Below are 922,746 nucleotides of genomic sequence, written 5' to 3'. Positions count from 1 at the left end.
GCAGGCTGGCGCCGATGGCGTTCGTTCGGTTTCGCATCGACGGAAAGGATTGGCCCGCAAGCCCATTGCCGTCGCTGCGGATGCGGACGACGCTCGGCGTGGCGCACTGGCAGCTGGAGGGCCGCATCGGCGGTCGCCGGGTGCTCATCCGGATCGACCAGCCGGCGGAAAAGTGCGTGAGCCTGGAATACACCGATCCCGACGGCGGCAAGGCGGTGTGCACCAACACCGAGCAAGCCGACGTGCACATCGAAATCGACGACCGGCACTGGTCGGTGCTGGGCACCGGGCACGCCGAAGTGGGCGTGCGCGGCCGCGCGGCACCGGATGTCAACGAAAGGATCCCGACATGAGCTTTCTGCTCGACCCACCGCTGCTGTTCGCCTCCGGCGTGCTCATCGAGCGGCGGCTGCCCGCCGAGCAGCGCGATGTCGCCGAGGCCGCCACCCTGGGCGTGTTCTTCGGCGGATCGTTCGGCCTCTACAACAACGTCCCCGGACTCGGGTTGTTGTGGCGGCCCTTCCGCGCCCGCAACGGCCGCGACTTCATGTGGAACAGCGGGGTTTTCAACGTGAATACCGCCGAGGCGGATTGGCCCCTGCACGCGGCGGCGGGCGCCATCTTCGCCACCTACCCGTTCTTCATCAAGATGGGCCGCCGGCTCGCACGGCTGATATGAGCCTGGTCGCCTCGTTCGGGACCGCGTTGCTGCCCGAGGAGTACGGCGGCCCGGCGCCGGCCGAGCTGGCCGAACGCGTCGAGCGCTACCTGCGACAGCTGCCGACGACATCACGGGTGGCCATGCGCGCCGGGATGCTCGCGCTGGCCGCGGCCAGCTACGCCACCACCGGCCGGTCGCTGTCGCGGCTGGGCCCCGACCGACGCGAGCAGGTGCTGCGGCGGGCCGCCGCGCTCAGCCCCGATTCCGGCGCGGCCATCGAGGCCATGAAGGCGATCGTGTTGCTCGCCAACGGCGCGGAAACCTATGCGCCGGAACTGCTTTCGAATGCCGGGCAGCATGGAACGGCCCGTCCCGACGCGGCGTTGAACATCACCACCTCGGCCGAGAGCCGCTCCGTCGTCACCGCTGACGCGGTGATCGTGGGGTCCGGCGCCGGCGGCGCGATGGTAGCCCGCACCCTGGCGCGCGCCGGACTGGACGTCGTGGTCCTCGAGGAGGGGCGCCGCTGGACGGTCGAGGAATTCCGCACCGCCCATCCGATCGACCGTTATGCCGGGCTGTACCGCGGCGCCGGGGCCACCGTCGCCCTCGGACGCCCGTCGGTGGTGCTGCCCATCGGCCGGGCGGTCGGCGGCACCACGGTGGTGAACTCCGGCACCTGCTACCGCCCGCCGGCGGCCGTGCAGCGGCGCTGGCGCGACGAGTTCGCGCTCGCCCTGGCCGATCCCGACCGGCTCGCCGAGCGCCTCGACGACGTCGAACGCACCCTGCAGGTCGCCCCGGTGCCGCTGGAGATCATGGGCAACAACGGGCGGCTGTTGCTGGACGCCGCCGCCACGCTGGGCTGGGACGCGGCGCCCATTCCGCGCAACGCGCCGGGCTGTGAAGGCTGCTGCCAGTGCGCGATCGGCTGCCCCCGCAACGCCAAGTTCGGCGTGCACCTCAACGCGCTGCCCGAGGCGTGCGCGGCGGGCGCGCGGATCGTCTCCGACGCCCGCGTCGAACGGGTGCTGCACCGGCATGGGCGGGCCCGGGGCGTGCGGGCCCGCCGGCCCGACGGCACGGCGCTGGACGTGCTGGCCGACACCGTCATCGTGGCGGCGGGTGCGACCGAGACGCCAGGCCTGTTGCGCCGCAGTGGGTTTGGCTCGCACCCGCGGCTCGGCCGCAACCTGGCGCTGCACCCGGCGACGATGCTCGCCGGGCGCTTCGAGGACGACGTCGTCGCCTGGCACGGGGTGCTGCAAAGCGCCGCGGTGCACGAGCTCCACGAATCGCACGGCGTGCTCATCGAAGCGACCTCCACCCCGCCCGGGATGGGCTCGATGGTGTTTCCCGGCTACGGCGCTGAGTTGCTCGGCTGGCTGGACACCGCGCCCCGGGTGGCGACGTTCGGTGCCATGGTGGCCGACCGCGGCGCCGGCTCGGTTTCCACGGTGCGCGGTGAGACGCTGGTGCGCTACAACATTGACCGCACGGACGTCGCCAAGCTCGTCACCGCGATCGAGGCGATGGGCCGGCTGTTGTTCGCGGCCGGGGCGACCGAGGTGCTCACCGGCCTGCCCGCCGCGAAGACGGTGACGTCGCTGCCCGCCCTGCAGGATGCGCTGCGGCGCAGCGACCCGCGCAGCTTGCACCTGGCCGCTTTTCACCCGACCGGCACGGCGGCCGCGGGCGCCGACGATCAGCTCTGCCCGGTCGACGAGACCGGGCGGCTGCGCGGCGTGGACGGGGTGTGGATCGCCGACGCCTCGATCCTGCCGAGCTGCCCGGAGGTCAACCCCCAGGTCTCGATCATGGCGCTGGCGCTGGGCGTGGCCGACGAGGTGGTGGAGGCTCGGTGATCGAGTGTGCGTTCAGGGCTTTGAGTGTGAGGCCTTGGCGGGGAACCCGCGAAATATGCGCCCGCAGCGCACGCTCAAGGCCCTGAACGCACACTCATTGCCGAGAATGAGCAACCGGCATCGCGTCCGATGATCGTTGCCATCAGGGTCCGCTGGAACGTGCGCCCCTGCGGGGCGGCATCGGCATCCGGTGGGGAAGGCGGGGCCGATTCGATCGTCGTCCAGGCCGGCGGCACCGACAGCGGACCGAGCGCGCCCGCCTCGCCGACTGCCGCGGACGGCGCGCCACCACCGGACGAAGGGTGAAACGGCCATACCAACCGAGGGGTGGGGTGCGCCTGCATGTTCATCAACCGACCCCCACCGCAAGCTCGCCACCAGTAACGGCTCGAGCCCATTCCGCCAGCCCATCGACATCGAGCTGAGGCTGAATTCCTGCGGTACCCGCCAGTCCTGGCGCAGCCAGCCCGCCTAGCGCGGGAGCCCCCACTGCACCGGACGAGCTGGGGATTGGGGTAGCGGAGGCGATGGTGACGGTGCCGAAGACATTGGTGATGGACGCGCCGGCGGGGCCGGCGATGGCGGTGGCGGTGTTCCCGAAGGTTTGGACGGCGACCTGTTCCGCGCCGGCAACGGGGAGCGTGGCGGAGCCGTTGACGAGGGCGACCAGAACCTCCTGGAACGAGCCGGGGGTCAGGACGATGGGGCTCGCACCGGCGGTGAAGTCGACGCCCTCGGGGATCAGAACACCGTCCGCGGAACAGTCGATGATCGTGTGAATTGTGCTGCCGGGGTTCATGATAACGCTGCCGAAGCTGATGAGGTTAGTGCCCGGGCCCGTGATCGTGATCGAGCCGCTGTTGATGTACATGCCCGTCTCGGTTCCGAGGGAAATGGTGTTGCCCGGCGCGACGGTGGCGGTTTCGCCGGGGGCGACGGGCCCGACGGTGTCGGCGGCGGTGGAGCTGAGGGTATGCGTCGTGGCGTTGGTCGAGGCCACTTGCCGGGTGGCATCGCCGGCGGCCCGCGCCACCGTCTGGGCCTGGGCGGCCTGCCCGGCCGGGTTCGTGGTTTGCGGCGGCTCGTCGAACGGGGTCAGGGTGCTGGCGGTCTCAGACGCAGCGGCATACCCATACATCGCCGTGGCGTCCTGCACCCACATCTGCATGTATTGGGCTTCGGTGGCCGCGATCGCCGGGGTGTTCTGCCCGAAGAAGTTGGTCGCGATCAGCGCCATCAGCTGTGCTCGGTTGGCCGCGATCACCGGCGGGGGCACCGTCATTGCGAACGCCGCCTCATAGGCCGCGGCCGCCGCGTAGGCCTGGGTGGCGGTCTGGGCGGCCTGAGCGGCCGCGGTCGACAGCCAGTCCACATAGGGTGTGGCCGCGGCCGCCATCAGCGCCGACGAGGGGCCGGACCAGGCCTGGCCGGTCAGTCCGGCCAGCTCGGCCGCGTAGCCCCCGGCCGTGGATTCCAGCTCGGCGGCCAGCGCGTCCCAGCCCGCCGCCGCCGCAAGCATCGGCCCCGCCCCGGGGCCCGCGTACATGAGGCCGGAGTTGATCTCCGGTGGAAGCGATGCGAAATCCATGTCACCCGTCCTGTCCGTGCCACTGGGGAGTATTTCAACTGCTATTGAATAACTTTTCAACGACGATAGAATAACCCCAATGCGGGCGAACTTCCACGCGGTTGACGTGAACGTTGCGTCACGGCACGCGGCGGCCGGAGGTCCGTATGTGATGAACGGAGCGTGCCGGTCCCCGACTTCGTCGTTGAGCTCCGTCGCGCCCTCGGCACTGCACCGCTGTGGTTAGCCGGCGTAGCGGCGGTCACGATCCGCGGCGGCCGCGTACTGCTGGTCAAGCGCTCCGATAGCGGGAGAATCCGGCCAGATTGCGCCGCTCGCGAAGTGCGCGAAGGGACCAGGTCAGCGCGCGAGCCAGCAGGCTCGCCTGGCTGCACGTGACCCAGCCGGCGGTGCACGCGGACGGCGATCAGGCCCAGTACCGCGATCAGGTGTTCCGGATGCACTGGCTAGCCGGGGAGCCCTACGCCGCCGACGACGAGGCGTGTTCGACCTCGCCGACCGTCCGCCGATGACCGAGAACATGCGGCGGCGTATCACGCTGAGCGCCAGCGACGATGCCCGGATGGTGCCGACACCCGCCCGGCCGGCCGGCCGGCCGAGTGTGAATCCTGGGCTTCGAGTGCGCGTCGTGGGCGGGAAATCGGCGAAATCCGCGCCGCCGGCGCACACTCGTTGCGGGGCTAGCCTTCGAGCTTGTAGCCCAGCCCCCGCACCGTCACGAGGTGCACCGGGTTGGCCGGGTCGGCTTCGATCTTGGACCGCAGGCGCTTGACGTGGACGTCGAGCGTCTTGGTGTCGCCGACGTAATCGGCGCCCCACACCCGATCGATCAACTGTCCGCGCGTCAGCACCCGACCGCTGTTGCGCATCAGGTATTCGAGCAGATCAAACTCCTTGAGCGGCAAGGTGATTGTGTCGCCATTGACCGAGACGACGTGTCGCTCGACGTCCATCCGCACCGGTCCGGACTCGAGCACACCGTCGCTGATCTCGGAGTCGTCGTCACCGCCACGGCGCAGCACCGCGCGGATCCGGGCGATCAACTCGCGCGCCGAATACGGCTTGGTCACATAGTCGTCGGCGCCGAGCTCCAGCCCGACGACCTTGTCGATCTCGCTGTCGCGCGCGGTCACCATGATCACCGGAACGCTGGAACGGGCACGCAGCTGCTTGCACACGTCGGTCCCCGACATGCCGGGCAGCATCAGATCGAGCAACACGATGTCGGCGCCGCCACGATCGAACTCGGCCAGTGCGGCCTGTCCGTCCGTCACGACGGTGGCCTCGAAGCCCTCCTTGCGCAGAAGGAACGCCAGCGGATCGGCCAGCGACTCCTCGTCCTCCACGATCAGCACACTGGTCATGCGCGCCACTCCTCTCCCCCGCAAGCGGGTGGTACCCCCACATCGCTTCGCTCTGCATCGTCGTAAGCGCGGGTCATCTACTTAGTTCTTCCTCTCGTTGTGACCTGTGGGGCCGCACCTCGCGACCCTGCGGTTGCTCGGGTTGTTCGTCAGTGTCCTTGTAGGCCGGAATCGACAGCGTGAAGGTGGATCCGGTACCCGGCTTGCTCCACACCCCGATGCTGCCGTTGTGGTTGGCCGCGACATGTTTGACGATGGCCAGGCCCAGCCCGCTGCCGCCGGTGGCGCGCGAGCGTGCCTTGTCCCCCCGGAAGAACCGCTCGAAGACGCGCTCCTGGTCCTCCAGCGCGATCCCGATGCCGCGGTCGGTGACGGCGATCTCGATGTTGTCGCCACGGCGGCGACGGCTGATCGAGACCGGCGAACCGGGCGGCGAATAGGCGATCGCGTTGGACACCAGGTTGGCCAGCGCGGTAACCAGAAGCGTTTCGTCGCCCAGCACCCGCAAGCCGCTGGGCGCATCGGTGCGAATCTCGATATGGGCGTTGTCGGCGGCCACCTTGTGGCGCGAAATCGCTTCCGACACCACGGTATCCACGTCGACTTCGGTGACGTTGGGCAGCCTCTCGGCGCCCTGCAGCCGGGACAGCTCGATCAGCTCCGCGACCATGTCCCCCAGCCGGTTGGCTTCGAGGAGCACCCTTTCGGCAAACCGGCGAACGGTCTCGGGGTCGTCCGCGGACGCCAGCAGGGCCTCGGCGAGCAGGGCCATCGCGCCAACCGGGGTCTTGAGCTCGTGGCTGACATTGGCCACGAAGTCGCGCCTGGTCGCCTCCATGCGCGCATAGTCGGACTGGTCGTGGGCGAACACCACGGCGAACCGGCGGTCCTCTTCGCTGAGCAGGCGGGCCTGGCCGTGCACCGATAGGCCGGACCGGCCGGCCGCCCGTTTGGCCGGCCGCAGGTCGAATTCGACGTCGACGCCGCTCAGCGCCTGCTGCGCCGCTTCCCAGGCCTGGTCGTCGAGCTGCCGGTCGCGCACCAGGCCCAGCTCGCTGGCCTGGTCGTTGAGGTAGACGACGTCGCGGTGGGAATCCACCACCGCCACACCCAGCGGCATCAGCGTGACGATGCGTTGCAGCATCTGCGCGACGGTGATCCCGGTCCATTCGGTGCTCACCCGCTGCCGGCGGTGGGCCGCTTTCGGCGACAGCCGGGTCCCGGCTGCTACCCCTACGGCCAGCCCCAGCACGGACAAGACCCCGGCCAGCAACAGCGCCGAGAACACAGTCACATAGCAAATCCTACAAATCTTCCTGAACGCAGCCCTAGCGGAACGAGGCCAAAATCGGACAAGTCACACTTTGCGCTTCAGGTGTTCCACTCCCGTTTACGCGATGTTCGGCGAATAGGCCTTTAAAACTTGCAATGGCCGCTGTGCCGGCTTCAGCCGCGTCCCTGGCTGGCAACCGCCGCGGCGCCCGCCGCGGCCGCCTCCGGGTCGAGGTACGTGCCGCCCGGCACCACCGGACGCAGGTCGGAGTCCAGGTCGTAGCGCAGCGGAACGCCGGTCGGAATGTTCAGCCCGACGACGTCGTCGTCCGACATCTGGTCGAGGTACTTGACCAGGGCGCGCAACGAGTTGCCGTGCGCGACGATCAACACCGTTTTGCCGCTGCGCAGGTCCGGGACGATGACGTCGGTGAAGTACGGCAGGAACCGGTCCACCACGTCGGCCAGGCATTCGGTCAGCGGGCCACCGCCGATGTTGGCGTACCGGGGGTCGGTGTCCTGGCTGAATCGGCTGCCCTTCTCGATCGGCGGCGGCGGCGTGTTGTAGCTGCGCCGCCAGGTCATGAACTGCTCCTCGCCGTAGCGGGCCTTGGTCTCCGACTTGTCCAGGCCCTGCAGCGCCCCGTAGTGCCGTTCGTTGAGCCGCCAGCTGCGCCGTACCGGGATCCACAGCCGGTCGGCGGCGTCCAGCGCCAGATGCGCGGTGGTGATCGCGCGTCGGAGCAGCGATGTGTAGAGGACGTCGGGCAACAGGCTCTGCTCGGCCAGCAGCTCGCCGCTGCGCACCGCCTCGGCCCGGCCCTTTTCGGTCAGCCCGACGTCCACCCAACCGGTGAACAGGTTGAGGGCATTCCAATCGCTCTCGCCGTGGCGGAGCAACACCAGCGTGGCAGTGTCTCCCATGCCGGCTAGCTTATTCGTCGTCTTCGTCGATCAAGTGGGCGAACGCCTCCAGGTTCTTCAGTGACTCGCCGCGCGACACCCGCCACTCCCACTCTTTCTGGATCGACGAGCGAAAACCCAACTCCAGCAACGTATTAAAGTCCGAATCCACCGCTTCGAGCACCTGCCCCAACACCCGGTCGATCTCGTCGGCGTCCACCGACGCCAGCGACATGCGGCCCACCAGGTAGATGTCGCCGACGTTGTCCAGCGTGTAGGCCACGCCGTAGAGGCGGCGGTTCCGCCTGAGCAGGAAGCGGTAGACACCCTCGTGGTTCTCGTCGGGCTTGCGGCAGACGAACGCCTCGACGCGCACCGAATGCTCGCCGACGCTCAGGATGGTATTGGTCTTGAGTTTGCGCTCGCCGGGCAGCTCGACGACCAGACCCGACACACCGCCGCGCGCGCCATCATGTTTCGAGTAGTGAAGACCGCTGGCCTGCAGCGCGTCCTCGATCACGCGCTCGACAGTGGAGGTCACTAGGGCACCATCCTTTCGGCGGATGTCTGATGGGCATTCGTTGAAGGGACTCGGCGGGGGCCGAGGTGACGGCCAGTGGTGGTCGCTCGTTGAGGGCCTGTATGACACCGCCGCCCTCGGTCCTCCCGGGGTCGCAGACCGGCATCAGGAAGACGCGCCGCAGAGCGCCAGTTAGTGACCGTCCGGTGGTCGATCCCCTCGCCGCGTCGTCGCTGCCAAGTTGAGGAGATCCGTTGCCGGAAGACACCACAGGAATTATCTACGTCGGTTTGGACTGGGCCGCTGCCGCACATGCTGTGTGCGTGCTGTCTGCGGTGGGAAAAGTATTGGCACAGTTCATGATTGACCACACTGCGGAAGGCATTGCCATGCTGATCCGTAGACTCGCCAAGTACGGCGATCCCACCCAGATACACATCGGGATCGAGCGACCCAATGGGCGGTTGGTCGACCTGCTGCTCGAGGCCGGCCACCCGGTCATCCCGGTATCGCCGAACGCCATCAAAACCTGGCGCGACGGCGAAGTCATCTCCGGCGCTAAGTCCGACGCCGGCGACGCACTGGTGATCGCCGAGTACCTGCGACTGCGCCACCACCGACTGCATCCCGTAGCGCCCTACAGTGCTCAGACCAAGGCACTTCGCACGGTAGTGCGCACCCGCGATGACATCGTCGCCATGCGGGTATCGGCCACCAACCAACTCAGCGCCTTGCTCGATGACCACTGGCCCGGCGCCAAGGCGATCTTCGCCGATATCGAGTCCCCGATCAGCCTGGCGTTCCTGCGCCAGTACCCCACTGCGGGCAGCACATCGCGCCTCGGTGAGAAACGCCTGGCCGCGTTCCTGGCCAAGCACGGCTACTCCGGCCGTCGGCCAGCCAGCGAGCTGCTGGGCCGGCTGCGCGCGACCCCGCGGGCACCACCGACCCCACCCTGTCGGTCGCCGTCGCCGACGCCGTAGGAGCCCTGGTCACCGTGCTGGAGGCCCTCAACAGCGCCGCCAAAACTCTCGACCGCTCCGTCATCGCCCGCCTCGGGAAGCACCCGGACGCCGAGATCTTCACGTCGCTGCCAAGGTCGGGTCAGATCAACGCCGCCCAGGTGCTCGCCGAGTGGGGCGACTCCCGGGCAGCCTACGACGGACCCGACGCCGTAGCGGCTCTGGCCGGAGCCACTCCAGTGACCAAAGCCTCCGGCAAACAGCACGCCGTGCACTTCCGCTGGGCCTGCAACAAACGCTTCCGCCGGGCACTGACCACCTTCGCCGACAACAGTCGTCACCAAAGTCCTTGGGCCGCCGACATCTACGCCCGAGCCCGCGCTCGCGGACACGACCACCCTCACGCCGTACGTATCCTCGCCCGCGCCTGGATCCGCGTCATCTACCGCTGCTGGCACGACCACCGCCCCTACGACCCCAACCTCCACGGCGGAACACAAAGACTGTTGCCACAAACAGCCTGAGGTTGACTCAGGAAGTGTCATGCGCCCACCCCGCGGCGCTCGGCGGTGTACTCGCTGATCGCGCGGCGATAGCTGGTCAGCAGCGCGTCGGTGGTGTTTTCCCACGAGAACGTGGCCGCATGCTCGGCGGCCGCGCGGCTCATCGCCTCGGCCTGCGGCGCGGGCAGGCGCAGCATCCGGTCCAGGGCATCCGCCCATTGGTCGACGTCGTGGCCGGACACCAGCGTGCCGGTGATCCCGTCGCGCACGGCCACCGGCAGGCCGCCGACCGCGGCGGCCACCACCGGCGTGCCGCACGCCTGCGCCTCGACGGCGACCAGGCCGAACGACTCCGAATAGCTCGGCACGGCCACCAGGCTGGCCGCCTGGAACAACGTGGCCAGGTCCGTGCGGGACTGTGGGGGCAGGAAGGTCACCCGAGGGGTGATGCCCAGGTCCGCGGCCAGGCGCCGCAGCCCGTCCGGGGAGGCCATGCCGCTGCCCGACGGGCCGCCGGCCACCACGATGCGCACACCCGGCAATTTCGCGGCGGCGCGCAGCACAATGTCGGGCGCCTTCAGCGGCTGGATCCGCCCGACGAACGCCACCACGTCTTCGTCGAGCGGCAATCCCAGCGCCGCCCGGGCCGCACGGCGGTCACCCGGGCGGAACACCTCGAGGTCCACCCCGGGGTGGACGACGTCGATGCGCGCGCGGGAGGCGCGGTGGATCGAAATCAGTTGCCTGGCTTCGTCGTCGGTGTTGACGATCAGCCGGTCCGCCTCGTCGACCACCTGCTGTTCGCCGACCGTGCGCAGCGGCGGCTCGGGCGCGTCACCCGCGGCCAGCGCCGCATTTTTGACCGCAGCGAGCGTGTGCGCGGTGTGCACCAGCGGCACCGCCCAGCGGTCGCGGGCCAACCAGCCGACCTGTCCGGACAGCCAGTAATGCGAATGCACGATGTCGTAGTAGCCCGGTTCGTGCGACGCTTCCGCGCGCAGCACGCCGGCGGCGAACGCACACAGCTGGGTGGGCAGGTCGTATTTGTCCAGGCCCTCGAACGGCCCCGCCACCACGTTGCGGACCAGCACGCCGGGCGCCACCCGCGCGACCGGCGGGTCGGCGGACGCGGTGGCCCTGGTGAAGATCTCCACCTCGATACCCCGCCGCGCCAGGTGCAACGCGGTTTGCAGCACGTAGACGTTCATGCCCCCGGCGTCGCCGGTGCCCGGCTGCGCCAGTGGCGAAGTGTGCACCGCCAACACTGCGACGCGGCGCGGTTTCAGCCGGAAGACGTCATCGTGGCGCACTCTGTCATCTTTACAGGACGCCCGAAGCACGAGCCCAACGCCCAGGACACGGTTCGCGCTAAGCGGAGGACTCGTCGGCCGCGACCTCGCGCAGCCGCGGACTGAGCGCCCCGGCCCGCCGCATCGCCCCGAGCGGATCCGCGTACAGCGGGGCCAGCGAGACGGTGCCCGCGCCGGCCTCCTGCACCCGGTTGCCGAAGACAGTGACGCGAATCTCACGCGACGCCAACACCGAGTGTTCGGCGAAAGCGGCCTCGACGTGCTCCATCGCCTCGGGGTATTCCGTGAAGGCCTGGCCACCCACCACCAGCTCGTCGGGGTTGAGCATGTCGCGCAGCAAGGCCACCGCCTGCCCGAGCACCCGGCCCCGCTCGTTCAGCAGTTCTCTGGCCTGCTCGTTGCCGGCGCGGGCCAGCCGGAGCAGGTCGGCGATCCCGGCGGCCGGCGCGCCGGCGCGGCCCGCCGGCGCGAATGGCAGGAGGCGCAGCCGGCGGGCGGCGGCCAGCACCGCCTCGTCGCTGACGGTGGATTCCAGCCGGCCGCTGCCACCGAGCAGCTCCGAGTGGACGGGCAGGGCCGCGATGGTGCCCGGGCCGCTGGCCGGGCAGTGCACCCGTCCGCCGATCACCAGCGCGAAGCCCACGGTCTCGCGGGCGTACACGTACAGGCTGGTGGGTGAGCTGGGCAGGAAACGTCGCATGCCGAGCAACAGTTCGGCCCCGGCCATGGCATCGACGTGCGAGGCCACCGAGACGGGCAGTCCCAGCGCGTCGGCCAGCACCGGGCCGACGGGCGCCTGCCGCCACCCCAGCCGCGGGTGGTCCACGTGGCCGGTGGCGCTGTCAACGGTCCCACCGATCGCCACGCCGACCCACAGCGCGCGGCGCCGGTGCCAACGGCGCAGGTAGCGGGCGGCGCTCTCGGCCAGCGACGCCAGCGCGGGCCCGGCGGGGTGCAGCGGCGTCGGCGTCTCGACGGTGTCGAGCGTGCGACCGAACAAGTCGGTGGCCACGATGCTGGTGGTCCGGGCGCCGATGTGGATGCCCAGCGTCACGAACGGCTCGTGGTTGACCTCGACCGGCACCCGTGGGCGGCCGATGGCCCCGGCGACGGCCAGGTCGGCGCGCTCCCGCAGCAAACCGGCCTCGAGCAGGGCGATGACTTGGCGGTTGACCGTCGCGATGCTCAGCGAGGTGACACCGGCGATGACGTCACGACCGACGGGTCCCCGCAACCGGATGGCGCGGAAGACGGAGGCCGCCGCGGAGTCGGGGATGTGCAGTGCCGGCGGCACGATCTGACGGGGTACCGACCGGCGGCCCTTGTGGCTGGCCCTGTTGGGCGAATGGTGAGACTGGGTGAGTGTGTTCGAGCGCACGATCGTCCTTTTGTCCGAGATTTACCGGCCGGTCTTCGGCCACACCTGAAAATCAGGAGCGGCAAAGTGCGCGGCAACAACACGCACCCGCCGCGCAGGTGCAGGCGGTGGTGATGTTGGACAAGGAGCGGTGGAGCACACCGAAAATTTACCACGTTTACTAAGGTTGCTTCGATGGTTGAATCGGTCAGGAATGAACGGGTCGCGGTGGTCACGGGGGCCAGCTCCGGGATCGGCGAGGCGACGGCCCGGACCCTTGCCGCACAGGGCTTTCACGTGGTCGCGGTGGCTCGCCGGGCGGACCGGATCAACGCCCTGGCCACGGAGATCGGCGGGACGGCCATCGTGGCCGACGTCACGGACGATGCGGCCGTCGCGGCTCTCGCCAGCGAATTGAGCCGGGTCGACGTGCTGGTAAACAACGCCGGCGGCGCCCGCGGCCTGGCACCGGTCGTCGAATCCGACTTCGAGCACTGGCGGTGGATGTGGGAGACGAACGTGATGGGCACGCTGCGGGTCACCCGAGCGCTGCTGCCCAGGCTCATCGATTCCGGCGACGGCCTGATCGTGACGGTGACTTCCGTTGCCGCACTTGAGGTTTACGACGGGGGCGCCGGATACACGGCGGCCAAGCACGCCCAGGGCGCCCTGCACCGCACGCTGCGCGGCGAGTTGCTGGGTAAGCCGGTGCGGCTGACCGAGATCGCGCCGGGCGCGGTCGAGACGGAGTTTTCGCTGGTTCGCTTCGACGGCGATCAGCAACGCGCCGACGCCGTCTACACCGGCATCACTCCGCTGGTTGCCGCCGACGTCGCCGAGGTGATCGGCTTCGTGGCCTCCCGGCCGCCCCACGTCGACCTCGACCTGATCGTCATGAAGCCGCGCGACCAGGCGTCGGCCACCCGGTTCAACCGCCGGGGCTAGTCCCCGGGCCGGCAGAGGTGGTCGTGGTCGTGGGCGTCCCGGACAGGCTCGGCGCGGTCGACGGCGTGACCGGCGCGGTGACGGGAATCTGGGTGGACGGCGGGCGCGCGGTGGGCGGCGGCAGCGCCGACATGGCCACCCAGGTGTCCCAGTCGACGGCCCAGTCCCAGATGTCGCCGTCGGAGTAGGACAGCTGAATGCTGCTGCCCGTCACTTCCACCGGGTCGCCGTAGATCGCCGACTCGAAGTACTGCTCGGCGTCGCCGGTCGACAGGTTGATGCAGCCGTTGGTGACGTTGGTGTTGCCCTGCGCGCCCGCGCTCGCCGGGTTGGCGTGGATGAACTCGCCGTTGTTGGAGATCCGGACGGCCCAACGCTCGTGCACGTGGCTGTAGCCGGCGGCGGGGTTGGACATGTAGAAGTCCGCGTACTTCTCGGTGACCACGTGGATGCCGTTGCGAGTGACGTTGCGCGCCTTGTCGGCCTCGCCGTAGCTGCACGGGAAGTCCATGATGACGCCTTCGTCCCTGACCACCTGGATGCGGTGCGACGTGACCTCGGCCTTCACCACCTGCCGGCGGCCGATCTGGATGTTCAACGAGATGTCCTCGGCGCCGTACGCGCTGTCGCCGAACGGCAGGCCGTACAGCTTCGCGTCGACGTTGACGGTGGTGCCCGCGGGGTAGTACTCGCGGGTGCGGTAGTGCACGCGTGCGCCCTGCGCCTCGTCGGGCAGCCACGCCCAGCTGCCCTCGACGGGCGGATTCGTGGTGACGGTCAGCGCCTTCTCCACGGAAGCCTTGTCGGTGATCGGCGCGTCGAACTGGATGATGATCGGCGCCGCCACCCCGACCGTCTGACCGTCGGCCAACTGGAATGACCCGCTGATCTTCTTGGTGGGCGACACGGTGGTGAACTTGCCCGTGACCGGGACCGCCTTGCCGTCGTGCCCGACGGCCGAGCCGCTCCACGTGTAGGTCGCGTCGTAGCCCAGGGGCTCGGTGGTGCTGTAGACGGTGCGGTCGGAGTTGAACTTGCCCGCCACGGCCTTGCCCGCGGAATTCGTCAGCGCGACGCGCTGGAACCAGCCGTCGCTGATCTCGACGCTGATCGGGGCGATCGGCACCACGTTCTCGGCCGCATCGGCCGGCTGGAACTTCAGTTTCGGCGCCGGCCGCCGCTCCTTCTTCTCGGCCTGCTTGCCCGCGGGGCCACCGCACGCGGCCAACACGCTGGGGGCGAACACACCCAGTCCGAGGCTCGCCAGGGCCACGCGCCGGTTGACCGGCTGCGGGCTGCGCGACATGCTCACGAAAGTCAAAGATACCGGGCAAATTCCGGCGCGCCCGCCGCGACAAATCCGGCGTTCGAACGATTCGGAGCTACAGCCTGCAGCCGAGCAGGACCGGCTCGGGTTGCAATGTGACACCAAACACATCACGGACCCCGTCGCGGATGGCGCGGGCCAGCGCGATCACCTCTTCGGCGGTGGCTCCGCCGCGGTTGGTGAGCGCCAGTGCGTGCTTGGTGGACAGCCGGCACCGCGCCGTCGGGTCGTCGGGGTAACCCTTTGCGAAGCCGGCCCGCTCCACGAGCCAGCCGGCGGCCAGCTTGACGCCGTCCGGCGCCGGGTAGTGCGGGACCGGCCCGGCCACGCTTTCGGCCAGCCGCTCGTACACCTCGGGTGCGACCACGGGATTGGTGAAGAACGAACCCACGCTCCAGGTGTCGTGGTCACCCGCGTCGAGCACCATGCCCTTGCGGCCCCGCAGCGTCAGCACCGCATGGCGGACCGCCCGCGGGTTGGCGCGCTCGCCGCCGCTCAAGCCCAGCGCGGCGGCCAGTTCGCCGTAGCGCAGCGGCGCGCTGGCACCCGAGGCGTCCAGCGCGAACTCGACTTCCAGTACCACCCAAGGGGTTTCGGGGCCGGCCTGCTTGAGCACGCTGGTGCGGTAGCCGAAGCCGAGCTCGCCGCCAGGCACCCAGCGGACCGCCCCGCTGCCGCGGTCCAATATCCGGACCCGGGTGATGGTGTCGGAGACTTCGGCACCGTAGGCCCCGACGTTTTGCACCGGGGTGGCCCCGGCCGAACCGGGAATGCCGGACAGGCATTCCAGCCCACCCAGACCGTGCTCGATGGCGCGGACCACGACGTCGTCCCACACCGCGCCCGCCTCCGCGCGCACCAGGTTGCCGTCGACGCTGATGCCGCTGTTGGCCAGCCGCACCGCCGTGAGGCCGGTCAGGGTGTCGGCGATCACCAGATTGGAGCCGCCGGCGAACACCAACACCGGGGAGCGTTCTCCCCCACGGCTTTCGGCATCCAGCTCCCGCACCACGGCCACCACCTGTTCCGTGCTGGTGCAGGTGATCAGGCGGCGCGCGACCGGCCCCACCCGCAACGTCGTCAGCGGCGCGAGCGGCACCGCTTCGGCGACGTGCGCGCCGGCGAACGTGGAACCGGCGTCGCTGGATTTCATGGCCCGTAACGGTAGCCTCACCTGCTATGCCGCGTTCATTCGACTTGTCCGCCGACTACCACGGCAGCGTTGAAGAGGTGCATCGGGCGTTCACGGACGAGAGCTATTGGCGGGCACGGCTGGCCGGATCCGGTGTGGACTTCGCCACGCTGGAGTCGATGCGGGTCGGTGGCGAAACCGGTAACGACGACACCGTCGAGGTCGTCACCGTGCAGGTGATCCAGAGTCACAAGCTGCCCGGGATGGTCACGCAACTGCACAGCGGCGATCTGCGCATCAGGCGCGAGGAGAGCTGGGGACCGGTCGCCGACGGCGCCGCGCAAGGTTCGGTGGTCGGCTCGATTCTGGACGCCCCGGTGAATCTGACCGGCACCGCAATGCTGTCGCCCATTCACGAGACCGGCGGCGCCCGACTGACATTCCGGGCCACCGTCCAGGTGCGCGTCCCGATCATCGGCGGCAAGCTGGAGAACATCATCGGCACCCGGCTTTCCGAGTTGGTGGCGGCAGAGCAACGGTTCACCACGGAGTGGATCGCCAGAATGGCGTGAGGGCGCCGAGCCTAAGCTGGCGCCCATGCGAATCGCGTTGGCGCAAATCCTCAGCGGCACCGATCCGGCCGCCAACCTAGACCTGGTGCGCGAGAACAGCGCCCGGGCCGCCGACGCGGGCGCGGAGTTGGTGGTGTTTCCGGAGGCCACCATGTGCCGGTTCGGGGTTCCACTGGCGCCGATCGCCGAGCCGGTCGACGGGCCGTGGGCCGCCGGTGTGCGGCGGATCGCGACCGACTGCGGGATCACGGTGATCGCCGGCATGTTCACCCCGTCCGGGGACGGCCGGGTACGGAACACGCTGATCGCGGCCGGTCCGGGCAATCCGAACGAGCCAAACACGCACTACGACAAGATCCACCTCTACGACGCCTTCGGCTTCACCGAGTCGCGCACCGTCGCGCCCGGCCGCGAGCCGGTGGTGATCACGGTCGCGGGTGTCCGGGTGGGGTTGACCGTCTGCTACGACATCCGCTTCCCGGCGCTGTACACCGAGCTGGCCCGCCGGGGCGCCCACCTCATCGCCGTCTGTGCGTCCTGGGGCGCGGGTCCCGGCAAGCTCGACCAGTGGACGCTGCTGGCGCGAGCCCGCGCGCTCGACTCGATGAGCTACGTCGCCGCCGTAGGCCAGGCCGACCCGGGCGAGTCGCTGACCGCGTCGGGCGCGCCCACCGGGGTGGGCGGCAGCCTGGTGGCCTCCCCATTCGGCGAAGTCGTCGCGTCGGCGGGCTCCGCACCGCAGTTGGTGGTCGCCGACATCGACGCCGATCGGGTCGCCGAGGCCCGCAAGAGCATCGCGGTGCTCCGCAACCACTCAGATTTCGCTCAGCTCGATAGGGCAGAATCGGTCGGGTGACGAACCCACAAGGACCACCGAACTCCGACCCGTCGCCGTGGGGCCGTCCCGGCAACGAAGGCCCTTTCGGCCAGCCCCCCACCGAGCGGCCGACCGAGCGGATCAACACCGGTGGCCCGGCAACAGCGCCGCCGCCGCCGGCTGCGGGTCCGCCGCCGGGTCAGACCGAACGGATCGCCACGCCCCCGCCGAACATGCAGCGGCCCGACTACCCGCCGCCGCCTCCGCCCGCCCCGCCCGCGGGGCAAACGGACAAGCTGCCCACCCCCGGCGAGGAGCCGGCCCAGGGGAAGAAGAAGCGGCGTTTCCGTGACCCGCTGTCCGTCGTGCTGGTCTGCATCATCGTCGCGTGCCTGGTGATCGCCGCCCTGGTCGGCGGCGAGCTGTACGTCCGTCACGTCGCCAACAGCAAGGTCGCCGAGGCGGTGGCGTGCGAGGTCAAGGACCAGGCCACCGCGTCGTTCGGGGTGGCGCCGTTGATGCTGTGGCAGCAGCTCACCAAGCACTACACCAACATCTCGGTGTCGACGGCGGGGAACCAGGTCCGCGATGCCAAGGGCATGAAGATCGACATCAACATCCGCGACGTCCAGCTCAACAGAACCCAGGACTCCAAGGGCACCATCGGGTCGCTGGAGGCGAAGGTCACCTGGACGTCCGACGGGATCAAGGAATCGGTCCAAAACGCGATTCCCGTGCTGGGCCCCTTCGTCACCAACACCGTGACCACCCACCCCGCCGACGGCACCATCGAGCTGAAGGGCATGCTGGACAACCTCACCACCAAGCCGGTGGTGTCGGGCACCGGCCTGCAGCTGCAGATCGTCAGCTTCAACGCGCTCGGCTTCACGATGCCCAAGGAGTCGGTGCAGTCGACGCTGGACGACTTCACCTCGAATTTCACCAAGAACTACCCGTTGGGCATCCACGCGGACAGCGTGCAGGTCACCAACGACGGTGTCGTCAGCCACTTCTCGACGCAGAACGCCAGCATCCCCGCCGGCAACAGCAACGACCCCTGCTTCGCCAACCTCTGACGCGGGGGACCTAATCAAGCCCGTCGAGCACCGCCCGGGTGCCGGATAGGCCCAGCCGCGTGGCGCCCGCCTCCAGCATCGCGAGCGCGTCGGCGGCGGTGCGGATGCCGCCGCTGGCCTTGACGCCCAACCGGCCGCCGACGGCCTGGCTCATCACGGTGACCGCACGCACCGAGGCGCCGCCCGCGGGATGGAACCCGGTCGAGGTCTTGACGAAGTCGGCGCCGGCGTCCTCGGCAGCGCGACACACCCGCACGAGCGTGTCCTCGTCCGTCCCCGACAACAGCACCGCCGACTCCACGATCACCTTCAGCACGCGGCCGGCCTCCTCGCGGTCCATGGCGGCGCGTACGGCCGCGATGTCGGCCCGCACCGCGCCGATGTCTCCCGCCAGCGCGGCGCCGATGTCGATGACCATGTCGACCTCGGCGGCACCGGATGCCACGGCCTGTTGGGCCTCGTGCGCCTTGACCGCCGAAACGTGCTTGCCCGACGGGAAACCCGCGACGCTCGCCACCCGAACGCCTCCCCCGGCCCGCACCGCGGCCGGGACCATCGACGGCGACACGCACGCCGCGTAGACGCCTAATTCGGCGGCCTCGGCGATCAGGGCGGCCACGTCCGCCTCGGTGGCCTCGGGCTTGAGCAGGGTGTGGTCGACCATCGCCGCCAGCTGCTCACGGGTGAGTTTGCTCGCCACTAGAACCTTTCTTCGGGAGCGCCGGGATTACACCCGGAGGCGACCATATCGGCATCGTCGACGACCGGGCGCCACGGCTCCAGGTTCCAGCTGGCCTTGCCGGGCTCCACCAACTCGGCCAACTGCCAGTGGCAGATGAACTGCGCGCGCATGCCGGCGGTGTCGGCGGCCGGCGCCAGCGCCAACACCTCGGCCCACGCCTCGTCGGCGAGGGCGGCGTTTCCGGGCTGCCCGGAAGCGGCCAGCCGCCCCGACGGTGTCGGGAAAACGCGCAGGCTGTCCAGGCCGGACCACTGCGCCCATTCGGTGTGGTCGATGAAGGGCGGAGACACCGTAACCGGGTCCGCCGCGCCGGTGCCCAGCGGACCCCAGAGCGCCAGCAGCACCACGGCGGGCGCCGTCAGCAGGGTTTTCATCCCGCCGGCGCTAGCGCGACTTACCTTGGATTTCCAGAAGTTTCGGCCGCACGTCGACCAGGTACACCCCGGCGGCGCACGCTGCGATCGCCATCCCGAGCACCCCGAAAACAAAACTCAGGATGGACGTCAGGGCGACGGCCAGACCGAGGATCACCAACCACACGGGCTTGGTCAGCTTTTCGGCCGCGGTGTAAGCGTCGGGCCGCTGTAGCGCGGCGTGCACGAACGCGTAGACCGCCGTGACCAAGACGGCGATCTGCAAGACCAACATGACGGTACCCACGAGGTGGCTCACGCCTTAAGCGTATGCGGGCGCCGTCCCAAACGTCGACTCGGAGTCGTCCGAAGGACGACTCCGAGTCGGCCGTCGTGACTTACTTCTGGGTGACCTTCTTGGCGGCCGCCTTCTTGGCGGGAGCCTTCTTGGCCGGGGCCTTCTTCGCCGGGGCCTTCTTCGCGACGGCCTTCTGAGCCTTCTTGGCCGTCTCGTCGGACTTCTTGGGCAGCTCGATGCCGACCAGCTTGGCCGCGCGCTCACCGACCGCGCGGGTCTGCGACGCGACGGTGCCCAGCGCCTCCTGGGTCAGCTCGACGGCCTGGTCCACGTAGCCCTCGGCGCGCGCGGAGGCGTCGTCCAGGCCCGTCTGGGTGCGGATCCGCTGCAGGGCGGCCTCGCCCCGCACGACCAGTTCGTTGTAGCGGTTGGTCGCCGCGTCCAGGTAGCCCTCGGCGGCCTTGCGCAGTTCCTCGCTGGTGAACCGCTCGCGCAACTCACCCAGTTGCTCGGGCAGGTCCTCCTGCAACTTGGTCAGGCGAGCCCGGCTCTCCTCCACCCGGGTGCGAGTGTCGACGCGGGTCTCTTCGGCGCGGTCACGCAGGTTGGCGATCAATTCGTTGACCGTCGCCAGGGCCAGGTCTGCCGCACCGAGGGCTGCCAGCAGGGGAGCTCGCAAGTCTTCGATGTTGGTGTTGTCCGCCATGGTTTTTCCTTTCGTTATCGGCGTTCTTGGTGTCTGTTGTGGAAGCGGAGACGAGCGTCCTTTTCCGGCCGGCGGCCGCCACACTTGTTCTTGGGTAACCCGAGCGGCCGGTGATTAATACATCACCACTCACGGGCGCGACATGGAAGAGCGGCGGCCGAAACCGACTGGCTCACTCGTCGTCGTTGGATTCGGTGAAACGCTCCTCGTTGCTTGGTTCGCTGGACTCGTTTTGTTGGGTGAACGATGCGTAGATGTCGAGCAGAATCTGCTTTTGGCGCTCGGTGATCGCGGTGTCGGTGATGACGGCGTCACGCACCTGACTCTTGTCGCTCGGCTCGAGAATCCCGGCCCGCACGTAGAGCACCTCGGCGGACACCCGCAACGCCTTCGCGATCTGGTTAAGCACGTCGGCGGACGGCTTGCGCAGGCCACGCTCGACCTGGCTCAGATAGGGATTGCTAACCCCGGACTTCTCCGCGAGTTGGCGCACCGAGACCTGTGCGAGCTCGCGCTGGCTTCGAATGAAGCTCCCGATGTCCGAGGCCATGTCGGAGGCGGCGTTGGACACCTTGGCGGAGAGCTTCTCCTCGGGTGCCATGGCGTGCTCCTGATGGTCGGTGTTCCATCAGACTACTACAAGTGCTTGCTATTGCAAGCACTTGTTAGCACTGCTAGAAAAACAACTGCGCGACGGCGTAGATCACCAGCCCCGCCAACGAGCCGACCACGGTTCCGTTGATCCGGATGAACTGCAGGTCACGGCCGACGTGCAGCTCGATGCGCCGACTGGCCTCCTCAGCGTCCCAGCGCTCGATGGTGTCGGTGATGATCGCTGTGATCTCCACCCCGTACTGCGAAACCAGGTGCTGGGCGGCCCGCACGATCCAGTTGTCCACCTTGTCGCGTAGCTCGGCGTCGTCGCGCAGCGAGTCGCCGATGCGGACCACCGTGTCGGTGATCCGCGTACGCAGCGTGCTGGACGGGTCGTCCACGCCCTCGAGCACCAGCCGTTTCAGCGTCTTCCAGGCCGTCGCGGCGGCGTTGGCGATCTCGTCGCGCGCCATCAGCTGCTCTTTGATCGCGTCTGCGCGCGCGATGGTTTCTGCGTCGTGTTGCAGGTCGCCCGCGAAGTCGAACAGGAACCGGGTCGCCGACCGGCGCAGTTCGTGATCGGGATTGCGCCGCACCTTGTCGGTGAAATCCATCAGTTCACGGTGGATGCGGTCGCCGACCAGGTGGTCGACGAAGCGCGGCGACCAGGTCGGCGAGTCGCGCTCGACCACCCGCTGGATCACCTCGCCGGCGTTCAGCGACCACTGGAAGGCCCGGTCGGCCAGCAACTGGATCAGGGCCTCCTGCCGGTTCTCGGCCAGCAGGGTGGCCAACACCCGCCCGACCGGCGGCCCCCACTGCGGTTCGGCGATGCGGCGCACGATCATCCGGTCGATCACCTGCTGGACGTCGTCGTCGCGCAGCAGCTCCACCAGCACCCGCAGCACAGTGGCTGTCTCGCCGGCCACCCGTTCGGCGTGCGAAGCCTGCGACAGCCACTTGCCGAGCCGTCCGGGTACTTCGGCGTCCCGCAGCTTGGTCTCCACCACCGGGGGCGACAGGAAGTTCTCCCGCACGAAGGTTCCCAGGCCCTCGCCGAGCTGGTCCTTCTTGCGCTTGATGATCGCGGTGTGCGGGATGGGGATGCCCAGCGGATGCCTGAACAGCGCCGTCACCGCGAACCAGTCGGCCAGCGCGCCCACCATTCCGGCCTCCGCGGCGGCACCGACGTAGCCGACCCAGGCGCCCAGGCCGGTATGGGCCTGCGCCCACCGGCAGGCCAGGAACAGGCCGGTGGCGCCGATCAGGAAGCCCAGCGCCACCGCCTTCATCCGACGCAGCGCCACCCGGCGCTCGGCATCGGCCTGCGGGTCGGCACCGGCGAAAGATTCGGCGAGCGACGTGTGCGGCCGCCCGGGTGCCGTCGAGGCCGGCCCCGCCGGTCGCGGGCCCGGCGCTTGGCCTCGGGGCGAGGCTCTGTGTACCACCTCACCATCATCTATGGTCTCGGGCGATTGGTGTGACGGCACTGTTCACAGAGCCCGCGCCGGGTGTTGGCCAAAGTCCCAAATTGGCCCGCACGCCGTAGTATCGGGGGCGTCTAGTGAATGGGATATCGGCGACAGTGGCAGAGCAAATGTTGGCGGTGACGGCCAAGACGGATGGCCGCAAGCGGCGCTGGCACCAACACAAGGTGGAGCGGCGCAACGAATTGGTGGACGGCACGATCGATGCGATCCGGCGGCACGGCGGCGCCTTGAGCATGGACGACATCGCCGCGGAGATCGGCGTGTCCAAGACGGTGCTGTATCGCTACTTCGTCGACAAGAACGACCTGACCACCGCCGTGATGATGCGGTTCACGCAGACCACCCTGATTCCTAACCTGGCCGCGGCGCTGACGTCCAATCTCGACGGCTTCGACCTGACCCGCGAGGTGATCCGGGTGTACGTCGAAACCGTCGCGAACGAACCCGAGCCGTACCGCTTCGTGATGTCCAACAGCTCCGGCAGCAAGAGCAAGGTGATCGCCGACTCCGAGCGGATCATCGCCCGCATGCTCGCCGTGCTGATGCGCCGCCGCATGCAACAGGCGGGAATGGACACCAGCGGTGCGGAGCCCTGGTCCTACCTGATCGTCGGCGGCGTGCAGCTGGCCACTCACTCGTGGATGTCCTCCCCGCGCATGAGCCGCGACGAGCTGATCGACTACCTGACCATGCTGAGCTGGAACGCGCTCAAGGGCATCGTCGAGGTCGGCGGGTCACTGGAGAAGTTCCGCGAGGAGCCCCATCCGTCGCCGATCGTCCCGCCCCGAGAGCATCGGGCTCAGCCGGCGCTTTAGCCGGCTCACATCGCGGCGCGGCACCCTTGCTTTTGTGAATTGGGCCCGTCTCGTGTGACGCTATGACCCGCTACGGAGCACCACCTGCATCGCCGCAACGACTAGCATGCAGGGATGCATCGGGGGCGAGGCAGATGCACCGTGCCGGCTGGCCGTTCCCGCCTCCGCATAAACGAAAGGCTCTTCTCGACATGTCCGTGCAGCTCACGCCGCATTTTGGAAACGTGCAGGCCCACTACGACTTGTCCGATGATTTCTTCCGGTTGTTCTTAGACCCCACCCAGACCTACAGCTGCGCCTACTTCGAGCGTGACGACATGACGCTGGAGGAGGCGCAGCTGGCCAAGATCGACTTGGCGCTGGGCAAGCTGAAGCTCGAGCCGGGGATGACGCTGCTGGACATCGGTTGCGGTTGGGGCGCCACCATGCGACGGGCCATCGAGAAGTATGACGTCAACGTCGTGGGCCTGACGTTGTCGGAGAACCAGGCCGAGCATGTGCAGAAGACGTTCGACCAGATGGACACCCCACGCACCCGGCGGGTGCTGTTGGAGGGGTGGGAGAAGTTCCACGAACCCGTCGACCGCATCGTTTCCATCGGTGCCTTCGAGCATTTCGGACGCCAGCGCTACGGCCGCTTTTTCAAGATGGCCTACGAAGCGCTGCCGCCCGACGGGGTGATGTTGCTGCACACGATCGTTCGCCCCTCGTTCAAAGAGGCCAGGGCGCGCGGCATGACGCTGACCCACGAGATCGTTCACTTCTCGCAGTTCATCCTGACCGAGATCTTCCCGGGGGGCTGGCTCCCGACGCCTCAGACCGTCGGAGAGTACGCCGTCACGGCCGGCTTCAACCTGACCCGCGTCCACTCGCTGCAGCTGCACTACGCGAGGACCCTGGAGATATGGGCGGCAGCCCTCGAGGCGAATCGCGAGCAGGCCATCGCCATCCAGTCCGAAGAGGTCTACGACCGGTACATGAAGTACCTGACGGGTTGCGCGAAGCTGTTCCGCCAGGGCTACACCGACGTGGACCAGTTCACGCTGGAAAAGTAGCCGGGTACGGACCCGAACGTCGCGGCCTACTTCACGAGGGTGAACTGCCCGACGTTGCTGATGCCCTTACGGAAGAACTCCTCGCAGCCGGTCAAGTAGCGCATGTACTTGTCGTAGACCTCTTCGGACTGCAGCTCGATCGCCTGTTGCCTGTTCCCCTCGAGATTTGCCGCCCAAAGGTTGAGCGTGCGCTCGTAGTGCTCCTGCAGCAATTGGACTTCCTCCACTGAGAACCCAGCGCCTTGCGCAAACTTGAAAATGTCCTCCTGCGCCGGCAACTGTCCGCCCGGGAAAATTTCAGTTCCGATGAACCGTGCGAACCGAATATCGCGCATCGTGATGGAAACGCCGCGCTCATACTGCTGCTTTTGGGTGTACGTCAAAATCGTATGCAACAACATACGGCCGTCATTGGGAAGAATATTGTAGGCCCGTTCGAAGAACGCGGCGTACCGCTCCATCTTGAAAGCTTCGAAGGCGCCGATGGTGACAATCCGATCGACCTTGTCCTCGAACTCTTCCCAGCCCTGCAGCCGCACCTCGACGTTGCGGTTTGTCGGCAGTCCGGCCAGTTTGTTCTTGCTGTACTCAAATTGGTTGTGGCTCAGCGTGATTCCGATGACATTGACGTCAAATTTCTCCACGGCCCGTTTCAGCGCCTCGCCCCAGCCGCAGCCGATGTCCAGCACCGTCATCCCAGGCTCGAGGTTCAGCTTTCCCAGCGCCAGGTCGAACTTCGCGATCTGCGCATCTTCGAGGGTCATATCGTCACGCGCGAAATATGCGCATGTATAGGCCATCGTGGGGTCTAGAAACAAAGCGAAGAAGTCATTCGAGACGTCGTAGATGGATTGCGACTCCTCGTAAAATGGCTCCAAAGCCGTCATGCCCGCTCCATATCTTTCCACCATTGGACGCGAGCATAATAACTGACGCGTACCGATTTGGCGCGGTCAGCCGGCCATCCAGGTGCCGCTAGTTCATTCTTGCGGCATCAGTATGCGTAAAAGCCCTGGCCGGTTTTCTTGCCGAGCCGGCCCGCCTCGACCATCCGCAGCAACAGCGGGGGCGGGCCGTACTGCGGTTCCTTGAATTCCTCGAACATCTTGTCCGCGATCAGCTTCAGGGTGTCCAAGCCCACCAGATCGGACAGCCGCAGCGGGCCCATCGGGTGCGAGAGCCCGGCGACAACCGCTTTGTCGACGTCTTCGATGGTGGCAAAACCGGCCTCCACCATGCGAATTGCCGACAACAGATAGGGAACCAGCAGCGCGTTCACCACGAAGCCGGACCGGTCGGAACAGCGCACCACTTGCTTGCCCAGGACCGCGCTCGCGAATTCTTCGGTGCGCGCGGCGGCGGCTTCGTCGGTGACCAAGGTGCTGACCAGCTCGACCAGCGGGAGCACCGGCACGGGATTGAAGAAGTGCAGACCCAGCACCCGCTGCGGGTTCTTGGTGGCCGCGGCGATCTTCATGATCGGGATGCTGGAGGTGTTGGACGCCAGCACCGCGTCGGGATCCGTGATGGCCCGGTCGAGTTCGGCGAAGATGTCCGCCTTGACGGACTCGTCCTCGATGATCGCCTCGATGACCAGCTGCCGGTCGGCGAGGTCCTTCAGATCGGTGGTGAAGGTGAGCTGGCTGAGCGCGCGGTCGCGCTCCCGCTCGGTCACCTTGCCCGCGCTGACGCCGCGCTCGAGCGACTTCACGATGCGGTCGCGTCCGGCCGTGATCAGAGCCTCGGTGGTCTCGAACACCGTCACGTCGACACCGGCTCGGACCGAGACTTCGGCGATGCCGGATCCCATCTGGCCGGCCCCGACAACCCCTACCCGCTGAATCGCTGCGTCGCTCACTGTCATCTCTTTCGGTGTCGCGTATCGTCCTGCACCGCAATAGGCCCCGCCCAGGTATGACTGGGCGGGGCCTACGCTACTTCATCGCCGAACAAGCGCGGAATCGCGTCAACTGGGCTGCAGAAGCGCGATTCCGTGCCTGCTCAACACCCCTCGGTGACCCAAACCGTCGGTTTCACTTCGTCCTCGCGGGCCTATCGGCCCGCTCCTCCTCAGTGACCCAAACCGTCGGTTTCACTTCGTCCTCGCGGGCCTATCGGCCCGCTCCTCCTCAGTGACCCAAACCGTCGGTTTCACTTCGTCCTCGCGGGCCTATCGGCCCGCTCCTCCTCAGTGAAACTGGCCCTCTTCGGTGGAGCCGGTCAGAGCGGTGGTCGACGAGGTGGGGTCGACCGTGGTGGCGATCCGGTCGAAGTAACCGGCACCGACCTCACGCTGGTGCTTGGTGGCCGTGTAACCGCGTTCCTCGGCGGCGAACTCGCGCTCCTGCAGCTCCACGTACGCGGTCATCTGGTTGCGGGCGTAGCCGTACGCCAGATCGAACATCGAGTAGTTCAGCGCGTGGAAGCCGGCCAGCGTGATGAACTGGAACTTGAATCCCATTGCGGCAAGCTCCTTTTGGAACTTGGCAATGGTGGCGTCATCCAGGTGCTTGCGCCAGTTGAACGACGGCGAGCAGTTGTAGGCCAGCATCTGGTCGGGGAACTCGGACTTGACGCCCTCGGCGAACTTGGCGGCCAGCTCGAGGTCCGGCGTGCCGGTCTCCATCCAGATCAGGTCGGAGTACGGCGCGTAGGCCTTGGCGCGGGCGATGCAGGGCTCGAGGCCGTTGCGCACGCGGTAGAAGCCCTCCTTCGTCCGCTCACCGGTGATGAACGGCTGGTCACGCTCGTCGACGTCCGAGGTGATCAGGGTGGCGGCCTCGGCGTCGGTCCGGGCGATCACAACCGTCGGCACGTCGCAGACGTCGGCCGCCAGGCGAGCCGAGGTCAGCGTCCGGATGTGCTGCTGGGTCGGGATGAGCACCTTGCCACCGAGGTGACCGCACTTCTTCTCCGACGCGAGCTGGTCCTCCCAGTGCGTGCCCGCGACGCCCGCGGCGATCATCGCCTTCTGCAGTTCGTAGACGTTGAGCGCACCGCCGAAGCCGGCCTCGCCGTCCGCGACGATCGGCGCCAGCCAGTTCTGAACCGACCGGTCACCCTCGACCCGGGCGATCTCGTCGGCGCGCAGCAGCGCGTTGTTGATCCGGCGAACCACCTGCGGCACCGAGTTGGCCGGGTACAGGCTCTGGTCGGGGTAGGTGTGGCCGGACAGGTTGGCGTCGCCGGCGACCTGCCAACCCGACAGGTAGATCGCCTTCAGGCCGGCACGCACCTGCTGGACGGCCATGTTGCCGGTCAGGGCGCCGAGCGCGTTGATCCACTCCAGGTCGTGCAGCTGTTCCCACAGCACCTCCGCGCCGCGGCGGGCCAGCGTGTGCTCCTCGACCACGGTGCCCTGCAGGGCGACGACGTCCTCGGCGCTGTAGGTACGGGTGACACCCTTCCAACGCGGGTTGGTGTCCCAGTCCTTCTGGATCTGTTCGGGGCTCTTCGGGGTGCCAACGACAGACATTGGGCATGCTCCTTAACGAATCTTCACTACTGAGTTGGTGAACGCTTCACCGGCGGTAGCTAGCGGCTCAACTTCGCTGGTGTGCTAACTCGAAGATGACATAGCTGTTGACGCTGGTCCAGCCGTTTCATTTGCCAATTTCGGCTACGACTTGACCGGGATTTGCAAATCTTGCGAAGTTGAACGGAAACTGAACCGTTTCAGAAGCTACCCGTCAGTAACCCCATATCCGCAGGTCAGAACGGAAATTGACGGGGGTGACGGTTCGGCTACCGGCTGAAGATCGCGGCGACCGCTTTCGCCTCGTCGCCAACCGCGTATGTGAGCGTTGTAACAGTGCGATCGGCCAGGTTGGGCCCGAATTGGTCGGTCGAACCGGGCGGGTACACGTGCGAAATGATCTCCAGCTTGTCGCCCAGGGCCACCGGCGCCTCGTGCTCGATCGTGATGCGCAGCGGCAGCTGCATCACCTCGAGGTGCGAGGCCAGGTAGTCCTCGATCACGCTCCAATACACCGAGTTGTTCATGTGGTCGAACAAGTCGATGTCGGTGACCCGGACGGGGAACTCGTGGATCTCCGCGGCATCGTCGCGGCTGCCCGGCTTCAAGTAGCCCTTCCAGCGCAGCCGGTCGATGGAGGTCGTCTTGTGCAGGCCCGCGAGGAAGTCGTCGGAGATGCGCGACGGCATCTGGGTTTCCCGGTTGATGTTGATCCAGAAGGCCTCGGACTCGATCAGGCCGCCCTTGCGTCCGTCGACGCGGACGCGCATCTCACACCACCGGTTCGACGTGCCCGAACACCACCTGCGGCACCGCAGCATGTCCTGGAACTCGATCGGGCGGATCAGGTCGAGCATCGTGCGGCGGACGATCCACAGAGGGTGGGTCTCCTCAAAGCCCATCTCGCGCAGCTGATCCTGCCCGACGTCCTGGATGTGCCGGCACGCGGCGTCCAGCCGCAACCGGCCGGTGCGGTCGATGTCGGCCACCCGCAGCGGCCATTCGCGGTCGAACACATCGGGGTGGCCGTCGGGAACCGGCATCAATTCTTTGTCCAGGCTCACGGCGTGCTCCCCGTTTCCTCCTCGTGGGCACCCCAGGCCAGCCCTGGGGCTCGTTGCGAATCATGCCAACGCCGTGGGGCAAAAACCAATCGCGACGCGACCGCACCACTATGCGAACCCTGCCAACTTCGGGTTAGCAACCCGGTACCCTGGGCAAAGTGTCCAAAACCTTCGTCGGTTCCCGCGTCCGCCAGCTGCGCAACGAGCGTGGGTTCTCCCAGGCCGCCCTGGCCCAGATGCTGGAGATCTCCCCGAGCTACCTCAACCAGATAGAGCACGACGTTCGCCCCCTGACGGTGGCGGTGCTGTTGCGGATCACCGAGGTATTCGGCGTGGACGCGACGTTCTTCGCCTCCCAGGACGACACCCGGCTGGTCGCCGAACTGCGCGAGGTGACCCTGGACCGCGACCTGGACATCGATGTCGACCCGGCCGAGGTGGCCGAGATGGTCGGCGCCCACCCGGCACTGGCCCGGGCGGTGGTCAACCTGCACCGGCGCTACCGGATCACCACGGCGCAGCTGGCCGCCGCCACCGAGGAGCGGTTCTCCGACGGCAGCGGCAGCGGCTCGATCACCATGCCGCACGAGGAGGTGCGCGACTACTTCTACCAGCGCCAGAACTACCTGCACGAGCTGGACACCGCCGCCGAAGACCTCACCATCCAGATGCGACTGCACCACGGCGACCTGGCCCGCGAACTGAATCGTCGGCTGACCGAGGTGCACGGCGTGCACATCAACCGGCGGATCGATCTCGGCGATACCGTGCTGCACCGGTTCGACCCCGGCACCAAGACCCTGGAGATCAGCAACCACCTCTCGCCCGGGCAGCAGGTTTTCAAGATGGCCGCCGAACTGGCCTACCTCGAGTACGGCGACCTCATCGATCAGCTGGTGGAGGAGGGCAAGTTCACCAGCGACGAGTCGCACACGCTGGCCCGGCTGGGGCTGGCCAACTACTTCGCCGCGGCCGCGGTGCTGCCCTACCGCCAATTCCACGACGTCGCGGAGAATTTCCGCTACGACGTCGAACGGTTGTCCTCCTTCTACGCGGTGAGCTACGAGACCATCGCGCACCGGCTTTCGACGCTGCAACGCCCGTCGATGCGCGGTGTGCCGTTCTCGTTCGTCCGGGTGGACCGGGCCGGCAACATGTCAAAACGCCAGTCGGCCACCGGTTTTCACTTTTCCTCCAGCGGAGGCACCTGCCCGCTGTGGAACGTCTACGAAACGTTCGCCAACCCGGGCAAGATCCTGGTGCAGATCGCCCAGATGCCCGACGGGCGCAACTACATGTGGGTGGCCCGCACCGTGGAACGCCGCGCCGCCCGGTATGGTCAGCCGGGTAAAACCTTCGCGATCGGGCTGGGCTGCGAGCTTCGCCACGCGCACCGGCTCGTCTACTCGGAAGGACTCGACTTGTCGGGTGATATCGCCACACCGATCGGCGCGGGTTGCCGGGTCTGCGAACGGGACAACTGCCCGCAGCGGGCCTTCCCCGCTTTGGGGCGCGCGCTGGATCTGGACGAGCACCGCAGCACGGTCTCCCCGTACCTGGTGAAGCAACCGTGACCACCGCGCGGGAGGGCCGCATCCCGTCGGGGCGGTTCCGCGAACTCGGGTTGATCAACTGGATTCTCGCTAAGTTGGCAGCCCGCAAGGTCCGGGCGCCCGAGATGCACCTGTTCACCACGCTGGGCCAGAACAAGTTTCTGTTTTTGGTGTGGAGCATCTACAGCGGCCGCGTGCTGCGGGGCCGGTTGCCCGCGATCGACACCGAGTTGGTGATCCTGCGGGTCGCGCACGTGCGCTCTTGCGAATACGAGCTGCAGCACCATCGCCCGATGGCCGCCAAGAAGGGGCTGAACGCCGACCTTCAGGCCGCCATCTTCGCGTGGCCCCAGCGGCTGGACCCGGTCGAGGCGCGCCTGACCGTGCGGCAGCAGGCGCTGCTGACCGCGACGGACGAGTTCGTCAAGGACCGGACCATCTCCGACGCCACCTGGCAGCAACTTGCCCAGCACCTTGAGCGGCGCCAGCTGATCGAATTCTGCATGCTGGCAAGCCAATACGACGGGCTGGCCGCGACGATGTCCGCCCTGGCCATCCCGCTGGACAACCCGCGCTAGACCCTGGTCAGAGGTAGACGCTGGCGAGCACGGCGAGCGTCAGCAGCAGCGGGGGCACCGGCAGGCCGAACCCGAACCCCGACCACGCGTATTTCCTGCGCCGGCGCAACAACGACGCCCACATCGTGGCGCAGACCGCCAACGCGAGCGACAGCAGCAACACCGTCGGCGCCCACTGCCCCACCGCCGCGTTGTCGTCGGCGATCGAAAAGGCCACCAACCACAGGACATAGCCGGCGGCAAGGCCGCCGACGGTCCCCAGAACGACGTCGCTGCGCATCAGGCTTTTAGAAGTTGATCATGTGGCCGACCAGGCCGTGGAAGCACTCCTGCAGCGCCTCGGACATCGTCGGATGCGTGTGCACGTTGCGGGCCAGCTCGGTGGCGGTCAGGTCCCACTTCTGCGCCAGGGTCAGCTCGGGCAGCAGCTCGGAGACGTCGTGGCCGATCAGGTGCCCGCCCAGCAGCTCGAGGTGTCTGGCGTCGGCGATCAGCTTCACGAAGCCGCTGGGGTCACCCAGGCCGTGCGCCTTGCCGTTCGCGCTGAACGGGAACTTGGCCACCACCACGTCGTGGCCTTCGTCGCGGGCCTGCTGCTCGGTCAGCCCGAAGCTGGCCACCTGCGGCTGGCAGAACGTCGCCCGCGGCAACATGCGGTAGTCGCCCAGGGCCAAAGTCTCTGCGCCGGCGATGGTTTCGGCCGCCACCACACCCATGGCCTCGGCGACGTGGGCCAGCATCAGCTTGCCTGTGACATCCCCGATGGCGTAGATGTGGGGGACGCTGGTGACCATGTAGTCGTTGACGCCGATGGCCTTGCGGTCGGTCAGCGCGACACCGGCCTTCTCCAGGCCGTAGCCCTCGACATTGGGCGCAAACCCGATGGCCTGCAACACTTTCGCCGCCTTGAGTTCCTGCGCGTTACCGTCCTTGCTCACGGCGACGGTGACCTCGGAGCCGTTGTCGTCGATGGACTCGACCTTGGTGCCGGTGAGGATCTTGATGCCCAGCTTCTTGAACTGCTTCTCGATCTCCTTGGAGACGTCGGCGTCCTCGTTGGGCAGGGCGCGCGGCAAGAACTCGACGACGGTCACGTCGACGCCGTAATTCTTCAGGACGTAGCCGAACTCCATGCCGATCGCGCCGGCGCCGGCGATGACGATCGACTCGGGCAACTCCCGGGACAGGATCTGTTCTTCGTAGGTGACCACGTTTGCCGACAACGACGTTCCGGGCACCAGCCGGGTGCTGCTGCCGGTGGCGATGATGGCGTTGTCGAACGTGACGGTGTCGGTGCCGCCGTCGTTGAGGTCCACGGACAGCGTGTTGGCGTCGGTAAACCTGCCGTACCCGTGGATCTCGGTGATCTTGTTCTTCTTCATCAGGAAGTGCACGCCGGCCACCCGGCCCTCGGCCACCTTGCGGCTGCGGTCGAAGGCGGTGCCGTAATCGAAGGTCGCCTCGCCCTTCATCCCGAAGGTGGCGGCCTCCTTGGTGAAGATCTGCACCAGCTCGGCGTTGCGCAGCAGCGCCTTGGACGGGATACAGCCGACGTTGAGGCAGACTCCGCCCCAGTACTTCGGCTCGACGACTGCGGTGTTCAGGCCGAGCTGTGCGGCGCGAATGGCTGCGACATATCCGCCGGGACCGGCCCCGAGGACGACGACGTCAAAATGGGTCACGGCCCCTACCCTAGTGGCCGCCCGGTCGACGCGTTACTACGGAATGAGCCCCACGAGGCAGTGGCCCACCCGCGCGCAGTGGTAATAGCCGAGCAGGGGCACCGCGGCGGCCAGCGAGGCGAACGGCCCCGACATCACCGCCAGCGACAGCGCCGAGACCAGCGGCCTGCCCTCGGCCATCGCGAGCAGCACGCCCGCGACGGCGCACGCCACCACGTACACCAGGACCACGAAGAGCGCCGGGGTCGCGTCCGCCGAGTGGTACCACCAATAGAACAGGCCGAGCCCGGCGACGGCCGCCACGGACCACACGCCGAGGGCGACCAGCAGCAGCTTCCACCACTTCAGGTAGAGGTAACGACCGGGAACGGTGACCGGTTGCACGGGCGCCATAGCGGATTCGTCGCCCGCAGCCTCTTCGTCGGCCGCGGGCGCGGGCGTCGCCGGCGCGGCGGCGGGCCGCTCACCCGTGTCCTCATCGGAATCCGAGAAATCCGGCTTCCACGACTGCGTCCCGGTGTCCTCGTCGGAATCCGTGAAATCCGGCACCCACGACTGGGTGCCGGGGCTCGACGGGGTGTCCTCGTCAGCCACCGGAGGCCACCTGGAGGGCAACGAGCACACCAAACCAGCCGGGCGCCACGGCCAAACTGAACGCACCGAGCGTCGTCACCCACCGACGCCCGGAGAACAGGATCGTGACCAGCCCGGCCACACTCGGAATCCCGACCACCAACGCGAGGGCGAAGGCCGGGCGGATGCTGCCATGGGCGGTCCCGGCGAACCCCACCCCCGCCAACAAGCCGACCGCGGCTCCGATCAGCATGGCGCCCGCCAACACTCGCGGTCGCGGCAGGGGTATCACGTTTTCGAGATTACTGCGGTCACCGGGCAGGAGGGCACGTTCGGGACGCCGCGTCAGTCACCACCTGGCCGCGCGCGGCGGGGCGTTCGCCACGCTCGTAATCGGCGCCGGTGATGACCGGCGTGGCCCGCAGCTCGGCCTGCTCGCCGTCGCTGAAGACGCGGCCGCGGGACAGGAACCGCACCCCCTCGGGCGCCTCCAGGCTGAACCCGCCGCCGCGGCCCGGGACCACGTCGATGACGAGCTGGGTGTGCTTCCAGGTTTCGTACTGCGGGCCCGAGATCCACACCGGCACCCCGTCCCCGACGTCGAGCACGCCGAGCAGCACGTCGCGGTCGCCGACCAGGAAGTCCCCGCGCGGGTAGCACATCGGTGACGACCCGTCGCAGCAGCCGCCCGACTGGTGGAACATCACCGGGCCATGCCGATCCTGCAGGCTCGCCAGCAGTTCGGCGGCAGCCGGGGTGATCACGACTCCTGAGGGGGGCCCGTGACCCATCTAGAAGAACCCCTGCGCCTTCTCGGAGTAGGAGACCATCAGGTTCTTGGTCTGCTGGTAGTGGTCGAGCATCATCTTGTGGTTCTCCCGGCCGATGCCGGACTGCTTGTAGCCGCCGAACGCGGCGTGCGCGGGGTACGCGTGGTAGCAGTTGACCCACACCCGGCCGGCCTGGATGTCGCGGCCGGCGCGGTAGGCGGTGTTGCCGTCGCGGCTCCACACCCCCGCGCCCAGGCCGTAGAGGGTGTCGTTGGCGATCGAGATCGCGTCGTCGTAATCGGAGAACGACGTCACCGCCACCACGGGGCCGAAGATCTCCTCCTGAAAGATCCGCATCTTGTTGTTGCCGGCGAAGATCGTCGGCTGCATGTAGTAGCCGCCGGACAGGTCGCCGCCCAACTCGGCGCGCTCCCCGCCGGTGATGATCACCGCGCCCTCGTCCTTGCCGATCTCGATGTAGGACAACACCTTTTCCAGCTGGTCGTTGGAGGCCTGGGAACCCAGCATCGTCTCGGTGTCCAGCGGGTCGCCCTGCCGGACCGCCTTGGTCCGGATGGCGGCCAGCTCGAGGAACTCGTCGTAGATGTCGGACTGGATCAGGCTGCGCGACGGGCAGGTGCACACCTCGCCCTGGTTGAGGGCGAACATGGTGAAGCCCTCGAGCGCCTTGTCGCAGAAGTCGTCGGCTTTGGCCATGACGTCGGAGAAGAAGATGTTGGGGCTCTTGCCGCCAAGCTCCAGGGTGACCGGGATCAGGTTCTGCGAGGCGTATTGCATGATCAGCCGGCCGGTGGTGGTCTCCCCGGTGAAGGCGACCTTGGCGATCCGATTGCTCGACGCCAGCGGCTTGCCCGCCTCGGCGCCGAACCCGTTCACGACGTTGACCACCCCCGCGGGCAGCAGATCGCCGATCAGCGACATCAGGTAGAGCACCGAGACCGGGGTCTGCTCAGCGGGTTTGAGCACCACCGCGTTGCCGGCCGCCAGGGCCGGGGCCAGTTTCCAGGTGGCCATCAGGATCGGGAAATTCCACGGGATGATCTGGCCCACCACGCCGAGCGGTTCATGGAAGTGGTAGGCGACGGTGTCGGAGTCGATCTGGGACAGCGACCCTTCCTGCGCGCGGATCGCCGCGGCGAAGTAGCGGAAATGGTCCACCGCCAGCGTGATGTCGGCGGCCAGCGCCTCGCGGATCGGTTTGCCGTTGTCCCACACCTCGGCCACCGCCAGCGCGGCCTTGTTCTCCTCGATCCGGTCGGCGATCTTGTTCAGGATCACCGCCCGCTCGGCCGGTGCGGTCTTGCCCCACGCGGGGGCCGCCCCGTGGGCGGCGTCCAGCGCCTTGTCGACGTCGGCCTCGTCGGAACGAGCCACCTCGCAGAACGGCTGGCCGGTCACCGGTGTCGGGTTCTCGAAGTAGCGGCCCCGCGCCGGCGGCACCCACCCGCCCCCGATGAAGTTGTCGTAGCGGGACTCATACGACATCAACGCCCCAGCGGACCCTGGACGTGCGAAAACAGTCATCTGCCCGGCTCCTCGCTCGTCGGTGTAATACACCTCACACTACCGCCGCGGGCCACAATGGCTTCCATGACGTCACAAGCCGCCGCTACCCCCGACGACGCCCAAGACCCCTACCTGTGGCTCGAGGACGTCACCGGCGAGGAGGCGCTGGACTGGGTGCGCGCGCGCAACGAGCCGACGCTGGCGATGTTCCGCGATGAGGACTTCGAGCGGATGCGCGCCGAGGCGCTCGAGGTGCTCGACACCGACGCCCGCATCCCGTATGTGGTCCGCCGCGGCGAGTACCTCTACAACTTCTGGCGCGACGCCGCCAATCCCCGCGGGTTGTGGCGGCGCACCACGCTGGAGAGCTACCGCACCGATGCCCCCGAGTGGGACGTGCTGATCGACGTCGACGAGTTGGGCCGGGCCGACGACGAGAAGTGGGTGTGGGCCGGCGCCGGCGTCATCAAACCGGAGTACACCCGCGCCCTGGTCGCGTTGTCCAGGGGCGGCTCGGACGCCTCCGTCGTGCGCGAATTCGACATGACCACAAGAGAATTCGTCGCCGAGGGGTTCCAGCTGCCGGAGGCCAAGTCGCAGCTCACCTGGGTGGACGGCGACACCGTGCTGGTGGGCACGGACTTCGGCGACGGCTCGCTCACCGACTCCGGCTACCCCCGGGTGATCAAGCGGTGGTGCCGGGGCACCCCGCTGACCGACGCGGAAACCGTGTTCGAGGGCGCCCGCACCGACGTCCGCGTGTCCGCGTCGGTGGACCGCACCCCCGGCTTCGAGCGCACCCTGCTGGGGCGGGCCCTCGACTTCTGGAACGAAGAGGTCTATGAGTTGCGCGGCCTGCCGGAAAACCCGGAACTGATCCGGATCGACGCGCCCACCGACGCGAGCCTGTCGATACACCGCGAATGGCTCCTGATCGAGCTGCGCACCGAATGGTTCTACGGCGCCCAGAGCTATCCCGCCGGCGCCCTGCTGGCGGCCGACTACGACGAATTCCTCGCGGGTACGGCGCAATTGAGCGTGGTATTCGAGCCCGACGAGCACACCGCGCTGAACCACTACGCGTGGACACGAGACCGGTTGTTGATGGTCACCCTCGCCGACGTGGCCAGCCGGGTGGAGATCGTCACGCCGGGCAGCTGGCGGCGCGAGCCGGTGCCCGGCATCCCCGACGCCACCCACACCGTCGTCGTCGGCGCCGACGACACCGGCGACGAGTTCTTCCTCGACTCCAGCGGATTCGTCACCCCCTCGCGGCTCATGCGCGGCACCGGCACCGGACCGCTCGATGAGATCAAGTCCGCGCCGGCCTTCTTCGACGCCGAAAACATGACGGTGGCACAGCATTTCGTGCCGTCGCAGGACGGCACGCCGATCCCGTACTTCGTGGTGCGGCCGGCTGGGGCGCAGGGCCCGGGCCCGACCATGCTGTACGGCTACGGCGGCTTCGAATCCGCCAACACCCCGGCCTACAGCGGCGTGCTCGGCCGGCTGTGGCTGGCCCGCGGCGGCACGTACGTGCTGGCCAACATCCGCGGCGGCGGGGAGTACGGGCCCGGGTGGCACACCCAGGCGATGCGCGAGGGCCGGCACAAGGTGGCCGAGGACTTCGCCGCGGTGGCAACCGATTTGGTGAATCGCCGCATAACCACCGTCGACCAGCTCGGCGCGCAAGGCGGCAGCAACGGCGGACTGCTCATGGGCATCATGCTGACCCAGTACCCGGAGAGATTCGGCGCGCTGGTCTGCAGCGTGCCGCTGCTGGACATGAAGCGCTACCACCTGCTGCTGGCGGGCGCCTCGTGGATGGCCGAGTACGGCGACCCGGATAACCCCGAGGACTGGGCATTCATCTCCGAATACTCGCCGTACCAGAACATTTCGGCGACGCGCCACTACCCGCCGGTGCTGATGACCACGTCCACCCGCGACGACCGGGTGCATCCGGGCCATGCCCGCAAGATGACGGCGGCGCTTGAGGCCGCGGGCCATCGGGTCTTCTACTACGAGAACATCGAGGGCGGCCACGCCGGCGCGGCCGACAACGAACAGGTCGCGTTCAAATCGGCGCTGACCTATTCGTTCCTGTGGCGGATGCTTGCGCCCCCGGGATGAGTTCCGCGGTCACCCCCGACCGGACGGCGTCAACGGCATCCCAATCTCGCGGCTCGAGGTTGGCCAGCGCTGCCGGGAAGACGCCGTCCTGCTCGGCCAGAATGTGGTCGCGCAGCACGCGGAGCGCTTCGAGCAGGCGCGCGGGCCAGGTCGGGTCGGTCGGCGTGCCGTGCGCGCACTCGGCAAGGACCGCTTCGATGCGGCGATGCTCCGCCGTGAGCGCGGCCACGTGGTCCGGGAATTGTGCGGCCAGCGCGGGAAACAACCCCCGGTTCCTCGACGCGGGTGTGCGGGGCGAGCACTCGCGTCATGCGGCGCACCGCCGCGGCCAATCCCGCCACATCGCCTGCAGCATGCGCCCGGCGCGCGCACCCGATCAGGTTCACCAGTTCGTCGTGTTCGCGTGTCAATTCGGCGACGGCCGCAACGGCCTGGCAGCCGCAATACTCACACATACGCTTCCTCCCGATGTCCAGGATCCCGCCGGCGTGGGGCCGCTGGCCAGGGCCGGTGGCCCACTGCGGAGAGGACCAACGTCCCCACTGGGCGGCCCATAAGATCGTCAACGTGTCGGCGATACAACGCATCGAACTCACCCTGCTGGCGACCGGGTTGATCTTCATCCTGGTCTCGGCGGCGCAGGCGCGCTACCGCTTCATCCGCCACCGCCGCGCCGGCCGGCGGTTCTACTGGGCGACCGCGATCATCGGCACCGTCTGTTTTGCCCTCGGCACCGGCAAGATCTGGCCCAACGCCGTCTGCGTGGCGGTGATCTTCTCCGGGCTCATCGTCCTGTCGGCCTACCTGACGACGCCGTATCTGAAGATCGGCGACCGCATCTACGCGTCGTCGCCGGAAAACCGTCAGCCCGACCCGTAAGGACGTCATGACTGCATCCGACTTCGAGACGCTCCTGTACACGACGGCCGGCCCGGTCGCCACCATCACGCTGAACCGTCCGGAGCAGCTCAACACCATCGTGCCGCCCATGCCCGAGGAGATCGAGGCGGCGGTCGGACGGGCGGAACGCGACCCGGCCGTCAAGGTGATCGTGCTGCGCGGCGCGGGCCGGGCCTTCTCCGGTGGCTACGACTTCGGCGGCGGCTTCCAACACTGGGGCGAGGCCATGATGACCGACGGCCGATGGGACCCCGGCAAGGACTTCGCGATGGTCACCGCCCGCGAGACGGGGCCGACAAGTAAGTTCATGGCCATCTGGCGGGCGTCCAAGCCGGTCATCGCCCAGGTGCACGGCTGGTGCGTCGGCGGGGCCAGCGACTACGCGCTGTGCGCGGACCTCGTCATCGCCAGCGAAGACGCGGTGATCGGCACCCCGTACAGCAGGATGTGGGGCGCGTACCTGAGCGGAATGTGGCTCTACCGGCTCAGCTTCGCCAAGGCCAAGTGGCATTCACTGACCGGCCGGCCGCTCACCGGGGTGCAGGCGGCCGAGGTCGAGCTGATCAACGAGGCGGTGCCGTTCGAGCGTCTCGAGGCCCGCGTCGCCGAGATCGCCGGCGAGCTGGCCCGCATCCCGCTGTCGCAGCTGCAGGCGCAGAAGCTGATCGTCAACCAGGCCTACGAGAACATGGGGTTGGCGTCCACCCAGACGCTGGGCGGCATCCTCGACGGCCTGATGCGCAACACCCCCGACGCCCTCGACTTCATCAAGACCGCCGAAACCCAGGGCGTGCGGGCGGCGGTCGAGCGGCGCGACGGCCCGTTCGGCGACTACAGCCAGGCCCCGCCAGAGCTGCGGCCCGACCCCACGCACGTCATCGTGCCTGATGGCGGCCAATGCTGAGACCAACTAGGAACCTGTCCGCCCCGGGTCAAAAAGTGTTACCGTAACAACTATGTCTTGGCTGAACACCGGCTTGCGCGCAGGCGCTGCCTTCCTGGCCCTCGGCATCGCCGCCGCCGTCTTCCCGAAGACCGCCGTGGCCGACTCCACGGAGGACTTCCCGATCCCGCGCAGGATGATCAACACCACCTGCGACGCGGAGCAGATCATGGCGGCCACCCGCGACACCAGCCCGGTGTACTACCAGCGCTACATGATCGACTTCAACAACCACCCGAACGTCCAGCAGGCGACCATCGACAAGGTGCACTGGTTCTACTCGCTGTCGCCGGAGGACCGCCGGACCTACTCCGAGAACTTCTACAACAACGACCCGCTGTGGTACGCGTGGCCCAACCACATGAAGCTCTTCTTCAACAACAAGGGCGTCGTCGCCAAGGCCACCGACGTGTGCGCCCAATACCCGCCCGGCGACATGTCGGTGTGGAACTGGGCCTAACGCCTGAAAAAAATCCGCGCGTCCCTGAGGAAGGCCGCGCGGATTTTTTTGTCTGCGCGCGCCGTCAGTAATGCGCCACCGGGTCCGCACCTGGGTCGGCCACCAGAACCAGCGGCCCATCACCGCGGCCACCGAGGCATGCCCAGGCCGATCGTCGGGCCGTCTCACAGCGAAGTGTTTCAACCACGTCCTGAGGCCGATTCGCAGTCTCGACAGCCACGCGCCTCGTGAGATCAGCGCGGCTGTACCAATCCGCCCGGCGGGTGCTCCTCGACGTTCTTGAGGAGCAAATCGCGCACGGCGGGACGCGGTCCGTACGGTCGCAGCATGGTGCTGGCGGGCCGTGGACGCACGTGCTGCGGCCACCAGAACCAGCGCCCGAGCAAGGTGGCCAGCGACGGCGTCATGAACGACCGCACGATCAAGGTGTCGAACAACAAACCCAGCGCGATCGTCGTACCTACCTGGGCCATCACCACCAGCGGGCTGAACATGAACGTGGCCATGGTCGCGGCGAACACCAGACCGGCGGAGGTCACCACCGAGCCCGAACCGGCCATCGCGCGGATCGTCCCCGTTTTGAGCCCGGCGTGGATTTCCTCCTTGAACCGCGAGATCAACAGCAGGTTGTAGTCAGAGCCGACCGCCAGCAGCAGGATGATCGCCATCGCCAGCACCATCCAGTGCAACTTCATGCCCAGGATGTACTGCCATAGGAGCACGGAGAGTCCGAATGAGGCGCCCAGTGACAGCAACACCGTACCGACGATCACGAAGGCCGCCACGACGCTTCGGGTGATCACCAGCATGATGATGAAAATCAGTGTGGCTGCGGCAATTCCGGCGATGATCAGGTCGATGTTAGAGCCGTCGTGCATGTCTTTGTACGTCGCGGCGGTGCCGCCGAGGTAGACCTTGGCGCCCTCCCACGGCGTGCCCTTGATCGCCTCGTGCACGGCCTGCTTTATCGGTTCGATATGGCTGATGCCCTCAGGAGTCGCCGGGTCGCCTTCATGGGAGATGATCAACCGGACGGCGTGCCCATCCGGCGAGATGAACTGTTTGAGACCTCGCTCGAAATCCGGGCTCTTGAACGCCTCCGGCGGAAGGTAGAACGTGTCGTCGTTCTTTGCTTTGTCGAAGGCATCGCCCTGGGCGGTGGCATTGTCGGACACCGCCCTGGCCTGTTCGTTGAGACCCATAGTGGTCGCATAGTTCGACATGACGGTGTCGAGGTTGCGCTGCTGGCTCTCGATCTGCGGCGGTATGAGCGCCACCAATTTCGGCTGGATCTGATCCAGCTTGTCCAGATTCGCGCTGAGGTCCACGATGTTCGCGGCCACCTGGTCGATGCCGTCGAGCGCGTTGAAGACCGACCGTAGCGCCCAGCAGACCGGAATGTCGTAGCAGTGCCTCTCCCAGTAGAAGAAGCTGCGGATCGGCCGGAAGAAGTCGTCGAAGTTGGCGATGTCGTCGCGCAATGCCTCGGTGATCCGCACGGTTTCTTTGGTGAGCCTGGTGGTTTCGTGTGTCGTGTTGCTGAGGTCCTGGGTCACCTGCATCTGCTCATGTAGCGTCGCAATCGTCTTGCGTAGCTCGTCGGCCTGCTTGAGCAGGTTCTTCGCCTGTTCGTCTTGATAGTGCTGGGTCTGGATCCGCCCTGCGGCTTGTGCACTCATCTGAAATCCGAGGGTGCTGTGGTCGAGCGGCGTGCCCAATGGCCGGGTGATCGTCTGCACCCGGCCGATTCCGGGAATGTGGAAGACCGCCTTGGCGACCTTGTCCAGGACGAGGAAGTCGGCCGAGTTACGCAGGTCGTGGTCCGTCTCGATCATCAACAGTTCGGGATTCAAACGGGCCTGATTGAAATGCCGGTCCGCGGCGGCATAACCGACATTGGCCGGGGTGTCCGCCGGCAGGAAGTGCCGGTTGTCGTAGTCCGTCTTGTATCCGGGCAGGGCGAGCAGACCAACCAATGCAACCCCGATGGTCACCGCGAGAACCGGTGCGGGCCAGCGGACGACCGCGGTGCCGATGCGACGCCAGCCCCGGGTCTGCAGCTTGCGCTTCGGATCCATGAGCTTGAAGAACGAAGCCACCGTCAGCATCGCCGGAGCCAGCGTCAAAGCCGCCAACACCGCGACCAGCATGCCGACCGCACAAGGCACCCCCAGCGACTGGAAGTACGGCAGCCGGCAGAAGCTCAGGCAGTACATCGCGCCGGCGATGGTCAATCCCGACCCGAGCACGACATGCGCGGTGCTGTGGAACATGGTGTAGAACGCTTGTTCGCGGGTCTCGCCCAAACCGCGGGCTTCGTGGTAGCGGCCGACCACGAAGATCGCGTAATCCGTCCCGGCGGCGATCGCCATAAGCACCAGCATGTTGTTGGCGAAGGTCGACAGCCCCATGACGCCGTAGTTGCCGAGCGTCGCGACGACACCGCGGGCCGCTGCCAGCTCGATGAACACCATGGCCAGCATGATCAGAACGATGCTCACCGACCGGTACACGAACAGCAGCATCACCACGATCACCAAAAACGTGACGAGCGTGACCTTCGCGACGCCCTTCTCACCCGCGTGGGACTGATCAGCGAACAGCGGACCCGCGCCGGTGACGTATGCCTTGATTCCCGGCGGCGCGGGCACCGAGTCGACGATCTTGCGGAGGGCCACGGCAGACTCGCTCGCCCTCCCGCTGCCCATGTTGCCGTCGAGGTAGACCTGGACGTACGCGGCCTTTTGATCGTGGCTCTGCGAACCCGCCGCCGTCAGCGGATCACTCCAGAAATCCTGGACGTGCTGAACGTGTTCCTTGTCTTGCTCGACGCGCTTGACGATCTCGTCGTAGTAGCGGTGCGCTTCGGCCCCGAGTGGCTTGTCGCCCTCCAGCAAGATCATGGCCGAGTTGTCGGAGTTGAACTCTTTGAACGTCGATCCGACCCGCATCATCGACTGAAAGGATGCCGCGTCGGTCGGACTCATCGACACCGAGTGAGTTTTGGCGACGACCTCCAGCTGAGGCGCCACGGTGTTGGTGACGAATACGATGCCCAACCACACCAGGACGATCGGCAGGGCAAGCCGATGGATCATCCGCGGCAGGAACGGCGGGATCAGCGGCTGATCGACGCGCGGCGGAGCCTCGCCCGGCGCGCTCATGCGGACTTGTCCAGGCAGTAGACGAAGGGGTTCACGGTTTGGTTGGGATCTGAGCGATTCGGAGTCTTGATGACGTCACCGCTCCCGTCGTGCTTGTTCACGACGAACCGGCAGGCGATCCAACTGCCGTCTCCTTGCGCCACCAGGTTTGCCGGGATGCCGGGCTTCGTTGAACTCAATACTTTGCTCCAGGGCAAGGGCACGTTCAGTGCCTGCTGCGGATGGGAGTTTTCGTCGAGGTAGTTGATGGTTGCCGTGCTGCCCGGTGAGCCCCAGACCTCGAGCGTGATCGTCTTGGCGTTGAACTCGTCGAGGACCTCGCCCGAGGTGCCACCACCGAACGAACCGCTGTGAACGCCGAAGACGCCGTGCAATCGGTATACGACGAATCCCGACACCGCGACGACAGCTGCGATCGTGAGCACCAACCAGAAACGCCCCAAAAGCCCCTGTTTCTTGGCGCGGTGCGGAGCGACCATTTTGCCCTCCCTGCCGGCGGAACCCAGCTTATTCAGCGGCTCGGTCCTTGGCTCAGTCATCGTCATGGGCGCTCCAACTACCTTCCCGTCTTCACCGGTTGCAGTTCGCCAAGCCACAGCCCCCCGGCTCCTTTCTGCGTTCATTGCAATCCCGAGATGAGCCCGACGCACGTGGCGGTCAGCAAGCGAGTGAGGGCGGATGCGAAGTCCAGGTTCCACTCGGGGGGAACCACTTCCGGCTCCTCGGCGTAGGCGTCGGTGAGGTGTTCCGGCGGGTTGGCCACCTGCCACAGCGTCGCGGCAAGCGAGTACGCGGCCAGCAGGATGTCCAGCGATCCCGAGCGCCCCAGCTCCGGCAGTGCGGACTCGATCGAGTCGGCGAGCGAGAGTGTGGCGGCGGTGCTGATCCGCTTCACCTCGATGACTCGCTCGGCGTTCACCTCGTGTTCGAGGTGCAGGTGCAGGTTGGCCAGCAGGTCGCAGAACAGCGGGTCCTCGGCCAGCGCGTTGGCCAGCGTCTCGGCGATTTGCGACGGCGACTTGGGGCCGGGCTCGGCCAGCTTCTCCGACACCGTGTTGGACCAGCGCACCCAGCCCTCGGCCGAGAGGTGCAGCAGCACTTCTTTGTGCGAGGTGAAGTAGCGACGGACGGCGGAGTAGTGAATGCCGGCCCGGCTGGCGACGGCGGTCAACGTGACGGAGGCGACGCCGGTCTCGAGCGCCAGTGAACGCGCGGCTTCCACGAGTGCCTCCGCACGTTGGCGCTTCTTCTCCTCGGTGCGGGCGCGTTGGAAGGTTAACTGCGCCACCGGCCGAGCGTAACGCACATTGCGTGATTTGTATAACGCACGGCATGTGATTTGTGCCAGGTCACTCCGAGCCCTGGCCCGCAAGTCTTTTCGTTGGTGATCGGCTAGCCGGCCGACCTCTTCCACAGGCTGCCCAGCAGCGCTGCGAGCACCCCGGCGATCGCCAGCGCGGCGCCGGCGAGCAGCGTCAGGTTGAGCCATTGGTGCAGGCCTTCCTCGGCCCGGCCGACCATCACCTCGGCGATGCGGCGGATGCCGCCGGTGGTGCGGTTGAGCGCGTCGTTGACGTAGCGGCCGGCGATCTCGATGCCCGCCCATCCGCCGGCGCCGACCAGCAGCGCGGAGACACCGAGGCTGGAGAGCGCCTTGCCGCGACGGTGGGCGGCGGCCAGCACCAGCACGGCACACGCACCGCTGAGCACGACCGCGCCGATGCTCACCCACGGCCCCCACGTGGAAAGCGGGCTCAGCCGCCCCGGTCGCAGCGACCCGTTTGCCGAAGGCGCCGATGCCGTCAACGGAACCATCAGCGTCGCAGGCACTTTCACGTTGTGGGCGCTCAGTATCCGCTGTATCGATCCGTCCTCGAGCATCGGGGCCACGTCGATCGCCCACGACCCGCCGGCGCCGCCGGCGGTGAACAACCAGCGGTGCGCCGCCCGGTTCGCCTCGGCGAACATCGGCGGAAACGCGGGCCCCGTTGTGAACGCGACGGCGGCCAAGTGCAACTCGGCGCCCTCGACCGGCCGGCGTCCCCCGTTGTGTTCGGCGATGAGCGCCATCGCGCGGTCGGTCAGTTCGTCGGCCGCGGCGGCCTGCAGCGCGGGGTCGCCCGCGGCCTTCTGGGCCAGCGCGGCGTAGCCGCCCTCGCTGACCACGTTCAGCTGCAGCCACGCCGCCGGGATCGCCACGGCCAGCGCGACGGTCGTCGCCAGCCACAGCACCGCCCGCAAGACGGAGGCCACGATTCGCACGCCGGAAAGCCCTAGGGCGCGATTCCGCGAACGTAGGCGGCCTGCCCCAGGTGCTGGGCGCAGTCGTCGATGATGCTCACCAGCCGCACGCTGGCCGTCACCGGCGGGTCCCAGTTGGTGTCGACCACGCGCTCCAGCTCGTCGGCGGTCACGCCGGCGACGTAGGAGAGGGTGAGCTTGTGCACCGCGTGGTAGTAGCCGGAGAGCAGATCCGCGGGCGCCTTGACCTTCGCGACCTGCTCGGGGCTGTGCCCGTAACCGGTGTCGTTGCGCGGCAGGTCCAGCCCGAAGCGGTCCACCCAGCCGTCGCGCAGCCACACCTGCTCGACACCGGCCACGTCGGCCAGCTGGATGTCCTGCACCCGCGCGCTGTGCCAGACCAACCAGGCAATGCTGTTGGCGTTCGGGGTCACCCGGTAGTCGGCGACCTCGTCGGTCAACCCGTCGACGATCGCGTCGACGTGTTCAATCAACCGAGTGAAGGCGTCGCGAAGCAGTTCCTGGACGGCGGCGTCGGGGCTGGAGGTGTTGGCCATACCAGCGACACTAGAGCCTGGCACCACCCACCGGCACGGTCGTAGATTGTTTGGATGACTTACGACCTGATCATCCGCAACGGCACCATCGTTGACGGGCTGGGTAGTGAGCCGTACGTCGGCGACGTCGCGGTGGGCGACGGCGTCATCCAAGCCGTCGGCCAGGTGAACGGGGAGGGCGCCGAGCGGGAGATCGACGCCGCCGGGCTGCTGATCACCCCGGGCTTCATCGACCTGCACACCCACTACGACGGCCAGTCCATCTGGTCGGACCGGCTGACGCCGTCGTCGGCAAACGGGGTGACCACGGTGGTCATGGGCAACTGCGGGGTGGGCTTCGCCCCGTGCCGCCAGGAAGACCACGACGTGCTCGTCGATGTGATGGCCGGCGTCGAGGACATACCCGGCGTCGTCATGACCGACGGCCTGCCCTGGACGTGGGAGACGTTCCCCGAATACCTGGACGCGTTGGACGCCGGCATGCGTGACATCGACGTCGCCGCGTACCTGCCGCACTCCCCGCTACGGGTCTACGTGATGGGGCAGCGCGGCGCCGACCGCGAGCCGGCCACCGCCGAAGACCTCGCCAAGATGCGGGCGCTGGCCAAGGAGGCGGTCGAGGTCGGAGCGCTGGGCTTCGCGTCGTCCCGGCTGACCATCCACAAGACCGAAAGTGGTTCGCCCATCCCAAGTTACGGCGCCGCCCGCCAGGAGATCGAAGAGATCGCCCGCGGTGTGGTGGACGGCGGCGGCGGCCTGCTGCAGTTCGTGCCGGACATCCCGGCCGGCGGCTACGAGCACGTGCTGCAGACGGTGTTCGACGTGGCCGAGGACGTCGGCCTGCCGCTGACCTTCACGCTGGTCGTCGCCAACTCCGGCGACCCGACGTGGGAGTCCGCCATCACGATGATCGAGAAGGCCAACGCGGCCGGCGGCGACATCACCGCGCAGCTGCTGCCGCGACCGATCGGGCTGATCATCGGGCTCCAGCTGTCCGCCAACCCATTCGTGCTGTACCCGAGCTACCGCGAAATCGCGCACCTGCCGCTGGCCGAGCGGGTCGCCGAGATGCGCAAGCCTCAGGTGCGCGCCCGCATCCTGGCCGACAAGCCCGGCCACGGTCACCCGATCCTTTACGTGGCCCAGATGTGGGACTGGATCTATCCGCTGGACGAGACCCCCGACTACGAGCCGGACCCGTCGACGTCCATCGGGGCCCGCGCCCGGGCCCGCGGGGTGGACCCGATGGAGGAGGCCTATGACCGGCTGCTCGACGACGACGGCCGCGCCATGCTGTTGGTGGCAACCAGCAACCTGCAGGGCAACTCGCTGGACACCGTCGGGCAACTGCTGCACCGCGACGACGTGGTGCTGGGGCTCGGCGACGGCGGCGCCCACTACGGAATGATCTGCGACGCCAGCTATCCGACGTACTTCCTGGCGCACTGGGCACGTGACCGCAAGTCCGGGCGGTTCACCGTGCCGGAGGCCGTCCGCGAACTCACGTCGGTGCCGGCCCGCATCGCCGGGCTGGGCGACCGGGGCCGCATCGCCGTCGGCTACAAGGCCGACCTCAACGTCATCGACCACGCGGCGTTGCGGCTGCATAAACCCGTGATCACCGACGACCTGCCGGCCGGGGGGCGGCGCCTGAACCAGACCGCCGACGGGTACGTCGCGACGATCGTGGCCGGCGAAGTGATCGCCGAGAACGGCGTGCCCACGGACGCTCGTCCAGGCAGATTGGTGCGCGGTCGGCAAACCCGCCCCGTACCCGGGCAATAACGCCACCGGAACCACCAGATCCTGGGTAAGTTAAGCCGGTGACGAGCCCGCATTTTGCGTGGTTGCCGCCCGAAGTCAACTCGGCACGAATCTTCTCGGGTCCCGGAGCCGGGCCGCTGCTTGCTGCCGCGGAAGCCTGGGACGGACTGGCCGAGGACTTGGCATCGTCAGCATCGTCGTTTTCTTCGGTCACATCAAACCTTGCCAGCGGATCGTGGCAGGGGCCGTCGTCGGCGGCCATGATGGCCCTCGCCACGCACTACGTGAGCTGGCTCAGCGCGGCGGCGGCCCAGGCCCAGGCGGTGTCCAGCCAGGCCGCGGCCGTCGCGGCCGCCTTCGAGGGGGCGCTGGCTGCCACGGTGCAGCCGGCGGTGGTCGCGGCCAACCGCGCGCTGGCGCAGGCGTTGGCGGCCACCAACTGGCTGGGCCAGAACACCCCCGCGATCGCCGACATCGAGGCCGCCTACGACCAGATGTGGGCGTCGGACGTGGCGGCGATGTACGGCTACCACGCCGACGCGTCGGCGGCGGTGGAGAAGTTGGCGCCGTGGCAGCACGTCCTGCAGAATCTCGGCTTCCACTTCAGCAGCAGCGGTCAGCTCACTTTCGGCCTCCCGGCGGCGCGGGTTCCGCGCACGCTGTAACGGGCCGGCCCGCGCCTATCCTGGAGCATCATGCGCACGAAGAAGCAGGTGGACGTCGAGCGGCTCGCCGCCGCTCTGCCCGACTACCCGTACGCGTACCTGGTCACCGTCGACGACGACTATCGCGTGCACACCGTGACGGTCGAGCCGCAGCTGCGCGGGGCGACCCTGGACGTCGGGCTCATCGGCGGCCGCACCCGGCAGAACCTGGTCCAGCGCCGCGACGTCACCCTGCTGTGGCCGCCCACCGAGCCCGGCGGCTATTCGCTGATCGTCGACGGCACGGCCGAGGTCACCGACGCGGGGGACGCCGTTCGCCTGGGCGTCGTGCCCACCCGTGCGCTGCTGCATCGCGACGCCGATCCGGACTCCCCGGAGGCGGCGAAGGGCTGCCTGCACGACTGCGTGGTGTTCTCGCTACCGGCCTAGCTCGCCGAGTGTGAGGCCTACGTACGGAAAGTGGCCGAAATTCATACGCAGGCGCCACGCTCGAGGAGCTTCGCCTTGACGCGTTGAACGATCACCTCGGGCCTCGACAGCATCTCGGCGCTCACCCTGATCACCGCCCAGCCGGCCGCCTCCAGCAAGGCGATGCGCTCGATATCCCACGACCGCTGATAGCGGTCCTCCCAGTGCTGGATGCCGTCGTACTCGACGGCCACCTTGTACTCCCGCCACCCCATGTCGACTCGGATGCGAAGATTCGGAAACTCGATCTGCGTCTGCGGTTTTGGCAGACCAGCGCCTACCAGCAGGAGCCGCACTCGCGTCTCCTGCGGCGACTCCGCACCACCGTCGGCCAGCTCAAGCGAAGCCCGTAACCGCCGAATCCCGCGGGCCCCCGGATAGCGACCGGCCAGGGCCTTGACGTCCGCCGGCTTGATGCCCGTCGCGTGAAGCAACGCGTCAAGGATCGGCGTCACCTTGGCGGTCGGGTGCCCGCGGCCGAGGTCGAAAGCCGTTCGGGCCGGCGTGGTCGCACGCATGCCGGCGACCGTGCACACCTCGTCGTCGGCCAGGCGATAGCTGCGGACGACGATCCCCCGCTGCCCGTGTCGATGGGTGCGCACGATCTCCGCGGGTGCGGCCGCGTCGAGCCATTTCGTGCCGAGGACCGCGGCCGCGGACAATCCGGCCAGAGTCGAACCCGTCGACAGCCACGCCGCGCGGGCTTTGACCGCCGCGGTGAGCTCGGTGTCCCCGGTGATGTACACGTCGCGGAACACCGCTCGATATCGCGTCCGCAATTGACTGCGGGTGACGGCGCCACTACTGAGCGCGTGACTGCCACGAAACGGATCCATCGCCTCATGCTGAGCGGCCGATCGCGTTTGCGTGTGCGCCGAGAGTGAGGTCTGTGCACAAAATCCTAGGTGTGGACGTGCATATCCCCCACGCTCGACGCAGAACGAAAAAGCCCGGCCCCCAAGGGGACCGGGCTTCTTCGGTTGACTTTCTAGAAGTCCATACCGCCCATGCCGCCGGTCGGGTCGCCCGCGGGAGCGGCCGCCTTCTCCGGCTTGTCGGCGACGACGGCCTCGGTCGTCAGGAACAGCCCGGCAATGGACGCCGCGTTCTGCAGCGCCGAGCGGGTGACCTTGACCGGGTCGGCAACGCCGGCCTTGAGCAGGTCCTCGTACTCACCGGTGGCGGCGTTCAGGCCGGTGCCGGCGGGCGAGTTGCGGACCTTCTCGGCGACAACGCCGGGCTCCAGCCCGGAGTTGAAGGCGATCTGCTTCAGCGGAGCCTCGAGCGCAACGCGCACGATGTTGGCGCCGGTCGCCTCGTCGCCGGTGAGCTTCAGCTCGTCCAGCGCCGGGGTCGCGTGCAGCAGGGCCACGCCACCACCGGCGACGATGCCCTCCTCGACGGCGGCCTTGGCGTTGCGCACCGCGTCCTCGATGCGGTGCTTGCGCTCCTTGAGCTCCACCTCGGTGGCGGCCCCGGCCTTGATCACCGCAACACCGCCGGCCAGCTTGGCCAGGCGCTCCTGCAGCTTCTCGCGGTCGTAGTCGGAGTCGCTGTTCTCGATCTCCTGGCGGATCTGGGCCACGCGCCCGGCGATGGCGTCGGTGTCACCGGCGCCCTCGACGATGGTGGTCTCGTCCTTGGTGACGACGACCTTGCGGGCCTTGCCGAGCAGGGCGATGTCGGCGCTCTCCAGCGACAGGCCGACCTCTTCGCTGATCACCTGACCACCGGTGAGGATCGCCATGTCCTGCAGCATCGCCTTGCGGCGGTCGCCGAAGCCGGGGGCCTTGACGGCCACCGACTTGAACGTGCCGCGGATCTTGTTGACGACCAGGGTGCTCAACGCCTCGCCCTCGACGTCCTCGGCGATGATCAGCAGCGGCTTGCCGGCCTGGATGACCTTCTCCAGCAGCGGCAGCAGGTCCTTGACCGTCGACACCTTGGAACTGACCAGCAGGATGTAGGGGTCCTCGAGGACCGCTTCCTGACGCTCGGCGTCGGTGACGAAGTAACCCGAGATGTAGCCCTTGTCGAACCGCATGCCCTCGGTGAGCTCGAGCTGCAGGCCGAAGGTGTTGGACTCCTCGACGGTGATGACGCCCTCGTTGCCGACCTTGTCCATCGCCTCGGCGATCAGGTCGCCGATCGACTGGTCGCCCGCGGAGATCGCGGCGGTGGCGGCGATCTGCTCCTTGGTCTCGACCTCCTTGGCGGACTTCAGCAGGGTCTCGGTGACCTTCTCGACCGCCTTCTCGATGCCGCGCTTCAGGCCGAGCGGGTTGGCACCCGCCGCGACGTTGCGCAGGCCCTCGCGGACCAGCGCCTGAGCCAGCACCGTGGCCGTCGTCGTGCCGTCACCGGCGACGTCGTCGGTCTTCTTGGCGACTTCCTTGACCAGCTCGGCGCCGATCTTCTCGTACGGGTCCTCCAGCTCGATCTCCTTGGCGATGGACACACCATCGTTGGTGATCGTGGGGGCACCCCACTTCTTCTCCAGGACGACGTTGCGGCCCTTGGGACCCAACGTCACCTTTACCGCGTCGGCGAGGGCATTGAGCCCGCGCTCGAGGCCGCGACGGGCCTCTTCGTCGTACGCAATTGTCTTGGCCATTGCGAAGTGATTCCTCCGGATCGGGAATGACACCGGGTGACCACGTGTGGCCACCCCATTACTTACGCTGGCCGGGTGCAGTGCCCGCGACGGACGACCCCAGGTGTCTGCTGGTCTCACCGTCCCGACCTAGCACTCACCGGTCGCGAGTGCCAACGTCATTCTTAGCACTCGCCTATGCCGAGTGCAAGAACAGTTCGCCCCTTAACGCTGTACGCGTAAACCATCGATGACGACGTCGGTCGCCCGCTCGGCGAGCGCCGAGTCGTAGGCCTGCATCGCCTGGCAACCGACCAGGATCGCCTTCAGATCCCGCATCTCGATGTCGCGCCGGGCGGTGCCCGCTTCCTGCGCGGCACGCAGCAGCTCGCCGAGCATGGCCTTGAAGGCGTCGTCGGCCTCGGGAGCCGCGCACGCGATGTCGATGCCGATTCCCGACAGGGCGTCGACCAGCCCGCGGTCCGCCGCCCCCCACTGCAGCACCATCGAGCGCAGAAAGGCGAACAGCGCCTCGCCGGCCCCCTCGGTTTCCAGCAGCGTGTGGCCGTCGTCCACGAGCCGCTGCATCCGGTTCTCGATGACCGCGGCGAACAATGCCTCCTTGGTCGGGAAGTGCCGGTAGACGGTGCCGGCGCCGACCCCGGCGCGGCGTGCGACCTCGTCGATGGGCACGGACAGGCCTTCGGTCGCGAAGGTCTGGTAGGCGACGTCCAGCACGCGGGCACGGTTGCGCGCTGCGTCGGCGCGCAACGACCGTGCGGGTTGGGCCACTGTTCACCACCTCGAGGTTGACAAAGCGGGGCGTGCGTTCCGTATAGTTTCAATCAACCGGAGCGCTGGCCCCGTTTAGTCTAAACGTTCGAGGAGATTCTCAATGACGTTGTCAAGCCGCCGCAGTAGTGGTTGCGGGTTGGTAGACGGCGTGGTCGCGCAGCATGGCCCACAGGACGTTGAGTCGGCGACGGGCCAGGGCCAAGACGGCTTGGGTGTGGCGTTTCCCTTCGGCGCGTTTGCGGTCGTAGTAGGTGCGCGAGGCGGGATCGGTGCGGATGCTGACCAGAGCGGACAGGTAGCAGGCGCGCAGCAGGCGCCGGTCGTAGCGGCGGGGGCGTTTGAGGTTGCCGCTGATGCGGCCCGAATCTCGCGGTACTGGGGCCAGACCCGAGACGCCGGCGAGGCGGTCGACGGAGGGGAAGGCGCTCATGTCGCCGCCGGTGGCGGCGAGGAACTCGGCGCCGAGGATGACGCCGAAGCCGGGCATGCTCAGGATGATTTCGGCGTGGCGGTGGCGGCGAAATCGGTCCTCGATCATCGCGTCGGTGTCGCCGATTTCGGTGTCGAGGGCCATCACCTCCTTAGCCAAGCGGGCGACCACGCCCGCGGCAAGCTGTTGTCCGGGCACGATGGTGTGTTGGGCGTTGGCTGCCTCGATGGCGGCGGTTGCGACCGCATCGGCGTTGCGGGCCTTGCGTTTATGCAAAAAGGCTGCCACCCGGGCGGCACCGGCCCGGCGCAGCCCGTCGGGGGTTTGATAGCCGGTGAGCAGGATCAGCGCGGCCTTGCTTTTGCTGTAGTCAAAGCCACGTTCCAGGGCCGGGAAGTATTCCAGCAGCTGGGCGCGCAGCCGATTGATCGCGCGGGTGCGATCGGCCACCAGATCGGCGCGCCGACTGGTCAGGATGCGCAGTTCGACGGCGATGTCGTCGCCGGGGCGCAACGGTTGCAGGTCGCGGCGCATCCGGGCCTGATCGGCAATCACCGCAGCGTCTTTGGCGTCGGTCTTGCCGTCGCCGCGGTAGCCACCCGAGGCGTGGTGAACAGTGCGGCCGGGAATGTAGAGCAGCCGCTGCTGGGCAGCGATCAGCAGCGTGATCAGCAATGCAGCGCCGCCGGCGTTGAGGTCAATCGCCCAAGTGACTTCTCCGCCATCAGCCAGCGCCGCGACCATGTCGATCAACTCCAGCAGCGCGGCCTCGTCATTAGCGACGCGCCGCGACAGCAACGACTTGCCCTCAGCGTCGATGACCACGCCGTAATGGTCCGCTTTCCCGGCGTCCACACCAGCCCACACAGGTTGTGCCACAACCACCTCCGTTCCCGTCTCGGTTTCTATCAACCCAGCAGACGACCACGCCAGCGTGTCCTTACACAGCGATCACATCGCATCTCTCAATTAGCGGTCGAGTCGTCGCGGGACCCCGGGCGGCCAATCTCCTTCGGCCATCGAAGACAGCAAAACCATGAAAGCCATACCCGACGTCCCCGGGCAGTTGAAAGCCTACGGCCGAGCGCAACAACCACCCTCCAAGAAAGGTAAGGAAACCATGGGCAAATGGACCGCAGGCGACATTCCCGACCAGACCGGTCGCGTCGCCGTCGTCACCGGGGCCAACACCGGCCTCGGCTACGAGACCGCCGCCGCGCTGGCCGACCACGGCGCCCGCGTGGTGCTGGCGGTGCGCAACCTGGACAAGGGCAAGGACGCCGCCGCTCGGATCACCGCCAGGGGCCCGCACGCCGATGTGGCGCTGCAAGAGCTCGACCTGACGTCGCTGGAGTCCATCCGCGCCGGCGCCGAACAGCTCAAGTCCGACTACGACCGCATCGACCTGCTGATCAACAACGCGGGCGTGATGTGGACACCGAAGTCGACCACCAAGGACGGCTTCGAGCTGCAGTTCGGCACCAACCACCTCGGCCACTTCGCCCTCACCGGCCTGCTGCTGGACCACATGCTGCCGGTCGCCGGATCCCGGGTCGTGACGGTCAGCAGCACCGGCCACCGCCTCTTCGCCGACATTCACTTCGACGACCTGCAGTGGGAGCGCCGCTACAGCCGGGTGGGCGCCTACGGGCAGTCCAAGCTCGCCAACCTGTTGTTCACCTACGAATTGCAGCGCCGCCTCGCCCCGCGCGGGACGACGATCGCCGTGGCCGCCCACCCGGGTGGCTCGCGGACCGAGCTGGCCCGCAACGTGCCCCCGCTGCTCGCCGCCCTGCCCACCCTGTTGGACCCGCTCTTCCAGGACGCCGCCGGCGGCGCGCTGCCGACGCTGCGCGCCGCCACCGACCCCGGCGTGCTCGGCGGCCAGTACTACGGTCCCGGCGGATTCGCCGAGCTGCGCGGTAACCCGAAGCTGGTGGCGTCCAACGAGAAATCCCACGACGCGGAACGGCAGCGGCGGCTGTGGGAGGTTTCGGTGAAGCTCACCGGGGTGGTGTACCCCCTGAGCTGACCGGCAGGTCGAGCAGCTGCTCGTAGAAGCCGCCGAAGGCGCGGCCCCGATCGGCCAGATGGATCTCCAGGATCCAGTGGCAGGCGCGGCCGGTCGGGTCCGTGCGCCGCATCGGCTTGTCCGACCCGGGCGTGATGTACCACTCGGCGCCGGGCCCGGCGATCTTCTTGTGCGGGAACTCCCCGACCAGGTGACCGGCGATGGAACTGGCGAAGTCGAACCCCTCGGCGTGCGCCACCCCGACGACGAAGTCGAACAGCTCGGCCCCGGTGACGTCGGGACGCTCGTCGAAATACTCGCGCCCGGCCTCCCACACCCGGGGCAGCGCGTCGCGCAGGGCGAGCTTGAAGGGGTCGTCGCTGAGCACGAAGGTGCGGCCGAAGTCCGCCTCCCACTCCGCGAAGATCGGTCCGAAATCGAGGAAGACGATGTCGCCGTCGGCCACCACCCGATCCGGTGGGCGCTCGCTGAACGGTTGCAGCGTGTTCTCGCCCGCCCGCACGATCCGCCGGTGCCAGTGGCGGCTCACCCCGAACATCCGCGCGGCGAGGTGGTTGATCTCGTCGGACAGCTGCCGCTCGGAGACGCCTGGGCGAATCATGGCGCGCCGCTCGACCTCGTCGAACAGCCGCGCCGCCTTCGCCTGGGCGTCCAGCAGCCGTTCCGCCCGAACCTCTTCCTCCGCCCTGGGCCTCGCCACCCTGGCGATGTTATCGCCGCACACTGGAGGCATGTCCCTCGTCGTGCCGCCCTATCCGCCGCCCCGATACACCAAGGACGAGCCGGAGGTCAGCGCCTGGCTCAAGCGGGCCGGCTCACCGCCCGACTACGAAACCGGGGGCGTCAAGTACCACTACCTGGCCAACCAGCGGGCCACCGACGGCGACTACGGGCTGTACCGGGTCGACATACCCGCCGCCGGGGGTGGGCCCGGACCGCACTTCCACCGGGCGATGTCCGAGGCGTTCTTCGTGCTGTCCGGGACGATGAAGCTCTACGACGGCACCCAGTGGGCCGACGGGCACCAGGGCGACTTTCTCTATGTCCCGCCGGGCGGCGTCCACGGCTTCCGCAACGAGGCCGACGAACCGGCCTCGATTTTGATGCTGTTCGCGCCGGGCGCCCCCCGGGAGGCCTACTTCGAGGGCTTCGCGGCGCTGGCCGACATGACCGACGACGAACGCCGGGAGTGGTTCGTCCGCCACGACAACCATTGGGTGCAGTAGGGTTCGGCCGTGAGGTCGAAGCGCGCCGCGGCGTGGTTGCGGATGAAAGTCGAGACGGCGTTCAGCGCCCCGATCAGGACCGCGGAGCGGGTCAAGCGGCCGAGGCGCCCCGGCTTGAGCCGCGGGCTGCCCGGTCGTGCCGCAGCCTCGAGGGGACGCCCCCGGTTAACTACCGGTCGAAACGGTAGTCGGCGTCGGCCAGCTCGCGCGTCCGCTCGAAGAAGGTCCGCCCGCTGTAAGGCAATTGCGTGACCACCTTGCCGCTGGGGTGCCGGAAGTAGTTGTCGCACGCGAGCCATACCTTGCCCGCCATGGCCGCCTGTATCTCGTCGTTGTAGCGGCGCTGCGCGTCGGGCGTGACCTCCACCGTGCGCGCGCCGCGTGCGTCCATCGCGTCGAGGATGTGGCGGACGAACGTCGTCTGCGCCTCGTGGATGTAGATGATCGAGTTGACGCCGTTCGTGTTGGGGCCGTACAGCGTGAAGAAATTCGGGTAGCCGGCCACCAGCGTGCCGAGGTACGCCTCGGCCCCGCCGCTCCAGTCGTCGGCGAGGCGCCGGCCCCCGCTTCCGTACACGTCGATGCTGGCCAAATAGTCGGCGGCCTTGAACCCGGTGCCGTAGATGACGGTGTCGACGCGGTGCTCGACCCCGTCGACGGTGCGCACTCCCCGTTCGGTCAGCTCGGCGATTGCGGCCGTCTCCAGCGAGACGTTGGGCAGCGCGAACGTGGGATACCAGTCACGCGACATCAGCGGCCGCTTGCAGCCGGCGGGGTAGTCCGGCGTCAGCTTGGCCCGCAGCTCGGCGTCGGCGACCTTGCGCGCGAGGTAACTGCGGGCCAGCTCGGTAGCCTCCCGCGTCTGGGCGTCGTCGACGTCGAAGCTGGCCGACTCATAGGCGTCGAAGGCCTCGTCGCGCAGCTTTTGCATCGTGGCCGGGTCGCGTTCGAACTGCTCGTGCTGCTCGGGCGTGAAGGGGAAGTCGAATCGGGGTGCGATCCAGATCGGGGTTCGCTGAAACACGGTCAGCTGCGCGGTTTCTCGCGCGATCGCGGGCACGTACTGGATCGCGCTGGCGCCCGTGCCGATGGACGCCACCCGCTCCCCGGCCGTCGACTTGCTGTGATCCCAACGCGCCGAATGGAATTGGCGGCCCCGGAACCGCCGCGCCCCGGGGATGTCCGGGATGTGCGGCACGTCGAGCATCCCGACGGCACTGACCACCACGTCGAACTCGTGCTCTTGGCCGTCGTCGGCGGTCAGCGTCCAGCGGCGCCGGGTGTCCGACCAGCGCACGGCGGCCACCGCGCTGTTCGCCCGCAGGCGCGGGCCCAAACCGTAACCTTCGGCCACCCGCTCCAGGTAGGCCAGAATCTCGGGCTGGTTGGCGTAGGTCTTGCTCCACCGCGGGTTGGGGGCAAAGGAATACGAGTACAGGTGCGACGGGACGTCACATGCCGCGCCCGGAAAGGTGTTGTGGCGCCAGGTCCCGCCGAATCCGTCGGTACGGTCGAAGATGGTGAATTCGTAGCCGCCCCCGGCGAGCTGGATGCCCATGGCGATGCCGCCGGCGCCCGCGCCGATGATCCCGACGGTCGGCTTCACGCCCATTGGGCGAAGTACGGTCGCTGCGGCCGGCTCTTCTCCACCAGGATGAACACCACCCCCCAGGGGTCGACGAACCACGTGGTGCGGACCCGCGCGACCTCCGCGATACCGCTGACCAGAAATCGCACGCCCTTGCTTTCCAGCTCCGCGCGAGTGGCGTCGATGTCCTCACAGATCAGCCCGACGTGCGACAGCCCCGGGTCCGTGAGCGCGGCCCGGCTGCGCTGATCGGTGCCCCCGACGCCGAGGTATTCGATCACCTCGAGCACCCGGTCGCCGTCGCCTTCGAATCCCACGATGGCGGCCTTCATGCTGGGGTCCGGGACGAGCTCGCCCATGTCGTCGCGAATGGCATTACCGGTCATGACGTACGGCGGCGAGAGCACACGCAGGCCCAACACGTCTCGGTAGAACGCCACGGCCGCATCGCAATCCGGAACGCACACCCCGGTGTGGGCCATTCCGGTAATCACGTTCTCGACTCTACGTCGGACGGGCGGCGCCCCGACAGGATGAGTATGTTTTTCCGGTAATGGCATCCCACGACCCGGACACCCGTAAATGGTCGGCGGCCGACGTGCCGGATCAGAGCGGCCGCATCGCCGTCGTCACCGGCGCCAACACCGGCATCGGGTTTCACACGGCCGCCGTCCTGGCCTACCGCGGCGCCCACGTGGTGCTCGCGGTGCGCGACCTGGAAAAGGGCAACGCCGCGCTGTCGCGCATCGTGGCCGCCGGGGGCCAAGGGGCCCGGAAGGTAGACGTCACCCTGCAGCGGCTGGACCTGAGCTCGCTGGACTCGGTGCGCTCGGCCGCCGCGGCGCTGCGCGCGGCCTACCCGCGCATCGACTTGCTGATCAACAACGCGGGCGTCATGTTCACGCCCAAGCAGGTCACCAAAGACGGCTTCGAATTGCAGTTCGGCACAAACCATCTCGGCCATTTCGCGTTGACCGGGCTCCTGCTGGACCGGCTCCTTGGCGTGCGCGGCTCGCGGGTGGTGACCGTCAGCAGCCTCGGCCACCGGCTGCGCGCCGACATCCACTTCGACGACCTGCAGTGGCAACGCCGCTACGACCGGTTCGCCGCCTACGGCCAGTCCAAGCTGGCCAACCTGCTGTTCACCTACGAGCTGCAGCGCCGGCTGGCCGCCCGGTCGGACGCGAATACCGTCGCGCTGGCCGCGCACCCCGGCGGCTCCAACACCGAGCTGACCCGCAACCTGCCGCGAAGCTTTCAGCCGCTGCGGGCCGTCCTCGGGCCGGTGCTGTTCCAGAGCCCGGCGATGGGGGCGTTGCCGACGCTGCGGGCCGCCACCGATCCGGACGCCCGGGGCGGGCAGTACTACGGCCCGGACGGCTTCCTCGAGCAGCGTGGCCACCCCAAGATCGTCCAGTCCAGCGCGCAATCCCACGACGAGGAGCTGGCGCGGCGGCTCTGGTCGGTGTCCGAAGAACTCACCGGGGTCGGCTTCGGGATCTGACGGGCCGATAATGGCCGGGTGCGGTCGGTACAAGAACATCAGCGAGTCGTGGCCGAACTGATCCGTGCCCGCCCGGCGGGCACCGCGGCGCTGGCCGAGGCGCAGGGGCTGGCGTTGGCCGAAGACGTCGTCGCGCGGCTGGCGCTGCCCGTCTTCGACAACTCCGCGATGGACGGGTACGCGGTGCGCGCGGAGGACACCTCCGGCGCCACACCCGAGCACCCGGTGGTGCTGAAGGTCGCCGAGGACATTCCCGCCGGGCGCACCGACGAGTTGACGCTGCAACCGAACACCGCGCACCGCATCATGACCGGCGCGCCGCTGCCCGCCGGGGCGACGGCCGTCGTGCCGGTCGAAGACACCGACGGCGGCGTGGACGTCGTGTCGATCCGCGCGCGCCGCGAGGCCGGCGCGCACATCCGGCGCGCGGGTGAGGACGTCGCCGCGGGCACCACCGTGCTGCGGCGCGGCCAGGTTGTGACACCGGCCGTGCTCGGGCTGGCCGCGGCGCTGGGCATGGCCGAGCTGCCCGTGATTCCGCGCCAGCGGGTGCTGGTGATCTCGACCGGGTCGGAGCTGGTGCCGCCGGGCGGACCGCTGCGGCCGGGACAGATCTACGAGTCCAACTCGGTGATGCTGGCGGGGGCGGTGCGCGACGCCGGCGCCGACGTGGTCGGGGTGGCGACCGCCGAAGACGACGTCGCACAGTTCAGTTCGCTGATCGACCGGTTCGCCGGCGAGGCGGATTTGATCATCACCAGCGGCGGCGTCAGCGCCGGCGCCTACGAAGTGGTCAAGGACGCCTTCGGCCGCGAAGGCGACCAGGGTGTCGAGTTCGTCAAGGTAGCGATGCAGCCGGGCATGCCGCAGGGCATCGGCCGGGTGGCCGGCGCGACGATCGTCACCCTGCCCGGCAACCCGGTCAGCGCCCTGGTGTCCTTCGAGGTGTTCATCCGGCCCGCGCTGCGCAACGCCATGGGCCTGCCCGACCCGGAGCGCCCGCACCGGACCGCCGTGCTCACCGAGTCGTTGACCTCGCCGCGCGGCAAGCGGCAATTCCGCCGCGCGGTGCTGGACCGCGACGCCGGCACGGTCACCAGTTACGGCCCGCCGGCCTCGCACCACCTGCGGTGGCTGGCGTCGGCGAACGCGCTGCTGGACATCCCCGAGGACGTCGTGGAGGTGTCGGCCGGGACCGAGCTGCAGGTCTGGGACTTGACTTAGGCCGCGGGGTGGCCACCTGCCGTGGGCGTTCCCGCTGGCGGGCCCGGACCAACCAGCCGCGCCTTTCGTAAGATGGCCGCGTGGCACGACGCCCCCGCCCCATCGGCCCCACGGCCGAGGATCCAACGTTCAGCCCGCAGCACGCGTTGGAGTTGGTGCGCTCGACCATTCCGCCGGTACACCCGGCCGGTCGGCCGTTCATCGCCGCCGGCCTGGCGGTGGCGCTGGCCGGCCGCAGGCACCGGTGGATACGACGGGCCGGCCTGCTGGCGGCGGGCGCCTGCGCGGGATTCTTCCGCCACCCACCCCGGGTGCCGCCCACCCGGCCGGGCGCGATCGTCGCCCCCGCCGACGGGGTGGTGTGCGTAATCGATTGCGCCGCACCGCCCGCCGAGCTCGGCATGGGCGACGCGCCGCTGCCGCGGGTCAGCATCTTCCTCTCGCTGCTGGACGCCCACGTGCAGCGCGCACCGGTGAGCGGCGAGGTGATCGCCGTACAGCACCGGCCCGGCCGGTTCGGCTCGGCCGACCTGGCCGCGGCCAGCACCGAGAACGAGCGCACCAGCCTGCGGATCCGGACGCCCACCGGCGCGGACGTGGTGGCGGTGCAGGTCGCCGGGCTGCTCGCGCGGCGCATCATCTGCGACGCGCGCGTCGGGGACAAGCTCTCGATCGGTGACACCTACGGGCTGATCCGGTTCGGCTCCCGGCTGGACACCTACCTGCCGGCCGGCGCCGAACCGCTGGTCGCAGTGGGCCACCGCGCAATCGCCGGCGAAACCGTGCTGGCCGAGCTGCCATGATCAGCAAGCCGCGCGGCAGGCCGTCGGTCAACCTGCAGATCCTGCCGAGCGCGATGACCGTGCTGTCCATCTGCGCCGGCCTGACCTCGATCCGGTTCGCCCTCGAGCACCAGCCCAAGGCCGCGATGGCGTTGATCGCGGCGGCCGCCATTCTGGACGGGCTGGACGGCCGGGTGGCCCGCATCCTGGATGCCCAGTCGCGCATGGGCGAGGAGATCGACTCGCTGGCCGACGCGGTGAACTTCGGGGTGACACCGGCGATCGTGCTCTACGTGACGATGCTGACGAAGTCGCCGGCCGGCTGGGTGGCCATCCTGCTCTACGCCGTGTGCGTGGTGCTGCGGCTGGCGCGGTACAACGCGCTGCAGGACGACGGCAGCCAGCCCACCTATACGCACGAGTTCTTCGTCGGCATGCCGGCGCCTGCGGGCGCGGTGTCGATGATCGGTCTGATCGGCCTCAAACTGCAGTTCGGTGAGGGCTGGTGGACCTCCACGACGTTCCTGTGCATCTGGATCACGGGGACGTCGATCCTGATGATCAGCAAGATCCCGATGCGCAAGATGCACGCCGCGGCGGTGCCCCCCAGCTGGGCCGCACCGCTGCTGGCGCTGCTGGCGATCTGCGCGGCCGCGGCGGTGCTGGCGCCCTACGTCCTGATTTGGGTCATCATCATCGCCTACCTCTGCCACGTCCCGTTCGCGGTCCGCAACCACCGCTGGCTGGCCGCGCATCCCGAGGCGTGGTCCGACGAACCCAGGCAGCGCCGCGCCGCGCGGCGCGCGATCCGCCGGGCGCAGCCGCACCGCCGGTCGATGGCGCGGCTGGGGCTGCGCAAGCCGGGCGGGCGCCTGCCATGAGCCGGCCGGGCAACGATGCGGCCCGTCAGCTCACGCTCACCGCGCGGTTGAACACCTCGGCCGTCGACTCGCGCCGCGGTGTCGTCCGACTCCACCCGAGTGCGGTTGCGGCACTTGGCATTCGGGAGTGGGACGCCGTGGCGCTGACGGGCTCGCGGACCACGGCGGCGGTCGCCGGCCTGGCCGGGCCGGACACCCCGGTCGGCACCGCGCTGCTCGACGACGTGACGCTGTCCAACGCCGGGCTGCGCGAGGACACCGCGGTGATCGTCAGCGCGGTCACCGTCTACGGCGCCCGGTCGGTGACGCTGTCCGGCTCGTCGCTGGCCAGCCAGTCGATTTCGCCGGTCACCCTGCGACAGGCGCTGCTGGGCAAGGTGCTGACCGTCGGCGACGCCGTGTCGCTGCTGCCCCGCGATCTGGGCCCGGGCACCTCAACGTCGGCCGCCACCCGTGCGCTGGCCGCCTCGGTCGGCATCAGCTGGACGTCGGAGCTGCTGACCGTCACCGGCGTCGACCCGCAAGGGCCGGTCAGCGTGCAGCCCAACACGCTGGTCTCCTGGGGGGTGGGTGTCCCGACCGGCGGCGCCCCGCCGTCGACCGAATTGGTCGACGTCGCAAGCCCGGAGACGATCCTCGAGGAGCTCAAGGGCTCGCAGCCGCAAGCCGCCAAACTTACCGAATGGCTCAAGCTGGCGCTCGACGAGCCGCATCTGCTCAAGACCCTGGGCGCCGGCGCCAACCTGGGCGTGCTGGTGTCCGGCCCGGCCGGGGTGGGCAAGGTGACGCTGGTGCGCGCGGTGTGCGACGGCCGCAGGCTGGTCAAGCTGGACGGCCCGGAGGTGGGGGCGCTGGCGGCGGAAGACCGGCTCAAGACCGTGAGCTCGGCGGTGCGGGCCGTCCGCGACGGCGGCGGGGTGCTGCTGATCACCGACGTCGACGCCCTGCTGCCGGCCACCCCCGAGCCGGTGGCCGCCCTGATCCTGGGCGAGCTGCGCACCGCGGTGGCCACGCAGGGGGTCGCGCTGATCGCCACCTCCGCGCGCCCCGACCAGCTCGATGCCCGGCTGCGGGCGCCGGACCTGTGCGACCGGGAGTTGACCCTGCCGCTGCCCGACGCCGGCACCCGCAAGGCGCTGCTGGAGTCGCTGCTGAAATCGGTGCCCGCGGGCACCCTCGACCTCAATGAGATCGCTTTGCGCACACCGGGTTTCGTGGTCGCCGATCTGGCGGCGCTGCTGCGGGAGGCGGCGCTGCGGGCGGCGTCACGTGCAAGCACCGACGGCCGGCCACCAGAGCTGAACCAGGAGGACCTCGTCGGCGCGCTGACCGTCATCCGGCCGCTGTCCCGTTCGGCCAGCGAGGAAGTGACCGTCGGCGACGTCACCCTCAACGACGTCGGCGACATGGCCGAGGCCAGGCAGGCGCTGACCGAGGCCGTGCTGTGGCCGCTGCAGCACCCCGACACCTTCGCCCGGCTGGGCGTCGACCCGCCCCGCGGGGTGCTGCTGTACGGGCCGCCCGGCTGCGGCAAGACCTTCGTCGTGCGCGCGCTGGCCAGCACCGGCCAGCTGTCCGTGCATTCGGTCAAGGGCTCCGAGCTGATGGACAAGTGGGTGGGCAGCTCGGAAAAGGCGGTGCGCGAACTGTTTCGGCGGGCCCGCGACTCGGCCCCCTCGCTGGTATTCCTCGACGAGATCGACGCGCTGGCGCCCCGGCGCGGGCAGAGCTTCGACTCGGGCGTGACCGACCGGGTGGTGGCCGCGCTGCTGACCGAACTCGACGGTGTCAACCCGCTGCGCGACGTCGTCGTGCTGGGCGCCACCAACCGGCCGGACCTGATCGACCCGGCGCTGCTGCGCCCGGGCCGGCTGGAGCGGCGGGTGTTCATCGAACCGCCCGACGCCGCCGCCCGCCGCGAAATCCTGCACACCGCCGGCAAATCCGTGCCGCTGAGCGATGACGTCGACCTCGACGAGGTCGCCGCCGGCCTCGACGGCTACAGCGCCGCCGACTGCGTGGCACTGCTGCGGGAGGCGGCGCTGACCGCGATGCGGCGCTCCATCGACGCCACCGACGTGACGGGCGCGGACATCGCGGCGGCGCGCGAAATCGTGCGCCCCTCACTGGATCCCGTGCAGGTGGAGGCGCTACGCGCGTTCGCCAAAGCTCCGTAGCACGGCCAGCGCCGACGCCGCGACGTCGTCTTCCAGCCAGCGCGGCATCGGGTCGTCGTGGGCGTGGCGGCGGACCACGGCGTAGGGCAGGTCCGCGACCGCTCGCGCGACGGCGTCCACGGAGCGGGGCCTGGCGTTCCCGTACAGTTGCCGGGCCAGCACCGCGATCCGCTGCGTCAGCGGGGCATTCATCGCGGCCAGCGTCTCCCGGAACGCCGCGTCGGGTTCGTCGTCGAGCAGGTCGCCGGGCCGGATCGTCAACAACAGCCGGGCGTCGTCGGGCAGCTCGCGCGCGAAGCTGACGGCGGCCACCGCCATGGCGACGGCGGTGTCCCACGGCGTGTCGCCGTCCGCGGCCAGGGCGCCCGCCTGGAAGCGTTCCAGCGCGCGCAGCCACGCCGCCGTCAGGATCCCGTCCCGGTTGCCGAACCGGTGATAGAGGGTGCCCGGGGGCGCGCCACTGGTTTTGGCGATCGCCGCCACGCTGGCCGCGCGCGGTCCGCCGTCGAGCACCAGCGCCCGGGCTGCGTCGAGGATCACATCGGTTTGGTGCTTCCGCGGAGGGGCCATGATCTAGTACATTCCTTCTATATGGAACGATTACACTATATTGATGAGCATGCCATAACCGTCGACGCGGGGCGCGCGGACACGTGGTCGGCGCTGTTGCGGGTGATGTGCCGGGACCCGGGCGACCCGTCGACCGTGCCGACCGGCTTCGTGCTCGACGAGGCGCGACCGCCGGAGCGGTTCGCGCTGAAGGGCCGCCACCCGTTCGCGGCGTACCGGTGGGTGTTCGAGTTGGAAGCCGAGCCGATGGGCCGCACCCGGGTGCGCGCGGCGACGTGGGCGGCCTTCCCCGGCGTGCACGGCAAGATCTACCGGGCGCTGGTCATCGGCACGGGTGGGCACCGCGTCGTCGTCCGGCGGACACTGAACCGGATAGCGCGTGCGGCCAGGCAGGCCGATTACACGGACGTCTTCGAAGTCCCGCTCCCGCAGGGCGACTCACGCAGCGCCGAGGAGATGTTCCGCGACGCGGTGGGCCGCGAAGCCGACGGGGGCGCCGTGTTGTGGGTCCACCGCCACGTGCTGAGGTTTTCCCTCGGGCCGAATTCGTCGCCGGATCACATCATCGGGTGGACGATCGTGCGGTCGGATCACGACGAACTCGTGCTGGGCGCGCGCGGGCCGCTCATGCGCGGCGAGCTGACGCTGCGGCGCCGCGACGACCGGCGCGCCAGCCTTACCACCCGGGTGCATTACCGCCGCGGATTGACCGCCCGAACGGTGTGGGCCCTCGTCGGCCCGGTGCACCGGGTCGTGGCACCGCGGCTGATGGCGCGCGCCGCGGTGTGGCAGCCTATAGCGGCATGACCGGGACTCAGACCGCGCTGGACGTCGTCGACGGAATCGACCTGTCCGGCAAGGTCTGTGTGATCACGGGCGCGTCCTCCGGGCTGGGGCGCGAGGCGTCGCGGGCGCTGGCCGCCGCGGGCGCGCGCGTCGTCCTGGCCGCCCGCGACCCGGCGGCGCTGGCGGAGGCGGCCCGGTGGATCGCGACGGAAGTGCCGGGCGCGCACACGTCGACGGTCGAGCTCGACCTCACCTCGCTGGCGAGCGTGCGGGCGGCGGCCGGCGCGATCCGCGCCATCGCCCCGGCCATCGACGTGCTGATGAACAACGCCGGAGTCATGTTCACGCCGTTCGGCAGGACGCACGACGGCTTCGAAATACAAATCGGCACCAATCATTTCGGGCACTTCGAACTCACCCGGCTCCTCGTCCCGCAACTGGCCGCCGCCCGCGGCGCGCGGATCGTCCACCTGTCGTCCGGGGGCCACGTCATGGGTGACGTCGACTTCGACGATCCCAACTGGGAACGTCGCGAATACGACAAGTTCGTCGCCTACGGCGCGTCGAAGACGGCGAACATCCTGCACGCCGTCGAAGCCGACCGGCGCCTGCGCGACAACGGAATCCGCGCTTACGCGGTCCACCCCGGCACCGTCGCCACCTCGCTCGCGCGGCACATGTCCCGCGAGGACTTCTCGCGGCTGCGCGAGCTGGCCGCCGGGCCCCTCGACGTGACCACGCCCGATCGCGGCGCGGCCACCCAGGTGTGGGCGGCGGTCAGCCCGGAGCTGGCCGGCCGGGGTGGGCTGTATCTCGAGGACTGCCATATCAGCGACAGGGCGGCGCCCTACGCCCGCGACGCGGCGCGCGCGGCGGCGTGGTGGAAGCTCTCCGAAACGTGCTGCGACAGAACGTGACTTCCAGCGTGCGCTCACGCATTCGCGGCTGAGCGTGGGGCGGTGTTTTCGGCGGATTTCCGCCCTGGACGCACACTCGAGTGCGCCAGCGCACGCTCGATGCTCACGGCTCGGGCAGCGCGGTCCAGTCGCGGGAGAGCCGCGAGGTAAAGGACGGCGGCCGGCGCTCGAGGAACGACGCGACCCCTTCGCGCGCGTCGGCGGTGCCCATCACGCGTTGGTGCAGGCGTGTTTCCAGCTCGGCGACCTGGCGCGGGGTGTAGCAGTTGATCGCGGTGTCCCACAGCAGCCGCTTGCTCAGCGCCGCCGACATCGGCGCCACGTTGACCGCGATGTCTCGGGCCAGCCGGATCGCGTGCTCGAGCACCTGGCCGGCGGGCAGCGACCGGTTCGCGATGCCGAGCGCCACCGCCTCGGCCCCACCGAAGGTCCGCCCGGTGAGCAGTATGTCCGCGGCCACCCCCAACGTGGTCAGCTGCGCCAGCGTCCAGTGCGACATGCAGTCGGGTAGCACGCCCCGGCGGACCTGCACCACACCGTATTTGGCGTCGTCGGCGACGATCCGCAGGTCCGCCTGCAAGGCGATGGTCAGCCCGATGCCGATCGCGTGGCCGTTGACGGCGGCGATCACCGGCTTGCGCAGCTCGAAGGCGGCCGGGCTGATCGGTGACGCCGAGAACTGTTCGCCCGGGGCGTCGAAAGGGCTGGTGTCGCCGGAGAAGTCCGCCCCGGCGCAGAAGGCGCGCCCGGCCCCGGTCAGCACGATGGCCCGGACGTCGTCGTCGCCGTCGCAGTCGGAGTAGGCCCCGCTCAGCAGCGCGCCCATCTCGGCGGTGTAGGCGTTGAGTTGTTCGGGCCGATTGAGCGTGAGCACCGCCACGCCCCCGTCGACCTCGACCGTGACGTCGGGGCTCATCGCAGGGCCGGGGTGCGATGCAGGGCGCCGATCAGGTCGGCGATGTCGGCGGGGCGCGGCGTGTAGCCCGGGAAATAACAGCACACCTCGGCGGCGTGCTCGGAGAACCGGGCGGCGATCTGCCGCGCGCATTCCTCGGGGGTGCCGACGATCCCGATCCGGGCCACCACCTCGTCGCCGATCAGCCGGCGCATGTCAGCGAACCGGCCCTGCTTGGACAGCGCGTTGAGTTCGGGCTGGACGTCGGCCCAGCCCTCGGTCTCGAGCACGGGCAGATAGGCGGGCGTCGAGCCGTAGAACGAAATCAGCGCCGCCACACCGTCGATCGCGGCGGTCAGGTCGGCCTCGTCGCGGCCGACCGCGACCATGGCCTGGGCGATGATCGCGAAGTCGCCGGAGGTTCGCCCGGCGCGCCGCAGCCCGTCGGCGACCGCGGGGACGGTGCGTTCGGCGAAGTGGCGGTCGCTGTTGAACGGCATCACCAGCAGTCCGTCGGCGACCTCGGCGGCGGTGCGCGTCATCACTGGGCCCAGCGCCCCCAGCAGCACCGGGGGCGGCCCGAACGGGTTGGGCCCGGGGTTGAAGTTGGGCGCCATGATCGTGTGGGTGAAGAATTCGCCGCGAAAGTCCAGGCGGCTGCGGCCTTCCCATGCGGCGAAGATCGCCTTGATCGCCGCGATGGTTTCGGCCATCCGGGCTGCGGGCCGTTCCCACTTACTGCCATAACGCTTTTCGATGTGGGCCTTCACCTGCGAACCCAGGCCGAGGCGGAACCGGCCACCGCTGTAGAGCTGCAGGTCGTAGGCGGCGTGCGCCAGATGCAGCGGGCTGCGCGGCGGGGCGATCGCCACGTTGGTCATCAGTTCCAGCCGGGTCGTGCCGGCTGCGAGGATCAGCGGGAAGAACACGTCGTGCTGACCCTCGAAGGTGAACAGACCGTCGGCGCCCGTCGCGGCGATGTCGGCGGCGCTGGCCACCGCGTTCACCGGCGAGCCGTCGACCTGTAGCTGTACCTTCATGTAATCCCCTGTCGGACAGTACTATTCGGAGAGCTGGAACTGGACCACTTCGGTGACCGCCGCCACGGCCTCGCGGAGCGCGGCCAGGCGCTCGGCGGCCGTAGGCGCCGACAGCACCGTGTACCGGTCGGCCGTGCCGATGGGGATGCGAGACGCCAACGCGTACAGACGTTGTCCGGGATCGCCGGCGGTGTCGTCGCCGCCCAGGAGTGCCGCGCGGTCGGGTAGCGCCACGCCACGCGCGTCGGCGATCCGCTCGAACAGGGCCATCGCCCGGTCCTCGACCTCGCGCAGTTGGGCGGCCGTGACCGGGTCCCCCGGCTCGTCCGGCCACGGGGCCACGATCGCCCGCGGGTAGGGATCGTCGGGCAACCACCGCGACACCCGGATCCGTTCCCCGGTCCGGCAGTGCATAAAGTACCGGCCGCCACCGTGATCGGCGCATTCGGTGATCCGAGACAACGTGCCGACATCACAACGCGAGTCACCGCCGCCGACCTCGCGTCCCCGCGAGATCAGCACCACCCCGAACGGATCGCCGGTGTCCAGACAATGCCGGACCAGCGCGCCGTAGCGTGGCTCGAAGATGCGCAGCGGCAGCTCCTGGTCGGGCAGCAGCGCCGACTCCAGCGGAAACATCGGCAGCTCACGGGATTCGACGTCTTCCATCAGATCTCCAGCTCGTCCACCAGCGCGTCCACGACGGCCCGCAGATCGCCGTCGTGCTCCTCGGCCACCCGGCGCTGCCGCTGATAGGAGGCGCCCCGCCGGGGAATGTCGGCCACGGCGGCCAGCTCGTCGAGGCAGTCCAACGATTTGGCGACGGGCTCGAGCCGGTTGAGCACGTCGTCGAGATCCTCGGTGACCAGCCGCTCGTTGCTGTCGGCGTCCTGGATGATGATCGCGTCCAGCCCGTAACGGGCGGCGCGCCACTTGTTCTCCTGGTTGTGCCACGGCGGCATGGTGGGCAGCGTCTCGTCGGCTTCCAGCCTGCGGTCCAGGTCGACCACCAGGCAGTGCGTCAAGGCCACCAGCGCGCCCAGCTCGCGCAGGTTGGACACACCGTCGCAGACCCGCACCTCGAGGGTGCCCAGGTGCGGCGAAGGCCTGATGTCCCAACGGACTTCGTTGACATGGTCGATGATGCCGGTCTTCTTCTGGTCGTAGACGAACCCTTCGAACTCGGCCCAGGTCTGGAACTGGAACGGCAGGCCGGCGGTGGGCAACTGCTGGAACATCATCGCGCGGTTGCTGGCGTACCCGGTGTCCACGCCGGTCCACCACGGCGAGGATGCCGACAGCGCCAACAGGTGCGGGTAGTACTTCAACAACGACGTCATGATCGGCATCACCTTGTGCGCCGAGGAGATCCCGACGTGCACGTGCACGCCCCAGATCAGCATCTGCCGTCCCCACCACTGCGTGCGCTTGATCAGCTCGGCGTACCGGGGCGCGTCGGTGAGCTTCTGGGTGGACCACTGCGCGAACGGGTGTGCGCCGGCGCTGAAAAGCTCCATGCCCCGGTCCCGGACGATCCGGTGCGCGGGGCCCAGGGTTTCCCGCAGGTCCGCCATCGCCTCTCCGGTGGACCTGCAGACGCCGCTGACGACTTCGACCGTGTTGCGCAGCAACTCCTTGTGCACGCGCGGGTTCTCCCCGATCTCGGCGATCACCGCGGTGGCTTCGTTGCTCAGGTCACGGGTCTGCGCGTCGACGAGCGCGAACTCCCACTCCACGCCCAGGGTCGGCCGCGGCGAACGGGCGAAATCGATACGCGCTTGGGCCCTGTTAGCCGGCACCGATCACACCGCACGCGACCCGCTTGCCGGCGTCACCGGTGCTCATCGTCAGCTGGTCGGGACCCGGGGTTCCGTTGCGCTGCGTGTAGCGCTCCGGCGGGATGTTGGCGAAGTTGTCGGCCCCGGCGTGAATGATGATCGCGGTCTTCTCGCCGGTGAGCAGGTCCTCCATGGCGAACGCGTCCGTGGTGGTCACCAGCGTCCCGGACCCGTCCTTGCGCACCTGCAGCGAGGTCAGGTCACCGCTGGCGGGTTCGGCCGCGTGCCCGGGCGTCTGGAAGTGCCCCCCGGCCGACAGGAAGTCGCCCGGCGCGCCGCCGGTCGGCGCCACCGAGTTGGGTTCGCACTTGCCCACCTTGTGGATGTGCACCCCGTGGAAGCCGGGCGACAGCACCCCGTTGGAGGTCGTCTCGATGCTGATGGTGGCGTAGCCGTTGTTGAACTGGAACGTGGCGGTCGCGACCTGGGTACCGTCGGGTGCCTTCAGGTGGGTGACGATGCTCGGCCCCGACGGCGCGGCGACCGGGCCGCCCTCCGGGGTCCCGGTTCCCGAGGGTGCCGGCGATCCGGTCCAGACGGCCGGTGTGGTGCCCGGCGATGTCGAGGCGTGCTGCGGCGGCGAGCACGCGCCCAGCAGCGCGACGGAAGTTGCTGCGGAGAGCGCGGAAACGGTGACGGCGGCAGTGCGGTAACCAGCGAGCTGAGGCATAGCGGAAGCCTAGCCGCTGACGGGTCAACCCGTAACGAGGACGATGACCCCGGGCGGTTCGCCGACCAGCGCCGGGATGCGCGGTTCGACGGGCGCGCCCAGGTTTTTGCCCACCGCGTCGGCGGTCGCGTGCTCGTCGTCGGCGTCGGTGTAATACACGGTGGTGGTCGACACGTCCGGCACGGTCATGTTGTCGACCTTGGTGACGTTGAAACCGGCGGCCGTGAGCTGATCCCTGGTGCGGGAGGCGACGCCCTCTTTGGTCGAGATGTTGTACACCTGCACCTCGGCCCGATTCCCCACGGGTTTAGTGGTCGTCGGGGTGGCCGACGGGCTGGTCGAGGTCGACGTGGACACCGGCGACGCCGAGTCGTCCTCGGAGTTGTGGGACGACCCCAGCGCCTGCCAGCCGAGCAGCAGGAAAATGACCCCCAGGAACAACAGCACCATCACCATCGCCCGCAGGGGCAGCCCCGTGGAGTCGGGGACTCGCTCTTTCATCGAGCCCACTGTAGCGAGTCAGGTCACCTCGAAGCCGAGGCGCCGCGCGGCCCGCGCCTTCTGGCGGCTGGCACGCAGCCGCCGCAACCGCTTCACCAGCATCGGGTCGGCGGCCAGCGCCTCCGGCCGGTCGACGAGCGCGTTGAGCACCTGGTAGTAGCGCGTCGCCGACATCGAGAACAGCTCTTTGATTGCTTCTTCTTTTACGCCCGCGAATTTCCACCACTGACGTTCGAAGGCGAGGATGTCGTGTTCGCGGCGGGTGAGCCCATCTGCGATCTCAGAATCGTCCCCCGATCGATTTGCCCGCGCCATGGCGCTGTCCATATAGCTTCCCCTGGACCCTTCCGGCGAATTCTCGGCTGCTCTAATGACTTGACTTACCTGAGGGCGTGTTTCGGCGAATATTGAACCACGGCCCAAACCCTCAAGCCGTGATCCAGACCCGCGAGTCGGCCGATTGGCTCAGATTGCCCGTAACGGCCGTGCGGTAGCTTAGCCGACCATGGCAGTCGTACCGATCCGGATCGTCGGCGATCCGGTCTTGCACACGCCGACGCAGCCGGTGCCCGTGGGCCCCGACGGTTCGCTGCCGGCGGACCTGGCCGAGTTGATCGCCACCATGTACGAAACCATGGACGCCGCGCACGGAGTGGGCCTGGCCGCCAACCAGATCGGCGTCGGGCTGCGGGTCTTCGTCTACGACTGCGCCGACGACCGGGGCAGCACCCAGCGCCGCCGCGGTGTGGTGGTCAACCCGGTGCTGGAAACCTCCGAGATACCGGAGACCATGCCCGATCCGGACAACGATGACGAGGGTTGCCTCTCGGTCCCCGGCGAGTCGTTTCCCACCGGCCGCGCCACCTGGGCGCGGGTCACCGGCCTGGACGCCGACGGCAAGCCGGTCGACATCGAGGGCACCGGCCTGTTCGCGCGCATGCTGCAGCACGAGACCGGGCACCTGGACGGCTTTCTGTACCTGGACCGGCTGATCGGCCGCCACGCCCGCGCCGCCAAACGCGCCGTCAAGGCGCACGGCTGGGGAGTGCCCGGGCTGTCGTGGCTGCCGGGCGAAGGCCCGGACCCCTTCGGTCACTGATGTTCTCGTGGCCGGACCTGGGCACGCGGGTGACGCTTCGCTACCGGCGCGCGAAAGGCTCGGTCCCGCCGCTGACCGACGCGGTGGGACATCTGCTGGCGGTCGGCCCGGTGGTGCGGGTTCGGACCAAGACGGGCGCGGTCGTCGAGGTGGCGGCCGACGACGTGGTCGCGCTGCGGGTGCTGACCGACGCGCCGGTACGCACCTCGCAGATCCGGGCGCTCGAGCATGCGGCCGCCGCGGCTCAGCCCGGCGCGGAACAACAGTGGCTCGAGGGCTGGCTGCTGCGCGCCGGGGACGGCGTCGATTTCGCTGTGCCACTGGATGTTTCGGCCCATGCGGGCACCGTCGCGGCGATCGCGGACTGGTATGAGCGCCGCGGGCTGACTGGTCAGCTGGCGATTCCGGATCGATTGTTGGCGCCGCCGCCGGGGCTGAGCGCCGAACACACCGAACGCGTGTTGGTGCGCGAGGTCACCGCTTCGGCCCCGGCCGGGCCGGATCCGGACAGCGAGACGCTGGTGCGCGCGGCGGTGACCGACGCGCCCGACGGCACGCGGTGGGTTGGCCTGTCGGTGACGGGGTCCGGCGATGACCGGGCCATCACGGCCGCGTGCGAAGCGCTGCTGGCCCGGGCCGCGGCCCGCGGCGCGACGCGCGCCTACCTGGTGGTACGCGGCACCGGCTCGACGGCGCTCGCGGACGCGCTGGGCTTTCGGGCCCATCATCGCCGCCGCTACTTTCCGGCCCGCTCGCCCGCCTGGGATACGGTCTAGCGATGCCCGCGGTTGACGGCGGCGACTCGCCGCTCTTAAGGCTGGCCACCTGGAACGTGAATTCGATCCGCAGCCGCCTGCCCCGCGTCGTCGACTGGCTGGCCCGCGCCGACGTCGACGTGCTGGCCATGCAGGAGACCAAGTGCTCCGACGGGCAATTCCCCACTCTGCCGTTCTTCGAACTCGGCTACGAGGTGGCGCACGTCGGCTTCAACCAGTGGAACGGCGTGGCGATCGCCTCGCGCGTGGGCCTCGACGACGTTCAGGTCGGCTTCGAGGGCCAGCCCAGCTGGAGCAGCAAGCCGGAGGTGGCCGCGACGGCCGAGGCGCGCGCGCTGGCCGCCACCTGCGGTGACATCCGGGTCTGGAGCCTGTACGTGCCCAACGGGCGCGCGGTGGGCGATCCGCACTACACCTACAAGCTGGAATGGCTTGCCGCGCTGCGTGATACCGCGGCCGGATGGTTGCGCGACGACCCCACCGCGCAGATCGCGCTGGCCGGCGACTGGAACATCGCCCCGACGGACGACGACGTCTGGAGCACCGAGTTCTACGCCGGCGCCACCCACGTCTCCGAGCCGGAGCGCCGCGCGTTCGCCGCCATCGTCGACGCGCAATTCGCCGACGTGGTAAGGCCTTTCGCGCCCGGACCGGGCGTGTACACCTACTGGGACTACACCCAGCTGCGGTTCCCGAAACGGCAAGGCATGCGCATCGACTTCATCCTGGCCTCCCCGGAGTTGGCCGCCCGCGTGACCGACGCCCAGATCGTCCGCGAGGAGCGCAAGGGAAAGGCGGCCAGCGATCACGCACCGGTGCAGATCGATATAAGGCGCGGCTAAATCGCGTTTTTCGCGTTCGCGCCGCGGCATATCCAGGTTAAGCTCGGGCAAATTAAGTGCGGCTGCTCGTTGTCTGCGTGTTTGCGAAGTGGCAGGCTTTGATTTTGTTAGGGCAGAATCGGTGTTGGTTAGCCGTTAACGATGCGTTCAGCGGGCGCTGCTCGCTGGTGACGCGGGTTCGCGGCGAGGGCAAGAAAGCCAGGGAGTCAGCATGAGTGTCATCGGCGGAGCGGTTCGGGGCGTGGGTCAGGCGGTGAGCCGCGTGGCGAACACGACGACCGCGGCCGCCGGCGCTGTGGGTGGCGCGGCGGTCAACGGGGTCATCGGCGGCGTCACCGGAGCCGCGGAGGGCATAAAAAAGGGAATGAGCAGCGGCAGCCACTCGGCGCCGGCCGCCGCGGTGGCCTTCGGCGCGCTGGGCGTCGCGGGACTGGTCGAATGGCCGGTGCTGCTGGCCGTCGGCGGCAGCGCGCTGTTGTTGCAGAGGCTGAGCCGCAAGCAGGAACCGGCGAAGGCGAGCCTCAAGGCGGTGCCCGTCGAACCGGCGCCGCAGAAGGCCGCGCCGCAGAAAGCGGCATCGAAGTCGACGGCCAAGAAAGCGGCCGGGCGCCGGGCCGGCGGCACCGCGTTGCGTAGCACCAACTAGCGGGACCGTTCGTACCCGCTTTGAGCATTGCGACCGCGATACGACGCTCTGCGCCGTTGCGCGCCGTCGCGACCGGCGTCCAGGCGACGACCTCGCTCGTTGAGGCAACCATCACCATCGCCGCGATTCCGCTGCGCGAGGGCGCCCGGGCGATCTCGGGCGAGCTGCCCCAAGGTAATCCGGCAGCATTGAGCCGACGGTGCTGGCGCGGCCGGGAGCGCGCCTGGATCGAGGTGCGCGGCCTGGACATCGCCTCGGACGACGAACTCGGACGCTCGGTGCTCGACGCGGTGCTGGCCCATCCGGGGGTGGCGTCGGCCGTCCTGAACTACCCGCTGTCGCGCGTGGTGATCACCATCGGCGAGGCGGACACGTCGCTGCGCGACCTGTGCCGTATCGTCGATGCCGCCGAGAATTGTTGTGCGCCAGCAAAAGTCGTGAAACTGGCGGCGCCACCGACCAGCCTGCCGGGCGACGGCGTGGTGCTGGCGACCCGCGCCGCCACCGCGGCCGCCGGCGCGGCCGGGCTGGGCATAGCGCTGACCGGCCGCGCGTTGCGCTGGCCGCGCATGCCCATCGGTGTCCTGGCGGCCGTGGTGGCCGTCGATTATCAGCCGTGGCTGCGCCGCCTGCTCGAGGACCGCATCGGCCGGCCCGCGACCGACACCGTGCTGACGCTGGCCGTGACGGCCGCGGAAACCGTCACCCTGTCCCCCGCGTCGTTGTCGGTGGGCCTGCTGATGCAGTCGCTGAAGGCCGCCGAATGCCGCGCGGAGGCGCGCGCCTGGGTCCGGCACGAGCCGCAGCTGGCCGGCCACGCCGACCACCCGCACACCGACCCGTCGGCGGCGTCCAAGCCGCCGCCCGGCCGGCCCGCCGACCACCACGCCGGCCGGTTCGCGCTCGTCCAGGCCATCAGCGCCGGGTTCGTCGGCGCCACCACCCGCAACCTCAACCAGGCGGCCCTGGCGGTGCTGGTGACCACCCCGGTGGCCAACCGCACCACGCCGGAGGCCTTCGCCGCGGCGCTCGGCCAGGGGCTGGCCGACCGGCACGCGGTCCTCTCGTTGCGTCCGGAGGCGCTGCGCCGCCTGGACCGGGTGGACGCGATCGTCATCGACCCGCGGGTGCTGTGCACCAAGAGCTTGCGGGTGTCGCTCATCCGCGGCGCCCTGGACGCCGAGCTGCCCGCCGCGTGGTCGCGCGCACAGCTGATGCTGGAAAACAACCGGCTAGGCCCGGGCTGGCACCCGGTGCCCGGAATATCGCCCAACAAGCCGAACGCGATGGTCGAGGCGCTTTTCTGCTTCACGCATGACCCCTTGGCCCCGGCCGTTGTCGGCGAGGCGCACCGGACGGGCTCGGAATTGGTTTCGGTCGAGGACGATTCGCTGGGCGAACTGCGGCCCGCGTTCGACGACATCAGGCCGTTGGAGCGGGGTTGCATCGACGACGCCCTGGCCCGTGCCGTGGCCGACCTGCAGGAGGCCGGCCGCACGGTCGCCGTGCTGTCATCGCCCGGGGCGCAAGCGATTTGGTCCGCCGATGTGGCGCTGGGCATGATGCCGCAGCCCGGATCGGGCCCGCCTCCCTGGTACGCCGACCTGCTGCTGCCCGACCTGGCGGCCGCCTGGCGGGTGCTGCACGCGCTGCCGGCGGCCCGCGCCGCCGCCCGGCGCGGCGCCGGGATCTCGGCCGGCGCGACGGCGATGGGCTCGCTGCTGATGATTCCCGGCGTCCGCGGCATCGGGCGTGGGCCGGTGACCAGCGGCGCGGCGGCCGGCCTGCTGTCGGGATACCTGTTGGCGCGCGGCATCGTCAAGGCGGACGCACCGCGGCCGGCTCCGGTCCAGGAATGGCACGCGATGGCGGTCGAGCATGTACGCCGGGCGTTGTCGCCGCCCGACTCGGAGGCGGCCGGCGACACGGAACAACTCGCGCTGGCCGCCCTCGGCGCCCCGCAGGCCCAGACGCGCGCGCAGGCGTTCCTGCAGTTCCTGGCCGCCGTCCGCGCCGAGTTGACCGACCCGCTGACCCCCGTGCTCGCACTGGGCTCGGCGGCCAGCGCGGTGCTCGGCTCGCCGGTCGACGCCGTCCTGGTCTTCTCGGTGCTGGCCGGGAACTCCATGCTCGCGGCCAGCCAGCGGCTGCGCGCCGAGAACCGGCTCCATCGCCTACTCGCACAACAGATCCCATTTGCCCGCAAGGTCGTATCCGGCGGCCCCGGGGAGCGGGCGTACATCGACGTCATCGCCGCGCAGCTGCAGCCCGGCGACGTCGTCGAGGTGCGCACCCACGAGGTGGTGCCCGCCGACGCCCGGATCATCGAGGAGGTCGACCTCGAGGTCGACGAGTCGACGCTGACCGGTGAATCGCTGTCGGTGGAAAAGCAGGTGGAGCCGACGCCCGGCGCCGCTCTCGCCGAACGCCGCTGCATGCTGTACGCCGGGACGACGGTGGTGGCGGGCACCGCGGTGGCGGTGGTGACCGCGGTCGGCGCCGACACCCAGGAACGCCGCGCCGCTGAGCTGGTCTCCGGCGACCTCTCGTCGGACATCGGTCTGCAGCACCAACTGAGCCAGCTCACCAACCGGGCCTTCCCGGTCAGCATGACCGGAGGCGCGCTGGTCGGCGCGCTGGGCCTGCTGCGCGGGTCGGTCCTGCGCCAGGCGGTCGCCAGCGGGATCGCCATCGCCGTCGCGGCGGTTCCCGAGGGGATGCCGTTGGTGGCGACGCTGGCGCAAGCGGCGTCTGCGCGGCGGCTGACGAAGTTCGGTGCGCTGGTCCGCGTTCCGCGTTCGGTGGAGGCGCTCGGCCGCATCGAGGTGGTGTGCTTCGACAAGACCGGAACGCTCAGCCAGAATCGGCTGCGGGTGGCCGAGGTCGTTGCGGCGCCCGACTTTTCGCGCGAAGAGGTGCTGCGCTGCGCCGCGCACGCCGCGCCGCCGTCCAACGGCGACCCGCATGTACACGCCACCGATGTCGCCATCGTCGAGGCCGCGGCCGCCGTCCCGTCCCCGAATGGCCGCAGCCCGACCGCACCCGCCGCGCACCTGCCGTTCCGCTCCGGCCGGTCTTTCTCCGCGTCGGTGACGGACAGCGAGCTGGCCGTCAAAGGCGCGCCCGAAGTGGTGTTGGCCGCCTGCGGTGGGGTGAGCCCCGCCGTCGAGGAGACGGTCGCGCACATGGCCGGCCGCGGCCTGCGGGTGATCGCGGTGGCGCGGCGGCAGCTGAGCCCCGCCGAGGCGCGGGCGATCCGGCAGGATCCCGACGACATCGCCGATTTCGCCCGGGACGGGCTGACCCTGACCGGGTTCCTGGGCTTGTCCGACACCCCGCGGGCCGAAGCGGCGGCCCTGCTCGCGGATCTGCACCGGCTTTCGGTGGGCGTCAAGCTGATCACCGGCGACCATCCAATCACCGCCCAGGCCATCGCCGAGGAGCTCGGGCTGAGCGTGGCCGCCGAGCAGGTGATCAGCGGCGCCGAGTGGGATGCCTTGTCGCGCAAGGATCAGGAACGCGTCGTGACCGAGCGGGTGATCTTCGCCCGGATGACACCGGAGAACAAGGTGCAGGTCGTTCAGACCCTCGAGAGCGCGGGCGTGCGCACCGCGATGGTTGGCGACGGGGCCAACGACGCCGCCGCCATCCGCGCCGCCACGGTCGGCATCGGCGTCGTCGCCGGCGGCAGCGATCCGGCACACATGGCGGCCGACGTGGTGCTGGTCGACGCCCGCATCGAGGGCCTGCTGCACGCCATCCAAGAGGGACGCCAACTCTGGCAACGGGTGCAGTCCGCGGTGTCGGTGCTGCTCGGCGGCAACGCCGGCGAGGTGTTGTTCGCCATCGTCGGCAGCGCGATCACCGGAACCTCGCCGCTGAACACGCGGCAACTGCTCTTGGTGAACATGATGACCGACGCGCTGCCGGCCGCGGCCCTGGCGGTGAGCAAGCCCAGCGGCCCCGTCGACCCGGGCATCCGGGGTCCGGATCAGCCGGCGTTGTGGCGTGCCGTCGCCATCCGCGGCGTCACCACGGCCGCCGCGACGACGGCGGCGTGGGCGATGGGAAGCGTCACCGGGCGCCCGCAACGGGCATCCACCGTCGCGCTGGTCGCCCTGGTGGGCACCGAGCTGGGTCAGACGCTGCTGGATTCACACGCCCCGCTGGTGGTGTTCACCGCGGCGGGCTCGCTCGCGGCGATGGGAACGTTGATCAGCATCCCGGTGGTCAGCCAACTGCTGGGATGCACACCGCTGGGTCCAGTCGGCTGGGCGCAGGGGCTGGGATCCGCTGCCGCGGCGACCGTCGCGATAGGCGTTGCGAATCGTGTGCTGACGGGTCCGGACAGATCTGGTGGGGCTCCCCCTGAGGTGGCTGAACGTCGACCACCCCGGCCCGCCAAAGCAGCGCATAGAGTTCTAGTAACGGCGCCTTCAGCACCTGAGCAATCGATGAAACTAGCGGATCGCCCCCGGCGTCGGTCATCGTCGACATAGGTCCGACGGTTGCCGCACCACCCAGCGAGTCGGCAAACCCTTCGTTACTGAAAGGCAAATGATGGCGGAAAAGAAGTCACGCAGGGGGACATCGCAGCGCGAGGCGGTGCAAAAGATCCGCGAAGGCGAAACGTTCCACGTAAATCTTCCGGTGCTGGGCCAGATGGAGATTCCCCGGCCCGAACAGTTGGCCTATTTCGGGGGCCTGGCCGCCCTGGCGGCATTCGAACTCATCGATTGGCCGGTGGCAGTGGTCATCGCGGCCGGGCACATCCTGGCCAGCAACCACCACAACAAGATCCTCGAAGAGCTCGGCGAGGCGATGGAAGAGGCCTAACCGGTCCCGACGGCATGGTCGAACCGCAAAGTGACCCGGGTGCCCCCTGGAGTGCGGAGCGTGTCGACGTGATCGGCCAGCCCACCGATCAGGGTCAGGCCGCGGCCGCGACGCCGGCTGCGCAGGCTGGCCGAGGAATCGCCCGCCCACCGGCCGGTGTCGCTGACCGTGACGGCCACCGCCCGCTGACGCAGGAAGGCCTCCACGGAGACCGTGCGGCGCGGCTCGCCGTCGCTGCCGTGCTCGATCGCGTTGGTCACCGCTTCGCCGGTCGCCAACAGGATGTCCATTTGGCGCTTCGGGGCGACGCCAATGCCGGCCAGCCATTCGCGTAACCGCTCGCGCGCGACGGGAATCTGACCGGGCGAGGCCGTCACCACCGCGGCGAAGCTGCGCGGGGTTTCGTGGCTCGGCCGCAGCGCGAGCACGACGACGTCGTCGCGGTAGCCGGTGGGCGGGGCCATCCGGGACAGCACCTCGGCGCAGACGGACTCCACCGGAAGGTCGGCGCATTCCGCGGCCGCGGCCTTGAGGCGGGCGAGGCCGTCGTCGAGCGTCTCACCGGCGCGCTCGATGAGCCCGTCGGTGTAGAGCAGGATCAGGCTTCCCGGTGGCAGATTCGCCGTCGCCGTGGCGTCGGACGGATAGTGCTCTGCATCGTGTTCCTTGATGGCCACCGGCAGCCGCCGGCCGGACGTCAGGAACACCGCGCGGTGGTCGGGAAACACCAGCAACGGATACGGGTGGCCCGCGCAGCTGTAGCTGACGGTGGCGCAACCGGTATCCGGTTCGGTCTCGACCAGGGCGTAGGCCACCGTCGCGCAGCGCGCGCCGGCGACACTGGCCCCATACCGGTCCAGCGCCCCCAGCACCGCGGCCGGTTCGCCCGCGGTCAGGGCCGAGGCGGCCACTGCGGCGCGCAGCCTGCTCATCACGATCGCGGCGGCCAACCCGTGCCCGACGACGTCGCCCACCGATATCCCGACCCGGCCGGCGCGGTCCAGCGGGGTGACCGAATACCAGTCGCCGCCGACGCGCATGGCCTCGCCCGCGGGCTGGTACACGGCCGCCACGACCGCGGCCGTCGAGCCCCGGTCCAGGTCCAGCAGCTGCTCCTGGAAGTCCACGGCGATGCGGTGTTCGCGCTCCATGACCCGGACCCGGTCCAGCGCCGAGGACGTCAGATCGGCCATGCGGCTGAACACCTCGAGTTCGGCGGCGTCGAACTGGCGAGGCGCGGGCCACAGCAAGGCCAGCACTCCGACGACGCGACCCGAGTGTTCCCGCAACGGATGGGCGACGCAGGCGCGGACGCTGGCGGCGGTGTCCTGCACCGCGTGCTGATAGCGCGGGGGCAGGTCGAACGTGTCCGTGATGATCATGGATTCGCCGGTGCGCACGACGTCGGCCCCCACCACCGGAGAGTCGAGCTTGGTCACGTGGTAGCGGTCGCGCAATTCGCCGGGCAGGTGGCCGACGTATTCGAATCTGATGTGGCGTTCGCCGTCGAGGACGCCGATCGACACGGTGGCGGCGTCGGCCGAGCCGAACGAGGATTCCAGCAAGGCGTCCAGGATCCCGGCGACCGAGTCGGTGGCCTGCAGCGCGGAGTCGAGTTGCACCAGATCCGAGGCCGCGGCGCGAAGCTGGCGATCGCGCTCGCGGGCGACGGCCGCCAGCCGCGACCTCACCCGGTCGACCAGCTCCTGGGATCGGAACGGCTTGGGCAGGTAGTCGTCGGCCCCGCCGGCGTAGCCCTCGTCGACCGCCTCCGCGCCGGCCCGGGCGGACAGCATGAGGACCGGCATGGCCGCCAATTCCGGGTCCGCGCGGATGGCCGACACCAGCCCGAAGCCGTCGACGCCCGGCATCATCACATCGGTCACGATCGCGTCCGGGCGCAGGTTCCGGGTCGCCGCCAGCGCCGACTCGCCGTCCGCGAAGAGGGCCGTCTCCCAATGGGCCGACAGCACCCGGTCGAGATGGTGTCGCATGTCGGCGTTGTCGTCGGCGATCAACACCAAGGGGCGCGGCCGCTCCGATGCGGCCGTCGTTTCATCCTGTTCGGAAAGGGGCGTCAGCCATTGACGCGCCTCCGCCACGTACGGGTTGGTCTCGTCCACCAGGCCGGCGGAAGGCCGTTCGGCCGTCGCGTCGACAGATTGCGGCAGCCGGATGGTCACGGTGGTTCCGCGGTCCAATTCGCTGTCGATCTCGACGGTCCCGCTGTGCAGCTCGACCAGCCCGCGCACCAGCGAAAGGCCGATCCCGGTGCCCTCCACGCTGCGGCCGCGAACGTTGTCGGCCCGGTAGAAGCGGTCGAACAGGCGGTCCAGATCCGCGGCGGCGATCCCCACTCCGGTGTCGCGCACGGCGACGACGCAGTACCCGGGTTCGGCGCGCACCTCGACCGAAATCGAGCCGCGCTGAGTGTATTTGACCGCGTTCGACAGCAGGTTCAGGATGATCGTCTCCCACATGCCCGGGTCGAGATCGGCCAGCACCGGGGAGCAGTCCACGACGAGGTCGAGCCCCGCCCGATGGCAGAGCTCGGTGAAAGACGACGCTATGTGGGCGGTCAGCGCGCCGACATCGGTACACGCCAACTTCGCCTTCGCGCGGCCGGCCTCGATGCGGGAGAAGTCGAGCAGCGAGTCGACCAGGCGCTGCAGGCGCCGTGCGTTGCGGGCCGCGGTGCTCAGCCGCTCGGCCAGCACGCTTTCCGGCGCCGCTTCGCTCAGCGCATCGTCGAGCGGCCCGAGCAGCAGCGTGAGCGGGGTGCGGAACTCGTGGCTGACGTTGGTCAGAAACGCCGTCTTCGCGCGGTCCAACTCGGCCAGCGCGTCGGCCCGGTCCCGTTGCTGTTCGTAGGAAACGGCGGAGGCGAACGCCGCGGACAACTGGTCGGCCAGTAGTTGGCAGAAACCGCGGTACATCGCATCGATGGGTCGCCGCGGGCTGACCCCGATCACCACCGCCCCGGCGTTCGAGGTGTCCACCAGCGGTAGCACCAGGGCCTGCCGGGGGCAGTTCTCGCCGAAAAGTTCTGTGCTGCCGGGGATCACGTCCTCGAGCCGGTCGATGACGTGCGCGGAGCGCGTACGTGGCGTCGTGTCCCATCCGGCGAGCCCGGACAGCGAATCGGGCAGCAGCGGGCGGATGGCGGGCGTCGCCCCGCGCAGCGTGCTGCCGCGCGCCCCTTCTGTGCCGTCCGCCAGGTACATGGCAATGAACGGCAGATCCAGGGGTTGCGCGTCGCACACCGCGACGGCGCCGCTCACCACGTCGTCGATGGTGTGCGCATCCATCACGGCGGCCGCGACCGTGTTGAGCAAGTGCAGCCGGCGCTCACTCAACACGCGCTCGGTCGTCTCGATCACCGCGCAGAAAATCGCGCTGACCGCGCCGTCGCGGCCGATGATGGGGCTGTAGGTGAAAGTGAAGTACCGCTCCTGGGCTTGGCCGCCCGTTATGAGCGGCAACATCAGGTCGTCGGACCAGGTCGCGACGCCGGTGTCCAGCACGCTGGTGAGCATCGGGGAAATCTGCTGCCAGATTTCCCACCACACCTGCCGCGCGGGGCAACCCAGCGCCGCCGGATGTTTGTCCCCCAGCATCTGCGCGTAGGCGTCGTTGTACATCAAGAACAGATCCCCGGGCCCCAGCCAGAGCACGATGGGGAACCGCGACGTCAGAGCGACCGCCACCGCGGCACGCACCTCGGACGACCAGCCCCACGGCGGTCCCAGTGGATGGGCGTCCCAATCGAATTCGGCGAACCGGCGGCCCATCTCCCCGCCCAACCCGACCGCAGCCGCCAAATCGGCCGGCAGCGGCGGATTCATTGCTGTCGCTTGCGTTGCAGAGCGTCGGAAAGCGTCGGATAGATGTCGAGGATGCGATCCAGCTCGGTCACCTGAATCGGGCGAAGGACGTGGTCGTGGGCCGCGACCAGGCGGACCGCCGTACCGGCTTCCTTCCCTTCGTCGTGACACTCGAGCACGGCGTTCAACGCCGCGCTGCCGAAGAAGTCGACCGCTTGCAGGTCGACGACGACCAGCCGGGCCGGATGGGTCTCGGCCAGCTTGAGCGCGGCGGTCAGATGAGCGGCTACCTCATCGACGGTACTGGAATCGACGCTGCCCTCAACGCGCACGACTACAGCGTCCTGGAGAGCTTCGTGTTCCACCGCCAACAACTTCAGTGCCTTTCGCTGCTCGGCCCGCGCCTCGCTGTCTGGGAACACTAACTGTTTGCGGGCTGCCGCGTTCGGGTAACGCCGGTTACCCGGCGGGGTCGGCGGATATCCGTTCGTGCACCGTCAGCAGCAGGTGGTCGAACTGACTCTGCAGGGCCGCCGTCGAGCCCTCCAGGGTTGCCACCTCGGCGAGCAGCTGCCGGGCCAGCGACCGCAGCTTCACGTTGGTCTCTTGCGACCGCCACTGCAGCACGCGGAAGGCCTGCTCGGCGCTGACCCGGTAGACGAACATCAGCACGCCCTTCGCCTGTTCGATCGCCGCCCGGTTCTCGAACAGGTCGGGCAGGGCCTCGTCGAGCACCTCCCGCCGGGTCTCGTCGAAGGTGTCGGTGAGGTCGATGTAATAGCCGGCGGTGCCCACCACGGCGTCCGACTCGTCGTACATGCGGTCGGCCACGACGATCGCGTCGTGCACCTTGCCGGCGGTGTCGAGGAACCGGTGCCGGCTGGAGAACGACTCCGCCGACTGCAGGGCGTAGTCGAGCACCTCCTGGACGTGTTTGCGGTCGTCGGGGTGTTTATGCGACAACAACAGCTTCGTCGTCGGTTCCACGGTGCCCGGTTCGTAGCCGTGCATCCTGGCCACCTCGTCGGACCACTCCCAGCGCTCACCGATGAACCAGAAGCGGAAGGTGCCGATGTTCAAATGCCGGGCGGCCGCGGCGGGTGTCGCCGCGTCCGTCTCCCCTTGCTGCTGCACGTTTGTATCTTTCCATTCACCGGATGCACCCGGCTACCGCTCCGGCAGAAAGGCCGCCCGCATGCCGAGTGGCCTGGGGTGGGGGTAACGTCGCATGCGGACCATCCAAGAACGCGGGAGCGCACGTCGAAATGCGCTGAGAGGACGGCTCGGGGCCGTCGACCGTACGAACCTGACCGGGTAATGCCGGCGTAGGGAGATGAAAATGACCGATGTCCTTTCCAAGGCCGTCGAGGCGTCCGTCACCACCGGACCGATCGCGGGCAGCAGCAAGGTCTACCGGGAGCTGGACGGGGGCGCCCGAGTCCCGTTCCGGCGGGTGCACCTGTCCACCGGGGACCACTTCGACCTCTACGACACCTCCGGCCCGTACACCGATACGGATGCGGTGATCGACCTGACGGCCGGCCTGCCGCCGCGCCCGGGGGTGGTCCGCGACCGCGGCACCCAGCTGCAGCGCGCCCGCGCCGGCGAGATCACCGCCGAGATGGCGTTCATCGCCGCCCGCGAGGGCATGCCCGCCGAGCTGGTGCGCGACGAGGTCGCCCGGGGGCGCGCGGTGATCCCGGCCAACCACAACCACCCCGAGAGCGAGCCGATGATCATCGGCAAGGCGTTCGCGGTCAAGGTCAACGCCAACATCGGCAACTCCGCGGTGACGTCGTCGATCGCCGAAGAGGTCGACAAGATGGTGTGGGCGACCCGCTGGGGCGCCGACACCATCATGGACCTGTCGACCGGCAAGAACATCCACGAAACCCGCGAGTGGATCCTGCGCAATTCGCCCGTTCCGGTCGGCACCGTGCCCATCTATCAGGCGCTGGAAAAGGTCAAGGGCGACCCGACGGAACTGACGTGGGAGATCTACCGCGACACCGTGATCGAGCAGTGCGAGCAGGGCGTGGACTACATGACCGTGCACGCCGGCGTGCTGCTGCGGTACGTGCCGCTGACCGCCAAGCGGGTGACCGGCATCGTCAGCCGCGGCGGGTCGATCATGGCGGCCTGGTGCCTGGCCCATCACCGGGAGTCGTTCCTCTACGAGCATTTCGAGGAACTGGCCGATATCTTCGCGCGCTACGACGTCACCTTCTCGCTCGGTGACGGGCTGCGGCCCGGGTCGATCGCCGACGCCAACGACGCCGCGCAGTTCGCCGAGCTGCGCACCCTGGGCGAGCTGACCAAGATCGCGAAAGCCCATGGCGCACAGGTGATGATCGAGGGCCCGGGACACGTCCCCATGCACAAGATCGTCGAGAACGTGCGGCTGGAAGAGGAGCTGTGCGAACAGGCTCCGTTCTACACGCTGGGCCCGCTGGCCACCGACATCGCGCCGGCCTACGACCACATCACCTCGGCGATCGGCGCGGCCATCATCGCCCAGGCCGGCACCGCGATGCTGTGCTACGTGACCCCCAAGGAACACCTCGGGCTGCCCGACCGCAAGGACGTCAAGGACGGGGTGATCGCCTACAAGATCGCCGCCCACTCGGCCGACCTGGCCAAGGGGCATCCGCGCGCCCAGGAGCGCGACGACGCGTTGAGCACGGCGCGGTTCGAGTTCCGCTGGAACGACCAGTTCGCGTTGTCGTTGGACCCCGACACCGCAAGGGAATTCCACGACGAGACGCTGCCGGCCGAACCGGCCAAGACGGCGCACTTCTGCTCGATGTGCGGGCCCAAGTTCTGCTCCATGCGGATCACCGCCGACGTCCGGGCCTACGCCGCCGAGCACGGGCTGGACAGCGAGGAGGCCATCGAGGCCGCGATGGCGGACAAGTCACGCGAGTTCGCCGAGCACGGCAACCGGGTGTATCTGCCGATCACCCAGTGAACTACCTGCCGGTCCCACCGCCGGGCGCCACGCCGCTGCGGGTGCTGTCCATCGCGGGGTCCGACTCCGGGGGCGGCGCCGGCATCCAGGCCGACCTGCGCACCATGGCCCTGCTCGGTGTGCACGCGTGCGTCGCGGTCTCCGCGGTCACCGTGCAGAACACGTTGGGGGTCAACGGCTTTCACGAGGTGCCCGACGACGTCGTCGCCGCCCAGATCGAGGCGGTGGTCACCGACATCGGGGTCCAGGCCGCGAAGACCGGGATGCTGGCGTCGTCGAGAATCATCACCGCGGTGGCCGCCACCTGGCGCCGGCTCGGGCTGACGGTTCCGCTCGTGGTCGATCCGGTGTGCGCGTCCATGCACGGCGATGCATTACTGGAGGCATCCGCCCTGGATTCCCTTCGCGGCCAGCTGTTTCCGTTGGCCACGCTGGTGACGCCGAACCTCGACGAGGTGCGGCTGCTGGTGGGCATCGACGTCGTGGACGCGGAGTCGCAGCGGGCGGCGGCCAAGGCGCTGCACGCGCTGGGGCCGCGGTGGGCGCTGGTCAAGGGCGGGCACCTGCGGTCATCCGAGCGCAGCTGCGACCTGCTCTACGACGGTGGCTCCTACTACGAATTCGATTCGGAGCGGTTGCCGGGCGGCAATGACCACGGCGGCGGCGACACGCTGGCGACGGCGATCGCCTGCGCGCTGGCGCACGGTTACACCGTGCCCGATGCGGTCGGGTTCGGAAAGCGGTGGGTCACCGAATGCTTGCGCGCCTCCTATCCGCTGGGCCATGGGCACGGCCCCGTCTCACCGCTGTTCCGGCTTGGATCATGAACCTCGACCAGATCGCCGGCATCGCACATGAGCCCGAGGGCGCGGCGCTTGGCGTCGTCGTCCTCACCCACGGCGCCGGCGGCAACCGGGATTCGCCGCTGCTGCAACAGGTTTGCGACGAATGGGCGCGGCGCGGCTGGCTCGCGGTCCGGTACAACCTGCCCTACCGGCGGCGCCGGCCCACCGGGCCACCGTCCGGCTCGGCCGCCGCCGACCGCGCCGGAATCGTCGAGGCGATCACGTTGTGCCGCGGCCTCGCCGACGGCCCGCTGATCGCCGGCGGGCATTCCTACGGCGGCCGGCTGACGTCCATGGTGGTGGCCGCCCGCGAGGCGCCCGTCGACCTGCTGACGCTGTTCTCGTATCCGGTGCATCCGCCGGGCAAGCCGGAGCGGGCCCGCACCGAGCACCTGCCCGACATCAGGGTGCCGACGGTGTTCACGCATGGGACGTCGGACCCCTTCGGCACGCCCGACGAACTGCGCGCCGCCGCCGCGCTGGTCACCGGCATGACGGCCGTCGTCGAGATCGCCGGGGCGCGACACGATCTGCGGTCCAAGACGCTGAACGTGGCGGCGCTGGCGGTCGAGGCCGCCCTGCAACTGCTCGGGCGCGATCAGACAGCTTGACGCGGCCGCTTTTCGGTCATCCCGGGTAGCGGGAGTAGCACGCGTCCATGTTGCCGGCCACGCCGCCGCGGAACGCCGCTATCCGGGTGAAACCGGCCGGCACGCTGGTGCCGTCCGCGTCACTGGCGACAAGGTGGTTGGTCAGCAGCCCGGCCACCGCCTCGTCGAGATCACCGGCGGTCAGCAACAGCTGCTTCTGCGACGACAGCTCGATGGGTTCGGCCATCTTGCGATGCACCACGCCGGTCAGGCACGCCGTGCGCAGCGCGGTCCACGGGCTCTGCATGGCCAGCCCGCGTTCGTGTTGCACGGCGAGCGCGTACCGCGACATCACGGCCGACAGGGCGGTGTCGTCGCCCTGCGGCAGGGTCTGTTCGTTCTCGTCGGCGACCTTGCCCATCACCGCGAGCTTGGGCAGGTCGATCACGATCGTGTTGGTGGCCGGGCAGTACGACGCCGGCGGGCTGGGCTTAGCATCAGGGCATTTGGCGGACTGGTAGGACAATGCCGGCGGATTCTTCGGGGAGAAGATCTTGCCCAGGAGTTCCATCAAGGTCGCCAAGGTGTCTTGGTCGATCGGGACCTCACCGGTCTCCGGGTTTCCGGTGCTGCTGTCGACGCGCAGGGCGTTGGGCAGGTCGCCGCGGCGCTGCTCGATTTCGTTCTTGTCGATCCCCGCGCAGGCCGAGGCGCCGTCGATGAAACCCATTTGGAAGGCGCTGATCCGGTCCAGGGCCGAGCCGTGTTCGTCGTCGTTCTCGGTCTCGCTGTCGATCACGGGGTCCCGGGTGGTGATGATCCCCGCCAGCACGTGGTCGAGCCCGTCCGCGGTGCTCAGCGTGAACCGCGGCGACTTGCCGTCGGCGACCCAGAAGAGGTAGACGCCCGCGAAGCAGTCGGCCTGCTGCTCGTGCACGATCGTGGGGTCTCGCTTGGTCACCAGCTTCGCCATGTTCTGCAAGGCGTGGCCGAATTCGTGTGCCAGCACACCGTTGACGGACATGTCGCCGAAATACCGTTGCGCGACGGGCAGGAACACCCCGCGGTCCCAGGCGATCAGGTTGCAGCGCGACGTGTAGAAGGCGTTGACGAGTTTATACGTGTCATTGTGGCAAACGATGGGGCTGGACGGATCGTCGGAGTTATACGACACCATCTTGCCGACCGGGACGAAACTCCCTTTCAGCGATTGGCCGTACACCGATTTCCAATATTCCTCGATGTCGTTGACCGACAGCAACGACAACTTGTCGATGGCGCCGTTGTCGGTGTTGACCACCGTGCCGGTCGGACCGGGTGCGTTCGATCGGATCCCGCTGGGGCCGTTGGTCGCGGGCAGTCCGCCCACCCGGAACGGATCGTTGAGCATCGACAGCGCCCGCCCGTCGACGAAGGATGTGCAGCCCGCCACCACGATTGCCGCCGCCGCGCAGCTCAGCACCACCCTCAGCAAGGCGGCCGCCCTGCGCGGACGGCCACCGCCGAGTCGACGTCGATTTCGCGCACGGCTGTCCATACCAACCTCATCCCGACCCGCTGCAAAGCAGCACCAAAGGGTCTCATTCTAGAGCCGTTGGCTAACTACGACAGCGGAATGAAATTCGCGGTCGCATGCCGGTCACGGCGACGCGGCCGCGCGGCTTACCCGTTACGGAACGAAAAACGACGCGCGGGTATTCACATAGCAAATAGCGAACTCCGCGGCGCCGTAAAACGGCTAGGGGCGGGGCGTGGGGGGTGTCGGCGTCTGCTGCGGTCCCGTCGGACCACCCGGGCCCATTCCGCCGGGCCCCATCATTCCGCCGGGCCCCATCATCGGGCAGGTACCGACACGCCCGATGATGGGGCCGTAGCCGTGGTGCCAGCCGTGGTGGCCGCTGGACCAGCCCAGGAATACGCCGGTGAAGAAGATCACCGCGGCGACGAACACGACGCCGGCGACGATGACCACCCACGCGACCACCTGACTCAGTGGACTGTGCGCGCCGAATCGAGGCCCGTCCCCGGAGTGGCCGGTCGCGGTGGTCGGTCCGACGCTGGATTCAGGAGTTTCCGTCATCCTTCGAACGATGTCAGACTCATACCCACGGGGGGTAGGGACCATTGGCCCTAGAAGTCCCGTCGGGTGTCTGGTCAGCTTGCCTTGGTTGCGGGGAAGTGTCCCGGAGGTATGCGGCGATGGCTGGATTGACGCGGCGCGCGGCGCTCGCCACGCTCGGCGTGCTGGGCGCCGGCGGCATCCTGGGCCTGGGATATGCGCGTCGCAGTGGCTTGCAGTGGACCGCCGTCCGCCTACGGACGCCGGCGGCTTCATGGGCGCCGATCACCTGGACATGAGCCGCTACATGGAAATGTTCATGCGGCACAGCGAAATCGGCCGAGTTGTCGAGAACATTCCCGGCGGCGTGCGCACCACCACCGAATCGACGTCTCCCGACCAGACCGCCCAACTGCAAGCGCGTGTATCGAGCATGTGCGCGCACCTCGATCAGGGCACCGAAGTCAGCTGCATGAGCCAAAGCCTGCCGACGCTTTTCCGGCATGCCGGCGGCTACCGCCGCCAACTCACGTTCACCCCCAAGGGTGTAATCGCCGAGGAGACCGCCGACGATCCGGCCCTCACCGACGTCATCCGCGCGCACGCGCGAGAGGTCACCGGGTTCGTGCAGGACGGAATGCCCGCCATGATGCAACAGATGATGGGTCCGGGCGGGATGGGCTGCGGACGAATGATGGGGCCGCGCAGGCCTTGACGCCCCGGACGCCTTAGAAGGGTGGGGGTTCGTCGTCTGGTGGTGCGGGGCCGGGTCGGGCGGGCTGGGTCGCTAAGCGGGCTCGGCGGTTGTGGTGGCGTTCGGTGGCGATGCGCTGGGCCCGGTCTTGGGCGCGGGTCCTTGTGCGTCGCGGCATCATCGCGGTCCGCTCGGCACAGCGCTCGACGGCCGTGGCGGCCGGGAGGTCACCGGTGGGCGCGCACAGGCTGGGGAACAGCAGCGCGCTGCCGGGAGTGGTGACATAGGTGTGCCCGCCGGGCAGCCGCCAGATCAGGGTGCCGTCGGGCAACTGCTCATCACGCCAACCCCAGAACGTCTTGAGCAAATGATGTTGGCGGCACAGGCATTTCAGGTTCGACGGATGCGTCGCACCGCCCTGCGAGTAGGGCATCGTGTGGTCGATATCGCAGTCGACCGCTGGGCGGTCACAACCCGGGGCCCGACAGGTCAGATCCCGACACCGCACAAAATCGGCCAGCTTGGCCGACGGGGTGTAGCGCGCTTCGGCCTCGGCTGGGGCGCTCAGCGGCACCAGCGTGGCCGAGCCGGCCAGCTCGGCCACCAGCTCGGCAGTGATCAGCCCGTCGGCGCCCACCTCCGACGCCGGAGCCGACCCTTGGCCCCGGACGCTGGCCTGCTCGGCGATCACGTGGATGACGACCGGCGTTGCCGGCGGCCGCGTTCTGGCCGCACAGTCACTGCGCCCACAGCGGCAACCCATCCGATCCGCAGAGGCGGCCAGCGCCCCCAACGCGTCGGCGCGCAGCTGGTCGCGGCCACGCGGGTCATGCTCACACACCGTGGCCGCCAAGGCGTCCAACCGCTGGTCCAGGGCGTGCGCATCCGGGCTGAACAGGCTGCCGTGGATTTCGGACATGCCGCCCTCGAGATCCTCGATCGAGACCCCGCGCTCGGCCCGGCACTGCTCGCGACGGCGCACCGCGTCGACGTCCGCCTTCGCCACGATCTTGTCGATCTCGCCGGCCAACCGGCCCCGGGTCATCGAGGGCCACCGCGCCGCGCGCACCGCCAGCTCGGCATCCACCGCGGCCAATACCGCGGTGTCGGTGATCAAATCCGTGCGGTACACGATCGTCTGAAACAACCGGTAACTGATGTCGCCGGCGCGAAACACCGCCGCCACCCGCGGCAGCCGCTGACGCATCGCCAACGCATACCGCAGGAAGCTGCCCGCCATCGCCAGACTGACCCGAAACGCCGCGGCCACCTCGGCCGCCACCGCCGCCCAGGTGTCCACCGCCCAATCAAGCTCTTCACCGCGTTGGGCGCGGCGCAACTCGAACAACTCCCCGACCGCATCTAACCGGTCCGCGACCACTTGCGCCTCTAACCGCCAGGACGCACACATCCGATCCACCAGGGCGCTCGAGCGCTCACAGCGCGGAGGCTCCCAATACTCATGCAGCCGCGTATCGAACATACGTTCGAGTATAGAACGGCACGCCGACAAGCCGTCGACCGGCGGTCAAGGCATCCGGGTCCGATGCCGCTTGTCGTGCGGCGGCACGCCGTTGACCCCGCCGATAAACGCCGCATAGCTGCCCACTGCGAAGGCGACGCCAGAACCCATGATGGCCAACGCATCCCGGTTGATGTTGTCGACGGTTTCCCGGGGACCCTGATAGTTGGGGTCGAACGGGGCGCCGGCTTGCCCGCCCCACAGCCGGGCCTGCACGGTGGTTTTCGGTTGCGAGGCCCCGGCCGTCATGCCCCCGACCGGCACGCCCGCAACCATGAAGGGGTGATAGTCCGCCAGGGTGCTCAGCGGCATGTCCGCGGGCCGCTTCCCGGCCAGGTTCAGGTAGCCGGCCAGGGTGCGCTCGATGCCGGCGGACCCGTCGGGGATGTCCGCGTAGGTCACCCCGGGCGCCGGCGGACCGGACTGATCGCCGTCGTCGGTGAAGAAGCCGGCGTTGGGTGAACCCAGCGTGGTGAAGTTCAGGTACATCGCGATGTCGTTGAGTTGATCGCTGTTCATGCCGAACACGTAGTCCATGACGCCGTTCAGCCCGTCCTCGTCGGCGCCCCAGAACGCGAACCGCACCGCGTTGTTCACCGGTGCCAGCGGGCCCAGCTGCAGGGCAGTTTCCAGCACCGCGGCCACCCCGGAGCCGCCGTCGTTGATGCCCGGGCCGCCGCGCGGGCTGTCGAGATGCGCGCCGACCATGATCACGTCGTGCGACGAGCCGGTCTTGGTCTGCGCCAAGACATTTCGCGATGTGATCTTGATGTTGTGAGCGTCCAGCACCAGGCGTATGGGCGTGCTTGCGCCGGCGAGCCCGGTCGCGGTGGAGGGATTGGCGACCGCGACGGGCACGGTCAGCTGCTTGAAGTAGCCGGGACTGAACAACGTGGGCGGGGCGCCGCGGCCGGCCGGCGCACTGAGCACCACCAGCGCGGCCGCACCCTTGGCCACCGCGCTGTTCTGCTTTTCGACCACGGAGCAACGCGCGTCGTCGACGATGGCGATCGAACCCTTGGGCAGCATGGCCGGATAGTCGCCGGCCGCGCATCCCGACGGTTGGGTGGGCCGGACCGGCTGCCCGGTCAGGCCGCCGGGCGGCGTCTGGACCAACAGCGAGGCCTGGTCGACGGAGTAGGTGCGGCCGGCGACCGTCAGGACCGGCCTGCCCGGGGAGACGGTGTACAGCCGGTCGAACTGCGGCGTCAGTACCTCGAAGCCCCTGTTGCGCAGGGCTTTAGCCACGTAGCCGACGCTGGCGTCGTAGCCCGGCGTGCCGTCCGCGCGGTTTCCGTTGTTGGCGTTGGCGATGTTCTGCAGGGCGCGCAGATGGGTGAGCATCCGGTCGGCGGTCACTTTCCCGGCCAGGCCGCGGCCCAGATCGGGTGCGACAGCGGGCGACCCAGGCGGCGCCGACGAGCAGCTCCCCAGCAGCAAAGTCGCCAGCAGCAGTGCCGCGCTTAGCCGACGGCTCATGACTTGGTTAGCACGTGGCGCGTGCGATCCTCCATCGTTGGCACCCCGTTGTGGCCGCCGAGGTCCTGCGAATACAGGCCCACGGCGTAGGCGACGCCGCCGCCGTTGACGGTCAGCGCGGCCCGGTCAACATGATCGAGGGTGTCGGTCTTTTGGTGATAGTTCGGGTCGAACGGCTGGTCGGCCGTCCCGCCCCACAACTTGGCCTGCTCCGAGGACATTTTCACTTCGGCACCGGAGAACAGGCCGCCGGCGGGGACGCCCGCCAGGGTGAATCCGTCATAGTCGGAGCGCCCGTCGAAGGCGGTGTCCTGCGCGGTCTTTCCGGCGGATTTCAGGTAGGCGACCAGCGTGCGCTCGATGCCGGCCGACCCTTCGGGTACAACCGGCTGGCCGCGGGCGTCCGCCGGCAGCGATTGGTCCCCGTCGTAGGTGAAGTACCCGGGGTTCGGCGACGCGAGCATGTCGAAGTTCAGGTATAGCGCAATGCTTTTGAGCCCAGTCAAATCCAGCGACTCGACGTAGTTGCGCGATCCGATCAGGCCGAGTTCCTCCGCACCCCAGAACCCGAACCGCACCGCATTGCGCACCTGCGGCGAATTCCCCAGCCGCACCGCCGTTTCCAGTATCGCGGCCACTCCCGAACCGTTGTCGTTGATCCCGGGCCCTTCGGGCACACTGTCCAGGTGCGCGCCCGCCATGACGACGTTGGTCGTCAACCCCGTCTTGGTCTGCGCGATCACGTTGCGGGCCTTGAAACTCTGCACGCTCGCATTCAGCTTGATGGTGGCCGGCCCAGGCGCGGTGCGCAGTTGCACGCCGACGGACCTGGTCACGCCCACCACCGGGATCTTGACTTCGGTGTCCGGCCCCAAGGTGCCGCCCATGTGTTGCTCGTCGACGTTGTCGGCGACGATCATCGCGATCGCGCCGCGCTGCGCCGCGATGTCCTCCTTCTGGGCGAACGGGCATCCGCCGCGGTCCACCAGAACCACGGCCCCCTGAGCCGGTAGGTTGCCGTAATCCGAGGCCGCGCAGCCGGGGGCCTCGCCGGCGGGCACGACCACCAGCGGCCCGCTCACCCCCTGCGGCGGGGTGCCGAGGCTGAAGTCGAGCGCGTGCGCCTCAACCGGCTTGCCGCCGACGGTCACCTCCGGCTTGTCCCCGTGGAACACCCGCGCCGAGAATTCCGGGGTCTGCACCTCAAATCCGCTGCCGCGCAACGTGTTCACGACGTAGTCGACGCTGGCCTCGTAACCCGGAGTGCCCACCGCGCGGGTGCCGTTGTTCGCGTCGGCAATATCCTGCAGCTTTGCCAGGTGGGCCATCATCCCGTCGGTCGTGACCTTGTCGTGCAACGCGCTGGCGAACGCGGCCGCGTTACCGGCGCCTTGTGGCGAGTGCCGATGGAAGCAGCCGGTCGGGAATGCGGTCAGGGCGATCACGACCAGCACCGCCGGGATCGTCGTGAATTTGTTCACCATCGCGCCTCACGTTAGACCGCGGCACGAGTGGCCGGCATCAGGACACGGCGGTATCAGACGTACAGCGCACTGAACGGGGCAAAGGGGATGTTGCGCACCACAAACCACGCCGCGACCACCGCCAGCGTGGCCGCGGCGGCCCAGCGACCGTGTTGCCAGCTCCGGACCCGTCTTCCCGCCAGCCGCCCGTAGGTCCAGGCAAGGTACGCCCACACCAACAGCACGACAGCCGCCAGGCCCAACGCGTTGAACCTGGCGGCCGCCATCAGATTGCCGTGCATCAGGGAATAGAGCATGCGCAAGCTGCCGCATCCCGGACAGTCGATCCCCAACAGCGCCTTGGTGGGACACACCGGCAGCGGACCGTTGGGAGTGGTCGGATCACCCGCCCAGATGGCGGCGCACATCATCGTCGCGGTCGCGGCCACCAGCAGTGGCGCGCCCAGACTCAGCGGCGCCGACCTCTGGTGGGTCACCATGGTCGCGTACCGGGCTTAGAACATCGCGGCAAGCGCCGCGTTGGTGTTCGTGTTCAGCGCGCCGACCGCCATCAGGATGCCGTAGATGATGCCCACGACGACGCCGATGACCGCGGACCAGATCACCCACTTCTTGGCACTGTCGGCGGACGCCTGCGCTTCGGCGTAGCGGCCCTGCGCCCAGAGCCCGTTGACTTGGCTGGACTTGACGATCGCCACGATTCCGAAGGGGAGGCAACAGAACAGGGTCACCAGAATGGACCACACCAAATAGTTATTCGGCGCCTGCCCGGCGGGCTGCTGCGGCGGATAACCAGGCGGAGGCGGGGGCGGTGCCGGCGGCTGTGTCATGAATTCTCCAGTCCCGAGAAGTTAGCTGGCGTGAAACGGTGCTAACCATACCCGAGCACAGTCGCGGCGGCACTAGCAATTTGAAAATCGCTTTTGGACCCGCTGGCGTGCGGTGCGACGGCCGCACATCCTTCAGCCGCCCGCCTATCTCCACCGCCTCCCGGACGAGTGGCGCCAGGGCGAGCGAAAAACATTGACCGGCAAGGCCCTTCGAAAGTACCGTTGCACCGGGCCGTCGAGAAGGATGACCAGACAGACTGTTGCCAGCGGAATGTGATGCTTTGTCACGACATATCCCTACGATCCCTACATAGCGGAAGCGCGTTTCTCCAGTGGGCGACGCCGCTTCGACAACCGCTAAGGAGTCATAGGATGCCCTGTCTCAGCAACGCGTCGAGGGCGGCCACGGCCGCGGCGCTCGCGGGCTTCGCCGCCTTAGCGGGCACGGTCACCGCTAGCGCGGATCCCGCGAATACCGGTAACCTGTCGGACATCAACACGCTCGCGGCATCGCTGTCGAAGGGCTACGGTCTGAACAATTGCACCGCCCAAAGCATCACCACCGGCGAACTGGCGGCGCTGAACTGCGGGCAGAGCCCCGACCCGAGCGGGCCGGTCCAGGCCAAGTACATCCTATTCAACAACGGCGAAAACATGGTCGGCTCGTTCAAGGCCAGCATCAAGGACGACGTCCTGGGCGCCTGCGGGGACAGCGGCCAGTCGCCCACCACCTGGCACCAGGGCAGCGGCAGCAATGCCGGGCAGGTGGCGTGCGGGACGTATCAGAACGCAGCCGAGATCATCTGGACCAGCGACGCGAAGAACATCTTGAGCTACATCCGCGGTTCCAACACCGACGCCACGGCGCTGTACCAGTGGTGGCGGGCCAACGGCTGACGTTCGACCTTGGGGGGCAAGGGATTTCTGCACCACCCATCCAACAACCGCAGGGAGTCAATGCAATGTCACACCTCACCATCACACTGCGCGCCGTGTCCGCGGCCGCCCTCACGGCCAGTTTCGCCCTCGCGGGTAGCGCCACCGCGTTCGCGGAACCCAACACCGGCAGCGCCGCGGATATGAACACGCTGGCCGCCAACCTGTCGAAGGGCTACGGCCTCAACAACTGCAAGCCGCAGGAGTTGACCGAATCCGGCGAACTGGCCGAGCTCCTGTGCGGGCAGAGCCCCGACCCCAGCGGACCGGGCTCCGGCGTCTACGCCCTCTTCTCCAACGGAACGAATCTGGCCTCCGCCTTCAGCTCCACCATCAAGGACGTCTCCCTGGCGGCGTGCGGGGACGCCGGGCAGTCCCCGGGTACCTGGAAGCAGAACGGTCAGACGGGCGGGCAGATCGCCTGCGGCACCTACAAGAACTACGCGACGTTGACGTGGACCACCGACGCCAAGAACGTGCTGGGGCACCTGACTTCGTCCAACTCCGACGTCAACGCCCTCTACCAGTGGTGGCGCACGAACGGCTGACCCGTCACCACCGCGCGGACACCAGTTCGGCTGCCGCGCGCATCCCGGCGGCGTTGGGGTGCAGCGGCGCCGGCCGGCCCGGCAGCGGCAGACCGGGTCTCGTGGTCCAGGGCTCGCCCGACCACGCGTGGTGTTGGCGGCTGGCCGCGGCGGCGCCCACCACGTCGCAGCCGGTTGCCGTCGCCGCGTCGGCCGTGAGTCGTTCCAGGCTCGCGGCCACGTGGCGACCGAGATCGGCGTCCGCTTCCGAAAGCGGGGCGGCCGGCGTGCCGGCGGGCGGCAGGACCGTCAAGTAGTCGACGAAGAAGACCCGGGCGTGCCGGGCGTGCTCACGCACCGCAAGCCCGACCGCGCACAACGATTCGAAGACCGCGTCAAGGGCCTCGTTCCGCGCGTCGCGGTCCAGCAGTTCGCAGATGCGCGCACCCAGAAGAGGCAGCCGCCGTGCGGGTCGCGGCAACGAGGCGGCCATCAGCAGCGGAATGTAGCCGACGTCGTTGCCACCTATCGTGATGGTGACCAGGCTTTCCGAGCCGTTCAGAGCGGTGATCTGGGGTGGTGTGCCGCGCCGATGATCGGCGAGCACGTGGGCGGTGGTCGCGCCGGAAAAGGTGACGTCTATTAGTTCCAGGCCGCATCGTTGCGCGACCAGGTGCGGATAGTTGCGCGCCGACCGGCCCGAGCCCCAGGGGGCTCCCGCGGCGCGGGGGCGGATGCCAGGACCGGCGGCCATCGAACTGCCCAGCGCCACATACCGTTTCATCGCTGGGGGCTCGACGCTTGGGCCCAGAAGCGCTTGGGAATTCGCCCGGCCCGACGGGCCAGATAGCCGGCCGTGACGGCGGCGGCCATCGCGGCCGCCATTGCCGCGGGATCGCCGGCCCGGGTCACCGCGGTGGCCAAAAGAACGGCGTCGCAACCCAACTCCATCGCCAGCGCGGCGTCGCTGGCGGTGCCTATGCCGGCGTCGAGCACCACCGGAACGCCGGCCCGCGCGACAATCATCTCGATGTTGTGCGGGTTGGTGATGCCCAGGCCGGTGCCGATCGGCGAACCCAGCGGCATGACCGCCGCGCATCCGGCGTCCTCGAGCCGACGCGCCAACACCGGGTCGTCGTTGGTATAGGGCAGCACGACGAACCCGTCATCGACCAATTGCTCTGCCGCCCTGACCAATTCGACCGCATCGGGCAACAGAGTGCGTTCGTCGGCGATCACCTCCAGCTTGACCCAGTTGGTGTTCAGCGCCTCGCGGGCCAGCTGGGCGGTGAGCGCCGCCTCGGCCGCGCTGCGGCACCCCGCGGTATTGGGCAGCGGCGTGATGCCGAGCCGGTTGAGCAGGTCGAGCAGCCCGGTCCCGCCCTCGGCGTCGACCCGCCGCATCGCGACGGTGGTCAGTTCGGTGCCCGAGGCGACCAACGCCTCCTCGAGCGCGGCCAGGCTGGTGGCTCCCCCGGTGCCCATGATGAGCCGCGAGGCGAAGCTGCGGTCGGCGATGGTGAGTTCTGAGTCAGCCACCCTGCACCGCCGTCAGCACCTCGAGCCGCGCTCCATCGAAAAGCTTTGTCGTCCAATTGGATCGGGGCAGCACGGCGTCGTCCACCGCCACCGCGACACCCCGATCCGGGTAGCCCAGCGATTCCAGCAGCGCGGCCACCGTGGTTTGCTCGTCGACCTCGACCATTTTCTCGTTGACGACGACGATCATGACCGTGCTCCGATCGGGGCCAGTTCGGACACGATCTGTTCCGCGGTCCACGGCGCCAGCAGGAACCCGGATCGGCCATGGCCGCCGGCTACCAGGGTTCGCTCGTCCAGGCGTTGCACCAGGGGCAGGTTATCGGGTGTCATCGGGCGCAACCCGGCGGCACACTCGGCCAACTCGTATTCGCCGAGCGCCGGCAACACCGCGCAGGCGTCGTCGAGCAGGTCACGCACTCCCGAGACCACCGGGGCCGTGTCGCGCCCGTGTTCGTACTGGGTGGCGCCGACGACCATCCCGTCCGCGCGCGGCACCAGGTACACCTGCCGCCCGCGCACGCGGGCCCGAATCACACGCTGCGGCACCGGCATACACCCCCGTCGCCAGCGCAGCCGAAGCACCTCGCCCTTGACCGGCCGCACCGGCAGGCCGGGCCACAACGCGGGGGCGTCGATGCCGTTGGCGATCACGACCGCGTCGCCGCCGACCGTGGACAAATCCAGTGCGGGCGGCGCCCATCGCACGCCGAGGCGTTCGCACTCCGCGGACAGGCCGTCCAGCACCGCGCGGTTGTCCACCGCCAGCTCGGTGGGCGCCCGAAAGCCGTGCCGGATGCCTTGTGCCAGTAGCGGTTCCAGGTCGCGGGCGGCCGACTCCCAGACCACCGGGTGCCCCTGTTCGGACAGCCAGTCGGCGACGGTGCGCAGATCCGCGACGTCGGCCCGGTCGACGGCCACCACCAGCGACTCGCGGGCGGTGACCACCTGCGGCGGCAGCCCGTCGGTGAAGCCGCCCTCGCGCCACAGTCGCAGCGACTCGCACCCCAGCCGCAACAACCGTTCCTCGCCGGGCCAGCCTTCGCTGTGCGGGGCCAGCATGCCGCCGGCGACCCACGACGCGCCCTTGTCGGCGGTGCGGTGCACCCGCACCGACCACCCGGCCTGCGCCGCGCGGCGCGCGACCGCCAGGCCGATGACGCCGCCGCCGATGACGGCCAGCGACCCGAGCTCCGATGGCATCCTTGGCCTCCCTTCGCCGGCATGACCCGGATCAGGTGTGACGGTAAGGGCAGGTCCCGCTGAACCTGGCTGTGCCCACTCTCAGCCCCGCAGATGGCTACCCGGGACTCCCGTGTCTAACTGAGTTCTTCGGGCTCCACGCTAGCGCGCTAGCGTCGCGGTGTGCATCAGCGAGTTACCCGGCTGGCGGCCGCGCGGCTATATCTCTGCACCGACGCCCGTCGGGAGCGCGGCGATTTGGCCCAGTTCGCCGACGCCGCCCTGGCCGGCGGGGTCGACATCATCCAGCTGCGCGACAAGGGATCGCGCGGTGAACAGCGGTTCGGGCCGCTCGAGGCGCGCGACGAGCTGGCGGCCTGCGAGATCCTGGCCGACGCGGCCCGCCGCCATGGCGCCCTGTTCGCGGTCAACGACCGGGCGGACATCGCCCGCGCGGCCGGCGCCGACGTGCTGCACCTCGGGCAGGGCGACCTGCCGCTGGACGTGGCCCGACAGTTCGTCGGCCCGGATATGCTGCTGGGCCTGTCCAGCCACGACCGGGACCAGGCCGAGGCTGCCGTCGCGGGCGAGGCCGACTACTTCTGCGTCGGCCCGTGCTGGCCCACCCCCACCAAACCGGGCCGCGAGGCACCGGGCCTGGACTTGGTGCGGGCGGCCGCACAGTTCGGCGGCGGCAAGCCGTGGTTCGCGATCGGTGGCATCGACGAGCAGCGGCTGCCCGAGGTGCTCGCCGCCGGCGCCCGTCGCATCGTGGTGGTGCGCGCGATCACGGCGGCCGCCGACCCCCGCGCCGCGGCGCAACGGCTCAGCTCAGCGCTTGCAGCAGGGAGTTGATGCGGGGATGCAACGGCGCCTGGTCGGCGTCCGCCGGCATGCACCAGACGAAGACGCCGGCCTCGAGCTCGATCGTGCGGGGCAGGTGCCGCCGCCGCTCGTCGGTGTGACCGAGCGGCACCAGCGCCGTCGCGGTGCGCAGCCGTTGCCAGCTCGCCGCGAAGCCGGGATGCAACGGCAGCGCGGCCACCTCGTCCTCGGCGACCCAGCGCATCTCGGCGCTCTCCCGGTTGGGCACCGTGTGCAGCAGCTCGGCCGCGTCGGCGACGACCGTGGTGTAGGTCCAGCGGGCGCTGCCGTGCCCGGCGACCTCCGCGGTGACCACCGTCGACCGCACGGTCAGCAGCTCGCCCGGCAGGCCGGCCTCCTCGTGCGCCTCGCGGACGGCGGTCTCCTCCGGGGTCTCGTGGCTGTCGCGGGCGCCGCCCGGCAGCCCCCAGGTTCCGCCCTGATGGCTCCACACCGCGCGGTGCTGCAGCAGCACCGCGGGGGTGCCGTCCGGCCGCGGGGCCCGCAACAGCAGACCCGCCGCGCCGAAGCGGCCCCAATAATGGGCGCCGCTGTCGGAAACCACCCAGCCGTCACCGTCGCCCTGCACGAGATCAGGATATGCACGCGATCTCCTGGTCAATTGGTCCGCCTCCACCCATCGGGCGCAACATGCTCTTAGAATTCGCTTATAGAGTTTCGTGCAGCTTTCCAGTGGCCACGAAAGATGAGGGCTGATTCGACGTGACGGTTGAGCTGGCGCACCCGTCGACAGAGCCGCAGGGGTCGCGGTCGCCCGCCGAACCAGCCCATCCGCGCTGGTGGTTCATCTCCACCACGCCGGGCCGCATCCTGAGCATCGGGATCGTGCTGGCGGTGCTCGGCGGTATCTGCGCCTTCGCCACCTCGACCACGATCAACCACCGCCAGCAGGTGCTGACCACGGTGCTCAACCACACCGAGCCGCTGTCGTTTGCCGCCGGACGGCTGTACACCACCCTGTCGGTGGCCGACGCGGCGGCGGCCACCGCGTTCATCGCCGAGGCCGAGCCGCCGCCCGTCCGGCAGCGCTACGAGCAGGCCATCACCGACGCGGCGGTCGCCGTGACCCGGGCGTCGAGCGGCCTGACCGACGAACCGCTGGTGCAGCTGCTGGGCCGGATCAACGCCGAACTGGCCGTTTACACCGGGCTGATCGAAATCGCGCGGACCAACAACCGGGCGGGCAACCCGGTCGGGTCGTCGTATCTGTCGGAGGCGTCGGGGCTGATGCAGTCGACGATCCTGCCCGACGCCGCACAGCTGTATCAGGCGACGTCGGAACGCGTCGATGCGGAGACCACCGCGTCCACCCAGATCCCCGCGCCCGTCATCCTGGTGGTCACCGCCACCGCCGTGTTCGGCGCCTTCGCCCACCGGTGGCTGGCCCGGCGCACCCGGCGCCGGATCAATCCGGGCCTGGTCGTGGGCGGCCTGGCTATTCTCGTCATGGTGGTATGGGTCGGGACTGCGCTGACCATCTCCACGACCGCCAGCCGTAGCGCCAAGAACACCGCCGCCGACTCGCTGAGGATCGTGACGAACGTCGCGATCACCGCCCAGCAGGCGCGGGCCGATGAGACGCTATCGCTGATCCGTCGCGGAGACGAGGAGAAGCGCAAGCAGTCGTTCTATCAGCGCATCGATTCCATGCACTCCCAGCTCGACCAGTACATGGCCCGCAGCGACGCCGTCGACAAACCCGACCTGGAGGGCGCCAACCAGCTGCTGCTGCGCTGGCGGCAGGCCAACGACCGGATCAACTCCTACATCTCGGTGGGCAACTACCGCGCGGCCACGCAGGTCGCGCTGGGCAGCAGCGAGGACGACTCCACCCCGGCGTTCGACAAGCTCGAGGACCAATTGGTCAAGGCCATCGACCAGAGCCGCAACCGCCTGCGCAACGACGTCCTGAGCGCGCGCAGCGGGCTGTCCGGCGCCCAGGTCGGCGGCGTGGTGCTCAGCCTCGGCGCCGCCATCGCGGTGGCGCTGGGCCTGTGGCCCCGGCTGAGAGAGTACCGATGACGACGCGGGCGGGCCGGTTGCGGCGGGCGGGCGCCGCGCTCGCGACGGTGGCCGTGCTGGCGGGGTGCTCGCACACGGAATCGCTGACCGTGCCCAACGTGCCGACACTGCCGCCGCCCACCCCGGTCGGCATGGAGCAGTTGCCACCGGAGCCGCCGCTACCCGCGGACGACACCAGCCAGGACTGCGACCTGACGGCGAGCCTGCGGCCCTTCCCCACCAAGGCCCAGGCCGACGCCGCGGTCGCCGACATCCGCGCCCGCGGCCGGCTGATCGTAGGGCTCGACATCGGCAGCAACCTGTTCAGCTTCCGCGACCCGATCACGGGTGAGATCACCGGTTTCGACGTCGACATCGCCGGGGAGATCGCCCGCGACATCTTCGGCGCCCCGTCGCACGTCGAATACCGCATCCTGTCGTCCGACGAGCGCGTCACCGCCCTGCAGCACTCCGAGGTCGACGTGGTGGTCAAGACCATGACCATCACCTGCGAGCGGCGCAAGCAGGTCAACTTCTCGACCGTCTACCTCGACGCCAACCAGCGCATCCTGGCCCCGCGGGATTCGCCCATCGCCAAGGTGAGCGACCTGTCCGGCAAGCGAGTCTGCGTGGCGAAGGGCACCACGTCGCTGCACCGGATCCGCCAGATCGACCCGCCGCCGATCGTCGTGTCGGTGGTCAACTGGGCCGACTGCCTGGTGGCGATGCAGCAGCGCGAGATCGACGCCATCAGCACCGATGACTCGATCCTGGCCGGGCTCGTCGAAGAGGACCCCTACCTGCATATCGTCGGGCCGAACATGGCCACCCAGCCTTATGGCATCGGGGTCAACCTGAACGACACCGGCCTGGTCCGGTTCGTCAACGGCACCCTTGAGCGGATCCGCCGGGACGGCACGTGGAACACGTTGTACCGCAAGTGGTTGACGGTGCTGGGGCCCGCGCCCGCCCCACCCACGCCGAGGTACGTGGACTGATGGCCGAGTCGGACAAGATCGAGCAGCCGGAACCCGGCGCCGAAGACGTGAGTCCGGGCACCCAACCGCCGGACACGCAGGGCGGCGGCCCGACGACGGGGCGAATCCAGGCCACGCAGGCGCTGTTCCGCCCGGACTTCGACGATGACGGCGACGATTTTCCGCACATCTCGCTCGGCACCCTGGACACCGAACCGCAAGACCGGGTGGCGGGGACGCGGGTGCTGCCGCCGGTTAGACAACTCGGCGGTGGCCTGGTCGAGATCCCGCGGGTGCGCGACATCGACCCGCTCGAGGCCCTGATGACCAACCCGGTGGTGCCGGAGGGCAAGCGGTTCTGCTGGAACTGCGGAAAGCCGGTCGGCCGGTCCAGCAAGGAGGGCAAGGGCACGTCGGAGGGCTGGTGTCCCGCCTGCGGCAGCGCGTATTCGTTTCTGCCACAGCTGAATCCGGGTGACATCGTCGCGGGCCAGTACGAGGTGAAGGGCTGCATCGCGCACGGCGGGCTGGGCTGGGTGTACCTGGCGGTCGACCACAACGTCAACGACCGCCCGGTTGTCCTCAAGGGCTTGGTGCACTCCGGTGACGCCGAGGCGCAGGCGATCGCGATGGCCGAACGGCAGTTCCTCGCCGAGGTGGTCCACCCGCAGATCGTGCAGATCTTCAACTTCGTCGAGCACAAGGACCGCAGCGGCAACCCGGTCGGCTACATCGTCATGGAGTACATCGGTGGGCAGCCACTCAAGCACGGCAAGGACAAGAAGCTGCCCGTCGCCGAGGCCATCGCCTACCTGCTGGAGATCCTGCCCGCGCTGACCTATCTGCACTCCATCGGCTTGGTCTACAACGACCTCAAGCCGGAGAACATCATGCTCACCGAGGAGCAGCTCAAGCTGATCGACCTGGGCGCGGTGTCGCGGATCAATTCGTTCGGCTACCTCTACGGCACCCCGGGCTTCCAGGCGCCGGAGATCGTGCGGACCGGGCCGACGGTCGCGACCGACATCTACACCGTGGGGCGCACGCTGGCGGCGCTCACGGTCAATCTGCCCACCCGCAACGGCCGCTACGTCGACGGCCTGCCCGAAGACGACCGCGTGCTGGGGACCTACGACTCGTTTCGCCGGTTGCTGCGCCGCGCCACCGACCCCGACCCGCGGCGCCGGTTTTCCAGCACCGAGGAGCTGTCCGCCCAGCTGATGGGCGTGCTGCGGGAGGTGGTCGCCCAGGACACCGGCGTGCCGCGGCCCGGCCTGTCGACCATCTTCAGCCCCAGCCGCTCGACGTTCGGGGTGGACCTGCTGGTCGCGCACACCGACGTCTACCTGGACGGCCAGGTCCATTCGGAGCGGTTGACGGCCCGCGAGATCGTGACCGCGCTGCAGGTGCCGCTGGTCGATCCGGCCGACGTCGCCGCCCCCGTCCTGCAGGCGACGGTGCTCTCGCAGCCGGTGCAGACCTTGGATTCGCTGCGCGCGGCCCGGCACGGCACGCTGGACGCCGACGGCGTCGAGGTGTCCGAGTCGACCGAATTGCCGTTGATGGAGGTCCGTGCGCTGCTGGACCTGGGCGACGTGGCCAAGGCGACCAGGAAGCTGGACGACCTGGCTGAGCGGGTGGGCTGGCAGTGGCGGTTGGTGTGGTACCGGGCCGTCGCGGAGCTGCTCACCGGCGACTATGACTCCGCCACAACGCATTTCACCGAGGTACTGGACACCTTTCCCGGCGAGCTGGCGCCCAAACTGGCGTTGGCCGCCACCGCCGAGCTGGCCGGTGACGTCGACGAGCAGAAGTATTACCAGACGGTGTGGAGGACCAACGACGGCGTGATCTCGGCGGCTTTCGGGCTGGCCAGATGGCTGTCCGCCGAAGACGACCGCGCCGGCGCGGTGCGCACCCTGGACGAGGTGCCGCCCACCTCAAGGCATTTCACCACCGCGCGGCTGACCAGTGCGGTGACGCTGCTGTCCGGGCGGACGAAGAGCGAGATCACCGAGGAGGACATCCGCGACGCCGCCCGGCGCGTGGAGGCGCTGCCGCCGACCGAACCGCGCGTGCTGCAGATCCGCGCACTGGTGCTGGGCTGCGCGATGGACTGGCTGGAGGACAACAAGGCCAGCACCAACCACATCCTCGGCTTCCCATTCACCGAGCATGGGCTGCGGCTGGGCGTCGAGGCCGCGCTGCGCAACCTGGCGCGGGTCGCGCCCACCCAACGCCATCGCTACGCGCTGGTCGACATGGCGAACAAGGTGCGGCCCACCAGCACGTTCTGAGGTGGGGCTCCCTTCTCCCCCGCTCCCCCCTCTCCCCCGCTTGCGTGTGCGTCCAGGGCGGCGACACGCCGAAAAGCCCCGCCCTGGGCGCACACTCAAAGCCGTGAGCGCACGCTCGGCGCAAGCGGGCGGGCCCTAACCGCCCAGCGCGCTCGCGCAGTCGCGGGCGATGGCCACTTCCTCGTTGGTCGGGATCACCAGCACGGCGATCGGGGATTCGTCGGCGGAGATCTGCCGGGCGCCCTTGCCGCCGCCGAGGTTGCGGCGCTCGTCGAGCACGATGCCCAGCTCCTCCAGGCCGGCCACCGCGTCGCGGCGCACCGCCGCGTCGTTCTCCCCGATGCCGGCGGTGAAGGTGATGACATCGGTGTGTCCCAGCACCGCCAGGTAGGCGCCGATGTACTTGCGCAGCCGGTGGGTGAACACGCTGTAGGCCAATTGCGCTGCGCTGTCGCCGGATTCGATCATGGTGCGCAGCCGCCGGAAGTCGCGCTCGCCGCACAGGCCCAGCACGCCCGACCGCTCGTTGAGCATGGATTCGACCTCGTCGACGCCCATCTTCGCGGTGTGGCAGAGGTAGCTGACGATGCTGGGGTCGATGTCGCCGCTGCGGGTGCCCATCACCAGGCCCTCCAGCGGCGTCAGACCCATCGACGTGTCGAGGGGCCGGGTGCCGGCGATCGCCGAGGCGGAGCAGCCGTTACCCAGATGCAGCACAATCTGTTTCAGGCCGCCCAGCGGCCGGTCCAGGAAGGCGGCGGCCTGCTGGCTCACATACCGGTGCGACGTGCCGTGAAACCCGTAACGGCGGATCCGCCAGCGTTCGGCCAAGCCGCGATCGATGGCATAGGTCGCCGCCGCCGGCGGCATGTCGTGGAAGAACGCCGTGTCGAACACCGCGATGTGCGGAATATCCGGCAGCAGCTTGCGCGCCACCTCGATCCCCATGATCGCGGGAGGATTGTGCAGGGGCGCCAGTTCCGACAATTGGTCGAGCTTGGCGATGACCGCGTCGTCCACCGGGGTGGGCTTGTAGAAAGTGGTGCCGCCGTGCACGACTCGATGGCCCACCGCTATCAGGCCGCACTTCCGTAGGTCGATACCCTGCTCGGACAGCGCGTCGAACGCCTGACGCAGCGCGGCGTCGTGGTCGCGGACCGGGGACGAGGACTCCCCGATGCGTTCGACGTTGCCGGTCGCGCGGGCCACGCCCGAGTCGGGCTCGACCAACTGGTATTTCAGCGAGGACGAGCCGGAGTTGATCACCAGCACGGTCGGGTTCGCGTTAACCACGGATGCCCTGTGCCTGGATCGCGGTGATGGCAATGGTATTCACGATGTCTTCGACCAGCGCCCCGCGCGACAGGTCGTTCACCGGCTTGCGCAGGCCCTGCAGCACCGGTCCGATGGCGATCGCCCCGGCGCTGCGCTGCACGGCCTTGTACGTGTTGTTGCCGGTGTTGAGGTCGGGGAAAACCAGCACCGTGGCGTGGCCGGCCACCGTCGAGTCGTGCAGCTTGGCGGCCGCGACGGACGGTTCGATCGCGGCATCGTATTGGATGGGACCCTCTACCGGTAGCTGCGGCGCCCTGCGCCGGACTAATTCGGTTGCCGTCCTTACCTTTTCGACGTCAGCCCCGGTGCCCGATTCACCGGTCGAGTACGACAGCATCGCCACCCGCGGTTCGATGCCGAACTGCGCCGCGGTGCGCGCGGAGGAGATCGCGATGTCGGCCAGCTGCTCGGGCGTCGGATTCGGGATGATCGCGCAATCACCGTACGCCAGCACCCGGTCGGGCAGGCACATCAGGAAAATGCTGGACACGGTCGAGACGTCGGGCACGGTCTTGATGATCTCGAAGGCCGGCCGAACGGTATGCGCCGTGGTGTGGGCGGCGCCCGACACCATGCCGTCGACCATGCCGTTGTACACCAGCATGGTGCCGAAATATGTGGCATCGCGCATGATCTCGCGGGCATGCTCGATGGTGACGCCCTTGGCCTTGCGCAATTCGGCGTACTGATCGGCGAACTGGAAGCGAAGCTCGCTGGTGAGCGGGTCGATCACATGCGCACCGTCGAGATCGACGCCGAGTTCCCCGGAGCGCTGCCGAATCTGCGCCTCGTCACCCAGCACGGTCAGGTCGGCGACGCGGCGCTGCAGCACCCGGCCGGCCGACTTGAGGATGCGGTCGTCGTCGCCCTCGGGCAGCACGATGTGCTTGCGATCCGAACGCGCCTGCAGGGTCAGCCGGTGGATGAACATCTGGGGCGTGGTCACAGTCGGTATCGGGATGGCAAGCTGCGCAAGCAGATCCGTGATGTCGACGTAGCGGTCCATGAGCTCCAGCGCCGTGTCGATCTTGCGCTGCGAGTTCGCCGTGACCCGGCCGCGGGCGGTGGCGGCCGCACTCGCGGTGTCGTAGGTGCCCAGCTTGGTGGCGAGGATGGGCAGTCGCAGCCGCAGCCCGGCGACCAGCGCCGCGATGGACGGATGCAGCCGGAAGCCACCGTTGAGGACGATGCACGACAGCGACGGAAAGCCTTCGGCCGCATGCGCACTGGCCACGGCCAACACCACGTCCGAACGGTCGCCGGGGGTGATGACGGCCATGCCGTCGCTCAGTCGTTCCAGCACGTGGTCGGCGGTCATCCCGGCCACCAGCACGTCGGTGACCTCGCGTTCCCGCAGCGACGCCTCACCGCTGACCGGCGTTCCGCTGACCGCCTTTTCGAGTTCGGCCACCGTCGGCGCGGACAGCAGGGGCTCTTCGGGCAGCACGTAGCTGCGTTGCTTGAAGGCCTCCAGCGCCTCCGCGACCTCGGCCAGCTGCGCCGGTTCGCAGCGGTTGGCGACCACCGCCGCGGCATGCGCGCGCTGGGAGGCCAGCTCGGCCAGGCAGACCTCGACGACGCGGGCCACCTCCTCGGGGCTGCGGCCCCGGCCGCTGACCGTCAGCAGCACCGGCGCGCCGAGGTTGACGGCGATCCGTGCGTTGACCGAGAGCTCGGCGGGCCGCGCGACGTCGGTGTAGTCGCTGCCCACGATCACCACCGCGTCGCAGTCGTCGGCCATCGCGTGATAGGCGTCGACGATGGTGGCGATCGCCGCATCGGGGTCGGCGTGCAGCTGCTGGTACGTCACGCCGACGCACTGCTCATACGGCACGCCCGCGGTGGTGTGCCCCAGCAGCAGGTCGAGGATGTAGTCGCGGTCTTTGCCGTCGAAAACGCGTGTGATGGGCCGGAATACGCCGACCTTGGCGACGGTCGCGGTCAACCGGTGCAGCAGCCCGAGCGCGAGCGTCGACTTGCCGGTCTCCGGTTCCGGAGCGGCGATGTAGATCGCTGAGGGCTCAGGCAAGTCGCCGCAGCCTGGGGGCCAGGTCCTTTTCGAAGAGCTCCAGGAACCGGCGCTGGTCGTGGCCGGGGGCGTGGAACACCAGGTGGTTGAGCCCCCAGTCGACGTAGTCCTTGACCTTCTCGACGGCCTCGTCGGGGTCGGACGCCACGATCCAGCGCTTGGCGACCTGCTCGATCGGCAGCGCGTCGGCGGCCTTCTCCATCTCGATCGGGTCGTCGATGCTGTGCTTCTGCTCGGCGGTCAGCGACAGCGGCGCCCAGAACCGGGTGTTCTCCAGCGCATGCTCGGGATCCGGATCGTAGGAGATCTTGATCTCGATCATCTTGTCGATGTCGTCGGCGTTGCGGTCGTCAACCGCCGCCCCCTCCCTGACCGCCGGAATCAGCTTGTCCTTGTAGAGCTCCTCGCCCTTGCCCGAGGTGCAGATGAAACCGTCACCGGCCCGCCCGGCGTATTTGGCCACCGCCGGTCCGCCCGCGGCGATGTAGATGGGGACGCCGCCCGGGGGCACGTCGTAGATCGAGGCGCCCTTGAGCCGGTAGTACTCGCCGTCGAAGTCGACGCGGTCGCCGCGCCACAGCTCGCGCATCAGCCGCACCGATTCGCGCAGGCGGGCGAATCGCTCCTTGAACTCCGGCCATTCGCCCTCGTAGCCGGTGGCGATCTCGTTGAGCGCCTCGCCGGTGCCCACGCCGAGGAAGATGCGGTCCGGGTACAGGCAGGCCATGGTGGCGAAGGCCTGCGCGACGACGGCGGGGTTGTACCGGAAGGTCGGGGTGAGCACCGAGGTGCCCAGCACGATCCGCTTGGTGCGTTCGCCGACGGCGGTCATCCACGCCAGCGAGAAGGGGGCATGGCCGCCCTCGTGCCGCCAAGGCTGGAAGTGGTCGCTGACGGTTGCGCTGTCCATGCCGTGCGCTTCGGCGGCGACGGCGAGTTCGACGAGCTCGCGCGGGGCGAATTGTTCGGCGGATGCCTTGTATCCAAGTTTCAGTTCGGCCACCCGTTCTTTCTACTCCTCGTCTCGCTCCTACACTCGCGGGCATGGCGGAGCTGCTTCAGGTCACCGGCACGGTGCACCTCGCCCGGGGCGATGCGGTCAACTGGACACTGGTGACCGACGACAGCGGCGTCATGCTGATCGACGCCGGCTATCCCGGGGACCGCGACGGCGTGCTGGCCTCGTTGTCCCAGCTGGGCTACGGCGTGGGCGACGTGCGCGCCATCCTGTTGACGCACGCGCACATCGACCACCTGGGCACCGCGATCTGGTTCGCCGACGCGCACGGCGTTCCGGTGTACTGCCATGCCGACGAGGTGGGGCACGCGAAACGGGAGTACCTGGAACAGGTGTCGATTGTCGATGTGGCGCTGCGGATTTGGCGTCCCCGGTGGGCCAAGTGGACCACCCACGTGGTCCGCAGCGGCGGCCTGATCCGCGACGGCATCCCCACCGCCCAACCGCTGACCGCCGAGGTGGCCGCAGGCCTGCCCGGCGCACCGAAGCCCGTTTTCAGTCCCGGCCACACCAACGGACACTGCTCGTACCTGGTCGACGGCGTGCTGGTCAGCGGCGACGCGCTGATCACCGGCCATCCCCTGTTGCGGCACCGCGGACCGCAGCTGCTGCCGGCGATTTTCAGCTACAGCCAACAGGATTGCATCCGCACGCTGTCCGCGCTGGCGCTGCTCGACACGGAGGTCCTGTTGCCCGGCCACGGCGACGTGTGGCGCGGCCCGATTCGGGAGGCGACGGCCGCGGCCCTCGCCCTGGCCGGCAGCGGATGACGCAGATGTGAGCTTTCGCGGCGCCGGCGAACGCGCGCCTAGACTCGTTTTCAGGGTCGGGCGCGGAAGGGCACGAATGACCACGGTTGACGATCAGGGCGGCCTGGCCTTTGCCGGGGTGGCGCTGCAGGCGCAGTTGGTGCGCGATCGTCGGATTTCGCCCCGAGCGCTGGTGGCGCTCCACCTGGAGCGGATCGCCCGACTGGACCCGCTGTTGAACGCATTTCGCGTTGTGCTGGCCGACCAGGCGATGACAGCGGCAGCGCAAGTCGAACGCCGACTGGCCGCCGGCGAGGTGCTGCCACTGGCGGGCGTGCCGATCGCGGTCAAGGACGACACCGATGTGGCGGGGGTTTCGTCGATGTGCGGCACCGGGATCGATACGGGCCCGGTCAGCACCGACAGCGCCGCGGTGCGCCGCCTTCGGGCGGCCGGGGCGGTGATCATCGGCAAGACGCACCTGCCCGAGTTCGGTGCCGTCCCTATGTGCGAGTCGCCCACCTGGGGCGTGACGCGCAATCCGTGGGATCCGTCCCGGACGGCGGGAGGTTCCAGCGGTGGTTCGGCGGCCGCGGTGGCAGCCGGCATGGTGCCCGGGGCGCTGGGCACCGATGGGGGCGGGTCGGTTCGCATCCCGGCCGCGTGCTGCGGCCTGGTGGGACTCAAAGGCCAGCGCGGGTGGATCAGCACCAGGCAATCACCCGAGCGGGCGTACCGATTCCACGGTTTGCATCACGTCGGAACGCTGGCCCGCAGCGTCGCCGATGCGGCGCTGCTGCACGACGCGATGGCCGGTGCGGAGCCCAACGACGAGATCAGCTCGCAAACGCAGGCGCCATCGTTAATGGACGCGGTATCGCGCGCACCGCGCCGTCTGCGCATCGCCATGTCGTTCAAGCCGGTGGTTCCCGTGCCGATCAGCGACGAGGTGCGCCGGCCGGTGTTGGAAACCGCCGAGTTGTTGCGCTCGCTCGGTCACGAGGTCGTCGAGCGTGACCCGCTCTATCCCCCGGCCGCGATCCTCTCCGTGTTCGCGCTGATGATGCATGGTCTCGCCGATGAAATCGGGCGGCTGCCTACACCTGAGCTACTGGAACGGCGGATTCGGGCCGAGGGGCGGACCGCCCGGCTGATTCCCGACTGGCTGGCGCACCGCGCGCTGGCCGCCCGGGAGCGGATGAGCGAGCGCGGGCTGCGGCCCATCGCCGATTGCGACTTGCTGATGACGCCGGTGCTGGCCAAGCCACCGGTGCCTGTTGGACACCTCGAGGGGCTGGGGCCAACCCGCGCCATGGTGCGGGTATTGGCGTTCATGCCGTTCACCCCGCCGCAGAACTACACCGGGCAACCGGCCATATCGATTCCAACCGGGGTCTCGCCCGGGGGCCTACCCGAAGCGGTCCATCTGGTGGGTCGGCCTCACGATGCTTCCACACTCATTTCGCTTGCCGCACAACTGGAATCGGTGCGCCCGTGGGCCCACCACCGGCCACCGACCGTGGGCTATTCGGAACCGGCCTAGGGCGACCCGCGATGCATGCCGTGGTAACCGGGGCAAGCGGGCTGCTGGGCGGCAACCTGGCCGCCGAATTGATCGCGCAGGGGCACACCGTGACCGCGACACGGCGCCCGAGCACCGACACCAGTTCGGTGGCCGACCTCCCGATCGCGTGGGTGCACGCCGACCTCGGTTCGGTCGCTGAGCTGCGCGACGTGTTTGCCGGGGCCGACGTGGTGTTCCATTGCGCTGCATGCGTTTCCACTAGGAGGAAGAACACCCCGGCGATCTCGGCCGTCAATGTTGACGCGACGCGAGCTGTCGTCGAGGCCGCGATTGCCGCCGGTACATCGCGGGTCGTGCACACCTCGACCGCAAACACGATCGGACCCACACCCGACAGCACACCCGCCGACGAGCAGACCCCATGGGGGTGGGATAAAGCCGGGCTGGCAGGGGCCTACCCAGTCACCAAACGGCGTGGTGAAATCCTCGTGCAGCGGGCCTGCGACAAGTTGGATGCGGTCATCGTCAACCCCACATACCTGGTCGGCCCGCGCGACGCCAGACCCAGTTCCGGCCGTCTCATCGTCGAGATCGCCAACCGCAGGATTCCTTACTGGACACCGGGATACAACAACTTCGCCGACGTGCGCGAGGTGGCGCGCGGAATGATCGCCGCCTGGCTGCACGGGAAACGCGGCGAACGCTACATCCTGGGCGGCCAAGAGCTGACGTACCGCGACTACATCGAGCGAGCGGCGCGGGTGGTCGGGGTCGACCCGCCTCGTAGGGGCTTGCCGTATCCGGTCGCATGGATCGCGGGTAAGGCCGGCGACCTTCTTGAGTTCGTCACCGACCGGGAAATAGCCGTGAACTCGATGTCCGTCGGATACGCGTTCAGCGACCGCTACCGGTACCGCAGCGACAAGGCGGTGCGAGAACTGGGCTATGTAGTCGCCCCCATTGAGCCTGCAATCCGCAACGCGGTCACGTGGTTTCGCGCTCGAGGCATGATCCGATCTTGAGCCGTCCGCGTTCACGTATCCGTCGCGGGCTCGATGTTTTGATTGAGGGCGAAGCGGTTGTCCGGGTCGAGGCGAGCCTTCAGCGTGGCGAGGCGCCGATAGGTGACGTCGCCGAAGCTGGCCCGGATGCGCGCCTGCCCTTCATCGCCGACGAAGTTGAGGTACGTGCTTGCCGGACCGAGGGGACGCAAAGCTTCGTACGCCTCATCGGTCCATGACTTACATCGTTCGGTGTCAGCGGGGTCGGTCCACGTGGTGATCAGATGGACGATGTAGGGATGGGTGCGGGCCGAAAAGGCGGTCGCCTCCGGCGGAACACGGCTGGGAAAGCCGCCGAGCCGGATCAGGTGCAGATGTGTTTGCGGTGTGGGGCGAGTCGACCCGAGCAGCGCGATACGCCTGATTGCTTCATCGGACAGCTCCGTCAGGAAGAGTGACTTCCAATAGTTCAGCCGGCCATACGGGGACGTGTGGTCGAGGACCTGTTGCCAAGTGCGATAGACGATTTCGCGTTGCAGTGACATCACCGGTTTCGTAGTCAGCCCGCGGACCCGCAGCAGCGCACCGATCGCGGCCTGACCGACTTCTTCGGATCCCGTCGAGCAGCCGAGGATCGCGGCCATGCGGCGTCCCGAACTCTCATCGGTGCCGAAGTCGACGAGGGACGCGAGGTGGTCCTCGGCGTTGTCCATCTGGGCGCGGAAGTGTTCGAGCACGGCCTCGGCGTCGGCGTCGTCGTAGGCTCGCACGCCCCCGATGATGTGATCGACCGGATGCAGGTCGAGCACGAAGTGTGCCACCACCCCGAAGTTGCCGCCGCCACCGCGCAGTCCCCACAAGATTTCCGGGTTCTGCGACTCGCTGACGTACAGCACTTCCCCGTTGGCGAGCACGAGCTCCGCGGCGGTCAAGTTGTCGCAGGTCAACCCGTATGTCCGGGACAACCAGCCGACGCCGCCGCCGAGCGTGAACCCGCCCACGCCCGTCGATGACACCACCCCGCCGGGGCAGGCCAGACCATGACGGGCGGTGACCTCGTCGATGTCGCGCCAGGTCGCGCCTGGCTCGACGACTGCGATTCGGTACTCGGGGTCAACGAGCACGCGGCGCATGAGGGAGAGGTCGATGAGGATGCCGCCATCGGTCGACGAGTGTCCTGCGACGCTGTGTCCGCTGCAGCGCACCGCGATCTCGGCTCCGGCGCCGACGGCGTAGCGGACGGCGGCGACGATGTCCGCGCGGGAGCGGCAGCGCAGCACAACAGCCGGCCGCTTGTCGATCAGGCCGTTGAAGACCAGCCGCGCCAAGTCATAGTCGGCGCCGTCGGGATGGACTACGTCGCCGGTGAATTCGGGAACCGCGTCGATCGTTCGTGTCATCAGAACCGGTAAGTGGTGCAGCCGACGGTGACACCCGAGCCGACCGTCAGTATCAGCGCAATGTCGCCCGGCCGTGCCAGCATATGCCGCCGGGCGTAATCCATCCCGTACGGCAGGGACGAGGTGAACAGGTCGGTGTCCGGTTCGTCATCGGAGCCGAACTCGACGAATCGTGCTCTCGGGATGCCGATCTGGGCGGCCAGTTCGTCCAGCTCTGCCGTCGAAAGCTGCGGCGAGAGCACGACCGCGATGTCGGAGGGGTCTAGTCCCTCCAGCGTCAACAGTTCCTTGGCGGCCGACGGGATGCAGCTCAGGTAAACGGCGGCGAGGTTGGGGTCGCGTTCGATCTGCAGCCGGCACCGCCCATCGCGCTGCTGAGTGTAGGTGGCGAGCGCCCCGCTGTGCTCCGGGTGCTGCTGGAAGATGAATCGGCCGAAGCCTTCCGTACCGTCGCTTCGGCTGAGCAGGATGGCCGAGCCTGTCTGGCTGATGCCGTTCAACGGATAGCCGCTCTCGCGAGAGTTGCTTTCTGCCTCCGAGGCCACCACCATCGCATGTTCGGCCTTTCCCGCCCCGATCATTCCCGCGGCGACGTGGCAGGCGTTGAGGAAGCCGACCGCGCCGTTGAGGACGTCGAAGGCGAGGGTCTTAGGCCCGTCCGGGGACTGTACCTCGCCGTTGATTCCCAGTTCGCCGGCGACGAGCGAGGCAACTGCCGGTTCGCTGAGAAAGTCGTCGCGGTAGATGCCGGCATGGATGATCAGATCGACCGCCGCCCGATCAAGGCTGCTTCCGTCCAGGCACGCCGCCGCCGCTTGCACCGCCAACTGTATCGAGCTCGGAGCGCTCGATTGCCCAACGGGAGCGATCCCTACGCTGTCGATGCGCACCCGGGGCGTCGCCGGTACCTCTTTGCGGTAACCGTCGGTCCGAATGCCGTGGCTGTGCTGGCCGCTGGCGCCTCGGCGCATCCGGTCAGGCAGGTCGTCGAAGGTATACAGGGCGGCGCCGATGGTCTGTCCGGAGCCGGTGATGGAAAAGACCACGTTGTCTCCCGACTTGATCCGGTTGCTGAGGATGTAGTCGTACAGCGCGACGAAGTGTGTCGTGCTGGCGGTGTTCCCCCGCTCCGCCACGTTGTAGATGGTGTTGTCCCGGTTGGCCGCGCCTGGTCCGAACAGTTGGTTGATGGCGACGACCGCATCGTTGAGCGACGCCTCCGACGTCTGGTGCATCAGCAGGTGGTCACAGGTCTCCGGCCGCCACCCGTGCCGCTGCATAACCGCAGCGACGTAGGGCACCGCATGCTTGACCGCGATCGCGGTCTGCGTGACGGAGTCGGTGAACATGATGGCGCCGCCGTGCGGGCCCTCCGTCGCCTTTGCGATGCACAGCTTGCAATAGCGGCTGAAGGTGGCGATATCGATGTCGTGGAAGCCGACGCGGCCATTGGGCCCGCGTTCCAGAATCACCGCCGCGCCGGCGTCACCGAGGGTCAGGCAGGCGAGCCGCGGGTCCATCGGCCCCTCGATTTCCTTTTGCGCGGTCTCGGTGAGGTGGCTGATGTATTCGCCGCTGACCACCAGGGCGTTCCGAACCAGTCCGGTCTGCAGGAATGCGTCCGCCACGGTGATGCCGGTGAACATCCCGGCACAGGCGTTGCTGATGTCGAAGGCCAGCGCGTTGGCAAAGCCGCATTGATCGCGCAGCCGCGAGGCGGTGCTGGGCTCGAGGGTGAACCTGTGCCCGAGGCCGTCGCGGCGGGAGATGTTGCAGGCGATGACCAGGTCGATCTCCTCGCGCCGATAGCTCGACCGGGACAGACAGTCGTCCGCCGCCTTCCTGGCAATGTCGATCGAGAACTCGTCCTCGCCGACCACCCGTCTGTTCTTGATGCCGGTCAGGCGTTCCAGCGGTAGGCGAATCTCGTTGGCGCACTCGGCCATAACCGTCTTCGTCGACACCGTCCGCGCCGGCAAGTACACGCCGATGCTTTCGATCACCGTGTTTCGCTTTTCCTGGGTTGTGGCTTGCACGGGTTTCTCGGGGGCGGGTGCAGTGACGCCCACCTCGGCGGGGCTTTCGCGGTGATTCGTTCCCTCGCCGGCGATCGGACCGTACTCGGCCGCGAGCTCGGCGATCGTGCCGTACACGAACATCGACTCCGGCCGCAACGGCAGGCCGGCCGCGTTCGCCCGCACGGCGACCTCCAGGCTCTGGGTCGAGGCACCACCGAGAGCGAAGAAGTCGTCGTTGACGCCGACCCGCTCCAGACCCATTACGGCACACCAGATTTCGGCCAGGACCTGTTCGGTGCGGGTGCGCGGAGCGACGAATGCCGGCTCCTGCGGCACCGATGCGCTGTCGACTGCCATCAAGGCCTTGCGGTCCACCTTCCCGCTCGACGTGAGCGGCAGCGCGTCCCTCACCTCGAAGACTGCGGGCACCATGGCGGCGGGAAGCAGCTCAATCAGGAAGCGGCGCAGCTCGGCTGTCGTCGGCGCGGCGCCGCCGGCCGGCACCACATACGCGACAAGGATGGGGTTTCCGCGGCTGTCGGTTCTGATCACCACCGCGTTCTCGGCCACCGCGGGATGCTGCGACAGCGCGGCCTCCACCTCGCCCGGCTCAATCCGGAAGCCGTGGATCTTGACCTGGAAGTCGATGCGTCCCAGGTAGTCGATGTTGCCGTCGGGCAGATATCTGGTCAGGTCGCCGGTACGGTAGAGCCGCTGGCCGGGGTCCGCGGGATCACCGCCGAACGGATCGGCGACAAAGATGCTGGCCGTCAGATCGGGCCGGCCGAGGTACCCGCGCCCCAGCCCGACACCGCCGATGAACAGCTCGCCGGGCACACCCACCGGCACCGGTTGGAGGTGCGCGTCCAGAATGTGCGCGCGGATGTTGGCGATCGGTCGCCCGATCGGCACCAGTGTGCCGGATTCGCCGCGCTGGCAATGGAATCCGGTGACGTCGATCGCGGCCTCGGTGGGACCGTAGAGGTTGTAGAGCTCGGCGTCCAGCGTGGCCAGGAAGCGGTCCCGCAAGTCATACGGCAGTGCCTCGCCGCTGCAGAACACCTGGCGCAGCGCGGTGCACGCGGCCGCGCCGGGCTCGGCGAGGAAGCGGCGCATCATCGACGGGACGAAATGCATTGTGGTGACGGCCTGCTCGACGATGGTCCGAACCAGGTATGCGGCGTCCTTGTGGCCCTCGGGTTTTGCGATGACCAGCCGGGCGCCGACGATCAGCGGCCAGAAAAGCTCCCAGACGGACGGATCGAAGCTCACCGGGGTCTTGTGCAGCACCCGGTCGTCGGCGGTCAGCCGGTAGGCGTCTTGCATCCACAGCAGCCGGTTACGGATCCCGGCGTGGGTGTTGAGCGTTCCCTTCGGCTTGCCGGTAGAACCGGACGTGTGAATGACGTACGCGAGGTTTGCCGACCTTGTAGGGGCGACCGTCTCGGCGATGGAAGCGGCGGTGGCGTCGTCGCCCGACGGTGCGGACGGAACGTCCAGGCAGAGCCGGTGGCCGGTGAAGCCGGGCGGCAGGTGGGCCAGCTGGTCCTGGTGGGTGACGCAGACCGGCGCGTCCGGTACGTCGTCCAGCATCGTGGCCATGCGCTGCGCGGGCTGCGCCGAGTCGAGCGGCATGAACGCGCCGCCCGCCTTGAGCACGCCGAGCAGCGCCACCACCAGGTCCTCGGAGCGGTCCAGCAGGACGGGCACGACGATCTCGGGACCTACGCCAAGCTGCTGCAGCCGGCGCGCCAGACCGTTGGCCCGCCGGTCGAGTTCCGCATAGGTCAGCTCGCGGTCATCACACATCACCGCGACGGCGTCCGGGACGCGTGCGACTGTGGCTTCGACCATCTCGTGCAGGCAGGCCGGGCCGTCATAGACGACCTCGGTCTGGTTCCAGGCGGCCCGCTGACGGCGCTCCTCCTCGGTAAGCAACGGCAGCTGCGAGACCCGCCGGCCGGGATCGGCGACGATACCGCCGAGGAGGGTGGCGAAGTGCCCGGCCATCCGCTCGATCGTGGCGGCGTCGAAGAGGTCGGTGTTGTACTGCAGCACACCGGACAACTTCCCGTCGTGTTCGCCTATCTCCATCATCAGATCGAACGGTGCGCCGCCCTGCCCGACGTGGAGGGTTTCCAGCCGCAGCCCCCCGCTTTCCGGGCCCGTCCCGTCGGAGAAGCGACGCGTTTGTTCCCAGGCGAACGAGACCTGGAACAGTGGCGTGCGGCCGGGGTCGCGCACCGGCCGAAGCCGCTCAACGAGTAGCGCGAAGGGATAGTCCTGGTGTGCGAGGGCGCCCTGCACGGTTTCTTTGACGCGGCCGAGCAAGTCCGTGAACGTCGGATCGTCGTGCAGGTCAGCGCGCAGCGCGACCGGATTGGTGAGGTAGCCGACCAGACCCTCCAGCGCGACCCGGTCACGGCACGCGAAAGGTGAGCCGACCACCAGGTCGCCCTGGCCGCTGTAGCGGTGCAGCAACGTCGCGTAGGCCGCCAGCAGTGTCATGTAAGGCGTCGCCCCCACGCTCCGGCCCAGCTGCTTGATCCCGTCCGTCACCGTCTCGTCGACGGTGAAGCGGTGCACGGTGCCCGGGTAGGTCTGGACGGCCGGTCGCGGCCGGTCGGTGGGCAATTGAAGCAGCGGCAGGTCGCCGGCCAACTGCTCACGCCAGTAGGCCCAGAGGTCCTCGCCTTCCGCACCTGCGAGCATCCGGGTCTGCTGGTCGGCGTACTCGACGAAGCTTTCCGCGGGCGGCGCAGGCGGGGCCGCACCGTGCTCGGCGGCGTACAGCAGGCGCAGCTCGTCGAGAATGACGTCGATGGACCAGAAGTCGACGGCGATGTGATGCAGACCCAAAAGGAGTACATGTTCCTCGGGTGTGCGCTCTAGCAGCGTCAGCCGCAATACCGGACCGGTGTACAGGTCGAAAGGACGATCGGTCTCCCGGCGGATCCACTCGTCGAGCTCGGGATCGCCCGGGCCGAGGTGGTGGCGGGCGATCCGCACCGGCCAGTGCGGATGGACGAGCTGGACCGGCTGCCCGTCGCGCTCGCCGTACGTGGTCCGCAGCATCGGATGCCGGTCGACGAGGGCCTGGGCAGCGCGTTCGAGCGCCGGCACGTCGAGCTCACCGCGGATCCGCCCGGCATACGTGACGGTGTAGGCGGTGCTGGCCGGTGCGAGTTTGTGGATGAACCACATGGATCGCTGCCCGTACGACATCGGATACACCGAGGCCGCCTCCTCCGCTTCCTCCATGAGCAGCTGGGACAGCAGCGCGCGTTTCTTCTCGGGAGACAGCCCAGAGATGTCGACGGACTGATCGGTCATCGCTGCCTTCTTTTCCGGCAAGCTGTCGCTCGCCCCCCCTTATCGGCTCCTCTTTCGGCCAGGACCTTCTGGAGCATTTCTTCCACGGCCTTGTCCGAAAGATCAGGCACGCGGGTGAGCAGGTCGATCCCGCGTGACGGCGCACCGGCCGTTTTCTTCGTGGCCGTTTTCTTCGCGGCGGCCTTCTTCGCGGCGGCCTTCCGCGGCGGCCCCCCGTTGGGTTGCGTCGCGGGCATGCCGGCCGCTACCGAAGGCAGGTGGTCGCGAAGCCATTCGGCGAGGCTGGCCACGCTCGGCCCCTCCAGCAGCCGGGTGACCGGCACGACGACGCCGAGGTCGCGTTCGACCTGCATCCGCAGCTCCAACGTGATGAGCGAGTCGACGCCGAGGGTGCCCAGCGGCGCCTGGATGTCCAGGTTCGATGGGGCCAGACCGAGTTTGCCGGCAGCGAGCTCGCACAGGTACGACTCGAGCAGCCGTTGGCGCTCCTCCGGCGTCGCCCCCTGCAGCTCGTCGTAGAGAGCAATTCCCGGCGCGGTCGCGGCCCCGGCTCGCGGCTTGTCGCCCGAGCTCGCAACGCCAAGCTCCGCAAGCAGCGGCGGCTGCACGTCGGGCTGCCAGCGCGCCCAGTCGATGTCCAAGACCACGGCCTGCGTCACCGACCTCGCCAGCAAGGACGCCAGTGCCCGGAGACTGTCAGCCGCCGACATAGCCTCGACGCCGTATTGGGCGAAGTAGCTTTGCAACTCAGACCGGGTGAAGAAGCCGAGCTCAGCCCATGGCCCCCAGTTGACGCTCAACGCCGGCCGGCCTTCGGCACGGCGGTGCCACGCCAACGCATCCAGGAAAGCGTTCGCCGCCGCGTAGTTCGCTGCCCCGGGCGGGCCCAGCAGGGACGCGGCCGACGAAAACAGCACGAAGAAGTCCAGTTCCGCGTCTGAAGTCAGCGCGTGCAGGTTCCAGGCGCCCTGAACCTTGGGCGCCATGACCTTGCGGAGTTTTTGCTCGTCGAGGCATTGCAGGATGGCGTCGTCGGCGATCCCGGCCGCATGCACCACCCCGCGTAGCGGCGGCATCGACTCGCCGATCGACTCGAGGACGGCCGCAACCTGGTCGGCTTTGGCGACGTCGCCCTGCGCGACGATCACCTCGGTGCCGGCCGCTCGCAGCGCGTCCAGCGTCTCCTGCGCCGATGCCGAGGCGTCGCCGCGCCCCACCACGACCAGATGCCGGGCACCGTGCTCAGCCATCCAGTTGGCCACCACGAGTCCGAGCGCGCCTAGCCCACCGGTGATGAGATAGGTGGCTTCTTCCGTGAAAGCCGCGGTCTCGGTGGGTTCCGGCGCGTCGTAGTGGTTCAGCCGCTCGACATAGCGGCGGCTGCCCCGCAGTGCCACGTCACCGTCGCGGGCATCCACCCACACCTCCTGGAACAGCGCCCCGACCTCTTCCGGCCCGCCACCGGCGGACAGGTCGACACAGGTGCAGCGCAGTTCCGGGTGTTCATGCTCGATGGTGCGGGCCATCCCCCACACCGGAGCCTGGGCGATCGACACGGGTTCGGTTCCGGTTTCTGGGGTCCCCGTCACCTGCGCTCCGCCGGTCACCAGCCACAGCCGCGGCGGGGCCGACCAACCCGCCCGCGCCAGCGCTTGCACGAGATGCAGCACGCTCACCGGGCCAAGGGTGGTGGCCGACTCCAGCGACTCCGGCGACGTGTCGGCCGGCGGTGCGGCCAGCAGGTCCCACAGGTGCACGACCCCACGGCACGGTGGCCGCTCGTCGGTGAACGCGTCTTCGAGCAGCCGCCGAAAGTGGTCGGGCTGCGTCGGGTCAAGACGGTAACTGTCCGGTGTGAGACGCTCGAAGTCTTGATGATCCAGGCCCGGCTCGACCAACACGCATGTTTGAGAATGCGATTCGAGGTGGTCCCGCAGGGTGTCCGCGACGACCCCGCCATCGCTCAACACAAGCCAGCTTCCGGCTTCGACCGGCCGGCTCGACCCGTCCCGCCCCGACAGGGATGCGGGCTGCCACCGCAGCTGGTACATCCAGTCGCGCAGACCCGCCTTCTCCGTCGTGTCACCGGGGGCCTGTTGGAGCAGGTCGGCGCTGGTGCCGGACGCCGCGGTAATCGTCGTGCCGCCGTCCATCCAGGAATGGACACGCTGCCACGGATAGGTCGGTGCGGCTACGAAGTGGCTGCCCGAGGGGTACAGCTGCTCCCAGGCAACTGGCTGACCAAGGGTGTAGAGGGTGCCGAGCGACGCCAGCGCGGTCGCTCGTCCCCCGTCGTCACGCCGCATCGACGGCAGCGACGTACAACTCCGCCGCATGTCATCGGCGTCCTCGCGGATAGAGGTCAGCAAGACCGGGTGCGGGCTGATCTCCACAACCGTGTCATGCCCGCCCTCCAGCAGCCCGCGCAGTGCGGGCGAGAAGTGCACCGACGAGCGCAGGTTCTCCGCCCAATAGTCGGCGTCGGACAAGCGGTCGGTCAGCAGGTCACCGGTCACCGTGGAGTAGATGGGTATCGCCGGTGCGGTGGCCCGCAGTCCGGCTAGGCCGGCGCGCAAAGCGGGAACCAATGCGTCCATCTGCGGACTGTGGGCGGCCACATCGACGTCGACCCACCGGCAGAACCGGTCGCGTTGCTGCAACACCTCCATCAGCTCCGCCAAAACCGTTTGATCCCCGGACAACACCGTCGATCGGTGGCTGTTGCTGGCGGCGATCGCTACCTCGCCCTCCCGGCCGGCGATCAGCTCCTGCGCTTCGACCAGGCTCAGCTCCGCCGCCATCATCGTTCCGCGGCCACGCACCGTGCGAAGCATCAGGGCCCGGGTGCAGATCACCCGTGCGGCGTCGTCGAGGCTCAGCGCACCGGCGACGTGCGCCGCCGCAACTTCACCCATGCTGTGCCCCACCACCGCGGTGGGCTCGACCCCCCACGACCGCCACAGTGCGGCCAGCGCCACCTGGACGGCGAAGATCGCCGGTTGGATCAGGCCGATGTCGGTGAGTTCGGTGTCCTCGGCCAGCGCCTCGAGCACCGAGCTTCCCAGACAAGGCTTTAGCGCGCGGTCGCACGCGGCCAGGGCTTCGCGGAACACCGGCTCCTGGGCCTGCAGTCGCTGACCCATGCCCACCCACTGCGAGCCTTGGCCGGGGAAGACGAACACCACGTCGGATCGCTCACCGGGGCGGCACTGTCCCGCGGATATCCCGGGCCGCGACTGTCCGTTCCGGTAGGCGGCCAGGGATTCCGACATCGCTGCGGGGGAGTCGGCGACCACCGCCAACCGATGCTCGAGATGGCCGCGGCGGGCGCCGGCCGTGTAACACAGGTCGGCCAGCCCCACCCCGGATGCCAGCGCCGACTCGTACCTGTCGGCCAGTGCCGCCAGCGCCTCGGGCGAGCGCGCCGAAAGCGGCAGCAACTCCGCTCGATCCGGTGCCGCGCCGGGCGCCGGCACGGCGGACCGCACCTGCGGGGCCTCCGTAAGCACGGCGTGCGCGTTGGTGCCGCCCATGCCGAACGAGCTGACACTGGCGACCGCCCTTCCGCCGTTTTCCGGCCACGGGGTGAGGGTTTGCGCCACCCGCACCGGCAGGCTGTCAAAGGGGATCTCGGGGTTTGGCTCGACGAAGTTGAGGCTGGGCGGAATCGCCTTGTGCTGCAACGCCAGCGCCACCTTGATGAGCCCCGCCACTCCGGCGGCCGCCTCCAAGTGGCCGATGTTCGTCTTGACCGAGCCGATCATGCACGGGCTCCCCGGCGGACGGCCCTCCCCCAGCACCGTGCCCAGCGCATTGGCCTCGATCGCGTCGCCGAGGAACGTTCCGGTGCCGTGCGCTTCAACGTACTGGGCGGTGCCGGGGGAAAGACCGGCACGGCGGTATGCCGCGGCCAGCACGGCTTCCTGCGATTGCCGGCTGGGTGCGATCAGCCCGTTCGTCCGGCCGTCCTGGTTGATCGCGGTGCCGCGGATCACCGCATAGATCGGGTCGTTGTCGGCCAGTGCGCGACTGAGTGGTTTGAGGACGACCATCCCGGCGCCTTCACCCCGCACGTAGCCGTCCGCCCCGGCGTCGAAAGTCTTGGAACGACCGTCTGGCGCCATCAGCCGGGCCTTGGTGAAGTTGATCATGAGCGCCGGGGACAGGATGACGTTGACGCCGCCGGCCAGGGCCAACGAGCACTCCCCGTCGCGGAGGCTGCGGCAGGCCAGGTGCACGGCGACCAACGACGACGAGCAGGCGGTGTCGATCGCCATGCTCGGTCCGTGGAAGTCGTAGAAGTACGAGAGCCGGTTGGCCGCGATGCTCAACGCGTTTCCGGTCCCCGTGTAAGCGTCGACGAGCTCTAGCTGGCCGGCCCGCAGGTTCGCGTAGTCGGTGGTGGAGATGCCGACGAAGACGCCGGTGTCGCTACCGGCAAGCCGCTCCGGCACCTGCCCGGCGTCTTCCAGTGCCTCCCAAGCCACTTCGAGGACCAGCCGCTGCTGGGGATCCATCTGCGCGGACTCCCTCGGCGAGATGCCGAAGAACGCGAAGTCGAACTTGTCGATTCCGGGCACGAAACCGGCCCGTCGGGTGACCGAGGTACCCGGCGCCGACGGATCTGCGTCGTAGAAGGCATCGGCGTCCCAGCGATCCGGCGGTATCTCGCTGATCGCGTCGACGCCGTCCGCCAGCAGCTGCCAGAAGGCCGCCGGCCCGTCGGCGCCCGGAAAACGGCAGCCGATGCCGATGATGGCGATCGGCTCGTCGGCGGCGCACGCGCCGACGCCGACCGCCGCCGGTGCGGGAGTGCGGTCGGTGCCGGCAGTCTCCTCGGCCAGATGACGCGAAAGAAGGTTGATCGTCGGGTATTCGTAGGCGAGCGTGGGCGAAAGTTCGCGTCCGAGCCAGGATTCCAGTGCGGCGATCAGCCGGGTGGCGCGGACGGAGTCCAGGCCGTAGTAGGCGAACGGACGGGACGGGTCGATATCCGTTGCCGGGACGCCGAATTCACCGGACAGTTGGGAGACCAACCAGTCCGCGATCTCCGCGGCGCTGCGCCCGCGGTGTTCCGACGGGGCAGCCTCGGGACGGGCGTCGGCCAGCGGTGCGCGCCATTCAACGATCGTCTCGAGTTCACCGTCGAGGAACTGCTCCCGACAGGCGGACCGCCGAACCTTTCCGCTGGACGTGGTGGGAATCTTCAACGGCTCCACCAAAACAACGGCTCCGGCCTGGATCTCGTGGTGCTCGGTGATCGCGGTCCGGATTGCGCCCACGATCTCGTTGAGTTCGGCTTCGCCGAGCTGTTGGTGGTTCACCTCCTGCACGACGACGAGCTGCTCGGCGAAATCCGGTCCGGGGACCGAGAAGACCGCACCCCGGCCGCGCATCAGTGCGGCGTGGCAGGCCTGCACGGTCAGCTCGATGTCCTCGGGGTAATGATTGTTGCCGCGGATGATGATCAGATCCTTGCGGCGTCCCGTGACGAACAACTCCCCGGAACTCAAGAACCCCAGGTCACCGGTACGGAAGAACGGGCCGTCCCCGGTGTCCGCGAGATGCGCCGCGAATGCCGCTTCGGTCTGTTCGGGCTTTTGCCAGTAGCCCTGTGCAACGCTCGGCCCGGCGACCCAGACCTCGCCCACCTCGTCAGCCCCGCACGGCCGCCGGGTCTCCGGGTCGACGATCACGACCTGCTGGCCACCTTGCGGCCGACCGCAACCGACCAACGCTGCCGCGCTCGGATTTTCCGGCGCGACCTCCGCGACCCGGCGTTCCCGTAGTGCGACGCGATCTACGTGGCGAACCACCGGTACTGGGGCTTCCGACCCGCCGGAAACCAGCAGCGTGGCCTCGGCCAGTCCATACACCGGATAAAACGCCTCCGGCCGAAAACCGGCCGGGGCGAACGCCTCGGCGAAACCCTGCAGGGTCGCGGGACGTACCGGCTCCGCACCGCACATGGCGATAGACCAGTTGGAAAGATCGAGCGCCGCACGCTCTTCGGGGGTGCTGAGTTCGACGCACAGGTCGTAGGAGAAGTTGGGTGCGGCGGTAATCACGGCGTGATGCCGGGACATCGCTTCCAGCCACCGCATTGGGCGCTTGATGAACGCGCCCGGCGGCATGAGGGCGGAGGTACCCCCGACGTAGAGCGTCTCGAGGATGCCGCCGATGAGACCCATGTCGTGGTAGGGCGGCAGCCAGAACACACCATGGGCGTTGGTGTCGAATCCCGACTTCCACGTCCGCCGGATGGTTTCCAGGTTGTGGACCAGGTTACCGTGCGACAGCACAACGCCTTTCGGTGTGGCCGTGGAGCCCGAGGTGTACTGCACCATGGCGACCGTGCCGGCGTCGATGTCCGGTGGAACCCACGGCCGGTCGTCGCCCGCCGTGTCGGTGAGGGCCCAGCGCAACGGACGCCCCTTGACCAGCCCGTCCACCGTGACCTTGATTCTCGCCTGCGTCTCGGTGGTGGACAGAGCGAAGCCCGGTTGCGCGTCGGTGATGATCGCCTCGACGCGCGGGACCAGATGATCGCGTACCGGCGGATGCATCGGTACGGCGACGGCTCCGGCGTAAAGGCACCCGAACAAGGCGGCGACAAAGTCAAGGCCCGGCTGGCACAGGACCAGGACACGCTCGCCGGCTGCGCCCAGTCGCTGTAGGTTCGAGGCGATCTGCTGCGCGTGGGCATCCAGTTGCTGATAGCTCAGCCGGCTGACTTCTTTTTCCTCGCCGTCGCGAGAGAAGGTGAACGCAAGCTTGTCCCGATAGCGTGCGGCTCGCTGCTGCAATTGCCCAACCAGCGTCGGCGCGGTAAGTGGCGCGTAATCTGACATTTTCCAACCTGATTCGACGCCATATTCCGCGCGCTCGGCATTGTTTTTGTCGGCGGCGCTCACCGCGCTCCCCCTATCGGCCTTGGGGCGGCCACTCGATTTACGCCCGCCCGCCATCAGCGTTGCTTCGTCAGGTCGGCGGTTGGTGTCGGTATTTCCTTGCTCTACGCCGCTTTTGGGGCGTTCGATGACGCGGCCCTCGGTGTGGGTCTGGAGCAGGTTGCGGAATGCCTCGACGGTATAGCCGGTTACGATCGCTTCGGTGCGGGCGCGCACCGTTGCCGAGCGGGCCATGCGGAACAACGGCCCGAGCTCGCCGACATGCTCGCCGCGGGTGGCAATCTTGACCAGTTCCTCGGCCCCGTCCGCCGATTCGCGCACGACCTCTAGTTCCCCGTCGGCGACGACATATATCAAGTCCCCCATGCTGCCCTGCTCGAACAGCACCGAACCGCGTGCCAGGCTCACGGTTTGGGGCTCGGAGTCGATGGCGGTGACATCTGGCAGCAGCCTGACCACGTGGTCGGCGAACGGCAAGATCCGTGTGTCGTGAGTGGCGACCACGACGATGCGATCACCGCTGGCCAACTCGCGGAGCAGCCGCAGCACCGCTTGCACCTGGGCTTGGTCCAGGTGCGCCGTGGGTTCGTCGGCCAAGATCAGCGATGGGTCCAAGGCGATCGCGCGGGCCACCGCCACCCGTTCACGCTGACCGCCGCTGAGGTCACCGGGCCGATGTGTCATGCGATCCTGCAGCCCGAAGCGGGTCAGCAGTTCCTCGCCGCGTTCGCGCGCCGCGCGCCGCGACCAGCCGGCCGCCCACAGCGGCACCGCCACGTTCTCCAATGCGGTGAGGCTCGGCACCAGGTTGAAGGATTGAAAGACGAAACCCACGGTTTGGCGCCGGTAAGTGGTCAACCTGCGGCGGTCCAGCGTTGTGACGTCGATGTCACCGACCTGGATGCGTCCGGCGGTGGGACTGAGGATGCCACCGATACACGACAGCAATGTGGTCTTTCCGCACCCGCTGGGGCCCAACACGATCACTAGGGACCCGGCCGGTACCTCCAGATTCAGACCGTCGATGACTCGGAGCGCCTCCCCACCGATCGAGTACTCGACGACGAGATCATTGATGCGCAGATCCCCCATGACTACGAACCCCCGAACGCCAGCACCGGGTCGACCGCTACCGCGTGCCGCAACCCCGCCAAGCTCGCCAACAGCCCGATGACCACCGCGGTCGCCACCAACGACAGGAAGGCAGGGGCGGTCACCACCACGAGCATCGGAAACAGCGGGCCGAGCAGCACCGCCAGCAGGCCGCCAAGCATCGCCGCAACCGACGCGACGAGCACCGCCTGCAGGATGAGCCCGGCGAGCACCGATCCAGTGGCGACACCGAGGGCTTTGAACACCGCGAAGTCGCGGGTCCGCTCCAACGCGGAGAGATAGATCAGCGATCCCACGATCTGTGCCGCCACCGCCCACAGCAGAATCGTCAGATACGACAGGGCCAGGCGAGCCCCGTGCAGCGGGCGCACCATGTCATCCACCGCAGCCCGGCGGTCCACGAGACGGAAGCCATCCGGTATCTGCGTGGGCTTGCCGCGCAGGCCGATAGCGGAAATCACCGGCTGCCCGGAAAACATCAATCGCTGAGCTCCCGCGACGGTCAGAAACGCGTTGGGTTGGCCGGCGAGCGTGGTCGACTTGTCGACCAGCCCCACGATCCGCAGCACCTGCGAGCCCACCTCGACGTCGTCGCCAATGGAACGCCCCAGCGTGTTCGACATGGCAACCTCATCGGGATTCGACGGTGCTCGCCCCGCCGCGATGGGGGGCATCCCCAGCCCATGCTCGGGCAGACCGTAGACGTTCAGGTTTTCCGGCGAGCGCCGATCTTGCAGGATCGTGTTGCCGTAGACGACTGGGATCGCCGATTCGAAGCCCGGGAGCCGGACGACCGCCTGCGTTTCGGCCTCCGGGAATCTCGATGAACCCATGAACGGACCTACTGCACCCGTCTTGATGAGGTAGGTGTCAACCCCGATCGAGTCGACCACACGTTGGGCCTCGACCCGGAACCCGAGCGTCAGCCCGGTGAGGATGAGCGTCATCGCGAATACCATCCCGGTGCCAACGGCCGCGATGATGAAGCGTCGCCGTCGCCACTGTATGTCCCGCAATGCGGTGAGCAGCAAGGGCGTGCGTGCCCGCTCGTGCAAGTCACCGATATACCGCACGGGTCGGTCTCCAATCTAGTCTTTTGGCAAGAATCCCCAGCTCCAGGTCGGGTCGCCTAGAGCCGAAGGGCCTTGATCGGACGTGACCTACGCCCCGCTTTCCCCGTTCTCGCCTTGCTCGACAGGGGGCGGCCCGCAAACAACTGCGTAGAACCGCTGGTGGCGACGAGAAGTTTTGCGCCGTGGGATTCTTCGTCGCCCGGTGGTCACGTCGCGTGATGATCGTGTCGTGCTCTCAGCTGTCCCACAACCGGCGCACCACCTCGACGTACTCGACGGCCTCGTCAAAGGGGGTCCCGGAGACGTCGCGGCGGCCGAACAGGGCCGCCTCGCGCGCGGCGGTGCTCACCCGCGGCTGCCAGCAAGCCCGGCCGTGTGACGGGAAAGTCGAGGCTCGCAATGGATTTGGAGACTATTAACGGGCTCGGCGTGGGTGACCGTGGCCACCGGAATCAGCCCGATGTGCCGCGTCGACCCGACCGGCGGCATCACCGGTCATGCCAGCCATTTCTCGAAGGCGATCGGGACGAACGGCCCCCAGGACGGCAGCGGGTCGGCCGGCACCCGGATGTACCCGGTCGCGTCGTACAGCGCCTCGGCCTCGGGTTGCCGGTTGCCGGTGATCAGGTAGAGCCTTCGGTACCCGCGCGCGGCGGTCTCGGCCTCCAAGGCCGCGAGCAGGACCCGCGCGTAGCCGCGGCGCCGATAGGCGCGGTCGGTCCAGATCCGTTTGAGCTCGGCGGTCTGCGCGTCGTAACGGCAAAACGCGCCGCCGGTGACGGGCACGCCGTCCAGCACACCGATCAGCAGCCCGCCGTCCGGCGCGGCCAACTCGGCCTCCGGCACGGGCAGCCAGGACAGGTGCGTGCTCGGCGTGCCGCCGTAGCGCTGCGCGTACTCGTCGGCCAGTTCGGCCAGCAGCGGCTGCGCCAGCGGGTCGTTGTGGGTGGCCGACACGAACCGGAGCTCTTCGCCGGGGACTGACTGGGACATCAAACCTTTAAACCCGCGTCGCAGTGAGGTATTCCGGGACGAACTCGCTACCGCTGGGGCGGCGCCGCCTGCCTGGCAGCCCCATGGCGGCAAGCAGGTCGGTGACGTTGCGCCGCACCGTCTGCCAGCCGTGGGCCGCCAAATACTCCGGGACGTAATGGTATTGGCCCGCATGGGTCAGGCTGGCCAGGTCGACATCCAGGCCGTGTTGGCGCCAGCCTTCGACAAACGACCGCTCCGCCTCCAGCTGCAACGGGGTCCAGGTCGGCATGTGGTCGGCGGCCAACCGGCTGCCCGCGGCGCTCAGCGCGGTGATCCCGTGCAGCAAGCGGTCCTGAACGCCGGGCGTCAGGTACCCGATCAGCAACTGCTCTGCGACCCACACCGTGGGCACGGTCGCGTCGAACCCGACCCGCCGCAGCGCGGCCGGCCAATCCTGATGCAGGCCCACACCGACCGCCCGCCGGCTCGCGGCGAGTTCGGCACCCAGGCCCCCCAGCACCCCGGCTTTGAAGTCGAGCACCTCGGGCCGGTCGATCTCGTAAACGGTTGTCCCCCGCGGCCACCACAGCCGGTACGGCCGGGCGTCCAGACCCGATACCAGGATCACCACTTGGCGAAGACCCGCCCTTCCGGCATCGGCGACGAACTCGTCGACGAACCGGGTGTACGCCGCGCAGATGTCCAGGAACCGCGGGCCGGCGGTGTCCTCGGCGGCGAACCGATCGTCGTCGAGCACACGGACGAAGTGGTTGACCCCCGCCGCGCGCACCAACGGGTCGGCGAACGGGTCGTTCAGCTGCCCCTTGTTGGTGGCGACGGCCCGCGCGACGGCGCCCAATGCCGCGGTCACCGGCACGCCCACGGTCGCCGCCATGGTCCTACACGCCGGACCGGCGCCGAAGCATCAGCCCGGCGGCCGCTCGCCAGCCGAGCAACAACAACGCGGTGACCGACGCCGCCACCACCACGAAACTGGCCGCCACGCCGGCGGAACTGGCCTTGCGCAACACCATGCCGACGACCACGGTGCACAGCCAGACGACCACCCCGGTCGGCACCACCGCGGTGGGACGCCGCCAGGCGCGGGATGCCAGCCACCCCACGACGGTTCCGGTGAGGAACGGCCACGCCGTCGCGGCGACGCCGGCGATGTTGAGTCCCTCGTCGTGGCTGCGCCGCCCGGCGGCGCAAAACACCAGCACTCCGATGACGTCCAGGCCCAGCCACACCACCCGCCGCATGCCGCGAGACTACCCGGGCGGGCGGGGCTGTCCTTGACCCTGCCGCCGCGGTGAACCTAAGTTCGTCGGCAATGAACGCACATTCAAGGGGCCGCCTCGCGGTGGTGACCGGCGCCGGGTCGGGCATCGGCAGGGCGATAGCGCTGGGCTTCGCCGCGCAAAGCGACCGGGTAATCGCCGCCGACCTGGACGAGGCCGCGGCGGCGGCGACCGCCAAGGAACACCCCCAGCTGATCACCGCCCTGCCGGTGGACGTCGCCGACCCGGCCCGGGTCGGCGCCCTGCGGGACGCGACGCACGCCGAAGCCGGCGTGCCCGACATCGTCGTCAACGCCGCCGGCTGGGATCGCACCGACCAATTCCTCAACGCCACACCGGAATTCGCGGCCAAGGTGGTGGCGATCAACTACCTGGGGCCGGTGCACGTCTGCGCCGCGTTCCTGCCGGGATTGATCGAGACGCACGGCGGCGGGCGCGTGGTCAACGTGGCCAGTGACGCGGGCCGCGTCGGCAGCGCCGGGGAATCCATCTACGCCGGCGCCAAGGGCGGGGTGATCGCGCTGACCAAGTCGCTGGCCCGGGAGATGGCCCGCCACCAGATCACGGTCAACTGCGTGTGCCCCGGCCCGACCGACACGCCGCTGTTCCACGCCCAACCCGAGAAGTTGAAAGAGGCGCTGGTCAAGGCCATCCCGTTCCGCCGCCTGGCCCGGCCCGAGGAGGTCGCCGCGCCCGTGCTGTTCTTCGCCTCGCCGGCCGCGTCGTTCATCACCGGGCAGGTGATCAGCGTCAGCGGCGGCCTGACGATGGCAGGCTGAGACTTATGAGCGCGCAGAAACCTCCCGCCTTCGACCGGTATGACCCCCTGGGCCTGGACGCCTCACTGTCCAGCGACGAGCTCGCGGTCCGCGACACCGTCCGCCAGTTCTGCGCCGAGCATGTCCTTCCCTACGTCGCGGAGTGGTTCGAGATCGGCGACCTGCCGGTGCGCGAACTCGCCAAAGGCTTCGGCCAGCTCGGCCTGCTGGGCATGCACCTGGAGGGCTACGGGTGCGGCGGGGCGTCCGCCGTGCACTACGGCCTGGCCTGCGTGGAGCTGGAGGCCGCCGACTCCGGCCTGCGGTCGATGGTCTCGGTGCAGGGGTCGCTGGCCATGTTCGCGATCTGGAGCTTCGGGTCCGAGGAGCAGAAGCAGGAGTGGCTGCCCGGCATGGCCACCGGCGAACTGCTGGGCTGTTTCGGGCTGACCGAACCCGACGTGGGGTCCGATCCCGCCGCGATGAAGACCCGCGCCCGGCGCGACGGTTCGGATTGGGTGCTGAACGGCCGCAAGCTGTGGATCACCAACGGCTCGGTCGCCCACGTCGCGGTCGTGTGGGCCGCCACCGACGAGGGGATTCGGGGCTTCCTAGTGCCCACCAGGACACCGGGATTCACCGCCAACACCATTCACCACAAGCTGTCGCTGCGGGCCTCGATCACCAGCGAGCTGGTGCTCGACGACGTGCGGCTGCCCGCCGACGCGATGCTGCCCGAGGCCAACGGCCTGCGGGGGCCGCTGTCCTGCCTGTCCGAGGCGCGCTACGGCATCATCTGGGGCTCGATGGGTGCGGCGCGGTCGGCCTGGCAGGCCGCGCTCGACTACGCCACGCAGCGCACCCAGTTCGGGCGCCCGATCGCCGGATTCCAGTTGACCCAGGCGAAACTCGTCGACATGGCGGTCGAGCTGCACAAGGGCCAGCTGCTGTCGCTGCACCTGGGCCGCCTCAAGGACGGCGTCGGGCTGCGTCCCGAGCAGGTCAGCTTCGGCAAGCTGAACAACACCCGGGAGGCCATCAAGATCTGCCGGACCGCTCGAACCATCCTGGGCGGCAACGGGATATCGCTGGAGTACCCCGTCATCCGGCACATGGTCAACCTGGAGTCGGTGCTCACCTACGAGGGCACGCCCGAGATGCACCAGCTTGTCCTCGGGCAGGCGTTCACCGGCAGCGACGCCTTCCGCTGACATGGCCGCGCGGCTGGAGTACACGCCCGAGCATCACCAATTCCGGCAACTGGTGCGCGATTTCGTGCAGCGGGTGGTAGCCCCGGCGCACGAGCGGGCCGAAACGCGGGGCCAGTGGGACCGCTCGCTGTTCATCGAAGCGGGAAAACTTGGGCTGCTGGGCTTTTCGGTCCCCGAACACCTCGGCGGCCCCGGGGTCAACGACTTCCGCTACAACGCGATCGTCATCGACGAACTGCAACGAGCCGGGGCGGCGGCCGAGACCATCGCGTTCACGCTGCAAAACGACGTGGTGCTGCCCTATCTCACCGACCTGACCACTCCCGACCAACAACAACGCTGGCTGCCCGGCGTGGTGACCGGCGAGACGGTGCTCGGCATCGCCATGACCGAACCTGCCACCGGCAGCGACCTGGCCGGAATCCGCACCGCGGCGGTCCGGGACGGCGACCACTACGTCGTCAACGGCGCCAAGACGTTCATCTCCAACGGCCAATGCGGCGACCTGTTCGTCGTCGCGGTGCGAACGTCACCCGACCGGCACAAAGGGCTTTCGCTTCTGGTGGTCGACGCGGACACCCCGGGCTTCTCCCGCGGCCGCAACCTGGAGAAGATCGGCCTGCACGCGCAGGACACCAGCGAGCTCGCCTTTACCGACATGCGGGTCCCGGTAGCCAATCTGCTCGGAGAAGAGGGCAGCGGCTTCTACCAGCTGATGCAGAACCTGCCGCAGGAGCGGCTCGCGCTGGGGGTGGGGGCGGTGGCCGCCGCCGAAGCCATCCTGGCCGAGACGCTGGAGTACGTGCGCGGCCGCACGGCGTTCGGAACGCCGATCGGCAACTTCCAGCACAGCCAATTCGTGCTCGCCGAGGTGGCGACCGAAATCGACGTCGCCCGAACCTATCTCGACGACTGCCTGGCCCAGCACCTCACCGGCGAGCTGACGGCCGCGCGGGCCGCGCGGCTGAAATGGTGGACCACCGACCTGCAGGTGCGGACGGCCGACCGCTGCCTGCAACTGCACGGCGGCTACGGCTACATGCGCGAATATGCCGTGGCGCGCGCGTTCGTCGACGCCCGCATCCAGACCATCTACGGCGGGACCAACGAGATCATGAAGACGATCGTCGCCAAGGACCTGGGCATCTGATGACCGTCGACTACGGCGAGCTGCCCGTCCGGGAGGCCGTCCGCGCGGCCCGGGCCAGCTCCCGGCGCCGCCAGGTGCTCGACGCCGCGGTCAAGGTCATGGGCAGGCACGGCTTCCACCAGATGTCGATGCAGGACCTGGCCGCCGAGGCGAAGGTCAGCGTCGGCCTCATCTACACCTACTTCGGCGGCAAGGAGGACCTGCTGCTCGCCACGATCGTGCGGATACTCGACGTGTTCCGCGATCAGCTGGCGCCGGTGATAAAGGCCGCCGGCGACGACGTGGTGGACCAGTTGGCCGCCGGCATCCGCCGCCACATCCAGATCGTGGACGAGAACCTCGACGGGGTGGTGCTGACCTATCGGGAAAGCCGAACCCTGGCGCCAGCCGATCGGGCGCGGATCAAGGAACTCGAAATCGCCACCGCCGCACCGCTGCGGGCCGTCATCCAAGCCGGCATCGCCCGGGGAGTGTTCCGCGACGTCGACGTCGACCTCACCGTGTTCGACATCATGCTGCTCGCGCACGGTTGGGCGCTCAAGCACTGGCACTTCGGGCCGACGTACAGCATCGACGAGTACATCGCCCTGCAGACCCGCCACGTGCTCGACGCGTTGGTTCGCGACGACCGTCGCGCCGACTACGCGCACGTGCTGGAATGAGAGGCATGAGACTCACCGCGCCCCGCGGCATGCTCGCGGCGCTGGCGCTGGCCGCCGTCGCCGGTATCCCGCCGGCGGACGCGGACCCCACCCCCGCGCTGCCGCCGATGACGTCGAGCGGCGCCGGCCCGATCATCGGCGGCGGCGGCAACGCCGGCATCGCGCAACTGCTGTTCAGCTTCGGTGCCCCCAACGTGCAGGAGGTGGACGGCTCGGACGCGGCGCAATTCATCACGGCCGCCGCCGGGAGCGCCAATTCGCAGCTGGCCGCGCCCTTTTCGCTGATGCGCCGGGCGCTGGCATGCCAGACCAACAACGCGGGATTCGGGGCGCGCGCCTATCGGCGCAGCGACGGGCAATGGGGCGGCGCGATGGTGGTCGCCGCCAAGAGCGCGACGCCCAACGTCGAGGGCCTGGTGAGCTGCGCCAAGACGAACTGGCGCCGGGCCACGGCCGGCACCCAGAGTTCGCTCTGCAACAGCGGTTGGAGCACCCCCAACACCTACGAGAGCCGCCGCGGCGAGACCTACTACATCCTGCTCGCCGGCACCGCCGACGACTTCTGCACCACGCTCAACGGCAAATTCAAATACATCTCCAACGGGTGGCCGTTCTAGCGGCGGGATTAACGCCCAATTGGGGCGAGCAGCTATTGGCCGAGCGTGTTCTGCATCGCCGTCGCCACCGCGTTCACCGCGGGACCGCCGTCGCCCGACTGACACACCTTGGCCTGCAGCAGAACGTTTTCCCGCAACCGGGTTTGGAAGAAGCAGCGACGATCGGTGCCCGGCTGCTGCTTGCTCCACGCGGCGTCGGTGCCCGTGATCGCACCCTTGGTGAACGACCAGACCTGCGTCGTCGCGTTGTCGATATGCATCGTTCCGGTCTGCCCCGAGCACCCGCCGGTACGGTCCAGGATCCGGTGGAAGGCCCCGTTCGCCGCATCATCGGTGGCGAACACACCGACCGCCTGCTTGACGTAGTGGGTCTCATCGGTGGGCGACTCCTGCATGACCGCGCTGTTGAACGCCTCCAGGGCGGGATCGGTGTACACCTCCGGCAGCCCGACATCGGCGTAGTTGTTGCACACCGGGACGTCGATCCAATAATCCTGCACCGGCGCCGTCGACGTGGCCGACCAGCCGATGGTCGCGCCGACGATGTTGCCCACCGACCCCTGGTCGAGAACCGCACGATTCACCACGCCCGGATCCGAAGGCCGCGCCGGGGCCGCCGGCATGGCGCCGAAACCGGCCATTACCACTGTGACAACGGCGCACGCGCGCGCACCCGCGGCTCCCAGCATGCCTTTTAGAGTAATGTGCGGCACCCGGCGCAGTCGTACGGTGGAGGTGCGCCGCAGACACACCGGGCCGGACCAGAGGGGACAAGTATGTCGCGTCATCGCGTCGTCATCATCGGAAGCGGATTCGGCGGTCTCAACGCGGCCAAGGCACTCAAACGAGCCGACGTCGACGTCACCCTGATCTCGAGGACCACGACCCACCTGTTCCAGCCCCTGCTGTATCAGGTGGCCACCGGCATCCTGTCCGAAGGCGACATCGCCCCGACCACTCGGCTGATCCTGCGCCGGCAGAAGAACGTCCGGGTGCTGTGGGGCGAGGTCAGCGAGATCGACCTGACGGCGAAGACCGTGACGTCGCACCTGATGGGCATGCAGACGGTGACGCCCTTCGACAGCCTCATCGTGGCCGCGGGCGCGCAGCAGTCCTATTTCGGCCACGACGAGTACGCCGCCTTCGCGCCCGGCATGAAAAGCATCGACGATGCCCTCGAGCTGCGGGCGCGCATCCTCGGCGCGTTCGAGGCCGCCGAAGTCGCCACCGACCCCGCCGAGCGGCAACGCCGCCTGACGTTCGTGGTGGTCGGCGCCGGCCCGACCGGGGTCGAGCTGGCCGGCGAGATCGTTCAGCTCGCCGAACGCACCCTGGCCGGGGCGTTCCGGACGATCACGCCCAGCGAATGCCGGGTCATCCTGCTCGACGCCGCGCCCGCGGTGCTGCCGCCGATGGGTGAGAACCTGGGCCTCAAGGCGCAACGCCGGCTGCAGAAGATGGACGTCGAGGTGCAGTTGAACGCCATGGTGACGTCGGTGGACTACATGGGCATCACCGTCAAAGACCCCGACGGTAGCGAGCGCCGCATCGAATGCGCGTGCAAGGTGTGGGCCGCGGGCGTGCAGGCCAGCGAGCTGGGCAAGGTGGTCGCCGAGCAATCCGATGGAACCGAGACCGACCGCGCCGGGCGGGTGATCGTCGAACCCGACCTCACCGTCAAGGGGCATCCGTACGTGTTCGTCGTCGGCGACCTGATGTCCGTGCCCGGCGTGCCGGGGATGGCCCAGGGCGCGATCCAGGGGGCGCACTACGTCACCACCCTGATCAAGCGCGCGGTCAAGGGCCACGACGATCCGGCCAACCGCAAGCCGTTCAAGTACTTCGACAAGGGCAGCATGGCGCTGATCTCGCGGTACAGCGCCGTCGCCAAGATCGGCAAGCTGGAGTTCGGCGGCTTCATCGCCTGGCTGGCGTGGCTGCTGCTGCACCTGTACTACCTGATCGGCCACCGCAACCGCATCGCCGCCATGTTCGCCTGGGGGATCTCATTCCTGGGCCGCACCCGCGGCCAGATGGCCATCACCAGCCAGATGATGTACGCCCGGCCGGTGGTGGATTGGGTGGAGCGGCAAGCGCAGGAGGGGACGCTGGCCGCGGCCGAACGCATCGAGGCGGCCGAGAAGCAGGCCGGTTAGCTAAGCGCCCGGTCGATATCGGCGATCAGGTCGTCGGTGCCCTCCAGCCCGACGGAGATGCGAACGACGTTGTCGCCCAGCCCGATCGCGGCGCGGCCCTCCGGGCCCATCGCGCGGTGGGTGGTGGTTGCCGGATGCGTGACAAGGGATTTGGCGTCGCCCAGATTGTTGGAGATGTCGATCAGCCGCAGCTTGTCCAACACCTCGAACGCCCGTTGCTTGGCTTTGTCTTCCGAACAGTCGAGTGCGAAGGTGATCACCGTCCCGCCGCCGGACATCTGGCGCTTGGCCAGATCGTATTGCGGGTGGGAGGGCAGGTACGGGTAGCGAACCCAACTCACCGCCGGATGGGTCTCCAAGAATTCCGCGATCCGATGCGCCGAGGAATTGCTGTGTTCGACCCGGATCGCCAGCGTCTCAAGGCCTTTCAGCAATACCCAGGCGTTGAACGCGCTCAGCGCCGGGCCGGTGTGCCGCATCAGCTTCTGCACCGGACCGTCGATGTACTCCTTGTCGCCCAGAATGGCGCCGCCCAGCACCCGGCCCTGGCCGTCGATGTGCTTGGTGCCCGAGTACACCACCACGTCAACGCCAAGCGGAATGCCCTGCTGCAGCAGCGGCGTGGCAAAGACGTTGTCCAACACCACTTTCGCCCCGGCGGTGTGCGCGAGCTCGACCACCGCGGCGATGTCCACCAGCGACTGCATCGGGTTGGACGGCGTCTCGAAGAACACCGCCGCGGTGGGGACGGACAGCGCCTCCTCCCACTGCGCCAGGTCGTCGCCGTCGACGAAGACGGTCTCGACGCCCCAGCGCGGCAGGATCTCGTTGCAGACCACGAAACACGACCCGAACAGGCTGCGCGATGCGACCAGCCGGTCGCCGGCGGCCAGCAGCGCGCCCAGCGAGGTGAACACCGCCGCCATGCCGCTCGCGGTGCCGAACGCCGCGGGCGCGCCCTCGATCAGGCGCAACCGCTCCTCGAACATCGTCACCGTCGGGTTGCCGTATCGCGAGTACACGAAGTGGTCCAGCTCGCCGGTGAACGACTTCTCCGCGACGGCCGCCGTCTCGTAGACGTAGCCGGACGTCAAAAACATCGCCTCGGCGGTCTCGTCGAAGCCGGACCGCAGGATCCCGCCGCGCACGCCGATGGTGGCCTGGCTGACGCCGTCGGGCAACGCCTTGGGCGTGCGGACAGAATCCCCGGGCGGGGAGGTCATAGCTGCTTCCAGGGCAATCCGATAGCGCGCCAGCCCGATTCACCGCGACGACCGTCGGGGCCCAGCTGGCCCTCGAACCCGTCCAGTACGTTGTAGGCCGGGGTGATGCCGACGCGGGTGGCGACCTCGGCGGCGCCGATGGAGCGGTTGCCCGAGCGACACAAGAAGACCACCGGACGTTCGGCTTCGGTTTCGGGCACCCGCGCCCGCAGTTCGTCGGCGAAGTTGGCGTTGTACCTGCCGTCGGACGTGTTCCATTCGATGAACACCACGTCGCGGCCCAGGCTGGACAGGTCGGGCACCCCGACGAACCGCCATTCGTCGTCGGTGCGCACGTCGACCAGCACGGCATCAGGGTTGTCGCTGAGCAGCTTCCATGCCTGCTGGGGCGTGATGTCTCCGGCGTAGGAGCCTGCTCGCTCTGTGCTCATAACCTCGGATGGTAACGAGGTCACGACACCGGCGGATCACTCACCTGTGCCGGCGCTCGTTGGGTCAGCCGGTTGGCGACCTCGCGGGCGCGGTCGCGCGCCGCCGTTACCTCCGGCGCCGTCGCCAGCGCCTGGAACCCGCGCCCGACGACGCGAACGTCGCTTTCCGGCACCTCCAGCGCCGCGGCCAGCGCGGTGGGGTCGGCGCGCTGAACGCGGTGGGCCGCGCCCGGCGAGATCATCATCGTGTCCACCGACAGGCCCAGGATGGTGCGGGCCTGCAGCTCGAACGCCGACAGCCGCTGGCTGCGCACCGTCGCCCAGGCACTGTCGGCGGGGTGGGGCGTGACGTCGGCGAAGTACACCTCGTCGCCGTTGATCATCAGCTCGACGCCGAAGACGCCCCGCCCGCCGAGTGCCTTGACGATCCGGGCGGCGATCGATTTGGCGGCGTCCAGCGCCGCCGGGCTCAGCTGCTGCGGCTGCCAGGACTCCAGCACGTCGGGGGTGCCCTCGTGGTGGCCGATGGGCGAGCAGAAGTCGATCCGCGGCCCCTGGGGACCGTCGCCGCGGACCACCAGCAGGGTGACGTAGAACTCGACCTCCACGACGGTCTCGGCCAGCACCCGGTGCTGCCCGCCGTGGCCTCCCGTCGCGCGCTGCCAGGCCGCCCCGATGTCGCCGGGCCCCGATGCGACCGACCGCCCCCGCCCCCCGGCCGCCAGCACCGGCTTGACCAGCAGCGGGTAGCCGGCGTGGGCGCCCACCGCCTCGAGCTCGCCGATCGAGCCGACGAACCAGAACGGCGCGGTGGGCAGCCCCAATTCGTCGGCGGCCAGCCGGCGCAGGCCCTCCCGGTCGGCGGTGAGCCGGACGGCTCGCGCGCTGGGCACCAGCTGGGCGCTCTCGAGTCTCTCGAGGGCCTGGGTCGCGACGGCGTCGGTGGTGGTCACCACGAAGTCCGGCCGCAGCCCGCGGATCGCCTTCGTCAGCTCGTCGGCGTCGGCGATCGAGACCACCAGCGACTGCTCGGCCACCCCGTGCGCGGGCGCGTCCGCGCGCTCGTCGACCGCGATCACCCGCGCGCCGAGGCGGCCCAGGGCGATCGCCAGTTCCCGGGCGAGCTCACCGGAACCCAGCAGCGCCACCCGCGGCCGGACATCGGCCACCTCCGCCGGCGGCGGGACGGCGAGCACGCTCGTCTTGTCGTCTGGTCCCTCGGCGCCGTCGGTCACCGCTCAAGGATAGGTCCGCTGCGCGGGCCTCACGGCTGACCGGGAAGCAGCCGCACCATCAGCCCGTTGGCCTCGGCCAGCACCGTGTCGTCACCGTCGACGAGTTCGGCGGCCACGAACGCCTTGCGGCCTTCGGTGCTCGTGACCCGGCCGCGCACCCCCAGCGGCGCATCGATCGGTGTGACCTTGCGGTAGTCCACGTGCAGGAAGGCGGTCCGGCTGATCGGCCGCCCCGCGGCGTGCGAGACCATGCCGAACACGTGGTCGAACACCAGCGGCAGCACGCCCCCGTGCACGGCGTGGTTTCCACCGACGTGAAACCGGGTGAAGTAGCCGGTCATCTCGACGCCGTCCGGCGCGTAGCGCGTCAACGTCCAGGGTGGCAGCAGCAGGCTGCCCATGCCGGGCAGGTCGGGCGTCCGCCCGGCCGGCGCCTCGCCCTCGTCGGCCTGGAACGGGCCCAGCAGGTCGGCCAGCGCCGTGGCGCGGTCGGCGGCGTCGTCCCAGACGTCGTCACCGGGATCGGCGGACACGGCGAGGTCCTGCAACCGGCGCATGGCCGCGACGAAGCGGCCGAACCCCGGGCCCGGGCTGGCGGGGCCGTATTCGGGAAAGCCGCCGTGGTGTTCGTATTCGGGGTCGAGTTCCTTCGGGTCCGGCTCCGTCACGGGCGGGCCGCCAGGACGTCGCGCCGCACGATCGTCTGTTCCCGCCCCGGGCCGACGCCGATGCACGAAACATGCGCCCCGGCAAGCTCTTCCAGCCGCAACACGTAGTCGCGCGCCTTGGCGGGCAGGTCGTCGAATTCGCGCGCACCGGAGATGTCCTCCCACCAGCCCGGCAGTTCCTCGTAGATCGGTTCGGCCCGGGCGAGGTCGCTTTGCGTCATCGGCATGTCGTTGCTGCGCTCGCCGTCGACGCGATAACCGACGCAGATCGGGACCGTCTCCAGGCCGGAGAGCACATCGAGCTTGGTCAGGAAATAGTCGGTGATGCCATTGACCCGCGTGGCGTAGCGGGCGATCACGGCGTCGAACCAGCCACAGCGGCGCCGCCGGCCGGTCGTCACGCCGAACTCGCCGCCCGTCTTCGACAGGTATTCGCCGTTCTCGTCGAACAGCTCGGTGGGGAACGGCCCCGAGCCCACCCGGGTGGTGTAGGCCTTGAGGATCCCGAGCACGGTGGTGATGCGGGTGGGGCCGATGCCGGACCCGACGGCCGCGCCGCCGGCGGTCGGATTCGACGACGTCACATAGGGATACGTGCCGTGGTCGACGTCGAGCAGGGTGCCCTGCGAGCCCTCCAGCAGCACCGTCTCGCCGGTCTCGAGCGCGGCGTTGAGCAGATGCCGGGTGTCGCGGATGCGGTGCCGGAACCCCTCCGCCTGTTCCAGGAGAGCGTCGACGACCTGGTGCGGGTCCAGCGCCTTGCGGTTGTAGATCTTGACCAGGATCTGGTTCTTCAGTTCCAGCGCGGCCTCGACCTTGTGGGTCAGCTGTTCGGGATCGAGCACGTCGGCGACCCGGATCCCCTGGCGGGCGATCTTGTCCTGGTAGCACGGCCCGATCCCGCGGCCGGTGGTGCCGATCTTCTTGTTACCCATGTAGCGCTCGGTGACCTTGTCGATGGCGACGTGGTAGGGCAACAGCAGGTGCGCGTCGGCGGAGATCAAGAGCTTGGTGGTGTCCACGCCGCGGTCTTCGAGGCCTTTCAGCTCGTCGAGCAGCACGCCCGGGTCGACCACCACGCCGTTGCCGATGACGTTGGTGACGCCGGGGGTCAGCACGCCGGAGGGGATGAGGTGCAGCGCGAAGTTCTCGCCGCTGGGCAGGACGACGGTGTGCCCGGCGTTGTTGCCGCCCTGATAGCGCACCACCCACTGCACGCGACCGCCGAGCAGGTCAGTCGCCTTACCTTTGCCCTCGTCGCCCCACTGGGCGCCGATGAGGACGATTGCCGGCATGACTTGCTCCCGCCTGCTTACTGTGGTTCTACTTGCAAAGCGCCGTATCTTGCAGCGCTGCAACGGTTTGCGGCATCACCCGGTGACTCGAGCTGCCGACCCGCACTAGCGCCTCGGTTGACCACTGAAGGACCGCGCGCGTAGCTGGACGCATCTTTGCTTGCCGCGCTCACGTGGCGATCCTAAACGTCGGACAGCGACGGACTTGTGCCAAGGGCCGTTTGATCCCGACTCGTGTCGGCGCCGGCTCATCCCTACGCCGTCGGGGCCGGTTTGGCCGCGCATACACCGCCGGCGGTCGGCGCGTCCAACATCAGGCACAAGGGCTGGCGGTCACGGACGGGCCGCTTGGCCGCCCAACCCTGCCACACTGGTTTCCCGTTCCAACTGACCAGCGTCCAGCCATCGTGCGGATTGCCCTGGATGACGACGATGCCGGCGTTGGGCAGCGGGTCGAAGAGCAGGAGCAGCGGATTGGGGTTCCTGACGCTCATCATCGTCCCGACGCCGATCGTGAACTCGCTGGAGAACGCCACTTCGGTGATCTTGCCGCCCGCCGACCGGACCGGGTTGGCCATGGCGTTGCCGTACATCAGTTGCAGGGAGTCGTTGAAGCGACTCGCGTTGGTCGCCGCGTTGCCGTACATCGTTTGCAGCGCGCCGTCGAAGCGTTTGTGGAATTCGAACCCGTTGACGTCGGTGGAGCCCGGAGCCAGCATCGGCACGATACGCAACCCGAGCAACCACGCCACGGGGCCCAGCAGGTATACCAGCCCCCAAAGGCTGAACTGCGGTAAGCCATTGAAAGCGCCGGCGTCGATCTCGTTGAGCCCGGGCAAAGCCTGAACATTCATCCCCAACATGGCCGCCAACGGCGCCGCGGTCTGCTGCGTCCTGATCAGCTGCGACGCGAAGATCCCAGCGACCGGGCCCTGCGCGGCGAGCGCGTTGGCGATGTTCTGCGCCTGTTGCTGGCCGAGCGTGGTCAGTACCGTTCCGGGCACCGAAGTGTCGATCACGTGCGCCGCGTTGCCTTCCGACTGGCCATGCCGCACCAAGTCGATGACGATCGATTCGTCGGCCGAGGCCGTTGCGGGCGCGACGCACAGCAGGGCAGACGAAAGCGCTACGGCGCCAATACGGCTAAGCTGCTTCGTCAGCAATGGACGCGCGTGGTGAGTCGGCGAATGGCGGTTCTCCGTTCTCTTAGCCACTCGTTGGCTTACCCGGTGGCAGGTGTAAAGTATCCGGTTGTTACCAGGCGGTGGCGCAACAACTTTCGCAGTCCGAAACCATGTTGTGACCGCGTCGTTATGACGAGATCATCCAGCGCCCAAGTGATCTGGTCGTCGACCAGATGAGAGATGTTGGGCGACAAAGGCATTGGTGCTACTGAAGTGGATAACTGGTGAGTCAAGTAGCGGTGTTGCCGTTCGGTGACCGCCGGGTGCCGCGGCCGCTGGCCGGCCTGCCGGTCCACGACCTCGACGCCGCGATCGGGCCGTACGGACGGCTGGTGGTCGTCGGCGCCGACGCCGACCTGGCCGCCGTGCTGACCCGGTTGCTGCGCGCCGGCCTACTCGACATCGAGGTGGCCTACGTGCCGCGCCGGCGCACCCGCGCGACGCGGATCTATCGGCTACCGTCCGGCCGCCGCGCGGCGCGGCGCGCCCGCCGAGGGGCGGCGCGGCGCGTGACGCTGGTCCGCGACGAGACCGGATCGGTGGTCGTCGGGCGGGCGCGCTGGGTGCCGCCGGATGAGCCGCTCCTCCGCGGCGAGGCGGTCGTCGACGACACCACGTTGTTCGACGGCGACGCCCCGGGCGTCGACATCGAGCCGACGCTGGCCGTGCCGGGCCTGCGCGCCCGCGTGCCGACGGGTTGGCGACGCTGGGTCGCCGGGCGCGCGGTCCAGCTGGGCAGCACCGGGGTCACCGTGGTGCGCGACGGGGTGCCCGGGCCGCGCCCGGCGCGCCGTTCGACGTTCTACCGCAACGTCGAAGGCTGGCTGGCGGTCCGATAGTTTCGACCGGTGAGCCTGCCCGCCCGGCGCGAAACGGTGCGCCCCAGCCCCATCTTCCTGGCCCTGGTGGGCTTGACGGCGCTCGGCGGCGTGCTGGCCTGGCTGGCCGGCACGAGCGTGCGACCGCTGGCGTACGTCGGGGTGTTCACCTTCGTCATCGCCGGCTGGCTGGTGTCGCTGTGCCTGCACGAGTTCGGCCACGCGGTGACGGCCTGGCGCTTCGGTGACCACGACGCCGCCGTGCGCGGTTACCTGACGTTGGATCCGCGGCGCTACAGCCATCCCGCGCTGTCGCTCCTGCTGCCGATGGTGGTCATCGCGCTGGGCGGGATCGGCCTGCCGGGCGCCGCCGTCTACGTGCGGACCTGGTTCATGACGCCGACCCGGCGCACCCTGGTCAGCCTGGCGGGCCCGGCGGCGAACCTGGTGTTGGCGGTGCTGCTGCTGGTCCTGACGCGGGCGCTCTACGACCCGGCCCACGCGGTGCTGTGGGCGGGCGTGGCCTTCCTGGGGTTCCTGCAGCTGACCGCGCTCGTGCTGAACGTACTGCCCATTCCGGGCCTGGACGGCTACGACGCCCTGGAACCGCACCTGAGTCCCGAGACGCAGCGCGCGGTGGCGCCCGCCAAGCAGTGGGGCCTTTTCATCCTGCTGTTCCTGCTCCTGCCGGCCGGCCACTGGTTCTTTCAGATGGTGCTCTGGCTGTTCGAATTCTCCGGGGTGCCGGCCTGGCTGGTGTCGGCGGGCAACATCCTGACCCGCTTCTGGAGCCGCTGGTTCTGACCCTTGCCATATATGCGTGAATCCGCATAGATTGCACGCCATGGGCGCCGGCCACAATCACAGTCCCGCCGAGACCGATGGGTCGCGGCTGATCCCCCGCATGATGATCGCCGCCGCGATTCTGGCGGCATTCTTCGTCGTGGAGTTGACCACCTCGCTCCTGATCAACTCGATCGCACTGCTGGCCGACGCGGGCCACATGCTGACCGACGTCGTCGCCGTCTTCATGGGCCTGGCCGCCCTCACCCTGGCGCGCCGGGGTAGCTCGTCACCGTCGCGGACCTACGGCTGGCACCGGGCCGAGGTCTTCACGGCGGTCGCCAACGCGGGGCTGCTGATGGGGGTCGCGCTGTTCATCCTCTGGGAGGCGATCCAGCGGCTGCGGGAAACGCCGTCGATCCCCGGCGTGCCGATGATCGTGGTCGCGCTGGCCGGCCTGCTCGCCAACCTCGTGGTCGCGCTGCTGCTGCGGTCCCACTCGGGGGAGAGCCTGGCCGTCAAGGGCGCCTACATGGAGGTGGCCGCCGACAGCGTCGGCAGCCTGGGCGTGCTGATCGCCGGCATCGTCACCGTCACGACGCACTGGCCGTATGCCGACGTGGTGGTGGCCGTGCTGGTCGCGCTGTGGGTCCTGCCCCGGGCCATCTCGCTGGCCCGCGACGCGCTGCGCATCCTCTCCGAATCGTCGCCGACCCACATCGACGTGGACGAGCTGCGCTCCGCGCTATCCGCGGTCGACGGCGTGACCGAGGTGCACGACCTGCATGTCTGGACGCTGTCACCGGGCAAGGACATGTGCACCGCGCACTTGCGCAGCACCGGCGACTCCGCCCGGGTGCTGCAGGACGCCCGTTCCGTGCTGGCGGAGCGCGGGCTGCAACACGCCACCGTCCAGATCGACGGGCCCGGCGACGCGGGCTGTTCGGAGAACTTCTAGAGCCCCAGCGCCGGCCGCGCCGCGGGATCGCAATCGTCGAGCAGGTCCAGGCAGCGCAGGTACTCGTCGGGTTCGCCGATCGTGTCGGCGGCCCGCGCCAGGGCCGCAACGCAGCGCAGGAATCCGCGGTTGGGCTCGTGCGAATACGGCACCGGGCCGAAGCCCTTCCACCCGTTTCGGCGCAGCTGGTCCAGGCCGCGGTGATAGCCGGTGCGGGCATACGCATACGCCGTGATGGCCTGCTCGTCGGCCAGCGCCTGCTCGGCCAGCGCCGCCCAGGCCACCGACGCCGACGGGTGCGCGGCGGCGACGATGGCGGGCTTCTCGCCGGCGAGCAGTTCCGCCTCGGCGTCGGGATCGCCCGGCAGCATCGTCGGATCGGGTCCCAGAAGGTCTCGCGGCGGCGTCATGGCTCCCATCCTCCCAGCCGCCCCGTTTCGGCGGGCCGCCGGACCTCGACCATCACCCCATCGAGGGGGGCGGGTCGCTAAGCTCCAACTATCCCCACCCGATAGCGGAGGACAGCCGTACTCATGCCCCAGCCACCCGAGCCCGACCGCGGCGGCACGCCGGATCCGCCTGGGCACGAATGGTCCGCGCAATCAGGCGAGGACGCGACCGAGAGCGTCCCGCTGGTAGGAAGCGACTCCGAGACCGAAACCGTCGTGATCAGGCCCGATTCCGGCGGCGATCGCGGGGATCCCGCGGAGGGCGCCGACGGCCAGCAGCGCGAGCGCCGCTTCACCGCGCCCGGTTTCGACGCGAAAGAGACCACGGTGATCGCCACCACCCCGGAGCCCGCCACCGAGGCCTTCTCGACACCTGGTGAAGGAATGACAGCGCAGCTCGGTACGCCGCAAAAAGCTGCTGTGCCGCAATCGATTCCACCCCGCCTCGGCGGAAAGCTGCGCACGTCCCGGCAAATCAACTGGGGCTGGGTGCTGGCGCTGGTGGTGATCGTGCTCGCGCTGGCCGCGATCGCCATCCTGGGCACGGTGCTGCTCACCCGCGGCAAACACACGAAGGTGTCGCAGGAAGACATGGTCCGCACGACCATCCAAAGCTTCGATACCGCGATTCAAAAGGGCGACCTGACCACGCTGCGCACCATCACCTGCGGCACCACCCGCGACGGGTACGCGGACTACGACGAGCACGCGTGGGACGAGACGTACCGCCGGGTCTCGGCGGCCCGGCAGTATCCGGTGATCGCCAGCATCGATCAGGTGGTGGTCAACGGCCAGCACGCCGAGGCCAACGTCACCACGTTCATGGCGTACGACCCGCAGGTCCGTTCCACCCGCAGCCTGGACCTGCAGTACCGCGACGACCAGTGGAAGATCTGCCAGTCCCCCAGCGGCTAGCTCGGGGCGGTTGTGCCTTGTGCCGAGTGCCCGGCCAGCCGAACGGTCGGTGCCAAGTGCCCGGCGAGCCGGGCGTTGGCGGCGAAATCAGCGGCTAGCTTGAGCCCACGGACTTTCCGGCGCAGTGCAGGTCCTCGCAGGCCTCCACCACACGCTCGCTCATCGAGGCCTCGCCCTTCTTCAGGTAGCTGCGCGGGTCGTACACCTTCTTGACTCCCACCTCGCCGTCGACCTTCAGCACGCCGTCGTAGTTGCTGAACATGTGGCCGGCGATGGGGCGGGTGAACGCGTACTGGGTGTCGGTGTCGACGTTCATCTTCACCACGCCGTAGCGCAGGGACTCCTCGATCTCGGACTTCAGCGAGCCCGACCCGCCGTGGAAGACGAAGTCGAACGGCTTGGCGCTGTCGGGCAGCCCCAGCTTGGTCGCGGCCACCCGCTGCCCCTGGGCCAGGATGTCGGGGCGCAGCTTGACGTTGCCGGGCTTGTAGACGCCGTGCACGTTGCCGAACGTCGCGGCCAGCAGGTACTTGCCGTGCTCGCCGTGGCCCAGCGCGTCGAGGGTCTTCTCGAAGTCCTCCGGGGTGGTGTAGAGCTTGTCGTTGATCTCGTGGGCGACACCGTCCTCTTCGCCGCCCACGACGCCGATCTCGATCTCCAGGATGATCTTGGCGGCCGCGGCCTCCTTGAGCAGTTCCTGCGCGATCGCCAGGTTCTCGTCGATCGGCACGGCAGAGCCGTCCCACATGTGCGATCCGAACAGCGGGTCCGCACCGGCCGCCACCCGCCGGGCGGAGATCTGCAGTAGCGGCCGCACGTAGCTGTCCAGCTTGTCCTTGGGGCAGTGGTCGGTGTGCAGCGCGACGTTGATCGGGTACCTGTCCGCGACCACCCGGGTGAACTCGGCCAGCGCCACCGCGCCGGTCACCATGTCCTTCACCCCCAGGCCGGAGGCGAATTCCGCACCGCCGGTGGAGAACTGGATGATGCCGTCGCTGCCGGCGTCGGCGAAGCCCTTGATCGCGGCGTTGACGGTCTCCGAGGAGGTGCAGTTGATGGCCGGGAATGCGTAGGAGTTCTCCTTGGCGCGGGCCAGCATCTCTGCGTACACCTCGGGCGTGGCGATGGGCATGAGAACTCCTCTGCTGCGGCCGGGTGCACTCAAGTATCGTCCAGGATGGCCGAGCGCTCACCCCCGAGCCGGTATGTTGAGCAATCATGAGCACCGCCGTGACGGCCCTGCCCCACATCTTCGACCCGATGTACTGGTTGGGCGCCGACGGCGTCTTCGGGTCCGCGGTGCTGCCCGGCATTCTGGTCATCGTCTTCATCGAGACCGGGCTGATGTTTCCGCTGCTGCCCGGCGAATCGCTGTTGTTCACCGGCGGCCTGCTGGCCGCGCACCCGAACCCGCCGGCGAGCATCTGGGTGATGGCGCCCGCCGTCGCGCTGGTGGCGATACTTGGCGATCAGACCGGCTATTTCATCGGCCGGCGGATCGGCCCGGCGCTGTTCAAGAAGGAAGACTCCCGCTTCTTCAAGAAGCACTACGTGACCGAGTCGCACGCGTTCTTCGAGAAATACGGGCCCTGGGCGATCATCCTGGCCCGGTTCGCGCCGTTCGTGCGGACGTTCGTCCCGCCGGTCGCCGGGGTGTCCTACATGCGCTACCCGGTGTTCCTGGGTTTCGACATCGTCGGCGGCATCCTGTGGGGCGGCGGTGTGACGCTGGCCGGCTACTTCTTGGGCAACGTGCCGTTCGTGCACCACAACCTGCAGAAAATCCTGCTGGTGATCCTGGTCGTCTCCCTGATGCCGGCGCTAATCGCGGTCTGGCGAAGCTCCCGGGGACGGCGGCACCCGGCGGCCGTGGCCGACAAGGAGCCCGAGCGACTGACGACGCCCGAGTAGCCGGCCGCGCAGGGGCGAACTCAGACCGCGACTTTGAAGTCGCAGCCGGTGTTGGCGCGGACCTCCTCGACCGTCACGCCGGGATGCAGTTCGGTGAGCGTCAGCCCCCGTCCCGGCTCGACGTCGAAGACGCACAAGTTGGTGATGATCATGTCGACCACACCCTTGCCGGTGAGGGGGAGCGAGCAGTGCCGGAGGATCTTGGGGCTGCCGTCCTTGGCGGTGTGGTCCATGATCACGATCACCCGCTTGACACCTGACACCAGATCCATCGCGCCACCCGGCCCCTTGACCATCTTGCCCGGCACCATCCAGTTGGCCAGATCACCGTTCTCCGCGACCTCCAGAGCGCCCAAGATGGAAAGGTCGATGTGACCACCTCGGATCATCGCGAATGAATCGGCGCTGCTGAAAAAGCTGGACCCGGGGAGACTGGTGATGGTTTGCTTACCCGCGTTGACCAGATCGGGGTCGACGGCGTCTTCGCTCGGGTACGCCCCGATGCCGAGCAAGCCGTTTTCTGATTGCAGCGTGACGCTGATGTCGTCGGGAATGAAGTTGGCCACCAACGTCGGAATCCCGATACCGAGGTTCACGTAATAGCCGTCGCGCAATTCCTGGGCGGCGCGCCGGGCCATCCGCTCGCGAATGGGGCTGTCGTGCTTCAGCGCGGCACCACTGCTCGTGGTGCGGAACTCGATGCGCTTCTCGTAGCCGGTGCCTTCAATGATGCGATCGACGTAAATGCCGGGGGTATGGACCAGGTCGGGATCTAGGTCGCCGACCTCGACCAGCTCTTCCACCTCGGCTACCGTCACGGTGCCGCAGGTGGCGATCATGGGGTTGAAGTTGCGTGCGGTCTTCCGGTAGACCAGGTTGCCAGCCTTGTCGCCCTTCCACGCCTTGACGATCGCCACGTCGGCCCGGATGCCTTCCTCCAGCACGTATTCGGTGCCGTCGAAGACCCGGGTGTCCTTCCCCTCCGCGAGAGTGGTGCCGTAGGCCGTTCGCGTATAGAAGCCGGGAATGCCGGCGCCGCCGGCGCGCAACTTCTCTGCCAGCGTGCCCTGGGGCGTGAGCGCGAGGTCCAGCTCGCCGGCCAAGACCTGGCGCTCGAATTCCTTGTTCTCCCCGACGTAGGAGGCGATCACCTTCTTCACCTGCCTGCCCTTGAGCAGCAGACCCATGCCGAAATCATCGACGCCGGCGTTGTTTCCGACGATGGTGAGGTCCTTGATGCCGCTATCGACCAGCGCCTGGATCAGCTTCTCCGGAATACCGCAAAGACCGAAACCGCCCGCCGCGATGGTGATGCCGTCCTTCAGCAGCCCTTGCAGTGCCGACTCGGCGTCGGGGTGGACTTTGTTCACTGAGCGCTCCTGTCCTGGTGCGACGATTCGGCGGTGACGTTACAGGCGGCCTCCATCAGCATCCACCCCGACAGCTGCACCGACAGGTCCCGTTCGGCCACCTCGGAACCGTTCACCGCCCCGTCGACGAACCGCGCGTCCCCGCCCGCCCGGGTGGGCAGCTCGGCGTCGCGGTCCCAGAACGGGCCGAACAGGGGCAGCCCGTCCACCGTTTGCCGGTAGTCCCACGCCGACTTCGCGCTGGCCAGCACGATCCGCCGGGCCGTGTCGCGGGCCGCGGCGTCGTCGGCCCCCTCACCCGGCAGGGTGGTGGCGACCAGCGCGAGGTATCGCGCGGTGATGCCGGCGAACAGGCCGCCGTCCCCGCCGCCGGCGCCGGCGAGCACGCCCGACGGCGCCATGTGTTCGGCGACCGCGGCGACGAGCCGATGCACCCGCGGGCCGTGCCGATCGTCATGGGTGCGTGCGGCGAGTTCGGTTTCCAGGCCGAGCACCACGCCCTGGCAATAGGTGTACTGGGCGCGGACCAGGGAGCCGGCCTTGATGCCGTCGAACACCAGGTGCGTCTCCGGGTCGATCAGGGTCTCGTCGATCCAGTCGGCCATCTGCTGGGCGCGCCGCATGCGGTCGGAGTAGCGGGCCAGGAAGATCCCGGCCGGGCCGTTGGCCGGGGCGTTGAAGAACTGGTCCTGCTTGCGCCACGGGATGCCGCCGCCGTCCTCGGGCACCCACGCCTCGAGGAACTCCTCGGCCAGCTTGGGCAGCGCGCGATGGCGCTCGACGCCGGCTATCCGGGCGGCGCGTTCCAGCGCCAGCGCCAGCCAGGCCATGTCGTCGTAGTAGTTGTTGGTCCAGCGAAAGTTGTTGCGCAACCGGTGCGAGCGGACCTGCCGGTTGATCCGGGTGCGCCGCTGCGGTTGCGGATCGCGCAGCTGCGCGTCGACGAGGCAATCGAGCAGGTGCGCCTGCCACCAGTAGTGCCAGGTGCCGAACATCCGGTCCCGCCGCGTCGACGGCCACGCCACCACGCCCAGCTGGGTGCCGGGCAGCCCCCATAGCCGTTTCAGGTGGCGTTGCGTGACAGCGGCTTCGGAGCTGGCCGCCCGGTTGACCCATAGCTGATCCATACCTGACGATCCTGCCTCATAGGGTCTCCGCCAAGGAGAGCAGCAATTGGCGTATCCCCGTCAGCGAGTGCGCGGGCAGAAATAGATCGCAATATGGCAGGGCCGCGGCCATCGAGCCGGCCAGTGGCTGATAATCACCATGCGCCGCACGCGGATTGAGCCAGACCACCACCTCCGCACGGCGCCGCAGCCGGGCCATCGCGTGCGCGAGGACGTCGGGGGGATCGCTGTCCCAGCCGTCCGAGGCGATGATCCCCACCGCGCCGCGCAGCGCGTTGCCATGGGGCGGGGTTAGCAGAGCGCCCACGCTGCGGCCGATGAACGTGCCCCCGTACCGGTCGACGACCTTGGCGTTGGCCCGCTGAAGCGCCACCTCCGCGGATCGGTGCGACAGCACCGAGGTGAGCCGGGTCAGCGACGTCGAGAACGCGAAGACCTCGGGGCGGGTTCCTGCCTGGCGCGACAACGCCCGCATCAAATGCAGGTACACCGCGGCGTAGGGCTGCATCGAGCGGCTCACGTCGCAGGCCAGCACGACCCGCCGGGGCCGGCGGCGCGGCCGGGTTCGCGCCAGGACCATCGTTTCCCAGCCGGTCTTGCGCGACGCGGTCATGGTGGCCCGCAAATCGATCCGCTTGCCGGCGGGGCTGGGCTCGAATCGCAGGCTGCGCCGCCGCGGCCACCGCGCGACGGTGGCCTCCAGCCAAGCGCCGAGCAGGCGGAGGTCTTGCGGGTCGAAGCGGTCGAACGGCTCGTCGGCCAGCGCGGTGATCCGGCTGGGCAGCACGTCCGGCAGCAGCAGGCTAGGGCCCGCCGTGTCGTCCGCGGCGGTCAGCGTTCGCGTCACCCACGGCAGGTTGGGGGCGGAGGTGGATGCGCTGCCGGCGGCGCGCACCGTGGTGGCCGCAGGCGTTCGGGGACCCGGCAGCGGCGAATCGGGGCGACCGGCGCCGTCGGGTTCGGCGGCGCCGAAGACCGCCGCGAAGACCGCGTCGAAGGCGCCGAGATCCTCCATCCGGTTGACCAACGTCAGCCTGGCCGCCCAATACAGCGCGGTTGTGTTGTCCGGCACCAGGTTTCGCAGTGCCTGCACGAAGCTGGCCGGGCCGCTGGCCGACACCAACACTCCCGCGCCGCGCAGCCGGGCGACCAGTGCCGCCGCGAACGCCGCCAGGTCGACGCCCCGCAACAGCGCTGGGCTGCCCACGGGGCGCTAACGCCTCCGGCCCAGCAGCCAGCCCAGCACCAGCCCGGCGAGCAGGGCCAGCGCCAGCGGGGCGTATTTCTTGAGCTGCTCGCCGCCGGCGAGCTGGAGCAGGTCGATGGGCTCGGGCTCGGCGGTGGGGGCCGCGTGGCGCGGCTCGGGGACGCGCCCGACCTGCGGGGGTCCCTCCGGCGTGGCCGGAGCCGCCACCGATTCGGCGGCCAGCTTGGCTTCCAGCGACTCCACGAACTGTCCGAGCAGCTTTTCGGACACCTGCTGCAGCATGCCGCTGCCGAACTGGGCCAGCTTGCCGACGATCTTCAGGTCGGTGTCGACGGAGACGCTGGTCTTATCGCCGTCCGCCTGCAGCTGGGCGGTGACCGTCGCGGCCGCGTTGCCGGTGCCGCGCGTCTCCTTGCCCTTGGCGTCGATGACCGCGCGGTACTGGCCGCGGTCCTGCTCGACGAAGTGCACCTTGCCGCTGAACTCGCTGGTGACCGGCCCCACCTTGACCTTGACCTTGCCCGAGTAGTCCTCGAGCTCGTGGCCGGTGAGTTGCGCGCCCGGCATCAGCGGGATCACCTGCTCCAGGTCGCACAGCACGTCCCAGGCCTGGTCGATGGGTGCGCTGACGGTGAACTGGTTGGCGATCTTCATCCAAGGGTCCTCTCAGGTAAGGCTGCATTCAGTAAAAGCTTTGTACGCGTCGCGAATCAGCGTACGGTCGTCGGGGGTCTTGGCCAGCGCCCCCAGGCTTACCAGTGCGGCGGGGTCGACCAGGTCGGCGACGCCGAGCGACACCAGGGCGGCGACCCAGTCGATCGTCTCGGCCACGCCCGGCGGCTTGTCCAGGTCGAGATCGCGTGCGCGGCCGACGAATTGGGTGGCATGCTCGATCAGCGGTGCGGTGGCGCCCGGCACCGTGCGCCGCACGATCTCGGCAGTCCGGGACGCCTCCGGATAGTCGATCCAGTGATACAGGCAGCGCCGGCGCAGCGCGTCGTGCAGGTCACGGCTGCGGTTGGAGGTGAGCACCGCGATGGGCGGGCGCTCGGCGACGAAGGTGCCCAGCTCGGGGACGGTGACGGCGGATTCGCCGAGGAATTCCAGCAGCAGCGCCTCGAATTCGTCGTCGGCTCGATCGATCTCGTCGATCAGCAGCACCGGCGGATTGGGGCCGCGGTGCCGCACGCAGCGCAGGATCGGCCGGTCGACCAGGTAGGCCTCGGTGTACAGGTCGGCCTCGTCGATGGCGGCGCCGCGGGCCTCGGCCAGCCGGATGGACAGCAGCTGGCGTTGGTAGTTCCAGTCGTAGAGCGCCTCGCCGGCGGTCAGCCCCTCATAGCATTGCAGCCGGACCAACGGTGTATTCAACACGTCCGCAAGGGTTTTCGCCGCCGTGGTCTTGCCGACGCCCGGCTCGCCTTCCAGCAGCAGCGGCCGGCCCAGCGTGACCGCGAGATAGATCGCCGATGCGGTCCCGGTGTCGAGCAGGTAGTCCCGCGCGTCGAACCGCGCGATCACGTCGTCGACGCCGCTGAAGACCGCCGGCGTCATGCGCCGGCTTTCCCCGCGAACGCCGCGCGGCATCCCGGGCCGCAGAACCAGTAGTCGGTGCCGGCCAGCCGCAGGTGCTCGGCGGCGGGGCCGATCGGCACGGTCATGCCGCAGACCGGGTCGACCGCCTCGGCGGGGGCGCCCGCGGGGGTGACGGCGCGGCCCAGCCCGCCCCGGATGCCGGCGACCAGTTCGGCGGCGATGGACACGGCGATCTCCGCCGGGGTCTTGGCGCCGATGTCCAGCCCGACCGGGGTGCGGATGCGGGCGCGCTCGGCTTCGGAGAGTTCGAGCGGGTCCAGGATCGACGCGCCGCGGACCCTGCTGGCCACCAGGCCGATGTAGCCGACGCCGTTGTCCAGTGCGGCGCGCACGATTTCGGCTTCCGGCCCGCCGTGGCTGGCGATCACTACTGCGGTTGCTTCCGCGAGGTCGCCGTCGCGGCACACCGCGTACCCCAGCACCCCGCACACTTCGGCTAGGGCGTCGGCGATCGGCGTCGCGCCGTAGATCCGGATCATCGGCGGCGGCAGCTGCGGCGTCAGGAAGATCTCCACCGACCCGCCGGACAAACACGGGTTGACCACGACGCAGGCCCCGGGCGCCTCCGGAAAGTGGACGTCGCCGTCGGGCAGCACGCGCAGCAGCACGCTTTCGTTCGTTTGCAGCGCGCCCAGCGCGGCCTTGCGAACCGAGTTCTGGGCGCACTGGCCGCCGACGAAGCCCTCAATGGTGCCATCCGCCAACAGGATTGCCTCGTCCCCCGGGTACGCAGAGGTCGGCGGCTGGGCGCGCACCACCGTCGCGCGCACGAACGGCGTGCGCGCCGCCAGCAGCTGCTGAGCCCGTTCGCTGATGCTGATCAAATCGGGGGCCTCGCTCTGCCCTGCATGGCCTCCCACACCCGCGACGGCGTCAGCGGCATGTCGGCGTGGCGAACACCGAACGGCGCCAACGCATCCACCACCGCGTTCACCACGGCGGGCGGTGAGCCCACGGTCGCCGATTCGCCGATGCCCTTCGCACCGATCGGGTGGTGCGGCGAGGGCGTCACCGTGTGCCCGGTCTCGAGGTGCGGCACCTCGACGGCGGTCGGAATCAGGTAGTCCATCAGCGACCCGCCCAGGCAGTTGCCGTCGTCGTCGAAGGCGATCATCTCCATCAACGCCATGCCGATGCCGTCGACGATGCCGCCGTGCACCTGCCCCTCGATGATCATCGGGTTGATCCGGGTGCCGCAGTCGTCGACGGCCAGGAAGCGCCGCACCTTGACCACCGCGGTGCCCGGATCCACGTCCACCACACAGAAATACGCGCCGTAGGGATAGGTGAGATTCGACGGGTTGTAGCAGACCTCGGCGTCCAGGCCGCCCTCGATGCCCTCGGGCAGATCGCCCGCCCCGTGCGCGCGCATCGCGATGTCGGCGATGGTCACCGACGCCGACGGGTCGCCCTTGACGTGAAACTTGCCCTTGTCCCATTCCAGGTCGGCGACCGACACCTCGAGCATGCCCGAGGCGATGATCTTCGCCTTGTCGCGCACCTTGCGGGCCACCAGCGCCGCGGCCGCACCCGACACCGGGGTGGACCGGCTGCCGTAGGTGCCCAGCCCGAACGGGGTCTGATCGGTGTCGCCGTGCACCACGTCGATGTCGTCGGGCGGGATGCCCAGCTCCTCGGCGACGATCTGGGCGAACGTCGTCTCGTGCCCCTGGCCCTGAGTCTGAACCGACAGCCGCACAACGGCTTTGCCAGTCGGATGCACGCGCAGCTCGCACCCGTCGGCCATGCCGAGCCCGAGGATGTCCATGTCCTTGCGCGGGCCGGCACCGACGGCCTCGGTGAAGAAGGCCATCCCGATGCCCATCAGCTCACCGCGCGCCCGGCGCTCCTTCTGCTCGGCGCGCAGCGCGTCGTAGCCGATCATCTCCATGGCCTTGCGCATGGTGGCCTCGTAGTCGCCCGAGTCGTACACCCAGCCGGTCTTGGTGGTGTACGGAAACTGTTCGGGCCGCAACAGGTTTCGCAACCGCAGCTCGGCCGGGTCCATCTTGAGCTCGAAGGCCAGGCAGTCCACCAGCCGCTCGACGAAGTACACCGCCTCGGTGATGCGGAACGAGCACGCGTAGGCCACCCCGCCGGGCGCCTTGTTGGTATACACCGCCGTCATGTGGCAGTAGGCGGCCTGAAGGTCATAGCTGCCGGTGAACACCCCGAAGAACCCGGCCGGGTACTTCGTCGGCGCCGCCTGGCCGTTGAACGCGCCATGGTCGGCCAGCACGTTGGACCGCAGCGCCAGGATCTTGCCGTCCTTGGTCGCGGCGATCTCGCCGACCATGATGTAGTCGCGCGCGAAGCTGGTGGAGGTCAGGTTCTCGCTGCGGTCCTCCATCCATTTGACCGGCTTGCCCAGCAGCAGCGAGCCGACGATCGCGCACACGTATCCGGGATAGATCGGCACCTTGTTGCCGAAACCGCCGCCGATGTCCGGCGAGATCACCCGGATCTTGTGCTCGGGCAGGCCGGCGACCAACGCGTACAGGGTGCGGTGCGCGTGCGGCGCCTGCGAGGTGGTCCACAGCGTCAGCTTGCCCGTCACCGGGTCCAAATCGGCCACGGCCCCGCAGGTTTCCATCGGCGCGGGGTGCACGCGGGGGTAGACCATCTCCTGCTTGACGACCACGTCGGCGCTCGCGAACACCGCCTCGGTGGCCGCGGCGTCACCGGTCTCCCAGTCGAAAATGTGGTTGTCCTTCTTGCCGTCGAGGTCGGTGCGGATCACCGGTGCGGACGGGTCGAGCGCTTTGCGGACGTCGACCACCGGATCCAGGGGGTCGTAGTCGACGTCGATCAGTTCGAGCGCGTCGCGCGCCGAATAGCGATCCTCGGCAACGACGAACGCCACCTCCTGCCCCTGGAAGCGCACCTTGTCGGTGGCCAGCACGGCCTGGACGTCGTTGGACAGCGTGGGCATCCAGGCCAGGCCCTTCTCGGCCAGGTCCGCGCCCGTCACCACGGCCTTGACCTTCGGATGCGCAAGGGCCGCGGTGGTGTCGATGCCGGCGATGCGGGCGTGCGCGTACGGCGAGCGCAGGATCGCCAGGTGCAACATGCCCGGCAGCGCCACGTCGTCGACGTAGGTGCCGCGGCCGCGGATGAAGCGCGGATCCTCCTTGCGCAGCATCCGGCCGTGGCCGCAGGGCTTTTGGTCGTTGTCCGCGGTGTCTTCGGGTGAGGGCGGCCTTGATTCGATGGTGGTCATGACGTGGCCTCCGCGGAACTGTGCTGAGCGGCCCACTGGATGGAGCGCACGATCGTGGTATATCCGGTGCACCGGCAGATCTGCCCGGAGATCGCCTCGCGGATCGTCTGTTCGTCCGGGTTGGGGTCGCGGTCCAGCAGGGCGCGTGCGGTGATCATCATTCCCGGTGTGCAGAAACCACATTGGAGGCCATGGCAGCGCATGAACCCTTCCTGCACCGGGTCGAGCTTGCCATCGGCGGCCAGCCCCTCCACGGTGCGCACGCTGTGGCCGGACGCCATCGCCGCGAGCATGGTGCAAGACTTCACCGGCACGCCGTCGACGTCGACGACGCACGTTCCGCAGTTGCTGGTGTCGCAACCCCAGTGGGTTCCGGTGAGCCGCAGCTGATCCCGCAGGAAATGCACCAGCAGCATCCGGGGCTCGACTTCGGCGCTCACCTGCTCGCCGTTGACGGTCATGTTCACCTGCATGATCGGTCAGTTCCCTTCTGCGCGCACCCGCCGCGCGGCGGTGCGCAGCGTGCGGATGGTCAATTCGGAGGCCAGGTGCCGCTTGTATTCGGCGCTGCCGCGGACGTCGGTGACCGGCTCGCAGGCCTGCGCGGCGCGCCGGCCCGCCTCGGCGAAGACGCTCTCGGTGGCCGGCTGGCCGACCAGCGACGCCGACAGCTCGGCCAGGGCCGCCGGATCGGAGTTCACCGCCGTCAGGTCGACGCGCGCGGCGGCGATCTGGTCGCCGTCCAGGGTGAGACTGGCCCCCGCGGCCGTGACCGCCCAGTCGCCCACTCGGCGCTCCACCTTGGCATACGCGCTGGAGCTGTTGTGCCGCACCGGGATCCGCACCTCGATGAGCATCTCGTTGGGGGCCAGGGTGGTCTCGTACGGCCCGGCCAGGAAGTCGTCGATCGCGATCTCGCGTTCACCGGACGGGCCCCGCGCCAGGCACACCGCGTCCAGCACCGTGCACACCGTCGACAGGTCCTCGGCCGGATCCGCCTGGCACAGCGAGCCGCCGAGCGTGCCGCGATTGCGCACCACCGGGTCGGCGATCACCCGCTCGGCGTCCCGGAAGATCGGGCAGACCGCGGCCAGGGTGCCGGACTCCAGGATCTCGCGGTGGCGGGTCATGGCGCCGATGCGCACCAGCGTCGGATCGGTGATGACGTATCCGAGTTCGAGCGCAAGGTCGTTGATGTCGACGAGATATTCGGGGTTGGCGATGCGCAGCTTCATCATCGGCAGCAGGCTGTGCCCGCCGGCGACGATGCGCGCCCCCTCCCCCAACCGATCCAGCAGTCCGATGGCGTGGTCGACGCTGGTCGCGCGTTCGTATTCGAAGGGCCCGGGTACTTGCATGCGCCACAGTGTCAGCCCCGCTGACAGGGCCGTCAATAGCGAGTTAAGTAATCCCTGAACTCGCCGTGAAGTCGCCCTCGAGCTGGGCGTCGTGGTGGATCCGGCCAACGATCTGGGCCAGTGGGCGGCCCCCGCCGCCCCAGCGCTTGGCGATGATGTCGGCGGCGATCGACACCGCGGTTTCCTCCGGGGTGCGCGCGCCCAGGTCCAGCCCGATCGGGCTGGACAGCCGGCTCAGCTCAGCGTCGGTCAGCCCCGCGGCCTTCAGCCGGGTCACGCGGTCGTCGTGGGTGCGCCGCGACCCCATCGCCCCGACATAGCCGACCTCGGGCAGGCGCAGCGCCACCTCGAGCACCGGCACGTCGAACTTGGGGTCGTGGGTGAGCACGCAGATCACCGTGTGCCGATCGACGGCGCCCGCCTCCGCCTGGGCGGCGAGGTAGCGGTGGGGCCAGTCGACGACGACGTCGTCGGCCGTCGGGAACCGGGCCCGCGTGGCGAACACCGGGCGGGCGTCGCACACGGTGACCCGGTAGCCCAGGAAGGAACCCTGCCGCGCCAGCGCGGCCGCGAAGTCGATCGCCCCGAACACCAGCATCCGGGGCGGCGGGGCATAGCTGGACACGAAGACCTCCATGCCCTCGCCGAGCCGCTGCCCGTCGGGCCCGTACTTGAGCACCTCGCTGCGGCCCAGCGCGAGCAGGCCGCGCGCGTCGTCGGCGACCGCGGCGTCGGCCCGCGCCGCCCCCAGCGATCCCGCCATCCCGTCGGGGCGGATGACCACCCGCCGGCCCACCCAAGCCGAGTCCGGGTGCGCGATGACCGTCGCGGTCGCCACCGCGCGACGCTCGGCGATGTCGTCGGCCACCGCGCCGAGTTCGGGGAATGACGCGCGCGAGACCGGCTCGACGAACACGTCGATGACGCCGCCGCACGTCAGGCCGACCGCGAACGCGTCGTCGTCGCTGACGCCGTAGCGTTCCAGCCGCGCGACCCCGGTTTTCGCCGCCTCGGTGGCGAGGTCGTAGACCGCCCCCTCCACGCAGCCGCCCGACACCGACCCGGCGACCGAGCCGTCCGGCGCCACCACCATCGCGGCCCCCGGCGGGCGCGGCGCGGACCGGAAGGTGCGCACCACCGTGCCGAGCCCCGCGGTGTCGCCGGCACGCCAGATCGACATCAGCTGGGCAAGCACGTCACGCACCCTTTTAAATTAGGCTGACTGGATGACCCCGGCTCAACTTCGGGCCTATTCGGCGGTGGTTCGACTCGGCTCGGTGCGGGCCGCGGCCGCGGAACTGGGTGTTTCCGACGCAGGCGTCTCGATGCTCGTGACGGCGCTGCGCAAGGAGCTCGACGACCCGTTGTTCACCCGGACCGGCGCCGGGTTGGCGTTCACGCCCGGGGGGCTGCGGCTGGCCAGCCGCGCGGTCGAAATCCTGGGTCTGCAGCAGCAAACCGCCATCGAAGTCACCGAGGCCGCCCACGGGCGCCGGTTGCTGCGGATCGCCGCCTCCACAACGTTCGCCGAACACGCCGCGCCCGGGCTGATCGAGCTCTTCTCGTCGCGGGCCGACGACCTGTCGGTGGAGTTGAGCGTGCATCCGACCAGCCGGTTCCGCGACCTGATCTGCTCGCGCGCCGTGGACATCGCGATCGGTCCCGCCAGCGAGAGTTCGATCGGCCCGGACGACTCGCTCTTCGTGCGCCCCTTCCTGAAGTATCAGGTCATCACCGTCGCCGCCCCCAATAGCCCGCTGGCCCTTGGTGTTCCGACGCCTGCGTTGCTGCGTCAGCAGCAGTGGATGCTGGGCCCGTCGGCGGGCGGCGTGGACGGCGAGATCGCAACCATGTTGCGCGACTTGGCGATTCCGGAGTCGCAGCAGCGGATCTTCCAGAGCGATGCGGCCGCCCTCGAGGAGGTGCAGCGGGTCGGCGGGGTCTCGTTGACCATCGGCTTCGCGGTCGCCAAGGACCTGGCCGCCGGGCGGCTGACCCATGTGCACGGTCCGGGGCTGGACCGGTCGGGCGAGTGGTGCGCGGCGACCCTGGCGCCCTCGGCCCGTCAGCCGGCGGTGTCGGAATTGGTCCGCTTCATCACCACCCCGCGCTGCACGCAGGCGATGATCCGCGGATCGGGCGTGGGCGTCACCCGGTTTCGCCCGAAGGTGCACGTGACGCTGTGGAGCTGAACGGGTTTCGGCCCCCGGCGTTTCGCGTGTGCGCTCACGGCTTTGGGCGTGCGTCCAGGGCGGGAAATCGGGCAAAATGCCACCCTCAGCGCACACTGAAAGCCGTGAGCGCACACTGAAAGCGGCGGGCGCTACCAGGCGCGGGACAGATCCGCGTGCTGTCGAACCCAGGCGTGCATGGCGATCCCGGCGGCGACGCCGGCGTTGATGCTGCGGGTCGACCCGAACTGGGCGATCGACACCGTCATCGCCGCGCCCGCGCGGAGGTCGTCGGTGATGCCCGGGCCCTCCTGACCGAACACCAGCAGGCACTCCCGCGGCAGCGCGGTCTCCTCGAGCCGGGTCGCTCCCGGGACGTTGTCCACCGCGACCACCGTCAGCCCGGCGCCGGCCGCGAAGTCCAGCAGCTCGGCGGTGCTGTCGTGATGGCACAGCCGCTGATAACGGTCGGTCACCATGGCGCCCCGGCGATTCCACCGCCGCCGGCCCACGATGTGCACGGTGTGCACCGCGAAGGCGTTCGCGGTGCGCACCACCGAGCCGATGTTCGCGTCGTGCCCGAAGTTCTCGATCGCCACGTGCAGTGGGTGGCGGCGCCGGTCGATGTCGGCAATGATCGCCTCCCGCGTCCAATACCGGTAGGCGTCGACGACGTTGCGAGTGTCGCCCTCGCGCAACAGGACTGGGTCATACCGCGGGTCGTCGGGCAGCTCGCCCGCCCACGGCCCCACCCCGCCGGCCGGCGCGGCCCACTCGGTCGGTCCGGGCCCGGTCATCGCGGCGTCCACACCCCGGCGTGGGTGCCGTCGACCGCCACCGTCGCGTAGAGCAGCGCCTCGTTGATCTCGCCCTGGGTGCACAGCGACGCGCTGACGTGCACCGCGTCCAGCGAGGCGTCGGGCAGGATCAGCACCGACGACCCGTACGCCGAGCAGGCCGGGTTCAGTCCGGCCCCGGGCAGGGTCGGCGACGCGAGCAGCATCAGCGGGCCGCCGCGTTTGGCGGAGTCGTCGCGATACCGGGCCGCCAATCCGTCCGCTTCCAGGCCCAGCAACATGTAGCCGTTCCCGTTGAACGCCGCGGGATCACCGAGCTGCGCCTTCGTGATCGGGGCGCCGTCGGCGCGCCAGGCCGACAGGCTGGTGGTCTTGACCGCCAGGCCGGTGTCGTTGGCGTTGGTGGGCAGCAGCCCCACCGGGAACGCGGCCGGGTAGGCCGCCGAGGTGTTGGGGATCCGGTCGCGCGGCGAGTAGGTGTACACCCCACGGACCTGGCTCCGATCCTTGAGCGGCCCAAGGCAAATCGTGCCGGTGAGCCGGTCGCCGGACGCCGACAGCGGCGAGTGGGCGTCGGGCGCCTTGCCCGCCGCGCGGTCGCAACTGCCCAGCCCGCTCGATTCCATCGGGTGCGACAGCGCGCCGTAGAGCCCGAACCGGACGTCCTCGGGTTTGGCGTGCGGCCCGTGCGGGTCCGCCACCGAGGCGTCGACGTCGACGAGCACGTAGTCGCCGTCCCAGCGCAGGTTCGACACCGACATGTTCCAGCCCAGCAGCGCAAGCGATTCCCCGAACCGCGCGCCCTGCGCGCCGTAAGGACGGACGGGCTGGCCGGCGTCCGAGCAGCCCGTCAGGCACGCCAGCAGGCAGGCTGCCATCGCGAGGAAGGTGCGCACAGCGATGACGGCCTAACTCAGCCCCAGATCGGCGAGGCCCAACACGCTGCGGTACGGCAGGCCCTCGGCCTCGATGGCCTCGGCGGCGCCGGTCGCACGGTCCACGACGGTGGCCACGCCGACCACGTGCCCGCCCGCCTCCTGAACGGCGCGCACCGCCGTCAGCGCCGACGCACCCGTGGTGCTGGTGTCCTCGACCACCAACGCCCGCTTACCCGCCACCTCGGAGCCTTCGATAAGGCGTTGCAGCCCATGGGTTTTCGCCGACTTGCGCACCACAAACGCGTCGATCGGGCGGCCGGGCGCGTGCATGACGGCGGTGGCCACCGGGTCGGCGCCCAGGGTCAGCCCGCCGACCACGGCGTAGTCCCAGTCGCTGGTGAGGTCGCGCATCAGCGTGCCGATCAGGGCCGAGGCCCGGTGGTGCAGGGTCGCGCGGCGCAGGTCGACGTAGTAGTCGGCCTCCTTGCCCGACGACAGCGTCACCCGCCCGTGCACCACCGACAGCTTTCGCACCAGCTCGGCCAGCTCCGCGCGCAGGTCAGGTCCGGCCACTGCCACCGCCGATTCGCTTGGTCACGGCCCGCATCAGGCTCCGCGGAATCATCCGCTCGGCCGCGATGATCGCCTTGTACTGCAGGCCCGGGATGCTGATCACCTTGCCGCGGGCGACATCGGCCAGGCTTTGGTTCACCACGTCGTCCACCTCGAGCCACATGAACGGCGGCGACTTGGCCATGTCGATCCCCGCCCGGGCGTGAAACTCGGTGTGCACGTAGCCCGGACACACGGCGTGCACCCCGACGCCGGTGCCCTGCAGGCCGACGGACAGGCCCTCGCTGAACGAGATCACCCAAGCCTTGGACGCCGAATAGGTCGACCCGCGTCCCGGCACCAGCCCGGCGACGCTGGCGATGTTGATGACGGTGCCCGCGCCGGCGTCGAGCATGGCCGGCAGGGCCGCCCGGGTCAGATGCATGACCGCGGTGACGTTGACGTCGAGTTGTGACTGCAGCAGCGCGGGATCGGTCGTCCAGAAGTCGCCCGAGGTGCCGAAGCCGGCGTTGTTCACCAGGACGCGCACCCCGCGGGACAGGCGTTCGCAGACCTTGTCACGGCCGGCGGGATCGGCCAGGTCGGCGGGCAGCACCTCGATGCTGCCGGCCCGGCCCTGCAGTTCGCCCGCCAGGTCGGTCAACCGGTCGACGTCGCGGGCGACGAGGACCAGGTCGTAGCCGTCGTTCGCGTAGCGGCGCGCGTAGCCGGCGCCGATCCCGGACGTGGGCCCGGTGATCAGGGCTACGGGACGGGGCATGAGCGACATCCTAATGACGGCGGCCGCACCGCCCGCCCGGCGCGCTGTCAGCGCTGATAGTTGGTGGCCTGATGGCCGTTGCGCCCGGTCGGCGGCGGGCGGCGAACGGCGTCCGAACCGCGCTGCTCCCGGCGGACCGGCTCTGCCGGCCGGCGAGAAGACGCGTCTCCCAAGACCCCGCCCACGTCCTGCTGCGGGCGCCGGGGCGGCAGCTCCGCGCGGCCGGCGGGCGCCAGCGGGCGGCCCGGCGACGCGTTGCGCAGGCCCGCGGGCGCGCCGGCGTCCTGCTGGGTCTCCTCCGGCAGCGGCGGCAGCACCCGCAACAGGTCGTTGAACTGCCGCACCGTGCGCAGGCCCTCGTCCCATTGGGCGCGGGTGCTGGTGATGGGCATGGCGACCAGCGTCCAGTTCTGCTCGTTCCACATGATCTCGGCGCTGTCCGGTGCGGTGTGCGCGAAGGTGACCATGCGGCGGTCACAGGCCCGCCGAGCCGCGTCCAGGTTGGTGGAGTACACCATCCGCGGGCCGATCGCACCCAGCAGCCAAATGTCGCTCTCCCGTGGCTCTTTCAGGCCCTTCAGGCGCAGGTCGACCACAACGTTGGTGCCCACCTTGCGGTGCAGGGCGATGACGGTGGCGACTTCCTCGAGGTCGAAGATGTATACCGCCTCGCCGCGGATCTGGCCCAGCACGACGTTCTCGGCGGCGATGTCGCCCACTGTCGAGATCACACCGCGCTTCCAGCGCTTGAGGATGTCGGCCGATTCACGCTCGTAGTCGAATCCGTGCGACCGCGCCCACGACTTGCGGCGCCGGCTACGCCCGCGGCGTCGATCGATATCGACGTACAGCAACACCCCCGCGCCGACGAAGCACAGCGCGGACAGCGTGAACCAAAGGGGAACCATCCCACACAGGGTATCCGCAATCGCGCAGGAATACAGAAGCCGACCAGGTCACAACCGCGCATCAGGGTCGTGACGGCGAGGCCGACGGATGGCCCGGCGATGCCGGCACTACCCGCGGGCACCGATTCCGGGCCGCGGCAGGGCGAATTCGTGCGAGAATCGCCGCGTTCCGTGCACCGGCGGCTCGCATCTGGAGGAACCCGTTGCGATGAAGGCGTTTCGCCGCTTGTTCTCGGCTCGCACGACCACCGGGAAGCTGCTGTTGTCGGCGGTGCTGCTCGCCCTGTCATGCCTCGGCTTGTTCTGGCCGCTCGCTCAACAAAGCGCCAGCGCCAGATCCGGGGCGACCGAAGCCCCGGTCGATTGGCAGTCGGAGATCAAGGACTATTCCGCGACCTATCGCGTCGGGGCCGACGGACACGTCGCGGCCACGGAGGTCCTCACCGTGCGGCTGGGCGCCAACCGCCACGGCATCTTCCGGTTTTTCCCCGTCGCCGACCCCACCGACCCCCACGCGCGGATGGTCCCCAGCATCAGCGGCATCACCATGGACGACCGCGCGGTACCGGTCAGCTATGAATGGCGTGACAGCCGCCGCGTCTACGTCGCGCGGATCGGCGACCCCAACGCGACGGTGAGTCCCGGCCTGCACACCTACGCGATCAGCTACACGGTCGACGGCGGGCTGGTGCGGCCGCCGACGGCGCCCGGACATTTCACCAACCGCGCCGGGGCCAACTCGACCACGCCGACCGCGTCGTTCTACTACAACGTGGTCGGTTTCTGGATGATGCGGGTCGATGCCGCGCACGTGAGCATCGACCTGCCCGGTCCGTCCGGGTTGACGCAATGCGCCGCGGACGACACCGGGGCGACACCGTGCGCTATCACGGGCGCCGGCACCGACCACGTCACGGTGACCACCGCGGGTCTGCCGCCGCAGAACCCGGTCACCGTGCGGATAGATCTGCCGGTGCCGCTGCCGCACCGGGCGACGCTGCCGTGGACCGTGCGCTTCGACAAGACGTTCGGTCGATCGCTTCCGGCCGCCGGCCTGATGGCCGCGTTGTCGCTTCTCGCCGCGCTCGGCGGGTATCTGTGGGACCGGCGATCACGCGAGGCGTCGCCCGGGACTCCGGTGCTGTACGTCCCGCCCGACGGGCTTGGACCCGTGCAGACCGCCTACATCGTCACCGAGAACGTCGGCGACCACGCCTTGGTGGCCACGCTGCTGTATATGGCCGAGCGGCGACTGGTGCGCCTCGACCGCACCGGCTCCGCGCGCTGGAGAGTTACCGGCCTTGCCACGCCCGAGCAGTGGGCGGCGGCGGACCCGGTGACCCGGGAGGTCGGTGACGCGCTGGGCGTCACCACCGCCGACGCGAAGTTCAGCCTCACCGGCAGCCAGACCGCCGGTTCGAAGCTGTCGAAAGCGACGGATCGACTGGTCTCCAGTTGCCGATCGTGGGCCCGCACCGAGGGATTTGTGGTGACGGTCGGCGCGGAGTGGGCCGGCCGGTTGCTGGTCATCGTCTGCATGGTGCTGGCCGTGGTCGGGTTCTGGGGAGCCTTCACCTGGACCATGTGGGGTCTGCCGTTCGCGGCGTTCGCGATCGGCGGCATCGGCTTGCTCGCCAGCGGCGTCGGCACCCGCCGGACCCCGTCGGGACGACGGATGTGGTCGCGCGCGGCGGGCTTCCGCCGGCTGTTGGCGACACCTTCGGCCGAGGACCGGTTCGACTACTCCGCCCACCGCGACCTGTTCGTCTCCTACATTCCGTACGCGGTGGCCTTCGGCGTCGCCGAGGCGTGGGCCGCCAAGTACCGGGCCGCAACGGGATCGGAGCCCCCGATCCCGGACTGGTACCCGGCCTCCCGTGACACCAGCCCGGCCGCGCTGTACTCGTCGGCCGGCGGATTCGCCAGCTTCGATTCCGCGGTGTCGGCATCGATCAGCGCCTACAACGCCTCGCAGAGTTCCTCGTCGAGCTCGGGCGGGTCGAGCTTCAGCAGCAGCGGCGGCAGCTGGGGCGGGGGCGGTGGCGGGGGTGGTGGTACGTGGTAAACCTGACCGGCGTGGGCCGAAGGGGGTAGGGATATGGCAATCGGTATCAGTGTGATCATCGTCGTGATCGTGCTGGCCGGGCTGGTGATGCTCGGCATCGTCGCGTTCAACTCGCTGCGCACACTCGACGTGAAAGCCCAGGAGGCGCTCGGCGGCATCGACGTCCAACTGACTCGGCGCGCCGACCTGGTGCCCAACCTGGTCAACACCGTCAAGGGGTACGCGGCGCACGAGAAGTCGATCTTCGAGGACGTCACGGCCGCCCGCGCCGGCGCGGCCCAGGCGGTGGCGTCCGGCACGGTCGAGGAGAAGGCGCAGGCGCAGGGGCGGCTGGACCGGGCGATCGGCAACGTGCTCGCCGTCGCCGAGAACTACCCGGACCTCAAGGCGTCGGCCAACTTCCTGCAACTGCAGGAGCAGCTGGGCGACACCGAGAACCAGTTGGCGTTCGCGCGCCAGTACTACAACGACGCGACGGCCAGTTTGAACCAGCGGGTGGTCACGATCCCCTGGATGTTCTTCGCCGGCTTGGCCGGTGTGCACCAGCGGCCGTTCTACCAGGCGCCCGAGGGTCAGCAGGCGCCGCCGCAGGTGCAGTTCTAGACACCTGCGGCGGCGGCCCAAGGCGAGACTCAGCCGAGGATCAGCGAGTCGCCGTCGGGGCTGACGTTCACCGGCACGGTGTCGCCGTCGTGCACGTCACCGGAGAGCAGCTGCTTGGCCAGCTGGTCGCCGATCGCCTGCTGCACCAGCCGGCGCAACGGCCGCGCACCGTAGACCGGGTCGAAGCCCCGCTGGGCCAGCCACTGCTTGGCCGGCAACGACACCTCGAGGGTGAGGCGACGCTGCGCGAGCCGCTTGTCCAACTGGGCCAGCTGGATGTCGACGATCTGCACCAGCTCGCCGGGCTCGAGGCCGTGGAAGACGATCACGTCGTCGAGCCGGTTGATGAACTCCGGCTTGAACGCCGACCGCACGGCCGCCATCACCTGTTCCTCGCTGCCGCCCGACCCGAGGTTGGACGTCAGGATCAGGATGGCGTTGCGGAAGTCGACGGTGCGTCCGTGCCCGTCCGTGAGCCGGCCCTCGTCGAGCACCTGCAGCAGCACGTCGAACACGTCCGGGTGCGCCTTTTCGACCTCGTCGAACAGGACCACCGTGTACGGCCGCCGCCGCACCGCCTCGGTCAGCTGCCCGCCGGCCTCGTACCCGACGTATCCGGGCGGGGCACCGATCAACCGAGCCACCGAGTGCTTCTCGCCGTACTCGCTCATGTCGATACGGACCATCGCGTGTTCGTCGTCGAACAGGAACTCCGCCAAAGCCTTGGCCAGCTCGGTCTTGCCGACACCGGTCGGCCCGAGGAACATGAACGCGCCCGTTGGCCGGTTGGGGTCGGCCACCCCGGCGCGAGAACGCCGCACCGCGTCGGACACGGCCTGCACGGCCTTCTTCTGCCCGATGACGCGCTTGCCCAGCTCGTCTTCCATCCGGAGCAGCTTGGCGGTCTCACCCTCCAGCAGCCGGCCGGCCGGGATGCCCGTCCATGCGGACACCACGTCGGCGATGTCGTCGGGGCCGACCTCCTCCTTGAGCATCACGTTCTCGCGGGCCTCGGCGTGCGGCAGCGCGGCGTCGAGCTTCTTTTCCACCTCGGGGATGCGGCCGTACCGCAGCTCGGCGGCCTTGGCCAGGTCGCCGTCGCGCTCGGCGCGCTCGGACTCCCCGCGCAACGCCTCCAGCTGCTCCTTGAGCTCGCGGACGATGTCGATCGCGCTCTTCTCGTTCTGCCACCTGGTGGTCAGCTCGGCCAGCTTCTCCTTCTGGTCGGCCAGCTCGGAGCGCAGCTTCTCCAGCCGCTCCTTGGACGCCTCGTCCTCCTCCTTGGCCAGCGCCATCTCCTCGATCTCGAGGCGGCGCACCAGGCGCTCGACCTCGTCGATCTCGACGGGCCGCGAGTCGATCTCCATCTTGAGCCGGCTGGCGGCCTCGTCGACCAGGTCGATGGCCTTGTCCGGCAGGAAGCGGGCGGTGATGTAGCGGTCGGACAGCGTGGCCGCGGCGACCAGCGCGGAGTCGGTGATGCGCACACCGTGGTGCACCTCGTAGCGGTCCTTCAGCCCGCGCAGGATGCCGACGGTGTCCTCCACCGACGGCTCACCCACGAACACCTGCTGGAAGCGCCGCTCCAGGGCGGCGTCCTTCTCGATGTACTTGCGGTACTCGTCGAGCGTGGTGGCCCCGACCAGCCGCAGCTCGCCACGGGCCAGCATCGGCTTGATCATGTTGCCGGCATCCATCGCGCCCTCGCCGGTCGCGCCGGCGCCGACGATGGTGTGCAGCTCGTCGATGAACGTGATGATCTGACCGGCGGAGTTCTTGATGTCGTCCAGGACGGCCTTCAGCCGCTCCTCGAACTCGCCGCGGTACTTGGCGCCGGCCACCATCGAGCCGAGGTCCAGGCTGATGACGGTCTTGTCGCGCAGGCTCTCCGGCACGTCGCCGGCGACGATGCGCTGGGCCAGGCCCTCCACGATCGCGGTCTTTCCGACGCCGGGCTCACCGATCAGCACCGGGTTGTTCTTGGTGCGACGGGACAGCACCTGCACGACGCGGCGGATCTCGTTGTCGCGCCCGATGACCGGGTCGAGCTTGCCTTCCCGCGCACGGGCGGTCAGGTCGGTCGAGTACTTCTCCAGGGCCTGGTAGGTGGCCTCCGGCTCGGGGCTGGTGACGCGGGCGCTGCCGCGCACCTTGACGAAGCCGTCGCGCAGGGCCTGCGGCGACGCGCCGTGGCCGGTCAGCAGCTTCGCGACGTCCGAATCGCCGGTGGCCAGACCGACCAGCAGGTGCTCGGTCGAGACGTACTCGTCGTCCATCTCGGTGGCCAGTTGCTGGGCGGTGGTGATGGCGGCCAGCGATTCGCGCGACAGCTGGGGCTGCGCGCTGGCGCCGCTGGCCTGCGGCAGCTGGTCGAGCAGGCGCTGCGCCTCGGTGCGGATGGTCGCGGGCTGTACGCCGACAGCCTCCAGCAGCGGTCCCGCGATCCCATCGGCCTGCGTCAGCAGGGCCATCAGCAGGTGCGCGGGGCGGATCTCGGGGTTACCGGCGGCCGAGGCCGCCTGGAGCGCCGAGGTCAGCGCCGCTTGCGTCTTGGTTGTCGGGTTGAAAGAGTCCACGACGCCTCCGTTCGGTTAGTACCAAAAATGCTTGTCGGCTTGTTCAACGCAGTCAAGGTTGAGTGTGTTCCGCTCAACCCTAACGGGTTTTGGGCGATCCGGCGTCCGGGGTACCCCGAAGCGATGACGCAGATGGAGCAGCACCCGGACCGGGCCGACGACGTCGCCGCCGACACCACCCCCGCCGCGACACCGCGCCGGTTTCCCGCCGCCTTCTGGCCTGCCATCGTGGCCGGCGTGCTGGCCCTGGCGGGCCTGGGCGCGGCCGGATTCCGCACCGATTCCGCCGAAGGCGGGCCGTCGGCGGCCGTCCCGGAGTCAGGCACGTTGCAGGTCAACGGGACCGGCACGACGAAGACCGTGCGCTGCCACGGCGGCTACCTGTCGGTCAGCGGCAAGACGAACACGGTCACGGTCACCGGCCACTGCACCAGCGTCAGCGTCTCCGGTCACGGCAACCGCGTCGCGGTCGACAGCACCGACGCGGTGAGCACGTCGGGGACCAGCAACGCGGTCACCTACCACTGGGGCTCGCCGAACGTCGCCAACACCGGAACGGCCAACACCGTCCGGCAGGGCTGAGCCGTCGGGCGCTCAGGCGCGATATCCCGCCGGCAGGCCGAGTTCGGCCGCGTCCGCGGTCAGATAGCGCTGCACGCTGGGCCCGATCAGCCCGACCACCTCGTCGGTGCTCAGGTCGGCCAGCGGGCCCACCCGCATCACGTAGCGGAACAACGCGGTGCCGACCAGGTTGGTACCGGCCAGGTTGGCCCGCAGCAGAGTGTCGGGCCCGTCGCCCAGCACGCGGGAGATGGCCGCCATCACGTAACCACGCATGAACTCGCGGAAGGCCTCGCGCGCGTCGGGATTCAGCATCGCCGAGTGCAGCATGGCGACCATGGTCGGGCCGGTCTCCGGCTCGTCCCAGATGCGCAGGTAGGCCCGCACCAACCGGAAGCCGATGTCCCGGAGGGGGCCGTCGGTCATCGCGGCGGCGAGCACGTCGCCATCCAGGACCAGCCGCATCGACTCACGGAATAGCTCGGCCTTGGAACCGAACAGGTACAGCACCATCGAGGCGTCCACGTGGGCGTCCCCGGCGATATGACGCAGCGTCGTCTTCTCGTAGCCCTGGGCGGCGAACCGCTGCTTGGCCGCGCGGAGCACCACGTCCTTCGACACCGGCTCGCCCTGGCGGCGGCCCCTACGCTTTTGCGCGCCTCCGGCACCGGGGGCTTTTTGCGCGCCTTCGGCACCGGACGCTTTTTGCGCGCCTCCGGCACCGGGGGCTTTCTGCGCAGCGGGTGCAGAAGCAGCAGGTCGCGGCATACCAGTACGGTATCATTTCATTAATTGTTGAAAATATGCCGGAGCGCGCCAGCCTAGAATCGGGCCCCGTGGGGCTCGAGGACACCGGTGCGTTGCGGGTGCTGCGCGACGCCTTCGCGTTGGACGAGTCCGGCCCCGGCGACGAGCTCGTCCGCCGGTTCTACATCCATTGGTTCGGCCTCGACGTCTCGGTGCGCGACCTGTTCCCGCCCGAGATGAGCGGGCAGCGGGCCGCCTTCGCCCACGCCCTGCACTGGGTGTACGGCGAACTCGTCGCCCAACGCGCCCAGGAACCGGTGGCCTTTCTGGCCCAGCTCGGCCGGGACCACCGCAAATATGGGGTGTTGCCGCAGCATTACGACACGTTGCGTCGCGCGTTGTTCTCGACGCTGCGGACGCACCTCGGCGAGGCCTGGACTGGCGCCGTCGCAGACGCGGCCCAACAGTCGCTCAACCTGATCACCGGGGTGATGCGGGGCGCCGCGGACGCCGACGTCGGGCCCGCCTGGTGGGACGGCACCGTGATCGAGCACACCCGGGTGTCCCGCGATCTTGCGGTGATCCGGCTGCAGCTCGACCGCCCGATGGACTATCACGCCGGCCAGTACGTCAACGTCCAAGTCCCGCAATGCCCGCGCCGCTGGCGCTATCTGTCCCCCGCCATTCCGGCGGACCCCGGCGGCGGCATCGAGTTCCACGTCCGGGTGGTCCCCGGCGGCCTGGTCAGCACCGCCATCGTCAACGAGACCCGGCCCGGGGACCGGTGGCGGCTGTCCAGCCCGCACGGCGGCCTGCGGGTCGACCGCGACGGCGGGGACGTGCTGATGGTCGCCGGCAGCACCGGCCTGGCGCCCCTGCGGGCGCTGATCATGGACCTCAGCCGGTACGCGGTGAACCCGCGGGTGCACCTGTTCTTCGGTGCCCGCTACCGCTGCGAGCTCTACGACCTGCCGACCCTGTGGCAGGTGGCATCCCACAATCCGTGGCTGTCGGTCTCGCCGGTCTCGGACTACAGCGCCGACCCGGCGTGGGCCGCCGATTATCCCGACGTCACGCCGCCGCGCGGCCTGCACGTGCGCCAAACCGGCCGGCTCCCCGACGTGGTGACGAAGTACGGCGGGTGGGGCGATCGGCAGATCCTGATCTGCGGCGGACCGGTGATGGTGCGGGCCACCAAGGCCGCGCTGATCGCGAAAGGCGCCCCGCCCGAACACATTCAGCACGACCCACTGTGGAGGTAAGCATGCGCGTCGTCACCCTGCGCGACCCGGTGTCGCCGGTGGCCGCGGAGTTCGTGCCCGAGGCGGGCATGGTCGGCACCTCGCTGAGCGACGCAGGCGTGGAGCTGCTCGGGCAGCGGCGCGGGCTGGACGCGTACGTGACGGCGGGCAAGACGATGGGGATCCCGATCCTGTATCCCTGGGCAAATCGATTGGGCGAGAACACCTATACCGCCGAGGGCGTGACGGCGACGCTGACGCCGGGTGAAAACCGTGTCCGCGCCGACCCCAACGGGTTGCCGATCCACGGTGTGCTGGCGGGCTATCCGGGCTGGCGGGTGACCGCCGAAACGGGCAACGAGCTGACCGCCGAATTGGATTTCGCCGCCGACCCGCAGCTGCTGGCCGGCTTTCCCTACCCGCATGTGCTGACGGTGGCGGTGCGGCTGGCCGAGCGGACGCTGACGGTGCGCACCGCGGTGACCGCCACCGGCGCTCGCGCGGTCCCGCTGTGCTTCGGCTTCCACCCCTATCTGCGCCTGCCGGACGTGGCCCGCGGCGAGTGGGTCATCCACACACCGCCGCTGCGGAATCTGCTGCTCGACGACCGAGGGCTGCCGACCGGTGCCTGTGAACCCGCGCCGGCACGCGAAGAGGCGTTGGGCGACAAGGCTTTCGACGACGCCTACGACCGGGTGCCCGACGGCGCGGTGTTCGCGGTGTCCGGCGGCGGGCGCCGATTGGAAGTGCGCTTCGAGCGGGGTTATCCGGCGACGCAGATCTTCGCGCCGCTCGCCGAGGACGTGGTGTGCTTCGAGCCGATGACCGCACCGACCGACGCCCTGCGCCGCGGCGGCTACCGATGCGCGCGGCCGGGCGAGCCGGCGCTGGCCCAGTTTGCCATTCGCGTCTAGCCCAGGCTGGCATCCCTTCGTCGAAGGGGATTGTCCGGACCAACGCATGTCCAGCGCCAGTCTTATTTGACAGGTGCTGAAATAGACGCGTTCGACGCGTACTCTTAGCACATCCTTGGCAGGAGGATGCAGGTGAAGCCTGGCGAGAGCGGTGCAACGATCGACGAATTGCTGGACCGTGCGGTGTGGGCCATCAACGCGGGCGACCGTGCGACCGCCACCACGTTGGCGGGGCAGGTGCTATCGGTCGACCGCGGCAATCCAGAAGCCGAGGATTTGCTGGCCGCGACGCCCGAGTACGGCGAAATTCGCCGGATGACGATACTTTTTGCCGACCTGGTCGACTCGACTGCGTTGTCCACGCGGCTGGAGCCGGAGAGCTACCACACCTTGGTAGGCCGCTACCGGAACGAGGTGCGCCGCGTCGTCGATCGCTATGAGGGCCACATCAGCTCGATCAAGGGCGACGGCCTGCTGGCCGTGTGGGGACATCCCAAAGCGCATGAGAACGACGTCCGGCGCGCCGTCGCGGCGGGGCTGGACATCACCCGCGCCGTCGCGAAGCTCAGCACCCAGGCCGAACGCAAGTTCGGTGAGTCGATCAGCGTCCGGGTGGGCATTCACCGCGGGCTGATCTATCTCGACACCTACCAGGACGACGTCTACGGCTTCGCCGCCAACCTGGCGACCCGTCTTTGTGGTTTGGCCGCGCCGGGCACGGTGGCGGTGTCGGACGCGGTCGCGCCTCTGGTCGGTGACTCATTCGAACTCGAAGCGCGCCCACCGGCATCGGTGAAGGGCGTCGAATGCCTGACCGCGCATCACAGGGTGCTCGGTGAGCGGCACGAAGCGCCGCGACTGCGGTCGCCCGCGTTGATCGGGCGTGACCGCGAGCGTGCGTGGCTGCGGGATAGCTGGGAGCGGGCGTGCGACGGGACGTTGACCAGCCCCGGCATTGTGTTCCGCGGCGAGCCGGGAATCGGCAAGACCCGGCTGGCCACCGAGGCGGCCGAAATGGTCAGCGCTGCAGGCGCCCCCGTGGTCTGGCTGTTCGGCTCGCCGCTGCATAGCGACACCGGCCTGCATCCGGTGCGCCGGCTCGTGGAGCGTCGATGCGGCATCACGCGGCTGACCGATGCCGCGGAGCGGCTACGCCTACTCCAAGCCGAAGTACGAGCCAGCGGTCTGGATCCCGCGCTCGCGGTGCCGTTGCTCTCCCCCGTCATCGGCGTCGGACCCGAGCACGGGTACCAGCCGGCGGCCGCAGAAGGCCGAGCACTTTATGAGTCGATCGGCGCGACCGTTCTGCAGTACGTGCGGGCCTGCGTGGGCGATCAAGCCGGACTCGTCATCGCCGAGGATGTGCAGTGGTTCGACCAGTCCACTGTGGAGCTAGTCAACTCGTTGCTCACCGGCGCTGACGGCCGGCTGCTGGTGGTCTTGACCGGACGCGATGGCGACTGGCTGCAAACCGGTTGGCCGGTACAGCTTTTCGAGCTTTCACCGCTGACCGATGAGCAGTCCGACGCGCTGATCACCGCGCTGGACCCGGCGGTTCCCAAGGACCAGCGGACCGAGGTGCTCAACCGATGCGATGGGGTGCCGTTCTACATCGAACACCTCGTGGGTGAACTCGACGGCACCGGAGCGTATTCCGGGGTGCCCGAGGCGTTGTACGAGCCGCTGTTCGCCCGACTGCATCACTCCCGTCCCGAGGTGGTGCCCGTGGTGGAAGCGGCCGCCGTCATCGGGCGCGCAGGCGACCTCCCGCTGCTTCGCGCCGTGGTAGGACACGACCCCAAGGGCGTCGACGACGTCGTCACCGAACTGGTGCACGCGCGTGTGCTCGAGCGACGCGGGACCAATGGCTGGCGATTCCGGCATGAGCTGTTCCGTGAGGTGGCCGCTGAGTTGGCTCCGCCCTCCCTGGGCCGTGACTTGCACGCGCGAGCCGCCCGCGCACTGGTCGACGTGGCGGACTCGGCCGAACCGGATTGGCGAGTGGTCGCAAGCCATTTCGCGCAGGCGCACCACTACGAGGAAGCCGTCGATGCCTACCACATGGCTTCGGCCAACGCCCGACGGCGCGGCGCTCTACAAGAAGCGGTCGTTTGCCTCACGGACGCCCTCTTCCAGCTCACCAACTGCGCGGCGAGACCGGAACGGGACCGAAAAGAAATGGCCATCCGGATGGAACGCGGATTCCTGACGGGTGCGACCCAGGGCAGCATGAGCGGTGAGGGCCCCGCAGACTTCCAACGATGCCTGGCCTTGGCGAGTACCGGCAACTACGAAGACGAATTGCTTACCACGCTGACCGGGCTGATCGGTTACTACGTGCCGCGGGCCGAACTGCGCCGGGCGCATGAGCTGATCGATTCACTGTCCGCCCGAATCACCATGAATCGCCCATGGAGTCTTCCGGCAATCGCCTCGGTATTGGGTTCCGTCGTCTGGCTGGAAGGTGATTTCGCGGCCGCCCGGACACATCTGCTCCGGGCCCTGGCCGATGGTTCCCGCGCAGATCCGAATGTGCTGGACACCGCCTGGTGGGTGAACGTCGACCCGATCTCGTTGGCGCACATGTACATGGCGCTGACGCACACGGTGTGCGGAGACCTCGACCGCGCCCACGCGGAGTTGACTGATTCGTTCCGGCGCTGCGATGGCCTTGCATTTCCGCGGAACGTCTACAACAGGGCGAACACCTACTACATGGAAATCTGGGTGCGGTTGGAGAGCGGCCAAATCGACGAGGCCGCGACCATTGTCGCGGAGCTGCTCAAGCTCAGCGAGCAATCGGGACTCGACCTGTGGCAGTGGGTCGGCAGAACCGAACACGCCACCGTCAATGCGTTGGCGGCGCTGGAAGCTGACGCCGACCCCGCCACGCTGGCCGCCCGAGCGGAGAAAGTAACGCGATGGGTGGACGGATCCCGGCGCATGCACCTCAAGATGTTCCTGACGTTTCACGATGCGATCATTGGCCGCCTTCTGATAGCCGCGGGTGCGGGGCAGCGGGCGCGGGAGCGGTTGGAGATGGCTCTGCAGCATGCTGAAGAGACCGGAATGCACTTCTACGACGGCGAGCTAATGCGCGTACGCGCACTGACGTTCACCGAGCCGCGGGAACGTCACAACGCCCTGACGGATGCGCTCGGGTTCGCCCGGCAACAAGGTGCGACGCTCTTCGAGTTGCGTTGCATGCTCGATCTTTTCGACATCGACGGTGATCGGTCCGCGCTGGCCGAGGTTGTCCGCCGCTTCCCCGGCGACGCTCGGTGGCCGGAATTCGCGCGGGCACAGTGCATCCTTTCGTAACCCTGTGGCCGGATCAGCGGTAACCCTTCCGCGGCTTGTGCGGAGAGTTCGACACGTCTTCGAGCGCGCTGAGGTTACTGACCACATCTCGGCTTTCATGCTTGGCAATGACGCGAAGGAGCGCGGGGAACGGAGAGAACCGCGCGGGCGGCGTCAGATACCAGGAACCGAGTGCGGCCGTCCAGGCCTCCTGATGCACTGTCCGCTCCGCAGCGCTCGATGAGTGCGTCGCCAGGTAATAGGCGAAGTCCCAAGCTCCCTTGCGCAGCTTCTTCAGCGAACGCTCAATGACGCCGATCTCGCCCGGTATCAGCCAGCGGGTCCAGCGCAACTCCGGAGAAAGCGTATCGAGGACCTTCAGCACGCCCGGCAGCTGCTTGTACAAGATTTTGTTGACGCGGTTGTAATCCTCTTCGAGGCTGTCCATCGACTGGGCCGCGACCGCGTGGACGGCCAGCCCCAGATCGAATGTGATGTGCGCATTCATCCCTGCCATCATGTGCTGCAGGATGATCGCCTGACCGTCGTGGTCGCCGACGAACGTGACCTTCCACGGCAGGGCCGAACCGTCACCTTTGGCCGGGTGAAAGTACGCATTCAACGCGTTGAAATACCTTGTGGCGAAAGCGATGTCGAGCCTTTCCATGCGCGGCCCGTCGTCGAAGACGTTATCGCTCACCGCATCCCGAATCGCCAGGGTGGTCCTCTTGTAGAGAACGGCGAAGTAGCCGATGTGGCTCTCGGTCTTGGTGGCCCAGTCAACGATCTGATCGATGTTGCGCAAGACATCTTCGATCGTATTGGGCCGACCGAGTAGACCCAATGGGGGCGGCGTAGGAGCGGTCATGGAGGACCTTCCTTATCATCGAAATGGCGAGATTTCACGCCGAAAGCTCCCATTTGGTGGCCAGGTGATCGGGTATGTCGAACTGCGCTCGCACCCCGCCACGCTGAAATGTGAAGAGCCCCTGCATCAATTCGCGCCCGAATGGACGGACCAGGCCCGAGACCAGTCGGTAACGCGGAGAATTGCGCAAGGTCCGGCCGAAGATGCGCACCCAGAACCAGTTGCCGACGCGAGTGAGCCGCCCGAGGTCGTCGGTAAGGCTCGACGGCGGCACACCCAGCATGTCGGCGATCTCGTCTCCGGCCAGGTGACGGATCAACGGCGGAATCGATTTGTCGAACGCGTGCCCGGGCGTCAGCTCGTCGAGCAGCTCCATGAGCGCGGCGGCCATTGCCCGCCCTTCCGGCGACGCCCTGAACTGCCGACGCCGGATCGTCTCGACCAGGGCGGTGGCATCGTCGATGCCTTCCACCAGCATGTCGTCATCGACGCCGAGCAGGTGGGCGATGACGTTCCACAGATGCAGGTAGGCCTCTTTGTCGTCGGTGGACACGTCGACACCCAACTGGCGCATCGGCCCGACAGGCACATAGGAGAACGAGAGCATCGTGCCGGCGAGGTCTTCCTGGTTGATCGGTATGCCCCAGTTGGGATCCCAGAAGCCGGGGCGCTGCCCATTGCGGGCCTCGATCATCTTGCGCACGGCGGCGTGCATCAGGCGGACGTGCTCGATGGTGCGAAAGCCCTTGCCCTGTGGCTCGAAGCTGTCGACGGCGAGCACGTTCATCAAGAACTGGCCGGTCTCTATCACCCGCCTGCGCGCATTGGTTTCGAGCTGGGCGGTCCGACTGAGCACCTTCACGCCCTTGGCCGCCGCGTACGCCGTGGGCAACGATGCGCAGAACAGACACAGTGAGATCTGCAGGCCCCATTCTTCGAACAACTGCTGCCCGCGCTTGATCTTGTCGGGGTCGGCCCAGTGCGGCAGCGCCGGGGGAGCCGCGGCCAGATACTTCTGTATCTCGACTGGCAAACCCGCCGGCACCGGCTGGTCATTGCTCACCAGGGTGCGCATGAGATCGTTGACCGCCTGGACGTTGGCGTGCTTGAACAGTTCGTCGACCGCCGCGTCGGCCAGCGGATCCCCCTGTTGCCGCTTGCCATTGAGCAGCTCGTCCGACCATCGGGAGCCGCCGTGTGCGCCCGCCATCCAGGCAGCATGTCAGATCACTAGCGGTTTTTGCTAGGGCATATGGCCAGTTAATTCAGATCGAACCCGGAGCACGGCAGCGTGTGATCAGCCGCGCGTTCGGCGCGGCTGCCACACCACCACGGCGGTGCTCTTGGGCACCACCGCCAGGTCGCGGCGCTGCCCGGCGCGCACCTGCGCCAGCTCCTCGGTGAGCTCCTGCACCCGCGACTGCAACGCCTCGACCTGGTTGGTCAGCTCGATGATGCGCTTGATCCCGGCGAGGTTGACCCCTTCGTCCTGGGACAGCCGCTGCACCTCGCGCAGCAGGTCGACGTCGCGCTCCGAATAGCGCCGTCCCCCACCGGAAGTGCGGCGCGGGGTGACCAGCCCAAGGCGATCGTAGGTGCGCAGGGTCTGGGCGTGCATGCCGGCCAACTCGGCGGCCACCGAGATCAGGAAGGTCCGGGAGTCCTCCCGTGCATTCTTCGCCATCAGCGGTTACCCGCCCATCCCGCGCGCGGGTCGAACCCACTGGCTCGCTCCGCGGCCGCGTACGCCTGCAGCGCGTCGGCCGCGGCGCCCTCCACGTTCGGCGGCACGGCGACCTTGACGGTGACCAGCAGGTCCCCGTTGCCGCCGCTGCGCTTGGGGACGCCGCGCCCGCGCACCCGCAGGATGCGGCCGTCGGAGGTGCCCTTGGGCACCCGGACGCCGACCTTGCCGTCCAGTGTGGGCACCGAAATCGTTGAGCCCAAAGCTAATTCGGCGAAGCTGACCGGAACGGTCACGGTGAGGTCGTCGCCGTCGCGGCCAAACACCTTGTGCGGCCGCACATGCACCGTCACGTACAGGTCACCCGACGGCGCCCCGCGCAGCCCGGCCTCGCCCTGCCCGGGCAGCCGGATGCGCTGCCCGTCCTCGACGCCCGGCGGGATCCGCACGTTGATGGTGCGGGTCCGGGTGGTGACCCCGGTGCCCTTGCACTCGTCGCAGGGGTGCTCGATGATCGAGCCGCTGCCCCGGCAATCGGTGCAGGGCTCGGAGAACCCGAACGCGCCCTGGTTGCGGCTGATAACACCGGAACCGTTGCAGGCGGGGCACACCTTCGGGCTGGTGCCCGGCCGCGCGCCGCTGCCATGGCAGTTGGTGCACGGCGCCGGGCTGGTCAGCCGCAACGGCATGGCCACGCCCTTGGCGGCCTCGACGAAATCCAGCTGCGTCTCGGTCTCCAGGTCGTTGCCGCGTCGCGGCCGGCTGGGACGGGCGCCGGCGCCGCGCCCGAACAGGCCGCCGAACAGGTCACCGATGTTGGTGCCGCCGGTTCGGCCGGCGGCATCGAACAAGTCGTTGAGGTTGAACTCGGCACCGTCGCCACCGACGTTGAAGCCACCGAAGCCGCCGGTGTCGAACCGGCGGCCGCCGCCGAAACCACCGCCCGCGAACAGGCGGCGGGTTTCGTCGTACTCCTTGCGCTTCGCCGGATCCGACAACACGTTGTGCGCCTCCGACACCGCTTTGAATCGCTCGCCGGCGGCCGGATTGTCGGGGTTGGCGTCCGGATGCAGGTCGCGTGCCAGCTTCCGGTAGGCGCGTTTGATCTCTTCGGGACTGGCGTCAGAGGAGACGCCCAGCTCCTTGTAGAAGTCCTTTTCGACCCATTCTCGCTGGGCCATGTCGCGTCACCCCCTCTCACCTTTCCGTTCTGTTGTTGTGCTGATTGTGTGGTCTATTCACCGGATTCGCCGGGATTATCGTCCGATTCGACCGGCTCGGCCGCCGCGGCACCGTCGTCGGCCACCGTGTCGACGACAGCGACCAGAGCGTGCCGCAGGACCTGGTCGCCCAGTTTGTAACCCTGCCGCATGACGGTGCCGATCACCGGCTTGGAACCGTCGCCGCCGTCACCCTCGTGCTGGACGGCCTCGTGCAGCACCGGGTCGAAGTCCTCGCCTTCCTCGCCGAACGCCGTCAGGCCCAGCCCGGACAGCGCGCTGTCCAGCTTGTCGGCCACCGACTTCAGCGGGCCCGACTCCAGGTCCCCGTGCTTGCGGGCCCGTTCCAGATCGTCGAGCACGCCCAACAACTGGGTGACGACGCCGGCCTTGGCCCGGTCCGCCGCGGCCTGCTGGTCGCGCAGCGCCCGCTTGCGGTAGTTGGCGAAGTCGGCCTGGACCCGTTGCAGATCGGCGGTCAGCTCGACGACCTTGTCAGCTGCGGCGCCGCCCGATGCGGTGATCGCAGGTTCCGGCGCCGCCTCGCCCGGCGTTGGGCCGGGCGAGACGTGCCGTACTTCACCGGTCTTAGGATCGATCCGCCGCTTGTCGGTGACGGTCACCTGCTCATGTGGATTGCCTTCGGTCACTTGGACTCCCGGTCGTCGTCGACCACCTCCGCGTCCACGACGTCATCGGCGGAGCCGGACGGGCCGCCGGGCTCGCCGCCGGCCTGCCCACCCGCGGCTTGGGTCGCCTCGTAGATGGCTTGGCCGAGCGCCTGGGACTCCTGGCCCAGCTTCTCCATCGCCGACTTGATCGCGGAGATGTCGGTGCCGCCCAGGGCCGACTTGGCCTCGGCGATCGCCGCGTCCACCTTGGACAGTGTGTCCTCGGGAACCTTCGAGCCGCCCTCGGCCTCGCGCTGGTCCTTGACGAACTTCTCCGTCTGGTAGACCAGCGATTCGGCCTGGTTGCGGATGTCGGCCTCCTCGCGCCGCTGGCGGTCCTCCTCGGCGTGCGCCTCGGCGTCCTTGATCATCCGGTCGATCTCCTCCTTGGACAGGCCGGAGCCCTCCTGGATCTTGATCGTGTTCTCCTTGCCGGTGCCCTTGTCCTTGGCCGTGACGTGCACGATGCCGTTGGCGTCGATGTCGAAGGTGACCTCGATCTGCGGGACGCCGCGGGGAGCCGGCGGGATGCCGGTCAGCTCGAAGGAGCCGAGCAGCTTGTTGTGCGAAGCGATTTCGCGCTCACCCTGGTAGACCTGGATCTGCACCGACGGCTGGTTGTCGTCGGCCGTGGTGAAGGTCTCCGACCGCTTGGTGGGGATCGTGGTGTTGCGCTCGATGAGCTTGGTCATCACGCCACCCTTGGTCTCGATACCCAGGCTCAGCGGCGTGACGTCAAGCAGCAGAACGTCTTTCACCTCGCCCTTGAGGACACCCGCCTGCAGCGCGGCGCCCACGGCCACCACCTCGTCGGGGTTGACGCCCTTGTTGGGCTCCTTGCCGCCGGTGAGCTCCTTGACCAGTTCGGTCACCGCGGGCATGCGGGTGGAACCACCCACCAGCACCACGTGGTCGATGTCGGCCACCGAGATGCCGGCGTCGGAAATCACCGACTTGAACGGCTGCCGGGTGCGGTCCAGCAGGTCTTGGGTGATCTTCTGGAACTCGGCGCGGGTCAGCTGCTCGTCGAGGAACAGCGGGTTCTTGTCCGCGTCGACGGTGATGTAAGGCAGGTTGATCGAGGTGCTCTGCGAGCTGGAGAGCTCGATCTTGGCCTTCTCGGCGGCTTCACGCAGCCGCTGCATCGCCATCTTGTCCTTGGTCAGGTCGATACCGCTGGTGCCCTTGAACTTGTCGACGAGCCAGTTGACGATCCGGTCGTCCCAGTCGTCACCACCCAGGTGGTTGTCACCGCTGGTGGCGCGGACCTCGACCACGCCCTCGCCGATCTCGAGCAACGAGACGTCGAAGGTGCCGCCACCGAGGTCGAAGACCAGGATGGTCTGTTCCTTGGAGCCCTTGTCCAGGCCGTAGGCCAGCGCCGCGGCGGTGGGCTCGTTGACGATGCGCAGCACGTTCAGGCCGGCGATCTGGCCGGCCTCCTTGGTGGCCTGACGCTGGGCGTCGTTGAAGTACGCCGGCACAGTGATGACCGCGTCGGTGATGTCCTCGCCCAGGTACGCCTCGGCGTCGCGCTTCAGCTTCATCAGCACGCGCGCGCTGATCTCCTGCGCGGTGTATTTCTTGTCGTCGATCTCGATGGACCAGTCGGTGCCCATGTGCCGCTTGACCGAACGGATGGTGCGGTCGACGTTGGTCACCGCCTGGTTCTTGGCGGGCTGACCGACGAGTACTTCGCCGTTGCGCGCGAAAGCGACGATGGACGGGGTCGTCCGGGAGCCCTCGGAGTTGGCGACGACGACGGGGTCACCGCCCTCGAGGACTGCGACGACGGAGTTGGTGGTCCCGAGGTCGATACCGACCGCACGAGCCATAGTGATTCCTCCTGAGTGAGTTGAGCTTCTTTTGTGCCACTATGCTGAGTGAACCCGGCTCAAGACTGCTCTTGGTGGCACCGCGGTGTCAAGCCAGTATTGAGCCTGGTTCGCTCAAGTTGTCGATCATGCTAACGGTGGGGCTCGCGGTCTTGTTCCCGGGGGCCGCCGACGAGTGTGCGGCGAGGGCTTTGGCCGTGCGTACAGGGCGGAAATCCCGGCCAAATGGCGCCCTGAGCGCACGCCGTACGCCTTGGCGCACACTGAGCCGATCGTGAAGCCCCGACGGGCAGCGGAGCCAGTCAGCAAGCGTGCCGGCGCCTCGATCGGCTAACCTGGGCTTCCCTGGACCACCCCGGCAGGAGCTCGATGGCACAGCAAGACAGCGCCGCCGCGCGGCTCGCCCGCGAAGACTCGGGCTATCACAAGGGCCTCAACAACCGCCAGATACAGATGATCGGGCTCGGCGGCGCCATCGGAACCGGCCTGTTCCTCGGGGCCGGAGGACGGCTCGCGTCGGCCGGACCGGGGTTGTTCCTGGTGTACGGGATCTGCGGCATCTTCGTCTTCCTGATCCTGCGCGCCCTCGGCGAGCTCGTGCTGTACCGCCCCTCGTCGGGGTCCTTCGTGTCCTATGCCCGTGAATTCTTCGGCGAGAAGGCCGCTTTCGCTGCGGGCTGGTTGTACTTCCTCAACTGGGCGATGACCGGGATCGTGGATACCACCGCGATCGCGCACTACTGCCACTACTGGACGACGTTGCGCACGGTCCCGCAGTGGACGCTGGCGTTGATCGCGTTGGTCGCCGTCCTGGCGATGAACCTGATCTCGGTCAGGCTGTTCGGCGAGCTGGAATTCTGGGCCTCGTTGATCAAGGTGCTCGCGCTGGTGACGTTCCTCGCCGTCGGCACGGTCTTTCTGGTCGGGCGCTTCAAGGTCGACGGTCAGGACCCCGGTGTGGCGCTGTGGGACAGCCATGGGGGACTGCTGCCGGCGGGCTTGCTGCCCCTGGTGCTCGTCACCTCGGGCGTGGTCTTCGCCTACGCCGCGGTCGAGCTGGTCGGCATCGCGGCCGGGGAGACCGCGAATCCGCACAAGGTCATGCCGCGCGTGATCAACTCCGTGGTGTTCCGCATCGCCATCTTCTATATCGGGTCGACGGTGCTGCTGGCGCTGCTGCTGCCGCACACCGCCTACCGGGACCACGTGAGCCCGTTCGTCACGTTCTTCTCGAAGGTCGGGTTCGGCGGGGCGGGCAGCGTGATGAACCTCGTGGTTCTCACCGCCGCGCTCTCCAGCCTGAACGCCGGGCTGTACTCCACGGGCCGCATCCTGCGGTCGATGGCGATCAACGGCAGCGGCCCGAAATTCACCGCACCCATGACGAAGAACGGCGTGCCATACGGCGGGATCCTGCTCACCGCCGTTGTCGGCCTCTTGGGCATCGTGCTCAACGCCGTCAAACCGAGCCAGGCATTCGAAATCGTGCTGCACATCGCCGCCGTCGGCGTGGTGGTGGCCTGGGGGACCATCGTGGCGAGCCAGCTGCGGTTCTACCGGCTGTCACGCGCCGGGGCGGTCCAACGGCCGCACTTCCGGATGCCGATGGCGCCCTACAGCGGCTACCTCACGCTGGCATTCCTGGCCGGCGTCCTGGTCCTGATGTTGCTGGACAGGGTCCAGGGCCCTTGGCTGCTCGGCGCGATGGCCTTCGGAATCCCGGCGCTGATCGGCGGTTGGTATCTGGTCCGCCACCGGGTGAGGGCCGCCGCCCAAGACGCCGCGCTGCCGGCCGCCGACCCACCCGTGGCGGCTTAGGGCTCGTCGATGTCCTCGCCGCCGGCGAGGTCGGCGCAGTCGACGATTTCGACGTCGGGCCGGGTGCGCAGGTACGCGCCGGCGCCGCGATCGCCGGAGATGCGCTCGAGGACCTCGGGCCAATGCCGCCGCGCGATCACCACGGGATGCCCCGGACGGTCACCGAACGAGGCGCGCGCCAGGCCGCTGGCCGACGCGATCGCGCGGTCGAGGACCCGCGCCACCACCGCGGGGCCGACATCGGGGGTGTCGACGACGTGCAGCACCGCGTAGTCCCCGTGCAACAGGTCGGCTTGCGTCAGGCCGGCGCGGACCGAGGCGCTCAGCCCGTCTCGCCACCGCGACGCCGTGATCGCGGTCGCCCCGGGCGGGGCGGCGACTTCTGCGGCGCCCAGCACGACGACGACGTCGGCGCACCCCCCGCCGCGCAGGGCGTGGACCGCGATGTCCAGCCAGCCGTCGACCAGCACCTTCGGCTTGCCGTAGCGCCTGCCGGCGCCCGCGGCCAGCAGTACGCCGACGCAGTGGGTCGACTCCGGTAACCCCACTCTCCTATGATGGCATTGCACTTCTCCCAAAGCGATAACTTCGCTGCGCATCGGATGGAGCGTCATGACTCAGGACGTGCAAGGGACCCCTTCGGCCCCTGCCCCCCCGGCGCCCCGGTACGCCGGCACCCGAGTGCAGCGGGTGGAGGACGGCCGGCTGCTGACCGGGCGCGGCTGCTTCGTCGACGACATCTCGCGGCCCGGCATGCTGCACGCCTGCTTCGTGCGCAGCCCGTTCGCGCGGGCGCGCATCAACGGCATCGACGCCTCGGCCGCGCTGGCGCTGCCCGGCGTGCGGGCGGTGTTCACCGCCGCCGACCTCAACCCCGACGTGCACGAGGCCTGGCACGCCGTCGCCGGCAAGGACGTCCCGGACACCCCGCGGCCGCCGCTGGCCGAGGGCGAGGCGAAGTTCGTCGGCGACCCCGTCGCCCTCGTCGTCGCCGAGAGCCGCTACATCGCCGAGGACGCGCTGGAACGCGTCGACGTGGACTACGAGCCGCTGCCCGCGGTCACCGACTTCACCCGGGCGCAGGACTCCGACGTGCTGGTGCACGACGCCTACCCGAACAACGTCGCCGGCGGAATGGGCGGAGCCCCGCCGGACGAAGAGCTGTTCGCCAACGCGCCATGCGTGGTCAAAGAGCATATCTACCAACAGATCTACGCGCCGGTGCCCATCGAGACCCGCGGCCTGGTCGTGGAATGGACCGCCGCCACAGGCGAACTCACGATGTGGGCGTCCACCCAGACCCCGCACGAGCTGCGGGCATTCTGTGCCCGGCTGTTGGGCATTGCGGCGCAACGGGTTCGGGTCATCATGCGCGACACCGGCGGCGGCTTCGGCCAGAAGGTCGTCCCGATGCGCGAAGACATGTGCATCATGCTCGCGGCCCGCAAGGTGCCGGCGGCGCTGAAGTGGATCGAGGACCGGCGCGAGAACCTGATGTCGGCCGGGCAGGCCCGGCACGTCGACGGCTCCGCCCGAATGGCTTTCGACGACGAGGGCAACATCGCGGCGGCCGACATCGACTTCGTCCAGGACATCGGCGCCTACCCCACCCCGTACCCGGTGCTGACGACGGCCGCCATCGGCATGTTCTTCCCCGGGCCCTACCGGGTGCCCAAGGCCAGCTTCAACTACAAGACGGTCTTCTCCAACACCAGCGGCCTGGCCGCCTATCGCGGCCCGTGGCAGTACGAGACGCTGGCCCGCGAGATCCTGCTGGACATCGCCGCACGCAAGATGGACGTCGACCCGGTCGAGCTGCGCCGGCGCAACCTGTTGCGCCGCGACGAGATGCCCTATGTCAACCCCAACGGCATGCCGTACGACCACGTCGCCCCGATCGACACGTTCGAGCAGGCAGTGAAAATCCTTGACCACGAAGGGTTTCGCAAGGAGCAGGCCGAGGCGCTGGCGCAGGGCCGCTACCTGGGCCTCGGGTTCTCGGCCTACATCGAGCCGACCGGCGCGGCGACCGGCCACCTGGCCACCGAAGGCGCCACCATCCGCATGGAGCCGACCGGCAAGATCAACGTGTACGTCAACGGCGGCTCGAGCGGAAACAGCATCGAGACCACGGTCGTCCAGTTGACCGCCGACGCGCTGGGCGCCGACATCGACGACGTGTCCACCATCCAGGGCGACACCGCGGTCACCCCGTACGGGGCCGGGACGCAGGGCAGCCGCAGCGCGCCGATGACCGCCGGGGCCATCACCGAGGCGGGTGCCATCCTGCGGGAGAAGATCGTGGCCCTGGCCGCGCACCACCTCAAGGTCGACGAAGCGCAAGTGGACTTGGCCTATTCGGTGGCCAGCGTGCGCGGTGAGCCGGACAAGTCGGTGCCGTTCGGCGAGCTGGCCTACCTGGCGTACTACTCACCCCAGATGCTGCCGCCGGGGATGTCGGCCAACCTGGAGGCGACCGCGCGATTCAATTCGCCGAACCCCATTCACTGGTCCAACGCGACGCACGCCTGCACCTGCGAGGTGGACGTGGAAACGGGCAAGGTGACGCTGCTGCGCTACATCGTCAGCGAGGACGTCGGGCCGATGATCAACCCGACGATCGTCGAGGGCCAGATCGCCGGCGGAACGGTGCAGGGCATCGGCGGCGCGCTGATGGAGGACATGGTCTACGACGACGACGGCAACCCGCTGGCAACGACTTTCGTCGACTACCTGCTGCCCACGGCCACCGAGGTGCCGCCGATCGAATTCGGCCACGTCGAGATACCGGGGCCGGGGCCCGGCGGATACAAGGGTGCCGGCGAGGGCGGGGCCATCGGCTCGGTGCCCGCGGTGATCAACGCCATCAACGACGCCCTGGCGCCGCTGGGCGTGACGATCACCCGCTTGCCGGCAAGCCCGGCGTCGATCGCCGCGGCGCTGGAAGAGGGGCAACGGTGAAGCCGGCCGCATTCGAGTACCACCGTCCGGACACCGTCGACGACGCCGTGAACCTGCTCGCCGAGCTGGGCGACGACGCGAAGATCCTGGCGGGCGGCCAGAGCCTGGTGCCGATGCTGGCGATGCGGCTGGCCTACTTCGACCATCTCATCGACATCTCCCGGCTGCCCGAGCTGCGCGGCATCGACCACAGGGGCTCGGAGCTGTGGATCGGCGCGGGCACCACCGAGGCCACCGTGGGCGCCGATCCGCAAGTGCGCCAAGCGGTTCCGCTGCTGACCCGGGTGACGCCGTACGTCGGGCATTTCCAGATCCGCAACCGCGGCACCCTCGGCGGGTCGATCGCCCACGCCGACGCCGCCGGCGAATACCCGGCGGTCGCCCTCACCCTGGATGCGGTGATGGAGGTGCAGTCGCCACGCGGACGGCGCGAGATCGCGGCCGCCGACTTCTTCGCCGGCCTCTGGGAGACCACCATGGAATCCGACGAGGTGCTGACCGGGGTGCGGTTCCCCATCTGGGACGGCAGGTGCGGGTTCGGCGTCGAGGAATTCTCGCGCCGGCACGGCGATTTCGCGATCGCCGGCGCCCTGGTCGCCGTCCAGCTGGACGCCGAAGACCGCGTATCGCGCTGCGCGATCGGGTTACTGGGCATGGGGGGCACGGTCCGGCGCGCGACGGCGGCCGAGGTCGCGGCCATCGGCCGGCCGGTCGGCGAGCTGGTGCCCGAACAGATCGGCCAGGCCGCGATGAGTGGGCTCGACGACATTCCCAACGACCTGCAGGGCTCGGCGTCATACCGGCTGAAAATCGGCGCCACCATGGCCACCCGCGCCTGGACACGAGCGACAGCCGAAGCGATGACGAGGACCGGCAATGAGTGAACACCGAATCGAATTGTCCGTCAACGGAACTGCGATCACCGCCGCGGTCGAACCGCGGATGACGCTGGCGGACTTCCTGCGGGACAAGTGCGGGCTGACCGGCACCCATCTGGGCTGCGAGCACGGGGCGTGCGGGGCGTGCACGGTGCTGCTGGACGGCGAGGCCGTGCGCTCGTGCCTGATGTTCGCGGTGCAGGCCGACGGGACCGAGGTGACGACGGTCGAAGGGGTCGCCGCACCGGACGGCACCCTGTCGCCCGTGCAGGCGGCGTTGCGGGAGTGCCACGGGCTGCAATGCGGCTTCTGCACGCCGGGTTTCGTCATGTCGCTGACCGCGCTGCTGCGCGACAACCCCGACCCCAGCGAGCACGAGATCCGCGAGGGCCTGTCCGGCAACTTCTGCCGGTGCACCGGCTACCAGGGCATCGTCGCCGCCGCCCGCCGGGCCGCCGAGGCCCAGTCGGTCACGCAGCGGTAAAGCTTCCCCATCGGGGTCGCATCGTTAGGCGCGCGGTTGCACGGGGTTTCGTCACTTCCCGCGTAATCTGATGTCCCGGTGTCGGGAGATTGTCGGGAGTGGCGCGTGCGGTTTTCGCAAAGGGCACGGTGGAGTCTCGCCGGTGGGTCCCTGCTGATCGCGCCCGTGCTGGTCACCCCCTCGCTGATCGACGCCTGTTCCACCACCGTCGCGGGCCGGCCCGTCGCCGCGCCGGGGGCGGGCCCGGTCGAACCGACGTTCCCCACACCCAGGCCGAGCACGTCGCCGCCGGGTCCCACCGCGGTCCCCGGCCTGCCGACGCCCGCCAACCCGACGGCGCCCGCCGGTGCCATCCCGCTCCCGCCCGATCAGAACGGTTACGTGTTCATCGAAACCAAGTCGGGCACCACGCGGTGCCAGATCAACAAGGACACCGTCGGATGCGAGGCGCCCTTCACCAATTCCCCCATGCAAGACGGCGAGCACGCCAATGGCGTCAGCGTGGACGCCTCCGGCAAGGTGCAATGGGTGCTGGGCAACCTGGGGGCCATCCCGACCGTCCAGATCGACTACAAGACCTACAACGCCGCGGGCTGGACGATCAACGCCACCGCCGACGGCACCCGGTTCACCAACGACCGCACCGGCCACGGGATGTTCGTCAGCATCGACAGGGTCAATACCTTCTGACGGGCGGGCCCAGCAGGTTGGCAGCCGGGGTCAGTACCATCGGTGCCGTGGCACGCAAAGGCCCACCCGACGACTTCCACGAGCAATCGACCCGGCATGCCGACTACGGCATGGGTGACCAGCCGACTTCCGGCGATGCCTCGGCGAACCCGCCCGAAGCTTTCGACGAGAGTGAACCCACTCCGTGGTACCGCAAGCCGCCGCTGCTCATCGCCTGGCTGGTATTCGTCGCGATCCTGATCGGGCTCATCGTCTACGGCATCACCGAGTTGCTACAGGGCGAACAGGGCACAAGTCCCACCCCGAGCACCACCCGCACCGGCACGACGACCAGCGCGACCACCACCACCACGACGACCACCACGACGACGCCGACCACCAGCAGTGCGGTCGAGCCGCCGGCACAGCAGCCGACGCAGCAGCCGACAGGCCAGCCGACCCAGCAGCAGCCGACGCATCGGCATCACCTGCCGCAGGTGCCGTCGGTGATCACCATTCCGGGGGTGCCGACGGTGATCACGGTCCCGCCCGGCCTGCGCTGACCCCGTCGGCCGCTAGGGTGAGGACCACCGGGCGATCGGAAGTGGGGTGCGGGGCATGAGCGAGTCGCTCGGGCTGTCGATCGGGGCGGCCAACCTGGTGGCGGCCCGCTCGGGCAGCGCCCCGGTGGTGCGCAGCGCCGTGTTGACCCTCTTCGAGCACCGGCCGACCGAAGTTGGCCTGCCGGAAGAAAACCCGAAACTCACCGAAAACGGGATGGTGCTGCGCGGATTCGTCGAGCGCGTCGGCGACCGGTCCCCGCTGGTGGCGGCCGACGGGACGAAGTACCTCGGCGAGGTGCTGACGGTCGAGGCGATCGAGGCCATGGCCCGCACCGTCGGCTACGGCACACCGATCACGATCGCCGTCCCCGCGTATTGGTCCGACGCCCAGTTCACGGCGCTGCGTGAGGAATTCTTCGCCCAGCCCGATCTCGCCCGCGGCGGCGTGGCCCCGGTGCTGGTGTCCGACGCCACCGCCGCGCTCGCCGCGCTGCGCGGCAGGCCGGGATTCCCGACCGACGGCGTCGTCGCTCTGTGCGACTTCGGCGCCAGCGGCACCACCATCAGCCTGATGAACGCCGGGTCCAACTTCGCCCGCGTCGGCCCGTCGGTGCGCTACGCCGATTTCTCCGGCGACGCAATCGATCACCTCGTGCTCGGCGGCTTGCGCGCCTCCGATGCCACCATGGCCGACCTGGGCAGCACCATGCGGATCGGCTCGCAGACCCGCCTGCTCGGCGAATGCCGGCGGGCCAAGGAGCAACTGTCGACCGCCCCGACGGCCTCCGTCGCCGGCGTGCAGCTGTCCCGCGCCGAGCTCGAGCAACTGCTCTTTGAACCGCTGGACCGATTCCTGGACGCCCTCGAGCAGGCGTTGCGCAGCAACGGGATTCCGAAATTGGCCGCCGTGGCCAGTGTCGGCGGCGGCGCCAACATCCCGCTGCTGGCCAGGCGACTGTCGGAGCGCTTTCAGGTGCCCGTCCACACGCCGCCGCAGCCCACGGTCAGCGCCGCCGTCGGCGCGGCGGCGCTCGGCGAGCAGCAGACGTCGGCGGGCGCCCCGACCGCCGCGGGCGCCGTCGTGGAGACACCCACCGAGATGGTCGGCACCGCCGGAATCGACATGACCCAAGCCGCGCTGGCCGCGCAGGCCACCGACGTCGACGGCGCCCTGGCCTGGTCACAGGACACCGAGGGCGCCGACGAGCCCGTACCCTACACCGGGCGCGATGCCACCGGCGAATACGCCAGTGCGGCAAGGGATTTCGACGACGACACGGATGATGACGGCTACGCCGACCAGCAGGGCGGGCTGCCGTGGTACAAGCGCACGGCGCTGGTGCTGAGCGTGGCCGGCGCCGCGGCGGCGGTGCTGGTGGCCATCGTGTTGGCCCTGACCCTGGGCCAGCCCAAGTCCAATCCGATCAGCCCGATCCCGTCGAACACCCCGCCGCCCCCGCAAACGTCGCAAACCGTGACCATCACCGGGCCGGACAACAGCACCACCGTGACGGTCGTCCCGCCGCCGCCGCCGTCGTCGTCGTCGTCGTCGTCCGAGCCTCCGCCCGCCAGCACGACAACCGAGCCGCCGACCTCCACGACCACGACTCCTCCGCCGACGACCACAACGACCACGACGGCCCCGCCGACAACCACGACGGCCCCGCCGACGACGACGTCGCAGGCGACCACCACCGCCGCACCCCCGATAACGACGCGCATTCGACCGCGCCTGCCGATATTCGAACCCCGGCGCTGACCTTCTGAAGTTAGGGCAGCCTTTCTCGCGGCGAAAGCTGCGGAGATGTAACTATGAGCGGGGCTTAGCAGGCAAACAAAGCGCAGGCTGAATCAACAATGCATTGGGGAGACCTTCGGTGACGACGCAGATGCTCATCAGACTGGTAGTGGGCATGGGCATGACGCTGGGTGTGGCCGCGCTCGCCGGCCGCCGGGTCCTGTGGCTGTTCAAGCTGATCACGTCCGGGAAGCCGGCTCCAGGCCACACCAACGACCCCGGCAGGCGAATCTGGACGGAAATCGCCGAGGTCTTCGGACAGCGCCGCCTGCTGAAATGGTCGATCCCCGGCCTGGCGCACTTCTTCACAATGTGGGGCTTCTTCATCCTGCTCACGGTCTACATCGAGGCCTACGGCCTGCTATTCCAGGACAACTTCCACATCCCGATCATCGGGCGCTGGGACGCGCTGGGCTTCCTGCAGGACTTCTTCGCGACCGCCGTCTTCCTGGGCATCACCACCTTCGCCATCATTCGGCTGATGCGCAGCCCGCGCGAGATCGGCCGGTCGTCTCGGTTCTACGGTTCACACACCGGCGGCGCGTGGCTGGTCCTGTTCATGATCTTCAACGTCATCTGGACGTATGTGCTGGTGCGCGGGTCTGCCGTCAACAACGGCACGCTGCCCTACGGCAAGGCCGCGTTCCTGTCGCACCTGTTCGGCGCGATCCTGCGCCCGCTGGGCCAGCCCGCCAACGAGATCATCGAGACGACGGCCCTGCTGCTGCACATCGCCGTCATGCTGGCCTTCCTGATCATCGTGCTGCACTCCAAGCACCTGCACATCTTCACCGCGCCGATCAACGTGATCTTCAAGCGGCTGCCCGACGGGCTCGGCCCGCTGCTGCCGATCGAGGCCGACGGCAAGCCGATCGACTTCGAAAACCCGCCGGACGACGCCGAATTCGGACGCGGCAAGGTCGAGGACTTCAGCTGGAAGGCCATGCTGGACTTCGCCACCTGCACCGAGTGCGGACGGTGCCAGTCGCAGTGCCCGGCCTGGAACACCGGCAAACCGCTGTCTCCCAAGCTCGTCATCATGGACCTGCGCGACCACTGGATGGCCAAGGCGCCCTACATCCTCGGCGACAAGGAATCGCCCGCCGCGAACACCCCCGAGGGCGGGCTCGGCGAGGAACTGGCCGGCGAGAAGCACGCCGAGGCGCACCATGTGCCCGAGTCGGGCTTCGGCCGCGTCATGGGCTCCGGGCCCGAGCAGGCCACGCGGCCCCTGGTCGGCACCGAAGAACAGGGCGGCGTCATCGACCCCGACGTGCTGTGGTCCTGTGTGACCTGCGGCGCCTGCGTCGAGCAGTGCCCGGTGGACATCGAGCACGTCGACCACATCGTCGACATGCGCCGCTACCAGGTGATGATGGAGTCGGAGTTCCCCTCCGAGCTGTCGGTGCTGTTCAAGAACCTGGAGACCAAGGCCAACCCGTGGGGCCAGAACGCGTCGGACCGGACCAACTGGATCGACGAGGTGGACTTCGACGTCCCCGTCTACGGCGAGGACGTCGACAGCTTCGACGGCTTCGAGTACCTGTTCTGGGTGGGCTGCGCCGGCGCCTACGACGACAAGGCCAAGAAGACCACCAAGGCGGTCGCCGAACTGCTGGCCATCGCCGGGGTGAAGTACCTGGTGCTGGGGGCCGGGGAAACCTGCAACGGCGACTCCGCGCGCCGCTCCGGCAACGAGTTCCTGTTCCAGCAGCTGGCCGCCCAGGCCGTCGAAACGCTGGACGGGGTGTTCGAGGGCGTGGAGACCGTCGACCGCAAGGTCGTCGTCACCTGCCCGCACTGCTTCAACACGCTGGGCCGCGAATACCGGCAGCTGGGCTCGAACTACTCGGTGTTGCACCACACCCAGCTGCTTAACCGGCTGATCCGGGACAACAAGCTGGTGCCGGTCACGCCCGTCTCGCAGGACATCACCTACCACGACCCCTGCTACCTGGGCCGGCACAACAAGGTCTACGAGGCGCCGCGGGAGCTGATCGGCGCCGCGGGGGCCAATCTCACCGAGATGCCGCGCCACGCCGAGCGCAGCTTCTGCTGCGGCGCGGGCGGCGCGCGGATGTGGATGGAAGAGCACATCGGCAAGCGGATCAACCACGAACGCGTCGACGAGGCGCTGGCCACCAACGCGACCACGATCGCCACCGGCTGCCCGTTCTGCCGCGTGATGATCACCGACGGCGTCAACGACCGGCAGGAGGAGGCCGGCCGGACCGGCGTCGAGGTGCTCGACGTGGCCCAGATACTGCTCGGGTCGCTCGAGTACGACAAGGCGACGCTGCCCGAGAAGGGCACGGCCGCAAAGGAAGCCGAGAAGCGCGCGGCTCAGGCGCCCAAGGCCACCGCGACCGTCGAGGCACCGGCCAAAAAGACCGAGGAGGCACCCGCCGAGGCGGCCCCGAAGTCCGAGGCCGCACCCGCCGCGCCCGTCAAGGGGCTGGGCATCGCCGGCGGCGCCAAGCGCCCCGGCGTCAAGAAGGCCGCGCCGGCGGCCGAGGCACCCAAGGCCGAGGCATCCGCGCCCGCCGCGCCCGTCAAGGGGCTGGGCATCGCCGGCGGCGCCAAGCGCCCGGGTGCGAAGAAGGCCGCGCCGGCGGCCGAGGCACCCAAGGCCGAGGCAGCGCCGAAGGCCGAACCGGCCGGCGAGGAAGCCAAGGCCGAGGAGACGGCGCCGGCCGCGCCGGTGAAGGGCCTGGGCATCGCCGCCGGAGCCAAGCGGCCCGGCGCCAAGAAGGCCGCTCCGGCGAAGGCCGCCGAGCAGCAACCCGGGGCCGCGCCCGAGCCGAAGCCCAGCCCGGAGCCGACCAAGGAAGCCGAAGGCGACGGCGGACCGCCCGCCCCGCCGGTGAAGGGCCTGGGCATCGCGCGCGGCGCCCGCCCGCCGGGCAAGCGCTGAGCTGGGATTTTGCCGCTCGACGGCAAATTTCAGTGGACAGTAGTGGCACCATAGTTACGTGACCACTCATCAGCTGCCCCTGCACGCTTCCGCTCACCACCGGCAGCGTGTCTTCGCGCAGTCGTCCAAGCTTCAGGGCGTTCTGTATGAGATCCGCGGCCCGGTGCACCAGCACGCGGCGCGGCTGGAGGCCGAAGGGCACCGCATCCTCAAGCTCAACATCGGCAACCCGGCGCCGTTCGGCTTCGAGGCGCCCGACGTGATCATGCGCGACATGATCCAGGCGCTGCCGTACGCGCAGGGGTACTCCGACTCGCAGGGCATCCTGCCCGCACGCCGGGCGGTGGTCACCCGCTACGAGCTGGTCGAGGACTTCCCCCGGTTCGACGTCGACGACGTCTACCTGGGGAACGGGTGCTCCGAGCTGATCACGATGACGCTGCAGGCCCTGCTGGACAACGGCGACGAGGTGTTGATTCCGTCGCCGGACTACCCGCTGTGGACGGCGTCGACGTCCCTGGCCGGCGGCACCCCCGTGCACTACCTGTGCGACGAGACGCAGGCCTGGCAGCCCGACATCGCCGACCTGGAGTCCAAGATCACCGAGCGCACCAAGGCGCTGGTCATCATCAACCCCAACAACCCGACCGGCGCGGTCTACACCCGCGAGGTCCTCACCCAGATGGTGGAACTGGCGCGCAAGCACGAACTGCTGCTGCTCGCCGACGAGATCTACGACAAGATCCTCTACGACGACGCCAAGCACATCAACGTGGCCTCACTCGCCCACGACATGTTGTGCCTCACCTTCAACGGGCTGTCCAAGGCCTATCGGGTCGCCGGCTACCGCGCCGGCTGGCTGGCGATCACCGGCCCCAAGGACCACGCCGAGAGCTTCATCGAGGGCATCAACCTGCTGGCCAACATGCGCCTGTGCCCCAACGTGCCCGCCCAGCACGGGATCCAGGTGGCCCTCGGCGGCCACCAGAGCATCGAGGACCTGGTGCTGCCCGGCGGCCGGCTGCTCGAGCAGCGCGACGTCGCGTGGCAGAAACTCAACGAGATCCCCGGGGTGTCCTGCGTCAAGCCCGAGGGCGCGCTGTACGCCTTTCCCCGGCTCGACCCCGAGGTATACGACATCGCCGACGACGAACAACTCGTCCTCGACCTGTTGCTGCAGGAGAAGATCCTGGTGACCCAGGGCACCGGATTCAATTGGCCCGCACCGGATCACCTGCGCATCGTGACGCTGCCGTGGGCCCGCGACCTGTCCGCGGCGATCGAGCGGCTGGGCAATTTCCTGGTCAGCTATCGCCAGTAAGCATCTTCGCAGCCGGCGCCTCTACGGTGGACCGGGTGACGCATTCGCACTCACACGGCCTGTCCGGTCCGTCCCCCGTTGAGTCGCTGCCCGCCAGGATCGTCGTCGGGCTGCTGGTGGCGATCGGCCTGGCGGTGCTGGCCGGTGCCATCATGCTGTGGCCCAGCCGGGAGCACGTCGACATCCCCATGCCGTTCCAGAACGCGGCCGGGGGCGCGGTGAGCACGCAGGCCGGGCACGTGCTGTCCACCGGCATCGGAGACTGTGGCAGCCCGTCGGTCAGCCAGGTGCTCACCACCGCGCCGCAGCCGGCGCCGGCGGGCGCGGGGCGGTGCGTGTTGACCCAGGTGGCGATCGATTCGGGGCCCAACGCCGGGGCCAACACGTTGCTGGAGTCCTCGCCCGGCCCCGGACAGCCGAAATTCGCGGTGGGAGACCATGTTCGGCTCGTTCGGCAGGTCGACGATCAGGGCGCCACCAGCTACGCGTTCTACGACTTCGAACGCCGCTGGTCGTTGGTTGCCCTGGCCATCGCGTTCGCGGTGGTGGTCGTCGCCGTGGCGCGCTGGCGGGGGCTGCTCGCGCTGATGGGCATCGTCGTCGCGTTCGTGGTGCTGGTGGTGTTCTTGCTGCCGGCCTTGCGCGACGGCGCGCCCGCGGTTCCGGTGGCGTTGGTGGCCGCGGCGGCCATCCTCTATGCGGTCATCTACCTGGCCCACGGCGTGAGTCTGCGGACCAGCGCCGCACTGCTGGGCACCCTTACGTCGCTGCTGATTGCCGCTGGATTATCTTGGTCCGCAATTCAATTGGCCCACCTGACCGGATTGTCGGACGACCAAAACGCCACCGTCAGCGCGTATTTGGGCAACGTGTCGATCGGCGGCCTGCTGCTGGCCGGCTTCATCATCGGGTCGCTGGGCGTGCTCAACGACGTGACGGTGACGCAGGCCTCGACGGTGTTCGAGCTCGCCCGCCTCGGCGGGTCGCGGCGTGCGATCTTCCTGGGCGCCATCCGAGTTGGCCGCGATCACATCGCCAGCACGGTGTACACGCTGGTGCTGGCCTACGCCGGGAGTTCGCTGCCGCTGCTGCTGCTGTTCAGCGTGGCCAACCGCTCGCTGGCCGACGTGTTGACGAGCGAGAGCGTGGCCATCGAGATCGCCCGGTCGGCGGTGGGCGGCATCGCACTGGCGCTGTCGGTGCCGCTGACGACGGCGATCGCCGCGGTGCTGGCGAAGCCTAGTGAAATCGGCTCCGCTCCAACAGATCCAGCAGATAGCCGCCGTACCCGGACTTGAGCAGGCGCTGCGCACTCGCGGCCAGCTGCTCGTCGGTGATCCAGCCCTGCTGCCACGCCACCTCCTCGGGGACGCTGACCTTCAGGCCTTGCCGTCGTTCCAGCGTGCGCACGAAGTCGCTGGCGTCCAGCAGGGAGTCGAACGTGCCGGTGTCGAGCCAGGCCGTGCCGCGGACCATCACCTCGACCGAGAGCTTGCCCCGGCTGAGATAGATCTGGTTGACCTCGGTGATCTCGTACTCACCGCGCGGCGATTTCTTCAGGGCCTTGGCGATCTCGATCACGTCGTTGTCGTAGAAGTACAGACCCGGCACCGCGTAATTGGATTTCGGTGTTTGGGGTTTCTCCTCCAGCGACAGCGCCGTACCGTCGTCACTGAACTCGACGACGCCGTACGCCGACGGGTTGGCCACCCAGTAAGCGAAAACCGCTCCGCCGCTGACGGTTTGGAAGCGGCTCAGGCTGGTGCCCAGCCCGGGTCCGTAGAAGATGTTGTCTCCCAGCACCAAAGCCACCGTGTCATTGCCGATGTGGTCGGCGCCCAGGACGAAGGCCTGCGCCAGGCCCTCGGGCCGTTCCTGCGCCACGTAGGTGATGTTGATCCCGAATTGCGAACCATCGCCCAGGAGCCGGTGAAAGCCCGCCGCGTCGTGCGGGGTGGTGATCACCAGAATGTCCCGGATCCCGGCCATCATCAGCGTGGACAGCGGGTAGTACACCATCGGTTTGTCGTACACCGGCAGCAACTGCTTGCTGATGCCGACGGTGATCGGATGCAGGCGAGTGCCGGACCCGCCGGCCAGGATGATGCCGCGCATGAGTGGCTCCCCTATTCCACGCTCAATTGACGAGATCGGATTCGGTGAGTTCGGTGGCCGCCAGCGCTGACGCCAGGTCCTCGTGCCGGAACACGGAGGTGACGTGGTCGTGGACCACCCGGAACGCCGCCGCGGCGGTCGTCACGGCCCCCGGATCGTCCGGGGCGCTGACCTTCTGTTCGGCGACCACGACACCGTCGTGCACGTACATCCGGCCGAGCTCGGCCGTGCCGTGGCGGGAAGCGGCCCACCGACGCAGCGCCTCGTGGCCTTGCGCGGCCCCGTGCGCGTCGCCGATCTCGATGTCGTCGCTGGAGAGCGCGACCAGGGTTTCCAGGTCGCCGGCGTTCAGCGCGTCGTGCCATGCCAGGACGGTGGCGATCTCCGAAGTGGTCATGGTGTGCAAGTTACCGTGTGCGCCACGCCGCCGTGGCTAGAGCGGGGTACGGTCCAACCAGTTCTGCCACACCGCCTCGTCGCCGAACAGCTGAATGCCCGTGTCGGCGAGCGGCACCCGGCGCAGGATGGCCAGCAGCAGCTCGGTGGCCCCGCCGCGCAGCGCCGCGGTGCCCTTGCCGTGCTCGTGTGACCAGGTGATCCGGCCGTGGTCGACGCCGACCGTCCATTCGCCGGCGTCACCGAGCCCGGGATCGGTGGCGTGGAGGTGCAGGGTGTTGCCGTCCTCGAGCGGGAGCGTCGCCCCATCGCCGCCGGCCTGGATCGCGACCCGCTCGAGCCATTCGGTGATCCCGTCGGCGGCCACATCGGCGGCCAGCGTGAATTCGGCCCCCAGGGCGATGGCCGCGTCGGCCCGGTGCACCGCCACCTCGTGCAGGCGGCGGCGGACCCACCAGTTCGCCGGCCGGGACCCCAGAAAGGTCCACACCGGCGTTTCCGCACCCGTCAGCTCGACGGCGTCGACCAGCAGCTGCGCGCCACCATGCAACCAGGACATGGCGTCGGCCGGATCCGGTGGAGGCTTGCCGCCCTCGACGGTTCGGGGGTCGAGAAACTCCTCGAGCCGGTCGCGCACGATCTGCGCCGCCCAGCGGTCGCCGCGGCCGACGTGGCGCAGGAGCTGACTCAGGCTCCACCCCGGGCAGGTCGGCACCGGCTTGGATTGGTCGGCATCGCGGAGAAGCTCCGAAAATGCCCGGTTCTCTTCGAGGAATGCGCCGGCATAGTCCACGCGGGTCAGGCTACTCGCCGGGGCGTGCGACCAAGGACTCACTGGCTAGGGGGACTTCGGCCTCTATTGACGGAGTGCGGCGCCGTGCTGCAATCAAACGATCGCACACGACTGGAGACGACCATGGGCGTGCCCGCCATCCGCACCGCGCGGGAGCGCGAAAACGTCGCGTTGGAGCGCGAACGGATCGCCGAGGAGCGGGAGGGCATCGCGCACGAGCGCGAGCACCTCGCGCACGAACGTGAGCTGGTGGCGGCCCGGCGGGAGCGCCTGACCGAGGGTGTTGAGCGCTGGGTCCGCTACCTCGAGTCACGCGCCATTCTGGCCAATCGCCGCGAAGCGCTGGCTGACGAACGCGAACGGATCGCAGACGAACGCGAGGCGCTGGCCGACGAGCGCGAACGGATCGCAGACGAACGCGATCGCGCCGCCAACAATCGCGAAGTGGTGCAGGGTCATTCCGAGGGTCAGGAAGCGGCGCGCGCGCAACGGGCGGCCGCAACGGGAGAACGACAACACGAGGCGGTGCTACGCGAGCAGGCCAACGTCGAACGGGAGCAGGCCGCCAGCGAACGCCGACTCGCACAGCAGCAGGCCGAACACCAATGTCAGCAAGCGACACGACGGGCCGGAGGAAAGCGTCATGGCGGCTAAGCGTCGTAGCGACGAATCCACCGGAGTCGACGCCGAGCTGGAGCGGCGGGAACACGCGGTTGAGCGCCGAGAGACCCTACTAGCAAACCGCGAATGGTTAGCCGACGAGCGGGACCGGATCGCCGACGAGCGGGACCGAATCGCGAACCACCGCGAACAGCTGGCGAACCAGCGTGAGGTGGCGGCGGACGAGCGGGAGGGCACCGGTCTCGAGCGGGAGCGGGAGCGGCTGCAGCGTGCGGAAGACGAAGAAGAACGCACGCGGGCGGGGGCCAAGCGCGAGCAGGCGAACATCCGGCGTGAGATGGCCGCCACCGAACGCCGCGCCGACGAACGGTAGGGACAGATGTCTAGCGCCGATATCCAAGCTGAGGCCGAACAGGACGCTCAATCGCTTGCCGAAGCCGCATTCCGCGCCCGTCGAAAGGCCCAGGCAGCGCGGGAAGCGGCGCAGGCAGCCCAGCGATCCGCAGCCGAGAGTGTGGACGAATCCGCCGCCAGCCACGACCGAACGGCGAACACGTACGAAGTAGCAGCCGAACGCAACGAGCGTCGCAGCGATGAATACCGGGAACACGCGGCCACGCACCGCCGGTTCGCGGAAGAGGATCGCGCCATGGCTCAGCAGCTGCGGCGAATGGCGGAAAGTGACTCGACGGGCAATTGGGACCCGTCTTCGAGCGGTGGCTAGCGGCCCTACGGTCGCGGCGCGCCCAGCCGGAACACCCGCCAGCCCGCCCGCTTCCAGCGAACAGCGTCGAGACAGTTGCGGCCGTCGACGATGACCCGGGCCCGCACGCGGTCGGCCAGGTCGCCGGGGTCGAGGTCGATGAATTGCCGCCACTCGGTGAGGACGAGCACCGCGTCCGCGCGCTCGCACGCCTCCTCGACCGAGACCGCGTAGTTCAACGTCGGGAACAGCCGCTGCGCGTTGTCCAGCGCCTTGGGGTCGTACACGTTGACCGCGGCGCCGTTGAGCTGCAGCTGCCCCGCGACGTTGAGCGCGGGCGAGTCGCGCACGTCGTCGGATTCCGGCTTGAACGCCGCGCCGAGCACGGCGATATTGGCGCCCAGCAGCGAGCCGCCGCACGCGGCGCTGGTCAGCTCCACCATCCGGGTGCGCCGGCGCATGTTGATGCTGTCGACCTCACGCAGGAACGTCAGCGCCTGGTCGGCTCCCAGCTCGCCGGCGCGGGCCATGAAGGCGCGGATGTCCTTGGGCAGGCAGCCGCCGCCGAAACCCAGGCCGGCGTTGAGGAATTGGCGACCGATGCGGGGGTCGTAGCCGAGCGCGTCGGCCAGCACGCTGACGTCGGCGCCCGCGGCCTCGCACACCTCGGAGATGGCGTTGATGAACGAAATCTTGGTCGCCAGAAAGGCGTTGGCGGAGACCTTGACCAGCTCCGCGGTCTGCAAGTCGGTCACCAGGAACGGCACGCCCTCGGCGAGCAGGGGTCCGTAGAGCTCGCGGACCGTCGCCTCGGCGCGGGTCGAATCCTGTTGCACACCAAGGACGATCCGGTCAGGATGCAGGGTGTCGCGCACCGCGTAGCCCTCGCGCAGGAACTCCGGATTCCAGGCGATTTCGACGTCGACGCCGCCCGGCGCCAGCGCGGCCGCCCGGTGGTTCAGCTCGGCCGCGGTTCCCACCGGAACGGTCGATTTGCCAACCAGCACCGACGATCTCGTCAGCCGAGGCACCAGCGCGTCGATGACGGCGTACACGTGGCGCAGGTCGGCACCGTACTCGCCCTTTTTCTGCGGCGTGCCGACCCCGAGGAAATGCACGTCGGCGAACTCGGCCGCCATGTCGTAGTCGGTGGTGAACCGCAGCCGCCCCGCCGTCAGGTTCTTCGTTAGCAGCTTGCGCAGGCCGGGCTCGTAAAACGGAATGTCACCCCCGGCGAGCTTGGCGACCTTCCCCGGGTCGATATCGACCCCGACGACCTCGTGTCCCAGTTCCGCCATCCCGACGGCGTGGGTGGCACCCAGATAGCCGGTGCCGAAGACGGTGCATCGCATGTGACCGGTATACGTCGCCGCGATGAGCTAACTGCATCGCGCCGCTAAGCGCGGGGCAAACGGCAGATGACAGATGCTCGGCGCCGACTAGTGCCGGCCGAAGCCGTGACCGCCGCCGAAGCCCCCGTGGCCGCCGCCGAAGCCCGGAATCCCGGGGAAGCCGCCGCCGCCGCGCCCTTCATCGCCGTGACCACCGCCATGGCCGCCGCCGGGCGGCCCACCGATGACCGGCCCGCCGATGCCGGGTATCGGCAGCGGGATCGGCACCGGAATGGGAGCCACCGCGGGTGGGGGTGCGGGAGCCGGCGCCGCCGGGGCCGGCGCGGGCGCCGGGGCCGCCGGGGCCGGGGCGGGCACCTGGGCCTCGGGCGCGGGTGCCGGGGCAGCTGGAGCCGGGGCCGGAGCCGCCGGTGCTGGGGCCTCGGCCGGCGCGGGAGCCGCGGGTGCCGGGGCCGGCCGGGTGGGCGCGACGACGACGTTCTGGTTCGGGCTGGGCCGGACGTTGGCCGTGGGCCGGATGGCGATCGCCAGGGAGACGACCAGCGCCACCAGACCGATGACGAACACACCCGCCACGATGCTTCCGACCAGCCGGAACGAGTTGCGCTGGGGATAACCCGACTCGGCGAGCTCGGTGGCGCCGGTGTGCGCCCCGGTGTAGAGATCGTCGACGTCGTCGGGCACGGCGCTGTAGGCGAGGCCTTCCTCGCCGGCGTTGGGCGGGAGGTCCAAGTAGCCGGGTGCCACCGCGAACGGGTTGATGGCGCCGGTGCCCGGGTCTTGGGCGTAGGCCAGCGCCGCGGTGGACGACGAGAACAGCGGGGCGCTCGCCGAGGCCAGCGCCGCGCCGCGGGCCAGCGCCGTTTCGGGCTCCTCGGGCGCCGACAGCGGCAGCGAGGTCGCCGCCTCCAGTGCGGGCTTGATCAGCGGGATGTCGACGCCGGAGCCGACGACGAACACGCCGTCCGGTCGCGTCTCCAGCGTCTCGGCACGCGAAACCATCGTGGCCAGTTGGGCCACCGCGACATCGTCATCGGCCGGCAGGGCCTCCCGCTGGACGTCGGCGACCGACCCATCGGCGCTGTTGACCACCGCCAAGGTGGCGGCGTTGGGCTCGATGTACAGCAACGCCGTTTGCGCATAGTTGGTCTGGCTGCCGACCGCCTGCGCCAGCGCGGCCGCGGCCAGGAAGGCCGAGACCAACATCACGTTCTCGACCTTGTGGGCGACCAGCGCATCGCGCAGCGCGGCGGCCTCGACCGGGTCGGTGAAGGTGACGCCGGTCGAGGCCAGCTGGTAGCCGCCCTCGGCCGCGCCCTGACGCGTACCCAGGATCGCGGCGACTACCTGGTTGGCCGCGCTGAGCGTTGCGGCGTTGTCTTCGTGCGGAACGTCGAAATTGTCTTCGTCGACGGTGGCGCCTTCGCCATTCTGGCCTTCGACCAGCACCATTCGGACTGCCGTCGGCGCCATCGACACGCCAAGTACCGTGTCCAAAGCTCCCCCATCGTTCGATTGCTAGCCATGATGATGGGAACGTGGCCACCGCACCCCGCGAAAACGCCAGAGGTCACACAGTCCCCACCCCGGTTTTCCCCTAATCGCCGATTTTACGCGCGCTCGCCACCCTTCGACTTGGGCGGGGGAAGCGGCTAGGGGATCGGGATGCCGTGCCCCAGGTGTCGGTGGAGCCAGTCCTCCCACTGATCGCCGTGGGAGTGGCCCGGCTCCGGCTGGGGAGATACCGAGCCGGGTGGGGCGGAGGCCGGCGGCGGGATCGCCGACGGCGGCGGGGGCGGTGGCGCCTGGTTGGCCGGGGCGACGACCTCGTGGGTGATGTCGGGGCGCTGATGCGCGTGGGGGCGGATATCGAGAGCCAGCGCCAGGGCCAGGGCCAGCACCCCGCCGACGAATATCAGGGTCACAGCGACGACGGTCAGCACCGATTTGCGGCTGCGTCGCTCGTGGGCCGCGAGCTCGCGGTCGGCGTTGGTTGTCCGCCCGGCCCCGCTACCCGCTTCGGCGCTGTAGGCCAACTCGCGCCCGTCTGCCGAAGGATCCCCCGCGTGGGGCATCGCGATCGTTGATGGCGCCCCCAACTGCGCGTTGGCCGCGGCCAACGAGGCGCCGCGGGCCAGCGCCATGTCGGGTTCCTCGGGCGTGGTCACCGACAGCGAGGTCGCCGCCTCCAGCGCCGGCTTGATGATCGGGATGTCGACGTCGGAGCCGACCAGGAACAGCCCGTCCGGGCGCGCCCTCATCGACTCGGCGCCCGAGGCCATCGCGACCAGCTTCGCCAGGGCCGCCTCGTCGCTGCTGGGCAGCGGCTGTCGACGCACGTCGGCGACCGACCCGTCGGCGGTGTCGACGACCGCCAGCGTCGCGGTGGCGGGCTCGACCAACAGCAATGCGGTGCGCGCGCAATTGGTCGCGCTGCCCGCCGCCTGAGCCAGCGCCGCGGCGGCCATGACCGCCGAGACCAGCATGACGTTCTCGATCTTCTGCTCCGCCAACGCATTTCGCAGCGCGGCCGCTTCAGCCGGGTCGGTCCAGGTCACTCCGCTGGATTTCAGCTCATAGCCGCCCTGGGCCGCACTGTCCCGCGTCCCGAGGATCGCGGCGACCACGCGGTCCGCCGCGGCGACCGCCGTCCTCTGATCGCTGAGGTGGAATCCGTCCTGATCGACGGTGACCCCGCCGGCAGCCTCACCTTCGACAAGCACCATGCGGACCGTCTCAGGTGCCATAGACACGCCAAGTACGACGTCCACCGCTCCTCCAAGTCGTCCAAATCGGTTGCTACGACAGCCGCGTTGTCACCGCGGGGCTTCGTGAGGGTGCGAATTTGACCGGACGACTTCGCAGCGACCCCGGCCGCGCCCCCAGTTCGCCACCCTAGCGCGCGGAGTCAGACGCGCAGGGCACCCGCGACGGGGCTACTTGTGTCCGCCACCGCTGTGGCCACCGCCGCCGAAGCCGCCGCTGTGGCCGCCACCCAAGCTGCCGCCGTGGCCGCCGCCACCACCGGGGATGCCGAAACCGCCGCCACCGCCCGCGGGGCCGCCGCCGTGGCCGCCGCCGCCGAAGAGTCCACCGGGACCACTGGGCGCACCACCCCCAGAACCGGGAGAAGGCAGGTGCCCGCCACCCAGGCCGCCCGAGCTTGCACCCGGGGGCGACGCATGCCCGCTGCCGAGACCATTCTCACCAGGGGGCGAAACGTGTCCGCCGCCCAGGCCGCCGGGACCCGACCCAGGCGCCGGCGCATGCCCCCCACCGGAACCACCCACACCCGACCCCGGCGCCGGCACATGCCCACCACCAGAACCACCCACACCCGACCCCGGCGCCGGCACATGCCCACCACCAGAACCACCCACACCCGACCCCGGCGCCGGCACATGCCCACCACCAGAACCACCCACACCCGACCCCGGCGCCGGCACATGCCCACCACCAGAACCACCCACACCCGACCCCGGCGCCGGCACATGCCCACCACCAGAACCACCCACACCCGACCCCGGCGCCGGCACATGCCCACCACCAGAACCACCCACACCCGACCCCGGCGCCGGCACATGCCCCCCACCAGAGGAGCCTTGCCCGGGAGGCACCTGGTGCGGCGGCGACTGCGGCACCGTGCCGCCGACTTGCGGCGGCTCCGGCAGGTGCGCCGGCGGTTGCGGCCGCACCGGCTGTGGCCGTGACACGCGCGGCGGGGCCTGGATGACCGGAGGGCTCACGACAGGGTTGGGAACAGACACGTGGACCGGCGGCAAGATCACCGGCGCGATCGGTGGCACCACAACGGGAACCGGCACCGGAGCCGCGGGAAGGGCGGGCGCCGCCGGCGGCGGGGCGGGCGCCGCCGGCGGCGGGGCGGCCGCGGGCGGCGGCGCGGCGAACTGCGGAGTCATCGGCTTCGGTGCCGCCACCGGCGCCGGTGGGTTGATCTTCTGCGCCGGGGCCGACGCCTCGACGGGCGGTGGCGGCTCCTGCGTCGGGACGATGAGGTGCTGGCCGGGAGTGGGCTGCAGACCGATGGTTCCCGTCGAGCGGATACCGATCGCCAGCGCGATCTCGAGCGCCAACACCGCGCTGATGCCCGCGACCGCCAACCCGCTGCCGATCAGCAGGGCCGGCCCCCGCGGCGGTTGGCTTTCCTCCGGCATGAAGAGCTTTTCGATGACGACGGTGGGTGAATCGGTGTCCTCGTCCGGCACCGCACTGTAGGCGAGCTCGTCGTCGCCGGCCCCCGGTCCGAAAGGCGCATAGAGGTATTCGGGCAGCGAGTGTTGGTCGACGGCACCGGTGCCCGGGTCCTGGGCATAGGCCAACGCGGCGGTCGACGAGGCGAACAGCGGCGCGTTCGCCGACGCCAGGGCGGCGCCGCGGGCGAGCGCTGTCTCCGGCTCCTCCGGCACGCTGACCGGCAGCGAGGTCGCCGTCTGCAACGCCGGCTCCAGCGGGGCGACGTCAACCCCGGAGCCCACCACCAGCACGCCGTCAGGCGCCGCTTCCAGCTTCTCGAGCCCGGCGAGCATGCCGCCGAGCTGCGCGCCGGCCTGGTCGTACGAATCGGCATAGATCGGTTGTTTGTAGACGTCGGGGATGGACCCGTCGGAAGTCTCGACGACCGCGAGCGTCGCGGTGTCGGCCTCTACGAACATCACCGCGGTTCGCTCGTAACCCATTGCCCCACCGACATTTTGAGCGAGCGCCGTCGCGGCCAGAAAGGCCGACACCAACATGACGTTCTCGATGCGGTGGGCGGCCAGTGCGTCACGCAAAGCCGCCGCTTCGAGCTGGTCGGTCCACGTCACGCCGATGGACGACACCTCGAGGCCGGCATTGGCCGCGCCCTCCCGGGTGCCCAGGATGGCGGCGAGCACCTGATCGGCTGCACTCGCGGTGGCGGCTTCGTCGGCAGCGGCGACGTCGAAGACGTCCTCTTCCACCGTGGCGCCGTCGGCGTATTCGCCTTCGAGGACAACCATCTGGATCGATGCCGGTGCCATCGACACCCCGAGCACGATATCCAATATCAACCCCTCCAAAGGTGTTGCTAGACAAGCCATGGTCGGGCGGAGGAGGAACCACGGACCACTCAATGATCTCGCAAGAAGACTGTGCGCTAGCCCTGCCGAACTTATGTAGATCGTATGAAGTTCTGATACGAGCGAGACGGCGTCGGTCCCCGCTGACCCTGGTACTTCGACCCTACGCGCGAACTGCCGTAAGGATGTTCGGCCGGACTGGTCAACCGCAGGATGCACAGCTGACCGATCTTCATGCCCGGCCACAGCGTGATCGGCAGGTTGGCGACGTTGGACAGCTCCAGCGTGATGTGACCGCTGAAACCGGGATCGATGAAGCCGGCGGTCGAGTGTGTGAGCAGGCCCAGCCGGCCCAGCGACGATTTGCCTTCCAGCCGACCGGCGAGGTCCTCGGGCAGGGTGAAGAGCTCCAGCGTGGAGCCGAGCACGAATTCGCCCGGATGTAGCACGAACGGCTCCCCGTCCACGGGTTCGACCAGCGTTGTCAGCTCGTCCTGCTGCTTGGCCGGGTCGATGTGGGTGTAGCGGGTGTTGTTGAACACCCGGAACATACAATCCAGGCGGACGTCGATGCTGGACGGCTGGACCAAGGTGTCGTCATACGGTTCGATACCCAACCGGCCAGCGGTGATTTCGGCCCTGAGGTCACGATCGGAGAGCAGCACCCGACGAGCCTATCCGCTGCTCGCCGTCGCGCGGTCAATCGGCGAGGTACATCTCCCCGCCCCTGGGGTAGCCGCCGCCGGTGGTCGTGACGTGGACGTGGTCGTAGTGGCCGAGCCGGCTCGGTTGCGCTCCGCCGGGCGTGTAGTAGACGCCCCGCCAGATCGCGTCCTGGATCCCGAAGCGCCGCGCGTTCTTCATCACGTACGCGACGATCTCGTTGCCCAGCGCGATGCCCTCGGCGCTCTGCGGGTTGGGGATCATCACGTCGAGCGCCAATCCGAGCGGATGCCAGGGCAGCGAATCCGGTCGCACGCCGCCGATTTGGTGAATTCCCGGGAAGGCCGCGCTGATGCTGCGGGAGACCAGGACCGTTCTCACCTGGAGGCCCTGCTCCGGCGCCAGCCCGGCGGGCAGGAACCGGGATCGGGTGTGGTACCTCGATGCCGCGGCGGGCTGGGCCAGGGGTGAACTCGTGCCGTCGCCGTGGGACACATCCGACGCGAGCACAATCGCAACCGGCTTTGCCGTCACGATTTCCAAACAGCACGGCGAACCGTCCCCAATAACGGGTTCGGCGACGTGTCGGGGGACGAAAGGGGAGACATCGCCGGCCGCCGCGAAGAAGACCGCAGCCGGCGCCAGCATCCCTGCCAGGAGCAGCGGCGACTTTCGCCTCTTCCTGGCTAACCTGTGCCGACCCACCCAAGGCACATTACGACATGATCACGAAAGAATAAACATCAGTTCTGGAATTTGCAGCTGAGCGGCACATTTGGCTCCAGGGGGCATTTCACCGCCCGTCTTGCACGGCGTCGGCCGGGTCACGTCCGCCGGGCACTGTCCGCCCGACGGATCCGCCTACGGATGCTAGCCTTCGTTGTCGACAGCGCCGATGTAGTTCAATGGCAGAACATCAGCTTCCCAAGCTGAATACGCGGGTTCGATTCCCGTCATCGGCTCCACATTGACCACTAGGAACCCGCCTCGTTACCCGGGTCGAGCTCGCGGTGGTCCCGTAACGGTCCCGTACACCTAGCCTTCTCTGCGCCTGGCCCTCGTCCAATTCCTGTTAAGATGCTGACAGGCTCGCTCTGGAAGTTACGGAGGGGCCGGTGCAGAGTGCAGACAAGGTCAATAGGCGCCGGATCATAAGCGCAATGACGGAGCAAAGTGCACGGGCGAAGCACGACCCGGAGATAGTGCGGTTGAGCCCATCCTGAACGACTTGTAGTTCTCCATTGGCAGACCTCGGCGGTCCGGGACGCCGAGCGACAGCTATGGAGGTGAGCCGTGCTCGGCACTTCTCTTTCGGTCGCTCAAGTCATCCTTGGCGGCTTGGCCATTTGGCTTCTGTATTGCTTCATCACGTCCGCATTGCACGGCCCCGAGAAGGGTGTACGGGTCATCCGAGCTGCCGGACAGCACTTCCCCCGCTGCGGCCGAGGCTGCCGAGGAGGTGGAAGCAGCGACGCCCTCGCTAGTCAGCCAGCACGGCACAGGCGCTTGGAGCGCGTCGCCTTGCGATCCACCGACGCGTGGCTTCGCCGTAGCCGCGGCAAAGTGTGATAGGCCTGCTGGGGGCGGATTAGCTGGGAAAAGTGGGGGCCAACGATGGCGCAATATGGGTTCAAGGTCTTCAAGGCCGAGCGCATGAACGGGACCGGGTACACCCCTGTGCCGTTCGTTGACCCAACTTGGGGCGACTTTGTGGATCACCTCGACCGCTCTTACCAAGGTCAACGCGGCCGCAAATGGCACGAGAATCCGCGCGACGCATTCGATAAGGATGGCAAGCCCATCCCCCTCGACCCAAACAGTCGTATTGTTCGCCTCGACTGGGTCCAGCGGTCGGGTATGTCGGTGTTCTTCGGCCTCTCCTCGGGAAAGAACGACGGCTTCAGAGACGCTATGAGCGCCGAGGAAGGAGCGCCTGATCAGTCGATCCAACATCTCGCGCCCCGCCGTCAATACCGTGGGGTGTTCACGCTGCCTCCCAACGAGACGGAGGGCGTTCTCGTCCTGGAGGTCATCTCGCGCTCCTGTCCGGTCGTCACGCTCCGCCAGTGGAGCAGCCGCTGGTCGGAGGAACTAGTAAAGGCGGATGCGAAGCAGAACAAGACCTCCAAACATTGTCGGATGAAGTTCGAGCAACTGACCGATAGCGGCCAGGTGACTTCTCTGTTGAGTGGCGGCGAGCCTCAAGAAATCGTGTTGATCGAACACCAGTCGCCCGGCAACGGACTGCCTGACGTCGTTCAGTATCGGTTAACAGCACCTGTGCGCCAGAAAACGACGGTCATGCAGACCGTGAAGAACTGGGTAGTCGGCGGGGGCGGCGGGAAGGTCAGCAAGGCCGATGGGATCGCACAAGCGCGCGCGTTGGTGGGACCCGAAGTCGCCCATGTGGATTTTGACGACTGCTACGTCTCTGTGAGGCATGAAGGGCAGACCCAACATGTCCGACCCGACGCCTACAGTGAGTTATTCACGTACGACAACAGGACCGAGCAGCGCGAGACCGATGACTACTTCCGAAAGGTGAACGAGAAGCTGGCTTCCTTAGGGTTGGCGCGGACGATGAGCCTAGACTTGACGGACTGGCCGACAGGCCTGCCGAAGCTCCTCGCCGCGACGGCCTGACGTCACGCGCTGACCGCTGCAAGGGGGACGCCATGACTGCACGGATGAATCCCATGCCTGTCCTCCGAGCGCACGCACGCACGCTGGCCAACGGCAGCAGCACTGACTGGCTTGCGCGAATCGTAATGTGGGCAGTTCCGGTAGGCGTTGGCGTCACCGCTTACGTCGTGGCGTGGCGGTTCACAGCGCCCGCTGCCGTGTTGTCTGGCGTGGCCCTCCTGATGGGCGGTCTGCTTAGTACCGCTGGTGTGCTTTCGACTCTCCGTCTGAAACTCACTGATCGCGACGAGACTCATAAAGCAGCTGAGGAAGCCAAGCGCAATCTGGACGAAGCCGTCCCGCACGTGCTTACCGCTGCCTTGGCATGCCTCGCGTCAGCGGTACTGATCATCGTCGCGATGAATTTCCCACTCGCTATGGGCGATCCGACTATTAATCGGGGATTCAGCTGCGCAATTGCGGCGGCGCTCACATTCGTCGCTGTACTTTTTGTCGCCACTATCATTCGGCTCTACGCGGCGTACGTCCAGGTTAATCGGGTACCAAAGCAACTCGATGGGTTTGTCCGTCACGGAGCTCTCTAAAGCGCACACCATGGCGCCATCACCTAGCCGTGAAGCTGTATCACGTTGTCTACCTTGGTAGTCAGTTTAGTTAGTGCCCCGAGCGCGGCCATGTTGCCCGTGTGGTCGTCTGTATTGATCAGATGCGCATAGACGGTAAGCGTCGTCTTGACGTCTCGGTGCCCCATTAGCTCCGCGATGTCGATGGGCCGGATGCCCGCTGCGAGGCACAAGCTCGCGTATGTGTGACGTAGTGAGTGGAACGACTGCGCCGGGGATAGCGGCGCCGTCGGGGTAAGCCTGTTGGCGCGCAACACCGCTGGGCGGTAGACGGCTTTGTAGAAAGTCGTGTGGCGTAGCGGCTGGGTCCAGTCGAGCACTAACCGCTTCTCGGCGTCCTCGACGGCGAGTTCGGCCAGGGCGTTGGCCTGTCGTCGCGCGCGGTCCTTCGCGGTCGCGCTCGGAGGGGCATCTTCCACCGCCGTAGAGGCCGCTCCTGGTGCGGCGGGAGTGGCCCGCGCTCCCGTAGGCCGGGGCCGCGTCAGCGCCATACCGGGCCACAGGGGTGCGGCGGGCTCATCGCGGCGCGGGTGCTCGGCGAGGTAGTCGCGCAGCAACGCGGTCGTCTCGGCGGTCAACGGTACGCGGCGGTAGCTCTGCTTAGTCTTGAGCGGGCCGTACTCGATGGCCGCGCCGTTGGGCCGTGCGGCCTGCTGGACTCGCAGCACGCCTGGCTTCGTTGGGGCGTTCGGGTTCAGCGGTGGGTCTGGCAGTTCGACATTCCCGATGGTGAGCCCGCCAAGCTCCGCCGCGCGCAACCCCGCCCACGCCGCGACGTGAACCAGGACGTTGTAAGGCCACGGCGTCGCGTCCACGAGCGCAGAAACCTGTGCGGGCGTGAGGAACATGGCGCGGTCTACGACTACCCCGACCTGGCCGCCGTTGGTGCCCGTCTCGGTGGGCAACTTGAGGTGCTCGGCTGGGCTCTTCGCCAGCCGGCCATCTACCACCGCCTGCTCCAAGACCATGCGGACGGTCCAGAACGCATGCCGCACCGTGGACGGCTTCTTGCCCGCCGCGGTGAGTTGATTGATCCACGCCTGGATGTACTCGCGGGTGATCTTGTTGAGCGGGTAGCCGCCGAACATCGCGTCAATCCCGAGCGTCTTGCCGTCGCCGCGCCGGGTTGCGGCCGGGGCGAGCGCGTACCGGTGGTTCTCGGCGTCGTTGCGGGTATCGGCCTTGCGCGACTCCAGCCAGATTGCCGCCGCGTCCCGGAACAACATCTTGCCCTTGCCGGGGTCGAAGTCCATACCCGTCAACATCGCGGAATCGGCCTTGGCGGCGAACGCCTTGGCGTCCTTGCGGGTGCGGAACCCGCCCTTGGTCCGTTCCTTGCCATCCGGGGCGTACCAACGCACCACGTAAGTTGTTGTACCGCTAGCGCGTACGCGCTTCTGAATGCCTGCCATCAGCTTGCTTCCATTTCTGTTGCGGCGGTGGCGCTCGCGTAAATGCGCCGCACAGTGGAGGTCTGCCAGGTGGGCAGGCCAGCTGGGCTCAAGATGCCTTCAGCTGCCAACGTGGTCGCGATCTTGGCGAAGCTCAGGCCGGTATTGCGGTCCATGACGATTCGCCGCACGACGCCAGGCGGTGCCTGCCTGGGCCGGCCAATGCGCTCGCCGCGTGCCCGCTTCGCCGCGAGACCGGCCTTGGTGCGCTCGCTGATCAGCTCCCGCTCATACTGGGCGAAGTTGACCAGGTTCATGGCCACCATGCGGCCCGCCGTCGTCGTCAGGTCAACGCCGAGGTCCAGCACCACCAGCGACCACCCTTGGGCCTGCGCGGCTTCGATTATGCTGGTCGCGTTGACGATCGACCGCGACAATCTGTCTAGCTTGGCGACCACAAGCCCGTCGCCTTGCCCGCTACCCAACAGCTGCAACACTTCTCGTAGCTGCGGGCCGATCACCTTGCCGCTGACACCAGCGTCCTTGTAGTGCTCCACGGCCCAGCCTCGGCGCTCGGCTTCGGCGTCGATGGTTGCGCGCTGTGCTTCCAGGCCATTGCGCTTCTCGGCTTGCTCCTCAGTGCTGACACGGCAGTAGCCAAACATGATCGTGCCCTGTGGATTACGTGCCGAGCTCATGCTTCTGGCTCCAGGTCCGCGTCGGGAAAGGCAACGGCCTCCACCAGGTGGTCCAGGCGAATGTTGTTGCGCGTCTGGCGGTCCGCGAACACGTCGGTTACAACGCCCACCGCGCCGATCAGCGACTTTCCGGTCCAGTCGATTGCATCTGGGTGCGCCGCATCAGTGATTGGCTCGCGGCCCTCGTTGGTCACCGACACCACGCGTACGCGATCGCCGGGTCTGAATCTCCCCACTTCGGTTCCTCTCGTCGGGGCGGAAACGGTCGGTTCCGCCTTAAGCCCCGAACGCTACGCCATCTAGCACATCCATATATTCCATCTCACCAGGGATTTTGTCGACCGTGGCAAACACATCGAAGCTGGTCTGCTCCCCGGCGCTCGCCTTACGGCGTTGGCGCCGGGATCGGAACTAGCTGACGACCCGAATTGAGCGTGCTCGGACTGCCGCCCGCTAGCCGCTAACAGCGCAGGCTCATCGCACGCGGCGCACGTGCCCCTTTCGGCCCTCGCGTGCGACTGCACTGTTTCGCACTCGGGAGGCCCGCATCACATCGGCAGCTTCGTCTTGGGTCAAACTCCGCGGCGGAGGCGCGACTGGTGCCGTAGATGTTGCCGATTTGTCGGAGGGTACGTCTGCTGCGTCGGGCCGATCGGCACCGCCTAGGGCCGCCCTAGGGCTGTAATCGAGCCCATCTTTTGGAGGCACGAGCTCCGCGTCCACGATGTCGGGCCCGGCGAAGTCGGCGAGGGCGTCGGGGAGTGGCTCACCGCGACGGACTAATTGCTCAAGCGCTTCGTGTCGCGCACGGCTTGTGTTGGCAAAGTCGATGAACATCTCCTCCCAAGGCGCAAGTGGCTTGGCCGAAAGCTCAAGGGCGTTCTTGGCGCCCAGACCAGCGCGGTCGAGTGCATCACGAATTGCCTGCAATGCAATGGCATCCGGTACATCGCCACCTAGCGCCAGGCCCAAGAGCCGCTGAACAAGAACATCAGCCGCCTGCGCAAGTCGGCGCTGCGCCTTGGCGCGGGTTTGGGGTGCTGCTCCACCGTGGGCCCGGCATACGTTGCCACCAAGCATGCTCGGGGCCCTACATCGTTTACCGGTGCGCTTACTTCTTGCAGTGCACTGAGTTTCGCCCACCTGAAGGTCGTGCAAGAGGTCGCGGCGGTCTAGGGGTTGGTCGGTCATGACTTAATAGGTTCCTCCATCTTGTCGGTCATCAGGGCGCGTCCCGTCGCACGGCCGACGCGGCATTACGGGGTTCCGGGGTGGTCGGTTTGGTCGTCGCGTCACATAGGCCTGGATGCGGTACTGAGGCACCGGCGGTACATGGGTGCCATTGCAATATCGTTATCTGGCCGGGTGGTTCCGTCGCGGTCCCGCCCGATGAGTGTGTTTTCTAGCCCGCCTGGGCGGTAGATACCCCTGATTGCCTAGGGTGGGGATCAAGGGGTTCTAGGGACTACTAGGTATATCTAGGGTTATCTTGAGACCAGGTACCCCTAGATACCCTTGATGCCCCCAGACACCCCTGGTTCCCCTACCTAGGAATCAGGGGTATCTGGACTCTCATCACCTCCGTTCCACCGGAATCGCTTCGGCGCTAATTCCCATGTCCAATGGTCTATTTGGTTGCCCACACGCACGGTTTTGGTCACAATTTTCATGACTTTGGCGGCCGCGCGCACTGTCTTGGCCGAGCAATCGACCACGCTGCGAGTCTTGGCGATTGCGTCCTCAGCGCGCATCGGTCCGTCGGCGAGTAGTTCTGTGAGCACACGCTCGCACTCATCGCGCACTGGAGCATTCTTGCGAGCGTCGCCGACCTTCGCGCCGTCCGCGCCCACCAGTTGGTCTGCATTCAACTCAATAGGGCCGCACCACCTAATAGCCGGACTGTCAGGGTCATTCGGTGCGCTCCCAAGTCGGTACGCGATCGCACTCGGGTCTTTCGTCAAGTTGCCCTTCACCAACGCAATTGCGTGCGTCGGTCCATCGGGCTTTGTCTCCTTGAGCTTGCCGGCCACAACCACTGATCGCGCGATCCCGGTAAAGGCAATCGTGCCGCTGCCTCTGTTCTTCGCGCTCATGCCAGTCGCCTTGTTCAAGTGGCGTACTAGCACTATCGCGCAGCCAGTCTCGCGGGCCAGTGTCACCAACGGCATCAGCGCCTGCCGGGTACTCGGGTCATCGCCAGGCTTCACCTGCCTTGTCGAAAGGAACGCAGTAATCGGGTCTATTACAACCAATTTCGCATGTGTCTCGTTGATCGCTCGCCGTAGCCGGCCAACGTCAGCGGGTATCACAAACGGCAAGGGGTTGCCGTTTTCGTCGGTCGGCTGGTTCATAACATGCACCCGGCCACGGTCAGCCCCGGCCGCATCCAGGCGCGGCACGATAGTGTCGTCCTCATCATCCTCAACGCCGACCAACACGACGCCTGCTGGCTCAGTGCTGTTACGAGGCAATGGTTCACCATCGACCACCGTCTGCGGCCATTCGCTGCCCGTCGTCACCATTGCTGCCCAAGCAAGCGTTATGACTGACTTACCAACGTCGGGCTCGCCTTCCAGAATGGACACCTTGGCGAGCGGTAGCCAGCCGCGCCAGAGCCATTCGACTTTCGTCGGCTTGACATCGGCCAGCGAGCGCGTGGCAACACCTTCCACTTTGTCAGCCCAACCGTCGGGATCACCGGCCCCAGCGTCGCACTTGTCGTCGGGCATGTACCCGCTGCGGGTAGTGTCATATTCCGCCTTGGCTTTCGCTAACGCGCCATCGACGCTTCGCAGAGCTTCGGCGGTCAGCGTCGCATCGTCACGCTTGCTTAGGCTCAAGTCCCGCCAATAGGTCAGGTACTCGTTCATCGCAGTGTGCCAACCGCAGTGGCCCTCAAGGGCCATCTTGGTGAAGCTCCACACAACATCATTCATCGGGTGGTGGCTGTCGCTGAGATTTAGCTCGGCTTTGTACTCGGCCACGTTGCTAGCCATCGCGTTGCACGGCTCGCCTTGGCACTCGTGGAATGTCTTGAGTGCCCAGTCCTCAAGATCGCCTATTTCCAGGTCGCTCTTGGCGTCTGCGCCGCTGCCCTCGCCCGCCACTAGGTGCTTAAACCATGGCTCCGGCAACATCGCCACATCGCCCATCGGCGGCACGCTGTCGTATTTCTTCAGTTCCTTGCCTGGCCGCCCCCAACGGAACTCATACCTCGCACCTGTTGGGTGAATGCTCGGCCATACCACGAGGTACCGCAGCCCCGCATACAGTATGTCGATATGCTTCGGCCCCTCGTGGCCAGTAGCACACGCCTTGCCGCGAAAGCGAAATCCTCTAGGCACGAAAAACAGCCGTGTACCCGACATCGGGCTAGCGTCCCAACGTGCGCTCGACACGACCGTGGCGGGTAGCCCACCAAGTTCTGCTTCGAGCTTCGCTAGTTGTTGGGCGCCATGCTTATCGCCGTAGTCGTCAACGTCGATGCCGATGAGTTCCCAACCGTCAACGTTGTTTCCGGCGTAAGCGAAGGGCAAGCGCCCATTCAGCCACTCGCGGGGCACCTCCGCGAGCCGCAAGCAAATATTGCCATCGGTTTGGCTATCGCACCATCGGCGCACCCGAGCGTTGTCAGGGTACGGCGCGCCATGGCCTGTGAAGCCATCCGGCGGAGGCCCTTTTGCTTTGGGTGGCAACGGCAATGTGCCTCGCCAACCTTGCTTTCGGTACCGTCGCGCTGTGCGGGCGAAGGGGCCGTCAGTGTCGTCCTCGTGCTCGGCGGGCGGTAGACTAGTCATCACGAACCTTCTGCTGCCAAGGTTGTTGGGTCGCACCGCGCCGGTCAGGTTGGCATCCCTGGCCGGCGCAATATTTCTAGTGGGAGCCTTGGTATTCCGGCGCTTGGTAGTTCCCAGGCTGGCGCCGCGACTCGACCCAATCCAGGGCGTCCTGCCGAGACACGACGTTGCGCACACCAAGCCGGACAGGGATCAGCTCGCGACGAAGGAATGCGTACTTGATCATCCGGCGGGTTACCGGGTATCCCTGCTCCAGCAGGTACCTGAACACGCCATCTTCGTTGAGGTTCGTGACCTTCATCGGGTCAACAGACATGAACTTTCCTCTAAGTTCAGGCCCGCCTGCGAAATACAAAACGGGCAAGCGCCGACACGTCCGCACCGGGTTGGTGCTTTCGTTGAGCTTGCCCGCCAGGGTCACTCATAAAATCGCCGAACCCGAACGGGTCCGGTACCGCTAGCCTACTCCACCGATTGTCGACGCGCCGCCGCTGGACACGGCGAACATGATTGCACTCGCGTGGATTACGTGGTCAGCGGTGCATAGCCGTGCTTCTTAAGGTACTTCCGCCATGCCGTCGCCATCTGCTTCTCATCGAAACCACGCGTCTCATACGAACCGGGAAATCTGCTGAAACGCAGGTCAAAATAGACCCGATTAAAGGTGGGCTCATCGATGTCCTCAATGCCTCTGCGAATAGCAGCCTCGATGGCCGGCGCCATCTCGGCGTCGGCACGCCACGCCTCATCGCGGTCGATGATCATGCCCCGCAGATTCTTCAGCATGCTTGGCGGGATCTTCCACGTAGACTTCATGATCGCGTCTCCACCACGTCGATCTTGTCGGCGACTTCTCGGAGCTTCATGATCACGCGATGCAAGTCCGCGCGATCACGCGCGAGGCTCTCACCGTTTCTGGCGAACCGGTCATCCTCGCTGATGCGGACGAGCCTGTCCGCGTGTTTAGTCAACTTTTTAACAGTGTCTCTCCACGCCTCGGTGATCGGCCTTCGCCTCGGGGTGACTTCCGACGTACTTTGGTAGTTCTTGCCGTCCAAGCCGACCGTGGCAGCTGAGGAATTTTCCTCACCTGACCGCAGGTCGTTGCTCACGGTCTTCTGGTCGACATCCAACACGGCGGCGATTGCTCGCTGGCTCATGCCCTCACTGGACATCAAGGCGGCCAACATCTTCCGCTGCATTCTGTCGGCTGGCACCACTCGAACCGTGTCTTTGACATAAGCCGTCCATGACGCGAAACCCAAGGCGTCGTGGATGCGGCCGTCCTTCGCCTGTTTGAGCAACTTGATCACTTCATAGGCGTCGTCCGCCAGCTTGCCGATCGCTTCCTTGATCTCTTCATCCAGCGCCCTGGCGGCCTGCTCATCGAGCTTGTCACCGTCGATGACGGATGGTTCGGATATAACTGTCACTTCGTTTCCTTCTCTCGTGCTTCTCCGAGAAAAGGAAGGTGCCCTCGGAGAAGCAAACTCGTTCTGCACGTGTTCGTACAGATTGGGTTTGTCTCTCCGAGGGCACCCTGCGTCAGCTTGCTGCACCCTCGATCAGTGGCTTCAGGTCCCCCGCCCCGCAGGGCAGATGCCTCCACGAAAGACCGGTATGGCTCGCCGTGCATGCTCAATCGGCGACCTCGCCAGTGTACTCAGGTAATGCTGTCGGTGCCACCGTCTACGCCGGTCGACACGCTCCCCTAGACGGGCCGTCGCCCGATGCTCGGCAAGCAGGTGCACGAGAGCTACAACAGTTGTGCTGCTTACATAGCGTCGGCAGGCCTCCTGTCTATCCGGGCGTACTGCCCCTCGCCGCCTTGTCTCGTTGCAGCCTGTGCACGAAAGCATTCTCCAACGCCATACGCCCATCCCAGGTTGGCCGGCGGATCACCGGCATCGCCAGGGGCTGGCTGAGCGGATCCAACGACTCGTCGACATATTGCCGACACCAGGCCAACCATTGGGCAGCCGCGTCGCGCCGGGTGCCATGGCTCATGGCGTCGACGGTTGCCTTCATCGTGTCCAAGAACTCCCGAAGTTCCCTTGCCTCGCGCCAGGCTGCGTGCTGGCTGCGGAGTGTCTCGGTCCGGACATTCTCGGCGTGCCGGATTTCAGCGAGCCGCTCGGCTTCCTCACGGATCCTCTGGCGCTCGATCTCCTGACGCCGTTCAGCGTCCTTGTGTTCTGCGTCAATCACTGCCCAGCGCTCAAATGTTGTCATCACGTCGGGTAGTCGATGTTCAAGCGGCAGTGTCTTCGACTCCGGCCACATGATCTTCGAAGAGAAGCGACTACGGGTATCCAATGCAATGCTCAGGCGGTCTGCCGGCACATAGTCATACCTCGGCGGCGGCCAGGAGTACTTCTTGTCTCTTTCGAGTTCTTCGCGCGTCGGCGTGTGAGGCACCCTCGCCTTGGGCTGCAAGATATCGACCGAGCAGTCAACCCCTTCGACTGTGAGGATCAAATCACCACCCAACCGGCTGGGATCTTCGATGTAGCCGTGGACGTTGCGCTTCGGCAGGCGTACCGAGTGCCCCCGCGCCTCGGCTTCCCGCGCGACCGCATGAAGCAGTCTGAAAGCCCTATCGCGCAATGATCTATCGATGGAGTCGAGCCGCTTCTCGGTGCGCAGTGTTGCCACCGCCGGGTGCCACCGCGCAACCCGCTTAGCGCTCACAACGTCAGCCGGCGGCGTAGTCTTCCAGTCTGACACTGCCGACAACCGCAGGATGACATCGCCATATTTTGCGCCGTCAATGAGGATGACCTGCTGCCCGTCGGGCGCCATTCTCCGCCTGTTGATGATGCCAACTAGGCTGCGGTAGCTCGTTTTGTCATCTTCACTGTTGCGGTTCAGGATGCCACCACCGTCAATGATGTCCCTCAACAGCTTTCGTGTCGGCGTGAGTTCGTCAGGCACGGCGGGCTTCGGTGGATGAATTGGCACCGGGGGCGAAACCACGAGCGAATAACTGACACGCTCCGGTGCATCCCGCACTGCCACCGCGGTCGAGTCTCCTGTCGAAGCACGCCTCCGTCGTGCCTGCCAGTGTCCGGGCGGGTAGTTACGATGCTCGAGGTAGTACACACCCGCGGCGAGTATCGTCGCCGTCCATCGACCACCGCGTTTTGACACTGACACCAGGCGACGGCTCTGCAGTGCGATCGCGACAGTCTTGTAGGTGTAGTCGTTCCAGCGACCCTCCGGGCAACTCTCATGGATCCAACGCAACACATCGAGTTGTCGCAGATTTAGCGGAGCATCAAGCGGCACAGTGCTATTCGATCACGCATAGCCGCGCTTGGCGCGGCAGACCGTATAGTGAAACCGCCGCCTGTACCGGAACCCTGTGGCGGCTGTTGCGCGGTCTACACATTGCATCCTGCTACAGGTGAGCAGGCTACCGGTAAGCTCCCGGTAGGTGAGAACGAGGCGCACCTCCGACGGTCTAGAGGCCGTCCAAGGTCCTTAGTCGTAAACCATTACCTCCCACTTCAGTTCGTCCCATGTCTCGGCGCGAACTACACGAGCAGCAGTATCGGTTAGCTCGCTCGCAACTTCGACACACAGGAAGTAGGTGACGCCGCTGATGGTCAGGGCGATTTGGTCCCATTCGCGCGCAAGCTCCTTCACTTCAATGAAGCGCGGCTTACCTGGCTTATCCGCGACGTGAGACAGTGTGTTCCGCTGATCCGCAAACGGTGCGAAATGCCGACTTATCCTTTTCCCGAGGTGATCTGGCGCTGCGTGACGAACTTCGATGATCAGATCCCGAATCGCGGCTGCGCCGTTTTCCGCTTCCGGCCTGAGCCCTTCCGCAAGACCTGTGCCGCGCCAGAACGTGGCGGTTCCCATCATCTCCGGCCAAGGGGACGTGAAGCGCTCTAGTTGAAGGACATGTTCAACGAGTCCCTCATATGCGGCTCGCACGTTGACGTCTGCGGGTAGGTACGCCGGAGCAACCGGTAGCTCTTGATCAATGTTGCCAAGCACCGTTCCAAGCGTCCAGCCGATTATTACTGGACGCCATTGCGATGGAAGGTCCACGGGCCGAGGATGGACTTCGGTGAAGGCGCGCTCCGTAACGCGTTGCCTCAGCTTAAACCCGATGTCATAGCTTGATCCCGTCTGACGAAGCCCAGCGAGAATCCAGCTCGCCAAGACCGAATGTTCAGCGCTGTGGGCGATGTAGTCGCTGATATCGGTTGCAGTTTTGCCGAGCGAGTTCCACTTCGCTTCATACGTCTCCGCCGCCTCTTCAAGCCACGAGTGCTCAAGTCCTACTTGATCCAAACGTTCATCGAGCGCGTCCGCTCTTTCAGTGTCCGCGGCTAGCAATCGGTATAACTCCGCGAAAACAAGCGGCGACAGCTCGCATCTTAGGTCCACAAGACTCGCTCCAGCAGATCCGCGAGATGTATGGGCTCAGCCGGTTCCGTCGAGCCTTGCAAGGCCTCTTCGGGAACTGGCAGGCGAGCCAGCGCCTGCTTCCCAAGGCTTGGTACCGTCACGCCAGTCAAAAAGATCCTTCTCAGCCCGTACCCCGTCTCTCCATTGAGAAACTGGACGAGACCCGACGCCTGGGTTCGATCACGAAGTCGCAGAAGAAAGAGGTTATGGTCGACAGCCGTCCGGTCACTCGCTAGTGCAGCGTGTGGCCGAGCCCCCACTGCGGCCACGAACACATCCCCCGGTGTTGCCACGATCTGCGTAGGCTCGGTCGGCGATACCCAGCGGCGTATCGGCTTTCCCTGGATCGCAGCGATGTCGGTCACTGGCAGCAGGCCAGCCGCCGGCTCGTCCTTGATGGCGCCGCGGGGTGTATGGCGGCCCCGAACGATCTCGCGACATAGCTCCCCCAAAGGTATGCCCCTGTTGAAGATCTCACGATCAGGTGTTGCGAGAGCTAGATTCCAATCCACAACTCGAAGATCTTCGGTTCGCCACCAAGTTCCAGATGCTTCCTCCTCCGGACTATGAGTTTGCCTCTCAATCTCCTCTAGGCGTGGCCTTCGTTGTGCGATTTGCCTTGCCGAGGGCCAGGGAATCTCGATATCCAGTAGGCGCCCGCGGGTCACGGACGTGGACGTAACGACCGTTGCGAAATGCTGCCGAAATCTTCGACCCGACCGACTGTTGAGAACCCCCCAAATCCAGAGGGCCGAATTTGGATCAGGTCGAACTGCGAGGAATTGCGAAGACACCAGCGCCCCGAGCAGGTCCGAACCGATCAGGAGCACCGGAGAGTTAGGGTTCCGAGGCAGCAGAAGGTCGCCAAAGCTAAGCCCGGCCCCCGCGGCCCTCACTTGAAACACCGGGCCTCGATATTTGCGGCTCCGCCGACGTATACCGCCGCCGATGGAATCAAGTCCGGTCGGCGTGATTACCGGTGCTCCTGCATCTACCCAGCTATCCGTAGGCACAACCGTAACGACGTCGCGGAGCGCAACAATTGTTGCCTTCGTGGTAGGCCACGTAAAGCTCTCAGCTGTTAATCGGCCTAGATCCCAGTCTTTCTCAAGCGCGAGCCTGACGAAGGCGGTTGTCATCGGCGCCCGCCACGCTGGTTGATGTGGTTTAGTGCTGCTTCAAGCACAGCGCCTCCCGGTGCCAACTGACTCTCCCAATCTTCACCAAGTTGCGCGATAAATGTCTCGGTAGGCGGCGCCTTCTCGATAACCATAATGATTGAGGCCAAGCCGAAGCCTGGCACCGATCCCGGAGGACAGCCAATAAGCACAGCCACACGAAAACTATTCGCGAGGTAGTTGCGGTAACGCTCGCCCTGGCGGCGGAATGTGAAGCCTGGGGCTATTTGCACTACCGCTCGCCCGCCATCCGCTAGTTGGCGTACCAGACGATCAACGGCCGCGAAATCACCGTCGCGTGTCATGGTTCCATCTAGTAGTTCGTACGGCTCACTTCGATTCAGCTTCAGGCTCATGGGAGGCGCGGACACTGCGCAGTCGAAAAGCCGTGATTCGCGTGAATCCAACACTTCGGTCTCGCTTAGTGTTTCAACCATGAACGCGTCGACGTTATAGATCTCAACATCGATAGGAGCAGCGCGGGCGATTGAGCGCGCAAGCTCTACCATTCGATCATTGAGATCGAGGCCGACCGCTGAGATCAAGCCTGATCCGATGTCACGTGAATGGTCGATTGACTCCCACAGAAACGATCCCGTCCCACAGAACGGATCGAAAACCTCGTTGTCGAGTTTGCTACCTGCCAGGTGCGCAACGGCTTTCGCAATCACGGGATGACTCGTATAAATGCCCGCTTCCCGTCCTCGGCGAGCGAAGTCCACGAGGGCACGCCGTCGCGCTTCCCACAGCACCTCGCGGCTTGCGGGCAACACTGCCCCCGTGGCGGTCTCAATACCGTCGATTCTTAGTTCGGTCGAATGGCCGACATCCGATCTCAAAGCGCCATAAGCATCCGCCGATTTGTCGTAGGGACTTTGCGTCTGCGCCCAACGCCAAAGCTGCTCTGTCAAAAGCGTGGTTGCCAAGTCGACGTCGTCCAATTCGCCCTTACCGCCGTATCGAGGTGGGATGGGGCCGTCCACACGAGTGAACTTGCGCAAGCCTGTATCTGCTTGATACCAAACATCTTGCAGCACGACGTAATGATCGACTGTTCCAAATGTATCGCGGCTTCTTGCGAGTTGGGGGAGCGCAACCTCCGGCGGGAGCGTTACCGACCGGTTCTTGATCTCGACCACTGCCCAGGGCACAAGCTTCCCGTCCGGGTCCGCGGCCCATGCCAGAACATCGGGTCGAAAGGTCGAATTCGACTTTGATGGGGGCGATTTGTTCTGGCCCTTCGGTACATCAGGCTCGTCTTGAATGAACTTGTATCCCGCGCGCTCCAGCGCTCGCCTTATGGAGTCTCTAGCGCTCATGATCTCACCGCCTCGAACCTGTCGGCATTGTTGACGTACATTTCATCTTGCTTCTGCAACACCAGCTCGATCGCCGTTTCCTTGCGGTCCGGCGGGTAGTACAGCCGTCACTAACTCTCGTGCGATTTTCTTGGGAGTCTCCCTGTCCATCTGCAGCACGGGGGCTAGTCATCAGCTTTCTCTCCGCCTGAACTCAGTCCAAAGAAGCGCTCGAAGAACGCGCCGAGCTTGGTTAGGACGCGCTGCTTCTTCTCACCATGGCCACCTCCAGCTGCGAAGCGAGTAACGGGCGGAAGCACTTTGGTGATTGCTGTTCCCGTCGTAGGGATGGCGCCATCGCGGAACGCAGCCTCGACGAACTTGCGCGTTTCCTCTGGCTTGAGACCCTCTTCATCGATGATTCGATTGAGCTCCTCGGCCTTCTTGGAAGCGACGTAGTCGCGCCACTCCTCGTCAATCTCACCGGTGGCCGAGATTGAGTCGACGAAGTCCTCGATGAGGTCTTTCTTGTTGCGCAGGCTCGGGCTGGCGTCGACAGCCCGGCTGATCTCCGCGCGGACTTCCTTGGCTGCGCCGTGGCCGTCGTCGCCGTGCACCTCGCGATACTTCTGGACGAGCATCAAGATGTAGTCGACGTTGATTTCGACCTGCTTGATGAGCTCGATCTCGAAGACGACGTCATCGATGATCGACTCTTTGTCGGCGTCCGCGTCCTTGCGGAACTCGGCGTAGAGGTCAAGGTAGACGCTGCGGTAGTCCTGACTTTGGCGCTGGGTGAGTATTTCGTTGCCGGCGAATTCATCGAATGACGTCAGGATATTCTCTAGTCGCAGGATCTGACCAAACAGGGCGATGAACGCCTTCTGCGCGGTCTCCCCAACGATCCGCTGCCCCAGCGGGAACTGCTGCAGCAGTTCGGTGACTTTGTCGGCGTACTCGTCGTAATACTCTGCGTACGGCTTGAGCAACACGATGCCGCCCGCGTCTTTGTTGCCGAAGAGCGCGATGGCGTCGTTAGTCTCCTCCTCTAGGTCACGGAAGCTAATGATGTTGCCGTATGTCTTGACTGAGTTCAGGATTCGGTTGGTGCGCGAGTAGGCCTGGATCAGGCCGTGAGCGCGCAGGTTCTTGTCGACCCATAGTGTGTTGAGCGTCGTAGCATCGAAACCGGTGAGGAACATGTTGACCACGATGACGACGTCGATCTCGCGGTTCTTCAGCCGGAGCGACAAATCTTTGTAGTAGTTCTGAAACTTGTCAGACGAGCTGTCGAAACTCGTGCCGAAGTATGCGTTGTAGTCCTTGATCGCGCCTTCCAGGAAGTCACGCGAAGGTTTGTCTAGAACGTCGGTCTCGAAGCCTTCTTCTTCTAGCGCACCGTCCTCGACGGCCTCGTTGGAAGCGAACGAATAGATTAGGCCAACCTTCAAGCGGCGACCCTCTGGCAGTGACCCCTGCTGCTTCTTGAACTCGCTGTAATAGGTCTTGGCAGCCTCGATCGAGGCTGTCGCGAACAGAGCATTGAAGCCGTGCACGCGACGCTCACCGAGCGAATAGTGCTCACTGCGCCTGGTCTTCTGGTCGAAGTGGTTGAGCGTGTACTCGACAACCTGGCGCACGCGCTCAGGTGCCAGCAGTGCCTTCTCGGTGTCGATGGCCGACACCTGCTTGTCGGTGATACCAGCTGGCATCTTCACTGTATTGACGTAGTCGATGCGGAACGGCAGCACGTTCTTGTCGTTGATGGCGTCGACGATGGTGTAGGTGTGTGCCGCTGTCGAGTGCCGCTCAGGCGGGCAGTTGCGCGGATCGCCGTGCCAGTAGCAGCCGAACGCTTGGGGCGTCGTGCGCAGCTGCACGTTGCCGCCAGTTCCGGCATTCATTGCGAAGATCGGCGTGCCCGTGAAGCCAAAGAGGTTGTAGCGCTTGAATGCCTTGGTGATTGCCGTGTGCATGTCGCCGAACTGCGACCGGTGGCACTCGTCAAAGATGATTACGACATGACCGCCAAAGATCTCGTGCCCCTTGTTGGCGGCGATGAAACCAGAGAGCTTCTGAATCGTCGTGACGATGATCTTGCGGTTGACGAGTATTTCGTTGCCACGCTTGCCTAGCACCGCGCCCACCGGGAGGGAGAGCTGCTTCTTGAGCGCAGAGGTGTTCTTACTGGTGTTGACAGCGCCCGGCGAGAAACGCTCGTACTCCTTAATCGTTTGGTAGTCGAGATCCTTGCGGTCGACTACGAACAGGACTCGCTCCACGTGATCAAGCTGCGCAGCCAGCTGCGCAGTCTTGAATGAGGTCAGCGTCTTGCCAGAACCAGTGGTGTGCCAAACGTAGCCACCAGCGGCCAGGGTGCCGAGTTGCCTGTAGTTGGTTGAGATGTCGATCTTCCGCAAGATGCGTTCAGTAGCCACGATCTGATAGGGGCGCATGACGAGCAGCAGCCGGTCAGCAGTGAGGACGCAATACTTGGTTAGGATGTTGAGCAGTGTGTGACGAGCGAAAAACGTTGTCGCAAAGGCGGTTAGGTCTTGGATCGGCTTGTTCGTCGCATCCGCCCACCACGACGTGAACTCAAACGAGTTACTGGTCTTCTTTGCCCTCCTCGAGCCAGCGGCTTCACTGATGTGCTGGCGACGGGTGGTGTTGCTGTAGTACTTGGTCAACGTGCCGTTGCTGATGACGAAGAGCTGCACGTAGTCGAACAGGCCCGATCCAGCCCAGAAGCTGTCGCGTTGGTAGCGGTTGATCTGATTGAAGGCCTCGCGAATGTCGACGCCGCGGCGCTTTAGCTCGATGTGCACCATCGGCAAGCCGTTGACGAGCACCGTCACGTCGTAGCGATTGGCGTATTTGGCACCACCCTCGCCCTGGCCAACTTCGTACTGGTTGATGACCTGCAGCTTGTTGTTGTGAATGTTGCTCTTGTCGAGGAGTTTGACGTTTTTCGTCGAGCCGTCATCACGCTTAAGTAATTGGACATAGTCCTCCTGGATGCGCACTGTCTTTTCGACGACGCCTTCCGACTCACTGGCGATGCGCTGTTTAAAAAACTGATCCCATTCGGTCTCAGAGAACTTCACGCCGTTCAGCACCTCGAGTTGCGTCCGCAGATTGGCGATGAGATCCTGCTCGCTCGTGATCTTCACGTACTCGTACTCCTGCGACTGCAGGATCTTGATGAACTCGCGCTCCAGCTGCGCTTCGGATTGATACTCCGCGGCGGGCTTGGCATCCGGCACAAACTCCGCAACGACCGTGCTCTCGGCAGAGACCGCGATCGGGTCGTAATGTACTGCCTTCGCCTCGGTCATACTGCGAGCTCCTCGAACATCAGGAGACGGTCGCGGTAGTACTCGTATTGCTTACGGCGAGCCTCTCGCTCGGCGCGAATACTGAAAATAAGGTCACGCATGCTGTCGTCAAGGCGATCAAGCATGGCCGATGCCTGCTCCTGCTCGGCAAGCGGAATGACGGGCACACGTATGTCCAAGATCTGACCCTTCTTCAAGTGCGTCTGATCCCGTCCGTTATCAAGGGCCAAGAGCTGCGGGTTGCGGTCTAGGAAGTGATAGAGCCAGCGTGGAGAAACACCGCTCTCGTGACGAACCCGAAGAAGGCACACTCGCTGATTCGCGGAGTATTTCCCGTCTGTTTCAACGAAGAAGCACCGAGCGAGTGCGCGACCGTTTGGCAGGTCGCTCATAACCATCGCGATGTCGCCGCAAAGCGCAGGTGTGAGGGCACCTTCCGGGTTCACCCACCGTGCGGACTCCCCATTAGTAGAGATAAATCGAGCCGTTAAGAGAGCGATCGATCCGTCCGGCACTACCAGTCTTTCGTGTGCCTTCCCGTTCGTGAAATCGACTATTTCCCCAAGCGCGACAGTGTCGCTGTCATCAGGACCAGATACGGCGTTCAGAACTCGAGTTCGAACGTGAGCTCGTTGATCTTGACGAGCTGCGGCCTCTGCGTCCAGTACCGACTCCAACTCTAGTTCTATCGTTGTGAACTCATCTAGAACGCGCACAATCTTTCGCTGAATCTCGATTGGTGGCACCGGAATCCGGAAGTCGAGCAACGGTGTGCTCTGGATTGCGGCCATGGAGCCATCGGTTCGTCCTGCCACTGCGAGAATCTCTTGCGAGCGTGCACGACACACCTGAGCGAGATACTCGGCGAGGATCCCCCGGCGGGGGACGACGGCTCGAATGTCCTGATTGAGAGTCACCTGAATGGGGACAAGCGCTACAGGAAGCCGGCGGCGCAAGATGTTCGACCGCACAACGAATGCCACCGAACCCGCCGGCACCAGTTTCACGGTCGACTTCTCAAGTGCTCTTTCTGAGATGTGGTCTTCTGTCGCGACAACCATGCCCCCAACCATGTCCTTGGGCGAAAGCCAGGGAAGTGAGCCGTTCTCCCAGTACTCCGGTACAGCCTTCGAGGGAGTGCCACCTCCGTACCATGTGCCGACTTCGCGGAGCGGCAGAAAAGGGACGTCGGTTGAAACAAGTTCTGCAACTAGTTGGTCGATAGCGCTCACGACGCACCCTCAAGGTTGGCGACGATCACGTCGATCTGCTCACGCAACTCCTGTTGTCGGGTAACGATTCGGGCGATGTCGGCATTCAGCGCGGAGATGTCGACGGCTTCCCTCGTGTCTTCCTTCTCGACATACGAGGAGACAGCAAGGTTATAGTTGTTCGTGGCGATATCGGCATTCGAAACAGTTATCGCGAAATGCTCGGCGTCCTCGCGGCCGGTGAAGGCGTCGAGGATCGTCTGCTGATTAATCGCGGAGAGCTTGTTCTTGATCCCTTGGCGGACAAATTCGGCCGAAGCGTCAATGAACAGAACGGCGTTATCTTTCTTCGACTTCTTCAACACGAGAATGCATGTCTGGATAGCAGTACCAAAGAACAGGTCTGGCGGCAGCTGAATCACTGTGTCCACATAGTTGTTATCGACGAGGTACTTGCGGATCTTCTGCTCGGCACCGCCCCGATAGAGCACGCCAGGAAACTCGACAATCGCGGCTGTGCCATTAACTGCCAGCCACGAGAGCATGTGCATCGTGAAGGCAAGGTCGGCTTTCGACTTCGGTGCGAGAACACCGGCCGGAGCGAATCGTTGGTCGTTGATCAGTAGGGGATTGCCGTCACCCGCCCAGTGGATCGAGTACGGCGGATTAGAAACGATCGCCTCGAACGGCTCGTCGTCCCAGTGCTGCGGATCAATCAGCGTGTCCCCATGCGCAAGGTCGAACTGCTCGTAGTTGATGTCGTGCAGGAACATGTTGATGCGCGCCAGGTTGTAAGTCGTTAAGTTGACCTCTTGGCCGAAGAAGCCTTTGCGGACGTTTTCCTTGCCTAACACCTTGGCGAACTTCAACAGCAGCGAGCCTGAGCCACACGCTGGGTCGTAGACCTTGTTGACCGACTTCTTGTTGACCACCGTGATGCGTGCCAGCAGCTCCGAGACTTCCTGGGGCGTAAAGAATTCACCACCCGATTTGCCAGCCTGCGAGGCGTACATGGTCATCAGGTACTCGTACGCGTCGCCGAACGAGTCGATGGCGTGGTCGTTGAAGTCGCCGAGGTTCAGATCGCCAATTGCATCCAGCAGCTTCACCAGCTTCTCGTTGCGCTTGGCGACGGTGTTGCCGAGCTTGGCGCTGTTCACGTCCAAATCGTCGAAGAGTCCCTTGAGGTCGTCCTCGCTGTCCGCACCGACTGCCGAGCCCTCGATGTTCTTGAACACCTTCTCCAGTGTCTCGTTCAGGTTCTCGTCCTTGTTAGCACGCTTACGAACGTTGGCGAACAGCTCGCTCGGCAGGATGTAGAAGCCCTTCTCCTTGACTGTTTCTTCGCGGCCGAACTCTGCCTCTACGTCGCTCAGCGCGGCATAGTCGAAATCGGACTGTCCGGCTGCACGCTCCTGTTCGTTCAGGTACGCAGTGAGGTTCTCGGAGATAAAGCGGTAAAAGAGCATGCCGAGCACGTAGCTCTTGAAGTCCCAGCCGTCTACGCTGCCACGCAGATCGTTGGCGATGCGCCAGATCGTCTTATGGAGCTCCGCACGCTGAGCCTCCTTTGTTGCAGGAGCCACTACCACGCCACCCACCCGTGCTGTCTTCGCCTGGCGTGCCACTTCGTGTCCTCTCGTATTTGAAAAAGCTGAACATCATGGCACAAGACCTCATCGCGCACAAGCCCCCTGCGGCACCTTGCCAACGATCAAGCGCCAGACCTGAGTCGACAATTTCGCCCGCGCACTACGTATAGCCCAGCAGGCCACGCGGATGCGGCTGAATCGCCGCGCCGACCGCCTTCGACCTCGCCGCGCCGTGGCCGCCATCGCGGGCTCGCAAGTACAGCGATGCCCCCCCCCGGGGGGGAATCCCTTTGGCGCCCATGAAGTGCCTAGAGCCTTAGCCTTAGCGGTCCCGAGCCTCGCGGAGCAATGCCGCGACCTCCGGCTCGACCCAGTAGACGACCGGCTCACCCTCCACCGGGTAGGCCCACTTCCACAACAGCTCTCGGTTCTCCTTCTTGCAGTACTTCCCCGGCCAAGCCAGTACCCCAGCTACGCCGCTGTGACCGTTGGGAATGTCCAGCATTTCGGCAAGCTCCTCGCCGTTGAATTGGCGATCCGGTTCATCGATTAACTTGGAGAACAACGCCTTCGCCGGATCGCTGAATTTGTCCCACAACTTGGCGGCCAGCGCGGCGTCGGCGTCCGACCATGGCTGTCGGCCCTTCGCGTCCTCGCTACCAGAAGATGCCGGCTGCGGCATAGCGTCCCGCTTAGCATCGAACGTGTTCGACAGGATCGAGGCTTGCGCCGGGGCGCTTAGCCACGCGGCGTGCATCGCATAAAACTCCACCAGCCGGTCCTCGGGGACCTTCACCGTAACGTCCATCATTTTGCCCCTCCTGTTCATGAGACCCTCCTGGCCTCGTTAAACACAAGTATGACCCGCTCTGAGCCTTCTGTCAAGGGTAAATACCGGGGTTAGACCAATCTATACCCCTATCGCCGACAATATGAGCAGTTCATGAGGCTTTTTACCCCTACGCTTGGGCTTGGGCGTCGACTTCCGCAGCTTTGGCAAGTTGGACGCGTTACTTTCCGTGAGCATCCCTTCTACAAAACAGAGTTCCTCGGCAGAGTTCTTCGCCGCCAGCGCCAGGAACGCCGCCTCCGCTCAAATGCCCGCTTTTCTGGGCTAAAGCGATTTGAAGTACTCGGCCTCGACCTTGACGTCCTCGACCACCCGCGTAGTGGTCGTGATGCCGATCGCGTTCTCCTTCAACAGATCGCACAATCTGTCACCGTCGATTAAGTCGATGGGCGGCGCACCGTCACGCTTGGCCTCCGCTCGCGCATCGTTCGTGAACGTGCCGGTCGTGATCAGCAGGCCCTTGTCCCCTCTGCCCGCCATGGCACCTCGGAAGTCTCTGACAGCACCCGGCCCAACACTGCCCTTGTAGCGTGTCGGCTGCCAGGAATAAGGGACCAGCTCGGCGCCGGTTTTGCCATGAGCATGGGACCACCCGATTGCCAGTGATGGGACCATCTGGCTAGCTGTTTTGCCAGTTATGGGACCACCCCGGCGTGGCGTTGGGGGCTTCCGGTTGCTCGGCCGCTGTATTGGCCGAATGAGCTACCGGGAGGTGTCGGTGATCGAAGTCAGGGAGATGCTGCGGTTGTGGCTGCAGGGTCATGGGTTGCGCGAGGTGGCCCGGTTATCGGGCACGGACCGCAAAACGGTGCGCCGGTATGTGGACCGCGCCCGCGCGTGCGGGCTGGACCGTGACGGCGACGGGTGTCAGTTGACCGACGAGCTGTTGGCGGCGGTGATCGCCGGCGTGCGGCCGAGTCGGCCCAACGGCAAGAGCCAGGCCTGGGAGACCATCGCCGCCCAGCACGAGCAGATCAAGGCGTGGCTGAAGCAAGACTTGACTCTGACGAAGGTGCACACGCTGCTTGGGCGTCGGGGCGTGGTGGTGTCGTATCGAACGTTGCATCGCTATGCCACAACGGAATTGGGGTTCGGGATTCGGCAGGCCACGGTGCCGGTGGCCGATTGCGAGCCCGGTGCTGAACTGCAGGTCGATTTCGGTCGGCTCGGAATGCTCACTGATGCCGCGGATGGCCGCCGGCGGGTAGTGCAGGGGTTGATCTTCACTGCGGTGTATTCGCGGCACATGTTCGTCTGGCCGACCTACCGGCAGACGCTTCACGAGGTGATCGCCGGGTTTGAGGCCGCGTGGGCATTCTTCGGCGGGGTGTTCGCGGTGGCGATCCCCGACAACATGAAGGCCATCGTCGACAAGGCTGATGCGACCGATCCGAAACTTAATGACGCCTTCCGCGAATACGCTCAGGCGCGGGGCTTCGTCGTGGACCCCACCCGCATCCGCAGCCCGCGCGACAAGCCTAGGGTTGAGCGCTGTGTCCAATATGTTCGGTCGAATTTCTTTGCTGGAGAAGACTTTCGGAATCTGAGTGACTGCCGGGCACGAGCCGAGCAGTGGTGTGGGCAGGTGGCGGGGATGCGGATACACGGCACCACTCGGCTGCGCCCGGCCGAGGTATTCGCCACCGACGAGCTACCCCACCTCAAACCGGCACCCGACGAGGTGTTCGACATCCCGACCTGGAGCCGGCCCAAGGTGGCTCCCGATCGGCACGTGCAGGTCGCCAAGGCGCTCTACAGCGTTCCCGGTGAGCTGATTGGGCGCCGGCTGGATGCCCGGGTGGATGCGCGCACGGTGAAGCTGTATTGGCGCGGTGAGCTGATCAAGGTCCATCCGGTCATGGCGCCAGGACGCCGCCATACCGACCCCGCTGATCTACCGGCCGAGGTGTCGGTCTATGCGATGCGAGATATCAACACCTTGCAGCGCAAGGCATCCGCACACGGGCAGCATGTCGGCGCCTACGCGGCGGCGGTGCTGGAGCATCCGCTGCCGTGGACCAAGATGCGCCAGGTCTACCGACTCCTGGGACTGGTGCGCCGCCACGGCGCCGACGCGGTCGATGACGCCTGCCAGCGCGCGCTGGACGCCGAGGTCATCGACGTCGGGCTGATCGAGCGCATGCTTACCCGCGGTGCCGGCGCACAGCTGCCGCTGATCCCGAACCCGCCGCAGGCGTCGCGGTTCGTCCGCGCGGCCACCGACTTCGCGGTGCGCAGGCCCTCATGAGCACAACCCGCCGCCCCGATGCCACCCCCGCGGTCAAGCCGATCGAGGTGTCTGCAGACCTCAAAGCGCTGATGCGCCGCCTCAAGCTCGGCCGCCTGCTCGACACCCTGCCCGAACGGCTCGCGCTGGCACGATCGAATCGGCTGCCACACCACGACTTCCTGGAAATGCTGCTAGCCGATGAGGTCACCCGCCGCGACCGCGAGTCCGCCGCCCGCCGCGCCAAGACAGCACAATTGGATCCGCAGATGCAGCTGCAGGCCTGGGATGACACCGCCGCGGTCAGCTACGACCGCCAACTATGGGCAGAGTTGACCTCGCTGCGGTTTCTGGCCGACGCCTACAACGTGCTCATCATGGGACCGGTCGGAGTCGGAAAAACGTTCCTGGCCAACGCATTAGGCCACATCGCCGTGCGACGTCACCACAGCGTGCATACCGAACGCGCCGACAAACTGTTCAAACGCCTCCGCGGAGCACGGCTAGACGGCAGCTATGAAGACGAGATGCGCAAACTACACCGCGTCGAGCTGCTCATCATCGATGACCTCGCGTTGCACCGGCTTGAGGCCACCGAGACCAATGACTTCTACGAGCTCATCGTGGAACGCCACCGCACCGCATCAACGGTCATCACCAGCAACCGCGAACCACCGGAGATCCTCACCATGATGGCCGACCCACTCCTGGCCCAGTCGGCGATGGACCGGCTCCAATCCGCGGCCTACGAACTCGTCGTCGAGGGCGAGTCCTACCGGCAACGCCAGAAACCCCGTCCTCGAAAGCCGGTCAATTCGGACCAGCCGAATTGACCAGCAGCCAGGTCATCAGTCACCATCACCCCACGGCCAGCAACCGGAAACAACCGGTCCCATGCTCATGGCAAAACGGTGGTCCCATCACCCTGGCAAGCGACAGTAGCGCTTGCATTGAAAGAAAACAGGGAAGGTCAGCAGGTTCAGTTGATAGATGCCGAGTCCATCAATGCCGCCATCGCCCGACTTCCCCGTCACCTTGACACTAGAGAACCCCGACTCCCGCAGAAGCCTTTGCGCAAGCCGTTCAAAGGCGAATGTCGGCGGACATGAAAAACTGCCCGCTGGCGGACATGAAAGTGCCCGTTCGCGGCCAATAAGTTCTGCCCACTGGCGGACATGAAAGTGCCCGTTGATGGCCATGAATCTGCCCAGACCTACCTGATGCCCTTCGGCGCGTCAGCGCCGTGGCGGCCTCTCCTGCGGTTTCGATGTCGATGCCTAGTCGAGATCGACAACCCCAGGAGAGACCTACTTGAAGTCTGATGGAGAACTCATGGAAATACTCAATGCCTACGACCTGACCGGGTCCTACCGCGCTGCGGCCGAGTTGTGCGGGTGCTCGCATCACACCGTGAAGAAAGCGGTCGAGGACCGCAACGCTGGCCTGCCGCCGGCCACGCGGCGGGCCCGGATGATCGATGATTGGCGCGACCTGCTCGAGGGCTGGGTCGCCGATTCGAAAGGCAAGATTCGCGGCGACAAAGCCCACGACAAGCTGGTGGCGTTGGGATACACCGGCACCGACCGCACCACTCGCCGGGCGCTGGCGGAGGTCAAAGCGCAGTGGCGGCTGGGCAATACACGCGTGCATCGGCCCTGGATCACCGAGCCCGGACTGTGGCTGCAGTACGACTTCGCCGACGGCCCTTTGGTGGCCGGCCGCAAAATCGTGCTGTTGGTGGCGTGGCTGGCGTGGAGCCGCTACCGAGTGGTCATCGCGTTGCGGGACCGCACCGCACCCAGTGTCTTCGCCGGCCTGGACCGCATCTTCCGCATCGTCGGCGGTGCCCCGACCTACCTGCTCACCGACAACGAGAAGACCGTCACCACCGGACACATCGCCGGAGTCCCGGTCCGTAACCGCGTCGCAGTCACCTTTGGCCGCTATTACGGCATCTCGGTGCTGACCTGTGAACCCGCCGACCCGGCTTGCAAAGGTGGCGTGGAGAACGCGGTCAAACTCGCCAAAGCCGACATTGTGCCCACCGAGACGAACCTGCTGGGTCACTACGACAGTTTCGCCGACGTGGAGGCCGCCTGCGCGGAGTTTGTCGCTGAGATCAACGCCCGGGTGCACCGCGCCACGGGCCGACGTCCGATCGAGATGCTCACCGCAGAACGCCCCGCCCTGCATGCGATACCCGACCTGCCCCACACCGCCGCGTTGGGAGTGACACGGCGGGTTCCCGACAACGCCCCGATGGTCACCTTCGAGCATTGCCAATACTCGCTACCGGCAACACTATTGGGGCAGACGGTGTGGATCAGGCATCACGACGGCACCGACGAAGTGGTGATCTGCGCCCTCGATGACGGCGGCCCCATCGAGGTGGCTCGGCACCCCCGTGCCACCCCAGGCAGCCCGGCCATCGACGACGCCCATTTCCCCGGCCACCGCGACAAAGTGCCTGGGGACTACCGCGTCCGTGCCCGCACCGCCAGTGAACAGACCTTCCTGGCGTTGGGCCCCGGTGCGGCGGTGTGGCTCAAAGAAGCCGCCGCCGTCGGCACCGAACGCATCCTGCAGAAAATGGCCCACGCCGTCGAACTGTCCGCGCTGGCCGGCCGCGCCGATGTCGACTGGGCGCTCGGTCATGCCGCCGTGCACGGCCGGTTCGCCACCGGCGATCTGGACTCCATCCTGGCGGCCAAAGGTCTGGACCCGACTCGTCGTGGCGCCGGTGAGGACATCTCTCTGGCTCAAGGCACGGCCGGGTGGAACCTGTTCGGCCGCACCATCATCGACGTGACTGAGGCAGCAGACCAGCCATGAACACCACCACGACCGCCACGCAGTTGCCCGCCGAGGTCGAGACGTTGATGCGGGCCCTGCGGTTGCCGCACGCACGCGCGATCGCCGCCGACGTGCTGGCCACCGCCCGCGCTCAACGCTGGGACCCCACCGAGGTCATCAAAGCGCTGCTGACCGAGGAAGTCGCCGGCCGCGCCCGTTCTATGTTGGCCGCCCGCCGCAAAGCCGCCGGATTCCCGACTGGGAAAACCTTCGACGCCTGGGACCCGGGCGCCTCGTCGATCCCGCTGCCCACCCAACAAGCGCTACAGACCCTCGAATGGGTGGGGCGCCGCGAGAATCTGGTCGTCTGCGGGCCGGCCGGCACCGGCAAGACATTCTTCCTCGAAGCGTTGGGGCAGAAAGTCATCGAGGCCGGGATGCCGGTGGCGTGGTTCACCCTCGAGCAGATCGGGGTGCTCGTGCGCGCCCACCGTGCCGATGACTCTCTGGGAAAGGCGGTGGCCAAGATCGTGCGCGCCGAGCTCGTCGTCATCGATGACGTGGGGCTCTTGCCGGTCGGTGCCGATGCCGCCGAAGGGCTCTACCGCATCGTCGAAGCAGCCTACGAACGCAAGTCCGTGGCGATCTCCTCGAACCTGCACCCCAGTGGGTTCGACGAGCTGATGCCCAAGACGCTGGCCACCGCCACCGTCGACCGCCTGCTGCATCACGCACACCTATGCCAGACCAGCGGAGACTCCGTGCGCCTGGCCCAAGCCCTGCACGGGAAAGGAGTCAAACCCTTGAGCTGACAACGGCCTCACCGACCGGTGGCGGGCATCACCCTCATGGGCAGATTCGTGTCCGCCACCGGGCAGTTCTTATTGGCCACCAACCGGCAGTTCTCATGTCCGCCGACGGGCACTTTCAGCTGTCCATTGACAGGCGAATGACGGCACCTCGAGGAGCGTGCTCAGCAATTCGTCCTTCCACTTCTCCTCGGCTTCGGCCTCGACCTGGTCGATCTCGTTGCCGACGTCAGATTGTTCTCCGCCGCCCTTCTTCTTGCTCCTCTTTCTTCCACTCTTTCGTTCTGCTGCGAACGCGGCGCGCAACGGCTCAAGGTCATCCTGTGTTGCAGCCTGTCCCTCGGGAGTCACTGACCAGACACCCCGCGTGCTGTTGGCGAAGAGGCCCATTCCCTTGAGGTAGGTCCGCGCCCACGCCAGCCTGTTTTGGATTACCGTCTGCGGCCCGCCGCTTAGTAGGACGCTCTGCTGCTCGGGCGTGAGCTGCTCTCGTTCAACAACGGCGGCGTTCAGCTCGGCGATTGAGGCGGAGCCGCCGAGTGCGATCGCAGCTTGGAGGGTCGGCCAAAGCAGGTCAGAGTACGACGGAACCTCGACAGTCACAGGTAAAGCATGTCAAAGGGCAGCGACACGTTCCCGGTCAACGCGCGGTCCCGTCTTGGTCCCGTAGACGCACCCGAACTGCGGGCGCTCCGGCGCCGTACCGGATGCGTCCGCTAGCCGTACCGATACTGCAGATGACCAGTGCAAACGGTGGTCTTCGCAAGCCCACCTACCAGCAGTTATCGCTCAAATGTTCGGGCGTCGAAAGTACTTCCCAAGCTGAATACGCGGGTTCGATTCCCGTCATCGGCTCCACAAGATTCCAGTTCAGGGACGTTTGCGTCGGTGCGAGAACGCCGATGTCGGCTTGAGAACTCGTCGCTAGCCCGGGGAAGCTGGTTTCCGGGATTCTTTTGCTGTCGACTGCCACGTCCTAAAACCCTGAAATGAATTGCGGCCCCCGCGGTCATCCTGGTAAGCCGGTCGCTACTCGCCGCGGTTCTTGGAGGCGCGCATGCTAAGACGAATCCTGATTTTTGCGAACAAGTCCTGGGAAGCGGACCCGCTGGTCGGAGTGTTCTCCAATCCAGACGCCAGGCCGTCCAAGCTTCCGCCGTTCGATCGGCCCTTCGATCCGGCCCCGCAGGTCACGGTCCCGCTGAACGACGGCACGACGAAACAGGTCAGCGCGCGGCTGGCGTTGCGGACCGCGAATGCAACAGCCGAGCTGTGGTGCGTCAAGGACCTGATGGACCCGGCAAAAAAGTCGTCGAGCAGCGAAGAGAAGGCCCGCGTCATTCCCGCCGTCGTCGCCAACGGGCCGGCACCAACCCTGGTCGTGGCCTTCGGCACTGCGTCGTTTCCGGGCGACAGATCGTTCAACGGTTGCGCGGTCGTTGGGACGCAGGTGTTCGTTCACAATCCCCACAAGACGCCAAATCCGGAGAGCAACTGGGTCAGCCCAGAATTCGACAAGCTCCTGGTCCCAACCGCGCCGGCACCGGGTTCGGCGTTGTCAATACTCGACCGGGACCTGCGCCGTCCTTGCGAGTCTCGATTTCTCTCGCCGCCGCTCAATCCCGCGAATCCGCCGGCGCTGCTGGTCGCCTCCGACTATGTGGCTTTGAGCGATGTCAACGTGACGAAACCGGAGGACTATGTCTGGGCCGATCGGGAATCCATACAGGCCATGCAACAGGCCGGGGTCAACGCCCCGGTCGGCTCGATGGAGACGACGCATGGCGTCATACGGCTTGCTGCGCCATCGGAGCAATTCCTGTTCTTTTCCGGAATTGCCAACCGCCTCGGCTACTTCGATTCGGAGGTGACACCGCGCGCGTATGCGCAGAACTTTGCCGCCTCGCATAATGCGGGCATTGCGCTGGCCCACGCCCTGCCGCTCCTGATGGTTTGACCGGTACCTCGGGTTGCCAGTCCGCGGGGCGGGTTGCGCTCGGGATCCGGCCGCCTCGCAGCCGTCGATGCCGAACTAAACGCCCGTGGCCGAAACGTGACCGAGGCTTGACCAAATGCTAACGCGCCCTTGTGCTTCCGCTGGTCAACGTACCTCTACGATCCCTATTACAACTATGTCAGTTAAAAGGAATCGGAGCCATGCGGGCGGACGTTCGGTGTGTTCTTGCGGTGGTCGGGCTCGCTGCGAGCGTGGTTGCGGGTCCAACTGGCACCAGCATGGCGGCGGTGAACCAACCGCATGACTTCACCATCGCGTCGGTCCTGCCGGCGCGGGGTGCCACCGTGGGTGTGGCGCACCCCGTGGTCGTGACTTTCACCGCGCCCGTGGCGAACCGGCACGCCGCCGAGCGCGCGGTCGGCGTCAAATCGACGCCGGAGATGACCGGCAGCTTCGAATGGTTGGACAACAAGGTTGTGCAGTGGGTTCCGGACCACTACTGGCCGGCGCACAGCACGGTGGCGCTTTCGGTCGAGGGCCGGTCGACGGAATTCAAAACGGGCCCGAAGGTCGTCGGGGTCGCCAACATCACCGACCACACTTTCAAAGTGACCATCGACGGGGTCGATGCCGCGCCCCTACCGGCGCCGCACCACCGGCCCCACTTCGGCGAAGAGGGCGTGTTGCCGGCGTCCATGGGTCGGCCTGAGTTCCCGACGCCGGTCGGCAACTACACCGTCTTGTCCAAAGAGCGCTCGGTGCTTATGGATTCGAGCAGTGTCGGCATCCCCGTCGACGACCCCAACGGTTACCTACTCAACGTGGATTACGCCGTCCGGATCACCAACCGCGGCCTGTTCGTGCATTCCGCTCCGTGGGCCGTGCGATCACTGGGGCTGGAGAATGTCAGCCACGGCTGCATCAGCCTCAGCCCCGAAGACGCCGAGTGGTACTACAACACGGTCAATGTCGGCGACCCGGTGATCGTCAAGGAAAACAACAATCTGTGGGAGAGGCCCCCTTCTTAAGAAGGTCGGCACCGAATTGCCCTGAGAGCGGGGCCTATTCGCTGACATCCGCCCCGGCCCCGTGCCCTCTGCCGAGAGTGACGCTAGTTTCACGCTCGCGCTCGACTGTGAAACTAGCGTCACACTCGAAGACTCAAGTGGCCGTCACATACGACACATACGACACATACGACACATACGAATGGACCCGCTGGTCGCAACCAGCGGGTCCATTGGGGGATGGGCCTCAGTGGGCGCCTGAGGGGCCGGGCACGACGGGCTGACCGGGCTGGGGCCCCCCGGTCGGCGCCGGACCGGTCGGCGCGTCCTTGACCCCCGACATGTCGACGAGCGGGGCGCCAGCGACCGCATCGAGCGGGGCACCGGCCGCCAGCCCGCCAAGGGCAACCAGCGGGGCACCGGCCGGCACTATCGGCGCCACCGGCAGCGGCGCACCCAATGGCAAGGGAGCGCCCAGCGGCAACGGAGCACCCAACGGCAACGGGGCGCCCAGCGGCACCGGCACCGGCGCACCCACGGGCAGCGGTCCGGGCACAGCCATTGGCACACCGGCCATGTCGGTGAGCGGCGCGCTGGCCGCGCAGACCTCGGCGGTCGGCGCCCCGCCCGCGGCCGCGGCACCGCCGGCGGCTCCGGGTCCGCCGGCCAGCGGTGCACCCGCCTCGCCGGCCTGCCCCTGTATGCAGGCGTATCCGCCCGTCTTCAGGGGAGCGGCTGCCGCATCCGGGCTCAACGCAAGCGCGGCTGCGCACAACCCAAGAGTGGCAACTACTTTCATGTTGAACCGATCGACGATCGCCATCAGCGTCGACTCTCCTTTAATTCGCGCTCACATATCCATCTGGTGCAGCAGAACCGCTTAGCCGTCTTTCGACGACCGAGCCAATTGTTCAGCAGCTGATGTGAGACGCCGGACGCGCCGCACCGCGCCGTTTCCAAATGGTGACGTCACAAGGTCGTCACGGGCCAGACGCGACCGCGCGGGCTTTGGGACGCGCTGACCGGACTTCTACGCAGCGTATTCACAGGGAATCGTTGCCGACGCTACATGTCCTGGAGGTTTTATAGAAGTGAACGGTAGGCAACCAGAAGATTAATGAATGGGGGAAGGAGTCATGACCACACGACGGCTCTGCGGCCGATTTGTGAGCGCAGCGCTGGCGACAGCCCCACTCCTGGTTGCGGGGGTGATGTGGGCCGTCCCGGCGCAGGCCGACGCGACCACCTTCGTCAACGACTTGCACAAAAACGGGATCTACGCGGTGACCGGCGGAGACGCGGCGCTGGTGCAGATGGGCTTGAACGTCTGCCAGCAGCTGTCGTGGGGCGCTCCCCCGTCGCAGCTCCAAGCCCTGGCGCTGCAGCGGTCCGACAGCCGGCAGGGCGCCAGAGGGCTCACCCCCGAGCAGGCCGACCACGTCGTCATCGCCGCCCTGCGGGATCTCTGCCCGAACGCTTGACGGGCCGCCCATCGGTCTTTGCCGACTATTCATCCTCGGGATTTGCGGTCCCGAGCGTGTTTGATGGCGCTTTCGTGTAAAAGTGCATCATCCGCATCGGGCACGGGATGAAGGAGAAGGTTTCGATGGCAGCACAGCGGCCCTATGGCCGGTTCATGGGCGCAGCCCTCGCAGGGGGCCCACTTCTGGCCGCGGGGGTCGTCTGGGCCAGCCCGGCCCGGGCCGACGGGACTGCCTTCCTCAACGACCTGCACAACGCCGGCATCCACGCCGTCAACGGCGGCGACGACGCGCTGTTGCAGATGGGCGCGGACCTGTGCCAACAGCTTTCCTGGGGCGCCTCCCCGCAACAGCTGGAGGCCCTGGCGGTCGAGCGCTCGGACGCCGACCAGGGCAGCGGCGGAATCAACGGCCGGCAGGCCGCGGACGTCGTGATCTTTGCCTTGCGCGATCTGTGCCCTAACGCCTAGCGGTGAGCTACGTTCGCCCAACGGGGTGATGTCGGCACGACGCGGCCACGACGGCCGAGGCTGAGGTGACGCTTCAATGGAGCTGAACGCGCGCAACCTGAGCGCACTCAGCATTCCCGTCCCGGCCTACGATCGCAGCCGAATGGGCGTCGGCATAGTGCATTTCGGCGTTGGCGGCTTTCACCGCTCCCATCAGGCCATGTACATCGACAGGCTGCTCAACGACGGGCTGGCCCGGGACTGGGGGATCTGCGGTGTCGGCGTGCTGCCGGGCGACCGGCGCATGCGCGACGTGCTGCGCGCCCAGGACCACTTGTACACGCTGATCCTCGAACACCCCGACGGCAGCCGGCAGCCGCGCGTCATCGGCTCCATCGTCGACTACCGGTATGCGCCCGACGATCCCGAGGCGGTCATCGAACTCCTCGCCAGCCCGGGCACCCGGATCGTCTCGCTCACCATCACCGAAGGCGGCTACCACCCGCCGCTGAGCGACGTGTTCCCCCTGGTGGCCGAGGGCCTGAACCGGCGCCGGGAGCGCGGCCTCCCCTCCCCCACGATCGTGTCGTGCGACAACATCGTCGAGAACGGCAGCGCGGCGCGGCGCGCGTTCACGTCGTGCGCCGAACGGCTCAATCCCGAACTCGCACACTGGATGCGCGAGCACACCAAGTTCCCCAACTCGATGGTCGACCGGATCACCCCGGCAACCCCTCCGGCCGCGATTGAGCGGCTCGACGCCGAATTCGGTGTGCGGGACGCGTGGCCGGTGGTCGCCGAGCCGTTCGCCATGTGGGTGCTGCAGGACGACTTCGCCGACGGCCGCCCGCCGCTGGATAAGGCGGGCGTCCGGCTCGTCGACGACGTGTCGCCTTACGAGGCGATGAAGCTGAGGCTGCTCAACGCCGGCCACCAGGGCCTGTGTTACTTCGGCTACCTGGCCGGGTATCGGCTGGTGCACGAAGCCGCCCAGGATCCGTTGATCGCCGAATTCCTAACCCGCTACCTGGAATGCGAGGCGATGCCGACCCTCGCGCGGGTCCCGGGGCTGACCGACTTCAAAGAAGGACTCATCCCCCGCTTCGCCAACGCCTACGTGCGCGACACGGTGGCCCGGCTGTGCGCCGACTCGTCCGATCGCATCCCGAAGTGGCTGCTGCCGGTGGTCGCCGACAACCTGCGACGCGGCGGACCGGTACGGCTGTCCGCGGCGATCGTCGCGAGCTGGGCTCGCTACGCCGAGGGCGTCGACGAAGAGGGCCGGCCTATCGACGTGGTGGACCGGCTCGCCGACGCGCTCGTGCCGATCGCCCGCTCCCAGCGCGACCACCCGGCCGCGTTCCTGGCCAACCGCGCGGTGTTCGGTGACCTCGTCGACCAGCCGCGCTTCCTCAGCGCGTACCTGTGGGCGTTGGACTCGCTGCACCGCCGCGGTGCGCGCGCCACGCTGCGCGACCTCGTCGAGGCCGGCGAATGACGCTGGTCGCCGGCATCGACTCGTCGACCCAGTCCTGCAAGGTGCTCATCTGCGATGCCGCGACCGGCGAGGTGGTTCGCGAGGGCACGGCCGGCCACGCGCAAGGAACCGAAATCGCCCCGGCCGCATGGGAAGCCGCCGCCCGGGAGGCGATCACGGCTGCGGGCGGGCTGGACGGCGTGGAGGCGATCGCGGTCGGCGCGCAGCAACACGGCATGGTGTGCCTCGACGGGGCGGGCCGGGTGGTGCGGCCCGCGCTGCTGTGGAACGACCTGCGGTCGGCGGACGCGGCGCGCGCGCTCGTCGACGAGCTCGGCGGCCCGGGCGCGTGGGCCCAGGCCGTCGGCGTCGTGCCACTGGCCGCGGTCACGGTGGCCAAGCTGCGCTGGCTCGCCGACCACGAGCCACGGCACGCGGACCGCACGGCGGCCGTCTGCCTGCCGCACGACTGGCTGACGTGGCGGCTGCGCGGCGACACCGACATCGCGGAGCTCACCACCGATCGCAGCGACGCCAGCGGCACCGGTTACTACGACGCCGCGCGCGGCCACTACCGCGTCGACCTGCTGGAGCTGGCCATGCGTGGTCGCCGCCCGCGGCTGCCCGCGGTGCTGGGCCCGTCGGCCGCAACCGTCAGTGGCACAACCACATTCGGCGCGGGGCTCGGGGACAACGCCGCCGCGGCGCTGGGCCTCGGCGCCGGCGAGGGCGACGTCATCGTCTCGGTCGGGACGTCGGGGGTGGTGGCCGCGGTCACCGCCGACCCGGTCCGCGACGAGGCTGGCTTCGTCGCGGGATTCGCCGACGGCACCGGCCGCTACCTCCCGCTGGTCTGCACGCTCAACGGCGCGCGGGTGCTCGACGCGGCCGCCGCCATGCTGGGGGTCGACCACACCGGGCTGTCGGAGCTCGCGCTGTCGGCGCCGCCGGGCAGCGCGGGGCTGGTCCTGGTGCCCTACCTGCAGGGTGAGCGAACACCCAACCGCCCCAACGCTTCCGGCGCGCTGCATGGACTCCGCGTCGCAAACGCGACGCCGGCCAACCTGGCCAGGGCCGCGGTGGAGGGGCTGCTGTGCGCGCTGGCCGACGGCCTCGCTCATCTAACCGCGCACGGCGTGGTCCCGCGCCGCATCCTGCTGATCGGCGGTGGCGCCCAGTCGCGGGCCCTGCGCGAAATCGCCCCGGCGGTGTTCGGCGTACCGGTGCTGGCGCCGACCCCCGCGCAGTACGTCGCCTTGGGCGCGGCGCGGCAGGCGGCGTGGGCGCTCAGCGGGGCGCCGCGACCGCCGGGGTGGAAGCCGCCCCGCACGGAGGAATACACCGCCGACCCGACGCCCGAGGTGCTGGGACGCTATGCGCGGGTGCGGGACTTGACCGAAGGGGCCTAGTCGCAGGGGCGGAACACCGGAAGGATCCGGTATTTGGCGGTGAAGCTCGCCTTCTCGTATTCGTCGCCGACCTCCCCGTCGCACGCGATGACCGTCGGGCCGTCGACGGCGGTGAAGGCGAATTCGGGCACCTGCAGTTCGTGATAGAGCGGGCTGCGCTCCAATCGCCCGAGCGCGAGCGCGGCCAGGATCCTGCTGCGCGAGAACCGCCGTCCCGCTTCGAGCATGCGGACGTCGATCAGGCCGTCATCCATGCGCGTCCGCCGCGACGGGGCGAACCCGGTCGGCAGGTACAGCGAGTTGCCGAGGAAAAACAGCGACGTCAGCAGCGTCTTGTTGTCGTAGGAGATCCGGACGGGCTCGTCGTGGCGGAGCGTGTGCAGCATCGCGTAGAGACCGGCCAACGGCTTGCCGACGCGTTTCTCCAGTTTTTCGCGCTGCTGCACGAAGGCCGGGTAGGCGCCGATGCTCGCCGTGTTGAGGACCATCTGACTTTCGTTGAGGCACACCAGGTCCACGCATGCCACGCTGCCGCGGCGGATCGCGTCGACGGTCTTGGCCACGGTGTCGCAGCCGATGTCCTTCGCGAAGTGGTTGAAGGTCCCGGCCGGAAACACGGCCAGCGGCAGCCCGGCCTCGACGGCCACGCCCGCCGCGGTGGCCACCGTCCCGTCGCCGCCGCCGACCGCGATCACCTCGGCGCGCGCGGCGGCCTCGCGCAAGACCTCCGCCGGGTCGTCGTCGGGGCCCAGCTCCCGGATGTCCACCTTCGGCAGCGCGTCGCGTACCTCGTCGACGACGCGCGCCCCTGTGCCGCTGCCCGATTCCGGATTGATGACCAGCACCACCCCGGCGCCGTCGGGCCGTTCGGGCGCCGCGACTCGAAGCGGTTCGGTCTTTGGCAGGGCGGTTTCGACGATCGGCGGAACGAGCCGACCGCCCAGGACCGCCATCCCCGCCCCGATGCCGAACCCGGCGATGACGTCGCCCGGGTAATGCGCGCCTGTCACCACCCGCGACAGCCCGACCAGCCCGGCCAGCAACGCCAGCCCGAAACCCAGCATCGGATTCTCCAGACCCACCCCGACGGCGAACGCGGCGGCGCTCGCGGAATGGCCCGACGGGAAGGAGTTCGACGTCGGGCGGCGGCCGACCTGCCTGACCAGCGGCACCAGTTCGTACCCGGGACGCGTGCGGCGGCGTATGCGTTTGGCGACCTGGTTGGTGAGCAGGCTGGTGGCCGCGAGCGTCACGACGCCGCGCGTGGCGCCGCGCTGGGCGCTTTGCTTTCCCGAGGCCATCAGGACCGCGGCGATGACGAACCACAGCTTGGAGTTGTCCGCGGCCCGGGTCAGCGGTGGCATGACCGCGTCCAGCAGCGGGGTGTGCGTCTCGGCGATCGCTTCGAAGACCTCGCGGTCGAGGGTGCCCAGCCCCTGGGTGATCTGTTTGATGCCGCGCGCGCGTTGCCAGGGCCGCCTCTTCATTGGCTACACCCTAAGTTGGTTGGCGGATATGGACGCACCGGGCTACTTCCAGGCATGGCGGGACAACGCCGCGCGGCGGGGCGTGACCCCGGACGTCGTCGCGGAGATCGCCCGGCGGCACGCCCTCACACCGGACAGCTTTCGGGTGCTCGGACGAACGGTCGAGATCAGGGATCCGGACGGCAAATCGTTTTTCCTCCTGCCCCGCGGCATCAGCGGCGACGACGCGCGCGCGGCGGCGCTGAGCGCCTACATCGTGAACGCGGGCACCGGTTACGGCGCCGAGGCCGCGTGGCGCACCGATTTCCCCCCGACGCCCTACGGCGCCGCCGAAGTCACGCGAATCATGTTGCGGCAAAGGGCAAATGGCTGGAGCTACGCGCGCGACGTCAGGTTTGTCGACCGCAACGGCGGGCGCCTCGCCGCGACGCCGAACGGTATCCTCATGGGCCTGGGCGGCAACTGGATCCAGCGGCAATTCTGCCGGCGGGGCGGCACCACCTGGGGTGACATCTTCATGGTCAACGTGGGTGCGGTCACCGACCCCGCGGGCGGGCTGCGCCGGATCATCGAGTCCGGGCATGCGTGGCACGTCGACGCCGACGGCAGGCTCGTCGAGAGCGGCCTCGACCTGGATCGGGTGCTGCACCACGAGGAGCGTCACTGCCGGCAGTGGGCGGCCAAAGGCTACGCGGGCATGCTGCGGGACTACGGCCGGGAGTTGGTCCGCGAATATGTCTTTGGCGCGGTCAACAGGCTCGAGGAGGACGCCGGACTGGCCGACGGCGGCTATAAGGCGTCAACGCCGTGGTAGAGCACCATCGCACCGATCAGAACCAGGACTGCCGCGAGCAGGGCGGCGTTGTTGCGGTCCATCCAGTCTTTGAGCCTTGCCAGCGTGTCGTCGAGGCGGCTGCCGGCGGCCGCATAGGCCAAGATCGGGATCGCGACGCTTGACGCCGCGATGGCGACGAAGAACGCGGCGGCCACCCAGTCACCGACAACGCCGAGCCCGCTGGTGCCGATGCCCAACCCGGCCGGGATGCAGATGAGCGCCACATCCGGCCGCACCACGGCAAGCACCGCCCCGATCATCCCGGCGCGGCGCGGGGCGATGCTGGCGAACGAGCGCATCCAGGCCGGTGACTCGGAGTGGCCGTGCCGGTTCAGCCACCGGTAGATGCCGAACACGATCAGCGCGGACCCGAAGACCACGCGCAGCCACGAGGACCACCGCGGCGGGGACTTGTCCAGTCCGCCGAGCAGGCCGGAGGCCGCGACGGAAACCGCCGTCAGCGCGGCCAGGCTCAGCAACCAGCCGCCGAGGAAGGCAAGCCCGCTCGGCCGCGGCCGAGGCGCCTGCAAGACGAGTACCGCCGGGATGACCGTGAGCGGCGAGAGCGAGATGACCAGGCCAAGCGGAACGAGCCCCGTGAGCACGGTGCCCCAGCTTGCCGCCATGGGCAGCAATCTACAGGGCGTGAATCCCGTTGTAGAGCACCATCAAACCGATCAGGACCAGGATGATCGCGAGCAGCATGGCGTGGTTTTGCTCCATCCACGCCTTGAGCCGTTCCAGCGCGTCGTCGAGGCGGTCACCGGCGCCGGCGTACGCCAATATCGGGACGGCGGCCGTCGACGCGGCGACGACGACGAACACCGCGGCGGCCACCAGCTGGCCGGCGGCGCTGAGGCTGCTGCCGCCGACGGCCAAACCGGCCGCCGCGCACAGGATCAGCACCTCGGGTCGCAGCACCACCAGCACCGCCCCGGTCACGCCCGCGCGCCGTGGGCTCAGCGTCGAGAACGAGCGCATCCAGCGCGGCATGGCACCGTGCCGATGGCGCGTCAGCCAGTGGTAGGCGGCCAGCGCGAGCAGCGCCGACCCCAGCGCCACGCGCACCCAGGACGCCCACGTCGGTGGCGCCTTGTGCAGGCCGCCGAGCAGGCCGGAGGAGCTGACGAACACCGCGGTGAGGGCGGCCAGACCCAGCACCCAGCCGACGAGGAAGGCGAGGCTGGTCGGGCGCGCCCGCGGCGCGTGCAGGACCAGCACCGCGGGAATGACCGTGATCGGCGAGAGGGCGATGACGGCCGCCAATGCGATGAGCTTGGTCAGCACCGAACCCCAACTTGCGTCCACGGGCAGCAATCATCGCATTGGCGCGGCCCGGCCGCATGGGTCCGGCGTAAGGGCCTCCCTCACAACGGTTTTCGGCGCAGGGTCCAGGCGGGCACCCAGTGCGTCACGGTCTTGCGCTGGGAGCCGTAGGCCACCGGGTAGGTGACCAACCCCCACCAGTCGCCCTGCTCACACAGGCCCCAACAGCTGAGCAGCCCCTCGACGACCTTGTGCAGCTGCAGACCGTTGGGCTGATACCGGCCGGAGCGGTGCGGCTGGCGGGGAAAGAGCACCGTCAGGTCGACCAGGACCGCGATCGGCGGACGCACCACCCGAAACGGGCTGCGCACCGGTTGGCCGTTGTACCCGATGGACGCGAACTGCCCCATCGATCGATCATACGTTCGAATACCCCACTGGGACTGCCGCCCGGGCCCCGACGGCTCCCGGCACGTCTGGCTGCTCAACTGACCGCGAGGTGGCCGACCAGCGACCGGGGCGCGGTCCGCCTCTGGCAACATAGCGGCGTGCGGAACCCGCTTCCCCGCCCGCCGGCCGCGCTGGATCCGCTGCTCGTCGGGCTGCTCGCCGTCGCGGTGAGCCTAGGCGGCGCGGGCCGCCCGTCATTCTGGTACGACGAGGCCGCCACCATTTCGGCCGCATACAGCCGTTCGCTCGCCCAGTTGTGGCGGATGCTGGGCAATGTCGACGCCGTGCACGGGCTCTACTACCTGCTCATGCACGCCTGGTTTCAGGTCTTCCCGCCCACCGAGTTCTGGTCGCGCGCGCCGAGCGGGCTGGCCGTCGGGGCCGCCGCCGCCGGAACGGTGGTGCTGGGCAGGCAGCTCTCGTCGCGCACCGTCGCGGTCGCCTCCGGGGTCTTCTGCGCCATCTTGCCGCGGGCGACATGGGCGGCCATCGAGGCCCGCCCCTATGCGCTGTCGATGATGGTCGCCGTGTGGCTGACCGTGCTGCTCGTGCGCGCCGCGTGCCGCGACACCGGTTGGCTGTGGGCGGCCTACGGCGTCGCCCTGGTCTGCTCGATCGCGCTCGACGTGTACCTCGCGCTGTTGGTCGCGGCGCACTTCGTCCTCGTCATCGTGTCCCGTTGTGCACGAAGGGTTTTGCTGCGGTTCGCCGTCGCGGCGACGGTGGCGGTCGGCGCCATGGCGCCGTTCCTGGTCACGGTGGGCGGCCAAGCGCATCAAATCAGCTGGATCGCCCCGATCGGCCGCCGGACGCTCGAAGACGTGGTGGTGCAGCAGTATTTCGAGCGCAGCCCCCCGTTCGCCGTGCTGGCGGCGCTGGTGATCGCGACGGCCATCGCGTTGTGGCTCAGCCGGTCAACGCGCTTGGCCCGGGGTGACGCGCAATTGCTGGCCCTCGCGGCGGCCTGGCTTGCCCTGCCGACCGCGGCCATCCTGCTCTACTCCGCGCTGGTGCACTCGATCTACACGCCGCGCTACCTGTCGTTCACGGCACCGGGAATGGCGCTGACCCTGGGCGTCTGCGCCGCCGCGGTCACCGCCCGGCCTTGGCTGACGACGGCCCTCGTCGCGCTTTTCGCCGTCGCCGGTGCCCCGAATTACCTTCAGGCGCAGCGCAACCCGTACGCGAAGTACGGGATGGACTACAGCCAGGTGGCGGATCTGATCACCGCGAAGGCGGCGCCGGGCGATTGCCTGCTGGTGAACGACACGGTGACGTTCATGCCCGCCCCGATGCGTCCGTTGATGGCGGCGCGCCCGGACGCTTATCGCAAACTCGTCGACCTCACCCTGTGGCAGCGGGCGACCGACCGCAACGACGTCTTCGACACCAACCTCATCCCTGAGGTCGTCGCAAAACCGTTGAGCCTCTGCGGCGTCGTGTGGATCATCACCCAGGCCGACCCGTCACAGCCGGCGCACGAGCAGGGGCCTGCGATCCCGCCCGGCCCGCGCTACGGGGTGACCCCCGCCTTCGCGGTCCCGCACGACCTGGGCTTCCGGCTCGTCGAGCGCTGGCAATTCAACCTGGTGCAGGTGCTCAAAGCGCAGCGATAGTCACCAGATGCGGATGTAGTCGACCAGCATCGAGGCCGGGAAGGTGCCCCCGGCCGGGTCGCCCGCACCGACACCGCCGACGGCGAGGGTGAACATCGGCGTCATCCAGTAGCCCGGAATGTTGAACGGCCACCGGAAATCGTCCGGGGCGCCGCCGTGGACGTGGATGGGCTTGTTGGGAACCTTGAAGTACTCCGCCCCGTCCCGCGCGAACTCGAATCCCTCTTCGCCCCAATGCATTCGCCAGGTGTGCCAGTTGCCGTCGACCAGGCCGGGGATGGATTTGCCCTCCCAGGTCTTGCCGTTGGACGCCGCGTGGACGGTGGTGCCCGGGGCCCACTGGCCGTTGCCGTACCACTCGAAGATGTCGACCTCGCCGTCGGGCAGCGGGTCCTCGTTGACACCCCAGAACGAGGGCCACAGGCCGGGAGACAGGCAGTCCAGCTTGATCCGCGCCTCCCAGGTCTGGTTGATCATGCTGCGGAAGTTGCCGCGCAGCTTGCCGCTGTAATAGGTGTTGCTCAGCACATCGTGGGTGGCGCAGAGGACGAGGTTGGAATGCCCGTCCTGGTATACGTTTTGGCGGTCGTCGCGGTAGATGCCCGCAACGGGCGGATACACATCGTCCTGCCACGTCTGGATCGTCCATTTGCCCGGATCGGGAGCGGAGCCCGCGGGCCCGTCGAATTCGTCGGCGAAGACGTAAGGGCCACCGGGACCGGCCGACGGCGGCGCCTCGGGCGCCGACGGGGTGGCCCAGGCACCCGGCAAGCGCATCGCAGCCCCCAGCATGCCGAGCCCCGACATCAACATCATGCTGCGACGATCCATCTACAACCACCAATCGTGAAAGCCGTGCCCCGCCCTGGCGCGATACCCCACGGCAACTCTCGCAAACGGTGTTATGAAATCACGCGCCGGGGTGCCACGCACCCCACACCCGCGTCGTGGCGGGATGTTTCTCCGTGCTAACAACGCGCGGTGCCAAAGGCGCTCAGCGCGAAGCCGGCTCGCTGAGCTTGACCAGCGTCTTGCCGATGTTGACGCCGGTGAACAGGCCGTTGAGGGCGTCGACGCACGACTCGATGCCCTCGAAGACGGTCTCCCGGTGTTTGAGCCGGCCCTCAGCCGCCCACCGCCGCAGCGCGGCGAACGCCTCGTCGAAGCGCCCCCACTCGTCGAGGGCGTTGAATCCCTGCATCAACGCGGTCTTGGACAGCAGGTTCACGTAGTTGGCCGGTCCGGGGTGTTCGCCGGTCAGGTAGCTGGAGATGACCCCGCACAGGACCACCCGGGCGTGGCTGGCCAACCGGCCCAGCACCGCGTTCAGAATGGGCCCGCCCACGTTGTCGAAGTAGACGTCGACGCGCCGCGGGCAGTGCTGCTTGAGCGCCGCCGCGAGGTCGTCGTTCTTGTAGTCGATGCACGCGTCGAAGCCGAAGTCCTCGACCACCGCCCGGCACTTCTCCGGCCCGCCGGCGATGCCCACCACGCGGGCGCCGGCGATCTTGGCGATCTGCCCGGCGATCGATCCGGTGGCCCCCGCGGCCGCCGAGACCACGACGGTCTCGCCGGCCTTGGGCCGGCCGATGTCGGTCATCCCGAAATACGCGGTGGCGCCGGTCGGCCCGTACACCGACATGATCGCCAGTTGATCGTCCTCGCCCGGGATAGGCGTGCTGAACAGGTCGTCGCGGATGATCGCGTACTCGGAGAAGCCGGTCAGCGTGGTGACGACGTCGCCGACGGCGTACGCGTCGCAGCGCGACGCGACCACCTCGCCGATCCCGGCCGCGCGGATGACCTCGCCCAGTTGCACCGGCGGCAGGTAGCTGGGCTGGTCGTCGAGCCACGTGCGGGCGGCGGCGTCGATCCCGACGTAGGTGGTGCGCAGCAGTGCCTCACCCTTCGCGGGTTCGGGCGCCGGCGTCGTGACCAGCTCGGTGTCACCGGGCCGGACCAGCCCGGTGGGGCGGCGGCGAAGGAGGACCTGACGGTTCGGCAACTCGGGCACGATGCAGAAACTACCGAACCGCGCGAAACCACCCGGGCGAATGGCATATTCAACGCATGGCAGCAAACGACAACCCGGAGGACCGGATCCGGGAACTCGAACGCCCGCTCGCCGACGCGGCGCGGGCCTCCGAAGCCGCGAGCGCGCAGCCCGCCGACTCGGCGTTCCCGCCCGCCCCGGCTTACCCGCCGCCCCCGGCTTACCCGCCCGGCCCGACGGGCCCTCCGCCCGGCCCGACGGGCCCTCCGCCACCGCCCGCGTGGAGCTACGGCGGCCCGCTCGGGGGCCCGCCCCCGCAACGACCCTCGGGCAACCGCATGTGGTGGATCCTGGGCACGGTCATCGCCATCGGTGTGCTGGCCCTGGCCGGGGGCATCGCCGCCTTCGCGGCGCACCAGCTTTCCCATGTCCGCTCGATCATCAGCTCCCCGCCGACCATCTCCGTACCATTCGGCCCCTCGTCGACGTCCACCACGCCGGGCGGCACCGCCCCGTCGACCACCACCCGAACCAAAACGCCGAGGTCGTCCACGTCCACCTCGCCCACGCCGCCGCCGGGCAGCGAGGTGACGATATCCGGGATCGGCGAGAACCGGACGCTCGTCTGCAACGACAACGTCGTCGACGTCAGCGGCGTGTCCAACACCGTGGTGATCAGCGGCCACTGCGCGAGCCTCACCGTGTCGGGCGTGCAAAACGAGATCACCGTCGACGCCGTCGACAGCATCGAAGCCTCCGGCTTCAACAACAAGGTCACCTACCATTCGGGCACGCCGAAGGTCAGCAACTCCGGGGGGTCGAACGTCGTCGAGCGGGGCTGAGCGTTAGGACGGCTCGCCGGATTCGTCGCCGGGCGAATCGCCGTCGAGGACGCTGACCGCGATGCCGTAGGGCAGGAACCGAACCCTGCGCTTGGGGTCGACGTTGTCCTTGTTGGCCCGCAGCGCGTCGAGCTCGGTCGCATAAACCTGTTCGACGTGCGCGCCGCCGTCGGCGTCCACCGTGTAGATGGCCCAGACGCCGTCCCCGGCCTCGCCGGCGGTCTCGGGCTGGGGGCGGGGGCGCCGCGACAGGTCCTCGAAGATCGACGACCACCCGGGGCGGGCTCCCGAAGCCGAGACAAACCTGCTGACCCGCTCGAAGACGTCGCGCAGCCCCTCGCTGCCCTCGCGGATCATTCGATCGAACTCGTCGGGATCAAACCCGAACGCACCGTATTCGCCCACGCGACCTCCTCGCCGCTCATGCCGTCACCGCCCAGTGTGCGCGCAGTCGCGGGCGTGCGCCACGTCGTCACCGCCCGGGCGGCGGCGGTGGGGTGATGGGGATCGGCACCGTGACGAACGGGAAGTGCAGGTACATCGTGATCGGCGGCTGCGCGGGCGCGGCCGGCGGAGGGGGCGCGGCCGGCGGCGGAGGGGGCGGGGCCGCGGGCGTCGGCGCGGGAGCCGGCCGTTGGACGGGGGCGGGCGTGTACTGCGGGGCCGGCCGGGCCGGCGCCCGGTGGACCGGTGCCGCGGGCGGCGCCTGCACCGGGGTTTGGGGGCCGGCCGCTCGGCCACCGGCGGGGCCGGCTGCGGGGCGGCCACCGCGGTCGGGGCCTGTGACGGCGGTGGCGGTGCGGGGGCCGGCGGCCGCGCCGCGGGCGGCGGGCCCGGGGCCGGGGCGGGCACCTGCTTGGCGGGGGTGGCGACGCCGACCCGCGGGTTCTGCGGGGCGTTGGAACCCGGCCGGTCGGAGGTCAGCGAGAACAGCACCACGCCGGCCACGACGGCGGCGATCCCGGCCAGCGCGCTGCCGGCGAGGAACATCGGCCGGCGACCACGCGGGACCACGTCGTCCTCGTCGGCGACGGCGCTGTAGGCCAAGTCGCCGGCGGCCGCGTTTCCCCAGACGTCGAGATAGGTCGGGCCGAGGGGTCGCGGAATCACCTCTCCGGTGCCCGGGTCCAGCGCGTAGGCGAGGGCCGCCGTGGACGAGGCGAACAGCGGCGCGTTCGCCGACGCCAGCGCCGCCCCGCGGGCCAGCGCCATCTCCGGCTCCTCCGGGGCCGTCACCTCGAGCGGGGTCGCCGCCTCCAGCGCGGGCTTGACGGGCACGATGTCCGTGCCGCACCCGACCAAAAAGACGCCGTCCGCGAGCGCTCCCCGCGCGTCGAGGGCGGCGACCATCGCCGCCAACTCGGCGGCCGGCGGCGCCTCCCGGGCATTCGCCAGCCGCTGGCGGTGCAGGTCGACGATCGAACCGTCGGTGATATCGACGACGGCCAGCGTCGCGGTCTCGGGCTCGACGAACAGCATCGCGATGTGCCCGTAGTCGAGCGCGGACCCGACCGTCTGGGCCAACGCGGCCGCGGCCAGCAACGGGGACACCAGCATCACGTTGGCCATGCCGTGGCGGGCCATCGCGTCCCGCAGCGCGCCGACGGCGGCGGACTCCGTCCAGGTGACCCCGGTCGACACCAGCTCGTGGCCACCCGCGAGCGCGCCTTCCCGGGTGCCGTCGATCGCTGCAAGCACCTGTTCGACCGCGCCGGTAGCCATCGAGTCCTCGCCCGCGGCGGCAACCTCGAACTCGTCCTGGTCGACGGTCACACCGTCGGCGTCCTGGCCCTCGATGACCACCAGGCGGACCGTCTCGGGGGCCATCGAGACCCCAAGCACGATGTCCACGTACGCCTCCACAGTCCGCTGATTTTCTCCGCGGCCCACCACTGGGGACCGCCGGATAGACCCTGCCCGACCGGGTGACACCACGCTACCCGCGCGGGCACGGACACGCTCGCAGGGCCCGCGCTCAGCAGGAGCGACGCGCGGACTAGTAGCCGGGGCTCAGGAAGGGATTCTGCGAGTTGCCCGGGTACTGCGGATACTGCGGATACTGCGGATACGGGGTGTACTGCGGCGCCGGTGGCGCCTGCGTCTGCGGGACCTGGACGGGTATCGGCACCGGCAGCAGCGGCACATGGATCCACTCGGTGGTCATCGGCACCGTCGTGGTGGTGGTCGTGGTCGTCGACGGCGGGGGCGGCGTTTCGCTCGTGGTCGTCGTGGTCGTCGTCGGCGGGGGCGTCGTCGTGGCCGTCGTGGTCGGCTGCTGAGTCGCCGGCGGAGCGGTGTGTCGCGGCGTGTAGACGGGTGGCGCCTGCGTGGTGACGACCACGGGCGGCGGCGGTTCGGGCGGCGGCGGTGCGGGGCTGGGCACTGGCGCGGCGCTGGGCGGGGGCGGCACGGCCGTCGGGGGCGGGGGCGCGACGGTGCGCGGCACCAGCGGGCTGGCCGGCGGCGCCGGCCGGGGCGCGACGCTGGGCGCCGGCGGGGCCTGGCGATGTTCGATGCCGGTCAGCGTGTAGGCCACACCGCCGATCGCCGTCATGGCCACCAGCGCGGACATACCGATGATCAACTGCGACAACCGAAGTCGGCGCCACGACCGGTCGGGGGGCGGGTCGATCACGTTCAGACGCATCGACCAGCCGGACGGCCCGTCTTCGTCGTAGGTTTCGCCGCCGAACCGCACCCGCAGGTCGCCGGGGTACTCGGTCTGCGACCAGGCCAACTCGCGATCCGTCAGCGCCTCGTCGTCGATCACCAGCACGTCACCGGCCCCGAGGTCGACGACGTTGCCGGTGGCGTTGGCGGAGGCGAGCAGGCTCATCGACGTCCGCGTGCGCAAACTGAGCTCGTCGCCGCGCGAGGCCAGCAGCAACGCGCCGCAGGCCGCCGCGAGGGCGGGTTGCGACGGCGTCAAAACCGGGATGCGCCCGTGGATCGAAAGCCGTTCGGCGACAAGCGGAATGTGCGCTCCCCCGCCGACGGTCGCCACCGCCGCCAGGTCGGCCCAGTTCGTGCGGTAGCGCACGAGCATGTCGTCCAAGGCGTAGATGAAGCCGGTCAGCCGGTCCGCCATCAGGTCTTCGAGATCGTCTCGCTTCAGCGTGAAGCTGCAGCTGCGTTCGCCGAGCTCGGCGGCGATTTCGGTGACCACGTCGGTGGACAGCCGCTCCTTGGCCAGCCGGCACTGTTCGCGTAGCGCGCCGAGCTGTCCGACGGCCGCCGTGCTGGCCGGGTCGATGCCGCTGCCGCGGCCGAGTTTCTCGAACACCCGCAGCAGCAGCTCCTGGTCGATCTCGTCGCCGGACAGGGCCGCGTAACGCATTGTCGCGCTGATCAGTTCGAAGTCGCCCGCCACATTCACCAGCGTGGCCGACGTACCTCCGCCACCGAAATCGAGCAGTACGACCACACCCTCGTCGGGCAGGCCGAGCTCGGACTTCACCGCGGTCAACGACGCGATCGCGTCCGAGACCAGCCGGGGCGCCATGCCGCTGCGGACGAATCCCAGATGCGTGCGCAGCCCGTCGCGCAACGCCTGCACGGTAACGGGTTTCCAGTACGCGGGCACGGCGATGGAGATATCCGAATGGGACGCGTCCGCGCCGACGGCGCGCACCATCGCGTCCAGCGCCTCCACCGTGAGCAGTTCGGGCTCGTGCGCGGACCCGTCGGCGGACACCAGCGCCACCGAGTCGCCGATGCGTTCGACGAAGCCCTTCATCATCACGCCGGGCCCGGACAGGTACGAAGTATCCTCGGGAATGCCGACTTTCGGCGCGCAGTGCGGATAGAGAGTCAGCACCGAACGCCGGATGACCGGTGGGCTTTCATTGCGCGCAGCGACCAGGTTGGTGGTCCCGATCGACAACCCGAGTGGGTCGTACATAGAGCGAAAACTTTCGTCTATAGGGGTCGGTGGCCAGCGTTAACCATAGCCGCGGACACGCCCAAAACCGATGGCTTGCAACCTCATCGGTATCCGGTCGATGCCACGTCGTCACCGAAGTGGTACGCCCTACCCCTTGACAAATTGACGCCCGTGCTTACACCACGGTCAGCGGCAGCGATCGCCTGGGCTCGAACTGGAATGTCGCCCCGCCGCTGACTTTCGTTACCGACACCTCGGGCAGTTCGGGTGCCGCGGTGTCGGTTTCGACCAGTTCCGCGGTCCAGTCGGTGTTCGTGCCGCTGACCCGGACCTCGATGTGCGGGTCGATGGCGGTGGCGATCGCCTGCAGCGGCCGCACGGATTCCGGCGAACACAGCGCGATCCAGGCGGCGTCGTCGTGGGCCGGTGAGCGGTGCACGACGAGCCGGTCGGCCGTTTCCGCGCGGACGTAGCCGGCGGGGTTCAGCAGGGGGTGCAGTTCGAGCACCTGCAGTACCCCTTCGATGCCGCCCGGGAGTCCCAGCGCGCGGTGAATGCGCTCGGCGGCCACGCCCGCGATGCCGGTCAGGCCCTGGGTGCAGACCGATACGGCCTGGGCCTCGTCAGTGGCGCGCGCCCGCACCGCGATGGCGAACGACAGGTAGAGCAGGTGCATCTGCAGGCAGACCTCGTCGGCCATCCGGACCAGCGCCGAATGCGAGAAGCCGGCGAAGTCGAAGTCGGACAGCAGCGGGCCGGAGTAGTCCGCGTTACCCTCGTCGGAGCGGTCGATCGGATCGAGTTCCCATGTGGCGGCACGGGTTTGGCGAACGATGTCCAACGCGGGAATGCTCTGGGCCTCGGGATAGGACTCGTCGATGATCACCGTCCACGCGCAGTGCGGATGACGATCCTTTGGCGTCCGCGGCGGCCGGTGGATGGGCCGCACCTGGGCGCGCGGGTTGGTCGCCACCGCGGTGGCGTCGAACGTCGGGTCCTCGATGGTGTGGCACATCCCGAAGACGTACTTCTCCCCCATCGGTTCCACGTCGAGCAGCGCACCGCAGTGGTCCAGCTGGAACTCGCCGTGCCAGCGGTCGTGGACGGTGTAGCGGAAGTCCATGAATTGCGGTGGGGCGCCGATGTCGAGCTGCAACCCCTTGAAGATGGTCGGCACGTCGTCGCCCTCGAAGTTCAGCGCCCGCTGCATGCGCCTGGTGTAGATGGGGCTGGCGCCCGCCCACTCCTCGATGGCGATCTGCACCATCTCGTCGCTGCCGAATGCGCTGATGCACCACGCCATTCCCGAGCGGTCGATCAGCTGCCCGATCAGGAGCAGTTCGGGAACCAGTACGGCCAGCTGCTCGCGGGTCAACCGCGCATATCGGGATCGGCTCACGGGCCAAAAATAGACCTGACTATGTTATAAAGTCAACAATGTCCATTGTTGCAGGTCCGGCGGCCGGGGGCTCGATCGGCCCCACCCGGCGCACCCGCGCGCCGCGCAAGCGCGGCGACGACACCCGCGCGCGAATCATCGACGAGACGGTCCGCTGCATCTCCGAGGAAGGCTTCGCCGCCGCGACCGCCAAGCATGTCGCCGAACGCGCGGGCGTGACATGGGGCGTCATCCAGTATCACTTCGGCGATCGCAACGGCCTGTTGATGGCCGTCGTGGACGACGGGGTGGACCGGCTGATCGAGAGCCTGTCGTCGGCCGATGTCAGCGAGCTGCCGCTGCGCGAGCGCATCGAGGTGGTCGTCGACACGGCGTACAGCTGCTACAGCAGTCCGACGTCGATGGCGGCCTTCGAGATCCTGCGCGCGACCCGCGGCGGGCGGGGCGAGTCGCCGCGGCGGCACCTGCTGGAGATAAACGCCGCGATCGGCCAGCTGGGACGCCTGATCACCGACGATCCGGCGAATGCCGGAGTGGCCGAAGTCATCTGGGCCACGCTGCGGGGTGTGGTGCTGGTGCAGATGGTCACCGGGGCGGCGATCGACTGGAGCCTGGAACGACGGGCCCTGATCGACATGGTCACCCGTGTGCTGCAATGACCTGATGACCCCTCACGAACTCGCCGACATAGAAGCCATCAAGCAGGTCAAGTACCGGTATCTGCGCGCGCTGGACACCAAGCGCTGGGACGACTTCGCCGACACGCTGGCCGAGGACGTTCTCGGCGACTATGGCTCATCGGTGGGCGAAGAACACCATTTCACCAATCGCGTCGACCTGGTGAACTTCATGCGCAAATCTCTTGGGCCGGCGGTCATTACCGAACACCGGGTGACTCACCCGGAGATCAGCGTGACCGGCGACGAGGCCACGGGCACCTGGTACCTGCAGGACCGCGTGATCGTCGCCGATTTCAACTTCATGCTGATCGGCGCCGCCTTCTACCGCGACCGATACCGGCGCACCGAGGACGGCTGGAAGATCAGCGCGACCGGCTACGACCGGACCTACGAGGCGACGATGTCGTTGGCCGCCATCGACTTCAAGGTGAAGCCCGGCCGCGCGCTGGACTGACCCGCCGCTACTTGGTGATGGCGATGAGCGCGCCGGGCCGCAGCCATTTCATGATCGACACCAGCTGAGCGTCGTCGACCGCGACGCATCCCTCGGTGGGTTTCCCGTCGGTGGTGTGGAAGAAGAACGCCGAACCGCCGCCCGGCGTCTTGTTCTTGTTGACGCCCATCACGACCGCGTGCTTGTACTGCGGGATTTGCAGGTTCTCGCTTTCGGCGGTGTTGAACGGGCACTGCGCCTTCTGGCACACCTGCATGGAGTTGAAGGTGGGGCTGTGGTCGTCTCCGCTCCACCAGTGGTTGGGTCCCACCTGCGTGTACGGCAGCCCGGTCCCGGGATTGGGCGCGGTGCCGAAGGCCGAGTCCAGGGTATAGACGCCCATCGGGGTGGCCGGCACCCCGCTCTTGGCCTGCGGTGCCATGCCCGCCGAACCGACGTGGGTGGGAACCCCGGTCCGCAGCGCCTGCCAGCCGGCGGCGGTGCGCTGGTAGATGTCCATCGTCGCGTTCGATCCACCGGTACTCATCACCGAAACCACCTGCGTGGCATTGCCGACGGCGTTCGCGAACCAGGGCGCGCCGGCCGCGGCACCGATCGGCGCCAGGGCCACCGCCACGAAAGTCGCGCACGCCGAAGCGGACAGCGAAGTGAGCAGTCGGCGCATGACCTCAATCGTCAAAGCCGCACAGCGCAAGGTCAAGTAAAACTTCAGCCCCGGTTAGGTCACCGCCTCGTGACCAAACCGCGCGCGTGGCAGGCCGCTACCGGCCGCGCGCCGCACGGCGTCGGGCGGCCCGACCACGGTGTTGCCGGGTCCGGTCCATACTGGCGTCATGGCCGTATTCGTCCGCAGGTTGTTCGGCATCGGCAAGCTGCCCGACGACGTGCACGCGCAGGTCGAGGCGGAAGGCCTTATCTTCCTTGCCGACTACGTCGCGGTGACCCGGCGCTTTTCCGGCGCCATCCCCGGGGTGCGCTTGGCGCACAGCGTCGCCAGCTACACGGGTTCGCTGGTGTTCACCTCCGAGCGGGTGCTGGCCACGCTGTCCATGCTGCCCCGGCTGGCGGGCCCGACCGTCGACGTCCGCTGGGACGCGCCGCAGTCCGGCTCGGCGCGGGTGGAGATATCGTCGACCGGTTTGCAGGTCGACGTCGACGTCGCGCGCGTCGACCCCAAGTTCAGCGGCGAACTGTCACTGCACTACAAGGTGGCCATTCCGGCCGATGTGCTCAGCGGCCTGCCGCGGCGGTCGCTGGCCTTCGACATGCCGCCCGAGTACGTGTTCCGCGCGGTCGGCGTCACCTATAGTCCGTGACCACTCCGATCAGCGCCGATTTCCTACGATGGCTCGCGTGAGCGACGAGGCCTTCAGCCCGCAGGAGCGGCGGGCGGTCTACCGGGTGATCTCCGAGCGGCGGGACATGCGCCGGTTCTCCCCCGGCGGCGTGGTGGGCGAGGACGTGCTGGCGCGCCTGCTGCAGGCCGCACACGCGGCGCCCAGCGTCGGTCTGATGCAGCCCTGGCGGTTCATCCGGATCACCGACGATTCGTTGCGGCGGCGCATTCACGCCCTCGTCGACGCGGAGCGCCCGCTCACCGCCGCGGCGCTGGGCGAGCGCGCCGGGGAATTTCTGGCGCTGAAAGTCGAAGGCATCCTCGAGTGCGCCGAGCTGCTGGTGGTCGCGCTCTGCGACGACCGTGAGAAACACGTGTTCGGCCGGCGGACGCTACCGCAGATGGATCTGGCGTCGGTGTCGTGCGCGATCCAGAACCTGTGGCTGGCCGCGCGCTCCGAAGGCCTTGGCATGGGCTGGGTTTCGCTGTTCGATCCGCAGCTGTTGGCCTCCCTGCTCGACATGCCCCCCGGCGCGGAGCCGGTGGCCATCCTGTGCCTGGGGCCGGTGCCCGAATTCCCCGATCGGCCGGCGTTGGAGCTGGACGGCTGGGCCGTCGCCCGCCCGCTGTCGGAGTTCGTCTGCGAGAACCGCTGGAGTCGGCGCGCCCACGCTCCCCCCGAGTAGCTGCGGTATCGTCGCCGGTCGCGGGCAAGTTGGAGAGGTGACGCAATTGGCGCCGGGCGAAGCAGCCGACCGAAAAGACAACGTGCTGATCGTGCACTGGCACGACCTGGGGCGCTACCTCGGCGTCTACGGCCACCCGGATGTTTTAAGCCCACGGCTGGACCGGTTTGCCGCCGAGGGCATCCTGTTCACGCACGCGCACGCCACGGCGCCGCTGTGCTCGCCGTCGCGCGGATCGCTGTTCACCGGCCGCTACCCGCAGAGCAATGGCCTGATCGGGCTGGCGCACCACGGCTGGGAATACCGCAACGGCGTGCGCACCCTCCCGCAGATCTTGACCGACTCAGGTTGGTACTCCGCGCTTTTCGGCATGCAGCACGAGACGTCCTACCCGCAGCGGCTGGGCTTCGACGAATTCGACGTGTCGAACTCCTACTGCGAGTACGTGGTGGACAAGGCCGGCGAATGGCTGCGCGAGGGCATCGAGGACCTGGCCGGCCAGCCCTTCCTGTTGACCGCCGGGTTCTTCGAGACCCACCGGCCGTATCCCCGGGATCGCTACGAGCCGGCGGACAGCGCCGAGGTCGATCCGCCCGGCTACCTGCCCGACACCCCCGGGGTGCGCGACGACCTGGCCAGCTTCTACGGGTCGATCGCCACGGCCGACGCCGCCGTCGGCCGGCTGCTGGACACGCTGGCCGACACCGGACTCGACGCCGGCACGTGGGTGGTGTTCTTCACCGACCACGGCCCCGCGTTCCCCCGCGCCAAATCCACGCTTTACGACGCGGGAACCGGGATCGCCATGATCATCCGGCCCCCCACCGGCCGGGGACTGGCCCCGCGGGTTTACGACGAGCTGTTCAGCGGCGTGGACCTGCTGCCGACGCTGCTGGGCCTGCTGGGTCTCGACGTTCCCCCCGATGTCGACGGGGTGTCGCACGCGCGCGCCCTCGTCGCGCCGGACCCGCACACCGTGCCGGTCAGGGACCACGTGTACACCACGAAGACCTACCACGACTCGTTCGATCCCATCCGCGCGATCCGCACCAAGGAATACAGCTACATCGAGAATTACGCGTCCCGGCCGCTGCTCGACCTTCCGTTGGACATCGAGGAGAGCCCGTCCGGGCTGGCCGTGGCGCCGTTCGTCACCGGCCCGCGCCCGGAGCGCGAACTCTATGATCTGCGCGCCGACCCCACCGAGACCACCAACCTGCTGGCCGGCGATGACGCAGGGGCCGACGAGGTCGCCACCGATTTGGCTGTGCGGCTTCATGATTGGCGGCAGCGCACGGGTGACGTCATCCCGTCGGAGTTCGCCGGCACCCGCATCGCCGCGCGTTACACTGAGACGTATCTGAAGATTCATCGGCAAAAGCCGACGGCCCGGTCGGCGATCGCCGCCGACCGCGGCATCGACAAGGAGGTGAGCGGTTAGCCGGCGGAGCGCCGCGAGCCGCCGACCTCGGCGACGATGAACACCCGCCGGAACGGGAAGATGGTCGTTCCGTCGGGCCGCGGCGGGTAGGCGTCGTCCAGCAGCGGGATGAGTTCCTGGCGGAACCGTTCCCAGTCTTCGTCACCGAGCCGCTCGCGCACCGGGACCAGCGCCGTCCCGGTGATCCATTCCAGCACCGGGTTGTCACCGGTCAGCTGGTGCAGGTACGTGGTCTCCCAGACGTCGACCTTGCAGCCGGCATCCAGCATCATGTCGGCGTACTGGATGGGCGGCTGCACCACCGCACCGACACGAAACGGTATGTCTCGCATGATTTTGGCGTAGGGCTCGCGGCGGGCCAGGGTCCGCACCGTGGCGTGTGACGGCGTCTCGAAGTTGCCCGGGATCTGGACGGCGATCCACGATCCGGCCGGCAGCTGTTGTGCCCACCGGACCAGCAGGTCGGTGTGCTCGGGCACCCAATGCAGGGCGGCGTTGCTGACCACGACGTCGGTGTCGGGCTTGGGCTTCCAGTCCCGCAGGTCGCCGACGACGGCGTCGATGCCGCGTTCCTTTGCGGCGGCGACCATCTCCGGCGAGGTGTCCAGCGCCTCGATCACCGCGTCCGGCCAGCGCCGGGACAGGTACTGGGTCAGATGGCCGGGCCCGCAACCCAGGTCGACCACCCGCCGGGCCCGCTGGGCCCCCACCCGGGACAGCAGGTCGTAGAAGGGCCGGCTGCGATGGTCCGCAAACGCCAGGTAGACATCGGGATCCCACATGTCGGTCCTCCTGATCCACGCGCCGTCGCTAGCCGGCTGACAGATCAACCGTATTACCGCGCGCCGCCCCGGCGCCGCCGAAGTGGCCCCCGGAGCCGCGCGGGCCGGTTAGCATCGGCGTTCGTGGCGCCCGACACTTCGATTGATCCGCCCATTCCCGTTCCGGACATCCCCGGTGCATTGCAGGGTGCCGACGTAGAAAACGACGTCGGCGGATTACCCCCGAATTCCGCATTGTCCCCCCGCCAGCGCATGGTAGTCGAGGGCTCGGCCGTCGGCGACCTCGCCTTGCGCACCTGGGTGTCGTCGCTGCTGGCCGCGACGGTGGCGCCGGTCGTGGTCGCCGCCTCCCTGCGGCACTCCGAAGCCCGCGCCGAACGCGCCAACTTGCAGTTCTACGCCGAGCTGGGCGCGCAGCGGGATCCGGTGAAGTCGTTTCCCGCGCCCACCGAATCGCCGCGGGTCTCGTCGCGGCGGGCCAGCCCGCTGACCGAATGGGCGGCGGGCGGCACGGTGCACAACATCGCGTTCGAAAGCAGCTTCAAGGCGATCAACCCGGCGATGCGCGAGCAGTGGGCCGCCTGGAGGTCCAACAACATCGTGCGCGCGCAGCACTGGCGCCACGATGACGGGCCGCGCCCGACGCTGTGTGTCATCCACGGCTTCATGGGCTCGTCGTACCTGGCCAACGGGCGGTTCTTCGCGCTGCCGTGGTACTACCGCTCCGGCTACGACGTCCTGTTGTACACCTTGCCGTTTCACGGCAAGCGGGCCGAACGGCATTCGCCCTTCAGCGGTTTCGGCTATTTCGCGGGCGGGCTGAGCGGTTTCGCGGAGGCGATGGCCCAGGCGGTGCACGATTTTCGGTCCGTCGTCGATTATCTGCGCGGTACCGGCGTCGACCGCATCGCGCTGACCGGCATATCGCTGGGGGGTTACACCTCGGCGCTGGTGGCCTCGGTCGACGACCGGCTCGAGGCCGTCATCCCGAACTGTCCCGTCGTCACCCCGGCGACCTTGTTCGACGAGTGGTTCCCGGCCAACAAGCTCGTGCGACTGGGGCTGCGCCTGTCCCACATCAACCGGGCGGAGTTAACGGATGGGCTGTCCTACCATTGCCCGCTGAGCTATCGCCCGCTGCTGGCCCCCGACCGGCGGATGATCATCACCGGCCTCGGCGATCGGATGGCGCCGCCCGACCATGCCGTCAAGCTGTGGGAGCACTGGGATCGCTGTGCGCTGCACTGGTTTCCGGGCAGCCACGTGCTGCACGTGAGCCAGCTGGACTACCTGCGCCGGATGACCGCGTTCCTGCAGACCGTCATGTTCTAGCGGTCTCGGCGGCCGGCGCCTCGTTCACCGGAGGCGGCCAGTCCAGCTGCGCCAGCAGGCCCACCGGCGCCTCGGTGTGCCCGTCGAGCCGCCGCGTGGACAACAGATCCAACGCGGCAAGCGCGGGCCGGTGATTGCCGCGCTGCGCGATCAGCCCGGGCACCGGCGCGGCCCGCCGCGGCGGCGTGTCGGTCAGGAAGGCGCACGCGGCCGCGACCGTGGTGTGCGTCCCGTCACCGGCGAACTCCACCGCCGTGCATGTCTCCCGCCCGCGGTGCGCCCGAACCGCCTCGAGGGTCTCGGCCAAGCCCGCGTCCACCTGGATCCGGTATGCCGCAAGGTAATCCGACGCCCCGCGCTGCACCCCGGACCATCTCTCCCGGGCCTTGGCGGTGAGCAGACGCGGGACGTCGTCGGGCGCGACGCTGGTGACCTGCCATCCGAGCTCGCGCAGGTGGTCGGCCAGCCGGCGCGCCGTCACCTCCGCGGTCTCGCGTAACGGGATGCGTTCGGAGCGCGCGCGCAGCGCGGCCAGGTTGTCGGTGGCCGATATGGTGACCCCGATCCAGGTCTCGCGCCTCGTCGCATCGGATGCGTTGTCGCGGTTGGTGATCCGGATCTTGTCCGCGCGAATGCCGTAGCGGTCCAGGTAGCGGGCGATCAACGGCAGCGGCAGCGGGCCGGCGTCGTCGCCGTGCGCCCCGACGCGCAGCAGCGCGGTCGTCGCGGTGGCGGAGCCGGGTTCGGCTGCGGTCGCCTCGCCGCGGCCCATGATCGCCAGCCGGCGGCGCAGCAGCGTGGTGAAATACAGACCGCGCCAGCAGCCGAACAGCACGATCACGACGGCAGCGGCGATGCCGAGCAGCCAGTAGTCCCGGGGCGAGCGCCAGGGGTAGGCCATCGCCGCGGGCACGACCGCCAGCAGTGCCAGCGTGATTCGCCCGGGCCCGGGGGTGGGTATCCAGCGCAGGCTCACGGGGTGGGGTCCTTTCGTCGGCGGGTGGCGGTGGCGGCGATCGCGCCCGCGACCGCGACAAGTACGGCCAGCGCGGCGGTTCCGGCCAGCGCGACGGTGCGCGGGGTGGTGTCCTTGGGGGCGGGCGCCGGCGGGACGGCGACCGGCTTGACCGGCGCGCCGGGAGGCGGGCTTCCGGCGGGCAGCCGCCACGTCAGGGCCGCCACCGGGTCGACGCTGCCGGCGCCGACGACGTTGGACGGCGCCCTTGCGCCGTTGTGCGCGGTCGCGGTGATCCGGTGCACGACCTGCGTGGCGTTCAGTTCGGGGTACTTGCTGCGCACCAGCGCCGCGACGCCGGCCACGTAGCCCGCCGCATAGCTGGTGCCGCTCAGCGCGACCTGTTGCTGGTGTTCGTCGGGCAGCCCATTGGCCAGGCCGCCGCCGTCGGCGTTGCCGATCGACACGATGCGTTCGCCGGGCGCCGCGATGCCCACCCATGGCCCGGCCATGGTGAATTTCGACGGCTGCCCGTCGGGTGTCAGCGAGGCCACCGACAGCACGTACGGCTGCCACATCGACGGGATGGACAGTGACGTGACGCCGGCCCAGTTGCGCGGATCGTCCGGGCGGCTCAGGTCGGTGAGCGGGTTGGACTCGCAGGACGTTCCGCCGCCGACCGATCCGGTGGGTCCGGTGTTGCCGGCGGCGGCCACGATCACCGCGTCCTTGTCCACCGCGGCGTAGCGGATCGCCGCGCCGAGCGCGGCCTGGTCTACGGGCCGGTCGGCGGGCGAGCAAGTGAGCGTGGAGATCTCGATCACCCGGGCGCCGAGGTCGGCCGCGTGCACGATGGCGCGGCCCAGCGTCGTGACGTCCAGCGACACCCGCGCCGTCAGCGGGTCCCCGCCCGGCGTCCGGGGCGAGAACTTGGCCGACGTGGTCCTGATCGACACCACCCGCGCCGCGGGCGCCACGCCCGCGAAGCCGTCGTCCCCGGGCTGGCCGGCGATGAGCCCGGCGACCAGGGTGCCGTGGCCGTCGCAGTCGGTCAGCCCGTCGGTCGTCTCGACGAAGTCACCGCCCGGATCGACGTTGGGCAGCCGCGGTCCCGGGCGCACCCCGGTGTCGAGCACCGCCACCAGCTGACCCTCACCGCGCGAGAATTCCCACGCGCCGGGCAGATTCAGCGCGGCCTGGCTGGGCGTGACGGCCGCGGGATCGCTGCCGGGAATGACCCCCGACACGCTGCACGGACCGCGCTGCTCCATCGGCTGCACGGGGCCCGGGGCCCCGCTCGGCGGCGGGACGCCCGGATCGACCTTTGGCGCTTCGATGGCCAAGGCCGACGGACACGTCCACAGCATGGCCGCCAAAGCCGCTGCGAGACAGGCCGATCCGGACCGAATCATCGATTCAGGATCCAGGCGAAGAGGCCGACAAGGTACGCCATCACGGGGATCAGCGACGCGTCGAGCCCGGCCGCCACGAAGCCCACCAGCCTCCGCACGGGAAGCGAATAGCTGTCCGGCTCGGCGATGTGCGGGTAAAGGGCCACCACCAGCCACACCGCGGCCAGCGCGACGAGCACCAGCACCGCGCCCAGAGCCGCGGCGTAGCGCCCGGTCGCGGTGTAGAGCACCAGCAGCACGCCCGCGGCCAGGAACGGCTGCGCGAGCAGCCACGCCTTGCACGCGGCTGAATCCCATACCCGGGCGCGCAGGACGGACGCCGCCGCCGTCGCGCCCACTACGTACCAGCCCGCGCCGCTGCACGCCTCGGGGCGCAGCGCGATCGCCACCGAGCCCAGGACACTGAGCAGCACTGCGGCAGCGATGAATCCGCTCTGGTGGGCGTCGCCGATCCGCACCCGGCGCGGCAGGTCCTCGAGCACCCGCAACGACGGGGCCGACGGGGTGGGGTCGCCGGGCGCCGGGATGACCGGCAACGGGAAGCGCGCCCACAGCGCCGAGAGCTGAGCCGCCTCGATGGTGACCAGCAGCGCCGCGACGATCAGGCCGCAGCCGATGGCGAGCGGCCGCGGGTGCCAGAGCACCTCGGCGCCCGCGGCCAGCAACACCCCGGCACCCATCACCGCGGTGGCGGTGAAGAGTCCGACGATGCGCTCGCGCTCGGCGCCAGGCACCATCAGGACGATCAGCGACCACGCTGTGACCCCGGCCGCGGCGAGCATGATGTGTGCCGGCCCGAACCGTCCGGGCACCGCCAACGCCAGCGCGGCGCCGATGGGCACCAGGGCGGCGATCGCGCACGCCGTCCCGGTGCGCGGCGAGCGCGCCGCGGCCAGCAGGCCGACGATGGCGGTCAGCGCCGCGATCGCGGCGACGGCGACCAGCCCGGCCAGCGCGCCGGTGGCGACGCGGTAGGTGACCGAGAGGCCGGTGGCCAGGAACGCGACGGCGATCACCGCCGCCAGCGCCCCGCGCCGGATATGGGTTGGGCCCCAAGGCTTGAGCCGGGAGGTCGAGAAGATCATGGCCGCGTCGGCGATGTCCTCGACGATGCCGGGGGCGGCCTGACCGACGGGCACCGGCTGCAGCGCCAGCAGGTCACCGTCAACGACGCCGACGGTGTCCAGGCTGGCGTCCAGGCTGAACGGCGCCCCGCCGATCGGGGCGAGGCTCAACTGCGTCGCGCCGCCGAGGTCGGCCGACCCCCGGGCGGTTTCGTCGGCGTCACCGTTCGATGCCGCGGGAATCGCCAAACGCTGGACGGCGGGCAGGATTTCGCGCAGCGGCAATTCGGCGGGCAACGCCATTTCCGTCAGCCTGCTGTCCGCCAGGATTGCCACGCGGACGATCGGCATGACGGCGCCGGACGTCATCGGATCCTCGAAGGACGCTGGGGCCATGCCTGAAACATCGTTGCTCTCTTCTCTATTGGGGGTTATGCGTGTTGTGCGGTGAAATCTCGGGCCAACCGGTGGCTGCCGAACCATTCGGAGTCGGGCAGCAAGGCGGTCAACTGTTCGATCGCGACTGCGATCGCAAACGGTGTGCCGGGGGCGAACGTCGACAACCACTCGCCGTCGAATGCGCGGGACGGGCTGACCAGGACCCGTCCCGCGGCCGCGTCGACGATGCTCATCCCGACCTCGGTGGTGGCATGCCGGCCGTCGCGGTGGCAGCCGGCGACGATCTCGACGTAGCTGCGCGGGCCGGTGAACACCGACTCCACCACCGGTCGCGCCGACTGCGGGATACCCAGGTAGTCAACGACTTCGGCCAGCGGGGCGCCCGAACGCAGCCGCTCGTCGGCCCGCGCGCCGACCCGTGCCGGCATGCTGAACTCGTCGAATCGGGCCGGTGGTTGCTGCGCCAGCCCGACGCCGAGCACCGGAACCAACGCGCGCGGATCGTCGATGTCCATGGCGGTGAACGTGATCAGCTGTGCACTGCGCAGCGCCACGATCGTCTTGCCCGTGATTGCGGAGCGCTGCGCCACGATGCCGCGCAGCAGCTCGCCGGCACCGGTGGCGTCCTTGGCGGGGCCGACGTAGCGCAGGTCGAGCCATCGCTCCGGAAAGCACACCACTCTGATCCATTCGGCCACCGCCGGGTTGACGGCGCCGCCCTCCGATACCAGGCCCATCCGGGTCAGCTCGGCCTTCTGACGGTCGAGGAACGCCTGGCGTTCCGCGGCATCGCGATAGGGCGGGGTGATCGCGAGCACCCACGGGAAGCTGCCCGCCCCAATGGTTTCCGCTATGAACCACGCGTGATCGACCGTCAGCTCGACGGCGTTCGGTTCAGCGCTCATCTGACAGGGACTAACCGCCCCATTTGGCGGCTTCGGCCTGGTCGCGGGCGAGCATCGACATGGTGTTGGCTTCGTGCGTGTTGGCCATCGCCTGATAGGCACGCACCAGCTGTTCCATCGCCTGGTTCCACTGGGCCTGCCACACCTGGTAGGTCATACCGGTGTCGCCCTGCCAGGCGTTGGACAACGTCGCTTGCTCGCTGGCGATGTCGGAACCCAGCCCCTGCAACGTGCCGGCGTAGCCGGACATGTCCGCGGCGTGGCTCAACATCGCCGGGTAGTTGTACATGATCTGCGACATGACAAGTCCTTTCGCGGTTGGTGGCGTCTGCGGTATCAGAAGGCGGTGTAGCCGGACGCGGCGGCGGCGTCGGCGGCCACATAGGTGCCGGCGGCGTCGCCGAGGTTGGCCTGGGCGATGTCGAGCAGGGTGTTGACCCGTGCGGCGACCTCGACGAAGCGGGCGTGCGCGGCCTGGAACGCGGCCGAGGACTCCCCCTGGTGGAACGCCTGCGCCGACACGGCTTCCTGCTCGGCCTGGCTGATGGTGCTGCGCATCAACGCCGCCTTGGCGCTGAAGGCCGACTGCGAGGCCACCAACTGCGGAATATGAGCGTCCAACATACTCATGGTGCTTCCTTTCTTTTCGGTGTCATGGGGTTTCGCTGACTGACGAGCATCGTGCTGACTGCCTTACCCCCCTTCCCTCGGCTCGGTCGGGTGCGCCGGTTCGTGGTCCCAGGTGCCGGGCATCATGGGTGCCCTTGGGCCATCGCCGAATTCACCGTCGGTGAGCTTGGTCAGCCCGGCCGCCCGGAAGTTGTTCTCTTTCCTTGCGGTGCCGGCGAAGCCCAGGGTGCCGGCTCCGGCGCCGGATGCCACCGCCGCGGCCAGCCGCTCCTCGTCGTCGTAATCCGGTGGCACGCCGATGTCGGAGTCCATATCCAGGTACTCGTCGCTGTGGTCGCGCAGCGCGGCCCGCCGGCGCCGCCGCGCCCGCGCCTCGGCCCGGCTGGCCGCCGCCGCGCCAGCCGCCGGGATGGTCGCCGCCGGCGCCTTGGCGCCACCGCGACCTCCTAGCGTCGGGCCCACGCCGGTCTCGGGGTCAGCGCCGTAAGCGACCAGGTAGGCCATGGTGCTCGGTGCCGCAGCGGGTGCCGGCGCGGCAGCCGCACCGGAACCCGCCGCGACCGAAGTCGCCGGGGCCCCAACGGGAGTCGCCACCGCCGGGGCCAGCGCGACCGCAGGCAGCAGTGACGCCGGCTTGGTCGAGGTGACCAGCGGCATCGCGGTGGCCCCGGCCGCGACCGGGGCGATCCCGGCGGGCGCGGTGAGCAAGGAACTCAGGCCGATGCCGAGCAGCAGCGGGATGAGGAAGGGCGCGGTCAGGATCGCCCCCCACGTGGGCCAACCGACGGCGTTGAAGAACACCTGGTAGGCGACGAAGAATAGCAGTGGGCCATTGGCGGCCAGCAGCGCCGGCAGGTTCGACCAGAAGTCCTGCAGCATCCTGGAAAAGTTCTGGAAGAAGTCCTGCAGGAACTGGGCCAGCTGCCGGAAGAAATCCGAGATCGGGTCGGACGAGCTTTGCAGGGCGTTGTTGGCCTCACCACCCGGACGCACGACGGACGGCGCCGGGGTGCTGCGCGGCGCGGAGGCCAGCGCCGCGCCCGAGGTGGCCTGATAGGTGCCCATGACGGTCGCGGCCTGGGCCCACATCCGCGCATAGTCGGCCTCGTTGAGCGTGATCGGAATCGTGTTGATGCCAAAGAAGTTCGTCGCCACCAACACCCCGTGGATGGTGTGATTGGCGGCCAGCTCCCCCAGCGTCGGCATGGCGGCCAGGGCGGCGGTGTACGCCGCCGCGGCGACCTCGTGCTGCGCGGCCACGCCCGCGCTGTCGGCGCTAACCTGCTGCAGCCACGCCAGATACGGCGCGTGCGCGGCCGCGTACTGCGCTGCAGTGGGACCCTCCCAGGACCCGGCCTGGGTCTGCCCCACCAACCCCGTGAGTTCGCCTGCCGCCGTTGCGTATTCGGTGCTCAGCGCGGTCCACGCGCCGGCGGCCGCCAACAGCGGCCCCGGTCCGGGACCGGCGCTCAGCAGCGCCGAATGCACCTCGGGCGGCGAAGCCATCCAGAGGGGCGCAACGGGGGACGTCATTGTCAGGCGCCCGCAATCCCATACGTCGCGGCGGCCGAGGTGTCTCCGGCGAGATAGCTGGCGCCCGCCTCGCCGACGCCCACGCCGGCGCGGCCGAGCTCCTCCACCCCCTGCGCGGCGACGGCGGCGTGCTCCTGACCCTGTGCGCTGAAGCCGATGGCCGTCTGCAGCGACACCGGATCCGCCGCCGGCGGCACCACCGCGGTGATGGCCGGAGCGGCAGCCGCGTGCGCGGCCGCCAGCCGCGCCGTCAGCGCCTCCACCGCGGCGCTGGCCGCAGCCAGGCCCTCGGGAACCACTCGCAACGTCATGACTCTCCCCTTACTGTTGCGTTTCACCAAACATCGCGGCCTGACCCACGAGCGGGTTGACCAACTGCACATAGGTCGGACCGTCGCTGTCGCCCAACAGAATCGCCCGCCCGGCGGGCAGCCGGGCGAAGCGCTGCCCACGGATCTTGCCGCTGTCCTGCGGGTTGCCCGCCAGCATCAGCGTGGTCGCCTGCAGGTCGTTGAAGCGGCGCAGCAGCGGGTTGGTCATCAGGGCGTGCCCGGATCCGGTGGCACGCGCCGTGACGATCACCCGCAACCCCAGATCGGCCGCCTGAGAGAGGATTCCGATCAGCGGGGTCCACGGCCGCTGCCCGGCGTACGGGCCGCTCATCGCCGGCGCGTCCGGGATCTGATCGACGTCGTCGATGATCAGGTAGTGGGTGTGGCCCGAGTACGTCCAGCGGGCCAGCTCGCGGGGCGACAACCCGGCCGGGGGCCGCCGCGACTCGATGATGTTGGCCAGGCCCAGCATCGCCGGAATGATGCGGTCGATGTTGGCGGTGTACTCGTTGTCGGCGAACAACGGCTCGTCGACCAGATGTAGCCGCCGATCCAGCACTGTGAAGGCCACCTCGTCGGCCGTGGAGTGCTCACGGATGGTGCGAATGATGTGGCGCAGCAACGTGGTCTTGCCGGACTTGCTGTCGCCGAAGACCATCAGCAGCGGCTCGTCGGCGAAGTTGACGACGACGGGCGCGAGGTCCTCCTCGCGCTGGCCGATGACCAACCGCTCCGGGCCGCGGTACAGCGCGCCGACGGCCTCGGGGGCGAGGTTGGTCGGCAGCAGCCGCACCGGCGGGGCGGTGATGCCCGGGTAGCGGGCGTTGAGCGCGGCGATCTGGTCCAGCTCCGGCGCGGCGAACAGGAAGTGCTCGGCGGCCATGGTCAACCCGCGGCCCGGCTGGTCGTGCGGCACGGCTTCCGCGGGGCGCCGCAGCGCGCCGACCAGCCGCACGTTGCTGTCGCGCGGATCGTGCAACTTGAGCTCGAGCCGCAGGCCCAGGCCGTCGCGCATCGCGAGCGGCACCTCGAGCCAGCTCGGGGTGGTGATGACGACGTGGATGCCGTAGGCGAGCCCGACGTTGACCAACTCGGTCACCTTGGCCAGCAACGGGTTACGGGTATTGAACTGGTCGGTGTTGTCCCGGCCGAACGCGTACAGGTTGTCGATGACCAGGAACACCTCGCCGTACCCGTCGTCGGGGGCGCCGCCGCGGGAGTCGCGGAACGCCTCGCGCCGCTGCCGGGACAGCAGCAGCTGCTCCAGCTCGCCGAAGGTGCGCCGGATGCGCTCGGGCTCCAGCGCCGAGGCGACGCTGCCGACGTGGGCCAGGTCTTGCAGCGCCCGCAGCTTTCCGCCGCCGTAGTCCAGACAGTAGAACGTGACGTCGCGCGGCGAGTGCAGGCTGGCCGCCGACAGGATGAACGTCTGCAGGGCGGTCGACTTCCCGGACTTGGGCCCGCCGTGGATCACCATGTTCCCGGCCGACGAGGTGGCGTCGAACACCAGCGGGTCGCGGCGCATCTCGAAGGGTTTGTCGATCTCGCCCAGCGGCCACTGCCAGTGGCGCTGCGGCAGCCCGGCGCGCGCCAGGACCTCGGTCAGCGGGATCGGCTCGTCCAGCGGCGGCAGCCACAGCTGCGGCGCCCGCGGCCCGTAACGCGCCAACTGGTCGCCGATGGTGGCGATCAACTTGCGCGGCGGTCCGGTGAACTCCTCGTCCTCGGCGACCGAGATCACCGTGTCCTGATCCGGCTCGACCCGCCCGGCCGTGAACAGCTTCGGCTCCGGGGCGGCCTGCACCACAAAGGATTTGGCCTTCTGCGGCGGGTCGTAGATGCCGTCGACGTAGGTGCTGCGGAACTTGATCGGGGCCGCGCCCGGCGCGGGCACCAGAAAGCCGACGCCCTTGTGTTCCTTGCCGGATTCGATGTGGTACGCGTCCTCCACGCCGATGATCTGGCGCGAAATGCTGGGGCTGGCCACCTTCAACCCGATGCGGTACGAGGTGTTCTTGTCGATGTCCTTGATCTTGCCCACGTCCAGCGTCTGCGACGCGAACAGGATGTGGATGCGGAACGAGCGACCCTTGCGAGCAACGTAATCGAACAACTCCGCATATTCGGGGTGGTCGGCGAGCATCAGGGTGAATTCGTCGGCGACCACGAACAGCGTCGGAATCGGCGGAAGATCTTCGGCACCCGGCGCGCCCGAATTTTGAGCGGCCTCGTATTCGGTCACCGAGTTGAACGCGCTGCCCTGCACCCGGCGCCCGGCCTCGCGCAGCAGCGTCTCGCGGCGGGCCACCTCACCGCGCAGCGTGTCGGCGAACCGGTCGGCCAGCGACTTCTTCTCGGCCATGTTGGAGATCACCGCGACGACCTGCGGGAAATGGCGGAAACTGTCGGCGCCCGCCTCGCCCTTGAAGTCGGCGTAGATCACGATCAGCCGGTCGGCGGAATGAGTTGTCAACAGCGACAACAGGATCGACATCAGGGTCTGCGACTTCCCGGATCCCGTCATACCGATCATCAGGCCGTGCGGCCCCATCCCGCCCTCGGCCTCGTCTTTCAGGTCGAAGAACAGCGGCTCGCCGGTCGCGGTGACACCAATGGGTACGCGCAACTCGTCTTCGCGGCGGCGCGGTGCCCACAGCGTGGGCACGTCCAGCCGCGAGGCGTCGCCGATCCCCAGCAGCGTGGTGAAGGTCGCACCGCGCGTGGCCGCCGAGCGCAGCCCGGTGTGGGTCGGGTTGGAGTCCCAGCGCGACAGTTGGCGCGCCAGGTGGGCAGCCTCGTCGGCGCCGAAGTGGTCGGCTTCGTCGATGTAGGGCTGCCAGCCGCCGGTCTGCCAGCGCTCGATTGTGCCGTGCGCGACGCGCAGGATCGGCTTCTCCGGATCTGAATACTGCTCGCGGTGCGGCGGGGTGGCGCAGCGGTGCACCACTGTGACGCCCGCCCGCCCCAGCGCCAGCGTCGAGGTGTTCGGGTCGAAGTCGGGGTCGTCGACGACGATCAGCAGGTGCCGCAGCGCGTCGGCGGGCTCGCCGGTGAATGCCGGCCGGTCGAGGAACGCGGGGCCCAGCAGCAGGACCAGCTCGTCGGGGTTGGTCACCAGCAAACGGGCCGGGCCCACCCCGTCCAGCTCGCCCGGAACATCGGTGTGCGCAAGCCATTTCAACCAGGACCAGTCGGGGCTCTCCAGGTCGCGGGCGACCAGCGCCACCCCAAGCACCGTCGGGTCGTGCCAGGTCACCGCCTGGGCGATCCAGGCGCGCATCGCCGCGCGCGCCTCCTCCGCCTCACCCAGCACGGTGATGCGCGACACCTTCGTCAGGTCGATCCCGGTCGGCACGTCGCGCACGATGCGGTGGGTGTCGAGCAGGCTGCGTAACGCGCTGTGCGACACCGGCTCCAGGTCGATCTCGTCCGCGGTGTCGTTCACCCGCAGCGCGGTGCTCAGCGGCACCTGGTGGCGGCCGGCCCGCAGCACCAGGAAGTCGGGGTCGTGCGGGTCGCGCTCCCACTGCCGGCGCGATCCGGGCACGCCGGCCAGGGCCGCCGGCTCGGGGTGTGACCACTCGGCGGCCGCCCGCTGCTGGGCGGCCTGGGTGCGGATGTTGTCGCGGACCACCGACAGGTAGCGCAGGTAGTCGGCGCGTTCGGCGTCGACCTCCTCGGTGCGCGTCTTGTTGTCGTTGCCGCGATACATCGCGGTGGCCGCCAGCAGCAGCACGAACGGGAAGAACAGCGTCTGCGGCGAGATCAGCTGCATCCCGGTGGCGAACAGGGCGACGACCATGCCGACGATCAGGATCACCAGCACATAGGGCATCGCCCGGCGCAGGAACGACGGCGGGATCACCCGCGGCAACTCCGGCGGCGCCTCGATGTTGATGGTGCCCTTGCGGGTGACCGGCGGTGCCAGCCGGCGGCGGGCTTCGAAAATGAGTCGGCTCATCGGGGCGCTCCCTCTGCTGATGCCACGCGGCCGGGCTTGGGGTCGGGGGCCAGCCCGTCGTGCGCCAGCAGCGCGTCGGCGCGCGACAGCGTCGGGCCGCCGGCGAACAGCGACAGCACCGACCACGGCACGGGCGTCGCCGGCTCGCTCAGGCCAAGGGCCTCAACGGTTTTGCCCCGGCCGGCGGCCAAGTTCTCCGTTTCGTTGTCGATGCCGTAACGAACCCCGGTGTCGGACACCCAGAACAACGACCCGGTGCCGGGCGCGCCGGCCCCGCCGGTGACGGTCTGGGCGAAATAGCCGCTGCCGGGCGCCAGGGCGACGCGGGTGGCGGTCTGCGGGGAGGTGCCACCGACCAGGTCGACGGTGCGGATCGATTCGGGCACGGGCAGCGCCGAGCCGGACAGCAGGGTCAACGAGCTGGTGGCGGCCCCCGCGGGCTTGCTCCAATAGGCGCACGTGACAGGGTCTTTGGCCGCGTCGACCAAACCGACCTGCTGGTCGGGGTAGCGCGAGGTGTCGAGCATCCGCGACACCGGCAGCTTGGCCACCGCGTCGGCGCCCAGCCGCGGCGGTTGGTCCAGGCCGTAGGAGTTGGTGTTGCGCAGGATCGCCGCGAGCACCGGCGAGATGGGCTGCAGGCCGTCCGGCAACACCGCGTAGTAGCGCGCCGCGCCGGACGAGTTCTGGTCCAGGGCATAGGAAACGACGACCGCGCCGATCGGTGCGGGGACGCTGAAGCCGGCCGGGGCGCCGGCGTTCGGGATGCTGGGCGCGGTCAGCGGCGGCGCTTCGGGGATGGCGTTGAACAATCCCAGCGCGATGGGCCGCGGTGCCGGCACGTCGGAGTTGTTCAGCCCCAAGCCAAGTGCGTTGGTGACCGCGTGGTCGGAAAGGTCGATCTGGCTGCGCCTGCCCTCCCACAGCAGCCAGGTGCTGTTGGCGCTATCGACCAGGATGGCCTGTTTGGCATCGAGCCTGGCCGCTCGCGCGCCGCTGCTGTCGGGACGGCCCGCGATCACCGTGACGCCGGTGCTGTGCACGGCGTGCGCCGTCCCGGCGATGCCGTCACACACGGTCCAGTTCGCGTCGCGCGTGGTGTTCTGCACCATGCGCTCCGGGGCGCCCGGAATGCCGATCAGATTGCCGCGCGGAAACCGGTCCAGCTCACTGCTTTTCACGGTGGTGGGGTTGACCGGCTTGCCGACGATCAGCCGTGCCGACGTCAGGTTGAGCACCGGGTGCAGTTGGTCGCCCACCCGTACGTACAGGGCGGCGGTCGACCGGTCGGCGAGCACGGCGTTGGTGCCCACCGTCCCGTTGGGCCGGATCAGCGAGAAGACGAAGCAGCCCGCCAGGCCGGTGGCGAGCAGGACCACACCCATCAGCACCGCCCGCGACTGGGTGCGCAGCGGGTCGACGAGCATCCTGGTGTCGTGCAACGCGATACCGGAGGCGATGCGCCGCATCACGAATCGCCAGCCGCTCACCTGGTGGCGGGTGACGAAACCGCGGCGGTACTCGACCTTGTCCGGATTGTCGTTAACCGGGGTCCGTGAGGAGAACGAACGCCGGTCGCCGGGCTCATTGTTCGATGTCATGCTGGCACCGACAGGCCGAGGCCACGCAACAACGGCTCCACCGAGTTCTCGACGTCCTGGTCGGTTATCGTCATCAACTCCTCGTCACTGAACTCCCCGGTCCCGGCGTGGTCCGAATGGTCGAGCCGGAATTCTCGTTCTTCCTCCGAGCGTTCGACGATGTTGCGGACGAATCGACCGTTGCCCGCGATGTCGAGGTTGCGCCGCGAGATTCCGTTGGCGTCCGGCGTCGACTCGGTGGCCAGCTTGGCGAACAACGCCTCCATGTGCTCGAGCGCGGCCGGTTCGAAGACGCTGTCGCGCTGCTCGGCCATCTTGTTGGCGATCTCCACGAGCTCCGACGGTGCGTAGGAAGGGAAGTCGATGTTGCGGGTGAAGCGGGAACGCAAGCCCTCGTTGGTGTCCAGGAACTTGTCCAGGTCGGCCCGGTATCCGGCGATGATCACCACCAACCGGTCGCGGTCGTTCTCCATCCGCGCCAGCAGGGTATCGATGGCCACCAGCCCGAAGTCGTTCTTGGCGCCGGTGGCCACCAGGGCGTAGGCCTCGTCGAGGAACAGCACCCCGTCGAGCGCGCTGTCGATGATCGCGTTGGTCTTGGCCTCGGTCTCGCCGATGTGCTGGCCGATCAGGTCGGCGCGATGCACCTCGCGAATGTTTTCGCGCTTCAAAAGCCCCAGGCCGCAATAGATCTTGGCGACCACGCGGGCGATGGTGGTCTTACCGGTGCCGGGCGGCCCGGCGAAGACCAGGTGGTGGGCGCGCTGCGCGACGGCGAGCCCGCGCTGCTTGCGCACGAGCTCCATGGCTACCGAGCTTTTCAGCCGCGACACCTGGTTCTTGACTTCGTCCAGGCCGATGAATTCGGCGAGCTGGAGTTCGGCCTCGTGCAGCAGCACGGCCTTGCGCTCGTGGGCCGCGGGGTCGACGAAGTCCTCCGCGCTGGGCTCGGTGCCCGGGTCCCAGGGGTCGGTGCGCGCTTCGATCCGGGCCGCGGTGGTGGTCACGATCCCGAAGCTGGTGTCGGACAGCGCCTGCTCGATCTGTTCGTTCTCTGGATGAGCCGCGTACAGGTCCTGTAGCACTTCGCTCGCCGATTCCTCGTCGACGTGCGCCCGCAGCACGAGCCCCTTGGCCAGCGCCCCGTCGACCGCCGCGACCGCGACCGGACCGTCGGGCTCCTCGAGGTAGGACAGCGCCGGGGCGAACATGCCCAGCCGCGCCAGCGCGGTGCCCAGGGCGATCCTGGCCGCGTGCGCGAAAGCCTCGTCGAGGCCGGCCTCGTTGACGACCGGGGTCAGCAACTTGACGACGCCCGACCACCGCTCGGCCCGGTAGTTGATGACGACGGCGACCCAGCGGGCCTCGCGCCAGGTCGGCCGGCGCGCGGTCAGTCCGGTGACGATCTGGTCGGCGTCGGCAAAGCGCCCTGCGGTCGCAAGAGCCGCCGCGTAGGCGAGCCGGAAGTCGTCGGGGGTGGCGGCGCGGAACTGCAGATACAGCCCGGTGTCATAGCGGAAGCCCAGCGCCCCGGGCGCCAGATCCACCTTGCGCTGCAACGTGCCGGCCGTCGCCGCGGTCTGCGAAACCGCCTCGAGCACGCGCAGGGACACGTCGCCGGCGGCCGCCAGCCCGGTCCAGGCGTCACACTGGTCGTGGGCGATGCGGGTCAGCGCGGTGAACCCGGAGCGGGCGGCCGCCAGGTCGGCCGGGCGCTGGCGCTGGTATACCGAGATGCCGAGCGCGCGGCAGCACGTGGCGAACCGGCTGACGACGTCGCCGTCAACCCGGGCGTCCGCTCGAGAATGGACCGGCTGAGGTGCGAGCACGCCGGTATCACCGAGTTCCACGGCCACGCCTCTCCATTTGTGTAGCCTCCCCTAACCTGACCCGCCTGAAGTTAGCATTGCATAAGCTAACTGTCGAGGTGCGAGCGCCCGTCCGACCCACCACACCCTCTCCCAGTCCAGTACCGCTGATGAGGATGCTAACCCGCATATTTATCCGCACTTTCGGTCTCTACCCGGTCCCAGCGGGTTGGCAGGCCGTTGTCAGCGCCTTCTAAGCGGGCGAGCTTATCGAAAATCGTTTTCATTAGCAATCCGAGCGCCCCGCCGCGCCCGCGCAACGAACACGCAGCCAGTAGTCGTCCGGCGCACCCCAAAAGTTCCGGTCGCTCACAGGGCTTCGCTAGTCCGGCTCCCAGGAGCCCGGCAGCATGGGCACCGACGGCCCGCCGCCGAACTCGTCGCCCGCCAGCGTTGCCAGGCCGCCCGCCTCGGCGACGCCCTTGCCGGCCGTTCCGGCGAAACCCAGCGCGCCCGCCCCCTGGCCGGACGGCGCCGCCACGGCGGACGGTTCCGGCCCGATGAACCGGTCGGGACCCGTCCCGCCGTCGGAGTCGATGAACTCGTACCGGTAACCGTGGTGGTGTTCGTTCATCGCCGCCCGCCGGCGCCGACGCGCCCGCCGCTGCTCACGCGCCGATGCCGCGGCCGCCGCGGCAGCCGCGGAGTCGGGCTTTGGCGCCTTCCGTCGCGCGCCGGCGCCCATGCCCGTGCCGGACCCGACGGTCGGACCGCCCACCAGGTAGGGGAAGGGCGCGCCCCCGATACCCGCGGGGGGCGGCGCCGCCGCGGTGGCCGGCACCGAGGTCGGCGCGGTGGCCGGGGCGGATGCCGGGGCGGCGGCGGACGGCGCCGGGGCCGCGGCGCTGACCGGTGGGCCGGCGGCCACCGCGGCCATCTTCGGGGCGTCGGGTACCGGCGCGGCCACCGGGGCCCGCGCCAGGGCCGGCTCGGGCTGGACCGTGGCCAGCCCGGCCAGACTGGCGAGTCCGGCCGCCGCCCCGGCCGGCAGGGCCAGCGCGAACGCCGCGATCTGGGGGGCGAACGCCTGGAAGGCCTCGATCGCGTGCGTGAACTCGTCCGCGATCAGCAGGCCGATGTCGTTCAGCAGGTGGGTCAGCGCCGCGGACGGATTCTCCGGGAACTCCTCCAAATCCCTTGCGATGGTTTGGAAAATCTCCGTGAATCGGTTGATCCACCAGCTCAGCTGGTACGGGTTGCCGCCGTCGTTGTCGACGATCCCGGTGTCGTCGTCTTCGTCGTCGGAGCCGTCGGCATGGTCGGCATGCAGGATGACCGGGGCCGGGTCGGTCTGCGGCCTCGACGCCACCGCCGCGGTCGAGACCGCCTGGTACGTCGACATCGTGGTGGCCGCCTGGACCCACATCCGCGCGTAATCGGCCTCGTTGAGCGCGATCGGGATGGTGTTGACGCCGAAGAAGTTCGTCGCGACCAAGACGCCGTGCGTCGTGTGGTTGGCGGCCAGCTCCGGCAGCGTCGGCATGGCCGCCAGCGCCGCGGTGTAGGCGGTGGCCGCGGTTTCGTGCCGGGCGGCGGTCGCCGCGCTGTTGGCGCTGGCCCGCGCCAGCCAGGCCAGATACGGGGCGTGGGCGGCCGCATACTGCTCGGCGGTGGGTCCCTGCCACGCCCCGGCCTGCGCCGCGGCCAGGGTCACGGACAGCTCGTCGGCCGCCGAGGCGTAGGTCGCGCCCAGCGAGCTCCAGGCGGCCGCGGCGGCCAGTAGGCCGGCCGGACCGGGACCGCTGCTCAGTTGCGCCGAGTGGACCTCCGGGGGCAACGCCATCCACACCGGTGCCGTCATGGGTGCCACCGACTTGTCGAAAAAACGCGTAGCACCATCCCGGGACTCCTCCGCGGCTGAGCCCGGCGCCGCCCGGGCTGTTGGGCGGCGCACCGATCAGCTCGGTAGTAGTCGGAGGGCGGCGCGGAAAAGTTCCACCGCGGGGTCAACCCATCGAAAACTCATGGGACGCCGACCGCAACGAATCAGGCTTTGACTGCGCTCACCAGGGTGTTACGGGCGACCATCAGCCCGGCATCGACGTCCGGGGCCGGTACCGGCCTGCCGTTCTGGCGCAGGTAATCGGCCAGCGGGGTGCCGGCCGCGGCCCAGCCTCGCTCGCCGAACCATTCGGTGGCGGGCGCGATCCGCTCGTTGTACACCAACTGATAGAAGGGCCGCGCACCGTCGGCCGTCGCGGCGCGTTCTTCCTTGCGTTTTTTCTCGAAGTCGTCCTGGTCCAGCGGGGCGCCGTCCTCGACGGCGACGTGGCTGCCCGGGGCCGCCAGATTGTCGATGCCGGTGAACAGCTGCTCCTGGCCGGCGGCCGGGAGGTAGACGAGCAGGCCTTCGGCTATCCAGGCCGACGGCTTGGCCGCGTCAAAGCCGCTGTCGCGCAACGCCTGCGGCCAGTCTTCGCGCAGGTCCACCGCGATCTCGCGACGCTCGGCCTTCGGTTGGGCACCGCGGCCGGAGAGCACCTCGCGCTTGAAATCGAGGACCTGCGGCTGATCCAGCTCGAAGATCGTCGTCGCGGCGGTCCAGTCCAGCCGGTAGGCGCGAGAGTCCAGCCCGGCCGCCAGGATGACCACCTGCCGTACGCCCGCGTCGGCGGCGCGGCGGAAGTACTCGTCGAAGTATCTGGTGCGGGCGCCCTGGAAGTTGACGAAGTGCTGGCCGAATTCGGCCGTCGTCAACTCGTGGCCGGGGGCCTTGCCGTCCAGCACGTCGGCCGCCCACCCGCCCATGGCGCGGCAGAACACCTCCGCATAGGGGTCCACGGCCAGGGGGTCCGGCTTCTGCGCCTCGAGCGCTCGCGCGGCCGCCACGAATACCGCCGTCGAGCCGACACTTGTTGTGATGTCCCAGGTATCGCCTTCGCTGCGCACAAAGTCGACATTACCGGCGCGCGACGTCGGGCCGCTGCGGCGCGGTGGGTCCCTGCCCGTTCCAGGTGCCCGGCAACATCGGCATCCGGGGACCGCCGCCGAACTCGTCGGCGGCTAGAGCGGTCAGGCCCACCGCCCCGGTGGCCGCCCGCCGGTGCGCGGTCCCGGCGAACCCCAGCTTCCCGGCGCCGCGGTCCGATGCGAGCGCCGCCGACTCGTCACCCGGCGTGCCCCAATCCGGATCGACGTCGACGTTCATGTCGGCGAACTCGTCGGCGTGGTCGCGCTGGATCGCCCGCCTACGCCGGCGCGCCCTGGCCTGTCCCCGCGCGGCCGCCGCCGCCGCGGCCGCCGCGCTATCGGGTTCCGGCGCTTTCCTTTTCGCGGTGGAGCTGGCGCTGGAACTCATCCCCGAGCCGAACCCGACGCCGGGCGGGGCGACGACATAGGGCGCTGCGAAACCAGGCGCGTGCGGCGGTGGCGGGGCGGGCGGCGCGGTGGTGACAGTGGTCGCCGTCGGAGCGGGTGCGGAGGCCGGCGCCGATGCGGGGGCCGCGGCCGGTGCGGCGGCGGTCGGCGCCACCGCGACGGCCGGCATCGGGCCCGGCGGTGCGGCGGGCGCGGGCACCGCCGCCGGGACCACCGTGGGTTGGGGTGTGCCGGCCAGGCCGGCCAGCCCCGCGAAGCCGCCGACGGCGCCGAAGGGGGCGACCGCGAGGAGGATCGCGGGGGCCAGCAACTGGGGCTGGCTGATGAAGATCTCGAGGATGTGCGTCGGCCAGTCGAACAAGATCAGCTGAACCAGGTACTGGAAGGCCAGCGCCGGATTGTGCACCAGGTAATAGCCGAACTGCTGGAAATCCTCGAGCAGTTCCAGCGCCCGAACGACCCAGAAGATGGGTTGTCCCGCATTGGTATACGCGTCGTAGGGCAGTCCGTTGACGGTGCCCTGTGCGGGGTCCCAGTTGATGCCGAGGTTCCTCAGGATGTTCGCGATGAAGTCGTCGATCGGGTTGTCGATTGTGGGGTCGTGGATATCGCCCCCCGAGTCTTGTCCCGCGGCATCGGCTTTCACGATCGGCGGCGCGGGGTCGGTTTGCGGTGTCGACGCCACGGCCGCGGTGGAGACCGCTTGATAGCTGGTCATGGTGCCGGCCGCCTGCACCCACATCCGCGCGTAATCGGCTTCGTTGAGCGCGATCGGAACCGTGTTGACGCCAAAGAAGTTCGTCGCCACCAACGTTGCGTGGACGGCGTGGTTGGCGGCGAGTTCCGGCAGCGTCGGCATGGCCGCCAGCGCCGCGGTGTAGGCGACCGCGGCGGTCTCGTGTTGAGCGGCGGCTGCCGCGCTGTGCGCGCTGGCCTGCGTCAGCCATCCGAGGTATGGCGCATGGGCGGCCACGTACGACTCCGCACTGGGCCCTTCCCACGCGCCGGCCTGCGCCGCGGCCAAGACGCCGCTGAGTTGCGTTGCGGCCGAATCATATTCGGTGCTCAACTCGGACCATGCGCCCGCCGCGGCGAGTAACGACGCCGGGCCGGGGCCGCTACTGAGCAAGGCGGAATGCACCTCCGGTGGCGAGGCCATCCAGATCGGCGCCGTCATGGGTACTCCTCGGGCTGGAAGGCTTACCAGGCAGAGGAGAGCTTAATGAATATGATTGTCGTTATCAAACGGAGCGGATCGGCACGGCCGCCCGGACGCTAGACCAACGGGCGGCCCGTCCTGATCCTGCGGTCGACATCCCACAACAGGACGTTGAAGGGGAACTGCCGAACGAACCGCGGTAAACACCGGTTCGCCGAGGCCAACGCCGCGATGAGCCGGTCGAAGCGCCGCTGTTTGGCGGCGTCCCAGGGCAGCCGCATCTCGTCGCGAAACCGCTGCGGCAAAAAGCCCGTGGTGATCAGCAAGGGGAGCCTGTCGGCTAGGCGCTGCAGCGGGCCCGGCAGACCAAGTCCCGGAACTCGGGACGCGGCGATCGGATGCAGATAGTCGCGCACGGCGTCGTCGATGTGGACCTTGGCCAGCGACTCCTGCCAGTACCGGTCGAACGCGGCCCGGTCCGGCGGCCACATCTCCGGCGGCACCTGCAACGTGGTGGCCAGCGCCATGCCCTCGCGGTAGTGCCGGTCGGCGTCCGCACCGTCCAACTCGCCGATGAACATGCGGTAGATGTCGACGCCGCCCTTGTACAGGCAGGCCCCCACCCACAGCTGCAGGTCGGGGTCGAAGGCGTTGTACTGCACCGGGCTTCCGGGGGTGGAGTAGACCTGCGCGTGGGCGCGGTTCACCGCCCGTCGGAAGGCCTCCTTCTGGGCGTCGCTACCGTTGGTCGCCACCGCCAGGTAGGTGAAGGTGGTGCGTGCACGCTTGATGGGATGCAGGTCGACGCGGCCACTTTCGACGCGGCTCTCCATGACGCCGTAGCCGACCGCGGGCCGCGCCAACTGCATGATCACGTTGGCCGGGCCGGCCAACAGCGCGACGCCCATCAACCCTTCGTCCATGCCGAGCGCGTGCCGCCGGCGCCGCCGCGCAGGCGACCGCCGTGGCGGATCGGTGATGGCGCGCTCGACGTGCGGCACCCGCTCCTGCACAGGCTGTTGTATTGCCATCGTCAGACCCCTCCCGCGGCACGGTCCGCTAATGTGAGAACGCTTGTTTCCTGATATTGTCGTGGCGCCGCGTCGGTGTCAAGATGGTTGGCATGACTGAGACCTCGAGCGCGCGGCCCTACCGCGGCGTCGAGGCGTCGCAGCGACTGGCCGCCCGCCGCAGCCGGCTCCTGGCCGCCGGGCTGGAGCTGCTCGGGGCCCAGGAGCAGAGCATCTCCGCGGTCACCGTCCGCGGTGTGTGCCGCCGGGCCGGCCTGGCGGCCCGCTACTTCTACGAAAGCTTCGCCGACAAAGACGAATTCGTCGCCAGCGTTTTCGACTGGGTGGTCGCCGAGCTGGCCGCCACCACACAGGCCGCAGTGGCGGCGGTGCCGCCGGAGGAGCAGACGCGCGCGGGTATGACGAACATCGTGCGCACCATCGCCGGCGACGCCCGCCTCGGGCGGCTGCTGTTCAGCACGCAGCTGGCGGATCCCGTGATCGTGCGCAAGCGCGCCGAATCCAGCGCGCTGTTCGCCATGCTGTCGGGCCAGCACGTCGGAGACGTGCTCCGCGTGCCGGCGAACGACCGCATCAAGGCCGCGGCGCACTTCGTGGTCGGCGGCGTCGGGCAGACCATCAGCGCCTGGCTCGCCGGCGATGTCCGCCTCGAGCCGGACCAGCTCGTCGACCATTTGGCCGCGCTGCTCGATGAGCTCGCCGAGCCGAAGCTCTACGGAACCAAGGAAATACGGGCGGACGCCGACACCTAGCCGGGCGTCACGCCGGGCAGGCCGCGCGCCAGCCCGTGGTGGCGGTGAGCCCGAGTTCGCACAGCGCGCTCGAAATGTGCTGCCGCAATTCGACTTCAGAGTTATGGCGGCCGAGCTCATAGGCGAGCAACGAGACGAAGACCTGTCCGTGGACCCGTCCCGACAGCAACGCCAGCGCCCCGTTGGTGCGGTACATCGTCGCGGTGGTCACCCCCGGGTACACGGACCTCATGGCGAAGTGATCCGCGTCGGTGCCGTCCGGCCGGTTGGCGGCCGGGTCCAACGGCCCGAGGTTCGACGACACGACGGTGGTCGCACTGCCGGTGACCACCCCGATCAGTGCCCGCATGACGCGTCGTGGAATCAGGGGAACCAGCGGCAGCAACGCCCACCGCTCGTCGGGCTCGTCCTCGTGGCGCGTCAGCGCGTGTTTGATCGAGGCGCGGATCCCGCGCAGGTCGGTCGTCGCGGGTGTGGGGTCGACCGTGATGTCGACATTGATGACCGCGTTGGCGCGGGTGTCGCCCGGGGTGCGCTCGTTGACGGGCATGCCCACGTTGACCGTGCCGTCCGCAGCGACCCGCCCCACGCGCCGGGCGAGGTGGGCCGCCAGCCCCGCCAGCAGCGCGTTGCTCGTTCCCCCGAGGGCGTTTGCGCGCGCGTCCCACTCGTCGGCGTTGACGAAGATCATGGCCATGGGGAGCCTGATGTGTTCCTCCGGCCCGGTGGGCGGTGCGGGTCGCTTTCTGGCCGGCGGGGCGGTGACTGCGGCGTTGCGGGCGGCGCGGGCCATGCGCGCCGCCGCGACAACGGCGCGGCCCACATCCGCCGTGTCGTGCGCGGTTTGGCGGGCGTCCTCGCGCAGTGCCCGCCACCGTCGCCGTGACGCCGCCGGGGGCCAGTCGATCGTGTCGTCGCGGCCGCACGCCGCGTCCGCCAACGCCTCGCACAGGCCGACACCGTCGGTGAGGCAATGGGTGACGACCAGGCTCACCGCCGCGCCGCCATCGGTCAACGGCAGCACGGCGAGGTGCCATCCGGGGCCGTGTTCGGCATCCGGCCGCCGCGTGTTCGCCTGTTCGTCCAGCCAGTCGTCGATTTCATCGCGTGGCCGGGACGTCGCGACGATCTCGAGGCCCGACTGATCGGTGGGCGCCACCCAGCGATGCCGGCCGAACGGCAAGGCGGACCGTTCGATGCGGCGCCGCAACCGGCCCCGGCAGAGATGGCGATGGAAGGTGCGCACACCGTCGATGTCGATGGCGTGGTCGTACACCCAGATGGTTTGCAGCACACTGGTGGCGGCTGTCGCTCGCTCGCCGAGAAAGAGGGTCTGATCGGCCAGATCCAGCACGTTGCTCATGTTTCGGCCCCCCATGCGTTTCTGCTATGCCGCGACCACGTCGGGCTGGTCCGGAGTGTTGTTCAAGACGCGTGCGAACGTCCGGATCAGGGTCGCGACGTAGCGCTTTACCGACCCACGCGCTATCGCGTTGTCCGGAAAGGAGATCGTCACGGTGGTCTTCTCCGCATGCCGGTTGATCCACAAGTTGACGCCGCCGGCCGAGAGGCTGTCGCCGTAGGTGCCGAAATTCATCGCCGCCCACACCCCGGCGAGCGGGATCTTCCGAAAATCCAAGAACGACAACATCATCGGCAGACGCGTGGGTAGCTTGATTCCCAGTTCGTCCAGTGCCGCCAACTCGAGCACCCGTTCCACCGGCACATCAGCAAGGTCCTTGGCGGCGTCGAACGACTTCTGGGCCGCCCGGGCCGCCTCCGGAAACGAACCGCCGGAGGTCGGCACGGTGACCGGGATCAGGCTGGCGAACCAGCCCACTGTCATCGTGTCGATGCTCTGCGTGCGGGTGTCCCTCGCCGTGAACCCATGATAGTTCTCCTTGCCGGTCAACTCGCGTTCGGTCAACGCGGTGCAGGCCAGCACTCCCCCGATGAATCGGGCGCCGGCCGCGCAGCAGACGGTGTCGAAAGCCTCCGTCTCTTCGGCGTCCAACAAATCGACGGTCAGTAGGTCGCCCTTGCTGCTGGCCCACGCGTCTCCGAGCGGCAACGGGAAACTCGGCCAGTCGCCATCGGTGTCTTGGGCGAACGCGATCCACTCCTTGATCTCCGGGGATGCCAGGGTCAAGGCGGCGGCTTTCTCGCGCTGCCGTACCGAGTAGCCGGAATAGCTCCGGACCTCGGGAGGCGTGGCGACCGTGTCGGGCTGCGCGCCCTGCGAAAATTCCCGGTACAGCACGTGGATGTCCACGAAGATCAGGGCGGCGGAGATACCGTCGATGTGCAGGTGGTCCACGCTGGCATAGAACGTGAAATGGTCCGCGGCCTGGACGATACCGAAAGTGAAGCAACCCCATTCGAGCGTTCCCGGGGTCGTCGTCAAGACATGTGTGCGCACTTGGTCGGCACTCAGATGGCCGAACTCCGTCGGAGCGAGCTCGATCGCCTCCGGGTCGTCGAGCATGCGCCGGACGATGACGTTGTCCTCGAAATCGAACCAGCTGTGGTAGGTATCCTGCCGGCGGACATGCGCATTGACCGCCGACGTCATCGCCTGGACGTCACAGATGCCGGGAATGTCCCAGGCCACGACCATCAGGCGGGGTAGCTGCCTGTCGATGGCCTTGGCCTGGTAGGCGGTCCAAAGATGTTGACTCTGTTGATAGCTCGGAGCTAGGTCGCTTCGCCGCGCGGCACGGGCCGCTTCGTGGGCCGAAGGTGCTGCCATCCACATGGTCAGCGGGCCGTGCGGCGGCTGCCATTCGTAGATGTTTCCCAGTGCGACCATTTCTTGATCCTCACTCTGTGAAATGTCGAAATTTGTTGTGCGGCAAAGAGGTACCGGAAGAGCCATTCGAGAATGGCTCTTCTGGGCAGCATGAATTCAAATTCGACCGGAGATCTTTGCGACGGATTTGCGGATGTTGGACTGAACTTACGGTGCCGCTTCGTACCCCCCCTTGTCGCTGTTGTTGGACAGTAGTCGACTACGGCGCCGATCTTGCGGTTTTTCGAAAAATTTTCGGGTGCGGTTTCAGCCGGACCGGCCAAACCGCTACCGCCTCACGGCAACAGGGGTAGATCCCACAGCCTCATCCCGGGATCCAGCAGCCAGAAACGCTCCATGGTCAGGCGCATGAGCCGCAGCGCGCTGATGACCATGAAGGCCGCCAGCGGCAGCTCGACCAGCACGGCGGTGGCCACCGACAACCAGACATCCTTGGGCCCGGCGGTCATGAGGTCGAACCACGCGTCGCAGGTCAAGAGCACCCCGGTGGTGAACGCGGCCGGAACCAGCACCTGACGGCGCAGGTAACCGAGAACTGCCGTCGCCACCATGAACACCATCAACAGCACGTCGAAGCCCACCCAGGTGAGAGGCCAGTTGTGCGCGACGTAGTCCTCCGGCAGCGTCGTGGAGAGATATCCCAGCCAGGGGATCATTACCGCCGAGCCGCCGATCATCAGGCTCAATCGGATGCGTCGCACGCGGGCCAAAAACACCGGGTCGATGACGTCGCTCACGGGTTGTTCCAGCCGGGTGATCAGGTCGCGCCGCTCACCGGGCGTGAGCGCCGCGATCTGCTCGTCGGTCAGGGTCATCAGCGACCGGCGGCCACCGGAGGCCGGCGGTCCGCCGCGGTCTTGGGCACGGCCCGGGTATCGCTGGTGCCGAATTCCTTGACCCAGCAAGCGAATTCGAGGGTGATACCGTCAGGGTCCTGGAAGTAGAACGACCGCACGTACACCCCGGGATGCACCGTCGCGGACACTTGCATGGGGCTCTCGTCATGGTTGAGCACCGGGCCGACGCGCACCCCCTTGTCCTTGAGCCGCTGACGGTAGCCGTCGAACTTTTCGGCCGGCACGTGGAAGGCCAGGTGGTTCATGGAGCTCACCGCGCTGGTGATGTCGCCGATGCCGGGGATGGCGCCGGGCGACGAGACGCCCGGTACGCGGTCGGGGGCCTCGGCGAACCAGAAGAAGGCGACGCAGTCGCCGTTGCCGGCGTCGAAGAAGAAGTGCTGCCCCGCACCCCCGGGCAGGTCGAGCGACTTGACCAACGGCATGCCGAGGACTCCTGTGTAGAAGTCCACGGTGCGCGCCATGTCCGAGCAGACCAGCGCCACGTGGTTGATCCCGCCGAGTTCGAATTCCGTGTTGGTGTTGTGCGGCTTGATCATCGCGCGGCTCCCCTCGGTGCCCGGCTGGCCTGGCCAAGATCTGATTCTGAATCTAACATCAGCTGCAGTTTTCTTTCGAGATGTCCATCGCCAGCAGGGGCGCCGAAATGACTCTTCACACCGGTGCCGCCGGAGTTGTCCGCGAGTTCGTCGGGCTGCCGTCGCGCACCGCCGGGCGTGCCGGTGCGGGTGGGCATCCGTGCCAGGGGCTGTACCACCGCGGGGTGGGTCGCAAGCCCAAGGTGGCGATGATCGCCACGCATTACCAGATCGACTTCTCCGAGCACTACCTCGCCGACTACATGGCCACCCGCGGCGTCGGCTTTCTCGGCTGGAACACCAGGTTCCGTGGCTTCGAAAGCAGCTTTTTGCTCGACCACGCGCTGGTCGACATCGGCGTCGGGGTGCGCTGGCTCCGCGAAGTGCAGGGAGTTGAAACGGTTGTACTGCTTGGCAATTCGGGTGGCGGATCGCTGATGGCCGCGTACCAGTCGCAGGCCGTGGAGCCGAACGTGACCCCGCTGGACGGCATGCGGCCCGCGGCGGGGGTGACCGAGTTGCCCGTCGCGGACGGTTATGTGGCGGCCGCCGCCCATCCGGGGCGACCCGACGTGCTGACGGCGTGGATGGATGCCGCCGTCGTCGACGAGAACGACCCCGTCGCCACCGACGCCGACCTGGACCTGTTCAACGAGCGCAATGGCCCGCCGTACGGGCCGGAGTTCCTCACCCGGTACCGCCGCGCGCAGACCGCGCGCAATCACGCCATCACCGACTGGGCCGAGAAGGAACTCAAACGCGTTCGCGCGGCGGGGTTTTCCGACCGTCCGTTCAGCGTCGCGCGCACCTGGGCCGATCCCCGCATGGTCGACGCCAGTATCGAGCCGACCAAGCGCCAACCGAACATGTGTTATGCGGGCCTCCCGGCCAAGGCGAACCGATCCGCGCACGGCATCGCCGCGGCCTGCACCCTGCGCAGCTGGCTGGGCATGTGGAGCCTGCGGACCGCGCAGACTCGGGCCGAACCGCACCTGGCCCGGATCACCTGCCCCGCCCTGGTGATCAACGCCGAGGCCGATACCGGCGTGTTCCCGTCCGACGCCCAACGGATTTTCGCCGCGCTCGCCAGCACCGACAAGACGCTGGCGTCGGTCGACACCGACCACTACTTCACCACCCCGGGCGCGCGCGGCGAGCAAGCCGACCTGATCACCAAGTGGATCACCAAACGGTTCCGCTGAGGGTTCCCGCCAGTAACCCCTGTGGTCAACCAACCGACCGGTTGTTAGTTTGGAAGCTGCTTTTCCGAGACGGAACCCCAGAGCATGGGAAGGCGACCAATGCCGATCGCTATCACTCCTGAGCATCAAGACCTGGCCGATTCGGTGCGGTCACTGGTGGCGCGCATCGCGCCGTCCGAAGTCTTGCACGCGGCAATGGAAGCGCCGATCGACAATCCCCCGCCGTACTGGCAGGCGGCGGCCGAACAGGGACTGCAGGGTCTGCACCTCGCCGAATCGGTGGGGGGACAGGGTTTCGGCATCCTCGAGTTGGCCATCGTGCTGGCCGAGTTCGGCTACGGCGCCGTGCCCGGACCCTTCGTGCCGTCGGCGATCGCCAGCGCGCTGATTTCCGCCAGCGACCCGCAGGCCAAGGTGCTCTCCGAGCTGGCGTCCGGCGCCGCCATCGCCGCCTACGCGATGGACTGTTGCGGGCTGACCGCCACCCGGCAGGGCGACACGCTGGTGCTGCGCGGCGAGGTCCGGGCCGTTCCCGCGGCGGCGCAAGCCTCCGTGCTGGTGCTCCCGGTCGCGATCGACAGCGGCGAGGAATGGGTGGTGCTGCGCGCCGAGGAGCTCGAGATCGAGCCCGTGAAGAGCATCGACCCGCTGCGCCCCATCGCCCATGTGCGGGCCAACGCCGTCGAGGTCGGCGCCGACGCCGCGTTGGGCAACCTGAGCATGGCGACCGCGCACGCGCTGATGACGACGCTGCTGTCCGCCGAGGCGATCGGGGTGGCGCGCTGGGCGACCGACACGGCATCGCAATACGCCAAGATCCGTGAGCAGTTCGGCAGGCCGATCGGCCAGTTCCAGGCCATCAAGCACAAGTGCGCGGAGATGATCGCCACCACCGAGCGCGCCACCGCGGCGGTGTGGGACGCCGCCCGCGCGATCGACGAGGCGCGCGAAAACGATTGGGACATTACCGGTTCCAATGTCGAGTTCGCGGCCGCCGTGGCGGCGACGCTGGCGCCGGCGGCCGCTCAAGGGTGCGCGCAGGACTGCATCCAGGTGCACGGCGGGATCGGCTTCACCTGGGAGCACGACACGAACGTGTACTACCGCCGGGCGCTGATGCTGGCCGCCTCCTTCGGCCGCGGTTCGGAGTACCCGCAGAAAGTGGTGCACACCGCCACTAGCACCGGCATGCGGGCGGTCGACATCGACCTCGACCCCGCCACCGAGAAGCTGCGGGACGAGATCCGGGCCGAAGTCGCCGCACTCAAGGCAATGGAGCGCGAGCAGCGCAAGGTCGCCATCGCCGAGGGCGGCTGGACGCTGCCGTATCTGCCGAAGCCATGGGGCCGGGCCGCCGGTCCGATCGAGCAGATCATCATCGCCCAGGAGTTCACCGCCGGCCGGGTGAGGCGGCCGCAGATGGGCATCGCGACATGGATCATCCCGTCGATCGTCGCCTTCGGGACCGAAGAGCAAAAACAGCGGTTCCTGCCGCCGACCTTCCGCGGCGAGATGATCTGGTGTCAGCTGTTTTCCGAGCCGGGCGCCGGCTCGGACCTGGCCGGGCTGAGCACGAAGGCGACCCGGACGGACGGCGGCTGGCGCATCACCGGCCAGAAGATCTGGACCACGGCGGCGCAGCTCTCCCAGTGGGGCGCGCTGCTGGCGAGGACGGACCCCAGCGCCCCGAAACACAGTGGCATCACCTACTTTTTGCTGGACATGAGGAGCGAGGGTGTCGAGGTGAAGCCGCTGCGCGAGCTCACCGGGAACGCGATGTTCAACACCGTCTACATCGACGACGTGTTCGTGCCCGACGAATGCGTGCTCGGCGAAGTGAACCGGGGGTGGGAGGTCAGCCGCAACACCCTTACCGCGGAACGGGTTTCGATCGGTAGCAGCGAGGCGAACTTCCTGGCCACTCTCGGCCAGTTCGTCGAGTTCGTCCGGGACGGTCAGTTCGACCCGGTCGCACAGCACCGCGCGGGTCAGCTGATCGCCGAGGGCCACGCCGCCAAGGTGCTGAACCTACGCTCGACGCTGTTGACGCTGGCCGGCGGGGATGCCATGCCGTCGGCGGCCATCTCCAAGCTGCTCTCGATGCGTACCGGCCAGGGATATGCGGAGTTCGCGGTGTCCTCGTTCGGCGCCGACGCCGCCATCGGCGACGCGAGCGAACCGCCCGGCCTGTGGGGTGAATACCTGCTGGCGAGCCGGGCCACGACCATCTACGGCGGCACCTCGGAGGTGCAGCTGAACATCATCGCCGAGCGGCTGCTCGGCCTTCCTCGCGATCCCTAACCGCCACTTGAAGATTTGGCCCTGGAGAGAGGGCCATGCCGACCTGAGGGGTGGTCAGGCCGGCATGGTTTCCCCCCCAATCCCGTGGGCCGTTCAGCCTCTGTGGATCGGCACGTCGAGACTGACCGGTTACCACGGGGAGGTGGTTCACCACCACCAGTTCCACCAGTGCCCGGGGCCGCAGAATCCGCGGTTACCCCAACCTTGGCCACGATGACCCCCGTTCCATCCGTGGCCACCCCATCCATGACCCCCTCCTGGACGGTCGGGAAGGATTCCGGGTCCACCGGGTGCGCCGTGCGGACCGGCGATGGTGAAGCTGGTGTCGAAACCTGGCACCGGGGCCGCCTTCGCGGTGGGGCCGGCGCCGAACAGCAGCGCTCCGGCCACCGCTGAAGCACCGGCTGCGCCCACGGCCGCGCCGCGCAACGATCGCAAAGGGGACCGTCATCGCAGGAGCTCCTTCCAGGACCTGATGCCGACAAACAAAACGTTAGCCAGAATTTTCCAGGCAAACAATCTATGCACACAAGAATTGTCCTGTGAATTATGTAACAGCCATTCTGGAATAATATATGAATGCTCCCAAACGCGAAAATGATGACTCTCGCATATCAGGACATTGACCAGTACTGAACTACCAAAAGACGCAGGTAACGTCCCGTCTACTGACATACTGGCTTGCGCGTATGCGTATCGGCACATCGACTGATCTATAGAATATCGATTTCCGTTGGGGCTGGTCGGTCACCCACACACGACTATGTCGAATAGGCCGTTGATTGGCTAACCCAAGGAATTTGCTATAAGAAGCTGGGTTGGCCCGCGGGTCGGGCGGGCCCGCCCCGTCCGCCGCCCGGCGGCGGGACTTGCGCCGTCGTCGGTGGAAGAATCAGTATTGACACACTCGAGCGCTGATTTACTGATTGGCCACTCATCGGAGGGCGACCGCCGCAGTGAACTTCAACCCCAGCCACATCGGACCCGGCGGCGGAACGTTTCGCCCCGGTCCGTCGGCCGCATCGGCGGGAGACGCCGCGCCGACCGAGCGCCTCACCGGGCTCGGCCAGCAGAGCCGCCAGCGGAGTGCCCAGCCGGCGGCCAACCAGGCGGGGCGGGTTCAGCGGACACGCCGCACCGTCGACCTCCCCGCGGCCACCCACCGGGCGCTGGACATCTGGCAGCGTGAGGCGGCCGACCGCCTGGGAGTCGCCCGGGTGACCGGACAAGAGGTACTCAGCGCGCTCATCGACCAACTTCTGATCGACCCAAAACTCGCGGCGCAGATCACCCGGGCCATCAAAGACCGGCGCTGACCCTCGACGGGTAAGCGGCTAGTCGACCTCCATCTCGCGCAGCTCGCGCTTGAGAATCTTGCCGGTCGGGTTGCGCGGCAGCTCGTCGAGGAAGATCACCTCGCGCGGCACCTTGTAGCGCGCCAGGTGGTCGCGCACGTAGTGCTTGATGGTGTCCTCGTCGACGTCGGAGCCATCCTTCTTCACGACGAAGGCGCGCAGCCGGTGGCCCCATTCCTTGTCCTCGACGCCGATCGCGGTCGCCTCGACGACGTCCGGGTGCCCGCTGATCAGGTCCTCGACCTCGGCCGGGAAGACGTTCTCGCCGCCGGAGACGATCATCTCGTCGTCGCGGCCGCTGACATACAGCAGGCCGTGCTCGTCGAAATATCCGACGTCACCGGACGACATCAGGCCGTCGATGATCTGCTTGTGGCCGCCACCGGTGTAGCCCTGGAACGGGAACGCGTTGCCGACGAAGATCCGGCCGACCTCGCCCCGCGGCCGTTCCTTGCCGTTGTCGTCGAGGATCTTGACCTTCACGCCCTTGACCACCGGCCCGACCGTGGCCGGGTTCTTCTCCAGGTCCTGCGGTCCGGCGATGGTGGCGAACGCGATCTCGGTCGAGCCGTACATGTTGTAGATGACCGGCCCCAGGTCCTTCAGCGCGCGGCTGGCCAGCTCGGCGCCCAATTGCGAGCCGGAGATGAACACGATCTTCAGGCTGGACAGGTCGGGTTTTTTGTCCATCTTCTCGACCGCGTCGAGGATTCGCGACAGCATCACCGGCACCACGACCAGGGCCGTCACCTTGTACTTCTCGATGTCCTCGAGCACCAGCGGCGGCTTGAATTTGCGCCGCAGCACCAGCGTCGAGCCCAGGAACATCGCGATGGTGGCGTGCAGGTAGCCCAGCGCGTGGAACATCGGCGCCGGCAGCGACGTCACCTCGTTGGCCTTGAACGGAACGTGTGACAGGATGCCGCCGACCGGCGCCAGGGTGGGGGGCGTGCTGCGGTTGGCGCCCTTGGGGGTGCCGGTGGTCCCGCTGGTCAGGATGATGATCGACGCGTGCTTGTCCGCCTTCGGGGCGGGCGACTTGCTGCTCTTGGCGATCAGGTCGGCGAGCGTCTCGTCGGTGCTCCCGGACGGCTCGTGCGCGTCGGGGTTGGTGCCCAGGGCCCGCAGCTTGCCCAGCTCCGGCTCGGCCTTGCTGACCGCCTTGGTGTACTCGTCGTCGTAGACGATGACCTTGGCGCCTTCGCGCTCCGACACCTCCTTGATCTGCGGGCCGGAGAACTCGCTATTGAGCAGGATGATGCGGGCGCCGACGCGGGCGGCGCCGTAGTTGGCGATGAGGAACCAGCGGTGGTTTCGCGCCAGGATCGCGACCCCGTCGCCGGCCTTGACGCCCTTGTCCCGCAATCCGTTCGCCACCGCATGGGCGGCCTCGTCGAGCTCGGCGAAGGTGAACTCGCCCTCTTCGTCGATGCACGCGGCGCGGTCGGGATGCCGTCGGGCGTTCAGCGAGGGCAGCATGCCGAACTCGCCCCACTTGTAGATGTCGTTGACCATCGCGGCGTAGTTCAGCGGTGGCTCCAGCCGGAAGGCGCCCGCTTCGAAGATCTTGCGCACGTAATGCAATTCGGCTGAGCCGCGCTCCAGGTACTGCTGAACCTTGGCAACCGCCTGCCCGGGCAGGTCAATCAGATTAGGCATGCATCCCACCCTATGTGACGCCCGTCGCAATACGTGGGGTAAGTACCCACCGACTTACGATGATGAACATGGGTCCGGTGTCGCTGGAGGTGGCCGGGCGTCACGTCACCATCACCCATCCCGACAAGGTGGTGTTCGAAGCCCACGACGGCACGGGGCCGCACACCAAGCTCGACCTGGTCCACTACTACCTGTCTGTGGCCGAGGGGGCGCTGCGCGGCGTGGCCGGCCGGCCGATGATCCTGAAGCGCTTCGTCAAGGGCATTGCCGAGGAAGCGGTGTTCCAGAAGCGCGCGCCGAAGAACCGGCCCGACTGGGTGGACGTCGCCGAGCTGCGCTACGCGCGGGGCACGTCGGCCGCGGAGGCCGTCATCCACGACGCGGCCGGCCTGGCGTGGGCGATCAACCTGGGTTGCGTCGACCTCAACCCGCACCCCGTGCTGGCGGATGACCTCGATCACCCCGACGAGTTGCGGGTCGACCTGGACCCGATGCCCGGGGTGCCCTGGCGGCGGATCGTCGACGTGGCGTTGGTGGCCCGTGAGGTGCTGGAGGACTACGGCCTGGTCGCCTGGCCGAAAACGTCCGGGTCGCGCGGTTTTCACATCTACGCCCGGATCGCCCCGCGCTGGGAGTTCCGGCAGGTGCGACTGGCCGCGCAGACCGTGGCCCGCGAGGTCGAGCGGCGAGTGCCCGACGCGGCGACCAGCCGCTGGTGGAAGGAGGAGCGCGAAGGGGTGTTCGTCGACTTCAATCAGAACGCGAAGGACCGCACGGTCGCTTCGGCGTACTCGGTGCGGGCGACGCCGGACGCCCGGGTGTCCACGCCGCTGCGCTGGGACGAAGTCACCGAGCGCCGCCCCGAGGAGTTCACCATCGACACCGTGCCCGGCCGGTTCGCCGCCATGGGTGATCCGTGGGCGGGGATGGACGACGCGGTCGGTGAGCTCGACCGGCTGCTGGTGCTGGCCGAGGAAATGGGGCCCCCGGAGCGTGCGCCGAAGGGGTCCGGCACGCCCGACGGCCGGCGCCGGTCGGTGATGCCGCTCATCGAGATCGCCCGCACCAAGACCAAGGACGAGGCGCTGGCCGCGCTGGACACCTGGCGCGGCCGCCACCCGGCCGCGTCCGGGCTGCTGCAACCGGCCGACGTGCTGGTCGACGGCATGCGCGGGCCGAGTTCGATCTGGTACCGGATCCGGATCAACCTGCGGCACGTGCCCGTCGACCAGCGACCGGCGCAGGAAGAGCTGATCGCCGACTACAGCCCCTGGGACGGATACGGGGGAAAGCAGAAGCCGTCGAGCTGAGGCCCCGCTATACGCCGGCCCGCGCGACGGCGTTGTTCTTGCGCAGGTAGCAGTGCCAGGTGACGACCAGCAGCGCGAGGAAGAACGCCACGTAGAACCGGAGCGCGGGTTCGATGCTGCCGAACTGCGACTTCGACCAGGCATACGCCAGCGGCACGACGAACCCGCCGAAGGCGCCGATCGACGAGATGACGCCCAGCGCACCCGCGGCCTGGCGGCGCATGTGCACCATGGTGTCCGGGTCGCCGCCAGCGAGTTCGCCCTTGACCACGAAGATCCGCGAGATCATCCGGTAGGTAGAGCCGTTGCCGATGCCAGTGGCGACGAACAAGAACATGAAGCTGGCGAAGAACACCGGCAGGCTCTTGGCGTGGACCGACCACAGCGCCACCGCGGCGCCAGCGGCGAGCAAGACGAAGCTGACGGCGGTGATTCGGGCCCCGCCGATCCGGTCGGCCAGCTTGCCGCCCATGGGCCTGATGACCGAACCGATGCAGGCGCCGAGGAAGGCCCAGGTCAGCGCGATGTCGCCGCGTCCGAACACCGTCTTGAGCAGCGTCGGGAAGGCCGCCGAGTAGCCGATGAACGATCCGAACGTGCCGATGTAGAGCAGCGACATGACCCAGGTGTCGGGGTGCCGCAGCGCCTGCCAAACCGGCGTCACGTCGGCCTTAGCCTCGGACAGGTTGTTCATGAACGCGAATGCGCAGACCGCGGCCACCACGGCCAGCGGCACGTAGAAGAGCCCGGCGCGCGACAGCGCCACCCCGCCCCCGGCGACGACGACGGGCGGGATGATCTTCTGCACCACCGCGACGCCGAGGTTGCCGCCGGCCGCGTTCAGGCCCAGCGCCCAGCCCTTGTCCTTCTCCGGGTAGAAGAAGGAGATGTTGGCCATCGACGAGGCGAAGTTGCCGCCGCCGAAGCCGGCGGTCGCCGCGATCGCCACCAGGACGCCGAACGAGAGGCCGGGGTGGCCGACAGCCCAGGCCAGCAGGACGCTCGGGATCAGCAACAGCGCCGCCGAGATGGTCGTCCAGTTGCGGCCGCCGAACAGCGGGACGGCGAAGGTGTAGGGCAGGCGCAGGAAGGCGCCGACGCCGCTGGGCACGGCGACCAGGCACAGGGCCTGGCTGGCGGTCAGCGACCAGCCCGACGCCGACGGATGCCCGTGAGCACCGGCGGTCATCTGGACCACCACGATGCTCCACAGCATCCACACGCTGAACCCGACGTGCTCGGCGAAGATCGAGTAGATCAGGTTACGGCGGGCGATCGGCTTGCCGGTGGTCTCCCAGAACGCGGGGTCTTCGGGCCGCCAGTCGTCAATCCAGTGCCCGCCCCGCCGGGCCGGGCGCGGGGGCGCCAGGACCGGAGCCGTCGGCTCCATGGAAGTCGTCGTAGTCACGCCCCGACGCTATGGACGGACTGTTACCGGCCTGCGTGGGCGCAGTTACGCCGGAGATACATGGATCTCGCAGCGGCCGTTCGCCGCCTGTCAGATCTTTTTGTCCCCCGAATGCGGGAGAATCGCCGCATGCAGGCGACTGACCAGCCCCTGGGTCTGCGGGAACGCAAGAAGATCAAGACCCGTCACGCACTTCGGCGCGAGGCGTTCCGCCTGTTCGACGCGAACGGCTACGCCGCCACCACCGTCGAACAGATCGCCGACGCCGCCGAGGTGTCGCCCAGCACGTTCTTCCGGTATTTCGGATCCAAGGAGTCGTTGCTGCTCGCCGACGACCTCGACCCGCTGATATTGGCGGCGTTCGAGGCCCAGCCGCCCGAACTGTCGCCGAGTGCGGCCATCCGGCGGGCCTACGCCACCACGATGGCCGGCCTGTCAGCCGAGCAGCTGGAGTTCGAGAACACCCGCCAGCGGCTGATCTTCTCGATACCCGAGCTCAAAGCCGCCCTCTACGACGAGTACTACCGCACGGTGAACGTCATGGCGGAGGCCATCGGTCGCCGAATCGGCCGTCCCGCAGGCGATTTCGAGGTCCGGGTGTTCGTCGGCGCGATGGTCGGCGCCATGATGGCGGCGTTCGACAGCGCGCCGAAGACGGCCGAAACCATCTACCGGGCACTGGACTTCCTGGACGCCGGCATGCCGCTGGGCTGACCGGCGCGCGCGGCGATGCCCTCGCGGGCGCGGAACGCGATAATCTCACGCGATGCGGCAGCGTTGGAATCGACGGGGATTCTTGCAGTTCGCAGGGGCTGCAGCGGCCGCCGCGGTCGCCGGGGCTCCGGCGGCGTGCTCGTCACGCAAACCGGGTTCGGATACCTCGCCCGGCAAATCGGTCACCATCAACCACCTCTTCGGCCAGACCGTCATCAAGGGACCGCCCAAGCGCGTCGTCAGCGCCGGCTACACCGAGCAGGACGACCTCCTCGCGGTCGGGGTGGTGCCGATCGCCGTCACCGACTGGTTCGGTGACCAGCCGTTCGCGGTGTGGCCGTGGGCCCAGCCCAAGCTCGGCGGGGCCCGGCCGGTGGTGCTGAACCTCGACAACGGCATTCCGGTCGACCAGATCGCGGGCCTCAAGCCGGATCTCATCGTGGCCATCAACGCCGGGGTCGACGCCGATACCTATCAGAAGCTCTCCGCGATCGCCCCGACCGTGCCGCAGTCGGACGGTGACGCATTCTTCGAGCCGTGGAAGGAGCAGGCGAGGACCATCGGCCAGGCGGTGTTCCAGGCCGACCAGATGCAGTCGCTGATCGACGCCGTCGACCAGAAGTTCACCGCGGTAGCCAAGGAGCACCCGGCGTGGACGGGCAAGAAGGCGTTGCTGATGCAGGGCACGCTGTGGCAGGGCACCGTCGTCGCGACCATGGCCGGCTGGCGCACGGACTTCCTGAACCAGATGGGGCTGGTAATCGCCGACAGCATCAAGCCTTTCGGCACCGATCACCGCGCCGTCATCCCCCGCGATCACGTCAAAGCGGTGCTCGATTCCGCCGACGTGGTCATCTGGACGACCGAGAGCCCCGATGACCAGAAGGCGTTGCTCGCCGACCCCGACGTGGCGGCATCACAGGCCACCGCGCAGAACCGGCACATCTTCACCACCAAGGATCAGGCCGGCGCGATCGCCTTTGCGTCGCCGCTGAGCTACCCCCTGGTGGCCGATCAACTGCCCCCGCAACTCGCCAAGATCCTCGGTTAGATCCCGGCCGCCCCAGGCTGTTTGAGCGTTTGCTAAGGCAGCTCTGGCAGTGTTCGAAAATCCGTCGCTCGCCCCTCGCCCGGCGCGCGCTGGGGAGGTTACCGTCGAGTAATGAGCGTGACGGACCTTACGGACAACGTGTCCAGGGACCTGCCGCCGGAACTGGTCGGCAACACGGTTCTGGACTACGGCGACAGCGCGCTGATGCTGCAATGCGGCAGCACCGCCGAGGTGTTGGCCTGGGCGGCGCAGTTGCGCGACGCGGCATTGCCGGGCGTCCTCGACATCGTCCCGGCCGCCCGCACGGTTCTGGTCAAGCTCGCCGGCCCCCGCTTCCAAGGGGTGATCCGTCAGCGGCTGCGCAAGATGCGGGTGACCGTCGACGACCTCGCGGCGCCGGATTGCCGCGCCGATGTGGTCATCGACGTCGTCTACGACGGGCCCGACCTCGCCGAGGTCGCCGGCCACACCGGGCTGACCATCGCGCAGGTGATCGACGCCCACACCGGCTGCCTGTGGCGGGTCGGATTCAGCGGGTTCGCCCCGGGATTTGCGTATCTGGTCGACGGCGACGCCCGCCTGCGGGTGCCCCGCCGCGCGGAGCCACGCACCTCGGTGCCCGCCGGCTCGGTCGGCCTGGCCGGCGAGTTCAGCGCGGTCTACCCCCGCCAATCGCCCGGCGGCTGGCAACTGATCGGCCGCACCGACGCGGTCCTGTGGGACCTCCGACGGCCCCAGCCGGCGCTGCTGACGCAGGGCATGTGGGTTCAGTTCCGGGCCGTCTGAGCAAGGAGATCACCGTGCCAAACCTGGAGATTCTTCGCACCGGACCGCTGGCCGTCGTGCAGGACCTGGGCCGGCCGGGGCTGGCCCACCTCGGCGTGAGCCGGTCGGGGGCCGCCGACCGCCGAGCGCACCAACTGGCGAACCGGCTGGTGGCCAACCCCGATGACCGCGCCACCGTCGAAGTCATGTTCGGCGGTTTCGCGGCACGGGTCCGAGGCGGCGACATCGACGTCGCGGTGACGGGAGCCGACACCGACCCGGCCGTCAACGGAAAGAAGTTCGGCAGCAACAGCATTCAGCATGTTCGCGACGGCGAGGTGATCTCCTTGGGGACGCCGCGCGCCGGGTTGCGGACATACCTGGCGGTGCGGGGCGGGATCGACGTGGAACCGGTGCTGGGCTCGCGCAGCTACGACGTGATGTCGGCGATCGGCCCGGCACCGCTGCGGGCGGGAGGTCAGCTCCCCGTCGGCGAGCACACCCCCGACTACCCCGAACTGGACCAGGCCCCGGTAGCCGCCATCACGGGCGACGTGGTCGAGTTGGCGGTGGTGCCCGGCCCCCGCGATGACTGGTTCGTCGATCCCGATGTCCTGGTGCAAAACCACTGGGTGGCATCCGACCGCAGCGACCGCGTGGGAATGCGGTTGGCCGGCCGCCCACTGCAGCACCGGTACCTGGACCGGCAGCTACCCAGTGAGGGAACCACCCGCGGCGCAATTCAGGTGCCGCCCAATGGGTTACCGGTGATCCTGGGGCCCGACCACCCGGTGACCGGCGGTTACCCCGTGGTGGGCGTGGTGATCGACGAGGACATCGACAAGATCGCCCAGGTGCGCCCGGGGCAGTCTGTGCGCCTGCGCTGGTCACGCCCGAGGGTTTTGGCGGGCGCCCATCCGCAGTCGGGTGCGGCCGGCTGGCCGTTTTCCTGACCGAAACGTATTCCAGCTCACAATAAACGCCGCGCCGGGCTCGAATCTCTTGAAATAGGCGGCCATTTCGCCATTTGCGGCCCTACAGGGACTTACCAGACAACTGGTAATCAACTTACAGGCGATTCGGGCCGGTTCGAGTTGACCCGTTCCCGTCCCGAATGTGAGCATCGAAATACACCGCGGGGCATCCCTCTTCATTCGCCGATGCCCGCATCTGTTCCCGCTGCCGGTGAGCGGAGCCTGACAATAGGGAGTCGCATGCCGCCGGCTCCCTCGCATAAACCGAAGCGGCACAGTCGGATTCATCGGTGACGAAAGGTGACGATCGGATGGGCCGCAATCACCGCATCGCGGACTGGAATCCAGAAGACACGGCGGCCTGGGAGGCCGGCAACTCCAAGATTGCCCGCCGCAACCTGTTGTGCACCGTCGCGGGCGACCACGTCGCCTTCTCGGTGTGGACGCTGTGGCCCGTCATGGCGTTGTTCATGCCGGGGCACGTCTACGGCTTCACCGCAGGCGACAAGCTGCTGCTGGGCGCCGTCGCCACCCTGGTCGGCGGCCTGGCCCGGATTCCCTACACCCTGGGCATCGCCGCTTTCGGCGGCCGCAACTGGACCGCCTTCTCGGCGTTCGTGCTGCTGATCCCGGCGGCCGGCACGATCGTACTGCTGGCCAATCCCGGCCTGCCGCTGTGGCCCTTTGTGGTGTGCGCCGCGCTGACCGGGCTGGCCGGCGGCAATTACGCGGCCTCGCTCGCCAACGTCAACGCCTTCTACCCCCAGCGGCTCAAGGGCTCGGCGCTGGCGATCAACGCCGGCGTCGGCAACCTCGGGGTGGCGGTGATCCAGTTGGTCGGGCTGCTGGTGCTCGCCACGGCCGGGCACGAGGCGCCGTACTGGGTGTGCGCGGTGTACCTGGTGGTGCTGGCGATGGTGGGTGTCGCGGCCGTGCTGTTCATGGACAACGTCGGCCACGGCACCGAACTGAAGACGATGCGCTCGATCCTCTTCGAGCGCGACACCTATGTGATCTCGCTGCTCTACGTCTGCACCTTCGGCTCCTGGATCGGGTTCGCCTTCGCCTTCGGTCAGGTGCTGCAGGTCAACTTCCTGGCCAACGGTGAAAGCGCCAAGCATGCGGCCCTGCACGCCGCGCAGGTGGCCTTCGTCGGACCGCTGCTGGGCTCGCTGGCACGGATCTACGGTGGCCGGCTGGCAGACCGCAAGGGCGGCAGCCGGGTCACGTTCGGCGTGCTCGCCGGCATGGCCCTGGGCGCCGGATTGCTAGCCACCATCAGCGCCTTCGACGGTCGCGACGCCGGGGCGCGCTCAACCAGCATGGTCGGCTACGTAGCCGGCTTCCTGGTGTTGTTCATCCTGTCCGGGATGGGCAACGGTTCGGTGTTCAAACTGATCCCCTCGGTCTACGAGGCGCGCAGCCGCGGCCTGAAGACGAGCGAGGAGGAACGTCGCCACTGGGCGCGCGCCAAGTCGGGATCGTTGATCGGCATCTGCTCCGCGGTCGGCGCGCTCGGCGGCGTGGGCATCAACCTCGCCCTGCGCCAGTCCTACCTCGCCACCGGGACGGAGACGTCGGCATACTGGGCGTTCCTGGCTTCCTACGTCGTGGCCGCCATCATCACGTGGATGGCGTACGTGCGCCGCCCGGTCCTGCCCGCCGGGGCGGCGGACAGTGAGACGGCAGACGCGCTGGCCCGCGTGTGAGCGCGGCCTCACTGCGGGCAATGCGCAAGCAATTGCCAGGTAACGCAACGGAAATCTGATAGGCATACACAGGTGATATGGGCCAGCCCGACACCCTGCCGCTGACGGGTTACCGCATCGCGGTGACGTCGGCCCGGCGCTCCGAGGAGCTGTGCGCGCTGCTCAGCCGCCAGGGCGCCGAGGTGTGCAGCGCGCCGGCGATCAACATGATCGCCCTGCCCGACGACGACGAACTGCACCGTAACACTGAGGCATTGATCGCCGAGCCGCCGGACATACTGGTCGCACACACCGGCATCGGCTTTCGCGGGTGGCTGGCCGCGGCCGAGGGGTGGGGGCTGGTCAACCCGCTCATCGCGGCGCTGTCGTCCTCCCGGGTCGTGTCGCGCGGGCCGAAGGCGACCGGCGCGTTGCGCGCCGCCGGCCTGCACGAGGAGTGGTCACCGGATTCCGAGTCCTCGCAGGAAGTCCTGGAATACCTGCAGAAGTCGGGGGTGGCCGGGCTGCGGGTGGCGGTCCAGCTGCACGGCGCCGCCGACGCTTGGGATCCCTTCCCGGAGTTTCTCGGGGGGCTGCGGTTGGCGGGGGCCGAGGTGGTGCCCGTGCGGGTGTACCGGTGGAAGCCAACGCCGTTGGGCGGCACGTTCGATCAGCTCGTGATGGGCATCGCGGGGCGGCAGTTCGACGCGGTCACCTTCACGTCGGCCCCCGCGGCCGCGGCGGTGCTGGAGCGCGCCCGCGAGCTGGACGTCGAAGAGCAACTGCTGGCAGCCCTGCGCAGTGACGTGCACGCGATGTGCGTCGGCCCGGTGACCTCCAAGCCGTTGATCCGGAAAAACGTGCCGACGTCGTCGCCCGAACGAATGCGGTTGGGCGCCTTGGCCCGTCACGTCGCCGAGGAGCTACCGGTACTGGGTTCGTGCACGGTGCGGGCGGCCGGTCACACGGTCGACATTCGCGGCACCTGCGTGCTGGTAGACGGCGCGATCAAGGTGCTGTCGCCGTCCGGCATGGGGATACTGCGCGCGCTGGCGAAACGTCCGGGTGACGTGGTCGCCCGCGGTGACCTGTTACGCGCACTGCCGGGCAACAGCAACGACCCGCACGCCGTCGACACCGCCGTGCTGCGGCTGCGAACGGCTCTGGGTGACAAGAACATCGTCGCGACGGTGGTCAAACGTGGTTACCGGCTCGCGACCGAACAGCGGGCGGACTCCCCATGAGCCTGATCCTGGTAGCGCACGGCACCCGCAGGCCGGAAGGCGTGGCTATGGTCGAAGAGCTTGCCGCGCAGGCGAGTTCGCTGGCCGGCCGCCCGGTGGAAGTCGCGTTCGTCGACGTCTTGGGCCCCACTCCCAGCGAGGTGCTCGCGCGGGCCACCGGCCGCCCAGCCATCGTGCTGCCGGCGTTCCTGTCGCGCGGCTATCACGTCCGCGCCGACCTGCCGGCTCACATCGAGCAAAGCGGGCACCCCAACGTCGTCGTCGCACCGGCCCTGGGCCCGAGTGGCCACATCGCCCGGATCGTCGGCGATCAGTTGGTCAAATGTGGTTGGCGCCCCGGCGATTCGGTGATTCTCGCGGCAGCGGGCACCTCGGATGTCAGGGCGCGCGCCGACCTGCACACCACCGCGACGCTGGTGTCGGCGCTGACCGGGTCGCGGGTGAGCCTCGCGTTCGCCGCGACCGGGGATCCGCCGTTGGCCGAAGCGGTGGACGAGGCGAGGCGCCATGCGCGCGGCAACGCGCGTGTCGTGGTCGCGTCCTACCTGCTCGCCGATGGCCTGTTCCAGGAGCGGCTGCGGGCCTGCGGTGCCGACCTGGTCAGCAAGTCGCTGGGCACCCATCCCGGCCTGGCACGTCTGATCGCCAGCCGATTCCGGCGCGCCATGCCGCCGGTCCTCGCCCCCACCGCCCGCCACGCTTCGCGCCGACCGGGCGCGCAGCGGTTGGCTCACGGCCGCGTCGTGCGGCCGAATTCGGCGGCCTGAGAACGGCCTGACGACACCGGCCGAACAGGCGCGCCGACGACAGGCCACGCTTGATCTTTGATCTGATACCGACGATCCTGACACCATGCCCCGTCGCGAAGAGCCGTCGCATGGGCTCCTTGATCCGGTCGCCAAGATGCTGCGGTTGCCGTTCGGCACACCGGAATTCATCGACCGGATCGTCACGGGCGGGGTCAACCAGGTGGGCCGTCAGACGCTGCGCATGCTGATCACCACGTGGGACGCCGCCGGCGGCGGACCCTTCGCAGCGAGCGCGATAGCTTCCACGGGGATGGCCAAGACGGCCGAAACCGTGCAAAGCATGTTCATCGGCCCGGTCTTCGGACCCCTGCTGAAGATCCTGGGGGCGGACAAGGCCGCCATGCGGGCGTCGCTGTGCGCCTCACAGCTGGTGGGCCTGGGCATCATGCGCTACGGCATCCGTTCGGAGCCGCTGCATTCGATGCCGGTCGACGCCATCGTCGACGCCATCGGCCCGACGATGCAGCGCTACCTCGTCGGCGATATCACGCGCTAGGCGGTGATCCGACCGACCTGGACGAACCCGTCCGCGGTGACGCGTGCCGCATACACCGGCACCGAGAAGGTCGGATCGTCCAGGCAGGCACCGTCTTCTAGCGAGAAGGCCTGCTTGAGGATCGGCGATTGAACCGTTACCCGGCCCCCGCGGTCTCCCACGATCCCGCGCGAGAGCACCGCCGCTCCGGAGATCGGGTCGACGTTGCCCACCGCGTACACCGAGCCGTCGTCCAGCCGGAACAACGCCGCCTGAGAGCCGTCGTCGAGCAGAACCCCGACCCCGCGACCCGGGATCAGACGGTCGTACTCGCAGGCCGTCGTCCACACCGCAATGTCGTTGAGAAGTGTCATGATTTTTCTCCCGCTCCCGCACGGATCTTCGGCATTCCAATGGACACAGGGATTTTGCGCCCGGCATGCTCGGTGAATTCCACCGTCGAATCGACGGCACCCGGGGCGTTGACGAACGAGACGAACCGGGACAGCTTGTCCGGGTCGTCGAGCACGCCCTTCCATTCACACTTGTAGTTCTGCACGTGCCGCTCCATTGCGGCCTCGAATTCTTCGGCCAGGCCCAGCGAGTCTTCGCACACGACCTCCCGCATGTGATCGAGACCGCCGTCGAGCGAATCGACCCAGGGGGCCGTGCGCTGCAGCCGGTCGGCGGTCCGGATGTAGTACATGACGAACCGGTCGACGTAGCGGACCAGCGTCTGGGTGTCCAGGTCGCTGGCCAACAGCTGGGCGTGCTTGGGCGTCATGCCGCCGTTGCCGCCGACGTAGAGGTTCCAGCCCTTTTCGGTGGCGATGACGCCGACGTCCTTGGAGCGTGCCTCGGCGCATTCCCGCGCACAACCCGAGACGCCCATCTTGATCTTGTGCGGTGCCCGCAGGCCCCGATACCGCAGCTCCAGGTCGATGGCCAGCTGTACCGAATCCTGCTGGCCGTAACGGCACCAGTCGGTGCCGACGCAGCTCTTCACCGTGCGCAGCGCCTTGCCGTAGGCGTGGCCGGACTCCATGCCGCCCTCGACCAGCCGCCGCCAGATCTGGGGCAGCTGGTCCACCCGCGCACCGAACATGTCGATCCGCTGGCCGCCGGTGATCTTGGTGTAGAGGCCGAAGTCCTGCGCGATCTGGCCGATCAGGATCAGGTGCTCGGGCTTGATGTCGCCGCCGGGCACCCGCGGCACCACCGAGTAGCTGCCGTTCTTCTGGATGTTGGCCAAAAAGTGGTCGTTGGAGTCCTGCAGCGAGGCCTGCTCACCCTCGAGGATGTGGTCCGAGCCGGTGGAGGCCAGGATGGACGCGACCACGGGTTTGCAGATGTCGCAACCCTTTCCGCGGCCGAACCGCTCCAGCAGGCCGGAGAAGGTGCGGATCTCGGTGGCCGAGATGATCTCGAAGAGCTCGGCCCGCGACTGGCTGAAATGCTCGCACAGCGCCTTGGACTGCTCCACGCCCTCGGCTTCCAGCAGCTGCTTGAGCAGGGGCACACAGGAACCACACGACGTGCCGGCCGCGGTGCACGACTTGAGCGACGGCACGTCGGCGCAGCCGTCGGCGATCGCGCACTTCAGGTCGCCCTTGGTGACGTTGTTGCACGAGCAGATCTGCGCCGAATCCGGCAGCGCGCCGATCCCCAACGCCGGGGCGTCGCCGGAAACCGGGGCTATCAGCGCGAGCGGATCCCCCGGCAGCTCGCCGCCGACCATCGGCCGCAGCACCCCGTAGGACGAGGCGTCGCCCACCAGGACGCCGCCCAGCAGGGTCTTCGCGTCGTCGGAGAGCACCAGCTTGGCGTAGGTCTGCTTGACCGCGTCGTTGATGGCGACCACGAGGCAGTTCTCGGTCACGCCCATCGCGTCGCCGAAGCTGGCGACGTCGACGCCGAGCAGCTTCAGCTTGGTCGACAGGTCCGCCTCGCCGAACTCCGCGGCGCCGTCCAGCAGGCGGTCGGCCACCACCTCAGCGGAGGTGTAACCGGGCCCCACCAGGCCATAGCACCGGCCCTGGATAGCGGCGACCTCGCCGACCGCGTAAATGTCGGGATCACTTGTGCGGCATGCCAAGTCGGTGAGCACGCCGCCGCGCTTGGCGAGGGTCAGCCCCGCGGCCCCGGCCAGCTCGTCGCGCGGTCGGATACCGGCCGCGAAAATGACCAGCCCGGCGTCGATGACCTCACCGTCGGTCAGCCGCACCCGCACCGACGACACCCCATCGGGGTGATCGATCGACTCGATCGACTCGGTACCGGTGCCCACGTGCACCGCGATGCCCAGGTCGCCGACCATCTTGGCCAGCAACGCGCCGCCGCCCTCGTCGACCTGCTGGGCCATCAACCGTGGCATCATCTCGACGACGTGTGTCTGCAACCCGAACTGCCGCAGCGCATTAGCGGCTTCCAGCCCCAGCAGGCCGCCACCGATGACCACGCCCGCCGGGGCGCGACCGGCTTCCACCGTGCGCCGGGCGTCGGCCCGGATGGCGTCGAGATCGTCGAGCGTGCGGTAAACGTGGCACGCCGCCAGGTCGTGGCCGGGCACCGGCGGGACGAACGCGTAGGACCCGGTGGCCAACACCAACGCGTCGTAGCCGTGCCGCTGTCCGTCGGCCGTAACAACCGACTTTGCTTCCCGGTCGATCTCGGTGACGCGGGTGTTCAACACCAACCGGACATGGTCGTCACCCGCGTAGTCGTTGCCCGGCAGCGCCAGCAGCTTGCGATCCCAGCTTTCGGTGTACGAGGTCAGCCCGACGCGGTCGTAAGCCGCGTCGGCCTCCTCGGCGAAAACCGTAATGCGCCACAATCCTTCGGTGTCACGCGCCCGGAGCGCCTCGACCAACCGGTGCCCCACCATGCCATGACCGACTACGACGATGTGACGGCCCGCACAGTGCGCGTGCGAAATCCCGTCTGCAGCCATGGCTTTGAGGCTAGCGGCCAGAAATTACCGCGATTTCGCCCAATGTGACGGTCCTATGACGAGGATCTCACAACTCACAGGGAGCCCTGTGATTATTCGTTCGCCCAAGGCGAACGCCTAGGTGGAACTTAAGCGTGGTCGACTCATGTTTTTCCTTATAGCCGGCCGGAAGGGCGCCGGACACAGCAAATCCACAACAAAGCTCAAGGAAGTGCAAGGAGATCCCCATGAGTAACCTCGCATTGTGGTCGCGACCGGCCTGGGACACCGACCGGTGGTTGCGCGACTTCTTCGGCCCCGCCGCCGTTTCTGACTGGTACAAGCCCTCGACCAGCGGTTTCCACCCCGCTGCGGAGATCGTGAAGGACGGCGAGGACGCGGTCGTACGTGTCGAACTGCCCGGCCTGGACGTCGAGAAGGACGTCAATGTCGAGGTCGACCGCGGCCGCCTCGTGATCCGCGGCGAACGTCGCGACGAGCACGTCGAGGAGAAAGACGGGCGCAGCCTGCGCGAGATCCGTTACGGAGCCTTCCACCGGTCGTTCCAGCTGCCGGCGCACGTCACCGGGGAGGCCATCACGGCCTCGTACGACGCCGGGGTACTGACGGTGCGGGTGGCCGGCGCATACGCCGGAAACCAGGCGAAGCGCATCGAGATCACCAAGTAATAGGTAGAGCACGGTCCGGCGGGGTCAGGCGACCCCGCCGGATTCCTCTGCCGCACAAAGGCTTTCCCCCGGATTAGCCCCAGCGGGCCAGCAGCTCCGCGGCCCGGGTCGCCAGCGCGGCCTGGAAGAAGGGGCCGAAGCTGATCCGCGCGACGCCCAGCGCCCCGAACGACGCCGGATCGTCCCGGTCGGGCAGCGCGATCGCATTGACCGGTAACGGCAGCTCTGCGGTCAAGCGCCGCAATGTCTCCGGATTGTGGCGGCCGACCGGGTATAGCACGTCGGCGCCCGCGGTCGCCGCCTCGGTCAGCCGCGCCACGGCCCTGTCGACCCGATCGGCCGCGTCACCGTCCTGGCGCAGGAACAGGTCGGTGCGGGCGTTGACCACGACATGCACTCCGGCCGCGTCGGCGGCCGACCGCAGCGCCCCGACCAGTTCGGCGTGTTCGCCGGCCGAACGCAACCGCTTGCCCTCGGAGTGCACGGTGTCCTCGATGTTCAATCCGACGGCGCCGACGCTCAACAGCCCGTCGATCAGGCGCTCTGCCGCCAGCCCGTAGCCGGATTCGACGTCCACCGACACCGGGATGTCGACCGCGGCGGTGATCTGGGAGACCCGGGCGAGCACGTCGTCGAACGACATGCCCTCGTTGTCGGGCTTGCCGATGGAGTCTGCAAGCGGATGGCTGCCCACGGTCAACGCGGCGAATCCGGCGTCGGTGGCCAGGCGCGCCGACCAGGCGTCCCACACGGTCGGCAGGACGACGGGGTCGCCCGGGCGGTGCAGGGCGAGCAGCGCTTTGGCACGTTCGGCGGCGGTCTGGCCTGTCATGGGCGGGTTTGCTCCGTGGTGGTAAAGGAAGTGAGTCGCCTGACGTGAGGCGGTGCCGTGGATAGTATCGGGGACGTACTGTGATCCGTAACACCGTCCGCCCGAGGAGATCTCCGTTGACGCCCCCTGCCGGCACTACTGAACTCGCCGAACTTCACCACCTCATCGGCGGCCTGCGGCGGTGCGTGAGTTCACTGAAGAGTCGCTACGGCGACAGCCCGGCGATGCGGCGCATCGTCATCGACGCCGACCGCATCCTGTCCGACGTCGAACTGCTCGACACCGACGTGTCCGAGTTGGACCTGACGCGCGCCACCGTGCAGCAGTCCGGCGAGAAAATCGTCATTCCCGACACCCAATACGACAGCGAATTCTGGCGCGATGTCGACGACGAGGGTGTCGGCGGTCACAGCAGGTCCTGACAACCCAAGCCCCCTCGAAATAGGGGGGGTGCTCTCTGTGTACCCTTCGACCAACAGCCCGTTCGAAGAGGAACACTAGATGAGCGCACCCACGGCGAACCGTCCTGCGTCAGGTGTCTTTTCACCCACGCGCGCCCGCATCCCGCAGCGCAGCCTGCGCACCGACCGGTGGTGGATGTCGCCGCTGCGGATCGACCTGGGCTTCGCCGCGTTCCTCATCTACGGGTTGGCGCGGGCGTTCCAGCAGGATTACTTCTTCGTCCCGAAGTACCACTACCTGACGCCGTTCTACTCGCCCTGCGTGGCCAAGGCGTGCGGTGAGGCCGGCGACTTCTGGCCGCAGATCCTGCCGGACGTGTGGTGGCTGCCGTACGCGGCGCTGACGCTGCCGTTCCTGCTGCTGTTCCGGCTAACCTGTTATTACTACCGTGGCGCCTACTACCGCACGGTGTGGCAGTCGCCGACGGCTTGCGCGGTGGCCGAGCCCCGGGTGCACTACACCGGCGAGACCAGGTTGCCGCTGATCGTCCAGAACAGCCACCGGTATTTCTTCTACATCGCCGGCATCATCTCGGTGATCAACAGCTACGACGCGATCGTCGGCTTCCACTCCGACTCCGGCCCGCACGGCTTCGGCTTCGGCCTGGGCAACCTGATCATGGTGGGCAACGTCGTCATGCTGTGGGTCTACACGCTGTCCTGCCACTCGTGCCGGCACGTGACCGGCGGGCGGCTCAAGCACTTCTCCAAGCACCCTGTGCGGTACTGGATCTGGACCCAGGTCAGCCATATCAACACCCGGCACAAGCAGTATGCGTGGATCACGCTGGGCACCCTGATGCTCACCGATTTCTACATCGCGCTGGTGGCCGGTGGCGCCATCCCCGATTTGAGATTTGTTGGCTGACAGGCCATTTGAAGATAACCAGAATTTAGCGAGGGTTTTCATGGTTGAGGTCGAGCGGCATGCCTACGACGTAGTCGTCATCGGTGCCGGCGGCGCGGGGCTGCGTGCGGTCATCGAGGCGCGGGAACGCGGCCTCAAGGTCGCGGTGGTGTGCAAGTCCCTGTTCGGCAAGGCCCACACCGTGATGGCCGAGGGCGGTGCCGCGGCGGCGATGGGCAACGTCAACGCGAAGGACGACTGGAAGACCCACTTCGGCGACACCATGCGCGGTGGGAAGTTCCTGAACAACTGGCGGATGGCCGAGCTGCACGCCAAGGAGGCGCCCGACCGGGTCTGGGAGCTGGAGACCTACGGCGCGCTGTTCGATCGCACGAAGGACGGCAAGATCAGCCAGCGCAACTTCGGCGGGCACACCTACCCGCGGCTGGCGCACGTCGGGGACCGCACCGGCCTGGAGTTGATCCGCACGTTGCAGCAGAAGATCGTCTCGCTGCAGCAGGAGGATGACGCCGAACTCGGCGACTACGAGGCGCGGATCAAGGTGTTCGCCGAGTGCACCATCACCGAGCTGCTCAAGGACGGTGACGCGATCGCCGGGGCGTTCGGCTACTGGCGCGAGACGGGCCAGTTCGTTCTGTTCGAGGCGCCGGCGGTGGTGCTCGCCACCGGCGGCATCGGCAAGTCGTTCAAGGTCACCTCGAACTCCTGGGAGTACACCGGCGACGGGCACGCGCTGGCCCTGCGGGCGGGTGCGTCGCTGATCAATATGGAGTTCGTCCAGTTCCACCCGACCGGCATGGTGTGGCCGCCCAGCGTGAAGGGGATCCTGGTCACCGAGGGTGTCCGCGGCGACGGCGGTGTGCTGAAGAACTCCGACGAGAAACGGTTCATGTTCGACTACATCCCGGCGGTGTTCAAGGGTCAGTACGCCGAGACCGAGCAAGAGGCCGACCAGTGGCTCAAGGACAACGACTCGGCCCGGCGCACCCCCGACCTGCTGCCCCGCGATGAGGTCGCGCGCGCGATCAACTCGGAAGTCAAGGCCGGGCGTGGCAGCCCGCACGGCGGCGTGTTCCTCGACATCGCGTCGAGGTTGACGCCCGAGGAGATCACGCGACGCCTGCCGTCGATGTACCACCAGTTCAAGGAGCTAGCCGGGGTCGACATCACCAAGGAGCCAATGGAGGTCGGTCCCACCTGTCACTACGTCATGGGCGGTGTGGAGGTGGACGCCGACACCGGGGCGGCGACGGTCCCGGGCCTGTTCGCCGCGGGCGAGTGCTCCGGCGGCATGCACGGCTCCAACCGGCTGGGCGGCAACTCGCTGTCGGACCTGCTGGTGTTCGGCCGGCGGGCCGGCCTGGGCGCCGCCGACTACGTGCGGGCGCTGAGCAGCCGTCCGACCATCTCGGCGGAGGCCGTCGAGACCGCCGCGAAGAGGGCGCTGTCCCCCTTCGACGGGCCGACCAGCGGCGCCCCGGCGGAGAACCCCTACACGCTGCAGCTCGAGCTGCAGCAGTCGATGAACGACCTGGTGGGCATCATCCGCAAAGCCGACGAGATCTCCGAGGCCCTCGGGCGGCTCGACAAGCTTCGCGAGCGGTTCAAGAACATCCGCGTGGAGGGCGGTCGCGAGTACAACCCGGGCTGGAACCTGGCCATCGATCTGCGCAGCATGCTGCTGGTCAGCGAGTGCGTCGCCAAGGCCGCGCTGGAGCGCACCGAAAGCCGCGGCGGGCACACCCGCGACGACCACCCGTCGATGGATTCGGGGTGGCGCAAGGTGCTGCTCGTCTGCCAGGCCGCCGGTGGCGACGAAGTGATTCCCGACATCAGCATCACCCGCAAGGACCAGGTGCCGATGCGACCCGATCTGCTGGAGCTCTTCGAGATCTCCGAGCTGGAGAAGTACTACACCGACGACGAGCTGGTCCAGCATCCAGGACGGAGAGGCTAATGACCTACAACGCGACCCTGCGTGTGTGGCGCGGTGACGATGCCACCGGCGAGCTGCAGGACTTCACGGTCGAGGTCAACGAGGGCGAGGTGGTCCTCGACATCATCCATCGCCTGCAGCAGACGCAGACGCCCGATCTGGCGGTGCGGTGGAACTGCAAGGCCGGCAAGTGCGGCTCCTGCTCGGCGGAGATCAACGGCTATCCCCGGCTGATGTGCATGCCGCGGATGTCCACGTTCGCCGAGGACGAGGTGGTGACCGTCACGCCGTTGCGGACCTTCCCGGTGATCCGCGACCTGGTCACCGACGTTTCCTTCAACTACGCGAAGGCGCGCGAGATGCCCGCCTTCGCGCCGCCCAAAGACCTACAGCCCGGGCAATACCGGATGGCGCAGGCCGACGTCGAGCGCTCGCAGGAGTTCCGCAAGTGCATCGAGTGCTTCCTGTGTCAGAACGTCTGCCACGTGATCCGCGATCACGAGGAGAACAAGAAGGCATTCTCCGGCCCCCGTCTTTTCATCCGGCTCGCCGAGCTGGAGATGCACCCGCTCGACACCGCGGACCGGCGGGATCTGGCGCAGGACGATGCCGGGCTCGGGTTGTGCAACATCACCAAGTGCTGCACCGAGGTGTGCCCGGAGAACATCAAGATCACCGACAACGCCATCATCCCGATGAAGGAGCGCGTCGCCGGCCGCCGCTACGACCCGCTGGTGTGGCTGGGTAACAAGCTGTTCCGCCGCTAGAGCGTTAGCCCGCCCGGCACGCCGGGTACCCCACATGAACCCTGTCGGGTGGGCACCCGACGGTCGTCTGCCCTCAACTGGTGAAAGGCAGCGTGGGAGATATGCGAGAAACCACTAGCGTCAGCGAAATTCGAACCGCGATCCGCGAGTTGTCCGTCCGCGCCGATCTTGCGCGCAAGGAAGGCCGCGAAGATGACGCCGCCGAGATCGAGCAGCGCATAGCGGGCTTTCGGGCGGAACTCAGCCGCCGCCCGTAGTCCCGTTCAGGCGCCGAGGCGCCGGAACACGCTGCGGTGAAACACGATTGGTGCGACTTCGGCGTCGATGGTCACCTCGTTGACCCGGAGCACCACAATGGTGTGGTCCCCGGCCGGGATGAGCTGCTCAATCGCGCTTTCCAGCCACAGGGCGGTGCCCTTGATGAATACGGCGCCGCTCTCCCTGGACTCCGTCTGAAGGCCGGCGAACCTGTCCCCGGTCTTGGCGGCCAGCGTGCGTGCGGCCTCGTCGTGCGCCTCGCCGAGCACGCTGATGCCGAGCATGGGCAGGTCTTTGAGCTTGGGCCACGTCGTCGAGGTGTTCTGCACGCAGAAGGACACCAGCGGCGGATCCAGGGAGACGGGGACAAAGGTGCTGGCCGCCAGGCCTTCCCGGGTTCCCTGGACTTCGGCGGCGATGGCCACCACCCCGGAGGGGAAGTGGCCGAAGGCCTCACGAAGCGTGGACGGTGTCAGATGCTTGTTCGAGTTCACCGGAATTCATTCGCCCCTTGAGCCGAGAACGGGATTCTCGTCCCCGACCCTACCTGCCCAATGCCCGTGCGCTGAAGCCACATCCGGATGTGCGCGCAACCTGCTCTTCCAGGCGTTGCGGCCGTAGACGGAGAAGATCGGATCCGCGGGGTCGGTCACGCGGCGGGCGCGCGCCCGCAGCTCGGGGGGCAGGGTCAGCACGGGGATCTGCGCGTCCAGCCGCGGGTTGAAGAAATACGGCACAGAGATCCGGTCCGCCGGCTGCCCGGCCAGCGTTACCCGGTGCTCTGTGGCCCGCAGGTAACCGCCCGTGGCCACCTCTAGCAGCTCGCCGATGTTGACGACGAAGGCGCCGTCGGCGGGCGGCACGTCGATCCACTCCTGCGTGCCGGGCGGGCGCACCTGCAGGCCGCGGCTCCCCGGCTCGGCCAGGAGCAGCGTGAGCACGCCGGAGTCTTTGTGCGGGCCCACCCCCTGCGGCGTGGCCGCGCTTCGCGGGTAGCGCACGATCTTGATCAGCGTGGCGGGTGTTTCGGCGAAGGCGGCGTCGAAGACGTCCGGCGGGCTGCCCAGGGAGGCCGCCCAGTGCCGCAGCAGGGTGCGGGCCACCGCGGACAGCGCGGCGTCCCACTCGGCGACGATCCCCGGCAGTTCGGGCAACGCGGCCGGCCACTGGTTGGGCCCCTGCAACCACAGGTAGTCGGGCCTGCCGGGCCCCCCGACCGCGGCACGTTCCGGGCCGATGTCGATCTGCTCCCGCCAGTCCACCTGCCCGCGGGTCAGCTCGCCGCCCAGCCGGGTGTAGCCACGGAAATGCGGACTGCGCACCATGGCGATCGCGTCCTTCTCGGCTTCGGGCAGCGCGAACAGGCTGCGCGCCGCCTGAAGCACCGTGCGGCACAACTCGTCGGGCACGCCGTGGCCGGTCAGGTAGAAGAAACCCACCTCGTGAGCGGCCTCACGCAGGACCCCGCTCAGTTGGGCCGCGGAGCTGCGCAAATCCACCACGGGCAGGGTGGTGATGCATCCCACAGTTTGAGATCCGATCCATCATCGCCGCAGGTCAGAGGGGCCGCCACGGCGCGCCAACCAGTTGGTTGGTTAGACCGTGAAATCTAGCTCACATTGACTTGCGTTGAACTGTCCGAGAGCGATATTTTAACGGAGTTACTGGTGGGTAACTTAGACCTAGTACCCAACCACAAGTGGCATTCTCAACGAGGAGGAACCGTAGTGAGCCACTACAAGAGCAACGTCCGCGACCAGGTGTTCAACCTGTTCGAGGTATTGGGCGTTGAGCAGGCTTTGGGCGCCGGCGACTACAGCGATCTGGACGTCGACACCGCGCGCGAAATGTTGTCCGAAATCAGCCGGCTGGCCGAGGGGCCCATCGCCGAGTCGTTCGTCGAGGGTGACCGCAACCCGCCGGTCTTCGACCCGAAGACGCACTCGGTGACGCTGCCGGAGTCCTTCAAGAAGTCGGTCCGCGCCGTCACCGAGGCCGGTTGGGACAAGGTCGGCATCGACGAGGCCCTCGGCGGCATGCCGATGCCCCGGGCACTGGTATGGGCGCTACACGAGCACCTGCTGGGTGCCAACCCCGCCGTGTGGATGTACGGCGGCGGCGCCGGTTTCGCCAACATCCTGTACCACCTCGGCACCGAGGAGCAGAAGAAGTGGGCCGTGATCTGCGCCGAGCGCGGATGGGGCTCCACCATGGTGCTCACCGAGCCGGACGCCGGTTCCGACGTCGGCGCCGGGCGCACCAAGGCGATCAAGCAGGACGACGGCTCCTGGCACATCGAGGGCGTGAAGCGATTCATTACCTCGGCCGACTCCGGAGACCTGTTCGAGAACATCTTCCACCTGGTGCTGGCCCGCCCCGAGGGCGCCGGTCCGGGCACCAAGGGGCTGTCGCTGTTCTTCGTGCCCAAGTTCCTGTTCGACTTCTCCACCGGCGAGCTGGGCGAGCGCAACGGCGTCTTCGTGACCAACGTCGAGCACAAGATGGGCCTGAAGGTTTCGGCCACCTGTGAGCTGTCCTTCGGGCAGCACGACGTGCCCGCCAAGGGCTGGCTGGTCGGCGAGGTGCACAACGGCATCGCGCAGATGTTCGAGGTCATCGAGCAGGCCCGCATGATGGTCGGCACCAAGGCCATCGCGACGCTGTCGACCGGCTACCTGAACGCGCTCGAATACGCCAAGTCCCGCGTGCAGGGCGCCGACATGACGCAGATGACCGACAAGACCGCGCCGCGGGTGACCATCACGCATCACCCCGACGTGCGCCGGTCGCTGATGACCCAGAAGGCCTACGCCGAGGGTCTGCGCGCGCTGTACCTCTACACCGCGACCTACCAGGACGCGGCGGTCGCCCAGGCGGTGCACGGTGTGGACGCCGAACTGGCCGTCAAGGTCAACGACCTGATGTTGCCGGTGGTCAAGGGTGTCGGTTCCGAGCAGGCCTACGCCAAGCTCACCGAGAGCCTGCAGACGTTCGGTGGGTCCGGCTTCCTGCAGGACTACCCGATCGAGCAGTACATCCGGGACGCCAAGATCGACTCCCTGTACGAGGGCACCACGGCGATCCAGGCGCAGGACTTCTTCTTCCGCAAGATCGTCCGCGACAAGGGTGTGGCCCTGGCCCACGTCTCCGGTGAGATCCAGAAGTTCGTGGACAGCGAGTCCGGCAACGGCCGGCTGAAGTCCGAGCGCGAGCTGCTGGCCAAGGCCCTGGCCGACGTCCAGGCGATGGCGGCCGCGCTGACCGGTTACCTGATGGCGGCGCAGGACGACGTGACGAGCCTCTACAAGGTGGGGCTGGGTTCGGTGCGCTTCCTGATGAGCGTCGGCGACCTGGTCATCGGTTGGTTGCTGCAGCGTCAGGCCGCGGTGGCCGTGGCTGCGCTGGACGCCGGCGCCAGCGGTGAGGAGCGGTCCTTCTACGAGGGCAAGGTCGCCGTGGCCTCGTTCTTCGCGAAGAACTTCCTGCCGCTGCTGGCCAGCACCCGAGAGGTGATCGAGACGCTGGACAACGACATCATGGAGCTCGACGAAGCCGCCTTCTGACCGCAACAGCGAAAACCCCGCTTCCTGATGGGAGCGGGGTTTTTGCTCTTCAGGGGCACGAAAAAGGCCGCCGCTGGATCCCCTCACTCCAGCGGCGGCCCTCTTCGCACGCCGGTCCGCGCTGACCGGCGATCGTTTCAGGGATGCCCCGTATCGCCGTCGGGGTCGGGGGGTCAGACCGCAACACGGGGCCATCCGGGCACTCGGATACCCAGCCGCCCAAATTACTAACCGGTTGTGAGCGATTTCATGAGCCCGCCGACCCGGCGGGCGGTTCAGGCCTCGAGGATCGCGGCCACGCCCTGGCCACCGGCGGCGCAGATGGAGATCAGGGCCCGCAGCGGCTTGCCCGCGCCGCCCTTGTGCTCCGCCCTCTTCTCGGCGAGCTGCTTGGCCGCCTGGGCCAGGATCCGCCCGCCGGTGGCGGCGAACGGGTGGCCGGCGGCCAACGACGAACCGTTGACATTGAGCTTGGACCGGTCGATCGAACCCAGCGCGGCGTCGAGGCCCAGCCGCTCCTTGCAGTAGTCCTCCGACTCCCACGCCTGCAGGTGCGCCAGCACCACCGAGGCGAAGGCCTCGTGGATCTCGTAGAAGTCAAAATCTTGCAGGCTCAGTCCGTTTCTCGCCAACAGCCGCGGCACCGCGTAGGTGGGCGCCATCAGCAGGCCGTCGCGGCCGTTGACGTAGTCGACGGCCGCGGTTTCCGCGTCCACCAGGAAGGCCAGCGGCGTCAGGGAGTGGGCGGCCGCCCACTCCTCGGAGCTCAGCAGCGCGACCGAGGCCCCGTCGGTCAGCGGGGTCGAGTTGCCGGCCGTCATCGTCGCGTCGCCGGACTTCACGCCGAACACCGGCTTGAGCTTCGCCAGCTTCTCCGCCGATGAGTCCGGGCGCAGGTTGTCGTCGCGGTACAGGCCCAGGAACGGGGTGACCAGGTCGTCGAAGAAGCCCCGATCGTAGGCGGCGGCCATGTTGCGGTGGCTGGCGGCGGCCAGCTCGTCCTGGCCGACGCGCTTGATGCCCATCTGCTTGGCCGTGATCGCCTGGTGCTCACCCATGGACAGCCCGGTGCGCGGCTCGCTGTTGACCGGGATCTCGATGCCCAGGGTCGCGGGCAGCGTGCCCACCAGCCTCAGCCGCTGGAGGTTGGACTTGGACCGGCGCAGCTTGAGCAGGGTCCGGCGCAGGTTGTCGCCCAGGCCGATCGGCGGGTCGGAGGTGGTGTCCACCCCGCCGGCGGCGGCCACGTCGTAGCGCCCGGCGGCGATGCCGTCGGCCGCGGCGATGGCCGCCTGCAGGCCGGTGCCGCACGCCTGCTGCAGGTCGAACGCCGGCGTGTACGACGACAGCTCGGAGCCCAGCACGCATTCGCGCGTGAGGTTGAAGTCCCGGCTGTGCTTCAGCACGGCGCCGCCGATCACCGCGCCCAGCCGCTCGCCGGCCAGCCCGAAGCGGTCCACCAGCCCACCGAGCGCTGCGGTGAACATGTCCTGGTTGGACGCCTCGGCATAGGCGCCGTCGGATCGGGCGAACGGGATGCGGTTGCCGCCGAGCACGGCGACGCGTCGCCGCTGCGAAGTGCGCTGGTTGCTTGCCTCAGAACTTGCAGGGGCCACTGTCTTCTCCGTGTAGGTGCGTCTCTATCGGTTTCGGGATGCCCGTCTGGGGCCATACTACCCACTGTTCTTACTCTGAAGTAAGTTCGTCCTGGATACGGTTGTGCGTAGGCACACCCCGACTTCGAAAGCACATGGAAGGTAACTCCGGTGGCTCCCAAGGTCTCGTCCGATCTGTTCTCTCAGATCGTCAATTCCGGTCCTGGATCGTTTCTCGCCAAGCAGCTCGGTGTCCCGCAACCCGAGACGCTGCGCCGCTACCGGCCCGGCGATCCGCCCCTGGCCGGGTCCCTGCTGATCGGCGGTGAGGGGCGCATCGTCGAGCCGCTGCGCGCCGCGCTGGCCAAGGACTACGACCTGGTGGGCAACAACCTGGGTGGGCGCTGGGCCGACCAGTTCGGCGGGCTGGTCTTCGACGCCACCGGCATCACCACGCCGGAGGGGCTCCGGGGGTTGTACGAGTTCTTCACGCCGCTGCTGCGCAACCTGGGCCATTCGGCGCGCGTCGTGGTGGTCGGCACCACGCCCGATGCCGCCGCCGGCCCGCACGAGCGGATCGCCCAGCGCGCGTTGGAGGGGTTCACCCGCTCGCTGGGCAAGGAGCTGCGCAACGGCACGACGGTGGCGCTGGTCTATCTTTCGCCCGACGCCAAACCCGCTGCGACGGGCCTGGAATCGACAATGCGGTTCGTCCTGTCGGCCAAGTCCGCCTACGTCGACGGCCAGGTCTTCTACATCGGCGAGGCCGACTCCACGCCCCCGGCCGACTGGGAGCGGCCGCTGGACGGCAAGGTCGCGATCGTCACGGGCGCGGCCCGCGGCATCGGCGCAACGATCGCGGACGTCTTCGCCCGCGACGGCGCCCGCGTCGTCGCGATCGACGTCGAGTCGGCCGCCGAGACGCTGGCCGAGACGGCTAGCCGGGTCGGGGGCACCGCGTTGTGGCTCGACGTCACCGCCTCCGACGCCGTCGACAAGATCACCGAGCACCTGCGCGAGCACCACGGCGGGCGCGCCGACGTGCTCGTAAACAACGCCGGCATCACCCGCGACAAGCTGCTGGCCAACATGGACGACGCCCGCTGGGACGCGGTTCTGGCCGTCAATCTCCTTGCTCCACTGCGGCTTACCGAAGGGCTGGTGGGCAACGGGACCATCGGCGAGGGGGGCCGCGTCGTCGGGTTATCCTCGATGGCCGGCATCGCCGGCAACCGCGGCCAGACCAACTACGCGACCACCAAGGCCGGGATGATCGGCCTCACCCAGGCGCTGGCGCCGGAGCTCTACGGCAAGGGCATCACGATCAACGCCGTCGCGCCCGGCTTCATCGAAACGCAGATGACGGCCGCCATCCCGCTGGCCACCCGCGAGGTGGGGCGCCGGATGAACTCGCTGCTGCAGGGGGGCCAACCGGTCGACGTCGCGGAGACCATCGCCTACTTCGCCAACCCGGCCTCGAACGCGGTGACGGGCAACGTCATTCGCGTCTGCGGCCAGGCCATGCTGGGCGCATAGCTGCGAGGAGAGAACGCGATGAACCAGCCAAGCGGCCTGAGGAACATGCTGCGCGCGGCGGCCGGCGCGCTGCCGGTGGTGTCCCGCGGGACACAGCTGCCCACGCGCACCGTGACAGTGGAGGAATTGCCCATCGACCGCGCGAACGTGGCCGAGTACGCGGCGGTCACCGGCCTGCGTTACGGCAACAACGTGCCGCTCACCTATCCCTTCGCGTTGACCTTCCCGACGATGATGTCGCTGGTGACGGGGTTCGACTTTCCTTTCGCCGCAATGGGTTCCGTGCACGTCGAAAACCAGATCACGCAGTACCGGCCGATCGCGGTCACCGACACCGTCGGCGTGCGCGTGCACGCCGAGAACCTGCGTGAGCACCGCAAAGGGCTGCTGGTCGACCTGGTGACCGAGGTGAGCGTTGGCAACGACACCGCGTGGCATCAGGTGACGACCTTTCTGCACCAGCAACGAACCAGCCTGTCCGACGAGCCCAAGCCGCCACCGCAGAAGCAGCCCAAGCTGCCCCCGCCCAGCACCGTCGTGCGCATCAGCCCCGGCCTGATCCGGCGCTACGCAGTGGTCAGCGGCGACCACAACCCCATTCACACCAACCCGATCGCGGCCAGGCTGTTCGGCTTCCCCACCGTCATCGCGCACGGAATGTTCAGCGCGGCAGCGGTATTGGCCAACATCGAAGCCCGGTTCCCGGACGCGGTGAAGTATTCCGTGCGGTTCGGCAAGCCGCTGGTGCTGCCCGCCACCGCCGGGCTCTACATCGACGAGGCCGATGCCGGCTGGGAGATCTCGCTGCGCAACATCGCCAAGGGCTATCCGCACCTGACCGGCACGGTCCGGCCGCTTTAGTGCTTTCGGTGGCGACCCGCTAGCCCGAGTGCGTCGGGCCTCGGCCCTTGGCAAGGACTTTCAACCCGTGAGCGCTGGTCGCGGTCAGCAGGAAGAGCAGGAACAACCACAGCGGCGGGCGGGCCAGTTCCCAGACGAAGATCGCCGCCCAGATCGGTGATCCCTGCGTCACCGCGAGCACGCCGGCGGCGCCCGCCAGCGACACCGCCGGCACGTGCAGGTGAATCCCGGCCGCCCAGTTGATCGTCAGCACCAGCGCCGCCCCGGCGGCCGAACCGGTAGCCAGCGACGGTGTCAGCAGTCCGCCCGCCCCGCCGGCACGCAGGAATAGCGCGGTGAGCAAGGGTTTCAAAGCCAGGATCGCGAGCGCCGACATCAGCGTCATGCCACTGGACAAGCCGACCGTCAGGATGCTTCGGCCGTTGCCGGGCAGCTCGGGCCACCAATGGGAGCAGATGCCCATCACCAACCCGGCTCCGGCGAGCGCGGGAACCAGCACCCAGGTTTGCATCTGCTTGGCCGGCTTCGCCGCGGCCATCAAGCGGTTGAACGCCAGCCCCACCACCAGGGTCAGCGGCGCCAGCAGCAGCCCGTGCGCGGTCAGCAGGTAGGTCGACTCCCCGCTCGGCCATCCCAGGTTGGGTTCGTCGCGCGTGATGGCCGAACCGACGGCGACCGCCAGGCTCGACGAGATGAACGCCGCGCCCACCGCCCGCGGATGCCAGGTGCGGAGCAGGATTCGCAGCGAGAACAGCGCACCGGCCAGCGGAACGGCGTAGACCGCGCCCAGCCCGGCGCCGGCCGCGCAGGCGAGCAACACCTCGCGGTCGCGCGGTGACAGCCGCTTGAGCCAACCGGTCCCGAAATCGCTTAGCGCAGAAGCGAATTGGCGTGGGGCCCCTTCCCGGCCCAGCGATGCCCCGGATCCGACGAGCAGCACCTGCAGCATGGCGTCGACGCTCCACGCGAGCCGCGGTATCCGCTGCCCGCTTGCGATGGTTTCCGCCAGGGGCGGCACCTGCGTCCTGCTCCGCAAGAGCCACCACCCGATAGCCGCCAGCGCGCCGCCGATCATCGGCCCCACCGCGCGTCGCACCGGACCGCTGCCGGCGACGCCGGCCAGCAGCGCGCCGAAGGTGTAGTGATACGTGACGTGCTCGACGAAGCGCAGCACGAACGTCGTCGCCAATCCGGCGACCCCGGCCAACAGCCCGACGATGATTACGGCGCAGAAGAAGTCGAGGTTGTGCCGGGCGGGTGGTCGAGCCACATGACGAATGTAGGGGTCAGCGCCCGGCGGCGCCGGGCTCGCCCTTCTCGGGCAGCGCCCTGGCGGCGGCCTCGCGCTCCTCCGGCGCGCCCCGAAGGCCGTGCCAGAACAGGTTGATCATCAGCTCGGCCGCCTCGTCGGCGTCGATGTCGCCGGTGCTGAGCTGGTTGGCCATCGCCTCGCCCGCCCCCACCAGCGCCACGGCCATCATCTCGTGCTCACGTTCGGTCCGCGGGGTGCGGCTGCCTGCCCGCACCAGCCCGGCGACCAGCTCGATGATCTGTTCACGCCCCTCTCGCACCATGTGCGCGAACGCCTGCGAGCTGGTGGCCTGTGTGTACATCACGATCCACGACGCCCGATTCGCGTCGATGTAGCGCATGAAGGCCACGATGGTGTTGCGCAGCAGGTCTTTCGGGCTCTGCGTGAAGTCGATGTCGGCGCGGACCGCGTCGATGAACCGGCCCATCTCCCGGTTCAGGCAGGCGCCGAACAGGTCCTCCTTGGAGCCGTAGTACAGGTACAGCATCGGCTTGGAGATCTGCGCCTGGGCGGCAATGGCGTCCATCGAGGTCTCGTGGTAGCCGTTGACCGAAAACATCTGCACGGCGGCGTCGAGCATTTGTTGCTCGCGGATAGCGCGCGGTAACCGCTTGGTGCCACCCGCCATCGCTTGCCTCTCTAGCCCGCCTATCTGACTCCAGAGTAAGCAACGCGCGGTGGCCGCACACGCGCCTCAGTGGCCGCAGGCGGGGCTACGGCCCTTCATCGCCGCGACCCGCGCCAGCGCGTCGTCTATCCGCTGTGCGGGCAGTTCACCGGCGGCCACCGCCTTCTGCAGCCGGTCCAGGACCGCGGGCACCTCGTCGGTGGTGACCCAGAGCGCGACGTCGGTGCCGGCCTGCAGCGTGCGCAGCACCGCCTCGGCGACGCCGTACCGGTCCGAGATGGCGCCCATGCTGGACAGGTCGTCGCTGAACACCGGGCCGCTGAACGGCGGGGCGCCGTAGCCGACGCCGTCGCGCAGCAGCCGCACGGCCGCGGCGCTCAGGCTCGCGGGGTCGTCGCCGGTCAGCCCGGGGACCTGCAGGTGACCCAGCATCACCGCGACCGGCGCCGCGGTCACCAGCGTCCGGTAGGGCACCAGGTCGAGGCTCTGCAGGTCGCTCAGCGGCGGCGTCACCACACTGCCGGTGTGCGAATCGCCCGAGCCGTGCCCGTGGCCGGGGAAGTGCTTGAGCACCGGCAGCAGCCCGGCGTCCCGCAGGCCTTGCGCGTACGCGCCGGCGTAGGCGGTCACCGTGTTCGGGTCGCCACCGAACGAGCGGTCCCCGATGACGCCGTCGGTGGCGTCGGTGACATCGACGACGGGGGCGAAGTCGATGGTGACGCCCAGGTCGCGCATCTTCTTGCCGCGCTCGGCCGCCAGGTCGTGGACCTGCGCGACGGTCTGGGTCTGTGCCAGCTCCCGGGGCGACGGCGCCGAGCCGATGAGCGACCGCAACCGCGACACCCGGCCGCCCTCCTCGTCGACGCTCACCGCCAGCGGGAGCGGCCCGGCCTTGGCCGCGATGTCGGCCAGCGGGCCCTGGAAGATCGACAGGTCCGTCCAGCTGCCGATGAAGATGCCGCCGACGTGGTGGTCGTTGACCACCGATCGGGCGTCATCGGCGTTCTTCACGCCCACCATCAGCAGCTGGGCCAGCTTGTCGCGGACCGCCATCTTGGTGACGTCACCGCACTCCGGCGCCGCGGGCGCCGCCGTCGGCTTGCTGACCGAGGTCGACGGGCCGGGTGGCCTGGCGGCGTGGTGAGCGCAGCCCGCCACCAAAGCCGACACGACGGGGAGCACGGCCCCCATGGCGGTCATGGCGCGCGAGAATGACATCGGGCCATGTTTGCACGGCGGGGTCCCGGCCTCCGGGTCCGGGGAGCGGCGAGGTTTCCTTCTTCGGCCGCCTGGGCATTCGTGGGCAGGTGCTAGCTGGGCTAGCGGGGGGCGAGATCAAGGAGCCAGCGATGACCGGTTTTACCCTGGCCGCCGCGGCCAGTATCGCGGTGGGTCTGTCGGTCGGAGTCGCGACGACCCTCGGAGTGACGCTGGCCGTCGCCGACCACGGTGTGACACCGGTGCGCGTCCGTCCGGCCGCGCTGATTCCGCTGGGACCGCATCAGGTGCAGTACGGCGACCGGTGTTTTCATGGGCACTGTCTGCCCTGACGAGCGCTCCGGGGCGCCGACCGCCCTTCTGCTAGGTTGGCGCTAGGCCGCCGCTACGTTTTCGAAGATGCTGTAAGGAGCCGTTGATGAACCGGATCATTGCGCCCGCCGCCGCGAGCGTGGTGGTTGGCCTGTTGCTCGGCGCGGCAGCGATCTTCGGGATCACCTTGATGGTGCAACAGGACACGAAACCGCCACTCCCCGGGGGCGATCCGCAGTCGTCAGTGCTCAACCGGGTCGAGTACGGCAACCGTAGCTAGCCCGCCGGAAGCGGAGGCCGGCGCACCGGTTGGTTGTCCGCCGGCCGCGCCCGCATCGCGCCGGTGGCTGTGGTTGGTCGGGGCGATCGCGCTGGCGTTGACGTTCGCGCAATCGCCGGGGCGGGTCTCCCCCGACACCAAACTTGACCTCACCGTCAACCCGCTGCGCTTCCTGGCCCGGGCCACCAACCTGTGGAACAGCGAGCTGCCATTCGGACAGGCGCAGAATCAGGCGTACGGCTACCTGTTCCCGCACGGGACCTTCTTCGCGATCGGCCATCTGCTCTCGGTGCCGGGGTGGATCACCCAACGGCTGTGGTGGGCGCTGCTGCTCACCGTCGGCTTCTGGGGACTGTTGCGGGTGGCCGAGGCGCTGGGCATCGGCAGCCCCGCGTCGCGGGTGATCGGTGCCGCGGCGTTCGCGCTGTCGCCCCGGGTGCTGACCACGCTCGGCTCCATCTCGTCGGAAACGCTGCCGATGATGCTGGCGCCGTGGGTGTTGCTGCCCACGATCCTGGCGCTGAAATCAGGGGGGCGCGCCTGTGCCAACCGGTCGGTTCGGGCGCTGGCCGCGCAGGCCGGTCTGGCCGTCGCCTTGATGGGCGCGGTCAACGCGATCGCCACGCTGGCCGGCTGCCTGCCGGCGGTGATCTGGTGGGCCTGCCACCGGCCGAACCGGTTGTGGTGGCGCTACACCGGATGGTGGTCGGTCGCCCTTTTCCTGGCGATGCTGTGGTGGGTGGTCGCCCTGGTGATGCTGCGGGCCATCAGCCCGCCCTTCCTGGACTTCATCGAATCCTCCGGTGTGACGACGCAATGGTCGTCGCTCACCGAGATACTGCGCGGCACCGACAGCTGGACCCCGTACGTGGCGCCGACCGCCACCGCGGGTGCGCCGCTGGTGACCGGCTCGGCGGCCGTCCTGGCCACCTGCCTGGTCGCGGCGGCCGGGCTGGCGGGGCTGGCCGGTTCGACGATGCCGGCCCGCGGACGGCTGGTGACGATGCTGTTGGTAGGCGTCGCGTTGATGGCCGTCGGCTACAGCGGCGGGCTGGGCTCGCCCGTGGCTCACGCGGTGCAGGCGTTCCTGGACGCCGGCGGTGCGCCGCTGCGCAACGTGCACAAGCTGGGGTCGGTGGTCCGGATCCCGATCGTGCTGGGCATCGTCCACGTGCTCGGTCGCGTCCCGCTGCCCGGTGCGCGGCCCGTCTCGGTTTGGCTGCGTGCGTTCGCCCACCCCGAGCGCGACAAGCGGGTCGCGGTCGCGATCGTCGTCCTGACGGCGCTGATGGTGAGCACCTCGCTGGCGTGGACCGGCCGGCTGACTCCGCCCGGCACCTTCAGCGCGATACCCCGGTACTGGCAGGAAACCGCCGACTGGCTCGACCGGCACAACACGGGGACCCCGGTGCCCGGCCGGGTGCTGGTGGCCCCGGGGGCGCCGTTCGCCACGCAGGTGTGGGGCACCAGCCATGACGAGCCGCTGCAGGTGCTCGGCGGCAGCCCCTGGGGCGTGCGCGACTCCATCCCGTTGACCCCACCGCAAACCATCCGTGCGCTGGATTCGGTGCAACGCCTGTTCGCCGCTGGGCGCCCTTCGGCAGGACTCGCCGATACCCTTGCCCGACAAGGCATTTCGTATGTGGTGGTGCGCAACGACCTGGACCCGGACGCGTCGCGCTCGGCGCGCCCCCTCCTGGTACACCGCGCCGTCGACGGGTCCCCGGGTTTGCAGAAGGTGGCGCAGTTCGGCGAGCCGGTCGGACCCGGCACCCTGGCGGGCTTCGTCGCCGACAGCGGACTGCGCCCGCGGTACCCGGCCGTCGAGATCTACCGGGTTGCCGGCGGTTCGGGCGCGCCCTACTTCGCCGACGTCGACCGGCTGCCCCGGGTCGACGGCGGACCGGAAGTGCTGCTGCGCCTCGACGAGCGGCGCCGGCTGCAGGGGCAGCCGGCGCTGGGCCCGGTGCTGATGACCGCCGACGCGCGCGCCGCCGGTTTGCCGGTGCCGGCGGTGACCGTCACCGACACCCCGGTGGCCCGTGAGACCGACTACGGCCGGGTGGACCATCATTCGTCGGCCGTCCGCGCCGCGGGCGACGCCCGGCATACCTACAACCGGGTGCCCGACTATCCCGTGCCCGGGGCCGACCCGGTCGCCGGCACCTGGACCGGCGGGCGGATCAGCGTTTCGAGCTCGTCGTCGGACTCCACCGCGATGCCCGACGTGGCGCCTGCGACCTCCCCCGTCGCCGCCATCGACGGCGACCCGGCGACCGCGTGGGTGTCCAACTCGCTGCAGGCCGCCGTCGGCCAGTGGCTGCAGGTCGATTTCGACCACCCGGTGACCAACGCGGCGATCACCCTGACGCCCAGCGCCACCGCGGTCGGCGCGCAGGTGCGCCGCATCCTGATCGAAACCGCGACCGGCAGCACCACGCTGCGGTTCGACCAGCCCGGCAAGCCGCTCGCCGCCGCGCTGCCCTACGGCGAAACGCCGTGGGTGCGCATCACCGCCGCGGGCACCGACGACGGTTCTCCCGGTGTGCAATTCGGCATCACCGACCTGTCGATCACCCAGTACGACGCGTCCGGATTTGCCCACCCGCTCGACCTGCGGCACACCGTACGGGTTCCCGGGCCGCCGCCTGGATCGGCGATCACCGGCTTCGACCTTGGTTCCGAACTACTCGGCAGGCCGGGCTGCGCGACGGCGCCCGGCGGCGTGCGCTGCGCGCCGTCGATGGCCCTCGCGCCCGAAGAGCCGGTCAATCTCAGCAGGACGCTGACCATTCCCGCGCCGATGTCGGTGACCCCGCTGGTGTGGGTGCGGCCACGGCAGGGGCCCAAGCTGGCCGACCTGATCGCCGAGCCGAACACCACCCGGGCACACGGCGACGCCGACCTGGTCGACGTCCTCGGCTCGGCGTATGCGGCGACCGACGGCGACCCGGCCACCGCGTGGACGGCGCCGCAGCCGGTGGTGCAACACAAGACCCCGCCCACGCTGACGCTCGCCTTGCCGCGGCCCACCGAGGTCACCGGGCTGCGGCTGGTATCGAGCCGGTCGGCGTTGCCCGCCCACCCGACGATGGTGGCGGTCAATCTCGGCGACGGCCCGCAGGTGCGCTCGGTGAAACCCGGTGAATCGCAGACGCTCTCGCTGAATCCCCGGGTGACCGACAGCGTCACCGTCAGCCTGCTCGACTGGGAAGACGTCATCGACCGCAACGCGCTGGGTTTCGACCAGCTCAAGCCGCCGGGGCTGGCCGAGGTGGCGGCGCTCGGCGCCGACGGCAAACCGATCGCGCCCGCCGACGCCGCCCGCGATCGCGCGCGGGAGATCACCGTCGACTGCGACCACGGCCCGGTGATCGCGGTCGCGGGCCGGTTCGAGCACACCTCGATCCGAACCACCGTGGGCGCGCTGCTGAACGACGAGCCCGTCGCCGCGCGGCCATGCGACCGCGACCCGATCGCGCTGCCGGCGGGCCAGCAGGAGCTGTTGATCAGCCCGGGCGCCCAATTCGTCGTCGACGGCGCCCAGCTGACCGCGCCGGCCACAGCCGCCCCGCAGCCCGCCCCCGTAGGAGTTCCGGCGTGGCGGGTGTGGGGTCCGGACCGTCGCGAGGTGCAGGCGCCGCCGTCGGTCGCGCCCCGGGTGCTGGTCATCCCCGAAAGCATCAACCCCGGTTGGGTGGCGCGCACCAGCAGCGGGGCCCGGCTGACCCCGGTGGCCGTCAACGGGTGGCAGCAGGGCTGGGTGGTGCCGCCCGGGGACCCCGGCACCATCACGCTGACCTTCCCGTCCAACGCGCCGTACCGGGTGGGGCTGGCGGTGGGGCTGGCCCTGCTGCCGCTGTTGGCCATGCTCGCGCTGTGGCGCACGCGAAGCAGGCGAGCCGACGACGCGCCCGCCCGGCCGTGGCGGCCGGGCGCATGGGCGGCGGTCGCGGTGGTCGCCTGCGGGGCGGTGATCGCCGGTGCGGCCGGGGTCGTCGTGGTCGCCGCCGCCCTGGGCCTGCGGTACGCCTTGCGCGGTCGGCGCTTGGACCGCGCAAGGGTGGTGCTGAGCGCGGGCGGCCTGATCCTGGCCGGGGCGGCGCTGTCGCGGCATCCGTGGCGGTCGGTCGACGGCTATGCGGGTCATTCCGCGAATGTCCAGCTGCTGGCGCTGATTTCGCTTGCGGTGCTCGCCGCTTCCGCGGTGACTTTGCGGTCCGAGGATCGGGCGGAACGCGACGAATAGCCGCCCGGCTCTTGGCTAGCCGTTTACCGGCTGATTGACTGGATACGCGGGTCTGTGTGACCGCGACCGTCCGAGGAGTTACGGCCATGGGCTGGTTTTCCGCACCCGAATATTGGCTCGGCAGAGAGGTGCTCGAGCGGGGTGTCGCGGTGGTCTACCTGCTCGCGTTCGTCGCGGCCGCCGCGCAGTTCCGGGCGCTCATCGGCGAGAACGGAATGCAGCCCGTCCCCCGTTTCCTGGCCCGGCAGTCGTTTTGGCGCACACCCAGCCTCTTTCATCTGCGCTACTCCGATCGCCTGTTCTCTGCGGTGTCCTGGTTCGGCGCGGCGCTGGCCGCGGCGATCGCCGCCGGCGCGGCCGATGCGGTGCCGCTCTGGGCCGCGATGCTGATGTGGCTGACGCTGTGGATCCTTTACCTTTCGATCGTCAACGTCGGGCAGACCTGGTATGCCTTCGGGTGGGAGTCACTGTTGCTGGAAACAGGTTTCCTGATGATTTTCCTCGGCAACGATCACGTGGCGCCGCCGGTGCTCACGTTATGGATGGCCCGGTTGCTGTTGTTCCGAGTGGAGTTCGGCGCCGGCCTGATCAAGATGCGCGGCGACCCGTGCTGGCGCGACCTGACGTGCTTGTACTACCACCACGAAACGCAGCCCATGCCGGGGCCGTTGAGCTGGTTCTTCCACCACCTGCCCAAGCCGCTGCATCGAATCGAGGTGGCGGGCAATCACTTCGCGCAGCTGATCGTGCCGTTCGGGTTGTTCGCGCCGCAGCCGGTGGCCGGCATCGCCGCGGCGATCATCGTCGTCACCCAGCTGTGGCTGGTGGCGTCGGGCAATTTCGCCTGGCTCAATTGGTTGACGATCCTGTTGGCGTGCAGCGCCATCGACGACTCGTCGATCGCTTTGGTGCTCCGCACCGACCGCCCGGCGTTTTCGGTGACGCCGGTTTGGTTCGCCGCCCCGGTGATCGCGTTCGCCGCGGCGGTGCTGTACTTGAGCTACTGGCCGGTACGCAACATGCTCTCGTCGCGGCAGCGAATGAACATGTCGTTCAATTCTTTTCATCTGGTGAACACCTACGGCGCGTTCGGGAGCATCGGCCGGGTGCGCCGCGAGGTCGTGATCGAAGGCACCGACGAGACGCACCTGAACGACCAGACCGTTTGGAAGGAGTACGAATTCAAGGGCAAGCCCGGCGCCGTGCGCCGGCTGCCGAGACAGTGGGCACCCTATCACCTGCGCCTGGACTGGCTGATGTGGTTCGCCGCCATCTCGCCCGCCTACGCGCAGCCGTGGCTGACGCCGTTCCTGCAGCGGTTGCTGCGCAACGATCGGCCCACGCTGCGCTTGCTGCGGCACAACCCGTTCCCGGACTCGCCGCCGCGGTATGTGCGCGCGCGACTCTACGAATATCGCTTCACGACGCCGGCCGAGCTGCGCCGTGAGCGGGCCTGGTGGCATCGGACGCTGATCGGCGGCTATGTCCGTCCGATGGCCCTGCCGGCAGCGACGCCACAGCGCACAGACTAGCTGCGCGCGTCGGCCTTCCGCCTGGAGCGCTTTGGTGCTCCTTTCCGGGCGGGCGCCGGGCGGCTCCGAGACGACCTCGTCGGCGCCGATTTCGTTCCTTCGGGCTCGAGGGCGTCGCGCAGCCACGGGGCCGGATCGGTTTTGCTGCCCGGGTTGTACTCGCGCGGCATGAAGCTGAGGTGCAGATGGGGCGCCACTCCACCGTTGGTTGAAGAGTCGGGATTGATCCGCCCGATGCGCTGGCCCGCGACGACGGCGTCGCCCTTGGCGACCTCGCGGACGATGTGCCCGTATTCGAAGCAACCGGAACCTTGGTCATCAGAGGAGTCGACGACGAGCCACCCCGCGGGATCGGGCCCGCCGTAACCTTGGGCCGCCCCCGCGTAGATCACGGTGCCCGATTGGCAGGCGTACACGGGCATGTCGGCTGACCCGCCCTGGCGGCCAAAGTCGATGCCGGTGTGATATTCGCCGTCGCGCCAGCCGAACGGGCTCGTCACCCGGCGTCCGGCTCCCAGTGGCCAGTAGCGTAGCGGCGCTCGCGGTTGGCCATCTGTGGATGCCACAAAGCCCTTCTCGGTCCGCGGCGGGGAGATGCGATCGCGATACGAGAACAAGGTCGCCCATGTCTGCGGCCCGACCTGCCCGTCGGCGACCAGACCGCAGCTGTTCTGGAAGCCGGTCACCGCACGGCCCGTCAACGGTGCGAATTCGCCGTCGGTGAGCAGTCCCGCGTCGGCAACGTCGTTCAACCGTTTCTGGATCAGCACGACGTGCGGGCCGGCCGAGCCCTGCGCAATTGTGGTTCCCGGATAGCTGGGAGAAGCGCGTGCCAACACCGCCGGCCCAGAAAGCGTTCGCACGCCGGCGAATTCGCACATCTTGTTGGCGAAGTAGTCCCAGGGGAAGCCGGGGCCGACATCGGTGTGGTCGCCACGGCCCGTCGCGATCCGCACTCCGTTGTGATCGGTGATTCCGGTTGCACCCCGGCGCGCGTGTTCGGGACTGATCACTCGTGGTTGCAGGCCGTAGCGTTGCGCGTCGCGGACCGCGATAAACGCAGCGACGTCGATAGCATCTTGCATCTGCTCGAACCATGTTTGGCGCGGCCAGCTGGTAAAGGATCCGGCAAAGGCGAGATTGATGGATTTCGAATTGCCCGGCTGCAAAACCGAATTCGCGTAGAAGTCGGTGTCCACGATGTTGTACAGCTGCCCGGCATTGTCAACGGTGTAGTGATACGAGACCTCATACGGATTGTTGGACAGGTAATTGGCGAGATTGCGCGCCGACTTGCTGTACCCGTCTTCGGTGTGCAGCACGAACCATGCGACGTCGACGCCGTTTCGTGAGCCGTTGTAGGGGCTGCGTATGTCCGTGTGCTCCACGAACTCTGGTGCGATAGCCCGTGCGCGCGTGGATTTCTCACTACGCCATTGGCCGAAATCCGCCGCCAGGACCTCGTCGACGTCAACATGAACGCCGTCTACCACCGGGCCCGGATTGGACGCCGTATCGATCACAGACTGATAGAGCACCGCCATAGGCTCACGCTCACCGTATGACCACGCCTTTGTCTGCCATGCCCACCGTCGCCCCGGCGTCGTCGAGAACCCGATCACGCCGTCTTCGATCGCCCACGCACACACGCGGGAGTGCCCGTAGATGCCGGTCCGGTCCACGCCGAGCACCGAGTTGATGCCCCGAAACCACTCCACACCAAGGCGGTTCCACGTCGAGAGATCGATGTCGTCGTCCACGCTGAAGAAGATCGGCGCATCATCCGGACCGCCGGCATTCTCATGCAGACGCGTCGCCGTCTGCGCGTCGGCCACGCCGCCGTCGAAGCCGCGGGTGAAGTCCGACGGCGCCGATCCCCCCCGCTGGCCATACTGAAAGTTGCTCACAATCGCCAGTCCCGCCCCGCGCAGCACATCGGCGTATTCACGAGTCAGCGGCTTCGCCCCGAACTGAGCGCCCGGGCGTGACTCCGACACGTAACCGATCACACCGTCATAGCCGGCGGACCGGATCTTTGCCGGTGATATCTTCCGCGCCGAGAAATCGATCAGCCTCATGGTTGCCCCCGCAAACGAAACACAAACCACCGCAGGACCTGCGAATAAGGCTTGTGGACAAACCCGATTCCGTGCTTACAAGCTCCGCGGCGCTTCCAGTGCCACCAGTATCCGGCACCGCGGGAGATGGAGATAGGGCAATTCGGCCTCTGTGGGACGGGCCGGGCTCTCAACTCAGGTCTTCGACCAGGATGTCGTTGACCGTCCGCAGGTCCTCAATTGCCCGCTGCAAGAACGCGTCGGCCCGCTCCAGATCGGCCGGGGTGGTGTTCGGCCCGATGGACATGCAGAGGTGCATCGCGGCGTCAAAGTCGTTGATCTCGGCCTGCAGGGCGGTGGTGAGCGCCGGGTCGGGCGTAGGCAGGTGCGCCTGGAGGCCAATGGTTTGTTCGTCGTGGACCCTTGAACATGCTGACCGCAGAGCGCCGACGTCGTTGGCTTCGACCGTGTCCACCACCGCTTGCATGAACTCTCTGGTGTTGGCCAGATGTTCTCGGGCCTGCGCATACCACTCCGGGACACCGGGGTACACGGCGCTGGCCGTCCCGGCTGTCCCCACGGCGAAGAGGACCGCCACAGAGACGGCGGCGCCACCCACGCGCTTGGGAACGTGGCTGAACATGCCCGACCCGCCTTGCGTGTCTTGGGCTAGTTCCGGAGCGATGCCCCACCGTTGGTACATAAGCCTCCAGGCCCCTTTCTTGGGGGTGCCCGTGAATTACAGCGTCTCGTCCAGCTCGCCGAGCCGGTCGGTCAGCCGCAGGTTCTCCGAGTAGTCGACCGGGCAGCAGATCAGGGAGACACCGGCGTCGTCAAGCGCGGCCCGCAGCGTCGGCAGCAGCTCGTCGGCGCTGTTGATCCGGTACCCCTTGGCGCCGAAGCTTTCGGCATACTTCACCACATCGGGATTGCCGAACTTCACGTAGTAGTGCGCGCCGAGCTCGAGGTCCATCTTCCATTCGATCAAGCCGTAACCGTCGTCCTCCCAGATCAGCACCACCAGCGGTATCCGTTCGCGGACGGCGGTCTCGATCTCCTGCGAGTTCATCATGAACGCACCGTCCCCGACGACCGCCAGCACCTTCGAGTCGGGCCGCGCCAGCTTGACACCGAGAGCGCCCGGCAGTGCAAACCCCATGGTGGACAAGCCGTTTGACACCAGGCAGGTGTTGCATTCGTACGTCGGGTAAAGCCGCGCCATCCACATCTTGGTGGCGCCGGTGTCGACCAGGACGACGTCGCTGCGACCCAGGGCGGCGCGGGTGTCGGCGACCACCCGTGCCGGTGCCAGTGGATAGCGTGAATCCTGTTGTCCGCGAGCGAATTCCTCGGCGAGCAGGCCGTGGCCGGGAACCTCCGGATCGGCCTCGTAGGTGTGTCCGTCCAGCGCATCGGTCAATGCCTGCAACGAGGCGCTGATGTCGCCGATGATCCCGACATCCACCGAATAATGCGCATCGACCTCGGCCGGGAACCGATGGATGTGGATGATTTTCTTGTCGGCCTGCGGGTTGATCCGGACCGGATCGAACTCTTGCAGCTCGTAGCCGACCGCGATGACCACGTCGGCGTTGTCGAAGCCGAAGTTGACGTAGTCGTGCCGCATGAACCCGATGGTCCCGATGCTGTTGGGATGATCGTCGGGCATCACGCCCTTGCCGTGGAAGGTGTTGGCCACCGAGATGCCGAATTCGTCGGAGAACCGGACCAGGGCCGCGGTCGCATTGCCGCGGGCTGCGCCGTGCCCGGCCAGCACCACCGGCCGCTTCGCATTGCGCAGGATGTCGACCGCCCGCTCGATCTGACCGGGTGCGGGCGCGTCGGGGCGAACGACGTTGCGCGGCAACGGTGTCAGGTCGTAGTCGGTCTCGTCGGCGTCGATGTGCTCGGGGACGGCCAGATAGACCGCGGCCGGGCGTTCGGTCTCGGCGACCTTGAACGCCTTGCGGAACATCTCGGGTATGGCGCGCGCGGTGGGCACCCCGGCGGCCCACCGCGTGATGGGCGCGAACATCGAGACCAGGTCGACGTACTGGTGCGACTCCTTGAACTGCCGGTCGTGACCCACCTGCGCGGAGACGGCGACCAACGGCGTGCTGTTGGTGGTCGCGTCGGCCACGCCCAGCTGCATGTTGATCGCGCCCGGACCCAGCGTGCTCGACACCACCGCCGCCCGCCCGGTGACCCGCCCGTACATCTCGGCCATGAACGCCGCCCCCTGCTCGTGCCGGGTGAGCACGTAGCGGATGCTCGACGACGCCAGCGCCTGCACGAACCGGATGTTCTCCTCCCCCGGCAGGCCGAAGACCACGGAGACGCCCTCGTTTTCCAAGCACTTGACCATCAGCTCGGCGGCTTTACTCATCCGGCACCTCCCTAGGGGGAACGATAGTGGCAGGCTGGGTGTTGGACCTTTTACCAACCCCGAAGCGAAGGATGTCAGCGTGCCCATCGCCACCATCAACCCGGCTACCGGCGAGACAGTGAAGACCTTCACCCCGGCGACCGACGAGGAAGTCGACGCGGCCATCGCCCGCGCGTACGCCCGGTTCCAGGACTACCGCCATAACACCACCTTTGCCCAGCGCGCGCAGTGGGCAAACGCAACCGCGGACCTGTTGGAGAAGGAGGCCGACGAGGTCGCCGCGATGATGACCCTGGAGATGGGCAAGACACTGGCATCGGCGAAGGCCGAAACGCTCAAGTGCGCCAAGGGTTTTCGATACTACGCCGAAAACGCCGAACAGCTACTGGCCGACGAGCCGGCCGACGCCGCCAAGGTCGGCGCCGCCAAGGCCTACACCCGCTACCAGCCGCTCGGCGTGGTGCTGGCGGTGATGCCGTGGAACTTCCCGCTCTGGCAGGCCGTCCGCTTCGCCGCGCCGGCGCTGATGGCCGGCAACGTCGGCATCCTCAAGCACGCCTCGAACGTGCCGCAGACGGCGCTGTACCTGGCCGACGTCATCGCCCGCGCCGGCTTCCCCGACGGCTGCTTCCAGACGCTGCTGGTCCCCTCCAGCGCCGTCGAGCGCATCCTGCGCGATCCCCGCGTCGCCGCGGCCACCCTGACCGGCAGCGAGCCGGCCGGCCAGTCGGTCGCCGCCATCGCCGGCGACGAGATCAAACCCACCGTGCTCGAGCTCGGCGGCAGCGACCCCTTTATCGTGATGCCGTCCGCGGACCTCGACGAGGCCGTCAAGACCGCGGTCACCGCGCGAGTGCAGAACAACGGCCAGTCCTGCATCGCCGCCAAGCGGTTCATCATCCACGCCGACATCTACGACGCATTCGTCGACAAGTTCACCGAGCGGATGACCGCGCTCAAGGTGGGCGACCCGACCGACCCCGACACCGACGTGGGGCCGCTGGCCACCGAGTCGGGCCGCGACGACATCGCCAAGCAGGTCGACGACGCGGCTGCGGCGGGCGCCACGATCCGCCTCGGCGGCAAGCCCATCGACGGGCCGGGCTGGTTCTACCCGCCGACCGTGGTCACCGACATCACCAAAGACATGGCGCTCTACACCGACGAGGTCTTCGGCCCGGTCGCGTCGATGTACCGTGCGGCCAACATCGACGAGGCCATCGAGATCGCCAACGCCACCACCTTTGGGCTGGGCTCCAACGCCTGGACCCGCGACGAGGCCGAGCAGCAGCGCTTCATCGACGAGATCGAGGCCGGCCAGGTCTTCATCAACGGGATGACGGTGTCCTACCCGGAGCTTGGCTTCGGCGGCATCAAGCGATCCGGCTACGGCCGCGAACTCGCGGGCCATGGGATCCGCGAGTTCTGCAACGCCAAGACCGTCTGGGTCGGCGAGTCGGAGAGCGGCTCCGCGTCGGGCAACACAAAGGTCGAGTAGCCGGCGAGTATGAGGCCTATGGACGAATTCGGGGGGCAGTTTTCGTCCGTAAGGCCCACGCTCGACGCCCTATGAGACGGCGGCCAGGGCCCTCTCGTCCTCGTCGGCGAAGGTGTCCTCCAGCTGTACCGGCGAGTAGTCGAGGTCGATCTCGGCGACCGGTCGCCCGCGGGCGCTGGCGATCGTGCCGAAGCGCCGCATGCCCTTGTCGGCCGCGTAGGCCATGAACTCGTCCACCGAAAGGCCGAAGGGCATCGGGTCGTAGAGGGCGAAGCCTTCCTCGATGAGGCGCAGCCCCAACGGCATGAGCTCGTTCATGCGCGTCTCGAAGACGCCCCAATTGGCGTCGTCGGCGGCGACATGGCGGCGGCAGGTGAAGGTTCCCCACGCCATGTGGCGTCGCTCGTCGTCGCCGATGCGCCGCACCAATTCCTGCATGCCGGGCAGGATTCCGCGCTCCACGCAGATCTTGTGCCAGCCGAAGTAGCCCGTGAGCGCCAGCATGCCTTCGACCATGTGGTTGTAGGTGACCGACGCCCGCACCTGGGCGGCCGGTGACGGGTCGACCGTCAAGGCGTTGAGGCAGTCCGGTAATTCCTCGTAGAAGATCGTCCGGTAGGTGGGGATGTCGTCGAGGTATTGGTGCAAGTCGTCGGTGACGCCGACGGCGTCCAGCCACATGCGGAACACCTGGACGTGCTTGGCTTCCTCGAACGCGAACTGGGTCAGGTACATCTCGTCGCCGAGCCGGCCCTCCACCCGCATCGCCGACATGAACGGCTGGATGTCCTCGGTCACCGCTTCCTCGCCGGCGATGAACTCCGCGCACAGCCGGGTGGCGTAGTGGCGTTCGTCGTCCGAGAGTTGCTCCCAGTGGGCGCGGTCGCGGGAGAAGTCGATGTCGGCCGGATCCCAGAACTTCGCGTTGCCGCCGGCGAACAGCCGCAACGGCAGGCTGTCCCAGTTGAGGCCCCCCTTGACCATCGAGCCCGAATGCGTGCGTGTCATGTGACCTCCTCGGATTGTTTGACGGCCGACTTGACCGGGTGGCTTGAGAACGCGGCCGCCAGCACCGCGACGAGCCGGCGCACGGCCAGGGCCGGCTGCTCCGGGGTGGGTTCGTCGAGGCCGAGAATCGGGTCCAGGCCGCGCATGTACGGCGCCAGCGCCAGGTGCGGAAAGATCAAGAGCAGCAACGACAACAGCGCATCGGTGTCCGAATCCGCGCGCAGGTCGCCGCGCAGCTTCGCGTCGCGGACCAGCGGCCGTAGCACCTCCAGGTAGTGGCGGTGGATGACGCTGCGCACGCTGACCCGCGCGTCGGTGTCGACCTCCAGGGTCGCCGCGGCGTGCAGGGCGCGTTCGTGCGGGTGTTCGGCGAAGTAGGCCACCCAGGCGTCGAGCAGGTCGGTGAGAAACTCGAAGAATGGCCGGCTCGGGTCGAGCTCGCGGATTAGCTCCTCGATGTAGGAGCGCACCCGCTGGCTGCCGATGTCGGCGATGAACGCGAACAGGTCACGTTTGTCCGCGAAGTACTGGAACAGGCTGCCCTTGGCGACGCCGGCGCGCCGCGCGATGACGTTGAGGCTGCCCCGGGAGAACCCGTGCGCTCCGAACTCCTGCTCCGCGGCTTCGATGATGGCGGCGCGGCGGGCGGGGTCGACCCGCGCCCAAGTCACCGTCGGCAATGCGGCCTCCTTGCATCGATGACCACTGGTCATATTACGGTGAGCTGCGTCACACCTCAAGGGGTCGGGTCGGCGTCTTGCGCCGAACGCTCGGCCAGACGGGCGCTCGAACCGCAAGGCCCGGCTGGCCGGGCGCTGAACCGGCGACGGCCGGCGCCTATGGCCGCATCTGGTACGCGCCGTTGAGGGGGAGGATGTGCTCCTTCCAGATCTGGGCGTAGCGCGCGGGGTCGTGGACCGGGCGGCGGATCATCCGCGTCGCGAAGCGGGCCTGCTCGTCCGTCGTCGCGGGCTTGTCGCTCAGCTCCACGGCGTAGCCGTTGAAGTCGCGGACCAGCACGGCGAAGATCTCGTCGATCAAGGTTTCGTCCACGTCCGAAAGCAGGGCCTCTTCGAGGATGAGCTGCGCATAGGGCACCGTCGCGAACAGCTGGCCCACGGCGAACGCGAAGTCGACATCGTTCTGCTGCGCGGCGTCGGGGGTCGCGCTGGCCAGCATGTCGGCGAGCGCGTCGATCTGCTTGCGCAGCAACGCGACGTTGGGCAGGTGCCCGAAGGCGTCGAACGGCGCGCGCCAGTCGTGGAAGCGCACCTTGCCCAGGCCCCCGGTCGGTCCCTGCGCGAACAGGAAGGAGTCGTCGGACGCGTCGTCGCGGCGGCCGATGATCGGCAGTTCGCTGCTGGGGGCGAACAGGAAGTTGGGCATGAACTTGGCGAGCAGCCCGATGTTGATGTGCACGGTGCCCTCGAGCCTTGGCAGCAAACCGATTTCGCGAGCGGCGGCCTCGAAGAAGGTGTCCTTCTCCACCCCCTTGGCGGCGATGACGTCCCACAGGGCGATGACGACCCGCTCCCCCTCGCTGGTGACTTTCGCCTTGGTGAGCGGGCTGTACAGCAGGTATCGCCGGTCGTCTGCGGACGCGCTGCGCATGTAGTCACAGGCCCGGGTGGCGACCAGCCTCATCGCGACCAGCCGCAGGTAGGCGTCGGTGAGCAGCCGCCGCACGTGGCTGAAATCGGTGACGACGGTGCCGTACAGGACGCGGTTGGACGCGTGGGTGACGGCCTCGTACATGGCGTGGCTGCACATCCCGATGGCTCCCCAGCCCAGGTTGTACTTGCAGACGTTGACGGTGTTGAGGGCGGCGTGAAAGGCCTCGGGACCGCGGTGCAGGATGTCGGCCTCGGTGACCGGGTAGTCGCGCAGCGCGTAGTTGGCGACGTAGTTCTGCGAGTTCACCACGTTCTTGATGAGGTCGTACCGATCGTGCTGGGAGTCGGCGGCGAAGAACACATACTCGTCAGAGCCGGCGATCTTGCCAAAGGTCGACACCATCCGCGCCACGTTGGCGTTGCCGATGTAGTACTTCTCGCCGCTCGCGGTCCACCCGTTTTCGGCGCGCGTCAGGATCATGTCGGTCTGGTAGACGTCGGCGCCGTGGGTCTGCTCCGACAGCCCGAAGGCGAACACCTCGCCGGCCTCGAGTTGCGCGGCGGCCTTGCGCTTCGCGCCCTCGTTGCCGCTCATCCAGATCGGGCCCAGGCCCAGCGCGGTGACCTGGAAGGGGTACCAGTAGCTCAGCCCGTAGAAGCCCACGATCTCGGCGAACTCGCTGATCCGGTAGGTGTCCCAGCGGCAATCGTCCGAGGCGCCGTACGCGGACGGTGTCAGCAGCGAGGCGAAGATGCGCTCGCGTCCGATGTGGTCCAAAAAGTCGGAGTACCAGACCCGTTCGTGGTCGTCGGACTTCAGCCGCGCCTTCCCCCGCGCTTCGAAGAAACCCACCGTCGAAGCCATGATCTCCCGGGAGCGACGGTCCGGGTAGCGGCGTTGCAGATGGTTGGGATTGAGCAACATGACGACTCCCAGGGCATCCGGTCAGGACGAGGGTGACGGTACGCCACCGGCGTGGCCGCGGCATAGCCCACGAACGGCGCGTGCCGTCATACCACCTCGACCGCTTTGACAACCTCGCCACCGATCGCCGGCTGGTCAGCCGGTGGCCGTTTGTGCTCGGTGGCGAATATGGCAATGCTGGCCGGCACGATGAGCAACCCGAGCATCAGTGCGGGCCAGCTCACCGCTCGCCCGTCCGCCATCTCGACGAAGAGCGCGGTTTCCGGTATCAACGCCAGCGTCGTCGTCACCAGCACAGGCGCCAGCCGCTGAATGGCGTACTGGATCAAGAAGAACGGCACCACCAGGGAGCCGAGCGCGGCCGCGACCGACACGCTCAGCGGCATCGAGGGCGCGGCGAGCACTCCGGCCGGGACCAGCACCAGCAAAGCAATCGCAGCGACACCGGTGGTGGCGTAGTAGCGGTGAGCCATCACGTGCCACACGCCGACCCCGTCGCGGCCCAGGCGACGGGAGACTACGGCGGCCCCGCCGGCGGCCATGCCGTCGATGACGCCCAGAGCGGCCGCGGCCAGCAGCGGCGCGATCCCGCGGGAGTCCGGCCGTGCCTGCGTGGCCACCAGCAAGCAGCCCAGGACGGCCAACAGGCCCACCGCCCACCATTGCGCCCGACCGGGGCGCGTCGAAGCCGGGTCGCGGCCGGCCTGAACGCCCGACCAGGCGGTCACCGCGACCGGAGCGAACGAGGCTCCCAGCGTGAACACGACCACCGCGCCGTAGATCGCCACACCCAGGAAGAAGGCGACGAAGGTGACCGCGGTCCACAGGTTCAACCAGGCCAGGGACCGGGCGGCGGGTGCGCGCGCGGCCGGGTTCCGCCGCGCCGCAACGGCTCCGAGCACCGTGCACGCGGCCGCGGCGATCGCCAGGATCATCAGGCTGTCCGCGGCGGTGAGCGAGGACAATCCCAACAGCGCGGTGATCACCGCGTGCAAGCCGTTGCCCGCGAGCAGAGCAAGCCAGGGCATCAGGCCACCTTCCCGGGCGAGCCCAGCGCCCGGGTGCGCGTCGTGGTTACGCAGAGCATGCGATAACGGTGCCGACGGGACGCGGCGGTGTCTGTCGGCCGGGCGGCCAGTGCGGGGGAGGAATCCCGCGTCCCCCGATCGGATGACAAAGGAATCATCACTTCGCCGAGCCGATCGGCGGAGGCGGTCGCGCGTGGCTTCTTCTACCGTCCAGCGCATGCAATTTCGGCGGCCGGCGCCCCCTGCGCGCCTGGACGCATACCAGAGGAGACCTGCGATGAAGTCAGACGAACAGTCGCTGATACACCGATTCCGGAACAACGCCAAGGCCATCGAAGTCGGCAATCCCGCGTGGCAGGCGGCTGCCGACAACGGGCTGCTGGACAACGGCGTCCGCTACATCGGCAACGACCTGCTGGAGCGGCAGAGCGACGGTCACCGTTTCATCAATATGATTTCGTGCTCCTACCTCGGATTGCATTCCCATCCATGGGTGCTCGACGGCGCTCGCACGGCGATCGATACGGAGCAAACCTTCGCGCTGTCCGCCTCACGTCTGCGCATCCGGTTCTCCATCATCGACGAGCTCGAAGCGGGACTCTCGGCCTTGTGGCGTGCCCACTGTGTTTCCGCGATCTCCACGGCGGTGGCCAGCTCGGCTGTGCTGCCGCTGATCTCCTCGGGACACCTGACGGACGACGGGGAGCCGCGCGTCATGGTGTTCGACAAGTTCAGCCACTTCTCGCTCAACTACATCAAGCCCATCTGCGCCGACGAAGCGCCGGTCTACACCTGCCCGCACAACGACCTCAACTACCTCGAAGACATGTGCAAGAGGCACAAGCGGGTCGCCTACGTCGCCGATGGCGCCTACTCGTTGGGAGGCGTCGCGCCGGTCAAAGAGCTGCTGGAGCTGCAGGACCGCTACGGCCTGTTCCTGTTTTTCGACGAGGCCCACTCGTTGTCGATGTACGGCGAAAAGGGCGAAGGAATCGTGCGATCCATGATGCCCGAGGAGCTCAACCCGCTGACCGTCATCGTCGCCTCGCTCGGCAAAGCCTACGGCGCGAGCGGCGGGGTCATCATGCTGGGCCCCGAGAAGCACCATGACATTCTCATGCGATTCGGCGGTCCGCTGGCTTGGTCCAAGCCGGCGAACGCGCCGACGGTCGGCGCTTGCCTGGGTTCGTTGCGCGTGCACAATTCGCCCGAGCTGGCACGGCTACAGCAAAAGCTGCGCGACAATGCCGCCCTCTTCGACAGCCTGATCTCGACCCCGCAGGCCGGCCTGGACACCCCGATCCGGGTCATCCGGACGGGCGAGGACGACAAGGCAATCGGCCTGTCCCGCCAACTGTTCGACCGCGGCTTCTACGCGTCGGCGGTCTTCTTCCCGGTCACCCCGCGGGGCGATGCGGGGCTGCGCATCATGCTGCGCGCCGACAACGATCCCGACGACATCCGCCGATTGTGCGAGATCGTCGAAGAGCTGGTGGCGCCGGAATCAGCGGAGCTGGTAGGAGTTTCGGCGTGAGCCGGCGGAACACGGGCCAGCCGTGGGTGTTTCGCACGATGCTCATGACGAGTGCGATCAATCCGCGGCAGTACCCCACGGCCCTGCGGTCGGGCGCGGACGTGTGCACGCTCGACCTCGAAGACGCGGTGCCGCCCGCCCGGCGCGAGCTGGCTCGCAGCGTGGCCGCTCGACTGTTCAAAAGGCCGTCACCCGAATGCATCCGCGCCCTGAGGATCAACAGCCTGCGCACCACCGACGGCTTGCGCGATGTCCTAGCCCTGGCGTACGGCGCCATCCGGCCCGACGCCCTGCTCGTTCCGAAGGTCGATTGCGCACACGATCTGCTCATCCTCGAGGACATGCTGGGTGAGCAGGCCGCGGACATCGACTTCCTGGTGACGATCGAAACCGCGGCCGGCCTCGCCGCCGTCGAGCAGATCGCGACGGCCACGCCCCGGGTGCGCGCGCTGGTCTTCGGGGCGGCCGACTTCGCGGCCGACCTCGGCATCTCGATGGACTGGGAACCGTTGCTGTACGCGCGTTCGCGTATCGTCACGGCGGCCGCCGCGGCCGGCATTCCGGCGATCGACGCCCCCACCTTCGACCTCGGTAACGAACTGGCCCTGAAGATCGACGTGAACCGATCGCGCGAGCTCGGCTTCGGCGGCAAGGCCGCGGTTCACCCCCGGCAGGTGGCGGTGATCAACGACGGCTTCACGCCGTTGCCCGCAGAGGTGGAACGGGCTCGACGCGTTATCGACATCGCGCAGGAACGGTCCGGGGAGATCGGCGTCCTCGACGGACAGATGGTCGGTCCGCCCATGGTCGCCGCTGCGCGCCGCCTGTTGCGGCGGGCGAAAGCCCTTGACCCACAGCGTCGATACGCCACCAGCGGATGAGGCTGTCCATGGACCAGATCGGTGCTTACAAGAAGGTCGGTGATCGGCGCTGGCGCGAGTCGCGCGGCCTGGTCTACGAAGACATCGAGGTCGGGGCGATCGTCGAGCACCGTCCGGGCCGAACTTTGACCGAGGCCGACAACATCTGGATGTCATTGCTGGCGCACAACCTGCACCCGTTGCACATCGACAACGCGTACTGCGAAAAGACCGAGTGGAAGCGCCCTTTGGTGTCGAGTCTGGTCACGCTGTCGATCGTCTCGGGGATGAGCGTGCCCAGCACCAGCGCCAAGGGCCTGGCGAACCTGGGCTGGGACGACATCCGGCTCCTCGCCCCGGTTTTCGTCGGCGACACCATCTATGCCGAGACCGAGTACCTCGACAAGCGCCTGTCGAAATCCCGCCCCAGCCAGGGAATCGTCAAATGCGCCACCCGTGGGGTCAAGGCGGACGGCACGCTGTTTCTCACGTGCCGGCGGACGTTTCTGTTGCCGACTCGCGAACACGATCTCGAAGACCAAGCCGCGTACTGAACGGAGGAGGCGCGACGTGCATGACAATGCCGGACGACATGTCGTATTGGTTGATACCTATGCCAACATCGGAACCGAGCTCGCCCAGGGCTTCCGCAGCGCGGGGTACACCCCGGTGCGGGTGCAAAGCACCGCCGAGGTGCCGATAGCGCTGCGCGGCCAACCCGATCGGTACCCCTACGAGGTCGACATCGTGCATCGCGGCGACCTGGACGAGACGCTGGCCCGGCTGTCGGCCTTCCACCCGGTTGCCGTGGTGGCCGGCACCGAACCGGGAGTGGAACTGGCCGACGCGCTCAGCGAATTTTTCCACCCGATCACCGGCGCGCCCACCAACGGGACGGCGCTGAGCGCCGCACGGCGCGACAAGTATCAGATGATCGAGCGGATCAAACAACAAGGTCTGCGCGGAGCCCGGCAGATCTTGGTGGAAGACGAGGACCAGCTCCGCAAGTGGCACAGCGAAATTGGGGGCATGGTGGTCGTCAAGCCGCTGCGCAGCGCCGGCAACGACGGCGTCACCTGGTGCCGCAGCCCGGAGGACGCCGTGCAAGCCTTCCGGCGACTCAACGGACGCGACAACGTGCTGGCGCAGCAGAACGACGGCGTCGTGGCGCAGGAGTGCCTGGTCGGCGCCGAATACACCGTCGACACGGTCAGCCGCGACGGCGAGCACCATGTGTGCGACATCTGGGAGACATACCGCATCAACGCCAACGGTATTCCCGACCTCGTGGTGGCCTGGCGGCTGCTGCCGTCGATCGGCGAAGTGCAGGACGAGCTGACCGCGTACGCCTTCGAGGTGCTCGACGCCCTCGGCATCCGGCACGGCCCGGCGCACGCCGAGATCAAGCTCACGTCGGACGGGCCGTGCCTGGTCGAAGTGGGCGCACGGATAGCGGGCGCCACCCTGCCCGAGTGCGCGCGCATGGCCACCGGACGGTCGCAGGTCGGCTGGGCGGTGGACGCCTATGCGCGACCCGAGCGCTTCGCCCGAAACCGCGGGCGGCCCTACCGCCTGCACCAGCACGTGGCGCGAACGGTGATGGTCGCCCCGCGCAGCGGCACGCTGCTCGCCTATCGGAGCCTGGAGGCCATCAAGGGGCTGGACAGCTTCCACGACATGCGGATCCGGGTCAGCCCCGGGGAACACCTGCCGCTCACCACCAACGACCTGACCTACCCGATCTTCGTCACGCTCGCGCACGAGGTCGGCGAAGTGCTGGCCCGCGACCTGTGGACGCTGCGCTACATCGACGGCGAGAGCTTCTACGAGGTCGCGTAGGGAAGGACGAACCATGTCGCTATGTCATTGCCTGGCGGATGCAAACCACGGCGCCGATGCGGGCCACGAACGGACGGCCGACGGAAGCCTGATCGAGCTCTACCGTCGAATGCCCCCGACCGGTGAGCCCGAGCAGATCGACGCGCTACTGCAACCGCGGAGCTCGGTGCTGGAGCTCGGCGCCGGCACCGGACGGATCGCCGATCCGCTCGCCGCGATGGGCCACCGCGTCACCGCGGTCGACGACTCCGAGCGCATGCTGGCCGAAGTCCGGCTCGCCCGGACCGTGTGCGCCCGCATCGAGGAGGTGCGGCTGGCGGAAAGGTTCGACGCGGTCTTGTTGATCACCAACCTGATTCACTACCGCGGTGACCATCTCCGGCGGTCCGTGCTGGCAACGGTCGCACACCATCTCAAACCGACGGGCAAGGCCGTCGTGCAGTGGAAGCCGCCGGCCTTCTGGGCCGCCCGGCCCTCGGGTTGGACCGAACGCAAATCGCTCGGCGACGTGGCGGCGCGCGTGACGATCAACAGCAATCGTGACCGGCTCGTCGACGGCGAATACGCGCTGATCGCCGACGAATCAGAGCTGCGGCAATGCATCCATCTCGAGGTTTTGACGGTCGCCGAACTGCGCCGCGAGTTCGACCGGGCCGGATTACGCTTGGTCACCCCCACCCCCGAATCGACGGAATGGCTCGAGGTGGTGCGCACGACGACCTGACACCCCCTGTTGGTTGCCGCCGTGTCGACCTAGCATCAGTGCCGTGTCAGAACTCAATACCGCCCGCGGGCCCATCGATACCGCCGACCTCGGCGTGACGCTCATGCACGAGCACGTGTTCATCATGACCACCGAGATCGCGCAGAACTATCCGGAAGCCTGGGGCGACGAGGAGCGGCGGGTCGCCGACGCCATCACCAGGCTCAACGAGCTGAAGTCCCGCGGCGTGGACACCATCGTGGACCTCACCGTGATCGGGCTGGGCCGCTACATCCCGCGCATCGCGCGCGTCGCGGCGGCCACCGAGCTGAATATCGTTGTGGCGACCGGGCTTTACACGTATAACGACGTGCCATTCCGTTTCCACTACCAGGGCCCGGGCGCGCCACTCGACGGCCCGGAGATCATGACCGACATGTTCGTGCGCGACATCGAGGAGGGCATCGCCGACACGGGCGTCAAGGCCGGGATTCTCAAATGCGCCACCGACGAGCCCGGCGTCACCCCGGGCGTCGAGCGGGTGCTGCGCGCGGTCGCGCAGGCGCACAAGCGCACCGGGGTGCCGATCTCGACGCACACCCACGCGGGGCTGCGGCGCGGGCTCGAGCAGCAGCGCATCTTCGAATCCGAGGGCGTCGACCTGACCCGCGTGGTGATCGGCCATTCCGGCGACACCACCGACGTCGGCTACCTCGAGGAGCTCATCGCCGCCGGCTCCTACCTCGGGATGGACCGGTTCGGCATCGACCTGATCTCGCCGTTCGAGGACCGGGTGAACATCGTGGCGACGATGTGCGAGCGCGGGCACGCCGACAAGATGGTGCTGTCACACGACGCGAACTGCTACTTCGACGCGCTGCCCGAGGAGCTGTTGCCGGTGGCCGCACCGAATTGGCATTACCTGCATATCCACAACGACGTCATCCCCGCACTCAAGGAGCGCGGCGTCACCGACGAGCAACTGCACACCATGCTGGTGGACAATCCCCGCCGCATCTTCGAGCGGCAGGGCGCTTATGAGTGAGCCGATCCCGCCGATCGGCACCCAGATCGCGGCGCTGGCACGACTCGCGCCCGACGAGCCCGCCGTCACCTGCGACGGCCTGACCCTCACCCGCGCCGAACTCGACGCCTCGACGAACCGGCTGGCCCGCGCGTACGCCGAGCGTGGCGTCGGCGTCGGCGACTACGTGACCATGGTGCTGCCCAACTCCGTCGAGTGGATCCAGGCGGCGGTGGCGTGCTGGAAACTGGGCGCGGTGCCCCAGCCGCTGTCGGCGCGGTTGCCGGAGGCCGAGTTGCAGGGACTGCTCGACCTGCGCCCGCCCGCGCTGCTGGTCGGCCGTGAGCACCCCCAAATCCCAAGCGTGCCAGCGGGATTCACTCCCAAACCGGCGTTGTCCGACGCGGCGCTGCCCGAAGCGGTGTCGCCGGTGTGGAAGGCGATGGGGTCTGGCGGCAGCACCGGCCGGCCCAAGCTCATCGAATCCGCGGGCGACACCCGCATACCGCCCGCCATCGGCTACCCGCTAGGCGCGCAGGAAGGCGACACGACGCTGGTGCCGATCCCACTGTCCCACAACACCGGCTTCACCACCGCGACGATCGCGCTGCTGATGCGTCACCACCTGGTGGTGATGAGCCGATTCGACCCGCGGCAATTCCTGCGGCTGATCACCGACCACCGCGTCACGTTCCTGACGACGGTGCCGACGATCATGCAGCGGACGCTGCCGGTCTACCACGCCGACCCGGGGGCCTACGACCTGTCGTCGCTGCGCCGGTTCTGGCACATGGGGGCGCCGTGCCCGCCGGCGATCAAGCAGGCGTGGATCGACCTGCTGGGTCCCGAAAAGGTGTGGGAGTTGTACGGCGGCACCGAATTACAGGCGCTCACGTTCATCTCCGGCGACCAGTGGCTGACCCATCGCGGATCGGTCGGCGTGGTGGTCGCCGGGGAGATGCAGGTCCTCGACGACGAAGGCAATCCGTGCCCGCCCGGCGTGGTCGGCGAGATCTACATGCGGCCCGGCCCCGGCGGCGCGCCCACCTACCGCTACGTCGGCGCCACGGCCAAGTCCCGCGACGGCTGGGATTCCCTTGGGGATCTTGGCCATTTCGACGCCGACGGCTTCCTGTACCTGTCGGATCGCCGGGTGGACATGTTCACCGTTGGCGGCCGCAACGTCTACCCCGCCGAGATCGAGAACGCGTTGTCGGCGCACCCCGACGTGCTGTCCTGCCTCGTCGTCGGCGTGCCCGACCCGAATTCCGGCGACCTGGGCCAGGTGCCCTACGCGCTGGTGCACACGGCCGATGGCGCCACGCTGGACGCCGCGGGCGCGCAGGAATTCCTGCGCGAGCGCATCGCAGGATACAAGGTGCCGCCCACCCCCGACTTCATAGCATTCGTCGACACCCCACTGCGGGACGACGCCGGCAAGGCCCGGCGGTCGGCGGTGCGCGCCGAGATCATCGCGCGCCTGCAGGCCACCGAGCCGGCCTGACGCCGTCGCACCAAGAATCCTCCAAGGCCAACCCCCCATCATCGGGCGATGCAGATCGAACCGTTGAGCACTGACCTGATCGAGGCGTACCTGCGATCGCGTGAGTTGCGGTTCTTCCGCAGCGACGACGGCGAGGAGTTCATGATGCTGCCCAGCTACGAGCGCGGCAGGCTGCACGTGAACCTGCGGATCAACGGCCTGCGGCGCGACGTCTTCGAGATCTCCGTCACCCCCGCCGGGTACTACCCCGCGACCCAGCGGCCGCGGCTGATGGAACTGGTCAACGACTGGAATCGCGAAACCCATTGGCCCAAGGCGTTCGTGCGCGAGACCGCCCGACCTAGCCAGGTCGGTGTGGTCGGCGAGAACGCTTACCTGCTGAGCGACGGCATTCACCTCGAGGCGCTGGGCAACCTCGTCCGATCCACCGTGGAATACGGGGCCGACCTGTTCCAGAAGATCGAGCGGGCCATCTGCCTGCCGTCGGCGGACACCCTGGAAGAGTGGATGGACCGCACCGGTTAGGGCGCGATCGCGTCCGCCTCCGCGTCCACGGTATCGGGGGTATCGGCCGGCCTCTCGCGTTTCTCCCAGCGCCGCAACGCTTCCCGGCAGGGCGACTCGACCAGCCCGTAGCTGACCGCGGCGATCGCCCACCCGAAGATCAGCGTCAGCACCAGCACCGCGGGCATCCGGCCGGTGAACGCGAACGTCCCGAGCACGGGGAACACCATGGCCAGCGCGGCCAGATGCCAGATGAACAGGCCGTAGGACCACCGCCCCAGCGTCACCATGACGGTGCCGCCCAGCAGCCGGTGACCGGTGTCGACGCGATCGAGCACCAGGGGGGCAACCAATGCGAACGCGACCAGGGAGCCCGCCGCCGTCTTGACCGCGAACTGCGTGGCCGTGCCGGGAATCAGGCCCTCCGGGCCGGCCAGCGGCGAGGCCGCCAGCAGATAGGCCAGCACGGCGACGACGGCCATCACGACCCGCCGCCGCGCCCACCGGTGTGGCAGGCCGATCGGGCTGTGCACCCATTCCGCCAGCAGCATGCCCGCGGCGAACCAGGAGAAGAAGGCCGGCGGCCAGTTGAGCGGGTTGGTGCCGGAACCGGAATGGATGGGCACCCAGCCCCAGGCCCAGCTCAGCGCCGCCAGCGCGGCGATCACCGGCACCCGCGCGCCGAGCGGCAGGCGCCGGGCCGACAACGCCAGAATCGGCAGGGCCAGATAGAAGCTGACCTCGACGGACAGGCTCCACATCTGGGTCAGCCCGCCGGTCAGGGTGAGGGGCACATAGATCTGGGTGAGGGTCAGGTTGGCCAACCACACGGTCGGGCTGGCGTGGTCGGCGTCGGGCAGCAGCGACAGGATGACGACGACCGCCACCAGGTAGGCGGGCATGATGCGCACCGCCCGGGACCGCAAGTAGTGGCCGGTGCCCGGCCGCGGTGCCAGGCCGCGGGCCGCCGCGGCGTGCCCGCGCCACAACAGGAAGCCCGACAACGCGAAGAACACCGCGACGGCCAGATCGAAGCGGCCGAAGAGCCGACCGGTGACGCCGCTTGAGTGCCCGGTCTGGAAGGCGACGTGCGTGACGACCACGCCCATGGCCGCGCAGGCGCGCATCCCCTCCACGGCGGGCAGGAAGCTGCGCGTCCCGCCCACCTGCCGGCCATCCGTCACCCCCACAGTTTGCATCTGCCGGGTTGGGGGAACGAATGGGTACACCCGAAGGATCGCGCGGGGGCAACAGGTTCGTAAGCCGGGGCCTTACGTTCTGCTGTTAGGGTCAAACGGGTTTGCCTCGGTGCTTGCTCAGGTCGGGGCGGGTCGCGGCTACGGCGCAGGAGAGCACTAGGAGGGCACAGCAACGTGAACCGAGCAGTCATGTTGCGGTTCGCCGCATGCGGGGTCATCGGACTCGGAGCCGCCCTGCTGATCGCCGCGCTGCTGCTGTCGACCTACACCACCGCCCGGATCACCAAGGTCCCGCTCGACATCGACACCACGCTGATCAGCGAGGGCACCGGAACCGCGCTGGACTCGGCGTCCCTGTCGACCGATCACGTGGTCGTCAACCAGAATGTGCCGCTGGTGTCCCAGCAGCAGGTCAGCGTCGAGTCGCCCGCCAACGCCGACGTGGTCACGCTGCAGGTCGGAAGCTCGGTGCGGCGCACCGACAAGCAGAAGGACACCGGCCTGCTGCTGGCGATCGTCGACACCGTCACCCTCAACCGCAAGACGGCGATGGCCGTCTCGGACGACACCCACACCGGCGGTTCGGTCCAGAAGCCGCGCGCCTTCAACGACGAGAATCCGCCCACCGCGATGCCGCTGCGGCACGACGGCCTGGCCTACCGGTTCCCGTTCCACACCGAGAAGAAGACGTACCCCTACTTCGATCCGATCGCGCAGAAGCCGTTCGACGTCAACTACGACAGCCAAGAAGACGTCAATGGCCTGACCACGTACAAGTTCACCCAGAACGTCGGCTACAACGCCGACGGCAAGCTGGTGGCTCCAATGGCGTACCCGTCGCTGTACGCCGGCAACGAGGACGGCAAGGTCACCACGTCCGCGGCGATGTGGGGCGTGCAGGGCGGCGACCCGAACGAGCAGATCACCATGACCCGCTATTACGCGGCGCAGCGGACCTTCTGGGTGGACCCGGTGTCGGGCACCATCGTCAAGGAGACCGAGCACGCCAACCACTTCTTCGCCCGCGATCCGCTCAAGCCGGAGCTGACGCTGGCCGACTATAAGGTCACGTCCAACCAGGACACCGTCGAGTCGCAGGTCAACGCCGCCCGCGACGAGCGGGACCGGCTGGCGCTGTGGTCGCGGGTGCTGCCGATCACGTTCACCGCGGTCGGATTGATCGCGCTGGTCGGTGGCGGCCTGCTGGCCTCGTTCAGCCTGCGGACCGAGAGCGCGTTGACCGATCCCGGCCTGGACCGGGGCGACCAGGACTTCTTCGGGCGCAGCGGGCTCGAGGAGCCGGTGCCCGGCGCCGAAGCGGAGACCGAGAAGCTGCCCACGCAGCGCCCCACCCCGCACCAGGATCCCGGCGCGGACGCGCCCACCCGGGGCCCCGATGAGCCACCCGGGTCCGGGCCGCCCGAGCACCCCAGCCCACCCGAACGGGAATAGCCCGCCGCGTGCGCTGGACCCGGCCCGCCTACGCGTTGGCCTTGGCGCTGCTGGTGGTCGGGCCGCTCCTGGCGCCCGGTTACCTGCTGCTGCGCGACGCCGTGTCCACGCCGCGCTCGTATGTGACCGATACCGCGTTGGGCCTGACGTCGGCGCCTCGGGCGACGCCGCAAGACTTCGCGGTGGCGCTGGCCTCACACGTGCTGGACGGCGGCGTCGTGGTCAAGGCGCTACTGGTCCTGGGGCTGTGGCTCGCGGGATGGGGCGCGGCCCGACTGGTCGCGACGGCGCTGCCCGACGCGGGCGTGGCCGCGCAGTTCGTCGCCACCACCCTGGCGGTCTGGAACCCCTACGTCGCCGAACGGCTGCTGCAGGGGCACTGGAGCCTGCTGGTCGGCTACGGCTGCCTGCCCTGGGTGGCGACGGCCGTGCTGCGACTGCGGACGGCCTCCGGCCCGCTCTTCGGGTTGGCGTTCTGGATCGCGCTGGCCGGGCTGACGCCGACCGGTCTGCTGCTCGCCGCAACGGCGGCGCTGGTGTGCGTGGCCGTCCCGGGCGCGGGCCGTTCGCGCCGGTGGTGCGCCGCGGCGACGCTGGGCGCCGCGCTGGTAGCGGCGTCGCCCTGGCTGACGGCGTCGGCCCTGGGCGCGTCGTTGACCTCCCACCCGCCGGCGAACACGTTGGGGGTCAACGCGTTCGCGCCGCGCGCCGAGCCCGGCCTTGGCACGCTCGCCAGCCTGGCCAGCCTCGGCGGGATCTGGAACGGCGAGGCCGTGCCGATTTCGCGGACCACCCTGTTCGCGGTGTCGTCGGCCGTGGTGCTGCTGGGCGTGGTGGCGGCCGGGTTGCCGACGGTGGCGCGGCGGCCGGCGGCGCGGCCGCTGCTGGCGTTGGCGGTGGTGGCCGTGCTGCTGCCGGCCGCGCTGGCGACCGGCCCGGGCCTGCACCTGCTGGCCGCGGTCGTCGACGCCGCGCCCGGCTTCGGTGTGCTGCGCGACGGGCAGAAGTGGGTGGCGCTGGCCGTGCCCGGATACGCTCTTGCGGGCGCGGGCGCGGTGATGACGCTGCGAAGGTGGCTGTGGCCGGCGATCACGGCGCCGGTCTGCTGCCTCGCGCTGATCTTCGCGCTGCCCGACCTGGCCTGGGGCGTGTGGGGCCAGCTGTCGCCGGTCCAGTATCCGCGCGGGTGGGCCGCGGTGGCCGCCGCGATCAACGCTCAGCCCGGGGCGGTGGCGGTGTTGCCGGCCGGCACCATGCGGCTCTACTTGTGGTCGGGTCGCGCGCCGGTATTGGATCCGTTGCCGCGCTGGGTGCGCGCCGACGTGCTCAGCACGGGCGACCTGGTGATCTCGGGGACCGTCCTCCCGGGCGAGGGCAACCACGCGCGCGCGGTGCAGCAGTTGCTGCTGGCCGGGCCCGATCCGGCCGCCCTGGCGCCGGCGGGCGTGGGCTGGCTGGTCGTGGAGTCGGACACCGCCGGCGACATGGGGTCCTCCGCCCGCACCCTGGCTGCGCTGACGCCGGCGTACCGCGACGACGACATTGCGCTGTATCGCATCGGCGGCGACACGGCCGGGGTGTCCGCCGGCGCGCGCACGGCGACGCTGATCGCGCACCTGGCGTGGCTGGCGGCGCTGATGGCGGGCGGCGCCGGTGCGGTGGTTTGCCGTCTGCGGCGCGACGACACATAACCAGGCGAGACGACACGCCGACGCGCTTCGCAACGCGTTATGTCTCGCGGAGCGGCGCCGGGGCTACACCACGCCGCTGGAGAACTCGCCCGTCCGCACGGCCTCCAGGACGGTGCGCATGGCGTCGGCGCTTTGCCGCCAAGAGAATTCGCCGGATCGCGTGTGCGCCTTGGCGCCGAGTTGGTCGCGCAGCACCGGGTCGGACAGCAGCTCTTCGAGACGATCCATTAACTCGGCGTGGGTGTCCACCAAGATCCCCGTCACCTCGTCGACGATCGAGTCCGACAGGCCGCCCGAGGATCGGTAGCCGATGGTCGGCACCCGGTGCTGGGCCGCCTCGACGACCGCCAGACCCCAGCCCTCCTTGCGCGAGGGCAGCAGCTGCACCCACGAGCTTTGCAGCACATGGTGTTTGGTCACGTCGTCGACGTGACCGTGAAACGTCACCGCGTCCGAGATGCCGAGCCGATGGACGTGGTCGACGAGCCGCTGCCGCCACCAGCCGTCGCCGACGATGTCGAGGTGCAGACCGGGCATGCGTGGCCGCAGTTGCGCGACGGCGTCCAGCGCGTCCTCGATCTGCTTGTGCGGCACCAGCCGCGACAGCACGACCACCCGTGGCGCGGCGGCGCGCGGGCCGGAAAGCGTTCGCTCCGGTGCCTCGTCAAGGCCGTTGCGCACCACCGATATTCGTGCGTTATCGACTCCGAGCGTGACCAGGTCGCGGGCCGACGGCAGCGAGACCGTCACGTACTGGTTGCGCCGGTTCAGCCACGGCGACAGCCTGGACTCGACGAACCAGCCGAGCCGCCCGAGCACCGGCCCGGCCACCGGCCATTGCGCGCGGTGACAGTGGTGCACCAAGACCACCACCCGACGGCCATACACCAGCCGGGCCAGAAACGGCAGGCCGTTCTGGGTGTCGACGACCACGTCGGGCCGCACCCGCCGCAGCGGTCCCAGCCCCAGCCGAGCCGCCGCCATCGCGAGCAAGGCCCAGACGTAGACGGAGTAGCGGCCGCCGGCGCGGTCAATGCACACCCCGTCGACCACTTCGCGGCGGGGCGCGCCGGGATAGCGGGCGGTGCGCAGCGTCACCGCGATGCCGGACGCGGCCAGCTGCGCGCCGATGCGCTGCAAGTAGGCCTCGCTGCCGCCGCCCTGCGGGTGTCCGGTATCGCGCCAGCACAGCAGGAGTACGGAGCGCAGACCAGACATCACCGGTCAGCCTAGCCCGGCGTCGATGCACGCCCGAGCTGCGTAGGGTTGGCCGGTGGCCGCGACCCCGGATCCCACCCGAGTTTTCGCGCGGCGGGCGACCCTGACCCGCGCGCTGCGGCTGCTGTCCGAATTCCGCTACGAGCAGTCCGACCCGGCCCGGTTCTACGGCGCGCTGGCGGCGGACACCGCGGCGATGGTCGGTGACCTGTGGCTGGCCGCGCGCGGCGAGCCCCCCGCCGGCCGCACCCTGCTCGACGTCGGCGGCGGCCCAGGCTACTTCTCCGCCGCCTTCGCCGAGGCCGGGGTCCGCTACCTGGGCGTCGAACCCGACCCCAGCGAGATGCACACGCCCGGACCCTCACCCCCCGCGCGTCCCGGAAACTTCGTGCGGGCCTCGGGCATGGCCCTGCCGTTCGCCGACGATTCGGTGGACATTTGCCTGTCCTCCAACGTCGCCGAACACGTGCCGCGGCCGTGGCAACTCGGCGGAGAGATGCTGCGGGTGACCAAGCCGGGCGGGCTGGCCGTGCTTTCCTACACCGTCTGGCTCGGCCCGTTCGGTGGGCACGAGATGGGCATGTCCCACTACCTCGGCGGCGCCCGCGCGGCGGCCCGCTACGCACGCAAACACGGGCGTCCGGCGAAAAACAACTACGGGTCGTCGTTGTTCGCCGTGTCCGCGGCCGACGGCCTGGCGTGGGCCGCGAGCACCGGGGCGGCGATGGCCGCATTTCCCCGCTACCACCCCCGATGGGCGTGGTGGATGACGTCGGTCCCGCTGCTGCGGGAGTTCCTGGTGAGCAATCTGGTCCTGGTGCTGTCGCCGCGGGAATGAAACATGTTCTCGTTTTGCTTCGGCTTGGGTAGGGTGGCGCCCATGCGCGCCGGCGACGATGCAGCGCGCAGCAATGAGGAGGAGCGGCGCTAGATGAGCGACACCAAGACTGCGGCCAAGACCGAATACGACAAGCTTTTCATCGGCGGCAAGTGGACTGAGCCGTCAACCGACGAGGTGATCGAGGTGCGCTGCCCGGCCACCGGCGAGTACGTCGGCAAGGTGCCGCTGGCGGCGGCCGCCGACGTCGACGCCGCGGTCGCCGCGGCCCGCGCGGCCTTCGACAACGGGCCCTGGCCCACGACCCCGCCCAAGGAGCGGGCGGCCGTGATCGCCAACGCCCTCAAGTTGATGGAGGAGCGCAAGGACCTGTTCACCCGGCTGCTCGCCGCCGAGACGGGCCAGCCGCCGACCGGCATCGAGACGATGCATTGGATGAGCTCGATCGGGGCGCTGAACTTCTTCGCCGGCCCCGCCGTCGACCAGGTCAAGTGGAAAGAGATCCGCACCGGCGGCTACGGGCAGAGCATCGTCTACCGCGAGCCGATCGGCGTGGTGGGCGCGATCGTCGCGTGGAACGTGCCGCTGTTTTTGGCCGTCAACAAGCTGGGCCCGGCGCTGCTGGCCGGTTGCACGGTCGTGCTCAAGCCGGCCGCCGAAACCCCGCTGAGCGCAAACGCTTTGGCGGAGGCCTTCGCCGAGGCGGGGCTGCCCGAGGGGGTGCTGTCGGTGGTGCCCGGCGGGGTCGAGACCGGGCAGGCGCTGACCTCTAACCCCGGCGTCGACCTCTTCTCCTTCACCGGCAGCTCGGCCGTCGGCAAGGAGATCGGCCGGCGCGCCGCGGAGATGCTCAAGCCGTGCACCCTCGAGCTCGGCGGCAAGTCGGCGGCAATCCTCCTGGAGGACGTCGATTTGGCCGCCGCGATCCCGATGCTGGTGTTCTCCGGGATCATGAACACCGGGCAGGCCTGCGTGGCCCAGACCCGCATCCTGGCCCCGCGTTCGCGATACGACGAAATCGTGGACGCCGTAAGCGCTTTCGTGCAGGCGCTCCCGGTGGGCCTGCCGTCGGACCCGGCGGCCCAGATCGGTTCGCTGATCTCCGAGAAGCAGCGCGCCCGCGTGGAGGGTTACATCGCCAAGGGGATCGAGGAGGGCGCGCGGCTGGTGTGCGGTGGCGGTCGCCCCGAGGGCCTGGACAGCGGGTTCTTCGTGCAGCCCACGGTCTTCGCCGACGTCGACAACAAGATGACGATCGCCCAGGAGGAGATCTTCGGGCCCGTGCTGTCCATCATCCCCTACGACACCGAGGAGGACGCGATCAAGATCGCCAACGACTCGGTGTACGGCCTGGCCGGCAGCGTGTGGACCGCCGACATCCAGCGCGGCATCGCGGTCTCGGAGAAGATCCGCACCGGGACCTACGCGATCAACTGGTACGCGTTCGATCCGTGTTGCCCGTTCGGCGGTTACAAGAACTCCGGCATCGGCCGCGAGAACGGCCCCGAGGGCGTGGAGCACTTCACCCAGCAGAAGAGCGTGCTCATGCCGATGGGCCACACCGTCGAGGGCTGACACCCCACGCTCCGAGCGTGCACCCGCCGCGAAAGATCGGCAGAAGTCTGGCGATGGGGCACGTTCGGCGTTGCTCTTTACGACCTGGAATTATGTAAGGAAGCATAGAAACCTACTTGTTACGCGTCCGTAAATGCCGGTCAACAGGCATCGGTCAACCACGTTTCCCGTGCGTCTGGATTTACCTAGGCAATAAAACTTGCTTACTGGACTGCTGTCTTATATGCTTCTCAGCATAATCATGGGCTGCACTTAGGGCCGGGAGAGAATCATGTGGATCATCGAGCTGAACATCGGCGGCTATCAATTCACCCGCGAGATGCCCGACCTGAAGCGCCGGAATTTCCGCTTCAGCCCACGCAGCATGCACTGGCCGGTGCTGCGGCATTCCCACGCTGCATGACGTTGGCCACGGGAGGCACGAGAGTGACGACCACCAGCGAAACGGTGCAGCAATCCACCCGGACGAAGCGCGGCGGCACGCGCAAGAAGATGTTGGCCAGCGCCGCCGAGGTGATGCGTGAACGAGGCGCCGCCGGGGTGACCATCGATGCGGTGCTCGCGCGCAGCGGCGCGCCGCGCGGCTCGGTCTACTACCACTTCCCCGACGGCCGCAATCAGATTCTGATCGAGGCGCTGCGGTACTCCGGTGACTCCATCACGGCGATGATCGACGACGCCGCCGAGCAGGGCGCCCGCGTGCTGCTGGGCAAGTTCGTCGAGTTCTGGGAGCGCCTGCTGACCGAGGGCGGCTTCAGCGCCGGCTGCCCCGTGGTGGCCGCGGCAATCGGCTCGGACGCCGACGATGCCGCGCTTTGCGCCGAGGCCGGTGCCATCCTGGGCCGTTGGTGCGCCGCGCTGACCCGGGCGTTCACCCGCGACGGCTTCGACCAGCCCTGCGCCGCCTCGCTCGCGGTGATGTCGATCGCCGCGCTGGAGGGCGCCATCGTGCTGTCCCGCTCGACCGGCAGCATCGACCCGTTGCGCCAGGTCGGCGATGAGCTCGAATTCCTCATCAAGGCAAGGGAATTCGTGGTCCGCAACAAGCTCGCGGAGTAACTCCTCAGTCGCTGGCGGGCAGCGGCTTGACCTCCTTGAGCTGCAGCGCGGTCGCGCCGACGCTCAGGCTACCGGCGCCCGGCTTGGTCACCAGCACCTCGGCGCCGGTCTCGTCGACGTAGCGCTTGCCCATCACGGTGCCGTCGGCGAACGCCGGGTCCAACTCGCCCGAACGCTCGGCGCCTATCGGCACCATCGGCGCACCGCCGCAACGCAAGTCGTCGAGGCTGTCGGCGCTCCTGACGACGATCACCTGCGTGTCACACACCTGGCTGGCCAGGCGGGTTCCATTCTTGATCATGCACGTAGCCCTTCTAGCATCTCGATGATCTCCCGGCGAAGTACCTTGCCGGTGGGGGTCGTGGGCAGCTCGTCGCGAAACACTACCCGGTCCGGAGTTCGCGACCCGCGCAAGCTTTTACGGACATGCTCGCGCAATTCCTCGGGATCCGGTTCCACACCGGGGCGGGGCACCACCACCGCGACGATCGCCTGCCCCCACTGCGAATCCTCGACGCCGACCACGGCGACGTCCCGCACGTGCGGGTGCTCGACCAAGACCTCTTCGAGCTCGGCGGGCGCGATGTTCTCACCGCCGCGGATGATCGTGTCGTCGCTGCGCCCGCCGATGAACAGGTAGCCGTCCTCGTCGAGCATGGCGATGTCTTTGGTTGGGAACCAGCCATTTTCGTCGAGCACCGAACCAATCCCGGTGTAGCGTCCGGACACCTGCTCGCCGCGGACGAACAGCTCACCGGTTTCCCCGGCCCCGAGCACGTTGCCGTCCTCGTCGCGGATCTCGATCTCGATGCCGGGCACCGGCTTTCCGACCGACGCCAGCCGCTTGGCGACCTCGGGCGCCTCGGCGGCCTGTGCCGCCCGGTGGTCGTCGGGGGTCAGCACCGCGATGGTCGAGCTCGTCTCGGTCAGGCCGTAGGCGTTGACGAAGCCCACGCCGGGCAGCAGTTCCAGGGCCCGGCGAACCAGCGGGAGCCCCACCTTGGACCCGCCGTAGGCGAGGTTGCGCAGCGACGGCAGCTCGTGACCGTCGGCCTCCAGCGTGGCGACGATGCGGTCCAGCATGGTGGGCACCACGGTCGCGGTGGTCACGTTCTCGGCGTTGATCAGCCGAACCCATTCCTGCGCATCGAAATTCGGCAGGTAGACCATCTTGCGCCCGGCGTACAGGTTCGACAGCGCGGCGCCCACCCCGGCGATGTGATAGGGCGGCACACAGATCAGCGCGGCGTCGCTGTCGGCGGCCGATTCGAACTCCACCGTGCCGGTCACGTAGCTGGTCAGGTTGTTGTGCGACAGCTCGACGGCCTTGGGCTGCGACGTGGTGCCCGAGGTGAACAGCACGATGGCGACCGAGTCCGGGTCGGGAAACTCCGCGGCCGGCTCGTTCTCCCGCGCGGCCGCCAGGAATTCATCGGTGGTCATCAGCCGGCCGGACGCGTCGCCGACCATGTCCCGGTAGCGGCTGTCGACGATCACCAGGGGCTCGGGCAGGCGCTCGATGAGCGCCCGGATGCCGTCGGCGGACAGCCGGTAATTGATCGGGGTGAAGGCCAGCCCGGCGCGCGCGGACGCAAAGATCAGCACCGGCAGCATCGCGCCGCCGGTGCCCACGTAGGCCACGTGCCCGGCGCCCGATCCCGCGATCACGCCGGCGCCCCCGTCGGCGAGATCGCTGAGCTCCTGCGTCGTCAGCCGCAGGTCACCGGAGACAACCGCCGTGCGATCGGGATTGCTCGACGCGGCCATCTCCAGCAGCAACGAAATACTCACGCTTGCACTCCGGTATCAACGCGTTACAAAGCTGGCCAAAAGTGTCATGCTTAACTGTAGTTTAGCCACGCGGTGGCCAGAGACGGGGCCGCCGGCTCAGCTGCCCGTCCAGCGCGGCGGCCGCTTCTCGGCGAAGGCGATCGCACCCTCTTTGGCGTCGTTGGACGCGAACACCGGAGCCAGGATCGTGTTCTGCTCGGCGAACATGGTGTCGGGGCTCCAGCCGCGGGACTCCACGATGATCCGCTTGGTGGCGGCCACCGCGAGCGGCCCGTTGGCGGCGATCTTCTCGGCCAGCGCGATGGCCTCGTCGAGCGCCTTGCCCGGCTCGGCCAACACGTTGACCAGCCCCAGCGCGTGGGCGCGCTCGGCCGGCAGGTTGTCACCGGTGAGCGCGAGCTCCATGGCGATGGCCGACGGGATGCGCTGCGGCAGCCGCAGCAGGCCGCCGCCGCCGGCGACCAGCCCGCGCTTGACCTCGGGGATGCCGAAGGCCGAATCTTTGGACGCGACGATCAAGTCGGTGGCCAGGGCGAGCTCGGTCCCGCCGGCCAGGGCGTAGCCCTCGACCGCCGCGATCAGCGGCTTGGCGGGCGGGCGCTCGGTGAAGCCCATGCCGCGACCCTCGACGATGGGCAGTTCGCCGCGCGCGAACGCCTTGAGGTCCATGCCCGCGCAGAACGATCCCCCGGCGCCGGTCAGGATGCCCACCGAAAGACCCGGGTCGCCGTCGAGCCGGTCGACGGCCTCGGCCAGGCCGTTGGCCACCGCAGCGTTGACCGCGTTCTTGGCCTTCGGCCGGTTGATCGTGATGATCAGGATCCGGTCCCGCTGTTCGACCAGGACTTCGGGTTCGCCGGCTGCTTCATTCCCAGTGCTCACGTGCCGCACCGCTCCTTCGGGTAGGGGTGGCTGCTGTCGGAGAAGATGGTAGCGGTCGGCGGAAATGACGTTAACATCCCCCGAGATTCCCGTTACCGCCGGGCCTTGCCGCCGATCGTGCGGCGCAGGTCAGGCCTCAGATCAGGCCGGCGCCATCGCCGCCTCGATGACGGTCAGTTCTTCGGAAAGGCCTGCGGCCCTGCGGATTTCGATGAAGTCGGCGACCATGGCCGCGGTCACCTCATGCGGGTCTTTCAGCGTGGCGCCGTCGGACAGCACGGAGATGTTCAGCTGGTCCACGTAACTCCACACGGTGATGTTGAGGCCGCTGCCGGCGGTCAGCGGGCCCACCGAGTAGATCTCGGTGACCAGCGCGCCGCCCACTTTTCCACGCTCGCGCGGACCCGGCACGTTGGAGATGTTCAGGTTGAGGATCCTGTTGTGCCCGTCGCGGCCGGAGGCCCACCGGAAGAAGGCCTGGGTGGGTGCGGGTGGCATGTAGGCCGCCCAGCGGCTGACCAGCTCCGGTCCCATGAGCTGGTTGCTTTCCTTGGCGGCGATGGCGTTCTCGTGGCTGCACCGCACCCGCTCCAGCGGATCGTCGGAATCGGTCGGCAGGCCCACCAGCACGCCGGTGAACCGGTTGCCGGAGATGCGCTCGGGCGAGAAGTCGTAGCTCATCGGCACCGAAGCCAGCAGGGGGCCGGCCTGGCCGTCGTAACGCAGGAGCAGCGTTCGAAGCGCGCCGGCCGACATGGCCAGCACCATGTCGTTGATCGTCGCCCCCAGCCGCTTGCCGGTCTCCTTGACGTCGGCCAGCGCCAGCGTGGCGGTGGCGAACCGGCGCTCGGGCGTGATCTTGTGGTTCATGAAGGTCGGCGGCGGTTCGAATGGCCGGCTCAATTCCGGGGAAAGCTTGCGCGAGCTGCGCCGCACCCGGCCCAGACCCTCGGCCGTGTAACGGATCGTGTGCGGGATCCGCCCGACGTGGCGCAGGTGGTCGGCGAACGCCGAACCCAACAGCTGCCCGGTGGTGGGCGCCGGGTCGGAAACGTACGGGCCGCCCTCGGGGCCGGGCTGCAGGTCCATGCCGCGGGCCAGCAGGTTGGCCGAGGCGACGCCGTCGGCGAGCGCGTGATGGATCTTGCCGACGACCGCGATCCGGTGGTTCGCCAGGCCTTCGATGAAGTACATCTCCCAGAGCGGGCGGCTGCGGTCCAGCGGCGTGCTGGCGATGCGCCCGATGGCCTCGTCGAGCTCGCGGCGCCCGCCGGGCGCGGGCAATCGCCATGGCCGGATGTGGTAGTTCAGGTCGAGGTCGCAGTGCTCCCGCCACATCGGATGGTGGAGCTTGAACGGGATGTCGACCAGCTGGTAGCAGAACGGCTCGAGCTTGTTCAGCCGGCCGCGGATGACTTCGCGGAAAGCGTCGATGCCGAAGTCACGGTGATCGGAATCGAGTTCGATCACAGCGGCTTTGATGGTGTGCATGTGCACGTTCGGCGTTTCGCTGTACAACAGGACCGCGTCCCACCCGCTCAGCCGTTTCACCGCTGCCCCTTACCCATAGAGGGACCATACTCAGCAGCGGCAGCTCAGATGACCTCTTTGGCCGCGTTGGCCTTGGTGCGATAAACCTGGTTGAGGAACAGCGAAGTCGCGTGCGCCGCCGCGCCGGCCCGCTCCCCGTCGATGAGGTCGTACCCGTGGCCCGCGCCGGGCAATTCCAGGTAGCCCACCATCGAGTGGGATACCGCGCGCATCCGGTCGACGAAGCTGCGCGCCTGCTCGACGGGGATGACGCTGTCCTTGCTGCCGTGAATCACCATGAACGGCGGCGCATTTCGGTGCACGCGTGCCATCGGCGACGCGTCGCGGAACACCTCGGGGTGACGGTCGATCCTTCGCCTGACCACCACCCGCTCCAGGAAGTCGACGAACCTGTCGCGCTCTGGAGTCGAGCGGTCCTCCCAGTCGTAGCGACCGTAGATGCCGACCACCGCATCCACCGAGGTGTTGGCGCCTTCCGGCAGCTTTGCGTGGTACTGCGCGTCGTCGGGGGTGAGCCCGGCCAGCGCGGACAGGTGGCCGCCGGCCGAACACCCCGCCACCGCGACGAAATCGCGGTCGCCGCCGAACTTGTCGACGTTGGCCCGCGCCCAGGCGATGGCGGTCTTGACGTCGATGATGTGCCGCGGCCACCGGTGCTGCGGGGCGACGCGGTAATCGATCGCCAGGCAGACCCAGCCCTGCTCGGCCAGCCGGGACATCAAAGCGGAGCCCTGACCCATGGCCTTGCCGTGCACCCAGGCGCCGCCCGGGACGAAGATCAGCACCGGCGCGGGGTGCGCCGGCAGATCCTTGCGACGCCAGACGTCGAGCACCTGCGCGGGGTGGTCGCCGTAATGCACCGCGCGACGGTGGAGGTAGCGGCGCTGACGCAGCGCGTCCCAGATCGGCGGCGTCCGTAGCGCCGCAGGCCAGTCCAGCTCGAGATCGGCGGCCGACACGATCCCCCGCAGGGCCGCGACCGACACGTCCCGGGTGCTCTCGCGACCCAGGCGGGGGCTGTCCTCGGCGTCCGACGGCGGCCGTCCCTTGGTCATTCCGGAGAGGAAGTCGGGGGCGGTGCGAGCGGCCCAGATGCCCATCGCGGTGAGGCCGCCCAGCGGCTCGAGGTGCTTGCCGACCACCGGCAGCGAAGCACCCGCGGCGCTCAAGGCCAGCGCGTAGTCGCCGGGGCGCGCCCGCAGCAACCTCTTTGCGCACGATCTCATAGTCGGCCTCCTTGCCGTCGAGTGAGGGCAGCGTACCCCCGGCCCCCGGTCCAAAACCGACGTTTGCGCCGGTGGAACACCCGGTGTCTGGAAGACCCCCGCCCCGCGGTTGCCCGAGCACGGTCACGCCGTTCCCGGACGCGGAGTCGTTAGCTATGCGCGGCGGGTGGTGGCCGGTCGCGACACGCTCACATCGCCGCCAGGCACGCGATCACCCGGCCGCCGATCAGGCGGACACCGGTCAGCGTCAGACCGACCTGACCGGCGAGCGCCGCGGCGCTGTCCACCCCGACCGAGGCCCAGCGGAACCAGGGTCCGACCTCGCACGCCGACTCCAGCCGGACCCAGCGCGAACGGATGCCGATGTTCTCGGCGTCGAACTCGGCCACGCACCGCCCGCCGCGCGCCAGCAGTTCGGCCGCCCGCCCCAGGATGCGGAGCGGGTCTCCGCCGAGGCCGACGTTGCCGTCGACCAGCAATACCGTCTGCCAGAGACCCATCGCGGGCAGCGGGTCGAACACGTCGCCCAGCAGGGCCGGCGCGCCGCCGCGGCTCGCCAACCGGATCGCGGTCGCAGAGCGATCGATGCCCAGCGCCGGTACTCCCCGCGCAATCAGCCGGGCCACCAATCGGCCCGGCCCGCAACCTAATTCGATCGTCGGCCCGATACACATCTGCGTGACGGCTTCGTCGAACACTTCGTCGTAGGCGTCCCCGGATCGGTCACCGGGACATCCGCCGTCCGGACATCGCACGCCCAACCAGCGGTGCGCCGGGAGCGGCCGCAGCTCGCCGTCGTCATGCCGAATCCAACATCGCTCGCCGCCGAGTGCCCGATCGTAGAGATGCCCCAGCATTCACGTCCCTCGCGTCCTGCCCGACCGGGCGGCCCACGCTCGGTCCCGGTAGGGGACGTTGCGACGACGAACCCGCAAACACGCTGACGCATGGCGCGCTCGTCAGCATTCCACCGATACCCCGATCCTTACCCGGCTAATCCACCGCCCCTGGAGCACGCGGGCGGTAGCGGATCGGTTCATTGACGATCCGCTTTCGCGGAAGTCGCATTCACAGATCGCACGCCTTCGGCTTTCCGAGTCGGTGATACTGATGCGGTGCCGAACACCGATGTTCACCCCGACCTGCAGCGGATCGCCCGCTTCGCCCCACGCCGACTCGTCGGTCCCCGGAGCCTGCCGATAGTGCGGGTCGGGATCGCATTGCGCGGGCGGCTGGGTAGGCCCGTCCGCGATGTCGAGGTGATCACGCTGGGCTCGGGGGCCGGCGTCCGGCTGTTCCGGCCGGTCGGCGTGGCCGAGCCGACCCCGGCGCTGCTGTGGATCCACGGTGGCGGATACGTGATCGGCACCGCCGAGCAGGACGACCGGCTCTGCGCCGGGTTCAGCCGGCGGCTGGGCCTCACCGTCGCGTCGGTGGAATACCGCCTCGCGCCGGAACATCCGTATCCCGCGCCGCTGGAGGACTGCTATTCGGCGTTGACCTGGCTGGCGGGCCTGCCGTCCGTGGACCGGTGCCGGGTGGCGGTCGGCGGCGCCAGCGCCGGCGGAGGCCTGGCCGCGGCCCTGGCCCTGCTGGCCCGCGACCGCGCCGAGGTGAGCCCCGCGTTCCAGCTGCTGACCTACCCCATGCTCGACGACCGCAGCTCGGCCACCGCCCGCAATTCGAACTATCGGCTGTGGGACAACCGCAGCAACCAGTTCGGCTGGTCGGCGTACCTCGGCGACGCCGACCCGCAGGTCGCCGTGCCAGGGCGCCGCGAAGACCTGAGCGGGCTGCCGCCGGCCTGGATCGGGGTCGGCACGCACGATTTGTTCCACGACGAGGACCTGGCCTACGCCGAGCGCCTGACCGCCGCCGGGGTGCCGTGCCAGGTCGAGACGATTCCGGGCGCGTTCCACGGATTCGACCTCATCGCGCCCAAGGCGCAAGTGTCGCAACGGTTTTTCGAAAGCCAGTGCGAAATTCTGCGCGCCGCCCTTGCCACCGCGCCGTGATCGCCGGTCACATCGCGAAATAGACGAGTTCGCCGCCGATGATAGTGGCCGCCACCATCCCGGCATCCAGCTCGGCCAGCGCCGTCGCCGGCGGCTCGCTCAGCACACAGAGGTCCGCCGGCTGCCCGATCGTTACGGTCCGCGCCTGCCCCGGCCGCTCCGGCCGGCCCAAAAACATCGTCAAAGCCGCTTGGGCTGTGACACATTCGTCGGCGTTGAGCACGGTTCCGCCCGGGGTGGTGCGGTGGACGGCGGCACGCATCGCGGTCCAGGGGTCACCGTGGCCGAACGGCATGTCGGTGGACAGCGCCACCGGCACCGAGGCCTCCATCAGGGAGGCGACCCGCCACAGCTGGCGATGCTCGGCGGCGGGGACGTCGGCGAGGTAGTGATCGCCGCGCTCGGCGACGAAGTTGGGCTGCGTCACCACCGTGACCCCCAACTCGGCCAGGTCGGCCAGGTTGTCGTCGGGCACGACGGCGGCGTGCTCGATGCGGTCCCGCGGATGGCTGCCGGCCGCCCGCAGCGCGGCTATGGTGACCACCAGTTGGGCCGCGGTCACGCAGTGCACGGCGACCGGCCGGTCATCGGCGTGCTGGCGGGCGATCCAGTCCGTCAGCGCGTCCAGGTCGAGCCGGTCGTCGTGCAGGATCTTCTTGCCCGGAGCGAGGAAGCTCGGCCGCGGACGGAACTCGCCGTGCCGGTGGGCCACCACCAGTGACACCATGTCGTCGGCGTCCAGGTCGGGGGTGGCGTCGGTGACGCCGGTGACGCCGTAGGCGGTGACTCGCCGGCTCAGTTCGGCCAGGTCGCTTTCGCGCCGCTGCAGCAGGTCCGACCAGCCGTGGTCCGCGCTGCGCAGGCGCCCGTCGGGATGGTCGGCAAGGCCCACGCGCCCCAGCGCCTCGGAGTTGAGGATCCACAGCGCACCGCTGCGGTGCTGGATACGCACCGGGACGCTGCGAACCATGCCGTCGAGCGCGTCCCGGTCCAGGTCGCCGGCCACCGACTCGTGGTAGCCGACGGCACGAATCCACCCGTCGGGACCGGGTGTTGCGTTCGACAGCAGTTGCGTCAGTTCGGTTTTGGTGCTGACCCCGGGCGGACCGACGAAGAACGAATCCAGCGCGGAGGCGGCCGAGCGCACGTGCACGTGGTGATCGTGCAGGCCGGGCAGGACGGTGCCCCCGCCGGCGTACAGCACGCCCTCGCCGCGCTGGGCGACCAGGCCGTCGCCCATTTCGTCGATGTGCGCACCGACCCGGATGTCCGTGATCGTTCCGTCCAGCAATCGGGCTTGCTTGATTATCATGTCGGACAACGTATTTTCGCGATCAGGCGGCGCACGGCGTCGTTGTCGGCGCCCAGCCCGGGGGCCGCTCGTGATATCGGCGGAACCGGCGGCGCCGGGGCCGGGCACACGGCGGTCGATGCCTCCGAGGGCAGCGCCGCATAGCTCGCGGCGACCGCGGCCATCGACACCTCGATCAGCTCGCCCCCGCCCCGGCCGAGCGATTCGACCGCCGCCCGGGTCGCCTCCAGCCCCGTCAGCGGATCGGCGATGGCGTCGCCGCAGAACACCGGCCCGTCGGCGGCGACACCGACGAGGCCACCGGCCACCGCGGCGTCATCGCCGAACGCCGGCCTGTCGTCGTCATAGCCTTTGATGCGCAACCAGATTCGGCCCGGCCGCGGCGCGGCGTCAGCCGGCCCGAGCCGGCGCCTCGCCAGCGCCGCGGGGCGCGAGCCTTCGATCACGATGTCGGCGACGGCCAGCAGCTCGCGCAGCTCGCCGGCTTGATCGTCGAAATCGAGGCAGTAGGAAAGCTTTTCGCTGTTGACCCAGTCGAAGAAGGCGCTGTTGCCCCGCCTGGTGCCGTCCGGGCGGCGCGGGCTTTCGACCTTGACGACCCTCGCCCCGGCGCGCGCCAGCAGCTGCCCGCACAGCGGGCCCGCCCACATCGACGACAGGTCGGCCACCAACAGGCCCGTGAGGTCGCGCGCAATGGACCGCGAGCCCAGCGGCCGTATTCGCGGAGGCCGGGCAGCGGTCTCGCCGAGGCCGGCGGCCGGGATGTCGAGCAGGGTCGCGCGCTCGATGACTACGCGCACCGAATGCGTTGCGGCCCAATGCTGCAGCGACGGCCACGGGTCGAGCGGCACCCCATCGGCCTGCAGCAGCGCGGGGACGGCGGCGACGTCATCGGGGCGCGACAGCGTGATTGCGCACCAACCGTCGCTGGCCGCCAACAGCCGACTGGCGCCGCCGGCGGACACCCGGCCACGACGCGTCAATCCGAGCAAACCGGCGCGACCGGTCAGCAGCGTGGCCGCGTCGACGTCCACGTGCAGACGGTCGGCGAGGGTTGCGGCCACCTCCTCGGCGCGGGCCAGCACGCTCGCGCGGGAGAAGTCGGGGGGCCCGTCGGGCAGGCCGGTCAGATAGGCCAGCCCGCTGCTCCCCCACTTGCTGGCCCTTCGCGACGGCACCGAACTCACACCCCCATCATGCGCGACGGTCGCCGGGATCGGTTGAGCACATCCAGACACCAATGCGGCGCCGGGGGAACTCCGATACCGCCCCTGAAACTCTTGCAGAGACCGCAATGAATTCAACGAATAACGAGTTAGCCATCCACACGCGTACTTTCGTCACCGGATTGCGGGACTTCCGGCCCCTGTTACCCGGATTCAACGCCGTTTATCTTCGCTCTTGAGGATCTTATTGAGTGGGCGGTTCCAATGTCATACTCACACCAAATCGCGGCGCTAGAAGCGCTCTCGGCGCCGGTCGCCGCCACCGTACGGCCCGGCATCGGATGCCGTGGGCAGGGATCCACGCGGTGGGTTGGGGGCCCGCGTGCGTACTTTCGTCACCTGATTTCGGGACCAACCGACGCGCGCGGGGGACATTCGACCCTCGCGGCGATAATGGGTTTGCTGCGAAGGTGTCGCAATGGTTGATTTCGGCGCCCTGCCTCCGGAGATTAATTCCACGAGGATGTATGCCGGTCCCGGCCCGGGATCGCTGGCGGCCGCCGCGGCGGCGTGGAACGCTTTGGCCGCCGAATTGCATTTCGCCGCAAGTTCTTACCGTTCGGTGGTCGCGGGTTTGACCACCGGACGATGGCTGGGCGCCTCGTCACTGTCCATGGCGTCTGCTTTTGGGCCGTATGCGGCGTGGATGGCCGGGATCGCCGCGCGGGCCGCGGAGACGGCCGGTCAGGCCATGCTCGCCGTGGAGGTCTATGAGGCCGCCTTCGCGATGACGGTGCCACCGCCGGCGGTCATGGCCAACCGGGCTCAACTGGCCGCACTGGTCGCCTCCAACTTTTTCGGCCAGAATTCGGCGGCCATCGCGGCCACCGAAGCCGAATACGGCGAAATGTGGGCACAGGACGCCGTGGCGATGTATGAGTACGCCGCGAATTCGGCGGCCGCTTCCTCGGTGACACCGTTCAGCCCAGCGCCGCCGGTCGCCAACCCGGCCGGCGTGGTCGGCCAGGCCACCGCGGTGGGTAAGGCGGCGGGCGCGGGGGCAGAGCACGCGGCCAGCATCGTTTCCTCGGTTCCGACAACGCTATTGAAGCTCGCAGCACCGACGCCGAATGTTGTAACCCCATTGGACGCGCCGACGACGCTGGCAGACCTGTTCGGGGCCACCGACCTTGCGACGCTGTCGCCGGCGCTGGTCAGCCTTGCGGTCACCCCGGTGTATGCAATTCCGAGCTATTTCATGGCGGCAGCGACGCCGCTGTATGTGCTGTCCTCCAGCTTTGCGATCGCCCAGAGCGGGCAGGGGATGCAGGCCACGGCGAATGCGGAACAACGGGCGGCGGCGGCCGCCGAAGCGGCGAATCCGGCCGCCACGGGGGGCGCTACCCCGTCGCTCACGTCGAGCGTGACGAGCTCCGTGGGCAAGGCGACCTCGTTGGGCCCCATGTCTGTGCCGGCGAGCTGGACCAGCGTCGCCCCCGCGGCGAAGGCGGGCACAGCGGCCGCATTGACCAACGCCGCTTTCAATGGCGAAAACGTGACAAACGTGCCGCCCAGCGTATTGGGCGGGATGCCGGGCGCTTTTTCCCGATCCGGCAGATCCGTCGGACCCCGATACGGGATCGTCCCCACCGTGATGACACGCCCGCCGGCCGGCGGGTACGGGTAAGCCGGGACATGAGCGCCGAGCGGCTCATCCCCCCGGATCCCTCAGGCGTGGTTGGGCGCGACGTGGACGTCGCCGCAGACGGCGCGCGCATGGTCATCGGCGGCACCATCGTCGAGCGTCGCGGGTTCGACGAGGTGCTGTCGATCATCGCGTCGCGCCTGCAATCCGCGGCGACAGCCGGCCTGGCAGTGGGCTCGGTGAACCTCGACCACTTGTACCGTTTCCGGAATGTCACGGCACGGCCCACCGGTCCGCTGGAATGGCTGTTGCTTGCCGACGGGATGCCGATCGCCTGGCGCGGCCGACTGCTCACCGGCAAGCCATGGCCCCGGGTCACCGGCGCCGACCTGCTGCCCGCCTTGTTAGCGCTGGCCGAAGAGACGGGCCGGCGGGTCGGCTTTTTTGGCGGCAGCGCCGAAACCCACAACCGGCTCGCCGAGCATTTACGGAATCGCCGTCCGGCGCTTGCGATCTCGGGGATGTGGGCGCCAGACCCGCACAGCATCGCGTCGTGTTCGCAAAGTTTGGCGGCGGCCGTCCGCGACGCGCGCACGGACATCCTCGTCGTCAGCCTCGGCAAGCCGTTGCAAGAGCATTGGATCGACCGATACGGCTGCGCGACGGGCGCACGAATCTTCCTGGCGTCCGGTGGTGCCATCGATTTTCTGGTCGGCACCACGCATCGGGCGCCGGACTGGATGCAGAACGCCGGACTGGAATGGTTCTATCGGTTGGCCCACGAGCCGCGCCGGTTGGCCCGCCGCTACCTGCTGCAGGGTCCAATCGCATTGCTCCGCGCGGCGCGCGCGCAGCTCATCTGCTATCCCGCTAGCTACTACACCGGCTACCCGGACGCGCCGACGAGCGGGGATGCCGACCTGCCCGCTGGCCCCAGACCTGCAGCTGCAGCCGGGCCAGCGAGCGCGTAAGCAAAAGCGGGGCGGCATGGCATTGCTCAAACACCGAAACAGTGCTTCGTTGGAAACCGCCCACCCGGCGGCCGCGTCGGACCGGCGCAACCCGCGGCGCTGGCAGCACCGGTATTCGCACCGTCTGCGCATCAGCGATGCGCTAATCGTCTGCGCATCCGTGATTCTCGCTCAGTACGCCCTATTCGGTGTTTCGCCCCGCATCCCGGGTTATTCGCGCCCGGTGACGATACTGTCCTCATTTATTTTCGTGACGATCTGGCTGTCGTTTCTTGCGATATTCCAAACGAGATCACCACGGATCATCGGTGCGGGGCTCGATGAATACCGGCGGATTGCCACCGCATCGTTCTGGACCTTCGGCATGATCGCGATGCTGGCGCTGCTCGCCAGAGTAGAGCCGCCCCGGATATATCTGGCAATCGTGCTCCACGTCGGCACTTTCGGACTGCTGGCGAGCCGCAACATCTGGCGTAGGTATATCGGCCGCAAGCGTGCGCATGGTGAATACCAGACGATGGTATTGGCGATCGGAGACCGGGCGAAGGTCTCCCGCCTTGTGCAGGAGCTGGACCGCAATCCATCCGACGGTTATGTCGTCGTCGGTGCCTGCATACCCGGATCCGGGCCGCCCCGAGGCGATCTCCTGACGGTGGACGGCCACGACGTCCCGATCCTTGGTGACGAATCTTTCGTGCCGAACGCGGTCGACCGCTGCGGTGCGGACACGGTGGTGGTGACGCAGACGGAGGGTTACGGCATCACCGCGATCCGAAACTTGATGTGGCAACTGGAAACTCGGGACGTAGACCTCGTGGTGTCGCCGGGGGTGTGGGATGTCGCGCCGGCGCGGTTGACCCTGCGGCCCATCGCCGGATTCCCGCTGCTCCACGTCGAAAAACCGCAATACACGGGGGCTCAGCAATTCCAAAAGCGCGCCTTCGACTTCTGTTTCGCGCTGACGGCTTTGATCGGGACATCGCCGCTTCTGCTTGCGGCTGCCATCGCCATCAAGCTGACCAGCAAAGGACCCGTCTTCTACCGTTCCGAACGCATAGGCCATAACGCAAAGTCGTTCACGATGTTCAAATTCCGGACCATGACGGTGGATGCCGATACGCAACTCGACAGCCTGCTACCGCTGAATCAAGGCGCCGGCAACATACTCTTCAAGATGCGCCAAGACCCGCGGGTCACGCCCGTTGGCAGAATGCTGCGCCGATTCAGCATCGACGAGCTACCACAATTCATCAACGTGCTCAGGCAGGAGATGAGCGTGGTCGGGCCGCGGCCTCCGTTGCGGCGAGAGGTGGAAAGTTACGGCGGTGATGTCAAGCGGCGGCTGCTGCTGAAGCCGGGCGTCACCGGACTGTGGCAGATACGTGGCCGGTCGGACCTTTCCTGGGAAGACTCGGTCCGACTGGATCTGTCATACGTCGACAATTGGTCGCTGGCGGGTGATCTCATGATCATCCTGCAGACGCTGAGAGCCGTGCTGGCGGGCCGCGGGGCCTACTAGGTGGCCAGACCGGCGGCCAGCGCCAGCCACGCCCTGATGTGCTGGTCGTGTAGAAACCTGTCGTGCGCGTCGCGCGCGGCGGCGGCGCCCAGCTCGTGGCGGCGCGCGGGATCGGCGAGCAGCCCGGCCAGCGCGTCACCGAAGGCGTCGAGGTCGGTCGGGTCATCGAGCAGCAGCCCGGTCCGCCCGTCGCGGATCTGGTCGCGGATGCCGCCGACAGCCGACGCAAGGACTGGCTTGCCCTTCCACAGCGCCTCGGTGACGGTCAGGCCGAAGCCCTCCTCGAGGCTCTTCTGCACGACGATCGTGGCGTGGCGTTGCAGGGCGTTGACGATCGCGGCGTTCTCCTCGACGTCGGTCATCGGCAGGGAAACGATGTGCACGCGGGCGCGCTGGGCCTCGGGAAGCGCGGCGTGCTCGCGGACGAGTTCGGAGAAGACATTGACGCTCTCCGGGTCGTCGGCGACGGTGTCCACGTGGGGGCCCACCAGCATCAGGTCGGCGTCGGTGTCCGGCAGGCAGCGGCGCACGAATCCGCGCATGACCCCGAGGTGGTCCTTGAGCCGGTCCCAACGCGAAACCTGAAGCGCCAGCGGTCGGCAGGGTTCGGGCGGGTCGCCGCCTAGCAGCATTACGCGGCCTTCGACCTTCGCGGTGTCGCCGTTGAGCCGACAGAACAACGGCTGCGCCGCGGTCTGCCCGGCATCCAGCAGGCCGGCCGTCGAGAGGATGGCACGCACGGAATTCTCGTCGAGCCACTGGTTTTTCGCCGCGAACGGGTCGATCGACGGGGAGACGATCGACACCGGCCGACCGGCCAGCTGCTCGGGGACGTAAACGGCGCGCGAGAACACCAGCCGGTCCGCGCGGAAGACGAAGGGCTCGATGAACTCCCACGCCCGCTTGGTGTGGTCGTTGACCAGCTCGGCGCCGATGTGACAGCGCCACACGACGGCACAGCCATGCCGCTGCAGCGGTTCGACGAGTCCCGCAGATTGCGGATCATGTAGGACGACCAGCGAACCGGGCGCCACCATGCTCGTCAGGGCGGCCGCGTTGGCGCGCATGGTGCGGTGATAAGCGTCGCGCTCCCGTCGGTCCAGAACGCCCCCGTCACCGGCGTTGCCATGGACGAAGTTGTGCAGCCGTTTGGTGATCCTGAAGAACTCGGTATCACCGTCTACGACGGCCCAGCGGGCGTCGAGCCCGATGCCCGCGAGGTAGGACAGCATGGTGCGCAGCATCTCGGACACCCCGCCGCCGGCCGCGGTCGAGTTGACGCACCATACGGTCCGGCCCGCGCATATCGACCTGGCGACGCGGATGGTTTTCCCGAGGGCATCCCAGCGCTCGACGGAGAGGACGTCACGCCACCGATCCATGGACCGTGGCACGAGCGCGACCTCGCTCGTCATGGCCGCATCCTCGGCGAGGTCACACGCGATCGGCGCAGCATCGGGCATCCTTCGACGGAAACGGCCGCGACCGGGTGCACAACGATGTTTGTACCGCATGCAGCGCGCCGGCACCGGCCATTCCGGCCTTGGGCGCCGGTAGCCCGCGCACGCGGGCACTATGGCTCTTCGCGGCGGGTCCAAGTGCCCTATTGGTCGGTGGTGCGCCATCGCAAAGTTGAGCAACAAGTTACGCCCAGACCCTGCGCCGGTGGCGTCGGGGAGCCGCAGAGGGATGTCGCATGCCGACCCATTGCCGAGGTCGCCGGTGCGCAATCATTGCGCATGCTTCCTTGACGGCCGGAATGGTGATGACGGTTGTGTTTGCGGTGCTGTCAATGACTGAATTCAACGCTCGGGACAACCATTACCTGGCGGTGATCCACAATCCCTGCGCACACAGTGAGGTCTTGGATACCACTCGTTGCCGTACCTGGGGCCAAAAGCATTGGCGGTGGCCGGATGACAAAACGTTGGTCAAGGACGCGCACGATGTCTGCACCGTGGAAAGAGATGCTCGGGCCGGCGCGAAGATACCGGCCGGGGGCAGCCTGATCGCGGCACGTCATCCGAGTTACTTCGATCTGCAGGTCGGGCTCGCGGAGGTTGCGGCGCGCAACATCTATTGCTCGGACGTTATTGCGCCGGTGCGTGAGAAGCCCTGAGGCGGCCGTGGTTTGCCAGGCGCGACCCGCATCAGGGCACTATGGCTCTTCGCTTCTGGTCCAAGTCCCCTATCGGTCTGTGCGGTCCAGCGCAAAAGTGGGCAGCGAATTGCAGCTGATCCCTGCCAGGTACGCATCTACCCGGCATGGAATGAACGGTGCAAGCCGTCGTAGCAGGCAACGGAGGTCGCGAGGGGCCACGGGCAATGACTGAGTCGACGGGTCCCAGTGAGGTCGTGCCGTCGGGGCGCCTCGCGCGGTTGGCTCGCGCGGTCTCGATCCAGCTGGTCTGCCGGGTATTCGGAATGGTGGCCTCGGCGGTCTCGGTGGCGATCACCGCTCGCTATCTTGGTCCGGGTCGCTATGGCCAGCTGACCATCGCGGGCGCTTTCATCGGCATGTGGATGAGCCTGGTCGATCTGGGTCTCGGCCGCGTCATCGTGCGCCGCGTCACCTCGGGCACCGGTGACCTCGAGCGCCTGATCCGGGTCCGCAACGGCATGGCGCTGGTGTACTGCCTTCCGCTCGCGGCATTGGCGGCCGGGTCCGGGTTGCTCGTCTACCGGGACCACGACGTGCGCGCGATGCTCGTGGTGTTGTCGTCGCAGATGCTGATGATGACGGTCACGACGCGGCTCGAGCCGGTGTTCCAGGCCACCGTGCGGTTCTCCGCGGTGGCCATCTCCGACCTGGTCGGCCGGCTGGCCATGCTGGCGGTGATCGGTTATCTGGTAGCGGAACGAACCGGTGTCATCTGGTTCGCGGTCGTGCAGCTCGTTCCCACAGTGCTGCAGGTGCTGATCCAGGGCGGCGCGGCGGCGCGGCACGTTTCGTTGCGCCCGATCTTCGCGCCGCGGGAGGTCGCAGATCTATTGCGGGAGAGCCTGTTTCCGATGGGGGTGACGGTGATCACCGTCCTGTACTGGCGCGCTGACGGAGTCATCTTGTCCCTGGTGAACACGCATTCCGAGGTGGGCGTCTACGGGCTGGCCTCCGCGATCGCGATGAACACCCTGATCCTGTCGGTGTTCTTCCTCAAGTCCACGCTCTCTACGGCCACCGAGCTGTTTGCGCGCGATGTCGCGGCGTTTGCCGCGTTCGTGCGCCACAGCGTCGAGCTGATGTCTTTCCTGGCGATCCCCATCGCGGTTGTCGGCATGCTGCTGGCCGGGCCGATCATTCGGTTGTTCGGCGACGAGGAATTCGTCGGCCGCGGGGCGCCAACTCTGGCGTTGCTGTTCGTGGCGGTGGGAACACGCTTCGTCGCGACCACCCTTGGCGAGGACCTGTTCGCCAGCAACCGTCAGCGGTTCTGGTTTTGGCTCACGGTCGCCACCCTCGCCCTCAACGTCGCGCTCAATCTGGCCCTGGACGGGCGGTTCGGCGCCATTGGGGCCGCCGCCGCGCTGATTTTTACGGAATTGTTCAACATGGAGGTGGCCGCCTTCTGGCTTCGTCGTCACACCGGGTACCGCGCGCCCCTGCTTTTCGTGATGCGGGTGCTGGTACCAACCGCGGCGAGTGTCGCGGTGACGCTGCTGCTGAAAGGTGAGCACGTGGTGGTCATTCTGGCCGCCGCCGCTACTGCTTATCTGGCAACCAGTGCGGCGGTCGGCCCGCTCTCGTGGTCGACATTGGTTTCGTTGCATCGGAAGGGGCTGCAGACATGACCCATGAGATGGACCGGGCATATCTGAAGCGCCCGGCCGGCGGCAGCGCCCCTCTACCCTCGGAGCGGCCGCTTGCGGTGCTGATCGTGCCCGGCGAGAACCACGCCTTGCTCGAGACGTGCCTGCGCAGCGTCGCCGAACACCTGCCCGAATCACCGGTATATGTCTACGGGGGTGAGGGATCTCCCGGCGGTGCGGAACCGGCCGCAGGGCACCCGGCGGTTCACTGGGTGCCGGGACCGGTGAACCTCGGCTTCGCCGCGGCCTTCAACGTGCTCGTCGCCCACACACCGGGCGACAGCGATCTGCTCTTGCTGAAGGCCGATGCCCGCCTGCACGGGCCGTTGACCCGCACCAGGAAGTTGCTTCGCCAGGCTCGGGTTGCGGCGGTTTCGCCGATGGTGCACGACGGCGCCGCGGCCGGTCGTCCGCCGTGGGACGTGGCGGCCCGCCGGCTGACGCTGACGCGCGCGCTGGTCGCGGCCGCCGGCCACTCCGAGTCGCTGCGCGGCACGCCCTTCTCGCAGCTCTATGCCCACCAACCCACCGAATCACGCGCCATCCGGGGTTGTTTGGCACCGACCTGCCTGGCGATCAGCCGTGCGGCATGGAACGCCATCGGCGGCTTCGACGAGGAGTTCTTCGGGTACGGCGAGGCAGCCGACTGGCAAAACCGCGCCCGCGCGACGGGCTGGCGGGTGCTGCTGGCCGACGAACTCGGCGTCGACCGGGCCGAGCCGGCGACCGGCACGGGCACGACTGACGCCGTCGCGCCTGACGAAAACCGCCGCGACCGAGACTTGGCGCGCACCAACACCGCGCTGCTACTCGAACATCAATACAGCGTTCACCACGCGGACGCGTACCTGGCCGGCACGACGCTGCTGGAGCGACTGCAGCCCGCCGAGCGGGGCGCTGGAAAATGCGCTCGCGCCGGCTCGCGCAACGACCTGCCGGCCATCGTGATCGTGACCAACCGCCTGGTGTACGGGGGCGCCGAGCGGCAAAAAGCGTTATTGGCAACGGAATTGGACCGCCGCGGCTACCCGGTCACCATCGTCTGCGTGCAGCGGTTCGGCCCGCTGATCAAGGAGATTCCGCACTCGGTGCGCGTGGTGCGCCAGCCCTGGTGGGCGCCGATCGTCGACATTCCCCCGGGGCCGGCGGTGCTGATCAGCAGCGACACCAACACCGAGACGGGATTCGCCACGCTGTGGCGCGCGCGCGGCGCCGGCCGGCGCTGGTTGGTCGCCGCGCATATCCCGCCCGAAGAGGACGGTCCCACGTATTCGCGCCCACTGACGGCAGCGATGCGGCGCGCCGACGGTTTCATCGTGCTGGCGCAACGGCATTGGGACATTCTCACCGCACACCATCGGCTCGGGGGACGGCGGTTCATCGTCCCCAATGGCGTTGCCTCGGCCGACGACCCGGCTCCCCCGATCCGGACCCTTGGTGAGCCGCCGCATCTGGTGATGCTCTCGCGCATCGTCGAGCACAAGAACCCCCATCTGCTGGTGGACGCGCTCAGCGGCCTCACCGATATGCGTTGGAAGCTATCGATTTTCGGTGACGGCCCCGATCGGGAGAGGCTGCAGGCCCGAACCCCCAGCGAGTTGCGCGACCGGGTGCAGTGGCGGGGATGGGTTCCCGGCCCCGGCCCGGCGCTGGCCGACGCCGACCTGCTGTGCGTCCCGAGTCGCTCCGAGGCGTTCCCGCTGGTGATTCTCGAGGCGATGGCCCGGGCGGTGCCGGTTGCGGCGTCGGCGGTGTGCGCTGTGCCGGAGATGCTGGATTACGGAAGCGCGGGATTCGTCGTCGAGCCTGTGTCCGTGTCGGGATGGCGCGAGCACCTGGCCCGCATCCTGGCAGACCCCGCCGCGTTGCCGTCGGTCGGATGGCGCGGCTTCGAGCGCATGCACAAGCACTATACGGTGGAGGCGATGACCGACGCCTACCTGGACGCGATCGACGCCGTATTATGAATCCCCTTCGGGTACTTTGGCTTTCACCCTGGATGCGGCCACTGGCACGCGTGCAGGCCGAAGCGCTGCGCCGGCGCGGAGTCGACGTGCTACTGGTCACCACCGACCTCCATCCGGAGTCGGACGCCGCCCGCGCGTACGAATTGGTGCTCGATCCGCGGTTGGGCACGGCGGCGACCTGGCCCGCGGCCCTCGCGGCCTGGCGCCGCGTCCGCCAGTACCGTCCCGACGTCGTGATCGCCGAACTGGTCCGCGACCCGCGCTGGATCGCGCTGGCGGGCCGGGTGCCACGCATTCAGCTGGTGCACGACGACCGCCCGCACGACGCCATCGAGAAGCGGCGGGCCTACGAGCCCGTTATATTCGACCGCTGGGGCGCGCACTCGGCGGCCACCATCGCCTACAGCGACTATGTCGCAGCCGCCGTCGCGGCGCGCCGCGACGTTGCCGGCACGCGGGTGCACGTGGTTCCGCTCACCAGCGACCTTGATCCGGCCCAGGTCCCGCCGCTGGTGGGGCCCGCTGGACGTCACGACTTTGTCATGGTCGGTCGGCTCTACCCCTACAAAAACCCCGATGTGGTGCTCGACGCCTGGCAGCGACATGTCGGCGGGGGCGGCTGGCGCGGTGACAACCTCGTGCTCATCGGCGACGGGTCACTCGACAGCGGCGCGCTGCCCAAACACGCACGCTGGCAACGCGGTTCGTACCGCTACTCCGATGTGGTCACGACCCTGGCCGCTGCGAAGGGGTCGGTCGCCCACTACCGGCGCGCTTCCCAAAGCGGCGTGCAGGTGCTCTCGATGCAGTTGGGCGTCATGCCGATCGTGTCCACCGCCGGCGGCCTGCCCGAATACCAGCCAGCGGATCTCCCTCCGGTCGGTGTCGACGATGTCGGCGGGCTTGCCGCCGCCTTCGACATCCTGGCCGACCCGGTCACCGCGGCGGAACAGGGAGCCGCGGCAGCGCGCCACTACGCCCGGCGATTCGCCGTCGATCGCGCCGCGGACGGCTTGCTGGACGTCATCACCGAGGTGGTGGGTCGCCGGCGCTGATTGGCAGGAGTACCCGAGAACCTTATTTCTGGGCGACCAGGGAGATGGTTTCGGAGAAAACGCCGACTTTGCAGGCAATGCTTGCGCACAGCCGGCGCAACCCCGCAACGGACAAGGTCTCCAGGAATCTTTCGACCGAAAACACTGTCCGCAGAAACACGACTCCGACGGCGTCGGGCCTGGCGAACCTTCCGGCCCCCAGCACCATGAGCATGATGCGGAACCTTCTCGGCACGAATCCGTACCGGATTTCGGTGAAACCGGCACGGGTGCCCGCCTCGAATAATTCGCGGCAGGTGTATTCCTTCAAGTGCATGCCCTCCGCCCTACGACGTTTGAATACGCGCGAGACATCGTGCGGCCCGGTGTATTTGCTGGGCGTGTTGAATATATAGCGCCCGCCCTCCTTCAAGATGGCACGGGCGCTCCTCAAATGGCTCTCCAGATCATCCGGATGCATGTGCTCGATCACTTGGTCGGAGATCACGACGTCGTAGCTCTCGATGGGCTCGAACCTGTCCAGATGCACCCCGTCCGATACTCCCCAGGACAGATTGGCGTAAGAGCTCCGGAGAAGTTTCTCTCCCCGCTCACGGGTGATCTCCGTTCCCTTGCAGGCATAACCGTTGCGAGCCAGGAAGGATATGAGGCCGCCCTGACCGGAACCGATTTCATAAATCGCCTTCGGCGGAGGCCCGATGAGTTCCAGCCATCCTCCGAATCGTTCCTGAGGCGGCCTGAGATCGGCTTCGTTTGAGAATTGATTGAGCCACGGTAATTCCGCATAGAGGCGGGTGTAGCACCGGTCGAACGTTTCCCACCTGTTCTCGGGTTTGGATTCGAGCAGCTCCGCCGTCAATTGCTTTTCCAGTTTCCAATGATCCAAGATCATCTGCTCGGTGACATCCGCCCCGGGAGGAATGGCGTACGTCTCCTTGTAGCGGGCAATTAACTTGTTACCCCGTGGCTCCATACAACGATATTCCCCGCGTCAGCCGTGCCGCGATCGGCGCCGGCTGCGCAGCAGGATCACCGCCGCACCGATGACGGCCACGGCAAGCCACGCTCCGCCAAACCACCAGAGCCATTTCGATCCCCAGGGACCCTCGAACGTTGCGGACGGAGCTGCCGTGGCGACATCCGGGCGATCGACCACCACCGGGTCTTCTCCGGGTACGGACACCAACGCGACGCCCCTGAGCCCCTGCCAGCGTTTGGCATCGCTGTCCAGCCATTTGAGGAGCACGTCGAGTTGGGCGGTCGCGCCGTTGGACGTCGCGACCAGAAGTGTGCGGCCGCGATTGACAACCGTTTGGAGGGTTGCGAACCGCAGTTCCGGATCCAGCGTGAGGGTGGCGGGCTTGCCGTCGGACTGCAGGGCGTTGACGGTGATCCGCCCGCTGGACTCCGCGGCCACCGGAAGCGGAATATCGGAATGTTTCCACCCGTCGGCCGCAATCACTATCGCGGGCTTCGACGAATCGATGGCCTGTTGCGCGCTCACCACGGTGGTCACGATCGGTATCGAGCTGATTCGCTGCAGGCCTACGACGATGCGGGCGGCGCGGGCGGTGTCATCGAAGGAGCGTGGCTCGATGCCCACCTGGATCTGGGGCATCAGCGCTTGCGGCACCGATCGCAGGCCGTCCGGAACCGGTGGCGTAGCCGGGCTGCTCTGCACGGTGCTGTCGCCGTTGATGGTCAGCGTGAACATGTGGTCGCCGGCGCCGGCGGTATAGAAATCCCCGCACCGTCCGACGTTGCCCGCAACGTCCAGTGTCACATCGAGACCCGTCCAGCGCTGCAGGAGCCGATCCGGGATGTCGATCCAACGGTCGATGGCGCCGTGGCCGTCGGCCGGCCAGCTGTCGATGGTTTCGGTGCCGACCGTGGCCTGGATCTGACCGCCGGTATTCGGCAACGGGGAGTAAGAGCCCTTCAGATGTACCCGCACCGCGTGGATCGATCGGCCGAACCGGGTCTGGTCCAGTGCGATGGAGAGCCGGGGTTGCAGCGCAACGGAATTCAGGCCCGGTTGACCGAGCTCGCGCAGCGTGGCCACGTCGTCGGGCAGTCGGGGGCTGAACTTCAGTGTTCCCGCCACGACCTTGGAGGCAACGGCCAGCTGGGACAGATTGCCGAAGAGCAGAGCCATGTCCGGCTCCGCGGCCGACCCGAGGGGTCCCGAGATCACCAGCCACGGCAGGTCGGTGGCGCCTTGCAGGGAAAGCCCGCTGTCCGGTCCCTCTTTGACGACGATCTGGCGTTCTTGCGGTCGCGGCGGCGTCGGCGGGGCCGTCTGTCCGTCGGCCAGCGGAACGACCGCGATCTCGGGGGCCTGTTGGCCGTAGTGCGCCGCCGTGGCGGCGGCCAGTTGAACCGTCGTGTCGGACTCGGCCACCGACGGCGACCGCGGCACAAAGATGGTCAGCTTGCGCAGGACCGGCGGCAGGAAATGGGCCACCGTGGTGGGCGGCTGTTCGACCCCGGTGTAGCCGACCGTTGCGTTGGTCAGCCGCAACGGGCTCCACGGGTAGACGCAGTATCCGTCGAGCGGCACCAGGTAAGCACGCAGCGTCACCGTCACCGAGTCATTGACCACTTCCGCTCCGGCCAACGGGATTACGATCGGCGCCTGATCGTTGGTGGGCACGTTCACCCTCGCGAATTCGCGCTCGGCCTGCGACACGATGATTACGCCCGAGCGCAGATTGACGGGCGGTTGGACGGTCGCGTTCAACACGGCCGGCGTCAGCCCCTGCGGGACCGGCACGGTTAGCTGCACGACGCCCTGCAGGCCGTAGAACGACAAGGCGGAGCCATATCCGAGGTCGCTCGTCGCCAGGGTGAACGAGGTCCTCACCGGACCCGGCGCGGCGGGCTCCGTCGTTGTACCCGGTTCGGTGGGCTCGGCCCACGATGCCGGGGCGCTGACGGCCAGGAATCCGACCACGCTGACCAGCGCCACAAATCGGCCCACAGACTTTCCGAACACTAACGGAATGTTATGCGTTAGCGGAGCCCGTTCAAGGGCATAAAGACCCGAATCACCATGGGTGAAGGACCCTGTCACAACCGGACCGATGTCAGCAGCACCACTGCGCCGTTTGCTAAGGTTGCCGCTGACGCCAACATCCCGGCGGAGGGCGGATCACGCGCCCGCCCGGGACTGCAGCGGACTGGGACGAGGAGGCCGTCCGTGCCCGAGCCACTGTCAGGCGAGAACGTATGGCTGCCATGCCGGTAGGCAGAAAGTTGCCTGCATCGGGGCCGGTTCGCTATCCGATCCGAGTGCTGACCGTCGGGACCGCGCCGACCGGGCCAAACAGCCGCGGCGGCATGGCGGCGGTGATGCGACTGCTGATTGAGGACACCGATCCGCGGTTCCGCATCCGCCTCGTACCCACCTATGTCGACGACACCCTGCCCATCTGGTTCTGGACGGGAGTCTCGGGCATGCTCAAGGCGTCGGCCCTGGTGTTGTTCGGCTTCGTCGACGTACTCTACGTCCACTTCTCGTTGCGCGGCAGCGTCGTTCGAAAGTCCCTACCGTTGTTCGTCGCGCGAATGTGCGGCATCCCGACGATCATCCACTGCCACAGCTCGCACTTCTTCACCTGGTTCGACGGGCTGCCGTCGCCGCTGCGCCGCGCCGTACGGGCGGCGCTGCGCGCCGACTATGTGGTGCTGCTCGGTGAATCTCATGTGGTGGCAGCCTCCACCAGGCTCGGATTCGACGACTCGCATGCGCGAATCCTGTACAACCCCGTGGTCATGCCTGCCGTCGCGCCGTCGCCCCGCACCGGCCGGCCGTTGCGGGCATTGTCGCTGGGCAGGCTGGGCGCCAACAAGGGCAGCTACGACCTTGTCCGCGCGATCAGCTTGCTGCCCAGCGACATTCGGGCCGATCTGCGGGTCACACTGGCCGGTGACGGGGAGGTGGAGCAGGTGCGTGAGCGTGTCCGCGCCTACGCACTCGACGACACCGTCGAGGTCCGCGGCTGGGTCGACCCTGCGGAGAGGGACCGGCTGTTGGCCGAATCGGCGATCTTGCTGTTGCCCAGCTACAGCGAGGGCCTTCCGATGGCGGTGCTGGAGGCGATGGCCAATGGCGTGGTACCGGTGACCACCGCGGTGGGCGCGATACCGGAAGTGGTGACGGATCAGGTGAACGGCGTGCTGGTCAGGCCCGGCGACCCTGAGCAATTGGCGGCGGCGCTGCAGAATCTCATCGTCGATACCGAACTGCGTAATCGCCTCGCCGCGGCCGCCCACGCGCGCGCCGCCGAGTTCGACGTCGACCGCTGGCGGGACGCCCTGCATGACGTGTGGCTCGCTGCCGCGTCGCGGCGACGCCGGGCCCTCAGCCCGCGGTGGCCATCCCGCGGGTGCCGCCATAGCGACGCGGAAGCCCGCCGGAAACCATGAGCCGAAAGTAGTCGAAGGACGTATCGCTGCCCACCGCCAGTCGCGGCAACTCCAGCGGGTCGCGGCGGCGATCGGCGAATCCCGCTGCGCCCGTCAACGCCCAGCGCACGCCACGACCGCGCAGCACATTCTTGGCGCGGGCGTCGAAATCCTGCGCCCGGCCATTCGGGTAAGCGAATACCCTTGGCGCCCTGCCTGTCTCACGCTCGATCGCCGCGCAGGAATCCGCGATCTCCCGCTCGACCTTGTCATCGCTGCAGCGGGCCAGGATGGGGTGGGTCACCGAGTGCGGATACAGCGTCACCAGGCCGTCGCTGACGATCTCGCGCGCGTCGTCCCAGGAGAGCATCCGGAACGGACCGCTGTCGCCGCCGTCTCGGTGGCCCAACGCGCCGAGAACCTTGTCCAACACCGCGATCCGCCGCTCGTCGGCCAGCTCTTTCAGCCGCTCGACCGCGGTCGCGTAGACCTGACCCCGGTCGGCCGTGCCGTCGAGCGAACACGTGCCCAGTCCCAGTTCGGTCAGATCGACCTCGGTTGCGGTGGTGCGGGCGATCGCCAGCCAGAGCCGGTCGGGCCACAAGGTTTCGCCGCTGCCCATCGGGCCGGTCGCCAGGAACATCGCCGCGGGCAGCTTCAGATCGCGCAACACCGACACGGCGTGCGTGGCGAGGTTGCGGGTGCCGTCATCGAACGTGATCGCCACGGCGCGCGCCGGCAATGTTCCCGCCGCAAGGCGATCGAGGGCCTCCTCCAGCGGCAGGACGTTGAAGTGCTTGCGCACGTACTCGAGTTGACGGCGGTACAGCTCCAACCCGAGCACATGCCAGCAGGCCGGCGAGAGCGGTTCATCCTCCACACCGTGATACATCAGGATGGCGAGCAGGTCGCGATGTCGCCGCCGGGCAAGCGCCGGAACCCCGACGGCACACAGCAGTCCGGCCGCAAAGTTCTTGACGGCCGCGCGGTTCGCGGGCGGCACGAGGTCTCGAAGTCTTGCCATACCCGTAAAACTGTAGCCACCGCTGCGGGGTCCGGGCCCGCGGTTTGATGTCTCGCCTCGCGATCGGCCATCTTCCCGACGGGTCGCTCGGTATGGTGAATCGGTGCTCGCTTTCGGCACCATGGTCGAGCCCGGTGCGCGGTGCGGGGCCCGTGGCGATGTACGAAGGCGCCGGTGAACCGGCCTACGCAGAAGGGGGTGTCAGAGCAGAGAAGTGAACCTTCGCAGTCTAGGTTGGCGGCCGCGATTGACACCGCCGATGCGCACTGACCGCTTCCCACAGGGCATTTCGGGCGGGCGGACCGGCCGGCGCGCCGTGAAAGCGCCCGGACGGTACGGGCATACGGCGGTGGCGCGTTGACTAGCACGGTACGGGACCTCCTCGCCCCGGCACGCCTCACCCACGTCGTGGATGTCGGGGCGAGCCGGAGCTGCGGCGACTGGCCCTACACACCGATGCTCAATGCCGGCCTATGTCACCTGACGGGTTTCGAGCCGGGGCGCGAGGCGTTGCGCGAGTTGCAAGACACATGCGGCCCGTACGAGCGCTACCTGCCGTACGCGCTGGGCGACGGAAAGCCCCAGACCCTGAAGGTCTGTCCGCCACCGGGTGCGATGACCAGCCTGCTCGAGCCCGACCTGCTGACGCAAGGGCTGTTCACCCTCTTCGATGGGTTCGGTGACGTGGTCGCGCGCGTTCCCATCGACACCCATCGGCTCGATGACATCGACGAGATTGAGCACCTCGATTTGCTCAAGATCGACATCCAGGGCGGGGAACTGGCCGTATTCCAGAACGGGCGGACGAAGCTCGCGGGAGCGGTGGCCATTCAGACCGAGGTTTCTTTCATCACCGTGTATCAAGACCAGCCCCCGTTCGGGGAGATCGATTTGGAGCTGCGACGTCAGGGGTTTGTTCCCCACTGCATTTCCGGCGACGTGAAGAAGTGGGTGATCGGTGACTTTGTGCTCGGCGATCCCTACCGACCGCTGAACCAGATCTTGGAGACCGATGTCGTCTATGTGCGGGACTTCGTCCACCCGGACGGGATGAGCGACGAACAGTTGAAGCACTTGGCGATGATCGCGCATCACTGCTATGGCTCGTTCGACTTGGCATTTCGGTGTGTGCGGTTGTTGGAGGACAGGCAGGCGGTGGAGGCCGGGAGTTCGCAACGCTACCTGGAGATCTGTCGGAGTGCAGTCGGTTACAAAAGAGCGCTCTGGTGGGCCCAATACTGCATGGCGCGGCTGAGGTACCGAGCTAGCGCATGGGCCAATCGGGCAGCGCGGGTTCGGGTTAGGGCCACGGGTGAGGCGCCCGAAGCCGTCCGCCAACGAAAGTTGCGGAGGGCCAAGTGAGGACCCGGTCGAAGTTGGAAACCGTCGACAGCTGGAGCGAGGAGGTGACGCTCGTCTCGTCGGCCATCAGAGGTCTTGGTGGCCCGCTGGAGATCCTGGAAGCCGGCTGCGGGCTTGACTGGCCACTCGACCTCGACGGCGTCGACCACCGGTTGACGGGTATCGACATCGACCCGGATGCACTCCAAAGCCGCATCGAGACGAAGAGAGACCTGGACGAGGCGCTCATCGGCGACCTTACGGTGCCGGCAACCATCGAGCCCAGCCGCTACGACGTCATCTACAACTCGTTCGTCCTCGAGCACATCCCCGACGCCGAAGGCGCGCTCGTCAACATGCTCAACGGGCTCAAGCCGGGAGGGCTTCTGGTGCTGCGTATCCCGGATCGGGATTCCGTGTACGGCTGGACCGCCAGACACGTGCCCTTCTGGGTGCACGTCGCCTACTACCGGTACTTCGTTCGTTACCCGGATGCCGGAAAGCCCGGCCACTCACCGTTTCCCACCTACTATGCGCCCCTGCTCTCCCGCGACGGCATGCGCGACTTCTGCACCAGACACGGATGCTCGATCCTCGAAGAGCGCGGCCACACCTACTATGTGCGCGGCGCGGGTGCTCGGGTCCGGGTAACCCGGGCATACGCGAAATTCCTGTGGGCCTTGTCTTTTGGGGCGCTGGCGTGGCGGCACAATAACCTCACCTACGTAATACGTAAGCCAGAGTCTGCCCGCCTCGAAAAATAGGTCACTCCGTAGATAAATCGGCACACGGCCCCAAGGGCATGCTCGACGGTGCCAGCGGCGGCGCGCAGGTGGTGGTGCTGATGGCTGCGGTGGGCAGCGTTTGGTGGCCAATGAGGCTGTCCGGCTTTGCCACTGCTGCCGGCCACTCCCCGCGGTGGATTGGGTAGCCGGGAGTTGTCGTACCCGGCTGCTTTGATGTGGTTATGTCTTCGACCGCATCTGCTGAGGCCGTGGTGGTGGGTCCTAAAGAGCGCCTTGAGGGGTTGTTCGAGGAGTTGGCGGAGTTGACCGGTCAGCGTAACGCCATCGATGGGCGCATCGTGGGGATTGTCGCCGAGATCGATCGTGAGCAGTTGTGGGGAGGCACGGGGGCGCGCTCGGTGCCGGCGTTGGTGGCCTGGACGACGGGCTGCTCGCCGGCCAATGCGCAGACGATCGCCACCGTCGCGAGCCGGCTGGAGGAGTTTCCGCGCTGTGCTGCGGGCATGCGAGAGGGTCGGCTGTCGCTGGATCAGGTCGGCGTCATCGCGGGGCGCGCCGGTGAGGGATCTGATGAGCACTACGCGCAGCTGGCGCACGTCGCCACGGTCACCCAGCTGCGCACCGCGGTCAAGCTCGAACCGCGACCCGACCCCGATTCCCGGCCGCAACCGCAGCCCTCGATCACCACGACCACCCCCGACGAGCAGTTCAGCTGCTACCGGATCACCCTTGCGCAGCCCGACGCGGCGACGTTCGACGCCGCCTTGGCCTCTCATCGTGAGGCGCTGATCGCCGAATGGAAACACGACCACGACAACGGCCAGGGCGCCTCCGATCAGCGGCCGCCGTTGCCGGGCACCCTCGAGGCGTTTCTGCGCCTGGTCGAGGCCGGGTGGGATGCCGAGGCCACCCGCCGGCCCCACGGGCAGCACACCACCGTGGTGGTGCACCTCGACGTGGCCCAGCGCGCCGCCGCGCTGCATCTGGGCCCGCTGCTGTCCGACGCCGAACGCCAATATTTGACCTGTGATGCCACGGCTGAGGTGTGGTTCGAACGCGACGGTCAGGTCATCGGCGCCGGCCGGGCCAGCCGGGTGATCAACCGGCGGTTGCGCCGCGCGCTGGAGTATCGCGACCGCATGTGCGTGGTTCCCGGTTGCGGCGCCACCCGGGGCCTGCACGCCCATCACATCCGGCACTGGGAAGACGGCGGCCCCACCGAGCTGGCCAACCTCGTTTTGGTCTGTCCCTATCATCACCGGTCGCACCACCGCGGCGTCATCACCATCACCGGACCCGCACACACTCTCACCGTCACCGACGACGCCGGCCAAGCACTGAGCCCGGGATCACTGGCCCGCCCACCCACCCAACCCCCACCCGCCGTGCCACCCTGCCCCGGACCCACCGGCGAACGCGCCCAATGGTGGTGGTACGACCCCTTCCAACCCCAACCACCACCAACACCCAACTAACTACTCGGCTACCGGGCCGGTCACCACACCCGCGGCGACAGTGCGCGCTAATTGAGCCAAGTGGCGCAAGTGATTTGAGGGCGCACAAACTAAAGCGACGCAACCACGGTCAGGCCCGAATGGCGATCAGAGACTTGATCAAACCGGCGAATCGTTCGTACCAGATGACGGATGACGGGAAATATCGACGCATCTGCGAAATGCCGATCAGATCGATCTCGTCGACCTGTTCCTGCGCCTCTTCCCGAGAGTAGGTACGAATGTAGCCACGGTGCCAGCGCATCGATATCTGAACCCGCGCCTCGTACGGCAGCCATTGCATGCCCGGAAAGAGCCAGTGCGGTTCGATCGGAAAGTATCGGTACGGTGTCTGCACCCAATGGCGGTCGGCGAGGGAGTGGACGTTGTCCGCGAGTCGTTGCCGGCGCGCGTGACCGCCCACGTGTTCGATCAGCGAATTGGAGTAGACAAGGTCGAAGTGGTCGCGCGCGACCGCGCCGGGCAGGTCACACGCGTCCCCGCGGACCGTGACGATGCCCTCGCCCACGGACTCCGGCGGCAGCAGGTTTACCGTGGTGACCGACTTGGGCCGCACCGGTGCAAGTCGCCACGCCTCGGGCGTCCCACCGAGGTCCAGCACTCGCATTTCAGACAGCGACGGGAACACCTCGACGAGGCGCTGCCACCGCCGCGTCCGGGCGCGCCCAGACAATGATCGCCTTGAATCGACGCCCGTAGCGGCGTCCCGCAACCAATTTGACATTCGACTTGACGATCAGACTCCGAAGGTGGCGTAGATGCTTATGGTGGTGAATCTTTCGAGCCGCGGGAAGTGCCTGCGCGCCTTGTCGAGTGTGGGCAGCAACCGCTTGGCGCCGCGGTTGTAGCCGATGCTCAGGAGCCGCAGCCCGCTGGCGTCGAAGGCAGCCCGGAACTGCTCGGGAGTGTTGCCGTTGAGGCCGATGTCCATCAGCGAGGCCACCGGATGGCCGTTGTGTCGGGCGGCGGCCGCATAAACCACGCGCTTGGGCAAAACCGCGTGTGCCCAGGGCACTTTCAACCCGGTGCGGCCGTGGTCGCCGAAAGGACTGTAGTACAGCGGGCTGAAACCCACGTAGAGAAGTCCATGGGGCCGGGCCAACTGCCCGCCGAGCGCCCTCAGCAGCCCCGCGACGTCCGGGGCGTGCTCGAGGGTGTCTTTGCAGACGATCACATCGAACGGCTGGTCCACCGGTAGGGACGCCGCATCGGCCACTCGAAATGTCACCCGGCTGAGCAGATGCGGGAATCGTTGCGCCAGAATGCGATTTGCGAATGAGACGAGGTTCTCGTCCAGGTCGACGCCCAGCACGGTCGCCCCCGCCTGGGCCATCTCGATCGACAGGGCGCCGTGGCCGCTGCCGGCATCGAGAACCCGTTTGCCGGTCCAGTCGGGGGGTGCGGTTCCCAACCGCCGCCAAAACTCTTGGTTGGACTCCGCTTGCCCTTCGAAGAACTCCAGGAGGACAGCGTCGCTCTGCGTCAACCCGGCGTTCGGCGGCGTGGCGCCGGCACCGGTCACGCTGGCTGTCGCCATCGTCGTACTCCTATGGGATCACCGCCGGGGACCTGAAGCCGGCTGTCGCTCCACACACCGTGAACATTTTGCTGGCCATGCCCCCTGTGCGACAGGGCACTTGGGCCTTTCCTATGGGGCCGTAGTGCCCATCGGCGATGATCGCGTCCGCCGCGCCACACGAGCTCAACGGGAAAGCGCGGGCCTGCTCGCCAGATCGGTCCACAGCCGCGTCAGCCGCTGATACCAGCAGTCGAGGCCGAAGTCACCGGCCCGCTGGCGTGCCGCAGCGCCCAGACGGGCCCGCAGGTCTTCGTCGGTCACCAGTGCGCTCAGGGCCTCCGCGATCTGCCCGGGGCTGCCGGGCTGCACCAGCAGGCCGTCGACGCGGTCGCTGACCACCTCCCCGATGCTGCCCACCATCGTCGTCACCGGCACCAGCCCGTATGCCATCGCCTCCAGCAGCGCCATCGGCAAACCTTCATCACGGCTTGGCAGCACGAAAACGTGAGCGTCGCTGAGCAATTCGTCGCGTGCCGCCGACTCCAGCCATCCCGCCACGTGAATGGTTCCACCCAGCCCGTTCGCGGCGACCGCCGCGCGCACCTCATCGACCTCCCCGTCGCCGGCGAGTGTCACCCGCAGACGACCGCGAACCGTCGCATCGAGTGCGGCCACGGCGGCGATCACGTCATAGCTGCCCTTGCGCACCCCCAGCCGACCGAGCGTGACGGCGTGCACCCGCTCGACACCGGATTGGATCACCGGGGCGTCCGGAATCCGGATGGCGTTGTGCAGCACGCTGATCCGCCCGGGCGGTAACCGCAGCCGTGTCGCATACTCCTCGACATGACGCTCGCCCAGCACCAGCCAGCGATCGGCGAACAGTGCGTGCCGCACCAGTGCCTGGCCCGGCGGCGGCAGGCCATCGAACCAACCGCCGAAGTCATAGCTGTGGGCGTGCACCACAGTCGGTACGCCGACCAACCGCGCCGCCATGAGCGGCAGCGCCTTGCGAATCACGCTGCCGCCGTGCGCCAAGTGAACGTGCAAGACGTCGGTGTGCCCGCGCAGCACCAGCCAGGTGGCGCGCAGCATCCCGTGGACGCCGACCATCAGCCGCCGCCACACCGACTCGTCGACGAAGGTCGGCACCACGGTGATGCGGAATCGCTCGTCGGGATGCGCTGCCATGAGGGCGATCACCGTGGCCATGCCACCCCGGCTGGCCGGCCCGGCCGGGGCCGGGCCGGCCAGGAGCACCCGCAGCCGGTCATCCGCCGGCGTCGCGCCTTCAAATCTCATCCGGTCGCGCCGACCGGCGCCGGTGCCCTGTTGTCATCCGTCCCGCCCGCATCCTGGCCCGCACGTCGCGGGTTGGCGAACCCCATCGTCGATCCCAGGGCCAGACCCAATGCCAAGGCGTCGACCGGCATCTCGGCCAATGGCCACACGGCGGACATCGCGAGCAGGCCGGCGCTGACCGCCGCACTGATCTTCGCCGGCGCCGACGCGCGGCGCAACGCGCGGATCAGCGGGCCGAACGCGAACAGGACAAACGCCGCCATGCCCACCGCGCCGGCTTTGACGAGCCACCACAGGTAGAAGTTGTGCGAATAGGTGGGGTAGAACTGAACGCCGAATTCTCCGGGGTCGTCCCCGCGCGCCGGCTGGTAGGCGTAACCGAGGCCGTGCCCGAACAGCGGCGCCTGGGCGATCGCGCGGTTGAGGTTTGCGACTTCCCGTATCCTGTCCTGCGTCGATTCGTCCACCGCGAGGGCACCGGACGAAACCCCGCTGAGCACCCGTCGATTGAACGCGCTGAGCTGGTCGGCGAGCCACGCCCCGCTCGACGAACCCTGCAAAAGAAACAGCGCACCCGGCACCGTCACGGCGACGACCGCCGCGCTGATCGCGATCAGGGCCGCGGTCCGGCGCAGGGCCGGCCAGCCAAAGCTGGCAAGCAGGGCCACCGCGGCGGCCACCGCAAAGCAGATCAACGGGTTGCGGCTGAACGACAGCAGCGCAATGATCAGCGCGGGCGGGCCCAGCGCGAGATACGTTGCGGGCCTGACCCGGCCGACGATCACAGCGGCGATCAATGCGGTCAGCACGGCGGTGGCCGGCGTCTGGGTGGAGATGATGATGCGGAGAGCTGCGCCGGCGCCCGTTCCCATCAGGCTTTCCGCCCGCCCGGCCAGCTGGATGGCGTGCCCCGAACTCACGATTGCCATTCCCGCCGAGAACCACAGAATCAGCAGCAGCGCGCGGATCGCCAACCTGACGTAGTCGCCATGCACGATCAACAACGCCAGGACGAACCCGGCGACCATCTCGAGCAGGGTCTGCGATTCACGGATCACCACCCACGCCGGATGCCCGGTCGCGAATCCCACAGCGGTAAAGAACAGCACCGTCAACGCCAATATCGCGGGCGGCAGGTAATCGGAGAACCGCAGTCGCACACGTGGAATCACGTAGCAGATCGCCAGCACCACTGCCACTTGGTATCCGTAGATCACCGCCGGGCCGAAGACCTTCCCGACGTGCAAGCCCGCCGGCAGCGCCGCGAACGCCCAGAACAACGCGATGCCGATCATCGCTTCCGGTTTCACCCGGTAGATGACCAGGCTGAACATCGCGAGGATCAGCATCGCCCCCTGGTCGGCCCGCCGTACCGAGAACACGCCCACCGCGAAGCAGCCCAACACGAACGCCGCCAGCATGACCGAAGCCACCGCCAAGCGATAGCGACGCGGCAGGTAGAGCATCACGGCGATTCGTTGGCCTTAGCGCGGTACATCCGAGCCGCGGCCCTGATGTGCCGTGGCACCGGGGCGTCGGTCAGCACGGTGCCGACGACCTCCGCGCCGGCCGAGCGCAGCGAATTCAGGGCGTCGTTGATTTCATCGGTGGTGGTGCGCCGCGCCCGCACGACCAACACCGTGGCCTCAACGGCGCCGGCGAGCAGAACGCTGTCGGTCGTCGCCAGCACCGGCGGGCCGTCGACCACCACCCGGTCGAAGCGTGCCGACAAGTCCTTCAGCACGGTGTCGATCACTTCGGGCGGGTACGCGCCGCACGGCACGGTCTCGCGGCGGGCAAACCGCGACGCGAGAACGAACAGCTTTGAAATCGCCGTCGGCGCTACCGCTTCCGCGGCGATAGTGGGGTCGGCCAGCGCGTTGGCCAGTCCCTCACCGGATTTGACTTCAAACAGACCCGCGATCACGGGCCGGCGAGTATCGCCCTCGATTAACAGCACCCGGTCGCCGAGTTCGGCGAACGCCAGCGCGAGGTTCAGCGCTGTTGTTGTGGTTCCTTCACCGCCGAACGGCGCCGCCACCAGCACCCTTCGGGCCTCGGGTCCCATCGCCCTGAGCAGCCGGGTGCGCAAGCCACGCACGGCGTCGTCAACCTTGACATCAGTTGCCGACCTCGGTGCCCTGCCGCGCTCCCGTGGCAACTCGGCCAAAGTCGGCAAACCCGAGAGCTGTTCCAGCTTGCGGCGGCTGCGCACGGTGCGATCGCCGGCGTCGCGGGCAAGCGCCACCACGATGCCGAGCAGCAGCCCGGCGACAAGCCCCATCGCCATGTTGCGCACCGGCACTGGCCTGCTCGGATGACTGGGTACCTCGGGCTCCTTCACCACCGTCGCCCGGGTCGTCGGTTGCGAGGTGGGCATCTGCGGTGTGCCCGGGCGTGGCGTGCGCGGATTGGCATCGAGCGTCGGGACCAACGCGGTGAACGCATCGGCCATCCCTCCCGCGAGCAGCGCGGCACGCTTGGGATCGGAGTCCGTGACGGTGATGGTGAACAGCATCGACTTCGGGGTGTATTTCACCTGGGTTTGCCGCACCAGGGCGCCGGGGCTGATCGGGAGTTGGAGCTGACTGACCGCACGCTCCGCCACGGCGCGCCCGCCGGCGATCTCGGCGTACGACGACAACCGGTCTTGCGCAGCCTGCCCACCCCAGTACACCTCGGTGACGTCGGTCTCGCCGGAAATGGAGAGGAGGAGCGTTGCCGACGATTGGTAGGCCTTGTTCTGAAAGACCGTGACGGCCGCCGCACCGACCAGACACAACAGCAATGCGCTCGTGGCGAGTTTCCAACGCGCGAGGAGGATCTCAACAAAGGCGCGGAAATCCATCCCCTACTCCTGAGCTGAAGCCACCCGAAACGCACCGGTTCCGTTCGCTGCGCCCCCGCGGCGCAAACCGCGCTACACATTATGCAGCATCGTCATGCGGCTTATCCCGAAAACGATCCGCCCTCCGCCCGGCAATCGAAACTTTGCTGTTTACCCCCCGTCCGCCGCTGGTTGCGGGGTGGCGGCGGACAGCACCTTACGCTCCGTGTCGAGCGTTGCGATCGGATACGATCCGGCGTCGTCTCGCCCGTCGCGCGCCAATGCCATGGGCGGATAGTTCACCACGTGCGAGGCGGCCGGTTTGTGCTGCTGCCAGTCCACCGACGCGCGCAGCGTGTATTGCCCGGGCGCCAGGCCGGTCAGGTCGACGGGCACCGACTCGGCCGCGGATGCCGGGACGGCCTCCTGAGGCGATTTCCCGGAGCCGTCGTGGACGAGCGTCCTGAGGTTGACCTTTGCCGGCAGCGTCCGCACCACCAATCCCGAGGAATCCACCAGCTTGTAGACCGGTGCCCAGTGCTCGAAGGCGGCAGCAGAGCCGTAATTTGTCCACACCACCGATACGGTCGCCACGTTGCCCCGAATCGATTGCGAACCCGGCTGGGCCTCAACCGAATAGCGGTATCCGGCGGACGCGTTGGCCTTCGCCCACAGCGCATACAAGCCGGGGTCCATCGGCACCGTGGATTCCCGGTCCGGGAAATTGAGGCTCGACGTCATCGATACGTGGCAGTCGATCACGTCCTGCAGGGCGCTTTCGTAGTAGGAATGTGGGTCGACTCCGGTGGGCAACTCGCCCCATTCGGTGATGACGGGCGCCGAGGCCAGCCGCCGCTTGACCACGTCGACAAGCGGATCATCGGTCTGCACGTAATAAGACTGGGTGATCCTGGCCCAGGTCGGCAACACCGAGCGGACGCCGAGGTGATCTGAGCGGATGCCCACCGGGTAGGACAGTTTCTTGGTGACGTCGTCGGCGAACAACTGCCGCACGATCTCCGGGTTCGGCGGGTTGACCACCAATTGGGTATGGGGGAACGCGTTGACATTGGCCGCAACCAGCCGCCGAATGGAGTCGGTGGTGATGTTCTGGTCGCGCCAGTGGCTGTAGTAGCCCAGCTTGGCGACGCTGTCCTCGGGCGCCGGTCCCGGCGCACCCAGCGCGTCGCGCAGATAGGCGATGTGGTTTTCGCTGAAATCGCCGTACCCGGAGAACTCGAACACGCTGAGCCGTTCGTCGCGGTCGTAGCGGCGGCCCAGCGCGGCCAGCAACTGCGAAAAGGCGTCCAGGTACCCGGGGTCGTTCCAGTTCGGCACCACCTGCGTCAGCCAGGCTTCGGGACTGTTCGGCGGCCCCGGATAGCGGGTGACGGCACCGGGCAGGGCGGCCACCCAGTCGGGAACCGCGATGTTCGAGCGGTTGGGGTAGAACGCGTCGCCGTAGGAGTTGTAGGCGTACACCCGAAGCATCAACCGCATGTTGCGCTTGCCCAGCTCCGCCAGCGCGGTGTCGATCACGCTGAAGTCGAACTTGCGGTCGTCGGGGGCATCGGCCGGCAACGTGCGCGGATCGGTGGGCTGCAACGCCCGCCACGGGATACGCAAACCCGCGTCATGGGCCTCCGGCCACGCCGGGTACCGGCTCTGCGCCGGATTGCCCTGCGGGAAAAGCGGTTGCAGGAGATCTTCATACTGGCCGCGCAGCGGATTGGGTACCTCGTAAGCGGGGTGCGGACGGGGCTGACTGACGATCGCGGGCAACGGCGCGGGCCTATCGACCATCGCCGACAGCGGCCCGGCGTCGATGTGACCGCCGCATCCACTGAGCACCAATGCGGCGCACGCGGAAACGACCAGCGGCGCTTTCCGCAACCGACGGGACATCGTCACGGCGGGCGCGCCGCTCGCATGGCTCGCGTGAACAGAGACGACGGTGGTCTTGAGGTGACCGGCTGAACTCATCTTCCACCTCGCTAAGGCCGCGGGCAGTGAAGGTTCGCTAAACCAACCGAGTGATGCGGATCACTAGAAAACTAGCAGTACCGTAAATATCGGGCAATGGTTTTGGGGAAGCCGAGACGGTCGCCAGGGCGCGGGAACCGAGATCGATAGTCTCGCTATCGAATTGGCGGGTATTCCGGGCTCGGTGAATCCCGGACGCCCTACCTACCGGATGGCTTCCGCACGCCACTCAGCGGAACGGCCAGGGCATCGAACGGGATGTCGATCATTTCGATTGGGTAGGACCCCAAGTCGTCTCGCCCGTCGCGCGCCAACGCCATGGGCGGATAGTTCACCACATGCGAGGCGCCGGGCTTGTGCTCCTGCCAGTCCACCGAGGCGCGCAGCGTGTAGTGCCCCGGCGCCAACCCCCTGAGGTCGATGGACACGGATTCGGTGGCCTGCCCCGGGATCGGCATTTCACCGGGCGTTTCGCCCTGACCGGGGGTCACCTTCCTCAGGTCAATGGTCGAGGGCAGCGTGCGGACCACCTTGCCCCACCAATCCACCAGCCAGTAACCGGGCACCCATTTCTCGGTCGTCGCGGCGGCGCCGTGGTTGGTCCAGGTGACGGGTATCTGGGCCACCCCATCGAATATCGACTCCGATCCCGGCCGCACCTCCGCCGTGTACCGATAGCCGGAGAACGCGTTGGCTTTCGCCCACAGCGCATACAACTCGGGGTCCATCGGCACCGTCGCTTCCCGGTCCGGGAAATTGAAGCTCGACGTCATCGCCACGTGATAGTTGACCACGTCGTGGAGGCCCTTTTGGTAGTACGACCGCGGGTCGGTTCCGGCGGGCAGCTGGCACCATTCCGTGACCACCAGCCCCGAGGCGATCCGCTGCTTGACCACGTCGACGAGCGGATCCTTCGCCCGAACGTAATAGGAGTCTTTCAACTCGGCCCAGGCCGGCAACACCGAGTAGACACCGAGGCAATCGGAGCGGATACCCACCGGGTAGGACAGTTTCTTGGTGACGTCGTCGGCGAACAACTGCCGCACGATCTCCGGGTTCGGCGCGTTGGCCACCAACTTGGTATGGGGGAACGCGTCGACATTGGCCGCAACCAGCCGCCGAATCGAGTCCTTGGTGATGTTCTGGTCGCGCCACTGGCTGTAGTAGCCCAGCTTGGCGACGCTGTCCTCGGGCGCCGGTCCCGGCGCACCCAGCGCATCACGCAGATAGGCGATGTGGCCTTCGCTGAAATCGCCGTACCCGGAGAACTCGAACACGCTGAGCCGTTCGTCGCGGTCGTAGCGGCGGCCCAGCGCGGCCAGCAACTGCGAAAAAGCATTCAGGTACCCGGGGTCGTTCCAGTTCGGCACCACCTGCGTCAGCCAGGCTTCGGGACTGTTCGGCGGCCCCGGATAGCGGGTGACGGCACCGGGCAGGGCGGCCACCCAGTCGGGAACCGCGATGTTCGAGCGGTTGGGGTAGAACGCGTCGCCGTAGGAGTTGTAGGCGTACACCCGAAGCATCAACCGCATGTTGCGCTTGCCCAGCTTCGTCAGCGCGGTGTCGATCACGCTGAAGTCGAACTTGCGGTCGTCGGGGGCATCGGCCGGCAACGTGCGCGGATCCGTGGGCTGCAACGCCCGCCACGGGATACGCAAACCCGCGTCATAGGCCTCCGGCCACGCCGGGTACCGCCTCTGCGCCGGATTGCCCTGCGGGAAAAGCGGTTGCAGGAGATCTTCGTACTGGCCGCGCAGCGGATTGGGCACCTGCTGAACGTTGGCAAGCACGGGCGGAAGGACGATCGCGTTCAGCGGACTGGGGCCGGCCGAATCATCCCACCCGGCAAGCAACACCCCCGCACACGCCAGCATGGCCAGCGCCCTCATCTTCGACGAACGCCACATCACTACCAGTATGGATCGCGCGCTTTGGCTTGGCTGACGTTTCACCGGGTGATCTGGTCGCAGCCGGGGGACACGGCTCGTCGATTATGCTGAGAGCTCGGCAAAAGGCTGCTGGAGACACGACAGATGCCCGTCGCACGCTCAGCCAAACGATGGCTTGCCCCCGCGGCAAGGTCTGTCGCGCCACGCCTGTTCTGGCGGCGGAGGTACCGCATCCTGCAACGCCTCGGTGAATCCCGCCCGGACGTGCAGCTGGCGGTGTCCTTGTGTGATCCGAACCGGGTCTCGCTGGACATCGGAGCCGACGTCGGCGAGTTCACGATCGCAATGCTGCCGTCGTCGCAATCGGTCATCGCGTTCGAACCCAGGCCCGCCCAGGCGCGCGACCTGGCGGCGATGTTCGAGGCGGTCGGCGCGGCGGTGCGGGTGGAAGCAGTCGCGCTGTCGGACAAGGTCGGCGTGGCGACCATGCGGCTGGTCGAGTCCGAACCGGGCCGCAGCACGATCGACACCGACAACGTCCTCAGCGACGTGAGCGGCGGTCGGGTGCAGAGCATAGACGTGCCGGTCAAGCGGCTGGACGATCTGCACTTGGACAATGTCGGCCTGATCAAGATCGACGTGGAGGGACACGAACTGGCCGTGTTGCGCGGCGCCGCGGAAACTCTCACCCGCAACCGGCCCGCGGTCGTCGTGGAAGCCGAGGAACGCCATCATCCCAACGCCGTCGCCGAGATCGCCGAGTTGTTGACCGGGCTGGGGTACGCCGGCTATTTCGAGCTCAACGGTGCTCGGCTACCGGTCACGCGGTTCGACGCGGCCGAACATCAGAATCCGGCGAACGTCGGCGGCGCAGAGGACGACTGGGCAGCCCGCGGCGTCTACGTCAACAACTTCGTCTTCGTCCCCAACGAGGCCTGAGCTTCGTCTTCGTCCCCAACGAGGCCTGAGCCGCGCACGCTTGGTGCCGGGCTCGGTGGCGGAAAGTGGTGGACCGACGTCCTTGGCGGTATTACCGTGAGCTTGCATTGCGCGCCGGCCTTTGCGGCGCACTCACCAGCCGCGCGGGGGACATCGTGCACAACTGCGAGCGGGACATAGGATGCGCGCCACGGTGGCTCACGAGGGATCGCGCGAAAGAATCGGCGCGCCGCATCGTATGGCGTGCCGACAGGGCCACCGCCGATGTGCGTCGACGATTCGTGCCACTCGATCCGGCGAAACTCGACCAGTTTCGCAATCACCTGCTCGAAAACTGGTCGACGAAGGACTTTTGGAATTCGGACGTCGGCAGGCACGAGCTTCAGGAGCACACTGCCGGGCGCCTGATTTTCGACCGACACGAGTACGTGCCCTGGCTCAATGCGTTACGTCGCCTGGACGGGGCGCGGGTTTTCGAGATCGGCTGCGGAACCGGATCGTCGGTCTTCGCCTTGGCCGAGCAGGGCAGCCAAGTCACCGGCATCGACGTCACACCGGAATCGGTCGAGGTGGCGCGGGCGAGGTTGCGGTTCTTCGGACTTGGCGAACAGCCACTGCACGTGATGAACGCGACCGAGATGGACACCCACTTCGAACACCACAGCTTCGATTTCGTGATTTTCTTCGCATCGCTGGAACACATGACATTTGACGAGCGGTTGCGCAGTTTGGGAGCAGCATGGAACCTGTTGGTGGACAATGGCATTCTTTGCATCCTCGAAGCGCCGAATCGGCTCTGGCCTTATGACAACCACACCGCGGACTTGCCGTTCTTCCACTGGCTGCCCGATGAGATCGCATTGGAGTACTTCAAGCAAACGGTGAGATATCAAGCGTCACCGTTCGATACCGGCTCGGCGGAGGCGAAACTCGAACTCGCTCGCCGCGGACGGGGCGTCAGCTACCACGAGATAGAGCTGGCGCTGGGACCCATCAAAGAGCTCGAGTTCATGGTCGACCGGCACAGCTTCCAAATAAGGCAAAACCTGCTTCGTTGGCTCCACTATCGGCTATCCAGCAGTCGCCGCTACGCCAATTTGCTGCGCCGGCAACGTCCGGATCTGCCAATCGGTCTGTTCCTGCCCTACCTCGACATCGCAATCCGCAACAAGGCCGCGTAACCCGAGCCCTCAGAACTGCAGCGCGCTGAACCGCCAGTCCAGTACCGCGCGGTCCGGCTCGCCCGCCGCGTCGCCGACGGCGTAGACCAGCGACCGCAGCCCCAGTACGCCCCCGTGGCCGGTCGGCTCGGCGGACTCGACGTGCAGCTCGCTGTACAGGGTGTCGCCCTCGTGGACCGGACCGGTGTGGTCGCAGGACTCCCAGCCCAGCACCGTCACCAGGTTCGGCAGCATCCTGCTCGCCTGCGCGAGGGCGAGCCCGATGGTATGCCCGCCGTACACCAGCCGGCGCCCGCCGATACGCGAATCATGATGGGTGGCAGCGATGTTCAGGGTGAGCCGGGCGAGTTCGGGCGCGCTGCTGACGACGTCGCCGGTACTGCGCAGCACGGTGCCCGCCAGGCCGGGGTCGAAGTGCGGGCCGGGCACCCTGGCGCGGAACACGTCGGCGTCCCAGTGCTCGGTCGGATCGTGCGCCGGGCCCGGCACGTCGGCGCCGACGGCGGACAAGTCGTCGTGCGGCGCCCCGTCGGGCTGCCAGTCCGGGCTGGCGGGCAGCATGGCACACCGGTAGAAGTCGAGGACCAGCCGGTCGGCCTGGTCGATGGTGATCATCCGCAGCGCCGCCAGCCCCGTCGGCGCCCGGCCCGGCTTAGGCGAATTCGCACGCAGCCCAACCACTTCGGTGCGGGTGTAGATGGTGTCGCCAATGACGGGGAAGCGGTGGAACGCCAGTCCGCGGTAGAACAGGTTGGCCTTCACGCGCTGGGTCACCAGCGTCGACTGCCCGATTGCCACGTCGCAGACGAGCGCCGGATGCGCCAGCGGCCCCGGCACGCCGGTCACCGCGGTGCACAACACGCCGTCGAGGGCCAGTCGCAGCCGGTCTCCCAGGATCGCCTGATGTGCGGCGGCCATCCCCGCCGATAGCGTCGCCGCCGGCGCCCAGTCGAACACCTGGCCCACCGAGAGATCGTCGAAGTAGGGGCCGCCCTCGCGTACACGCGCATAAGTCACGGGGCCAATATGGCACAGGTGAGCAACGAGCTGAACGACGAAGAAGAGATGCTGGTCGCCACGGTGCGGGCGTTCGTCGACCGGGACGTCAAGCCGACCGTCCGCGACGTCGAGCACGCCAATACCTATCCCGAGGCGTGGATCGAGCAGATGAAGCGGATCGGCATCTACGGCCTGGCCATTCCCGAGGAATACGGCGGCTCGCCGGTATCCATGCCGTGCTACGTGCGGGTCACCGAGGAGCTGGCCCGCGGCTGGATGAGCCTGGCCGGCGCGATGGGCGGGCACACCGTGGTGGCCAAGCTGCTGACGCTGTTCGGGACCGAGGAGCAGAAGCGGGCCTACCTGCCGCCGATGGCGACCGGCGAGCTGCGTGCCACCATGGCGCTGACGGAACCCGGCGGCGGCTCGGACCTGCAGAACATGACGACGACGGCGCTACCGGACGGTTCCGGCGGCCTGCGGATCAACGGCTCCAAGACGTGGATTAGCAATGCGCGGCGGTCCGGGCTGATCGCGCTGCTGTGCAAGACCGATCCGAATGCCACGCCGCGCCATAAGGGCATCTCGATCGTGCTCGTCCAGCACGGGCCCGGCCTGACGGTGTCTCGCGACCTGCCCAAGCTGGGCTACAAGGGCGTCGAGTCCTGCGAGCTGTCCTTCGACGACTTCTCGGCACCCGAGTCCGCGATCTTGGGTGGCCGGATGGGCGAGGGCTTTTCGCAGATGATGAAGGGGCTAGAGACGGGCCGCATCCAGGTGGCCGCCCGGGCCCTGGGCGTGGGCACGGCGGCGCTCGAGGACGCGCTGGCCTATGCGCAGCAGCGGGAGAGCTTCGGGCAACCGATCTGGAAGCATCAGTCGGTCGGCAACTACCTGGCCGACATGGCGACCAAACTGACCGCCGCCCGGCAGCTCACCCGGTATGCGGCCGAGCGCTACGACAGCGGCGAACGCTGCGACATGGAAGCCGGCATGGCCAAACTGTTCGCCTCGGAAGTGGCGATGGAGATCGCCCTGAACGCGGTGCGGATTCACGGCGGCTACGGCTACTCATGCGAATACGACGTGGAGCGCTACTTCCGCGACGCGCCCCTGATGATCGTCGGCGAGGGCACCAACGAGATTCAGCGCAACGTGATCGCCGCCCAACTTGTCGCGCGGGGCGGCATCTGAGTGGGACCGGAGAATATGCGCGCCTGACGTCGGGGCGTGCTGTATATTTGCCTGACTTCTCACACCAGCAAAGCGGCGCGGAAGTAAAAGGTACTGCGACGAAAGAAAGTCGGCTGCGATGAGTTATCCCCCAGGGCCGTACGAAGGCTCGCCGGAATGGCAGGGCCAGCCGCCGCCTTGGCAGGGGCAGCAGCCGGGTTGGCCGGGCCAGCAACCGGGTTGGCAGGCGCCGCAACCGGGCTGGCAAGGCCAGCCCGAGCCGGAGAACTACCTCGTCTGGGCCATCCTGTGCACCGTGTTGTGCTGTCTTCCGCTCGGAATCGTGTCGATCGTGTACTCCACCAAGGTGTCCGGACTCTGGTCCCAGGGCCGGTACGCCGAGGCCCAGGCGGCGGCCGACAACGCCAAGAAGTGGGCCATCATTGGCGCCATCGCCGGCGCCGTGTTCGCGGTGATCCTGGTGATCCTGTACGCGGTCATCGGCGTGATCGCCGTCTCGAACCTGCCGTCGACCACGACCACCACGTATTCCGGCTTCTGACAACACTTTAGGCGTCAGTCGCGTCGATCAGACCCCAGGCCAACGCGGTGTCGGTGTCGATGGTGCGCCCGGACAGCACGAGATAGGCTGTGCGCCAACGGCCGATCCGGCGGGTGACGCTGAGCGTCCCGCCGGCGCCGGGGATCAGGCCCAGCTGCAGTTCGGGCAGCCCGAACACCGAATCGTAACGCGCGGTGACCCATCCGCAGAACGCCGCCATCTCTAGCCCGCTGCCCATCACCCGGCCGTGCACCTCCGCCCGGCAGGCGCGGCCGAGCCGGGCGGTGAGCGCATCGAGCGCCAGGGCGGGGCTGTGCCGGGTGCGGGCCAGGTGCGCGCTCGCCGGGTCGGCGAAGGTGCCGAATTCGCCGAGGTCTCCCCCGCTACAGAACGACGGTCCGTTGCCGCTCAACACGATCCCGGTCACCGACGGGTCCAGCTGCGCGACGGTCAGCGCCTCCAGGAGCGCGGCCCGCGCGTCGGTGGAAAACGCGTTGTGGCGGTGCGGACGGTTGAACACGATGCGTAGCGTGTCGCCGTCCCGCCGGGTCCGCACCGGGTCGGCGCACTCCGGCATCCGGGCCGGACCGCGTTCGGCCAGCCAGCGCGCGAACTCGGGGCCGGCCTGCAACGTCGAGTAGGCCAGCGACTCGGTCACCACCGCGGGCAGCGCCGGCCCGCCCGGGTCGACCCCGCGCAACACGTCGTCACACACGCTGCTGGCCTGCGGCCAACGCTGACAGCGCGCGGTCAGCTCGGCGAGCGCGTCGGGCACCGAATCCACCGTGACGACCCGACTGTCGTCACAGGGGTCCTCGGTCAAGGTGAAAGTCGCTGTTTGAAGCCATGATTCGCCATTGGCGAGGTCGGTCCCCGCGCCGTGCGCCACGATCACCCCCGGCGGGGACGCGGTGTCGGTTTCCGGGCCGGCATCCGGCGCGCTCGACAGGTCCACCACGCGGAGCATGGGTCACACCGAGTATTTCTCGATCAGCCCGTTCTTGTAGAGCTTGCCGGTGTCGGTACGCGGCAGCTGCGCCTCGAACGCGATCGATTTCGGACACTTGTAGTGCGCCAAGCGATCCCGCAACCAGTTCAGCAGCTCTTCGGCGAACTCGTCGGTGGCGTCGGCCGGATCGACGGTCTGGACGACCGCCAGTACGCGCTGCCCCATCTCCTCGTCGGGAACCCCGAACACCGCCGCGTCCAACACCTTTGCGTGGGTGACCAAGAGATTCTCGGTTTCCTGCGGATAGATGTTCACCCCGCCCGAGATGATCATGTGGTGGCGCCGGTCGGTCAGGTACAGGTAGCCCTCGTCGTCCACATAGCCGACGTCGCCGACGGTCACCCAGCCGTGCCGGTCACGGGACGCGGCCGTCTTCGCCTCGTCGTTGAGGTACTCGAAGGAATAGCCGCCCGCGAAATAGATTTCGCCGGCCTGTCCGGGCGGCAACTCGTTGCCGTTCTCGTCCAGGATGTGGATTTCGCAGGCCATCGGCTTGCCGACCGAGCCCGGGTGGGCGAGCCACTCCTCCGCGCTGATCAGCGTCGAGCCAATCGCCTCGGAGGATGCGTAGTACTCGTCGATGATCGGCCCCCACCAGTCCATCATCTGCTTCTTGATCTCCACCGGGCACGGCGCCGCCGCGTGCATCACCCGCTGCAGGCTGGACACGTCATACGAATCACGCACGGCTTCAGGAAGTTTCAGCATCCGGGTGAACATCGCCGGGACGAACTGGGCGTGCGTGACACGGTGGCGCTGGATGGCGTCGAGGCAGCCTTCGGGATCGAACTTCTCCAGCACGACCGTGGTGACCCCGCCGGCCTGCGCGCTCATCGACCACACCGACGGCGCGGTGTGGTACAGCGGCGCGGGGCTCAGGTAGATCGAATCCGGGGTCATCCAGAAGCTGACCAGCGCCGACATCATGCCGGGCGCCTCGGCCGGTATGACGTGCGGCAGTTCGCGTTTGATGCCCTTGGGCCGGCCGGTGGTGCCCGACGAATACTGCAGCAGGTCGCCTTCGCGTTCGTCGTCGATCGGGGTATCCGGCTCGCCCGCAACGCATTCGGGGTAGCGCTGCCAGCCCTCGAGGTCGTCGTCCGCGATGAACAGCAGCTCGGGCAGTCCGCCCGGCAGATGCTCGGCCAGGTTCTCGCACGTCTTGCGCAGCGCCGCGGACCCGATGATCGCCTTCGCGGCGCTGTTGTCCACGATGTAGGCCGCCTCTCCCGCGGTCAGGTGGGTGTTGATCGGCACGTAGTACAGGCCGCTGCGACGCGCCGCCCACATGACCGCATGGATGTGTTCGTTGTTCTCCATGAGGATCGCGACGGCATCGCCCTCGACCAGGCCGGCCCGCCGGAAGTAGTGCGCCAGCCGGTTGGCCCGCGCCTCGAGCTCGTCGAAGGTGATGACCGTGCCGGACGGGTGAAGAATGACGGCCGGCTTGCCGGTGCCGAGATACTCGCGAATCTGCATGCGCAGACTGTACCGCCGAAAAACTTGACGGGTGTCAAGTGGTCATGGTCCCCTGCGGGGAATCCGAGTCGGGCTACTTGGACTCGGCCAGCCGCTGCTTGAGCGCCTCGAACTCGTCCTTGACGCCGGTGGGCAGCTTCTCGCCGACGAACTCGAACCACTCCTCGATCATCGGCAGTTCCTCGCGCCACTCGTCGGCGTTGACCTCCAGCGCCTTGGCCACGTCGGCGGGGTCGACGTCAAGGCCGTTTAGGTCCAGGTCCTCGACGGCGGGCACGGTGCCGATCGGCGTGGTCCGGCCGCCGGCGCGGTGCTCGATGCGGTCCACGATCCACTTCAGCACGCGGCTGTTCTCGCCGAAGCCGGGCCACAGGAACTTGCCTTCGTCATCGCGACGGAACCAGTTGACGAAGAACACCTTCGGCAGCTTGGACTCGTCGGACTGCTTGCCGACGTCGATCCAGTGCTGGAAGTAGTCACCCACGTTGTAGCCGCAGAACGGCAGCATGGCCATCGGGTCGCGGCGCACGGTGCCGACCTTGCCCTCGGCGGCCGCGGTCTGCTCGGAACCCAGCGTGGCGCCGATGAAGACGCCGTGCTGCCAGTCGCGGGCCTCGGTCACCAGCGGCACGGTGGTCCTGCGGCGACCGCCGAACAGGATCGCCGAGATCGGCACGCCCTGCGGGTCGTCCCACTCCGGGGCCAGGATGGGGCACTGCGACATCGGCGTGCAGTAGCGCGAGTTCGGGTGGGCCGCCGTGGTTTCCGTCTCGCGGAAGTACCAGTCGTTGCCCTTCCAGTCGATCAGGTGCGGGGACGGCTCCATGCCTTCCCACCACGCGTGGCCGTGGTCGGTCACGGCGACGTTGGTGAAGATGGTGTTACCCGCGGAGATGGTTTGCATCGCGTTGGGGTTGGACTTCCAGTTGGTGCCCGGCGCCACACCGAAGAACCCGAACTCCGGGTTCACCGCGTACAGCCGGCCGTCCTTGCCGAACCGCATCCAGGCGATGTCGTCGCCCAGGGTCTCGGCGCGCCAGCCCGGGATGGTCGGCTGTAGCATGGCCAGGTTGGTCTTGCCGCACGCGGACGGGAACGCCGCCGCGATGTAGTACGCCTTGTTCTCCGGCGAGATCAGCTTCAGGATCAGCATGTGCTCGGCGAGCCAGCCCTCGTCGCGCGCCATCACCGAGGCGATGCGCAGCGAATAGCACTTCTTGCCCAGCAGCGCGTTGCCGCCGTAGCCGGAGCCGTAGCTCCAGATCTCGCGGGTCTCCGGGAAGTGGGTGATGTACTTGGTATCGCTGCACGGCCACGGCACGTCCTTTTGGCCCGGCTCGAGCGGGGCTCCCACGGAGTGCAGCGCCTTGACGAAAAAGCCGTCGTCGCCCATCTTGTCCAGCGCGGCCTTGCCCATTCGGGTCATGATCTTCATCGAGACGACGACGTATTCGGAGTCGGTGATCTCGACCCCGAGCTTGGGGTCCTCCGCGCCTAGCGGGCCCATGCAGAACGGCACCACCCACATGGTCCGGCCGCGCATGCAGCCCCGGTACAGGTCGGTCATCGTGGACCGCATCTCCGCGGGGTCCATCCAGTTGTTGGTCGGCCCGGCGTCGATCTCGCGCTCGGAACAGATGAAGGTGCGGGACTCCACCCGCGCCACGTCGGCCGGGTCGGAGAGGGCGAGGTAGGAGCTGGGGTGCTTTTCGCTGTCGAGCTTCTTGAACGTGCCGGCTTCGACCAGGTGGTCGCACAGGCGGTGCCACTCCTCGTCGGAGCCGTCGGCGAACGCCACCCGCTCAGGCTGGGTGAGCTCGGCAACCTCCTGCACCCACGACAGCAGCCCTTGATGCTTCGTGGGTGCGGTGTCCAAACCGGGAATGGTCGCTGAGGTCATCGAAGTCTCCTGAATTCTTCTGCGTCTCGGGCTTCTCTTACGTGCCTGTCGCGTATGCGGTCGCCCACACGACGGTGGACATGGTGGCGTTAACTACAGGTTATCGTGAGGAACTTGTCGGGGAAGTCTCGGGCAGGTATAAGCCTTCTCACAACAACGATTCAGAAGATCCCGCCGCATCGCCATCACCGCTCCTAGAAGCCGGTTTTTCAGTTGCCCCGTTCTGCCCGTCGGTCTCCGGGTCCTTTTTCATGTCCGAAGCTGAATCGTCGGCTGGAGGTATACCCGCTTCGCCCAGTTCTGCACGCACGGCCTCCAGGGCCGCCAACACTGTGGGCATCTCCCGGTCCCGCGCGGCCGCGGCGCGCGACGCGGCCATGGCGTGCGCGCGCAGCTCGCGGTCGATGGCGCTGACCTGCTCGCTCACCTCGGCGTTCTCGACCTCGTCCTGGGCCAGCACCGCCTTGCTCAGCACCGACTCGGCGACCAGCACGCGGGTGGCGACCAGCTCCTCCGCCACCGACCGCAGCGACGAGGTCACATCGCCCGCCCAGCGGTCCAGTAGCGCCCGGTCGCGCAGCAGGCTGCGGATGTTGATCACCAGCAAGGTGACCGCCAGCCCGATCGCCACGCACGTGACGGCCGCGACGACGGACAGCGCCGGGCTGAGCCGGGCGGCCAGCCCGCTCATCAGCCGGCTCAGGGTCAGCGCCACGCCCAGGCCGAACCCGGCGCCCAGCAGCATCATCAGCCAGGTCTCGTGCCGCCGCGATTTCAGCGGCGGCGGCGGGACGTCGACCGTCGGCAGCTTCTCCACGTCCGGCAACGTCGTCGCGACCCCGACCGCCTGCGCGACGTCCGCGAGGTGGGCGGCGGTGCCTTCGTTCACTTCGGCGACCACCTCGTCCAGCCGGCCGCGCGTGTGCGCCTCGAAGCCGGGCATGCCGCGCCGGGACAATCCCGCGGCGTCTTCCTGCAGCTCGCTGCGCACCGACGAACAACGGTTGCGCGCGAGGTGCGACAGCTGGACCCGCGCCTGCTGGATCTGACCGCGCAGCGTGATGGTGCGCTCGGTTTTGGCCTCGCGCCGGTGCCGCAGGGCGGTGCTGCGTTCGTCGCGCAGCGCGCCGACCCGCGCCCGCCGGCCGGCGCCGTCGGCATCGCGGTCGATCCGCTGCGCGACGGTCGTGATCCGGAACTCCCACGCGCGCAGCCTGTTTCGGCGCGCGAGCTCGGAGTCGGCCAGTCGCGTCGACAGGGTCTCCACCAGATCGTCGACGTCCGGCTCGCCGAGGTCGGGCAGCGCGGCCGCGCCCACCCACGGCACGCCGCGGTAGCGCGGCGCGTGCGCGGCCAGCCTCTCGCGGTTGGCGGCCAGGACCTCGCGCCAGCCGCGGTGCACGTCGATCTTGGACACCACTGCAACCACCGCATCGGTGTGCGCGGCGGAGGCGTCCAGCAGCGCGCAATCGGAGTCCGTGAGATGGGCGGCCGCGGAGACGACGAACACCACGGCCATCGGCGCATCGCCGGGCCCCAACTCCGCCGACTCGACGAACTTGTGCTCCGGCAGCCGTTCGCCCAGCGCCGCGGCCACCGCGCTCACCCCGGCCATCCACGGTCCGGCCACCAGCACCACGTCGCGCCGGTGGACGGCGGGGGCATCCAGCTCCGGTGCGATGCCCGCCACCAGCGCGTCGACTTCGGCGACCCGATCGCTCACCGCCAGTCCCCCAGCGTCTGCCCGGGCAGCGAGCCGCAGGCCCGCGACCACAGCCGCATCGATCCCCTGGCGATGTCCGCGCCGCAGGCGCGGTGCAGGTCGCTCACCGACGCGCGGCTGTAGCGCTGCCACCGCACCGCGACCGGCAGGTGCGCCGACGGGTCGCGGTCCCGGTCAGCGGGTCCCGGAACGTCCGGGCCCAGGCCGGCCGCCCTGGCCAAGTCGACGGCCGCCGCCATCCGTGCGACCACCGTGTCGTCGTGGGACAGGAATGCGCTGATCCGCTCGGCCGGTTCACCCGAGCCGACGGCCAGCGCCTCCAACTCCGCGACGGCGTCCAGCACCCGCCGGTAGCGCACCTCGGCGCCGGCGACCGAGATGTGGGACAGGACGGCGTCGACCCCGCTCGTCCGGCGCAACAGCGCCCGCACCTGCGCGTGCGTCCTGCCCCGCCGGGCCGCGGCGACCCCGAGCGCGATGCCGAGCAGCTCCAGGGTGTCCAGCAGGCGCAGCCGCACGTCGGCCGGTACGGGGTTGTCCGCCGCCATGAACCCGGCGAACGAGCCGTCCAGGGCGGCGCCCGCGCCGGGGTGCGCGGCCAGCGTCCGCAGCGCCGCCCACAGTTGGGCGTCCAGGCCGTCGAGCGCGGCGAGCGCGAGCAAGCCCGTCATCGGAACCATGGGCACGCCCGCGAGCGCGGCCAGCTCCGCGCACCGCGTGCGCGCCGCCGCGAGGGGCCCGTCCCCGCGGGACAGGGACCCGGCCAGGTCGGCTTTGTTCAGCACCGCCACCACCGGCCGCCCGGCGGCGGCGATCGCGTCGATGTCTTCCGGCTTGACCACCTCGGTGGTCACGTGCACGACGACGTCGGCAGCACGACCGTCGGCGGTGGCCACCGCGATTCCCGCCGCGGCCCCGGCGCGGTCCAGCGCCCGCGCGACCGTGCCGCGACCCACGCCGCGGCGGCCCTGAACCCGCGCGCGCAGCGGCGCGGCGGCCCGCTCGGCGATCGCCGCCACACGCGGGTCGGCGTGGCCGGCGGCAAATCGCGCCAGCTCGTCGACGAAATCCTGGTGCCCCTGTCCCCTCATGGTCCCTTCATGTCCTGCGTTCGGCTCGGTGAATCCGACCCCGGGGGCGATCGGGTCCCACCGAATGGTGGCACCTGCGTCACTTTGATGCGAGCCACCGTCTGACTGTTACCAGCTGAAGGCAACTGTTGGGTATCAATCTGGACCAGGGGCGGCTACATCATCGGTTTATGCGCCACCATGGACAAATGCACGCGCAATCCGGGGTAGAAGTATGTCCCGACGCGCCGGAGGAGGACCAGGACGACCGTCGCGACCAGCGCTACCTTCCGGCATCGACCTTTCGCTCCCGACGTTCCGCCCTGTCCGACGCCCAGCGCCAGACGTGGGAACGGCTGTGGCCCGAGCTCGGCCTGTCCGTGGGCGCCACCACCGGGGAAGGCGAAGGTGGTGGGCAGGCACCGCTGGACACCCGGGCATGGTTCGGTCGCCAGGCGCCGCTGGTGCTCGAGATCGGTTGCGGCAGCGGCATATCGACGCTGGCGATGGCCAAGGATGAGCCCGATATAGATGTGATCGCGGTCGAGATCTACAAGCGGGGGCTGGCGCAACTGCTCTGTGCGATCGACCGCGAGGGGGTCGGCAACATCCGCTTGATCCGCGGGAACGGGGTCGAGGTGCTGCAGCGGCTGATCGCGCCCGGCTCGCTGACCGGGGTCCGCGTCTTCTTCCCCGATCCCTGGCCGAAGGCCCGGCACCACAAGCGGCGGTTTCTGCAGCCCGGCACGATTGGCCTGATCGCCGACCGGTTACTCCCCGGTGGTGTCCTCCACGTCGCCACGGACCACCCCGGCTACGCCGAGCACATCGGCCGGGTCGGCGACGCCGAGCCGCGGCTGCGCCGCGCCGATCCCGCCGACGCGCTCCCGATCTCGGTGGTGCGGCCGACCACCAAATACGAGACGAAGGCCCACGAGGCGGGCAGCGCCGTGACCGAATTCATCTGGCTACGACACGGGTAGGCGATGACCATGAGCCTGGCGGAAGAACAGACCACTTCAGCGGAACCCCTGCCGGTGTTGCCCGACGACGCGCTGGGAAGCTTCTCGCCGCCGGGCGGACGCGTCTTGCTGGTGTGGGACGCGCCCAACCTCGACATGGGGCTCGGCTCCATCCTGGGCCGGCGCCCCACCGCGCTGGAACGCCCGCGGTTCGACGCCCTGGGGCGCTGGCTCTTGGCGCGCACGGCCGAGGTCAGCGCCGAGCGGCCGGGCGTCGTGGTCGAACCCGAGGCCACCGTCTTCACCAACATCGCGCCGGGCAGCGCCGACGTCGTCCGCCCCTGGGTGGACGCCCTGCGCAACGTGGGGTTCGCGGTGTTCGCCAAGCCGAAGATCGACGAGGACAGCGACGTCGACCGCGACATGCTTGCCCACATCGAACTGCGGCGCAGCGAGGGGCTCGCGGCCCTGGTGGTGGCGTCGGCCGACGGGCAGGCGTTCCGTCAACCGCTGGAGGAAATAGCACGCACCGGAGTCCCGGTTCAAGTCATCGGATTTCGCGAACATGCGAGTTGGGCGCTAGCGTCGGATACCTTGGACTTCGTCGACCTGGAAGACATCAGCGGTGTGTTCCGGGAGCCGTTGCCGCGAATCGGCCTGGATTCGCTGCCTGACCAGGGAGCGTGGCTGCAGCCGTTCCGGCCGCTGTCCGCTTTGTTGACCCAGCGTGTGTGACACTGGAAAACCAATGCGCGGGTCGTTAACGATCCAGTAAGGAGCTTGCGTGTTCGCCTGGTGGGGTCGAACTGTGTACCGGTACCGGTACATCGTGATCGGGGTCACGGTAGCTCTGTGCCTTCTGGGCGGCGTTTTCGGAATCAGCCTCGGCAAGCATGTCACACAGAGCGGCTTCTACGACGACGGCAGTCAATCCGTGAAGGCCTCGGTGCTGGGCGACCAGACCTATGGCCGGGACCGCACCAGCCACATCGTCGCCACCTTCACCGCTCCCAAGGGACAAACCGTCGACGACGCGGCCTGGCGGGACAAGATCGTCGGCGAGCTGAACAAGTTCAAGGCCGACCATCCCGACCAGGTCGTCGGTTGGGCCGGGTGGCTGGCGGCGCCGGACAGCACCAACCCGGTCATCAAGGGAATGGTCAGCGAGGACAAGAAGCACACCTTCGTGTCCATCCCGCTCAAGGGCGACGACGACGACAGCATCCTCAACAACTACAAGGCCGTCGCCCCGGCCCTGCAGAAGCTTGACGGCGGCACGGTGGAGCTGGCCGGCCTCGAGCCGATCGCCAACGCCTTGACCGGCACCATCGCCACCGACCAGCGCCGCATGGAGGTCCTCGCGGTGCCGCTGGTGGCGGTGGTGCTGTTCCTGGTGTTCGGCGGCGCGGTCGCCGCCGGCCTGCCGGCCATCGTGGGCGGCCTGAGCATCGCGGGCTCGCTGGGCATCCTGCGGCTGGTCGCCGTCTTCGGGCCGGTGCACTTCTTCGCCCAGCCGGTGGTCTCGCTGATCGGCCTCGGTATCGCCATCGACTACGGGCTCTTCGTGGTCAGCCGATTCCGGGAGGAGATCGCCGAGGGTTACGACACCGAGGCCGCCGTGCGCCGTACCGTCATGACGGCGGGTCGCACCGTGACGTTCTCAGCCGTGCTGATCATCGCCTCGAGCGCCAGCCTGCTGGTGTTGCCGCAGGGCTTCGTGCACTCGCTGACCTACGCGATCTTCGCCGCGGTGGGGCTAGCCGCCCTGCTGTCGATCACGTTCTTGCCGGCCTGCCTGGGCATCCTGGGCCGGCACGTCGACGCGCTGGGAGTGCGGACCGCGTTCCGGGTGCCGTTCCTGCGGAATTGGAAGTATTCGCGCGCCTACCTCAACTGGCTGGCGGACCGGCTGCAGAAGACCAAGACCCGCGAAGAGGTCGAGGCCGGGTTCTGGGGCAAGCTGGTCAACTGGGTGATGAAGCGGCCGCTGGCCTTCGCCATCCCGATCGCCGTCGGCATGATCTTGCTGGTCATCCCGTTGGGCAACCTTTCCTTCGGCGGCATGAGCGAGAAATACCTGCCACCGAACAACGCGGTGCGCCTGGCGCAGGAGCACTTCGACAAGCTCTTCCCCGGGTATCGGACCGAGCAGCTGACGGTGGTCATCCAGAGCACCAACCACAGCAAGGTGACCGACCAGCAGGTCGCCGACATCCGGAACCGGATCTCCTCGATCGGTGGCTTCACCGACAAGACGTGGGAGGAGCGGGCGTGCCCGACCATCGCCGGCAACCCCTGCGTCGCCGGACCGAACGGGACGACGGTGCCCAAGGACGGCTCGGTACGGGTGATCGAGAACGGGCTGGTGAACAAGAACGATGCCGCCAAGAAGCTCAGCGAACTGCGGGCGATAAACCCGCCGAAGGGCCTCAACGTCTATGTCGGCGGCACACCGGCGCTGGAGCAGGACAGCATCCACAGCCTGTTCGACAAGGCTCCGCTGATGCTGGTCCTCTTGCTGGGCGCCACCATGCTGCTGATGTTCCTGGCGTTCGGTTCGGTGGTGTTGCCGGTCAAGGCGGCGGTGATGAGCGCGCTGACGCTGGGGTCCACGATGGGCATCCTGACCTGGATCTTCGTTGACGGCCACTTCTCGCATTGGCTGAATTTCACGCCGACTCCGCTGATGGTGGTGGTCATCGCGCTGGTCGTCGCGGTCGGTTTCGGCCTGGCGACCGACTACGAGGTGTTCCTGGTGTCCCGCATGGTGGAGGCGCGCGAACGCGGCATGTCGACCGCGGAAGCGATCCGGATCGGGACCGCTACGACCGGGCGGCTGATCACGGCCGCCGCGCTGGTCCTGGCCGTGGTCGCCGGCTCGTTCGTGTTCTCCGACCTGGTGCTGATGAAGTACCTGGCGTTCGGTCTGATGGCGGCCCTGCTGCTGGACGCGACCATCGTCCGGATGTTCCTGGTGCCGTCGGTGATGAAGCTGCTCGGCGACGACTGCTGGTGGGCCCCGCGCTGGGCGAGGCGGCTGCAGAACAAGATCGGGCTGGGCGAGATCGACCTGCCCGACGAGCGCAAGCGTCCGACCCTCGACGGGCGGCCCGCACGGCCGCCGGTGGCGGCCAGCCTGGTCGCGGCCGGGCCGCGCTCGCCGCACGACCCCACCCACCCGGCCGCCCTCGAGCCGTCACGCGCGACGCGTCCGGGCTCCGAGAAGCCCAAACCCGCCACGGAAGTGCCCGCGGGCGCGGCGGCGCGCACCGCGGCGCCGTCACCCGATGCCGCCAACACCACGCGCCTGCAGACGCGGCCCGGTCAGCCGACGGAGGCCAAGACGACGCGCCTTTCCGTGCCCAACGCCGCACCCGCCGGCCCGCCTTCCCCGGGCCACGAGCGGCCGCCCAATGCCGCCCCGCCGAAGCCGGCACGACCTCCCGCCCCGGGCCCCGCGGCGCCACCACCGCCACCGTCCGGCGGCCAAACCCGTGCAATTCCGGTGCCCCCCAATCATTCTGACGACAAGGGCGATGCGGCCGAACCCACCGCGGCCTTCCCGCGCCCGGAGGGAAACGACTCCGACGCGGCCACGGAAAAGATGAACTCCCGCGGTGAGAACGGCGACGCGCGGCAGCGCCGACGCTCCGGCGGCGGCCTGTCCGCCCAGGACCTGCTCCGCCGCGAGGGACGGCTGTAGGCCTCAGCCCGACTTGGTCGTCGGTTCGTCCGGTTCGGCCTGCAGAATCGTGCCGGCCTCGTCGGCCTCGTCGGCCTCCTCGGTCTGCTTCTCGGCTTCGGCGGCGGGGTCGCGGGCGAGCAGCACCTGCAACGCGTTGTTGAAAAAAGCGACCGTCGGGACGGCCAACAGCGCGCCGACGATCCCGGCGAGCACGCCGCCGGTGGCGATGGCCAGCACCACCGCCAGCGGGTGGATCGACACCGCGCGGCCCATCACCAGCGGCTGCAGCACGTGGGCCTCCAGCTGGTTCACCGCGATCAGCAAACCGAGCGTAATCAGCGCGTAGACAAAGCCTTTGGCCAACAGGGCGACCACCACGGCCAGCAGGCCCGAGACCAACGCACCGATCAGCGGGATGAAGGCACCCAGGAAGACCAGCGAGGCCAGCGGCAGCGCCAACGGGATGCCCATGATCGCCAACCCCGTGCCGACCCCGGCCGCGTCGGTGAGCGCCACCAGGAAGGTGGCCCGCACGTACGCGGTCAGCGACCCGTATCCCGCGCGGCCCGCCTCGCTCACCCGGTCGCGGACGTCGGACGGGAAGATCTTGGACACGTAGGCCCAGATGTTGCGGCCGCCGTAGAGGAAGAAGATCAGCGTGAACAGCACCAGCACCGCCGCCGTGACCAGCTCCGTGATGGTGGCCGCGGTGGACAGGGCGCCGCTTTCCAGCTTCGCCTGATTGTTGCGCAACGCCTCGATCGCGGCGTTGCCCGCGTTGTCGATCTGTTCGCGGCGCAGATGCGGGGGTCCGTTGATCAGCCAGTGCCGGGTGGACTCGATGCTGCGGGTCACCTGTTCGGTCAGGCCGGGTAGACCGTCCACGAACTGGTTGATGACGAACGCCAGGATGCCCCCCAGGATGCCGAAGCCCCCGAGCAGCACCAGCGTCACCGCGCCACCGCGGGGCACACCACGGCGATCGAGCCAGTCGACCACCGGCAGCAGCAGCGCGCTGAGCAGCAGCGCCACCAGCACCGGGACGACGATGACCTCGAGTTTCTTCACCACCCACAGCAGGGCGATCAGCGCCGCGAGGATGACCAGCAAACGCCAGGCCCAGGCTGCGGTCTTGCGGACAAGGGGTTCGACCGAAGCGTCGTCGGTGTTTGCCGGCATTGGGTGAGCCTATCCGGCGCGGGGCACCGCCAAACCTGCGCGCACCCGCGCCGGGCGCGGCCGCGCCGGCACGATCCGGTTACGACGACGACACGGTAGGCGCCGCGCGGGGATCCCCGCGCCACCTGCACCGTTACCCTAAACCACGTGTCGCACGACGCACCGGCCCGCAATCTCGACTTCCCGCGCGAAGAGGCCCCGCGCGGGAAGTACTGGTGGGTGCGATGGGTGATCCTCGGGATCGTCGCGATCGTGCTTGCCGTGGAGGTCTCGCTGGGCTGGCATCAGCTGGCCAAGGCCTGGATGAGCCTGTACGAGGCGAACTGGTGGTGGCTGCTGGCATCGGTGGTGGCGGCGGCCGCGTCGATGCACAGCTTCGCGCAGATCCAGCGCACGCTGCTCCGGTCGGCCGGCGTGCACGTCAAGCAGTTGCGGTCGGAAGCCGCCGTCTACGCCGCCAACTCGCTGAGCACCACGCTGCCCGGTGGGCCGGTGCTTTCGGCGACGTTTTTGCTTCGGCAGCAACGGATTTGGGGCGCTTCCACGCTGGTGGCGTCGTGGCAGCTGGTGATGGCGGGCGTCCTGCAGGCCGTGGGGCTGGCGCTGCTCGGGCTGGGCGGGGCCTTCTTCCTCGGCGCGAAGAACAACCCGTTCTCGTTGCTGTTCACCCTCGGCGGCTTTGTCGCGTTGTTGCTTCTGGCCCAAGCGGTCGCGTCGCGGCCGGAACTGATCGACGGGATCGGCTGCCGGGTGTTGTCGTGGGTCAACTCCGTGCGCGGCCGACCCGCCGACAGCGGCCTGGACAAGTGGCGCGAGACCCTGATGCAGCTCGAGTCGGTGAGCCTGGGCCGGCGCGACATGGGGGTGGCGTTCGGCTGGTCGATGTTCAACTGGATCGCGGACGTGGCCTGCCTGGGCTTCGCCGCCTACGCCGCCGGGGACCACGCGTCGGTCGCCGGGCTGACGGTGGCCTACGCGGCCGCCCGCGCCGTCGGCACGATACCGCTGATGCCGGGCGGGCTGCTGGTGGTCGAGGCGGTGCTGGTGCCGGGGCTGGTGTCCAGCGGCATGTCGTTGCCGAACGCGATTTCGGCCATGCTGATCTACCGGCTGATCAGCTGGTTGCTCATCTCCGCGATCGGCTGGGTGGTGTTCTTCTTCGTGTTCCGCACCGAGAACGTCGCCGTCCCGGACGACGAGGAGGCGGCCCCGGGCCCCGAGCCCGCGGCGCGGCCCGAGCAGGTCGCGAACGATCCGACCGAGACCGCCCTGCAGGGCCCCTTACCGCCCGACCGGAGCCCGGAAACCGACAGCTAACCGGCGGTGTTGCCCCGCGGCGGGCCCGACAGCGGGTTGGCCGGCGCCGGTGCGGCGGGCCCGGTGGCCGCCGGCGGAGAGGCCGGCGTGCCCAGCGGCAGCGCCCCCGCCGCACTACCCGGCAGGGCCGGCAGCCCGCCGGCCGCGCCTTGTGCCTGCTGCATCATGCCCATCGCCTGCGCGGGCGAGATCGGCAACTTGCACTGCAACGACAGATTGGTCAGCGGCTGGGCGATCGACGTCATGTCACCGGCAACCTTCGGGTTGGCCTCGAAGTAGGACTTCAGCCCGGTCATCGACTGCGGGCCGGCCTGCTGCTGCAGCATCGAGGTCATCGTCTGATTGGTCTCCGGATGCGAGTCCAGGTAATCGCCCATCGACTTCGAGACCGAACCGATCGTCCGGGCGACTTCACTGGCCGCGCACGGGTCGTTGGCGCCCGTCGCCGCCGGCCCGGCGAGGACCGCGAGGGCGGCGCAGGGCACGGTGGTGGCGATCAGCCCGGCGGCGATCTTGCGGCGCCCGGTCACGGTGGCTCTGGTCATGCAAACTCCTTAGGTGTTTGCGACGTCGCGCGCAGCGCCGACGCCTCGCAAACCGCTGCAATAGACGGCCTTTTCGATCGCGGAGTTCCCCGGGGCCCCGCGGGCCATCCGACATCCTGCCATCGCCGGCATCCCCCCTGCCAGCCCGCATGAGCCCGTGTGAGGAAAATCCCCGCCGGTAACCGATTCACAACGACTTGGCAGCGTCCGGGCAACAACCCCGTCGCTGCAGCTCAGGAACCAGAAAGCCGACATCATCCACAGGCTGCTGCGGTATTCTCGCCAGCACGCGTTGCGCGACACACGGGGAGTGAAGAGATCCAGCAGTTAATGATGCGCCTCAGCCGCAGCCTGCGTAAGTACCGCTGGTTGGTCTTCACCGGCTGGTTGCTGGCCTTGGTTCCGGCGGTCTATCTGGCCCTGACGCAGTCGGGGAACCTGACCGGCGGCGGTTTCGAGGTGGCGGGTTCGCAGTCGCTGCTCGTGCACGACCAGCTCGAGGAGCTGTACCACGACCAGGGGTCGTCCTCGCTGGCGTTGGTGGCGGCCCCCCGCCCCGATGCCAGCTATTCCGACATCAACGACGCGGTCGCACAGTTGAGGCGAACCGTCGCCGAGGTCCCCGGCGTCGCGGAGGTGCCCAACCCCACCCAACGACCGCCGCAGCCCGACCGGCCGTATGTGCTGTCGCTGCGGCTGGATTCCCGTAACACCAGTGACGTCGCCAAACGGCTGCGCACAAAGGTCGGCGTCAAGGGCGACCAGGCCGGCCAGACCGCGGACGGCCGGGTGCGGCTGTACGTGATCGGGCAGGGCGCCCTGTCCGCCGCAGCGGCACAGAACACCAAGCACGACATCGCCGCCGCCGAGCGCTGGAACCTGCCGGTGATCCTCATCGTGCTGCTGGCCGTGTTCGGCTCGCTCGCGGCCGCGGCCATCCCCCTTGCCCTCGGCGTCTGCACCGTCGTGGTCACCATGGGCCTGGTCTACCTGCTGTCGTCCTACACGACCATGTCGGTGTTCGTGACCTCGACGGTGTCCATGTTCGGGATCGCGCTGGCCGTCGACTATTCGCTGTTCATCTTGATGCGCTTCCGCGAGGAGCTGCGGTGCGGCCGCGAGCCACGGGAGGCCGTCGACGCCGCGATGGCCACCTCGGGGCTGGCCGTGGTGTTGTCGGGGATGACGGTCGTCGCCTCCCTCACCGGGATTTACGTGATCAACACCCCGGCGCTGAAGTCGATGGCGACCGGCGCCATCCTGGCCGTCGCCGTCGCGATGTTGACCTCGACCACGCTGACCCCGGCGGCGCTGGCGACGTTCGGCCGGTCGGCCGCCAAGAGGTCGGCGTTGCTGCACTGGTCGCGCGGGCCCGAGTGCGGCCAATCCCGGTTCTGGAACCGCTGGATCGGGTGGGTGATGCGGCGGCCGTGGATGTCGGCGGTGGCGGCATCGCTGGTCCTGCTCGTCATGGCCGCACCGGCTTCCTCGATGGTGCTGGGCAACAGCCTGCTGCGCCAGTTCGACTCGTCGCACGAAATCCGCGCCGGGGTGGGCGCGGCGGCCGAGGCCCTCGGCCCCGGCGCGCTCGGCCCGATCCGGGTGCTGATCACCTTCCCGGACGGCGGCGCCGCCTCACCCGAACACAGCCAGACCATCAGCGCGATCCGGCAGCGGATGATGCAGGCCCCCAACATCGTCTCGGTGGCGCCGCCGCAATTCGCCGAGGACAACGGCAGCGCCTTGCTGTCCGCGGTGTTGTCCGTCGACCCCGAGGACATGCGCGCCCGCGGGACCGTCGGCTGGATGCGCGCGCAGCTGCCCAAGGTGCCCGACCGGGGCACCGCGCGCGTGGATGTCGGCGGCCCGACCGCGCTGATCAAGGACTTCGACGACCAGGTGTCCAAGACCGAGCCGCTGGTGCTGGCCATCGTCGCGCTGATCGCGTTCGTGATGCTGCTCGTCTCGGTCCACTCGGTCTTCCTGGCGCTCAAGGGCGTGCTGATGACCTTGCTGTCGGTCGCGGCCGCCTACGGCAGCCTGGTGATGGTGTTCCAGTGGGGCTGGCTGAAGGATCTCGGGTTCGCTCAGATCAGCTCGATCGACAGCACCGTCCCCCCGCTCGTGCTCGCGATGACCTTCGGGTTGTCGATGGACTACGAGATCTTCCTGCTGACCCGCATCCGGGAACGCTTCCTGCACTCCGGGAACACCCGCGACGCCGTGGCGTACGGCGTGAGCACCAGCGCCCGCACCATCACCAGCGCGGCCCTGATCATGATCGCGGTCTTCGTCGGCTTCGCGTTCGCCGGCATGCCGCTGGTCGCCGAGATCGGCGTGGCGTGCGCGGTGGCGATCGCGGTGGACGCGACGGTGGTGCGGCTGGTGCTGGTGCCCGCGTTGATGGCGATGTTCGCCCAGTGGAACTGGTGGCTGCCCCCGTGGCTGTCCCGGATGCTGCCGTCGGTCGACTTCGACCGGCCGCTGCCCGCGGTCGACCTGGCCGACGTCGTGGTCATCCCCGACGACATCTCGGCGCTGGCCGCGCCCAACGCCGACCTGCGGATGGTGCTCAAGTCGGCGGCCAAACTCAAGCATTTGGCGCCCGACGCCATTTGCGTGACCGACCCGCTGGCCTTCACCGGCTGCGGCCGCAACGGCAGCCAGAGGCAGGGGGCCGACCAGGACCGCGGGCGCGACCCCGGTCAGATCCCCCACCAGGTCAACATCGACGACGAGAAGGCGGGGGTCGGGGCGGGTCCCGCCGGCGGGAAGGCCGGCAGCAGCGGTCACACCAACGGCGCCTCGGGACCCAAGAAACTGGTCGGCGGGCTGACGACACGCAACGGCATCGCCAAGGCGATCGCCGGGACGGACCGGCCCGTCCACCCGGTCACGTTGTGGCGGGGGCGGCTTTCGGTGGCCATCGACGCGCTTCAGAGCGAGACCGATGCCGCCGACCCGATCTACGAACGCCGCTGCCCGGTGGAGACCACCCACGTGCAGCTGCCCACCGGCGACCGGCTGCTGGTCCCGACCGGCGCGGAGGCGCTGCGCCTCAAGGGGTACCTCATCATGTGCCGTAACAGCCGCCGCGACTATGCCGACTTTGCCGATATGGTTGAAACGTTGGAGCCCGAGACCGCCGCGGTGGTGCTGGCCGGCATGGACAGGTACTACTGTTGTCAGTCGCCCAGGCGGGAATGGATCGCCACCCAGTTGGTCCGACGACTCGCGGATCCCGACCCCTGCGATTTCGACGACGAGCAGGGAACCGGGGCCGACGCCCGCCCGGACTGGGAGGAGATCAGGCAGCGCTGCCTGTCGGTGGCCGTAGCGATGCTGGAGGAGGCGAGGTGACGTTGGCACCTGACCGACGCCCCGCGCCGCCCCACCGGCCGGCCGCCGGGCCGGGCAGGCGCGAAGGCGCGCCCGCCCAGGACCCCGACCAGCCGGTGGAGTTCTGGCCGACGTCGGCCATTCGCGCCGCGCTGCAGGGCGGCGACATCGCCACCTGGAAGCGCATCGCCGCCGCCCTGAAGCGCGATCCGTACGGGCGGACCGCCCGCCAGGTCGAAGAGGTGCTCGAAGGCAGCCGCCCCTACGGCATCTCCAAGGCGTTGTGGGAGGTGCTGGAACGCGCGCGCACCCACCTGGAAGCCAACGAGCGCGCCGAGGTGGCCCGCCACGTGCGGCTGCTCATCGACCGATCGGGCCTGGCGCCACAGGAATTCGCTTCCCGGATCGGGGTTTCCGCCGAGGAACTGGACGCCTACGCGGACGGCAGGACCAGCCCGTCGGCCTCGCTGATGATCCGGATGCGCCGGTTGTCGGACCGGTTCGTCAAGGTGAACGCGACACGCTCGGCCGAGTCCAACTGATCACCTGATCGGCAGCACGTCCGACACCAGCCAGGCGTCGCCGTGCTTGGTCAGCGCCACCCGCAGCGCGGGCGCCGACTGGCTGGCCGGTTGGCCCGGCGCGTTCTGGGTGACCCGCAGGATCACCGCGACGCTGGCGGCCGACGGCCCCAGCGCCTCGACCCCGGCCGCCAGCGTGTTGGCCTGCGCGGTGACGTTGTGCTGGGCCAGCTCCGAGCTGGACTTCGTGTACTGCTCTTTGAAGGCGGCGGCGTGTTCCGGGACGATCAGCGCCGTGGCCCGGTCGATCGAGCTGTCCGGGGTGCCCGGGGTGAACGAGGCCATCGCCTCCGCCATCGCCGTGGCGACCCGGACCACGTCGCGGGAGTCGTCCTTGAACTCGCGGTCCGACCGCGTCCAATGCGTGTAGCCGGTGACCACCGCGGCCACCAGCGCGGCCGTGCACAGGAAGACGACGGCCAATCGGAGCCCCGGCGCGTCGTCGTCGGTGCCGAGGCTGACCGAATCACGCCGCAGCAGCCAGAAATTGACGCCGACGCCCTCGACGATCAGCAGCACGAGCACCGAGCACGCCGAAACCCACCACAGCGGCCAGCCGAGGATCAGCCCGATCGCCAGCAGCGCCGCGATCGCGGCCAGCGGGGCCAGGATGTCGAACGCGAGCAGGCGCCAGAGGTTTCTCATCGGATCGACTCCAGACCCGAGATCATCAGCTTGCCGTCCACGTTGGACACGTCGAGCCGCAGGTTCCAGTGCACCGTCTGCGGTTTGGCGCCGGCGTTCTCGCTGACCGAGGTCGCCACCAGCATCACCGAGTCCATACGGCTCGCGAACGGCGGCAGCTTTGTGGTCACCACTTCTCTTGGAGGCCTCGCACCCTCCGGCTGGGTGTCCAGGTCGCGGCGCACGGCCTCGACGGCCACCGCGTCGATCCGCCCGGCGCTCTTGGACTGCAGCTTCTCCACCACCTGCTTGTAGGGCTGCATCGCCGCATCGAAGTCGGTGTTGAGTTCACCGACCGTCCCGTCGTGCAGCCGTTGCAGGCTGGCGTCGACGTTGCCGCTGTTCATGTTGATCAGCACACCCGTCCAGTCGGCGGCGGTTTGCATGACCCGGGTGAGGTAGCGGCGTTCGGCGGTGTCGGCGCGGTGCCCCGACCACAGGAACAACCCGAACACGATCGCCGCCACCGACAGCACACCGAGCACCGTCGACGCGATGCCATACGGGGAGAATATCGGGCCGCCCGCGGCCTCGGGTTCGTCGTCGAGGGCTTCGTCGGGCTCGTCGACGTCTTCCTCTTCCGGGGTCGCTGGCTCGGTTCGCTCGCCGTCGGACATGGCCCGATCGTCGCACCCGGCGAAGATGGAAGGATGGCGGGGTGACTGTAGAGGCCATTCGCTCGGGCATCGAGCTGAGCCATGTCGACGCCAACACCCGCCCCCAAGACGACCTGTTCGGTCACGTCAACGGCCGCTGGCTGGCCGAATACGACATTCCGGCGGACCGGGCGACCGACGGCGCGTTCCGTCACCTGTTCGACCGCGCCGAAGAGCAGGTGCGCGACCTGATCGTCGAGGCCAGCCAGACCGGCGCCGCCGCCGGCACCGACCAGCAACGCATCGGTGACCTCTACGCCAGCTTCCTCGACGAGGCGGCCATCGAGCGGCGCGGCCTGCAGCCCCTGCTCGACGAGCTGGCCAGAATCGACGCCGCCGCCGACGCGGACGCGTTGGCGGCGGCGGTGGGCGCGCTGCAGCGCACCGGGGTGGGCGGCGGCGTCGCGATGTACATCGACACCGACGCCAAGGACTCGGCCCGTTACCTGGTGCACGTCACCCAGTCCGGCATCGGATTGCCCGACGAGTCTTACTTCCGCGACGAGCAGCACGCCGAGGTGCTCGCCGCCTACCCCGGGCACATCGCGCGGATGTTCGCCCTGGTGTACGGCGGGCCCCCGGAGGCGCACGCCGAGACCGCGGCCCGCATCGTGGCGCTGGAGGCCGAGCTGGCCGCCGCGCACTGGGATGTGGTCAAGCGCCGCGACGCCGAACTCTCCTACAACCTGCGCACCTTCGCGGACCTGCAGAGCGAGGCCAAGGGCTTCGACTGGACCGGGTGGGCGCACGCGCTGGGCGGCACACCGCAAGGCTTCGCGGAACTCGTTGTGCGGCAACCCGATTACCTCACCGCGTTCGCCGACCTGTGGGCCACTGGGGAGCTGGCGGATTGGAAGGATTGGGCCCGTTGGCGGCTGATCCGGTCCCGCGCGTCCTGGCTGACCGACGATCTGGTGGCCGCGGATTTCGACTTCTACGGCCGGCTGCTGACCGGGGCCGAGCAGATCCGGGAGCGCTGGAAGCGGGCGGTGTCGCTGGTGGAACACCTGATGGGCGATGCCGTCGGAAAGCTGTACGTGCAGCGGTATTTCCCGCCGGACGCCAAGGCCCGCATCGATGCGCTGGTGGACAACCTGAAGGCGGCCTATCGGCAATCCATCAGCGAGCTGGACTGGATGACGCCGCAGACGCGGGAGCGGGCGTTGACCAAGCTGGACAAATTCGTCGCCAAGGTCGGCTACCCCGCGAAGTGGCGGGACTACTCCAAAGTGGTGATCGACCGTGACGACCTCTACGGCAACTTCCGGCGCGGCTATGCGGTCAACCACGACCGTGAGCTGGCCAAGCTGGGCGGCCCGGTCGACAAAGACGAGTGGTTCATGACACCGCAGACCGTCAACGCCTACTACAACCCGGGGATGAACGAAATCGTCTTCCCGGCGGCCATTTTGCAGCCGCCGTTCTTCGACCCCGAGGCGGACGACGCCGCCAACTACGGCGGGATCGGCGCGGTGATCGGGCACGAGATCGGGCACGGCTTCGACGACCAGGGCGCCAAGTACGACGGCGACGGCAACCTGGTGGACTGGTGGACCGACGCCGACCGCGCCGAATTCGGCGCCCGCACCAAGGCTCTGATCGAGCAGTACGAGGCGTACACGCCGCGGAGCCTGGACGCCGGGCATCACGTCAACGGCGCGTTCACCGTCGGGGAGAACATTGGCGATCTGGGCGGGTTGTCGATCGCCCTGTTGGCCTACCAGCTGTCGCTGAACGGCGAGCCCGCTCCCGTCATCGACGGTCTGACCGGCGTGCAGCGCGTGTTCTACGGCTGGGCCCAGGTGTGGCGCACCAAATCCCGTCAGGCGGAGGCGATCCGGCGGCTGGCAACCGATCCGCACTCCCCGCCGGAGTTCCGCTGCAACGGCGTCATCCGCAACATGGACGCCTTCTACGAGGCGTTCGGCGTCGCCGAGGAGGATGCGCTGTTCCTGGAGCCGCAGCGGCGGGTCAGGATCTGGAACTGACGGGCAGCGGCACCGGCTCGATCCGGGCGGGCACGTGTTTGTGCCACGGCGTGCCGGCGTAGGGATCGCGCCATTCCGTCGCGGTGAGCGCGTTCGGGGCGACACCCGGAACCACGGTGCGCCCGTTGGCGCCGACGTAGTCGAGCCCGAAACCGTTGGGCAGGGCCGCGTGTCCGGCCAGCATGGTCTCGGTGATCTCGACGGTGGCCTCGGCGCTGCCGGTCGCGGTGCTGATGCGGGCGCGGCATCCGTCCGCGAGTCCCAGGGTTTGGGCGTCCTCGACGCTGACGCGCAGCGCCCCGTCGGCGTCGCGTTTGCGCCAGGACGGGTCGCGGAAGATGTCGTTGGCGGTGTAGGCGCGGCGCTCCCCCACCGACAACACGATCGGGAAGTCCGGTGTGGTCAAGCACGGCGGGGCTGCGGCCAAAGCCCTTATTTCACCCAGCATCTCGGGGATCTCCAGCGCGATCTTGTGATCGGCGTGGCTGACCAACGCGAAGTCGTCCTCGTAGTTGTGGACGGTGAACGTCACCCCGGACGGGGTGCCGAGGATCGCGTCGAACAGCGCGTTGCCGTCCGCGTGGCCGGCGCGACGCACGGCGTCGGGATAGGTCAGCGCGGCCTTCTGGGCGAGCCCCCACAGGGCGGCCGCGCCCCGCAAACCGTCGGGCAGCGTGGGCCCGAGCGTCTCGTAGAGCACGTAGGGAAGCAGCTTGGCGACGGTCGGGTTGGTCGCGGTGGCGGTCAGGAACGCTTCGGTGTAGGCCCGTCGGCCGCGCTCGGCGGCTTCGGACAGTGGCCGCAGGTCCGCATCGTCCACCACACCCAGCGCCCGCACCAGCCGCGCCCAGATCTCGGGCTCGGGTAGCGTTCCGGGCAGCGGCTCGAACAGCGGCCTGCGCAGTTGAAAAGTGTTGTGTGGGAACTCAAGGTTGAAGAACGTCGCTTCCGCCTTCTCGAACTGGGAGGCCGCGGGCAGCACGTAGTGCGCGAGCCGCGCGGTCTCGGTCATCGCGACGTCGATGACGACCATCAGCTCCAGCGCTTCAAAGGCCTCCCGGCACGCCGCCGAGTTAGCCAGCGAGTGCGCGGGATTGCTGCTCTCGACGATCATGGCCCGGAACCGGTCCGGGTGGTCGGTGAGGATCTCCTCGGGCACGACGTTGCTGGGCACCAACCCGGAGATGATGGGCGCGCCGGTCACCGGGGTGCGGCCGGAGAACTGGCCGAACAGCGGCCCGAACGCCGAATGCAGGTGCTGGCCACCCTTTTTCGCGAAGTTGCCGGTGAATATCCACAGCAGCTTGTTCAGGTACGAGCAGAGCGTGCTGTTGGGCGCCTGCTGCACGCCGAGGTCCTCGAACACCGAGACGCTGGCCGCGGCGCCGATGCGCCGCGCGGCCGCGCGCAACAACTCCTCGTCGACCCCGCACCGCTGCGCGTAGTCGGCCACGGGGACCTCGCGCAGCGCGGCGCGGACGGCGTCCGCGCCGCGCACGTGCTCGGCCAGAAACGTCTCGTCGCAGAGGTTTTCCTGCACCAGGACGGCCGCCAGCGCGGCCAGGCACCACGCGTCGGTGCCGGGCCGTACCCGCAGATGGAACTCGGACATCTTGGCCGTGTCGGTGACGACGGGATCGATGACGATCATCGACCGGGCCGGGTCCTTGGCGATCTCGTTGAGCACCACCCGGGCGCGGGGAAAGCTCTGCGACATCCACGGGTTCTTCCCGACGAACACCGACACTTCGGCGTGCTCGAACTCCCCGCGCGTGTGACCGCCGTACAGCTGCCCGTCGATCCAAGATTCGCCGGTCTTCTCCTGCGCCAGGGCGTTCGACCGGTAACGCGACCCGAGCGCCTTGAGGAAGGCGCCGCTGTAGGCCCCGCCGAGGTGGTTGCCCTGCCCGCCGCCGCCGTAGTAGAAGATCTTGTCCCCGCCGTAGGCGTCACGGATGCGCTTGAACCCCTCGGCGATCTCGACAATCGCGGTGTCCCAATCGATCTCCTCGAAGCTGCCGTCTGCGCGGCGGCGCAGCGGAGAGGTCAGGCGGGCGCCGCTGTTCTGGTAGTGGTCCAGCCGCAGGGCCTTGTTGCAGGTGTAGCCCTGCGACGCCGGGTGCGCCTTGTCGCCCCGGATGCGGGCCAGCCGGCGATCTTCGACTTGGACGACGATGCCGCAGTTGCACTCGCACAGGATGCACGCCGTGGGCTGCCATTCACCGGTCATTGCACGACGTCCTTTCTGGTCACCTCGGCCGCCAGCAGGTCGCTCAACTGGCGGTGCACGACGTCAAGGGGGGCCAGGTCGCGGCGCACCCGGGCCAGCACGATCGCGCCCTCGAGCGCGGTCGTGGCCAGCATCGACAGCTCGGCGGCCCGCCCGCGCTCTATCCCGTCGGCGATGAGGCGCTGCGCGATCAGGTCGGTCCAGCGGTCGAACACCGAAGCCGCGCGCTCGACGACGGGCGCCATGCGCTCGCCGTCTTGCTCGCCGGCTTCCACCGAGACCGCGACCACGGGGCAGCCCGCGCGGAAGTCGGTGTCGAGCAACTGGCGGCGGTACTTGTCGACCAGGGTGTCCACCAACTCAGGCCCGCTCTCGGCCTCGGCGATGATCCCGGCGATGTGCTCGCCGGCGTAGTCCACCGCCTCGCAGAGCAGTTGAGTCCGGCCGCCCGGAAAGTAGTGGTAGGCCGATCCGCGCGGCGCGCCGCTGTGTTCCAGGACGTCCGAGATCGCGGTGGCGTGCGCCCCGCGCTCCCGGATCAACAGCGCGGCGGAGATCACCATCCGCTCGCGTGGACTACGCATCGCCACTCCTCCTCGGACTCGGTGGTATGTATGATGCTATACATAATTGCCAGCCCGCGAAAGCCCTGGCAAACGCAAAATCGCCCGATTCCGGCTCGGAACGGGCGATCCTGCGGGGACGGCTGAGGCTTAGTTCATCCAGTCGGCGGAGCCGTCGTTCTTGGTGTAACCGCCGCCGGTGGAGTTCTTCACGATGATCGGATCCCCGGCACCGAAGTTGTCGAAGAACCACCTCGCGTTGGACGGGCTGATGTTGATGCAGCCGTGGCTGACATCGCGCTTGCCCTGGTCATCCACCGACCACGGCGCGCTGTGCACGAAGTCGCCGACGTTGTCGAAGCGGACGGCGTCGGTGACGGTCACCTTGTAGCCGTACGTCGAGTTGACCGGGACCCCGTAGGTGGAGGAATCCATCACCACCGAGGGCATCTTCTCCTGCACGTAATAGGTGCCGTTGGGGGTCTGGTGATTGCCGGCCGACATGCCCATAGACATCGGGATGGTCTTCTCCACGGTCCCGTTGCGCGTGACGGTCAACTGATGGGTGGCGTCGTCGGCGGTTGCCACCAGCGTGTCCCCGGTCCGGAAGTTGGTCACGGTACCGCCGGCGTCGACCGTCACCGCGGTGTGCGCCGGCCAGAAGCTGAGCGGACGCCAGCGCAGCTGGGTGGGCGTCATCCAGTAGAACTTGCCCGGGACGGGCGGGACCGACGAGACGTGCACGGCATCTATGGCGGCGCCGGCGTCGTCGACGCGACCCGGGAAGTTGATGATGATCGGCTGGCCCACACCCACCGTCGAGCCGGTTTTCGGGACGAACGTGGGCGGCCCGAACGGGGCCGTCCCGGTGAACGGGGTGGGGTTCTGCCCGGCGGCCGGGGCGGCCGCCGGTTGAGGCGCCTGGGGCATCCACGGCGGGGGCGGCGGAGCCGCCAGCGGGTCCACCGGGGGCGGTGGCGCGAACGGGTCGGGCGGCGGGGCCGGGGGGCCCGGCGGGCCCGCCACGGCGCCCGGGTCGCCCGGGGCCGCGTCAGGATCCGCCAGTGCTGGAGCCGCGCTCAGCACCAGTACCAAACTCATGACAGAAGCCAATCCGGCGGCGTTCAGGGCGGCCAACAGCCGCCCGCGCGTCCAGCCCGACATATGCATCCTCCGCGTTCGTGTTCCTGACACAGTGTGGCATAGGGCTTGCGCCAGCTAACGTTTTCACCGACGCGCGGCGGCCCGTCACGTGGGCATTTTGCGCCGGTGAGCTGGCCGGCTATGAATCGCGTGAGCTTGTCGGCGCAACGTCGAGCGCCTGGCGGTTGGCCGCCGCGCCCACCAGCGCAGCAGCCATCAGACCGGCCGACGCGGTCAGCATGAGGACGACGCTGCGCTCGTACAGCAGGCCGCCCGCCAGCGCGCCCGCCATGATGCCCACCTGGAACGCCGTCACGTAGAGCCCCGACGCCCCGTCGGGGTCGTCGGCCCCGCTGCGCATCGCCGCGGACTGCATCATCGGCGACACGGCGGTGGCCATCGCCCCCCAGAGCACGATCGCGGCCGTCCCGATCAGGGCGGCCGCCGCGGCGGGCGGGCCGCCCAGGGCCAGCGCGGTCAGCACCACGAACGCGGCCGTCAAACCGGCCATGCAGACGATGATGGCGCCCTTGGGCCGGCGGTCGAGCGGCCGCGCCACCAGGCCGACGGCTATCACCCCCGCCGCACCGTAGGCGGCCAGCACCCACGCCAGGTTCGGCCCGCGCACGCCCACGACTTCGCGGATGATCTCCACGATGTAGGTGTACGACACGAAATGCCCGGTCACGCCGACCATGGTGATGATGCTGACGATGATCAGCCGGCGGTTGCGGTGGTGGCGGGCCCGCGGGCCCACGCATTTGAGCTGGTCCTCGGTGAGCACCATCTCCGGCAGCATCACCCGGGCGGCCACCGTGACGATGGCGGCCGCCACGGTCACGCAGACCACCGCCAGGCGCCAGCCCCACATCAGGCTCATGGCCGCGGTGAGCGGGCTCCCGACCACCAGCGCCAGGCTGGTTCCGACGTAGATCGACATCGTCGCGCGGCCGGCGTGGGTCGGCGGCACCAGCCGGGTCGCGATCGGGGCGATCACCGACCACAGCAGCCCGTGGGTGACCGCGCACAGCACCCGACCGGCGGCCAGCACCGCAAAGGTGGGCGCCAGCGCCGAGATCAACTGCGAGACGGTCAGGCAGGTCAGGCTTGCCACCAGCACCCGGCGCCGTGGCAGATGCGCCGTCCAGCGCACCAGCGGAATCGTGGTCAGGGCCGCGACCAGGGCGTACCACGACAGCAGCGTGCCCACCACGACCAGGCTGACGTGCAGGTTGCGGGCGATGGCCGGCAGCGCGCCGACGGGCAGGATCTCGGCGGTCACATAGGTGAAGGCCGCCGCTGCCAGAACAGCAAGCTGCGCTGCGACCCGTGGGGTCCACGTTCGGGCGGCAGCATTGGTTTCGGCAGTCATGGCGTCGGTATCGGCCGGGCTACCCAGTTCCTGGGTTGTCGCGCCTAATGCGATCACACTGCCTTACCGTACGGACCGCAACTATCGCTCCCCCCTTATCAGGGCCGGAACGCAGGTTTCAACTAGGTCACCAATCAGGAACGAACCAGGCGCGCGATGGCGGCGGAGGCCTCGGCGAGCTTCTGGTCAGCGTCGTCGCCGCCCTCGGCGACGGCGCGGGTGACGCAGTGGTTGAGGTGTTCATCGAGCAGATTCAGCGCGACCGAACGCAGGGCACTGTTGACGGCACTTATCTGGGTGAGGACGTCGATGCAGTACTTGTCTTCCTCGATCATCCGCGCGATGCCACGCACCTGGCCCTCGATGCGCCGCAGCCGCTTGGCGTAGTTGTCCTTCTCCGGCGAATATCCGTGCGCGTTCGTCATCAGTCCTTCATCCCTGCCCATTCCGGCCGCCGTGCGTGCCCGGGCCGGCGTCACCAAACCACTTTATACCCCGCCCGGGTATGACCCGGATATTTGCCATCCGGCCAGTTCACGCATACTTGCAGGATGGCCACAACACGCGATGCGACCGGAGTCAGCGACATCAAACCCCGCAGTCGTGACGTAACCGACGGCCTGGAGAAGGCCGCGGCCCGCGGCATGTTGCGCGCCGTCGGCATGGGGGACGAGGACTTCGCCAAGCCGCAGATCGGCGTCGCGTCGTCGTGGAACGAGATCACGCCGTGCAACCTCTCGCTGGACCGGCTCGCCAAGGCGGTCAAGGAGGGGGTCTTCGCGGCCGGCGGCTACCCGCTGGAGTTCGGGACGATCTCGGTTTCCGACGGCATTTCGATGGGTCACGAGGGGATGCATTTCTCCCTGGTGTCACGCGAGGTGATCGCGGACAGCGTCGAGACGGTGATGCAGGCCGAGCGCCTCGACGGCTCGGTGCTGTTGGCCGGCTGCGACAAGTCCCTGCCCGGGATGCTGATGGCGGCCGCGCGCCTGGACTTGGCGGCGGTCTTCCTGTACGCGGGCTCCATCCTGCCCGGGCGGGCCAAGCTGTCCGACGGCACCGAACGCGAGGTCACCATCATCGACGCGTTCGAGGCGGTGGGCGCGTGCGCGCGCGGGCTGATGTCCCGGGACGACGTCGACGCCATCGAACGCGCGATCTGCCCCAGCGAGGGTGCGTGCGGCGGCATGTACACCGCCAACACGATGGCCAGCGCCGCGGAGGCCCTGGGCATGTCGTTGCCCGGCAGCGCGGCCCCGCCCGCGACCGATTACCGCCGCGACGGGTTCGCCCGGCGCAGCGGCCAGGCCATCGTCGAGTTGCTGCGGCGCGGCATCACCGCTCGCGACATTCTCACCAAGGAGGCGTTCGAGAACGCGATCGCGGTGGTGATGGCGTTCGGCGGCTCGACCAACGCCGTGCTGCACCTGCTGGCGATCGCGCACGAGGCGAACGTCGGCCTCTCGCTCGACGACTTCAGCCGGATCGGGTCGAAGGTTCCGCACCTGGCCGACGTCAAACCGTTCGGCCGCCACGTCATGTCCCACGTCGACCAGATCGGCGGCGTGCCGGTGGCGATGAAGGCGCTGCTGGATGCGGGCCTGCTGCACGGCGACTGCCTGACGGTGACGGGCCGGACGGTTGCCGAGAACCTGGCCGCCATCGACCCGCCCGACCCGGACGGCAAGGTGCTGCGGGCGCTGGACAACCCGATCCACCCGACCGGCGGCATCACCATCCTGCGCGGCTCGCTGGCGCCCGAGGGCGCAGTGGTCAAGTCGGCCGGTTTCGACTCCGACGTCTTCGAAGGCACGGCAAGGGTTTTCGACGGCGAGCGCGCCGCGCTGGACGCCCTGGAGGACGGGACGATCACCAGGGGCGACGCCGTGGTGATCCGTTACGAGGGCCCCAAGGGTGGACCCGGGATGCGCGAGATGCTCGCCATCACCGGTGCGATCAAGGGCGCCGGCCTGGGCAAGGACGTGCTACTGCTGACCGACGGCCGCTTCTCCGGCGGCACGACCGGCCTGTGCGTGGGCCACATCGCGCCCGAGGCGGTCGACGCCGGGCCGATCGCCTTCCTGCGCGACGGTGACCCGATCCGCCTGGATGTGGCAAACCGGGTGCTCGACGTGCTGGTCGATCCGGCCGAATTCGACTCTCGGCGAGAGGGTTTCACCCCTCCGCGGCCGCGCTATACCACCGGCGTACTGGCCAAGTACGTCAAGCTGGTCAGCTCGGCGGCGAACGGCGCGGTCTGCGGCTAGCCCCGATCGCCGCCTCGCTCAACGGATTTGGAAACTAGGCGTGGGCGGCCGCCCGCGTGCGCCTGCCGAAGTAGGTGGCGTTGAGGCCGAGCAACGTCATCAGCGCGCCTGCGACGATGTTCGACCACATCATGCCGGCGGTCGGCGCGAAGCCCGGCAGGATCCACAGCGAAACGATGACCCACAATCCGAGCACCGGCATCGTCCAGGTCAAGCCGTGCGTGCGGTCGAGCGCCGTCGCGAACCCGTACGCCAGGAACGCCGCCGCGATCCCGACGATCAGGTCGGACGTGGCCAGTGATCCCGTCGCACCGAATCCCACCATCCACGGTGACGCGGCCACATACAGGCCCGTCAGCATCGCCATACCGAAGGTGACGTGCGCACTCATCGACTCGGCGACGCGCTCATAGCTCGCGCGCAGAGCCAACAAATCCGGGTGGTGTTCGATTGATGAATGGACTGTACTCATTTTGTGACCTTTCTGTTATGCAGCAAGCCTTTTGAGCCGTCTGCACCCATCCATCTGTCGTCAAGATTACGCTCGCCCGCCACTCACCAGCAACGCCATCGCTGGCGCCGGCGGGCCCGATTGACCGGCCGCGTAGCGTCATAAGACATGGACATCGCGGACCGGCTGCGCCTGGACGTTCCGGTGGTGCAGGCCGGCATGGGGGGTGGCCTGGCGGGCGCGGCGCTCGCGGCCGCGGTCGCCGAAGCCGGGGGCCTGGGCACCCTGGGCCTGGCCACGCCGCGCCAGCTGCGCGCGGCCATCGATCAGGTGCGCGAGCGGGCGCCGGGTCGCGCCGTCGCGGTGAACCTGTTGATGCCCTTCGTCCATCACGCGCACGTCGCGGTCTGCGTCGACGCCGGGGTCGACGCCGTCGTGCTGGCTTTCGGCGAGAAGCGGGGACTCGTGCGGCACCTTCGCGACGCCGGCATCTTCGTCTTCGTGATGGTCGGCACCTCGGTGCAGGCGAGTGCCGCTATCGGTTGGGGCGCTGACGGTTTGATCGCTCAGGGACGTGAGGCCGGCGGCCACCTCGTCGGGACCATGCCGGCGCTGCGGTTCCTGCCGCAGGCGCTGGCGGCGGCGGGACGCCGGCCGGTGTTTCTGGCCGGCGGTATCGCCGAGGCCGCCGACACCCGGGCGGCCCTGGCGGCGGGTGCGAGCGGCGTCGTAGCCGGGACGCGCTTCCTGATGACGCACGAAGCCAACGCGAACCGGGAGTACCAGCGACGAGTGGCCAACGCGGACAAGACGATCGAGACCAACCTGTTCGGCCTGAGCTGGCCCCTGCGTCATCGGGTCGTGGCCAACGCCGCAACGCGGCGCTGGTGCCGTGCCGACGGCTGGGCGAAGGCTTTGCCGGCGGCCATCAACTCGGTGAGCCGTCCACTGGCCGCACTGGGGTACTTCGACGCCGGGGCATTGATGCGGCTACAGTCGCCGGCCCGCCCGTTGCTCACCCCGCTCGCGCCGCTCGCCACGATGCCCGATTCGTCGGTGGACCACGCGGCGCTCTATGCCGGTGAAACCGCCCTGCGGATCAGCGAAGTCACCTCGGCGGCGCAGGCCGTCGCCGACCTCAGCCCGCGCTAGCGCACCAACGCGAGCGCGAAGCCGTCCCAGCGCTTGGACCCGACCGTTTGGATCACGGCCGTGTCCAGTCGCGGGTGCTCGCCCATCAGTTCCAGCGTCTGGCGCACCGCCTGCGCCTGGGCATCGTGCTGCGGCTCGAGGATCTGTCCCTCTCGAACGACGTTGTCCACCACGATGAGTGCGCCGGGGCGGGCCAGCTTGACCGCCCACTGCAGGTACGCGACATGGTTTCCTTACCTTTCTTGGAGGGTGGTTGTTGCGCTCGGCCGTAGGCTTTCAACTGCCCAGGGACGTCGGGTATGGCTTTCATGGTTTTGCTGTCTTCGATGGCCGAAGGAGATTGGCCGCCCGGGGTCCCGCGACGACTCGACCGCTAATTGAGAGATGCGATGTGATCGCTGTGTAAGGACACGCCGGCGTGGTCGTCTGCTGGGTTGATAGAAACCGAGACGGGAACGGAGGTGGTTGTGGCACAACCTGTGTGGGCTGGTGTGGACGCCGGGAAAGCGGACCATTACGGCGTGGTCATCGACGCTGAGGGCAAGTCGTTGCTGTCGCGGCGCGTCGCTAATGACGAGGCCGCGCTGCTGGAGTTGATCGACATGGTCGCGGCGCTGGCTGATGGCGGAGAAGTCACTTGGGCGATTGACCTCAACGCCGGCGGCGCTGCATTGCTGATCACGCTGCTGATCGCTGCCCAGCAGCGGCTGCTCTACATTCCCGGCCGCACTGTTCACCACGCCTCGGGTGGCTACCGCGGCGACGGCAAGACCGACGCCAAAGACGCTGCGGTGATTGCCGATCAGGCCCGGATGCGCCGCGACCTGCAACCGTTGCGCCCCGGCGACGACATCGCCGTCGAACTGCGCATCCTGACCAGTCGGCGCGCCGATCTGGTGGCCGATCGCACCCGCGCGATCAATCGGCTGCGCGCCCAGCTGCTGGAATACTTCCCGGCCCTGGAACGTGGCTTTGACTACAGCAAAAGCAAGGCCGCGCTGATCCTGCTCACCGGCTATCAAACCCCCGACGGGCTGCGCCGGGCCGGTGCCGCCCGGGTGGCAGCCTTTTTGCATAAACGCAAGGCCCGCAACGCCGATGCGGTCGCAACCGCCGCCATCGAGGCAGCCAACGCCCAACACACCATCGTGCCCGGACAACAGCTTGCCGCGGGCGTGGTCGCCCGCTTGGCTAAGGAGGTGATGGCCCTCGACACCGAAATCGGCGACACCGACGCGATGATCGAGGACCGATTTCGCCGCCACCGCCACGCCGAAATCATCCTGAGCATGCCCGGCTTCGGCGTCATCCTCGGCGCCGAGTTCCTCGCCGCCACCGGCGGCGACATGAGCGCCTTCCCCTCCGTCGACCGCCTCGCCGGCGTCTCGGGTCTGGCCCCAGTACCGCGAGATTCGGGCCGCATCAGCGGCAACCTCAAACGCCCCCGCCGCTACGACCGGCGCCTGCTGCGCGCCTGCTACCTGTCCGCTCTGGTCAGCATCCGCACCGATCCCGCCTCGCGCACCTACTACGACCGCAAACGCGCCGAAGGGAAACGCCACACCCAAGCCGTCTTGGCCCTGGCCCGTCGCCGACTCAACGTCCTGTGGGCCATGCTGCGCGACCACGCCGTCTACCAACCCGCAACCACTACTGCGGCGGCTTGACAACGTCATTGAGAATCTCCTTGTCGGCGTCGATGAACACCAGGTCGAAGGGGCCACCGTTCAATGTGGGCAACGTGTCCAGCGCCGCGCCGACGATCACCTCCACCCGATCCGCGACACCCGCGCGCTCCAGGTTGGCCCGCGCCACGTCGGCATGCTTGGGCTCGTATTCCAGCGTCACCACCCGGCCCTGCGGCCCGGCACCGCGGGCCAGCCAGATGGTGCTATAGCCGCCCAGCGTGCCGATCTCGAGGATGCGGTGCGCCCGGATGACGCCGGCCAGCAGGCTCAGAAACTTGCCCTGCTGAGGCGACACCGCGATCCGCGGCAACCCGGCCGCGTCGCTGGCCTGTACCGCCGCGCTCAGGGCCGAATCGTCGCCCACCAACCTGTCGTTCAGAAACTCGTCGACCTCTTGCGGCGTCGGTTGCTGGCTCATGCCACCAAGCTAGCCCCGCGGGGCCGCTCGGTATCGGACCGGTCACGGCCATTTACCAGATACCCATGGGGGGTATATAGTGGCGGAGTGGTCGATCACAGCCGTAAGAGTCCACAACAGAGAAATGGGTGAGTGAAATGGCAAGTTACGAGGCCGGGACGGAACTGACCTGTGGCCACGAGGGCTGCGGGTGCCGCGTTCGCATCGAGGTGCCCTGCCACTGCTCCGGTGCGGGCGAGCCGTACCGTTGCACCTGCGGCGACGAGCTGACGCCGGTCAAGTAGTCCGCGCATTCGAGGCGCGCATCGAGTGTGCGTGCGGGGCGGCGACACGCCGGGGAACACAACCCTGAGCGCACGCTCAAAGCCCTGAGCGCACGCTCGATGCGGCCGGGATCAGCACCCGAACGTACGGCCGGCGAGCTCGACCGCCGCGGCCAGCTGCGGCGTGACCGCCGACGTGCTGACCGCCACCAGATAATCGCCCGCGCCGATGCGCCAGCTTCCCACGCCGCCGTCGTAACGGGCGAGCAGACGCGGGTCGGCCTCGATGGTCACGCGGCGGGTGGCACCCGGGTCGAGCTCCACCCGCTCGAATCCGAGCAACCGCAGGCATCGCCCGTGCGGGCCGCCGGTCAGGTACAGCTGCGGCACGTCGGCCCCGGCGCGGGTGCCGACGTTGACGACGCTGAAGCTGGCGGTCACCGTGTCCGCGCCCGTCGCCACCAGGTCGCGGTATTCAAAGGCGCTGTAGGACAAGCCGTGTCCGAAGGCAAACATCGGGTCCTCGCCGGTGGTGGCGAACCAGCGGTAGCCGACATCGGATCCCTCGACGTAGTCGATCGTGGTCGACGACCCCCACGGCGCGCCCAGGCCGGGCAGTTCCGGGCGCGGCGTCTGACCCAGGTCGACCGGGAAGGTGATCGGCAATCGGCCCGACGGATTCACCCGGCCCGCAAGGATTTCCGCGATGGCGCGGCCACCGGCCTGCCCCGGATACCATGCCTGCACGATGGCCCGCACCGAGTCACGCCAGGGCATTGCCACCGGATTGCCGGTTTCGAGCACCACGACGGTGTTGGGATTGGCGGCGGACACGGCGGCGATCATCGCGTCCTGCCCCCATGGCAGCGACAGGTCGGCGCTGTCGAAACCCTCCCCTTCGACCCGGATCGCGAATACGATCGCGACGTCGGCGCGTCGCGCCGCGAGCACCGCCTCCGCGGGACTGGCGCCCGGGTCGTATGCGATTTCCGCGCGCGGGAATTGCTTTCGCAGCTCGTCCAGCGGGCTCGATGGCAGCAGGTGCAGCTTGCGGATCCCGGCCTCCAGCCCCGAGCCACCGATCGGTATCACGGCCGCGTAGCCGCCGGGCGGGACGACGGCGCTCGAGCCGTAGCCGGACGCCACCCCCACGTGTGCATATCCGCCGATGACGGCGATCCGGGCGGTCGACTCCGGCGCCAGGGGCAGCAGCCCGCGGTTGGTCAACAGCACGATCCCCTGCCGAGCGACCCGCAGCGCAATCTCGTTGTGCGCGGCCATGTCCGGTGGGTGCGCGGCTTCGGCGCGGTCGATGCCGACCGCGAACATCGACCGCAGGATCCGCCGGACCATGTCCGAGAGGCGTTCGTCGGTCAGCCTGCCGTCGGCGTGGGCGGCCCGCAGCCGCTCACCAAACGCCTCCGACTGCCACAGCAGCGCGTCGAGTTGCGCACCGCATTCTTGGTCGAGCCCGCCCAGCGCACACTCCCAGGACGGCGTGGCCCCCCAGTCGGACATGACCCAGCCCCGGTACCCCCAGGCGCCTTTCAGCACCTGATTGATCAGGACGTCGTTCGCGGCGGCGTAGGTGCCGTTGACCTTGTTGTAGGCGGTCATCACCGCACCCGGCTGGGAGCGCTCGATGGCCATTTCGAAGGCCAGCAGGTCGGATTCGCGATGCGCGTCGGGGTCGATGACCGCGTCTAAGAAGTGGCGGTTGGTTTCGTTGCAGTTCAGCGAGAAGTGCTTGACGGTCGAGATGACGTGTTGTTGCTGGATGCCGTCGATCGACTCCGCGGCGATGGTCGCGGTCAAAAGCGGGTCCTCGGAGAGGTATTCGAAGTTACGCCCGTTGCGCGGGTCGCGCGCGAGGTTTATCGCGCCGGCGAGCTGCACGTTGAAGCCGCGGCTGCGGGCCTCCCGGCCGATCACCTCGCCCGCCGCGCGGGCCAGCGACGGGTCGAAGCCGGCGGCCAGCGCGAGCCCCGCGGGCAGTGCGGTGGCCGTGTCGCCCGGGCGGTACCCGGGATTGGTCACGCCGAGGCCGGCGTCACTCATCAGCAGCGCCGGGACGCCGAGCCGGGGAACGCCGGGGACATAGCCCGCGCTCATCGGGACGCCCGGCGGAATGCGCTCGTCGCGCACCGGCCACATCTCACCGGCGCCCATCACGCTGACCAGCAGCGCGAACCGCTCGTCGTCGGTCAGCTGGGCTTCGACCTGGCGCGCCCGGGCATCGGGATCGCTCACCGCACACCCTCTTTCGCGTACACGACGCGCAGCACGTGCCCGAGTTCGGGCCCCATCACCAACTCCGCCAACTCGGAGAACGTCGCGACGAACCGCGGGCCGTGTGGCGGCTCGGCCTGGCATAGATGGTGCGCGATTTCGTGGAGCACCACCAGCTCGCGCAGCGCCCATTCGGCGGTGTCGCGGTCGGGGACCGCGATAACGCCTGCGCCATCACGGAATTCGTAGTGGGCCGCGGTGGCGGCCCGTCGCGGCCGCACTCGCAGCGGCGGGACGGAAGGCCAACGCCGGCGCACCGCCGGCAACGCAAGCACTTGGTCAACATAGCGCTGCGCGGCGGAAACCGAGCCGAATCGCCCTTCGGGGGGCAGCGTGAGCTGGGTGCCGAAGAAGTCCACGGCGGGCGACCCGTGCTCGGCGGCACGGTCGAAGAGCGTCCGGACGAACTCCTCGGCCGCATAGACCTTTGCCCGCTGGGCATCCCTCCTGGCGGATTGCCCGGGGCTCACCGGCCCAGCGGAGTGCGCGCGCCGGGCAGTTCGGGGCTGTTTCCCAACCGCGCGCGCCGGCCGGCCCGGTCCCCCGCGCGCCGCGCCGCGGACGAGTAGCCGGCCGTCGCCCGGCTCACCTGATAGGTACCGCGCGCCTTCGACGCGCTCCGGTAATAGTCGTGCAGCTCGATGTCCTTGTTCCGCAAGGCAATCGCCGTTCCCGGCGGGCGGTGGCGGTCCTTGGTGGCCTCGCGCCGGGCCTCGTCGCGGGCCTCCGCCAGGCGCTGGCCCACGCGGGCCCCGAAGGCCAGCTGAAAGTTCAGCCGCGCGGTGATGGTCGGCGTCGGCCGGTGCGCGCCCGAGGCGAGGTAGGCGTCCGACGCCCGCACCATCTGAACGACCAGGCTGGCGTACAGCGCGTGTGTGGCGTCGATGTCCTCGGCGAACCCGTAGGCGTAAACGAACGTCGAATTCGATGCCACATCACAGCGCACGTCATTGGCCAGGGCGATCAACACGAACAGCTGCACGTAGGTGCGCAACCCCTTGGTGCCCGCGTTTCCGATGGTGATGGTCCGCTGCGTCGGGGTCTGCGCCGGCGAGCGGTTGGCCGCATGCGACCGCGCCACCGCCAAGTCGATGGAGGCCGCCGTGGCCAACCGCTGCGCGGCGCCCATGAACGCGTCCGCCTCGTGCGGATTGTCGGTGCCCTCGGCCTGACGCAACAGTGCGGCGATGCGTACCAGCATTTTGTCGTCGGTCATATGCGCCAAAATACGGGAGGGATACGACACTTCCGCTCAGAGCCGGGCGGTGATCCACGAGACGACGTCGCCCAGCACCTGGTCGCGCTCCGGCTCGTTGAAGACCTCGTGGTAGAGCCCCGGATAGACCTTCAGTTCGACGTCGGTGGATCCCACGCATTCGACCAGGCGGCGGCTGCCCGCGGCGGGGATCAGGCGGTCGTCGGAGCCGTGCACCACCAGCAGCGGCGCGGTCAGCGCCGGTGCGCGCTGCGGCATGGTCTCGCCGACCTGCAGGAGGGCGCGGCCGATGCCGGCCGGGACCTTTCCGTGGTACACCAGCGGATCGTTCTTGTAGGCCGCCACCACCGCGGGATCGCGGGAGATGGCGTCGACGTCCAGCTCCTGCACCGGCAGGCCGGGCACGAGGGCGCCGAGCACTCGGGCGGCCAGGACCATCAGCGGCGACACCTGATCCTGGGCCGCCACCGCGGGCCCCGACAGCACCACCAGGTCGTAGTTGTCGGGGCGTTCGACGCCGTAGGCGAACACGATGGCGCCGCCCATGCTGTGCCCGAGCACAATGCACTTGAGGCCAGGATGCTCCCGGGTGGCGATCCGGACCAGGCTGTCGAAGTCCGCGGTGTACTCGGAGATGTCGCGCACCAGCACCCGCTTGCCGCCCGAGCGGCCGTGCCCACGGTGATCCAGGGCGTAGGTGACCAGGCCCGCCCCACCGAAACGCTGCGCGACGTGGTCGTACCGGCGCGCGTATTCGCCGAGACCGTGCGACAGGACGACCACCGCCCGCGGCGCGATGTCGGGTGTCCAGACGTCGTAGACAATGCGCACGCCGCCGAGTCCGTCGAAGTTCCGTTCGTCGCGGTTCACTGCACGGTCCTAGTCATTACGGGCAGCGTAATGGCTCCCAGTGCAGGTCGCCCCGCCAGACACTGTCGTAGGCTCTCCCATTGTGGGGCTGCTTGCGCAAAACGCCGCGAACTCCGATCTGGTCCCGGCGGTCGGTGGCGACTTCTCGGCAGATGCCGAGCCGTACCGTCGTGAGCTGCTCGCCCACTGCTACCGGATGACCGGCTCGTTGCACGACGCGGAGGATCTGGTTCAGGAAACGTTGCTGCGGGCATGGAAGGCCTACGACCGCTTCGAAGGCAAGTCGTCGATGCGGACCTGGCTGCATCGCATCGCCACCAACACCTGTCTGAGCGCGCTGGAGGGCCGGCAACGCCGGCCGTTGCCGACCGGCCTGGGCGCCCCCAGCTCCGACCCGACCGCCGAGCTGGACGAGCGCCGCGAGGTGCCCTGGCTGGAGCCGCTCCCCGACATGACGGATGATCCGGCCGACCCGTCGGTCATCGTCGGGTCGCGCGAGTCGGTGCGGTTGGCGTTCGTCGCTGCGCTGCAACACCTTTCACCTCGGCAACGGGCCGTGCTGCTGCTGCGCGACGTGCTGCAGTGGAAGGCCGCCGAAGTGGCCGAAGCGATCGGCACCACCACCACCGCCGTCAACAGCCTGCTGCAGCGCGCCCGCTCCCAGCTGGACACCATCGGCCCCAGCTCCGGCGACCGGTTGGCCCCGCCGGATTCGCCGGAGGCACAGGACCTGTTGGCCCGCTACATCGCCGCCTTCGAGACATACGACATCGACCGATTGGTGGAGCTGTTCACCGCCGAGGCGATCTGGGAGATGCCGCCGTACGCCGGCTGGTACCGGGGCGCGCGGGACATCGTCACCCTCATTCATCAGCAATGCCCCGCCGAGTCGCCCGGCGACATGCGACTTTTACCGCTGATCGCCAACGGCCAGCCCGGTGCCGCGATGTACATGCGTACCGGAGAGGTCCACGTCCCCTTCCAGCTGCACGTGCTCGACGTGCGCGGCGACGCGGTCTCCCACGTGGTGGCGTTCCTCGACGACAAGCTGTTCGCGAAGTTCGGACTGCCGGAGGCGCTATGACATACATCGACGTGACGCCCGCGGCCGGCAAGGCCCTTCTGCTGCTGGGCGCCTTCGACATTGGCAGCGTCGGCTACGCCGCCGAAGAGTTCTTCATCTCCGGCACAGCCTCGTCATACGTCCCGAAAGGGGAGCTCGGCCCAGACGGCCGCTGGGACGTAACACCAAGCGGGACAGCCGATTACACCACTCGGATCGTGGCTATCACGCCGACCGACCCGGCCAATTTCAACGGCACCGCGCTGGTCGAGTGGCTCAATGTGAGCGGCGGCATCGACGCGCCTGCCGTCTGGATGATGGCGCACCGTGAAATCGTCCGGGCGGGATACGCCTACGTCGCCGTCTCGGTACAGAAGGTGGGGATTGACGGCGGCGCCAGCCTGCTCGAGATGGACATGTCCCTCAAGGCTCAAGATCCGGCCCGCTACGGGAGCTTGCATCACCCGGGCGACGCCTTCGCGTACGACATCTTCTCCCAGGCCGGCGAACTCGTCAGGGACCGCGGCGATGGCGTCCTGGGCGGGCTGCATCCGCAACGCGTCATCGGCATCGGCGAGTCGCAATCGGCGTTGTTTCTCACCACCTACGTCAACGCCGTGGATCCGCTCGCCCGGGTTTACGACGGCTTCCTGGTGCATTCCCGCTTCGGGCCGGCCGGCCCGCTGGACGGCGCTTCCCTGTTCGAGGGGCTGGATTCGTCCGGTGGGTCCCAAGAAGCGGTGGAGTTCCGCCCGGACCTGCGCGTCCCACTGCTCGCGGTCATCACCGAGACCGACCTGTTCGGCGGCCCGGCAGAGGGCTACTACTTCGCGAGGCAGCCCGATCACCAGCGGCTGCGGGTATGGGAGATCGCCGGCGCCGCTCATGCCGACAACTACACGATTCAGGTGGCACCGATCGACAGCGGATCCGCGCCGCTGAAGGACATCGTGGCGGCCTACGCGCCGACCAACGAGCTGATGGGCCAGCAACTGGCACACTTCATCAACTTTGCGCCGCAACACCATTACGTTGTGCAGGCAGCGCTCGCCGCGCTGAACGCTTGGGTGCAAACCGGCAAGGAGGCGCCCGGTGCGCCCCCGTTGGCGGTGGCCGCCGAAGGCGCTGCGCCGCAGCCGGTTCTCGACGCCAACGGCCTCGCCCGGGGCGGTATCCGAACCCCATGGGTCGACGTCCCGATCGCCCGAACCTCCGGCGTCAGCGCGGACGAGGACATCATGTCCGCGATCTTCGGATCCGGCGAACTCTTCGACGCCGACACGTTGCGCCGCCTCTACCCGGGCGGCGCCCCGGAGTACCTGGAACGCTTCACCGCCGCGCTCGACACGGCCATCACCTCCGGGTTCATCCTGGCGGCGGACCGGGCCGAAATCCTCGAGCTGGCCGCCGCGACCTATCCCGGCGACCGGCCCTAGAACAGGCGGCTGTCCGGCGACGGTCCCGCCACCGGGCGGACCAGGCCGGCCCCGGTGATCAGCGGCAGGTCCAGCGCCGAGAGCAACCCGGGCGGAGCCGCGCATACCGCCGGAATGGCGTTGACCATCCGCGAGGCGCCGGCGACGCGCGCGCCCAGGTCATGGTCGTGGTCTTCGGCCATCTCGAATTCGCAACGCATGCTTGGCGATCCCTCGATTTCCACCCGGTAGAGGCCCTGACCGGAGGCCGGCCCATAGCCGAGGTCCTTCGGCGGGATCGAGATGTCCGGCCGCGGCCAGTCCGGGGCGATGTCGTCGCGCATCCGGGTGACGTGGTCGAGGACGAAAGTTGGCTTGCCGCCGACGTATCCGGTCAGCGTCGAGCGCATGGCCGCGATCGTCCCGGCGGCGATGTGGCCAGTGGGCGTGTCGAAGGACTCGGTGGCCGGAATGCGTTCATTGGTCTCCTCGATGTTGTCGACCTTGACGCCCAGGCCGGCCGCGAGCTGATGCAGCACCGGCCCCCAGCCGAAGGTGAACATTCCGGGCTGAGCGGCAAACGCCTGGTATTCCGGCGGCTTGCCGAACCCGAGGATCTCGTACACCGCGGCCCGGTCCGGATAGGTGGCGTAGTTGAACATTTCCGTGACCCGCACCGAATCGATGACCCGCGAGACGCCGGTAAGCACCAGCGGCAGAACGTCATTGGCGAACCCCGAGTCGATGCCGGTGGTGAAGAACGACACGGCGCCCTCGAGCGCGGCCTGCCGCAGCGGGTCGGTGAAGGCGGCGCCCGCCTCGCCCAGGCCGTCGGGGAACACCAGCGGCACCACCGAGCACGACACCACGTTCTTACCCGCCCGCAGGATCGAGGCCATGTCCGCGACGGCCTCCAGCGGCCGCAGGTTGGCGCCGGCGGCATACACCACCGCGTCGGCGTCGCCGGCCAGCATCGCGGCCGGGTCCCGGGTGGCCACCACCCCGACCGGCGCTATCCCGCACAGCTCTCCCGCGTCGCGACCCGCCTTGGCGACGCTGTGCACGACCAGATCGACCAGCTGCAGCTCCGGGTGGTCGATCACGCCGCGCAAGGCGATCACGCCCATCGAACCCGGCCCCCACACTCCCACCTTGATCACGAGGCACTATCTCCTAATATTAGGATCGCTATAGCGGTTATTCGGACGGATCGTAGGGAGGTGGACATCAGTACGTCAACCGCTAAATCGCCGCCGACCGGCCGCGTGATGGATGTGCTTGCCGCACTTGCGGATTCGAAGAAGGGACTGACCTCGGCCGAGCTGGCGAAGCGCTGCGCGATCAGCACCTCCACCTGCGCCCTCGTGCTGGCCGAGCTGGAAGGGCGCGCCTGGGTCGCGCGCCGCGAGGATCGCCGCTACGTGCTGGACAGCGGCCTGTTCGGGCTCGTGCACGGGCTGAGGCGGCAGTTCCCGCTGCTGGACCGGGGCCGCGATGCGCTGCGGTTCCTGCACGAGACCCTCGGCGCGGGCTGCTCCATGTCGAGAATCGGCGACCGGCACCTGACCACCGTGGATGCGGTCGGCCACGCGACCGAAGGCGGGCAGGCCGTGGGCCAGCGCTTCCCCATCGACCCGCCGTTCGGCCTGGTCGCGATGGCCTGGCGCGGCGACGATGACGTCCGGGCCTGGCTGGACCGGGTGATGCCGCGGCTGACCCGGGCCGAAATCACGCAACACCAGCGGGTACTGGCCGACATCCGCGCCCGTGGGTACGGCGCGTGGCGGTTCGACGACACCCACCAGTCGCTGCACGACCGGCTGGCGGATGTGCTCGCGTCCCTGGAGCCGACGGCCATCACCCGCCGGCTCACCACCCTCATGACGATGGTCACGCTACGGTCGGTGACCGATACCCTCGAAACCGATTTGGCCGCAGCCGAATTCGTGGTGCTGCCGATTTTCGGGCCGGACGGCCAGCCGGAGTACCAGATCGAGATCCACCTGGGCCGCTCCGCCGGGCTGACGCTGCCCGCGCTGGACGCCGCGCTTCGGCATGCCCAGGGCCTGCTCACCGCGACCGTGGCCTGACCGCGACGGCCGATTAGGCTGGGCCACATGTCTGCCCGTGCGGAGGTTCGACGCGCGGCCACCCGGGCCGTCACCACGACGCCCTGGCTGACATCGCGGCACTCGTTCTCGTTCGGCGACCACTACGATCCGGACAACACCCACCATGGTCTGCTACTGGTGAACAACGACGACATCGTCGCGCCCGGAACCGGATTCGACACCCATTCGCACCGGGACATGGAAATCGTCACCTGGGTTCTGCAGGGTGAACTGGCGCATCAGGACTCCATTGGCAACCGCGGCGTGATCTATCCGGGTCTGGCGCAGCGCATGTCGGCGGGTAGCGGCATCCTGCACTCGGAGAAGAATGACTCGTCCACGCGGCCAGTGCATTTCGTGCAGATGTGGGTGGTGCCCGACGAATCCGGCATCGCCCCGGGCTATCAACAGCGCGAGGTCGACGCCGAGCTCTTGAACGGCAATCTTGTGACGATCGCCACGGGCATCCGCGGCCGGGACGGGGCGATCGCCCTGCACAACCGCGACGCCGCCCTGCACGCCACGCGGTTGCGGCCCGGCGACGCGGTGAGCCTTCCGCGGGCCCCCTACCTGCACCTGTTCATCGCCCGCGGCGGGGTCGCCTGCGACGGCGTCGGCGACCTGCAGGAGGGCGACGCCGTCCGGTTCACCGACGCCGGCGGCGAGCGGGTGACGGCGAGCCAGCTATCGGAGCTTCTGGTGTGGGAGATGCACGCGAAGCTCGGCGGCTGAGCCCATAGAGTGGGCGTGACAGACAGGAGCCGGCATGTCTCAATCGCGGCCGCAGCACGCGGCGCCCAACCCGAACCGAAACATCAAGGCGGTCCGGACCGTGCGGTTCTGGGCGGCGCCGCTCGTCATCACGCTGGCCCTGATGTCGGCGCTGTGCGCGCTCTACCTCGGCGGCATTTTGAACCCGATGACCAACCTGCGGCACTTCCCCATCGCCGTGGTGAACGAGGACGCCGGGCCCGCGGGCGCGGAGCTGACCAATCGCTTGGTCAACGGCCTGGACAAGAACAAGTTCGACATCCGGGTGCTCAGTCGCGATGCGGCCAAGCACCAACTGGACACCGGACACGTGTACGGCTCGGTGCTGATCCCGCCGAGCTTCTCGTCGAAGCTGCGGGACTTGGCGACGAGCGCGGTGCTGCCCGGTCACGTGGAACAGCCCGTCATCACGATTTCGACGAACCCGCGGGCCGGCACCCTCGGCTCCAGCATCGCCAGCCAGACCCTGAACATGGCGATGGGCGTGGCCAATGGCGAAGTGGGCGAACGACTTATCGCGCAGGTCCGGGAGCAGACGGGTGGTGCCCCGCTCGTCGGGGCCGCGGAGGCGGGCCTGGCCAGTCCGATAGACATCGAGTCGAAGGTGTACAACCCGCTGCCCAACGGCACCGGCAATGGGCTGTCGGCCTTCTATTACGCGCTCTTGCTGCTGCTCGCGGGGTTCACCGGCAGCATCGTGGTCAGCACCCTGGTGGACGCGTTGCTCGGTTACGTACCGGCGGAATTCGGCCCGGTGTACCGCTTCGCCGAGCAAGTCAAGATCTCGCGCTTGCAGACGCTGCTGCTCAAGTGGGCCATCATGGTGCTGCTGGGGCTGCTCACCTCGGCGGTCTATCTGGCGATCGCCCACGGGCTCGGCATGCCCATAGACCTTGGGTGGCAACTCTGGGCGTACGGGGTGTTCGCGATCGCCGCGGTGGGCATCACCTCCAGTTCGTTGCTCTCGGTGCTGGGCACGGGCGGCCTGCTCGTCAGCATGCTGATCTTCGTGATCCTCGGGTTGCCGTCGGCGGGCGCCACCGTGCCGCTGGAGGCGACGCCGACCTTCTTCCGCTGGCTTGCCGAATTCGAGCCCATGCACCAGGTTTTCCTGGGTGTCCGGTCGTTGCTGTACTTCAAGGGGCACGCGGACACCGGGATATCGCAGGCGCTGATCATGACGACGATCGGCCTCGTCATCGGGCTGCTGCTGGGTGGCATCGTCACGCACCTCTACGACCGCAAGGGATTCCACCGCATTCCGGGTGCGGTGGAGATGGCGATCGCCGCGGAGCATCAAGCACAGCACCAGGCGCGCCTGGGCAAGAACAACCGGGCGGCCGCGGCTGAACCCGAAACCGCAAGCGACGAAACGTAATTCGAACGCCGCCCCAGCGTCATCAGCCCGTTATCTAGATTGACAGTGTGATGGATGTGACTGATGATGTTTTTGTTGCATCCAGACCAGGGCCGAAAGGGCGATCGTGCTGACCCGACGCGCCAGCTTGCGCCGGCTGGTGGCCGGCTGCACCGCCATGGTCGCCGGCATCGCCCTCGCGTGCACCACGGGGCAGCCGGTCGCACGCGCCGCCGATGGGCGTGACCTGCTGGCCAACGCCATCAACACCACCAAGGGCTCGTACCTGGTCTACAACTTCGGTCCCGGCCACCCCGCGCCGATGCTCAACGCCGGCGGCAGCTGGTATGAGATGAACAACGGCGGCCACCTGATGATCATCAAGAACGCGGCGGGACGGCTGTCGCCCCACCTGCTGGTCGACACCCACCGGGGCGACCAGGCGCGCTGCGAGAACAATCCCGGCGCCCGCACCGGTGAGGGACTCTGGCAGGCATCGGAACTCTATGCGCCGCTTCAGGCCTGGCAGCGGATGGGTCAACCCACGATCGCGATCAACGCCAATTTCTTCGACGTGCGTGGGCAGAAGGCGGGCTCGTGGCGGCAGACCGGCTGCAGCTCACCGCTGGGCGCCTTCGTGGACAACACGCACGGCCAGGGCCGCGCCAACCAGGCCGTCACCGGCACCATCGCCTACCCCGGCAAGCAGGGCCTCTCGGGCGGCGGCGAAAGCTGGAGCGTCCTGACGACGATGATCCTGCCGTCCGGCGGTGCGCCGTACGTGGTGTGGCCCAAGTCGAAAAGCGACTACGACTCCGCCACCCCCGTCGTCCAGGATCTGCTGAACAGGAACGAACGCTTCGTCGCGGTCTCCGGGATCGGGCTGCTGGCCCCGGGCAACACCAAGCAGCTGCACGACGGGGGGCCGAGCGCGGCGCGAACGGCTTTGGCGTACGCGAGGCAGAAAGACGAGATGTACATCTTCGAGGGGGGCAGCTACACCCCGGACAACATGCAAGACCTGTTCCGCGGCCTGGGCAGTGACAACGCAATCCTGCTCGACGGAGGCGGGTCGTCCGCCATCGTGTTGCGCCGCGACACCGGCGGCATGTGGGCCGGCGCGGGCTCGCCGCGGGGGTCGTGCGACACCCGGCAGGTGCTCTGCGATTCGCACGAACGGGCGCTGCCCAGCTGGCTGGCCTTCAACTAGCTCGGCCCGAAGCGGAAGATCGGCAGGCTGGCCGCCGCCACCGCGGTCAGGTCGATCGCTCCGACACCGGCGAGGTAACGGCCGTGGCTGTAGCAGTCCGCGCTAGACGTGCGGCGTCAAATCCAGCGAGGTGATGGTCGTCATCCTGGTCACCAGCCAGCGACTTTTCGCGCGCTTCAGGAACAGCCGGTAGGACAGGTACTTCAGCGAGGGCACGTTCTTGGTCAACGGGCTGGTGGACGTGGTGTTGGTGTACACGATGACAACGGCGTTGGCATTGTCGATCGATTCGACCGCCGCGCCGGTGACGTCGGTATGGTTGGTGATCTTGGCCTGCTTGTTGGGTCCCACGATGGCGTCGACGAACTTGCGGTACTGCGCCTCGAAATCGCCACTGAGGTAAGTCGACGCGCGGTCCGCGAGGGTGTCCATGTTCTCCGGCGTGTATGTCCACAGCGTGGTGATCGCGTTGGCCGCGGTCCGCGCGACCTTGAGTTTCGTCGCGGCGGCGGCACGATCGTTCAGGTAGGGCTGCATCGCCGCCCCGGCGAAGGCGGCGGAGCCGACGAACAGCGCGGCGGCCACGACGACGGCGATGGCCAGCCGCTTGCCGGCCAGCCTCTTCCGAGCGGCAGGTTGCGCTTCGGCGGCCTCTACGTCGCCTTCGTCGCCCGTGGGTTCCGCTGCGGCAGAGGCGCCCTCGTCGGTGGTAGCGGACTCGTCGCGCTCTTCGACCTCCTCCGAGGCGGCGGCGCTCCCGTCGGCGGTCAGATCACCTGCTGCAGGTTGCTGATCTTCCACTGCTTTCCTTCCTGCGTGGCGGTCGCCGTCCACCGATTGGCGTTTTCCCAAACTTGTTTACCGTCAGGCGATTTGCTGCTCACCGCGGTGGCCACGATGGTGGTGACGCTGCCGTCGTCGTTCCAGCGCTCCACCCCCGCGTCCAGGACGGTGCCGGTGGCCGGTTCGGCCCGGGCCACCTGCAGCAAAATCTCGTTCGCCTTGTCGCGGTACTCCTTGGCGAAGTCGCCGGTCGCCTGGCCCAGCACCCGCGTCACGTAGTCGTTGGCGTGGAACGGATCGATGGAGGTGAACTGCGTCATGAAGCCGGTGACGTAGCTGAGCACCTCCCGATTCTTCGACGCGGCGCGTTCGCGCGATTGATGGTCGATGAGCATCAGGGTGCACAACGTGATCGCCGCCGCCATGAAGACCGCGGCCACGGCGCTGGCCAGCGGCAGGCCCCACGGCCGCCCGGGCGGCACCGGACGCGAAACCAGCAGCGACTCCTCACCGGGCTGAAACTTGCGGCGCGGGCTCATTTCCCGCCCCCCGGCGGTTTGGGCTTGGTCAGTACCGTTAGGTCGTCGACGAGCCAACGGCCGCCGTCGTTGGCGAAAGTCACCCGAACGGTGGCGGAGATGTAGCGTTCGTCGGGCGCCGCACCGCGCCGTCCCTGCATGAACATCAGCATCGTCGCCCTATCCGGCGCCGCCGACTGGATCGCGTGGTCGGTCACCCAATACTCGTTGATGACCGGGTTGCCCTTCTGCACCATGTCCTGCTGGGCGGCCAGCTGCGGCCGGTACTTAGCGGTCGCCAACGACAAGGCGCGGGCGAAATCGTCGTGCAACGACTTGGGGTCGTAGGTCAGCATCTGCGCGACGATTTTCGGGCCCTGGGTGTCGAGCTGTGCCCGCGTTTTGTCGGTGGCCCGGTCCTGGGCGAACACGGCCCCATAGCTCATCGCCACGCCAGCAACGCACAGTCCCGCCGCGCCGAGAACCACGACCGCCGTCCACCGCCGCGCGTTGAACGCGGGCTCGGCCGATTCGCGACCCCGCGCTTCGGTGCGCAGCAGCATGTCGGCGAAGGTGCGGCGCCCCGAATCCCACAGCGGCCAAAGCCATCCCACCACCGATACGGTGTCGAGCAGGTGCGCAAGGTCACGCAGCAGCAGTCCCCACGGTCCGATGGGCTCGCTATCGCGCCGCGCCACCGCGATGCCGAAAAGGGCCCGTCCCAGACTCCAGCCCGTGATCGTCGGCAGCAGCAGCCGGTTCACCAATACCAGCAGGATGACGACCCCGATGATCGCGATGCACAGCCACCACCACATGCCGCTGGGCGGAACGGTGAAACAGGTCACCGCCATCGTCACCACCACCGCGGCGCCCGGCAGGACGTCGACGGCCAGCGCGCCGGCGCGAACATGCCAGGGCGCCAAGGCGTTCCGCGGAGACTTCGGGACCGCAGGGGCCGGTGGCTGCTCGACCACCACCGTCACTTCGTCACCTGGTCGAGCTTGGCTATCTTGTATTGCCCCTCGGCCTGAGCCATTTTCACCCGCAGGCGGTAGCCGGTTTCGTTCTGCGTCTGATCGTTGGCGACCTTGACGCGGACCGCGACGAGCACCTCCACCGAGCCGTCGGGGTTGTTGCGCTCGACGGCCGCCCGCATGTCGGACACCTGGACGTGGACGTTGGCGGCCTGATACGCCTGGACGAGCATGCTCGTGTAGAGCAGGGCTTGCGAGCGGAAAGCCTCTGTGCCGCAGTCGATGATCTTCTGCTCACTCGCCGCCATCGCATTGGTGTCCGGCGCCTGGGTCGCCGAAACGCACTCGACGGCCGCCTTGAGCGCAGCGGCGTTGTTGCGAGCTATCGCTTGGCTTTCGTGGTGGTAGCGCAAGGCGAGGTAACCGCCGGTGCCGACGGCCGCGGCGCAGACCACGAGCGTCGCTGCGATGCCGGCCAGCCAGCCGCGACCCATCCGCGACGGACGACGGTCGGGGGCCTCGCCGGGCCCGGCGCCGGAGTCCGCCGGCTCCTCGGCAGCGGCCTCGGGTTCGGCCTCCGCGGTCACCTCGGCCTCCGACGTCTGTTCGGGCGTCACATCGGGGGTGGGCGGTTCGGCCGCGTCCCCGGGTCCGGCGGAATCCTCGGTCGCCGCGTCGGGATCCGTCGGGACGAGCGCCGGGTCCTGATTCTTCGGACGCCGTCGGCGCAGACGGCGAAACTTCGGCATCGGTGGGGGGTTCAGCCGGCTGGTGCCAGCATCTCCTTCCATCCGTCGTCTCCTGTTCTGGCCGAGTTCTCGACGGAGTATTTAACCCCGTCTGGCCCTACCAGTTCACCGCTTTGGGGACTATAGACCGCCGTGGGAGGCCCGCTGGGCGTATAGACACACGGGTTGGGCTGCTGGCCGTTGCACTGCACGGTACCCGACCCCGGCCGCGACAAGGGATCGCTGGTCGGCGGGGGCGTCCCCGCCACCCGGTCCGACGGCGCCGGGTTGAGGCCGTTGTCGATCGACGGCGCCGGGATCACCTGCCCCGGCTTCACCGGCTGGTCGCAGCGCGCGCCGGGTGCGGGGCAGGTCAGGATCTGGTTCGGGTCGCCATACCAGGGGTTGGTACCCGCGGGCACATACGGCTTGGGGTCGCGGCACTCCCGTGGTGTGGCCGCCCGTTTGCCCGGGATATCCGTGCACGGGATGTTGCGTGAACCGCGCACACTGTTGGCCGGGGTATCCATCGGGATCTTGCAGTACGTGCCTGTCGGCAGCGGCTGCATGCTGAGGTCGGCCGGGGAGCGCCACTCCGACGCCGGGATGAAGCCGGTCAGGCACGGCGGCGGCTGGTTGATCGACAACGCCAGGTCCAGTGCCGCCATGTTCGGGAACGGCGCGGCCACGGTCTGGGCGATCGACGCGCCCTGCGGCAGGAACACCAGGACCTGCTCCAAACCGGTGTGGTAGCGCTTGAGCAGGTCGAAGACCACCTCGAGATTCGCCAGGGTCTGCGGCAGCGAGTCCCGCACGTCGCTGAAGACGTCGTTGACCTGATCGGCCGTCGGTGCCGCTTGGCGCAGCACGCTTCTGACGTGCTGGTCTTCCCGCGCGGACTGCGCGCCCAGCTTGTTCAGGTTGCGCGCCCACCGTTCGATCGCATCACCCGACTTCACCTGGCTGTCCAGCACCGGGCCCGAGTTCTGAATGATGTCGTTGACGTCGGTGATGTTCGTCTTGAAATCGCCGACGATCGCCTGAGTGGAGTCCACCAGCCGCTGCAGGGCGGGGCCCAGCCCACCCACGGATTGCGCTGTCTCGTCGAGCAATTGGGCGATCTTGTCCTTGGGCAGCACGGCCAGCCCGCGGTTGGCGGTGTCCAGCGCAGGCCCGATCTCGGCGGGCACCGTGCCCTTCGTGATCGTCTGCCCCTCCGACAGGAACTTGCCCGGATTCCCGGTCGACTCCAGGTCCAGGTACTGCTCACCGACGGCCGACACCGAGTGCACGTTGGCAGTCGCGTCGATCGGGATCTTGTAGCGGCTGTCGATGCTCATCGTCGCTTCGGCGCCCCGCTCGGTGGGCTCGACGTCGGTGACCTTCCCGATGGTGATGCCGCGATACGTCACGTTCGCCGTCGGGTACAGGCCCCCGGACGCGGGCAGCTCGGCCTTCAGCGTGTAGCGACCGATGCCCGCAAGGCTCGGGAGCTGCAGGTAGTACACCCCGAGCACGAGCAGCGAGATCACCGTCAGGATCCCGAAGGCGACCAGCTGGCGTCGAACGAACGGAGTCAGCAATTCCTGTCCCCCCTTTCCACCAGCGGTCCACCGGGCGCGTCATTCGGGTTCGGCGTGTAGCGGACGTCGGGGATCATCGTCTCGGGATCACGCCCGAACGACTGCTCGAGCGCGCGCAGGGCCCCCGACAACCCGGTGCCGGTGAGGAACGCGTTGTCGACCGAGCTGTAGGTCACGTCGAGCGTCAGCGAAATGTTGATGTAGTCACCCCGGAAGATCTTCGGCACGGTGTCGATGTCGAACGGCTGGGTGAGAATCAGCTTCAGCGCGCCGACCAGATACGGCGATGCGCGGCCCAGTTCCTTCAACGGGCATTGCAGCGCCTGCAGGTCCGTGTGCAGCGGCCCGCGGGCCTCCGACAGGTACTGATCTGCGGCCTGGCTGAGCCGGCCCACCGCGTCGACGGCGTTGATCAGCAGGTTCTTCGTGTCGGCGAAATGCTTGACCAGCGGCGGGATGTCGGTGAGCACCCGGTCGAGGACGTCGGCCCTGCCCCCCACGTAGGTGAGCAGCCGGTTGGTCGAGTCGATCGCGTGGGTGATGTCATCGCGCTGCTCGTTGAGCTGGCTGGTGAAAGTGTCCAGCTTGCCCAGGAAGGACCGGATCGCCTCGCCGCGGCCGTTGAAGATGTTGTAGACCTCGTTCTGCAGCACCTCCAGGTTCGGGATGCCACCGCCGCGCAGGATCAGCGACAGGCTGGCCAGCGTCTGCTCGGTGGTGGGATACGACGAGGAGTTCTTCAGTGGAATGGTGTCGCCGTTCTTCAGCAATTCATGCGAAGGGTTCGGCGGCGCGGCCAGCTCGACGTGCTGGGAACCCAGCAGCGAGGTCTGTCCGATCTTGGCGATGGCGTTCTTCGGCAGCTTGACGTTCTTGTCGACACCCAGCGTCAAGGTGGCGATCCAGTTCTTCAACTGAATGGCCTTGATGGAGCCGACGAAGACGTCGGCGACCATCACCTTGGAGTTGCCGTTGATCGCCAGGGTGTCCGGCACCTGCACGTAGATCGTCATGGCGCCCGAGCCGCTGCCCGGGCCGCCGGGGATCGCGACGTTGGAGATCCCGCGCCAGCCGCACGAACTCAGCACCAGCGCGGCCACCAGCAGGACCAGCCCCTGCCAGGCCCCGCGGCGGATCAGCCTCACTGCCCGCACTGGCCGTCGGTTCGGCTTGCTCCTCGCGCGTTCCGCGCTCGTCCCGCGCGTCACTGGCCACCCCCGAAGTCAGTCGGCACCGCCGGCCCACCGGCGTTGGGCGCGGGCGCCGCGACCGGCGCGGGCGTCGGGGCGACCGGGCCAGGGGCCACGTCCGGCCCGGGTGGCGGCGGCTGGATCGGCACCGGCGCGTTCAGGCCGATGGGCGGCACGATCGGGTTCTCGTCATAGGCGTTCGGCGGTCCCGGCGGCGTCTGCAGGTTCGATTGGACGGGCGCGATGTTGGGGCCTCCCATGAGCTCGGCCAGCGAATCCGGGGTCATCAGGCCCGCGGTGATCGGCCCGACCTGTTGGCCCTGCATCCCGGGTGCGACGACCCAGCCGGGCTGGGTGTTGCGGTGCGACGTCGGGGTGTCCGGCACCCAGATCCCGGGCACGGTGGTGTCCTTGTAACCGTTGGGTGGGCGCAGCCGCTCTTCGGAGTAGGCGATTTGCTTGGGCAGCGTCTCGGCGGTGCTGAACAGGTTCGCACCGAACGGCAGGTAGTTGAACTTGATCGCGTCGAGGATGGGCGCGAGGTATTGCGCGCACAGTTCGGCGGACTCTTGATACCCGAGCCGGCTACCCGCCTGAATCGAGCTGCAGATGAACTGCATCGGGTTGGCGAAGTTGGTGATCGCCGGGATGGCGACCACCGAGCCGTGCGACGGGTGATAGATCTGGTTGATGTTCGCCGCGGCCGTCGGAAGCACGTGCAGCGCGGTCTCCAGCCCGTTGAGCGGGTCCGGCTGCAGGATCGTGTTCGTCACCGTGGCCAGGTTGTTGACGTCGTAGGTCAGCACCTCGCGGTTCTTGTCCAGGAACGGGCGCACGGTGGACAGCAGACCGTCGAACTGCTCGATCGCGTTCGACAGGTCGCGGTCGTTGTGCGCGAGCCGGGTGGTGAAGTCGGCCAGGTTCTGGTTCAGCGCGACGAACTGCTGGTCGTCCTTGTGCAGCGCGTTGACGAACAGCGCCAGGCTCTTCACGACCGCGAAGAAGTCGCCGCGGCCCTCGTTCAACGCGGTCAACGCCTGCGACAGGTTGCTCAGCGTGGTGTTGATCTCCTTGCCCTTGCCGGCCAGCCCGTTGGCATAGGACTCGATGACCTCACCGAACGGTCCCGTCGGCTGTTCCGGTGTCGGGCCCAGCTTGGAGATGATGTTCGTGATGCTGTTGCGCAGCTGGTCCCACTCCACCGGGACCTGCGTGCGCTCCTCGGGGATCACGGCGTTGTCGGCCAGCACCGGGCCACCCTTGTAGGGCGGCTCCAGCTGGATGGCCCGCGAGGCCACCAGCGTCGGGTTCAGGATCACGGCGCTGGCGTTGGCGGGAACCCGGTACTTGTTCTCGTAGTGGAAGGTGACCTTCATCTTGTCGCCGACGGGCTCGATCTTGTCGATCGCGCCCACCCGCAACCCCATGATCTGGACCTTGTCGCCCGGGTAGAGCGCATTGGCCGCCGGGAAATAGGCCACCACCGTGTTGTTGGTCAGCTTCTGGTAAAGCCGCCAGCCGACGAACCCGACGACGAGGGCCAGCACGATCACCAGCGACCCGATGATCAGGGTCGCCCGGGTCAGCTTCGGTAGCCGGATGTTCCGGATGTCAAAGGCGGTGCTCAATTCTGGCTACCTCCCCCGGCAGCGCCGCTGCCTCCCGCTCCGCCCGGGTTGATGAAGGGCGCCGGCAGTTGCTCGCCCGGCCCGGGTGGGGCCGCCGGACCCGGCGGCAAACCGGGTGCGAACGTCGACGGTGGCGGCGTCGGTCCGGCCGGCGCCAGGTTCTCGGTGCGCGCACCCGGCGGTGCCTGCGCGGGCAGCGGCACGGGCGTCCCCGGGACGTTCGGCGGCGGGTCGCCCGGCCGCCCGGCGATCGGCATGCCCGGCGTCGGCGGAAGGCCGTCCGGGTTCGGCGGCGAGGTCATCACGTCGACCGGCGCCGGGAAGCCCGAGCCGCCGAACGGTCCGATTCCCCCACCGGCGCACGGCAGCGGGTTCCACGGCCGCGGCAGGCCCTCGTCGCCGACGGTGACGTTGCCGCCCGGGTTGGCCGGGGTGTAGGAGCAGGGTGATCCGGGAGGAACGGCCGGCCCGGGGTGCTCCGGCGTGCCCTCCAGCACCGGGGGTGCCGGCGGCGGTGCGCCGTTGGGGAACCGGGTGCCGTTGGGGTCGGGCCAGCGGAATTCGGGCAGGCCGGCGCTGCGCCAGAAGTTCTCCGGGTCGATGCCGCGCTTCTTGAAGGCGGCGTCCACCCAGGGCTGAACGATCTGGTAGAGCGCGAGGTTGTGCAGGACCACCTTGAAGAACGGCCCCGACGCGATGGCCTCGTTCAACGACGGCAGGAACTGGCCGACCTCGGTGAGGCCCGCGGCGACGTCGTCTTTGCGCTCTTTCAAGATGTCGCTCACGGTGCGCAACTGTTCGAGCACGTGGTTCAGGTTCGGGTTGTCGTTGATGAAGCCCTTGACCTGCTCGGAGAAGGCGGCGACGTTCGCCAGCAACGCGTCGATGGCCTGGCCGCGTTCGTTGAAGGCGACCAGCAGCGTCTTCGCGTTGACCAGCAACCGATCGACCTGGTCGCTGCGGTCACCCAGGACGCTGGCCACCTGGTTGGCCTGAGCGAGCAGATGCTTGACCTGCTCATCGCGCTTGCCGATCGTGTCGGAGAACTTGGCGACGCCGTCGAGCGCCGCGCTCAGGTGAGGGTAGGTCTGGTCGATGGTCTGCGACAGCACGTGCAGCGATTCCTTGACCGTGTCGATGTTCCAGCCCTGCGCGGCCTTCGTGACGTCGAAGAACGCGTCGTAGATCTGGTAGGGAGTCGTGCTCTGTCCGATCGGCAGGGTGGCCCCGGGCCGCAGCGGCTGGGCGCCCCTCGCCTCGACGTCCAAAATCTTCTTCCCGAGGATGGTGTCGGTCTTGATCGCCAGCCGGCTCTCGGTGCCGATCGTGGCGGTGCCGATCGAGAACTTCAGCCGAATGTGGTCCCCGTCGATCTCCAGGCCCTCCACCTTGCCCACGTCCACCCCGGCGATGCGCACCTTGTCACCCGAGTTGATGCCCCCGGTGTCGGTGAACTGCCCGTAGTAGCTGGGCTTGGCGAAGATCATCGGCACGCTGGTGAAGCTCTGGCCGACGCCGATGACCAGGATCGTCACCAGGATGCCCATGAGGCCGATGCGAACCCGGTTGGGCGGTTCCAGTGTTCTCATTGCGGCGTGCACCTACCCGTCGGCTGCTGGAAAAGCCGGACCGTGCGGACCGGGCCGCCAGGCTGCAGCCCGTTGATCTTGAGCGAGATGTCACAGGCGTAGAAGTTCACGAAGTCGCCGTAAGAGCCGATGGCGCGCCCGATCATGTTCAAGGCGGTGGGCACCCTCTTCAGGTAGTCGTTCAGCCCGTCGCGCTGGTCGATGAGCGGCTGCTGGATCGCATCCAGGTAGTTGATGGTCTTGTGCAGCAGCCCGCGGTCCTCGGCGAGCAGGTCGGCGACCGTCCCGGCGGCGTTGCTGATGTGCGCCGTCCCGCCCGCCAGCTGGTCACCGTGGTCCTTCAGCCCGGTGATGAGCACCTCGAGGTTGTTGACCGTCTGGTCGAACTGCTGGCGGTGGCGGACCGTGGTGTCCAGCACGATGTTCAAGTTCTTGATGACCTCGCCGATCGCCTGGTCGCGCTCACCGAGCTGGGTGGTCAGCTGCGCGGTCTGATCGAGGATGTCGTTGATGGTGCCGCCCTGGCCCTGGAACACGGTGATCAGCGCCGTCGCGATGGTGTTCACCTTCTGCGGGTCCAGCGCCCGGAACAGCGGTTTGAAACCACCGATCAGCGCGTCGAGGTCGAGCGCCGGAGAGGTCCGCGACACCGGGATGAACCCACCCGGCGGCAGGACCCGCTCGGCACCCTGGCCTTCGCCGCGCTTGAGCTCCAGGTAGCGGTTGCCGATCAGGTCGAGGTAGCGGATCTGCGCGGTCGTCGACTGGTACAGCGGCACCGAGCGGTCGATGTTGAACTCCACGCGCGCCCGCTTGCCGCCGTCGATCAGTTTCACGGAACTGACCTTGCCGATCTCCACGCCCGAGGCGCGGACGAACTGGCCCGCCCGCAGCCCGCTGACATTGGTGAACTCCGCCGAGTATCCGTTCGTGCGGTCGAAGCGCATCTGCCCGAATACGACGATGATCATCACAGTGAAGATCAGCAGCACCAACGAGAAGATGCTGAGCCTGACGATGGTTCCGGTGATTTTCATGGGTTGATCGTGTTGTCCCCTACTTGGCGGCCCCAGACGTACTCGATCGCGTACGGGGAGCCGGTGTCGAGGTGGTTGTACGGCGCGAGGCTGTTGCCGCTGTCTATCACCAATTCAGGTGCCGGCCACAGGTCGTGGGTGATCTGCTGCCAGCAGCCGGGGGCGCCCCCCGGCCCGCCGCGCGCGTTCACCCGCGGCAGGTTCTCCGGGTAGGTGTACGGGTTGGGCGCGCCGCCGACGACCCCGGCGAGCCCACCCACCAGGCTGGCGAGTGTGGCCACCGCCGACACGGGGTTGGCCAGCAACCCCAACCCGGACAGCGCCTCGGTGTGGGCGTTCAGCGAGTAGCCGTTGCCACCCAGGAACGAGGAGGCCTTGGGCTCGATGTCGTGGTAGTTGCGCAGCGTGCAGAAGATCTCCGGGCTGTAGGTGTCCAACAGCTGCGCCGACGGCACCAGGTCTTGGGCGCCACGCGCGAGATACGGGCCACCGCGTTGGAAGATGTCGGCACCGGTGTTGCCGAACCCGGCCGCCGACAACAGCGCCTGATCCAGATCCTTCTGCTGCGCGTTGATGGTGCGCGAGGTGATCACCGCGTTGTTCAAGAAATCGAACAGATCGGGTGCCGCGTCGGCGTAGGTGTCGCCCAGCCCGGCGAGCTGCTGAATGTCGTGGCGCGCCTGCGGCATCTGGGGGTTGACGTCATCGAGGATCGCGTTGGCGTTGACGACCGACTGGCCGAACCGATCGCCCAGCCCGGTCAGCGCCTGCGCGGCCGCGCTCAGCGTCAGGTTCAGCTTGACCGGATCCACCTTCTCCGCGATCGAAGTGACGGTCTGGAACAGCGTGTTGATCTCCGTGGTCACCGACCGCGCGTCGATCACCGTGCGCGGGTTGAGCTTTTGCGGCGACGGGTTCTTCGGCGTCGTCAACGACACATACTTGCCGCCGAACACCGTGGTCGCCTTGATGTCGGCGTTCACGTTGGCCGGGATCAAGGTCAGATACCGGGGGTAGACGTCCAAGGTGAACTTGGCGGCCGGCTTGCCGTCGCGCACCACCTCGGAGATGTTGGCCACCCGGCCGATCTCCACCCCGTTGTAGGTGACTTTCGAGCCCGGATCCATCACCAGCCCGGCCCGCGACGACAGCATCGTCAACTGGGTCTTGGGCGTGAAGTCGCCCCGGAACTGCCCGTAGACCAGGCCGAGGGCCACCAGAGCGATGATCAACGCGGCGATGCCTGCCAGCTTGTACGGCGGCTTCCGGGGGGCGTTGACCTTCACTGGCGATGTCATGGCGGCTACACCGTGAGCGCGAAGTTGGGGTTGACGCCATAAAGCGCCAACGCGGCGGCCAGAACGACGACCTGCACCGACACCAGCGAGAACCGCATGGATCGGCCGACGGCCTCGCCGACGCCGACGGGACCGCCACCGGCGTTGTATCCGTAGAAGCAGTGGGTGATCATCACGACCGCCGTGATGATGATGGCCTCGACGAATGACCAGAACACGTCGTCGGGACGCAGGAACGTCCGGAAGTAGTGCTCGTAGGTTCCGTTGGATTGCCCGTACAGCACCGTGGTGGTGATCTGCGGGGACAGGAACGACATGATCATCGCCAGCGCGTAGAGCGGAATGATCACCACCAGCCCGGCCATGATCCGGGTGGTCGCGAGGAACGAAATCGACTTGATGCCCATCACTTCCAGGGCGTCGATCTCTTCGCTGATGCGCATCGCACCCAGCTCCGCCGTGGCACCCGCGCCGACGGTGGCGGCCATCGAAATACCCGTGACGACGGGCGCGGCGATGCGCACGTTGATCAAGGCGGCGAAGAAGCCGGTGAACGCCTCGACGCCGATGTTGCCCAGCGAGGCGAAGCCCTGGATGGCGACCAGGGAACTACCGGACAGGGTGACGAAGCCGACGATCGCGACGGTGCCGCCGACGACGGCCATGGCGCCGGTGCCCATGCCGATCTGGGCGATCAGCCGCAGCGTCTCCTTGCGGTAGTTGCGCAGCGCGTGCGGGATGTGCCCGACGGCCACCGCCCCGAACCAGGCCATCTGGCCGACGTCGTCGAGGCCGCGCGCCGCGGCACCGCCGTAGCGGTTGAGGTTTTCGGCCGCCCGCGGGAAGCGGGAGCGGAATACGGCAGCGGTTGACATGTCAGTGGCCCGTTCCGAATCGCACGCCGATGGTCGTCAGCACCACGTTGACCGCGTAGAGCGCGACGACGCACAGCACGACGGTCTCGTTGACGGCGGTGCCCAGTCCCTTCGAGCCGCCGCGCACGGTCAGCCCGCGGTAGCAGCCGACCAGCCCGGCGATCAGGCCGAACGTCGCGGCCTTGACGGTCGCGATGACCACCTCGGGCAGGCCGGTGATCGTGGTCAGGGTGGCCAGGTAGGCGCCGCCCGAGACGTTCTGCAGGTAGACGCCGAACAGGTAGCCGCCGACCAGGCCGACCGTGATCACCAGGCCGTTGAGCAGCGTGGCCACCAGGGTCGCGGCGATCACCCGGGGAACCACCAGCCGGTGGATCGGGTCGATGCCCAGCACCTCCATGGCGTCGATCTCTTCGCGGATGGTGCGGGCACCCAGGTCCGCGCATATCGCCGTCGACCCGGCGCCGGCCACCACGAGCACCGTGGTCAGCGGGCCGAGCTGCGTGACCGCACCGATCGCCGCACCGGCACCGGACAGGTCGGCGGCGCCGAACTGGGCCAGCAGCACGTTGAGCGTGAAGATCAACAGCACGGTCAGCGGGATCGAAACCATGATCGTCGGCAGGAACGCCACCCGCATGATGAACCAGCACTGCAGGACGAATTCGCGCCATTGGAACGGCCAGCGCAACAGCGCTTTCCCGGTCAGCACGCACATCCGGAAGAAACCCCCGATGAGCGTCAGCGGGGTCTGCAGTTGGTCGCGAAGGTAACCGACCAAATAGGGGCCCTGTCGACTCGCCGACGTTGAAGTCACCGCTGCCCCCTCCTGATACCGCGTGCCTCCCGGCACGGCGGCGGATCGTGCCGCACGCCTCTCCCCCTTGCCGTTACGCGGCCGGGGATGCCCCCGCTTCGCTCCGACCCAACGTGTGTGACCATCGGCTCCCTACTGACAAGTAGTAACGGAGACCACAGGAATGTACCCGATGGCCATTCACGTGTGAACTGCATCTGCACAATTAACCCTTCGTCAACAGCGGGCGAACGTTACAGTTTCCGTCAACTTTCCTCCGTGGCCGTGAATTCTCTTGTAGCGGAGCGGTTCTCGTCGAAATTTGCGATGCCGTAACGGATCCGCAGCTCGGTCTTGAGCACCTTGCCGGCGGGGTTGCGCGGCAGCGCATCGACGATCTCGAGCGCCTTGGGATGCTTGTAGCGCGCTAGCCGCTCGGTCAGGAATTCGTCTAGCTCTTCGAGCAGCAGCCGGTCGCCGGCCACCGCCGCGACCGCGATCGGCACCTCGCCCCACTTCTCGTGGGCCCGCCCAATGACCGCGACTTCCACGATGCTGGGATGGCTGGCCAGCACGTTCTCCACCTCGGCGCAGTAGATGTTCTCGCCACCCGAGATGATCATGTCCTTCTTGCGATCCACCACCCAGACGTAACCCTCCTCGTCCATCCGGACGAGGTCTCCGGAGTGGAACCAACCGCCGGCGAAGGCCTCCGCCGTGGCCTCCGGGTTGTTCCAGTAGCCGCTCATCAATGTTGGTGCGCGATAGACGATTTCGCCGACCTCACCGATCGGCACGTCGTTCATGTTCTCGTCGACCACGCGGGCGGCCACGGTCGGGATGACCTTGCCGACCGAGCCACGTTTGCGGATCGCGTCTTCGCCCAGCAGCATGCAGGTGACCGGCGACATCTCGGTCTGGCCGAAAGCGGCGAGGATGTGGGTTCCGGGAAACGTGGCCGACATCTCGCGCAGCAGAGCGTCGGGCGCCGGCGCGGCTCCCCACGACATCACTCGCAACCTGAGGTCGCGGGGCCGGGCTTGTTGCTCGGCGCAGACCGCCTGCCACTGCGCGGGCACCAGGAAGATGCCGGTGACCTTCTCTTCGGCGAGCACGTCGAGCAGTTGGCCGGGGTCGAACGCGCCGAGCGGGTAGATCACCGTGGGAGTTCCGAGCAGTATCCCGGTCAGCATGTTGCCGATGCCGGCGATGTGGAAGAACGGGACGCCGACGAAACCGACGTCGTTGTTGATGTCGGCGCCCGTGGTGTAGAGCGAGGTCATCGTCTGGCCGGTCAGGTTGGTGTGGGTCAGCACCGCGCCTTTCGGCCGGCCGGTGGTGCCCGAGGTGTACATGATCAACGCGGGCGAATCGTTCGGGATGTCGACGGGCTCGTGCGACTCCCCGGGCTCGTTGATCAGGTCTTCGTAGCCGAGCACGCGGTCGTCGCCTGCGCCGCCGGCCACGACGATCGTGCCCAGCAGTGGTTCGACGTCGCGAACCCCGGTGGCGACCGGGGCGAGCACCGATTCGGTGATGATCACGCGCGCTTCACAGTCTTGGACCAGGAACGCGATCTCGGCGGCCGTGAGCCGGAAGTTCAGCGGGACCGCGATGCCGCCGAGCATGTTGACCGCGAGCACCGACTCGACGAATTCGGTGCGGTTGAGCATCAGGATCATGACCCGATCGCCGACGCCGACTCCCCGACGGCTCAACGCATCGGCCAGCGCCGCGACCCGCTCCCGCAGTTGCCCCCACGTCACGGTCTGCCCGAGGAACCGCAGCGCCGGCGCGCCCGGCTGCATCAGAGCGTGCCGTTCGAGTTGGTTCACCCAGTTCTGCCGCCGGGCCAGGTACGGCTGCTCCGTCCCGTGCGTCAGATGGCTCGCTAGTTGCGCGGTCAACTCAACCCATCCCCTTCACTCGCGCACCGCTTGCGCCAGGTTGATATTTGATTAAACATGGTGTTGTCTGGGTCACACTATGGCCTCAAAGGCCCACTGACAAGCCCCGACGGCAGTTTCAAACCGACCTCCGTGACGCCCCGAAAGCCCTGGCAGCCCCCGTGAACGCACCGATATCCACGCGACTGAGGAGCCGACGGCCACTGCGCCGGGCGCAGTTGTCCGACGAGGTCGCGGGACACCTCCGGGGGGCGATCATGTCCGGGACCTTGCGCCCGGGAACGTTCATCCGCCTCGACGAGACCGCCGCCGAGCTGGGCGTCAGCGTCACGCCGGTGCGCGAAGCCCTGCTGAAGCTGCGCGGCGAGGGCATGGTGCAGCTCGAGCCGCACCGCGGTCACGTCGTGCTGCCGCTGACGCGGCAGGATGTCGAGGACATCTTCTGGCTGCAGGCCACCATCGCCAAGGAGCTGGCGGCCGCGGCCACCGACCACATCACCGACGCCGAGATCGACGAGCTGGAGCGCATCAACGAGGCGCTCGCCGCGACCGTCGGGTCCCGCGACGCCGAGACGATTGCGGGCATCGAGTTCGCCTTCCATCGGGTCTTCAATCAGGCGAGCGGGCGGATCAAGCTGGCCTGGTTCCTGCTCAACGCCGCGCGCTACATGCCGGTGCTGGTGTACGCCGCCGATCCGCAATGGGGCGCGGCCGCCGTCGACAATCACCGGCAGCTGATCGCGGCGCTGCGCCGGCGCGACGCCGCCGCGGTCATCGAACACACCGTGTGGCAGTTCACCGATGCGGCCGCCCGGCTGAACGAGATGCGCGACCGCATGGGGATATTCGACTAGGCGATCGCAAGCGGGTCGCCGCCATCAGGGCTGACCCGGCCTAGCCGGCGGCCAGCTGCTCGGCACGCCGCTTGAGGCTTTCAGCGAGATGGTCCAGGACGTTGTTGAGGAGCTGCTTCACCATCGGCGCGGGAACCGGCATCGAGGGCTCGACGTCCAGATCCACGGTCAGCAAGCTCGACGTGCCCATCTCCACCACGCTGAACAGCTGCTCCTGCTTGGTGAACAGGTCACCCTGCTGCATAACGGTCTGGATCTGGTTTTCCCCCGGGTAGTACACGGCCTGGATGAACATGCTCTGCATGCCTTGGTAGTCGGTATCGAGCCGCAGCTGGCTGGGACGTCCGTCGTCGTAGCGGGCGAGCACCCAGAGGCCCTTGATCTCCTCGTTCCACTCCGGGTAGGCCTCGAAGTCGGCGACGATAGTCATGATCAAGGCGGCGTCGGCGCTGACCTCGACGGTCTTGCTCATAACGGGCATTGGCGAAGCATAGCCGGGTGGGGCGAGCGAAAGCCGCGGCGCCGCGGGCGATCTGGTGCTACCGGTCCACCCGCGCCGTCGACAGCAGCGAGCGGACGGCGTCGGGTATGGGCACCGACTTGCGACTGTCCCGGTCGACGTACACGTGCACCCAGTGGCCCAGCGCGGTGATGGGCGCGGCCTCTTCTGCCCGCGCCGCGCGGAAGACGCCGAGCCGGTAGGTGGCGCTGCTGCGGCCCAGCCGGGTCACCGCCAGACCCACCACGAGGCCCTCGGGGAAATGCAGCTCCGAGAAGTACCGGCAGCCCGACTCGGCGACGATGCCGAGTGCCGGGGTGGTGAGCGGGTCCAGCCCGGTGCTGGTGTTGATCCAGGCGTTGATGGCGGTGTCGAACAACTGGTAGTACACGGCGTTGTTCAGGTGGCCGAACATGTCGTTGTCGGCCCACCGGGTCTCCACCGGCCACAACACCGGGAAGTCGTCGCTGGTGAGTCCGCCCGGTGCCGGCGGTACCACCGGAGCCGGCGAGACCGGGGGTTCCGAAGCCATGGTTGTATTCCAGCATGGTTCAGATTCGGGGGGCCGTGCTGGACCGGATCGGTCTGGCCCGCCCGTACGCCGAGTCCCGGCCGATCCGCGTCGTCGAACTCGACCTGGACCCGCCCGGCAGCGATGAACTGATGATCCGCATCGAGGCGGCCGGGGTGTGCCACTCCGACCTGTCGGTGGTCGACGGCAACCGGGTGCGTCCGGTGCCGATGCTGCTCGGTCATGAGGCGGCCGGAATCGTCGAGCAGGTCGGTGCGGGCGTCGCAGACCTCGCCATCGGTCAGCGGGTGGTGCTGGTGTTCTTGCCGCGGTGCGGTCATTGCGCGGCGTGCGCGACCGAGGGCCTGACGCCGTGCGAGGCGGGCAGCGCGGCCAACGCCGCCGGGACCCTGTTGGGCGGCGACATCCGGCTCAGCCAAGCCGGCCACCCGGTCCATCACCACCTCGGGGTTTCGGGCTTCGCGACGCACGCGGTAGTCAACCGGGCCAGCGCGGTTCCGGTGCCACCGGACGTGCCGCCCGAAGTCGCCGCGCTGCTGGGCTGCGCGGTGTTGACCGGTGGGGGTGCGGTGCTCAACGTCGGCGATCCGCGACCGGGCCAGACGGTCGCCGTCGTCGGCCTGGGCGGTGTCGGCATGGCGGCGGTGCTCACGGCGCTCACCTACGACGCCGTGCGCGTCGTCGCGGTCGACCAATTGCCCGAGAAGCTGGCCGCCGCGCGCACCCGGGGCGCGCACGAGGCGTACACACCGCAGCAGGCCGTCGACGGCGGCGTGAAGGCCGCCGTGGTCATCGAGGCCGCCGGTCATCCCGCCGCCCTCGAGACGGCCATCGCCCTGACCGCGCCGGGCGGCCGCACGATCACCGTCGGACTGCCGCCACCGGACGCGCGAATCACCCTGTCCCCGTTGGGTTTCGTCGCGGAAGGACGGTCGCTGATCGGCAGTTACCTGGGCTCGGCGGTGCCCAGCCGCGACATCCCCCGGTTCGTCGCACTGTGGCAGTCGGGCCGGTTGCCGGTGGAATCGCTGGTCTCGTCCTCGATCCGGCTGGACGAGATCAACGAGGCGATGGACCACCTGGCCGACGGCACCGCCGTGCGGCAGCTCATCGGGTTCGACTAGCCGCTATCTCGGGTGCAGAGGCGCGACGGGTTCCACCACCGCGTCCGGCAGGCGGTGAGTTTCGATGTAATCCCAACGGATTTCGTAGCCCAGGCCGGGTGCCGACGGTATGTCGACGAATCCGTCCGGGGTGAGCGGGTCGCACGGGGCCTTCAGATACGGCGGTGCCGCGCCATAGCGAGCCCCCGGCCCGAGCAGGCCGCGCTCGTAGTATTCGCAGACGTCGTCGCTGGTGGCGCCCAGCACCTGCAGGTTGCCGAAGCCGCTCATGTGTAGCTCGCAGCGCATGCCGACCGCCTCGCACATCCCGGCCAGCTTCATCACCCCGGTGATGCCGCCGCGCAGGACGTCGATGCGGCTGATGTCGGAGGCATGGCGCAGGATCCAGTCCGCCCGGGTGTAGATCCCGCCCTCGGCGATCTCGGGCGAGCAGATCGGAATGTCGAGTTCGTCGGCGAGCCGCCGGTAGGCCTCCACCCGGTACTCCGGCATCGGGTGCTCGTACCAGTAGAAGCCCAGCCGCTGAAGCTCGCGGCCGACCCGCAGCGCCTCCTCGTAGGTGTGGTAGGTGCCCCACGGGTCGAACATCAGCACCATGTCGTCGCCCACCGCGGCCCGAACCTCGCGGCACACCCGGAGATCCCAGTCCACATAGGACGGCCGCGGCAGGGCGAACTGACCTGTCGCGGGGTTCCAGTAGTGGTAGGGGTGAATCTTGTAGGCGCCGTATCCCGCACGCTTGCACTCGGCGGCGTGGGCGGCGTACTCCTCGGGCGATCCCAGGTTGTTGTAACTACTGGCGTAGGCCTTGACCCGGCCCCGGGCACCGCCCAGCAATTTGTGGACGGGCAGCCCGGCGACTCGGCCAGCCAGGTCCCACGGGGCCAGATCGATGACGCTGCAGACGTTTTCGGGCAGCTTCGCCGCCCACAGTTGCCGCCAGATCTCCGCCCGGTCGAGCGGATCCTGGCCGGCGAGCAGCGGGCTCAAAAATTGGGTGATGATCGCCTGGTCCCCGGGCAGCAGGCCGTCCTGGTCCCCGTGGAAATGACCGCCGAAGTAGTAGCCCTCGATCCCCTCGTCGGTCAGCACCTTGGTCACGGTCTGGACCACGCGGTAGTCGGTCATCAGCTGGCCGAACGAGATTCGGTCGACGAACGTCTCGAACGGCACGACCTGCACGCCGGTGATCTTCATGGCAGCCCATTCTGCCGACGGCCCCGGCGCTCAGAGTAGGGGCCGAAGGTCCCGCGCCCGGCTCGTTCAGGGCACGCCGCACGGTGTGCGTCTGCAGGTGCCCCAGACGTCGTCTTCCCCGGCCAAGACGGTGAAATCCCGAAAACCAGCCCGCGACAGCGGGATTTCGAGGGCCGGACCCGTCATCGGATCTGGACGCATTGGCCGCCGTCGACGACCAGTTCGGAACCGGTGATGAACGATGCCTGCTCGGAGACCAGGAACGCGACCGCGTCGGCGACCTCGCGTGGCTGGCCGATCCGCCCGAAGGCCGACGACGCGGCGAGCCGCAGCTGGGTCGCATCATCGAGCATCGGGGTCGCGATCGGTCCGGGGAATACGGCGTTGACCCGGATGCCGAATGGGGCCAGTTCGGCGGCCGCGTTCTGAGTCAGTCCGCGAAGGGCCCACTTCGCCGAACCGTAGGCGGCGTGGTGCGGGAAGGGACGGATGGCCCCGGTGCTGCAGATGTTGACGATGGCGGGCTGACTCGCCGCGCGCAGGTGTTCCAGGGTCGTCCGAATGCCCAGGAACGCGCCGAGACAATTGACCCGCCAGGAGCTTTCGAATCCCTCGGCGGTCTCGTCGGCCAGCGAGGCGCGGTGCAGCACGCCGGCGTTGTTGACCAGGGTGGTCAGGGCCCCGAATCGGCCGGTCACGGTGTGCACGGCCGACTCCCACAGTGATTGCGAGGTGACGTCGAGTTCGATCGCGATCACCCCGTCGTCGCTCAATTCGCCAACCAGGGCGTTCAATTCGTCGGTGCGCCGATCGCATGCGGCCACCGAATAGCCTTCCGCACGTAGCCTTTTGGCGATCGCCCAGCCCTGCCCGCCGGCCGCGCCGGTCACCAGTGCGACGCGTGGATTCATGATGACGTGACCTCGGGGGTGTCGGACAGGCCGTGGCTGGTGACGAACTGGCACCGCCGTCGTCGAAAACGCCACTGCCCGTCGGTGCGGACGAATTCGTCGTCGTAGAGGGCGGGGCGCAGGTGCAGGTCGCCCGCCCGCACGAACAGCACCTGCGACCGGGCGGTCGCCGTGGCGTCGCCGACGTCGATCCGGGAGGCTCCGGTCAGGTGCAGCCCGCGCGGGGCATCCCGGAACATCTTCCCGATGCCCTCGCGTCCGGCGAATGACCGCCCGTAGACCCTGAATTCGGCGTCCGGGGCGAACAGCGCCAGGCAGTCGTCGATGTCACCCGCGTCGAGCGCGAGGGCGTAACCGACGAGCAGTTCGCGGATGGCGGCCCGATCATCCGTCATTGTTTGCCTCACGCAGGTGCTCGGCGGCTCCCCGAAACAGGGCCTGGGATTCGGCCACCAGGGTGATCATCGAAAGCCCCAGCTTCGCCATGGCGCGCCCCGTCGTAGTGTCCCCGGCGTGGATGCCGGTCACCAGCCCGGCCGCGGTGGCCGCGCGGTGCGTTTGCACGATGGCATCCAGGACTGCCGGATGTTTGGCCGCGCCAACCACATCCACGCCGAGCGAGAGGGCCAAATCGGCGGGCCCGACGTAGAGCCCGGCGAGCCCGTCGACGGCGCAGATCTCGTCGAGGCCGGACAGGGCCCCAGCCGTCTCGATCATCGCGAACACGCTCACCCGGGACTCCAGCGCGGCGGTGTCGCGGCCCAGGCTGGCGCGCAACGGGCCGAAGCTGCGGATGCCCGCGGGCTGGTAGCGGGTGGCGGCCACCGCCGCGGCGGCCTGGTCCGCCGACTCGATCATGGCGATGACGACGGCGTCGGCGCCGGCGTCCAGCACCCGCCCGATCGGTGCCGCGTCGGCGTTGGGCAGCCGCACCACGGTGCCGATCGGCAGGTGCTCGATCCGGCGCAACATGCCGGCGATGTCGGCGTCGTCGAGGTAGCCGTGCTGGGCGTCGAAACCTACGTAGTCGTAACCGGCCCGGGCGAATTCCTCCGGCCCGAGCAGCGTGGGACCGGTGATCCAGCCGCCCCATATCGGGCCGCCCCGGTTCAGCGCCCGCTGTAGGTTGCTTTCCGGCACGTTCACTGTCCGATCGCGATCTTGACGCGCTCCGGGGCCGGGCGGCAGGCCAAGTCGAATGCGCCCTGCACGTCGTCGATGCCGAACGTGTGCGTCAGGTAGGTGCCGAGCAGCTCGGGATGTTGGGCGGCGAACTTGCCGGCGAGCTCCAGCACGCGCCGCCGGTCCAGTGTCACACCGGATTTCAGCGTCAGGTTGTTGCGCAGCATGGCCCGCATGCTGATGGGATACGTGTCGTCGTCGGCGACGCCGAAGTAGAAGACCGTGCCGCCGGGCGCGGTGGCGTCGATCGCGTGGCCGAGCGTGGCGACCTGGTGACCGACGGCCTCGATGACGACGTCGGCGCGGTCGCCGGCCGCAAGCTGGCTCACCCACCGGTCGCTGGTGGCACGCACCGGGTCGTCGACGCCGAATGCGGTTGCCAGGCTTGACCGGTCGACGGGGTCGACGCCGGTGACGCGCCGCGCACCGGCGGCCTTGGCGACGTAGGAGAACAGCAGGCCGATCGAGCCCTGGCCGATGATCGCCACGTGCCTGCCGGCGAGGTCCGGCAGCTGCTCGCAGGCATACAGGACACACGCCAGTGGTTGCAGGCCGACCGCCTGCACCGGGGTCAGCGCCGCATCGTACGGCGCCAGGCCGTCGCCGTCGCTCACCACGCGCTCCATCATCCCGTCGAACCCGGAGGCCCAGCCGACAACGCGGTCCCCGGGACGGTGCTCGGGATGCCGGCTCGCGATCACCTCGCCGGCGACTTCGTGAATGGGGAAGCCGTCCTTTTCGGCCGCGCTGGCTCCGTCGTCGCCCGGAAGGCGGCCGCGGGCACCGCGGAAGGCCGGCAGATCGCTACCGCAAACGCCGGCCGCCAGGAACCGCAGCAGGACCTGGCCGTCGGCGAGGCACTCCGGTGTCTTCTCCGGAATCGTTGTCCGCTCGAAGAGGTAGGGGGCGACGATCCGGTATGACCACATGTCAGACCTCCACCGGGATGGTGTTCCATCCCCATTGGAAGCTGGAGGGCAGCCGCCTGGCGGCCTCGGCCTGGATCGCGTACTCGGGCACCCTGCGCAGCCATTCCTGCAGCAGCACGGTGACTTCCAGCCTGGCGAGGTGGTAGCCGATGCAAAAATGTTGGCCGCGGCCGAAGGCCAGCGAGCGGCGGATGGGCCTGTCCCAGATGAATTCGTCGGGTTCGGGGTATTCCCGCTCGTCTCGGCTGGCCGAGGCGAGCAGGGTGATGACACGCTGGCCGGGCCGGATCGTCTCACCGTGAATGGTGAAGGGCTTCCGCGCGGTTCGGGCGAACCATTGCGCCGGCGCGCAGAACCGGATCATCTCCTCGCGCGCGATGGGCACGTTGTTGGCCGGGTCGGCGCGCACGGCGGCCATCTGGTCGGGCCGCCGGGCGAGCTCCCACAGCCCGTGGGCGACGATCTTGGGCACCGTTTCGGTGCCACCGATGAAGATGCAGAGCATCTGGGTGGCGACTTCCACGTCGTCCAGCGGGCTGCCGTCGGGCAGGCGGTAGCCGAGCAGGCCGTCGACGACGGGGAGCGGTTGCCCGGACTGGTCGGCGCGGCGACGCCGCACCGCCGGCAGCAGGTATTCGAAATAGTTGGGCCGCGCTTCGGCGGTGTCCACCCCGACGCCGGGCTCGGCGAGGCTGCCGGCGTTGACCGCGCCCAGCACATGCGGTGCGAGATCGGCTGGGATGCCCAGTAATTCGCATACGACGGACGCCACGACGATGCCACCGTAGTCCTGAGTCAGGTCGAACGAGCCCCGCGGCAGCAGCTCGTCGAGGCGCTCGTTGGCCAGCTCGCGGATTCTGGCCTCCCACCCGGTGACGGCCCTGGGGCGCAGCGGCTGGGAGTGCGCGCGCCGGATCTGTCCGTACAGATCGGTGTCGAACACCGCGTGGAACGGCAGGGGGTGCAGCGGCGGGTCGTCGACCGGGCCGGTGTTGTGCTTGGCCAGGACCGAGGCCGCCGGCAGGGTCCCTTCCGACGCCACGAATGTCCCGTCGTTGACTTCCAGCACCTGCCAGATGTCCTCGAAGCGGGACAGGGCGTACGTGTCCCACTGCGGCATGTAGTAGACGGGATGGTCGTCGCGCAGGATGCGGTAGTACGGCAGCGGATTCGCCATCACCTGCGCGTCGAAGGGGTCGTAGGCGAAGGCGGTGGGGTTCACGGGTTCTCGCTGCCCCATCACTGCAGCGGCGAGGGCGGTAGGGCCTGCAGGATGGAGTCTTCCCAACCGTCGCGCAGGGCGGGCGCCACGCTCATCCAGGTGACGATCTCCGCTGGCGGGCTTTCCTTCCACGACGGGTAGTGGTTGGCGAAGCATTCCCAGCCACCGTCCAGTGCCCAGTAGTGGATGACCTCGTTGTAGCGGAAGGTCGTGGTGAACGAGCCCAGCCAGCGTTTGCCCGTGCGCTCCGACCACGGCACGTAGAGGCGCTCCAGCTCGCGGATGTAGTCGTCTTGACGCCCCGGCTTGGTCTGCATGATCTCCTGAATCACCAGCGGCGCAGTGAAATTGGCCTCGCGCAGCTGGGCGAGCGTCTTGTTGCTGGGCCCGGGGTACATGATTCGGCCCTCCCCCGCGGCGCCGATGTCGGCCAGGAAGGCCGACCATTTGCCGGCCAGGGCCTCGTGACTGCCGCCGCGGGCCTGGGCGGCCCCGATGCGCGCGTAGTCGGCGAAGCCGTCGATCTCCCAGATGATCGTCACCTGCGGCCAGTGACCGTTGTAGGGGGTGGTCTCCCAGATCGCGAACAGCCGCGCGCCGAGCTCGTCCATCATCGGCAGGTAGGTGTCGGAGAAGACCTCGCTGAAGCGGTCGCTTCGCCCGGAGCCCAGCGAGATCGTCTCGTGCAGATAGAGCAGCGTGTGCCGGTAGTACTTCTTCATCAGTCGAGCCGGACCAGCCCCGAGTCATCGCGCCCGCAGGTCGCCAAGTCACAGAGCAATGTCTCGGTGGAATAGACCGTGGCACAATCGATCCCGGCCGCCGCCAACGCATGTCCCTTGAACCTGCGCGCGGCCGCGCTGAGGGCGTACTGCGCACGGGCCACCCCGCGGTCAACCCGTAGGGGCCATCCGGAAGGCACCTGACCCCACAACGCGACTTCGGTCAGCCGGTCGTCCAGCGACCTGAGGACGCGATCACGCACTCGCGCGTCCGCGGTGAACGCCTCGGCGCTCACCGCCAGGCTCTCGCTAGTCGAGCCGGGGTCCGCGGCGGCCGCGGCGAAATATTCCTCCAGGTCCCGCGCCTGCACGCCGAGGATCCGCAGAGATCGGGCATCGCTGCCATCGGGCAGCAGCACGGTCACCTGCCAACCGGCCATCGCCCGGTCGTAGAGCCAACCCCCCGCCGATCGGACGACGTCGGGAGCGCTCACCGCGATGACGTCGAGCCGGTATCGCAGACAATCGGGGTCTGCATGGCTTGCCCGGGCGGGCTTGACCCGTCCGCCTTGGCTGATGTCGAACGTTGACGTGACCATTCAATCCGTTCCTCACCGCCGCACCGAAAGCGGGCATTGGCGCTTACCGCAACGCTTGTCCTGGGCTGGGAGCCGCGTCGGGCGGCTCACCGGACAGCGTGACACTTGGGACGAAATTTGTAAAGGTGCGACCGGTGGTCACGAGCCGCGGCGCGCCTTGAGTTCGGCGAGCACTTCCTCGGTATGTTGGCCGAGTTCCGGTGCCGCAGAACGCGGTGCCCATGGTGTGCCGTGGAAATCGGCCGGTGTTGCCACCATCGCGACACTGGCGTCCCCGTCCGGCACGTCGACGATGCCGCCCGCGGCGTGGAACTGCCCGTCGGCGACGACGTCCTCGAGGCTGTTCACCGGCGACCAGAAGAAGTCGGGTTCGGCCGCGAAGACCTGCGCCCATTCGTCGAGTGTGCGGGTGGCAAAGACCGCATCCAACTCGGCGATGAGCTCCGCCGCGTTGACGAAGCGCGCGTACGCGTCGCTGAACCGCGGGTCGGTCAGCCACTCCGAATGGCCCACGGCGCGACACAGCGGTGGCCAGTGCCGCTCGCCCTCGAGCCCGACGATCCAGAATCGCCGCCCATCGGCCGTGGCGTAGTTGTTCATGCAGGGATTGCCCATCGTCTCTCGCTGGCCGATCGCGATCGGCTGGCCGGTGAGCAGGTAGGTGTTCAGGTCGAAGCTCACGGTGTAGGCACCCTGGCGGTACAGCGAGGTGGTCACCAGCTGGCCGGTCCCGGTGCGTGCGCGGGCAACCAGCGCCGCGCAGATGGCGGCCGCCAGCGTCATGCCGGCCGAATGATCGCCCATGCCGCCGCGCTGGAACGGCGGCATGTCGCCGGGCCGGGTGAGCAGGTGCGCCACCCCTGCGCGCGACCAGAACGCGGCCACGTCGTAGGCGGCCCGATCGGCGTCGGGCCCGGATTCGCCGTACCCGGTGATCAGCCCGTAGACCAGGCGGGGGTTGTGGGCCGACACCGTTTCGAAGTCGAGCCCCAGGCGTTGCAACGCGCCGGGCCGCACGTTGGTCACGAAAACGTCCGCGTCGGCGAGCAATTCGAACGCGGTGCCGCGGCCCGCCTCCTCCGCGAGGTCCAACACGACACTGCGCTTGGAGCGGTTGTCCATTTCGAACGGCGGGTTGACGCCCAAATCGCAACCCAGCATCCTGCCAAACATGCGCCCGGGGTCGCCGCTCGGCGGTTCGATCTTGATGACGTCGGCGCCCCAGTCGGCCAGGATGCCGCCGGTGGCCGGCCCGGCCACCCAGACCCCGAGCTCGACGACCTTGACGCCCTCCATTGGTCCCGCCATGAAAGGCACAGTAACCAGCCGCTCTAGAACGGCGGATCGTCGGGCAGGGGATCCGACTCCGGATCGCCGGGTTCCCAGTCTGCGGGTAGCTCCTCGGGCTCGTGTGGATCGTTGACCCACCGACAGAATGGGCTGGTGCTCGGGCCGCCCTTGAAAGTGAACAGGGCGTCGCGCATGTGGTTCCGGAATTTGCGCGCCGCGATCTCGTCCTTTCGGGCCTGCTCCAGTCGGCGTCGCGCTTCGGTGATCGGTCGCTGCTGGCGATTATGGTTGCGCGCCCGGGCAATCCGACTGGCTTTCTGTTGCGATCTGCTCCGCCTGTTCGGCGTGGGTCTTCGGCATGCGGGCTTGGCGGCACTCGGGAACAAGTCTTGGCCGGCCGGTGACGTCGAATAGGTCTTTCCCGCGGGGGAGGTCCAGACGATGGTCCCGTCCGCCAGTTGTTTGTCAACCCAGCCGCCGAAGGTCTTGAGCCGATGATGTTGCCTGCAAAGGCATTTCAGGTTCTCGTACACCGTTTGCCCACCGGCTGCGGGGTTGGCGTGGTTGAACGGAATCGTATGGTCGATGTCGCAGACCGCGGCCGAACCGCTACATCCCGGGAAGCGGCAGGTCAAGTCACGGCAGCGCACAGCGCGCTCGAGCGACGCCGACGGTTGGTAACGCAAAGCGTCTAGCGGGCTGGTGAACGGGCCGATCACATGCAGCGCCGCGGTGGCCGCCAGCTCACGGACTTGTTCGGCATCGATCACCCCGTAGCCTTCCAGATAGCCCGGCGCGCGGCCATCGCCATGAACCGTCTGGTCGCTGGCCACCACATTGATCACGACCCGCGCTCCGCCCGCACGCTGATTGTCGTCACCGGTTTTGTTAGGGCAATCGGCTTGCCCGCAGCCGCACCCCAGCGGGCGGTCTTCCGCCAGGGCGGCCAGCGCGTCGGCGCGGCGCTGATCCAGCCTTCGCGAGTCCGCGGCGCACACTTGCGTGGCCAACTGGGACAGCCGTCGGTCAAACGCTGTGGCCGCTGCGGCCGCGACTGTGCCATAGATTTCCGTCATCCCGTTGCCAAGGTCGTGGGTGCCGACATGGCGGTCATCCTCGGCCGCCTGGCGGCGTTCGCGCGCGGCATCGGGGTCGACGAGGCGTACCGCGGCGTCCACGGCGTTGACGATGCGCTGCCGCGACCACCCGTGCCAGTTGCCGATCCGCGCGGCCAAGGACCGGTCAACCTTGGCCACCAACTCGCCGCCCATGATCAGATCGGTCCTGCTGGCGATCAACCGGACCGTGCGCCAGTCGGTTTGGCCCTCGGCCAGCAGCGCCGACACCCTCGGCAACCGGGCGTCCAGCGTGGCCGCATCCGACACCAGAAAACTGGCGGCCATCGGCGACAGGTTCATCGCCGCGGCCACCTCGCCAGCGGTCTGCTCGAACCCGGTGATCGACGCATAGCCGGGTTGGTCCTCGACCCGCTCGGTCGCGGCCTCCCGTCGCCGCAGCAACACCGCCACCGCCGCCATCGCCGCGCCACCAGCATCGACTCTTGGCGGTGGGTGGACTCAACCACGGCTACCAGCGCCGCCGGATCGAGGCGCTGCAGACTATCGAACATGCGTTCGGGTATGCCAGCCGGGTGTGACAAGATTCCCTACTACGCCCCAATCATGAGAATTGGCGAGGGCGCGAGCCGGTCACCGTAGAGAAGGAGCACTATGAGCCTGGTAGCCGGACGTGGTCCGCTCAGCAGCGACCCGGCCGGGCGATTTTCGCCCCCGCTGCCCGCCGGCGTCGTCTTCATCGAGCCTCATCCGCGCCGCGTGCAGGCCTTCCGGGACGGGCGTCTGGTGATCGACACCGAAGGCGCGCTGCTGGTGCACCGGCAGGGACATCCGCTGAGCTACGTCTTCCGGGCCGACGAGGTCGGCGACCTGCCCACCGAACCCGAGCCCGAGGCGCCGGGCTTCGTGCATGTGCCCTGGGATGCCGTCGACACCTGGCTGGAAGAGGGCCGCGAACTGGTGCACTACCCACCCAACCCGTACCACCGCGTCGACTGCCGCCCCACCAAGCGCCGCCTGCGCGTCTCGGTCGCCGGCACTGTGCTGGTAGACACCGACGACACCGTGATCCTGTTCGAGACCTCACTGGAGCCCCGGCTCTACGTCGATCCCGCCCACGTGCGCACCGGCCTGCTGCGTCCCTCGGAGACGTCGAGCTACTGCAACTACAAGGGGTTCGCCACCTATTGGTCCGCCGTCGTGGACGGCCACGTGGTCGACGACGTCGCCTGGAGCTATGCGGACCCGCCTCCGGAAAGCCTGCCCATCAAGGGATTTTTGAGCTTCGATCTCGCCCGGGCGGACGTGGTGGCCGAGCTGCCGCACACTGGCGGTTAGCTCCAGCCCGACGATCGCCAGCATGATTAGCACACCGCCGATAGTGCATGCCAAGGTCACCGAAGCCTAGCCGTAGCTAGGGCGTCCCAGCTTCAGCTCGTGCTGGGCGATCATGTTGCGGAACACTTCAAGGGTTCCGCCGTAGATCCCCAGCGGTAGCGCCAGGCGGTAAAGGTGTTCTGCCGCACCGTCGGTCGCCGAGCCCAAAGTCTCGGTGGGCAAAGCCGACGCGGTGCCCAGGATGTCCATCAGGTCCGGGGTGATGTCGCGCATGGTTTGCGCGACAGCGACCCGCCCGAACATTCCGGGCGTGGACAGCGCCGCCTCCATCCGCGCGGCGTCGCGCCCGAGCCGGTATTTCACCGAATCGTCGTCCAGCAGCCGCCCGTCGGGGCCCGGCGCAGCGACGACGGCCGCGACGGCGTCGACCACCTCGGCCATCAGGTCGCCGTGCGCCGCCATCGCGGCAATGTATTGCAGCCCATGGTCTTCCGGATCCACGATGCCGTGCTCGGAGTCCAGCGCCGCACGCATCACGGTCCAGCCACCGTTCACTTCACCGATGCGGTAGATGTCGTCGACGCGCACGTCGCTGTAGTAAACGATGTTGGTGCGATCGCCGTCCAGGGTGCGGATGCCCTGGATCTCGATGCCGGGCGAGTCCAGCGGAACCAGAAACATGGTGAGGTTCTTATGCTTTGGCCCCTGCGGGTCGGTGTTGGTGAGCAGAAAGACGTACCTGGCGTTCTGCGCGTTGGACGTGAACATCTTGGAGCCGTTGATAACCCAGGAGGCACCGTCGCGCACCGCCCGCGTCTTGCAGGTTGCGACGTCGGAGCCGCCTTCGGGCTCGGTGTAACCCAGACACAGCCGGATCTCGCCGGACAGCACACCGGGTATGACCTTGTCGGCGAGTTCGGGCACCCCGAATTGCCGCACCAGCCGAGCCACGACCGACGTGGTGCCCCAGTGATACCAAGGCGTATGGGCCCGGGCGATCTCGAGTTGAAAGATGCGCCGGCGAACCGGGCTGAAGCCGCCCTCGGACTCCAGCTTCCAGTCCGATGCCAGGTAACCGGCTTCACCCAGCGCCAAATGCACTCGCTCGTCGAAGTTTTCGCCGAACTCCAGCTGACGGTGCAGCACTTCGTCGGTGACGTGCTTCGCGATGAACGCCCGGGTCTCTTCGCGGAACGCCTGGTCCTCGGGCGAGAGTTCGACGCGGGAGAAGTCCATCAGGCCGCGTCGATCACGAGGGTGCGGAACCGGTCGAGCGTCTCGAGCGCGTGCGCCATGCTGTCCCCCGGGAGATGCACGCTCACCCACGTCACGCCGAGTTTCGCCAGCTTCTCCAGGCCGTCGAGGTAGGCGTCGGCGTTGAACGCGTCGTCGGCGGGGCTGCCGCCCTCGAAGTTGGTGAAGGTGATGTCGATTGCCGACCAGTCCCGGCCCTCGGCGTCACACCGGCGGCGCAGATCGTCGATGCCGTCGGTGAGCTTCTCCAGCGAGTCGATGACGGCTGTGCCCGCCGTCTGGGCCAGCTGGGGCGGCGCCGGAAAGGGGCACCACCCGTCGCCGTATTGCGCCACCCGCTGGCGTGCCGACGACGTGTTGCCGCCGATCCAGATCGGCGGATGCGGGTCACTGAGCGGACGGGGGTGCGCCGTGATCCCGCGTGCGCTGAAATGTTTTCCCTCGAAGGCGATGTCGTCGCCGGTCCAGACCGCCCGGATGGCCTGCAGCGCTTCCTCGAACAGCTCGGCCCGCTCGTCGTAGCTGACCCCGAGCGCGGCAAACTCCCGCTTGAGGTATCCCACGCCCACCGCCAGCGTGAAGCGGCCACCCGAGAGCAGGTCCAGCGTGGCCCCCGACTTGGCCACCACAAAAGGGTTTCGATACGGCAGCACCACGATGTTGGGGATCAACCGCAGCGTCGTCGTTGTCGCGGCCGCGAAACCCAGTGCGACAAAAGGATCCAACGCGTCATGCCCGCCGGCCTCCAGCCATCGCTGCGACGGCGCCGGGTGGTCGGTAAAGCCGAACCCGTGAATCCCGGCCGCCTCGGTGGCCGCCGCCACCTTCGCGATGCCGTCCCCGCTCACCAACTCCGGGTTGTACGGGTGGGTGATCATCGGGTGGGTGATGGTGAAGCGCATGAACGCGACCAGCCGCTAGAAGCGCGCGCGGGAATCGATGGCCGTGTCGCTGGTGCGCAGCGGACGGATCAGCGCCTCCTGGGCAAACGAGCAGAGCAGCTCGCCTTCCTCGGAGTGCACCGTGCCGCGCACGTACGACATTCCCGCGCCCACCTGTGTGCTCTCGTGGGTGTAGAGCAGCCAACCCTCCCAGCGCACCGGTTCGTGGAACACGACGGAGATGCTCATCGGCGCGGTGGACACGGTCAGGTGCGCCTGGGCGGTGCCGATGCCCGGGTGCGCCCGCATTGTGGTGGAAATCCCCAGATGGCCCGTGAAGTACGCGAGGAGCGCCTTGGCCAGGTCGTCGCGGGCCGGGATCGGCTCGTAGCGCAGCCAGACGTACAGCTCGGGGGGACCGACCTCGTCGGGGCTGTTCACGTCGACGACGTCGACGATCCGCACTTCCCGCCCGACCATCGGCATCTCGCAGCTATTGGCGTCAGCCGGGCCGGCCACATCGGGACGCGGCAGGTGATGGCGGATGACGTCACCGATCGGCACGTCGGCCAGCACCGTGATGCTCAGGCAGCGCCGCCCGTTCTGGTGCACGGCGACCACCGCGGTGGCGGTGGACCGCCCCTCGGCGACCACGTCGAGGACGAGCTCGATCGGCGGGCCGACGGTCACGGCGCGGGAGAACACGGCGTGCGCCGAGCGCACCGACTTGTCCGGGAATCGCTTGGCGACCGCGACGATCGCCTGGGCGAGCACCTGGGTGCCTTCCACCACCTGCCGTTCGTCGCCGACGGCGATGCCGGTCTCGCCGGTGAACCGGTCCTGCCCGTCGGCCTGCACGTCGAACAGATCCAGCAGGCCCTGCACCGTCCACTCAGTCTGCTCAGTTTCCGTGGTCAAATCCGCTCCATTCCTCGTTGGCAGCTCATCGCACAGCGTGACACTTTGACCAAGATTTGTAAAGCTTGGCTAACAAACTCAGGGGAGGCAACACAAGTGAGTGCACCCGGGCCTGCTCGGCTGCCCGGCTAACGCGCGAGATTGACACCGGTACCCGCGGTGCATGACACTTTGGCGGTGTTTTGTAAAGCGGAAGATGGCGTGCGCGGATGATTCCCAAACCGCTGGCCAACAGCTTCTGCTTCGGTGAGGGGCCGCGCTGGTTCGAGGGCCTGCTGTGGTTCTCCGACATGCTGGGCGAGGCGGTGCACACCTCCACCATGGGGGGCTCGCTGACCACGTTGCCGCTGCCCGGGCGCTCGCCGTCGGGCCTGGGTTTCCGCCCGGACGGATCGCTGCTGATCGTCTCGGCCGAAGACCGGAAGGTGTTGCGCTACGACGGTGAAACCGTGGTAACCATCGCCGATCTCGCCGACCTGGCACCGGCCAACCTCGGCGACATGGTCATCGACGACGCCGGCCGCGCCTACATCGGATGCCAGGCGCCGCGCGGCGGCCTCATCATCCGGCTGGATCCGGACGACAGCGCGACCGTCGTCGCCGAAGACCTCGATTTTCCCAACGGAATGGTGATCACGCCGGACCGCCGGACCTTGATCGTCGCCGAGTCGGTCGGCCGGCGGCTCACCGCGTTCGCGATCGGCGCGGACGGCGGGCTGGCCGACCGCCGCGTCTTCGCCGACGGTTTGGACGGGCCTCCCGACGGCATCGCGCTCGACGCCGACGGCGCGGTGTGGGCGTCGATGACACTGGCCCACCAATTCGAGCGGATCATCGAGGGCGGCGACGTGACCGACCGTATCGACATGGGTGATCGCGTTGCCATCGCCTGCGCGCTCGGCGGCCCCCAGCGACGGACGCTGTTCTTGCTGTCGAGCACGGACGCCTACCCCGAGCGCCTGGTCGGCACCCGGCTGTCGCGACTGGATGCCGTCACGGTGACCACCCCCGGCGCCGGCCTGCCCTGACGAGAGGTTGACGATGACCGACTCCTACTACGAGCTCATCGACGGGGCCGACCCGTTAGGGGAGAAGTTCCGGGCCACCGACCTGACGCGCGGCACCTGGTCGGCCGCGATCCAGCACGGCGGGCCGGTGTCAGCGCTGCTGGTGCGGGCGCTGGAGCGGTGCGAACGGCGCGGCGACACCCGGCTGTCCCGCGTCGTCATCGACCTGCTGGGCGGGGTGCCCGCCGACGGCGACCTGTGGGTGAGCGCGCAGCTGCAGCGGGGCGGGAAACAGATTGAACTGGTCAGCGCCGAGATGCTCGCCCCCGGACCCGACGGCGAACCCCGCCCGGTGGCACGCGCCAGCGGATGGCGGTTGCAGACGCTGGACACCCAGGCGCTCGCCCACTCCTCGGCTGCGCTGCCCGGGCCGCGGAGCCAGGCGCGCAACCGCAACCTCAGGGCGCGGGACTGGGACCGCAACTACGTGCACAGCCTGGACTGGCTGTGGCTGACCGAACCGCTGTGCGAGGGCCCGGGCGAATCGTGGATCCACCCGACCGTGGACCTGGTCACCGGCGAGAGCATGACACCGCTGGAGCGCCTGTTCGCGGTGGCCGACTGCGCCAACGGCATCGGCAGCAAGCTGGACATCTCGCGGTGGACGTTCCTCAACACCGACCTGGCCGTGCACGTGTTCCGGGTTCCCGACGGGGAGTGGATCGGGATTCGCGCCGATACCAGCTACGGCCCGGACGGCATCGGGACCACGGTTGGCACGTTGTTCGACGAGCAGGGCGCGGTCGGCGCCATCCAGCAGTCCGTGTTGGTGCGCCCGCGCCCACGCAAGTCTGGCCGGGAAGCGAAATGACCGTGCACCACTTCGTAGAGTTGCAGATATGAGCCGGCCGGCCCAGACCGCAGATCCTGACGCCTCGACGCGTCAGCGCATCCTCGACGCCACCGCCGAAGTGCTCGGCCGCAACGGCAAGACCAAGCTCAGCCTCTCCGACGTCGCGGCGCAAGCCGGGGTTTCACGCCCGACGCTCTACCGCTGGTTCGCCTCCAAAGAGGAGTTGCTGTCGGCCTTTTCGAGTTACGAGCGGCAGATCTTCGAGAGCGGCCTGGTCCGGGCGACCGCGGGTCTGAAGGGGGTCGACAAACTCGACGCGGTGCTGCGGTTCATCGTTGAGTACCAGCATTCGTACTCGGGCGTCCGCATGGTCGATGTGGAACCCGAACACACCATCGCCCAGTTTTCGTGGGTCATCCCGCAGATGCGGGAGGGCCTGCAGCGGCACCTGCCCGGACCCAACGCCGCGGTGAAGGCGGCGACGGTGATCCGGATCGCGATATCGCACTACATCGTCCGAAGCGACGACGCGGACCAGTTCCTGGCGCAGCTGCGGCACGCGGTAGGAATCAAGGGCAGCTAGTCGAACAGCACCGCGGCGTTTAGGTAGCCGGTCGGGTCCAACGCTGCTTTGATGGTCCGCATCGCCGCGATGTCAGCGGGCTCCCGTGACATGCCGAGGTAGCGCCGCTTGCGGGTGCCGACGCCGTGTTCGGAGCTGACGTTGCCGCCGGACCGCGCGATGAGTTCCATCATCGGCTCGTAGAGCGCAGCCTCCCGGTCCAGCGGGCAGCGCAACACGTTGAGATGAAGATTGCCCTCCCCTACGTGACCGAACAACACCGGCAGCGCCTCCGGCGCGTGAGTGCCGATCAAACCGGTTGCCTCCCTGGCGAATCCGTCGATCGAGGTTAGCGGCAAGGAGACGTCGAACTTCAGCGGCGGCCCGTAGCGGCCGAGCACCTCGGCGAGCGCCTCGCGAACCCGCCACAACCGTTGCTGCGCAGCCACATCCACGCCGACCGCCGGCTCGGAGCACATGCGCGCACCCGCGAGCAGGTCGGCGAGGCGGTCGGTCTGGTCGTGGTCGGCGGCCAGTTCGACCAGCAGCAGCCAGTCGCCGTCGACCGGAGATCCCATCCCGAGGTGCTCACCGGTCAGCGCGGCGGCCCGGCCGTCGATCAATTCCAGCGCCGCGATACCGTCCGCGTCCCGGAACGTCCGGCCGGCATCCACCAGCGCCGCCAAGTCGTCGAACCCGCAGATCGCCGTCACGCGCCGCGACGGGGTGGGATGCAGCCGCAGGTCCAGCGCGGTGATGACGCCCAGGGTGCCCTCGGCGCCGACGAACAGCGACGACAGGTCGTAGCCGGTGTTGTCCCGGCGCACCCGGCTGTGCCGGTGCAGCAGCGAACCGTCGGGCAGCGCCACCTCGAGGCCGACGACTTGTTCGCCCATGTTGCCGTACCGGACCGTGCGCAGGCCGCCGGCGTTCGTCGACGCCATGCCCCCGACGGTCGCGGTGTCCCGGGCGGCCAGGTCCACGCCGAACAGCAGGCCCGCGGCGCCGGCTGCGCATTGCACCGCCGCCAGGGTGGCGCCGGCGCCGACCCGGACGCGGCGCTCGACGGTGTCGACGTCATCGAGCGCGTGCAGCCGCTCGGTGGACAGCAGCACGTCGTCGTGCTCGGGGACGGTGCCGGCCACCAGCGAGGTGCGGCCGCCCTGCACCGTCACGTGCGCTCCGGCGTCCCGGCACACCCGCAGCACCTCCGCGACCTGTTCGGCCGAGTCTGGGCGCACCAGTGCGCTGGCCCGGCCCCGATAGCGGCCGGTGTGGTCGACGCTCCGGCCCACGAGCACGTCGGGATCGGTGACGACGTGGCTCGGTCCCACCACCTCGGCCAGGCTACGCAGCATGATCGCGGTTATAGCACCTCACGCCGCCGCCACAACGTCAGCCGAGGCCTCGGGGTCTGCACCAATAGGCGACTTCCGAATCCGATATCACCGGCGATATCACTTTCGCGGACCGACTGGTGGTGCTGTGGCGGTACTGGTGTGACGAATGTGGCTGCGGCAGCGCGCACCGCGGCTAGAACTGCTTATGCGGCACGTCGGTCACCAGGCCGCCGTCCATGACGAACTCGCTGCCCGTCGCGTAGGACGACTCGTCGCTGGCCAGGAACAGGATGAACGTCGAGACCTCCCGCGCCTCGGCCGGGCGACCGAGCGGAATGGTCACCATGTCCTCGGGCAGGTGCGCGGTCATCGGGGTGCGGATGAAGCCGGGGTGCACGGAGTTGACCCGGATGTTGTGCGGCGCCAGCTCCAAAGCCGCCGACTTCGCCAGCCCGCGCACCCCCCATTTGGAGGCGACGTAGGGGTGCACCATGGGCGCGCCGCGCAGGCCCTCGATCGAGGACACGTTGATGATCGAGCCGCCGCCGGCCGCGATCATCGGTTCGACGGCCACCCGCATGCCCAGGAAAGTTCCGGTCAGGTTGACGTCAATCACCTTCTGCCACTTGGCCAGATCGAAACTCTTCAGCGGTCCGAGGGCGACGGTCCCGGCGTTGTTGACCAACACGTTGAGCTTGCCGAATTCGCCAACCGCGGTCTCGACGGCGGCGTCCCACTGGTCGGGCTGAGTGACGTCGAGGTGGACGTAGCGAACCGAGTCACCAATTTCGTCGGCCACCGCCTTGCCCTCGTCGTCGAGGATGTCGCCGATCACCACCTTCGCGCCTTCGGACACCAGCAGCCGCGCATGCTCGGCGCCCATTCCCCGGGCGCCCCCGCTGATCAGCGCGACTTTGCCTTCTACCCGTCCCACAGGGACTCCTTTCGATTTAGCGGCTCACCAAAGTGGTTGGTGCGTAAAGGCCTTTTCCGGTCACCAGCGGCAGATCCAGCGTGGTCCGGATGCCCGGCGGCGCGGCGATGACCGCGGGGATGGCGTTGACGATGCGGCCGGCGGCGCCGGCGATCGCGGCGTGGTTGTGGTCGCCCTTGCGGCTGCTCGGGATGATGTCGACGGCATACGACGGTTCGCCGGTGATCTCTACGCGGTACGAGCCGTCCCCCGCGGCGGGCTGAGGCAGGTCCGGTCGCAGGTCGGGCCGCAGCCGGGTGACGTGCTCGATGATGATGGCCGGATGCCCCTTGACCATGCCGCGGATCTCGAACTGCAGCACGGCCATGGTGCCCTTGGCGACCCGTCCCACCGCGATGTCGAAATCCTCCGGCGCCGGCTCGCGCTGGTAGGACTCGGTGATCTCATCGACCTCGATGCCCAGGCCGGCCGCCAGCTGACGGATCGCGGTACCCCACGCGATGCTCAGGATGCCCGGTTGTAGCAGCATCGGGATTTCATCCATGGGACGGGCGAATCCCATGTAGTGCATCACCTCTGCGCCGCCGTAACTGGCGTAATCGTGAATCTCCATGCAGCGCACCTGCTCGACGCGCTGGCACGTCCCGGCGAGCGCGAACGGGATCAGGTCGTTGGCGAATCCCGGGTCGACGCCGCTGATGAATATACTCGAATTCCCTTGCCTGGCAGCATCTTCGACGCGCTCGATGTATTTGCCGGGCATCACGCCCCACGGGTATTGCAGCAGCCCGGGCGACGACCCGACGACGTTGACGCCGGCGGCTAGAATGCGCATGACGTCGGCCATCGCCTCGGGCAGCCGGGTGTCGCCCATGGCGCAGTAGACGACGCACTCGGGCTTGGTGGCCAACAGGGCGTCGAGGTCCGAGACGGCCGCGACGCCGGTGACGACACCGGGTTCCAGTCCGACGCCGCACAGTTCGCCGGCATCCTTGCCCACCTTCTCCGGGGTGGACACGCACACGCCCGTCAGCTCGAACTGCGGGTTGGTGACGAGTGCGGCGAGGGCCAACCCTCCGACGTTTCCGGTACCGACGTGCGCGACGCGGATCGCCATGAGAGTCTCCGATCGTTGAGCGCTCCAAACTTTTCTAGACAGTAGTCCATTAAATTCGCAGCGCATACCGGCGGACCGGTCCCGCTCCCCCGGGGCAGAATGACTGGCTGATGACACAACGTGAAGACGTCCTGTTCCCGTCCGGTGGCGATCTGATCAGCGCCTGGCTCTACCGGCCGCAGGGCGGCGAACCCGCGCCGCTGTTGGTGATGGCGCACGGCCTGGGCGCGGTGCGCAGCATGCGGCTGGACGCCTACGCCGAGCGATTCAGCGCGGCCGGTTACGCCTGTCTGGTGTTCGACTACCGCAACTTCGGCGACAGCGAGGGCCGGCCCCGCCAGGTGCTCGATGTCGGTTTGCAGCTTGCCGACTGGGCCGCGGCGGTCGCCTATGGCCGGACGCTGCCCGGCATCGATCACGATCGAATTGCGCTGTGGGGCACCTCTTTCGCCGGTGGGCATGTGATCGCCACGGCGGCCCGGCTGCCGGGGATCGCCGCCGCAGTGGTCCAGTGCCCGTTCACCGACGGCATCGCGTCGGCGCGCACGATCAGCAATCCGTTGACCTTCGCGCGGGTGGGCCTCCTGGCGGCACGTGACCTGGTGGCCGCCCGGCTGCACAAACCTCCGGTCATGGTGCCGACAGTGGGACGACCGGGAGAGGTGGCGTTGATGAGCACACCCGACGCGTATCCGGGCTACCTGCGACTCGTGCCCGAAGGCGTGGAGCCGCCGAACGAGGTGGCGGCGCGCATCGGGTTGAAGATCATGACCTACCGTCCCGGCCGCGCAACCGCGAAGATCGCCTGCCCGATCCTGTTCTGCGTGTGCGAAGCGGACTCGGTGGCCCCAGCGGCACCGACGCTGCGCTACGCCGCCAAGGCTCCGCGCGGTGAGGTAAAGCTCTATCCCGAGGGCCATTTCGCGATCTACGTCGACGAGGCGTTCGACCGTGTCGTCGCCGACCAGCGCGCCTTCCTCGGCAAGCACCTGAAGGGCGCCTAGGGCGATCGCGAGCGCGGCGTAGCCGGGCGAAGGGGGTCGCCCCCATCAGGACTGGGGCTAGGGCCCGAGCGGAGAACTCGTGCGAATCGCTTCGTCACGGATCAGCCCGCGCAGCAGCGCGGTGCTGAACTCGGCCGCGATCTCCTTGGCGCTGCGACGTCCACTCGGCCGCAACCATCGGTAAGCGCCCAGCGTCATGCCGATGTATCCGAGCGCCAGCACGTGCGAGTCGCACTGGTAGAACTCGCCGCTGGCGATCCCCCGGTCGATGAGGCCGTGGACATGCTCGTAGACCTGGGTTTCCTTCTCCCGGACCGCGGCGACCTGCTCTTCGGTGAACCACTCGGTGATGTAGGGCGCCTCCTGAAAGTAGACGGCGGCCCGCTCCGGATTGGCCGCGATGCCCGTGAGCAGCCGGACCGTGTACTGGTAGAGCGCCTCGCGGGCCGTCCAGGACGGATCGTCGTGGACGGCGGCCAAGGTGCCCTCGGCGGCTTGCTGGTAAATGTCGTAGAGGATCAGGGACTTGCTGGCGTAGTAGTGGTAGACCGTCGCCTTGTTCAGTCCGATCACGTCGGCGACGTCATCCATCCGGGTGCCGTGGTAGCCGCGGGCGGCGAACAGCTTGGTGGCGACAGCCAGCAACTCTTCGCGCCGCGTTGGTCCGCTCTCGGATGCCATCTGTACTCGCTATCGTCACTGCCGGGCAAGGCCGGTTATCAATCAACTGGTTGGACAGTTTAGGCAAAGGCCAGGTGTCGCCCCGACACGGATGGGACTAGACTCGCTGCCAAAGCTCAAGTCGCGACTGGAGGGGTGGCCTCATGGATCCGAGCCCGGACTACGACGCTAGCGACGAGATCGAGTTCTTCTTCCGCTACGTCCCGTGGGGCCTGCGCGGCGTCGTCGACGGCAACGGCTACCCGCCGCCCGACTACCCGCCCGTTTAGCCCTACAGCGCCTTCAGTTCCTCGGCGACCTCGGTCACCGACTTCTTCGCGTCCCCGAACAACATCGTCGTGCCGTCGGCGTAGAACAGCGGGTTGTCGATGCCCGCGAACCCGGAGTTCATCGACCGCTTGAGCACGATCACCGACTTTGCCTTGTCCACGTTGAGGATGGGCATGCCGTAGATCGGACTGGACTGTTCGTTGCGCGCCGCCGGGTTGGTGACGTCGTTGGCGCCGATGACGATCGCGACGTCGGTGCGGGCGAACTCGTCGTTGATGTCGTCCATGTCCTTCATGGCGTCGTAGTCGACCTCGGCCTCGGCCAGCAGCACGTTCATGTGCCCGGGCATGCGGCCCGCGACCGGATGGATCGCGTACTTCACCGGCACGCCCTTCTCTTCGAGCAGGCTGGCCATGTCCTTGACTGCGTGCTGCGCCTGCGCGACCGCCAGCCCATAGCCGGGGACCACGATGACCTGGTTGGCGTATGCCATCTGGATCGCGGCGTCGGCGGCCGAGGTCGCCTTGACGTGCTTGTCGCCGCCGGCCCCGCCGGCGCCCGGAGCCACGCCCCCGCCACCGAAGCCACCCGCGACGATCGCCGGTATGGAGCGGTTCATCGCCTTGGCCATCAGGTTGGTCAGGATCGAGCCGGAGGCGCCCACGATCATGCCGGCCACGATCATCGCGGTGTTGTTGAGCGCCAGGCCGGCCGCCGCGGCCGACAGCCCGGTCATCGCGTTGAGCAGCGAGATGACCACCGGCATGTCGGCGCCGCCGATCGGCAGCACCACCATCAGGCCGAGCACACCGGCGGCGGCCAGCAGGCCGACCATCCACCACAGGGACGCCCCACCGGTGCCCGGGTGCGCGCGCAGGCCGATGACCACCGCCGCCGCCACCGCGCCGACAAACAGCAGCAGGTTGATCGGCTGCTGGGCCTTGCCGAAGCCGATCGGTGCCCCGGAGATGATCTCCTGCAGCTTGCCGAACGCGATGATCGAGCCCCAGAACGAGATCGACCCGATGATGGCGGCGAACAGTGACGCCACCACGATGTGCACCGTCGGCGACTCCCCGTGCTGGAACGCCGAAAACCCGGTGGTCTCAATGAATTCCGACAGGGCGATGAGCGCGACCGTGCCGCCGCCCACGCCATTGAAGAACGCCACCAACTGCGGCATCGCCGTCATCTTGGTCAGCCGCGCCGGCGGCACACCGAGCACGACACCCACGACCAGGCCGGCGATGATGAGCACCCACGACTCGGTGTGCCGGATTTTGATCAGCGTCGCGCCGACCGCGATCGCCATGCCCACCGCGGCGATCAGGTTGCCCCGCACAGCGGTCTTGGGCCCGGTCAGACCCATCAGGCCATAGATGAAGAGGGCGAACGAAATGATGTAGAGGACGGTGACCAGGTAGTTCATTCCGCCGCCGGCGCTTCCGTCTTCGCGGGCACTCTCTTCTTGCCCTTGAACATGCCGAGCATCCGATCGGTGACGATGAAGCCGCCGATGACGTTCAGCGTGCCGAACACCACGGCGACGAACAAGATGATCTGCACCGCCAGCGAGGGGTGCTCCACCTCGCCGAAGACCACCAACGCGCCCAGCACCACGATGCCGTGAATGGCGTTGGTGCCCGACATCAGCGGCGTGTGCAGCGTGTTGGGCACCTTGGAAATGACCGCAAACCCGACGAACCCGGACAGGACCAGGATCGCCAGATTGGCCAGAAGTTCGTCGTACATCTAAGAGTCCTTCCCGCGGGTCACACAGGCGGCCGCGACGACCTCGTCGTCGAAGTCGGGGGCCAGCTTGCCGTCGGTGATCAACAGGTCCAGTAGCGCCGTGATGTTCTTGCTGTAGAGCTCGCTGGCGTGCTCGGGCATCGTTGCCGGCAGGTTCAGCGGCGAGGCGATGGTGACGTCGTGCTTGACGACCGTCTGCCCGGGCTCGGTCAGTTCGCAGTTGCCCCCGGTCTCCCCCGCCAGGTCCACCACCACGCTGCCGGGCTTCATCGACTCCACCGCGGCGGCGGTCACCAGGCGCGGCGCCGGCCGTCCCGGGACCAGCGCGGTGGTGATCACCACGTCGAACCCGGCGATCGCCTTCTCCAGGGACTTCTGCTGCTGGGCGCGTTCTTCGTCGGTGAGCTCGCGGGCGTACCCGCCCTCACCGGCGGCGTCGATGCCGATGTCCAGCCACTGCGCCCCGACCGAACGGACCTGGTCGGCCACCTCCGGGCGGACGTCGTAGCCGGAGGTGCGCGCGCCCAGCCGTTTGGCCGTTGCCAGCGCCTGCAGGCCGGCCACCCCGACGCCGAGCACCAGCAAGCTCGCCGGCTTCACGGTGCCGGCAGCCGTCGTCAGCATGGGAAAGAACCGGGTCGACAACGACGCGGCCAGCAGCACGGCCTTGTAGCCGGCGACGTTGGCCTGCGACGACAGCGCGTCCATCACCTGGGCTCGCGAGATGCGCGGAATGGCCTCGAGGGCGAACGCCTGCACACCGGCTTCGGTGAGTGCGCCGATCGAGTTGTCGGCGTTGCGGGGCGCCAGGAAGCCGATCAGTGTCTGCCCGCGGCGCAACCTGCCGACCTCCTCTTTGGTCGGCGGCGCCACCTTGACAACGATGTCGGCGGTCCAGGCATCCCCGATGCTGGCGCCGGCCTCGGTGTACAGCTGGTCGGGAAGCAACGCCCCTTCGCCCGCACCCGACTCGACCACCACCGCCACACCGCTGCCGATCAGCGACGCTACTGCCTTGGGTACCAGGGCGACCCGCCGTTCGCCGGCCCCGGACTCGGCGACCACCCCTACAGTCGTCTGCGCATCTGTCATGGCGCGTACATCTGCTTTCCCGCACTTTCCTGCCGTTTGGATGTGCCGCTGGCTGGCCGCACGCTTCGCTACCTTAACGCCTGCCCGGTTTGGCCCCGGACGTGCGATCGACCGCGACGGGATACCCCCCAGCGGCCGGTCGACTCCCGTCGATGGTTCGTGCCCCACGCGGGGTTGTGGCCGCCGGCTACCAGAGCGGGATCTCCAGGCCGTGCTCGGATGTCGGCCGGGGCCCGAAGTAGCGGCGCTCCGACTCGTCGATCCGCACGTCGTTGATGCTGGCCTCGCGGCGCGCCATCAATCCCGACGGGTCGAACTCCCAGAGTTCGTTGCCGTAGCTGCGGTACCACTGGCCGGCGGCGTCGTGGCACTCGTATTGAAACCGCACGGCGATGCGGTTGTCGTGGAAGTCCCACAAGCTCTTTCGCAACGCGTAGTCGAGCTCGCGCTGCCACTTGCGGGTCAGAAACGCCACGATCGCGTCGCGGCCGACGACGCGTTCGTCGCGGTTTCGCCACTGCGAGTAGGGCGTGTACGCCAGGCTGACCTGGTGCGGGTCGCGGGTGTTCCAGGCGTCCTCGGCCGCCTGCACCTTCTGCAGCGCCGTCTCGTAGGTGAACGGGGGGAACGGGGGGCGGGACTCGCTCATGCCCTTTGTCTACCGCGAAGATATCGTGACGGCATGGACTTCGCGATGTCGGCCAAAGCCAGCGACTATCACAAGCGACTGTCCGACTTCATGACCGAGTACGTCTTCCCGGCCGAAGCCGAATACGACAAATACCGCGAAGAAGCCGGCCCAAGCGACCACACCGTCCCGCCCATCATCGAGGAACTGAAGACCAAGGCCAAAGAGCGCGGCCTGTGGAACCTGTTCCTGCCCGCGGAGTCGGGACTGACCAACCTCGAGTACGCCCCGCTGGCCGAGATCACCGGCTGGAGCCTGGAGATCGCGCCCGAAGCGCTCAACTGCGCGGCGCCCGACACCGGCAACATGGAAACCCTGCACCTGTTCGCCACCGAGGACCAGCGCAAGCAGTGGCTGGAGCCGTTGCTGAACGGCGAGATCCGCAGCGCGTTCTCCATGACCGAGCCGGCGGTCGCCAGCAGCGACGCGCGCAACATCGAGACCTCGATCGTGCGCGACGGTGGCGACTATGTGATCAACGGGCGCAAGTGGTGGACGTCCGGGGCGTCGGACCCGCGGTGCAAGATCCTGATCGTGATGGGCCGCACCAATCCCGAGGCGGCCAGCCATCAGCAACAGTCGATGGTGCTGGTGCCCATCGACACCCCGGGCGTGACCGTTGTCCGCTCGACGACCGTCTTCGGTTACCAGGACCAGCCCGGGCACTGCGAGATCATCTACGACAACGTCCGGGTGCCGGTCACCAACCTGCTGGGCGAAGAGGGCGGCGGCTTCGCGATCGCCCAGGCCCGGCTGGGTCCGGGCCGCATCCACCACTGCATGCGCGCGCTCGGCGGCGCCGAACGCGCGCTGGCCCTCATGGTGGACCGGGCCACCAACCGGGTGGCGTTCGGCCGCCCGCTGGCCGAGCAGGGCGTGGTGCGGGAGGCAATCGCCAAGTCGCGCAACGAGATCGACCAGGCCCGGCTGTTGTGCCACAAGGCGGCGTGGACGGTCGACCAGCACGGCAACAAGGCCGCCCACACGCTGGTCTCCCAAATCAAGGCGGTGGCGCCGCAGGTGGCCTGCAACGTGATCGACCGCGCGATCCAGGTGCACGGCGCCGCCGGGGTCAGCGAGGACACCGTGCTGGCCCGGTCGTACGGCTGGCATCGGGCGATGCGGCTCTTCGACGGACCCGACGAGGTCCACATGCGAACCATCGCGCGGGCCGAACTCGGCCGGGAGAAGTCTCCGCTCGCCGCGGCGGTCACCTCGCATGGCTGAGGCTGTCCTGCGGGAATTGCCCGGCGCGTGGAACTTTCGCGATGTCGCCGACGGCGCGGGCGCGCTGCGGCCGGGCCGGCTGTTCCGGTCCAGCGAGCTGAGCCGCCTGGATGAGGGCGGCCGGGCAACGCTGATGGAGCTGGGCATCACCGACGTCGCCGACCTGCGCGCCGCCCGGGAGGTCGCCCGCCGCGGGCCCGGACGGGTTCCCGACGGCGTCGACGTTCACCTGCTGCCGTTCCCGGACCTCGCCGACGACGCCGGTGAAGGCGACGACGCCCCCCATGAACACGCCTTCCGGCAACTGATGACCAACGGCGACCCGGACGAGTCCATCAGTGAAACCGCCGCCCGCTACATGGTCGACGAGTACCGCCAATTCCCCACCCGCAACGGCGCCCAGCGCGCGGTGCACCGCGTCGTCAAGCTGCTGGCCGCCGGGCGCCCGGTGCTCACGCACTGTTTCGCGGGCAAGGACCGCACCGGCTTCGTGGTGGCGACGGTGCTGGAGTCCGTCGGCATCGATCGCGACACCATCGTCGCCGATTACCTGCGCAGCAACGACGCCGTCGGGGAGTTGCGGGCCCGGATCTCCGAGATGATCGAGCAGCGCTCGGAAATCGAACTGACGCCGGAGGTGCGGACCTTCACCGAGGCCCGGCTGTCCGACGGTGTCCTCGGCGTCCGGCCGGAGTACCTGGCCGCCGCGCGCCAGACGATCGACGAGCGATTCGGCTCGCTGGACGCCTATTTGAGCGACGCGGGAATCACCGAGGCCGACGTGGACCGACTACGCCGGGCGCTGCTCGCCTGACTCGAACCACGCGGGCCCGGCCCCTACAGCTTGAAGTTGGCCTGCTTGGCCGCGGAGAGGTCGTCGATCTCCGACCAGTGCGCGGCGACGTCCTCCACTGACGGCGGCTTGTCGAAGTTGGCGCCCTCGTTCTGGAACAGCGCCACCCGTTGCACCTTGCCCCCGCCGACGACGAAAACCGAAGCGGTGTTGGGGTTTTCCTCGGTGCACAGGTAGGCCACCACCGGCGCGACGTACTCGGGCGTCAGCTTCTCGAGCACCTCCTTGGGCAGGATGTCCTCGGTCATCCGGGTGGCCGCGATCGGCGCGACGGCGTTGGCGTGAATGTTGTACTTCGCGCCCTCCTGCGCCAGCGTGTTGATCATGCCGACCAGGCCGAGCTTGGCCGCGCCGTAGTTGGTCTGGCCGAAGTTGCCGAACAGGCCGCTGGTGGAGGTGGCGACGACCACCCGGCCGTAGCTCTGCTCCCGGAAATGCGGCCAGGCGGCCCGCAGCACGTTGTACCCGCCGTACAGGTGCACCTTGAGGACGGCGTCCCAGTTCTCGAAGGTCATCTTGTGGAAGGTGCCGTCGCGCAGGATCCCGGCGTTGCTCACCACACCGTGCACGGCTCCGAACTCGTCGAGGGCCGTCTTGATGATGTTCGCGCCACCATCGGGGTCGGCGACGCTGTCGTAGTTGGCGACCGCCCGGCCACCCGCCTCCTTGATCTCGTTCACGACGTGGTCGGCCATGTTGTGGCCGGCGCCGGTACCGTCGCGGGACCCACCGAGGTCATTGACGACGACGCTGGCCCCCTCCCGGGCCAGGGTCAGGGCGTATTCGCGGCCCAGTCCCCCGCCGGCTCCAGTGACGACGATGACGCGATCCTGCACTCCGGGCATCAGGTTCCTCTCTAGGGTGAAAAATACGTTCTGGCAAGCGATTTGGAGCGGTGGTCAGAACATCCGGCGGGCCATCTTGAAGGCGCGCTCGGTGTAGGGCGGGTAGATGAAGCTGGACAGGTCGGGCCGGGTCGGCTTGGTCAGCACCGACTTGCGGTGGCTGAACTCCTCGAAGCCGTAGCGGCCGTGATAGGCGCCCATGCCCGACGCGCCGACCCCGCCGAACGGCAGCTTGGCCGTCGACACCTGGAAGGCCAGGTGATTGACCAGCATGCCGCCGGCCGGCACCTCCTTGATCACCCGCTCGCGGGTCTCGCGCGTCTTGGTGAACAGGTAGGCGGACAACGGCTTGGGCCGCGAATTGATGAAACGTATTGCGTCGTCTAGGGATTGAACGGTGATCACCGGCAGCACCGGTCCGAAGATCTCGTTCTGCATCAGCGGTCCGTCCGGGTCGGGGTCGACCACGACCGCCGGTTGGATGCGCAGGCTCGACGGGTCACATTTGCCACCGACGACGACCTTGCCGTCCTCACCGGAGAGGTAGCCGCTGATCCGGTCGAACTGACGCCGGTTGACGATCCGCATTCCGTTGGGCTTGTCCGACGTGAACTTCGTGATGGCGGCGCCGATCTTGCTCACCAACTCATCGCGAATCTTGGCGTCGGCCAACACATAGTCGGGGGCGACGCAGGTCTGCCCGGCGTTCAGCAGCTTCATCCAGGCGATCCGCTTGGCCGCGACGTCCACGTCGGCGTCCGCCGCCACGATCACCGGGCTCTTGCCACCGAGCTCCAGCGTGCACGGGGTGAGATGCGGGGCGGCGCCTTCGTAGACCTTGCGACCGATCTCGGTGCCGCCGGTGAACAGCACGCGGTCCAGGCCCTGCGCGATGAGCTCCTGGCTGACCGAACCGTCGCCCTCGACGACGGCGATCGCGTCGCTGTCGAGGTATTTGGGCACCAGCTCGGCCATCAAGTGTGCGGACGCCGGGGCGATCTCCGAGGGCTTGAGGATGACGGCGTTACCCGCCGCGATCGCACCGACCGCCGGGCCCAGCGTCAGGTAGAACGGGTAATTCCACGCGCCGATGATCAGCACGGTGCCGTAGGGCTCGTATTCGATCCAGCCGCGGCCGGGCAACTGCGGCATCTCGAGCAGCTGGTACTTGCGGCGCGTCCACCGGCGCACCCGCTTGGCCGCGTACTTCGCTTCGCCGGCCGTGGTTGCGATATCGGCGATGAACGCCTCGAACGGGCTGCGGTCCAGGTCTTCGGCGAGGGCGGCCGCGATGGCCGCCTCGTTCTCTTCCATCAGCTTCGCCAGCTGCAGCAACTGCCGTCTGCGCCACTCGATGTCGCGGGTGCGCCCGGTGGCGAAGGTCTTGCGCAGCCGGGCCACCGTGGCCGGAACGTCGACCGGCTGAGACTGCCCGGAGCTGGAGCCATTGGCGGCGGAGGTCTTGGGTGTAACCGATTCGGTGGTCATCGTCGTCCTTCCCTGCTTCGGTCATCCCCGAGGCGCCCGCTGCTCGTCGCACGAGCGCTCATGGGTGATAACCGCGATCCTAACCATCCGGTTGGGAGAGCAGTGAGGAGATGCTGTGCCGGGCCGTCAGGCTTTGGGTGCCGTCACGATTACAGCCGCTCGGCGATGACGAAGTCGGAGAAGGCGTCCTTGTCGTCGGCCTGCACGACGTTCTCGTTCCAACGACCCAGCCGGCGCATCTCGTCCGTCGAACCCTGCGCTCGAGCGCGCCACCCGTGGTTGTTGAGCCAGTCCGTGACGTTCGCGCGGTGTTCGTCGCGGTACATCAGCTCCCCGACGTCGATGTGCTCTTCCATGCCGAGTTCGTCGGCGACCTTCCTGAATCGCTCGCGCATCTGCTGCCGGCGCTCTTCGGCGTGCGCGGAGGCGGTTTCCGCGGACACCCGGCTTCCGGCCGGGCTCAGCTCGCCGATCTGGGTGAACAACCGGTCCTGCGCCTCGGCCGGCAGGTACATCAGCAGGCCCTCGGCCAGCCACGCGGTCCGCGACGTCGGGTCGAAGCCCGCCTCGCGCAACGCGGCCGGCCAGTCCTGCCGCAGGTCGATGGCGACCGCGCGGCGGTCGGCCGACGGCGTGACGCCGCTTTCCGCCAACGTCGCGGACTTGTACTCCAGCACCTGCGGCTGGTCGATCTCGTACACCACGGTGCCGGCCGGCCAGTCGAGGCGGTACGCGCGCGAATCCAGGCCCGACGCCAGGATCACCACCTGCCGGATTCCGGCGGCGACGGCGTCTTTGAAGTAGGTGTCGAAGAAGTGCGTGCGCACCGCCTGATAGCCGCGCATGTGCTCGAGCTGCGCCGCGGATTCGGCGTCGATGGCCTGGATCCTGGCCGCGACGTCGGGGTCGAGCATGTGCTCCCACAAGACGCCGGCACCGGCGTTGGTGACCAGCAGCTTGGCGTACGGGTCCCGGATGAGGGCGTCGGGCCGTTCGGTTTCGGCGGCCCGGGCGGCGGCGACCATCACCGCGGTACTGCCGACACTGGTCTTGATGTCCCAGGTGTCGTCGTGGGTGCGCAGTGAACTCATCGTGTTGCTCCTTGAGGTCCTCGAGCGGAATCAGGCGGTCTGCTCGCCGAGACGCGCGCGCAGCAACACGCTGCGCACCGCGTCTTCGGCCAGGTCTTCGGGTACCGGGCGGCCCAGCCGGGCCATTTCTTCGCGGTTGTCCACGGTCTGCACCCGCCAGCCGTGATCGGTCAGCCATTGGGCCGCGTCCGAACGGTCCGGCTCGTGATAGGTCAGCGCCTGGACATTGACGTCCAGGCCCAGCCGCTCCCGCATCCGCAGCCAGCGCTGCGAATTGCTCCGCGAGTTCATGCCGAACGCCTCGATGGCAACCTGGCTTCCCGGAGCGCTGAGGGCGGTGACCATCTCGAAGAGACGGTCTTGGGCGTCGCTGGGCAGGTACGGAAGCAGGCCCTCGGCCAGCCAGGCGGTCGGCCGGGTGCGGTCGAATCCGGCCGAGGCCAACGCCGCGGGCCAGTCGTCGCGCAGGTCGACCGGGACCGGGCGGCGGCTCGCGGTGGGGGCGGCGCCATGCTGCTGCAGGATGCCGGTCTTGTACTCCAGCACCTTGGGCTGGTCGATCTCGTAGACCGCGGTGCCGTCCGGCCAGTTCAGGCGGTAGGCCCTGGAGTCCAGCCCGGCGGCCAGGATGACCACCTGCCGAATTCCGGCCTGCACGGCGTTGTCGAAGTACTCGTCGAAGAAGTGCGTGCGCACGGCCTGGTAGTCGATGCCGATGCGATGCGCGCGGCGTCCATGCTCGTCGCCGTCGAGCCAGGTCAATTCGGGATCGGTGAGCCGCGCCCACGCGGGGCCGGCCGACGAGACCAGGATGCGCGCGAACTCGTCGCGGATCAGCGGCTCGTTCCCGGCGGTTTCCGCCGCGCGGGACGCCGCGACGCCCAACGCGGTGGCACCGACGAGTTCGGTGATGGCCCAGCTGTCGCCGGCAGATCTCAAAGAAGGCGGTAACGACTCGTCCAGATCAGTCATGACCAGACCATGTTACCGAGATAAGTTAGTTAGCCTATACGCTTTGTGCGCAACTTCACTGCCGGGGCTAGGCCTCCGGTGGCCACAGCCCCCCTTCCATCAACTTCCGCAGCATTCCGGTCACCGCCAGCATCTGCTGGTAGTTCTCCACCCAGCCCGCGTACAGGCCGACGCCGCACATGATCACGACCAGCGACTCGACCAATGCCGACGCGTCGATGTCGGCGACGACCTCGCCGCGCTCGATCGCGTCCCGGACGACGCGACCCAGAAATTCCCGGACGATCCGCACGGAGTCATTTTCGGTCTTGTTCCATTCCGGGTGCCGCTGCGACTCGAGTACCCCGGAAATTATCAGCGCCGACCCGGACGGATTCTCGGAATTCGCGCGCACCGCCGCGGAGATGAATGCGGTCAGCCGCGCCACCAGTGTGGTCTCCCGCTCGGCCTTTTCGATCCCGGTCCCGATGATGGCTTCGTTCGTTTGGTCCAACACCTCCCGATACAGGACCCGTTTGCTGGAGAAGTAATGGTTGATCGCCGGCCGGGTCAGATCGGCGCGGGCCGCTATGGCCTGGAACGTCGCCCCGTCGTACCCGCGCTCGCTGAACACCAGGCGAGCGGCCTGCATGATCCGTTGACGGGTCTCGTCGGCCTTGGCGGCAGGGGGGCGCCCTGGCCTGCGACTAACCCGTGAAGACATCGTTAAAGTGTGCCACCGCCACGGTGAGGCATTAGCGCGTTTGGCGGAATGCTGCCGAACTTCCCGGCCTGGTAGTCCTGTACCGCCCCGACCAATTCCGCACGTGAGTTCATCACGAAAGGCCCGTAGTGGAATACCGGCTCGCGGATGGGTTGGCCGCCCAGCAGCAGCACGTCCGTCGCGGTCACGCGCGACGATTCCTGCGCCCTGTTTGCCCCCACGGTGATCCGGTCTCCGGGGCCGAGCACCGCCAGTTGCCCCCCGCGCATCGGATGAGCGACCGGACCGACGTATCCGCTGCCGGACAACACGTAGACGAGCGCGTTGAAATCGCGGGGCCACGGAAGGTTGAGCCGCGCGCCGTTCTCGATGGTGGCGTGCGCGAGGGTGATCGGCGTGTGGGTGACGCCGGGCCCGCGGTGACCGTCGACCTCGCCCGCGATGATGCGGACCAGCGCCCCGCCGTCGTCGGAGGCGATCAACTTCGCGTCGCCACCTTCGATGGCCTGGTACCGGGGCGGCGCGAACTTGTCCCGCTTCGGCAGGTTCACCCACAGCTGGATGCCATGAAAGAGGCCGCCGCTGTCGACCAGTTCCGTGGGTGGCGTCTCGATGTGCAGGATGCCCGAACCAGCGGTCATCCACTGCGTCGCGCCGTCGGTGATCAACCCGCCGCCCCCGTGGGAGTCCTGGTGGGCGAACTTGCCGTCGATCATGTAGGTGACCGTCTCGAACCCGCGGTGCGGGTGCCAGTCGGTGCCCCTCGGCTCGCCCGGCTGGTATTCGACCTCACCCATCTGGTCCATGTGCACGAACGGGTCCAGGGCCGCAGCGCTGACCCGGGCGAAGGCGCGGACGACGGGAAAACCCTCTCCCTCGTAGCCGCGCGGCCCGGTGGTGATCGACCGGACCAGACGCTCGGTGTCGGTGGGGGCGGCGGCCCCGACGCGCGGCAATGTCAGCGTGTTCGCGGTGATGGCGGGCATGTTACCTCCGAGGGATCAGAACATCGCGTATAACCGGACCGCAGTCCAGTTATTCCCCGGTGCGTTGTCGCGGCGCTGCATAAGATGACCTGATGCTTGGGGGACCGGAGCCGCGGCCGCGGGTAAAGCCCGCGCCGTGACCGAACAAACCGACGGCGAACCCCAGCCCACTGAGGTCCCAGTGGCCTCGGCCCCCGGCGCCGGTGGGAGATTCGGGGCGTCGATCAGAAAGTCCGGCTACCTACAGAAGTGGTTGCTGCTGGGCGTCACGATCGGCGTCGTCGCCGGCCTGGGAGCGGTCGTCTTCTATCTGGCGCTGAAGTACACCGGCGACTTTCTGCTCGGCTACCTGGGTGGCTACCAGATTCCGAGGCCCGTGAGCGAGGGCGGCGGCCACGGAGATCCCGGTTTTCGCCGCGCGTGGGCGATCCCGCTGGTGACGACGGGGGGAGCGTTGCTGTCCGCCTTGATCGTCGCGAAGCTCGCCCCGGAGGCCACCGGCCATGGCACCGATCAAGCCATCGAGGCCGTGCACGACGATCCGCGCGCCATCCGCTTCCGGGCCGTGCTGGTGAAGATGGTGGCCAGCGCGCTGACCATCGGGTCCGGCGGTTCGGCGGGCCGGGAGGGCCCGACGGCGCAGATTTCGGCCGGATTCTGCTCGCTGCTGGCGCGACGGCTCCACCTGTCCGACGAGGACGGCCGGATCGCGGTGGCGCTGGGCATCGGCGCCGGCATCGGGGCGATCTTCGCCGCGCCGCTCGGCGGGGCGGTCCTGGCCGCGTCGATCGCCTACCGCGACGATTTCGACTACCGCTGCCTGTTGCCCGGATTCATCACCTCCGGCACGGCCTACGCGGTCCTCGGCGCTTTCCTGGGCTTCGATCCAATGTTCGGTTACATCGACGCCGAGTACCGCTTCGAGAGGGCATGGCCGCTGCTGTGGTTCGTGGTCATCGGCCTGGCAGCTTTCGCGATCGGCTACCTGTACGCCCGGACCTTCCACGCCGCGGTGCGGCTCACCCGCCGGCTGCCGGGCGGCCCGGTGCTCAAGCCCGCGATCGGCGGGCTCCTCGTTGGCCTACTCGGTCTGCTGATTCCCCAGATCCTCAGCAGCGGCTACGGCTGGGCGCAACTGGCCGCCGACCGCGGGTCGCTGCTGGGCATCCCGTTGTGGGTCGCCGTCCTGCTGCCCATCGCCAAGATCGTCGCCACGTCGCTGTCGATCGGCACCGGCGGCTCCGGCGGACTTTTCGGGCCCGGGATCGTGATCGGGGCCTTCGTCGGGGCAGCGGTCTGGCGGCTGGGCGAGCTGTCCAACCTGCCGGGCGTGCCGCACGATCCCGGGATCTTCGTCGTGGTCGGCATGATGACCTGCTTCGGCTGCGTCGCGCGGGCGCCGCTCGCCATCATGATCATGGTCGCCGAGATGACCGGTTCGTTCTCGGTCGTGCCGGGCGCCATCCTCTCCGTCGGCATCGCGGCATTGCTGATGTCGCGCACCAACGTCACGATCTACGAGTCACAGCGCCTGACCCGGGAGACCGCCGCGGCCGAACGCCAACATCGGGCCCGGGACGGCCGCTAGGAACTGCGTGCGCTGCTCGCCGCGTCCTTCTCGGTGGTCGACCCCTCGTGGGTCAACTTCCCGCCCGCGTTCTCCAGGTGGGCGCGGACGAACCACTGGAACTTCTCCAGGCTTGCGGCCTGATCGATCAACAGGTCCTGGGTAACCGGGTCGAGCTCCTCGGTCTCTTCGATGTACCTGCGGATGTCCTCGATGATCCCGGTGTAGACGAGGTCGAGCGCGGCCAGGTGCGCCTGCACGCAATCGCGGCCGACCGAATAGTCGTCCCAGGTACGGTCTTTGATGATCGCGCCCGGCGTGCCCTGCGGTGACCCGCCGAGGGCCGCGATGCGCTCGGCAACGTCATCGGCGAAACCACGGACCGCTTCCACCTGCGGGTCGATCATCTCGTGCACGCCAATGAAGTTGGGCCCCACAACATTCCAGTGGACATGCTTGAGGGTCAGGTGAAGATCGTTGTAGGTGCTCAGTTGTTTTTGCAGCAGTTCGGTCAGCCGCGCTCCCTGTTTGTCGGTGAGCCCCGGGATGGTGAACTGTGTCATCGATTTCCTCCGTTCGCACACGGTCACGTCTCACGGGGGTTACCCGATGGCCGTTGCTGAAAACGCGGGCCGGGCGAGGCCATCACCACGTTTAGAGCTCGCTGATGTGCTGCACCGGTAGCCGGGCGCCCCGTCGGGGTTCGTATGCCAGTCCGCTCGCCTCGAGCAAGCGGACCACTCGGTGGCGGTGTGGTCGCATCGGCTCGAGCAGCTCGACCATGCCCGCGTCGTCGACCGGGCGGCCCGTCAGCGTCCAGCCGATCATCTTCGGGACGTGATAATCACCCACCGACAGCGCGTCGGCGTCACCGAACGCCCGTTGCGCCGTCTCGGCGGCGGTCCATTCCCCCACCCCCGGCAGCGACATCAGCGCCTCGCGGGCCTGCGCGGCAGGCCGGGAGGTCAGTCGTTCCAGCGAGGCGGCCCGTCGCGCGCACGCGACCACGGTCCGCGCCCGCCCCGGGTCGACATTGGCGCGGTGGAATTCCCACGACGGGATGTGTCGCCACGCCTCGGCCGAGGGTGGCACGCGCATCCCGGCCGGCGCCGGTCCCGGGGCCGGTGAGCCGTACTTCGACACCAGCAGTCGCCACGAGCGAAACGCGTCGGCGCCGGGCACCCGCTGCTCGATGATCGCCGGAATCAGGGCCTCCAGCACCAGCCCGGTGCGGCCCAGCCGCAAGTGCGGGACCCGACGGTGCGCGGCGGCAACGGTCGGGTCGCGGGGCGCGAAACCCGAGGCGTCGTCCTCGAGGCCGAGCAGCGCGGGCAGCCTCTCGACGAACTCCGGCGCCCCGCTACCCCACGCCACGCAGTGGGCGGCGTTGGCCGCGGCGCGGCTGATCCTGGCGGCGACCGGCCCGCTGGGCAGCAGGCTGGTCCGCCAAATGGTGCCGTCACCGGACACCTGGAAACAGGGATCGCCGAACCCCCGGCGAAGCGGCGCCAACGTGTGCCCGAAGCTGACCGCCCCGGGGAAGGTGACAGTGCGCGCGCGCTCCACCGACCAACTCTCCGATTGACCGTTAACGATGTACCAAGTCAATATTGCGATGTGACGACGCCGTTCGATGACCCACAGGGCGAACTGGCTTGGATGTTCCTACAGAGTACGAGCGAGGGCGGCGACCTCGACGAGGGCTTCGCGCTGCTCAGCGACGACTTCACCTACTGGTCACTGGTCACCCGCACCTCCTGCGACAAGGAGACCTTTCGCCGAGCGGTCGAGCGGCGCAAGCAAGACCTCGAGCTGACCATCGACCTGGTGCGCTGTGTCAACGAGGGAGAGACCGTGGTGGTCGAGGCGCAGGCCACCGGCACCACCACGAGCGGCGTCCAATACGACAGCCCGTTCGTCTGCATCTTCGACACCCGCGACGGGCTGATCGTCTCGATGCGCCTGTACAGCGACACCCGGGCCCACGAGGCCGCGCTCCCCGGGTGGATCTGCTAGGACGCCGAGACGCTGATTTCGGCCTTGTTCGGGTAGAACGCGACATGCCCGGCGATCGCCGCGACCGCCGGATAAGGCTGTTCGTAGGTCCAGATGACGTCGTCGACGGTGTCACCGGCCGAGCTCGTCACGCTGTAGTAGCTCGCCTCACCCTTGACCGGGCAGTACGAGCTGGTGTCCGTGCGGGTCAGCCGGTCTTGCGTCACGTCGCTCAGCGGAATGTATTGCACCGCAGGCAAAGTGGCTTCGCGCAATTCGAGGGCGGCCGTCGTGTCGGCGACCAGCTCGCCGTTGACGCGCACCTGTACCCGCCCCTTCGTCGGCTCGATGGTGATCGGGTGGCCAGCGTTGGGCTCTTTGATTTCGGGGTGGCTCATGCTCTCCTCCTAGCCGCCTTCCAAACGATGATGTTCAACGCGGGCCGCCGCCCGAGACTTCCCGGTCAGGGCGGTCCGAATGCGTAGCGGTGATATTGGGCCATGTTGGCCATGGCCGGAACCAGCGACATAACCCTGCCCATCACGTGGTAGGGGCGCGGAAGTCGCTCAAAGGTCTCCGATTCAAACCACCTCACCCAGGAAAGCAACCGAGTGCCGGGCACCGCCGCGAGGATCTCGCCCGGCCCGTCGATGCCCCAGCTCAACTTCGATCCGGACCGGCGCACCACCGTGTTCATCCACTGAGACTTGATGCCGATGCGGTTGAACGCGTCGAACTGCAACTCGCCGCGGTCGAAGCGATCAACCACCCGTCGCAGCAGCGCAATGCCGTCCCGTTCGCTCAGATACATGGTCAGGCCCTCGGCGATCATCAGCGCGGGCCGGCCGTCGGGTACCTGCGCCAGCCAGGCCGGATCGGTCACCGACGCGGCGACGACGTGGCAGTGCTCGGCAGCGGGGTAGAGCAGGGTGCGCAGGTCGGCGACGTCGGGGTAGTCGACGTCGTACCACTCCACCAGCGGGCCCGGCTGGAGCCTGAAGTACCGGCCGTCCAGTCCGCACCCCACATGCAGGACGACGGCGCTCGGATGCGCGTCAAGGAACTGGCGAGCCCACATGTCGAAGTGCGCGGCGCGGGTCGTCACCGACGGTGATTTGCGCGCGGTGATGGTGGTCTTCGTCCAGTCGTACTCGATCCGCTGGACGACCTCCTTGGCATAACGGTCGCCCAGGATCGGGTTTGGCAGGTCAGCGTCGAGCGCCTTGGCATACAGCGTCGCCAGCATCGTCTGCGGCGGCCCCTCGAGATCGACGCGTATCCGGTCCACGGGAAGGTGGCACCTACTCGGGCTGCGCGGCCGGGCTGGCCTTTCGCGGGGTGCGCATGGCGGCCCAGAACCGGGCCGCCTCGCGAATCGATTCCTCGACCGGGCGCGGCTGCCAGCCCAATTCCCGCTTCGCCTTGCTGCTGTCCACGTCGGCTTCGGCGCGCATCATCCGCACCGACGCCAGGCTGAGTTCGGAGTCTTTGCCGGTGAGCCGGGCCTTCAGGCTGCCCAGCGCGGAAAGGGCGTAGAGCATCGGCACCGAGATCGCGCGCTTGGGCGGCGGGACTCCGGCCTCGTCGGCCGCGATGCGGACGACGTCGTTCAGCGCGATCATCCGCTCGGAGACCAGGTATCGCTCACCGATGCGCCCGCGCTCGGCGGCCAGGATCATGGCCCGCGCCGCGTCGTCGACGCCGACCACTTCCAGCCGAATGCCGTTCATTCCGAAGGGCAGCTTGCCGAACACCGCGCCGGCGATGAAGGCACCGTGCGGGGTGCCGCCCCAGTCGCCGCTGCCGTAGGTCGTCGACACGCACATCGCGATGGCGGGCAGGCCGGCCTCGGCCACGTACCGCATCACCAGATCTTCGGCCTGCACACGGGATTGGACGTAGGGAGTCAGCCCGCGGGAACGGATCACGTCTTCCTCGGTCGCCACGTGCCCGCGTCGCCGGCCCACCGTGGCGTAGGTGCTCGTGAAGATGAACCTGCGCAGGTCGGGTTGCTCGACGGCGACGTCGAGAACGTTGCGCAGGCCTTCGACATTGGTGCGAAACAGCGGCGCCGGGTCGCGCAGCCAGGCGCGAGTGTCGACGACGCAGTAATAGACGTCGTCCACCCCGTCCATCGCCGCACGCAATGTGGCGTCGTCGAAGACGTCGCCGTGGAATCGGGTCAGCTCGAGGTCGTCGATCGAGCGGGTGTTGGCGTTCGGGCGCACCATGGCCCGCACCTGGAAACCGTCGGCCACCAGCAGGCGGGTGACATGCGAGCCCAGAAAGCCGTTGGCGCCTATAACCAGCTTGGGGCCGAGTTTGGGTTTGATGCTCACCGAGACCCTCCGTGCTCTTGCATCCACCGCGCTGCGTCTTCGTCGAGCGTTCCCAGCGCCTGGGCCTTGCGGCACCACTTCATGCCGGCCGACAGGAAACGCAGCGGGTTGTAGATGTCCTCCTGACGGCGCCACAATCCGTCGCCCGCGTACGTGACGATCGAGATGTTGGTCGCGCTGATCACACTCCCGTCGCCCGGGTCGCGCATGGGATTGTCGAGCTCGCAGATGATCCGCCCGGTGGGCTCGTCGATGACCGACCACAGCGAGGGGAAGGCCACCATGTGGCTGCCGGGGTACGTCGTCATCGTGCGCCTGATCCACTCGCGGACCTCGTCGCGGCCGTGCATGGTTCCTGCCGCATGCTCGACGTACTCGACGTCGGGCGTGTACTGCTCGACCCAGGCATCCCAGTCGCGGGTCTCGGCGGCCCGGGCCACCGTCTCCTCGAACTTCTCGAACGCGGCGGACAGCTCGCCGCGGGAGAACTCTTGCGCCGTCATGCTGCGGAACTTCGGAAAATCGTTGCGACGTTGCGGCTCATCGGCGGAGTGTAGCCTGGGCGGCAGCGTGGCCGGTTAGGAGGACGAGCAATGGCAACCCAGAAAGCGATACTCGCCGGCGGCTGTTTTTGGGGGATGCAGGAGCTGATCCGCAAGCAGCCGGGCGTGGTTTCGACCCGCGTCGGTTACACCGGCGGTGACGTCCCGAACGCGACCTACCGCAATCACGGCACGCACGCCGAGGCCGTCGAGATCGTCTATGACCCAGCGGTTACCGACTATCGCACCATGCTGGAGTTCTTCTTCCAGATCCACGATCCGACAACGAAGGACCGCCAGGGCAACGACCGCGGACCCAGCTACCGGTCGGCCATCTTCTACCTCGACGACGAGCAGAAGCGCATCGCGCTGGACACCATCGCCGACGTCGAGGCGTCCGGGTTGTGGCCCGGCAAGGTCGTGACCGAGGTCAGCCCCGCCGGAGACTTCTGGGAGGCCGAGCCCGAGCACCAGGACTACCTGCAGCGCTACCCGAACGGGTACACCTGCCACTACATCCGCCCGGGCTGGAAACTGCCGCGCCGGGCGACCGCGGACCGGTAGGCAGGCCCGGTTCAGCGCCGGTGCACCACGATCCGGCCGCCATCTTTGGGCGTGTAGGCAACGCCCCGGCCGTGCCAGCGTTCCCCCGGCGCCGTCGTAGTGTCAATGATGAAGTCGCGCAACACGGTTCGCAGCACGACGTCCATCTCCATGTTGGCGAACGCGGCCCCCACGCAGCGACGGGTGCCGCCACCGAACGGGATCCACGCAAAGGCCGACGGCTTGGTCCCGACGTACCGCTGCGGGTCGAAGCGCTCCGGATCGGGGAACACGTCGGGATTTTCGTGAATCTGCGCGATGCTCACCAGGATTGACTCGCCGCGGGGAATGACCCACTCCCCGAGTTGGTAACGCGGCAAATAGACGCGCCGCGCGGCGAAATCGATCACTGTTCGGGCCCGCTGGACTTCCAGGATGGTTGCCTGGCGCAGCTCCTGGCCCGCGTTGTCGGCCTCCTCGACCAGGGCCGCCAGCACATCCGGGTGCCGCGTCAGCCGCTCGAACGCCCAGGCCAGCGTCGAGGCCGTTGTTTCGTGGCCGGCGGCCAGCAGGGTGAGCAATTCGTCGCCAATGTCCTTGCGCGACATGGCCGTGCCGTCTTCGTAGGTGCTGCGCAGCATCAGCGCGAGCACGTCGGTGCGCTCATCGAAATGCGGATCGGCCCGCTCGGCTTCGATCAGCCGGTCGATGACGACGTCGTACTGGCGGCGCCACTCGTCCAGGCGGCCCCATGGCGTGTATCGACCGTAATTGCGTCGCGGCTTGGGCATGGTCGCCATCCGCGAGCCCAGCGTGACCCACGGCGGGATGAGGCGGCGCAACTCGTCGAGTTCGGCGCCTTCGGCCCCGAAGACGGCGCGCAGGATGGCGTTGAGCGTGATGCGCATCATCGACGGAAGCGTCGGGAACGCCTGGCCCTCCGGCCAGGCGGCGGTCTCCCGCGAGGTCTCTTCTTCGATGATCGCCTCGTACTTCTTCATGCTCTTGCCGTGGAACGGCGGCGCCAACAGTCGCCGCCGGCGGCGGTGGTCCTCCCCGTCGAGGGCGAACACCGAGCCGGAGCCGAACAGCCGGCTCAGGTTGGGCTGAATGTTGCCGAGCTCGTCGGGGCCGGTGGTGAAGATCTGCTTGGCCAGCGCCGGGTCGCCGACCACCACGACCCGCCCATACATCGGCAGGTTCAGCGTGAACACGTCGCCGTAACGACGGGCCAGCCGGTGGATCATGCCGCGCCGCGACACCGCAAAACCCAGACCCTGCAACACCTTTGGTAGGCGCGCGGCGGGGGGCAGCCTGACGGCGGCGGTTCCCGATGGGGCGGTGACGACTTCACTCATGGCGGGCTACTCCCCATAGTCTGCCCCGAGTAACGGGGTGGTACCGCGGTGTACCAAAACCTAAACCGATACGGTACTCTGCAGTACCAGGCGTGACAAGGGTGCCGTACCAACGAAAGGGGCGCCGGCCGTGACTCCAGCGGCGACAGCAACGGCTGACGAAGCGGTTCTCGGCGACCGGTTCCGGCTCAGGTTGCTCGACGGCCTCGCCACCTCGATCGCCGAGCGGGGTTACCGCGCCAGCACCGTCGCCGACATCGTCCGCAATGCCCGCACCTCCAAGCGCACCTTCTACGGCGAGTTCGCGAGCAAGGAGGAGTGCTTCCTGGAGCTTCTGGGGTCCGACATCGAAAAACTCGGCGAATCCATCGCGGCTGCCGTCGAGCCCGAGGCGGATTGGCATCAACAGATTCGTCAGGCGGTCGAGGCGTACGTCAGCCACATCGAGTCCCGGCCGGCCATCACGCTGAGCTGGATTCGAGAACTCCCGTCGCTCGGCGCCGCCGCCCGCCCGGTGCAGCGCCGCGGCCTGCAGTTGCTGTCCAGCCTGCTGATCGACCTCAGCGCCAGCCCCGGCTTCCGGCGGGCCCAGCTGCCTCCGCTGACCGCCCCGTTGGCGGTCATCCTGCTGGGCGGCCTGCGCGAACTCACCGCCCTCGCCGTCGAAGACGGAAAACCGGTGCGGGGCATCGTCGAGCCGGCCGTCGACGCATCCATAGCCCTGCTCGGCCCGCGACACTAGGCTCATCGCACACCCCTCAACCAGATGGAGGACCTTGCGATGCGGCTATCGACCCGAAACCAGCTCAAGGGGACCATCACCGAGGTCGACCTCGGCACCGTGATGGCGATCGTGAAGGTCAAGCTCGACGGCGGCGAGCAGATCGTCACGTCCTCCGTTACCAAGGACGCCGCGACCGACCTTGGCCTCAAGGTCGGCCAGCCCGCGACCGTGTTCATCAAGTCCACGGAAGTCACCATCGGCGTCGACTAACCCACGGCACGGTCGCTGACCACGCCGGCTTCCCGCGACACATAACCGGTTGCGCCGAAACGGCGCGCAACGGTTTATGTTTCGATGCGGAGGAACGCCCGCACGCGGTCGAGCACCAGCTCCGGCCGCTGTTCGACGATCCAGTGCCCGACGCCGTCGACCAGCTCCACCTCGAAATCGCTTATGTGGTCGGCATATCCATCGGTCAAGTCCGCCGTGATCACCGGGTCGTCGGTGCCCGTCAACCATCGGACGGGGACGTTGACCCGAGCGTCGTCGTACTCGCCGCGCATCCAGCGCAGCATCTCGCCGGTCTGAAAGCTGCGATACCACCGCGAGCCGGCCTCCGCGTGGCCGGGCTGGCGCATGCACTCGATGTAGAGCTGGATGTCCTCATCGGGTGGGGCGAAGCCGCCGCCCACCCAGGACGTCAGCAGGCGAACGAAGCGGGAGTTGGGATTGCTGATGATCCGCGGCCCGACGACCGGCAGCGATATCGGGACCTGATACCAGAACCGCCAGATGTTGCTCACCGTCGACAGACTGCGCTTCACCCAGGGCGCCACGGTGTTCACCCCGAAGAACCCAGTCACCTTCTCGGGGTGACGCAGCATCATGATGAACGCCACCGGCCCGCCCCAGTCGTGGGCGACGAGCCTGACCGTCGCCACACCGAGGCGATCCAGCACGGCGGCCAGGTCCTCGGCCATCTCGGCCTTGGTGTAGCTCGAGCGCGGAGCCGAACTCCAGCCCGCACCGCGCAGGTCCGGGCACAGCACCCGATAGCCGTCGGCGGCCAGCGGGCCGATCAGCTCGCGCCATTCCCACCAGTTCTCGGGGAAACCGTGCACCAGCATCACCGCGGGCCCCTCGGCGGGACCGGCGTCCGCGACGTGGATCGTCACGCCGCTTCCCAGCTCCACGTACCTGTGTTCAACCCCGTCCAGCGCCGGCATAGTGACCATGAATGGAGAAGGTAGCGGCCTGCTGCGGGTTAGGCCAGAAACCGCTCGACATAGGGCGCGAAGCGGCTCCGCAGATCAGCTTCGTCCAGCCCGAACATCTCGCAGGACGTCGCGACGCTTCCCAGCCGGCCACGCCGGTGGGCCGCCAGGTACTCGTCGATCGCCGCCCGGGCATCGTCGCCGAACGACTCGCCGGCCAGGGCGTAGACCCGTTCGGCGACGCCGATTTCGTCGGCCATGAAGTCGTCGAACCGGACGTCGATCGAACGTTCGGGACCGATGGTGTCGCGGTCGCGGACGAGCGCGGAGAGCATGTCGTCCAGGCGTTCGATCCACGATGCCGCGATCTGCTCCACCGGAACCGGCGAGCGGTGCATGCGCGCGGAGTAGGCGATCATCGCGATCATCGACAGCGCGACCGGCACGGGATCCCGGTGCGTGAAAACGACTATGCTGCCGGGGAATACGCGATCGAGGACCGGCACCTGCTCGAGGTGCTGGGGTGACTTGAGCAGCCAGCGCCGGCCGCCGCGCAGAAACTGCATGGCCTTGAGCTGGCGCGCGAGGTATTCATAGTGCGGGGTCTGGTCGTGGGCCTGGTAGTAGTCACGCCAGCGCGGCACGTCGGCCAGCGTCTCGAACAGCATGGTCGAGAAGTCGTTGGCGAGCAGTTGGATCTCTTCGTGGACGTGCTCGGTGGTCATCTCGTGCATCAGCGGGAAATGCGGCATCACGGTGTTGATCACCCCGACCGCGACGTCCATCCGCGCCCGCCGCGGATCCGGCTCGACCCCGGCCTCGGCCGGTAGCGGGAACGGTTCCACGCTTTCCCAATACGGCATGGTGCGAAAGGTGGGCGGGGCCGCCAGCAGGTTGTGCAGGTGGGTGGTGCCGGTGCGGGGTAGGCCGGCGATCACCACCGGCGGTTGCAGCTCGATGTCGTCGATCTCGGGATGCCTGTTCAGGAGATCGGTGAACAGCAGCCGGTTCTTGAGCAGCTGCACCAACTGGCCGTAGAAGTTGACCATCCCGGCGTCGTGGCGGCCGTCGATGTCACGCAGCGCGGCGAGGTAGACGTCGAGCCGCTCCCGATAGTCGTCCGCGCCGAAATCGTCCAGCCCGGTGTCGGCGGTGGCCCTGGCATGCAGCGCGTCGGCATCCAGCGGACAGTCGGGCGCCAGCGTGGCCATCATGTCGAGGATTTGCTGGGCCTCGGGGCTGAATCGGGGCTGGGCGAGGTCGTCAAGGCGAACGGCGTCGGTCACGCCGACTTATGTTACTTTCGGTTTCGTAATGGTAGTCGATTTTGGCCGCCCCCGTGATCCCCGCATCGACGGCGCTGTGCTGAGCGCGACCGTCGACCTGCTCGCCGAGACCGGCTACGCCGGGCTATTGGTCTCCGCCATCGCCGAACGCGCCGGCACGAGCAAGCCCGCCATCTACCGGCGCTGGCCGAGCAAAGCGCACCTGGTGCACGAGGCGGTGTTCCCCATCGGGGCCGCGACCGAGCTCCCCGATACCGGGTCCCTGCCCGAGGACCTACGCGAAATGGTCCGTCGCTCAATGGCTTTCCTGACGACGCCGGCCGCCAGGGCGGCCCTGCCCGGGCTCGTGGGCGAGATGGCCGCGGACCCGACCCTGCACTCGGCGCTGCTGGAGCGGTTCGCCGGCGTCATCGGCGGCGGCCTGACCGAATTGCTGGCGCGGGCCGCGCGCCGCGGCGAGGTCCGGCCCGACGTGAGCGCCACCGAGCTCACCGACGCCATCGCCGGCATCACCCTGATGGGCTTACTCACCCGCGTCACCGAACTCGACGACGCGTGGGTCGACCGCACCACCACCTTGCTCCTGAAGGGAATCAGCGCATGACGCACGAATCGACGGCCGCGTGGCAGGAATTGCTCGGCACCCTGGGCACCCTTGACCGGTCCTTCCTACAGGGCGACCGGGCGGTGACCGACGACCGCCAGATCGCCGACGGCTACCGCATGCTCGCCAGCACGCTCGGCGTCGCGTTCGACACCTACCTCTTCCCCGAGCCCGGCCGGCCCCAGTTCGTCGCCGTGAACACACCGTTTCGCCGGGACCGCCGGTGGGGCGGCGACAACACCGACGCCTACTACTTCATGTGCCCGGTGGATCCGGCCCGCCGTTACCGGATCAGCGGCAACAGGGGTGACAGCGTGTACTTTTCGGTGACCGCCTACAACGAGCCGTCACCGGGCGCCTGGTCGGACCGCGTCGTCGCGATCGTCCGCGACAGCGATCTCGACATCGACGCCGACGGCAACTTCGCCTTCGAACTCGGCCCCACGCCCGACGCGGCCGTGCTGATGACCCGCGACTATCAAGCCGACCCGCTGACCGGCCGCCCAGTCGTCTGGCACATCGAGGCGCTCGACGAGCCGGACCCAATCCGGCACGGCGACGCCGAGACGGCCGCGAGCCTGCGCGCGATCGCGACCTGGCTGCGCACCATGTTTGCCATCGTGCCGCTGGCCGTCGGGACGCGCGTGGACGACCAACATGCGTTGGGGCACGAAACCGCACACGCCGCGAACGCGTTCGCCGACCCCTATCGGGTGCCCGACGCCAACTTCGGGTGGTCGGCGCGCGATGCCTGCTACTCCTACGGCAGCTTCGTGCTCGACGACGACGAAGCGCTGGTGGTCACGCACCGGCCTCCCCCATGCAGGTTCTGGAACCTGGTGGTGTGGAACCAATTCATGGCCACCTTCGGCGCAGCCGACGCCCGCTGCTCGATCAACGGCCACAGCGCCGCACTCAACAGCGACGGCTCGGTGACCATCATCTTGTCCCGCGGGCTGACCGCCCACCCGAATTCGCTTACCACGCTGGGCTATCCGCGTGGCAACCTCGCCTTCCGGTGGTTCCTGGCCGACGGTGTACCGGCCCGGCCGGAGGTGGAACTGGTGAAGGTCTCGCAGGCGCCGACCGCCATCACCTAGCCCGCCGAGCGTGTGGCCTAAGTACGCGAACCGCGTTGCATTCGTGCGTAGACCGCACAGTCGGCGGACGTGGCGCGGGCTCAGGCGGCCGCGGGCACCGGATCGGCGGACCGGCCGGCGGTGGCCTTCCGCAGCACGGAGTCCGGGAAGGTCAGCCGGACGATCTTGCGGACGACGGTGCCAAACTGCCGCAGCAGCGGCCCGCGGTTGTAGGGGACGCCGTAGCGTTCGCAGATCGCCTGCACCTCGGGCGCGACCTCGGCGTAGCGACGCGCCGGCATGTCCGGGAACAGATGGTGCTCGATCTGGTGGGAGAGGTTGCCCGAAAGCAGGTGAAAGAGCTTGCCGCCGGTGAGGTTTGCCGAACCGAGTACCTGGCGGAAGTACCACATGCCGCGGGACTCGTCCTTGGTCTCCTCGACGGTGAACTCCTGCGTACCGTCCGGGAAGTGGCCGCAGAAGATGATCATGTACGACCACACGTTGCGCATCAGGTTGGCCGAGAGGTTGCCCGCGAAGACGAACGGCGCGAACGGCCCGGCCAGCAGCGGGAAGGCCACGTAGTCCTTGAGGGTTTGCCTGCGCGTCTTCTTCCAGATGGCGCGCAGCACCTCGCGCTTTTCGGCGAGTTCGATCTCGCCGGCGCGGATGCGTTCGGTCTCCAATTCGTGCAGTGCGACGCCGTACTGGAACAACGCCATCAGCAAGAAGGCGTAGAGCGGGTTACCGAGAAAGTAGGGCTCCCAGCGCTGGTCCTCGCTCATCCGCAGGATGCCGTAACCGATGTCGCGGTCCATCCCCACGATGTTGGTGTGGGTGTGGTGCATGTAGTTGTGTGAGTGGCGCCATTGATCGGCCGGGCACGCGGTGTCCCACTCGAAGGACCGGCCCGAGACGGTCGGGTCGCGCATCCAGTCGTATTGACCGTGCATGACGTTGTGCCCGATCTCCATGTTGTCCAGGATCTTCGAGACGCCCAGCATCGCGGTGCCGAGCAGCCAGGCGGGCGGCAGGAAGAGCAACGCGCGGCCGCCGACTTCGAGCGCGCGCTGAACCTTGATGACGCGGCGGATGTAGTCGGCGTCCTGCGCGCCCAGGCTGGCCATCACGCGCTCCCTGATGGCGTCCAGCTCGCGGCCGAATGCGTCGGCCTGTTCGGGGGTCAGGGTGATCTTGTTCTGTGTCATGGGTTTTCCTCCAGAAGTTGGTGGCGCTACAGCGTTAGGTCGACGTCGCCGACCGGGACGGACACGCAGATCTGCACGTCCTCGTCCGGAACGGTCGAGACCGCGCCGGTGACGAGGTTGCGCACCGTTCCGGCGGTCTTTCGCCGGGTGCAGGTGTGGCAGATACCCATCCGGCAGCCGTTGTCGGGTGCCAGGCCGGCCGATTCCGCCTGTTCCAGCAGGGAGCGTCCGTCGTCGACGACATCGACCCCGCTGTCGGAGAAGCTGACCCGTCCGCCCGAGGGATTGGCCGGCGCCTCGAACGACGGTGGCACGAAGCTCTCGCTGTGGACGTTGTCGCAGTGGTGTCGCACGGCATCGACCAAAGGTGTTGGCCCGCAGACGAACACCGCGTCGGGTGCTGGCATCGCGGCGGCCAGATGCGCGGCGTCGAATCGGCCGGCGAGATCGCCGCCGTCGGATCGGGTGTAGCCGTGCAGGACGCGGACTCCGGGCAGCGTCGCCAGCTCGTCGCGGTAGCAGGCCTCGGCCGCGGTGCGGGCGTAGTGGATGAACGCGATCTCGCCCGGGTGATTCTCGACGACCAGGGTCCGCAGCATCGCCATCACCGGTGTGATGCCGCTTCCACCGGAAACGAACAGGGTCCGCCGCGGCCGCACCGCCGGCAACACGAAGTCGCCGCCGACGCCCGCCAGACCGACCACCATGCCGCGGCGGGCGTGCTCGTACAGGTAGTTGGAGACCAGCCCGCCATCGTGCCGACCGATCGTCACCTCGAGGTGGGCGGCCCCTTCGGCGTTGGCCGGCGAATAGCAGCGGGTGTGCCGCCGGCCGTCGACCTCGACGCTGAGGTTGACGTATTGGCCGGCTTTGACGGTCCAGGCGGACGTGAAGCTCTCGTTCGGGGCGAGGGTGAGGGTGACGCTGCGGACGGTTGTGCGGCGCACGTCGATCACCTTGGCGCGGGCCTCCCCCAGCGTCCAGGTCGGCGCCACCAGCTCGGTGTAACGGTCTACGCCGTGCGGACCGGTGAGCAGGTCGAGCAGGTCGGAACCCAAGACTCGCTTCCGCAAAGTCCGAGCGAGGGCCCGACCAGAAGTCTGAGCGGTTTGAGTGAACATATGTACACCGTGCGGGCGCACCACCCGGTCAGTCAAGGGTTTACTGCAGCTCTGTGGTAGGGTTCACATAGTGAACAGCCGTACTCCTAGCTCACGGGTGCGCAGTTCTGGTCGCGAGCGCACACGCGAAAGCCGATCGCGCGAGGAGCGCAAGGAGGCCACCCGTCGCGCCATCATCGCCGCGGCGCTCAAGCTGCTGCAGGACCGTAGCTTTTCCAGCCTGAGCCTGCGCGAGGTGACCCGTGAGGTGGGGATCGTGCCGGCGGCGTTCTACCGTCATTTCGACTCGATGGAGGCCCTCGGGCTGGTCTTGATCGACGAGTCGTTCCGAAGCCTGCGCGACACCCTGCGTGAGGCGCGCGCCGGCAAGCTCGATCCGAACCGGGTGATCGAATCGTCCGTCGAAATCCTGGTCGCCAGTGTCGCGCAGCGGCGGGAACATTGGCGATTCATCGCACGCGAACGCAACAGCGGGCTGAGCGTGCTGCGTTACGCCATCCGCACCGAGATCCGGCTGATCACCTCCGAACTGGCCACCGACCTGGCGCGCTTTCCGCGGCTGCACGAGTGGACAACCGAAGATCTCAACGTACTGGCGACCCTGTTCGTCAACGCGATGATCGTCATCGCGGAGGCCATCGAGGACGCGCAAAGCGCCGAGGCTTTGGAAGACATCCGGCGGATCGCCGTCAAGCAGTTGCGGATGATCGCCATCGGCATTGCCGGCTGGAAGAGCACGCCCTAGCGACCCGTACCCGCAGTGAACAGTCGAACACTGGCCGCATCACTCCGTCGTCTGCGTAAAGTCGGGCGCGGCGTTCTCGTCGACTACCTCGTACAGCGACTGGCCGTCTTCGGGCACTCCGTCGATCTGGCCCCTATGAGCGCGCCCGGGCGGACCGTCGGCCGGCACGCTCGCGTCCGGGGTGTCGGGCGATATGTCAGGCTCCTCCTCGGCGAGCCGGGCGTCCAGGGATTCGCCCTCGCGCTCTTCCCGCGCCGTCATGCCGAACCGGTTCGCTTCGCTCCAGCCCTCGGGTGGGTCGACGACGATGTCGCCGTCGTCGTTGTGGAGCTCGTCGGAGTCGGTGCCTTCGCTCGGGTTCAGGGTGTCACCGGGCCCGCCCTCCTCGGGAAAGTCGGCCGGGTCCACCTCGGCCTGGGGGTTTTCGCTCATGCGAGGACGGTTGCCCGCCGGATCGGGGGGCTAAACGCTACCGCGGCGTGCGCCACATCGCCCACATGCTCGGCCCGCCCTCGGGCAACGTGAGCTCGCGGGTCACGGTGAAACCGAAACGTTCGTAGTACGGCACATTCTCGGGCTTGCTCGATTCGAGATAGGCCGGACAGTATTCGGCGTCGCAGCGCTCCAGCCGTGACCGCATCAGCGCCTGGCCGAAGCCCTGCCCGCGGACCGAAGGGTCACTCCCGATCGCGGCGAGATACCAGTGTGGCTCTTCGGGATGCGCGCGCTTCATCAACTCCTGCACGCCGCGTGCCCTCGTCGCCTTCAGTCCGAACACGCGCAGAAAGGTCGGCGTCATCAACAGCTCACCCAGGCGCGTCTCGCGCCACTGATTCGGCGGGTCCCAGAGCGCCGCCGCCCCGATGCCGGGGCCGCCGGGGGCCACCTCGACGCCGCCGCAGCCCAGATGATGGTGGCGTGTCATCGTCGCGAACAACCGGTACAAGTTCGCCGTCCGGGCCCTCGCGTCGGGCAGCAGCCAGGTCATCACCGGGTCGTCGTAGAAGGCCCGGGCCAGGGTGCGCGACAGTTCGCGGACATCGGCCTTGCGCGCAGGATGCGCCTGGGGAGTCACCCGAGTCAGGTTAGCGGGTGCCGTTATCCTTCGGCGTCATCGCCGGGGTAGCGGTACGTTACTTCGGTGACCGGCGTTTCGCGTCGCGCATTCGGGCGGATGGCCGCCGGTGCCGGCATGCTCGGCACCGCCGGGCTTCCCGCCGGCTGCGGTCGCGGAAGGACCGACCACGCCACACCCGCCGCTCCGCCGCCCGCGGCCAAGGGAGTGGGTGTGGTGCTCTCGCATGAACAATTCCGCACCGACCAGTTGGTTGCACAAGCCCAGGCCGCCGAACAGGCCGGCTTCCAATATGTCTGGGCCAGCGACCATATCCAGCCGTGGCAGGACAACGAGGGCCATTCGATGTTCCCGTGGCTGACCCTGGCGCTGGTGGGCAACGCCACCAGCCGCATCTCGTTCGGCACCGGGGTGACCTGCCCCACGTATCGGTATCACCCGGCCGTGGTGGCACAGGCCTTTGCCTCGCTGGCGGTCCTCAGCCCCGGACGGGTGTTCCTGGGGGTCGGCACCGGGGAACGGCTCAACGAGCAGGCGACCACCAACGCGTTCGGCAAGTACACCGAGCGCCACGATCGCCTGATCGAGGCGATCAGCCTGATCCGCCAGTTGTGGAGCGGATCGCGAATCTCGTTCGCCGGAAGCTACTTTCAGACCAACGCGCTGAAGATCTACGACACACCGCCCACACCCCCGCCGATCTTCGTGGCGGCCAGCGGGCCCAAGAGCGCGACACTGGCCGGTCGATACGGTGACGGCTGGATCGGTCAGGCCCGGGACGTCACGAACCCCACACTGGTGGCCGCGTTCAACGCCGGCGCGCGGGCCGCCGGCCGCGACCCGGCCGGCCTGGGCAAGCGGGCCGAGCTGTTCGCGGTCGTCGGCGACGACGCCGTGGCAACCACCGCCGCCGACCTGTGGCGCTTCACCGCCGGCGCGGTCGACCAGCCGAACCCGGTCGAAATCCAGCGCGCCGCGCAGGCCAACCCGATCGACAAAGTGCTGGCCAACTGGACGGTCGGCACCGATCCCGCCCCACACGTCAAGGCGGTGCAAGCGGTCTTGGACGCCGGCGCCGTTCCGTTTCTGCATTTCCCCCAAGGCAATCCGTCGACGGCCATCGAGTTCTACCGCACCAACGTCCTGCCCAGGTTGCATTAAGTCGTCCCGGGCTCGACCTCGGGCTGAATGTAGACGACCCGCACCGCGGGCACGCTGTCACGAATGCGCGCCTCGGCATTCCTGATAACTTCGGCGGCGGTGGCGAACTGCCTGTCGGGCCCGAACACGACCTTGGCGACCACCACCATCTGATCCGGGGCGAGGTATTGGGTGCGCAGGTCAACCACGGAATCGACGTTCCCGGCCCGCTGCAGGGCGGACCGAATCTTCTTGCACTGGTCGGTGGTTGCTCCCTCGCCGATCAACATGCTGTGCGTCTCGATGATCAATACCACGGCGATCACGGCCAGCAGCGCACCGATGCCAAGCGTACTGACCGCGTCCCACAACGGGTTTCCCGTGACGACCGTCGCCGTCACGCCCGCGAACGCCACGCCCAGACCGACTAGTGCGGCGCTATCCTCCAACAGCACCACGGGTGGCTCCGGGATGCGGGAATTGCGGATGAACTGCCACCAGCTGTCGGAACCCTTCAGCCGCTTGGCCTGGGTCCGCACCGTCCGCAGGCTCAAGGCTTCCAAGGCCGCGGCGACGACGAGGATCGCAATGGCAACGCCCGGTGCGGTCAGCGGCTCGGGGTGGGTGATCTTGCGATAACCCTCATAGCTGGCGGCTACCGCCCCGAGGACGAATACCAGCAGGGCGACGACGAACGAGTAGAAGTAGCGGCTTCGGCCATACCCGAACTGATGCAAGGCATCTGGTCGCCTGAGCGCCGCATGCTTGCCCACCATCAACAACACTTCGTTGATGGTGTCGGCAAGTGAGTGCACCGACTCGGCGAGCATGGCCGAACTTCCGGTGACCAGGTAGCCGGCGAGTTTCGCGACGGCGATTCCGGCGTTGGCAGCGAACGCCGCCAAGACAGACTTGGTGATGCCGTCAGCCGCCATCGCGTAAAGCTACCCCCGACCGCATAAATCGAAACGGTGGAGCTTGCGGGTTCGGGCGCCCGTTTCAACACCATAGCCCTGGGTATCCGCAGGCCACTTCGAGTGACAAGCCCAACTGGAAGGCAAGGCATGGACGCAATTACTTTTCTTCGTCAAGACCACAAAAGTGTGCTCGGTCTGTTCGAGACGCTCGATGGGGCACCATCGGGTTCTGGCGCCGAGGCGAGCGGCCTGGAGACGATGGTGAACAACCTCATCATCGCCGAATCACAGCATGAGGTCATTGAGGAACAGTTCTTCTGGCCGGCGGTGCGCAACGCAATCGGTGACGGACTGGTCGACAAGGCCATCGAGCAGGAGCAGGCCGGCAAGCAGCTGTTGCAGCGGCTGGAGGACGGCAAGCCCGGCGATCCGGACTACCACGAAGCGCTGCAGGAGTTCGTCCGCGCGGGCCGTGAGCACATCGCGTACGAGCAGGACGTGGTGTGGCCGCAGGTCGAATTGGCGATCAGCCGCGAGGAGCTGGAGAAGATCGGCGAAAAGCTGGAACAGGCAAAGAAAATCGCGCCCACCCGGCCCCACCCCGGCACCCCGCCCAACCCGGCGGTGCTCAAGACGGTGGGAATGGGGGCGGCGGTCGTCGACCACGTGCGCGACGCGTTCACCGGTCGCGCCGAGGACAACCCGCCGGACCCGCAAGTCAAGTAAGGCAGACTCGAGGGCCGGGCGCTGAATCGTCAGCGCCCGGCCCTCGTCTCAAGCAATTAACTTGTCGGAACGTGTTGTTCGTGTGTGAAGGGCTTCTCGGCCTTGATGGCGGGCGAGCCCTGCGGGTTCTGCTGCGCACCCTGGTTCTGGCGCGTGGTGCCGCCGAGCCACTGCTGTTCGGGCTTCTCGACGTACTCCCACTCCATGCCCTCGGGCCACGGCCCCTGACCCTGGTTCCACGGGCCACGGACCGATTCGCCGCCGCCGTTGGACATGTTGAACGCCACGTTCTGGAAGCGCGGGTCGCCCGGCAACTGTCCGGGCGGAAAGTTGACCGGAAGCTCGTTGAGCGCCGCGGTGAACTGCTGGTAGTGCGTCACTTCCCGCGTCATCAGAAAGGTGAGGGTGTCTTGTACACCGGGATCGTCGGTGTACTGCTTGAGGTACTCGTAGACCATTTTTGCGCGGGACTCGGCGGCCAGGTTGCTGCGCAGATCCACTGTGGGGTCACCGTTGGCGTTGACGTAGGAGCCCATCCAGGGCACGCCCTGGGAGTTGCTCACATCCGGGCTCCCTCCGTTCAGCGCCAGATACAGCGGGTTGACGGCAACTTGATGAATGATCTGGTCGCGGCCGTCTCCGCTCGCCACCGCGGGCATCCAGTCGCACTTCTCGTTGGCAATCTTCAGGTTGTCGTTGAGGCCGTCCAGCAACATCGTGATCATCGAGCCGACCATCTCGAGGTGGCTGAGTTCCTCGGTGGCGATGTCCATGAACAGGTCGTACAGCTTGGGGTTCTTCCCGCGCAGGACGAAAGCCTGGGTGAAGTACTGCATGGCGGCCTTGAGTTCACCATTGGCGCCACCGAACTGCTCCTGGAGCAGCGTCGCAAACCGTGGATCGGGCTCTCTGACCCGGACCTCGAATTGAAGATCTTTGTTGTGAACGAACACTTGGTCTCCCTAGGATTGTCGAGAAGGTTCTGGTCTCGCCGGATACCCCCGGCTTCGGTAGCCAAACGGCGGCGACAGCAACTCGGCGGCCGCACACCGCCGAGGGGTGCGCGGATGACGCGCCCGGGCACATCGTGGACAATCCGGTCTTATGGCGTTATCGGACTCGAGTTCCTCGCACGAGCTGGCCATGCGCATGGCCGAGCTTTCCCGCGAAATCGCTGCGCCGCGCTCGCTCGGCCAAGTTCTCACCGACGTGACCGCCGCCGCGGTGGAGCTGATAGGGGCCGCGGACATCGCGGGGGTATTGCTGTTGAAAGGGGGCGGTGACTTCGAGTCGCTCGCCGACACCGACAGCCTGGTGGCGAAACTCGACAAGCTGCAGCACGATTACAACGAGGGCCCCTGTCACGACGCCGCCCTGAAACAGACGATCGTGCGCACCGACGACCTGCGCGACGAACCACGCTGGCCGAAATACGCACCCGCGGCCGTGGAACACGGTGTGCTGAGCAGCCTTTCGTTCAAGCTTTACACGGCCGAACGCACGGCCGGGGCGCTGAACCTGTTCAGTTTCCGGCCAGGCGCGTGGGACACCGAAGCCGAGACCATCGGATCCGTCCTCGCCGCGCACGCCGCCTCGGCGATCATGGCGAGCCGGCACGAGCAGCAGATGCAGTCGGCTCTTTCGACGCGAGATCGCATCGGGCAGGCGAAAGGCATCATCATGGAGCGCTACGGGGTGGACGAACTGCGCGCGTTCGACTTGCTGCGCCGGCTTTCCCAGGAAAGCCAGACCAAGCTCATCGACATCGCCCAGCGCGTCATCGACACCCGCGGCGACGACTGATCTTCCGTCGGCGCCGTTTACGATGGTGTCGCTTCATCGACGAATCCGGTGCGACGCTGCGCCGGGGAACGGGTGGCCACCGTGTGGGATTTCGAAACAGACCCGGAATATCAGGCAAAGCTCGACTGGGTCGAAAAGTTCATGGCGGACGAGCTGGAACCGCTCGATCTGGTCGCCCTCGACCCCTATGACAAGAAGAACGCCGAGATGATGGCCATCCTGCGGCCGTTGCAGCAGCAGGTCAAGGATCAGGGGCTATGGGCGGCGCACCTACGGCCCGAGCTGGGTGGGCAGGGCTTCGGGCAGGTCAAGCTCGCCCTGCTCAACGAGATTCTCGGCCGTTCCCGTTGGGCGCCGTCGGTGTTCGGCTGCCAGGCGCCGGATTCGGGCAACGCGGAGATTCTCGCGATGTTCGGCACCGACCAACAGAAGGCCCGTTACCTGCAGCCGCTGCTCGACGGCGAAATCACCTCGTGCTATTCGATGACCGAACCGCAGGGCGGTTCCGACCCGGGACAGTTCGTCACCGCCGCGACCCGGGACGGCGACTATTGGTTGATCAACGGTGAAAAGTGGTTCTCCACCAACGCCAAGCACGCGTCGTTCTTCATCGTCATGGCGGTCACCAACCCCGAGTCGCGCACCTACGACAAGATGTCGTTGTTCATCGTTCCGGCCGAGACACCGGGCATCGAGATCGTCCGCAACGTCGGCGTGGGATTGGAAAGGTCGGCATCGTCGGCCAGCCACGGCTATGTCCGCTACACCGATGTCCGCGTCCCGGCCGATCACGTGCTGGGCGGTGAGGGTCAGGCGTTCATGATCGCGCAAACGCGGCTCGGCGGCGGCCGAATCCACCACGCCATGCGGACGATTGCGTTAGCGCGCAGTGCGTTTGACATGATGTGCGAGCGCGCGGTGTCGCGCAAGACGCGGCACGGGCGGCTCTCCGATTTCCAGATGACCCAGGAGAAGATCGCCGACAGCTGGATCCAGATCGAACAGTTCCGGCTGCTGGTTTTGCGCACCGCGTGGCTGATCGACAAGCACCATGACTACCAGAAGGTGCGCCGGGACATCGCGGCCGTGAAGGTCGCCATGCCCCAGGTGCTGCATGACGTCGTGCAGCGGGCCATGCACCTGCACGGGGCGCTCGGCGTCTCCGACGAAATGCCGTTCGTCAAGATGATGGTGGCCGCCGAGTCGCTCGGCATCGCCGACGGTGCCACCGAACTGCACAAGATGACGGTCGCCCGCCGGACGCTGCGCGAATATGAGCCCGTCGCAACGCCATTCCCGTCCGCACACATTCCGACGCGGCGGGCGGAGGCCCAGGCCCGACTGGCCGAGCTACTCGAGCATTCCGTCGCCGAGTTCTGATCCCGGGCGACTCAACTCGGCCGAACGTCGACTTCTTGCGCCGGAATGCCCTATTTCACCTCAGCAAGTCGACGCTCGCCGGAAGTAGATGGGTCAGCTGATGTAGCGGACGATGCTTTCGGCCACACACGCCGGCTTGGGCGAGCCTTCGATCTCGATCGTCGTCGACATGGTCGCCTGCACCGCGCCGTTCCCGACGTCGTCGACACTGACCAGCGACGTCTGCGCGCGCACCCGGGAGCCGACCAGCACCGGGGCGGGAAAGCGAACCTTGTTGAGGCCGTAGTTGATCGCCAGCTTGATGCCTTTGACGGTGTAGATCTGGTGCTGCAGGCGGGGCAGCAATGCCAGGGTCATGAAACCGTGGGCGATGGTCCCGCCGAACGGCCCGGCGGCCGCGCGTTCGGGGTCGACGTGGATCCACTGGTGATCTCCGGTCGCATCGGCGAAAAGGTTGACGTCGTCCTGGGTGATGGTGACCCAGTCGCTGTGCCCGATCGTCTCGCCGGTCGCGGCAGCAAGGTCGGCCACTGATTCGAAGGTGCGCATAGAAAATCTCTCCTTGGCTTCGGGTGGTAACAATAGCGCCGGGGGTATCGGGCATCGCCATCCGCCCACGCGGTTTGTCTGCGGACCGGGAGGGTAGTCGCCGCTGAGGACGTTGGCTTCGCCGCAAAGGGAAAGGTAACTGTGTATGCCCAATGTCACCGCACACCATGGGCTTTTCAAAGGCACTCGTGGCCGCTCTCGGGCCAAGCGTGGTCGGCGCAGGTCCCCGTGCTGCACGCGGCGGGCTACCGCGCGGTCACCTACGATCGGCGACGTTTCGGTCGCAGTGACAAACCGCTGACCGGCTATACGTACGACACCCTGGCCGAAGACCTGCACACCCTGATCGAGGCCCTCGGCCTGCACGACGTCGGCTTGGTGGGCTCCTTTATGGGCGGTGGCGAGATTGCGCGGTACATCTCGTCCTATGGCGCTGACCGCGTGCGCAGCGTGGTCTTCGCGTCCTCCGTGACCCCGTACATGCTGCACACCGGCGACAACCCGGACGGCCCGCTGACCAAGGAATACACAGCCAAGGCGACGCGGCGTTCCTCAAGGACCAAGACGCCTTCTATGACCAGCAGATGACCGAATTCTTCTTCGCCAATGGCAAATTGCGCGTCAGCGACGACACCCGCAGCCAACCGATCGCACTGTGCAAACAGGCGAGTAGGGAAGCGTCACTGGCGTGCATGGCCGCGTGGGCCGGTACGGACTTCCGTGACGACCTAACGCGGGTGTCGGTGCCGGCACTGATCATTCACGGCGAGGGGGACGCGTCGGTTCCCTTCGACGGTTCCACCCGACGCACACACGAATCGATCCCCGGCAGCGAGCTGCGGGCGATCCCCGACGGGCCGCACGGGTGCCAGATCAGCCACCCCGACCAATTCAACGACGCTCTGCTCGACTTCCTGGGGCGCTACCGGCGAGGGCGTTTCGCGGCGACGGCCGGGGGAACTCAAGTGTGAACGTTGGAAAGGAGCACGACCATGCCAGACCCCAAGGGCCACAAGGCCGAGTCAGATGTCGAACCCGAAGTGCACGAGACACGTTCGCGGGCTGCCGCAGGTGAAGACGACGGCTCCTACGTTGGTGCGGCCGGCTCCGACGACACATTTGACGCCGGCGAAACGGGCGCCGAGGCACGCAGTCAACGCGGCTGACACTCTCTATGAGAAGCCGTATAGCAGCACTGCAAAGCCGACCAACACTACGGCTGTGGCCGTGAGCGCCCGGTGCCGGTCCTGAATCCAGCGCCCGATCCGTTCGAGCTGGGGACCCCGACGACCAAGTAAGCCAGGATAGGAGCGGCGACAGTCGAATTCGCCAGGACGGCATAGTAAGCCACCGCCATCCCGGCGCTGACGGTGGTCAATCGGACGGTGGCGATCTCCGTTCCGACCGCCGCACTGGCGGCGAGCACTTTCGGGTTTGCCAACATGGGAAACATCCCGATCGCGACTGCCACTGTGGGCGTTATCCTGCCCACGCCACGGTCCCACCCCGGCCGGTCCACGGAGTGGGCCCGTCGCCACCACAACCGCGCACCGAATGCCACGAACCCACACCCACAACCACCCAATCAGCCCACGGCGGTGCGGGTCCCATCAGATCGTCGAACCATCGGGGGAATTGCATGAATCCCGCAGCGAGCACGGTCAGTGACGCCAGCCTGCCCAGCAAGTACGCGACGCTCGACGAGTAAGGCCGATCGTTGTGAATGAGCAGAACCAGCGCCACCACAACCGGTATGGGTGAAAGCGCCACCACGAGCGCCGGTGCGGTCAATTTCGTCAACATCAAAGCTGGAAGAGCCGACACGACTACTTTTCAGCTGTCGAGCGGCCGCGTGTCACGGGCCGCTCGACCCAAACCGGCGGTCAAGACACGGGTGACCCGAGCGCGCCGATCGCGGCTTGCAGTTTGGCGGCGGCCTGGTCCGCGACGTCCTGCAAGGCCCCCTGCTCGCCCGTCACCTTCACCATCAGTTGGGGATCCATCGCCTCGACGAGAACCGCATCGTCTGCGCTGTCAGGATCGGCTCGCACCACCACGTTGCACGGCAGTAACTGGCCGATCTCCCGGTGAATGCCCAGCGCGCGGTGCGCCAAAGTCGGGTTGCAGGCTCCCAGGATGAGGTAGTTCTCCATGTCCTCCCCGAGCTTTTGTTTGAGCGTGGCTTTGACGTCGATGGTGGTCAGCACGCCGAAACCCTGCTCGGCCAAAGCTTCCGTCGTCCGCTTCACCGCTTCCTCGAACGAGGTGTGCAACGTGGTGCTCAATCCTGATGTCATTTCTTTCCTCCTGTTTCCGGTATCGAACGAGTCAAACGGCCGAGAACTAAGCCGCGGCGCGCGGCCGCTGCAGTTGGGCGAACTGCGGAACCGCGGCCAAGGTCGCGACCGCGTCGAAAAGTGCGATCGAGGTCGCCGCATCGGGCAAGCCGGTCAGGACCGGCCCGAAGAAGGCGTGCCCGTCGATCCCCAGAATCGGGCTGCCCCCGGTTTCCCCGAGCGCGTCCTGCGCCGCCTGATGCCCACTCCGTATGGGTTCGTCCAGGGACGCGTCCGCAACGGCCGCAGCGATGGTGTCGCGGACACCCGCGACGGCCAGAACGTGGGCTATCAGACTGTCATCGAGGGGTTCGGAGCGGTCGAAGTACCGCTCACCGAAGGCGAAGTACGCGTCGGCCCACCCGGCGGCGCCCTTTTCCCGCGCTATGGCCGCCATCAGCCGGCCGACTTGTCGCGAGTCGCGCATGCGGGCCTGCTGAGGGGGCGGGAGTTCTCGTCCCTCGTTGAGCACCGCCAAGCTCATCAGCTGCCAATCGACCGCGACGCCGGTCTTCTCGGCGACGGCGCGTAGCCACCGTGCGGTGTGCCATGAGAACGGGCACACCGGGTCCAACCACATGGTCACCTTCTGTCGGTCCATTGGGTCTTCCCTCTCTCAGGCGCAAGCGTCAGGCCAGGCTCAGGAACAGTTTTTCCAGCTCATCGATCGACACGGCCGGCCCGTCACTGGGACCACCCTCCGGCCGCACGATGCACTCCCGCAACCCCGAGGCGATGATCTTGAAGCCGGCACGATCCAGAGCCCGCGACACCGCGGCAAGCTGGGTGACGACGTCTTTACAGCCGCGCCCCTGCTCGATCATCCCGATGACCCCCCCGAGCTGACCGTGCGCTCGACGCAACCGGGCGAGGACGGCATCCATGTCGCCAGGGTCGTGACTGCCGTGAACTTCGTTTGCCATGACTCATTCATACCATACCGGGCGGGGTATCCACCGCCGACGGTTCATACCCCTGGGGGTATGGTATAACTTCGTCGGCGGGTAAAGGCTCGGCTCACGGATACCCGGCCACGCGGCGACTGTCACGTGTGCTCGCCGACCCGCAGGTGCGGGCCAAATGGCCCTATTGAGCGCCGCGATGCGGGCTGAGACTCCGTACTAGGACGACCAGGTCACAAGGGGAAGGAACGTCAGTGTCCACATTTCTCAAACGGGCTTGGATGCCGCTCGTCGTCGTGGTGGCGGTTGCCCTCGGCGGCGTCGCCGTCGAACGGCTCCGCGGCGTTTTCGGCTCCGACGCGATCTTCACCGCGACGGGCAGCAGCGCCGAACCACTCGAGCCCTCGCATATCAAGCGGGTGACCTACGAGGTCTACGGGCCCAGCGGCGCAACGGGAAGCGTGAGCTACCTCGACAAGAACGCTCAGCCGCAACAGGTGGACTTCACCGCCCTGCCGTGGACCCTCACGGTCACCACGACCGTGCCGGCCGTGATCGCCAGCCTGGTGGCGCAAGGCAACAGCGACGACATCGGGTGCCGGATCACCGTCAACGGTGAACTCAAGGACGAGCGATCCTCGGCGGGACGCCACGCCCAAACCTCGTGTCTGGTCAAAGCCGGATGAACACCGACAACGACGCCCGCCCCAGGTTCATGCGGTTCGTCCGCAGGTTCGCGTGGCCCATCATCATCGGATGGCTACTACTGACCGTGGCGCTGAATGTGCTTGTGCCGCCGATCGAATCGGTCGCTCGAAACCACGCCGTGACGATGTCGCCGCAAGACGCGCCGGCGATGATCGCGGCCAAGCGCATCGGCGCGACGTTCCACGAGTCAGACTCGGACAGCATCGCAATGATCGTCCTCGAGAGCGACAAACAGCTGGGCGACCAGGCGCACCGCTATTACGACGGCCTGGTGAAAAAGTTGCAGGCCGACCGCAAGCACGTGCAGCACGTGCAGAACGTCTGGGGAGACCCGCTCACCGCCGCCGGCGTCCAAAGCCGCGACGGCAAAGCCGCCTACGTCCAACTCAACCTGGCAGGCGATCAGGGCAGCACCGTGGGCAACAAGTCGGTCGACGCGGTACGGAAGATCGTCGACAAGTCCGAACCCCCCAAGGGGCTCAAGGTCTACGTCACCGGCCCGGCACCGCTGACGACCGACATGAACGAGGCCGCCGACAAGAGCATGTTCAAGATGATGGGCGTGACCGGCGTGGTCATCATGATCATGCTCTTCATCGCCTACCGTTCCATCAGCACGGTGCTCCTGGTGCTCGTCATGGTCGGTTTCGAGATGGGCACGGCCAGAGGGCTCGTCGCGCTTCTCGGGAACAACGAGCTGTTGGGATTCTCGACGTTCGTCGTCGCCATGCTGTCGTCCCTGGCCATTGCGGCGGGAACCGATTACGCCATCTTTCTCATCGGCCGGTACCAGGAGGCCCGTCACGCCGGCCAGGACCGAGAAACCGCCTGGTACACGATGTTCCGCGGGACCTCGCACATCGTCCTGGGCTCGGGGTTGACCATCGCCGGAGCCACCTTCTGCCTCCACCTGGCGCGGCTGTCCTATTTCAAGGCACTGGGCATTCCGTCCGCCCTGGGATTGCTCGTCGTCGTCGCCGGAGCTATGACCGCGGCGCCGGCCGTCGTCGCCGTGGCGAGCCGATTCGGTCTGCTCGACCCGAGGCGGACGATCAAGACGCGTGGGTGGCGGCGCATCGGCACCGCCACGGTGCGCTGGCCAGCTCCGGTGTTCGCGGCCTCGTTGGCCATCGCGATCGTCGGCATCCTGATCATGCCGAGTATGAAGATCAGCTTCAACGACCGCTACTACATACCCCATCACCTTCCGTCGAATGTCGGATATGCCGCCGCGGAGCGCCATTTCAGCGCCGCGACAATGAATCCCGATATCCTCATGATCGAGAGCGATCACGACATGCGGAACAGCGGCGACATGATCATTCTCGACAGGCTTGCCAAAGATGTCTTCCGCTCGCCGGGAATCGCGATGGTGCAGAGCATCACCCGGCCGCTGGGCGGCCCAATCGAGCACACGTCGATACCCTTCCAGATCAGCGCCCAGTCGATTCCGATCCAGCAGAACCTCCGATTCATGAAGGACCGCACCGCCGACATGCTCAAGATGAGCGACGATCTCGGCGCCATGATCGGCTCGATGGAGCGGATGCAGGGTCTGCTGGGCCGGATGAGCAGCACGACCCACCGCATGGTCGGCGACATGGGCGACATGCAGTCCACGCTGAACGAGATGAGAGACCACCTGGCGGACTTCGACGATTTCGCCAGACCGTTCCGTAACTACTTGTATTGGGAACCACACTGTTTCAACATCCCGGTCTGCTGGGCTTCGAGATCGGTGTTCGAGGCGATCGATGGTGTGGACAAGTTCAGCGAGAACATGCGCACGCTGATCAGCGACATGAACGACATCGACGCGATATTTCCTCAGTTGCTCGCCGAGTTCCCGCCGATGATCGCCGTCGCGAAGTCGATGCAGGGCACGCTGCTCACGATGCACAGCAGCTTCTCGGGTCTGGTCACGCAAATGGCCCAGATGACCGATACGGCGAGCGCGATGGGTCAGGCCTTCGACGCCTCCAGGAGTGGTGACTACTTCTACCTGCCCCCGGAAGCGTTCCAGAATCCCGACTTCCAGCGCGGCCTGAAACTCTTCCTGTCGCCGGACGGTAAGGCCGCACGTTTCATCATCACCCATGACGCGGACCCGGCGACGCCAGCGGGCATCGCCGCGGTCATGCCGGAACTGGCCGCCGCGCATCAGGCGGTGAAGGGGACGACCCTGACCGGTGCCAAGTTCTATCTCGCCGGGACGGCGGCGATCTACCGCGACATCCAGGCGGGCTCTCAATTCGATTTGCTGATCGTCGGGATCGCCGCTCTGACACTGATTTTCGCGGTCATGGTGATGATCACGCGGGCCCTGGTCGCGTCCGTGGTGATCGTCGGGACGGTGCTGCTGTCGCTCGGTGCCGCGTTCGGCCTTTCGGTGCTGGTGTGGCAGCACCTACTCGGCCTGGAGTTGAACTGGATCGCACCGGTGTTCGGGTTGATCATCCTGCTGGCCGTCGGGTCCGACTACAACCTGCTGCTGGTGTCACGGTTCCAGGAGGAGATCGGCGCGGGGCTGAGGACCGGCATCATCCGCTCGATGGGGGAGACCGGCAGCGTCGTGACGGCCGCGGGGCTGGTGTTCGCCTTCACGATGATGTCGATGGTCGCCAGCGACCTGCGCTCGATCGGCCAGGCCGGCAGCACGATTGGCCTCGGCCTGCTGTTCGACACGTTGATCGTGCGCTCGTTGATGACGCCGTCGATCGCGGCGCTGCTAGGGCGTTGGTTCTGGTGGCCGCTGCGCGTGCGGCCCCGCCCGGCCAGCTCGATGCTCCGGCCCTACGGTCCGCGTCGCCTCGTCCGTTCCCTTCTGCTGGGTGAGCAGGCCGATGCGCCAACCGTCCGGCTCCATAAAGCCGGGGTGTGAGAGACCGCGCAAGATGGGGCTGTGCGGCTGCTGCTGATTTCCGATACCCACGTCCCGGCACGGGCCCGGGACCTGCCGGCCCGGGTGTGGGATGAGGTGGACGCGGCCGACGTCGTCGTGCATGCCGGCGACTGGGTCGTGCCCGAACTGCTCGACGAACTCGAAAGCAGGTCGGCCCGGTTGGTGGCCTGCTGGGGAAACAACGACGGCCCCGCGTTGCGGGCGCGGCTGCCGGAACGGGCCGACGTGACCCTGGCCGGTGTGCGTTTCACGGTCGTCCACGAGACCGGCGCGGCGGCCGGTCGCGAGGGCCGCATGTCCCGGCTGTACCCCGACACCCAGGTCCTGGTGTTCGGGCACAGCCACACCCCCTGGGACACCAGCACCGGCACCGGGTTGCGTCTGCTCAATCCGGGCTCGCCCACGGATCGCCGCCGGCAGCCGTTCTGCACCTACATGACCGGCCACGTCGACAACGGGACGCTGGCCGACGTGGTCCTGCATCGCCTCCCTAGGTAACGGGGGTGCGCTCGGTCGCGCAGGTGGTCGGCGTAATGCGGATCATCGCGGCGATGGCCGTCGTCATGCTCGGTGCCGCGTTCTTCGCCTGCCCGTCGATGACGCTGGCCGGGCTGGTACTCAGGCGCGATCGCCTGATGGGAATCGGCCAAGCCATCACGATGCCGTTGTTCTTCGCCTCCAACGCGTTGTACCCGGTCGACGTGATGCCGGCATGGCTGCACGCGCTCAGCCGGATCGACCCCCTCAGCTACGAGGTCAACGCCTTGCGGGGACTGCTCATCGGCATGCCCTTCAACCCGATGGACATCGTGGTGCTGGTGGTGGCGGCGGTGCTCGGAATCGTCACGGCCTCAACGCTGTTGCGCCGGCTCGTCGCCTAGGGCAAGCCCGCGCCCGGTTTCGATCGCCGATCGGACCCGAATGCAACGATTCGCGGCCGAGTCCCAATCGTTAGCCAACCGCGATCTGAAGCTCCGGCCCTGACAGGGGATTTGGCCCCTCCCCCCGTGTTTCACTGCCCAGCGAAGGCATTCGACCGCGGCACGCGGCAGACGAAAGTTGGGATGGGTAGAGAGCTATGAAGTTCTTTTCAGAGTTGCGGAAGTTGCGCGGCGCCGCGGCAACCATGCCGCGCCAACTGGCGGTCGCAGCTATGGGGGCTGCCCTGATGTCCGGCCTCGTCACTGCCGTCGGCGGCTCGGCTACCGCGGGGGCGTTCTCGAAGCCGGGGCTTCCGGTGGAATACCTGGAGGTGCCGTCACCGTCGATGGGCCGCAACATCAAAGTCCAGTTCGAGGGCGGCGGGCCCCACGCGGTGTACCTGCTCGACGGTTTGCGCGCCCAGGACGACTACAACGGCTGGGACATCAACACCCCCGCCTTCGAGGAGTTCTACCAATCCGGCCTGTCGGTGGTGATGCCGGTCGGCGGCCAGTCCAGCTTCTACAGCAACTGGTACCAGCCGTCGTCGGGCAACGGGCAGAACTACACCTACAAGTGGGAGACGTTCCTGACCCAGGAGATGCCGCTGTGGCTGCAGGCCAACAAGCAGATCTCGCCGACCGGCAATGCCGCGGTGGGCCTGTCGATGTCCGGCGGCTCCGCCCTGATCCTGGCCGCGTACTACCCGCAGCAGTTCCCCTACGCCGCCTCGCTGTCGGGCTTCCTCAACCCGTCCGAGGGCTGGTGGCCGACGCTGATCGGGCTGGCGATGAACGACTCGGGTGGCTACAACGCCAACAGCATGTGGGGTCCGTCCACCGACCCCGCGTGGAAGCGCAACGACCCAATGGTCCAGATCCCGCGGCTGGTCGCCAACAACACCCGGATCTGGGTGTACTGCGGCAACGGGACCCCGAGCGACCTGGGCGGCGACAACATGCCGGCCAAGTTCCTGGAAGGCCTCACGCTGCGCACCAACCAGCAGTTCCAGAACAACTACGTGGCCGCGGGCGGACGCAACGGGACGTTCAACTTCCCGGCCAACGGGACCCACTCGTGGCCCTACTGGAACCAGCAGTTGGTGGCCATGAAGCCCGACATCCAGCAGGTGCTGCTGGCCAGCAACACCACCACCCAACCGGCGCAGCCGGCGCAACCGGCACAGCCGGCGCAACCGACCGCCTGAACCCACCAAGCCAGCAGCGGCAGTAGCGCACCGGTCAGCGCTTCTGCCGTTGCTTTTTGGCCGACTCGGCTTCCAGCAGCAGCGCTCGGCGGTCCTGGTGAAAGTACGTGTAAGCGGTCGTCAGCGCGCACACGACCGTCGCGATCACCAGCATCCACGTCCCGTTGACGACCACGCTGATGAAGCCGCCCACCGTGGCGCCGACCATGAAGCTGGCCAGCAGCAGAAAGTAACCGAGCCAGTCCGAGGCGCTTCCACCGCCGGCCATGTGACGTTCGATGCCCTGACCCATCTTGACGGTCGTGCCGGTCACATAGCTCAACGGCACCGAGACCTCGCCGTCCTTGACGAACGAGGTGTTCAACGCCCCGGTACCGAAGGCCATCAGCACTATCGGCGCGAAGTCGAGTAAATTCGCTTGCCAGCCCTCACTGAAAAGGTCCACGACGGTCGCCGCCAGCAGGCTGAAGGTGGTCAGCACGGTCGGGCCGTGCGGATGGTCGACCCAGAAAAATCGCCGACACAGTGACGCAACGACCACGCCGGCGACGAACGCGACGATGAGCAGCCCGGCACTTGCGGCAAGCCACACTTCGTCGGTGAAATACCCGAGCACGGCGCGTTGGGCATTGCCGGTGACGAAAACCACGAAGTACCCGGCGGAGTGGGTAAATGAGATCGCGCCCACCACACCCGCGAGCGCCGCCAGCACCCACGACAACCGTGCCTCGCTGTTGAACGTTTCATTCCCCACACGCACATGCTGTCAGACACCAGCGGCACGCGCAGCGCGGCGGAGAAACGCTAGGCGGCCGTGATGCGGGCGATGGAGCGCAGCGGGATCGGCAGCCAGCTGGGCCGGTGCCGCGCCTCATAGCCGGCCTCGTACACGGCCTTGTCGAGCTCGTAGGCGGCCAGCAGCGCGGCCGAATCGCGCGGGTCGGTCCCCGCCGCGGCGGCGTAGCCCTCGCAAAACGCGGTCCGGTTGCGCTCGACCCACTCCCGCGCCCGAGCGGCCAGTTGCTTGTCGGCCGCCTGGTCCACCAGCTGTCCGTATGCGGCGTATTCGAAGGACCGCAGCACGCCGGCCACGTCGCGCAACGGTGAATCCGGCGCCCGGCGCTCATCGAGCGGCTGCCCCGGTTCCCCCTCGAAGTCGATCAGCAGCCAGCTTTCGGGCGTCCGCAGCACCTGACCGAGGTGCAGGTCGCCGTGCACCCGCTGGACGGTGATCGGCTCGCCCGCGAGTTTGGCGAACCGCTCCTCGATGGTCGCCGCGTACTCCTGCAGCTCGGGCACCTTCGCCACGGTCGTCGACAGCCGCGCCAGCACGGTGTCGACCGGGAAGGCCGCCTGCGCCGTTCCGAGGGATTCGGCCAAGGTGGCGTGCACGGACGCCACGGCCTCGCCGAGCCGGCAGGACTCACCGGCGAAGTCACCGCCGACTTCGTGGGCATAAAGGTCGCCCTCCGCGAACAGGTCGCGAACGCTGGCGGTAGCCATGGCCCACCCCTCCGCGGCGTTGGATGCGAATTCGGTCACCATGCCCAGGGGCCACGCCGCGTCGAGGGCGCCGTTCTCGCCGGTCATCTCGTAGGTGCCGAGCAGCCGGGCCACGTGCGGGTTGCCGGCCCGTCCCAGCACCCGGTTCAGTTCGATGTCTGGGTTGATGCCGCTGCTGACGCGACGGAACGCCTTGAGGATCGCGTCGCGGTCAAAGATGACGCTGGTGTTGCTCTGTTCGGCGTCGGAGACGTGCGGCAACGCCTCCAGCGGCAGCTCGACGTCGGGTTCCTTGACGAACCTCACCTCGGTGCCGGACGCCGCACGAACGGCCGACGAGTCGATCAGGGACAGCAGGAACTGCGGCGCGTCGGTGTCGTACAGGCCGTCGAAACCGGTGCGGTCGCCGGCCGCGCCGATGGTGGCCACGGTGCTGTACTCGGAGACCGGCGCGATATCCCACCGCACGATCACCTGGTAGCGCTCTGACGAGCCGTCCGCGTATTGGGCGTCGACCAGGACCAGGTCGAGGTCATCGCTGAGCGGGACGACCACGGCGGCCTCGGCCGAGGTCAGCTCCCGGTTGCGTCCGGCGTACCACCGTTGCTGTGGAAGCCAGTCCGACCAGGGCAATTTGGCTGGCTCAGTCATGTGCGCCGCTCCTCTTCACCACTTCGTTCTGCATCGTCGTTCTGCATCGTCGCCGGCGCGGTCATGTGTCCTCCTCGCAAGCGGTCAGCTGGAACCAGTAGAAGCCATGTCCCGGCAATGTCAGCAGGTAGGGCAAATGCCCGATCCGTGGGAATTCGACGTGTCCGGTCAGTTCCACAGGCGTGCAACCGCTCCAGTGCTGCAGGTTGAGCTCGATCGGCTGCGGGAACCGCGACAGGTTGTTGACGCACAACACCGTGTCGCCGCCATCGGGGGCCTGGCGCACGAACGCCAGCACCGAGGGGTTGGACCCGCCCAACTCCTCGAATGTGCCGATCGCGAAGGCCTCGTGGCGGCGCCGCACGGCCAGCATCACGCGCGTGAAGTTGAGCAGCGACGTGGACGTGTCGCGTTGCGCCTCAACGTTGACGGCCTGATAGCCATAGACGGAATCCTGGCTGGCCGGCAGGTACAGCCGGCCCGGGTTGGCCTTCGAGAACCCGGCGTTGCGGTCCGGTGTCCATTGCATCGGGGTGCGCACCCCGTCGCGATCCCCCAACCAGATGACGTCGCCCATGCCGATCTCGTCGCCGTAGTACAGGACCGGCGAACCGGGCAGCGACAGCAGCAGCGCGGTGAACAGCTCGATCTGGTTGCGGTCGTTGTCCAGCAGCGGCGCCAGGCGGCGCCGGATCCCGACGTTCGCCTTCATCCGCGGGTCCTTGGCGTACTCGGCGTACATGTAGTCGCGTTCTTCGTCGGTGACCATCTCCAGCGTCAGCTCGTCGTGGTTGCGCAGGAAGATTCCCCATTGCGCCATGTCGGGGATTTCCGGCGTTTGCGCCAAAATCTCCGAGATCGGAATTCGCGATTCCCGGCGCACCGCCATAAAGATGCGCGGCATCAGCGGGAAGTGGAACGCCATGTGGCATTCGTCGCCGCCGGTGGTGGGGTCGCCGAAGTACTCCACCACGTCGGCGGGCCACTGGTTGGCCTCGGCCAGCAACACGCGCCCTGGAAACTCGTCGTCGACCACCTTGCGGACGCGCCTCAAGAAGGCGTGCGTCTCGGGCAGGTTCTCGCAGTTGGTGCCCTCCCGCTCGAACAGGTAGGGCACCGCGTCCAACCGGAACCCGTCGATGCCCAGGCCCAGCCAGAAGCGGATGACGTCGATCATGGCTTCCTGCACGGCCGGGTTGTCATAGTTCAGGTCCGGCTGGTGCGAGAAGAACCGGTGCCAGTAGAACTGGCGGCGCACCGGATCGAAGGTCCAGTTGGACTCCTCGGTGTCGACGAAGATGATCCGGGCGTCGGTGTAGCGCTCGCTGGTGTCGCTCCACACGTAGAAGTCCCCATAGGGGCCGTCGGGGTCGTGCCGCGATTCCTGGAACCACGGGTGCGACTCCGAGGTGTGGTTCATCACCAGGTCGGTGATGACCCGGATGCCCCGCTCGTGCGCTGCGTTGAGCAGCGCGACGAAATCCTCGACGGTGCCGAACTCGGGCAGCACCTTGTAGAAGTCGCGGATGTCGTAACCGCCGTCGCGGAGTGGCGAATCGTAGAACGGCGGCAGCCAGATGCAGTCGATGCCCAGCCACTGCAAGTAGTCCAGCTGCCCCAGGAGCCCGAGCAGGTCACCCGACCCGTCTGCGTTGGCGTCGAAGAACGCCCGGACCAGCACCTCGTAGAAAACGGCGTGCTTGAACCACGTCGGGTCGGTAGGTAGCGCGGCGGCCTTGTCGAAGTCGTCGGACTCGGGGTGCTCGACGACACCGTCCTGAACATGGCTGCCCCCTGCGGGATGGTGCTCGACAGCTTCTCTTGCGTCGTTCATCAAATCCACGCTGCCACGGGTACCCGAGGCGCGACATTCGAAATCACGCCTCGCGACTTGTGACGAAAAATGCCTGGGTGCAACAGGATTGACTGCCAGTCGCGCATTTTCGACGCGGGTGTCAGGCCGGAGGCCCTTCGGCCAGCGTCACGTTCGTGGTGCGCTCGCCGCCCCCGCCATCGCGGTAGTGCACCGCGATGGTGTCCCCCGGGTGGTGCGGCACGAGCACCTCCGTCATCGCAGTGGCGCCGTTGATCGGGACGTTGTCGACACCGGTGATCACGTCGCCGGGGGAGATCCCGGCTGCCGCCGCGGGACCGGAGGTGACCACGCGTTCGACGCGCGCACCGTTGCCGTTGTCGGTCACCCCCAGACCAAGGAACGCGGTCGGGCCGATGTGCACGGTGTTCGAGCCGGCACCCGACCTGATCTGCCCGGCCACGCCCATCGCGTGGCCGATCGGGATGGCGAAGCCCTGCCCGCCGCCCGACATCTTGTAGTTGTCGGTGGCGGCGGTGTTCACGCCGATCACCTGCCCGGCGTTGTTGACCAGCGGGCCGCCGGAGTCACCGGGCCTGATCGGCGTGTCGGCCTGGATCAGCCCGCCCAGCGACTCGTTCGCGCCGGTCAGGGTGTCGGTCGCCGAGACGCTCTGGTTGAGCGCGATCACCTTTCCGGACACCGCGCTGGGTGTTCCGCCCTGGCCCCCGGCGTTGCCCATCGCGACGACCGGCTCGCCCACCGAGACCCCACCGCCGATGGCCGCGGTCGGAAGGCCGGCCGCGCCGCGGAGCTGGAGCACCGCGATGTCCTGCGTGCGGTCGTAACCGATCACGTCGACGGCGTAGGTCTGCCCGTTGCCGACGTCGAACGCGCTGATGTCCGTCGCGCCCGAGATCACGTGGTTGTTGGTCAGCACGACACCGTTGGGGTCGATGACGATGCCGGTTCCTGCGCCCACCGCGTTGTTGTAGCCGAACTTGGTGCTGATGTTGACCACTTGCGGCCCCACCTGCCCGACCAGTGCCGCCGGGTCCAGAGGCGCCTGTGGCTGGATGAATGGCGATGCGGTCGCGGGCACGGTGCCCAAACCGAAGCCCAAGCCCAGGCCCAGGCCGACCACAGCCAGCACGCTGACCAACCATGACCACCAGACCGAGCGCTGGTGCGATTTGCTCATCCCGTCACCCTCCTGCATCGCGGTAACACCAAACTGTCCCGGCCGTGCGGTTCTGGGCGGCACAATGGTATGTGTATAACCGTAATGCAGGTAGCTATTCATGGCAGTGGCAAGGTTCCGTTCGGCGCCTAGGCTGACACGGTGGGTGAATTCGACCCCAGGGCCAGGCTGACCCGATCCCAGGTGGCCCGACTGGCCACGATCACGCCCGACGGTCTCCCCCACCTGGTGCCGGTGGTATTCGCGGTCGCTCAGGATTCCGACGTGGTGTACACAGCCGTGGACGCGAAACCTAAGACGACGCGGCGGCTGCGGCGGCTGGCGAACATCGAACGGAACCCCCACGTTAGCCTGCTCGTCGACCATTACGCCGAAGATTGGACCCGGTTGTGGTGGGTGCGGGTCGACGGTGCGGCCACCATCCATACCGACGGGGCGGCGATGGATTGTGGACACCGGCTTCTGCGCGCGAAATACCCTCAGTACCAATCCGTTCCGCTGAACGGGCCGGTGATCGCGATCGCGGTGCGCCGCTGGTCGAGCTGGCACGCCTGACGGGGGCGCGCTATTCGCCGCCCCGTGGCCTTGTGTTGGGCCGCGGTTGGGGGAAAAGTTGCTTGTGCATCCTGTGAGCTAGGGCGCACCGCACTGGGCGCACCGCTGGCAGGCGCGACCAGGGAGAACTGGAGGAACGTCATGGCGGACAAGGCGAATGCACCGCAGGGCGCGGCGGCCGCTCCCACCGCGAAGGGTCCCGGCGATGTGCGCAACATCGTCCTGGTGGGCCCCTCGGGCGGCGGCAAGACCACCCTGGTCGAGGCGCTGTTGGTCGCCGGCGGGGTGCTGACCAGAGCCGGCTCCGTCACCGACGGCAGCACCGTCTGCGACTACGAGGAGGCTGAGATCCGCCAACAGCGGTCCGTCGGCCTCGCCGTGGCCTCGCTGGCGCACGACGGCATCAAGATCAACCTGATCGACACGCCCGGCTATGCCGATTTCGTCGGCGAGTTGCGGGCCGGGTTGCGCGCCGCGGATTGCGCGCTGTTCGTGATCGCTGCCAACGAGGGCGTCGACGAACCCACCAAATTGCTGTGGCAGGAATGCGACCAGGTCGGCATGCCGCGCGCGGTGGTGATCACCAAGCTCGACCATACCCGGGCCAACTACTTCGAGGCGCTGACCGCCGCGCAGAATGCGTTCGGCGACAAGGTGTTACCGCTCTACCTGCCGACCGGCCTGCCGTCGTGCGACGGCCTGATCGGGTTGCTGTCGCAGACGCGCTACCGCTACTCCGACGGCAAGCGGACCATGCAGCCGCCCGATCCCTCCGACGCCGGCCGGGTCGAGGAGTCGCGCGGGACCCTGATCGAGGGCATCATCGAGGAATCCGAGGACGAGTCGCTGATGGATCGCTACCTCGGCGGCGAGGCCATCGATGAAGCGGTGCTCATCGAAGACCTGGAGCGGGCCGTCGCCCGGGGGTCGTTCTTCCCGGTGATCCCGGTATGCAGCAGCACCGGCGTCGGCACCCTGGAATTGCTGGAGGTCGCCACGCGCGGATTTCCGTCGCCGATGGAACACCCACTCCCGGAGGTGTTTACGCCGCAGGGCGCTCCGCACGCGACGCTGACCTGCGACCCGAACGCGCCACTGCTCGCCGAGGTGGTGAAGACGACGTCGGACCCCTACGTCGGCAGGCTGAGCCTGGTCCGGGTGTTCTCCGGGACCATCAGGCCCGACACGACGGTTCATGTGTCGGGCCATTTTGCGTCGTTCTTCGGCGCGGTCAACGGGAACGGCAACACCCATCCCGACCACGACGAGGACGAACGCGTCGGAGTCCTGTCCTTCCCGCTGGGTAAGCAGCAGCGCCCCGCGGCCTCCGTGGTGGCGGGCGACATCTGCGCGATCGGCAAGCTGAGCCGGGCCGAGACCGGCGACACCCTCTCGGACAAGGCCGAGCCCCTGGTTCTCAAGCCCTGGACCATGCCGGAGCCGCTGTTGCCGGTGGCCATTCAGGCGCATGCCAAGACCGACGAAGACAAATTGTCGGTCGGGCTGGGGCGGCTGGCCGCCGAGGACCCGACGCTGCGGATCGAGCAGAATCAGGAAACGCACCAGATCGTGCTGTGGTGCATGGGTGAGGCCCACGCCGGCGTCGTCCTCGATGCGCTGGCCAACCGGTACGGCGTCACCGTGGACACGGTCGAACTCCGCGTCCCGCTGCGAGAAACCTTCAGCGGCAAAGCAAAAGGGCACGGCCGCCACATCAAGCAGTCGGGCGGGCATGGCCAGTACGCGGTCTGCGACATCGAAGTGGAGCCGCTGCCGGAGGGCTCCGGATTCGAGTTCCTCGACAAGGTGGTCGGCGGGGCGGTGCCGCGGCAATTCATCCCGAGCGTGGAGAAGGGTGTGCGCGCTCAGATGGAAAAGGGCGTGCACGCCGGTTACCCCGTCGTCGACATCCGGGTGACCCTGCTCGACGGCAAGGCCCACAGCGTGGACTCGTCGGACTTCGCGTTCCAGGCGGCGGGCGCCCTGGCGCTGCGCGAGGCGGCCGGCGCGACGAAGGTGAGCCTGCTCGAACCCATCGACGAAATCTCGGTGCTGGTACCCGACCACTTCGTCGGTGCGGTGATGGGCGACCTGTCGGGTCGGCGCGGCCGGGTGCTCGGCACCGACACCGTGGGCAACGAGCGCACGCTGGTCAAAGCCGAGGTGCCCCAGGTGGAGTTGACGCGCTACGCGATCGACTTGCGTTCACTCGCTCACGGGGCCGCGTCGTTCACCCGCACCTTCGCCCGCTATGAACCGATGCCGGAATCCGCGGCCACCCGGGTGAAGGCCACCGTCTGATCGGTCACGCCCCACCACCGAACTGCTCGGCGACGGCGCGGCGGTCCAGCGAGCCCTTCGCGGTGTGCGGTAGCTTCGCCGCCTGCTGGAAGCTGGCCGGCACCTCGAAGGGGGCCAGCCGGTCGCGGCCGAACGCCGCGAGTTGGTCCGCGGTCGGTGCCGCGGATCCCCGGGGAACGATCACCGCGGCCACCGTCTCGCCGTACAGCTTGTCGGGCACCCCGAAGACGGCCACCTCCAGCACGTCGGGATGGCTGCCCAGCACGCCCTCCACGCGTTCCGGGGAGATCTTCTCCCCGCCCCGGTTGATGAGTTCCTTGATCCGGCCGCGGATGATCAGTTCGCCGGCCGCGGACAACGTTCCCAGGTCACCGGTGCGCAGCCAGCCGTCGGTGAAATTGGCGGCGGTGATCGCAGGGTCGCCGAGGTAGCCGCGCACCACGGTGGGGCCGTGCAGCCACACCTCGCCGACCCCTCCCGCGGGCACGGGCCGGCCGTCGGACCCCACGATCCGGATCTCGGGTCCCGTCGAGCGGCCCACGAGACCCGCCGTCGCAGCGGGGTTTTCGGTGTTGCCGATCTCGGTCGTCGCCACCTGGTGGGTTGCTTCGGTCATGCCGAAGGCGCACACCACCGGGGCCGAGAAGGTGTCCTGCAGTTCCTGGGCCGTTTCGGCGGTGAGGGGGGCGCTGCAACTGCGGATGAACCGCAACGCGGCGCGGCCCGGTCGGTCGGTTCTGGCCCGCTCCAGGAGGATCTGATGAATCGTCGGCACCGCCGTGTACCAGGTGGCGCGGACGGCGGCGATGTCGTCCCAGAAGGTGTGTGCCGAGAACCGTCCGCGCGCCGGCAGCAACACCGCGCCGCCGGACACCAGGGTTGCCAGCAGCGCGGCCAGCAGGCCGTGACCGTGGTAGAGCGGCATCACCGCCACCGTGGCGTCCCCGGGGCCAAGAGCGTATCCGGCGATGATGGCCCGCACCGAGGCGGCGATGTTGGCGCGCGTCCACGGCACCATCTTCGGCACCCCGGTGGTGCCGCCGGTGAACATGATCATGGCGTCGTCGTCGCGCAAACCCTCCGGTGTCGAAAAGCGTTGCGCCGGTGCCGCGGTCGCGTCGAGCACGACCGTCGGGGCGTCGCCGATGCTCACCGCCAGGGGCCACCACGGAAAGTCCGCTTGGCCGTCAGGTGCGTCACCGTCGACGAGCACCGCTCGGGCCCCCACGGCCTCGCCGCGGGCGCGTTGCTCGCCGATCGGTAGGGCGGGATCCAGCGGGACCGCCACCAGGTCGGCTCGCGAGGCCGCCAGCAGCCCGACGACGAATTCCGCATTGCTTCCGGAGCGCAGCGCGACGCGATCGCCCGCCTGCAGCCCGCCCCGCTGGAACTGCCCGGCGAGGTCGTCCACCAGCCGGAGCAGCTCCCGGTAGCTGACCGGTATCCGATCCGGGCCGGCGACAAGGGCGGGCGCATCCGGTGACCGGCCCGCCGCCTCCTGGACCAGATCGGCGATGCGCGGGCCCGCGGTCTCCGTGACATCGGCGCCGATGATCGCCTCAGAACCCATCGCCGCGTTCCTTCCGGTTGGACTGGGTAGAGCACCCGTGCGTTCCATGCCTTGCTAACACCTCACGTTCCTCTGAGACAAATGAACTAAGAGCACCGTCGCCCTGACCGAATCCAGGCAAACCAACCGGTGACCAAGGGGATCGATGCAAACGAGGGGCCGATCTACGACTATGTCCACGGCCGGTGGCTTCATTCCCTACTTGTCGCGTGAGCTGTTCTGACGGCGCTGACCGATGATTCCCTCCGTCCAGGCCCGCCGCTCGGTATAGAGCGCCTGCTCGTCGGATTGCACGCGCTTGCCCTTGCCGTTTTCGTCACGGCCGCCGGGGCCCATGGGGGCCATGCCACCCATGCCGCCACCCATGCCGCCGCCCGCGCCCGGAAGTCCGCGGCCCAGGCCCGCCGCCGCGGCGCCCGGTCCCGCACCGGAGGGTCCTGACGCCCCGTCGGAGACCGCCCAGGGCTGCAACGGCGCCGAAGGGGCGCCCCCGCCAATTCCGCCGCCTCCCAACGACGCCGCTTTGACGCCCGACCCGGTCGAGGGGCGCAGCGCGGTCGCGGCGGATGACTTGCCTGCCATGGCATCGGCCGGCGTCTGGGGCGCCGTCGGCATCGTCGGCATCGAGGGCGTCGTCGGCATCCCGGCCTCAGGCGCCATGGGCATGTCGCTCGGGTCGAGAAGGCCGTCGTCCCAGGGCAGCCCATCAGTGGGTAAACCGCGATCACCGTCGCTATTGCCCGGTACGACTGCGGCGGCGGTCGGGAACATACTCGGGTTCAGCGGCACTAATGAGGTGTTGGTGGAGTACAACTTCAGGGCACCCTCCGACTGCACCTGCATTTTTGCGTACCAGTTGATCGCCGTGTCCACCCAATCTTGCAGATTCAACCGCACGGCGTCCGCGTACCAGGTGTCGCAAGTCGATACATCCACGGGACCGGGGTGTTCTTCCGGGTTGAGATAATTTCCGTTCTCATCCCTCGCGGCCAATCCGGTGGGAGCCCGAAGCTGTTTCTGGGCGTCGACGATTTGCATCGCCTGGTCTCTGAGCGTGCAGCACAAATTCACCATCGAAAGTATCCACTGCCGATGCAGTTCGAAGTTTTGCTCGACGGCCGTCCTCGCGTCCCCCTCCCACGAGTTGAACGGGCGGAACCGGTAGGTCACTCGTTGGAGCGCTCGCTGGAAAGCGTCCCAGTCGTGGGCAAACTCCTGGCACGCCGCGCCCTGGTCGCCGGCTTCGATATCCATTGTGGCCCGCCTGACCTCGTAGTACTGGTCATCGAAGGGCGCTGGCGGCGGCACCGGCGGGGGCGCTGTCCACGCCGCATGCTGGTCGAAGTCACCGTCGGCCGCAAGTCCGGCGCCCCCGCGGATCGAAGCCTGCGCCGAAACTTCGTCGTGCATGGAATCGGCGGCTCCCTCGTCCACCTCTCGATAGGCTTTGGCCGCATTCCGCAGGGATTTCGCGAGCCTCTTCCATTCCCGCTGGCAGCCCGTCAGGTACAGCCGGATCGAGTCGGCGGACAGCGCGAGTTGTGCGGCAGCACTATTGGCATATGAAAGGGCGCATGGCGCCGGCGGATTGGTGGAGGGGATAGCGGGGAGCGGTTGTTCCATTTCGTCGGCCCGGGCCATCAGTTCGTCGTATTCCACGCTGAGCGTCTGCGGTCGTGTCATATCGGATCGTCTCCTCTAGGAGGTTGTTGCAGATCGGTGCTGGGCTTCTTCGCCGCTCACGAATGACTATTCGGCCGCTGCGTGATGCCCGTCCAATACCGATCAGCTCACGATCGATAAGCGATGACTATTGACACGGCCATAACCGCGCGAAGCCAGCGGCGATAGGCGGCGTCAATCACGAGATAGCGGCCTACTCTTGGACACCGGCGGGCACTGGCGACAGAGTGAAGGCTGAGGTCGCTCAGCCGGCCGAGCGGCCGACCACACGGACACGAGGAATCGCCACCATGGCAAAAGTTTCGGCATCTCCCCGGCAAGCGCAAGAGTCCACGGGTTTGATCGACGGCTTCCATCTGGTGGTGGACGCGCTCATGGCCAACGACGTCGACACTATCTACGGGATCGTCGGCATCCCGATCACCGACTTCGCCCGTGTCGCGCAGGCGTCGGGCATCCGCTACTTCGGCTTTCGTCAGGAAGCGTCCGCGGGCAACGCCGCGGCCGCCGCCGGCTTTCTCACCCGCCGCCCAGGCGTCTGCCTGACCACCTCCGGGCCCGGCTTCCTCAACGCGCTGCCGGCGCTGGCCAACGCCACCACGAACTGCTTTCCGATGATTCAGATCTCCGGTTCGAGCAACCGCGCGATGGTGGACTTACAGCGCGGTGACTACCAAGACATCGATCAGCTCAACGCCGCAAGGCCGTTCGCCAAGGCGGCCTATCGCATTGGTCGGGTCGAGGACATCGGGCGTGGCGTGGCGCGCGCCATTCGCACGGCGGTCTCCGGCCGTCCCGGCGGCGTCTATCTCGACATCCCTGGTGAGGTGTTGGGGCAGGCCTTGGACGCCGCCGCCGCGGCGGACACGATCTGGCGGATCGTCGACCCAGCACCCCGGCAGCTGCCAGTGCCGGACGCGGTCGATCGCGCGCTGCGGGTGCTGGCGCAAGCGCAGCGACCGTTGATCGTGCTCGGCAAGGGCGCGGCATACGCTAAGGCCGACAACGAGATTCGGGAGTTCGTCGAGGCCAGCGGAATTCCCTTCCTGCCGATGTCGATGGCCAAGGGGCTGCTGCCGGACTCCCACCCGCAATCCGCGGCCGCCGCGCGCTCGCTCGCGATCGCGCGCGCCGACGCGGTGTTGTTGGTCGGCGCGCGGCTGAACTGGCTACTCGGCCACGGTGATTCACCGCAGTGGTCGGCCGACGCCAAATTCGTGCAGGTCGATATCGCGCCGTCGGAATTCGACAGCAATCAGCCGATCGTGGCGCCACTGGTCGGCGACATCGGCTCGGTGATGTCTGCGTTGCGCGACGGCGTGGAAGCGCACCCGATCACCGTGCCGGCCGAGTGGACCAAGGAGCTGGCCGACCGCACCGCCCGCAACGACGCAAAGATGCGCGAGCGGCTGGCCGAAGACGCCCACCCCATGCGCTTTTACAACGCGCTGGGCGCGATTCGCGCCGTGTTGCAGGAGAATCCGGACGTTTATGTGGTCAACGAGGGAGCCAACGCGCTGGACCTGGCCCGCAACGTCATCGGCATGGAGTTGCCGCGGCACCGGCTCGACACGGGCACCTGGGGCGTCATGGGCATCGGTATGGGCTACGCCATCGCCGCCGCCGTCGAGACCGGGCAGCCCGTGGTGGCGATCGAGGGCGACAGCGCATTCGGATTCAGCGGCATGGAAATGGAGACCATCTGCCGCTACCGGCTTCCGGTGACCGTCGTCATTCTCAACAACGGCGGCGTCTACCGCGGAGACGAAGCACCGAGCGGGTCTGACCCGGCCCCCACCGTCCTGAACGCGCACGCACACCACGAGCTGATCGCGGAAGCCTTCGGCGGCAAGGGATATCACGTCACCACGCCAGCCGAGCTGCGATCGGCGCTGGCCGAGGCGATCGCCTCCCGGAGACCGTCGATCATCGATTGCGAGCTCGACCCGTCGGCGGGAGTCGAAAGCGGGCATCTGGCCAGTCTGAATCCGACCAGCGCGGCCAAGCCGGCAAAGGTCAGCTCCGCTGGGTGATTCGGGAGAGCTGCGCGTCGAAGAACTCGTTCAGCGACAGCTCCGCGGCGGATGCGGCGAATGCGCGGGCGATCGGCGAGCCAGGTCCGGCAGAGTTGATGGCGAGGGCGATGTCGGCTGTGACCACCGGGTCGACCATCTCCACCGCACGAACCGCCGGGCCCAGCGGCGACGTCCACAACCAGGTGTGCGGTACGATGCACGCCCAATTTCCGGTGGCGACTTTCGCGAATAGCGAAGCGACGGAATCGGTTTCGACCTGTGGACTGACAACGATGGCATGGCCGGTGAATGCCTTGTCGATGATCTGACGGTCCCGCATGTCGTCGGTGAGCAGTGCCAGCGGCAACTGCGCGGCCTCGGGCCATGTCATCGTCGACACACCGGACGGCAGCATGTCCGCCGGCGAGAGCAGCACGTAGCGCTCCTCGTAGAGCGGCACCAGCTGCACTTCGTGGGCGTCGTCGGGCGCCGCCTGAAGAATGGCAGCGTCCAGTTCGAATTCACGCAGCCGCCGGTATAACTCAGTGGCCGCCAGCCGAGAACGTATGTGCACCTTCGCCAATGGATGCCTACTACAAAACGCCGAAAGCACCAGAGAAGCCGTGGTCGAGGCAGACGGTACGGTACCCAGCCGGAGCGTCCCGGCGATGCCCGACCTCACCGCGTGCACCTCGGCCTTGAAGGCGTCGTGCTCGGCGAGAATCCGCCTGGCCCACACCACCAGTCGCTCGCCTTCCGGCGTCAGGCCCTCGAAGCTGTGCCCGCGATTGATCAGCGTGACGTTCAGTTCCCGCTCCAGCTTGGCGATCGCGGCGGACAGTGCGGGCTGGGACACAAAGCACTTCTCAGCCGCCCGGGCGAAATGGCGCTCCTGAGCAACCGCGACGAAGTACTCCAGTTGTCGGAAGAGCACCCGCACCTCCACGACCTAAAGGAGTTTTGCTGAGGCTAACGTGTCGCCCCGCCCTAGCCAACCCAGTGAGCCGATGCGCCGTGGCCGAATTGCGCGCGCGTTGCCAAAGTGGCTGTGCCGCCACGGGACCGCCCCGGAGACGGCGGTTAGCGCCCAGGCCCGGCGGGATTGGGTGCGCGAATGTTTGCTGAAAGTGGCACCGAGGGAACACCCGGTAGAATACAGTCGTGTCAATCGCACCATCTCGAAGGGCGGACGCTATGCGTCGAGGTGTTCGTTATCTGTTTGTTATGGTCGCGATCACAGCGATTGGCCTGGTCGGATCGGCCGGCCGCAGTCAAGCATCGGTCCCGCTACCGCAACCCGCTCCGGTCGTTGCCTCGATTTTGCCGGCCGACGGGGCGGTGGTGGGTGTGGCGCACCCGGTCGTGGTGACGTTCACCGCACCGGTCGCCGATCGGGCCGCCGCCGAGCGGTCCATCCATGTCGCGTCGCCGAGCAACACGCCCGGACACTTCGAATGGGTCGACGACAACGTCGTGCAATGGGTGCCGAACCGGTACTGGCCCGCACACACCCACGTCTCGGTCGGCATTCAGGCCCTGACGACGGGATTTGACACCGGAGACGCGCTGCTCGGCGTCGCCAGCATCTCCGGGCACACCTTCACCGTCAGCCGAAACGGTGAAGTGCTGCGCACCATGCCCGCCTCGCTGGGCAAGCCCAGCCGGCCCACCCCGATCGGCAACTTCACCGCCCTGGAGAAGCAGCGCACCGTGGTCATGGACTCGAGGACCATCGGCATCCCGCTCAGTTCGCCGGACGGATACAAGATCACCGCCCAGTACGCCGTCCGCGTCACCTGGAGCGGCGTCTACGTGCACTCGGCACCGTGGTCGGTCGACTCCCAGGGCTACGCCAACGTGAGTCATGGCTGCATCAACCTCAGCCCCGACAACGCCGCCTGGTACTTCAATCAGGTGACCGTGGGCGATCCCATACAGGTCGTCGCCTGACGCGTTCGGCACGGCACCCCCTCGGTAAACGGTTTTGCCACCGAATGATTCACAGTGAGGCTGCCGGGCCGACGCGCCTCAAACGAGACGGCGGTCATGGTGTGCTCAGGCCGTCACCGGTTTAACTGCGGGTCGAGGGGTGCCCACCCAATGAGGCCGTGACCACCGCAATCGGCATCCGCGACACGTACAGGTTGGCCCGCTCCTGGGGAGTCAGGGCGGTCCGCGCGTGCAGCTTGCCGGCCAACAGCCGCGCCGACCGCAGCCACGCCCGCCCGCGACCACCGGTACGACCAGTAATACGTTGCGTGACAATAAAAGCCATGATGTTCTCCTTAGGGGAGGCCCGATCGGCTCAGGTCATGCGGGAAGCAATGGCAGCTCGCGGGCGCTTCGACGCGCGCGAATTGCCGATTTGACCGCGAAAGCTCAAGCGGCAGAACGAATGCCGGAACCGGATCGGGACAAGACGGATTTCGCATAGGGACTATCGCCCGGACTCATCTCGCCCTCACCTCCTCTCGGCCACGACACACGGGGGTGTCATCACATGTCACCTGAGCGGGAGAGGAGCGAATGCCGGCGGCCGTGCCGCCGATCGCACCCCTCTCGCCGGAGCTTCGGCACTGCACGGCGTATCCGGAACTTCGTCCGGAAGCCACTTGGGCTCAACCCTTGGGTCCGGGAAGAGCTGTCCTGACCCGGGGCGTCTCTCGACGTTCGGGGTCAGTGGCCTGTGTCCGCGCAGACGCCTCACCTACCGAGGTGCTTGCGAAACCATTTCTACACCGCGGCCCAGTGCCGGTCAAACTCATTTACGTATCGATTAGGGCTGGTCGCCGCCCTCCCACCCGCGCTCGCCGGTGGCCCGCCGCCGCCGCCTACCCTCGACGGCATGGCCAACACTCTGCAAGATCCTAAGGTCGCGACCGTGCTCGACCGCATGTATGCCGAAGCGAAAAACCAGATGTCGTCGTTGCGGCAGCGGCTCGGCGATTTCGACCGGCCGATGACCGCGCAGGAGCGCGCCGACGCGATGAGCGAGTTCTACATCCCGGTCACGCCCGAAGCCGGCCGGCTGCTGTACGCCCTGGTGCGCGCGACCCGGCCGGCGACGGTGGTCGAGTTCGGGATGTCGTTCGGCATCTCCGCCATCCATCTGGCGTCGGCCGTGCGCGACAATGGCGCCGGCCGGGTGGTGACGACCGAGCTCAACGGCACCAAGATCGCCGCGGCGCGGCAGACGTTCACCCAGACCGGCCTGGACGACGCGATCACCATCCTCGAAGGAGACGCGCTGGCCACGCTGGCCGGCCTCGACGGACCGGTCGACTTCGTCTTGCTGGACGGTTGGAAGGACCTGTACCTGCCGGTGATCGAGCTGCTCGAACCGCGGCTGTCGACGGGGGCGTTGGTGGTCGCCGACAACGCCGGCGCCGCGGACACCCAGCCGTATCTCGACCGGGTGCGCGATCCCGAGAACGGCTACGTGAGCTTCAACTTCGGAGTCCGGGAGAGCGACAGCATGGAAATCAGCTGCCGCACCGGGGCTTAACGCAGGGATTCCTCCAGCCACGGGGTCAACCACTTCACCCCTTCGGGGGTGAGGTGCACGCCGTCGCTGCGCACCTTGATGCCGTCCACCTTGGCGGTGTAAACCCCGTCGGGACATAGTTTTTTGTTCAGGTCCAGTATTTGCACGTTCGGGTGGTGGCTGACCGTCCTGCGCAGCATGGTGTTCCACAGGTTGACCCGGTCGGGCTGGTCCTCCGGATACAGCCGGCCGTCCGGCTTTTCGCCGCCCCTGCTGTACGGCACGGTGGCGACCACCACCCGAACTCCGGTGGAACTGACGATGTTCAGCGCCCGCTCCAGCTCGCCATTGAGGTACGCGTCGAAGGTGGGGTCGCCGATGTGGGTCCACTGACCTTCGTTGACGCGGTCGACGGTTTCCCACCGGCCGATGATCAGCAGCGCGACGTCCGGCTGGTCCTGGGCGACCTGGGTCGACCATCGGATCGGCCAGCCGTCGCATTCTGGTCTCTGCTCCAGGGTTTGACCGATATACCGATACGGCGTGCCGCGCACCAGGCTGCAGCCGATGACGGTGTGGTCGAGGAACGCGAATCCCGGGGTCGGTGGCAGGTAATGCATCCACGTCCAGCCGATCGAATCGCCGAACACGGAAACGGTGAACGGCCGGTTGGGGTCGTGGGGCGCGGCCGGGCGGCCGGCGCCCGGCGGGGACGGCGATACCGCGGCGACCGCGGAGACCCCGGGCGGCAGGCCGACCTCGCGCAGGCCGGGGCCGGTCCCCACCGGAATCACCAGCAGGGTCACCGCGGCGGCGCTGGCCACCGTCGCCGCCGCCAACGGCAACAGCGGCACCCGCGCCGGCCGCCAGCGCCGGATGGGTTGCTCGATCAGCCACCAGGACACTCCGGCCAGCGCCACCGTCGCGCCGCACCGCGCGGCGAACAGCGGCAGCCCGGTCCATCCGGTCCGTTCGCCGTTGAGCGCCAAGAAGATCGGCCAGTGCCACAGGTAGACGCCGTAGGAGATGGTGCCCAGCCACACAAGGGGCGGTGCGGCGAGGATGCGGGCGACCGCTCCGCGCTGCTCCAGGGCCACCGGCGCGATCACGACGACCGACGCGATCGCCACCCCGATGAGCAGGCCGTGGCGAAACTCGCCGCTGCCACCGGTTGCGTAATGGGTCGCCGCCGCGAGCCCCGCTAGGCCGGCAACCGGAAGGACGCGGGCGACGCGCCGTGCCCACCGGGTCCGGATCAGGCACCAGCCCCGGTTCAGTGACGGCCAGTCGCGAACCAGCAGGGCCGCCGCCGCGGCGCCGGTCAGCAGCGCCTGCGCGCGGGTATCGGTGCCGAAATACACGCGGTCGCGCGCGGTGTCGGACACCAGCACGATGGCGGCCACGGCCGAAGCCAGGCCCCCGACGGTGGCGATGACGAACGTCGCGAATCGAACACCGCCAACGGTGGCGCGGGTGCGGCGGTGCCTCGCCCGCGCGGCCAGCAGCAGCGTCACCGCGATCAGCAGCACCGGCCACACGAAGTAGTACTGCTCCTCGACCCCGAGTGACCAGGTGTGTTGCAGCGGCGAGGGCGGGGCACCCTGCGTGAAGTAGTCGGTCTTCTGGGCGACGAACCGCCAGTTCGCCATCCACAGGAACGCCGCGATCGCGTCGTCGCGCAGGCCGGTGAGGGATCGATCGGGAAGAAGTTGGCGCGCCGCGGCCACCGTGAGCACCATCAACACCAGGGCCGGCAGCAGCCGGCGGGCGCGGCGAATCCAAAAGCCGGTCAGGTCAATACGGCCGGTTCGCCCCAGCTCGTCCAGTAGCAGTGAGGTGATCAGAAACCCGCTGAGCACGAAGAACACGTCGACGCCGATGAATCCGCCGCTGACACCGGGGATGCCGCCATGCCCGACGAGCACCAGCGCGACCGCTATCGCGCGCAATCCGTCGAGTGCCGGAATCCCACTGCGCCGCTCCGGTTTATCCCAGATGGCCAGCCGACCGGCCCGGCGCACGGGAGCAACCCACCGGGGCCGCCGCGCACGACGAGCCGGCGCGGGTCTACTCCCGCCCGGCTCAGCGACCGCTGTTAGCGCGCCCTGACCATCATGTCGCCCGGCGCCATAGTTGATGCCGATACGTCGCTGCCCCTCCTGTTGATCGGAGCCAGCTTAAAGGCGGGCGCCCGGGATTCAGGGGAAGGACACGCAACGGTTTCGCTGTGCTGCGTTCGGATTTCGGCCCAGCGCGTCAGTGGGCACCCTCGTCGGGCGCGTAGCCGAGGATGCTTTTGACTTCCAGGTACTCATGGAAGCCGAACTCGCTCCATTCGCGGCCATTGCCGCTGCGTTTATAGCCGCCGAATGGCGCGTTCATGTCGAATGCATGGTTGATCGTCACCCAGCCGGCCCGGATCTTAAAGGCAATCTCACGCGCCTTGTCGAGGTCGGCCCCCGAGACGTAGCCGGCCAGGCCGTATTCGGTGTCGTTGGCGATCTCGACGGCTTGATCGATGTCGTCGTAGCCGAGGATGCACAACACGGGACCGAAGATCTCCTCGCGTGCGATGGTCATGTCATTGGTGACGTTCGCGAACACGGTCGGCTTGACGTAGTAACCCGTGTCCAGTCCCGCCGGCCGGCCCGGCCCGCCGGCCACGACGGTCGCGCCCTCGTCGATTCCCTTCTGGATCAGTCGCTGGACCTTTTCGAACTGTGCCCTCGAAGCCACCGGCCCGAGCGCCCTCTGATCGCCTGGGTTGCCCACCTTCACCTGCTCGGCGGCCTCACGCGCGACGGTGATGGCCTCGGCCATACGGGAATTCGGGACCAGCATCCGCGACGGCGCGTTACAACTCTGCCCGGAATTGGGCATCATGTTCACGACACCGGCGCTCACGCCCTCGGCAAAGCCCGCATCGTCGAGGACGATGTTGGGACTCTTGCCGCCGAGTTCCTGGGTCACCCGCTTGACCGTCGGCGCGGCATTGCGGGCCACCTCGACGCCGGCACGCGTGGAGCCGGTGAACGAAACCATGTCGATGTCGGGATGACTCGCCAGGGCCACACCCACGCCCGCGCCGTCACCGTTGACCAGGTTGTACACCCCGGCCGGCACGCCCGCGGCATCCAGGATCTCGGTGAAGATGTAGGCCGAATACGGCGCGACCTCGGATGGTTTGAGGATCATGGTGCAGCCGGTTGCCAGCGCCGGATACACCTTGACCGCGATCTGGTTGAGCGGCCAGTTCCACGGCGTGATCAGCCCGCAGACACCGATCGGTTCCCTGGCGACAAGGGTCGCCCCGTGCTGTTCGGAAAACTGAAAATTCTTCAGCACGTCGATCGCCGTCATCAGGTGACCGAGCCCAAGCTGGACCTGCGGGCCGGCGGCGAGCGAGGGTGGCGCGCCCATTTCCTCGGTGACCGCGTCGGCGAGATCTCCCGCACGCTTGCCGTATTCGGCGAGAATGGCCTGCAGCAGGTCCAGGCGCTGCTCGCGGGTGCTTTGCGACCAACCGGCGAAGGCGCGCCGGGCGGCGTTGACCGCCACGTCGACGTCGGCGGCCGAGCCCAGCGAGATCTTCCCGGAAACCTGTTCCGTGGCCGGGTTCTCGACATCAAAGGAGTTGGGCCGCAGCGGGTCAACCCAGCGGCCGTCGATGTAGAACTTCAGGTATTCGCGCATCACATCATCCTTCTCTTACTGGGTGCCTTCGGCGTACCAAGTGCGGAATTCGTCGTACTTGGGCATCTCTTCGGAATTGGCCTTCGGATCGATGCAGACGTGCACGACGGCGGTCTTGCCGCTCGCGTAGGCCCGCTGGATCGCCGGGCCGATCTCGTCCTCCTTTTCGACGTACTCGCCGTGGCAGCCAAAGCCCTCGGCGACCTTGTCGAGGCGGACGTCCTTGCTCCAGTGCACGCCGGGCTGCGGGGACGGCTGGGGGAAGGTGCGCTTGTAGACGCCCACCTCGAGGCCCCACTGGTGGTCGACGCCCACCACGCATACCAGCGGAAGGTTCAGCCGGGCAGCGGTTTCCAACTCGGCGACGTGGAACAGGAACGCCGAGTCGCTGGTCAGCAGCATCACCGGACGCTTACGGCCCTCGGCGACCGACGCTCCGACGGCGTACGGCAGGCCGGTGCCGAGATGGCCGAAGTTCTGGTTCCAGATGACGTCACGCGGTTTGGCCTGCGAGTAGGTCCATTGGAAGATGACCGTCGCGCCGCCGTCGCGGACCAAGATGCCATCCTTCGGGAAGGCTCGAGTGGCCTCGACGACGAACCGCGCCGGGTGGACCGGCGTCCGCCCCGTCGGCGCGTTCTCCGCGAGCTGCGCCAGCTCCGCGGCGTCCTCGGAGATCCAGCGGTCGAGATCGACTGATGGCTTCCTCGGACTGTCACGGAGCGCTTCCACCAGCTGGGGCACCACACCGCGAAGGTCACCGACCAGGGGGACGTCGATGGGGCGGTTGACGCCGATGGCGGCCGGATCCTGTTCGACCAGAACCCATTTGCGCTTCGCGTCGTTTTCCGCCCAGTGGCGGGTCCTGCCGTAGTGGCTCGGTTCGCCGAGCTCCGTGCCAAGCGCGACGCACAGATCGGACTTCACCACGGCCTCGACGGCCGCCGGCGAGAATCCGTAGGCGAAGGTGCGGTCCTCGAGGCCTTCGATGAACGACGTGCCGCCGGAGGTCTGGATCACGGGGCAAGCCATGAGCTCGGCCAGTTCCCGGACCGCCGCACCGGTGCGCGACGTGTGGACCCCGTGTCCGACCAACAGGATCGGGCTCTGGGCCGCCCGGATCAACTTCGCCGCTTCGGTGACCTCGCGCTCGCCCGCGGTCTGGTTGACCAGCCGGTACCGTTCGGGCGGCAGCGGGTCCGCCACGTCGAGCTCGGAGAGGATGACGTGCGACGGGTACTCGATGTAGGCCGGGCCGGGTGTGCCCGACATGGCACGGCGGATCGCCTCGTGGATGATCTCATCGGTCTGGTCGGCGTACTCGATCGAGCTGCTGTACTTGACCGACGGCGTGAAAAGGCCCTCCTGCTGGATGAATTGGATGCGTCCGCGCCGGACCCGGCGCTCGGTGATGCGGGCGCGCTGGCCCCCGAGGAAGATCACCGGTGAGTTCTCGACGAGTGCACACATCATCGCGCCGGAGATGTTGGCCACGCCGGGGCCGAGCGTGCCGATGCACAGGCCGGGCTTACCCGTCATACGCGACGCCGCCTCGGCCATGAATCCCGCGCTCAGTTCGTGATGCGGTGCGACCACCGACCACCCGCGAGCGTCGGCCTCTGCGAACATGTGCACGAAGTTCGGGTCCGGAATACCGAACAGGGTATTGACGCCCTCGGCCTCGAACAGGTCGAGGATCCTCTTATAAACAGGCACACCCATCGTCACACTTCCTTTCCTTCGCGAGCAGACGCAAAATCACCCCGCTGCACGGCGTTTCGGGGTTCTTTGCGTCTGCTCGCGCCAATTTCGGCGAGTACTTCTTCGGTGTGGGCGCCGAGCTCCGGTGCAGGCCCCGCAACTCGCCCGGGTGTCTGGGAGAACCACGTGGGTACGCCCGGGAAGCGCACCGGCCCGTGCGCGGTCTCCACCGTCTCGAACATGCCGACGGCGTTGAGATGCGGGTCGTCGAACAGCGCGGTCGGTGTGTTCAGTGGCGCGGCCGGTATCTCGAGCCGGCCGAACAGCGCGAGCCACTCCGCCGTGGACCGCTGCTTTATCGTCTCGGCCACCAGCCCGTAGACGGTGTCGATCTGGCGTGCGCGCTGTTCCAGCGTCGAATACAGCTCACTGGCCCACGGCGGCCGAACGGCCTGGATGAATGCGTTCCAGTGCTTGTCGTTGTAGATCAACGCGGCAATGTAGCCGTCGCTGGTGCGGTATGGGCGGCGGTTGGGCGCCACGGTGCGCGGATACACCGCCGGCCCCAGCGGAGGATCGAACATCGCGCCGTTGGCGTGCTCGACAAGCATGAACGAGGCCATCGTTTCGAACATGGCGATCTCGACTTCCTGCCCCTCGCCGGTGCGCTCGCGGTGAAACAACGCCATGGTCGTCGCGTACAGCGCCGTCAGGCCAGCGACTTTGTCGGCCATGATGGTGCCGACGTAATCGGCCTCGCCGGTCAACTGCTGTTGCACCGCGGGCAGGCCGCATTCGGCCTGGATCGTGTCGTCGTAGGCCGGGCGGTCGCGGTCGGGTCCGCGTCGCCCGTACCCGTAGCAATTGGTGTAGACGATCGCGGGATTGATCGCGGCCACGTCGTCGTAGCTGAAGCCGAGCTTGGCAATCGCCTTGGCGCGCATCGAGTGGATGAAGACGTCGGCGGTCTCCACGAGCGCGCGCAACGCATGGGTTCCGGCTTCGGCTTGCAGGTCGAGCACGACGCTGCGCTTGCCACGGTTGACGTTGACGAACACCCCGCTCATTCCCGGCGCCGGGCCCACCGAGATGTACCGGGTGTTATCCCCCTGTGGCGGTTCGACTTTGATCACGTCGGCGCCCATGTCGGCCATGATCTGCGTGCAGTAAGGTCCCATCACCATGGCGGTCAGATCGATCACGCGCACGCCGGCCAGCGGGCCCGTCCGGCTAGCCATGGAATGCTCCTTGCTCGGTTGAGCGGCGCGCCAATTCGAAGCTGTAGCCGATGTGTCGGGCGTGGCCGTCGGGGACGGCCGGGAAGACGAGTGGTGCGTCAACGTAGCGGATCGCGTCGAGGTGCTCGCCGACCTCCTCGATGGTCCACGATGGGCGGCACACGCCAGGGCTCTCGGCGATGACGGCCCGTGCCAGGCGGCCCGCCAGCGCGATGAACAGTTCGCCGGTGACCCAACACGATTCGTGTGCGAGCCAGCCCACCATGGGCGCGACCAGCTCCGGGCCCATCGGCGGGTAGGCGGAGGTGTCGATGCCGGCGGCCATTCGCGTCACCGCGGCCGGCACGATGACGTTGCACCGCACACCGTCCGAGGCGCCTTCCAGCGCCGCGACGTTGGACAAGCCGATCACACCGGCTTTGGCGGCGGCGTAGTTGGCCACGCCATGGTTCCCGTACAGGCCGCCGATCGACGAGGTGAGCACGATGCGCCCGTAGCCGGCGTCGCACATGATCGGAAACGCGGGCCGCAGCACGTGGAACGCGCCGCGCAGGTGCACGTCGAGCACCGCGTCGAAGTCTTCGTAGCTCATGTCCTTCAGCGAGCCCCGACGAACGTTGCCGGCGTTGTGCACCAGGATGTCGATGCGGCCGTACCGCTCCAGCGCGGTCGCGATGATCGCCTGGCCGCCTTCCCTGGTCGCCACCGACGCATCACACGCGACGGCCTCTCCCCCGGCCGCGGTGATCTCACCGACCACCTGCTCGGCCGGACCGGCGTCGACCCCTTCGCCGTCGAGGCTGCCGCCGACGTCGTTGACGACCACCTTCGCCCCGCGGGAGGCGAGCAGGTGCGCGTACGCGCGGCCCAGCCCCCGGCCGGCCCCGGTCACCACGGCCACGCGGTCGTCGAATCGCAGTTGGGGCGCCAGGATTTCGCTCAAGCGCCCAGCACCAACCCGTCCAGCTCGCCCTTGTCACGCCACACCCGCAGCAACTCCTCAAAGGCGTAGAAGCCCGGGCCGTAGGGCTCACCCAGGTGCGACCGGATTCCCTCTCCGCCACCACCGCCTTCGTTGTTGTAGTAGCCGGGCGTGCATTGCGCGTCGAACGCCGAGTTGTCGACCGCCGTTTCCCTGATGGTCGTGCACCACTCGTCCTGGGCCTCTTGGCACGGCTCCACGGTGGTCGCGCCCCGCGCCAGCGCTTCGGCGATGATGTAGGCGATGTGCTCGCCCTGCAGCTCGTAGTTGGCGGCGATGTTGGCAGAGATGCCGACCTGAGTGAAGCCGGTATAGAACTGGTTCGGAAAACCGCGGCTGGTCATGCCGTGCAACGTCTTGTAGCCGTCGCGCCAATAGTCGAACAGCGACAGCCCGTCGCGTCCCTCGATCGTCTCGATCGAGTAGCGGCGACTGATCTCGGTGGTGATCTCGAAGCCACTCGCGTAGATGATGCAGTCGAGTTCGTATTCGACGCCGTTGGCCAGAAGCCCTTTTTCGGTAGCCCGCTCGACGCCTTTGCTCGACGACACGTCGACCAGCGTGACGTTCGGGCGGTTGAACGTGGCCAGATAATCGTCGTTGGAGCAGGGCCGCTTGCACAGAAACCGATAGTAGGGCTTGAGCGCCTCGGCCGTTGCCCCGTCCGCCACGATGTCATCGATGCGGCGTCGCAGCCGCTCCATGATCTTGTAGTCCTCCTCTTCCCGGATCGCCATGAACTGCTCGGGGGTCAGGGACGCGGGGTCGTCCAGCGCGAGTACCCGGGCCGCGGTGTTGCGGCCGAGCTCAGTCCAGAAGTCGCACACCAGGTCCGGCTGGCCCAGCGCCATGCCCTCGAACGTCCACGCATGGAAGTTGCGCTGCCGCTCCCGTTGCCAACCCGGCTGCAGCGTCTTGACCCACTCGGGATCGGTGGGTGCGTTGTTGCGCTGGTCGACAGTGGACGGGGTGCGCTGGAACACGTACAGGTGCTTGGCGTAGCGGGCGAGGAACGGCACGATCTGGATCCCGGTGGCGCCGGTACCGACCACGGCCACCCGCTTGTCGGCCAGCTTGTCCAGTCCTCCGGTGGAGTCGCCGCCGGTGTAGCCGTAGTCCCACCGCGACGAGTGGAAGCTGTGCCCCTTGAACGCCTTGATATCTGGAATGCCGGGTAGCTTGGGCCTGTGGAACGGGCCCGACGCCAGCACCACGAATCGGGCGCGGATATCGTCGTCGCGGTTGGTGCTGATCCTCCACCGCTTGATCTCCTCGTCCCAGCGCAGGTGGCGGACCTGGGTGGAGAAGATCGCCGAATCGTAAAGCCCGAAGTGCTTTCCGATGTTTCGGCAATGCTGAAAAATCTCGGCGCCGTCCGCGAATTTCTTCGACGGCATGAAGTCGAGTTCTTCCAGTAGCGGTATGTAGCAGTAGGATTCGTTGTCGCACTGGATCCCGGGATAGCGATTCCAGTACCAGACGCCGCCGAAGTCACCGCCGAGTTCGATGATCCGTACGTCGTCAACTCCCGCCTTCTTCAGGTAGGCCGCTGACAGCAGGCCGCCGAAACCGCCGCCGAGGACCGCGACGTCGATATCCTCTGAAATCGGCTCGCGCGGTGTCGTCGGCGTGTAGGGATCGACCTCGTAGTAACCGGCGAAGTCGTCTTCCAATTCGATGTACTGCTTAGAACCTTCCTTGCGCAGCCGTTTCTCGCGCTCCTGCCGATATTTCTCTCGCAGCGCGTCAATGTCGATGTCGACGGGCGTCTGCGTTGGCCCGCAATTGTCTTGGTACTTTTTCATGTCGGAGGTCATGCCAGTGGGTGCTCCTCACCTGAGATCTCCTGGGGCTCACCGGTGCCCATGTACTTCGCCAATTGGTAGTGCAGGTTGACGGTGCTGCGTTCCCGGTACGGGTTGGGCTTGGTTCCGGGGAAGCCGAGGGATTTCATGCCCTGCTGCACGGCGGCCATGTTGGAGAAGTCCTGCGGCAGCACCGAGAGCCACCTGGGATCGCCGGCCGGTGTATGTTCCCACTCCGTCTGGGGCTCTTGACCTTTCGGGAATAGCTCGAACACGGACACCTCGAAGATGCATTTGTCCGGGTTGTAGCTGGGGTCTGGGCGCGCGCTGTAGCACAGCGCAACCGTCAGGCCCTGACCGATCTGGAAGTTCGGGAAGATCTGCCACGCGGTGCCCGCCTGCCCGAGGATGTCGGGCGGGATCGTCGGCCAGATCACGCCGCGAGCCTCGTCGTCGCGGCGTGCGGACGCCAGCCAGTGCTCGAGAACCTTGTCGGCCGGTGTCCCCTCGGGCAGTTCGTCGACCAATCGCTTGGCGGCGTTCACCAGCGTCTCGGTGGTGGAGGTGTTGGTCTCCTCCATCGTGTAGACCTGCATCTGGGCGGTCGACACCCGGGGATCGGCGCCGGTTCCCAGGCGGATCTTGGACTTGGTCGCCGCGAGATCGTCGGGCGCGTCATAGCCGATGTTGCTGTGCTTGCCGTGCACCTTGGCCCAGCCCTTGAACTCGCCGAACTTGTTGAACTCCGGATGGGTCGTGTAGACGTGGTAGGTCTCGTTGAAGGCCTCCAGCGCGACTTTCCAGTTGCAGTCGAAGTGCAGCCACTTGCGCCACTTGTAGCGCATGTTCTCCAGGCCGAACGGGTCGAGGATCTTCGCGGCGGGGAACAGGTAGTCGGCCAACGGCTCGCAGTCGGGGTCCATGTTGATCCACAGCCAGCCGCCCCAGGTGTCGACTCTGACCGGGCGGAGGTGGGTGTTGGCGGGGGTAAGCGCGCCCTGCCAGTCTTGTTGCTCGCGGATGTGGGTGCACGACCCGTCCAAACCGTAAGTCCAGCCATGGAATCCGCAGACGAACGATTTACGGGCGCGTCCGCAGGCGTTCTTCGCGCCCTCGGGTGTGTCGATCAGCCGGCGGCCGCGGTGCATGCACACGTTGTGGTGGGCCTTGAACTCGTCCTCGCCGGTGCGCACCACGATGATCGAGTCGTCGAGGATGTCGTAGGTCAAGTAACTGCCCACGTCGGGCAGTTCCTCGACGCGACCTACCTGTTGCCAGACTTTCCGCCACAACTTGTCGCGCTCGGCGCGGGCGTAAGCCTCGCTGACGTACGCATCGACTCCGATTGTCATCGGTTTCGACAGTTCCTCGGCGGCAACCGGATTCACGTCTTTGGCTAGGTCGGGCATCACATCCTCCTGATAGCCGCGCGGAAGGACTCGTCCTTGAGGAACAGCGACGTGTTGTCGGCGCCGAGATGGCTCCACTTGAGATCGAGCCCGCCGTCGACCAGCAACGTCTGGCCGGTGATGTAGCTCGACAGGTCCGAGAGCAGGAAGAGGATTGCGCCGGCCTGCTCTTCGGGCCGGCCGCGCCGGCCCATCGCGATCGCCTGCCGGTCCCGGCCCGGATCCTCGTCAACGTAGGTGCGCGAGGCGGCGGTCTCGGTGACACCCGGCGCGACGGCGTTGACCCGAATTCCGGCCAGCGCCAGCTCGAGTGCCATGGTGCGGGTCATCGCGGTGATCGCGGCCTTGGCCGTCCCGTAGGCGATGTGAAACGGCGCGGTGTTCATGCCGCTGATCGAGGAGATTGACACGATCGACCCGGGCCGCTGCTGCGCGACGAGTTCGGCGGCCACGGCCTGGCTCATGAAGAACGCGGTTTCGAGATTGTCGGCGAAGATCTTGCGCCAGTCGCTGCGCGTGACCCGGGTCGACGGCATCCACGTTGCGGGCTCGGCGCCGCCGGCCACGTTGACGAGCCCGTACAACCGACCGTCGGCGCGCCGTGCGCGATCCATGACCGCGGCGATGCCCTCGTCGGTCGATGCATCAGCCGCCACCGGCACCACAGCGAGACCCTGTTGCGCCAGCGGGGCGACGTGCTCGTCGAGGTTCTCCTTGGACCGGCTCACGGCGATCACGGTAGCCCCCGCCCGTGCGGTCATGGCCGTGATTGTCGTGCCGATGCCGCCTCCACCGGCACCGGAGACCACCACGACGCGACCGTCGAACCCGAGGAGATCGTCCATGACCTGCTTTCCCCTGCTGCCGGCGCCCGCAGCGGGATTATTTGCTCCGTTTGTCCGGACAAAATATCGCGTTCTGCCTTACGGAGAACACTATTCCGATCCCTGGATAGCGCTGTCAAGATCAGTCACCGGCGCCAAAGGGCTATTGTCTGGACTAGGACGAGTTGATAGCGTCCAGGCCAACGGCTGACGGAAGGATCTCGTCTAGACCATGGCCATCGCAATGCAGCCATCACGTTTTGCGCCGGACTGTTTCGTCGATGTCGCCGAGGGTTGGGAAGTCCAGCGAGTCACCGCCCCCAGCCGGTTGTTCGGCGCCAATGGTCTGCGCACCGGACCGGATGGCCGCGTTTATATCGCCCAGGTGACCGGCAGCCAGATCAGTGCGCTCGACCACCGGACCGGACAACTTTCAACCGTGAGCCCCAAGGGGGGCGACATCGTGGCGCCTGACGATGTCGCGTTCGATCCGAGCGGCAACTTGTACGCAACCGAGGTAATGGACGACAGGGTCAGCGTGCTTGACACCGCCGGGCGAACGCGGGTGCTGCGCGACGATGTTCCGTGCGCCAACGGCATCACGTTTCATCAAGGCCGGTTGTTCGTCGGTGAATGCCGCGAGGGTGGACGGCTTTTGGAGCTGGACCCGGCGGGTGGGCCGCCACGAGTGCTGGCAGAGAATGTGCCGTCGCCGAACGCGATGGAGGTCGGCCCGGACGGCCTGCTGTATTTCCCGGTGATGGGCGCCAACGAGATTTGGCGTGTCGACCCCGACGGCGGCGAACCCCAATGTGTCGCACGCGATCTCGGGGTGCCCGATTCGGTCAAATTCGACGCACACGGCTACATCGTCTCGACCCAGGTGGCCAGCGGGCAGGTGCTGCGCATTGATCCCCACAGCGGCGGACAGCGCCTGCTGGCCCAGCTCAGTCCGGGATTGGACAATTGCACCTTCGTCGGCGACCGGCTGCTCGTGTCCAACTTCACCGGTGAGATCACCGAGATATCGCCAGGGGGCGCAACGCAAACGGTGTTGCCCGGCGGGCTCACCTGGCCGCTGGACCTCACGGTGGGATACGACGGCGTGCTCTACATCGCCGACGGCACGTATTGCTATGCCGCGCTGCCCGACGGATCTTTGCAGACGGTCGGAATGCTCTTCAGCCCCGGTTATCCCGGATTCCTGCGCGGCATCGCGGCGAGCGGCCCCGGCGAGTTCGTCGTCACGACATCGGGGGGCCAGCTCGCCCGCTACCGGCCGGCCGCAAACGACAGCGAAGTGCTCGCGGACGGTTTCGACCAGCTCTATGGCGTCGCCCCTGGGCCAGGCGGTGTGGTGTTTGCCGAGCTGGGCACCGGGCGGGTGCTGACGCTGGGATCCGGTGGCGTCGAGGTGCTGGCTAGCGGCCTGCAGGACCCGGTCGGCGTGGGGTTCGACGAAGACGGGAGCTGTCTGGTGGCCGAGGCCGGCGCCGGACGGGTGATCAAGGTGACTGGATCCGGGGTGGAGACCGTTACCGCCGACTTACAACGGCCACAGGGTATTTCGGTGCGTGACGGTGTGCTTTACATCGTCGACGCGGGCGCGAAGGAACTCGTTGCGTTCGACCTGAGCGCGGGGGCCCGGCAGAGCATCGCCTCCGGGCTGCCGGTCGGTCCGCCGCCGGGCGTGGTGCCCAAGCCGTTGAAGGGGATGCCGCCGTTTTCCGGGCCGCAGGGCCCCTTCGCCGGGGTCGCCGCCGCCGCCGACGGGACGCTGTACGTTTCGGCCGATGGTGAGGGCAGCGTCCTGGCATTACGCCGATCGCCGGGGGGCCGATGACGCCCCAGACCCTCACCGGCGACCACCGTTACCTGCAGATCGCGCGCACGCTGCGCAAAGAGATCGTTGACGGGGTCTATCCGGTCGGCTCTCAGCTACCGACCGAACACCAACTGTGCGAGCGGTTCGCGGTCAGCCGCTACACCGTCCGCGAAGCGCTACGCCGGCTGCGTGAGGACAACTTGGTCGCGTCACGACCCCGCGCGGGCACCCGCGTGGTTCCCCGGCCGGCCTCGAGTTCCTATGCGCAGGACGCGATGTCGATCGACGGCCTGCTCGAGTTTGCGGCCGGTGCGCAGCTGACCATCGAGTCCAACGAGATGGTGACGATCGACGACGAGCTCGCCGCGCGCACCGGCCTACAGGCCGGTACCCAGTGGCTGTCGGTGCGGGGTTACCGGCAGGCCGACGGCGCATCGGTCCCGTTGTGCCGAACGGAGTACTACATTAGCCGCACTTTCGCCGCCGTCGGCAGGCTGCTGCAGCGGCACACCGGCCCGATTTTTCCGTTGATCGAGGACCTGTTCGGGGTGAGCATCGCTGAGCTCCGCCAGGAGATCGCCGCGGTCCTGCTCTCCGCGGAGCTGGCCGACGGCCTCGGGGTTGAGCCGGGGACCGCGGCACTGCAGATGCAACGCACCTACAAGACGTCCGACGGCGGGGTCGCACAGGTGACGATCAACACGCACCTGTCGTCGAGCTTCCGATACGCGATGACCATGCGCCGCGTGGATGGTTAGGCCGGTGATCGGCCGGGTTCCACGCGACACCGCACGGGCGGCGGAGGCGTACCGGCGCGGCCTGTGGGTGCATACCACACTGGCGGATTCGTTGCGCACGGCGGCTGAGCGCGAACCATGGCGAACAGTGCTGGTGGACAATGATATTCGGCTGGACTGCGCCACGCTGCACGCTCGGGCCAGCGCGCTCGCGGCCGCCCTGCTGGCGCGCATGCCGACGGGAAGTGTCGTGTCGTTCATGCTGCCGAACTGGCACGAGGCCGCGATTATCTATCTGGGCGCGACGCTCGCCGGGATGGTGGTGAACCCGATCCTGCCGTCTTTGCGCGATCACGATCTGCGTTTCATCCTCGACGACGTCGAAGCCAAGATGATCTTCGTCCCGCAGCGGTTCGGCGGCTATGACTACGCCGCGATGCTCGAACGGGTCACCGCCGCGGTGAGCCGCACCCCAGAGGTCGTGGTGCTGCGCGGCGAAGCCGGCTCACACACCGCGTACCCGGCCCTCTTCGGCGGCCAGCCCGAAGCCACCGAACTGCCGGCGCTCGATCCCGATGCGGTTCGAATGGTCCTCTACACATCCGGCACCACGGGCCGCCCGAAAGGCGTGTTGCACAGCCATAATTCGATACATGCGCTGATCTGCCAGATACGTGACCACTGGAACATCGATCCGGGCGACACGTTCCTGGTTCCGTCGCCGGTCGCCCACATCGGTGGTTCGATCTACGCATTCGAATGCCCCCTGTTGCTGGGGACCACCGCGGTATTGATGGACCGGTGGGACCCGGCGGCGGCTGTGGAACTTATGAGCGGCGAGCGGTGTACCCACATGGCCGGCGCCACACCGTTTCTGCAGCAGCTGCTGTCCGCCGCCGAGAGCGCGCAGACCCGCCTGCCCGACTTGAAGGTGTTCATCTGCGGTGGCGCCTCGGTCTCGCCTTCGCTTATCCGACGCGCCGCGGGCTATTTCGAGCGGGCGGTGGTAACCCGGGTGTACGGGTGCACGGAAGTTCCGGTAGCGACCGTGGGTGCGCCCCGGCGCGACGAGGCGGATCGCGCCGCCGACACCGATGGGAGGCGCGGCATCGCCGAGATCAAGCTCGTCGCACATGAGGCCGCGCCCGCCGGTGACGGCGAGATCTGCGTACGCGGGCCCCAGATGCTGTCGGGTTACCGCCATCGCGAAGACGATCGTGGATCTTTCGATGCCGCAGGGTTTTTCCACACCGGCGATCTCGGGCGCTGGATCGACGACCAGTATCTGGTCGTGACCGCACGGGCCAAGGACGTGATCATCCGCAATGGCGAGAACATCTCAGCCAAGGAGGTGGAGGACCTGCTGGCCGAACACCCCGGAATCGCCGAAATCGCGGTCGTCGGGCTGCCCGACGAGCGCACCGGGGAGCGGACCTGCGCGGTGATCGTGCCCGCGGCGCCGCCGAGCCCGGACGTCGCCAGCCTGCTCGCGTTGCTGCAAAGCAAGGGCGTCGCGAAATTCAAGGCGCCAGAGCAGGTGGTCGTCTGGGATGCACTACCGAAGAACGACTCGGGCAAGGTGCTCAAACATCAAATCCGGGCGGCCTTGACACAGGCGCAGACACAGGATGGGTGAGATGCAGGTCGCAATTGTTACGGGAGCAAGCAGCGGCATCGGATTGGGTTGCGCGACAAAGCTCGCCGAGATGGGTATGGCGGTCGTTGGCACCGGCCGCGCCGAGGATCGGCTCGCCGAGTTGGAGAAGGTGGTCAACGACCCGGATCGCGTCGCCACGCTTGCCGTCGACCTGACCCACGAAGACGCCCCGCGGCGCATCGTGGACCTTGCGGTCGCGCGGTGGGGTCACGTCGACTTCCTGATCAACAACGCCGGGGTGGGCAGCCCCAAGCCACTACACGAAACCGACGACAAAACCCTGGACTACTTCCTGGGCTTGATGCTGCGCGCCCCGTTCCGGCTGGCGCGCGACGTGCTGCCGCACATGGGCCCCGGATCGGCGATCATCAACATCACGTCGACATTCGCCGTGGTCGGCGGGCTCCGGGGCGGCGCGTATTCCGCGGCCAAGGGCGGGCTGACCGCGTTGACCACCCACATCGCCTGCCAATACGGCGCATCCGGCATCCGCTGCAACGCCGTCGCGCCCGGGGTGACGGTGACACCGATGGTAGAGAAACGGCTGGAGGATGAGCGATTTCGCAGGATCAACACCGAGATGACGCCGCATCAGCGCCTAGGCACCATTGACGACATCGCCAGCACCGTCGCGTTCTTGTGTTCGCCGGGCGGAAGTTTCATCAATGGCCAGACGATCGTCGTCGACGGCGGATGGAGTTCGACGAAGTACCTGTCGGAGTTCGCGTTGGCGTCGCAATGGATCGAGCGATGAATCTTTTTGCGATGCTCGATCAGGCCGCACGCCGATTCCCCGATCGCGGCGCTGTGTATCACGGCCATCGCCGCACCTGCACCTGGGTTGAGCTGCGCGACCGGGCATTGCGTCTGGCCGCGTCGATCCGGCAACAGCACCCAGTGGGCGCTCGGATCGCGATCGCGACCCACAACCGCCCCGAGGTGATCGAGTTGATGTTCGCGATCTGGGCCGCCGAGTGCGTCGTCGTTCCGATCAATTACAAGCTGCATCCGCGCGAGATGGCGCAAATCCTCGACGATGCGGGTGCAGCACAGGTGTTCGCGTCATCGGCCATTGGTGCCGAACTCGCATCAATTTCCCCAATCCCGATGGAAATCATTGATTCCGAAGGCTATTCGCGGCGGTTAACCGCCGTGCCGTCGGCCCCGCCGCGTACCGATCCGTCGTCGCTGGCGTGGCTGTTCTACACCAGCGGGACCACCGGGCGATCGAAGGGCGCGATGCTGTCGCACCGCAACCTCACGGCGATGACGGTCGCGCACCTTGCCGACATCGACGCTGTCGACGAGGACTGCAGCCTCGTGCACGCGGCACCGATGTCGCACGGCTCCGGCCTCTACGTCCTGCCGTACGTGCTGCGCGCCGCCCGCCAGGTAGTGCCCGAGTCGGGTGCATTCGATCCCGGCGAGTTCCTCGATCTCTGCGAGCACCATCCGGCCGTCAGCGCATTTCTGGCCCCGACGATGGTGCAACGGCTGGTCGGCACGGGCCGCAGCCGCCCTGCCAATCTCAAGTCGATCGTCTACGGCGGCGGGCCCATGTACGTCGAAAGCCTCCGGAAGGCGATTGCGGCATTCGGCCCAGTCTTCGCGCAAATCTACGGACAGGGCGAGTCGCCGATGACCATCACCGGATTGCGCCGCGTCGATCACGAAGCGGACGACGACGCGATCTTGGGTTCGGTCGGTTATGCGCGGTCAGGGATGGAGGTCGCGGTGCTGCGGGCGGACGGCGGTCCGGCGCCCGTTGGTGAGATCGGCGAGATCGTCTGCCGCGGCGACGCGGTCATGTCCGGATATTGGCAAAACGCCGACGCGACCCACGCCACGCTCAAAGACGGCTGGCTCTATACCGGCGACATGGGTTCCTTCGACGCGCGCGGCTTTCTCACGCTTCGGGATCGGTCGAAGGACGTCGTCATCAGCGGCGGGAGCAACATCTACCCCCGGGAGGTCGAGGAGGTCCTGCTCGAACACCCGGGCGTCTCCGAGGCATGCGTGGTAGGAGCCCCCGACGCCGAGTGGGGTGAGGTGGTGGTCGCGTTCATCGTCGGCGCGGTCGAACCCGCGGCGTTGGATGCGCATCTGTTGCGGCGCATCGCGCGCTTCAAACGGCCCAAGCGCTACGAATTCATCGACGAGCTACCGAAAAACAGCTACGGCAAGGTGCTCAGGCGGGAACTGCGCACACGATTGACCCGTTGAACCGGACTCACCCGGTCACCCGCCGGCGAAATCGATAACTCCGCGAATGTTGCGGCCCTCACGCAGGTCCACGAACGCCTCGTTGATCTGCTCGAGCCGGTAATGGCGGGTGACCAGCTCGTCGAGTTTCAATGCTCCTGCCCGATACATCGACAACAGCAGCGGCACGCTGGTGCGCGGATTCATCCCGCCGTAAAGCGCTCCCTTCAGTTGTTTGGCCGACAGCACCATCTCCTGCAGGATCAGCGGAACCACGGGCTCGGTATAGGGCGTGATGCCAGTGACCACGCATGTCCCGCCCTTGCGAAGCAGCCTCATCGCCAACGGGATCAACTCCACGTGGACAACGCCGGCGGTCACGACCACGCGGTCGGCCATGACGCCGGCGGTGATGTCGGTTACCAACGGTATCGCCTCCTCGGCGGAGACGGCGGTGTGCGTGGCACCGAAGATCTTGGCCGAATCCCGCTTGGATTCAACGGGATCCACCGCGACGACAAAGGTTGCGCCAGCGGCGCGGGCCCCTTGCAGCGCATTCATCCCGACGCCGCCGGCACCGATGACCACAACGGTGTCACCGGGCTCCGTGCCCGCCGATATCGTCGCGGAGCCCCAGCCGGTGCTGACGCCGCATGACACCAGCGAGGCCGCATGGAACGGGATTGCGTCGTCGATCTTGATGACGGACCGTTCGGTCAGCACCGCATATTCGGCGAATGTGCCGAGTTGCCCGTAGGCCATGAGGTTGTCGTCGCCGAGATGCCGCCGGCATGTTCCGTCGGTCGGCATCTCCCTGGAGAACAAACTTGCGCCGGCATCGCAGATGTAGCTCTGACCGCTCACACAAAACCGGCAACTACCGCACGCGGGAATGAACGACATCGCCACGTGGTCCCCCGGTTGCACCGTCGTCACTCCCGGCCCGATTTGCTCGATGACACCGGCGCCCTCGTGACCACCAAGCATCGGGAACCAGTCCGGCTCAGGGATACCGGTTGAGGCCCGCACCTCGGGGGTGGGCAGCACGTCGCCGGTAACAAGGTGGTCGTCGGAGTGGCAGATGCCGGCAACGGCCATCCGCACCACGACCTCACCGGCCCGGGGCGGATCGAGATCAACCTCGTGGATCTCCCAGTCCTGGCCGACCCCGCCCAGCACAGCGGCGCGACACTTCATTGCAGCCTCCTTGAGGTCTGGTTACATTCGTGGCGCCGCAGCGGGCGCGGGCAACGCTCCATCATCGCGCCCCCGGGTGAGCACGTTCGAAGTGCCTCCGAATGCCGGCCAGCATCTCGACGTGCGCCTTGACGGCTTCGCGCGTCGTCATCGGAGCCAGCAGCCGGGGCGCCGCTATCCGGATTCGCTCGGTGACCCGCGTGCCCGCCGCGATCGGCTCGAAGCTCACCGCTCCGCGCAGGTGCACCCCGGGGGACTGGTCGGCCTCGGTCAGCACGTCGCCCGCGGTGGGCACCCGCAGCAGCGCCCGGTAGGTGATCTGCATCGTGAACGGCCCCAACGGGATCCGGTCCCGCACCCGATAACTGTGCAGGTAACCGTCCGGGGTTTCGCTGCGCGACAACGTTTCCACGGACACGATCAGCGGGTGCACGAGCTTGATGTTGTCCAGGTCCACGTAGAACTTGCGAACCTCGTCCGGGGGCGCCGGCACGTCCTCGGTCAGCGTGTGTTCGGCGTGGCCGACCCACCAGCTCATGCGGAGAACTCCGCGAAAATCTGGGCCGTGCGCCACCAGATCAGCACGGCGAACACCGCCAGCACGATGATCGTCACCGCGGCCTGAATCACGTTGCGCCCCTGCCTGGGCGGGTAAACGTAGGCCACGGCGACCAGCCCACCAGTGACCAGGCCGCCCACGTGCGCCTGCCAGCTGATGCGCTGCGAACTGATCACCGGGACTCCGAAGGTGAAGATCAGGTTGATCCCGATGACCACCACGACCCAGCGGACGTCGATGGCAAGCCGCTTGCCCACCACGAAGGTCGCACCGAACAGGCCGAAGATCGCACCCGAGGCCCCGGCCGTCGCCGTGTCGAGCGGCGAGAGCAGGTAGACCAGCACCGAACCGCCCAATCCGCTGAGCGCGTACAGCGCACCGAATCGCATTCGGCCGAGCCATATTTCGAGCGGCGGACCCACCACGTACAGCGCCCACATGTTGAACAGCAGATGCGCCACCCCGTAGTGCAGGAACGCCGACGTCACCAAGCGGTAGACCTGGCCGTCGGCGACCGCCGGCGGCCACAGCGCGAGCTGCTTCCCCAGACTCCCCGACGCCAGCACGAAGGCCAGCACGTTGATCGCGATCAGGGCGTAGGTCAGCACCGGCGTGGCCGACCGCTGCCGCCCGCCGAAGCGGGTCCGGGGCTGCCGGACGGTCCGCGCGCCCGCCCGGACGCACTCCACGCATTGCTGACCGACCGCGGCGCTGCGCATGCAGTCCCCGCAGATGTAGCGCTCGCAGCGGTTGCAGCGGACATACGTCGGGCGGCCCGGATGCCGATAGCAAGTCGGAGCCGCGGGCGGCGAATCCGGTGCGCTGGGTGCGCTCATCGCCCTATTCTTGCCCGCTGCACCGGGACCGGCGCAGCGCTTTAGCGAACCTGTTTCCTGGCCAATCCCGTTCGCCTACTGTGTTCTGCGTGGAGGTAGGAGTGGTCGAGCGCTACCTGGAGTGCCTGGCCGCGCACGACTGGGACGGGCTCGCCGCAACGATCGCCGACGACGGGTTGATCCGCGAGGGTCCGTTCTGCGATGTCGTTGAGGGCAAGCAGCACTACGTCGCCTACCTGCGCAAGGTGCTGACCAACCTGGACGGTCATCGGCTGGACGTGCAGCGGGTTTCGCGCGTGAACGCCCGGCTGTCCTATGTCGAGTTGGCCGAGGCGTTCGAGATCGACGGCGTCACCAAGCGGTGGCCGGAATGCATCCTGTTCGAGTGCGGCGACGACGGGCGGATCTCTCACGTCAGCGTGTTCTTCAAGCAGCCGGCCGGGCAGTGAACCCTCGGGGCGGCCGCGAAACTATTCCCTCACTCGCAAAATTGACCTAGCGTGTGGTGGGTGGAATCAAACGGAAGCCCGGAATTGGTGCCCGTCGAAACGTTGCACTCAGGTGATCCGATCATGGATTGCGGCCAGCGATACATAGTTCTCGAATCGAAGTCCGTGGGGGACGGCTGCGTGGTGCTCGAGCTCGAGTCCAGGGTGGACCATCAGCTGCAGGTCATCGAGAAGTCGTTCCCGGCCGGGTACCACGTCAATCGGGCGAACCACCGAATTTTATAGCCCGATTACTCAGCCGAATATTGCGCGGGTAGCCGTTGGACGGCTACCGCGCATTCGTGTTATTCGGGCCGAAACGCCAATTCCGGTCGGCTGGATTCACTCGCCGCGCGCCGGACGCGGGTCGTTGGGATCGCCCGGATCGGGCTCGCCGAACCACCGCGACGGCACGCCCCCGCCGTAAGTGTCGTGCCATTCCCACCATTCGTACGTCGCGACGCCGACGGGGTGATGCGGGCTCATTCGATCCACGTCCTCAGCGCGGGCGGCGTCGGGATCGCCGCCATTACCGTCTTCCTCGACCCCGGCCTGTTCAGCAGGTTTGGTTTTCCGTCGAGCCGGTAACCTGTCCGCAGGGGAAGCGACTGCACCGCCGGTCACCGGAGGAAGGCCCGACCCACCGAGTCATCGGTGTCGTCGCACGGCCCAGCTTTCAAGATGTGGACAGGTCCCCTGCCCCCCAGGATCATTAGGCGCGGTAGAGGTAATCGAAGGGTGACCGAGTGAGGATTCCGGGCGTTGCCAGCGTCGTCGCCGGCATGACCGACGGAGCCGCGCAGGTAGTGCGAGCCGGCGTGTCCTCCGCGGCCGGGGCCGCGGAGGCTCTGCAGACATTGGCCAGCCCGGTCGCCGAATTGGCCGTCCCGGTCGTGCAGTCGATGGCGCAGACGACCGGCCGGGCAATCGGATTGACAAGTTCCGCCAACGGTTCCGGGCCCAGCGTCACGCCACCGGTTCGGTGGCAGAGCGGGCGGCGGGTCCATCTGGACCTGGATCCGCTGCTGCCGTTCCCGGGCTGGCACGAGCACGCCCCTGTGGTGGAGGAGCCGGTCCGCAGGATTCCCGGGGTGGCCGCGGCCCACGTCGAAGGCGCTCTGGGCCGGTTGGTGGTCCAATTCGAGAACGAAGCCGACGGCGACGCGGTCCTGGACCGGGTCCGGGAGACGGTCTGCAGCGTGGCGGCTGACCTCACCCTGGTCGCCTCCAAGGACGCGCCGCGCACCGCGCCGTTCGCCGACCCGGGAAACCCGTTGGCGATCCTGGTCCCGTTCAGCGCCGCGGCCATGGACGTGGCGGCCATCGGTGCCGCGGTGACCGGCTGGTTTGGCCGGCTCCCCGTCGCACCGCGAAGCGCCCGCGCCGCGGCCGCTCTGCTGAATCATCAACCGCGGGTGGTCGCCGTGCTCGAGTCACGGCTCGGTCGCGTCGGCACCGACATCGCCCTCAGCGCGTCGACCGCTCTTGCCAACGGGCTGACGCAGGCGGTCGGCACACCGCTGCTGGATCTGGCCCAGCGAAGCCTGCAAATATCCGAGGCCGCGGCGCACCGTCAGAGATGGCGGGAACGCGAACCGGAGCTGGCCTCCCCCAGACGGCCGCAGGCACCGGTGGTTCCGGTCATTTCGTCGGCGGGCCCCAAATCCCAAGCGCCCCGACATAATTGGGCCGCCGCAGCCGCGGGAGAGGCGTCCCACGTCGTGGTGGGTGGCGCCATCGACGCCGCCATCGACACGGCGAAGGGGTCGATGGCCGGGCCGGTCGAGGAGTACACCGACCAGGCCGCCAACGCCTCGCTGGTTGCCGCGGCGGGCGCCCTGCTGGCCGGCGGCGGCGCCGACGACGCGGCCGGCGCGCTGCTGGCGGGCGTGCCCAGGGCGGCCCACGTGGGCCGGCAGACATTCGCCGCCGTACTGGGCCGGGGCCTGGCCAACGCCGGGCAACTGTTTCTCGACCCGGGCGCCTTGCGCCGGCTGGACAGGGTCAAGGTGGTCGTGATCGACGGCGCCGCGCTGCGAGGTGACAACCGCGCCGTGCTGCAGGCGCGGGGCGACATCTCCGGATGGGACGAGGACCGGGTCTACGAGGTCGCCGACGCGTTGCTGCACGGCGAGGAAGCGCCCGAACCGGACCCCGACGAGTTGCCGGCCACCGGCGCCCGCCTGCGGTGGGTGCGGGCGCAAGGCTCGTCGGCGACGCCGGCGCAGGGTCTCGAACATGCCGATCTCGTGGTCGACGGCGAGCGCGTGGGCAGCGTCGACATCGGCTGGGAGGTCGATCCGTTCGCCATCCCGCTGCTGCAGATCGCGCACCGCACCGGCGCCCGGGTGGTGTTGCGGCACGTTGCCGGCACCGAGGACCTGGCCGCCAGCGTCGCCGTCAGCCACCCGCCGGGCACGCCGCTGTTGCAGTTGGTGCGTGACCTGCGCAAGGATCGCGGCCCGGTGCTGCTCATCACCGCGCTGCACCGCGACTTCGCGTCGACCGACACGTTGGCCGCGTTGGCGATCGCCGACGTCGGCGTGGCGCTGGACGACCCGCAGGCGGCGACACCGTGGACGGCGGACATCATCACCGGCACGGATCTGGCCGCCGCGGTGCGCATCCTGTCGGCGCTGCCGGTGGCGCGGGCGGCGACGGAGTCGGCGGTGCGCCTGGCGAAGGGCGGCAGCACCCTGGCGGGACTGTTGCTGGTCACCGGTGACCCGCGCACTCTTAGCCCGTTCGCTGTGCAGCGCTGGCTGAACCCGGTCAACGCCGCCGCGGCGGCCGCGCTGATGCAGGGCAGCTTCGCGGCCTCCCGGGTGCTTCGGCTGCCCGACCCGACACCCCAGCCGCTGACCGCCTGGCATGCCCTGGATCCCGAGATCGTCTACTCCCGGTTGGCCAGCCGCACCCGGCCGTTGGCCGTCGAGCCCGGTGTTGCGCCCTGGCGACAGCTCCTGGACGACCTGTCCTACAACCCGGTGCTCGCGCCGTTGCGCGGCCCCGCGAGCCGCGTGGGGCGGCTGTTGACCGCGACGCGGGCCGAGCTCGCCGACCCGCTGACGCCCATCCTGGCCGTCGGGGCCGCGGCCTCGGCGATTGTGGGCAGCAGCGTCGACGCGCTGCTGGTGGCGGGCGTGATGACCGCCAACGCCGTCGCCGGCGGGGTGCAACGGTTGCGGGCCGAGGCCGCGGTCGCCGAGTTGTTCGCCGAGCAGGACCAGTTCGCGCGCCGCGTGGTTCTCCCGGCGGTGGCCACCGCGCACCGCCGGCTCGAGGCCGCCCGTACCACGGAGCGGACGGTCTCGGTGAGCGCGAAATCGCTGCGCCCCGGCGACATCATCGACCTGGCCGCCCCGGAGGTGGTCCCGGCGGATGCGCGCCTGCTGGTGGCCGAGGACCTCGAAGTCGACGAGTCCTTCCTCACCGGCGAGTCGCTGCCGGTGGACAAGCAGGTCGACCCCGTGGCCGTCGCCGACTCCGATCGCGCCAGCATGCTGTTCGAGGGCAGCACCATTGTGGCCGGTCACGCCCGGGCGATCGTCGTGGCGACCGGTGCGGGCACCGCCGCGCAGCGCGCGATTTCGGCGATCGCCGACGTCGAGTCGGCCGCCGGGGTGCAGGCCCGGTTGCGCGAGTTGACCAGCAAGGTGCTGCCGCTGACGCTGGCCGGCGGCGCGGCGGTGACCGGTTTGGCCCTGCTGCATCAAGGATCGTTGCGTCAGGCCGTCGCCGACGGGGTGGCCATCGCCGTGGCCGCCGTCCCCGAGGGCCTGCCGTTGGTGGCCACCCTGGCGCAGTTGGCCGCGGCCCAGCGGCTGTCGCGACGCGGGGCGCTGGTGCGTGCGCCGCGCGCGGTCGAAGCGCTGGGCCGGGTGGAAACGGTGTGTTTCGACAAGACCGGCACGCTCACCGAAAACCGCCTGCGCGTCGTCCACGGTGTGCCGCACGGGACCGACTTGGGCGCCGCCTTCCCCGACGTGACCGACCCGGCGTCCGCCGTGGTGCTGCGGGCCGCCGCGCGCAGCAGCACCCAGCCGCACAATGGGGGCGGCCATGCGCACGCCACCGATGAGGCGATCCTGAACGCGGCGAATGCTGTTGACGGCGAATGGGCCTCGGGTTGGTCCGTGCTCGCGGAAGTCCCGTTCGAGTCCAGCCGCGGGTATTCGGCCGCGATCGGCGTGACCGGTGGAGACGGCGGGCCGATGCTCATGGTCAAAGGCGCGCCGGAAGAGGTCCTGCCGCGCTGCCGCTTCGCCGATTCGGACTTCGAGCGGGAGCGTGCGGAGTCGTTGGTGTTGCGCCTGGCCGAGCAGGGCCTGCGGGTGCTGGCGGTGGCGCAGCGCCGTTGGGAGCAACCGACCGGCGAGGAGGACACCGACGTCGACGCCGTCGACGCCGCCGCCCATGATCTCGAGTTGATCGGCTACGTCGGCCTGGCCGACACCGCCCGCCCGTCGGCGCGACCACTGATCGAGGCCCTGGTGGAAGCCGGCCGGCGGGTGGTGCTGATCACCGGCGATCACCCGGTGACCGCGCGGGCGATCGCCCGACAACTGGGGTTACCGGCGGACGCGCGCGAGATTACCGGCGCGGAGCTCGCTGCGTTGGGCGAGGAGGACCGCGCCAAGGTCGCCGCAGGCGTCCAGGTCTTCGCCCGGGTCAGCCCGGAGCAGAAGGTGCAGATCGTTGCCGCACTGCAGGCCAGCGGGCAAGCGGTCGCGATGGTCGGAGACGGCGCGAACGACGCGGCCGCCATTCGGATGGCCGGCGTGGGCATCGGCGTGAGCGGCCGCGGCTCGTCCGCGGCGCGCGGGGCGGCCGACATCGTGCTGACCGACGACGACCTCGGCGTGCTGCTCGACGCGCTCGTCGAGGGCCGCGGCATGTGGGGCGGCGTCCGGGACGCGGTGAGCATCCTGGTCGGCGGCAACGTCGGCGAGGTGCTGTTCACCCTTATCGGGACCGCCCTGGGCACCGGCCGCGCGCCGGTGGGCACCCGCCAGCTGCTGCTGGTGAACCTACTCACGGACATGTTCCCGGCGCTCGCCGTCGCGGTCACGCCGCAATACCCGGAGCCGGAAGACGCCGAGGAAGGGGTCGACCGCGACGCCGAGGAACTGCATCGGGCCTTCCAGCTGGCGACGCTGTCCGGACCCTCGCCCTCCCTCGACGCGCCGCTGATGCGGCAAATCGTCACCCGGGGCGTCGTCACGGCCGCGGGTGCGACGGCGGCGTGGGCCATCGGTCGATGGACGCCGGGCACCGAACGCCGCACGTCCACAATGGGACTCACCGCGCTGGTCACTACCCAGCTCGCGCAGACCCTGTTGACGCGCCGCCACAGCCCGCTCGTGCTGGGCACCGCGCTGGGCAGCGCGGGCGTGCTGGTCGCCATCGTCCAAACCCCCGGCGTCAGCCACTTCTTCGGGTGCACACCGTTGGGCCCGGTCGCCTGGAGCGGTGTCATCGGCGCTACCGCGGGCGCCACCGTGGTCTCGGTGCTGGCGCCCAACTGGCTGGCCAAGCAGGTCGCCGCCCTGGAACCCAAGCACAACTGAGGCTTTCGCCGCTACCCGGACAGCTCCTTGCGCAGGACCTTGCCCGCCGGATTGCGCGGGATGCTGGTGACGACGGTGATGTCTCGGGGTTGCTCGAACCGGGAGACCTTGCCCTTGAGGTAGTCCCGCAACGCCGCCACGTCGGTGTCACTGCCCGGCTCCATCACCACGAACGCGACCAGTCGATGACCGAACTTCTCGTCGGGGACACCGATGACCGCGTTGTCGGCGACGGCGGGGTGCTGGGCGAGCGCGTTCTCGACCGCACGCGGATAGACGTTCTCGCCGCCCGAGATGATCATGTCGTCTTCGCGGCCGACGATGTACAGCCGGCCCGCGTTGTCGAGGTAGCCCATGTCGCCGGTGCTGGTCATGCCGTCGACCACGTCCTTGGCCCCACCACCGGTGTACCCGTCGCTCGCCAGCTCGCCGCCGACGAAGATGCGCCCGGTGACGCGCGGGCCGACGGGCGTGCCGTTCCAGTCGAGGATGCGCACGGGGCAGCCGGCGACCGGTCGTCCGACGGTCTCGGGCGCGTCGCGCAGGTCCGCCGGTGTGGCCAGCGCGCCGATGCCGACCTCGGTGGACCCGTAACCGTTGTAGAGGATGTCGCCGTAGGCGTCCATGAACCGCTGCCCCAGGGTGGGGTCGAGCCGGTCCCCGCTGGACATCACCACCCGCAGGTACGGCACGGGGTTGCGGGCCCGCACGCGCTCGGGCAGGGCGAGGATGCGCGCGAGCACGATCGGCACCGCCGTGAACGCGTCGGCGCGATGCAGCGACGCCTGCGCGAGCGCGGCTTCGGCGTCGAAGTGACGATGGGTGAGCACCGTGCCGCCGAGGGCCACGGCGAGCATCAGCATGCCCAGCCCCAGCCCGTGAAACATGGGCATTGCCACCGAGATTCGCGACCCGGTGCGCAGGCCGGTGCGATCCAGGATGGTCACCCACACCCCCACCGCGGAGCGCAGCTGCGGCGAGCGCGGCACACCCTTCGGCGTGCCGGTGGTGCCCGACGTCAGCAGGACGATCCGGCCCGGTGCGGCCACGTCGGGCCGGGGCTCACCCTCCTCGACGGTGATCGTCGCCGGGTCGATCAGGATGATCGATTCGTCCGCGGCCCGGGTGCGCTCGCCGAATTCGTCGTCGGCGATCATCGTGGTGATCCGGTGGGTGCTCATGGCCGAGGCCAGGGCGTCGCTGCGGAAGTCCGTATTGACCAGGACCACGTCGGCGCCCACCAGGGCGGCGGCGAAGACCCCGGCGATGAAGTTTCTTCCGTTGCGGCACATGACGCCCACCGCATCACCGGGCGCGACACCGTCGCGGGACAACCGCCGCGCCAGCGAATCGGTCGCCGACCGCAGCTGGCGATAGTCCCAGACGCCGTCATCGTCGACGATCGCGGCCCGCCCGGGCCATCGAGTCGCGGTGACCGCCAACAGGGTATAGGGGTTGGTGCCACCCCGGCGCGCCTCGCGCATCAGGCGCAGGGTTGCGAGCGGCGACGGCGGAGTGAGCAGTCGCGACCGCAGCAGCGCCCGGGCCGCGGTGCCGATCACGCCCTCGGTGGTCATCGCCGCGCCTTGCGGTCGCCGGAATCCGAGAAGAACCGCCGGTACCACAGCCGGGCCGCGCGTTCGGCCGGCCCGGCCAGCAGCACCGAGGCCAACTCGGCCGGCGACAACCATGGCGGCTCGTTGCTGCGGGGCCGCTCGATGACCGCTTTGGCGATCGCATCGGCGGCTTGGTCGGCCGACAAGCCGGGGAGCCGGCCCAGGATGGGCGTGGGTTCGATCATCCGGGTGCGGACCAGCGCGAAGTAGACGGAGGTGACGTCCACACCGTCGGCGTGCAGTTCCGGGGCCACGCTGCGCAGCCACCGGTCGAACGCGCCCTTCGACGCCTGGTACGCGCCCCACTGCGGCCCCGGCACGACGCGCACGCCGACACTCGAAACGTTCACGATGTGCCCGCGGCGGCGTTCCCGCATGGCCGGCAGCAGCCCCAGCAGCAGCCAGATGGGCCCGAGATAGTTGATGTCGATGGTGCGCTGGAAGTCGTGGGGGCGGTCGTACTGGTCATGCAGCGAGCGGCGCAACGACTTGCCGGCGTTGCTGACCACGATGTCCAGCGCGCCGTGCTGCTCGGTGATCTCCTTGGTCAGCGCGCTGACGGCGGGTTCGTCGGTGAGGTCGGTCGGGTAGGCGATCGCGTGGCCGCCTGCGGCGTTGATCGACGCCGCCAGGTCGCCGAGCCGTTCCTCGGAGCGGGCGACCGCAAGCACGGTGGCCCCCGCGGCGGCCAGCCTGCGTGCGGTCGCCTCGCCGATGCCGTACGAGGCACCGGTGACTAGCACGGTCTTACCGGCGACGGCGGCGCGCAACCTGTCGGGATCCGAAACCTGCGCCGGATTGGCCACGAGGTCCGTGACCTTGTTGAGGGCCTGCACTATCACGTTCAACTTTGCCGCTGCATTCACTCGAGCCGCATGTCGAGGATCGGCGGTTGCTTCACCGTGCACTCGACTCGTCACGAGCTAGCAGACCACATCGCGGTCACGACCCGCGCCCCGCCCCGGCGTTGGCCGCTTCGCGCCGAGGCGGGCGACCGCCGCAGCGCCGGATGATCCGCGCGCGCAACCGGTCTCGGCCCACGCACCGCGGGGTGAACGGGGTTGTGTGAATTCGCAGTAATTTCCCTGCTTTCCCCTGTTTAGCCGCGGGGTCGACTGGGCACAATTGCGGCATGATCGCACGTCAAATAGTCCGTATCCTCGGTCCCGCGGTAGTTGCAGCGTCCGGCCTCAGCGCGTCGGTCCTTGCTGGTTCTGTCATCCCCTCCGCCTCCGCCCAGTGTCCGGACGTCCAAGTGGTGTTCGCCCGTGGCACCGGTGAGCCGCCCGGTGTCGGCCCCACCGGACAGGCCTTCGTCGACTCCCTGCACTCCCGCGTGGGCTCACGGTCATTCGACGTCTATCCCGTCAACTATCCCGCGAGCGACCAGTGGGACACCGGCATCGACGGCATCAGAGATGCGGGCGCCCACGTCAATTCGATGGCCCGCGAGTGCCCCAACACCAGAATGGTGCTCGGCGGCTACTCCCAGGGCGCGGCCGTGATGGGCTTCGTCACCTCGCCCGCCGTGCCCGACGGCGTCGACCCCAACACCGTGCCCAAGCCCCTGGACCCCTCGGTGGCCGACCACGTCTCCTCGGTCGTGCTGTTCGGCACGCCCAACGTGCGCGCCATGAACTTCCTCGGTGAACCCCCGGTGGTCATCGGGCCGGCGTATCAAAGCAAGACCATCAAGGTGTGCGCCACCGAGGACCCGGTCTGCTCCGACGGGATGAACTTCGCCGCGCACAACACCTACGCCGACGACGGCGCCATGATCGACAAGGGCGTGGCGTTCGCCTCCAGCCACCTCGACGGGGGTAGCGGTGGAACCACGACGGTCGCCAGCGGTGGGGGTGGCTTCGGAAGCTGAGTTCGCCGCGGGGGGCTAGCCCGCAATGAACCCCTTCGTGCGCATCAGGGCGTCCGCCAGAAACCCGTCGTGCGGGATGTCCGGGGCCGAGTACCAGGTCGGGCGCTGTCCGACGTAGACGTTGCCGATCGTCGGTTCGGCGAGCAGTTCGTCGATCAGCTTTTCGTCACCGGTGATCGCGGTGACGACCAGCGAGTGCCGCAACGGTTCCAGGCCGGCTCCGGGCGACCACGGTGCCACCCACACACACGGGAAGGGCAGCTCGACGTTGAGCGTGTCCGCCGCGGGCTCGGCCAGCAGGTGCACGGCCGGGCGCAGCGCGGCGTAGCCGTCGCCGAGGTCGGCGACCACCTGATCGGCGCCCAGCATCGGCGTCGACCCGGCGGCCTTCGCCGCCAGGTACTGCGCCAGCGCCCGGGCGTGATCGAGGGGCTGGGTGGGCAGGGTCGCGCGCTCGTCGTCGGCGGGAAGGGCTTCGATCGCCGCGAGCCGGCGGGCGATCGCGCCGGCGAGTGGGGCCGGATCGCCCTCGTAGAGGACGGCGGTGGTGTTGACACAGGCCATGCCCCCGAGGTTGGCGACCGAGCGCACGATCACGTCGATGTGGTCGGTCCAATCCTGGTCGGCGGTGATCAGGATCTTGCTGCGTCCAGGCCCGTTGGCGATCACCGCCGGATCGTCGGCGTATTTGTCGACGACCTGCTGACCGCCGTAGACCACGGCGAGGTCGGCCGACCGGATGATCTCATCGGCGCCGGCGTGATCGGTGGGCAGATAGACGGCGTCCGCTCGGCGAAAACCCGCCTGCCGCAAGGCATGCACAAGCCGGTGCCCGGTCAGCGGCTCGCGGCGGGATGGACGCACCGCGACCCGGTAACCCAGCGCCAGCGCCTGCGGCCACGAGCCGTGCACGCCGGGGCCGTTTCCGGCGGCGTGCACGGCGAACACTTCCCCGCGCCGCGCCCAGACCGCGCCGCCACGTCGGGCGCGTTCCTCGCGCCAGTCGAGCGTCGCACCCACCGGGCGGGCCGGGCGGACCGCGTCGAACGCGCCGCCGACGGCCTCGGCCACGCCGCGCGCCGCGGCCCGCGTGACCGCGATGGGCAGCCCCGAAATCCGGCTGGCCAGACGGACGTACGCCTCGATGTCCAGGCCGGCGATCACCGCGTCCGCGAAGATCCCGGCGGCGTCCGACAGCGCCGCCGCGCGCTGTTCGACCGGCAGGGGGCTCGTCTTGCGCTGGACGGCCAGGGTGCGCGAAACATACAGGGGTGGAACGAGACTCAACTCGGCAACCGGGTTGCCGGCGGTGCTGGCGATGACCTCGCGACGACGGGTCCGGTACTCCCCCCCGGGGCCGAGCGCATCGATCGGAACCAAATCGGCCGCGACATGCGTCCATTCGGCTGCCATGTTCAGTACACGCCTTCGATGACGGCCTCGCCCTCGAAGGTGGACACCGGCCGCACCTCGCTTACCGAGTCGCAGAGCTCGCCCGCCGGCCCGGGCATCCTGATCGCCAGGTCGCGCTCCAAATTGTTCGGGATGAACATGCCCTTGCTGATGTGGTTCATCACCACTTGACCGGTCTCCCCGTACGGGACCCGTTCTCCGGTCTCGGGATCGACCACCCAGAACACGACGTACGGAGTTCGCGGGTCGAACACGAACGCGTCGCCGCCGCCGGTTCGGGTAACGGCTTGGGAGAGCACCATGGTGCTGCCGAAGGCCATCGTGATCGTCGTGGCCGGGAAGATGGCGCGGAGCAGGTCGAGGGTGTCGGCGTCCACGTGCGCGCCGCTGAGCAACAGGTAGCGGATCTTGTCGTTCAGCAGCTCGACCACCCGGTCGTCCCGGGCCATGGCCTCCAGCAGGGGCGGGGTGGTATGCAGGTTCGCCACATTCTGGGTCCGCAGCACGAACACGGCCTGCTCGACGACATGGTCGAGGTAGGCGGCGACTTCGGCGGCGGCGCCGCGGGCGGCGAGCTTTTTCACCCAACGGGGATCGATGTCGATCGCGTGGAACGTCGCGCCGAGCCGCTCGGAGACCAGCCGCGAGAAATAGCCCACCCCGTGCGGGCCGCTCGGCATCAGGCAAAGGAAACCTTGGCCGCGGTGGAAACCCCCGGCGGCGAAGTCCTCGGTCTGCCACCGCACCACCTGGGCTACCCAATCCGGCAGCTGCACAGTGCGTTTCGGGGCGCCGGTCGTGCCCCCGGACTCGAAGATCTGGGGCACCGGCGGCGGCTGCCCGTAGCCGCGCGGAATCAGGTCCTCCACCGGTACACCCCGCAATTCGTTGACCAGATTGGGAAACAGCCGCAGATCGGCGAACGTCCTCACGTCGGTCAGCGGGTTGAAGTCCAGCGTCGCAGCGGTCCGCAACCAGAACGCGGACCCGGTGTCCTCCCCGAAGTGCCAGGCGATCGCCGCGCGCAGATAGGCCTCCGGATCCTCGACCGGTTCCGACCTCGGAACGTCCAACAAAGAGAAATCGATATCGGCCACGTCAAGAGATCCTTGCCCATCCCCAACCGATCGCCAAGCGCCCGCGGCCGTATTGAGTTACTTCGCAGGGAGTTTCGGCGCCGTGTACCCGCTGTTCACTTTCGAAGCCAGGCGGGCGCGCGGTCAGGCCAAGGGGCGGTGTTGGAAGGCGGCATCACCGTCGCGAACGCCGCTGTTAAGCCGCGCGATTGTGCAGCCGGCGCGGATCGACGCCCGAGCGCCGCCACGCCGCGGCCGCCCACGGGGTATAGATCACCCCGACGGGCAGCCGGTTGATCAGCGGGTTGAGCGCGCGCATGGCGGAGGCGAACCGCTGGAATCGCCTCTCCTTCTTCGCATTCCAGTCCAGCTGGCAGACCTCGCGCATCCGTGGCGGCATGGTCCCCACCAAGACCAGACGGGTGTAGGCGTTCAGCGGCGCGGACAACACCTTCCACACCGGCCCCGGGATCCAGCGCGGGCCCGGTATCCCCTTCCTGATGTAGCCGGTCCCGTACAAGACGGTCTTATGCGGGACGAATCGCTCCAGCATCTCGTCCCAGTAGGCGAGGAACTCGTCGTAGGTCCGCGGCTGGCCCCGGTCGCTGACGCCGTAGAGGCTGTACCAGACCTTGCCCTCGTTGAAGATCCGCGCCTTCTCCGCATGGGAGAGCCGGCGGATGAACGTGTCGGCGTTGTAGATGACCTGGTCGACGAATGACGCGTGCGCCCAATAGAACAGCTCGGGATTCAGCGCGTGATACCTCGAGCCGTCACTGATGGTGCCCTTGATCGTCTTGTGGAAGTCGCGCACCTTGCGGCCCCACTCGTGCGGCTCGTCGGAGTAGACGGTCTTCATCAGCGGCGGCGCGGTCCGCTTGGCGCGCCCCAATGTGTCGCTGAAGACCACCGAGTGGTCCAGCACGCCCTGGGCGAGCTGTTCGATGCAGTTCTCGACGCCGGCGGTGCGTTGGAACCCGAAGAACTGGGTCCGGTTGTCCCCGTAGAACTTCCAGATCAAGGACCCGGGTCCGAGCCGCGCGGCCTCGTCGGCCGGGCCGTCGACCGGCATGGGGAACGCCTCCCGGACACCGGTGTCGAAATCCCGGCCAGCCCATTGCGCTGTCATCCCGATCTCCTCGCCCCCACGCGCGCACACCCGTTGTGAAGCAGTGAAACAAATGCGTATCTTTGTGTCAAACGGGCTTCGTCGCCGCGCCGAGATTGCCGTGAGGGGCGTAATCCATGAAGAACCACAGCCTTGACGGCAATCTCGGTGAAAGGACCGACCTCGACCGCACCATCCTGGACACCGCGCGCACCGTGTTCGAGACCTACGGGGTGCGCCGGGCCAACATCGAAGACGTCGCCGCCCGCGCCGGCGTCAGTCGCAGCACCGTGTACCGCCGCTTTCCGACCAAGGACGACCTGTTCGGGCACGTGGTGCGGCGCGAGGCCGAATCGTTCTTCAGCACGCTAGACCACGCCACCACCGGCTGCGACCCGCGGCAGGCCGTGATCGAGGCCTTCGCGCTCGGGGTGCGACTGGTCCACGACTCGCCGCTGTACTCGCGGATCGCCGACAGCGAACCCGAGCTGTTGGGCTTGTTCTCCCGATCGCAGACATTCCCCATCGGCCGGTTCGCCGACGGGATCGCCCACACGCTGCGCCGGTGCGGGGCCGACATGCCCGACCGCGACCTGGCCAACATCGCCGACATCCTGCTTCGCGTCGCGCTGGGCATCATCGTCTTCCCCACCGAAAGACTCGACACGTCCGACCCCGCCGCCGTCCGCGAGTACGCCGCCCGCTACCTGGTGGCGATCATCGGCCGCTGACCCGCTATGGCATGTCAGTGACCTGCACTAGCCTGAGTGCGTGGCTGGGAGTTCCGCGGCTCCGCGGACCCGGTACGCAAGCTGCGGCGAGATCGACATCGCCTACCAGGTCTTCGGCGATGGCCCGATCGACCTGCTCGTGCTGCCGGGCCCGTTAATCCCGATCGACTGCGTCGACCTGGAGCCGTCGATGTACCGGTTCCACCGGCGGCTGGCGTCGTTCTGCCGGGTGATCCGCTTCGACCAGCGCGGCATCGGCCTGTCGTCGCGGGTCGCGTCGCTGGACATGCTCGGCCCGGAATCGTGGGCCCAGGACGCGATCGCGGTCATGAACGCGGTGGGATCCGAGCGCGCAACGATCTTCGCCCCGGGTTTCACGTCGCTGACCGGTGTGGTTCTCGCGTCCGAGCACTCCGACCGGGTGCACAGCCTGGTGATCGCGAATGGCGCGGCGCGAACGCTGCGTGGTCCCGACTACCCCATTGGCAGCGACCTCGACGACGCGGACCGCTTCACGACGGTCGGGATGGAGCCGGACGCCGTCGAGCAGGGGTTCGACATGCTCGGCATCATCGCGCCCTCCGTGGCGGGCGACGCCGCGTTCCGCTCGTGGTGGGACATGGCCGGCAACCGGGCCGCGTCCCCCAGCATGGCTCGCGCGTTCATCAACAAGGTCAGGGAGGGCGACGTCCGCGACAGGCTTCCCCGTGTCGCCGTGCCGACGCTGATTTTGCACCGCGACAACCAGGCCTTCAGCCCGGTCGAGCACGCCCACTATCTCGCCGCGCACATCCCCGGAGCGCGCCTCGTCGAGTGCCCGGGTCAGGACGCCCTGTACTGGGTCGGCGACACCGCCCCCGTCCTCGACGAGATCGAGGAGTTCATCACCGGCGTGCGCGGTGTCTCCGACGCCGAGCGCCTGCTCACCACGATCGTGTTCACCGACATCGTCGGCTCAACCGAGCGCGCGGCGCTGCTCGGCGATCACCGCTGGCGCGACCTGCTCGACAACCACGACACCCTCGTTCGCCACGAGCTACAGCGATTCGCCGGCCGCGAAGTCAACACGGCCGGAGACGGATTCGTCGCGACATTCAGCAGCCCGAGCGCCGCGATCGCCTGCGCCGACGCGATCATCGACGCGGTCCGTGTGCTCGGCATCGAGGTGCGGGTGGGCATTCACGCCGGCGAAGTGGAGGTGCGCGGCAACGACGTCGCCGGCATGGCCGTCCACATCGGCGCGCGGGTGGCGGCACTGGCCGGACCCGGCGAGGTGCTGGTGTCCTCCACGCTGCGCGACATCGTCACCGGATCGCGACACCGCTTCGGCGACCGCGGCGAAACGGCGCTCAAGGGCGTGCCCGGCCAGTGGCGGCTGTACTCCCTGATGCACGAGCACGCGATCGTCCGGCGGTGAACAAACGCGGCTCGGCGTAAGCTGCCAACGGGCGCCTTCCGATCGATTCCCGTGCACCGCTTGGTGTTTGGTTGAAGGAGTACGCATGACGGGCACGCACATCTCGCCGCCTCCCGCGCTGCGGCGGGCACTGGAACTGCTGGCCGACCCGCCGGCCGATCCCGACGTGAGCAAGGGTTATCTCGACCTGCTCGGCAGCGGATCCGCCGAGGCCGACGGCGTCGCGAAAAACACCGGCCCGATCCAGGCGGTGTGGGCATCATCGATCGGCTCGATGCTCTACGACAACGCCCAAGCCATGTCCCGGCGGCTGTTCAGTTTGTGGCGACTGCCAATCGAGTGGCTGAACATCCCACCGGGTGGCATCGCGCTGGACGTCGGTTCGGGTCCGGGCAACGTCACCGCGTCGCTGGCACGCGCGGCCGGCCCGGATGGGTTGGCCCTGGGCGTCGACATCTCCGAGCCCATGCTCGCGCGCGCCGTCCGCAACGAAGCGGGGCCGCAGGTCGGCTTCATCAAGGCCGACGCGCAACGACTGCCGCTGCGCGACAACACCGTTGATGTCGTGGTCTCGATCGGTGTGCTGCAGCTGGTGCCGAATCCGGCGGCGGCCATCGCCGAGATGGCGCGGGTGCTGCGGCCGGGCGGCCGAGCGGCCATTCTGGTCCCGACTGTCGGGCGGGCCGCCCGGCTTTGGCACAGGCTGCCGAACGTCGGTGCGCACGTGTTCGACGACGACGAAATCGGCGACATGCTGGAAAGCAATGGGTTCGTCAGCGTGCGGGTGAAGAACTACGGCACTTTTCAGTGGGTGCGCGGCAAGAAGGGCTGACTCACTTTCGCTTCAGGGCCGGATGGCCGCGCGTCAGCAGCGGCAACAGCAGCTCGGGGGGCGCGATACGGAACAGGGCCGCCGCCGCGCGGTTCACCCGACCGGGAATGACGACCGCCTTGCCGGCCGCTAGCCCGTCGATTCCGGCCTGCGCCACCCTGTCGGCGGGGACCCACATCACGCGCGGCAGGGCGGCCTCGGCTTCCTCCTTGGAGAAACCCGCCGCCTCACCGAATCCGGTGTCCACGGGTCCCGGGCACAGTGCGGTCGCGCTGACCCCGGTGCCGCGCAGCTCACCGCGCAGGCTGTGCGTGTAGGACAACACGAACGCCTTGGCGGCGCCATAGGCCGCCTGGCCCGGCAGAGGGCCGAACGCGGCCAGCGACGCCACATTCAGGACGGCGCCTCGATGGCGGTCCACCATGCCCGGCAGGAATCGGCTGCACAGGTCCACGATTGCCGCCACGTCGACGTCGACAAGGTTGAGTTCTTGTTCGGGAACCGATTCCGCGACGAGCCCGAGCGTCGAGAATCCGGCGTTGTTGACGAGGATGTCGGGCATCAGCCCGAGGGCCGCGACACGGTCGGGCAGGGCCGCTCGTTCGGTGCGGTCGGACAGGTCGGCCGGCAGCGGATGCGCTTGCTCGCCCAGCCGCCCGGCGAGCGCTTCGAGGCGGTCGGCGCTGCGGGCGACGAGCACCACGTGGTAGCCGCGACGGGCCAGGATTTCAGCAAACTGTTCGCCGATGCCCGACGACGCGCCCGTGATGAGGGCAGCCCGGCCGTCCCCGGGAGATGGAAGCGCCATGTCAGCCTTGCCCTCCCGCGTCCGGGGCTTGCGCGAGCACGGCCAGCCGGTCCATGGATTCGCGCAACATGTCCGGCGTCGTCGCACGAGCGCGCTCGAGGCGGGTGGGGTCGGCCAGCGCCGTCCAATCGTAGGTGTGAGTCACCGTGGTGAGTTCGGCATTCACCGGGCTGAGCTCCCAGCGCCACAGGTGACCGGGCGGCTGCTTTCCGGGTTCCGCTGGGCGCCAAGCGATTTTGCTGCCTTCGACGAATTCCACGACGTGGTTCTCGCGCACGGCACCGCTCGTCAGCGTTGTCTTGAACACGTCACCGACCGCACGGACTCGTTGCCCGGGAGCGGACGAGGCGAGGTTATTGTTGCCGTCCCAGCTCGGCTGGCGAGCGGGATCGGCGATCAGTTCGAAAATCCGCGCGGCGTTGGCCGCGATGACGCGCGTGGCGCTCACGATGCATTCGGCTTCCATGTCGGACATAACCGCTATCCAAACACGCCGGCCGTCGGTGTGGATGTGACCTTCGGCCGAGGCATTGGGGACCTTCGACCGTCGAGCCGCCGGCCGCGGCGGTGCGATCGTGGTGGATGCCGGGGGAACCCGGTGGTCTGTCCGAAGTCCAGCAAGCCCATTTTTGGGCGAGGCCATCCGCAAGGGCCTGATTGACCCATCGTCGTAAGACGGGGATCTGCCTTCGGGCAGACCTTTCATGCTTACGGCATGGTCAGCAGCGCTCCGCGCCCCGTCGCATGAGCGTCACGTCGACGAGTCCGCGGCGCGGCCGGCTTCTCAGCAGCGCCTGCAGGGCATCACAGGCGCGCGCCTTCATCGGTGTCACCGCATCGGATTTGGTAGGGCTCTGGCTGATCCAGGACGGCAGTGTTGCCACGGTTTCGATCCTTCGTCTGTTCGGCCGGTGCGCGGACTCATTGAATTGCACCCGAGCCGCTTTACCAATCCGCCGCGCCGCGGTTAACCCCACGAAAAGTCCTAATGTGGCGAGGCGCACAGCCGCGGGCGCGCGCGTGCGCCGTCACATGCCCGTGGAACGCCGGAACCGGCGCAGATAGCCCGGCAACCGATGCGTCGGCAGCGCTTTCGGCCAATCGTCCGCCCGGAAATACGCGTCGGTGCCGCCGTCAACGAATACCACGCTGCCGCAGAGGAATTCGGCGGAATCCGACAGCATGAAACACATCCAGTCGGCCATGTGCCGCGCCTGGCCGAAGCCACCGACCGGCACCGGGAACGACCGGACGGCCTTGGCCTGCCGCGGCGTCGCCAGCTGTTCTTGCAGCAGCGGCGTCATGATGGCCCCCGGCGCCAGGGCATTCAAGCGCACACCCAGGCCCGCCCATTCCGGCAGCACCGCGTGCCGCCGCACCCAGCGACTGACGGCGATCTTTGATGCCGCGTACATCATCGTCGGTGCGCCCGGACCGAAGAGCCGCACCGACCGCAGGGCCTTGTCGCCGTCATGGGCGAGCAGGGCGCTGACCGTTCGGCGCGGGACGAGGGGCACGGTCGTCGTCGAGTTGCTCGCCACGACGACCACTTTCGCGCATTCGGCCGCGGCCAGTGCCGGTCGCCAGGCGATGAGAAGCTCGACCACGCCGAAATAATTGACCTGACCGATCTGGCGTACCCGGTCCGGACCGGGGCTGGGTCCGAGGCCGGCGGCCAGCACCGCACCGTCGAGCTTGCCGCCCGAGGCCGCCAGCACGCCGTCGGCGGCCTCTTCGCGTCCCTGCGGCGTCGACAGGTCGGCGATGATATCGGCGTCCTTGATGTCGACGCCGATGACGGTGTGCCCGTCGGCCTTGAGCCGCTGCGCGGTCTCGTAGCCCATGCCGGATGCCGATCCGGTGACCGCATAAGTGCCCATCGCTCCGTTCTTACCAGGCGGGGTCCTGTTAGGTTGCCGAGATGCATGACCAAACGCCCTGCATCGATCTCAGCCGGCTCGAGTCGGTGTACGCGCCGCTGGCCGAGTCAATCCGCCGACTCGTCGACGTCAGCATCCGCACCGAAGCCGAACCCGCGGCGGTGGCGGCGGCGCAGGCGAAGGTCGACGCGGCCACAGCGGAATTGAGCGAGACGGCACCGCCGGGGCCCGTCGGCGTGCACTACCTGCCCGATGGCCAGACCATCGCGTGGGGCAACGCGGTCGTCGGCGTGCGTAACCCGGTGGCGCCGCCCTTGGTGGTCCATCACGAGCCCGACGGACTGGTGTGGTCGGAATTCGCCCTGGGCGCCGCCTACGAAGGGCCGCCGGGTCATGTGCACGGCGGTGTCTGCGCGCTGGTGCTCGACCATGTGCTCGGCGCGACGGCGCACCAGCCGGACAGGCCCGCCTACACCGGCACCCTCACCCTGCGCTACAGGCGCCCAACCGCGCTGGAGCGGCCGTTGCGCGCGCAGGCTCATGTCGAGCGCATCGAGGGGGTCAAGACTTTCGCCGTCGGCCACCTGGCCGACGAGGATGGCGTCACGGTCGAGGCGGAGGGCATTTTCATACACCCCCGGCAGTCGACGGCCTGACGTCACGTTCTGGCGGCGGCCTTCTCGACGTCGAGCAGTTGCTCGCCGCGTCGCTCCTCGTCGTAAGCCTCGCGGCCGCCGCGCAAGCCGAATAGCCGTTTCGAGAACAGCAGGTAGATCACCGCGGCCACGTTGATGGTGAAGGTGACGACGCGGGTCATCGTGATGCCCTTGGCCAGGTCGTGAATCTCCAACGGCAGGAACACCGACGTCGCTATCACCGCGAAGTACTCGCCCCAGCGCTTCAGCAACCATAGGCCGACGCCTTCGACCACCTCCAGCAGCGCGTAGGCGGCCAGCATCAAGGTCAGCAGGGCCAGGGTGGATGGCTTGGCGGCCAGCGCCTTTTCTAGCTCGTGCACGATGGTCATCTGGTCGACCTTGAATCCGGCCGCGCGGAAGATCGGTAGGTCGCGTTCGAGGGTGGCCTGGATGGCGCCCCGCGCACCGCGAAACTTCCACACCGCATATGCGGCGAGCGTGATCACCAGCGCCCGGAAAAGACGCTCCACGGCGAGGGTCCGGATGATGATGGCCTGCCGTAAAGCCTTGCCGCGCATGATCATCGGCGCATCTTCGGCGCGGCCACGCCCATGCGGCTCGCCCACGGTGAATTCACCGCAGCGCAGACAGCGCCACACTTCGCCAAGCCCGGTGATGCCGTTCAACCGGGCGGCGAGATCCTTCTCGTCGGGCGCATAGGTGGCGTGTCCCGCGATTGCACAGGTGACTAACTCCCACCGATTGATGCCCTGATCTTTGCGCATGGCCGATCATCGCACTGCTGGAAGCGGGCCACGCAAGAGGCCGCGCGTCAGAACCGGGGCCTGGTCGCGGCCGCTGGACATTCGGGCTGACCGCACCGAGCAGGCCGGTGAGTTCGGCGACGGGAATGGAGTCGAGGTGGTCCACCGCCGCGAGGCTGTCGAGCACGTTGCGCTTCATCAGCGCACGCGGCCGTCCCGTCAGATCCGCCGCCTCCGCGCCGACGACGAATCCGGCCAGCTCTTCCACAACGTAGTTACGTGCCATCCCTTTTCGCCTTCCGCGCCGCGTTACGGCGAGCCTAGACGGCGCGGTCGACCGCGTCGGCTAGTGGCGACGGCATGCTGATCGCCCCCGTTTCGTCGATCAGGTGTTTTCCGATCAGCCGGATCTGCCGCGCGGAAAGCGGGCACAGTGGGTGCACGGCCACCATCAGGGCAACGTGCCGTTCATCGAAAACGGGTGCGGCGATGGTCACCACGGGTTGCTTGCGGCGACCGGGGTTGTCGTCGGACAGGAAGCCGATGGTGGTGAATTCGACGAGCAACTGGTCCAGGATGTGCCGCACGGGCATCGGCATGTCGGCGCTGTCCAACGTGCCGACCACCTGCACGGCCTGCGCCAGCGCGGGCGTCGTCCAGTCGACGTCGAAGCCGCGCTCACGCGTGTGCGCCAACACCTGCTCGAGGCGCCGGATGCGATCGGGGTTGTTGCCCGCGCCGCGGCGGATCCACGCGCGTTGTTCCTCCTCGTCGTCCCAGGCGGCGAGGGCGACTCCGAACGGCGGAGCGTACGGGATGCGATCGCCCGGAATTCCGGACGGTTGGGTGGCGGGCTCACCCTCGAAAGCCGTCACCACCAACGAATCCCCGAAGCGCTCGACCACGGAGCAGGCGTAGCCGAATTCACGGGACAAGCGCAGCGCCGCGGAGCGGGCCGCGTTCGCGAGTGGCCGGGCGGTGTCCGTCCGCGCCGCGACGACGGCCAGCGCCGGGCCGAGGGTGAACGTCTTGGCGACCGGATCGCGGCTGGCCCAACCCCGGTCGCACAGGGTCTTCAGGATCGCGTGCGCCGTCGCCTGCGTGAGGTCGAGCTCGCGCACGACGTCGGAGAACCGCAGCCGCGCATTTCCCGACCGGGCCAGCAGCTCGACAACGTCGAGCACGCGGGCGGTCGGTGCAGACGTCGATCCGCGAATCGCTTGACTCCTCTACCCCACGATTTAGAGTTAGACGAACATTCGAGATTCTATATCGATTATTCGAGAAAGCGGAAACGCGTTGCGCGCTGTGGTGCTGAGGGACGGCCGGCTCGAGGTCCGCGAGACGGCGGACCCTGAGCCCGGACGGGGCGAGCTGTTGCTGCGCACGCTAAGCACCGCGATCTGCGCGTCCGACGTGCATTTCATGGACCATCCGGAGCTCGCCGTCGACGATCCGACCGGGCGTTCGCTCTATGAAACCGACCGGGACATCGTGCTCGGTCACGAGTTCGTGGGCGAGGTCGTCGGCCACGGACCCGGCTGCACGGATGCGTTCGCGATCGGTGCGCGGGTGACGGCCATGCCGGTGCGCCTCGTCGACGGTGGATCCGGCGGGATGCGGATCATCGGCCAGCATCCCGAGGCGCAGGGCAGTTTCGCTGAGCTGCTGGTGGTTTCGGAGGTGGCGGCCAAGCCGGTCTTCGGCGGCGTGTCCAGTGACGCCGTCGCACTGACCGACGCCTTCGCCGTCGGCGAGTTCTACGTCCGGTCGGCGCGGATGCAACCCGGCGAGGTCGCCATCGTGGTCGGCGCGGGGGCGATCGGCCTGTCGGCCGTCGCCGCCCTGGCCAGCCGTGGCATCGAGCCGATTGTCGTGGCGGACTACAAGTCCGACCGCCGCGCGCTGGCCCGCGAGCGTTTCGGCGCGCACGTCGTGGTCGATCCCGCCGAGAAGTCGCCGTTCGACGCGTTCAACGAGGTGCGCGCCCAGCGCGGATTACCCGGCCCGGCAGTGGTTTTCGAGTGTGTCGGCGCCACCGGCCTGATCCAGCAGCTCGTCGAATCCGCCGAGATGGGAACCCGGCTGTACTGCGCGGGCGGCTGGTACACCGGCGACACGCTCGACATCACCACGGCCACCCGCCAAGGCGTCACCATCCAATTCGGCGGCGGCCCACACCCGCAGGACTGGTACGGCACGCTCGATGCCATCGCCGCGGGCCGGCTCGACCCGCTCCCCAGCGTGGGCAAGGTCATCGGCCTCGACGAAGTGCCCGACGCGCTGGAGCTGGCCCGCCGGTCGGACGGCCCGCCGCGGATCGTGGTTCACCCGAACGGAGACCTGCCATGACCGAACGTGACGACCGCCAGGACATCGCCGAGCTGCTGGTCCGCTACGCCACCGGGATCGACCGGCGAGACTGGCCGCTGTTTCGCACCGTGTTCACCGCGGACTGCGAGCTCGACTACGGCGAGATCGGGGCGTGGACGGGCGTCGACGCCGTCGCGGACTTCATGGAGCAGGTGCACGCCCTGGCGGGCCACACGCTGCACCGCTTGACCAACCACGCGATCACGGTCGACGGGGACCGGGCGACGGCGCGGACCTATATCGACGGACTGATCATGGCCGGCGACAACAACTCCGGGGTCAACGCGATCGGTTTCTACGACGACGAAATCGTGCGCACCGCTGACGGCTGGCGCATCGCCCGCCGGCGCTACACCCAGGTACGGCTGACGACGGTCGGGGGCGCTTAGATGACGTTCGCAACCAGGTACGGGCCCTGGGCGGTGGTGGCCGGAGCCTCGGACGGGTTGGGCGCGTCGTTCGCGCGCGGGCTCGCCGAGCGTGGCATCAACGTCGTGCTGATCGCCCGTCGGCAAGCCGTCCTCGACGAAGTGGCCGCCACGATCCGCGACGATACGTCGGCGTCCACGCGCACGCTCGCCATCGATCTCGCCGAACCGGGTGCGGCGGTGGCGATCGCCGCGGCCACCAGTGACCTGGAGGTGGGCTTCCTGGTGTACTGCGCGGGTGCCGACCCGAACTTCGAGCCGTTTCTCGCCAATCCGATCGAGACCGCCGAAGCGATGGTGCAGCGCAACTGCATGGTGCCGATGCAGCTGTGCCACCACTTCGCTGCCGCCATGGTCGAGCGGGGCCGCGGCGGGATCGTGCTGTTCGGGTCCGGCGCGGGCCTGGCCGGAGGGGCCAACATGGTCGCCTACGGCGCGACGAAGGCGTTCGACATGGTGTTCGCCGAAGCGCTCTGGGCCGAGTTGCACGACAAGGGCGTCGACGTCCTGGGCCTCATCCTGGGCAAGACCGATACGCCCGCACTACGGCAACTCGAACACAGCCGCGGCCAGATTGGTTCCCTCGACGAGGTGCCGCCAGGCGCGGCCGACGTGGCGGACGTCATCGCGGAGGCGTTCGAGAACCTCGGTGGCGGGCCGACCCTGATGGTCGGCGACATGATGCGCGCCGCCGAACAGATGCTGGCGTCGCTCACCCGCAACCAAGCCGTCGAACTGTTCGCCCAAGCCGCGGCCGCGGCCATGGGCCCGGACAATTAACCGGAACCTCCCCCGCTCGCGGCCCGTCGTGCTGCACAGGGACGGTTTCCGTTCCGGAAGGTTTGCCAAACTTCGAAGTGAGGGCAGACTAACTTTCTGCTGGAGCTCTTCTGGCCAGCAAATATGGGTTCGGGAGGCCCCACGCGCCGCGGATGTACGACGTTGCTGGGAATGCGCTTCGGCGGGTAGCTTAGGTAGTCGTTAGGCATGGCTAATCCGGCCGGAGTAGCCGCTCCAGTCGCCACCCCTCCTGATCGAAGGATGACGATGCTCGCCACCGACAGGTCCGCGGTCGCGACCGCGAAGGCGGAACGTTCGCCGCGTCGCACCCTGACCCGTTCGGCATTGATCACTGCGGCGTTCGTCGCCCCGGCGGCGATCGTCCGCATCCTCGGCCTGCACCCCGACCCGGTAGCCGCCCTGCTGATCTACGGGGCTGCGGTCGTATCGGCCAGCTTCTTGCTGGCCTGGGGCGCCGAGACCGCGCAGATCGATGTCTCCGGTGGGCTGGCGACCGCGATCCTGGCGCTGATCGCGGTGCTTCCCGAATACGCTGTCGACCTGTACTACGCGTACGTCTCCGGCCACAACGCCGAGTACGCGCAGTACGCGGCGGCCAACATGACCGGGTCCAACCGGTTGCTGATGGGTCTGGGTTGGCCCGTCGTGGTGCTGGTCAGCATCGTCGTCGCGCGCAAGGCCGGCGCCACGAACACCACCGGCTTGGCGCTGCAACCTGCGAACCGCGTCGAACTCGGGTTCCTGCTGATCGCCGGCGTCATCGCCTTCGCGATCCCGGCGACCGGCCAGATCCATTTCGGACTGGGGCTGGCGCTGCTTGCCTGGTTCGGGTTCTACCTCTACAAGGTCGGCCACGGCGACGTGGAAGAGCCCGATCTGATCGGGACCGCCGCCGCGCTCGGGGAGCTGCCCGATCGCGCGCGGCGCATCGTGGTCGTCGGCCTCTTCCTGGTCTCCGGCGCGGTGATTCTGCTGTGCGCCAAGCCGTTCGCCGAGAACTTGGTCGCCGCAGGCGCAGAGCTGGGCATCGACCGGTTCCTCCTGGTCCAGTGGCTCGCCCCGCTCGCCTCCGAGGCCCCGGAGTTCATCGTCGCGACCATCTTCGCCGCCCGCGGCAAGGGCACGGCGGCCATCGCCACCCTGATCTCCTCAAAGGTCAACCAGTGGACGCTGCTGATCGGGTCGCTACCGGTCGCCCACCTCCTGGGCGGCGGCGGAATCTCCCTGGAGCTCGACCCGCGTCAGGTGGAGGAAGTGCTGCTCACGGCCACCCAAACCATGATGGGCGTGGCGGCGCTGTTGGCCCTGCGATTCCATCGCGCCGCGGCGTCCACGCTGCTGGGGTTGTTCGTCGTGCAATTCCCGATCGCCTCGACGCATGGCCGGCTGCTGCTCTGCGGCGTCTACACCGTGGTGGCCGTCGTCGCGCTGATCCGCTACCGCCGCCACCTGGCCGCCACCGTGCGGGCGCCGTTCTTCGGGACGGCGATCCGGCACAGCGGTCACCCCCACCACCCGGTGCCGGACCCCTAACTCCCGGCGACCACCGGCCGTATACGGTCCACGGTATGAATCGAGTGTCGGTGATCACGGGTGGCGCGGGTGGCATGGGTCTGGCCACGGCCAAGATCGTCGGCCGCGATCACACCCTGGTCCTCTGCGACGTCCGGCTGGACCGGCTGAAGGCCGCGGCTGCAACCCTGGAAGAGCTCGGGATGACACCCACGGCCGTCGACTGTGACGTCACCGACCGGCGGGCGGTCGATGACCTGCTCGACACCGCAAACAGTCTCGGCTCGCTCGCCTCGGTGATCCACACCGCGGGGGTGAGCCCGAGTATGGGCCCTGCCGACTACGTCATGCGGACCAACGCGCTCGGCACGCTGAACGTCAACGAGGCGTTTTACACCGCGGCCGGCGAGGGCTCCGTGATCGTCAATGTGGCGTCGATGGCGGCCCACCTGTTGCCCGCGGATATGGTTCCGCTGGACCAATTCTCGCTGGCCCTGCAAGACATCGACGCTTTCATGGACGCCATGATGACGGCCTGCAACATCGTGCCCGAGGAAGCGCGGTCCGGCATCGCCTACGCGGTCAGCAAGAGCTTCGTCAAGTGGTACAGCCAGGCGCAGGCGGAGAGATTCAACGCGCGTGGGCTGCGCATCGTCTCCGTTTCGCCGGGGTCCATCGACACCGAGATGGGCCGGCTCGAGGAGCAGGCCGGCGCCGGCGCGATGGTGACAAACGCCGCGGTCCCGCGGTGGGGCAAGCCCGAGGAGATGGCCGAGCTGCTCGCGTTCTGTGCCAGTGACAAAGCCGGCTACCTCACCGGCACCGACATCCTGAACGACGGCGGCGTGATCGCGTCGATGACCGAGCGAGCCAGGGTGGCGGCCACGAACCGCTGATCTTCACCGGCCTCGGCGGGGTCCCCATAATCAATCAATTGATAGTATTCGTGCCGCCGGCGGGGTCCGGCAGAAAGGCGGCACGAGTCGATGCGAAGCCGCGCCGCCATCCTCTACGAGTACGGCCACCCGTGGTCCGTCGAAGAGTTCGAGCTGGATCCCCCGAAGGCCGGCGAAGTCCTGGTGCGGCTGGCGGCCACCGGGCTCTGCCACTCCGACGAACACATCCGGCAGGGGAAGCTGGCCCCGCCACCAGAGACGTTGCGCGCCCTGGGATTACCCGCGATGTCACCCACGATCGGGGGGCACGAGGGCTCCGGCGTGGTGGTCGAGGTCGGGGCGGGCGTCGCCGGGTTCGCGCCGGGCGACCACGTGGTCACGTCCTTCGTCGCGGTGTGCGGTAAATGCCGGTGGTGCGCCTCGGGGATGGAGTACCTCTGCGACACGGGGTCGGGGACCCTGGCGCCGGGCATGCCGACGGACGGAACTTTTCGCCATCACACGGTCGACGGGCGGAACCTCGGTCACGTGTCCAAGATCGGTGCGTTCGCCGAACACACTGTGGTGGCGGCTAATTCGCTGGTCAAGATCGATCCGGACTTTCCGCTCGTGCCGGCCGCACTGCTGGCGTGCGCGGTTCCCACCGGGTACGGCTCGGCGGCCCGGCGTGCCGGGGTGCGGGGCGGTGACACGGTGGTGGTGATCGGCGCCGGTGGAATCGGCACCGCCGCCGTTCAGGGCGCTCGCATCAGCGGGGCAGCCCGAATCGTCGCGGTCGACGTGAGCGAGTTCAAACGCGTATCCGCAACAACTTTCGGTGCGACGCACACCGCCGCGACGGCGGGGGAGGCGCTGGAGCTGGTGCGGGACCTGACCCGCGGCGCGATGGCGGATGCGGTCGTGGTGTCCCCCGCCATGATCGGCGAGGCCGACGTCGGCGCGGCGCTGGCGCTCACCCGCAAGGGAGGCACCTGCGTGCTGACCGGGTTGCCGTCGCCCGCCACGCACTCGATCGCCGTTGCGCTGCAAGACTTCATCCTGATGAACAAGACGTTGTGCGGCACGGTGTTCGGCTCGTGCAATCCCAAGAGCGACATCGCGCTGCTGGCCACGCTGTACGAGTCGGGTCGGCTACTCCTCGACGAGATGATCACCAAGCGCTATCGGCTCGACGACGTCAACGACGCCTACGCCGACCTGACCGCCGGCCGCCTGATCCGCGGGGTCATCGACTTCGGCCTGGGCTAGCAACCAGTCTCGGCGTCGCAGCCGCCAGGTCCGGCGGGCGTACTCCAGCTCGGTGTACGGCCATTGGGTGACGATCCGGCCGGTGGGCGAACGGAAGTAGCTGTCGCACTTCGTCCAGATGCTGCGCTCCAGGTCCTCGGAAAGCTGGTCGTTGTAGCGCTTTTCGGCTTCGGGACGGACATCGAGGTAGCCGCCCCTGCGCGCCACCCGGCTGACCGCGCCGGCAACCAGCCGCGCGCCGGCCTCGAGGATGTAGACGATCGAGTTGCCGCCCTGGTTGGTGTTGGGACCGTAGAGCATGAAGAAGTTCGGGAAGCCGCTCACCGCGACGCCCAGGTATGCGCTGGGGTCGTCGCCCCATCGCTCGTGCAGACTTTCGCCGCCCCTTCCGATGACCTCGATGCCGGCAAGGTAGCGGCTCGTTTGGAATCCGGTGGCGCACACGATGGCGTCGGGCTCCACCAATTCGCCGCTGACAGTGGCGATCGACGTCTCGGTAACTCGGGCGATCGGTTCGGTCACCAGATCGACGTGGTCCTTCTGCAGCGCCAGATAGTAGTCGTCGCCGAGTAGCACCCGCTTGCAGCGGAATGGATAGTCGGGAGTCAGGGCGAGGCGAAGCCGTTCGTCGGCGACGGTGCGCTCGAGAAACGAGCTTGCGACCTGTGAACGGCTTGCCACCTGCGGGTCTTCGACCGCGTTTCCGGTGAAGTCGTGGAACTGCTTCCAGATTCGCCATCGTTCCCTGCGCGCCGCCCACGGATGGCGGCGAAACCTCGCCAGCTCCTGAGGACTGAACGGACGGTCGTCCTTGGGTACCATCCATGGGGGCGTCCGCTGGAACACGGTTACACCCGAGGCGATTCGAGCCAGTTCCGGCACCACCTGCACCGCGCTGGCGCCGGTGCCGATCACCGCGACTTTCCTGCCGGTCAAGTCCACGCCAGGATCCCACGCCGAGGTGTGCATCAGGTGGCCGCGGTAGCCGGTCAGGCCCTCGATGTCGGGGAGCCTGGGAGCGCCGAACAGCCCGACGGCGCTGACCACGACATCGGCGCGCAACGTGGTGACGCTGTCGCCATTCGCCTGTTGCAGCTGCAATTCCCACTGCCGACCGCCGTTATCCCAGCGCGCACTCCGCACATAAGTCCGCAAGTTCAGGTGGCGGCGCAGGTCGAAGTCGTCGACCACCGACTCCAGGTACGCCAGAATCTCGGGCTGCCGAGCGTAAGTACGGCTCCAGTTCCGGTTCAGCGCGAACGAGAACGAGTACAGATGGCTTTGCACGTCGCAGGCGGCGCCGGGATAGGTGTTGCGTCGCCAGGTTCCCCCCACACCGTCCGCGCCTTCAATGATCACCAAGTCGTCAATTCCTCTGCGGCGCAGCGCTACTGCCGCGGCAATGCCACCGAAACCGGCGCCGATGATCGCCACCCTGGGTGAGCGCCGGCGCCGGGTCGCCGCCCGTAGCCGGCCGACCCCGTAACGCCAGCGGGCCTGCCGACTGGTCACGGCCCGGCCTCGCGGCGGCGAATCAGGTAACCCTCCAGCTCACCGTCGGCCCGCCATGACCGCAGTAGGTCGGCGTACTCGGTGGGCCCGCCGAAGAAGAAGCTGCCCTGCCGGGTCTTGTTGTCCGCCTTGCCCTCCCGGTTGTAGTAACCCGGGGTGCAGGTTCGGGCGCGCTCGGCGCTGGCGGCCGACCGGCCGACCACCGTGTCGACCCAGGCGGCCTCGGCCGCCGGTGCGGCCTCGATTTCGGTGACGCCGTGCTCGAGAGCCCAGGCGATGATCCACGCGGCGTGGGTCGCCTGCACGTCGAGCAGGTAGGGGAAGTTCACCGTCAGGCCCGCCTGGGCGATGCTTTCGATGAAGCAGTTCGGGAATTTCGTCGTGCACAGGCCTTGAAAGGTGCGCACGCCGTCGTCCCAGTGTTGGGTCAGCGACACCCCGTCACGGCCGATCAGCTGGAAACCGGTGCGGCGGCAGTAGTCGGTGCCCACCTCGAAACCGGTTGCGAAGATGAGACAGTCGAGCTGGTAGGGCACATCGTCGACGACCACACCCGACTCGGTGATGCGTTGCACCCCGCGGCCGCGTGTGTCGACCAGCGTGACGTTGTCGCGGTTGAACGTTTGCAGGTACTCGTCGTGGAAGCAGGGCCGTTTGCAGAAGTACCCGTACCACGGCTTGAGCGCCTCCGCGGTGGCCGGATCGGCGACGATGTCGTCGACACGCGCCCGGATCTCTTCCATCTTGGCGAAGTCCGCGAGTTCGATGTCGCGGCCGCGTTGCGCCGGGTCCGCGCCGTCCCCGTCGTGGCGCATCACCGGCAGCTTGCGCGTGATGCTCGTCCAGGCGTCGGCCACGAGGTCTTCGTCGGCCTGCCCGCCGGCGGTGAGGATCTGGAAGTTCTCGATGCGTCGGCGCTGCCAGCCCGGCCGTAATGTGTTGGCCCACTGCGAGTCCGTGGGGCGGTTGGCCCGGACGTCGACCGATGACGGCGTGCGCTGGAATACGTAGAGCCGCTGCGCCGCCCTGGCGAGGTGCGGGACGCACTGGATCGCCGTGGCGCCGGTGCCGATGATGCCGACGCGCTTGCCGGCCAGCTTCTCGAGCTTCTCGCCGGTGTAGGCGTAGTCCCACCGGCTGGTATGGAAGGCATGCCCGCGAAACGCGCCGAGGCCCTCGATGCCGGGCAGCTTGGGTTTGGCCTGGTAGCCGTTGGCCATGGACACGAACCGGGCCCGCATCTCGTCGCCCCGGTTGGTGCGGATGATCCAGCGTGATTCGGCCGTGTCCCAACGGATCTCGTGCACATCCGTCTGTAGGCAGGCGTCGCGGTAGAGGTCGTAGTGCCGGGCGATGCGCTGGCAATGCGCGAAGATCTCGGGCCCCTTGGCGTACTTCTCGGTGGGTACATAGCCGAGCTCCTCGAGCAGCGGCATGTACACATACGACTCGACGTCGCACGCGATTCCCGGGTAGCGGTTCCAGTACCACGTGCCACCCACGTCGGCCGCCCTGTCGATGAGGCGCACGCTTTCGACGCCGAGCTGACGCAGCCGAACCCCCGTCAGCAGTCCGCCGAAGCCCGCGCCGATGATTGCGACGTCGACCTCGTCGGTCAGCGGTTCGCGAACGAAATTTCCATCCACCCAGGGGTCGTCGGCGAAGCGGGCGAACGCGCCCGCCGTCTCCACGTACTGCGCGATGCCGTCCGGGCGCAATCGGCGCGCGCGCTCTTCGGCGTACTTACGTCGCAGCGCGTCGACGTCGAATGTCACGCCAACGGTTTCAGTCAAGGCCCCGATTCCTCTCGTGGCCCGACTATATAATCAATCGCTTGATCATATCAAGGGGGCGTGGCGCCCGCGGCTATCCCTTCGCGCCCGCCGCGAACAGCGTCCCCCTGACCATCTTCTTGGCCGCGACCAGCGCGGCGTGATAGTCCCGGGGCGGTGACGCGGCCGCCAGCTCGACCAACCCGTAGATCAGCGCATAGACGGCCTCGACGACGCTGCGCCGATCGGAGCGGTGCGCGAGATCGTCCTGACGGTAGGCGTCGTCGACGACGCCCTCGATGATCTCGCGGAAGGCCTGAAATCCGGCGCCGCCGGTTAGTTGCGGATCGAGGAGGACGGCGCTTTCGGCGCGGATCACCCACTCGAAGGCGGCGAGATCGGGATACTCGCGCATCAGCCGGCCGGATTCGTCGAGCACCGCCTCGATGCGGTCAACGGCGCTCCCGGATCGCGCGGCGGCCGCCCGTAGCCGCGGCAATGCGACATCGGTGCGCGCGGCGATCGCGGCCTTGATCAGTTCGGCCTTGTTCGGAAAGTAGTTGTACAGGCTGGCGCTCGTGACGTTCGCGGTGCGGGCGATCTCGCGAATCGTCGCGCGGGAGTAGCCCACCTTGGCGACACAGCGCATGGTGGCCACGATGATCCGCTGGCGGGTCTCTTGCCCGCTGGCGCCCACCGGGCGTCCCAGCTGTGCCCGCGTCACGATGCTCTCCCCAACTTTCGCATCCCGTCCGCCGGCGCTTCGTGCCCGGCACGGTCGAATATAATCGAGTGATCGATTAGTTCGGGGTTTCCGGTGGAGGTGCGCGGTGCGTGATGGACGGACCTTCGGCGAGCACTGCGCCGCATGAGCACCTCGCAGTCGCAACTGGGGCGCCCGGTGGGTGCCGACGGTGAGCAGACTCGCGCGCGCATCATCACCGCGGCGATGCGGTGTGTCGCCGAGAAGGGCTACTCCCGCACCACTATTCGCGAGATCGCCCGCGCCGCCGACATGACCAGCGGCAGCCTGTACCACTACTTTCCGAACAAGTCCGAGTTGCTTGACGCCGCCGTCGAGCACATCGAGCGGGCCGCGGTGCCGCGGTTGCGGGCCGCGGCCGGGCAGGCCGGCGACGTGGTCGATCGCCTGGCGGCGGTGTTGGACGAGGCGAGCCGGCTGATGCGCGAGTATCCCCAGCTGGCCGCGTTCGACCGGGCTGTCAGCGCCGAAATTCACGAGCACCCGGCCCGTGGCAGACCGAAGGTGCCCGGACGAAAAGCGTTGCGCGACATAATCAGCGAAGTCCTCGACGATGCCGGGGCGCGTGGCGCCCTGGCTCCCGGCACCGACCCGGGTGCCGCGGCCGATGCGATCCACGCGCTGGCACGCGGTCTCGCCGAGCGCGCGGCCAGCCTGGACGCGGACGCCTACGCCGCCACGCTGGCAGCGGCGAAGGATTTGATCGGCGGGACGCTGTTCGCGCACCCGCCCGGCGTACACCGATGAAGTTGCTCACCGCGCTGCGGCTGAACATGACCAACATCGCGGATCCCACGGCGCGCCAGGCCGGGCGTTACCGTGCGGCACTGGACATGGCGGAGTTCGCGGATCAGCACGGTTTCACCGCCGTCAGCGGAGAGGAACATCACCTGGCGGCCACGAGTTGGCTTCCGTCGCCGTTGATTTTGGCGGCCGCGGTCGCGGGGCGCACACGCAACGTGCGCATCAGCATCAACGCCCTGATCGTCCCGCTCTACGATCCGATTCGGCTGGCCGAGGACGTCGCCGTGCTGGACAACCTGACCCAGGGCCGCTTCAGTTTCGTGGCCGGCATGGGTTACCGGCCCGAGGAGTATCGGGCCATCGGCAAGGACTGGTCGAAGCGCGCGGCCCTGATGGATCACTGCCTGGCGGTGATGCTCAAGGCGTGGAGCGACCAGCCTTTCGAATATCAGGGCGCCCTCATCAACGTCACGCCCAAGCCGCATACCCGACCGCATCCGATCTTCTTCGTTGGCGGCATGACCGCCGCGGCAGCCCGACGCGCGGCCCGCTTCGGGCTTCCGTTCTCACCGCCGATGGCCATGCCCGAGGTGGAAGCGGTGTATGCGCAGGAGCTGCGCAACCACGGAAACGAGGGTTTCGTCTACCGCCCCGAAAACGGCAGCACCGTCACGTTGTTGCACGACGATCCCGATGAAGCGTGGTCGCGTTACGGTGAGTTCATCCTGGCGGAAGCGGCCGAATACAGCGGCTGGAAGCGCGCCGGTGTGCCGCGACCCAACGAAGACTCCCCGGCCTCGGTTCAGCAGCTGCGCCGCCTCGGCAACGTCGAGATCCTGACGCCCCAGCGGCTGATCGAGCAGATTCGCCGCGGCAGAAAAGAAATCGTCACGAATCCACTCATCGGTGGCCTGCCGATCGACGCGGGCTGGGCCAGCCTGCAGCTGCTGGCCGATGAGGTGCTGCCCCGAGTGTGAACCGCCCCGCCGACAGCGCATCGCCCAGGGTCCACAGCGAAACGCCAAGCAGGACAAGGTCCTTGAGCAGGAATTGGCCCGGCAGCGCCGACAGGACGGGAAGCCCCGCGGCGTGGGTCCCGATCACACCGGGGGTGGTGACCAAGAAACTCAGCGTTCCCACGAACAGCACCACCGCCAGGGCACTTCCGACCGCCGAAGCGCGCGGCCACACCGGCCGCAGCGCAATCAGGACTGCGGCAACGATTTCCATGGTGCCTAGCATCCGCGCGACCGCGGTCACGCTCAGCACGTCGTAAATCCAGCTCATCAGCGGGCTGTGCTCGATTAGCGTGCGGGATTCCATCTTCACGTACTTACCGAACCCGATCCAGGCCAGGATGACAACCAGCCCGTAGCGGCCGATCAGTTGCCCCGCTCGCATAGCCAACCACCCCGCGCGGGGCGATTCGATCGTGTCCACAGAGCAGCCACGATCGGCGCCCCGATTTGGTTCACCGTCGCGTGCGACCGGCTACCCCGCGTAGCGATCGCGCAGCTGGGCGAGTGTCGCTTCGATGCCCGCGGCGTTGGCCTTCCGCGCACCCAACAGTTCGTAGTACTTCAGCGCGTTCTTGATCGCGCCGGCGTCGCGATAGTCGAATGTCTCGGTGACCCGCGTCCGGGTCGGCGAGAGCGCCTCGAACTCCCATCGCCAGCGGTGCCCCATGGGGTGACGCCACTCGACCAGTTCGTCCGGTTTGAGGGCGGTCACCGTGCTGGTGATGCGATAGGGCACGCCATACATCTTCATATTGGTCGAAAACTTCGACCCCACAGCCACCTCCGCGGGAGCCTTGACGTTGTCGCGCACGGTGCCCGATCCGTCCAATTCGCTGTGTCGCCGGGGATCGGCGGCCATCGCGTACAGCTCGGCGGCCGGCGCCGCCACTTCGACCGACCGGCTTACCTGCCGCGGACCTGCGTCGACAACGGTGACGGTCATGGTGTCCTTACCTTTCTTGGAGGGTGGTTGTTGCCCTCGGCCGTAGGCTTTCAACTGCCCGGGGACGTCGGGTATGGCTTTCATGGTTTTGCTGTCTTCGATGGCCGAAGGAGATTGGCCGCCCGGGGTCCCGCGACGACTCGACCGCTAATTGAGAGATGCGATGTGATCGCTGTGTAAGGACACGCTGGCGTGGTCGTCTGCTGGGTTGATAGAAACCGAGACGGGAACGGAGGTGGTTGTGGCACAACCTGTGTGGGCTGGTGTGGACGCCGGGAAAGCGGACCATTACGGCGTGGTCATCGACGCTGAGGGCAAGTCGTTGCTGTCGCGGCGCGTCGCTAATGACGAGGCCGCGCTGCTGGAGTTGATCGACATGGTCGCGGCGCTGGCTGATGGCGGAGAAGTCACTTGGGCGATTGACCTCAACGCCGGCGGCGCTGCATTGCTGATCACGCTGCTGATCGCTGCCCAGCAGCGGCTGCTCTACATTCCCGGCCGCACTGTTCACCACGCCTCGGGTGGCTACCGCGGCGACGGCAAGACCGACGCCAAAGACGCTGCGGTGATTGCCGATCAGGCCCGGATGCGCCGCGACCTGCAACCGTTGCGCCCCGGCGACGACATCGCCGTCGAACTGCGCATCCTGACCAGTCGGCGCGCCGATCTGGTGGCCGATCGCACCCGCGCGATCAATCGGCTGCGCGCCCAGCTGCTGGAATACTTCCCGGCCCTGGAACGTGGCTTTGACTACAGCAAAAGCAAGGCCGCGCTGATCCTGCTCACCGGCTATCAAACCCCCGACGGGCTGCGCCGGGCCGGTGCCGCCCGGGTGGCAGCCTTTTTGCATAAACGCAAGGCCCGCAACGCCGATGCGGTCGCAACCGCCGCCATCGAGGCAGCCAACGCCCAACACACCATCGTGCCCGGACAACAGCTTGCCGCGGGCGTGGTCGCCCGCTTGGCTAAGGAGGTGATGGCCCTCGACACCGAAATCGGCGACACCGACGCGATGATCGAGGACCGATTTCGCCGCCACCGCCACGCCGAAATCATCCTGAGCATGCCCGGCTTCGGCGTCATCCTCGGCGCCGAGTTCCTCGCCGCCACCGGCGGCGACATGAGCGCCTTCCCCTCCGTCGACCGCCTCGCCGGCGTCTCGGGTCTGGCCCCAGTACCGCGAGATTCGGGCCGCATCAGCGGCAACCTCAAACGCCCCCGCCGCTACGACCGGCGCCTGCTGCGCGCCTGCTACCTGTCCGCTCTGGTCAGCATCCGCACCGATCCCGCCTCGCGCACCTACTACGACCGCAAACGCGCCGAAGGGAAACGCCACACCCAAGCCGTCTTGGCCCTGGCCCGTCGCCGACTCAACGTCCTGTGGGCCATGCTGCGCGACCACGCCGTCTACCAACCCGCAACCACTACTGCGGCGGCTTGACAACGTCATTGAGAATCTCCTTCCGACCTTGGAGCAGCGTAGCCCCGGCTAGCCTAGGGGCTCTCCGAAATTCGGATCCCAAATCGGCGAGGGCTCAAACCTGGCTGGCCAAAGGCCTGATTTCGTCAGCCGCGCGACCTCTTCCCGCAGCAGGATCCCGATTTTCGTGGCGAATTCGCGAGGCAGCTCAAGCGCCGCGGTCGCCCCCACACCGAGTTGATGATTGATTCCGGGCTCGCAGATAGGCGCCCAACGCAGCCGTCCCGCATCGACGTCGGCGCCGACAGCCCCCGGTGGCAGGACCGCATATCCCAGGCCCGTCTCGACTAGGTGCTTTGACACCTCTAGCGAGTCCGTCGAAAAGCGCCCCGTGACACCGACTTTCAGACGAAGCGCCGTGTGCTCCAGGGTGTTGCGGATGCCGGTCGCAGCGCTTGGCATGACGAGCGGCAGCGCGGCCAGGTCGGTGAAACACACCGGGCTGGTAGGCGACAGATCACACGTTGGGCCCCCGACGAGCACGAGGTCCTCGACGACGAGGTGCCGGTAGAAAAGGCGGTCATCCGATACCGGATTGATCACCGCCAAGTCGATCGCGCCCTTGAGCATGCGCTGGACGAGTTCGTCCGTCTCGGCCACTGAGACTCGGAAATGCACGTTGGGAAACGCCGCGCTCAGGGTCGCCAGGAGCGGCGCGGCCAGCACACCGGCCACGGTGGGCACCATGCCCAACAGCAATCCGCGCTCTATCCGCGCCAGCGGTGATCCCGCATAGCGCACCGCGAGCTCTAGCTGGCGCAGCGGTGCAGCCGTCGATAAGCGCAATCGTTCGCCCTCCTCGGTGAGGTGCACTCCCCTCCGAGTCCGCTGGAAAAGCGTGATGCCGAGGTCCTCCTCCAGCAGCCGGATTTGGCGACTCAGCGCCGGTTGGGCGATTCCCAACACGGCGGCGGCACGCGAGATCGAACCTTCCTCCGCTATCTGCAAGAAGTACTTGAGTCGGTGGGTATCCATCGCCTCCCAGATCTACCAGTCATACAAATTCAGCATCACTGATTTCCCGAATTGGTATTACCGTGCCGCCTCGATCCGGCCATATCGTCGGGCGAGGCCAGCATGGCGTCTCGGTGAGATGCCATGCAGGTCTGGCTGGCGAATCGAGTCGAGCTTTTGAAAGTGAGCCGCAATGACGGTGCAAGATGAGCAGGACTGGGTGCAACTGCTGGGATTGGATCGGCTGCCCGAGCACATCATCGGCAAGCGGGTGACCGAGCTGATGGACCTGTCCGGCAGGAAGGCCTTCGTGACGGGCGCCGGGGGCGACGGCCTGGGGCAGGCGATTGCCAACCGGCTGGCCGGTTGCGGCGCCGACGTGGCACTGATCGGCCGGACGTTCGAGAAGGTGGAGCGCCGCGCGAAGGAGGTCGAGCAGCGCTGGAGAGTTCGGGCCATCCCCGTCAAGGCCGACATGTCCGATTGGGATCAAGTGCACGCCGCGGTGGAGCGGGCGCACGGCGAACTCGGCGGCATGGACATCATGGTCAACAATCCGGTGATGGTCGCCGCCGGTCCGTTCGAGAGGCAGACCAAGGACGAGATCGATCACACGGTCCTGGGCAGCCTGACCATGATGATGTACGGAGCACATGCCGCGCTGCAGTACCTGCTTCCGCAGGGCTCGGGGAAGATCATCAACATCGGATCGGTCGGCGGCCGGATCCAGCAGCGCGGCCTCGTCGTCTACAACGCATGCAAAGCCGGGGTGATCGGTTTCACCCGTAATCTCGCCCACGAGGTCGCGCCGCGCGGTGTCAATGTCCTGGGCGTGGCACCGGGCATCATGATCAAACCCGAGATGAGGCAGTACCTGCTCGACCCGCAGGACGACCAGCAGCGCGCCGGCCGGGGCGCCATTCACGAGGCGATCACCAACCAGGTCCAGCTCGGGCGCGCCTCGCTGCCTGAGGAAGCCGCCAACATGGTCGCGTTCCTGGCCTCGGAGGCCGCCGATTACATGTGCGGTCAGACCATCGACGTCGCTGGCGGGCAGTGGATGGGATAGCGGTGATCACAATGATTTTCAGAAGTTGCCCGACTTGCTGACCACCGCCGAGGCCATGGACCGGGCGAGCGAGCAGACCGGTTTAGGCGACTTCGGCGACGACTCGTTCGCCGAAGGCCTCGACATCTTGCTCGCCGCGCTGCGCGGCGAGGCGCGGCTGAACGACCGCGGCCAGGCGTTCCTGCATCAGCGCATCGTGGGTCACCTTTCGCAGCGCTTACAGGTCGAGGATTGGTATCGACGCCATCCCGAGATCGACGACGTACCCATCAACGAGCCGCTAATCGGTCTGGGATTGCCGAGGACCGGCTCCACGGCACTGTCGATGCTGCTGGCGCAGGATCCCGATGTCCGGTATCTACGGCGATGGGAATCGTCGCAACCCTGTCCGCCGCCCGCAACGGTGCGGGGCATCGACCCACGCATCCCGCCCGACAAGGGCGAGATGGTTGGCACCCGCCACCACGTACCCGGTGACACGCATGGCCCGATGGAATGCCACGAGTTGATGGCACTGGACTTCAAGTCGCACATCTTCCAGTCCTTCGCCGAAATCCCCTCTTATTCAACGTGGTTGGTCCATGAGGCGGACCTCGTCCCGACGCTGCGGTATCAGCGACGGGTGATGAAGCTGCTGCAATGGGGTGAGCCCGAGCGCCCTTGGCGCCTGAAATGCCCGTCGCACGTGCTATGGCTGGGCGCCCTGGACGCGGTATTTCCCGACGCGCGGTTCGTGATGACACACCGCGATCCGACCGACGTCATATTGTCGGTGGCTGATCTGTACGCCGACATCATCGGATCGTTCAGCAGCGACATCGACCGCCACTACATCGGCCGGCTCAACGTGGAGCATTGGTCGCTGGGCATGGAGCGCGCGCTGGAGTTCCGTGCGAACGGCGCAGAGGATCGGTTCTACGACATCGACTTCCGCGCCATGCAGGACGACCCGATCGGCGAGGTCACCGGATTGTATGCGTGGCTGGGCGCCCCCGTGGGTGCCCAGTTCGAAACACGCATGCAGAGTTGGTGGACGCACGCCGCCGCCGAACGTGAACCCAGCACACATGCCAACCCGGTGGAGTTCGGCATTGACCTCGACGAGGTGCGGCCCCGATTCGCGCGCTATGTCGATTGTGCGCGCCGGTGGACTGCGCTCCGGAACACCGACGAACAGGAGACAATGGATGGCCGTTGATCTGACCGGGGGCATCGACCCCGCGCGCGAGTACATGTTGGCTCAGCGGCCGCAGGATCCGGAGATGCGTGACTCGGTGAGCTTCTGGGTGGTCGATGACTGCGGGAAGATTGGCTTGCCGCGCATCGGAATTGAAGCCGTAGGCGCTAATTGGGACACCCACGACATCCAAGTGAATGTCGCTTTCCCCGACGGCCGGGTCTATCGGTTGCGGGGCAATGGGCCGTCGCTGCCCGTCGAGGGGCCCGACGGGCGGGCGAGTGTCTTGGGCGCCGGGGGCCTCGCGTTCCGCTGCATCGAGCCCTTCGAAACCTGGACGATGTCGTACGACGGGTCGGCGGTGCAGACGTCCTCCGCGGACCTGGCCGCCGGGAAGAAGGACGGCCCGTCGGTGGACATCAGTTTTCGCGTCGAGGCGAAGATGGCGGTTCCCCCCTGGGTGCAGGGAGCGCTGCAGCCCGACGCCGACGCACAACTCAAAACCACCGCGGTGGGCGCCATCATGGGCGGCCCGCGCTATGAGCAGTTATTCACCGCCACAGGCGAATTCCACGCCGCCGACAAAGACCACAGGTTCACCGGCAGTGGGCTGCGAATTCGGCGTACCGGAGTGCGCAAGCTCGCCGGCTTCTGGGGGCACTCGTGGCAGTCGGCGGTCTTCCCCGACGGAAGAGCTTTCGGATACATCGCCTACCCGCCTCGCGCCGATGGCCAGCCCTCCTTCAACGAGGGATTCGTCTTCGCGGGAGACGGCGACCTCGTCCCCGCCCGAGCGGTCCAGGTGCCTTGGCTGACCCAGCTCCGGCCGCTAGGCGAGGATGTCTCGCTGGTGCTACAGACAGCCGACGGCGTCGTCGAAATCGGCGGTGAAACAGTCTTTTCCACCCACGACATTCACCATAACGACGACATGTACTCGATGCAGGCGCTCAAGCAGGAGATGCCCAGTTTCCCCGCGCTGCAGCAGGCCGGCGTGCGCTACACCTGGGATGGCGAAGAGACCTATGGGATGCTCGAACGCTCCAATCCGCTCGACAAGATCGACCGCGACCAAGAGAGGAAACGAAAAGACCGATGAGCCAGTCACTGTCGGGAAAGGTAGCGCTGATCACCGGCGCCGCGCGAGGACAAGGCCGAGCCCACGCCGCGCGGCTGGCCGCCGAGGGCGCTGACATCATCGCGGTGGACATCGCCGGACCACTGCCGCCGTGCGTTCCCTACGATTCGCCGACGCCCGACGATCTGGCCGAAACGTCGCGAGTCGTCACCGCGAACGGTCGAAAGGCCATCACCGCGGCTATCGACATTCGCGACCTGGACGCGCTCAAGGCCGCCGTCGACGAGGCTGTGGGCGAGCTGGGGCGACTCGACGTGATCGTCGCCAACGCCGGGATCTGCAGCCCGGCCCCCTGGGATCAGATCACCGCCCAGGCGTTCCGAGACACCATCGACACCAACGTCGTTGGCACTTGGAACACCGTGATGGCAGGTGCACATCACATCATCGACGGCGGTCGGGGCGGCTCGATCATCCTGATCGGTTCCGCTGCCGGCATCAAGATGCAGTCGTTCATGATCCACTACACCGCAAGCAAACACGCCGTCGTCGGGATGGCACGCGCGTTCGCCGCCGAGCTCGGCCGGTACAACATCCGGGTCAACAGCCTGAACCCCGGCGCGGTGTCGACGCCGATGGGCACCGGACGGATGCGCGAAGCGCTGCAATCGGCCGCCGACGACTACCCCCACTTGCGCGGCATGCACAAGCACCTGCTGCCCGAAGGCATTGCGCAGCCGGAAGACATCGCGGATGCAGTGGCCTGGCTGGCGTCAGACCAATCCAGATTGGTTACCGCAAGCCAGGTTTCGGTCGATATCGGCGTGGGTTATGTCTGATGCGCGGGCTGAAGGACAAAACATTCCTGATCGCCGGAGGAGCCACCGGAATTGGCGCCGCGACCGCCGAGCGCCTTGCCGGCGAGGGGGCGTCCGTCGTCATCGGTGACCTCAACATCACCGGCGCCACCGCCACCGCCGAACGGATCGCCGAGTCCGGTGGGCGCGCGATCGCCGTGGAATTCGACCTTGCGGATGATGCGTCCGTGCGGCGCCTCGTCGACCTGACCATGAGGGAATTCGGTGCGCTTCACGGTCTGCACAACGTCGGTGCCGACCTTTCCGACCACAACCTGGGGCGCGACACCACGATTCTCGATACCGACATGGACGTCTGGGTGCGCACCCTCGACGTCAACCTGCTCGGCTACGTCCGCACCATCCGCGCCGTACTCCCGCACCTGCTCGACCAGGGTGGCGGCAGCATTGTGAACACCTCCTCTGGTGCGGCCCTGGGCAGCGATCCGCTGCATGTCGCCTACGGCGCCTCGAAGGCTGCGGTGAACCACCTGACCCGCCACGTCGCCGTCAATTGGGGCAGACACAACATCCGGAGCAACGGCGTCATGCCCGGGCTGGTGATGGGCGAAACCCAGGAACGTCAGAACGACACACAACTGCAGCAGGCCTTCCTCATGTTTGGCAAGACCACTCGACTGGGCAGACCCGACGACCTCGCCGCAATCACGGCCTTTCTGCTATCGGACGAAGCCGAGTGGATCACCGGCCAGGTCTGGTACATCGGCGGCGGCTCGCACCTGCGGCAATAGCCACTCGGCGTCAGACACTCTCCGGCCAACCAGGCACAATGTCTTAGAGGGATCATGGCGCTTGGCGGGAAGAGCCGCCGCGGGCGCATGCGTTGAGTTGGCGGTAGTACCCGCCGCCGTATAGGCAAGGAGCGGCATGAACACGAGCGAATTCCGGGTCGACGGGATGAGCTGTGGCCACTGCGAGGCGGCCGTCAAGGAGGAGGTCGGCCGCCTGCCCGGCGTGGAGCGCGTGGAGGTCAGCGCCGACACCGGCAGGCTGGTGATCACGAGTTGCGTGCCCATCGACGCGAGCGCGGTGCTCCGGGCGGTTGAAGAGGCCGGCTACGAGGCCGTGCTGGTGGCATGAGCGCGGCGCCGGTGAGCCATATCGAACTGACCATCGCGGGGATGACGTGCGCGTCGTGCGCCGCGCGGATCGAGAAGAAGCTGAACAGGCTCGACGGCGTCGCCGCGACCGTCAACTACGCCACCGAAAAGGCCGCCCTCACCGTCCCCCCGGGGTACGACCCCCAGCTACTGATCGCCGCCGTCGAGCAAGCGGGTTACAGCGCCACCCTGCCGCAACGGGAGGCGCCCGCCCGCGAGAAGACCGACGATGCCGAGCTCACCGCGTTACGCACCCGCCTCGTCACTTCCGCCGTGCTCGCCACCCCGGTGATCGCCATGGCGATGATCCCCGCCCTGCAATTCCGGTACTGGCAGTGGGCGTCGCTGGTCCTGGCGGCACCGGTCGTCGTCTGGGGCGGGCGTCCCTTCCACACCGCCGCCTGGGCCAATCTCAGACACGGCGCCGCCACCATGGACACCCTCGTCTCGATTGGAACGCTGTCGGCCTTCCTGTGGTCGCTGTATGCGCTCTTCTTGGGGACGGCGGGGGAGCCGGGGATGCGGGACGGCTTCGAACTGACCGTCCGGCCCTCAGACGGCGCCGGCAACATCTACCTGGAAGTCGCCGCGGGTGTGACCCTGTTCGTGCTCGCCGGGCGGTACTTCGAGAAGCGCTCCAAGCGGACGGCGGGCGCCGCGCTGCGTGCCTTGCTGGAGCTCGGCGCCAAAGATGTCGCCGTGTTGCGGGACGGAGCCGAGACCCGCATCCCGGTGGACCGCCTCGCGGTCGGCGACGAGTTCGTGGTGCGGCCCGGGGAGAAGGTCGCTACTGACGGCATCGTGGTCTCCGGATCCTCGGCCGTGGACGCCTCGATGCTCACTGGCGAATCCGTCCCCGTCGAGGTCGGTGCGGGCGACACCGTCACGGGCGCCACCGTGAACGCCGGCGGACGCCTCGTCGTACGCGCCACCCGGGTCGGTGACGACACGCGACTGGCGCAGATGGCCAAGCTGGTCGAGGAGGCCCAGTCGGGCAAGGCCGAGGTGCAGCGGATCGCCGACCGCATCTCGGGCGTGTTCGTCCCCGTGGTCATCGGCATCGCCCTGATGACGCTCGGAGCGTGGCTCGCGTTCGGGTTCCCTGCCACCGCGGCCCTGACCGCGGCCGTCGCGGTGCTGATCATCGCCTGCCCGTGCGCGCTCGGGCTGGCGACCCCGACCGCCCTGCTGGTGGGCACCGGTCGCGCGGCTCAGCTCGGCGTGCTGATCAAGGGACCCGAGATGCTGGAGTCCACCCGCAGCGTCGACACCATCGTGCTCGACAAGACCGGCACCGTCACCACCGGCAAGATGACCCTCGTCGACGTGATCGGCGGCCCGGGGACGGACCGCGAGACGCTGCTGCGCTACGCCGGGGCCCTCGAGGAGGCGTCGGAACATCCCATCGCTCAGGCCATCGCCAAGGCCGCCAAAGCCGAGCTCGGCAGCCTCCCCGCGGCCGAAGACTTCACCAACGCCGAAGGAAACGGCGTGCGGGGCATCGTCGACGGCCACACCGTCGTCGTAGGGCGCCCGAGCTTGCTCGCCGCCTGGGACCAGCCGCTGGACGGCGCGCTGTCGGCGGGCAAGGACCGCGCCGAGGGGGAGGGCAAAACCGCGGTCGGCGTCGGCTGGGACGGCCGCGCCCGCGGGGTCCTGGTGATCGCCGACACCGTCAAACCGACCAGCGCGGAGGCGGTCCGGCAGTTCAAGGGGCTGGGCCTGACACCGATCCTGTTGACCGGCGACAACCGGACCGTCGCGCAGCAGATCGCCGACGAGGTCGGTATCACGCAGGTCATCTCCGAAACACTGCCCGCCGACAAGGTCGACGCCATCAAGCGGTTGCAGTCCGAAGGCAAGGTGGTCGCGATGGTCGGCGACGGGGTCAACGACGCCGCGGCGCTGGCGACCGCCGATCTCGGGGTCGCCATGGGCACCGGCACCGACGTCGCGATCCAGGCCGCCGACCTCACCGTCACCCGCGGTGACTTACGCGCCGCCGTCGATGCCATTCGGCTGTCCCGGCGGACGCTGGCGACCATTAAGGCCAACCTGTTCTGGGCCTTCGGCTACAACATCGCCGCGATCCCGCTCGCCGCGCTCGGCATGCTCAACCCGATGCTCGCGGGCGCCGCGATGGCGTTTTCCAGCGTTTTCGTGGTCGCCAACAGCCTGCGGCTGCGCTCGTTCACCAGCGTCACAGGCGGTTGACCGCCACGCCCACGCGCCACGAGGGGAGCCGGGCGGGTGCGGCCGGTGTGGGATAGTTGTCTCGACCCACCGCGTTCGAAAAGACCACGGGTCCGCCCCGCGCAGCGATCGACTTAGCAAAGGCAACGACCGTTGGACCAATTCTTCGGACGACTGTCCTTGCTGCATGGGTGGTTTCCGCCGACCGTGCAGGCACTGACGCTGCTGATGCTGATAATCGCGATCCAGTGGCGTGCGCCGCGCTGGCTCAAGCGGGTGCTGCCCGCGGCCCTGATCGCGGCCGCCGCGGTGGCCGCGCTGTCGTACTGGTACATCACGTCGCTCGGCGTGGCCGGGGACCCGGCGCCGACGGCGCTGTGGCTCTGGATCGCGCTGAGCGGCCTCGCCGCCGCGGTTTTCCTGGTCGGCTGGCGGGGTGCCCGCTGGTGGCGGCGCGGGGTGGCGGTGCTGTCCATAGCCCTGTGCGTGTTGTGTGCCGGGATGGCGTTGAACAGCTGGGTGGGCTACTTCCCGACGGCACTTGCCGCATGGAATCAACTGACCTCCGTGCCGTTGCCCGACCAGATCGACCGGCTGCGGGTCACCGAGATGCAGGTCGCCGGGACCAGGCCGAGCAAGGGCGTGGTGGTGCCGGTGGACATCGACGACAACGCCTCGCACTTTCGCCACCGCCGGGAACTGGTCTATCTGCCTCCCGCGTGGTTCAACAGCAATCCGCCGCCTCGGCTGCCGGCGGTCATGATGATCAGCTCGGCCTTCAACACCCCGACCGACTGGCTGGGCCCAGGCGGCGCCTTCACCACCATCGACAACTTCGCCGCCGCGCATCACGGGTTCTCCCCGGTGCTGGTGTTCGTCGACCCAACCGGTTCGTTCGACAACGACACCGAGTGCGTCAACGGCAGCCGGGGCAACGCCGCCGACCACCTGGCCAAGGACGTCGTGCCCTTCGTGGTGTCGAACTTCGGCGTCAGCGCCGATCGAGCCAACTGGGGTGTCGCCGGATGGTCGATGGGCGGCACCTGCGCGGTTGACCTGGCGGTCATGCATCCGGAACTGTTCAGCGCCTTCGTGGACATCGCCGGTGACCGCAGCCCCAATGTCGGCCCCAAGGATCAAACGATCGCCAAATTGTTCAATGGCGACCACACCGCCTGGGCCGCGTTCGACCCGCTCACCGTGATGGCGCGGCATGGTCGCTACACCGGATTGTCGGGCTGGTTCGACGTCCCGGGTTCGTCCGAGCAGCGCAATGTCGCCGAGGAAGCCAATCCCACGTCCACCGCCACCAGCACCGACCCCGCCGCCAACCCGGAAGGCCAGGACGCCGCCGCCAACGCGTTGTGCACCGCCGCCACCGCGAACGGCATCTCCTGCGCCGTGGTCAGCCAGCCGGGCAAGCATGATTGGCCGTTTGCCGCCCAGGCGTTTGCTGCCGCACTACCCTGGCTCGCCTCGACGCTGGGAACACCCCAAGCTGAGCAAGTCCAGCTGCCCCGGCGCGGCGGCGGCGAACCGCACTGATCGAGAAATTCACAGCTCACCCTCCCGTAACGCTTCCGGGATATTGGCGCTGGTAGTGGTACGGTTTGCTGCTGATGGCTGCGATGTTGTGCACGACGGGCGACCCCTCCGCGGGGTGGCCCGGTGCCCACCGCGGGGCAATTACCGTCGAGCCCGATCCACGATGAATCGCCGTCAGTTTCTGGGTTCGCTCGCCGCATCGGTCGTCGCCGGTGTGGGCGCCGCCCGGCTGGTGGTCGACCCGCAGCCGCGAACCTTCGCCGATGTACCGCCGGCTTCTGCGGTGACGTCCGGACCCACCGCCCCGGCCGCCCTGTTGCCGCCCCCACCGCTGAGCGCCCGCATCCCCCTGCCCGGAGGGGGCGCTTTGAGGAAGATCCCCGGGGAAGGTGACCTGCTGGCGCTCACGGTCGACGACGGCGTCAACAGCGAGGTGGTGCGGGCGTACACGCAGTTCGCCAAAGACACCGGTGTGCGGTTGACCTACTTCGTCAACGGCACTTACGCCTCGTGGACCGAGAACGCGGAGCTGCTGCGGCCCCTGGTCGACAGCGGGCAGATCCAACTCGCCAACCACACGTGGTCACACCCGGATCTGACGACGCTGACCAAGGAGCAGGTCGACGAGCAACTCACCCGCAACGACGAATTCCTCAAAAAGACATACGGAATCGGTGCGAAGCCGTACTGGCGGCCGCCGTATGCGAAGCGCAATGCGGTCGTCGACGCCATCGCCACCGACCTGGGCTACACCATGCCGACGTTATGGTCGGGATCGCTGTCGGATGCGACGTTGATCACCGAGGAATACATCGTGCAGATGGCCGACCAGTACTTCACGCCGCAGGCCATCGTCATCGGCCACCTCAATCACCTGCCGGTGACACACGTCTACCCGCAACTCGTCGACGTCATCCGCTCGCGCAACCTGCGCACCGTCACGCTCAACGACGTCTTCCTCAAAACCCCGTAGCCCCAAAGGTTTACCCGGCGGGCCGGATGTTCTGGTTGATGTGGAAGACGTTGCCCGGATCGTATTGCGCCTTGATCTCGGTGAGCCGCTGGTAGTTCGGACCGTAGGTCGCCCGCACCCGCTCCTGCCCCTCGTCCATCATGAAGTTCACGTAGGCGCCGCCGGCGGAGTACGGGTGGGTGGCGTCCCAGTAGTCGACGGTCCAGCGTTTCAACAGCTCCGCGTTCGCCGGGTCGGGGTCGACCCCGGCGATGACTTGGGAGAAGTTGACGTCCCGGTACGCCCACGCCGTGTCGGATTGGCCGACCTGGTGAACCGCACCGTCGATCGGGTACAGGTGCATCGTGGAGTGCATGGTCGGCAGTTCCTCGGTGAAGCGGGCATGGGCTTGCACCGCGGCGTCGGGAATCGTCCGGACGAAGTCACCCCGCCAATACCATTGCAGCCCTTTGGGATACAGGCCATCGAAGGTCGACTGCAACAGGGGATAGGGTACGGGGCCCAGGCCGTCGAAGGCGGGTTCCATCTGCCGGACCGGCGCGAACGCTTCTTCGGCGCCCGCGGGATCACCCGTGTAGCACCAGACCACGGCGCACGCCTTGTGCAGGTGGAACGCCTCGGGGAACGGCGCCACCGGCGGGACGGTCATGGCCGCGAAGAATCCGTAGAGATCCTCGTCCTGCGCGGGCATGAAGTCCCGGTACCACGAGAGGATGTCGGCGGTGGCCGACGAGGGCCACGCCGTGGGACCGCAGATCACCGTGTGAACCGGATGCAGGCGGAACGTGAACGACGTGACCACGCCGAAGTTTCCGCCGCCGCCGCGCAGCGCCCAGAACAGGTCGGGGTGCTGCGATTCCGACGCCGTCACCACCTTGCCGTCGGCCAGGACGACCTCCGCCTCCAACAGATTGTCGATGGTGAGGCCGTGCTTGCGGGTCAGGTAGCCGTGGCCGCCGCCCAGCGTCAGGCCGCCGACACCGGTGCTGGAGATGATGCCGGTCGGCGTCGCCAGACCGTGCGCGTGCGTGGCGGCGTCGACCTGTGCCCATGTCGCTCCGCCCTGCACCCGCGCGGTGCGCCTTTCGGAGTCGACGTCGACGCGGTTCATCAGCGACAGGTCGATGACGAGGCCACCGTCGACGGAGCCGAACCCGGGGCCGTTGTGGCCACCCCCGCGGACGGCGACCGCGAGGTCCGACCTCCGGGCGAATTCGAGGGCTCCCGCGATGTCGTCAGCCGATTCGCAGCGCACGATCAGGGCCGGACGCTTGTCGATCATGCCGTTGTGCAGGGCACGTGCCTCGTCGTACCTGGGGTCGTCCGGCAGGATCACCTGCGAGCCGAGCCGGGCGCGTAATTCATCGGTTGCGGTCGTGAGGCTCATGGCTCACACCTCCTTGTTTGCTCGCGGGTGTTGATGCCGCGACGTTACGAGGCCGGCGAGCCGCGCGTCATGACCACAACCGAGCATTTCCGAGGCATTCCACGATAGTCACATCTGACTATCGACCCACCCACACCGTCGCGGCTACGTTGTTTGCATGGCGCAGTGGGTGCCGCCCCCGCTCCCGGCCGAACTGATCGCTCGTCGCCGGGGCCCGCTCGTGGGTCGCGACCCCGAACTCGCGGTGTTCGAGCAGGCCTGGGCCCGGGTCGAGCGGGGGAACCGGCAGGCCGTTTTCATCGGCGGTGAGCCGGGGGCCGGTAAGACGCGGCTGGCGGCGGAGGTGGCCGGGACGCTGTTCGACCACGGCGTCGCGGTGCTGGTAGGTAGTTCGACCGCCGACGAGGATCTGCCCTACGCCCCGTTCGCCGAGGCGCTCGACCGGCTGCTGACCGCCAGTCCGCCGGGTTCGATGACCGAAGCGTTGGGCGACGTGGGACCGCAGCTGCGGCGGCTGTCGGCGCAAGTGGGCCGGCACTCGCCGGACGACGGCCCGGCGCCCGAGGTCGGGTCGGCGCGGCAGGCCCTCTTCGACGCGTTGACCGGCTTCCTGCGGCGGCTGGCGGCGGATCGCCCGATCGCGCTGATCCTCGACGACCTGCACTGGGCGCAGCTTCCCACCCTCGCGCTGCTCGAGCACGTGCTGATCGGCTGCGCCGATGTGCGCCTGCTGGTGGTGGTCACCTTCCGCACGACCGAGCCCGACCGGTCCGACGATCTGGCCACCCGGCTGGCCGAACTGCACCGGTTCGACGGGGTCCGGCGCCTGGACCTGGCGGGACTGGACACCGAGGCGATCGCCGAATTCGTGACGCGAACCCAGCAGCTGGCCCCCGCATCCGCGCGCACGGCCGCCGCCCTGCTGCGCGAGAGGACCGGCGGCAATCCGTTCTTCCTGACCGAACTGGTCAACGACCTCGAAATCCGGGGCGGCCTGGCCACATTGAGCACGCAGCAGACGGTCCCCGCATCGGTCGGAGACGCCATCGCCCGCCGCCTTGCCGGGCTGGGGACCGGCGTGCGGGCGGTCATCGAGCAGGCGGCGGTGCTGGGCCAGACGTTCGACCTGCCGGCGCTCATCTCGACGTGCGGGGCCGAGGTCGGCGCGACGCTGGCGGCGGTCGATTCGGCCGAGGCCGTCGGGCTGGTCCGCGCGGTCACCGACTCCGACGGTGAGTTCGCGTTCGTGCACGCCCTGACCCGTGAATCGGTGCTCGGCGGCATGGCGGCCTCGCGGCTGCGGATCATGCACGCGCGCGCCGCCGAGGCACTGGAGGGACGCGCCGACCCCGCGCTCGTCCCGCGCCTGGCCAACCACTTCCTGGTGGCACACGTGCTGGGCTACCACGAGCAGGCGTTGCGTTACGCGCGCCAGGCGGCCCGAATGGCCGAACAGAGCCTGGCCTACGAGGACGCGGCGAAGTGGTTCGAGCGGGCGGCGTCGCTTCCCGAACTCAGCCTCGCGGACCGTGCCAGGCTGCACCTCGACGCGGCCGCGAACCACGTGCGGGGGGGCTCGTTCGCGCGGGCGCGCGCCATCTACGAACGCATCGGCGCGATGGACGACCCGCTGATGCGGCTGGAGGCGGCCGTCGGCTACGAGGAAGCCAATTGGCGCCCCGGGCAGTCGAATTCGAAAGCCGCCGACCTGTTGGCCTCAGCGCTGGAATCCTGCGGGCTGCAGGCCGAGGACCCGCGCTACGTGCAGGCGCTCGGCAGCTTCGGCCGGGCGCTGGCCTTCGCCGGCGAGGCGGACCGGGCACGCGAGGTCGGCGCCGACGCGATCGAGCGCGCGCGCGCCATCGGCGACGCGACTGTACTGCTGCACACGTTGAAAACCAGCCTGTGGCAAGGCCTTACCCCGGAGATGAGCGAAATCCAGGCGGAGCGTGCGGCCGAGGTGTCGAGCTTGGCGCTGTCGCGTCGCGACTACGAGTCACTCGGCGCGGCATCGCACTTCCATGCCATGGTCAGCTACCTGGCCGGCCGGCCCGACGGCCTTGCCGCCGCGACCGCGGACATGCGGCGAGCGGCCCAGAGCTGCGGGCAACCCGCCTTCGGCTTTGTCGGCGCGTGCATCGAGCAAGCACTGGCCTATCTGCGCGGCGACTTCGCCGGGGCCGAACGCTGGGCCGACATCGCCTTGCGCACAGGCGATTTGTTCGGCGCAGACGACACCGAGGGCTCGAACGGGGTCCAGATGTTCATGATCCGTCGCGAGACCGGCGACCTGAAGAGGTTCGGCGAGTTCATCGACGGCAGTGAAACGTTCACCGGCCGCTGGGTGCCGGGGCTGCTTGCCCTGTACACCGAGCTCAACTGCGAACGCGGCATGAGCCGCGCGCTCAACCAGCTACTCAACCGCAACCTCGGCGACCGCCTCGAAGACGCGCAGTGGCCGATGGAGCTGGTGTTCATGGTCGAGGCGGCGCTGGAGCTGTCCCACCGCGAAGCGGTCCACGCGCTGCGCCCGTTCGTCTCGCGTTATACCGGAAAGAATCTGGTGGCCGGCCAGTTCGTCGCGCTGTTCGGCAGCGCCGACCGGTACCTGGCGCGGATGGCCGCGCTCTGCGGGGACGGCGCCGCGGCTGAGCGGCACTTCGCCGCCGCTACCGGGATGGACCGCCGGATGGGCTCGGTGGTCCACATCAGCGAGACGCTGGCGCGACACGCGTTGTTCGCGGCGTCGCGCGGTCGCACCGAGGACGCCCGGGGTCTGGCGGAGGAGGCGCGCGCGCTCGCCGGTGCGATCGGCCAGAACCGGGTGGTCGACCTCGCCGATTCGGTGCTGGCCATGGGTTCCCTGGGACCGGACGGCCTGACCGAACGGGAGGTCGAGGTGCTGCGGCTGCTCGCCGAGGGGTTGAGCAATCGCGCGATCGGCGAACGCCTTTTCATCAGCACCAACACCGCGGCGAACCATGTGCGCAACATCCTGATCAAGACGGGCGCCGCGAACCGCACGCAGGCGGCGATGTACGCCGCCGATCACGAACTCCTCGGGTAGTGCCCCTCAGATGTCGGACAGGGCCCCATTCGGCATCAGGCGGTCCGTCACTTCGACGACGGTATCGGCGGGCAGGCCGGCGCGCGCGGCCGCGGATCTGATGGCCTCCGGCGACGGTGCCTCGTACAGGCAGTAGGTTTTTCGTTTGTCCGCCGACAGGAACGAGTACATCCAGCGCACGCCCTCCTGGTCGTTGATCCGGTTGATACCATCGGCGGACTCGAGGCCGGGTTCCAGTTCCTCGGCAAAGTTGCGCTCGACCATGAAGATGGGCACGGGGGACTCCTGTTCACTGTCTTGGGTCGAGCCTAGGCCGTCAGCGACGGTCAAGACATCAGAAGCGCTCCAGCCCGGTGACCGGCCGCCGGCCGCCAGGTTGACGCCCGAATCTCTAACAATTTAGAGATCGCCTTTCCACCCGGTGGCCACCGGTTGTTACCGTTCCGTGATGCGCCGGGTTGGGGGAGCTTTCACCTGCTGGGCACCGTTGTGTTGAACTATTTCGCCGCACCCTCTTACGCGAGGGGAGTTGGTGGCCCCACCGACTACGAGCGCCCCTGATCATCCTTTCAGCATTCCGTCGATCAGCCGGTGCAGCACCTGCCGGGTCTCCCGGCGGGTGCGCTTGGGATCGTCGGCGGTGGAGATGAGCATTGCGGCCTCGTCGAGCGCACCGATCAGCACGTGCGCCAACGGCCGCACCGGCTGCTTGGGCAACTGCCCGGCCCGGATGGCCTCGGTGATCAACTGCTCGGTCATGCCCAGGCTGTACCGCTGGGCGACATCGCGAAAACCGGCCCAGCCCAACACACTCGGGGCGTCCAGCAGCATCAGCTGGCGCACCTCCGGGTCCCCGGAGACATCCAGCCATGCGTCGACCGCCGCGCGGATCGCGTCTGCCGGCGTCGTCGCCCCCGACTCGGCCACCAGCCTCTCCATCCGGGCCATCACATCCTGCTCCACCGCCTCCACGACCTCGCGAAACAGCGCCGCCTTGTCCGCGAATTGGTGATACATCGCCCCGCGCGTCACCCCCGCGGCGGTCGCGATCTCCGGCGTGCCCACCTCCGCATAACCCCGCAATCCCCACAGCTTGCGCGCAGCCGCAATCAGCGCGTCGCGGGTCGCCGCGGAGCGCTCTTCCTGAGTCCGTCTCTTGCTTTCCATACAGCCTGTTGGTAACTTACGAACAGACAGCCTGTTTGTAAGTGTATCCCGAGGTAGGAGTTCTCTATGTCGACGATCGACATTAGTGCCGGAACCATTCATTACGAAGCAACCGGACCCGAAAACGGCCGGCCGGTGGTGTTCGTGCACGGCTACATGATGGGCGGCCAGCTGTGGCGCCGGGTCAGCGAACGGCTCGCGGACCGCGGGCTGCGGTGCATCGCCCCGACCTGGCCGCTGGGCGCGCATCCGGAACCGCTGCGGCGCGGCGCCGACCGGACCATCACGGGCGTGGCGGGCATGGTCGCCGAGGTGCTGGCCGCGCTCGACCTCGAGGACGTGGTGCTGGTCGGCAACGACACCGGCGGCGTCGTCACTCAGCTCGTGGCCGTGCACCACCCGGAGCGGCTCGGCGCGCTGGTGCTCACGAGTTGCGATGCGTTCGAACACTTTCCGCCGCCGATCCTCAAGCCGGTGATCGCGGCGGCGAAGTCGAAGGCGACGTTTCGGGTCGTGGCCCAGGCGATGCGGGTGCCCGCGGCGCGCAAGCGCGCGTTCGACGGGCTGGCGCATCGCAACATCGACGACCTCACCGAGGCCTGGGTGCGTCCGGGGCTATCCGATCCTCGCATCGCCGAAGACCTGCGCCAGTTCACCCTCTCGATGCGCACCGAGGTGACGACGGGCGTGGCTGCCCGGCTGCCCGAGTTCGACAAGCCCACCCTCGTTGCGTGGTCGGCCGACGACGTGTTCTTCGAGCAGGAGGACGGGGCGCGGCTGGCCGCCACCATCCCCAACGCCCGCCTCGAGATCATCGACGGGGCCAGGACCTTTTCGATGATCGACCAGCCGGACCGGCTCGCCGACCTGTTGTCGGCGATCGCGGTGCGTACGTAGGTCTCCCCCGGGCCGAAGGTCGGGTTGTTGGGCCCAGTCGGGCCATTTCTACCCAACAACTCGACGTTCGGCGCCGCTAGCGCCCGTGGCGTTACGCTCGCGGGCATGGAAAACGTGCTGAAAGGCCGGCGGATCCTGGTCACCGGCGGAGCCACCGGCATCGGTGCGGCCGCCGTCGGAGCTCTCACCGAGGCGGGGGCCGAACTCGCCGCCACCTATCATCAGACGCCGCCGCCGGACGGGCTCCCGGCCACCTGGCTGCAGTGCGATGTGCGCGACCCCGAGGCGGTCTCGGCGATGGTGCGGCAAGCCGCCGAACGCCTGGGTGGGCTCGACGTGTTGGTGAACGCGGCTGGGCTGTGGCAGGCCGGGATCCCCGGCTACATCGGCGTCGACGAGATCACCTTCCTGTTGGACACCAACGTGAAGGCGACCATCCTCACCAATCAGGCCGCCTACGCCGTGATGAAGGACCAAGATCCCAAGGGCGGCAGGATCATCAACTTCGGTTCCTCGGAAGCCGTTATGGGCAGCCCGATCTCGGCCGTCTACGCCGCGACGAAGGGCGCGGTGCAGTCCTGGACACGATCGGCCGCCAAAGCCTGGGCCGCCGACAAGGTAACCGTCAACGCCCTGGCGCCGGCGGTGCAGACGCCGGGGGCCGACCGGCTGCGCGAATTCCTCGGCCCCGACGCGAGTGCGTTGATCGACCAGCAGATGCAGATGATGATTCCGCTCGGCGGAAAGCTTGGGGACCCCGCGCGCGATCTCGGCCCGATGCTGGTCTTTTTGGCCGGCCCCGGCTCCGGATTCATCACCGGGCAGCTGCTGGCGGTCGATGGCGGCCTGATGATGGTGGGCGGGTAGCGCGACGGGCGCCGCGACTAGGATAAGACGGACCGTCTCGTCTCGCAGGGTTAGGCATAGTGAAGGTGACTTGAGACCGATGACTGACGACACCATCCAGGAGCTGCTGCGCAAGCGCGTGTCCGATCCGGGGACCGCGGTCAAACACCGCGCTTTGCAGTGGAGTTGGAGTCAGTACCTCGGCGGTGCGGCGACGCGGGCCGCGGCCCTGATATCCGCCGCCGACCCGGCCCGGCCGATGCACGTGGGCGCCCTGCTGAGGAACACTCCCGAGATGCTGAGCCAGATGGCGGCGGCCGGGCTTGGCGGCTACGTCCTGTGCGGGCTGAACACCACCCGGCGCGGCGAGGCGCTCGCGGCCGACGTCCGCCGCGCGCATTGCCAGTTCCTCGTCACCGACGCCGAGCACCGGCCGCTGCTCGACGGCCTGGACCTCGCGGGAACGCACATCCTCGATACCTCGACGCCGCAATGGGCCGAATTCATCGAGGGCGCTGGGGAACTCGTGCCGCACCGGCACGTCACCGCGACGGACCCCTTCATGATGATCTTCACGTCCGGAACGAGCGGTAACCCCAAGGCGGTGCAGGTGTCACACCTGATGGCGACATTCGCCGGCGCCAACCTGGTCCAGCGCTTTGCGCTATCCGAGCAGGACACGTGCTACGTGTCGATGCCGCTGTTCCACTCCAACGCGGTCGTCGCGGGGTGGGCGCCCGCGGTGGTCTCCGGCGCCGCGATCGTGCCGGCGAAATTCTCGGCGAGCAGCTTCCTCGACGACGTCCGCCACTACGGTGCGACGTACATGAACTACGTGGGCAAGCCGCTCGCCTACATCCTGGCCACACCCGAACGCGACGACGACGCCGACAATCCCCTGCGGGTGGCGTTCGGAAACGAGGCCAACGACAAGGACATCGAGGAGTTCGCGCGCCGCTTCGGCGTGCAGGTCGAGGACGGGTTCGGCTCCACCGAGAACGCCGTCATCGTGATCCGCGAACCCGGCACGCCGAAGGGTTCGATCGGCAAGGGGTTCGACGGCGTGGCCATCTACGACAGCGACACCGTCACCGAGTGCGCGGTGGCGCGCTTCGATGCCGACGGCGCCCTGGTCAACGCCGACGAAGCCGTGGGCGAGTTGGTCAACACGGCCGGCTCGGGATTCTTCACCGGCTACTACAACGACCCCGAAGCCAACGCCGAGCGCATGCGCCACGGCATGTACTGGTCCGGCGACCTCGCCTACCGCGACGCCGACGGCTGGATATACCTGGCCGGCCGCACCGCCGACTGGATGCGGGTCGACGGGGAGAACCTCGCCGCAGCGCCTATCGAACGAATCCTGTTGCGGCACAGGGTCATCAACCGCGTCGCAGTGTACGCCGTCCCGCACGAGCGCGTCGGCGACCAGGTGATGGCCGCGGTCGTCCTCAACGACGGTCAGACCCTCGAGCCCGACGCGTTCGAGGCATTCCTCGACGCCCAGCCCGACCTGTCGCCCAAGGCCCGGCCCCGCTATGTGCGCATCGCCACCGACCTGCCCAGCACCGCCACCCACAAGGTACTCAAGCGCCAACTGATCGCCGAGGGGACGGACATCGGCGCGGGGGAAGTGCTGTGGGAGCGCGAACCACGCGGGACCGCGTACGCGGTCGCGAGGCCTAGCTCGGGCCCTCGGACACCCGGCGGCGGATCTGGCCCTTCGGCCGTCGCACCCGTTTGACCGGATCTCGCGTTGCGCCGGCGGCGATCTCGTCGCGCAACTGGGTGATGTTGGAGATCTCCGAATACAGGCCGCGAATCGCGTAGTCCAGGACCGCGAACGAGAAGCGCTGGCTAGGGTCGTCGGTGATGCCGAGTTCGCGCGACCGCTGCCGCGACCACAACGCCTCGTCCAGCCGCGCCCGGGTCGCCTCGAGGTGCCGGTCCAGCGTGTCGACGATGTGTTCGGGGTCCTCGCCGCGGGCGAACCAGGTTTTCAGGATCACGGGATGCTTGATGACGACCTGGTCCTGCCCCGGGAAATGTTGCACCCAGCGGCGCAGTGCGTCGAGCCCGGCTTCGGTGGTCTCGTAGAGCGTGATCGCCCGCTTGCCCGCCTGGGCGCGAACCTCGCCGACCATGCCGCGCGCCAACAACCGATTCAGTTCGCGCCGAACGTGACTGACCGACGGGGACCAGTAGAAGTGGCTGACCGACAACTCGGCGCGCATCTTGATCTCGCCCGCGGTGAGCCGCTCGTCGTTGGCGGCCAGCACGCCCAGCACCAGGTAGGCCGTTACCGGCAGGCCGTTGCTGGTGCGCGCGGGACTCATGGCCGGCTATTCCTCGCCGGCAAAGTAGGGCAGCGTCACGTCGGGACCGACGGCGTGAAACTGCACCCGCACGCGCATGCCGATCCGCAGCTCCTCGGGCGCCACACCGACGACGTTGGTCAGCATCTGGTAACCCTCATCCAGGGTGACGATCGCCGGCGCATAGGGGGGTTCGAATTCCGCCGTCACCGGCCGGTGAACCACCGTCCAGCTGTAGATCTGGCCGAGGCCGCCGCTGCGCTCCCAACGGACTTGCGCCGAAAGGCATTCGCGGCAGTGCTCCGTCGGCGGGAAGTTCGCCAGGCCGCAGGCTTCGCAGCGCTGATACCGCAGTTCGCCGGACCGACAACCCTGCCAGAAGGGAAGGCTGAGGTGGCTACTGGCGTGGGGCACCGGGCCGGTTTGTGGCCGCAAGGCGTCGGAGGTCACCGCGGTTCGTCCCCCAGGATCAGCAGCGTGGTGAACAAGGCGCCCGCTCCCCCGTTGCTGCACAACGCGATATGTGCGTCGGGGACCTGGAGCTCGCCCGCCTGGCCGCGCAGCTGCTGGACGGCTCGGATGGCCCGCTGCATCATCTGCGGATTGGAGCCCGCATGGCTGAACGACATGGTTCCTCCGTCGGTGGTGATGGGATGGCTGCCGTCGATGGCGATGTGACCCTCGGCGACGAATGGTCCCCCCTCGCCCTCGCCGCAGAACCCGAACGCCTCGAGCTGGCGGATGATCTCGAACGAGAACGGATCGTAGAGTTCGAGGACGTCGACGTCGTCGGGACGCAGCCCGGAGTGGGCGAACGCGCGCTCGGCCGCGCGCCTGCCGACCACACCGTTGACGTGCCCGTCCCGCCGCCCCGCAAGGTCCCACGCGGGCGGGTGCTGGTAGGACGGGCCGTGGAAGTCGGCGCCGCTGCCCAGCACGTAGATGGGTTGGCTTGCGCCGGGGCTCTTTTCGACGTTCGCCACGACGAGCGCGCATCCGCCTTCGGAGGTGGTGGCGCAGTCGAGGAGATGAAACGGGTCGGCGATGGGCCGCGATGCCGTGATGTCGTCGGGCGCGAAGGGCCCGCGCTGGTAGTAGACGGCCTCTCGGTTGCGGGATCCGTTGTTGCGGATGGTCGCCGCCACGATCGACAGCTGTTCGCGCGTCGTGCCGTAGGTGTGCATGTGGCGGCGCGCGATCAGCGCGAACTCGGCGGTGGTGAACATGCCCCACGGCGCGACGAATTCGTTCTCGGGCCGGGTCCACGGCGCCGTCGCCTCATGGTCGCGGTACTCGCCGGCCTGAGCGGCGACGAGCACCACCACGTCGGCCATACCGTGCTCGATGGCGGTGACGGCCTCGGTGATCATGCCGACGCCGAAGGCGAGGCCCTGCCAGGCCGGGCCGAGACGCAGGTCGTAGATCAGGGCGGTGGACAGCGGCCCGGCGCTGATCCCGTCGACGTCGTCGAGGCGCAGCCCCGCGTCGTCGAGTGCGCCGCGGATGGCCGTGAGCGCCAGGCTGCGTGAGGTCTCGCCGTCCAGGCGGCGGCCCTGCCGGGTGTTGTGCACCCCGACGATCGCCGCGGTGCGTTTGGTGACTGCCACTTTGGTCCTTTGCCTCGCTTTAGTTTTCGTCCGCCACCACACCGAGGTAGGTGCCGACGACGGCGTAGTGTTGGCCGTCGCGGGTGATGGTCCCGATGGTCGTGGTTCGTGCGTCGGCGTGCGCCGTGCCGGCGGGCAAGACGTCGATCCGCACGTCCACGGGCCGCGCCGTCTGCGGGTCGGTGATCTCGACGACCATCGCCACCGCGCGCTCGTCCTCGTCCCACTCGACGCTGGTGATGCGGTGCCGGGCGGTCAATTCCATCACCACGGAGTCCTGGCGCACCAGAAAGCGCACCGGCGCGCACAATTCGCCGGCGCGGGGCGGCACGCAAAGGGTGACCGCCATGTCACAGGCCCGCCGGCCGGGAGCTGATGGTCCCCGACTCCTGCAACGCGGACAGCTCTTGTCGGCTGTGCCCCAGCAGGCCCGTCAGGATCTCGTCGGTGTGCTGGCCGTACAGCGGCGGCGCCCGGCGGATCCAGCGCCGGGGCCTGCCGAGGAACGCGAACGGCATTCCGGTGCACAGGAAGGAACCGGCGACCGGGTGGTCAACGGTTTCCCAGAAGCCCCGGGCGTGCAGCTGCGGGTCCCGCAGGAGTGCGGGGGCCGGCGTGACGGGAGCCGCGGCCACCCCGGCCGCGCGCAGCGCGTCGACCACCTCCGCCACCGGTTGGCGTGCGGTCCAGTCCGAGATCAGCTTGTCGATCTCGTCCGGCCGCTCCCGCCAGTCACCGGCGCGCGGATCCGGTTGGCCCAGCAGCCGCGCCAACGACGCGCGAGCGGCGTCGTCCATCGCCGCGAGCGCCACCCAGTCGTCATCGCCCCGGCAGCGGTAAACACCCTGAGGATTGGCGCCCGGGCCGCGATTCCCGTTGCGGCGCATCTCGATTCCGTTGCGGGAGTACTCCACCAGCATCTCGGCGGCCACGTTGAGGGCCGCCTCGACCATGGTGGATTCGACGTGCATCCCGGTCCCCTCGCGGTCACGGATCACCAGGGCGGCCACGGCGGCGAAGGCCGCGTGCAGGCCGGCGATCGGGTCGCACACGCCCCGCGGGATCACCGGGGGGCCGTCGGCGTGCCCGGTCATCCACGCCATCCCGGTCGCCTGCTCCATCGTCTGGGCGAAGCCCACGCGGTCGCGCCAGGGTCCGTCGAGGCCGAAGGCGGGCATCCGCACCATGATGGCGCGGGGGTTGGCCGCGCGCACGGCATCCCAGCCCAGACCGAAGTTCGTCATCACGCGTGGCGAGAAGTTCTCGATGACCAGATCGCTTGCGGCGATGAGCTCCAGCGCGATGGCCCGTCCCGCATTGGTGCTCAGTTCGACGCTGACGCCGCGCTTGTTGCTGTTGCTGCACAGGAAGACCGGGCCCCACTCCCACCACTGGTCCCAACTGGGCGGGCGACCGGCGGAGAACCGCATGCCGTCGGGCCGCCGGACGCCCTCGACTTTGATCACGTCGGCGCCCAGTGCGCCCAGCAGTTGCGTCGCGACCGGTCCCGCCCAGAACGCGGTGAAGTCGGTGATTCGGGTGTCGGCCAACGGCAGGGTGTCGGGGCCTGCGGGCGGGATGGTCCGCGGTGGCCAGTCGACCTTGCCGTTGTCCGCGCCGAGTTCGGGGGCCCGCCCACGCGGCCGGGTCGTCATCGCGTCGCTGCGATAGGGCACCCGTGGCTGCAGCACGCCCGCCTCGGATTCGACGAACACGCCCCGTTCCACGAAATGGTCGATCTTGGGCAGCATTTCGGGTGTGGCGATGGGGGCCACCGGGATGCGGAAGCCGACCGCGAGGTCGACGATCTCCTGCGTGGTGCGGGACTGGGTCCACTGCGTGACCATGGCGAGGAACTCGTCGCGGCGCGCGACGCGTCCGTCGAACGAGGCCAGCTCGGGGTCATCGAGGAGATCGGCGCGATCGATCAGCACCAGGAAATCCTGGAACTGCTGTGCGGTGATGGTGCAGAAGCCGACCATGCCGTCCGCCGTGGGGACGATCGACGGCAGCTCCAAACTGCGCTGTCCCAGCAGGGAATCCGCGCCCAGCACGCTGGCGGACATGGCGGACAGCCCACCCATCGCGATGACCATCGCCTCGTACGTCGAGACGTCGATGATCTCGCCGCGCCCGCTTCGCGCGGCGTGCCGGGCGCTCGCCGCGGCGACCGCGGCCGCGAAGGTGCCCGCCAACCACTCGCCGAGCTGCCCGCCCGCCTGCACCGGCTCGTCCTCCGGCCAGCCCCGCCCGGCTGTCGAACCGCACAGCGCCTGCAGGATGAACTCGTTAGCCACCACGTGGTCGTCCACATAGGGTCCCGTCGTGCCGAACGGCGTCACGGCCACCACCACCGCCGACGGGCCGGTCTGGGCCGTGATGTCGTCGAGCGTCCAGCCGTCGGTCAGGTCGGTCAGCACGATGTCGGCGCCGGCCAGCAGGGCAGCGGTCTCCGCCTGGCCGTCATCGGTCACCGACTTCTTGCCCGCGGCCAGATAGCCGAACAGCGCTCCGGGTGGCCCACCGGCGGACCGAGAGCGCACCGAATCACCCCGCGCCGACTCGGCTTTCACCACGTCGGCGCCGGCGTCGGCGAACATCTTGCCGCAGTAGGACACCGCGATTCCGTTGGACAACTCCAGCACGCGCCAGTCCTCGAACGGCGCTCGGGCTGCCACGTTCAGTTGCCCAGGGTGGTGGCGCGCCCCGCGATTCCGGGGGCTTCGGCCGTCACCTGCGACTGCAGGGCGAACTGGGTCATCCGGGTCCAGGCGTCGCGGTCACGCTGGCTGGCCCGGCGCCCGACGTGCGTGACCACGTCGACGTCGGTGGCCTGGGCGCGCAGGTAGCCGGCCCGGGCGTGTTCCTTGGGGATGTGCGGGAACGGGTCGAAAGAGTAGGCGGCCATGGCGTTTTCGTGGGTGATCTTGTTGATGACGGAGTCGTCGAGATGCCCCATGGTCTCGATGACGTCCTCCGGCGCGAACGGCCAGTTGCTGTCGGAGTGGGGGAAGTCGGACTCCCAGCACAGCATGTCCTCGTTGAACCAGTCCATATTGCGCACGCCGACCTTGTCGCTGATGAAGCAGGTGTAGAAGTGCCGCTTGAACACGTCGGCCGGCCCGCTGTAACCCGGCGGGAACTTGGCCAGCGTCCAGCCCGAATGACGGTTGTAGACATGCTCGGCCCGCCACAGGAAGTACGGGATCCAGCCGACATCGCCCTCGGTGAGCGAGAATTTCAGTTGCGGGAAGTCCGCCCAGAACTCGGCCCAGATCAGCTCGGTGAAGGTGAACATGCTCATCATCGACGACGCCGTCATCTGCACGCTGGGCGGGGCGTCGGTCGACACTTGCGGAGACCGCGACGCGGAGCCGACGTGCGTGCACAGCACCGTCTTGTTCTCGCAGGCCGCCTCGAACAATGGATACCAATATTTGGTGTGAATGCTGGGCATCTGCAGCGCTTCCGGATTCTCCGAGAACGTCACCGCGTGGCAGCCCTTGTCGGCGAGGCGTCTGACTTCCTTGGCCGCCTCCGCCACATCGAACAGCGGCAGGATGCCGCAGGGGATGAACCGGCCCGGGTACGCCGCGCACCACTCGTCGATGTGCCAGTCGTTGTAGGCCTTGATCATCACCAGGTTGACCGCACGGTCGGGGCCCTGGTTGAGCACCTGGCCGGAGAAGCCGGTGAAGTTGGGGAAGTTGAGGCCGGCCAGCTGACCCCCGGCGTTCATGTCGCGGACCCGCTCGTCGACGTTGAAGCAACCGGGCCGCATCTCGTCGTAGCGCGAGGCGTCGATGTTGTACATCTCCCGCGGCTTTCCCGCCACGGCGTTCAGGCCCATGTTCCGGCCGCGGACCTCGCCGTAGTACCACTGCTGGACCCCGTCGGGTTCGATGACCACTCGGGGGGCGCGGTCTTTGTATTTCGCCGGCACGTGCGCGTCGAACATGTCGGCGGGCTCGGCGATGTGGTCATCCACGCTGATCAAGATCAGGTCGTCCTTGTTCATGCCGCGCTCCTCACCCAGATAGTGACTAGTAGATAATGGCGCCGATCACAGTGTCAACTGAGTGCGGCGGGATGAGGGTGCGGCTAAACGGTTGTGCAGCAATGCCGGCCTGCGGTCACGGCCACGGTCGCACCGCGGCCCGGCCGTGCGGCAGAGGAGGGACTAATAGTCCCAATTGCGAGGGGGCGGCCGGCCGCACTTTCGGGCTCGACGGTGCGGCTCGCCGCACACTCGGCAACCTCAGTCGGCCGGCGCGTACCGCAGCATCGTGACGTCGTGCTCCGGGTAGTCGAAGAACACCGGCTTGACCCGCATCCCGACCCTGAGGTCGGCGGGGTCGACGTTCACCATCTCGGTGGAAAACCTTGGCCCCTCGTCCCATTCGACGATGGCGAGCAGTTGCGGGACGGCGTCGGCGAAGTGGGGGCTGACCGGCCGGCGCGCCACGGTGTAGGAATACAACGTTCCCATGCCGGAGATCTCTCGCCATTCCAGGTCGTCGGCGAGAGTGCGCGGCGCGCGCACCCGCGGGTAGAACACGTAGCTTCCCAGCGAGGGCGAATACTGGATGACGATGCGATGCTGCGCCAGCGCGTCCCAAAACGGCGCGCTGGTCGGGGTTTTGACGGGCATCGGGCGCTCGAAGGTGGTCATGTCGGGTCAGTCCCCCTCGAGGATCAGCGTGGTTTGTTCCGACAGGATTCCGCCGTTGCCGGATACGAAGGCGCGGTGACAGTCGGCGACCTGTGCCGCACCCGCGCGTCCCATGATCTGGCGTGTGGCGTCGCAGACGTGGTGCATGCCGCCGGCCAGTCCGGCCTGGCCGAAGCCCAGTTGCCCACCGGCGGTGTTCAGCGGAAAGTCGCCGCGGAAGGTCAGGTCGTGGTCCGCGATGAACTCCATGCCCTTGCCCTTCTCGCAGAAGCCCGCGTCCTCCAGGGACAGCAGCACGGTGATCGTGTAGCAGTCGTAGATCGAAACCATGTCCATCTGCTCGCGGGTCAGCTCCGTCATGGCGAACGCGGTGTCGGCGGCCTCGGCGATCGGGGTGTGCAGCAGGTCCTTGGCGTAGGTCGGGGTCTTGAATGGCACGTGCTCGCCGAATCCCTTGATCCACACCGGCCGGTGCCGCGCACGCCTGGCGAGATCGGCGTTGGCGACGACGACGGCCGCACCCCCGACGCAGGGCATGACGATCTCCAGCATGTGCAGGGGGTCGGCGATCACCGGGCTGGCCAGGACGTCGTCGACCGTGAGCGGCTTGTCCTTCCAGATCGCGCCCTCGGTGTGATTGGCATTGAACCGCTGGTCGACGACGAGCTTGGCCATCGCGCGCTCGTCGTAGCCGTAAACGGCCGCGTAGCGCTGGGCCACCTGCCCGTAGGGGCCGTTCTGGCCGAGGTTACCGTAGGGGATCTCGAATTCGGCCTGGGGAGAGCCGTATTGGTTGCTCGACGAACCGAAGAACATCGCGTCAACCAGAGGCCTGGGCTTCTTCTTCGATGTGGGGGTGATGTATCGGGCCGGCAGCGCGCACAAGACCGCGTCGCAGATACCCAGTTCGATCGCCGCGGCCGCCCGCCAGACCATGGCCGCCGCGCTGGCCCCGCCGAGGTCCACGTGCTCGGCGAATCGCGCTCCGACGCCGAGGTATTCGGCAATGGTCGACGGCACGAATATCTCCGACTCCGCCAGGTGCGATGCCACGATCCCGTCGACGACGTCACCGGCCAACCCGGCATCCTCGAGTGCGGCCGCGGACAATTCCGCCCATTGCTCGATCGCGAACGGCGCGAGCGAGGCCTTGTTGAGCCGCTCGGGCGGAAGTTCGACGTAGCCGACGATCGCGGCTTCCCCGCGTAATCCCATGCGCTGTCCTACTTTCGGGGTAGTCCGAGGATCATCTGCGCGATGATGTTCAGCTGAATCTCCAGGGTTCCTCCGCCGATCAGTTCGGCGGGCACGTGCAGGTAACTCTCCACGATGCCCGGGTCGGAGTCGGCAACCATCGCGACGCGCCCGCTCAGCCGCAACGTGGCGTCGAACGTTCTGCGCAGCAGCACGTTCATCGCCACCTTGGCGATGCTGGACGCCGGCCCCGACGCCTCGCCGCCCAGCAACCGGATCGTTTCGCGCACCCCGAGCGCCTTGATGGCGTTGGCGTATGCGTCGAGTTCACCGAGCGCGCGCAGCGCGTCGTCGCGGTCCGGCCCCGGTTCGGCCGCGAGCCGGCGCAGCGCGGCGGCTCGGTCGAACTTCACGTAACCGCTGATGGCCGAACGCTCTTCGGCCATGGTGGCGATCGCCAGGTTCCAGCCGTCGCTGGGGGCGCCCAGCAACATCTCGTCGGAAACGAAGACGTCGTTGAGGAACACCTCGTTGAAGTGCGCCTGCCCGGTGGCCGTTTTGATCGGCTGGATTTCAATGCCGGGCGACCGCATATCCAGGATGAAATAACCGATGCCGCGGTGCTTGCTGGCTTCGGGATCGGTGCGCGCCAGCAGGGCGCCGAGGTCGGCGTACTGGGCCAACGACGTCCAGATCTTGTGGCCGTTGATCCGCCAACCGCCGTCGACCTTGGTTGCCCGGGTAGCCAGCGACGCGAGGTCGGAGCCGGCGCCCGGCTCACTGAACAGCTGGCACCAACGAATTTCCCCGCGTTGGGTCGGCGGAATCAGCTTTTCTTGCAGGTCTTTTGATGCGGCGGCCAGCACCGAGGGCAGGATCCACTCGGCGATGTTCAGCGAGGGCCGGACCAGCCCGGGTCGCTTGGCGAACTCTTCGTCGATGATGAGCTGTTTGAGGGGACCCGCATCGACGCCCCACGGCGCCGGCCAGTGCGGCGCGATCAGGCCGGCATCGGCCATCAATGTGCGCAGGGGCCCGGAGGCCTGGTCCGGATAGTCGCCGTGCGGCGCCGGTTGGTCGTTGCGCAACTGCATTGCGGCGTCGAGGGTCTCGGCCACCCAGGACCGGAATTCCGACTCCGCGTCGCCGAGGTCGACCGACATGTCGCGTTGCTGGGTGCAGGTCAGCTGCCCCAGGCGCCGGGCCCAGCGATTCGCAGGACCGATCGAGGCGGCGAGACTGATCGCCCGACGCCAGTACAGGTGCAGATCGTGTTCCCAGGTGTAGCCGATGGCGCCGAACATGGTCAACGCGTCGAGGGCGAGATCGGGCACCGGGGCGACCGCCATCACCGCCGCGGCTGCGGCGGCCATGCGGTGCTGGTCGATCGGCTCGTCGGCAGCGCGCACGGCATCCCAGGCCGCGGCGGTGGCCAGCTCGCTGCTGACCAGCAGCATCGCGGCGTTGTGCTGCAACGCCTGGAAGGTGCCGATCACCTTGCCGAACTGTTCGCGGATGCGCAGGTGCGCCGTGACCGCTTCGACGCACCACTGCACGATGCCGGCCGTCGAACTGGCCAGCAGGCCCAGCGTGACGCACCGCGCGCGCTCGGGGTCGATGCCGGTGAGCACCTCGGAGCCGTCCGCGGGGTAGTCATCGAGCCGCAAGATGCCGGCGTCGGACACCAGGTCGGTGCCGTTTATGGGTTCGGTTGTCGCCGTGGGGTGTTCGGTGTCGACGACCACCCAGACCACGGCGTCGTCCTCCGTGCGCGCGGCGACGAGGATCGTGCGCGCCGCGCACACGCCCGCGGTGACCTCCGACGCGCCGGTGACCGTCCATCCGCCGCCGTCGGCGCGCGCGCCGAAGTCGCCGTCGTCGGCAAGCACGACCGCCGCGGTGCGGCCGGCGGCCAGGCCGCGCACGAGCGCTTCGGCGGCCGGTGTCGCGTCCGCCAACAGGGCGACGGCTCCCGCGGCGACGGTCGGCAGCAGGGGCCCGGGCAGCAGCGCCTTGCCCGCCGCCTCCAGGACGCAGGCGGCGTCGATCAGCCGGCCGCCCTGTCCGCCCAGGTTTTCGGGCAGGTGCACCGCGTGAAAGCCGTTGGCGACGAGGGCATCCCACCACGCGGGCCGGCGCCCCACAGCGAGGTCGTCGAAGCTGTCGCGGGTGGCGGCGATGGGGGCGTGCCGGCCGGCGAACTGCCCGACGGCGTCGCTGAGTTCCTGTTGCTCCGGGCTCAGTCCCAGGGTCACGATGACGGCCGAGAGGTGGCTATGGTTGGCCGCACGGACTGTTACCCTTCGACTTCGGTGCCCTTACAAGACGAACCGTCTCGTCTTGTGGCAGACTACCGGGGGTAGTCAGGCGATGTAAAGCGGGCCACCCCGCGGCAGTGAGGATCACCAGATGCCACGCGATCTCACCCAGGTGAGCGCGCCGAGGCGCCGAAGCGAGAAATCGCGCACGGCGATCGTCACCGCCACCCGCGAACTGCTTCTCGAGCGTGGGTTCGACGGCCTGACCATCGAGGCGGTCGCCGCCCGGGCGGGGGTGGGCAAGCAGACCATCTACCGGTGGTGGCCCAGCCGCCCCGCGCTGGTCGCCGACGTCATGCTCGAGGACGCCGACAAGCTGCTGGCGTCGGCATCCCACACCGACGACCTGGCCGCCGACCTGGTGGGCTGGGTGGGCAAGCTGGTCACCAGCCTGACGACCGAGCGCGGCTCCGCCATGTTGCGGACGTTGACCGTGGCCTGCATGGAGCACGAGGACACCGCCGTCCGGCTGCGGGCCGGGTTCAGCGCGCCGTTGCACGACAGCGTGCGGGACCGGCTGCTCGCCGACGGCATCGCCGCTACCACCGCCGAATCCGCCGCGGACGCGATCGTCGGCGGCGTGGTGTATCCGATCCTGTCCGGCGCACAGCCCTATTCGCGGCGGCGAGCCGAACGCACGACGCGGCTCATCGTCGAGGCGCTCCGAGGCTGATACCGGACGATCACCCGACCGTGATCGCCGCCAGGCCCTGACCCACGCGGTCCGGCAGGGATCCCCCGTGGCTGAGCCAATCGTCCAGGGCGATGCGCACGACCGCCATCGCCAGCGCACCGATCAGGCGGGGCCTGGGGTCCTGGGCGGTCAGCCGCGGCAGCCGCGGCGCGATGAGGTCGGCGATCGCCAGTTCGTACCGCACATAGATGTGCAGTGTCCACGCCTCCAGGGTGTCGGAAGACCTTGTCAGGACGGCCAATTCGCGAATCTGTTGCTCGATGTCGGCGAACCCGCGGGCGAGCTCCCCGAAGGCGCCGGTGACTGCGTCGGTGGCGCTCAGGCGCTCGGGCTGGGCCGCCAGGGCGGCGGTGATCCGGTTGAGCCAGTGCACGGTCATGCCCTCGGCGACGGCGTCTTCCTTGGAATTGAAGTATCGGAAGAAGGTCGCCCGGCCGATGTCGGCTGCGTCGGCGATGCGGTCCACGGTCGTGCCCGCCAAACCGCGGTCGACGACCAGCTGAGCGGCCGCGCCGGCGATGCGCTGACGCATCGCCGTCCGCTTCCGTTCGGCCAACGACGTGGTGGCAGCCATTCCCCCGCCCTTTTCTCGCGAAACGATGCCTAAATCGTAAGACATAGTCTTAGCATGAGACTATGTCTCAATCCGTCGATTCGTCGGATCGGCCGGCCCCGAACGCGCGCGCCGCATGGCAGTTCTTTCAGCAGATGATCACGGATGTCACGAAGGTCGTCAGCGAGGACGCCGAGTCCGAGCGCGAGTTGCTCGAAGGGCTGCGGCTCATCGCCCGGGTCTCGTCGCTGTGCGCCCAGATGTCGGTGGAGGCCGACGCCGAACGCCCCTGCTTCTTCGATATGTGTTCGGAAAACCGCATGGTCGGCGGTCCCAATCCCGACGGCAACTATTACCTCGCGATGATTCGTGGGGACCGTCGCTACCGGATCACCGGCTCCCGCGGAACCAGCGCCTACCTCGGCTTGCAGATCCTGGCCGGGACGGGACTCACGCCGCGGCGCATGGCGGGATACGTCAGCGACGTCGACTTAGTGCTGGACTCAGGGGAATTCGCCCTCGTGCTGTCGGCGAGCGAGCCCGACGACCTGGCCGGCGCGCAGTGGGTGCCGATTCCCGACGACGCCTCGTCGGTGGTGGTCCGCGAGTACATCGGCGATCGCGGGCACGAAGAGCTCGCCACGCTGCGGATCGAGGCGCTGGACCCCGGTCCGCTGAGGTCGCTGACGGATGGCGAGCTCGCCAATCAATTCACCGCGATGGCCTGGTCGCTGATGAAGCTGGCGACGCTGCACCGCACCATCAAGCCGGAACTGCTCGACATGCCCAACACGTTGCTGACCGCCGAGGCCGCCAACCTGGGCGCCGCCGACACCACCCCGGACAACCTGTACATGATCGGGACCTACCGGCTCGAGCCCCACGAGGCGCTCGTGCTCGACATCGCTCCCCCCGACACCCGGTACTGGAACGTCACGCTGGAAAGCATCTGGCACGAGTGCCTGGAACCGCGCGTCCGGCACAGCTCGGTGACCAACCGTGGCGTCGCGCCCGACGCCGACGGCCGGGTGCGGATCGCCATCTCCGCCAGGGATTTCGGAATCGGCCACTGGCTCGACACCGGTGGCCGCCATCGTGGCTTCGTCACCCTGCGCTGGCTGGACAACCCCAGCCCGCCCGACGTGACGGTGTCGGTGCGCCGAGGAGAGGAGCCGGTGTGATGCTGCACGATCGATTCGCCCCCGAGCGGCTGATAGCCGCCGCCTGCGAGGAGGCGGGCAGCGACGACTTCGGCCCCGAAGGGTGGCGGCCCGGGCTGCACCGCCTCACCGACGGGCTGATCAACGACGCGCGGCTGTCGGACATCGGCGTCGAGATCGCCCACCTCGACATCATGCGCGCCCTGAAGAATCGGCTGGGCGTGATCGCCTGGCGCAAGCAGCATCCCGAAATCGGCGCCAAACCGATTGCGGCGCCGATCTTTATCGTGGGTCAGCCGCGCACCGGCACCACGATCCTCTACGACCTGCTCGCCCAGGACCCCGACCTGCGTGCCCCGTTGACGTGGGAGGTCGACGAGCCCTGTCCGGTCCCGCGGCCCGAGACCTATCACGACGATCCGCGGATCGCGCAGACACAGGCCAGCATCGACATGTCCGAACAGATCATGCCCGGATTCCTGTCCTTTCATCCGATGGGCGCCCTCGTCGGGCAGGAGTGCGTGCGCATCACGGCGGGCGAGTTCGTCAGCATGATCTTCTCCGTGCAGTACCGCCTGCCGAGCTACTACCGCTGGCTGCTCTACGAGGCGGACCACGCGGGCGCCTACCGCTACCACCGAATCTTCCTGCAGCACTTGCAATCCGGGGTGCCCGGCCAGTGGTTGCTGAAGTCTCCGGCGCACCTGTGGCAGCTCGACACGCTGCTGGCCGAATACCCCGACGCGTTGATCGTGCAGACTCACCGCGACCCGCTGAACGTCATCTCGTCGATCGCCGCGCTGACCCACCATCTGCGCCGGATGTGCAGCGACGAGTCCAGCATCGCCGAGTGCGCCGCCCAGTCCTACGAGGAGATCGTCGTCGGCCTGGAGCGCGAGATGGCCCTGCGGGACAGCGGCGCGGTGCCGGCGGACCGCGTGATCGACGTGCAATACAGCGACTTCATCAACGACCCGTGGACCACGATCAAGGACATCTACCAAAGGCTGGATCGCGAACTGCGTCCCGACGCCGAACAGAAGATGCGTGAGTTCCTCGCCGCCCATCCAGGCGACGGCGGCCGCGGCCGCTACACCTGGTCGGACACCGGCCTGCAAGCCGGCGAGGTGCGGGAGCGGGTGCGCAACTACCAGGAGCGCTACGCGGTACCGACCGAAACGTTGCGGTGACGCGGGCCGGGCTCAAGGTGCGAGCCTGACATAGCCGGGCGGCCCGTGCGGCGCTGGGGGCGATTCCACCGGACCGCCACCGCCCGTGCCACCACCGCCCACGCCGCCGCCACCGGTGCCGCCCGTCCCACCGGTGTTACCACCACCACCGCCGCCGCTACCGTCACCTCCGCCTGGCTGAGGAGCAAGCGCAGGAGGCTCCAACTGTTGTGGCGGGGGCGGCGGTTGCTGCGGTGGCGGGGGCGGTGGCTGCTGCGGTGGCGGGGGCGGCCGCTTAGGTACCGGCGGTGCCGCGGTGGGCCTGGGCGGACTCTGCAGATGCTCCCCTGGGGCCGGCGGCGGAATCTGCGGCTGGGTGGGCGCGGTCATGTCTCCGGAGGGAAGCGCTCCGATCAACCCCGCGGGCGCCGTGCTATGCGCGTCATCGTCGATGACGCGAGGCGCTGCCACGACGCCGGTTCGCGCCGGTTTCCGCACCAAATCACTTGCCGCGCCGTGCAGGTGCGCGCCGGCGGGGTGCGCCGGCCCGCTCGGTGCCAGCGCGGGATTAGGCATGATGGTGGCGATCTTGCGTTGATCGCGCGGGCAGTAGGCCTCGACTGACGCGATGATGAATCGGGTCATGGTGGATTCGAGGCGGGCTGGGGGGTAGAGGCGCTCGGCCGGATCCTGGGTGTACGCATTGTTCATCATCGCGCCCACGATGGTGCCCACCGGAATGCCACTATCGAGTACGCGACAAATCTTGTGGGCGGTGTCGATAAGGGTCGGCACTCCTTCGAGGGCGGGGATTTCTTCTTGGTCGAGAAGTGCCTTGAACTGCTCGTCCTGGTTTGGGTCGGCCGTTACTGCGCCGCCACGCAGAGTCGCGCCGCCGGTTAGCACCACGATGATGGCGACCACAGCACCGACCTGGCCAGTGAAGCCGGTGAACATGAGATTTCCGTTTCTGCTAGTGCCGTCAGCTGACGGGCTGGGATGAGTCGCGCCGCGCGCGTGGGTGTCTGGCGACATTTCCGCGCGTGGGCGAAATCGGTGAGCGTTGGCATGCCGGCCGGGTGGCTGCCCTACGGCAGCCTCGCTGCGGCGGAGTCGTCGAGAAAGCCGATCGGAATGCGCGAATGTACGTTGAACTCGCCTCAATCGTTGACGCACAGAATATTTGGATGCCACAGCGCTGGATTCGACTCGCTGACGAGTCGTCGGCGGCAGACGTCGACGTAAGGGTCAGCGGGCGATATCATGAGCGCTTCGCGGCAGGGCAATCCGGAAAGTTGGGCGAGGTTCGACTCGCTCATTCCGCCAGATCCCGACGGTCGCTGGATGGTGTATCCAGCAGCGGGCACGCCGTTTGAACACGGCATGTTTCAAGTCTACCGCTGGACCTCAGCTGCAAGCTGACTGTGAGCCTACAAGCGAAGTTTCGTCCCATACGCGAAATGCCGACGAGCGAAGGCTCATTCGTTTGGCGCCAGGTTCCGCCGTATGCATGCCGGGGGGTCTACCCTATGCGCGTAAGATCGCCGCCAAGCGACATGACAACGTCGACGGAGAGCCGGCGGCACGTGAAGAATGCTGCACCGCAACGCCTTAGGAGCGCACTCTGGACGAAGATTCCTTGAAGCTCACCACCTATCTGGCCGAGCGTCGGCGAACCGACGAGGGCTTCGTCTCCGACGTGCTGCTCGACTTGTACGCCCGGCATCGCATCGCCTGCGGCGTGGTGCTGCGCGGCATCGGCGGCTTCGGTACCGGCCGTCTGCTGAGAACCGATGAGTCGCTGACGTTGTCGGAGGATCCGCCCGTCGCGATCGTCGCCGTCGACACCAGGGCGAAAATCGAGGCGATGCTCGACGCGGTGCTCGCCATCAAGCAGCGCGGCCTGCTCACCTTGGAGCGGGCACGCCTGCTGCGCGAGATCACCGGGCCGCTGGAGCTTCCCGACGAATTGCGCGAAGCCGTAAAGCTGACCGTCTACGTCGGCCGCAAGGAACGCGTCGACGGCACACCCGCCTACGTCGCCATCTGCGATCTCCTGCACCGGCGCCGGATAGCCGGCGCCTCGGTGCTGCTGGGCGTCGACGGCGTCACCCACGGGCAGCGGCACCGTGCGCGCTTCTTCGGTCGTAACGCCAACGTGCCGATGATGATCGTCGCCGTCGGGTCCGGTGAGGGCATCGGTGGGGTGCTGCCGGAGCTGGCCGGGCTGCTCTATCAACCCATGTTCACAATGGAGCGGGTCCGCGTGTGCAAGCGCGACGGCGAACTCCTGGAACGGCCGCACCAGTTCCCGGGCGTCGACGAACGCGGTTTGCCGCTGTTCCAGAAGTTGACCGTCTACACGTCCGAGTCGGCCCTCTACGGCGGGGTGCCGATTCACCGTGCGATCGTGCAGCGGCTTCGTCAGGGAGAAGTGCCAGACGGCGCGACGGCGTTACGGGGCATCTGGGGGTACCACGGGGATCATCAACCGCACGGTGACACATTGCTCTCGCTACGCCGCCGTGTCCCCGTGATGACCATCGTCGTCGACACCCCGGCCAACATCTCCGAATCCTTCGATGTGGTCGACGAGTTGACCCGCGACGACGGGCTGGTGACGAGCGAGATGGTGCCCGCCGTGGTGTCTGACGAACACGCCGCCAGCCAGGGCCCGCCGGGCATGGCCCAGCACGGCTACTAGGTCAGCCGGCGATCGAGGCCTCGTAGATCGACTGGATCGCCTTGTCCAGCGTGGCGTTGAACTGCTCGTCGGACTGGTCGACCGTAAGCCCCTCGGTCAGCGCGCGGCTGAAGCTGGCGATCAAACCGCTGTTCTTTGCCAGCAGCTCGTTGGCTTCCTCGCGCGAGTAGCCGCCGGAGAGGGCGACGACTCGCATCACCTTCGGATGCTCGATCAGGGGGCGGTAGTAGTTGACCTCGCTGGGCAGGCTCAGCTTGAGCATCACGCGTTGCCCGTCGGGCACGTTCTCGAGCTGCTTGGTGATCTCGTCACGCAGGATCGCCTCGGCCTCGGCCTTGTCCGAGATCGAGATGGTGACCTCGGGTTCGATGATGGGCACCAGGTCGTGCGAGAGCACCTGATGGGCCAGCTCGAACTGCTGGGCCACCACGGCGGCGATGCCCTTGGCGTTGGCGCCGCCGATCACCGAGCGTTCCTTGGTGCCGAAGACGCCCTTGCTCGCGGCGCGCTCCAGTAGCTCGTCCAGGCCCGGGATCGGCTTCATCAGCTGCACGTCATCGGACGCCTCCGCCAGGCCCTTGTCGATCTTGAGAATCGGCACCACGTTCTTGGTCTCCCACAGGTAGGTGGTCGACGGTTTGCCCGCGATCTGCCGATCCATGGTCTGCTCGAACAGGATCGCGGCCAGCACGCGGTCGCCGGTGAACGCCGGGGAGGTGATGATCCGCGAACGCATCTGGTGGATGAGGTCGAACATCTCCTCTTCAGAGGAGTACGCGTCGTCCTTGATGCCGTAGAGGCGCAGCGCCTTGGGCGTCGAGCCGCCGCTCTGGTCGAGCGCCGCGATGAATCCCTTCCCCGACGCCATCCGGTCCGCTTGCTTCTCGTTCCGCATGGAAGTTCTCCACTCTTTCGTGGTCCCGCGTGGTCACGGCGCCTGCGGTGCTGTGCACCCTTGAGATGATCGTGCCGATCATATTCGGCCGATCACAGTCCGGGGAGGCAGGTCGTCAGAGCTCGGCTTGGTCGGGCCGGGGAGAGGCGGGCCTGACGCGCCACAGCGCCATGCGATCCAGGAGCCGGTCGCGCAGCACGAGCGTGTGGAAGAGCACGGCGCACATGTGGGCGGTAAACGTTCCGAACAGCAACAACGCGAAGGCGCTGTGGCACTCGCGCAGCACCGCGAAGACATCGATACTCTGCGGCGCGATGCCGGGCAATCGCAGCGGTCCCACCAACGTGACCGGCGACCGCGCCGCCGAAAGCATCGCCCACCCGGTCAGGGGCTGCACCAGCAGCAGGGCGTAGAGCAGGTATTCCGACCACGTCGCGATGCGCCGTTCGGCGCGGCTCATGGTGGACAGAAATGGTGGCGGCCGGTGCCTGAGCCGATTCGCCAGCCGCACCACGGCGAAAATCAGGATCAGCACGCCCAACGGCCGATGGATGGCCAGCAGCAGCGGGTAGTAGCTCAGGGCGGCGACCATGGTGACGCCGATGAGCAGTTGCGCGATGACCATCGGTGCCATCAGCCAGTGCAGCAGGCGGGACGGGAGCGCGAACCGGGCCGCGGCGCCGGCGGCCTTCACCGGAGCACCTTGGAGACGTCGACTTCGCTGGGCGTCTTGCGTTCCTCGGCGCGGCGAGTGAACGAGCGGGCGTAGACGGCCGACCTGGCCGCGAGCAGCGGATCGTCCGAGGCGGTAATGCCGTCCGGCAGGACCAGCGGGTCGAAGTTGATATCGCGGGCGTTGCCGGGCGCCTCGGTCTGTACCGCCGTGACGGTGATGGTGCCGGCGTCGATGGTCCGGCGCGACGGCGGCCAGGGTTGCGTGGCGTCGTGCGTCGGGTCGCCCGGCTCGCCGATCGTGAGGACCAGCCGCCAACTAAGGGGCCGCTGCGCGAGCGCGCGGACGAGATCGTCGAACAGGTAGTCCCTCCCGGACGGCGACGCCGGCGGACTCGCCGCATCCTGCGGAACGGCGGCCCAGCGCACCGGAACGGTCGTCCCGGCGGCGTTGGTGAACCGGAACGCGTTCAGCCCGTGATACTCGCTGTCGGCGAACCCCGCGCTGGGCGGGGCCTGCTTGATGATCTTCATCGCCGCGACGGTCTCGGGATGGCGGGCGAGGAAGGCGGCCATCTTCTGCGGGTCGGGCTTGCCCGTCCCGGGCATGGGTTTGGACGCGAGCAGCCGGTCGTGGAACCCCTGTGGCGTGCTGTCCGGGAAGACGGGAATGTTGATCATCGCGGTACGCCATTGCTGGCCGTCGGGGCCCTGGAAGAGCAGGCCCAGTCCCCGGACCGTGGCGGGCGTGTCCGCCTGATCCGGTAGACCACCCGACAGGGAAAACCGGCCGATCACCGGCACGCTCCCGGGCCGAAAGATCGTGGCCCGGCACACCGCCGCCCCCGCCCCGCTGCTTGCAAAAGTTCCTACCGCGCTGAGCCCCTTGGCATGGTTGCGCCGAAAGCCGTCGTGACGTCCGTAGACGTGTTCGAAGCTGTCGGCGAACCGGGGCGGCGTCAGCGCGCGGGGCCGCAGCCAGCCACCGGCGTAGGCGAACGCACAGACATCGACCGCGGCAATGCCGGCCACGGCTCCCATGCCCAGCAACGCGTTCCGTCGCGTCAGCGCGTCGACAAGGGGCCGGGTGGGCTTGACACCGCCGTGCGGGTCGTCCTGCTCGCTTTGACGATCACCGGGCTTCACGGCCACCGCCCGGACTCGAAACCGTTGGAGTTGATTCGCGCATGGGCGCATGCCCTGCGCAATTTCTGCGGAGAGGGTCGCACACACTCACAGGACGGTGCGGGGCCGCGATTCGTTCACTCGTTTTGAGTGTGGTTTGCTGGGTGACATACCATCTACTGAGAACTTGCGGCTGCATCTGTGACTAGCAGCGCAGATCGATGGAGTGAGTCTTCTGCGACGGGCAAGCGCGTTCTGCGGGGTTGAACAAGCAGCCCCCGGGCTTGGCAGTAGCTGCTTTGAGAGCTAACGGCGTCCCACCCGGGACCGAATGTGAGTGATAGACCATGGGCGAACTAACCGGTGAACCAATCGATCCGACCTCTTTCGCAGTAGGAAAACAGCAGGTAGACCAGGCGGTCGTGCTCACCGTCTCGGGTGAGGTGGACATGCTCAGCTCGCCGCACCTGGCCGAGGCGATCCAGACCGCGCTGGCGACCAAACCCGCAGCGCTGATCGTTGACCTGTCGAAAGTGGACTTCTTGGCGTCGGCCGGGATGACCGTTCTGGTCACCGCGCAGGCGGAGACGCAGCCCCCCACCAAATTCGCGGTCGTCGCCAAGGGCTCGGCGACGAGCAGGCCGATCAAATTGATGGGCATCGACAGCGTGCTCGCTCTCTACAGCTCGCTTGACGACGCGCTGATCGGCATTGCTGGGGGCTGAACCTCGCGATGGGGGCACAACCGGGAACGATGGGGCGGTCTGATCGTCAGGCGTACGAGGTGTCGGACATCGCCGACCGGTCGCGCTTCAGGCGAAATCGCGTCCCCGCCGACCCGCGCAGCGCTGCCCGGGCCCGAGCCGAGTTCGCGCTCTGGCTCGAAACCCATTTCACCCTCGACTCCGACCGGTTCAGCGACCTGCTGCTGGCCGTAAACGAAGCCATCGCCAATGCGGCGGAGTTCGCCTATTGCGACACCTCGCAGCGCGGGACCGTCGACGTGAGCGCGTCCTACGACCGCCGGTCCGACACCCTGACCGTCACCGTCGACGACCGCGGCCGGTGGCGCCAACAGCTTCCCGCCCGGTACCACCAGCAACTCCGGGGACGCGGTATCCCGCTGATGCGGGCCCTCGCCGGCGAAGTGACCATCGACCGCACGCCGCACGGAACCCGCGTCACGTTGACGTGGACCGAGCTGACCCGGCGGCCCGGCGCCTGACCTCGGGCGCCATCTGGCGTACGCCCAGAGCCGCAGCCCAGGCGTAGAGGAGTACTTTGTCTGACGGCGCCATGCGCCGTCGTGGCGGCCAGACCGGCGCACGGCCCAATCCAGCAAGTGCATGGTGGACATGGAAAGCGTTGTCAGACAGGCTGTTTCGGCCGTCGGCTTGGCCGCCCACCTGGGCCGCGGGGTGGGCCGGGTGGCCGCCGACGCCGTGGTAGGTGGCCGCGCGGGGTTGCCCCGCCGGGCGCAGGAGATCGACGCGGCCGTGCTCTCCAAGGTCATGGGCACCGCCGTCAGGTCGGTCCGCCTCCTTGGCAGCGACGCGGGCACGTCGTCGCGGGCACGGCTGGTGCTGACCGGAAAGAACGTCCCCGGCTCGGTGTTCGTCAAGCTGACGGCGAAGACGGCGGCCACCCGGTTGATGGGCGAATTGGGCCGGCTCGGGCACACCGAGGTGCGCTTCTACAGCCAGCTCGCCCCGCAGGTCGTCGGCGCCCCGCACGCGTACGGCGCGGCGTTCGACCCGTGGACCGGGCGCTATCTGGTCGTGCTGGAAGACCTCCCCGCCGAGGCGTGCGAGTTCCCGGACACCTTGCACCCGCTTTCTCCCGACCAGGCCAGCCTGATCGTCGAGTTACTGGCCGACCTGCACGCCACCTTCTGGGAACGATTCTCCAGCGACGGGCGCGGGCCGCTGGCCTGGCTGTACACGCCCTCCGGCGACGTCACCTCCTTGCTGACCGGCTCGCTGATGCACGCCTCGATCAAGCGCCTTTCCGGGCGCACCGAAATCCCCGTCGAGAACGGGCGTTTCATCGCCGACAACTACCGTGCCGTCGCCGCCCTCATCGACACTCCCCCGCACACCGTCATGCACGGCGACGCCCACCCGGGCAACATGTACTTCCACGGCGGCAAGGCCGGCCTGCTGGACTGGCAGGCGGTGCGGCGCGGGCATCCGTCCCGGGAACTGGCCTACACCCTGATCACCAGCCTCACGCCCGACGACCGCCGGGCGACCCAGCGCGAGCTGCTCGACGACTACCGGCGCGCGCTCGCGGCGGCCGGCGGGCCCGAACTGGACCGCGACGAGCTGTGGCTGCGGTTCCGCCAGGGCGCGCTGTACGCCTACGTGGCACCGTTGATCACCGCGGGAATGGGCGGCATGCAGGTCGAAGACATCGCCATGGAAGGGCTGCGGCGCGGTGTCGCGGCGCTCGACGACCTGGAGACGGTCGCGGCGCTGAAGAGTTCCCTCTGACGGAACGAGTTTGGGCCGAACCTATTGCCGTGGCCGCCGCAAGAGTTACGCTACTTCCCGTAGCGTAATGCTGCGGGTCTTGTGCGTCCACAGCCCATGGCGGCAAGGAGAAGCTCATGTTCGACCTGAAGATCGTTGGTGGCACCGTCGTCGACGGCACCGGCGCCGAGCGCTATCGCGCCGACATCGGCATCAAGGACGGCAAGATCGTCGACGTCGTCCGCCGCGGCGCCGAGGACCCCGCCATGCCGGGCGAGGCGGCCGAAACCATCGACGCCACAGGCCGTGTGGTGGCCCCCGGGTTCGTCGACATCCACACCCACTACGACGGCCAGGTGAGCTGGGACGGCCTGCTGGAGCCGTCCAGCGGTCACGGCGTCACCACCATCGTGACCGGCAACTGCGGCGTCGGCTTCGCCCCGGTCCGGCCCGGCACCGAGCAGTGGCTGATCGAGTTGATGGAAGGTGTCGAGGACATCCCCGGCACCGCGCTCACCGAGGGCATCAAATGGGGCTGGGAGACCTACCCCGAATACCTCGACGCGATCGGCAAGCAGAAGTTCGCGGTCGACGTGGGCAGCCAAGTCGCCCACGGCGCCATCCGCGCGTACGCGATGGGCGAGCGCGGGGCCCGCAACGAGCCCGCGACGCCCGACGACATCGAGGCGATGGGCCGGCTGGTTCGGGAGGCGATCGAGGCTGGGGCGCTGGGGTTTTCGACGTCGCGCACGATGGGGCACCGCGCTATGGACGGCGAGCCCGTGCCCGGCACCTTCGCGGCGGAGGACGAGCTGTTCGGACTCGGACGCGCGATGGCTGCCGGCGGTCAGGCCGTCTTCGAACTGGCCCCGCAGGGCGCCGCGGGCGAGGACATCGTCGCCCCCAAGAAGGAATTGGACTGGATGCGCCGGCTGAGCGGTGAGATCGACCGGCCGGTCTCCTTCGCTCTGATTCAAGTGGACGCCGATCCCAACCTGTGGCGCGAGATGCTGGACCTCTCCGCGGACGCGCACGCGGAGGGTGCGCGCCTCTACCCCCAGGTCGCGGCGAGGCCGTTCGGCATGATGATCGGATTCCAGGGCCACCACGGCTTCAGCCACCGGCCCACCTATCGCCGTCTGGCCGCCGAATGCAGCCGCGAGGAACTCGCGCAGCGCCTGGCGGACCCGGCGGTCAAGGCCGCCATCCTGGCCGACGAGGACCTGCCCGCCGACCCGACCCTGTTGTTCGACGGGATGTTCGCCCTGGTGCAGCACTCACTCGGGCGGCTGTACGCGCTTGGCGATCCGCCCGACTACGAGCCCACCCCGGACCGCACCGTCGCCGCCATCGCCGCAGCCCGCGGCGAGGACCCACTGTCCACGCTCTACGACCTCATGCTCGAGCGGGACGCGACCGCCATGCTGATGCTGCCGCTGTACAACTACGCCGACGGCAACTGCGACGCGATCCGGGAGATGATGCTGCACCCGGCCGGCGTGCTCGGGCTCTCCGACGGCGGCGCGCACTGCGGGATGATCTGCGACGCGTCGTATCCCACGTTCCTGCTGACGCACTGGGCGCGAGACCGGCGGCGGGGCGAGAAGCTGTCGCTGGAGTACGTGATCCGCAAGCAATCCCACGACACCGCGCACCTGTTCGGCCTCACCGATCGCGGCACGATCGAGAAGGGCAAGAAGGCCGACATCAACGTGATCGACATGGATGCGCTGACGCTGCACCCCGCGGCGATGGCCTTCGACCTGCCCGCCGGGGGCAACCGGATCCTGCAGGGAGCCAGCGGTTACGCCGCGACGATCGTCAGCGGGACCGTGACCCGGCGCAACGACGTCGACACCGGGGCCCGCCCCGGCCGTCTGGTGCGCGGAGCGCGTTAAGGCGCCAGCATGGAGGCGCCCGCCGGCAACGCGACCCGCATCCGCTCGCACGTCCAGGAGGACGCGATCGGCACCCCGCCGGACAGCCCGACCCTGGTGCCGGCGCAGCGGTATTACTCGCCGGCGTTCGCCGCGCTCGAGGTCGAGCGGATGTGGCCGAAGGTCTGGCAGCTCGCGTGCATGGTCGACCACGTCGCCGAGCCCGGCGACTATTTCGAGTACCGGTGCGGACCGTACGGCGTGCTGATCGTCCGCGGTGACGACGGGGCGCTGCGCGCCTTCCAGAACGCCTGCCGCCACCGCGGCAACTCGGTGTGCGTGGGCTCGGGCTCGGGGCTGCGCGAGCTCAAGTGCAGCTATCACGGCTGGACCTGGGACCTGGCCGGCACGCTCAAGCGAGTGCCCAACCGCAAGGGCTTCGGGTCGCTCAAGATGTCCGACTTCCCGTTGGTGCCGGTCCGGGTCGACACGTGGGAGGGACTCGTCTTCGTCAACCTCGACCTCAACGCGATGCCGTTGCTCGAGTACCTGGAGGCGGTGCCCGACGACATCGCCTGGTGCCGGCTCAGTGACTTCCGCTGCTACGCCACGCTGACCGTCGAGGTCGACGCCAACTGGAAGACCATCGCCGACGGGTACAGCGAGACCTACCACGTTCAGACGCTGCACCCGGAACTGCTGCGCTGCGTCGACGACATCCATGCGCCACAACAGATCTGGGGCCACACCGGCAAGTCCGACCAACCCTACGGCGTGCAGAGCCCTCGCTTTGACGGCGCGCTGAGTGATCAAGAGGTTTGGGACGCTTACGTGTACACGCAGGGCGCGCTGATGGGCGCCGCGGAAGGCACCCCCTTTCCCGCCGACGAGCGCCGGCCCGGGCAGACGGTCCAGGATCTGATCGCCGAACACACCCGGGCGTTTGCCGCCACTCGCGGGGTGGACCTCGATTGGGCCGACACGGACCGGATCACCCGCCTGCACCAATACAACGTCTTCCCGAACATGACGCTGCTGGCCAACGCCGACCACCTCACCGTCATGTGCTCGCGGCCCGGCCGCGACCCCGATCACGGCGAGCTGCTCATGTTCTTGATGACGCGGATGCCGCCGGGCGCGGCGCACGCCAAGCCGACCGACGTCCGGGTGACCGCCGGTGAGGCCGAGCCCGGCGTGGTGCTCACCCAGGACATCCAGGTGCTCGCCGGCCTGCAGCGCGGCATGCATCAACCCGGTTTCACCCACTTGGTGCTGTCCAGCGAGGAACGGCGCGTGATCAACATGCACTCCAACTTGGAGCGTTATCTGGACCTATCCCAGTCTGAGCGGATGACCGGCGACGCGGCGCGTCAATCGCCGCCAAGATAATTTGTGTAGACACGCCGTAATCGGTCCGATGCGATTTAGAATCCCTTTCGTGATGACCCCGTCAAACCCGTGGGGGGAAGACCGAGGGCAACTCGCGCATCACCTACAGATGCGATATCAACCACTCGCGCGAAGACGCGCGCGACGAATGTGCCACAACTTCGAGCGGGTCGGCGTCCGAACGGCGCCGGACCGCGTCCAGGAAATGCTGGCGGGTGCACCCCTTGCGGCTGACGAAGCGATGGACATCCATTTCGCGCTGATCGCACTGAAGTTCGAGCGGGAAACCCGCGCCGCGCGGTACAAGCGACTGAAGCGACAAGGCACCCGCTCACTGATGTTTGCCGGGTTGATCCTGGTGGTGTTGAACTTCCTGATGTGCATGGCCTACGGGCTGCTGAACCTGGCCGATCAGGGCGCGCCTCTCTAAGCCCCTCAGCGTGGGCGCCGTTGTCGTACGCGCCGACGATCGCCGCGGCGCGATCCCCGCAGGTCGAGCTTCATCGTCGCATCCATCGTGGCGCGCTGCTTGGCCGCTGGTTCTGGTGGCCGGGCGCGCTCCCCCGCCGGCATCGCCGCGGAAATGCCCGATTTGCAGCCGGTTCCGGTCCCTACTGGGGCGGGATTGCGACCGTAGACGGTATCCCGACCAGCACCCCTTCGACGTCGCCGTCGGCGCTGACCATCAGGCCGCGCCCCGGCGGCAGCGCTTGGGCGCGGACCGAGCGGTTGATCCGGTTTTGCGGATCGTTGTCCATATACAGCTGCGCGACCTTCGCCGAATTCTGGAACCTCATCCACGGATCCATCTGCAGCGTCGCCCAGTTCGCGCTGTTGCGCGTGGTGAACACGTGCAGGCCGATCTGTCGGGCCCGCTCCATCAGCTTCCACAGTGCCGCCCCCACCGGGGGTTTGGGTGGGTAGCTCTGATCCGGGCGCAGGTCTTGGACATCATCGATGAGCACGAAATGCCGGGCCCCTTCCCACGGCTTGAGCGCGCGCAGCTCTTCCTGGCTCAAACCCTTGGGGGGCAGTCGGGGCAGCAGGATCTGTTGCGCGAGTTCGGTTATCACCTCGTCGATCTCGTCTTGGTCATAGGCATACGCGCAGACATAGCCGGGCCCGCTGAGGTCCCGCAGGCCGTGCGGGGCTGTTTTCGGGTCGATGAGCGTCAGCTGCGCCTCCTCCGGGCTGAACCGGCTCATGATCGCCTCACCGATGGACACCAGCGAGAGGGTCTTGCCGCAGCCCTGCCTGCCCAGGATCATCAAGCCGGGGCTTTCCCGCAGCTTGAGCGGAACCGGTCCCAGCTCGTGGCGCTCGCCGATGGCGAACGCGATCGACAGGTCGTCCCCGCTCGGATGCGCCGCCTCGTACTCCAGAATCGCCCGCAACTCCACCCGCTGCGGAAGCCGTTGCAGGGTGGCATGTTTCGTCACACCCGCGACGTCAGCGATCCGTGTGCCGACGTCGACGATGTTCACCAGCGCGCCGGTGGCGGGATCGGCCAGCGCCGGGATCCCGACGCGCAGCTCGTGCAGGCTGTCCGTCAGCCCGAAGCCCGGACGGTTCAGCGTCCGCCGCGCGGCGTCCCGAGACTCGAGCGACGAATGCCCCATCTGGCTTTCGCTCGGGTCTGCGAGTCGCAATTGGATTCGGGCCGTGGCGTTTTGCAACAGGCTCTGCCGCTGACCGTGGATCCAGCCGCCGGCACTGCACATCACGTGCACGCCGTACTCGGGACCGCGGCTGCTCAGCGAGATGATGCGGTCCCCCAGGACGGTGTCTTTCGAGTACACGTCGTCGTAATCATCGACCACCACGAACACATCGCCGAACGGGTCGTTGGGGTCGGTACCGCCCAGCCCGTCGCTGCCCGGCGCGAAGCGGCGCTCGCGGAAGCCGTCGAGGTCGATTCGCAGCCGCCGGAACGAATCCTCGCGCGCGTCGATCAAGGCGTCCATGCTGCTCAAGATGCGCTCGATGCCCTCGGCGTCCTTCGGCGACACGATGTCGGTGACGTGCGGCAGCGACGCAACCTGGGCCAGGGTCGCGCCGCCGATGCAGAAGAACGTCACGCGCGCCGGGGTGTACATCGTTGCGGCCGAGGACATCAGCGTCATCAGGGTGGTCGTCTTGCCGCGCTGCTTGGCGCCCACCACGATGACGTTGCTGCGCAGCGCATCGACCGCGTGCACGACCTGCTTGGACTCCTCCGGGATGTCCATAACGCCCACCGGGAACATCAGCCCCGGGTTGTCGCCGTAATCGACGTGCCACGGCTTGCCCCGGTAGGCGGCCACCAGCGTATCGACGGGCTCGGGGTCCTCCAACGGCTCCAGCCAGGGCCGGCGTGGCGAGCGGTGCGGAACCTGGTGCAACGACTCCCGAAGCACGTCGACGATCTTCTTCCGCTTGAAACCGTCGTCGTGGTAGAGGAATTCGTCCGGTTCGGCGTCGACGGCGGCGGCGGCCTCCAACGCCGCGGCGTCCGACGCCTCGAGCGGTTGGTACTGCCAGTTGTACAGCCGCGGCTTGGTCAACGTCATGTCGACGGTGGTCGCCACTTCCTTGGCCTTCGGCACCACGAACGGCGCCGAGAGGTAGAAGCAGCGGAACGGCTCGAGGTCGCGCGGCCCCACCTTGAGCAGGGCGAAGCCGTTCTCCTTCGACGGCAGGTGGTAGGCGGCGTCCGATCCGATCACCTCGCGGCTGTCGTCACCGGACTCCGCGCGCAGCGCGATGCGGAACGCGATGTTGGACTTCACCTTCTGCAGCGACGACAGATCCAGGCGCTGCCCGCCCAGCATAAAGAAGACGTTGGCGCCGCGGCCCTCCTGGCCGATGTGGATGATCAGATTGATCCACTTCTCGTGATTGGCAAAGAGTTCCAGATACTCGTCGACGATGACGAGCAAGACGGGCACCGGCGGTAGGTCACGTCCGGCGAGCCGGATCTCCTCGTAGTCGTTGGCGTCGCGCGCGCCCACCGAGGTGAACAGCTCGTATCGCTGCTTGATCTCGCCGTCGATGACCCTGCGCATCCGTTCGGCCAGATGACGCTCGTCCTTGCCGAGGTTTGACAGCGCCGCCACCACGTGCGGAATGCCCAGGATGTCCTGCGCCGCCGATTCGAACTTCATGTCGACGAAGATGACGTTGAACGTCTCCGGCGAGTGCGTCAGCGCGATGCCGTAGACCAGGGAGAGAAAGAACTCCGACTTACCCGAGCCACTGGTGCCGATGACCACGGAGTGAAAGCCGAAGCCGCCGAAGTCTTTCGCGCGGATGATGATGTTCTGCAGCTCCCCGGTAGGTTTCGCGCCGACCGGGATCTCGCACCACCGCTCGTCGCCGCGGCCGCGCCGCTCGGCCCACAGCCGGTCGACGTCCAGCTCCCGCGGGTCGATGATGCCCAGTCCACGAAGCAACTCGGCGGCGCCGCCGGTCGAATCGGCGATCTCGCTGCGGCTTGTCGGTGACCACCGCGCCATCGCGCGCGCATACCGGTAGGCACGGTGAATGGACAGCTGGTCGGCATGGGCGAAGAACTTGCCGCGTACCCTCAGCAGGGGCGCCGGACGCCCGTCTTCGCCGTCGGTATCGAAGCTGTTCCGGCCGGATTTGACCTCACCGTTGACCGGTGAGCTGTGCCGCTCGGCCATCTCGAAGACCTGGTCCTGCGCGAAACCCACGCCGGTCCCCACCCGGGATGCGATGCGCAGCAGGGTTATCCCCGCCTTACCGACCTGGCCGACCACGCTCTCCCACGCGTCGGGGCTGCCGGTGTTGTCGTCGACGATCACCAGGTGCGGCCCCAGATCGACGGTGGCGGCGCCGGTTTCCAGCGCCGACCCCATAGCGGTCGGGCTGGCCGCCGCCAGCGGCGTCCACGCGCCGCGCTTTCCTTTCATGTGCAGCTCGGCGCCGAGAGTCTCCTCCAGCTCCTCCGGCGTGGCGAACACCAGGCGCCGCCAGCCACACGCGTCGAACAGCTCGTCGTGCAGGTTGTGCGGCAGCCAGACCATCCACGACCACACCTCGGGATTGCGGGTGACCACCATCAATTTCACGTCGCGCGGGTTGTGGAAGACCGCCAGCGAGCACAACACCGATCGCATCAGCGAGCGCAACCGGTCCAGATCTTCGCCGACGAAGCTGAAGCCCGGCGCCGATCGCAAGTTGACCACCTTGGCGATGTCGCGAATCTTTCGCTGCTCCAAGATGAAATCGCGTAGCGCCTGACCGGTGACGGGCTCGAGCTCCTCATCGGAGGGGATATCGGGCCAGGTCACCGACAGGACCGAGTCGGGGGCGTGCTGCACACCCGTGCCGAGCCGCACCTCCAGGAAATCCATGTCGCCGCGCCCGCGTTCCCACATCCGCGGGCCGCCGATGATCGCTCCCAGCCCGCGTGGATCCGAGTGGACCGCGTTCTGCCATTCACGCTGCGCACAGACCGCGGTCTGAATCTCGTCGCGGTTGCTGTCGAGGTCGCGCAGATAGCGGCGGCGGCCCTTTTCCATTTCGCCCCAGGTGATCTTGCGCGCCCGCCCGAAGCGTCCGGAGAACGCCAGCATGCTGAACGCGCCGATACCCATCAAGGGGAAGAAGCCGGTGGACAGGCTGCGCACCCCGGACACGTAGAGCATGACGATGGTGCCGATCAGGGCCACGATCAGCGCCGGCACCCCGATCATCACCCAGATGTTGCGGGGCTCTCGCTCCGGCAGCGCGATCGGCGCATTCGGTGCTACCCGAACGGGTTTCGGCGGTTCGATCTTGACCCGATTGATGGGAAACGCTTTCTTGCTCATCCCTAGCCTCCCGCCTTCGCCGACGTCGTCACCGCAGCCGCCTTGCCGAGTGCCGGCACGGTGTCGCGAGCCACGAGCGCCGCCTCCCGTGACAAGGCCGGGCCCGCAGCGAAAGTCCGCAGCAACGGCCACGGCGCCTGCACCGCCGCGGCCGGATCGAGCCCGAGCGCACGCATCGTGTCGTCGTTGGCGGCGATGCCGAACCGCACGCCGTTGTCAGACACCCAGAACAATGCTTCGCGGGAATCGGAAGTGATCACCCCGCTGGTGGAGGTGACGAAGTTGGCCGCCCCCGGCAGCACCAACACCTGGTTGGCGACCACCGACGCCGGGTCACGGTCGTCCCGCACCAGGTGCACGATCCGGTCGTCCAGGTACGAGTACACCGGCAGGCCCCGCCCGTTGTAGATGACGACGCGGGCCTGCGGATCCGTCGAACCCTTCTCCCAGCCGACACAGGTGGTTGGATTCGCCGCGGTGTCAACGAAATTCAGGCGTTTGGTCGGGTAGTAGTCGACGGGCAGCGAGTTCACCTGGGGGATGTTGACCAGCACGTCGGGGGTCACCATGCGGGGCGCTGTCGACCCGTAGGAGTTGGCGCTGCGGAGCAGGTCGGCGACGAAGCTGGTGATCTTCTGCACCCCGTCGGGCAGCAGCACGTAGAACTGCTTGCCACCGCCGGCGGTTTGGGCCTGCAACACCGCACCGACTTGCGAGCCCGAGACCCACGTCGACGGCGCGCCCGCCTGGGGTACGTCCGGGACCCGCAGCGGTTCGGTCGCGGGCAACCCGTCGTATAGGGCGCGCGAAATCTCAACCGGCGACGTCACACCCGGGTCCAGCCCCAGGCTCAAGGTGATCGCTCTGCTGGCCGGATCGACCTGCGAGCGTTTGCCGCCCCAGATCACGTACGTGTTGCCCTCAAACGTCACCAACAACCCCGCGTCATCGGCCAGCGGTGCCGCGCGGCCGCCGCCGTTGAGCGTGCCCCCAATCGACGTGACGACCGGCTTGTCCCCGCTGCGCGGCCGCCCGGCCGTGTCACACACGGCCCACGCCGAAATCGCGCCGCGGTTCACCGGCATCGCCGACGGCGCGCCCGGGATACCTATCAGCGGCCCGGTCGGATACTTCGCGATCTCACTGCGCTTCACCCACGTCGGTTGGTTGGCCGTGCCGGTAGCCAGCCGGGCGGACGTCAGGTTCAGGGCCGGATAGAGCCGGCCATCGATGCGGGCGTAGATCGCGCCGGAGTCACGGTCGCCGATGATCGATGAGTCACCAACGGCGCCAGTGGGTTTCAGTACGTTGAGCAACAGCATCCACCCGGCGCCGATGGCTACCAACAAGATCGACAGCATCAACGCGGCGGTCTGCTTGCGGTCGTCGTGTTTCATACGGACCGAGAACCGGGTGGTCGCCGCCCGCAGCCGTCGGTTGTAGAAGAGGTGACCGGAATTCTGGTCGCGGTTCGACAGACTCAGCGGCATGCTCAATACCCCTTAGGTGATCGGCGAGGATCGGCCTGCTGAATCCGATCAGCCAAGTTCGACGCGTCAGCGGCGACGCCGTAATGGCCCATCGCATAGTTGATGAACGCGCACGCCTGCGCCACCAGATTGTGGATGTCGCGCGACGTCCCCGGCTCGTGATAGGCCGCGAACGTTGGCCCGATGAACTGCCAGGCGCCCTTGCTCGGGGTGCCCCGTGCCGCGTTCGAATCCCAGCGGTTGACCGCGTCGGCGTTGTAGTTGGACTCGCGGCGAGCCACCAGATCCATGCCGCGCTCCCAGCGGGCACGCGCCGCCGGGTCGTGAATTCCCTTGATATTCAAGGCTTTGCGGATCGCGGCGATGATCGCCTGGTGGCCGCTGCCCTGGCCGTCCCCCATCGTCCGCCTTTTTCGGTAGCGCAGACGCCGCAGCCGCAGCGCCCTGAGGCGTGCCCGTCGGCGCGCGTTCAGGATGTGCCGGTGCTGGCTGCGCAACCTGGCCGCCATCCGGGCCATCGCCTCGCGCCGCGCCATCGGCGTATCGGCGGCCCGTGTTGCGTCGGCCTTGGCGTCTTCCAGGACCGCCCGGGTTGCCGTCCTTGTGTGCGCGTGGTCTCTATGCGCCGCCGCCAGGATCTGTGCGAGGGCGCTATCGATGTCGTTGCTCCGGCGTAGCTCGTTGATTGCGCTCGTCGACCGCGCTGCAGCGGCGGTGGGAAGGCCGCCGCGGGCATCGTTGGCCAGGTGTTCGGGCGCACCGGCTATGGGGGCGCTGCCGACGTCGCCAGCCAACAGACTGTGGCCGCGCGACAACGCTGCCACCGCATGGATCATGAGCGGATCGGTCAACGCCTTCCCCGCTCTAACCCGCGTCTGCGCCCCCTCGGCGCCGCATCCGTTCCGGACACTCGAGCTGTTACTCCCACACCCTTAGGCCGCGAAAATTCGTATCAACAGCATGCACGAATCCGCAGTTCCACTGTCAATAACGAGGAACCCGATACGGCAGCGGCCGGCTTGACACTACTGCCATGCGCGTGGCCCGACCACTCACCTTCCAGCGTCGTGGGAATGGCGCACCGGCCGCGCTATTCCGTTGCCTCGTCCTCGGTCGGCATGATCACGATTCGCCGATTGGGCCGGTTGGTGACCACGGTGGGCTTCTCCTCGCCGGGTTTGGGACCCGGGGCGCCCGGCGGCATGGTCAGCCGGCCCTTGACGGGCTGACCGTTGGGCACGCCCGGCGCCGATATGCGCTTCTCGGGCGGCTTGTCTTTATTGCCCCCCTCGCCCCCGTGGCCCATGGCCCCCGGCGGCATCATCCCCATACCCCCCATACCGGTCTGCCCCGGCGCGGCCGGCGCGCCACTAACCGGTGGCGTCATGGCCGCCTTGGCCGCCCCGGCAGGAGTCGTGGGCGGGGACGAGGTTGGCACTGGAGGCGGACCCAGAGAACTGGCCGGAGTGGTGCCGCCGCCGAGGCCTCCGCCCCCACCCGAGCCCGAGCCGCCGCCCAGCCCGGTGCCTGGGCCGACGCTGTCGACGAGCTGCGGGTCGCTCGCGAGGGCACTGGCCCTGTTGGCGCCCTGAACTGCGCTCATCAGCGGCTGGATGGCGCTTTGGCCGGCCTGCATCGCCTGCTGTGGCAGCTGCGTCAGCGGCCCCATGATGCCGCCGACCGCGCCGCCGAGGGCGCCGGTGATGCTTTGCAGCATCTGCTGCATCATCTGCGGGGCTTGTTGACCGACATTTTGCATCTGCTGTGCCGAATCAGCTTCATTCGCAGGGAATTTCGCGGCGGCATCGGCGGCATGGGCGCGACGGTCCGCGTCTGCGGCGGCCGCGTCCGCTGCGTCCTTCGGCACGCCGGCGTTGCCGGCGGAATGCAGCAATCCCTGGCCGATGTCGGCGGGGGCGGTTCCGCCCACGGACGCGGGAAACGGCATAGGCGGTGGCGCTTCCGGCGCGCCGACCAGCCCGCCCAATACGGCAGGAGCGCTCTTGATGGTGCCGCCGCCGGTCATAGCCTCACCTCCACCCCGCTTGTAGAACTACCTGGTGCAAACCGCGGCACCCGATTGGCTATCGCACCATTTTGACACCAGTCCCCTGTGATCGGTATTCACGTCGTTTCCGGCAGCGGCCGCAGGCTTGTGAACGCCCTATCCGCCTCCCTGATGGCTGATTACGTCGAACCACGCCATGTGGTAATTCGCGAGGTACTCATGCCCATCGATCAGGGCCTCGATTGCCGCGAGCAGCATCCAATCCCCGACGGCAGCTGCGTCGTGATCTGGGTATGCCGTCAGCACCGAATCTCGAACCTCGGCAATGCAACTGCGCAAAAGCTCAGTTTCGTTTTCAAGCACACCGGTATTCCGCACGGCCGGCGCGGCGATAGCTTGCGCAATTCGCGGCAGACCGTCGCGACGACGCACGGCTTGCACTAGGGCTGGCCCAAGTTCGTCGACATGTGGTGCGGCCGACCGGGCCGGTCGATCGCCGCTCAGCGTGGGAGCCTCGGGGTCCGATTCGGCCACGTAGGTGTTGTGCTCGTGAGCGGCGGCAACCACGACGGCTCCTAGCAAGTCCACCACACTCGCATCGCGGCGTCGTGCGGTTGGTTCGAGCAGGGTTACATGCGCCGGCAGTTTCACGTGGGGCGGGATCCATCCGCTAGCGAGGTCCGTGACCAGCAGAGTGGTAGTGCCATCGTCTCGCAGACCGGCCGCCCACCAAACTCGCGGCTCTTGGCGAGCCACCGCATCGACGAGGCGCTGCAAACGCTGTTGCTCGGCAGCCCTACTCGACACCACGCCGGCCGTCGCACCGGTTGCCGCGGACATGGCTGATGCTCCGACCATGCTCGACGAGTTCGCGCCTGCCTGCCCGGCCGCGGCTCCGCGTTCGACCGGAGAGACCAGCGGGCCGCCCGCGGATGTGGACGAACTCGCCGAGGGTGCCACCGGCGCGCCCGAGACCGGCCCGGTCGGGACCGTCGGCATCGCAGGCGGCGCCGTGACCGGCGGCCGCAGGTCAGAGCCATAGGCGGGCAATGAGCCTGCAGGGACACTCGTACTACCAGCTACAGGTGCTGCCGACCCGGACCATGCACCCCCCGTCACTACCGGTGTTACAGGAGCGGTTCCGCCTGCGGCCGGTGGTGCGGAGGCGGCCGGCGGTGGTGTGTCGACCGGAGCGCTCGCCGGTATGACAACCCCGGCACTAGGTGCGGTCGGCGCCACAGGCGGCGCCTCCACCGGCGCCCCGGGTTGAGGAGGTGTCCCCGCTCCGGATTCCATCGCGTTTATCGCGCCGGACGACAATCCTTGCGCGGCGGCGCCTGCCGGTTGGCCCGTCGCCATTCCAGACGCGAACGATTGCGCCAAGTTGGGCGTGCCTTGGCCGAGGCCGGCGGGGGACATGGTCATTGGGCTTCCTGAGACACCTGGCATACCGGGCGAAACGGTTCCGCCACTGCCGGGTACTTGGACCCCAGGCGATGGCGCGACCGCTGGGCCAGCTGGTACGGACCCGCCCCCAAATCCTGACCCGAAATTGCCGCTGCCCGGCGCCGGTGCATTAGGCGCTGAACCGCCTCCAAAGCCAGTCGGCGACACTCTCGGCAGGTGACCGTGCGGCGAAAGCGCATTGGTCACAGAACCGCCGCCGACGGACAGTGGGGTAGACGACCCTAGATCCTCCTGGGTGATCGGGCGCGGCGAGGAAGGATTCTCGACATTGAAGCCCTGTTCACGCGCCCACATCCGGGCGTCGCTACCAACACCTTCAGCATCAAAGATCTTTTGGGTCGCCGTCATGAGTTTGTCAACCGCGTTCATGCTCGCGTTGGCCGCATCACCATTGCATCGCAACTGGACGGCCTGGACTTCCGCTACTTGCTCCGGCAGCGACTTTTTTGACGCAAGAATCTCATCTATCTCTCTATTGCCCGAATTCGCTATGTCCGCCAACCGACTTCGTAGATAGTCGATGGCATCAGCCCCCGCGTTGAAGGCTCCTGCCTTTGACTGGTACTTCTCAGCAAGATCTAAGTGAAATTTTTCGCCTTGTTGGTATCGCGATATCAGATCGTCCGCCGTCCGGCCCTGATTATGCGCCGCAATCATGGTCCACTGACTGCGCAGATCCTGAGAAAATAGCTGCTGCTCGGCACACACCTGGCTCCAGTGTTGAGCACCGGCACGCAGGGCAGTCGATGGTGCGGGCCACCACGGCCCGATTAGCGCCGCTGTCCATTTACCGGGCGGGAGGTCAACCGCCACCGAATACCCTCATCGCGGAATCCTCTGCGGTCGCACGATTAAGTGCACGTTGTTCTTCCGTTTCAGCCGCGTCTTGACGCGGGCCGTGGCCCCGGCCTGCAGAGAGAGTCTGACCAATTCAGGGCGTTCGGCGGGGCGGGCGTCCCGTCACCAAGCCTCCACGACTGGTTCCTCACCATGCCCCTCCTCGCGGTCGCGGAACCCAGCTAAACACTGACCCCCGATTATGCGTGCCCCCTCCACTCCATAGTGGAGCAAGGAACCGCGGACCAAGCAATTCACCGGATACCGCAGCTGCTGGCGTCTAGCGACTACTATTCAGGCCCCGAAGCAAGGTCCTGATTGCCCGGAGCGGCCGCATCTTCAAGCGGCTCGAGCTCTAACTCGCGTCCGGGAACCGAACCATCGGACGCTATCGGTCCTATTGACGGTCAAGCATGGAGCTATACGCCAAGTCTCGGATAGCTCTGGATGCGCCCGACGTTGGCACCGGGGTCGTTGTTTCAAACATGCCCGGCTGAGTAAAACGATCCGTGCGTTTGGGACCGTCGGTCACCCGCCGCCGCAAACCCTTTTCATCGCAACGTCTTTGTTGTTGACGTCACTGATCGTTGACTGCCATATGGGATCGTCGCGCTGCTGAACTGTGGCGGCTATAGCTTGAGAATTGCTGTAAGCCTCAGCGAGCGCGAGTGCGGCATCTCGATCGCCAGGCGGGATTGCCGGATTCGTACTCACAGCGTGCTCCAGCATTACTGCTCCATTGACAACCGCAATGCCCGACAACGCCGGGTTGTCGCCGTTAGTTTCTATCTGAACGGCCCGTGCCGCCAAGTTATAGGTCTCGCAAAGCTTTTTGTGCGCGGCGACGCTTTGCTCTGCCGTAAACGTGGGCGCCGCGGACGTGGTTGCGGGTCCTGTCGCGGAGTCATTCGTAGACCGGGTTGAGGCCACAACTAAGGCAACAGCGCTGAGCAGAACGGCAATCAATGCCAAGCCGATCGCTGGCCACGTGCGTGGACCTCGTATGGGCTGAGTGGGATAAGCCGGCTGCCATTGAGCTGGTGGCGGGCCCCCTGGTTCCCCGCCGAAGTTCGGAGGCAAATCCCCCATGCAGCCCTCCTCACATCGTCTAACACCTTGGAAGCCGTTCTCCTGAATTATCCACGTGCGTGGCGTGTCAACGCTGAAATGGCGGCGCAAATGCGGCACTGACCACTCGTACAAAGACCTGGAGCGCCATAACCATTGGCGCATCGAAGGGCTACATAGTCGACCAGCTCGGAAGCCGTGTTACCTCGGGTCGCCGCGCGATCGGACCCTCAGACTCGCGGCGTCGCCACACCGGAAACCGGTAGCACCGCCCGCATCTCGCCGGCGTTGTGCTGATCCATGCTGGTGAACCCCTTGGCCGCGTAGTGAGCCTTGGCGCCAACGTCGGTCAGCGTCTGCCGGTGGCCCTGCAGGCTCTGCACGTGCTGCGTGTGGGCGGTGGCGGCCGCCTCGTGAAAAGCATCGGCGGCGGCGAAGTCACCGAACATTCCCGACGAAAGCGGTCCGCGCGCAAGCTGGTCAGCTCCGTCTTGAGCATGCCCACCCGCGCGATGCGATTCGTTGCCTCCGGAGTGCAGAAGGTCTGTGTCAACGAACATCGCCACCCCTTCCTGGTCGACCGCGACGACAGATGCATGCCTAGTCAAGCCGCTCTTGGCCACGCTAAATACCCCAAGGGCTGTGGTCAATTCACCTTGGCTCTACGCCACCGCCTCATAACGCGCTAGCGCCATCGGCGAGACCGTCGCCGTCGGAATCGGTCAGCCGCACGTTCCACTTGCCGTCACCGTCGGTGTCGACATATTCGGTGGCGCCGCCCTCATCGGTGCACAGCAACCGGTCGGCCACACCGTCGCCATCGGTATCGAACAGCCGGTCATCGGCCGTGCCGTGGCCATCGAAATCGATCAAGGGGCCGCCGGTGTGCTCGACGCCATCGAGGCCGAACCACCGCAGTGGTCGGCCCTGCTCCGAGGCCACCCCCCACGTCCCGGATCCGTCATCGGTGAAGTACGCCTCGGGAGTGCCGTCGTTGTCGAGGTCGAGCACCGCGTGATCGGCGATGCCGTCGCCATCAAGATCGGCGAATGCGTCGTCGTGCAGCCCATCGCCATCGAAGTCCAGCCCGAAAGCATCGAGCCGGCCGTCGCCATCAAGGTCGAGGTCCAGTTCGCGGTGCCAGATAGACGCCGTGCCGTCGTCGCCAGCCATGCAGTAGTCCATGCACGATCGGACGCGCGACCACCGCTACGGGTTCCCGCGCGAGCGCCACCAGTCCAGCAGTTCCGCGGTCGCCTCATCGGTGGTCAACGGCCCCCGCTCCAACCGCAGCTCTTTCAGGAAGCGCCATGCCTCCCCGACTTGCGGACCCGCGGGAATGCCTAACAACTGCATGATCTGATTGCCGTCGAGGTCGGGCCGCACCCGCGCCAAATCCTCCTGGGCGGCCAGCTCGGCGATCCGCGCCTCCAGCCGGTCATAGCTGGCCTGCAGCCGCGCGGCCCGGCGCTTGTTGCGGGTGGTGCAGTCGGCCCGCACCAGTTTGTGCAGCCGAGGCAGCAGCGGCCCGGCATCGGTGACGTAGCGGCGCACCGCGGAATCGGTCCACTTCCCCTCGCCGTAGCCATGGAATCGCAGATGCAGATACACCAGTTGGGAGACGTCCCCGACCATCTGCTTGGAATACTGCAACGCCCGCAACCGCTTTCGGGCCATCTTGGCGCCGACGACTTCGTGGTGGTGGAAACTCACGCCGCCGTTGGCTTCGTGTCGTCTGGTGGCCGGTTTACCGATGTCATGCAGCAGCGCGGCCCAGCGCAGCACCAGGTCCGGGCCGTCGTCCTCCAGCGCGATCGCCTGCCGCAGCACCGTCAGCGAATGCTGATAAACGTCCTTGTGCTGGTGATGTTCGTCGATCGCCATCTGCATGCCGCCGACCTCGGGCAGCACCACCTCGCCCATGCCGGTCTGCACCAGTAGATCGATGCCGGACACCGGGTCGTCGCCCAGCAGCAGCTTGTCCAACTCGGCGGCCACCCGCTCGGCGCTGATCCGTCCGAGCTCGGGGGCCATGGTCTCAATCGCGTCGCGGACCCGCGGTGCGACGGCGAAGCCGAGTTGCGACACGAACCGCGCCGCCCGCAACATCCGCAAGGGGTCGTCGCCGAAGGACACCGACGGGGCCGCCGGGGTGTCGAGCACCCGCTCGCGCAGGCTCACCAAACCGCCGAGGGGATCTAGGAATTCACCCGGACCGTCCGGCGTGATGCGCACGGCCATCGCGTTGGCGGTGAAGTCACGGCGCACCAGATCGTCGTCGAGTCGCCGGCCGAATTGCACCTCCGGCTTCCGCGATACCTGGTCATAGGCGTCGGCTCGGAACGTGGTGATCTCCAACCGATGGCCGTCCTTGCCCACACCGACGGTGCCGAAGTCGATGCCGGTGTCCCACATGTTGTCGGCCCATCGCCGCAAGATCTGCTGGACCTGCTCGGGGTAGGCGTCGGTGGTGAAGTCCAAGTCGGGACTCAGCCTGCCCAGCACGGCATCTCGCACCGAACCCCCGACGAGGTACAACTCGTGTCCCGCAGCGCCAAACGCCGAGCCCAACTCGCGCAGCATGGGCGCGTGTTGATTCAGGGCAACCGCGGCGGCGGCCAGCAGCTCCACGTCGGGTTCGGACACGTTCGGTCAGCCTAGTCGGCGGCGCCGAACAGGACGGCGCTGCGCCATCGCGCGCCCCGCCAGCGGCGAGTATGTCCTGGGAGAAAATGCCGTGCCAGCTACTATCGCTTGGGTGTCGGACGGCGAACAAGGCAAGGCACGTCGGCGTCGGGGACGGCGGCGCGGTCGTGGCGCTGCGAGTTCGACCGAGAACCAGACGAACGGCCAAGCGCCCGCCGACTCGACGGGGACGAAACCCCCCCGGCCCCGTGTGCCTCGCCGCGGGCCGGACAGGCTGCGCACCGTGCATGAAACCTCCGCCGGAGGGCTGGTCATCGACGGCCTCGACGGCCCGCGCGACGGCCAGGTCGCGGCGCTCATCGGCCGCGTAGATCGACGAGGGCGGATGCTGTGGTCACTGCCCAAGGGACACATCGAACTCGGTGAGACCGCCGAACAGACCGCTATAAGAGAAGTCGCCGAAGAGACCGGAATCCGCGGCAGCGTGCTGGCCGCCCTGGGACGCATCGACTACTGGTTCGTCACCGATGGCCGCCGGGTCCACAAGACGGTGCACCACTATCTGATGCGCTTCTCCGGAGGCGAGTTGTCCGACGAGGACCTCGAAGTCGCCGAGGTGGCCTGGGTGCCGATGCACGAGCTGCCGTCGAAGCTGGCGTACGCCGACGAACGCCGACTGGCCCGGGTGGCCCACGAGCTGATCGACAAGCTGCAGAGCGACGGCCCCACCGCCCTGCCGCCGCTGCCACCCACCTCTCCCCGGCGCCGCCCGCAGACGCATTCGCGCACCCGGCACGCCGACAAGCCGGCCACCAGCCGGAAGAACGGCCACGGGCCAGGACCGTGACGGCGTCCCGACTCTGCTTGTTGCGCCTCGCGGCAGTGATCGGCATCGTGGCCGGGTTCGCGGTGCTCACCGGGCCGGCCATGCCACGCGCGGATGCGGGCGAGCCCGGCGCGACCCCGTTTGTGCGGGTCCGCATCGACCAGGTCACCCCGGACGTGGTCACCACGTCCAGTCAACCCGTCGTCACCGTCAGCGGCATGGTGACCAACATCGGCGACCGCCCCGTCCGGGACGTGATGGTCCGGCTCGAACACGCCGGGGCGGTCACCACCTCAGCTGGCTTGCGGACCAGCCTGGACGGCGACACCGACGGGTATCAAGCGGCCGCCGACTTCCTCACGGTCGCTCCCGAACTGCAACGCGGTCAACAAGCCGGCTTCACCCTGTCGGCACCGCTGCGCTCGTTGACCAAGCAGTCGTTGGGAGTCGAAAAGCCCGGCATCTATCCGGTCTTGGTCAACGTGAACGGCACGCCGGATTACGGCGCCCCCGCGCGACTCGACAACGCACGATTCCTGCTGCCCGTGGTCGGTGTGCCACCCGATCAGGGCGGCGATCTGGGCTCGGCCGTCGCACCCGACACCTCCAAACCCGTGTCGATCACGATGCTGTGGCCGCTGGCCGATCGGCCCCGGCTGGCCCCGGGCGTCCCCGGCGGCACCATCCCGGTCCGCCTGGTCGACGACGACTTGGCCGCCTCCCTGGCCAGCGGCGGCCGGCTGGACATTCTGCTGTCGGCGGCGGAGGTCGTCACCAGCCACGACGTCGATCCCGACGGCGCCGTGGGGCGTGCGCTGTGTTTGGCCGTCGATCCCGACCTGCTCGTCACCGTCAACGCGATGACGGCCGGCTACGTGGTGTCCGATTCGCCCGAGGGCGCCGCCCAATTTCCGGGCACCCCGACCCACCCGGGCGCCGGACAGACCGCCGCGGTGGAGTGGCTCAACCGGCTGCGCGCCCTGGCGCACCGCACCTGCGTGGCCCCGCTGCCCTATGCGCAAGCCGACCTGGACGCTTTGCAACGCGTCAACGACCGAGGGCTCAGCGCCACCGCCACCACCGGCGTCAACAGCATCGTCGACCGCATTCTGGACGTTGCCTCCGCCCGCGACGCCGCGCTGCTGCCCGACGGCCCACTGACCAACCGCGCGGTCAACCTGCTCGGCGCCAACGAAGGCACCGTCGCGATCGCCGCCGCCGACTTGTCCGCCCCGGATGCCGCACAAGGATCCTCCGAGACCACCGTCGACACCGCGCCGCGGCGGCTGTCCCCGCAAGTGGTGGTCGCCCCATTCGACCCGGCGGTGGGCGCCGCGCTCGCCGGAGCGGGAAGCTCCCCCGCTGTCCCTACCTACCTGGATTCCTCGCTGACCGTGCGCCTCGCGCACGACTCGATGACCGCGCGCCGCCAGGACGCCCTGGGCTCCATGTTCTGGCACGCCCTGCGCCATGACGACGCGCCTCGCACCCAGATCCTGGTCCCGCCGGCGACGTGGAACCTGCAGGCCGACGACGCGCACGTCATCTTGACCGCGCTGACCACCAGCATTCGGTCCGGTCTGGCGATCCCGCGGCCCTTCACGGCGGTGATCGCCGACGCCAACCAGACTGCACAACCCCACACCGAACCGGTGGGCGCCTACCTCTCCGCGCGTGGCCGATTCGGCGACGACGTCACCGCCGCGGTTGCCGGTCAGGTCGGCCGGCTGTGGGGCCTGACGTCGGCGCTGAGCACCGACGAACGGACCGGACTGACCGGCACCCAGTACACCGCCCCCCTGCGCGAAGACATGCTGCGCGCGCTGAGCCAATCCCAGCCGCCGGACACCCGCAACGGGATGGCCCAGCAGCGCCTGGCCGTCGTCGGAAAGACGATCAACGATCTGTTCGGCGCGGTCACCATCGTCAATCCTGGCGGCTCCTACACCCTGGCCACCGAGCACAGCCCCCTGCCGCTGGCGCTCCACAACGGCCTGGCCGTACCCATCAAGGTGCGGCTGCAGGTCGACGCCCCGCCGGGGATGACGGTCACCGACCTCGGCCAGATCGAATTGCCACCGGGATATCTGCCGCTGCGGGTGCCGATCGAGGTGAACTTCACCCAGCGAGTCGCCATCGACGTGACACTGCGCACCCCGGACGGCATGCGGCTGGGCGATCCGGTGCGGCTGTCGGTGCACTCCAACGCCTACGGCAAGGTGCTGTTCGCAATCACCATGGCGGCCGCGGCCGTGTTGGTATTGCTGGCCGGACGGCGCCTTTGGCACCGCTTCCGCGGCCAGCCCGACCCCGCCGACCTGGACCGGCCCGACCCGCCCAGCGCCAGATCCGTGGAGGTCGACGACGAGGCCGACGGCCGGGTCGAGCAAGAGCACCGAGTATGAATCCCGCCCACCGGCAGGGCGCACCCCAACCCCACCGCGTGCCAGAGCCGCCGCGGCGACCCCGGACCCCGGGCTCGCCGCCGACCGGTCCCCTGCCGCCTGTCCCCGCGGGAATCGATCGCCGTCGCCCCGAGCTCTCCGACGCGGCCCTGGTGTCGCGGTCCTGGGCGATGGCGTTCGCGACGCTGGTAAGCCGGCTCACGGGCTTCGCCCGGATCGTGCTCCTGGCGGCGATCCTCGGCGCCGCTCTGTCCAGTGCCTTCTCGGTGGCCAACCAGCTGCCGAACTTGGTAGCCGCCCTAGTGCTCGAGGCGACCTTCACCGCCATCTTCGTGCCGGTGCTTGCCCGCGCCGAGCAGAGTGACCCTGACGGCGGGGCGGCGTTCGTGCGTCGCCTGGTCACCCTGACGACCGCGCTGTTGGTGCTGGCGACGGCGCTGTCGGTGCTCGCCGCGCCGCTGCTGGTGCGGTTGATGCTCGGCCGCACTCCGCAGGTCAACGAGCCGCTGACCACCGCGTTCGCCTACCTGCTGCTCCCGCAGGTCCTGGCCTACGGCCTCACATCGGTGTTCATGGCGATCCTCAACACCCGCAACGTGTTCGGGCCGACGGCGTGGGCGCCCGTGGTCAACAACGTCGTCGCCCTCGCGACCCTGGCGGTGTACGCGGCCGTCCCCGGTGAGCTGTCGGTGGACCCCGTGCGGATGGGCAACACCAAGCTGCTGGTGCTCGGCATCGGCACCACGCTGGGCGTCTTCGCGCAGACCGCGGTGCTGCTGGTGGCGCTGCGGCGCCAGCGCGTCGACCTGCGCCCCCTGTGGGGCATCGACGAGCGACTCAAGCGCTTCGGCACGATGGCCACCGCGATGGTGCTCTACGTGCTGATCAGCCAGCTGGGCCTGGTGGTCGGCAACCAGATCGCCAGCACGGCGGCGGCGTCGGGCCCCGCGATCTACAACTACACCTGGCTGGTCCTGATGCTGCCGTTCGGGATGATCGGCGTCACCGTGCTGACCGTCGTGATGCCGCGGCTGAGCCGCAACGCCGCCGCCGACGACACCCGGGCCGTGCTCGCCGACCTGTCACTGGCCACCCGCCTGACGCTGATCACGCTGATCCCGATCGTCGCGTTCATGACCGTCGGCGGGCCCGCGATCGGCAGCGCGCTGTTCGCCTACGGCCACTTCGGCGGGGTCGACGCCGGGTACCTGGGCGCCGCGATCGCCCTCTCGGCGTTCACCCTGATTCCCTACGGGCTGGTGTTGCTCCAGCTGCGCGTCTTCTACGCGCGCGAGCAGCCCTGGACGCCGATCGTGATCATCCTCGTCATCACCGCGGTCAAGATCGTGGGATCCGTGCTGGCGCCGCACCTGACCGACGACCCGAAGCTGGTGGCCGGTTATCTGGGGCTAGCCAACGGCGTCGGGTTTCTGGCGGGCGCGATCATCGGTTACGTGCTGTTGCGGCACGCCCTGCTGCCGGCGGGCGGCCACCTGATCGGAACGGGCGAGCTGCGCACCATCCTGGTCACCCTCACCGCCTCGATGCTGGCCGGTTTGGTGGCCCATGTGGCCGATCGGCTGTCGGGGCTGAACCTGCTGACCGCGCACGGCGGCGGCGCGGGCTCGTTGCTGCGCCTGCTCATCCTGGCGGTGATCATGCTGCCGATCATGGCCGCGGTCCTGCTCCGCGCGCACGTCCCGGAGGCACGGGCCGCGCTGGACGCCGTCAGGCGCCGCTTCGGCGGCCACGCGCCGGTCGCCCGCAAACCGGTGACGTCCGATCGATCGTCTCGCCGATCCCCGGTCACGTACCCTGAGCAGAGAAATTCGTCCCCGCCTGGGGTAAATGCGGTCCAGGAGCCGATCCGGCGCAGACCTCCGGAGCGGGTAGCCCCAGAGCGGATAGCGAAAGGACCGGAGGTGACCGACCGCCCTGCCGAGAGCGCCGCGTCGGGTGCCGAGCTGCCACGACCGGTCGCCGACGACTTCCAGCCCGACATCCCCGCCGACCGCGAGGCCGAGCGGTCGACGTCCCGCCCGTCCAACGGGGACATCCCCCGCGAATCGCGTCGCGGGCCGGCCCCATTCGACGCGCCCCGCGACCGCGCCGGGGACCCGGCAGGAGACGACGTCCATTTGGTGCCGGGCGCCCGCATCGCCGGCGGCCGGTATCGCCTGCTGGTCTTCCACGGGGGCGCGCCGCCCTTGCAGTTTTGGCAGGCGCTCGATACCGCGCTGGACCGGCAGGTGGCGCTGACGTTCGTCGACCCCGACAGAGCGCTGCCCGATGACGTCCTGCAGGAAATCCTGTCCCGTACCCTGCGGCTCAGCCGGATCGACAAGCCCGGGATCGCCCGCGTGCTCGACGTGGTTCACACCGGGCACGGCGGCCTGGTGGTCTCCGAGTGGGTGCGCGGCGGCTCGTTGCAGGAGGTGGCCGACACCGCGCCGTCACCCATCGGCGCCGTCCGGGCCATGCAATCGTTGGCGGCGGCGGCCGACGCGGCCCACCGAGCCGGCGTCGCGTTATCGATCGACCACCCGAGCCGGGTGCGCGTCAGCATCGACGGCGACGTCGTGCTCGCCTACCCCGCGACCATGCCCGACGCCAACCCGCAGGCCGACATCCGCGGTATCGGTGCCGCGCTGTACGCCCTGCTGGTGAATCGGTGGCCGCTCGCGGAGTCCAGCGCGCGCAGCGGGCTCGCGCCGGCCGAACGCGATTCGACGGGCCAACCGGTGGAACCGATGGTCATCGACCGCGGCATTCCCTTCCAGATTTCGGCTGTCGCGGTCCGGGCGGTTCAGGAGGACGGCGGGATACGCAGTGCCTCAACGCTTTTGAACTTGCTACAACAGGCGACCGCGGTCGCCGACCGTACGGAGGTGCTGGGTCCGATCGACGATTCGCCCGCGCCGGCCACCGCCCGCGAATCCGCCGCTCAGGACGACGCAATTTTCGCGCGCCGGCGCCGCAACCTGTTGATCGGCATGGCTGCGGGCCTTGCCGTCATCGTGGTGGCCCTGTTGGTCTTGGCGTCGGTGGTGAGCAAGATCTTCGGCAACGTCGGCGGCGGCCTCAACAAGGACGAGCTGGGGCTGAACGGCCCCTCCTCGTCCACCTCGTCGTCGGCCCCCAGCTCCGCCAGCGGCAGCATCGTCAAGCCGACCAAGGCGACGGTCTTCTCCCCCGACGGCGATGCCGACAACCCGGGCACGGCCGGGCAGGCGATCGACGGCGACCCGACCACCGCCTGGGCCACCGAGGTCTACACCGACGCCGTCCCGTTCCCCAGCTTCAAGCAGGGCGAAGGGCTGATCCTGCAGCTGCCGAACCCCACGGTGGTCGGGCAGGTCACCATCGACACGCCCAGCTCCGGCACCAAGGTCGAGATCCGCTCATCGGCCACGGCGGCGCCGGCGTCGCTGAACGACACCACGGTCCTGGCGCCGGCCTTCGCCCTCAAGCCGGGTCACAACGTGATCCCGGTCCGGGCAGGCTCGCCGACGTCGAACCTGCTGGTGTGGATCTCCACGCTGGGAACGACCAACGGCAAGAGCCAGGCCGGCTTTTTCGAGATCACGGTTCAGGCCGCTTCCTGACCGGCTCACAGGGCTGTCCGTGGTGAAGTGCTGCCCGGGAACCGATTGGTTACTGTCCGCCCGTGGGCTCCCGGGGAGACATCCAGCGCGAACGAAGTGACGCCGAGCTGCTGGCAGCCCACGTCGCCGGCGACCGCCACGCCTTCGGCGAACTGTTCCTTCGCCACCAACGACAGCTGCACCGGCTGGCCCGGCTGACCACGCGCACCGCCGAGGATGCCGAGGACGCGTTGCAGGACGCCATGCTCTCGGCGCACCGCGGGGCCGACGCGTTCCGCCATGACGCCGCCGTCGGCAGCTGGTTGCACCGCATCGTGGTCAACGCCTGCCTGGACCGCCTGCGGCGCATCAAGGCCCACCCGACCGTCCCACTGGAGGACGTCTACCCGGTGGCCGATCGGACCGCTCAGGTCGAGACCGCCATGGTGGTGCAGCGCGCTTTGATGCGGCTTCCCGTCGAGCAGCGCGCCGCGGTGGTGGCCGTCGACATGCAGGGCTACTCGGTGGCCGACACCGCGGCGCTGCTGGGCGTCGCAGAGGGCACGGTCAAGAGCCGATGCGCCCGGGCCCGCGTGCGCCTCGCCGAACTCCTCGGCTACCTCAACGCCTCACCCGACCTGGCCCCGCCCATGGCCGTCAAGCAACGCATGACGGACACTGGAGCGGATGGTTGAAGGCGAGGATGACGAGCCGCCCCTGACGGTCGAGCTTCTCGCCGACCTGCAGGCCGGCCTACTTGACGACGAAGCCGCGGCCCGGGTCCGGCAACGGGCCCGCGACGACCCGGAGGCCGAGAAAATTCTGCACGCCCTGAACCGGGTCCGCTGTGACGTCGCGGCGCTGGAGACCGACCCCGCACCCGACGTTCCACCCGAGGTCACGGCCCGGGTCTCGGCGGCGCTGGATTCGGCCGACGCGGACCAGCCCGTCGAGCACTCGGCGCGGCCGCGGATTCGGCCCGCGCGGTTGGTCGCCGGGGTGGCCGGTGTCGGCGCGGCGCTCGCCGCGATCGGAGTGGGCGCCGCGGCGCTGATCAACGCACCCGAGCCCGCCCCCAGCACGCCGGTGACCGCCGAGCACATCACGGTGTCGACACCGCCGATGGTGATCCCGCTGTCCCGGGACGAGTTGCTCGGCCTGCTTCGCCAAAGCCCGGACTACGGCTCCCTCGACGACCCGGCGCGGCGCGCTTCATGCCTTGCCGGCCTGGGCTACCCGGCTTCCACGCAGGTGCTGGGCGCGCGCCCGGTCGAGATCAACGCGCTCCCCGGCATCGTGCTGGTGGTGCCTGGCGACACTCCGCACAGCCTGGCGGTCTATGCGGTCGCGCTGAACTGCAGCGCCGCCGACACCGGCTTGTTGGCCGACACTGTGATCCCGCGCCCTTAGTGTGGTGCCATGGGTCACACCGGAGCTAACAGAGGGCCCGGGAACAGCCGTGCTTACGCTGACGTTTGTACGAATCCAGAGACGATCGTTTGAAAGGGTTCTATGACCGCCGACACTGTGCACGACGTCATCATCATCGGTTCGGGTCCCGCTGGGTACACCGCGGCGTTGTATACGGCGCGGGCGCAGTTGGCGCCGGTGGTCTTCGAGGGGACATCGTTTGGTGGCGCGTTGATGACCACCACCGAGGTGGAGAACTTCCCGGGTTTCCGTGACGGCATCACCGGTCCGGAGTTGATGGACCAGATGCGCGAACAGGCGCTGCGGTTCGGTGCCGACCTGCGGATGGAAGACGTCGAATCGGTGTCACTGGACGGGCCGGTCAAGTCGGTGACGACCGCCGAGGGCGAGACCGTCCGGGCGCGGGCGGTGATCCTGGCCATGGGCGCGGCGGCGCGGTACCTGGGCGTGCCCGGTGAGCAGGAGCTGCTGGGCCGCGGCGTGAGCTCGTGTGCGACCTGTGACGGGTTCTTCTTCCGCGACCAAGACATCGCGGTCATCGGCGGCGGGGACTCCGCGATGGAGGAAGCCACCTTTTTGACGCGATTCGCGCGCAGCGTCACGCTGGTACACCGGCGCGAGGAATTCCGCGCATCGCGGATCATGCTGGACCGCGCCCGGGCCAACGACAAGATCACCATCTTGACCAACAAGGCCGTGCTGGGGGTCGAGGGGGATCAGACCGTGACGGGATTGCGGTTGCGCGACACCGTCTCCGGGGAGGAATCCACCCTGCCCGTCACGGGTGTCTTCGTGGCGATCGGTCACGACCCGCGCTCGGAGCTGGTCCGGGATGTCCTCGACACCGACCCCGAGGGCTATGTGTTGGTCCAGGGCCGCACCACGGCCACATCGATCGAGGGCGTGTTCGCCGCCGGGGACTTGGTGGATCGCACCTACCGGCAGGCCATAACCGCCGCCGGCAGCGGCTGCTCGGCGGCGATCGACGCCGAACGCTGGCTAACCGACCACGTCGAATCCAGCTCGGCCGCCCAAAGCGACGCAACCGAATTCCCTGGCAGTAGCGAGATGATTGGAGTACCTCAATGACCGATGGCGAAAAGGCCGGGGCCACAATCGAAGTCTCTGACGCATCGTTTTCCTCGGAGGTGTTGTCCAGCAATAAGCCTGTGCTGGTTGACTTTTGGGCCACGTGGTGTGGGCCGTGCAAGATGGTCGCGCCGGTTCTCGAGGAAATCGCCAGCGAGCGAGCCGGCCAGCTCACCGTGGCCAAGCTCGACGTCGACGCCAATCCGGTAACCGCGCGCGACTTCCAGGTCGTCTCGATCCCCACCATGATTCTGTTCAAGGACGGCCAGCCGGTGAAGCGGATCGTCGGCGCCAAAGGTAAGGCGGCGCTGCTGCGCGAGCTCTCGGACGCGGTGCCGAACCTCAGCTGATCGCGGTCTGAGTTCACCGCACCACGCCCCCGCGTTCAGCCTGGGGTTTTCCCGAATATGCGAAGCATCTGCGACAATTGCTGTACAGCTGTTGCCCAGATGTAAGCCTGTCAATGTGTCCCGGAGGGCCTTTGGTATGTCGAGTCCGCGCCGTGAATACGGCGATGCGCTGCGCTGTGGCGACCGCAGCGCAGCCGTGACCGAAATCCGGGCTACGTTGGCGGCCCTAGGGCTGCTGGAAAGCCCCGAGGAAGATCTTAGCACCGGCCGACTCGTGCCCCCCGAGCTTTTCGACGCCGAACTCGATCAGGCGGTGCGCGCCTTCCAACAGAACCGCGGCCTGCTGGTCGACGGCATCGTAGGCGAGGCCACCTACCGCGCGTTGAAGGAGGCGTCGTACCGGCTCGGTGCGCGCACGCTGTACCACCAGTTCGGCGCCCCGCTCTACGGTGACGACGTCGCCGCGCTGCAGGCGCGGCTGCAGGACCTCGGCTTCTACACCGGGCTGGTCGACGGGCACTTCGGCTTGCAGACGCACAACGCCTTGATGTCGTACCAGCGTGAGTATGGGCTGGCGGCCGACGGCATCTGTGGTCCAGAAACGTTGCGCTCCTTGTACTTTCTGAGCTCCCGCGTCACGGGCGGCTCACCGCATGCGATCCGCGAGGAAGAACTGGTCCGCCGGTCAGGACCCAAGCTGTCCGGCAAGCGGATCATCATCGATCCCGGCCGCGGCGGCACCGACCACGGCGAGTTCATGCACGGTCCATCGGGGCCGGTCAGCGAAGCGGATGTGTTGTGGGACTTGGCAAGCCGGCTCGAGGGACGGATGACCGCCATCGGCATGGAGACCTTCCTGTCCCGCCCGGTCAACCGCAGCCCGTCCGACGCCGAACGCGCCGCCACGGCCAACAACGTCGGGGCGGACCTGATGATCAGTTTGCGCTGCGAAAGCCAGCCCAGCCCGGCCGCCAACGGCGTCGCTTCCTTTCATTTCGGAAACTCGCACGGCTCCGTCTCCACGATCGGGCGCAACCTTGCGGATTTCATTCAACGAGAAGTCGTGGCCCGCACCGGGTTACGGGATTGCCGGACCCATGGCCGGACGTGGGATCTGTTGCGTCTGACCCGGATGCCGACTGTGCAGGTTGACGTCGGCTACATCACGAACCCGCACGATCGCGCGATGCTGGTCTCCACCCAGACCCGCGACGCAATCGCCGAAGGAATCCTGGCCGCGGTCAAGCGACTCTACCTCCTGGGCAAGAACGACCGGCCCACGGGCACCTTCACCTTCGCCGAACTGTTGGCCCACGAGCTGTCCGTGGAACGGGCCAGCAGACTCGGCGGCTCCTAGCCGATTTCGGCGCCCCGCAACGTATTTCCCGCCGCAGACCCGGCTCCGACCGGCTCCTGCAACTGTGCGTTTTCCAGCAGGCGCTCCAGCGCCGCCTCGACTTCGGCCTTCCAGCCCAGCCCTTTGTCCAACTCGAGGCGCAGCCGCGGGAAGTACGGGTGGGGCGCCACCACAACAAAACCCACGTCCTGCAAGAACTCGGCGTCAATGACGCAGTGGTCCACCGAGCAATCACCGACGGCCTCCAATACCGGCCGCACATCCGGGCTCGCCGACAGCGGGTCCTGCAACTCGGAGGCAGCGGGCGTACGTCCGAAGGCTTCCAGTGCCCGAACGCCACGGCGGACGAGTTCGTCGATCACCCGGGCGAGCAGACCGTGTGGCAGATCGTCGGCGGCCTGCCCGGGCTCGATGCCCATCGAAGTCAGTAACACCGCGTCCGCGGACACCGGCGCGGTGGGAAACCGTTGCGCGCGCGGCACCGCCCGCGGCGGCGCGTAGAAAACATAGCCCAGGCACGGGGGCTCACTTTGGCTTCTGTCGTCGCCGGCTGCCGTCGCAACCTGGCCGCACGAACCCCACTCCAGCATGACCATCGACAGCCAGGCTTCCTTTTCGAATTCCGGGTCGGCGAGATGATCCTGGTTACCGAGCGTCGCCGGGTCAACCTCCCAGTACACGCAACGGCGGGCATGCTTGGGAAGCTGCTCGAAGGCCTCGAGGCGCAGCGGTGTGATTCGAGCGGACACTAGCCTCCTGGCTCCTGTGCGGTACTGCAGCCAATTGCACCGGCAACCCCTCCAGGATAGGAGAGGATGTCGTAATCGGGCCAGCTTTGGCGTCGAGGCGCCGATCACGGCGCCCAGGGGCTCAGCGCGTTACAGCTCGTTACCGAAAATCATTGGAACGCATGCGCTTTCGTAATACCGCGGCACCGGAAGTTGTTCGTTGCCCATCCGTAACCGCTCCGGTGTCACAGTGACGTAATTACAGGGTATGGCGGGTCAGGCCTTGGCGGCGGTCATCATGTCGATGATCCGCTGCAAGTCGTCCACCGAGCCGAACTCCACGACGATCTTGCCCTTGCGCTTGCCCAGGCTGACCGTCACCCGCGTGTCGAAGGCGTTCGACAACCGCTCGGCGACTTCCTGGAGGCCGGGCATCTGGATCGGCTTCCGCCGCTGCGGCGCCGGGGCGGTCGCACCCGCCCGATTGGCCAGCGTCACCGCCTCCTCGGTCGCCCGCACCGACAGCCCCTCCGCGACGATCCGGCTGGCCAGTTCCTCCTGTGCCTCGGGACCGGCTTCCAGCGACAAGAGGGCCCGGGCATGGCCGGCCGACAGCACGCCGGCGGCCACCCGCCGCTGCACCGGGATCGGTAGCTTGAGCAGCCGGATCATGTTGGTGATCAACGGCCGCGACCGCCCGATGCGTGAGGCCAGTTCGTCGTGGGTGACGCCGAATTCGTCGAGCAGCTGCTGGTATGCCGCCGCCTCTTCCAAGGGGTTGAGCTGTACCCGGTGGATGTTTTCCAGCAGGGCGTCGCGCAGCAGACTGTCATCGCCGGTCTCACGCACGATGGCGGGGATGGTGGCGAGTCCCGCGTCTTGGGCCGCACGCCACCGCCGCTCCCCCATCACGATCTGGTACCGCGGGCCGGTCGCGGCCCCGGGCACGGCGCGGACCACGATCGGCTGCAGCAATCCGAACTCGCGGATGGAGTGCACCAGCTCGGAGAGCGCCTCGTCGTCGAACACCTGCCGCGGCTGGCGCGGGTTGGGCTCGATGTCGGATGGGGCGATTTCGCGGTACACCGCGCCCGCGGGGGCCAGGTCCGGCCCCGGCCCCCCGATCAAGACGTCCGCCGCGGCATCCCCCATCCGCGGACCGAGGGTCGCCGGACCGGAGTCGCCTTCGGCGGGACCGGTCGGGATCAGCGAAGCCAGGCCCCGGCCGAGGCCGCCCTTCTTGCGTAACGGCTGCGTCATGGTCGTCCCTTCACGGATGGTGGTCAGTCGCGTTCGGCGAGTTCGCGACTCGCGTCGAGATAGCTCATCGCCCCGCGCGAACCGGGGTCGTAGTCGATGATGGTCATGCTGTAGCCCGGCGCCTCCGAGACTTTGACGCTGCGCGGGATCACCGTGCGCAGCACCTTGGCCCCGAAGTACCGGCGCACCTCTTCGGCGACCTGGTCGGCGAGCTTCGTCCGGCCGTCGTACATGGTGAGGACGACGGTGCTCACCCGCAGCTGCGGGTTGAGGTGGGCCTTCACCATTTCGATGTTGCGCATCAGTTGCGACACCCCCTCCAGCGCGTAGTACTCGCACTGGATCGGAATCATCACCTCGGGCGCGGCGACGAGCGCGTTGATCGTCAGCAGTCCCAGCGAGGGTGGGCAGTCGATGAAGACGTAGTCTAAGTCGAGGTCGTCCAGGGCGGCCAGGGCGGTCCGCAGCCGGTTCTCCCGCGCCACCATGCTGACCAATTCGATCTCGGCGCCCGCCAGGTCGATGGTGGCCGGGATGCAGAACAGGCGCTCGTTATGCGGGCTGCGCCGCAGCGCGTCCTTGACCGAGACCTCGCCGATGAGCACCTCGTAGGAGGAGGGCGTGCCCGATTGCCGGTCGGTGATACCGAGCGCCGTGCTGGCGTTCCCCTGCGGGTCGAGGTCGATGACCAACGTCTTGAGTCCCTGTAGCGCGAGGGCGGCGGCGAGGTTCACCGCGGTGGTGGTCTTGCCCACGCCACCCTTCTGGTTGGCAACGGTCAGGACCCGGCGGTGACTCGGCCTGCGCAGCGGCGGATACGTCGTGTGCAGCACCCGCATCGCCCGCTCGGCGGCAGCGCCGATGGGTGTATCGAATTCGTCCGCTGTTTCACGTGAAACATTGCCGGCGGGGTGCCCCAGCGCGCCGGGGCCGGGCGCCACCGCGGCCTCAGTCCCGGCCGGCGCCTGCACGTGCACGGCGCTCGGCGAATCTCCCGGATTGCTCATTGGTTCCCGGCCTTCCGGATTCGTGCCGGCTGTTGGCGCGGCGGCTTTCCGCGTCGCGCTATAACTACGGTTGCGGGGGGACGCAAATAGGTCGCGCCACATGTCACCACCCTGGCATCAACGGCGCCCGATGCTGCCATCACACGCCGGTACTGTTCAACTTCCTCGCGGCCGCGCTCGCCCTTGATCGCCAGCATCCGCCCGCCCGGCCGAAGCAACGGCATGCTCCACTTCGCCAACTTGTCCAACGACGCAACCGCTCGTGACACCGCCGCATCCCTTTCCCCGAACTGGTGACGCACCCACAGTTCCTCGGCACGGCCGCGGACCACTCCGACGGCTAACCCTAGTTGGTCGACGACCTCGCTGAGAAATTCGCTTCGACGCAACAAGGGTTCCAACAGCACCATGTCCACGTCCGGCCGGGCAAGCGCCAACGGGATCCCGGGTAGTCCTGCGCCGGAGCCGATGTCGATGACCCTTTCCCCCTCGTCGAGGAGTTCGGCCACCGCCGCGCTGTTGAGCAGATGCCGATCCCAGATGCGGTCCACTTCGTGCGGGCCCAGAAGCCCGCGTTCCACGCCGGGGCCGGCCAGCAGCTCGGCGTACCGACGCGCGAGACCCAGGCGGGGACCGAAGATCGTCGCCGCGGCTGCCGGCGGAGCGCCCGGCTCGTGAGGGTCGGGCGTGTCCGTCGTGTGGTCGACGGGGCCGACATGTTTCACGTGAAACACCCTCTGCTTTGCCTGACGCGCGACAGCCTCCGCGCCGGAACTACATGGCTGTAACTCTCTAGTCGTGGAGGACGACGACCCGTCGCGCAGGCTCCACGCCCTCGCTTTCGCTGTGCACGCCCGGCACCGCCGCGACGGCATCGTGGACGATCTTGCGCTCGAACGGCGTCATCGGCGCCAACTCCTCGCGCTCCCCGGACTCCAGCACCCGCCGCGCGACCTTGTCGCCCAACGCCGCCAACTCCTCTCGGCGGCGGCGGCGCCAACTGGCGATGTCGAGCATCAACCGGCTGCGAACCCCCGTCTTCTGATGGACGGCCAGTCGGGTCAGTTCCTGCAGCGCGTCGAGCACCTCACCGCCGCGGCCGACCAACTTGTTCAAGTCGTCGCTGCCGTCGATGCTCACCACCGCGCGGTTGCCCTCGACGTCCAGGTCGATATCGCCGTCGAAGTCCAACAAGTCGAGCAACTCTTCCAGGTAGTCGCCGGCTATCTCCCCCTCGGCGACCAACCGCTCCTCCAGGTCGTCGAGTTCGTCCGCACCCTCCTCGGGTGTCTGCCGTGTGTCGAGTTCGGTGTCGACGTCGGTTTCGGTGGTGGTGTCTGCGTCAGTCATGTCGTTCTCCCTCATCCGCGGGTTCGTGCCAGTCGGGGTTGCCCTTCCCAGGGTGGGCCCGCCTGGCTCTGTCTCCCTGGTCAGCGTTTGCGTTTCTTGGGTCGCGCGCCCGGCCGTGGAGTGCGGCCGGCCGCGCCACCGTCTTGTCCGCTTGGATTCGGCTTGTCGGCCTGGGGCTTCGCCGCCGTCTCCTCCCCGTCGGAGGCACCGGCTTCGGCCTCTCCCTCCCCGGGGGTCGCCGACCCGTTACCGACCGGCTGTCCTGCCTTGGGGTTCCGCTTGGGCTTGGCTCCCGGTGCCGGTGCGTTCGCCGCTCGACGCTGTAGCGCTTCTTGCTTCTTGGCCTCGTCCTCTTTTTCGATCATGCCGAACACGTAGTGCTGCTGACCGAACGTCCAGATGTTGTTCGCGAACCAGTACAGGATGATCGCCAGCGGCAGGAACGGGCCGCCGACCACCACGCCGAGCGGAAACACATACAGCGCAAGCTTGTTCATCATCGCGGTCTGCGGATTGGCCGCGGCTTCCGGGCTCTGTCGCGCCACCGATGCCCGGCTGTTGAAGTAGGTCGCTATGCCGGCCAGGATCATGACCGGCGCGCCCACCGCGATGACCGCCGGCCGGCTGAAGTAGGTGAACGCGTCCAACCCGGTCCGCTGTGTCATGAATGCGCCGATGGGTGCCCCGAATAGATTGGCGTCCAAGAAGTGCGCGACGTCCGCGGGCGTGAAGACGTAGTTTCCGGTCATCCGGTTCTGGGCCACCGACAGGTGCGGTTGGCCGAAGCCCCCGGTGGTTCGGTTGAACGACCGCAGCACGTGATACAGGCCGATGAACACCGGGATCTGGGCGAGCATCGGCAAACATCCGAGGATCGGGTTGAACCCGTGCTCGCGTTGCAACTTCTGCATCTCGAGCGCCATCCGCTGCCGGTCCTTGCCGTACTTTTTTTGCAGAGCTTTGATTTGCGGCTGCAGCTCCTGCATCTGGCGGGTGGTGCGGATCTGCCGCACGAACGGCTTGTACAACAACGCGCGCAAGGTGAACACCAGGAACATCACCGACAGGGCCCACGCGAAGAAGTTCGACGGGCCCAGCATCGCGGCGAACAGCTTGTACCAAACCCACATGATCCACGACACCGGGTAGTAGACGAAGTCGAGGCTAAAGAAATCAAACAAGGGTTCCACTCTCCCCTCGCGCCGCCGGGCATGCCCGCGCGTCGCTGGCGTCTTCGAAGGTTTGACATCCCGGGCGATCCGGTATCGGATCCCATCCGCCCCGGTGCCATGGTCCACATTTGGCGAGCCTGACCGCAGCCAACCAACTCCCCCGTATCAACCCGTACTCGGTCAACGCATCGACCGCGTACTGGCTGCACGTCGGAACGAAGCGACACGTCGCCGGGCGCAATGGCGACACCATGTGCCGGTACAGCTGGATGACGGAAATCAGCACCCGCACGGCAGCGGTGCCCGCGGCCTTGATGACGGCGCGCGCCGGCGTCGGCGCTGTCACCGTTTTCTTCCCGCCGCCTCGAGCGCCCGTCGCAAACCGCGGTGCAGCTCCTGCCCCAACCGCGCCGACGATGCGGTCCGGCTACCGGGCAACGCCCGGATGACCATCTGATCGGAATCCTGGAGTTCGCCCAAAACGGATCGCGCCAAATGCCGCAGGCGCCGCGCGACCCGGTGGCGTTCTACCGCCGATCCCACGGATTTGCCGACGATCAATCCGACGCGGGGAGCCGTGCCCTCGGCTGAATCGTCCCCGCGCCGGAGATGGACGACGACGTCGGGCTGGGCCGCGCGAATGCCGTGCTTCACCGCCGCATCGAACTCTGTTGACCGCTTCATGCGGTTGCGTGCGGGAAGCACCGCCGAAAAACCCGACGTTGCGATCAGGCAGATAGCGCGCGGCGCCCCTTACGGCGCCGGCTCGACACAATCGAGCGTCCGGCGCGGGTGCGCATGCGCAACCGAAAGCCATGCACGCGGGCTCGGCGCCGGTTGTTCGGCTGGAAGGTCCGCTTGCCCTTGGCCACGACGTTCTCCTCGTTGTGTCTCGCATTTCCATCCGGCCGGCCAGACGTCTCGCTCGGGTTCGTCTGCGGGTCGGTCGGAGGTAATCTTGCTGCTGGCCGGCGCGGTCCCCAGGCAGACCTGGGTCGCAGCCGCATCGCCGACTTTCGGGCGACTGTTTGAGGGTACTGACCAGGGTTCGCCTGGTCAAACCTGGCCTGGCCCAACGAACCCGCTCGGCGCCGGACCACATCGCGGCCGGCGCCACACCCGGCGCCACACGGCAACGAGCCAAAGCAGGCCCAAGGAACCCTAAACAACGCGATTGGAATACAGCAGAACTGTTGGCAGCCGCACGGAAAACTGTTAGCTTCTGCCAGTGTCGTTTTAGACTGCAACGGCGCTTGAAAAACGAAGCGAGGATGGTGGGTCGACTAGCTGCCTAGACAGCCTTCCAAGGTTCTCTTCCAGCACGGAGATCGCGAGCCGGCGCCGGTAGGCTGTGGCTCGCATACGCTCATCCTGTCCACACCTGTGTATAAGTATGTGGACAGCTGCTTTGTCGCCCAGCGTGGTTGTATTTGGACCCGGGAATGCTTGAGAACCAGGGGGATGCGTCTTTGACCGATGACCCCGGTTCAGGTTTCACGACCGTCTGGAATGCGGTCGTCTCGGAGCTCAACGGGGAATCCACCCCGGACGGTGTAGCCGCCAATCGCACTGCCCTCATCACTCCCCTCACCCCGCAGCAACGGGCCTGGCTGAATCTGGTCCAGCCGCTGACCATCGTGGAGGGGTTCGCCCTGTTGTCGGTGCCCAGCAGTTTCGTCCAGAACGAGATCGAACGCCATCTCCGCGCCCCGATCACCGACGCCCTCAGCCGTCGCCTCGGCCAACAGATCCAGCTTGGCGTGCGCATCGCGCCGCCGGACGACGACGCCGACGAAACGGTAACTCCGCAGGCGGAATCGTTTCCCCAACCCGAAGCACCTTTCGCGGACGACGACACCGTCGAGATCGATGAGGCCGACGAGAACGGCGAAGTCGCCGACGGCGCGCAGCAGAGTTGGCCGGATTACTTCAGCGAACGTCCGCACTCCACCGATCCGGCCGTCGCCGGCGGGACCAGCCTGAACCGTCGCTATACCTTCGACACGTTCGTCATCGGAGCCTCCAACCGCTTTGCGCACGCGGCGGCCCTGGCCATCGCCGAAGCGCCGGCGCGCGCCTACAACCCGTTGTTCATCTGGGGCGAGTCCGGTCTGGGCAAAACCCACCTGTTGCACGCCGCCGGCAATTACGCGCAGCGATTGTTCCCGGGGATGCGGGTCAAGTACGTGTCCACCGAGGAATTCACCAACGACTTCATCAACTCGCTGCGCGACGACCGCAAGGTCGCCTTCAAGCGGAGCTACCGCGACGTCGACGTGCTGCTGGTCGACGACATTCAGTTCATCGAGGGCAAGGAAGGTATCCAAGAGGAGTTCTTCCATACCTTCAACACCCTGCACAACGCCAACAAGCAGATCGTCATCTCGTCGGATCGGCCGCCCAAGCAGCTCGCCACCCTCGAAGACCGCTTGCGGACCCGGTTCGAGTGGGGCTTGATCACCGACGTCCAGCCGCCCGAACTCGAGACACGCATCGCGATCTTGCGCAAGAAGGCGCAAATGGAGCGACTCGCGGTCCCCGACGATGTCCTCGAACTCATCGCCAGCAGCATCGAACGCAACATCCGCGAACTGGAGGGCGCCCTCATCCGGGTCACCGCGTTCGCGTCGCTGAACAAGACCCCGATCGACAAGGCCCTGGCCGAGATCGTGTTGCGCGATCTCATCGCCGATGCCAGCACGATGCAGATCAGCGCGGCGACCATCATGGCCGCCACGGCCGAATACTTCGACACCACCGTCGAGGAGCTACGCGGACCCGGTAAGACGCGCGCGCTGGCGCAGTCACGCCAGATCGCGATGTATCTCTGCCGCGAGCTGACCGACCTGTCACTGCCCAAGATCGGGCAGGCATTCGGGCGCGACCACACCACGGTCATGTACGCGCAACGCAAGATCCTGTCCGAGATGGCCGAGCGGCGTGAGGTCTTCGATCACGTCAAAGAGCTCACCACTCGCATCCGTCAACGCTCCAAGCGCTGACTCCCGCCTGCTCTGAGCGCACGGCGCCAGATCAATTTCAAAAAACTTCTCGCACGCCTGTCACACCCGCCACACCCACGCCTTGTGCGCGGCGCTGTGCACAACACCATCAAACAGCCGTGTAGTAAGCGGGCCATACGTACACAGCCGCCCATGCTCCCCAACGGCCCAACATCCGATTCACAGTTATGCACGGCGTCATCCACAGCCCCACGCCCGTCCTAGCTGCGCCGGACCGCGGCTTCCCCAGAATGCACAGCCCTTACTACTAATACTTAGATCTCTTCGTCATTTCTTCTTTGAAGTACAGCGCTGGGGACACCGAACTGAACACGCGCACGGATCCGCCGATAGCGAGCCTTGTCGGCCTTCGCGATTAGCTTTCAAGATGGCCTCGGACGATCTACGGTTGTTGTTCGACTGCCGTTGCGTTCGTCGTTGGCATTGCGTGTCAGTGGCGTTCGTAGCGGAGCCCGTGCTAGCGGGCGAGGCTAGCCACTGGACTTTCAAACGCTCGGTAGGTGAAGGGACGCTATGGACGCGGCGACGACAAGAGCTGGCCTCAGCGACTTGAAGTTTCGTTTGGTGCGGGAGTCTTTCGCCGACGCGGTGTCGTGGGTGGCGAAGAATCTGCCGACCCGGCCGGCGGTGCCTGTACTGTCCGGAGTGCTGTTATCCGGGTCCGACGAGGGCTTGACGATCTCCGGATTCGATTACGAAGTTTCCGCCGAAGCGCAGGTGGCAGCGGAAATAGCTTCTCCGGGAAGCGTTTTGGTATCCGGCAGGTTGTTGTCGGACATCACCCGGGCGCTGCCGAACAAGCCGGTCGACTTCTACGTCGACGGCAACCGGGTCGCGCTGAACTGCGGGAGCGCCAGATTCTCGCTCCCGACGATGGCGGTCGAGGATTACCCGACGTTGCCGAGCTTGCCGGAAGAGACCGGGACAATGCCCGCCGATCTTTTCGCCGAGGCCATCAGTCAGGTGGCCATCGCGGCCGGCCGGGACGACACGTTGCCAATGTTGACCGGGATCCGGGTCGAGATCTCGGGCAACACGGTGGTTTTGGCCGCGACCGACCGGTTCCGTCTGGCGGTGCGCGAGCTGACCTGGTCGGCGTCGTCGTCCGATATCGAGGCGGCCGTGCTAGTGCCGGCGAAGACGTTGGCGGAGGCCGCCAGAGCGGGGGCCGACGGTTCTGAGGTTCGGTTGTCGTTGGGCGCCGGCAGCGGGGTCGGCAAAGACGGGCTGCTCGGTATCAGCGGGAACGGCAAGCGCAGTACCACGCGGCTGCTCGACGCCGAGTTCCCGAAGTTCCGTCAACTGTTGCCCGCCGAACACACGGCGGTGGCGACCATCAACGTGGCCGAACTGACCGAGGCGATCAAGCTGGTGGCTCTGGTGGCCGATCGCGGTGCCCAGGTGCGGATGGAATTCTCCGAGGGGTCGCTGCGGCTGTCGGCGGGGGCCGACGACGTGGGCCGGGCCGAAGAGGACCTCGCCGTCGATTTCGTTGGCGAACCGTTGACAATCGCGTTCAACCCGACGTATCTGACCGACGGGCTCGCGGCGGTCCATTCCGAGCGGGTGTCGTTCGGTTTCACGACGCCGGGTAAACCGGCGTTGCTGCGCCCGGCCTCGGGTGAGGACAATTCGCCCACCGGGAACGGTCCGTTCGCGGCGTTGCCGACGGACTACGTCTACCTGTTGATGCCAGTTCGGTTGCCCGGATAGGTGTACGTCCGGCATTTGGGACTGCGCGAGTTCCGGTCCTGGGCGCACGCCGACCTCGAATTGGAGCCGGGCCGGACGGTGTTCGTCGGTTCCAACGGCTTCGGTAAAACGAATCTCATTGAAGCCTTGTGGTTTTCGGCAACACTGGGATCGCATCGGGTAGCTACCGACACACCGTTGATCCGGGCGGGCTCCGATCGCGCGGTGGTGTCGACGATCGTGGTCAACGAGGGCAGGGAATGTGCGATCGACTTGGAGATCGCGGCGGGGCGAGCGAACAAGGCTCGGTTGAATCGGTCACCGGTGCGCAGCACGCGCGAGGTGATCGGGGTTTTGCGCGCGGTGCTTTTTGCTCCCGAGGACTTGGCGTTGGTGCGCGGCGATCCCGCGGAGCGGCGCCGGTATCTTGACGACTTGGCGACGTTGCGGCGTCCGGCACTGGCCGCGGTACGCGCGGATTACGAGAAAGTCCTGCGCCAGCGCACGGCGTTGCTGAAGTCCGCCGCCGGAATACGGCACCGGGGCGACCGCGGCGCCCTGGACACCCTCGACGTGTGGGATGGGCGGCTGGCCGAACACGGTGCGGAGTTGATGGCCGCCCGCATCGACCTGGTGAACCAGTTGGCACCGGAGGTGGAGAAGGCTTATCAACTCCTCGCGCCGTCGTCGCGGCCAGCGGCGATCGCGTACCGCAGCAGCGTGGGGGCACAGGTGGCGGCGGACGCGGGCGGCAACGACCGTGAATTTCTCGAAGCCGCGTTGTTGGCCGCCTTGTCGGAACGGCGTAACGCGGAGTTGGAACGCGGCATGTGCCTGGTCGGCCCGCATCGCGACGATCTGGAGCTGTGGCTGGGAGATCAGCCCGCCAAAGGCTTTGCCAGCCATGGGGAATCGTGGTCTTTCGCCGTGGCACTGCGACTGGCGGGGTATGAGTTGTTGCGAGCCGACGGGAGTGAACCCGTGCTGTTGCTCGATGACGTGTTCGCTGAACTCGACACGGCCCGGCGGCGGGCACTGGCGACGGTGGCGGAATCGGCGGAGCAGGTGTTGGTCACCGCCGCGGTGCTGGAAGACATTCCGGCGGGCTGGGCCGCTAGGCAGGTGCACATCGATTTGCGGGACGACGACTTCGGTAGGGCTTCGGCGGTGCGGGCATGAGTGGTAGCGACGGCCAAGATTCGGCCGCCGGCGCGCACGAGGGTCTGCTGCGGGGCATCGACCTGGTCAGGCGCACGCTCGAGGAAGCCCGCGCGGCGGCGCGGGCGCAAGGAAAGGACGCCGGGCGGGGGCGGTCGATGCCGCCGCCTACCCGACGTGTCGCGGGGCAGCGGCGGAGTTGGTCGGGGCCCGGGCCCGACGCCCGCGATCCGCAACCGCTGGGCAGGCTGGCCCGAGACTTGGCGAAGAAACGCGGGTGGTCGGCACACGTGGCCGAGGGCACGGTGCTGGGCAACTGGTCGTCGGTGGTGGGTCAGCAGATCGCCGACCACGCGACACCGACCGCGTTGAGCGAGGGGGTGCTCAGCGTGACGGCCGAATCCACCGCCTGGGCCACCCAGTTGCGGATGATCCAGTCCCAACTCTTGGCCAAGATCGCCGCGGCGGTGGGCAACGGGGTGGTGACATCGCTGAAGATCACCGGACCGGCCGCGCCGTCGTGGCGCAAGGGGCCGCGTCACATCGCGGGAAGGGGTCCGCGTGACACCTACGGCTAGGGCGTCGAGCGGCAGCGGTCATCCTCAGACACGCGTTTATTAACAGGCCGCTCAAAGCCGCCAGGACGACGTAAAGTCCCTTGACGCACGTCGGGACGTGGCGGGAATAGAGAAATCGCCTGCACGGCGCAGTTAGCTGGGTAGAAACGCGCCCAGAGAATCGGTGCGGACGGCTCATCACGGTAGACTGGCGGCATGCGGCTGACGCGGTGACTGGAACCGCCCGCATGAAACCCCAAGGAGAGCGTTCCGACCGTGGCTGCCCAGAAGAAGAAGGCGCAAAACGAATACGGTGCTTCAGCGATCACCGTGCTCGAAGGGCTGGAGGCCGTCCGCAAACGTCCCGGCATGTATATCGGGTCCACCGGTGAACGCGGTCTGCACCACCTCATCTGGGAGGTGGTCGACAACTCCGTGGACGAGGCGATGGCCGGTTACGCCACCGAGGTCGATGTGCGGCTCCTGGATGACGGCAGCGTGGAGGTGGCCGACGACGGCCGCGGCATTCCGGTGGCGATGCACGCCACCGGCGCCCCCACCGTCGACGTGGTGATGACCCAACTGCACGCCGGCGGCAAGTTCGGTGGCGAGAACAGTGGCTACACCGTCAGCGGTGGGTTGCACGGCGTCGGCGTGTCGGTCGTCAACGCGCTGTCCACCCGCCTGGAGGTCACCATCAAGCGCGACGGGCACGAGTGGTTTCAGTACTACGACCGCGCTGTGCCGGGCACCCTCAAGCAAGGCGAGGCCACCAAGAAGACCGGAACCACCATCAGGTTCTGGGCCGATCCGGAGATCTTTGAAACCACGCAGTACGACTTCGAGACCGTGGCGCGTCGTCTCCAAGAGATGGCGTTCCTGAACAAAGGCCTCACGATCAACCTCACCGACGAACGGGTCGAGCAGGACGAGGTCGTCGACGAGGTGGTCAGCGACACCGCTGAGGCGCCCAAGACCGCCGAAGAGCAGGCGGCGGAATCGACTGCGCCGCACAAGGTCAAGCACCGCACCTTCCACTACCCCGGCGGACTGGTCGACTTCGTCAAGCACATCAACCGCACCAAGAGTCCGATCCAACAGAGCGTGATCGACTTCGACGGCAAAGGCACCGGCCACGAGGTCGAAATCGCCATGCAGTGGAACGGCGGGTACTCGGAGTCGGTTCACACCTTCGCCAACACGATCAACACTCACGAGGGCGGAACCCACGAAGAAGGCTTCCGCAGCGCGCTGACATCGGTGGTCAACAAGTACGCCAAGGACAAAAAGCTGCTGAAGGAGAAGGACCCCAACCTCACCGGCGACGACATCCGGGAAGGCTTGGCCGCGGTCATTTCCGTCAAAGTCGCCGAGCCGCAGTTCGAGGGCCAGACCAAGACCAAGCTGGGCAACACAGAGGTGAAGTCGTTCGTGCAGAAGGTGTGCAACGAACAGCTGACGCACTGGTTCGAGGCGAACCCTTCGGAGGCGAAAACCGTTGTCAACAAGGCGGTCTCGTCGGCGCAGGCGCGGATCGCGGCCCGCAAGGCGCGGGAGCTGGTGCGCCGCAAGAGCGCCACCGACCTCGGCGGCCTACCCGGAAAGTTGGCCGACTGCCGCTCTACCGACCCGCGAAAGTCGGAACTCTATGTGGTGGAGGGCGATTCGGCCGGCGGCTCGGCGAAGAGCGGGCGCGATTCGATGTTCCAGGCGATCTTGCCGCTGCGCGGCAAGATCATCAACGTCGAGAAGGCCCGCATCGACCGCGTGCTGAAGAACACCGAAGTCCAGGCGATCATCACCGCGCTGGGCACCGGGATCCACGACGAGTTCGACATCACCAAGCTGCGCTACCACAAGATCGTGCTGATGGCCGACGCCGACGTGGACGGCCAGCACATCTCGACTCTGCTGCTGACGCTGTTGTTCCGCTTCATGCGGCCACTGATCGAAAACGGGCACGTGTTCCTGGCACAGCCGCCGCTGTACAAATTGAAGTGGCAGCGCGCCGATCCGGAATTCGCCTACTCCGACCGCGAACGCGACGGCCTGCTGGAGGCCGGCCTGAAGGCCGGCAAGAAGATCAACAAAGAGGACGGCATCCAGCGGTACAAGGGTCTGGGTGAAATGGACGCGAAAGAGTTGTGGGAAACCACGATGGACCCGTCGGTTCGGGTGCTGCGTCAGGTCACCCTGGACGACGCCGCGGCGGCCGACGAATTGTTCTCCATCCTGATGGGTGAAGACGTCGACGCGCGCCGCAGCTTTATCACCCGCAACGCCAAAGACGTTCGCTTCCTGGATGTCTGACGTAGTCGTCGGGCACGCCAACCCACAGAGGGGAATAGATGACTGACACCACGCTGCCGCCCGGCGACGAGGCTGGCGACCGCATCGAACCGGTTGACATTCAGCAGGAGATGCAGCGCAGCTACATCGATTACGCGATGAGTGTGATCGTGGGCCGCGCACTGCCGGAGGTCCGCGACGGACTCAAGCCGGTACACCGGCGCGTGCTCTATGCCATGTACGACTCGGGATTCCGCCCGGACCGCAGCCACGCCAAGTCGGCGCGGTCGGTCGCCGAGACGATGGGTAACTATCACCCCCACGGCGACGCGTCGATCTACGACACCTTGGTGCGCATGGCGCAGCCGTGGTCGCTGCGGTATCCGCTGGTCGACGGGCAGGGCAACTTCGGCTCCCCGGGCAACGACCCACCGGCCGCGATGCGCTACACAGAGGCCCGGCTGACACCGCTGGCAATGGAGATGCTGCGGGAAATCGACGAGGAGACAGTCGATTTCATCCCGAACTACGACGGGCGGGTGCAGGAACCGACCGTACTGCCGAGCCGGTTCCCCAACCTGCTGGCCAACGGGTCCGGCGGCATCGCGGTCGGCATGGCGACCAACATCCCGCCGCACAACTTGCGCGAGTTGGCCGAGGCGGTGTTCTGGTGCCTGGAGAACCACGAGGCCGACGAGGAGGCCACCCTGGCGGCGGTTTGCGAACGCGTCAAGGGCCCCGACTTCCCCACCGCGGGGCTGATCGTCGGGACTTCCGGCATCGCCGACGCCTACAAGACCGGCCGCGGATCGATCCGGATGCGCGGCGTGGTGGAGGTCGAAGAATCCAGGGGCAGAACGTCTTTGGTGATCACTGAGTTGCCGTATCAGGTCAACCATGACAACTTCATCACCTCGATCGCCGAGCAGGTTCGCGACGGCAGGCTGGCCGGGATCGCCAACATCGAAGACCAATCCAGCGACCGAGTTGGCCTGCGCATCGTCATCGAGCTCAAGCGCGACGCGGTGGCCAAGGTGGTGCTGAACAACCTTTACAAGCACACCCAGCTGCAGACGAGCTTCGGCGCCAACATGCTGTCCATTGTCGACGGCGTGCCGCGCACGCTGCGGCTCGACCAGATGATCCGCCACTACGTCGCGCACCAACTCGACGTCATCGTTCGCCGCACCACCTACCGGTTGCGAAAGGCCAACGAACGTGCCCACATCCTGCGCGGTCTGGTCAAGGCACTCGACGCGCTGGACGAGGTCATCGCGCTGATCCGGGCGTCGGAAACGGTCGACATCGCCCGCGCCGGGTTGATCGAACTGCTCGACATCGACGAGATCCAGGCCCAGGCGATCCTCGACATGCAGTTGCGGCGCCTGGCGGCCCTGGAGCGCCAGCGCATCATCGACGACCTAGCCAAGATCGAGGCCGAGATCGCCGACCTCGAAGACATTTTGGCCAAGCCGAAGCGGCAGCGTGGCATCGTGCGCGACGAACTCGCCGAGATCGTCGACAAGCACGGCGACGACCGTCGCACCCGGATCGTCGCGGCCGACGGCGAGGTCAGCGAAGAGGACCTGATCGCCCGCGAGGACGTCGTCGTCACCATCACCGAGACTGGCTACGCCAAACGCACCAAGACCGATCTGTACCGCAGCCAGAAGCGCGGCGGCAAGGGCGTGCAGGGAGCCGGCCTGAAGCAAGACGACATCGTGCGGCATTTCTTCGTGAGTTCGACGCACGACTGGATCCTGTTCTTCACCACGCAGGGCCGGGTCTATCGCGCCAAGGCTTACGAACTGCCCGAGGCGTCCAGGACGGCGCGTGGCCAGCACGTCGCGAACCTGCTGGCCTTCCAGCCCGAGGAGCGCATCGCCCAGGTGATCCAGATCCGCAGTTACGAGGACGCCCCGTACCTGGTGCTAGCGACCCGCAACGGCTTGGTCAAGAAGACCAAGCTGACCGACTTCGACTCGAACCGGTCGGGTGGGATCGTGGCGATCAACCTGCGCGACAACGACGAACTGGTCGGTGCGGTGCTGTGCTCGGCCACCGACGACCTGCTGCTGGTGTCGGCCAACGGCCAATCCATCCGGTTCTCGGCGACCGACGAGGCGTTGCGGCCGATGGGCCGCGCCACCTCCGGCGTGCAGGGGATGCGGTTCAACACCGACGATTACCTGTTGTCGCTCAACGTGGTTCGCGAAGGCACCTACCTGTTGGTGGCGACGTCCGGGGGTTACGCCAAGCGCACCGCGATCGAGGAGTACCCGGTGCAGGGCCGCGGCGGCAAGGGTGTGCTGACGGTGATGTACGACCGGCGGCGTGGCAAGTTGGTGGGCGCGCTGATCGTCGACGATGACAGCGAGATCTACGCCATCACGTCCGGAGGCGGGGTGATCCGCACCGCGGCGAGGCAGGTCCGCAAGGCCGGACGGCAGACGAAGGGCGTTCGCCTGATGAACTTGGGCGACGACAACACGTTGCTGGCCATCGCACGCAACGCCGAGGAAAACGCGGACGAAGCGGTCGAGGACGCCGAAGGCGCGGCGGAGTCGGACGGCTAGTCGGTAACAATCCGGGCGGCCCGACGAACGGGCGGGCAATTAGACTCGGCCCGACCAGACAATATGCGACTGCCATCGCCCCCGCGGCCCTGGTAGGAGATCTAAGGAGTCGGGGTGACCTCACCGAACGAGCCGGGCGCCCCCAAACAGGGCGACGGCCTTAATGGGGATGGTTCGGCCGAGCGCGCCGGCATACACCGCCCGGCGCCGCCCGCACAGGCCGGCCGGGCTCCGGACGCCGGGGATTCCCCGCCCCGGCAGCGGGGCGTGGGCAGGCCCCCGCAGGCACCGCATCGCCAGACCGAGCCGCCGACCGAGGCGCGGCCGTCGGGCCCGTCCAGCGGTGTGGAGGCGCGGCTGAACCGGTTCGTTTCCGGCACCGCGGCACCGAACGCGGGTGGCCCCTCACAGGGGAAGAACCCACCGCATGACACCGACCCCCCGGCGGGACGCGGCGACGGGCCGCCGGCCGAGGCCTACGCCAGCGAGTTGCCGGACCTGTCCGGGCCGATGCCGCGGGGGCCCCAGCGCAAGGCGCCGCCCGACCGCGCGCCGGAGGCCTCGAGCTCGCCGGGATCCGGCCGCTCGTCGGCCCCCGAAAACCGGGAGGGCCGCGAGAACCGGACGCAGGTATCCCGGCGGCCGCGCGGGCCGGTGCGGGCCAGCATGCAGATCCGCCGGATCGACCCGTGGAGCACGCTGAAAGTTTCGCTGTTGCTCTCGGTCGCGTTGTTCTTCGTCTGGATGATCGCCGTGGCGTTCCTGTACCTCGTGCTCGGCGGCATGGGCGTGTGGTCGAAGCTGAACAGCAACGTCGGTGACCTCTTGAACAACACCAGCGGCAGCAGCGGCGAACTGGTCTCCAGCGGCACCATCTTCGGCGGCGCCGTGTTGATCGGTCTGGTCAACATCGTGTTGTTGACCGCGATGGCCACCATCGCCGCGTTCGTCTACAACCTGGCCACCGACCTGATCGGCGGCATCGAAGTGACGTTGGCGGATCGCGACTAGCATTTTTGGGGGTGGGGCGGCGATTGCGGTAATCTCGTCGCTCGGCCGTACGCGTGTACGGGCCTATAGCTCAGGCGGTTAGAGCGCTTCGCTGATAACGAAGAGGTCGGAGGTTCGAGTCCTCCTAGGCCCACAACCATGTGCCCATCAAGACGTTGTGTAAGACTTGGCCTGCCAATCACGCTGATCGCTGTGGTGGCGGCGGTGGCACGGTCCCGACGCGGAGTCGAGGTCTGGCACGTGGCGGTGGACGACACACCGGGTCAGCCACCCAGTCACGTTGAGGGGCCTTAGCTCAGTTGGTAGAGCACCGCCTTTGCAAGGCGGGTGTCAGGGGTTCGATTCCCCTAGGCTCCACAAATCACGGACGCGGCTGCACCTCGACGCTGGGTGGCCGCGACTGGGGCTCCTGCGGCTTCGCTCGCACCTGGCGCCGCACGATAGTGAACGCGACGGCGCCGCCGGCGAGCACCACAACCGCCACCCCCGCGAACACCAAGGGACGCCTGGTCCGGCGCTGCGCCCGCCGCGCGTCCTGCAGTGCCTGAGGCAGGCCCGCGACCACTTCCTGCGCGGCCGCCAGCTCCTGGGCGAGCGTTTCTTGGGCCGCGGCGAGTTCCTTGGCCAGGCGCCCCTCCTGGTATTTGCGACGAAGCTGCGATGCGGTCGACTGCGCCGACTGGACACCCAGGCCGACAACGCCCCGGGTCACGTCCACCGGCCCCAGGGTCGAGTAGGTCAGCCCGCGAGCCAGTCGCTCCCGCGGGGTCAGCCGGGATTCCGCCGTTGCGCTCATCTGCCGCCCTTCTGTGCCGCTGCAAGACTGCCGTGGACCTGGCCCACGGGTACCTGAACAGACTGCCAGCATAGGGACATTGGCGGAACCGTGGTGTGCGCGCCGCGCTTCCGGTGACCGCTTGCGTTGAGTGACACCGGGTGCGGGCATGTCCGCGCGTGATGGCAGACTCTCATCCCGTGACCAACAGCCCCTTTCAGACCGCTACCGCCACGCTCCACACCAACCGCGGCGACATCAAAGTCGCTCTGTTCGGAAACCACGCGCCCAAGACCGTCGCCAACTTCGTTGGCCTGGCCCAGGGCACCAAGGAGTACTCCACCCAGAACGCATCGGGCGGGTCCTCCGGTCCGTTCTACGATGGTGTCGGCTGCCAGGAATAAGGGACCAGCTCGGCGCCGGTTTTGCCATGAGCATGGGACCACCCGATTGCCAGTGATGGGACCATCTGGCTAGCTGTTTTGCCAGTTATGGGACCACCCCGGCGTGGCGTTGGGGGCTTCCGGTTGCTCGGCCGCTGTATTGGCCGAATGAGCTACCGGGAGGTGTCGGTGATCGAAGTCAGGGAGATGCTGCGGTTGTGGCTGCAGGGTCATGGGTTGCGCGAGGTGGCCCGGTTATCGGGCACGGACCGCAAAACGGTGCGCCGGTATGTGGACCGCGCCCGCGCGTGCGGGCTGGACCGTGACGGCGACGGGTGTCAGTTGACCGACGAGCTGTTGGCGGCGGTGATCGCCGGCGTGCGGCCGAGTCGGCCCAACGGCAAGAGCCAGGCCTGGGAGACCATCGCCGCCCAGCACGAGCAGATCAAGGCGTGGCTGAAGCAAGACTTGACTCTGACGAAGGTGCACACGCTGCTTGGGCGTCGGGGCGTGGTGGTGTCGTATCGAACGTTGCATCGCTATGCCACAACGGAATTGGGGTTCGGGATTCGGCAGGCCACGGTGCCGGTGGCCGATTGCGAGCCCGGTGCTGAACTGCAGGTCGATTTCGGTCGGCTCGGAATGCTCACTGATGCCGCGGATGGCCGCCGGCGGGTAGTGCAGGGGTTGATCTTCACTGCGGTGTATTCGCGGCACATGTTCGTCTGGCCGACCTACCGGCAGACGCTTCACGAGGTGATCGCCGGGTTTGAGGCCGCGTGGGCATTCTTCGGCGGGGTGTTCGCGGTGGCGATCCCCGACAACATGAAGGCCATCGTCGACAAGGCTGATGCGACCGATCCGAAACTTAATGACGCCTTCCGCGAATACGCTCAGGCGCGGGGCTTCGTCGTGGACCCCACCCGCATCCGCAGCCCGCGCGACAAGCCTAGGGTTGAGCGCTGTGTCCAATATGTTCGGTCGAATTTCTTTGCTGGAGAAGACTTTCGGAATCTGAGTGACTGCCGGGCACGAGCCGAGCAGTGGTGTGGGCAGGTGGCGGGGATGCGGATACACGGCACCACTCGGCTGCGCCCGGCCGAGGTATTCGCCACCGACGAGCTACCCCACCTCAAACCGGCACCCGACGAGGTGTTCGACATCCCGACCTGGAGCCGGCCCAAGGTGGCTCCCGATCGGCACGTGCAGGTCGCCAAGGCGCTCTACAGCGTTCCCGGTGAGCTGATTGGGCGCCGGCTGGATGCCCGGGTGGATGCGCGCACGGTGAAGCTGTATTGGCGCGGTGAGCTGATCAAGGTCCATCCGGTCATGGCGCCAGGACGCCGCCATACCGACCCCGCTGATCTACCGGCCGAGGTGTCGGTCTATGCGATGCGAGATATCAACACCTTGCAGCGCAAGGCATCCGCACACGGGCAGCATGTCGGCGCCTACGCGGCGGCGGTGCTGGAGCATCCGCTGCCGTGGACCAAGATGCGCCAGGTCTACCGACTCCTGGGACTGGTGCGCCGCCACGGCGCCGACGCGGTCGATGACGCCTGCCAGCGCGCGCTGGACGCCGAGGTCATCGACGTCGGGCTGATCGAGCGCATGCTTACCCGCGGTGCCGGCGCACAGCTGCCGCTGATCCCGAACCCGCCGCAGGCGTCGCGGTTCGTCCGCGCGGCCACCGACTTCGCGGTGCGCAGGCCCTCATGAGCACAACCCGCCGCCCCGATGCCACCCCCGCGGTCAAGCCGATCGAGGTGTCTGCAGACCTCAAAGCGCTGATGCGCCGCCTCAAGCTCGGCCGCCTGCTCGACACCCTGCCCGAACGGCTCGCGCTGGCACGATCGAATCGGCTGCCACACCACGACTTCCTGGAAATGCTGCTAGCCGATGAGGTCACCCGCCGCGACCGCGAGTCCGCCGCCCGCCGCGCCAAGACAGCACAATTGGATCCGCAGATGCAGCTGCAGGCCTGGGATGACACCGCCGCGGTCAGCTACGACCGCCAACTATGGGCAGAGTTGACCTCGCTGCGGTTTCTGGCCGACGCCTACAACGTGCTCATCATGGGACCGGTCGGAGTCGGAAAAACGTTCCTGGCCAACGCATTAGGCCACATCGCCGTGCGACGTCACCACAGCGTGCATACCGAACGCGCCGACAAACTGTTCAAACGCCTCCGCGGAGCACGGCTAGACGGCAGCTATGAAGACGAGATGCGCAAACTACACCGCGTCGAGCTGCTCATCATCGATGACCTCGCGTTGCACCGGCTTGAGGCCACCGAGACCAATGACTTCTACGAGCTCATCGTGGAACGCCACCGCACCGCATCAACGGTCATCACCAGCAACCGCGAACCACCGGAGATCCTCACCATGATGGCCGACCCACTCCTGGCCCAGTCGGCGATGGACCGGCTCCAATCCGCGGCCTACGAACTCGTCGTCGAGGGCGAGTCCTACCGGCAACGCCAGAAACCCCGTCCTCGAAAGCCGGTCAATTCGGACCAGCCGAATTGACCAGCAGCCAGGTCATCAGTCACCATCACCCCACGGCCAGCAACCGGAAACAACCGGTCCCATGCTCATGGCAAAACGGTGGTCCCATCACCCTGGCAAGCGACATACGATGGCGCGGTCTTTCACCGGGTGATTCAGGGCTTCATGATCCAGGGCGGCGACCCGACCGGAACCGGTCGCGGCGGTCCGGGCTACAAGTTCGCCGACGAGTTCCACCCCGAACTGCAATTCGACAAGCCGTACCTGCTGGCGATGGCGAACGCGGGCCCGGGCACCAACGGCTCGCAGTTCTTCATCACGGTCGGCAAGACTCCGCACCTGAATCGGCGGCACACGATCTTCGGCGAAGTGACGGACCCGGAGTCGCAGAAGGTTGTCGACTCGATCGCGTCGACGTCCACCGACAGCAACGACCGCCCCACCGAGCCGGTCGTGATCGAGTCGATCACGATCTCCTGAGCGCGGCCCGGTCAGCGCGGGTGACGGCCCGCGTAACCGACGTCGGTCAGCGCGTCGAGCACCTCCAGCGGGTCCGTACCGAGGTCCCAACGGGAGAACAGGACCAGCCCATCGTCGGCCGTTTCGACCTCGAGGAACCGGACTTTGCGTCCATACCGGCGGAACTCGGTGATCCGGATGATCTTGATGTCGGACGGCTGCAATAACTGCGTCCGGAACCATCCCCGGAGCATCAGGCCGCCGGGGGTAATTGCCAGCTTCGGTCGAGCGCGCCACGTCGCGCCCGCAAACAAGATCAGACCCACCGCGGCAATCCCCGCCAGAACGCGCCCCGGGACGTCTGTGACTATGGTCACACTGGCGATAGCCAATAGAACACCGGCGACCCCACAACCAGCGATTCCGACAGGCCGAGGCTCCCATTGTGTTTGCTGCACGTGCCGCCTATCCCCTCCGACCACGGCCTATGGAGTTATCCACAGACGCTATCAACAGTGGGGATAAATCACACGCGTGTGATTGGCGGGTATGGATGTTGCTGGCGCAGTAACGAGGCGAGCAAAAAATGAATTCATTCCGCCAGTGGTCTTGCTCAGTGCCAGCGCATCGTCAGCAACAAACCGGTGATCATGAAAGCGAAGGCGATGGCGTAGTTCCACGGCCCCAGTTGCGCCATCCAGTTGAGCGCGGTCGGCGCCTGGCTGCCGACGGCGGCCAACTGAAACACCATCAGCCAGACCAGCCCGATCAACATGAGACCGACGAACAAGGCAACGAACCACACGCTGGACGGTCCGACCTTCACCTTCACCGGCGTGCGGCTGACCGCGCTGACGCCGAAGTCATTTTTCTTGCGGACCTTGGACTTGGGCATGATTACCTCAACAAGACGGTGAGCGGGACGGGGTGCAACGATAAAGACCGCAGCTGCATGCACAGCTTGGCTACGAGACTAACGCACCTGGCATGGTGACCAGGAAATTGGAGAGCCGATGAGCGACGGACGGCCGTCACCATGGCGCGTTGGCGTCCCGTTGGTGTGCCTGCTGGCCGGATTGCTCCTCGCCGCCACACACGGGGTGTCCGGCGGCGCCGAAATCCGGCGCAGTGACGCCCCGCGGCTGGTCGACCTGGTCCGCGAGGCCCAAGCGTCCGTGAATCATCTCAATGCCCAGCGCGACGCCCTGGCCGGCAAGATCGACGCCGCGCACGGGCGGTCCTCGGACCGCGCATTGGCGGCAATGCTGCGCCGCTCGGCCGAGCTGGCCGCCGAGGCGGACATGAGCCCCGTGCACGGGCCGGGCCTCGTGGTGACCCTGGAAGACGCGCCACGCGACGCCAACGGCCGGTTCCCGCGCGATGCGTCGCCCGACGACCTGGTGGTGCACCAGCAGGACATCGAGGCCGTGCTCAACGCCTTGTGGAGCGCCGGCGCGGAGGCGATGCAGATGCAGGACCAGCGCATCATCGCCACCTCGGTGCCCCGCTGCGTCGGCAACACGCTGCTGCTCAACGGGCGCACCTACAGCCCGCCCTACACGATCACCGCAATCGGCAACGCCGCCGCCATGCAAGCTGCCCTGGCCGCCGCTCCCCTGGTCGTCCTGTACCGCCAATACGTGGTCCGATTCGGCCTCGGCTACCGCGAAGAGGTCAAGCCCGACGTGCGGATCGCCGGCCACACCGAGCCGGACCGGCTGCATTTCGCGCAGCCGATGGGAACCATCGGCTACTGAATTCCGGCGGGCGGTAACCTGGCACGGTGCGGATCCTGGTCGTCGACAACTACGACAGCTTCGTGTTCAACCTGGTGCAGTACCTGGGCCAGCTGGGCGTCGAGGCCGAGGTGTGGCGCAACGACGACGCCAGACTTTCTGACCAGGCGGCCGTCACCAAGCGGTTCGACGGTGTGCTGCTGAGCCCCGGCCCCGGCACCCCGGAACGCGCGGGGGCTTCGATCGGTCTGGTGAAAGCGTGTGCCGCCGAGCGCACCCCGCTACTCGGGGTCTGCCTCGGCCATCAAGCAATCGGCGTCGCCTTCGGCGCCACCGTGGACCGCGCCCCCGAGCTGCTGCACGGCAAGACCAGCAGCGTCTTCCACACCAACACCGGTGTCCTGCAAGGACTTCCGGACCCGTTCACGGCGACGCGCTACCACTCGCTGACCATACTTCCCGAGTCGCTGCCCCCAGTGCTGGAGGTGACGGCCCGCACCCGCGGCGGTGTCATCATGGGTGTGCGGCACAGCGAGTTGCCGATTCACGGTGTGCAGTTCCACCCCGAGTCGATCCTGACCGAGGGCGGACACCGAATGCTGGCGAACTGGCTGACCTATTGCGGGTGGGCCCGCAACGACACGCTGGTCCGCCGCCTCGAGAACGAGGTTCGGGCGGCGGTGCAGCCCTACCTGCCCGCCGATCCGGCAGCTACTGGCCGAACTTCAGCGTGATGATGCCGTCCCGGTTGCAACCGGTGCCGGCCGGCGGGTTCTGATACACCACCCGGTGCGACTGGGAGCCGCCCGCATCCACGTCCGGGCCCTTGTCCAGCACCCCGGTCCAGCCCAACGCCCGTAGCCGCGGCTCCGCGTCCGTCCAGAACATGCCGCTCAGGTCGGGCATCACGAACTGGTTGCCCTTGGACACCTGCAGCTCGATCACCGAATCCACCGGAACCATTTGGCCCTTGGGCGGGTTCGTACCGATCACCTCGCCGGCCGGCCGGGGGCTGTCGGCCTGCGCCTGGGTGATCTTGGTGAAGCCGTAGACGGTGAGATTCTTCTGCGCGACGTCGACGGTCTGGCCCGCGACGTCGGGCACCTGCTTGGTCTCGGGCCCCGAGCCGACGATGACGGTGATCACGTTGGTGATCGCGGACGTCTGGTTCGCCGGCGGGTTGGTGCCGATCACCTTGCCCAGCAGCTCGGGGCTCGACGGCGAGTTGGCCTGCTTGAACTTGCTGAACCCCGCGGCTTTGAGCTTGCCGACCGCGTCGGAGTAGCTCAGCGACGAGACATCGGGCACTTCGCGCTGCTCGGGACCGGTCGAGACGTTGATCGTGATCTCGTCACCCGCGCTCACCGACGCGTTGGCGCCGGGGTCGGTGCTGATGACGTGATCGGGCGGGATGATCGAATCGGGCTTTTGCAGCGTGCGCGTCTTGAAGCCGCGATTCTGCAGCGCCGCAATGGCATCGGCGGACACCTGCCCCCGCATGTCGGGCACCTGGACATCGCGGGTGGTGCCGCCGAAGGTGTTGAAGGCGATGACGACGACGATCGTCAGCACCGCCAGCGCGGCGACCGCGACGATCCAGCGGCCGACCGACCCACCGTTGGTGTCGTCGACGCGGCGGAGAGGCAGTCGGGACAGCGGATCGGTGCGCGGGCCGGGGGCGCTTGCGCCCGCGGCGAGCAGCGAGGACCGGTCGGCGTCGGTGAACACCTTGGGCGCCTCGGGTGTTTCACCGTTGTGCACCCGCACCAGATCGGCGCGCATCTCGGCGGCGGTCTGATAGCGGTTCTCGGGGTTCTTGGCCAGCGCCTTGAGCACGACGGCGTCGAGGTCGGCGGAGATGCCCTCGTGCCGCCGCGACGGTGGGACGGGGTCCTCGCGCACGTGCTGGTAGGCGACCGCGACGGGCGAGTCACCGGTGAAAGGTGGTTCACCCGTGAGGATTTCGTAGAGCACGCAACCCAGCGAATAGACGTCGGACCGGGCGTCGACGGGGTCGCCGCGGGCTTGCTCGGGCGACAGATACTGGGCGGTCCCGATCACGGCCGCGGTCTGGGTGACGCTGTTGCCGCTGTCGGCGATCGCGCGCGCGATGCCGAAGTCCATCACCTTGACCGCATTGGTGTTGCTGATCATGATGTTGGCCGGCTTGACGTCGCGGTGGATGATGCCGTTCTGGTGGCTGAAGTTCAGTGCCTGACACGCGTCGGCGATGATCTCGATGGCCCGCCGCGGGGGCAGCGGGCCATCGGTGTGCACGATGTCGCGCAGGGTGACGCCGTCGACGTACTCCATCACGATGTAGGGCAAGGGGCCGGTCGGCGTCTCCGCCTCGCCGGTGTCGTACACCGCGACGATCGACGGGTGATTGAGCGCGGCGGCGTTCTGCGCCTCTCGGCGAAACCGAAGATAGAAGCTGGGGTCGCGGGCCAGGTCGGCGCGCAGCACTTTGACCGCTACATCCCGGTGTAACCGGACGTCGCGGGCCAGGTGAACCTCGGACATACCCCCGAAGCCGAGGATTTCGCCCAGTTCATAGCGGTCAGACAGATGCTGAGGGGTGGTCATCGTGGTATCTCGTGTCGGGCCGGTGACGCTCTCGGCGCCGGTGGTTCACCCCACCCGCGCTCGGCCGGCCCTCGTTGCGGTCCAGAATTACCTATTTTCCCGCGATCCGTCCAATTCAGCCGCAGCACGGGGCCGGAACCACTCGGAGTGTTGGTCGTCGGTGGTGGCGCCGGCGGACCCCCGGTGTCGGTGACCGTCGGGGGCGGCGGCTGCTGCTGGGTGTCGGCGCGGGAATTGATGACGATGAGCACCGCGATGATGATCGCCAGCGCTCCGAGCACTCCGGCGGCCCAGAGCAACGCGCGCTGGCCCGACGAGAAGGTGCGCCGGGCCGGGGGCGGGCGGTGTCCCCCGGTGGAGGGCCGGGATCGGCGCGGCGCAGCGGTACGCGTGCCGGACACGGCGGCCGCCCTGGTCGTCGGGCTCGACGGGATGGCCGCCGGTGATGCCCGCCCGGGAGGCGGTGACTGGCTGGGCCGCGGCGGACGGCGCCCGGCCCGCACCGCCGCCACGGCGTCGGCGAACGGTCCGCCGCTGCGGTAACGCATCGCGGGGTTCTTGACCAGCGTGATCTCGATGAGCTCGCGCACGTTGGGCGGCAGCTCCGCGGGCAGCGGCGGCGGGGGCTCCTTGATGTGCTTCATCGCCACCGTCAGGGCACCGTCACCGGTGAACGGCCGCTTGCCCGACACCACCTCGTAGCCGACGACACCCAGCGAATAGACGTCGCTCGCGGGGGTCGCGTCGTGGCCCAAGGCTTGCTCGGGGGCGATGTACTGGGCGGTACCCATCACCATTCCCGTCTGGGTGACCGGAGCGGCGTCGACGGCCTTGGCGATGCCGAAATCGGTGATCTTCACCTGGCCCGTCGGCGTGATCAGGATGTTGCCCGGCTTGACGTCGCGGTGCACCAAGCCGGCGGCGTGCGCGACCTGCAGTGCTCGGCCGGTCTGCTCGAGCATGTCCAGAGCGTGCCGCAACGACAGCCGGCCCGTGCGCTTGAGCACCGAGTTCAGCGGCTCGCCGTTGACCAGCTCCATCACCAGGTAGGCGGTGCGACCCTCGCCGTCCAGCTGGCTTTCGCCGTAGTCGTGGACTTGGGCGATGCCGGGGTGGTTGAGCATCGCGGTGGTGCGCGCTTCGGCGCGGAACCGCTCGATGAACTCCGGGTCCTGCGAGAACTCCTGCTTGAGCACCTTGACCGCGACGCGGCGGCCGAGGCGGCTGTCCACCGCCTCCCAGACTTGACCCATGCCGCCGGTGGCGATCAGGCGCTGCAGGCGGTATCTGCCAGACAGCGTCACACCAACTCGCGGGCTCATGGTCCTCCCTGTAGCGCGGCTTGGATCACAGCCCGTCCGATCGGCGCGGCGAGTGCACCTCCCGTCGCGGACAGGCGGTCGCCGCCATTCTCTACCAACACCGCCACAGCGACTCTGGGCGTCTGCGCGGGCGCGAAGGCGATGTACCACGCGTGCGGCGGCGTATTACGCGGATCGGTGCCATGCTCTGCGGTACCAGTCTTGGATGCGATCTGCACGCCGGGAATGGCCCCTTTCTGCTGCGCGACCTTCTCGGCGCCGACCATCAGCTCTGTTAGCTTAGCGGCGACCTGCGGTGACACCGCGCGGCGCTGCTGATAGGGAACGGTGGTGCTGATGTTGGCCAGATCGGGGCCTTTGAGGCTGTCGATCAGGTAGGGCTGCATCGTGACCCCGTTGTTCGCGATGGTCGCGGCGATCGCGGCGTTCTCCAGCGGCGTGAGCGCGACGTCCTTCTGTCCGATGCTGGACATGCCCAGCGCGGCGGCGTCCGGGATGATCCCGACGGTTGATTCGGCGACCTGCAGCGGGATGACGCTCGGGCTGGTGTCCAGGCCGAAGGATTGCGCCATGCTGCGCAACGCATCCGAGCCGGTGAGCATGCCGAGCTGGACGAACGCGGTGTTGCACGACAGGGCAAAAGCCTGTTTGAGCGACACCGTGGGCTCGCCGCCGCAGGGCTGGCCGCCGTAATTCTCCAGCGTCGCGGTGCTGTCGGGTAGCTGAATGGAGGGCGCCGCCGTCAACTGTTGGGCGTCCGTCGCGCCGGCCTGCAGTGCCGCCGCGGTCGTGATCACCTTGAACGTCGAACCGGGCGGGTAGGTCTCCGAGATGGCGCGGTTAGTCATCGGATTGTCGGCGTTGTCGCGAAGCCGCTGCCACGCTTGCGCCTGCACTTCGGGATCGTGCGAGGACAGCAGGTTGGGGTCATAGGACGGCGAGGACACCATGGCCAGGATCTTGCCGGTGGACGGCTCGAGGGCGACGACGGCGCCCTTGCACGGCGGTCCGCCGCACCCCTGCTGCATCGCGTCCCACCCTGCCTGCTGGACGCGCGGTCTGATGGTGGTGTCGACGTTGCCGCCGCGCGGATCGCGACCGGTGAAGAAGTCGGCCAGCCGGCGCCCGAACAGCCGCTCGTCGGATCCGTTCAGGAGCGGATCCTCGGCGCGCTCCAATCCGGTACTGGAATAGCGCAACGAGTAGAAGCCGGTGATCGGCGCGTAGACCGCCGGATTGGGATAGACCCGCAGGAATCGGAAGCGGCTGTCAGTGGCCACGGAGTAGGCCAGCAGTTGGCCGCCCGCGACGATTTGGCCGCGTTGCCGCGAATACTCGTCCAGCAGGACGCGCTGATTGCGCGGGTCGGCGCGCAGCGAGTCGGCGGCGAACACCTGCGTCATCGTCGCGTTGAGCAGCAGCAGCACGATCAGCGCCATGACGGTGACCGAGATGCGGCGCAGAGAGGTGTTCATACCTTCTCGATTACCTCGGTCTTGGCGGCCGCGATCGGGGAATCCTTGCGCTCGCGGGCGCGCAAAGGATGCCGGGCGCCGTTGGAGATGCGAGCGAGGATGGCCAGCAGCACATAGTTCGCCAGCAACGACGATCCGCCGTAGGACATCCACGGAGTGGTCAGCCCCGTCAGCGGAATGAGCTGCGTGACGCCGCCGACGACGATGAACAGCTGGATGGCCAAAGTGGAGGCCAGGCCCGCGGCCAGCAGCTTGCCGAAGCTGTCCCGCGTCGCGATCGCGGTGCGCATACCGCGGACGATGACGATGGTGTAGAGCATCAAGATGCTGGCGAGCCCGACGAGGCCGAGCTCTTCACCGAAGGCGGCGATGATGAAGTCAGTCGATGCGGCGGGCACGGTATCGGGTTGGCCATTGCCGAGCCCGGTGCCGAAGATGCCACCGGTGGCGAAACTGAACAGCGACTGCACGATCTGGTAACCGTTGCCGTCGGGGTCGGAAAACGGGTCCCACCACATCTGCACGCGGACGCGCACGTGCGCGAAGACGAAATACGCGACGGCGCTGCCCACCGCGAACAACACCAGGCCGATCACCACCCAGCTGAAGCGTTGTGTCGCAATGTAAACCACCACCAGAAACGACGCATACAACAGCAGCGAGGTGCCGAGGTCCTTCTCGAAGGCCATCACGCCCACCGAGATCACCCAGGCGGCGAGCAGGGGCGCGAGGTCGCGCGGCCGGGGTACGGTCAGGCCCATGAAATGCTTGCCGACACTGCTGAATAGGCCCCGCTTAGCGATCAGCACGGCGCAGAAGAAAATCAGCAGCAAGATCTTGGAGAATTCGGCGGGCTGAATTGAGAAGCCGGGGAAGCGAATCCAGATCTTCGCGCCGTTCTGTTCCGACAGCGATGCCGGCAGCATGGCGGGAATCACCAACAGCACCAAGCCTGTGATCCCGCATATGTAGCCGTACCGCGCGAGTTGGCGGTGGTCTTTCAAAAAGGTGACCACGAGCGCGAACGCGACCACTCCGACGAGAGTCCACATCATCTGCTGTATCGCGCTGGGGTGATGGCGGCCGCTGAGCTGATTGTCAACCAGATCGAGCCGATGGATCATCACGAGCCCAAGTCCGTTGAGCAACGCCACAATTGGCAACAACAGCGGATCGGTGTAGGGGGCGAACCGTCTGATGGCCAGGTGCGCGGACCCGAATACGAGCAGGAATATCAGCCCGTAGCTGACGACGTTCCAACGCAATACGCGGTCCTGGTTTGCGTCGACCATCAGCAGCGCGGCGACGGTAATCGCTGCGGCGAAGCACAGCAGCAGCAGCTCGGCGTTGCGCCGGGTGGGCAGTGGAGGCGTGACCGCGACGGGCGCCTGAAGTTGCGTCGTCATGCCACCGTCCGGCAGTCAATGCCCGGTTGGAGTGGAGGCGCCGGAAGCGCGGTGATCGTCTGCGATGTGGTCGTGGGGCCGGCCGGCGAGGGGGTCGCGGGGCCGGGCGCGGCACCGGTGGGTGCTGGGGCCCTGGGGCCGGAAGAAGCGGTGGTGGGAGGCGTCGTGGATGCTGGCGGTGTCGCGACACTGGACTCTGGGGTGCCGCCCCCGGTGGTCGGCTGCCCCGGCGGTGACGTGGCGCGAGGCGACGGACAGGTGGGCAGCAGGTATTCGGCCAGCAATTGCCGTAGTTGCGACTCGGCCTGGTCCAGGCTGCCTCCCGGCAGTCCGGTTTGGACCTGGACCTGTCCGGGGCGGCGCAGATCCCGCAGCGTCATCAGCTGACAGTTCGAGTGATTGGATTGGCCGTAGCTGATCAGGGAGAGCTCGTTGCGGACGGTCAGGCAGCCCACCAAATAGGGCTGGTGCAGGGGCAGCCCCAACAAGGACCCTTGAATTCCGCGGACGATCGACACCTTGCCGTCGTATTCGGCGACGTAATAGTTGCGCTGGATGACCCACCACGCGATGGCCATACCGGAGAGGACGAACAGCACCGCCAGGGTCACGACGAAGAACATCCGCCGCCGGGGCCAACGCGGCCGGGTCGCCGTTTCCTGTTGGGGTGCAACGCGTTTGGCGGCCTCCTCGCGGGGCCTGATCGCGGAGGCGCGGCCCGCGGAGGTGTTGGGCAGCGTCATCTGATCGTCGTCACCCGATACCGCCCCGGCGAGAATCGGCTGGGTCTGCCCGTAGTCGTAGTCGACGACATCGGCGACCACCACGGTGACGTTGTCCGGGCCGCCGCCGCGCAGGGCCAACTCGATGAGGCGGTAGGCGGCCTCGGCGACGTCGGGAATCTGCAGCGCCTCGAGAATGGTCTCGTCGCTCACTGGGTCGCTGAGCCCGTCGGAGCAGAGCAGGTAGCGGTCACCGGCACGCGCCTCGCGCATGGTCAACGTGGGCTCGACCTCGTGACCGGTCAGCGCACGCATGATCAGCGACCGCTGCGGATGGCTGTGCGCCTCTTCGCGGGTGATCCGGCCTTCGTCGACCAGGGTTTGGACGAACGTGTCGTCCTTGGTGATCTGCGTCAGTTCACCGTCGCGCAGCAGGTAGCCGCGTGAGTCGCCGATGTGCACCAACCCAATTCGGTCACCCGCGAACAAGATTGCGGTGAGCGTGGTGCCCATCCCCTCGAGTTCGGGCTCGGCCTCCACCTGCGCCGCGATGGCCGCGTTGCCGGCGCGCACCGCGGCGTCGAGCTTGGCCAGCAGGTCGCCGCCGGGTTCGTCGTCGTCCAGATGGGCCAGCGCGGCGATCACCAATTGCGAGGCCACTTCGCCGGCCGCGTGGCCGCCCATGCCGTCGGCCAGGGCCAGCAGCCGGGCGCCGGCGTAAACGGAGTCTTCGTTATTGGCGCGTACCAGGCCGCGGTCGCTGCGCGCGGCGTATCGCAGGACCAGGGTCACGGGCGCAACTCGATCGCCGTTTTGCCGATCCGAATCGGCGTCCCTATGGGAACTCGTACCGCAGTCGTCACCTTTGCCCTGTCAAGGTAAGTGCCGTTGGTCGATCCTAGATCCTCGACGTACCATTCCGAACCGCGCTGAGACAGCCGGGCGTGCCGCGTCGAGGCGTAATCGTCGGTGAGCACCAGAGTCGAGTCATCAGCCCTGCCGATCAACACCGGCTGCCCGCTGAGCGTGATGCGCGCCCCCGCCAACGCCCCCTCGGTCACCACCAGATAGCGCGCGGCATGTCGGCGTTGTCGCGACGGCAGCAGGGTGCTGCGCAGCGCCAAGCCCCGACGCACCATGACGGCCCCGGTGGGCGCATAGATATCGGTCCGCAATATCCGCAACACGGACCAGATGAATACCCACAACAACATCAAAAATCCGGCACGCGTCAGCTGCAGTACAAGTCCCTGCATCCGGCGTCCTTTCCGTCCTACCGTCATCCCCCCGGCGCCCGTGACCCCGAGCACATCGGCAACGTCACGATACTTGGAGGGCGGTCGACACGGGGCGAAGCACGGCAGCGTCGCCCAGCGGGTTAGTGGATCCGGACGATGATCTCCGAGTGGCCCAGACGGATCACGTCGCCGTCGGCCAACTGCCACTCCTGCACCGGCGCGTTGTTCACCGTGGTGCCGTTGGTCGAGTTCAGGTCCGACAGCAGCGCCACCTGCCCGTCCCAGCGAATTTCGAGGTGACGTCGCGACACCCCGGTGTCGGGCAACCGGAACTGCGCGTCTTGTCCCCGGCCCACGATGTTGGAGCCCTCACGTAGCTGATAAGTCCGGCCGCTGCCGTCGTCGAGCTGCAGGGTGACCGTGGTTCCGGCCGCGCCATAACCGCCCCCACCGTAACCGCCGTAGCCCCCGCCCGGCTGCCCGTAGTCGGCCGGCTGCCCGTAGTCAACGGGCTGGCCGTACTCACTGGGCTGCGCATACTCGGCCTGCTGGCCATAGTCGTAGTCGCGGTGCGGGGCCTCGGGGTATCCGGTGGCCGGACCGGGGTATCCGCCGCCCGGCACATTCTCGGAGTATTGCGTGTAGTCACCCGCGCCGTACTCCTGGCGGCCATAGCCGCCGCCTTGCTGGTAACCCTGCTCGTACCCGGCGGCCTGCTCGTAGCCGCCCTGCTCGTACCCGGCGCCCTGCTCCGGGTAGGGCGGCCGCTGCTCGGGCGGAGCGTAGGCACCCTCGTCGTGCCGGGCAGGTCCGCGGCCATACTCGCCATACCCGCCGTAGCCCTGCTGGCCACCGCCGGGCTGGCCAGCGCCGGGCGGGCCATACCCGCCCTGACGGTAGCCCTGGTCGTGCCCTTGACCGCCGTACCCGGCGGGTGTGGGGGGACGCTGCTCATACTGCGGCGGAGGACCGCCTTGCCCCTGCTCGGGGTAGCCACCCGGAGGCTGGTAACCGCGCTGATCGGGGTAGCCGCCCTGATCTTGGTAGCCGCGCTGGTCGGGGTAGCCGCCCGGGCCCTGGTAGCCGCGCTGATCGGGGTAGCCGCCCGGGCCCTGGTACCCGCCTTGCTCCGGGTAGCCACCCTGTTCGGGATGGCGCGGCGGCGGATAGCCCTGCTGCGGCGGGTAGCCGCCCTGTTCGGGCGGATACCCGGCACGCGGTTCAGGCCCCCCCTGCGGCTGCTCGCCGGCGTGCGCTTCGTCTTGCGGGCGCGCGTAGCGCTCGTCGTAGTACTCGTCGCCAGGCCGGCCCGGCCCCTGAGCCCCGCGGTAGCTCGAATCGTCAGTCATTGGTGCTACTCCTCGTTCTGCGCCGAACGCATTATTTGATTGTGGCCGGACGGAATCGTTGACTGTCGGGCGGGGCTGCACATCGGGGTTGACAGCACCACGGGCGCGATACTGACCGGTCCGTAGGTCCGACGACTGCTCGAACCGGACGACCACATCACCATACGTTTGCCACCCCTGTTCGTGGATGTAGTCGAACAAGTACCTCGCGAAAGCGCCCGACGTGAGAGCCGGGTCGGCGCCCACCTTCTCGAAGTCGTGCCTACCGAGGGTAATGATGTATTCGTTGGGGGCCAAAAGGCGATTGCCCTGGAGTTTCTGGACGCCGGCACCGGCTTCGCGGCGCAGCAGGGCTTCGACCTCCTGCGGAACGATGGATCCGCCGAACACGCGGGCGAACGCATTGTCCACGGTCGCCTCGAGCTTGCGCTCGATCCGCGCCGCCAGCCCGCGTTGGCTATTCATGTTCGGGCGTTCGCCCGCACTTGCCGCAGCATGTCGTTGGCGCGCGGCAAACGAGTCGCGCGGTGACCTTTCACTCCAGCATGGTATCGGCACAGCGCCTCGCGGCGGCACCGTCGAAACCCTGAGAACTGCGTCCGCCCTGCTCAGAGGCGTTGTCTCGCAGCGTCCGACAGCTTCCCGGCCCGAGCAGGCGGTTGGGGAATACGACTATTACAGTGGTATGGTCCATCGGTTGTTTTCCGGGCGAGTGGCGGAATGGCAGACGCGCTGGCTTCAGGTGCCAGTGTCCTTCGGGACGTGGGGGTTCAAGTCCCCCTTCGCCCACATTTGAATAGTGGCGTCGTTGCGGCGCCGTTTGTCCGTCCGCTCTGTGAGGGCCCTTCTGCGATCCCCGCCTGACGGTGTGACTCGCGACGTGTGTGAATTGACGTCAGTGTTCGCGCCAGTAGCGTCATTGCCAGTTCAGGAGGGGTGGCAATGTTCGTCGTGGTGGGGCGCCCATGCTCGGCGCGGGTTCATTGGCGCAACGCGGCACAGGCATGGGCGGGGCCATGGGCCTGCCGTACATAGACATCGATGCGCTGATCGCCGAGGCCGGTGGTGACCCGTGGGCGATCAACCGAAGCTTGCAAGCCGGCGATCCGCTGCAGATCTCCAATCTGGCCGAGGCCTTCCGCGAAGCCGGCCGCTGCACGGCCGAGGCCGACCACGCCTTCGAGCAAGCCCGTAGCCGCTTCGACGCGGCGTGGAACCATCAGACGGGCGACCACCCGATCAACGATTCCGCGGAGGTGCAGCGGGTCACGAAGTCTTTGGGCGCGCAATCCCTTCAGCTACCGAAGATCGGTGCCGACCTGGAGAACATCGCGGCCACCCTGGCCGAAGCGCAGAAGGCCGGCGCTGCACAGATCGCCAATCTAGATTCCCAACTTCAGGAGATCTCCAATCTGATTTCCCAAGCCGCCGCGATGTTGAAGGACCCGTACCTGAGCGCGGCGGATGTCGATGCACTGCAAGCATTGATCAGGACGTGTGAAAGCGACGCCGTCCGGGACACCAGAGACGCCCTCGCGCAGCTGCAATCGATTCGCGACGGATATTCCGGCAGCCTGCAGAAATCCCTGGATGGCTTGCACACCGATGGATACAACGGGGCCCCACTGCATGGTGTCGACAGTGACGGCGTGGCCCCGCCATCCGACGCCCAGCAGACTGCGCTCGCGAACATCCGGCGGATTACCGATCAGGCTGTGTTGGATCAGATGGGCAAGGTACGCGCCGCGCAGCTTGCCCTGGACAAGGCCATGGCGGACCTCTATGCCCACGGGCCTGGCTCTCCGGAAGGAGAGGCGGCCAGCGCCAAGCTGCCCAAGCTCAAAGCCGACCTCGCCAAGGTACTCGATGACCTGGGAAAGATCCCCAACTACAACAACATCGACCCCGCCTCGATCACCACCACTCCCGACGGCCATTTCATGTTCACCTACGAGGTCGACGGACAGCCGGTTGAGGTTTTCGGGCAGCTCAGGGACGGCGCGGGCGAGTTCTTCGACCAAGCCATCGGCACTTCCTACACATTCAGCGGCGGCAAGTTGACCGGCATGCGCACACCGGATCCCGGAAAGGTGGAAGCCACCCCCGAACCGCTGTGGAGCGCGATCACCTTGGCTGTCGGCGGACCCGAACTCAAAGCGGGCGGCGAGGTCGCTTGGCAAGGACTGAAGACGCTCTTCAGTCGCGAAGCGTTGCAAGGCCTCTCCGCCGACAATGTCCTCCCCCGCGCACTGAGCGCGGCCGAGGTCCGCGCGGCGATGGCCGAAGCGGATCTTCCCCCGCATGGCTCACCACTTCCCGACGTCGGTGGACAACCCGTGCCGGGAACCCACCCAGGTCCCCCACCGGTCGTCGAGCACGCGCCACACCCGGGCGGCGGTGGTGAGCTTCCGGGTGAGCACGTACTTGCGGGACCGCACGTGCCTGTGGCTCCGGACAGTCTCCCGCCGCCGGTTGTGGTTGATCCAGCGCATCCAGAGTTCAACCTGGACAACCCGCTCTCCTACATGCCGCCAGAGTTACAGGCGCTCTCGGAGCAACACCTGACCGGAAGCGGCGAAACCGTGCTCGGTCCGTTTAAGAATCCTTCGGGGGGACCTTCATATATTGAGCTCGCGCAACAACGCGGGGCCAGCTACTTCGATATCGGGAGTGCATGGGATGCGTCCACTCCCGTTCAGCGGCTCGCTGCCAATCAACATGTACTCGATATCGCAATTGCAAATCGAGACACGATTAAGTTGTCAGTACCAATCGATGAGGTTCTCGATAACACTTACACTGCCGCGGAGCTTAGTTATCTACGCGCCCACGGATACGAACCAATCGATGGATCTACGCTGGTACCCCCCAAGATCGGAGGCGCTCGGTGAAAACGCTGCTAGAGTTTATTCTGCAATATGTGGGATTTTTATATCTCAACCCAGAGTATCGGATCACAGATTCAAGCAATCGTGGTCTTGCTGACATCGATGCATCAATTTCCTTCACGGGTGAGCGGCTCAGGTGGGATGTCGTTAATGATCGGGGCCAAATTTACTTCTCAGCTGTGCCGATATTCCAGGGAGGTGCCGACAGTTGGTTCGCGATTTCACTCATTCGTCAGTACCTGGAGGGTGGCGAGGACACCGGCGCCGCATCGCCAGTCGACCAAGCTAATTGGTTGTCTGCCAACCTAGAGCGGGTGAATCAGCTTTTTGCGGATGAACCGACCTCAGTGCGCACCGCCGAGGCACTGGTTGCTCTACGCCGTTCTAATTCATCGAAGAAATGGGGTTGGCCCAAACCTGACCAAATCTGAGTCGGGAGGAACTCAATAGATGTGGATTCGAAAGAAACGTTCACCGGCGGACTTCTCCCGGTTGTCGGAATGCTGGTATCGCTGGGCAAGATGGATGGGTGGGGGTGAGATATTCGTCTCGGTGATTTGCGACGCTTGCAAGGTACTGTTCGCCACCGACGACTATTCGGTTCACCTTCGTAATGACGGGCCCTGGTGGAATGTGGATACGGTAACGACCGCGGACAACGCCGCAATGACACCGCAAAGCTATCTACGTTCGAACTGGTCGAAAAGTACTTGATATGGGACTGGTCCGCCACTGCATACGGTCCGGTCGGCACACCGAGCCTGTGGCCTCGACTATATTCCCGAGGCTTCAGCCCAGATGTAGAAGTCGTCCCCATAGCCGAGGGCATTGCCGAATTACAATCAAAAGCTGGAAAAGCGGTCTTGATGGAACCAAAGGCGACCATTTTCAGTCATCTCATCAATAAGTCAGTCGAGGAGATTGAGCTGATCGTCATGAAAGGCGCCGAGTGACATGTCGAGCGAGCTGAGTCGAATCGTCGGACCGAGGTGTCTTCGATGAAGACATTATTAGAGTTCTACCTGAAGTACTTCGATTTCCTGTACCTAGATCCGCGCTACCGGATCACCGATTCGCACGTGGCAGAGTACGCACCCAGCGCCTCCTTGACGATAACTGGACCCGTCTTAACATTTTCGCTGATCAACGAACGAGAGACCAGATAGAAATTTCGGTTGCACCAAGTCAGCTAATGGCGCCAGAAAACTGGTTCTGGCCTTCGCTAATCAAACAATATATTGAAAATGCTGCGGAAATTCATTATCTGCCCGCCCCGGATGAAGCACGCTGGGTGGGCGAGAATCTCGGTTTCGTCGAAAGGCTGTTCTCCGATACATCGACACTGGAAGCCACCTGTGACGACCTGAGGGCGCTTCGCCGTGCAGATGCGGAGAGCTACTGGTCACGCTGGCGGCAGCAGCAAGGGCTTACTTAGGCACGAACGGACCGCGAACTAGATACGAAGCACACTGCGATTCTCCGATAGTGCGAAGCCGTCCCGTCAGCGACCAGCTACGACTGCACCCACCGCTCAATCTCCGGCGTAACGGCGTCGGTGATGTCGTCGTATTCGGGGTGCTTCTTGAGCACCGTGCCGATCATCGAGCACACGGGGACGATGCGCTTGCCTTCGGCGCGGGCCTCGTTGAGCGCCCCCTCGACGAGGATGGTCGCCAGGCCGCGTCCGCCGTAAGCAGGGTCGATTTCGGTGTGGTGGAAGACGCGCTGGTCGCCGCGGTCGGCGAAGTCGGCGAAGCCAACCTGCTTGCCTTCCACGGCAATCGTGTACCGGCCCTCCTCGAGGGCGACGGTCGCCTCTGCTCCGGTCTTATCGGTGGCCATTTGTGCTTTCCTTTCTTTGCGGTGCAGGTCGAGGCCGCAGCCGAGTGGTCGGCAACGGCGGGGCGGGCAGTCGGGTCAGCGGGCCCCGGTAGCCGTGGACGGCGCCGAAACGCTCGTCGGCGTCCTCCCACAGTTGGCGGTAACCGACGATGTCGTCGTGGCTTCGCCCCACGAAGTTCCACCACATCACCAGCTCCTCGGCGAACGGCGTTCCACCGAGCAGTAATACCCGCGCGGGCCGGTCCCCCACGTTGTGCAGGCGCAGCGAGGAGCGGGCAGGCCTGAGGTAGGCCAGCTCGGCTTCAGAAAGAGCGGCCTCCTCGGCACGCACAGCACCCAGATCGCAGAGCACGCCGTGCTCGAATGCCGGGTCGACATCGAGGTCCAGGTGAGTCCCGGCGTCGAGGTCAATCTGTGTCCCCAGCAGCGGAGTAAAGGTATGCACCGGGGACCGGCTGCCGGCCAGCTCTCCAAGGAACACCCGTGCCGTCGCCCCGGGCAGAGGCGCCGGCTTTGGCGCGCAGTGGGCGAAGTCGCGAGCGGTGTCGCGATCGGAATCGGGCAGCGCCACCCAGAGCTGGACACCGTGCAAGGCTGTCGGCGACGCAACCGAGACCTCAGAGTGGCAGATACCGGCGCCGGCGGTCATCAGGTTGAGCTCGCCGGGCCGCACCGCTGCGTGCACGCCCGCGCTGTCGTTGTGCTCCACTTCCCCACCGAACAGCCAACTGACGGTTTGTAGTCCGGTGTGGGGGTGCGGCGGGACATCCATGCGGGCGGATGCCGGACCGTAATGGTCGATGAAGCACCACGCCCCGATCAGCGAGCGCTGGCGTTGCGGCAGCGTCCGTCGCACCCGTATCGCGCGGGACCCGCCAAGGGGAACCTCCCAGGGGCGCAGCACCTCGGTGCCCGCGCTTGGTGAAGCGGCGCAGGCAACTTCGATCGGCGCCGGCTCAAGGTTGCTCATCGTCCACTTGACCGTACTCAGGTCCGTTACTTGCGCGGCGGCCGGAGCACCTTCATAACCAGCCGCATGACGGGTTCGGGTACCCGGTCCCGCATCGACAGTGCGGCGTCGGCGGCGCGCGATCGCACGGGGGTGCCGCGACCGAATACCCGGTTCAGCGGTCCCCCCGACGGTTCGAGCACCACATGCAGCGGCGGGGTGCCGACGGCGGCGCCCAGCGCATTGGCGATGACCATTCGCTGGATCTCGCTGGTGCCCTCAAAGATGGTGTACAGCTTGGCATCTCGGTACCACTTCTCCACCGGATGATCGGTGATGTAACCCCAGCCGCCCATGGTTTGAATGGCGCGTTCCGCGGCTTTGACGGCCACCTCGCTGGCGGCCATTTTCGACATCGAGCCTTCCCCGCGTTCGAAGGGGACGTTGTTGGCGGCCATCCACGACGCCCGCCAGGTCAGCAGCCGCGCGGCGTCGATCTGGGTAGCCAGCTCCGCCAGTGGGAAGGCGATGCCCTGGTTGTCGATGATCGGTCCGCCGAAGGCCTCGCGCTCCGTGGCGTACGCCGTCGCGTATTCCAGCGCGGCGCGCGCGATTCCGATGGCTTGCGCGGCGACCATGGGGCGGGTCTGTTCGAACGTGCCCAATGTCGCTGAGCCGGAGCGCTTTCCGCCTGCGACGACTTCGCGCGCTTTGGCGAGCTTGTGCTCGAGTTTGTCTTGTCCGCCAAGCAGATTGGCGCCGGGGACGCGGACGCCTTCCAACAGCAACTCGGCGGTGTGGGACGCGCGGCAGCCGAGCTTGTCCAGCTTGCGCACGATCTTCAGCCCTGGCGTCCCCCCGGGCACCAGGAACAGTGCCTGACCGCGATGGCCGAGTTCCTCGTCCACGACGGCGTTGACCACGTGCACGTTGGCTATGCCGCCGTTGCCGATCCACATCTTGTGGCCGTCGATGATCCAGTCGTCACCATCGCGGCGGGCGCGAGTGCGCAGATTACGTACGTCGCTGCCGCCCTCGGGCTCCGAAATCGCCAGCGCGGCGAGCTTGAGATCGCCTGGGGTCCCGAAACATTCGGGCGCCCATTCCAGCATCTGCTCCGGAGACGCCGCCTGCCCGATCGCCGACAGGGCCAACGCCGGCATCACGATTGCCAACCCGATGCCGGCGCAGCCCCAGAACAGTTCCTCCATGAACATCGGCAACGAGAGGCCGGTCGGGTCGCCGATCAGATCGCGGTAGAACAAGGGGCTGTAGAAGCCGCGCTGGGCCGCCTCCTCCAACACCGGCCACGGAAACTCCTGGCGCTGGTCGTAGTGGAGCGCCACGGGGCGGATCACTTCCTCGGCGAACTCGTGGGTCCGCCGCGCGAGGTCATGCTGTGCCGCAGTCGGGGTCAGGTCGAACGTCATGGATCCCGCCTTTGGGTCGACAGACTCGGTCGTGTCGAAGCTCTACCCCGTCGGCCACCCCAGCAAACGGCCCTGAGCAGGACGGAAGGTCAGGCGGCCGAGCGCGGCCCAACCTGCGCGAGGGGCAGGTGCAGCACCACCGCGGCCACCGGGACGGCTTCATGTTCGTGATTGGCGAGCAGCGCCGCGTTCTCCGGCAGCTGGCGGGAGTTGATCTCACCGGACGCGATGCGCCGTAGGACGTCGTGGGCCTGGGCCAGCTGCTCGCGCTTGCGGTATTGGCCCCCGGGCAGTTTGACGCCGGCCCACACGCCGTACTCCTCGCGGTGCGCGATGGCATGTTCGGCGCACCGGCGCTGCTGCGCCAGCGGGCAGCGGCGCAGGCACTGGAGGCGCGCCTCGACGGCCGACCGCTCGTAGGCACGGGCCTTGGCCGCGCCGTCGCCACCATCGTCGTCGGGGTAGCCGAACCACAGTTCCGGGTTGGCAGCGCAGGGGTGTCCCATGTCGGTCTCCTTGTCGAGCGTGAAACGTAGGCAAAAGCGTATACACATACGTCCGCGCAGCGCAAGGGAAACGTGACAGAAACGTATAAGCCGAGCGATACGGTCCCGGCTGTGTAATATCCGGCCCATGGCCGGAGCGTGCGGTGAGCCGTGAATCGGCCGGCGCGGCGATCCGCGCCCTGCGTGAGTCGCGCGACTGGTCGCTAGCCGACCTCGCCGCGGCGACCGGTGTCAGCATCATGGGGCTGAGCTTCTTAGAGCGCGGTGCCCGCAAGCCGCACAAAAGCACAGTTCAGAAGGTCGAGAATGGGCTAGGCCTCCCGCCGGGGACCTATTCTCGACTGTTGGTGGCGGCTGATCCGGCAGCGGAACTGGCCAGGCTGATGGCGGCACAACCGCCCACCGCCGTCCCCACCAGGCGCACCGGGCCCGTGGTCGTGGACCGTCGCAGCGACACAGAAATGCTGGAAGGCTATGCCGAAGCCCAGCTCGAAGCCCTCAAATCCGTCATCGATCGCTTGCCTGCGACAACATCAAACGAATATGAGACGTATATTCTGTCTGTGATCGCTCAGTGCGTGAAGGCAGAGATGCTCGCCGCCGGTTCCTGGCGGGTCGCGGTGAATGCCGGCGCCGACTCGACGGGCCGGCTGATGGAGCACCTCCACGCCCTCGAAGCGACGCGCACGGCCTTGCTGAAACGGATGCCGACCAGTTTGGGCGCGCGCTTCGACCGGGCCTGCGCACAGTCCTCATTGCCGGAGACCATCATCGCCGCGCTGGTCGGTGTCGACGTCGAAGAGCTCTGGGACATCCGCAACCGGGGGGCCATCCCGCCCGGAGCGCTCCCCCGTGTGCGCGCCTTCACCGATGCCGTCGAGTCGAAAGGCGAACACGCCGAGGGGGCGCAGTGACTGAAAGCGAAATCGAGCTCCTGAGCCGCGCTCATGACATGTTCGTCGGCGGCGTCCGGCTCCCTTCGCTGGATTCGGGCACTGGGCATCACCGCAACATGCTGCAGCGGCTCGCCGGGGCGAGCGACGGGTTGGCGCACGGTGGCTATCGGCTCGCCGTGGAGCACAGCCGGCAACGGCTCGCGGTGGCGGCTGCCACGGACGCCGCCGCGGCGGGCGTCATCGCCGGTGCCGACCGGGATCGGGCCCGGGCCCGCGACCTGACCCGAAACGTTCTCGACGAAGCCCGAGCCGACGCCGCCGTCATTCCGGCGACCCCCCTGGCCCAGCGCGAGGCGATGCGCCGCCGCGCGGCTCGACTGCGGGCGCAACGCGCGCACATCTTGTCCGCCCGCTTCCGGGCGCGCCGACGCGTGACAGAGCTGCGGGCGCTGCGCTACCAACTCCTGCGCCACCGAGCCGCCCGGCTGGGGAACGGCCGCGCCGCAATCGCGGTGCGCGCCGCATTGTCGCGCCTGGGCCGACCCTACGTGTGGGGCGCGACAGGGCCCGACCAATTCGATTGTTCGGGGCTGGTCCAGTGGAGCTATGCGCAAGCGGGAGTCCACTTGGACCGCACCACTTATCAGCAGATCAACGACGGACTCCCGGTGCCCCGTTCACAAGTCAGGCCCGGCGATCTCGTCTTCCCGCACGCCGGACACGTCCAGCTGGCCATCGGCAACGACCTGGTAGTCGAAGCGCCCTATTCGGGTGCATCGGTCCGGATCAGCCCGATGGGCCCCCACGTCGCTATTCGCCGACCGCTATGAGGAACAGGGTGAGCCTATGACGGAACAAGGCGGACCTTCGGTAGCCGCGATCCAGGCGCGGCAATCGGCACTGGCCGACAAGCACGGCAGGGTAGCCGACGCCGACCGGATGCTGGCCGAGGTGCTCTCCAGCGCCCATGACGCGATGCGTGAGGGTGTGAGGCGACTGGATGCCATTGCCGAGCAGATCGACCACGCAACCGTGCACCAAGCGAACCTTGCTGTGGATACGCCCATGGGCGCTCGCGAATTTCAGAGGTTTCTGTTGGCCAAACAAGGTGAGATCACCGCGGTTGTTGAGAACGCCCGAGAACTCAGCCAATCTAAAAAGGCTGTGCTGGATTCTCTTCGGGACCAGTACACCGCCGACAACGGCTAGCAAGGCACGGTCTCGGTGTCGTCCACAACCCCGCGGCGTAGTGAATTGTCGGCAGGAACGGGGCTGGGTACTGTCGCCGGGCATGGAACGGTCCCAACGCATCCCGCGAGGGTGCGCGGTGGCTGCAGCGCGGGTTGGGTAGCCGATGTCGGCGCACGAGGAGCTACTCGCCGCGGTGAAATATGTCCGGGACCGCACCGGTGACCCAAACGCGTGGCAGGCAGGTCTGTCGCCACGTGAGCTGGCCGCCGTGATCACCCCTACGACACGTCCCGAACAGCTCCAGGCGATTGCGGGCAAGATCCGTCAGCAATATGCGGCTGCGCCGGATCGAGAGAAGGGTGAGGCGGCGGAAGCCATCGCCCACGCCGAAGCCGCCCTGGCACACCAGAATTCGGCGAGCTCTCAGCTCGACATGCAAGTGATCACGGCGATCTTGAATGCCCATCTCAACACCGTCCAAGGCAGTCAGGCGCTGACGAAGTTGCAGCAAGACACCGAAGCCGCGGTGCGGACGCGATCGGACCTGGACACTCCGGCCGGAGCCCGCGATTTCCAGCGCTTTCTGATCGGCAAGCTCCGCGACATCCGCTCGGTGGTCCTCAACGCGAGCCTCGACGACACATCGAAATCGGCGCTGATGGCGGCATGGACATCGCTGTACGACGCGTCGACGAGCCCACCGAAGGGTGACGACGTACACCCGCCGGCGGAGGTGGCCGGCGCGGATGGGGCTACCGCGCCGGCAACAGAGGATTCGGGGTGGGATCCCCTGCTGGATTCCTTGTTGGCCGACGATCCGAGTCTGGCGACCGATGATCTGCCGGGGGGCGGTGTGCCGGAAGGTGCGACTGCGGCGCCCATGGCACCCGTGCTGCCGCCACTGCCCAACTTCTCCCCGGGATTGCCGAGTTTCGGCGCGACGCCGGCCGGCCTGCCACTGCCCGGCCTACCGGGTGACACCAGAACGGATCCGGCGCTGCAAGGCATGGATGACGAAAACCCACTCGACGCCGCGGACAATGCGGAACCGGAGACTGACGCTGCATCAGAGGGATCGGGCGACGAAAATAACGACGCTGGTCCGGACGCGGCAGCGCTCGAGGGTGAATCACCACCGACCGGTTCCACCACGGTGACCTTGCCCGACGGTGAGAGGTTGACGGCCGCCAGCCCGCAATTGGCGGCGGCAATCAAAGCCGCGGTCGGCGGAGCACCCATACCAGATGCGTTCCAGCAGCAAGGGATAACGATTCCGCCGCCAGGGACCGCGGTCACCAGCCCGGTCGACGCTTCGCGCGTCAGGCCGGCGGACATCGGGATCTTCATCGACCGGCACGCGCTAGCCCTCGGTCCCGGTAAGGCCCTCCTCGACGGCCAAATTCAAGACATCGCCACCGTGACCGGTCCAGGCTTTCTAGGCTGGGAGCATCCGCCGGCGGCGGCTGCGACCGAGACCGCGCCGGCGAAGCCCGACACACCGACACCCACGCGGCCGGCGACCTCGTCGACCACCTGACAATAGTGATCTCGCCGGTCTGGCCGGCGGCCGAAAACAGGAGACAGCGGATGGCAGATTCGATCCATGTGGTGCCCGCGCACTTGCGTCAGGCCGCCGCGCGTCACCAGGAGACCGCCGATTACTTGCGCACGGTCCCGTCATCGCACGAGGCGATCCAGGAGAGCCTGGATTCGCTGGGGCCGATCTTCGGTGAACTTCGCGACGCGGGCAGGGAACTGCTTGAGCTCAGACGTCAGTGCTACGAGCAACAAGCCGCGGACCACGCCGACCTGGCGGACAAGCTGACAGCGTCGGCGACGATGTGGGAACAGCACGAGCAGGATGGGGCGCGCAACCTCGGCGGCATCGCCGACCGCGGTCGATGACGGACGCGAATCCCGCTTTTGACACCGTTCACCCGAGTGGGCACATCCTCGTCCGCTCCTGCCGCGGCGGTTACATGCACAGCGTTGCGCTGAGTGAAGAGGCGATGGACACCGACGCCGAGACGCTGGCTCGAGGCATTTTGCTGACCGCCGACGTCTCTTGTCTCAAGGCATTGCTGGAGATCCGCGACGAGATCGTGGCGGCCGGACACACCCCTTCGGCCGAGGTTCCGACGCAGCGAGATCTCGATGCGGCGATCGAGAAGCTACTGGCGCATAAACTACGCCGCCGCAACAGAGCGATCTAGACGGCCTACAGCAGCCAGGTCTTGGCCGCATCGGGGTCCGGAGCGATATCCGTGGGCGGCTCTACGGGGTTGGGGCCGAACAACTCTCGTGCGCGGGCGAGCAGGGCACGCACTTCGTCGAGTTGCTGCTGCAGCGCAGATTCAGCCATGTCCCCACGCTACCCAGGCCGGCACAGCTGCACAATTCACTCACCGAATAAGCCGTTCGTCGGCTGCCGGTACGCTTAGCCGGTGGCGATCTTCGGTCGGATGACGGCGCGTCAGCGCCTCCGGAGAGCTACCCGGGAATCACTGGTGATGCCGGCCTTCAGCTCTCCGATCGATTGCACCCCGTGGGTGATCGGGGGGCTTTGGCCCGCCGAGCTGTCGACGATCACCGCCGAGAACGCCACGCTCGCAGACTATCTCAAGGTCGACCTGGAAAAGATCGCCGACAGCGCGAACGAACAGCTGAAAATGATCAAACGGGCGGGTTTGGCCGACGTGCCCCGCCGGGCGGAAGAGGCCCGGGTAATCGATGAAGCGCGTGCCCGCGCCGTGCGGCGGGTCGAATCGACGATTCGCCAGCTGCACGCGGGGAGGGCGGGGGTGACCGCCGGATATCCGCGCTCGCAGTTCGCCGAACCGGTGTCGCCGGACATGCATCAAACCCAAGTCATTCCTACTGTGATGGAGGCGGGCCCCGTCCCCGATGTGCCCGTCAGCAGCGTGCGCAGGCCGCGTTGGCGGGTCGCCGACAAGCCGGCTCCGGTCGCGCCGCCGCAAGGAGGTGGGGACCAGCCCGAGGCGCCTCCCCAGGACACCGCTTTCGAACACGAGGCCGTGGAGGTCGCCGTCGCGCCGGATATAAAGGAGACGCAAGTCATCCCCAGCGTGACGGAGCTGGAGGAGCCGGCAACGCAGCAGGACGAAGCCGAAAGGGCTCCGGACGCTGATGTGGGGGACGACCCCGCCTCGATCGCCGAAACGCAGATCATCCCGAAGATCAACGATGTCGAGCCCGCCCTTGCGGCCGAAAGCGCCGCGACGTCGGAATGGGAACCGGTCGGTCGCCACCACGCCGCGCCCGAGGAGCCCGCACCGGACGAGGACGAGGCGCAGCCAGAACCGGCCGAGCACCACTTCGCGGCGGCCGCGATGGAGGAAACGCAGATCATCCCCGCGATCACCCGGGCCGAGCACGTGGTCGATGAGTCCGCACGCCCGCCCCAGCGGGAAAACAACACAGCGGCAACGGGTTTCGATATCGATCGGCTGAATCGGCTCCTCGAGTTCGTGGTCCGCCAGGAGCCGCGGCTGAATTGGGCCGTCGGCGACTTTGCGGACGGCACGACCGTTTTGGTCACCGACCTCGCCCACGGCTGGATACCGGCAGGTATCAACCTTCCGGCGGGGGTGCGGCTGTTGGAACCCGAGCGACGCACCGGCAGGGTCGCCGCGTTGATCGCCGACGCGGTGCGTGTGGTGGCCTACGCTCCCGGGGACTCGCTGCGCCGCTCGGCCGACTTCACCGCGACTAAATCGTCGGTGGAACCACGGGAGCTGCCCGCCATCGCGGATCTGAGCAGGGTGCTGAGCGAGACCACGCGGGGGTTCGACGGACTCCCCCGCATCGTGCAGAGGCTGGCGGACGCGGCCGCCGCGGACGGCATTGTCATCGATCAGGAGGTCGATGTGCTGCGGGTGCACCTCGATACGGCGCGCTACCAGCTCTTGGTCCAATACCCGAACGTGAACCCGGCGCTCCTGCTCAAGTGTCTGTTGATGGCCGCCACCGAAGGCATCGCGAGCGGAGACTCGGTGGCGGCGAACTATCACCTCGCCTGGTATCAGAAACTCGCCGCCCAGCCTCACGGGGCATAGTGCCGCCGTGGCCCCCGAGTATGAATTGACGCTGGTTAAAGGGGTCGACATACTGTGATCGTGTCGGGTTCGGGCGGTCGCGCGAATCTCAGCGACAAGGATCTGGTCGAATCAGTTCTTCGTGAATTGAGCGAGGCGGCCGACAAGTGGGAAGCCCTCGTGGCGCAGGCCGAGGCCGTCACCTATAGCGTCGATCTCGGCGACGTCTACGCCGTGGCGAATGCCGACGGCCGGTTGCTCGAGCTGACTCTGCACCCCGGCGTGATGACCGGGTATGCGCATGGGGAGCTGGCCGACAGGCTGAACCTGGCGATCGCAGCGCTGCGCGAGGAGGCCGAGGCCGAGAACCGGGCGAGTTACGGCGGCCCGCTGCACTAATCGCGCGGTTATCGACCCATGCCGGGTGGACCTGCGAACGCTTGGGCGATCTCCAGCCAACGCTGCGCGTCGGGCCCATGCGCTGTGATGGCGAGGGCGCTGAGCGGGCGCCGCTGAGTGACCAAGTAGCAGAAATCTTCGGCGGAACCGGTGACCCGCTGCGTCGCGTCGGGCGGTCCCCAGCTCCAGGTGTCACCGCGGGGTCCGCGCAGCTCGACGAAGAACGGCTCGGCCGGAGCGGGCAGGTTGTTGACGAAGAACGCGTAGTCGCGGGTGCGCACGCCCAAGTGGGCGATCGACCGCAGCCGGTCGGTGGCCGCCCGTCGGACGCCCAGCGCGTCGGCGACGTCCAGCCCGTGCGCCCAGGTCTCCATCAACCGCGCGGTAGCCATCGAGGCCGCACTCATCGGTGGCCCGAACCAGGGAAGTTTGCGGCCGGCGGGGACCCGCAGCAGCTCGTCATGCAGCCGACCACGGGTGGCCCGCCACTCGGCGAGCAGCTCGGCCGGAGCTAGTCCCGCCAATTCCTCGGCGCCCGCGTCGACGAAACCTGTCGGGTCGGCGGCTGCCGCCTGGAGCAGTTCGGCGAACCCGGCCTCGTTGGTGACCGACGTCAGCGCGACGCGGTCGGTCCACAACAAATGCCCGATCTGGTGGGCGATGGTCCAGCCCGGCGCGGGAGTGGGATCGGCCCAGCGTTGGGCCGGCAGCGGCGCGACGAGGGCGTCGAGGTCGTCGCTCTCGGCGCGCAGGTCAGCCACGATCGGTTCGGGACCCGTCATCATTGACTCCGCTCGTCGGTTGCTTCCGCAGGGTAATGATTATTCGCCTGTTCGCCGCCCCGGCCGAGCAGGCTGTGCATGGCCAGCCCAACCAGGTAGAGCCCCGAGCCGAACAGCGCGAATGCGGGCGCATGCCCGTCGGCGGGAATCAACGTCGCGGCCACCGTGATCGAGGCGATGAACGCGACCCAGAACAGCGCGTCCTGCACGGCGAACACGTGCCCGCGAAGGGCGTCATCGACGTCCAGTTGCATCGCAGAGTCGGCGCAGAGCTTCACCATCTGCCCGGTCACGCCGAGGAAGAAGCCGCACACCGCCATGACCGGCAGCAGTAACCCGGCGCCCGCAACCTCGAGGACCGCCGACGTCGCGAGCGCACCGTTCACCGTCGCATAGCGCCCCCAGCGCCGAACCGCCGGCGGAGTCAGCACATTGGCCAGGAATGCGCCGAGGCCGGTGGCGCCGAAGAACACCAGAGCGGTACCCAATCCCCCGGCCTGGGGATCTTTCAGGTGGTGGACCAGCAACAACACCAGCAGGGAGTTGATGCCGATCACCATGCGGTGGGAGGCCAAGCCCGACAGGGTCGCGGCAACCGTCGGCCGCTGCGCCACCGTGCGCGCGCCGTGCAGCCAGCCGGTGATCACGGCGTAGAAGACCGGTCCGTGGATCGCCCTCTTGGTGTCGTCGGGGCCCAGCACCCGCGGGCCGAACCGCAACGACAACAGCAAGGCGATCGACACGGGGACTCCGGTGAGGAAGATGATCGCCGCGGCGCCCCTGTCCCCGGCGCCGAGCAGGAATCGGGGCACGAGCATGAAGTTGGCGCCGATGAAGGCGGCGATGGCCCCCGACGCGATGGCCAGGGCGTTCATCGTCACGACCTGTTCGCGCGGCACGACGTGCGGCAGTGACGCCGACAGTCCGGACGCGACGAATCGGGCCAAGCCGTTGGCGAATAGCGCGCCCAGCAACAGCGGCAGGTCGCCGGCTCTGACCGCCAGGATCGTGCCGATCGCCGCGATCAGGACGAGACGGCCGGCGTTGGCGCCGACGATCACCAGCCGCCGGTCCCAACGGTCCATCAGCGCGCCGGCGAACGGGCCCAACAGCGAGTACGGCAGGAACAGCACGGTGAACGCCCGCGCGATGGACATCGGATCGGCGGCCCGGTCCGGATTGAACAGCAACGCTCCGGCCAGACCCGCCTGGAACAGTCCATCGCCGAATTGACTCGCCATGCGCACCTGCAGCAGCCGCCAGAAGTCTGGCAAACTGCGCACCGACCGCCATATATCGGCGGGTGCGCTTGAGTTCATCCGGGATTGGATCACAAAACCGACTTCCACAATTGGGGCCAGCAAGCTCGTCATGGTCCGAGCCGACTTACCAACACTACAAATCTTCACGCCCGGCGCTCGATTCCCCCGGACGGCGAGTGCCGGATGCGATGATGGTGTGGTGCCGCCGCCCGAGGATCCAGAGGACTATGTCGCGCCGGCCGCGCAGCGAGTGCGCGCGGGCACATTGCTGCTTGCCAACACCGATCTTTTCGAGCCGACTTTCCGGCGCAGCGTGATCTACATCGTCGAGCACAACGACGGCGGAACCCTGGGCGTCGTCCTCAACCGTGCCAGCGAGACCGCGGTGTACAACGTGCTACCGCAGTGGACCAAACTGGCGGCCAAGCCGAAGACGATGTTCATCGGCGGCCCGGTGAAGCGGGACGCGGCCCTATGCCTGGCGGCGTTGCGGGTGGGTGCCGATCCGCAGGGCGTGGCCGGCCTGCGGCACGTGGACGGCCGGGTGGTGATGGTCGACCTCGACGCCGACCCGGACACGATCGCGCCCTTCGTGGAGGGGGTGCGAATCTTCGCGGGCTACTCCGGATGGACCATCGGTCAGCTGGAAGGCGAAATCGAACGCGACGACTGGATCGTGTTGTCCGCGTTGCCATCCGACGTTCTCGCGGGGTCGAGATCGGACCTGTGGGGGCAGGTGCTGCGCCGCCAGCCGCTGCCGCTGTCGCTGCTGGCGACGCATCCGATCGACCTCAGCCGCAACTAGGCCCCCGCGTCCGGGGCCGTCCGCGAAATTTCAGTGGCAGGACTGCGTGCAGCCGGCGCAGGTCCCCGCGCAGCTTGGTGCCGCCGCTTCTTGCTGCAGCGCGAAACGCGCGCTCTGCCATGACCCGGCGGCCAGCGTTCCGAAGGCACCGGCGACGCAGACGATCAACACCACCAGCGCGGTGTGCGGCGAGGCTGCCAGCGCCACCACTCCGCCGGCGGCCAGCATGATCGCCGCCGCCAGTTGCGCCGGAGCCAATGACCGCAGCGCCAGCGCGGTGGGATCGGCGGTCCGGGTGCGCGCCAGCGCCCAACTTCCGAAGCCGGCCGAAGCCACCGCCGCACACATGCACAGCACCCCCGCAATCAGCATGGCCTCACAATACGAGCCCGGGCGCGGGCGCGCTCAGTGGGCTCCGGGGGCGCCGCCGAATCGTTCAGTGCTGCAGGAACGAGAAATTGGGGAGTGGGGGCAGGCCGGGAACGAGGGTCAATAGGTTCGGCATGGGCTGGCGGCCGGGCATGGGCGCCTGCACCGGGACGCCCGCCGGAGCCATCGCCGAGGTCTGCCGGAGCGGAGCCACGGCGGGGGCCTGCGCGACCGGAGCCGCGGCCGGAACCTGCGGAACGGGACCTGCGGCGGGAACTTGCGGCACCGGTGCCTGTGCGACCGGCACCGGTGCGTGTGCGACGGGCGCCGGGGCCAGCCCGACCGGCGAGGTAGCGCGGGGCGGGGCCGGTGCCGGGACCGGGGCCCCGGGAACGGTCACGCGGAAGCCGTTGACGATGGCGTCGGTGGCGGGTGCGTCGGCCACGGCCACGGCACGATCGGTGGTCACCGAGAGCGACACCAGGTACTTGTCCTGCCCGGAGGTGGCGATGACGTGGCGCCGCGAGGTGTTCAGCGTCATGTCACCGTCGCGGTACGTGCCTTCGACGATCGACGACGGGAAGCCGCCGAAATCGGCCATCGAGGCGTTGGTGGGCTGCCAGGCCAGCAGTTTCTGGCTGTCGACGTAGCCGTGGCTGATGGCCTCTCGGGGGTCGAAGTTGCCGACCAGCTTGTACACCACCACCTGGGCATTCGAGGTGTAGATGCTGCTGCCTTGCCGGTCGGCGATCACCGCGAACGCGTCCGGGACGTTGGGGTCGGGTACCTGGGTCCAGCGGGGCGGCATCGGCAAGGTGATGTCGAGCGCCTTGAGGGTCTGTGGTTTTTGCGGCTCGAGGCTGACGCCCTTGGACTGCAGGTATTCACGAATCGTCCCGGAGGCGGCGGGAGTGATGGCGGGGGCCGCCGGTGCGGCGGGCGCGGCCGCTGCCGGGGCGAGCGAACCGGGGGTCGTCGGCGCCGCGACGGGATTCGACGCCGGCGGCGCCGCGAGGAACCGGTTGGCGGGCGCCTGCCCGGGCACGGCGGCGACGTTCTGCGGCGCCGGGATGGCGGGAGCGGGTGACGGAGAGGGAAGCACTGGATCGGCCGATGCGTTGGCGCCCGTGACGACCGCCATGCTGATAAGACCGGCGACCATACCCCCGAGGAGCGCACGGTGGGTGGGGAGGATCTCAATCATCTGCGTCGGTCCTTCCTCCAATGGCGCATTGCCAGGCTGTTAGAGGCCGACTGTAACTACAGGTCAAAGGCCGTGAACAGGCTCGAAATCGAGATGGGATGAAGCTCTGATCGGTGCGCAACGGAACCGAGACCATCCTGTGGCCGGCGGTGGGGCCGAGGCGGTCCTTATACCCTGTTCAGGTGACCGAATCCCCGACCACCGCCGCCGAGAGCAACTCGGGTGCCGTTCAGACGGACTCCGACGCGCCGGCGTATCGCTACACCGCGGCGCTGGCGGGCCGTATCGAAGCCACCTGGCAGGAGAACTGGGCGAAGCTCGGCACCTTCAACGTGCCCAACCCGGTCGGTTCGTTGGCCCCGACGGATGGCACCCCGGTCCCCGCTGACAAGTTGTTCGTGCAGGACATGTTTCCCTATCCCTCGGGGGAGGGGCTGCACGTCGGCCACCCGCTGGGCTATATCGCCACCGACGTGTACGCCCGCTACTTCCGGATGACCGGACATAACGTCCTGCACGCGTTGGGTTTCGACTCCTTCGGTCTGCCCGCCGAGCAATACGCCGTTCAAACCGGCACGCATCCGCGCACCCGGACCGAGGCGAACGTGGTGAATTTCCGGCGTCAGCTGGGCCGGCTGGGTCTTGGCCACGACAGCCGGCGCAGCTTCTCGACCACCGACGTCGAGTTCTACAAGTGGACGCAGTGGATCTTCCTGCAGATCTACAACGCCTGGTTCGACACCGCCGCCCGGAAGGCCCGCCCGATCGCCGAGCTGATCGCTGAATTCGACTCCGGCGCGCGGCGTCTCGATGACGGACGGGACTGGATCACGTTGTCGGCGGGGGAGCGGGCCGATGTCATCGACAGTCATCGACTGGTCTACCGCGCCGACTCGATGGTGAACTGGTGTCCCGGGCTCGGCACGGTGCTGGCCAACGAAGAGGTCACCGCCGACGGACGCAGCGACCGCGGCAACTTCCCGGTTTTCCGGAAACGCCTGCGGCAGTGGATGATGCGGATCACCGCCTATGCCGACCGGCTTCTCGACGACCTGGAACTGCTGGATTGGCCCGAAGCGGTCAAAACCATGCAGCGCAACTGGATTGGCCGCTCCACGGGAACCAGGGCCCTGTTTTCGGCGAGCAACACCAGTGGCGAGACGGTCGACATCGAGGTATTCACCACCCGGCCCGACACCATGTTCGGCGCCACCTACCTGGTGCTGGCTCCCGAGCACGACCTGGTCGACGAGTTGGCCGTGCCCAGCTGGCCGGACGGCACCGACGCGCGGTGGACCTACGGGGCCGCCACGCCGGGGGAGGCCGTCGCCGGCTACCGGCAGGCGATCGCGGCGAAATCGGACCTCGAGCGCCAGGAAAGCAGGGAGAAGACCGGTGTCTTCCTGGGCAGCTACGCGACCAACCCCGCCAACGGGAAGCCGGTGCCGATTTTCATCGCCGACTACGTATTGGCCGGGTACGGCACCGGCGCGATCATGGCGGTGCCCGGCCATGACCAGCGCGACTGGGACTTCGCCCACGAGCTCGGCCTGCCGATAGTGGAAGTTATTGCCGGGGGCGACATTTCGGAAGCCGCATACCCGGGCGACGGCGTGCTGGTCAACTCCGGCTACCTCGACGGGATGGACGTGGCGGCGGCGAAGGAAGCGATCACCGCACGCCTGGAGGCGGAGGGACGCGGCTGGGCACGGATCGAATTCAAGCTGCGGGACTGGCTTTTCGCCCGGCAGCGCTACTGGGGTGAGCCCTTCCCGATCGTCTACGACAGCGACGGACGCGCACACGCGCTCGACGAGGCCGCGCTGCCGGTCGAGCTGCCCGACGTGCCCGACTATTCGCCCGTGCTGTTCGACCCCGACGACGCCGACAGCGAGCCGTCGCCACCACTGGCCAAGGCGACCGAGTGGGTGCACGTCGAACTGGACATCGGCGACGGCCTGCAGCCCTACACCCGCGACACCAACGTGATGCCGCAGTGGGCCGGCAGCTCATGGTACGAACTGCGCTACACCGATCCACACAACTCGGAACGGTTGTGCGCCAAGGAGAATGAGGCGTACTGGATGGGTCCGAGGCCCGCGGAGCACGGACCGCAGGATCCCGGCGGCGTCGACCTGTACGTCGGAGGCGCCGAACACGCGGTGCTCCACCTGCTCTACGCGCGGTTCTGGCACAAGGTCCTGTATGACCTCGGCCACGTCAGCTCCAAGGAGCCGTACCGCCGACTGATCAACCAGGGCTACATCCAAGCCTTCGCCTACACCGACTCGCGCGGCTCTTACGTCCCGGCAGACGAGGTGGTCGAGCGCGGCGGCCGCTTCTTCTATCCGGGCACCGGCGGTGAGATCGAGGTCTTCCAGGAATTCGGCAAAATCGGTAAGAGCCTGAAGAATTCGATATCACCCGACGAGATCTGCGACGAATACGGCGCGGACACGCTGCGCGTGTACGAGATGTCGATGGGCCCGCTGGAGGCCTCCCGGCCGTGGGCCACCAAGGACGTCGTCGGGGCGCACCGCTTCCTGCAGCGTGTGTGGCGGCTGGTGGTCGACGAGCAGACCGGCGCGACACGGGTGCTCGACGTGGCTGACGAACAAGAACTCGATACCGACACCCTGCGCGCGCTGCACCGCACCATCGCGGGAGTCTCGGAAGACTATGCGGCACTACGGAACAACACCGCGGCGGCCAAGCTTATCGAGTACACCAACCACCTCACCAAAGAGCACCGCGACGCGGTGCCGCGGGCGGCGGTCGAGCCGCTGGTGCTGATGTTGGCGCCGCTGGCCCCGCACATGGCCGAGGAGCTATGGCTGCGGCTGGGCCACACCACTTCGCTGGCGCACGGCCCGTTCCCGCAAGCCGACCCGGCCTACCTGGTCGAGGACAGCGTCGAATACCCGGTCCAGGTCAACGGCAAGGTGCGTGGGCGAGTGGTGGTGGCCGCCGACGCCGACCAGGACACGTTGAAGGCCGCGGCATTGTCCGATGAGAAGGTCCGGGCTTTCTTGGCTGGCGCCAACCCGCGCAAGGTGATCGTCGTCCCGGGCCGGCTGGTCAACCTGGTCGTCTAGCGATACCGGGGTCACCGGGGCCGCAGCACCACCTCGTGGACGTGGCCGTCCGGCGGTGTCGCCACGACGTTGGCCACCGCGGCCGCGACGGTTTCGGGCCTGAGGAACTTGGCGGGGTCGTACGTGCCGCCCTCGAACGCGACGAGTTCGCGCTGCATCTGGCTATCGGTGCGGCCGGGGTACATGGTGGTCACCCGCAGCTCCGGTTCGTCGGCGCGCAGCGAGTCGGCGAAGGCGCGCAACGCGAACTTGCTGGCGGAGTAGGAGGCCATGCCGGGCGAAACGTTGCGCCCCGCACCGGAGTTGATGAAGACCACCTGGCCACGGGCACGCCGCAGCGCCGGCAGCAGCGCCAGTGTGAGTTCCACCGGTCCAAACACATTGACGGCGAAGGTGGCGCGCCACTCCTCGACGGCGGACTCCGCGACATGGCCGGGGATGGATACCCCGGCGTTGTGCACCAGCACGTCGAGTTCGTCGACGATCTCGCAGGCGGCCTCGATGTCCCCGGAATCGGTCAGGTCCAGCGGGAACGTCGTCGAGCCGAGCCGCGCCGCCACCGCGTCGAGCCGGTCAGACGGCCGACCGGCCAGCAGCAGGGTGTGGGTGGGCGCCAGCGCCGTGGCGATCGCTGAACCGATACCGCCGCCGGCGCCGGTGATGAGTGCAGTGGGCATGTAAGGCAGTCTACGTGCGCCGCCAAACTCGTTGAATGGCAGGTACTTTCACGCCTCTTTGCGGACCGGTGGGTCACCCGCGGGGTGGGCTGACGGTTCGCCCGAGGCCAGCCGCTCCAGCGGCGCCAGCGCCTGCATCAGGGTGTTGAGGTCGGACGCGGGAAGCTGACTGAGCATCGCGGCCAGGGAGGCGCGCCGGTTGGCCAGGGACTCGCCATGAACGGCACGCCCGCGGGGGGTGATATCGACCAGCACCGCCCGCAGGTCGGACGGGTCACGCGAGCGTTTCACCAGCCCCAGCTTCTCCAGCCGTCGGATCGCCACGGTGGTGGTGGGAGTCCGCACTCGTTCGTGGGCCGCCAGGTCGGTCATCCGAATCGGTCCCTGATCCAGCAGAGTGACGAGGATCGACAGCTGCGCCAATGTCAGTTCTCCCGCGGCCACACCGCTCGGGTCCCCGCGCCGCAGAATCGAAAACAATTTGGACAGCGCACGGTGCAAACCTTCCGCAAGCTCGGTCACGTCGGCTGCGGTGGATTCGCTGTCCGCCATAAACGGGGAGTCTAACGCTATATCAGGCGGGTACAAGCTAGCTACGCCTACTAATTAGTGGCAATGGCGCCGTCAAAGTACTTGGGACAAGAAACGCTGTAGCCGCTCCGTCTGTGCGGCTTCGAAAATCTGCTCCGGCGGCCCGGATTCCACGACCTTGCCGCGATCCATGAAGACAACGGCGTCGGATGCCGAGCGGGCGAAGCCCATTTCGTGGGTGACCACGATCATCGTCATGCCCTCGGCGCCGAGGTCGGCGATGAGTTGCAGGATCCCTTTCACCATTTCGGGATCGAGCGCAGATGTCGCCTCGTCGAAGAACATCACTTGTGGGGCCATGGCCAGCGCGCGGGCGATGGCCACCCGCTGTTGCTGGCCGCCGGAGAGCATGCCGGGCCGGGCATCCGCCTTGTGCTTGAGGCCAACTCGCTCCAGTTGGGCCAGCGCCAATTCGCGAGCTCTGTCGGCGGGCAGGCGCCGCAATTTGCGCGGCGCCATCGCAACGTTTTTCAGCACGCTCAGGTGGGGAAAGAGGTTGAAGTGCTGAAACACCATCCCGATGCGCTGGCGGAGTTCGTTGGGATCGTCACGCAGCACGGACCGGCCGTCCAGCAGGATGTCGCCGCTATCGGGTTCGTACAGCCGGTTCAAGGTGCGCAGCAGCGTTGACTTACCCGAGCCGGACGGCCCGATGACGGCGACGGTGCTGCCGGCGGGGGCCTCGAAATCGACCCCGCGCAGTACCCTGTTCCCGCCGAGGGTTTGGTGAATGTTCTTGGCCGCCAGCGACACTGGTGCACGTTCCGCCCTGGCGGCGCTCATGTGATCTCCTGGCCGAACGTCGTCGTGAGCAAGTCGGAAGTGTCGTCCGGCTCGGGGGCGCCCCGGCCGCGGCGCAGGCGCGCGTCGATGTAGTTCACCAAATGCGTCAATGGAATGGTCAATATCAGGTAGAAGAGGCCGGCGGCCACCAACGGCGACAGGCTGCCGGTCTGGGCATTCAAATCCCGGCCCACCTGAAAAAGCTCCCGCTGATCGGCGATCAGGCCCAGGAAGTACACCAACGCGGAGGCCTTCAACAACCCGATGAATTGATTGACCAGTGCGGGCAGCACGCGCCGTATTCCCTGCGGCACCACCACCAGCCGCATCGCGCTCGTATAGCTGAATCCCAGCGCGCGGGAGGCCTCCAACTGCCCGGGGTCCACGCTTTGTATTCCGGAGCGCAGGATTTCACCGATGTAGGCGGCGGCCATCAATCCCAGCGCGGCAATTCCCAGGGGGTAGGGATTCTTGTTGGTCAGCCCGCCGACCAGCGGCCCGATGCCCATTCCGATGAGCAGGATGATCACCACTTCGGGCAGGCCCCGGAAGATATCGGTGTATACCCGCGCCGGCCAGCGCAGCCAGCGCCGGTGCGAGATGCCCGCCATGGCCAGCACCATCCCCAGCGCCAGGCCGATCACGATGGCGCTGTTGGTCAGGATCAACGTGTTCGGCAGCCCCGTGGTGAACAGAACCGGAATGGCTCGTCGGTACATCTCCCAGTCGAAGAACGAATCGCGCAACTGGGCCAGGGTCGATTTGGGCGCCGCCGGACCCGTTGCGGTGCGGTGCTGGCTCGCGGCGATCGCGGCGAAGTCGGGCAGCGTGGGGGCGGGCGCGGCTTTCGACCCGGGTTTCCAGCCGGGCGGCAGCGTGCGCGGCACCCATTGGCAGTACAGCTTGGCCCAGGTTCCGTCGGCGATCACGGCATCCAGCCCGGAATTCAGCGCATCGATCAGCGGCTTGTTCTCCTTGGCGACGGCATAGGCGACGAAATTGCCTGCGCTGAAAGTGTTCGCGACGGTCACCGCCGGATCGCCCGGCCGGATGACGGTCGAGGCGAGGGTTCCCGGCGCCACCCACGCGTCGATCTGGCGGGTCTTGAGGCTGGCGTACAAGGTGGCGAAGCCGGGGTACTTCACCGGCTGCAGATGCAGGGTGTCGACGACGTAGGACTCCTCGACGGTGCCCTGGACCACGCCGATGCGCTGGCCGGCGGCCAGCTCGCTGAAGTTGTGGATCGGTGAGCCGGGCGGGACCACGAGGGAGTAGAAGCCGAAGTCGTAGCCGTTGGTGAACGCGACGGTGCGGCGACGCTGGTCGGTCGCCTTCACCGACGCCGAGCCGACGTCGAAGCGGCGGGACGCCACTTGGGCGAGCAGCGCGGAGAAGTCCGTGCTGACGAAGCGCAGCCGCAGCCGCAGCTTGTCGGCGATGGCGCGCAGCAGCAAGTTGTCGAAGCCGCTGAATTCGCCGGTGGGGCTGATGCAGATGTTGGGCGGGGCGTCCGACAGCGTGCCCACCGTCAGCACGCCCGGGGTGCCGAGGCCAAGCGCGCCGACGTCGACCGAGGTGAGCGGTTCGACGGAATTCGTCGTCTCCCGGTCTTCCTGCGGCGTGGGTTGGCTCTCGGTCAGGTCTTTGGGCAAGGCCCTTGCGCTGTCCAGGCCGGCCGGGGCGCATTGATTCCAGTCGGCAGTCGCCGGCGTGGCCAGACCACCTAATGCCATGCCGCACACCAACACCGTGGTTGCGGCCAGTCCGAACAGCCGTCCACGGCGCCCGGTGTGCCGGTCCGCGCGCGCATTCATCCCTGCCACCGTAACGATCGGCGGGCGGCGTCGCCGGGTGAGCGTCGGCTCTAGAACGCCAGCGACGGCTCGACGCCCACGGATCCGGCGTCGGCGAGCGCTTCGAGCGGTTGCGACATGTCCGGATGCGCGTCGTCGGGCGCGGTGAACACCCTGCGCCGGGCAAGTTCGGCCAGCATGGTCTGCGCCATCAGGTAGGAGCGGCCGACGCACGCGGCGCGGGCGGCCTCCGGATCGCGCCGGTGGATCGCAGCGGTCTCGTCTTCGTAGAACGGCAGCATCTCTTCGCGGCTGCCGTGGTAAATCAGCCAGAACATTCGGGGGATGAGGTTCTGCGAGGCGCGAATCGTGGCATGCAACCGGGGTCCGGCGTATTCGTCGTTGATGGTTCGCCGGTACTCGGCGGCGATGTCGCAAAAGGCCCGCGCGTCCTTGGCGGTGCGCAGCGATCGCATCAGGGCGTCGAGTTGCCCCAGGATGCGCGGGGTGGGACTGGTGGCCGCGCGAGCGGACGGGATGCCGTTGAGCAGTCCCTCGAGCTCGTGATGCTCGAGGACGGTGGCTTCGTCGAATCGCTCGACGAACGCCCCACGGTGATAGCGGGTGGAGACAATGCCGTCGTGTTCGAGTTGCACCAACGCCTCTTGAATGGGGACTCGGCTTAGCCCGAGCCCCAGCGCGATCTCGTTGCGATCGACGCGGTCTCCGGTGCGCAACTTCCCCGTCAGCAAGAGGTTAAGGATGTGCGAAACAACCAGGTCTTTTTCCTTGACCCCGTATTTCTTCGGCATTCGTCGTTGAGTCTCTTTCAAACCCCGGCGCCTATCTAGCCCGAAAAGTTTCTCACGAGTGGGCTGGTATTTTCCGGTGTTTGACCGACGAATTTGAGGCGAACGGCGCTAACGACTATCGCGCCACCGGCACAGCGCTTCCGCGGCACCCAGGTCGTAATCCGGACCGTCGCAGGCCACCGTCAGCAGCGTCACGCCGAGGCCGACGAGCCTCTTGGCGTTGTCGACCAGCCCGCCGCGGTCCGGCACGGCGGCCGAGCGTTCGATGCTCGCCGGGTCCCGACTGACGTCGGCGCAGTGCCGCGCCAGGACTTCGGACTTCGCCGGGAATTCGTCGGCGGAGGTAAAGCTGTGCCACATGTCGGCGTACTCGGCGACCAGTCGCAGCGTCTTGCGCTCACCGCCTCCGCCGATCAGGATCGGGATATCGCGCGTCGGCGGCGGATTGAGCTTGGCCAGCCGCGCCGTGATCCGGGGGAGCGCGCCGGCGAGGTCATCGAGGCGGCTTCCCGCGGTGCCGAATTCGTAGCCGTACTCGTCGTAGTCCTTCTGCTTCCAGCCCGAGCCGATCCCCAACACGAGCCGGCCGGCAGAGATGTGGTCGACGGTGCGCGCCATGTCGGCCAGCAGTTCGGGGTTCCGGTAGGAGTTACACGTGACCAGCGCGCCGATCTGGATGCGCGATGTCTGTTCGGCCCACGCCCCGAGCATGGTCCAGCATTCGAAGTGCGCGCCGTCGGGGTCGCCGTAGAGGGGGAAGAAGTGGTCCCAATTGAAGGCGATGTCGACGCCGACGTCCTCACACCGGCGCACGGCGTCACGGATTTGGCCGTACTGCGGCGCGTGCTGAGGCTGCAATTGCACACCGATGCGGATGGGGAAGTCAGGTTTCATACGACCACCGTAAGCGCACCGCGTCGAGCACGCGACCGCGAGCCCGTACCGAGCTGATTCCAGTGGCTACACGCCACCTTCGGTGGCCGCGCCGCGGTGAAACCTGCTGACCACCAGAGGTTCTCGTGACAGCGAGCGGTGAACTCGGGGTCAGGGCCCCAGCCGTGTCGGCGCAAGTCCCAGTTTCGATACCATCGGCACCGTAATAGGTCACCCAGCCGGGTGATCGGACTCAAACGGAGGGGTAGGCCATGCGCATCGCCGTGACCGGCGGAACCGGCTACCTCGGCGCGCATATGGTGCGCGCGCTGCTTCAAAGCGGCCATCAGGTACGGCTTTTGGTGGCGCCGGACGATCCGGCAACCGTGGTAGAGCGGTTGCGAACGCTTGGTCCCCTGACTGTGGTGGTCGGCGACGTGCGGGCCGCGGCCACCATTAGCGAACTGCTCGGCGGCGTCGAGGCGGTGGTGCATGCCGCCGGAGTCGTCGGTACCGACGAACGCCGCGCGCAGGCGATGTGGGACATCAACGCCTTTGCGGCCGAGTCGATTATGGCCCGCGCAGTCGATATCGGGCTCGACCCGGTCGTGCTGGTGAGTAGCTACAGCGCGCTGTTCCCGCCACCGGACGGTGTCATTTCGCCCGACTCGCCGACGGCGCCGGGCCGCAGCGCGTATGCCAAGACCAAGGGATACGCGGACCGTGTCGCGCGGCGGCTGCAGGAGGCTGGGGCGCCGATCGTGGTGACCTTTCCATCGAGTGTCGTTGGATCGCCGTTCGGTACGCCACCCGGCGTCACCGAGCGTGGCTGGGCGCCGATCGTGCGTTGGAGGGTGGCTCCCAAGCTGAACGGCGGTATGCAGATGATCGACGTGCGCGACGTCGCCGATGTGCATGTGCGGATCATGGAGCCCGGCCGTGGCCCACGCCGATACGTTTGCGGGGGCCAAATGATTGCCTTCAACGCCATGATCGATGCGCTGGAAGAGGGGCTGGGGCGACGGGTGCGGCGCATCCCGATGTCGCCGAGCGTATTCCGCGCTATGGGCCGCCTCGCCGATGTTCTCGGCCACTATGTTCCGCTGGGTGACGGGCTCGGCTACGAAGCGGCGCTGCTGCTCACCGCTGCCGTACCGACCGACGACAGCAAGACGTTGCGGGAGTTGGGCATCAGCTGGCGGTCTCCCGTGGCGGCCATCGTCGAGTCATTGCGAGCGGGGCCGTGGTGATCAATAGCGCGGCACCCACCGCTATCGCCCACGACGCGCGGGCGCCGGCGTCCCAGCCCACGTGTCACGCAACAGCACCCGCTCGTCGCTGGACCTGTCGCGGGGCCGCCCGGCTGCGCTATCGCGGCCAGCGTCGGGGGTCATCCAGTGCGCGCGTCGAGCACGCCGCGCAGCAGGTCGATCAGGGCGAGCGGCTGGTCGCTCTGAACCGAATGCCCGGCATTCTCGACGACGTGGGCGGTGCGGAAATGCCTTGTACGACGGCTTAATTCGGCCGCGTCTTCGTCACTGACGAATCCCGATTTGCCACCGCGGATGAGGGTGATAGGTGCGGACAGCCTGTCCACGTCGTCCCATAGGACGTCGAAGTCGGGGAACTTGCGGATGGCGTCGTAGCGCCAGGTCCAGTTGCCGTTGTCCAGCCGGCGCGAGTTGTGAAACACGCCGCGGCGCAGCGCCTTGACCTCGCGGTGCGGCGCCGCGGCGATCGTCAGGTCCAGCATGGCCCCGAAGCTGGGGAATTCGCGCTCCCCGTGCATCAGCGCCACCGTGCCCTGCTGTTCCTTGGTCATCTCCGAGTGCCGTTGCAGCGCCGAGGGGGTGACGTCGATCAGGACGAGTTCGCTGACGAGGTCGGGCGCCACGGCGGCCAGCCGTATCGCGGTCAACCCGCCCAGCGACATGCCCACGACGAGATCGGCGGTGGGCGCGTGCTCGCGCAGCGCCGGCACCAGGGCGTCGGCATTCAGCTGCGGCGAGTAGTCGCCGTCCTCGCGCCATCCCGAATGGCCGTGCCCTGGAAGGTCGACGGCCAGTGCGGGCTCGCCGAGGCCGACGACGACGGTGTCCCAGGTGTGTGCGTTCTGCCCGCCGCCGTGCAGGAAAACGATCCGCGGGGGACTGCCGCCCCAGCGCAGCGCGCTGATCTTGCCCTCACCCGCGCCCGCCTCGACGCGCCGCACGTCGGGCAGCGGACCGGTGACGCCGGCCTGCTCGGCGTTCTCGGACAGCAGCGAGAACTCGGACAGACCCTCAAGTTCGTCTTCGGAGATTTCGGCCACGATCTACAGACACTAGCGCCGGGTCGCCACCGCCGCTCTAGAGGATGTAACGACGGCGAATGCCGTGGAAGCGCTCCCACATCGCGGCGGTGCGTTCCGCGGGGCTCACCATGGCGGTGTCTGCCGGCAGGGCGGCCAGCACGTCGTCATGCCTGACGACCCGGGTGTGCAGGACCGCGGGCTCGCCCTTGAGCATGTGCCGGTACGTCAGGTTGCCGCACCGGAAGCCCTGGGTGTCAAGCCAGTTGTGCACGCCCGGATCGCGATGAGCCATGACGAAACGAACGCGGCCGTCCGCGTCGGTCTTCGTGCGGCTGGGCGTGTAACTCACCGGCCGGTACAGGTAATCCATGCTGTTGAAGAAGACACCCATGTTCGTCAACATCCACAGCCCGTCGTGGGCAGCGAATTCGACGATCAGTGCCTCGTCGTGCGCGAGTTCCCAATACATGTTGGCGGCGGCCCGGCCGCGCTTGTTGTCGGCGTCCGTCGTACCGACCTGGGGGAAGGCGTTGGGGCGGTTGGCGTCGACGCCGCCGTAGGTGAAGGGAAACTCGGGCCAGTCGGCCATCAGGCCGGTGACGAAATCTCCGGCCCAGCGCATCGCCTGGACCATCTGGCCCGGCGTTGGCAACGGCTTGGGGGAGTCCATGTCGATCCGCTCGATGCGAAGCTGCGCGGGCCGCTCGTCCCAGCGGTCGAACCCTTGGCGGATGAACAGCTTGCGTGACCCGGCGGTGGTGGGCAGCCAGTTCGGCCCGCGCTCGGGTCCGCCGATGTAGAGCTCGAATTGCCCGTCTTCGCCGATGTGGAGCTGATGGCCGAGCAGATTGGCTTCCGGCGTGTCGCCGAAGGGTTCGTGCAGCACGCCCGGACCCGGTGTGAGGGGCCCTTGCACGGTGACGTTGAAAAACGGCGCGGTGCCCCGGGTGCCGGTGAGCCGATAGGTCGACTGACCGTCGATCCACGCCTGCTGGTAGGTGAAGTCGGCGCAGTCGCCGCCCAGCTTGCGGGTCGGGCCGCAGAAGGTGTGCAGCACCGGGTAGCGGGTGTCGTGGGTTTCGAGCGCCAGATCGAAGGCCTGTCCCAGGTTTTGGGTGAGAAACCGGTACGCATCGACTCGATGCGCGCCGGATGCCGGGTTGGCCCGCTTGAAGGCTTGCTCACCCGCCTGCTGCAGCCGCGCGCAGAATTCGGACCAGGCCGCCTGCAGTGCGGCGTCGTCGGGACCGTCACCGAAAGCCATAGTCACGTACCCAGCCTGTCGAGCATCGCACCGACGACCTGACATGCGCGCCGCGCGGATTCCAGGCGCCCCTCGCGGTCGATCCGGGGACCGATCAGTTCCAGGTCGAAACCGTGCGCGTAGCCGGCGGCGAGCGCTTGGGCGACGAACGCCTCGATCGGAATCGCGCCGTCGCCGGGCACCGCCCTGCCCGGCAGCGCCCGGTCACCGAGCACGTAGTCGCTCAATTGGATGAGCGCCGTCCGCGGTAGCGCACGCTGCACCATCGCCTCGAAATCGCCTTCGGCCCAACAGTGAAACACGTCGATGCAGACGCTCAGGTCGCCCATCTCGGCCAGCGTCACGGTGTCTCGCAATGTGTGGGCGATATGGATGTCGGCGTACAGGACGGAAGCATTCTCGATGGCCAGCGCCACCCCGGTCGTCCGCGCGTGCATTACACAGGGGCCAACCATCTCGCAGAATCGTTCGGCGGCCTGTCCCCAGGTGAGGTCCCCACGCCCACCGGTGAGCAGGTAGACGGTGCGCACGCCGACGGCGGCCGCGGCGTCGATCACCGCGGACAAGGCGGCGCGGGCGGTGTGCGGGTCGCTGGACAGTGCGCCGCCGGCGAACAGGTGGTAGACCGCCTCCACGGCGTAGCCGTTGCCGTGCAACAGCATTGGAAAGTGCGGTTCGAGCAACTGGCTGTCCAGGATGCTCAGCCGGGAGACGCCGAGCGCCGCCCAACGCGCTTCCAGTTCGGCCAGCGACTCGCCATAAAAGGTGACGTTGTGCACGGACAGACGCTGGTGTGGGCCCGTCACGTCATGCCCGGTTTTCGATCGCGACGCCGAAGCGCTCCCGGAACGGCCGGAACTCCGCGTGCAGCGCGTCGAGGTCTTCGCCGATGTCGACCAGCAGTTGGGTGGAGTAGGTGAATTTGCCGTAGCGGTCGCCGCGGTTGTCTGCCAGGTAGGCGCGCATCGCCGATTCGGCTTCGCTCGCCAACTCGCGACCGCAGAACTCGTAGTAGTGCCGCACGGTGCCGATGTGGTCGGCGATGAAGTCCGCGTAGCGAACGTGCAGGATCCGCGGATCATCGACCATGGGATTGCTCATGGTATTGGCGATGCTGGCGCGGGTCATCTCCAGGTGCTTCTTAGCCTCGGCGTGCAGGTCGACCGGACCAACGATGCCTTCGGCGATGTCAGCCATCATCATGGTGCGCGACGCGGCGACCTGGACGGGGTCGCGGTGCAGCCAGAGAATGCGTGCGTCGGGATAGGTGTCGAAGAGTTCCTTGAGGCGAAACCCGTGAAACCCCTTGAGCACCCAATACTTTCGCGGTCGAGCGTATTGCAGCTGTTGCAGCATGGCCTTGTGCAGGCGATATTGCGCCGCGGCATCGGTGGCCAAACCGCCCACCAGCGACTGCATCGGCACGCGCCACCAGGCGGTGGGTGTCATCACCCTGAAGTCGAACGCCCAAGTGCGCTCGTCTTCGGGCAGGCCGTCGCCCAGCATGTCGTTGTAGGGGTGGCTGTGCAGCCACTTGGGCATCTTGGCGTTGATCTCGCGCCAGTCGGCGTCGGCGCGCTGCCGGCGGTCATCGCCGGGACCGGCCAGACCCGGCGGCGGTGACGGGTACATCACTTCCCAGAAGCGCAGCGCCCGCGCCCGCGGATCGACTGCCATCAGGGCGTGCATCAGCGTTGTCCCGGAACGGGGTTCGCCCGTGACAAACATCGGCTGCTCGATCACCTCGTCGGCGATCGGGTAGCGGTTGCGGTCTTCGATGAATTCCAGACGCGACGTCAGCAGCCATCGACACACCTGCGCCGCTTGGCGGTTGCCACTGGTGTCCATGCCGAGGCCGTTCAGGTGGTCGACGGCGACGGCGAAGCGTTGCGGCAACGTGGGATCGCCGTAGTCGCACAGCCCGGTTTCGCCCTCCGCGTCCGCGAGCAGCTGGGCTGCGTCCAGGCCCGTCGTCACGCCGGCCCTCCGCATAGCCGCATCAGTTCGTCCTCGGCGGCGCGGACGTTGGCCGCCGAAGCCTCGGCGTACCTCAGGCCCGCCATGGCGCCGTAATCCAGGATCTTGGGCACGCGCAGTCCGGCATCCACGTATGTCTTGACGATCTTGGCAACCTCCGTCGGTGTCCCGTGCGGTACGGCGGCCAGGACCATCTCCGGTCGCGCTTTGTCGAGAAATTCGAGGATGCGCTCGCGGGTGAGCACCGTCGGGTCGATGTCCTGGAATCCGCGCCATCGATCGCCCATGGGATGCTCAAAGCCGAAGCCGCGCAACGTTTCCGCCGAAACCTGAAGAAGGAAGGCCTTGACCAGGGGTGCTTGCAGGATCTCGGCGAGGGCGTCCTCGCCCTCCCCGATCAGGCAGACCTGGATGAAGCACGGTGTGATCGCCAGCGGATCGCGGCCGGCGCGCTCCGCCGATGCCCGCACCGCGGACAGCATTTCGGCGTAGTGCTCCGGCGTCCAGGCGCCGGCCGGCCACCACCCGTCGGCGTGCCGGCCGGCGATGTCCAGCATCCGCGGGCCGCTGGCGCCGATCCAGATCTGCGGCGGCCGGCCCGCGTAGGGTTCGGTGTCCAGCCGGGCATGGCGCAGCGAGTAGAACTGCCCGTCGAAATCGACCGGGCCGTCGCTCTCCCAGAGCAGCCGGATCACCGTCAGCGCTTCTTCGAAGCGGCTGACCGGTCGGGAGAAGTCGAAGCCGTAGGGCAGGGTGTTCTCGCTCTCGCCGCTGCCCAGGCCCAGGATGAAACGCCCCTTGGCGAGGTGGTCGATCGTGAGCGCCGTCTGGGCCAGCATGCTGGGGTGGCGGCGCACGGTGTCGACGACGGCGCTGACGAGCGGAACGTTCTCGGTCAGGACGGCGGCCGCGGCGGCCACCGCAAGGCCGTCCAGGTGGCGGTGCGGCGACGGGGACGCCGTGGCCAGGTCGGTGAACTCCGGGGTCCAAATCGAGTCGGGCCAGAAGCTGACCATGTGGTCGGGCAGCCAGATCGAGTGGTACCGGCCGCTGTCCAACTCGGCCAGCCGGGACAGGTCTAGCGGCAGAGTCGTGCGCAGAAACGCGGCGGGTTGAACGCTCATCGAGAGATGATGCTAAGCACCCGCACAGCGCCGTGTCGACGAATCGGCTTCGAACGGCCGCGAGCGTAACGCCGAGGCGAACTCCGGACTCGAAAATCGCCGCGGCGTTACGCCCGCGGAGGAGGAAAGCGGCTTCAGCCCTCGATGATGAACTCTTCGAGCTGGGTGCGCGCGACGTCGTCGGGCAGCTGCTTCGGCGGGCTCTTCATCAGGTAGGCCGAGGCCGGGATCACCGGGCCGCCAATGCCGCGGTCCTTGGCGATCTTGGCCGCCCGCACCGCGTCGATGATGACACCGGCCGAGTTCGGCGAATCCCACACCTCGAGCTTGTACTCCAGGTTCAGCGGCACGTCGCCGAACGCGCGGCCCTCCAGCCGCACGTAGGCCCACTTGCGGTCGTCGAGCCAGCCGACGTGGTCGGACGGGCCGATGTGCACATCCTTGGTCTTGAACTCGCGCTGCAGGTTGGAGGTGACGGCCTGCGTCTTGGAGATCTTCTTGGATTCCAGCCGCTCGCGCTCGAGCATGTTGAGGAAGTCCATGTTGCCGCCCACGTTGAGCTGCATGGTGCGGTCCAGCTGCACGCCGCGGTCCTCGAACAGCTTGGCCATCACCCGGTGGGTGATGGTGGCGCCGACCTGGCTCTTGATGTCATCGCCCACGATCGGCACACCCGCGTCGGCGAACTTCTTGGCCCACACCGGGTCCGAGGCGATGAACACCGGCAGCGCGTTGACGAAGGCCACGCCGGCGTCGATGGCGCACTGGGCGTAGAACTTGTCGGCCTCTTCCGAGCCCACGGGCAGGTAGGACACCAGCACGTCGACCTTGTTCTCCTTGAGGACCTTGACCACGTCGACCGGCTCGGCGTCGGACACCTCGATGGTGTCCGCGTAGTACTTGCCGATGCCGTCGAGCGTCGGGCCGCGCTGCACCGTCACGTTGGTGGGCGGCACGTCGGCGATCTTGATGGTGTTGTTCTCCGACGCGAAGATCGCCTCCGACAGGTCGAACCCGACCTTCTTGGCGTCCACGTCGAACGCGGCGACGAACTTCACGTCGCGCACGTGGTAGCGGCCGAACTTCACGTGCATCAGGCCCGGCACGGTGCTGTTCTCGTCGGCGTCGAGGTAGTACTGCACCCCCTGAACCAGCGAAGACGCGCAGTTACCGACGCCGACAATGGCGACTCGTACCTCCGACTGCGCCTCTTCCGCCTTCGGCGGCTGGTGGTCACTCATAGGGCGTTCTCCTAACTCAATAACCTGGTGTCTCAGCTGATCGGATTTGTGCAAAGGTTTTACGTCTGCTCGGAGAGGCCGGGCATCGCCCGCTCCGCCGCAATGAGCTCGTTCAGCCACTTCACTTCACGCTCGCTGGACTCGAGGCCCAGTTGGTGAAGTTGGCGGGTATAGCGGTCGAACGAGTTACTGGCTCGCGCGACGGCTTCACGCAGGCCTTCCCGCCGCTCCTCGACCTGACGGCGGCGACCTTCCAGGATGCGCATGCGTGCCTCCGCCGGAGTCCGGTTGAAGAACGCCAGGTGCACCCCGAAGCCGTCGTCGGTGTAGTTGTGCGGGCCGGTATCGGCCACCAGCTCGCCGAAGCGCCGGCGGCCTTCGTCGGTTAGCTGGTAGACCCGACGGGCCCGCCGAACCGGCGTCCCGGCCGGCGCGGCATCCTCGGCGATCAACCCTTCGGCCTGCATCCGCCGCAGGGCCGGGTACAGCGAGCCGTACGAGAACGCACGGAACGCACCGAGGAGGCCGGTCAGCCGTTTGCGCAACTCGTAACCGTGCATCGGCGATTCGATGAGGAGGCCCAGGATCGCGAGCTCGAGCACCGAATCACCCCCTTTGCACAGTCGGTTACGACGGTTCGACGCCTCGGGTCATCGTATCGTTCCGATATATTCGCCACAACACCACCGGCTGTTCGGCAGCTATTTGGTCAGGGTGCGCGGAATCGGATCGCACCGCGAGCGGGCGGGCTAGGACGGCAAGCTCAGTTGCTTGACGGTGCCGTCACCTGCGAAGGCGATGTAGCCACCACCGTAGTCGCTGGACACATACAGGGACAGCGACAGGGCGTCGGGGGTGGTCGGGTCCTTTGCCGGCTCGATAATCAGGTATTCGGTTTTGATGTCCGACGCCTTCATGTGCAGGGTCTGGGGGGCGCCGCGCATGATGCCGACAGTCGCCGTGACGTCGAACTTGCTCAGGTCGACCGGAACTGGGCCGTCGGCGGAGCTCTTGGCCGAACTGGTCGGATCGCCCCAGCCGCCGCGGTAGGTATAGGCCAGCACTCGGCGATCATCGGAGGGGTCCGAACGGTCGAGCGCCGCGTACGTCGGGTAAATCACGAGTCGGTACCCCATGGTGTCGCCGAACCGCTTGCGCATTTGCTCGAGCAGCCCGGTCAGGCCGCCGACCGAATGCAGTTGGGTGGGCGGGGTCAGCACCACGGGGCCGACCCCGTCGGGCTTGGCTCCGGGGTCGGTGGTGAAGTCCAGCGGCGAGCGGGTGTTGCCGTACATGCCCCACCCGATACCGATGCCCAGCAGCACCGAGACCACGAACGCGGCGGCGAGCAGCCCCCAGCCGCGGAGATTCGGCCGCACGGGCCGCGCCTGGACGGCGGCGGTCTGCAGCGCGCTGCTGTCGGTCTGCAGGTCGGTGACGAGCGCCTGCAAATCACCGAGGGTGACCGCCTTGGTGGCCGCGCTCACCCGTTCTCGATGCTCTTCCATGGAGAGTTCGCCGTCGTTGAGGGCGTTGTCGAGAATCTTGCAGGCGTCCTGCCGGTTGATGTCTTTGGCGCGCGTGCTCGCCGCCGCGCCGCCGCCAAGTGATGTCCCGAGCCATTTCGCCACGGGCATGATCGTAGAGTCCGGCTCCGGTTCGGCGCGGCAAGCACCGGCCGATCACTCCGCGCGGGCCGCCACAGTTTGGTTGCGTATCGGCGGTCCGGATGGAGACGTACTCTGGTGGGCGTGCGACTGCAGCGACAAGTGGTGGACTACGCGCTCCGGCGGCGAGCCCTGCTGGCCGAGGTGTACTCGGGCCGCACCGGTGTGTCGGAGGTGTGTGACGCGAACCCTTATCTGCTGCGCGCCGCCAAGTTTCACGGGAAGCCGAGCCAGGTCGTGTGCCCGATCTGCCGCAAGGAACCGCTGACGCTGGTGTCTTGGGTGTTCGGCGAACACCTGGGTCCGGTATCGGGCTCGGCACGCACAGCCGAGGAGTTGGTGTTGCTGGCTACCCGCTTCGACGAGTTCGCCGTCCACGTGGTGGAGGTATGCCGGACCTGCAGCTGGAATCATTTGGTCAAGTCGTACGTGCTCGGCGCGGCGCGCCCACCCAAGGGCACCCGCGGCACGCGGACGGCACCAAACGGCGCGCGCACGGCCATTGAATAACGACGGACGCCACGACCAGTCGTCCAGCAACCCGGATGGGCCGGCGACTGAGCGTGTGGACAAGCATGGAACCGGCGAGCGCCGGCGTAACGCGCCTCCGGAGCCCGGCCAACGCCGCGGGGTTCCCCCCGATGACCGGCTGACCACGATCCTGCCGCCGGTCGCCGACGACCGGTCGCCCCGCCGGCCCGATCCCAGCATCGAGGAAGTCAAGGCCGCGCTGGACGGTCCTCCGTCGACGCCCTTGCAGCGCGACGCGCTCGAGGAGGTCAAGGCCGTGCTCGACAGCCGGACGCCGCCGCGCCGCGACCGGCCGAGCGCGGGTGGCCGCCCGCCGGAAGGACCACCCCCGCCACCGGGACCGCGGGGACGCCCCGGCGGTCCCGACGGCATCGGCCCCCGGCCGCGCGGTGACGTCCACTGGACCCAGCAGATCAACTGGTTGTGGGTGCGGCGAGCGGCCTACTTGTCGGCGGCGGTGCTGGTGGTGTTGCCGATCGTCACATTCGCCATGGCGTATTTCATCGTCGACATCCCCAAGCCGGGTGACCTGCGCACCAACCAGGTCTCCACCATCCTGGCCAGCGACGGATCAGAGATCGCCAAGATCATCCCGCCCGAAGGCAATCGGGTCGACGTCAACATCAGCCAGGTACCGGTGCACGTGCGCCAGGCGGTCATCGCCGCCGAGGACCGCAATTTCTATTCCAACCCGGGGTTCGACTTCACCGGATTCGCGCGGGCGGTGAACAACAACCTCTTCGGCAACGGGGACCTGCAGGGCGGGTCGACGATCACCCAGCAATACGTGAAGAACGCGCTGGTGGGTTCGGCTCAGCACGGCGTCAGCGGCCTGATGCGCAAGGCCAAGGAACTCGTGATCGCCACCAAGATGTCGGGGGAGTGGTCGAAAGACGATGTGCTGCAGGCCTACCTGAACATCATCTACTTCGGCCGGGGCACCTACGGCATCTCCGCCGCGGCCAAGGCGTACTTCAACAAGCCCGTCGAGCAGCTCACCGTCTCTGAGGGCGCGCTGCTGGCAGCGCTGATTCGGCGCCCCTCGTCGCTGGACCCGGCCGTCGATCCGCAGGGTGCGCGGGCCCGGTGGAACTGGGTGCTTGACGGCATGGTGGAGACCAAGGCGCTCTCACCCAGCGACCGTGCCGCGCAAGAGTTCCCAGCGACCGTGCCGCCCGATCAGGCGCGCGCGGAGAACCAGACGACGGGGCCCGACGGGTTGATCGAGCGCCAGGTGACCAAAGAGTTGATGGAGCTGTTCAACATCGACGAGCGGACGCTGAACACCCAGGGCTTGCAGGTCACCACCACGATCGACCCCAAAGCCCAGCAGGCCGCTGAGAAGGCGGTGTCGAAATACCTTGACGGGCAAGACCCGGACATGCGGTCGGCGGTGGTGTCGATCGACCCGCGCGACGGGGCGATACGGGCCTACTACGGCGGTGCGGACGCCAACGGTTTCGACTTCGCGCAGGCCGGGCTGCAAACCGGTTCGTCGTTCAAGGTTTTCGCCCTGGTCGCCGCGCTCGAGCAGGGGATTGGTCTGGGCTACCAGGTCGACAGCTCGCCGCTGACGGTCGACGGCATCAAGATCACCAACGTCGAGGGCGAGGGCTGCGGCACGTGCAACATCGCCCAGGCGCTCAAGCAGTCGTTGAACACCTCCTACTACCGGCTGATGCTCAAGCTCAAGGGCGGACCGCAGGCCGTCGCGGATGCCGCGCACCAGGCCGGCATCGCGACCAGTTTTCCCGGTGTGGAGCACACGCTGTCCGAGGACGGCAAGGGCGGGCCGCCCAACAACGGAGTTGTGTTGGGGCAGTACCAGACCCGGGTGATCGACATGGCATCGGCGTACGCCACGCTGGCGGCCTCCGGCCTCTACCACCGGCCCCACTTCGTGCAGAAGGTCGTCAACTCCGACGGGCAGGTGCTGTTCGACGCGAGCAAGTCCGACAACAACGGTGAGCAACGGATCCCGAAGGCCGTCGCGGACAACGTCACCGCCGCCATGGAGCCGATCGCCAGCTATTCGCGCGGCCATGCCTTGGCCGGCGGCAGGCCGTCGGCGGCCAAGACGGGCACCACGCAGCTGGGTGACACCACCGCCAACAAGGACGCCTGGATGGTCGGTTACACGCCGTCGCTGTCGACGGCCGTGTGGGTGGGCACCGCCAAAGGTGACGCGCCGCTGGTAACCGCTTCGGGTGCAGCGGTTTACGGTTCGGGGCTGCCGTCGGACATCTGGAAGTCGACGATGGACGGCGCCCTGAAGGGGACCTCGAACGAGTCGTTCCCCAAGCCGACCGAGATCGGCGGCTACGCGGGTGTCCCGGCACCGCCGCCCCCGCCGCCGGCACCGTCGGTGACCGTCATTCAGCCCACGATCGAGGTGGCGCCGGGCATCACCATCCCGGTTGGCCCGCCCACGACGATCACCAACGCGCCCCCGTCGCCTGGCGGCCCTGCGGGCCCCGAGCCGGGCGTCCCGCCGGGTGGTCCGCAAGCTCCCCCGCCGCAACCGCCGCCGTGACCGACACCGAGCAGCGCAGCGCCACCACTTCCCCGGGGCCGCTGGCCGGCGATCTGCGCAGCGTCGACAACCGCGATTGCCCGAGCCGGACCGACTCGCTGGGCGCCGCGCTAGCGGACGTGGTCGGGGGGCCGGTTGGCAGCCACGCCCTGATCGGCCGCGCCCGGGTGATGACCCCGCTGCGGGTGATGTTCTTGATCGGCCTGGTGTTCCTGGCGCTCGGCTGGTCCACCAAGGCGGCCTGCCTGCAGAGCACCGGCACCGGGACGGGCGATCAGCGGGTGGCCAACTGGGAGAACCAACGCGCGTACTACGAGTTGTGTTACTCCGATACGGTTCCGCTCTACGGCGCGGAGTTGTTGAGCCAGGGCAAGTTCCCGTACAAGTCGAGCTGGATCGAGACCGACGCCAGCGGCACCCCGCAGACCCGATACGACGGCCAGCCGGCGGTGCGCTACATGGAGTATCCGGTGCTGACCGGGATGTACCAGTACGTGTCCATGGCGCTGGCCAAGACCTACACCGCGCTGAGCAAGCTGGCCCCGCTCCCTATCGTCGCCGAGGTGGTGATGTTCTTCGACATCGCCGCGTTCGGCCTGGCGCTGGCCTGGCTGGCCGCCATCTGGGCGACCGCCGGCCTGGCGGGACGCCGGATCTGGGATGCGGCCCTGGTGGCCGCGTCACCGCTGGTGATTTTCCAGATATTCACCAATTTCGACGCGCTGGCAACGGGATTCGCCATGGCAGGGCTGTTGGCGTGGGCGCGGCGTAAGCCGGTGCTGGCCGGTGTGCTGATCGGATTGGGCGCCGCCGCCAAGCTGTATCCGTTGTTGTTCCTTGGCCCCATGGTGGTCCTGGCCATTCGGACGGGGCGCTTTCGTGCGCTGGCGCGCACCGCGGGGACGGCCGCCGCGACGTGGTTGGTGGTGAACCTGCCGGTGTTGGTGCTGTTTCCGCGAGGCTGGTCGGAATTCTTCCGGCTCAACACCCGACGCGGCGACGACATGGATTCGGTGTACAACGTCGTGAAGTCGTTCACCGGCTGGCGTGGATTCGATCCCAAGCTCGGGTTCTGGGAGCCGCCCACTGTGCTGAACACGGTGGTCACCGTGCTGTTCGTAATCGGTTGCGCGGCAATCGCATACCTGGCGCTGACCGCTCCGCAGCGCCCGCGGCTCGCGCAGCTGCTGTTCCTGGTGGTGGCGGTTTTCCTGTTGACCAACAAGGTCTGGAGCCCGCAGTTCTCGCTGTGGCTGGTCCCGCTGGCGGTGCTGGCCCTGCCGCATCGCCGGATCCTGCTGGCGTGGATGACCATCGACGCGGTGGTGTGGGTGCCGCGGATGTACTACCTGTACGGCAACCCGAACCGCTCGCTGCCGGAGCAGTTCTTCACCACGACGGTGCTGCTGCGTGACATCGCCGTCATCACGCTGTGCGCGTTGGTGATTCGCCAGATCTACCGGCCCCACGAGGACCTGGTGCGCTGGGGCGGCCGGGTGGACGACCCGTCGGGCGGGCCCTTCGACCGCGCGCCCGACGACCCGCCCGGGTGGCTGGCAGGCCGGCTTCGGCCGGCCGGCCCGCGCCGTACGCCAGGCGGTGAAGCCGAGTCCGCGGTGCCGGCCGGAGTGTCGCCATGACGCTCGTCGCCATCCCGTTGTTCCCCCGGGTGACCGCCCTCGACGCGGTGGGGCCCTACGAAGTGTTGCAACGCGTCCCGTCGGTCGAGGTGACGTTCGTCGGGCACCGCCGGGGTGAGGTGCGGACGGAGAACGGGATGCTCGGGCTGAGCTGCGACGCGAGATTCGACGAAATCACCTCGCCGGATGTGGTGGTGTTTCCGGGCGGGATCGGCACGCGCCAGCTGATTCATGACGACACCATCCGTGACTGGCTGCACGCGGTGCACCCGACGACGACGTTCACCACGTCGGTGTGCACCGGTGCGCTGCTGTTGGCCGCCGCGGGCCTGCTCGACGGGCTCACCGCCACGACACACTGGCGGGCCAGCGAGCTGCTCAACGAGCTGGGCGCCCATTACGTGCCGGACCGGGTCGTCGAGCACCTCCCGCAGCGGATCATCACCGCCGCCGGAGTGTCCAGCGGAATCGACATGGCCCTGCGCCTGGTCGAGCTCCTGGTCGATCGGCAGGCCGCGCAGGCCGCTCAGCTGCTCATCGAGTACGACCCGCGGCCGCCGTTCGACTCCGGCTCCCTCGCCAAGGCCGACCAGGCGACTGTGGCCCGGGCCACCGAATATTTGGCTGGCCGGCAGTAGCAGAGTTGCTCAAAAGCGCGGATTTCGCCCATCACCCCGCCGTCCGGTAGCCTGGGGCGGTTGCCGACGCAGGCGACCCTCCTGCCGCGGATCGACCGTGGCCGTGCAGACCAGAGGAGGTGGTGAGGTTTCCATGCGTCCATACGAAATCATGGTCATTCTTGACCCCACGCTCGACGAGCGCACTGTTGCTCCGTCCTTGGAGACATTCCTCAACGTCGTCCGCAAAGACGGCGGGACCGTCGAAAAGGTCGACATCTGGGGCCGGCGCCGGCTGGCCTACGAGATCGCCAAGCATGCCGAAGGCATCTATGTCGTCGTGGATCTGAAGGCGGAGCCGGCGACGGTCTCCGAGCTCGACCGTCAGTTGAGCCTCAACGAGTCGGTACTGCGCACCAAGGTGATGCGTACCGACAAGCACTAACACCTATGGCTGAGTCGTGGGCCCGCCGTCGGTGGACTTGCGTAGGCTCAGCGAGGATACGTGCCGTTTACCGTCGGAGCAGCGAGTAGCAGGGCGGAATTAGGAGGAAACAGTGGCTGGTGACACCACTATCACCGTCGTCGGAAACCTGACCGCCGACCCCGAACTGCGCTTCACCCCGTCAGGTGCCGCCGTCGCGAATTTCACCGTAGCGTCGACACCGCGGATCTATGACCGCCAGAGCGGGGAATGGAAAGACGGAGAGGCGCTCTTTTTGCGATGCAACATCTGGCGGGAAGCCGCCGAGAACGTCGCGGAGAGCCTCACCCGGGGTGCACGCGTGATCGTCACCGGCCGGCTCAAGCAGCGCTCGTTCGAGACGCGCGAAGGTGAGAAGCGCACCGTCGTCGAGGTCGAGGTCGATGAGATCGGACCCTCGCTGCGGTACGCCACCGCCAAGGTCAACAAGGCCAGCCGCAGTGGCGGCGGAGGCGGCGGAGGCGGCGGCTTCGGCGGCGGAGGCGGGTCGCGCCAGGGATCGGCGCCGGCGAGTGCCGCACCCGCCGACGACCCGTGGGGCAGCGCCCCGGCATCCGGGTCCTTCGGCGGCGGCGACGACGAGCCGCCGTTCTAACGAACTTTCAACAGTAAGAATCGACAAGAAAGACAGTCATGGCGAAGTCCAACAAGCGACGTCCGGCGCCGGAAAAGCCGGTCAAGACGCGGAAGTGTGTCTTCTGCGCGAAGAAGGAACAATCGATCGATTACAAGGACACCGCGCTGCTGCGTACTTATATCAGTGAGCGCGGCAAGATCCGGGCGCGTCGCGTCACCGGCAACTGCGTGCAGCACCAGCGCGACATCGCGATCGCGGTGAAGAACGCCCGCGAGGTGGCTCTGCTGCCGTTCACATCCTCGGCGCGATAGCCGCCGAAGCCAACCGAAAGTACGAAAACGATGAAGCTGATTCTGACGGCTGACGTCGACCACCTCGGCACCGTCGGCGACACGGTCGAGGTCAAGGACGGCTATGGCCGCAACTTCCTACTCCCGCGGGGTCTGGCGATTCTTGCCTCGCGCGGCGCGCAGAAGCAGGCCGACGAGATTCGTCGGTCCCGCGAAAGCAAGGCGGTCCGCGACCTCGGGCACGCTAACGAACTCAAGACGGCGATCCAGGCGCTGGGGCCGGTCCAGCTGCCGGTGCGGACCGCGGCCGACTCCGGAAAGCTGTTCGGCTCGGTGACGTCCGGTGACGTGGTCGAGGCGATCAAGAAGGCCGGCGGGCCCAACCTGGACAAGCGAATCGTCCGGCTGCCCAAGTCGCACATCAAGGCTGTCGGTACTCACCCGGTGTCGGTGCACCTGCATCCGGAGGTCGACGTCGAGGTCGCCCTCGAGGTTGTCGCCGAGAGCTAAGCCGGCAACGTTTGCTCTTTCCCGGCGGCGGCCATCATCGGCCGCCGCCGGATTCAGTTGTGCTGCGGGCACCGCTTCCGGCCATGCCGCCACTGGTCGCGGACGCGCGCCCTAGCGAACTATTGCCGCGGTCTATCCCGGAGGCGCACTTTACCCTGCCGTAACGCTGCCAAAATGTGGCCGAAAGCCAACACGCCCGGAGCAGTAACCTGCGACGACACGCCGGAGAGATTCTTGTCCACACGAAATTCGTCGCGTTACATGGCCCTTAACAGCACCAACGTCATAGCCCCCGGAATTCATACACAGGTTCTCCACACCCCACTCAACACAGGTGTCGACGTTAATGCACACACGATGCACAGGTTCATGAACAGCGGCCCTTTCACCTATTAGCCAGCAACGTCTAACGTCGTCCCGGCGCGAAGCGTGCGAGTGCTGTGCGACGAAAGTGTCGGCTCCTTGACTTACGCTGAAGAAACCGGTTTTCGAATGTACGTTCGGGTACGTGGCAGGCGAGGAGGGATTGATGGCCGTCGTCGATGACTTGGCGCCGGGCATGGATTCATCAGCGCCGAGCGAGGACTTCGGCCGCCAGCCGCCGCAGGACCTCGCCGCCGAGCAGGCGGTCCTGGGCGGCATGCTGCTCAGCAAGGACGCCATCGCGGATGTGCTGGAAAGGCTGCGGCCCGGCGACTTTTATCGCCCCGCGCACCAGAACGTCTACGACGCCATCCTGGACCTCTATGGCCGCGGCGAGCCGGCCGATGCCGTGACGGTGGCCGCGGAACTGGACCGTCGCGGGATGCTGCGCCGCATCGGCGGCGCACCCTACCTGCACACCCTGATCTCGACCGTGCCCACGGCCGCGAACGCGGGCTACTACGCGACCATCGTGGCCGAGAAGGCGTTGCTTCGCCGGCTGGTGGAGGCGGGTACGCGGGTGGTGCAGTACGGCTACGCGGGCGCCGAGGGCGCCGACGTGGCCGAGGTGGTCGACCGGGCGCAGGCGGAGATCTACGACGTCGCCGACCGCCGGACGTCGGAGGATTTCGTCCCGCTGGAGGACCTGCTGCAGCCGACGATGGACGAGATCGACGCGATCGCCTCCAACGGCGGCATCTCGCGCGGTGTGCCGACCGGCTTCACCGAACTCGACGAGGTGACCAACGGCCTGCACGCCGGGCAGATGATCATCGTGGCGGCCAGGCCTGGAGTGGGCAAATCGACGCTTGGACTAGATTTTTTGCGGTCCTGCTCGATCAAGCACCGGATGGCCAGCGTCATCTTCTCGCTGGAGATGAGCAAGTCCGAGATCGTGATGCGGCTGCTCTCGGCCGAGGCGAAGATCAAGCTCGGCGACATGCGTTCGGGCCGCATGAGCGATGACGACTGGACACGGCTGGCGCGCCGGATGAGCGAAATCAGCGAGGCGCCACTGTATATCGACGACTCGCCGAACCTGACCATGATGGAGATCCGTGCCAAGGCCCGCCGGCTGAAGCAGAAAGCCAACCTGAAGTTGGTCGTGGTCGACTACCTGCAGCTGATGACGTCGGGCAAGAAGCATGAGTCCCGGCAGGTGGAGGTGTCCGAATTTTCGCGGCATCTCAAGCTCTTGGCCAAAGAACTCGAGGTGCCGGTGGTGGCGATCAGCCAGCTGAACCGCGGCCCGGAGCAGCGCACCGACAAGAAGCCGATGCTGTCCGACCTCCGCGAGTCGGGATCGCTGGAGCAGGACGCCGATATGGTGATCCTGCTGCACCGCCCGGACGCGTTCGAGCGGGACGACCCGCGCGGGGGAGAGGCGGATTTCATTCTCGCCAAACACCGCAACGGCCCCACCAAGACCGTCACCGTCGCGCACCAGCTGCACTTGTCACGCTTCGCCAACATGGCGCGGTAACCGCTCCCGCGACGCACCGAGGGCGAACATTCTCGGCCGGAGATTTAAACCGCTGCCGAGCGCCAGGCGCCGGCGTTACGCTCTGCGCATCGGTGAACAGATTCGAGTCAGACATGGGACATCTTCAGCGTTTCATCAGTGGCTTCGTCGCAGCCGTCGCGGTGATGATCGCCGCCGGCAGCTTCTCTGGCCTACCGACGGCGTCCGCCGATCCGATTTGCGGGACGCCGGGGACGCCGCCGTGCGCCGGCCCCGGCCCGTTGACGCCAGAGCAGCAGTGCGCCCTGATCGCATGGCGAACGATGACGCCGTGCAACTGGTTGGGGATGCAAGTGCCCGCGGGTACTCCGGGGAGTTGGGATAACCCGCCAGCGCCGCCGCCGCCAGCGGGGACACCGCCGCCGCCGCCGTGATGATCGTCGGGGCACCAGCGGTTTTCGGTCACCACGGACCTTCCGGCAGATATCCGTCGCGGGCGATTGAGCGCGGTGTCAGGGCTTGAACCGTCGGGCGGGAAGCAGCCCGTGCAGCGCTCGGGCTACCGCCCTCGGTTTTTGGTGCCAGCCCTCGGTGTCGTCGGAGTCCCAGGCGTAGGTGGGCACAGAATTTCTTACGAGGTTTCTCGTTTCGGGTATGCCGAGCTCCACTGCGGACCACGCGTAGAGCGCGTCGAGTCGCGGTGTGATCACTCCGATATCGAGCAGGCGGCCGAGCATGTTTTCGTCGCTGACATAGCGCTGGAGCTCCCCGCGTAAGGGATATTCGTCGGGCAGTACACGTGATAGGGACATGAAGATGCCCGTGATCGTCAGACGTGGGTCACCCAGCACAGGCGCGATCGGCCAGAGCCAGCTCATCGCCAGCCGGGGTGCGGCCACCAGCGCGTGGGCGTAGAGCACTCGGATCAGCACTAAGTTGATGAAGAATCTCTCTACGCGCGACTCGGCTTCGGCAAGGTCCCGGTTGTCCAGGTAGGCCTGCACGATGGTGGCGTTGTGCGCGCGATACCACGCCTTCACGGATGGGTGGCGAGCGAATTCGACTGCATGCGCAACGGTTGAGGAGGACACCGGCCCGCCGAAACCCAGCAGATACCCGCGGGCCTCGGCGGTGTCGCGCAGCAATTTCTCGTTGACCGCTCGCCACCACGGACTGCCCGGCCTTGGCCCGGCCGCCGGGCGCAGCAGTCCGCGGCGCACCTCCCAGTCCATGAACGCCATCGCCGCCCGCCGGTAAGGCAAATGGAGCTCTGGCCTACCGGGCGCCGCTTCATAGAGTGAGCCCATCAACGCCAGCCGCGCCAGGGGGTCTTCCCGGGCCGCGGCGACTTTCGCGTCCGCATAATCGGCAGCGCTGGGCATGGTCCGGCCGATCTTAACGACGCCCAGGCGAACCGGCCGTTCGCCATCTACCACAGATTGAGCCCCTCCATCGCTTCGCGGACATTGATTCGCGCTCAAAGTCTTGAAGCACTAGTTTTCTTCAAGTGATGTGCTCAGCTGGTAGCGCTCTCGCGCGGTGGATTGTTCCCTCCCTGACTGTGGCGGCCCTCGCCTGCCCGGGCATTGCGGGCGGCCCCCAGGTCGGCCCCGCACCGACAGTGCGTTTGGTCGCCGATGGGAACCCCTTGGCCGGTGCGCCGTTCTACGTCAATCCCAACTCGGCGGCCATGCGCGCCGCGCAGAGTGCCGATCCGCCGAGTCCCGAGTTGACCGCCATCGCCAACACGCCGCAGGCGTACTGGATCGTCCCGGGCTCTTCGGCAGGGACGGTCGGGAAGTACGTTGGCGACGCGAACGCAGCCGGCGCCATCCCGGTTCTGGCGCTCTATGGAATCCCGCACCGGGATTGCGGCAGCTTCGCTGCGGGCGGCATGGGGTCGGGCACGGACTACCGGGGCTGGGTCGACGGCATCGCCTCCGGTGTGGGCACCTCGCGGGTGGGGATCGTCGTCGAGCCCGACGCGCTCGCCATGGCCGACTGCCTGTCGGCGGACCAGCGCCAGGAACGCTACGACTTGATTCGTTACGCCGTCGACACGCTGACCCGGGACCCGAACGCGGCCGTATACGTCGATGCCGGCCACCTGCGCTGGCACAGCCCCGAGGACATGGCCGCCAGGCTCAGCCAGGCCGGTGTCGGCCACGCACGGGGTTTCAGCGTCAACACTGCGAACTTCTTCACCACCGAGGACGAAATCGGCTACGGCGAGGCGATTTCCGGCCTGACGAACGGTTCGCACTACGTGGTCGACACGTCGCGCAACGGCGCCGGACCGGCGCCGGACTCCGAGCTCAACTGGTGCAACCCCAGCGGCCGAGCACTGGGTACTCCGCCCACCACGGCTACCGCGGGCGCGCACGCCGACGCCTACTTGTGGATCAAACGTCCCGGTGAGTCCGATGGGTCATGCGGCAAAGGTGATCCGGCGGCCGGCACCTTCGTGAGTCAGTATGCGATCGACCTGGCCCGCAAGGGCGGCCAGTAGCCGGTGCCCCGGAATCCCGCACCGATCCCTTCCCCGCGCAATCGGTGTGACTACGCCTAGCTGCCGGCCAGATCCGGGCTGACCGTCCAGGGCTGTGGCCGCTGGAGCATCTCGAAGTCGACTTCCCGGGTGTCCGGATGCTTGGCTTGCGGGGGCGGCCCCGAAGGATCCGACGTCGCCCTTGGCAAAGATCCGCAAGTTAATCAGGCGGGCTCCCACGAACTGGGCCACGCATCTCCAAATGGTCATTGCTGACTGGAATTTGGGCGAGCAGTCTAGATGCCGGGTGGTAGTCCCTCCGCCGGGCACAGGCCGTCGGGCAGTGCGGATTTTCCCCGAGTCGCGGTAGCGCGTCGAGGACCTGCCCGAAAGACCGGCCGGCCGCGCGCCGCCCGAGCCACGCTGCTGGGGCTACGGTGATCACTATGACGCCGGCCGGCCGCTCGTCCGCAAACCCGGTGAAGCGGCGCCCGCGAGACCGCAAGGCGCAGATCGCCAGGGCCGCCGCGGATGCCTTCAGCGAGCTCGGCTACCACGCAGTGAGCATGGAGAACATCGCGGCCCGGGTCGGAATCTCGGCGGCGGCGCTGTACCGGCATTCGCACGGCAAGTACGACCTGTTCCGCTCCGCGGTCCTGGCTCTCGGGCAACTGCTGGTCGACGCCACCGAGTTCGCCGATCACCTGCCCGACGATGCCGATCCCGAGGAGACGCTGCGCGCACTGACTGGCGCGCTGATCGACACCACCATCGTCAATCGCACCGCGGGCGGGCTCTATCGCTGGGAGGGCCGGTACCTGCGCGGGGGAGACCGGGAGGTGTTGAACGAGCAGGTGAAGCTGGTCAACCGGCGTCTGCAGCGGCCGTTGATCAGACTCCGGCCCGATCTGCAATCGCGGCAGCGTTGGGTGCTCTCGGCGGCGACGCTGAGTGTCATTGGCAGCATCACCGACCATCGTTCCCGCCTGGGCAACGACGAGGTCCGGGCGGCGCTGGCCGACATCGCGGCGGCCATGTTGACGGCCGATGTACCGGCGCAGGGGGCGAGTGAGCCGCAAGCGGCGCCGACGATCACAAGCGCGGTCGGCAGCTACGAACTGCTGTTGCACGAATCGACACGGTTGTTCAACGAACGTGGGTACCGCGAAACCGGCATGGAGGACATCGCGTCGGCGGCCGGCATACCGGTGGCCAACATCTACCAATACTTCCCGAGTAAGGCCGCGATACTGGCGGTCTCGTATCGCCGCGGCGCCGACCGTCTCTCCGGTGACCTGTCCACCATCCTGGCCGCCGGCACTGGCCCGGGGGAGTCGCTCGTGCAGCTGATCGACGCCTTCGTCAAGCGGTCGTTCGCCAACCCCGAACTGGCCCGCGTGTACTACACGGAGCGCCACAACCTGCCCGACACGGACGCGGTGCTGCTCGACAACATTCACCGCTCCACCGTCGAATCCTGGGCCCGCCTGGCGGTTGCGGCGCGGCCCGAACTCTCGCTCGGCCGCGCACGATACGCCGTACACGCCGCCTTCGCCCTCGCCGTCGGCGTGGGTCAGCTCGTCATCCCCGGCCCGAGCCAACTCGCCCGCACGACGGTGCGCCGACTTATGGAAATCACATTGCTCGGCGAGTCTGTCACGGCTTCCGACCAGGCGGCGCTCAGCGGCACGCGACGCTGATGCTTCGGCGCGGTGCCAGGCCGCGTGTGGCCCGAATAGCGCTGTACTTGTGCCGACGCAGCCAATCGGCAGGTGAACGTGCGGCGATGACGAATCCGATTCTGCCCTCGCTGGTCTCTGAGTCAACCGCCTCGCGGACTCACGCAACGAGCTCTACCACATAATCGGAATCGACATTAACATGAACGCCATCTGTTCTGCGCGCCGGGAGCGTGGCGGCCTCACCGATTCACTGTGAGCCGGGCGCGTCACCGATAGCGCCGCCCAGAGAAAGGCGTGCCCGATGCTCGACAGGATCCGCCGGTTACTGGACTACCAGTTGACGATCGCCGAACTCCTGGGCCTCGCCGTGCTGCTGGGCACGCCATATCTCATCGTCGGGGTGATCTGGTCGTCCACTCACACGGCACACCTGCGCGACATGCACGGCGCGGATCTGGTGGTGTCGTTTCTGGGCTCGATCGTGTCATGGCCCGTGCTCATTTTCGCGAACGTGTGCATGACCTAGGTGGGAAAGATGTTCAAGCGGGGGACTCTGGTTTTTGCGGCGGCCATAGTGGCTTTGACGGTGGGGCTTTTAGCGCTGCGCTTTCCCGTGTTCATCGACGACTATGACCAGTTCGGTTGGAAGGTGAAATGCGGTAACGGGTTCACGACCGATCTGGCCCAGGCGTCGAGCGCCGACGCAAACAAGAACGAACACGAAGGAGCCATGCCGAGCGCGAACTACGTTGGCCAGTGTGACGACGCGCTGATGATCCGGCGCGCGTGGGCGATTCCTGCGGCGGCACTCGGCGGCCTAACGCTGGTGGGGCTGGCGGGGGTGACGCTCGCACACGACCGCCGACGCATCAGAAGCTGAGGCGATTCCCATGATCTAGCGGCGCCGATGCAGTGGAAAAATTGGGGCCCAACCGGTTTCGATAAACGTCCGGTCCGGCACCGTCGAAACGTCCGGTCCGGCACCGTCGACACGCACCATCTAGCGCGTGCTCTCGTCGGGCAGGTCACGCCGGGACTGGTGCAGTCCCGGCGCATCCGGGTCGTCGTTTCGGTGCTCCAGTTGTTCCTGCAGCTTGCGTTGCTCCTCGGTCGCTTCCCTGGCGTCCTCGGGTGCAGGTGGCGGGTCGAAATTCACTTGTTGGCCCACGCGAGATCTCCTCTGACCGTCTGAAATGCTCCAGTCAGGATCTCCCGAATTCCACGCATCGAAACCTGGCTTATACGACCATGGATCGACATGGCGCCCGCGTCTGCACCAGCGGCGTCGGTCAGCCGAGATGCGCGGACAGCAGCCAGGCCGGCATCGACTTGCGGCCGTTGCCTTCGTCGCGAATGTCGGCGCCGGCGAAGGTCGCAAAGCCTTCCAAGAAGCTGTCGGGCACGTTGGCGTGAATCCGTGCCGGCCGGATCTCGTCAATCACCCAGTACTTGCCGACCACGTCGCGTAGCTCGCCCTCGGTGACCGCGTTGATTGGGCTGTGGGCCGGCATGCCCTTGCGGTCGAAGACCAGCACGAAGTAGGAGGCACCCGGCGCGGCGGCCCGCACGATGGACTGCTGGTAGCCGTCGCGCAACTCGACGGGCATCGAGTGAAAAAGGGTGCTGTCGACGATGGTGCCGAAGCGGCCGTCGTAGCCGCTGAAAGAGCTGATGTCGGCGACCTCGAATGTCGCGTCGGTAAGGCCCCGCCGGGCGGCCTTCTCGCGAGCCAACTTGATGGCGGTGGGCGCCTGGTCCAGGCCCACGGTGGTGAAGCCGCGCTCGGCGAGGAACAACGACACCGCCGCCTCCCCACAACCGGCGTCGAGCACGTCGCCGTGGAACTTCCCGGCCTCGATCAGGGCCGCGATCTCGGGCTGCGGCTCGTCGATGCTCCACGGCGGCCGATTACCGTCACCCATCTCGGGGGCTTCACCCCGGTAGGCGGATTCGAACATTTCAGGAGTGGCTTGAGACATACCGCCTTTATATCAAGCACGCTGATATGTGTCAACTGGGTTGATATAAGGAATTGGGGTTCACCGCACCTTTTCGTGCGGAGCGATCGCCCTGGCATGGGCGTGGGGATGACTAACGCGCGACGACGTGTTGAGATCGGGTATGGCCGATGACATCGAACTGAGCCCGACCGACTGGGTCCGCGAACAGACCGAGCGGATCCTGAGACAAGGCACCACCGACGGGGTCGAGATTTTCGATCGGCCCGTCGTTCTGTTGACGATGACCGGAGCAAAGTCCGGCAAAAAGCGGTACGTGCCGCTGATGCGCGTCGAACACGACGGCAGCTACGCCATCGTCGCATCGAAAGGCGGCGCCCCCGCGCATCCGTCGTGGTACTTCAACCTCAGGGCTAATCCTGAGGTGGCGCTGCAGGACGGCGACAAGGTCGTCGCGCTGAGGGCACGCGAGCTGGAGGGGCCAGAACGCGAGCAGTGGTGGCAGCGGGCCGTCGAAGCCTATCCGCCCTATGCCGAGTACCAGACGAAGACGACGCGGCAGATCCCGGTATTCGTCCTGGAATAGCCCGCGTCCCAATCTGTTCCGCCAACCGTGCATTGCCGTCAGCCGCTCGGCCGACATCGACAGCCGTTGCCACTACCCAGGCCGCCGGCGACCCGCTCCAGCACGGGAATGCCCGGCACCGTCGCGCGTCACGACGACGGCCGCCGCCCGAATATTTCCCCGACGCCCGATGATGGACGGGTGACGACACGAAAGATCGGAAGCGCGCTGCGGATCGGTAAATTTGAGCGGACATTCGAAGCCGAGCTGAGCGCACGCTATGAGATTCCGAAGCTCCCCGATGGTCCCGGGCGGGCCGATTTCCTGGCCGAGCGTGCGGCCGACATTCGTGTGGTGGTCACGTCGGGCTCGGCCGTCGTCGACGCCGGGACGATCGCGGCACTGCCCAAGCTGGAGGTGATCGTCAACAACGGCGCCGGGGTGGACCTGATCGACCTGACTGCGGCGCGGCGCCGCGGCATCGGCGTCAGCAATACGCCCGACGTGCTCTCGGACACCGTGGCCGACACCGCCGTGGGCCTGATCCTGATGACGCTGCGGCGATTCGGCGCCGCCGACCGTTACGTTCGGGCGGGCAGATGGGAGCGCGACGGCCCATTCCCGTACGCCCGGGATGTCAGCGGTCTGCAGGTCGGGATCCTGGGTCTGGGCCGCATCGGTTCGGCGATCGCCACCCGGCTGGCCGGATTCGACTGTGCCATCGCGTATCACAACCGCCACCGCATCGACGGATCGCCGTACCGCTACGCCGGGTCGCCGCTGGAGCTGGCCGAGTCGGTCGACGTCCTCGTCGTGGCCACCACGGGCGACCCCCACGCTCGCCATCTGGTGGACCGCACCGTCCTCGAGGCATTGGGCCCCGAGGGTTACCTCGTCAACATCGCCCGCGGCAGCGTGGTCGACCAGGACGCGCTGGTGGAGTTGCTGGTCGGCGGCGCCCTGGCCGGGGCGGGGCTGGACGTCTTCGTCGACGAACCCCGCGTGCCGACCGAGCTGTTCGAGCTGGACAACGTGGTGCTATTCCCACACATCGGCAGCGCCACCGGCCGGACCCGCAGGGCGATGGCGCTGCTGGCGATCCGCAACCTGGACAGTTACCTCGACACGGGTGAGCTGGTGACACCGGTGCTGCGACCGCGGAGATGACGGAGGCCCGGCTGCTGTCAGATGCCTCACACCGGACGATCCGGTCACCGAATAACGGGTACCAGGTCAAAGCAGTTGCGGCATAACCTCACTCGCCAACAATTCCAGGTGGGCGAGATCGCTCAGGTCCAACAGCTGGGTGTAGACGCGCTGCACGCCAATCTGTTTCCAGGCGCCCAAGTTGTCGACGATCTCGGCGGGGGTGCCGACCAGCGGGCTGTTCGACCGCAGCTCGTCGAGGTCGCGGCCGATCGCGGCGGCCCGGCGGGCGACTTCGCTGTCGCCGCGGCCGGCGCAGAGCACGAATGCGCTCGAGTAGACCATCGTGTCGTCCGGCCTGCCGGCCGCGGCGACCGCTTGCGCCACCCGCCGATATTGCTTTTCGGCCACCTCGATCGGCGCGAACGGGATGTTGAACTCCCCCGCGTACTTCGCCGCCAGCTGCGGGGTGCGTTGGGCGCCGAGGCCACCGATGATGATCGGCGGATGCGGGCTCTGCGCCGGTTTGGGCAGCGCGGGCGAGCCGCTGATGGTGTAGTACTCGCCGGCGTAGTCGAAAGTTTCACCAGGATCGGTTGTCCACAACCCCGTGACGATGGCCAGCTGTTCGCTGAGCCGATCGAACCGCTCCCGCAGCGGGGGAAACGGAATGCCGTACGCCTGGTGCTCCTTTTCGAACCAGCCGCTGCCCAGGCCGAATTCGACGCGTCCGCCGCTCATGTCGTCCACTTGCGCGACCGCGATAGCCAGTGGACCCGGGTAGCGGAATGTCGCGGAGGTCACCAGCGTGCCCAGCCGGATGCTCGACGTCTCCCGCGCGATGGCGCCCAGCGTCACCCACGAATCGGTTGGTCCCGGCAAGCCGTCGCCGCTCATCGCCAGGTAATGGTCCGACCGGAAAAACGCCGCAAAGCCCAACTGTTCGGCGGTTTGGGCGACGGCGACCTGATCGGCGTAACGGGCGCCCTGGTGTGGCTCGATGAATGCACGGAACTCCATAGGATCCCTCTGTATCTCCTTGTACGGCAACCCGATTCCGAACCTGTACCCGGCCGTGGCCAAAGCGAGACGTCGAACGGGTTAGCATCCCGCCCGCAACCGGGTATGCCCTTAGCATGACCTCACCTTTTGCACCAACGGTCGTCACTCGCGCGCGATTGACCTGCGCCGGTGCCGCCGACGCTATGACGGCGGCCGAACTGCGCCACGCCCTGCGCCGGTGGCTCCAGGAGGTGACCGAGGCCCCGGCGGAGGTTCGCGACGACATCATTCTGGGCGTCAACGAGGCGCTCGCCAACTGCGTCGAGCATGCGTATCGCACGCACCGAAAGGTCGGCACCATGAAAATGCAGGCGAGCCACGACCCCGCGGCCCAGTCGATCAGCGTGTGCGTCAGCGACCGCGGATCGTGGCACCACCCTTCGTCGCAACGGCTCAGCGATCCGCGGCGGTCTCGTGGCATTGCGTTGATGCACGCGCTGGCCGACCACTGCACCATCAACGCCCACCCCAACGGCACGACGGTGTGCCTGGACTACACTACCAGGCCCTAGCCTCACACGCCGACGGCGCGCTCAAGGTCCTTCAGCGACGTCTCGAGGTGGCCCAGCAGTCGCTGCAGGTGGGGCACGCTGCGGCGGCAACCGACGAGACCGAAGTCGAGGTTGTCTGCGTTGTTGGTGACGGTGATGTTGACCGCCTGGCCGTCGAGCGGGATGGACAGCGGATAGTTCCCGTCGAGCCGTGCACCGCGCCAGTACAGCGGCTCGGCGGGGCCGGTCGAGACGTTGGAGATGACGATGTTGAACGGCGGGGACGCCGCCGAGAGGTAGCCGGGGATCAGCCCGAAGAACAGGCCGCCGATGTTGAACGCCGACAGGGCCAGTTGCTGGATCGGGGGCAGTTGTTGGAACACCTCTTTGGTCTCGCGGATCGAGGTGCTGACGATCTCGAGCCGCCTCGCCGGGTCGTCCACGTCGGTCGCCAGGTTGCACAGGAACGTTCCGACCAGGTTGCCGCCGCGGTCGTCGTCGGCCTTGCGGAGGTTGACCGGCACCATCGCGGTCAGCGGGGCGTCGGGCAGGGCGCTCTGCTCGATGAGGTAGGCGCGCAGGGCACCGGAGCACATGGCGAGCACGACGTCGTTGACCGTCACCCCGGCCGCCGACTTGACCGCTTTGATCCGGTCCAGCGACCACGACTGTGCGGCCACTCGGCGGGCACCGCCGATCCGCACATTGAACATGCTTCGCGGCGCCCGGAACGGCAGCGTCAGCTGTTGCTCGAGCAGCGCGGCCCGCGCCAGCTTCAGCGTGGACGGGGCGAGGGCGAGCGCCGAGCCGGCGGTGCGGCCGGCCCGCTCCAGCAGCGACTGACGCTTCTGTCCGCCGCCGCGCGTGCGGGGCCTCAGGCTCCACGGGACGCGCACCTCGTCGTCGTCCGGATCGGTGGTGAACGCGCGCTGCATCAACCGCATTGCGGACACGCCGTCCATGAGCGAATGGTGGTACTTCGTGTACACGGCGTACCGCCCGTCCTGGAGCCCCTCGACCAGGTGGGCTTCCCATAGCGGGCGGTGGCGGTCGAGCAGGCTGCCGTGCAGCCGGGACGCCAGGTCGAGCAAGTCACGGACCCGCCCCGGCTCGGGCAGGGCCGAGCGGCGCAGGTGGTAGTCGAGCTCGACGTCGTTGTCGAACGACCACGCGAGGTTGGTCAGGCCACCGAAGAAGGCCGGGTGCTTGCGGAACAGCGGCTGCACATCCGTGCGCTCGAGCATGGCCTGAAAGGCGTCGCGGACGAAATGGGGACCGGCGTCCTCGGGCGGTTCGAAAAGTTGCAGCGATCCGACATGCATCGGGTGCTCGCGTGACTCGCCGATGAGGAACAGCGCATCGGTCGGCGATATCGGTTCCATGGTCAAACCCCGTTCGTTTCGCTGCGCCGGCCACCCGGCACACCCACCTCCTTGTAGCCGCAGCGAGCGTTTGCTAATCGCGATAGATCACCCCGGATGACGACGATGGGCGAAGTCGCTTGTGGGAGTGGGTGTTTGTGCGAGGGCCGCGGGGTTCTCTATGGCGACTCGCGGAAGACGGCGGCGATTTCGGCGACCCTGGGGTCGGCGCGGAGCTCGTCGAGGGTCTCCGGTAGCGGGAGCCGCCAGTTCGGGTATTCGTCGACCGTGCCGGGCAGGTTGGGCTGGCGGGGTTCGGCCAGCACGTCGTAGGGCGAGATCAGTTTCAGGCGGCTTGGGGTCGCCGCCAGGAACCGGTGCATGGCGGTGATGACCGCCGCCTCGTCGGGGTCCGGGTCCGTCAGGAGCCCCTCGGATCGCAGTAGCTGAAGCCACTCGGCGCGTTCCTTGTCGGCCACCGATTGCTCGCCGGGCACGTCGTCGAGCAGACCGAGGTCGGCGCGGACCCGCACGTGCTCGCCGCGCAGGAAGCCCGCCGCCGTGGGCAGGTCGTGGGTGGACAGGCTGGCGGCCGCCCGCGACGGCCATTGTGCAGGCGGGAGCAGCGGCTCGCCCGGCGCCGACTCGTCGCGGGTGAACCAGGACACCGCGCACCCCAGCATCTCGTTGTCGGCCAGCGCCTGGGTCACCTCCGGCTCGACGGTGCCCAGATCCTCGCCGACGACGGTGGCCCCCGCCCGGTGCGCTTCCAGCGCCAGTACGGCGAGCATGACCTCCGCGTCGTAGTGCACGTAGGTGCCGCGATCCGGGCCGTCCCCCGGGGGAATCCACCACAGCCGCCACAACCCGGCGACATGGTCGATCCGCAACCCGTCGGCGTGCGCGAGCACCGCGCGCAGCATGTCCCGCGGCGCGGCGTAGCCGGTGGCCGCGAGGCGGTCCGGCCGCCACGGCGGCAGTCCCCAATCCTGGCCGCGCGGGGTGAAGTTGTCCGGTGGCGCCCCGACGCTCACCCCGGTGGCGAGCACGTCGGCCAGCGCCCACGCGTCGGCGCCGTTCGCGTCCACCCCGACCGGCAGGTCGTGCAGCACGCCGAGTGCCATGCCCGCGTCCCGGGCGGCGCGGCGCACGGCCGTCAGCTGCTCGTCACAGCACTGCTGCACCCAGGCATGGAACGCCACCCTGGGCGCCAACTCGCGGCGGGCCGCCGCCACCGCCGGCCCGGCGACGTCACGCAGCGGTGCGGGCCATTGGGTCCACCGGCCACCGTGCCGCTCGGCCAGCGCGCAGTAGGTGGCCCAGTCGCGCAGCCCGGTGCCGGCGGCTGCCTCGTCCAACGGACCGGGCCGGCCTTCGGCGCGCCACAGCAGTTCCAGTGCCGACCGCTTGGCCGCCCACACCAGGTCGTAGTCGATTCGTTCGGTGGTCGGCGAAACCCGCAGCGCGTCCACCTCGGCGCGGGTGTCCGGGCCGGCCCGGCGGTAGGCGCCGAGGTCCTCGATGCGCAGCGCCAGCGGGTTGGCGAACCGGCGGCTGGACGGGGTGTAGGGCGACGGCTGCACCGGGTGGGTGGGACCCGGCGCGTGCAGCGGGTTGAGCAGCACCGCGCCCGCCCCATGCTCGGCGGCCGTCCAAGCCAGGAACTCCCGCAGGTCGCCCAGGTCGCCGATGCCCCAGGACCGGCCCGACCGTAACGCATAGAGCTGCAGCATCCAGCCCCAGGTGGCCGGTGTCGGCGGCACCTGCGGCGGCGCGGCCACCAGGGTGGCCTCTTGGCCGTCGCGCAGACGGAGCCGGTACCAGCCCGCGGTCAGGTCGCCCGGCAGCTCGTCGCGCACCTCGATCCGGTCGCCGTCCTCGCCCACCAAGAGGGCGGCGCCGGGCAGCGGCCGGGGGTGCCGGTCCAATCGCACGGCGACGGTGGGCGCCAGCGCGCCGGCGCGGTCGCGATGGGCCAGCCTGGCCAGTTCCCGCCGCCGGTCCGCTTCGGTTCCGGCGTCGACGTCGAGCAGGCCGAGCACCCGGATCACGACGTCGGCGTCGACCTCCACGGGCTCGCGTCGCTCGTTTCGGTAGGAGGTGGCCACCCCGTGTGCCGCGGCCAGCCGGCGCAGGTCATCGGGAACCGGCTTGGGCCCGGCCATTAGCGCGCCGGCCCGGGTGGGGCGCCGACGGGGGCGATAAGACGATGACGCGAAAGCACAACGCATATATACCCCAGCCGCGGGCTCTCACACGGGCTGCCGAATCCGTTCGGTGACAGCCGCTTTCGCCTAGCGTCCGGTGGCTTGAAAGATGATCCGCCGAGCGATCTGGACGGCGTGGTCGGCGAACCGCTCGTAGAAGCGCCCCAGGAGGGTGACGTCGACCGCGGCGACAACGCCGTGCGTCCACCGGGGATCTCGCAGCACCTCCTGCAATTGGTGGTGCAGTTCGTCCATCGCGTCATCGTCGCGGCGAATCTGAGCGGCCCGGCCGGGATCCTGGGCCAGCAGCACCTCTCGGGCGCCGCCGGCCAACTGCTCGGCCAGCCGGCCCATTTCAGCGATGTGGCCGCGGACGTCGTCCGGCACGGCGTTCTGGGGATGGCGCATGCGGGCGATCTCGGCTACGTGAACCGCCAGCCCGCCCATCCGTTGTGCATCGGCGGCAATTCGGATGGCACTGACCACCGCGCGCAAATCGGCGGCCACCGGCGCCTGTAATGCCAGCAGCGCGAAGGCCGTCTCCTCGACGTCTGTGTTGACCGCGATGAGGTCCGCCTGGCCGGCGATGACGCGTTCGGCCAGCACCAAGTCGGCTTTCAGCAGCGCCTCCGTGGCCAGCCCGATGGCCTCCCCGGCCATCGCGCACATCGCCCCGAGCTGTTGGGCGAGCGTTCCCAACCGGTGTTGAAAAGCGCTTCTCATCCACTAGAGATAGGCAGGGAAGCGCGAAGTAAAACATCGCGCTGTGGCGATTGGTCGTCTCGCGAAACGGTCCGTCGTGAAGGGATCGCGCTCCCAACGCGTTTCGCCGGGCCAGCTGGCTACCTGACTTCGTCGGCCAGTTCGCGCGCCTCCTTCTCGGTTTCCACCGCGGGCCCGGACCCGGGCAGCGGCTTCCCGGCGACTTCGGGGGTGAACAGCAGCGTGACCGCGCCCACCAGGCCGGCGAAAATCAGCATGTAGGCGGGCGCCATCACGTTGCCGGTGCCCGACACCAACGCTTGGGCGATCAGCGGCGTGGTGCCGCCCACGGCCGAGATCGAGATGTTGTACGAGATGGCCAGCGCTCCGTAGCGGACATCGGTGGGGAACAGGGCCGGCAACATGGCGGGCGCGGTGCTGTCGAAGCACAGCTCCATCGACCCGATCAAAACCACGCCGATGAAGATCACCGGGTAGATGCCGCCGAAGCGGATGAGCAGGAAGGCGGGCATGGAACCCACGATCAGCAGTGCGCAGCCCGTCCACATGATCGGTTTGACGCCGACGCGGTCGGACAGGCCGGCGACCAGCACCACCGTGACCATCAGGATCGCCAGCGTCACCACGATCATCAACAGCCCGGCGGTGTGGCCGGCGCGCACGAACAGCCTCAGGTAGGTCGGCAGGTATCCGGTCAGCATGAAGTCGGCGACTTGAGAGGTGAGCACCAGGGCCGCGCAGATGACCAGCCCCCGCCACTGGTCCACAACCGTGCGCCGGAATTGCTGCCGGCGCCCGCCCGACGGCTGCGCGCCCTCCGTCGCGCTCTGGTAGGCGGACGACTCCTTGAGCCGAAGCCGCAGGAACAGCGCGAACAGGCCGAAGGGCGCGCCCAGCAGCAGCGGGATCCGCCAGCCGTAGGTCAGCATGGCGTCCTCCGGCAGCCAGGTTTGCAGCGCGGTCACCAGCATCCCGGCGAGCACGAACCCCACCAGATTGCCCATCGGTAAGAACCCGACCATCTTGCCGCGTTTGTGGTCGGGGGCCTGCTCGACGAGATAGGTCATGGCGCCGACGTATTCACCGCCGGTCGACAGGCCCTGGAATATGCGCGCGACGGCGAGCAGGATCGGCGCCCAGATGCCGATCGCGCTGTAGCCGGGCAGCAGCCCGGTCACGGTGGTGCTCATCGTCATCATGAGAATGGTGACGACAAGAACCCGGTGGCGTCCGATCCGGTCGCCGAGGGGGCCGAAGATGAACCCGCCGAGCGGGCGCACGACGAACGCCGCCGCCAGTGTGCCGAACGTGGCGATGAGGTGGACACCGCTGACGCTCTTGCCGGGGTAGAACACCTGGGCGAGGGTGGTGGCGATGTAGCCGTAGACCCCGAAGTCGTACCACTCCATAAAGTTGCCTATGGCGGTGCCCATGATGGTCTGGCGCATTGCCGGGTCGGCGACCCTGATCTCTTTGCGTGCCCATGTTCTCCGGCGGCGTCGCGCATTCATCGACGAAATGCGTACCCAGAAGTCCCAGGGGCGGAACAAGTGCACTCCCAACCGGCTCTATCCTCGCCAGCGACCGGTGGCCGAGCGTAGCGACCGGTCTAGGTCGACAAGAACTCACTGACCTTTCAGGCTGCCGATGCGAAGCGAAAAATCCGTGGGCCCGGACGACTCTTTCGGCGTGGCCTCGATGTCCTCGACGTAGCGTTGCGGATCGCGGTCGGTGATCGGCAATCCCTCGGTGGTGGGGTGCTCGGCCATGAATTCGCTGTATTGCAGCCCCAACGCTTCGCGCAGGCCGACGGGGGCGGCGCGACGGAAGTCCGACAGCCCTTCCCGCTCCTCCTCAGCCATATGGTCGTCGTTGGCCTCACGGGTGCGGCCGACCGCCGCCCACCACTGTTCGGTGCCCACCCGGGCCGCGTTGGCCTCACGCACTCCGCCGCGAATGTCGTTGTGATCCCCGATGGCGTCCAGCGTCTCGCCCTCGGCGTCCTCGGTGCCCCGCTTCAGCAACTGCGGGTAAAAGATCTTCTCTTCGATGTAGGCGTGCACATCCAGCTTGTCGGCGAGGGGACACCACACCCGCGCCAGAGCGGTTTCGTCGGCCGGCGTCTGCGCCTGCAGATAGTCCAACTTGGCGAACTGTTCGCGGAACCACTCGTGGTCGGCGAGGATCAACATGGTGATGTCGGCCATCGCGACGCCCCACCTCCCTCACCGCTATGGTTCGCGGCCATGGTGTCCCATCGTGTCGGGACCAGTCAACCGGTGAACGCTCCGGCGGGGCGCCCGCAACCATGCGGATACACTGGGGCACCGGTATGCCGATCGACGACGATCGCACGCCCGATGAATCCCACCAATCTCAGAGGTTGTTTGTGCCGGAAAACCGCAGCGAGCCCGCAAACCTGGAACCGCATTTCGAGGACGTTCAGGCGCACTATGACCTGTCCGATGACTTCTTCGCGCTGTTCCTGGACCCGACGCGGACCTACAGCTGCGCCTACTTCGAGCGCGACGACATGACCCTCGAAGAGGCGCAACTCGCCAAGGTCGACCTGTCGCTTGGCAAGCTCGGCCTGCAACCGGGTCAGACGCTGCTCGACATCGGCTGCGGCTGGGGCACCACCATCGTCCGGGCGCTCGAGCAGTACGACGTCAACGTCGTCGGCCTTACCCTGAGCCGCAACCAGCAGGCGCACGTGCAGCGACGTCTTGACCAGCATCCCAGCACGCGAAGCAAGCGGGTGCTGCTGCAGGGCTGGGAGCAGTTCGACGAACAGGTGGACCGCATCGTGTCCATCGGCGCCTTCGAGCACTTCGGGCGCGACCGGTACCCCGACTTCTTCAAGATGGCTTACGAGGCGCTGCCCGCCGACGGCGTGATGCTGCTGCACAGCATCATCCAGCCCAGCCGCGAGGAGTTCGCCGAGCGTGGGCTGCCCATCACCATGACGAAACTGCGGTTCATGAAATTCATCATGGACGAGATCTTCCCGGGCGGGGACCTGCCCGCCGCCAAGACCGTCGAAGAGCACGCGACGCGCGCCGGCTTCGGCGTCAAACTCATCCAGCCGCTGCGCCTGCACTACGCGCGCACCCTCGACACCTGGGCGGCCGCGCTCGAGTCGCGCCGCGACGAGGCCATCGCGATTCAGTCGCAAGAGGTCTACGACCGGTACATGAAGTACCTGACCGGTTGCGCCGACCTGTTCCGCGAGGGCTACACCGACGTCGCGCAATTCACCCTCACCAAGGCCTGAACGACCCCGTCAGCAAACCCGCCCGGCCGCATCCGAACCCTGGAGCGGTTTATCGGCGCTGCGCCCGGGGTAAAACCACGAGCAACAACCTGATTCGGTGCGCGCAGACCTTCGTCCGCGCAAAGCCGCAGGGAAGGATTGATCGTGAGTGCCAAGCATCGGATGACGGCCACGCCGGAGCAAAGGCCAGCGCCGGCCGTCACGGCGGTATGTGAGGCGATCTCCGCATCGATGCTGTGCGCGGCGGCCTGTGCGGCCCTGGTGCTCAACGCGCCACACGGCGAAAAGCGAACGGTCGAGGCCACCCAGGAGCCGCCGGCCGCGTCGCAGCCGGTGCGCCAGGAGGGCACGGTGGTCGCCGTGGCGGAGGGTTCGGTCACCGCGCGCAGCGCCAACGGATACACCCAGACGTACCTAATTACCCCGGACACGACCTTGATCGGGCACGGCGGTCAACCCGCCACTGTCGCTCCGCATTTCACGGTCAACGACCACGTGGACATCATCGGAACCATTCAGGACGGCACCGCCCTGGCCACGGCGGTGGCCGACCGTCACTTCGGGCGCGGGGACGGGCCGCCGATGGATTACCTTGACGGGCAGATCATTCCGGCCGGCCGCACCTGATCGCCGCCGGCGCAACAATCTGCCGCTTGGCGGTCCCCGCCTTCTGCTCGGCGCGGACCCGGCTTAGTCTGTATGCCATCCAGCCAGAGGAGGCGCCGTGAGCGAGCATGAAGTAAAGATGATCATCCTGTCGACCGATGACCTCGACGAATCGATCCGGTTCTACAGCGAGACCCTGGGCATGTCGCTGAAATTCCGCGACGGGGCGCACTTCGCGGCCCTCGACGGCGGGCCGGTCACGCTCGCGCTGGCGACCGCCGTGGACCATCCCATCCCCGGCCAGGTGGTCGTCGGCATCAAGACCGCCGACGTCGACGCCGCGGCGAAGGCGGTGGAAGCCAGCGGTGGCGGCATCGTCAAAGGCCCGTACGACGACGCACACGAGCGCCGCGCAGTGGTCTACGACAACAAGGGCAACGGCCTGGTCTTCTACAAGCCGCTCGCCCGCTGAGCGCTATTGCCGGTGCGCTCGCGGTGCTTGCACCCCGGCCAGCAGCACGGTCGGCGCTTGCCCTCTTCCAGTTCCTCCTGCGTCCGGCGAATCCGGCGCTGCCGGGTCGCCTCCTGTTTGGCGTCCTCGACCCAGCAGATGAACTCGTTGCGGGCCAGGGGCGTGATGTCCGTCCACGCGGCGAGCGCCGTGGCGTTGCCGATCAGCGACTCGCGCAGGTCCTCGGGAAGCTCGTGCACCACTCCGCCCGGTATCCGCTGGCTGCTCATGGCCCTAGGCTAACCCGCCGCTTCCCCGGTCGCTCGCAGCGGCTAGGAAGGCAAATGCGCGCTGTCGTCGTGCAATTCGTCGCGGCGCAAGCCCATCGGTGTGACCTCGGGGACATCACCGCCGGCGACGACGGCACGACTGATCGGCGTGAGTGCGCGGAAAAGCGTTTCCACCTCGTCGTCGCTGAGCGCGTCCAGCGCCGACAGGGAGAGGGCATCGGTGGACCTTTCGATGTGGTCCTTCAGTTCGCGGCCAGCGGTGGTCAGGGAGCCATCATCGCCGAGCAGTCCCCGCGCGGCCAGCCGCCGCTGGTGGTGCCGCCACGCCGCGTCGTCGTAGTCACGGGTGCGCGCGATGTACTCGCGCGGAATCCCGCCGGCCGCGGCGTGCAACACATTGGACTCCCGGCCCGAGATGCCGGCGGCGGCCAGCACGGCCACGTGCCCGTCGCCGCGGTGTTCGCGCAACAGCGTGGTCGCGTGCCACAGCGCGGCCAGCGGCTCCTCCGGCCACGGCAGTGCCAGGTTCGCGGCGAACAACGGCCGCCCGTCCAGCGGCGCATGCCGGGCCGCCTTCCCTGCCAATTCCGCTGCGACACGGACGTTTTCGTTCGCATCCAGCCCGTAACGGCGCAGCGCCGCGACGGCGGACTGCTGCCGGGCACGCAACGCCGCGTCGGGACCGGCGACCTGCCATGCCGCCGGCAGCGCCTTGGCGACCCGCTCGGGGGCGAAGTTGTAGAAGATCGCGGTGACCACTTCGGGCGGCACCGTGCCCAGCGGCGCCGACCGCGCGGCGAAATAGCCCATCCAGAAACCGCGGTAACCCAGCCCGTCCAGCGCCGCCCGCGCCTCCGGCGCGAAATACGTCACCCCGTGCACGGGTTCGAAGCGATCGAAGAAGCGCCGCGCCAGACGAGGTTTTCGTTGCATGGTCGAAGTTAACCACCCTGATTCGACCGACGGCTCAAAGCCTCAGCAGGCGCTCGGCGTTGCGGTGGGCGATTTTCTCTCGATCGCCTTCGCCGATCGGCATCCGATCGAGAAACTGCCGGCAGGCCGTCATGTTGCCGTAGGGATAGTCGGCGGTGAACACCACGCGGTCGATGCCGATGACGTTGACCATCGCCAGGTAGGCGTTGAAGGACAAGCTCCAACTGGGATCCATCCCGCCGGGCTGCTGGGTGCAGAAGTCACCGGCCAGGATGCCGCCGTAGAAGTTCTCCCGGAGGTATTCCTTGACGGTGCGTTTGAGGCCAGTCTCCTCTGGCGGAAACGAGTAGTCGGTCCGCCACCCCATCCAGCTCAGCGCCTCGAAGTGGTGGCCCACGATGACCTGCAGCTGCGGGAACCGGTCGAACACCCCGCCCAGGATCAGCCGCAGGCAGTGCACCCCGGTGTCGATGTGCCAGCCGACCCCCGCGGCGGCCAACCGCGCCGAGATCTTCGGATCGAAGCCGGCGTAGTAGGCGTCGATGACCGGTTGCGGCGGCACGGTGGGATGCAAAAAGACTGGCACGCCGAGCGTTTCGGCGGACTCGAAAACCGGCCAGAAGAAGGTGTCGTCGAGGTAGCTTCCGTTGACGTGACCGTTGATCAGGGCGCCCACGAACCCGTGCTCGCGGACGGTGCGCTCGAGCTCGGCGGCGGCCGCGGTCGGATCGCGCATCGGCAAGGTGGCGAAGCCGCGGAACCGATCCGGGTGCTTGGCGACCGCGGCCACCACCGCGTCGTTGGCCCGCCGGGCCAGCTCGACGGCCGCCGCCGGTTCCAGCGTCTCCGGGCCCGGGACGGCGTGCGAAAGGATCTGCATATCAATGCCCGCGGCGTCCATCGCGGCGACACGGCCCTCGCCCAGGTCGTTGATGCCCGGCGGCCATTCCCCTTCCGCTCCGGGGGAGCCGTAACCCGCCTCCTCGAACAGCTCGGTCGTCGAGTCGAGCCCCACGTTCTGGTGTTCTTCCGCTATGGCGGGGAGCTTGTAGTGCTCTTCGAAACCGATGACCTTCATCCTTCTCCTCCCATACATTGACACCCACGAGGCCGGGCCGCCGGGCGTTCAGCGGAGTACACGGCACGGGGCGGGACCGGCTCCCGCATAGTCTCGAACCCGTGACCATCCCGTATGACGAGGCGCTGCGTGAGCGGATCAGGGGCCATCTGGCTTCCCATGACCGCCGCGAGGTCAGCGACCCGACAAAGCGGCACGCGGCGGTCGCCGTGGTGCTGGTCGACTCGACCCCCGGTGAGGACCGGGTGGACCCGGCGCCGGTGGACGCGTGGAACGGTGACCGCCCGATGCCGGAGCCCGGCCTCGACGGCCGGATGGTCGGGGTGTCTGGCGGCGCGGCGTTTCTGTTGTGCCGCAGGGCATCGCGCCTCACGTCGCACGCGGCGCAGTGGGCGCTGCCCGGCGGCCGGCTCGACGCCGGCGAGACCGCCGTCGGGGCGGCGCTGCGGGAACTGCGCGAGGAAGTCGACGTCGCCCTGCCCGACTCGAGTGTGCTTGGCCTGCTGGACGATTACCCGACCCGGTCCGGGTACGTCATCACTCCGGTGGTGATCTGGGGCGGCGGCCGCCTCGATCCCCGTCCGGCGCCCGACGAGGTGGTGGCGGTGTACCGGGTGGGTTTGCACCAATTGCAGCGCGACGATTCGCCGCGATTCATTACCATCCCGGAGAGCCCACGTCCCGTCGTGCAAATCCCGTTGGGCAATGACCTGATTCACGCACCGACCGGCGCCGTGCTGCTGCAGCTGCGGTGGTTGTGCCTGGAGGGCCGCCCCGACCCGGTCGACGAGCTGGAGCAACCGGTCTTCGCCTGGAGGTAGCGGTCGAACATCACTCCCCGGCCCGCGCGGACAGGCGGTGTTCGATGACGGCCAGCGCGCGCTCGGCCCATCGAATGTTCTCTTCTTCGAACGCGATTCCCCGCAGCAGCGTCAGGTAGGGGCCGATTCGCTCGGCCTGGGCCAGAAATTCCTCCTCGCCGCGTCCGTCGAGCACACGTGCCCGCAACCGTTCGTAGCGTTGCAGTTTGGCCGTCGCCCACTGCAGGCGTTGGAGAATGAAACCACGCACGGCGGGGGTGTCGCCGGCGTCGGCGGCCTGCACCTTGACCAGCAGTTCGTCACGGATCGCCGACGGCTTGGGCGCCCGTGCGGTGAAGTCCCGGATGGCGTCGCGGCCGGCATCGGTCAGCGAGAACAGCCGCTTGTTGGGCCGGCGCTCTTGTTGCACGACCCGGGCCTGAATCAGCCCTTGCTCAGCGAGCCGGTCGAGTTCGCGGTACAGCTGCTGTGGGGTGGCCGTCCAGAAGTTCGCCACCGAGGCGTCGAAGTCTTTGGCAAGGTCGTACCCGGACGATTCGCCCTCGAGAAGGGCGGCCAGGACCGCATCACGCAGCGACATCGGCAAAGGCTACAACGAGATGAGTATTCAACAAAGTGACTAATCGCACTATGGACACGCCAGTGCGCACGGCCTAGCGTCAACGGCACTTGGCGAAACGATAAGCGAGGTGTCGGATGCATCCCTTCCGCAAGGCGGTCGAAGAACGCGACGAAAGGGGCATCCAGGCGCTGCTGGCCGACGACGTGGTGTTCACCAGCCCGGTCGTGTTCAAGCCCTACATCGGCAAGCCGATCGCCGCGGCGATCCTGCGCGGTGCGATGCGCATCTTCGAGGACTTCCGCTACGTCCGTGAAATCCACGACGCCAACGGTCGTGACCACGCGTTCGTGTTCGAGACCGGGCTAGCGGGGGCGCCGGGGCTCAAGGTCACCGGTTGCGATTTCCTGCACTTCAACGACGACGGTCTGATCGACGACTTCATGGTGATGGTCCGGCCGCTCTCGGGCGCCAAGGCAGTGTCCGAGGCGATGGGCGCCCAGTTCGATCGGATCGAGCACGAGGCACTGGAACTGGCCGACGAGTTCGGCACCGCGTAGGGGCGGGCGACTATGCGAATTGGATTGGGCATCAACTATGCCGGCGGTTTCAAGGACGTGGCCGCCGAAGTGGCCGACCTCGAGCGCGCCGGGCTCGACATCGTCTTTGTCCCCGAAGCGTATTCGTTCGATGCGGTGAGCGCGCTCGGCTACCTGGCCGCCAGCACCGATCGGGTGGGACTGGCCTCGGGGATCCTGCAGCTCTACACCAGAACGCCCACGTTGACCGCGATGACGGCCGCCGGGCTCGACTACGTCTCCGACGGCCGGTTCACGCTCGGGCTGGGCGCTTCCGGCCCACAGGTGATCGAGGGCTTCCACGGTGTGCCCTACGACGCGCCGATCGCCCGGACCCGCGAAGTGATCGACATCTGCCGGCAGGTGTGGCGACGCGAGACCCTCAAACACCAAGGCAAGTACTACACCATCCCGCTGCCCGCCGGCCAGGGCACGGGGCTTGGCAAGCCGCTCAAGCTCATCAATAAGCCGGTCCGAGAACGAATTCCGGTTCTGATCGCGGCGCTTGGCCCCAAGAATGTGGAGCTGGCCGCCGAGATCGCCGAGGGGTGGCAGCCGATCTTCTACCTGCCCGAGAAGGCGCAGGAGGTGTGGGGAGAGGCGCTGTCTGCTGGGAGGACCAAGCGGGATCCCAGCCTGGGCGAGCTGGATGTCTATGCCGGTCCGGTGTTGGCGATTGGCGAAAACGTGGAGCCGCTAAGGGAATTCGTCAAACCCCACCTGGCCCTATACATCGGCGGAATGGGCGCCAAGGGCAAGAACTTCTACCACACGCTGGCCACCAAGTATGGCTACGGCCCCCAAGCCGATCGGATCCAAGAGCTCTACCTGGCCGGTGACAAGGAGGGGGCCGCCAAGGTGGTGCCCGACGATCTCGTGCGAGACGTGAACCTGATCGGCAGCCGCGAATTCGTCAAGGATCGCGTGGCCGCGTTCTCCGAATCCGGGGTCACCACCCTCAACGTCTCACCCATCGCGTCCACACCGGCCGAGCGGGTCAAGCTGATCGAGACACTGCGCGAACTCCTCTGAACGCCGGCGCGTTTAGGCCTCTGCCGGTGAGCGGTGCAGCGCACGGGAGCACGCCACCAACGCGGCCAGCGTGACCGAAAACCATGCCGCCAGAACGAGATACGGCAACACGCGCTGATTATGCGGAAAGCCCTTCCTGGTACTCGCGCGGTGCCCGGCGAAACATGCCGTCGCCCGCTGGCCGCCGTCATCCCGGGCGGTGGGCGTCCCGTCGGAGTCGAACCGCTCGACTCACGGCGGCCAGCAACGCCAGCACCGCCATCACGGCGAGGATGGCCGTCGAAACCGCGGACCCGACCGTCGTCAAGATCAGTGGCAGGCCGAAGCCGATGTAGGTCACGACGTAGAACGCGCCAACGAGCGCACCGCGCGAGCGTTTTGGCGCCGCGGCTTCCAGGTCGATCAAGCCCTCGCGCAGACACAGGCCGGACGCGCATCCGAGCACCAGGAACAGCGGCAGCCCCAGCGCCAGCGACATGGTCGGCGGGGCCACCGCGGTGACCGCGTAGCCGAGCGCGGCCAGCGCCGCACCGGCGGTGCCGGCCTGCGGCCCCCATCGACGCGCGCGGGCGAGCACCTGAATCAGCCCGCTGACGCCGTTCACCAGCAGGGTGGCCGTGCCGGCGGCCATGGGTGCCGCGAGCCCGGTGTGCACGCGGCTGGGGATGGCGATGAACCCGAGCGTGGCCGACGCGAACACCCACGGCGCCAACGGCATAGCCCAACCCAGCGCCCGCGCGGCGCCCTGTCCCGCGGTTGCCGACGGCTCCCAAACGTGCGGGGTTCTCCGCGCGGTGGACCCCGTGTGCCGCGCCGCGAGGACCGCGATGGCCATCGCCGTGGCGCCGACGGCGGCCGCGATCCCGAACGAGAACCGAATGCCGGCCGTCGACCCGGCGCGGGCGATCAACGCTCCGGCGAACGGCCCGATCGCGAAACCGGCCATCAAGACCGCTCCGGCGGTGGCGGCCCCGGCGGGACCTTTCAGATCGGACGCCCACGCGGTGCAGGCACTCATGGCCAGCCCGACGCCGAGCCCGACGACCAGGCGTCCGGACAGCAAAACGTCGTACTGCTGGGAGCAGAGCATCGCCACCGTTGCGGCCAGCGCGGTAGCCGAACCGGCCAGGGCCACCGACCGGCGCCCGAAAGCGTCCGACGCGCGCCCGCCGATGAGCAGACCCGGCAACAACCCCAGCGCGTAGATGCCGAAGATCGCGTCCAGCGTGGCCGGGCTGAGATGTTGCCGGACGCTGAGCAAGGGCATCATCGCGACGAAATGGTTGGCGACCCAGCCGACCGACAGCAGCAGCACCAGCACGCCGGCGAACCCACCCCGGACCGGATCCGAACTATCGTCCGCTTCCAGCGTGGCCAGTGCCGACTGCGGAGTTGACCCGTTGGACCACGGCACGGAACGTTTCCTCCCCTTGGAGCCCTTGGAGCTAGGCGCGACGAAGCCTAAACGACGATGTGGACGAGGCAGTTATTCCCATTTGGCCGCGGAATGCACGCGGGGCAAACGGGGGGGTCGACGTGCAAATCGCGTGCGGGGGTTTCAAATCGGTCGATTTGGTGTACTGATACCACGACTCGGCTCCAGGAAGGCAAATGATGAAGCAAATCGTGGCCGCCACGTTCGCGATGGCCGTGCTGCTGTCCAGCGCGTGTTCGGCCTCACAGGTCATCAACACCGGCGGCGACACCAAGTGCAAGGACTTCACCGCGCAGGATGAGAAGAAGCAGAACGATGAGGTCAGCAAGATGCTGAAGGACAAGAACGGCACTGACCCGTCCAATGCCGAGATCTCGGCCACCCGGCTGTCGGCGTTGACGTATTGCCAGACGCTGGGCAAGCCCGACACCAAGATCTCCGAGGCGCCGCACGGCTGACGGTCATCGCCGGCGGTGCAGCCGGTGCAGAAGCGAATGTCTCGGCTATCGGGGGCCGTGCTGCGCCACCCGAATCGGCCGTCGCACTGGCGAGTTCACGCCGGCCGGCCTGCGCCTCGGCGCGCATGCGCTCCACCGTGTGTGGGTAATGCAATTCGAAAGCCGTTCGTTCGCAACGGGTCCGGGGCGCGGCCTGGTGAAGTCGTGGCGCGACCGTTCGCCGTAGCGTCAGCTCTTGAACACATTCCATACGAACGGCGAGACCGCGACCAAGCCGCCGGAGTATTCCGGGACACCACCGCGTGGGCCTAGGGTCAAGACCTTCGTCGGCGGCCTCCAGCACCTGCCGATCCGCTACTCGCTGAAGTGAATTGGGATTTCGGTCAGCTCGTCGGGCAGCTCGTCCTCCAGCGCGGCCCGGGCGAGGAGCTCGCCGAGGAGCGGACCGAACTTCATCAGGTTGCTCCCGACGAACGCGACGAGGCGACCCCGCCGCGCCACGGTCCAGCCGTCCCCGCCCGGGTCGAGCCACGGCGCCCGCGCCGTCACGCAGTCCACCCGGCCGACCGGGACGAGCGCGGGAAACAACGCGCGCACCATCTCGGGGTCCGGTACCTCCTGACCGAACGCCCAACGGCCCGTGCTGCCGAGCGGCAAGCCGTAGCCCTCGGGCACCGAAAGGCACGCCGCGCCGGTCGCGTCGGCCCCCGCGTAGGTGAACCGCGTGTGCGGGCCGAAGTCGACGGCGAGGGGACCAAACAGCGCCGGCGACTCGGCACCGGCGCAGATCAGCACGCGGTCGCCCCGCAGCGCGGTGCCGTCCGCCAGGGTCACCCCGCCGTCGTCGGCAACCGACACGACGTCGGCGCGCCGGACGTCGACCAGACGCGCCAACGCGGACAGTGCCCGACGGATGCGCAGGCTGCCACCGAGCGGGTCCAGCACACCGGACGCCCACGGCGGGACGACGAACGGGATCCGCCCGGCGATTTCGGCCCGGTCCACCCAGCGGAACGACGCGCCTGCCTCCGTCATCGCCGCCGCGGTCGCGGCGCAGGCGCCGGCGGTGATGAACCCCTCCGAGCCCAGCAGTCGGCCCGCGCCGAGTTCGTTCTCCCAGCGCCGCCACCCGGCGCGGGCCCGCAACGCGAGCCCACATAGGGCGGGGCGCCGATGCGCGATCCGGAAGATGCGCGCCAACCCTGTGGACTGTTGGCCGAACGGCCGCCCGCGCTCCAGCACGATCGCGTGCTCCCCGCGGCGCGCCAGCTCATAGGCGGCGGCCAACCCGCACACCCCTGCGCCGACGATGACGATCACCGGACCCGCATACCCGCGCGACTAGAAGAAGAACCCCGCGTGTGGCGCGTCCGGCACGGCGAACAGCCGATCGGCCACCGCGATCGCCGACGCGTCGGCTGCCCGCGCCAGCCCGGCGACCCAGAGGTCGCGCCAGGTCGTGCCCCCGAGCAGCACGGCCGCCAGCCCCTCGACGTCGACCTCGAGTTGCGCGGGGCGCTCGGTCGGTTCCGCACCGCCGCCGGTGACGGTGAAGTGGCCCGAATTACCCTGCAACATATCGTCTTTGACCGCGATGGTGACGACTCCGTCACCGCCGTAGCGGCGCGCTGCGAGCGCCCGCGGCACGTCGATGACGCGCAGCCACGTTTCGTCGTGCACCGCGGTGACCCGCGCGGCCCGACGATCGGCGAGCAGCCAGGGCAGCGGGTCGTCGGCCGGCAGCATCCAAAACACCACGCGGTCAATGAGATCGAGCCCCAACAGAAACCGCAACAGTCCGAGGTAGGCTTCCGCGGTGGGCGCGAAGAAGTCCTCCACCGCGATGGTGCGCTGGTCGCTGACGAACCATCTTTCGGTGTCGATCGGGCGGTAGCGGGCGAATCCCGACTCGGATCCCGGGTCGCCGTGCACCGCGACATATGAAGGCTGGGGCGATGACTCGACGCGCAGCCGCAGGCCCTGCCACCACATGTCGGGCCGGTCGATGGTTCCCGGACGCGCCGGACGATGCTCGGCGTAGATGTGGGGCAGCAGCTCCCAGGCTTGCGCCGCGTCGATCAACCGCACCGGACCGCCGGTGCCCACGCCGCGACGCAGCGCCGCCCGCGCGGTGTGCACCTCGACCGTCTGCGAAGAACTGGCCACGCCATAGCCGTACCGCCCGTAGATCGTCGCCTCCGACGCGCGTAGCGATGCGACCACCTCACCGCGGGCGGCGATGTCGGCGAACTGATGACGGACCAGTTGCGTGGCGATGCCCCGCCGGGTGAACGACGGCAGCACCCCGATATGCGTGACGGCGGCGTGCCCCACCATGGCGCCGCCCGGGAGCGTCAGTCGGCTCGTCACGGCGTCCGCGGTGCCGACGAGTTGCCCGTCGACGAACGCCCCGACGGTACGGCCGGGCTCGAGCAGCTTGGTGATCTGGCCGGGTGGCAGGTCCGGCAACGGCGGGAAGCCGATCATGGCGACGCGAAACACGTTGGCCGCGGCGAGCAGTTCATGCTCGCTGTCGAGGACCCGGATGTCGGTGCTCATCCGGCCATCATGTCTCGTGCCCGCCGCGGCATGGACCGCGGGATGCTGCCGCTAACGAATCTGCAAGCCGGTCAGCGCCCGCGAGATGACCAGGCGCTGGATCTCGCTGGTGCCCTCGAAGATGGTGAAGATCTTGGCGTCGCGGTGCATCCGCTCCACCGGATAGTCGCGGGTGTAACCGTTGCCGCCCAGGATCTGGATCGCCTCGTCGGTGACGTAGACGGCGGTCTCGCTGGCGACCAGTTTGGCCATCGACCCCTCTGCGGCGTCGAAGGATTGGTTGTTACGCGCCATCCAGCCGGCCCGCCACACCAACAGGCGGGCGGCATCGATGCGGCTCCTCATGTCCGCCAGCTTGAACGCCACCGCCTGGAATTCGCCGATCTTGCGGCCGAATTGCTCACGCTGGCAGGCGTAGTCGAGGGCGTACTCGTAGGCGGCCCGGGCCACACCGACGGCCATCGCCCCGACCGTGGGCCGGGTGCGCTCGAAGGTCTTCATCGCCGCCTGGCTGCGCGCGGAGGCTCCCGATTTGACGCGGGCGATCCGCGCCTCGAACTTCTCCCGGCCGCCCAGGATGTGGTCCTCGGGCAGGCGGACGTTGTCCAGCACCACCTCGGCGGTGTGGGACGCCCGTATCCCGTGCTTCTTGAACTTCTGGCCCTGCGCCAGACCGTTGACCCCCGCGGGGACGACGAACGTGGCCTGGCCGCGGGTGCCGAGTTCGGGGTAGACCGACGCCACCACGATGTGCACGTTGGCGATGCCGCCGTTGGTCGCCCACGTCTTGGTGCCGTTGAGCACCCACTCCCCGGTGGCCTCGTCGTAGCGCGCGCGGGTGCGGATGGCCCCGACGTCCGACCCGGCGTCGGGCTCGGACGAGCAGAACGCCCCCAGCTTCGGCTCGTCGGCCGTGCCGAACATCTCGGGCAGCCAGCGGCCCAGCTGTTCGGGAGTTCCGTTGCCCGCCAAGGCCGCTGCGGCCAGGCCGGTGCCCATGATGGACAGCGCGATGCCGGCGTCGCCCCAGAACGTCTCCTCGAACGCGATGAGCATGCCCAGGCCCGTAGGCTCGGCGGCCTGCTGCGCGAAGAAGTCGGGAGAGTACAGCCCCACCTTCGCGGCCTCGGCGATCACCGGCCACGGGGTCTCCTCCCGTTCGTCCCATTCCGAGGCGGCGGGGCGGATGACGTCGGCGGCGAACTTGTGCACCCAGTCGCGCACCTCGATCACGTCGTCGGTCAGTTGCAGTGAGAAAGTCACGGCTTCACTCCTGAATATTGTTTGTGGTCAATGGTTTTCGGGGTTTCCGTATTGGGCGAGGACGCTGACGGTCTGGTTGACCCACGCCTCGAAGTAGCGCTCTTCGTCGATGTTGCCGGGCAGCCGGCCGGTCAGCGCTTGCAGCGTCGCGGCGTAGGACAGCGAGCCGATCGCGACGGCCGCGGCGGCCTCGGGATCGGGGATGCGGGTGCGGCCCGAACGATTGGACGCGGCCAGCTCGTCGGCGAAGCGTTGGTAGGCGTTGTCGGTGATCACCTGCCACGTCTTCTCGTCGAGATCGCCGAGCTCGTCGGGTTCACGCAGCATCACCTTGAGCAGATCCTCGCTGTCTTTGAGGTTGCTCCAGATCAGCTGGCCGGCGGTGCGCACCGCCTGCTCGACACTGCCCGGCTGCCCCGCGTCGTACTGTTCGCGCGCGGCCACGATGCTGTCGATTCGGTACGCCACGGCGGCCTCGAGTAGCTCGCGCTTGGAGCCGAAGTGCTTGTAGAGCGCTCCCGACCCCGGCGCCAGCCCGGATGCCCGCTGGATGTCGGCCACGGAGGTCTCCGCGTAACCCTTGGCGGCAAAAAGCTTCAGCGCCTCGGCCAGCAGCCGATCGCGTCCGGAGGCGAGCATGGTGAGAGAGTACTCACTCACCAACGCGCCGTGCAAAACGGCGCTGGTCGCGGCCGGGCAGGACACGAGCCAAAAGATTGGCGCTACATTCTCTGCGAAACGCCACGACGCCTGAACGCGGCGAATCGGTATGGGTGTGAGGGTTGTGGGTCAGGCGGTCAACACCGTCGCCGGCCCGGCGTCGTGAGCCGCACAAGAGGAGCGTGACATTCGCGTGTTACCGCACGTACAGCTGCCGATGCGGGTGTTGTCGCTGCGCACCATCGTCGTCGTCGCCGCGCTGTCGGTGATCACCCTCGTCGTGCTGCTGGGCACCTGGGTATGGGTCGGTGTCACCAACGATCAATACAGCCAGCTGGATCGCCGCCTCGACTCGGTCAGCAGCCTGGGCGACATCAACTCACTGCTCAACAACGTGGCGCACGCCGGCCCCGACCAGCCCATGCCCGACGGCAACCTGGTGCGCACCGCGCGCATCGGCGACGTGACCGTGTCGGTGCCCAGCAACATCGTGCTGCCCAAGCTGCCCAACGGATACGCGAACACCACCATCAACGGGGCGCAGTACCGGGTGCGCACCTTCTCCGCGGGCCCCGCCTCGATCGCGCTGGCCGCGCCGTTGGCCGAGGCCCAGCACCGCATCAACGAGCTGCACCTGCGCGTGCTGTTGATCTGTGCCAGCGTCATCGGCGGCACGGTGGTCGTCGGCTGGGTGATCTCGTTGATCATGGTGAACCCGTTCCTGCTGCTGGCCCAGCAGGCCCGCGCCATCAACGCCCAGTCCAGCCCCGACGAGGTCCAGGTGCGCGGGGTGCGCGAGGCCGTGGAGATCGCCGAGGCCGTCGAGGGGATGCTCGCGCGCATCGGCAAGGAACAACAGCGCACCAAGGCCGCGCTCGAGTCGGCGCGCGACTTCGCCGCGGTCGCCTCTCACGAGTTGCGCACTCCGTTGACGGCCATGCGGACCAACCTCGAGGTGCTGTCCACCTTGGACCTGCCCCGGGAGCAGCGTCAGGAGGTCATCGGTGACGTCATCCGCACCCAAAGTCGCATCGAGGGGACACTGACGGCGCTGGAACGCCTGGCGCAGGGTGAGCTCACCACCGTCGACGATTTCGTCCCGTTCGACATCACCGAACTCCTGGACCGCGCCGCGCACGATGCACTGCGGATCTATCCCGAGGTCGAAGTGTCGCTGGTGCCGTCGCCGACCGTGTTGATGGTCGGATTGCCCACGGGTCTGCGGCTGGTGATCGACAACGCCATCGCCAACGCCGTCAAGCATGGCAACGCCGGCAAAATCCTGCTCACCGTGAGTAGCTCCGGCGAGGGGGTCCAGATAGCGATCGACGACGACGGCACCGGTGTCCCGGAATCCGAGCGCGCGGCGGTCTTCGAGCGCTTCGCCCGCGGGTCGACGGCGTCGCGCTCGGGATCCGGTCTGGGGCTGGCGCTCGTCGCTCAGCAGGCCGAATTGCACGGTGGCACAGCGGCATTGCAGACCAGCCCGCTCGGCGGCACCCGGCTGCTGCTGAAGCTGGCCGGCGACGGCCGCGGTCCCGCGTAGTTCAGGTCGCAATTAACGCAGCGGAAAAAGCGGGCGACGAATAACAATGGAGTGACCATTACCGCCACGGATTTTCCGACCTATTCGGGCGTCGCCCAACGATATTCCCGTGACCACTGTGAATGCAGTGGCATGCGAGGTTGTTTGACATGTGACTCATAAAGGGAATACCCGAACCGCAGAATTTCCGCGCCGGACCCGGGGAAAGGCTTGTGAATACACGAGCGGGCGAACGCCATTAGACTGATGCGCCAAGCCCGTCTTATGACGCTGAGCAATCGGAGGGAAATCATGACGATGTCGATGCAGCCAGAGGCGGTTCTGGCATCGGCAGGTGCGGAGTCGGCCATCAGCGCCGAAACCGAGGCGGCAGCGTCGGCGGCGGCGCCCGCGTTGCTGGGAGCGATGCCGATGGGGGCTGACCCCGACTCGGCGATGTTCGCGGCGGCGCTGAACGCTTGCGGTGCAAGCTATTTGGGCGTGGTGTCGGAGCACGCGGCGCAACGAGGCTTGTTTGCCGGCGCTCAGGGGCTGGCCGCGGGCACGACCACCGCGACGGAAGCCGCTCGCCAAGCCGCGATGTTGCTCGGCTCCGTCGTCTAAAAGGGGAAGTACGCATGGCCGATCCGGGGTGGGCTGCGCGTACACCTGAGGAAAACGATCTGCTGCTCAAGGGCGGCACCGGGGTGGGCACTCACCTGGCCAATCAGGCCGCCTGGATGGCTCTGGCAGCCACCCACCACGCCTCAGGTGTCGCTTCGGCGATAAACACGGCGACGACGTCGGCGAGCTGGCTCGGCGCCGGGTCGGCGGCATCCGCGACAAGCGTCACGATGCTCAACGCCTCGCTGCACGGCCTGGCCGGCTGGGTCGACGTGAAGCCGCCTGTCGTCGCCACCGCCGTCTCCGCGTACCAGATGGCGTACGGCGCGATGCGCCCCGCTCCCGAATGCATCGCCAACCGGGACGAATGGGGGGTCGACAACAGCATCAACCCGCTGGTGCTCGGGGCGCTGACCCCGCGCATCGTCTCGCTCGACGTCCAATATTTCGGGGTGATGTGGCCCAACAACTCGGCCGTCGGCGCGAGTTACGGGGCGGTTCTGACGTCGCTGACCGAAAGCCTCGCCATTGCGCCACCGGTCGCGACCATGGGCGCGTCGCCGGCGGCACCGGCGCAGGCGGCCGCGGCGGTGGGCGAAGCGGCCGCGCAGGTGGGAGCCGGCGACGGCATGCGCTCCGCTTTTCAGGGCGTGCAGCAGGGGACGTCGGGGGCCGGTCAGGCGGCGTCGGGCGGCCAAGACTTGATGGGTCAGGCCGGCTCGTTCATGGGGCCGGTGCAATCGATGATGGGCGCGGTCCCGCAGGCGATGCAGGCGCCCACGCAGATGATGCAGGCGCCGATGCAGATGATGCAGCCGCTGCAGTCGATGATGGGCATGTTCGCCAATCCCGGCGCCATGGCGGGGGCGGCGCCGGGAGTGTCGGCGGTCTCGGCGACGGAGATGTCGGCCATTGGCGCGTCGGGCGGCGGTGGCGGGGCGGCGTCGCTGGGCAGCGCGGGTATGCCCGCGACCAGCTTCACCCGTCCCGTCAGCGCGTTCGAACCGGCCAGCAGTGGGCGGCCGGTGGGGTTGCGGCCAAGCGGGGCTTTGGGCGCCGAGGCCATGCGTCCGCAGACCGCGACGGTCGGCGGCGGTACACCAGTGGGCGGCATGCCGGTGGGGCATGGGGCGGGAGGAGAGCGCGGATCCCGAGACAAATCCGAACAGCCCGTGACGGTGCGGGTTGTCGACAACCGAGTGTGATGCCGGCCCGGCCAAGGGTGAATCGACAGGTATAAACAGCCGCCATACACTTCGCTCCATGCCCCAGGCACTACGGGGGGCGGCCAACCGGAGAAGGGGAATCCAGTGACAATCAAGGTGACACCGCAAATGCTTCGCGATACTTCCAATGCCATACAGGCGAACATGGAACATGCGATTGGGATCGGCCAGGGGTACGTCGCAAATCAGGAAAACGTGATGAACCCGTCGACGTGGTCCGGTGACGCGGTGGTCGCGTCGCACGCGACGGCCATCGAAGTCCAAAGCGACCTAAACAAAGTCCTCAATGGCGGCACACGCCTGGCCGAGGGCCTCAAGCAGGCGGCGGCCCTGATGGAAGGTCACGAGGCCGATTCTTCGCACGCTTTCAGCGCTCTATTCGGCCACGGCGGATCCTGACTCCCGCCCACTCATTCAGTTAATCCGTAAACAGTTTTCTAATAAGGGAGTTAACAAATGTCGGATCCAATCACTTACAACCCGGGAGCCGTCGCCGATTTCGCCAGCGATGTCGCTTCGCGCGCCGGCCAGCTGCAAGGCATTTTCGACGACACCTCGAACCGGACGAACGCTCTGCAAGAATTCTTCGCCGGCCACGGCGCGTCGGGCTTCTTCGAGGCGCAGGCGCAGATGCTGTCGGGGCTGCAAGGGCTCATCGACACCATTCGCCAGCACGGGCAGACGACGTCGCACGTGCTCGACGGCGCCCTCAGCACAGACCAGCACATCGCCGGCCTGTTCTGAGTCCGCCTATGGGCGAGTGAAGGTGGGGCAGGCGCGCGAAGCGTGTGTGCCCCACCTTTGGCACCTTGCCCGCTGAGGAAACCGACATGCTGACAACGACGGTCGACGGTTTGTGGGTATTGCAGGCGGTCGCCGGGGTGGAGCAGACCTGCCCCGAGCTCGGCCTGCGCCCGCTGCTGCCGCGGCTCGACACCCCCGAGCGCGCGCTGCGCCACCCGGTGGCGGCCGACCTGAAGGCCGCCGGCGCGCTCGACGAGGCCGGCGACGTCGACCCGATGATTCGCGAGTGGCTCACCGTGCTGTTGCGGCGCGACTTGGGGCTGCTGGTGACCATCACGGTGCCGGGCCGGGAGGCCACCCGCGCGGCGATTTGCCGATTCGCCTCCTGGTGGGTGGTTTTGGAGCGAAACGGCGAGTTGGTGCGGCTTTATCCCGCCGGCACGGCCAGCAACGAAAGCGGGGCCAGCGACCTGGTGGTGGGTCAGGTCGAGCGGCTGTGCGGGGTCGCGGAGGTGGCGCCGCTGAAGCCAGTCACCCTCGATACCGAGCAGTTGCTCGCCTCGGTGCGCGACGCCGCCAGCCTGCGGGAATTTCTCCTCGGCCAGAACCTCGACGTCGACCAGCTGCAGATCGTCACCATGGCCGCCGATCCCGCGCGTTCGGCGCACGCGACGATCGTCGGCTTGCAGGCGGGCGTGGGACCGGACGAGATGGCGCGGATCGCCGTCGGGGATTCGACCGTGTCCATCATCGACACCCCGGCCGGCCGCGTCTGCGTGGAGAACGTCACCTCGGGTCAGCGCCGCTACCAGATCCTTTCGCCCGGCTCCCGCAGTGACATCGGCGGCGCGGTGCAGCGGCTCATCCGCCGCTTGCCCGCCGGCGACGAGTGGTACTCGTATCGGCGGGTGGTCTGACCGGACGGCCGGCTTGTCAACTGACGCAAGATAAGTCAGTTAACCAATGCCGTGGAATACCAACCGCTTATGCACTTGAAGGGTTTCTTGCTCAGTAAACGCGGTATGGCCAATCGTGTTAGCATCGCGACGTGACAAGCCCTTGGAATGACCCGAATATGTCGGACGAAGGGGCGCTCAGACGGGGGGAACCGTCAGGGAGCCGCAACTACCCGGATTCGGTATCGGACACCATGCGCATTACCGATCTGGCCGCGCCTCGAAAGATTCCTCCAGGATCGGGTTGGCGGAAATTCATTTACGTCATCTCTTTTAAAAAAATAAACCCCGGCGAATCACCCAGGGAGCGGCACTACCGGGATTTGCAGAACCGTATCCGGCGGCACATCCGTAGGCAGTACGTCATCACGGTGGTCTCCGGCAAGGGCGGGGTCGGGGTCTCCACGATGGTGGCGTGCATCGGCGGTGTGTTCCGAGAATGCCGCCCGCAGAACGTGATTGCGATCGACGCCGTCCCGGGATTCGGCACGCTGGCCGACCGCATCGATGAGTCACCGCCGGGTGACTACACCGCCATCATCAACGACACCGACGTCCAGGGCTACGCCGACATCCGTGAACACTTGGGGCAGAACCCGATCGGCCTCGACGTGCTCGCCGGAAACCGGACGTCTGACCAGCCCCGGCCGCTGGTGCCCGCGATGTTCTCCGGGGTTTTGTCGCGCCTGCGGCGAACGCACACAGTGATGATCGTCGACACCTCCCCGGACCTGGAACACGAGGTGATGAAGCCGGTCCTGGAGAACACCGACACCCTCGTGTTCGTCTCCGGCATCACCGCGGACCGGTCCCGGCCGGTGCTGCGGGCCGTGGACTACCTGCGGTCGCAGGGCTACCACGAGCTGGTTTCGCGCAGCACCGTGATCATCAACCACACCGACCAGATGACCGACAAGGATGCGCTGGCCTACCTGACCGAACGGTTCAGCAAGGTCGGCGCGACCGTCGAAGAGATGCCGTTCGATCCGCACCTGGCCAAAGGCGGGCTCATCGACACGGTTCATGAATTAAAGAAAAAGACGCGGTTGCGACTTTTTGAAATTACCGCCGGCTTGGCCGACAAATACATTCCGGATGCGGAGCGGACGGCGCCGTGACATCCGCGCATAAGGTCGCTTTCCCGGCGCGTTGTGCGGTCAACATTTCCTACGAGAAGCATCTCTGCTCGCAAGTATTCCCCGCCGCAATTCCGGTGGAGGGATTCTTCGAGGGAATGGTCGAGCTCTTCGACGCCGACTTGAAACGCAAAGGCTTTGAAGGCATTACGCTGCCGGCCGGCAGCTACGAACTGCACAAGATCAATGGGGTCCGGCTGGACATCAACAAGAGCCTGGACGAGTTGGGCGTGCAGGACGGCGACACCCTGGTGCTGGTGCCCCGGGTAGCCGGCGAGTCCTTCGAACCGCAGTACGAGTCGCTGTCGAGCGGCCTGGCGGCCATGGGCAAGTGGCTGGGCCGCGACGGCGGTGACCGGATGTTCGCTCCGGTGACGCCGCTGACGGCCGCGCACACCGCCGTCGCGATCATCGCGATGGCGGCCGCGGTGGTCGTGGCGCTGACGCTGCGGGCGCGGACGTTCACCGACAGCCCCCTTCCGGCCGCGGTGGCCGGCGCCGTCGGCGTCTTGCTGGTGGCCGCGACCTCCGTCGTCTGGTGGGGCTGGCGGGAGCGGCGCGACCTGTTCAGCGGATTCGGCTGGCTCGCCGTGTTGTTGGTGGCGGTCGCGGGCGCATGCGCGCCGCCGGGCACCCTGGGCGCGGCCCACGCGCTGATCGGCCTGGTGATCGTGATTTTGGGTGCCATCGCCATCGGTGTTATGACGCGGAAGCGGTGGCAGACCGCGGTCGTCACCGCGGTGGTGACGGTGTGCGGGATCCTCGCCGCGGTTGCCGTCGTCCGGATGTTCCGGCCGGCCTCGGCGCAGGTGCTGGCCATCTGCGTGCTGGTGGGGCTGCTGATCCTGGTCAGGATGACCCCGTTGATCGCGTTGTGGGTGGCCAGGGTGCGGCCCCCGCACTTCGGATCGATCACCGGGCGCGACCTGTTCGCGCGCCGCGAGGGCATGCCCGTTGACACGGTCTCCCCGGTCAGCGAGGACGAATCCGAGGACGAGGACAACGAATTGACCGACATCACCGCGCGCGGCGCCGCGATCGCCGCCTCGGCCCGGCTGGTCAACGCCGTGCAGGTCGGTGTGTGCGTCGGGGCGTCGATCGTGCTGCCCGCCGCCGTCTGGGGGGTGCTGACGCCCGGGCGCCCGTGGGCATGGTTGGCGCTGGTGGTCGCCGGGCTGGTCGTCGGCATCTTCATCACCCAGGCCCGCGGATTCGCCGCCAAGTACCAGGCCGTGGCGCTGGCGTGCGGGGCCGCGGCCGCGGTGTGCGCCGGCGTGGTCAAATACGCGATCGCGGAGCCGAAAGATGTTGCCAGCAGCCTGCTTTGGCCCGCGATGGCGGTGGTCGCCTTCGCCGCTTGCGGCTTGGCCGCGGCGCTGTTGGTGCCGACGGTGCGATTCAGGCCGTTCATCCGGCTGACCGTGGAGTGGGCGGAAGTGTTGGCCTTCATCGTCTTGCTGCCGGCGGCGGCGGCCCTGGGAGGGCTGTTCACGTGGATTCGCCACTAAAGAGGGTCGCGGCGGCGACGGCCGCCGTCACTTTGGTCGCGCTGTCCGCGAATATCCCCGCCGCACAGGCCATTACGCCACCACAGGTCGATCCGGGGATGGTGCCGCCCGACGGGCCGCCGCGACCAGACCAGCCGATGCGGCGCGCCAACAGCTGCTCGACGCCCATCACGGTGCGCAACCCCGACGTGGCTCAGCTGGCGCCGGGCTTCAACCTGCTCAACATCAGCAAGGCGTGGCAATACAGCACCGGCAACGGGGTGCCGGTGGCGGTCATCGACACCGGCATTTCCCCCAACCCGCGGCTGCCGGCCGTGCCCGGTGGTGACTACATCATGGGTGAGGACGGCCTGTCGGATTGCGACGCACACGGCACGATCGTGGGCTCGATCATCGCCGCCGCACCACTTGGGGTCCTGCCCATGCCGCGACCTATGCCGTCGGCGCCGGCGTTTCCGCCGCCGGCCGGACCGCCACCGGCCAGCGGCGCGCCGCCGCCGCCGGTCGAGGTGCCGCCGCCGGTGGCGCCGCCGCCACCGCCCTCGCCGGTGACGATCACCCAGGTGATTCCGCCCCCGCCCCCGCCGCCTCCGCCGCCCGAGGGTGGGGGCGCCACCGCCATCTCCAACGGGCCGCCGGATCCGCAGACCGAGGACGAACCCGCCGTGCCCCCGCTTCCGCCCGGAGCGCCTGACGGGGTGGTGGGGGTGGCCCCGCACGCGACCATCATTTCAATTCGCCAGTCGTCCAGGGCTTTTGAGCCGGTGAACCCCGGGCCGGGAGATCCCAACTCCGACGAGAAGGTCAAAGCGGGCACGCTGAACACGGTGGCGCGCGCGGTGGTCCACGCCGCCAACATGGGTGCGAAGGTGATCAACATTTCGGTCACCGCCTGCCTGCCGGCGGCGGCCCCCGCCGACCAGCGGGCGTTGGGCGCGGCACTGTGGTATGCCGCCACCGTCAAGGACGCGGTGGTGGTGGCCGCGGCCGGAAACGACGGGGAAGGCGGCTGCAACAACAACCCGATGTACGACCCGCTGGAACCGTCGGACCCGCGGGACTGGCATCAGGTCAAGGTTGTCTCATCGCCGTCCTGGTTTTCCGACTACGTCCTGTCGGTCGGTGCGGTCGACGCCAGCGGCGCCGCGCTGGACAAGAGCATGTCGGGCCCGTGGGTGGGTGTCGCGGCGCCGGGCACCCATATCATGGGTCTCTCGCCGCAGGGCGGCGGCCCGGTCAATGCCTACCCGCCGTCGCGGCCGGGCGAGAAGAACATGCCGTTCTGGGGTACCAGCTTCTCGGCCGCCTACGTCAGCGGCGTCGCGGCCCTCGTGCGCGCGAAGTTCCCCGACCTGAGCGCGCATCAGGTGATCAACAGGATCGTGCAGTCGGCGCACAATCCGCCCGCGGGAGTGGACAACAAGGTCGGGTACGGGCTGGTCGATCCCGTTGCGGCACTGACGTTCAACATCCCGCCGGGTGACCGGATGCCCCCGGGAGCGCAAAGTCGGGTCATCCGCCCCGCCCCGCCGCCCGCGCCGCCGGACCACCGGGCACGCAACATCGCCATCGGCTTCGTCGGCGTGGTGGCCGCCGGCGTGCTCGTGGCCGCAATCGCGGGGCGGCTGAGGAGGGCGCGGTGAGGCCGAGGCTGACCGGGTTCAGCCCCGGCAGCAATCGGCGGGTCCTCGGGGTGGGGGTGGTGTTCTTGCTCGCGGTGGCGGGTTGGGCCGTGGGCGGCTACATCGGGGCGGCGGTCGCGGTGGCGGTCGGCGTCGCGGCGGTGTTCGTCCGCTGGTGGGGTCAGCCGGCGTGGTCATGGCTGGTGTTGTGGCGGCGGGGGAGGCGCCCGATCAGCTGGGACGCGCCGATCACGGTGGCCAACAACCGATCCGGGGGCGGGGTCCGGGTGCAGGACGGTGTGGCGGTGGTGGCGGTGCAGCTGCTCGGCAGGGCGCACCAGGCCACCACGGTGACCGGTTCGGTGACCGTCGAGACCGACAACGTGATCGACGTCGTCGAATTGCTGCCCATGATGCACCAGGCGCTGGGTCTGCAGCTCGACTCGATCAGCGTCGTCTCGCTCGGCTCTCGGCACGGCACCGTCGGCGACTACCCGCGGGTGTACGACTCCGAGATCGGCACCCCGCCGTATGCGGGGCGGCGCGAGACGTGGCTGATCATGCGGCTGTCGATCATCGACAACACCCAACCGCTGCGCTGGCGCACAACCGTTGGCGCCGCGGCCATTTCGGTCGCGCAGCGCATCGCCGGGCTGCTGCGCTGCCAGGGGTTGCGGGCCAAGGTGGCCACCGCGACCGACCTGGCCGAGCTCGACCGCCGCCTGGGGTGTGACGCCATGGAGGGGGACGCCCAGAGGTGGAAGGCCATCCGAGGTGAGGCGGGCTGGATGACGACATACGCCTATCCCGGCGAAGCGATCACGTCGCGCGTCCTGTCGCAGGCCTGGACGCTGCGCGCGGACGAGATCATCCAGAACGTGACCCTGTATCCGGACGCCAGCTGCACAGCGACGATCACCGTGCGCACTCCGACGCCGGCGCCCATCCCGCCCAGCGTGATCCTGCGCCGGCTGAACGGCGAACAGGCCGCCGCCGCCGCGGCCAACATGTGCGGTCCGCGGCCCCACCTGCGGGGGCTGCGGCCCAGCCCGCTGCCCAAGCACCTGCTCACCGAGATCGGCCCCTCGGGCGTGCTGATCGGCAAACTGAGCAACGGGGACCGGTTATTGATGCCCATCACCGACGCCGGCGAGCTGTCACGGGTTTTCGTGGCCGCCGACGACCCGATCGCCAAGCGGATCGTGATCCGCACCGCGGGCGCGGGCGAGCGGGTCTGCGTGCATACCCGCGACACGACTCGCTGGGCCACCGTGCGGATGCCAGAGATCACCGTCGTCAGCACGCCACGGCCCGCGCCACGTACCACCGTCAGCGTCGTGGAGCACGTCGCCCCGGTCTCACCCACCCCGCGCCCGGCGACCGTGATCACCGTCGCCCCCTCGGGCACCAGGCTGCCCGAGGGGCACCGGCACAACTTCGAGGTCATCATCGAGCAGGTTGGCCCCGCGATGGTGCGGGTCAGCGCGGCGGGCAAGGAATGGGTCGTCGAGATGGACATGTTCCGCGCCGAGAACCGCTACGTGAGTCTCGAGCCGCTCACCATGTCGGTCGGCACGTAGAACGTCAACAGTTCAAAAAGGCATAGTTTGATGAGCGCACACGATGGGTGATTTGCAGACTGCCCGTAGGCATTTCGACCGCGCCATGGCGATCAAGGGCCGGCAGGGCCGCGCCGCGGCGTTGCCGGAGTTCGTCGCGGCCACCGACGCCGACCCCTCGATGGCCGACGCGTGGCTGGGCCGCATCGCCTGCGGCGACAACGACCTGGCCTCGCTGAAGAAGCTCTACGCCACCAGCGAATGGTTGCACCGCGAGACCACCCGGATCGGGCAGACGCTCGCCGCGGAGATCCAGCTGGGTCCCTACATCGGAATCACCGTGACCGACGCGTCCCAAGTGGGCCTGGCGTTGTCGTCGGCGCTGACCATAGCCGGGGAATACGCCGAGGCGGACCGGCTGCTGGCCAACCGCGACCTGCTGGACTCGTGGGCCAACTATCAGTGGCACCAGCTGGCCCGGGCCTTCTTGATGTACACCACGCAGCGCTGGTCGGACGTGCTGTTGGCCGCCGCCGAGGAGCTGCCCCCGCAGGCCATCATCATGTCGGCGGTGACGGCGTCGATTTGCGCGCTGGCGGCCCACGCCGCGGCGCACCTCGGGCAGGGCCGGGTCGCGCTGGACTGGCTCGACCGCGTCGACGTGATCGGGCAGACCAACGCGTCGGGCCGCTTCGACGCCGACGTGCTGACCGCTTCCATCGGGCCGGCCGATATCCCGCTTCTGGTCGCCGACTTGGCGTACGTGCGCGGGATGGTGCACCGCCAGCTGCGTGAGGAGGACAAGGCCCAGATCTGGCTGTCGAAGGCGACCATCAACGGCGTCCTGACCGAGGCCGCCAAGGAGGCGCTGGCCGACCCGAACCTGCACCTGGTGGTGACCGACGAGGAAACGATCGCCAGCCGCACCGACCGTTGGGACGCGTCGACGGCCAAGAGCCGCGAGGAACTGCACGACGACGCCACGGCGGAGCGCCGCGCCGAGCTGCTGGCGGAGGGCCGCGCGCTGCTGGCCAAGCAGGTCGGGCTGGCTTCGGTCAAGCAGGCCGTGTCCGCGCTCGAGGACCAGCTGGAAGTGCGGGTGATGCGCCTTGAGCATGGTCTGCCGGTGGAGGGACAGACCAACCACATGCTGCTGGTCGGCCCGCCCGGCACCGGTAAGACGACCACCGCCGAAGCCCTGGGCAAGATCTACGCCGGCATGGGGATCGTGCGCCACCCCGAGATCCGGGAGGTTCGTCGCTCGGACTTCTGCGGGCACTACATCGGTGAGTCGGGGCCCAAGACCAACGAGCTCATCGAAAAGTCGCTCGGCCGAATCATTTTCATGGACGAGTTCTATTCCCTGATCGAACGGCACCAGGACGGCACACCCGACATGATCGGCATGGAGGCCGTCAACCAGCTCCTGGTGGCGCTGGAAGCGCACCGCTTCGACTTCTGCTTCATCGGCGCGGGTTACGAGGACCAGGTGGACGAATTCCTCACCGTGAACCCGGGTTTGGCCGGCCGGTTCAACCGCAAGTTGCGATTCGAGTCCTACTCGCCGGCCGAGATCGTCGAGATCGGGCAGCGCTACGCCGCGCCGCGCGCCAGCCTGCTCGACGACGAGGCGCGTGCGACCTTCCTCGATGCGGCCACCACCATCCGCAACTACACGACGCCCGGCGGGCGGCATGGCATCGACGCCATGCAGAACGGCCGGTTCGCCCGCAACGTCATCGAACGTGCGGAGGGTTTTCGGGACACCCGCGTGGTCGCGCAGAAGCGCGCGGGCCAGCCGGTGACCGTCGAGGATCTGCAGGTCATCACCGCCCCCGACATCGAGGCCGCGGTGCGCAGCGTGTGTTCGGACAACCGCGACATGGCGGCCATCGTCTGGTAATCGGCGCCGCCGTAAAAAGCGTCCGGGACGGGGCCCGGGAAGCTTAGGATGCTCGCAGGCCCGCGGCCAGTCAGTTCAGCCGCCGCGGCTGAGCGAATGGAGTGTCCCGCGGTGCACCGTATCTTCGGAATCACGGTGGCGCTCATGTTCGTATTGCTGACCGCGCCGCCCGCCGCCGCGGTCGCGCCACCCTCGATCGACCCGGGCGCGGTGCCGCCGGATACGACTGGACCCGACCAGCCCCTGGAACAGCGCCGCGTCTGCCGTGCGCCATTGACGTTGCCGGGCACCAACTTTCGCGACCCACCGTGGGCCAACGCCTACCTGGGCGTGGGCCAGGCGCAGCAATTCGCGACGGGCGCCGGCGTGACGGTGGCCGTGATCGACACGGGGGTGGACGCCTCACCGCGGGTTCCGGCGGAGGCGGGCGGGGATTTCGTCGTCGGCGGCGGGGACGGCCTGTCCGACTGCGATGCCCACGGGACGCTCACGGCGTCCCTGATCGCCGGCCGGCCCTCGCTCACCGACGGGTTCGTCGGCGTCGCTCCCGACGCGCGGCTGATCTCGGTGCGGCAGACGTCGGAGGCCTTCGAACCGAAGGACAACCCGGCCGACCAGAACGACCCCAACGCGTCACCGGCGGCCGGGTCCGTCCGCAGCCTGGCCCGCGCGGTGGTGCACGCGGCCAATCTGGGCGCCGGCGTCATCAACATCAGCGAAGCGGCCTGCTTCAAGGTGCACAAACCGGTCGACGAGTCCACCCTGGGTGCCGCGCTCAACTACGCCGTCAACGTCAAAGGCGCGGTCATCATCGTCGCCGCCGGCAACAGCGGCGGCGATTGCTCGCAGAACCCGCCGCCCGACCCGTCCATGCCCGCCGACCCCCGGGGCTGGGAGCAGGTGCAGACCATCGTCACGCCGGCGTGGTACTCGCCGCTGGTGCTGGCGATCGGGGGTGTCGGCAAGAACGGGGCGCCGAGCCCGTTCTCCATGCACGGGCCCTGGGTGGGTGCGGCGGCGCCCGCGGAGGACATCGTCGCGCTCGGCGATAACGGCGACCCGGTGGACGCGTTGCCCGGCAAGGACGGCCCGGTCCCCATCGCCGGCACCTCCTTCGCCGCGGCCTACGTCTCCGGGATCGCGGCGCTGCTGCGGCAGAAGTTTCCCGACCTCCCCCCGGCCCAGATCATCAACCGGATCACGGCCACCGCCCGGCACCCCGGCGGCGGCGCGGACGACGCGGTGGGGGCGGGCGTCGTCGACGCGGTTGCGGCGTTGACGTGGGACATTCCGGCCGGGCCGCCGAACGCCCCGTCGGTGAAACCAATCCAACCCCCGGTGCCGGCGCCCGGACCCGATCATGGGCCGATCACGACCGTGGCGCTGGGCATCATCGCTCTGACCCTGGCGCTGGGTCTGGCGGCCCTGGCCGGACGAGCCCTGCGACGGCGGTGACGACGATGCGATCACTACGGCTGAAGTTCAGCACCGCGTACGCGCTATGGGTGGCGGCGCTGGCCCCGCCCTGCATCCTGCTCTTTCTGAAGACGCGCTACGTGTGGGCGGGACCCACCGTGGTGGCGGTGGCGGTGTTGCTGGCCCTGGTCACTTACCGCGGTCGGCGGTTGCTCGGCTGGCTGGCGGCGTTCTTCGCGTGGCTGGTGCGGCGCGGCCGGCCCCTGGACGCTCCGTCGGAACCCGTCGTGGGTACCACCGTGCAGCCGGGGGATCACGTCGCCGTGCGCTGGAAAGGCAAAGTGCTGGTCGCCGTCATCGAATTGATTCCGCGCCCGTTCACCCCGACGGTGATCGTCGACGGCAAGGCGCACACCGACGACGTGGTGGACACCCGGTTGCTGGAGCAGTTGTTGACGGTGCACTGTCCCGACTTGGAGGCCGACGTCGTGTCGGCGGGGTACCGCGTCGCCCAGACCGCGGCGCCGGACGTGGTTAGCCTGTACGAGCAGGTGATCGGGTCGGCGCCGGCGCCGGCGCACCGCCGCACCTGGATCATCGTGCGCGCCGATCCCCGCCGGGCCCGCAAGTCGGCCGGGCGGCGCGAAGCCGGCATCGCCGGCCTGGTCCGGTATCTGGTGGCGTCGACGACACGGATCGCCGACGAACTGGCCAGGCACGGGGTCGACGCGGCGTGCGGGCGCAGCTTCGACGACTTCGACCGCGCCGTCGATATCGGATTCGAACGGGAGAAGTGGTCGACGATCAAGGGGCGCAACAGCTTCACCACCGCCTACACCGCGCCCGGCGGCCCGGACGTGTGGTGGTCGGCACCGGCCGACCACACCATCACCAGGGTCCGCGTCGCGCCGGGGGCCGCACCCGAGTCCACGGTGCTGCTCACCACAGGCGACAAGCCGAAGAAGCGGCGGGGTTTCACGCGAGTCTCCGGTGGCCAGCGCGCCGCGTTGCAAGCTCAAATCCTTGTCTCCGATCGCCACTACCAGCTGCCGATCGGATCGGCGGGCGTGCTGGTCGGCGAGACCGCGAGCCACTACCCGGTCTATCTGCCCTTCGACGATGTCGACGCGAGCGTCCAGCTGGGTGACGCCCGGGTCTTCACCCAGTTCGTGCTGCGGGCCGCGGCCGCGGGCGGGAGCGTCACGCTGGGCCCGCACTTCCGGCAATTCGCCGAGCTGGTCGGCGCACACGTCGGGCCGGAGGCGAAGGTGGCGTGGCCGAACGCCACGAGCTATCTCGGACCCCACCCGGGGGTCGAGCGGGTCACGTTGCGCCACAACGTGGTCAGCACCCCCCGGCATCGGCAATTGCCGATCCGGCCGGTCTCCCCGCCCGAGGAAAGCCGCTACGAGCAGGCCCTGCCGGGCGCCGGCAGAACCGCTTCCTGAGCCCGGCCGTTCGGCGACCCCGCTCGACGCGCGCGATCCGCCCGGTCGCCTTAGACTCAAGCCCGGTTGTGGGCCGAGGGCGGCGGCCCACGCTTCAGGACTCAACCGACGTTAAGGACCTTGCCCATGAGCACTCTTCGGTCGAGCGCGGACGCGCACCCGCAGGTGGCGGAGGCGCTCGAGCAGTTGCAGCAGTTCACTTCGGCCCTCGAGTCCCAGATGCAGCGGACGCACACCGAATCCTTCACGGCCACAGACGAAGCCGAGACGGTCGAAGTGACCATCAACGGGCAACGCTGCCTGGTCGGCCTGGACATCGAGGCCGGCCTGCTGCGCCTCGGCGCCCACATGGTGCAGCAGCGCATCAACGAGGCGCTGGAGAAGGCGCAGGCCGGCGCCTCGGCGGCCCTGCGGGCACAGCAGGCACAGCTGTTTGCCTCCCTGACCGAGCTGGCCGGTTCACTGCAACACACCGTCGGCTTGATCTGAACCTCCCCGGCTCGGATTGTGGGACAACGCCCCTCCTGGGGTCTAGACTCTGCCGGGAGCATGGGCGATTTCGAGCGAGATGTGGGTTCTCCCGGACGGGATTCGGTAGGCGTTGAGCCCGGGCCGCTGGCGGATCTGCTGCATGCAGCACGGCCCGCCCTGTGTTTCGTCTCCAATATCGGGGACTCCGTGCTGACGTTGCCGACCGTGCGCGCGCTAGCCGAAATGTTCACCGCCCCAATCACGCTGATCTGTCCCAAGGTCGCCTTCGACCTGTGCTTCCGGGAGGTGAGTTCGCGCCACGTCGATACCGCGGGGCTGCCGTTCACGGGATCCGCCGCCGCACCTCCTTCGTCGCGCCGCCCGTTCGATTTCGACGCCCTGGCTTCGGAGATCGGCGACACCGACGTATTCATCGACACGCTGACGTGGAGCGCGCTGTCGAGCACGATCATTGGCCCTCTGGTACAGCGCATAGCGCCCAAGAAGAGCATCGGTTTCGTCGCCGACCATGGCTACGACGTGGTGGTCGCCAAAGAGGACTGTCACGCCGCCGACTTGATGTTCAAGTTGGCTCGGCTGTTTGATCCTTCGCTGCGGATAGAGTCCTACGCTCAGCCGGTGCCCATACCACCGGCTGTGCAGGATGAGGCGCAGTCGATCCGCGCCGCTGTGCCCGCAGGGATCAAGGTGCTCGTCGTGCACGCCGACACTCACTGGACAGACAAACGCTGGCCCGCTACCAGATTCATCGACCTGCTGGATCGGTTCTTGTCGCGGCGTCACGACTTCGTCGCGTGGATCGTCGGTATGGGGCACGAGGAGCTTAACGTCGGGCGGGAGCGCGACCGGATCTTCGCCCACCTCGGGCTGCCGCTCGACCTCGCCATGGGCATGGTCGCCACGGCGGACCTGTTCGTCGGGATCGATTCGTGCATGCTGCACGCCGCCGACCTGGCGCGCGTACCGGGAGTGGGTCTCTTCGGTCCGACGCGGGCCGACACGTGGGGGTTCAGGTTCGGGCCTCATCGGCACGTCGATATGAACAAGATGGCGGACATCACCGTGGATGCGGTGCTCGCGGCGATGGAGGAGCTCGCCGACGAGCATGCCGGACGCGCGAAGTAGGCCTCTGCCTTCGAATCGCGGCTTCCTTCGCACGGATTCGTGCACTCACCATGCCCGATCCGGGTTTAAGCTCGGCAAAGGATGGTCGGATTGAGCGAACTCACGGTGCTGCGGGGCGGACACTCGGTAACGGTTGAGCGTGGCCTGCTAACGCATCTGCTGCAGGCGCGTAGACCCGCTGTCTATTTCTCCACTCTTATCGGGGACTCCGTCCTGGTGTTGCCGACGCTGCGGGCGTTAGCCGAATCGTTCAGTGCGCCAATGACACTGATCTGCCCGCAGGTGAGCTTTGACGTGTGCTTCCGGGGGCTGGGTGGGCGACTCATCGACATCACGGGGTCACCTCCGATCGGGCCGCCGCTGGGACCAGCGTCAAATCGAGTACTGGATTACGATGCTCTGGCCGCGGAGATCGGCGATGTCGACGTATTCATCGACGCCGTACCGTGGGACGTGCCGTCGAACGTTTTCGCCCGCTCTCTTCGGGAGCGGCTGTCGCCCACGACGAGCATCGGCTTTCCAACAGGCGACGCCTACGACATCGTGGTACCGAGGGATCTGCCGCACTCGGCCGACCTGACCTTCAAGTTGGCGCGCCTGTTCGATCCCGCGGCGCGGATCGAAAGCTATGCCTCGCCGGTGCCCATTCGACCGGCCGTGCAAGCGGAAATCCGGGCGCTCCGTTCCGCACTGCCCGCCCGGACCAAGGTGCTGGCCGTGCACGCCGATACCACGTCGTTGAACAAGCGGTGGCCGGTCACCCGTTTCATCGACCTGCTGGACCGGTTTCTGTCGCGCCACCGCGAGTTTGTGGCCTGGGTCGTTGGGATGGGGCCCGAAGAGCTCAACGTCGGCCGTGAGCGCGACCGCGTGATCCCGTACCTCGGAGTACCGCTGGACCTTGCGATGGGCATGGTCGCCGAAGCGGACCTCTTCCTGGGAATCGACTCGTGCATGCTGCACGCTGCGGACCTGGCCCGCATTCCGGGAGTGGGCCTTTACGGTCCAACCCACCCCGACAGATGGGGTTTCAGGTTTGCGCCGCACCGGCATGTTCACGCGAGTGCCATGACGGACATCACCGTCGACATGGCGCTCGGCGCGCTGGAAGATCTCGCCTATCGCGAGAGGGCGAGCCGCACGTGACGGCGAGTATGCAGAGCATTCGCTGTCACGCTCAGCTCGAGCCGGGGATCCGACTGCTGCAGCAACGCATTGCCGTCCTCGGGGGACGCATCGTCCGCGGTTGCGAGGGCCATCCCCCTTGCGGTGATTCCGGCCTACATCTGCGGCACGTCGGGGTTGTGGCGACTGGCGAACACGCCCACGGTGAGCTCTTGGAAAAGCTGAGACATGTTGCGGTGCAAGCGAATTCAGCTACGGATCCCACCTGCCGGGTATCGGTCGCCGTCAACGAGTGCGAGTTGGCACCGAATTCGCGGCAACCAACGTGGGCGGTTGACATCGTCTTCGCCCCGCGGCCCGGCCTCGACCCCCGCGACTACTTCGAGCACTTGGCCGCCAGCTACTCCGAACTCTGCGAGCAGCTGCACGGAAGCATTGAGGACCGTCGCGATGCGACCACCGCCGGCTTGCTGTCGGCCGCGCGCCAGTTCTACGACATGGCGCTGTCATGGCACTGCAAAGAACCGGTCTTTTCTCCCGCTGGACAGGGTATTTCGGCGATGACGCTACATGTGCACGCGCTCAACTTCGCTCTCTGGCATCACGAAGACGCCGTTCGTCGCGCCGGCGTCAGTGACCGCGAGGTGGCCCGCAGGAAAGGTTGCATCGATGATCTCAACGCTCGGCGCAACGCGGCCGTCGAACACATCGACGCGACGCTGCTTGACCGCCTCGACCCCGACGACGCCGCACCGCTGCACACCGAAACGCCCGGCACGATCGTCGATCGGCTGTCGGTTCTGACGCTGCGGATTTTGCACACGAACCAAGCAGAGGGCCCCCGTTCGCGCCTTGCGGTGCTCGGAGAGCAGCACGACGACCTTTTCTGTGGCCTAGAGCAGCTCTTGGCTCAGCTCGACAACGGCGAAGTCAGATTCAAGCTCTACCGACAGTTCAAGGAAGTCGGGCAGCGAAGTTACTGCGCGCTGTTCGAGAATCGAGAGGACTGATGCGGATCGTTCAATACGCCGCCGACTCCCACCACCGTCGCCAGTCCAGGAAAGGGTCCTTGTGCGCCTCGTATTGCAGGTGCAGGGCCAGCGAAGGTAGCGGTGTGAACAGAAGAATCTGCTCGCGCCAGATCTTATTGATGGTCGATTCTTCGAAGATATGATGCTTGACACCGTAGGGCGTACTCGAATAGCGCGCGAGCCGCTCGAAAAGCTCCCAGTTGCGCCTCAATGTAGTGGCTTCCACCCAGCAGGTATTCGTCGTGTGGGTGTTCGTTCGCCAATGGCGTCGGGTGCCATACAAGACTCGACAATTATGTTGACTGAATATCGGGCTGAGATAATTATTGGGATCATCGTACGGATGCAGGGCCACTTCCCGACCCTCGCATTTCCTTTTGAACAGCGTATGAGCCTCTAACATCTCAGGTATGGCCGAAGGTGCGTGTAGGTAATCGTCCTCGACGAAATAGACAAGGTCGCGGGCGTCGTCACGAGCTCTGGAGAACGATGCCAGGCAAGACGCGTTATAACCCCGATCTGTGAGCGCGACGAATTCGACCTGGTGCCGGCATCCATCAAGTATTCGGCGCAGCGCCGTAATGACGGTGGAGGACGAGTGATCATCGAAAACACGCAGGAGGATGTCACCCGGTGCTTCGTTGATCGAGGTGACCAGCGATTGCGTACATCGAAGCGTGATTTCGCTTTTGGGAGCGCCGACGTATCGACGCCCGCCATGCACGCTTATTTCCGAATGGGTTTGTAGATGGATGTCGAGTTTCATGACTGTGGTGAGCCTAGCTCAAAATCCGTGCCTTTCACGGCGGCCCGGCACGCGACCCCCACCGGGGAACGCGGCCGACGGCTTGGGGTCGTCCTGCCGTGCTTGCCGGACTGAGGCGTCAATCCGGTCGGCCTCGCGGTAGCAAAGCGCGAGGAGACCCCGCCCGTCGGACCCGACCCACCGGCATCCGCGCCGGACGGCGGGCGTCGATCCGGTCACATCCACTGCAGCCTGCCGAAATTCCGCCCGAAAGGGCGAAAGCAAGAGCGCAAATTGCTGCGCGTGGGCGCTGTTTGGTGACTTAGGATTAACCATCGTGAGCGGTAGGCGCACCCTGCACCGCCCGTAGGACTTGGCGCTACGAAAGGGGTGATCGGTGGTTGCACCGCATCCTGTCTTCGGTGGTGCCGCGTCCCTGTCATGTGCCGATGGTGTGGTCATCAGTCGCCACCGCCGTGCGGCCCGGCCGGTTTTCGGTCACCGGGAATCCCTGGGGAGGTCGCGCGGCCAAGGGTGTGACATACCTATGCTGACGGCTTCAGCAAAGGAGAATGAGCCGACATGACTCAGATGCTGAAGGTCGAGTACGAGGAGCTCATGCAGCGGGCCGCCGAAATCGAGGCGCCGCTGCCACCCATCCCTTCCACCAATCCGCAGGGACCATGCCGCCTTTCGTTTGTCAATGACGCTGCCACACAACTCGCGCTATCCGCCGATGCGATGCGGCTCTATTTGAAAACCTGTGAGCGCGAATGGAAGGCGTTGGCGAAATCGCTGCGAAACGCGGCCAAGGCCTACGAAGAGGTCGACGAAGGGGCGGCGGAGTCGATCAATGCCATCGGCACCGACGGGTCTTCGTCGGGTGCGGCACCGGCCGCCGCAGGAACCAGTGCCGAAATGTCGGCCATGTGCGACCCGGACGAAGACTGGGGCTGGGATCCACTGCCGTCCCCGAAACCGCCACCGGCATTTGAATACCCCTACTACGAGGTCAGGCAGGCGGCGAAGGATATCGAGGCCGGCGATCAGGGCGCGGCCTTCAGGGCGTTCGCAAAGGAATGGGATGCGTTTCAGCGGGAACTCCAGAAGACGGCCTATCGGTTCCGCCCTTTCGTCTCCTGGGAGGGCGAATCGCGGGATCTTGTCGAAGTAAACTTCGATGCCCAGCGCCAGTGGATCGTTTCGATGGCACAAATGTGCGTGACGCTCGGCAACCAGGCCAACAGGGTGGTCGACGCGCATAAAAAGGCACGAGTTGCGTACGGGGATTCCGCCTCGCGTAATCCGGACGGAACGTGGGCAATCGAGACTGAGCACCCCACGAACTACGAGGTAGAGCTGAACGACTGGTGGTTTAAGAAATACACGCAGGATGGCGGCCACTACTTGTATATGGCGATCAGCTGGTATGAAAGTTTGCAGGCAAAGTCAGAGCGGTCACTGGAGCTTTACGTTTCGAACGCAGGCTTGCCGATCGCGCCGGTGAATCCGAAGATGCCGCCCAGAGCCCAGTACATTCCCCCGCCGCCCGACCCCAACGCCCCCGAGGAGGACGGGACGATCGATCCGATCATTCCGGGCCTTGTGCCCCCCGGTGAGGGTAGTGGCGTGCCCGCCACGCCCATGATGCCTACCGTGCCGCAGATCCCAGGAGCCCCGGGAACAGCGGACCAACCGGCCATGGACGCCGCCATGAAAGACGCGTTGAAGGGCAAACCGGGCCTGCCGGGCGGGGGCGGGCTCAAACCGGCCGGGTTGGGAGGCGGCGGCGGGGCCGGTGTGCCGTCGATGCCGTTGCAGCCCGCGGTGGACGCCGAAGCGGCGTCCCGGCTTGCCGGGGCGGCGCCCGGGGCCGCGGGCCCGGGCCGCGGGATGCCCGGCACGGGCAGTGCGGCGGGCGGCGGCATGGGCGGCGGCATGGCCCCGATGGGCGGGCCCGGCCAGAACCAAAACCAGGGTAAGGGCAAGCGCGTGCAATCCGATGACGAATCGCTGTACACCGAGGAACGCGCATGGACCGAGGGCGTTATCGGAAATCGCCCGCGCAAGACGGCACCCGACAAGTAAGGATTGCGAATGACCGTGGAAATGCATCCCCAGGTGGCAGAGGCGCTGCGGCAGGCGCAGCTGTTCCAGTCGGCCTTGGAAGACCAGCAGCACCGAACGAATACCGAAACATTCACGGCCACAGACGAATCGAAGACAGTCGAGGCAACCCTCAATGCTCGGCTTTGCCTGACCGGTCTGCATATCGAGGACGGCCTGCTGCGCCTGGGCGCGGAAACGGTCGGGGAGCGTGTCAACGAGGCGATCGGCAACGCGCGGGCCGTCGCGACCGCCGCGATCGACGCCGAGGAGGACCGGCTTATCGAATTGGTCGCCGGCATCGCCGGTTCGCTCAAAGAAACCCTCGGCTTAACCTGAGCGAAACCCGGTGCGGGACATGGATTTGATGTTCTCCGACCGGCGGTGACCGACGCTGCAATTTGCCGCAGTGGGCTTGGCTGAACCTCGATTACGCTTACTAACCATGATGTCCGGTACCCCCCAGCGGCCGACGCGTTTCCCCGTGCCGCCGCGAGAGGAGTAGGCAATGGGCGTCGCGAAGCCGATCAGCGAGTACGCCGCGCAGATGCTTGCCCCGGACGCCTGGCCGGAGGTGGACGAGGACAACTACTACGACCGGGCGCAGCAGTACACCGAGGTGCTGCGGCAGGTCACCGCGGTGTTAGAGACCTGCCAGCACGAGCAGGGCGACATCTTCGACGGCGGGTTCTGGTCCGGGAGCGCCGCCGCCGCCGCCAAGAGCGAGCTCGGCACCAACATCGATGAGCTCAAAAAGTTGCAGAACGGCCTGGCGACGGTGATCACCTGGCACAGGTATGTCGCCGATTCGGTCGCTCAGGCCAAATGGGACGTGAGCGACATCGTCGATGCAGCGCAGACAGAAATCAGCGCCCTCGAAAACGACTCCACCCTGGATGCCGCCGAACGGACCACCGCGATAAATGCGGTGGTCAGCACCGCCTACGGGGCGAACCTCAGCGTGGTCACCGGAACCGCCGAGCGGATTGTGGCGAGCAAAGCATGGAAGCCGCCCCACAATGCGCTGCAGGACTTGCTCGATCAGAAGACACCGCCCCCGGTCACACTTCCGGACACCCCGCCCTCGCCCGGGCAACCCGTCGAGGAAGAGGGTCCCCGGCCCGGCCCGGCGCCACCGGCGCCGGTGACGCCACCGCCTGCGGCGCCCCCACTCGCGCCTCCCGGAATGCCACCACCAGGAATGCCCACACCGGGAATGCCCACACCGGGTCCCGGGGCGCAGCCCCCTCCCGGGATGCCGACCGTACCGGGCCAGGCGCCCGCACCACCGGCCGCCAAGCCCGGCGGCGGCGGGCCCGCGGTGCCGGGCGGCCCGGGCGGTTCGCCGGCGCCTCCGTTGGCTCCCGCAGCTCCGCTGAGCCCGGCGGCCTCGGCGGAACCGCTCGGTGCGGGCGGACGCGGCAAGGGCATGACGCCGGCGTCGCTGATGTCGCCGTCGGTGGCGCCCCGCACGGAGGAATCGGCCTCGGCTGCGCCTGCCGGCGCCGCGGGCATGCCGGCTGGACTGCCGGGCGCGTCGGGCGGCGCGTCACGCGGTCGCGGTGGCGGGGCGGGCTCCGGTGCTTCGGCCGGGCAGAAACCGACAAGTGGTTCTGCCACGACACGACCGGCGGCGGCCCGCCACCGCCCGGCGACCACTCAACCGGCCGCTTCCGCCGGCGACCCGGCGTCGGCGAAGGAGCGGAGTGATTCGCCGGATGCCGTTGTGGTGACGCCCATCATCCCGGTTTCGAAAGCGCGCGCCGAACGTGACGCCATCGCGGACGCGGCCACCGCCGACGCGGAGCGCCGCCAGGGCGGCGGGTCCGATCCGCTGCGGCTGGCGCGGCGCATCGCGGCGGCCTTGAACGCGCCCGGCGCCAATGGTGCCGGCGAACTCGGATTCTTCTGGGTGACGGCGGTGACCACCGATGGCGCGATCGTGGTGGCCAACAGCTACGGGCTCGGCTACATCCCCGACGGGGTCCAGTTACCCGAACAGGTGCAGATGGCCAGTGCCGACGACGCGATTCCGATCGCCGAGCGGGCGCGCTGGGCCACCTACCCGGTGATGGCCGTGCAGGGTTGGGCGCAGCATCACGACCAGAAGCTGCGGGCGGTGATCGCGACCGAGGAGCAGCTGGCCAATTCGGATCCCGGCGCGGCCAAGGTCGTGCTCAAGCCCGACGACATCCCGGACAGCGGCGACATGGTCGGTCGATCCCGGCTGGAGGTGCTGGACCCGGAGGCGGCGTACCGGTTGGCGGAGACCACAGACGTGCGGTTGGTCGACCTGTTGCCGCCGGCGCCGGCGGATGCCACGCCGTCGGCGGACAGCCACCGGGCGCCCGAAGAACTGATGGACTCCGATGCCGCGGCTCAGCTCGCCGCCTCGCTGGCCGACGGGAAGATCAGCCTGCAGGAGATGCTCGCCCAGGTGCCGAAATCGCCCGAGGATGCCGCCCCGCCCGTCGACCGGCGGCCGATGCTGTGGTTCGACGTGATGAAGCCGCTGGCCAGTCGTTCACCTGGGCGGCAGGCAGCGCACTTGCGGGCCTTCCAACGCTACGCCGAGCACGCCCAGGAGGTTTTTGTCTCGGAGGCGCACACCGCGGTCGACCCGGTGGCCCAGCGCGCCGCCGTCGCCGACTGGCTGTACTGGAAGCACCTCGCCGGGTTGTTGACGGCAGCCCTAGCCGAAGCATCGTGAGTTGGTGGTCCACTCCACACTCCGACGAAGCAGCGGGCCTTCTTCCAGAGGTTCCGGCACCCCTCGGCCGGAGCGAAGAAGGCCCGCCTTCGTCGGAGCGTCAACTGATCACCGGGGGTCCTTGTCCTCGACGACTTCCCTGCGCCGCCGGCCGATCACGCCCTCGGTCCACGGCCGCCGCTCGGTATAGAGCGACTCCTGATCTTGTTGCGCGCGTTTGCCTTTGCCGTTCTGTTGCCCCTGAGGCCCGGGGGCGCCCATCGGCGCCGCGCCCATGCCGCCGCCCAATGCGTCGCTGCGGCCTGGCATTCCGCGGCCCGGGCCGGCGGACCCGGCTGCCGCCCCGGCGGGCCGTGACGGCGCTTCGGCGTCCACCGCGGGCTGCAACGGCATCGACGGCACACCGGCTCCGCCGCCGCCCAACCCGGCCGGTTTGAGCCCCGGGGTTTTCGGCGGGGCGGGCGCCCCCCTCCAAACGCCCGCCCCCGTCGGGTCAGTGGGCATCGCCGGCGTACCGGCGAATGGTGCACTCGGCATGCCGGTGGGGGTGGTCAGGTATTCGTCGCCGTAGGGCAACTCGCCGTAAGGGGTGTCGGGATCCGTCTCGTACGAGCCGGGTTCGGGTGGCGGGGCGATGTAGTAGGCGGCAGGAGGCTTGGGCGGATTGATCGGCGCCAAAGGCAGGGCCGCCCTTCTTTCGTATTCCGCCAGTACCTCCTCCGACTTCTTCTGCAACCTGGCGTACTCCTCTTCCAATGCGGGCTTGACGCTGCCTTTCCAATGCTGCGCGGGCAGATGGCTTTGGAAGTACACCCAGGCGTCGTCGAGCTCCTTCAGCTGCGCGACCGTGGGGTGCTCCGTGACGGCCCAACGGTGCGTCGACACGACCCCTTGCGCCTGGCTGACCATCGCGCCGGACAACGCCGCCATTTGGTCGAGCCACGACCGGTGCGAATCGAAGTTGTCTTCAACGGCATAAGTCGCGTCGCCGTACCAGTCGACGAACGGCCGGAAACGATAACGGGCCTCCAACAACGCTCGCTGGTGATCGGTCCACGCCTGTGCAAACAGGTCGAACGAGACGCCCTGATCAAGTTCGGCGATCTCCTCGGCGGCCTGCCGGACGGGGTAGTAAGGCGTCGCCTCGATCGACGACCCCCCAACCTTTTTCGTGTCGCTGAGTGTCAGCGGGTCGGGACCCTCGTCCGCGACGCCGGGGGCCGCGGCCGAAATCGACGTGCCGTCGTTGATGGCCTCTTCCGCGCTCTCGTCGACCTCCTCGTAGGCTTTGGCCGCGTTGCGCAGCGAATCCGCGAGGCGGCGGCGCTCGCGTTCCCCCACCCCCAGGTAAAGGCGCATGTTGTCGGCGGACAACGCAAGTTGCGCGGCGGCGGCGGCGACCGTGGCCAGGGCACAGGGCGCTGCGGGGTTGTCCGCGGGCTGTCCCGGGAACGCGGCCTCCACCTCGTCGGCCCTGGCCATCAGCTCCTGGTATTCCACACTCAGCGTCTGCGGTTGGGACAGCGTCTGCGTCATGGGATGATCTCCTCGGTCCCGACTGTAGTCAGGTGACTACAGTGCACTACCCGGGAGTGTAGTCATATGACTACAGACGGCACAAGCCCCTCCGACCGGGAGTTTTCCCACGGGTGGCGGGTCGCAGCGGCACACGCCGGCCCGTTAATGGCTGGCCGGCAGACGTTCGAAACGTCCCCTGCGGGCAGCAGCTTGATGCGCGGGTGGTGCCGGGCGCTTAACCGCTCAGAGGGGCGTCGCCTGCGTGCCGGCCGGCGTCCTGGGCTGGGCCGGAGCCTTTTCGGCCGTCTCAGCGCCCGGCGCCGCGCCGCCGGCCTGCGCCTCGGCCGGCCCGCCTTCCTCGTCGGCCTTCGGTTCGTCGACCAGCCGGTCCTCGTCGGTGGAAGACGGGTCCCTCTTGTTGCTGTCGGCGAGTTGCGCGGGCGTGGCTCCGGCGCCCTGCATGCCCTGCATGCTTCCCATCGCCCCCTGCATGCCCTGCATCACGGATCCCAGCGGTCCCGCTGCGCCGGCCAGTTGGCCGAGTTGAGGCGTCGGCGTACCGGGCTGCGGAGTGGGCTTGGACGTGCTCGGCTTGTCGCCGTCTTTCGGTTTGTCCGTATCGGGTTTGTCGCCCGGGGAACCGCTCACAGGCTCTTTCGCGGCGGCGCGGAACTGGACTTGGGTCAGGTGGTCACCAAGCCGCTGGTCGGTATCGGTGTACATGCCGGCCGCAGCAGCGATGCTCGATCCGGTCTTGGTCAGGGCGGCCTTGACGGCGGGCAACCCGTCGGTCACCGGTGATTCGATGATCGGCAATGTCGAATTGATGGCCGCTGACACCGAATCCGTCCCGGGAGCCACGATTGGCGCGGGCGGCACGGGAAACGGCAGATCCTGCAGCGTGTTTCCTGCGGTCTCCAAGCGCGCGGGTTCCACGACCAATGGCTCGATCATCAGCCGATCTCCTCTGCCCGCTTTCGATTACGAGAATCTTACCTAACCTGCGGGCGCCTGAACCGCGGCAATTTTTGCCTGCCCCGTCAGAATTGAATGTTGCGGACCATGTCGTAGACGCCCGTGACCCACAACAGCATTGGCAGGATGGCGGCGACCAAAACCCCGTCGAGCAGTTCCAGGACGCGCTTCGCCACCGGTGAGATCCGGCGGATCCCGACCGTGGCCCCGACGACCGCGAGCGCCACCACACTGATGGCCGCCAGGATGGTCAGGAAGAGCCATGCCAGGTGTGGATACCAGAGGCTCAACCTCGCGGTTACACCGATCGGAATGGCGACGGTCGCCGCGAGCAGCGCCCACGCGCACCACCGGTCGGCGTAGAGACGTGACCTGAATCCGCATGCGGCGGTGACCAACCCGGCGACGACCAGGCTGTGTACGAAGAAGTGTCCGCGCACCACGATCGCGATGACACCGGCAGCCAGCACCAGGGTGCCGGCCGTGACGAATCCAATCAGCAGTCGCGTGGCAAGCTCGCTGCGTTCGGTGAGGCGTGCGGCGGAGCTCGGCACCGAGGCGATGATGGCCTGCCACGTCCTGGCTTCTTTGTCGTCGCCGAGCTCTTGGCCCGCAACGGGATCGAGCAACTCGTCGTGCTCGACGGCCTCGCCGGGCGCTGGGATTGGGGGCAGGGCGATCCGGGCGACCGCGACGGTCAGCTTGGCCGCATTGGTGATGGTAAAGAGCCCAAACGCAATGGCTCCCGCCGGCACCCAATGCTGCCAGCCATAGCCGAAGGCGAGGGCGGCCGCGGTCACCGCAATCGATGTGACGACGACGAATGATGCGAGCTCGGAACGCCGGCGTGGGCCACCCCTGGTCAGCAGCGTCAAGAACAGCACCACCGCTGCCGCGCCGGCGAGCTGGGGCGCCCCGAACGGAGCCGCTCCGCGGGGCGCCGGAATGGCCAGCGCCGCAGCGACGGTGATCAATGGCGCCGCCGTCGCCAGCAGGCTCTCCGACAGGCTCAGATTCTGGTAGAACTTCTTGGCCACCCAGCTGCCCGCCAGCGCCGAAAGGCCGGCGATGCCCAGCGCGAGCGGCCACCACAGGTGACGGCCGGTGTTCCACCATGCCAGCGCCGCGACGGCGGCGACCGCCACGGTGACGATTGGAAGCGCCACGCCGATAAAGCGATTCAAAGCCGGTCGGTCGAACTCGGCCGATTCGTCGAGCACGGCGATCGCGTCGATGACGTCCTCGACGAGCGGCCGGTATCGCTCGGTGCGGCTCACCGGCACCAGCGTCAGCAGCGATCCGTCGACGATGACGGCGTCGTCGAGCGACTTGTCGGGCTTCAGTGGCGGGGCCCCGGGCCGGGCGAAAGTCCATGCGCCCTGGGCGGAGAAGTCGAAGCCGGCCAAGACATCGGCCGGAGTGTCTTCGAGAAGTTCGGCCAGCACCGAGACGGTGTCATCGATGTACGCCTCTATCGGCGCAGACGATGGCAGGACGATATCGGTCATCCGCCGTCCGGTAAGAATGGTCACCCGGGTGGTTGCGGGCTTGGCGGGGGCGGTGGTGCCGGCGGCACCCGCAGTCGCGGCTGCGCCGGGAGTAGCGGTGGGTGCGCTCAACGACGTTCACCCCTGTCGAAATCGTCGGACAGTGCTGCGGCAAGCTCGGTAATCCTACGCTTGTAAACGGGGTCGAGCAGGCGGATTTCGATCCCTTTCCCCGTCGCGACGTGTTTGTCCCACGGCAACACCACGACGCGATCCGGGCGAACATGCTGCCCGAATTGGCGCACCAAGTCGGTGATCGCGACGTTGGGTTCGCCCGGCACCACATGGTTGATCACCACGCATGCGCGGCTCAGCAGATCCTGATGACCGCTATTGCGCAACCAATCGATCGCGACCGCGGCTTGCCGGGCACCGTCGATCGATGCGCTGGTCACGATCACCGCCCCGGATGCGGTTGCGAGCAGACCGCGCGTCAAGCCGGCCCCGCAGTCAGTCAGCACGACGCTGTAAAACCTCGACACCGTGTCGGCGGCCTGTTGCCAGTCCGCCGCACTGAAAGCGCGCGGCACCGTGCTGTAATCCGCCGCGGCGAGCACCTCGAGGTTGACCGCATTGACGCTGGTGAGCGACCGCACGTCGTTGTAGTGCGAAAGGCCTTTCCCGGCGAGCAGATCGACAACACTCGAAGCCGACCGTTGCCCTGCCCGATCGGCCAGGTTGCCTGACTCCGCATCCGCATCGAACGCCAGGATCCGGTCGCCGCGCACCTGTGCCAGCATCGAACCCAGGGCGACCGTCAGGGTCGTCTTGCCGACACCGCCCTTGAGGCTCAGCACGGCGATCTGATGAGAACCGCTGGGAATGCGCCGAATTCGCCGGTGTAAGTCCAGCTCATATCGCTCGTCACGGGACGGGCCCGCGTTGATGCGCGTCAACTTGTACACCGTACGCCGCCAACCCCGTTGCGGTACCGCCTTTTCGGCTGACTTCTTGGCGGGCTCAACACCAATGTGGGTGACCGCATCGGTTGTGCCGCGTTCGCCGTTCGCGGGCACCGGGGGCTTCGGTGGCGCCGGCGATTCCGTGGGCCGTTGCACCGCGGGGCGTGCAGGACTGGCGGGCGATGCCGGCCGTTCACGTTGTTTCAACGGCACTGGCCCGCCGTTCGGCTCCGCCGCGGCGCGGTTGGCGCGTGGAGTTGATGGGGCGGAGGGTCCGATCGTTGCTTTGACGTGATCGGGTTGCTCGGCGCGATGGCTGTGTCGCCCGGTGCTGGGGAGGTTTGGCCCGTTGGTGTCGTCGCGGTTGTCTCGGCGCGAATGCCGGGCATGCTGAGCCGGCGTCGGCGGGCGCGGTTCCGATTGCTGCGCTGCCGATTTCGCCTCGAGCGGCGGAGGCCGCTGGCCGCGATCAACGGGCGGAGGTTCGGCCGGGGGCTGCCTCCGCCGCTCGACCGGGGGTGGTTCGGGCAGCGCTTGGGCGGGTTGCTCCGTCAGTTCGATCGGTATTGGGGGTCGCGCCGGCGGGCCCGGTTGGGTCTGCTCGACCGGGGGTGGTTCGGGCAGCGCTTGGGCGGGTTGCTCCGTCAGTTCGATCGGTATTGGGGGTCGCGCCGGCGGGCCCGGTTGGGTCTGCTCGACCGGGGGTGGTTCGGGCAGCGCTTGGGCGGGTTGCTCCGTCAGTTCGATCGGTATTGCGGGTCGCGCCGGCTGGCTTGGTGCGGTCCACTCGACGGGCGGCGGCTCCGGTGGGGCCGAGGAAAGATGCTCCTCGAAGTGGATGGGCATCGGCGGCGGGCTATGGCCGTTCGGCTCGTGCGCGCTGGGCGGGGCGGGCGACGTCGAAACCGGCGCGGACGCCATCGCAACCGGCGCGTTGACGTCGAATTCCGTCTGCGCCGCAGCCTCATCCGCAATTTCCATTCCCTCGGGGGATTGGAAGAGCCGGTCGTAGTCGGCCGCCATCAAACCCTTTCGTCAAACTCGTTTCACGCGAGGAAGCACGAGAAGAGCCTAGATCTCCCGTTAGGTCGACGTGGCCCAATCTCGTGCTTCGCCGCTCGCCATCGTCTTACGTGAACATGCCCGTGACGCCGGATTCGGTTTGAGCCATCGCCTGGCTGGCCTCCGTGATGCGCTGAGAAAGCGCCTGCAACGCGGCGTTGAGTTCAGCGGACGTGTCGTCCCAATTCCGCTGGACCTGCTGGTAGGCCTCCGAACCGCTGCCGCCCCACGCCTCGGCCAGCTTGGCGAGGGAACTCTTGCCCTCGTCGAGGAGACCCTGGGTGGTCTGCACAGCGCCCGCAATCGAGCTGGATCCCGCTTCGATACCGGCGAAATTCCATGACTGTTCCGACATATTGTTGCTCCGTTTCTTTGTGTTGCTGAGGGGGTGATGGGTCAGAAGTTCATCTGCGACGACAGCGAACTGGCTTGTTCCTCGTCGGCCGAGGAGTACTGGATTCCGGCGCCGTGAATGTTCTGCGAAATCTCGCTGAGCGTCTTGATCTGGGCTGTGCCCGCTTCGTGGAAGCGCTGCAGCGCCTGCTGAGCGGCCGCACCGGCTTGACCGCGCCAGTGGCCGGCCAGCTCGCCCCCGGTGGACTCCACGGTCTGGATGACCCGCTGGAGCTCGCCGGAGATCCTGTCGAAGTTGCTAGCCTCAGCGCTGAGGGTAGCGGCATCGGTCTTCATCTCTGCCATGCTGGACTACTTTCTCTGTTTCCTGTCCTCGCCAAGTGATGGCAAGTCTTCCGGCCCGGGCGGCCGGGAAGTCTCTTTTCTGCGGGCGCTCACCAGTCGTCCTCGTGCTCGAAATCGACGTCCTCGGCGTCGTCCAGGCGCGAGGCGAGCAGCGCGGGGGACGCCAGCCCCGGGCGGGTGGCTGCCGCGGACTGAGCGGCAGAACCGCCCATGCCGACGGGGGCCGCGCCCCCGGCCGCCGACGACCCGGCCCCGGCGCCCGCGGGAGCCATGACCTGCGATGGCCTGTCAAGCAACTGGTTCATTAGCGATGTGCGGGCTGCCGTTCCGCCGGCCCCGGGCAGCGCCTCCGAGCGCATGAGCCCCATGCCCACGCTCGGCCCCGATCCACCCGCCAACGGGTGGGTGGAGAGCGGGCTGGCGCCGACCAGGCCGACCTGGCCGCCGTCTTTGCCGGGCAGGTGGCCGAGCTTGTCGCCGACCAGACTGTCTCCGGGGCCGCCCATGCCGCCGGACTGGCCGGCCATCGAGGTGAGTTGCTGCAGCGGCTGCATCAGCTGCTGCATCGGTCCGCCGAGCTGACCCAGTTGCCCCAGGGACGGCATAGCCGGCTGCTCGAGGGGCACCTCGACCTCCGGAACGGTCTCGGGGATTTCGTCCTCCACCTCCGAGAGCGCGCGCATGGCCGTGGGAATCGCCTCGGAGCCAACGGCCGAGAGGGTGCTCAACGCTTCCGTCGCCACCGCTTCACCCACACCTGGCTGCAGGATCGGCTTGATAGGGGGAAGCGGCTCGAAGGTGGTGTTGGCGATCGTCTCCACCTGATAGATGTCCATGACGGCCGCGGCCTGATTCCACATTCGGACGAAATAGTCGGTTTCGTTCAGCCCGATCGGGACCATGTTGATGCCAAGGAAGTTCGTGGCGGTAAGAACCGCGTGCGTGATGTGGTTGGTCGCGATCTCCGGCAACGACGGCGTCATCGCCAGCGCCTTGGTGTACGACGCGGCCTGCGCCGCCGCGCGTGCCGCGCGCTGTTGGGCCTGCTGGGCCGCGGTCTGCAACCACGCCACCATCGGCATCGTCGCGGCTATGGCGCGTTCGCTGCTCATGCCGGTCCATGACGCCTTGAGGGAAACCAGCGCAGCAGACAACTCGAGCGCCTGGGTCTCGAGCGCGCCCGCCAGCGCTTCCCAGCCGGCGGCGGCCTGCAGCATCGGCGCCGGACCCGCTCCGGCCATCAGCCTCGCGGTGTTCAGCTCCGGTGGCATCGCGTGCCACAACATGGTTATCCAGTCCCCTTGTTTACGAGCGCTTTTCGGCTATCTCTTGTAGCCGGCTGGTATGTCGAAGGGTCCGTCGCCTGCGGCTGAACCCCGGCCAGCGGTGGCGGCGACTTCGTCGCCAATACCGGCAACGATCGGGTCAAGTGTCATTTTCTGCATTTTCCGTACCTCTTCTGCATATCCGCTCGAAATAGCTATTCAATTAGGGCAAAACAACCCATTGGTCAACGCGATCTCGGCTCGCTATGCGTGCGGTGGGTCCAGTGTTCTTACTGGGCGCTGGGATAATCGTAACCGCCTCCTGGAGGTGGTGAGTGCACTTCTTCTGGGGGATCCATGTAGGCGGCTTGGATGACCTCTTTCCCCTCGGGGGCGACCAAAAATGCCTGGCCAGGCGGTCGCCGCTTCACCTGGATGTCCCTCGACGGGAAGTCCTGTTTGTCGCCGGAAAGGAACAGGGTGGGCGATCCGGCGCCGTAGGCGGCGCCGACGAACTTGTCCATAGTCGCCTTGTATGCGGAACTCATTTGGCACGTCACAATGATGTGCAACCCGATATCCTGAGCGGCGGGTAATAAAGGCGCCAGTGGCGCCATCGGCGGTATACCTCCGGCCGCCGCGACAATCATGTGCCAGTCATCGACGAGAAGAACAACGTCGAATCCGCTCCACCATGACCGGGACCGGAGTTGCGCGGTGGTCAGGTCGGCCGGCGGCAAACGCTTCTGCAGGTTGACCGCCAGGGCCTTGATGGCTTCGTCGAGCGTCGTGCTGTTTCGGTTGATTGCGCCCGCGTCGAGCAGATGGCTCTGGGGCACCGCGTCCAACAGCCCGGAGCGGTAGTCGGCGAGCATGAACCGCACCTGTTTTGGGCTGTTGCGGGCACAGATGGCCCGCGCGATCGCGTGGGCGGTGCGGGTCTTCCCGGACTTGGGGGCACCGAAGATCAACAGATGCGGCGTGCTGTACATGTGCGCGTAGGCCACCGACAGATCCGTCTCGCGCACCCCGATCGGGATCGTCCAGCGCGTGCGGTAGTCGGAATCCGGTCCCGGTGGGTTCGGGTCGAGCTCGTACAGGTAGATCCGCTCCGGAAGCACCCGGACCCTCGGCGCCTGCTCGGTGTGTTGGGCCGCAACCTCATTCACCGCCGCGGTCATCGCCTCCACCAGGTTGTCGGCGCTGTGCACACCGTCGAGGCGGGGCACACCGATCATCAAGTGGTGCTTCTCCGTCGACATCGCCCGGCCCGGACGATTCGCCGGAATCTCCCGGGTCGCCCGATCGATCTGGGTGTCGTTGACGTCGCCGAGCCGGAACTCGATCTTGGTGCCCAGGTAGTCGCGAACCCGCGACTTCAGCTCCGTCCAGCGCGGCGTGGTGATGACGACGTGGACGCCGAACGACAGGCCCTGCGCGGCCAAATCCTGGACTTGCGACTCGAGATCGGGGAACTCGCTGACGAACGCCGGCCACCCGTCGATCACCAGGAAGACGTCGCCGAACGGGTCGGCCGCGACGGGCTGGTTCGGGTCTTCGCGCAGCTGCCGATACGCGGCGATCGAACCCACCCGGTGCTCCTTGAAAGTCGCTTCCCGTTGCCGCAGAACGGCTTGCACCTCCGCGACCACGCGCATGACGCGGTCGGGTTCCGTGCGGGTCGCCACGCCGCCGACGTGCGGCAGGTTTTCCAGATAGATCAGTCCGCCACCGCCGAGGTCGATGCAATAGAACTGGACTTGCCTGGGGGTGTGGGTGGCGGCGGCCGACAGCATCATCGTCTGCAGCAGCGTGGATTTCCCGGTTTGCGGTGCACCGCCGATGCCGATGTTGCCGCCGGCGCCGGACACGTCCACGCCCCAGGTGGCTTGCCGGTGCATTCGCGGCTCGTCCATGATGCCCAGGGCGAACCGCAACGGCTGGCGATCGTCCTGGGCGATGAGCTCGTTGACCGGGGTGGGGTCGGTCAACGGGGGCAGCCACATCTTGTACGCCCGCGACTCGGTGGTGCTGAGTTGTTCGAGCACCACCTCGCGCAGCGCCCGGCCCTTGGCTTCGACACTCATCGGCGCCGCCCCTCCTCGTCGCCGGCGCTACTCATGACGCCATCACCTCGTCGGGCGTGGGGCCCGCGGTGAACTGCTGGATGCGAACCGTTTTGGGGCCGGTTTGCGGGGCCGCCCCGTTGCCCTCACCGTTCGCCTCGGCCCGAGCGGCCGGGATGTAGGTGTTGCCGGTATACAAGGTGCTGAACTTGACCGGGTCTTCCATGCCCACCCGCAGGAATCCGACGCCGCTTTCCTTGTTGGTGATGTACTGCGCCTCCGGGGTGCCGATCACGGCTTTGGATTCGTGGGAACTGGTGGTGCGCAGTGCAATGCGGTACGTCAGGTTCGGCTCCAGTTTGTCGATGCGCACGCCGCCGGTTTGCAGCGACTGGGTGGCCAGTAGCAGGTGCACGCGCAGCGACCGCCCCACGCGGCAGATCCTGTCGAACAGGCCGATGAAGTCGGGATGGCTTTGCAGCAGCTCGGCGAATTCGTCGACGACGACGAAAAGCGTTGGCAAGGGCGGCAGGTCGGCGCCGCGCTCCCGGTACTTCTCGTACTCGGCCACCCCGGAGAGCGCTCCGGCGGCACCCACCTTCATGCCGGCCTGCCGCAGGATGCCCTGCCTGCGGTCGAGCTCTCCGGTCAGCACCTCACCCATGCGGCTGACGAGTTCGGCCTCCTCGGCCATGTTGGTAACCACCGCCGCGGTGTGCGGAAGCTTTTCCATCCCCAAAAATGTTGAGCCGCCTTTGAAGTCGGTTAGCAGCAGGTTGACCTGGTCCGGGTGGTGCATCGCCACCAGCGACAAGATGAGGGTGCGCAGGAACTCGGACTTGCCCGACCCGGTGGTACCGATCAGCATGCCGTGGGGGCCGGCGCCGAATTCGGCGCCTTCCTTGATGTCCAGGTACATGATGTTGCCGGTCTTGAGTTCGTGACCGAACGGGATCTTCAGCCGATCGCGGTCGGTGTCGGTGAACATCCGCCAGCGGCTCGGCGTCACCTCTTCGACGCTTTGCGCGCCGACCAGTTGATGCCATTCCGTCGCCGTCTTCTTCTGGATGCCCGTGCCCTTCTTGTCCAGCACGGTGCCGGTGATGGACCAACCGGCGAGCTTTCGCGCGATGCGCCTCGCCTGGTGGGGCGACACGCGGTCCGCGACCGAGGTCACCTGACGGAACTGCTGCCCCGGCAGGCGGTCGTCGGCGGTGCCGTCCTCGGCGACCCTGATGCGGTAGTTCGAGCCGCGGTGGTTGCCCAGCGTGATCACCGTGACACCGGCCCTGCCGTCGGGCGGGAAGCCCGCCCTGCCGCCGGTCAGGTCCACCACCACCACGTACGGGCCGCCCGGAAGCGAATCGGGGGTGTGCGGCCCGCGGGCGGCCAGGTCCGACAGGTTGTCCGGACGGGTGTAGATCATCCGAACCGGGCCGGCGGCGTCGGTCTCGGTCGGATGTTGCACGTGAGGTAGCCATTTCAGCCACGACCAGTCGGGATCGTCCGGGCTCTCGGTGAGCACCCGGATCTGCAGCAGGTCGGGCGGATGGAAGACGGCCAGGTGGCAGATCATGGCGGTCAACAAGCCGGCCGAACCCGCCGGGTCACCACCCACCGCGACGGTCGGAAAGGTGCGCAGCTGCACCAGCTTTGGGCAGTCATGGATAAGGCCGTGGGTGCGCAGGAACTTGACCACCCACATGTTGGCGACCGGTTCGAGGTAGGGCTGCGGCGCCGCGGTGGGGCCGGCCAGTTCGCCGCCCGCCGACGGCTTCATCAGCCGGTCCACCGCCGGCTGATCGCCGATTCCGATGCGGGTAGCGGCGTAGAAATCGGCGTTCGCCGGGCGCGACCACTGCCGCGGCGTGCCGATGAGCGAGGCGAGATCCTCGGGATGCGGTGCGTGGTAACCGAAGAACGCCACCTGCGCGCTGGCCGATGACGTCACCCGGGGGCGGAGCCCGGCCAGGTAGCGCAGGTATTCCTTGCGGTCGGCGTTGATCTCGGGCACTTTCTTGCCGCCGCCACCGTGACCGGCCATCATGCCCATCGACATCATGATCATCATCAGCGGCATCATCAGCATGTACGGCGACAGCTGCCTGGTGCCGGTGACCACCATGATCGCGATCATGCCGAGCATGCAGACACCCATGACGTACGGAAGCGCCTTCTGCACTCCCGACGGCGGGATGTCCACGCCAAGGTCCTCGGGTGGGGTGAGGCTGATCTCGCCCGGGGTAAGCCGGGGACCGCGCGTCACGGTGGGGGTGAACTTCTTGGTCGTCATGAGGGCCCTCCAGGGGCTGCCGCAGGGGCTTTTCGCGGGCTCGGGTCGGCGGGCAACGTGTCGTGCTCCAGCAGCGCGGCCTCCTTGGACAGCACTGGACCGTCGACGAGGAGGCGAATGATCTCCCAGGGCGCGGTCTTCGGCGCGCGCAGACCCAAAGCCGAGGCCGTCTGGGCGTCGGGGAGCCCGTAGCGCACACCCTCCGGGTCGACGTAGTACAAAGATTCGCCGTACCGAGGATCCGGGGACTGCACCTGCACGTACTTGCCGCCATCGGTGTAAATCGTTGCGGGCCCTTGGATTTGCTTGATCCCGGAGTTCATCGCCGATGCCGGGATCGGCAGATGACGGCCGGTCAACACGGCGGTCTTCGGCGCCTGGTCACCGGCTTTGCGTTCCCACGTCCAGCACAGGGTGGGGTCGTGGGGCCGGGAGACGATCTTGACCGGTTCGTCGGGCAGCGGCGAGTTGTACACCACCTCGGGAACTTTGACGATATCACTCGGCACCACTGCCGGGGGCTCCACCAGGCCGTAGGACTGGATGGCGCGCAGCGCGGCGGCGGTGTTGGCGTTGACGGGCGCGACGCCGTCGAGCAGCACCACGAAGTAGCGCGGACCCGAGTCCGCGTGGATCTGCACGATGGATCCGACCACGAGCTGTTCAGGAAGGCCGAAAGTGTTGGGAGATCCGGCCCCCGGGATCGGGGGCAACTGCCAGGACCCGGCGTCCGGAAGTGCGTTGAACATGGCCGAGGAGAGGGGGCTGGGCTTGGCGGTTCCGCGGATCCCCACTGCAAAGGTCATCGGCCGGTCACTCAAATCCGTTGCGTGCCGGCCGCGGGCGTCCACGATCCAGTCCTTGCCCTGGTAAGACGCCAGCAGCGCCTCGTGCGGAAGGATGGGGTCGATCACGACAGGCTCGATCTGCAACGGCATCGCCACCACGGAGGTCTGCACGACGGGAGCGATGCTCTCCGCCTGGGTGACTGTGTCGCACAGCGCCCATGCCGATGAGGAGTCTGATGACACGGGCGTGGCATACGGCGCACCGGGGATGCCGATGGACTGACCCTTCGGAAACCTGCTGAGCTCAGCGGGTTTAACGGCCTTCGGTTCGGCGGCATTGCCCAGGACCAATCGTGCCGAGGTGAGGTTGTAGACGGGATGCAGCTGGCCGGACACCATGAGGTAGAGCTGGTTGGTGGCGCGGTCGACGAAAAGGTTGCCGCTGCCGAGCTTGCCCTGGGGTTTGAAATACGCCATCGCCAGCGCGCCCACCACCACGAGGACCGAGACGAGGACACCCAGCGCAACCGAGCGGCTGTAGAACTGCAGCGGGTCGTCGAACATTCGGGTGTCGCGCCTGACGATGGCGTGCTCGAGGCGCCGCAGCAGGAAACGCCAGCCGCTGACCTGAACCTTGGTGGTTAGCCGAAACCCTGCCATGCGTCACTCGGTGATGTTCAGTCGTCCGTGTACCGCGGCGATCGCCTCGGTCATGTCCTCGCCGTTGATCTCGCGGAGGCGGTCCTCGTCGAGGGATTCGAAGTCGACGGAGCGGGTCAGCCGGATGTCGCGGTATTGCTCGCCGGCCTCCACGAGTTGGCGTGCGTAGCGACCGTTACCGGCGATGTCGAGCGCGGCTTTGCCGCGCACCGTCTGCTGGCTCAGCAGCTTGGCGGCTTGCAGCAGGTTTTCCGCCGCTTCTGAGCTCAGCGTCGAGTCATTGGCGGCCGCAATGACTTTGGCGATCTCCAGGATCTCCTCTGGAGAGTAGGAGTCGAACTCGATCCGCGTGGCGAAGCGGGACCGCAGGCCCTCATTGGTCTCCAGCAGCCGATCGATGTCGGAGCTGTACCCCGCGATGATCACCACGAGCCGGTCGCGGTCGTTCTCCATTCGCGCCAGCAACGTGTCCAGTGCCTCTTGCCCGAACGGGTCGGTCCGCCCGTCCCGCTCCTGCACCAGCGCGTAGGCCTCGTCGATGAACAGCACGCCGCCCAGGGCGCGATCGATCGTCTTGGTGCTCTTGACCGCGGATTGGCCCTCGTATTCGGCGACGAAATCCTTGCGCGCGGTCTCGACGAGCTTCGGCTCGGGGATGACGCCCAGCCCGGCCAGGATGTTGGCCACCACCCGCGCGATCGTCGTCTTGCCGGTACCGGGCGGCCCGGTGAAGATCATGTGCTTGCTCGGCTGGGCGACCTTCATGCCGCGCGCGGCGCGAACCCGCGCCATCTGGGTCGCGGCCCGGTATCGCTCAACTTGCTCTTTGACCCGGGTGAGACCGATCTGGCGCTCCAGCTCGGCCTCCGCCTCCGCGAGCAATTTGTCGCGGCCCGAGGTGTCGGCCACGACGGTGTTGGCGTCCCACGGGTCAGTGCGCGCCGAAATCTGCTCGGCGCTGGTCGTGGTCAGGCGGTATGACGGATCCTTCAGCGCCGCAGTGACTTTGGGCTCCGGGTGGGTGGTCTGTAGCCATTCCAGAAGCGCGACCGCGGCGTCTTCGTTCCCCTGGCTGCGGCGCGTCATGGCCAGATACCAGGCGATGGCGCGCGCGCACGCCTCGCCCGCCGGCGAGGCGTTGGCCTCGGTGAGCCGGCGTTCGGCTTCGGTGAACAGGCCGAGGTTGGCCGCGGCGACCCCATGCGCGACCCCGGCGGCGGCGGCCAGGAATTCGTCGGGCCACCGGCTTGCGCCCCTGACTTCGTCGATCACCTCGGTCCAGCGCCCCGCCTCGCCGTAAATCACCGCCTTGACCCACGACAACAGGTGCTCGGCGCCGGTGGCGGGGGTGCCCTCGACGGCCTCCATGGCGTCGGCGAAATTGCCTTGCGCCGCTTCGCTCACGGCGAAGCCCATGGTGATCGCCAGGGGCGAGTTGGCCGGATAGGTGATGTCGCCGTACAGGCCGCCGATCGGAAGCCGCGCGCCGACGGCGTTCATCGAGATTTGCGCGGATCCGGCCAACTGTCCGAAGTGAGTGCGCGAGTACCAGGCGCGAAACAGTGTCACCCGTTCGGTGTCGCCGCAGCGGATGCGGCCGATCCACGCGTCGCAGGCGGACTCGTCGTAATTGGTGATCTCGGTGAACAGCTCCAGCGCCCTCGTCTCCGACACCGGCAGCATGCCGACCGCGCTCTCGAACAGGCCGGCCAGATGCTCGGTCATTTATCGGTCGCGTACCGGGTGGCGAACACTTCCGCCTGCGCCGCGGCCGCCTGCTCCGGCGTGATCAAACCGATGCCGTTTTCCATGAAGTCGCGCACGACGTCGCCGCCATCGACTCCCATCTCGCGCATGGTTTCCGACAGGGAATCGTCGCCCAACAGATAGCTGTGCTGCGCGGCCAAGCCTTTCTGCCGAGCCAGGTCGGCGATCACGAGGATTTCGTCCGCGAGATCGGCCTCGCTCATGCTCGTCACCTTCGGCGACAGTTCGACGCGCTGGGTCCTCCCGTCCATGAGCGCCGACACCGACACCGTCTCGGGGGGATTGGTCACCGTGAACTCTTGGGGAGCTTCCTCGTCACCTTCGTCCGCCTCCTGGGTCGCGTCGGTCTGCGCCTCGATCGCCGCGAGGTCGGTGCCGGAATCCTCGGGCTCGCTCGGTGCGTAGTCGTGCAACGCATCGACGGCCGACTCCTCGCCATCGTCGTGAGGAGCCGAGAAGTCCAGGGCGTCTGACTCTTCGACGGTGTCGGAACCGGATTGGGCGGCGGAGAAATCCAGGGCGGCCAGATCGTCGTGGTCGTCGTACTGCGGCATGGTTCCTTCTTTCTGAACTCGTCGATGGGGCTAGGGTCAGCCCCCATAGGCGGCTTCGACGCGGTCGAACCAGGCGCCCGCCGGCAGGAACTCCAGGAGGCCGTCCAGCGTGCGCTGCAGGTTTTCCTGGGTGCCGGACAGGAAGCTGCCGTAGAGCTCGCCGCCGACGCGGCGGGGGAGCGACACCAACCTGCCGTGCACCGAGTCGAGGACACCGGCGGCGACGTCGGTCTGCGTGGACGTGCCCCCGGGATGGCGTTGGCCGGCGACGATCTCCACCCAGCTGCTCGGATCGCTGATGATCTCCGCGTAGACGCGGGCCGAGGCGGGCGCGGCGCCGTGCTGGACAAGCTGGGCGGCGGTGGTGCATGCCGCCAATTCGGCCGCCACACCTGTCAGCGGTTCGACGCTGGCGGGTGTGGCGGGGCCGAGCACCGTGGTCACCATGCCCGCCAGTCCGACCTGCGGGGCCACGAACTGCAGCACCACCAGGTCGCCGTCACGGGCGGCGATGACATGGCGTTCGCCCTTGCGGCACACCGCAAAGCGCACCATGGTGCCACCGAGATCGCGCCTCCACCACCGGCACTCCAGGCTGCGGTCCGGCCTGCTGAGCGTGTCGACCATCGTCGCCACCGCCGGGTGGGGCTGCCCGTGATGGTCCAGCACGCCCTGCGCGGTGAGGTCGCGCTGCACCTGATTCCAGACGAGGTCCCGCAACTCCTCTTGGGGGATGTTCGGGCGAATTCCGAGCACCGCCGGGAAGTCGACGAGCTGCAATCGGTCGGCGATCACCAACATTCCGTCGACGGTCACCTCCACCCCGACGACATCGTCCAGGCCCGCAAGACCGGTAGTGAGGGGACCGGACATGATCAGTGATCGAGCATTTGCTTGTTGAGGTTAGCGCTCAAGTCCTCGTCGACACCCGCATACGTTTGCTTGGCGACGCGCAACTTCGCCGCGAGATCAGACGCGTACTGCCTGATGTTTTGACCGGCCCCGCGGCGCTGCTTCTCGGCGGTGACAAAAGCGCTGTTGGACGCGCCGCTGATAACGCCGTGCGTCACCCACACCGCAGTTTCGGTATTGCTCGCAGCCGACGCCGCTTCTTGTGCCTTCGTGGCCGCTTGCCCCTGTTTTGTCGCCAATTGCTCAAGGTACTTTTCGTCGACGTTTAACGTTGCCATGGGAAATCTCCTCAACGGATATTCTTACTCGCTATTGCATTGACTCGTATCGGTTTTTGCCGCACTGGCGAGGTTCTAAAGAACCCGCTGCGGCCGGCTCGGCGCCCGCGCCGCTTCGCGGCCAACCGCCGCGCCGTCGATAGGTGCGCGCTCCGCGCCCGTCGTGCCCGACGCGGCGCCGTCGCCGTCGCTCGTTAGGGCCTCCTCCGGGGCGGCCTCGCCTGCGGGCGGCGCCGCCGCTTGGCGCTGCTGACCCGTCGAAGCGAGTTGTTGCACCTGCCCCATCATTTGACTGGCGAAGCTCATCGGCTGGGCCAGCTGCCCGGAGGCTTGACTGACTTGGCTCAGGGTTGGCGCCGTCCACGCCGGCGTCGTCTCAGCCGCGGTGGTCTCGACGGGAGTCGCGCCGTCGCTCTGCAGTGCGGTCAGCACGCCGCGTTCCTCGCGCGAATCGCCGGTCGCCGGGGCCATGCCGGCCAGCGAGGCCACGGTGGGCGCGCCGGCGAAGGCCGACATGCCGGACATGCTGGCGGAGATGGCCTCGAAGTCGCCGGTCTTGGTTTCGTCCGCCCCTTTCACCTCGATCCGGGCGAACGAGCTGTTGGGGATCGCCTTCTCGGCGACCTCGCCGTACTCGAGGGCGGTCGCGTGGATCTGGTGAGAAAGGGACATCGAGTTGGACAGCGTGAACATCTCGAAGGCCAAAACAGTTGCGCATGCCGCGAAGGCGGCGACTATTTGCCACGCCGCCGATATCTCAGGGCCGACAACCGGGATCAGGTACATGGCCAGGGCGATGCCCTGGGCGATGACCAACCCCAGCAGCGTCACCGCGATGCAGTTGTGCGCCTTGGCGACCTCGGAACCCTGGTTCGCCATCAGCGTCTGCATCTTCTTGTCCAAATCCTGCATCGTTTGCACGAGAGCCTGCAGTGCGGCGGTCGCGTCGGCGTACGCCTTCGCCGCGTCACCGCTCCAATCGCGCGAGTCCGGGGCGGCTTCACCGAGATAGAGGTAGACGGTCTCGTATTTGTCCGCACCGCTGGTGAATGAGGCGCCCTTATCCGGGGTCCAGAATCCATTGAGGAGGTCCACCGCCGAGATCGCGACCATCGCCACATCGACAATCGCCGTCGGCGTTGGGAGCACCTTCGTGCCGGACGTTTTCAATGCGTCCGCGAGCACCTTGATTTGGTTCCTCCCGTACCACATCGCTTTGCCGGCGAGGGCGCCCAAGTTGGCGCCCAAACCCACCCAGTCGCCCGAATACGCGGCGCCCCCTCCGGCTTGCAGCCGCGTGAAGCAGTAAGCCAGATCGTGAATACCTGCAAGACGACTCACGGCGGTGCATCCCTTCGCGCTCGCTGATTGGTGTTGTACTCATGTTGAGGACGACAGGGTGAGCCTAACGCGCGCAGGCCGGGGGCCGCCGCACGAATTTTCCCGGGGGACAAAGGATTCGGCTAACAGACGGTAAACTGCGGAGTAACTTTTAGGGTCGATTGACGCCCGGAGAACGACTGGGTTCAGACGCGGCCGTGGCGTCACCCCCGGTTCATCCGGCTGACCGAAATCGAGGCCGCGCCGGCCGAGTCGAATCAGGGGTTAACCATCGACGTATTGCGTTGTCGCGCTGGAACTTCAGCGCGCTGTCTGTCAGGGGACCCGGGTGTGCCGACCCGATCCCTCGCCGGTGTCAAGCGTCGCGTGCTCGAGGGGTGCGCGCTCAGCCCCCTCCGCGCCTGCCGCCGGCCCGGCGGCCTCGGCGTCCTCGGCGGGTGCGTCCTCGCCGGCAGGCTGGCCCTGCTGGCCCATCTGGGCGAGTTGCTGTGCTTGCCCCACCGTCTGGTTGGCAAGGTTCATGTGCTGGGATGCCTGTCCGGAGACCTTCGCGGCTTGGGCCGACGCTTGAGCGACCTGGGCCATGGTGGGCGGCGTGACTGCGGGCGTCTCGGCTACCGGTGTGGGGGCCGCGTCGGCGCTGAAGGCGCTGAGCGTCGCGAGGTCCTGCGCCGAGGCGCCCTCGGTCGGCGTGAGCCTGGCCAACGCAGCCACGGTGGGCAGCTCGGAGAAAGCCGACACCCCCGACATGCTGCCGGAGACGGCGTCGAAACTGGAAACCGTCGACTCCGCAGCGGTCGTGACCTTGGCCTTGGCCGGCGAACCCGTCTGAACCGTCCCCGTCGCCAACGCCGAATACTCGCCGGCCAAGGCGTCGGCCTTCTTGCCGTTTAGCACCGAGTAGGTGGTCAAGGTGGTGAGAAAGCCTACGGCAGCGGCGATGCCAAGTGCGGACACCGCGATTGCGAACCCTTGCGACACGGCAGGCCCGAGTGGGGGAGGCGCGAACCGGATGATCAGCTCGACGAGGTAGCACGCGAAAAGCAAGTCCTTCAATATTCCAAAGCCCAAGCGCATGTGGGTGACCCATTCGGCCTGGTCCTTCACCAGAGCTGCCAGCTCGAGGTCCAGTTCGGCCATCGTCTGCGCGAGGTTTTGCAGGGCGGTGTCGAGGCCCGCATAGGCATCCGACGCCGAGCCCTCCCAGCCATCGTTGTCCGGAATGGCCGACTTCAACTGCGCGGCGAGCGTGCTGAATTGCTGGGATCCGTTTCTGAGGTCATCGCCTTCGACCGGTGGGCCGAACCCGGTCGTCAGCTCCATGAGCTCGACGACGGTGAGAGCCCACAGGATGAGGCTGCCCGCTGTTTTGAGCGATTGCTTGCTGCCCGGCGGCGACGGGACTTTGACGCTTCCACCCTCGAAGCGAATCCGCGTCAGCCCATCGAGACCACCCAACTTGGCGAGTGCGGCCCCACCGGCCAACCCGTCTGCACTCATGCTGGTCACGCTCGCCGCAAGGTATTCACCGCTGAAACCGGGGCTGCCGACACCGGTGAAGTTCTGGCCGAGGCTGCCCAGATTGACGAGGAGCCGAGCTGCGTCGGCGAGTATCGCTACAGCCAATTGTGGGTCCTTAGGTCACCGGTCTGCTGTCGCACCGAGCGGTTGATCGCGCAGTTGAGCTTAACACCGAGTGGTGCTGTCCTCGCGCGCAATTCAGCTGCGGCAGTTACCCGTTCAGTCCGTGCGGGCGGCTTGCTCGGACGGGATCAGGACTCAAGTACCTGCTTGTCGATGGCCTCGCCGGCTTGCTGGTCCGTGCTCGCGTAAACCTTCTTGGCGGTGCGCAGCTTGTCGGCGAGTTCGGTGGAGGACTTGCTCATCGCGTCGCCCGTGCTCTTGCGTGCATTCGCGGCCTTGGTGAAGGCCAGGTTCGAGTACCAGCTGACCACACCGTGGCTCACCCAGACCTCGGTTTCGAGACCCGAAGCCGCCGAGGCCGCGGTCCCGGCCTGGGTCGACGCTTGGTCTTGCGCAGTTGCCAGCCTGTCGAGGTGAGCTGGGGTGACGGCTACATCGGCCATGATTCGTGCTCCTTGATGCTTACTTTGTGTCTGTTATTGGTTCTGGTGCAACAGTTTCGGTGTTGCGCTAGGCCGGGTTCGGTGCTTGTGTCCGTTCCGTGCCGGCCGCGGCGAGCCCGACGGGCGCACGCTCGGCCCCCGCCGCGCCCAGGCCCGCGCCGGCGCCTTCGTGACCCGCGAGCGCGGCTTCCTCGGCTGTGGCGTCCCCGGCGGGCGCCGCGCCGTCCTGGCCTTGCCGGGCCGTCTGGATCATCTGCTGCAGTTGTCCCATCGCCTGGTTGGCAAGTTGCGCGGGCTGCGACAGTTGGCTGGAGACCGTCGCGGCTTGACCCGACATCGCGGACAGCTGGGCCACGGTGGGCATGGTCGTCGTGGGCGTGGACGGTGTCGTCGCATCCGGAGTCGTCGTATCCGATGTCTGGGACGCCCCGTACCCCGATGGTTCACTCGCGCTCGCCTGCGCGGCCAGCGGAGCCCGTTGGTCCTCCGAACGGTTGGCGGCGACGGTCGATGCGGCGACGGGCGGCGTGGCGGACAGAGCCGACATCCCGGACATGCTGTCGGAGATGGCCGCGAAGCTCGAAACCGTTGTTCCTTCCGACGTGGCCTTCTCGGCCTTGGCGTCCGAACCCGTTTGCACGGTGCCGGCGGCCAGCTCCGAGTATCGATTGGCCAAAGACTCCGCCTTTTTTCCGTTTTCCACCGAGAAGTAGGTCAGGGTGCCAAGGAATGCTGCGGCCACACTGATGCCGAGCGTGGCGACGGCGATTGCGAAAGCTTTGGCGGCCGTGACACCGGCCGGGGCCGGTACGAAAAGCGTGATGGCTATTTCAATGATCAGCGCCGCCAGAAGTAGGTCCTTCAGAATCCCGAAGCCCAGCCTGGCGTGGGTGACCCATTCGGCCTGATTTTTCACCAGGGATGCGAGCTGCAAATCCAAGTCCGCCATCGAGTCCGCCGCATTCTTCAGCGCGGTGTCCAGTTCGGCATAGGCTTCAGATCCCGTGCCTTTCCAGCCGTAGTCGGGCAGTGCCGAGTTGAGCTGCTCGGCGAGCGTAGTGAATTGTTGGGACCCCGTCTTGAGGCCATCGCCTTCGGTGGGCACACCGAAACCGATGGTGAGTTCCAGGAGCTCGACCGTGACGAGAGTCCACGAGATGATGCTGAGGCTCTTGCTGAAGGTCTTGATGCCTTTCTCGCCACCCATGCGAAAGTACATTTGCTGTAGTTGAGATTGAGTCATGTGCTTGGTGCCATTAGCCAGAAACTTTTGGAACCCGGATACCCCGAGGGACCCGATGTCCGCGAACCCACTGGTCCCTACGCCCGCGATGTATTCCGCGCCCATTCCGGAAGTGCCGCTCACGCCAAAGCCGGCCGCTTGCTGACCTAGTCCGGTCAAAGAGCCAATGATTCTCGCGGCTTGTGTGAGTACAGACATGTGGGTCCTCCGTTTGAAGCCATTTCGCGCGATGAGCTCGCGCCTCGCGAATTAATCGCCCGTTTAGCGTAACCCGCTCCAGCCGGGGTCCGTGCACGAATTTTCCGAATAGGCAAGGGCTTCCACACCGTGCCGGGCGGACTAGCGCGGTGAGCGTTGCCTAAGCAGACGGCAGTGCCCTGGCCTCAGTGAATGTGGCCGATCAGCGTTTCGAGCGCATCGGCGACACCGGAGGGCACCGCTTCGTCGGCCTCCGCGCGGACGATCATCTCTTCGGTGACCCCGGCCGCCTCGGCGGTCTCCGCGGGGGAAAGGTTCGCGCGGCGTCGGGCCGCGTAGAGGCGTTGCGCCAGCGGGGCGTCCGGCGCAGTCGCGCCGCGCGTCATCAGCTCGTCGTAGTGGCGGCGAACGGTGCCCAGGGCTTTGATCAGCTCGGGCGTGATCCGGCTGATGCGGGTGGCCCGAACCGCGATGGCCTCGAGCTGGCGGAGATCGGCGAGGATCGGTGTCGCTCGCTCGGTGAACTCGGGATCGTCGGCCGGCGGCAACGCCGCGATGGCGAGACCGCAGCCATCCACGGCGGCGACGATCGCCTGAGCGATCAGCGATGTCGGGGCGTCGGAGTGCGGGCCTTCCGTGGCCGCTCTGGGGGTCTCGGGCGCGACGGCTTCCGCGACCGCTTCAGCGGCGTCGGGCTCTCCCCGGCGGATCCGCGCGATGGTCCCGGCGGGCCATTGCAGCACCTGCTCCAGCTTGGCCTGCGTCCGCTCCCGCGGCCAACTGCGCCCTTTCTCGAAAGCGATGAGGGCGCCCGCGTTGATGATCCCGTCGGCCGCCAGGCTGCGTTGGCTGATGCCGAGTTCCCGACGGCGTGCGGCGGCGGCCGCGCCCGCGCGCGCCATGCCGCGATCCGGCTCGCCGGCTTTGTGCCCGTCGGGCTGTCCACCGGCGCTGCGGGACGTCATGATCTCGAACGTGAGCACTTCGCCCGAGCTGGGATCGCCGAGACGGACCGTCGTTCTGTCGGTCACCGTCACGGAACTCGTGCGTCGCCCGTCGACGAACATGCCGTTAGGGCCTTTGTCGACGATTCGCCACGAACCATCTACTGGTTCGGCGTGCAAGTGCTCCCCCGAGATTTCGTCGATCCGCACGTCGTCCTGCGGGTCTCGACCGATGGTGACCGCACCCCGGCCGGGCCCGATTTCATGCGACGTGTCACCGCTGCGCACGACCAGCAGAGCAACCTCGGGACTCGACTCGGTGCTGGGCATATGGGGTGATTCCTCGGTCGAGGGCAGCTAGGCGGGCCTTCCGCCCGTGTAATCCTAACCGTCGCACCCGTCAAATTTCCATCGCACGCCGCTACGTTTTGAAACACTGTTTCGGGCCCGCACCGTCGGAACGCTGCACCGACGCCCCGATTCGGCCGTCCGGCGGCCCCGCACCTTCCCGCGGGACGGTCGGACCGCTCATCGAGCGCTACGGTTTTGTGCGTCAAGCCCCTACTTCCTTTCGTCGCTCCGAAGCCCAATACCACCTAACGCTACGGTTACGTAACCGTCTGCCAGATCAGGGAAAGCTAGGTCACCGAGCCGCGAAGGCAATGGTCAAGGCGTTGATCCCCGCTGTGGCTTGGTCCACCGCGCTGGACGCCGAGGCACAACCCGGGCCCTAAGTGATGCGCTATCGAAATAAAACTGTTGCATTGCAGCGGTTAGTGCTATACCGTTGCGGAGCATACGAGCAGAACGCAATGCTTCAGAAGGAACGACCGCAATGACCGCAACACCCTTGTTCAACACCTTCAACATGCCGCTCGGCGCCTGCACGCAGGATCCCGACCGTTGGACCACCGCCCCCGACGCCGAGGCCATCGCATTGTGCCGGGCTTGCCCCCGCCGCTGGATGTGCGCGCGTGACGCCGTGGAGTCGGCCGGCGCGGAAGGATTGTGGGCCGGCGTGGTGATCCCCGAAGGCGGGCGCCCGCGCGCGTTCGCGTTGCGCCAGTTGCGATCCCTGGCCGAGCGCAACGGCTATCCGGTGCGCGAGACCGCGAAGTCGGCCTAGCCCGTTCCATGGCTGCCGACTTCGGGTCAGCGACGGGTGGCGACGGAAATCGTTGCACCGCTTTCCCTTTGGGACTAGGGAACCGGTGGCGGCCGTTACGTCGGCTCGAACCGGAAGACGGCGACCCGCCCCGCCAATGCTTCGAATTCGTCAGCCGTTCCATCACGCACCATCCCGGATCGTTTCGCGAATGCCACACCGACGGGGACCTTGGCGGGGAATTCCCGCAGCACCGGCCGCGCTTCACCAGCGGAGAGTTCGACGATCCGGACTTCCTGTGACCGCCGGCCCCGGCTGAGCGTGCCGGTGCCGGCCGCCCGGGCGTTCGCCGCCCAGTCGGCACCGGGATAGCCGGCCACCACGTAGAGGCCGCCCTGGAATTCGAACGGCGTCATCGGGGTGCTGCGGGGCCGACCCGACTTGCGGCCGGGCACCGTCAGCACCATGGCCGGCCCGGTCGGGATCCCGAGCCGTTGGACCGCCATCATCACCCTGTTCATGGGCTTGAGGTAGCGGGGTGGACGTGGTTCGGACATGTCAACCTCCTTGTCTATTTCGCGCGGGCGAAGACGTCGCGGTGGTCGGCGACCCACTGGGCGAACGGGAGTGCGGGTCGGCCGAGGATCTTCTCCACGTCGTGGGTGACCAGCGCGGGCGCGTCGAGCGTCGCAGCGAGCATGGCGATGTAGGCGTCCGCGAACTCGGCCGAAAAACCCAACCCGACGAATCGTTGGCGCACAGCGGCGTTCGGTATTTCGCGGTACTGCAGCGGTCGATCCAGCACGGCTCCGATGGCCTCGACCAGCTCCGAGTTGGTGAACGCCTGCGGGCCGGTCAGCGGGATCCGCCGCCCGACAAGCTCATCGGTGAGCAACGCCCGCGCCGCCACCTCGGCAATGTCGGTCTCGACGATCGGTGCCGTCGAAGCCGCGGCGTACGGGCCGAAAACCACATCACCCGCGCGGATCTGCGGCGACCACATGCCGGCGAAGTTCGTCGCGAAAACAGTCGGCCGCAGGCTCACCCAGGCCAATCCGGAGTCGACGGCCAGCTGTTCGACCTCCTTGTTGCGGTCCCCGCGGAAGCGGGACGGCTGCCGGGAGAAGTCGTCGTCGGCGTTGATTGCCGAGAGCGCAACCAGTTTGGTGACGCCGGCGCGCACGCACTGGGTTACCACCGTCTCCAGGTCCTCACCCAGCGCGCGGGAGTTGAGGAACACCGCCGACGCGCCGGGTAGCGCCCCGGCCGAGGACCCGACCAGTTCGACGCCGGGCGGAAGCCCGGCCGGCTCCGGGTTGCGGGTGACCGCCCGCACCGACGCTCCCGAGGCGGTGAGTGCGGTGACGAGGGGGCGCCCGACGTTGCCGGTCGCCCCGGTTACCACGATCGTCATGGGATGGCTCCTTCCGATTTTTCTGCGGTGCTCCAATGACGGGACGAAAGGTGGGAAAGTTACAACGGAAAATCCGTAACTTTTTGCCGCAGCAGATCGTCGAAAAGACATGAACCAGACGCAGTCAGCGAGCGACCGGGTCGCCGAGGCCTGGCGTCAGCACCGCCCCTATCTGGTCAACCTCGCCTACCAGATGCTCGGCGACGTCGGCGACGCGGAAGACGTTGCGCAGGAATCCTTCCTGCGGTTTTCCCGGGCCGAGGTAGGCGAGATCGAGGACGTCCGGGGCTGGCTGACCGTGGTGGCAAGCCGGCTCTGCCTCGACCAGGTGCGCTCGGCCCGCGCCCGCTACGAGCGCCCCGGCGAGGTGCAAGAGCGGCCGGCGCCGCTCCGCTCCGATCCGGCCGACCGGGTCACCCTCGACGACGAAATCCGCGCCGCGTTGCTGGAGGTCTTGCGCAGGCTCAGTCCCGGGGAACGGGTCGCCTTCGTGCTGCACGACGTGTTCGGCGTCCCATTCGAATCGATCTCGGAAACCGTTGGGCGCCCGGTCGGTACCTGCCGTCAGCTCGCGCGGCGCGCGCGAGCCAAATTCGTGGCCGCACAACCGAGAACGAACGCGGTGGCTTCGGCCGAACATCAGCTCGTCACCGAGAAGTTCATCACGGCATGCGCCAACGGTGACATCGCCGCGTTGGCCGCCGTGCTGGACCCGACGGTGTGGGGCGTGGGCACGATCCTCGCCGACCCGGCACCGCCACCACAGATCAATCACGGGCCACAGGCGGTGGCCACCAACCTGCTGCGCTACCTGTGGCCGGACGTGACCCTGGTCAGCGGTCCCGCCGGGGGACCGGCGCTGTTGGCATTCAGCGACCGTCGGCTCTTCGCCGTCATCGTGCTGACGATCCGCGGGTCCCGGGTGGCGAAGATCGAGGCGGTCGCCGATCCGTCCGCGCGGACGGGCAAAGTCGCCGAGAAGGCCTAGCTGTGCCGCCGGTTGTCGGAACGGGCCGCGAAGTAGCCGGCGATTCTCGCGGTGACCTCGACGAACTTTCGCCGCGTGGCGGCCGACATTTCGCGGCTTACATCGATGACGCCGCCCGGCCGCAGGTGCGGGTCGAAGGGCACCTCGATGACCGGCCGGCCGTGATCGGTGAACTCACGAGCCAGCTGCGCCCGTGTGCGTTTGTCGGCGTGGCCGTCGGAATCGTTGAGCACCACGACGCTGCTCTGTAGCAGAGTTTCGAAACCCTGGTCGGCCAGCCACTCCATGGTCCTGGCGGCGGCGGACGCCCCGTCCGCCCACGGCGAGGAGACCACGATCAGCGCGTCCAGATCGCGCAGCACCTCCTGAGTGACTGGCGCGTCCATCGTGGAACCGCAGTCGATCACCGAGATCGCGAAGTGGCGGTCCAGGCGCAGCGCGGCCTCCCGGTAGATCGCTGCGTCGAGCACCCGGCGGGGGCCGGACGCCGGTTCGCCGCCGAGGACATAGAGGCCCGCGGAGTTACGACCCACGCGGGCAACCACATCGCTGAAGGACTGTAGGTTCTTGTCGGCGGTCAGTTCCCAGAACGAGCCGGTGGTCGCCGGATCGATTCGGCTGCTGAGGCGGCCGAACGCGGTGTCGGCGTCGATCGCCACGGTGTGGTCTTGGCGCCGGAGCTCGGCAAACAGCGATCCGACGCTGGCGGCCACCGACGTCTTTCCCACGCCGCCCTTGCCCAGGACGCCGACCTTGTAGTTGCCGTGCAAGCGGGTGCGGATGGCCGCCTCGAACCGCGCGTCCTGCTGCTGGGCGGGCGACGGGCCGAGCTTGACGAGGCCGAAAGTCATCACTCGGAGAACGCGTCGCCAACCGCGGTCGGGCACCGCGTCGACGACCGCCGGCTTGGGGGGTGCGATCGGGGCGGCGGGCGGGGAAGCGGCCTGCGGGGGCGGCATCGCGGGCTGCGGCGCGACAGCGGGGGCGGCGGTGGTCGGCTGCGGGGGCGGCGCGGACGGGCGCTGCGGGGGCGCGGGTGGTCGGGCCGGAGGCGGGGGGCCCGATGGCGGCCGCGGCGCGGTGCGCTGGCCGATTGGAGGGACGGAAGGCGGCACGGGCCGGGCTGGGGGACCGGGCGGGCGCACCGCCGGCGTGCCGGTCGGGGGCTGCAGACGGTCCCGCAGGAATTCGTCGCGCTCGTTCATGGGCTCCTCGGGTGCCAGGCGGTCGAGCGGCGCTCGCGTGGTGATCCGGGGCCAGTGATAAGCGCCACGGCCCAACCACCGTCGCCGGATGCGGACCAATACGGGTCCAGTATCTCCTGCGTGGCTCGCGTCGCCACCGCGCAAACTTAGCAGCGCTTACCGCACCGTGACCGTGGCGGCCGCGGCCGCCCGCTGAGCACGTTCATGCGGGCCGATGGTGAGGCGGTGGGCACACCCCGCAGCGGTGTCAGCAAACTTGCGGGAGCGCCGGATCCGGCGCAGGGGCCGCCGCGCGCGGCACCACTGTGACGAGGATTGCATTGCCAAACCAGCACGTCGGGCGGGTTGTCGCCCGTCGGCGGCCGCGAAATTTACGGTGCTGCCAGCCGGCGGCTAGACTTGAGGAAGTTGGCATGTCAGGCGGGTATTGTCATATCGTTTTATGACTTGTCGAGACCGGTTTCCAGGCCACCGTTCAGCGCTGCACGGACGCATCCCTAACAGGATCATCTCCGCCTCGGGGGACAGCCTATCGAGACAAGACCGAGGGGTTCCAGCCCGCAACCTTGGGTAGGACCCAATCGGAGCAGCTGTGACGGCCGCTGAAAACGTTCAGGTGAAGGGTCAGGTGCATATGACGCCCAAGCGCGTCGGGTTATACAACCCCGCGTTCGAGCACGATTCGTGCGGGGTAGCCATGGTCGTCGACATGCACGGCCGTCGCAGCCGCGACATCGTGGACAAGGCAATCACCGCGCTGCTCAACCTCGAACACCGCGGTGCGCAGGGGGCCGAGCCGCGCAGCGGTGACGGCGCCGGCATCCTCATTCAGGTCCCGGACGCCTTCCTGCGTGCCGTCGTCGACTTCGAGCTGCCCCCCGCGGGCAGCTACGCCACCGGTATCGCGTTCCTGCCGCAGTCGTCCAAGGACGCCGCGGCGGCCTGCGAAGCGGTGGAGAAGATCGCCGAAGCCGAGGGCCTGACGGTACTGGGCTGGCGCAACGTACCCATCGACGACTCCTCGCTGGGCGCGCTGTCGCGCGACGCGATGCCCACCTTCCGGCAGGTGTTCATGGCCGGCGCATCCGACATGACGCTCGAGCGCCGCTGCTATCTGGTCCGTAAGCGCGCCGAGCACGAACTCGGCACCAAGGGCCCGGGGCAGGATGGTCCCGGCCGCGAGACCGTTTATTTTCCAAGCCTTTCGGGTCAGACCATGGTCTACAAGGGCATGCTGACCACCCCGCAGCTCAAGGCGTTTTACCTTGACCTGCAAGATGATCGGATGACCAGCGCGCTGGGCATCGTGCATTCGCGGTTCTCCACCAACACCTTCCCGTCGTGGCCGCTTGCGCATCCGTTCCGTCGGGTGGCCCACAACGGCGAGATCAACACCGTCACCGGCAACGAGAACTGGATGCGGGCCCGTGAGGCGTTGATGAAGACCGAGATCTTCGGCACCCAAGCCGATGTCGAGAAGCTGTTCCCGATCTGTACCCCGGGCGCCTCCGACACCGCGCGCTTCGACGAGGCTCTCGAACTACTGCACCTGGGCGGCCGCAGCCTGGCCCATGCGGTGCTGATGATGATCCCCGAGGCCTGGGAACGCAACGATTCGATGGACCCGGCGCGGCGGGCCTTCTACGAGTACCACGCCTCGTTGATGGAGCCGTGGGACGGCCCGGCGTCGATCACGTTCACCGACGGCACCATCGTGGGCGCCGTGCTCGACCGCAACGGCCTGCGCCCGTCTCGCATCTGGGTCACCGACGACGGCCTGGTGGTGATGGCTTCCGAGGCCGGCGTCCTGGACCTGGACCCGGCCAAGGTGGTTCGCCGGATGCGGCTGCAGCCGGGCCGGATGTTCCTGGTGGACACCACACAAGGACGCATCGTCGCCGACGAGGAGATCAAGGCCGAGCTTGCGGCCGAGCATCCGTATCAGGAATGGCTTGACAGGAACCTCGTTCCCCTCGAGGCGCTGCCGCAGGGCGATTACGCGCGGATGCCCCATGAGCGACTCGTCAAGCGGCAGTTGGTATTCGGCTACACCTACGAGGAGCTCAACCTGTTGGTGGCGCCCATGGTGCGCACCGGTGCCGAGCCCATCGGCTCGATGGGCACCGACACCCCGGTCGCGGTGCTCTCGCAGCGGCCGCGGATGCTCTACGACTACTTCCAGCAGCTCTTCGCTCAGGTGACCAACCCGCCGCTGGACGCGATCCGCGAGGAAGTGGTGACCAGCCTGCAGGGCACCACCGGCGGCGAGCGTGACCTGCTCACGCCGAATGAGAACTCTTGTCACCAGATCGCTTTGCAGCAACCGATTCTGCGCAACCACGAGCTGGCCAAGCTGGTCAACCTAAACCCCGAGGACGAGGTCAACGGTCGCCCGCATGGCCTGCGGTCCAAGGTGATTCGCTGCCTGTACCCGGTTGCCGAGGGTGGCGCCGGGTTGGCCGCGGCCCTCGACGACGTACGCGCACAGGCGTCGGCCGCGATCGAGGATGGCGCGCGGGTCATCATCCTGTCCGACCGCGAGTCCGACGAGCAGATGGCCCCCATCCCTTCGTTGCTCGTCGTCGCCGGAGTGCACCATCACCTGGTGCGCGACCGGACGCGCACCCACGTGGGTCTGGTTGTCGAATCCGGTGACGCCCGCGAGGTGCACCACATGGCGATGCTGATCGGCTGTGGGGCGGCGGCGATCAACCCCTATCTGGCGTTCGAGTCGATCGAGGACATGCTCGACCGCGGCGAGTTCAACGGGATCGACCGCGAGAAGGCGCTGAACAACTACGTCAAGGCCGCCGGCAAGGGCGTGCTCAAAGTGATGTCCAAGATGGGCATTTCGACGCTGGCCTCCTACACCGGCGCGCAGCTCTTCCAGGCGGTCGGCATCGGTCAGGACGTGCTCGACGAGTACTTCACCGGGCTGAGTTGCCCGATCGGCGGGATCACCCTGGACGACATCGCCGCCGACGTCGCCACCCGCCACCGGCTGGCCTACCTGGACCGCCGCGACGAGCGCGCGCACCGTGAGCTCGAGGTGGGCGGCGAGTACCAGTGGCGCCGGGAAGGTGAGTACCACCTGTTCAACCCGGAGACCGTCTTCAAGCTGCAGCACGCGACCCGCACCGGCCAATACAAGATCTTCAAGGACTACACCCGCCTGGTCGACGACCAGAGCGAGCGAATGGCGTCACTGCGCGGCCTGCTCAAATTCCGTGGCGGTGTGCGTCCCCCGGTTCCGCTGGAAGAGGTCGAGCCCGCCAGCGAGATCGTCAAGCGCTTCTCCACCGGGGCGATGAGCTACGGTTCGATCTCGGCCGAAGCGCACGAGACGCTGGCCATCGCGATGAACCGGCTGGGCGCGCGTTCCAACAGCGGTGAAGGCGGCGAGGACGTCAAGCGTTTCGACCGCGATCCCAATGGGGACTGGCGCCGCAGCGCGATCAAGCAGGTCGCGTCCGCGCGGTTCGGGGTGACCTCGCACTACCTGACGAACTGCACCGACATCCAGATCAAGATGGCGCAGGGTGCGAAACCCGGTGAGGGCGGCCAGCTTCCGGGACACAAGGTGTACCCGTGGGTTGCCGAGGTTCGGCATTCCACACCCGGGGTCGGCCTGATCTCTCCGCCGCCGCACCACGACATCTACTCCATCGAGGACCTCGCGCAGCTGATCCACGACCTGAAGAACGCCAACCCGTCCGCGCGGGTGCACGTCAAGCTGGTCTCCGAGAACGGGGTCGGCACCGTTGCGGCCGGGGTCTCCAAGGCGCACGCCGACGTGGTGTTGATCTCCGGCCACGACGGTGGAACCGGCGCGACCCCGCTGACGTCGATGAAGCACGCCGGCGCGCCCTGGGAGTTGGGCCTGGCCGAGACGCAACAGACCCTGCTGCTCAACGGGTTACGTGACCGGATCGTGGTCCAGGTGGACGGCCAGCTCAAGACGGGCCGCGACGTGATGATCGCCGCGTTGCTCGGCGCCGAGGAATTCGGCTTCGCCACCGCGCCGTTGGTGGTGGCCGGCTGCATCATGATGCGGGTGTGTCACCTGGACACCTGCCCCGTCGGCGTGGCCACCCAGAACCCGCTGCTGCGGGAGCGGTTCACGGGTAAGCCCGAGTTCATCGAGAACTTCTTCATGTTCATCGCCGAAGAGGTCCGCGAGTACATGGCGCAGTTGGGCTTCCGCACACTCAACGAGGCCGTCGGCCAGGTGGGGGCGCTGGACACCACGCTGGCCCGCGCGCACTGGAAGGCGCACAAGCTGGATCTCACGCCGGTGCTGCACGAGCCCGAGTCGGCGTTCATGAACCAGGACCTGTACTGCACCTCGCGGCAGGACCACGGCCTGGACAAGGCGCTCGATCAGCAGTTGATCGTGATGAGCCGGGAGGCACTCGATTCCGGCAAACCGGTGCGTTTCTCCACCACGATCAGCAACGTCAACCGCACGGTGGGCACCATGCTCGGCCACGAGGTGACGAAAGCCTACGGCGGCCAAGGCCTTCCGGATGGAACCATCGATATCACCTTCGACGGATCCGCCGGCAACAGTTTCGGGGCCTTCGTCCCGAGAGGAATCACCCTGCGTGTCTACGGCGATGCCAACGACTACGTGGGCAAGGGCCTGTCGGGTGGCCGCATCGTGGTGCGGCCGTCCGACAACGCCCCGCAGGACTACGTGGCCGAGGAGAACATCATCGGCGGCAACGTGATCCTGTTCGGCGCGACCAGTGGGGAGGCATTCCTGCGCGGCGTGGTCGGCGAACGGTTCGCGGTCCGCAACTCCGGTGCCCACGCCGTGGTCGAGGGAGTGGGTGACCATGGATGCGAATACATGACGGGTGGTCGGGTAGTGATTCTGGGCCGGACCGGCCGCAACTTCGCCGCGGGAATGTCGGGTGGTGTGGCTTACGTGTATGACCCGGACGAGGAATTGCCGGACAACCTCAACATCGAGATGGTCGACATGGAGACCCTGGACTCCGACGATGCCGACTTCCTGCACGGCATCATCCAGGCGCACGTGGATGCCACCGATTCCGCGGTGGGCCAGCGGATCCTGGCCGACTGGCGCGGGCAGCAACGCCACTTCGTCAAGGTGATGCCACGCGACTACAAGAAGGTGCTGCAAGCGATTGCCGAAGCCGAGCGCAATGGCGTCGACGTGAACAAGGCGATCATGGCGGCCGCTCATGGCTGATCCGAGCGGCTTCCTGAAGTACACCCACCGGGAACTGCCGAAACGTCGGCCTGTCCCGCTGCGGTTGAAGGACTGGCACGAAGTCTATGAGGACTTCGACGAAGGCACCCTGCGCGAGCAAGCGACCCGCTGCATGGATTGCGGTATTCCGTTCTGCCACAACGGGTGTCCGTTGGGTAACCTGATCCCGGAATGGAATGACCTAGTGCGCAGGGGCCGCTGGCGCGACGCGATCGAGCGGCTGCACGCCACCAACAACTTTCCTGACTTCACCGGCCGGCTGTGTCCGGCGCCGTGTGAACCGGCGTGTGTGCTTGGCATCAACCAGGATCCGGTGACGATCAAGCAGATCGAGCTGGAGATCATCGACCGCGCCTTCGAGGAAGGCTTCGTGGTGCCGCTGCCCCCGGACAAGCTGACCGGGAAGAAGGTGGCGGTGGTGGGCTCGGGCCCGGCCGGTTTGGCCGCGGCTCAGCAACTGACCCGCGCCGGCCACACGGTCACCGTTTTCGAGCGGGCCGATCGCATCGGCGGGCTGCTGCGCTACGGCATCCCGGAGTTCAAGATGGAGAAGCGGGTGCTCGACCGGCGCCTGGACCAGATGCGGGCCGAGGGAACGGAATTCCGCACGGGCGTCAACGTCGGGATCGACATCACCGCCGAACAGTTGCGTGCCGACTTCGATGCGGTGGTGCTGGCCGGCGGCGCCACCGCCGCGCGGGACCTGCCCATCCCCGGCCGGGACCTGGACGGGATCCACCAGGCGATGGAGTACCTGCCGTGGGGAAACCGGGTGCAGGAGGGCGACGACGTGCTCGGGCCCGACGGGGAGCCCCCGATCACCGCCAAAGGCAAGAAGGTCGTCATCATCGGCGGCGGTGACACCGGGGCGGACTGCCTGGGTACCGCGCACCGGCAGGGCGCGACCATCGTGCACCAATTCGAGATCATGCCGCGCCCACCGGACTCGCGCGCCGAATCGACACCGTGGCCGACCTATCCGCTGATGTACCGGGTGTCGTCGGCGCACGAAGAGGGCGGCGAGAGAGTGTTCTCGGTGAACACCGAGCAGTTCATCGGTGAGAATGGCCACGTGGCGGCGCTCAAAGCGCACGAGGTGACCATGCAGGACGGCAAGTTCGTGAAGGTCGAGGGCACCGACTTCGAGCTCGAGGCCGATTTGGTGTTGCTGGCCATGGGATTCGTCGGCCCGGAAAGGGAGGGCCTGCTCACCGACCTCGAAGTCGAATTCACCGACCGCGGCAACGTCGCGCGCGGTGCCGACTTCGACACGTCGGTCCCGGGTGTGTTCGTCGCCGGGGACATGGGTCGCGGCCAGTCGTTGATCGTCTGGGCGATCGCCGAAGGCAGGGCCGCGGCCGCGGCCGCGGACCGTTACTTGATGGGTGTGACCGCGCTGCCGGCACCGGTCAAGCCGACGTCCGTTCCGCTTCAGTAGTCACACAAGTAACACCAGAAACACAAGCCCCAAACGTCGGCGAGTCTGCCACCGTTTGCCAGACGGGGGGTGTCTAATAGCCCTTTGTGGGCTTCGTCACACGGGCGAGAGGCGGGGCCCCGGCTGAACGGAACGATCGCAGGAGTGATGACTGTGCACATCAATCCCGTACCCCGATCACGGATGGGGCGAATCGCCTGGTCCTGGTTTCGTCACCCGGTAAAGAGCCGCGAGTTCCCGGCCAAACACGAGCGCCTGGTCACCGCCGCCGATTTGCTGATCTTCGGGGCCTGATGCCCCACCCGCGTGGCTTCGGGCGCGCCGGAATGTTTGCTCGGTGGCGGGAATCGGGGGACACGCGCCCCTCATCGATCCAGTAACCCCGAATCGCGGATGGCCTCGGCCATTGGTTCAAGGACGGCGGGGTCGTGCGGCGGGTTGATGTACACGATGCCCAGGTTGAGGCCTTCGGCCGCCAGCCCGGCTGCATCCTCGATGACCTTGTTGTAGTTGCGCTCCTCGTCAAGGCGCAGGTGGGCCGACAGCGTGATCTCCTTTGGGTCGCGGCCGATCTTCTCGCACTCCGCGGCCAGCACGTCGCGCTTGCGTGCGAATTCCTCGGGTGGACCGCCGGCGAAGTTCCAGTGCTGCGCGTAGCGCGCGGTGATCGGCAAAGTTCGTTTCTCCCCGCTGCCACCGATGCAGATCGGCGGGTGGGGGCGCTGCACGCCCTTGGGCTCGTTGCGGGCACCCTTGAGCTGGTAGTACTTGCCATCGAAGTCCGTGGTCGACTGGCTGAGCAGGCTGGTCAGCACCTCGCACGCCTCCTCGAACCGATCGAAGCGTTCCCTGACGGAGCCCAGTTCGATGCCATAGGCGCCCGATTCCTCTTCGTTCCACCCGGCGCCGATGCCCAGCTCCAGTCGTCCGTTGGAGATGATGTCCAGGGCGGCGGCCATGTTCGCGAGCACGGCGGGGTGGCGGTAGTGAATGCCGGTGACCAGGGTTCCCAGCCGCAGCCGCTCGGTGGCCTGCGCCAGCGCGGTGAGCGTCGTCCAGCCCTCCAAACACGGGCCGTCGCTGTCGGAGAAGATCGGATAGAAGTGGTCGAAGGTCCACCCGGACTCGTAGACGTCAATATCGTCGGCCGCCTGCCAGACGGCGAGCATGTCCGCCCAGGTTGTGTTTTGCGGAGAAGTCTTGAACGCGAATCGCATGTGCCCGACCGTAGTCCGGCTTTATTAAGGGAAACTAAACTCGTCCTACCATGACTGGCACACTCGGACTCGACACGAAGGTCACCCTGCTGGCGGCCGGCCTGATCTTTCTGCTCGCCCTGGTCCTCGGGGTCTGGAAGTACCGGCAGATCATGGCCGCCGACGACCATCGCGCCCATCCCTACGTCGACATCGCGCACCGGGCGGCGTTGCTCTATTCGTTCGCCACGCTTCTGTTGGCCGCCTTCGTCGAACTCAGCGCGTGGCCGACGTGGGTCAACCTGACCGCGGCCGGCGTTGTCGTCTTCTTCTTCGTCGGCGCCATCCTCAGCTACATCGAACACGGGGCGCGCCGCGACACCGTCAACCAGTTCGAGAATCCCGTCCGCGGCACCGGGGTGGCGATGGCGTTGCTCATCGCCGGCGAGATCGGGGGCTTCAGCGTGCTGCTCGCCGGCTTCGTCGTCGGCCAACTGATCTGAACGCGGGAAGCCTGGCGGTGACCTGCGGCGCCCGGCTCCGCCGCGCTTGCAGTCACCGCGGGAAGCCTGGCGGTGACCTGCGGCGCCCGGCTCCGCCGCGCTTGCAGTCACCGCGTGGGCACACTGGAGCCATGGACCCCGTAGAGGCTTTGCGGCAGATCGCCTACTACAAGGACCGGAGCCGCCACGACCCCCGGCGCGTGATGGCTTATCGCAACGCCGCCGACATCATCGAGGGGCTCGACGAGGCGGCGCGGGATCGGCACGGCCAGGCCAACAGCTGGCAGACGCTGGCGGGTATCGGGCCCAAGACCGCCAAGGTCATCGACCAGGCCTGGTCCGGCCGCGAACCCGACGTGCTCATTGAATTGCGTTCCGCCGCTGAGGATCTCGGCGGCGGTGACATTCGCACCGCGTTGCGCGGGGACCTGCATCTGCATTCGAACTGGTCGGACGGGTCGGCGCCGATCGACGAGATGATGGCGACCGCGGCCGCACTGGGGCATGAGTACTGCGCGCTGACCGACCACTCGCCGCGCCTGACGATCGCCAATGGGCTGTCGGCGGAGCGGTTGCGCGCGCAGCTCGACGCCATCGACAAGCTGCGCGACCAGTTCGCGCCGATGCGCATCCTCACCGGGATCGAGGTCGACATCCTCGAGGACGGCGGCCTCGACCAGGAGCCCGAGCTGCTCGAGCGCCTCGACGTCGTCGTGGCCAGCGTGCATTCGAAGCTGTCGATGGATGCCGCGGCGATGACGCGCCGGATGGTGCGCGCCGTCTCCAATCCACACGTCGACGTGCTGGGCCATTGCACCGGTCGGCTGGTCTCCGGCAACCGGGGGATCCGGCCCCAATCCAAGTTCGACGCCGAAGCGGTGTTCACCGCCTGCCACGATCACGGCACCGCGGTGGAGATCAATTCGCGGCCCGAGCGCCGGGACCCGCCGACCCGGCTGCTGAAGCTGGCGCTGGACATCGGCTGCGTGTTCAGCATCGACACCGACGCGCACGCGCCGGGCCAGCTGGACTTCCTCGGCTATGGCGCGCAGCGCGCGGTGGACAACGGCGTGCCCGTCGACCGGATCGTCAACACCTGGCCGGCCGAGCGGCTGCTGGAATGGACGGGCTAGTCGGGTAGGTGCGGCATCTCGAAGCCCGTGTCCCGGCCGACGAGCACAGCGGGGGTGAGCGCGGATTTGCCGTACCGAGCGCGCACCCGGTCGATCGCCGCGTCGATGTCGAGCCGGTTTTCGTCGTCGTTGAAGGGCAGCGTCAGTTGCTGCGCGCCGCTGCGGTCGATTCCCGACACCGCGAAGCCGACCAGCGTCAGCCCCCGCTGCGCGATCACGGGCGCGGCCGCCGCGACCAGCTGCCGCGCGGCGGCCAGGATGGGCTGTGTTGAGGACGTCGCCCGGGGCAGCGTCCGCGACCGCGTCGCCCGTCCGAAGTCGTCGAACCGCAGTCGCAGCACCACCGTGCGGCCCGTGCGCCCGGCGGCACGCATCCGGCCGGTGATGCGGTCGATCAGGTTGACCACCACCGCGTCGATCTCGGCGGGGGACATGGTGTTGCCCGCGCGACCCAGCGCCCGTTGCGCTCCCACGGACCGGCGGCGCACGCCGGTGGTTACCCGACGGCGGTCGATGTTGCGCGAAAGCGCGAACAGCTGGCGACCCATGGCGCCGCCCAGCAGCGAGGCCAGCGTGGACTCGGTCAGCTCGGCGACGTCGGCGACGGTCTCGAGTCCGTGGGCGTGGAGTTTGTCGGCCGTCTTGGCGCCCACGCCCCACAGCCGGCGCACCGGCAGCGGATGGAGGAAGGCGAGCTCCCCCTCGGGCGGCACCAGCAGCAGCCCGTCCGGCTTGGCCTCCTGGCTGGCGACCTTGGCGAGAAACTTCGTCCGGGCCACCCCGACGGTGATCGGCAGCCCGACCCGGTCGCGCACGTCGGCGCGCAGCCGCTCGGCGATCCGGACCGGCGTGCCGGAAACCCGTCCTAGGCCAGCGACGTCGAGGAAAGCCTCGTCCACCGAGAGCGGCTCCACGATCGGGGTGCAGTCGCGGAACACCTCGAACACCGCGTCGCTGGCGCGGCTGTAGGCGGCCATTCGCGGGGGCACGACGATGGCCTGCGGGCACAGCCGACGCGCCTGCGCCCCGCCCATCGCCGTGCGCACTCCATAGGCCTTGGCCTCGTAACTGGCCGCGAGCACGACCCCGCCGCCCACGATCACCGGGCGGCCGCGCAACGTCGGGTCGTCACGCTGCTCGACGGAGGCATAGAACGAGTCGAGGTCCGCGTGCAGGATGGACGCATCACACCGCACGAACATAGCCGCAGTGACTAGAAGGGCGGTGGGTCGTCATCGGCGGGTGGGGCGGGTCCGGCGCGTCGGGCTAGGCGGGCGTCGCGGTTGTGGCGGCGTTCGGTGGCCACGCGCGCGGCGCGGTCCTGGGCGCGGGTGCGGCGGCGTTTCGGCATCATCGCGGTCCGCTCAGCGCAATATTCCTGCGGGGGTGGGTCGGCTTCGGGGGTGGGCATGCCGCCGACGGCATAGCACAGGCTGGGAAACAGCAGCGCGCTGCCCGGGGTGGTGACGTAGGTGCGCCCGGCCGGGGAGGTCAGTATCAGCGTCCCATCGCCGAGCTGTTTCTCGGCCCAGCCGCAAAACGACTTGATCAAATGATGGGTGCGGCAGTAGCACTTGAGGTTGCCCGCGTGGGTGGGCCCGCCCGCGGCGTAGGGGATCGTGTGGTCGATATCGCATCCGATCGCGGGCACATCGCAGCCCGGCCAGCGACACGTCAGGTCCCGGCAGCGTACGAAATCGGCCAGCGCCTTCGACGGGGTGTAGCCCTGCTCCGGTGGGGCACAACCGGGATGCACCAGCGGTACCAGCTTGGCCGATGTGGCGAGCTCGGCCACCAGCTCGGGGGTGATCAGCCCGTCGGCGCCCACCAACGACCCCGGCGCGGCACCGGCGCCGGTCACGGTGTCTTGTTCGGCAATCACGTGGATCACCACCGGGGAGGCCACTTGCCGCGTCCAGGCCGCGCAGTCCGCGCGCCCGCAGCGACAGTCCAGCCGGTCGGCCCCGGCGGCCAGCGACCCCAGCGCGTCGGCGCGGCGCTGGTCGCGGGTGCGCGGATCGCCGGCGCACACCGTCGCCGCCAGCGCATCGAGCCGCTTGTCCAGGGCGTGGGCATCCGGGGTGAACAGGGTGCCCTCGATGCGCGACATACCGCCCACCACCTCACCGAGGACCACCTCGCGGTCGGTGTGACGCTGGCGGTGCTGGCGCAGCGCATCGGTGTCGGCGCGGGCCACGACCTTGTCGATTTGGCCGGCAAGCCGCGAGCGGGTCATCGACGGCCAGCGCGCCACCGTCGCCGCCAGCTGCGCGTCCACCCGGGCCAGCACCTCGGGGTCTTCGATCAAATCCGTGCGGTACACGATTGTGGCGACAAACCGAAAGTCGATGTCCCCGGCGGCAAACACCTGCCCCACCTTGGGCAGGCGCTCGCGCAACGCCCGGGCATAGCGCACCCGGCTGGCCGCCAACCCCTGCGAGATCCGCAGCTCGGCGGCCACCTCGGCGGCCACTGCGGCCATGGTGTCGATCGCCCACTCCTCGGTCTCACCGCAGCGCGACAGCCGGTAGGCGAACAACTCCCCGATCGCCACCAGTTGCGCCGCGGCCGCCCGGTTCTCCGCGCGCGTCGAAGCACCGATGCGCTCCAAGAGCGCCGTCGACGCCGCGGTGTTGGACGGATAGCGGTGCTCGAAGTGCTCCTCCAAATGGGCAATCGACTCCGGCGAGGGGCGCGACCCCGAAACATCTTCGAACATACATTCGATTATGCCACAGCCCGCCGGCTCGAACTTGTTGGCAGGGTTGCCGGTTGTGGATAACCGGCGACATGGCGAAGGGTTGTGAGGATGTCGATCAGGTCGCGGCGGACGAAGGTCGCCGCTGAGGAGGAGGCCCGCGTTGTGTTGTCTTGACTCAAGACAACAGCCCGCCGACGACACATCCGTGCCGACATGGTCGCGCGGCTACCGGCCCTCGCCGTAGATGCTGCTCACCCAGATGTGAGTGAGGGTGTCGACGACGCGGCCCTCGTCGACCGCCGGTGTCTCGGCGGACAGGGCGGCCATCATGGTGCGCTCGTTCATCTGGTTCAGGGAGGTCGCCAGGTCCGCGGGCGGGATCGTCTCCGGGGCGGCGCCGCGAGCGCGCTCGGCGGCGATCATGGCCGCCGTCTGGTCGATCCACTTCTGCATGAAGCCCGACCACACCACGCGCAATTCGGAGCTGGTCGCCAGCGCCTCGGTCGCGGCGCGGGCCAGGCGGCGGTGCGTGCTGAACGCCGTGAAGAAAGCCTTGATGCCGTTTCGCCACACCCGGCGCGGATCCGCGGGAAGCCGCTGCACCGCGCCGTCGAACTCGGAGTCGGCGCGCGCGATCACCGGTTCCAGCAGCGAGAGCAGCACCGCGTCCTTGGACTTGAAGTAGAAGTAGAACGTCGGCCGCGACAGGCCCGCGCCCTTGGCCAGGTCGTCGACCGAGATGTCGGCGAACGACCGCTGTTCCAGCAGCCGCTCGGCCGTCGCGAGGATTGCCTGCTCACGGTCATCGCCCGAGGGCCGGATGGCGCGGCGACCGCGAAGGGCGCGAGTCTGGCCGACGGTAGTCACGGCCGCTACTTTACATGGCGTCGAATGTTTCGACACCCTGTTGACGCTCTCGACATGCCGTTGATAGCGTGGCCCCATGACTGAGCACCTTGACGTGATCATCGTGGGCGCAGGGATCTCGGGGATCAGTGCGGCGTGGCACCTGCAGGAACGCTGCCCGACCAAGAGCTACGCGATCCTCGAACGCCGCGACGACCTCGGCGGAACCTGGGACCTGTTCAAGTACCCGGGCATCCGGTCGGACTCGGACATGTTCACCCTCGGCTTCCGGTTCAAGCCCTGGCACTCGGCGAAGTCGATCGCCGAGGGCCCCGACATCAAGGCCTACATCAAAGAGGCCGCGGTCGAGAACAAGATCGACCGGCGCATCCGCTACCGCCAGCGCGTCGTGGCCGCCGATTGGTCCGACGCAGACAACCGCTGGACCCTGACCGTCGAGTCCGACGGTCAGGAGACCGAACTCACCTGCTCGTTCCTGTTCGCGTGCACCGGCTACTACAACTACGACGAGGGGTATGCGCCCGCCTTCCCCGGCGCCGACGACTTCGAGGGCCAGATCGTCCACCCGCAGCACTGGCCGGAGGACCTCGACTACCAGGGCAAAAAGATCATCGTGATCGGCTCGGGTGCCACCGCGATCACCCTGATCCCGGCGCTGGTGAACTCGGGCTCCGGCCACGTCACGATGCTGCAGCGCTCGCCGACCTACATCGGCTCGCTGCCCGGGGTCGACCCGTTCGCCGAACGCGCCAACCGGCTGCTGCCGGACCGCCTGGCGCACATCGCGAATCGCTGGAAAGCCATCGCGTTCAGCACCTTCCAGTACCAGCTGTCTCGGAAGGCGCCCGCTTACATGCGCAAGACCTTGATGACGATGGCCCAGCGACGCCTGCCCGAGGGCTACGACGTCGAAAAGCACTTCGGGCCGCGTTACAACGTCTGGGACCAGCGCCTGTGCCTGGCCCCCGACGGCGATTTCTTCCGCACCATCCGGCACGGCAAGGCGGACGTCGTCACCGACACGATCGACCGGTTCACCAAGACCGGCATCAAACTCACCTCGGGTGAGGAGCTGCAGGCCGACATCATCATCACCGCAACGGGTTTGAACATGCAGTTGCTCGGCGGCGTGAAGCCCACCAGGAACGGCAAGCCGATCGAGCTGACGTCGTTGATGACATACAAGGGCCTGATGTTCTCCGGAGTGCCGAATTTCGCGATCACCTTCGGATACACCAACGCGTCATGGACGCTGAAAGCCGACCTGGTCTCCGAATTCGTCTGCCGGTTGCTGAACTACATGGACGACAAGGGATTTGACTTCGTGGAGCCACAGCATCCCGGCGATGACGTCGACGAGCTGCCGTTCATGGACTTCAGCCCCGGCTATTTCCAGCGGGCGATGGACATGCTGCCCAAGTCGGGGTCGCGCGCGCCCTGGCGGCTCAAGCAGAACTACTTCTTCGACATGCGCACGATCCGGCGGGGCAAGGTTGCCGACGAGGGCCTGCGATTCGCGAAAAAGCGTGTGCCGGTTGCAGTTTAGGGCTTGACGACGACGATGCCGTCGTCGTCGCTGTAGGCGATCTCGCCCGGTACGAACGTCACCCCGCCCAGGGTGACTTCGACGTCGCGCTCGCCGTCACCGGTCTTGGTGCTCTTGCGCGGGTTGGTGCCCAGCGCCTTGATGCCGATGTCGAGGCCGCGCAGCGCGGCCGCGTCACGCACCGCCCCGTTGACGATGAGACCGGCCCAGCCGTTCGAGCGGGCCAGTTCGGCGATGACGTCTCCGACCAGGGCTGAGTGCAGCGAGCCGCCGCCGTCGATGACCAGTACCCCGCCCGCACTCGGCTGGGAGAGCACCGATTTCAGCAACGCGTTGTCTTCGAAGCAGCGCACCGTGCTGATGAGTCCGGCGAACTGCGGGCGACCACCGAACTGTCGGAATTGGACGTCGCAGCTGCGTACGTCGGGTCCGATGTCGTCGACCAGGTCGGCGGTCGGCTGGAACAACACAGTCACGTCTGACACGGTAACGCGTACGGGTGGCGGTCAGCGGCGGCGCAGCTGCCGGATCAACAGGATCGCCAGGAGGCTGACGGCCAGGGCGACGATTATCGGCAGCGGGGACTGGCTCAGGGCCGCCGCGGGAACGTCTGCAGGGACCGGGTTGTTGGCGGTGTCCACAGTCGATTTCGCTTGTGCCGCTGCGTCTTTGGCGGCAGCGGTGAGGTCGCCGTTGCTTTCGATGCGCTGCTGCACCTCAACCGACGGCTCGGCGGCCTTCGCCGGGGGCGGGGCGGCTTTGGCGGGCGCCTTCTTTGCCGGCGCTTTCTTGGCGGGCGCCTTTTTAGCGGGCGCCTTCTTCGCGGGGGCTTTCTTGGCGGGTGCTTTCGCGGTCTTCTTGACCGCCTTGGCCGGAGGCGTCTTTTCCGGCGGCGGGGTGGATGCGCCGTCGGGCTCGCTGTTGGGTTGATCCTGCGGGTCTGCCATGCGGCCGCTCCTTGAGCAATCTTTCAGTAGTTTTCTAGCCCACGCGGGTGCTCCGAACCCATCATGCCAGCACGGGTGGAGGCGCTGGCCCGCCGGTCACGGTCTGCGCCGGAGCGTCCACAGGGCGCCTCCAGCGACGAGCGCCGCCGCCACCGCGACGAACGGCCAGACCGGCACGTCGCCGCTGGCGGCGCCACCGGCGGCCGGGGGCCCCGGCGTGCCCGTATCCGGGACCGTCAGCCGGAAAGACCAGGATCCGGACACGACGTGACCGTCCGCGGACGTCACCCGGTAGTTCACGGTGTAGGTCCCCGCCGGTCCCAGCGGCCGCAAACCGATGCCGACCACCGCGCCCCGCACTGTCGGGTCTCCGACGGACCACACGTTGCCGTCGGGCCCGACGACGGTCATGGCCGCGAAACTGGTTTGCAGCTGTTCGTTGAAGGTGGCGCTGACCCGCTCGGGACCGGTCGCGAGAACCGCGTTGTCCGCGGGATCGGTGGCCACCCGGGCGGCGTGGGCCGATGCCACCGGCGCGGTGCTTGTTGCGAGCATCAGAAGGGCACCGACGCATGCGGCAATCGCCAAGCGCCTCATGCCCGTCGGCGGATCAGCGCAAGGCAGATCGCCAGCGCGCCCACGACCAGGGCCGCGCCACCCAACAGCCGGGCGGAGTTGTCCGACGACTTCGGACGCTGCGCGGTCGCCTGGTCGGCCGGCATAGCGGAAGGCGGGTGGTGGCCGTGGGACGGCACGGGTCCCGCGGCGAGCGTCAGCGTCGGCGCCGGGTATTCGGACTCACCGCCGCCGGGCTGCGGTGGCTGGTCCCACTTGACGACCGTCCCGTCGGAATAGGTCTGGGTGGCCGGGAAGTTGACGGTCTCGGCGTCGGGCAGCTTCACCGAGACCCGGAACAGTGCGAATTGATCCACCCCAATCCCGCCGCCCGGCGCGGCCGTCCAGGTCACCGACCGCACGGCGCCGGATGCCGCGTCGCGGTCAAGCTTGGCCGTCCAGCCCGGCATGCTTTCGGTGCTCGCCGAGGCCACGTCGGGCAGGGCGACGCTCAGGGCCGTGGTCAGCGCGCCGGTATTCGATTCGTTGGGGACCTGAAACGTGACGATCGCCGTGGCGCCGCGCACCGCGTTGTCGCTGCTGGCGTGGACGTGCGCCCACGCCGCCGGGAAGCATGCCGCCGAGGCGAGGTAGAGGCCGACGGCGGCCGCCACCGCCATCGGCAGGCGGGCCATCCGGCGCGCGCGGATCGACATGGCGGGATGGTCAGCTCAACCCGAGCCGGGCCATCAGGTCCGCCTCGATGCCGTCGAGCTGCGACGAAATCGCCGCGTGGGCCGCCCGGCGTCGCGCGGCCGGCATGTTCTCGGCGGCGGTGACAGCCGCCGACAGATCGGTGAGCCGCTCGGTGATGGCCGAGACGAACTGCTTGGTTTCGGCGTCCTTCGGCTTCTTCTCCTGCACGGTCCGCAGGGACTTCTCCGCTCCCGCGACCCGGGCGGACAGCTGCGCGCCGTGGCCGGAGAACTGCCCGATCTGCGCGAGCGGGATCCCGAGCTGGTCCGCGCGGCGCTGATCCATCAGCGCGCGCGCCGAGACGGCGGCCCGGTAGATGAGTGGCGTGAGGATCGGGGCGAGCAGCCGGGACACCGTCAGCGCCCGGCGGATCCGCGTCGGCGAGAGGATCCTGCCTTCTCGCGCCGCTTTGAGTTCGGTCTCGGCGACCTTCAGCGCGTTCCGGTCGCTGTCCCGTTGGGCTTTGATCTGCGCCCTGAGGGCCTTGGCCTCCGCCCGTTGGGCGGCCTTGTACCGGCGAGTCTCGGTTCTGGCGGCGAGCTTGGCCTCCAGCTTCGCGCGGGCCTTGATCGCACGGGCTTCGGCGCGACGCGTCGCGCGACTCTTTCGCTTGCGGAACAGGCCCATTCCCTCACCGCCTCCCCGGTTACTCGTGGACTATCGGTCTCGCGCGTGCGCGATCCGTGAGCCAACCCTAATCGGAATGGGCGGCCGGGAGCCCGCCAGGTAGGGGCCGGGGACCGGGCTCGGGAGCCCGTTAGGCGTCCAAGTGCTCCGCGCGGCGCAGTTCGTTGACCCGCTGCATCACCTCGTGTTGGGCCTCGGGGGACAACTCGGCGGCTCGCAGGGCGAGCCGGCGCACACCGTCATCGCGGAGCGTGGCCAGGAACGACAGCTCTTGGTCCAGCTTCTCGTAGTACTCGTCGTCGGTGAAGTAGGCCGGCTTGATGCGGAAGAAGTTGGCCAATGCGGCCATGGTCGCCGCCGACGGGTTGGTGCGGTTCCCCGAACGCAACTGCGACAGGTACGGAGCCGACATCGTGATGCCCTCCGCCTTGAGAGCCGCGATCACTTCCGCGGAGGTGTGCGGCCCGCGTCCCGGGGGATACACCGTGTCGAACAGGCGGTTCAGGCGAGCAGCGAACGTCGTGCTCATTGGATATGACCTCCACTGGGCGTAGAAGTGACTATTACCTAGGTGTATTTGCTGATCATGGTAGCGAGGGTTTATGTCCGTAACTAGGTGCAAACCCCTACGGTTTCGGCCCAGGGGTAGCTGGGGCTCGCCGACGCCACACATGACGAGCGTCTAACTGATTCGCTGAGGTGTCCACTAAATCGGCGATACTCACAGGTTATCCGCAGAATTCGGCGTCGGTCGCTAGGTGGCGGGCCGACGGCGCCGGGCTCGGCGAAGTGTAGGATGCGAACGTGCTGGGCGGTCGCACCGCAACCGGGCAGCAATTTATGTTCGCTCAGCGTCTTATTTGCTGTCGGATCAGCGCTGCGGCCGGGAAGCGGCGCCCGCGGACGTGTCGGTTATGTGAATCGGGGTTCGGCGATCGCGGGGGCGAAGGCCTTCGGGCGCGCCGAAGTTGCCGCAGCAGGAGCGCACCGAGCGCCGATGCAACTACTTATGCCGCAAGCAGCATCGCCAGGATTGCGGTATCGGGATGGCTGATGGGGTCGACTCCGACGCGGCTCACCATGGATGTGATCGTGCCGTCGGCTTCGGCCTCCACCCAGGCCGCTCGATGCTCGAGTCCCAGGTATGGCAGGCCGGGGAGCAGGACGCAGCCCGACGCCGCCCCACTGCATTCCGGCAAGGAGGGTGTGGTCTCCGAGGGCGGGTGCAACATCAGCAGCGCCGGGGGTTGATGATCGGCGAAATAGCCCGGCTGGATTGCCGATTCGCCGAAGACCGTGCCCTCGGCGAGCACCAGGCCCACGGTGCCCGGCTCGGGTTCCTCGGGTAACTCCTCGCGGGCGCCGAACACCGTTGTGGTGGAGAGCAATCCAGGTAGTGACGCGACCCTCACCGCCACCATGAGCAATTGGGCCCACTCTTTGGTCGAGTCAGGCCAGCGTCCGGAGATCACGAACCCCTTCAGGGCACCACGAGCATGGAAAGGGGATACCCCTATGGGGCGGTCAGACCCAGTCTCCATTTCGACCTCCGCGCTACGCCTCCGTCCGATCAACCACACGGGTAGCTCGAATAATTAAGCATGCCTGCGGGTTCGGCGCCGTGCAACCCGACACGGCCAGTGGCGCATCTCTTCTCGGAGTGCCCGATTCACGCCACGACAAACGACAGGGGCGCCGCGCAGCCGCGCAACGCCCCTGCCGATCGAGGTGGACTCAGCCCGCAATCAGTCCTTTGGTCTTCGACGTTGCGGCGGCGTAGCGGTCCTGGACGTCGGCCCAGTTGACGACATTCCAGAAGGCCTTGGCGAAGTCGACCTTGACGTTCTTGTACTGCAGGTAGAAAGCGTGCTCCCACATGTCGAGGAGAAGCAGCGGAATGATTCCGAGTGGGAAGTTCGATTGGTGGTCATAGACCTGGAAGATCAACAGCTTGTTGCCCAGCGTGTCCCAACCGAGCGCTGCCCATCCTGACCCCTGCACGGTCGTGGCGGCCGCATGGAACTGCGCACGAAAGTTGTCGAACGACCCGAACGCGTCATCGATCGCGGCTGCCAGCTCGCCGGTCGGCTTGTCGCCACCGTTGGGAGACAGGTTTTTCCACCAGATCGTGTGGTTGACGTGACCGCCGAGGTTGAACGCCAGGTTCTTCTCGTTCAACAGGATCGCGGCATGGTCCCCCTTGGCGCGGGCCTCCTCGAGCTTTTCGAGGGCATCGTTGGCGCCTTTGACGTAGGTGGCGTGGTGCTTATCGTGGTGAAGCTCGTTGATCTGACCCGAAATGTGCGGTTCCAACGCTCCGTAATCCCAGTCCAAATCCGGCAGGCTATATACAGCCACGGCGTTCCTTTCTTCGATTGTCTACCTATGCTCGATCCGCGGGCCTGCCAAGCGGCGGCCAGCCGTAATCAACCCTGCTCCATGACCGCGCGGACCGCAAGAATGACCCCTCAGCCCCGGGGGTGTACCCGGTCGGGACCGGTTCAAGACAAAACGATGAGGACGAGAACCGCCAGCAACGCCAGCGCGATGAGCCCGGCGCGCAATGCGGCGACGCTGTGGCTGTGATTCCACGCAGGCGAGCCGGAGCCCGACGTCGAGGGGGCCGCTGAACCCGGACCGAACGAATGCGTGGCCATCAATCGCCTTTCACCCGCTCCCCACCTCTCGGTAGTGAGGTGAGTCACAACAATTTTGCGCGAAGGCGATCATAGCGCTTCCGGGCGGGCTTGGAAAATAACACTCTGAGCTGGGGTTCGGCGGCGTTCGCGGGCTGGGGCCGGCCGAAAGGTCGGCCCGGCCCAGCCGCCGTCTGCCGCGGTCTGCTGCGCGAGTGCTGAGCATTTCGCTCAACGACCTTTTTGGGCTGTCGATGACACAGCTCCAACGCCGCGGTGTTATCCACAGTGACACCACGGCCAGCCGGTAGGGCTGTAGTAACGCTTCCCTTACCCAATGGGGCCATGTGGATAAACCTGTGGAAATTGTGGATAGCCGCCGTAGCCGAATAAGTAGCCGACGGATCGGCTCCGGCCGTTGCTGAGCGCCCTGCGGCCCCCACAGCTCGCCGCACGCGGGGTGTGTCGTGGCGAGGTTACGCTGGTCCGGTGATCCAGGTGTGCTCCCAGTGCGGCACTCGGTGGAACGTGCGCGAGCGGCAACGCGAGTGGTGTCCCCGGTGCCGCGGAGCCCTGATGGCACCCCTGGCGGATGCGCCGGCGCCCGATCCACGATGGAGTCCACACAGCCCCGCGCCGGCGAGCCGACCGTCCGCGGCTCGGGGATGGCAGCGCACCCCGCCGCGGCTGCCGCCGGGCTTCCGCTGGATCGCGGTGCGTCCCGGCGCCGCGCCGCCGCCCCGGCGGGGACGGCGGCCCCTCGGCCCCACCCCGCGCTACGCCGTGATGCCGCGGTGGGGTCTGGCCGACCGCGTCGAACCGACGGCCGCGGCCGCCGGGCCACCGACGCACCCAGCGCCGTCGGCCCCGACGATCCGCACCACGCTGTTCGTCAGCGCGCTCGTCCTCGGCATCGCCGCCCTGGTCTACGTCGTGCGCTATGTGCTGCTGATCGTCAACCGGAATACCTTGCTGGATTCTTGGGTCGCCGCCGGCGCGGATTGGCTCGGCGTCCTGGCCAGCGTGGCCGCGATCGTGGCGGTGCTCAGCTCCGGGGCGATGCTGATCCGTTGGCTTATTGCCCGGCGCGCGGCCGTGTTCGCGCATCACGGCCTGCCGGAGCCCAGGTCCACCCGAGCATTGTGGGCCGGGTGCGTGGTGCCGCTGGCCAATTTGCTGTGGGCCCCGGTCTACGTCATCGAGCTGGCGATCGTGGAGGAGCATTACGCCCGGATACGCAGACCCATTGTGGAGTGGTGGATCGCCTGGGTGGCCAGCTACCTGGCCTCCGCCTTCGCTATGGCGACCAGCTTCGCCACGGACGCCCAAGGCATCGCGAACAACACCGTCACGATGGTTTTCGCGTACTTGCTCGCGGCGCTCACGGTGGCCGCAGCGGCCCGGGTGTTCGAAGGGTTCGAGCGCAAACCGGTCGAACGCCCCGCGCACCGCTGGGTTGTGATCTCCGAAGATGCTTCGCCGGCGTCGGGCCCGGTTGAGCTGGAGGGGCAGGAAGCGGCAGCATTAGGCGCATGACGTGGGCCGAGGAGGTGCTCGCCGGGCATCCCTTTGTGGTGGCCCACCGCGGCGCATCGGCCGCGCGCCCCGAACACACACTGGCCGCCTACGACCTCGCGCTCAAAGAGGGCGCCGATGGCGTGGAATGCGACGTGCGCCTGACCCGCGACGGCCACCTGGTGTGCGTCCACGACCGCCGGCTGGACCGCACATCGACCGGGGCCGGCTTGGTGAGCACGACGACCCTCGCCGAGTTGCGTGAGTTGGAGTACGGAGCGTGGCACGACAGCTGGCGTGCGGACGGCACGCACGGTGACACGAGTTTGTTGACCCTGGACGCGCTGGTTTCGCTCGTCCTGGACTGGCGCAGGCCGGTGAAGCTGTTCATCGAGACCAAGCATCCGGTGCGGTACGGCTCGCTGGTGGAAACCAAGCTGCTCGCGCTGCTGCACCGGTTCGGCATCGCCGCGCCCGCCTCCGCGGACCGGTCGCGTGCGGTGGTGATGTCGTTTTCGGCGGCCGCGGTCTGGCGGATCCGGCGAGCCGCGCCGTTGCTGCCGACCGTGCTGCTCGGCAAGACCCCGCGCTACCTGACCAGCGGCGCAGCCACCGCCGTCGGCGCCACCGCCGTCGGGCCTTCGCTGGCGGCGTTGAAGGAATATCCCCAACTCGCGGATCGCGCCATCGCCCAGGGCCGGGCCGTGTACTGCTGGAACGTCGACGAGTACGAAGACCTCGACTTCTGCCGGGACGTCGGCGTGGCCTGGCTCGCCACCCACCACCCGGGCCGCACCAAGGCGTATCTACAGAACGGCCGCGCAAGCGAGAGCGGCGGTTAGTCCGGCGGCGCCGTGGGCACGGGCGAATCGGTGGCCAGCGCCTCGAACAGCCGGCTGGCCTCTTCGTGGTTCCACACCACCACCGATCCGGCGTCGCCACTGGTGAACTCGCCGATGGGGACGGTCAGCGCCGTGGGGGAGTCGTGCAGGCCCCAGCCGAGGCGGGCCAGGTCCCAGACGTGGTCGTTGCGGTCAACGGTCAGGGCGTCGGCAACCGCACGCGGCACCGAGTACCAGCGCCAGGGGTTGAGCCACACCGCGGGGCTGGCGGCGGCGTGCAGCAGCGCCCCCACGAACTGCCGCTGATTGTCCATCCGATCCAGGTCCGCCCGGGGGGTGTCGCGCGTCCTGACGTACCCGAGGGCGTTGCGGCCGTTGAGCTTCTGGCAGCCGGCGGGCAGGTCGATGCCGGCCAAGGGGTCACTGAGCGGGGTCGCCAAACACACCGTTACCCCGCCGAGCGCGTCGACCACGCCGGCGAATCCGCCGAACCCGATTTCGGCGTAGTGGTCAAGGCGCAGCCCGGTGGCCTGCTCCACCGTCTCGGCCAGCAAGGACGCGCCACCCAGCACGAAGGCGGCGTTGATCTTGTCCCTGCCGTGGCCGGGGATCGGGACGTAGGAGTCGCGGGGTATCGACACCATCGTCACCCGGCCACCGGACCACAGCTCGGGCAAGTGCACCAGCAGGATGGTGTCGGTCCGGCTGCTGCCGATGTCGCCGCCGGTGGCCAGGTCCTGCTGCTGTTGTGGGCTGAGTCCCAGGCGGCTGTCCGAGCCGACGAGCAACCAGTTCGTCCCGCGGCCGTGCCCGGGGCGTCCCGGGTAGTCGGCCAGAATTTCGTCGCGGTGCAGCCGGCTGTCGAACCAGACGGCCCCGCAGACGGCGGCGATGCCGGCCAGCAGAGAGCCGATCAGCAGGACCGATGCCACCGCCCGGATCCAGCGGCGCCACCCGCGTCTGCGACGCGCGCCCGGTGCGGTGGGCCGTGGCGGGGGCGGTTGCCGGGTGCGCGGTGCTGGCGGCGCGGGGGGAGGCGGCGGCGTAACGCGTGGCGTCGCCCGCGGCAGCGGCGTGGTTCGTTCGGCCGGCGTCGGCGGGCGGGCGCGGCGGCGAATCACCTGTGCCGGCTCGGTCGGCGGTTCGGGCCGGTGCGGTGGTCGATCGCCATTCACCCGGTTAACGTACGCGGCCTGGGCCGCCGGTGGCGCGGTCGCCGGGGCGAGTTCGGCTACTGGCGGGCGCGCAGGCCGTTGAGGAACGGGCAGCCCATCAGCACCCGGATGGCCTGGCTCAACCCGGTCATGTCGTCCACGGGCTTGTGGAACGGCAGCCGGACGTCGTGGTCTCGGTCCTGGCCTTCGACGCGGAACCGCACGCCGTACCGGTCGAGGCCGAGCGGGCGCACCTGCCCGCGCCGCAACGGTGCGGGCAGCCGGGACACGAGGCGCGCGACCACGTCGCTGTGGGTGGTGTCCAGATGCCACAGCAGGTTCGCTTCGATCTCGCAGAAGGGGTCGGGCCGCGCCGCGAGGAGATCCTCGACGCTGACGGGCTCGGCGCCGCTGGCGTCGGTGACCACGACGGATGCGATCTCGAGCCGGACCAGCGTGTACCGCGGGTCCTGCCCCTCCGGCGGCACGGACCGGGGGGTGTCGACCTGAAGCAGGGCGGGATGCGGCCACTCGGCGGCGATCAGGTCGACCGTGTCGGCAACCTCGGTCGGGTGGAAGTCCTGCAGGTGCCCGCGCACCCACACCAGCGACCGCACCGGTTCCCGCAACGGAAGCGGCGCGTAGTCGGTCAACTCGAGGAGCGCTTGCGATCCCGCGACGGGGGTTCGCGGCCGGCCGTCGCCCGCACTCGGAAGTGCCAGCGCGAAGGATCCGTCGGGCAGTAGGTGATGGACCGGCGTCACGACCGGGTCCTGGCGCGGCTGCACGCTTTCCAGCGCCAGAAGCGCGCCACCGGCGCGGACACACGCGCTGCGGATCCGTTCGGCCGTCGTCGGGGCGGGGCAGGCGGTCTGCGGCAACACCATTCTCCTTACGTTAGGTAAGCCTAAGTTAACTTAGATGACGGGGCGCCGCAAGAGCCGTTTGGCGGCGGGCGCCGCTAGGGTTGGGGAGTGGTCCGCATCGCTTATCTCGGTCCGGCAGGGACCTTCACCGAGGCGGCGCTGTTGCAGATCACGGCCGCCGGCCTGATCCCCGATCAGGGCCTCGAGGAGGTCCGGCGATTGCCCATCGACAGCACCGCCGCGGCGCTGGACACCGTGCGCGATGGCGGTGCGGAATACGCCTGCGTTCCGATCGAGAACTCGATCGACGGGTCCGTGACCCCCACGCTGGACAGCCTGGCCATCGGCTCCCCGCTGCAAGTCTTCGCCGAGACGACCCTGGACGTCACGTTCACCATCGCCGTCAAACCCGGGCGCTCCGCGGCCGACGTGCGCACCCTGGCGGCGTTTTCGGTGGCGGCCGCGCAGGTGCGGCATTGGGTCGCCGACCACCTGCCCGAGGCTGAACTCCGGCCCGCGTACTCCAACGCCGACGCGGCGCGGCAGGTCGCCGAGGGCCAGGCGGACGCGGCGGTGACCTCGCCGCTGGCCGCCGCCCATTGGGGGCTGGAGGCGCTGGCCGACGGCGTGGTCGACGAACCGAACGCCTGCACCCGCTTCCTTCTGGTCGGGCTGCCGGGGCCGCCGCCCCCCCGCACCGGCGCCGACCGCACCGCCGTTGTGCTGCGCGTCGACAACGCGCCCGGTGCGCTGCTGGGCGCGCTGACGGAATTCGGGATCCGCGGCATCGACCTCACCCGGATCGAATCCCGCCCGACCCGGACGGCGCTGGGCACCTACGTGTTCTTCGCCGACTGTGTGGGCCACATCGACGACGACGCCGTTGCCGAGGCACTCAAAGCGCTGCACCGTCGTTGTGCGGATGTGCGATACCTGGGATCTTGGCCGACGGGCTCGCCCGCCGGGGCGCTGCCGCCGCCGGCCGACGAGGCCGCCCGCTGGCTGGCGCGGCTACGAGAAGGCAAACCGGAAACCGCGGCCGGGGGGATCGAGCCATGAGCGGCCGGCTGGTGCTCCTGCGGCACGGCCAGTCCTACAGCAACGTCGAGCGCAGGCTGGACACCCGGCCCCCCGGGGCGGAGCTGACACCGTTAGGCCGCGACCAGGCCCGCGCGTTCGCCCGCGGTGCAGGACGGCCCGCGATGCTGGCGCACTCGGTGGCGATACGCGCGTCGCAGACGGCCGGGGTCATCGGCGGCGAACTCGAGATGGCCGCCGTCGAGGTGGGTGGCGTTCACGAGGTCCAGGTCGGCAGGCTGGAGAACCGCAGCGACGACGACGCGGTCGCGGAATTCAACGCGATCTACGAGCGATGGCATCACGGTGATCTCGACGTCCCGCTGCCGGGCGGAGAAACCGGCAACGACGTGTTGGACCGCTACGTCCCGGTGCTCACCGACCTGCGCCTGCGCTTCCTGGACTACCACGACTGGAGCGGCGACATCGTCGTCGTCAGCCATGGTGCGGCGATCCGGCTCGCCGCGGCCGTGCTGGCCGGTGTGGACGCCGGCTTCGCGCTGGACAACCACCTCGACAACGCCGAATCGGTGGTGTTGGCGCCCATCACCGACGGGCGATGGAGCTGCGTGCGGTGGGGGACGCTGACGCCGCCGTTCTATCCCGAGCCGGAGGCCACTCCAATCGGGGATGCGGTGCACTCGAGCACCGACCCGATGGGCTGACCGTCGCTCAGACGGCCACTGCGACGGATTCGGAGCAGCCGCAGCCGACCGCGTCGCAGTCGACGACGAAGGCGTGCGGCAACAGCTCGGGGCTGAAGCAATCCGGCTCGGTGCATTCGGAGCGTCGCAGCGAATGGCGAATGATGGTGCCGTGACAGTGATCTAAGCCTGCCCGGCAGTCGCGGCAGTCAGCACTCATAACCCGTTCATAGCACCGGCAGCGGACAAATCCGGGATGCCGCGCCCAGAAATCCGGCCCGCGGGCTGACCGATTGTCAGGCCCAGCCCAGTTCTTCCAGCCGGTCGTCGTCGATGCCGAAGTGGTGGGCGATCTCGTGGATCACCGTGATCGCCACTTCCTCGACGACGTCGTCGTCGGATTCGCACACGTCCAGCAGCGCCTCGCGGTAGATGGTGATGGCGTCCGGCAGCGATCCGGCGTAGTCGGAGTCGCGCTCGGTCAGGGCGACTCCCTCGTAGAGTCCGAGCAGCTCGCCGTCCTCGGGGTGGCGGTCCTCGACCAGTACGACGACGTTGTCCATGGCCGCCGCCAGCTCGGGCGGGATCAGGTCGAGCGCGTCGGAGACCAGTTCGTCGAACCGCTGCGGGTCCATCCGCGCGGGCACGTGGCTAGCCCCCGGGTGGCGGCGCGGCGGGCGGTGCCTCCGCCGGAGGGTTGGCCGCTGGTGGCGCTCCGCCGTCCGCGGGTGGCGCCTGCGGGGGCGCTCCGGCGTCCGCGGGGGGTGGCGCCTGCGGGGCCGGGGTGTCCGCCGCCGGCGCCTGGGGCGTCACGACGGGCTGCTGACCCGGTAGGTGTTGATTGTTCGGCGGGATCGCCGGCGGAGTGTTCGCCTGGCTGGGCGCTTGAGCCGGCACCTGCAGCGGTATCGGGGGCAGTGTGAGCCGTTCCTCGGGAATGTCGGGCGGTGGCACCGGCTGCTGACCGTTGATCAGTAGCTGGCCCTTGGCGCTGCCCACCAGGGTGGCCCAGCCGCCGTTGCCCAGTGTGGCGCCGATGCTGCAGGCGACCTCGCGGCTGCCTGCCGTCCAGCTGGCCAGCGGCACGGTGGGATAGATCAGCGTCAGGGTGGTGGTGCGCAACTTGACCGGCGCCAGGTAGGCGTCCGTCATCTTGGTGCACAGGTCCTTGATGTACCCGTCCTGGTCGGGCTCCGCCGGCAGCGCGCCGGGGAACTTCTCTGCCAGGTTGACCGTGCCGGTCACCTCCATCGCGTGCGGTGCCGCACAGTCGACCGGAGCGTCGATCGGCTGGTTGGTGGTCGTGTCGATGCCCAAGCAGGTGCCGGCCGGCCAGACCTTGGACTGGTCGACGTCGGCGACCTTGCCCTTGAAGGCCTGTTGCTGGTTGTTGGTGCCGGGCAGCTGCAGTCCGCACAGCATGCGGCGCTCGCCGGCCTGGCGCCAGGCCCGGTCACCGGGCCACAGCAGGCTGACGGTGAACTTGCTGTTGGGATCGAACTTGGGGCCCAGGTAATTCCGCACGGCGGACTCGCACTGCTCCTGGGTGATCTGCTGGATGCGAGCCGGCGACGGGGGAGCGGCGCTGGGGCCGTACTCGGAGCCCGGGAACGTGCGCATGTCGACGGACGCGGCGACTTCGAACTTGTGGTCGTCGGCGCAGCTGACGACCTTCGCCGCCTCCGGGGTGGTGTCCGGCCACATCAGGCAGTCGCCGGCGGCGGCCTTGTTGAAGGCGGCGTTGCCCTTGCTTCCGGTGGTGGGCACCGGATTGCCGTTGAGGTAGCCGGACAGCCGGCCGGGCCCGGTGCCGCCGGCCGGCAGCGCCGTGACCACCCCGGCGATCAGCAGGCCGCCCAGGGCGGTCAGCAGCAGGGCCCGCCGCGTCGCCTGTGCCTGCAGACTGCGAGGCCACCGGAAACCGGCTTGCGGCTGGTCCGGCTCGGCGGTGCGGGCGTCGACCTCCAGGGCTTCCGGGAGGTCCGTCTCGGGCGCTTGCGACATCGGCTCCATTCTGACAGCAGCCCCTGTGCGGCGTGACAAAAGTTACTGATGTGAGTCCTGGGGTCAATGCACCAGGGGTGCTCTGCCATCCGACCGGAGCCGAAAAAGTAGTGTCAGGGCCGTGATCGACCTGAAGTTGCTCCGGGAAGACCCCGACGCCGTGCGCCGCTCGCAACTCGACCGCGGCGAGGACCCCGCGCTGGTCGACGCCCTGCTGGCGGCCGACGCCGCCCGGCGGGCGGCGATCTCGTCGGCCGATGCGCTGCGCGCGGAACAGAAGTCCGCGAGCAAGAGCGTCGGCGCCGCGTCTCCCGAGGAGCGCCCGGCCAAGCTGGCGCGCGCCAAGGAACTCGCCGAGCAGGTCAAGGCCGCCGAGACCCAGCAAGCCGAGGCCGAGGCGGCGTTCACGGCGGCGCACATGGCGATCTCCAACGTCGTCATCGACGGCGTCCCCGCGGGCGGGGAAAACGACTACCGCGTCCTCGAGGTGGTGGGCGAACCCGCTCAGCTGGAAAACCCGAAGGACCACCTGGAGCTCGGCGAGTCCCTGGGCCTCATCGACATGCGGCGCGGCGCCAAGGTATCCGGCTCGCGGTTCTACTTCCTGACCGGTCGGGGCGCGCTGTTGCAGCTGGGGCTGCTGCAGCTGGCCCTGCGGCTGGCCGTCGAGAACGGCTTCATCCCGATGATCCCGCCGGTGCTGGTGCGCCCGGAGGTGATGGCCGGCACCGGATTTCTGGGCACCCACGCCGACGAGATCTATCGAGTGGAGGCCGACGACCTCTACCTGGTCGGCACCTCCGAGGTGCCGCTGGCGGGCTACCACGCCGACGAGATCCTGGACCTGTCCGGCGGGCCGCTGCGCTACGCGGGGTGGTCGTCGTGCTTCCGCCGGGAGGCGGGCAGTTACGGCAAGGACACCCGCGGCATCATCCGGGTGCACCAATTCGACAAGGTCGAGGGGTTCGTCTATTGCATGCCCGCCGACGCCGAGGCCGAGCACGAACGGCTGTTGGGCTGGCAGCGCGAGATGCTGGCCCACATCGGGGTGCCGTATCGGGTGATCGACGTCGCCGCGGGCGATCTCGGGTCGTCGGCCGCGCGCAAATTCGACTGCGAGGCATGGGTTCCCACGCAGGGCGCCTACCGCGAGCTGACGTCGACGTCGAACTGCACCACGTTTCAGGCGCGCCGGCTCTCGACGCGCTACCGCGACGAGGGCGGCAAGCCGCAGACCGCTGCCACGCTCAACGGCACGCTGGGAACCACCCGGTGGCTGGTGGCGATCCTGGAGAACCACCAACAGCCCGACGGCAGTGTGCGGGTGCCCGACGCGCTGGTGCCGTTCGTCGGCACCGAGTTGCTCGAGCCCGTCGGCACCATCGGCTAGAGCGCCTTCGCAGACAGCCGGCCCGGGGTCTGCCCGAAGGCCCGCCGATAGGTGTCGATGAAGGCACTCGGTGTGGCCCAACCGCATTCGGACGCCACCGACGTGACGTCGCGGCGCTCGGCGAGCAGCACCAGAGCGCGTTGCAACCGGAGCTGAGTGCGCCATTGCGGAAAGGTCATCGCCAGCTCGTCGCTGAACAGGCGGCTCAGCGTGCGCTGGCTGATGCCGATCCGGCGGCCGATCTGCTGCAACGTCAATGGCTCGCGGAGGTCCTCGGCGATCAACGCGCACGCTTGCCGCAGCCGGACGTCGACGGGGGTGGGAATCCACAGTGGCTCGCCGACGCTGGTCGTCTGCAGCTGGTCGTGCAGCACGGCCAGCATCCGGTGGTGCGCGTCGGTATCGGTTTCGCCGGCTCGCGAACACGCGATGATGAGTTCGCGCATCAACGGATTGACCGCCAGCACGGCCGGTCCCGCGGGGCCGCCACGGTAACGGCTGGGGTCCAGTGCGACGCCGTGAAACTGCGTGTGGCCGTGGAACTTGTGTTCATGCCAGCAGCCCGCCGGAATCCAGATCGCCCGGTTCGCCGGCGTGCTCCAGGTTCCCGCCGGCGTGGTGACCGAGACCGCGCCCGAGGACGGATAGACGATCTGGTGCAACCGATGCCGGTGCCGCTCGATCCGGGCTCCCGGCGGCAGCGCCTGCGACGACGTCGCCAGCCCATGATGGCTGCTTTCCGACATAACCCGGCAGAATATCGGAAGCCCGCAGTCTGCGCGGTCGCCTAGCGTGACCGTTATGGCGATGAATCTCCTGCACCGGCGGCGGTGCAGCTCGGCGGGCTGGGAGAAAGCGGTGGCCGATCAGCTGCTGCCCTGGTCATTGGAAGGCGTCGAATTGGGCGCCCGCACTTTGGAAATCGGCCCGGGATACGGGGCCACGCTTCGAGCCCTCCTCGATCGCGCCGCCTCGCTCACGGCGGTCGAAGTCGACGCCGCGATGGCCGATCACTTGCGGCATCGCTACGGCGACCGGGCCCGCGTCCTGCAAGGCAGCGGCACCGACACGGGGCTGCCCGCCGACGACTTCACGTCGGTGGTGTGCTTCACGATGCTGCACCACGTTCCCAGCGCCGAGTTGCAGGACCGGCTCTTCGCCGAGGCGTTCCGGGTGCTGCGACCGGGCGGGGTTTTCGCCGGTAGCGACGGCGTCCCGTCGCTGTTGTTCCGGCTGCTCCACGTCGCCGACACCTACAACCCGATCGCACCGAGGGACCTCCCGGGGCGGCTGCGCGCCGCGGGATTCACCGACGTCCGCACCGACGTTCGGGGCGGTCGGCAGCGGTGGCGGGCCACCAAACCGGTTGCCTAGGCGTCCACCGTCTCGCGGGCTTGTTCGTGCCTGCGCTGCCGTTCCATGGTGGCGAAGTAAAAGGCGAACGCGAACGCGAAGCTGGTGAACAGGCTGGACACGAAATACAGCCACGGGTGCTTGAGCCCGCGGCGGTAGCCGTCCACGATCGTAAACAGCGGCAGCAGAATGACATTCGCGATCGTGTAGTCCTGGCTGGCCGAACTGGCGGCGGGGTTGGTGAACATCAGCCGGATGTAGTCCGCCCAGCTGCCGGGTCCCCAGATCGGATTGGTTGCGCCGTGGGTGTACTGCTGCACGAAGTGGATGTTGAACCACCAACCCAGCGCGACCGACGCGATGCCGACGACGTAATACACGCATTCCAGCGGGGAAAACAACGGGCCGCCGGCCGGCCGGGCGAAGACCGTCGAGTTCGATGCGACGATCCAGCCGATGACACTGAGCCCGAGAACTGCATGCACAAGAAGCGAGACCATGGCGGCAGTCTCACCCCACGGCCAAAGTTTTGTCAATACTGACAAAAGATTGTTGAGGTACCTTACTGGCATGGTCCGGCCCGCACAGACGGCGCGCAGCGAACGCACCCGCGAGGCGTTGCGTCAGGCGGCCATGGTGCGCTTCCTCGCCCAGGGTGTCGAGGACACCTCGGCCGAACAGATCGCGGCAGACGCCGGAGTGTCGCTGCGCACCTTCTATCGCCACTTCAGTTCCAAGCACGATCTGCTGTTTGCCGACTACACCGGGCTGAATTGGTTTCGCGCGGCGCTGGACGCCAGACCCGCTGATGAGCCGGTCATCGATTCCGTGCAGTCGGCCATCTTTGCCTTTCCCTATGACGTTGAGGCCGTTACGAAAATCGCCGCGATGCGGGGTGGTGAGCTCGACCAGGACCGCATCCACCGCCACATTCGCGACGTCCAGGCCGACCTCGCCGACGCCATCGAGGCGCAACTGGAAAGGCGTAACTGCGCGGCGCAACGAAAACTGGATGCGCGGCTGCGGATCACGGTGACCGCCCGTTGCATCGCGGCCGCGGTGTTCGGCGCGATGGAGGCCTGGATGGTTGGCGAGGATCGATCCCTCGGCGAATTGGCGCGGATGTCGCACGTCGCGCTCGAATCGCTGCGGGAGGGCATCTCCGGCACCTGGGTCACCGTAGTTTCGTCATAATTGACAAAACTTTGGCCGCGTGCCAGCCTGCACTGCGGGAGGTCAGGACATGTCTGAATACGACGCGATAGTCATCGGCGCGGGGCACAACGGCCTCGCGGCGGCGGTGCTGCTGCAGAAGGCGGGATTGCGCACCGTGTGCCTGGATTCCAAGCTGTACGCCGGTGGAATGGCGTCCACGGTGGAGCTTTTCGACGGGTACCGGTTCGAGATCGCCGGCTCGGTGCAGTTCCCTACTTCGACGGTGGTCGTGGAGGAACTCGGCTTGGACACCCTGCCGACCATCGACCTGGACGTGATGTCGGTCGCGGTCCGCGGCGTCGGTGACGATCCGCTGATCCAGTACAGCGACCCCATCAAGTTGTTCACCCACCTCAACGAGGTGCACGGGGCGGACGCGGTCAACGGGATGGCGGGGCTGATGGCCTGGAGCCAGGCGCCCACGCGGGCGCTGGGCCGGTTCGAGGCGGGCACGCAGCCCAAGACCTACGACGAGATGTATGCCTGTGCCACAAACGAATTCGAGCGCTCGGCCATCGACGACATGCTTTTCGGTTCGGTCACCGACGTGCTGGACCGCTACCTTCCCGACCGCGAGAAGCACGGCGCCCTGCGCGGCTCGATGACCGTCCTGGCCGTCAACACCCTGTATCGCGGGCCCGCCACGCCGGGCAGCGCGGCCGCGCTGGCCTTCGGGCTGGGCGTCCCCGACGGGGACACCATGCAGATGAAGAAGCTGCGCGGCGGCATCGGGGCGCTCACCTCGCACCTGTGCGAACTCCTGGAGAGCCACGGCGGCCAGGTCCGGCTGCGGACCAAGGTGACCGAGATCCTGGTCGCCGGCGGGCGCGTCAGCGGGGTGCGCACCGAGGGCGGCGAGGAGTTGACGGCGCCGATCGTCGTCTCGGGCATCGCGCCCGACATCACCCTGAACGAGTTGATCGACCCGGCCCTGCTGCCCGGCGACATCCGGGAGCGCTACGCGCGGACCGATCACCGCGGCAGTTACCTGCAGATGCACTTCGCCCTTGACGAGGCCCCGGAGTTCGCCGCGCCCTACGAGGCGCTCAACGACCCGGCGATGCAGGCCTCGATCGGCCTGTTCTGCACGCCGGAGGAAGTCCAGCAGCAGTGGGAGGACTGCCGCCGCGGAATCGTCCCCGCCGACCCGACGGTGGTGCTGCAGATCCCCACGCAGAACGACCCGGACCTGGCACCCGCGGGCAAGCATGCCGCCTCGGCGTTCGCGTTGTGGTTCCCGATCGAGGGCGGCGCGGACTACGGCGACGCGAAGATGGAAATGGGCCAGCGGGTGATCGACAAGATCACCCGGCTGGCCCCGAACTTCGAGCGCAGCATCATCCGGCACACCACCTTCACGCCCAAGCACATGGGCGTGATGTTCGGCGCCCCCGGCGGCGACTACTGCCACGGCCTGTTGAACCCCGACCAGATCGGGCCGAACAGGCCCGGCCCGAAGGGTTTTCGCGGTCAGCCGATTCCGATCGAGGGCCTGTACCTGGGCAGCGCCGGTTGCCACGGCGGGCCGGGCATCACGTTCATTCCCGGCTACAACGCGGCCCGGCAGGCGCTCGCCGAACGCACGGCCTGACGATTCGAGCCGCCGGCCGGGCGGCACGTCGTTCCGAGCGGCCCGCGGCAAGGCGGGCTAGGCTACCGGAGAACCTCAGCACCACCGGTGTTTGGCGGATCCCCCGGATGAGCAGTCAGCCGCCTTTCTCCACGCACCGCCGTCGGTGCCAAGTGCGGGAGGAAGCGGTGCTTATCGGGCCCTTGGACGTCTCAACGGTCAAGGAGTGGGCGCCTGCGCCCGGCACACTGTTCTCGTGGCACCCGTCGTCGGCCGCCCGCACCAAGGCTCTCGAGGCGCCGGCGAGCCCCGTGCCGCCCAGCTACGTCCAGGCCCGGCACCTTCGGAGCCTGCGCGAACAGGCCGCCCGGGGGCTGGACCACTCCCGACTGCTGATCGCTTCGGTCGAGGTGCCGGGTCGCTGCGATCTGCGCGCCATGACCTACGTCATCAACACGCACCTGCGCCGGCACGACACCTACCGCAGCTGGTTCGAGTACTTCGACGCCGACCACATCGTGCGGCACACCATCGACGACCCAGCGGACGTCGAGCTCGTCCTCACCGAACACGGCGAGCTGACCAGCGCCCAATTGCGGGACCACATCGTCGCCACCCCCGACTCGCTGCAGTGGGACTGCTTCAGGTTCGGGGTGATTCAGCGCCCCGACCGCTTCACCTTCTACGCCAGCATCGACCACCTGCACGCCGACGGGCAGTTCGTCGCGATGGGGCTGATGGAGTTCCAGACGATGTACGCCGAGCTGATCGGGGGCAACCCGCCGGTCGAACTGCCACCGGCCGGCAGTTACGCCGACTACTGCGCGCGGCAGCGTGAGTACACCTCGGCGCTGACGGTCGACTCCGCGGAGATACGCGCCTGGACCGACTTCGCCGAACTCAACGACGGCACGTTCCCGGCGTTCCCGCTGCCCCTCGGCGATCAGTCCGTGCCGTGTGCCGGCGACCTGCTGGGCGTGACCCTGCTGGACGAGGACCAGACGCATCGATTCGAGGCGGCCTGTGTGGGGGCCGGGGCGCGCTTCGTCGGCGGCATGTTCGCGTGCCTCGCGCTGGCGATTCACGAGTTGACCGGCGCCGAAACGTATTTCGGCATCACCCCGAAAGACACCCGCAGCACGCAGGCCGACTTCACCACGCAGGGCTGGTTCACCGGCCAGATACCGATCACGGTTCCCGTCGCGGGCTTGTCGTTCAACGACATCGCACGGAACGCGCAGGCGTCGTTCGATTCGGGGGCGGATTTGGCGCGGGTGCCCTTCGAGCGGGCCGTGGAATTGGCCCCGTCGCTGCGCAGGCCCCCGCCGCTGTTCAACCTGGTGAATTTCTTTGACGCGCAAGCCAGCCCGTTGTCGATGATGACCAAGCTGTTCGAGGGCCTGACCGTAGGTGCGCACAGCGACGGCAGGGTCACCTACCCGTTGAGCACGATGGTGGGGCGGTTCGACGAAACGGCGGCGAGCGTGTTGTTCCCCGACCACCCGGTCGCCCGAAATTCCGTGACCCGATACCTGGGTGCCCTAAAATCCGTGTGCGTCCGCATCGCCGACGGCGGGGCGGCGGAGCGCGCGCGTAACGTCGCCGAGCGCTACCGGCAGCCGGCGCACTAACGCTGAAAAGAATTCGGTGCCAATGTCGCTAGCGAAGACCGGCCTGCACGACCCGGTGGGCATCTTCCCCCGGCTCGGGCGCCTGATCGGGCGAAGGCCGTGGCTGGTGATCGGCGTCTGGATCGCGCTGGCGGGCGTACTTTCGCTGACCGCGCCGTCGCTGGAGGAAATCTCCCAACAACACCCGGTAGCCATCCTGCCAGCGGATGCGCCGGTGTTGGCCGCGACGCGAAACATGAACGCCGCGTTCGGCGAAGCGGGGTTGCACAGCATCGCGGTGGTGGTGCTCAGCGATGCGAAGGGGTTGACCCCGGCCGACGAAGGTACCTACCGCAAACTGGCCGAAGCCCTGCGCCGAGACACCCGGGACGTCGCGATGCTGCAGGATTTCGTCACCACGCCGGCGCTGCGCGAGCTGATGACCAGCAAGGATCACCAGGCCTGGATGCTGCCCGTCGGCCTGCCCGGCGACCTCGGCTCACCGCAGTCCAAGCAGGCGTACGCGCGGGTGGCCGACACCGTGCGGCAGACCGTGGCGGGATCGACGCTGACGGCCAACCTGACCGGGCCCGCATCCACCGTCGCCGACCTGAACCTCACCGGCCAGCGCGACAGGGCCCGGATCGAGCTGGCGATCGTCGTCCTGCTGTTCGTCATTCTGCTGGTCATCTACCGCAACCCGGTCACGATGGTGCTGCCGTTGCTGACGATCGGCATGGCCGCGATGGTGGCCCAGCGGTTGGTGGCGCTGGTCGGCTCCGCCGGCCTGGGCATCGCCAACCAGACCGTGATCTTCATGAGCGGGTTGATGGTCGGCGCCGGAACCGATTACGCCGTCTTCCTGATCAGCCGATATCACGACTACGTGCGGCAGGGTGTGGACTCCGATCAGGCGGTCGTCAAGGCGTTGGCATCCATCGGCAAGGTGATCGCGGCGTCGGCGGCGACCGTGGCCGTCACGTTCCTCGGAATGATCTTCACCCGGTTGGGAATTCTGCGGACCGTCGGACCGGTGCTGGGCATCTCGGTGGCCGTCGTCTTCTTCGGCGCGATCACCCTGCTGCCGGCCCTGCTCGTGCTCGCCGGGCGCCGCGGCTGGATCGCGCCGCGCAGCGATCTCAGCCGGCGCTTCTGGCGGCGCTCGGGTGTCAACATCGTGCGCAGACCGAAAACCCACCTGCTGGCCAGCGCGCTGGTGCTGGTGATTCTGGCCGGGTGCGCGGGCCTGGCCCGCTACAACTACGACGATCGCAAGGCGCTGCCGGCAAACGTCGGGAGTTCGGTCGGATATGCCGCTCTGGACAAGCATTTCTCGACCAACCTGATCATTCCCGAATACCTGTTCATTCAGTCTCCACAGGACCTGCGCACGGCGAAGGCCCTCGCCGACCTCGAGCAGATGGCCCAACGGGTCAGCCAGGTGCCGGGGGTCGCGATGGTCAGGGGCATCACCCGGCCCACCGGCCAGTCCCTGGAGCAGGCCAAAACGTCATGGCAGGCCGGCGAAGTCGGCGACAAGCTGGACGCGGGCTCCCGCCAAATCGTCGACCATACCGGCGATCTCGACCGGTTGGCGGGCGGCGCCAACGTGATGGCGGGCAAGCTCGGCGACGTGCGGACCCAGGTCAACCAGGCCGTGTCCGCCGTCGGCGGCCTCGTTGACGCCCTGGCGACGCTGCAGAACATCTTCGGCGGGAATCGGGCGCTGGCCGAACTCGAGGGCGCCGAACGGCTCGTCGACGGCATGCGTTCGCTCGGCGACGCCATCGGCGCGAACGCCAACTTCGTTGCCAACAACTCCGATTGGGCCAATCCCGTGCTCGGCGCGCTCGACAACAGCCCGATGTGCGGCGCCGAGCCGGCCTGCGTCAGCGCGCGCGAGGAACTGCGGCGGCTGGTGACTGCGCGCGACGACGGAACGCTGGGCAAGATATCGGACCTGGCCCGCCAGCTGCGGGCGACGCAGGCCGTACAGACGCTCGCCGCAACGGTTTCCGGGCTGCGCCGGGCCCTGTCCGCCGTCGTCGGCGCGATGAGCTCCCTGGGCATGGGCAGCCCGGGCGGCATGCGGGCGAAGATCACCTTGCTGCAGCAGGGGACCAACTCCCTGGCGGACGGCAGCCGGCAATTGGCCGACGGTGTGCAGCAATTGGTCGACCAGGTCAAGAAGATGGGCTTCGGGCTGGGCGAGGCGTCCGCGTTCCTGCTGGCCATGAAGAAGGAGGCCACGACGCCGGCGATGGCGGGGTTTTACATTCCCGCGCAGGCGTTGTCGTATGCCACCGGTGAGGGCGGAACGTCCGCGGTGCTGCCGGGCGGGGTCCGGGACCTGTTGGGCGGGATGACTACCGACCAGCTGAAAAGGCTTGCGGGCGCCTTCGTTTCACCCGACGGGCACGCGATGCGGTATCTGATCCAGACCGACCTCGATCCGTTCGGCACCGCGGCGATGGACCAGGTCGACGCGATCAACGCCGCCGCGCACGGCGCCCAACCGAATACCACGCTGGCCGACGCCAAGGTATCGGTGGTGGGGTTGCCCGTGGTGCTCAAGGAGACGCGCGACTACTCCGATCACGACCTGCGATTCATCATCGCAATGACCATCTGCGTGGTGCTGCTCATTCTGGGCGCACTGCTGCGCGCGGTCGTGGCGCCGCTTTACCTGATCGGTACGGTGATCGTCTCGTACATGTCGGCCCTCGGCATCGGCGTGATCGTGTTCCAATTCATCCTTGGCGAAGAAATGCATTGGAGCGTACCGGGATTGACATTCGTCATCTTGGTGGCGGTGGGCGCCGATTACAACATGCTGCTCATTTCCCGGTTGCGGGAGGAGTCAACGTTGGGATTGCGTTCCGGCGTCATCCGGACCGTGTCCTCGACGGGTGGGGTGATCACCGCGGCGGGCCTGATCATGGCCGCGTCGATGTACGGCCTGGTGTTCGCCAGCCTGTCGACGGTGATTCAGGCCGGCTTCGTCCTCGGGACCGGCCTGCTGCTGGATACCTTCTTACTGCGGACGGTGACGGTGCCCGCCATCGCCGTGCTGGTCGGGCGGGCGAACTGGTGGTGGCCGTCGGGCTGGGCGCCCGTGAGATGGCCGGTGCGGCGCCGCGGTCCAGCCAAACGCAAGCCGCTGCTGCCCGACGAGGAGAAGTCCCCGGCGTGGACAGCCGAACAGCTGATCGGCTTTTCGCCGCGCGACGGGCTGCGGCTCTAGCCGCCGCTACTTCTTGGCTTTGACGACCGCGCGGACGACCTTCCGCACCACACCGCCCTTGCCGAGCCGGGGACCCGGTGTGAGGTTACCGGCCAGGCCGGCGACCGCCAGCGAGTTGGGGGCAAGGTTGATGCCGGCAAGGGCGCCGCGGACGGGCCAGGCGACGGTGGAGACCGCGGTGGGAATGTGGGCGATGCCGTTGACGATGTGGACGGGGTTGTGCGCCGGGCCCGGGTCGTAGGCCCGGTCCACCATCGGGCGTAGCACCGCATCGATCGGCCCAACCGCCTCGGGGGGCATGCCCGCCCCGTCGACCAGTGCCCGGGCCAGCGGCAGCTCGGGGTTCCGGATGAAATAGGTCGTCGTGGTGCCGCCCAGGCTGTTGGTCGTCCTCCTGATGTCCCAGGGCGCGACGCGGGACGGGTCGGAGAATGCCGTGGCGCTGTGGCCGTAATACCCGCCCGCGGCGATCGCGTTCAGGTCGGCCAGCAGGTTCCCGGGATGGTTCGGCGGGTCGGAGAAGGGATCGTACTGGCCCACGATGTCGATCGTGTCGTACTGGCTCTCCACCGGAGCGGGGACGGTGTAGTCGATGATCGGCACGTGCGTCCCCGGCCCGAACGCCCGGTAGAGCAGGTGGTTCGGATCACCGGCCTTGATGAACGTCAGCCGGCCCGGCGGCGGCGCGGTCGGGTCGTGCGCCAGGCGCGCCTGCTCGCGGTCGAGCGCCAATGAGCCCTGGGACAGCCCGGCCACCGAGATGGGCCCGTCGGTTGTCCGGATCGCGGCGTCGAGATTGTCCGCCCCGGTGTTCACGGAGCTGTTCACGGTCGGCGAGTTCAGTCCGGTGACCGGCCAGAAGCTGCCGGGGTAGGGCACCACCCGCCGGATGGCCGCGGGACTGTAGTAGTTCTCGTCGATCCGAGGCTGCGACGCGGGATCGAAGTGATACAGCGACCTCAGCGGCCTATAGGGCGACGGCGCCGTGCCGGGCACGATCAGGGCGGTGTCCGCGGCGGCGATACCGTCATCGAAAAGCGTTGCGTACGTCAGCATTCCGACGGCAGCGGCCCCGACGAGCAGCTTGTTCACGGGCTCCCCTCTAAAAGCGCTATGGCAGGGATGCTACCCCGCCCCCAGGCTGGTCACCCCGAGGACGAGCATGAAACAACCCCCGGCCGCCACCCACGCGGCGATGTCGCGGCGACCCCGCGATCGCAGCCAGTTCTGCAGCGCGGCCATCAGATTGCGCGTCTTCTGCGGCGCCGCCAGGTAGCCGATCAGTGGGATCTCGGCCACGGTGAACGCCACCAGGTTGAAGGCCAGCAGCGCCTGGACCTCGGCGACCGGTGCGGCGTGCGAGGCCAGGATGGCGGCCAGCGAGCCCAGGTAGTTCGCGGACGGCAACGCGGCGCCCATCCCGCCAACCGTTGCGACGCAGAGGGAGTCGCCTCCCAACACGATGCGGGTGCGGTCGGCCACTTGCCGGCGGCCGCTCGGCGCCGGCCGCTCGGCCAGGGCAACACCACCGCTGCCGCCGTCACCGCCGACCGCCGCGCCCACCGAGACGGGATCGGCCAGGCTGCGCAGCGAAGAACGGGTGGCCAACACGACCGCGATCAGCAAACCGACTAGCCCGGAAGCGATCTGGACCTCCGCCACGCTGAAGTGGCCGACGACCGGGGCGGCCCTGAGGAGGAAAAGCACCACCAGGCCCACGCCGACGCTCATGGTGAAGCCACCGCACAAGAACGCGAGCAGCTGCAGAAGTGGGCGCCGCCTGCTGAGCAGCAGGACCACCAGACTGAGCCGTATCGGCTCGAAAATCACCGAGCCGGCCAGCACCAGCACGGTGATCCACATGCTGGGCAACCGTACCGCAGCCGGCGCGATTTCGCGCTGAAACTCGCCCGGCCATGGGAAATACCGGGATCGGTGTCTTGCGTTCAGGCAGCCGTAATTCAGACGTAACGACCCCACGGGATGTCGCAGGGCGGACCCCGCACAAAGCGGTTATGCTGAGGGCTCCCGCAGCACCAGTCGCGGCCGGAGAAATCCCGCGGCGGCTGGACCTGTCGGGTCGATGCCCGCCATTGTTGGTCTCCAGTAAGGGATTTCGTGGAGAAGCGTGACCACGCCTGGACGCGGTCTGGCTGCGGGCGCAATTGCGGGCTCGGCTCCGGGGCGACAGCGCGGACGGTAGGTCGCCCGGAAGCATTGCTCAGCTTCCGCCGTGCCGGGCGAAAGAGCGCGGAGGTGCAGGGTATTCGGTGTTTGGCATAACGACACTGCGAGACTGGACACCGCAAGCGGGCCCCGTTACCTGCTGGCACGCTTCACCCGCGGCGAAGTCCAAAGCGGCACAAGCGCCGGCCAGTCCGGTACCGCCCAGCTACCAGCAGGCGCAACACCTGCGGCGCTACAGCGATCACGCGGCCCGGGGCCTGGACATGTCGCGCTTGATGATCTTCACCTGGGAAGTCCCGGGCCGGTGCGACATTCGCGCCATGAACTACGCGATCAACGCGCACATTCGTCGGCACGACACCTACCACAGCTGGTTCGAGTACCGCGACGCGCAGCACATCGTTCGCCATACCATCGCGGACCCTGCCGACATCGAACTCGTCCCGACCGAACACGGCCAGCTGACGCCCGAGGAACTGCGCGCCCACATATCGACCCCGCAGCCGTTGCAGTGGGATTGTTTCTTCTTCGGGGTAGTGCAAAGCGACGCCTGTTTCACCTTCTACGCGAGCATCGCCCACCTGTGCGTCGACCCCATGATCGTCGGCGTCCTCTTCACGGAGATCCACATGATGTACGCAGCCCTGGTCGGCGGCGACGCACCCGTGGAACTTCCCGAGGCCGGCCGGTACGGTGACTACTGCGCCCGGCAACGGGCGGAGATGGCCGCGTTGACGGCAAACTCCCCAGGGGTTCGCGCATGGATCGAATTCGCCGCCGGCAACGGCGGGACGCTGCCGTACTTCCCGCTGCCCCTGGGCGACCTCTCGGTGCCCTACGCCGGCAGGCTCGTCACCGAGACGCTGATGGACGAGCGGCAGACGGAACGGTTCGAGCGGGCCTGTCTCGGTGCCGGCGCGCGATTCAGCGGCGGCGTGTTCGGCTGTGCGGGGCTCGCGCAGCGCGAACTCACCGGCGCCGACACGTTTTCCATGGTGACCACCACCGATACCCGCAGGACGCCGAACGAATTGATGACGACGGGCTGGTTCACCGGTTTGGTCCCGGTCACGGTCGACGTCGCGGGGTGTTTCGAGGACGCGGCGCAGTCGGCGCAGACGTCCTTCGACTCGGGAATCGAGTTGGCGACCGTGCCGTTCGACCGGGTGCTGGAGTTGGCGCCGCCGGAGGCGAGCCTGGCCAGGCCACGGCCCGGCAACTTCGTGATGTCGTTCCTGGACGCCAGCATCGCCCCCTTGTCCTGTGTCGCCAACTCCGACTTGAACTTTCGCATCTACGACGAGGGCAGGGTCTCCCATCAGGTCTCCATGTGGGTGATTCGGCTCCAGCACGAGACCAAGGTGACGGCGCTGTTCCCCGACAATCCGATCGCCCTCGAGTCGGTGGACAGCTATATCGAGGCCATGAAGCGGGCATATGTCCGGGTCGCCGACGGCGGACGCAGCCAGGCTTTTGCGCACTCGCGCGCGCCGCTAACCGCGCTGACCTAGCAGTTCATTCAGGAGTGCGATGAACTCTTCTGGCCGCGCCGGTGTGAAGGCGGGGCTGGGCCGGACACCCGGCACGTCCAACGTGACCAACGTCGATTTGAGTGGCCGGCCCACGTCCAGCGGCAGCCAGCGACGGAAGTCGGAACTGCCCCAGATCCGAAACCGTTGGATGAACAGGCCCAATCCCTCGGCCTTGTATCCGCGGATCGCGCTCAGCGCAATGACTTTCGATGTGCCGGACGGAAAGTGATAGCGGCGCAGCGTGATCGCCGCACTATCCAGCTGAACCAGGCCGTCGTCGTAGGACTGGGCGTGGCCGTCGGTCATGCCCGCGAACTTCGCAGCTGGTGACCCCGCGCCGTCAGGCACCGCCCGTCGTCCAACCGCCACTGCCAGCCGTGCAGATTGCAGGTCAATGTATTACCCTCCACCACACCGAATTTCGACAGGTCTGCCTTCAGGTGGGGACAGCGCCGCTGAATCTCCCAGCCTTCCAGCGTGACCGACGACGAATCGTCGTGCGTCTCGGCGAACCAGCCGTCGGCGTACGCGATCCGTTCGTCGGTGAGGCACTTGAAGAAGGTGTAGAGGTATTCGTTGTAGCCGCCGACGCGCCACGCCCTGAATCGGGTGGACAAGAAGATGGTGTTCACCCAGTCCGGTTCCCGATCACGCAGCACGGTGCGGACCAACTCCGGCGAGATGGCGAACCCGTAGCGAAATTTTTCGTCCGGGATGCGTTCGCGCACAGCGCGTTTCGGGAAGTCCAGGACGACGGTCTCCGGGCCGACCACCAGTTCGACGGGATAGCCGATTCCGTCGCAGATCTCGTCGCTCTGCGACATGATCGGTTCGAACAGCGCGCGCAACTGCTCCAGCAGTGGTTCCCCGGAGGCGGGGGCCCAGCCCGCCCGCTCCGCGGCCAGGACGGGCGCCATCCGCTCGGCGTAGTCGGCGATATAGGCCCGCTTCCCGGTGGTGAAGATCTCCTCGACGCGGTCGTCCGGGAGCGGGTGGCGCAGCGAATTCAAGGTGGTGCCGGTGAAGTCCGCGGTCGAGCCGGGGATCATCAGCAGGCCGCCGTCGTTTCCGTGGCTGCGCATCTGGTCGAGGAACACCATCTGGTCCGGGAAGATGTTGGCCGCATCGCCGTGGTCGTCGTTGAGGTGACGCAACTCCGGGTCCAAAAAGCACGGCGGCCCCGCCGACGGGATGACCCACGTCGCGCCCACCTGGGCGATGTACTGGCGGGCGCGGTCCATCTGGCGCTGCCGTTTCTGGACACCGAAGGATTCCTTGGCGCGGGCCGGCATATCGTAGACCATCGGGTACCAGATCGCGCCGGAGTACTGCAGCATGTGCACGTCGATGTGCCCGAAGGCCGGTGTCAGCATGTCCAGATCGACCGGCCGGGCGTCGTTCATGTTGAAAGCCGTTGTCTCGCCGTCGGAAACCACGAGCGCCGAGTCGCCGAGCGGGCCGTCGGCCGGCGCCCGCAGGGCGATGATCATGACGTCTAGGTCGCCCTTCGGTCCGCTGACCCGGTGCTTGACCGAGTTGCTGGTCTCGAAGAACCGGTAGAAGCCAAGCTCTTGCAACGCGTTTCGGAGGTCCGGCACCGGAAAGTCGGGCAGTAACACCACCGCGTCTTTGTTGACGTGCTCGGCCAGATTCTTGGGGTCGAAGTGATCCTTGTGCAGGTGCGAAACGTAGAGGTAGTCGCAGTCGCCCAGCCTGTCCCAGTCCAGCCCGCTGTTGTCCGGGAACGGGAACCACGATGCGAAGTACGCGGGGTTGACCCAGGGGTCGCAAAGTATGCTGCCCGCGGGAGTCTCGATCAGAAATCCGGCGTGACCTACGCTTGTGACCTGCACAAATACCTTCCTGCGGCCGCTAATAGGTCCCGTTGCGGCCCGCGGCTGGGTAACGACTTTTCAGCCCCCGAGCTTAGCGCGGGGAGCCATTTTCGGCCCGCAACAACCGGCGGCAGCAGTCGAGGGTCCGGCTCGACGCGGCCGGTGGGCAGAATGCGCCCATGCCAGACCCGGCCGGGTCCCAGCACCTCTTTTCGGCACTTAGGGTGACTCACAGCCGCGAGCACTACGCTGAACAACTGTGGAACCGGTATACGGGACTGTCATTCAACTTGCCCGGTTGGTGTGGCGCCTACAGGGTCTGAAGATCACGGTCCAGGGCATCGAAAACCTGCCCAAAAGCGGTGGGGCCGTCATCGCCATCAACCACACCGGCTACCTCGACTTCACGTTCGCGGGGCTGCCCGCCTACCAGCAGGGTCTGGGCCGGAAGGTGCGGTTCATGGCCAAGCAGGAGGTGTTCGACCACAAGGTCACCGGGCCGATCATGCGCAGCCTGCGGCACATCTCGGTGAACCGGCAGGACGGGGCCGCGTCCTACGAGGAAGCGGTCAGGAATCTCAAGGACGGTGAGCTGGTCGGCGTCTACCCGGAAGCCACGATCAGCCGCAGCTTCGAGATCAAGGAATTCAAGTCGGGCGCCGCCCGGATGGCCGTGGAGGCCGGGGTGCCGATCGTTCCCGTGATCGTGTGGGGCGCGCAGCGCATCTGGACCAAGGGACACCCCAAGAAGCTGTTGCGCCCGAAGGTGCCCATCATGGTGCTCGTCGGCGAGCCGATCGAACCGACGCTGGGCGTCGAGGAATTGAAGGGGTTGTTGCACTCGCGGATGCAACATCTCCTGGAGCGGGCTCAGGAGATGTACGGGCCGCATCCCACCGGCGAGTTCTGGGTGCCCCGCCGGTTGGGCGGCAGCGCCCCATCGCTGGCCGAAGCCGCCCGGATGGACGCCGAGGAGGCGGCCGCTCGCGCGGCGCGCCGGGCCGGATCCGCGGGAGCGCCGGAGTAGCGGTCGATGGTGGAGCCGGTCTTTCGCACGCTCGAGATCCTGGCTCGGCTGGCGGTTGCGGCCACCGACACCCGGATCTCCTACGGCGGCGAGGAGAACATCCCCGACTCGGGCGGTGCCGTGATCGCGATCAACCACACCAGTTACGTTGACTTCCTTCCCGCCGCGCTGGCGGTGCATCGGCGCCGTCGCCGGCTCAGGTTCATGATCAAGGCCGAGATGCAGCAGGTGAAGATCGTCAACTTCCTGATCAAGCACACCCGGACCATCCCGGTGGACCGCGGTGCCGGGGCCGCCGCCTACGCGGTGGCGGTAAAGCGGCTCCGCGAGGGCGAGCTGGTGGGGGTGTATCCGGAGGCCACGATCAGCCGCAGCTTCGAGCTCAAGGAGTTCAAAACGGGCGCCGCCCGCATGGCCATCGAGGCCGATGTCCCGATCGTCCCTGTGATCGTCTGGGGTGCGCACAGGATCTGGACCAAGGACCAACCGCGGACGCTGGGCCGGGCCAAGGTGCCCATTAGTGTGCAGGTGGGGCCGCCAGTGCCGCCGGCCGAAGACATCGCGCGGACCGACGCCGCGCTGCGCGAGTCGATGACCACGCTGCTACACCGGGTCCAACGGAACTACCCGCACGAACCCGGGGCGTACTGGACCCCGCGCCGGCTCGGCGGTGGGGCACCGACCATGGCGGAGGCCGCCCGGAGGGAGGCGGACGAGGCCGCGGCCCGGGCCGCCGGTCGTAGCGGCCGGGCGTCTCGGTAGGCGAAGGAGAGGACATGCCCGAGGGGTTTTACCGGCTGTGCGAGTGGATCGTCCCGCCGATGGTCGCGATGCAGGGGACCAAGTTCACCTATCACGGCCTGGAGAACATTCCCGAGCGGGGCGGCGCCCTGCTGGCCCAGAACCACACCAGCTACCTGGACTGGCTGCCAACGCTTCTCGCGGTGCGCGAGCGCGGCCGGCGCGCCTACTTCATGATCAAAGCGGAAATGGCCGACGTGAAGGCGGTGAACTACGTCATCAAGAGCGCCAGGCTGATCCCGGTGGACCGCAGGGCCGGACACGACGCGCTCGAGGTGGCGGTGCAACGGCTGCGCCAGGGTGAACTCATCGGAATGCACCCCGAAGCCACCATCAGCCGTAGTTTCGAGCTCCGGGAGTTCAAGAGCGGTGCGGCCCGGATGGCGCTGGACGCCCGGGTGCCGATCGTTCCGGTGGTCGTCTGGGGTGCCCACCGGATTTGGCCCAAGGATCATCCGAAGAAGGTGTGGCGCAACAAAGTTCCGATCACCGTCGCCGCCGGGCGGCCGCTGCCACCGCACGGCACGCCCGAGCAGCTCAATGCCTCCCTGCGCCAGGCGATGAACGCGTTGCTGTACCGGGTGCAGGAGGAATATCCGCACCCGGAGGGCGAGTTCTGGGTGCCGCGGCGGCTCGGCGGCGCCGCGCCCACCCAGGAGGATTCCAGGGCGATCCGCCTGTCGGAGTTGCAGGCGCGGATGCACAAATACGGCACCGACGGGGTGACTCGACCGGGACAGGATCAGAGCGGAGTCCATTGACCAGACCGGTGAGCTGCGACCGGGGAGGGTCACGATGACTTTGCCGGCGCTCATAGCCTGTGACGTCGACGGGACTTTGTTCGACGACAACGAAACCATCACCCCGCGCACCCGCGACGCAGTCCGTGCCGCGGTCGCTGCCGGCGCGACGTTCGTTGTGGCGACCGGCCGTCCGCCGCGGTGGATACGCCCCGTCGTCGACGCGCTGGGCTTCGCGCCGACCGCGGTGTGCGCCAACGGCGCCGTCGTCTATGACCCCGCGACCGACCGGGTGATGTCGGCGCGCACGCTGCCCGTCGACGCGCTGGCCGAGTTGGCGGAGCTCGCGACGCGGGTGATCCCGGGCGCGGGCCTGGCCGTCGAGCGGATCGGCGAAAGCGCCCACGACACGGCGACCCCGCAGTTCATCAGCTCGCCGGGCTACGAGCATGCCTGGTTGAACCCGGACAACACCGAGGTGTCGATCGAGGACCTGCTGAGCGCACCGGCGATCAAGCTGCTCATCCGCCGGAGCGGGGCCCGCAGCGCCGACATGGCCGCCGTACTGACCAAGCATGTCGGCATTGAGGGCGATATCACCTACTCCACCAACAACGGCCTGGTCGAAATCGTGCCGCTGGGCACCAGCAAGGCCACCGGTGTGGAGGAGGTCGCCAGGCCCTTGCAGATCAGCAGCGGGGAGGTGGTGGCGTTCGGCGACATGCCCAACGACCTATCGATGCTGCGCTGGGCCGGTCACGGCGTGGCGATGGGCAACGCCCATCCCGAAGTGCTGGCGGCGGCCGACGAGGTCACCGCCGCCAACAATGACGACGGGGTGGGACGGGTGCTGGAGCGCTGGTGGCTTTAGCCCTGCGACGATGCGCGCCGCGTGGCGGCGGGCGGAGGAGGAGGGCAATTGGCTTTAGCCCTGCGCTAGGTCGCGGACGGGTGCGCCGGTAGCGAGAAGTGTTCGGGCGGCACGGTCGGGCCGCTCGGCGGCTGCGTCGAGAGCGGCGTGGTGATGCCGTCCGCCACTTGGGTGACGTTGCCGGTGAGCCGCTCGTAGTTCAGCGTCCCGTGCTGGAAGTTCTGCGTAATCTGTAGCGGCTCTTGAATTTCCGCGCTGGTTGGCAAGCCGAGCGGGCCGCGCTCGTAGCTCAGCGACGCCCAGGCGTCGTAGATCGCGCCGGTGACGGGCTGCGCGCCGGTTTCGGGCGACCAGTACATCGCACCCCTGGCGAACGTGACGTACCGGGCGTCGCCCTCCGCGCTGTCTTCTGGAGAGGTCGGCGCGCCCAGCACGCTGTTCATGCCGCCCATCGCCTGCCAGTGGTCGTAGATCGCGCCGCCCTGCAGGGCCTTGATCAGTTCCTCCGGCGGATCGTTGAAATGCGAAGCGACGTCGCGCACTTCGTCCATCAGCGCGTAGGCGGCGTTGCCTGGGCAATCGGTGTTGCCGACGTCGCGGTGGGTGAAGATCGTGGGCAACGTCGCGACGGAACCGGCCGCGTAGGTGGTGTAGTGGCTACCCGCCGACTCCAGCGCCACCGTGCCCTTGGGGTCGACGCCGTCCAGGCCCAGGCGCCAGCCGAGCAGCCGGCCCAGGGTGCGCAGCTGGATCGGAGTCGGCGGTACGTCGTCGAAGTTGCCGATCATCGCCACACCCCAGGTGTTGCGGTTGAACCCACCGGTGTGGAAGGCCTCGACCGCTTTGGTGAGCCCTCCGGCGCTGCCCTCGAACACCTGGCCGTACTTGTCGACCAGGGCGTTGTAGGCGATGTCGCACCAGCCCAGCGTCTTGCTGTGATAGGTGTAGATGGCCTTGACGATCCCGGCCGATTCCAGCGGCGAGTAGTCGTTGCTGCCCGCGGTGTGGTGCACGACGGCGGCGCGAATCCCGTTGTCGTACTGCGGGCTACCGCATCGCAGCGACTCGTCTGCGCCCCATTCCGCCCGGCTGATGATGGCGGGGGCCTGGCCGGGCATCAAGACCCCGGACGGCGGCGTCCATTGCGTTTGTGACGGCGCCTGCGGCGGGGAGATGAGGATGGCGGAGATGTTCTGCCCGAAGGGTTGTTCCCTCGACGCCGGTTTGTAGCCCAGGCCGGGCTCCCTGGGGGGCGCGGGCGGCGGCTGGGTGACGGGCGCGTCGATCGGCCGGGTCACCGCGATCTCGACGGTCGTGGTGGTGCCGACGAACACCGGGTCGGTGCCGCGGGGCCCCTCGAGGGACCCGGCCGCCGTCGCCCCGTCGGGGGCCGCCGTCTCGTAGTCGGTCTGGTACCAGGGCCCCCACGAACCGTCGAGGTGCTTCGCCCGCACCCGGGTCGACGTCCCGGCCAGGTCGCCGGTGAGCGCGACGAGCGAAAACGGGGTGTCCTGGCTGATCTGGCGAACCGTGACGCCACCGCCCAGCCCGATCAGCGGCTGCTCGGCCAGTTGGGTTTCGTGGGCGGGCGGCGGGCCGGGGGCGCCGCGGTCGCGCGTGGTGTCGGCCACCCAGGAGACGACGACGACGGTCGCCGCGATGGCGGTGAGCAACGTCGTCGGCCCACGGCTAGGAGACACCAGGCGATGTTACTTGTGTTTCTCGTGTTAATGATGAGACGACACGGCCTGGGCCGGGAATCTGCATAAATCGACGGCGCCGCAGAAAATCTGCGGCGCCGTCTGGTTGGAGGATTCCCAGCAGGTCTAGACGGGGGGCAGGACCGGTGCCGCACCGGCCGCAGCCGGCAAAGCCCCGGCAGCGCCCGCGGCGGCCGGCAGGGCACCCGCGGCCGCGCCCGGCAGGGCGCCCGCGGCACCCGGCAGAGCGCCCGCGGCGCCCGCGGCAGCGCCCGGCAAGGCACCCGCGGCGCCCGGCAGAGCGCCCGCGGCACCCGGGAGGGCACCGGCGGCACCCGCGGCGCTTTGCTGCATGCCCTGCGTGATCGCCGGCATCACCAAGCCCTTGAGCAGGTCGATGGCCTGACCGGCCCCCAGCTGGTTGGCGGCCTGCATCACGTCGTTGACCAGGCCGCCACCGCCGCCGCTGGAGCTTCCGCCGCCGAGGCCGGTTCCGCCACCGATCGGAGAACCGGGCCCGAAGGACGAGGGGTCACCCAGGATCGGGTAGGTGCCGTCGAGGCCCGGGTCCAGGCTGGCGGGAGCGGTGATCGGCACTTCACCACCAGCCGCCGGAGTGCCCAGTCCGGGCGCGAGCCCGGCCGGGCTGGTCAGCCCGGGGTTGGTAAGCGCCGGGTTGAGTCCCGCACCCGGGGTCGCCACCCCGGCGCCCGGGGTCGTCGGCAGCGCGCCGGGCGCGGTAAGTCCCGGCGCAGTGGGCGCCAGTCCCGGGCTCGTGAGACCCGGGCTCGTCAGACCCGGACTGGTCAAGGCGGGGCTGGTCAAGCCGGGACTGGTCAGACCCGGGCTCGTCAAGCCGGGGCTCGTCAAGCCGGGGCTCGTGAGTCCCGGAGTCCCGAGGCCCGGAGTGCCCAGGCCGGGGCTGGTCAGCCCTGGAGTGCTGGTAGCGCCCCCGCTCAGCGCGGGCACCGGGGGCAGGTTGATCCCGAATTGCGACAGCCCCTGCGACAGCGCGCCCATCAGCTCACCCGGCAGGTCGGTCATCACGGCCGCCTGCTTGAAGTCGTGGTGCTCGGCCGGCTTGCTCCCGGCAGTCGATTCGTAGACAAGGAAGTATGCGCAAGGACTCGCCACTGCCAGGGCGGCGACCGCGCTCATGGCTGTCGAAAGCTTGCGTCGGCGTCGGTTCGGCACGGAAGTCTCCTCAATCTGGACAACTCGTTCAACTGTGTTGCGTCGGTGCGACCTTGCCCGTCCTGCCTGGCGAGAACCACACAGAGTCGATGGTACGAGTGAGATAGGTGTGACTAGAGTGGTGATATTGAATCGTGAGGTAATTGCGACCCCGACCGTGATCGCCGGGCCGAGGCGACTGAGTCATCCTTACTTGCCCGATCGCGGACTCCCTGGCCTCGCCAAATGGGTTCGGCCCACGCGGTCGGATACCCTAAGCAACCGATGACCGCTCGTTTCGACCTCCTCGTCGTCGGCTCTGGATTTTTCGGCCTGACCATTGCCGAGCGCGTGGCTACCCAACTCGGGAAGCGCGTGCTCGTGGTGGAACGCCGCCCGCATATCGGTGGCAACGCCTATTCCGAGGCCGAGCCGCAGACCGGCATCGAGGTTCACAAGTACGGCGCCCACCTGTTCCACACCTCCAATAAGAGGGTCTGGGACTACGTGCGGCAGTTCACCGATTTCACCGACTACCGGCACCGGGTGTTCGCGATGCACAACGGGCAGGCCTACCAGTTCCCGATGGGCCTGGGCCTGGTGTCGCAGTTCTTCGGCAAATACTTCACCCCGGAGGAGGCCCGCCGGCTGATCGCCGAGCAGGCCGCCGAGATCAAGACCGAGGACGCGCAAAACCTCGAGGAGAAGGCCATCTCGCTGATCGGGCGACCGTTGTACGAGGCGTTCGTCAAGGGCTACACCGCCAAGCAGTGGCAGACCGATCCCAAGGAACTGCCCGCCGCCAACATCACCCGCCTGCCGGTGCGCTATACCTTCGACAACCGGTACTTCAGCGACACCTACGAGGGCCTGCCGGTCGACGGATACACGGCGTGGCTGCAGAACATGGCGACCGACGACCGCATCGAGGTCAGGCTGAACACCGACTGGTTCGACGTCCGTGACCAACTGCGCGCGGACAGCCCCGACGCCCCGGTCGTCTATACCGGGCCGCTGGACCGCTACTTCGACTACGCCGAGGGCCGACTCGGCTGGCGCACACTGGATTTCGAGTTAGAGGTGCTGCCCATCGCCGACTTTCAGGGCACCCCGGTGATGAACTACAACGATCTCGACGTGCCCTTCACCCGCATCCACGAGTTCCGGCACTTTCACACCGAGCGCGATTACCCGACCGACAAGACGGTGATCATGCGCGAGTACTCGCGGTTCGCCGAGGACGACGACGAGCCCTACTATCCGATCAACACCGAGGCCGACCGCGCGCTGCTGGCCGCGTACCGCGCGCGGGCGAAGGCCGAAACCGCGTCATCGAAGGTGCTTTTCGGTGGCCGGCTGGGCACCTACCAATATCTGGACATGCACATGGCGATTGCCAGCGCATTGAACATGTACGACAACACCCTCGCGCCGCACCTGCGCGAGGGCAAGGCTCTAGTGGAGGACGGCGCGGGGGGATGCGCGCCGACGACGATGCAAAGCGAAGCGAGGGGGAGGAGCGGCGCCTGATGAGTGCTGTAAGCCTGCTTTCCAGAATCATCCTGCCGCGTCCGGGTGAGCCCCTCGACGTCCGCAAGCTGTACCTGGAGGAATCGACTACCAACGCGCGGCGCGCGCACGCGACCAGCCGCACCTCGCTGGAGATCGGCAAAGAGTCCGAGGTGTCGTTCGCCACGTACTTCAACGCGTTCCCGGCCAGCTACTGGCGCCGGTGGTCGATCTGCACGTCGGTGGTGTTGCGGGTCGAGCTGACCGGAACCGGACGCGTCGACGTGTACCGGACGAAGGCCACCGGTGTGCGAATCTCCGTGGACGGCCGGCAATTCGTCGGGACGGAGGACCAGCCGGCCATCGTCGAGATCGAGGTGGCGCTCAAGCCATTCGAGGACGGCGGCTGGATCTGGTTCGACATCACCACCGACACCGCGGTCAACTTGGTCAGCGGTGGCTGGTATGCGACCGAGCCCGCGCCGGGCACGGCCAACATCGCCGTCGGCATTCCCACGTTCAACCGACCCGCCGACTGCGTGAACGCGCTGGCCGATCTCACCGCAGATCCGCTGGTGGACGCGGTGATCGGGGCGGTGATCGTTCCGGACCAGGGCGTCCGCAAGGTGCGCGATCACCCGGACTTCCCGACGGCGGCCGCCGGCCTGGGCAATCGGCTCACCATCTGTGACCAGCCCAACCTCGGCGGTTCCGGCGGTTACAGCCGAGTGATGTACGAAGCGCTGAAAAACACGGACTGCCAACAGATTCTGTTCATGGATGATGACATCCGCATCGAGCCGGACACGATCCTGCGGGTGCTGGCGTTGCACCGCTTTGCCAAGGCGCCGATGCTCATCGGCGGCCAGATGCTCAACCTGCAGGAGCCGTCGCACCTGCACATCATGGGCGAGGTCGTCAACCAGTCGAATTTCATGTGGACGGCCGCGCCGCACACCGAGTACGACCACGACTTCGCCGAATTCCCGTTGAGCGACAAGAACCCTCGAAGCGCGCTGCTGCACCGGCGCATCGACGTCGACTTCAACGGCTGGTGGACATGCATGATCCCGCGACAGGTCGCCGAGGAGCTGGGCCAGCCGCTACCGCTGTTCATCAAGTGGGACGACGCCGAATACGGGCTACGCGCCGGCGAGCACGGGTATCCGACCGTCACGCTGCCCGGTGCGGCGATTTGGCACATGGCCTGGAGCGACAAGGACGACGCCATCGACTGGCAGGCCTACTTCCATCTGCGCAATCGGCTGGTGGTCGCCGCGACGCATTGGGATGGTGATATCACCGGACTGGTTCGCAGTCACCTCAAGGCGACGCTCAAACACCTTGCCTGCCTTGAATATTCGACGGTGGCAATCCAGAATAAGGCCATCGACGACTTCCTGGCCGGCCCGGAGCACATCTTCTCGATCCTGGAATCCGCGCTGCCCGAGGTGCATCGGCTGCGCAAGGAGTACCCGGACGCGGTCGTGCTGCCGGCGGCGAGCGAACTGCCGCCGCCGTCGCACAAGACCAAGGCGATGAAGCCGCCGGTGAACCCGCTGTCCATCGGTTACCGACTGGCCCGCGGCATCCTGCACAACGCCACCAAGGCCGACCCCCAAGCCCACCGGCGCCCGGAGTTCAATGTGCCGACCCAGGACGCCCGCTGGTTTCGGCTGTGCACGGTCGACGGTGTCACGGTGACGACGGCCGACGGGTGCGGCGTCGTCTACCGGCAACGCGATCGGCGCAAGATGTTGCAGCTGCTGTTCGCCTCGCTGCGCCGGCAGCGCCGGCTGGCGAGCCGGTTCGACGAGATGCGCAAAACGTACCGGGAAGCGCTTCCCGTGCTGGCCAGCAAGCAGAAGTGGGAGACGGCGCTGCTACCCGCGCGCGCCGAGCGAGAGCATGCCTGAATCGGCACCTCCGAGCGGCGAGGTGGCCGCCCTGGTCGCCGTGCAATCGGCGCTCGCCGACCGTCCCGGCGTCCTGGCGGCGGCCCGCGGTCTGTCCTATTTCGGCGAGCACAGCATCGGCTGGCTGGCCGTCGCGTCGGTGGGCGCGGTGCTGATGCCGAAGCGGGCCCGGGACTGGCTGGTGGCCGGGGCCGGCGCCTTCACCGCGCACGCCGCCGCCGTCGTGGTCAAGCGGGTGGTGCGGCGCGAGAGGCCGCACGACCCGGCCGTCGTGGTGAACGTCGGCACACCCAGTCAGCTGAGTTTCCCGTCAGCGCATGCCACCTCGACGACCGCCGCGGCCATCCTGATGGGCCGGATCACCGGTCTGCCGCTGCCCGCCCTCCTGGTCCCCCCTATGGCGTTGTCGCGGATGCTGCTTGGCGTGCACTATCCCAGCGACGTGGCTTGTGGCATCGTCCTCGGTGCCACCGTCGCGCGAATCGCCGTCCGGCTGCAGGGCCGGGCGCGGAAGGTCTGGCCGAATGAGTGAGGACGTGGTGACCGGGCCCTCGGGGAACTTGGTGCTCGGGGTGGTCAAGGCGATCCGCCCGCGGCAGTGGGTGAAGAACGTCCTGGTGCTGGCCGCGCCCCTGGCCGCCTTGGGCGGTCCGGTCCGCTACGACTACGTCGACGTGCTGACCAAGGTGTCGGTGGCGTTCGTGGTGTTCTGCCTGGCGGCGTCGTCTATCTACCTCGTCAACGACGTGCGCGATGTCGACGCCGACCGCGAGCACCCCACCAAGAGATTCCGGCCGATCGCGGCCGGCGTGGTGCCCGAATGGCTGGCCTACACCCTCGCGGTGGTTCTCGGGGCGGCCTCGCTGGCGATCTCCTGGTGGCTCACGCCCGACCTGGCGGTGGTGATGGCCGTCTACCTCGGCATGCAGCTGGCCTACTGCTTCGGCCTGAAACACCAAGCGGTGATGGACATCTGCATCGTGTCGTCGGCGTATCTGCTCCGGGCCATCGCCGGCGGCACCGCCACCGCCATCCCGTTGTCGCAGTGGTTTTTGCTGTCCGCGGCGTTCGCGTCGCTGTTCATGGTGGCCGGCAAGCGCTATGCCGAGCTGCAGGTCGCCGAGCGCACCGGCGCCGCGATCCGCAAGGCCCTGGAAAGCTACACCAGCACCTATCTGCGGTTCGTCTGGACGATGTCGGCCACCGCCGTGGTGCTCTGTTACGGGCTGTGGGCGTTCGAGCGGGACCGCCACTCGGGGTCTTGGTTCGCGGTGTCGATGGTCCCGTTCACCATCGCGATCCTGCGCTACGCCGTCGACGTCGACGGCGGGCTGGCCGGCGAGCCCGAAGACATCGCGCTGCGCGACCGGGTGCTGCAGCTGCTTTTCCTGGCGTGGATAGCGACGCTTGGAGCCGCCGTTGCCTTCGGCTAGCACCGAACTGCAGGCCCTCAAAGCGCGCATGATGCGCAGCCGGCCGGTCATCAGGCGGTTGAGCTGGCCGGTGTTCCCCTATACCACCCTGGTGCGGGCCAGTCTGTGGATCAGCGTGACGGTGGTCGCCCTCCTGTTCGGGTGGGGCGCTTGGCAGCGGCGCTGGATCGCCGACGACGGTCTGATCGTGTTGCGCACGGTGCGCAACCTGCTCGCGGGCAACGGCCCGGTCTTCAACCAGGGCGAGCGGGTGGAGGCCAACACGTCCACGGCGTGGACCTACCTGATGTACGTCGGCAGCTGGGTGGGCGGGCCGATGCGCATGGAATACGTGGCGCTCGCGCTGGCCCTGACGCTTTCGGTGGTGGGCGTGGCGCTGCTCATGCTCGGGGCCGCCCGGTTGTATGCGCCGAGCCTGCGGGGCCGCAAGGCCGTCATGCTGCCGGCCGGCGCGCTGGTCTACATCGCGCTGCCACCCGCGCGTGACTTCGCCACCTCGGGTCTGGAGAGCGGGCTGACGCTGGCCTACCTCGGGTTGCTCTGGTGGATGATGGTCTGCTGGGCGCAGCCGGTGCGAAACCGCCCGGATCACAAGCTCTTCGTCGGGGCGTTGGCGTTCGTGGCCGGCTTCAGCGTCCTGGTCCGGCCCGAGCTGGCGCTGATGGGCGGGCTGGCGCTGATCATGATGCTGGTCGCGGCGCGGACGTGGCGCCGTCGGGTGCTGGTCGTGGTCGCGGGAGGGTCGCTGCCGGTCGCCTACGAGATCTTCCGGATGGGCTACTACGGGCTGCTGGTGCCCGGGACCGCGCTGGCCAAGGACGCGGCCGGCGACAAGTGGTCCCAGGGCATGATCTACCTCTCGAACTTCGACGCGCCCTACGCGGTGTGGGTGCCGGTGGTGCTCCTCGTGCCGCTGGGCGTGTTGCTGCTGGCGGCCCGCCGCCGGCCGTCGTTCCTGCGCCCCGCGCTGGCGCCCAACTACGGTCGGGTGGCCCGGGCGGTCCAGAGCCCGCCGGCCGTCGTCGCCTTCGTTCTGGTGAGCGGTCTGCTGCAGGGCCTCTACTGGATCCGGCAGGGTGGCGACTTCATGCACGGGCGGGTGCTGCTGGCGCCGCTGTTCTGTCTGCTGGCCCCGGTGGCCGTCGTCCCGTTGGCCATACCCGACGGCCAGGACTACTCGCGGGAGACGGGCTACTGGGTGGCCGGCGCGGCCGGCGCGCTCTGGCTGGGTGTGGCCGGTTGGTCGCTGTGGGCGGCGAATTCGCCGGGGATGGGCGATGACGCGACCCACGTCACCTACTCCGGGATCGTCGACGAGCGGCGCTTCTACGCACAGGCCACCGGGCACGCGCATCCGCTGACGGCCGCCGACTACCTCGGGTATCCGAGGATGGCGGCCATCCTGACGGCGCTGGACAACACCCCGGACGGCGCGTTACTGCTGCCCTCGGGCAATTACATCCAGTGGGACCTGGTGCCGATGGCCCGGCCGGGCCCCGACAAGGCACCCCAAAAGCCGCAGCACGCAGTGTTTTTCACCAACCTCGGCATGGTGGGCATGAACGTCGGGCTCGATGTCAGGGTGATCGACCAGATCGGATTGGCGAATCCCCTTGCGCAACACACGGAACGGCTGCAGCACGGCCGCATCGGGCACGACAAGAACCTCTTCCCGGATTGGGCGATCGCCGACGGCCCGTGGGTGAAGGTGTATCCCGGCATTCCGGGTTATCTGGACCAGCAATGGGTCGCGGAGGCGGTAAAGGCGTTGCAATGCCCCGAGACCAAGGCTGTGCTGGCCTCGGTGCGCGCACCGATGACCCCGCACCGATTCCTGTCCAACCTGCTGCATTCCTTTGAATTCACCGCATACCGGATCGACCGGGTGCCGCGCTACGAGCTCGCCAGGTGCGGGCTGCCGCTACCCGAGGAAGCCCCGCCGCCGCCTCGCGAGTAAGCCCCGCGGTCGAATATTTCTCGACCGATCTCAAATTGATCCGACCCGACCCGGCGAAACATTGCCAGCAACTTCACATTTGGGTCTTAACCAGCGGGCAATAGCGGTCAAGCACATGCGGAAACGCCGTGAGCAGCGCCATGTTTGGGCTGGAAAACATCGGGTAGCGGGGGCGTAATGACGCTCTCCCGGGCGGCCTCGATGCGACTGGGCGGCTAAAGGTGTGGTTGACTACACGGGCACTGCTGCACCTGATCGCATGCAGTACGACCCAATTCATGGACGCGTCCGGATGATGGGCGCGCCGAGAAGGATGAGGAAGCAAGGATGAAGCTTGTCGACAGGTTTCGCGGCGCCGTGGCTGGTATGCCGCGACGGCTCGTGGTGGCGGCCGCTGGCGCGGCCCTGCTCTCGGGCCTGATTGGCGCCGTGGGGGGCTCGGCGACCGCTGGTGCGTTCTCGCGCCCCGGTCTGCCGGTGGAATACCTGCAGGTTCCTTCCGCGGCGATGGGCCGCGATATCAAGGTCCAGTTCCAGAGCGGTGGCGCCAACGCGCCGGCGCTGTACCTGCTCGACGGCATGCGCGCGCAGGACGACTACAACGGCTGGGACATCAACACCCCGGCGTTCGAGTGGTACAACCAGTCGGGCATCGCCGTGGTGATGCCGGTCGGTGGCCAGTCCAGCTTCTACTCCGACTGGTACAAGCCCGCCTGCGGTAAGGCCGGCTGCACCACCTACAAGTGGGAGACCTTCCTGACCAGCGAGCTGCCGGCATACCTGTCGGCCAACAAGCAGGTCCGGTCGACCAACAACGCGGCGGTCGGTCTGTCGATGGCCGGTTCCTCGGCGCTGATCCTGGCCGCCTACCACCCGAACCAGTTCGTCTACGCCGGCTCGCTGTCCGCACTGCTGGACCCTTCTCAGGGGATGGGGCCGTCGCTGATCGGCCTGGCCATGGGTGACGCCGGTGGCTACAAGGCCGCCGACATGTGGGGCCCCAAGGAGGACCCGGCCTGGGCCCGCAACGACCCGTCGCTGCAGGTCGGCAAGCTCGTCGCCAACAACACCCGCATCTGGGTGTACTGCGGTAACGGCAAGCCGTCCGACCTCGGTGGGGACAACCTGCCCGCGAAGTTCCTCGAGGGCTTCGTGCGGACCAGCAACCTGAAGTTCCAGGACGCGTACAAAGCCGCCGGCGGTAACAACGCGGTGTGGAACTTCGACGCCAACGGCACCCACGACTGGCCCTACTGGGGCGCGCAGCTACAGGCGATGAAGCCTGACCTGCAGTCGGCGCTGGGCGCCACCCCGGGCGCCGGCCCGGCGACGGCCGCCGCGGAGGCCGGGAACGGCCAGGGCACCTAGGCCCAAGAACGACGCGACTGGCGGCGGGAACCCCTCTGGGTTTCCGCCGCCAGTGGTTTTGGTGTGTGATGTGTTTCACTACCCCGCGGGCGGGGGAACCACGGCGCTGGCTAATGTGCTGCACAGCGACTAGACGATGGAGGGTGGACATGAGGGTCGTGCGGGGTTTGTCGGCGCTTCTTCGGGTGTTTTCCGTGGCCGCGTTGGCGATCGGGTTGATCGGCGTGACGGTGACGGGCGGACCGGCCGGAAAAGCGAGGGCGGCCGGCTACGAGAGCCTGATGGTGCCGTCGGCGGCGATGGGCCGCGACATCCCGGTGGCCTTCCTGGCGGGCGGCCCGCACGCGGTCTACCTGCTGGACGCCTTCAATGCGGGCCCGGACGTCAGCAACTGGGTCACCGCGGGCAACGCGATGAACACGCTGGGCGGCAAGGGCATCTCGGTGGTGGCGCCCGCGGGCGGGGCCTACAGCATGTACACCAACTGGGAGCAGGACGGCAGCAAGCAGTGGGACACCTTCCTGTCCAGCGAGCTGCCCAACTGGCTGGCCGCCAACAAGGGCCTGGCGCCCGGTGGCCACGCCGCCGTCGGCGCCTCGCAGGGTGGCTATGGCGCGATGGCGCTGGCCGCCTTCCACCCCGACCGCTTCGGCTTCGCCGGCTCGCTGTCCGGGTTCCTGTATCCGTCGAGCACCAACTACAACGGCGCGATCCTGGCCGGCCTGCAGCAGTACGGCGGCGTGGACGGCAACGGGATGTGGGGCGCCCCGCAGCTGGGCCGGTGGAAGTGGCACGACCCGTACGTGCACGCCTCGCTGCTGGCGCAGAACAACACCCGCGTGTGGGTCTACAGCCCGACGAATGCCGGCGGTGACGACGCCGCCATGATCGGCCAGGCGGGCGCGGCCATGGGCAGCTCCCGGGAGTTCTACCAGCAGTACCGCAGCAACGGCGGGCACAACGGCCACTTCGACTTCCCGGCCGGCGGCGACAACGGCTGGGGCTCCTGGTCGGGACAACTGGGGGCCATGTCGGGCGACATCGTCGGCGCCATTCGGTAGCGCGGCGGAGGCGGGTCGCTGCCGTCTGACCCAGTCGCGGGAGCCGGTACCGTGTAAAGGTGCGGCAGGGGTCGGGAGGACCGCTTCGCTGCGATCCACCGACTCTGCTGGCAGGAGAAAATGGCTACCAACGCCCGGCGTAAGCGCCACCGAATCCTCGCCTGGACGGCCGCGCTTTCCATGGCGGGCGTGGTGTTGTTGGTCATCGTGGCGGTGGTGATGTTGCTGCGCGGGCGAGAGGCGCCGCCCAGCGCGGTGCCGCCCGGCGTCCTGCCTTCGCCGTCGACGACGACGCACCCGCATAAGCCCCGGCCGGTTTCGCAGGACGCGTCGTGCCCCGACGTCCAGTTGGTCAACGTCCCGGGTACCTGGGAGTCCGCCCCGCAGGACGATCCGCGCAACCCGCTGCAATTCCCGAACGCGTTGCTGCACAAGGTGACCACGGCGATCACCCAGCAGTTCCCCGCTTCCAGGGTGCAGGAGTACACCACGCCCTACACCGCGCAGTTCCACAACCCGCTCAGCGGCGATACGCAGATGTCGTACAACGAAAGCCGCGCCGAGGGCACCCGCGCCACGGTCCAGGCGATGACGGACATGAACGCCAAGTGCCCGCTGACCAGTTACGTGCTGATGGGCTTCTCCCAGGGCGCGGTGATCGCCGGTGACATCGCCAGCGACATCGGCAACGGCCGCGGACCCGTCGACGACGACCTGGTGCTCGGTGTGACATTGATCGCCGACGGTCGCCGCCAGCCCGGGGTGGGCAACGACATCGGGCCGAACCCGCCGGGGCAGGGCGCCGAGGTCACCCTGCAAGAAGTGCCCGTGCTGTCCGGGCTCGGCCTGACCATGACCGGCGCGCGGCCCGGTGGGTTCGGGGCGCTCAACGACAGGACCAACGAGATCTGCGCACCGGGCGACCTCATCTGCGCGGCGCCGGACGAAGCGTTCAGCGTGGCCAACCTGCCCAACACGCTCAACACCCTGGCCGGCGGTGCGGGGCAGCCCATCCACGCGTTGTACGCGACGACGCAGTTCTGGAATGCCGACGGGCAGCCGGCGACGGATTGGACGTTGAACTGGGTTCAAGGACTCATCGCCAACGCGCCGCACCCCAAACATGGATGACCGGCCGCGGGACACAGCCATCAGGAGCCCGTTGCCGGTCCAGATCAGCGGTACCTTGTGATTTGGTGTGCTGCGGGCCGCCCCTTAACATTAAGAGGAAATTAAGAGCTAGAGACTTGGTTGCGGACCCGGTCCTGGTACAGCCGGCCTGGGATGAGCAGGGGCTGGCGCCCATGGCGCCGCGCGACCGGCCCGCGTAGAGATGGAAACCGTCGGCCTGGCCGACCGGAGGACGACACGCCGGCGTAGCGCCGGCCTGAAACAGGTGTGACAGGAGAGCGGAATGGCGTACCACAACCCGTTCATCGTGAATGGAAAGATCAGGTTCCCCGACAACACCAACCTGGTCAAGCACGTTGAGAAGTGGGCAAGGGTTCGTGGCGACAAGCTGGCCTACCGGTTCATCGACTTCTCCACCGAGCGCGACGGTGTGTACCGCGACATCGTGTGGCGCGACTTCAGCGCCCGCAATCGCGCGGTAGGGGCGCGGCTGCAGCAGGTCACCCAACCGGGTGACCGCATCGCCATCCTGTGCCCGCAGAACCTGGACTACCTCATCGCCTTCTTCGGCGCGCTCTACGCCGGCCGGATCGCGGTGCCGTTGTTCGACCCGGGCGAGCCGGGCCACGTCGGCCGTCTGCACGCGGTGCTCGACGACTGCAGCCCCTCGACGATCCTGACCACCACCGAGGCCGCCGAAGGCGTCCGCAAGTTCATCCGCGCCCGGTCGGCCAAGGAGCGGCCCCGCGTGATCGCCGTCGACGCGGTGCCCAACGAGGTGTCCGCCACCTGGGTGGAGCCCGAGGCCGACGAGAACACGATCGCCTACCTGCAGTACACGTCCGGCTCCACGCGCACCCCGACCGGTGTCGAGATCACCCACCTGAACCTCCCGACCAACGTGCTGCAGGTGCTCAACGGGCTGGAAGGCAAAGAGGGCGACCGCGGCCTGTCCTGGCTGCCGTTCTTCCACGACATGGGCCTGATCACGGCGCTGCTGTCGCCGGTGCTCGGCCACAACTTCACCTTCATGACGCCGGCCGCGTTCGTGCGCCGCCCCGGCCGCTGGATCCGGGAGATGGCGCGCAAGCCCGACGACGACCCGAACAGCGAGGTCTTCACCGTCGCGCCGAACTTCGCGTTCGAGCACGCCGCGGTGCGCGGTGTGCCCAAGGAGGGCGAGCCGCCGCTGGACCTGAGCAACGTCAAGGCGATCCTCAACGGCAGCGAGCCGGTGTCCCCGGCGTCGATGCGCAAGTTCTACGAGGCGTTTCAGCCGTACGGCCTGCGGGAGACCGCGATCAAGCCGTCTTACGGCCTGGCCGAGGCGACGCTGTTCGTGTCCACCACGCCCATGGACGAGGCGCCGACGGTCATCCACGTGGACCGCGACGAGCTCAACAACCAGCGCTTCGTCGAGGTCGCCGCCGACGCGCCGAACGCCGTCGCGCAGGTCTCGGCGGGCGTCATCGGCGTCGACGAGTGGGCCGTCATCGTCGATCCCGACACGGCCAGCGAGCTGCCGGACGGGCAGATCGGCGAGATCTGGCTGCACGGCAAGAACCTGGGCCTCGGCTACTGGGGCAAGGAGGCGGAAACGCAGGAGACCTTCCGCAACATCCTCAAGTCGCGGATCAGCCAGTCGCACGCCGAGGGCGCGGAGGACGACGGGTTGTGGGTGCGCACCGGCGACTACGGCACCTACCACAAGGGCCACCTGTACATCGCGGGCCGCATCAAGGACCTGGTCATCATCGACGGCCGCAACCACTACCCGCAGGACCTCGAGTACTCGGCGCAGGAAGCCAGCCGCGCGCTGCGCACCGGCTACGTGGCGGCATTCTCGGTTCCGGCCAACCAGCTGCCGCAGGTGGTGTTCGACAACCCGCACACCGGCCTCAAGTACGACCCCGAGGACAGCTCCGAGCAGCTGGTGATCGTCGCCGAGCGCGCGCCCGGCACGCACAAGCTGGACTACCAGCCCATCGCCGACGAGATCCGCGCGGCCATCGCCGTGCGCCACGGGGTCACCATCCGCGACCTGCTGCTGGTTCAGGCCGGGACGATTCCGCGGACCTCCAGCGGCAAGATCGGGCGCCGCGCGTGCCGCGCGGCCTACCTCGACGGCAGCCTGCGCAGCGGTGTCGGTTCGCCGACCGCGTTCGCAGGCGCAACAGACTGAATTCACGAAAACTATGGCTGAGACTGAGCATTCCGAGAACCCTGAGAACCCCGGCGGGGACGTCCCCGCGAAGAAGACCGACATGACGGTCCCCGAGTTGCGCGAATGGCTGCGGAACTGGGTGGGCAGGGCCGTCGGGAAGTCACCGGACGACATCGACGAGTCGGTGCCGATGGTGGAGCTCGGCTTGTCGTCGCGCGATGCCGTGGCGATGGCCGCCGACATCGAGGACATGACCGGTGTCACCCTGTCGGTCGCGGTGGCCTTCCAGCATCCGACCATCGAATCGCTGGCCACCCGGATCATCGAGGGCGAGCCGGAACTCGACACCTCGGGGGACGACGTTTCGGACTGGACGCGCAACGGCCCGGCCGAGCGCGTCGACATCGCGATCGTGGGCCTGTCCACCCGCTTGCCCGGCGACATGAACAGCCCGGACGAAACCTGGCAGGCGCTGATGGAGGGCCGCGACGCCATCACCGACCTGCCCGAGGGCCGCTGGTCGGAGTTCCTCGAGGAGCCGCGGCTGGCCGAGCGGTTGGCGACGGCCCGCACCCGCGGCGGATACCTGAAGGACATCAAGGGCTTCGACTCCGAGTTCTTCGCGGTGGCCAAGACCGAAGCCGACAACATCGACCCGCAGCAGCGGATGGCGCTGGAGCTGACCTGGGAGGCGCTGGAGCACGCCCGCATCCCGGCGTCGAGCCTGCGCGGCGGGTCCGTCGGCGTGTACGTCGGCGTCTCCAACAACGACTACAGCTTTTTGGCGGTGTCCGACCCGACCGTGGCGCATCCGTATGCGATCACCGGCACCGCGACGTCGATCATCGCCAACCGGGTCTCCTACTTCTACGACTTCCGCGGCCCCTCGGTCGCCGTCGACACCGCCTGCTCGAGCTCGCTGGTGGCCACCCACCAGGCGGTCCAGGCGCTGCGCAACGGAGAGTGTGACGTGGCCGTCGCCGGGGGTGTCAACGCGCTGATCACCCCGGTGGTGACGCTCGGGTTCGACGAGATCGGCCAGGTGCTGTCGCCCGATGGCCGGATCAAGTCGTTCTCCTCGGACGCCGACGGCTACACCCGCTCCGAGGGCGGCGGCATGCTGGTGCTCAAGCGGGTCGACGACGCCCGCCGCGACGGCGACCAGATCCTCGCCGTCATCGCGGGCAGCGCGGTCAACCACGACGGCCGGTCCAACGGCCTGATCGCGCCCAACCAGGACGCGCAGGCCGACGTGCTGCGCCGGGCCTACAAGGACGCCGGCATCGACCCCCGCACCGTCGACTACATCGAGGCGCACGGCACCGGCACCGTCCTCGGCGACCCGATCGAGGCGGAGGCGCTGGGCCGCGTCGTCGGCCGGGGCCGCCCCGCCGACCGCCCGGCGCTGCTGGGCGCGGTGAAAACCAATGTGGGCCACCTGGAATCGGCGGCCGGGGCGGCCAGCATGGCCAAGGTGGTGCTGGCCCTGCAGCACGACAAGCTGCCGCCGTCGATCAACTTCGCCGGGCCCAGCCCCTACATCGACTTCGACGCGATGCGTCTGAAGGTGATCGACCAGCCCACCGACTGGCCGCGGTACGGCGGCTACGCGCTGGCCGGGGTGTCCAGCTTCGGCTTCGGTGGGGCCAACGCGCACCTGGTGGTGCGAGAAGTGTTGCCACGCGACGTCATCGAGCGTGAGCCCGAGGCGGAACCCGAGCCGCAGGCCGCCGCCGAAGCGGCCTCGGAAACGGCTGAGGCCCCCACGATGGAAAGCCACGCGCTGCGGTTCGACGACTTCGGCAACATCATCCCGGACGCCGAGGCGCCCCAGGAGGAAGAGTACGAACTGCCGGGCGTCACCGACGAGGCGTTGCGGCTCAAGGAGATCGCGCTGGAAGAGCTGGCGGCGCAGGAGGCCGCGGAGCCGACCACGCCCCTGATCCCGCTCGCCGTGTCGGCGTTCTTGACCTCGCGCAAGAAGGCCGCGGCCGCCGAGCTGGCGGACTGGATGGAAAGCCCCGAGGGCCAGGCGTCGTCGCTGGAATCGATCGGGCGGGCGCTGTCGCGGCGCAACCACGGCCGCTCGCGCGCGGTGGTGCTGGCCCACGACCACGAGGAGGCCATCAAGGGCCTGCGCGCGGTCGCCGAGGGCAAGCAGCGGCCGAACGTGTTCAGCGCCGACGGGCCGGTGACCAACGGCCCGGTGTGGGTGCTGGCCGGGTTCGGCGCGCAGCACCGCAAGATGGGCAAAAGCCTGTACCTGCGCAACGAGGTCTTCGCCGAGTGGATCGAGAAGGTCGACGCGCTGATCCAGGACGAGCTGGGCTACTCGGTGCTCGAGCTGATCCTCGACGACTCGCAGGACTACGGCATCGAAACCACCCAGGTCACCATCTTCGCGATCCAGATCGCGCTGGGCGAGCTGCTCAAGCATCACGGCGCCAAGCCCGCCGCGGTGGTCGGCCAGTCGCTGGGCGAGGCCGCCTCGGCCTACTTCGCCGGCGGGCTGTCGCTGCGCGACGCCACCCGCACGATCTGCTCCCGCTCGCACCTGATGGGCGAGGGCGAGGCGATGCTGTTCGGCGAGTACATCCGGCTGATGGCCCTGGTGGAGTACTCCGCCGACGAGATCAAGACGGTGTTCTCCGACTTCCCGGATCTCGAGGTGTGCGTCTACGCCGCGCCCACCCAGACCGTCATCGGCGGCCCGCCCGAGCAGGTGGACGCGATCATCGCCCGGGCGGAATCTGAAGGCAAGTTCGCCCGTAAGTTCCAGACCAAGGGCGCCAGCCACACCCAGCAGATGGACCCGCTGCTCGGTGAGCTCGCCGCCGAACTGCAGGGCATCAAGCCGATGAGCCCGACGGTCGGGATCTACTCGACGGTGCACGAGGGCAGCTACATCAAGCCCGGCGGCGAGCCGATCCACGACGTGGACTACTGGAAGAAGGGCCTGCGGCATTCCGTCTACTTCACCCACGGCGTCCGCAACGCCGTCGACAGCGGCCACAGCACCTTCCTCGAGCTGGCGCCCAACCCGGTGGCGCTGATGCAGGTGGGCCTGACCACGGCCGCGGCCGGGCTGCACGACGCGCAGCTGATCCCGACGCTGGCCCGCAAGCAGGACGAGGTCGAGTCGATGATCTCGACCATGGCGCAGCTCTACGTGTACGGCCACGACCTGAACATCTGGACGCTGTTCACCCGCGCCGCTGGACCCCAGGATTACGCGAACATCCCGCCGACCCGGTTCAAGCGCAAGGAGCACTGGCTGGACGTGCACTTCGCGCACGGCAGCAGCTCGGTGCTCATGCCCGGTAACCACGTCGCGCTGCCGGACGGCCGCCACGTCTGGGAGTACAACCCCCGCGGCCTGACGGACCTGCCGGCGTTGGTGAAAGCCGCTGCGGCCCAGGTCCTTCCGGACGCCCAGCTGGCGGCGGCCGAGCAGCGCGCGGTGCCCGGCGACGGCGCCCGGCTGGTGACGACGCTCACCCGGCACCCCGGCGGCGCCTCGGTGCAGGTGCACGCCCGCATCGACGAGTCCTTCACGCTGGTCTACGACGCACTGGTGACCCGGGGCGGGGGCGGGGCCGTTGCCCTGCCGGCCGCCGTCGGCGCGGGCGCGGCGGTCACGGCTGCGTCCAACGGATCGGTGGCCGCTGCGGAGGAGCCCGCCGAAGAGCCGGAAGCCGAGACCCTGACGGACAGCCTGACCAACCGGTACTTCTCGGCCAGCATGGGCAAGTGGTCGCCGGACTCGGGCGAGACCATCGCCGAGCGCCTGGGCCTGATCGTCGGCGCGGCCATGGGTTACGAACCCGAGGACCTGCCGTGGGAGGTCCCGCTGATCGAGCTGGGCCTGGACTCGCTGATGGCGGTGCGGATCAAGAACCGCGTCGAATACGACTTCGACCTGCCACCGATCCAGTTGGCCGCGGTGCGCGACGCCAACCTCTACAACGTGGAGAAGCTGATCGAATACGCGGTCGAGCACCGCGACGAGGTCGAGCAGCTGCACGAGTACCAGAAGACGCAGTCGGCCGAGGAAATCGCGCGGATGCAGGCCGAGATGATGAGCGGCGCCTCACCCGCCACGGTGGCGGCGCCGGCGCCCGATCCGCAGGCGGAGCCGGAGACGCAGCAGGGGCCGCCGCCGCCGGCCTCGGACGTTCCCATCCCGCCGCCGCCCACGGACCCGTCGGGGCCCGCCAGTAACGGCTCCAAGCCCAACCTGGCCGGCGCGGCCGAAGCGCTCAACCAGGAGGCGGTCGCCAAGGCGCTCAACTCCGATGTGCCCCCGCGCGACGCCGCCGAGCGGGTGACGTTCGCGACGTGGGCGATCGTCACCGGCAAGTCCCCGGGCGGCATCTTCAACCCGCTGCCCAAGCTGGGCGACCAGCATGCCGCCAAGATGGCCCAGCGACTGTCCGAGCGCGCCGAGGGCACGATCACCGTCGAGGACGTGCTGGCGTCGGAGAACATCGAGGCGCTGGCCGAGAAGGTGCGGGAGTACCTGGAGGCCGGCGTGATCGACGGGTTCGTCCGCACCCTGCGGGCGCGACCCGAAGGCAGCTCGAAGGTGCCGGTGTTCGTGTTCCACCCGGCCGGCGGGTCGACCGTCGTGTACGAGCCGCTGCTCAACCGGCTGCCGCCGGACACGCCGATGTACGGCTTCGAACGGGTCGAGGGCTCGATCGAAGAGCGCGCAGCGCAATACATTCCGAAGCTGATCGAGATGCAGGGCGACGGGCCCTACATCCTGGCTGGTTGGTCGCTGGGTGGTGTGCTCGCCTACGCCTGCGCGATCGGGCTCAAGCGGCTGGGTAAGGACGTCGCCTGGGTGGGTCTCATCGACGCGGTCCGCGCGGGCGAGGAGGTCCCGCAGACCAAGGAGGAGATCCGCAAGCGCTGGGACCGCTACGCAAGGTTCGCCGAGAAGACGTTCAACGTCACCATCCCGGAGATCCCCTACGAGCAGCTCGAGGAGCTCGACGACGAGGGCCAGATCCGGTTCGTGCTCGAGGCGGTCAGCCAGAGCGGTGTGCAGATCCCGGCCGGGATCATCGAGCACCAGCGCACGTCGTACCTGGATAACCGGGCCATCGACACCGCCGAGATCCAGCCCTACGACGGGCATGTCACCCTCTACATGGCCGATCGCTACCATGACGACGCGATCATGTTCGAGCCGCGGTATGCGGTTCGTCAGCCGGACGGCGGGTGGGGCGAGTACGTCTCCGACCTCGAGGTGGTGCCGATCGGTGGCGAGCACATCCAGGCCATCGACGAGCCGATCATCGCCAAGGTCGGCGCACACATGACCGAGGCGCTCAGCAAGATCGAGGCCGACACCAGCCAGGCGAGTGAGGTAGGCAAGTAGTGACGGAGATGGCGCCGGCTCCCATCCAGCACAGCACAGCCGAGAAGCTGGCCGAGCTATACGCCCGTCTCGAGCTGGCCAAGGAGCCCGGCGGCGAGAAGGCCGTCGCCAAGCGCGACAAGAGGGGCATCCCCAGTGCCCGCGCCCGCATCCACGCGCTGGTCGACCCCGGCACCTTTCTGGAGGTCGGGGCGCTGGCCAAGACGCCGAACGACCCGAACGCGCTCTACGGCGACGGGTGCGTCACCGGGCACGCCATGATCGACGGCCGGCCGGTCGGGGTGTTCTCCCACGACCAGACGGTGTTCCAAGGCACCGTCGGCGAGATGTTCGGCCGCAAGGTCGCGCGGCTGATGGAGTGGTGCGCGATGGTCGGCTGCCCGATCATCGGTATCCAGGACTCCGGCGGAGCCCGCATCCAGGACGCGGTCACGTCGCTGGCGTGGTACGCCGAGCTGGGCCGCCGCCACGAAGCGCTGTCCGGGCTGGTGCCGCAGATCTCCCTGATCTTCGGCAAATGCGCTGGGGGAGCGGTGTATTCGCCGATCCAGGACGACCTGCTGGTTTCGGTGCGTGACCAGGGCTACTTCTTCGTCACCGGTCCGGACGTGATCCGGGAGGTGACCGGCGAGGACGTCACGCTCGACGAGCTGGGCGGCTCCGACGCGCAGGCCCGCTACGGCAACATCCACCAGGTGGTGGACTCCGAGGCCGAGGCGTTCCAGTACGTGCGCGACTTCCTGTCGTTCCTGCCGTCCAACTGCTTCGACAAGCCGCCGATCGTCAACCCCGGGCTCGAGCCGGAGATCACGCCGACCGATCTGGAGCTCGACTCGATCGTCCCGGACTCCGACAACGCGGCCTACGACATGCACGAGATCCTGCTGCGCATCTTCGACGACGGCGACTTCCTCGAGGTCGCCGCGCAGCACGGGCCGGCGATCATCACCGGCTACGCCCGCGTCGACGGGCACCCGGTCGGAGTGATCGCCAACCAGCCCATGTACCTGGCCGGGTCCATCGACAACGAGGCCTCCGACAAGGCGGCACGGTTCATCCGGTTCTGCGACGCGTTCAACATCCCCCTGGTCTTCGTGGTGGACACCCCGGGCTTCCTGCCGGGCGCCGAGCAGGAGAAGAACGGCATCATCAAGCGCGGCGGCCGGTTCCTGTACTCGGTGGTCGAAGCCGACGTGCCGAAGGTGACGATCACCGTCCGCAAGTCCTATGGGGGCGCCTACGCCGTGATGGGATCCCGCCAGCTGACCGCCGACTTCAACTTCGCCTGGCCCACCGCGCGCATCGCCGTGATCGGGGCGGAGGGGGCCGCGCAGCTGCTGATGAAGCGGTTCCCCGACCCGACCACGCCCGAGGCGCAGCAGATCAAGAAGGACTTCATCGAGGGCTACAACCTCAACATGGCGATCCCGTGGACCGCGGCCGAGCGCGGCTTCATCGACGCGGTCATCGACCCGCACGACACCCGGCTGTTGATCCGCAAGTCGATGCGCCTGCTGCGCGACAAGCAACTGTGGTTCCGCGTCGCCCGCAAGCACGGGCTCATCCCGGTCTAGTTGCTCGCGCTACAAGCGCAACGCGCCGTCCGCCAATTCGTCGAACCGCTCCAGCGCCTCGTCGTTGTCGGCGTCGATGCCGCGCAGCGCGCCGTGGTCCGCCAGATACCGCTGCGCATAGAGCCGGGCGACCAGTGCCTTGCGCTCACCCCCGCGGGCGGCGCGCTCCCAGGCGGCCTGCTCGGTGAGCAACGCCCCGGCGTACACGTCGCCCATGAACTGGGCCAGCGGGAACAGCCGCGCCTCGGCCATGTCGCGGTCCAGCTTGGACCAAGCCGTGATCGCCGCGTCCAGATCCTCGATGCGCCCGGCGACCAGCCGCGTGGTGTCTTCGTCATCGGACACCGACACCGCGTCGCGCAGTCGCGCCAGCAACGCCTCGTGCGCGCGGCTCTGCTCGATGCCGCGCCGCACATCCAGGCAGAGGATGTTGTCGGGACCCTCCCAGATGGTATTGACCTGCGCGTCGCGCAGCAGCCGGGCGACCGGCCAGGTCTCGATATAGCCGTTGCCGCCGTGGATTTCGATCGCGTCGGACGCCGCGGTGATCCCGAGCCGGCACGCCTTGAGCTTGGTGACCGGCACCGCGATGCGCTGCCGCATGCCGCGGGGCTGGCGGTGGTTGGTGGCGCCCGTGCCGTCGAAAACCATTGCCTGCGCGGCTTCGACGTCGACGATCATCTCGGCGAGCTTGCGCCGCATCAGCGGCTTGTCGATGAGCGCGCCGCCGAACGCGTGCCGCCGCCGGGCGTAACACAGCGACTCGACCAGGGCGCGGCGCGCGTTGCCGAGCCCGAACAGGGCGATGCCGAGCCGCGCGGCGTTGGTCAGCTCCATCATGCGGCCCAGCCCCTTGCCGTCGGACGGGCCCGCCTCGCCGGTCGGCTCGCCGGACAGCAGAAACGCCTCGGCGTCAACGAATTCCACCTCGCCGGAGGCCACCGAGCGGGTGCCGAGCTTGTCCTTGAGGCGACGCACGCGCACGCCGTTGCGCGACCCGTCGCGTCGGGTGCGCAGCACCAGGAAGTTGGCGACGCCCCGCGTCGAGTCGGGCGCGCCCTCCGGCTTGGCCAGTACGACGAACGCCTCGCCGGCGCAGTTAGACGCAAACCACTTGAAGCCGTTGAGAATCCACGCGTCACCGGCGCGCGTCGCGGTCGTCTCCAGCGCACCCAGGTCCGAGCCGCCGGTCCGTTCGGTCAGCAGCTGCGCCGTCTCGCCCGCCCACTCGCCGGAGGCGAACTTCGCCAGCACGTGCTCTCGCACGTCGGCCGGCGCGTAGGCGGCCACCAGTGACGAGACCATGCTGCCGCCGGTGCCCAGCGCGCACGCCAGCCCGATGTCGGCCTGGTTGAGCAGATAGTTCGACGCGAACATGCCCAGGCCCGAGCTCACCTCGGCGGCGCGCGCGTCGTTGCGCAGGGCCTGCTGCGCGTCCAGGACCGCGCGCTTGGATTGCGTGAAGGAAGCCGGCATGACGACCCGGCTGATGTCGTGTCCCCAGCGGTCGTACCGCTCCAGCCGGGGCGGGTTGTGGTCGGTCTCCTCCGCCCACCTCGCGACCGGGCCGCCCATCAGCTCGCCCATGCGCGCCAGATGCGGCTCCACGACCGCCAATTCGTCGGGCTGCAGGTAGTAGGCCATGGTGAATTGCAGGGTGGGGTCGGTGAGGTACCAGTTGAGACCCACGGCCCCTGGGTAGTTCTCGGTCTGGTAGCGCTGCGCCTTCTCCTCGGTGGAAAAGGGCAGCCTGTCCACCGCCTCTGCGGCGTAGTCGCTCATGGGACAGACGCTACGCGCCCGTGAGGAAAATCAGACAGACCCTGCCGATCTGGATTTCGTCCCCGTTGGCCAGCACCGCGGAGTCGACGGGCTCGCGGTTGAGATACGTCTGGTTCATGCTGCCCACGTCGACGACGCGGAATTGCCCACCCTCGCTTCGGAATTCGGCATGCCGGCGGCTGACGGTGATGTCGTCGAGGTAGATGTCGCTCTCGGGATGCCGGCCCGCGGACGTGACGGGTTGGGTCAAGGCAAACCGTGAGCCGGCGTTGGATCCGCGCTTGACGACGAGCATGCCCGCACCCGGACCCAACGCCAGTGTCTCCTCGACCCCGACGTCCGCGGCGGCCGCGTCGAACTCGGCGGGCGTGGCGCTGCCAATGGCGCCGGTGCGTTCCTCCGAGCCTTCGCGCGGCCGGTGTGACGTCAACTCCGTGCTGCTCATGCGGCTCGCGGCAGATCTGGCTTGGCAGCTGCCGCGTGCGATGCCGGAGGCTCCGGTGCCGAAACCCAACCGACGTAGGTCAGGTACAGACCGACCAGGGCGAAGACGACGCACGCCGTGATCCACCAGCCCTGCGCGCCGATCATGTCGTTGGCCAGCGAGATGAAGAACTTGGGAAAGGCCACCAGCAGCACACCGCGCAGCACGATCAGCCAGCCGAGCAGGGAAACGATGACGGCCGCGGCGCCGTGCCAATATTGGTGAGCGGCAACGATCGTCAGGCCGAACAGCAAGATGAAGGCGCCGGTGACGAAGGTCCACATCGAATTGGCCTCGAACTGGGACAGCAGCGATTGCATGTCGGAGGCGCGCGCTACCGCCGTCACATCGAGGACGACGAGGAAGGGGCCGAGCAGGCGGCAGAAAAAGCGTGTCCTGGCCTGCGGCTGTTGTAAAGCGTTCATGGTCGTACCTTTCATCCGGCGCCGATCACACGGCGACCCCTCTAATCGGAGCACCGGACCGTGGCGCCGGGATAGGGACTTATGGCACTGCCCGCGGGAGGAGGTTATACCGGCGCCACGAACTCGGAGGTGTAAAACTCCGCCGGATTCTGCGAGTTTGCATTGGCCCGCTCGATAATCACCCAGACGCCCGTCGTGCCGGGCCGGATGGGGGCCTGGACGGTCGCCGTTCCGTTGCCCGCCGCGTCGATGTCCATGCCGATGAAAGCGGTGCCGGGATCACCCGGTCCGCAACCGCTCGACGCCGGCCGGGGCATCTCTATGAGCCCGACGTCGAAGTGGGTGCCCGGCTCCGGCTCGTCGTACAGATGCACTTCGGCGATCGCCCTTGACCCGGTGGTACGGATCACGGCCGAACCGGTGCCGAGCATCGGGCTCGGCACCTTGGGAGCGACGCCCACGCGGCTGAAATCGCAGCGCCGCAAATAGTTATCCAGGACGACCGTGGTGCCGCCTTCGGCGCCGGCCTTGGTGGCCCCGAATGTCAATGCCGAGGTGATCAACAACGTGATCACCGCCGCATAGGTCCGTAAGCGTGTCAGCGTGTACATGGGCCCACCCGTTTCCCCGTGTGAAGTGGATCACAGCGGAATAGGTGTTAACCCGGGCCGGCCAAATTTAAACCAAATTCCGACAATTACTCAAACGTTAATTTGGACAGTTATTTGGCGGCTGACCAATTGGGGCGAAACCCTTTATAAAACCGCTAGGGCTTAATGCGGATCTCGCCCGGCGACCACCATCCGCTGCGGGTCGCGGTGCCGAGGTCGAGCCGCGCGGGCCGCGCGTCGGCGATGGTGTCGAACTTGCGCAGCGATCCCCAGTCGCGGCCCCAGTCGTGAGACAGGTAGGTCGACATCACGTGCGCCCGTAGCAGCAGATCGGTGATGCCCAAAAGGCCGCCGTTGACGCCGTCCTGCCAGGTGTCGGTGTCCTGCTTCTTGGCGTTGTAGTCCGGGGTGATGCGGAACTTGGGGATCTCGGTGACGCCGTTGACGTGCAGCATCGGCTGCTGGCACGGGAAGGCGAGCCCGACCGCCCAGTCCATCAGCACCGGCTGTGTCGAACCGACGTACTCCTGCAACGAACGCAGTTCCGGCACACGCGGCGGGGTCAGCGCGATCCAGTCGTCCGGCGTCAGGGACAGGTCCTCGGCGAGTACCCGCACCGCGACCGTATCGGCGGGCATCTGGGAGCGCGGGAAGCGAAGGTTGCGCCACACCTTGGGCTGCTCCCCGTACAGGTCGTAGGGCACGAGCCTGCCGGCCGGCTGCACGGAGCCGCCGGGGCCGGGCCTGCCGAATTCCAATTCCACGGTCTGCCCGCTGGTGTGGTGGTGCAGGATGCTGTTTCCGGTGATCGTGCCCGCGGCCGTCACCACCACCAGCGGATGCCCGTCATCGGCCTTCGGCAGCCGGTACCACACCGAGGTGAGTTTGCTCTGATGTTGCGCGCCGCTGGTGTAGCTGCCCGCCACCGGAACCCGATCGGGGTTGAGGCCGTAGGGCAGCGGCACCGTCGATCCGTTGATGCCCGGGGTGCTCAGCTTGAGGGGTGCGTCCCAGTCGTAGTCGGTGCCGGGCTGCGGCACCGACGTCTCCCGAACCGCTTCGGCCAGAGTGCGTTCCGGTACGCCGTTGGGGGTGAATCCTGTGGGGTTGATCCCACCCAGCGGTCCAAGCGGCCCGTAATTGTCGGGCAGCGGCGCCATGAAGCCGGCGTTGCTGTCCGGCTCGACGAGCACGTCGTCGGCCAGGCCGCAGCCTCCGCTGAACTCGCGCAGGTTGTCCCAGGCGTTGGAGTAGGTGGGGTATTGACGCACGATGCCGGCCACCATCGAGGCCACGAACACCAGCGCCATGAAGCCGGCCGCCAGCGGGATGGGCGCCGCCGTCAGCGCCCGCGCCAGCCGGCCCTCGCCGCGGCTGGGATCCGCGAAGTGCAACCAGGCCGCGTACACCGCGGCGATCGCGAACAGTGCGAAAAATATTGTGCTGATCGTGATTCCATCGATTTTCGGCATGCTGCTGTTGAACGGCACGCCATAGCTGGAGACGTACCACCAGCCGTTGGTGGTGGCAAAGCACAGCGCCAACACGAACATCAGCGCCGCCAGGAACGCCATCCGGTTGCGCGACCAGCGCAGCACCTCATGCGACACCAGCACCGTCGTCAGCGCGGCCATCGCTGCGCCTACCGCCGCGAACAGCCCGAAGTGGTGCACCCACTTGGTCGGCGTGAACATCAGGAAGAACATGGTGCCGAAGATGACGCCCATCAACCGCCACGCCGGTCCGCGGGCAACTCCCGGAATCCGCTTGCGCCGCAACATGATGAACACGGCCGTGAAGAGGCACAGCGCGGTGATCAGGAAGCCGAAGCGGCGCGAGAGCGAGCCGTCGACGGTGGGCAGAATCAGGTAGTAATAGCGCAGGTTCTCGGTGTACCAAGCCTGGCTGGGCCCGATCGCGGTGCGAATCCTGGTGGCTTCCAACACCGTTGCCAGCGTCTGATCGGCGAACACCACGGTCAGGATGACCGTGCCGGCGGCCAGCATCGGCGCCACCAGCGGCAAGGTGCCGACCACCCGATGCCGGCGGACCAGGATGCGCAGGATCGGGCGGCCACCGGCGACCAGCGCGGCCACCGCGATCAATCCGGTGGGCTGGACCCCGAGGGTGAACGCCGCGGTGATGACCGCCAGCGCGGCGGGCGTCAGCCGGCTGTAGCGCATGGAGCGTTCGATCAGCACGTAGGTGATCAGCGAACCGACGGCGATGATCGGCTCGGGGCGCAGGCCGTTGTCGAACGGCATCCACGCGGTCAGCAGGACCATGCCCGCCGCCCAGTTCGCCGCCTTGCTGGAGGCCACCGCGGGCCCCAACCGTGGCAGCACCTCACGCGAGAGCAGCAGCCAGCACACGATTCCCGCGATCAGGTCGGGCAACCGCATCCACAGGCTGGCGTCGCTGACATGGGTCATCAACGCCAGCAGGTTGTAGTACCAGCCGAAGGGGTCCTCCGGGCTGCCGAACCAGCGGAAGTAGTTCGACATGTAGCCGGCGTGGTCGGCGACCCGGGCCATGCCCAGGATGTAGCCGTCGTCGGACGAGTTCGCCCCGATCACATGCCAGAGCAGGAAGCCGAAGATCACTGTGACGTCGGCCAGGGTAAAGGTGCGCCAGTTCGCGGGAATGATCCGGCGCATCCGGTGACCGTCCAGCTGGTCGAGGCGCCACAAGGCGACCAGCGCGACGATGGTGGACACGATGGCCAGCACCATCGCGGTCAGTTTCAAAGTCGTTGGGGTGGTGGAGAACCGGGTGTCGATGGTGGCCGACAGTTTCAAACCCGGTGGGGCGGGCCCGGTGAGGTCGGTGAACACCCCCACGATCTGCGGCCGCAGGTTCGGATCGGGGAAGCCACCGCTGATCGGTTTGCCCGCCGCATCTTTCAGCCCGACGAAGGTGGCGAAGGCGCCGGCTTTAGTCGACGTGATCTCGATGCGCTGACATTGCGGGCCCGCCACCTGGTCCCGGGGTGCGCTGGCGATCACCACATTGCGGTCGGTGACGTCCACGCGCTTGGCGTTGACGACCACGAACAACGCGTTCAGCGCGGCGTCCTTGCCCTTCTTGGGAGCCGTACTCAGCACCACCCCGCCCTCCGGCGGCAGGGCGCGCACCGCGGCGCAGGGAACGATTGCCGTCACGTCGACTGGCGTCAGCGAAATCAACGGCGCCGTAACGCTGTTCAGCTGGCCGTTCTGCGGCCAATTCAGCGTCGCGGTGGTCTGCACGACGGGTAGCAGTGGGGTGGCCACCGACAATACGAATCCGATCAGCCCGGCGATGGTCGCCACCCAGCGCGTCGCCCGCACGTCCTTGCTGGCCGTCGTCACGCTCATGGGAGCGCCCGAATCGGTCCCTGCCGGCTCCAGCCGTGCACTGTCATCACACCCTGTTCGATAACGGCGTCCGGCGCCTGATCAGCCGGCACCAACCGGAAGTACTGCTCCACCGATCCCCAGTCGCGATACCAGTCGCCACGCAGATACGTCGAGACCGTCGCGGTGCGAAGCATCGCCTGGGCGACCAGGAACGGTCCGCCGGCCTCGCTGGACTGCCACCCGTTCGACGACGACGCCGTCTGCTTGTGATCGGGCAGGATGCGGTATTGCGGAAGTTCGGCCACGCCAAGGTGTTCGGAGAACGGGTGCTGGCACGGGAAGTTCGCGGCGGTCGCGATGTCCATCAGCACGGGTGTGCGCGATCCCATCAGTTGCTGCAGGGTTTCCAGCACCGGAACCCGCGGCGGCGTGAACGCGAACCACTGCTCCGAACTCAGGTTCGGGTCGTAGGCGACGATGCGCGCCACGTTGGCCTCGGGCGGCGCCCAGGTGAGCGGGAACCGCAGGTTGCGCCACGCCGGCTCGGGTCCGATGTCGATCGGCTGCACCTCCGCGAGCGGCTGGGTGGTGCCGTCGGGGCGAGCGACGCCCCACTGCAACTTCAGCGACTGCCCGTAGGTGAAGGTGCCGTCCTCTTTGTACGACCAGATCGCACCGGCCGCCGACACCACGACGATCGGCCGGTCGCCGGTGCGCGGCGGCAGCTGGTACCAGGCCGAGGTCGCGGTGGCGGCCAGCGAGTTCTCGCCGTAGCTGCCCATCACCGGGGTGCGGGCCGGGTCGAGGCCGAACGGCAGCGCCGCGTGCGAGCCGTTGACGCCGGCGGGGCCCTTTCCGCCGGCCGTGCCCGCCGAGTCGCTCATCGCGGCGTTGGGCTTGTTCGGGGAGGCGTCGGAATTGACCACCCCCGGTTTGGTCACCACCGGGTAGGACCTGAGGTCATCGCCCACGCCGTCGGGTTTGAAGCCGACGGGGTTGGCACCGCCGAGCGGGCCGTCGGGGCCGAAGGCCTGCCCGGGCGCCGGCTGCAGCATGCCGGCGTTGGGGTCGGGCTCGGTCAGCACGTCGTCGGCCATGGCGCAGCTCGTGGGCGACAGCCCCGAGGCGAGGGCGGCGAGGTTGGCCTTGCCGGTGGTGTAGAGCGGGTAGCGGAACACCGCGCCCTTGGTCAGCGAGGCGACTTCGCCGATGACCATGATGCTCGCGACCACCAGCAGCGGGGTCGATGCCAGTACCCGGTTACGCCGGTTGTCCTTCACTTCGGTGTGTCCGGCGTAGTCCATGCGGAAGTGCTGCCAAGCGGCCAGCAGGCCGGTGAGGATGGACAGCGTCAAGAACATCGACGTCACCGGGTGGCTCGCGATGACCGGCTGGATGTCGTACCACGGCACCCCGTAGTTGCCGACGTAGAACCAGCCGTTGATGCCGGAGGTGGCCCACGCCAGCACGAACAGCAGCGCGGTGACGTACAGCGTCAGGTTGCGGCGGTTGTGCAGGCCGATCCGCGCAAGGGCGAACGCGGTGACCGCACCCAGCGCCCCGGCCAGCCCGGCGAAGGCGCCGAACTGCACCGCCCACTTCGTCGGGGTGAACGTCAACAGCAACAGGCCGAACGCGGTGGTGCCGATCAACCGCCAGGCCGGGCCGGTCGCCACGCCCGGGATCCGGCCCCGGCGCAGCAGAATCACCAGCATTCCGAACAGGCACAGCAGCAGCACCAGGACCGCGAATCGCCGCGACATTGACCCGTCGGGGTTGGACTCCACCGTGAGGAAGTAGTAGCGCAGCCACTCTTGGTACCAGGCGATCGTCGGCCCAACCTTGTATTTGATGCGGGCCGACTCGGCGACGGTGGCCAGGGTCTGGCTGCGGAACACCACCACGAGGATCAGCGACAGCGACGCCGCCAGCACCGCCAGCGGCGCGATGAGCCCGTCGGCCGCCCGGCGGCGCCGGATCGTCTGGGCGTTCGCGCGCGACCCGGTCAGCAGCGCGGCGACGGCGATCAGGCCCTGCGGGGCCAGCGTCGCGGTCAGCATGGCGACGAAGACCGCGACGGCGGCCGGCGCCAGGCGTTGCAGCGCGATCGCGCGCTCCACCAGCATCCAGGTGATCAGCACGCCGAGGGCGATCAGCGGCTCGGGCCGCAGCCCGTTGTTGAACGGCAGCCAGGCGGCCAGGAAGACCGCGCCGGCGGTGAACACCGCCACCCGGTTGGCTGCCAGGCCGCCCCTGCCCGGACCCAGCCTGCGCAGGATCCAGTGGCTGATCACCAGCCAGCACGCGATACCGGCCAGCGTGGCGGGCAACCGCATCCACACGCCGGCGGTGCTCACCGACGCCAGCTTGGACAGCACCCCGAGGTACCAGTCGAACGGTGCGTCCGTCGTGCCGAAGTAGCGGTAGTAGTCGACGATGTAGCCGGCCCTGGGGGCGACGCGGGCGATGGTGAGGTTGTAGCCGTCGTCGGATGAGGTGGCGCCGATGACGTGCCAGAGCAGCAGCGTCGCGATCACTCCGGCGTCGGCGATCCACGTCGCAAGCCCGACGCGGCGCCAGGAACGCCACCGCGCCCGGGGGCGGTACCGGGACAGCGAGGCGATCGGCGACTGCCAGTTGACCAGCGTGCCCCCGCCTCGACTGCGACGGTCGAGCGCTGCCAGCGCGATGACGGCCGCCAGGACGGCCAGGACACCCACGGCCATGGCGAACTGCTTGACGGCGCTGGGGGAGGTGATGAACCGGGTATCGATGTCGACGCGGGCCGACAGCCCGGGCTGGGCGGGCACCTTCAGGTCCGTGAAGATCCCGCCGACCTGGGGCTTCTTTTCCGGGGGCAGCATCCCGGAGGCGCCGGGCATGCCGACGAACTCCGCGCCGGCTCCGCCCGCGTCGGCCCAGGCGTGCAGCACGCTGCAGGCCCCGCCCGCGACCGCCGCTCGCGGCGCCGCCACGGCCACGGTGTCGCGGAAAGCGACGACCACCAGGTCCCTGTCGGCGCGCACGAAGAGCCCGTTCTTGCCGACGTCCATCCCGCCGATGGGCAGGGTCGAGACCACCAGGCCGCCGTTGGCGGGCAGGGTGGCGATCGCCGCGCACGGGATCGAGATGTCCAGCGCACGCGGCGCCCCGGACACCAGGGGCGCGGTTATCTGGGTGACGTGCCCGTCGGCGGTGCCCTGCGGCCACAGCACCGTCGCGGTGGTCTGCTTGACCGGAAGCAGCGGGACGAGCGCGCACAACAGCAGTCCCACGATCCCCGCGACGGCGGCCACCAACCGCGGGATCCGCTGCGATCGCTGATTACCGTCGTGGGGCACGAGGCTCGATCGTAAGCGAAGCCGCTGTGTCCGCTGAGGACGCGGGGCCGCGCGGGCCCCGGTCGGCGTCAGCGGGCCAGCCGGGCGGCCAGGGTGTCCAGGCCGGGGCCGGCCAGGTCGGCGAGCGCCGCCGGGCGGCCGCACATCGCCATCAGGAGCGCCTCGCCGGGCCCGGTGACTTCCGGCCCGCGGCCGAGTTTCCAGTCGACGTCGGTGGCGCGCAGGTGCAGCCCCCTGATCCGGCGTCCGGCGCCGAGCCTGGGGTTGCCCGGCACCAGGCCGAGGACCCGCTGGAGCCGCTCGGCCGGCACGGTGCGCGGCCGGCCGAGCGCGCGGCGAATGTCTTGGTGATGGACGGTGCCGTCGACGAGTGCGATCATTCCGCCGAAACCCGCTGTCAGCCCGCGCGGTTGGAGGTGGGCGCGAAGGAAGTCGAGCAGCTGTTGAGCACTCCGGTCGGCGAATTCGTCGACACCCACCTGGTTGGCGTGGACGACCCGGCCCTTCGCGAACCGCTTCAGCAGCCCCAGCGTGCCAAGCTCTTCGTAGCTGATCACATGCGCGACAACGTCTTTGACGGTCCAGTCGGAACACAGGCTGGGCGCTTCCCACTGCTGCGGCGTCAGGGTGGCCAGGAATTCCGCCAGGTCTGCCCGCTCGTCGCGGGCCATGCCCATCAGCGTTGCCGTCATTTCCGGGCCCCTGCGGGCAGCAAGCGGGTGTAGCGAGCCA

818 protein-coding genes, 4 tRNA genes, 22 pseudogenes and 3 riboswitches (1 of these 847 running past the window's edge) are annotated in these 922,746 nt (G+C 68.0%); of the genes and pseudogenes, 375 read left to right on the top strand and 469 right to left on the bottom strand.

The genetic code is table 11. The features are described 5' to 3' along the window. The 3 genes in view from KXD96_RS06720 to KXD96_RS06710 are tightly spaced (each overlapping or abutting the next) and all read left to right on the top strand, a layout consistent with a single transcriptional unit that may run on beyond the window. Positions 1-353: the 3' end of a hypothetical protein gene (locus KXD96_RS06720; RefSeq protein ID WP_313901625.1), read on the top strand. 598 nt of this gene lie to the left of the window's left edge; 353 of the gene's 951 nt are visible here — the last part of the coding sequence; the start codon falls outside the window, past its left edge; it ends in the stop codon at positions 351-353. Then, positions 350-679 carry a hypothetical protein gene (locus KXD96_RS06715; protein WP_260743767.1) on the top strand — a complete coding sequence of 110 codons (330 nt, stop codon included), beginning with the start codon at positions 350-352 and terminating at the stop codon, positions 677-679. Before KXD96_RS06720 ends, KXD96_RS06715 begins: the two co-directional genes overlap by 4 nt. Further along, complete coding sequence (locus KXD96_RS06710) at positions 676-2,526, top strand: GMC family oxidoreductase (RefSeq protein WP_260743764.1); 1,851 nt, start codon at positions 676-678, stop codon at positions 2,524-2,526. Before KXD96_RS06715 ends, KXD96_RS06710 begins: the two co-directional genes overlap by 4 nt. Before the next feature lie 74 nt (positions 2,527-2,600). Here KXD96_RS06710 and KXD96_RS28740 read toward each other — a convergent pair whose 3' ends face one another. Continuing rightward, complete coding sequence (locus KXD96_RS28740; protein WP_260745250.1) at positions 2,601-2,870, bottom strand: PPE family protein, SVP subgroup; 270 nt, start codon at positions 2,868-2,870, stop codon at positions 2,601-2,603. A 5-nt stretch (positions 2,871-2,875) separates the two neighbouring features. Continuing rightward, positions 2,876-4,114 carry a PPE family protein gene (locus tag KXD96_RS28620; RefSeq protein ID WP_313901624.1) on the bottom strand — a complete coding sequence of 413 codons (1,239 nt, stop codon included), beginning with the start codon at positions 4,112-4,114 and terminating at the stop codon, positions 2,876-2,878. A gap of 374 nt (positions 4,115-4,488) precedes the next feature. Between KXD96_RS28620 and KXD96_RS28735 the strand changes: the two genes are divergently transcribed. Next, complete coding sequence (locus KXD96_RS28735; RefSeq protein WP_396878119.1) at positions 4,489-4,626, top strand: hypothetical protein; 138 nt, start codon at positions 4,489-4,491, stop codon at positions 4,624-4,626. A 168-nt stretch (positions 4,627-4,794) separates the two neighbouring features. Here KXD96_RS28735 and regX read toward each other — a convergent pair whose 3' ends face one another. The 4 genes from regX to KXD96_RS06675 all read right to left on the bottom strand — a co-directional run bounded on the left by regX (position 4,795) and on the right by KXD96_RS06675 (position 8,194). Beyond that, positions 4,795-5,478, bottom strand: coding sequence for a two-component sensory transduction protein RegX (regX, locus tag KXD96_RS06690; RefSeq protein WP_007167631.1), 684 nt, complete (start codon positions 5,476-5,478; stop codon positions 4,795-4,797). Positions 5,479-5,551: 73 nt separating this feature from the next. Next, entirely contained in the window at positions 5,552-6,772 is a 1,221-nt protein-coding gene (locus KXD96_RS06685; protein WP_260743752.1) for a cell wall metabolism sensor histidine kinase WalK, read from the bottom strand. Between the two features lie 152 nt (positions 6,773-6,924). Further along, positions 6,925-7,674 carry a phosphoglyceromutase gene (locus KXD96_RS06680; protein ID WP_260743750.1) on the bottom strand — a complete coding sequence of 250 codons (750 nt, stop codon included), beginning with the start codon at positions 7,672-7,674 and terminating at the stop codon, positions 6,925-6,927. 10 nt (positions 7,675-7,684) lie between these two features. Beyond that, positions 7,685-8,194, bottom strand: coding sequence for a YbjN domain-containing protein (locus tag KXD96_RS06675; RefSeq protein WP_260743748.1), 510 nt, complete (start codon positions 8,192-8,194; stop codon positions 7,685-7,687). A gap of 296 nt (positions 8,195-8,490) precedes the next feature. Between KXD96_RS06675 and KXD96_RS06670 the strand changes: the two genes are divergently transcribed. Together KXD96_RS06670 and KXD96_RS06665 are read left to right on the top strand one after the other, a co-directional pair. Further along, entirely contained in the window at positions 8,491-9,156 is a 666-nt protein-coding gene (locus KXD96_RS06670) for an IS110 family transposase (protein WP_313901652.1), read from the top strand. 14 nt (positions 9,157-9,170) lie between these two features. Further along, positions 9,171-9,659 (top strand): transposase, encoded by a 489-nt coding sequence (locus KXD96_RS06665; RefSeq protein WP_260739794.1) that lies wholly within the window; start codon positions 9,171-9,173, stop codon positions 9,657-9,659. 17 nt (positions 9,660-9,676) lie between these two features. Here the strand turns inward: KXD96_RS06665 and mshA are convergent, their stop codons facing one another. Both mshA and KXD96_RS06655 read right to left on the bottom strand, forming a co-directional pair. Next, positions 9,677-11,086: a D-inositol-3-phosphate glycosyltransferase gene (gene mshA, locus KXD96_RS06660; RefSeq protein WP_396878721.1), complete on the bottom strand. Its 1,410-nt coding sequence runs from the start codon at positions 11,084-11,086 to the stop codon at positions 9,677-9,679. Then, positions 11,007-12,245 (bottom strand): ROK family transcriptional regulator, encoded by a 1,239-nt coding sequence (locus tag KXD96_RS06655; protein WP_260745248.1) that lies wholly within the window; start codon positions 12,243-12,245, stop codon positions 11,007-11,009. Before KXD96_RS06655 ends, mshA begins: the two co-directional genes overlap by 80 nt. 255 nt (positions 12,246-12,500) lie before the next feature. On the opposite strand from KXD96_RS06655, the gene KXD96_RS06650 reads away from it, so the two are divergent. Continuing rightward, entirely contained in the window at positions 12,501-13,250 is a 750-nt protein-coding gene (locus KXD96_RS06650) for an SDR family NAD(P)-dependent oxidoreductase (protein ID WP_260743744.1), read from the top strand. On the opposite strand, the gene KXD96_RS06645 is transcribed toward KXD96_RS06650, so the two are convergent. Together KXD96_RS06645 and KXD96_RS06640 are read right to left on the bottom strand one after the other, a co-directional pair. Then, on the bottom strand, positions 13,234-14,556 hold the full coding sequence (locus KXD96_RS06645) for an Ig-like domain-containing protein (protein WP_260745247.1): 1,323 nt from the start codon (positions 14,554-14,556) through the stop codon (positions 13,234-13,236). The two genes, KXD96_RS06650 and KXD96_RS06645, sit on opposite strands and share 17 nt — an antisense overlap. 76 nt (positions 14,557-14,632) lie before the next feature. Then, complete coding sequence (locus KXD96_RS06640) at positions 14,633-15,730, bottom strand: UDP-N-acetylmuramate dehydrogenase (protein ID WP_260743741.1); 1,098 nt, start codon at positions 15,728-15,730, stop codon at positions 14,633-14,635. 26 nt (positions 15,731-15,756) lie between these two features. On the opposite strand from KXD96_RS06640, the gene KXD96_RS06635 reads away from it, so the two are divergent. The 3 genes from KXD96_RS06635 to KXD96_RS06625 are packed head-to-tail and all read left to right on the top strand — an operon-like array spanning position 15,757 to position 18,174. Further along, positions 15,757-16,281, top strand: coding sequence for a DUF2505 domain-containing protein (locus KXD96_RS06635; protein ID WP_260743740.1), 525 nt, complete (start codon positions 15,757-15,759; stop codon positions 16,279-16,281). Positions 16,282-16,306: 25 nt separating this feature from the next. Beyond that, positions 16,307-17,137, top strand: coding sequence for a carbon-nitrogen hydrolase family protein (locus tag KXD96_RS06630; RefSeq protein ID WP_260743739.1), 831 nt, complete (start codon positions 16,307-16,309; stop codon positions 17,135-17,137). Then, positions 17,134-18,174 (top strand): DUF2993 domain-containing protein, encoded by a 1,041-nt coding sequence (locus tag KXD96_RS06625; RefSeq protein WP_260743736.1) that lies wholly within the window; start codon positions 17,134-17,136, stop codon positions 18,172-18,174. The genes KXD96_RS06630 and KXD96_RS06625 overlap by 4 nt, the downstream gene beginning before the upstream one ends. A gap of 10 nt (positions 18,175-18,184) precedes the next feature. Here the strand turns inward: KXD96_RS06625 and deoC are convergent, their stop codons facing one another. The 6 genes from deoC to KXD96_RS06595 all read right to left on the bottom strand — a co-directional run bounded on the left by deoC (position 18,185) and on the right by KXD96_RS06595 (position 22,315). Continuing rightward, entirely contained in the window at positions 18,185-18,838 is a 654-nt protein-coding gene (gene deoC, locus KXD96_RS06620; protein WP_396878718.1) for a deoxyribose-phosphate aldolase, read from the bottom strand. Positions 18,839-18,873: 35 nt separating this feature from the next. Further along, positions 18,874-19,290: a DUF2599 domain-containing protein gene (locus KXD96_RS06615; protein WP_260743734.1), complete on the bottom strand. Its 417-nt coding sequence runs from the start codon at positions 19,288-19,290 to the stop codon at positions 18,874-18,876. 10 nt (positions 19,291-19,300) lie between these two features. Continuing rightward, complete coding sequence (locus tag KXD96_RS06610) at positions 19,301-19,588, bottom strand: DUF2516 family protein (RefSeq protein WP_067282206.1); 288 nt, start codon at positions 19,586-19,588, stop codon at positions 19,301-19,303. 79 nt (positions 19,589-19,667) lie between these two features. Continuing rightward, positions 19,668-20,273: a heparin-binding hemagglutinin gene (locus KXD96_RS06605; RefSeq protein ID WP_260743731.1), complete on the bottom strand. Its 606-nt coding sequence runs from the start codon at positions 20,271-20,273 to the stop codon at positions 19,668-19,670. Between the two features lie 172 nt (positions 20,274-20,445). Further along, positions 20,446-20,874, bottom strand: a complete 429-nt coding sequence (locus tag KXD96_RS06600; RefSeq protein WP_260743730.1) for a helix-turn-helix domain-containing protein — start codon at positions 20,872-20,874, stop codon at positions 20,446-20,448. A gap of 73 nt (positions 20,875-20,947) precedes the next feature. Beyond that, positions 20,948-22,315 carry a DUF445 domain-containing protein gene (locus tag KXD96_RS06595; protein WP_260743729.1) on the bottom strand — a complete coding sequence of 456 codons (1,368 nt, stop codon included), beginning with the start codon at positions 22,313-22,315 and terminating at the stop codon, positions 20,948-20,950. Positions 22,316-22,452: 137 nt separating this feature from the next. Here KXD96_RS06595 and KXD96_RS06590 point away from each other — a divergent pair, with 137 nt between their 5' ends. Both KXD96_RS06590 and pcaA read left to right on the top strand, forming a co-directional pair. Next, complete coding sequence (locus KXD96_RS06590; protein ID WP_260743728.1) at positions 22,453-23,172, top strand: TetR/AcrR family transcriptional regulator; 720 nt, start codon at positions 22,453-22,455, stop codon at positions 23,170-23,172. Between the two features lie 191 nt (positions 23,173-23,363). Continuing rightward, a complete protein-coding gene (gene pcaA, locus KXD96_RS06585) occupies positions 23,364-24,227 on the top strand; it encodes a cyclopropane mycolic acid synthase PcaA (protein WP_260743727.1) in 864 nt (287 codons plus the stop codon). 26 nt (positions 24,228-24,253) lie between these two features. Here pcaA and KXD96_RS06580 read toward each other — a convergent pair whose 3' ends face one another. The 4 genes from KXD96_RS06580 to KXD96_RS06565 form a co-directional block, all read right to left on the bottom strand. Further along, complete coding sequence (locus tag KXD96_RS06580; protein ID WP_260743726.1) at positions 24,254-25,114, bottom strand: cyclopropane mycolic acid synthase family methyltransferase; 861 nt, start codon at positions 25,112-25,114, stop codon at positions 24,254-24,256. Positions 25,115-25,221: 107 nt separating this feature from the next. Then, positions 25,222-26,085, bottom strand: coding sequence for a 3-hydroxybutyryl-CoA dehydrogenase (locus KXD96_RS06575; protein WP_260743725.1), 864 nt, complete (start codon positions 26,083-26,085; stop codon positions 25,222-25,224). A gap of 330 nt (positions 26,086-26,415) precedes the next feature. Next, positions 26,416-27,702, bottom strand: a complete 1,287-nt coding sequence (gene aceA, locus KXD96_RS06570) for an isocitrate lyase (RefSeq protein WP_260743723.1) — start codon at positions 27,700-27,702, stop codon at positions 26,416-26,418. A gap of 269 nt (positions 27,703-27,971) precedes the next feature. Continuing rightward, a complete protein-coding gene (locus tag KXD96_RS06565; protein ID WP_260743721.1) occupies positions 27,972-28,766 on the bottom strand; it encodes an acyl-[acyl-carrier-protein] thioesterase in 795 nt (264 codons plus the stop codon). Positions 28,767-28,924: 158 nt separating this feature from the next. Here KXD96_RS06565 and ramB point away from each other — a divergent pair, with 158 nt between their 5' ends. Both ramB and KXD96_RS06555 read left to right on the top strand, forming a co-directional pair. Then, complete coding sequence (ramB, locus tag KXD96_RS06560; protein WP_260743719.1) at positions 28,925-30,340, top strand: acetate metabolism transcriptional regulator RamB; 1,416 nt, start codon at positions 28,925-28,927, stop codon at positions 30,338-30,340. Then, on the top strand, positions 30,337-30,897 hold the full coding sequence (locus KXD96_RS06555) for a carboxymuconolactone decarboxylase family protein (RefSeq protein WP_260743718.1): 561 nt from the start codon (positions 30,337-30,339) through the stop codon (positions 30,895-30,897). The genes ramB and KXD96_RS06555 overlap by 4 nt, the downstream gene beginning before the upstream one ends. Positions 30,898-30,904: 7 nt before the next feature. Here the strand turns inward: KXD96_RS06555 and KXD96_RS06550 are convergent, their stop codons facing one another. Genes KXD96_RS06550 through KXD96_RS06525 form a run of 6 tightly spaced genes read right to left on the bottom strand, consistent with a single transcriptional unit; the run spans position 30,905 to position 35,467 of the window. Further along, on the bottom strand, positions 30,905-31,177 hold the full coding sequence (locus KXD96_RS06550; RefSeq protein WP_260743717.1) for a hypothetical protein: 273 nt from the start codon (positions 31,175-31,177) through the stop codon (positions 30,905-30,907). 7 nt (positions 31,178-31,184) lie between these two features. After that, on the bottom strand, positions 31,185-32,579 hold the full coding sequence (gene lpdA / locus KXD96_RS06545; protein ID WP_260743715.1) for a dihydrolipoyl dehydrogenase: 1,395 nt from the start codon (positions 32,577-32,579) through the stop codon (positions 31,185-31,187). Positions 32,580-32,615: 36 nt separating this feature from the next. Then, positions 32,616-33,173, bottom strand: a complete 558-nt coding sequence (locus KXD96_RS06540) for a hypothetical protein (RefSeq protein ID WP_260743714.1) — start codon at positions 33,171-33,173, stop codon at positions 32,616-32,618. Further along, positions 33,166-33,444, bottom strand: a complete 279-nt coding sequence (locus KXD96_RS06535; protein WP_260743713.1) for a putative holin — start codon at positions 33,442-33,444, stop codon at positions 33,166-33,168. Before KXD96_RS06535 ends, KXD96_RS06540 begins: the two co-directional genes overlap by 8 nt. Positions 33,445-33,463: 19 nt before the next feature. After that, the gene (locus KXD96_RS06530) at positions 33,464-33,943 is read right to left on the bottom strand and encodes a DUF779 domain-containing protein (protein WP_260743711.1); all 480 of its coding nucleotides are present in this window, start codon (positions 33,941-33,943) and stop codon (positions 33,464-33,466) included. After that, positions 33,944-35,467 (bottom strand): aldehyde dehydrogenase family protein, encoded by a 1,524-nt coding sequence (locus KXD96_RS06525; RefSeq protein WP_260743710.1) that lies wholly within the window; start codon positions 35,465-35,467, stop codon positions 33,944-33,946. A 66-nt stretch (positions 35,468-35,533) separates the two neighbouring features. Here KXD96_RS06525 and KXD96_RS06520 point away from each other — a divergent pair, with 66 nt between their 5' ends. Beyond that, the gene (locus tag KXD96_RS06520; protein ID WP_260743709.1) at positions 35,534-37,582 is read left to right on the top strand and encodes a prolyl oligopeptidase family protein; all 2,049 of its coding nucleotides are present in this window, start codon (positions 35,534-35,536) and stop codon (positions 37,580-37,582) included. On the opposite strand, the gene KXD96_RS06515 is transcribed toward KXD96_RS06520, so the two are convergent. After that, positions 37,527-37,847, bottom strand: a complete 321-nt coding sequence (locus KXD96_RS06515) for a hemerythrin domain-containing protein (protein ID WP_260743707.1) — start codon at positions 37,845-37,847, stop codon at positions 37,527-37,529. The genes KXD96_RS06520 and KXD96_RS06515 overlap by 56 nt on opposite strands. Before the next feature lie 302 nt (positions 37,848-38,149). On the opposite strand from KXD96_RS06515, the gene KXD96_RS06510 reads away from it, so the two are divergent. From KXD96_RS06510 to KXD96_RS06500, 3 genes are read left to right on the top strand one after another with little or no spacing between them, the layout of a single operon-like run. After that, positions 38,150-38,461: a hypothetical protein gene (locus tag KXD96_RS06510; protein ID WP_260743705.1), complete on the top strand. Its 312-nt coding sequence runs from the start codon at positions 38,150-38,152 to the stop codon at positions 38,459-38,461. A gap of 7 nt (positions 38,462-38,468) precedes the next feature. After that, positions 38,469-39,386: a crotonase/enoyl-CoA hydratase family protein gene (locus KXD96_RS06505; RefSeq protein WP_260743704.1), complete on the top strand. Its 918-nt coding sequence runs from the start codon at positions 38,469-38,471 to the stop codon at positions 39,384-39,386. Between the two features lie 52 nt (positions 39,387-39,438). Next, a complete protein-coding gene (locus KXD96_RS06500) occupies positions 39,439-39,885 on the top strand; it encodes a DUF5078 domain-containing protein (protein ID WP_260743703.1) in 447 nt (148 codons plus the stop codon). Between the two features lie 233 nt (positions 39,886-40,118). Here KXD96_RS06500 and KXD96_RS06495 read toward each other — a convergent pair whose 3' ends face one another. The 5 genes from KXD96_RS06495 to KXD96_RS06475 form a co-directional block, all read right to left on the bottom strand. Beyond that, positions 40,119-43,049 (bottom strand): RND family transporter, encoded by a 2,931-nt coding sequence (locus KXD96_RS06495; protein WP_260743702.1) that lies wholly within the window; start codon positions 43,047-43,049, stop codon positions 40,119-40,121. Next, positions 43,046-43,594 carry an MmpS family protein gene (locus tag KXD96_RS06490; protein WP_260743701.1) on the bottom strand — a complete coding sequence of 183 codons (549 nt, stop codon included), beginning with the start codon at positions 43,592-43,594 and terminating at the stop codon, positions 43,046-43,048. Before KXD96_RS06490 ends, KXD96_RS06495 begins: the two co-directional genes overlap by 4 nt. 74 nt (positions 43,595-43,668) lie before the next feature. Further along, the gene (locus tag KXD96_RS06485; protein ID WP_260743700.1) at positions 43,669-44,355 is read right to left on the bottom strand and encodes a TetR/AcrR family transcriptional regulator; all 687 of its coding nucleotides are present in this window, start codon (positions 44,353-44,355) and stop codon (positions 43,669-43,671) included. Between the two features lie 86 nt (positions 44,356-44,441). Then, the gene (locus KXD96_RS06480; RefSeq protein ID WP_260743698.1) at positions 44,442-45,311 is read right to left on the bottom strand and encodes a hypothetical protein; all 870 of its coding nucleotides are present in this window, start codon (positions 45,309-45,311) and stop codon (positions 44,442-44,444) included. Between the two features lie 11 nt (positions 45,312-45,322). After that, the gene (locus KXD96_RS06475) at positions 45,323-45,847 is read right to left on the bottom strand and encodes a mycothiol transferase (protein WP_260743697.1); all 525 of its coding nucleotides are present in this window, start codon (positions 45,845-45,847) and stop codon (positions 45,323-45,325) included. 54 nt (positions 45,848-45,901) lie between these two features. On the opposite strand from KXD96_RS06475, the gene KXD96_RS06470 reads away from it, so the two are divergent. From KXD96_RS06470 to KXD96_RS06460, 3 genes and pseudogenes are all read left to right on the top strand, one after another. Then, a complete protein-coding gene (locus tag KXD96_RS06470) occupies positions 45,902-47,632 on the top strand; it encodes an amidohydrolase family protein (protein ID WP_260743695.1) in 1,731 nt (576 codons plus the stop codon). A gap of 38 nt (positions 47,633-47,670) precedes the next feature. Continuing rightward, a pseudogene (locus tag KXD96_RS06465) lies at positions 47,671-48,243 on the top strand (PPE family protein); the annotation flags it as partial. 63 nt (positions 48,244-48,306) lie between these two features. Beyond that, the gene (locus KXD96_RS06460) at positions 48,307-48,705 is read left to right on the top strand and encodes a pyridoxamine 5'-phosphate oxidase family protein (protein WP_260743692.1); all 399 of its coding nucleotides are present in this window, start codon (positions 48,307-48,309) and stop codon (positions 48,703-48,705) included. A gap of 41 nt (positions 48,706-48,746) precedes the next feature. Here KXD96_RS06460 and KXD96_RS06455 read toward each other — a convergent pair whose 3' ends face one another. The 4 genes from KXD96_RS06455 to KXD96_RS06440 form a co-directional block, all read right to left on the bottom strand. Beyond that, positions 48,747-49,580 carry a DUF559 domain-containing protein gene (locus KXD96_RS06455; protein ID WP_260743691.1) on the bottom strand — a complete coding sequence of 278 codons (834 nt, stop codon included), beginning with the start codon at positions 49,578-49,580 and terminating at the stop codon, positions 48,747-48,749. A gap of 152 nt (positions 49,581-49,732) precedes the next feature. Further along, a complete protein-coding gene (gene groL / locus KXD96_RS06450) occupies positions 49,733-51,358 on the bottom strand; it encodes a chaperonin GroEL (RefSeq protein ID WP_260743690.1) in 1,626 nt (541 codons plus the stop codon). 204 nt (positions 51,359-51,562) lie between these two features. Beyond that, complete coding sequence (locus tag KXD96_RS06445) at positions 51,563-52,129, bottom strand: TetR/AcrR family transcriptional regulator (RefSeq protein ID WP_260743689.1); 567 nt, start codon at positions 52,127-52,129, stop codon at positions 51,563-51,565. A 112-nt stretch (positions 52,130-52,241) separates the two neighbouring features. Beyond that, positions 52,242-53,447, bottom strand: coding sequence for an IS110 family transposase (locus KXD96_RS06440; protein WP_396876743.1), 1,206 nt, complete (start codon positions 53,445-53,447; stop codon positions 52,242-52,244). 235 nt (positions 53,448-53,682) lie between these two features. On the opposite strand from KXD96_RS06440, the gene KXD96_RS06435 reads away from it, so the two are divergent. Further along, a complete protein-coding gene (locus KXD96_RS06435) occupies positions 53,683-54,594 on the top strand; it encodes an SDR family NAD(P)-dependent oxidoreductase (protein ID WP_260745246.1) in 912 nt (303 codons plus the stop codon). On the opposite strand, the gene KXD96_RS06430 is transcribed toward KXD96_RS06435, so the two are convergent. After that, positions 54,566-55,327: a M24 family metallopeptidase gene (locus KXD96_RS06430; protein WP_260743688.1), complete on the bottom strand. Its 762-nt coding sequence runs from the start codon at positions 55,325-55,327 to the stop codon at positions 54,566-54,568. The two genes, KXD96_RS06435 and KXD96_RS06430, sit on opposite strands and share 29 nt — an antisense overlap. Here KXD96_RS06430 and KXD96_RS06425 point away from each other — a divergent pair. Then, positions 55,326-55,820: a cupin domain-containing protein gene (locus KXD96_RS06425; RefSeq protein ID WP_260743687.1), complete on the top strand. Its 495-nt coding sequence runs from the start codon at positions 55,326-55,328 to the stop codon at positions 55,818-55,820. The two genes, KXD96_RS06430 and KXD96_RS06425, sit on opposite strands and share 2 nt — an antisense overlap. A gap of 169 nt (positions 55,821-55,989) precedes the next feature. Here the strand turns inward: KXD96_RS06425 and KXD96_RS06420 are convergent, their stop codons facing one another. Further along, complete coding sequence (locus tag KXD96_RS06420) at positions 55,990-57,432, bottom strand: NAD(P)/FAD-dependent oxidoreductase (RefSeq protein WP_260743686.1); 1,443 nt, start codon at positions 57,430-57,432, stop codon at positions 55,990-55,992. Next, complete coding sequence (locus KXD96_RS06415; protein ID WP_260743685.1) at positions 57,423-57,902, bottom strand: VOC family protein; 480 nt, start codon at positions 57,900-57,902, stop codon at positions 57,423-57,425. The genes KXD96_RS06420 and KXD96_RS06415 overlap by 10 nt, the downstream gene beginning before the upstream one ends. A 59-nt stretch (positions 57,903-57,961) precedes the next feature. On the opposite strand from KXD96_RS06415, the gene KXD96_RS06410 reads away from it, so the two are divergent. The 5 genes from KXD96_RS06410 to KXD96_RS06390 all read left to right on the top strand — a co-directional run bounded on the left by KXD96_RS06410 (position 57,962) and on the right by KXD96_RS06390 (position 63,976). Continuing rightward, positions 57,962-58,912, top strand: a complete 951-nt coding sequence (locus tag KXD96_RS06410; RefSeq protein WP_260743684.1) for an SDR family NAD(P)-dependent oxidoreductase — start codon at positions 57,962-57,964, stop codon at positions 58,910-58,912. A gap of 18 nt (positions 58,913-58,930) precedes the next feature. Continuing rightward, entirely contained in the window at positions 58,931-60,136 is a 1,206-nt protein-coding gene (gene glp, locus KXD96_RS06405; protein WP_260743682.1) for a gephyrin-like molybdotransferase Glp, read from the top strand. Positions 60,137-60,216: 80 nt separating this feature from the next. Continuing rightward, positions 60,217-60,939, top strand: a complete 723-nt coding sequence (locus tag KXD96_RS06400) for a phosphatidylserine decarboxylase (protein ID WP_260743681.1) — start codon at positions 60,217-60,219, stop codon at positions 60,937-60,939. Next, positions 60,936-61,799 (top strand): CDP-diacylglycerol--serine O-phosphatidyltransferase, encoded by an 864-nt coding sequence (gene pssA, locus KXD96_RS06395; protein WP_260743679.1) that lies wholly within the window; start codon positions 60,936-60,938, stop codon positions 61,797-61,799. Before KXD96_RS06400 ends, pssA begins: the two co-directional genes overlap by 4 nt. After that, positions 61,796-63,976, top strand: coding sequence for an AAA family ATPase (locus tag KXD96_RS06390; protein WP_260743677.1), 2,181 nt, complete (start codon positions 61,796-61,798; stop codon positions 63,974-63,976). The genes pssA and KXD96_RS06390 overlap by 4 nt, the downstream gene beginning before the upstream one ends. On the opposite strand, the gene KXD96_RS06385 is transcribed toward KXD96_RS06390, so the two are convergent. Further along, positions 63,950-64,546, bottom strand: a complete 597-nt coding sequence (locus KXD96_RS06385) for a TetR/AcrR family transcriptional regulator (protein WP_260743676.1) — start codon at positions 64,544-64,546, stop codon at positions 63,950-63,952. The two genes, KXD96_RS06390 and KXD96_RS06385, sit on opposite strands and share 27 nt — an antisense overlap. 21 nt (positions 64,547-64,567) lie before the next feature. On the opposite strand from KXD96_RS06385, the gene KXD96_RS06380 reads away from it, so the two are divergent. After that, positions 64,568-65,353, top strand: a complete 786-nt coding sequence (locus tag KXD96_RS06380; RefSeq protein WP_260743673.1) for a DUF2867 domain-containing protein — start codon at positions 64,568-64,570, stop codon at positions 65,351-65,353. After that, positions 65,350-66,249 (top strand): SDR family NAD(P)-dependent oxidoreductase, encoded by a 900-nt coding sequence (locus KXD96_RS06375; RefSeq protein ID WP_260743672.1) that lies wholly within the window; start codon positions 65,350-65,352, stop codon positions 66,247-66,249. The genes KXD96_RS06380 and KXD96_RS06375 overlap by 4 nt, the downstream gene beginning before the upstream one ends. 103 nt (positions 66,250-66,352) lie before the next feature. Here KXD96_RS06375 and KXD96_RS06370 read toward each other — a convergent pair whose 3' ends face one another. Genes KXD96_RS06370 through KXD96_RS06340 form a run of 7 tightly spaced genes read right to left on the bottom strand, consistent with a single transcriptional unit; the run spans position 66,353 to position 71,520 of the window. Beyond that, entirely contained in the window at positions 66,353-67,165 is an 813-nt protein-coding gene (locus KXD96_RS06370) for an enoyl-CoA hydratase/isomerase family protein (RefSeq protein ID WP_260743671.1), read from the bottom strand. After that, positions 67,162-68,184 (bottom strand): TIGR03617 family F420-dependent LLM class oxidoreductase, encoded by a 1,023-nt coding sequence (locus tag KXD96_RS06365; RefSeq protein ID WP_260743670.1) that lies wholly within the window; start codon positions 68,182-68,184, stop codon positions 67,162-67,164. The genes KXD96_RS06370 and KXD96_RS06365 overlap by 4 nt, the downstream gene beginning before the upstream one ends. A 21-nt stretch (positions 68,185-68,205) precedes the next feature. Further along, positions 68,206-68,853, bottom strand: coding sequence for an LON peptidase substrate-binding domain-containing protein (locus tag KXD96_RS06360; protein WP_260743667.1), 648 nt, complete (start codon positions 68,851-68,853; stop codon positions 68,206-68,208). After that, positions 68,853-69,983, bottom strand: a complete 1,131-nt coding sequence (locus KXD96_RS06355; protein WP_260743666.1) for a glutamate--cysteine ligase — start codon at positions 69,981-69,983, stop codon at positions 68,853-68,855. The genes KXD96_RS06360 and KXD96_RS06355 overlap by 1 nt, the downstream gene beginning before the upstream one ends. Next, positions 69,973-70,692 (bottom strand): superoxide dismutase[Cu-Zn], encoded by a 720-nt coding sequence (sodC, locus tag KXD96_RS06350; RefSeq protein WP_260743665.1) that lies wholly within the window; start codon positions 70,690-70,692, stop codon positions 69,973-69,975. Before sodC ends, KXD96_RS06355 begins: the two co-directional genes overlap by 11 nt. A 24-nt stretch (positions 70,693-70,716) precedes the next feature. After that, entirely contained in the window at positions 70,717-71,193 is a 477-nt protein-coding gene (locus KXD96_RS06345; protein WP_260743664.1) for a LytR C-terminal domain-containing protein, read from the bottom strand. A gap of 18 nt (positions 71,194-71,211) precedes the next feature. Continuing rightward, the gene (locus KXD96_RS06340) at positions 71,212-71,520 is read right to left on the bottom strand and encodes a DUF3263 domain-containing protein (protein WP_046185798.1); all 309 of its coding nucleotides are present in this window, start codon (positions 71,518-71,520) and stop codon (positions 71,212-71,214) included. 178 nt (positions 71,521-71,698) lie between these two features. Here KXD96_RS06340 and KXD96_RS06335 point away from each other — a divergent pair, with 178 nt between their 5' ends. The 5 genes and pseudogenes from KXD96_RS06335 to KXD96_RS06315 all read left to right on the top strand — a co-directional run. Next, complete coding sequence (locus KXD96_RS06335) at positions 71,699-72,292, top strand: peptide deformylase (protein ID WP_260743658.1); 594 nt, start codon at positions 71,699-71,701, stop codon at positions 72,290-72,292. Next, the gene (locus tag KXD96_RS06330) at positions 72,292-73,068 is read left to right on the top strand and encodes a GNAT family N-acetyltransferase (protein WP_260743657.1); all 777 of its coding nucleotides are present in this window, start codon (positions 72,292-72,294) and stop codon (positions 73,066-73,068) included. The genes KXD96_RS06335 and KXD96_RS06330 overlap by 1 nt, the downstream gene beginning before the upstream one ends. A 2-nt stretch (positions 73,069-73,070) precedes the next feature. Beyond that, complete coding sequence (locus KXD96_RS06325) at positions 73,071-73,910, top strand: exodeoxyribonuclease III (protein WP_260743655.1); 840 nt, start codon at positions 73,071-73,073, stop codon at positions 73,908-73,910. A 211-nt stretch (positions 73,911-74,121) separates the two neighbouring features. Then, positions 74,122-74,556 carry a hypothetical protein gene (locus KXD96_RS06320; RefSeq protein ID WP_260743654.1) on the top strand — a complete coding sequence of 145 codons (435 nt, stop codon included), beginning with the start codon at positions 74,122-74,124 and terminating at the stop codon, positions 74,554-74,556. A gap of 569 nt (positions 74,557-75,125) precedes the next feature. Further along, a pseudogene (locus KXD96_RS06315) lies at positions 75,126-78,812 on the top strand (HAD-IC family P-type ATPase); the annotation flags it as partial. Here KXD96_RS06315 and KXD96_RS28730 read toward each other — a convergent pair. Continuing rightward, positions 78,787-79,044 carry an Rv1535 domain-containing protein gene (locus KXD96_RS28730; RefSeq protein ID WP_396878716.1) on the bottom strand — a complete coding sequence of 86 codons (258 nt, stop codon included), beginning with the start codon at positions 79,042-79,044 and terminating at the stop codon, positions 78,787-78,789. The pseudogene KXD96_RS06315 and the gene KXD96_RS28730 sit on opposite strands and share 26 nt — an antisense overlap. Positions 79,045-79,116: 72 nt before the next feature. On the opposite strand from KXD96_RS28730, the gene KXD96_RS06305 reads away from it, so the two are divergent. After that, positions 79,117-79,392 carry a hypothetical protein gene (locus KXD96_RS06305; protein ID WP_260745245.1) on the top strand — a complete coding sequence of 92 codons (276 nt, stop codon included), beginning with the start codon at positions 79,117-79,119 and terminating at the stop codon, positions 79,390-79,392. Here the strand turns inward: KXD96_RS06305 and KXD96_RS06300 are convergent. The 3 genes from KXD96_RS06300 to KXD96_RS06290 all read right to left on the bottom strand — a co-directional run bounded on the left by KXD96_RS06300 (position 79,389) and on the right by KXD96_RS06290 (position 84,350). Continuing rightward, the gene (locus tag KXD96_RS06300) at positions 79,389-83,237 is read right to left on the bottom strand and encodes a SpoIIE family protein phosphatase (protein WP_260743653.1); all 3,849 of its coding nucleotides are present in this window, start codon (positions 83,235-83,237) and stop codon (positions 79,389-79,391) included. The two genes, KXD96_RS06305 and KXD96_RS06300, sit on opposite strands and share 4 nt — an antisense overlap. Beyond that, positions 83,234-83,596: an STAS domain-containing protein gene (locus tag KXD96_RS06295; protein ID WP_260745244.1), complete on the bottom strand. Its 363-nt coding sequence runs from the start codon at positions 83,594-83,596 to the stop codon at positions 83,234-83,236. The genes KXD96_RS06300 and KXD96_RS06295 overlap by 4 nt, the downstream gene beginning before the upstream one ends. 79 nt (positions 83,597-83,675) lie before the next feature. Then, positions 83,676-84,350, bottom strand: coding sequence for a PAS and ANTAR domain-containing protein (locus tag KXD96_RS06290; protein WP_260743652.1), 675 nt, complete (start codon positions 84,348-84,350; stop codon positions 83,676-83,678). Positions 84,351-84,453: 103 nt separating this feature from the next. Then, a riboswitch (TPP riboswitch) is annotated at positions 84,454-84,565 on the top strand. On the opposite strand from KXD96_RS06290, the gene thiC reads away from it, so the two are divergent. The 3 genes from thiC to KXD96_RS06275 all read left to right on the top strand — a co-directional run bounded on the left by thiC (position 84,556) and on the right by KXD96_RS06275 (position 87,640). After that, a complete protein-coding gene (thiC, locus tag KXD96_RS06285; protein ID WP_260743651.1) occupies positions 84,556-86,184 on the top strand; it encodes a phosphomethylpyrimidine synthase ThiC in 1,629 nt (542 codons plus the stop codon). (Overlaps the previous riboswitch by 10 nt.) Beyond that, positions 86,181-87,011 (top strand): bifunctional hydroxymethylpyrimidine kinase/phosphomethylpyrimidine kinase, encoded by an 831-nt coding sequence (thiD, locus tag KXD96_RS06280; protein WP_260743649.1) that lies wholly within the window; start codon positions 86,181-86,183, stop codon positions 87,009-87,011. The genes thiC and thiD overlap by 4 nt, the downstream gene beginning before the upstream one ends. Then, positions 87,008-87,640, top strand: coding sequence for an alpha/beta family hydrolase (locus KXD96_RS06275; RefSeq protein WP_260743648.1), 633 nt, complete (start codon positions 87,008-87,010; stop codon positions 87,638-87,640). The genes thiD and KXD96_RS06275 overlap by 4 nt, the downstream gene beginning before the upstream one ends. A gap of 16 nt (positions 87,641-87,656) precedes the next feature. Here the strand turns inward: KXD96_RS06275 and KXD96_RS06270 are convergent, their stop codons facing one another. Together KXD96_RS06270 and KXD96_RS06265 are read right to left on the bottom strand one after the other, a co-directional pair. Next, positions 87,657-89,156 (bottom strand): peptidase, encoded by a 1,500-nt coding sequence (locus tag KXD96_RS06270; protein WP_260743647.1) that lies wholly within the window; start codon positions 89,154-89,156, stop codon positions 87,657-87,659. Between the two features lie 201 nt (positions 89,157-89,357). Then, on the bottom strand, positions 89,358-89,699 hold the full coding sequence (locus KXD96_RS06265; protein ID WP_260743646.1) for a hypothetical protein: 342 nt from the start codon (positions 89,697-89,699) through the stop codon (positions 89,358-89,360). Positions 89,700-89,818: 119 nt separating this feature from the next. Between KXD96_RS06265 and KXD96_RS06255 the strand changes: the two are divergent. Further along, positions 89,819-90,393, top strand: a pseudogene (locus tag KXD96_RS06255) (hypothetical protein). Positions 90,394-90,406: 13 nt separating this feature from the next. Here KXD96_RS06255 and KXD96_RS06250 read toward each other — a convergent pair. The 5 genes from KXD96_RS06250 to KXD96_RS06230 are packed head-to-tail and all read right to left on the bottom strand — an operon-like array spanning position 90,407 to position 95,687. Continuing rightward, positions 90,407-91,855 (bottom strand): HNH endonuclease signature motif containing protein, encoded by a 1,449-nt coding sequence (locus KXD96_RS06250; RefSeq protein WP_260743643.1) that lies wholly within the window; start codon positions 91,853-91,855, stop codon positions 90,407-90,409. Positions 91,856-91,900: 45 nt separating this feature from the next. Further along, positions 91,901-93,373 carry a M28 family peptidase gene (locus tag KXD96_RS06245; RefSeq protein ID WP_260743641.1) on the bottom strand — a complete coding sequence of 491 codons (1,473 nt, stop codon included), beginning with the start codon at positions 93,371-93,373 and terminating at the stop codon, positions 91,901-91,903. Next, positions 93,370-94,857, bottom strand: coding sequence for a M28 family metallopeptidase (locus KXD96_RS06240; protein WP_260743639.1), 1,488 nt, complete (start codon positions 94,855-94,857; stop codon positions 93,370-93,372). Before KXD96_RS06240 ends, KXD96_RS06245 begins: the two co-directional genes overlap by 4 nt. A 53-nt stretch (positions 94,858-94,910) precedes the next feature. Next, a complete protein-coding gene (locus KXD96_RS06235; protein ID WP_260743638.1) occupies positions 94,911-95,336 on the bottom strand; it encodes a DUF2752 domain-containing protein in 426 nt (141 codons plus the stop codon). 15 nt (positions 95,337-95,351) lie between these two features. Next, on the bottom strand, positions 95,352-95,687 hold the full coding sequence (locus tag KXD96_RS06230) for a CD225/dispanin family protein (protein WP_046183018.1): 336 nt from the start codon (positions 95,685-95,687) through the stop codon (positions 95,352-95,354). A 372-nt stretch (positions 95,688-96,059) separates the two neighbouring features. On the opposite strand from KXD96_RS06230, the gene KXD96_RS06225 reads away from it, so the two are divergent. Both KXD96_RS06225 and KXD96_RS06220 read left to right on the top strand, forming a co-directional pair. Beyond that, entirely contained in the window at positions 96,060-96,584 is a 525-nt protein-coding gene (locus KXD96_RS06225; protein ID WP_260743632.1) for a serine/threonine protein kinase, read from the top strand. A gap of 65 nt (positions 96,585-96,649) precedes the next feature. Then, on the top strand, positions 96,650-97,171 hold the full coding sequence (locus KXD96_RS06220) for a serine/threonine protein kinase (protein WP_260743630.1): 522 nt from the start codon (positions 96,650-96,652) through the stop codon (positions 97,169-97,171). Between the two features lie 4 nt (positions 97,172-97,175). Here KXD96_RS06220 and KXD96_RS06215 read toward each other — a convergent pair whose 3' ends face one another. The 4 genes from KXD96_RS06215 to thiO all read right to left on the bottom strand — a co-directional run bounded on the left by KXD96_RS06215 (position 97,176) and on the right by thiO (position 99,892). After that, the gene (locus KXD96_RS06215; protein WP_260743629.1) at positions 97,176-97,934 is read right to left on the bottom strand and encodes an SGNH/GDSL hydrolase family protein; all 759 of its coding nucleotides are present in this window, start codon (positions 97,932-97,934) and stop codon (positions 97,176-97,178) included. Continuing rightward, a complete protein-coding gene (locus KXD96_RS06210) occupies positions 97,931-98,689 on the bottom strand; it encodes a thiazole synthase (protein ID WP_260743628.1) in 759 nt (252 codons plus the stop codon). The genes KXD96_RS06215 and KXD96_RS06210 overlap by 4 nt, the downstream gene beginning before the upstream one ends. Further along, positions 98,682-98,879, bottom strand: a complete 198-nt coding sequence (gene thiS / locus KXD96_RS06205; protein WP_260743627.1) for a sulfur carrier protein ThiS — start codon at positions 98,877-98,879, stop codon at positions 98,682-98,684. The genes KXD96_RS06210 and thiS overlap by 8 nt, the downstream gene beginning before the upstream one ends. After that, the gene (gene thiO / locus KXD96_RS06200; RefSeq protein WP_260743626.1) at positions 98,876-99,892 is read right to left on the bottom strand and encodes a glycine oxidase ThiO; all 1,017 of its coding nucleotides are present in this window, start codon (positions 99,890-99,892) and stop codon (positions 98,876-98,878) included. The genes thiS and thiO overlap by 4 nt, the downstream gene beginning before the upstream one ends. Continuing rightward, positions 99,884-100,016: riboswitch (TPP riboswitch) on the bottom strand. It overlaps the preceding gene by 9 nt. Positions 100,017-100,054: 38 nt before the next feature. Here thiO and thiE point away from each other — a divergent pair. Then, positions 100,055-100,726 carry a thiamine phosphate synthase gene (gene thiE / locus KXD96_RS06195; RefSeq protein WP_260743625.1) on the top strand — a complete coding sequence of 224 codons (672 nt, stop codon included), beginning with the start codon at positions 100,055-100,057 and terminating at the stop codon, positions 100,724-100,726. Here the strand turns inward: thiE and KXD96_RS06190 are convergent. Then, on the bottom strand, positions 100,698-101,324 hold the full coding sequence (locus KXD96_RS06190) for an NUDIX hydrolase (protein ID WP_260743624.1): 627 nt from the start codon (positions 101,322-101,324) through the stop codon (positions 100,698-100,700). The two genes, thiE and KXD96_RS06190, sit on opposite strands and share 29 nt — an antisense overlap. 134 nt (positions 101,325-101,458) lie before the next feature. Here KXD96_RS06190 and glnX point away from each other — a divergent pair, with 134 nt between their 5' ends. From glnX to KXD96_RS06175, 3 genes are read left to right on the top strand one after another with little or no spacing between them, the layout of a single operon-like run. Continuing rightward, positions 101,459-102,778, top strand: a complete 1,320-nt coding sequence (glnX, locus tag KXD96_RS06185) for a protein kinase G-activating protein GlnX (RefSeq protein WP_260743622.1) — start codon at positions 101,459-101,461, stop codon at positions 102,776-102,778. Continuing rightward, the gene (locus KXD96_RS06180) at positions 102,775-103,755 is read left to right on the top strand and encodes a glutamate ABC transporter substrate-binding protein (protein ID WP_260743620.1); all 981 of its coding nucleotides are present in this window, start codon (positions 102,775-102,777) and stop codon (positions 103,753-103,755) included. The genes glnX and KXD96_RS06180 overlap by 4 nt, the downstream gene beginning before the upstream one ends. Further along, entirely contained in the window at positions 103,755-106,031 is a 2,277-nt protein-coding gene (locus tag KXD96_RS06175; protein ID WP_260743618.1) for a serine/threonine-protein kinase PknG, read from the top strand. The genes KXD96_RS06180 and KXD96_RS06175 overlap by 1 nt, the downstream gene beginning before the upstream one ends. 135 nt (positions 106,032-106,166) lie before the next feature. Here the strand turns inward: KXD96_RS06175 and KXD96_RS06170 are convergent, their stop codons facing one another. From KXD96_RS06170 to fgd, 3 genes are read right to left on the bottom strand one after another with little or no spacing between them, the layout of a single operon-like run. After that, the gene (locus KXD96_RS06170; protein WP_260743617.1) at positions 106,167-107,324 is read right to left on the bottom strand and encodes an acetate kinase; all 1,158 of its coding nucleotides are present in this window, start codon (positions 107,322-107,324) and stop codon (positions 106,167-106,169) included. Then, positions 107,317-109,395 carry a phosphate acetyltransferase gene (gene pta, locus KXD96_RS06165; protein ID WP_260743615.1) on the bottom strand — a complete coding sequence of 693 codons (2,079 nt, stop codon included), beginning with the start codon at positions 109,393-109,395 and terminating at the stop codon, positions 107,317-107,319. Before pta ends, KXD96_RS06170 begins: the two co-directional genes overlap by 8 nt. Beyond that, positions 109,388-110,398 (bottom strand): glucose-6-phosphate dehydrogenase (coenzyme-F420), encoded by a 1,011-nt coding sequence (gene fgd, locus KXD96_RS06160; RefSeq protein ID WP_260743613.1) that lies wholly within the window; start codon positions 110,396-110,398, stop codon positions 109,388-109,390. The genes pta and fgd overlap by 8 nt, the downstream gene beginning before the upstream one ends. Positions 110,399-110,439: 41 nt before the next feature. On the opposite strand from fgd, the gene KXD96_RS06155 reads away from it, so the two are divergent. The 3 genes from KXD96_RS06155 to KXD96_RS06145 all read left to right on the top strand — a co-directional run bounded on the left by KXD96_RS06155 (position 110,440) and on the right by KXD96_RS06145 (position 113,709). Continuing rightward, a complete protein-coding gene (locus KXD96_RS06155) occupies positions 110,440-111,183 on the top strand; it encodes an MBL fold metallo-hydrolase (RefSeq protein WP_260743612.1) in 744 nt (247 codons plus the stop codon). 76 nt (positions 111,184-111,259) lie between these two features. Further along, positions 111,260-112,705 (top strand): amidase family protein, encoded by a 1,446-nt coding sequence (locus KXD96_RS06150; RefSeq protein ID WP_260743611.1) that lies wholly within the window; start codon positions 111,260-111,262, stop codon positions 112,703-112,705. An 11-nt stretch (positions 112,706-112,716) separates the two neighbouring features. Next, positions 112,717-113,709, top strand: a complete 993-nt coding sequence (locus KXD96_RS06145) for an NAD-dependent epimerase/dehydratase family protein (RefSeq protein WP_260743609.1) — start codon at positions 112,717-112,719, stop codon at positions 113,707-113,709. An 11-nt stretch (positions 113,710-113,720) separates the two neighbouring features. Here KXD96_RS06145 and KXD96_RS06140 read toward each other — a convergent pair whose 3' ends face one another. The 8 genes and pseudogenes from KXD96_RS06140 to KXD96_RS06105 form a co-directional block, all read right to left on the bottom strand. Beyond that, on the bottom strand, positions 113,721-115,088 hold the full coding sequence (locus KXD96_RS06140) for an FAD-binding oxidoreductase (RefSeq protein ID WP_260743606.1): 1,368 nt from the start codon (positions 115,086-115,088) through the stop codon (positions 113,721-113,723). Next, positions 115,088-120,439: a non-ribosomal peptide synthetase gene (locus KXD96_RS06135; RefSeq protein WP_260743604.1), complete on the bottom strand. Its 5,352-nt coding sequence runs from the start codon at positions 120,437-120,439 to the stop codon at positions 115,088-115,090. Before KXD96_RS06135 ends, KXD96_RS06140 begins: the two co-directional genes overlap by 1 nt. Then, the gene (locus KXD96_RS06130; protein WP_260743602.1) at positions 120,436-128,442 is read right to left on the bottom strand and encodes a type I polyketide synthase; all 8,007 of its coding nucleotides are present in this window, start codon (positions 128,440-128,442) and stop codon (positions 120,436-120,438) included. The genes KXD96_RS06135 and KXD96_RS06130 overlap by 4 nt, the downstream gene beginning before the upstream one ends. A gap of 2 nt (positions 128,443-128,444) precedes the next feature. Beyond that, positions 128,445-129,494 (bottom strand): ABC transporter permease, encoded by a 1,050-nt coding sequence (locus tag KXD96_RS06125; protein ID WP_260745243.1) that lies wholly within the window; start codon positions 129,492-129,494, stop codon positions 128,445-128,447. 280 nt (positions 129,495-129,774) lie between these two features. Further along, positions 129,775-130,007, bottom strand: a pseudogene (locus KXD96_RS06120) (FMNH2-dependent monooxygenase); the annotation flags it as partial. Positions 130,008-130,031: 24 nt separating this feature from the next. Next, the gene (locus KXD96_RS06115; protein WP_260743601.1) at positions 130,032-130,529 is read right to left on the bottom strand and encodes a GNAT family N-acetyltransferase; all 498 of its coding nucleotides are present in this window, start codon (positions 130,527-130,529) and stop codon (positions 130,032-130,034) included. A gap of 7 nt (positions 130,530-130,536) precedes the next feature. Further along, the gene (locus KXD96_RS06110) at positions 130,537-131,406 is read right to left on the bottom strand and encodes a class I SAM-dependent methyltransferase (protein WP_260743598.1); all 870 of its coding nucleotides are present in this window, start codon (positions 131,404-131,406) and stop codon (positions 130,537-130,539) included. Positions 131,407-131,410: 4 nt separating this feature from the next. Continuing rightward, the gene (locus KXD96_RS06105; protein ID WP_260743596.1) at positions 131,411-131,773 is read right to left on the bottom strand and encodes a DUF3054 domain-containing protein; all 363 of its coding nucleotides are present in this window, start codon (positions 131,771-131,773) and stop codon (positions 131,411-131,413) included. 71 nt (positions 131,774-131,844) lie between these two features. On the opposite strand from KXD96_RS06105, the gene KXD96_RS06100 reads away from it, so the two are divergent. From KXD96_RS06100 to KXD96_RS06080, 5 genes are read left to right on the top strand one after another with little or no spacing between them, the layout of a single operon-like run. Next, entirely contained in the window at positions 131,845-132,591 is a 747-nt protein-coding gene (locus tag KXD96_RS06100; RefSeq protein ID WP_260743593.1) for an SDR family NAD(P)-dependent oxidoreductase, read from the top strand. A 5-nt stretch (positions 132,592-132,596) separates the two neighbouring features. Then, positions 132,597-133,781 carry an acyl-CoA dehydrogenase family protein gene (locus KXD96_RS06095; protein ID WP_260743592.1) on the top strand — a complete coding sequence of 395 codons (1,185 nt, stop codon included), beginning with the start codon at positions 132,597-132,599 and terminating at the stop codon, positions 133,779-133,781. A gap of 1 nt (position 133,782) precedes the next feature. Continuing rightward, positions 133,783-134,931: an acyl-CoA dehydrogenase family protein gene (locus KXD96_RS06090; protein ID WP_260743590.1), complete on the top strand. Its 1,149-nt coding sequence runs from the start codon at positions 133,783-133,785 to the stop codon at positions 134,929-134,931. Continuing rightward, on the top strand, positions 134,931-135,593 hold the full coding sequence (locus KXD96_RS06085) for a TetR/AcrR family transcriptional regulator (protein WP_260743588.1): 663 nt from the start codon (positions 134,931-134,933) through the stop codon (positions 135,591-135,593). The genes KXD96_RS06090 and KXD96_RS06085 overlap by 1 nt, the downstream gene beginning before the upstream one ends. Before the next feature lie 5 nt (positions 135,594-135,598). Further along, a complete protein-coding gene (locus KXD96_RS06080; RefSeq protein ID WP_260743586.1) occupies positions 135,599-136,210 on the top strand; it encodes a hypothetical protein in 612 nt (203 codons plus the stop codon). Positions 136,211-136,242: 32 nt separating this feature from the next. On the opposite strand, the gene KXD96_RS06075 is transcribed toward KXD96_RS06080, so the two are convergent. Continuing rightward, on the bottom strand, positions 136,243-136,899 hold the full coding sequence (locus tag KXD96_RS06075) for a sensor domain-containing protein (protein ID WP_260743585.1): 657 nt from the start codon (positions 136,897-136,899) through the stop codon (positions 136,243-136,245). Between the two features lie 87 nt (positions 136,900-136,986). Here KXD96_RS06075 and KXD96_RS06070 point away from each other — a divergent pair, with 87 nt between their 5' ends. Then, positions 136,987-138,366, top strand: coding sequence for an NAD(P)/FAD-dependent oxidoreductase (locus tag KXD96_RS06070; RefSeq protein ID WP_260743584.1), 1,380 nt, complete (start codon positions 136,987-136,989; stop codon positions 138,364-138,366). Here KXD96_RS06070 and KXD96_RS06065 read toward each other — a convergent pair. The 6 genes from KXD96_RS06065 to KXD96_RS06040 all read right to left on the bottom strand — a co-directional run bounded on the left by KXD96_RS06065 (position 138,363) and on the right by KXD96_RS06040 (position 144,381). Further along, the gene (locus KXD96_RS06065; protein ID WP_260743583.1) at positions 138,363-139,589 is read right to left on the bottom strand and encodes an O-succinylhomoserine sulfhydrylase; all 1,227 of its coding nucleotides are present in this window, start codon (positions 139,587-139,589) and stop codon (positions 138,363-138,365) included. The two genes, KXD96_RS06070 and KXD96_RS06065, sit on opposite strands and share 4 nt — an antisense overlap. Next, positions 139,586-140,020 carry a rhodanese-like domain-containing protein gene (locus tag KXD96_RS06060; RefSeq protein WP_260743581.1) on the bottom strand — a complete coding sequence of 145 codons (435 nt, stop codon included), beginning with the start codon at positions 140,018-140,020 and terminating at the stop codon, positions 139,586-139,588. Before KXD96_RS06060 ends, KXD96_RS06065 begins: the two co-directional genes overlap by 4 nt. Positions 140,021-140,040: 20 nt before the next feature. Next, on the bottom strand, positions 140,041-141,255 hold the full coding sequence (gene purT / locus KXD96_RS06055) for a formate-dependent phosphoribosylglycinamide formyltransferase (RefSeq protein ID WP_396878072.1): 1,215 nt from the start codon (positions 141,253-141,255) through the stop codon (positions 140,041-140,043). A 29-nt stretch (positions 141,256-141,284) separates the two neighbouring features. Further along, positions 141,285-141,923, bottom strand: coding sequence for a PaaI family thioesterase (locus tag KXD96_RS06050; RefSeq protein ID WP_260743580.1), 639 nt, complete (start codon positions 141,921-141,923; stop codon positions 141,285-141,287). Continuing rightward, a complete protein-coding gene (locus KXD96_RS06045) occupies positions 141,920-143,218 on the bottom strand; it encodes an adenylosuccinate synthase (RefSeq protein WP_260743579.1) in 1,299 nt (432 codons plus the stop codon). The genes KXD96_RS06050 and KXD96_RS06045 overlap by 4 nt, the downstream gene beginning before the upstream one ends. A gap of 254 nt (positions 143,219-143,472) precedes the next feature. Then, a complete protein-coding gene (locus KXD96_RS06040; RefSeq protein ID WP_260743577.1) occupies positions 143,473-144,381 on the bottom strand; it encodes a histidine phosphatase family protein in 909 nt (302 codons plus the stop codon). 245 nt (positions 144,382-144,626) lie between these two features. Here KXD96_RS06040 and KXD96_RS06035 point away from each other — a divergent pair, with 245 nt between their 5' ends. The 3 genes from KXD96_RS06035 to KXD96_RS06025 are packed head-to-tail and all read left to right on the top strand — an operon-like array spanning position 144,627 to position 146,961. Continuing rightward, positions 144,627-145,241, top strand: coding sequence for a peptidase M50 (locus KXD96_RS06035; RefSeq protein WP_260743576.1), 615 nt, complete (start codon positions 144,627-144,629; stop codon positions 145,239-145,241). A 9-nt stretch (positions 145,242-145,250) separates the two neighbouring features. Then, on the top strand, positions 145,251-146,024 hold the full coding sequence (locus KXD96_RS06030; protein ID WP_260743574.1) for a site-2 protease family protein: 774 nt from the start codon (positions 145,251-145,253) through the stop codon (positions 146,022-146,024). A 40-nt stretch (positions 146,025-146,064) separates the two neighbouring features. After that, positions 146,065-146,961: a cation diffusion facilitator family transporter gene (locus tag KXD96_RS06025; RefSeq protein WP_260745241.1), complete on the top strand. Its 897-nt coding sequence runs from the start codon at positions 146,065-146,067 to the stop codon at positions 146,959-146,961. Here KXD96_RS06025 and KXD96_RS06020 read toward each other — a convergent pair. Continuing rightward, positions 146,958-147,371: a DUF3151 domain-containing protein gene (locus KXD96_RS06020; RefSeq protein WP_260743573.1), complete on the bottom strand. Its 414-nt coding sequence runs from the start codon at positions 147,369-147,371 to the stop codon at positions 146,958-146,960. The genes KXD96_RS06025 and KXD96_RS06020 overlap by 4 nt on opposite strands. Positions 147,372-147,494: 123 nt before the next feature. On the opposite strand from KXD96_RS06020, the gene KXD96_RS06015 reads away from it, so the two are divergent. Further along, the gene (locus tag KXD96_RS06015) at positions 147,495-148,325 is read left to right on the top strand and encodes a hypothetical protein (protein ID WP_260743570.1); all 831 of its coding nucleotides are present in this window, start codon (positions 147,495-147,497) and stop codon (positions 148,323-148,325) included. Positions 148,326-148,419: 94 nt separating this feature from the next. Here KXD96_RS06015 and fbaA read toward each other — a convergent pair whose 3' ends face one another. After that, a complete protein-coding gene (gene fbaA / locus KXD96_RS06010) occupies positions 148,420-149,457 on the bottom strand; it encodes a class II fructose-bisphosphate aldolase (protein WP_260743568.1) in 1,038 nt (345 codons plus the stop codon). 86 nt (positions 149,458-149,543) lie between these two features. Between fbaA and KXD96_RS06005 the strand changes: the two genes are divergently transcribed. Further along, entirely contained in the window at positions 149,544-150,236 is a 693-nt protein-coding gene (locus KXD96_RS06005) for a DedA family protein (protein WP_260743566.1), read from the top strand. 20 nt (positions 150,237-150,256) lie between these two features. On the opposite strand, the gene KXD96_RS28615 is transcribed toward KXD96_RS06005, so the two are convergent. The 10 genes and pseudogenes from KXD96_RS28615 to KXD96_RS05950 all read right to left on the bottom strand — a co-directional run bounded on the left by KXD96_RS28615 (position 150,257) and on the right by KXD96_RS05950 (position 161,318). After that, positions 150,257-151,606: a 3-oxoacid CoA-transferase gene (locus KXD96_RS28615; protein WP_313901623.1), complete on the bottom strand. Its 1,350-nt coding sequence runs from the start codon at positions 151,604-151,606 to the stop codon at positions 150,257-150,259. Continuing rightward, positions 151,603-152,733: a glycoside hydrolase family 76 protein gene (locus KXD96_RS05990; protein ID WP_260743565.1), complete on the bottom strand. Its 1,131-nt coding sequence runs from the start codon at positions 152,731-152,733 to the stop codon at positions 151,603-151,605. The genes KXD96_RS28615 and KXD96_RS05990 overlap by 4 nt, the downstream gene beginning before the upstream one ends. A gap of 16 nt (positions 152,734-152,749) precedes the next feature. Beyond that, entirely contained in the window at positions 152,750-153,940 is a 1,191-nt protein-coding gene (locus tag KXD96_RS05985) for a VWA domain-containing protein (RefSeq protein WP_260743563.1), read from the bottom strand. A gap of 6 nt (positions 153,941-153,946) precedes the next feature. Then, complete coding sequence (locus KXD96_RS05980) at positions 153,947-154,594, bottom strand: SRPBCC family protein (protein WP_260743561.1); 648 nt, start codon at positions 154,592-154,594, stop codon at positions 153,947-153,949. A 12-nt stretch (positions 154,595-154,606) separates the two neighbouring features. Then, complete coding sequence (locus tag KXD96_RS05975) at positions 154,607-155,494, bottom strand: MoxR family ATPase (RefSeq protein WP_260743560.1); 888 nt, start codon at positions 155,492-155,494, stop codon at positions 154,607-154,609. A gap of 120 nt (positions 155,495-155,614) precedes the next feature. Then, a pseudogene (locus KXD96_RS05970) lies at positions 155,615-156,357 on the bottom strand (XdhC family protein); the annotation flags it as partial. After that, positions 156,357-158,756 (bottom strand): aerobic carbon-monoxide dehydrogenase large subunit, encoded by a 2,400-nt coding sequence (locus KXD96_RS05965; protein ID WP_260743558.1) that lies wholly within the window; start codon positions 158,754-158,756, stop codon positions 156,357-156,359. The gene KXD96_RS05965 and the pseudogene KXD96_RS05970, both read right to left, overlap by 1 nt. Next, positions 158,753-159,229, bottom strand: coding sequence for a (2Fe-2S)-binding protein (locus KXD96_RS05960; RefSeq protein ID WP_260743556.1), 477 nt, complete (start codon positions 159,227-159,229; stop codon positions 158,753-158,755). Before KXD96_RS05960 ends, KXD96_RS05965 begins: the two co-directional genes overlap by 4 nt. A 6-nt stretch (positions 159,230-159,235) precedes the next feature. After that, a complete protein-coding gene (locus KXD96_RS05955) occupies positions 159,236-160,114 on the bottom strand; it encodes a xanthine dehydrogenase family protein subunit M (RefSeq protein WP_260743554.1) in 879 nt (292 codons plus the stop codon). 43 nt (positions 160,115-160,157) lie between these two features. Then, a complete protein-coding gene (locus KXD96_RS05950) occupies positions 160,158-161,318 on the bottom strand; it encodes an XdhC family protein (RefSeq protein ID WP_260743553.1) in 1,161 nt (386 codons plus the stop codon). Between the two features lie 22 nt (positions 161,319-161,340). On the opposite strand from KXD96_RS05950, the gene KXD96_RS05945 reads away from it, so the two are divergent. Beyond that, positions 161,341-162,306, top strand: coding sequence for a LysR family transcriptional regulator (locus KXD96_RS05945; RefSeq protein ID WP_260743551.1), 966 nt, complete (start codon positions 161,341-161,343; stop codon positions 162,304-162,306). Positions 162,307-162,437: 131 nt separating this feature from the next. Here KXD96_RS05945 and KXD96_RS05940 read toward each other — a convergent pair whose 3' ends face one another. The 5 genes from KXD96_RS05940 to ttfA are packed head-to-tail and all read right to left on the bottom strand — an operon-like array spanning position 162,438 to position 166,201. Continuing rightward, the gene (locus KXD96_RS05940; protein ID WP_260743549.1) at positions 162,438-163,082 is read right to left on the bottom strand and encodes an RNA methyltransferase; all 645 of its coding nucleotides are present in this window, start codon (positions 163,080-163,082) and stop codon (positions 162,438-162,440) included. Continuing rightward, the gene (locus KXD96_RS05935) at positions 163,079-163,960 is read right to left on the bottom strand and encodes a hypothetical protein (protein ID WP_260743548.1); all 882 of its coding nucleotides are present in this window, start codon (positions 163,958-163,960) and stop codon (positions 163,079-163,081) included. The genes KXD96_RS05940 and KXD96_RS05935 overlap by 4 nt, the downstream gene beginning before the upstream one ends. Positions 163,961-163,990: 30 nt before the next feature. Continuing rightward, a complete protein-coding gene (gene pyrE, locus KXD96_RS05930) occupies positions 163,991-164,533 on the bottom strand; it encodes an orotate phosphoribosyltransferase (protein ID WP_260743546.1) in 543 nt (180 codons plus the stop codon). Continuing rightward, positions 164,520-165,293, bottom strand: a complete 774-nt coding sequence (locus tag KXD96_RS05925) for an SDR family oxidoreductase (RefSeq protein ID WP_260743545.1) — start codon at positions 165,291-165,293, stop codon at positions 164,520-164,522. Before KXD96_RS05925 ends, pyrE begins: the two co-directional genes overlap by 14 nt. Positions 165,294-165,340: 47 nt before the next feature. Then, positions 165,341-166,201 carry a trehalose monomycolate transport factor TtfA gene (gene ttfA, locus KXD96_RS05920; protein ID WP_260743543.1) on the bottom strand — a complete coding sequence of 287 codons (861 nt, stop codon included), beginning with the start codon at positions 166,199-166,201 and terminating at the stop codon, positions 165,341-165,343. Positions 166,202-166,409: 208 nt separating this feature from the next. Between ttfA and KXD96_RS05915 the strand changes: the two genes are divergently transcribed. Both KXD96_RS05915 and KXD96_RS05910 read left to right on the top strand, forming a co-directional pair. Further along, a complete protein-coding gene (locus tag KXD96_RS05915; RefSeq protein WP_260743541.1) occupies positions 166,410-168,266 on the top strand; it encodes a DUF2207 domain-containing protein in 1,857 nt (618 codons plus the stop codon). Between the two features lie 33 nt (positions 168,267-168,299). Beyond that, positions 168,300-168,869 (top strand): LemA family protein, encoded by a 570-nt coding sequence (locus KXD96_RS05910; protein ID WP_260743539.1) that lies wholly within the window; start codon positions 168,300-168,302, stop codon positions 168,867-168,869. 29 nt (positions 168,870-168,898) lie between these two features. On the opposite strand, the gene clpB is transcribed toward KXD96_RS05910, so the two are convergent. Continuing rightward, entirely contained in the window at positions 168,899-171,445 is a 2,547-nt protein-coding gene (gene clpB / locus KXD96_RS05905) for an ATP-dependent chaperone ClpB (protein WP_260743538.1), read from the bottom strand. A 123-nt stretch (positions 171,446-171,568) separates the two neighbouring features. Here clpB and KXD96_RS05900 point away from each other — a divergent pair, with 123 nt between their 5' ends. Beyond that, a complete protein-coding gene (locus KXD96_RS05900; protein ID WP_260743537.1) occupies positions 171,569-172,027 on the top strand; it encodes a DUF3060 domain-containing protein in 459 nt (152 codons plus the stop codon). A gap of 12 nt (positions 172,028-172,039) precedes the next feature. Here the strand turns inward: KXD96_RS05900 and KXD96_RS05895 are convergent, their stop codons facing one another. Continuing rightward, positions 172,040-172,627 carry a TetR family transcriptional regulator gene (locus KXD96_RS05895; protein WP_260743536.1) on the bottom strand — a complete coding sequence of 196 codons (588 nt, stop codon included), beginning with the start codon at positions 172,625-172,627 and terminating at the stop codon, positions 172,040-172,042. A 215-nt stretch (positions 172,628-172,842) separates the two neighbouring features. Between KXD96_RS05895 and KXD96_RS05890 the strand changes: the two genes are divergently transcribed. The 3 genes from KXD96_RS05890 to KXD96_RS05880 all read left to right on the top strand — a co-directional run bounded on the left by KXD96_RS05890 (position 172,843) and on the right by KXD96_RS05880 (position 178,229). After that, positions 172,843-174,015 (top strand): FAD-binding oxidoreductase, encoded by a 1,173-nt coding sequence (locus KXD96_RS05890; RefSeq protein WP_260743535.1) that lies wholly within the window; start codon positions 172,843-172,845, stop codon positions 174,013-174,015. 2 nt (positions 174,016-174,017) lie between these two features. Continuing rightward, positions 174,018-174,908, top strand: a complete 891-nt coding sequence (locus KXD96_RS05885; RefSeq protein ID WP_260743533.1) for an aldose 1-epimerase — start codon at positions 174,018-174,020, stop codon at positions 174,906-174,908. Between the two features lie 132 nt (positions 174,909-175,040). Next, a complete protein-coding gene (locus tag KXD96_RS05880; RefSeq protein ID WP_260743531.1) occupies positions 175,041-178,229 on the top strand; it encodes an adenylate/guanylate cyclase domain-containing protein in 3,189 nt (1,062 codons plus the stop codon). 13 nt (positions 178,230-178,242) lie between these two features. Here KXD96_RS05880 and KXD96_RS05875 read toward each other — a convergent pair whose 3' ends face one another. From KXD96_RS05875 to dnaK, 6 genes are all read right to left on the bottom strand, one after another. Further along, positions 178,243-179,076: a DUF5995 family protein gene (locus KXD96_RS05875; RefSeq protein WP_260743529.1), complete on the bottom strand. Its 834-nt coding sequence runs from the start codon at positions 179,074-179,076 to the stop codon at positions 178,243-178,245. A 34-nt stretch (positions 179,077-179,110) separates the two neighbouring features. Further along, a complete protein-coding gene (locus KXD96_RS05870) occupies positions 179,111-180,286 on the bottom strand; it encodes an oxygenase MpaB family protein (protein WP_260743528.1) in 1,176 nt (391 codons plus the stop codon). 87 nt (positions 180,287-180,373) lie between these two features. Next, positions 180,374-180,760 carry a heat shock protein transcriptional repressor HspR gene (locus KXD96_RS05865; protein WP_260743526.1) on the bottom strand — a complete coding sequence of 129 codons (387 nt, stop codon included), beginning with the start codon at positions 180,758-180,760 and terminating at the stop codon, positions 180,374-180,376. Further along, the gene (gene dnaJ, locus KXD96_RS05860; protein ID WP_260743525.1) at positions 180,760-181,941 is read right to left on the bottom strand and encodes a molecular chaperone DnaJ; all 1,182 of its coding nucleotides are present in this window, start codon (positions 181,939-181,941) and stop codon (positions 180,760-180,762) included. The genes KXD96_RS05865 and dnaJ overlap by 1 nt, the downstream gene beginning before the upstream one ends. A gap of 53 nt (positions 181,942-181,994) precedes the next feature. Next, the gene (gene grpE, locus KXD96_RS05855) at positions 181,995-182,630 is read right to left on the bottom strand and encodes a nucleotide exchange factor GrpE (protein ID WP_260743524.1); all 636 of its coding nucleotides are present in this window, start codon (positions 182,628-182,630) and stop codon (positions 181,995-181,997) included. Next, positions 182,627-184,486, bottom strand: coding sequence for a molecular chaperone DnaK (gene dnaK / locus KXD96_RS05850; RefSeq protein ID WP_260743523.1), 1,860 nt, complete (start codon positions 184,484-184,486; stop codon positions 182,627-182,629). Before dnaK ends, grpE begins: the two co-directional genes overlap by 4 nt. A gap of 369 nt (positions 184,487-184,855) precedes the next feature. On the opposite strand from dnaK, the gene KXD96_RS05845 reads away from it, so the two are divergent. Next, positions 184,856-186,304: an amino acid permease gene (locus tag KXD96_RS05845; RefSeq protein ID WP_260743522.1), complete on the top strand. Its 1,449-nt coding sequence runs from the start codon at positions 184,856-184,858 to the stop codon at positions 186,302-186,304. Here KXD96_RS05845 and KXD96_RS05840 read toward each other — a convergent pair. After that, positions 186,301-186,852 carry an NTP transferase domain-containing protein gene (locus KXD96_RS05840; protein ID WP_260743521.1) on the bottom strand — a complete coding sequence of 184 codons (552 nt, stop codon included), beginning with the start codon at positions 186,850-186,852 and terminating at the stop codon, positions 186,301-186,303. The two genes, KXD96_RS05845 and KXD96_RS05840, sit on opposite strands and share 4 nt — an antisense overlap. Before the next feature lie 64 nt (positions 186,853-186,916). On the opposite strand from KXD96_RS05840, the gene KXD96_RS05835 reads away from it, so the two are divergent. From KXD96_RS05835 to KXD96_RS05795, 9 genes and pseudogenes are all read left to right on the top strand, one after another. After that, a complete protein-coding gene (locus KXD96_RS05835; RefSeq protein ID WP_260743520.1) occupies positions 186,917-189,265 on the top strand; it encodes a xanthine dehydrogenase family protein molybdopterin-binding subunit in 2,349 nt (782 codons plus the stop codon). Next, positions 189,262-190,149 (top strand): xanthine dehydrogenase family protein subunit M, encoded by an 888-nt coding sequence (locus KXD96_RS05830; RefSeq protein ID WP_260743518.1) that lies wholly within the window; start codon positions 189,262-189,264, stop codon positions 190,147-190,149. The genes KXD96_RS05835 and KXD96_RS05830 overlap by 4 nt, the downstream gene beginning before the upstream one ends. Then, on the top strand, positions 190,142-190,627 hold the full coding sequence (locus KXD96_RS05825) for a (2Fe-2S)-binding protein (protein ID WP_260743516.1): 486 nt from the start codon (positions 190,142-190,144) through the stop codon (positions 190,625-190,627). Before KXD96_RS05830 ends, KXD96_RS05825 begins: the two co-directional genes overlap by 8 nt. 150 nt (positions 190,628-190,777) lie before the next feature. Next, a complete protein-coding gene (locus KXD96_RS05820) occupies positions 190,778-191,317 on the top strand; it encodes a hypothetical protein (RefSeq protein ID WP_260745238.1) in 540 nt (179 codons plus the stop codon). 47 nt (positions 191,318-191,364) lie between these two features. Continuing rightward, positions 191,365-191,859 carry a hypothetical protein gene (locus KXD96_RS05815; protein ID WP_260743514.1) on the top strand — a complete coding sequence of 165 codons (495 nt, stop codon included), beginning with the start codon at positions 191,365-191,367 and terminating at the stop codon, positions 191,857-191,859. A gap of 55 nt (positions 191,860-191,914) precedes the next feature. After that, a complete protein-coding gene (locus KXD96_RS05810) occupies positions 191,915-193,618 on the top strand; it encodes an Hsp70 family protein (protein WP_260743512.1) in 1,704 nt (567 codons plus the stop codon). A gap of 118 nt (positions 193,619-193,736) precedes the next feature. Further along, positions 193,737-196,571: a heterodisulfide reductase-related iron-sulfur binding cluster gene (locus tag KXD96_RS05805; RefSeq protein ID WP_260743510.1), complete on the top strand. Its 2,835-nt coding sequence runs from the start codon at positions 193,737-193,739 to the stop codon at positions 196,569-196,571. A 32-nt stretch (positions 196,572-196,603) separates the two neighbouring features. Continuing rightward, positions 196,604-197,892, top strand: a pseudogene (locus KXD96_RS05800) (pyridoxal phosphate-dependent aminotransferase). Between the two features lie 35 nt (positions 197,893-197,927). Beyond that, complete coding sequence (locus tag KXD96_RS05795; protein WP_260743508.1) at positions 197,928-199,190, top strand: YibE/F family protein; 1,263 nt, start codon at positions 197,928-197,930, stop codon at positions 199,188-199,190. On the opposite strand, the gene rfbA is transcribed toward KXD96_RS05795, so the two are convergent. The 3 genes from rfbA to KXD96_RS05780 are packed head-to-tail and all read right to left on the bottom strand — an operon-like array spanning position 199,132 to position 201,196. Beyond that, positions 199,132-200,007, bottom strand: coding sequence for a glucose-1-phosphate thymidylyltransferase RfbA (gene rfbA / locus KXD96_RS05790; RefSeq protein ID WP_260743506.1), 876 nt, complete (start codon positions 200,005-200,007; stop codon positions 199,132-199,134). The two genes, KXD96_RS05795 and rfbA, sit on opposite strands and share 59 nt — an antisense overlap. 22 nt (positions 200,008-200,029) lie before the next feature. Further along, positions 200,030-200,404: a nuclear transport factor 2 family protein gene (locus KXD96_RS05785; protein ID WP_260743505.1), complete on the bottom strand. Its 375-nt coding sequence runs from the start codon at positions 200,402-200,404 to the stop codon at positions 200,030-200,032. A 36-nt stretch (positions 200,405-200,440) separates the two neighbouring features. Then, positions 200,441-201,196, bottom strand: a complete 756-nt coding sequence (locus tag KXD96_RS05780; RefSeq protein ID WP_260743504.1) for a maleylpyruvate isomerase family mycothiol-dependent enzyme — start codon at positions 201,194-201,196, stop codon at positions 200,441-200,443. Between the two features lie 123 nt (positions 201,197-201,319). Between KXD96_RS05780 and KXD96_RS05775 the strand changes: the two genes are divergently transcribed. The 3 genes from KXD96_RS05775 to KXD96_RS05765 are packed head-to-tail and all read left to right on the top strand — an operon-like array spanning position 201,320 to position 202,541. After that, positions 201,320-201,850 (top strand): hypothetical protein, encoded by a 531-nt coding sequence (locus KXD96_RS05775; RefSeq protein ID WP_260743501.1) that lies wholly within the window; start codon positions 201,320-201,322, stop codon positions 201,848-201,850. Continuing rightward, positions 201,840-202,190 (top strand): hypothetical protein, encoded by a 351-nt coding sequence (locus KXD96_RS05770; protein ID WP_260743499.1) that lies wholly within the window; start codon positions 201,840-201,842, stop codon positions 202,188-202,190. The genes KXD96_RS05775 and KXD96_RS05770 overlap by 11 nt, the downstream gene beginning before the upstream one ends. Before the next feature lie 6 nt (positions 202,191-202,196). Continuing rightward, positions 202,197-202,541 (top strand): hypothetical protein, encoded by a 345-nt coding sequence (locus KXD96_RS05765; protein ID WP_260743497.1) that lies wholly within the window; start codon positions 202,197-202,199, stop codon positions 202,539-202,541. Between the two features lie 5 nt (positions 202,542-202,546). Here the strand turns inward: KXD96_RS05765 and KXD96_RS05760 are convergent, their stop codons facing one another. The 6 genes from KXD96_RS05760 to KXD96_RS05735 form a co-directional block, all read right to left on the bottom strand. Further along, positions 202,547-203,872, bottom strand: a complete 1,326-nt coding sequence (locus KXD96_RS05760) for a UDP-glucose/GDP-mannose dehydrogenase family protein (protein ID WP_260743496.1) — start codon at positions 203,870-203,872, stop codon at positions 202,547-202,549. An 87-nt stretch (positions 203,873-203,959) separates the two neighbouring features. Further along, positions 203,960-205,345 carry a hypothetical protein gene (locus tag KXD96_RS05755; RefSeq protein ID WP_260745237.1) on the bottom strand — a complete coding sequence of 462 codons (1,386 nt, stop codon included), beginning with the start codon at positions 205,343-205,345 and terminating at the stop codon, positions 203,960-203,962. A gap of 179 nt (positions 205,346-205,524) precedes the next feature. Continuing rightward, positions 205,525-206,643 (bottom strand): hypothetical protein, encoded by a 1,119-nt coding sequence (locus tag KXD96_RS05750; RefSeq protein WP_260743495.1) that lies wholly within the window; start codon positions 206,641-206,643, stop codon positions 205,525-205,527. Positions 206,644-206,808: 165 nt separating this feature from the next. Next, positions 206,809-208,953: a hypothetical protein gene (locus KXD96_RS05745; protein ID WP_396878049.1), complete on the bottom strand. Its 2,145-nt coding sequence runs from the start codon at positions 208,951-208,953 to the stop codon at positions 206,809-206,811. Positions 208,954-209,024: 71 nt separating this feature from the next. Then, positions 209,025-209,597, bottom strand: coding sequence for a dCTP deaminase (dcd, locus tag KXD96_RS05740; RefSeq protein WP_260743494.1), 573 nt, complete (start codon positions 209,595-209,597; stop codon positions 209,025-209,027). Positions 209,598-209,631: 34 nt separating this feature from the next. Then, on the bottom strand, positions 209,632-210,300 hold the full coding sequence (locus KXD96_RS05735; protein ID WP_260743492.1) for a hypothetical protein: 669 nt from the start codon (positions 210,298-210,300) through the stop codon (positions 209,632-209,634). A gap of 186 nt (positions 210,301-210,486) precedes the next feature. Here KXD96_RS05735 and KXD96_RS05730 point away from each other — a divergent pair. The 3 genes from KXD96_RS05730 (at position 210,487) to KXD96_RS05720 (ending at position 212,822) form a co-directional block, all read left to right on the top strand. Continuing rightward, positions 210,487-210,560: transfer RNA gene (locus KXD96_RS05730), tRNA-Gly, on the top strand. A gap of 649 nt (positions 210,561-211,209) precedes the next feature. Continuing rightward, positions 211,210-212,238 (top strand): hypothetical protein, encoded by a 1,029-nt coding sequence (locus tag KXD96_RS05725; RefSeq protein WP_260743491.1) that lies wholly within the window; start codon positions 211,210-211,212, stop codon positions 212,236-212,238. A 32-nt stretch (positions 212,239-212,270) separates the two neighbouring features. Next, positions 212,271-212,822: a hypothetical protein gene (locus KXD96_RS05720; protein ID WP_260743490.1), complete on the top strand. Its 552-nt coding sequence runs from the start codon at positions 212,271-212,273 to the stop codon at positions 212,820-212,822. 23 nt (positions 212,823-212,845) lie between these two features. Here KXD96_RS05720 and KXD96_RS05715 read toward each other — a convergent pair whose 3' ends face one another. The 15 genes and pseudogenes from KXD96_RS05715 to KXD96_RS05645 form a co-directional block, all read right to left on the bottom strand. After that, a complete protein-coding gene (locus KXD96_RS05715) occupies positions 212,846-214,273 on the bottom strand; it encodes a tyrosine-type recombinase/integrase (protein WP_260743489.1) in 1,428 nt (475 codons plus the stop codon). Then, positions 214,273-214,950, bottom strand: a complete 678-nt coding sequence (locus KXD96_RS05710; protein ID WP_313901622.1) for a recombinase family protein — start codon at positions 214,948-214,950, stop codon at positions 214,273-214,275. The genes KXD96_RS05715 and KXD96_RS05710 overlap by 1 nt, the downstream gene beginning before the upstream one ends. Further along, positions 214,947-215,144, bottom strand: a complete 198-nt coding sequence (locus KXD96_RS05705) for a hypothetical protein (protein WP_260743488.1) — start codon at positions 215,142-215,144, stop codon at positions 214,947-214,949. Before KXD96_RS05705 ends, KXD96_RS05710 begins: the two co-directional genes overlap by 4 nt. A 1,353-nt stretch (positions 215,145-216,497) precedes the next feature. Then, complete coding sequence (locus tag KXD96_RS05700) at positions 216,498-218,747, bottom strand: AAA family ATPase (protein WP_260743487.1); 2,250 nt, start codon at positions 218,745-218,747, stop codon at positions 216,498-216,500. Between the two features lie 76 nt (positions 218,748-218,823). Next, positions 218,824-219,063 (bottom strand): hypothetical protein, encoded by a 240-nt coding sequence (locus KXD96_RS05695; protein WP_260743486.1) that lies wholly within the window; start codon positions 219,061-219,063, stop codon positions 218,824-218,826. A gap of 209 nt (positions 219,064-219,272) precedes the next feature. Continuing rightward, on the bottom strand, positions 219,273-219,533 hold the full coding sequence (locus KXD96_RS05690) for a hypothetical protein (protein ID WP_260743484.1): 261 nt from the start codon (positions 219,531-219,533) through the stop codon (positions 219,273-219,275). Positions 219,534-219,559: 26 nt separating this feature from the next. Then, positions 219,560-220,180, bottom strand: coding sequence for a hypothetical protein (locus KXD96_RS05685; RefSeq protein ID WP_260743482.1), 621 nt, complete (start codon positions 220,178-220,180; stop codon positions 219,560-219,562). 367 nt (positions 220,181-220,547) lie between these two features. Beyond that, the gene (locus KXD96_RS05680) at positions 220,548-221,765 is read right to left on the bottom strand and encodes a hypothetical protein (RefSeq protein WP_260743481.1); all 1,218 of its coding nucleotides are present in this window, start codon (positions 221,763-221,765) and stop codon (positions 220,548-220,550) included. A 465-nt stretch (positions 221,766-222,230) separates the two neighbouring features. Then, a complete protein-coding gene (locus KXD96_RS05675; protein ID WP_260743479.1) occupies positions 222,231-223,100 on the bottom strand; it encodes a hypothetical protein in 870 nt (289 codons plus the stop codon). A 1,207-nt stretch (positions 223,101-224,307) separates the two neighbouring features. Beyond that, complete coding sequence (locus KXD96_RS05670; protein ID WP_260743478.1) at positions 224,308-225,669, bottom strand: class I SAM-dependent DNA methyltransferase; 1,362 nt, start codon at positions 225,667-225,669, stop codon at positions 224,308-224,310. Positions 225,670-225,833: 164 nt separating this feature from the next. Then, positions 225,834-228,986: a type I restriction endonuclease subunit R gene (locus KXD96_RS05665; RefSeq protein ID WP_260743477.1), complete on the bottom strand. Its 3,153-nt coding sequence runs from the start codon at positions 228,984-228,986 to the stop codon at positions 225,834-225,836. Next, positions 228,983-230,218 carry a restriction endonuclease subunit S gene (locus tag KXD96_RS05660; protein WP_260743475.1) on the bottom strand — a complete coding sequence of 412 codons (1,236 nt, stop codon included), beginning with the start codon at positions 230,216-230,218 and terminating at the stop codon, positions 228,983-228,985. The genes KXD96_RS05665 and KXD96_RS05660 overlap by 4 nt, the downstream gene beginning before the upstream one ends. Further along, positions 230,215-231,783: a type I restriction-modification system subunit M gene (locus KXD96_RS05655; RefSeq protein WP_260745234.1), complete on the bottom strand. Its 1,569-nt coding sequence runs from the start codon at positions 231,781-231,783 to the stop codon at positions 230,215-230,217. The genes KXD96_RS05660 and KXD96_RS05655 overlap by 4 nt, the downstream gene beginning before the upstream one ends. Before the next feature lie 328 nt (positions 231,784-232,111). Then, on the bottom strand, positions 232,112-232,600 hold the full coding sequence (locus KXD96_RS05650; protein WP_260743473.1) for a DUF6416 domain-containing protein: 489 nt from the start codon (positions 232,598-232,600) through the stop codon (positions 232,112-232,114). A gap of 303 nt (positions 232,601-232,903) precedes the next feature. Beyond that, positions 232,904-233,179: pseudogene (locus tag KXD96_RS05645) on the bottom strand (restriction endonuclease); the annotation flags it as partial. A 157-nt stretch (positions 233,180-233,336) separates the two neighbouring features. On the opposite strand from KXD96_RS05645, the gene istA (KXD96_RS05640) reads away from it, so the two are divergent. Together istA (KXD96_RS05640) and istB (KXD96_RS05635) are read left to right on the top strand one after the other, a co-directional pair. After that, positions 233,337-234,887, top strand: coding sequence for an IS21 family transposase (gene istA, locus KXD96_RS05640; protein ID WP_260737107.1), 1,551 nt, complete (start codon positions 233,337-233,339; stop codon positions 234,885-234,887). Beyond that, on the top strand, positions 234,884-235,699 hold the full coding sequence (istB, locus tag KXD96_RS05635) for an IS21-like element helper ATPase IstB (RefSeq protein WP_260737101.1): 816 nt from the start codon (positions 234,884-234,886) through the stop codon (positions 235,697-235,699). The genes istA (KXD96_RS05640) and istB (KXD96_RS05635) overlap by 4 nt, the downstream gene beginning before the upstream one ends. Before the next feature lie 105 nt (positions 235,700-235,804). Here the strand turns inward: istB (KXD96_RS05635) and KXD96_RS05630 are convergent. Continuing rightward, positions 235,805-235,957, bottom strand: a pseudogene (locus tag KXD96_RS05630) (restriction endonuclease); the annotation flags it as partial. Between the two features lie 220 nt (positions 235,958-236,177). Between KXD96_RS05630 and istA (KXD96_RS05625) the strand changes: the two are divergent. Both istA (KXD96_RS05625) and KXD96_RS05620 read left to right on the top strand, forming a co-directional pair. After that, positions 236,178-237,698 (top strand): IS21 family transposase, encoded by a 1,521-nt coding sequence (gene istA / locus KXD96_RS05625; RefSeq protein WP_225601279.1) that lies wholly within the window; start codon positions 236,178-236,180, stop codon positions 237,696-237,698. Next, a complete protein-coding gene (locus tag KXD96_RS05620; RefSeq protein WP_225601280.1) occupies positions 237,695-238,471 on the top strand; it encodes an ATP-binding protein in 777 nt (258 codons plus the stop codon). Before istA (KXD96_RS05625) ends, KXD96_RS05620 begins: the two co-directional genes overlap by 4 nt. A gap of 93 nt (positions 238,472-238,564) precedes the next feature. Here the strand turns inward: KXD96_RS05620 and KXD96_RS05615 are convergent, their stop codons facing one another. After that, on the bottom strand, positions 238,565-239,071 hold the full coding sequence (locus KXD96_RS05615) for a winged helix-turn-helix domain-containing protein (RefSeq protein WP_260743471.1): 507 nt from the start codon (positions 239,069-239,071) through the stop codon (positions 238,565-238,567). 454 nt (positions 239,072-239,525) lie between these two features. Between KXD96_RS05615 and KXD96_RS05610 the strand changes: the two genes are divergently transcribed. Further along, the gene (locus KXD96_RS05610) at positions 239,526-240,425 is read left to right on the top strand and encodes a hypothetical protein (protein WP_260743469.1); all 900 of its coding nucleotides are present in this window, start codon (positions 239,526-239,528) and stop codon (positions 240,423-240,425) included. 200 nt (positions 240,426-240,625) lie between these two features. Further along, positions 240,626-241,453 (top strand): Ig-like domain-containing protein, encoded by an 828-nt coding sequence (locus KXD96_RS05605; protein ID WP_260743467.1) that lies wholly within the window; start codon positions 240,626-240,628, stop codon positions 241,451-241,453. A 226-nt stretch (positions 241,454-241,679) separates the two neighbouring features. Here KXD96_RS05605 and KXD96_RS05600 read toward each other — a convergent pair whose 3' ends face one another. After that, the gene (locus tag KXD96_RS05600) at positions 241,680-242,255 is read right to left on the bottom strand and encodes a hypothetical protein (RefSeq protein WP_260743466.1); all 576 of its coding nucleotides are present in this window, start codon (positions 242,253-242,255) and stop codon (positions 241,680-241,682) included. A 313-nt stretch (positions 242,256-242,568) separates the two neighbouring features. Here KXD96_RS05600 and KXD96_RS05595 point away from each other — a divergent pair, with 313 nt between their 5' ends. The 4 genes from KXD96_RS05595 (at position 242,569) to KXD96_RS05580 (ending at position 246,248) form a co-directional block, all read left to right on the top strand. Beyond that, positions 242,569-242,913 carry a DUF732 domain-containing protein gene (locus KXD96_RS05595; RefSeq protein WP_260743464.1) on the top strand — a complete coding sequence of 115 codons (345 nt, stop codon included), beginning with the start codon at positions 242,569-242,571 and terminating at the stop codon, positions 242,911-242,913. A 155-nt stretch (positions 242,914-243,068) separates the two neighbouring features. Further along, a complete protein-coding gene (locus KXD96_RS05590) occupies positions 243,069-243,383 on the top strand; it encodes a DUF732 domain-containing protein (RefSeq protein WP_260745233.1) in 315 nt (104 codons plus the stop codon). Between the two features lie 76 nt (positions 243,384-243,459). Further along, positions 243,460-244,860 carry a mannitol dehydrogenase family protein gene (locus KXD96_RS05585; RefSeq protein WP_260743463.1) on the top strand — a complete coding sequence of 467 codons (1,401 nt, stop codon included), beginning with the start codon at positions 243,460-243,462 and terminating at the stop codon, positions 244,858-244,860. Further along, positions 244,857-246,248: an FGGY family carbohydrate kinase gene (locus KXD96_RS05580; RefSeq protein WP_260743461.1), complete on the top strand. Its 1,392-nt coding sequence runs from the start codon at positions 244,857-244,859 to the stop codon at positions 246,246-246,248. The genes KXD96_RS05585 and KXD96_RS05580 overlap by 4 nt, the downstream gene beginning before the upstream one ends. Here KXD96_RS05580 and KXD96_RS05575 read toward each other — a convergent pair. After that, positions 246,245-247,735 carry a bifunctional phosphatase PAP2/diacylglycerol kinase family protein gene (locus KXD96_RS05575; protein WP_260743459.1) on the bottom strand — a complete coding sequence of 497 codons (1,491 nt, stop codon included), beginning with the start codon at positions 247,733-247,735 and terminating at the stop codon, positions 246,245-246,247. The genes KXD96_RS05580 and KXD96_RS05575 overlap by 4 nt on opposite strands. Positions 247,736-247,763: 28 nt before the next feature. On the opposite strand from KXD96_RS05575, the gene KXD96_RS05570 reads away from it, so the two are divergent. Then, positions 247,764-248,549 (top strand): hypothetical protein, encoded by a 786-nt coding sequence (locus KXD96_RS05570; RefSeq protein WP_260745232.1) that lies wholly within the window; start codon positions 247,764-247,766, stop codon positions 248,547-248,549. On the opposite strand, the gene KXD96_RS05565 is transcribed toward KXD96_RS05570, so the two are convergent. The 3 genes from KXD96_RS05565 to KXD96_RS05555 form a co-directional block, all read right to left on the bottom strand. Continuing rightward, positions 248,525-249,196, bottom strand: a complete 672-nt coding sequence (locus tag KXD96_RS05565; RefSeq protein WP_260743458.1) for a GAP family protein — start codon at positions 249,194-249,196, stop codon at positions 248,525-248,527. The two genes, KXD96_RS05570 and KXD96_RS05565, sit on opposite strands and share 25 nt — an antisense overlap. 10 nt (positions 249,197-249,206) lie before the next feature. Next, the gene (locus KXD96_RS05560) at positions 249,207-249,857 is read right to left on the bottom strand and encodes a GAP family protein (protein ID WP_260745230.1); all 651 of its coding nucleotides are present in this window, start codon (positions 249,855-249,857) and stop codon (positions 249,207-249,209) included. Between the two features lie 80 nt (positions 249,858-249,937). Further along, positions 249,938-250,246 carry a hypothetical protein gene (locus KXD96_RS05555; protein ID WP_260743456.1) on the bottom strand — a complete coding sequence of 103 codons (309 nt, stop codon included), beginning with the start codon at positions 250,244-250,246 and terminating at the stop codon, positions 249,938-249,940. 138 nt (positions 250,247-250,384) lie between these two features. Between KXD96_RS05555 and KXD96_RS05550 the strand changes: the two genes are divergently transcribed. Continuing rightward, positions 250,385-251,902 (top strand): glycosyltransferase family 39 protein, encoded by a 1,518-nt coding sequence (locus KXD96_RS05550; RefSeq protein WP_260743454.1) that lies wholly within the window; start codon positions 250,385-250,387, stop codon positions 251,900-251,902. On the opposite strand, the gene KXD96_RS05545 is transcribed toward KXD96_RS05550, so the two are convergent. Both KXD96_RS05545 and KXD96_RS05540 read right to left on the bottom strand, forming a co-directional pair. Next, positions 251,903-252,733 (bottom strand): glycoside hydrolase family 16 protein, encoded by an 831-nt coding sequence (locus KXD96_RS05545; RefSeq protein WP_260743453.1) that lies wholly within the window; start codon positions 252,731-252,733, stop codon positions 251,903-251,905. It abuts the gene before it with no gap. A 163-nt stretch (positions 252,734-252,896) separates the two neighbouring features. Further along, positions 252,897-253,916 (bottom strand): NADP-dependent oxidoreductase, encoded by a 1,020-nt coding sequence (locus tag KXD96_RS05540; RefSeq protein WP_260743451.1) that lies wholly within the window; start codon positions 253,914-253,916, stop codon positions 252,897-252,899. 56 nt (positions 253,917-253,972) lie between these two features. Between KXD96_RS05540 and KXD96_RS05535 the strand changes: the two genes are divergently transcribed. Next, the gene (locus tag KXD96_RS05535) at positions 253,973-254,737 is read left to right on the top strand and encodes a DUF3060 domain-containing protein (protein ID WP_260743450.1); all 765 of its coding nucleotides are present in this window, start codon (positions 253,973-253,975) and stop codon (positions 254,735-254,737) included. Between the two features lie 3 nt (positions 254,738-254,740). On the opposite strand, the gene KXD96_RS05530 is transcribed toward KXD96_RS05535, so the two are convergent. The 4 genes and pseudogenes from KXD96_RS05530 to KXD96_RS05515 form a co-directional block, all read right to left on the bottom strand. Further along, positions 254,741-255,142: a hypothetical protein gene (locus KXD96_RS05530; protein ID WP_260743449.1), complete on the bottom strand. Its 402-nt coding sequence runs from the start codon at positions 255,140-255,142 to the stop codon at positions 254,741-254,743. Positions 255,143-255,209: 67 nt separating this feature from the next. Next, positions 255,210-256,588, bottom strand: a pseudogene (locus KXD96_RS05525) (hypothetical protein). A gap of 145 nt (positions 256,589-256,733) precedes the next feature. Beyond that, entirely contained in the window at positions 256,734-258,638 is a 1,905-nt protein-coding gene (locus KXD96_RS05520; protein WP_260743446.1) for an Hsp70 family protein, read from the bottom strand. Between the two features lie 157 nt (positions 258,639-258,795). After that, positions 258,796-260,019 carry a hypothetical protein gene (locus tag KXD96_RS05515; RefSeq protein ID WP_260743445.1) on the bottom strand — a complete coding sequence of 408 codons (1,224 nt, stop codon included), beginning with the start codon at positions 260,017-260,019 and terminating at the stop codon, positions 258,796-258,798. A 38-nt stretch (positions 260,020-260,057) separates the two neighbouring features. On the opposite strand from KXD96_RS05515, the gene KXD96_RS05510 reads away from it, so the two are divergent. Together KXD96_RS05510 and KXD96_RS05505 are read left to right on the top strand one after the other, a co-directional pair. Next, on the top strand, positions 260,058-260,678 hold the full coding sequence (locus KXD96_RS05510) for a TetR/AcrR family transcriptional regulator (protein WP_260743444.1): 621 nt from the start codon (positions 260,058-260,060) through the stop codon (positions 260,676-260,678). Continuing rightward, entirely contained in the window at positions 260,665-261,153 is a 489-nt protein-coding gene (locus KXD96_RS05505) for a nuclear transport factor 2 family protein (RefSeq protein ID WP_260743443.1), read from the top strand. Before KXD96_RS05510 ends, KXD96_RS05505 begins: the two co-directional genes overlap by 14 nt. Before the next feature lie 7 nt (positions 261,154-261,160). On the opposite strand, the gene KXD96_RS05500 is transcribed toward KXD96_RS05505, so the two are convergent. Next, positions 261,161-261,817, bottom strand: a complete 657-nt coding sequence (locus KXD96_RS05500; protein WP_260743442.1) for a L,D-transpeptidase — start codon at positions 261,815-261,817, stop codon at positions 261,161-261,163. A 169-nt stretch (positions 261,818-261,986) separates the two neighbouring features. Between KXD96_RS05500 and KXD96_RS05495 the strand changes: the two genes are divergently transcribed. Genes KXD96_RS05495 through KXD96_RS05485 form a run of 3 tightly spaced genes read left to right on the top strand, consistent with a single transcriptional unit; the run spans position 261,987 to position 264,616 of the window. Further along, the gene (locus KXD96_RS05495) at positions 261,987-262,469 is read left to right on the top strand and encodes a hypothetical protein (protein ID WP_260743441.1); all 483 of its coding nucleotides are present in this window, start codon (positions 261,987-261,989) and stop codon (positions 262,467-262,469) included. Between the two features lie 28 nt (positions 262,470-262,497). Further along, positions 262,498-263,175: a 5,6-dimethylbenzimidazole synthase gene (bluB, locus tag KXD96_RS05490; RefSeq protein WP_260743440.1), complete on the top strand. Its 678-nt coding sequence runs from the start codon at positions 262,498-262,500 to the stop codon at positions 263,173-263,175. A 37-nt stretch (positions 263,176-263,212) separates the two neighbouring features. Continuing rightward, entirely contained in the window at positions 263,213-264,616 is a 1,404-nt protein-coding gene (locus KXD96_RS05485) for a sulfatase (RefSeq protein ID WP_260743439.1), read from the top strand. Here the strand turns inward: KXD96_RS05485 and KXD96_RS05480 are convergent. Beyond that, a complete protein-coding gene (locus tag KXD96_RS05480) occupies positions 264,613-265,398 on the bottom strand; it encodes a trans-aconitate 2-methyltransferase (protein ID WP_260743438.1) in 786 nt (261 codons plus the stop codon). The two genes, KXD96_RS05485 and KXD96_RS05480, sit on opposite strands and share 4 nt — an antisense overlap. A gap of 123 nt (positions 265,399-265,521) precedes the next feature. Here KXD96_RS05480 and KXD96_RS05475 point away from each other — a divergent pair, with 123 nt between their 5' ends. Further along, complete coding sequence (locus KXD96_RS05475; protein ID WP_260743437.1) at positions 265,522-266,730, top strand: S9 family peptidase; 1,209 nt, start codon at positions 265,522-265,524, stop codon at positions 266,728-266,730. Here KXD96_RS05475 and eccE (KXD96_RS05470) read toward each other — a convergent pair. The 15 genes from eccE (KXD96_RS05470) to KXD96_RS05400 all read right to left on the bottom strand — a co-directional run bounded on the left by eccE (KXD96_RS05470) (position 266,720) and on the right by KXD96_RS05400 (position 286,898). Then, a complete protein-coding gene (gene eccE, locus KXD96_RS05470; RefSeq protein ID WP_313901621.1) occupies positions 266,720-267,706 on the bottom strand; it encodes a type VII secretion protein EccE in 987 nt (328 codons plus the stop codon). The genes KXD96_RS05475 and eccE (KXD96_RS05470) overlap by 11 nt on opposite strands. Further along, positions 267,703-269,097, bottom strand: coding sequence for a type VII secretion-associated serine protease mycosin (gene mycP / locus KXD96_RS05465; protein WP_260743435.1), 1,395 nt, complete (start codon positions 269,095-269,097; stop codon positions 267,703-267,705). The genes eccE (KXD96_RS05470) and mycP (KXD96_RS05465) overlap by 4 nt, the downstream gene beginning before the upstream one ends. Beyond that, positions 269,094-270,530, bottom strand: coding sequence for a type VII secretion integral membrane protein EccD (gene eccD, locus KXD96_RS05460; RefSeq protein ID WP_260745228.1), 1,437 nt, complete (start codon positions 270,528-270,530; stop codon positions 269,094-269,096). Before eccD (KXD96_RS05460) ends, mycP (KXD96_RS05465) begins: the two co-directional genes overlap by 4 nt. 62 nt (positions 270,531-270,592) lie before the next feature. Further along, positions 270,593-271,465, bottom strand: a complete 873-nt coding sequence (locus KXD96_RS05455) for an ESX secretion-associated protein EspG (RefSeq protein WP_260743434.1) — start codon at positions 271,463-271,465, stop codon at positions 270,593-270,595. Between the two features lie 10 nt (positions 271,466-271,475). Then, on the bottom strand, positions 271,476-271,766 hold the full coding sequence (locus KXD96_RS05450) for a WXG100 family type VII secretion target (RefSeq protein ID WP_260743433.1): 291 nt from the start codon (positions 271,764-271,766) through the stop codon (positions 271,476-271,478). Positions 271,767-271,801: 35 nt separating this feature from the next. Next, positions 271,802-272,095, bottom strand: coding sequence for a type VII secretion system protein EsxG (gene esxG / locus KXD96_RS05445; RefSeq protein ID WP_260743432.1), 294 nt, complete (start codon positions 272,093-272,095; stop codon positions 271,802-271,804). Positions 272,096-272,158: 63 nt separating this feature from the next. Next, positions 272,159-273,628, bottom strand: a complete 1,470-nt coding sequence (locus KXD96_RS05440; protein ID WP_396878029.1) for a PPE family protein — start codon at positions 273,626-273,628, stop codon at positions 272,159-272,161. A 2-nt stretch (positions 273,629-273,630) separates the two neighbouring features. Further along, entirely contained in the window at positions 273,631-273,939 is a 309-nt protein-coding gene (locus KXD96_RS05435) for a PE family protein (protein ID WP_260743430.1), read from the bottom strand. Positions 273,940-273,949: 10 nt separating this feature from the next. Then, positions 273,950-277,921 carry a type VII secretion protein EccCa gene (gene eccCa / locus KXD96_RS05430; RefSeq protein WP_260743429.1) on the bottom strand — a complete coding sequence of 1,324 codons (3,972 nt, stop codon included), beginning with the start codon at positions 277,919-277,921 and terminating at the stop codon, positions 273,950-273,952. Beyond that, entirely contained in the window at positions 277,918-279,522 is a 1,605-nt protein-coding gene (eccB, locus tag KXD96_RS05425; RefSeq protein ID WP_260743428.1) for a type VII secretion protein EccB, read from the bottom strand. Before eccB (KXD96_RS05425) ends, eccCa (KXD96_RS05430) begins: the two co-directional genes overlap by 4 nt. Next, positions 279,519-281,372 (bottom strand): type VII secretion AAA-ATPase EccA, encoded by a 1,854-nt coding sequence (gene eccA / locus KXD96_RS05420; RefSeq protein WP_260745227.1) that lies wholly within the window; start codon positions 281,370-281,372, stop codon positions 279,519-279,521. Before eccA (KXD96_RS05420) ends, eccB (KXD96_RS05425) begins: the two co-directional genes overlap by 4 nt. A 340-nt stretch (positions 281,373-281,712) precedes the next feature. Then, positions 281,713-283,191 carry a PPE family protein gene (locus KXD96_RS05415; protein ID WP_260743426.1) on the bottom strand — a complete coding sequence of 493 codons (1,479 nt, stop codon included), beginning with the start codon at positions 283,189-283,191 and terminating at the stop codon, positions 281,713-281,715. Between the two features lie 185 nt (positions 283,192-283,376). Continuing rightward, positions 283,377-284,279: a class I SAM-dependent methyltransferase gene (locus KXD96_RS05410; RefSeq protein ID WP_260743424.1), complete on the bottom strand. Its 903-nt coding sequence runs from the start codon at positions 284,277-284,279 to the stop codon at positions 283,377-283,379. A 10-nt stretch (positions 284,280-284,289) separates the two neighbouring features. After that, positions 284,290-285,885, bottom strand: a complete 1,596-nt coding sequence (locus KXD96_RS05405) for a PPE family protein (protein ID WP_260743422.1) — start codon at positions 285,883-285,885, stop codon at positions 284,290-284,292. A gap of 98 nt (positions 285,886-285,983) precedes the next feature. Further along, positions 285,984-286,898, bottom strand: a complete 915-nt coding sequence (locus KXD96_RS05400; protein ID WP_260743419.1) for an oxygenase MpaB family protein — start codon at positions 286,896-286,898, stop codon at positions 285,984-285,986. 83 nt (positions 286,899-286,981) lie between these two features. Here KXD96_RS05400 and KXD96_RS05395 point away from each other — a divergent pair, with 83 nt between their 5' ends. After that, positions 286,982-287,650 carry a TetR/AcrR family transcriptional regulator gene (locus KXD96_RS05395; protein ID WP_260743418.1) on the top strand — a complete coding sequence of 223 codons (669 nt, stop codon included), beginning with the start codon at positions 286,982-286,984 and terminating at the stop codon, positions 287,648-287,650. A 7-nt stretch (positions 287,651-287,657) separates the two neighbouring features. Here the strand turns inward: KXD96_RS05395 and KXD96_RS05390 are convergent, their stop codons facing one another. From KXD96_RS05390 to KXD96_RS05375, 4 genes are all read right to left on the bottom strand, one after another. Further along, positions 287,658-289,013, bottom strand: coding sequence for a hypothetical protein (locus KXD96_RS05390; RefSeq protein ID WP_260743417.1), 1,356 nt, complete (start codon positions 289,011-289,013; stop codon positions 287,658-287,660). A gap of 24 nt (positions 289,014-289,037) precedes the next feature. Continuing rightward, positions 289,038-290,459, bottom strand: a complete 1,422-nt coding sequence (locus KXD96_RS05385) for a condensation domain-containing protein (RefSeq protein ID WP_260743415.1) — start codon at positions 290,457-290,459, stop codon at positions 289,038-289,040. 275 nt (positions 290,460-290,734) lie between these two features. Next, a complete protein-coding gene (locus KXD96_RS05380; RefSeq protein ID WP_260743413.1) occupies positions 290,735-291,274 on the bottom strand; it encodes a hypothetical protein in 540 nt (179 codons plus the stop codon). Then, a complete protein-coding gene (locus KXD96_RS05375; protein ID WP_260743411.1) occupies positions 291,274-291,855 on the bottom strand; it encodes a VOC family protein in 582 nt (193 codons plus the stop codon). Before KXD96_RS05375 ends, KXD96_RS05380 begins: the two co-directional genes overlap by 1 nt. 107 nt (positions 291,856-291,962) lie before the next feature. On the opposite strand from KXD96_RS05375, the gene KXD96_RS05370 reads away from it, so the two are divergent. From KXD96_RS05370 to KXD96_RS05360, 3 genes are all read left to right on the top strand, one after another. Then, the gene (locus KXD96_RS05370) at positions 291,963-293,096 is read left to right on the top strand and encodes a lysophospholipase (RefSeq protein WP_260743410.1); all 1,134 of its coding nucleotides are present in this window, start codon (positions 291,963-291,965) and stop codon (positions 293,094-293,096) included. A gap of 99 nt (positions 293,097-293,195) precedes the next feature. Next, positions 293,196-295,397, top strand: coding sequence for an acyl-CoA dehydrogenase (locus KXD96_RS05365; RefSeq protein WP_260743409.1), 2,202 nt, complete (start codon positions 293,196-293,198; stop codon positions 295,395-295,397). Positions 295,398-296,353: 956 nt separating this feature from the next. Further along, a complete protein-coding gene (locus KXD96_RS05360; RefSeq protein WP_260743408.1) occupies positions 296,354-296,713 on the top strand; it encodes an ATPase in 360 nt (119 codons plus the stop codon). 18 nt (positions 296,714-296,731) lie between these two features. Here KXD96_RS05360 and fadD2 read toward each other — a convergent pair whose 3' ends face one another. Beyond that, positions 296,732-298,411 (bottom strand): long-chain-fatty-acid--CoA ligase FadD2, encoded by a 1,680-nt coding sequence (fadD2, locus tag KXD96_RS05355; RefSeq protein WP_260743407.1) that lies wholly within the window; start codon positions 298,409-298,411, stop codon positions 296,732-296,734. 59 nt (positions 298,412-298,470) lie between these two features. Here fadD2 and KXD96_RS05350 point away from each other — a divergent pair, with 59 nt between their 5' ends. Next, entirely contained in the window at positions 298,471-299,721 is a 1,251-nt protein-coding gene (locus tag KXD96_RS05350) for a DNA polymerase domain-containing protein (RefSeq protein WP_396878022.1), read from the top strand. 7 nt (positions 299,722-299,728) lie between these two features. Here KXD96_RS05350 and KXD96_RS05345 read toward each other — a convergent pair whose 3' ends face one another. Continuing rightward, the gene (locus tag KXD96_RS05345) at positions 299,729-301,111 is read right to left on the bottom strand and encodes a NarK family nitrate/nitrite MFS transporter (protein WP_260745225.1); all 1,383 of its coding nucleotides are present in this window, start codon (positions 301,109-301,111) and stop codon (positions 299,729-299,731) included. A 147-nt stretch (positions 301,112-301,258) separates the two neighbouring features. On the opposite strand from KXD96_RS05345, the gene KXD96_RS05340 reads away from it, so the two are divergent. The 8 genes from KXD96_RS05340 (at position 301,259) to KXD96_RS05305 (ending at position 308,870) form a co-directional block, all read left to right on the top strand. Beyond that, positions 301,259-301,843: a TetR family transcriptional regulator gene (locus tag KXD96_RS05340; protein ID WP_260743406.1), complete on the top strand. Its 585-nt coding sequence runs from the start codon at positions 301,259-301,261 to the stop codon at positions 301,841-301,843. Positions 301,844-301,895: 52 nt separating this feature from the next. Further along, positions 301,896-302,894 carry an ABC transporter substrate-binding protein gene (locus KXD96_RS05335; protein WP_260743405.1) on the top strand — a complete coding sequence of 333 codons (999 nt, stop codon included), beginning with the start codon at positions 301,896-301,898 and terminating at the stop codon, positions 302,892-302,894. Positions 302,895-303,005: 111 nt separating this feature from the next. Then, positions 303,006-303,680 carry an allophanate hydrolase subunit 1 gene (locus KXD96_RS05330; RefSeq protein ID WP_260743404.1) on the top strand — a complete coding sequence of 225 codons (675 nt, stop codon included), beginning with the start codon at positions 303,006-303,008 and terminating at the stop codon, positions 303,678-303,680. 14 nt (positions 303,681-303,694) lie between these two features. Beyond that, the gene (locus KXD96_RS05325; RefSeq protein WP_260743402.1) at positions 303,695-304,612 is read left to right on the top strand and encodes a 5-oxoprolinase/urea amidolyase family protein; all 918 of its coding nucleotides are present in this window, start codon (positions 303,695-303,697) and stop codon (positions 304,610-304,612) included. Between the two features lie 332 nt (positions 304,613-304,944). After that, on the top strand, positions 304,945-306,342 hold the full coding sequence (locus KXD96_RS05320) for an MFS transporter (RefSeq protein WP_260743401.1): 1,398 nt from the start codon (positions 304,945-304,947) through the stop codon (positions 306,340-306,342). Between the two features lie 77 nt (positions 306,343-306,419). Further along, the gene (locus tag KXD96_RS05315; RefSeq protein WP_260743400.1) at positions 306,420-307,565 is read left to right on the top strand and encodes a uroporphyrinogen-III synthase; all 1,146 of its coding nucleotides are present in this window, start codon (positions 306,420-306,422) and stop codon (positions 307,563-307,565) included. After that, complete coding sequence (locus tag KXD96_RS05310; protein ID WP_260743399.1) at positions 307,562-308,332, top strand: sirohydrochlorin chelatase; 771 nt, start codon at positions 307,562-307,564, stop codon at positions 308,330-308,332. Before KXD96_RS05315 ends, KXD96_RS05310 begins: the two co-directional genes overlap by 4 nt. A gap of 85 nt (positions 308,333-308,417) precedes the next feature. Further along, positions 308,418-308,870: a hypothetical protein gene (locus KXD96_RS05305; protein ID WP_260743398.1), complete on the top strand. Its 453-nt coding sequence runs from the start codon at positions 308,418-308,420 to the stop codon at positions 308,868-308,870. Here the strand turns inward: KXD96_RS05305 and nirD are convergent. Further along, complete coding sequence (nirD, locus tag KXD96_RS05300; protein WP_260743397.1) at positions 308,867-309,223, bottom strand: nitrite reductase small subunit NirD; 357 nt, start codon at positions 309,221-309,223, stop codon at positions 308,867-308,869. The two genes, KXD96_RS05305 and nirD, sit on opposite strands and share 4 nt — an antisense overlap. After that, positions 309,220-311,799: a nitrite reductase large subunit NirB gene (gene nirB / locus KXD96_RS05295; protein ID WP_260743395.1), complete on the bottom strand. Its 2,580-nt coding sequence runs from the start codon at positions 311,797-311,799 to the stop codon at positions 309,220-309,222. The genes nirD and nirB overlap by 4 nt, the downstream gene beginning before the upstream one ends. A 227-nt stretch (positions 311,800-312,026) precedes the next feature. Between nirB and KXD96_RS05290 the strand changes: the two genes are divergently transcribed. Beyond that, positions 312,027-312,467: an Hsp20/alpha crystallin family protein gene (locus KXD96_RS05290; RefSeq protein WP_260743393.1), complete on the top strand. Its 441-nt coding sequence runs from the start codon at positions 312,027-312,029 to the stop codon at positions 312,465-312,467. Positions 312,468-312,540: 73 nt separating this feature from the next. Here KXD96_RS05290 and KXD96_RS05285 read toward each other — a convergent pair whose 3' ends face one another. Then, positions 312,541-313,299, bottom strand: coding sequence for an isocitrate lyase/phosphoenolpyruvate mutase family protein (locus tag KXD96_RS05285; protein ID WP_260743392.1), 759 nt, complete (start codon positions 313,297-313,299; stop codon positions 312,541-312,543). A gap of 116 nt (positions 313,300-313,415) precedes the next feature. Between KXD96_RS05285 and KXD96_RS05280 the strand changes: the two genes are divergently transcribed. The 5 genes from KXD96_RS05280 (at position 313,416) to KXD96_RS05260 (ending at position 317,588) form a co-directional block, all read left to right on the top strand. After that, positions 313,416-313,721: a hypothetical protein gene (locus KXD96_RS05280; protein WP_260743391.1), complete on the top strand. Its 306-nt coding sequence runs from the start codon at positions 313,416-313,418 to the stop codon at positions 313,719-313,721. Between the two features lie 79 nt (positions 313,722-313,800). Continuing rightward, complete coding sequence (locus KXD96_RS05275; RefSeq protein ID WP_260743390.1) at positions 313,801-314,628, top strand: hypothetical protein; 828 nt, start codon at positions 313,801-313,803, stop codon at positions 314,626-314,628. Between the two features lie 40 nt (positions 314,629-314,668). After that, a complete protein-coding gene (locus KXD96_RS05270) occupies positions 314,669-316,585 on the top strand; it encodes a fumarate reductase/succinate dehydrogenase flavoprotein subunit (RefSeq protein ID WP_260743389.1) in 1,917 nt (638 codons plus the stop codon). After that, positions 316,585-317,331, top strand: a complete 747-nt coding sequence (locus tag KXD96_RS05265) for a succinate dehydrogenase/fumarate reductase iron-sulfur subunit (protein ID WP_260743388.1) — start codon at positions 316,585-316,587, stop codon at positions 317,329-317,331. Before KXD96_RS05270 ends, KXD96_RS05265 begins: the two co-directional genes overlap by 1 nt. Before the next feature lie 80 nt (positions 317,332-317,411). Then, entirely contained in the window at positions 317,412-317,588 is a 177-nt protein-coding gene (locus tag KXD96_RS05260) for a hypothetical protein (protein WP_260745597.1), read from the top strand. Between the two features lie 6 nt (positions 317,589-317,594). Here the strand turns inward: KXD96_RS05260 and KXD96_RS05255 are convergent, their stop codons facing one another. Together KXD96_RS05255 and KXD96_RS05250 are read right to left on the bottom strand one after the other, a co-directional pair. Then, positions 317,595-318,083 carry a flavin reductase family protein gene (locus KXD96_RS05255; protein WP_260743387.1) on the bottom strand — a complete coding sequence of 163 codons (489 nt, stop codon included), beginning with the start codon at positions 318,081-318,083 and terminating at the stop codon, positions 317,595-317,597. 6 nt (positions 318,084-318,089) lie between these two features. Beyond that, complete coding sequence (locus KXD96_RS05250; protein ID WP_396878709.1) at positions 318,090-319,097, bottom strand: isopenicillin N synthase family dioxygenase; 1,008 nt, start codon at positions 319,095-319,097, stop codon at positions 318,090-318,092. Between the two features lie 219 nt (positions 319,098-319,316). On the opposite strand from KXD96_RS05250, the gene KXD96_RS05245 reads away from it, so the two are divergent. Further along, a complete protein-coding gene (locus KXD96_RS05245; protein WP_260743385.1) occupies positions 319,317-321,152 on the top strand; it encodes an acyl-CoA dehydrogenase in 1,836 nt (611 codons plus the stop codon). A 275-nt stretch (positions 321,153-321,427) separates the two neighbouring features. On the opposite strand, the gene KXD96_RS05240 is transcribed toward KXD96_RS05245, so the two are convergent. Next, positions 321,428-322,768 (bottom strand): acetyl-CoA C-acetyltransferase, encoded by a 1,341-nt coding sequence (locus KXD96_RS05240; RefSeq protein WP_260743383.1) that lies wholly within the window; start codon positions 322,766-322,768, stop codon positions 321,428-321,430. Between the two features lie 150 nt (positions 322,769-322,918). Here KXD96_RS05240 and KXD96_RS05235 point away from each other — a divergent pair, with 150 nt between their 5' ends. Beyond that, positions 322,919-324,283, top strand: coding sequence for a 3-oxoacyl-ACP reductase (locus tag KXD96_RS05235; protein ID WP_260743381.1), 1,365 nt, complete (start codon positions 322,919-322,921; stop codon positions 324,281-324,283). An 18-nt stretch (positions 324,284-324,301) separates the two neighbouring features. Further along, a complete protein-coding gene (locus tag KXD96_RS05230; RefSeq protein WP_260743379.1) occupies positions 324,302-325,144 on the top strand; it encodes a MaoC/PaaZ C-terminal domain-containing protein in 843 nt (280 codons plus the stop codon). A gap of 19 nt (positions 325,145-325,163) precedes the next feature. Here the strand turns inward: KXD96_RS05230 and KXD96_RS05225 are convergent, their stop codons facing one another. The 3 genes from KXD96_RS05225 to KXD96_RS05215 all read right to left on the bottom strand — a co-directional run bounded on the left by KXD96_RS05225 (position 325,164) and on the right by KXD96_RS05215 (position 328,302). Continuing rightward, positions 325,164-326,414 (bottom strand): chloride channel protein, encoded by a 1,251-nt coding sequence (locus KXD96_RS05225; RefSeq protein WP_260743377.1) that lies wholly within the window; start codon positions 326,412-326,414, stop codon positions 325,164-325,166. A gap of 16 nt (positions 326,415-326,430) precedes the next feature. Then, positions 326,431-327,084 carry a TetR/AcrR family transcriptional regulator gene (locus KXD96_RS05220; protein WP_260743376.1) on the bottom strand — a complete coding sequence of 218 codons (654 nt, stop codon included), beginning with the start codon at positions 327,082-327,084 and terminating at the stop codon, positions 326,431-326,433. Between the two features lie 66 nt (positions 327,085-327,150). Continuing rightward, entirely contained in the window at positions 327,151-328,302 is a 1,152-nt protein-coding gene (locus KXD96_RS05215; protein WP_260743374.1) for a glycoside hydrolase family 3 N-terminal domain-containing protein, read from the bottom strand. A gap of 131 nt (positions 328,303-328,433) precedes the next feature. On the opposite strand from KXD96_RS05215, the gene KXD96_RS05210 reads away from it, so the two are divergent. From KXD96_RS05210 to KXD96_RS05195, 4 genes are all read left to right on the top strand, one after another. After that, the gene (locus KXD96_RS05210) at positions 328,434-328,634 is read left to right on the top strand and encodes a DUF2613 family protein (protein ID WP_260743372.1); all 201 of its coding nucleotides are present in this window, start codon (positions 328,434-328,436) and stop codon (positions 328,632-328,634) included. A gap of 86 nt (positions 328,635-328,720) precedes the next feature. Next, the gene (locus KXD96_RS05205) at positions 328,721-328,894 is read left to right on the top strand and encodes a DUF2613 domain-containing protein (protein WP_065443914.1); all 174 of its coding nucleotides are present in this window, start codon (positions 328,721-328,723) and stop codon (positions 328,892-328,894) included. Positions 328,895-328,961: 67 nt separating this feature from the next. After that, positions 328,962-333,143, top strand: a complete 4,182-nt coding sequence (locus KXD96_RS05200) for an alpha-(1->3)-arabinofuranosyltransferase (protein WP_260745224.1) — start codon at positions 328,962-328,964, stop codon at positions 333,141-333,143. Between the two features lie 86 nt (positions 333,144-333,229). Next, positions 333,230-334,675: a lipase maturation factor family protein gene (locus tag KXD96_RS05195; protein WP_260743359.1), complete on the top strand. Its 1,446-nt coding sequence runs from the start codon at positions 333,230-333,232 to the stop codon at positions 334,673-334,675. Here KXD96_RS05195 and KXD96_RS05190 read toward each other — a convergent pair. From KXD96_RS05190 to KXD96_RS05175, 4 genes and pseudogenes are all read right to left on the bottom strand, one after another. Beyond that, positions 334,672-335,997 (bottom strand): peptidoglycan DD-metalloendopeptidase family protein, encoded by a 1,326-nt coding sequence (locus KXD96_RS05190; protein WP_260745223.1) that lies wholly within the window; start codon positions 335,995-335,997, stop codon positions 334,672-334,674. The two genes, KXD96_RS05195 and KXD96_RS05190, sit on opposite strands and share 4 nt — an antisense overlap. A gap of 111 nt (positions 335,998-336,108) precedes the next feature. Next, positions 336,109-336,753: pseudogene (locus tag KXD96_RS05185) on the bottom strand (DUF1906 domain-containing protein); the annotation flags it as partial. 169 nt (positions 336,754-336,922) lie between these two features. Further along, complete coding sequence (locus KXD96_RS05180) at positions 336,923-337,375, bottom strand: hypothetical protein (RefSeq protein WP_260743357.1); 453 nt, start codon at positions 337,373-337,375, stop codon at positions 336,923-336,925. A 96-nt stretch (positions 337,376-337,471) separates the two neighbouring features. Then, positions 337,472-339,118, bottom strand: coding sequence for an acetolactate synthase large subunit (locus KXD96_RS05175; protein WP_260743356.1), 1,647 nt, complete (start codon positions 339,116-339,118; stop codon positions 337,472-337,474). 79 nt (positions 339,119-339,197) lie between these two features. On the opposite strand from KXD96_RS05175, the gene KXD96_RS05170 reads away from it, so the two are divergent. Continuing rightward, entirely contained in the window at positions 339,198-340,616 is a 1,419-nt protein-coding gene (locus KXD96_RS05170; protein WP_260743355.1) for an NADP-dependent succinic semialdehyde dehydrogenase, read from the top strand. Positions 340,617-340,685: 69 nt separating this feature from the next. On the opposite strand, the gene KXD96_RS05165 is transcribed toward KXD96_RS05170, so the two are convergent. The 4 genes from KXD96_RS05165 to KXD96_RS05150 form a co-directional block, all read right to left on the bottom strand. Beyond that, a complete protein-coding gene (locus KXD96_RS05165) occupies positions 340,686-341,624 on the bottom strand; it encodes a R2-like ligand-binding oxidase (RefSeq protein WP_260743354.1) in 939 nt (312 codons plus the stop codon). After that, complete coding sequence (locus KXD96_RS05160; protein WP_260743353.1) at positions 341,621-342,304, bottom strand: TetR/AcrR family transcriptional regulator; 684 nt, start codon at positions 342,302-342,304, stop codon at positions 341,621-341,623. The genes KXD96_RS05165 and KXD96_RS05160 overlap by 4 nt, the downstream gene beginning before the upstream one ends. A 157-nt stretch (positions 342,305-342,461) precedes the next feature. Further along, positions 342,462-344,162 carry an acyl-CoA dehydrogenase family protein gene (locus KXD96_RS05155; protein ID WP_260743352.1) on the bottom strand — a complete coding sequence of 567 codons (1,701 nt, stop codon included), beginning with the start codon at positions 344,160-344,162 and terminating at the stop codon, positions 342,462-342,464. An 86-nt stretch (positions 344,163-344,248) separates the two neighbouring features. After that, positions 344,249-345,190, bottom strand: coding sequence for a hypothetical protein (locus KXD96_RS05150; protein WP_260743350.1), 942 nt, complete (start codon positions 345,188-345,190; stop codon positions 344,249-344,251). A gap of 277 nt (positions 345,191-345,467) precedes the next feature. Between KXD96_RS05150 and KXD96_RS05145 the strand changes: the two genes are divergently transcribed. The 8 genes from KXD96_RS05145 to KXD96_RS05110 are packed head-to-tail and all read left to right on the top strand — an operon-like array spanning position 345,468 to position 353,179. Continuing rightward, positions 345,468-346,724, top strand: coding sequence for an aminotransferase class I/II-fold pyridoxal phosphate-dependent enzyme (locus KXD96_RS05145; RefSeq protein ID WP_260743348.1), 1,257 nt, complete (start codon positions 345,468-345,470; stop codon positions 346,722-346,724). Continuing rightward, complete coding sequence (locus KXD96_RS05140; protein WP_260743347.1) at positions 346,721-347,605, top strand: CoA ester lyase; 885 nt, start codon at positions 346,721-346,723, stop codon at positions 347,603-347,605. The genes KXD96_RS05145 and KXD96_RS05140 overlap by 4 nt, the downstream gene beginning before the upstream one ends. A gap of 8 nt (positions 347,606-347,613) precedes the next feature. Continuing rightward, on the top strand, positions 347,614-348,138 hold the full coding sequence (locus KXD96_RS05135; RefSeq protein ID WP_260743346.1) for a MaoC family dehydratase: 525 nt from the start codon (positions 347,614-347,616) through the stop codon (positions 348,136-348,138). Between the two features lie 16 nt (positions 348,139-348,154). Continuing rightward, positions 348,155-349,423, top strand: coding sequence for an ATP-grasp domain-containing protein (locus tag KXD96_RS05130; protein ID WP_260743343.1), 1,269 nt, complete (start codon positions 348,155-348,157; stop codon positions 349,421-349,423). 13 nt (positions 349,424-349,436) lie between these two features. Continuing rightward, entirely contained in the window at positions 349,437-350,147 is a 711-nt protein-coding gene (locus KXD96_RS05125) for a bifunctional 2-polyprenyl-6-hydroxyphenol methylase/3-demethylubiquinol 3-O-methyltransferase UbiG (protein ID WP_260743342.1), read from the top strand. A gap of 43 nt (positions 350,148-350,190) precedes the next feature. Continuing rightward, complete coding sequence (locus KXD96_RS05120) at positions 350,191-351,171, top strand: phosphotriesterase-related protein (RefSeq protein WP_260743341.1); 981 nt, start codon at positions 350,191-350,193, stop codon at positions 351,169-351,171. Then, entirely contained in the window at positions 351,164-352,654 is a 1,491-nt protein-coding gene (locus tag KXD96_RS05115) for an AMP-binding protein (RefSeq protein WP_260743340.1), read from the top strand. Before KXD96_RS05120 ends, KXD96_RS05115 begins: the two co-directional genes overlap by 8 nt. 48 nt (positions 352,655-352,702) lie before the next feature. After that, the gene (locus KXD96_RS05110) at positions 352,703-353,179 is read left to right on the top strand and encodes a YbjN domain-containing protein (protein ID WP_260743339.1); all 477 of its coding nucleotides are present in this window, start codon (positions 352,703-352,705) and stop codon (positions 353,177-353,179) included. Here KXD96_RS05110 and KXD96_RS05105 read toward each other — a convergent pair. Further along, positions 353,176-354,409, bottom strand: a pseudogene (locus KXD96_RS05105) (acyltransferase family protein). The gene KXD96_RS05110 and the pseudogene KXD96_RS05105 overlap by 4 nt on opposite strands. Before the next feature lie 122 nt (positions 354,410-354,531). On the opposite strand from KXD96_RS05105, the gene KXD96_RS05100 reads away from it, so the two are divergent. Beyond that, on the top strand, positions 354,532-355,809 hold the full coding sequence (locus tag KXD96_RS05100; RefSeq protein ID WP_260743338.1) for a DUF3068 domain-containing protein: 1,278 nt from the start codon (positions 354,532-354,534) through the stop codon (positions 355,807-355,809). An 8-nt stretch (positions 355,810-355,817) separates the two neighbouring features. Next, positions 355,818-357,500, top strand: coding sequence for a hypothetical protein (locus tag KXD96_RS05095; protein WP_260743337.1), 1,683 nt, complete (start codon positions 355,818-355,820; stop codon positions 357,498-357,500). 63 nt (positions 357,501-357,563) lie between these two features. On the opposite strand, the gene KXD96_RS05090 is transcribed toward KXD96_RS05095, so the two are convergent. Continuing rightward, on the bottom strand, positions 357,564-358,718 hold the full coding sequence (locus KXD96_RS05090) for a glycosyltransferase family 4 protein (protein ID WP_260743336.1): 1,155 nt from the start codon (positions 358,716-358,718) through the stop codon (positions 357,564-357,566). Positions 358,719-358,773: 55 nt separating this feature from the next. On the opposite strand from KXD96_RS05090, the gene KXD96_RS05085 reads away from it, so the two are divergent. From KXD96_RS05085 to KXD96_RS05070, 4 genes are all read left to right on the top strand, one after another. Then, on the top strand, positions 358,774-359,556 hold the full coding sequence (locus KXD96_RS05085; RefSeq protein WP_260743334.1) for a class I SAM-dependent methyltransferase: 783 nt from the start codon (positions 358,774-358,776) through the stop codon (positions 359,554-359,556). A 93-nt stretch (positions 359,557-359,649) separates the two neighbouring features. Next, positions 359,650-361,131, top strand: a complete 1,482-nt coding sequence (locus tag KXD96_RS05080) for an aldehyde dehydrogenase (RefSeq protein WP_260743333.1) — start codon at positions 359,650-359,652, stop codon at positions 361,129-361,131. Positions 361,132-361,402: 271 nt separating this feature from the next. Continuing rightward, the gene (locus KXD96_RS05075) at positions 361,403-361,534 is read left to right on the top strand and encodes a hypothetical protein (protein WP_255360740.1); all 132 of its coding nucleotides are present in this window, start codon (positions 361,403-361,405) and stop codon (positions 361,532-361,534) included. 89 nt (positions 361,535-361,623) lie between these two features. After that, complete coding sequence (locus KXD96_RS05070) at positions 361,624-362,190, top strand: TetR/AcrR family transcriptional regulator (protein ID WP_260745222.1); 567 nt, start codon at positions 361,624-361,626, stop codon at positions 362,188-362,190. Positions 362,191-362,194: 4 nt separating this feature from the next. Here KXD96_RS05070 and KXD96_RS05065 read toward each other — a convergent pair whose 3' ends face one another. The 6 genes from KXD96_RS05065 to KXD96_RS05040 form a co-directional block, all read right to left on the bottom strand. Continuing rightward, positions 362,195-362,491 (bottom strand): hypothetical protein, encoded by a 297-nt coding sequence (locus tag KXD96_RS05065; protein WP_067740363.1) that lies wholly within the window; start codon positions 362,489-362,491, stop codon positions 362,195-362,197. Then, the gene (locus tag KXD96_RS05060) at positions 362,488-363,981 is read right to left on the bottom strand and encodes a class I adenylate-forming enzyme family protein (RefSeq protein WP_260743330.1); all 1,494 of its coding nucleotides are present in this window, start codon (positions 363,979-363,981) and stop codon (positions 362,488-362,490) included. Before KXD96_RS05060 ends, KXD96_RS05065 begins: the two co-directional genes overlap by 4 nt. Positions 363,982-364,077: 96 nt before the next feature. Continuing rightward, complete coding sequence (locus KXD96_RS05055) at positions 364,078-364,872, bottom strand: crotonase/enoyl-CoA hydratase family protein (RefSeq protein WP_396878001.1); 795 nt, start codon at positions 364,870-364,872, stop codon at positions 364,078-364,080. A gap of 132 nt (positions 364,873-365,004) precedes the next feature. Further along, positions 365,005-366,414, bottom strand: coding sequence for a wax ester/triacylglycerol synthase family O-acyltransferase (locus KXD96_RS05050; protein ID WP_260743328.1), 1,410 nt, complete (start codon positions 366,412-366,414; stop codon positions 365,005-365,007). 44 nt (positions 366,415-366,458) lie between these two features. After that, positions 366,459-367,640 carry an alpha/beta hydrolase gene (locus KXD96_RS05045; protein ID WP_260743327.1) on the bottom strand — a complete coding sequence of 394 codons (1,182 nt, stop codon included), beginning with the start codon at positions 367,638-367,640 and terminating at the stop codon, positions 366,459-366,461. Between the two features lie 188 nt (positions 367,641-367,828). Continuing rightward, positions 367,829-368,497 (bottom strand): class I SAM-dependent methyltransferase, encoded by a 669-nt coding sequence (locus tag KXD96_RS05040; protein ID WP_260743325.1) that lies wholly within the window; start codon positions 368,495-368,497, stop codon positions 367,829-367,831. Positions 368,498-368,755: 258 nt separating this feature from the next. On the opposite strand from KXD96_RS05040, the gene KXD96_RS05035 reads away from it, so the two are divergent. After that, positions 368,756-369,655 (top strand): alpha/beta hydrolase, encoded by a 900-nt coding sequence (locus KXD96_RS05035; RefSeq protein WP_260743324.1) that lies wholly within the window; start codon positions 368,756-368,758, stop codon positions 369,653-369,655. Positions 369,656-369,662: 7 nt separating this feature from the next. Here the strand turns inward: KXD96_RS05035 and KXD96_RS05030 are convergent, their stop codons facing one another. Together KXD96_RS05030 and KXD96_RS05025 are read right to left on the bottom strand one after the other, a co-directional pair. Continuing rightward, positions 369,663-370,967, bottom strand: a complete 1,305-nt coding sequence (locus KXD96_RS05030) for an amidohydrolase family protein (RefSeq protein WP_260743323.1) — start codon at positions 370,965-370,967, stop codon at positions 369,663-369,665. After that, positions 370,964-372,154 (bottom strand): CoA transferase, encoded by a 1,191-nt coding sequence (locus KXD96_RS05025; protein WP_260743322.1) that lies wholly within the window; start codon positions 372,152-372,154, stop codon positions 370,964-370,966. The genes KXD96_RS05030 and KXD96_RS05025 overlap by 4 nt, the downstream gene beginning before the upstream one ends. Before the next feature lie 457 nt (positions 372,155-372,611). Between KXD96_RS05025 and KXD96_RS05020 the strand changes: the two genes are divergently transcribed. From KXD96_RS05020 to KXD96_RS05010, 3 genes are read left to right on the top strand one after another with little or no spacing between them, the layout of a single operon-like run. Next, on the top strand, positions 372,612-373,820 hold the full coding sequence (locus tag KXD96_RS05020) for a PPE family protein (RefSeq protein ID WP_260743321.1): 1,209 nt from the start codon (positions 372,612-372,614) through the stop codon (positions 373,818-373,820). Between the two features lie 8 nt (positions 373,821-373,828). Then, positions 373,829-374,749: a WecB/TagA/CpsF family glycosyltransferase gene (locus tag KXD96_RS05015; protein WP_260743320.1), complete on the top strand. Its 921-nt coding sequence runs from the start codon at positions 373,829-373,831 to the stop codon at positions 374,747-374,749. Between the two features lie 16 nt (positions 374,750-374,765). Next, a complete protein-coding gene (locus KXD96_RS05010; RefSeq protein WP_260743319.1) occupies positions 374,766-376,268 on the top strand; it encodes a sugar transferase in 1,503 nt (500 codons plus the stop codon). Here the strand turns inward: KXD96_RS05010 and KXD96_RS05005 are convergent. Then, the gene (locus KXD96_RS05005; protein ID WP_260743317.1) at positions 376,265-377,731 is read right to left on the bottom strand and encodes a glycosyltransferase; all 1,467 of its coding nucleotides are present in this window, start codon (positions 377,729-377,731) and stop codon (positions 376,265-376,267) included. The genes KXD96_RS05010 and KXD96_RS05005 overlap by 4 nt on opposite strands. A gap of 329 nt (positions 377,732-378,060) precedes the next feature. On the opposite strand from KXD96_RS05005, the gene KXD96_RS05000 reads away from it, so the two are divergent. The 4 genes from KXD96_RS05000 (at position 378,061) to KXD96_RS04985 (ending at position 383,097) form a co-directional block, all read left to right on the top strand. Next, positions 378,061-378,387, top strand: coding sequence for a hypothetical protein (locus KXD96_RS05000; protein WP_260743315.1), 327 nt, complete (start codon positions 378,061-378,063; stop codon positions 378,385-378,387). Positions 378,388-378,593: 206 nt separating this feature from the next. Continuing rightward, the gene (locus KXD96_RS04995) at positions 378,594-380,057 is read left to right on the top strand and encodes an oligosaccharide flippase family protein (protein WP_260743313.1); all 1,464 of its coding nucleotides are present in this window, start codon (positions 378,594-378,596) and stop codon (positions 380,055-380,057) included. Beyond that, a complete protein-coding gene (locus tag KXD96_RS04990; RefSeq protein ID WP_260743311.1) occupies positions 380,054-382,042 on the top strand; it encodes a glycosyltransferase in 1,989 nt (662 codons plus the stop codon). Before KXD96_RS04995 ends, KXD96_RS04990 begins: the two co-directional genes overlap by 4 nt. Continuing rightward, a complete protein-coding gene (locus tag KXD96_RS04985) occupies positions 382,039-383,097 on the top strand; it encodes a glycosyltransferase (protein WP_260743310.1) in 1,059 nt (352 codons plus the stop codon). The genes KXD96_RS04990 and KXD96_RS04985 overlap by 4 nt, the downstream gene beginning before the upstream one ends. Positions 383,098-383,119: 22 nt before the next feature. Here KXD96_RS04985 and KXD96_RS04980 read toward each other — a convergent pair whose 3' ends face one another. Both KXD96_RS04980 and KXD96_RS04975 read right to left on the bottom strand, forming a co-directional pair. Then, positions 383,120-384,070, bottom strand: a complete 951-nt coding sequence (locus KXD96_RS04980) for a class I SAM-dependent methyltransferase (protein ID WP_260743309.1) — start codon at positions 384,068-384,070, stop codon at positions 383,120-383,122. An 18-nt stretch (positions 384,071-384,088) separates the two neighbouring features. Continuing rightward, a complete protein-coding gene (locus tag KXD96_RS04975; RefSeq protein WP_260743307.1) occupies positions 384,089-386,092 on the bottom strand; it encodes a hypothetical protein in 2,004 nt (667 codons plus the stop codon). Between the two features lie 296 nt (positions 386,093-386,388). On the opposite strand from KXD96_RS04975, the gene KXD96_RS04970 reads away from it, so the two are divergent. Continuing rightward, the gene (locus KXD96_RS04970; RefSeq protein WP_260743305.1) at positions 386,389-387,525 is read left to right on the top strand and encodes a glycosyltransferase family 4 protein; all 1,137 of its coding nucleotides are present in this window, start codon (positions 386,389-386,391) and stop codon (positions 387,523-387,525) included. On the opposite strand, the gene KXD96_RS04965 is transcribed toward KXD96_RS04970, so the two are convergent. Next, on the bottom strand, positions 387,461-388,528 hold the full coding sequence (locus tag KXD96_RS04965) for a polysaccharide deacetylase family protein (protein ID WP_260743303.1): 1,068 nt from the start codon (positions 388,526-388,528) through the stop codon (positions 387,461-387,463). The two genes, KXD96_RS04970 and KXD96_RS04965, sit on opposite strands and share 65 nt — an antisense overlap. 357 nt (positions 388,529-388,885) lie before the next feature. On the opposite strand from KXD96_RS04965, the gene KXD96_RS04960 reads away from it, so the two are divergent. From KXD96_RS04960 to KXD96_RS04950, 3 genes are all read left to right on the top strand, one after another. Then, complete coding sequence (locus KXD96_RS04960; RefSeq protein WP_260743300.1) at positions 388,886-389,890, top strand: FkbM family methyltransferase; 1,005 nt, start codon at positions 388,886-388,888, stop codon at positions 389,888-389,890. Further along, positions 389,887-390,633, top strand: a complete 747-nt coding sequence (locus KXD96_RS04955) for a bifunctional 2-polyprenyl-6-hydroxyphenol methylase/3-demethylubiquinol 3-O-methyltransferase UbiG (RefSeq protein WP_260743298.1) — start codon at positions 389,887-389,889, stop codon at positions 390,631-390,633. Before KXD96_RS04960 ends, KXD96_RS04955 begins: the two co-directional genes overlap by 4 nt. A gap of 203 nt (positions 390,634-390,836) precedes the next feature. Further along, positions 390,837-392,090, top strand: coding sequence for an HNH endonuclease signature motif containing protein (locus tag KXD96_RS04950; protein ID WP_260743296.1), 1,254 nt, complete (start codon positions 390,837-390,839; stop codon positions 392,088-392,090). Positions 392,091-392,199: 109 nt separating this feature from the next. Here KXD96_RS04950 and KXD96_RS04945 read toward each other — a convergent pair whose 3' ends face one another. The 7 genes from KXD96_RS04945 to KXD96_RS04915 all read right to left on the bottom strand — a co-directional run bounded on the left by KXD96_RS04945 (position 392,200) and on the right by KXD96_RS04915 (position 401,667). Continuing rightward, positions 392,200-392,853 (bottom strand): class I SAM-dependent methyltransferase, encoded by a 654-nt coding sequence (locus KXD96_RS04945; protein WP_260743295.1) that lies wholly within the window; start codon positions 392,851-392,853, stop codon positions 392,200-392,202. Positions 392,854-392,865: 12 nt separating this feature from the next. Further along, on the bottom strand, positions 392,866-393,666 hold the full coding sequence (locus KXD96_RS04940) for a bifunctional 2-polyprenyl-6-hydroxyphenol methylase/3-demethylubiquinol 3-O-methyltransferase UbiG (RefSeq protein ID WP_260743294.1): 801 nt from the start codon (positions 393,664-393,666) through the stop codon (positions 392,866-392,868). Positions 393,667-393,831: 165 nt separating this feature from the next. Then, positions 393,832-394,950, bottom strand: a complete 1,119-nt coding sequence (locus KXD96_RS04935; RefSeq protein WP_260743293.1) for a glycosyltransferase family 4 protein — start codon at positions 394,948-394,950, stop codon at positions 393,832-393,834. Further along, a complete protein-coding gene (locus KXD96_RS04930; protein WP_260745221.1) occupies positions 394,947-396,425 on the bottom strand; it encodes an O-antigen ligase in 1,479 nt (492 codons plus the stop codon). The genes KXD96_RS04935 and KXD96_RS04930 overlap by 4 nt, the downstream gene beginning before the upstream one ends. Beyond that, on the bottom strand, positions 396,416-397,798 hold the full coding sequence (locus KXD96_RS04925) for a polysaccharide biosynthesis tyrosine autokinase (protein WP_260743292.1): 1,383 nt from the start codon (positions 397,796-397,798) through the stop codon (positions 396,416-396,418). Before KXD96_RS04925 ends, KXD96_RS04930 begins: the two co-directional genes overlap by 10 nt. Before the next feature lie 150 nt (positions 397,799-397,948). Beyond that, positions 397,949-399,682: a hypothetical protein gene (locus KXD96_RS04920; RefSeq protein WP_260745220.1), complete on the bottom strand. Its 1,734-nt coding sequence runs from the start codon at positions 399,680-399,682 to the stop codon at positions 397,949-397,951. A 278-nt stretch (positions 399,683-399,960) separates the two neighbouring features. Then, complete coding sequence (locus KXD96_RS04915; protein WP_396877989.1) at positions 399,961-401,667, bottom strand: hypothetical protein; 1,707 nt, start codon at positions 401,665-401,667, stop codon at positions 399,961-399,963. A gap of 126 nt (positions 401,668-401,793) precedes the next feature. On the opposite strand from KXD96_RS04915, the gene KXD96_RS04910 reads away from it, so the two are divergent. Next, positions 401,794-402,588: an FkbM family methyltransferase gene (locus KXD96_RS04910; protein ID WP_260743291.1), complete on the top strand. Its 795-nt coding sequence runs from the start codon at positions 401,794-401,796 to the stop codon at positions 402,586-402,588. A gap of 107 nt (positions 402,589-402,695) precedes the next feature. Next, entirely contained in the window at positions 402,696-403,769 is a 1,074-nt protein-coding gene (locus tag KXD96_RS04905) for a bifunctional 2-polyprenyl-6-hydroxyphenol methylase/3-demethylubiquinol 3-O-methyltransferase UbiG (protein WP_260743290.1), read from the top strand. A 9-nt stretch (positions 403,770-403,778) separates the two neighbouring features. Here KXD96_RS04905 and KXD96_RS04900 read toward each other — a convergent pair whose 3' ends face one another. Continuing rightward, the gene (locus tag KXD96_RS04900) at positions 403,779-404,786 is read right to left on the bottom strand and encodes a MaoC family dehydratase (protein ID WP_260743288.1); all 1,008 of its coding nucleotides are present in this window, start codon (positions 404,784-404,786) and stop codon (positions 403,779-403,781) included. Between the two features lie 30 nt (positions 404,787-404,816). On the opposite strand from KXD96_RS04900, the gene KXD96_RS04895 reads away from it, so the two are divergent. Further along, on the top strand, positions 404,817-405,962 hold the full coding sequence (locus tag KXD96_RS04895) for an acyl-CoA dehydrogenase family protein (RefSeq protein ID WP_260745218.1): 1,146 nt from the start codon (positions 404,817-404,819) through the stop codon (positions 405,960-405,962). A 118-nt stretch (positions 405,963-406,080) separates the two neighbouring features. Then, positions 406,081-406,503: a CD225/dispanin family protein gene (locus tag KXD96_RS04890; protein WP_260743287.1), complete on the top strand. Its 423-nt coding sequence runs from the start codon at positions 406,081-406,083 to the stop codon at positions 406,501-406,503. Between the two features lie 7 nt (positions 406,504-406,510). Here KXD96_RS04890 and KXD96_RS04885 read toward each other — a convergent pair whose 3' ends face one another. The 5 genes from KXD96_RS04885 to KXD96_RS04865 all read right to left on the bottom strand — a co-directional run bounded on the left by KXD96_RS04885 (position 406,511) and on the right by KXD96_RS04865 (position 413,705). Continuing rightward, positions 406,511-407,470, bottom strand: a complete 960-nt coding sequence (locus tag KXD96_RS04885) for an enoyl-CoA hydratase/isomerase family protein (protein WP_260743285.1) — start codon at positions 407,468-407,470, stop codon at positions 406,511-406,513. A gap of 3 nt (positions 407,471-407,473) precedes the next feature. After that, complete coding sequence (gene fadD4, locus KXD96_RS04880; protein WP_260743284.1) at positions 407,474-408,991, bottom strand: fatty-acid--CoA ligase FadD4; 1,518 nt, start codon at positions 408,989-408,991, stop codon at positions 407,474-407,476. 73 nt (positions 408,992-409,064) lie between these two features. Then, the gene (locus tag KXD96_RS04875) at positions 409,065-410,891 is read right to left on the bottom strand and encodes a phosphoenolpyruvate carboxykinase (GTP) (RefSeq protein ID WP_260743283.1); all 1,827 of its coding nucleotides are present in this window, start codon (positions 410,889-410,891) and stop codon (positions 409,065-409,067) included. Between the two features lie 148 nt (positions 410,892-411,039). Further along, positions 411,040-412,620, bottom strand: a complete 1,581-nt coding sequence (locus KXD96_RS04870; protein ID WP_260745217.1) for a hypothetical protein — start codon at positions 412,618-412,620, stop codon at positions 411,040-411,042. Beyond that, on the bottom strand, positions 412,611-413,705 hold the full coding sequence (locus KXD96_RS04865) for a hypothetical protein (protein WP_260743282.1): 1,095 nt from the start codon (positions 413,703-413,705) through the stop codon (positions 412,611-412,613). The genes KXD96_RS04870 and KXD96_RS04865 overlap by 10 nt, the downstream gene beginning before the upstream one ends. 170 nt (positions 413,706-413,875) lie before the next feature. Between KXD96_RS04865 and trmB the strand changes: the two genes are divergently transcribed. From trmB to KXD96_RS04850, 3 genes are read left to right on the top strand one after another with little or no spacing between them, the layout of a single operon-like run. Then, positions 413,876-414,667: a tRNA (guanosine(46)-N7)-methyltransferase TrmB gene (gene trmB, locus KXD96_RS04860; RefSeq protein WP_260743281.1), complete on the top strand. Its 792-nt coding sequence runs from the start codon at positions 413,876-413,878 to the stop codon at positions 414,665-414,667. A 3-nt stretch (positions 414,668-414,670) separates the two neighbouring features. Then, positions 414,671-415,381 carry an NYN domain-containing protein gene (locus KXD96_RS04855; protein ID WP_396877983.1) on the top strand — a complete coding sequence of 237 codons (711 nt, stop codon included), beginning with the start codon at positions 414,671-414,673 and terminating at the stop codon, positions 415,379-415,381. Positions 415,382-415,430: 49 nt separating this feature from the next. Beyond that, positions 415,431-418,349, top strand: a complete 2,919-nt coding sequence (locus KXD96_RS04850; RefSeq protein WP_260743279.1) for an MMPL family transporter — start codon at positions 415,431-415,433, stop codon at positions 418,347-418,349. Between the two features lie 3 nt (positions 418,350-418,352). On the opposite strand, the gene KXD96_RS04845 is transcribed toward KXD96_RS04850, so the two are convergent. After that, positions 418,353-419,510: an AI-2E family transporter gene (locus tag KXD96_RS04845; protein ID WP_260743278.1), complete on the bottom strand. Its 1,158-nt coding sequence runs from the start codon at positions 419,508-419,510 to the stop codon at positions 418,353-418,355. 147 nt (positions 419,511-419,657) lie between these two features. Here KXD96_RS04845 and KXD96_RS04840 point away from each other — a divergent pair, with 147 nt between their 5' ends. Continuing rightward, a complete protein-coding gene (locus KXD96_RS04840) occupies positions 419,658-420,827 on the top strand; it encodes a YbhN family protein (protein ID WP_260743276.1) in 1,170 nt (389 codons plus the stop codon). On the opposite strand, the gene KXD96_RS04835 is transcribed toward KXD96_RS04840, so the two are convergent. Further along, on the bottom strand, positions 420,824-421,372 hold the full coding sequence (locus KXD96_RS04835; RefSeq protein WP_260743274.1) for a hemophore: 549 nt from the start codon (positions 421,370-421,372) through the stop codon (positions 420,824-420,826). The genes KXD96_RS04840 and KXD96_RS04835 overlap by 4 nt on opposite strands. 330 nt (positions 421,373-421,702) lie before the next feature. Here KXD96_RS04835 and KXD96_RS04830 point away from each other — a divergent pair, with 330 nt between their 5' ends. Both KXD96_RS04830 and KXD96_RS04825 read left to right on the top strand, forming a co-directional pair. Then, complete coding sequence (locus KXD96_RS04830) at positions 421,703-424,732, top strand: MMPL family transporter (RefSeq protein WP_260743271.1); 3,030 nt, start codon at positions 421,703-421,705, stop codon at positions 424,730-424,732. After that, positions 424,729-425,253, top strand: coding sequence for an XRE family transcriptional regulator (locus KXD96_RS04825; RefSeq protein ID WP_260743269.1), 525 nt, complete (start codon positions 424,729-424,731; stop codon positions 425,251-425,253). The genes KXD96_RS04830 and KXD96_RS04825 overlap by 4 nt, the downstream gene beginning before the upstream one ends. Here KXD96_RS04825 and KXD96_RS04820 read toward each other — a convergent pair whose 3' ends face one another. Together KXD96_RS04820 and KXD96_RS04815 are read right to left on the bottom strand one after the other, a co-directional pair. Continuing rightward, positions 425,254-425,937 carry a hypothetical protein gene (locus KXD96_RS04820; protein ID WP_260743268.1) on the bottom strand — a complete coding sequence of 228 codons (684 nt, stop codon included), beginning with the start codon at positions 425,935-425,937 and terminating at the stop codon, positions 425,254-425,256. Beyond that, positions 425,934-426,593 carry a hypothetical protein gene (locus KXD96_RS04815; RefSeq protein ID WP_260743267.1) on the bottom strand — a complete coding sequence of 220 codons (660 nt, stop codon included), beginning with the start codon at positions 426,591-426,593 and terminating at the stop codon, positions 425,934-425,936. The genes KXD96_RS04820 and KXD96_RS04815 overlap by 4 nt, the downstream gene beginning before the upstream one ends. Before the next feature lie 41 nt (positions 426,594-426,634). Between KXD96_RS04815 and KXD96_RS04810 the strand changes: the two genes are divergently transcribed. Continuing rightward, on the top strand, positions 426,635-428,620 hold the full coding sequence (locus KXD96_RS04810) for a M13 family metallopeptidase (RefSeq protein ID WP_260743266.1): 1,986 nt from the start codon (positions 426,635-426,637) through the stop codon (positions 428,618-428,620). On the opposite strand, the gene KXD96_RS04805 is transcribed toward KXD96_RS04810, so the two are convergent. From KXD96_RS04805 to KXD96_RS04785, 5 genes are all read right to left on the bottom strand, one after another. Then, positions 428,604-430,850 carry a molybdopterin oxidoreductase family protein gene (locus KXD96_RS04805; RefSeq protein WP_260743265.1) on the bottom strand — a complete coding sequence of 749 codons (2,247 nt, stop codon included), beginning with the start codon at positions 430,848-430,850 and terminating at the stop codon, positions 428,604-428,606. The genes KXD96_RS04810 and KXD96_RS04805 overlap by 17 nt on opposite strands. Then, positions 430,847-431,434 carry a TetR/AcrR family transcriptional regulator gene (locus tag KXD96_RS04800; RefSeq protein ID WP_260743264.1) on the bottom strand — a complete coding sequence of 196 codons (588 nt, stop codon included), beginning with the start codon at positions 431,432-431,434 and terminating at the stop codon, positions 430,847-430,849. Before KXD96_RS04800 ends, KXD96_RS04805 begins: the two co-directional genes overlap by 4 nt. A gap of 129 nt (positions 431,435-431,563) precedes the next feature. Continuing rightward, positions 431,564-432,577 carry a L,D-transpeptidase gene (locus tag KXD96_RS04795; RefSeq protein WP_260743262.1) on the bottom strand — a complete coding sequence of 338 codons (1,014 nt, stop codon included), beginning with the start codon at positions 432,575-432,577 and terminating at the stop codon, positions 431,564-431,566. Between the two features lie 118 nt (positions 432,578-432,695). Further along, positions 432,696-433,928 (bottom strand): MFS transporter, encoded by a 1,233-nt coding sequence (locus KXD96_RS04790; RefSeq protein ID WP_260743261.1) that lies wholly within the window; start codon positions 433,926-433,928, stop codon positions 432,696-432,698. A gap of 134 nt (positions 433,929-434,062) precedes the next feature. Beyond that, complete coding sequence (locus KXD96_RS04785; RefSeq protein ID WP_260743259.1) at positions 434,063-434,353, bottom strand: metal-sensitive transcriptional regulator; 291 nt, start codon at positions 434,351-434,353, stop codon at positions 434,063-434,065. Between the two features lie 126 nt (positions 434,354-434,479). On the opposite strand from KXD96_RS04785, the gene ilvD reads away from it, so the two are divergent. Then, positions 434,480-436,195 (top strand): dihydroxy-acid dehydratase, encoded by a 1,716-nt coding sequence (gene ilvD, locus KXD96_RS04780; protein WP_260743258.1) that lies wholly within the window; start codon positions 434,480-434,482, stop codon positions 436,193-436,195. Positions 436,196-436,229: 34 nt separating this feature from the next. Here the strand turns inward: ilvD and KXD96_RS04775 are convergent, their stop codons facing one another. Next, positions 436,230-436,667 carry an SPW repeat protein gene (locus KXD96_RS04775; protein ID WP_260743256.1) on the bottom strand — a complete coding sequence of 146 codons (438 nt, stop codon included), beginning with the start codon at positions 436,665-436,667 and terminating at the stop codon, positions 436,230-436,232. 147 nt (positions 436,668-436,814) lie between these two features. Between KXD96_RS04775 and KXD96_RS04770 the strand changes: the two genes are divergently transcribed. Next, positions 436,815-437,798: a nitronate monooxygenase family protein gene (locus KXD96_RS04770; RefSeq protein WP_260743254.1), complete on the top strand. Its 984-nt coding sequence runs from the start codon at positions 436,815-436,817 to the stop codon at positions 437,796-437,798. On the opposite strand, the pseudogene KXD96_RS04765 reads toward KXD96_RS04770, so the two are convergent. Next, a pseudogene (locus KXD96_RS04765) lies at positions 437,795-438,028 on the bottom strand (O-methyltransferase); the annotation flags it as partial. The gene KXD96_RS04770 and the pseudogene KXD96_RS04765 sit on opposite strands and share 4 nt — an antisense overlap. 231 nt (positions 438,029-438,259) lie before the next feature. Between KXD96_RS04765 and KXD96_RS04760 the strand changes: the two are divergent. Continuing rightward, positions 438,260-439,465 carry an IS110 family transposase gene (locus KXD96_RS04760; protein WP_396876743.1) on the top strand — a complete coding sequence of 402 codons (1,206 nt, stop codon included), beginning with the start codon at positions 438,260-438,262 and terminating at the stop codon, positions 439,463-439,465. Between the two features lie 16 nt (positions 439,466-439,481). Here the strand turns inward: KXD96_RS04760 and KXD96_RS04755 are convergent. Next, positions 439,482-439,904 (bottom strand): annotated as a pseudogene (locus KXD96_RS04755) (O-methyltransferase); the annotation flags it as partial. Positions 439,905-440,041: 137 nt separating this feature from the next. Here KXD96_RS04755 and mymT point away from each other — a divergent pair. Next, positions 440,042-440,188 carry a metallothionein MymT gene (gene mymT / locus KXD96_RS04750; RefSeq protein ID WP_260743253.1) on the top strand — a complete coding sequence of 49 codons (147 nt, stop codon included), beginning with the start codon at positions 440,042-440,044 and terminating at the stop codon, positions 440,186-440,188. Between the two features lie 111 nt (positions 440,189-440,299). Here the strand turns inward: mymT and KXD96_RS04745 are convergent, their stop codons facing one another. The 4 genes from KXD96_RS04745 to KXD96_RS04730 are packed head-to-tail and all read right to left on the bottom strand — an operon-like array spanning position 440,300 to position 444,542. Then, positions 440,300-442,417, bottom strand: a complete 2,118-nt coding sequence (locus KXD96_RS04745) for a beta-glucosidase (protein WP_260743252.1) — start codon at positions 442,415-442,417, stop codon at positions 440,300-440,302. Then, positions 442,414-442,926, bottom strand: a complete 513-nt coding sequence (locus KXD96_RS04740) for a TIGR04338 family metallohydrolase (protein ID WP_260743250.1) — start codon at positions 442,924-442,926, stop codon at positions 442,414-442,416. Before KXD96_RS04740 ends, KXD96_RS04745 begins: the two co-directional genes overlap by 4 nt. Then, positions 442,923-443,672 (bottom strand): DUF2786 domain-containing protein, encoded by a 750-nt coding sequence (locus KXD96_RS04735; RefSeq protein WP_260743248.1) that lies wholly within the window; start codon positions 443,670-443,672, stop codon positions 442,923-442,925. The genes KXD96_RS04740 and KXD96_RS04735 overlap by 4 nt, the downstream gene beginning before the upstream one ends. A 36-nt stretch (positions 443,673-443,708) precedes the next feature. Next, positions 443,709-444,542 (bottom strand): alpha/beta hydrolase, encoded by an 834-nt coding sequence (locus KXD96_RS04730; protein ID WP_260743247.1) that lies wholly within the window; start codon positions 444,540-444,542, stop codon positions 443,709-443,711. 82 nt (positions 444,543-444,624) lie between these two features. Here KXD96_RS04730 and KXD96_RS04725 point away from each other — a divergent pair, with 82 nt between their 5' ends. Beyond that, positions 444,625-445,626, top strand: coding sequence for a sigma-70 family RNA polymerase sigma factor (locus KXD96_RS04725; protein ID WP_396877973.1), 1,002 nt, complete (start codon positions 444,625-444,627; stop codon positions 445,624-445,626). Next, the gene (locus KXD96_RS04720; protein ID WP_260743246.1) at positions 445,623-447,041 is read left to right on the top strand and encodes an alpha/beta hydrolase domain-containing protein; all 1,419 of its coding nucleotides are present in this window, start codon (positions 445,623-445,625) and stop codon (positions 447,039-447,041) included. Before KXD96_RS04725 ends, KXD96_RS04720 begins: the two co-directional genes overlap by 4 nt. Here KXD96_RS04720 and KXD96_RS04715 read toward each other — a convergent pair. Beyond that, positions 447,038-448,180: a dihydrodipicolinate reductase gene (locus KXD96_RS04715; RefSeq protein WP_260743245.1), complete on the bottom strand. Its 1,143-nt coding sequence runs from the start codon at positions 448,178-448,180 to the stop codon at positions 447,038-447,040. The genes KXD96_RS04720 and KXD96_RS04715 overlap by 4 nt on opposite strands. Positions 448,181-448,288: 108 nt before the next feature. Between KXD96_RS04715 and KXD96_RS04710 the strand changes: the two genes are divergently transcribed. From KXD96_RS04710 to KXD96_RS04695, 4 genes are all read left to right on the top strand, one after another. Further along, positions 448,289-449,110 (top strand): MarR family transcriptional regulator, encoded by an 822-nt coding sequence (locus KXD96_RS04710; RefSeq protein ID WP_260745215.1) that lies wholly within the window; start codon positions 448,289-448,291, stop codon positions 449,108-449,110. A gap of 27 nt (positions 449,111-449,137) precedes the next feature. Further along, positions 449,138-449,863: a pirin-like bicupin family protein gene (locus tag KXD96_RS04705; protein WP_260743244.1), complete on the top strand. Its 726-nt coding sequence runs from the start codon at positions 449,138-449,140 to the stop codon at positions 449,861-449,863. Positions 449,864-449,897: 34 nt separating this feature from the next. Next, complete coding sequence (locus KXD96_RS04700; RefSeq protein WP_260743243.1) at positions 449,898-451,280, top strand: YhgE/Pip domain-containing protein; 1,383 nt, start codon at positions 449,898-449,900, stop codon at positions 451,278-451,280. A gap of 79 nt (positions 451,281-451,359) precedes the next feature. Next, on the top strand, positions 451,360-452,469 hold the full coding sequence (locus tag KXD96_RS04695) for a phosphodiester glycosidase family protein (protein ID WP_260745214.1): 1,110 nt from the start codon (positions 451,360-451,362) through the stop codon (positions 452,467-452,469). A gap of 102 nt (positions 452,470-452,571) precedes the next feature. Here the strand turns inward: KXD96_RS04695 and KXD96_RS04690 are convergent, their stop codons facing one another. From KXD96_RS04690 to fadD5, 13 genes are all read right to left on the bottom strand, one after another. Continuing rightward, positions 452,572-453,270, bottom strand: a complete 699-nt coding sequence (locus KXD96_RS04690; protein WP_260743242.1) for an Mce protein — start codon at positions 453,268-453,270, stop codon at positions 452,572-452,574. Then, positions 453,237-453,791, bottom strand: a complete 555-nt coding sequence (locus tag KXD96_RS04685; protein ID WP_260743240.1) for a mammalian cell entry protein — start codon at positions 453,789-453,791, stop codon at positions 453,237-453,239. The genes KXD96_RS04690 and KXD96_RS04685 overlap by 34 nt, the downstream gene beginning before the upstream one ends. Beyond that, positions 453,788-454,756, bottom strand: coding sequence for an RDD family protein (locus KXD96_RS04680; RefSeq protein ID WP_260743239.1), 969 nt, complete (start codon positions 454,754-454,756; stop codon positions 453,788-453,790). The genes KXD96_RS04685 and KXD96_RS04680 overlap by 4 nt, the downstream gene beginning before the upstream one ends. After that, the gene (locus tag KXD96_RS04675; RefSeq protein ID WP_260743237.1) at positions 454,753-455,538 is read right to left on the bottom strand and encodes an Mce protein; all 786 of its coding nucleotides are present in this window, start codon (positions 455,536-455,538) and stop codon (positions 454,753-454,755) included. Before KXD96_RS04675 ends, KXD96_RS04680 begins: the two co-directional genes overlap by 4 nt. Then, positions 455,508-457,058, bottom strand: coding sequence for a virulence factor Mce family protein (locus KXD96_RS04670; protein WP_260743235.1), 1,551 nt, complete (start codon positions 457,056-457,058; stop codon positions 455,508-455,510). The genes KXD96_RS04675 and KXD96_RS04670 overlap by 31 nt, the downstream gene beginning before the upstream one ends. Continuing rightward, positions 457,052-458,212 (bottom strand): virulence factor Mce family protein, encoded by a 1,161-nt coding sequence (locus KXD96_RS04665; protein WP_260743233.1) that lies wholly within the window; start codon positions 458,210-458,212, stop codon positions 457,052-457,054. Before KXD96_RS04665 ends, KXD96_RS04670 begins: the two co-directional genes overlap by 7 nt. A gap of 50 nt (positions 458,213-458,262) precedes the next feature. Next, positions 458,263-459,876, bottom strand: a complete 1,614-nt coding sequence (locus tag KXD96_RS04660) for a virulence factor Mce family protein (protein WP_260743231.1) — start codon at positions 459,874-459,876, stop codon at positions 458,263-458,265. Next, positions 459,873-461,465: a virulence factor Mce family protein gene (locus KXD96_RS04655; RefSeq protein ID WP_260743230.1), complete on the bottom strand. Its 1,593-nt coding sequence runs from the start codon at positions 461,463-461,465 to the stop codon at positions 459,873-459,875. The genes KXD96_RS04660 and KXD96_RS04655 overlap by 4 nt, the downstream gene beginning before the upstream one ends. Beyond that, positions 461,462-462,502, bottom strand: coding sequence for a virulence factor Mce family protein (locus KXD96_RS04650; protein ID WP_260743229.1), 1,041 nt, complete (start codon positions 462,500-462,502; stop codon positions 461,462-461,464). The genes KXD96_RS04655 and KXD96_RS04650 overlap by 4 nt, the downstream gene beginning before the upstream one ends. Then, positions 462,499-463,800 carry an MCE family protein gene (locus tag KXD96_RS04645; RefSeq protein WP_260743228.1) on the bottom strand — a complete coding sequence of 434 codons (1,302 nt, stop codon included), beginning with the start codon at positions 463,798-463,800 and terminating at the stop codon, positions 462,499-462,501. The genes KXD96_RS04650 and KXD96_RS04645 overlap by 4 nt, the downstream gene beginning before the upstream one ends. 5 nt (positions 463,801-463,805) lie before the next feature. After that, the gene (locus tag KXD96_RS04640; RefSeq protein WP_260743226.1) at positions 463,806-464,675 is read right to left on the bottom strand and encodes an ABC transporter permease; all 870 of its coding nucleotides are present in this window, start codon (positions 464,673-464,675) and stop codon (positions 463,806-463,808) included. Position 464,676: 1 nt separating this feature from the next. After that, on the bottom strand, positions 464,677-465,492 hold the full coding sequence (locus tag KXD96_RS04635) for an MlaE family ABC transporter permease (protein WP_396877965.1): 816 nt from the start codon (positions 465,490-465,492) through the stop codon (positions 464,677-464,679). A 245-nt stretch (positions 465,493-465,737) separates the two neighbouring features. After that, positions 465,738-467,378, bottom strand: a complete 1,641-nt coding sequence (gene fadD5, locus KXD96_RS04630) for a fatty-acid--CoA ligase FadD5 (RefSeq protein WP_260743224.1) — start codon at positions 467,376-467,378, stop codon at positions 465,738-465,740. A gap of 161 nt (positions 467,379-467,539) precedes the next feature. On the opposite strand from fadD5, the gene KXD96_RS04625 reads away from it, so the two are divergent. Further along, complete coding sequence (locus KXD96_RS04625; RefSeq protein WP_260743223.1) at positions 467,540-468,232, top strand: GntR family transcriptional regulator; 693 nt, start codon at positions 467,540-467,542, stop codon at positions 468,230-468,232. A gap of 40 nt (positions 468,233-468,272) precedes the next feature. Here KXD96_RS04625 and KXD96_RS04620 read toward each other — a convergent pair whose 3' ends face one another. Both KXD96_RS04620 and KXD96_RS04615 read right to left on the bottom strand, forming a co-directional pair. Further along, positions 468,273-468,713 (bottom strand): SRPBCC family protein, encoded by a 441-nt coding sequence (locus KXD96_RS04620; RefSeq protein ID WP_260743222.1) that lies wholly within the window; start codon positions 468,711-468,713, stop codon positions 468,273-468,275. A 58-nt stretch (positions 468,714-468,771) separates the two neighbouring features. Then, positions 468,772-469,263, bottom strand: a complete 492-nt coding sequence (locus KXD96_RS04615) for a thioesterase family protein (RefSeq protein ID WP_396877962.1) — start codon at positions 469,261-469,263, stop codon at positions 468,772-468,774. A gap of 14 nt (positions 469,264-469,277) precedes the next feature. Between KXD96_RS04615 and KXD96_RS04610 the strand changes: the two genes are divergently transcribed. Then, the gene (locus KXD96_RS04610; RefSeq protein WP_260743220.1) at positions 469,278-470,387 is read left to right on the top strand and encodes an alcohol dehydrogenase catalytic domain-containing protein; all 1,110 of its coding nucleotides are present in this window, start codon (positions 469,278-469,280) and stop codon (positions 470,385-470,387) included. 3 nt (positions 470,388-470,390) lie between these two features. On the opposite strand, the gene KXD96_RS04605 is transcribed toward KXD96_RS04610, so the two are convergent. From KXD96_RS04605 to KXD96_RS04560, 10 genes and pseudogenes are all read right to left on the bottom strand, one after another. Next, positions 470,391-471,584 (bottom strand): enolase C-terminal domain-like protein, encoded by a 1,194-nt coding sequence (locus KXD96_RS04605; RefSeq protein ID WP_260743218.1) that lies wholly within the window; start codon positions 471,582-471,584, stop codon positions 470,391-470,393. Between the two features lie 182 nt (positions 471,585-471,766). After that, positions 471,767-472,495 (bottom strand): SDR family NAD(P)-dependent oxidoreductase, encoded by a 729-nt coding sequence (locus KXD96_RS04600; RefSeq protein ID WP_260743216.1) that lies wholly within the window; start codon positions 472,493-472,495, stop codon positions 471,767-471,769. After that, a complete protein-coding gene (locus KXD96_RS04595) occupies positions 472,492-472,890 on the bottom strand; it encodes a nuclear transport factor 2 family protein (protein WP_260743215.1) in 399 nt (132 codons plus the stop codon). Before KXD96_RS04595 ends, KXD96_RS04600 begins: the two co-directional genes overlap by 4 nt. Next, on the bottom strand, positions 472,880-473,635 hold the full coding sequence (locus KXD96_RS04590; RefSeq protein WP_260745211.1) for an HpcH/HpaI aldolase/citrate lyase family protein: 756 nt from the start codon (positions 473,633-473,635) through the stop codon (positions 472,880-472,882). Before KXD96_RS04590 ends, KXD96_RS04595 begins: the two co-directional genes overlap by 11 nt. A 2-nt stretch (positions 473,636-473,637) precedes the next feature. Next, positions 473,638-474,606 (bottom strand): zinc-binding dehydrogenase, encoded by a 969-nt coding sequence (locus tag KXD96_RS04585; RefSeq protein WP_260743214.1) that lies wholly within the window; start codon positions 474,604-474,606, stop codon positions 473,638-473,640. 1 nt (position 474,607) lies between these two features. Then, complete coding sequence (locus KXD96_RS04580; RefSeq protein WP_260743212.1) at positions 474,608-475,846, bottom strand: cytochrome P450; 1,239 nt, start codon at positions 475,844-475,846, stop codon at positions 474,608-474,610. Continuing rightward, on the bottom strand, positions 475,846-476,550 hold the full coding sequence (locus KXD96_RS04575) for an NIPSNAP family protein (protein WP_260743210.1): 705 nt from the start codon (positions 476,548-476,550) through the stop codon (positions 475,846-475,848). Before KXD96_RS04575 ends, KXD96_RS04580 begins: the two co-directional genes overlap by 1 nt. Beyond that, the gene (locus tag KXD96_RS04570) at positions 476,550-477,149 is read right to left on the bottom strand and encodes a hypothetical protein (RefSeq protein WP_260743208.1); all 600 of its coding nucleotides are present in this window, start codon (positions 477,147-477,149) and stop codon (positions 476,550-476,552) included. Before KXD96_RS04570 ends, KXD96_RS04575 begins: the two co-directional genes overlap by 1 nt. Positions 477,150-477,287: 138 nt before the next feature. Beyond that, entirely contained in the window at positions 477,288-478,457 is a 1,170-nt protein-coding gene (locus tag KXD96_RS04565) for a CaiB/BaiF CoA-transferase family protein (RefSeq protein ID WP_260743206.1), read from the bottom strand. 23 nt (positions 478,458-478,480) lie between these two features. Continuing rightward, a pseudogene (locus KXD96_RS04560) lies at positions 478,481-480,024 on the bottom strand (DUF222 domain-containing protein). Between the two features lie 145 nt (positions 480,025-480,169). Here KXD96_RS04560 and KXD96_RS04555 point away from each other — a divergent pair. Then, positions 480,170-480,853, top strand: coding sequence for a DUF427 domain-containing protein (locus tag KXD96_RS04555; protein ID WP_260743204.1), 684 nt, complete (start codon positions 480,170-480,172; stop codon positions 480,851-480,853). 66 nt (positions 480,854-480,919) lie between these two features. Here the strand turns inward: KXD96_RS04555 and KXD96_RS04550 are convergent, their stop codons facing one another. The 3 genes from KXD96_RS04550 to KXD96_RS04540 are packed head-to-tail and all read right to left on the bottom strand — an operon-like array spanning position 480,920 to position 483,906. Then, the gene (locus KXD96_RS04550; protein ID WP_260743202.1) at positions 480,920-482,089 is read right to left on the bottom strand and encodes an acyl-CoA dehydrogenase family protein; all 1,170 of its coding nucleotides are present in this window, start codon (positions 482,087-482,089) and stop codon (positions 480,920-480,922) included. Further along, positions 482,089-483,009, bottom strand: coding sequence for an LLM class F420-dependent oxidoreductase (locus KXD96_RS04545; RefSeq protein ID WP_260743200.1), 921 nt, complete (start codon positions 483,007-483,009; stop codon positions 482,089-482,091). Before KXD96_RS04545 ends, KXD96_RS04550 begins: the two co-directional genes overlap by 1 nt. Before the next feature lie 15 nt (positions 483,010-483,024). Next, complete coding sequence (locus KXD96_RS04540; RefSeq protein ID WP_260743199.1) at positions 483,025-483,906, bottom strand: acyl-CoA thioesterase II; 882 nt, start codon at positions 483,904-483,906, stop codon at positions 483,025-483,027. Positions 483,907-484,115: 209 nt separating this feature from the next. Here KXD96_RS04540 and KXD96_RS04535 point away from each other — a divergent pair, with 209 nt between their 5' ends. From KXD96_RS04535 to KXD96_RS04525, 3 genes are read left to right on the top strand one after another with little or no spacing between them, the layout of a single operon-like run. Further along, positions 484,116-484,934: an SMP-30/gluconolactonase/LRE family protein gene (locus KXD96_RS04535; RefSeq protein ID WP_260743197.1), complete on the top strand. Its 819-nt coding sequence runs from the start codon at positions 484,116-484,118 to the stop codon at positions 484,932-484,934. 13 nt (positions 484,935-484,947) lie between these two features. Next, the gene (locus KXD96_RS04530) at positions 484,948-485,784 is read left to right on the top strand and encodes a thioesterase family protein (protein WP_260743195.1); all 837 of its coding nucleotides are present in this window, start codon (positions 484,948-484,950) and stop codon (positions 485,782-485,784) included. A gap of 28 nt (positions 485,785-485,812) precedes the next feature. Beyond that, positions 485,813-486,349: a TetR/AcrR family transcriptional regulator gene (locus KXD96_RS04525; protein ID WP_260743193.1), complete on the top strand. Its 537-nt coding sequence runs from the start codon at positions 485,813-485,815 to the stop codon at positions 486,347-486,349. On the opposite strand, the gene KXD96_RS04520 is transcribed toward KXD96_RS04525, so the two are convergent. The 3 genes from KXD96_RS04520 to KXD96_RS04510 all read right to left on the bottom strand — a co-directional run bounded on the left by KXD96_RS04520 (position 486,346) and on the right by KXD96_RS04510 (position 489,719). Continuing rightward, positions 486,346-487,686 carry an FAD-binding oxidoreductase gene (locus KXD96_RS04520; RefSeq protein ID WP_260743191.1) on the bottom strand — a complete coding sequence of 447 codons (1,341 nt, stop codon included), beginning with the start codon at positions 487,684-487,686 and terminating at the stop codon, positions 486,346-486,348. The two genes, KXD96_RS04525 and KXD96_RS04520, sit on opposite strands and share 4 nt — an antisense overlap. A gap of 175 nt (positions 487,687-487,861) precedes the next feature. Next, the gene (locus KXD96_RS04515; RefSeq protein WP_260743189.1) at positions 487,862-488,602 is read right to left on the bottom strand and encodes a glucose 1-dehydrogenase; all 741 of its coding nucleotides are present in this window, start codon (positions 488,600-488,602) and stop codon (positions 487,862-487,864) included. Positions 488,603-488,618: 16 nt separating this feature from the next. After that, positions 488,619-489,719 (bottom strand): diacylglycerol kinase, encoded by a 1,101-nt coding sequence (locus KXD96_RS04510; protein WP_260743187.1) that lies wholly within the window; start codon positions 489,717-489,719, stop codon positions 488,619-488,621. A gap of 110 nt (positions 489,720-489,829) precedes the next feature. Between KXD96_RS04510 and KXD96_RS04505 the strand changes: the two genes are divergently transcribed. After that, on the top strand, positions 489,830-490,723 hold the full coding sequence (locus KXD96_RS04505; protein WP_260743185.1) for an alpha/beta hydrolase: 894 nt from the start codon (positions 489,830-489,832) through the stop codon (positions 490,721-490,723). Positions 490,724-490,780: 57 nt separating this feature from the next. Here KXD96_RS04505 and KXD96_RS04500 read toward each other — a convergent pair whose 3' ends face one another. Then, positions 490,781-491,404, bottom strand: coding sequence for a TetR/AcrR family transcriptional regulator (locus tag KXD96_RS04500; protein ID WP_260743183.1), 624 nt, complete (start codon positions 491,402-491,404; stop codon positions 490,781-490,783). Positions 491,405-491,547: 143 nt separating this feature from the next. On the opposite strand from KXD96_RS04500, the gene KXD96_RS04495 reads away from it, so the two are divergent. Then, positions 491,548-491,673 (top strand): hypothetical protein, encoded by a 126-nt coding sequence (locus KXD96_RS04495; RefSeq protein WP_260743181.1) that lies wholly within the window; start codon positions 491,548-491,550, stop codon positions 491,671-491,673. A 2-nt stretch (positions 491,674-491,675) separates the two neighbouring features. Here the strand turns inward: KXD96_RS04495 and KXD96_RS04490 are convergent, their stop codons facing one another. The 4 genes from KXD96_RS04490 to KXD96_RS04475 all read right to left on the bottom strand — a co-directional run bounded on the left by KXD96_RS04490 (position 491,676) and on the right by KXD96_RS04475 (position 495,167). After that, complete coding sequence (locus KXD96_RS04490) at positions 491,676-493,103, bottom strand: NAD(P)(+) transhydrogenase (Re/Si-specific) subunit beta (protein WP_260743179.1); 1,428 nt, start codon at positions 493,101-493,103, stop codon at positions 491,676-491,678. Then, positions 493,100-493,426, bottom strand: coding sequence for an NAD(P) transhydrogenase subunit alpha (locus KXD96_RS04485; protein WP_260743178.1), 327 nt, complete (start codon positions 493,424-493,426; stop codon positions 493,100-493,102). The genes KXD96_RS04490 and KXD96_RS04485 overlap by 4 nt, the downstream gene beginning before the upstream one ends. After that, on the bottom strand, positions 493,427-494,518 hold the full coding sequence (locus KXD96_RS04480; RefSeq protein WP_260743176.1) for a Re/Si-specific NAD(P)(+) transhydrogenase subunit alpha: 1,092 nt from the start codon (positions 494,516-494,518) through the stop codon (positions 493,427-493,429). A 187-nt stretch (positions 494,519-494,705) separates the two neighbouring features. After that, positions 494,706-495,167: a nuclear transport factor 2 family protein gene (locus KXD96_RS04475; RefSeq protein ID WP_260743173.1), complete on the bottom strand. Its 462-nt coding sequence runs from the start codon at positions 495,165-495,167 to the stop codon at positions 494,706-494,708. Between the two features lie 45 nt (positions 495,168-495,212). Between KXD96_RS04475 and KXD96_RS04470 the strand changes: the two genes are divergently transcribed. Together KXD96_RS04470 and KXD96_RS04465 are read left to right on the top strand one after the other, a co-directional pair. After that, entirely contained in the window at positions 495,213-496,433 is a 1,221-nt protein-coding gene (locus tag KXD96_RS04470; protein WP_260745210.1) for an acyl-CoA dehydrogenase family protein, read from the top strand. Beyond that, positions 496,426-497,247, top strand: a complete 822-nt coding sequence (locus tag KXD96_RS04465) for a tyrosine-protein phosphatase (protein WP_260743171.1) — start codon at positions 496,426-496,428, stop codon at positions 497,245-497,247. The genes KXD96_RS04470 and KXD96_RS04465 overlap by 8 nt, the downstream gene beginning before the upstream one ends. A gap of 23 nt (positions 497,248-497,270) precedes the next feature. On the opposite strand, the gene KXD96_RS04460 is transcribed toward KXD96_RS04465, so the two are convergent. The 6 genes from KXD96_RS04460 to KXD96_RS04435 form a co-directional block, all read right to left on the bottom strand. Further along, positions 497,271-498,131 (bottom strand): SDR family oxidoreductase, encoded by an 861-nt coding sequence (locus KXD96_RS04460; RefSeq protein WP_260743170.1) that lies wholly within the window; start codon positions 498,129-498,131, stop codon positions 497,271-497,273. Between the two features lie 54 nt (positions 498,132-498,185). After that, positions 498,186-499,619: an aldehyde dehydrogenase family protein gene (locus KXD96_RS04455; RefSeq protein WP_260743168.1), complete on the bottom strand. Its 1,434-nt coding sequence runs from the start codon at positions 499,617-499,619 to the stop codon at positions 498,186-498,188. A gap of 149 nt (positions 499,620-499,768) precedes the next feature. Continuing rightward, positions 499,769-500,701 carry a class I SAM-dependent methyltransferase gene (locus tag KXD96_RS04450; protein ID WP_260745209.1) on the bottom strand — a complete coding sequence of 311 codons (933 nt, stop codon included), beginning with the start codon at positions 500,699-500,701 and terminating at the stop codon, positions 499,769-499,771. A gap of 39 nt (positions 500,702-500,740) precedes the next feature. After that, entirely contained in the window at positions 500,741-501,682 is a 942-nt protein-coding gene (locus KXD96_RS04445) for a class I SAM-dependent methyltransferase (RefSeq protein WP_260743166.1), read from the bottom strand. Positions 501,683-501,749: 67 nt separating this feature from the next. Next, the gene (locus KXD96_RS04440; RefSeq protein ID WP_260743164.1) at positions 501,750-502,385 is read right to left on the bottom strand and encodes a TetR/AcrR family transcriptional regulator; all 636 of its coding nucleotides are present in this window, start codon (positions 502,383-502,385) and stop codon (positions 501,750-501,752) included. Between the two features lie 2 nt (positions 502,386-502,387). Further along, positions 502,388-503,371: a pirin family protein gene (locus tag KXD96_RS04435; protein ID WP_260743163.1), complete on the bottom strand. Its 984-nt coding sequence runs from the start codon at positions 503,369-503,371 to the stop codon at positions 502,388-502,390. 181 nt (positions 503,372-503,552) lie between these two features. On the opposite strand from KXD96_RS04435, the gene KXD96_RS04430 reads away from it, so the two are divergent. Further along, on the top strand, positions 503,553-504,959 hold the full coding sequence (locus tag KXD96_RS04430; RefSeq protein ID WP_260745208.1) for a chloride channel protein: 1,407 nt from the start codon (positions 503,553-503,555) through the stop codon (positions 504,957-504,959). On the opposite strand, the gene KXD96_RS04425 is transcribed toward KXD96_RS04430, so the two are convergent. Continuing rightward, the gene (locus tag KXD96_RS04425; protein WP_260743162.1) at positions 504,956-505,501 is read right to left on the bottom strand and encodes a Dps family protein; all 546 of its coding nucleotides are present in this window, start codon (positions 505,499-505,501) and stop codon (positions 504,956-504,958) included. The two genes, KXD96_RS04430 and KXD96_RS04425, sit on opposite strands and share 4 nt — an antisense overlap. Before the next feature lie 91 nt (positions 505,502-505,592). After that, positions 505,593-506,504 carry a DNA-3-methyladenine glycosylase gene (locus KXD96_RS04420; RefSeq protein ID WP_260743160.1) on the bottom strand — a complete coding sequence of 304 codons (912 nt, stop codon included), beginning with the start codon at positions 506,502-506,504 and terminating at the stop codon, positions 505,593-505,595. A gap of 51 nt (positions 506,505-506,555) precedes the next feature. Between KXD96_RS04420 and KXD96_RS04415 the strand changes: the two genes are divergently transcribed. Beyond that, positions 506,556-506,954, top strand: coding sequence for a nuclear transport factor 2 family protein (locus tag KXD96_RS04415; RefSeq protein WP_260743158.1), 399 nt, complete (start codon positions 506,556-506,558; stop codon positions 506,952-506,954). On the opposite strand, the gene KXD96_RS04410 is transcribed toward KXD96_RS04415, so the two are convergent. The 4 genes from KXD96_RS04410 to KXD96_RS04395 form a co-directional block, all read right to left on the bottom strand. Beyond that, positions 506,951-507,331 carry a DUF427 domain-containing protein gene (locus tag KXD96_RS04410; RefSeq protein WP_260743157.1) on the bottom strand — a complete coding sequence of 127 codons (381 nt, stop codon included), beginning with the start codon at positions 507,329-507,331 and terminating at the stop codon, positions 506,951-506,953. The two genes, KXD96_RS04415 and KXD96_RS04410, sit on opposite strands and share 4 nt — an antisense overlap. 65 nt (positions 507,332-507,396) lie before the next feature. After that, on the bottom strand, positions 507,397-508,212 hold the full coding sequence (locus KXD96_RS04405) for a class I SAM-dependent methyltransferase (protein ID WP_260745207.1): 816 nt from the start codon (positions 508,210-508,212) through the stop codon (positions 507,397-507,399). A 22-nt stretch (positions 508,213-508,234) separates the two neighbouring features. Continuing rightward, the gene (locus KXD96_RS04400; RefSeq protein WP_260745206.1) at positions 508,235-509,266 is read right to left on the bottom strand and encodes an NAD-dependent epimerase/dehydratase family protein; all 1,032 of its coding nucleotides are present in this window, start codon (positions 509,264-509,266) and stop codon (positions 508,235-508,237) included. A 2-nt stretch (positions 509,267-509,268) separates the two neighbouring features. Next, the gene (locus tag KXD96_RS04395; protein ID WP_260743156.1) at positions 509,269-509,775 is read right to left on the bottom strand and encodes a nuclear transport factor 2 family protein; all 507 of its coding nucleotides are present in this window, start codon (positions 509,773-509,775) and stop codon (positions 509,269-509,271) included. Positions 509,776-509,865: 90 nt separating this feature from the next. On the opposite strand from KXD96_RS04395, the gene msrA reads away from it, so the two are divergent. Beyond that, a complete protein-coding gene (msrA, locus tag KXD96_RS04390) occupies positions 509,866-510,378 on the top strand; it encodes a peptide-methionine (S)-S-oxide reductase MsrA (protein ID WP_260743154.1) in 513 nt (170 codons plus the stop codon). Positions 510,379-510,389: 11 nt separating this feature from the next. Here msrA and KXD96_RS04385 read toward each other — a convergent pair whose 3' ends face one another. Further along, the gene (locus KXD96_RS04385) at positions 510,390-511,715 is read right to left on the bottom strand and encodes a cytochrome P450 (protein ID WP_260743153.1); all 1,326 of its coding nucleotides are present in this window, start codon (positions 511,713-511,715) and stop codon (positions 510,390-510,392) included. Positions 511,716-511,845: 130 nt separating this feature from the next. Between KXD96_RS04385 and KXD96_RS04380 the strand changes: the two genes are divergently transcribed. Together KXD96_RS04380 and KXD96_RS04375 are read left to right on the top strand one after the other, a co-directional pair. Then, entirely contained in the window at positions 511,846-512,457 is a 612-nt protein-coding gene (locus KXD96_RS04380) for a TetR/AcrR family transcriptional regulator (protein ID WP_260743151.1), read from the top strand. 39 nt (positions 512,458-512,496) lie between these two features. Continuing rightward, a complete protein-coding gene (locus KXD96_RS04375; RefSeq protein ID WP_260743149.1) occupies positions 512,497-512,709 on the top strand; it encodes a molybdopterin-binding protein in 213 nt (70 codons plus the stop codon). Positions 512,710-512,783: 74 nt separating this feature from the next. Here KXD96_RS04375 and KXD96_RS04370 read toward each other — a convergent pair whose 3' ends face one another. Both KXD96_RS04370 and KXD96_RS04365 read right to left on the bottom strand, forming a co-directional pair. Next, positions 512,784-513,674 (bottom strand): alpha/beta fold hydrolase, encoded by an 891-nt coding sequence (locus tag KXD96_RS04370; protein ID WP_260743148.1) that lies wholly within the window; start codon positions 513,672-513,674, stop codon positions 512,784-512,786. Positions 513,675-513,703: 29 nt separating this feature from the next. Next, a complete protein-coding gene (locus KXD96_RS04365) occupies positions 513,704-514,939 on the bottom strand; it encodes a sulfotransferase (RefSeq protein ID WP_260743147.1) in 1,236 nt (411 codons plus the stop codon). 28 nt (positions 514,940-514,967) lie between these two features. Here KXD96_RS04365 and KXD96_RS04360 point away from each other — a divergent pair, with 28 nt between their 5' ends. After that, complete coding sequence (locus KXD96_RS04360; protein WP_260743146.1) at positions 514,968-515,543, top strand: TetR/AcrR family transcriptional regulator; 576 nt, start codon at positions 514,968-514,970, stop codon at positions 515,541-515,543. After that, positions 515,540-516,643: a DUF1214 domain-containing protein gene (locus KXD96_RS04355; RefSeq protein WP_260743144.1), complete on the top strand. Its 1,104-nt coding sequence runs from the start codon at positions 515,540-515,542 to the stop codon at positions 516,641-516,643. The genes KXD96_RS04360 and KXD96_RS04355 overlap by 4 nt, the downstream gene beginning before the upstream one ends. An 80-nt stretch (positions 516,644-516,723) precedes the next feature. Here the strand turns inward: KXD96_RS04355 and KXD96_RS04350 are convergent, their stop codons facing one another. Further along, positions 516,724-517,830 (bottom strand): acyl-CoA desaturase, encoded by a 1,107-nt coding sequence (locus KXD96_RS04350; RefSeq protein ID WP_260743143.1) that lies wholly within the window; start codon positions 517,828-517,830, stop codon positions 516,724-516,726. A gap of 26 nt (positions 517,831-517,856) precedes the next feature. Continuing rightward, a complete protein-coding gene (locus KXD96_RS04345) occupies positions 517,857-518,951 on the bottom strand; it encodes a flavin reductase family protein (RefSeq protein ID WP_260743141.1) in 1,095 nt (364 codons plus the stop codon). Between the two features lie 97 nt (positions 518,952-519,048). Between KXD96_RS04345 and KXD96_RS04340 the strand changes: the two genes are divergently transcribed. After that, positions 519,049-519,696 carry a TetR family transcriptional regulator gene (locus KXD96_RS04340; RefSeq protein WP_260745205.1) on the top strand — a complete coding sequence of 216 codons (648 nt, stop codon included), beginning with the start codon at positions 519,049-519,051 and terminating at the stop codon, positions 519,694-519,696. Positions 519,697-519,735: 39 nt separating this feature from the next. Here the strand turns inward: KXD96_RS04340 and KXD96_RS04335 are convergent, their stop codons facing one another. Both KXD96_RS04335 and KXD96_RS04330 read right to left on the bottom strand, forming a co-directional pair. Further along, positions 519,736-520,128, bottom strand: coding sequence for a hypothetical protein (locus KXD96_RS04335; RefSeq protein WP_260743139.1), 393 nt, complete (start codon positions 520,126-520,128; stop codon positions 519,736-519,738). 37 nt (positions 520,129-520,165) lie between these two features. Then, the gene (locus KXD96_RS04330; protein WP_260743138.1) at positions 520,166-520,771 is read right to left on the bottom strand and encodes a GNAT family N-acetyltransferase; all 606 of its coding nucleotides are present in this window, start codon (positions 520,769-520,771) and stop codon (positions 520,166-520,168) included. 66 nt (positions 520,772-520,837) lie between these two features. Here KXD96_RS04330 and KXD96_RS04325 point away from each other — a divergent pair, with 66 nt between their 5' ends. After that, on the top strand, positions 520,838-521,932 hold the full coding sequence (locus KXD96_RS04325) for a F420-dependent hydroxymycolic acid dehydrogenase (protein WP_260743137.1): 1,095 nt from the start codon (positions 520,838-520,840) through the stop codon (positions 521,930-521,932). Here the strand turns inward: KXD96_RS04325 and KXD96_RS04320 are convergent. Continuing rightward, positions 521,929-522,846, bottom strand: a complete 918-nt coding sequence (locus KXD96_RS04320; RefSeq protein ID WP_260743135.1) for a cation diffusion facilitator family transporter — start codon at positions 522,844-522,846, stop codon at positions 521,929-521,931. The two genes, KXD96_RS04325 and KXD96_RS04320, sit on opposite strands and share 4 nt — an antisense overlap. A 129-nt stretch (positions 522,847-522,975) precedes the next feature. Here KXD96_RS04320 and KXD96_RS04315 point away from each other — a divergent pair, with 129 nt between their 5' ends. After that, a complete protein-coding gene (locus tag KXD96_RS04315; protein ID WP_260743134.1) occupies positions 522,976-523,554 on the top strand; it encodes a hemerythrin domain-containing protein in 579 nt (192 codons plus the stop codon). 56 nt (positions 523,555-523,610) lie between these two features. Here KXD96_RS04315 and KXD96_RS04310 read toward each other — a convergent pair whose 3' ends face one another. After that, positions 523,611-524,507 (bottom strand): manganese catalase family protein, encoded by an 897-nt coding sequence (locus KXD96_RS04310; protein ID WP_260743133.1) that lies wholly within the window; start codon positions 524,505-524,507, stop codon positions 523,611-523,613. A 151-nt stretch (positions 524,508-524,658) separates the two neighbouring features. On the opposite strand from KXD96_RS04310, the gene KXD96_RS04305 reads away from it, so the two are divergent. Together KXD96_RS04305 and KXD96_RS04300 are read left to right on the top strand one after the other, a co-directional pair. Continuing rightward, complete coding sequence (locus KXD96_RS04305; RefSeq protein WP_260743132.1) at positions 524,659-525,357, top strand: GAF and ANTAR domain-containing protein; 699 nt, start codon at positions 524,659-524,661, stop codon at positions 525,355-525,357. 81 nt (positions 525,358-525,438) lie between these two features. Further along, complete coding sequence (locus KXD96_RS04300; RefSeq protein WP_260745204.1) at positions 525,439-526,737, top strand: acyl-CoA dehydrogenase family protein; 1,299 nt, start codon at positions 525,439-525,441, stop codon at positions 526,735-526,737. A gap of 93 nt (positions 526,738-526,830) precedes the next feature. On the opposite strand, the gene KXD96_RS04295 is transcribed toward KXD96_RS04300, so the two are convergent. After that, the gene (locus KXD96_RS04295) at positions 526,831-527,286 is read right to left on the bottom strand and encodes a MaoC family dehydratase (RefSeq protein ID WP_260743131.1); all 456 of its coding nucleotides are present in this window, start codon (positions 527,284-527,286) and stop codon (positions 526,831-526,833) included. 228 nt (positions 527,287-527,514) lie between these two features. On the opposite strand from KXD96_RS04295, the gene KXD96_RS28725 reads away from it, so the two are divergent. The 3 genes from KXD96_RS28725 to KXD96_RS04280 are packed head-to-tail and all read left to right on the top strand — an operon-like array spanning position 527,515 to position 528,452. Further along, positions 527,515-527,874 carry an alpha/beta hydrolase gene (locus KXD96_RS28725; RefSeq protein ID WP_260743130.1) on the top strand — a complete coding sequence of 120 codons (360 nt, stop codon included), beginning with the start codon at positions 527,515-527,517 and terminating at the stop codon, positions 527,872-527,874. Next, positions 527,871-528,257: an alpha/beta fold hydrolase gene (locus KXD96_RS28720; protein WP_260743129.1), complete on the top strand. Its 387-nt coding sequence runs from the start codon at positions 527,871-527,873 to the stop codon at positions 528,255-528,257. The genes KXD96_RS28725 and KXD96_RS28720 overlap by 4 nt, the downstream gene beginning before the upstream one ends. Positions 528,258-528,278: 21 nt before the next feature. After that, positions 528,279-528,452: a hypothetical protein gene (locus tag KXD96_RS04280; protein WP_260743128.1), complete on the top strand. Its 174-nt coding sequence runs from the start codon at positions 528,279-528,281 to the stop codon at positions 528,450-528,452. Positions 528,453-528,499: 47 nt separating this feature from the next. Here KXD96_RS04280 and KXD96_RS28715 read toward each other — a convergent pair whose 3' ends face one another. The 5 genes from KXD96_RS28715 to KXD96_RS04260 all read right to left on the bottom strand — a co-directional run bounded on the left by KXD96_RS28715 (position 528,500) and on the right by KXD96_RS04260 (position 530,545). Further along, positions 528,500-528,805, bottom strand: coding sequence for a hypothetical protein (locus tag KXD96_RS28715; RefSeq protein WP_396878700.1), 306 nt, complete (start codon positions 528,803-528,805; stop codon positions 528,500-528,502). Then, positions 528,766-529,077 carry a GAP family protein gene (locus KXD96_RS04275; protein WP_260743127.1) on the bottom strand — a complete coding sequence of 104 codons (312 nt, stop codon included), beginning with the start codon at positions 529,075-529,077 and terminating at the stop codon, positions 528,766-528,768. Before KXD96_RS04275 ends, KXD96_RS28715 begins: the two co-directional genes overlap by 40 nt. A 92-nt stretch (positions 529,078-529,169) precedes the next feature. Next, positions 529,170-529,583, bottom strand: a complete 414-nt coding sequence (locus KXD96_RS04270) for a DUF302 domain-containing protein (RefSeq protein ID WP_260743126.1) — start codon at positions 529,581-529,583, stop codon at positions 529,170-529,172. Between the two features lie 46 nt (positions 529,584-529,629). Further along, positions 529,630-530,223, bottom strand: coding sequence for a DsbA family protein (locus KXD96_RS04265; protein ID WP_260743125.1), 594 nt, complete (start codon positions 530,221-530,223; stop codon positions 529,630-529,632). 28 nt (positions 530,224-530,251) lie between these two features. Further along, positions 530,252-530,545: a metal-sensitive transcriptional regulator gene (locus tag KXD96_RS04260; RefSeq protein ID WP_260743124.1), complete on the bottom strand. Its 294-nt coding sequence runs from the start codon at positions 530,543-530,545 to the stop codon at positions 530,252-530,254. Between the two features lie 260 nt (positions 530,546-530,805). Between KXD96_RS04260 and KXD96_RS04255 the strand changes: the two genes are divergently transcribed. From KXD96_RS04255 to ag85C, 5 genes and pseudogenes are all read left to right on the top strand, one after another. After that, positions 530,806-531,210, top strand: coding sequence for an MmpS family protein (locus KXD96_RS04255; RefSeq protein WP_260745203.1), 405 nt, complete (start codon positions 530,806-530,808; stop codon positions 531,208-531,210). Continuing rightward, on the top strand, positions 531,207-534,113 hold the full coding sequence (locus KXD96_RS04250) for an RND family transporter (protein WP_260743123.1): 2,907 nt from the start codon (positions 531,207-531,209) through the stop codon (positions 534,111-534,113). The genes KXD96_RS04255 and KXD96_RS04250 overlap by 4 nt, the downstream gene beginning before the upstream one ends. A gap of 21 nt (positions 534,114-534,134) precedes the next feature. Further along, positions 534,135-534,632, top strand: a complete 498-nt coding sequence (locus KXD96_RS04245) for a metallophosphoesterase (protein ID WP_260743122.1) — start codon at positions 534,135-534,137, stop codon at positions 534,630-534,632. 2 nt (positions 534,633-534,634) lie between these two features. Further along, positions 534,635-535,015, top strand: a pseudogene (locus KXD96_RS04240) (ABC transporter permease); the annotation flags it as partial. Between the two features lie 197 nt (positions 535,016-535,212). Next, complete coding sequence (gene ag85C, locus KXD96_RS04235; RefSeq protein WP_260743121.1) at positions 535,213-536,262, top strand: diacylglycerol acyltransferase/mycolyltransferase Ag85C; 1,050 nt, start codon at positions 535,213-535,215, stop codon at positions 536,260-536,262. Positions 536,263-536,296: 34 nt separating this feature from the next. Here the strand turns inward: ag85C and KXD96_RS04230 are convergent, their stop codons facing one another. The 4 genes from KXD96_RS04230 to KXD96_RS04215 form a co-directional block, all read right to left on the bottom strand. Further along, positions 536,297-537,016 (bottom strand): YoaK family protein, encoded by a 720-nt coding sequence (locus tag KXD96_RS04230; protein ID WP_260743119.1) that lies wholly within the window; start codon positions 537,014-537,016, stop codon positions 536,297-536,299. A gap of 50 nt (positions 537,017-537,066) precedes the next feature. Further along, the gene (locus tag KXD96_RS04225; RefSeq protein ID WP_260743118.1) at positions 537,067-538,416 is read right to left on the bottom strand and encodes a maltokinase N-terminal cap-like domain-containing protein; all 1,350 of its coding nucleotides are present in this window, start codon (positions 538,414-538,416) and stop codon (positions 537,067-537,069) included. 61 nt (positions 538,417-538,477) lie between these two features. After that, positions 538,478-540,250: a maltose alpha-D-glucosyltransferase gene (treS, locus tag KXD96_RS04220; RefSeq protein ID WP_260743116.1), complete on the bottom strand. Its 1,773-nt coding sequence runs from the start codon at positions 540,248-540,250 to the stop codon at positions 538,478-538,480. Between the two features lie 121 nt (positions 540,251-540,371). Then, on the bottom strand, positions 540,372-541,430 hold the full coding sequence (locus KXD96_RS04215; RefSeq protein WP_260743115.1) for a S1C family serine protease: 1,059 nt from the start codon (positions 541,428-541,430) through the stop codon (positions 540,372-540,374). Between the two features lie 141 nt (positions 541,431-541,571). Here KXD96_RS04215 and KXD96_RS04210 point away from each other — a divergent pair, with 141 nt between their 5' ends. Together KXD96_RS04210 and KXD96_RS04205 are read left to right on the top strand one after the other, a co-directional pair. Beyond that, the gene (locus KXD96_RS04210) at positions 541,572-541,985 is read left to right on the top strand and encodes a TIGR03668 family PPOX class F420-dependent oxidoreductase (RefSeq protein ID WP_260743113.1); all 414 of its coding nucleotides are present in this window, start codon (positions 541,572-541,574) and stop codon (positions 541,983-541,985) included. A gap of 141 nt (positions 541,986-542,126) precedes the next feature. Next, the gene (locus KXD96_RS04205; RefSeq protein WP_260743112.1) at positions 542,127-544,286 is read left to right on the top strand and encodes an elongation factor G-like protein EF-G2; all 2,160 of its coding nucleotides are present in this window, start codon (positions 542,127-542,129) and stop codon (positions 544,284-544,286) included. A gap of 4 nt (positions 544,287-544,290) precedes the next feature. Here KXD96_RS04205 and KXD96_RS04200 read toward each other — a convergent pair whose 3' ends face one another. Together KXD96_RS04200 and KXD96_RS04195 are read right to left on the bottom strand one after the other, a co-directional pair. Continuing rightward, complete coding sequence (locus tag KXD96_RS04200; protein WP_260743110.1) at positions 544,291-545,856, bottom strand: FadD7 family fatty acid--CoA ligase; 1,566 nt, start codon at positions 545,854-545,856, stop codon at positions 544,291-544,293. Positions 545,857-546,054: 198 nt separating this feature from the next. After that, positions 546,055-547,539, bottom strand: a complete 1,485-nt coding sequence (locus tag KXD96_RS04195; protein ID WP_260743109.1) for a PPE domain-containing protein — start codon at positions 547,537-547,539, stop codon at positions 546,055-546,057. Between the two features lie 290 nt (positions 547,540-547,829). Between KXD96_RS04195 and oxc the strand changes: the two genes are divergently transcribed. Next, positions 547,830-549,572, top strand: coding sequence for an oxalyl-CoA decarboxylase (gene oxc, locus KXD96_RS04190; protein WP_260743107.1), 1,743 nt, complete (start codon positions 547,830-547,832; stop codon positions 549,570-549,572). Here the strand turns inward: oxc and KXD96_RS04185 are convergent. Continuing rightward, a complete protein-coding gene (locus KXD96_RS04185; RefSeq protein ID WP_260745202.1) occupies positions 549,556-550,488 on the bottom strand; it encodes a LysR family transcriptional regulator in 933 nt (310 codons plus the stop codon). The two genes, oxc and KXD96_RS04185, sit on opposite strands and share 17 nt — an antisense overlap. Positions 550,489-550,748: 260 nt before the next feature. Between KXD96_RS04185 and KXD96_RS04180 the strand changes: the two genes are divergently transcribed. Continuing rightward, a complete protein-coding gene (locus KXD96_RS04180; protein ID WP_260743106.1) occupies positions 550,749-551,504 on the top strand; it encodes a L,D-transpeptidase family protein in 756 nt (251 codons plus the stop codon). A 121-nt stretch (positions 551,505-551,625) separates the two neighbouring features. On the opposite strand, the gene KXD96_RS04175 is transcribed toward KXD96_RS04180, so the two are convergent. Further along, positions 551,626-551,829 (bottom strand): hypothetical protein, encoded by a 204-nt coding sequence (locus tag KXD96_RS04175; RefSeq protein ID WP_260745596.1) that lies wholly within the window; start codon positions 551,827-551,829, stop codon positions 551,626-551,628. 272 nt (positions 551,830-552,101) lie between these two features. Further along, positions 552,102-552,276, bottom strand: a riboswitch (M-box (ykoK) riboswitch). 123 nt (positions 552,277-552,399) lie between these two features. Here KXD96_RS04175 and KXD96_RS04170 point away from each other — a divergent pair. Further along, entirely contained in the window at positions 552,400-553,059 is a 660-nt protein-coding gene (locus KXD96_RS04170) for an O-methyltransferase (RefSeq protein WP_260743105.1), read from the top strand. Here the strand turns inward: KXD96_RS04170 and KXD96_RS04165 are convergent. The 8 genes from KXD96_RS04165 to KXD96_RS04130 form a co-directional block, all read right to left on the bottom strand. Beyond that, complete coding sequence (locus tag KXD96_RS04165; protein WP_260743102.1) at positions 553,056-555,059, bottom strand: acyltransferase family protein; 2,004 nt, start codon at positions 555,057-555,059, stop codon at positions 553,056-553,058. The two genes, KXD96_RS04170 and KXD96_RS04165, sit on opposite strands and share 4 nt — an antisense overlap. Before the next feature lie 235 nt (positions 555,060-555,294). Next, complete coding sequence (locus tag KXD96_RS04160) at positions 555,295-556,731, bottom strand: aldehyde dehydrogenase family protein (RefSeq protein WP_260743100.1); 1,437 nt, start codon at positions 556,729-556,731, stop codon at positions 555,295-555,297. 15 nt (positions 556,732-556,746) lie between these two features. Then, a complete protein-coding gene (locus KXD96_RS04155) occupies positions 556,747-558,453 on the bottom strand; it encodes a thiamine pyrophosphate-binding protein (RefSeq protein WP_260743099.1) in 1,707 nt (568 codons plus the stop codon). Positions 558,454-558,455: 2 nt separating this feature from the next. Continuing rightward, positions 558,456-559,649 carry a CaiB/BaiF CoA-transferase family protein gene (locus KXD96_RS04150; RefSeq protein WP_260745201.1) on the bottom strand — a complete coding sequence of 398 codons (1,194 nt, stop codon included), beginning with the start codon at positions 559,647-559,649 and terminating at the stop codon, positions 558,456-558,458. Positions 559,650-559,662: 13 nt separating this feature from the next. After that, positions 559,663-560,613: an SDR family NAD(P)-dependent oxidoreductase gene (locus KXD96_RS04145; protein WP_260743097.1), complete on the bottom strand. Its 951-nt coding sequence runs from the start codon at positions 560,611-560,613 to the stop codon at positions 559,663-559,665. Beyond that, the gene (locus KXD96_RS04140) at positions 560,610-562,457 is read right to left on the bottom strand and encodes a flavin-containing monooxygenase (RefSeq protein ID WP_396878698.1); all 1,848 of its coding nucleotides are present in this window, start codon (positions 562,455-562,457) and stop codon (positions 560,610-560,612) included. Before KXD96_RS04140 ends, KXD96_RS04145 begins: the two co-directional genes overlap by 4 nt. An 8-nt stretch (positions 562,458-562,465) precedes the next feature. Next, on the bottom strand, positions 562,466-563,866 hold the full coding sequence (locus tag KXD96_RS04135; RefSeq protein WP_260743094.1) for an aromatic ring-hydroxylating dioxygenase subunit alpha: 1,401 nt from the start codon (positions 563,864-563,866) through the stop codon (positions 562,466-562,468). Then, on the bottom strand, positions 563,866-564,711 hold the full coding sequence (locus tag KXD96_RS04130; protein ID WP_260743093.1) for an SDR family NAD(P)-dependent oxidoreductase: 846 nt from the start codon (positions 564,709-564,711) through the stop codon (positions 563,866-563,868). Before KXD96_RS04130 ends, KXD96_RS04135 begins: the two co-directional genes overlap by 1 nt. 211 nt (positions 564,712-564,922) lie before the next feature. Here KXD96_RS04130 and KXD96_RS04125 point away from each other — a divergent pair, with 211 nt between their 5' ends. From KXD96_RS04125 to KXD96_RS04105, 5 genes are read left to right on the top strand one after another with little or no spacing between them, the layout of a single operon-like run. After that, complete coding sequence (locus KXD96_RS04125) at positions 564,923-566,533, top strand: SMP-30/gluconolactonase/LRE family protein (RefSeq protein WP_260743091.1); 1,611 nt, start codon at positions 564,923-564,925, stop codon at positions 566,531-566,533. Then, positions 566,530-567,273, top strand: a complete 744-nt coding sequence (locus KXD96_RS04120; RefSeq protein ID WP_260743090.1) for a GntR family transcriptional regulator — start codon at positions 566,530-566,532, stop codon at positions 567,271-567,273. Before KXD96_RS04125 ends, KXD96_RS04120 begins: the two co-directional genes overlap by 4 nt. Continuing rightward, complete coding sequence (locus tag KXD96_RS04115; RefSeq protein WP_260743089.1) at positions 567,266-568,888, top strand: AMP-binding protein; 1,623 nt, start codon at positions 567,266-567,268, stop codon at positions 568,886-568,888. Before KXD96_RS04120 ends, KXD96_RS04115 begins: the two co-directional genes overlap by 8 nt. Next, positions 568,881-569,663 carry an SDR family NAD(P)-dependent oxidoreductase gene (locus KXD96_RS04110; protein ID WP_260743088.1) on the top strand — a complete coding sequence of 261 codons (783 nt, stop codon included), beginning with the start codon at positions 568,881-568,883 and terminating at the stop codon, positions 569,661-569,663. Before KXD96_RS04115 ends, KXD96_RS04110 begins: the two co-directional genes overlap by 8 nt. Further along, on the top strand, positions 569,660-571,132 hold the full coding sequence (locus KXD96_RS04105) for an AMP-binding protein (RefSeq protein WP_260745200.1): 1,473 nt from the start codon (positions 569,660-569,662) through the stop codon (positions 571,130-571,132). The genes KXD96_RS04110 and KXD96_RS04105 overlap by 4 nt, the downstream gene beginning before the upstream one ends. A 15-nt stretch (positions 571,133-571,147) precedes the next feature. On the opposite strand, the gene KXD96_RS04100 is transcribed toward KXD96_RS04105, so the two are convergent. From KXD96_RS04100 to KXD96_RS04090, 3 genes are all read right to left on the bottom strand, one after another. Beyond that, complete coding sequence (locus KXD96_RS04100; RefSeq protein ID WP_260745199.1) at positions 571,148-572,290, bottom strand: NDMA-dependent alcohol dehydrogenase; 1,143 nt, start codon at positions 572,288-572,290, stop codon at positions 571,148-571,150. Between the two features lie 79 nt (positions 572,291-572,369). Beyond that, a complete protein-coding gene (locus KXD96_RS04095; RefSeq protein ID WP_260743086.1) occupies positions 572,370-572,846 on the bottom strand; it encodes an SRPBCC family protein in 477 nt (158 codons plus the stop codon). After that, positions 572,843-573,703: a rhomboid family intramembrane serine protease gene (locus KXD96_RS04090; protein ID WP_260743084.1), complete on the bottom strand. Its 861-nt coding sequence runs from the start codon at positions 573,701-573,703 to the stop codon at positions 572,843-572,845. The genes KXD96_RS04095 and KXD96_RS04090 overlap by 4 nt, the downstream gene beginning before the upstream one ends. An 89-nt stretch (positions 573,704-573,792) precedes the next feature. Here KXD96_RS04090 and KXD96_RS04085 point away from each other — a divergent pair, with 89 nt between their 5' ends. Both KXD96_RS04085 and KXD96_RS04080 read left to right on the top strand, forming a co-directional pair. Continuing rightward, a complete protein-coding gene (locus tag KXD96_RS04085) occupies positions 573,793-574,152 on the top strand; it encodes a nuclear transport factor 2 family protein (RefSeq protein ID WP_260743083.1) in 360 nt (119 codons plus the stop codon). 60 nt (positions 574,153-574,212) lie between these two features. Further along, entirely contained in the window at positions 574,213-574,437 is a 225-nt protein-coding gene (locus tag KXD96_RS04080) for a hypothetical protein (protein WP_260743081.1), read from the top strand. Between the two features lie 96 nt (positions 574,438-574,533). On the opposite strand, the pseudogene KXD96_RS04075 reads toward KXD96_RS04080, so the two are convergent. Continuing rightward, positions 574,534-574,647, bottom strand: a pseudogene (locus KXD96_RS04075) (DUF899 domain-containing protein); the annotation flags it as partial. Between the two features lie 290 nt (positions 574,648-574,937). Here KXD96_RS04075 and KXD96_RS04070 point away from each other — a divergent pair. Next, the gene (locus KXD96_RS04070; RefSeq protein ID WP_260743080.1) at positions 574,938-579,761 is read left to right on the top strand and encodes a cation-translocating P-type ATPase; all 4,824 of its coding nucleotides are present in this window, start codon (positions 574,938-574,940) and stop codon (positions 579,759-579,761) included. A gap of 11 nt (positions 579,762-579,772) precedes the next feature. Here KXD96_RS04070 and KXD96_RS04065 read toward each other — a convergent pair whose 3' ends face one another. Both KXD96_RS04065 and KXD96_RS04060 read right to left on the bottom strand, forming a co-directional pair. Further along, positions 579,773-581,338 carry an AMP-binding protein gene (locus KXD96_RS04065; RefSeq protein WP_260743078.1) on the bottom strand — a complete coding sequence of 522 codons (1,566 nt, stop codon included), beginning with the start codon at positions 581,336-581,338 and terminating at the stop codon, positions 579,773-579,775. Further along, complete coding sequence (locus KXD96_RS04060; RefSeq protein ID WP_260743077.1) at positions 581,335-582,225, bottom strand: SDR family NAD(P)-dependent oxidoreductase; 891 nt, start codon at positions 582,223-582,225, stop codon at positions 581,335-581,337. The genes KXD96_RS04065 and KXD96_RS04060 overlap by 4 nt, the downstream gene beginning before the upstream one ends. A gap of 284 nt (positions 582,226-582,509) precedes the next feature. Between KXD96_RS04060 and KXD96_RS04055 the strand changes: the two genes are divergently transcribed. Next, on the top strand, positions 582,510-583,250 hold the full coding sequence (locus tag KXD96_RS04055) for a cutinase family protein (protein WP_260743076.1): 741 nt from the start codon (positions 582,510-582,512) through the stop codon (positions 583,248-583,250). Positions 583,251-583,265: 15 nt separating this feature from the next. On the opposite strand, the gene KXD96_RS04050 is transcribed toward KXD96_RS04055, so the two are convergent. From KXD96_RS04050 to KXD96_RS04040, 3 genes are all read right to left on the bottom strand, one after another. After that, complete coding sequence (locus tag KXD96_RS04050; RefSeq protein ID WP_260745198.1) at positions 583,266-584,630, bottom strand: aldehyde dehydrogenase family protein; 1,365 nt, start codon at positions 584,628-584,630, stop codon at positions 583,266-583,268. 35 nt (positions 584,631-584,665) lie between these two features. Then, positions 584,666-585,760: a long-chain fatty acid--CoA ligase gene (locus tag KXD96_RS04045; RefSeq protein ID WP_260743075.1), complete on the bottom strand. Its 1,095-nt coding sequence runs from the start codon at positions 585,758-585,760 to the stop codon at positions 584,666-584,668. Between the two features lie 175 nt (positions 585,761-585,935). After that, positions 585,936-586,868, bottom strand: coding sequence for an oxygenase MpaB family protein (locus KXD96_RS04040; RefSeq protein WP_260743074.1), 933 nt, complete (start codon positions 586,866-586,868; stop codon positions 585,936-585,938). 116 nt (positions 586,869-586,984) lie between these two features. On the opposite strand from KXD96_RS04040, the gene KXD96_RS04035 reads away from it, so the two are divergent. The 3 genes from KXD96_RS04035 to KXD96_RS04025 all read left to right on the top strand — a co-directional run bounded on the left by KXD96_RS04035 (position 586,985) and on the right by KXD96_RS04025 (position 589,827). After that, the gene (locus KXD96_RS04035) at positions 586,985-587,578 is read left to right on the top strand and encodes a TetR/AcrR family transcriptional regulator (protein WP_260743073.1); all 594 of its coding nucleotides are present in this window, start codon (positions 586,985-586,987) and stop codon (positions 587,576-587,578) included. Positions 587,579-587,618: 40 nt separating this feature from the next. After that, positions 587,619-588,995 carry an adenylate/guanylate cyclase domain-containing protein gene (locus KXD96_RS04030; protein WP_260743072.1) on the top strand — a complete coding sequence of 459 codons (1,377 nt, stop codon included), beginning with the start codon at positions 587,619-587,621 and terminating at the stop codon, positions 588,993-588,995. A gap of 85 nt (positions 588,996-589,080) precedes the next feature. Continuing rightward, on the top strand, positions 589,081-589,827 hold the full coding sequence (locus KXD96_RS04025; RefSeq protein WP_260743071.1) for a class I SAM-dependent methyltransferase: 747 nt from the start codon (positions 589,081-589,083) through the stop codon (positions 589,825-589,827). A gap of 1 nt (position 589,828) precedes the next feature. Here the strand turns inward: KXD96_RS04025 and KXD96_RS04020 are convergent, their stop codons facing one another. From KXD96_RS04020 to KXD96_RS04005, 4 genes are all read right to left on the bottom strand, one after another. Further along, the gene (locus KXD96_RS04020) at positions 589,829-590,635 is read right to left on the bottom strand and encodes an SDR family oxidoreductase (RefSeq protein WP_260743069.1); all 807 of its coding nucleotides are present in this window, start codon (positions 590,633-590,635) and stop codon (positions 589,829-589,831) included. A gap of 1 nt (position 590,636) precedes the next feature. Further along, complete coding sequence (locus tag KXD96_RS04015) at positions 590,637-591,110, bottom strand: SRPBCC family protein (RefSeq protein ID WP_260743068.1); 474 nt, start codon at positions 591,108-591,110, stop codon at positions 590,637-590,639. Positions 591,111-591,354: 244 nt separating this feature from the next. Further along, positions 591,355-591,519 carry a hypothetical protein gene (locus KXD96_RS04010; RefSeq protein WP_260743066.1) on the bottom strand — a complete coding sequence of 55 codons (165 nt, stop codon included), beginning with the start codon at positions 591,517-591,519 and terminating at the stop codon, positions 591,355-591,357. Positions 591,520-591,663: 144 nt separating this feature from the next. Then, positions 591,664-592,515: an SDR family oxidoreductase gene (locus KXD96_RS04005; RefSeq protein ID WP_260743065.1), complete on the bottom strand. Its 852-nt coding sequence runs from the start codon at positions 592,513-592,515 to the stop codon at positions 591,664-591,666. A 41-nt stretch (positions 592,516-592,556) separates the two neighbouring features. Here KXD96_RS04005 and KXD96_RS04000 point away from each other — a divergent pair, with 41 nt between their 5' ends. Beyond that, a complete protein-coding gene (locus KXD96_RS04000) occupies positions 592,557-593,171 on the top strand; it encodes a PaaI family thioesterase (RefSeq protein WP_260743063.1) in 615 nt (204 codons plus the stop codon). A 2-nt stretch (positions 593,172-593,173) separates the two neighbouring features. On the opposite strand, the gene KXD96_RS03995 is transcribed toward KXD96_RS04000, so the two are convergent. Both KXD96_RS03995 and KXD96_RS03990 read right to left on the bottom strand, forming a co-directional pair. Beyond that, positions 593,174-593,938 carry a DUF2127 domain-containing protein gene (locus KXD96_RS03995; protein ID WP_260743061.1) on the bottom strand — a complete coding sequence of 255 codons (765 nt, stop codon included), beginning with the start codon at positions 593,936-593,938 and terminating at the stop codon, positions 593,174-593,176. A 299-nt stretch (positions 593,939-594,237) separates the two neighbouring features. After that, positions 594,238-595,101, bottom strand: a complete 864-nt coding sequence (locus KXD96_RS03990) for an IclR family transcriptional regulator (RefSeq protein ID WP_260743060.1) — start codon at positions 595,099-595,101, stop codon at positions 594,238-594,240. Positions 595,102-595,225: 124 nt separating this feature from the next. On the opposite strand from KXD96_RS03990, the gene KXD96_RS03985 reads away from it, so the two are divergent. The 6 genes from KXD96_RS03985 to KXD96_RS03960 all read left to right on the top strand — a co-directional run bounded on the left by KXD96_RS03985 (position 595,226) and on the right by KXD96_RS03960 (position 601,175). After that, on the top strand, positions 595,226-596,269 hold the full coding sequence (locus tag KXD96_RS03985) for a zinc-binding dehydrogenase (protein ID WP_260745197.1): 1,044 nt from the start codon (positions 595,226-595,228) through the stop codon (positions 596,267-596,269). Then, a complete protein-coding gene (locus tag KXD96_RS03980) occupies positions 596,266-596,679 on the top strand; it encodes a nuclear transport factor 2 family protein (RefSeq protein ID WP_260743059.1) in 414 nt (137 codons plus the stop codon). The genes KXD96_RS03985 and KXD96_RS03980 overlap by 4 nt, the downstream gene beginning before the upstream one ends. Beyond that, positions 596,680-597,498 carry an SDR family NAD(P)-dependent oxidoreductase gene (locus tag KXD96_RS03975; RefSeq protein ID WP_260743057.1) on the top strand — a complete coding sequence of 273 codons (819 nt, stop codon included), beginning with the start codon at positions 596,680-596,682 and terminating at the stop codon, positions 597,496-597,498. Positions 597,499-597,759: 261 nt separating this feature from the next. Beyond that, positions 597,760-599,052: a sodium:proton exchanger gene (locus KXD96_RS03970; RefSeq protein WP_260743056.1), complete on the top strand. Its 1,293-nt coding sequence runs from the start codon at positions 597,760-597,762 to the stop codon at positions 599,050-599,052. Positions 599,053-599,087: 35 nt separating this feature from the next. Continuing rightward, positions 599,088-599,927 carry an SDR family oxidoreductase gene (locus tag KXD96_RS03965; protein WP_260743055.1) on the top strand — a complete coding sequence of 280 codons (840 nt, stop codon included), beginning with the start codon at positions 599,088-599,090 and terminating at the stop codon, positions 599,925-599,927. A gap of 90 nt (positions 599,928-600,017) precedes the next feature. After that, positions 600,018-601,175, top strand: coding sequence for a Zn-dependent alcohol dehydrogenase (locus KXD96_RS03960; protein WP_260743054.1), 1,158 nt, complete (start codon positions 600,018-600,020; stop codon positions 601,173-601,175). On the opposite strand, the gene KXD96_RS03955 is transcribed toward KXD96_RS03960, so the two are convergent. The 3 genes from KXD96_RS03955 to KXD96_RS03945 all read right to left on the bottom strand — a co-directional run bounded on the left by KXD96_RS03955 (position 601,059) and on the right by KXD96_RS03945 (position 605,183). Next, positions 601,059-602,687 carry an NAD(P)/FAD-dependent oxidoreductase gene (locus KXD96_RS03955; protein ID WP_260743053.1) on the bottom strand — a complete coding sequence of 543 codons (1,629 nt, stop codon included), beginning with the start codon at positions 602,685-602,687 and terminating at the stop codon, positions 601,059-601,061. The two genes, KXD96_RS03960 and KXD96_RS03955, sit on opposite strands and share 117 nt — an antisense overlap. Beyond that, complete coding sequence (locus tag KXD96_RS03950) at positions 602,684-604,480, bottom strand: NAD(P)/FAD-dependent oxidoreductase (RefSeq protein ID WP_260743052.1); 1,797 nt, start codon at positions 604,478-604,480, stop codon at positions 602,684-602,686. Before KXD96_RS03950 ends, KXD96_RS03955 begins: the two co-directional genes overlap by 4 nt. A gap of 73 nt (positions 604,481-604,553) precedes the next feature. Then, positions 604,554-605,183: a TetR/AcrR family transcriptional regulator gene (locus KXD96_RS03945; protein WP_260743051.1), complete on the bottom strand. Its 630-nt coding sequence runs from the start codon at positions 605,181-605,183 to the stop codon at positions 604,554-604,556. A 144-nt stretch (positions 605,184-605,327) separates the two neighbouring features. On the opposite strand from KXD96_RS03945, the gene KXD96_RS03940 reads away from it, so the two are divergent. Continuing rightward, positions 605,328-605,969, top strand: a complete 642-nt coding sequence (locus KXD96_RS03940) for a TetR/AcrR family transcriptional regulator (RefSeq protein WP_260743050.1) — start codon at positions 605,328-605,330, stop codon at positions 605,967-605,969. Next, on the top strand, positions 605,966-606,943 hold the full coding sequence (locus KXD96_RS03935) for an LLM class flavin-dependent oxidoreductase (RefSeq protein WP_260743049.1): 978 nt from the start codon (positions 605,966-605,968) through the stop codon (positions 606,941-606,943). The genes KXD96_RS03940 and KXD96_RS03935 overlap by 4 nt, the downstream gene beginning before the upstream one ends. Here the strand turns inward: KXD96_RS03935 and KXD96_RS03930 are convergent. Next, positions 606,867-607,367, bottom strand: coding sequence for a YkgB family protein (locus KXD96_RS03930; protein WP_260745196.1), 501 nt, complete (start codon positions 607,365-607,367; stop codon positions 606,867-606,869). The genes KXD96_RS03935 and KXD96_RS03930 overlap by 77 nt on opposite strands. Before the next feature lie 90 nt (positions 607,368-607,457). Continuing rightward, the gene (locus tag KXD96_RS03925; protein WP_260743048.1) at positions 607,458-607,928 is read right to left on the bottom strand and encodes an SRPBCC family protein; all 471 of its coding nucleotides are present in this window, start codon (positions 607,926-607,928) and stop codon (positions 607,458-607,460) included. Between the two features lie 235 nt (positions 607,929-608,163). Here KXD96_RS03925 and KXD96_RS03920 point away from each other — a divergent pair, with 235 nt between their 5' ends. Further along, positions 608,164-609,369, top strand: a complete 1,206-nt coding sequence (locus KXD96_RS03920; RefSeq protein ID WP_396876743.1) for an IS110 family transposase — start codon at positions 608,164-608,166, stop codon at positions 609,367-609,369. 48 nt (positions 609,370-609,417) lie between these two features. Here the strand turns inward: KXD96_RS03920 and KXD96_RS03915 are convergent, their stop codons facing one another. Beyond that, a complete protein-coding gene (locus KXD96_RS03915) occupies positions 609,418-610,383 on the bottom strand; it encodes a LysR family transcriptional regulator (RefSeq protein WP_260743046.1) in 966 nt (321 codons plus the stop codon). 172 nt (positions 610,384-610,555) lie between these two features. Between KXD96_RS03915 and KXD96_RS03910 the strand changes: the two genes are divergently transcribed. The 9 genes from KXD96_RS03910 (at position 610,556) to KXD96_RS03870 (ending at position 620,375) form a co-directional block, all read left to right on the top strand. After that, entirely contained in the window at positions 610,556-611,431 is an 876-nt protein-coding gene (locus KXD96_RS03910; RefSeq protein ID WP_260743045.1) for an SDR family NAD(P)-dependent oxidoreductase, read from the top strand. 55 nt (positions 611,432-611,486) lie between these two features. Beyond that, positions 611,487-612,629, top strand: coding sequence for a sulfotransferase (locus KXD96_RS03905; RefSeq protein ID WP_396878694.1), 1,143 nt, complete (start codon positions 611,487-611,489; stop codon positions 612,627-612,629). Continuing rightward, positions 612,619-613,707: a hypothetical protein gene (locus KXD96_RS03900; RefSeq protein ID WP_260743042.1), complete on the top strand. Its 1,089-nt coding sequence runs from the start codon at positions 612,619-612,621 to the stop codon at positions 613,705-613,707. The genes KXD96_RS03905 and KXD96_RS03900 overlap by 11 nt, the downstream gene beginning before the upstream one ends. After that, positions 613,704-614,525 (top strand): mycofactocin-coupled SDR family oxidoreductase, encoded by an 822-nt coding sequence (locus tag KXD96_RS03895; RefSeq protein ID WP_260743041.1) that lies wholly within the window; start codon positions 613,704-613,706, stop codon positions 614,523-614,525. Before KXD96_RS03900 ends, KXD96_RS03895 begins: the two co-directional genes overlap by 4 nt. Further along, entirely contained in the window at positions 614,525-615,295 is a 771-nt protein-coding gene (locus tag KXD96_RS03890; RefSeq protein WP_260743040.1) for an SDR family NAD(P)-dependent oxidoreductase, read from the top strand. Before KXD96_RS03895 ends, KXD96_RS03890 begins: the two co-directional genes overlap by 1 nt. Positions 615,296-615,431: 136 nt before the next feature. Further along, the gene (locus KXD96_RS03885; protein ID WP_260743039.1) at positions 615,432-615,644 is read left to right on the top strand and encodes a heavy-metal-associated domain-containing protein; all 213 of its coding nucleotides are present in this window, start codon (positions 615,432-615,434) and stop codon (positions 615,642-615,644) included. Further along, complete coding sequence (locus KXD96_RS03880) at positions 615,641-617,878, top strand: cation-translocating P-type ATPase (protein WP_260743037.1); 2,238 nt, start codon at positions 615,641-615,643, stop codon at positions 617,876-617,878. The genes KXD96_RS03885 and KXD96_RS03880 overlap by 4 nt, the downstream gene beginning before the upstream one ends. Positions 617,879-618,010: 132 nt before the next feature. Beyond that, complete coding sequence (locus tag KXD96_RS03875; protein WP_260743035.1) at positions 618,011-619,402, top strand: alpha/beta hydrolase family protein; 1,392 nt, start codon at positions 618,011-618,013, stop codon at positions 619,400-619,402. A gap of 163 nt (positions 619,403-619,565) precedes the next feature. Beyond that, positions 619,566-620,375, top strand: a complete 810-nt coding sequence (locus tag KXD96_RS03870) for a polysaccharide deacetylase family protein (protein ID WP_260743034.1) — start codon at positions 619,566-619,568, stop codon at positions 620,373-620,375. A 10-nt stretch (positions 620,376-620,385) separates the two neighbouring features. Here the strand turns inward: KXD96_RS03870 and KXD96_RS03865 are convergent, their stop codons facing one another. Beyond that, a complete protein-coding gene (locus KXD96_RS03865) occupies positions 620,386-621,762 on the bottom strand; it encodes an FAD-binding oxidoreductase (protein WP_260743032.1) in 1,377 nt (458 codons plus the stop codon). 157 nt (positions 621,763-621,919) lie between these two features. Here KXD96_RS03865 and KXD96_RS28605 point away from each other — a divergent pair, with 157 nt between their 5' ends. After that, positions 621,920-624,829 (top strand): helix-turn-helix transcriptional regulator, encoded by a 2,910-nt coding sequence (locus tag KXD96_RS28605; protein ID WP_313901620.1) that lies wholly within the window; start codon positions 621,920-621,922, stop codon positions 624,827-624,829. A gap of 6 nt (positions 624,830-624,835) precedes the next feature. Here the strand turns inward: KXD96_RS28605 and KXD96_RS03850 are convergent, their stop codons facing one another. Together KXD96_RS03850 and KXD96_RS03845 are read right to left on the bottom strand one after the other, a co-directional pair. Continuing rightward, a complete protein-coding gene (locus KXD96_RS03850) occupies positions 624,836-625,105 on the bottom strand; it encodes a DUF4242 domain-containing protein (protein ID WP_260743031.1) in 270 nt (89 codons plus the stop codon). Positions 625,106-625,390: 285 nt separating this feature from the next. Next, positions 625,391-625,996: a TetR/AcrR family transcriptional regulator gene (locus tag KXD96_RS03845; RefSeq protein WP_260743030.1), complete on the bottom strand. Its 606-nt coding sequence runs from the start codon at positions 625,994-625,996 to the stop codon at positions 625,391-625,393. Between the two features lie 66 nt (positions 625,997-626,062). Between KXD96_RS03845 and KXD96_RS03840 the strand changes: the two genes are divergently transcribed. The 3 genes from KXD96_RS03840 to fadD1 all read left to right on the top strand — a co-directional run bounded on the left by KXD96_RS03840 (position 626,063) and on the right by fadD1 (position 629,483). Then, the gene (locus tag KXD96_RS03840; RefSeq protein ID WP_260743029.1) at positions 626,063-626,893 is read left to right on the top strand and encodes an alpha/beta fold hydrolase; all 831 of its coding nucleotides are present in this window, start codon (positions 626,063-626,065) and stop codon (positions 626,891-626,893) included. Between the two features lie 105 nt (positions 626,894-626,998). After that, the gene (locus tag KXD96_RS03835; protein WP_260743027.1) at positions 626,999-627,760 is read left to right on the top strand and encodes an SDR family NAD(P)-dependent oxidoreductase; all 762 of its coding nucleotides are present in this window, start codon (positions 626,999-627,001) and stop codon (positions 627,758-627,760) included. A gap of 79 nt (positions 627,761-627,839) precedes the next feature. After that, positions 627,840-629,483: a fatty-acid--CoA ligase FadD1 gene (gene fadD1 / locus KXD96_RS03830; RefSeq protein WP_260743026.1), complete on the top strand. Its 1,644-nt coding sequence runs from the start codon at positions 627,840-627,842 to the stop codon at positions 629,481-629,483. Here the strand turns inward: fadD1 and KXD96_RS03825 are convergent. From KXD96_RS03825 to KXD96_RS03785, 9 genes are all read right to left on the bottom strand, one after another. Next, on the bottom strand, positions 629,422-630,075 hold the full coding sequence (locus KXD96_RS03825; RefSeq protein WP_260743025.1) for a MarR family transcriptional regulator: 654 nt from the start codon (positions 630,073-630,075) through the stop codon (positions 629,422-629,424). The genes fadD1 and KXD96_RS03825 overlap by 62 nt on opposite strands. Before the next feature lie 6 nt (positions 630,076-630,081). After that, positions 630,082-630,504 (bottom strand): Zn-ribbon domain-containing OB-fold protein, encoded by a 423-nt coding sequence (locus tag KXD96_RS03820; protein ID WP_260743024.1) that lies wholly within the window; start codon positions 630,502-630,504, stop codon positions 630,082-630,084. After that, complete coding sequence (locus tag KXD96_RS03815; RefSeq protein ID WP_260743022.1) at positions 630,501-631,661, bottom strand: thiolase family protein; 1,161 nt, start codon at positions 631,659-631,661, stop codon at positions 630,501-630,503. Before KXD96_RS03815 ends, KXD96_RS03820 begins: the two co-directional genes overlap by 4 nt. 19 nt (positions 631,662-631,680) lie before the next feature. After that, on the bottom strand, positions 631,681-632,010 hold the full coding sequence (locus KXD96_RS03810; RefSeq protein ID WP_260743020.1) for a hypothetical protein: 330 nt from the start codon (positions 632,008-632,010) through the stop codon (positions 631,681-631,683). 1 nt (position 632,011) lies between these two features. Beyond that, entirely contained in the window at positions 632,012-634,339 is a 2,328-nt protein-coding gene (locus KXD96_RS03805) for a CoA transferase (protein ID WP_260743017.1), read from the bottom strand. A gap of 2 nt (positions 634,340-634,341) precedes the next feature. After that, positions 634,342-635,679, bottom strand: a complete 1,338-nt coding sequence (locus KXD96_RS03800) for an amidohydrolase family protein (RefSeq protein ID WP_260743016.1) — start codon at positions 635,677-635,679, stop codon at positions 634,342-634,344. 240 nt (positions 635,680-635,919) lie between these two features. Then, positions 635,920-636,333 (bottom strand): Zn-ribbon domain-containing OB-fold protein, encoded by a 414-nt coding sequence (locus KXD96_RS03795; protein ID WP_260743014.1) that lies wholly within the window; start codon positions 636,331-636,333, stop codon positions 635,920-635,922. A gap of 6 nt (positions 636,334-636,339) precedes the next feature. Next, a complete protein-coding gene (locus KXD96_RS03790; protein ID WP_260743012.1) occupies positions 636,340-637,548 on the bottom strand; it encodes a thiolase family protein in 1,209 nt (402 codons plus the stop codon). 8 nt (positions 637,549-637,556) lie between these two features. Then, entirely contained in the window at positions 637,557-639,782 is a 2,226-nt protein-coding gene (locus tag KXD96_RS03785; protein WP_260743011.1) for an acyl-CoA dehydrogenase, read from the bottom strand. A gap of 154 nt (positions 639,783-639,936) precedes the next feature. Between KXD96_RS03785 and KXD96_RS03780 the strand changes: the two genes are divergently transcribed. Then, positions 639,937-640,518, top strand: a complete 582-nt coding sequence (locus KXD96_RS03780; RefSeq protein WP_260743009.1) for a TetR/AcrR family transcriptional regulator — start codon at positions 639,937-639,939, stop codon at positions 640,516-640,518. Between the two features lie 10 nt (positions 640,519-640,528). Here the strand turns inward: KXD96_RS03780 and KXD96_RS03775 are convergent, their stop codons facing one another. Further along, complete coding sequence (locus tag KXD96_RS03775; RefSeq protein WP_260743008.1) at positions 640,529-641,113, bottom strand: TetR family transcriptional regulator; 585 nt, start codon at positions 641,111-641,113, stop codon at positions 640,529-640,531. Positions 641,114-641,175: 62 nt separating this feature from the next. Between KXD96_RS03775 and KXD96_RS03770 the strand changes: the two genes are divergently transcribed. Next, positions 641,176-642,273 carry a DUF1214 domain-containing protein gene (locus tag KXD96_RS03770; RefSeq protein WP_260743007.1) on the top strand — a complete coding sequence of 366 codons (1,098 nt, stop codon included), beginning with the start codon at positions 641,176-641,178 and terminating at the stop codon, positions 642,271-642,273. Continuing rightward, positions 642,270-643,442, top strand: coding sequence for a sulfotransferase (locus tag KXD96_RS03765; protein ID WP_260743005.1), 1,173 nt, complete (start codon positions 642,270-642,272; stop codon positions 643,440-643,442). The genes KXD96_RS03770 and KXD96_RS03765 overlap by 4 nt, the downstream gene beginning before the upstream one ends. Positions 643,443-643,454: 12 nt before the next feature. Here KXD96_RS03765 and KXD96_RS03760 read toward each other — a convergent pair whose 3' ends face one another. Next, positions 643,455-644,378, bottom strand: coding sequence for a DUF732 domain-containing protein (locus KXD96_RS03760; protein ID WP_260743004.1), 924 nt, complete (start codon positions 644,376-644,378; stop codon positions 643,455-643,457). A gap of 667 nt (positions 644,379-645,045) precedes the next feature. Between KXD96_RS03760 and KXD96_RS03755 the strand changes: the two genes are divergently transcribed. Beyond that, the gene (locus KXD96_RS03755; protein WP_260745194.1) at positions 645,046-646,125 is read left to right on the top strand and encodes a DUF190 domain-containing protein; all 1,080 of its coding nucleotides are present in this window, start codon (positions 645,046-645,048) and stop codon (positions 646,123-646,125) included. A gap of 1 nt (position 646,126) precedes the next feature. Here the strand turns inward: KXD96_RS03755 and KXD96_RS03750 are convergent, their stop codons facing one another. From KXD96_RS03750 to KXD96_RS03740, 3 genes are all read right to left on the bottom strand, one after another. Then, positions 646,127-647,020, bottom strand: coding sequence for a fructose bisphosphate aldolase (locus KXD96_RS03750; protein ID WP_260743002.1), 894 nt, complete (start codon positions 647,018-647,020; stop codon positions 646,127-646,129). A gap of 115 nt (positions 647,021-647,135) precedes the next feature. Further along, positions 647,136-647,654 carry a cytochrome b gene (locus KXD96_RS03745; protein ID WP_260745193.1) on the bottom strand — a complete coding sequence of 173 codons (519 nt, stop codon included), beginning with the start codon at positions 647,652-647,654 and terminating at the stop codon, positions 647,136-647,138. A gap of 56 nt (positions 647,655-647,710) precedes the next feature. Next, positions 647,711-648,733, bottom strand: coding sequence for a catalase family peroxidase (locus KXD96_RS03740; protein WP_260745192.1), 1,023 nt, complete (start codon positions 648,731-648,733; stop codon positions 647,711-647,713). Between the two features lie 431 nt (positions 648,734-649,164). Between KXD96_RS03740 and KXD96_RS03735 the strand changes: the two genes are divergently transcribed. The 6 genes from KXD96_RS03735 (at position 649,165) to KXD96_RS03710 (ending at position 654,984) form a co-directional block, all read left to right on the top strand. Then, positions 649,165-649,542: an STAS domain-containing protein gene (locus KXD96_RS03735; RefSeq protein WP_260743001.1), complete on the top strand. Its 378-nt coding sequence runs from the start codon at positions 649,165-649,167 to the stop codon at positions 649,540-649,542. 59 nt (positions 649,543-649,601) lie between these two features. Next, positions 649,602-650,042 carry an ATP-binding protein gene (locus KXD96_RS03730; protein WP_260745191.1) on the top strand — a complete coding sequence of 147 codons (441 nt, stop codon included), beginning with the start codon at positions 649,602-649,604 and terminating at the stop codon, positions 650,040-650,042. A 130-nt stretch (positions 650,043-650,172) separates the two neighbouring features. Further along, positions 650,173-651,309, top strand: coding sequence for an ecdysteroid 22-kinase family protein (locus tag KXD96_RS03725; RefSeq protein WP_260743000.1), 1,137 nt, complete (start codon positions 650,173-650,175; stop codon positions 651,307-651,309). Between the two features lie 116 nt (positions 651,310-651,425). Further along, complete coding sequence (locus KXD96_RS03720) at positions 651,426-653,186, top strand: amidohydrolase family protein (protein ID WP_260742999.1); 1,761 nt, start codon at positions 651,426-651,428, stop codon at positions 653,184-653,186. A gap of 9 nt (positions 653,187-653,195) precedes the next feature. After that, entirely contained in the window at positions 653,196-654,554 is a 1,359-nt protein-coding gene (locus KXD96_RS03715) for an aromatic ring-hydroxylating dioxygenase subunit alpha (protein ID WP_260742998.1), read from the top strand. A gap of 148 nt (positions 654,555-654,702) precedes the next feature. Further along, positions 654,703-654,984 carry a hypothetical protein gene (locus tag KXD96_RS03710; protein WP_260742997.1) on the top strand — a complete coding sequence of 94 codons (282 nt, stop codon included), beginning with the start codon at positions 654,703-654,705 and terminating at the stop codon, positions 654,982-654,984. A gap of 181 nt (positions 654,985-655,165) precedes the next feature. Here KXD96_RS03710 and eccCa (KXD96_RS03705) read toward each other — a convergent pair whose 3' ends face one another. From eccCa (KXD96_RS03705) to KXD96_RS03665, 9 genes are all read right to left on the bottom strand, one after another. Beyond that, the gene (eccCa, locus tag KXD96_RS03705; RefSeq protein ID WP_260742995.1) at positions 655,166-659,371 is read right to left on the bottom strand and encodes a type VII secretion protein EccCa; all 4,206 of its coding nucleotides are present in this window, start codon (positions 659,369-659,371) and stop codon (positions 655,166-655,168) included. A 2-nt stretch (positions 659,372-659,373) separates the two neighbouring features. Further along, a complete protein-coding gene (gene eccB / locus KXD96_RS03700) occupies positions 659,374-660,861 on the bottom strand; it encodes a type VII secretion protein EccB (RefSeq protein WP_260742993.1) in 1,488 nt (495 codons plus the stop codon). Between the two features lie 2 nt (positions 660,862-660,863). Continuing rightward, the gene (locus KXD96_RS03695; RefSeq protein ID WP_260745190.1) at positions 660,864-661,697 is read right to left on the bottom strand and encodes a transglycosylase; all 834 of its coding nucleotides are present in this window, start codon (positions 661,695-661,697) and stop codon (positions 660,864-660,866) included. Between the two features lie 254 nt (positions 661,698-661,951). Continuing rightward, positions 661,952-662,887 (bottom strand): hypothetical protein, encoded by a 936-nt coding sequence (locus KXD96_RS03690; RefSeq protein WP_260742992.1) that lies wholly within the window; start codon positions 662,885-662,887, stop codon positions 661,952-661,954. Positions 662,888-663,025: 138 nt separating this feature from the next. Next, on the bottom strand, positions 663,026-665,149 hold the full coding sequence (locus KXD96_RS28710; protein ID WP_260742991.1) for a DUF5631 domain-containing protein: 2,124 nt from the start codon (positions 665,147-665,149) through the stop codon (positions 663,026-663,028). 552 nt (positions 665,150-665,701) lie between these two features. Next, positions 665,702-666,262: a hypothetical protein gene (locus KXD96_RS03680; protein ID WP_260742990.1), complete on the bottom strand. Its 561-nt coding sequence runs from the start codon at positions 666,260-666,262 to the stop codon at positions 665,702-665,704. A 209-nt stretch (positions 666,263-666,471) separates the two neighbouring features. Beyond that, positions 666,472-666,801: a DUF2563 family protein gene (locus KXD96_RS03675; protein ID WP_260742989.1), complete on the bottom strand. Its 330-nt coding sequence runs from the start codon at positions 666,799-666,801 to the stop codon at positions 666,472-666,474. A gap of 115 nt (positions 666,802-666,916) precedes the next feature. Next, positions 666,917-667,426 (bottom strand): pullulanase, encoded by a 510-nt coding sequence (locus tag KXD96_RS03670; protein ID WP_260742988.1) that lies wholly within the window; start codon positions 667,424-667,426, stop codon positions 666,917-666,919. A gap of 24 nt (positions 667,427-667,450) precedes the next feature. After that, positions 667,451-668,887 (bottom strand): CCA tRNA nucleotidyltransferase, encoded by a 1,437-nt coding sequence (locus tag KXD96_RS03665; RefSeq protein ID WP_260742987.1) that lies wholly within the window; start codon positions 668,885-668,887, stop codon positions 667,451-667,453. Positions 668,888-668,999: 112 nt separating this feature from the next. Here KXD96_RS03665 and KXD96_RS03660 point away from each other — a divergent pair, with 112 nt between their 5' ends. From KXD96_RS03660 to KXD96_RS03625, 8 genes are all read left to right on the top strand, one after another. Further along, complete coding sequence (locus KXD96_RS03660; protein WP_260742986.1) at positions 669,000-669,734, top strand: NUDIX hydrolase; 735 nt, start codon at positions 669,000-669,002, stop codon at positions 669,732-669,734. Continuing rightward, positions 669,731-672,118, top strand: coding sequence for a hypothetical protein (locus KXD96_RS03655; protein WP_260742985.1), 2,388 nt, complete (start codon positions 669,731-669,733; stop codon positions 672,116-672,118). Before KXD96_RS03660 ends, KXD96_RS03655 begins: the two co-directional genes overlap by 4 nt. Then, a complete protein-coding gene (locus KXD96_RS03650; protein ID WP_260742984.1) occupies positions 672,115-675,723 on the top strand; it encodes a lipid II flippase MurJ in 3,609 nt (1,202 codons plus the stop codon). The genes KXD96_RS03655 and KXD96_RS03650 overlap by 4 nt, the downstream gene beginning before the upstream one ends. 62 nt (positions 675,724-675,785) lie before the next feature. Further along, positions 675,786-676,397, top strand: a complete 612-nt coding sequence (sigM, locus tag KXD96_RS03645; RefSeq protein ID WP_260742983.1) for an RNA polymerase sigma factor SigM — start codon at positions 675,786-675,788, stop codon at positions 676,395-676,397. Beyond that, the gene (locus KXD96_RS03640; RefSeq protein ID WP_260742982.1) at positions 676,390-677,112 is read left to right on the top strand and encodes a hypothetical protein; all 723 of its coding nucleotides are present in this window, start codon (positions 676,390-676,392) and stop codon (positions 677,110-677,112) included. The genes sigM and KXD96_RS03640 overlap by 8 nt, the downstream gene beginning before the upstream one ends. Positions 677,113-677,214: 102 nt before the next feature. Further along, on the top strand, positions 677,215-678,222 hold the full coding sequence (trxB, locus tag KXD96_RS03635) for a thioredoxin-disulfide reductase (protein WP_260742981.1): 1,008 nt from the start codon (positions 677,215-677,217) through the stop codon (positions 678,220-678,222). Beyond that, complete coding sequence (gene trxA / locus KXD96_RS03630) at positions 678,219-678,572, top strand: thioredoxin (protein WP_260742980.1); 354 nt, start codon at positions 678,219-678,221, stop codon at positions 678,570-678,572. Before trxB ends, trxA begins: the two co-directional genes overlap by 4 nt. A 136-nt stretch (positions 678,573-678,708) precedes the next feature. After that, positions 678,709-679,929, top strand: coding sequence for an N-acetylmuramoyl-L-alanine amidase (locus KXD96_RS03625; protein WP_260742978.1), 1,221 nt, complete (start codon positions 678,709-678,711; stop codon positions 679,927-679,929). Here the strand turns inward: KXD96_RS03625 and KXD96_RS03620 are convergent. From KXD96_RS03620 to rpmH, 9 genes are all read right to left on the bottom strand, one after another. Next, positions 679,926-680,678, bottom strand: coding sequence for an acetyltransferase (locus KXD96_RS03620; protein WP_260742976.1), 753 nt, complete (start codon positions 680,676-680,678; stop codon positions 679,926-679,928). The two genes, KXD96_RS03625 and KXD96_RS03620, sit on opposite strands and share 4 nt — an antisense overlap. A gap of 255 nt (positions 680,679-680,933) precedes the next feature. Then, positions 680,934-681,917 (bottom strand): ParB/RepB/Spo0J family partition protein, encoded by a 984-nt coding sequence (locus KXD96_RS03615; RefSeq protein WP_260742975.1) that lies wholly within the window; start codon positions 681,915-681,917, stop codon positions 680,934-680,936. A gap of 23 nt (positions 681,918-681,940) precedes the next feature. Then, complete coding sequence (locus tag KXD96_RS03610) at positions 681,941-683,026, bottom strand: ParA family protein (RefSeq protein ID WP_396877899.1); 1,086 nt, start codon at positions 683,024-683,026, stop codon at positions 681,941-681,943. Next, on the bottom strand, positions 682,921-683,658 hold the full coding sequence (rsmG, locus tag KXD96_RS03605) for a 16S rRNA (guanine(527)-N(7))-methyltransferase RsmG (protein WP_396877897.1): 738 nt from the start codon (positions 683,656-683,658) through the stop codon (positions 682,921-682,923). The genes KXD96_RS03610 and rsmG overlap by 106 nt, the downstream gene beginning before the upstream one ends. A 58-nt stretch (positions 683,659-683,716) precedes the next feature. Further along, positions 683,717-684,274, bottom strand: coding sequence for a R3H domain-containing nucleic acid-binding protein (locus tag KXD96_RS03600; RefSeq protein ID WP_260742973.1), 558 nt, complete (start codon positions 684,272-684,274; stop codon positions 683,717-683,719). Between the two features lie 80 nt (positions 684,275-684,354). Then, entirely contained in the window at positions 684,355-685,464 is a 1,110-nt protein-coding gene (gene yidC / locus KXD96_RS03595) for a membrane protein insertase YidC (protein WP_260742972.1), read from the bottom strand. After that, positions 685,448-685,792, bottom strand: coding sequence for a membrane protein insertion efficiency factor YidD (gene yidD / locus KXD96_RS03590; protein WP_260742971.1), 345 nt, complete (start codon positions 685,790-685,792; stop codon positions 685,448-685,450). Before yidD ends, yidC begins: the two co-directional genes overlap by 17 nt. Next, positions 685,789-686,151, bottom strand: coding sequence for a ribonuclease P protein component (gene rnpA, locus KXD96_RS03585; protein ID WP_260742969.1), 363 nt, complete (start codon positions 686,149-686,151; stop codon positions 685,789-685,791). The genes yidD and rnpA overlap by 4 nt, the downstream gene beginning before the upstream one ends. Before the next feature lie 23 nt (positions 686,152-686,174). After that, entirely contained in the window at positions 686,175-686,318 is a 144-nt protein-coding gene (rpmH, locus tag KXD96_RS03580) for a 50S ribosomal protein L34 (protein ID WP_073880743.1), read from the bottom strand. A gap of 597 nt (positions 686,319-686,915) precedes the next feature. Between rpmH and dnaA the strand changes: the two genes are divergently transcribed. The 9 genes from dnaA to KXD96_RS03535 all read left to right on the top strand — a co-directional run bounded on the left by dnaA (position 686,916) and on the right by KXD96_RS03535 (position 698,109). Next, positions 686,916-688,448: a chromosomal replication initiator protein DnaA gene (gene dnaA / locus KXD96_RS03575; protein ID WP_260742964.1), complete on the top strand. Its 1,533-nt coding sequence runs from the start codon at positions 686,916-686,918 to the stop codon at positions 688,446-688,448. Positions 688,449-688,982: 534 nt separating this feature from the next. Further along, positions 688,983-690,182 (top strand): DNA polymerase III subunit beta, encoded by a 1,200-nt coding sequence (dnaN, locus tag KXD96_RS03570; RefSeq protein WP_260742962.1) that lies wholly within the window; start codon positions 688,983-688,985, stop codon positions 690,180-690,182. Beyond that, positions 690,183-691,340, top strand: coding sequence for a DNA replication/repair protein RecF (recF, locus tag KXD96_RS03565; protein WP_260742960.1), 1,158 nt, complete (start codon positions 690,183-690,185; stop codon positions 691,338-691,340). Then, positions 691,337-691,897, top strand: coding sequence for a DUF721 family protein (locus tag KXD96_RS03560; RefSeq protein WP_260742959.1), 561 nt, complete (start codon positions 691,337-691,339; stop codon positions 691,895-691,897). The genes recF and KXD96_RS03560 overlap by 4 nt, the downstream gene beginning before the upstream one ends. A gap of 255 nt (positions 691,898-692,152) precedes the next feature. Then, on the top strand, positions 692,153-694,186 hold the full coding sequence (gyrB, locus tag KXD96_RS03555) for a DNA topoisomerase (ATP-hydrolyzing) subunit B (RefSeq protein ID WP_260742956.1): 2,034 nt from the start codon (positions 692,153-692,155) through the stop codon (positions 694,184-694,186). 38 nt (positions 694,187-694,224) lie between these two features. Continuing rightward, entirely contained in the window at positions 694,225-696,741 is a 2,517-nt protein-coding gene (gyrA, locus tag KXD96_RS03550) for a DNA gyrase subunit A (protein ID WP_260742954.1), read from the top strand. A gap of 114 nt (positions 696,742-696,855) precedes the next feature. Then, on the top strand, positions 696,856-697,752 hold the full coding sequence (locus tag KXD96_RS03545) for a DUF3566 domain-containing protein (protein ID WP_260742953.1): 897 nt from the start codon (positions 696,856-696,858) through the stop codon (positions 697,750-697,752). Positions 697,753-697,811: 59 nt separating this feature from the next. Continuing rightward, positions 697,812-697,885, top strand: a tRNA-Ile gene (locus tag KXD96_RS03540). A 151-nt stretch (positions 697,886-698,036) separates the two neighbouring features. After that, a tRNA-Ala gene (locus KXD96_RS03535) sits at positions 698,037-698,109 on the top strand. Positions 698,110-698,113: 4 nt separating this feature from the next. Here the strand turns inward: KXD96_RS03535 and cwsA are convergent. After that, positions 698,114-698,548 carry a cell wall synthesis protein CwsA gene (gene cwsA, locus KXD96_RS03530; RefSeq protein ID WP_260742952.1) on the bottom strand — a complete coding sequence of 145 codons (435 nt, stop codon included), beginning with the start codon at positions 698,546-698,548 and terminating at the stop codon, positions 698,114-698,116. Positions 698,549-698,709: 161 nt separating this feature from the next. Between cwsA and KXD96_RS03525 the strand changes: the two are divergent. From KXD96_RS03525 to KXD96_RS03510, 4 genes and pseudogenes are all read left to right on the top strand, one after another. Beyond that, positions 698,710-698,913: pseudogene (locus KXD96_RS03525) on the top strand (peptidylprolyl isomerase); the annotation flags it as partial. Between the two features lie 165 nt (positions 698,914-699,078). Then, positions 699,079-700,629, top strand: a complete 1,551-nt coding sequence (istA, locus tag KXD96_RS03520) for an IS21 family transposase (protein ID WP_260737107.1) — start codon at positions 699,079-699,081, stop codon at positions 700,627-700,629. Continuing rightward, entirely contained in the window at positions 700,626-701,441 is an 816-nt protein-coding gene (gene istB / locus KXD96_RS03515) for an IS21-like element helper ATPase IstB (protein WP_260737101.1), read from the top strand. Before istA (KXD96_RS03520) ends, istB (KXD96_RS03515) begins: the two co-directional genes overlap by 4 nt. Positions 701,442-701,546: 105 nt before the next feature. Further along, a pseudogene (locus tag KXD96_RS03510) lies at positions 701,547-701,900 on the top strand (peptidylprolyl isomerase); the annotation flags it as partial. Positions 701,901-701,911: 11 nt separating this feature from the next. On the opposite strand, the gene KXD96_RS03505 reads toward KXD96_RS03510, so the two are convergent. After that, positions 701,912-702,337, bottom strand: a complete 426-nt coding sequence (locus KXD96_RS03505) for a PH domain-containing protein (RefSeq protein ID WP_260742950.1) — start codon at positions 702,335-702,337, stop codon at positions 701,912-701,914. 155 nt (positions 702,338-702,492) lie between these two features. Continuing rightward, positions 702,493-702,774 (bottom strand): cell division protein CrgA, encoded by a 282-nt coding sequence (gene crgA, locus KXD96_RS03500; RefSeq protein ID WP_260742946.1) that lies wholly within the window; start codon positions 702,772-702,774, stop codon positions 702,493-702,495. 118 nt (positions 702,775-702,892) lie between these two features. On the opposite strand from crgA, the gene KXD96_RS03495 reads away from it, so the two are divergent. Both KXD96_RS03495 and KXD96_RS03490 read left to right on the top strand, forming a co-directional pair. Beyond that, positions 702,893-703,636, top strand: a complete 744-nt coding sequence (locus tag KXD96_RS03495) for a DUF881 domain-containing protein (RefSeq protein WP_260742945.1) — start codon at positions 702,893-702,895, stop codon at positions 703,634-703,636. A 26-nt stretch (positions 703,637-703,662) separates the two neighbouring features. Then, positions 703,663-704,349, top strand: coding sequence for an aminodeoxychorismate/anthranilate synthase component II (locus KXD96_RS03490; protein WP_260742944.1), 687 nt, complete (start codon positions 703,663-703,665; stop codon positions 704,347-704,349). Here the strand turns inward: KXD96_RS03490 and pknB are convergent. The 7 genes from pknB to KXD96_RS03455 all read right to left on the bottom strand — a co-directional run bounded on the left by pknB (position 704,327) and on the right by KXD96_RS03455 (position 714,178). After that, the gene (gene pknB / locus KXD96_RS03485) at positions 704,327-706,201 is read right to left on the bottom strand and encodes a Stk1 family PASTA domain-containing Ser/Thr kinase (RefSeq protein WP_260742943.1); all 1,875 of its coding nucleotides are present in this window, start codon (positions 706,199-706,201) and stop codon (positions 704,327-704,329) included. The genes KXD96_RS03490 and pknB overlap by 23 nt on opposite strands. Beyond that, positions 706,198-707,523, bottom strand: coding sequence for a serine/threonine-protein kinase (locus KXD96_RS03480; RefSeq protein WP_260742942.1), 1,326 nt, complete (start codon positions 707,521-707,523; stop codon positions 706,198-706,200). The genes pknB and KXD96_RS03480 overlap by 4 nt, the downstream gene beginning before the upstream one ends. Beyond that, positions 707,520-708,998 carry a D,D-transpeptidase PbpA gene (pbpA, locus tag KXD96_RS03475; protein WP_260742941.1) on the bottom strand — a complete coding sequence of 493 codons (1,479 nt, stop codon included), beginning with the start codon at positions 708,996-708,998 and terminating at the stop codon, positions 707,520-707,522. Before pbpA ends, KXD96_RS03480 begins: the two co-directional genes overlap by 4 nt. Then, entirely contained in the window at positions 708,995-710,404 is a 1,410-nt protein-coding gene (locus KXD96_RS03470; protein ID WP_260742940.1) for an FtsW/RodA/SpoVE family cell cycle protein, read from the bottom strand. Before KXD96_RS03470 ends, pbpA begins: the two co-directional genes overlap by 4 nt. Beyond that, positions 710,401-711,918, bottom strand: a complete 1,518-nt coding sequence (locus tag KXD96_RS03465) for a PP2C family serine/threonine-protein phosphatase (protein ID WP_260742938.1) — start codon at positions 711,916-711,918, stop codon at positions 710,401-710,403. Before KXD96_RS03465 ends, KXD96_RS03470 begins: the two co-directional genes overlap by 4 nt. Next, positions 711,915-712,382: an FHA domain-containing protein gene (locus KXD96_RS03460; protein ID WP_046183038.1), complete on the bottom strand. Its 468-nt coding sequence runs from the start codon at positions 712,380-712,382 to the stop codon at positions 711,915-711,917. The genes KXD96_RS03465 and KXD96_RS03460 overlap by 4 nt, the downstream gene beginning before the upstream one ends. Before the next feature lie 122 nt (positions 712,383-712,504). Next, positions 712,505-714,178: a DUF3662 and FHA domain-containing protein gene (locus KXD96_RS03455; protein WP_260742933.1), complete on the bottom strand. Its 1,674-nt coding sequence runs from the start codon at positions 714,176-714,178 to the stop codon at positions 712,505-712,507. A 241-nt stretch (positions 714,179-714,419) separates the two neighbouring features. Between KXD96_RS03455 and KXD96_RS03450 the strand changes: the two genes are divergently transcribed. The 5 genes from KXD96_RS03450 (at position 714,420) to KXD96_RS03430 (ending at position 718,036) form a co-directional block, all read left to right on the top strand. After that, positions 714,420-714,502 (top strand) — tRNA-Leu (locus KXD96_RS03450). A gap of 227 nt (positions 714,503-714,729) precedes the next feature. Then, positions 714,730-716,604, top strand: coding sequence for a hypothetical protein (locus KXD96_RS03445; protein WP_260745188.1), 1,875 nt, complete (start codon positions 714,730-714,732; stop codon positions 716,602-716,604). Further along, positions 716,601-717,032, top strand: coding sequence for a hypothetical protein (locus tag KXD96_RS03440; protein ID WP_260742931.1), 432 nt, complete (start codon positions 716,601-716,603; stop codon positions 717,030-717,032). The genes KXD96_RS03445 and KXD96_RS03440 overlap by 4 nt, the downstream gene beginning before the upstream one ends. 195 nt (positions 717,033-717,227) lie before the next feature. Further along, positions 717,228-717,554, top strand: coding sequence for a hypothetical protein (locus tag KXD96_RS03435; protein ID WP_260742930.1), 327 nt, complete (start codon positions 717,228-717,230; stop codon positions 717,552-717,554). 239 nt (positions 717,555-717,793) lie between these two features. Then, entirely contained in the window at positions 717,794-718,036 is a 243-nt protein-coding gene (locus KXD96_RS03430; protein WP_260742928.1) for a hypothetical protein, read from the top strand. Positions 718,037-718,113: 77 nt separating this feature from the next. Here KXD96_RS03430 and KXD96_RS03425 read toward each other — a convergent pair whose 3' ends face one another. The 4 genes from KXD96_RS03425 to KXD96_RS03410 form a co-directional block, all read right to left on the bottom strand. Next, positions 718,114-718,443: a GNAT family N-acetyltransferase gene (locus tag KXD96_RS03425; RefSeq protein ID WP_260742926.1), complete on the bottom strand. Its 330-nt coding sequence runs from the start codon at positions 718,441-718,443 to the stop codon at positions 718,114-718,116. Then, positions 718,430-719,413, bottom strand: coding sequence for a pirin family protein (locus KXD96_RS03420; RefSeq protein WP_260742924.1), 984 nt, complete (start codon positions 719,411-719,413; stop codon positions 718,430-718,432). Before KXD96_RS03420 ends, KXD96_RS03425 begins: the two co-directional genes overlap by 14 nt. A 26-nt stretch (positions 719,414-719,439) precedes the next feature. Next, complete coding sequence (locus KXD96_RS03415) at positions 719,440-720,822, bottom strand: acyl-CoA dehydrogenase family protein (RefSeq protein WP_260742922.1); 1,383 nt, start codon at positions 720,820-720,822, stop codon at positions 719,440-719,442. Positions 720,823-720,911: 89 nt separating this feature from the next. Continuing rightward, positions 720,912-721,328 (bottom strand): WhiB family transcriptional regulator, encoded by a 417-nt coding sequence (locus tag KXD96_RS03410; RefSeq protein WP_260742919.1) that lies wholly within the window; start codon positions 721,326-721,328, stop codon positions 720,912-720,914. Positions 721,329-721,471: 143 nt separating this feature from the next. Between KXD96_RS03410 and KXD96_RS03405 the strand changes: the two genes are divergently transcribed. The 6 genes from KXD96_RS03405 to KXD96_RS03380 all read left to right on the top strand — a co-directional run bounded on the left by KXD96_RS03405 (position 721,472) and on the right by KXD96_RS03380 (position 725,628). Continuing rightward, complete coding sequence (locus tag KXD96_RS03405) at positions 721,472-722,242, top strand: helix-turn-helix domain-containing protein (RefSeq protein WP_260742917.1); 771 nt, start codon at positions 721,472-721,474, stop codon at positions 722,240-722,242. Then, positions 722,239-723,054: a C40 family peptidase gene (locus KXD96_RS03400; protein ID WP_260742916.1), complete on the top strand. Its 816-nt coding sequence runs from the start codon at positions 722,239-722,241 to the stop codon at positions 723,052-723,054. The genes KXD96_RS03405 and KXD96_RS03400 overlap by 4 nt, the downstream gene beginning before the upstream one ends. 16 nt (positions 723,055-723,070) lie before the next feature. Continuing rightward, entirely contained in the window at positions 723,071-723,433 is a 363-nt protein-coding gene (locus KXD96_RS03395) for a DUF4226 domain-containing protein (RefSeq protein ID WP_260742914.1), read from the top strand. Positions 723,434-723,578: 145 nt separating this feature from the next. After that, positions 723,579-724,952, top strand: a complete 1,374-nt coding sequence (locus KXD96_RS03390) for a DUF4226 domain-containing protein (protein WP_260742913.1) — start codon at positions 723,579-723,581, stop codon at positions 724,950-724,952. Positions 724,953-725,002: 50 nt separating this feature from the next. Then, positions 725,003-725,320: an ESX-1 secretion-associated protein gene (locus KXD96_RS03385; RefSeq protein WP_260742912.1), complete on the top strand. Its 318-nt coding sequence runs from the start codon at positions 725,003-725,005 to the stop codon at positions 725,318-725,320. After that, the gene (locus tag KXD96_RS03380) at positions 725,317-725,628 is read left to right on the top strand and encodes a DUF2694 domain-containing protein (RefSeq protein WP_260742911.1); all 312 of its coding nucleotides are present in this window, start codon (positions 725,317-725,319) and stop codon (positions 725,626-725,628) included. The genes KXD96_RS03385 and KXD96_RS03380 overlap by 4 nt, the downstream gene beginning before the upstream one ends. A gap of 5 nt (positions 725,629-725,633) precedes the next feature. On the opposite strand, the gene KXD96_RS03375 is transcribed toward KXD96_RS03380, so the two are convergent. Continuing rightward, positions 725,634-725,777 carry a hypothetical protein gene (locus tag KXD96_RS03375; RefSeq protein ID WP_260742910.1) on the bottom strand — a complete coding sequence of 48 codons (144 nt, stop codon included), beginning with the start codon at positions 725,775-725,777 and terminating at the stop codon, positions 725,634-725,636. An 82-nt stretch (positions 725,778-725,859) separates the two neighbouring features. On the opposite strand from KXD96_RS03375, the pseudogene KXD96_RS28590 reads away from it, so the two are divergent. The 3 genes and pseudogenes from KXD96_RS28590 to KXD96_RS03365 form a co-directional block, all read left to right on the top strand. Then, positions 725,860-726,193: pseudogene (locus KXD96_RS28590) on the top strand (hypothetical protein); the annotation flags it as partial. Positions 726,194-726,267: 74 nt separating this feature from the next. Continuing rightward, on the top strand, positions 726,268-727,491 hold the full coding sequence (locus KXD96_RS03370) for a DUF5631 domain-containing protein (RefSeq protein WP_313901650.1): 1,224 nt from the start codon (positions 726,268-726,270) through the stop codon (positions 727,489-727,491). Between the two features lie 57 nt (positions 727,492-727,548). Continuing rightward, positions 727,549-727,869: a DUF2710 domain-containing protein gene (locus KXD96_RS03365; protein ID WP_260745187.1), complete on the top strand. Its 321-nt coding sequence runs from the start codon at positions 727,549-727,551 to the stop codon at positions 727,867-727,869. 8 nt (positions 727,870-727,877) lie between these two features. On the opposite strand, the gene KXD96_RS03360 is transcribed toward KXD96_RS03365, so the two are convergent. Together KXD96_RS03360 and KXD96_RS03355 are read right to left on the bottom strand one after the other, a co-directional pair. Then, on the bottom strand, positions 727,878-728,651 hold the full coding sequence (locus tag KXD96_RS03360) for a TIGR03084 family metal-binding protein (RefSeq protein ID WP_260742907.1): 774 nt from the start codon (positions 728,649-728,651) through the stop codon (positions 727,878-727,880). Next, complete coding sequence (locus KXD96_RS03355) at positions 728,651-730,024, bottom strand: MFS transporter (RefSeq protein ID WP_260742906.1); 1,374 nt, start codon at positions 730,022-730,024, stop codon at positions 728,651-728,653. Before KXD96_RS03355 ends, KXD96_RS03360 begins: the two co-directional genes overlap by 1 nt. A gap of 85 nt (positions 730,025-730,109) precedes the next feature. Here KXD96_RS03355 and KXD96_RS03350 point away from each other — a divergent pair, with 85 nt between their 5' ends. Further along, positions 730,110-730,718: a YqgE/AlgH family protein gene (locus KXD96_RS03350; RefSeq protein WP_260742905.1), complete on the top strand. Its 609-nt coding sequence runs from the start codon at positions 730,110-730,112 to the stop codon at positions 730,716-730,718. A 30-nt stretch (positions 730,719-730,748) separates the two neighbouring features. On the opposite strand, the gene KXD96_RS03345 is transcribed toward KXD96_RS03350, so the two are convergent. Continuing rightward, positions 730,749-731,090, bottom strand: a complete 342-nt coding sequence (locus KXD96_RS03345; protein WP_260742904.1) for a hypothetical protein — start codon at positions 731,088-731,090, stop codon at positions 730,749-730,751. Positions 731,091-731,154: 64 nt separating this feature from the next. Continuing rightward, a complete protein-coding gene (locus KXD96_RS03340) occupies positions 731,155-732,291 on the bottom strand; it encodes an LpqN/LpqT family lipoprotein (RefSeq protein ID WP_260742903.1) in 1,137 nt (378 codons plus the stop codon). A 182-nt stretch (positions 732,292-732,473) separates the two neighbouring features. On the opposite strand from KXD96_RS03340, the gene leuS reads away from it, so the two are divergent. After that, positions 732,474-735,386: a leucine--tRNA ligase gene (leuS, locus tag KXD96_RS03335; RefSeq protein WP_260742902.1), complete on the top strand. Its 2,913-nt coding sequence runs from the start codon at positions 732,474-732,476 to the stop codon at positions 735,384-735,386. A gap of 11 nt (positions 735,387-735,397) precedes the next feature. On the opposite strand, the gene KXD96_RS03330 is transcribed toward leuS, so the two are convergent. The 6 genes from KXD96_RS03330 to KXD96_RS03305 form a co-directional block, all read right to left on the bottom strand. Beyond that, positions 735,398-736,063 carry an SDR family oxidoreductase gene (locus KXD96_RS03330; protein ID WP_260742900.1) on the bottom strand — a complete coding sequence of 222 codons (666 nt, stop codon included), beginning with the start codon at positions 736,061-736,063 and terminating at the stop codon, positions 735,398-735,400. 48 nt (positions 736,064-736,111) lie between these two features. Beyond that, positions 736,112-736,615 (bottom strand): MarR family winged helix-turn-helix transcriptional regulator, encoded by a 504-nt coding sequence (locus tag KXD96_RS03325; protein ID WP_260742899.1) that lies wholly within the window; start codon positions 736,613-736,615, stop codon positions 736,112-736,114. Between the two features lie 72 nt (positions 736,616-736,687). Then, positions 736,688-737,437, bottom strand: a complete 750-nt coding sequence (locus KXD96_RS03320) for an amino acid ABC transporter ATP-binding protein (protein ID WP_260742897.1) — start codon at positions 737,435-737,437, stop codon at positions 736,688-736,690. Continuing rightward, positions 737,434-739,251: an ABC transporter substrate-binding protein/permease gene (locus KXD96_RS03315; protein ID WP_260742896.1), complete on the bottom strand. Its 1,818-nt coding sequence runs from the start codon at positions 739,249-739,251 to the stop codon at positions 737,434-737,436. The genes KXD96_RS03320 and KXD96_RS03315 overlap by 4 nt, the downstream gene beginning before the upstream one ends. A 50-nt stretch (positions 739,252-739,301) precedes the next feature. Further along, positions 739,302-740,042 (bottom strand): GntR family transcriptional regulator, encoded by a 741-nt coding sequence (locus tag KXD96_RS03310; protein WP_260742895.1) that lies wholly within the window; start codon positions 740,040-740,042, stop codon positions 739,302-739,304. A 108-nt stretch (positions 740,043-740,150) separates the two neighbouring features. Beyond that, on the bottom strand, positions 740,151-740,936 hold the full coding sequence (locus tag KXD96_RS03305; RefSeq protein WP_260742894.1) for an LLM class F420-dependent oxidoreductase: 786 nt from the start codon (positions 740,934-740,936) through the stop codon (positions 740,151-740,153). A gap of 251 nt (positions 740,937-741,187) precedes the next feature. Between KXD96_RS03305 and KXD96_RS03300 the strand changes: the two genes are divergently transcribed. Continuing rightward, positions 741,188-742,165, top strand: coding sequence for an NAD-dependent epimerase/dehydratase family protein (locus KXD96_RS03300; RefSeq protein WP_260742893.1), 978 nt, complete (start codon positions 741,188-741,190; stop codon positions 742,163-742,165). 140 nt (positions 742,166-742,305) lie between these two features. Here the strand turns inward: KXD96_RS03300 and KXD96_RS03295 are convergent, their stop codons facing one another. From KXD96_RS03295 to KXD96_RS03260, 8 genes are all read right to left on the bottom strand, one after another. Continuing rightward, a complete protein-coding gene (locus KXD96_RS03295) occupies positions 742,306-743,226 on the bottom strand; it encodes an alpha/beta fold hydrolase (protein WP_260742892.1) in 921 nt (306 codons plus the stop codon). Between the two features lie 37 nt (positions 743,227-743,263). Then, positions 743,264-744,472, bottom strand: a complete 1,209-nt coding sequence (locus tag KXD96_RS03290) for a DUF1214 domain-containing protein (RefSeq protein WP_260745186.1) — start codon at positions 744,470-744,472, stop codon at positions 743,264-743,266. A 2-nt stretch (positions 744,473-744,474) separates the two neighbouring features. Further along, positions 744,475-745,278 (bottom strand): sugar phosphate isomerase/epimerase, encoded by an 804-nt coding sequence (locus KXD96_RS03285; protein ID WP_260742891.1) that lies wholly within the window; start codon positions 745,276-745,278, stop codon positions 744,475-744,477. A gap of 1 nt (position 745,279) precedes the next feature. Beyond that, complete coding sequence (locus KXD96_RS03280) at positions 745,280-746,449, bottom strand: sulfotransferase (RefSeq protein WP_260742890.1); 1,170 nt, start codon at positions 746,447-746,449, stop codon at positions 745,280-745,282. Then, the gene (locus KXD96_RS03275) at positions 746,446-747,573 is read right to left on the bottom strand and encodes an LLM class flavin-dependent oxidoreductase (RefSeq protein WP_260742889.1); all 1,128 of its coding nucleotides are present in this window, start codon (positions 747,571-747,573) and stop codon (positions 746,446-746,448) included. The genes KXD96_RS03280 and KXD96_RS03275 overlap by 4 nt, the downstream gene beginning before the upstream one ends. 134 nt (positions 747,574-747,707) lie before the next feature. Next, entirely contained in the window at positions 747,708-748,814 is a 1,107-nt protein-coding gene (locus KXD96_RS03270) for an inositol-3-phosphate synthase (protein WP_260742888.1), read from the bottom strand. A 59-nt stretch (positions 748,815-748,873) separates the two neighbouring features. Then, the gene (locus tag KXD96_RS03265) at positions 748,874-749,416 is read right to left on the bottom strand and encodes a PadR family transcriptional regulator (RefSeq protein WP_055399552.1); all 543 of its coding nucleotides are present in this window, start codon (positions 749,414-749,416) and stop codon (positions 748,874-748,876) included. 147 nt (positions 749,417-749,563) lie between these two features. Beyond that, positions 749,564-750,445 (bottom strand): DUF1707 domain-containing protein, encoded by an 882-nt coding sequence (locus tag KXD96_RS03260; protein WP_260742886.1) that lies wholly within the window; start codon positions 750,443-750,445, stop codon positions 749,564-749,566. Between the two features lie 120 nt (positions 750,446-750,565). Between KXD96_RS03260 and KXD96_RS03255 the strand changes: the two genes are divergently transcribed. The 10 genes from KXD96_RS03255 (at position 750,566) to KXD96_RS28585 (ending at position 759,982) form a co-directional block, all read left to right on the top strand. Beyond that, entirely contained in the window at positions 750,566-750,991 is a 426-nt protein-coding gene (locus KXD96_RS03255) for a DUF5318 domain-containing protein (protein WP_260742885.1), read from the top strand. Next, on the top strand, positions 750,984-753,545 hold the full coding sequence (locus tag KXD96_RS03250; protein WP_260742884.1) for a transglycosylase domain-containing protein: 2,562 nt from the start codon (positions 750,984-750,986) through the stop codon (positions 753,543-753,545). The genes KXD96_RS03255 and KXD96_RS03250 overlap by 8 nt, the downstream gene beginning before the upstream one ends. Then, on the top strand, positions 753,542-755,185 hold the full coding sequence (locus tag KXD96_RS03245) for a glycosyltransferase family 87 protein (protein ID WP_260742883.1): 1,644 nt from the start codon (positions 753,542-753,544) through the stop codon (positions 755,183-755,185). The genes KXD96_RS03250 and KXD96_RS03245 overlap by 4 nt, the downstream gene beginning before the upstream one ends. After that, entirely contained in the window at positions 755,182-755,823 is a 642-nt protein-coding gene (locus KXD96_RS03240) for a DJ-1/PfpI family protein (protein WP_260742882.1), read from the top strand. Before KXD96_RS03245 ends, KXD96_RS03240 begins: the two co-directional genes overlap by 4 nt. Before the next feature lie 133 nt (positions 755,824-755,956). After that, positions 755,957-756,247: a 30S ribosomal protein S6 gene (rpsF, locus tag KXD96_RS03235; protein ID WP_036362157.1), complete on the top strand. Its 291-nt coding sequence runs from the start codon at positions 755,957-755,959 to the stop codon at positions 756,245-756,247. Positions 756,248-756,359: 112 nt separating this feature from the next. Beyond that, positions 756,360-756,881 carry a single-stranded DNA-binding protein gene (locus KXD96_RS03230; protein WP_260742881.1) on the top strand — a complete coding sequence of 174 codons (522 nt, stop codon included), beginning with the start codon at positions 756,360-756,362 and terminating at the stop codon, positions 756,879-756,881. A 38-nt stretch (positions 756,882-756,919) separates the two neighbouring features. Then, complete coding sequence (gene rpsR, locus KXD96_RS03225) at positions 756,920-757,174, top strand: 30S ribosomal protein S18 (RefSeq protein WP_260742880.1); 255 nt, start codon at positions 756,920-756,922, stop codon at positions 757,172-757,174. Between the two features lie 30 nt (positions 757,175-757,204). Further along, complete coding sequence (rplI, locus tag KXD96_RS03220; RefSeq protein WP_260742879.1) at positions 757,205-757,663, top strand: 50S ribosomal protein L9; 459 nt, start codon at positions 757,205-757,207, stop codon at positions 757,661-757,663. Positions 757,664-758,192: 529 nt separating this feature from the next. After that, positions 758,193-759,569: a replicative DNA helicase gene (gene dnaB / locus KXD96_RS03215; RefSeq protein ID WP_260745185.1), complete on the top strand. Its 1,377-nt coding sequence runs from the start codon at positions 758,193-758,195 to the stop codon at positions 759,567-759,569. Positions 759,570-759,682: 113 nt separating this feature from the next. Continuing rightward, positions 759,683-759,982: a hypothetical protein gene (locus KXD96_RS28585; RefSeq protein WP_313901649.1), complete on the top strand. Its 300-nt coding sequence runs from the start codon at positions 759,683-759,685 to the stop codon at positions 759,980-759,982. Positions 759,983-760,060: 78 nt separating this feature from the next. Here the strand turns inward: KXD96_RS28585 and KXD96_RS03205 are convergent, their stop codons facing one another. Then, positions 760,061-760,930, bottom strand: a complete 870-nt coding sequence (locus KXD96_RS03205) for a hypothetical protein (RefSeq protein ID WP_260742876.1) — start codon at positions 760,928-760,930, stop codon at positions 760,061-760,063. Positions 760,931-761,058: 128 nt separating this feature from the next. Between KXD96_RS03205 and KXD96_RS03200 the strand changes: the two genes are divergently transcribed. The 4 genes from KXD96_RS03200 to KXD96_RS03185 all read left to right on the top strand — a co-directional run bounded on the left by KXD96_RS03200 (position 761,059) and on the right by KXD96_RS03185 (position 764,598). Further along, positions 761,059-762,057 (top strand): glycoside hydrolase family 6 protein, encoded by a 999-nt coding sequence (locus KXD96_RS03200; protein ID WP_396877869.1) that lies wholly within the window; start codon positions 761,059-761,061, stop codon positions 762,055-762,057. 458 nt (positions 762,058-762,515) lie between these two features. Next, positions 762,516-763,736, top strand: a complete 1,221-nt coding sequence (locus KXD96_RS03195) for a TetR/AcrR family transcriptional regulator (RefSeq protein WP_260745184.1) — start codon at positions 762,516-762,518, stop codon at positions 763,734-763,736. A 283-nt stretch (positions 763,737-764,019) separates the two neighbouring features. Then, entirely contained in the window at positions 764,020-764,244 is a 225-nt protein-coding gene (locus KXD96_RS03190) for a hypothetical protein (RefSeq protein ID WP_260742873.1), read from the top strand. Positions 764,245-764,253: 9 nt separating this feature from the next. Further along, the gene (locus tag KXD96_RS03185; RefSeq protein WP_260742870.1) at positions 764,254-764,598 is read left to right on the top strand and encodes a hypothetical protein; all 345 of its coding nucleotides are present in this window, start codon (positions 764,254-764,256) and stop codon (positions 764,596-764,598) included. Positions 764,599-764,718: 120 nt separating this feature from the next. Here the strand turns inward: KXD96_RS03185 and KXD96_RS03180 are convergent, their stop codons facing one another. Beyond that, positions 764,719-764,886, bottom strand: coding sequence for a hypothetical protein (locus KXD96_RS03180; RefSeq protein WP_260742869.1), 168 nt, complete (start codon positions 764,884-764,886; stop codon positions 764,719-764,721). Between the two features lie 121 nt (positions 764,887-765,007). Further along, the gene (locus tag KXD96_RS03175) at positions 765,008-765,697 is read right to left on the bottom strand and encodes a class I SAM-dependent methyltransferase (RefSeq protein WP_260742868.1); all 690 of its coding nucleotides are present in this window, start codon (positions 765,695-765,697) and stop codon (positions 765,008-765,010) included. 142 nt (positions 765,698-765,839) lie between these two features. Here KXD96_RS03175 and KXD96_RS03170 point away from each other — a divergent pair, with 142 nt between their 5' ends. Together KXD96_RS03170 and KXD96_RS03165 are read left to right on the top strand one after the other, a co-directional pair. Next, on the top strand, positions 765,840-766,262 hold the full coding sequence (locus KXD96_RS03170; protein WP_260742867.1) for a nitroreductase family deazaflavin-dependent oxidoreductase: 423 nt from the start codon (positions 765,840-765,842) through the stop codon (positions 766,260-766,262). Positions 766,263-766,370: 108 nt separating this feature from the next. Next, a complete protein-coding gene (locus KXD96_RS03165) occupies positions 766,371-767,408 on the top strand; it encodes a 2-hydroxyacid dehydrogenase (protein ID WP_396877865.1) in 1,038 nt (345 codons plus the stop codon). A gap of 66 nt (positions 767,409-767,474) precedes the next feature. On the opposite strand, the gene KXD96_RS03160 is transcribed toward KXD96_RS03165, so the two are convergent. Further along, positions 767,475-768,407 (bottom strand): LLM class F420-dependent oxidoreductase, encoded by a 933-nt coding sequence (locus tag KXD96_RS03160; protein WP_260742865.1) that lies wholly within the window; start codon positions 768,405-768,407, stop codon positions 767,475-767,477. Between the two features lie 116 nt (positions 768,408-768,523). On the opposite strand from KXD96_RS03160, the gene KXD96_RS03155 reads away from it, so the two are divergent. Then, positions 768,524-768,961, top strand: a complete 438-nt coding sequence (locus KXD96_RS03155; RefSeq protein WP_260742864.1) for an ATP-binding protein — start codon at positions 768,524-768,526, stop codon at positions 768,959-768,961. Positions 768,962-768,963: 2 nt separating this feature from the next. On the opposite strand, the gene KXD96_RS03150 is transcribed toward KXD96_RS03155, so the two are convergent. The 5 genes from KXD96_RS03150 to KXD96_RS03130 all read right to left on the bottom strand — a co-directional run bounded on the left by KXD96_RS03150 (position 768,964) and on the right by KXD96_RS03130 (position 775,438). Beyond that, the gene (locus tag KXD96_RS03150; RefSeq protein ID WP_260742863.1) at positions 768,964-770,322 is read right to left on the bottom strand and encodes a wax ester/triacylglycerol synthase family O-acyltransferase; all 1,359 of its coding nucleotides are present in this window, start codon (positions 770,320-770,322) and stop codon (positions 768,964-768,966) included. A gap of 158 nt (positions 770,323-770,480) precedes the next feature. Beyond that, a complete protein-coding gene (gene malQ, locus KXD96_RS03145; protein ID WP_260742861.1) occupies positions 770,481-772,466 on the bottom strand; it encodes a 4-alpha-glucanotransferase in 1,986 nt (661 codons plus the stop codon). Positions 772,467-772,595: 129 nt separating this feature from the next. Next, positions 772,596-773,231 carry a phosphate signaling complex protein PhoU gene (phoU, locus tag KXD96_RS03140; RefSeq protein ID WP_260742860.1) on the bottom strand — a complete coding sequence of 212 codons (636 nt, stop codon included), beginning with the start codon at positions 773,229-773,231 and terminating at the stop codon, positions 772,596-772,598. A gap of 119 nt (positions 773,232-773,350) precedes the next feature. Beyond that, entirely contained in the window at positions 773,351-774,679 is a 1,329-nt protein-coding gene (locus KXD96_RS03135) for an MFS transporter (RefSeq protein WP_260745183.1), read from the bottom strand. 177 nt (positions 774,680-774,856) lie between these two features. Next, positions 774,857-775,438, bottom strand: a complete 582-nt coding sequence (locus KXD96_RS03130; protein WP_260742859.1) for a hemerythrin domain-containing protein — start codon at positions 775,436-775,438, stop codon at positions 774,857-774,859. 182 nt (positions 775,439-775,620) lie between these two features. Here KXD96_RS03130 and KXD96_RS03125 point away from each other — a divergent pair, with 182 nt between their 5' ends. The 3 genes from KXD96_RS03125 to KXD96_RS03115 all read left to right on the top strand — a co-directional run bounded on the left by KXD96_RS03125 (position 775,621) and on the right by KXD96_RS03115 (position 777,583). After that, a complete protein-coding gene (locus KXD96_RS03125) occupies positions 775,621-776,505 on the top strand; it encodes a cyclopropane mycolic acid synthase family methyltransferase (RefSeq protein ID WP_260745182.1) in 885 nt (294 codons plus the stop codon). A gap of 144 nt (positions 776,506-776,649) precedes the next feature. After that, positions 776,650-777,132 carry a hypothetical protein gene (locus KXD96_RS03120; RefSeq protein WP_260742858.1) on the top strand — a complete coding sequence of 161 codons (483 nt, stop codon included), beginning with the start codon at positions 776,650-776,652 and terminating at the stop codon, positions 777,130-777,132. 97 nt (positions 777,133-777,229) lie between these two features. Then, entirely contained in the window at positions 777,230-777,583 is a 354-nt protein-coding gene (locus KXD96_RS03115) for a VOC family protein (RefSeq protein ID WP_260742853.1), read from the top strand. Here the strand turns inward: KXD96_RS03115 and KXD96_RS03110 are convergent. From KXD96_RS03110 to KXD96_RS03100, 3 genes are read right to left on the bottom strand one after another with little or no spacing between them, the layout of a single operon-like run. Further along, positions 777,562-777,852, bottom strand: coding sequence for a YdeI/OmpD-associated family protein (locus KXD96_RS03110; protein ID WP_260742852.1), 291 nt, complete (start codon positions 777,850-777,852; stop codon positions 777,562-777,564). The two genes, KXD96_RS03115 and KXD96_RS03110, sit on opposite strands and share 22 nt — an antisense overlap. A 42-nt stretch (positions 777,853-777,894) precedes the next feature. Next, positions 777,895-778,785: an SCO6745 family protein gene (locus KXD96_RS03105; RefSeq protein WP_260742851.1), complete on the bottom strand. Its 891-nt coding sequence runs from the start codon at positions 778,783-778,785 to the stop codon at positions 777,895-777,897. Positions 778,786-778,819: 34 nt separating this feature from the next. After that, positions 778,820-779,863: an amidohydrolase family protein gene (locus KXD96_RS03100; RefSeq protein WP_260742849.1), complete on the bottom strand. Its 1,044-nt coding sequence runs from the start codon at positions 779,861-779,863 to the stop codon at positions 778,820-778,822. Between the two features lie 101 nt (positions 779,864-779,964). Here KXD96_RS03100 and KXD96_RS03095 point away from each other — a divergent pair, with 101 nt between their 5' ends. Beyond that, on the top strand, positions 779,965-780,684 hold the full coding sequence (locus KXD96_RS03095) for a CoA pyrophosphatase (protein WP_260742847.1): 720 nt from the start codon (positions 779,965-779,967) through the stop codon (positions 780,682-780,684). A 10-nt stretch (positions 780,685-780,694) separates the two neighbouring features. Here the strand turns inward: KXD96_RS03095 and KXD96_RS03090 are convergent, their stop codons facing one another. After that, the gene (locus KXD96_RS03090) at positions 780,695-781,264 is read right to left on the bottom strand and encodes a PadR family transcriptional regulator (RefSeq protein ID WP_260742845.1); all 570 of its coding nucleotides are present in this window, start codon (positions 781,262-781,264) and stop codon (positions 780,695-780,697) included. A 116-nt stretch (positions 781,265-781,380) separates the two neighbouring features. Between KXD96_RS03090 and KXD96_RS03085 the strand changes: the two genes are divergently transcribed. Together KXD96_RS03085 and KXD96_RS03080 are read left to right on the top strand one after the other, a co-directional pair. Further along, entirely contained in the window at positions 781,381-781,803 is a 423-nt protein-coding gene (locus KXD96_RS03085) for a nuclear transport factor 2 family protein (RefSeq protein WP_260742844.1), read from the top strand. Between the two features lie 12 nt (positions 781,804-781,815). Continuing rightward, positions 781,816-782,853: an LLM class F420-dependent oxidoreductase gene (locus tag KXD96_RS03080; RefSeq protein ID WP_260742843.1), complete on the top strand. Its 1,038-nt coding sequence runs from the start codon at positions 781,816-781,818 to the stop codon at positions 782,851-782,853. Between the two features lie 187 nt (positions 782,854-783,040). Here KXD96_RS03080 and KXD96_RS03075 read toward each other — a convergent pair whose 3' ends face one another. Continuing rightward, positions 783,041-784,231, bottom strand: coding sequence for an MFS transporter (locus KXD96_RS03075; protein WP_396878686.1), 1,191 nt, complete (start codon positions 784,229-784,231; stop codon positions 783,041-783,043). 233 nt (positions 784,232-784,464) lie between these two features. Between KXD96_RS03075 and KXD96_RS03070 the strand changes: the two genes are divergently transcribed. After that, positions 784,465-784,746 carry a hypothetical protein gene (locus KXD96_RS03070; RefSeq protein WP_260742840.1) on the top strand — a complete coding sequence of 94 codons (282 nt, stop codon included), beginning with the start codon at positions 784,465-784,467 and terminating at the stop codon, positions 784,744-784,746. 235 nt (positions 784,747-784,981) lie between these two features. Beyond that, positions 784,982-785,116 carry a hypothetical protein gene (locus KXD96_RS03060; RefSeq protein WP_260745595.1) on the top strand — a complete coding sequence of 45 codons (135 nt, stop codon included), beginning with the start codon at positions 784,982-784,984 and terminating at the stop codon, positions 785,114-785,116. Here KXD96_RS03060 and KXD96_RS03055 read toward each other — a convergent pair. Genes KXD96_RS03055 through KXD96_RS03040 form a run of 4 tightly spaced genes read right to left on the bottom strand, consistent with a single transcriptional unit; the run spans position 785,101 to position 789,207 of the window. Continuing rightward, the gene (locus KXD96_RS03055) at positions 785,101-786,066 is read right to left on the bottom strand and encodes an FAD-binding oxidoreductase (RefSeq protein ID WP_260742838.1); all 966 of its coding nucleotides are present in this window, start codon (positions 786,064-786,066) and stop codon (positions 785,101-785,103) included. The genes KXD96_RS03060 and KXD96_RS03055 overlap by 16 nt on opposite strands. Positions 786,067-786,087: 21 nt before the next feature. Further along, the gene (locus KXD96_RS03050) at positions 786,088-787,305 is read right to left on the bottom strand and encodes a GNAT family N-acetyltransferase (RefSeq protein ID WP_260742837.1); all 1,218 of its coding nucleotides are present in this window, start codon (positions 787,303-787,305) and stop codon (positions 786,088-786,090) included. 51 nt (positions 787,306-787,356) lie between these two features. Continuing rightward, complete coding sequence (locus KXD96_RS03045) at positions 787,357-788,568, bottom strand: acyl-CoA dehydrogenase family protein (protein WP_260742836.1); 1,212 nt, start codon at positions 788,566-788,568, stop codon at positions 787,357-787,359. Between the two features lie 27 nt (positions 788,569-788,595). Continuing rightward, a complete protein-coding gene (locus tag KXD96_RS03040; protein WP_260742834.1) occupies positions 788,596-789,207 on the bottom strand; it encodes a TetR/AcrR family transcriptional regulator in 612 nt (203 codons plus the stop codon). Between the two features lie 238 nt (positions 789,208-789,445). On the opposite strand from KXD96_RS03040, the gene KXD96_RS03035 reads away from it, so the two are divergent. From KXD96_RS03035 to KXD96_RS02955, 17 genes and pseudogenes are all read left to right on the top strand, one after another. Next, positions 789,446-790,774, top strand: coding sequence for a HAMP domain-containing sensor histidine kinase (locus KXD96_RS03035; protein WP_260745181.1), 1,329 nt, complete (start codon positions 789,446-789,448; stop codon positions 790,772-790,774). Between the two features lie 291 nt (positions 790,775-791,065). Further along, positions 791,066-791,296 (top strand): annotated as a pseudogene (locus KXD96_RS03030) (PE domain-containing protein); the annotation flags it as partial. Positions 791,297-791,391: 95 nt separating this feature from the next. Then, positions 791,392-792,582: a PPE family protein gene (locus KXD96_RS03025; RefSeq protein ID WP_260742831.1), complete on the top strand. Its 1,191-nt coding sequence runs from the start codon at positions 791,392-791,394 to the stop codon at positions 792,580-792,582. A gap of 129 nt (positions 792,583-792,711) precedes the next feature. Beyond that, positions 792,712-793,002 (top strand): WXG100 family type VII secretion target, encoded by a 291-nt coding sequence (locus KXD96_RS03020; protein ID WP_260745180.1) that lies wholly within the window; start codon positions 792,712-792,714, stop codon positions 793,000-793,002. 57 nt (positions 793,003-793,059) lie between these two features. Then, a complete protein-coding gene (locus tag KXD96_RS03015) occupies positions 793,060-793,347 on the top strand; it encodes a WXG100 family type VII secretion target (protein ID WP_067920541.1) in 288 nt (95 codons plus the stop codon). Between the two features lie 86 nt (positions 793,348-793,433). Continuing rightward, complete coding sequence (locus tag KXD96_RS03010; protein ID WP_260742829.1) at positions 793,434-794,264, top strand: ESX secretion-associated protein EspG; 831 nt, start codon at positions 793,434-793,436, stop codon at positions 794,262-794,264. A gap of 131 nt (positions 794,265-794,395) precedes the next feature. Further along, entirely contained in the window at positions 794,396-795,421 is a 1,026-nt protein-coding gene (locus tag KXD96_RS03005; protein WP_260742828.1) for a MinD/ParA family protein, read from the top strand. After that, the gene (gene eccD, locus KXD96_RS03000; RefSeq protein ID WP_260742827.1) at positions 795,418-796,947 is read left to right on the top strand and encodes a type VII secretion integral membrane protein EccD; all 1,530 of its coding nucleotides are present in this window, start codon (positions 795,418-795,420) and stop codon (positions 796,945-796,947) included. The genes KXD96_RS03005 and eccD (KXD96_RS03000) overlap by 4 nt, the downstream gene beginning before the upstream one ends. Continuing rightward, on the top strand, positions 796,932-798,590 hold the full coding sequence (gene mycP / locus KXD96_RS02995) for a type VII secretion-associated serine protease mycosin (protein ID WP_260742826.1): 1,659 nt from the start codon (positions 796,932-796,934) through the stop codon (positions 798,588-798,590). The genes eccD (KXD96_RS03000) and mycP (KXD96_RS02995) overlap by 16 nt, the downstream gene beginning before the upstream one ends. Further along, on the top strand, positions 798,587-800,149 hold the full coding sequence (gene eccE, locus KXD96_RS02990) for a type VII secretion protein EccE (protein WP_260742825.1): 1,563 nt from the start codon (positions 798,587-798,589) through the stop codon (positions 800,147-800,149). The genes mycP (KXD96_RS02995) and eccE (KXD96_RS02990) overlap by 4 nt, the downstream gene beginning before the upstream one ends. A gap of 43 nt (positions 800,150-800,192) precedes the next feature. Then, positions 800,193-802,031 (top strand): type VII secretion AAA-ATPase EccA, encoded by a 1,839-nt coding sequence (gene eccA, locus KXD96_RS02985; RefSeq protein ID WP_260742824.1) that lies wholly within the window; start codon positions 800,193-800,195, stop codon positions 802,029-802,031. Positions 802,032-802,142: 111 nt separating this feature from the next. Next, a complete protein-coding gene (mycP, locus tag KXD96_RS02980) occupies positions 802,143-803,486 on the top strand; it encodes a type VII secretion-associated serine protease mycosin (protein ID WP_260742823.1) in 1,344 nt (447 codons plus the stop codon). 5 nt (positions 803,487-803,491) lie between these two features. Further along, a complete protein-coding gene (gene eccE, locus KXD96_RS02975; RefSeq protein WP_260742822.1) occupies positions 803,492-804,895 on the top strand; it encodes a type VII secretion protein EccE in 1,404 nt (467 codons plus the stop codon). 126 nt (positions 804,896-805,021) lie between these two features. Continuing rightward, complete coding sequence (locus KXD96_RS02970) at positions 805,022-805,384, top strand: YbaB/EbfC family nucleoid-associated protein (protein ID WP_260742821.1); 363 nt, start codon at positions 805,022-805,024, stop codon at positions 805,382-805,384. A gap of 60 nt (positions 805,385-805,444) precedes the next feature. Continuing rightward, positions 805,445-806,512 (top strand): glycosyltransferase family 9 protein, encoded by a 1,068-nt coding sequence (locus KXD96_RS02965; protein WP_260742819.1) that lies wholly within the window; start codon positions 805,445-805,447, stop codon positions 806,510-806,512. Positions 806,513-806,728: 216 nt separating this feature from the next. After that, complete coding sequence (locus KXD96_RS02960) at positions 806,729-807,658, top strand: glycosyltransferase family 9 protein (RefSeq protein ID WP_260742818.1); 930 nt, start codon at positions 806,729-806,731, stop codon at positions 807,656-807,658. 368 nt (positions 807,659-808,026) lie between these two features. Next, on the top strand, positions 808,027-808,647 hold the full coding sequence (locus tag KXD96_RS02955; protein WP_260742817.1) for a DUF4254 domain-containing protein: 621 nt from the start codon (positions 808,027-808,029) through the stop codon (positions 808,645-808,647). 10 nt (positions 808,648-808,657) lie between these two features. Here the strand turns inward: KXD96_RS02955 and KXD96_RS02950 are convergent, their stop codons facing one another. Further along, positions 808,658-809,434: a hypothetical protein gene (locus KXD96_RS02950; RefSeq protein ID WP_260742816.1), complete on the bottom strand. Its 777-nt coding sequence runs from the start codon at positions 809,432-809,434 to the stop codon at positions 808,658-808,660. 561 nt (positions 809,435-809,995) lie between these two features. Here KXD96_RS02950 and KXD96_RS02945 point away from each other — a divergent pair. The 3 genes from KXD96_RS02945 to KXD96_RS02935 all read left to right on the top strand — a co-directional run bounded on the left by KXD96_RS02945 (position 809,996) and on the right by KXD96_RS02935 (position 814,229). Then, a complete protein-coding gene (locus KXD96_RS02945; protein WP_260742814.1) occupies positions 809,996-811,501 on the top strand; it encodes a PPE domain-containing protein in 1,506 nt (501 codons plus the stop codon). Positions 811,502-811,510: 9 nt separating this feature from the next. After that, positions 811,511-811,858, top strand: coding sequence for a YbaB/EbfC family nucleoid-associated protein (locus KXD96_RS02940; RefSeq protein WP_067748608.1), 348 nt, complete (start codon positions 811,511-811,513; stop codon positions 811,856-811,858). 169 nt (positions 811,859-812,027) lie between these two features. Further along, positions 812,028-814,229: a hypothetical protein gene (locus tag KXD96_RS02935; protein ID WP_260742813.1), complete on the top strand. Its 2,202-nt coding sequence runs from the start codon at positions 812,028-812,030 to the stop codon at positions 814,227-814,229. 108 nt (positions 814,230-814,337) lie between these two features. On the opposite strand, the gene KXD96_RS02930 is transcribed toward KXD96_RS02935, so the two are convergent. The 19 genes from KXD96_RS02930 to KXD96_RS02840 all read right to left on the bottom strand — a co-directional run bounded on the left by KXD96_RS02930 (position 814,338) and on the right by KXD96_RS02840 (position 837,658). Next, entirely contained in the window at positions 814,338-815,765 is a 1,428-nt protein-coding gene (locus tag KXD96_RS02930; RefSeq protein WP_260742812.1) for a PPE domain-containing protein, read from the bottom strand. 225 nt (positions 815,766-815,990) lie between these two features. Further along, positions 815,991-816,701 carry a hypothetical protein gene (locus KXD96_RS02925; protein WP_260742811.1) on the bottom strand — a complete coding sequence of 237 codons (711 nt, stop codon included), beginning with the start codon at positions 816,699-816,701 and terminating at the stop codon, positions 815,991-815,993. A gap of 86 nt (positions 816,702-816,787) precedes the next feature. Further along, complete coding sequence (gene eccD, locus KXD96_RS02920) at positions 816,788-818,230, bottom strand: type VII secretion integral membrane protein EccD (protein ID WP_313901617.1); 1,443 nt, start codon at positions 818,228-818,230, stop codon at positions 816,788-816,790. 107 nt (positions 818,231-818,337) lie between these two features. Then, positions 818,338-819,165, bottom strand: coding sequence for a MinD/ParA family protein (locus tag KXD96_RS28705; RefSeq protein WP_396877845.1), 828 nt, complete (start codon positions 819,163-819,165; stop codon positions 818,338-818,340). A gap of 1,135 nt (positions 819,166-820,300) precedes the next feature. Then, positions 820,301-820,588, bottom strand: coding sequence for a WXG100 family type VII secretion target (locus tag KXD96_RS02910; protein ID WP_067754652.1), 288 nt, complete (start codon positions 820,586-820,588; stop codon positions 820,301-820,303). Between the two features lie 41 nt (positions 820,589-820,629). Then, the gene (locus KXD96_RS02905; RefSeq protein ID WP_260742804.1) at positions 820,630-820,932 is read right to left on the bottom strand and encodes a WXG100 family type VII secretion target; all 303 of its coding nucleotides are present in this window, start codon (positions 820,930-820,932) and stop codon (positions 820,630-820,632) included. A gap of 89 nt (positions 820,933-821,021) precedes the next feature. Then, complete coding sequence (locus KXD96_RS02900) at positions 821,022-822,218, bottom strand: PPE family protein (protein ID WP_260742803.1); 1,197 nt, start codon at positions 822,216-822,218, stop codon at positions 821,022-821,024. A gap of 269 nt (positions 822,219-822,487) precedes the next feature. Beyond that, positions 822,488-824,284, bottom strand: coding sequence for a type VII secretion protein EccCb (gene eccCb / locus KXD96_RS02895; protein WP_260742801.1), 1,797 nt, complete (start codon positions 824,282-824,284; stop codon positions 822,488-822,490). Positions 824,285-824,315: 31 nt separating this feature from the next. After that, positions 824,316-826,556 carry a type VII secretion protein EccCa gene (gene eccCa, locus KXD96_RS02890; RefSeq protein WP_260742799.1) on the bottom strand — a complete coding sequence of 747 codons (2,241 nt, stop codon included), beginning with the start codon at positions 826,554-826,556 and terminating at the stop codon, positions 824,316-824,318. Continuing rightward, entirely contained in the window at positions 826,553-828,004 is a 1,452-nt protein-coding gene (gene eccB / locus KXD96_RS02885) for a type VII secretion protein EccB (protein ID WP_260742798.1), read from the bottom strand. Before eccB (KXD96_RS02885) ends, eccCa (KXD96_RS02890) begins: the two co-directional genes overlap by 4 nt. A 3-nt stretch (positions 828,005-828,007) precedes the next feature. Further along, positions 828,008-829,729: a type VII secretion AAA-ATPase EccA gene (gene eccA / locus KXD96_RS02880; protein WP_260742797.1), complete on the bottom strand. Its 1,722-nt coding sequence runs from the start codon at positions 829,727-829,729 to the stop codon at positions 828,008-828,010. Further along, positions 829,726-830,325 (bottom strand): hypothetical protein, encoded by a 600-nt coding sequence (locus KXD96_RS02875; protein WP_260742796.1) that lies wholly within the window; start codon positions 830,323-830,325, stop codon positions 829,726-829,728. The genes eccA (KXD96_RS02880) and KXD96_RS02875 overlap by 4 nt, the downstream gene beginning before the upstream one ends. Positions 830,326-830,361: 36 nt before the next feature. Next, complete coding sequence (locus tag KXD96_RS02870; protein ID WP_260742795.1) at positions 830,362-831,198, bottom strand: ESX secretion-associated protein EspG; 837 nt, start codon at positions 831,196-831,198, stop codon at positions 830,362-830,364. Positions 831,199-831,200: 2 nt separating this feature from the next. Next, entirely contained in the window at positions 831,201-831,515 is a 315-nt protein-coding gene (locus tag KXD96_RS02865; RefSeq protein WP_260742793.1) for an ESX-1 secretion-associated protein, read from the bottom strand. A gap of 75 nt (positions 831,516-831,590) precedes the next feature. Then, entirely contained in the window at positions 831,591-832,856 is a 1,266-nt protein-coding gene (locus KXD96_RS02860; RefSeq protein WP_260742791.1) for an EspA/EspE family type VII secretion system effector, read from the bottom strand. 315 nt (positions 832,857-833,171) lie between these two features. Beyond that, on the bottom strand, positions 833,172-834,482 hold the full coding sequence (locus KXD96_RS02855; protein WP_260742789.1) for an EspA/EspE family type VII secretion system effector: 1,311 nt from the start codon (positions 834,480-834,482) through the stop codon (positions 833,172-833,174). Positions 834,483-834,628: 146 nt separating this feature from the next. Continuing rightward, the gene (locus KXD96_RS02850; RefSeq protein ID WP_260742788.1) at positions 834,629-834,943 is read right to left on the bottom strand and encodes an ESX-1 secretion-associated protein; all 315 of its coding nucleotides are present in this window, start codon (positions 834,941-834,943) and stop codon (positions 834,629-834,631) included. Positions 834,944-835,010: 67 nt separating this feature from the next. Next, positions 835,011-836,150, bottom strand: a complete 1,140-nt coding sequence (locus KXD96_RS02845; protein ID WP_260742787.1) for an EspA/EspE family type VII secretion system effector — start codon at positions 836,148-836,150, stop codon at positions 835,011-835,013. 419 nt (positions 836,151-836,569) lie between these two features. Continuing rightward, complete coding sequence (locus KXD96_RS02840; protein ID WP_260742786.1) at positions 836,570-837,658, bottom strand: FHA domain-containing protein; 1,089 nt, start codon at positions 837,656-837,658, stop codon at positions 836,570-836,572. A gap of 505 nt (positions 837,659-838,163) precedes the next feature. On the opposite strand from KXD96_RS02840, the gene KXD96_RS02835 reads away from it, so the two are divergent. Beyond that, on the top strand, positions 838,164-838,454 hold the full coding sequence (locus KXD96_RS02835; protein ID WP_260742784.1) for a WhiB family transcriptional regulator: 291 nt from the start codon (positions 838,164-838,166) through the stop codon (positions 838,452-838,454). A gap of 95 nt (positions 838,455-838,549) precedes the next feature. Here KXD96_RS02835 and KXD96_RS02830 read toward each other — a convergent pair whose 3' ends face one another. Both KXD96_RS02830 and KXD96_RS02825 read right to left on the bottom strand, forming a co-directional pair. Beyond that, positions 838,550-838,990, bottom strand: coding sequence for a nitroreductase family deazaflavin-dependent oxidoreductase (locus KXD96_RS02830; RefSeq protein WP_260742781.1), 441 nt, complete (start codon positions 838,988-838,990; stop codon positions 838,550-838,552). A 14-nt stretch (positions 838,991-839,004) separates the two neighbouring features. Beyond that, positions 839,005-839,847: an NAD(P)H-binding protein gene (locus KXD96_RS02825; RefSeq protein WP_260742779.1), complete on the bottom strand. Its 843-nt coding sequence runs from the start codon at positions 839,845-839,847 to the stop codon at positions 839,005-839,007. Positions 839,848-839,956: 109 nt separating this feature from the next. On the opposite strand from KXD96_RS02825, the gene sigI reads away from it, so the two are divergent. Next, positions 839,957-840,835, top strand: coding sequence for an RNA polymerase sigma factor SigI (gene sigI / locus KXD96_RS02820; protein ID WP_260742777.1), 879 nt, complete (start codon positions 839,957-839,959; stop codon positions 840,833-840,835). Here sigI and KXD96_RS02815 read toward each other — a convergent pair. Next, positions 840,832-842,040, bottom strand: a complete 1,209-nt coding sequence (locus KXD96_RS02815; RefSeq protein WP_260742776.1) for a MinD/ParA family protein — start codon at positions 842,038-842,040, stop codon at positions 840,832-840,834. The two genes, sigI and KXD96_RS02815, sit on opposite strands and share 4 nt — an antisense overlap. 634 nt (positions 842,041-842,674) lie before the next feature. Here KXD96_RS02815 and gltB point away from each other — a divergent pair. From gltB to KXD96_RS02800, 3 genes are all read left to right on the top strand, one after another. Further along, complete coding sequence (gltB, locus tag KXD96_RS02810) at positions 842,675-847,258, top strand: glutamate synthase large subunit (RefSeq protein WP_260745179.1); 4,584 nt, start codon at positions 842,675-842,677, stop codon at positions 847,256-847,258. Beyond that, positions 847,251-848,717, top strand: a complete 1,467-nt coding sequence (locus tag KXD96_RS02805; protein ID WP_260742775.1) for a glutamate synthase subunit beta — start codon at positions 847,251-847,253, stop codon at positions 848,715-848,717. The genes gltB and KXD96_RS02805 overlap by 8 nt, the downstream gene beginning before the upstream one ends. A gap of 147 nt (positions 848,718-848,864) precedes the next feature. Next, a complete protein-coding gene (locus tag KXD96_RS02800; RefSeq protein WP_260745594.1) occupies positions 848,865-849,011 on the top strand; it encodes a hypothetical protein in 147 nt (48 codons plus the stop codon). A 71-nt stretch (positions 849,012-849,082) separates the two neighbouring features. Here the strand turns inward: KXD96_RS02800 and KXD96_RS02795 are convergent, their stop codons facing one another. After that, a complete protein-coding gene (locus KXD96_RS02795; protein ID WP_260742774.1) occupies positions 849,083-849,934 on the bottom strand; it encodes an LLM class F420-dependent oxidoreductase in 852 nt (283 codons plus the stop codon). Between the two features lie 50 nt (positions 849,935-849,984). Between KXD96_RS02795 and KXD96_RS02790 the strand changes: the two genes are divergently transcribed. Next, positions 849,985-850,416, top strand: coding sequence for a hypothetical protein (locus tag KXD96_RS02790; RefSeq protein WP_260742773.1), 432 nt, complete (start codon positions 849,985-849,987; stop codon positions 850,414-850,416). A gap of 131 nt (positions 850,417-850,547) precedes the next feature. Next, positions 850,548-851,549: a PHP domain-containing protein gene (locus KXD96_RS02785; RefSeq protein ID WP_260742772.1), complete on the top strand. Its 1,002-nt coding sequence runs from the start codon at positions 850,548-850,550 to the stop codon at positions 851,547-851,549. On the opposite strand, the gene dinB is transcribed toward KXD96_RS02785, so the two are convergent. From dinB to KXD96_RS02770, 3 genes are all read right to left on the bottom strand, one after another. Beyond that, on the bottom strand, positions 851,546-852,751 hold the full coding sequence (gene dinB / locus KXD96_RS02780) for a DNA polymerase IV (RefSeq protein ID WP_260742771.1): 1,206 nt from the start codon (positions 852,749-852,751) through the stop codon (positions 851,546-851,548). The genes KXD96_RS02785 and dinB overlap by 4 nt on opposite strands. A gap of 11 nt (positions 852,752-852,762) precedes the next feature. Further along, complete coding sequence (locus tag KXD96_RS02775) at positions 852,763-854,268, bottom strand: HNH endonuclease signature motif containing protein (protein ID WP_260742768.1); 1,506 nt, start codon at positions 854,266-854,268, stop codon at positions 852,763-852,765. Between the two features lie 207 nt (positions 854,269-854,475). Continuing rightward, a complete protein-coding gene (locus tag KXD96_RS02770; protein ID WP_260742767.1) occupies positions 854,476-855,117 on the bottom strand; it encodes a TetR/AcrR family transcriptional regulator in 642 nt (213 codons plus the stop codon). A gap of 76 nt (positions 855,118-855,193) precedes the next feature. Here KXD96_RS02770 and KXD96_RS02765 point away from each other — a divergent pair, with 76 nt between their 5' ends. After that, entirely contained in the window at positions 855,194-856,663 is a 1,470-nt protein-coding gene (locus KXD96_RS02765) for an NAD(P)/FAD-dependent oxidoreductase (protein WP_260742766.1), read from the top strand. Here the strand turns inward: KXD96_RS02765 and rraA are convergent. The 8 genes from rraA to KXD96_RS02725 all read right to left on the bottom strand — a co-directional run bounded on the left by rraA (position 856,660) and on the right by KXD96_RS02725 (position 861,906). Beyond that, positions 856,660-857,139, bottom strand: coding sequence for a ribonuclease E activity regulator RraA (gene rraA, locus KXD96_RS02760; protein WP_260742765.1), 480 nt, complete (start codon positions 857,137-857,139; stop codon positions 856,660-856,662). The genes KXD96_RS02765 and rraA overlap by 4 nt on opposite strands. A gap of 30 nt (positions 857,140-857,169) precedes the next feature. Then, complete coding sequence (locus KXD96_RS28580; protein ID WP_313901616.1) at positions 857,170-857,610, bottom strand: nucleoid-structuring protein H-NS; 441 nt, start codon at positions 857,608-857,610, stop codon at positions 857,170-857,172. Positions 857,611-857,706: 96 nt separating this feature from the next. Continuing rightward, a complete protein-coding gene (locus KXD96_RS02750) occupies positions 857,707-858,207 on the bottom strand; it encodes a copper resistance CopC family protein (protein ID WP_260742764.1) in 501 nt (166 codons plus the stop codon). Beyond that, positions 858,204-858,881 carry a YcnI family protein gene (locus KXD96_RS02745; RefSeq protein WP_260742763.1) on the bottom strand — a complete coding sequence of 226 codons (678 nt, stop codon included), beginning with the start codon at positions 858,879-858,881 and terminating at the stop codon, positions 858,204-858,206. Before KXD96_RS02745 ends, KXD96_RS02750 begins: the two co-directional genes overlap by 4 nt. A 10-nt stretch (positions 858,882-858,891) precedes the next feature. Next, entirely contained in the window at positions 858,892-859,548 is a 657-nt protein-coding gene (locus KXD96_RS02740; protein ID WP_260742762.1) for a DUF6474 family protein, read from the bottom strand. A gap of 130 nt (positions 859,549-859,678) precedes the next feature. Further along, a complete protein-coding gene (locus tag KXD96_RS02735; RefSeq protein ID WP_260742761.1) occupies positions 859,679-860,077 on the bottom strand; it encodes a helix-turn-helix transcriptional regulator in 399 nt (132 codons plus the stop codon). A gap of 478 nt (positions 860,078-860,555) precedes the next feature. Further along, positions 860,556-861,089, bottom strand: coding sequence for a hypothetical protein (locus tag KXD96_RS02730; protein WP_007166863.1), 534 nt, complete (start codon positions 861,087-861,089; stop codon positions 860,556-860,558). A gap of 193 nt (positions 861,090-861,282) precedes the next feature. Beyond that, complete coding sequence (locus KXD96_RS02725) at positions 861,283-861,906, bottom strand: superoxide dismutase (protein WP_260742758.1); 624 nt, start codon at positions 861,904-861,906, stop codon at positions 861,283-861,285. Positions 861,907-862,673: 767 nt separating this feature from the next. Here KXD96_RS02725 and KXD96_RS02720 point away from each other — a divergent pair. Further along, positions 862,674-863,720, top strand: coding sequence for a DUF4328 domain-containing protein (locus KXD96_RS02720; RefSeq protein ID WP_260742757.1), 1,047 nt, complete (start codon positions 862,674-862,676; stop codon positions 863,718-863,720). After that, entirely contained in the window at positions 863,717-864,541 is an 825-nt protein-coding gene (locus tag KXD96_RS02715) for a glycerophosphodiester phosphodiesterase (RefSeq protein WP_260742756.1), read from the top strand. Before KXD96_RS02720 ends, KXD96_RS02715 begins: the two co-directional genes overlap by 4 nt. Here KXD96_RS02715 and KXD96_RS02710 read toward each other — a convergent pair. Together KXD96_RS02710 and KXD96_RS02705 are read right to left on the bottom strand one after the other, a co-directional pair. Then, the gene (locus KXD96_RS02710; protein WP_313901648.1) at positions 864,538-865,473 is read right to left on the bottom strand and encodes an LCP family protein; all 936 of its coding nucleotides are present in this window, start codon (positions 865,471-865,473) and stop codon (positions 864,538-864,540) included. The two genes, KXD96_RS02715 and KXD96_RS02710, sit on opposite strands and share 4 nt — an antisense overlap. A gap of 299 nt (positions 865,474-865,772) precedes the next feature. Continuing rightward, positions 865,773-866,582 carry a DUF2470 domain-containing protein gene (locus KXD96_RS02705; protein WP_260742754.1) on the bottom strand — a complete coding sequence of 270 codons (810 nt, stop codon included), beginning with the start codon at positions 866,580-866,582 and terminating at the stop codon, positions 865,773-865,775. An 87-nt stretch (positions 866,583-866,669) separates the two neighbouring features. On the opposite strand from KXD96_RS02705, the gene pheA reads away from it, so the two are divergent. Continuing rightward, positions 866,670-867,620 (top strand): prephenate dehydratase, encoded by a 951-nt coding sequence (gene pheA / locus KXD96_RS02700; protein WP_260742753.1) that lies wholly within the window; start codon positions 866,670-866,672, stop codon positions 867,618-867,620. After that, positions 867,617-868,303 carry a histidine phosphatase family protein gene (locus KXD96_RS02695; RefSeq protein WP_260742752.1) on the top strand — a complete coding sequence of 229 codons (687 nt, stop codon included), beginning with the start codon at positions 867,617-867,619 and terminating at the stop codon, positions 868,301-868,303. Before pheA ends, KXD96_RS02695 begins: the two co-directional genes overlap by 4 nt. A gap of 7 nt (positions 868,304-868,310) precedes the next feature. Here the strand turns inward: KXD96_RS02695 and KXD96_RS02690 are convergent, their stop codons facing one another. The 3 genes and pseudogenes from KXD96_RS02690 to KXD96_RS02680 form a co-directional block, all read right to left on the bottom strand. Beyond that, entirely contained in the window at positions 868,311-868,502 is a 192-nt protein-coding gene (locus tag KXD96_RS02690; RefSeq protein ID WP_260742751.1) for a hypothetical protein, read from the bottom strand. Next, a pseudogene (locus KXD96_RS02685) lies at positions 868,499-868,929 on the bottom strand (metallopeptidase family protein). Before KXD96_RS02685 ends, KXD96_RS02690 begins: the two are co-directional and overlap by 4 nt. Positions 868,930-868,933: 4 nt before the next feature. Further along, a complete protein-coding gene (locus KXD96_RS02680) occupies positions 868,934-870,295 on the bottom strand; it encodes a septum formation family protein (protein WP_260742750.1) in 1,362 nt (453 codons plus the stop codon). A gap of 112 nt (positions 870,296-870,407) precedes the next feature. Here KXD96_RS02680 and serS point away from each other — a divergent pair, with 112 nt between their 5' ends. Next, positions 870,408-871,676, top strand: coding sequence for a serine--tRNA ligase (gene serS / locus KXD96_RS02675; RefSeq protein ID WP_260742749.1), 1,269 nt, complete (start codon positions 870,408-870,410; stop codon positions 871,674-871,676). On the opposite strand, the gene KXD96_RS02670 is transcribed toward serS, so the two are convergent. Then, complete coding sequence (locus KXD96_RS02670) at positions 871,673-872,422, bottom strand: helix-turn-helix transcriptional regulator (protein ID WP_260742748.1); 750 nt, start codon at positions 872,420-872,422, stop codon at positions 871,673-871,675. The two genes, serS and KXD96_RS02670, sit on opposite strands and share 4 nt — an antisense overlap. A gap of 55 nt (positions 872,423-872,477) precedes the next feature. Here KXD96_RS02670 and KXD96_RS02665 point away from each other — a divergent pair, with 55 nt between their 5' ends. Continuing rightward, positions 872,478-873,050, top strand: coding sequence for a class I SAM-dependent methyltransferase (locus KXD96_RS02665; RefSeq protein ID WP_260742747.1), 573 nt, complete (start codon positions 872,478-872,480; stop codon positions 873,048-873,050). Here KXD96_RS02665 and KXD96_RS02660 read toward each other — a convergent pair. Further along, positions 873,047-873,529 carry a DUF2834 domain-containing protein gene (locus KXD96_RS02660; protein ID WP_260742746.1) on the bottom strand — a complete coding sequence of 161 codons (483 nt, stop codon included), beginning with the start codon at positions 873,527-873,529 and terminating at the stop codon, positions 873,047-873,049. The genes KXD96_RS02665 and KXD96_RS02660 overlap by 4 nt on opposite strands. Positions 873,530-873,599: 70 nt before the next feature. Between KXD96_RS02660 and KXD96_RS02655 the strand changes: the two genes are divergently transcribed. From KXD96_RS02655 to KXD96_RS02640, 4 genes are all read left to right on the top strand, one after another. Next, positions 873,600-874,223, top strand: a complete 624-nt coding sequence (locus tag KXD96_RS02655) for a TetR/AcrR family transcriptional regulator (RefSeq protein ID WP_260742745.1) — start codon at positions 873,600-873,602, stop codon at positions 874,221-874,223. A gap of 49 nt (positions 874,224-874,272) precedes the next feature. Further along, positions 874,273-875,835, top strand: a complete 1,563-nt coding sequence (locus KXD96_RS02650; protein ID WP_260742744.1) for an NAD(P)/FAD-dependent oxidoreductase — start codon at positions 874,273-874,275, stop codon at positions 875,833-875,835. 167 nt (positions 875,836-876,002) lie between these two features. Then, positions 876,003-877,445: a condensation domain-containing protein gene (locus KXD96_RS02645; RefSeq protein ID WP_260742743.1), complete on the top strand. Its 1,443-nt coding sequence runs from the start codon at positions 876,003-876,005 to the stop codon at positions 877,443-877,445. A gap of 22 nt (positions 877,446-877,467) precedes the next feature. Beyond that, positions 877,468-880,668 (top strand): RND family transporter, encoded by a 3,201-nt coding sequence (locus KXD96_RS02640; protein ID WP_260742742.1) that lies wholly within the window; start codon positions 877,468-877,470, stop codon positions 880,666-880,668. A 179-nt stretch (positions 880,669-880,847) separates the two neighbouring features. On the opposite strand, the pseudogene KXD96_RS02635 reads toward KXD96_RS02640, so the two are convergent. Both KXD96_RS02635 and KXD96_RS02630 read right to left on the bottom strand, forming a co-directional pair. Then, positions 880,848-881,760, bottom strand: a pseudogene (locus KXD96_RS02635) (PE-PPE domain-containing protein); the annotation flags it as partial. A gap of 33 nt (positions 881,761-881,793) precedes the next feature. Further along, positions 881,794-882,531 carry a GAP family protein gene (locus KXD96_RS02630; protein WP_260742740.1) on the bottom strand — a complete coding sequence of 246 codons (738 nt, stop codon included), beginning with the start codon at positions 882,529-882,531 and terminating at the stop codon, positions 881,794-881,796. A gap of 407 nt (positions 882,532-882,938) precedes the next feature. Here KXD96_RS02630 and KXD96_RS02625 point away from each other — a divergent pair, with 407 nt between their 5' ends. Further along, complete coding sequence (locus tag KXD96_RS02625) at positions 882,939-884,366, top strand: condensation domain-containing protein (protein WP_260742738.1); 1,428 nt, start codon at positions 882,939-882,941, stop codon at positions 884,364-884,366. On the opposite strand, the gene KXD96_RS02620 is transcribed toward KXD96_RS02625, so the two are convergent. Together KXD96_RS02620 and KXD96_RS02615 are read right to left on the bottom strand one after the other, a co-directional pair. After that, positions 884,349-884,693: a hypothetical protein gene (locus KXD96_RS02620; RefSeq protein ID WP_260742737.1), complete on the bottom strand. Its 345-nt coding sequence runs from the start codon at positions 884,691-884,693 to the stop codon at positions 884,349-884,351. The genes KXD96_RS02625 and KXD96_RS02620 overlap by 18 nt on opposite strands. After that, the gene (locus KXD96_RS02615; protein ID WP_260742735.1) at positions 884,690-886,240 is read right to left on the bottom strand and encodes an MBL fold metallo-hydrolase; all 1,551 of its coding nucleotides are present in this window, start codon (positions 886,238-886,240) and stop codon (positions 884,690-884,692) included. The genes KXD96_RS02620 and KXD96_RS02615 overlap by 4 nt, the downstream gene beginning before the upstream one ends. Positions 886,241-886,481: 241 nt before the next feature. Here KXD96_RS02615 and KXD96_RS02610 point away from each other — a divergent pair, with 241 nt between their 5' ends. Genes KXD96_RS02610 through KXD96_RS02595 form a run of 4 tightly spaced genes read left to right on the top strand, consistent with a single transcriptional unit; the run spans position 886,482 to position 889,661 of the window. Beyond that, positions 886,482-887,249, top strand: coding sequence for a 1-acyl-sn-glycerol-3-phosphate acyltransferase (locus KXD96_RS02610; protein WP_260742734.1), 768 nt, complete (start codon positions 886,482-886,484; stop codon positions 887,247-887,249). A gap of 6 nt (positions 887,250-887,255) precedes the next feature. Further along, positions 887,256-888,011, top strand: coding sequence for a 1-acyl-sn-glycerol-3-phosphate acyltransferase (locus KXD96_RS02605; protein WP_260742732.1), 756 nt, complete (start codon positions 887,256-887,258; stop codon positions 888,009-888,011). 14 nt (positions 888,012-888,025) lie between these two features. Beyond that, complete coding sequence (locus KXD96_RS02600; protein ID WP_260742730.1) at positions 888,026-888,811, top strand: 1-acyl-sn-glycerol-3-phosphate acyltransferase; 786 nt, start codon at positions 888,026-888,028, stop codon at positions 888,809-888,811. Positions 888,812-888,845: 34 nt separating this feature from the next. Further along, positions 888,846-889,661: an HAD family hydrolase gene (locus tag KXD96_RS02595; RefSeq protein WP_260742729.1), complete on the top strand. Its 816-nt coding sequence runs from the start codon at positions 888,846-888,848 to the stop codon at positions 889,659-889,661. 65 nt (positions 889,662-889,726) lie between these two features. Here the strand turns inward: KXD96_RS02595 and KXD96_RS02590 are convergent, their stop codons facing one another. Beyond that, on the bottom strand, positions 889,727-891,361 hold the full coding sequence (locus KXD96_RS02590; RefSeq protein ID WP_260742727.1) for an LGFP repeat-containing protein: 1,635 nt from the start codon (positions 891,359-891,361) through the stop codon (positions 889,727-889,729). Between the two features lie 126 nt (positions 891,362-891,487). Beyond that, positions 891,488-892,555, bottom strand: a complete 1,068-nt coding sequence (locus KXD96_RS02585) for a PirG (protein ID WP_260742726.1) — start codon at positions 892,553-892,555, stop codon at positions 891,488-891,490. A gap of 264 nt (positions 892,556-892,819) precedes the next feature. On the opposite strand from KXD96_RS02585, the gene glf reads away from it, so the two are divergent. From glf to KXD96_RS02530, 11 genes are all read left to right on the top strand, one after another. Then, a complete protein-coding gene (glf, locus tag KXD96_RS02580; RefSeq protein WP_260742725.1) occupies positions 892,820-894,064 on the top strand; it encodes a UDP-galactopyranose mutase in 1,245 nt (414 codons plus the stop codon). After that, complete coding sequence (locus KXD96_RS02575; protein WP_260742724.1) at positions 894,064-895,959, top strand: glycosyltransferase; 1,896 nt, start codon at positions 894,064-894,066, stop codon at positions 895,957-895,959. The genes glf and KXD96_RS02575 overlap by 1 nt, the downstream gene beginning before the upstream one ends. Next, positions 895,952-896,491, top strand: a complete 540-nt coding sequence (locus KXD96_RS02570) for a phosphatase PAP2 family protein (RefSeq protein ID WP_260742723.1) — start codon at positions 895,952-895,954, stop codon at positions 896,489-896,491. Before KXD96_RS02575 ends, KXD96_RS02570 begins: the two co-directional genes overlap by 8 nt. Next, positions 896,484-897,392, top strand: coding sequence for a decaprenyl-phosphate phosphoribosyltransferase (locus tag KXD96_RS02565; protein WP_260742722.1), 909 nt, complete (start codon positions 896,484-896,486; stop codon positions 897,390-897,392). The genes KXD96_RS02570 and KXD96_RS02565 overlap by 8 nt, the downstream gene beginning before the upstream one ends. Continuing rightward, entirely contained in the window at positions 897,379-899,349 is a 1,971-nt protein-coding gene (gene aftB, locus KXD96_RS02560; RefSeq protein WP_313901615.1) for a terminal beta-(1->2)-arabinofuranosyltransferase, read from the top strand. The genes KXD96_RS02565 and aftB overlap by 14 nt, the downstream gene beginning before the upstream one ends. A gap of 327 nt (positions 899,350-899,676) precedes the next feature. Next, positions 899,677-900,717: an esterase family protein gene (locus KXD96_RS02555; RefSeq protein ID WP_260742720.1), complete on the top strand. Its 1,041-nt coding sequence runs from the start codon at positions 899,677-899,679 to the stop codon at positions 900,715-900,717. Between the two features lie 158 nt (positions 900,718-900,875). Further along, a complete protein-coding gene (locus tag KXD96_RS02550) occupies positions 900,876-901,778 on the top strand; it encodes an esterase family protein (RefSeq protein WP_260745178.1) in 903 nt (300 codons plus the stop codon). A gap of 120 nt (positions 901,779-901,898) precedes the next feature. Next, on the top strand, positions 901,899-902,909 hold the full coding sequence (locus KXD96_RS02545) for a cutinase family protein (RefSeq protein ID WP_260742719.1): 1,011 nt from the start codon (positions 901,899-901,901) through the stop codon (positions 902,907-902,909). Between the two features lie 283 nt (positions 902,910-903,192). Next, entirely contained in the window at positions 903,193-905,091 is a 1,899-nt protein-coding gene (gene fadD32, locus KXD96_RS02540; RefSeq protein ID WP_260742718.1) for a long-chain-fatty-acid--AMP ligase FadD32, read from the top strand. Positions 905,092-905,173: 82 nt separating this feature from the next. Next, a complete protein-coding gene (gene pks13 / locus KXD96_RS02535) occupies positions 905,174-910,459 on the top strand; it encodes a polyketide synthase Pks13 (protein WP_396878680.1) in 5,286 nt (1,761 codons plus the stop codon). An 8-nt stretch (positions 910,460-910,467) separates the two neighbouring features. Further along, positions 910,468-912,033 (top strand): acyl-CoA carboxylase subunit beta, encoded by a 1,566-nt coding sequence (locus tag KXD96_RS02530; protein ID WP_260745177.1) that lies wholly within the window; start codon positions 910,468-910,470, stop codon positions 912,031-912,033. A 9-nt stretch (positions 912,034-912,042) separates the two neighbouring features. On the opposite strand, the gene KXD96_RS02525 is transcribed toward KXD96_RS02530, so the two are convergent. The 7 genes from KXD96_RS02525 to KXD96_RS02495 all read right to left on the bottom strand — a co-directional run bounded on the left by KXD96_RS02525 (position 912,043) and on the right by KXD96_RS02495 (position 922,706). Next, positions 912,043-913,815 carry an acyl-CoA dehydrogenase family protein gene (locus KXD96_RS02525; RefSeq protein WP_260742715.1) on the bottom strand — a complete coding sequence of 591 codons (1,773 nt, stop codon included), beginning with the start codon at positions 913,813-913,815 and terminating at the stop codon, positions 912,043-912,045. Between the two features lie 10 nt (positions 913,816-913,825). After that, positions 913,826-914,260, bottom strand: a complete 435-nt coding sequence (locus KXD96_RS02520) for an FHA domain-containing protein (RefSeq protein ID WP_260742713.1) — start codon at positions 914,258-914,260, stop codon at positions 913,826-913,828. After that, entirely contained in the window at positions 914,257-914,724 is a 468-nt protein-coding gene (locus tag KXD96_RS02515; RefSeq protein ID WP_260742712.1) for a hypothetical protein, read from the bottom strand. Before KXD96_RS02515 ends, KXD96_RS02520 begins: the two co-directional genes overlap by 4 nt. Positions 914,725-914,828: 104 nt before the next feature. Continuing rightward, positions 914,829-915,335, bottom strand: coding sequence for a hypothetical protein (locus tag KXD96_RS02510; protein WP_313901614.1), 507 nt, complete (start codon positions 915,333-915,335; stop codon positions 914,829-914,831). A gap of 155 nt (positions 915,336-915,490) precedes the next feature. Further along, positions 915,491-918,691 carry an arabinosyltransferase domain-containing protein gene (locus KXD96_RS02505; RefSeq protein WP_260742711.1) on the bottom strand — a complete coding sequence of 1,067 codons (3,201 nt, stop codon included), beginning with the start codon at positions 918,689-918,691 and terminating at the stop codon, positions 915,491-915,493. Then, positions 918,688-922,014 (bottom strand): arabinosyltransferase domain-containing protein, encoded by a 3,327-nt coding sequence (locus KXD96_RS02500; RefSeq protein WP_260742710.1) that lies wholly within the window; start codon positions 922,012-922,014, stop codon positions 918,688-918,690. Before KXD96_RS02500 ends, KXD96_RS02505 begins: the two co-directional genes overlap by 4 nt. Before the next feature lie 68 nt (positions 922,015-922,082). Continuing rightward, positions 922,083-922,706: a maleylpyruvate isomerase family mycothiol-dependent enzyme gene (locus KXD96_RS02495; protein ID WP_260742709.1), complete on the bottom strand. Its 624-nt coding sequence runs from the start codon at positions 922,704-922,706 to the stop codon at positions 922,083-922,085. Between the last annotated feature and the right edge of the window lie 40 nt (positions 922,707-922,746).

Origin of the sequence: Mycobacterium sp. SMC-2 (assembly GCF_025263485.1) — a bacterium.
Classification (GTDB): Bacteria; Actinomycetota; Actinomycetes; order Mycobacteriales; family Mycobacteriaceae; genus Mycobacterium.
Note: the sequence above shows the minus strand (reverse complement) of the source record. Positions and strands in the feature narration are given on the sequence as shown.

Bases quoted from the DNA above. Each gene is read 5' to 3' on its own strand.
- KXD96_RS06715 (WP_260743767.1), top strand. From the start codon at position 350: ATGAGCTTTCTGCTCGACCCACCGCTGCTGTTCGCCTCCGGCGTGCTC.
- KXD96_RS06710 (WP_260743764.1), top strand. From the start codon at position 676: ATGAGCCTGGTCGCCTCGTTCGGGACCGCGTTGCTGCCCGAGGAGTAC.
- KXD96_RS28740 (WP_260745250.1), bottom strand. From the start codon at position 2,870: ATGCAGGCGCACCCCACCCCTCGGTTGGTATGGCCGTTTCACCCTTCG.
- KXD96_RS28620 (WP_313901624.1), bottom strand. From the start codon at position 4,114: ATGGATTTCGCATCGCTTCCACCGGAGATCAACTCCGGCCTCATGTAC.
- regX (WP_007167631.1), bottom strand. From the start codon at position 5,478: ATGACCAGTGTGCTGATCGTGGAGGACGAGGAGTCGCTGGCCGATCCG.
- KXD96_RS06680 (WP_260743750.1), bottom strand. From the start codon at position 7,674: ATGGGAGACACTGCCACGCTGGTGTTGCTCCGCCACGGCGAGAGCGAT.
- KXD96_RS06650 (WP_260743744.1), top strand. From the start codon at position 12,501: ATGGTTGAATCGGTCAGGAATGAACGGGTCGCGGTGGTCACGGGGGCC.
- KXD96_RS06645 (WP_260745247.1), bottom strand. From the start codon at position 14,556: ATGTCGCGCAGCCCGCAGCCGGTCAACCGGCGCGTGGCCCTGGCGAGC.
- KXD96_RS06640 (WP_260743741.1), bottom strand. From the start codon at position 15,730: ATGAAATCCAGCGACGCCGGTTCCACGTTCGCCGGCGCGCACGTCGCC.
- KXD96_RS06635 (WP_260743740.1), top strand. From the start codon at position 15,757: ATGCCGCGTTCATTCGACTTGTCCGCCGACTACCACGGCAGCGTTGAA.
- KXD96_RS06630 (WP_260743739.1), top strand. From the start codon at position 16,307: ATGCGAATCGCGTTGGCGCAAATCCTCAGCGGCACCGATCCGGCCGCC.
- deoC (WP_396878718.1), bottom strand. From the start codon at position 18,838: ATGGTCGACCACACCCTGCTCAAGCCCGAGGCCACCGAGGCGGACGTG.
- KXD96_RS06615 (WP_260743734.1), bottom strand. From the start codon at position 19,290: ATGAAAACCCTGCTGACGGCGCCCGCCGTGGTGCTGCTGGCGCTCTGG.
- KXD96_RS06605 (WP_260743731.1), bottom strand. From the start codon at position 20,273: ATGGCGGACAACACCAACATCGAAGACTTGCGAGCTCCCCTGCTGGCA.
- KXD96_RS06600 (WP_260743730.1), bottom strand. From the start codon at position 20,874: ATGGCACCCGAGGAGAAGCTCTCCGCCAAGGTGTCCAACGCCGCCTCC.
- pcaA (WP_260743727.1), top strand. From the start codon at position 23,364: ATGTCCGTGCAGCTCACGCCGCATTTTGGAAACGTGCAGGCCCACTAC.
- KXD96_RS06580 (WP_260743726.1), bottom strand. From the start codon at position 25,114: ATGACGGCTTTGGAGCCATTTTACGAGGAGTCGCAATCCATCTACGAC.
- aceA (WP_260743723.1), bottom strand. From the start codon at position 27,702: ATGTCTGTCGTTGGCACCCCGAAGAGCCCCGAACAGATCCAGAAGGAC.
- KXD96_RS06550 (WP_260743717.1), bottom strand. From the start codon at position 31,177: ATGCGCAGCGACGTCGTTCTGGGGACCGTCGGCGGCCTTGCCGCCGGC.
- KXD96_RS06530 (WP_260743711.1), bottom strand. From the start codon at position 33,943: ATGGGTCACGGGCCCCCCTCAGGAGTCGTGATCACCCCGGCTGCCGCC.
- KXD96_RS06525 (WP_260743710.1), bottom strand. From the start codon at position 35,467: ATGACTGTTTTCGCACGTCCAGGGTCCGCTGGGGCGTTGATGTCGTAT.
- KXD96_RS06520 (WP_260743709.1), top strand. From the start codon at position 35,534: ATGACGTCACAAGCCGCCGCTACCCCCGACGACGCCCAAGACCCCTAC.
- KXD96_RS06505 (WP_260743704.1), top strand. From the start codon at position 38,469: ATGACTGCATCCGACTTCGAGACGCTCCTGTACACGACGGCCGGCCCG.
- KXD96_RS06500 (WP_260743703.1), top strand. From the start codon at position 39,439: ATGTCTTGGCTGAACACCGGCTTGCGCGCAGGCGCTGCCTTCCTGGCC.
- KXD96_RS06495 (WP_260743702.1), bottom strand. From the start codon at position 43,049: ATGAGCGCGCCGGGCGAGGCTCCGCCGCGCGTCGATCAGCCGCTGATC.
- KXD96_RS06490 (WP_260743701.1), bottom strand. From the start codon at position 43,594: ATGACGATGACTGAGCCAAGGACCGAGCCGCTGAATAAGCTGGGTTCC.
- KXD96_RS06475 (WP_260743697.1), bottom strand. From the start codon at position 45,847: ATGGCCAACACCTCCAGCCCCGACGCCGCCGTCCAGGAACTGCTTCGC.
- KXD96_RS06470 (WP_260743695.1), top strand. From the start codon at position 45,902: ATGACTTACGACCTGATCATCCGCAACGGCACCATCGTTGACGGGCTG.
- KXD96_RS06460 (WP_260743692.1), top strand. From the start codon at position 48,307: ATGCGCACGAAGAAGCAGGTGGACGTCGAGCGGCTCGCCGCCGCTCTG.
- KXD96_RS06455 (WP_260743691.1), bottom strand. From the start codon at position 49,580: ATGGATCCGTTTCGTGGCAGTCACGCGCTCAGTAGTGGCGCCGTCACC.
- groL (WP_260743690.1), bottom strand. From the start codon at position 51,358: ATGGCCAAGACAATTGCGTACGACGAAGAGGCCCGTCGCGGCCTCGAG.
- KXD96_RS06435 (WP_260745246.1), top strand. From the start codon at position 53,683: ATGGGCAAATGGACCGCAGGCGACATTCCCGACCAGACCGGTCGCGTC.
- KXD96_RS06425 (WP_260743687.1), top strand. From the start codon at position 55,326: ATGTCCCTCGTCGTGCCGCCCTATCCGCCGCCCCGATACACCAAGGAC.
- KXD96_RS06430 (WP_260743688.1), bottom strand. From the start codon at position 55,327: ATGCCTCCAGTGTGCGGCGATAACATCGCCAGGGTGGCGAGGCCCAGG.
- KXD96_RS06420 (WP_260743686.1), bottom strand. From the start codon at position 57,432: ATGGGCGTGAAGCCGACCGTCGGGATCATCGGCGCGGGCGCCGGCGGC.
- KXD96_RS06410 (WP_260743684.1), top strand. From the start codon at position 57,962: ATGGCATCCCACGACCCGGACACCCGTAAATGGTCGGCGGCCGACGTG.
- pssA (WP_260743679.1), top strand. From the start codon at position 60,936: ATGATCAGCAAGCCGCGCGGCAGGCCGTCGGTCAACCTGCAGATCCTG.
- KXD96_RS06390 (WP_260743677.1), top strand. From the start codon at position 61,796: ATGAGCCGGCCGGGCAACGATGCGGCCCGTCAGCTCACGCTCACCGCG.
- KXD96_RS06385 (WP_260743676.1), bottom strand. From the start codon at position 64,546: ATGGCCCCTCCGCGGAAGCACCAAACCGATGTGATCCTCGACGCAGCC.
- KXD96_RS06380 (WP_260743673.1), top strand. From the start codon at position 64,568: ATGGAACGATTACACTATATTGATGAGCATGCCATAACCGTCGACGCG.
- KXD96_RS06375 (WP_260743672.1), top strand. From the start codon at position 65,350: ATGACCGGGACTCAGACCGCGCTGGACGTCGTCGACGGAATCGACCTG.
- KXD96_RS06370 (WP_260743671.1), bottom strand. From the start codon at position 67,165: ATGAGCCCCGACGTCACGGTCGAGGTCGACGGGGGCGTGGCGGTGCTC.
- KXD96_RS06365 (WP_260743670.1), bottom strand. From the start codon at position 68,184: ATGAAGGTACAGCTACAGGTCGACGGCTCGCCGGTGAACGCGGTGGCC.
- KXD96_RS06360 (WP_260743667.1), bottom strand. From the start codon at position 68,853: ATGGAAGACGTCGAATCCCGTGAGCTGCCGATGTTTCCGCTGGAGTCG.
- sodC (WP_260743665.1), bottom strand. From the start codon at position 70,692: ATGCCTCAGCTCGCTGGTTACCGCACTGCCGCCGTCACCGTTTCCGCG.
- KXD96_RS06345 (WP_260743664.1), bottom strand. From the start codon at position 71,193: ATGAAAGAGCGAGTCCCCGACTCCACGGGGCTGCCCCTGCGGGCGATG.
- KXD96_RS06340 (WP_046185798.1), bottom strand. From the start codon at position 71,520: ATGGACAGCGCCATGGCGCGGGCAAATCGATCGGGGGACGATTCTGAG.
- KXD96_RS06335 (WP_260743658.1), top strand. From the start codon at position 71,699: ATGGCAGTCGTACCGATCCGGATCGTCGGCGATCCGGTCTTGCACACG.
- KXD96_RS06330 (WP_260743657.1), top strand. From the start codon at position 72,292: ATGTTCTCGTGGCCGGACCTGGGCACGCGGGTGACGCTTCGCTACCGG.
- KXD96_RS06325 (WP_260743655.1), top strand. From the start codon at position 73,071: ATGCCCGCGGTTGACGGCGGCGACTCGCCGCTCTTAAGGCTGGCCACC.
- KXD96_RS06320 (WP_260743654.1), top strand. From the start codon at position 74,122: ATGAGTGTCATCGGCGGAGCGGTTCGGGGCGTGGGTCAGGCGGTGAGC.
- KXD96_RS28730 (WP_396878716.1), bottom strand. From the start codon at position 79,044: ATGACCGACGCCGGGGGCGATCCGCTAGTTTCATCGATTGCTCAGGTG.
- KXD96_RS06305 (WP_260745245.1), top strand. From the start codon at position 79,117: ATGGCGGAAAAGAAGTCACGCAGGGGGACATCGCAGCGCGAGGCGGTG.
- KXD96_RS06300 (WP_260743653.1), bottom strand. From the start codon at position 83,237: ATGAATCCGCCGCTGCCGGCCGATTTGGCGGCTGCGGTCGGGTTGGGC.
- thiC (WP_260743651.1), top strand. From the start codon at position 84,556: ATGACCGATGTCCTTTCCAAGGCCGTCGAGGCGTCCGTCACCACCGGA.
- KXD96_RS06275 (WP_260743648.1), top strand. From the start codon at position 87,008: ATGAACCTCGACCAGATCGCCGGCATCGCACATGAGCCCGAGGGCGCG.
- KXD96_RS06270 (WP_260743647.1), bottom strand. From the start codon at position 89,156: ATGGACAGCCGTGCGCGAAATCGACGTCGACTCGGCGGTGGCCGTCCG.
- KXD96_RS06265 (WP_260743646.1), bottom strand. From the start codon at position 89,699: ATGACGGAAACTCCTGAATCCAGCGTCGGACCGACCACCGCGACCGGC.
- KXD96_RS06250 (WP_260743643.1), bottom strand. From the start codon at position 91,855: ATGTTCGATACGCGGCTGCATGAGTATTGGGAGCCTCCGCGCTGTGAG.
- KXD96_RS06245 (WP_260743641.1), bottom strand. From the start codon at position 93,373: ATGAGCCGTCGGCTAAGCGCGGCACTGCTGCTGGCGACTTTGCTGCTG.
- KXD96_RS06240 (WP_260743639.1), bottom strand. From the start codon at position 94,857: ATGGTGAACAAATTCACGACGATCCCGGCGGTGCTGGTCGTGATCGCC.
- KXD96_RS06235 (WP_260743638.1), bottom strand. From the start codon at position 95,336: ATGGTGACCCACCAGAGGTCGGCGCCGCTGAGTCTGGGCGCGCCACTG.
- KXD96_RS06230 (WP_046183018.1), bottom strand. From the start codon at position 95,687: ATGACACAGCCGCCGGCACCGCCCCCGCCTCCGCCTGGTTATCCGCCG.
- KXD96_RS06225 (WP_260743632.1), top strand. From the start codon at position 96,060: ATGCCCTGTCTCAGCAACGCGTCGAGGGCGGCCACGGCCGCGGCGCTC.
- KXD96_RS06220 (WP_260743630.1), top strand. From the start codon at position 96,650: ATGTCACACCTCACCATCACACTGCGCGCCGTGTCCGCGGCCGCCCTC.
- KXD96_RS06215 (WP_260743629.1), bottom strand. From the start codon at position 97,934: ATGAAACGGTATGTGGCGCTGGGCAGTTCGATGGCCGCCGGTCCTGGC.
- thiS (WP_260743627.1), bottom strand. From the start codon at position 98,879: ATGATCGTCGTCGTCAACGAGAAAATGGTCGAGGTCGACGAGCAAACC.
- thiO (WP_260743626.1), bottom strand. From the start codon at position 99,892: ATGCCATCGGAGCTCGGGTCGCTGGCCGTCATCGGCGGCGGCGTCATC.
- KXD96_RS06180 (WP_260743620.1), top strand. From the start codon at position 102,775: ATGACGACGCGGGCGGGCCGGTTGCGGCGGGCGGGCGCCGCGCTCGCG.
- KXD96_RS06175 (WP_260743618.1), top strand. From the start codon at position 103,755: ATGGCCGAGTCGGACAAGATCGAGCAGCCGGAACCCGGCGCCGAAGAC.
- KXD96_RS06155 (WP_260743612.1), top strand. From the start codon at position 110,440: ATGGCGGAGCTGCTTCAGGTCACCGGCACGGTGCACCTCGCCCGGGGC.
- KXD96_RS06150 (WP_260743611.1), top strand. From the start codon at position 111,260: ATGACCACGGTTGACGATCAGGGCGGCCTGGCCTTTGCCGGGGTGGCG.
- KXD96_RS06145 (WP_260743609.1), top strand. From the start codon at position 112,717: ATGCATGCCGTGGTAACCGGGGCAAGCGGGCTGCTGGGCGGCAACCTG.
- KXD96_RS06140 (WP_260743606.1), bottom strand. From the start codon at position 115,088: ATGACACGAACGATCGACGCGGTTCCCGAATTCACCGGCGACGTAGTC.
- KXD96_RS06135 (WP_260743604.1), bottom strand. From the start codon at position 120,439: ATGACCGATCAGTCCGTCGACATCTCTGGGCTGTCTCCCGAGAAGAAA.
- KXD96_RS06130 (WP_260743602.1), bottom strand. From the start codon at position 128,442: ATGGGGGATCTGCGCATCAATGATCTCGTCGTCGAGTACTCGATCGGT.
- KXD96_RS06115 (WP_260743601.1), bottom strand. From the start codon at position 130,529: ATGTCCCAGTCAGTCCCCGGCGAAGAGCTCCGGTTCGTGTCGGCCACC.
- KXD96_RS06110 (WP_260743598.1), bottom strand. From the start codon at position 131,406: ATGGCGGCGACCGTGGGCGTGCCGGTGACCGCGGCATTGGGCGCCGTC.
- KXD96_RS06105 (WP_260743596.1), bottom strand. From the start codon at position 131,773: ATGCGGCGGGTGGTGTGGCTGGGCCTGGACGTCATCGGAGTGCTGGTG.
- KXD96_RS06100 (WP_260743593.1), top strand. From the start codon at position 131,845: ATGAACGCACATTCAAGGGGCCGCCTCGCGGTGGTGACCGGCGCCGGG.
- KXD96_RS06095 (WP_260743592.1), top strand. From the start codon at position 132,597: ATGAGCGCGCAGAAACCTCCCGCCTTCGACCGGTATGACCCCCTGGGC.
- KXD96_RS06090 (WP_260743590.1), top strand. From the start codon at position 133,783: ATGGCCGCGCGGCTGGAGTACACGCCCGAGCATCACCAATTCCGGCAA.
- KXD96_RS06085 (WP_260743588.1), top strand. From the start codon at position 134,931: ATGACCGTCGACTACGGCGAGCTGCCCGTCCGGGAGGCCGTCCGCGCG.
- KXD96_RS06080 (WP_260743586.1), top strand. From the start codon at position 135,599: ATGAGACTCACCGCGCCCCGCGGCATGCTCGCGGCGCTGGCGCTGGCC.
- KXD96_RS06075 (WP_260743585.1), bottom strand. From the start codon at position 136,899: ATGCTGGGAGCCGCGGGTGCGCGCGCGTGCGCCGTTGTCACAGTGGTA.
- KXD96_RS06070 (WP_260743584.1), top strand. From the start codon at position 136,987: ATGTCGCGTCATCGCGTCGTCATCATCGGAAGCGGATTCGGCGGTCTC.
- KXD96_RS06065 (WP_260743583.1), bottom strand. From the start codon at position 139,589: ATGACCTCCCCGCCCGGGGATTCTGTCCGCACGCCCAAGGCGTTGCCC.
- KXD96_RS06060 (WP_260743581.1), bottom strand. From the start codon at position 140,020: ATGAGCACAGAGCGAGCAGGCTCCTACGCCGGAGACATCACGCCCCAG.
- KXD96_RS06045 (WP_260743579.1), bottom strand. From the start codon at position 143,218: ATGCCGGCAATCGTCCTCATCGGCGCCCAGTGGGGCGACGAGGGCAAA.
- KXD96_RS06025 (WP_260745241.1), top strand. From the start codon at position 146,065: ATGGGCGCCGGCCACAATCACAGTCCCGCCGAGACCGATGGGTCGCGG.
- KXD96_RS06020 (WP_260743573.1), bottom strand. From the start codon at position 147,371: ATGACGCCGCCGCGAGACCTTCTGGGACCCGATCCGACGATGCTGCCG.
- KXD96_RS06015 (WP_260743570.1), top strand. From the start codon at position 147,495: ATGCCCCAGCCACCCGAGCCCGACCGCGGCGGCACGCCGGATCCGCCT.
- fbaA (WP_260743568.1), bottom strand. From the start codon at position 149,457: ATGCCCATCGCCACGCCCGAGGTGTACGCAGAGATGCTGGCCCGCGCC.
- KXD96_RS06005 (WP_260743566.1), top strand. From the start codon at position 149,544: ATGAGCACCGCCGTGACGGCCCTGCCCCACATCTTCGACCCGATGTAC.
- KXD96_RS05990 (WP_260743565.1), bottom strand. From the start codon at position 152,733: ATGGATCAGCTATGGGTCAACCGGGCGGCCAGCTCCGAAGCCGCTGTC.
- KXD96_RS05980 (WP_260743561.1), bottom strand. From the start codon at position 154,594: ATGAAGATCGCCAACCAGTTCACCGTCAGCGCACCCATCGACCAGGCC.
- KXD96_RS05975 (WP_260743560.1), bottom strand. From the start codon at position 155,494: ATGACGCCGGCGGTCTTCAGCGGCGTCGACGACGTGATCGCGCGGTTC.
- KXD96_RS05965 (WP_260743558.1), bottom strand. From the start codon at position 158,756: ATGACCACCATCGAATCAAGGCCGCCCTCACCCGAAGACACCGCGGAC.
- KXD96_RS05960 (WP_260743556.1), bottom strand. From the start codon at position 159,229: ATGCAGGTGAACATGACCGTCAACGGCGAGCAGGTGAGCGCCGAAGTC.
- KXD96_RS05955 (WP_260743554.1), bottom strand. From the start codon at position 160,114: ATGCAAGTACCCGGGCCCTTCGAATACGAACGCGCGACCAGCGTCGAC.
- KXD96_RS05945 (WP_260743551.1), top strand. From the start codon at position 161,341: ATGACCCCGGCTCAACTTCGGGCCTATTCGGCGGTGGTTCGACTCGGC.
- KXD96_RS05940 (WP_260743549.1), bottom strand. From the start codon at position 163,082: ATGACCGGGCCCGGACCGACCGAGTGGGCCGCGCCGGCCGGCGGGGTG.
- KXD96_RS05935 (WP_260743548.1), bottom strand. From the start codon at position 163,960: ATGGCAGCCTGCCTGCTGGCGTGCCTGACGGGCTGCTCGGACGCCGGC.
- KXD96_RS05925 (WP_260743545.1), bottom strand. From the start codon at position 165,293: ATGCCCCGTCCCGTAGCCCTGATCACCGGGCCCACGTCCGGGATCGGC.
- ttfA (WP_260743543.1), bottom strand. From the start codon at position 166,201: ATGGTTCCCCTTTGGTTCACGCTGTCCGCGCTGTGCTTCGTCGGCGCG.
- KXD96_RS05915 (WP_260743541.1), top strand. From the start codon at position 166,410: ATGAAGGCGTTTCGCCGCTTGTTCTCGGCTCGCACGACCACCGGGAAG.
- KXD96_RS05910 (WP_260743539.1), top strand. From the start codon at position 168,300: ATGGCAATCGGTATCAGTGTGATCATCGTCGTGATCGTGCTGGCCGGG.
- KXD96_RS05900 (WP_260743537.1), top strand. From the start codon at position 171,569: ATGACGCAGATGGAGCAGCACCCGGACCGGGCCGACGACGTCGCCGCC.
- KXD96_RS05885 (WP_260743533.1), top strand. From the start codon at position 174,018: ATGCGCGTCGTCACCCTGCGCGACCCGGTGTCGCCGGTGGCCGCGGAG.
- KXD96_RS05875 (WP_260743529.1), bottom strand. From the start codon at position 179,076: ATGACCGCTCCTACGCCGCCCCCATTGGGTCTACTCGGTCGGCCCAAT.
- KXD96_RS05870 (WP_260743528.1), bottom strand. From the start codon at position 180,286: ATGGCGGGCGCACACGGCGGCTCCCGATGGTCGGACGAGCTGCTCAAT.
- KXD96_RS05865 (WP_260743526.1), bottom strand. From the start codon at position 180,760: ATGGCGAAGAATGCACGGGAGGACTCCCGGACCTTCCTGATCTCGGTG.
- dnaJ (WP_260743525.1), bottom strand. From the start codon at position 181,941: ATGGCCCAGCGAGAATGGGTCGAAAAGGACTTCTACAAGGAGCTGGGC.
- dnaK (WP_260743523.1), bottom strand. From the start codon at position 184,486: ATGGCTCGTGCGGTCGGTATCGACCTCGGGACCACCAACTCCGTCGTC.
- KXD96_RS05845 (WP_260743522.1), top strand. From the start codon at position 184,856: ATGGCACAGCAAGACAGCGCCGCCGCGCGGCTCGCCCGCGAAGACTCG.
- KXD96_RS05835 (WP_260743520.1), top strand. From the start codon at position 186,917: ATGACTCAGGACGTGCAAGGGACCCCTTCGGCCCCTGCCCCCCCGGCG.
- KXD96_RS05825 (WP_260743516.1), top strand. From the start codon at position 190,142: ATGAGTGAACACCGAATCGAATTGTCCGTCAACGGAACTGCGATCACC.
- KXD96_RS05810 (WP_260743512.1), top strand. From the start codon at position 191,915: ATGAGCGAGTCGCTCGGGCTGTCGATCGGGGCGGCCAACCTGGTGGCG.
- rfbA (WP_260743506.1), bottom strand. From the start codon at position 200,007: ATGCGCGGCATCATCCTGGCCGGCGGGTCCGGCACTCGCCTGCATCCG.
- KXD96_RS05785 (WP_260743505.1), bottom strand. From the start codon at position 200,404: ATGACCACTTCGGAGATCGCCACCGTCCTGGCATGGCACGACGCGCTG.
- KXD96_RS05775 (WP_260743501.1), top strand. From the start codon at position 201,320: ATGGGCGTGCCCGCCATCCGCACCGCGCGGGAGCGCGAAAACGTCGCG.
- KXD96_RS05770 (WP_260743499.1), top strand. From the start codon at position 201,840: ATGGCGGCTAAGCGTCGTAGCGACGAATCCACCGGAGTCGACGCCGAG.
- KXD96_RS05765 (WP_260743497.1), top strand. From the start codon at position 202,197: ATGTCTAGCGCCGATATCCAAGCTGAGGCCGAACAGGACGCTCAATCG.
- KXD96_RS05760 (WP_260743496.1), bottom strand. From the start codon at position 203,872: ATGCGATGCACCGTCTTCGGCACCGGCTATCTGGGTGCCACCCACGCC.
- KXD96_RS05755 (WP_260745237.1), bottom strand. From the start codon at position 205,345: ATGGCGCCGACGGCAGTCCGAATGGTGCTGGTCGAAGGCCAGAATGGC.
- KXD96_RS05745 (WP_396878049.1), bottom strand. From the start codon at position 208,953: ATGGCTTGTCTAGCAACACCTTTGGAGGGGTTGATATTGGATATCGTG.
- KXD96_RS05725 (WP_260743491.1), top strand. From the start codon at position 211,210: ATGGCGCAATATGGGTTCAAGGTCTTCAAGGCCGAGCGCATGAACGGG.
- KXD96_RS05720 (WP_260743490.1), top strand. From the start codon at position 212,271: ATGACTGCACGGATGAATCCCATGCCTGTCCTCCGAGCGCACGCACGC.
- KXD96_RS05715 (WP_260743489.1), bottom strand. From the start codon at position 214,273: ATGGCAGGCATTCAGAAGCGCGTACGCGCTAGCGGTACAACAACTTAC.
- KXD96_RS05710 (WP_313901622.1), bottom strand. From the start codon at position 214,950: ATGAGCTCGGCACGTAATCCACAGGGCACGATCATGTTTGGCTACTGC.
- KXD96_RS05700 (WP_260743487.1), bottom strand. From the start codon at position 218,747: ATGACTAGTCTACCGCCCGCCGAGCACGAGGACGACACTGACGGCCCC.
- KXD96_RS05695 (WP_260743486.1), bottom strand. From the start codon at position 219,063: ATGTCTGTTGACCCGATGAAGGTCACGAACCTCAACGAAGATGGCGTG.
- KXD96_RS05690 (WP_260743484.1), bottom strand. From the start codon at position 219,533: ATGCTGAAGAATCTGCGGGGCATGATCATCGACCGCGATGAGGCGTGG.
- KXD96_RS05670 (WP_260743478.1), bottom strand. From the start codon at position 225,669: ATGAGCGCTAGAGACTCCATAAGGCGAGCGCTGGAGCGCGCGGGATAC.
- KXD96_RS05665 (WP_260743477.1), bottom strand. From the start codon at position 228,986: ATGACCGAGGCGAAGGCAGTACATTACGACCCGATCGCGGTCTCTGCC.
- KXD96_RS05650 (WP_260743473.1), bottom strand. From the start codon at position 232,600: ATGATGGACGTTACGGTGAAGGTCCCCGAGGACCGGCTGGTGGAGTTT.
- istA (WP_260737107.1), top strand. From the start codon at position 233,337: ATGAGCTACCGGGAGGTGTCGGTGATCGAAGTCAGGGAGATGCTGCGG.
- istB (WP_260737101.1), top strand. From the start codon at position 234,884: ATGAGCACAACCCGCCGCCCCGATGCCACCCCCGCGGTCAAGCCGATC.
- KXD96_RS05620 (WP_225601280.1), top strand. From the start codon at position 237,695: ATGAACACCACCACGACCGCCACGCAGTTGCCCGCCGAGGTCGAGACG.
- KXD96_RS05610 (WP_260743469.1), top strand. From the start codon at position 239,526: ATGCTAAGACGAATCCTGATTTTTGCGAACAAGTCCTGGGAAGCGGAC.
- KXD96_RS05605 (WP_260743467.1), top strand. From the start codon at position 240,626: ATGCGGGCGGACGTTCGGTGTGTTCTTGCGGTGGTCGGGCTCGCTGCG.
- KXD96_RS05600 (WP_260743466.1), bottom strand. From the start codon at position 242,255: ATGGCGATCGTCGATCGGTTCAACATGAAAGTAGTTGCCACTCTTGGG.
- KXD96_RS05595 (WP_260743464.1), top strand. From the start codon at position 242,569: ATGACCACACGACGGCTCTGCGGCCGATTTGTGAGCGCAGCGCTGGCG.
- KXD96_RS05590 (WP_260745233.1), top strand. From the start codon at position 243,069: ATGGGCGCAGCCCTCGCAGGGGGCCCACTTCTGGCCGCGGGGGTCGTC.
- KXD96_RS05585 (WP_260743463.1), top strand. From the start codon at position 243,460: ATGGAGCTGAACGCGCGCAACCTGAGCGCACTCAGCATTCCCGTCCCG.
- KXD96_RS05580 (WP_260743461.1), top strand. From the start codon at position 244,857: ATGACGCTGGTCGCCGGCATCGACTCGTCGACCCAGTCCTGCAAGGTG.
- KXD96_RS05575 (WP_260743459.1), bottom strand. From the start codon at position 247,735: ATGAAGAGGCGGCCCTGGCAACGCGCGCGCGGCATCAAACAGATCACC.
- KXD96_RS05570 (WP_260745232.1), top strand. From the start codon at position 247,764: ATGGACGCACCGGGCTACTTCCAGGCATGGCGGGACAACGCCGCGCGG.
- KXD96_RS05565 (WP_260743458.1), bottom strand. From the start codon at position 249,196: ATGGCGGCAAGCTGGGGCACCGTGCTCACGGGGCTCGTTCCGCTTGGC.
- KXD96_RS05555 (WP_260743456.1), bottom strand. From the start codon at position 250,246: ATGGGGCAGTTCGCGTCCATCGGGTACAACGGCCAACCGGTGCGCAGC.
- KXD96_RS05545 (WP_260743453.1), bottom strand. From the start codon at position 252,733: ATGGATCGTCGCAGCATGATGTTGATGTCGGGGCTCGGCATGCTGGGG.
- KXD96_RS05535 (WP_260743450.1), top strand. From the start codon at position 253,973: ATGGCAGCAAACGACAACCCGGAGGACCGGATCCGGGAACTCGAACGC.
- KXD96_RS05520 (WP_260743446.1), bottom strand. From the start codon at position 258,638: ATGTACGACCCACTCGGGTTGTCGATCGGGACCACCAACCTGGTCGCT.
- KXD96_RS05510 (WP_260743444.1), top strand. From the start codon at position 260,058: ATGTCCATTGTTGCAGGTCCGGCGGCCGGGGGCTCGATCGGCCCCACC.
- KXD96_RS05500 (WP_260743442.1), bottom strand. From the start codon at position 261,817: ATGCGCCGACTGCTCACTTCGCTGTCCGCTTCGGCGTGCGCGACTTTC.
- KXD96_RS05495 (WP_260743441.1), top strand. From the start codon at position 261,987: ATGGCCGTATTCGTCCGCAGGTTGTTCGGCATCGGCAAGCTGCCCGAC.
- bluB (WP_260743440.1), top strand. From the start codon at position 262,498: ATGGCTCGCGTGAGCGACGAGGCCTTCAGCCCGCAGGAGCGGCGGGCG.
- KXD96_RS05480 (WP_260743438.1), bottom strand. From the start codon at position 265,398: ATGTGGGATCCCGATGTCTACCTGGCGTTTGCGGACCATCGCAGCCGG.
- mycP (WP_260743435.1), bottom strand. From the start codon at position 269,097: ATGATTCGGTCCGGATCGGCCTGTCTCGCAGCGGCTTTGGCGGCCATG.
- eccD (WP_260745228.1), bottom strand. From the start codon at position 270,530: ATGACGTCCGGCGCCGTCATGCCGATCGTCCGCGTGGCAATCCTGGCG.
- KXD96_RS05455 (WP_260743434.1), bottom strand. From the start codon at position 271,465: ATGAGCGCTGAACCGAACGCCGTCGAGCTGACGGTCGATCACGCGTGG.
- KXD96_RS05450 (WP_260743433.1), bottom strand. From the start codon at position 271,766: ATGTCGCAGATCATGTACAACTACCCGGCGATGTTGAGCCACGCCGCG.
- esxG (WP_260743432.1), bottom strand. From the start codon at position 272,095: ATGAGTATGTTGGACGCTCATATTCCGCAGTTGGTGGCCTCGCAGTCG.
- KXD96_RS05440 (WP_396878029.1), bottom strand. From the start codon at position 273,628: ATGACGTCCCCCGTTGCGCCCCTCTGGATGGCTTCGCCGCCCGAGGTG.
- KXD96_RS05435 (WP_260743430.1), bottom strand. From the start codon at position 273,939: ATGACGTTGCGAGTGGTTCCCGAGGGCCTGGCTGCGGCCAGCGCCGCG.
- eccCa (WP_260743429.1), bottom strand. From the start codon at position 277,921: ATGAGCCGACTCATTTTCGAAGCCCGCCGCCGGCTGGCACCGCCGGTC.
- eccB (WP_260743428.1), bottom strand. From the start codon at position 279,522: ATGACATCGAACAATGAGCCCGGCGACCGGCGTTCGTTCTCCTCACGG.
- KXD96_RS05415 (WP_260743426.1), bottom strand. From the start codon at position 283,191: ATGACGGCACCGGTGTGGATGGCGTTGCCCCCGGAGGTCCACTCGGCG.
- KXD96_RS05405 (WP_260743422.1), bottom strand. From the start codon at position 285,885: ATGACGGCGCCGATCTGGATGGCCTCGCCACCGGAGGTGCATTCCGCC.
- KXD96_RS05400 (WP_260743419.1), bottom strand. From the start codon at position 286,898: ATGGCAATACAACAGCCTGTGCAGGAGCGGGTGCCGCACGTCGAGCGC.
- KXD96_RS05395 (WP_260743418.1), top strand. From the start codon at position 286,982: ATGGTTGGCATGACTGAGACCTCGAGCGCGCGGCCCTACCGCGGCGTC.
- KXD96_RS05390 (WP_260743417.1), bottom strand. From the start codon at position 289,013: ATGAGCAACGTGCTGGATCTGGCCGATCAGACCCTCTTTCTCGGCGAG.
- KXD96_RS05385 (WP_260743415.1), bottom strand. From the start codon at position 290,459: ATGGTCGCACTGGGAAACATCTACGAATGGCAGCCGCCGCACGGCCCG.
- KXD96_RS05380 (WP_260743413.1), bottom strand. From the start codon at position 291,274: ATGACCCTGACCGACGAGCAGATCGCGGCGCTCACGCCCGGTGAGCGG.
- KXD96_RS05375 (WP_260743411.1), bottom strand. From the start codon at position 291,855: ATGATCAAGCCGCACAACACCAACACGGAATTCGAACTCGGCGGGATC.
- KXD96_RS05370 (WP_260743410.1), top strand. From the start codon at position 291,963: ATGACTCTTCACACCGGTGCCGCCGGAGTTGTCCGCGAGTTCGTCGGG.
- KXD96_RS05365 (WP_260743409.1), top strand. From the start codon at position 293,196: ATGCCGATCGCTATCACTCCTGAGCATCAAGACCTGGCCGATTCGGTG.
- fadD2 (WP_260743407.1), bottom strand. From the start codon at position 298,411: ATGCCTAATCTGATTGACCTGCCCGGGCAGGCGGTTGCCAAGGTTCAG.
- KXD96_RS05350 (WP_396878022.1), top strand. From the start codon at position 298,471: ATGATGAACATGGGTCCGGTGTCGCTGGAGGTGGCCGGGCGTCACGTC.
- KXD96_RS05345 (WP_260745225.1), bottom strand. From the start codon at position 301,111: ATGGAGCCGACGGCTCCGGTCCTGGCGCCCCCGCGCCCGGCCCGGCGG.
- KXD96_RS05340 (WP_260743406.1), top strand. From the start codon at position 301,259: ATGCAGGCGACTGACCAGCCCCTGGGTCTGCGGGAACGCAAGAAGATC.
- KXD96_RS05335 (WP_260743405.1), top strand. From the start codon at position 301,896: ATGCGGCAGCGTTGGAATCGACGGGGATTCTTGCAGTTCGCAGGGGCT.
- KXD96_RS05330 (WP_260743404.1), top strand. From the start codon at position 303,006: ATGAGCGTGACGGACCTTACGGACAACGTGTCCAGGGACCTGCCGCCG.
- KXD96_RS05320 (WP_260743401.1), top strand. From the start codon at position 304,945: ATGGGCCGCAATCACCGCATCGCGGACTGGAATCCAGAAGACACGGCG.
- KXD96_RS05315 (WP_260743400.1), top strand. From the start codon at position 306,420: ATGGGCCAGCCCGACACCCTGCCGCTGACGGGTTACCGCATCGCGGTG.
- KXD96_RS05310 (WP_260743399.1), top strand. From the start codon at position 307,562: ATGAGCCTGATCCTGGTAGCGCACGGCACCCGCAGGCCGGAAGGCGTG.
- KXD96_RS05305 (WP_260743398.1), top strand. From the start codon at position 308,418: ATGCCCCGTCGCGAAGAGCCGTCGCATGGGCTCCTTGATCCGGTCGCC.
- nirD (WP_260743397.1), bottom strand. From the start codon at position 309,223: ATGACACTTCTCAACGACATTGCGGTGTGGACGACGGCCTGCGAGTAC.
- nirB (WP_260743395.1), bottom strand. From the start codon at position 311,799: ATGGCTGCAGACGGGATTTCGCACGCGCACTGTGCGGGCCGTCACATC.
- KXD96_RS05290 (WP_260743393.1), top strand. From the start codon at position 312,027: ATGAGTAACCTCGCATTGTGGTCGCGACCGGCCTGGGACACCGACCGG.
- KXD96_RS05285 (WP_260743392.1), bottom strand. From the start codon at position 313,299: ATGACAGGCCAGACCGCCGCCGAACGTGCCAAAGCGCTGCTCGCCCTG.
- KXD96_RS05275 (WP_260743390.1), top strand. From the start codon at position 313,801: ATGAGCGCACCCACGGCGAACCGTCCTGCGTCAGGTGTCTTTTCACCC.
- KXD96_RS05270 (WP_260743389.1), top strand. From the start codon at position 314,669: ATGGTTGAGGTCGAGCGGCATGCCTACGACGTAGTCGTCATCGGTGCC.
- KXD96_RS05265 (WP_260743388.1), top strand. From the start codon at position 316,585: ATGACCTACAACGCGACCCTGCGTGTGTGGCGCGGTGACGATGCCACC.
- KXD96_RS05230 (WP_260743379.1), top strand. From the start codon at position 324,302: ATGAACCAGCCAAGCGGCCTGAGGAACATGCTGCGCGCGGCGGCCGGC.
- KXD96_RS05220 (WP_260743376.1), bottom strand. From the start codon at position 327,084: ATGGCGGGTGGCACCAAGCGGTTACCGCGCGCTATCCGCGAGCAACAA.
- KXD96_RS05215 (WP_260743374.1), bottom strand. From the start codon at position 328,302: ATGTCATTCTCGCGCGCCATGACCGCCATGGGGGCCGTGCTCCCCGTC.
- KXD96_RS05210 (WP_260743372.1), top strand. From the start codon at position 328,434: ATGACCGGTTTTACCCTGGCCGCCGCGGCCAGTATCGCGGTGGGTCTG.
- KXD96_RS05205 (WP_065443914.1), top strand. From the start codon at position 328,721: ATGAACCGGATCATTGCGCCCGCCGCCGCGAGCGTGGTGGTTGGCCTG.
- KXD96_RS05195 (WP_260743359.1), top strand. From the start codon at position 333,230: ATGGGCTGGTTTTCCGCACCCGAATATTGGCTCGGCAGAGAGGTGCTC.
- KXD96_RS05180 (WP_260743357.1), bottom strand. From the start codon at position 337,375: ATGTTCAGCCACGTTCCCAAGCGCGTGGGTGGCGCCGCCGTCTCTGTG.
- KXD96_RS05175 (WP_260743356.1), bottom strand. From the start codon at position 339,118: ATGAGTAAAGCCGCCGAGCTGATGGTCAAGTGCTTGGAAAACGAGGGC.
- KXD96_RS05165 (WP_260743354.1), bottom strand. From the start codon at position 341,624: ATGACACGCACGCATTCGGGCTCGATGGTCAAGGGGGGCCTCAACTGG.
- KXD96_RS05155 (WP_260743352.1), bottom strand. From the start codon at position 344,162: ATGTTGCTCAATCCCAACCATCTGCAACGCCGCTACCCGGACCGTCGC.
- KXD96_RS05150 (WP_260743350.1), bottom strand. From the start codon at position 345,190: ATGCCCTGGCTTGCTCTGCTCGCGGGCAACGGCTTGCACGCGGTGATC.
- KXD96_RS05145 (WP_260743348.1), top strand. From the start codon at position 345,468: ATGAAGTCAGACGAACAGTCGCTGATACACCGATTCCGGAACAACGCC.
- KXD96_RS05135 (WP_260743346.1), top strand. From the start codon at position 347,614: ATGGACCAGATCGGTGCTTACAAGAAGGTCGGTGATCGGCGCTGGCGC.
- KXD96_RS05125 (WP_260743342.1), top strand. From the start codon at position 349,437: ATGTCGCTATGTCATTGCCTGGCGGATGCAAACCACGGCGCCGATGCG.
- KXD96_RS05115 (WP_260743340.1), top strand. From the start codon at position 351,164: ATGAGTGAGCCGATCCCGCCGATCGGCACCCAGATCGCGGCGCTGGCA.
- KXD96_RS05110 (WP_260743339.1), top strand. From the start codon at position 352,703: ATGCAGATCGAACCGTTGAGCACTGACCTGATCGAGGCGTACCTGCGA.
- KXD96_RS05090 (WP_260743336.1), bottom strand. From the start codon at position 358,718: ATGTCTGGTCTGCGCTCCGTACTCCTGCTGTGCTGGCGCGATACCGGA.
- KXD96_RS05080 (WP_260743333.1), top strand. From the start codon at position 359,650: ATGAGCGACACCAAGACTGCGGCCAAGACCGAATACGACAAGCTTTTC.
- KXD96_RS05075 (WP_255360740.1), top strand. From the start codon at position 361,403: ATGTGGATCATCGAGCTGAACATCGGCGGCTATCAATTCACCCGCGAG.
- KXD96_RS05070 (WP_260745222.1), top strand. From the start codon at position 361,624: ATGTTGGCCAGCGCCGCCGAGGTGATGCGTGAACGAGGCGCCGCCGGG.
- KXD96_RS05065 (WP_067740363.1), bottom strand. From the start codon at position 362,491: ATGATCAAGAATGGAACCCGCCTGGCCAGCCAGGTGTGTGACACGCAG.
- KXD96_RS05045 (WP_260743327.1), bottom strand. From the start codon at position 367,640: ATGAGATCGTGCGCAAAGAGGTTGCTGCGGGCGCGCCCCGGCGACTAC.
- KXD96_RS05040 (WP_260743325.1), bottom strand. From the start codon at position 368,497: ATGCTGGGGCATCTCTACGATCGGGCACTCGGCGGCGAGCGATGTTGG.
- KXD96_RS05030 (WP_260743323.1), bottom strand. From the start codon at position 370,967: ATGATAATCAAGCAAGCCCGATTGCTGGACGGAACGATCACGGACATC.
- KXD96_RS05020 (WP_260743321.1), top strand. From the start codon at position 372,612: ATGGTTGATTTCGGCGCCCTGCCTCCGGAGATTAATTCCACGAGGATG.
- KXD96_RS05015 (WP_260743320.1), top strand. From the start codon at position 373,829: ATGAGCGCCGAGCGGCTCATCCCCCCGGATCCCTCAGGCGTGGTTGGG.
- KXD96_RS05010 (WP_260743319.1), top strand. From the start codon at position 374,766: ATGGCATTGCTCAAACACCGAAACAGTGCTTCGTTGGAAACCGCCCAC.
- KXD96_RS05005 (WP_260743317.1), bottom strand. From the start codon at position 377,731: ATGCCCGATGCTGCGCCGATCGCGTGTGACCTCGCCGAGGATGCGGCC.
- KXD96_RS05000 (WP_260743315.1), top strand. From the start codon at position 378,061: ATGACTGAATTCAACGCTCGGGACAACCATTACCTGGCGGTGATCCAC.
- KXD96_RS04995 (WP_260743313.1), top strand. From the start codon at position 378,594: ATGACTGAGTCGACGGGTCCCAGTGAGGTCGTGCCGTCGGGGCGCCTC.
- KXD96_RS04990 (WP_260743311.1), top strand. From the start codon at position 380,054: ATGACCCATGAGATGGACCGGGCATATCTGAAGCGCCCGGCCGGCGGC.
- KXD96_RS04985 (WP_260743310.1), top strand. From the start codon at position 382,039: ATGAATCCCCTTCGGGTACTTTGGCTTTCACCCTGGATGCGGCCACTG.
- KXD96_RS04980 (WP_260743309.1), bottom strand. From the start codon at position 384,070: ATGGAGCCACGGGGTAACAAGTTAATTGCCCGCTACAAGGAGACGTAC.
- KXD96_RS04965 (WP_260743303.1), bottom strand. From the start codon at position 388,528: ATGGCAAGACTTCGAGACCTCGTGCCGCCCGCGAACCGCGCGGCCGTC.
- KXD96_RS04950 (WP_260743296.1), top strand. From the start codon at position 390,837: ATGTCTTCGACCGCATCTGCTGAGGCCGTGGTGGTGGGTCCTAAAGAG.
- KXD96_RS04945 (WP_260743295.1), bottom strand. From the start codon at position 392,853: ATGTCAAATTGGTTGCGGGACGCCGCTACGGGCGTCGATTCAAGGCGA.
- KXD96_RS04940 (WP_260743294.1), bottom strand. From the start codon at position 393,666: ATGGCGACAGCCAGCGTGACCGGTGCCGGCGCCACGCCGCCGAACGCC.
- KXD96_RS04935 (WP_260743293.1), bottom strand. From the start codon at position 394,950: ATGAGATTTGAAGGCGCGACGCCGGCGGATGACCGGCTGCGGGTGCTC.
- KXD96_RS04925 (WP_260743292.1), bottom strand. From the start codon at position 397,798: ATGGATTTCCGCGCCTTTGTTGAGATCCTCCTCGCGCGTTGGAAACTC.
- KXD96_RS04920 (WP_260745220.1), bottom strand. From the start codon at position 399,682: ATGTCCCGTCGGTTGCGGAAAGCGCCGCTGGTCGTTTCCGCGTGCGCC.
- KXD96_RS04915 (WP_396877989.1), bottom strand. From the start codon at position 401,667: ATGTGGCGTTCGTCGAAGATGAGGGCGCTGGCCATGCTGGCGTGTGCG.
- KXD96_RS04910 (WP_260743291.1), top strand. From the start codon at position 401,794: ATGCCCGTCGCACGCTCAGCCAAACGATGGCTTGCCCCCGCGGCAAGG.
- KXD96_RS04890 (WP_260743287.1), top strand. From the start codon at position 406,081: ATGAGTTATCCCCCAGGGCCGTACGAAGGCTCGCCGGAATGGCAGGGC.
- KXD96_RS04885 (WP_260743285.1), bottom strand. From the start codon at position 407,470: ATGCTCCGCGTGGTGGACCTGTCGAGCGCGCCGGATGCCGGCCCGGAA.
- fadD4 (WP_260743284.1), bottom strand. From the start codon at position 408,991: ATGCAGATTCGCGAGTATCTCGGCACCGGCAAGCCGGCCGTCATTCTT.
- KXD96_RS04875 (WP_260743283.1), bottom strand. From the start codon at position 410,891: ATGACCTCAGCGACCATTCCCGGTTTGGACACCGCACCCACGAAGCAT.
- KXD96_RS04865 (WP_260743282.1), bottom strand. From the start codon at position 413,705: ATGAGGGGACAGGGGCACCAGGATTTCGTCGACGAGCTGGCGCGATTT.
- trmB (WP_260743281.1), top strand. From the start codon at position 413,876: ATGCGCCACCATGGACAAATGCACGCGCAATCCGGGGTAGAAGTATGT.
- KXD96_RS04855 (WP_396877983.1), top strand. From the start codon at position 414,671: ATGACCATGAGCCTGGCGGAAGAACAGACCACTTCAGCGGAACCCCTG.
- KXD96_RS04845 (WP_260743278.1), bottom strand. From the start codon at position 419,510: ATGCCGGCAAACACCGACGACGCTTCGGTCGAACCCCTTGTCCGCAAG.
- KXD96_RS04835 (WP_260743274.1), bottom strand. From the start codon at position 421,372: ATGACCAGAGCCACCGTGACCGGGCGCCGCAAGATCGCCGCCGGGCTG.
- KXD96_RS04830 (WP_260743271.1), top strand. From the start codon at position 421,703: ATGATGCGCCTCAGCCGCAGCCTGCGTAAGTACCGCTGGTTGGTCTTC.
- KXD96_RS04820 (WP_260743268.1), bottom strand. From the start codon at position 425,937: ATGAGAAACCTCTGGCGCCTGCTCGCGTTCGACATCCTGGCCCCGCTG.
- KXD96_RS04815 (WP_260743267.1), bottom strand. From the start codon at position 426,593: ATGTCCGACGGCGAGCGAACCGAGCCAGCGACCCCGGAAGAGGAAGAC.
- KXD96_RS04805 (WP_260743265.1), bottom strand. From the start codon at position 430,850: ATGACCGGTGAATGGCAGCCCACGGCGTGCATCCTGTGCGAGTGCAAC.
- KXD96_RS04800 (WP_260743264.1), bottom strand. From the start codon at position 431,434: ATGCGTAGTCCACGCGAGCGGATGGTGATCTCCGCCGCGCTGTTGATC.
- KXD96_RS04795 (WP_260743262.1), bottom strand. From the start codon at position 432,577: ATGTCGGGCTGGACGCGCGGGCGGCTGTTGGCCGCCCTGAACGCCGCC.
- KXD96_RS04790 (WP_260743261.1), bottom strand. From the start codon at position 433,928: ATGACTGCCGAAACCAATGCTGCCGCCCGAACGTGGACCCCACGGGTC.
- KXD96_RS04785 (WP_260743259.1), bottom strand. From the start codon at position 434,353: ATGACGAACGCGCACGGATATTCGCCGGAGAAGGACAACTACGCCAAG.
- ilvD (WP_260743258.1), top strand. From the start codon at position 434,480: ATGGCCACAACACGCGATGCGACCGGAGTCAGCGACATCAAACCCCGC.
- KXD96_RS04775 (WP_260743256.1), bottom strand. From the start codon at position 436,667: ATGAGTACAGTCCATTCATCAATCGAACACCACCCGGATTTGTTGGCT.
- KXD96_RS04770 (WP_260743254.1), top strand. From the start codon at position 436,815: ATGGACATCGCGGACCGGCTGCGCCTGGACGTTCCGGTGGTGCAGGCC.
- mymT (WP_260743253.1), top strand. From the start codon at position 440,042: ATGGCAAGTTACGAGGCCGGGACGGAACTGACCTGTGGCCACGAGGGC.
- KXD96_RS04735 (WP_260743248.1), bottom strand. From the start codon at position 443,672: ATGACCGACGACAAAATGCTGGTACGCATCGCCGCACTGTTGCGTCAG.
- KXD96_RS04720 (WP_260743246.1), top strand. From the start codon at position 445,623: ATGACATACATCGACGTGACGCCCGCGGCCGGCAAGGCCCTTCTGCTG.
- KXD96_RS04710 (WP_260745215.1), top strand. From the start codon at position 448,289: ATGGATGTGCTTGCCGCACTTGCGGATTCGAAGAAGGGACTGACCTCG.
- KXD96_RS04705 (WP_260743244.1), top strand. From the start codon at position 449,138: ATGTCTGCCCGTGCGGAGGTTCGACGCGCGGCCACCCGGGCCGTCACC.
- KXD96_RS04700 (WP_260743243.1), top strand. From the start codon at position 449,898: ATGTCTCAATCGCGGCCGCAGCACGCGGCGCCCAACCCGAACCGAAAC.
- KXD96_RS04685 (WP_260743240.1), bottom strand. From the start codon at position 453,791: ATGAGCCCGCGCCGCAAGTTTCAGCCCGGTGAGGAGTCGCTGCTGGTT.
- KXD96_RS04675 (WP_260743237.1), bottom strand. From the start codon at position 455,538: ATGGAAGGAGATGCTGGCACCAGCCGGCTGAACCCCCCACCGATGCCG.
- KXD96_RS04655 (WP_260743230.1), bottom strand. From the start codon at position 461,465: ATGAGAACACTGGAACCGCCCAACCGGGTTCGCATCGGCCTCATGGGC.
- KXD96_RS04650 (WP_260743229.1), bottom strand. From the start codon at position 462,502: ATGAAAATCACCGGAACCATCGTCAGGCTCAGCATCTTCTCGTTGGTG.
- KXD96_RS04645 (WP_260743228.1), bottom strand. From the start codon at position 463,800: ATGACATCGCCAGTGAAGGTCAACGCCCCCCGGAAGCCGCCGTACAAG.
- KXD96_RS04640 (WP_260743226.1), bottom strand. From the start codon at position 464,675: ATGTCAACCGCTGCCGTATTCCGCTCCCGCTTCCCGCGGGCGGCCGAA.
- KXD96_RS04620 (WP_260743222.1), bottom strand. From the start codon at position 468,713: ATGCCCGTTATGAGCAAGACCGTCGAGGTCAGCGCCGACGCCGCCTTG.
- KXD96_RS04615 (WP_396877962.1), bottom strand. From the start codon at position 469,263: ATGGCTTCGGAACCCCCGGTCTCGCCGGCTCCGGTGGTACCGCCGGCA.
- KXD96_RS04610 (WP_260743220.1), top strand. From the start codon at position 469,278: ATGGTTCAGATTCGGGGGGCCGTGCTGGACCGGATCGGTCTGGCCCGC.
- KXD96_RS04605 (WP_260743218.1), bottom strand. From the start codon at position 471,584: ATGAAGATCACCGGCGTGCAGGTCGTGCCGTTCGAGACGTTCGTCGAC.
- KXD96_RS04600 (WP_260743216.1), bottom strand. From the start codon at position 472,495: ATGAATCCACGCGTCGCACTGGTGACCGGCGCGGCCGGCGGGCAGGGC.
- KXD96_RS04595 (WP_260743215.1), bottom strand. From the start codon at position 472,890: ATGACGGATGATCGGGCCGCCATCCGCGAACTGCTCGTCGGTTACGCC.
- KXD96_RS04585 (WP_260743214.1), bottom strand. From the start codon at position 474,606: ATGTGGTCATACCGGATCGTCGCCCCCTACCTCTTCGAGCGGACAACG.
- KXD96_RS04580 (WP_260743212.1), bottom strand. From the start codon at position 475,846: ATGGGGCAGCGAGAACCCGTGAACCCCACCGCCTTCGCCTACGACCCC.
- KXD96_RS04575 (WP_260743210.1), bottom strand. From the start codon at position 476,550: ATGAAGAAGTACTACCGGCACACGCTGCTCTATCTGCACGAGACGATC.
- KXD96_RS04570 (WP_260743208.1), bottom strand. From the start codon at position 477,149: ATGGTCACGTCAACGTTCGACATCAGCCAAGGCGGACGGGTCAAGCCC.
- KXD96_RS04565 (WP_260743206.1), bottom strand. From the start codon at position 478,457: ATGGCGGGACCAATGGAGGGCGTCAAGGTCGTCGAGCTCGGGGTCTGG.
- KXD96_RS04555 (WP_260743204.1), top strand. From the start codon at position 480,170: ATGAGCCTGGTAGCCGGACGTGGTCCGCTCAGCAGCGACCCGGCCGGG.
- KXD96_RS04550 (WP_260743202.1), bottom strand. From the start codon at position 482,089: ATGGACTTCTCCCGCGTCGAACTCTCGCCCGAGGACCAGGCGTTCCGC.
- KXD96_RS04545 (WP_260743200.1), bottom strand. From the start codon at position 483,009: ATGCGCTTCACCATCACCCACCCGATGATCACCCACCCGTACAACCCG.
- KXD96_RS04535 (WP_260743197.1), top strand. From the start codon at position 484,116: ATGATTCCCAAACCGCTGGCCAACAGCTTCTGCTTCGGTGAGGGGCCG.
- KXD96_RS04530 (WP_260743195.1), top strand. From the start codon at position 484,948: ATGACCGACTCCTACTACGAGCTCATCGACGGGGCCGACCCGTTAGGG.
- KXD96_RS04525 (WP_260743193.1), top strand. From the start codon at position 485,813: ATGAGCCGGCCGGCCCAGACCGCAGATCCTGACGCCTCGACGCGTCAG.
- KXD96_RS04520 (WP_260743191.1), bottom strand. From the start codon at position 487,686: ATGCTGCGTAGCCTGGCCGAGGTGGTGGGACCGAGCCACGTCGTCACC.
- KXD96_RS04510 (WP_260743187.1), bottom strand. From the start codon at position 489,719: ATGGCGATCCGCGTCGCGCACGTCGGTACCGGAAACGTCGGAGGGTTG.
- KXD96_RS04505 (WP_260743185.1), top strand. From the start codon at position 489,830: ATGACACAACGTGAAGACGTCCTGTTCCCGTCCGGTGGCGATCTGATC.
- KXD96_RS04500 (WP_260743183.1), bottom strand. From the start codon at position 491,404: ATGGCATCCGAGAGCGGACCAACGCGGCGCGAAGAGTTGCTGGCTGTC.
- KXD96_RS04495 (WP_260743181.1), top strand. From the start codon at position 491,548: ATGGATCCGAGCCCGGACTACGACGCTAGCGACGAGATCGAGTTCTTC.
- KXD96_RS04490 (WP_260743179.1), bottom strand. From the start codon at position 493,103: ATGAACTACCTGGTCACCGTCCTCTACATCATTTCGTTCGCCCTCTTC.
- KXD96_RS04485 (WP_260743178.1), bottom strand. From the start codon at position 493,426: ATGTACGACGAACTTCTGGCCAATCTGGCGATCCTGGTCCTGTCCGGG.
- KXD96_RS04480 (WP_260743176.1), bottom strand. From the start codon at position 494,518: ATGACAGATGCGCAGACGACTGTAGGGGTGGTCGCCGAGTCCGGGGCC.
- KXD96_RS04475 (WP_260743173.1), bottom strand. From the start codon at position 495,167: ATGAGCGAGTCCCGCCCCCCGTTCCCCCCGTTCACCTACGAGACGGCG.
- KXD96_RS04470 (WP_260745210.1), top strand. From the start codon at position 495,213: ATGTCGGCCAAAGCCAGCGACTATCACAAGCGACTGTCCGACTTCATG.
- KXD96_RS04465 (WP_260743171.1), top strand. From the start codon at position 496,426: ATGGCTGAGGCTGTCCTGCGGGAATTGCCCGGCGCGTGGAACTTTCGC.
- KXD96_RS04460 (WP_260743170.1), bottom strand. From the start codon at position 498,131: ATGCCCGGAGTGCAGGATCGCGTCATCGTCGTCACTGGAGCCGGCGGG.
- KXD96_RS04455 (WP_260743168.1), bottom strand. From the start codon at position 499,619: ATGACCACCGAATCGGTTACACCCAAGACCTCCGCCGCCAATGGCTCC.
- KXD96_RS04445 (WP_260743166.1), bottom strand. From the start codon at position 501,682: ATGACTGATCTGGACGAGTCGTTACCGCCTTCTTTGAGATCTGCCGGC.
- KXD96_RS04440 (WP_260743164.1), bottom strand. From the start codon at position 502,385: ATGTCTTCACGGGTTAGTCGCAGGCCAGGGCGCCCCCCTGCCGCCAAG.
- KXD96_RS04435 (WP_260743163.1), bottom strand. From the start codon at position 503,371: ATGCCCGCCATCACCGCGAACACGCTGACATTGCCGCGCGTCGGGGCC.
- KXD96_RS04425 (WP_260743162.1), bottom strand. From the start codon at position 505,501: ATGACACAGTTCACCATCCCGGGGCTCACCGACAAACAGGGAGCGCGG.
- KXD96_RS04410 (WP_260743157.1), bottom strand. From the start codon at position 507,331: ATGAGCCACCCCGAAATCAAAGAGCCCAACGCTGGCCACCCGATCACC.
- KXD96_RS04395 (WP_260743156.1), bottom strand. From the start codon at position 509,775: ATGACGGCGCAAGAGTTCTCCCGCGGCGAGCTGTCCGCCGCGTTCGAG.
- msrA (WP_260743154.1), top strand. From the start codon at position 509,866: ATGGCAACCCAGAAAGCGATACTCGCCGGCGGCTGTTTTTGGGGGATG.
- KXD96_RS04385 (WP_260743153.1), bottom strand. From the start codon at position 511,715: ATGAGTGAAGTCGTCACCGCCCCATCGGGAACCGCCGCCGTCAGGCTG.
- KXD96_RS04375 (WP_260743149.1), top strand. From the start codon at position 512,497: ATGCGGCTATCGACCCGAAACCAGCTCAAGGGGACCATCACCGAGGTC.
- KXD96_RS04370 (WP_260743148.1), bottom strand. From the start codon at position 513,674: ATGGTCACTATGCCGGCGCTGGACGGGGTTGAACACAGGTACGTGGAG.
- KXD96_RS04360 (WP_260743146.1), top strand. From the start codon at position 514,968: ATGGTAGTCGATTTTGGCCGCCCCCGTGATCCCCGCATCGACGGCGCT.
- KXD96_RS04355 (WP_260743144.1), top strand. From the start codon at position 515,540: ATGACGCACGAATCGACGGCCGCGTGGCAGGAATTGCTCGGCACCCTG.
- KXD96_RS04350 (WP_260743143.1), bottom strand. From the start codon at position 517,830: ATGACACAGAACAAGATCACCCTGACCCCCGAACAGGCCGACGCATTC.
- KXD96_RS04345 (WP_260743141.1), bottom strand. From the start codon at position 518,951: ATGTTCACTCAAACCGCTCAGACTTCTGGTCGGGCCCTCGCTCGGACT.
- KXD96_RS04335 (WP_260743139.1), bottom strand. From the start codon at position 520,128: ATGAGCGAAAACCCCCAGGCCGAGGTGGACCCGGCCGACTTTCCCGAG.
- KXD96_RS04320 (WP_260743135.1), bottom strand. From the start codon at position 522,846: ATGGCGGCTGACGGCATCACCAAGTCTGTCTTGGCGGCGTTCGCTGCC.
- KXD96_RS04315 (WP_260743134.1), top strand. From the start codon at position 522,976: ATGGACGCAATTACTTTTCTTCGTCAAGACCACAAAAGTGTGCTCGGT.
- KXD96_RS04305 (WP_260743132.1), top strand. From the start codon at position 524,659: ATGGCGTTATCGGACTCGAGTTCCTCGCACGAGCTGGCCATGCGCATG.
- KXD96_RS04295 (WP_260743131.1), bottom strand. From the start codon at position 527,286: ATGCGCACCTTCGAATCAGTGGCCGACCTTGCTGCCGCGACCGGCGAG.
- KXD96_RS28720 (WP_260743129.1), top strand. From the start codon at position 527,871: ATGACCGAATTCTTCTTCGCCAATGGCAAATTGCGCGTCAGCGACGAC.
- KXD96_RS04280 (WP_260743128.1), top strand. From the start codon at position 528,279: ATGCCAGACCCCAAGGGCCACAAGGCCGAGTCAGATGTCGAACCCGAA.
- KXD96_RS04270 (WP_260743126.1), bottom strand. From the start codon at position 529,583: ATGACATCAGGATTGAGCACCACGTTGCACACCTCGTTCGAGGAAGCG.
- KXD96_RS04265 (WP_260743125.1), bottom strand. From the start codon at position 530,223: ATGGACCGACAGAAGGTGACCATGTGGTTGGACCCGGTGTGCCCGTTC.
- KXD96_RS04260 (WP_260743124.1), bottom strand. From the start codon at position 530,545: ATGGCAAACGAAGTTCACGGCAGTCACGACCCTGGCGACATGGATGCC.
- KXD96_RS04255 (WP_260745203.1), top strand. From the start codon at position 530,806: ATGCCGCTCGTCGTCGTGGTGGCGGTTGCCCTCGGCGGCGTCGCCGTC.
- KXD96_RS04250 (WP_260743123.1), top strand. From the start codon at position 531,207: ATGAACACCGACAACGACGCCCGCCCCAGGTTCATGCGGTTCGTCCGC.
- ag85C (WP_260743121.1), top strand. From the start codon at position 535,213: ATGAAGTTCTTTTCAGAGTTGCGGAAGTTGCGCGGCGCCGCGGCAACC.
- KXD96_RS04225 (WP_260743118.1), bottom strand. From the start codon at position 538,416: ATGACTGAGCCAGCCAAATTGCCCTGGTCGGACTGGCTTCCACAGCAA.
- treS (WP_260743116.1), bottom strand. From the start codon at position 540,250: ATGAACGACGCAAGAGAAGCTGTCGAGCACCATCCCGCAGGGGGCAGC.
- KXD96_RS04215 (WP_260743115.1), bottom strand. From the start codon at position 541,430: ATGAGCAAATCGCACCAGCGCTCGGTCTGGTGGTCATGGTTGGTCAGC.
- KXD96_RS04205 (WP_260743112.1), top strand. From the start codon at position 542,127: ATGGCGGACAAGGCGAATGCACCGCAGGGCGCGGCGGCCGCTCCCACC.
- KXD96_RS04200 (WP_260743110.1), bottom strand. From the start codon at position 545,856: ATGGGTTCTGAGGCGATCATCGGCGCCGATGTCACGGAGACCGCGGGC.
- KXD96_RS04195 (WP_260743109.1), bottom strand. From the start codon at position 547,539: ATGACACGACCGCAGACGCTCAGCGTGGAATACGACGAACTGATGGCC.
- oxc (WP_260743107.1), top strand. From the start codon at position 547,830: ATGGCAAAAGTTTCGGCATCTCCCCGGCAAGCGCAAGAGTCCACGGGT.
- KXD96_RS04180 (WP_260743106.1), top strand. From the start codon at position 550,749: ATGCGTCGAGGTGTTCGTTATCTGTTTGTTATGGTCGCGATCACAGCG.
- KXD96_RS04175 (WP_260745596.1), bottom strand. From the start codon at position 551,829: ATGGCTTTTATTGTCACGCAACGTATTACTGGTCGTACCGGTGGTCGC.
- KXD96_RS04170 (WP_260743105.1), top strand. From the start codon at position 552,400: ATGGCCAACACTCTGCAAGATCCTAAGGTCGCGACCGTGCTCGACCGC.
- KXD96_RS04160 (WP_260743100.1), bottom strand. From the start codon at position 556,731: ATGCGCGAATACCTGAAGTTCTACATCGACGGCCGCTGGGTTGACCCG.
- KXD96_RS04155 (WP_260743099.1), bottom strand. From the start codon at position 558,453: ATGGGTGTGCCTGTTTATAAGAGGATCCTCGACCTGTTCGAGGCCGAG.
- KXD96_RS04140 (WP_396878698.1), bottom strand. From the start codon at position 562,457: ATGAAAAAGTACCAAGACAATTGCGGGCCAACGCAGACGCCCGTCGAC.
- KXD96_RS04135 (WP_260743094.1), bottom strand. From the start codon at position 563,866: ATGCCCGACCTAGCCAAAGACGTGAATCCGGTTGCCGCCGAGGAACTG.
- KXD96_RS04130 (WP_260743093.1), bottom strand. From the start codon at position 564,711: ATGGACGATCTCCTCGGGTTCGACGGTCGCGTCGTGGTGGTCTCCGGT.
- KXD96_RS04125 (WP_260743091.1), top strand. From the start codon at position 564,923: ATGGCCATCGCAATGCAGCCATCACGTTTTGCGCCGGACTGTTTCGTC.
- KXD96_RS04120 (WP_260743090.1), top strand. From the start codon at position 566,530: ATGACGCCCCAGACCCTCACCGGCGACCACCGTTACCTGCAGATCGCG.
- KXD96_RS04115 (WP_260743089.1), top strand. From the start codon at position 567,266: ATGGTTAGGCCGGTGATCGGCCGGGTTCCACGCGACACCGCACGGGCG.
- KXD96_RS04110 (WP_260743088.1), top strand. From the start codon at position 568,881: ATGGGTGAGATGCAGGTCGCAATTGTTACGGGAGCAAGCAGCGGCATC.
- KXD96_RS04105 (WP_260745200.1), top strand. From the start codon at position 569,660: ATGAATCTTTTTGCGATGCTCGATCAGGCCGCACGCCGATTCCCCGAT.
- KXD96_RS04095 (WP_260743086.1), bottom strand. From the start codon at position 572,846: ATGAGCTGGTGGGTCGGCCACGCCGAACACACGCTGACCGAGGACGTG.
- KXD96_RS04090 (WP_260743084.1), bottom strand. From the start codon at position 573,703: ATGAGCGCACCCAGCGCACCGGATTCGCCGCCCGCGGCTCCGACTTGC.
- KXD96_RS04065 (WP_260743078.1), bottom strand. From the start codon at position 581,338: ATGACCACCGAGGGCGTGATCGGCACCGCGGCCCGGGCGCTGCTGCGG.
- KXD96_RS04055 (WP_260743076.1), top strand. From the start codon at position 582,510: ATGATCGCACGTCAAATAGTCCGTATCCTCGGTCCCGCGGTAGTTGCA.
- KXD96_RS04040 (WP_260743074.1), bottom strand. From the start codon at position 586,868: ATGACAGCGCAATGGGCTGGCCGGGATTTCGACACCGGTGTCCGGGAG.
- KXD96_RS04035 (WP_260743073.1), top strand. From the start codon at position 586,985: ATGAAGAACCACAGCCTTGACGGCAATCTCGGTGAAAGGACCGACCTC.
- KXD96_RS04025 (WP_260743071.1), top strand. From the start codon at position 589,081: ATGACGGGCACGCACATCTCGCCGCCTCCCGCGCTGCGGCGGGCACTG.
- KXD96_RS04020 (WP_260743069.1), bottom strand. From the start codon at position 590,635: ATGGCGCTTCCATCTCCCGGGGACGGCCGGGCTGCCCTCATCACGGGC.
- KXD96_RS04015 (WP_260743068.1), bottom strand. From the start codon at position 591,110: ATGTCCGACATGGAAGCCGAATGCATCGTGAGCGCCACGCGCGTCATC.
- KXD96_RS04005 (WP_260743065.1), bottom strand. From the start codon at position 592,515: ATGGGCACTTATGCGGTCACCGGATCGGCATCCGGCATGGGCTACGAG.
- KXD96_RS04000 (WP_260743063.1), top strand. From the start codon at position 592,557: ATGCATGACCAAACGCCCTGCATCGATCTCAGCCGGCTCGAGTCGGTG.
- KXD96_RS03995 (WP_260743061.1), bottom strand. From the start codon at position 593,938: ATGCGCAAAGATCAGGGCATCAATCGGTGGGAGTTAGTCACCTGTGCA.
- KXD96_RS03980 (WP_260743059.1), top strand. From the start codon at position 596,266: ATGACCGAACGTGACGACCGCCAGGACATCGCCGAGCTGCTGGTCCGC.
- KXD96_RS03975 (WP_260743057.1), top strand. From the start codon at position 596,680: ATGACGTTCGCAACCAGGTACGGGCCCTGGGCGGTGGTGGCCGGAGCC.
- KXD96_RS03970 (WP_260743056.1), top strand. From the start codon at position 597,760: ATGACGATGCTCGCCACCGACAGGTCCGCGGTCGCGACCGCGAAGGCG.
- KXD96_RS03965 (WP_260743055.1), top strand. From the start codon at position 599,088: ATGAATCGAGTGTCGGTGATCACGGGTGGCGCGGGTGGCATGGGTCTG.
- KXD96_RS03960 (WP_260743054.1), top strand. From the start codon at position 600,018: ATGCGAAGCCGCGCCGCCATCCTCTACGAGTACGGCCACCCGTGGTCC.
- KXD96_RS03940 (WP_260743050.1), top strand. From the start codon at position 605,328: ATGAGCACCTCGCAGTCGCAACTGGGGCGCCCGGTGGGTGCCGACGGT.
- KXD96_RS03935 (WP_260743049.1), top strand. From the start codon at position 605,966: ATGAAGTTGCTCACCGCGCTGCGGCTGAACATGACCAACATCGCGGAT.
- KXD96_RS03930 (WP_260745196.1), bottom strand. From the start codon at position 607,367: ATGCGAGCGGGGCAACTGATCGGCCGCTACGGGCTGGTTGTCATCCTG.
- KXD96_RS03925 (WP_260743048.1), bottom strand. From the start codon at position 607,928: ATGACCGTCACCGTTGTCGACGCAGGTCCGCGGCAGGTAAGCCGGTCG.
- KXD96_RS03915 (WP_260743046.1), bottom strand. From the start codon at position 610,383: ATGGATACCCACCGACTCAAGTACTTCTTGCAGATAGCGGAGGAAGGT.
- KXD96_RS03910 (WP_260743045.1), top strand. From the start codon at position 610,556: ATGACGGTGCAAGATGAGCAGGACTGGGTGCAACTGCTGGGATTGGAT.
- KXD96_RS03905 (WP_396878694.1), top strand. From the start codon at position 611,487: ATGGACCGGGCGAGCGAGCAGACCGGTTTAGGCGACTTCGGCGACGAC.
- KXD96_RS03900 (WP_260743042.1), top strand. From the start codon at position 612,619: ATGGCCGTTGATCTGACCGGGGGCATCGACCCCGCGCGCGAGTACATG.
- KXD96_RS03895 (WP_260743041.1), top strand. From the start codon at position 613,704: ATGAGCCAGTCACTGTCGGGAAAGGTAGCGCTGATCACCGGCGCCGCG.
- KXD96_RS03890 (WP_260743040.1), top strand. From the start codon at position 614,525: ATGCGCGGGCTGAAGGACAAAACATTCCTGATCGCCGGAGGAGCCACC.
- KXD96_RS03885 (WP_260743039.1), top strand. From the start codon at position 615,432: ATGAACACGAGCGAATTCCGGGTCGACGGGATGAGCTGTGGCCACTGC.
- KXD96_RS03880 (WP_260743037.1), top strand. From the start codon at position 615,641: ATGAGCGCGGCGCCGGTGAGCCATATCGAACTGACCATCGCGGGGATG.
- KXD96_RS03870 (WP_260743034.1), top strand. From the start codon at position 619,566: ATGAATCGCCGTCAGTTTCTGGGTTCGCTCGCCGCATCGGTCGTCGCC.
- KXD96_RS03865 (WP_260743032.1), bottom strand. From the start codon at position 621,762: ATGAGCCTCACGACCGCAACCGATGAATTACGCGCCCGGCTCGGCTCG.
- KXD96_RS28605 (WP_313901620.1), top strand. From the start codon at position 621,920: ATGGCGCAGTGGGTGCCGCCCCCGCTCCCGGCCGAACTGATCGCTCGT.
- KXD96_RS03845 (WP_260743030.1), bottom strand. From the start codon at position 625,996: ATGGAAAGCAAGAGACGGACTCAGGAAGAGCGCTCCGCGGCGACCCGC.
- KXD96_RS03840 (WP_260743029.1), top strand. From the start codon at position 626,063: ATGTCGACGATCGACATTAGTGCCGGAACCATTCATTACGAAGCAACC.
- KXD96_RS03835 (WP_260743027.1), top strand. From the start codon at position 626,999: ATGGAAAACGTGCTGAAAGGCCGGCGGATCCTGGTCACCGGCGGAGCC.
- fadD1 (WP_260743026.1), top strand. From the start codon at position 627,840: ATGACTGACGACACCATCCAGGAGCTGCTGCGCAAGCGCGTGTCCGAT.
- KXD96_RS03825 (WP_260743025.1), bottom strand. From the start codon at position 630,075: ATGAGTCCCGCGCGCACCAGCAACGGCCTGCCGGTAACGGCCTACCTG.
- KXD96_RS03810 (WP_260743020.1), bottom strand. From the start codon at position 632,010: ATGGCGGTCACCCTTTGCGTGCCGCCCCGCGCCGGCGAATTGTGCGCG.
- KXD96_RS03800 (WP_260743016.1), bottom strand. From the start codon at position 635,679: ATGAACAAGGACGACCTGATCTTGATCAGCGTGGATGACCACATCGCC.
- KXD96_RS03795 (WP_260743014.1), bottom strand. From the start codon at position 636,333: ATGACCACCTTCGAGCGCCCGATGCCCGTCAAAACCCCGACCAGCGCG.
- KXD96_RS03790 (WP_260743012.1), bottom strand. From the start codon at position 637,548: ATGGGATTACGCGGGGAAGCCGCGATCGTCGGCTACGTCGAACTTCCG.
- KXD96_RS03780 (WP_260743009.1), top strand. From the start codon at position 639,937: ATGCCACGCGATCTCACCCAGGTGAGCGCGCCGAGGCGCCGAAGCGAG.
- KXD96_RS03775 (WP_260743008.1), bottom strand. From the start codon at position 641,113: ATGGCTGCCACCACGTCGTTGGCCGAACGGAAGCGGACGGCGATGCGT.
- KXD96_RS03770 (WP_260743007.1), top strand. From the start codon at position 641,176: ATGTCTCAATCCGTCGATTCGTCGGATCGGCCGGCCCCGAACGCGCGC.
- KXD96_RS03760 (WP_260743004.1), bottom strand. From the start codon at position 644,378: ATGTTCACCGGCTTCACTGGCCAGGTCGGTGCTGTGGTCGCCATCATC.
- KXD96_RS03750 (WP_260743002.1), bottom strand. From the start codon at position 647,020: ATGCGGAACGAGAAGCAAGCGGACCGGATGGCGTCGGGGAAGGGATTC.
- KXD96_RS03745 (WP_260745193.1), bottom strand. From the start codon at position 647,654: ATGGCACCGATGGTCATCGCGCAACTGCTCATCGGCGTCACCATGGTC.
- KXD96_RS03740 (WP_260745192.1), bottom strand. From the start codon at position 648,733: ATGGGAGCCGTGGCCGGCATTGCCGCGGTCGATGTCTGTGCGTTCGCC.
- KXD96_RS03735 (WP_260743001.1), top strand. From the start codon at position 649,165: ATGGGCGAACTAACCGGTGAACCAATCGATCCGACCTCTTTCGCAGTA.
- KXD96_RS03725 (WP_260743000.1), top strand. From the start codon at position 650,173: ATGGAAAGCGTTGTCAGACAGGCTGTTTCGGCCGTCGGCTTGGCCGCC.
- KXD96_RS03720 (WP_260742999.1), top strand. From the start codon at position 651,426: ATGTTCGACCTGAAGATCGTTGGTGGCACCGTCGTCGACGGCACCGGC.
- KXD96_RS03715 (WP_260742998.1), top strand. From the start codon at position 653,196: ATGGAGGCGCCCGCCGGCAACGCGACCCGCATCCGCTCGCACGTCCAG.
- KXD96_RS03710 (WP_260742997.1), top strand. From the start codon at position 654,703: ATGTGCCACAACTTCGAGCGGGTCGGCGTCCGAACGGCGCCGGACCGC.
- eccCa (WP_260742995.1), bottom strand. From the start codon at position 659,371: ATGAGCAAGAAAGCGTTTCCCATCAATCGGGTCAAGATCGAACCGCCG.
- eccB (WP_260742993.1), bottom strand. From the start codon at position 660,861: ATGCCGCTGAGTCTGTCGAACCGCGACCAGAATTCCGGTCACCTCTTC.
- KXD96_RS03695 (WP_260745190.1), bottom strand. From the start codon at position 661,697: ATGATCCATGCGGTGGCAGCGTTGTCGCGCGGCCACAGTCTGTTGGCT.
- KXD96_RS03690 (WP_260742992.1), bottom strand. From the start codon at position 662,887: ATGACCGGCGGCGGCACCATCAAGAGCGCTCCTGCCGTATTGGGCGGG.
- KXD96_RS03680 (WP_260742990.1), bottom strand. From the start codon at position 666,262: ATGGGGGATTTGCCTCCGAACTTCGGCGGGGAACCAGGGGGCCCGCCA.
- KXD96_RS03675 (WP_260742989.1), bottom strand. From the start codon at position 666,801: ATGTTCGTTGACACAGACCTTCTGCACTCCGGAGGCAACGAATCGCAT.
- KXD96_RS03670 (WP_260742988.1), bottom strand. From the start codon at position 667,426: ATGGACTACTGCATGGCTGGCGACGACGGCACGGCGTCTATCTGGCAC.
- KXD96_RS03650 (WP_260742984.1), top strand. From the start codon at position 672,115: ATGAATCCCGCCCACCGGCAGGGCGCACCCCAACCCCACCGCGTGCCA.
- KXD96_RS03640 (WP_260742982.1), top strand. From the start codon at position 676,390: ATGGTTGAAGGCGAGGATGACGAGCCGCCCCTGACGGTCGAGCTTCTC.
- trxB (WP_260742981.1), top strand. From the start codon at position 677,215: ATGACCGCCGACACTGTGCACGACGTCATCATCATCGGTTCGGGTCCC.
- trxA (WP_260742980.1), top strand. From the start codon at position 678,219: ATGACCGATGGCGAAAAGGCCGGGGCCACAATCGAAGTCTCTGACGCA.
- KXD96_RS03625 (WP_260742978.1), top strand. From the start codon at position 678,709: ATGTCGAGTCCGCGCCGTGAATACGGCGATGCGCTGCGCTGTGGCGAC.
- KXD96_RS03615 (WP_260742975.1), bottom strand. From the start codon at position 681,917: ATGACGCAGCCGTTACGCAAGAAGGGCGGCCTCGGCCGGGGCCTGGCT.
- KXD96_RS03610 (WP_396877899.1), bottom strand. From the start codon at position 683,026: ATGTGGCGCGACCTATTTGCGTCCCCCCGCAACCGTAGTTATAGCGCG.
- KXD96_RS03600 (WP_260742973.1), bottom strand. From the start codon at position 684,274: ATGACTGACGCAGACACCACCACCGAAACCGACGTCGACACCGAACTC.
- dnaN (WP_260742962.1), top strand. From the start codon at position 688,983: ATGGACGCGGCGACGACAAGAGCTGGCCTCAGCGACTTGAAGTTTCGT.
- KXD96_RS03560 (WP_260742959.1), top strand. From the start codon at position 691,337: ATGAGTGGTAGCGACGGCCAAGATTCGGCCGCCGGCGCGCACGAGGGT.
- gyrA (WP_260742954.1), top strand. From the start codon at position 694,225: ATGACTGACACCACGCTGCCGCCCGGCGACGAGGCTGGCGACCGCATC.
- cwsA (WP_260742952.1), bottom strand. From the start codon at position 698,548: ATGAGCGCAACGGCGGAATCCCGGCTGACCCCGCGGGAGCGACTGGCT.
- istA (WP_260737107.1), top strand. From the start codon at position 699,079: ATGAGCTACCGGGAGGTGTCGGTGATCGAAGTCAGGGAGATGCTGCGG.
- istB (WP_260737101.1), top strand. From the start codon at position 700,626: ATGAGCACAACCCGCCGCCCCGATGCCACCCCCGCGGTCAAGCCGATC.
- crgA (WP_260742946.1), bottom strand. From the start codon at position 702,774: ATGCCCAAGTCCAAGGTCCGCAAGAAAAATGACTTCGGCGTCAGCGCG.
- KXD96_RS03495 (WP_260742945.1), top strand. From the start codon at position 702,893: ATGAGCGACGGACGGCCGTCACCATGGCGCGTTGGCGTCCCGTTGGTG.
- pknB (WP_260742943.1), bottom strand. From the start codon at position 706,201: ATGACCACCCCTCAGCATCTGTCTGACCGCTATGAACTGGGCGAAATC.
- KXD96_RS03480 (WP_260742942.1), bottom strand. From the start codon at position 707,523: ATGAGCCCGCGAGTTGGTGTGACGCTGTCTGGCAGATACCGCCTGCAG.
- pbpA (WP_260742941.1), bottom strand. From the start codon at position 708,998: ATGAACACCTCTCTGCGCCGCATCTCGGTCACCGTCATGGCGCTGATC.
- KXD96_RS03470 (WP_260742940.1), bottom strand. From the start codon at position 710,404: ATGACGACGCAACTTCAGGCGCCCGTCGCGGTCACGCCTCCACTGCCC.
- KXD96_RS03460 (WP_046183038.1), bottom strand. From the start codon at position 712,382: ATGCAGGGACTTGTACTGCAGCTGACGCGTGCCGGATTTTTGATGTTG.
- KXD96_RS03455 (WP_260742933.1), bottom strand. From the start codon at position 714,178: ATGAATAGCCAACGCGGGCTGGCGGCGCGGATCGAGCGCAAGCTCGAG.
- KXD96_RS03445 (WP_260745188.1), top strand. From the start codon at position 714,730: ATGGGCCTGCCGTACATAGACATCGATGCGCTGATCGCCGAGGCCGGT.
- KXD96_RS03430 (WP_260742928.1), top strand. From the start codon at position 717,794: ATGGCGCCAGAAAACTGGTTCTGGCCTTCGCTAATCAAACAATATATT.
- KXD96_RS03425 (WP_260742926.1), bottom strand. From the start codon at position 718,443: ATGGCCACCGATAAGACCGGAGCAGAGGCGACCGTCGCCCTCGAGGAG.
- KXD96_RS03420 (WP_260742924.1), bottom strand. From the start codon at position 719,413: ATGAGCAACCTTGAGCCGGCGCCGATCGAAGTTGCCTGCGCCGCTTCA.
- KXD96_RS03415 (WP_260742922.1), bottom strand. From the start codon at position 720,822: ATGACGTTCGACCTGACCCCGACTGCGGCACAGCATGACCTCGCGCGG.
- KXD96_RS03410 (WP_260742919.1), bottom strand. From the start codon at position 721,328: ATGGGACACCCCTGCGCTGCCAACCCGGAACTGTGGTTCGGCTACCCC.
- KXD96_RS03395 (WP_260742914.1), top strand. From the start codon at position 723,071: ATGACGGAACAAGGCGGACCTTCGGTAGCCGCGATCCAGGCGCGGCAA.
- KXD96_RS03390 (WP_260742913.1), top strand. From the start codon at position 723,579: ATGTCGGCGCACGAGGAGCTACTCGCCGCGGTGAAATATGTCCGGGAC.
- KXD96_RS03385 (WP_260742912.1), top strand. From the start codon at position 725,003: ATGGCAGATTCGATCCATGTGGTGCCCGCGCACTTGCGTCAGGCCGCC.
- KXD96_RS03380 (WP_260742911.1), top strand. From the start codon at position 725,317: ATGACGGACGCGAATCCCGCTTTTGACACCGTTCACCCGAGTGGGCAC.
- KXD96_RS03375 (WP_260742910.1), bottom strand. From the start codon at position 725,777: ATGGCTGAATCTGCGCTGCAGCAGCAACTCGACGAAGTGCGTGCCCTG.
- KXD96_RS03370 (WP_313901650.1), top strand. From the start codon at position 726,268: ATGCATCAAACCCAAGTCATTCCTACTGTGATGGAGGCGGGCCCCGTC.
- KXD96_RS03360 (WP_260742907.1), bottom strand. From the start codon at position 728,651: ATGACGGGTCCCGAACCGATCGTGGCTGACCTGCGCGCCGAGAGCGAC.
- KXD96_RS03355 (WP_260742906.1), bottom strand. From the start codon at position 730,024: ATGACGAGCTTGCTGGCCCCAATTGTGGAAGTCGGTTTTGTGATCCAA.
- KXD96_RS03345 (WP_260742904.1), bottom strand. From the start codon at position 731,090: ATGCTGATTGCGGGGGTGCTGTGCATGTGTGCGGCGGTGGCTTCGGCC.
- KXD96_RS03340 (WP_260742903.1), bottom strand. From the start codon at position 732,291: ATGATTGAGATCCTCCCCACCCACCGTGCGCTCCTCGGGGGTATGGTC.
- KXD96_RS03330 (WP_260742900.1), bottom strand. From the start codon at position 736,063: ATGCCCACTGCACTCATCACCGGCGCCGGCGGCGGTATCGGTTCAGCG.
- KXD96_RS03325 (WP_260742899.1), bottom strand. From the start codon at position 736,615: ATGGCGGACAGCGAATCCACCGCAGCCGACGTGACCGAGCTTGCGGAA.
- KXD96_RS03320 (WP_260742897.1), bottom strand. From the start codon at position 737,437: ATGAGCGCCGCCAGGGCGGAACGTGCACCAGTGTCGCTGGCGGCCAAG.
- KXD96_RS03315 (WP_260742896.1), bottom strand. From the start codon at position 739,251: ATGAATGCGCGCGCGGACCGGCACACCGGGCGCCGTGGACGGCTGTTC.
- KXD96_RS03310 (WP_260742895.1), bottom strand. From the start codon at position 740,042: ATGCCGAAGAAATACGGGGTCAAGGAAAAAGACCTGGTTGTTTCGCAC.
- KXD96_RS03305 (WP_260742894.1), bottom strand. From the start codon at position 740,936: ATGAAACCTGACTTCCCCATCCGCATCGGTGTGCAATTGCAGCCTCAG.
- KXD96_RS03300 (WP_260742893.1), top strand. From the start codon at position 741,188: ATGCGCATCGCCGTGACCGGCGGAACCGGCTACCTCGGCGCGCATATG.
- KXD96_RS03290 (WP_260745186.1), bottom strand. From the start codon at position 744,472: ATGGCTTTCGGTGACGGTCCCGACGACGCCGCACTGCAGGCGGCCTGG.
- KXD96_RS03275 (WP_260742889.1), bottom strand. From the start codon at position 747,573: ATGAGCGTTCAACCCGCCGCGTTTCTGCGCACGACTCTGCCGCTAGAC.
- KXD96_RS03270 (WP_260742888.1), bottom strand. From the start codon at position 748,814: ATGAGTGACCACCAGCCGCCGAAGGCGGAAGAGGCGCAGTCGGAGGTA.
- KXD96_RS03240 (WP_260742882.1), top strand. From the start codon at position 755,182: ATGACGCTCGTCGCCATCCCGTTGTTCCCCCGGGTGACCGCCCTCGAC.
- rpsF (WP_036362157.1), top strand. From the start codon at position 755,957: ATGCGTCCATACGAAATCATGGTCATTCTTGACCCCACGCTCGACGAG.
- rpsR (WP_260742880.1), top strand. From the start codon at position 756,920: ATGGCGAAGTCCAACAAGCGACGTCCGGCGCCGGAAAAGCCGGTCAAG.
- rplI (WP_260742879.1), top strand. From the start codon at position 757,205: ATGAAGCTGATTCTGACGGCTGACGTCGACCACCTCGGCACCGTCGGC.
- dnaB (WP_260745185.1), top strand. From the start codon at position 758,193: ATGGCCGTCGTCGATGACTTGGCGCCGGGCATGGATTCATCAGCGCCG.
- KXD96_RS28585 (WP_313901649.1), top strand. From the start codon at position 759,683: ATGGGACATCTTCAGCGTTTCATCAGTGGCTTCGTCGCAGCCGTCGCG.
- KXD96_RS03205 (WP_260742876.1), bottom strand. From the start codon at position 760,930: ATGCCCAGCGCTGCCGATTATGCGGACGCGAAAGTCGCCGCGGCCCGG.
- KXD96_RS03200 (WP_396877869.1), top strand. From the start codon at position 761,059: ATGTGCTCAGCTGGTAGCGCTCTCGCGCGGTGGATTGTTCCCTCCCTG.
- KXD96_RS03190 (WP_260742873.1), top strand. From the start codon at position 764,020: ATGCTCGACAGGATCCGCCGGTTACTGGACTACCAGTTGACGATCGCC.
- KXD96_RS03185 (WP_260742870.1), top strand. From the start codon at position 764,254: ATGTTCAAGCGGGGGACTCTGGTTTTTGCGGCGGCCATAGTGGCTTTG.
- KXD96_RS03175 (WP_260742868.1), bottom strand. From the start codon at position 765,697: ATGTCTCAAGCCACTCCTGAAATGTTCGAATCCGCCTACCGGGGTGAA.
- KXD96_RS03170 (WP_260742867.1), top strand. From the start codon at position 765,840: ATGGCCGATGACATCGAACTGAGCCCGACCGACTGGGTCCGCGAACAG.
- KXD96_RS03165 (WP_396877865.1), top strand. From the start codon at position 766,371: ATGCCCGGCACCGTCGCGCGTCACGACGACGGCCGCCGCCCGAATATT.
- KXD96_RS03160 (WP_260742865.1), bottom strand. From the start codon at position 768,407: ATGGAGTTCCGTGCATTCATCGAGCCACACCAGGGCGCCCGTTACGCC.
- KXD96_RS03155 (WP_260742864.1), top strand. From the start codon at position 768,524: ATGACCTCACCTTTTGCACCAACGGTCGTCACTCGCGCGCGATTGACC.
- KXD96_RS03150 (WP_260742863.1), bottom strand. From the start codon at position 770,322: ATGGAACCGATATCGCCGACCGATGCGCTGTTCCTCATCGGCGAGTCA.
- malQ (WP_260742861.1), bottom strand. From the start codon at position 772,466: ATGGCCGGGCCCAAGCCGGTTCCCGATGACCTGCGCCGGCTGGCCGCG.
- phoU (WP_260742860.1), bottom strand. From the start codon at position 773,231: ATGAGAAGCGCTTTTCAACACCGGTTGGGAACGCTCGCCCAACAGCTC.
- KXD96_RS03135 (WP_260745183.1), bottom strand. From the start codon at position 774,679: ATGCGCCAGACCATCATGGGCACCGCCATAGGCAACTTTATGGAGTGG.
- KXD96_RS03130 (WP_260742859.1), bottom strand. From the start codon at position 775,438: ATGGCCGACATCACCATGTTGATCCTCGCCGACCACGAGTGGTTCCGC.
- KXD96_RS03110 (WP_260742852.1), bottom strand. From the start codon at position 777,852: ATGAGCAGCCAGCGGATACCGGGCGGAGTGGTGCACGAGCTTCCCGAG.
- KXD96_RS03105 (WP_260742851.1), bottom strand. From the start codon at position 778,785: ATGCAACGAAAACCTCGTCTGGCGCGGCGCTTCTTCGATCGCTTCGAA.
- KXD96_RS03100 (WP_260742849.1), bottom strand. From the start codon at position 779,863: ATGAAGGTCATCGGTTTCGAAGAGCACTACAAGCTCCCCGCCATAGCG.
- KXD96_RS03090 (WP_260742845.1), bottom strand. From the start codon at position 781,264: ATGTCGCTGCGTGATGCGGTCCTGGCCGCCCTTCTCGAGGGCGAATCG.
- KXD96_RS03085 (WP_260742844.1), top strand. From the start codon at position 781,381: ATGCATCCCTTCCGCAAGGCGGTCGAAGAACGCGACGAAAGGGGCATC.
- KXD96_RS03080 (WP_260742843.1), top strand. From the start codon at position 781,816: ATGCGAATTGGATTGGGCATCAACTATGCCGGCGGTTTCAAGGACGTG.
- KXD96_RS03070 (WP_260742840.1), top strand. From the start codon at position 784,465: ATGATGAAGCAAATCGTGGCCGCCACGTTCGCGATGGCCGTGCTGCTG.
- KXD96_RS03050 (WP_260742837.1), bottom strand. From the start codon at position 787,305: ATGAGCACCGACATCCGGGTCCTCGACAGCGAGCATGAACTGCTCGCC.
- KXD96_RS03040 (WP_260742834.1), bottom strand. From the start codon at position 789,207: ATGCTCGCCTCCGGACGCGATCGGCTGCTGGCCGAGGCGCTGAAGCTT.
- KXD96_RS03035 (WP_260745181.1), top strand. From the start codon at position 789,446: ATGCGGGTGTTGTCGCTGCGCACCATCGTCGTCGTCGCCGCGCTGTCG.
- KXD96_RS03025 (WP_260742831.1), top strand. From the start codon at position 791,392: ATGGCCGATCCGGGGTGGGCTGCGCGTACACCTGAGGAAAACGATCTG.
- KXD96_RS03020 (WP_260745180.1), top strand. From the start codon at position 792,712: ATGCTTCGCGATACTTCCAATGCCATACAGGCGAACATGGAACATGCG.
- KXD96_RS03015 (WP_067920541.1), top strand. From the start codon at position 793,060: ATGTCGGATCCAATCACTTACAACCCGGGAGCCGTCGCCGATTTCGCC.
- KXD96_RS03010 (WP_260742829.1), top strand. From the start codon at position 793,434: ATGCTGACAACGACGGTCGACGGTTTGTGGGTATTGCAGGCGGTCGCC.
- eccA (WP_260742824.1), top strand. From the start codon at position 800,193: ATGGGTGATTTGCAGACTGCCCGTAGGCATTTCGACCGCGCCATGGCG.
- eccE (WP_260742822.1), top strand. From the start codon at position 803,492: ATGCGATCACTACGGCTGAAGTTCAGCACCGCGTACGCGCTATGGGTG.
- KXD96_RS02970 (WP_260742821.1), top strand. From the start codon at position 805,022: ATGAGCACTCTTCGGTCGAGCGCGGACGCGCACCCGCAGGTGGCGGAG.
- KXD96_RS02965 (WP_260742819.1), top strand. From the start codon at position 805,445: ATGGGCGATTTCGAGCGAGATGTGGGTTCTCCCGGACGGGATTCGGTA.
- KXD96_RS02950 (WP_260742816.1), bottom strand. From the start codon at position 809,434: ATGAAACTCGACATCCATCTACAAACCCATTCGGAAATAAGCGTGCAT.
- KXD96_RS02945 (WP_260742814.1), top strand. From the start codon at position 809,996: ATGACTCAGATGCTGAAGGTCGAGTACGAGGAGCTCATGCAGCGGGCC.
- KXD96_RS02940 (WP_067748608.1), top strand. From the start codon at position 811,511: ATGACCGTGGAAATGCATCCCCAGGTGGCAGAGGCGCTGCGGCAGGCG.
- KXD96_RS02935 (WP_260742813.1), top strand. From the start codon at position 812,028: ATGGGCGTCGCGAAGCCGATCAGCGAGTACGCCGCGCAGATGCTTGCC.
- KXD96_RS02930 (WP_260742812.1), bottom strand. From the start codon at position 815,765: ATGACGCAGACGCTGTCCCAACCGCAGACGCTGAGTGTGGAATACCAG.
- KXD96_RS02925 (WP_260742811.1), bottom strand. From the start codon at position 816,701: ATGATCGAGCCATTGGTCGTGGAACCCGCGCGCTTGGAGACCGCAGGA.
- eccD (WP_313901617.1), bottom strand. From the start codon at position 818,230: ATGACCGATATCGTCCTGCCATCGTCTGCGCCGATAGAGGCGTACATC.
- KXD96_RS02910 (WP_067754652.1), bottom strand. From the start codon at position 820,588: ATGTCGGAACAGTCATGGAATTTCGCCGGTATCGAAGCGGGATCCAGC.
- KXD96_RS02905 (WP_260742804.1), bottom strand. From the start codon at position 820,932: ATGGCAGAGATGAAGACCGATGCCGCTACCCTCAGCGCTGAGGCTAGC.
- KXD96_RS02900 (WP_260742803.1), bottom strand. From the start codon at position 822,218: ATGTTGTGGCACGCGATGCCACCGGAGCTGAACACCGCGAGGCTGATG.
- eccCb (WP_260742801.1), bottom strand. From the start codon at position 824,284: ATGAGTGTCGAAGCCAAGGGCCGGGCGCTGCGCGAGGTGGTGCTCGAA.
- eccCa (WP_260742799.1), bottom strand. From the start codon at position 826,556: ATGACGACCAAGAAGTTCACCCCCACCGTGACGCGCGGTCCCCGGCTT.
- eccB (WP_260742798.1), bottom strand. From the start codon at position 828,004: ATGGCAGGGTTTCGGCTAACCACCAAGGTTCAGGTCAGCGGCTGGCGT.
- eccA (WP_260742797.1), bottom strand. From the start codon at position 829,729: ATGACCGAGCATCTGGCCGGCCTGTTCGAGAGCGCGGTCGGCATGCTG.
- KXD96_RS02875 (WP_260742796.1), bottom strand. From the start codon at position 830,325: ATGCCGCAGTACGACGACCACGACGATCTGGCCGCCCTGGATTTCTCC.
- KXD96_RS02870 (WP_260742795.1), bottom strand. From the start codon at position 831,198: ATGTCCGGTCCCCTCACTACCGGTCTTGCGGGCCTGGACGATGTCGTC.
- KXD96_RS02865 (WP_260742793.1), bottom strand. From the start codon at position 831,515: ATGGCAACGTTAAACGTCGACGAAAAGTACCTTGAGCAATTGGCGACA.
- KXD96_RS02850 (WP_260742788.1), bottom strand. From the start codon at position 834,943: ATGGCCGATGTAGCCGTCACCCCAGCTCACCTCGACAGGCTGGCAACT.
- KXD96_RS02845 (WP_260742787.1), bottom strand. From the start codon at position 836,150: ATGGGTGGCGAGAAAGGCATCAAGACCTTCAGCAAGAGCCTCAGCATC.
- KXD96_RS02840 (WP_260742786.1), bottom strand. From the start codon at position 837,658: ATGCCCAGCACCGAGTCGAGTCCCGAGGTTGCTCTGCTGGTCGTGCGC.
- KXD96_RS02835 (WP_260742784.1), top strand. From the start codon at position 838,164: ATGACCGCAACACCCTTGTTCAACACCTTCAACATGCCGCTCGGCGCC.
- KXD96_RS02830 (WP_260742781.1), bottom strand. From the start codon at position 838,990: ATGTCCGAACCACGTCCACCCCGCTACCTCAAGCCCATGAACAGGGTG.
- KXD96_RS02825 (WP_260742779.1), bottom strand. From the start codon at position 839,847: ATGACGATCGTGGTAACCGGGGCGACCGGCAACGTCGGGCGCCCCCTC.
- sigI (WP_260742777.1), top strand. From the start codon at position 839,957: ATGAACCAGACGCAGTCAGCGAGCGACCGGGTCGCCGAGGCCTGGCGT.
- KXD96_RS02815 (WP_260742776.1), bottom strand. From the start codon at position 842,040: ATGAACGAGCGCGACGAATTCCTGCGGGACCGTCTGCAGCCCCCGACC.
- gltB (WP_260745179.1), top strand. From the start codon at position 842,675: ATGACGCCCAAGCGCGTCGGGTTATACAACCCCGCGTTCGAGCACGAT.
- KXD96_RS02805 (WP_260742775.1), top strand. From the start codon at position 847,251: ATGGCTGATCCGAGCGGCTTCCTGAAGTACACCCACCGGGAACTGCCG.
- KXD96_RS02800 (WP_260745594.1), top strand. From the start codon at position 848,865: ATGACTGTGCACATCAATCCCGTACCCCGATCACGGATGGGGCGAATC.
- KXD96_RS02795 (WP_260742774.1), bottom strand. From the start codon at position 849,934: ATGCGATTCGCGTTCAAGACTTCTCCGCAAAACACAACCTGGGCGGAC.
- KXD96_RS02790 (WP_260742773.1), top strand. From the start codon at position 849,985: ATGACTGGCACACTCGGACTCGACACGAAGGTCACCCTGCTGGCGGCC.
- KXD96_RS02785 (WP_260742772.1), top strand. From the start codon at position 850,548: ATGGACCCCGTAGAGGCTTTGCGGCAGATCGCCTACTACAAGGACCGG.
- dinB (WP_260742771.1), bottom strand. From the start codon at position 852,751: ATGTTCGTGCGGTGTGATGCGTCCATCCTGCACGCGGACCTCGACTCG.
- KXD96_RS02775 (WP_260742768.1), bottom strand. From the start codon at position 854,268: ATGTTCGAAGATGTTTCGGGGTCGCGCCCCTCGCCGGAGTCGATTGCC.
- KXD96_RS02765 (WP_260742766.1), top strand. From the start codon at position 855,194: ATGACTGAGCACCTTGACGTGATCATCGTGGGCGCAGGGATCTCGGGG.
- KXD96_RS28580 (WP_313901616.1), bottom strand. From the start codon at position 857,610: ATGGCAGACCCGCAGGATCAACCCAACAGCGAGCCCGACGGCGCATCC.
- KXD96_RS02750 (WP_260742764.1), bottom strand. From the start codon at position 858,207: ATGAGGCGCTTGGCGATTGCCGCATGCGTCGGTGCCCTTCTGATGCTC.
- KXD96_RS02745 (WP_260742763.1), bottom strand. From the start codon at position 858,881: ATGTCGATCCGCGCGCGCCGGATGGCCCGCCTGCCGATGGCGGTGGCG.
- KXD96_RS02740 (WP_260742762.1), bottom strand. From the start codon at position 859,548: ATGGGCCTGTTCCGCAAGCGAAAGAGTCGCGCGACGCGTCGCGCCGAA.
- KXD96_RS02735 (WP_260742761.1), bottom strand. From the start codon at position 860,077: ATGAGCACGACGTTCGCTGCTCGCCTGAACCGCCTGTTCGACACGGTG.
- KXD96_RS02730 (WP_007166863.1), bottom strand. From the start codon at position 861,089: ATGGAGACTGGGTCTGACCGCCCCATAGGGGTATCCCCTTTCCATGCT.
- KXD96_RS02715 (WP_260742756.1), top strand. From the start codon at position 863,717: ATGACGTGGGCCGAGGAGGTGCTCGCCGGGCATCCCTTTGTGGTGGCC.
- KXD96_RS02705 (WP_260742754.1), bottom strand. From the start codon at position 866,582: ATGGTGTTGCCGCAGACCGCCTGCCCCGCCCCGACGACGGCCGAACGG.
- KXD96_RS02695 (WP_260742752.1), top strand. From the start codon at position 867,617: ATGAGCGGCCGGCTGGTGCTCCTGCGGCACGGCCAGTCCTACAGCAAC.
- KXD96_RS02690 (WP_260742751.1), bottom strand. From the start codon at position 868,502: ATGAGTGCTGACTGCCGCGACTGCCGGGCAGGCTTAGATCACTGTCAC.
- KXD96_RS02680 (WP_260742750.1), bottom strand. From the start codon at position 870,295: ATGGAGCCGATGTCGCAAGCGCCCGAGACGGACCTCCCGGAAGCCCTG.
- KXD96_RS02670 (WP_260742748.1), bottom strand. From the start codon at position 872,422: ATGTCGGAAAGCAGCCATCATGGGCTGGCGACGTCGTCGCAGGCGCTG.
- KXD96_RS02665 (WP_260742747.1), top strand. From the start codon at position 872,478: ATGGCGATGAATCTCCTGCACCGGCGGCGGTGCAGCTCGGCGGGCTGG.
- KXD96_RS02660 (WP_260742746.1), bottom strand. From the start codon at position 873,529: ATGGTCTCGCTTCTTGTGCATGCAGTTCTCGGGCTCAGTGTCATCGGC.
- KXD96_RS02655 (WP_260742745.1), top strand. From the start codon at position 873,600: ATGGTCCGGCCCGCACAGACGGCGCGCAGCGAACGCACCCGCGAGGCG.
- KXD96_RS02650 (WP_260742744.1), top strand. From the start codon at position 874,273: ATGTCTGAATACGACGCGATAGTCATCGGCGCGGGGCACAACGGCCTC.
- KXD96_RS02640 (WP_260742742.1), top strand. From the start codon at position 877,468: ATGTCGCTAGCGAAGACCGGCCTGCACGACCCGGTGGGCATCTTCCCC.
- KXD96_RS02630 (WP_260742740.1), bottom strand. From the start codon at position 882,531: ATGTGGATCACCGTGCTGGTGCTGGCCGGCTCGGTGATTTTCGAGCCG.
- KXD96_RS02620 (WP_260742737.1), bottom strand. From the start codon at position 884,693: ATGACCGACGGCCACGCCCAGTCCTACGACGACGGCCTGGTTCAGCTG.
- KXD96_RS02605 (WP_260742732.1), top strand. From the start codon at position 887,256: ATGGTGGAGCCGGTCTTTCGCACGCTCGAGATCCTGGCTCGGCTGGCG.
- KXD96_RS02600 (WP_260742730.1), top strand. From the start codon at position 888,026: ATGCCCGAGGGGTTTTACCGGCTGTGCGAGTGGATCGTCCCGCCGATG.
- KXD96_RS02595 (WP_260742729.1), top strand. From the start codon at position 888,846: ATGACTTTGCCGGCGCTCATAGCCTGTGACGTCGACGGGACTTTGTTC.
- glf (WP_260742725.1), top strand. From the start codon at position 892,820: ATGACCGCTCGTTTCGACCTCCTCGTCGTCGGCTCTGGATTTTTCGGC.
- KXD96_RS02575 (WP_260742724.1), top strand. From the start codon at position 894,064: ATGAGTGCTGTAAGCCTGCTTTCCAGAATCATCCTGCCGCGTCCGGGT.
- KXD96_RS02570 (WP_260742723.1), top strand. From the start codon at position 895,952: ATGCCTGAATCGGCACCTCCGAGCGGCGAGGTGGCCGCCCTGGTCGCC.
- KXD96_RS02565 (WP_260742722.1), top strand. From the start codon at position 896,484: ATGAGTGAGGACGTGGTGACCGGGCCCTCGGGGAACTTGGTGCTCGGG.
- KXD96_RS02555 (WP_260742720.1), top strand. From the start codon at position 899,677: ATGAAGCTTGTCGACAGGTTTCGCGGCGCCGTGGCTGGTATGCCGCGA.
- KXD96_RS02545 (WP_260742719.1), top strand. From the start codon at position 901,899: ATGGCTACCAACGCCCGGCGTAAGCGCCACCGAATCCTCGCCTGGACG.
- fadD32 (WP_260742718.1), top strand. From the start codon at position 903,193: ATGGCGTACCACAACCCGTTCATCGTGAATGGAAAGATCAGGTTCCCC.
- pks13 (WP_396878680.1), top strand. From the start codon at position 905,174: ATGACGGTCCCCGAGTTGCGCGAATGGCTGCGGAACTGGGTGGGCAGG.
- KXD96_RS02530 (WP_260745177.1), top strand. From the start codon at position 910,468: ATGGCGCCGGCTCCCATCCAGCACAGCACAGCCGAGAAGCTGGCCGAG.
- KXD96_RS02525 (WP_260742715.1), bottom strand. From the start codon at position 913,815: ATGAGCGACTACGCCGCAGAGGCGGTGGACAGGCTGCCCTTTTCCACC.
- KXD96_RS02520 (WP_260742713.1), bottom strand. From the start codon at position 914,260: ATGAGCAGCACGGAGTTGACGTCACACCGGCCGCGCGAAGGCTCGGAG.
- KXD96_RS02515 (WP_260742712.1), bottom strand. From the start codon at position 914,724: ATGAACGCTTTACAACAGCCGCAGGCCAGGACACGCTTTTTCTGCCGC.
- KXD96_RS02510 (WP_313901614.1), bottom strand. From the start codon at position 915,335: ATGTACACGCTGACACGCTTACGGACCTATGCGGCGGTGATCACGTTG.
- KXD96_RS02505 (WP_260742711.1), bottom strand. From the start codon at position 918,691: ATGAGCGTGACGACGGCCAGCAAGGACGTGCGGGCGACGCGCTGGGTG.
- KXD96_RS02495 (WP_260742709.1), bottom strand. From the start codon at position 922,706: ATGACGGCAACGCTGATGGGCATGGCCCGCGACGAGCGGGCAGACCTG.